Below are 905000 nucleotides of genomic sequence, written 5' to 3'. Positions count from 1 at the left end.
AATGCCCTTTGCGCCGGGCGTGTCGATATCCGCGAGTGCGGCTTCCCAATCCTCGATCATGTCGCCGCCCTTGTCGGGCTTGGTCGAGCCGATACCGCGATTGAGGGCGTTGATCGTTCCGGCAAACTTGATGGCCATGCTGTCTTCCTCTGGGTTGCAATGGCGTATCAACGCCACGTGCACGCGCCGAGGTCCGCAGAAATGCGTGTCTTTATATCTGCTTGAGCCGGATCAAGCCGCGGAACCGGCGGCGTAAAACGGCGTGCGGCTTGCCGACCGCGCCAATCGATGTGCACGATGCCTGCACAACCCATGAGGATCGCCATGCCGCTTTATGAAATCGACGGACTCCGCCCGACGCTGGGCGAAGCGACCTGGATCGCGCCGAGCGCCGAGCTGATCGGCGACGTACGGCTCGGCGACGATGTCAGTATCTGGTTCGGCGCGGTCGTGCGCGGCGACAATACGCCGATGATCGTCGGGGCGCGCAGCAACATCCAGGAAGGCGCGATGTGCCATTCGGACCCGGGCGCCCCGCTCACCATCGGCGAAGACTGCACGATCGGCCACCACGCCGTGCTGCATGGCTGCACGATCGGCGACCGCGTGCTGATCGGGATGGGCGCGATCGTGCTCAACCACGCCGAGATCGGCGAAGGATCGATCGTCGGCGCGGGCGCGCTGGTGACCGAGGGCAAGGTGTTCCCGCCTGGCAGCCTGATCGTCGGCGCGCCTGCCCGCGCCGTCCGTACGCTCGACGACGCCGCGCAGGCGATGCTGCGCGTCTCGGCCGAGCATTATGTTGCGAATGGTCGTAAATATGCCGCGGGGCTCACGCGGATCGACTGACCGACCCCCTCCCCTGCACCTATCGCGCGGGGAAGGGAGCCATAGTGTCGGTTACTTGGTCGCCATCGCCCACGCCGCAATGTCGCCGCGGATGCGGGCATTCACCATCTGCCGTGCTGCCATCGAAGCGACGATCGCCTTGGCACCGCCACGCGCCGCTGGCGGCAGATTGGCAGCGGCGAACGCGGTAATCTTGCCCGGCATCGCCGGATCGTCCGACCCCGCACCCAAGCTCGCGACGAAGCCGGCGCGTGTGCTCGTCTCGACCAGCGTGTTGACGAGCGGTAGATGCGCAAGCGCGAAGTCGAACGCCATGTCGGGATGCCCGCCCGCCACCGCCTTGAGCAAACCGGCCTTTTGCGGCGCAGTGAAGCGGTCGGTCGTCAACAGATCGAGCGCGCGCTGCGCGAGCGCATCGTCCTCGGCCGCGCCGAGCAAGCGGACATAGCCGTTCTTCACCACCGGATTCTTCTCGGCGAGCGTCAGCTTGAGCAGCGCGTCCCATTCGGCCGGCGTCGCATTGGTCGCGTACGTGCCGAGGATCGGCTGACGGATCGCCGCCGGGATCGCATCGGGGTTGGTCGCCAATGCGGCGACATAGCCGCGCGCCTTGTCCGCAATCGCAGGGTCGCCGCGATGGCCGAGCACCGCGATCAGCGTTTCGCGCAGCGTTGCAACGAGCGGCGATTCGTCCTTGGTCGCGGTGAAGCCGACACGCTGCATCGCCGGAGCAAGCGTCGCGCGGACTCGCACGCGCATCGCGTCCTTCGCCGCGCCCTTGGGTAAGCGGCCCTCGAGGTCGGCGAGCTGCCCGGCAATCGTCTGCCACAGCAAGGGGTTCGCATCGGGCGCGACCGCCGCGACATCGGCGAAATAGCGATCGAGCTTCTGGTTGCCGCCCTTGGCGAGCGCGAAATCGTCGCCAAGCGTGCCGAGCTGATCGGTCAGTGCGAGCGTGCCGAAGTCGCGCACGATCGCGTCATGCCCAGCCTGGCTGTAGAGCACGCGCGCATACGACCCCTTGTCGCGGTTGAGCACGACGGTGCCGCAGCCGCCCACGCTGACCGTAATCGGCTTCGCCCCGCGCACCACGGCGCGCGTCACCGGCTGTCCGACGACACCGAGCGTCAATGGCACATGCCAGTCGAGCGACTGCTTGGCGGTCGCGTCATAGCCGAAACGGCCTTGCGTCAGCGTCACCTGCGTCTTGCCAGCGACACAGCGCGCGCCCGTCATCGTGACGAGCGGGACGCCGGGCTGGAGCGTGAAATCATGCGCGACCTCGGCGACCGACCGCCCCGCGGCAGCCGAGAGTTCGGCCCACAGCTGGTCGGTCGTGGTGTTCCCGTATTTGTACTTTGCCATATAGCGGCGGATGCCGTCGCGGAACACGTCCGGGCCGAGCGTCGACTCCATCATGCCGATGACCGCCTGCCCCTTGGCATAGGTGATCCCGTCGAACGCCTCGCCGATCTGGTCGACGGTCTCGACATGGCGGATGATGGGATGCGTCGCGGCGGTCGCGTCGACCTGCAGCGCGCCTTCGCGATCCTGCGCCACCGCGGTCGCGCCGGCGAACCAGTCGGGGTTGAGGTCGATGCTCGACTTGTTCTCCATCCACGAGGCGAAGCCTTCGTTGAGCCAGAGATCGTCCCACCAGTTCATCGTGACGAGATCGCCGAACCATTGGTGCGCCATCTCGTGCGCGACGACGGTGTAGATGCGCTGCTTGCCGCTCTGCGTCGCGCGCTTCTTGTCGTAGAGCAATTCGGGCTCGAAATAGAAGACCGCGCCCCAATTCTCCATCGCGCCGAAGAACTGGCTCGAGCCCGGGCCGGCGATCATGTCGAGCTTGGGCAGCGGATAGGGCTGGCCGAAATAGTCGTTGTAATAGGTCAGCAGGCGCTTGGCCGATTCGAGCGCGTAATCGCCCTGGTCGACGACGCCGCGGCGCGTGATGACGCCGATCTCGGTCTTGCCCGCCATCACCGTCTTGCGCTCGACATCGCCCATGCCGAGGAAGAGCAGATAGCTCGACATCTTCGGCGTCTCGGCAAAGTGGTATAGCTTGGTGCCGTCACCCTGCTTGGTCACGCTGGCGACGGGCATGTTCGAGAAAGCGGTCTGGTCGCCGGGCGCGACGGTGCTGAGCTTGAAGGTCGCCTTGTAGCCGGGCTCGTCCCACATCGGCGCGAAGCGGCGCGCATCGGGCGCCTCGAACTGCGTGACCAGCAGCCGTGACGACGAGCCGTCCTGGTTGCTGTAATCGATCGCGAACAGGCCCGCAGCCGAGGTGTTGATCGTGCCGGTCCAGGCGAATTGGACACGGTGCTGGCCCGCGGCGAGCATCGTCGGCAGCGTCAACGTCAGCTGCTGCTTGGTGGTATCGATCGTGAAGGGGACCGCCGCCCCGTCGACCATCGCGCGCGAAATCTTGAGGTCGGCGGCGTTGAGCACGACCGTGCGAGTAGGCTTCGCCACCGCGATGCTGATCGTTTCCTCGCCCGAAAAGGTCATCGCCTTGGCGTCGGGGCGAATCGTGATGTCATAGGCGACCGGCGCGATGCCACTGGGCAATTGCCCGACGGCGAAAGCAGGAGTCGCGGTTCCGAGCAACAGCGCGGCGGCAAGGGTGAGCTTCACTTCGTTACTCCGGAAACAAACGGGGATTTGCGCGCCATAAGGCTTTCTGCACGCGAGGCAAATCGAGGCCGCTGGACAGTCCTTTCGGTTGCGCTATGAAACGGACATGAGCACACCGCCCCTCCTCTCGTCGCTGCGGCTTCCCCTGATCGGCTCGCCGCTGTTTATCATCTCGGGTCCCGAACTGGTGATCGCGCAGTGCAAGGCGGGGATCGTCGGATCCTTCCCCGCGCTCAACGCGCGACCGCAAGCGATGCTCGACGAATGGCTCCACCGCATCACCGAGGAACTGGCGGCGCATAACCGCGACCATCCCGAGCGCCCGGCGGCGCCGTTCGCGGTCAACCAGATCGTCCATCGCTCGAACGAGCGGCTCGAGGCCGATCTCGCGACCTGCGCGAAGTGGCAAGTGCCGATCGTCATCACCTCGCTCGGCGCACGTGAGGATCTCAACACCGCGGTGCACAGCTGGGGCGGGATCACGCTGCATGACGTGATCGACGACCGCTTCGCGCGCAAGGCGATCGAAAAAGGCGCCGACGGGCTGATCGCGGTTGCCGCCGGCGCGGGCGGGCACGCTGGGCGGCTGTCGCCCTTCGCGATCATTCAGGAAATCCGGCAGTGGTTCGACGGGCCGCTCGCTTTGTCGGGCTCGATCGCGACGGGCGACGCCATCCTCGCGGCGCAAGCGATGGGCGCCGATTTCGGCTATATGGGCTCACCCTTCATCGCCTCGCTCGAGGCGAATGCGGAAGCCGCGTACAAACAGGGGATCGTCGAGGGCAAGGCCGCCGACATCGTCTATTCGAACCTGTTCACCGGCGTGCACGGCAATTACCTGCGCGCCTCGATCGTCGCGGCGGGCATGGACCCCGATGCGCTGCCCGAAGGCGATCTCAAGACGATGGACTTCGGCACCGGCAACGGCGCCAAGCCCAAGGCGTGGAAGGAAATCTGGGGATCGGGCCAGGGGATCGGCGTGATCGAGCGAGTCGAGTCGGTCGCGGCGATGGTCGACCGGTTCGAAGCGCAGTACCGCGCGGCGCGCGAGCGGCTGAAGCTCTGAACGACCGGGGCCGGACGGATCCGGCCCCCCGCTCCTCGCCGTCTCGCTCGGCGGGCTAGAATGCCATCGCCAGCCGCTGGTGCAGCGATCGCACCGGGCTTTCGATCTCGAGGTCTACGCCCGCGCTGGCATCGTCGAGCCGCGCGACGCGGCCATGCAATTCCACGCTCGCCGCGATCAGCGTGCGCGCCGATTCGGGCATCTGTTCGAGCGCAACCGAATCGGTCACCGGCGCGGTGCCGAGCCGGCGCGACGGATCAAGCGCGTCACGCGGCAGCATTTCCCCCGCCTCGACCGCGCGCTGAGTCAGCAGCCAGGCGATGATGTGCATCAAGCGAGTCGTGACCTTGAGCGATTCGCACGAGAAGGCGACGCGCGCCATCGGATCGAGCGCCTCGCGATCGGCGCGCCCGCCCTCATCGAAATAGCTGCGGGCTTCGTCGGCCAGCACCATCGCATCAATATACAGCGTGTCGATCACGCGCCGCTGCATCCGTAAGTCGTGCCAATTTACTCGCATCGCTGACCTTAGCCATAATCGAAGGCGCAAAGGTAGCGCGTCCATCGCAGATTTGCGGCGGCATGTCCCAAAGCGGAGCGGCGCGCCAGACGCTGGTGGCCTAGGCGATGATGTCGGGAATCAACTGGTCTTCGAGCAGCGCGATCTCGTCGCGCAGCCGCAGCTTGCGCTTCTTGAACCGCGCGAGCTGGAGCTGGTCCGCCGAGCCGCTGTCGATCAGCGCGCCTATGGCCGAATCCAGATCTCGATGTTCGACGCGTAACACCTCGAGGCGCTTTGCGATAAGGCTGTCGTCCATTCGGTCCCCGCTCGATTGCCTCGTCTTAGCAAATCGCGGCGCTGCGACACGGATAAAATCGACCGGTCGCGCAATTCGGTGCGCGCGTCGCGCTCCCGCAAAATGAGGGAAGACAATTAACCTCAAGCATGTTTCTATTCGCTCCCCCAAGCAGCTCATGAAGGAGGTACGCATCCATGCAGACCGCGCATCATTCGGCCCTGACGGCCAAGCATGCAGTCCTCGATCGACAGATCGCCACCGAAGCGCAGCGGCCCTTGCCCGACGCCGTTACGCTGGCCGCGCTGAAGAAGCAGAAGCTCAGGATCAAACAGGAATTGGCGCAAATCTGATGCCACAGGGCCCGGGCGCAGCGCGTCCGGGTCCGCTTACCCGCCGATCGATCGACTCAGCGAAGCGGGCGACCGAAGATCGGCTTTACAAAGGTTGGTGTTTGCGCCCCCTGCCCGACGGGCTTGCGCGCCAGCAGCGGATCGATCTGCTGGTCGAACGCCACGCCAATGCGCCCGGCCGCCGACCAAGCGACCTGCCCGGGCACCCAGCCGATACCCCGCACATCGAATTCGACGCGCAGGCCCTGTTCGAGCCCACCTTGGAGTTCGGCCATCAAGCCACCGGCCGACAGATTGCGCACCCGGAGCGGGCGAACCTCGCTACCACCGACGACGCGGAAATCCGCCATCAGGAACAGGCTGTCGCGTGACTCCTGCCGGTTGTGGGCGCCATCCTCGTCGGGAGCGCTGAGGGGATCGTGGGAATATTGATCCATCGCCTGAACTTACGGCCTCCGTTATGATCGTCATAGCCGGGGAAATGTATCGAACCACTTAACAGATGCGGAAGATCACTCCTCGCGCGAGATCTTTTCCTGGCGTTCGTGGCGCTCCTGCGCCTCGACCGTCATCGTCGCGATCGGCCGTGCCTCGAGCCGGGCGAGCGAGATCGGTTCGCCGGTCACTTCGCAATAGCCATATTCGCCTTCGTCGATTCGGCGCATCGCCGCTTCGATCTTCGAGATGAGCTTGCGCTGGCGATCGCGCGTGCGCAGTTCGATCGACCAGTCGGTCTCGCTTGACGCGCGATCGGTCAGATCGGCTTCGCGCAGCGTATCGACTTGGAGCTGCGACAGCGTTCCTGCCGCCTCGCGCAGGATCGAGTCCTTCCACCCCTGCAGCTTGGCGCGGAAATACGCCTGCTGCCGCGGGTTCATGAACTCTTCGTCGGCGCTTGGCCGGTAGCCGTCATCACCGCCGACGGGCGGCACTGCGAACTTCGCGGAGTCATCGTGTCGATTCAAGACCGTCGCCATCCCATTTTCTCCCACAGCCGCACGATGCCGAACGCATCGTGGGTCCGCCCCCGGGTCAACTCACGTCGTGCGGGCCTATAGCCATGCCCTTGAAGCTCCACAAGCAATCCGATGCGATCTTCTTCCGTTGCTTCGCGTGATGTGCTTTTCCCGCACCCACCCGAACACGCATCGGCGCCGTGCGAGCGGCGAACGCGCCTGTGTCCCAAGACGAAACGTTAACTCACAATCAACCTTTGCGAATGTGACAAAATCGTGGATTAAGGGTTGTGAGGTGGGGAACGCGCTTGAACGTAACGATTTGTTGCCGTTTACCCGATAAAGCGACGTGGCGAAACTTACCGTGGAACGCCATAGAGTATTGATTTAACGGTAAAGAGAGAGTGGCGATATGTCGGTGCGGATGGCCTTGGCGAAACTGTGTGCCTGTGCGTGCGGCGGCGCGATCGTCGGCGGCGGCGCGGTGCATGTCGCGGATTCGTCTCGGGCCCGCACGGCCTATGTTCACAAGACCAAGCGAATCGTACGCAAGACGGCGGTGGCCTCGGTGCGCCGGGTCCGTCGAGTCGTGACGACGACGCGTACCACCCCGCCACCGCAAGTGGTCGTGGTGACGACGCAGGGCGCGCCGATCCCGCTGCCGCCCGCGTTCAACGGTTTTAACGGGTCTCCGGGCGGCTTTGGCCCAGCGGTGATCGGCGGCGGCTTCGGCGGCGGCGGCGGCTTCTTTGCTGGGGGCTTCTTCGGTGGCGGCGGTGGCGGCGGAGGCGGCGGCAACATCACGATATCGTCGACGTCGACCGGCAGCAGCGGCACCGTCGTCAACGTATCGTCGGGCGGATCTTCGACCAGTTCGTCCACCAGCGGCGGGTCGACCTCGACTGGCGGCTCGTCGACATCGACCGGCGGCTCCTCCACGTCGAGCGGTGCAGTCTCCAGCACCTCGTCGTCGGGCGGCAGCGGCGGCTCCTCGACCTCGACCGGCGGCGCGACCGTGTCGAGCACGTCGTCGACGGGCGGATCGTCGTCGAGCGGCAACGTCTCCTCGGCATCGGGCGGCAGCAGCGGCGATGTCTCGTCATCGACCTCTTCGAGCGGTAACGTTTCGTCGGCCTCCTCGTCGTCGACCTCGTCGAGCGGCAACGTCTCCTCGGCCTCGAGCGGCAATGTCTCGTCGGCCAGTTCGTCAAACGGATCGAGCACGAGCACCTCGTCGGCCAGCTCGAGCAGCTATGGATCGAGCAGCCACGGTTGGAATTCGAGCAGCAATTGGGGCAGCAGCAGCTATGGCAGCTCGAGCTGCGGCGCGAACTGCACGCCCGGCAATCCCGATGGCCCGCCCGCACCAGTGCCAGCGCCGCCGATGGTCCTGCTGTTCGGCGCAGCGGCAGCGGCGCTCGTTGCGCGCAAGCGCTTCACCAAGCGGAACGCCATCGCCGCCTGACCGGCTGATCGCGCGAATACAAACGGGCTCCCGCGACCATCGCGGGAGCCCGCTTTGTTTCAGGCGGCTTGCAGCGCCTTTTCGATCTGGTCGATCGGATGGCCGGTCAGATCCTTGTCGAGCTCGCCGCTCAACCGCGCGCTGACTTCGCTGTGATAATGCTTGCGCAGCTCGCCGAGCGTCCGCGGCGGGGCGACGACGAACAGCTGGTCGTAATCGTTTGCCAGCGCACGCTTCTTGAGCAGCTCGGCGGTGTCGGCGGCGAAGCGGTCTTCCTCCTGCTGGTGGAAATCGACCTCGGCCATCGAATTATGGCCGCCACCGACGCTCGACGACGAGCGTCCGGCGTGGTCGGTCTTCTGCTCGCCGTCGCTCGGATTGATCTGCTCGACCGCGCGCTCGACGACGAGGTTGGGATGCGTCGCGTCGCCCTCGTTGCGCAGGAACAGCGACTTGCGGCCATCGGCGACGAGCACGACGGCGTTGTGGGAAATCTGCATGGGCGCTGGCCTCTTATGGTTGGTGGTATGTCGGGCAACGCGCCGCGTGCCGCGCGGGTTGCGCGCTTGCGGCAGGCTGGGCATAGCCTGCGACCATGCATGATATCCGATCGATCCGCGAAAACCCTGCCGCCTTCGATGCCGCGCTCGCGCGTCGCGGGCTGTCGCCGCTCGCCGCCGGGCTGGTCGCGCTCGACGAGCGCCACCGCGCGCTGATCACCGAAGCGCAGACCGGCCAGGCACGCCGAAACGAAGCCTCGAAGGCGATCGGCGCGGCCAAGGCCAAGAAGGACGACGCCACCGCCGCCAGCCTGATGGCCGAGGTCGCCGCGTTGAAGGAGCGGATGCCCGCGATCGAGGCCGAGGAAAAGGATGTCGCGGCACAGCTCAAGGCGGCGCTCGAGATCATCCCCAATCTGCCCGCCGACGATGTCCCGCACGGCGCGGGCGAAGAAGAGAATGTCGAAGTCGCCCGCTGGGGCACCCCGCGCGGCTTCGACTTCACGCCGCGCGAACATGCCGATCTTGCCCCTGCGCTCGGCATGGATTTCGAAACCGGCGCGCGCCTCTCGGGTGCGCGTTTCACCTTCCTGCGCGGCGACATGGCGCGTCTGCACCGCGCGCTCGGCCAGTTCATGCTCGACGTCCAGACGCGCGAGCATGGTTATGAGGAATGCAACCCGCCCGTGCTCGTCAAGGACGAGGCGATGTACGGCACCGACAAGCTGCCGAAGTTCGCCGAGGACAGCTTTCGCACGACCGACGATCGCTGGCTCATCCCGACGAGCGAAGTCGGCCTGACCGCGAGCGTCATGGGCGAATTGCTCGACGAAAGCGCGCTCCCGCTCCGGCTGACCGCGCTCACGCTATGCTTCCGCTCCGAAGCGGGCGCGGCCGGACGCGACACGCGCGGCTTCATCCGCCAGCACCAGTTCGAGAAATGCGAGCTCGTCAGCATCGTGCGCCCCGAAGACAGCGAGGCCGAGCACCAGCGCATGGTCCGCGCCGCCGAGACGATCCTCGAACGCCTCAACCTGCCCTATCGCAAGCTGCTGCTGTGCACCGGCGACATGGGCTTCGGCGCGCGCAAGACCTACGACCTCGAAGTGTGGCTGCCGGGCCAGAACGCGTATCGCGAGATCAGCTCGTGCTCGAACACCGGCGCGTTCCAGGCGCGGCGGATGAACACGCGCTACCGCGTCGCGGGCGAGAAAAAGACCGAGTTCGTCCATACGCTCAACGGTTCGGGGCTCGCGGTCGGGCGGACGTTGGTGGCAGTGCTCGAGAATTATCAGAATGCGGACGGCAGCGTCACGGTGCCGGAGGCGCTGCTACCCTATATGGGTGGCGTGACGCGGTTGGAGCCCAAGCACTGACCCAAACCGTTCGTGCTGAGCCGGTCGAAGCACTGCTCGCCGCACACACTTCGGAATGTGTGGCGAGCAGCCCTTCGACAAGCTCAGGGCGAACGGGAGTTGGTTCGAATTTGAAAGAGATCCGATGCGCATCTTGCTCACCAACGATGATGGCTATCACGCCCCCGGCCTCAAGGTGCTCGAGGCGATCGCCGCGAAATTCTCGGACGATGTGTGGGTCGTCGCCCCCGCCGACGAGCAATCGGGCGCGGGCCATTCGCTGACGCTCACCCGGCCGATCCGCGTTCGCGAGCACGGCGAGAAGCGCTTCGCCGTCGCGGGCACGCCGACCGATGCGGTGATGATGGCGCTCGCCAGGATCATGGCCGATCACAGGCCCGACCTGATCCTGTCGGGGGTCAATCGCGGCGCCAATCTGGCCGAGGACGTGACCTATTCGGGCACCGTCTCGGCGGCGATGGAGGGCGCGCTCGCGGGCGTCCGCTCGATCGCGCTGAGCCAGGTCTATGACAAGCAGGGCATGGGCGACACCGTCCCGTTCGATGCCGCTGCGGCATGGGGCGAGCGCGTGCTGCGCCCGCTGATCGATGCGCCCCTCGAGCCGCGCACACTCGTCAACGTCAATTTCCCGGCAGGCGCGGCCGATGCGGTGAAGGGCATCCGGATCGCGCAACAGGGCCTGCGCGACTATGGCCGCTTGCAGATCGTCACCAACCGCGATCCGCGCGGGTATGACTATCACTGGTTCGCGCTCGGTCCGCCGATCGACACGCCGGCGCATTCGACCGATCTCGAAGCCGTGGCCGACGGGTTCATCGCGGTGACGCCCTTGCATCTCGACCTGACACATCACGCGTCGCTCGCTATGCTTAACCAGCTTTATACGTAACGGTCGGGGCGATCAGGGGGACGGGGATGGTGCGGGGCAGGGAATACGGCTGGGCGGCAATGCTGCTGTTGACGACGCTCGGCGCGTGTATTCCCAATCCCGACCGACCCGACCGCGGGTACCGACCGCCGCGCGATCGCCAGGATACGGCGTGGCGCGACGACCGGACCGGCCCGCGCGACGATACACAGCCCGAGCGCTACGAACCGCGCCGCATCGACGAGCGCGTCTCCGCCCTCCCCGCGCCCTTGCCGGCGTGGCAAGCCCGCCCCGTCACCGCCGATGCCGCGACGATCGATACGACCACCTATCTCGTCCACCCTGGCGACACGCTGCGCGCGATTGCCGATCGTACCGGCGGTGGATCCGAGGCGATCGCGCGCGCGAACCAGCTGCCTGCGCCCTTCGTGGTGCGCGCCGGGCAGCGGCTGACGATCCCGGGCGGGCGCTATCATCTCGTGCGCGCGGGCCAGACGGGCATCGCGATCGCGCGCGCCTATGCGGTCGATTGGTCGCGGATCATCGCCGCCAACGATTTGACCGCGCCCTACACGCTGCGCGTCGGGATGCGCGTTTTGATCCCGGGCACCGCTGGCGGCAGTTCGGCGGCCGAGCGCGCCGCCGCCTTCACGCTCGACATCGATGATATCCTCACCGGCAGCGAGCCCGCGCTCGCCGCCAACCAACGCCCCGCCCAGCCGACCGCGTCGCCGCGCCGCGTGCTCGCGCCGACGCAAGCGCTCGCCGAGCCGGCGCAGTTGACGAGCGGCTTCGCCTGGCCGGTCCACGGCAAGATCATCACGCGCTTCGGCCCGGGCGCTTCGGGCGAGAAGTTCAACGGCGTCAACATCGCGGTGCCGCTCGGCACGCCGATTCTCGCCTCGGCGGACGGTGTCGTAGCTTATGCCGGCAGCGGGGTTCCGACGCTCGGCGGCCTGGTGATCGTTAAGCATGGATCGAGCTGGACGACGGTCTATGCCAATGCCAGCCAGCTGCTCGTCCGGCGCGGTCAGGCGGTCAAGCGCGGCCAGACGATCGCACTGTCGGGCGATTCGGGCGCGGCGAGCCGGCCCGAGGTCCATTTCGAAATGCGCAAGGGCCGCACACCGGTCGATCCGCAACGGCAATTGCCGGGGATTTAACGAACGCAAAAATCGGCTATGCGCCCGGAATGACCGAGCACACTTCCGATCTCCTCCGCCTGCTGTCGACCCGCGGCTATATCCACCAGACCACCGACGCGGCAGCGCTCGATGCGCTTGCGGCGAAGCAGGTCGTGCCGGGCTATATCGGCTTCGATCCGACCGCGCCCTCGCTCCATGTCGGCAGCCTGGTGCAGATCATGCTGCTGCGCCGGCTCCAGCAGGCCGGCCACAAGCCGATCGTGCTGATGGGCGGCGGCACTGGCAAGATCGGCGATCCGAGCTTCAAGGACGAAGCGCGCAAGCTGCTCGACCATGACGGGATCGCGCACAACGTCGCGTCGATCCGCCGGATCTTCGAACGCTTCCTGACCTTTGGCGATGACCCGTCGGACGCGATCATGCTCGACAACGCCGAGTGGCTCGACAAGCTCGAATACATCCCCTTCCTCCGCGACGTCGGGCAGCATTTCTCGGTCAACCGGATGCTCGGGTTCGACTCGGTCAAGCTGCGGCTCGACCGCGAGCAATCGCTGTCGTTCCTCGAATTCAACTACATGATCCTCCAGGCCTACGACTTCCTCGAACTGTCACGCCGCGCCGGGTGCCGACTGCAGATGGGCGGATCGGACCAGTGGGGCAACATCGTCAACGGCATCGAGCTTTCGCGCCGGATGGACGGGACCGAGGTGTTCGGCATCACCACCCCGCTCATCACGACCGCCGATGGCGGGAAGATGGGCAAGACCATGTCGGGCGCGGTCTGGCTCCACGAGGACCAGCTGCCGCATTACGATTACTGGCAATTCTGGCGTAATACCGACGACCGCGACGTCGGGCGCTTCCTGCGGCTGTTCACCGATCTGCCGCTCGACGAGATCGCGCGGCTCGAGGCGCTCGAGGGCGCCGAGATCAATGCCGCCAAGATCGTCCTCGCCAACGCCGCGACCACGATGTGCCGTGGTGAAGCCGCGGCACTCGAGTCGGCCGAGACCGCGCGCCGGACCTTCGAGGAAGGTGCGGCGGGCGGCTCGCTGCCGACCTTCACCGTGAGCGGCGATATCGGCATCGTCGACGCGCTGATCGGCCTGGGCTTCGCTGCGTCGAAGGGCGAAGCCAAGCGGCTGATCAAGGGCGGTGGCGCGCGCGTCGGTGCAGACAAGGTCAGCGACGAAGCGATGATCGTCAGCGTCGGCGATGCGCCGGTGCGGATCGCGGCAGGCAAGAAGAACCACGGCTTGCTCGTCCGCGGCTGATTGCGCCACAGTTCGGGTAATCCGCTGTTAAGCGGGTTCGTTCCGTACTGCTTCACACCCGCGGCCCTAGCGTCAAGGCCACCCAAGAGGGGGCTTGTAATGGGTAAGGCGTTGGACTTGGCGACAGCGGAGAGCCGGACGCTCGTCCGCGACGAAGTACATTACCGCGCACGGGCGTTCGGGCCCGACGCGCGGCAACTCTCCTTGCTGATCGTAAATCTCTCGGCCGCCGGGCTGATGGCGCGGTGCGACCTGAGCTACGGCGTCGGCGATCGGCTTCGCGTCACGCTGCCGGTGGTCGGCGTGGTGGTTGCCGAGATCCGCTGGGCGCTGGGCGGGCGGATCGGGTGCGAACTCGACGTGGCGATCGCATTGCCCGAATATTACGAACTGCTCGCGGTGCTGTTGAAGGCGAAGTAGCGCTCAGCCGGACCGCAACAGCGCAACCCCGGCATCGCGCTCGAACAGATAAAGCGCGGTGCGCGCCGCCTGCCCGCGTGCACCCTCGAGCCCGCCGTCGCGGTCGATCAGCAGTCGCGCATCATCCGTCGCGACCGGAAGGAGCGTCATCAGCATGTCGGGCGTCGCGAGGCGGAAACCGGCCTCGCCCGATTGCTTGGTACCGAGCAACTCCCCTGCCCCGCGCAAGCGCAGGTCCTCCTCGGCGATGCGGAAGCCGTCGGTCGTCTCGCGCATCAGCGCCAGCCGCGCACGCGACGTTTCGCTCAGCGACCCGCCGCGGATCAGCAGGCAGTTCGACTTGCCCGAGCCACGCCCGACACGACCGCGCAGCTGGTGGAGCTGCGCGAGCCCGAAGCGATCGGCATGTTCGATCACGATCAGCGTCGCATTGGGCACGTCGACCCCGACCTCGATCACCGTCGTCGCGACGAGCACGCCGAGCTGCCCGGCCGAGAACGCGCTCATCACCGCGTCCTTCTCGGCGGGCTTCATCTTGCCGTGGACGAGCCCGACACGGTCGCCGAAGCGCGCACGCAACGTCTCGGCGCGCGCCTCGGCGGCGGCCATGTCGCTTTTCTCGCTTTCCTCGACCAGCGGGCAGACCCAGTACGCCTGGCCCTCATCCGACAGATGTCGGCCGAGTGCATCGACGACATCGGCGAGGCGGTCCTCGGAAATCACGCGCGTCTCGATCGGCTGCCTGCCCGGGGGCATCTCGTCGAGCTGGCTGACATCCATCTCGCCATAATTGGCGAGCGTCAGCGTGCGCGGGATCGGCGTTGCGGTCATCGCCAGCAAATGCGGTGCGGCCTTGGCCTTCGCCTGGAGCATCATCCGCTGCGCGACGCCGAAGCGGTGCTGTTCGTCGACCACGACGAGCCCGAGATCCTTGTACGCGACCGCCTCCTGAAAGATCGCGTGCGTGCCGATCAGGATGTCGATCGTCCCCGCGGCGAGCCCCATCAGCGTCGCCTCGCGCACCTTGCCCTTGTCGCGCCCGGTGAGCACCGCGACCTCGACCGGCAGCCCGGCGAGCGTGCGGCGCAGCGATTCGTAATGCTGGCGCGCGAGGATCTCGGTCGGCGCGAGCAACGCCGCCTGCGCGCCCGCCTCGACCGCGACGAGCATCGCCAGCGTCGCGACGAGCGTCTTGCCCGAGCCGACATCGCCCTGCAGCAAGCGCAGCATCGGCTGCGGCTGGGCGAGATCGCCCTCGATCTCGCGCACGGTACGCGCCTGCGCGCCGGTGAGCTCATAGGGCAGCCGCAGCGCATCGCGCAGCTTACCCGTCCCTGCGAGCGCCCGTCCCCGCCTTGCCCGCGACGATTGGCGCACAAGCATCAGTGCCAGCTGGTTGGCAAAGATTTCGTCGTACGCCAGCCGCTCGCGCGCCATCGCGTCGGAGGGATCGGCGTGGATCCGCGCGAGCGCCTCACGCCAGGCGGGCCATTGCTGCTTGGCGAGTAAGCCAGGCTCGATCCATTCGGTCAGGTCCGGCGCGCGCTCGATCGCCTGCGCGGCGAGCTGGCCGAGCCGCTTCGAGGTCATCCCCTCCGACAGCGGATAGATCGCCTCGCGCTCGGGCGTGTCGCCGGCTTCCTCGAGCGGCAGGACATAGTCGGGGTGGACCATTTGCAGATCCTGCCCGTACATTTCGAGCCGGCCCGACACGCGGCGTGGCTCGCCGACCGGCAGCAACTTCTTCGCCCAGCCCGAATTCCCGCCGAAATAGACGAGGCTGACGACGTTGCCGAGCGCATCGGTCGCATGAACCCGCGTCGGCCCGCGCCCCGCGCTCGAGCGGTACGATTGCGCGGTCAGCGTGATCGCGATCACCCGCCCGGCATCGGCCATGTCGAGCTCTTCACGCGCGAGACGATCGACCCAGCCGGTCGGCAGATGGAAGGCGACATCGACGACGCGCGACAGGCCGAGCCGGTCGAGCGGTTTGGCGAGTGCCGGGCCGATGCCCTTCAGCGCCGTGACTTCGGCGAACAATGGATTGAGGATATCGGGTCGCATGACTATCTGGGTCCTCTACCCCCACCCGGCTTCCGCCGCCAGCGTTCCGCTGTCGGTCGGTGTCGGGCATTTCTGTATGGAGCGAGCATGGACCGCGAGACCCGCCTGAAACGCCTGCGCTTCCGCGCCTGGCACCGCGGCACCAAGGAAGCCGATCTGCTGATCGGCGGCTTCTTCGATGCGCGCTCGGCGGGCTGGGACGGTGCCGAGCTCACGCTGGTCGAGGAGCTGCTCGAGGAGCAGGACGTCGATATCATGGCGTGGGCGATCGGGACCGATACCTGCCCCGAGCGCTATCGCGGATCGATCCTCGAGGCGCTGCAGGCGCTCAACTACGTGCCGATCGCGGAATAGTCTCTCGTTCCCCGGCGCTGTGCCGGGGTGACGGACCTCGAAAGTACCGATGCCAAACCTCAACACGATCCTCACCGCCAAGACCCCACTCACGCTCGCCGGCGTGCCGACCGGGTTCGAGCCGTGGCTGCTCGCCGACCTCGCCCGCGCCGCCAAATCGCGCGCGGTGTTCGTCGCGCCCGACGAGGCCGCGATGCGCGCCATCGCCGCGACCGCACAGACCTTCGCGCCCGAGCTCGAGATCCTCACCTTTCCGGCGTGGGACTGCCTCCCGTACGATCGCGCTTCCCCTACGCTGCGGGTGATGGCCGAGCGCATGGCGACGCTCCACCGGCTGCAGCAGCCTGTCAAAGGCCCCCAGCTCCTGCTCACCACGGTCAACGCGGTGGCGCAGCGCACGCTGACACCGTTCCGCATCCGCCAGCTTGTCGCGAGGCTCGCGCCAAAGGAGCGGATCGGCCGCGACAAGCTCGCCGCGCAGCTTCAGGCGAACGGCTATGTCCGCGTCGAGACCGTCGCCGATTCGGGCGAATTCGCGGTCCGTGGCGGCCTGGTCGACCTGTTCCCGAGCGGCGAGGAGCATGCGCTCCGGCTCGATTTCTTCGGCGACGAGATCGAGAGCGTCCGCACCTTCGACCCCGCCGACCAGCGCACGACGGGCCGCGTCGACGGCTTCATCCTGCTCCCCGCGTCGGAAACGCTGATCGACGAGGACAGCATCAAGCGCTTCCGCGCACGCTATCGCGAGCGCTTCGGCGCGACCGCGACGGGCGATCCGCTGTACCAGGCGATTTCGGAAGGGCGCCGGCTCGCGGGGATGGAGCATTGGCTCCCGCTGTTCGAAGACAAGCTCACGACCTTGTTCGACCATCTCGGCGACGATGTCGTCATCCTGCGCGATGCGGGCTCGGTCGCAGCGGCGGAGCAGCGGTTCGAGGCGATCACCGATTACCACGCCAACCGGGTGAAGGCGCAGGTCAGCGACCCCGGCAGCTATCGTCCGCTGCCGGTCGATGCGCTGTACCTGACCGCCAAGGATTTCGCGGCGCGGTTGGACGAGGCGCCGGCGCACCGCATCACCGCGTTCCACGAGCCCGAGAGCGGGAGCGTGCTCGACTTCGGCGTCGACGGCCCGCGCGATTTCGGCGCCGAGCGCGCGAACGGCGCGAATGTCTACGAGGCGGTGGTGCATCATTTGCGCACGCTCGAGCGCGATGGGCGGAAAGCGGTGCTGGCGAGCTATTCGGCGGGCGCGCGCGAGCGGCTGGCGGGGTTGCTGCGCGATCATGGGGCGACGAACCTCAAGCTGGTGGACACGTGGCAAGAGGCGCTCGGCGCTTCTGCTCCTTCTGCTCCCCTCCCGCCTGCGGGAGGGGCTGGGGGAGGGCCTGTCCCCAAGCAACCAACCGCGAAAGCGCAGCACGCCCCTCCCCCAACCCCTCCCGCAAGCGGGAGGGGAGTTACGGTCGCGCTCATCATCCTGCCGCTCGACCACGGCTTCTCTAGCCCCCAAGTCGCGCTCCTCACCGAGCAGGACATGCTCGGCGACCGCCTCGTCCGTCGCGCCAAGCGCAAGAAATCCGCCGACGCCTTCCTCGCCGAGCTGGCGATGCTCACGCCGGGCGACCTGGTCGTCCATGCCGACCACGGCATCGGCCGCTACGAGGGCCTGACCTCGATCCCCGTCGGCCAGGCGCCGCACGATTGCGTCGCGCTCACCTATGCCGGCGGCGACAAGCTGTTCGTCCCCGTCGAGAACCTCGAAGTCCTCAGCCGCTACGGCTCGGACAGCGAAGGCGCGAGCCTCGACCGGCTCGGCGGCGAAGCCTGGCAGCGCCGCAAGTCGAAGATGAAGGAGCGGATCCGCGAAATCGCGGGCGAGCTCATCGCCACCGCGGCCGAACGCGCGCTGCGCCCCGCCGAGACGATCGATCGCGACAGCGGCTATGCCGCCTTCGTCGATCGCTTCCCGTACGAAGAAACCGACGACCAGGACCGCGCGATCGAGGACGTGATGGGCGATTTGCTCAAGGGCACGCCGATGGACCGCCTCGTCGTCGGCGACGTCGGCTTCGGCAAGACCGAGGTCGCGTTGCGCGGTGCGTTCGCCGCGGCGATGGCGGGGCTGCAAGTCGCGGTGGTGTGCCCGACCACCCTCCTCGCGCGCCAGCATTTCAACAATTTCACCGCGCGCTTCGAAGGCTTCCCGCTCAACGTCGGGCGGCTGTCGCGGCTCGTTCCCGGCGCCGAGGCCAAGGCGACCAAGGCGGGCCTCGCCGACGGCACGATCGACGTCGTGATCGGCACGCACGCGATCCTCGCCAAGGGGATCGAGTTCAAGCGGCTCGGCCTCGTGGTGGTCGACGAGGAGCAGCGCTTCGGCGTCACGCACAAGGAACGGCTGAAGGGGCTCAAGACCGACGTCCACGTCCTCACGCTGACCGCCACGCCGATCCCGCGCACGCTGCAGATGGCGATGTCGGGCATCCGCGAGCTGTCGGTGATCCAGACCCCGCCGGTCGATCGCCTCGCGGTGCGCACCTATATCATGCCGTGGGACCCGGTCGTGCTGCGCGAAGCGCTGCTGCGCGAGCATTATCGCGGTGGCCAGAGCTTCTTCGTCACCCCGCGGATAGCGGACCTGCCCGAGATCGAGGCGTTCATGCGCGATCATGTGCCCGAGGTGCGCTACGTCGTCGCGCACGGCCAGATGGCGCCGAGCGAGGTCGAGGAGCGGATGTCGGCCTTCTACGACAAGAAGTTCGAAGTGCTGATCTCGACCACGATCGTCGAGAGCGGGCTCGACATTCCGAGCGCCAACACGATGATCATCCACCGCGCCGACCGCTTCGGCCTGGCGCAGCTTTACCAGCTGCGCGGCCGCGTCGGACGCGCCAAGACGCGCGCTTATGCCTATCTCACCACGCCCGAGAACCGCACGCTCAGCCAGACCGCCGAGAAGCGGCTCAAGGTGCTGAGCGATCTCGATACGCTGGGGGCGGGCTTCCAGCTCGCCAGCCACGATCTGGACCAGCGCGGCGCGGGCAATCTGCTCGGCGACGAGCAATCGGGGCACATCAAGGAAGTCGGCTTCGAACTCTACCAGTCGATGCTGGAGGAAGCGATCATGGACGCCAAGGCCGGCGGCCAGCGCCTGCGCCCGAAGGATTTCTCGCCGCAGATCACGGTCGACGCGCCGATCCTCATCCCCGAGGAATATGTCCCCGATCTCGATTTGCGGATGGGGCTGTACCGACGCCTCAACGATCTCGAGGACCAGAACCAGGTCGAGGCGTTCGCCGCCGAGATGATCGACCGCTTCGGCAAGCTGCCCGCGCCGACCGAGAACCTGATCCGCATCATCGAGATCAAGCTGAACGCCAAGAAGGCGTGCGTCGCCAAGATGGACGTCGGCCCCAAGGGCGCGCTCGTCACCTTCTTCGACGACAAGCCGCCGAACGTCGAGGGGCTGCTGGCATGGGTCGCCAAGCTCGACGGCGTCGCGCGGTTGCGGCCGGACAGCAAGTTGGTGGTTACGCGCACCTGGGGCGATCCCAAGGCGCGGCTACACGGCGCGCTGCAGTTGTCGAAGGGGTTGGCCAAGGCGGCGGGGTAACGCGCCCTGCCCAGTTGGTTCCCCGGCGAAGGCCGGGGCCCAGTAGCGAAGCGGAAGAGCATCGGGCGCTACGCCCGCTCAGCTTCGGCGCGCTGCTGTGCCCCGGCCTTCGCCGGGGAACGGTGAGGTTACGAACTATGGTCGGCGATGATCCGCCACCCCGCCCGCTCCTTGCGAAACACCAGCGAGGTCATCCCCGACTGTTCTTTGCCATCGGCGCCCCGCAGCGTGTAGCGGCCGATATAGAGCGCATGACCGCGATCGAGCAGCCGGAAGTCGAGCGTGACGAAGCTCAGCACACCGCGCTTGCCGGCATCGGCGAAGTCATATTTGGTACGATAGCGCTCGGCCATCACTGCCTTGCCGCGCAGCACGCCGGTCTTCGTCACGAAGCTGGTCTCGGGTGCATCCGAATACACCGCCATGAAGCGCGCGAGATCGCCCGCATTCCAGCCCGCCGCGCTATCGGCCATCGCCGCCTCGACGCCGGCTTGCGGCGCACGCTGCGCCACGGGCGCTGGCGGAGTCGCGTTGGCCGCAAGCGGCGCTGCGGCGAGGAACATTCCCAAGGCAAGGCGCTTCATTCCGGTACCTCCAGCTAGCGCGCGACCAGCGCCTCGAGCGCCTCGACCGAGATCGGTTCGGCGCACAGGAACCCTTGATAGATCTGGCACCCCTCGGCCGCCAGCGCCTCGAGTTGCGGCTGCGTCTCGACCCCCTCGGCGATCACCGTCAGCCCGAGCGAGCGCGCCATGTCGATCACGCCGCGCACCACGATCCGGTCGCGCGCCGACCCGGTAATGTCCTGCGCGAGCTTCTTGTCGATCTTGAGATAATCGAGCGGCAATGCCTTGAGATAGGCGAGGCTCGAATAGCCCGTCCCGAAATCGTCGATCGCGATCCGGCACCCCGCCCCGCGCATCACCGACAGCAACGCCGAGGCGATGCCGAGATCCTCGATCAGCCCGCTCTCGGTAATTTCAAGCGTCAGCCGCGTTCGCGGGAAGCCGCTGGCATCGACGCGGTCGAGAAACAGGTCGGCGAAACCCGGCCGCGCGATGTCGGCCGCGGTCAGGTTGAGCGACAGGCGCAAGCCCGCCAGGGCCGCAGGCCACGCCGCCGCCTGCGCGAGCACGACGCGCTGAATATGGTCCGACAGCCCGATCTCGAGATCGGCCCGCGCCGCCGCGGCGAACAGCGTCTCTGCGCCGATCGTGCCGAGCACGCCATGCTCCCAGCGTGCCAAGGCCTCGACGCCGACGATCGCCCCGGTCGAGACCGACACCTGCGGCTGGTACAGCACGCCAATCTCGCCGCGCTCGAGCGCATGGTTGAGCTCGACCGCAAGCTGATCGATCGGCGCATCGCCTTGCTCGGCGTCGGCGACGCGCATCGTCGCGGTATCGGACTCGCGCGCGTCGGCCAGCGCCTCGCTGACGCGGCGCAACAGGCTTGCCGCGCTATCGTCGGGCAGGGCCTCGGCCAGCCCAATCCGGCAACCGAGCACGGCGATCGAATCGCCCGTCACGAACGGGCGCGCCAGAGCGTGCGCGATTCGCTCGACCACGAGATCGATCCGCAACCGGATGCTGCGGGCCGCAACCAGGAAGGTCGACCCGCTGAGCCGTACGATCAGCGCGTCGCGCCCGAGCATGTCGCGCACGACATCGTCGATCCGCTTCTGCGCGCTGCTGAGCAAGGCGTCGCCCGTCGCGCGGCCATAGGCCGTATTGACCATGTCGAAGCGATTGAGCGCGATCAGCATCGCGTGCAGCGGCGCGCCGGTCTCGTCGGCGAGCCGCCGCGTCAGCCAGCGCCGCGCGCTCCCCGCATCGCGCGCACCGGCAAGCGACTCGCGCAGCTCGGCGGCCGGCTCGGGCGCGCTGCCGAGCGGTTCGACCACGGCGTCGATCCGCCCGCCTTCGGCGTCGAGCTGGAGATGCTGCACCACGCGCCCGACCGTCGTCAGGTCCGAATCATGCGCAAAGGCGGTGGCCGGACGGTTGGCCGAGACCCGGCGCAGCGCCGCCACGGCAGCGATGCGATCACCGCGGTCGAGCCGTCGCAGCATCGCGCGCACGCTCGGCTCGTCGTCGATCGCGAGCAAAGCTGCGAGCCCCGGCGTGAGAATGAGCGTCCGGCTGATCAGATCGTAGCGCCAGCCGAGCGGCGCGAAGACCGGCCCCGCCGCCCATTCGCGCGCCATCCGCTCGGCATGGCGCGCGGCAAAGCGGACCGCCTGGAGGAATTCAGCCTCGCTGAACGGGCTCGCCAGGAAATGCGTGGCCCCCGCGCCGTAAAGCGCGGCGATCGTCGCCGCCTCGCCGCGCGAAACCAAAGCGAGCAGTGCGCCACCATTCGCCTCGACCGCGCCGCTCATCGTGCGCGCCGCATTCACCCCGTCGGCCGGCGCGCCGCGCGCATCGATCACCGCCACTGCGGCGCCGCTCGACAGGAAGCGTCGCTCGGCCCCGCCCGCCCGGCGCGCGGCGACGACTTGCCAGCCAGCGCCCGCCGCCAAGGACGCCAGTTCGTCGCGCTGTCGGAACGACAGGATGAAAAGCGGGGCGTTGGGCGTACCGGTCATGCAACGACCCTAATGCGCCGTCTTGGGTTAAAGAAGAGGGTGTTACCGCCGCAATCGCCCTTGTGACGCTCGATCCGAAGCCCTAGCTCCAAGCGAGATGACCAGCGCGCCTGTTCTTGCCGACCGTCCCGACCGCAAGGCCCGCGCTGTGCGTGGCTTCGCGCCGGCGGTCGTGGCAGCGCCGCACACCACCAGCGGGAACGCGCCATGACAGTTTCCGCCAACATGGCCGGCGCGCGCCGCGCGCTGGTCGCGTCCCCGACCCAGGCCGCGCAGGACGCCGCCGCAATGCTGTCCGACGCACACGATTGGGTTCCCGTCGAGGACGCCGAACTGATCGTCGCACTCGGCGGTGACGGGTTCATGCTCCAGACGCTCCACGCGATGCTCGAGCGGCGCAAGCCGGTCGTTCCGGTGTTCGGGATGAACCTCGGCACTGTCGGGTTCCTGATGAACGAGTGGCGCCCGCACGGGCTCGATGCGCGGCTCGAGCGAATCAAGGCGTTCAAGGTGGTGCCGCTCGCGATGACCGCGACGACGGTGGGCGGCGAAAGCTTCGCGCTCCCCGCGATCAACGAAGTTTCGCTGCTGCGCGAAACGCGCCAGACCGCCAAGCTCGAGGTCACCGTCAACGACCGCATCGTGTTGCCCGAGCTCGCGTGCGACGGCATCTTGGTCGCCACACCGGCCGGATCGACCGCGTACAATCTTTCGGCGCAAGGACCGATCCTGCCGCTCGGCTCGAACATGCTCGCGCTGACGCCGATCAGCCCGTTCCGCCCGCGGCGCTGGCGCGGCGCGATCCTGCCCGACAAGGCGCGGATCACGCTGCGCGTGCTCGAACCCGCCAAACGCCCCGTCAGCGCGGTGGCCGATCAGCGCGAGATTCGCGATGTCGCGCGCGTCGAGATCATGATCGACCGCACGCGCGAGCTGACGCTGCTGTTCGATCCCGAGCACGCGCTCGACGATCGGATTACTATGGAACAGTTTGCGGCCTGACCCGCGCGACGTATCGCGGCGAGTACGGAGCGAAACACTGATTTCTGGGAGATGGTGACCGCGCCTAAGCGTTAGGCTGCGGGTCACGCACTGCGGTGGAAAATGGCTCCCCGAGTTGGATTCGAACCAACGACCAAGTGATTAACAGTCACCTACTCTACCGCTGAGCTATCGGGGAACACTGCAGTGGCGTGCCTATAGCAGCGGGTTTCGCGAACGCGCAAGGCCCGTAATGCGCTTTTATCGCAATGGGCTGAATCCGCGGAGTCCACGCAGATATTGCGTCTCGATATCGAGCACCGAAACCCCGTTGCCCACCTCGACCGTCGCGTTGGCGAGCGGCGGGCGCGCGCGGCCGATGCGGGTGTTGCTGCGCAGCCCGACGCCGTCCTGCCAGAAGTCGAACTTGTCCTGCGCGCGGCGCGAATGGAGGAACAGCAGCGCATAGCGCCCCGGATGTGGCACGCGAATGCACATCGCGACTTGCCCGGCGACCGGCGCGTCGACGGTCACGCGGCGAAACACCTTGCCCTCGGCGAGCAACTCGGTGTCGGAGCGCATGAAGTCGGCGTCGTTCGCGGGATAGAGCTCGAGCTTGAGCTGCCCGCGGCGGTCCTTGAGATCGAGCACGTTGACTTGGATCGCCGGCCCCTTGCCCGAGCTGCAATGCGCGGCATCGGTGCCCATGATGCCGCCGGCCTGCGCCACGCTCGGGAGTGCCAGCATCGCGCCGCAGACACCCAGCGCGAGATTCAAGATCGTCTTCATCCTCAGTCCCACATACGGTGGCGTATCGCCCACTTCAGAACCGCAGCCCGAACACCACATTGGCGATCGGGTTCATCCCGCCGCGCGCGCGGTTGCTCAGCCGGTCCATGGCGCGCGGCAAATTGGCATTGGCGTTGCCGATCAGGCTGCCGACCTCGACCCCGAACAGCGCGTTCTTGAAGGTGCCCGTATAACCGACCGTCGCGGCGGGCGTGTGGCGGTTGAAGCCAGTCCGCACCGCATTGCCGCTGCCAGGCAGACGCGGGTTGTACAGCAGGCCAGCAGTCGCCTTCTCGGCGTCCTTGAGGAAATTGGCGACCTGGAAGAAGCGCATGCCGGCGGAGAGCCGCAGGCCGCTGCCGCCGAGCGGATAATAATCGATCATCGAGCTCGCGAAGCGATGCTGCATCGGGCCTGTAGGATCGCCAAGCGGGCTGATGCTTGTCGAAGTGGTCAGCAGATCGGTGCGCACGCGGAAATCGGGGGTGAGTTTCGCCTCGACCGGCAACATCCGTTCGACGACCGTGGACAGCGGCGAATCGAGCGCGTCCGCCGGCGCGGCGGATGCGGCGACCGGCATGGTCGCGGCGATCAGTCCCAACGAAATCCCGAGCGCAATCCGCATGGCCATCCTCCCGAGCCGACCGCAAGACGCCCCCGCCTGCAATCGCTCTCGATACCGTGACGGCGCCAGCGCGAGAGAACCGCCAGATACCGTCCCCGGCTGCGACAAAACGGTTCGTCGCATCGACGAACGGATTTCCGCATTCGTCATCGCCGCGTCAGTTGCGGTTCATGTGGCCCGCGCTATCGGTGACGCGACCAGAAGATTGGCGGAGCCTTGCGCCACCTCGATCGTTCTGCGCTTCATGGCCCGCACGGCACGGTTCGCCGCACTGGACCGCCTCTGGAGATCGAAATGCCGATAGCTTCCCCAACGCTTAGAAAATCCCTGGTGGTCGCGCTCGGCGCCGTCACCCTGCTGACGTCCGCTTGCGCTACCGAATCCACCTATGGCCCCGCGGTCGGACGCGGCTTCGAACGCTCGGGCTATAGCGATCGCCAGATCGAGGCGAACCGCTTCATGGTCAGCTTCTCGGGCAACAGCTACACCGCGCGCGACACGGTCGAAAAATATCTGCTGTATCGCGCAGCCGAACTGACGGTGCAGAACGGTGGCGATTATTTCGTCTTCGCCGATCGTGAAGTCGACAAGAAGACGCGCACCTATACCACGCCCGGAATCGGCGGGTATGGCGGCGGGTTCGGTTATGGTGGCGGTTTCGGTGGCGGCTATTGGGGCCCGAGCTGGCGCTATCGCGGCCGCGGCTTCGGCTGGCGCAGCTGGGATCCATATTTCGGCGATCCCTTCTTCGACCGCGGGATCGACGTCAACACGATCGACAAATACGAAGCCAATGCCGAGATCGTGATCGGCAAGGGTCCGAAGCCCAAGGACAACATTCGCGCATTCGACGCGCATGACGTTATCGCCAACCTCGGGCCGAGCATCGTCACGCCCAAGTGATCGCGCGCCCGGTCGCGCCCAGCGCGGCCGGGACCTGATACCGAATACGAAAAAGCCGCACCCGCTCTTGAGCGGATGCGGCTTTTTTGTTGGAGCGGCGCCCGTGGGCGCCGCGTCCTTAGTAGCGGTAGTGGTCGGGCTTGAACGGGCCTTCGACCGGAACGCCGATATAGCCAGCCTGCTTCGGGGTCAGCTGCGAGAGCTTCACGCCGAGCTTTTCGAGGTGGAGCGCTGCAACCTTCTCGTCGAGGTGCTTCGGCAGGACGTACACTTCGTTCTTGTAGTTCTCGCCCTTGGTCCACAGCTCGATCTGCGCGAGCGTCTGGTTGGTGAACGATGCCGACATCACGAACGACGGGTGGCCCGTGGCGCAGCCGAGGTTCACCAGACGACCCTTGGCGAGGATGATGATCTGCTTGCCATCGGGGAACTTCACCAGGTCGGTGCCCGGCTTCACTTCGTCCCACTCATAGTTCGACAGCGCGGCGATCTGGATCTCCGAGTCGAAGTGGCCGATGTTGCAGACGATCGACATCGGCTTCATCGCCGCCATGTGCTCGGCGGTGATGACGTCGGCATTGCCGGTCGCGGTGCAGAAGATGTCCGCGCGGGTCACGGCCTCTTCCATCGTTACGACTTCGAAGCCCTCCATCGCGGCCTGCAGCGCGCAGATCGGATCGACTTCGGTGACCATCACGCGCGCGCCGCCGTTGCGGAGCGACTGCGCCGAACCCTTGCCGACGTCACCGAAACCGGCGACGCAGGCGACCTTGCCGGCGAGCATCACGTCGGTCGCGCGACGGATCGCGTCGACCAGCGATTCCTTGCAGCCGTAGAGGTTGTCGAACTTCGACTTCGTCACCGAGTCGTTGACGTTGATCGCGGGGAACGGCAGCTCGCCCTTCTTGGCGATCTCGTACAGGCGGTGGACGCCCGTCGTGGTCTCTTCCGAAACGCCCTTCAGGTTCTTGACGGTCTCGGTCAGGTAACCGGGATACTTCGCCACGAACGCCTTCAATGCGCGCTGGAATTCGACTTCCTCGTCATTCTCGGGCTCGCCCATCGTGTGGCCAGCTTCGAGCTTGGCGCCCCACAGCGCGAACATCGTCGCGTCGCCGCCATCGTCGAGGATGATGTTGGCGGTCTGGCCGTTGCCACCCTTGTCGGCGTCCGCACCCCAGTTGAAGATGTCGCCGACATAGTTCCAATAGTCGGCCAGGCTCTCGCCCTTGATCGCGAACACGGGAACGCCCGTCGCGGCGATCGCGGCAGCGGCATGGTCCTGCGTCGAGAAGATGTTGCACGTCGCCCAGCGGACGTCGGCGCCGAGCGCGGTCAGCGTCTCGATCAGCACCGCGGTCTGGATCGTCATGTGCAGCGAACCGGTGATGCGCGCGCCCTTGAGCGGCTGCGATGCGGCGAATTCTTCGCGCAGCGCCATCAGGCCGGGCATCTCGGTCTCGGCGATGTTGATTTCCTTGCGACCGAAATCGGCAAGCGTGATGTCGGCGACGACATAGTCGTTCGCAGGGCGGTCGAGAACGGTGGCCACGGGGCTATCTCCGGTTGTGTGATGCCGCGCCCCTACCCGCAAAACGCCTCCGGATCAAATATAAAGATATCTTTATGTCTTGCCCGGAAATCCGGAAAACCGTCTCACGCCCGCCCGGCCTCGCTGACCAGCAGGCGCGGATCGATCCCGGCAATCGCAAAACCCGCCTCCCAGCGGGCGTCGGCCGCGACGTCGTACAGGAGATCCGGCGTTGCCGCGACGTTGAACCAGCCATGCCGCGTCATCTCGCCATCGAGCTGCCCCTCGGACCACCCGGCATAGCCGAGCGCGACAAGCCAGCGCGACGGGCCGCGGCCCTCGGCAATCGCCTTGAGCACGTCGATCGTCCCCGACAGCCCCCACAGCGCACCCGCCGCGCCGGCCACTTCGATCGTATCCTGTCCTGCCCAATCGAGCGTGTGGAGCACGAAGCCGCGCCGCGGCTCGACCGGGCCGCCGAAATGCACCGGGGCGTCGGGCGCGACGCCCGGATCGATCTCGAGCTGCTCGAGCACGGCGTGCAGCCCCAGCCCCTCGATCGCCGTGCCGACCCCGATGCCGAGCGCGCCCTCCGCGTCATGCGCGCACATCGCGATCACGGCATGATCGAAGCGCGGGTCGCCGATCCCGGGCATCGCCAGCAGAAACTGGCCGGTAAGGAAAGTCGCTTGATCCATGCACCGAACATAGGCCCGTGCCGCGCGGCTCGCCACGCTTGAAATTCACGCCCGCCTGCACGACGTACGGCGCGCCGCTCGCACTTTCTTCACCGGGCGGCGCAACAGGAGAGATTTCCATGACGATCAGCGTCGGCGACCGTATCCCGAGCATCACCCTCACCAAGGCCACGGCCGATGGCCCCGATCAAATCAGCTCGGACGAGTTCTTCAAGGGCCGCAAGGTCGCGCTGGTCGCGGTACCCGGCGCCTTCACCCCGACCTGCTCGGCGCGTCACCTGCCCGGCTTCGTCGACAAGGCTGCCGAACTCAAGGCCAAGGGCGTCGACGAGATCGCGTTCACCTCGGTCAACGATGCCTTCGTGATGGGCGCTTGGGGCAAGGCGAGCGACGCTGGCGACATCGTGATGCTCGCCGACGGCAATGCCGATTTCGCCAAGGCCGTCGGCCTGACCTTCGACGGTTCGAAGTTCGGCATGGGCGAGCGCAGCCAGCGCTATTCGATGCTCGTCAACGACGGCGTCGTCGAGCAGCTCAACGTCGAAGCCCCCGGCGCGTTCGAAGTCTCGTCGGCCGAGCATCTGCTGAGCGAAATCTGACCCTCGTCGCGGCGAAGCGAGCGATCGCGACGCCGCGCCGATCGCGCTCACGGAACCTGGCCCGTCTCAATGAGTTGCTAGGGATGAGTTCATTGGAAAGGGCAGTGCCATGAGCGACCACAAAATCGATTCGACCAAGTCCGCGGCCAGCACGACCGAAACGATCATCGAGCAGGCCGAAGGGCTGTTCGAGCAGGCCAAGGACGCCGTGACCGAGGCGTTCACCGCGACGGTCGACGCGGCCAAGGCCAACCCGCTTGCCGCTGCCGGAATCGCGGCAGGTGCAGCAGCGGCGATCGCCGGTGCGGCGTTCGGGGCAAGCAAGCTGCTCGCCAAGGATGACGAGCCGACGAAGACCGACGCGAAGGCCTGACAGCCTGAAGATCGCGTGCCATCCCGGCCAACGTCGGGGTGGCGCCGACTTGCCAGCGTAACGGTCCCGGTTTAGCCCTTTGGGATGACGCAAGCATCCGACATCGTCGCCGAACTCGATCGGCTCTATCGCGCCTCGGTGGCGCGGCTTCAGCAGGCGCTGACCGCCTATCTCGCGACGGGCGAGCAACCCGCACCCGAAAGCCGCCACGATGGCAGCTTCGCCTATCCCGAAATCCACCTTCACTATCGCGGCGGGAGCGACCGGCCGACGCCGATGCGATCGTTCGGTCGGCTCGTCACCGAAGGCGATTACGCGATCAGCGTCACCAAGCCCGCGATCTTTGCCGACTATCTCACCGAACAGTTGACGCTGCTGATCGAGGATTACGACGTCACGGTCGAGGCGGTCGCGGGGCGGCAGGAAATCCCTTTCCCGTATGTGATCGATCCCGGCCACGCGCTCAGCCTCGACCAAGTCTCCGCAGTCGAACTCGCGCGCTATTTCCCGGCGACCGAGCTCGCGCATATCGGCGACGAGATCGCCGACGGCCTGTACGCCGTCAGCGACGGCGCGCGCCCGCTCGCGCTGTTCGATGGCCTGCGCACCGACTTCTCGCTCGCGCGGCTGCGGCATTACACCGGGACGCCGCCCGAGCATGTCCAGCGCTATGTGCTGTTCACCAACTATCACCGCTATGTCGACGAGTTCGTCCGCTGGGCGTTCAGCCAGCTCGCGCCTGGATCCGACGGCACACCATCGCGCTACAGCGGCGTGTCGGGTGCGGGCGGCGTGCTGCTGCGCGCAGGCGACGATGTCGAGGCGGCGCTTGCCGATACCAGCGCATGGCGGCGCCACCAGATGCCGGCCTATCATCTGATGGCGGCGGACGGCACCGGGATCACGCTCGTCAATATCGGCGTCGGCCCGGCGAACGCCAAGACGATCTGCGACCATCTCGCGGTGCTACGGCCCGAGGCGTGGCTGATGATCGGCCATTGCGGTGGCCTGCGCCCGAGCCAGCGGATCGGCGATTATGTGCTCGCGCACGCCTATCTGCGCGACGATCACGTACTCGACGACGTGCTGCCGCCCGCGATTCCCGTCCCCGCGATCGCCGAAGTCCAGCTCGCGCTCGCCCGCGCCGCCGAGACGATCTCGGGCCAGTCGGGCGACGAACTCAAGCGGCGGCTGCGCACCGGCACGATCGTCACCACCGACGACCGCAATTGGGAGCTGCAATATTCGCGCAGCGCCCTGCGCTTCTCGCTCAGCCGTGCGGTCGGGATCGACATGGAATCGGCGACGATCGCCGCGCAGGGCTATCGCTTCCGCGTGCCCTATGGGACGCTGCTGTGCGTCTCGGACAAACCGCTCCACGGCGAATTGAAGCTGCCGGGGCAAGCCAACCGCTTCTACGAACGCGCGATCAGCGAGCATATGCGGATCGGCATCGAGGCGTGCGAGGAATTGCGCCGCGAGGGGCAGAAGCTCCACAGCCGCAAGCTCCGCGCGTTCAACGAACCCCCCTTCCGCTAAGCCACGCCCCGTTGGGGGACACCCCGGCGGCTTCGTGCGTTACGCAAGCTCAACGAACAAGGACGACCCCATGGCAACGCCGCCCAAAAAGCCGACCGATACTGAGTCCAAGCGCCCGGCGGCGGACGCATCTGCGACGCCGCCCCCACCGGCCAAGGCCAAGCCCGCCACCCCGCGCAAGACAGCGGCCACCAGCAAAACGCCAGTTGAAGCCACGGTAAAGGCCACCCCGACCAAGGCCCCCGCCCCGCGCAAGCCCGCCAAGCCGCGTCCGACGACCTCGACGCGCGCGACGGCAAGCAAGCCAGCGACCGCGCGCAAGGCGCCTGCCAAGACGACTGCCGCCGCCGCCGCCACGCCGCGCGCCAAGTCCGGGAGCCGCTGGGGCAAAGCCACCGTCGTCGGCGGGATCGCCGCGATCGGCGCCGCCGCCACCGCCGCGCTCTTCGCCCTGCGCTCGAGCACGCCGCGCGACGAAAAGCTCAACCCCGGCGCGCACGCGCATCAGGCCGATGGCACCGATTCGAGCGCGTCGTTCGAAGCCGGGATCGCCGATGAAGGCACGGTTCCGGAATAAGTCAGGACGGTGATCGGACGTCGTGCGGCCGATCACCCATCGTTCACCGCTCGGCCAAACTGAATTCTACCGTCAGCGTCACATCGGTCGCCACGGAGTCGCTGGGAGCCGAGGCGGCGAGGCCGATCATCCGGACCATCTGACCTGCAAAATCGGTCGAGTTCCAGTCCTGCTTCTCGCTGATCCTCGTCAGCGTGGCAGGTCCGGACCCTAGCGACACGGCGTACGCAGCAGCTTCCTGCCTTGCCTTGGTCAATGCTTGCTGCTTGGCCGCACGCCGCGCTGTCGTATCGTCGATCAAGATCGCGAGCGGCTTTTCGGACGGTTTCGCGTCGGCCGCCGTAAGCGCCGCAATCGCGCGCATCGCCACCGGCCGACTTGGCGCGTCAAACGAAACCGGCGCATTCGCACCCAGCCGCTCGGCCGGCTTTGGCTTCGTCGCCGCTCCGGGACTTGCGAGCAGATCCTTCAAATCGACCGTATTGCAACCATACGACCCGCGCGTGCCGGACATCGCCCCCATCATCCCGGCGAGCGAGGGCCGTTCGAGCGGCTGCGCCTTGGTGACGCCGATGGCGCGCAGGCTCGCTTCGAGCTCGGCGACCTTGCGCGCCAACGCCGCATCCGCCTCGGCCTTTGTAGCACCGCAGGCGAGGACGTTGCCCGAGACGCGAAAGCGATCTGCGGGCGTTTCAACGTGCCCGGAAGCAACGATCTCAACCGTCACAGGCGGGCTCCCGCCGGTGACGGCCTGGCCCGCGAGAACGGCCATGATCAGGAAGGACGTTACCATCCGCTTGGCTTCCCCTGGTTCTGCTTGTCCAGCCACGCCTTGAGTGGCGCGAAATACTCGACCATCGCCTGGCCCGACAGCTCGCGGCTGCCGGTGAACGCCTGCAGCGCCTCGGGCCACGGCTTCGACTGGCCCATCGCGAGCATCGCATCCAACTTCGCGCCGACTTCCTTGTTGCCGTAGAACGAACAGCGATGCAGCGGCCCGGTCCAGCCCGACTGCTTGCACGCCGCCTGATAGAATTGGAACTGGTAGAGCCGCGCGAGGAAGTAGCGCGCATAGGGCACGCTCGCCGCGACATGGTATTTCGCGCCCGGATCGAAGCGCGTCTCGTCGCGCGGCACCGGCGGGACGATCCCCTGATACTTCAGCCGCAGCTCGTTCCAGCTCTTCTCATACTGCGCCTCCGGCGTCGCGCCCGAGAACACGCCCCAACGCCATTTGTCGATCAGCAGGCCGAATGGCAGGAAGGCGACCTTGTCCATCGCCTGCTTGAGCAGCAGGCCGATATCCTTGTCGGGGCTCGGCACCTTGGCGGGATCGAGCAGGCCGATCTTGACCAGATAATCGGGCGTGATCGACAGCGCGACGAAATCGCCGATCGCCTCGTGGAAGCCGTCGTTCGCGCCGTTGCGGTAGAGGAAGGGCTGCGCGTTATACGCGCGCTGATAGTAATTATGGCCCATCTCGTGATGGATCGTGACGAAGTCGTCGCCATTGACCTTGGTGCACATCTTGATCCGCAAATCGTTGACGCTGTCGACGTCCCACGCCGAGGCATGACACACGACTTCGCGGTCGGCCGGCTTCACGATCTGCGAGCGCGCCCAGAAGGTATCGGGCAGCGGCTTGAAGCCGAGCGAGGAATAGAAGCCCTCGCCGGTCTTGAACATCTTGATCGGATCGTAGCGCTTGGCCTTCAGCAGCTCGCCCACGTCGTAGCCGACATCGCCCGCGCCTGCCGGGGCGACGACATCATAGATATTGCCCCATTCCTGCGCCCACATGTTGCCGAGCAGATCGGCGCGGATCGCGCCGGTCTTGGGCTGCACCGCATCACCATATTTCGCGTTGAGCTTCCAGCGGACATAGGTGTGGAGCGCCTTGTAGAGCGGCTCGACCTGCTTCCACAGCGTGTCGGTGGTCGCCTTGAACTGAGCCGGCGTCATGTCATACCCCGAGCGCCACAGCGCGCCGACATCGGCATAACCGAGCCCCTTCGCGCCCTGGTTGGCGATCACCACCTCGCGCGCGAAATCCTTGCGCATCGGCGCGCCGACGGCGTCGTGCCAGCTGACCCACATCTCCTTCGACTTGGCGGGATCGCGCACCTCGCCCATCGCCGCCTCGATGTCGCTGCCGTTGATCGGCTTGCCGTCGAGCGTTCCCTTGCCCTTGCCATAGTCCGAGCCGAGCTTGGTCACGATCGTCGACAGCTCGGCTGCAGCACCCGGCGTGGTCGGCGCGGGCAGCGTCAGGCCGTTGCGGAGCAGATCGAGCTTGCGCTTGGTGTCGAACGACAGTCCGGGCAGGCTCGCATATTTCGCGGCCTCGAGCGCGAGGCGGACCTGCATCTCGGTGCCCTCGGCGCCGAACTTGGCGGCGATCGCATCGGTGTCATCGGTGATGTAGGTCGCGTTGATCCACGCCGCCTGCTGAGCTGGGGTAGAGAAATCCGCGAGCTCCTTTTCCGCACGCGCGACGAAGGCGTCGGCCTCAGCGGTGGTGGGGGCGGCCGTCGCGGCAGCGGGCGCCGGCGCGGCCGCGGCGAGCGTCGGCGTGGTCGCCAGCGCCAGAACGAGCGCGAGCGAAGAAATACCTGTGCGGATCATGGAAAGCCCCGTTTTACGTGATGCGGCAATCTGTGCCGCATCACGCGCCCGGTCAAGCCGCGAGAAACTCTGCGATTGCCGCGCCGAGCTCGGGCTTGAGCACCGCGCTCATATGGTTGCCCGGCACCGACCGGAAGGTCGCATGCCGCATCGCTTCGGCGAGCGCTTCGCCCGAGCCATTGTCGTCGTCATCGACGCCGGTGACCACGAGGGTCGACGTCTCGATCGCCGCGATCGCCTCGGCCGGCGTATCGACGAAGGTGTCGAGGATGCGCAGCAACGCCACCGGATCGCCGCCCGTGGTCTTGAGGAACGCCTCGGTCAGCCACTCGCTGCTCCCGCGCGCGAAGCTGCCGAGGTTGGTCAGCACGTTGTGGAAATAATGCCCGCGCCCCGAGGTGTGAAGGATGCCCTCGAGCCCCATCCCCGACAGCACCGCGCGTCGCGGCGTCGCGCCATTGGCAAGCATCCGCATCGTCGTACGCCCACCGAGCGAATAGCCCGCGAGATCGTAATCGGAGAGCCCGAGGTGCTCGATCAGCGCGAAGCCGTCGCGCATCAGCACGTCGGGCGGATAGCTGGCGGTATCATGCGGCTTGGCGCTGTCGCCATGCGCGCGCAGGTCGGGCATGATCACGCGGAAACCCGCCGCAGCGATCTTCGCGGCGTGGCCGTATTTAATCCAGTTGATCGTCGCGTTCGAGAAGAAGCCGTGGATCAGCACGACAGGGCGCCCCTCGCCCATTTCGCGCCATGCCAGGCGGGTGTCATCGAAGCTCTCGAAGAACTGCGGTTCAGTCGGGGAGTTTGCCAAGCGCTTTCATCCATCGATCGGCCGTGGAGGGGTTATCCGCCACGCGCGGCGTCGTCGGAAGGTCCTTAGTGTCGAGCCATGCCGCGTGCCAAGTCTCGGGCGAGAAATGCTGCATCGGGCGGTAGCGCGACGGGTCGTCGAAGCTGCTGACGGTGAGGTCCATATTTTCGCCGGGCTCGAGATATTCGAAGGTCAGCGGCGTCCCGCACGCGCTGCAGAAGCCGCGCTGCGCGATCGGCGAACTCTGGTAGCGATCGGGTTCGCGCTCCCAGCTGACATTGGCGATCTTGACGCCCTTTAGCGCGATCGAGATGCCGCCCGTCGCGCGCCGGCACATCTTGCAGTGGCAGACATAGGCGTCGTCATTGTCGATCACGACGCTGTGGCGGATGCGGCCGGATTGGCACAGCCGCCGGTGACGGTTTCGATCATGGTGTCGATCATGGTGTCGATCCCAGCACGTTGACGATTCCCCCCAACGGATGACCCGACAGCTTCCCCGCGAACACAGTATCCGCCGTCAAGAGTTGATCATCCAGCCCCTCGGCCGCGGCAAGGTAGAGGCAGTCATAAAAGGCGTGGCGCAGCTCGATCGACAAATCGAACGCGCGGGCCACAAACGACGCATCGTCGAGCAGCGAAATAAGCGATGGTAAGCGCGCGAAGCGTTCTTCGGCACCCTCGACCGAAAGCTCGGCACGTCGGATGCGCTTCGTGAGCGCGTGGCCAATTTCGGCAAGGATCAAGGTCGGAGCCGAAAGGGTGGTCCCCGAAGCGATCCAGGCGATCGCCTACTCGCTGTCGGACTCCGCGACAAGCCATTTGAACGCGACGCTCGCGTCGACGATCACTCGTCCCTTCCCTCGCGGATCAAATCGATTCCAGGCGTCTGCGGCGCACCCGGGATTTGGGCACCGCGACTCCAGGCCTGCATCTCGCGCACGATCGCGAGCTTTTCCGCGACGGTCAGCTGTGCCGCCTGATGGATCGCCGCCCGCGCGACGGCCTCGACCGAAGTTTTGCGTTCACGCGCCAAATTTTCCAGCCGCGTGATCGTGGCGTCATCAATCTGGCGAATGAGGAGCTGTGCCATGAGCCGATGATATCACGGCGCTATCATCGGCTCAATTAAGCCTCAGTCCCCCTTGTTGAGATACCGCCGCCCGAGCAACTCCGCGATCTGCACTGCGTTCAACGCCGCACCCTTGCGGAGATTGTCGCTAACGCACCACAAAGACAAGCCGTTCTCGACGGTCGAATCCTCGCGCACGCGGCTGATGAAGGTCGCATATTCGCCGACGCATTCGACCGGCGTGACGTATCCGCCGTCCTCGCGCTTATCGACGAGCATCACGCCCGGCGCCTCGCGGAGGATCTTTTGCGCCTGGGCAGCCGAGATCTCGTTCTCGAACTCGATGTTGATCGACTCCGAATGCCCGACGAACACCGGCACGCGCACGCAGGTCGCGGTGACCTTGATCTTGGGATCGAGGATCTTCTTGGTCTCGACCACCATCTTCCACTCTTCCTTGGTCGACCCATCGTCGAGGAAGCTGTCGATGTGCGGGATCACGTTGAACGCGATCTGCTTGGTGAACTTCTTGGCTTCGGCCGAATCGCCGACGAAGATGTTGCGCGATTGCTCGAACAGCTCGTCCATCCCCGCCTTGCCCGCGCCCGACACCGACTGATAGGTCGAGACGACGACACGCTTGATCTTGGCGAAATCATGCAAGGGCTTGAGCGCGACGACCATCTGCGCGGTCGAGCAGTTGGGGTTGGCGATGATGTTGCGCTTGGTATAGCCCGCGATTGCATCGGGGTTCACTTCCGGCACGATCAGCGGCACGTCGGGGTCCATGCGGTAGAGCGACGAATTGTCGATCACCGTGCAACCCGCCGCGGCAAAGCGCGGCGCGTGGATCTTGGTCCCTTCCGAGCCGATCGCGAACAGCGCCATGTCCCAGCCGGTCGGATCGAAATGGTCGATGTTCTGCACCTTGAGCTTGCGCCCCGTCTCGCCGAAATCGACCTCGTCCCCCTGGCTGCGCGACGATGCGACCACGGCGATATCGTCGAGCGGAAATTCGCGTTCGCTCAGAATATTGAGCATCTCGCGCCCGACATTGCCCGTCGCACCCGCGACCACGATCCGATAACCCATATATTCCTCCAATTCGGATCGCGCCCGTAGCGACATTACGCCGGCACGTCCAATCGCTTTGCTAATCGTGCGTGCGCGCCTGCCAGGTGGCATGGGTTATTCCATGCACCGTGGCGAGATGATCGGTCAGCGCGTCGAGCTCGCTCACCGCTATATTGGTACTTACGAGCTTGGCCACAATCTCCACCCGGTCCTCGCCGCGCGAGATGATGTCGAGCTCGGCGACCGGCAGCTGCGCGGTCTCGAGATGCTCGGTGAGCAGGTCGCCCATCGGGCCTGCTTTCTCGGCATCGGTGGTGATCGTCACGCTATAGGTCGCCTCGACGCTGCGGCCCTCGAGCGGGATGCGGTTGATGGCATCGACCAGCGGGCGCAGCATCGTGTTGGCGAGGATGACGAAGCCGGTGAGCAGCACCGCCTCGGCGATCATGTCGCTCCCCGCGATCGCGCCGACTGCGGCCGAGCACCAGAGGGTTGCGGCGGTGTTGAGCCCGCGGACGTTCATCCCCTCCTTCATGATCACGCCCGCGCCGAGGAAGCCGATCCCCGACACGACATAGGCGATGATCCGGATCGACTCGACGTCGCCGCCGAGCCGCTGCCCGAGATCGACGAACGCCGCCGAACCGAGCGCGACCAGCGCATTGGTGCGCAGGCCCGCGGTACGCTGGCGATACTGGCGTTCTGCACCGATCAGCGTGCCGAGGATGAAGGCCGCGACGTAGCTGACGACGGTGTCGAGGAACGGCCAGAGATGGAACGTGGTGAGGAACCGCATGATGATGGCCGCCCTAGCCCGATTGTCTCGCTACCGCCTCCCCGGCGAAGGCCGGGGCCCAGGAGCGAAGGTAGAGGTAACGGAGCGCAGCCGCTCGCATGCTCTCGTGTCGCTCCTGGGCCCCGGCCTTCGCCGGGGAAGTATCAGCGCCGTTATTCTTACTTCTTGTCCTTCACGTTGCGATCGAGGAACGTCAGGATCGTCCCCCACAGATGCTCGCTGATCCCCGGCCCACCGACGCGGTGCGTATAGCCCGGGTAGAACATCATCTCGAACGGCGTCGCGGTCGCCTGCATCCGTGCCGCAAACGCCGTCGAGTTGGTGAACACCACATTGTCGTCCGCCATGCCGTGGATCAGCAGCAGCGGATCCTTGATGTCGGGCGCCTTGCCGAGCGCGTCCGACGCGAGATAGGCCTGCTTGTCGGCGACCGGCGAGCCCATGTAGCGCTCGGTATAATGGGTGTCGTACTGCTCCCATTGCGTCACCGGCGCGCCCGACACGCCGGCGGCATAGACGCCCTGGTTCGCCTCGAGCATCTTGATCGTCATATAGCCGCCATACGACCAGCCATAGATCGCGACCTTCGCGGGATCGACGAACGGCTGGCTCTTGATGAACTTCGCGCCCGCCAGCTGATCGGCGACCTCGACCGTCCCCATCGCGCGGTAGATGTGATCCTCGAACGCCTTGCCGCGATTGTACGAGCCGCGATTGTCGATCTGGAAATAGATATAGCCGTGCTGCACGAGGTACTGCGGCAGCGCGCCGCCCCAGCCGCGCGTGACCTGCTGCCCGGTGCCCGGGCCGCCATAATGCTGGAAGAAGACGGGGTATTTCTTGCCCGGCGCGAGCGGCGGAGTGATCATCTCGTAATAGAGCTCGGTGCCGTCATCGGCCTTGATCGTGCCGAACTTGGTCTGCTGGTGGCTCGCGAGATACGGGTAGTATGGATGCCCTGGCTTGATCGCATTCTCGTTGATCCACGACAGCCGCTTGCCGTCGACGTCGGCGAGATAGACCTGCGTCGGCTGGGCCGCGCTCGAGCGCGAGACGATAATCCGCGTCGCGGCGTCGTCCATCGTGCCGTTGTTCCACCAGCCGGCTTCGGTGAGGCGCGTGATCACGTTCGGACGCGCGATGTCGACCGAATAGAGGTGCTGCTCGAGCACGCCATCCTTATTACCGGTAAAGAACAGCCGCCCCTTGGCCTCGTCGACGCCGAGCAGCGCCTGGACGACCCAGTCCCCCTTGGTCAGCGCGGTCCACTGGCCCTTGTCGAAGCGATACAGATGGCCGAAGCCGGTCCGCTCCGAACGCCAGATCAGGCTGCCATCCTTCATCGGACGATATGCGTCGGACAGGTTCAACCAGCTGCGCGTGCCCGATTTCTCGGTGAACAGCACCGTGGCCTTGCCCGTCGCAGGATCGACCTTGAGCATGTCGAGCGTCTTCTGGTCGCGGCTCTCGCGCTGGACGAGCAGCGCGCTGCCATCGGGCGTCCAGTCGACGCGCGCGAGATAGATGTCGGGGTTTGTGCCGAGATCGACCTTTACCTTCCCCGACCCGTCCGCCTTCATCACGTACAGCGCGACCGCGACGTTGGGCGTGCCCGCGGCGGGATAGCGCTGGTCATAGACCTTGGTCCCGTTCGCACCGATCGCAGCGCGCGTGACGATCCCGACGGGCGCCTCGTCGAAGCGCTCGACCGCGATGTGGCTGTCGGCAGGCGACCACCAATATCCCGTCCGCCGGTCCATTTCCTCCTGCGCGACGAACTCCGCCTCGCCCCAATGCACCGTTCCGCCGCCATCGCTGCTGACGGCCCGCGCATCGCCGCCACCGAGCGGCTGGACGAAGAGGTTCTGCCCGCGCACGAAGCTGACGAAGCCCCCCTTCGGGCTGATCACCGGGTTGAGCGCGCCATCGCCCGGCGCGTTGGTCAGCCGTCGCGTCGTCCCGTCGAGCCCGGCGAGATACAGGTCGCCGTCGATCGGCACGAGGATCGTCTTGCCATCGGGCGCCCAATCATAGGTCACGATCCCCTTCGAGCCCGCGATGCGCGCGCGCTCGCGCTGCATCTTCTCGGCCTCGGATAGCTCGGCACCCGATCCGACCTTCTTCGAATCGACCAGCATCCGCTCGACGCCGGTGCGCGTGTCGCGCGCCCACAGGTCGAAGCGCTCCTTCTCCTCGGCGCGCGGGCGCAGCGAGGTGAGCAGCGTGCCGTCGGGCGAGAGCTTGACGCCGCGCGGCTGGACGCCCGAGAGGTCGGGGCTGCCGAATACCGCTTTCAGCGTCAGCGGGGTGGCGACGGGATCAGCAGCCATGGCCGGCGCCGCCGCACAGGCGAGCATCACGCCCGCAAAAGCCCAACTCGCCCGCATCCCGCATCTCCAGTCCCTGTCGCGCCCCAGACGGGCGGTGGAGCGCGCTTATCGCGGGCCCCGCGCGCCAGGTAAAGGGACGTTAGGCGAGTGCAGGCGCGCCCTCGGCCTGCGGCGCGCGCGGACGCTTGCGCCATGGCAGCACGCGCTGCTCGACCAGCGACCGCCACGCCCATTCGACCGGCGCGATGTCGTACTGCCGCACCCACAGGTTCGCGCCGACCAGCAGCACCGCGTCGATCACCAACGCGGTTACCATCAGCGGCCCCCAGCTCATCTTGCCGTACAGGCCGAGCACGAACGGCGGATACAGCACCCACAGGCAGATCAGCGTCTGCGCGATGTAGATCGACAGCGCGGTCCGCCCCGCCGCAACGAAGGGCCGCAACAGCCGCGCGCCGAACACGGTCGAGACGAGCAGGTTGATCAGCGCGACATGCCCGAGCGTCATTGCCTGACGCGCAATCTCGTAGCTCGCCCAGAAGGTGTAGGGGCCGTTGCCGAACTGCATCTGCTCGTGCGCGCCGATCATGCGGAGCGGGATCCCGACACCATAGGCGATGACTGCCATCCAGACATAAAAGCGCCGCGACCGCCGCCCCTGCAGGATGCCGAGCTTGTAGAGCGCCGCGCCGAGCAGCATCACGCTCGCCGCCTCCCAGACGAACAGCACTTCGAGAAATTGCGATTCTATGTCGAGAAAGCTGTGCCATTGCGCCGCTGCCCAGGTCGCGAAGGTGCCGGTCCGCGCGGCGTCTTCCGCCGCAATGTCGCTGCGCGATTTGGCCTTGGTCTCGGCGCGCTTCTTGGTCTTCTCGGCCTTGCTCTTGAGCAGCTTGCGCTCGTCGGCGGTCGGCTTGGCACCGGCCGCGACCTTGGCCTCGATCGCAGCGACCTGCGCACGCGTCTGCAGCGTCTGATAATAGCCGAAATAGCCGCCGCCGACGAGCTGGAACAGCGCGAGCGTCAGCCCGATCATGATCAGCAGCCGCGGCCGCAACCGCCGGAACAGGAACGCCACCAACGCCGCGAGCCCATAGGTGTGCAGGATGTCACCAGGCCAGAGCAGGATGAAGACATGGACGAGCCCGAAGGCGAACAAGATCAGGTTGCGGACATAGTAGCGCCGCAGCACGACCCTCTCGCCCGCCCGTTCGGCGACACGGTCGGTGAGGATCACCATCCCCGCGCCGAACAGCATCTCGAGCATGCAGCGCGCGGTGCCGTTGGCGAACACCTCGCGCAGCCACCACGCCACCTGATCGCTCGCCGACCAGCCGAGATGGCGAATGTCGTCGAACGACGCATAGAGCGACTGCCCCATGTCGTTGATGTTCATGAACAGGATGCCGAGGATCGCCACCCCGCGCAGGATATCGAGCACCGCGATGCGCGGCGCGCCATCGGGTTCGGCGGCAGTGGTGATCGCGACGTCGGACATGTTTCCCCCCATGGCCTCAAATCGCGAAAAGTATAGCGCGATGACGTGTGTTATGCAAGCATTACACAATCCCGCTTTCGGAAGGAAAGCCGCGCTGCGAGGGTATTCGATGCAACAGAGACGTATCCGTCTGGTCGCGCTCGGCGCCGCGCTCCTCGTCGCGGCGGCAAGCCCCGTGTCGAGCCAGTTGATCCACGACCGGATCTACCCCGCGCCGACCGCCCCGATCGCCGCGGCGCCGCTCCCAGCGGGCGCGCAGCGGGTAACGCTGACGACGAGCGACGGCCTCGCCATCACCGGCGCCGAAATCGCACCGCGGCCGGGCAAGCCGACGCTGCTCGTCTTCCACGGCAATGCGTCGAGCGCGATGGGCTCGCTCGACTGGTTCGCACCATTGATCGCCGCGGGCTATGGCGTGGTCGCCGCCGAATATCGCGGCTATTCGGGCAATCCCAGCCGAGCCGACGAGGCCGGCCTCGGGCGCGATGCCGACGCGTTCTACGCCGAGGCCAAGCGCCTTGCCGGCAGCAACCGCGTGATCGTTATCGGCCACAGCCTCGGCGGCGGCGTCGCGTTCGGCTTGGCGATGCGGCAAAAGCTCGACGCGCTGGTGACGATCGGCACCTTCACCGGCCTGCGCGCGATGGCACCGAAGCTCGCGCGCAGCTTCATCGCCGATCGCTACGACAATCTCGCTGCGGTGCCCAAGCTCGACGAACCCTATTTCCTGATCCACGGCCTCGCGGACGACACCGTCCCCGTCGCGATGGGCCAGGAACTCCACAAGGCCGCGTTCCTCGCCAAGCGCGACCGCTTCAGCGCAGTTATCCGCGGTGCCGACCACCATCCCGACGGCGCGGTGATCGCCCCTATCATGGAAGCGATCGCCGCGCGCCTCGACCATCCCGACGCTCCCACCCCGCCGCTGCCCGAGAGCGTCAAGCTGATCGCGTTCCGCTAGGTCGCGCTGCGCGGCGCATCGGGCTAGGAGGAGCGATGACCGCCCCCCTCCCCACCGTGTCGCGCGAAGAACCGCTGCAGCGCGCCGATCTCGAACGCCTCATCGCGCACGGCCCGCAGCATCTCCTCGACTGCGACCTCGACGACGCCGACCTGTCGGGGCTCGACCTGTCGCACTGGCGCTTCGAGCGGTGCAGCCTGCGCCGCGCCGATCTATCGGGCGCGCGGCTCGAGGCGACGGCGTGGATCTCGTGCCGCGCCGCCTTCGCGCAGTTCACCCGCGCCGATCTCGCCGAGGCGCGCTTCGAGGCGAGCGATCTCAACAACGTGAGCCTGCGTGGTGCCACGCTGACCGCCGCCAGCTTCGAGCGCTGCAAGCTCACCGGCGCCGACCTGTCCGACGCCAAGGCGTTCGACCTGCGCCTCGACGAAGTGCTGCTGATCAACGCCAAGCTGCCCAATTTCTCCTTCCGCAAGCAGACGCTGCGCAAGATCGACTTCGGCCAGGCCGATCTGCGCAAGAGCGATTTTCGCGCGGCGGTGTTCGAGGCGTGCAGCCTGCGCGACGCAGGGGTCGCGGGATGCCGCTTCGACGGCGCCGACTTGCGCGGCTGTGATCTCGGCGGGATCGCTTTGGTCGATGCGCGCCAGTTCCGCGGCGCGACGATCTCGCGCGAGCAAGCCGGGCAGTTGCTGGGAGAATTGGGCCTCCGCGTCCTTTAGCGGCCCACCGTGTTGCGCCGCAGCACAAACCGCAGTACCTAGAGCGCACTCGCAAGGACCCGGTGCAAATCCGGGTGGCTATTCCGGCCGCCGATCCGCCGGACAACGCACATCGCACTCCAAATTTCGACGCCGCTCCAGAGAGACGGCGCAGCTGCGATTTCTGCGGACACTTTTTTTATGAATAGCACTCCCCTTTCCCGGTATCGCGCCGAATGGTTCAGCGGCATCGGTGGCGCCCGGCGCGACCTCCTCGCCGGTCTGGTCGGCACCTTTGCCTTGATCCCCGAAGTCATCGCCTTTTCGTTCGTCGCCGGGATCGACCCCGAAGTCGGCCTGTTCGCCTCGTTCGTGATCGGCATCGTCCTCGCCTTTGTCGGCGGGCGCCCAGCGATGATCTCGGGCGCCGCCGGATCGGTCGCTCTCGTCGCGGCGGCGCTGGTGCACGGCCACGGCCTGCAATTCCTGCTCTACGCGACGGTGCTCGCCGGCCTGCTCCAGATCGCGTTCGGGCTGCTCAAGCTCGATGTGCTGCTGCGCTTCGTCTCGCGCTCGGTGCGGACGGGCTTCGTCAACGCGCTCGCGATCCTGATCTTCTCGGCGCAGGTGCCGCAGATGCTCGGCGTCACCTGGCACACCTATGCGATGATCGCGGGCGGCCTGGCGATCATCTACCTCCTCCCGCGCATCACGACCGCGATCCCCTCACCGCTGATCTGCATCGTCGTGCTGACCGCGATCAGCATCGCCTTCCCTATGCCGATCCACACCGTCGCCGATCTCGGTCGGCTCCCCACATCCTTGCCCGCGTTCGCCTTGCCGAACGTCCCGCTCGACTGGGCGACGCTGCGGATCGTCGCGCCCTACGCCTTCGCGATGGCCGCGGTCGGCCTGCTCGAATCGATGATGACGGCGAGCGTCGTCGATGATCTCACCGACACCACCAGCTCCAAGGCGCGCGAGTGCAGCGGGCTCGGGCTGGCGAATGTCGCGGCCGGGCTGTTCGGCGGGATCGCGGGCTGCGGCATGATCGGCCAGACCGTCGGCAATGTCCGCTATGGCGGCCGCGGGCGGCTGTCGACACTCGCGGCGGGGGTGTTCCTGCTCGTCATCATGGTGCCGCTGCGGCCCTGGGTCGCGCAGGTGCCCGTCGCGGCGCTGGTCGCGATCATGATCATGGTGTCGATCAGCACCTTCTCGTGGAGCTCGCTCGCCGATCTGGCGCGGCATCCCAAGGTCTCGGGCGTCGTCATGCTCGCGACCGTCGTGGTGACGGTGGCGACGCACGATCTCTCCGCCGGCGTCGGCGTAGGCGTTCTGCTCAGCGGCGTATTCTTCGCCTTCAAGGTGACCAAGCTGCTCCGCGTCGAGACCACCTTCGATCCGGCGACCGATACGCGCAGCTACACCGTGTCAGGGCAGGTGTTCTTCGCCAGCGCCGAGATCTTCGCCGATCAGTTCGATCTGCGCGATACGGCGCGGACCGTCCGGATCGACCTGACGCGCGCGCATCTGTGGGACGTCACCGCGGTCGGCACGCTCGAGGACCTGGTCACCAAGATGCGGCGCCACGGGACGATCGTCGAACTGATCGGCCTCAACCAGGCAAGCGCGATCCTGGTCGACCGCCACGCGCCCCTGGTCCGCGCCGAGGCCTAAGCACAAACAAAAAGGGCGCGGGGATCGAAATCCCCGCGCCCTTTCCTGTGCCTTGCGGCGCTGGCGATCCGATTACTCGGCGGCAGCGACCGTCTTGGCCGGACGCGTGTCGCGACGCTCGGCGATACGCGCCGACTTGCCGGTGCGGCCACGCAGGTAATACAGCTTGGCACGACGCACCGCGCCCTTGCGGACGACTTCAATGCTGTCGATGTTCGGCGAATACAGCGGGAAAACGCGCTCGACGCCTTCACCGAACGAAATCTTCCGTACGGTGAAGTTCGAACCCATGCCCTTGTTCGAACGCGCGATGCACACGCCTTCGTAGTTCTGGACGCGGGTGCGCTCGCCTTCGACCACCTTCACGCCGACCTTCAGCGTATCGCCGGGGCGGAATTCGGGGATCTTCTTGTTCTCGAGAAACTTCGCGATGTTCTCGGCTTCGATCGTCTGGATGAGATTCATCTCATGCGTCCTTCTTCGTTCGTCGCGCGCCAGAGGGCGACTGGACCCGAGCACCCTCATGGCGCTCCCATAGATCCGGCCGCCTTAGCCGTGTTTCGGTCTCGGCCATGTGCTTGCGCCATGCCGAAATCCTCGCATGATCCCCCGATCGCAACACTTCGGGGATCGTGCGCCCTTCCCATTCATAAGGTCGGGTGTACTGCGGGTATTCGAGCAGCCCCGTTTCGAAGCTCTCGTCCACGCCACTGTGAGCCGCGCCCATTACGCCGGGGAGCAGCCGAATGCAAGCATCGAGCAGGACAAGCGCGCCCATCTCGCCGCCCGACAATATATAGTCGCCGATCGACACTTCCTCGATCTCGCGCGCGCCGAAGATGCGTTCGTCGAAGCCTTCGAACCGCCCGCACAGGATGGTGACGCCAGCCCCTTCGGCCAGACTGCGCACACGCGCCTGCGTAAGCGGCGCGCCGCGTGGCGTCATCGCGAGCAGCGGTCGCCCGGCGGGCACGCTGTCGATCGCTGCGGCGAGAATATCGGGGCGCAGCACCATCCCCGCCCCGCCGCCCGCCGGCGTGCCATCGACCGTGCTGTGCTTGTCGGTCGCGAAATCACGAATGTTGCGCGCGTCGAGGCTCCATTTGCCCTCACCGAGCGCGCGGCCGGCGAGCGACAGGCCAAGCGGTCCGGGGAACATCTCGGGGTAGAGCGTGAGGATAGTCGCGGCGAAGGTCATGCCAGCGTCCAATCCTCGACACAAAGATCGGGAATACCCTTAAAGTCACGGACATTCCCGGTGACAATGGTCAGCTTGCAAGCAAGAGCGTGCGCCGCGATCAGCCTGTCGTAGCTTGCCCGAACGAAGGGAAGCGCTGCATAAATCCGAGCCGATGCCTGATCGAACGGCAGTACCGGGATGCTCTCCAGAAACGCGTCGATAATGTCGAGCGGCGGCGGCTTGCCATTCATCGCGCCATGCGCGACCTCGGCATAGGCAATCGCCGACGTAACCATATCATCCTCGTCGCACATCGCCATCCGCTCCCGCAACCGAGAACTCGATGCCGAAATCGCTGCGATGATGATATTGCTGTCGAGAAGATACTTCACGCTTCAGGTTCGACCGGCGCAAGCCAATCAGGATCGTCCGACAGCAAGGTGCGATGCTCAAAAACGCGATCTTCGCTCGCGATGGGCTTCAGGTCGAGATGTTGGCCGATACCCCAGACCTTATCGATATTGAACTTACGCTTGGGGATGTTGACCGGCTCGACGATGAAGCTGCCGCGATCCTCACGCACTTTCATCTCCATGCCCTCCTTCACGCCCAACGCCTTCGGCAATCGCAGCGCGACCGAGTTGCCGGACTTGAAGGTTTTAGCAGTGTATTCGTCGCCCATCTCAAACTCCGTATATACAAGGCGTATATACATTCCGCAAACCCGTCAAGGAACGCCCTGCTCTCTCGCGCGTATCGCAGCCATGGACGATTGCATCATCATCGGCGCCGGTCCCGCCGGCCTTACCGCCGCGATCTATCTCGCGCGTTTTCATCTGAAGATCAGGCTCTTCGATTGCGGCAGCAGCCGCGCGGCGCTGATCCCGCGGACGCACAACCATGCCGGCTATCCCGGCGGGATCAAGGGCACCGAACTGCTCCGCTTGATGCGCGAACAAGCGGCCGAATTCGGCGCACTGCGCGAAGAGGCAGAAGTCACCGCGATCGTCCGCCGCGGCGACGATTTCACCGTCGAGGTCGAAGGCCGCAGCTTCCCTACGCGTTCGGTGCTGCTGGCGACGGGGGTGGTCAACCTCCGCCCGACGATGGACGACGCCGTGCACGACGCAGCGCTCGAACGCGGCCTGATCCGCTATTGCCCGATCTGCGATGGCTATGAGGCAACCGACAAGCGCGTCGGCATCGTCGGCACGGGCACGCACGGCATGAAGGAGGCGCTGTTCCTGCGCGGCTATACCCGCGACGTGACGCTGATCGCCCCCGGCGGCGCGCACGATCTCGACGACAGCTGCCGCGCCAAGCTCGACGAAGCGGGCATCGTCCACCGCGACGGGCCTTGCACGCCGATCCAGGTCGAGGGCGATCAGATCGTCGTCACCACGCCAGACGGCAAACTCAGCTTCGACAGCATCTATCCCGCGCTTGGCTCGACGATCCGGTCAAAGCTCGCGGTCGCGGCGGGCGCCAACGCAACCGACGAGGGCTGCCTCGAGGTCGACGACCACCAGAGGACCTCGATCCCCGGCCTGTTCGCGGCGGGTGATGTCGTGAAGGGGCTCGACCAGATCAGCCACGCCATGGGCGAAGCCGGCGTCGCCGCGACGACGATCCGCAATCTGCTCGACGAGCGACAGCCGCTCAGACGATAAAGCCGACTTCGACGACGAGCTTTTCGGCATCCCATTCGGGCACCGCGTCGGCGTTCATCGGGATCATGAAGCGCTTGCCCGGCTTGCCGTCCTCGGACGGCCGTTCGATTTCGATCACGTCGCCCGCGCCGAAATCGTCGATCGCGACGACATGGCCGAGCGCCTCGCCCGTGGTCGAAACCGCAGGCAAGCCCAGCAAATCGGTGTGATAATATTCGCCGTCCTCAAGCGGCGGCAGCGCCGAGCGCGGTACGGTCAACTCGGTCCCGCGCAAGGCCTCGGCCTTGTTGCGGTCGGTCACTTCGGCGATCCGCGCGATCATGCCGTTGCTGCCGTGGCGCACCGACTTCAACGACAGCGTGCCGCCGTTGAAGTCGGTATACGCGGCAAGATCCTCGGTGAAGACCTTGAGACGGACCTCCCCCGTCACGCCGTGCGCGCCGATGATGACGGCGAGCGTGACGGGGTTGTCCTTTTGCATCAGCCGTTCGCCGGGGTTTCTTCCGAGGTCGCCTCAGCAACGGCTTCGGCTTCCGGGGTCGGGGTTTCGGTCGCGGCTTCTACTTCCGAAGCGACGACAGCTTCGGTCTCGGCCTGGCTGGCAGCGGCAGCGGCTTCAGCAGCCTCGGCAGCGGCAGTGGCCTTGGCCTCTTCCGCAGCGGCAGCGGCTGCAACCTTGGCTTCTTCCTCGGCGGCGGCTGCTGCGACCTTGGCGGCCTCGGCATCGTCGAGCTTCTTCTGGCGCTCTTCGACGCGCTCGACGGCCTTCTCGCCGGGCTTGCCCTTGTTCGGGTTGTTGCGGGCAGCGCGCTCGCGCACACCCTTCACGTCGAGGAAGCGGGCGACGCGGTCGGTCGGCTGTGCGCCGACGCCGAGCCAGTAGGTCGCACGCTCGGTGTCGAGCACGATGCGCTTCTCGTCATCCTTGGCGAGCAGCGGGTTGTAGGTGCCGATCTTCTCGATGAACTGGCCATCGCGCGGTGCGCGCGCATCGGCGACGACGATGCGGTAATACGGGCGCTTCTTGGAACCGCCGCGCGAAAGACGAATGCTGACTGCCATGATAGAGTACCTTCTTGCTTTAATCTGATGATCGGGTTGAACTTATTTCTTCTTGAGCAAATTCTCGAAGCCGGGGGGAAGCTTGGTCTGGCCGCCGCCGAGGCCGGGAAGACCGCCCCCGCCGCCGCTCAGCATCTTGGCCGGGTCGATCCCGCCCATTCCGCCGAGCGCACCGCCGAGGCCACCCATGCCGCCGCCACCGCCGAACATCTTGGCCATGCCGGCAAGGCCGCCCATCTTCTTGATCTTCTTCATGGCGTTGGCCATTTCCTGATGCATCTTCAGGAGCTTGTTGACGTCCTGCACGGTCGTCCCCGAGCCCTTGGCGACGCGGATCTTGCGCTTGGCATTGAGCAGCTCGGGCTTGCGCCGCTCCTTGGCGGTCATCGAGGTGATGATCGCGTCCATCCGAACGAGCACCTTTTCGCCGCCGACCTGGTCGACCATGCCCTTGGCCTTGCCCATGCCCGGGATCATGCCCGCCAGCGCGCCGATGCCGCCCATCCGCTGCATCTGCTTGAGCTGCGCGCGCAGATCGTCGAGATCGAACTGCCCCTTGGCCATCTTGGCGGCCATCTTCTCGGCGTCTTCGACCTGGATCGCTTCGGCCGCGCGCTCGACGAGGCCGACCACGTCGCCCATGCCGAGGATGCGGCCGGCAACACGCTTGGGATCGAACGCCTCGAGCGCGTCGAGCTTTTCGCCCATGCCGGCGAACTTGATCGGCTTGCCGGTGACGGCACGCATCGACAAGGCCGCACCGCCGCGCGCATCGCCGTCCATCCGGGTCAGCACGATGCCGGTGAGCGGAACCTGCTCGGAGAAGTTCTGCGCGACGTTGACGGCGTCCTGGCCGGTCAGCGAGTCGACGACGAGCAGGATCTCGTTCGGCTTGGCGACGTCGGCGACGGCGCGCATCTCGTCCATCAGCGCCTGGTCGACGTGGAGACGACCCGCGGTGTCGAGCATCAGGACGTCATAGCCCTGCAGCTTGGCCGCCTGCACCGCGCGCCGCGCGATATCGACCGGCTGCTGGCCGGCGACGATCGGCAGCGTCGAGACTTCGGCCTGCGTGCCGAGCACCGCGAGCTGTTCCTGCGCGTTCGGGCGATTGACGTCGAGCGACGCCATCAGCACCTTCTTGCCCTGCCGCTTGGCGAGCCGCAGCGCGATTTTCGCGGTGCTGGTCGTCTTGCCCGAGCCCTGCAGGCCGACCATCATGATGATCGCCGGCGGCGTTACGCCGAGTTCGAGCTCGGCGGCCTCTGCGCCGAGCATCTCGGTCAGCGCATCGCTGACGATCTTGACGACTTGCTGCCCCGGCGTGACCGAGCGCAGGACGTTCTGGCCGACCGCAGCTTCGGTAACCTTGTCGACGAAATCGCGTGCCACCGGCAGCGCGACGTCGGCCTCGAGCAGCGCGACTCGCACTTCGCGCATCGCGCCGCGCACGTCTGCCTCGGTGAGCGCACCGCGCCCCCGCAACCGATCGAACACACCGCCAAGACGGTCGCTCAGGCTCTCGAACATCCGAAAAAACCCTTCCAAAACATCGCCGCCGCACCGTAACGCAAAGAACGCCGGCGGACGAAACCTCGTCGGCCGGCGTAGCCCCATGGGGCAGCCCTTACGCTCCAGTGCAGGAACGATCGGCGCGCCCTACGCCGTTTCGATGCGTCGCGCAACCGTCGGGCTTAACGCGATCTACACGGCTGTCATGACAAGAGACAGGTTCAGTGTGGGGTGGACAGCTTTCTATGACGGTCGAGATACGTGGCGAACCGAGCGACGCGGGCAGCTCTGCCCCGCCCAAACGCCGCGAGATCCTCAACGGCGCGATCACGGTCGCCTCGATCCTGCTGTTCGTCGGGACTGGCAGCTCGGTGCTGTCGACCACCGTCCGGCGCTATTTCTACGGCGGCGAAGGGCCCGACCAGACGCTGGTGATCGCGCTGCTGCTCAACGTCGCGCTGATCCTGTTCGGCTGGCGCCGCCACCGCGAGCTCGCGCATGAAGTGACGATCCGCACCGCCGCGGAGGAGCGCGCGCAGATGCTCGCCGCCAAGGATCCGCTCACGGGCTTCCTCAACCGCCGCAGCCTGGCCGAGGAAGGCGCCGCGATGTTCGTGCGGGCGCAGGCGCGCAACAAGGCGATGGCGCTGCTGATGCTCGATCTCGACCATTTCAAGATGGTCAACGACATGCACGGCCATGCGACCGGCGACGCGCTGCTCCAGCAGGTCGCGCTGCAGATCGCCGAGGCGATGCCGAGCGTCGCGCTCACCGCGCGCTTCGGCGGCGACGAATTCGCGTGCGCCCTCCTGTTCGATGCGGCCCACCCGGCGACCGTCGAGCGGATCGCCGAAAAGCTCGTCAGCCAACTCGCCCAGCCGTTCCGCATCGAGGGGTTGCAGCTGCACATTTCGGTCTCGGTCGGCATTTCCCGCTCGGACTTCGATTGCGCGAGCATCGACGCGCTGATGCGCTCGGCCGACATCGCGATGTACGCCGCCAAGAATTCGGGCCGCAACCGCTTCGCCTGGTTCGACCTGTCGATGGAGCGCGAGCTGCAGGCGCGCAACGAGCTCGAAGTGGGCTTGCGCAACGCGATCCCGCGCCAGGAGATCGTCCCCTATTTCGAGCAGCAGATCGATCTCACGACGGGCCGGCTGAGCGGGTTCGAAGTGCTGGCGCGCTGGGAACATGCAACGCGCGGGCTGATCGTGCCCGACACCTTCATCCCGATCGCCGAGGAAACCGGGATGATCGCCGATCTCTCGCTGTCGCTGATGCGCCAGGCGTTCCTCGCCGCGAAGGATTGGGACGCGGCGCTGTCGCTGTCGGTCAACATCTCGCCGAGCCAGCTGCGCGACGCGTGGCTCGCACAGAAGATCATCAAGGTGCTGACCGAGACGGGCTTCCCCGCCAGTCGGCTCGAGATCGAGATCACCGAGACCGCGTTGTTCGACAATCTCCCGCTCGCGCAATCGATCGTCGGCAGCCTCAAGAACCAGGGAATCCGGCTCGCGCTCGACGATTTCGGGACGGGCTATTCGTCGCTCGCGCATTTGCGCGCGCTGCCGTTCGACCGGATCAAGATCGACAAGAGCTTCATCATGTCGATGACCGAGAACACCGAAAGCGCCGCGATCGTCACCGCGATCACGCGGCTCGGCGACAGCCTCAATTTGCCGATCACCGCCGAGGGGATCGAGGATCTCGCGGTCGAGGAGCGGCTGCGCGGCCTCGGCTGCGGCAAGGGCCAGGGCTATCTCTACGGACGCCCGACGAGCATCGCCAACACGCGGCGACTGCTCGCCGAGCGGCGCTTGTTGCAGAACGCGGCGAGCGAAGCGGGCGAGCCCGACGAACGCCGCGCGGGCTGACCTCTCACTGCCCTTCTAGAAGGGAGGGGAGGAGGGAAGGAAGCGAGGGCAGCAGCATGGACTTACCGCCCCACGCCCCCTAGATCGCGACGCAATGCCCGATCCGCAGATCATCTCCCTCGGCTGTCGCCTCAACATCGCCGAAAGCGAAGCGATCCGTGCGCTTGTTGGCGGGCGGGATTTGGTCGTCGTCAACAGCTGCGCCGTCACCAACGGCGCGGTCGCCGAGACGCGCAAGGCGATCCGCCGCGCGCGGGCCGAGCGGCCTCTGGCGCAACTCGTGGTAACGGGCTGCGCCGCGCAGATCGACCCGGCGAGCTTCGCCGCAATGCCCGAGGTCGACCGCGTGCTCGGCAACGCCGAGAAACTGACGGCGCAAGCGTGGGCAGCCCCCGATCCGGTGATCGTCGGCGATATCCTCCGCGTCCGCGAAACCGCCTCGCACCTTGCGCCCGCTTTCGCCGCGCACGCGCGCGCCTTTGTCGAGGTGCAGAACGGCTGCGACCATCGCTGCACCTTCTGCGTGATCCCCTACGGCCGCGGCAACAGCCGCTCGGTTCCGGCCGGCGCGGTGATCGAGCGGATCGCGGGACTGGTCGATGCGGGCCACCGCGAGATCGTGCTAACCGGCGTCGACCTCACCAGCTACGGCCCCGATCTGCCCGGGGCGCCGAGCCTCGGGCAGCTGGTCGAGCGGATCCTCCGCCACGTTCCCGCGCTCGAGCGGCTGCGGTTGTCGTCGCTCGACGGGATCGAGATCGACGATCGCCTGTTCGCGCTGCTGACGCAGGAACCGCGCCTGATGCCGCACGTCCACCTCTCGCTCCAGGCGGGCAACGATCTGATCCTCAAGCGGATGAAGCGCCGTCATGCGCGCGCCCAAAGCGTCGCGCTGGTCGAACGCCTCAAGGCGGCGCGCGCCGACATCACGATCGGCGCCGACCTGATCGCCGGCTTCCCGACCGAGGACGACGCGATGTTCGCCGACACGCTCGCGCTGATCGACGATTGCGACGTGGTCCACGCGCACATCTTCCCCTATTCGGAGCGCGACGGCACGCCTGCCGCACGGATGCCGGCGGTGCCCGTGCCCGTCCGCAAGGCGCGCGCGGCGCTGCTGCGCGAAGCTGGCGCGCGGCGCAAGGCGGTGTGGCTGCGCGGGCTGATCGGCACGACGCAGGATGTGCTGGTCGAGCGACCGGGCGATCGCGGCCATACGCCCGGTTTCGCCGAGGTGCGCTTTGACACGCGGGCAGTCGGGGTGGTGCAGACCGTTCGCATCATCGACACCAACGGCAGCACGCTTCGCGCCATTCCCCTCCCCGCTTCCCCGGCGCAGGCCGGGGCTCAGTCGTGGAACGGCCGTGGGGAAGTCCAGCCCTCACCACCATCCGCCATTTCTCCTGGGCCCCGGCCTTCGCCGGGGAAGGAAAATCCGTTGCAGTTGCAAGAGATCATCGCATGACCCCCACTTGGCACGACAAACTCCTCGGCGGGTTCAAGCGCACCTCCGACCGGCTGCTCGGCAATCTTGCCGGGCTCGGCACGGGCCCGCTCGACCGCGCGACGCTTGACGAGATCGAGGAAGCGCTGATCGCCTCCGATCTCGGCCCGCAGACCGCCGCGCGCATCCGCCACCGCCTGTCGACCGGCGTGTTCGAACGCGACATGGAGGATCTCGGCATCCGCCTCGTCGTCGCCGAGGAGATCGAGAAGGTGCTCGATACGGTCGCCAAGCCGCTCGAGATCACCGGCTTCCCGCGCCCGCACGTCATCCTCGTGATCGGCGTCAACGGCTCGGGCAAGACGACGACGATCGCCAAGCTCGCGCATCTGCTCAAGGAACAGGATTACGGCGTGATGCTCGCCGCCGGCGACACCTTCCGCGCCGCCGCGATCGGCCAGCTCGCCACCTGGGCCGAGCGCGCCGGCGTGCCGATCATCTCGGGCAAGGAAGGCGGCGACGCGGCGGGGATCGTCTACGAGGCGGTCAAGCAGGCGACGGCGACGGGCATCGACGTGCTGATCGTCGACACCGCCGGGCGCCTGCAGAACAAGCGCGAGCTGATGGACGAACTCTCGAAGATCCGCCGCGTGCTCGGCCGCCTCAACGTCGATTCCCCCCACGACGTGCTGCTCGTGCTCGACGCGACCACCGGCCAGAACGCACTCAGCCAGATCGAGGTGTTCAAGAAGGATGCCGGCGTCACCGGGCTCGTCATGACCAAGCTCGACGGCACCGCACGCGGCGGCGTGCTCGTCGCGGCGGCCGAGCAATACGGCCTGCCGATCCACGCGATCGGCGTCGGCGAAGGCATGGGCGATCTGCGCCCGTTCGACGCGAACGAGGTTGCGCGGATCATCGCCGGCGTGGAAGGGGTCCGCAAATGACCCCTACCTCCCCCAAGAAGCCGCTCGGCGCCGGGCAGCGCCTGGCGATCGACATCGGCCCGATCGCGATCTTCTTCCTCGTCAATTTCCTGACGCCCGGGATCGACATGGTCAAACTGATCGCGGGGACGACCGCGTTCATGATCGCGAGCATCGCGGCGATGATCTATTCGCTCGTCCGCTCGGGCCGGATCTCGCCGATGTTGTGGCTGACGGGCACGCTGGTGCTCGTGTTCGGTGGGCTGACGCTCTATTTCCACAATAAGGAATTCATCCAGATCAAGCCGACGGTCATCTACGCGATGCTCTCGGCAATCCTGGTCTTCGGCCTGGTGACCGGACGGCCGCTGCTCAGCCTGTTCCTCGAAGCTGCCTATCCCGGCTTGAACGAGACCGGCTGGCGCAAGCTGACGATCAACTGGGCGGTGTTCTTCGCCTTCCTCGCGGTCATCAATGAAATCGTCCGCCACGAATTCAGCTACGCCTTCTGGCTCGGCTTCAAGCTGTGGGGCGTGATCCCGCTGACCTTGATCTTCGCCTTCGCCAATGTCCCGATGCTGATGAAGCACGGCTTCAACACGCAGGACGACCCGCCCGTCCCGCCAGTGGAGTGAAGCCGTTTAGCCCTCTCCCATCCTTCATGGGAGAGGGTTGGGTGAGGGTCTTCTTCTCGTCGGCGCATGTCCAGCAGAAGGCCCTCACCGACTGCGACTAGGTCCGCCTGAAGGAGGCGGACCAAGTCTCCGTAGCCTCTCCCGCGCGCGGGAGAGGAAAAACAATCCCTCAGGCATCTCAGGAAATCGCGGGGGAGAGCGCATTCGCTCGATCCCCCGCACGATCGTGTCGCCGTTGCCGGTTTTGACCGGCGGCCCCTCATCCGTCTTTTGTGTTCTGATCCGGCGCTACGACAGCGCTTTAGCTATACCAGCCGCACAAACAAAAAAAAGGCCGGTCTTTCGACCGGCCGTGAAAGTTTTAGGAGAGGATGCCTGAAAGGCACACTCTTTGTGCACTGCAGCAGGATCCTTAGCAACTGCAATGTACGCGCTACCACCTGCACCGCGTGCAACTGCAATCGTTTGAACCGCCGCTGTGGCTCAGGCCGCGTCGAACCGCTTGCCGGCTTCGTCCCAGTTCACCACGTCCCACCACGCCTTCAGATAGCCCGGACGGTCGTTCATGTAGGTGAGGTAATAGGCATGCTCCCACACGTCGTTGGCGAGGATCGGCGTGCCCTTGTCCTTGGCGTCGTCCATCAGCGGGTTGTCCTGATTCGGCGTCGAGACGACCTTCAGCGCGCCGCTCTCGTCCTTGATCACCCACGCCCAGCCCGAACCGAACTGGCCCGCACCCTTGGTGTTGAAATCTTCCTTGAGCTTGTCGAGGCCGCCATAAGCGGTGATCGCCTCGGCGAGCGCGCCCGAAGGCTGCGTCGAACCTGCCGGGCCCATGATCTTCCAGAAGAAGTCGTGGTTCCAGAAACCACCGCCATTGTTGCGCACGAGCGGCGGCAGCGTCGAGATCATGCCGAGGATTTCCTCGATCGTCTTGCCCTCGAGCTTCGGGTCGGCGGCGACGCCTTCGTTGAGCTTGTTGGTATAGGCCGCGTGATGCTTGTCATGATGGAAGGTCATCGTCTCTTTCGAGATCGTCGGCTCCAGCGCGTCATAGGCATAAGGCAGCGGGGGAAGTTCGAAAGCCATGGGTCTTCTCCTGTAAAGCTCGATACGCAAACGTCAGGCCCGGCAAATGGGTCCCGCCCGCTCGTTACGCAACCGATTCTGTCGCCGCGCCCGAAATCAGCCCGTGGCGCTTCAGCGCGTGGCGCAGCTGGTCGTAACTGAGGCCGAGCGCCTCGGCAGTCGCGCGCTGGTTGAAGCGGTTCTCGGCCATCGCCGTCTGCAGCATCTCGCACTCGAAGCGCGCGAGCCGCGCCTTGTAATCCATCGGTTCCGCGGCTGCCGCGGACGGCGGGGCTGCGACGGGCGGTGCCGTTGGTGCGACTGCGCTGGGCTCGGCAAGCGACACCATCGTCGCCGGCCGGTGCGGCGAGTGGAACGGGTCGAACTGGATCGCGTCGATCGGCCCGTCCAGATCCCATCGATACACCGCACGCTCGACGACGTTGCGCAGCTCGCGCACGTTGCCCGGCCATTGGTACGCGACCAGCGCCGCTTCGGCCGGTTTGGTGAAGCCCGGCCAATGGTCACGCCCGAGCTCGGACGCCATCCGCCGGCCGAAATGCTCGGCCAGCACCAGAATGTCGTCCACGCGCGCGCGCATCGGCGGCAACGTCACCACCTCGAAGCTCAAGCGGTCGAGCAGATCGGCGCGGAACTGGTGCCGCGCGACCTTGTCGGGCAAATGCTCGTTGGTCGCCGCCACGATGCGGACGTCGACGCGCATCGGCCGCGACGCTCCGATCCGCGTCACCTCGCCATATTCGACCGCGCGCAGCAGCCGGTCCTGCGCCGCCATCGACAGCGTGCCGAGCTCGTCGAGGAACAGCGTGCCGCGATGCGCCTCCTCGAAGCGCCCTGCCCGCGCCTTGGTCGCGCCGGTGAAGGCGCCCGCCTCGTGCCCGAACAGCTCGGCCTCGATCAGCGTCTCGGGCAGCGCCGCGCAATTCATGATGACGAGCGGCTGGTCCCAGCGCGGGCTCAGGCGATGCAGGCGCTCGGCGACGAGTTCCTTGCCCGTCCCACGCTCGCCGATCACGAGCACCGGCCGGTCGAGCGCCGCCGCGCGGCTGGCGAGTTCGAGCGCGTCGAGAAACGCGCCCGATTGTCCGATCACTTGGGTCGTTCGCTCCATTCCCAACGCTTGGCGTAAAATCCCAAGCCTTGGCAAGTGTGTTTTTTAACTACCACACCCAAACCCACGCAAATCCGCCATTTCGAAAACTGGCACGCTCCCTGCAAAGCTGTTGGCATCGCCCCACGGGGCTCCGCACTTCCGCCAAGGAGATACGAAATGAACAGCGAATATAAGTCGGGCAACTCGGTCGCCCAGATCTTCGTCGCCCTCGTCGCCACCGTCCTGATAGGGTCGGTCGCCATCGTCGGCACCGTCGGCCCGGCCACTGCCGCCCCTGCCGCGATCCACACGATCGCCTGAGTTTTCTCGCCAGTATCTGCGTACCCTCGAAGGAGTAACATCATGGGCATCTTCAGCCGAACCCGCGACATCATCGCCGCCAACTTCACCGACCTGCTCGACAAGGCCGAAGACCCCGCCAAGATGATCCGCATGATCATCCTCGAGATGGAGGAAACGCTGGTCGAAGTCCGCGCCTCTGCCGCGCGCACCATCGCCGACCAGAAGGAAATGCGCCGCCACATCAGCAAGCTCGGATCTTTGCAGGAAAGCTGGACCGAAAAGGCCGAGCTCGCGCTGTCGAAGGGCCGCGAGGACCTCGCCAAGGCTGCGCTCGTCGAGAAGCAGAAGGCCGCCGACATGGCCGGCCAGCTCAGCGGCGAGATCAGCGTCCTCGACGAGGCGCTGCGCAGCTCGGAAGAGGACATCGCCAAGCTCACCGGCAAGCTGCGCGAGGCGCGCACCCGCCAGAACTCGATCGCGACGCGGCTCGAAAGCGCGCAGAACCGCTTCAAGCTGCGCGATCTCTATGCCGGCCCCAAGATGCAGGACGCCTTCAGCCGCTTCGAGATCATGGAGCGCCGCGTCGACATGGCCGAGGGCCGCGCCGAGGTCGCCGGCTTCGGCGCCCCGCCCAAGACGCTCGACGAGGAAATCGCCGAGCTCAAATCGGCCGAGAAGGTCGAGGCCGAACTCGCCGCGATGAAGGCCCGCGTCGGAAAGGACGGCTGAGGTGGAGGACGTCCTCGTCCCCATCGCCGTCTGCGGCACGCTCTTCATCGGGATGCCCTGGGTGATCCTGCATTACATCACCAAGTGGCGGCAGGCGCCCAAGATCACCAACGAAGACGAGAAGCTGCTCGACGAGCTCTACTCGCTCGCCCGCCGGCTCGAGGAGCGCCTCGGCACGGTCGAGCGGATCATCGCCGTCGATCACCCCGAATGGCGCGCGAGCATGCCGCTCGCCGAGCCCACCCCATATGATCCAGCACGGAGGAACTGAAATGTCCGCCAGCCGCACCAAATTCTACCTCGACAAGCAGAACAGCAAATGGCTGGGCGTCTGCTCGGGGATCGCCGATTACACCGGCATCGACGTGACGCTCGTCCGCGTCGGCACCGCGATGCTGACGCTGGTCACCAGCGGCTGGGTGTTGCTGGCGTACATCATCATCGCCTGCGTCGCCGACAAGAAGCCGCTCGGCCTCTACGACAGCGCCGAGGACGCCAAGTTCTGGCAGGGCGTGCGCGCCAATCCGACGCGCTCGACCGCCGAAGTCCGCAGCAAGTTCCGCGACATCGACCGTCGCCTCGCCGACATCGAGATGATGTACACCAGCCGCAACACACGCCTCGCCGACGAGATCGACAGCCTGCGCTGATCTGATCCGGGCTTGGGGCAAAGCCAAACAGGGGAAAACACATGAGCAACCTAGCACTTTTGATCCCGGTCGCGGCGATCACGGTCGGACCCGTCGCCTGGGTCGTGAACACCTGGGTCCGTGCCAAGCACGGCTATCCGATCGAGACAAAGAAGGGCGAATTGATCCACCGCGGCGACGATCTCAGCCTGACCCGCCAGACCGACCTGCTCAAGGCCGAGAACGACAAGCTGCACGGCCAGGTCAGCCGGCTCGAGGAGCGCCTCGCGGTGCTCGAACGCATCGCCACCGATCCCGCCGAGCGTGTCTCGCGCGAAATCGACGCGCTGCGCTGATCCCGAAAGGATACCGCCATGGGCTTCCCCATCGCACTGCTCATCCCGATCTTCGCGGTCTGCATCCCGCTCTGCGCCGTGATCGGCATCTTCATCGTCCGCCCGTGGCTGCGCCATCAGGAGCGCCGCATGGAGATCGAAGCGACGCTGGTCGCCGAAAAGGCCGCGCAATATGCCGCGCAGACCGAACGGCTCGAACAGCGCGTCCGCGTGCTCGAACGGATCATCACCGACCGCGGCGTCGACCTCTCGCATGAAATCGACCGGTTGCGCGACGCACCGCTCAACTAACTCTTTACAAACAAACTCTTTCTCCCCGAGGATATCATGATCGCATTCTTTATCGTGCTCGCCGTCGTTACGGCGGGGGGTGTCTGGGCGACCGAAAGCGTCGACCGCCCACGCCGCCGCAAACTTCGCGAAGCCGCCGTCCCGGCCGAATAAGCCGGTCCAGTTCCACCCTTTTGAAGGAGTGACCCAAATGAACCCGTTTGAAATGGTCGTCGCGATCATCGTCGTGGTCACGCTCGGCCGCGTGCTGATGGCGCGCTACGGCGTGGTCCACACCAAGCATGGCGAGGACGTCCGCTTCCGCGACGATCCCGCAGCCCAGGCCGAGAACGACCGGCTGCGCGACGAACTGCGGGCGATGAAGGAGCGGCTCGCCGTGCTCGAACGCCTCGCCACCGACAACAACGACAGCGGCGCCCGCCTCGATCGCGAGATCGAGAAGCTCCGCGACCGGCCCTAACCGATGACCCTTTTTGCAGGAGCAGGGATGATGACCGACCCGACCTTCTACATCACCATGGCCACCGCCGGCCTCGCCGGGCTTGCGATGCTGACCGGCGCCGCGCTGACCGGCTGGCGCGGCTGGCTCGCCTTCAAGCAGCAGGAACTCCACGCGTTCGGCGATCCGACACCAGCGCAACCGCTGCCCAATGCGAGCGCGCGGATCGAGATCGCCGACCTCAAGGAGCGCATCCGCAAGCTCGAGGCGATCGCGGCGGGCGTGGACTTGTAATCCGTCGCCCCGGCGCAGGCCGGGGCCGCTATGTCGGGCGCGCTGCACCCGCCCCGCACACAAGCCAGCGGCCCCGGCCTACGCCGGGGCGACGGTTGGGGTTGGCACCCTCGGAGGGTGCGGTATAGCAAACGCCATGCAAACCCTCGCCGATCTCGAATCCGAATATAGCTTCCTCGATGCGGACGACCGTTACCGGCTCCTCATCGATCTCGGCCGCGAGCTCGAACCGATGCCCGACGCACTCAAAACCGATGCGACCTTGGTGCGCGGGTGCTCGGCCTCGGTATGGGTCTATCCGATGGCGGAGGACGACGGCACGCTGCATTTCCTCGCCGATTCGAACGCTGCGATCACCAAGGGGATCATCGCGCTCGTGCTGCTGGCGGTGCAGGATCAGCCCGCCGCGGCGATCCTCGCCACCGACATCCCGACCGAGCTCGCGCCGTTCGATCTCAAGAACCAGCTGAGCTCGAACCGTACGCAAGGCATTCCCAACATGATCGCGCTGATCCGCGACACCGCCGCGCGCTACGCCGACGCCTGATGCCCGCGCGCGCTCAGTGCGGCACGACGAGCGGAGTCCCCGTAAAGCGCTCCGGCTGGCAGCCGAGCACCGGATCGTAGCGTACGCTGCGCCGTGCGATCAGCGGGACCGACGCGGTCACGGTGCGCGTCGCGGGATCTTCGGACAGCCGGATCGGCTCCATGCCCGGCTCGAAATCCTTGTGGCAATCGCCGAGCGGCCGGCCGCTGACATAGCGGCACCCGCACGCGACTCGCGCGGCGTAGCCGACGCCGAGCTCGAGCTGGGCGCGATGGCCACGCACCCACGCATAGCTGCCCCCCGCCACGACCAGCACCATGGCGAGCAACGACCCAAGAATCAGGCGTCTTGCATTCATCACGGCCGAGCCTAGTCTTGGTCCATGCGAATGAAAAGCCATTGGCTGATGCTGGCGAGCGCACTGCTCGCGACCGGATCGGTCGCCGCCCCTGACCCCGGCCCGCTCGCGCCGCTGTTCAGCGCCGATGTCGGCGAAACGCGCGCCGCGCTGCTGCTCCGCGACGGGCAGGTCGTCGCGAAACGCTATGCGCCGGGCTATTCCGATGCGACGCGCTTCATCAGCTGGTCGATGGCCAAGACCGTCACCGCGCTGCTCGTCGGAGACCTCGTCGCCGACGGCAAGCTCGCGCTCGATGCCCCCGCGCCGATCGCCGAATGGCACAAAGCGGGCGATCCGCGCCGTGCGATCACGCTGCGGATGCTGCTCAACATGGCGTCAGGGCTGGCGCACACCGAAGTCGGCGATCCGGTCGAAGCGTCGGACACCAACCAAGTGCTGTTCGTCAGCGGATCGCAGGCGATGGCAGCGCGCGCGATCGGTGCGAAGCTCGAGGCCAAACCCGGTGCGAAGTTCGAATACAGCTCGCTGACGACGCTGATCCTGTCGGAAATCATCACGCGCACGCTGACCGCCAGCACCGATCCCCGCGCGCGGGCACGCGCATATCAGGCGTTTGCCGAGCGCCGCCTGTTCGCCCCCGCGGGCATCACCAGCGCTCGGTTCGAATTCGACGGCGCGGGAACGCAGATCGGCGGATCGCTGATCTACATGACGCTCGACGATTATGGCCGGCTCGGCAGCGTGCTGCTCGCGGGCAAGGCGCCCGACGGCACGCAGATCGTCGCGCCCGACTGGCTCGCCTTCATGAAGACGCCGTCGCCCGACAATCGCGAATATGGCGGTCAGCTCTGGCTCAACCGGCCCGGCGGGGTCGATCGGCGACCCGCGCTGTTCCCCGGCCACGGCCCCGCCTCGTTGGTGTCGTGCCTCGGCCATCTCGGCCAGTTCGTCATCGCCTCGCCCGATCAGAAGCTCGTGCTCGTCCGGCTCGGGAAGACGCAGGATGACACGCCCACCTTCACGACGCTGCGCACCCGCCTCGGGCAGATCGTCGAGCGCATCCCGCTCGCCGCTCGGGGAGAGACCCGGCGCTAGGTGCGAGCGCAGTCGCAGCACCATGGTCGCTTAACGAATGCCAGATGGCGACGCCGGAGCGTCTAGTCTCGCGCAATGCCCTTATCGGGCGCTGCGCCAAGCCCAAGCTCGGCGGCCACCGCTGCCATCGGCAGACCTTCGCGCACCAAGAGCCACTCGCCCGGTGCCGCACCGTTCACCACCGTCACCGCACCCTTCGGACACACGCCGAGGCATTTCACTTCGATAATCCCGAGCGAGCCCTTGCGGCCCTTGGCGACGTCAAGCTCGGCGCGCAGCGCCTTGGCGAGCCCGGTCTTGCCCTTCGGCCCGAACCCGCCGCCGATCTTCTTCGAACATTTCTTGCAGACCAGCAGCGTGTTCGCCCAGTCCGAACGGACGGTCTTCAAGCCTCGGGCTTCCACTGGCGCTGCTCCTCGGCCGCTTTCAGCACGTCATACGCCGCCTGGATCGCGAGGAAGCGCGCCGCAGCCTCCTTGTCACCGGGGCGGACGTCGGGATGGTTCGACTTGGCCAGCCGCCGCCACGCCACGCGCACCGCGTCGAATTCGGCATCCACCTCGAGCTCGAGCACCTCGAGCGCGCGCATCTCGTCGCGCGATCGGCTGCCGTCACCGCGCCCCGCCCACTGATTGTGGCGCGATTCGGTATAGCCTTCGGCGGTCTGCGTCTCGGCACGCTCGCGCTCGGCGGCTTCCTCGGCGCTGAGGCCTTCGAAATAATTCCAGCCGCGATTGTACTCGCCGGCATGGACCTGGCAGAAATACCAGCGTTCCGGGCTGTTGGGCGATTTCGGCGCGGGGCAATCGCCCTTCTCGGTACAGCCGTGGCGGTCGCACAACCGCACGGTCGCGGCTTCGCTGCCAGCCTCGCCATAAGCGCGCCAGCGCGGAAAACCCCAGTCGACCGATCGTGATGATGTACGCGCCATAGCGGGCCATCTAAGCATCGCGGTGCGATAGCGCCATGACGCTTTTGTGAAACGCCCATGAAAAGCGTCGAAAACGAAAAAGCGCCAGAGGGTCTGTAAGCCGGGTTCTGTCCCCCCCGCCATGCGACGGGGATAGGCGACCATTCCTCTAGGACGACGTTTGCACGCCGCCTCAAGCAATCAACCCGGGTGACGAGCTGAAACGAAGCCCATGTGCCACCCCTATTCGATCTTGCTCCCGGTGGGGTTTACCATGCCGCTTCGGTTACCCGTCGCGCGGTGCGCTCTTGCCGCACCCTTTCACCCTTGCCTGTTCCTCGCTCCCCTTGCGGGAAGCTCGGACATCGGCGGTCTGCTCTCTGTGGCACTGTCCCTGGGGTCACCCCCGCCGGGCGTTACCCGGCACCGTCGTTCCGCGGAGCCCGGACTTTCCTCGCGTATCCAAAGATACCCGCGGCCGCCCGACCCTCTGGCTGCGCGTTCCTTAGTCGTCCCCTTGCGGCTTTGGCAACAGCAGTGCGAGCAGGATGCTGCGGCATTCGCCGTCGATCACGCCGTCGATCAGTTCGGGGCGGAAGCGCCGCTGGAACGCGACGACCGCGGCGAGCTTGTCGCGCACGTCATAGCCGAAGCGCTCGAGCGCGACGAGGAAGCCGGCATCGGCCCACATCGGATCGAGCAGCTTCTTGGTCGGTCGCGGCAAAGCGAGGCGCACCTTGGCGAGCCGGTTCCACGGGAACAGCTCCCCCGGGTCCTGCTTGCGCGCCGGCGCGATGTCCGAATGGCCGACGACGTTGCCGCGCGTGATCCCGTGGCGTTCGGTGATCCCCGCAACCAACGGGATCAGCGCATCGATCTGCTCCTCGTGGAAGGGGCGATAGCCGAATTCGTGCCCCGGATTGACGATCTCGATCCCGATGCTCGCCGAATTGACGTCCTCGATCCCGCGCCAGCACGATTTGCCGGCGTGCCATGCGCGCTTATCCTCGGGCACCATGCGCAGCACCTGACCGTCCTCGGCGATGAGATAATGCGCCGAGACCTTCGCTTCCGGGTCGCGCAGGCGGTCGATCGCCGCCTGTCCGGTCTGCATGCCGGTGTAGTGCAGCACGATCATCGACACCGGCAGCGAGCGGTCGTCGAAATTGGGCGAGGGCGTTTCGATGATCGTCATGGGGAGGTCCCTACGCAAGCCAAACCAGAGCTTAAGCACGGACGCGCGCGACAAGGAACCCCGTCAGCAACGGCTGGTGGCCGAGCTCGTCAAACGCTCGATGCGTCGCGTTCGTAGAGGCCGCGATACGTCGGGCTCGGCTGGAATGCCTCGGTCTGGCCGATTGTGGTCTCGCCCGCACCCAGCACGAGCACACCGCCGGGCTGCAGGATCGTGGCGAACCGGTCAAGGATCTGCCGGCGATCCTCGGGGGTCAGATATAGCAGGACGTTGCGGCACAGCACGACGTCGAAGCGCCCCGACGGCAGTGCGCCGGCGACCAGGTTCATCCGACGAAACGCGATGCGGCGGACGAGATCGGGCTTGGCGATCCAGTCGGTGCCATCGGTGTCGAACCATTCGACCATGCGGCGGATCGGCAACCCGCGCTGGATTTCGAATTGCGAGTAGCGCCCGCTGCGCGCCCGCGCGAGTGCCGCCTCGGACACGTCGGTGGCGATGATCTCGGGCATCGCAGCCCCGGTGAGCGCCGGCTGTTCGGCAAACAGCATTGCGAGCGACAACGGCTCCTGGCCGAACGAGCAACCGGCGGACCAGATCCGCAGCCGCCGTTCGGGATGGTCGACGCGCATCGCGGCGAGCGCTCTCGCGACCAGATCGAGCACCGCGGCGTCGCGAAAGAACGAACTCTCCTGGTTGAGCAGCGCGTCGGCGACCTGCTCGGCAATCGCCGGCGAGCGCTGTGCCGCCACCGCCAGCGCCTCGAGCGAAGCGAGCCCGAGGTCGCGCATCAACGGGGTGAGCTCGGTCTCGATCCGCCACGCGCGGTTCGCGCCGAGCTGCTGCCCGGTGCGAGACTCGAGGATCGCGGTCAGCACGCCCATCGTGCCCGCAGGTGAAGCGCGTTCGAACGGCAGGTTGAACTTCAGCGCGTCGCTGCCATCGCTCATGCCGGACGTCGCCGCGTCGCGACGATACGGCCGATCTCGGCCGGCGGCAGCAGCGCGCTGGCGAGCCCGGCCGTCGCGATCGCGCCCGGCATGCCCCACACGACCGAGCTCGCCTGATCCTGCGCGAGGACGATCCCGCCGCGATCGACCAGCCGGCGAGCACCGTCGCTCCCGTCGCGCCCCATGCCGCTCAGCACGATCCCGAGCGCGCGCGCGCCGTAAACCTCGCCGACGCTGTCGAACATCGGATCGACCGAGGGCATGCAGCCGCTCTTGCTGGCCTCGCTGGTCAGCCGGATCGCGGCGCCGTCGCCGGTGCTGACGACGCGCATATGCGCATCGCCCGGCGCGACGATCGTCCGGCCGGGGCGGATCCGCATCGAATCGGTCGCGACGTCGCACGGTCGGTCCGCCATCATCGCGACCTGGGCTGCAAAGAACGGCATGAACGAGCCCGGCAAATGCTGGGTAATCAGGATCGGCAGCGGGAACGACACGGGCAGCTCGCGCAGCAGGCTGGCGAGCGCGTGGATCCCGCCGGTCGAGGCGCCGATCGCGACGATGTCGAACCCCTGCCCCGTCGCGAGCGCAGCGCTGGCGCCATCCGATTCGGGGCGTCGCGGCGACAGCCCAAACGGCGTCTCGGCGGGGGTTTCGACCGCCAGCAGGCGGCGCAGCTTCTCGACGATCGCAACCGAGAACCGCCCCGCGAAATCGCCCACGCCGGGCTTCATCAGCGTGTCGGCCGCGCCGAGCGCGAGCGCCTCGATCGTCGCGGCAGCGCCTTCGGCGGCAGCGGACGAGACGATCAGCACCTTGGCCCCCTGCCCCGCGACGATCAGATCGGGCAGTGCCGCCAGCCCCGAGGTCCCGGGCATTTCAATATCGAGCACGACCGCATCGACCGGTGTCGCGCGCAGAAACGCGAGCGCCGCGTCGGCGTTCGAGACAGCGCCCGCGACGATGAAGCGCCCGCCTTCCAGCGCCCGCGCGATCACCGCGCGCGCCACGGCCGAATCATCGACGATCAGCACCCGAGGCGAGTCGTCGATGGTGCGTCCGGCGTTGATGGAGGGGGCCAGGGGCATCACGCGCCCTCAGGCCATGCCGACAATCTGAAGCTTGCTTTCGAGCGTTTCACGGTCGAACGGCTTCATGACATATTCGTCGGCACCCGCCTCGATCGCGGCGCGGATGTGCGCCATCCCGTTCTCGGTGGTGCAGAACACCACCTTGGGCCGGCTTTCGATCGCGCTGTCGCGCAGCGCGCGCAGGAAATCCATGCCGCTCATCACGGGCATGTTCCAGTCGAGCAGCACGACGTCGGGCGCGCAGGCGAGGCACGAATCGAGCGCCTCGCGGCCATCGCCGGCTTCGGTGACACGAAAATTGAGCGTCTCCAGAATGTGGCGGGCGACCTTGCGGATCACCTTCGAATCGTCGACGACGAGGCAGGTTTTCATGAATTCACCCTGTTAGAGCACGCTATGACGGACTTTGCCCGAAATGCGTAAGCGTCCCGTTAATCTCACGCCGCAAGCGCCAGTCCGCGCGGAATGAGCGCCGCCAGGCCGATCGCGAGGATCGGCTCGCCGTCGCGCTCGATGATCCCGCGCCCGACGGTCAGCCATCCCTTGTCGAGCACGATCCCCGCCGCCAGCGGCGCGAGTTCGAACGGCGCGACATCGTCGAGCGCATCGACCAGCACCGCATAATGGTGCCCCTCGACGATCGTGATCACCGCGCGCGTCGCAGCGGTCGTCCCGGGCTCGAGCCCGAGCGCGGCACGCGTGTCGATTACGGTCACCACGCGGCTGCGCAAAGCGGCAAGCCCGCGGACGTGATGGTCGGCGCGCGGCACCGGGATGATCGTCCCGATATCGACCACCGATTCGACCTGGTCCGATTCGATCGCGACGATGCGACCGGCGATCTGCGCGATCAGGAAGAGTGGCATCAGCGGCCTCCTGCCGAGCGCGCGACCGCCGCCAGCACGGCGGGGCGATCGTAGCGGAAAATCGTGTCGCTGGCGCCTTCGGCCTCGCGCCGCAGCCGGACGACCGGGATCTGGCTCGCCGACGGCGCGGCGTCGCTTTCCATCCGCACCAGCACGCGCGGCACTTCGCCCGGGCGAAGCGCATCGGTGACGCGGTATCCCGACGCTTCGAGCACGGGCTTGAGAAAGGTCGTCATCCACGCCGATTCGGCGCTGTCGAGCAGGCACAACGGCGCGTCGGGCTCGGCCTCGCCGCCGCCGTGCGCCGAGAAGATCCAAAACAGGTCGAGCACTTCGATCTGCTCGCCGTCGATCGCGACGACGCCGGCGATCGGCCCGACCGCATGCGCCGGCACGATCGCGCTCGGCAATTCGACGATGTCGAGCGCTTCCTTGATCGCATAGGCGATCTCGGTCGCGCCGTCGCGCAGCCGCAGCACCGAGACCGTCGGCAGCGCCGCCCATTCGCCGAGCGCGACGAGCGGGATGATCCCCCCCTCGACCGATAGCCGCAACCGCCCCGCCGACATGCGGATCGCACCCGTCGCGACGGGTTCGACGCGGTCGATCACCGATAGCGGCACGATCCGGCGGCACCCGTCGAGATCCTCGAACAGCAAGGCCTGCACCCCCGGCACGGCCTCGACCACGGCGTCCTCGTCGGCCGCGGTCGCGCGCGTGAACACCAGCCCGGCGACGTGCGCGATTCCCGCACAATCGAGCATCAGCATCGGCAGCCCGCTGTCGGGCAGCGTCTGGCCGGCATAGATCCCCGTCGCCATGATCGCGGGCGCGGCGGGCTTGATGACCAGTTCCTCATGATCGAGCACCGCGTCGACCGCGAGCGCATAGCTCCCCCCCGACACGCTGACGATGACGAGCATCGCCGGGTCGAGCGGCGCAAAGCCGAGCATATCGCTCAAATCGATCAGCGGCATCCGCCGGTCGCGCACCGTCGCGGTCAGCGTATCGCCGATCCGGTCGATCCGGATCGTCTGCCCGCCCACGCGGACGATCTCCTCGATCGCCTGCCGCGAGATCGCAAAGCGCTGGTCGCGCACGCCGACGCCGATCGTCGACATGATCGACAGCGTCAGCGGCACATGGATCGCGATCCGCAGGCCCGTCCCCGGCGTGTTGAACAGTTCGATCCGCCCGCCGATCTGTTCGACATTGGCGCGGACCACGTCCATCCCGACGCCGCGCCCCGAGATCGCGGTGACGACCGTCTTGGTCGACAGGCCGGGCTCGAAGATCAGGTCGAGCTTCGCTTGTGGGCTCAGCGCGCGCAACTCGGCCTCGCTGCGGCGGCCCTCCTGCGCGATCTTGGCGATCAGCGCATCGACGTCGATCCCGCGCCCATCGTCGCAAATCTCGATGATGATCTGGTTGCCCGACTGCCGGGCGGAAACGTTGAGCCAGCCATTCTCGCGCTTCTTCGCCAGACGGCGGAGCGCGGGCGGCTCGATCCCATGGTCGATCGAGTTGCGGATGATGTGGACGAGCGGATCGCGCATCATCTCGATCATCTCGCGGTCGAGCTCGACGTCGCTCCCCTCGATCTGCAGCGTCACCGACTTGCCGAGCTCGGCCGCGGTATCGCGCACCATCCGCGGCAAAGCCGAGAACAGCGCATCGATCTTCTGCATCCGGGTCCGCGTGACGGTATCGCGCATCTCGGCGACGGTCAGCGACAGCCGCTCGAGCGCCGCCTCGACGCTCGGGTCGGCGCCATCGTCGCGCAGCCGCCGCGCGAGCTCGTTGCGCGCCAGCACCATGTCGGACATGCCGCTCATCATCCGGTCGAGCAGGTCGACGTTCAGGCGCACGCTGCGGCTCGGCGCGCGGCTCGGTGTAACCACGCTCACCGGCGCGGCGGCCTGCGCGCCGGAATCGAGCGCGGCGACGAGCAGATCCTCCCCCGAATCATCGACGGCATGGCCGGCATCGATCGCCTCGACCAGTTCGCCGATCCGGTCGACGATGGCGAGCACGGCGTTGACGAGCGCGGTATCGGGGGTGCGCTCGCCCGCGCGGACCGCGGCGAGCACGTCCTCGGCGGCATGGCTCAGCCGCGCAAGTCGCGGCAGGTCGAGAAAGCCGCAGCTGCCTTTGACGGTGTGGACGAAGCGAAAGATCGAATCGAGCCGGTCACGGTCGCCCGGCGCTGATTCCCACGCGACGATCTCGCCCGAGAGTGCCTCGAGCGTCTCGCGCGTCTCCGCGATAAATTCCTGTAAAAGGTCGTCCATGAGTCCCCGCGAAACGCTACGGAAGACCATGGCCGAAGAATGGTTAAGGGCGGGTATAGCGTCCCGAATTGCGCCGCCCGCGCCGGGGCTTGGCGGTCGCGGGGGGTCAGCCGGCCTTGAACGCAGCCCCGAACAGCAGCACCGCATCGCCCGGATCCGATACCTGCACGCCGCCCCCGCCCTCGGCGACGAGCGCATGGACGAGATAGGCCGCGGCGGCGCGCGGGGTGATGACGGCATCGCCCTGCGTGCCCGTCAGCGCGGCGCGCATCTCGCCATCGAGCACGATCCGCGGGCCCGCTGCGCGCACCACGATCTCGATCTGCCCATCCACGCTCTCGGCCCCGACATCGAGCTGCCCGCCGCGCACCAGCGCGTCGCCGGCGATCAGCGCGAGGTTGAGCAGCACCTTGATCGCAGGCTTGGGCAGCGTCGCATCCTCGACCAGCCAGCCGAGCTTGACGCGGTGCCCGTCGCCGAACAGCCCCTCGATCGCGGCACGCGCCTCGCGCGCGTCGACGGTCTCGCCAAAGCCGCCCGCCGCGCCGAACGCGAGCCGGAAGAATTTGAGCTTGTTGGCCGACGCCTTGGCGCTTTCGCTGAGCAGTTCGAGACAGCGCGCGCGCATCTCGGGATCATGCTCGTCGGCGAGCAGTTCGAGCCCGTTGTTGAGCGCACCCACCGGGCTCAGCAGATCGTGGCAGAGCCGCGAGCAGAGCAGGCTGGCGAAGTCGACGGAGGTCATCGTCATGAGATAAGCGGCTTTCGGGTCACACGGTGTCGGTTCTTCTTACGCCGCAGGGCGCTTGGTGCAAGCGGCGTGGGGTGGGAAGCCCGGTATCGGCGCGCGCGCGGTGGCTAGCCTGGTACGCCTGCGACGGTCGGCGTTCGCTGCCGCCACCCAAAACCGCCACCGAGGCGAAGGTCGCGGTCGCCCCGTTTGCGATCCGCCGCGCGCCGCGCGACATATCGACCCCGGCTTTCACCGGGGCGATGAATGTCTGGGTTTGGTGGTGAGCCGACTGTCCGCTTTTGGACAGGCGAATGCGGATAGCTGACGTAGTCGAGCGCCGCCGGCTTTCCCAAAAAAGGATGGTTCAAGAGAACGCCGACACGTTGATGGTCATGCACACCTCTTAACGTTTGGTAGCTGCCTCGCGCCGAGCTGCGACGATAGCGTCAATTTTCCGATTTGACTTATCTTCTACGCACGCAACCAACTGCCTTCTGCTCACCACCCCCTCGGTCATGCATTGCTGCGCAACACCACACGGAATAGCATCGAGTTCTACTTCGCCCGATGGGCGCGTTACCCGGCAGCTTGCAAGGGTCACTATCCCGCCCCGCTTTTTCAGCTTCATATCGACATCAATACGGCGCAGCTTGTTTGCAAGTACCACGATATCTGGATCTATAGGCGTGACTGGCGAGGTTTCAGATTGCAGCGCGAACAGCAGCGACAGGATCATATAGCGGACGACCTCAAAAGCCTCAGGACTTGCAGGCGGTCTCTCGATCAGCCCACGACAAGGTCTCCGTTAGCAGAGATTTGTGGACGCGCATGATAAATGGCTGTCACCTGATCGCGCTCTGCCGCGGCGGACCGCCGATGCCGTTTTCAAGAACCTGATGGTTAGCGGTCGAACGCTTCAGGAGAACCGGGGCGGGATAGCTGCCGTCAGGTACGCTATGCGGGTGCTGCTCGTCGCGCGACACTATCGATCTTCCCTGCGATCTGCTGCCACACACCAACAGGAAGGTCATGTCCCATGCCAGCGATGAGCAAGAGTTCGGCCTCCGGAATAGAAGCGGCTGTGTCCCGGCCGCAGTCCGGCAAGAACAATGGATCGTCATTTCCATGAATGACCAGCGTGGGTGCAGTAACAGCCGACAGCCGAGCGCGCCGATCTCCGGTCACGCCAACGGCCGCGATCTGGCGGCCCGTTCCGGCGGGATCGTAGGCACGGCTGAGTTCTTCCGAAGCCAGCGCACGGTGGGCTTCCTCGTCGAAAGGGTATCCCGAGCCCGCTATGCGTCTGGCGAAGGCCGAACTTCGCGACAGGAAGCCTGCTCGGTCGAAGGAAGGGTCGGGCATCGGCTGCATCATCATCGCCATGGCATCTGGTGCTGCCTGCGGGAGCGCTGGGTTGCCCGTGCTCGACATAATCGAGGTGAGCGATAGGACGCGACTAGCGTGCTCGCTGGCCATGATTTGAGCGATCATGCCTCCCATGGACCGGCCAACGATGTGAGCTTGCGCAATCCCCAGCGCGTCCATCAGTCCGATCGCGTCTGCCGCCATGTCGTAGAGCGTGTACGGGACCTCCGGTCGTTCTCCCGCCCCAAGCGCTGCAGCTAGCGCGCCGAAATTCACGGCCGGGTAAGCGTCGAGGTGCGTCGAATAGCCGGCGTCCCGGTTGTCGAAGCGCACCACGCGATAACCCAGGGCTACGAGGTGGGCGCAGAACGGGGCGGTCCAGCGGATCATCTGGGTGCCAAGTCCGGCGATCAGGAGGACAACCTCACCGTTCGTATTGCCGAAGCTCTCCCAAGCCAGTTCGATCCCGTTTGCTTTGGCAATGTCCATGATCGACGCTCTCTCTTGTTCGGTCGCTCGCCGAGATCTGTTTACGACGGCCTGCGCTTACTAGAGAAAATGTCGTGCAGATGCGAACGCCCGGAATTAGAAAGACATTTCAGCCGGCCTATGTCCATTATTGGGCGAAAACAGACATGGCCCTGTCCTACAAGGCGGCCGCCATGGTATAGCGTGCACGGCTCTTTGAAATCGTCAGACCTGCGCGACCGCATTGGCGCCAAAACGGAAACGATCGCCGGTGTAAACACCATGTCCAGGGGTCAATCGAGTCAACCTCCGCACGGTTCGTCGCACGCGCAGCGGCGGATCGCGCTACAGCGTCCAGATAACCACGTTCCCCACCAGCACCGCCGCCATCACCAGCATGAGCACACCCTTGCGGACGTTCTGACGCTTGGCGATCAACATGCCGCCGCCGATCAGGCAGGCGAAGGCGGCGAGCATGGCAAGAGCAGGCGCAAGGCCTTCGAGGGCGGTCATGGAGAACCCTAACCGTTAGGCCCACGCCAAGTCGACCCTTCCCGATCCCCCGGCACCGCGAAGATCAGTCCGTCCCGGCCAGCACCGCACCATACGCCGCCAGATCGACATTCCCGCCCGACAGCAGCACCAGCAGCCCCGGCTCGACCGCCACCTTCCCACTCAACACCGCCGCCAGCGCCACCGCGCCGCCCGGCTCGACCACCAGCCGCAAGCGCTCCGCCGCCCAGCGTTGTGCGGCGCGGATCTCCGCCTCGCTCACCGCAACCCCCGTCGCGCCCCGCCGCGCGAGCACATCGAAGGTCAGCCCCGACACCCGCATCGTCTGCAACGCGTCGCACGCGGTCGGCGGCGGCGAATCGCCGACGGGCTCGATCCACCCCGCCTCGAGCGAACGCCGCATGTCGTCCCACCCCGCGGGCTCGACCACGGTGACGTCCGCGTTGGGCAAGGCCAGCGCCAGCCCCGCTGCGAGCCCGCCGCCGCCGCACGGCACCACCACGCGAGCAGCACTCCCCAGCCCCGCCGCCGCCATCTGCGCGGCCGCTTCGATCCCGGCGCTGCCCTGCCCCTCGATCACCCACGGATCGTCGAAGCTCGGCACGAGCACCGCGCCCCGCGCCTCGGCGAGTCGCGCGGCGATCGTCTCGCGGCTCTCGGTCTTGCGGTCGTAGCTCACCACCTCGGCCCCCAGCGCGAGCGTCCCCTCGCGCTTGGCCTTGGGCGCATCGGCGGGCATCACGATCGTCGCGGGCATTTGCAGCCGCCGTGCTGCCCACGCGACTCCCTGCGCGTGATTCCCCGATGAAAAGGCGACCACGCCTTTGCTCCGCAAATCGGGCTCGATCGCGGTCAACCGATGCCACGCCCCACGCAATTTGAACGCGCCCATCGGCTGCAGACACTCGGCCTTGAAAGCGACCGCAACGCCTTGAATATCCACGACGAACAGCGGCGTTGCCGGCACCACCGCAGCGACCTTGGCGGCGGCGTCGCGCACCCCTGCCCGGGTCGGCTGTCTTAAAATCGTCACGTGTCACCTCCGGGGGGTCCAAAACCGCTTTACATTGAAAAAGCACGACCCTATTTCGCCCATCCGCTGCCCCATGGGACTTCCAACCGCAAGGCAGTGTTTTCGTGAACTTGTCTGCGGACATTGGAGGTCCCTTGAATTGCACAATCTACATCGCGCGCTGGGGTTAGCGACCACCCCTTCGACTGCCGTTACCGGCATCGACATCGCTAAGCAGAAGCCGGTCCAGCCGGTTACGCTCGTTCGTCCGCACGCTGCTGCGCGTGCGGCCCGGTTCTTCGCGGAGAAGTTCCCGGGTCGCTCGATGTATGCGGTCAAGGCGAACCCCTCGCCGGATCTGTTGAAGATCCTGTGGGACAGCGGAATCACGCATTACGACGTGGCATCGATCGCCGAAGTACGGCTGGTGGCGTTGACGCTGCCGGACGCGACCCTGTGCTTCATGCACCCGGTCAAGGCGCCCGAGGCGATCCGCGCGGCCTATTTCGACTATGGCGTGAAGACGTTCTCGCTCGACAGCGTGGAAGAGCTGGAGAAGATCGTCGACGCGACCGATGGCGCCGAGGACCTGACGCTGTGCGTCCGGCTTCGCGTCTCGTCGGAGCATAGCAAGCTGAGCCTCGCCTCGAAGTTCGGCGCGGCGCCGGGCGAGACCAAGGACCTGCTGTTCCGCGCTCGCCAGGCGGCGGATGCGCTCGGCATCTGCTTCCATGTCGGATCGCAAGCGATGACGCCCGAAGCCTATGCCAATGCGATGGAGCGCGTCCGCGCGGCGATCGTCGAGGCAGCGGTCACGGTCGACGTGATCGACGTCGGCGGTGGGTTCCCGTCCTCCTATCCGGGGATGGAGCCGCCTCCGCTCGAGCGCTATTTCGAGACGATCCACCGCACGTTCGAATCGCTGCCGGTCAGCTATTCGTCCGAGCTGTGGTGCGAGCCCGGCCGTGCGCTCTGCGCCGAGTACAGCTCGATCGTGGTGCGCGTCGAAAAGCGTCGCGGCGATGAGCTCTACATCAACGACGGCGCGTACGGCGCGCTGTTCGATGCGGCGCATATCGGCTGGCGTTTCCCGGTCGAGCTGCTGCGCGAGCCCGAGAGCCGCTCGAAGGATATGCCGTTCAGCTTCTACGGCCCGACCTGCGACGACATGGACCATATGGTGGGGCCGTTCTACCTCCCCGCCGACGTCAAGGCCGGCGACTATCTCGAGATCGGGATGCTCGGCGCTTACGGGTCCGCGATGCGCACCGCGTTCAACGGCTTTGGTTCGGACGAGACGGTAATCGTCTCTGACGAGCCGATGGTGTCGCTGTACGGCGAAGAGGTGTATGGCGACGAACAGCCAGAGGTCGCTTCGAACGTCGTCACGCTGTAACAGGCCAAGTCCATTACGATCCGTCACCCCAGCGAAAGCTGGGGTCTCCCGGAAGCGCGCGTCTCGCCCGCCCCCGGAGATCCCAGCCTTCGCTGGGATGACGGCTGTTTGCTAGGGAGTTTTCCATGAACGACATGTCCAACCGCAAGGCCGAGCTCCTCTCGACCACCGTCGAGCATATCGACATCACCAAGTTCGACGCGCGCCCGATCGTCGACGCGATGAAGAAGATGAGCTTCACCAGCCGCGACCTCGGCCGCGCGACCGACATCTACAATCAGATGCTCGCCGACAAGGATTGCTCGATCTTCCTCGTCATCGCCGGTTCGACCTCGGCTGGCGGCTGCATGGATCTCTATGCCGAGCTGCTGCGCAACAACATGATCGACGGCGTCGTCGCGACCGGCGCGTCGATCGTCGACATGGATTTCTTCGAAGGCCTCGGCCACAAGCATTACCAGGCGCTCGAAGTGCCCGACGACGACACGCTGCGCTCGCTGCTGATCGACCGGATCTACGACACGTATATCGACGAAGAGCAGCTCCAGGATTGCGACCACACGATCCTCGAGATCGCCAACTCGCTCGAGCCGCGGCCCTATTCGAGCCGCGAGTTCATCCGCGAAATGGGCAAGTATCTCGTCGAAAACGGCAAGAAGGAGAACAGCCTCGTCAAGCTCGCTTATGAGCATGACGTGCCGATCTTCTGCCCGGCCTTCGTCGACTCGTCGGCGGGCTTCGGTCTGGTCAAGCATCAGGTCGACCGCGCCAAGGAGGGCAAGCCCTATATGGTGCTCGACGCGATCGCCGATTTCCGCGAGCTGACCGACATCAAGATCAAGGCGGGTGTCACTGGCCTGCTGATGATCGGCGGCGGCGTGCCGAAGAACTTCATCCAGGACACCGTCGTCTGCGCCGAGATCCTCGGCCATGACGACGTGCAGGTCCACAAGTACGCGGTGCAGATCACCGTTGCCGACGTGCGCGACGGTGCCTGCTCGTCCTCGACGCTGCAGGAAGCGGCCTCGTGGGGCAAGGTCAACACCGGCATCGAGCAGATGGTGTTCGCCGAAGCCGGCTCGGTCATGCCGCTCCTCGCCTCGGACGCCTACCACCGCGGCCTGTGGAAGGACCGCGTCAAGCGTCGCTGGGGTGCCAGCTTCGACTGATTGCGTTGCAAAGCAAGACTAACTGAGGCAGCCTCCCCCGAGCAATTGGGGGAGGCTTTTTCATGCACAGCGAGATTTTGAAACCGGTCGTGGCGATGATCGCCTGGACGCTGGTGATGCTGCTGTGGATGTTGGCGACGCGCCTGCCGGCGATGAAGGCGTCGGGGATCGATCTCGGCACGCTGGTCGGCACAAAGCCCGCCGATGCCGACCGCGGGCTGCCGCCCAAGATCCAGTGGGTCGCGCACAATCACAATCACCTGATGGAACAGCCGACGCTGTTTTACGCGGTGTGCGGGGTGATCGCGCTGACCGGCACTGGTGACGGCGCGAACGCCTGGATCGCCTGGGCCTATGTCGCGTTGCGGATCGCGCACAGCATCTGGCAGGCGACGATCAACAAGGTCTCGGTGCGGTTCGCATTCTTCCTCGGCAGCTCGCTGATGCTCGTCGCGTTGACGCTGCACGCGGCGCTGGCGGTATTCCGCTAGCTCAGCCGAACAGCCGCGCCATCGCGCGTTCGAGCATCACCAGCTGCCACAGCGTCCGCCCATGATCGGCGCGGCCGCTGCGGTGGTCGTCGGCGAGCTGCGCGATCGTCGGGGCGTTGAACCAGCCCGTTCCTGCGAGCACGCGCGATGATGCGAGCCGCGTCGCCTCATCCGCCAGCGCCCCGCGAAACCAGGCGCTGATCGGCGTTACGAAGCCCATCTTCGGGCGATACAGGATGTCCTTGGGAAGATAGCGCTCCATTGCTTTCTTGAGCAGCCACTTCCCCTGCCCACCATGCAGCCGCATCCCGACAGGGAGTTTTGCGGCGAACTCGACCAGGCGATAATCGAGCAGCGGCTCGCGCGCCTCGAGGCCGACTGCCATGCTCGTACGATCCGCCTTGGTCAGGATGTCGCCGGGCAGCCAGTGCTGGAAGTCGGCATATTGCGCACGGTCGAGCGCGTCGCGCGCCGGCGCATCGCGCATCGAGCGGACATAGCGATCCTCGGCACGGTGCCCGCCAAGCGCCGCCCTCGCGGCATCGGTGAACAGCGCCGCGCGCAACGCCGGCGTCGTCACGCCGACCGAGCGCGCATAGCCCTCTGCGCCATCCTCGGCGAGCGCGAGCAAGGTCGTCTTGGCGCGCAGCGGTCGCGGCGCCCAATCGGCCTTGGGATACCAGCGGCCGAGCGTGCCGAACACATTGGTGCGGACCGACGCCGGCACCAGCCCCCGCACGCGCTCCTCGGCCGCCTGAAACTTGTAGCGCCGATAGCCCGCAAACGCCTCGTCCGCCCCGTCGCCCGACAGCGCGACGGTGACGTCCTCGCGCGAAAGCTCGCACACGCGGTAGGTGGCGAGCGCCGAGGCATCGGCGAAGGGCTCGTCGAACGCATGGACCAGCGTGTCGATCAGCGAGAAATCGTCCGCCGCCACCACCCGCTCGCGATGCTGCGTCGCGAAGCGCTGCGCGATCTCGTCGGCGTATTTGCGCTCGTCGAGGCTGCTCTCGTCAAAACCGATCGTGCACGTCCGCACCGCTCCGCGCGACGCCTCGGCCATCAGCGCGACCACCGCCGAGCTGTCGACCCCGCCCGACAGGAACGCGCCGAGCGGAACGTCCGACACCATCCGCGACGTCACCGCCTCGCGTAGCAGCGCGGTCAGTTCGTCCTCGAGCGCCTTGGCCGATCCGGTCGCGCGCTTCGAGAAGTCGACATCCCACCAGCGCGACGGCGCCGGCACCGGCTTGCCGCGCTCGATCAGCAGGCAATGCCCCGCGCGCAGTTTCTTGACCCCCGAGACCAGGCACGCATCGTCGGGCACATAGCCGAACGCCAGATAATCCTCGACCGCGCGGATGTCGGGCACGCGCCGCACCAACGGATGCGCGAGCAGCCCTTTCAATTCCGACGCGAACGCCACCGCGCCATCGGCCAGTTCGACATAATGGAGCGGCTTTACCCCCAGCCGGTCGCGCGCGAGGAACAGGCTCTGTCGCCGCGCATCGTGGAGCGCGAACGCGAACATGCCGTTGAGCCGGTCGAGCATCGCCGGCCCCCATGCCGCCCAGCCGTGAAGCAAAACCTCGGTATCGCCAGCGGTGACGAACACCGCGCCCAACGCCTGCAGCTCGGCGCGAAGCTCGGCGAAATTGTAGATCTCGCCATTATAGGTGACGGTCAGCGCGCCGTCCTGGCTCGCCATCGGCTGCGGCGAGCCGACGACGTCGATGATCGACAAGCGCCGATGGCCGAGCCCGACGCCCGGTGCAGTCCACACGCCCGAGCCGTCGGGCCCGCGATGCGCCTGCGCGTCGGCCATCGCCTGAATCCGCGCGGGATCGACCGGCTTGGGGGTCGCGGGATAATAGAGACCGGCGATGCCGCACATCAGCGCGACATCCCGGCGGCACGATCGGCCACACGCTCGATCGGACCGAGCGCCGCGATGAAGCGCGTCATCGCCGCCCGCGCGTCATGCCCCGGCAGAATCTCGGCCGAGACGTGCACCGCCACCGCGCGCTGCGGCCCACCGAGCAGCTTGGCCTTCAGCGTTTCCAGTTTCACGATCGGCCCCTTGGTCGTCAGCGCATCGCCGACACGGTACCACGTTACGATCTGCCGCTCGACCGGGCCAGGGGCGCTGACGCGGATCACCGACCCACCCGCAAGATCGGGCAGATCCTCGACACGGAGCCACACATCGTCCTCACGGATCGGCCCGACGCCGAACGCGACGATCTCCTTGCCCTCCTGCTGGCTGCCATAGACCGCGATCGCCAGATCGACCGTCTCGCCCGCCGCATCGGCATAGCGCCCGAGCAGAAAATGGTCGGCGCCCGGATAATTGGGGGACCAGGCCGCGCGCGTACTCGTCGCGACGCGGTGCCAGCCCGGCACCTCCGGCAGCGCGATCTCCGCCGGCAGACTTTGCGCCCGCCCCGCGATCGCGCTCGACCAGGCCGGGAACACCGCCGCGACCGCGAGCACGAGCGCGGCTGCGACCACCGCGTCGAGCCGCAATCGCGGGACGCTCTGCAGCTTTGCGGGATCGAACACCGGCGCATCGGGCGCGCGGTCGAACCAGCGCCAGCCGATCGCCAGCGTCGCCGCCATCACCAGCCCGAAGAACACCCAGCCATAGACGATATGGTCGAACCCCGTCGCTTGCTCGACCGAGCTATGATACGCCGCAAAGATCGTCGCGAACGCGCGCACGCCGTTGGCGACCACCGGCACGATCACCGACACCAGCAGGAACAGCGCACGCCGTTTCCACGACACGAAGCAGACGTTGGCGACGAGCGTGCCATAGGTGATCATCGCGATCACGAACTTCGCGCCCGAACACGCCTCGGCCACTTCGAAATAGCCGTTGGGGATCGTGATCAGCACGCCATCGACTTGCGCGGGCACACCGAACAGATGGAGCAGCGGCATCGTCATGCCGACGGTCACGCGCTGCAACGGCTCCTCGAGCCCCTCGCCGAAGGGCACGAGGAACACCGCATAAGCGAGCGGGAAGAGCAACGCGCGCGCAACATTGGGGCCGAGCAGCGTCACCACCGTCCCCTGCAGCATCATCACGATCCCGAGGTGCCGCGCGAGCGCGACGCCGCCAGCATCGCCGAACAGCCAGCCGAGCCCGCCAAGCGCGACGATCGCCAGCCCGGGCGCCCAGGCAATCGGCGCGACTTGCGCGAGCTCGCCGCGGCGCTGCCACACCAGCCAAGCGAGCACCGGGGTGATGAACAGGCAATGCCCGAAAGTCGTGCTCGTCCACCAGATCGTCGTCAGCGCAGCGACATCGCTCCGGAACAGCGCGAGCAACGCGACAGCGACGACCGACAGGATCACCGTCTGCCGCCGCCACAGCGGCGCGAGCGACGCGCGCGAGTCCGCAGACGCGGGCACGGGCATCGCGATCGTCACCGGCTCAGGCCGCGGAGCGGCGCGGCGGCGCCTTGACGCTGATCCCGAGGATCGCATCGAGCGGCGCGAGCCTTGCTTCCCAGCTGTAGCGCGCCTGCACCTGCGCGCGGGCGTCGCGGCCCAGTCGTCCCGCTGCGGCAGGATCGTCGAGCAGCGCGATCACCGCATCGGCGATCTCGCCGACGCTCTCGCCGACGCGCAGCGTGTCGGCATGGTCGATCCCCTCCGCCGCGGCGCGCGACGCGACCACCGGCCGCGCCATCGCCATCGCCTCGAGCACCTTGTTCTGTATGCCGCGCGCGAGCTTGAGCGGTGCGACGACGACCGACGCCGCGGCAAGCCAGCCGCGCACATCGGCGACTTCGCCGGTGACGATCACGCCGGGCTGCTTGCCAAGCGCCTTGACCGCCTCGCTCGGCGCGCGCCCGACGATCGCGAAGCGCGCGTGCGGAAAGCGCATGCGAATGTGCGGGAAGATCGCCGCGACGAACCAGCTCACCGCTTCGATATTGGGGCGATAATCCATCTGCCCCGTGAAGACGATCAACGCCTCGATCGCCTCGATCTGCGTGAACGAGGCGTCGGGTGCAAAGACGTCGGTGTCGATGCCATTTTCGACGACATGGACGCGCTCCGCGCCACTGCGCTTGCGAAACAGCTGCGCCTCGGCCTCGCTGACGAACAGGCTGGCATCGGCGCGCGCGGCGATCGCGCGTTCGTACTGGAACAGTAATCTCGCCTCGCGCTGCATCACCCACGCCATAGGGCCGCGGCCTTCCTTCGCATAGGCGGCGAACTTGGCCGAATCCATGTCGACGAAGTCCATGATGACCGTCTGCCGCGGGCGCGCCGGGAGATATTGCGCCATCTGGCTCGAGAAAACGTAGATCGTGTCGATCGCATGGCGCTCGAGCAGCGCCTCGACCGCGCTCCGCAGCGACCGGCTGTCGAACGACGTGAGCGAAGTCGGCTTGCGCGTCAGCAGCGCCTCGATCGCTGCCTGCACGCGCGACTTGGAGCGCCAGATGATCGAACGGTTGCCGGTCATCTTGGCGAGCCCGGTCTCGCCGGCGAGATCGCGCGTATCGTCGGCAAAGGCGATCAAATGGACGCGTTTGCGTGCCGACAGATATTTGAGGATGTGGAAGCCACGGATCTTGTCGCCACGGTCGGGCGGATACGGCACGCGGTGGCCGAGAAAGAGGATGTCTCCCATCAGCCGAGGCCACGTGAGATGTGCGGGCCAAGCTGGTTCGCCACCCACAGCGGCAGCTTCTTCCACAGGTCGACCTTGCGCGAATAGCGCGGATCGAGCGGATTGATCTCGCGCGCCTCGGTGCCGACCGCGGCGCGCTTGGCGTAGGGCAGCGCGACGCCCTCGAATCCCCAATTCTTCTTGAACGCGGCAGGGCCGGTCCCGGCCTTCGAGCGACCGAAATCGAAGCGCGTGCAGCCGCGTGACCGGGCGTGCGCCATCAGCGCGAAATACATCCGGTCATTGGCGCGAAGCCCGCGTGCGGCGTGCGTGCCGCCGCCCCAATACGGATAGACGGTCCCGTTGAAATAGACGCTGAGCACCGCCGCGACGGGCTCGCCGTTCGCGCGGACGGTGAGGATGTCGGCATCGTCGCCGAACTGATCGAGCACCGCGCGGAACAGCCGCTTAGGGAATACCGGCGTGCCGAGGTTGCGGACCGATTCGGCATAGACCGCATAATGCGCCTTGAGGTCGGCGGGCGCGCTTCCGATCGCGACCTCGAGATCGGCGTCGAGCGCCTTGCGCACCTCGGCGCGCTGCTTGCGCGGGATCGCGAGCAGTTCGTCGGCATCGCTCGCCGCGAGATCGCGCGCAAAGCCGAGATAGGTGGTCGTGTCGATTTGCCAGCCCTTGGCCGGGATCGGTCCGCCGCGCAGTTCGAGCGTTGGGCAGCCGAGCCGCTCGGCCAGCGCCCACGCCGCGTCGGCCAGCGCAGGGATCGCCGCAACTTTCGTAACGAGGATACCGCCACCGACCGCGAAGCCGTTCGACACCAACGCCCTGCCGAACAGCGGCGAGCGGATCTCGGTCAAAGGGAGCATGCCGACGATCGCCCCGTCGGCATGCTCGGCGACGAGCGTGTGGCTGGTCTGCCCGCAGCCTTGCGCGACGCCGAGACTCCACGCCGGCAGGTGGAACGGCGTCGCCTCAGGGTGCGCCCGCAAGAACGCGTCGACCCGCGTCCGCGCGTCGGGCTCCCGCAAATCGATCGCCCGGACGCCGACCGGCGCGGCGAGCAACGGCGCTGTCACGCGACTGGCTCGCGCGCCCGCGCCGGCAGATCGAGCGCCGCGACGACGGCGTCCATCCGGCCCCAGTCATGCCGGCCGATCAAGCCGCGCAGCTTGCCCGCCATCGCGCCGAGCCGACTGTAATGCCGCAGCTTCGATTTCGCGGGCGCGTTGGCGACGCGTGGCTGGCCGGGATCGATCTCCCACGGGTGGAAATAGAAGATCGCTGGCTGCGCCTCCCGGCTGACCTGGCGTACCGCATAATCGGTGAGGGCTGCCGGAAAGAGCCGGAAGAAGCCCCCGCCCGTCGCCATCCGGCGCGCGCCGAATTCGGCGACGGTCACCGGCACTTCGATCAGCGGCGAATCGGCAAGCGGGCGGAAGGCGTAGCGCGAAGCTTCGGGCCAGCCGTAATGGTCATGCTTGAGCGGCGCGACGCTCGATGAATAGGCATAGCCCTCCTCGGCGAGCACATCGTACGCCCAGGGCGTGCGCGCATCGATCGAGAAGCTCGGCGCGCGGTAGCCGGTGACGGCGACGCCCGCAGCATCCTCGAGCGCTGCGCGCGCGCGGCCGATGTCGGCGCGGAACCGCGCGGCATCGAGCGTGAAGACTCGGTCATGGTCCCAGCCGTGGCTCGCCACCTCATGCCCCTGCTCGACGATCCGCCGGATCAAGGCCGGGTAGCGCTGCGCCACCCAGCCGAGCGTGAAGAAGGTCGCCTTGACGCCGCTTTCGCCGAACAGCGCGAGCACCGCATCGGTGTTGCGCTCGACGCGCGGCGTGAGCGAATCCCAGTCGCGTTTGTCGATCACCGTCTCGAACGCGCCGACCTGAAACCAGTCCTCGATATCGACCGTCAGCGCGTGGCGCATCGGCTCAGTCCTCGTCATGCTGCATGGCAAGGCCCGGCGCCTGTCCCGACTCCGCCCAGTCGACGAGCAACTTCAACACGCGCCGCAGCGCGACGTCCTGCTCCTCGACGCGCGCAGTGAGCGCAGCGACTTGCTCGGCGAGGGTAGTGTCGGGCTCCACGTCTGTCGATGCAATGGGCTCCTCGCGCGGCGCGATCGGCGGATGGTCCTCCGCGTCGTCGGCGATAGGCCGCACTTTGAATGCGGGCACCGGGAGCACTTCCGGGACAGGCTCACTGACCGCGAGCACGACCGGATCGGGCGCATGCGGCGTTTCGTCTTCCGCTTCGAGGTCGGGCCCGGGCTCGGGCTCGGGCTCCAACTTGAAGTCCGGCTCCAGCTCCGGCTCCGGTTCTGAGTCCAGCTCGGGCTCAAGCTCCGGTTCGGGTTCAGGTTCCACATCCGCCACCGGCTCGGGTGCAGCGACCGGATCCGAGTGCGGCACGGCCGGTGCATCCGGTTCGGGCACCAGGCTCGGCACGGGTTCGGCTTCCGGCGTCGCGACCAGCGCTTCGCGTTCGGGGATCGCAATCGCCTTCACGCCGGGCATGTCGCCCGCAATGTCGGCAAGCACGGTCGCCACCGCGTGCGCGTCGATCGTCTCGAGCTGCTCGATCGCTGCGTAGAGCAGGACGCGCCCGGCCAGTTGGTTGAGCCGCCGCGGCACGCCGTCGGTGCCATCGTAAAATGCCGCATGGGCGCCGGGCGTGAAGCCCGGGCGCCCGGTCCATCCCGCCACGGCGAGGCGATGGCGCATATAGGGTTCGACCTCGTCCCGCTCCATCGGATCGAGATGGTGGACCGCGATCACGCGCTGCCGGAGCTGTTCGAGCCGGTCCGACCCGTGCAGCCGCTCGCGAAACTCGGGCTGGCCGAGCAGGAAGATCTGCAGCAGTGCATGGCTGCCGGTCTGGAAGTTCGAGAGCATCCGCAGCTCTTCGAGGCTCGACACGGGCAGCGCCTGCGCTTCGTCGACGATCAGCAGCGTACGGCGTCCGGCACGCGCGGTCGCGCGCAGCCCGCGCTCGATCGCGACGAGCAATTGCGCCTTGGTCAGCCCGTCGCTCTCGATCTCGAGCCCGCCCGCGACGATCCGCAGCAGATCCTCGGCCTCGATCTGCGTCGAGACGATCTTGATGACGTGGAGCCGAGTCGCATCGACGGTATCCATCAGATGGCCGACCAGCGTCGTCTTGCCCGCGCCGACATCGCCCGTGATGACGATGAAGCCCTCGCCCTGCGCCAGGCCATAGCCGAGATACGCCATTGCCTTGCGATGCGTCGCGGTCTCGAACCAGAAGCGTGGGTCGGGCGTCAGCTGGAACGGGCGACCGCGCAATCCATAATAGTCTTCGTACATGCTGCTATCCCCGCAATGACAGAAATCCGCCCGTGCGTTTCAGAATTGATACCGTACACCCACTTGGCCCGTCGCCGAAAGCTGATCCGCGACGCCGCTCTGGCTGAACGAATACAGGCCTGCTGAAGCAGTCGTGCCGATCCGACCGAAATTGTGATAATAGAGCGCGGTCGCCGCGGCGCTTGTCACGCCCGGCGCATCGGCAATCCCGCTGTCGTAATAATTGTAGATCAGCGTCCCGTTGATACCGGAGACCCGCGTGAGCGGCACGTTGGCGAACGCCTGGGCATAATAGCTCTGGTCGCTGACGCCGTTGATCGAGAACGCCGCGTTGATCTGGTCGGGCGCAAGGAAGCGGCGGTTCGAATAGCCCGCGCCCACGCCGAGATTGAGCTTGCCGCGCGTCGCCGAGATCACCGCATCGATGCCGCGTGCGCGATACGCCGAGGTCGAAATCGACTGCAACGCGCCGTTCAGGCACCCGCCCGCCCCCGCGCCCGCCGCGCCAAACGTGCAGCCGCTATATTGCTGACCGAATGCCGCACGCTGTTGGAGGAACGAGGTCGGCAGACCGGCCAGGCTGTTGCGCAACTGCCCCCCGAACGTCTCGACCGTGTCATAGACATCGGCATTGACCGAGATCGAGCGCGTCGCGGCGTAACTGAGCGTTCCGAAATAGGTCATCCCGCCATACCGCCGCCCGACATGTGCCTGCAGCGTGGTGCGCTCCGACGGACGCCAGATCACGCCCGCGTCATAGATCAAGCCGTCGGTCTCGTAAGCGATGCGTTGCGGCGAGGCAGGATCGGACTGGAAGCGGCCGCGGCGGTCGACCACCGGCACCCCATTTGCGTCAACCAAGGCATCGCGTTGGCGCACTTGCAGATTCTGGTAGCCGACGCCCGCGGTGAGCGCGACCGTCGGCGCAACCGGCGCGACGAGATCGGCGCGAACGACCTTGTCCTCCAACTTCTGATCGAGCTGGTTGGCGGTCTCGCGGTCATAGGCGGCCGAGACGTTGATCCCGACGGGCAGCAGCGCCCCAGCTTTCACCCCCGCGCTGACGTTGACGGTGTGGCTTTGCGAGCTGTCGAACACGTCAAGCCGCGGGCTGCCGGGTGCGACACCGGTACTCCCCGGCGAACCGGCCTTGGTGTAGCCGTAGCGATAGCTCGCCGCGACGCCGACCGGGCCGACATGCGCGGCATAGCTCGGCCCGACATAGCCCGAGAACACCTGGCTGATATTGTCACGCTGGCCGACCTGCGCGATCGGTGCTGCGCCGCGAATATCGGTACGCGTCTGCGTCGCGATCGCGCCGGCCTCGATGCTGAGATTAGGTGCCACGGCGATGCTGCCTCGCGCCAGGCCATTGTGCAGATCGTCGTCCCCGACACGCTTGGCGTAGGAAAAATGCCGCTCATAGCGGTAGCTGACCTGCAGCTGCGTACGCTGAGTCTGGACCGACGCCTCGACCCCGCCCGCGACCGTCGAATAGGTCAGGACGTCGTCATTTTTGAGGTCGGCGGTCACGATCTGCCCGATCTCGATATACGGCGAGATGCGGGTTCGGCGTTGCTGGTCCTGCGCCTGCGCCGGTGCGGCCGCGATCAACGCGGCGAGCCCAGTCCCGAGCAGGAGTGCAGTGGAGCGGAGGCGGCACTTCATGACGCGTCTTCCTGTTGTCCATAATAGCTGCCGAAGCGCCGCCCACCGGGGGCGAACGACACGGCGTTGAGGAGGAGTTGGATGTCTTCGCATCCGTCGAGCAGGTCGATCGCCTCGCGCAGGTCGCTTTCGCTGGTGCGGTCGGCGCGCACGACGAGCATCACCTGCCCGGCATGATGCGCGAGCGCGGCAGCAGGGGATGCGGCGAGCACCGGTGGCGAATCGAAGATCAGCACGCGCCGCGGATCGGCCGCGAGCAGTTGCGCGATCAGTTCGCCGGTCCGCGCGCTCGCGACAAGCTCGGTATCGGCATTCGACTTGGTGCCGCACGGCAGCAGGCTGAGATGCGGGATATCGGTGCGCACGACGCAGCTCTCGAGCTCGACCTGCGGATCGGCGAGCGCATCGAGCAGCCCCCGCCCCTCGCTCAACCCCAGCCGCGCCATGACGTCGGGCTTGGCGAAATCTGCGTCGATCAACAGGATTTCGAGGTCGCGCTCGGCCGCCATCGAGATGGCGAGGTTGAGCGCGCAATAGGTTTTGCCGTCGTCGGGCTGTGCCGACGTAACGAGGATCGTCCGCGACAGGTCGCCAGATCGCACGCGAACGCCGCGCGCGGTGGTGAGCAACTGGCGCTTCACGAGCCGGAATTCCTCGACCAGTGCGCCGATCGGCGCACCCGGTACGAGCACGCCGCGTTCGGCGAGCAAGGCGCGATCGATCTTGACCTCGGTACCCGGCCGAGGCGTAGCGCGCGGCGCCGCGATCGGACGCGGCTCGGGCGTAGGCGACGCGACTGGCGCGATCGGCGTGGTGACCGGCTTCTCGGCCGGCACATCGTCGAGCGGACGGAAATGGGTGTTGAAGTCGTAGCGCGTTGCCGCCTGTTCGAGCAGCGAGGGACGCTTGCGCGGGGTTGGATCGCTCATGCTGCCAATCCTCGCTGAAGCATCTCGACCCCGAGCAAGCCGATATAGGCTGCGCCCAGTGCACCGACCCCGCCGGCAAAATAGGCGAGCATCCGCCGCCGGTGGGCGAGCTGCGCCTTGGTGACGATCGCGCCAATCGAGCCGATCACCGGCAGCCCGGCGGCCTTTTCGAGCCGGCCTGCGGTCGCAAATGTCGTCTTGAACTGCGTCAGCCCGAAAGCCACCGCGACGCCTGCGCCGAGCGCTGCGATCAGCACCCCGGTCAGCAACAGCGGCCGGTTGGGCGATGCAGGAACGCGCGGTGCCGTCGGCGGATCGATTACGCTGAACTTGATCGAATCGGTCTGGCTCTGCGCCTGGCCGCGCAGCTTGATCGCCTCGCGATCAGCCAGCAGCTTGGCATAGCTGTCCTTCATCACCTGATAGTCGTTATCGATCTGCGACTGCTGCGCGGCGACCGCGGGGTCGCCAGCGAGTTTGCCGTTGATCGCATCGAGATCGTGCTGGAGTTGCCCCTTGCGCGCGCTAAGCGCCGCGACCTGCGCCTGTTTGTCGGCCTGGATCGAGCGCAGCCCGAGATAGGCCGGGTTCGAAGCCGACGCGGCGCCACCGCCGCCGACCATCGGTTCGCTACGTGCTGCTGCCTGCGCGGACGCAAGCTGGCTGCGCAGCGCGACGACGTCGGGATGGTTCTCGGTATAGCCGCGCGCCCGCGCATCGGCGAGCTGCCCCTGGATCGCATTGAGCCGCGCACGCGCCGGGCCGGCGCTGGCGGCAGCGCCCGCTGCGCCGGGGATGTTGGCGGGCGTTCCGGCCATCTGGCCATTGACCACCGACAACGCCGACTGCGCCGCCGCCAGATCGCTATCGACCTGCGCCATCGCCGAGCGTGCCGCGCCCATCCGGTCGGTCAGCGAGCCCGAACCCGGCAGACTGCCGAGATAGCGGTTCTGGAAATCGGCGCGCTTGGCATCGGCATCGGCGAGCTGCTTCTGGCGCTGCTCGAGCTGCGCATCGAGGAATTTGAGGCTCGAATTGGTCTCGTCGCGGTCGCCCGACAGATTCTGTTCGACGAACAGGTCGATCAGCTTCTGGACGATCTGCGCGGTCACCTTGGGGCTCGATCCGCTTGCGACGATCTCGAACAGATTGTCCTGCTGCGCGGTGATCTTGATCGCCTTGGACAGCGTGTTGACGCGGTCGGCGACGTCGCGGTCAGTCTTGACCGTATTGGCGAGATCGGTGCCGCGCACGACCTTTTCCAGATTGACCGCCGAGGTCAGCGTCTGGCGGATCGTGTCGACGTCCTTCTGCTGATCCGCAGCGGTGATCCCGACCGCGCTCGGCAGGATCGTGTTGAGCTGGACGAAGACGCGCGCGCGCGATTCGTAGCTGTTGTGGAGCTGCGCGACGACCGCCCAGCCCAACACCGCGACACCCCATGCGACGCCGAGCGCTATCCAGCGCCGCATCCACATGGTGTGCAGGATGATCTGCACTTCGGTGAGGAAACCACTCATCGTTCGGCGGCCCCTAGAACATGCTCTCGGGGATGATGATCACATCGCCGGGTTCGAGCCGCACGTTGGCCCGGCTGTCGCCGTCCTTGAGCAGACGCGACAGTTTGAGATTGTATTCGACCTGCTTGCCGGTTTCACGATTGTAGCGGACGAGCTTTGCGCGGTTGCCTGCGGCATATTGGCTTAAGCCCCCGACCGAGATCATCGCGTCGAGCAGCGTCATGTTGGCGCGGTACGGGATCGAAGCAGGCTTGGCGGTCGCGCCGACGATGCGGATCTGCTGGCTGAAGGTGCCCGAAAAATTCTCGACGATGACCGAAACGATCGGATCCTTGATATATTCCCCAAGCGCGATCTTCATGTCGTCGGCGAGCATCCGCGGCGTCTTGCCGACCGCGGGCATGTCGCTGATCAGCGGCGTGGTGATCCGGCCGTCGGGGCGGACCTGCACCTTCGACGACAGCTCGGGGTTGCGCCACACGAAGATGTTGAGCTGGTCGAGCGGGCCGATGATATATTCCTCGCCCGGCTGTTCCTGCCCGGCGACAAAGGCGGCCTGCGGCAGTTCAGGACGGCTCGCGGTCGTGCAACCGGCCAGCGCGAGCGCGCTCGTCCCGACGCTCAAGACCGCGCGAACTGACTTCGAAAAACGCTGCATGCATACCTCCCACCGCTTGATGCTGCCGACCCGAGTCACGTCTGCCCCGGATGAGCAAGCTACGGCTGTCGACACGATATGGTGCGGAAGGGGTGAATATACCGTTAGGAATGCTCGGCCAGCGTTTCTGCCGGGAGCGGATGCCCCAGAAACGCCGTCGGGCTTGCCGAGACCCCGTACGCGCCGGCCATGAACACCGCAACCAGATCGCCGACTGCGGCGACGGGCAACGTGACGCGATCGGCGAGCCGATCGAGCGGGGTGCACAGCGGCCCGACGACGCTGACGACCTCAGTCGGCGCACCGGCGGCGGCGGTGGCGATGCTCACCGGATAGTTGCGCTTGACCACCGTGCCGAGATTGCCCGTCGCCGCGAGCTGATGGTGCAGCCCGCCATCGACGACAAGGAAGGTCTCGCCGCGGCTCTCCTTCCGGTCGACGACGCGCGTCAGATAGACGCCCGCCTCGCCGACGAGCCAGCGTCCGAGCTCGATCGCAAAGCGCGTGTCGCGCAAGGCCGTGCTGCGGGTGGCGAGTGCTTCCGCGAGCGCCGCGCCGATCGCGGCGATGTCGAGCGGCGCTTCGCCCGGGAAATACGGGATGCCGAAGCCTCCACCGAGATTGACGAGCGGCGGCATCACGCCGATTTCCTCGGCGAGCCGCCCGGCCAGCGCCATCGTTGCCGCCTGCGTGTCGATGATCGCCCGCGCGTCGAGCGCTTGCGAGCCCGCGTAGATATGCAATCCGCGCCAGTCCGCCCCGCTCGCGATCACATCGCGGGCGACCGCCGCGGCGCGATCGGCGTCGATCCCGAACGGCGACGCACGCCCCCCCATCCGCATCCCCGATCCGCGCAGCTCGATCTCGGGATTGACCCGGATGGCGAGGCGCGGCGTGATACCAAGCCGGTCGCCAATGCCAAGCGCGCGCGTCGCCTCGCCGCTCGATTCGAGGTTGATCGTGACCCCGGCCTTTATCGCAGCCGTAAGCTCGTCGTCGCGCTTGCCCGGGCCTGCGAAGCTGATCGTCGGCGGCGCCTTGCCCGCCGCGAGCGCCATCGTCAGTTCGCCGCCCGAAGCGATGTCGAGCCCGTCGACCAACGGCGCCATCGCCGCGAGCAGCGCCGCGAACGGGTTGGCCTTGATCGCATAATGCAAGTCGATGTCAGGAAAGGCCGCGCGGAAGCGAGCGATCCGCGCTTCGACCGCTCCCCTGTCATAGATGAACAGCGGCGTATCGCCCGCCATCGCCACCCAATCCGCGGCGCTGCGCCCGGCGATCGTGAGCGGGGCACCGGCAAAGTCGGCAGGGATCGTACCCATCGGTTTCATGACGTCAGTTCCGCTTTGATCGCTGCCCGGTCGAGCTTGCCGTTGGCGTTGCGCGGCAGCTCGGCGCGCCATTCGTAGCGCGTCGGCTGCTGGAAGCTCGGCAGATCGCGCCGCAAGCGCGCGCGCAGATCGGCCTCGCGCGCACCGTCGCCGCGCGCCACCACGACGATCGCCTGGCCGAGCCGCGGATCGGGCACGCCGAGCGCGACCGCCTCGACGGTCTCGCCGCCCGCCACGACGGCTTCCTCGATCTCGGTCGGGCTGATGCGGTTGCCGGCACTCTTGATCATCTCATCGTCGCGTCCGACGAAGCGCAACAGGCCTTCGTCGTCGATCACCGCCGTATCGCCCGACCACACCGCCATTCCGCCCGATGTCGACCAGGCCGGTGCGGGACGGAAACGCTGCGCGGTGCGCTCGGCATCGCGCCAATACCCTTGCGCGACAAGCGGCCCGGCATGGACGAGCTCGCCCGGCTCGCCCGCCGCGGCTTGCGTTCCGTCGGGGCGGACGATCATCACCTCGGCAAAGGGGATCGCGCGGCCGATCGAGTCGGGATGCGCGGCGACCAGCGCGGGGGCAAGATAGGTCGAGCGGAACGCCTCGGTGAGCCCGTACATCGGGTAGAGATCGGCCTGCGCGAACCGCGCCCGCAGCCCGGCGACGAGCGGCGCGGTCAACGCTCCGCCCGAATTGGTGAGGCGCTTCAAAAGGCTTGCCGTGGCATCGGGCCACTCGGCTTCGAGCAGCTGGACCCACAGCGGTGGGACGCCCGCGAGCGTCGTCGCGCCGACGCGTTCGACCGCCTTCACGACATCGCGCGCCGTCAGATAATCGAGCGGCGCGTAACTGGCGCCCGCCGCCCAGGTCGAGAAGGGCTGGTTCTGCCCATAATCGAAGCTCAGCGGCAGCACGCCGAGCACGCGGTCGTCGGGCGTCAGCCCGAGATAGTGCGCGACGCTGATCGCGCCGAGCCACAGATTGGCGTGGCTCAGCATCACCCCCTTCGGCCGCCCGGTCGATCCCGAGGTATAGAGGATCGCGGCAAGCGTGGCGGGATCGGCGTTCGACGGCGGAAGTCGGCCCTCCCCGTGCACGTCTTCTTCGAGCAAGGCTGCACAGTCCTCGGGGATATCACCGCTTTCCAACGTATCGCGTCGAGCCGCTTGCGTCAGCAGCGCTGCCGCCCCGCTGTCGGCCAGAATATAGGCGACCTGCGCACGCTTGAGCATCGGGTTGATCGGAACATGCACGAGGCCCGCGCGTGGCGCCGCCATCGGCAATACGCACGCCAGCCGTGTCTTGGGCAGCCAGCTCGCGACCCGCGCACCCGGCGCATAGCCCTGCGCCGCCAGCCACGCCGCCACTTCGCCCGTCATCCGCTCGAGCCCGTCGAAGTCGAGCGTCCCCGCGCGATCGATCACCGCCACCGCATCGCCACGCCCGAACGCGGGCAGCGTATCGATGGGCCGGGGGATTGGGTCGAGCGCAAGCATGCCCCCTGATAGCGAACGCGGCTTGGCTGTGAAGGGCTCGCGCGGGGGCGGCTCTTGGCATTGCCCGGCCCAGTCTCTATCGCGGTGCAACATAACGGCTAGAACCGGGGCTCCTTGTGCTTCCAGATGATTACGACCAGATCGATTCGACCGTCCGCGCGACGTTGCGCGACGTGCTGGGGCTGAGCGAGGCGCGTGCGGCCGAGTTGCGCGCAGAGACGCCGCTGTTCGGCGCGATGCCCGAACTCGATTCGATGGCGGTCGCTGGCCTGCTGACCGAGATCGAGGAGCGGCTCGGCATCCTGATCGAGGATGACGAGGTCGATGGCGAAATGCTCGAGACCTATGGCAGCCTCGTCCGCTTCGCCGCGGCCAAGGCGCCGCGATGACGCTACCCGCTTGATCGACTCGTACGAGACGCGCCGCGGCCGCGAGGCCATGCTGCGTTTCGGGCCGGCGAGCGGGCCGATCGCCGTGGTTGCATTGCCGCTGTTCGAGGAAGCCAATCGCGTCCGCGCGCTTGCGGTGGCGATCTGCCGCGCCCTTGCACGCTGCGGCGTGGGCAGCTTGCTCCCCGACGTGCCGGGCCAAGGCGAAAGCCTCGTTGCGCTCGAGCAGTGCGGCATGGGCGATTTCAACGACGGCATTGCCGACGCGATCAAGCTTGAGCGCGCCGACAACCGCCGTTGCTACGGCGTGTCGATCCGCAGCGGCGCGCTGCTCGACACGACGGCCGCATTGGACGGTCGCTGGCAGCTTGCGCCGCAGGACGGCGCGAGCGTGCTGCGCGACCTCAAGCGGATCAAGCAAGCCGCCGCGCGGGCAGGAACGGTACTGGGCGATCGTTGGCATCCCGATGCCGATGCGCCGATCGAGATTGCGGGCAACCGCATCGCGCCGGGTCTGCTGACCGATCTCTCGCGGCGTATCCCGCGGACTGCGGCGGATGGGGGATTCGTCCGGACCGTCCGGCTCGCGACCGACACGATGCCAGCCGATCGGCATGTCCCCGGCGCACCGCTGTGGCGACGCGCCGAGCCGGATTCGGACCCTGCGCTCGCGACGTTGCTCGCCGACGATATTGCCGACTGGATTAACACATGCGGCGGGTGATCCGCTTCGCCTGCGCGGGCGACACGCTGTTCGGCACGCTTGATGAAGCGCCGGGCAAGACGGGGCTGCTGATCGTGTCGGGCGGCAACGAGATCCGTATCGGCGCGCACCGCGGGATGGCGCTGCTGGCCGAGCGCCTTGCGGCGCGGGGGATCCCGGTGCTGCGCTTCGACCGGCGCGGGATCGGCGATTCGACGGGGACGAACGGCGGGTTCCTGACCTCGGGCCCCGATATCGGGTGCGCCGCGGCGACCTTCAGCGCCGAGGCGGGAATCGAACGGCTCGTCGGTTTCGGCAATTGCGACGCGGCGACGGCGCTTGCGCTGTTCGGCGCGACCGCGGGGATCGACCGGCTGATCCTCGCCAACCCCTGGGTGATCGAGGACACCGACGCGCTCCCCCCAGCCGCCGCGATCCTCGCGCGCTATGCCGAGAAGCTTAAAGACCCCCGCGAATGGCTGCGGCTCGCGCGCGGCGGCGTCAATTTGTCCAAACTGGCCGGTGGCTTGGCCAAGGTTGCGCAGAGCAAGCCTGAAGCCGCCGAGAGCCTGGCGGCGCGACTGCGCGCGGCATTGGCGGCGAGCCGGATCGACACGACGATCTTGCTCGCAGCGCGCGACAACACCGCGATCGCGTTTCGCGACGGATGGGACGGGCCGGTCGCGCTGTGCGACACCGACAGCCACAGCTTCGCGCATTCGAGCGATGCGGCGTGGTTGGAGGCGCAGATATTCAGCGCGGTAACGCGCGTCTAGAGTTTGATCGACGCCCCCTAAACCGTCACCCCGGGCCTGTCCCGGGGTCCACCGGGACGCATATCCTGCCCATGCAGAAACTGTGGCGCGGTGGACCCCGGCACGAGGCCGGGGTGACGAAGAATGAGGCTCTTACTCCGCCGCCTCGGCCAGCTCGAACTCGGCCTCTGCCAGGAACTTCTCGGCATCGAGCGCCGCCATGCAGCCCGTCCCCGCTGCGGTCACCGCCTGGCGGTAGATCTTGTCCATCACGTCGCCGCAGGCGAACACGCCCGGTACGCTGGTCCGCGTCGAACCCGTCTCGACCCATAGATAATGGTCCTCGTCGAGCTTCAGATGCCCGCGGAACAGTTCGGTCGCGGGGTGATGCCCGATCGCGACGAAACCGCCCTCGGTCTCGAGCCGCGACTTCTCACCGGTCACGGTGTCGACCAGATCGATCGCGACCAGCCCGGCATTGCCGCCGCCATCGACGAACTGGTCGACTTCCTTGTTCCACAAGACGGTCACGCCCTTGTGCGCGAACAGCCGCTCCTGGAGGATGCGCTCGGCGCGGAGCGAGCTGCGGCGGTGGATCAGCGTCACGTCGGGCGAATGGTTGGTGAGGTACAGCGCTTCCTCGACCGCGGTGTTGCCGCCGCCGATTACCGCGACCTTCTTGCCGCGATAGAAGAAGCCGTCGCACGTCGCGCACGCGCTGACGCCCTTGCCCTTCAACGCTTCCTCGCTGTCGAGCCCAAGCCACTTGGCCTGTGCGCCGGTCGCGATGATCAACACCTCGCCTTCATAGACGTCGCCGCTGTCGCCGGTCAGCCGGAACGGGCGCTGCGACAGGTCGACCGCGACGATCGTGTCGTACATCAGCGTCGTGCCGACATGCTCGGCCTGCTTCTGCATCTGCTCCATCAGCCACGGCCCCTGGATGACGTCGGCAAAGCCGGGATAATTCTCGACATCGGTCGTCGTCATCAGCTGCCCGCCGGGCTGGATGCCCTGGACGAGGATCGGCTTCATCCCCGCGCGTGCGCCATAAATGGCGGCGGAGAGGCCGGCGGGCCCCGAACCAAGAATCAACATGCGGGTGTGGTGAGTGGTCATGATGGCTTTCATCCTGTCGGCCCGCTGCCTCTAGGGGAGCAGCGGGCCGGCCAATGAGATGGGAGGTCGTAGACAGCGCGCAAGACCGCGCCGTGCGAGATCAGGCCGGGATGCGATACATGCTGCACAACTTGTTCCCGGCAGGATCGCGCAGGTAAGCCAGATAGAGCTTGCCGAAACCCCCTTCGCGCACGCCGGGATCGTTCTCGATCGGCGTGCCACCTGCCGCGACACCGGCAGCGTGCCACGCATCGACCTGCTCGGGCGACGCACCGGCAAAGCCGATCGTCCCGCCATTGGCGTGGCAGGCTTCCGCACCGTCGATCGGCTTGGTGACGATGAACAGCCCGCCTGCGTGCATATAGACGAGCCGACCGCTGTTTTCGACTGCGGGCTTGGCGCCGAGCGCACCGAGCGTCGCATCATAAAATGCGCGCGAGGCCTCGAGATCGTTTGATCCGACCATGACGTGGCTGAACATAGCGTGCTCCGTGATTGCGCCGCGCACCGTGCAGCGGCAGTGCGTCGCGGCTAGCGCATTTGCCGCGGACACGAAAGACACCTGTGCACGCGCTGCCCGCACGCCTGGGCGCAAACGACACGCCGCTTGTCGGAACGCCCGCCCACGCCCTATCTCCACTGCTACCGCAGGAACGCCGCTCGCTTATGCTCAGCCAACTCGAACAGGTCAGCGCCAATCTGGCCGCGGCGCGTGCGCTCCGCGCCGAGGGCGTGGCGTATCGCGTGATCGGGCGTCGGCTGGCGCTGACGACGAGCCAGCTCGGCCACATCCGCCGAACGCTCAAGCGCGAGAAGGCCGGGCAGACGCGCTTGCACCGGACGATGCCGGGCGCGACCGCGCGCGACTTTCCGGTCGGCCGGTCCGCCTTGCCCGCTGGGCTGCGCGGGATCCTGACCCGCGCCGGATACCGCACGCTCGGCGATCTCGCCGATCGAATCGCCGATCGCGACCAGCCCGGGCTCGAGACGATGCCGGGGCTCGGCCCCGTTCGCATTCGCCTGGTCCGCGCGCTGCTGGACGAATTCGGGCTGCGCGCCGGGTCGAGCGATTTGCAGGCAGCGATCGAGGCGCTGTTTCCAGATTTGCGCGATTAGGCCGCGTACCACCTGCCGCTGGCAACCCGGCGACTGGAGCCATTCGGCGCGTCATGCTTTAATGCGAGGACCGCCTCCCCCACGCTCCGCGGGCGGCTTCGGAAGGAATCTCCATGCGCTACAATAAGCTTGGCCGCACCGGCCTGTTCGTCTCGGAACTGTGCCTCGGCACGATGACCTTCGGCGGCGGCGACGACATGTGGGGCAAGATCGGCCAGCTCGGCCAGGATGAAGCCGATGCGCTCGTCCGCGTCGCGATCGATGGCGGGATCAATTTCATCGACACCGCCAACGTCTATTCGAACGGCCGCTCGGAAGAGATCACCGGCCAGGCGATCCGCAACCTCGGCCTCAAGCGCGAAGAGATCGTCGTCGCGACAAAGGCGTTCGGCGAGATGGGCGCTGGCCCGAATGCGCGCGGCGCATCGCGCTATCACCTGATCGACGCGTGCAAGGCGAGCCTCAAGCGGCTCCAGCTCGACCATATCGATCTTTACCAGATCCACGGCTTCGACCCCGCCACGCCGATCGAAGAGACGCTGCGCGCGCTCGATACGCTCGTCCAGCATGGCCATGTCCGCTATATCGGCATCTCGAATTGGGCGGCGTGGCAGATCGTCAAGGCGCTCGGCGAATCGGCGCGGCTCGGGCTGCACCGCTTTGCCTCGCTCCAGGCCTATTACACCATCGCCAGCCGCGACCTCGAGCGCGAGATCGTGCCCGCGCTCCTCTCGGAGGAAGTCGGGCTGATGGTGTGGAGCCCGCTCGCCGGGGGCTTCCTGTCGGGCAAATATGACCGCGCCGACGAGAGCAAGACCGATGGCCGCCGCGCGACCTTCGACTTCCCGCCGATCGACAAGGATCGCGGTTATGCGATCATCGACGTGATGCGCCCGATCGCCGAGGCGCACGCCGTGTCGGTCGCGCAGATCGCGCTCGCCTGGCTGCTCCACCAGAAGGCGGTGTCGAGCGTGATCGTCGGCGCCAAGCGGCCCGACCAGCTGACCGACAATCTTGCCGCGACCAAGGTCGAACTGTCGGCCGACGATCTCGCCAAGCTCGGCGAGACGAGCGCTTTGCCTGCGGAATATCCCGGCTGGATGTTCGAACGTCAGGGCGAATATCGCCGCACGCTGCTCGAGAAGATGCGCTGACGCCCGCGCCCGGTTCGTCGGTGCGGGCGAGCCGGGCATTGGGACCTACTGTCACCCCGGGCTTGTCCCGGAGCCCACCGCCGGAGCCATCGCGCGCACCCCGGTAGACCCCGCGACAAGCCCGGGGTGACGACGGTATATGCCGAGCGAACGACTACACATGAAAAGGGATGGTAGCGAAGGAGGGACTTGAACCCCCGACCCCAGGATTATGATTCCCGTGCTCTAACCAACTGAGCTACTTCGCCGTGGCCCCGGCTAAACCGGAGCGTGCCGCTGTGTGCGAGGCGCGGGCTATAAGTAGGCGCATCCGGGCGGTCAACCCACCTTTGCGCCGGTTTCGTCTCAAGCGAACATATGGCGCGAAAGCGGCTCCCACGGGCCGCCGCGATACCACCAGCTCGCCAGCCCCGCGAGGCGAACGGTGCGGGGCTGGAAATCGCGCGCGAGCTCGGCCTGCAGCGCCTTGGCGACGCCGGGCTCGACCTTGTTCTGCACCGTGACATGCGGCCGCCAGCCCGCGCGGTCCTGCGGCGTCAGCACCGCGGAAAAGGCATCGGCGAGCCGATCGCGGATATCCTCCAGCGCGGGCGATTCGATGCGGAACGCGACACCGCGGCCGAGCGACATAAGCCCCGCGATCCGCGCCTCGGGTGCGCGCACGCGGCTGGTCTCCGCCGCGAGCCGCTGCTTGAGTTCGCGCTCGAGGCTCGGCGCGAGGTGATGGAACATCGTCAGATGCGCCTTGAGCTGGTTGCGCTCGGGCGGGAAGTGCCGGACGCGCAGCTCATCGAACCAGGCCGCATCACCCGCACCGAACAGCGCGGTGACGATGATCGGCGCAGGGCCCGACGTGGGGACGACCTCGCTCAAATCTCGAGCTGGCTGCCGAGTTCGACCACGCGGTTGGTCGGCAGGCGGAAGAACTCCATCGCGCTCTCGGCGTTGCGCAGCATCCACGAGAAGAGCTTCTCGCGCCACAGCATCATCCCCGGGCGCGACGACGGCAGCAGCGTCTGGCGCGACAGGAAGAAGCTCGTGTCGATCATCCGGAAATCGGCACCGCAGCGATGGACGTTGGCGAGCGCCACCGGGACGTCGGGCTCCTCGATGAAGCCGTAGCGCAGCACCATGCGGTGGAAGCCGGCCCCCAGATCCTCGATCATGCAGCGATGCCCCTCGGACACATAGGGGACGTCGGCGATCTTGATCGTCAGCAGGATGATCCGCTCGTGGAGCACCTTGTTGTGCTTGAGGTTGTGCAGCAGCGCGTGCGGCACACCCTCGGGCGAGGAGGTCATGAACACTGCGGTGCCCGGCACGCGCGTCGCCGAGGTGGCGGCCGACTGGATGAAGATCTTGATCGGCATCGCGCCCTCGCGCATCCGGTCGATCATCAGCTGCCGTCCCTTCGACCAGGTCGTCAGGATCGTGAAGATGATCAAGCCGACCAGCAGCGGGAACCAGCCGCCCGCCGGCACCTTGGTCAGGTTCGCCGAGAAATAGGCGCCGTCGACCAGGAAGAACACCGCGAGCAACGGCAGCGCATAATAGACCGGCCAGTTCCACAGCCGGAACAGCACGACGCTAAGCAGGCAGGTGTCGATGAACATCGCCCCCGTCACCGCGATGCCATAGGCCGACGTGAGGTTGGACGAGGTGCGGAAGAAGATCACCAGCAGCAGGACCATCGTCAGCAACAGCCAGTTGACGAGCGGAATGTAGATCTGCCCGACCGTCGCCGCGCTGGTATGCTCGATCCGCAGTCGCGGCATGAAGCCCAATTGGATCGCCTGCTGCGTTACAGAGAAGGCGCCCGAGATCACCGCCTGCGATGCGATCACTGCGGCCATCGTCGCGAGGATGACGAGCGGGAGCTGGAGGCTGTCCGAGGCGAGCATGTAGAACGGGCTCTCGAGCGCCGGCTGCCCCATCCGCGAGAGCAGCGCGCCCTGCCCCATGTAATTCATCATTAGTGCCGGCAGCACGACGAACAGCCACGAGACGCGGATCGGGTTGCGCCCGAAATGCCCCATGTCGGCGTACAGCGCCTCGGCGCCGGTCACCGCGAGCACGACCGACCCGAGCGCGAGGAACGCGCGCAGCGGATCGAGCGCGAAGAACTCGACGGCATAGTGCGGCGAGAAGGCCCAGAGAATGTCGGGCGTCTTGACGATGCTGAGCACGCCGAGCGTCGCGATCACCGCGAAATAGACGAGCATGATCGGGCCGAAGAACAGCCCGACGCGCGCGGTCCCGCTGCGCTGGATCCAGAACAGGGCGATGATGATGGTCATCGCGATCGGCATGACGAGATTGCCGAGCCCGGGCGAGACGACCGCGAGCCCCTCGACCGCCGACAGCACCGACACCGCCGGGGTGATCATCGAATCGCCATAGAACAGCGCGGTCGCGAACACGCCGAGCAGGATGATCCCGCGCGACCAGCGCTTGTTCTTGGTACGCCCGTTGACCAAAGCGAGCAGCGCCAGGCTGCCGCCCTCGCCCTTATTGTCGGCGCGCATGATGATCGTGACGTATTTCAGGCTGACGACGATCATCATCGACCAGAACATCAGGCTGACGACGCCCATGATGTGGACCGGATCGAGCGCGAGCTTGTGGTGCCCGGCGAAGGTTTCGCGAAAGGCGTAGATCGGGCTGGTGCCGATGTCGCCGAAGACGATGCCGATCGCGCCCAAAGCGAGCTTTGCGAGACCGTCCTTGCCGTGATGCGGGGCGTCTTCGCCGATCGTATCGGGCGTCGAATCGCGATTGGCGGGCAGGTCGCCCGCACTTGCCTGAGTGGTCGTCACGCTAAGGGTGTTCTTGCCCGGATTTCATGCAGATAGGTCATGGATGACGGCTAAGCCTCGGTCCCGATGGTGCGGCGCAATAGCACGCGGCAATGCCCCCCGCAACGCCATGTACAGCGCATGTTCAGACACGTTCAATCCTCGGTCGCGAGCGTGCGGATCGTGAATTGCGTGACGAGCCGGTGGACGCCGGGAAGTGCCGAAAGGACTTCGCGGTGGATCCGCTCGTAGCTGTCATCCTCGCGGACCAGCACCTTGAGCAGGTAATCCGATTCGCCGCTCATCAAATGCGCCTCGCTGACTTGCAGCGTGCGCGCGAGCGCTTGCTCGAACTGCTGCATCGTCGCCTGGCGCTGGTCGGTCAGCGTCACCGAGACGAACACCGTCGAGGGATTGCCGCGTGCGGCGCGCGACAGGCGGGCGCGGTAGCCGAGGATCATCCCCTGCTGCTCGAGCGTCTTGACGCGACGATGCGCGGCCGAGGGCGAAAGGCCGACGCGCTCGCCGAGCGCCTCGCTCGTCAGCCCCGACTCTTGCCCGAGCTGTGCGATGATCTTGCTGTCGATCGTATCCATCCGGGACGCTGTTGCGCGGGCGTGGCACGTTTTGCAATACAATCCCGATCTGCCTCGCCTTGCGGACGAGTTTGCACGCACTTCCCGCTCGCACTGCTGTAGAAGGGCCGCACTCAATAGGAGAGTTTGCGATGCGCATCGGCGTTCCCAAGGAAATCAAGAATCACGAATATCGTGTCGGCCTGACCCCTCCCTCGGTCTCCGACCTCGTCGCCGCGGGCCACAGCGTTGCGGTCGAGACCGGCGCCGGCCTCGGCATCGACTTCGAGGACCAGGACTATGTCGCCGCCGGCGCGACGATCCTTCCCGACGCCGCGAGCGTGTTCGCGCAGAGCGACATGATCGTGAAGGTCAAGGAGCCGCAGGCGAGCGAGATCGCGCTGCTCGAGCCGCGCCACCTGCTCTTCACCTATCTCCACCTCGCCGCCGACAAGCCGCAGGCCGAGGGGCTGATGAAGTCGGGCGCGACCTGCATCGCGTACGAGACCGTCACCGCGCCCGACCGCTCGCTGCCGCTGCTCAAGCCGATGTCCGAAGTCGCCGGGCGCATGTCGATCCAGGTCGGCGCGCACTATCTCGAGAAGGAGCAAGGCGGCCGCGGCATCCTGCTCGGCGGCGTGCCGGGCGTGGCGCCGGCCAAGGTCGCGATCCTCGGCGGCGGCGTCTCGGGCGTCAACGCCGCGCAGATGGCGGTCGGGATGCGCGCCGACGTGACGATCTACGACATTTCGAACGCACGGCTCGCCGAGCTCGACATGTTCTTCGGTAGCCAGATCAAGACCGCCTATGCCTCGCGCGCGGCCATCGCGGCGGCGGTGAAGAGCGCGCATCTCGTGATCGGCGCGGTGCTCGTCCCCGGCGCGGCGGCGCCCAAGCTCGTCACGCGCGACATGCTCAAGACGATGAAGCGCGGCTCGGTTCTGGTCGACATCGCGATCGACCAGGGCGGCTGCTTCGAGACGAGCCATGCGACGACGCACGAGGACCCGGTGTTCGAAGTCGACGGCGTGATCCACTATTGCGTCGCCAACATGCCCGGCGCGGTCGCGCGGACCTCGGCGTTCGCGCTCAACAATGCGACGCTGCCGTTCGTGCTCAAGCTCGCGACGCTCGGCGCCGAGGGTGCGATGCAGGCCGATGCGCATCTGGCCAACGGGCTCAACGTCTCGGCGGGCAAGATCCGGCACCAGGCGGTGGCGGATGCGCTCGACCTGCCGTTCGAGGCGTGGGCAGGCTGAGGCTGGGGCTGACTGATTAAGGGGAGCGCCCGCCGTGCGATGGCGGGCGTTTTTGCGACGAAGCGAGTTAGTTGACTCGATTGACCCCAAGACGCGCGATCTTCGAGCGCGATCGTTTCCATTCTGGTGCCAATGCCGACCGTGCGGGCCGGCGATTTCAAAGAGCCGGGAGACGTATACCACAGGCGCGGGGTTGTAGGACAGCGGCCCTGTCGGATCGGGCGGACGCAGCCCGCGATCCCAAGATATTCGCCCGCAGCGGGATTGCCAACGCGCGTGGCTTCGTCCAGCCTCCCGCCATCGGGGGAAGACGATGTCACTGATTTTCGCTGCATTATTGGCCGCGGCCGGCGTTCAGGCGTCGGACGCTCCACCTGCCACGCCGGCATTGCCCGGCGCCGCTCCACCGCTCCCGTCCGCCGAACAGCGGGTTGCCCAATCCGCCAGCATCGGCCGTCTGCTCTATCTTTTCGACCGGGCGGCCTGGACGAGCACGGATGCGGTGACCGCGACCGTTGCCAAGGACCAGCTCACCGGCGTCGGCGGCTATGTCGTCGAGCTGGCCGATCCGCAGACCTTGCGAGTCACCTATTATCGCGGCGCGGGCGACGCGGCGCGGGCGTTCTTCGTCGCGGATGTGCGCGCCGGTCAGGTGGTCCGCAAGGAATTGCTCGCCACCCCCGTCGCGTTGAGCGCGGATCAGGCGATCCTCGCGCGCGCTCGTACCGTGGCGGCGGCACGGGCGGTCGAGCGCGGCTACAAGCCCTGCACCGCTTTCCCGTTCAACACCGTCGTCCTGCCGTCGCGCAACGGCGGTCCGATCGCGGTGTACCTGTTGTCCGCGATGCCCGATGCGACGACCTATCCGATGGGCGGGAATTACCGCGTCGTCGTGGCGTCCGACGGCAGCGTGGTTGCGTCGCGCCCGTATACGGTGAGCTGTCTCAACGTGCCGATCCCGAAGCTTCCGGCCGGCGCCAAACCGGTCGGCGTCACGGTTACGCATCTGCTCGACCCCGTACCGACCGAGATCCATGTCTTTGCATCGTACAGCCTCAGGATGCCGGTGATCGTCGCCACGTCCGACAAGCAGGTCTGGGTGGTGCAGGGCAGCAGCATTACGCCCGCAAAATTCAAATGATGTCGCGCGGCGGGCGACGGTCGCGGTGTTGAAGCCGCGATGTGTTCGCCCCTAGCCTCCTGCGCGGGGCGCCAGGTGTTCGCCCGCACCCCCCACGCGATCCGCGGTCGGCCTGGGACGGCCGATCAGACGCAGCGGCGCCGCGGGACCAGGCTTCCCATCTCGACGCGCGAATGGCCGAGAATGTCGCAGGCTTTGCCGCGGATATACGCGATGTGCTGGGGGGTGAATGTCCCGCCATCCTGGCGCAACAACGTATCGGCCTCGGCCTTGAGCGCGTTGGCGCGCGCCAGCTTTGCAGCGCGCATCGTCGGGGTTTCGGAAGACGGCGCGGCGTTCAGGCTTTCGATCGACGTTCGATAGGTGCTGTAGTTCGGGGCACCCATCCCGCCGTCGAGAACAGTCGTTTGCGCGCTGGCGGATACGGCGGTCGTCGCCGCCACGCCAAGTATCAGCAGTTTGATCATCGTAGCTACTCCCTGTCGGACAGTGATGGAGAAAGGCGTACAAGAGCCGCTTGTGTTCGCGATAGTATCCGCCTGCATCTACTGCAAAGCAATCGAGAAATGGCGATCGAACGGCGGGTCCGGTTTCGTCATCCGGGCAGGCTCGCGCCAGCGATCCCGCTCGTCACGCGAGAGCTTTCCCGTTCCCGCCGCCCGGGCAATCCGCTATCATGCAGGGGTGCGCATTTTCCCCCTCGCAACCGCCCTCCTCCTCATCCCGGCCAGCGCCTGGGCGCAGTCGGCCGCGCCGATCATCCCGACGCAGATCGCGCAACCTCCCACTATCACGGCGACCGCATTCCCGCTGATCGACACCAAGACCACCCCGCCCCCGCTCGTCGCGCTGCCGATCGTCGAAACCGCGGCCACCGCGCGCGCGGAAGATGCCGCCGAATACGCCAGGCTCTTCGCGGTCCCGTTGCGCGAGGCGATCGCGCGGCTGGCGGTGCAGGATGCGAGCGTTCCCGTCACCGATGCGATCGCCGAGCGGTATCGCGACCGGCTCGCCGGGATCGCGATCGAGCATCGCCCGGCCTATCGCATCGTCGTCAATCTCACCGGCACCGCCCCCGTCGCGCCCGAGCAGGTCAGCGCGGGCGGGATCACCGTGCCGATCGTGTTCCGCCCCGGCGCCGCGGTCACGCGCGAGCGGGTGATCTGGGCGATGACCAATCACCAGGCGGCGATCCGCGCGGCGCTTCGCACCCCGCCCGGCATGGGGCTCGATCCGCACACCGGCGCGCTCGTCGTGACGATCGGCAGCAGCGACGCCGCCGAGGGCGCGGCCAGCCTCGAGCAGCGGCTCGGCGCGATCGCTGGCGTGCCAGTCAAGGTCCGCGCGCTCAACCAGAAGGACGTCAACCTCTCGCCCGAGGGCGGCGCGCGAGTCGAGGGGCTCAACCCCGACGACAAGCGGCGCTATGTCTGCACCACCGGCTTCAACATCACCGACGGCGTGCGCAGCGCGGTGACGACGGCGGCGCACTGCGTCGACCATCTCGACTATCGCGGTGCGCGCGGGGGCATCGAGCCGCTCAGCTTCGTCGGGCAATGGGGCTGGGGCTATCGCGACGTCCAGATCAACGCCGCGCTCGGGCCGTTGCCGCCGACCTTCTATGCCGATGCCGCGCGCACCCGGCTACGCCCGGTAACGGGCAGCCGCGGCCGCGCGAGCACGCGCGCGGGTGATTTCGTCTGCCATCGCGGCGAGCGCACCGGCTATAGCTGCGCGCTCGTCCAGCTCACCGATTTCGCGCCGGCGGGGGATCTGTGCGGGGGCCCGTGCCTGCCGACCTGGGTCACCGTGTCGGGCCCGACGTGCAAGGGCGGCGACAGCGGATCGCCGGTGTTCAGCGGCACCACCGCGCTCGGGATACTGAAAGGCGCGAGCTATCGCGGCGACGGGTCGTGTGCGTTTTATTTCTACATGTCGCTCGATTATCTGCCAGAGGGCTGGTCGTTGCTCCAGGCGATGCCGGGCGTCGTCCCGACGGGATGACGCGCGGCGGCGCCGATCTCCTTCCGATCAGGTCTGGCCTACCGATGTATCGCGTATCGCTCCTCCCGCTGCTCGCGCTTGCAGCGCCCCTTCCCGCGCTTGCGCAGCAGGCTCCGCCGCCACCGCCAAGCGACGGCCCCGACATCGTGGTGCTCGGCCAGCCCTTGCCCGTCCCGCCCGGCGTGCCCGCTTATGGTTCGGTGACGATCTCGCGCGACCGGCTGACGGGGGATGCCTCGGGCCGGGTCGAGGACGTGCTGCTCGACGTCGCGGGCTTCCAGCAATTCCGCCGCGCCGACAGCCGCTCGGCCAATCCCTCGGCACAAGGCGTGACGCTGCGCGCGCTCGGCGGCAACGCCTCGAGCCGCGCGCTGGTGCTGCTCGACGGGGTGCCGCTCGCCGATCCGTTCTTCGGCTATATCCCGTTCAACGCGATTGCGGCGGATCGGCTCGGCGGGGTGCGGGTGACGCGCGGCGGCGGGGCGGGCGCGTTCGGTGCGGGGGCGGTCGCGGGGACGATCGAGCTGGTAAGCGCGGCGCGGCGCGACCTGCCGTTGCTTGCCGGCGAGGCGTTTTATGGCAGCAACAATGCGCAAGAGGTGTCGGCGAGCGTCTCGCCTAACGTGGGCGGCGGGTTCGTCAGTCTCTCGGGCAAGTTCGAGCGGGGCGACGGCTTCTACACCACGCCCGACAGCCAGATCACCGCGGCGAGCGTGCGCGCGCGCTATCGCGACTGGTCGGGCGGGATGCGCGCGGTCGTGCCCCTTGATGCCGCGACCGAGATCCAGGCGCGCGGCCTGCTCTATCGCGACAATCGGACCTTGCGCTTCGCGGGCGCGGACAGCAGTTCGCAGGCCAATGATGCCAGCGTCCGGCTGATCCATCGCGGGGCCTGGGCGATCGACGCGCTCGCCTATGTCCAGACGCGCAACTTCACCAACCGCGTGATCAGCGCGACCACCGCCAAGCTGACGCTCGACCAGCGCAACACGCCCGCCACGGGCATTGGCGGCAAGATCGAGCTGCGTCCGCCGGTCGGGGCCGATCACGTGCTGCGCGTCGGTGTCGATGCGCGGCTCGGCGACGGTACGCTGTACGAGGATGCCTATGCCGCGAGCGGGCTCGTCACGACGCGCCGCACGGCGGGCGGCAAGACCAGCACGCTCGGCGCTTTCGTCGAGGACGACTGGACGCTCGGGCGGCTCGTGCTGACCGCGGGTGTGCGCGGCGACCGCTGGACGATCACGCAAGGCTTCTTCCGCGAGGCGAATGCGGCGGGGTCGATCACCACACAGGCGCGCTACGGCGACCGCCACGGTTTCGAGGGGACGGGCCGCGCCGGGGCGCTGTTCCACGCGAGCGACGCGATCGCGCTGCGCACCGCGGCCTATACCGGCTTCCGGCTGCCGACGCTCAACGAGCTGTATCGCCCGTTCGTCGTCTTTCCGATCACGACGCAGGCGAATGCCGCGCTCGGGCTCGAGCGGTTGCGCGGGGTCGAGGGCGGGATCGACGTTACGCCCGTCGCCAGGGTGACGCTCGGCGTGACCGCGTTCTACAACCGGCTCGACGGCGCGATCGCGAACGTGACGATCGCGCCCAATGTCCGCCAGCGGCAGAATGTCGCTGCGATCGTTGCGAGGGGGATCGAGCTGACCGGGCATGCGGCGCACGGCGCGCTCTCGCTCGACGCGTCCTATGCGTATAGCGACAGCCGCGTTCGCGCATCGGGCCGGCAAGCCCCGCTCGACGGCCTGATCCCGGCGCAGAGCCCGCGCCATACCGGCAGCGCGACGCTCGCCTGGGGCCGCAACGGCTTCGGCGCGTCGGCGACGGTGCGCTATGTCGGCGATCAGTTCGAAGACGATCTCCAGACGGGGCTGCTGCCTGCGGTGACGACGCTCGACGGCGTGCTTACGCTGCCGGTCGGCCACCGCGTGTCGCTCGTCGCGCGCGCGGAGAATGTGCTCGATGCGACGGTGCTGACGCGCAACGCCGGCGGATCGATCGACCTCGGCACGCCGCGTACGCTGTGGATCGGCGTGCGGCTGCGTTGAGGCCTTTGCCGGGCGGCTTGCTCAGCGCGTAATGCTGTCGGGCTGACAATCGCCGTCGGGCAGGATCACCTCGCCGACGCCGTTGTCGGCATAGTCGCCGAGATGGCGCTTGCGGTGGCGGACCGAGGCGAACAGCGACAGCGCGATGATCGCCGCGCCGATCAGCCCCGTGACGATCTCGGGCGTCTCGATGCGGATGCTGAGCAGCATGATCGTTGCGAGCGCTAGGATCGCGTAGAAGGCGCCGTGCTCGAGATAGCGGAACTCGGCGAGGTGGCCGCCATGGACGAGCGCGACGGTCATCGAGCGCACGAACATCGCGCCGATGCCGAGCCCGAGCGCGATCAGCACGATGTCGTTGGTGATCGCGAACGCGCCGATGACGCCGTCGAACGAGAAGCTCGCGTCGAGGAACTCGAGATAGATGAACGCCCCCAGCCCCGAGCGGACCACCGCCCCGGTCGCATGGTCGACATCGCCGCCGACGAGCGCGCCGATCCAGTGGACGCAGAAGAACGCCGCTACCCCGCAAAACGCCGCGATCAGGAAGGTCTGCCGCGGCGCGCCGGAAAGCACGAACGACAGGCCGATGATCACCACCGCGACGACGAGATAGGCCGCGAACGGCATCCGCGCGATGACGGCAAGCGGGCGCTCGATCCACGACAGCCAGACATGCTCGCGATCGGGGTCGAAGAAGAACGACAGCCCGACGAGCAGCAGGAACGCGCCGCCGAACCCCGAAATCCCGATATGCGCGCCGGTGACGATCGCCTCGTAGCGCGCCTGATCGACCACCGCGATCCGCGCCGCCTCCCACGGCGAGATCATCGCCGACACCGCGACGATCAGGATCGGGAAGACGATCCGCATCCCGAACACCGCGATCAGCACGCCCCAGGTGAGGAAGCGGCGTTGCCAGATCGGCGCCATGTCCTTGAGGATCGAGGCGTTGACGACGGCATTGTCGAGGCTGAGCGACGTCTCCATCGCGCCGAGCACCGCCGCGACGAAGACGAACTGGCCAGCAAGCTCGATCCCGCCGCCCTGCCAGAAGGCGAGCCCGCCCGCGAGCAGCAGGCAGACGATCGTGAACAGGATCGAGCCGTAAAAATTCTTCATCGCGCCCCGAGAGACGATTTGCGGTGGTTTTGCAACTGGTCTGCGCGTTGCGGATCAGCTGGCCGGGTTTTATCGGATCTGATCGGCGAGGCGAGATCGTCGGCGTTGCGAGACCGGGCGTTCGACGCTCTTACCGGCATGCGGTATCAAGCAGTCGTCATTGGCGATGAGGAACCTACTCATCGCGGTAACCCGACAAGCGGCTGTTTCAGCGCGATTTTTGGAAGATGGTCGGGGAGACAGGATTCGAACCTGCGACATCCTGCTCCCAAAGCAGGCGCGCTACCGGACTGCGCCACTCCCCGACGCTCGATGCGCTTAGGGGGGTGCGCCGAGAAGCGCAAGCGTCCTCGCAGATTTCCGTTCGCGCAGCCCGCGCGGCGTTTCCTAGCGCCGATACCCGAACCGGCTGCTTTCGAACGCCACCGTCGCTGCCGCCGAATCGCCCAGCGGGATCTGCGCGACGCCGTATAGCGAGCGCAGGCCGTTCGAGCCGACCATCGCGCCGACCTCGCCGTGGATGCCGAGCGTCTTGCGCTCGGCTTCGGGCATTTCGCCACGCGCCGCGGCGGCGCTTTCGGGGGTGGCGTGGTCGAGAATCGCGCGGCGCTGTTCGTCGGTCAGCCGGATCGTGTCGGTCGAGGGCGCCGCCTCGGGCACGGGGACAGCCTGAGCAAACACCGCGACCGGCGCGCAGGCGAAGGCCGCCGCCAGCGCGAGACGGAGCACAGAAGCGGGACGAACGGCGTGCGGCGAAAGTATCATGGCGACTGTCTAATCCGATGAACCCGTCCCCAGCATGAACCGCACGCCGATAATTGGCAACGCGCGCAGCGGCGCTTCGACCCGTCGCGCACACGCGTGGCGCGCATTAGACATGGACCCCCCGCCCCCCTCGCATTAGGGCTGCACCGAAAACGTAACAATCAGGCAGAACACCGTGGGAAACGTAGCAGTAATCGGCGCCCAGTGGGGCGATGAGGGCAAGGGCAAGATCGTCGACTGGCTCGCCGAGCGCGCCGATGTCGTCGTGCGCTTCCAGGGCGGGCACAATGCCGGCCATACGCTCGTCGTCGGCGAGAGCGTCTACAAGCTGTCGCTACTGCCCTCGGGCATCGTGCGCGGTACGCCGTCGGTGATCGGCAATGGCGTGGTGCTCGATCCGTGGGCGCTCAAGGCAGAGGTCGAGAAGCTGCGCGGCCAGGGCGTGACGATCACGCCTGACACGCTGATGGTGTCGGACACCTGCGCGCTGATCCTGCCGTTCCACCGCGACCTCGACGGGCTGCGCGAGGACGCCTCGGGCGCCGGCAAGATCGGTACGACGCGGCGCGGTATCGGCCCCGCTTATGAAGACAAGGTCGGCCGCCGTGCGATCCGCGTGTGCGATCTCGCGCATCTCGACGCGCTCGACGCGCAGCTCGACCGGATCAGCGCGCATCACGACGCACTGCGTGCGGGCTTCGGCGAGCCGCCGGTCGATCGCGTCGCCCTGGTCGAGGCGTTGCGCGAAATCGCGCCGTTCGTCCTGCCTTTCGCCAAGCCGACCTGGCGCAACCTCAACGCCGCCAAGGCCGCGGGCAAGCGGATCCTGTTCGAGGGCGCGCAGGGCGTGCTGCTCGACGTCGACCATGGCACCTATCCGTTCGTCACCTCGTCGAACACGATCTCGGGCACGGCTGCGGGGGGCTCGGGCCTTGGGCCGAGCGCGGTCGGCTTCGTGCTGGGCATCGCCAAGGCCTATACGACGCGCGTCGGCTCGGGCCCCTTCCCGACCGAGCTCGAAGACGCGACCGGCGAAAAGCTCGGCGTCCGCGGACATGAGTTCGGCACCGTCACCGGGCGCAAGCGGCGCTGCGGCTGGTTCGATTCGGTGCTGGTGCGCCAGTCGGCCGCGGTCGGCGGGATCACCGGGATCGCGCTGACCAAGATCGACGTGCTCGACGGCTTCGACGAAGTGAAGATCTGCACTGGCTACCGCCTGCGCGGCGAGACGCTCGATTATTATCCGGCGCACGCCGCCGACCAGGCCGAGGTCGAGCCGATCTATGAGACGATGCCCGGCTGGCAGGAAACCACCGCAGGCGCGCGCAGCTGGGCGGACCTGCCGGCGCAGGCGATCAAGTATATCCGCCGGATCGAAGAACTGATCCGCTGCCCGGTCGCGCTGGTCTCGACCAGCCCCGAGCGCGAGGACACGATCCTCGTCCGCGATCCTTTCTCCGACTGATGCACAAAAAACCCCGGCCGCGCTTGCGCGCGACCGGGGGCCGTGACGAACCGAAGGGGACCTCGATTACATCGGGCGCTTCTTCTTGGACTTGCTCTTCGTCGTGGTGGTCGTCGAGTCAGTCGGCGTCTGGGTCGACATGGTCGAGTCGGTGGTGGACGTCGTCGTTGCGGTCGAGTCCGGCGTCGCCATGGCGGGGTCTGCGGTCGTCGGTGCAGGCGTGCCCGGAGTCATCGTGCTCGGCGCGGAGGTCATCGGATCAGAAGTCGAAGGCGACGACGTGGTCGGCGCACCGGGCGATGCCGGCGTGGTCTGCGCGAGTGCTGCCGACGAAAGCGTCATTGCGGCAATTGCGGTAAGGGTTGCGATACGCATGGGTCTGTCCTTTTGAATGACGTGACCATCAAATGGGTCAGGTGTAAGAACGCGCTCCTCGGCAATTGGTCGCTCAACCTGTCGCTCTAAAGCAACAATTTGCCTTCTTGTTACAGATGTCGATGCAAAGGACGCGACTAGGTCGCGGTGTCTTTCAATATGCGCCGCGGTGCAGCAGGACGTTTCGCGAAACGATCGCTTGCGCGTTTCAAGGGCCGCAGACCAACGCGGCGCGCCAGCGAACGCTGGGGATCTCCTGGAGCTTCGGCCCGCCCTTGCGGCTCGCGATCCCAGCGTGTGCTGGGATGAGGGGCTGGCTCGAACGAAACGCGGCGCGCCGTCAGCCGATCTGCGCGCGGTGCATCAGCTTCTGGTCGGCAAGGACGAGCGCGACCATCGCGGCGACGACCGGCGCACCGCGGATCCCGACGCACGGGTCGTGGCGGCCCTTGGTCATGATCTCGGTCGCCGCGCCGTCGCGGTCGATCGTCTCTACGGGGGTTAGGATCGAGGCGGTCGGCTTGAACGCGACGCGCAGCGTGATCGGCTGCCCGGTCGCGATTCCGCCGGCGATGCCACCGGCATGGTTGGCGAGGAAGGCCGGGCCGTTGTCGCCGGGGCGCATCGCATCGGCATTGTCCTCGCCGCGCAGCGTGGCCGCGGTGAAGCCGTCGCCGATCTCGACGCCCTTGACCGCGTTGATCCCCATGCAGGCGGCGGCGAGCTCGGCATCGAGCTTGGCATAGAGCGGCGCGCCCCAGCCGGCGGGCACGCCCGTCGCCGCGCACCCGATCACCGCGCCGAGCGACGATCCGGCTTTCCGCGCGGTGTCGACCAGGCCTTCCCAGCGGGCTGCCGCGACCGGGTCGGGGCAGAAGAACGGGTTGCGGCCGATCTCGGCGGCGTCAAAATTGGCGGGGTCGATCGCATCGCCGCCGATCGCCTCGACCCAGGCGGTGATCGTCACCTCGGGGATCACCAGCCGCGCGACGGCGCCAGCGGCGACACGCGAGGCGGTCTCGCGCGCCGAGGAGCGCCCGCCGCCGCGATAGTCGCGGAAGCCGTATTTGGCGTCATAGGCGTAATCGGCATGGCCGGGGCGATACGCCTTGGCGACGTCGCTATAATCCTTCGAGCGCTGATCGACATTGTCGATCATCAGGCTGATCGGCGTGCCGGTGGTGCGCCCCTCGAACACGCCCGAGAGGATGCGGACCTGATCTGGCTCCTGCCGCTGCGTGGTGAAGCGCGAAGTGCCGGGGCGGCGCTGGTCGAGGAATGGCTGGAGATCGGTCTCGGTGATCGCGATGCCGGGCGGGCAGCCATCGACCACCGCGCCGATCGCGGGACCGTGGGACTCGCCCCAGGTGGTGAAGCGGAAGGCGTGGCCGAAGGTGTTGTAGCTCATGCGGCGTCGCGCGACGGACGAGTCATGTCCCTGCGCCCCGCCAGCAGACCATCGACCGAGATGTCTTCGTCCAGCGCATCCCAGTGCAAGCCGTAGGGGCTCAGCTCCACAGCCGCCCGTTGCTCGGGGGACGCGTGAAGCAGTCGCGGAAACCACGCCAGCGGGATGCCCAGCGTTCGACCGTCCTCGAGATCGACCCACATCGCATCGTCATCGAACCGGGCCGCCATCGGCCTAGGAGAAGTGTCCATTCCACGCGTCCTCAATCTCATCGCGACGGGCTTCGATCAGTATCGCCAATTTTCGCAGGGCGCGAAAGTCCGGGCCTCGGCTGCGTGCGTGCCGGACGTTCGGACGCAGCCAGAATTTGGCTTCGCCGTCGGCATTACGGGCATGGACGTGGGGAGGCTCGCGCGGGTCGCCTTCGTCGGAATAGAAGAAGAACCGAAATCCATCCTGCTTGAAGATGACCGGCACCGCCGGTTACGCCAGCGCGATGTCCGGCGCATCCTCCGCTTTCATACCGATGACATGATAGCCCGCATCGACGTGATGCGTCTCGCCCGTCACGCCGCTCGCCAGGTCGCTGAGCAGGTACAGGCCCGCGCCGCCGACATCCTCGATCGTGACGTTGCGCTTCAACGGCGAGTTGAGCTCGTTCCATTTGAGGATCAGGCGGAAGTCGCCGATCCCGCTCGCGGCGAGCGTCTTGATCGGCCCCGCCGAGATCGCGTTGACGCGGATGTTGTCGCGGCCGAGATCGACCGCGAGATATTGCACGCTCGTCTCGAGCGCGGCCTTGGCGACGCCCATCACGTTATAGTGCGGGATGACCTTCTCCGCGCCGTAATAGCTGAGCGTCAGCAGCGATCCACCGTTGGGCATCATCGCCGCCGCACGCTTGCAGACTGCGACGAACGAATAGACCGAGACGTTCATCGTCATCAGGAAATTGTCGAGGCTGGTGTCGACATAGCCGCCGCGCAGCTCGTTCTTGTCGGAGAAGCCGATCGCATGGACGACGAAGTCGATCGTCGGCCATTCCTTCGCCAGATCGGCAAAGGTCGCATCGAGCGCGCCCATATCGGACACGTCGCAATCGAACAGCCGCGCGACGCCCAATTGCTCGGCAAGCGGGCGCACGCGCTTCTCCATCGCCTCGCCCTGATAGCTGAAGGCGAGCTCCGCCCCCGCTTCGCTCAACTTCTTCGCGATCCCCCAGGCGAGCGAACGATCATTGGCGAGCCCCATGATCAGCCCGCGCTTGCCTGCCATCAATTCCGTCACGCTATCACCGCCTCATTCGTTTCAGGCGTGCTCTCTACCCCGTGTTCGGTCGGTTCCGCCAGTGCCGCGTTCAAATGCGCGCCGAACACGATGCCGAGGCCGACGAGAAAGAAGAACAGCAAGGCGATGATCACGCCGGCCAGACTGCCATAGGTGAGATCATAACTGCCCAGCCGCGACAGCACGACGGGCAGCAACGCGGTGATGCTGACCCACCAGACGGTGGTGAACAGCGCGCCGGGCCATTTCGGGCATTTGCTCAACCGGTATTTCGACGGGGTGACCGAGAAGAACAGCATGTACAGCGCGCCAAACATCACCACGCCGGGCACGATGCGCGACAGCCCGACCCAGCCCGCGATATTCTGCGCGAACGGCAGCAGCGTGTAGATGAAGCGCTCGACCGCGGTCATCAGGCCCTGGACGAGGAACGACAGCAAGGCGATCACGACCGAGGCGATGATAACGAGCATCGAGCTCAGCCGGTAATGCCAGAACGGCTTGGTCGAGACGACGCCGTAGGCGCGGCGGAAGATGTCGCGGATCGTCTCGACGAAGCTGCCGACCGACCACAAGGCGACGATTGCGCCGATCCACAGCAGCGATCCGGTGCGCGCGAGGAGCACGTCGTGGATCGGCTTTTCGAGCAGCTCGGCGACGTTGGCGGGCAGCACGTGGAGGAACGAGGCGACCGCGCGCTGCGTCTCGGCGCTCTGGCCGATCAGCGAGGCGATCGCGGCGGCGAGGATGAAGAACGGGAACACCGTCAGCAGCGCGAGATAGGCCAAGTTTCCGGCGTGGATGAACCCGTCCGAAAAGACGCCGATCAGCACGCGCCGCAGCACTTGCCAGGCGCGCGCCGGAAGCCGCACGGCGGGCGGAACATCGGACGGGGTGACACCCGCCTCGCCACGCACCGCGCGGACTTCGGGCGAGACCGGGGAAATCTGACTCAAGCTAAGCTCCGGCTAAAACGGTCAGACGTCCATCCCTGCCCGCGGGTTCCGTGCCGACTCGTCTTTCCAGCCCTCGGCGAACGCGATCAGCGCCGCGTCGTCGGCGGGGAGATCGATCATCAGCGTCACGAGCTGGTCGCCGCGCGTGCCATCCTTGCGATGAAAACCGCGGCCGCGCAGCCGCAGCGTCTTGCCCGAAGTCGATCCCTTGGGGACGGTGAGCATCACCGCGCCCTCGGCTGTCGGCACGCGGACGCTCGCGCCGAGCACTGCCTCGACAAGGCTCACCGGCAGATCGAGCCGGACGTCGTCGCCGACGCGTTCGAAGAAGCGATGCGGCAGCACGGTGATCGCGACGATGCCGTCGCCATTGCCGCCCGGGCCTGCCTGCCCCTTGCCCGCAAGCCGCATCTGCGCGCCGCTTTCGAGCCCGGCGGGGATCTTGAGGTCGATCGTCTTGCCGTCGCCGAGCGTGATGCGCTGCGGCTTGGCGGCGACCGCGTCGATGAAGGGCACGTCGAGCTTGTAGAGGATGTTGCCGCCCTTGGGCTGCTCGCGCCGCCCGAAGCCGCCGAACCCGCCCGCAAAGCCGCCGCGCCCACCGCCGCCGCCGCCCGAGAACATATTTTCGAAGATGTCGCTCAGATCGGGCCCATCGGCCTGGAAGCCGCCACCGCCCGGGCCGGGCCGGAAGCCGCCGGGATTGCCTGCGCCCGCGCCGAAGCCGAACGGCGCGGCGGGGTTGCCGTCGCCGTCTATCTCGCCGCGGTCGAAGCGTGCGCGCTTGTCCTTGTCGTTGAGCAGATCATAGGCTTGCGTCACGGTGCTGAAGCGCTCGCTCGCCTTGGGATTATCCTTGTTTTTGTCGGGATGCAGCTCCTTGGCGAGCTTGCGATACGCTTTCTTGATCTCGGCCTCGGACGCGGTCCGCGCCACGCCCAGCGTTGTGTATGGATCGGCCACAAAAGTCCCCGGTAGTCTGGAATAGGTTCAGTGCGGCCTATCTGGGGTATCGCCGCCTCGAGTGCAAACGCCGTTCGTTACGCCGCCGCCTCAAGGACGGGGGCGACGTCGACGCTGACGTCCATCTTCTGCGCGCCCGAACCGAGCACGACGCCGTCGATCGGCGCGATCTCGCCATAGTCGCGGCCGATCGCCATGACGATGTGATCGCCCGCCATCCAGATGCCGTTGGTCGGGTCGACCCCGACCCAGCCGAGCTCGGGCCCGCACCACAGCAGCACCCAGGCGTGCGTCGCATCGGCGCCGACGAGCCGCGCCTGGCCGGGCGGCGGGATCGTGCGGATATAGCCCGAGGCATAGGCGGCGGGCAGCCCGGCGGCGCGCAGGCCCGTGATCATGATCTGCGCGAAATCCTGGCAGACGCCGCCGCGCTTGAGGAACGCCTCGTGCGGGGTGGTGTCGACCAGCGTGGCCTCGGCGTCGAAGGCGAAATCGTGCTGGATGCGCTGCGCGAGGCCGATCGCGGCGTCGAGCGCGGGGCGGTCGGGATGCAGATCCTGCGCGCACCAGTCGGCAATGTCGCGGTCGAGCGGGATCAACGGCGAGGGGAAGAGATAGGCGGCGGGGCCCGCCGGCGAGGGATCACGGCTGACGCGCGCCGCGGCGGCGATCTCGCGCAGCGGCGGCGATCCGTTCGATGGCATCGGCACCGGCCGGTCGATCTCGATCCGCGAGACGCTCTCGATCATCAGATGGCGCACCGGCTGTTCGACCACCATCCGCATCACATTGGCGAGCCCCGCCTCGGCGCGCGCGGGCGCGACGCGGCCCGAGGGCGAGATCGTCAGGCGATAATCGAGCAGATTTTGGCCCGACCAGTGGATCGGTTTGAGCCGCAGATTGCAGCGCGCGAACTTGACGCGCGCGCCGTAGTCGAAGCGTGTGACGTGGCGGATGTCGTAGATCATCGAAGCTTTCCGTCATGCCGGACGTGATCCGGCATCCATGCGAGCCGGCAGATAAAGGCGCGGCCGCCCAAATATCGTTGCGCTTCGCATGGACCCCGGATCACGTCCGAGGTGACGGCCGGATATAGCGTCACGCCAGTGTCATCCCGGCTGCGCGCAGCGGCTCGGCACCCTGCAGGAAATAGCGCCGCGCGATCGCTTCGGACAATTGGAACAGCCGCCGCTCGACATCGCCGAGAATGTCGGCGTCGAGCGCCGCCGCGGTCGCGGTCGAGACGATCGCGGTGAGCACGCTGCCCTGGACTTGCTGCGGCTCCTCCATCCCGTCATCCTCGAGCACGGGCAAGGCGGCGAGATGCTCGCAGATCCGGCAGATCTGGAAGGCGAGCGAGCGTGGATTGCCCGGATCGAGCGCGACGAGATCGACCACCGGCACGCGCGCGATCCCCGTCAGATAGCGCTGGCGATAGCTGATCTGGCTGTCGGCGAGGTCGAGCAGCGTCGAGAGATCGTCGAGGCTCGCCTGCGCCATGCCGAACGCGCGCACCGCGCGCGTGACGCTCAGCGCGCGTTCGAGCCGGCGGCCGAGATCGTGGAAACGCCACGCCGCGGTCCGCCCCATATGCTCGGCCGAAAGCCCCGACAGCGCGGCATAGCGCCGCTGGAGCGAACCGGCGCGATCGAGCATCCCGCCCTTGTTTGGATAGGGCGCGTCGAGCAGCCGCACGACGTCGGCCGCAAGCCGATCGCGCGAGCCCTGCCCGATCCCGCGCGCGAGCCGGTTGATCGTCCGGACGCTGTGCCAGCCGGCATCCTCCATCGCGGTGCGCGCAAACGCTGCGAGATCGCTCCGGCGCAGCGTCGCGGGATGCGGCGCGCCACCGCCACTCACCACCAGCCCGACGAGCCGCCCGACCGTCTCCGGCGACAGCGCGGCACCGGCATCGGCATCAATCGAATTGCCGAGCATCACGCGGACGATGCCGAGCAAGGCCTCGCCGCGCTCGAGATAGCGGCCGAGCCAGAAGAAATTGTCGGCGACGCGGCTCGGCAAGGTACCGGGATTGCGACGGACATGGATCGTGTCGGCGGGCGGCAGCAGCGAGACGGGCGCGACCGTCTCGGCGCCGTGGATCGCGACATCGGCCGACCAGCACCCCTCACCCATCACCGCGGCGCGCGGATCGGGATGTTCGGCGATCCGCGCGAACCCGCCCGGCAGGACGACCCAGCCGCCGTCCGCCCCGCGCGCCGCGAAGACGCGCAGCGTGAAGGGGCGTGCCGCGAGCCCGGCGTCGGTTACGACCGGCATCGTCGAGAGCCGGACGATTTCCTGCCCGACATAATCCTGCGGGCGGCGCGCCATATCGTCGAGCAAGGCGTCGCGCGCGGCGCCGGTGATATCGGCGCCGTGCAGCGCGATGCCACCGGGCAGCCCGAGCGGTGCGACCCCGAAGGCGGGGCCGATCAGCATCCGGTCGAAATCGTCCATCACCTCGTTGCGCGCGCGGTCCTGCCCGCACCACCAGGTCGCGATATTGGGCAGGATCAGATCGGCGCCGAGCAGCCGCGTCGCGAGCGCGGGCAGGAACGCCCCGAACGCCGCCGATTCGAGCACGCCCGCGCCCGGCGCATTGGCGATCACGACATTGCCCGCCGCCGCCGCGTCGATCAGCCCGGCAACACCGATATGCGAGTGCGAATCGAACGCCAACGGATCGAGCAGCCGCGGATCGATGCGGTGCCACAGCGCGTCGACGCGCTTCATCCCGTCGATCGTGCGGATGTAGAGCTTGTCCTCGAGCGCGGCGAGATCGGCGCCCTCGACCAGCAGGAAACCGAGATAGCGCGCGAGATGCGCTTGCTCGGCATAGCTTGCGCTATAGCGGCCGGGGGTGAGCAGCCCGATCCGCGGCTCGACACGGCGGCAGGCGGCGGCAAGGCCATCGCGGAACGCCGCGAAGAACGGTGCGTGGCGCTGGACGTTGAGCCGCGATTGCAGCCCGCCCAAGGTTCGCGCGATCGCCAGACGATTTTCCAACGCGTAGCCAGCGCCGGCCGGCGCACGCAGGTGATCGGCAAGCACGCGCCATTCGCCGGTCGGCCCGCGCCCGAGATCGACCGCGATGAAATGGAGGTGGTGCCCGCCCGGCGGCACGAGCCCCGCCATCGGCCGCAGGAAGAAGGGCGATCCGCCGACCAACGCCGCCGGGATTAGCCCGCGCGTGACGAGGCTTGCATCGCCGTACAGATCCTCGATCACGCTCTCGAGCAGGTCGGCGCGCTGAACGATGCCGCGCTCGATCGTGCGCCATTCCTCGGCGTCGATCAGCAGCGGGACGGGCGAGAGCGGCCATGGGCGCTCCTCGCTTTCGCCGATGATGCGGAAGCCCGTGCCGATATCCTCGGCATGGCGCTGGACGCGCTCGCGCGCCTGGCCGAAATCGTCGCCCGCCACCGCGGCGAGTTCCTCGAACATTGCGCTCCACGCCGGATCGGGATCGGTGCCGAGCACGTCGCCCTGAATCGCGCGGGCGCGATAGTCGGCGATCCAGCGCGCGGCATGCGTGGCGGGGTCGAGCAACGAAGGCGCGGAGGCCGTGGCCATCGAAATTTCTCAAATCCCCCAAAGAACGCGGCCGACAAGGCCACAATCGCTTCGCAGGTGCAACAGGCTAAAATCGATTACGATTACAGATCGGGCAGAACTTGGTCCGCAATGCCCCATCCCGCGAGATCGCGCGATCCGGCGCGCGCGATCAATGCGGCGGCATCGCGCACGCCCCAGCGGCTCGCGGCGTCGATATCGCGCAATTCGGTCCACGACACGGGTGCCGCGACGGGCGCGCCGGCGCGGGCGCGCGCGACATAGGGCAGCACGGCGGTCGCGCCGCGCTGGTTGCGCAGCCAGTCGATGAAGATCCGCCCCTTGCGCTTGGCCTTCGACATCGTCGCGAGGAAGCGATCGGGCTCGGCCGCGCCGAGCGCGCGGGCGAAGCGTTCGGCGAAATCCTTGACCGCAGGCCACTCGGCTTGCGGCGTGAGCGGCACGACGACATGCACGCCCTTCCCGCCCGACAGCATCGCGAAGCTGACGAGGCCGAGTTCGGCGAGATGTTCCTTGAGGTCCGCCGCGGCCTTTTTGACCACGTCGAAGCCGAGCTCTTCGTCGGGGTCGAGATCGAACACCATCCGATCGGGCTGTTCGAGGCTGCCGACCGACGAGCCCCAGCCGTGAAATTCGATCGTCCCCATCTGGACGCAGGCGACGAGCCCGTCCGCGTCGTCGACGTAGAGATAATCCTCGCTCGACCCGTCCTTCTCCGGGATCGCGACCTTGTGGACGTGGTCGCCCTTAAAGCTGCCCGCGTCGTGCTTCTGGAAGAAGCAGGCCTTTGCGCGGCCTTGCGGGCAGCGCACCAGGCTGATCGGGCGGCTGCCGGCGAAGGGCAGCATGATGCTGGAGACCTGTGCGTAATAATCGGCGAGCTCGCCCTTGGTGACGTTCGATTCGGGAAAGATCACGCGGTCGCGATTGCTGATCTTGATGTGGGTTTCGGGGATGTGGCTTTCGGGCGCGTCGACCGCCACCGGCGTCTCGGCGACGACCTCGCTCGCCGCCTTGTCCTCGCGCAAACCCAGGAAGCTCGAATGGCGCAGCACGCCGTCGGGCGTGGTCTCGGCATAGGCGACTTCGGCGACGAGTTGCGGTTTGACCCAATGCGCCCCGCGGACCGCCGCTGGGGGAGCCTTCACCGTCGGTGTCTTGCGCTCGATCTTTTCGAGCCGTTCGCGCAGTTCCATCATCAGGTCGGTGCTGAACCCGGTCCCGACCTTGCCGGCATAGATCAGCCCGTCGGGCCCGTTGAGGCCGAGCAGCAGCGAAGCAAACCCGCGCGGTTTCGCGCTCGTCGTCCAGCCGACGATGACGAATTCCTGGCGCTGCGTGCACTTGATCTTGAGCCACGCCTGCGTCCGCTTGCCGCGATACGGCGCATCGGCGCGCTTCGACACGACGCCCTCATAGCCTTCGCGGCACATCGTCTCGAACAGTTGCTCGCCCTGTCCGATGATATGCTGCGAATATTGGACGCGCGGGTCCTCGCCGTCGATCAGCGGCGCGAGCCGTTCCTTTCGCGCGGTGTTGGCGAGGCCGGTCAGGTCCTCGCCGTCGAGCTGGAGCAGGTCGAAGGCGAAGAAGGTCATCTCGCCGCCGCTCGAAATGGCGTTTTTGAGCGTCGAGAAATCGGGCTTGCCGTCCTTGAACGCGACGATTTCGCCGTCGAGCAAGGCGGTTTCCACGGGGAGCTTGGCGACGGCATCGGCGATGGCCTGGAATTTGTCGGTCCAGTCGAGGCCCGAGCGGGTGAAGACCTTGGCCTTGCCCTTGGCGACCGCGATCAGCGCGCGGTAGCCGTCATACTTCACCTCGTGCAGCCACTGGTTCCCCGACGGCACCGCATCCACCAGCGTGCAAAGCTGCGGCTCCTGAAACACCGGCATCTTTCCGTCATCCCCGCGAACGCGGGGATCCCGCTTCTGGCCCGCGGCCGAAGACGAGCGCGACCCCCGCGTTCGCGGGGGTGACGGGGTGGACTGTTTCGTCGGAGCCTTCCCCTCCGCGATCTCCGCCATCGTGCGCCCGGTCGTCACACTCGTCAGCCCGGTCTCGACCAGCGTATCGGTCCCGCCCGCCTCGGCGTCGCCGACCTTGCGCAGCAGCCAGTTCTCGCCCTTCTCCTTGCCGCGCGGTTTCAGCCGGATCAGCATCCACTCGCCCTTCATCCGCTCGCCCTCGAGCACGAAGTGGAGATGGCCCTGCTCGATATCCTTCACGCTCTTGCCCGCGATCGGCGCCCAGGTGCCGCTGTCCCACAACATCACCGTGCCGCCGCCATATTCGCCCGCCGGAATGATGCCTTCGAAATCGGCATAGGACAGCGGATGGTCCTCGGTGCGGACCGCGAGGCGCTTCTGGTCGGGGTCGATGCTCGGGCCGCGCGTGACCGCCCAGCTCTTGAGCACGCCGTCGACCTCGAGGCGGAAGTCCCAGTGGAGGCGCGAGGCGTCGTGCTTCTGGACGATGAAGCGGTTGCCATGGCCGGGCGCGAGCGTGCCGGCGGGCTCGGCGGTCTTCGCGAAGTCGCGCTTGGCATTGTATTTGGCGAGCGGGTCGGTGCTCATCCCTCCCCTCCCGCTTGCGAGTTCGAGGTCGACAGCGCCCCGCGCTGTCGAGGATGTGCCGGGGGTACATCCGACCCCGAACTGGGCTGGGGATGGGCGCGCGCGATCGAACGGTGCTCACGCTGAAAGCGCGCGCCCACCCCCGCCCCCTCCCGCCAGCGGGAGGGGGAAAGGAGAAGCTCAGGCACGCTTCTTCGCCGCCGCGCTCTTGGCGGGCGCGCTTTTCGCGGGCGTCTTCTTGGCCGGCGCCTTCTTCGCCGCCGCGGGCTTTTCCGCCGTCTTGGCCGGCGCCGCGCTCCCCATCGACTTGCGCAGCGCGGCCATCAGATCGACCACGTTCGACCCCTTTACCGGCTTGCCGTCGTCCTTCTCCTCGATGATCTTGCCGCCCTTGGCCTTGCGCTTGCGCTCGACCAGATCCTTCAGCGCATCGACATAGCGATCGTGGAAATCCTGCGGGTGGAACGCGCCCGACTTCTTCTCGATCAACGCTTCGGCGAGATCCAACAGGTCGGCATCGGGCGTCGTATCGGCAATGTCGCGGAAATAGCCCTGTGCCGTGTTGACCTCGTCGGCATAGCGCAGCGTCTCGAGCACCATCCCGCGCCCGCACGGCTTGAGGCTCACGACATATTCGCGCCCGCGCATCGCCAGCTGCCCGAGCCCGACCTTCTTGGTCCGCCGCAGCGCCTCGCGCAGTACGATGAACGCCTCTTCGGCGAGATCATCCGCCGGAACGACGAAATAGGGCTTCTCGTAATAGAGCACGTCGATCTCGCTCGCATCGACGAACTGCGTCAGCTCGAGCGTCTTCTTCGATTCGAGCTTCACCGCATCGATCTCGTCCTGTTCGAGCAGGACATATTCGCCTTTCTCGAACTCGAAGCCCTTCATGATCTCGTCGACATCGACCGGGCCGACGCCGGTGACGACCTTTTCGTAATGGATCGGCTTGCCGGTCGGTTCGTGGATCTGCTTGAAGCTCACCGCCGCACCCGATTTGGTCGCCGAATAGATCTCGACCGGGATCGAGACCAAGGCGAGCCGGATCTGCCCCTGCCAATATGCGCGTGCGGCCATGCGGTGAAATCCTTCGTTTCGAAGCCGATTCGATAGCGCAACAATCCTTCAGCGCGGGAGTCGTTCCGTTTCTCGACAGCACGCCCGCGGAATCGTAAAGGCGTGCCATGGCCGATGACCCCTTCCAGCTGTTCGACACGTGGTACGCCGAGGCGCGCGTAAGCGAGATCAACGATTCCAACGCGATGGCGCTCGCCACCGCCGACGCAGACGGTCGCCCGTCGTCGCGGATGGTGCTGCTCAAGGGCCACGGCCCCGACGGCTTCGTGTTCTACACCAACCGCGGCAGCCGCAAGGCGGGCGAGCTCGACGCCAATGCCCATGTCGCGTTGCTGTTCCACTGGAAATCGCAGCGCCGCCAGATCCGCATCGAGGGCAGCGTGGCCCGCGCGACCGATGCCGAATCGGACGCCTATTTCGCCAGCCGCGGTCGCGATTCGCAGCTCGGCGCCTGGGCTTCGGACCAGTCGCGCCCGCTCGACGATCGCGCGACCTTCGAGGCGCGTTTCGCCGAGATGCAGGCGAAGTTCGAGGGGCAGGACGTTCCGCGCCCGCCCTTCTGGGGCGGCTATCGCGTCACCCCCGCCGTGATCGAATTCTGGCAGGACCGCGCGCACCGGCTGCACGAGCGCCGCGTCTTCACCCGCACCGCGGACGGCTGGACCGAAGGATTGCTCTACCCGTGACCGAAGACCAGCGCCGCGCCATCCCGCATACCGTCCGTGCCGCGCTCGCGAGCGTGGCGATGGCGTGCGGGCTGATCGCGCTGAAAACCTATGCCGCCTGGTCGACCGGTTCGGTCGCGATGCTCGGCAGCCTCGCCGATTCGGGGCTCGACCTGCTCGCCAGCCTGGTCACGCTGTACGGCGTGCGCCTCGCCGCGCAGCCGGCCGATCACGACCACCGCTTCGGGCACGGCAAGGCCGAGGCGCTCGCCGCGCTGTTCCAGGTCATGCTCATAACCGCTTCGGCCGCGGGCATCGCTTGGCGCGCGGTGATGGCGCTCGGCAGTAACGCGGCGACGCAGGGCGCCGAGTTCGGCATCGGCGTGTCGGTGATCGCGATCGTCGCGACGATGGTGCTGCTCGCCTATCAGCGCAGCGTGATCCGCCGCACCGGCTCGGTCGCGATCGTCGCCGACAATGTCCATTACCAGTCCGACGTGCTGCTCAACGGTTCGGTGATCGTCGCGCTGGTGCTCGACCAATATCTCGGCTGGCATCAGGCCGATCCGATCTTCGGCATCATCATCGCGCTGTGGCTTGCGTTCGGGGCGTTCCGCGCCTCGTCGAGCGCGATCGACCAGTTGATGGACAAGGAATGGCCCGAGGACATGCGCCGCGACTTCATCGAGGTCGCCGCGCGCCAGCCGGGCATCAAGGGCATCCACGATTTCCGCACGCGCCATTCGGGCGCGCACGATTTTGCGCAGTTCCACATGGAGGTCGCGCGCGACATCACCGTGGCGGATGCGCATATCGTGGTCGAAGGCGTCGAACGCGCGTTGCGCAAGGCGTTCCCGAAGGTCGAACTGCTGATCCATCTCGACCCCGAGGGCCATGTCGACACCGACAATCCTTTGGTCGAAGCCGACGTCACCCCTCACTGGTTCGGGAAACGCGCATGAGACTGCCGATCGTTCAAATCGACGCCTTCGCGAGCGAAGCCTTCACGGGCAATCCGGCGGCGGTGATGCCGCTCGCCGCGTGGCTCGACGACGCCGTGCTGCAGGCGATCGCCGCCGAGAACAATCTCAGCGAAACCGCCTTCATCCTGCCCGATGCGAGCGGCGAGGCCAATTTCGAACTGCGCTGGTTCACGCCGACCAACGAGGTCGTCCTGTGCGGCCACGCCACGCTGGCCAGCGGCCATTTCGTGCTGTCGAGCGATCCCGAGCGCGATGCCGTCACCTTCCGTACGCGCAAGGCCGGCATCCTGACCGTGACGCGCGCCGGCGACAGCTATGAACTCGCGCTGCCCGCCTGGGCCCCGGCGCCCAAGCCGCTGCCGCATATCGTTGCAGCGCTCGGGCTCGACTCGGCGGTCGAGACGCTGTGGCATCCGCATCGCTATGCGCTGATCGTGCTCGAGCATGCCGACCAGATCCGCGCGCTCGATCCCGATTTCCGGCGGCTCGGCCGTCCTTCGGGCGATGACCCGCAGGCGGGTGCGGATGCCGAGGTCGACGTGCTGACGATCGTCACCGCGCCGGGCGACGACACCGACGTGATCAGCCGGGTGTTCGCGCCGGGCGCGGGGATCGACGAGGATCCGGTGACGGGCTCGGCGCATGCGGTGATGACGCCCTATTGGACGGCCCGCCTCGGTCGCGATCGCTTCACCGCGTACCAGGCGAGCGCGCGTGGAGGGCATTTGACCTGCCGGCTCGAGGGCGAGCGCGTCGTGCTCGGGGGATCGTGCGTCACGGTGATGGAAGGGACGTTCTTCCTCGGTTGACGAGGCGATCCGTGCTCTAGCGGGGCATGATCACCGATCCTGCCGCGAGCGCGATGGTGACAGCAGCTGATAATGCCCCCGCTTGCAGAGCCGAGGGCCTGCGGTGATACCGCGCTACGACATCGAATATTGGCTCAAGCGCGAGATCGCCGAAAGCGCCGCGAGCGTCAGGCAAGCGAGCTTACCGAGCGCGTGGCGCACGCCGAGCTCGCCGACGGCTTTGCCGACCCCGCGTGGAGTGCCCGCGAAGCGCGGCGCGAGGCGGGAATTTGAAATGCTAACTGGGTAACGGTGCGGCCTTGACCTCCCGCGATGCAAGACGGCGGTTTGGCGGTGTTCCCGGATGTCACATGGCGACCAGAACCGGACGTCCAGCTTGCCTGATGGCCATCCCGACAGCGGACGCTCGGTATCGACCTTGAGCAACAACCCTGCGACTATCGACCCGCGAGATTTTGGGTCTTGATCGGGAGCGGCACGTGCTAGATTTCTTCTATAGGCTCCGGCTGAAGCCGGGCGCTGACTTCATCGAGGAGCGGCCCGAGTCCGTATCGGCGGACCTTCCTTACGAGGTTCAATCGAAGATCTTCGATCAGCTGGCGACGGTCGGCATCGCCGGCGCAGGGCTCTCGGTCACGTTGATCGGCAGTTTGCTCCAGAACGCGTCGCGCGTCGTGTGGCTGTCAGTGATCCTCTTCGGGTTAGCCGCCATTACGTCGGTCGGTGCCAACGTTCGGCTGATCGACGGACTGACCCAGCGCCGGCCTGTCCTACGCCGCACCAAGCTGGACGTGCAGATCGCGATGGGCCTGATCGGCATGGCGATCGGATGCCTGTGCATGAGCATGTATTACGAGGGTGATCGTGCACCACCGAAGGCCGCTAGCGTGCAGCCGGCACGGTAAAGCTGGGATGTTCGCTGACCACCACCACGGGACGATTGGCCCGACCTGATAGCAGCACCTTGAGCGGAATGTCCGCTTACCACCAAACTCAGACATTCCCTCGGTCGTAGCCCCGGCGTAAGCCGGGGCCTCTGGATGGCTTGGCGGACAACGGGACACCAGGGGGGAGGCCCCGGCCTTCGCCGGAGCGACGGTTATGCTTAGCGCCGCTCCGCACCAACAAGCGACATCGGCGGCGCTGACGCTGCCCCATGCTCAAGCTATACCATCCGCCCGCGTCCCGACGTAGCAAACGCGCTCAAGCCTCGACCAGCGCGCTCTCGGTTTCCTCGATCCAACCGCCGCCGAGCACCCGGTCGCCGGCGTAAAGCACCGTCGCCTGCCCCGGCGCGACGCCGTATTCGGGCGCGTCGAACACCACGCGCTCGCCGTCGAAATGCGCCGCCACCGGCTTGGCGAGCGAGCGCACCTTCGCGGTCATCGGCCCACGATACGCACCCGCCAGCCAGTTGACCCCGCTCAGCCGCGCCGCGCGCACGCCGAGCGCGGCCTTGGGCCCCACCACGACGCGCTTTGCCGCCGCATCGAGCCGAATGACGTAGAGCGGTTCGGGCGTCCCGCCGATCTCGAGCCCGCGGCGCTGGCCGACGGTGAAGTGGATCAGCCCGCGATGCTTGCCGAGCACGCGGCCGGTCTCGTCGACGATCTCGCCGCTGGTGTCGGCATCGGGGCGCAGTTTCTTGACGAGCGAAGCGTAATCGCCGTCGGGCACGAAGCAGATGTCCTGGCTGTCGGGCTTGCCCGCGACGCCGAGCCCGAGCTCGGCGGCGAGTTCGCGCACGCGCGGCTTGGGCAGCGCGCCCAAGGGAAAGCGCAGATAGTCCAGCTGATCCTGCGTCGTCGCGAACAGGAAATAGCTCTGGTCGCGCGCCGGATCGGCGGCGCGGTGGAGTTGCGCACCCGCCGACCCTTCGACGCGCCGGACATAATGCCCGGTCGCGAGGCAATCCGCGCCGAGATCGCGCGCAGCGGCGAGCAAGTCGGTGAATTTCGGGCCCATGTTGCACTGGATGCACGGAATCGGCGTGCGCCCGGCGAGATAGTCGTCGGCGAAGCGGTCGATCACTTGGTCGCGGAAGCGCGATTCGTGGTCGAAGACATAATGCGCGATGCCGAGTCGGTCGCACACGCTCCGCGCATCGCGGATGTCGCGCCCGGCGCAGCACGAGCCCGCCCGGCCGACGGCTTCGCCGTGATCGTAGAGCTGGAGCGTGATGCCGATCGTCTCGGCCCCGGTCCGCGCCGCGAGCGCTGCCACGACCGAACTGTCGACCCCGCCCGACATCGCGACGACGATACGCTTGCCCGCCAGATCGGCGCCCAGCTGAAATTCACCAGTATCCATGCCCCGCCAGATAGGCGTTCGCCCGCCGCGATGCAAAAGTATCGAAAAGATCTTCGGCAGCTTTACCTGCCCTTTAGGACCTTGCCCGTACAGCATCCCTTCGAACCGCAATCGGATGTGCCGCGTGGACCTGAACTTTACCCGATTTGAAGCCGACGCCACCGTCGTGGCGCTCCCGCCCGACCTGGCCGTGCTGATGGTCGGGGTCGCGGCGCGCCAGGCGGCAAGCCCGACGGCGATGATGCAGGCGCAACTTCCGCCCGTGCACAGCATGCCCGATTGGTTTGCCCCCGCGCACGGCTGCTTCAACCTGGCCGTTGCACGGCTGATCGCAACCCCCCTCTGCGGGGCACGAGAATGAAGATGTTGTTTACCGAGCCGCTTTAGCCGGCGTTCAAGTCCGCCGGCTACAAGCCGTTACTGAGATGACGGGGTCCCCCGCCCCACACGAGGTTTCAACGATGATCGAAAACCAGAAGATCCGCCCAGCCAAGGTGATCGGACCGCTCGGAGAGCCACTGACGCTCGAATCGCTCCCGCCGCCGGAGACGACGCGCTGGGTCGTGCGCCGCAAGGCCGAGGTGGTCGCAGCCGTGAATGGCGGCCTGCTCACCGTAGACGAAGTGTGCGAACGCTATGGCCTGACGGTCGAGGAATTCGCCGGCTGGCAGCGCGCGATCGATCGCTCGGGCATGCCCGGTTTGCGCGTTACGCGGATCCAGCATTACAAGTCGCTGTACGAGCGCCAGCAAAAATATTGAGGTGATCGCATGCGGCTCGAACCGGGCCCGGAACAAAATTCGCGGGTCGTGAGTCTTACCCCCGTATCCCGGATGCACCCGGGCAAATGGAGGGTAAGATGATCGGTCTCATTGTTTGGCTTGTAGTCGGTGGCGTCTGTGGTTGGCTTGCCAGCATGGTGATGCGGACCGATGGTCAGCAGGGCGTCATCCTGAATATCGTTGTCGGCATCATTGGTTCGGTGATTGCATCGTTCCTGTTCGGCGCCGGGATCAACCAGGTCGTTACCATCACGACCTTCCTGTATTCGTTGATCGGCGCGATCATCCTGCTCGCGATCGTCAATCTGATCCGTCGCGGTACTGTCCGCTAAACCTAGCGACAGACTGCGAGAAAGGGCCGTCGGGAGCAATCCCGGCGGCCCTTTTGGTTTATTTCAGCAGGAAGCGCACCGCGAGCGTGACCGACACGGCGGTCTCGCCAGCGCTGATCGCGGTCGAATCCGCCGCCTTGGCGCGCGCCATGAACACCATCGGCGGCGGCGAACCGCCATCGTTGGCGCCGCCTTCGGTTATCGACACGATCCGCACGACGCTCATCCCCGCCGCTTTGGCGTAAAGCTGCGCGCGTGCCGTCGCGATCTTGACCGCCGAGATGCGCGCTTCGTCGAGCGCGGCGTCGGGCTGGTCGAGCGACAGGCTCGGGCCGTCGATCTGGTTGGCGCCCTGGGCGACCAGTGTGTCGAGGATCGTGCCCGACTTCGCGACATCGCGGAAACGGATCGCGACGCTGTTCGATGCTTGATACCCCGTCACGACGGGTGCCTGCCCGTCGGCATAGCGATATTGCGGGCTGAGCGAGACGTTGGCGGTGCGGATGTCGCGCGGCGCCACGCCCGCCTGCTTCAGCGCTGCGAGCACGCGCGCCATGCGGCTGGCATTCTCGGCGAGCGCCGCTGCGGCGGTCTGCCCCTGCGTCATCACGCCCGCGCGGATCGTCGCGATATCAGGCACGCGCGTCGTGCGTCCCTCGGCCGAAATGTCGAGCAGCGTACCGTCGGCGAGCACGCTCGGCACGGTCGCGGTCTGCGCCGACGCGGTGCTGGCAGCTCCGGCGGCGACGAGCAGGGCAGGCGCAAGAAGAAGAAAGGTCGAACGCATATCATACTCCCGGTGTTCGGGGCCGGTCGGCCCGTTCCCCAAGCCTTGCCAGCTTTTGCGGCAACGAGCGATGAACGACCCAAGCCTTTTTGCGGAGCGCGCCATTCCGTGACGGCATGCGGCATATCGCACCGCCCCACATTCGTATCATGGCAATGCCGCGCTGCGAAACGAAGTTGCCACGATGACTGGTGATCCTGTTGCGAAATGGTTGCGAACCCGGGCGAATCGCGCCATTGCGCATGCGAACAGAGCGGCCCTCTTGAGGTCGGTGATATATTTCGATAATACAGTGACGAAGAGGCGTGCCGGCAAGGGTCGGTGGTCCGGGCCGAAGCCCATGGGGCGGGCCAAAAGGTCGGGGATGTGACGCAGATGCAGTATGAGACGCGGACGATCGGTACCGAAGACGTTATCGCGCTGCCCGGCGAGGGTGCGCCGCGCGGGCGGCGTTGGGGTCTGATCGCGGGCATCGTCGTCGCCGTGGTTGCGATCGCGATCTTCGCCTATTCGTTCTTCGGCCACAAAGCGCCGCCGGCGAAGACGACCGAACAGCTTCCGCTCGTCTCGGTCGTTGTGCCCGGCCGTTCGAGCGTCGCGCGGACGATCACCGCGACGGGCTCGCTCGCGGCGCGGCGGGAAATGCCGATCGGCGTTTCGGGCGAAGGCGGCATCGTCACCCGCGTGCTGGTCGAACCCGGCCAGTGGGTCGAAAAGGGGCAGGTGCTCGCGCAAGTCGATCGCTCGGTCCAGACGCAGACCGCCGCCTCGCTGTCCGCGCAGATCAAGGTGTCGCAGGCCGATGCGACGCTCGCGCAGTCCGAACTCGACCGCGCCAAGCAACTCGTCTCGCGCGGGTTCATCTCGCGTGCCGACATCGAGACCAAGACCGCGACGCGCGACGCCGCGTTTGCGCGAGTCAAGGTTGCGCAGGCGCAGCTCGCGCAGCAGCAAGCGAGCAACGGCCGGCTCGACGTCCGCGCGCCCGCGCGCGGCCTGGTGCTGACGCGCAGCGTCGAGGCGGGCCAGGTCGTCAGCGCCGGGTCGGGCGTGCTGTTCCGCATGGCCGAGGGCGGCCAGCTCGAACTGCGCGCGCAAGTCAGCGAGAACGATCTGCGCGGGCTCCACGTCGTATCGCAAGCGCGCGTCACCCCGGTCGGCGGGAGCACGGTGTTCTCCGGCCAAGTGTGGCAAGTCTCCCCGGTGATCGATCCGACGACTCGCCAGGGCGTTGCACGCATCGCGCTCAGCTATGATCCGGCGCTGCGTCCGGGCGGCTTCGCCTCGGCGGCGATCGTCGCGGGCACGACCAATGTTCCCGAACTTCCCAACGCCGCGATCCAGAGCGACGACAAGGGAAATTACGTGTATATCGTCGGCGCGGACGACAAGCTCGTCCGGCGCTCGATCAAGGTCGGTGAAGTGTCCGACAGCGGTGTGGCGATCAGCGACGGCTTGAACGGTACCGAGAAGGTGGTGCAGTCGGCCGGTGCGTTCCTCAACGCCGGGCAGAAGGTAAAACCGACGCTGGTGACGGCGGACGCAGCGAATAAGAGGTAGTCGATGAACTTCCGGAATATCTCGGCCTGGTCGATCCGCAACCCGGTCCCGTCGATCGTCTTGTTCTTCATGCTGACGATCGCCGGGATCGTCAGCTTCATGCGGCTCGACGTCAACAACCAGCCCGATATCGATTTTCCGGTCGTCATCGTCGAAATTTCGCAGCCGGGCGCCGCGCCGACCGAGCTCGAAACGCAAGTCACGCAACGCGTCGAAGCCGCCGTCCGCTCGCTCCAGGGAATCGACGAGATCGATTCGACAGTGACCGAGGGCAGCTCGCAGACGATCGTCCAGCTCAACATCGGCACGCCGATCGACCGTGCGGTCGAGGACGTGCGCTCGGCCATTTCGCAGATCCGCAGCAACCTACCCGACGGCATCCTCGAGCCGCAGATCATGCGCGCCAACACGACGGGCCAGGATCTCGCGAGCTACGCCGCGATCACCACCGACATGACGGTCGAGCAGCTCAGCTGGTACATCGACAACGACGTCGCCAAGGAATTGCTGTCGGTCCCCGGCCTCGCCACGGTCAGCCGCAACGGCGGCGTCGATCGCGAGATCCGCGTGATCCTCGATCCGCTCAAGCTGTCGGCGCAGGGCCTGACCGCGAGCGCGGTCAACCAGCAGCTGCGCCAGGTCAACCTCAACGCCGCTGGCGGCCGCGCACAGCTTGCCGGTTCGGAGCAATCGGTTCGCGTGCTCGGCAACGCGCAGACCGCCTATGCGCTCGGCCAAGTGCAGATCGCCACCGGCACCGGCCGCACGATCAAGGTCGCCGATCTCGGCCGCGTCGAGGATCTCTATGCCGAACAGCGCTCGGCCTCCGAGCTCAACGGCCGCCAGGTGCTGAGCTTCGATTTCCAGCGCGCCAAGGGCTATTCCGACGTCACCGTCTTCCACGAGGCCGAGAAGAAGCTCGCCGCGCTCGAGGCGCGCAACCCCAAGGTGCATTTCAAGCGCATCTCGGACAGCGTGAAATACACCAAGGCGCAATATGACGCCGCGATGGAGGCGATGGTCGAGGGCGCGTTCCTCGCGGTCGTGATCGTCTTCATCTTCCTGCGCGACTGGCGCTCGACGATCATCTCGGCGCTCGCGATCCCGCTCTCGGCGATCCCGACCTTTTGGGTGATGGAGCTGCTCGGGTTCACGCTCAACAACATGACGCTAATGGCGCTGAGCCTCGTCGCGGGCGTGCTGGTCGACGATGCGATCGTCGAGATCGAGAATATCGTACGGCACATGCGGATGGGCAAATCCGCCTATCAAGCGTCGATCGACGCCGCCGACGAGATCGGCCTTGCCGTGCTCGCGACGACGATGGCGATCGTCGCGGTGTTCCTGCCGGTCGGCCTGATGCCCGGCATCTCGGGCCAGTTCTTCATGAACTTCGGCCTGACGGTGGTCGCCTCGGTGCTGATGAGCCTGGCCGTCGCGCGCCTCATCACCCCGATGCTCGCGGCCTATTTCCTCAAGGCGCACGGCCAGGCGTCGCACGGCGAAGGCTGGCTGATGGATCGCTACATGGCGATCCTGAAATGGACGCTGCTCCATCGCTGGTCGGCGGTGGTCGGCGGGGCGACGGCGTTTGCCGCGACGATCCTGCTGTTCATGAGCATCCCCTCGACCTTCCAGCCGCTGCGCGATTCGGATTCGAGCGTTGCGCAGATCGACATGGTGCCGGGCACGACGCTTGCCGAAACGCAGGCCGTGGTGCGCCGCGTCGCCGACTTCCTGCAGAAACAGCCGAGCGTCGAATCGGTCTATTCGCGCGCCTTTGTCGGCAATGGTCGCGTCACCGCGATCTTCAAGCCCAAGGCCGAGCGCACGATGAAGAGCTATGAGTTCGAGCGCGCGCTCGCGCCCGAGCTCCAGACGATTCCCGATGCGCGCGTCTCGTTCCGCTCGTCGAGCGGCTGGGGCGGCGGTGGCCGTGCGCTGACCGTCACGCTCGGCGGCGACGATCCCAAGTTGCTCGCCGAGACCGGCGCGAAGATCGTCGAGGCGATGTCGACGCTGCCCGATCTCGTCGCGCCGCGCATCTCGGGCGATCTCAAGCGCCCCGAACTCGTCATCACGCCGCGCATGGATCTGGCGGCGACGATGGGCGTGACGACGGCGGCGTTGTCGAACGCGATCCGGCTCGCGACGCTCGGCGACATCGACCAGAACAGCGCGAAATTCTCGCTGTCGGACCGCCAGATCCCGATCCGCGTCGCGCTCGACCAGGATTCGCGCCAGCGCCTGTCGACGATCCAGAACCTGCCGGTCGCGACCGCGAGCGGCGGTTCGGTCCCGCTCAACGTCGTCGCCGATATCGGCTTCGGCGCGGGGCCGACCAAGATCGAACGCGTCGCGCAGCAGCGCCAGCTGACGGTCGGGGCCGATCTTTCGCCCGGCGTCGTCAGCGGCACCGCGCAAAAGGAGATCCACGCGCTGCCGATCATGAAGAACCTGCCGCTCGGCGTGAAGGAACTCACGCTTGGCGAATCGAAATGGCAGGTCGAGCTGATCCAGAACTTCATCATCGCGCTGGTCGCGGGCGTCTTCCTGCTCTTTGCGGTGCTCGTGCTGCTCTACCGCCGTTTGCTGCCGCCGTTCGTCAACGTGATCTCGCTTGCGGTCGCGCCGCTCGGCGGGTTGATCGGGCTGGCGGTGACGGGCACGCCGATCTCGATGCCGGTCTATATCGGCCTGATCATGCTGCTCGGCATCGTCGCCAAGAACTCGATCCTGCTGATCGACTTCGCGCTCGAGGAGATGAACAAGGGCGTCGACAAGGTCACCGCGATCATCGACGCCGGGCACAAGCGCGCGCAGCCGATCGTGATGACGACGGTGGCGATGGTCGCGGGCATGATGCCGACCGCGCTCGCGCTGACCGGCGACGGATCGTCGCGCGTGCCGATGGGGATCACCGTTATCGGCGGTCTCACGATGTCGACCGTGCTGACGCTGCTCATCACGCCGGCGCTGTTCAGCCTCGCGGTCGGGGTCGAGGCGCGCGTCGGGCCGTATCTGCGGCGCAACCTGCTGACCTATCGCCCCGGCGACGATCTCGGCCCGCTGATCGAGAACCGCCCGCCGACCGGCCCCACCCTCCCCGGCGCCCCGCCGCGGATCGTTTATTCGGGCGAGGGTCCGCATCCAGCGGAGTGATGGGCACAACGTTCCCCTCCCCTTCAGGGGAGGGGTTAGGGGTGGGGAAGTGCGAGGCGGCCGATCATCCGCCCTCCGCTGATTCCGCCGGCCCAGTCGCGGCACGGCCCCACCCCAACCCCTCCGCTGAGGGGGAGGGGCTAAATGCCCACCAACCTTTCTCCTTGAACTATCGCGCCGCTCGGGGATTGGTCGCGGCATGAGACGTACCCGCCCCCCTCGCGCTTCCGAAGCCCCGCCCGCCGGCCTCGTCCGGATGCGCTGGATCGCCGGAGGGTTGCTGGTCGTGATGGCCATCACCTTCCTCGTCACGCGTGCCTATGCGCCGACCTATCCCGCGCTCGGCTTCGTGCGTTCGTTTGCCGAGGCGGCGATGGTCGGCGGGCTTGCCGACTGGTTCGCGGTGACCGCGCTGTTCCGCCATCCGCTCGGCCTGCCGATCCCGCACACCGCGATCATCCCGCGCAACAAGGATCGCATCGGCACGACGCTCGCCGCGTTCCTGCGCGACAATTTCCTCATCCCCGGCGTCGTCGCGCGGCGGATGCGGCGTGTCGATGTCGCGGGTGCGGCTGGGCGCTGGCTCGCCAATCCGCCCGGTGGCGACGGTCGCATTCGCCGCGGCGCGGCGGGGCTCGCGACGCACATGCTCGAAGCGTTCGACCAGCAGCGACTCGGCGGGATGGTCAAGGCCGGGATCGGCGCGCGGCTGCGCGCGCTCGATGTCTCGCCGCTGCTCGGCCAGGCGCTGACCGCGGCGATGGCGGAGGACCGGCATTTGCCGCTGCTCGACGGGATCGTGAAGTGGGGCGCACGCCTGCTCGCCGCGAACGAGCAAGTGATCCGCCAGATGGTGTCGGATCGCGCGGGCACGGTGATGCGCTGGACCGGGCTCGACGAGACGCTCGCCACCAAGATCATCGACGGGCTCAACGGGCTGCTGACGGGCATTGCCGAGGATCCCGACCATCCCTTGCGCGCCAAGGCCGAGGAAGCGCTCGCGACGCTCGCGCACGATCTCGTCCACGATCCCGAGATGCGCGCGCGTGTCGCCGCGGTGAAGGGCGAGATCATCGACAATCCTGCAATGCAGCGCTGGCTCGACGGGCTGTGGGAACAAGCGCGCGGTGGGATGCTGCGGATCGCGCGCAACCCCGACAAGCTACTCGCCGGCCCGGTCGGCGACGCTTTGCGCCAATTGGGCGGCACTTTACAGACCGATCCCAAGCTGCGCCGCACGATCAACCGCTTCGTGCGCCGCACCGTCGTCGGCATGGCGGCAGATTATGGCGACGCGATCGTCCGGCTGGTGTCCGAAACGATCCAGGGCTGGGATGCCGGGACGATCACACGCCGGCTCGAAAATGCCGTCGGCCGCGACCTGCAATATATTCGCGTCAACGGCACGCTCGTCGGCGGGCTGGTCGGGCTGGTGATCCACGCGGTCGACGTGACGCTGTGAGCGCGCGCCGCGCGGCGCTCACTGATAGCGCAGCCGGTTTTCGAAGCCGCTATTCGCCTTGGTCATCTTGATCAGCTTGCGGAGATAGGAGCGGACCTCGCGTTCGAAGCGGCGGTCGTCATGCGCGCCGGCGTGGCGATACTCGTCCTGATCGAGCAGCGCCTTGAGCCGATCGGCGAACTTCGCCTGATCGTCGGTCGCGCCGTGCACCATCGCGGCGCGACAGACGAACTCCTCGGCGGCGGCCTTGTCGAAATCGCCCTCGGCGGAACGCCCCTGCCGATCGGCAGAGGCTTGCTCGCTGCGCGCAGCGGCAAAGCGGCTTTCGAGCCACTTGCGGACGATCTCGCCGTCCCACGCGCTTGGCTCGGTCATCGACTTTCCCTGTGCTGCGCCATCGGTCGCGGGCTTCACTTCGGCCAATCCTCGACTCGCCAGCCGCGCGACCACGCCATCGCGCGCAATTGCGTGTGCGGATTGACCGCGATCGCGACGTCGGCCCATTCGAGCGACGGCTCATCGGAGACATGGTCCGAATAGAAGCGCACCACGGCATCGCCGCGCGCAATCCCCTGCCCCGCCATCCACGCCTCGAGCATCGCGAGCTTGGCGCGGCCATAGCAATTCTCGCCCGCGATCTGCGCGCGAATCATGCCGTGCTCGCGCACCACGCCCGTCGCGATCACCGTCTCGAAACCGAGCCGCTCGGCGATCGCCGCGGCGTAAAAGCCATAGGACGCGGTTGCCATCACGATGCGGTTCCCCGCCGCGCGGTCCTCGGCGATCTGCGTGATCGCGCCCGAATAAATGCCCGACTCGACGATACGGTCGGCAAACCGCGCCGCGGCGCGCGCGACCGTCGCCTCGGGGATCGCCCGCCCGAGCAGCAGCGCGTGCGTGATTTCCTTCAATCGGGCGCGCGACAGCAGCCCGAACACATACCCAAGCGTCGCCCCCGCCGCGACCGGCAGCAAGGCCAGCCGCCACGGTGCTTCGACCGCGGCGGTCCGCACGAGGAACGATGTCCAGGTCGGCGCGTAGGTAATCGTCTTGTCCATATCGTAGACGGCAAAGTGATGCATTTACGCGCCATACGCCGCAGGAGCCTTGCCGATCCAGCCCGATTGCAGCAGAGAAGGCGTCAGATGACCGAAATGGCCGCCTTCTCCAACGATACCGACGTCGTTCGCTTCACCGGTAGCCTTTCTTTGGCGAATATCGGTGACTTGCCCGAGCGCCTGCGCGCTTTCGACGGCACGGTGTCGAGCGTCGATCTCAGTGAAATCGAGCGAATCGATACCGTTGGGGCGTGGCTCGTCCACCGTTTTGCCGCCGAGCACGACGCCGAAATCACCGGCCTCGATGCCGATGGCGAACATTTGCTCGCGCAAGTCGCCGCGGCCGATCAACCCGTCGCGATGCGCCCCGCCACTGCGGGCTCGTTTACGCGGATGGTCGGCGAGATCGGCGATGCCGTCGTGACGACCGGGCACACGCTGTACGGGTTGCTCGGGTTCCTGGGCGCGACGCTGATCGCCTTCTGGCACGTCGTGACGCATCCCAAGCGCTTCCGCTTCAACGCCGTCGTCCAACGCTTCGAAGTGGTCGGCGTCAACGCGCTCGCGATCGTGGGGCTGATGAGCTTCCTGATCGGGATCGTCATCGCGCAGCAGGGCGCAGTGCAGCTGCAGCAGTTCGGCGCCGAATTCCTCACGATCAACCTGGTCGGGCGAATCACGCTGCGCGAGCTCGGCGTGCTGATGACCGCGATCATGGTCGCCGGCCGCTCGGGCTCGGCGTTCGCCGCGCAGATCGGCACGATGAAACTGACCGAGGAAGTCGATGCGATGCGCACGATCGGCGTCTCGCCGATGGAAGCGCTGGTGCTGCCGCGCGTGCTCGCGACCGTCATCATGATGCCGCTGCTCGGCATGTACGCGTCGATCGTGACGATCATCGGCGGCGGTCTGCTGTGCTGGATCACGCTCGGCATTCCGCCGGTGACCTTCATTCAGCGGTTGCGTGAAGTCGTGCCGATCACCGACCTCTATGTCGGGCTGGTCAAGGCGCCGGTGTTCGGGCTGATCATCGCGGTCGCGGGCTGCTTCCAGGGGATGCTGGTCGAGAGCGACGCCGAACAGGTCGGCACGCGGACCACCGCCGCCGTCGTCCAGGCGATCTTCCTCGTGATCGTGATCGATGCGTTCTTCGCGGTCTTCTTCACTTCGATCGGCTGGATATGACGCAGACCGAACGCGACGGCAAAAAGCAGGGCGACGATGTCATCGTCGTGCGCGGCCTCAAGAACGGCTTTGGCGAGCAGATCGTCCATGACGGGCTCGATCTGAGCGTCCGGCGCGGCGAGATTTTCGGCGTGGTCGGCGGGTCGGGCACCGGCAAATCGGTGCTGATGCGTTCGATCATCGGGCTGCAGACCCCGATGGCGGGCGAAATCGAGGTGTTTGGCGAATCGACGATCGAGCGCGAGGAAACCGAGCTCACCAACCTGACCAAGCGCTGGGGCGTGCTGTTCCAGGGCGGTGCGCTGTTCTCGACGCTGACCGTTGCCGAGAACGTCCAGGTGCCGCTGCGCGAATTCTATCCCGGGCTCGATCCGGCGCTGCTCGATGAAATCGCCGCCTATAAGGTCGTGATGACGGGCCTGCCCGCCGATGCCGGCCCCAAATTCCCGGCCGAACTGTCGGGCGGGATGCGCAAGCGCGCCGGGCTCGCCCGCGCGCTGGCGATGGACCCCGAACTGCTGTTCCTCGACGAGCCGACCGCGGGGCTCGATCCGATCGGCGCGGCGGCGTTCGACGAATTGATCGCTTCGCTGCAGAAGACGCTCGGGCTGACGGTGTTCCTGATCACGCACGATCTCGACACGCTGTACGCGATTTGCGACCGCGTCGCGGTGCTTGCCGACAAGAAGGTGATCGCGGTCGGGACGATCGACGAGTTGCTCGCACTGGACCATCCGTGGATCCAGGAATATTTCAAGGGACCGCGTGGTCGCGCCGCGACCGCGACGATCCAGCATAACAAAGACGTGGCGAAAGCTGAGGGCACAAGCTGATGGAAACCCGCTCGAACCATGTGCTGGTCGGCAGCGTCGTGCTGATCCTGCTCGCCGTCATGCTGCTGTTCCTCGTCTGGATCGCGCGCTGGGGCACCGCGACCGACAAGGAATATGACATCTTCTTCAAGCAGTCGGTCGACGGCCTGGCGAAGGGGTCGGCGGTCGCCTTCTCGGGCGTGCCCTCGGGGCAGGTCAAGGAGATCACGCTGTGGAAGCCCGATCCCCAGCTCGTCCGCGTGCGCATCAGCGTCAATCCCGACGTGCCGATCCTCGTCGGCACCACCGCCACGCTGCAGGGCAGCTTCACCGGCACGAGCACGGTGCAGCTCGACGGCGCGATCAAGGGTGCGCCGGCGATCGCCTGCCCGGTCGAGAACCCGCTGAGCGATTGCCCCAACGGGGTGCCCACGATTCCGACCAAGCCCGGTGGCCTCGGCGCGTTGCTGAGCTCGGCGCCGCAGCTGCTCGAGCGGATCTCGACGCTGACCGAGCGGCTGTCGGACATGCTGTCGGACAAGAACCAGCAGTCGATCGCGGGCATCCTCGCCAACACCAACAAGCTGACCGCGGCGCTCGCCGATCGCGGGCCCGAAATCGCCGCGACGCTCGCCGAGACGCGCACCGCGATCCAAAAGGCCGGTGCCGCCGCCGATCAGTTCGCAGTGCTCGCGCAGACCACCAATGGGATGCTCAAGGAGGATATCCATCCGATCATGGGCAACCTCAACAAGACGATCGCGTCGGCGCAGCACAGCATGGAAACGCTCGACGCCGCGATCGGCGATGCGCGGCCGGGGCTGCAGGTGTTCTCGAAGCAGACGATCCCCGAGGTCGGCCAGCTCGTCCACGATCTGCGCCAGATGTCGCAGGCGCTGACCTCGGTTGCCGAAAAGCTCGACCGCGGCGGCGCGACCTCGCTGATCGGCCAGCCGAAATTGCCTGATTACAAGCCCGGAAAGGGACAGTGACCATGATCCGCTCCAAGACGCTGCTGGCGCTCCTCGTCGCCGTCCCGCTCGCTGCGCCACTCGCTGGCTGCATCAGCTTCGGCGCAAAGCCCCCGCCCTCGCTGCTGTCGCTGACCTCGGCAGTGAGCGTTCCCGCCGGGCAGACGCAATCCTCGGCGACCTCGCCGACGATCACGATCCTCGTCCCCGGCGCGGCGCAGGCGATTGCCGGCACGCGCGTGCCCGTCCAGGCGAGCGAGACGTCGATCGCCTATGTCACCAACGCGCAGTGGGTCGAGCCGCCAAACCGGATGTTCGTCCGGCTGCTCATCGACACCGTTCCGGCGCGGACCGGGCGGATCGTGCTCAGCAGCGCACAGTCCTTTTCGGACCCCGGCGCAGTCCTCTCGGGCGAATTGCGCAATTTCGGCGTCGATGCCGCGACCAACCAGGCCGTCGTGACCTTTGACGGGTCGCTGATCCGCACGAGCGGCAAGGTCGTCGAGAAGCGCCGCTTCGAAGCGCGCGTGCCGGTGACGGCGATCGCTGCGGCCCCCGTTGGCCAGGCGCTCAACACCGCGGCCAATCAAGTCGCCGCCGAGATCGCCGACTGGGTGGGCAAGTAACGCGTGCGGCGATCGCTGGCGTAAACCCGTCGAGCGCCGCATAACGCCGCGATGCTGTTCCTCACCCTGAAGGCGCTGATCTCGGGAGTCCTGATCGCGCTCGCCTCGACGCTCGCCAAACGCTACCCCGGTTTCGGGGCGCTGATCGCGTCGCTGCCGCTCGTCTCGGTGCTCGGGATGCTGTGGCTGTGGGGTGAGAAGCCCGATGCCGGCAACATGGCGGCGCACGTCCAGGCGACCTTCTGGTTCATCCTGCCCTCGCTGCCGATGTTCCTCGTCATCCCCGCATTGCTGCGCGCCGGGATCAGCTTCTGGCCCGCGCTCGGGCTTGGCTGCGCGCTGACGATCGCGCTGTACTTCGCGATGCTGGCGCTCGCCCCGCGGCTCGGGATCGCGCTCTAACCTGTACCTAGCCAAACGGACGCATTCAGCAACCATCGCTACGGTGACGCGTACTGTCCTGGTCTCGCCCGATCATCGGGCCGAAAGGACATTCCATGAAAATCACCCACCTCATCGCCGCCGGGCTCATGATCGCCGGTATCGGCGTCTCGACGACCGCTGCGTCGGCGCAGGGCCATCGCGACGACCGCCGCTACGAACAGCGCGGCGACCGCGGCTTCGGCCATCATGGCGACCGTGGCGACCGCAACTGGCGCGGTGACCGTGGCCGCCACAACGGCTGGAACAACCATCGTCGTTGCCGCACCGAATGGCGCCATCATCGCCGTATGACGGTCTGCCGCTAAGTTTGGTCGGGGGTGCCGCGTCTGCGGCGCCCCCGGCTCGTTCCGTCGTTCGTGACAGGATGTCATCTGGACGTCACATAGTCTTCACGCCATGGTGGGTATCGGCCCTTTCGTAGGGCCATCCATCAGGCGACGATCGGGAAAATCGTCTTCGCAAGCAGGCGTCTCCCGTGTCGATCCCAACCACTTCTCCCTTTGCAATCGCCGCACCGCTTCGGCTCGATGCGGTCCGCCAGCCCGGGCTGATCCCGGGTCGCTGGATCGCGCTGGGCTTTGCGCTGAGCGTGCTGTGCGTCGCCGCCTTGCTCTACGACGACGCGATGGTGATCGACCCATGGGCACCGAGCACGTTGCTGTTCGGCTTCGCCTTCGCGACGCTCGCCGCGATCCGCTTCCTCACGCGCAATCCGGCCACCAACGCGCACCGTATCGCGCGCGACCTCGCCGAGTCGGTCGGGCTGTTCATGGGGGTCGGGCTGCTCGGCGCGGTCGCGACCTATCCGCTTTCCGCCGACACGCACGGTTCGGTCGACGCGGTGCTGCAGCACATCGACCAGGCGCTCCATTTTGATTGGCTGGCTTTGTACCAGCTCGTCGCTTCGCACCGCTCGCTGCAGATCCTCGGCACGGCGGCGTATCAAAGCATCTTCGTCACGCCCGCGCTGATCCTCGGCCATTACGCGGTGAGCGGCAATCGCGCTGCGGCGCGCCGCTTCCTCGTCACCTTCTGGCTCGCCGCGGTGATCTCGCTGGTGCTGTTCCGCTATATTCCGGCGTTCGGGCCGCTGGCGACGCTGTGGCACGGCCCCGTGCCGTATCTGCCCGAGAGCGGGTTGTACGAGGCCGACCTGCTGCCGGCGCTGCGCAACCACATGCTGCACGAGGTCGATCTCGGTGCTCTTCGCGGATTGGTTTCGGCGCCGAGCTTCCACACCGTCAGCGCGGTGCTCTACATGGCGGCAGGATGGCGGATCGCGAGGTTGCGCTGGACCGTCGTCGTGCTGAACGGCGCGATGCTGCTGTCGACGCCGATCGAGGGAACCCACTATCTCGCCGACATGATCGCCGGTGCGGCGGTCGCGATCACCGCGCTGGTGGCGGTCGGCGTGCTGCGCCGCACGATGGCGGCGCGGGCTCGCGCTTAGGCTTCGACCGCCATCAGCGCGGCGTCGCTATATTTCGGATCGTTCGCCGCAAAGAGCGGGTTGGCGTCGAAATTGCGCTCGGTCAGGCCGACCCCGTTGAGGCCGGCGAGCTTGAACGTACCAAGCTTGAGTTCCTTGGGCGGCTTGCCGTCCCGCTCGAGCACGACGCCGTCGACGAACAGATCGTCATGCCGCGTATAGATGATGTGCGGCGCCAGCATGATGTCGGTGCGGTTGTACGTTGCACGCAGGCAGCGCTTGCGGACGATCGCTTCGAATACGGTTGGGACGGGACCGTTAGACATGGCAAACTCGCCTGATTGAAGGAACGTGTGACAACGCTGTACCAAAAATGGTGCGCTGCAACAAGCAACGATCGCGAAACCGAAAGTTTCCGCCGCCAGGCACGATCTGGCGCGCGGACGAAGGAACCGCGTCGTCGCGGATCGGTTCGCCTTGCTTCCCCCGGGCGCCAAACGTTAGGCAGAGCATCGTGACCGACGGACTCCCCCTCCCCCGCCGTTATCTGGCGATCGCCGCTATGTCGTTCGGTTCGGCGCTGGTCATCATCGATGGCGGCGTCGCCAATGTCGCGCTGCCGACCATCGCGCGCGACTTGCATGTCGACCAAAGCTCGGTCGTCGCGGTCGTCACGATCTACCAGGTCATGCTGGTGATGCTGATGCTGCCCTTTGCCGGTCTGGGCGAGCGCGTCGGTCTCAAGCGGATCTATCAGGGCGGGCAGCTGGTCTTCACCGTCGCGACCTTGCTGTGCTTCTTTGCCAAGAGCCTGCCCTTCCTGCTGCTCGTGCGTGCCGTCCAAGCGATCGGCGCGGCGGGCGTGCTGAGCGTCGCCTCGGCGCTTATCCGGCAAATCTACCCCGCCAATCAGCTCGGCCGCGGGCTCGGGATCAACTCGGTCGTCGTAACGAGCTCGGCGGCCGCTGCGCCGACGATCGGGGGGCTGGTGCTATCGGTCGCGCCGTGGCCGTGGGTGTTCGCCAGCGCGATCCCGTTCGCGATCGCCAGCCTCGCGCTCGGCAGCGCGATCCCCGCCCCCAAGCCCCGCGCGACGACCTTCGACGTCATCGGCGCGGTGATGTGCGCGGCGATGTTCGGGCTGATAATCGGCGGGCTCGAGACGATGGTGCATGGCGACAGCCCGGTGGTATCGGGCGCGATCGTCCTGCTCGGCATCGTCATCGGCTATTTCTTCGTGCGGCGCGAGAAAGGCGAGACCGACCCGATCCTGCCGATCGACCTGCTCGCGCGGCCGGTGCTGGCCTTGTCGGCGATCGGCGGGTTCACGGCCTTCACCGCGTCGATGACGCTGCTGATCTCGACGCCGTTCCGGCTGCATGCGCTGGGGTTTAGTGCAGCGGCGATCGGGGCGGCGATCGCGCCGTGGCCGCTGACCAACATGGTCGTCGCGCCACTGTCGGGGTTTCTGTCGGACCGCATCCCGGCCGGAATCCTCGGCGGGATCGGGATGGTGGTGTCGATCTGCGCGCTGCTGTTGCTCGCGGGTCTGCCCGCCGATCCGAGCTATTTCGACGTGGCGTGGCGGATGGCGCTGTGCGGATCGGGGTTCGGGCTGTTCCTGCCGCCCAATGCACGGCTGGTGGTCGGCTCGGCCCCGCGCGAGCGCGCCGCGGCGGCAGGCGGCCTGGTGTCGACGGTGCGGCTTGCCGGGCAGACAACCGGGGCGACCGTCGTCGCGCTACTGCTCGCGCTCCGTGTCGGCGAGGGGTTCGTGCCGCCCTTGGTATCGGTCGGGCTGGCGGTGATTGCCGGGCTGTGCAGCGTCGCGCGACTGCGCCCGTCGATCCGCAATCCGCAGACGGCCGAAGTTGCCGACGAAGTGCCGACGCTCAAGCAGGCGCGCTGAACCGCGACCGCACCCCGGCGAAGGCCGGGGCCAGTAACGAAGGTGGCAATGGCGGGCGCTTCTCTATCGAGTACGGCCATCGCAACTGGGCCCCGGCCTTCGCGGGGGACCGCAGAGGTCAGAACACCGCCTTCCCGTCGCCCCCGAGCATCGCTTGGCGCACCAAGGGGATCGGCGGCCCGCCATAGCGCAGGAACTGGTCGTGGAACGCCTTCCAACTCGCGCGGCCGCCATGCTGAGCGGTCCAGTCGGCGCGCAGCTTGCGGATCATCAGCTTGCCCATCGTGTAGTTGAGATAGGCCGGATCATACGTCCCCCGCGCCGATTGCTGCCGCGCGTTGCCCGCGTCCTGATAGCATTGCTCCTGGAACATTTTCAGCGAGTCGGCTTGCGTCATCGTTCCGGTGTGCATCCCGATCGACGAGAGATAGCGGCAATTGCGCAGCAGCGCGTTCGACAGCTGGCCGATATGCGTTTCCGCATCCCCCTTATGGAGCCCGGCCTCCCACATCATTTCCTCGGAATAATGCGCCCAGCCCTCGGCAAAGGCATAACCGACGAACAACCGCCCGAAGATTGACGGCGATGCGTTGGCATGGCGGAACTGCAGGAAATGCCCCGGCATCACTTCGTGCACCGTGGTGAACAGCAGATCCATCTTGCCGGGGATGAACCCGTCCTGCTCGGCCTTGCTCCACGCAGGGTCTGGCGGAGAGATATAATAGACCGAGGGAATGCCCTTCTCGAACGGCCCAGGCGGATCGATATACGCGCTGTTCTGGCGGTTATACGGCGGGCTCTCCTCGACCAATGCCTGTTCCTGGTCGGGGATCGTCACGATCTGGTTGGCGGTGACGAACGCGCGCAGTTCGGGGATCTGCTTGCGCGCTTCTGCGACGGGGTCGTTATTGGCGGGCTTGTTGGCGTTCATCTTCGCCATGCACGCCGGGATCGTCGCGCCGGGAGCGTAGGTCGCACACGCCTCGGCGAGCGCCTTCTGGTTGCGGAGCAGATCGGCCTTGCCCGCCGCCTCGAGCGTGGCGAGCGGCACGTCGACGCCTTCGGTCAGCTTGACCATCCGCGAAAAGCGATCGGGCCCGAGCGCGAAGTCCTGCGTCGCGGTGCCGCGCTGGCTCTCCACCCACGCGCCGAGATCGTGCATCGCCTTCGACGCGGCGGCGGCGGCCTTGTCGAACTCCTCCTGCAGCGCCGGGCTCTTCACCTCGGCGAAGGCCTTCTTCGCATCGCCGGTGTAGTAATCGCCGAAACCGTTGAACGCCGCGACGCCGAAATTGACGTAGCTCAGCGGCATCGGCGTCTTGAGGTTCGCCTTGATCTGCGCGGTCGCGTCGGGGATCTTGCGCAGGAAGGTGACCATCGCGCGCATCCGCGTCGGCGCATCGGTGTAATGGCGCGCGATATAGACGTTGGGGTCGAGACCGGCATTTACGTACCAGGCCGGGTTCTTGTGCGGGAAATCGGCATCCTCGAGCCAGAACAGTTTGCCCGAGGCGACCACCACCAGATAGTCGCGCTCGAACGCCTCGTCCTTGGTCAGCTTGGTCGCGTCGAACGCCTTGGCCTTGGCGATCGCCTCGCGGAAGAAATCGCCCTGCCGCTTGAGTCCGCCCGGCGTCCAGTCGCCCAAGCCCCCGTCGAAATCATGCCGTCCCTGATACACCGCATCGGCGGGCGAGATCTTGAACCAATCCTCGATGAAGGTGTCGCGAAAACTCTTCCAGTCGGTCGTCGGCAATGCGGCGAGCGGCGCCATCGTGCCCCGTGGCTCAGCCGACTGCGCCGAACACGACATCAACGCCAGACCCGCAATCCCCGCCAGCAAACCCTTGCGCATACCCATCCTTTGATTCGTTGGTCGCGCGAAGCTGGCAGCTTGTGGCCGATCGCGCCACCCCTGCGGAACGCCGAGCGTCTGCCATCGTTGAGCCTAGCGACATCTCAAGGAGCGCCCCGATGCCGTATATCAAGACTCGCGATGGTACCGATCTCTACGTCAAGGATTGGGGCAGCGGCCGCCCGGTCGTCCTGATCCACGGCTGGCCGCTCAGCTCGGATAGCTGGGACGCACAGGCGATGGCGCTTGCGGACGCCGGTTTCCGCGCGATCGCCTATGATCGCCGCGGCTTCGGGCGGTCGAGCCAGCCGTGGAGCGGCTATGATTACGACACGTTGACCGACGATCTCGCCGAAGTGCTCGAGCAGACCGGCGCGACCGAGGATGCGACGCTGGTCGGCTTCTCGATGGGCGGCGGCGAAGTCGCGCGCTACATGACGCGCCACGAGGGCAAGGGCGTCGTCGCTGCGGGCCTGATCGCCTCGGTCGTGCCGTACATGCTCAAGACCGAGGACAATCCGCACGGCGTTCCCGAGGACCAGCTCGCGAGCATCGGCGAAGGCATCAAGAAGGATCGCTACGGCTTCTTCCAGACTTTCCTCAAGCAGTTCCTCGGCATGGGCTTCATCTCGTCGCCGGTGAGCAGCGAGACGGTCGACTGGGCGTGGAGCCAGACAAATCTCGCCGGGCTCAAGCCGATCCTCGCCTGCGCGCAGTCGTTCGGCCACACCGACTTCCGTGGCGATCTGCCGGCGTTCCGCGTCCCGACACTGATCGTCCACGGCACGAGCGACCAGACCGTCCCGATCGACGCGACCGGACGTCAGGCGGCCAAGGGCATCTCCGGCTCGCAGCTGGTCGAATATGACGGCGCGCCTCATGGCCTGACGATTACCGAGAGCGATCGCTTCACCAACGACCTGCTGACGTTCTTGGGGAAATAAGCGGCTGCGGTGAACGAAAGCCCCTCCCCTGAAGGGGAGGGGCTTTAGGGCAGCGCTACTTGTCGAGCGGGACGATCACTTCGTCCTGATGCGCCACGCCGAGATCCTTGCGCGCAAGCTCATCAACCAGATCGGGATCGGCATGCCGCGGATCGAGCAGCTCGACGCGGTTCTTCAATTCGGTACGGTTGCGGTCCAGCATCGCGAGTTCGCGCTGCTTGACCGCCAACTGGCGCTCGATATCGCCATAGGCCAGCGCGCCGTTCGGCCCGAAGATCGCATACCCCCCGAAGAAGATACCGACGATCAGCAAAGCCGCCGGCGCAATCGCGCGGCGCAGCATCGGGCGGAGGGTTGAACGTTTCTTGACCACGGTCGCGACTCTGACTCATCGCGACTCGTGGATCAAGCCCGTATTTACCTCATGTTAAGCACGCAGGATGGAGCGACCGGCATACACGCCAGCCCCCTCGAGCTCCTCCTCGATGCGGATCAGCTGGTTGTACTTTGCAAGCCGGTCGGAGCGCGCGAGGCTGCCCGTCTTGATCTGCCCGCAATTGGTCGCGACAGCCAGATCGGCGATTGTCGAGTCCTCGGTCTCGCCCGAGCGGTGCGACATGACGGCGGTATAGCCCGCTCGTTGCGCCATCGATACGGCTTCGAGCGTTTCGGTCAGCGTACCGATCTGGTTCACCTTGACCAGCAGCGAGTTCGCCGTGCGGGTCTCGATGCCCTGCTTCAAGCGCTTCGGATTGGTCACGAAAAGGTCGTCGCCGACGAGCTGGACCTTGTCGGCGACCATGTCGGTGAGCGCTTTCCAGCCCTCCCAATCGTCTTCGCCCATACCGTCCTCGATCGAAAAAATCGGGTAGCGGCGCGTCAGGTCGGCGAGGTATTCGGCCATTTCGTGGCTGGAGAGGCTCTTGCCCTCGCCCGAAATCTCATACTTGCCGTTCTTGTAGAACTCGGTCGCGGCGCAATCGAGTGCCAGCATCACGTCGTCGCCCGGCGTGTAGCCTGCGGTTTCGATCGAGCGCAGGATGAATTCGATCGCTTCGTTGGTCGAGGCGATGTTGGGCGCAAAGCCGCCTTCGTCGCCGACCGACGTCGCCAGACCCTTGTCGTGCAGCGCCTTCTTGAGCGTATGGAAGATTTCCGACCCGCAGCGCACCGCCTCGATCATCGAGGTCGCGCCGACCGGGACGATCATGAATTCCTGGAAGTCGATCGGGTTGTCGGCATGCTCGCCGCCGTTGATGATGTTCATCATCGGCACCGGCAGGACATGCGCCGAAACACCGCCGACATAGCGATAGAGCGGCAACGTGCGCGCATCCGCCGCGGCCTTGGCGACCGCGAGGCTGACGCCGAGGATCGCGTTGGCGCCCAGGCGGCTCTTGTTCTCGGTGCCGTCGAGCTCGATCATCACCTGGTCGATTTCGCGCTGATCCTCGGCCTCGAGGCCCATCACCGCGTCGGCGATCTCGCCATTCACGCCGTCGATCGCGTCCTCGACGCCCTTGCCGCCCCAGCGGCTCTTGTCGCCGTCGCGCTTCTCGACCGCTTCGTGTGCGCCGGTCGAGGCGCCCGACGGCACCGCGGCGCGGCCGAAGCTGCCATCTTCGAGCATCACATCGACTTCGACGGTCGGATTGCCGCGACTGTCGAGGATCGTGCGGGCATGAATGTCGATGATTGCGGTCACGGAACGATCCTTCTAACGATATGGACGAGCGGTTCGCGCGTGCCTCTACCGGCTATCACGCGCCGCGGCAATTCGCGTGGATCTGATGGAACCGGCGGATACGCTGACCGGTTATCTTGTTTCGATATTCCAACGAAGGGCGCTTGTCATGGCTACCACCTCCGATTCCACCACTGCACACGACCATCTCGACGCAGCCAAGGACGCCGCGAAGACCGCGACCGACGAGGCCGTCAAGGCGACGTCGACCGCATCGCAGCTGTTGAAGGACAGCGCGAGCAAGATCGGCAAGGAAGCCGTCGATCGCGCGAAGAGCTATGCCGAGGACGGCAAGGCCCGCGCTGGCGGTGCGCTCGATGAAGTCGTCAAGATGATCAACGATGCCGCGGGCACGGTCGACGAAAAGCTCGGCGAGCAATACGGCGCCTATGCCCGTACCGCCGCGACCAAGGTCTCGGATTTCTCCGAAGGCCTCAAGGCCAAGCAGCTCGACGATCTGATCGAGGACGCGCGCGACTTCGTCCAGAAGAGCCCGGCGGTCGCGATCGGCACCGCAGCGGCGGTCGGTTTCGTGCTCGTCCGCCTGTTGCAGGCCGGGCTCGCCGCCGATCGTGACGACAAGGCTTGAGCGTAAGCGTTTCGGGGGCACCGATGAAGGACAGAGCTAGCTCGGGCGTGGTGGCCGACGAAGGGATCGCCACCCTGCTCTCCCGCGTCGTCGGCGACGCGCAGGACGTCGTTCGCAGTGAGATCGACTTGCAGAAGGCCAAGGTCGGCGCAAAGGTCGGCCAGGCCAAGAGCGGCGTCGTGCTGATCGTGGTCGCGCTGCTGCTCGCGAGCCTTGGCTCGACCGCGCTGGTCGTCGGCTTGCTGATGATCCTGACGCCGCTCATCGGGCCGGTCGCGGCAACCGCGATCGTGGCTGGCATTCCGCTCGTGCTCGCCGGCCTGCTCGGGTTTCTCGCGACCCGCCACCTAAAGCGGACCTTCGGATCTGCGGAGACGATCGCATGACCGGTCTCGATCCGAAAGTCGCGCTGGCCCAGGCCCGCTCGGATGCGGCACGCGCCCGACTGTCGACGACGGTCAGCGCGTTGCAGCACAAGGCCAGCCCGCAAGTGATGGCGCAGGATGTCGCCGACACGATCAAGGAGCGCGGCATGGAAGCGATGGCGGTCGCGGTCGATACCGCCAAGCGCCAGCCGGTGCCGGTCGGCGTCGGGCTCGGGCTGCTCGGCCTGTTCCTCGCGCGTGGACCGATCGCAAAGCTGATCCGTCGCGCAACCGCTTCAAAGACCGAGAGTTAATCGCTCGCCACCCCATGACACAGAGGATCCCAGCGATGAAAGATGCCCACCCCCACGCCACATCCTCGAGCAAGCCGACGAGCGTCGAGTCGGTACGCGCGAGTGCGAGCCATGCGCTCGATACGACGACCGCTTCGGTCCGCGATCTGACCGGCAAGGCCGCAAGCGGGATCGAAGCCAATCCGATGTCGGCGCTCGTCGGCGGGATCGCGCTCGGCGCGGTCGTCGCGGCGTTCGTCCCGCGCACCGCGCAGGAGGCGCGCTTGCTCTCAACGGTCGGCCAGCGGCTGAGCAACACCGCATACGGCGCTGTCGATGCGGCGAAGGATACTGCGAAGTCCGAGCTCGGCGTGCTCGGCCTGTCGCGTGATTCAGCGCGCGATCAAGCCTCGCGTATCCTCGAGGGCGTGATCAAGGCGATCTCGACCGCAGCGCTCGCCGCGCTGACCGCCGCCAACGACACGTCGGCGGCCAAAAAGGCGCCAACGGGCGAATAATCCCGCCTCTACGGTTCCCGAAGGCGTGGTTCGCGACTAGGACGTCGCGAACCACGCCTTTTTATTTCGGGAAACCGCACATGAGCAAGCTCCACCTCGTCTTCGGCGGCCGCGTCGCTGATCCGCGCACGCTCGACTTCGACGATCTGTCGTCGATCGATATCGTCGGGGTGTTTCCGGATTATGCCAGCGCCGAAAAGGCCTGGCGCGCGGCCGCGCAGCGGACCGTCGACGACGCCGAGATGAAGTATGTCGTCGTGCATCTGCACCGGCTGCTGCAGCCGGACCTGCTCGCACCGGGAGCGTGAGCTATGTCCCTTTCCCGCTTGCGGGAGAGGGTGGCCGAGCGCCGCGAGGTCGGGTGAGGGCTGTATGCGAACAGCACTGCCCTCACCCCGCGCCGCCTTCGGCGTCTACCCCTCTCCCGCAAGCGGGAGAGGGAGATAATCAGATAAACTCGATCTTCGAGACGACGTAGTAGCGGTCGCCCGACGGCACCGTCACTTCGACCTCGTCCTCGAGCTTGCGCCCGATCAGCGCGCGCCCGAGCGGCGAGTTGTACGAGATCCGGCCGCCCTTGGCATCGGCCTCGGTCTGGCCGACGATCTGATATTTGACCGGCTTGTCGTCCTCGTCGAGCAGCGTCACGGTCGCGCCGAACACCACCTTGTCGCCCGACAGATCCTTGGGATCGATGACCTGCGCGCGCGCAAGCTTGTCCTCGATGTCGCTGATCGACGCTTCGATCTGGCCCTGGCGCTCCTTGGCTGCGTGATATTCGGCGTTCTCCGAGAGATCGCCATGCGCACGCGCTTCCTCGATCGCGTCGACGATGGTCGGACGCTCCGCCTTAAGCCGTTTCAGATCTGCATTGAGCCGGTCATGACCCTCTTGCAGCATCGGCATCTTTTCGACGGTAGCCATCCCTCTTCGTCCTTCGTCTTCAAAATTCCCCGGTTGGCCGACCCGCCCTGGGCCCGCCCGCACGATGTTATGATGTGGGGAATTACTTGTGCGAGTGCGAATAATAGGATTGCAGCGGCCGTACTTCAAGGCTGCGTGTCGAAAGCGCGACGATTGCCTGTGCCGCCTCGACGCTTGCCGGCGCCGTGGTGAAGTACGGAATTTTCTGCGCGAGCGCCGAGCCGCGGATCGGCGAGCTGTCCTTGAGGCTCTGCCACCCCTCGGTGGTGTTGAAGATCAGGTCGATCCCGCCATCCTTGATCCGGTCGACGATGTGCGGCCGCCCCTGCGCCACCTTGTTGACGCGCTCGACCGTAACGCCGTTTTCGGTCAGGTAATCAGCGGTCCCGCCGGTCGCGACGATCGTGAAGCCATGCGCGGAGAGCGCGCGCACGCCCGGCAGGATGACCGGCTTGTCGCCGTCCTTGACGCTGACGAACAACGCGCCGCTCTTGGGCAGCACGGTCCCTGCCCCCAATTGCGACTTGGCGAAGGCGAGCGTGAAATCGGGATCGATTCCCATCACTTCGCCCGTGCTCTTCATTTCGGGTGACAGGACAGGATCGACACCGGGGAAGCGGTTGAACGGGAAGACGGCTTCCTTGACCGCGTAATAGTCGATGTGGCGGTCGATCTTGGGCAGGTCGGCGAGCTTCTCGCCCGCCATTACGCGTGCGGCGATCTTGGCGATCGGCGCGCCGATCGCTTTGGCGACGAACGGCACGGTGCGCGAGGCTCGAGGGTTGACCTCGATGAGATAGACGAGGCCGTCCTTGACCGCGAACTGGATGTTCATCAGCCCGACCACCGACAGCGCCTTGGCGAGCGCGATGGTCTGCCGCTCGATCTCGGCGATGATCTCAGGCGAGAGCGAGTAAGGCGGGATCGAGCAAGCGCTGTCCCCCGAATGGACGCCGGCTTCCTCGATATGCTGGAGCACGCCTGCGACCGTCACGTCGGTGCCATCGGAGATCGCATCGACATCGACTTCGATCGCGTCGCGCAGATACTGGTCGATGAGCACGGGCGATTCGCCCGACACCTGCACCGCGGTCTGGATATATTCCTCGAGCTGCGGACGCCCGTCGACGATCTCCATCGCGCGGCCACCGAGCACATAGCTCGGGCGCATCAGCACGGGATAGCCGATCCGCTCGGCAGCAACGATCGCCTCCTCGCGGCTGCGCGCGAGGCCGTTGGCGGGCTGGCGCAGGCCGAGCTTGTTGATGAGGGCGGCGAACCGCTCGCGGTCCTCGGCGAGATCGATCGCGTCGGGGCTAGTGCCGAGGATCGGGATTCCGGCATCCTGCAGCGCTTGCGCGAGGTTGAGCGGGGTCTGCCCGCCGAACTGGACGATCACGCCGTGGAGCGTCCCGTTCGACATCTCGACGTGCAGGATCTCGAGCACGTCTTCGGCGGTCAGCGGCTCGAAATACAAGCGGTCGGAGGTGTCGTAATCGGTCGACACCGTTTCCGGGTTGCAGTTGACCATGATCGTCTCATAGCCCGCGTCACCCAGCGCGAAGCAGGCGTGGCAGCAGCAATAGTCGAACTCGATCCCCTGCCCGATCCGGTTCGGACCGCCGCCGAGGATGACGACCTTTTTCCGGTCGGTCGGCTGGCTCTCGCATTCGGGTTCGCCGAAGCTCGGGGCTTCGTAGGTCGAATACATATAGGGCGTCTTGGCGTCGAACTCGGCCGCGCAAGTGTCGATCCGCTTGAACACCGGGCGGACGCCGAGCTTGTGGCGCGCCGCGCGCACCTCGGCCTCGGTCGTGCCGCCAGTCATCATCTGGACGACGTCGTGGATCAGCCCGCCGCGCGCAGTGCCGCGCTCGCGCAAATTCGCCGATTGCAGCGCGAGGAAGGCGAGGCGCTTGTCGCTGAAGCCCATCGCCTTCAGGCGCCGCATCCCCGCCGCATCGCGCGGCAAGCCATCGGTGCAGACCTCATTTTCGGCCGCGACGATCTCGGCGATGCGCTCGAGGAACCACGGGTCGTATTTGGCGAGCGCGTGCACCTCGGCAACCGAGAAACCCTCGCGCAGCGCCTGCGCCGCGACGAGCAGCCGGTCGGGGGTCGCGATCGACAGCGCCGCCTCGATCTCCTCGCGCGGGGCACCGGCGAGGCGATCGACGATGTTGAAGCCCGAGAGACCCGTCTCGAGCCCGCGGAGTGCCTTCTGCATCGATTCATGGATGTTGCGGCCGATCGCCATCACTTCGCCGACCGACTTCATCGCGGTCGACAGCACGGCTTCGGCGCCCTTGAACTTCTCGAAGGCGAAGCGCGGGATCTTGGTCACGACGTAATCGATCGTCGGTTCGAACGATGCCGGCGTCGCGCCGGTAATGTCGTTGGTGATCTCGTCGAGCGTGTAGCCGACCGCGAGCTTGGCGGCGACCTTGGCGATCGGGAAGCCCGTCGCCTTCGATGCGAGCGCAGAGGAACGCGACACGCGCGGGTTCATCTCGATCACGATCAGGCGCCCGTCCTTGGGGTTGACCGCGAACTGGACGTTCGAGCCCCCGGTCTCGACGCCGATCTCGCGCAGGCACGCGATGCTCGCGTTGCGCATGATCTGATATTCCTTGTCGGTCAGCGTCAGCGCGGGCGCGACGGTGATCGAGTCGCCGGTGTGGACGCCCATCGGATCGACATTCTCAATGGAACAAATGATGATGCAATTGTCGGCGCGGTCGCGCACGACTTCCATCTCATATTCCTTCCAGCCGATCAGCGATTCCTCGATCAGCACTTCGCTGGTCGGCGAAAGGTCGAGCCCGCTGCGTACAATCGCGAGGAATTCCTCGCGATTGTACGCGATGCCGCCGCCCGAGCCGCCCATCGTGAAGCTCGGGCGGATGATGGCGGGCAGCCCGGTGCGCTCCAACCCGGCGAGCGCCTCCTCGACGGTGTGCGCGATCGCCGAGCGCGCGGATTCGAGACCGATCTTGGTCATCGCATCCTTGAACTTGAGTCGGTCCTCGGCCTTGTCGATCGCCTCGGCATCGGCGCCGATCATCTCGACATTGTATTTCGCGAGCGTGCCGTCGTTGAACAGAGCGAGCGCGGTGTTGAGCGCGGTCTGCCCGCCCATCGTCGGCAGCAGCGCCATCACGTCGTTCGGGCGCGCCGCGACTTCCTTGGCGATGATCTTCGCCACGATCTCGGGCGTGATCGGCTCGATATAGGTCGCGCCCTCGGCCTCGCTCCAGCCGACCAGCTCGGGGTCGGTCATGATCGTCGCCGGGTTCGAGTTGACCAGGACAATGCGATAGCCCTCCTCGCGCAGCGCCTTGATCGCCTGCGTGCCCGAATAATCGAACTCGCACGCCTGGCCGATGACGATCGGCCCCGCGCCGATGACGAGGATGGTGGTGATGTCGGTGCGTTTTGGCATGTCAGCTCATCAGTCCGGTTTCGGCGGTGCAACCCCAGCCGTCATATTCCACGTCGTAGATCAGTTCGATCTGCAGGCAGCGCTTGGTCAGCGCACGGATCGCGGCTTCGTCCGAAGTCTGCTCGCAGCCGAGGAAGAGCGAGATTTCGCCCTCCTCATCCTCTTCGCGCTCGATCACTTCGAAGCCGAGTTCCTCGGCATCCTCCTCGAGCCGGTCGAGCGCCGGCTCGGACCCACGGAAGCTCACGTCCACGGCGCGGACGATATCCGAACGATCGCCATTCTCGGCGAGGCTGGCGAGCACCTCCTTGTCGGCGCTCCATTCTTCTTCGAGCCGGGCGGGATCGACGTCTGGGAGGGTCATGATGAAACCTTCTGAGAATAAGCCGATGCTAAAACATCGGAAGTTTGAGGCAGACCGCTTATTTGCTTTTCAGCAACGCTATTAGCGAGATGATCGCGGCACAGACCGCGATCCAATCGCTTCTTGAGACGGCAGCAATCCGCGAAGCAATAGTCTTTGGAGCACGTTCTCTTCTGAAAAGAGTGGCCGCCTCGACGCCGGCGCCTCTGATGAGAAACCGCGTCTCTCCATCAAAAATCATCTTACCATATTGAAGGCGCTCGAAGTCAGGGCCAACCATCTGCATCCACGTGGCTTGATAAGTAATCGCGTGGCGTTCGGCGACTTGTTCCAGTTGCACCGCCCCCAAGCCCGGCGGTTCCTGCTCATCAGCGACCGCGATCAAAAGAGCCTCGCGAAAGGTTATATAATCGTGGTCTCCATAAACCATCACAGCATTCCCACGAACTTCTCGAACAGATACAGGCTGTCCTGCGGGCCGGGGCTCGCCTCGGGGTGGTATTGCACGCTGAAGGCGGGGCGGTCGGTCAGCTCCAGGCCGGCGTTCGAGCCATCGAACAGCGAGACGTGCGTCTCGCGCACGCTCGCCGGCAGGCTCGCGCGCTCGACTGCGAAGCCGTGGTTCATCGAGGTGATCTCGACCGCGCCATCGGACAAACGCTGCACCGGATGGTTGGCGCCGCGATGGCCCTGGAACATCTTGGTGGTGGTCGCGCCGACCGCGAGGCCGAGCAGCTGATGGCCGAGGCAAATGCCGAACAGCGGCTTGCCGGTCTCGAGCAGCTGCCGGATCACGGGGACGGCGTAGATGCCGGTCGCGGCGGGGTCGCCCGGGCCGTTCGACAGGAAGATGCCGTCGGGCTCGAGCGCCATCACTTCGTCGAAGGTCGCGCCTGCGGGGACGACCGAGACGTCGGCGCCGGCGGCGACGAGGTTGCGGAAAATGTTGCGCTTCGAGCCGTAGTCGATCGCGACGACGTGGGGGCGCTTGGGTGCAGGTTTCTCGACTTCGCTCGAAACGAACGGCTGGAGAGACGTGCTCGCGTCCGCGTTGAGCGGCGCACTCTCTTCTCCGTTCGTGTCGAGCGAAGTCGAGACACCGCTCTCCCCGTACCCCGCGCCCAGATTCCACACGCCGCCGGCCCAGCCGTAATCCATCGCGGTCGTCACTTCGATCGCGAGGTCCATCCCCTCCAGCCCAGGCCACGCCTGCGCTTGCGCAAGCAGCGCAGGAATGTCGAACACGCCATCCGCGGCATGCGCGATCACCGCATTCGGCGCGCCACCGCTACGGATCCGCCGCGTGAGAGCCCGCGTATCGACGCCCGACAGCCCGATCCGCCCGTGCTTCGCCATCCACGCATCGAGCCGCTCGACGCTGCGGAAGTTGCTCGGGCCCGTCACGTCCTCACGCACGATCATGCCGAGCGCGTGGGGGTTGTCGGCCTCGATATCGTCGGCATTGGCGCCGACATTGCCGATATGCGGAAAGGTGAAGGTGACCATCTGCCCGGCAAAGCTCGGGTCGGTCATAATCTCCTGATAGCCCGTCATCGCGGTGTGGAAGCACACCTCGCCGACCGCCGCCCCTTGTGCGCCGAAGCCACGGCCCCACACGACCTCGCCGCTGGAGAGCACCAGCACGCCGGTGGCGCCTTCAGGAGCCTTGGACGCGGTCGTAGGATAGGCGTCGGCCATTGCGGCGGGCACTCCGTGTTAATTGTCGATGTCGCTAAGGGGCGGGAACTAGAAGTGCTCGGCCCCGAGGTCAATCTGATAAACGGGGCGTCGATCGGATAAACCCGCTAGGGTCTCCGCCACACGAAAAGGACCCGTAATGATTCGCGACGACATCAAGGCTGCCCTCATCACCGCGATGAAGGGCGGCGACAAGGCGACCACCGCCACCCTCCGCCTCGTCCAGAGCGCGATCAAGAATCGCGACATCGAGGCACGTACCGGCAAGGCGCCCGACGATGACGACGCGCTGGTGGTCGAAGTGCTGCAGAAGATGGTCAAGCAGCGCCGCGAGTCGATCGAGATGTTCGTCAAGGGCGGGCGCCAGGAACTGGCCGATGGCGAAGCGGCCGAGGTCGCGGTGATCGAGCGCTTCCTTCCGACGCAGATGGACGAAGCGGCAACTGCGGCGGCGATCGAGGCGATCAAGGCCGAGCTGGGGGCGACCGGCATGAAGGACATGGGCCGCGTAATGGCCGAGCTGAAGGCGCGCCATGCGACGACGCTCGATATGAGCAAGGCGAGCGCGGCGGTGAAGGCGGCGCTTTCGTAATCCTCGACGGGAGGACGCGCTCCTCCACCGTTCGTTTCGAGCGAAGTCGAGAAACCGGCGACGGCGCTCGACACGAACGGCACGATGCGCGCATTATGGGCGCATGGCGTTTTGGGCATACATACTCCGCTGCTCCGACGGCAAATTCTACACGGGTCACACCGACAATCTCGATCGCCGAATTGGCGAGCACCAGACCGGCGGGCATTGTGAGTTCACTTCGCGGCGCATGCCGGTGGCATTGGTGTGGAGCGAATATTTCCCAAGCCGGATCGAAGCGCTCGAGGCCGAGCGGATGGTCGGCGGCTGGTCGCGCGCGAAGAAGGAGGCGTTGATCGCAGGAAATTGGTCCTTGGTGTCGCATTTCGCCCGCCCGCCGAAAGAGCGAACCGCCGCCCCAACAGACACCATTTGCTCCCCGTTTGTGTCGAGCGAAGTCGAGAAACCCGGCAGCAGCTCCGGTTTCTCGACTTCGCTCGAAACGAACGGATGGGCGAATGCTCCCTCAGTCGCAGAACCTCGCGTATGACCCTCTCCCCGCAATTCCTCGACGAACTCCGCGCGCGCACCCTGCTGTCGAGCTTGGTCGGCCAGACCACCAAGCTCCAGAAGGCCGGCCGTGAATGGCGCGCGTGCTGCCCGTTCCACAACGAGAAGACGCCGTCGTTCTACGTCAACGACGACAAGGGCTTCTACCATTGCTTCGGCTGCTCGGCGCATGGCGACGCGATCCGCTGGATGACCGACCAGCGCGGCCTGCCCTTCATGGATGCCGTCAAGGAACTCGCGCAAAACGCCGGGATGGAACTCCCGGCGATGGACCCGCGCGCCGCCGAGAAGGCCGAAGCCGCCAAGGGCCTGCACGAAGCCTGCGCCGACGCCGCCAGTTGGTTCACCGACCAGCTCAACGGCCTGGCGGGCGCTACCGCACGCGACATTCTTGCCAAGCGCGGGATCAAGCCCGAGACCGCGCGCGAGTTCGGGCTCGGCTTCGCCCCCGATTCGCGCGGGAGCCTCAAGGGCGCGCTGAAGGACTATGGCGACCCGCTGCTGGTCGAGGCGGGCCTGCTCATCAAGGTCGAGGAAAAGACCCCGTACGATCGCTTCCGCGGCCGCCTGATGATCCCGATCCGCGACCCCCGCGGCCGTACGATCGCGTTCGGCGGGCGGATCATCGGCGATGGCGAGCCGAAATATCTCAACTCGCCCGAGACTCCGCTCTTCGACAAGGGCCGCACGCTCTACAATCTCGACAAGGCCGCCCCCGCCACGCGCAAGACCGGCCGCGTGCTGGTGGTCGAGGGCTATATGGACGTCATCGCGCTCGCCCAGGCGGGGTTCCGCGAGGCGGTCGCCCCGCTCGGCACCGCGCTGACCGAAGCGCAGCTCGAGCGGCTGTGGCGGCTCGCCGAAGTCCCGATCCTGTGCTTCGACGGCGACAGCGCGGGGCAGAAGGCCGCGATCCGCGCCGCGCACCGTGCCACTCCCCTGCTCCAGCCCGGCCGCAGCCTCGCCTTCGTCACGCTCCCGCCGGGCGTCGATCCCGACGATCTCGTCCGCACCAAGGGCCCCGGCGCGCTCGAGGCGCTGCTCGCCAAGCCCGAGCCGCTGGTCGACCGGCTGTGGGCGAGCGAATTCGCCGCCGAACCGCTCACCACTCCCGAACAGCGCGCCGGCCTCAAGCAACGCCTCACCGAGATCGCCAACACCATCGCCGATGCCAACGTGAAATCGGAATATATCGCCGAATTCCGCCGCCGCACCGACGCGCTCAACGCCCGCCCGCCCCGCGCGCCGTTCGTCCCCCGCCCGCAAGGCGGTGGCGGGCGCAAGGGCAATCAGCCGTGGAAACCCGCCCCCGGCCCGGTCGGCGACGGCGCCAAGGGCATCCACGCACGCGGCATGGACGGCGTGCTGACCAAACCGGTGCTGATCGGCCTGCTCCGCCATCCGACCGAAATCGGGCGCCATATCGGTGAGCTCAGCCGCCTCACCATCACCGATCACCGCCTCTCGCACCTGCTCGATGCGATGATTGATGCAGCGCTCGAAGAACAGACGCTTGATAGTGAGCGCCTTCTTACCATATTGGCCACATCTGGATTTGATATAATCGCGCACGATCTGTTGCGGGCCGACCAACTCATGTGTTCGTTCACCCAAAGAGATGCCGAGCCCGCCAGGGCACGCGAGGAGCTCGATGAGGCGATCGCGATCCTGGTGGCGCGGCCTGAAGTGGACGCGGCTCTGGCCGAAGCGACGGCGATGATGCAGACCGATTATTCGGATGAGGCGTTCGAGCGGCAAGTGTCGCTCGTGAAGGAACAACAGGCTCTGGACGCGCGACTCGCCAATCTGGTGCAGTCGAACGAGGACGCCAGGGCTTTTGCTGAGGGCAGTTGATGGCGAAGACGGATATGGCGGATGTCGGTGAAACCACCGAGGGTAGCGATGCGCCGCTGATCGATTTGAACGATGCGTCGATCAAGAAGGTGATCGCCCGCGCCAAGAAGCGTGGCTACATCACCTACGAGCAGCTCAACGAAGCGCTCCCGCAGGGCGAGATGTCGTCCGACCAGATCGAGGACATCAGCGCCGCGCTGAGCGAAATGGGCATCAACATCGTCGAGAATGACGAGCAGGGCGAAGAAGGCGACGAGCAGCCCAAGCAGGACGACGAGGACGATGCCGAGACGGCCGAGCCGGGCGAAGACGCCGGCCCTGCGCTCGACGTCAAGAAGAAGGAAGTCATCGATCGCACCGACGATCCGGTGCGGATGTACCTGCGCGAGATGGGCGCGGTCGAATTGCTCAGCCGCGAGGGCGAAATCGCCATCGCCAAGCGGATCGAGGCCGGCCGCGACACGATGATCCTGGGTCTGTGCGAATCGCCGATCACCTTCAACGCGATCATCGATTGGTCGACCGCGCTCAACGAGGGCACGATGCAGTTGCGCGAGATCATGGATCTCGACGCGATGCTGTCGAAGGACCCGGCGCCTGAGGCGATGGCCGAAGCCGAAGAGGGCGACGGCGAGATCTCCGAGAAGAACGCCGGCCCGTCGTTCAAGGAAGAGGCCGAGCCCGAAGAGCCGTCGGTCGACGAGGACGAGGATGGCGAGCGCCGCACCCCGCGCGCGTCCGACGACGAGGAAGAGGACAACACCCTCAGCCTCGCGCAGATGGAAGAGCAGCTGAAACCCATCGCGCTCGAACGCTTCGCCAACATCACTGCGCTCTACAAGAAGTTCTCCAAGATCCAGCAGTCGCGGCTCGACGCGATGGCGGGCGGCGGCGAACTGTCGAGCGGCGACGAGAAGAAGTATCACAAGCTGCGCGAGGAGCTCACCGCCGAGGTCGAGAGCGTCCAGTTCCACAACGCCAAGATCGAATATCTGGTCGACCAGCTCTACGCCTTCAACCGGCGCCTGACCGCGCTGGGCGGCCAGATGCTGCGCCTTGCCGAGCGCCACAAGGTGCCGCGCAAGGACTTCCTCGATCGTTACATCGGCCACGAGCTCGACGAGCAGTTCCTCCCGTCGGTCGCCAAGATCGACAAGAAGTGGACCGCCTTCGTCACCAACGAGAGCGACGCCGCCGACCGTATCCGCACCGAGATTTCGGAGATCAGCCAGGCCACCGGCATGGCGCTCACCGAGTTCCGTCGCATCGTCAACATGGTCCAGAAGGGCGAGCGCGAGGCGCGGATCGCCAAGAAGGAAATGGTCGAGGCGAACCTGCGGCTGGTGATCTCGATCGCCAAGAAGTACACCAACCGCGGCCTGCAGTTCCTGGATCTCATCCAGGAGGGCAATATCGGCCTGATGAAGGCGGTCGATAAGTTCGAGTATCGCCGCGGCTACAAGTTCAGCACCTATGCGACGTGGTGGATCCGTCAGGCGATCACGCGTTCGATCGCCGATCAGGCGCGCACCATCCGTATCCCGGTGCACATGATCGAAACGATCAACAAGCTGGTGCGCACCAGCCGCCAGTTCCTCCACGAGCAGGGCCGCGAGCCCACGCCCGAGGAAATGGCCGAGCGTCTGTCGATGCCGCTCGAGAAGGTCCGCAAGGTGATGAAGATCGCCAAGGAGCCGATCAGCCTCGAGACGCCGATCGGCGACGAGGAGGATTCGCATCTCGGCGATTTCATCGAGGACAAGAACGCGATCATCCCGGTCGATGCCGCGATCCAGGCGAACCTCAAGGAAACCGTCACGCGGGTGCTGGCTTCGCTGACGCCGCGCGAGGAGCGCGTGCTGCGCATGCGCTTCGGGATCGGGATGAACACCGACCACACGCTCGAGGAAGTCGGCCAGCAATTCTCGGTCACGCGCGAGCGTATTCGCCAGATCGAGGCGAAGGCGCTGCGCAAGCTCAAGCATCCGAGCCGCAGCCGCAAGATGCGGTCGTTCCTCGACCAGTAAGCCTGACGGCAGCGGTGGCCCGGCGCCACCGCTGCCGCTTTGCCGGGCGACCGCTCCTTCGCAATACCGTCAGATACGCGATTTGCGTACCGCCGACCCTTGCAAATCCGCCGCAAGATGGGTCCATATCGGCGTGACCGTGTGACGGCGGCGGCGACTTTTGCGTACGCCTTGCGCGATGTCGTCGCACCCCGCCCTCGCCGCTGACCAGCTCGTCACCGCCTCGGACCTCGTGCGCCATTTCGGCGCGTGGCAGGAGCGCGCCGCGCGTGCCCCGCTCTATGTCCTCCATCGCGGTCGGCCGCGCTTCGTGCTGACCTCGATCGAGACGATGGATGCGCTGTGCGCGGCGCAACCCTCGCTGCCTGCTCCAACGCCCATCGATGCGATCGCGGTGCTCGATGCGATCGGCGACTCGGTGCTCGTCGCCGATTCGTCTGGCGCGATCCTCGGTTCGAGCCGGGCGGCGCGCGCGTATTTCGGCGTCCTCGCGCGGCCGGGGGCGCCCGTCGATGCGATCGTGCCGCCTGACGTCCGCGCGACGCTTGCCGCGGCAATCCGCCACGTGATCGACCGCGGCATCGGCGAGCGGCTCGAAATCGCCTCGGCGGCGCGCGCGGGGCGGATGCTGTTGCTCGCAATCGAGCCGGCCGGTGGCGGCGTCGCGATCATCGCTCAAGACGCGACACGCGATCGCGACTCGCGCGCAGCGCACGCTACCAGCGCGGCGCTCGCCGTCGCCGGAATCGCGACCGTAACACTCGATCCCGACGGCATGCTCGGCGAGCCGATCAGCGGGGCGTTCGGTGCGATGCTCGACCTCGCTTCTGCGGTGCCGTTCCAGCAGCGCTTCGCCGCTTTCTTCGCAACGGACGAACGCCCCGCGTTCGAGGCGGCGCTCGCCGACGCGCTCGGCGGCAAGGCGACCGCCCCGCTCGACAGCGCTCTGCTCCGCGCCGCCCATCCGGCGCTTCGCGTTCGGATTGCGCTCGCGCCGATCCGCCGCGATGGCGCGATCGTCGGCGCGGTCGCGGTGATCGTTGCCGCGTGTCAGATCAGCGATCTGGTTTAGGTACCCTTAACTGCCTCTAAACCAGCTCTTTACGCGGTTCGGTATATCCCTTGGTTGCACTCCTCGCAGCGAACAACGCCCGCGCCACTTCCGGCTCGGGACAAGAGGACAATACGGAGCTCATGGCGATCGCATCCAATCATTCCACGACAGCGGCAGACGCAGGCTGCATCGCGGCCTTGGCGATCGACGACGGCGTTGCCGGGCACACGCTGTTCCGGCGGCTGTCGGCGCCTGGTGCTGCCGGGCGCGACCTCGCCGATGCCGTGCACGCCTTGTGCTCGGTCCACGGCCGGCTCAACGATCTGTTCGACGAAGCCGCGCGGCGCAGCGTGGCCGAACTCGACAATCGCTGGATCGCCGCGGCCGCCGCGGGCTTCCAGCTCGAACGCGGCTACCTCGCGCATCTGACGGCTGCGGTCGGGCCGCTCCCATCGACACCGGGCCAGGCCGAGAGCGACGCCGCCTTCGCCGCGATGCGCCATACCTTCGACATGCTCGCGCGGTCGGATCGCGCGGGCTGCTCGACCGGCGCGGCGCTCGCGCTGGTGATCGACTGGCATGCCTTCCGCGCAATCCTCGATGCGGCGGCGCGCCGGGCCGGCTCGACGATCGCCGCGACGCAGCTCCCCGACATCGCCGAAACCAAGACGATCGCCGAAGGCCACGGCGCCAGCGCTGCGGTCCGCCGCGCGATGGCGTTCGGTGCGCAACAAACCTTCGCGCAGCATCGTGGCCTGTGCGACTTGATCGAGGCGCGCGCGATCGCGCGCGATCGGCTCTAGCCGCGGCTTGCGCTGCGCCCCCGTTTCCCTCTATCGCCGTACCCGGTATTCAAATGAAACGGGATTGCAGCGATGAAGCGTTTCGAGGGCACACAGGGCTATGTCGCGACCGACGATCTCAAGGTCGCGGTCAACGCCGCCGTCACGCTGCGCCGGCCGCTGCTCGTCAAGGGCGAGCCCGGCACCGGCAAGACCGTGCTCGCGTATGAGATCGCCAAGGCGCTGGGTGCCGAGCTGATCGAGTGGAACATCAAATCGACCACCAAGGCACAGCAAGGCCTGTACGAATATGACGCCGTCGCGCGGCTGCGCGACGGTCAGCTCGGCGACGAACGGGTCCACGACATCGCCAATTACATCCGCCGCGGCAAATTGTGGGAAGCCTTTACCCGCGACACGCCCCCCGTCCTGCTGATCGACGAGATCGACAAGGCCGACATCGAATTCCCCAACGATCTGTTGCAGGAACTCGATCGCATGGAATTCCATGTCTACGAGACCAAGGAGACGGTCCGCGCGGTCGAGCGCCCGATCGTCATCATCACCAGCAACAACGAGAAGGAACTGCCCGACGCGTTCCTGCGCCGCTGCTTCTTCCACTACATCAAATTTCCCGACCGTGCGACGATGCAGGCGATCGTCGACGTCCACTTCCCCGGCATCCAGAAGATCCTCGTCAACCGCGCGATGGATATCTTCTACGACGTGCGCGACGTCCCCGGCCTCAAGAAGAAGCCGAGCACGAGCGAATTGCTCGACTGGCTCAAGCTGCTGCTCCACGAGGACATGCCGCTCGACGTGTTGCAGAATCGCGATCCGACCAAGGCGATCCCGCCGCTCCACGGCGCGCTGCTCAAGAACGAGCAGGACGTGATGCTGTTCGAACGCCTCGCCTTCATGGCCAAACGACAGCAGAACAAGGGCTGAGCGGTTGATCGCGCGGGGTCCGGTCGAACGATGGTAACCTCAGCTTAAACCCTTTCCCGTTACGCGGTCTTTGGGGGGCACCCGGTATCGGATGCCTGTATGCGTAACCTTTTTCCCTTGCTGTTCGCGGCCGCGCTGCTGCCGCTCGGTATGCCCGCAGGCGCGAAGACCTCGCTGCTCGACTATGTCGGCCAGTGCGTACCGTTCGCGCGCGCGGCCTCGGGCATCGCGATCTATGGCGACGCCTGGACCTGGTGGACGCAAGCCGCGGGACGGTATCAGCGCGGCGATATCCCCCGCCCTGGCGCGGTGATCGTGTTCGAACGCACGTCGCGGCTGCCGCTCGGCCATGTCGCGGTGATCAGTCGGGTGGTCGACAGCCATGTCGTGATGGTGACGCACGCCAATTGGTCGCGCCAGAACGGCGAACGCGGCCATGCCGAGCAGGACGTCACGCTCACCGACGTTTCGCCACGCGGCGACTGGAGCGCGGTCAAGGTGTGGTACCGCGACATGGATGCCCTGGGGAGCACGATCTACCCGACCTACGGCTTCGTTTATGGCAGCACGCTCGATCATGGCAGCCGCGCCCAGCCCGCCCCCGAACTCACCGGACGCGATCCCGATTATGTCGGCGCGCTGATCGACTCGTACGTTCGGTAAAGCGTTAACCATCGCGCAACATCGCGTCGCTAGACCCGCCGTATCGGGGGGCGTATCGGGTGCAGCGGCAATTTTCCTTCTTCCTCGCGGCGATCATGCTGCTTGGCCTCGGCCTGCGAACCGCCGCGGCGACGGGCGGGCTGTGGCTCGATGAAGCGTGGTCCGCCGAGCTCGCGCACATGGCGGGGACGCCGCTCGGGGTTTTCCTCAAGATCAATCACGACAACAATCACCATCTCAATTCGCTATGGTTGCAGTTCGTCGGCTTCGACGCGCCCCCATTGCTGCAGCGCGCGCTGTCTATCGTCGCTGGCACACTGGCGATCCCCGTCGCCGCGGAGATCTTTCGCCGACGCAGCCACGGCATCGCGCTGATCGCAGCGCTGCTGTTCGCCGTCTCGCCGATGGTCGTGACGATGGGATCGGAAGCGCGCGGCTATGCGGGCATGTCGCTCGCCTTGCTCCTCGCGATCCTGCTCATCGATCGCTGGCTGGTCGACGAACGCGGCGAGCGTACGCGGATGCGGCTGGCTTTGTGCTTTGCGCTCGGCGCGCTGTCGCAACTGACGATGCTGTTCGGCTGCATTGCCCTGATCGGCTGGGTGTGCTTGACGCTGTACGCGCGACACGGCGTGGTCGTGGCCGCGAGGCGGGCGCTCGTCCTGTTCTTTCCAGCGGTGATCACGCTCGGCATCGTGCTCGGCGTCCTCGCCGGGGCGGCCTTGGCCAGCCCGCTGGGGTTTCAATTCGGCGATTACAAACCGTTCGAGCTTCTGCTCTTCCTCCACGCGATCGTCGAAATGCTCGGCTACACGATTGGCTGGCCGATCGTTTCGCTCTGGCTGATGCCCGCCGCGCTGATCCTGGTGGTTCTGGCGCGGCGTCTCGGCACCGACCGCGCGATCTTCTATACGCTTGCGATAGCGGCGTTTCCGGTGACCCTCGCCATCCTCCACGCCGGCAATCCCGGGCACCCGCGCTATTACCTGGTGGCAGCGCTTGCCTTGCTGTTGCTGATCGCCGAGGCCAGCGGAACGATGATCGCGCGGGGCGGGTGGCACCGCGGACTCGCTTTGCTCGCGCTGGCAGGAATAACCGCCGGCAGCCTGTGGCAGGATGTCGACCTCATCCGCAACCAGCGCGGAGACCCCACCCAAGCGATCATCGCGATGCGCGCGCGCGCGCCGCGCGGTGGCGTGGTGGTCATCGACCGCTGGATGGGACAAGCGATGCTCGAGGTTGCCGCAGCGCATCTGCACTACCCGATCAGGGTCCTGGCCCCCGGGTGCAAGCCCGTCCGCTTCCTGTTCGTCGATCGGTTCAAGGGCGAGACCTTCCCGGTCGATCCGGTCCGATGCGGGGTACGGTATCGCGCCTTTGCGTCCGCGCGCGCGCATGGCCTGTCGGGATCCCACTGGACACTGTACGAGCGCCGGCCCTAGCATGGCGCCATGTTCCTAAACTTCCTCGACGAGCTCCGCGCCGCCGGCATCCCCGCCAGCCTCAAGGAGCATCTGCTCCTGCTCGAGGCGCTCGACGCCGAAGTGATCGACCGCACGCCCGAGGATTTCTATTATCTGTCGCGCGCCGTCTATGTGAAGGACGAGGGGCTGCTCGACAAGTTCGACCAAGTCTTCGCCAAGGTGTTCAAGGGCATCGCCACCACCTTCGGCCAGACCAGCGCCGATATCCCCGCCGACTGGCTGAAGGCCGTCGCCGAGAAATATCTCAGCCCTGAGGAAATGGCGAAGATCGAATCGCTCGGGTCGTGGGACGAGATCATGGAGACGCTCAAGAAGCGGCTCGACGAGCAGCACGAGCGCCACCAGGGCGGCAGCAAGTGGATCGGCACCGGCGGCACCAGCCCGTACGGCAATAGCGGCTACAATCCCGAGGGCGTCCGCATCGGCGGCGAGAGCGTCCACAAGCGCGCGCTGAAGGTGTGGGACCAGCGCGATTTCAAGAACCTCGACAACACCAAGGAGCTCGGCACCCGCAACATCAAGATCGCGCTGCGCCGCCTGCGCAAGTTCGCGCGCGAGGGCGCGGCGGACGAGCTCGACATCGACGCGACGATCGCTGGCACCGCGCGGCAGGGCTGGCTCGACGTCGTGATGCGCGCCGAGCGGCGCAATGCGGTCAAGCTGCTGCTGTTCCTCGATGTCGGGGGATCGATGGACCCGTGGGTCAAGCTCTGCGAGGAGCTGTTCTCGGCGGCGACGACCGAGTTCAAGAACCTCGAATTCTTCTATTTCCACAATTGCCCGTACGAGGGCGTTTGGAAGGACAACACCCGCCGCTTTTCCGAACGGACGCCGATGTGGGACGTGCTCCACAAGTTCGGCCATGATTACAAGCTAGTGTTCGTCGGCGATGCCTCGATGAGCCCGTACGAGATCACGCATCCCGGCGGCTCGGTCGAGCATTTCAACGAGGAATCGGGCGCGGTGTGGATGCATCGGCTTACCAACACCTACCCAGCGGCGGTGTGGCTCAACCCGATCCCCGAACAGCAATGGGGCTATTCGCAGAGCCTGCGCATCATCCGCGAGCTGATGATCGACCGGATGTACCCGCTGACCCTCGCCGGACTCGACGACGCGATGCGCGAGTTGACGCGCAAGCGGTGAGCCGGGTCAGGCCGGCATCGCCTGGAGTTTCTGCAGATAGGTCTCGACGAGGACGAGGCGGCGCTGGCGGCCCTCCTCGGTAACGGCGCGCGCGGCGGCAAGGCGTTCTGCGACGACACGGCGCATGTAGAAGTGACGATCGGATTCCACGACGTTTCTCCGGCACACGATACGACCCCCCCGGGCCGGCAATCGATAGAATTGTCATGGAATACCGAGGGATGAAGCGCCACCTTCGAATCCCAACACACCCCCGAGTCGTTGCGCAAGCGCGACGAAACGAGTGTCGTATCCGTCCTATCGCTCAATAGAGCAGGAAACGCGCCCGCGACTCGGCCCAATCGGCCTCGTCAGGCTGTGTCATCGCGTCCAAGTCACGCGGACTCGCTGCCGAGTCGTCGGTCCATTCGCGCAAGCCCGGGCCGCCGTTGATCACGTCGATCGGCAATTTCCCAAAGGCATATTCGTACGGGAAATCGCGCCACAGATCGTAATCGGGATACAGCCCACGGATCGCCTTGAACGCCAGCGCCTGGACGCGCCACGGACGGAACGCGGCGTGATGATAGCCCGGACCCTCCGCATGGATGTGAACGCCGTTGCACAAGGTCTTCACATGCTTGTGGAAAGTCGGCTCGAACCAGATATCGCGCAGCTGGCAGCCATCGAGCCATTCGGGCGCCAGCCGACGCATTTCGGCCACGACCGCGCGCGCGTCGATATCGGGGGCGCCGAACAGTTCGAGCGGACGCGTCGTGCCGCGGCCTTCGGACAGCGTGGTGCCCTCGAGCATCACCGTGCCGGGGTAAGCGCGCGCCATCATGACGTTGGGGGCGTTGGGGCTGGGGTTGATCCACACCCGGTCGCTCGGCCAGCCGAAACCCGGCGCGACGTCGGGCTGCCAGCCCTCCATTTCGATCACGCGATAGTCGACGTCGAGCTTGAGCAGGTCGATGAACCAATGGCCGAGCTCGCCCATCGTCAGCCCGTGGCGCATCGGCATCGGCCCGGCGCCGACGAAGCTCTCCCAGCCGGGGCGCAGCGTCAGCCCCTCGATCGGCCGGCCGATCGGGTTCGGGCGATCGAGCACCCACACCGTCTTGCCGTGCTCGGCGGCGGCCTCGAGCACGTAGCGCAGCGTCGTGATGAAGGTGTAGATCCGCGTGCCGAGATCCTGCAGATCGACCAGCATCACGTCGAACGTTCCCATCGACTGCCCGGTTGGCTTGCGCACTTCGCCGTACAGGCTGAACACCGGCATCCCGTAGGTCGGATCGGTGAAGTCGGGCGATTCGACCATATTGTCCTGCAGGTCGCCGCGCACACCGTGCTGCGGGCCGAACATCGCGGTGACGTTCAGACCCGCGGCGATTAGCGCATCGACCGAATGCGTCAGGTCGGCGGTGACCGAGGCAGGATGCGCGAGCAAGGCGACGCGCTTGCCCTCTAGCGGGGCGCGCAAGGCGGGGTCGGCGAGGAGGCGATCGATACCGAATTTCATGGGTCAAAGGTCTCGCTGGTTCGTCCGTTCCCCGGCGAAGGCCGGGGCCCAGTCGCGACCGCGATCGTTGGCGAGCGCTGCGTCGGCAAACCGCTGTTCCGCGACTGGGCCCCGGCCTTCGCCGGGGAACGAATTGGGGTCAAGGGTGGTCGGCGGCCGGGAGGGTCGCGATAAAGCAATCCCGGTTGTGGAAATCTGGCGGCCCGTCGGTGTGGGCGAGCGCCCAGAAGGATTTGGTGCCGTCGGTTTCCTCGATCACCGCGGTCAGCGCCATCTCGAACGGCCCGCTGGGAAGATCGGCGAGCGATTGCTCGACCTCGACGAGATACGCCGAATTGTCGTCGCCACGGTCGACGCGCGGATCGACCGTGAGCGGCAGATCGTGCCCGCCCGCGCGATGCGCCGCGAAGCGATACGCCGCCCAGCGAGTCGAGGGGGAATAGTTGAACTCGACATAGCCGGCATCGCCCGCCACGCCGAGGAACAGCTCGCAACACGTCGTCTTCCAGAGATCGTCGGTGCGCGCCGCCGCGACCCAATCGGGCAAGGCGACATGGTCGTTGCCCTCGACCATGAAGGTCAGCAGCAGCGTGTCGCCGTCCCTGATGACATCGACATCGACCGCTTCGACCGCGCCGGGCGGCAGATCGGGATGCGCGACCAACCGGTAGCGCGTTGCCTGCGGACGCGGGACCTCGGGGATAAATTCGCTCAACAGCGTCGCTCCTTCGTGTTCCATGCGGGGATCAGCCGCAACCGCCGCTTGCCCCAATAGCTCAGGTCCATCGAGACGCGGACGGGCGCGCCCTTGCGCGTGTAGACGATCTGGTCGCCGCGCTCGCCATCGCCCGTGCTGCAATTCTGCCAGCCCTGTTTCTCCAGCGCGTCGGTGATCTTGTAGACGGCATATTGGTCGTCCGCGTGCCACAGCGTCAGCGCGTCGAAACCGCCGCCGCCATCATGGCCGACCAGATCGACCGCCGCTTCAAACGGCCCCGCGCCTTCGAACCTCACGTCGTGACGGCGGCAGCGCAGGCGCCCCCAATCGGGCTGGACGCAGTCGGTGAAGCCCGCGCGGCGCGCATCGCCGACGCTGCCGCTCACGGGCAGGCCGGCATAAAGCACCGTCGCCGGGGGCGGTCGGTCGGGACTGCACCCCGCAAGGAGGAGGAGCACGGCCAGCCAGGATGCGCGATGGGTCATGCGGCCGAGGGAATAAATGCGATCGCGCCACCGCGATAGCCAAGAATCGGCCTGCCAGAGCACGCGCACGCAGCGCCGCGACGGCTAGCGCTGGAAAATTCGCGCGAACACGCCTATGTGCCGCCGTTCCCATGGCAACAACACTCCCCTCCCCGCCGAAAATCGGCATGGTCTCGCTCGGCTGTCCCAAGAATCTGGTCGATAGCGAGCGGATCCTGACCAAGCTGCGCAGCGATGGCTATGCGATGTCGCCCGATTATGCCGGCGCCGACGTCGTACTCGTCAACACCTGCGGCTTCCTCGATTCGGCCAAGGAAGAATCGCTCGAAGCGATCGGCGAGGCGATCGCCGAGAACGGCCGCGTCATCGTCACCGGCTGCATGGGCAAGGAAGCGGAGATGATCCGCGCCAAATTCCCCGGCATCCTCGCCGTGACCGGCGCGCATCAGTACGAAGAAGTCGTCGGCGCAGTCCACGAAGCGGCCCCGATGCCGCCGAGCGCGTTCCTCAACCTCGTTCCCGACAGCGGCCTCAAGCTGACCCCGCGCCACTACAGCTATCTGAAGATCAGCGAAGGCTGCAACCACCGCTGCAGCTTCTGCATCATCCCCTCCTTGCGCGGCGACCTCGTCAGCCGCCGCCCCGACGCGATCCTGCGCGAAGCCGAGAAGCTGATCGAAGCCGGCACCAAGGAATTGCTGGTGATCAGCCAGGACACCTCGGCCTACGGCGTCGATATCCGCCACCAGCCGCGGATGTGGCACGGCGAAGAAGTCCGCGCGCACATGACGGATCTGTCGCGCGAACTCGGCAAGCTCGGCGCCTGGGTGCGCCTGCACTACGTCTACCCCTACCCGCATGTCGACCAGGTCATCCCGCTGATGGCCGAGGGGCTGATCCTCCCCTATCTCGACATCCCGTTCCAGCACGCCAGCCGCAACGTGCTCAAGCTGATGAAGCGCCCGGCGAACGAAACCAAGGTGCTCGAACGCATCAAGACTTGGCGCACGATCGCGCCCGACATCGCGATCCGCTCGACCTTCGTCGTCGGTTTCCCCGGCGAGACCGAGGACGATTTCGCCTATCTGATGGAGTGGCTCGAGGAAGCGCAACTCGACCGCGTCGGCGCCTTCCGCTTCGAGCCGGTCGAAGGTGCTGCCGCGAACGACCTCCCCAACCACGTCCCCGAAGAGATCAAGGAAGAGCGCTATGCCCGCCTGATGGAACTCACCGCGCGCATCTCGGCCGACAAGCTCCAGGCCAAGGTCGGCCGCACGCTCGACGTCATCATCGACGCGGTCGATGAAGAGGGCGGCGCCACCGGCCGCTCGAAGGCCGACGCGCCCGAGATCGACGGCGAGGTCTTCCTGCGCGACGCCGGCCACCTCAAGCAGGGCGACATCGTGGCGGTCAGCATCGAGGATGCCGACGAGCACGACCTGTACGGCGTGCCGCTCGCCTGAAACACGCGCGGGTTGCGCCTCGGCGCTGCGCTTCCGATAAAGGGGTATGACCTTCGACCCCGCAGCATTGCTGCAACCCGATCGCGGCCAGCCCGCGCGCCTCATCCATGTCGTTCGCCCCGAGGCGTGGGAGGCGTGGCTCGGCGCGCAACCGCCGCGGATCCGCACCGTGGTCGCCGCGCACCGGCTGACCGGCAAGCCGGGCAATCGCGCGGTGCTGCCGGGCGACAAGCCCGACGATTGGGCGATGCTGCTCGTCTGCAACGAAAGCCTCGATTCGCCGTGGCGGATCGCCTCGCTCGGCGAGCAACTACCCGAAGGCACCTATCGCCTCGCCGACGGCGAGCCCGGCGCGGCGATGCTCGGCTGGTGCCTCGCGCAGCATAAGTTCGATCGCTATCGCAGCGAGGAGACCCCGGTCGGCGCGCGCGTGCTGCTGACGGGCGAGCCCGCGCGGATCGAGGAAACCGTTCGCCTCGCGCGCGCCACCGCCAAGGTGCGCGATCTCGTCAACACCGCCGCCGCCGATCTCGGCCCGGCCGAGCTCGAAGCCGAAGCGCAGCAACTCGCCCAGGCGCACGGCGCGACTGTCGTCGTGACCAAGGGCGATGCGCTCGAAAAGGGCTATCCGATGATCCACGCGGTCGGCCAGGCCGCCGCGCGCGGACGCGAGCCGCGGCTGATCGAGCTCGAATGGGGCAACCCCGCGCATCCCCGCATCGCGATCGTCGGCAAAGGCGTGTGCTTCGATTCGGGCGGGCTCGATATCAAGCCGTCGTCGGGCATGCGGCTGATGAAGAAGGACATGGGCGGCGCGGCGCACGCGCTCGCGCTTGCCGGACTGGTGATGGCGGCGCGGCTCCCCGTGCGGCTGCACTTGCTGATCCCCGCGGTCGAAAACAGCATTTCGGGCAACGCCTTCCGCCCGGGCGACGTGCTGCGCACGCGCAAGGGGCTGACTGTCGAGAACACCAACACCGATGCCGAAGGGCGGCTCGTGCTCGGCGACGCGCTGACGCGTTCAGTCGAGGAAAACCCGACGCTGATCCTCGATTTCGCGACGCTCACCGGCGCGGCGCGCGTCGCGCTCGGGCCCGACCTCCCCGCGACCTTCGCCAATGACGAGACGCTGGCGGCGGCGTTGCTCGCGGCGGGGACGGCGGTCGGCGATCCGCTGTGGCGGCTGCCGCTGTGGGACGGGTACGACGACATGCTGTCTTCGGACATCGCCGACCTCGTCAACGCCCCCGACGGCGGTTTCGCCGGATCGGTGACGGCCGCGCTGTTCCTGCGCCGCTTCGTCCCCGAGGGCACGCCCTGGGCGCATTTCGACACCTTCGCGTGGCGCCCGAGTTCGAAGCCCGGTCGCCCCAAGGGCGGCGAGGCGCTCGGCCTGCGCGCGGCCTGGGCGATGCTCAAGGGGCGCTTCCCGGCATGATCTACATCCTGATCAACCTCGTGCCGATCCTCGTCGCGACGCTGATCGGGCTGATGCTGGGTACCGCCTACCACGTGGCGTTCGGGCGCGGGCGCGTAGCGGTCAGCGCGATCATCGTGGCGGCACTCGGCCTGTTCTGGTTCGCGTCGATCCTCGCCGGCGCGCTGATCCTCGCGCCGCCCAAGGCGGCACCATGGATCATGGCGGTGGGCAGCGCAGTGGTGATCTGGGTCGGGTTCGTGCTGCCAGTGGTGGCGGTCACGCAGCGCTACCACGGCGCGGCGCCGCGGCGGATCGTTGGCGACAGCGTGTTCTGGCTGGTAACGATGGTGGCGCAGGCGGTGGCGATGAAGGTGATTGGACTGGTCCCGCCGCCGGTTTGATGTCGGCGAGCGGTTGAACGTCGATTATTGGTGGGGAGCAGAGGGTCCGCTTTCAGCCGGTTCAAACCGAAAGCGGACTGCTCCAAGATCTTCAGGTTTTTACCGCGGCGTTACCGCCATCGGCCCACAAAGCGGAGCCCGTAACGAAGCTTGCCATATCGCTTGCCAGAAACAATGCCGCGTTGGCTATTTCTTCAGGGTCAGCAATCCGCTTCATCGCATGAAGGCCCGCCGCCCATTCGCGCTGGGCAGCGTCACCTGCCATCTCGGTCGCGGTGCCACCCGGCAAGAGAGCGTTCGCACGGATGCCGACTGCGCCATAATCCGCAGCTATGCCGCGAACCAATCCCATCAGCCCGGCTTTTGCTGTCGCATAGGCACTCATGCCCGGCAGTCCCGCGCTGTTCCCGACGAAGCTGCCCGTAAACACAATAGCACCCGCTCCCTGCTCCAGCATCGCCGGAATTTGCGCGCGGGCTCCGAGAAATGCTGCGGTAAGATTGACTGCCAGCACCTCCGCCCATTCCGAGGGCTGTATCTCGGCGAGCGGTTTCACGGCACCAACCAGACCCGCGTTGTTAAAGGCGATGTGCAATCCGCCAAACGTCGATTGCGCGGCAGCGACAGCCTGCTGATGCGTCCGCTCCTCTTTTACATCTCCAACGACCGCAAGCGCTCGGCCACCCCGTTCCTCGATCGTCCGAACCAACTGATCTAGAGGATCTTGTCGACGGGCAACCAGAACCACCGCTGCACCGTTCGCTGCAAACAACAGGGCAGCAGCTTTCCCGATTCCCGAACTCGCGCCGGTGATGATGGCGACCTTACCGTCGATCAGTTTCATTCTAGAACTCCGTTCTGTGGAGTATCGCAGCTATGGCAATGGGCAATCGAGGTCGTCTCGTTTCTTGTTTTCAAATCGATGCCATTCTTGGCAATCGGGGCAATCATACCGACTGCTTTCTGGCATCGTTGGGCTTGATCGAACGACTGTGATTGATCGATTTCCGCCGATCCCCTTTTGCGTCAGAACGCGGGCGTCGACGCGTCAGGACCGGGGGTCGCGCTCGCGAAGCGCCAACCCGACAGATCGCGGCAGCCAGCCTGTCCCTGCTGGTGACGGTGATCGCGCAGGCGCTGGCGAGCAAGCGGATCCAACGGGTCCCGCCGGCGGCGGGATCGTCGCTACGGTGGTTACACGGGTATCGCTGGCGCGCCCCGTCAAAATGGGCGAAGCTCGCGATCGAGAGGACCGTCGGAAAATGACTCGCATTCGAGACCACGGCCCATGCTGATGGCGGCATCGCTCCTGCTCCAATTCTCGGTCGAGACGATGGGGTTGATCGCGCACCCGTATACGACGCTCTGCGTCTATCCGTCGTCGCGACCGCGATCTGGACCGGAAACCGAGCAGGCGCATTGGGCGGTGCAGCCGACGGCGAAACAGATCGCAGCGATGCCGGCCGCGCATATCACCGGCGGCGCGCGCGCCATGGTGTATTGCAAGGTCGCTGCGCGGGGGACGCTCACGGGCTGCACGATCGAAGCGGTCGAACCCCATCGTCAGGAGGTCCGGTCGTCCGCCCTTGGCGCGACCGCCCTCTACCGCCTGACCGCAGAGGACAGGCTCAAGGTGCGGCAGTCGAAGCAGCCCCCGTACGTTGCCTTGGTCCTAGTGTTTCCCGACAAGCGCGGGCGGCTGCCTACGGACTGCAACCCCGCCTTCGCGTGTGCGCCGTATATCATCGGCCCGCCGCGCGGAAAACCGCGCTCCTGACGTCGGTATCGGGTCGCCATCACCCATGACGCTGTCCTACACGTCGGCGGTTGTGGTATAGACCTGTATGCTCTTTGACATCGTCGGACCGGCAGGACTGGATTGGCACGGAAACGGAAACGATCGCGATTGTAAACACCGCGTCTTGGGGTCAATCGAGTCAACCGCCCGGCGCCGCGCCTTAGACGATCAGCCAGCGCCCCGCCCCTTCCGCCAGCGCGCCATCGCCGTGTCGTAACGGTAGCGCTCGGCCGCGAGCGCTGTGCTCAGCGCCTTGCTCTCGCGGTCGTGCTGCGAGTCGAGATCGCGCCGCTCGCGGTCGAGCGCGCGTTGGCGGGCGACGAGCTTGGCGTCGGCCGCGCGGTAGCTGCCTTCGAGATCGGCCAGCGCCTGCTCGGCCGCGGCGAGGGAGTCGCTCGAGGGCTTGGGCGGTGGTTCGGGTTTGGGTTCGGCCTTTCGCGGGGCCGACGCCACCCGCTTGGCTCCGCCCCGACGAACCTTGGCGCGCTCGGCGGGTACATCCTCCCCCGCCTCCACCGCGCGCGCCGGTAGCGCCGGCAACGCCGCGATCTGCTCCGCGGTGGTCCCGCGCGAGCGCTTGATCACCTCGCCCGGATGCGCCAGCGGCTCGGCCATCAATGCGGGATCGCTCACTTCCTGCGCGATCCCGCGCGCGAACAGGTCGTGCTCGCTCCCCCACGCCGCAAGCGCGGCCTTGCGGCTCGGCGCTGCGACATAGGCGTCACGGAACCCGGCCGGCACGACGAAGACCTTGAGCTTCCGCGCCATGCCCAGGGTCCCGCTACGCCGCTTCGATAATCGGCACGAACTTCGCCGCCGTGAGGCTCGCGCCGCCGACCAGCGCGCCGTCGACATCCTCGGTCTCGAGGATCGCCGCCGCATTCGCGCCCGTCACCGATCCGCCATAGAGGATGCGGATCCCGTCGGCGGCATCGCCGACCAGCGTACGCAGCTTGGCGCGCGCGATCGCGTGGACCTCGCCGATCTCGTCGAGCGTCGGGGTGCGGCCAGTGCCGATCGCCCAGCGCGGCTCGTACGCCAGCGTCAGCCAGTCGCCCGTCGCGAGGTCGGGGACCGATTTCTCGATCTGCGCCTGGACGACGCGCGCGGCGCGGCCGGCGTCGCGCTCGGCATCGGTCTCGCCGACGCACAGGATCACGCCGAGCCCGTGGCGATGCGCCGCGCTCGCCTTGGCCCAGGCGTCCTGGCTCGTCTCGCCCTGGTCGGCGCGGCGTTCGCTATGCCCGACGATCGTGAAGCTTGCCCCCGCCTCGGCGAGCATCGACGCCGACAGGCAGCCGGTATGTGCGCCGCTTTCGGCGGCATGGACATCCTCGCCACCGAACGCGAAGCCCGGCACCAGCGCCACCGCGGGCGCGATCAGCGTCGCGGGCAGCGCGATCGACACGTCGACCCCGGGCGCCGCGCGCGCCGCCTCGGCGATCAGGACCAGTTCGGCCAAGGCGGCACGGTTGCCGTTCATCTTCCAATTGCCTGCCACCAGCTTGCGTCGCGCCATCCTGCGTCTCTCCCGTTTTGATCGTTGCGCGACAGCGATACCGAAGCGTGCGCGCGGCACAAGTCCAACCGCCTGGGTTGATGCGACCTCGCCTGCCCCCTAAAGCAGCGGCACCACGCTCCAGACAGATTGGCCGTTTCCGACCATGCTCAGCTTTTTCCGCCGAATGATTGCCCACCGGTTCGGAGGCGCGATCGCGCTCGGCTTCGTCGCGTTGCTCGGCCTGGCATTCGTGCTGGGGGACCGCGCCGGCCTGTCGGGCAGCGCCAATCCCGTCGCAAAGGGCGATATCGTCGCCACCGTCGGCAAGAAGACGATCTCGGTCAGCGAACTGCAGACTGCCGTTCAGCGCGACATGGACGGCTATCGCCAGCAGAACCCGACGCTCGACATGGCGCAGTTCGTCGCGGGTGGCGGGTTCGACGCGACGCTCGAGCGGCTGATCGATTCGACCGCCTATCGCCAGTACGCGCAGGCGCAGGGCATGGTAGTCGGCAAGCCCGCGGTCGATGCGGTGATCGCCGCGCAGCCTGGGCTTTCGGGGCTCGACGGCAAGTTCAGCCAGGAGAAGTATGAAGGCGTGCTACGCCAGATCGGCATGACCGACGCCGACGTCCGGCTGCAGACCACCGACCAGATCCTCGTCAAGCAATTGTGGCAGTCGCCGCTCAAGGCCAACCAGGTCCCGCTCCAGCTCGCGCTCCCTTACGCCAGCCTGCTGCTCGAAAAGCGCGCCGGCACGATCGGCTTCATCCCGTCGCAGGCGGTGCCCGCCGGCGCCGTCCCGACCGATGCCGAGCTGAACACCTATTACACGCGCAACGCCTCGCGCTACCGCGTCCCCGAGCGCCGCGTCGTGCGCTATGCCCTCGTCAACGCCGCCGCCGTTGCTGCCGCTGCGACGCCGACCGCAGCCGAGATCGCCGCTGCCTACCAGGCGCAGTCGGGCAAATATGCCGCCGCCGATCTGCGCACGATCGTCCAGGTCGTCGTCGCCGACCAGACCGCCGCCAACGCGCTCGCCGCCAAGGTCCGCGCCGGTACCCCGATCGCACAGGCGGCAAAGGCCGCCGGGCTCGAGCCGGTGACGCTCACCGATACGACCAAGGCGGATTATGCCGCGCAGACCTCGCCGGCGATCGCGAACGCGGCGTTCGGTAGCAAGGCGGGCGACGTCGCAGGGCCGCTGCGCGCGCCGCTCGGCTTCATCGTGCTCAAGGTCGAGAGCCAGCGCGTGCGTGCCGCGACGACGCTCGCCGCCGCGACGCCAGAGCTGACCAAGGCGCTCGCAACCCAGAAGACCGCCAAGCTGCTCACCGACAAGCGCAACGCGTTCGAGGATACGCTGTCGAAGACGAGCTTCGATGGGATCGTCGCGCAACAGAAGCTGGCCGTGCAGACGACGCCGGCGCTCCTCGCGAGCGGCCAGGATATCGCCAACCCAACCGCCAAGCCCGATCCTGCGATCGCGCCGATCCTCACCGCAGCGTTCGCCGCGCATGCCGGCGATTCGCCGCAGACGGTGCCGCTCGGCCAGGACGGCAGCTTCGCGCTGGTCACGCTCGACAAGATCGTGCCGGCCGCACCGCGCCCGCTCGCGCAGATCCGCGATCTCGTGATCCGCGACTTCGAGCTGGCGCGCGCGCAGAAGGCGGTCCGCCAGATCGCCGCGGGCGTCGTCGCCGCGGCCAATAAGGGCATGCCGCTGGCACAAGCCTTCGCCGCGACCAAGCTCAAGCTGCCGCCGCTCGGCCCAATCGCAGGTCCGCGTGCGCAGTTGCTCGCCGATCCGCGCGCGGTCTCGGCGCCGCTGCAGATGCTCTTCGCGATGCCGGCGAAGACGACCAAATTGCTCGAGGCGCCCAACAATGCCGGCTATCTGATCGTCCATCTCGACACGATCACGCCGGGCGACGCGAGCGCCAATCCCAAGGTCATCGCGGGAACGCAGAGCGATATCGGCAGCGTGATCGGTCGCGAATATGTCGCGCAGTTCGGCAAGGCGGTGCAGAACGCCGTCGGCACCAAGCGCAATGCCTTGGCGATCGCCAAGCTCAAGGCGCAATTGATGGGCGGCGTGAGCGCAGATGACCAGCAGCCCTGATCGCGCCGACCGGATCGCAGCCCGCGCCGCGCTGGCGGCGGGCAAGCCCGCGCTGCTGTGGCAGCGCCAGGTCGCCGACACCGAGACGCCGGTCGCCGCCGCCCTCAAGCTGATCGAGCCCGGCCGCGGCGACTTCCTGCTCGAATCGGTCGAGGGTGGCGAGACGCGCGGGCGGCACAGCCTGATCGGGCTCGCCCCCGACCTGGTGTTCCGCGCGCACGGCGCAGAGGCCGCGATCAACGCCCACTGGCTGAGCGACCGCGACGCCTTCGCGCCGTGCGACGCGCCGACGCTCGACGCTTTGCGCGCGCTCGTCGCGTCGTGCCGGATGGACGTGCCCGCCGAGCTGCCGCGCGCGCTCGCCTGCCTCGTCGGCTATTTCGGCTATGAGACGATCGGCCTGGTCGAGCGGCTCCCACGCCCAGCCAACGATGCGCTCGGCCTGCCCGACATGATGTTCGTGCGTCCGACGGTGATCCTGATCTTCGACCGGCTCGCCGATGCGCTGTTCCTCGTCGCGCCGGTCTGGCCCGATGCCAAGCGCACGCCCGAGGCGATCGTCGCCGAGGGCAGCGAGCGGATCGAAGCGACCGCCGCGCGGCTCGCCACGGCCCAGCTTCCCGCCCCGGTGCGCGCGCCCGCCACGGAGGAGATCGCGCTGACGCCGACGCTCGCGCCGGGGCGCTATGCCGAGATGGTCGCAGCGGCGAAAGACTATATCGTCGCGGGCGACATCTTCCAGGTGGTGCTCGCGCAGCGCTTCACCGCGCCGTTCACGCTGCCGCCGTTCGAGCTCTATCGCGCGCTGCGGCGGATCAACCCCTCGCCGTTCCTCTATCACCTCGACCTGCCCGGCTTCGCGCTGACCGGCTCGAGCCCCGAGATCCTCGTCCGCGTGCGCGACGGCGAAGTCACGATCCGTCCGATCGCGGGCACGCGCCCCCGCGGCAAGACCGCCGCCGAGGACGAAGCCAACCGCGTCGGCCTGCTCGCCGACCCCAAGGAGCGTGCCGAGCATCTGATGCTGCTCGATCTCGGTCGCAACGATGTCGGCCGCGTCGCCGAGTCGGGCAGCGTGACGGTCACCGCGAGCTACACCACCGAATTCTACAGCCATGTGATGCACATCGTGTCGAACGTCGTGGGCCGACTGTCGCGAGACCATGACGCGATCGACGCGCTGCTCGCCGGCTTCCCCGCAGGCACCGTCAGCGGCGCGCCGAAGGTCCGCGCGTGCGAGATCATCGCCGAGCTCGAGAACGCCGTGCGCGGCGCCTATGCCGGGGGCGTCGGCTATTTCTCGCCCGACGGTTCGATGGATTCGTGCATCGTGCTGCGGACCGCAGTGGTCAAGGACGGCACGATGCACGTACAGGCCGGCGCCGGAATCGTTGCGGACAGCGTCGCCGAATACGAGCAACGCGAGTGCGAAGCCAAGGCCGGTGCCTTGCTCGCCGCCGCGCGCGAGGCGATCGCGCGCGCGGCGGAGGTCAGTTTCGGGCAGTAATCAGCCGGCGGCGATCACGGGATCGCTGCCGCCTGACGCTTGGCTTCGGCCTTTTCAGCGGCATATTGCTGCGCGCGCATCATCGCACAGCCGGTCTGCCCGCCCGACCCCGTCGGCGAGCATGTGTCCGGCAGCCCAGCTGCACGACGGCCGACCTCATCGGCGACAGCCGCGCGATTGGCCCAGCTCTGGTTCTGCGCCGGGATCGGCTTGTCATTGCGCAGTTCCTTCGGGATACGATACGGCTCGCCCTGGCGCGCGCACACCACGATCTCGGCATCGGGATTGGCCGACTTGGGGCACGCCTGGTTCCCCGTCAGCGTGATCGAACGGATGCGCAGCGGGGGCTTGCCAGACTCGGCCTGCTTGGCGGCGGCGTCGTTCTGGTCCGCGGTCTGCGCGAAACTCGACATGGGTAGGACGGCCAGCGTCAAGGCGATGGCAAAGGGGCGCAGCATGGTGAAAAATCTCCTCGAGGATCAACAACGTCTGCCAGGCCAGCTTGATCCAAGCTGAACGCACACATTCGATCATTGTCGCTACACCACAAAAGCGGTAGCGGCGCGCTATGATCCGTGCACAGATCCTCGTCATCGACAATTATGACAGCTTCACCTGGAACCTCGTCCATTATCTGATGGAGCTTGGCGCCGAGGTGAAGGTCGTGCGCAACGACGCGATCACTGCGGCGGATGCGCTCGCGAGCAACGCCACCGGATTTCTCATTTCCCCCGGCCCAAAGACGCCGACCGAGGCGGGCGTGTCGCTCGATCTGGTTGCAGCGTGCGCCGACGCGGGACGGCCGCTGCTCGGCGTGTGCCTCGGGCATCAGGCGATCGGCCAGCATTTCGGCGGCAGCGTGGTGCGCGGCGGGCTGATGCACGGCAAGACGTCTCCCGTGACGCATGACGGGTCGGGCGTGTTCGCCGGCCTCCCCTCGCCCTTCACCGCGACGCGCTATCATTCGTTGATCGTCGAGGATCTGCCCGACGCGCTGGTGGTCAATGCGCGCGCGGACGACGGCTCGGTGATGGGCGTACGCCACGTCACGCTGCCGATCCACGGCGTGCAGTTCCATCCCGAGAGCATCGCGACCGAGCATGGTCACGCATTGCTGGGGAACTTCCTGGCGGATGCGGGTATGATCCTCCCCTCCCGCTTGCGGGAGGGGCCGGGGGAGGGCCTGTTCGAGATGCACGGGACGGACTCCCCTCCCCTAACCCCTCCCGCAAGCGGGAGGGGAATTTGACGACCCTCGCCCTCCTCCCCGACCCGTCCTCCCCGCTGAGCCGGGAGTCCGCAGCGCAAGCGTTCGCCGACCTGCTCGACGGCCATGTCCCCGACGACGCCATCGCGAGCTTCCTGATCGGCCTGACCGAACGCGGCGAGACCAGCATCGAAATCGCCGCGGCCGCGCGCGCGCTGCGCGACCGGATGCTGCCGATCGCGGCCCCCGCCGGCGCGCTCGACGTCTGCGGCACCGGCGGAGACGGCCACCACACGCTCAACGTCTCGACCGCGGTGTCGATCGTCGTCGCGAGCACCGGCGTGCCCGTCGCCAAGCACGGCAACCGTGCGGCCTCCTCCAAGTCCGGCGCCGCCGATACGCTCGAGGCTTTGGGGCTCGACATGCACCGCGCCGGTCTCAACGCCGAGGCGAGCTTGAACGATATCGGCATCGCCTTCCTGTTCGCCGCCAACCACCACCCGGCGATGAAGCGCATCACCCCGATCCGCCAGGCGCTCGGCCGCCGCACGATCTTCAACCTGATGGGCCCGCTCGCCAATCCGGCGGGCGTCACACGCCAGCTGATCGGCATCGCGCGTCCCGATTATGCCGCGACCTACGCCGCCGCGCTCGAGCAACTCGGCACCGAGGCGGCGCTCGTCGTGTCGGGCGAGGAAGGCCTCGACGAACTGTCGAGCGCTGGCCCGAGCATCGCGGTCGCGGTCGGTACGATCGACCTCCCGCGCACGATCACGCCCGAGGATGCCGGCCTGCCGCGCCATCCGATCAGCGCGATCCGGGGCGGCGATGCCGTTCACAATGCCGCCGCCTTGCGCCGCCTGCTCACTGGCGAGACCGGTGCGTATCGCGATGCCGTCCTGCTCAACGCCGCCGCGGCGCTGATCGTCGCTGGCACCACGCAAACCCTCCCCGAAGGCGTCGCCATCGCTGCCGAAGCGCTCGACAGCGGTTCGGCGAACGCCTTGCTCGATCGTTGGATCGCTTACTCATGACCGATATTCTCAACCGCATCCTCGAAACCAAGCGCGCCGACGTCGCCGCGCGCAAGGCGACCACCGCGCTGAGCGAACTCGACGCGCGGATCGCGGCCCAGTCACCACCGCGCGGCTTCCGCGCCGCGCTCGATGCGCGCGCAGCCGAGGGCGGCTACGCGCTGGTCGCCGAGATCAAGAAAGCGAGCCCGTCAAAGGGCCTGATCCGCGAGGATTTCGATCCGCCGGCGCATGCGGTAGCCTATCAGGCCGGCGGTGCGACCTGTTTGTCGGTGCTGACCGACGAAGCGTGGTTCCAGGGATCGGACGGCTTCCTGACCGCGGCGCGCGGCGTGTGCGACCTCCCGGTGCTGCGCAAGGATTTCATGGTCGATCCGTGGCAGGTGCCCGAATCGCGTGGGCTCGGTGCCGACGCGATCCTGCTGATCATGTCGGCGCTCGATGACGTGACGCTCGCCGAGATCGAAGCGAGTGCGATCGAATGCGGGATGGACGTGCTCGTCGAAGTCCATTCGCAAGCCGAGATGGAGCGCGCGCTCAAGCTCAAGTCGCGGCTGATCGGCGTCAACAACCGAAACTTGCGCGATTTCACCGTCGATTTCGCGCGGACCTACGAGCTGGTGTCGAAAGCGCCGAAGGACTGCACCTTCGTCGCCGAAAGCGGGCTGACGACGCGCGCCGATCTCGACGCGATGGCCGAGCACGGCATTCGCTGCTTCCTGATCGGCGAGGCGCTGATGCGCCAGCAGGACGTCGAGGCAGCGACGCGCACGCTGGTCGGCTAGGCGGTCGGGCGACACCGCTTCGCCGGGCGGCCCCGGCTTAGACGTCTGACCAAACCTTCGTCATCCCCGCGAAAGCGGGGATCGCGCAGCCTTGCCCGGATACCAGCAGAAGAAGCGGGATCCTCGCTTTCGCGAGGATGACGGGGATGAGTCCGGATCGTAAGGGCGGGCCGCTACAGCGCCCCGCCCTCACCGCATCAGAACTTGCCGCTAAGCGTCACGCCGATGATCCGCGGGTCGTTGAACACCGCGGCATTATAGTTGTCGAGCACGCCCTTGAGGTTCTTCTCATTGGTCAGGTTGCGCACGAACACCGCCAGCTCATACTTGCTGTCGGGACCGGTATAGCCCGCCTTGAGCCCAGCCTCGAACGTGCCCTCCGACGTATATTCGACCGTCCTGTACGGCACGAAGCTGGTGTAGCCCTGCAACGTTACGTCGCCGCCGACGAACAGCTTGCCGCCATTGCGGAGTGGGAAGTCGTAGCGTGCGTTCGCGTCGAGCTGATACTTCGGCGCGTTGGGGAGCGCGTTGCCGTTGATCTGCGCGAGCGTGGCGGTCGTAACCCCTGCGGCGTTGCGGATCGCGATCGTCGGATTGAGCACGGTGCAGGTCAGCGCCCCGTTGAGGAAGCACGCCGGGGTATAGACGCGCGTGTCGTTGATCTCGGTGTGCAGCACGCTGCCACCCAGACCCAGCGTGAAGTCACGCACCGGGCGCCACGTCAGCTCGGCCTCGCCGCCCCACGCCTGCGCCTGGTTGGCGTTGAACAGCAGGCCGTTATTGTTGGCATCGTTGCCGTTCAGCTGGATGTTGTGGACCTTGTAGTAGAAGCCCGTCGCGTTGAAGCGCAGCGTGTTGCCGAACAGGTTCGACTTGAAGCCTGCCTCGTACGACGTGATCGTCTCCGACCCAGCGGTCACGAATGCCGAGCTGAACACCGCGTTGCGGCCCTGGATCGTCGGCCCGCGGAAGCCGTGCGAGACGCGCGCAAACACGTTGACGTCGGGATCGACCGCATAGTTGAGGCTCGCTTCCCAGCTCGGCTGCGTGTCGGCGAGGCGGACGTTGGTCGCCGCGGTCGCCGGGAAGGTCGACACGCCCGCTGCGGTGCGCGGCGGGGTGACGAGGCGCGTCTTCTTCTCGTCATAGGTCACGCGCACGCCGCCGGTCAGCGTCAGCTCGGGGAGGATCTGATAGCTCGCCTGGCCGAAGCCCGCATACGACGTGTTGGTGTTGCGCAGCACGACGAAGTTGTTCGGGTTGGGATTGGTGCCGAACGAATTGTTGAGCAGGAAGAAGCCGCGCTGGTCGAACTCGGTCGTGTCGCGCGATTCGAAATAGATCCCGCCGATCTGCCACTTGAAGCGGCCCGTGCCGTTGCTGGCGAGGCGAACTTCCTCGCTCAGCTGATCGAGATCGCGCACGCGGCCCTGGCTCTCGCCGTAGAACTTGCCGCCGGCGAAGTTGCTCGCAGCACCGCCATCGGTGTCACCACGGCTATAACCCTTGGTCGTCTCGTACGCGGTGATCGAGGTCAGCGTGACCGCGCCGAAATCGTTCTTCGCGTTGAACGAGCCGCCATAGGTCTTGTACGCCTGACGGTTGCCGCCGCCCTCATCGAGCGCGACGCTGGCGCGCGGTGCTGCGCTGACGTCGTTGCTGCCGCGCAGGATCGCGCCGCGATGGAAGATCGTCGAGGTGCCCGAATAATCACGCGCATGCGCCGAAACCAGGCCGGTGAAGCCGGTCTCGGGCGGGGTCAGCATCAGCTGGACGCGGATGTCCTTCTCTTCGAAGCCGCCGAGCTTGTCCTTGCCGCCGACTGTGCCGTCGTCGCTCGGGCCGGTATAGGTGTTGTCGATCCAGTTATCGCGGCGCTGGTACAGGCCCGACACGCGGAAGCTCAGCACGTCCTTGACGATCGGGCCGCCGACGCCGGCATCGACGCTGACGGTGTTGTAGCTGCCATACGACGCGGTCGCGCGGCCGGTGAACTCGTTGGTCGGGCGGTTGGTGTCGAACTTGATGATGCCCGCGGTGGTGTTGCGGCCGAACAGCGTGCCCTGCGGCCCGCGCAGCACTTCGATCTGGTTGACGTCATAGACCGGGTTCGACTTGAGCACGACATGCTCGAGCACGACCTCGTCCTGGATGATCGACACCGGCTGCGATGCGCCGAGATAGAAATCGATGTTACCGAGGCCGCGAATGTAGAAGCGCGGGAAGATCTTGCCGGTGGTCGTCTCGGCGTAAAGCCCGGGGACGCGGTTGGCGAGTTCGAGCAGCGTGTCGCTGCCGCCCGAAGTGTAGGTCCGCAGATCGGCACCCGACAGCACGCCGACCGACACGGGCACTTTCTGCAGATTTTCGCTGCGACGCTGCGCGGTGACGACGATGTCGCCGAGGCTGTCGCTCTCTGGCGCGGCCTCGACCGCGGCGACGGGCGCAGCGGTTTCCTGGGCGCTGGCCGAACCGATGCTGGCGATCGCGCCGAACGCGGTGCCGAGCAGAAGGAGCGCCTTGGCGGCGTGTGACTTGGACATGATGTTCCCCCGATAGATGAAATAGGCTGCCCACACCGTTCGCCGCAGCGGACTTGTTGTCCTGCGCGGCGACGCGTCCGCGCTCCTGCGTGGTGCGGTGTGACCCCGACCGCGCGGCTAGGTCGGTATTGTGACGCGATTATGACAGGTGTGCCGCCACGTCTGCTTTGTCGACTGGCTGTGGCTTTCGAGTTGCACCGGGGCCTGCACGACGCCGACCACGGCGCGATCGTCAACGACAGTGCGCACCTGATTCAGGATACGATACCGATACACGATCCACCGCAACGACAGGCTGCCGACACCCCCCTAGCCCCGGCCCTCACGAGAAGGACACAAGGGCATGCGGCAAATCCTTTATGTCAGCGGGAACACCCTTTCGAGCGTCACGGCCGACCTTGCCGGCATCCTCGAACAATCGCGGCATAATACCGCGCTCGACAGGATCACCGGGCTGCGATGGTCGGATGGTCGCAGCTTGCTGCAAGTGCTCGAGCGTTCGCGCATGAGCGTCATGGCGACGTTCGCCCGCATCCTCGCCGACCCGCGTCATCATGCGCCGACCGTCCTCCAGCACCGCCATATTCGCCCCCTCGAATTCGGCGGCTGGACCATGGCGCACCCCGCGCCGGCGCCGCGGCCGACGCGGATGACGCCCAGATCGGGCGGCTGCTCGTGAACGCAACCGAAGCGGTGCGCACGCACTTCCACACGCTGATTTCGGCAGGCCATGTCGCCGCGCTCGCGCTCCCGGTCAGCGCGATCGGCACCCCGCCGCCCGCCCCGACGCCCGATTACGGCACCCCGCCGCCGCGGCGCGTCGATCGCCGGATCGGCGCACCCTTCCACAATGTCGGGCTCGCGCTGGCCAGCGCGTTTCGCGGGGGGCTGCAGGGCACCAACATTGACCATGACGCATGTATCGAAAAGCTCTGCGGCATCGCGGGGAGTGCGACCAGCGACTCGCAGGATATCTGCGCCGGACGGTGACAGCATCGCTTGACGGGCGATTTTTCGTTCCGTATAGGTTCGTCGTCTGTTCCGACGAAAGGGCCGCGCGATGCTTACCCGCAAGCAGCATGAGTTGATTTGCTTCATCAACGACCGGCTCGACGAGACCGGGGTATCGCCGTCCTTCGAGGAAATGAAGGAAGCGCTCGACCTCAAGTCGAAGTCGGGCGTCCATCGCTTGATCAGCGCGCTCGAGGAACGCCAGTTCATCCGCCGCCTGCCCAACCGCGCGCGGGCGCTCGAAGTGCTCAAGATGCCCGAGCGTGGAATCAAGACCCCGACCAAGGCGGCCCCCGCCGCCGCTTCGCGTGCAGCACCACAGCCTGCCAACGACGTGATCGAAATCCCGCTGCACGGCCGGATCGCGGCAGGCGTCCCGATCGAGGCGTTCGAGGGCGCGTCGATGCTCTCGGTCCCCGCGGCTTTGCTCGGCAATGGCGAGCATTATGCGCTCGAGGTGTCGGGCGATTCGATGGTCGAGGCGGGCATCCTCGATGGCGACTATGCGCTGATCAAGCGCCAGGATGTCGCGCGCGACGGCGAGATCGTCGTGGCTTTGATCGAAGAGAGCGAGGCGACGCTGAAATTCTTCCGCCGCGAAGGTGCGATGGTGCGGCTCGATCCGGCCAACCGCGCCTATGATCCGCAGCGTTATGCCCCAGCCCAGGTGCGCGTGCAGGGCAAGCTCGCCGGGCTGTTGCGCCGGTACGACTGAGCCACGGTCGGCGTGATCGACCGTCGCGCTTGAGGGTCGCGCGGCGAGCGATCGAGCGGCTCAGTCTTTGTGCTCGGCAAGGGTGTGAGCGACGATCGCGTTGGCGTGGCCGTGGCCCATGCCATGCTCGGTTTTCAGCATGGTGACGAGCGCCATGTGTTTTTCCGGCAAACGCTCGCGCACCAGCGCCTGCCACTCTGCGATCGGACGGCCATAGGTCTTCTCGATCGATGGAAAGTACGATGCGGGCCCTTTGATCGGTTGGTCAGCCACGGCGTGAAGGCTCCAAGATGCGGGAACGTCCCGAGGATCTTCCGGTATTTGGGGGAAGCCGCAAGGCCACCCCGCCCTATCGTTTCCCGTCCGTTACTGCTGCCCCAGCCCTCCCCGACAATCGAGCGCGCCAACGCATCCGGCCAACCCACCGCCGCCGACCAGCGTCGCCCTCCGGCGCCGCGATCCACGGATGCCGGTCGCCCGGATGGCGAACGGTCCGCACCGAATGCGATGCCAAAGCGATCGCAACGCCGCCGGTTTGCGCCAGCGTCTCGCGGTCGAGCCGCAGCCACTGCGGAACGCAATGGCGCGGCAAGCGCCGCTCGCTGATCACGATGTCGGCGCCGGCACACGCCGCGACGAGGTCGAGCGTCGGGACATGATACGCGCTGCGCGTCGCCAGGATGCGCCACTGTCGCCCTGCGACGGTCCGCGTCATCAGGCAGAGGTCGCGGCTGCAGCGCGCCTCGTGCTGCTCGGACATCAATACCGGGAGCGCAGCGATCCCGCCATTCTCGGCGAGCATGTCGGCGGTATAGTCCCCGGTCCGGTCGCGCAGCAAAGCCACGTCGCCCGCCGAGGTGCGGATCGCGACGTGCCGACCGTCTCCGGTGACGATCAGATCGGGCGCCGGGGTCGGCAGCGCCCATGCCAAGCCGATCGCTAGCGGCAGCGCCCCTAGCCGCCGCCAGCGCGTGCGCCACAGGCCGATCCACAATCCGCCCACCACCATCAGCGCGTAAGCGGCGCCGGGCATCGCCGGCAGCGGCGCGACCGAGCCCGGCACCGCCGCGGTCATGTGCGCAATCCACAACAGCAGATCGAGCGAGCGCGCCGTCAGCCACCAGAACGGCAGCCCCGCCCCCACCGTATCGAACAGCAACGCCAGCGCCTCGCACGGCATCGTCACGAACGTCGTCAGCGGGATCGCGACGATATTGGCGACCGCGCCGTAAATCCCCGCTTTGTGGAAGTGGAACAGCGCGATCGGCAGCAAAGCGAGCTCGACGACGATCCCGGTCAGCAGCAGCGACGCCAGTTCCCGCGCGATCCGCGCCAGTCGCGTCTGCTCGCGCGGCCCGAACCACACGCGCAACTGCGGATGCTCGTTGAGCGAGACGATCGCCGCGACCGCCGCGAACGACAGCTGAAAACTTGGTCCGGCGAGCGCCTCGGGATATAGCAACAGCACCACGATCGCCCCCGCCGCGACCAGCCGCAGCGTCAGCGCCTGCCGGCCCAGCGCCAAAGCGACCAGCACGAGCAACGCCGCGACGCACGAGCGGATCGTCGGCACCTCGGCCCCGGTCAGCAGCGTGTAGCCGATCGCCGCGAGCGCCCCCGCGCCCGCCGCGATCAACGGAACGCGCGTCTTCAGCGCGATCCACGGGCTGAGCGCGAGCAAGCGCGCGACCAGCAGCATCACCGCGCCGACCGCCGCGGTGATATGCAGACCGCTCACCGAGAGCAAATGCGCGAGCCCGGATCGGCGCATCGCCTCATTGTCGGCGAGCGGGATCCCGCCTTGATCCCCCGTCGCGAGCGATGCGGCGATGCCCCCCACCCCGCCCCCGCCAGCGCTCGCCTGGATATGCTGCGATAGGCGCTGCCGCAGGTCGCCGCCGCCTGTCCCACCGCCAGCGAGGATCGTGATCGGCGCAAAGCCACGCCCGGTCGCGCCGATCGCGTCGAACCAGGCGGTCCGCGCATAGTCGTACGCGCCGGGAACGCCTGGCGGCGGCGGCGGCATCAGCCGCCCCGAGAGCCGCAGCGTCGCCCCCGGCACCAGTCCCGCGGGAACGTCGGCATCGACGAGATTGACGCGAATATGCGCTGGCAACGTCGGCAACGGCCGAACCGGCCCGCGCGTCGCGGGCACCGCGAGCACGTGCAGCGGGGCCAGCCGCAACCGCACCACGTCGCGCGCCGCAAGCGGCTCGATCCGCTCGACTCGTGCGGTGAAGGTTGCGATCGTCGGTTCTGCGAGCACCACATGTGCCACGCGCTCGGCGCGCCACCAGATCAGCCCGAGCCCGATCGCAACCGCAAACCCGCCAACTGCGACGACCCGCGCCGTACGCCCCTGCCGCGCCAGCGCGACCCCGGCGAGCGCCACCGCGAGCGCCACCAGACCAGCCGCTTCCCATGCCGCCGGATCGGGCAGCACGAACCACAGCGCGATCCCCGCGCCGAGCGCCACCGGCAACCACAGCGGCAATTGATCGCGCTCGGCCTCGAGCCAGCTCTCGAGTCGATCGCCGACGCCAAACCACCCCCGCGGCACGCCGATTTGAAGCGCAGGAAGGTGCGTGCTAGAGGCGCTCAAGGCTGATCCGGCCATCCAATCTCTAGTCTGGGAGCATGCGCGATTGAGCGCAATATCTGACCCCGCCGCGGCCCCCGCCGCCGGCGCATCCGACACCAAGGTCGTCACGCGGTTCGCGCCGTCGCCGACCGGTTTCCTGCACATTGGCGGGGCGCGCACCGCCTTGTTCAACTGGCTTTATGCGCGGCATCACGGCGGCGAGTTCCTGTTGCGGATCGAGGATACCGATCGCGCGCGCTCGACCCAGCCGGCGATCGACGCGATCCTTACCTCGCTGCGCTGGCTCGAGCTCGATTGGGACGGCACCGAAGTCTATCAATCGCAGCGCGCCGACCGCCATGCGCAGGTCGCGCACACGATGGTCGAGCATGGCCATGCCTATCGCTGCTATCTGACGCAGGACGAACTCGCCGCGATGCGCGCCGAGGCCGATGCCGCAAAGAAGCCGCTGCGCGTGCGCAGCCCGTATCGCGATGCCGACACCAGCGCCGAGACCCGCCCGTTCGTCGTGCGGCTGAAGGCCCCGCTCGATGGCGCGACGACGATCGAGGACAAGGTCCAGGGATCGGTCACGGTGCAGAATGCCGAGCTCGACGATCTCGTCCTGCTCCGCTCGGACGGTACGCCGACCTATATGCTCGCGGTGGTGGTCGACGATCACGACATGGGCGTGACGCACGTGATTCGCGGCGACGATCATCTCAACAACGCCTTCCGCCAGTTGCCGATCATCCGCGCGATGCACGCGATCGAGGGTGGCTGGCCCGACCCGGTCTATGCGCACATCCCGCTGATCCACGGCTCGGACGGCGCCAAGCTATCGAAACGCCACGGCGCGGTCGGCGTCGAATATTATCGCGATGAACTGGGCGTGCTGCCCGAGGCGCTCGATAACTATCTGCTGCGTCTCGGCTGGGGGCATGGCGATGACGAACTCATCAGCCGCGACCAGGCAATCGAATGGTTCGATCTCGACGGCGTCGGCAAATCACCATCGCGGTTCGATCTGAAGAAGCTCGAGAACCTCAACGGTCAATATATCCGCCAGGCGGATGATGCGCGCCTTGCCGCGCTCATCACGCCGCAGCTCGGCTTCGAACCGACGGACGCTCAGGCAGACATACTTCGTCGCAGCATGGCATCGCTGAAGCCGCGTGCCGCCAACCTCAACGAGCTGGCCGCGGGAACGGCGTTCCTTTTCCACGTTCGACCGGTGGAAATGCACGCCGAAGCGACCGCGCTGTTAAGCCCAGATGCACGCGCTTTACTCGCCCGACTGCACGTCGCGCTTGACGCGACCGAAAGCTGGGATACGGAGACGCTCGAAGCTGCGGTCCGGCAGGTCGCCGAGGATGCAGGGGTCAAGTTGGGTCAAGTCGCGCAGCCGCTGCGCGCCGCACTGACCGGACGCAAGACCTCGCCCGGAATCTTCGACGTGCTCGATCTGCTCGGGCGCGACGAGAGCCTGGGGCGTATCGCCGACCAGATGGCCGCTTAGGATTTCGAAAGGACCACGATGACTGACTCCGTCAAGCTGAACGCCGCAGGCAAGGACCTCGATCTCAAGGTCCTGTCGGGCAGCGTCGGTCCCGATGTGATCGATATCCGCAAGCTCTATGCGCAAACGGGCATGTTCACCTACGATCCGGGCTTCACGTCGACTGCGTCGTGCGACTCGGCGATCACCTATATCGACGGCGACGAGGGCGTGCTGCTCCACCGCGGCTATCCCATCGGCCAGCTCGCCGAGAAGTCGACCTTCATGGAGGTCTGCCATCTCCTCCTGAACGGCGAGCTGCCGACCAAGGACGAGCTCGACAAGTTCAGCTACACGATCAGCCGCCACACGATGTTGCACGAGCAGCTCGCGACCTTCTATCGCGGCTTCCGTCGTGATGCGCATCCGATGGCGATCATGTGCGGCGTCGTCGGCGCGCTCTCGGCCTTCTATCAGGATTCGGCCGACATCACCGATCCGCAGCAGCGCATGATCGCGAGCCATCGCCTCATCGCCAAGATGCCGACGATCGCAGCGATGGCGTACAAGTATTCGATCGGCCAGCCGTTCATGTCGCCGAAGAACAACCTCAGCTACACCGGCAACTTCCTGCAGATGACCTTCGGCGTTCCGGCGGAAGAGTATGTCGTGAACCCCGTCGTCGAACGCGCGATGGACCGCATCTTCATCCTCCACGCCGACCACGAGCAGAACGCGTCGACCTCGACCGTCCGGCTTGCCGGCTCGTCGGGCGCCAATCCGTTCGCGTGCATCGCGGCGGGCATCGCTTGCCTGTGGGGCCCGGCGCATGGCGGCGCCAATGAAGCCGCGCTCAACATGCTGCGCGAAATCGGCACCGTCGACCGCATCCCCGAGTACATCGCGCGCGCCAAGGACAAGAACGATCCGTTCCGCCTGATGGGCTTCGGTCACCGCGTCTACAAGAACTACGATCCGCGCGCGACCGTGATGCAGCAGACCGTTCGCGAAGTGCTCGGCGAGCTCGGCGTGACCGATCCGGTGTTCGACGTCGCGATCGCGCTCGAGGAGATGGCGCTGAGCGATCCGTACTTCATCGAGAAGAAGCTGTTCCCGAACGTCGATTTCTATTCGGGCGTGATCCTCTCGGCGATCGGCTTCCCGACGACGATGTTCACGGCCTTGTTCGCGCTCGCCCGCACCGTCGGTTGGGTCGCGCAGTGGAACGAGATGATCTCGGATCCGGAGCAGAAGATCGGCCGTCCGCGCCAGCTCTACACTGGCCCAACGCAGCGCGACTTCGTGCCGCTGGCTGACCGCACGTGAGCGGGGTCAAGGCGCTCGTCCTGGTGGCGGGCGTCTTGATCCTTGCGTTCGGCCTGCTGTTCGCAGGTCAGGGGGCCGGGCTCATCCTGTGGCCGGCCTCGAGCTTCATGCTCAAGCAAAGTAGTTGGGTGCTGTATGGCGCGATCGTCGCGCTCGCGGGCACCGGCCTGATCTGGTGGTCGCGTCGCTGAGGCGCCTCCCCTATCGTCACCCTGGCCTCGTGCCGGGGCCACTCGGATACGCGTACTGCCCGCGTAGAATGCTCGGCACGGTAGACCCCGGCACAAGGCCGGGGTGACTTCAGGACGAGTGAATAGCGCGGTCCTTAGCCGCCGGCAGCGTAAACACGAAGCGGGCGCCCTGCCCCGGCGCTGAATCGACCGTGACATCGCCCCCCATCGCCCGCGCCAGCCGCCGCGCGATATAGAGGCCGAGCCCGCTGCCGCCGGCTTCGCGCGGATCGACGCGCTCGAACTTCTCGAAAATGCGCGCCTGGTCGTCGAGCGCGATACCCTTGCCCTGGTCGGCAACGATCACCGCGGCGATGCCACCCTCTCGCTCGGCGCGGACCCACACCATCCCGTCGGTCGGCGAATAGCGCACCGCATTGCCGATCAGATTGACGAGAATTTGGAGCGCACGGCGGAATTCACCCGTCGCCGCAAGCGTCTCGCCAAACCCGGGCCGATCGATTCGCACACGCGCCTCGCTCGCGCGGACTTGCAGCAAGCCAGCGGCCCGACGCGCGACGTCGGCCAGATCGACGAACTCGTGCAGCACCGCGAAATCGGGTCGCTCGATCGCCTGGAGATCGACCAGATCGTCGACCAGCCCGCGTAGATGCCGCCCCGCACTCGCGATGTCGGCAGCATAATCGGCATAATCCTGGCGCAGCGGCCCTTCGGACTGGTCGTGAATGCTGTCGGCATTGGCGATGATCCGGTCGAGCGGCAGCCGCAGCGCTTGATCGAGCCGCTCGGCAAACGCGCTGATCGTCGCGTCGGTGCTAGGCGCAGGTTCAGTAACGGGCGCATCGTCGAGCATCTCGACCGCGCCGACGAACCCGGCAAACGCTCCGCTCGCGTCGGTCCGCGGCGTCGCCGACAAGCGCACCGCGCGTGCCGAATCGCGGATCCTCGCGGGTTGATCGTCGAAGCGCTGCTGCAAGGCGAGGCCGCCGAGGATCGGGAAAGCCCCGCCATCGCTCTCGCCGAGAATGAACAGCCGCGTCAACGGCTGGCCAAGCATCGCGGCCGCATCGAAGCCATAGCGGGGCCCAGCGGTGATCGACAGGAAGGTCAGCCGCAGCGCGCTGTCGGTTTCCCACAGCCAGTCGGCTTCGCTGCGCAGGAAATCGCTGGCGCGGTCATTGGCGATGTCGCCGGGATACCACGGCGCGCGCACACGCCAGCCGGTGATCGTCAGCCGCACGCCGTCGGGCGCCTTGCTCGGCCCGGTCTCGGGCTGCGCGCGCACCCAAAGTTCGAGGTCTTCGTCGCCGTCCGCCGCAACGACCCCGCGCGAGACCAGGATGCCGAGCCGCTGCGCCAGATGCACGAGCGTCGCGATCTGCGGCACCGCGAGCGGCAGCCCGATTGCCCCACCCGCGCGTGCGTTCAGATCGTACAGCCGCTGGTCGGCCTCGACCAGCCGCCCATCGCGGTCGATCAGCCCGCGCACCGGCGGCAGCATCGGTTCGTTCACGTTCATCGTCCGCGCCCTAGCGCAACCAGCGCGGCGCGGTAATCGCGGTGGAGCAGCAGCGGCGCGAGCGCCTGTCGCGCGAGCACCGGATCGATCGCGGCGATGGCATCAAGTCCATCGGCGAAGCGATCGATATCGCGCGCCGGATCGGCCTCGCTCAGCGCCAGCCCGATTCGCGCAATCGATTGGCGGTCGATTTCGAGTGCGCGCAGCAACAGCCACAAGCGGTCGGCGCCCGGATCGAGCACGATCTCGCGCGCGTCGTCGTAATCGATCCCCATCGCATGCGCGAGCAAGGCGATGAACAAAGCGAGCCGGCGGTCGGCGAGCGCTTCGACCAGCAGCCCGGCGAATTCGTCCGCCTGCGGATCGAGTGCGGCAGCAAGCCGCAGCGCGACCGCTTCGAGCCGCTCGCCCTCGTCATGCGCGGCGATGCTGCGCAACGCAGCCTCGGACAGCGCACGGTCGAGCTGCGCCAGGGCATCGGGCGCGCCATCTCCAAAGCGTTCGCGCAGTACCGCCGCGACCCACCAGACCAAGCGGTGATGCAATTCCGCAGGCAATTCGGTCGACAAGGGCTGGCCGGGCGGCAGCGGGATGCGCCGCCGGCTTTCCGCCGAGAGCAACGCCATCGCGCCAGCCGCGACGACGCCGTCGGCCGCGCCGACTAGCCGCGGCAACAAGCTTGCACGATCGGGATCCTCGGGCGCTTCGCTCGGCAAAGCGTCGGCGAGCAGATCCTGCCGCACACGCCCGAACAGTTCGCGCATCAGATCGGGATCGCGCATCAGCCCCGAGCCGATCAAGCGATCGCGCGTCGCAGGCGATTGGCGACCGAGCGCATCGGCCAGATGCGGTACCGCGCGCGCCGCGAGCAGGCGCGCGGCATGGCCCCGCAGCGCGGCTTCCACGCCAAGCGCAAGATCATCGAGCACGTGCCCCATCGCCAGGCGTGTCCGGTCGTCGAGCCGGGCATGATCGGAAAGATAGAAATCGTCGATCGCGCCGCGCAGCCGCGAATCGGCACGGCCATCCGCCGCCGCTGCCCGGGCAAGCAGCGCCATGGCACCCGCTTGGGCGCCGTCATCGATGTCGCGACGTTCGATCGACATGCGTCAAGCATCTAGGGGGTTGTCGTTAAAGCCAAGCTAAGGCTTTTGACGAAACCCCTCAATGGCAGCGGCAAGCGTCCCCGCCGCATAAAGCCCCGCCGCGGCCAGCGCGAGCAGCGGTTGGCCAAGCAGCAGCACGACGAACAGCACCGCGGGATAGGCCGCAGGGCTCGCCCACCAGCGCCGCTGCAACGCCGGATCGGCGGCCCGCTCGAGCAACGCCGCCGCAATCACCGCCGCGACCGCGAGAATCAGTCCGGCCGGTCGCGCGGCGCCATAGCCGACCAGCAGCGCCGCAAGTGCAGCCATGCCCGGCTTGGCATGGTCGGCGAACTGCGCGAGCCCGCTCTCGTCGCGCACCCACGCGATCGCCGAAGCTACCGTCGCGAACACGATCGCGAGGCAGGTGATGCCCATGCCGATCGCCGGATGCCCCGAAAGGATCGTGAAGAACCCGCCAATCGCCACGGCGCCGCTCGCCGCGATCAGCCCGAGCGTTGGCACGGTGCGCGCCATCAGCGGCGGGAGCGCGAATCGCACGAGCGGCGCGAGCAGATAGCGGTCGGCCCAGCGCAACGGCTTGGCGACGAGCGCGGCGACCATCCCGTTGCCACGCCGCGCCAGCGCCTGTGCGCTCCGCTCGATGCTATGGTTGACCGCCATATGCGAATCGAGATGGACGTGATCGGCGCCGCCCTGCGCCGCGACGCGCAACAGCGTCGACTGGAAATCATAGTCGCGTGGCAGGGCGGCTACCTCGGCGACGCGCTTGCCGTCGAGCAACGCCAGGCCGGCCCACGCGGTGTCCGCGCCGACGCGCTCGTAATGCGGATCGCCTTCGTCGGTGACGAGCAGGGTATCGTGCGGCATCAGCGCGATCGCCTGGACGACGTCGCCCGTCGTCACCACACCGTCCGCAACGACCAAAACGCGCGCGAGCGGATGGAGCTTCTCGAGCGCCTCGGCCGCGGTGCGCACCGCATCGACCGAGACGCCGCGGCGCCCGATCCGGCTGATCGCACCAAGCAATTCGGGAGTCATGCGCGCAACGATCAGGATGATCTGCGTCGCGCCAGCCGCCGCGAGCAAGCGCGCCTGGAACTCGATCAGCGTCAATCCGCCGAACGGCAGCGTCGCGGCGAGCACACCCATCCGGTCATCGGCATCTTCGGTCGCAAAAATCAGTCCTGCCAGCATCGCAGGGCTGTTAAGGCCTTAGCGCGATTAAGGCAAAGCCCGAGAAATGCTTAGAGGCGCTCGACCGCGCGCCGCAGCCGGCGGAGCAGCGCCGCATCGTGCGCTTCCGCCTCGGCCGCCTCGGTCGCGATTGCCATCAGCCGCACCGCGCCGAAACTCGCGGCCAACCCGCGCAGCCGGAACGCAGCCTCGCGCCACGCCACGTCGCCGCGCGCGGCTTCGAGCACGGCGAGTCCGTGCTGAACGCTGTCGAGAAAGGCTGCGCGCAACTCGGCGATCAGCGCAGGCTCGTCGCCCACGGCTGCCGCCAACGTCGCATCGATTGCACCGGGATCATAGGCCATGCGCCCAGGATACCGAACGACCGGTTAAGCCAAGGTTTCGCTATTCGCTTTGCGCGCGGCATAATCGTGGTAAACGTCGGGGATGAACGGGGGTTCGCGGATCATCGACTTGCGGCCAAACGGCGCCGCGCTCTCGGCCGAAGCGCGCGACGGCGTCGCTGCGGCTGAACCCTTGGCACGTCCCTATGAGGAACCGATCGAGCTGACCCACGTAATTGATGACGTGATCAAAGACACGATCGAAGACGGGTCCGGGCGCCGTCCGTTTCCTTGGCCCGCTTTGCTCGGCACCGCTGCGTCGGTCGGTTGGGTCGGCGGAATGGTCGCCTTGTCGTGGACGAGCTTGCCCACGTTGACGCCCCCGGCGCTTGCCAGCTTCGTCGCCAGTCTGTGCGTGCCGCCCGCCTTGATCGGGATCGTCTTCCAGCTCGCGATGCGCTCGAGCCGCGCCGAGGCGAAGCGCTTCGGCATGACCGCGCGCGCGATGCGCGCCGAGGCCGCAAGCCTCGAGCGGACCGTCGCAGTGCTCGGCCGCAGCATCGACACGCACCGCGCCAACCTCGCCGAGCAAACCAACGCGTTGTTGGCGCTCGGCGATGGGGCCGCCTCGCGGCTCGCGAGCGTCGGCTCGGGGCTCGCCGCGCAAGTCGCGCACGCCGATGCGCATGCCGCAACGCTCGCGACCGCCGCCGACCAGGCGCATACGCGGCTCGAAGTGCTGCTCGCGCTCCTGCCGCGCGCGCATGGCGAGACCGATGCGCTCGCGCATTTGCTCAAGACTACCGGCGTCACCGCGAGCGAACATGCAGCGGCGCTCGACGCGCAGCTCACCGCGCTCGCCGAGCGCGGGCGTGAAGCCGATGCCGTCGCGAACGGCGCCGCGCAAAAGCTCGCGGCGCATATCACCCGGATGGAGGCCACGAGCGAGACCGCGGGCGCGCGGCTCGAACAGGTCACCGGCGACATGTCGCATGCGGTCGACGCGCTGCTCGGCCGCACCGCCGACGCGGTCGACGAAGCGCGCAAGGGCATTGCCGCCCAAGGCGACGCGATGCTGGCGATGCTCGGTACGAATCAGGCGGCGCTCGATCGCGCGGCGCATGACAGCGCCGAGGGTCTTGCCGCGCGCATTATCGACATCGAGCATTTGATCGAACAAGTCGTCGCGCGGCTCGGCGAGCAGCGCGAGCTCAGTCACGGGATCGTGCGCGATATCGATCAGGGCATTGCGCATGTCAGCACGCAGTTCGACCAGCTCAACACGCAAGGCGTCGTCCGCGCGCAAGCGCTGGCAGCCTCGATCAGCGCGCTCGGCGGATCGGCCGATGCGATGACCGAAGCGCTCCGGAGCGGCGACACGATGGCGACCAACGCCATTGCGACGACCGAGCGCTTGCTGCTCGCGCTCGATGCCGCCGCGCGCGAGATCGACGAGACGCTGCCCGACGCGCTGACCCGGCTCGACGCGCGCACCGCCGAGAGCCGGCGTATCGTCGCGTTGGCCAAGCCCGAACTGCTGGCGCTCGTCACCGCCGCCGAAAGCACGCACGACGCGATCGAGGCGATCGCCCACGTCATCGCCACGCAGCGCGACACCGTCGAGAAGCTGGCGGGGACGCTGCTCGACACGCTCAGCGACGGCAAGCTTCGCGCCGATGCGCTCGGCCAGATGGTCGACGACACGATCGATCGCACGCACCGCTTCGCCGAAGAGGCCGCGCCGCGACTGGTCGAGGCGCTGTTGCGCGTGCGCGATTCCGCCAGCGCCGCTGCCGACCGCGCGCGCGATACGCTCGCTAATGTCATCCCTGCAGCAGCGGCTGCGCTCGAGGAACAAAGCACCGCGGCGATTGAACGCGCGACCGCCAGCGCGCTCGATCGCAAGATCGCCAGCATCGGCGACGCGGCCAACGTCGCAGCCGACGCTGCCGAACGCGTCGCCGAGCGCCTGACGCACCAGATGGCGGCGATCGCCGCATCGACCGCTATCGTCGAGACCCGGCTGGTCGAGGCGCGGCAGGAGCGCGACAAGGCCGATCAGGATACGCTGACGCGCCGCGTCTCGTTGCTGATCGAATCGCTCAACTCGGCCTCGATCGACATCGCCAAGGCGTTTTCGACCGACGTCTCGGACAGCGCCTGGTCAGCCTATCTCAAGGGCGATCGCGGCGTCTTCACGCGTCGCGCGGTGCGGCTGATCGATGCCGGCGAAGCGCGCGAGATCGCACGGCTGCATGACGAGGACCCGGCCTTCCGCGACCAGGTCAATCGCTACATCCATGATTTCGAAGCGATGCTGCGCGCGATCCTGTCGCAGCGCGACGGCTCGCCGCTCGGCGTGACCCTGCTGTCGTCGGACATGGGCAAATTGTACGTGGCGCTGGCGCAGGCAATCGAACGCCTGCGCTGAGCTGCGCCGTCAGACCGCGCGACGCCCAAAGGCTGGGCGGCGTGCCACCAGCGGGTTCGACTCGCGCTCAAGCATCGCCAGCGTCGCATCGAACAGCGGGCGCAGCGCGACGATGTCGCTGAGCGCTTCCTCGGGCGTATCGCGGCTCTCGACGCAATCGCGCGCGATCGTCTCGATCCGCTCTGCCACAGCACCAAGTGGCCCTGCCCCGAACTGCAGCGCCTCGCCTTTAAGCGTATGCGCCGGGATCACCATCCCGGCGGCGCTGCCAGCGCGCATCGCGGCTTCAATCGCGGCAACCGACTTGACGCCGTCTTCGCGAAAATAGCCGAGGATCCGTACGAACCCGGCGCCCAGTTCGGCACGCGCACGCGCGAATGCGGTCCAGTCGACCAAATCCTTCTCTTCGACCGCCACTGCAACCTCCCACGGACCTACCGCTCCACTACCGTAATATTAGGCAGTTGAAGTAAACGAGTGGTTGATATCGAGCAGGAAACACCAAAATTGAACGCAGAATAATCGTTCAATCAATAGTGTGGATAAAGACTTGCCCGTTCGATTAGCGATCGAATGGGTTCTTCGGCGCCCGCAAGGTTAGCCGGACCGGAACGGCCCCAAAGCCCAGGTCGCGCCGGATACCGTTGATCAGATACCGCTGATAGCTCATCGGCAATTGATCGACCCGCGTGCCGAACAGCACGAAGCCTGGCGGCCGCGTCTTGGCCTGCGTCATGTAGCGCAGCTTGATCCGCTTGCCACCGGGTGCGGGCGGCGGATTGGCCTCGACCGCCTTCTCGAACCAACGGTTGAGCTCACCCGTGCCGACGCGGTGCGACCAGGTGTCGCGCGTCTCGAACGCGACCTTGAGCAACGTGTCGATGCCCTTGCCGGTCGCGCCCGACACGGTGAGAACTGGCATGCCCTTGATCTGGCTGAGCCCTTCTTCGAGCGCGCCGCGAATGCCGTTGAACAGGCTCGAGCCGTTCTCGGCGATATCCCATTTGTTGATCGCGACGATCAGCGCGCGGCCTTCCTGCAAAGCGGCGTCGGCAATGCGCAGATCCTGCGATTCGAGCCCGCGCGTCGCGTCGAGCAACAGCACGACGACTTCGGCGAAGTCGATCGCGTGGAGCGCGTCGGCAACCGACAGCTTCTCGAGCTTGTCCTGAACGTTGGCACGCTTGCGCATGCCCGCGGTATCGATCAGCCTGACCTTGCGCGCATCCTCGCCATGTTCGCGCTCGGGGTCGTGCCAGATCCAGTCGACCGCGATCGAATCGCGCGTAATGCCCGCCTCGGGGCCAGTGATGAGGCGCTGCTCGCCGAGGATCTGGTTGATCAGCGTCGACTTGCCCGCGTTAGGCCGGCCGATGATCGCCAGCTTGAGCGGCGCGTCGGGGGCATATTCCTCGTCTTCGTCGAGGCCGTGCGGGATGTCTTCGCCAGCGGCATTCTTCTCGGGCTCGATATAGGGAAGCAATGCGTCGAACAGTTCGACCAGCCCCTCGCCATGCTCGGCCGACAGTTCGACCGGATCGCCGAAGCCGAGCGACAGCGATTCGAGGATCCCGTCGGCACCCGCCTTGCCCTCGGCCTTGTTGGCGACGAGGATCACCGGGGTTTTCGAGCCGCGCAGCCAGCGCGCAATCTCTTCGTCGAGCGGCACCAGCCCGACGCGCGAATCGAACATGAACAACGCGACGTCGGCCTGCGCCACCGCCGCCTCGGTCTGCTGGCGCATCCGGCCGGGCAAGGACGCGGCGTCCTCGTCCTCGTAGCCGGCGGTGTCGATGATACGGAAATTCAAGCCGACAAGCGTCGCATCGCCCTCACGGCGATCGCGCGTCACGCCGGGGCGATCGTCGACCAGAGCGAGCTTCTTGCCGACAAGGCGATTGAATAGCGTCGATTTGCCGACGTTCGGCCGGCCGATAATCGCGACCACGGGGGTTTTGGACATGCGCGCTCCTTACGGCACGCGCAACGTTTCGTCACCCCCGCCCGGTACTACCGGGTAACAGGTCAGCGATAGGCTGCGACGCGGCCTTTTTGATCGAGCACATAGAGCGTCGAATTCGACACGATCGGCGGCAGCGTGAACGGCGTCTTGTTCTCGATCACCGTACCGACCTTGCCGCTGTCGACCGAGGCCGAGACGATCTGCCCCGCCGAATTGGTCAGCACCAGACGCCCACCCGCCAGCACCGGGCCGAACCACGTCACCGGGTTGGCCTTCTTGCCTTCCTTGAGCGTGCCGTCCTTCTTGGTCTTCTCGCTCATGTAATGGCGCAGCTGGCTGATCCACCGCACCTTGCCCGTCGCACGCGCGAGGCAAACCAGCCGCGCATCGTCGGTGACGATGAACACCCACTCACCCGCGACCCACGGGGTCGAGATACCTGCGAAATTCTGCTCCCACAGCCGCTGGCCCGAATCGATCTCGATCGCGACCATGCGACCGCCCTGCCCGACCGCATAGACGATCCCGCGGTCGATCACCGGATCGGCATCGACATCGGCAAGCGACGAGACCGAGGTCGAGATCGTCGAGCGCGACAGCGCGTCCTGCCACAGCGTGCGGCCGTTTTCGTAGCGATAGGCGTTGAGTTCACCCGAGGAGAAGCCGGCGACGACCGTCCCCTGGCTGACCGCAGGCGCCGCGACGCCGAACACGCCCTGCGTCTCGACCGAACCCGACTGGTTCCACACCACCGTGCCATCGGCCTGCGACAGCGCGAACAGCTGATTGTCCTGGCTCAGCACATAGACCTGGCCATTGGCGACGGTCGGAGCCCCGCGCAGCGGCGAGCCCGGCTTGACGCGCCACAACACTTTGCCCGTCGTCGCCTCGAGCGCGACGACGTCGCCGAGGCCGTCGGTCGCGAACACTTTGCCGTCGTCGAAGCTCACGCCGCCACCGAAGCGCGCGCCGCGCGCCTTCTTGTCGGCCTTGGCCTTCTCGGTCTTGGCGATGTCGGTCGCCCAGACCTTCGCGCCCGTGGTCGCGGAGAAAGCGTGGATCGTCGCATCGACGTCGATCGTATAAAGCCGCCCACCGGCGACGACGGGCGCCGCACCGAGCCGCTGGCGGTTGCTGCCGCCGTCGATCGCGGCGGTCCAGACGCGCGAAAGATTGGTGCCGAGGGCAACCTGGCCAAGCGCCTTGGACGGGTTGCCGCCCGGCTGCGCCCAGGATTCGTTCGCCGTGGCGGGCGGAACGAGCACTTCGACGCCGGCGATCGTCTTGTCGGCAACGACGTCGTTCTCGCTGGCGAGGATCGCGATCCGCTGACCAAGCACCGGGGTCTTCTTCTTGCCCTTGAACGCGGCGCAGCTGCTCAGCGCAACGGCGGAGACGGCGATCAGGAGATAGCGGTTGGTCATCTTCATTGCGATTTTTGTTCCTTAGACCCGGCCACAGCGTCGACGCCCAATATACCCGCCATCTGAACCGCACGTTGCCGGATCGTTTCGGGCATATCGGGGTTTTGCGCAATCTGTCCGTAGAGCGTCCCCGCCAGATCGCGCCGGCCCATCCGCAGATACGAGATCGCGACGAGCTCGCCCGCGCTGCCGAACCACGGATTGCCCTTGACCGCGATGCCGCGCAGCCGCGCGACGACGACGTCGGGCTTCACCGTATCGAACTCGGCGGTGGTCTGGCGGACGAGCGCGAGGTCGCGGAACGGCTGGCCGATCGACGTGTCGCTGGCGACCGCGCCGAACTTGGCGGCGGCACCGCGCAAATCCTTCTTCTGCAGCAGCGCGTCGCCCTGGCTCATCAGCGCGAGCGCGCGATAGCCCTCGCCGCGCGACTGGGCGAGCGCGGTCAGTTCGCCCTGCGCCGCATCGGGCTTGGCGGCGTTGAGATCGTCATACGCCTTGGAGAGCGCGGCGCCTTCATCGGCAGCGACACTTTGTTCGTGCGACTGCCACAGCAGCCAGCCGGCAAAACCGACGAGCGCGAGCACGATCACCGCGATCGCCGCAACGCCGTAACGCCGCGCCGCCTTCGCCATCTGATCGCGGCGCAGTTCCTCGTCGACTTCGCGCAGGAATGCGGCATCGGTATTCGGCGGCACGGCCAAGGGGGAACTCCATCGGATCAGGGCAGGAAGGCGCGGACCTTAGCCGCGCCGCCCGCCAAACAAAAGCGTTCAAAAAACGGGTGCGGACGCTAGTCCTTGGGGGCGTAGATCTGCTCCACGCCGGGAAAGGCCCGCGATCGCACATCGGTGGCGTACTGGTCTACCGCGGCGGAAATACGGCCCGACAGATCGTCGAACTTCTTCACGAAGCGCGCGGTGCGTTCGAACATGCCGAGCATGTCCTCGGTGACGAGCACTTGCCCGTCGCACTGTGCCGAAGCACCGATGCCGATCGTCGGGCAGGCAATGCTGCGCGTGATCTGGATCGCAATCGGCTCGACCACGCCTTCGATCACCACCGCAAAGGCGCCGGCTTCCGCCACCGCCTTGGCATCGGCGACGATCTTGGCGGCCTCGGCAGCACTACGGCCGCGCGCGCCATAGCCGCCGAGCGCGTTGACCGCCTGCGGCGTGAGCCCGACATGCCCCATCACGGGGATGCCGCGCTCGGACAGGAAGGCGACGGTCGGCGCCATCGCCGTGCCGCCTTCGAGCTTCACCGCGGCGGCGCCGGTCTGCTTGAGCAACCACGCCGCGCTTTCGAACGCCTTTTCGGGGCTCGCCTCATAGCTGCCGAACGGCATGTCGATGACGACGACGCTGTGATAGCTCCCACGCACCACTGCGGCGCCATGCGCGGCCATCATCTCGAGCGTGACGGGAATGGTTGAGGGGAGGCCGTAGATCACTTGGCCGAGACTGTCGCCGACGAGCAGCATATCGCAATGCGGATCGAGCAACTGCGCGGTGCGGACCGTATAGGCGGTGAGCATCACCAGCGGCTCGCCGCCGCCCTGCCCGTCCGCCTTGCGGGCGCGGATCGCCGGGACGGTGAGCCGCTTCATCGGCGCCGGGGTTGGATTGGCGCGACTGGTCGCGGTGTCGATCGTGAAAGTCGTGGACATGGCCAAGGCGAATAGCGCCTCGCGCGATGCGACGCCAGCGCCCCGCATCGGGCGCCGGCGCGGCGTCGTCTTACTTTACCTCAACGCCCTTCCAGAAGGCGAAGCGGTCCTTGATTTCGGCCGCCTTGGGCTTGGGATCGGGATAGTACCAGGCGGCATCGGCGTTGCGCTTGCCGTCGACGACGATCGTCTTGTAGCTCGCCTCGCCCTTCCACGGGCAATGCGAATGCGTCGCGCTGTCCTCGAAATATTCGGCGACGATGCTGTCGGCGGGGAAATAGTGATTGCCTTCGACGACGACGGTATCGTCGGACTGGGCGATGACGGTGTCGTTCCAGCGTGCAGTCGGCATGGCGGTCTCTCCTAGGCGGTTACAGCCGATAGATAGGTATCGGGCTTGAAGCCTGCCAGCAGCGTCTCGCCCTGCACCAGCACCGGGCGTTTGATCGTCGAGGGGTTGGCAAGCATCAGCGCGATCGCTTTTTCTGCATCGAGATCGGTCTTGTCGGCGTCGGGCAGCTTGCGGAAGGTCGTCCCCGCCCGGTTGAGCAGCGTCTCCCAGCCGAGCCGATCGACCCACCCCCGCAGCTCGGCCTCGGGGACGCCGGCCTTCTTATAATCGTGGAAATCGTAGGCGACGCCCTGCTCGGCGAGCCAAATGCGCGCCTTCTTTACCGTGTCGCAATTAGGGATGCCGTACACCGTCGTCATGAAGCGTGCCTTCGTTGAGATTCAGGCACGCCAGAGTGCCGCGGGAGACGCCCGCGCGCAACGGCGATATGCCAGCGCCGGCGTGCGGGGATATCCGCAGTGCGTCGCGCCGTGTAGGGCAAAGCCGCTTGGCTGGATAAGGGGATCGGGATGACGGTAGTGGTGACCGGCGCGGCCGGCTTTATCGGCGCGCACGTCGCACGGCGGCTGTTGCAGGACGGCCGCGACGTGATCGGGATCGACAATTTCGAGCCCTATTACAGCGTCGATCTCAAGCACGATCGTCTCGCCTGGGTGCGCGAGGCCGAGGGCGACGCGCGCTTCGCGTTCCACGACGTCGACATCGCCGACGAAGCCGCGCTCGATGCGGCGCTCTCCGGGCATGAGATCACCGGGATCGTGCATCTCGCGGCGCAGGCCGGCGTGCGCTATTCGCTGACGCACCCGCGCAAATATATCCGCGCCAACGTCGCCGGGCATCTCAACATGCTCGAGATCGCGCGCGCGCGGCCGGGCGTGCACATGGTCTACGCCTCCTCCTCCTCGGTGTACGGCGCCAATACCTCGGTCCCCTTCCGCCTCGAGGACCGCGTCGATCACCCCGTCTCGCTCTACGCCGCCACCAAGCGCGCGGACGAATTGATGAGCGAGACCTACGCCCATCTCTACCGCCTGCCGCAGACGGGCCTGCGCTTCTTCACCGTCTATGGTCCGTGGGGGCGGCCCGACATGGCGGCGTGGCTGTTCACCGACGCGATCCTCAAGCACGAGCCGATCAAGGTGTTCAACGGCGGCGACATGATGCGCGACTTCACCTTCATCGACGACATCATCCAGGGCGTGGTCGGCACGCTCGATCGACCGCCGGCCGATGACGGCCTCGAAAAGCCAGGGGGCAGCTTCGTACCGCATGCGCGCTACAATATCGGCAACAGCCAGGCGGAGCGGCTCGAGGATCTGATCACGACGATCGAGCAAGCCTGCGGCATCGCGGCGATTCGCGACTATCAGCCGATGCAGCCCGGCGACGTGCCGGCGACCTTCGCCGATATCAGCGCGATCGAACGCGACGTGGGGTTTCGCCCAGCGACCTCGATCAAGGACGGCATCCCGCGCTTCGTCGACTGGTTCCGCGCTTATAACGGCGTATGAGGCAAAGCGGGCGAGCCCGTAGCGCTGCGGCCGGGCAGCTGCTACACCAGCGCACAGGTCCAGCGACTGACGGCCGACAACGGCATGACCCGCTCGATGAGGCGATCCGGCAACGTCTGGGACAATGCTGCGATGCCTTGCGAGGATTGCCCCTCGCCACATCCTTCGCCGCGCATCCGAACCATCGCTCCCGAATAGACGTTTGCGAGTCCGCGCTCGAGCGAGCCATTACAAGGAGCTCGAGAGCAAGCGATCGCGAGAGGGCCGTTCTCGAATGATTACAAAACGCCGGACTTCAGAGATTTGATGACGATTTCGGTCCGGTTTCGCGCATCGAGCTTCAGCGCGAGCGAACGCAGGTGCAGTTTGACCGTTGTCTCCTGTATCCCGAGCGCTCTGGCGATCTCCTTATTCGCTTCACCCTCGTGCAGCCGCCGCAACACGTCCATCTCGCGATCGGTCAAATTCGTTTCCGCATGCGTCGAAGCGGGCATGTCGGCAGGCGCGAAGCGTTGGCCGGAGAGCATCAACTGGACGGCGGCTATCATCGATTCGGCCGGCATCGCCTTGGGAATGATGCCTGACGCACCATCATTCATCAATTGCACGGCCTCACGCTGGCCGACGAACCCCGACAAGATCGCGTAGCGGCTTGGGTTTCCGTGCATCAACTTCCCAATATCGACGAGGCCATTCACCCCGGGCATATGCAGATCGAGCAACACCAGGTCGAATGGGCTCTCGCTGACGAGCCTCGTCTTCACGTCGGGCGCGTTCGTCGCACTTACGACCTGCGCTTCGGGCCAATGCGCCTGCAGCATCGATGCAACGGCATCGAGCACCAGTTCATGATCGTCAGCGATCAGAAATCGCATCGCGCCCTCCCCTACTACCGGGTGAGGTTAAGCCTCACCAATATCGCTTGTAAACGTCCGTCACTTGGCGGCTTGGCGAGCGTTGCGTCAATGTCAGCCGAAATAGCCGATCCCAACGCGTTGGAACAGAGCACGATCGGCAGATCCGAGCGGACTGCCTTGACCCGTTGAGCAAGTTGGTCGCCGCTCATGGTTGGCATCGATCGATCGGTAACGAGCAGCTGCACAAAATTCGGTACTCTTACCAGAAAGTCCAACGCCTCGCACGGGCTGGAAAAGCTGACGACTCCCCACCCCCGCGCTTGAAACAAGACCTCTAGGCGGCCGAGTGCGATCGGATCGTCATCGACCAGCAGAACATTGCCAACCGTGTCCTCAGCCAGGCGTGTCGCCTCATCACCATCCGCCCGACCATTTTCGACACCGTGCGCGGGCAGATCCAGGACAAAGACGCTACCGACACCCGCCGCGCTGAAGATCGCCACGCGGCCGCCAGTCGTCTCGACCAGGTCTTTGACCGACGTCAGCCCGATCCCGCGCCGTCGCCCGCCACATTTGGTCGACACGAACCGTTCGAGTGCGTGATCGAGCACGGTTTGTGGCATACCTTCGCCCTCGTCATGAACGATGATGCGAGCCATCGTTTCGTCGATATCGCTGCCATAGATAAGTCGGGCAGCGGGATCGAACGGGAGCGTCGGGGGCACATATCCAGACAAGCTCTGCACCTCGATTCGCAAGACCGATCCGCTCACGGTCATCGCCTCGATTGCATTCTTGAAAATGTTGGTCATCGAACGCGCGAAGAGGGTTGGGTCGGCGGCAACGAACAGCGGCGCCTCGGGAACCTTGCAATACGATGTCTGCGCGATATCCAGCAACGGCGTCATGACTTCGCATAGCCGCGGCACCAGATCGGTCACGTCGCAAACCTTTTCGGCGGGCGCGGCATAATTCGGCAGCAGCTGATTGAGCACCGATCGCGCCTGACGCAAGGCATCGAAGACTGACATCAACAAGCGGTGCGGCTCGGGCTGGTTGCATTGCTTCTCGAGCAGCGTCGCCGCTGCATCGATCGCGCCCAAGAAATTGGAAAAGTCGTGGGTGACCGTCTCAACCAATTGGTCCAAGGCTGCAGCGCGGTCGGCTTCGATGACCCTGCGACGGAGATCGGCGGTTTCCTTCTCCCGGATCCTGCGTTGGCCGATGTCTCGGGTAGAACACAGGATGCCGCCATCCTCCAATTGCGTGAGGATGAGATCCTGAAAGACGAGCGTTCCATCGACGCTTCGACCGGTCACCTCGCCGTTCCATCGACCATCGCGCGCGAATTGCGGCATCACTTCCTGGTCGAAGTGAGCCAGGGCATCATTATCATACAAGCACGCCCATGACTGTCCGATCAAATCCTGGGGACGGTCGAATCCAAACATCTGCGCGTGCGCCGTGTTCATATAGGTATAAACGCCGTTGCGATCGGTCATCGCTATACCTTCGCCGGCAGTATCGATCGCTACCGACAGGCGGCTGACTTGCGCGATCTGGGCAAGCAGTTCGTGGTTCGACGCTTCGAGTTCGGTCGATTTTTGTTCGAGCAAATGTTCTGCGATTTTACGCGCGGCAATTTCTCGCTTCAATTGAAGCTTCAGTAAATCAGCACTGTCGGACATGACGGCGGACCTATGTTACGAGATCGACTACAAACTCCGCGAACCGTTCCGTGCGGGGTTCGGCATCAATACGCTCGATTCGGTAAATATCGCCACATCCGAACGTGTCCATCGTAGCTTCCAGCATCCCTCCGCAAAATGCTGCCATCGGGCGCTGCGACTCATAGCGCAGCACGAGCCGTTGCTCGCCTTGGCGTTCGACCACCTGCACGCTCGGAGGATTGGAATCTTTGTAGAGCTTGCGGACGTCCTGGTGAATCACGCCATGGACTTTTTCGAGGAAATCGAACGGATGCATATCCGGCGGGATGGCGTGACCGGCGACGAGCAAGGGTAATGTTCGACACCCGAACCGGCGGCTGAAATCGTCGGCCGTAATCTGCATCGCCTCCGCAAACGCGTGATGCAGCCGTTCGAACTCGGAGAACGGATACATTCCGACCGACGTGTAGGCAGCACCCGATTCCAGGTTGAGCCGGAGCATCTCTCGCTCGACTGTGGTTTCGCCCAGTTCGCGCTGCGCGAATTCGACCATATGGACGAACAAAGCGCCCTTCATCATGTATATATCCATCCGAACAGCATCTCCTACCCGTCGGGTCGATTCAATCTGGCCATCTGGTCAGGTAGGCGAAGCGATCGACCGTGTTATATACAGTTTCAGCGCGCCACTGTCCCCCCTCCCGGCGCGCAGAAGAGAGGCCTCGGAAAGGAGCCAGCAGTATCTGCTGGCTCCTTTTTTCATAATCGAAGCATACCCTCTCCATATGGTCAGTATCGCTGACCAAAACGTCACTCCTTACTGATCTTTTGCGTCATCGATCATGACCACCTGGCCAATAGTCCATGGCCCGGCCTTTGCGCATCATGGCCCCAGCAGATCGAAACGATGCGAGGGTGGGATGATTAGTCTGTTGATTTTGCAAGTTGCCGCAGCGGGCGTGGTCAGCGACCGCATGCCCAATACGCCGATGGAGTTCCAACGCGACGCCAATTTCAACCGCGTCGTCATCACGGGCTCGGCGTCCGATCGCGGTCAAGCGTTCAACCTGGCCGCGCGAAACGCCGGCCCCGCCGCAGACCGCGCGACTGCCATCGCCAATATGATCAACGTCACGGTCTACGGCAGCAACAACACCGTCGTCGTCCAGGCGCGACAGCAAAATAGCGGGCGACAGCAGGCAATCGTCGGCGTCAGCCCCTCTGCGCTGGGGCAATGATGTCATGAACATCGCTGTCAAACGGCTTCAGGCCGTCGCCCTTCTTGCAACCGCCTCCGCGCTTGGCGCGTGCACGACGATGGCGCCCCCGCCCCCGCGGTATGTCACCCCGCTCAGCGGCGCGCAGGTCATCGATGATGACACCGCCTATTCGCCGTTGCTGCGGTGCCTGGCCGCGACCTCCGCCAATTCGGTCCGTCCGCGGATCGCCGTGGGCGAGGTGGCGGATTATACCGGGCGGCTCGACGGGCTGAACGGCACCGTCGCCCCGCAGGGTGCGGCGCTGATGGTCATGTCGGCCATCTCCAAGGCCGGATTCCCGCTCGCCGAGCGCCTCGACCTGCGGATCGCGCGGCAGGAGCTCGATTACGCCAATAGCAAGTTGCTCGGGCCCGATGGCAAGCCGACCGACGCCTATCGCCGGATCTATTCCGGGTCGATCGCCGAAGCGGACATGATCGTCCTCGGCGGGATCACCGAGCTCGATTTCAACATCCAGAGCGATGTGGCCGAAATTTCGATCGGACCGGTCGGTGGTGGCGCACGCTCATACGTCATGTCGGTCGGCGTCGATCTTCGCTTGATCGATGCGCGCAGCCTGCGGGTGATCAAGGTCATCAGCCTGCAAAAGCAGATCCGCGGTCGCGAACTGCGCGCCGGCATTTTTGAATTCATCGGCAACACAACCCTGGATCTCGGCGTCGGAAGGCGCCGCCAGGAGCCGGTGCACGGAGCAATCCGGGCGATCATCGAAAAAGCGGTGATCGACCTGATCGCGGGGCAGCGCGGGGCCAATGCGCCCGAGTGCCCCTCTAACGTCCCGACGGTGTCGTACATCGCCGGGTCTCGCCCACAACAAGGTGCTTCAACAGGAGAGAAGAAATGACGAAGTTCAATTTGCTTGCATCGGCTTGCCTTGCATTTCTCGCGGCGACGCCGGCAATGGCGCAGGTCACCCTGCCGACCCCAACCCCTACGCCGAGCCTGTCGGTCCCCACGCCGGGTCTGCTCAACGTCAACGTCGACCTGTCGACCGGCCAGGCGCTCGGCAACCAGTCGGTGCTGAACGCGATTGCCAATGTCGGTGGTCCGTCGCTGGTCGGCGTCTATCTCGACCTGCTCAAGGGCGCGACGTCGGGTGGCAATACCCAGTTGCTCAATCCGTCGATCCTCGACGCCCTGAACACCGTCGGCGGTCCCAGCCTGGTGAGCTCGTTCAAATCGCTGATCGGGTCGACCGCGCGCAACGTCGATTATGTCAACGGGCAGATCAACGCGGCAAACCAGGCCTCGACCGCAAACGTCCTCGCCGCCACGACGACGACGCTCACCGCCACCGCAGCGTCGATCGGCAACAGCTACTCGATGAACGCAGCGGCCCGCGCCGTTGCCGATGTGACCCAGGGCAATACCGGCACCGGCACCAGCACGCTGAACAGCGCGCTGAACACCGTGACCACCGCCACCCAGACTGCAGCCTCGATCGGCAACTCGGCGTCCTTCACGTCGCCCGCATCGGTGCTGGATCTGTCGATCGACCAAAACAATAGCGGTGCGCAGACGGCAACGCTGGTCACCGTGGCGAATGCGGTAACGAGCGCCACGTCGACCGCCGCTGCGCTCGGCAACTCGCTTTCGGTCGAGATGCCCGGCGGCAGCGTCATCGCGGCTGCACAGCGCAACTCCGGCACGGTCATTGCGGATCTGACGGGCACCGTCAGCAACGCGGTCACCTCCACCGGGACCGCTGCGGCGATCGGCAATTCGTACTCGCTCAACAGCTTGAACAGCGGGCTCGCGGGCAATGTCGGCAGCTCGGCCAACCAGTGGAACAACGCCGGGCAGATCGCAAAGATCGGTGCCTCGCTCGCCACCACGACCTCGGCCGCAGTCACCGCAGCCGCAATCGGCAACAGCGTGAGCATCAACGTCAAATAATGCGGTTCCCCACACCGCGCCAACCCGCGGTGTGGGGAATGCTTTTCAGAGGGGATTTGCCATGAGCCTGATTCATATTTCTGAAAATGACCCGTTGGTGAGCACTGTTCTGTGCCAACGGCTCAGTGCGCACGGGCATACCATCGTCATGACACCCGACGGTGATTCGTGCCTGCGCGCGCTGCAATGGACGCGACCCGATCTGGTCATCGCGGACGCGCGGCTCGCCGACATGACCTCGATGGAGTGGCTGGACGCGCTCAACACACGCGGCTTCGGACAATTGCCCAAGATCATGCTGTTCCAGCCGGGCGCGATCCGCGATCGAGTCAGGATCGCCCGGGCAGGTCTGGCTGCCTGCCTTTCCAAGCCGGTGAACTTGGAGAACCTGCTCAGGCAAGTGTTCCTCAGCCTGGACACGCGTCATGCGGCGGCAGCCTGATCACGGTCTTTTGCTTGCGGCTGTCCTGATGGCCGCGGGCGCGACCCCCGCAGCCGCGCGAGAGCCCGCGTCGTGGCAGGCCGATCTCGACGCGGGCGTATCGATCCTCCCCGGGCGCGACACTCAGTGGTCTGACTTCGCGATCTCGCTCGGGCGGGTCGGCCCCGAAACTGTCACTGCGGCGCAGATTCAGCGCGCGCGCCGCTTCGGCCGGAGCGAATATCTGATCGGCGCGCGCCATGAGCACCGGATCGACGATGCGCTCGACCTGTATGGTGGCTTTGCGATCGGCACCGGTAACCGGTTCTTGCCAGACTGGCGGGTCGATGCCGGGCTCTCACAACGCGTCAGTCGTACCGCTGCGCACACCGACTTGCTACGGTTCGGCGCGGGGATCGCGCGCTACGGGCAGGGAACGGTCATCACGCTGATGCCCGGCGCGATGCGATATTTTGCGTCGCGCAATGCCTTTATCGGGATCGACGCGATCGCCGTGGACGCGCCCGACGCGCGGTGGCGCTTCGGTGCCCGCGGCCAGGCCGGGTTCGACCTCAACCGCCGCCTGGCCGCCCGCGCGTGGCTCGGCATCGCACCGGAAACCGAACGCGGCCGAACGGAAATCGTACGGAGCGCAGCGCTCGGCCTGATCGTCTCCGGTGCCCGACGCCGCAGTTTCCGACTGACACTCGCCGGTGAGAATCGCGCAATCGGTCCGGACCGAGTGACGGTCTCGATCGGCATCACACAAGCATTTTGATAGGGAGAGATACCATGATCGTGAGCTCGGTACTCTGGAACTGGGCAGGTTTTCTGATTCTGCTCGGCCTCGTGTTCGTTACGGTCTCGATCATCGGCCGCCGCATTGGCGACGCCCGACGCCGAAACGCCGCCGATGTCGCCGCCGTCCGGATAGCCTTGTTGATGGGTGGGCTCACAGACGCGGGCACCCTTCCACCGCGGCCGTCCCAGAAGGAGCGTCTGGGATGGATCAACGCCGCGCGCGACCTGGGTGACGTCATCGACGGACCTGATCGCAAACGCCTCGAACAAATTTTCACGCGCTGGATGGGCGACGCGCAGCGGAACGCCCCGGATCGTCAAGGAGCGCCATCATGACCGAGCCAAGCCTGATCTTTTGGGCGGAGTGCGTCGCCTGGGCCGTTTTGATCAGCGGGATGGTTCACGCCGCGCTGTACGCCTTCCTGCTGCTCGTGGCAGCGACCGGCTTTTTCGAGCGGACCAGCGAGCGCGATTCGACTCGGCTCGCGCGCAAGCAGGATGCCGATCTGCCCACCGTGTCGATCATCGCGCCGGCTTTCAACGAGGTGCAGACCGTGGTTGACTCGGTCCGGGCGCTGCTGCGCCAGCACTATCGCGATTATGACGTGATCGTCGTCAATGACGGCTCGACCGACGCCACGCTGGAAGTGTTGCTCGACGCGTTCGATCTTCATCGCCGTGTCGACCAGGTGCCGACGCACCCCCTCATCCGGGCTGTCTTCGTCTCCGACGTCTATGGTCTGACCGTCATCGACAAAGCAAACGGCGGCAAAGGGGATGCGCTCAATGCTGGCATCTCTATTGCCACCAGCAAATTATTTTGTGCGATCGATGTCGATTCCGTGCTGGAGCCCGACGCTCTGTTACGCGCGGTCCGTCCGTTTCTGGACGACAGCCGGACCGTAGCCGTGGCGGGAACCGTCCGCGTCGGCAACGGCTGTCCGATGCGCAAGGGACACGTGCTGCATGCCGAATTGCCGAGGCAGCTTCTTCCCCTGATCCAGACGGTCGAATATCTGCGCGCCTTCCTCATCGCGCGCTATGCCTGGAGCAGGCTTGGTGCTCTGATGATCGTTTCGGGAGCGTTCGGAGTGTTCGACCGCGAACGCGTGCTGGCAGCCGGTGGCTACCGCACCGACACCGTCGGCGAGGATGCCGAACTCATCGTCCGGCTTCACCGGATTGGGCGAGACGAAAAACGGCCGGCGCTCATTCGCTTCGTCCCGGAGCCGGTGTGCTGGACGCAAGCGCCGACACGGCTTCGGGATTTGAGTACGCAACGGCGTCGGTGGCAACGTGGCGCGCTGGAAACGATCAGCCTGCACCGTCAGATGATCATAAACCCGCGCTACGGAAATGCTGGGTGGCTCGGCCTGGGCTCGATGGCATTGATCGACGTGCTCGGCCCCGCATTGGAGGTCGCCGGTTATCTCGCAGCCTTTGTTCTCGCGGTACTGGGGGCGATTTCCTGGAGCATCTTCTTCGCGCTGTTCGCCGTCGTATCCGCGTTTGGTTTCCTGCTGAGCGCGGCGGCAATTGCGCTCGAGGAGGTCGAAATTCGTCGCTTCAGCGACCGCTCCGCCTCGCTCCAATTGCTTGGCGCGGCGTTCATCGAGAATTTCGGGTATCGCCAGATCAGTAACCTGTGGCGCCTTCACGGCTGCTGGGATCACCTCCGCAAACACCGCGGATGGGGCCAGATGACACGGGCGCCATTTGCGACATGACGAAGCGAATGCGGTTCAGTCTCGGCGCGAGTAGGAGTCTGGATCCGCGTGGTGCGATCGGGTGGTCGCCAGGTCGATGCACTGGCCTGTGAGAGTCCTACGAAGCCGCGCCACGATCGGATCGTCCGATAGGCGGCGAAAGACAGCGGGCGTCAACGTTGCCGACTGCCGTGCTGCGGAACAGCAGCGGTTATCTGGGCGTCAGGGGCGCGACCCTGGCGTCCGAGGCCACCAAGGGTCGGCACCGCGACGCTAGGTGTTGGTTGGCAACGGCATAGGGGCTCTGCAACGGTTCCCTGATACCGCGTCTTGATACAGTGCCGGCCCAGCCGAGCGTTTTGCTGACTAGAACTACGGTTTTCTGCCGTTCCCCGTATCTGCAACAGGAAATTGGCTGGGGCGGCAGGGGATTGAGTGTGACCACTCTGCGCCCTGTGCCCCGAGGTAAATCCGACGGCTCCGGCGCCATTATGCGCATGGACCCGTCCCATGCAACCCATCCAGAAATAGGTGGCGCAAAAGCCGCAAAGGCACCGTCGACTCGCAAACGTCGAACATCTCAAAGCTCCGGATTGAGCTTCTTTCAACTCATGCTCGGCCACACGAAATTAGCGCACCCGTGGCGGTCTTAGTTTCGGCTTCGGGAAGGCCCGTACTTTGGCAGAATGCTCTCAAACCTGACCACCAGGGCAGCGCTCGCCGGCGAGCGCCCCGCCGATCGACGTTTTTTGGGACGAAGTTGCCGCCGACGGGGTTAGCAGCGAAGGTCGGCTTTCGAAAGAAGCAGACATCTGAAGAACATCACACATTCAGCTAGTGGCCCAGCAATTTTTCAGTGTCGAAGAACGGCTGACGCCGCATAAAGGTATTTCCAACTGTCATTTCAACGCGCGCTGAGGCGCCCGTTCCCGCACGCGCTCGCGCTGTCACGGCACTAGCGGCAGGCATGGCGCTCTGGACGGCGAAGCGATAAGACGGACGCTGTGGGACATACATGGATTCCAGGGGTGGCAATTGGAAGAACGGCAAATCAATCCCAAGAAAGAATTCGAGACTGAGGGTGGTACCGTGGTTATCCATAAGGTCGTCCTCGACGGCCCAGCGGAGCGGTGCATCGTCGGTCGATATAAGGACGCGACCTTCAAGGATTTTGACATCAGCTATGATCTCAATGGACGAGCATTGCGAGAGAATTCCAAATGGAACCTCGACTTGCAAGTTCCTGACGTGCTCGCCTTCATTGAGGCGTTGCGTGAAGCTCGGCGTACGTTTGTCGGTTTTAAACGGTGACGATTGCGTCCTGTCATATCATCGCTAGAATTTACTCTTCACAAAGCTGCGTGGGACTTAATCGTCTATCTCGCCTTTGGCTTCGAACGAAGTAATGATGGGACTTATCTGTAAAACAGAGTTGCCGGATATTCTCAGCATCGCACGAGCGATCGAGGCTGATTGTTTAGTCAATGGTCCTAATCTCGACGAGACTCGTGATTTCGCACTGAAGCCACTTATCGATAACCGGCCGATTACCCTCCAGCGAGCGGCGGGGCGCTTGGAAGACCTTTCCGCCTATAGAGCCAACTCCGCGATCAAGTTGTCGGTCCCCCGCTTCGGTTGGGATGCTCTCAGGAGGGCAAGCCGTCCGGCGCCGGATGCTGTGATCGTGCTCCTTACCTCCGCAATTGCGCACGAGTTGGTGCACGAGCGCCAAGAGCTAAATGACGCTACTAGCTATCAGGAGCTTGTTGCCCATCAGAACAAATTTCATCCATGCGCTAAATCTACGCCGCGCGACTATTTTGACGGATATTATGACGCTGTACTCGAACGGGAAGCTCACGCGACGCAAGCTGCGGTGGCATTATGGTGCGAAGCGGAGGTGGCAGGGATGGCGCTGTTACCTGGAGCGGATCCGTTGCAGACCGAGGCACTGCAACGACCGACAAAGCGTTTGAAGGCCCAAGGGGAAGCTGGCGATGCAGACATCGACGCTTGGTGGGACGATGTCTTAGCCCGTGCCCGCGCCGATATTACTACTTTCATTTAGATATTAAGTTGCTTTCGGCATCTAGAAAAATGTTTTGCGGAGCCACAACAGATGGCGCACCGCATAAAACCTGCTAGTGCCAGACGAAAGACTGGCTTTGTCGCAACCGGCCGTTCAGTGGTTATTTGCGAAATGACTGCATCTGGTCGGCTCCCGCCGGAAGCTCTTGGGACAAACCCGTCGTTCGCATGCCCCAGGTTGAACGTCTGCTCTTGTCAGAGGCTGACGTTCAGCGCTTGTCCGAGCAACGTCGTGTTACGACTGAAGCTGGGCCGATTCCGGACAGGTAACTTTCAGCGACCGACTGTACGAAGGGGTCGTCTTCTGCGCCGCGACGGCCTAACCGCGCCCCGCGCTGGCGAACACCCACCGCGCCGCCTCACTCAGTTCCGCGAACGTCGAGGCGGTCGCCTGCGCCACGCCGAGACGCAGGCGGCGGGTCGGCGAGCCGGCCAACACCACCCGGGTCGACTCGTGCACGTCGTAAATCTCGTTAACGAGCGAGCGGCGGAGGGCGTCGGCCGCAATCTCGCGCCAAAGCACGAACGCATAGTCCTGCCGGTCTGCATCCCCATCGAGCACCCAGTTGCCGATCTCAACCGGCGCCCTACTGTTGCCCGCCATAGTGCGGGCGAAGCGACGCGGGCTCGAAAAGACAGGTGCGGCGCGCGGCGCAGCGTCGCCATCGCCGTCTCGCCACGGAACGACGTTGATGTCTAACGTCCTGATCGGCTGATCGAGGTCGAGCAGACGGATCTCGGTAATTCCGGGCAGCCCGTCCAAACTGTTCTCGTTTGAAGGGCGCGGATCGCCGGCCACACCGGACCCGATACTGTCTGTTCGCTCGGTCCGCTGATGGAGAGGTCGCTTTCGACGCAGACGCGGCGTACCAAGGCTGATGACGGCGCGGTTCGCTAGACAGCTAGGCGACCTCGAAAGTGGGAGTACGTATGCAGAAAGGGACACGGACGCATCCCGCGTACGAGGCGGAAGGCGGTTCGTCCATAGAGACGCGTTTCGATGCAGCGTTGGGGGTCGCGCGGTCCCGCCGCGCGACGAGTCGCTTCCGCGACGAGCACGGAGCCGCCGGTTGAACTTCCTCGGATGGATTGACCACGACGGCGACCGCGAGGAGGCGATCCTGCGCGCGCTCGGCGCCGCAAAAGGTAACGATGCGCGTGACGAACTCGGCCTCGGGACGATCAGGGACAGCTTCGCGGACCTGTTCTTCCCCGGCATCTCGACGATCCAGCAGCGCGTCCGCTACTTCCTGTTCGTCCAGTGGTGCTGCGAGCTCGCCGCGTCGCAGGGCGAGGCCGACAGGATCGTCGCACGCCTGCGGGCCAACGAGGAAACGCTCATCGGATCCCTGAAGCACCTCGGCGAAGGGCGCGGCGTCATCGGCATCCTCAGCCAGGAGGCCCTCGAGCGCATGCCGAGCGAGATATACTGGAACGGGCTGGCTGTCCTAGGCATGCGGCGGATCCGCGGAGGTCGGTCGCGATGGGCGCGCCAGGTTGCCGTCTCCCGCCGGGCGGCAAGGGAAAGCAACCTGCTCGACGAGGGACGGAAGCCCGCGGTTGACCTCGGCTTCGATGCCGACAGGCCCGATCCGCCCGAAGGCTTCCCAAATATCGACGACCTCGACTTCGCCCTCACCCAAGAGGAGCGGGACTTCCTGCGCTCCAGACTCTCGGCGGCCTGCATCGACGGCGACCGGCTCGGCCACCGCTACAACCTGTTTGGCACCTTCTCGCGCCACCGCCGCGCGACTCGGGCTGCCTGGCTGTGGGACCACCCGCGGGTCGGGACCCTGAAGCCCGAGGTTCGCGACATGGTTATGCTCGCCGCCGCCTTCGCGCGCGTGATGCACGGCGCCGCGATCCTCTACAACGTATGCGTTGCGCGGCTGCTTCCCCCCACGCCGGACGCGACGAGGCTCGTGGCGCAGCACTCGAAGGCGTTCACGGACTGGGCCGGGGCCCTCGGGGCGGCCGACGTCGACCTCCTTGCGCGACGTCTGCCCGAGATCCCCCGCCTCGGGGCGCTCACCCGCCATCGGGTCGACGAGCGCACGCTCGGCTTCGTGCGTCGCTGGACCGAACTCGCGCCGTGCGGCGCCGACCTGCTGGATCACGCCGGGGCGCTCGCGCTCGTAGGCGACCGCGAGGTCTACCTCAAGGCCGGGGGCGGCACGTCGCGCATCCGATTCTCCAAGCAGCGCGAGCGGTGGAAGGGGGACTCCGGCAGTCAGATGATGGACTTCCGCTGGTTCCGGGCGCGCAGCTGCCTGAACGACCTGGCGGCCAAGCCCAGTGCTTGAGCCCCAGCGCCGCTCCTCGCTCTACGACATCCTGCGCGCGCCCGGCGGGATGGAGCTCGACTGCTTGGTCGCCACCACCTACTCGGCGTCGCTTGACACAGTGCTATCGCTACCGGCGGCCATGCTCGCCGACGGCGCGGACGGCCGTATGCGCAAGGCCGGCACCTTCAGCGCCGCCGACCTCGCCGCGCTGCGGCGCGTCGTCTCGCGCACCATGGTTTTCTGCCAAGGCGGCGCCATCCATCCCGCGGAGCTCGTCCCGCCCTCGATCATCGAGGCGGAGGGGATGGTCCATCAGGTCGCCGCCCCCAACGGCGGCAGCTTCCACCCCAAGGTCTGGATCATGCGCTTCCGCCGCGAGGACGCGTCGCGGACCCTACTTCGCGTCGCCGTCATGAGCCGCAACCTCACCGGCGACCGCTCCTGGGACGCGGGCGTGGTGCTCGAAGGCGGCGCCGCGTTCGCCAAGCGCGAGCGCAATGACCTCGGAGACCTGCTCAGGCTGCTGCCCGGTCTCTGCATCAACCCCCTCCCCCGCGATCGCGTCTCTCTTCTGGAGGAACTCGCCGGCGAGGTGGAGAGCGTGCGCTGGAAGCTGCCGCCCGAGGTCGGGCGCCCGGCGTTCCATCTGGTCGGCGGCGCACCCGGCGCGGGCTGGTCGCAGCCCGCGAGCGATCGGCTCGCCATCATCTCCCCGTTCCTGTCGGCCAAGGCGATCGACAGGCTGGCGGAGACAACGAAGCAGACGCCGCTCATCGTCTCGCGCAAGGACGCCATCGAGGCGTGCTGGCCATCGCTCGACGGCCGCTTCGCCCGGACGCTCGTCCTGTCGCCGCCCGACAACGGGGGCGACGGCACCGCCGGCGAGGCCGTCACAGCGGGCGGCCGCAGCCCTCAGCTGCACGCGAAGATCCTGATCTGGGAGGCCCGAGGTCGCATCCGCATGGCCATCGGCTCGATGAACGCGACGGCCGCGGCGGTGTTGGGCAGGAACGTCGAGTTCATGGTCAGCCTGGACTGCACGAAGGCGATGGGGGACGCGGGCGTCGAGGGGCTGCTCGAGCGGGGGCATCTCGGTTCCGTGCTCGAGGACTTCGCCCCCGAGCCCGGCGCAGAGCGGATCGCGCCTCCCTTCGACGACCGGCCTGCGCGCTCCTACCTGCTGAATGCAGGGCTGCATCTCCAGTGCAGGGCCGCAGCGGATGGTTGGCACGTCAACCTCGTGCCCGTCACTCCACATCCCGACATCGGCACCCTGCTGCCGGAGCTCCGCTTCCGGCCGGTCACGCTAGCATCGATCCGCGCCGCCGCGTGCGCTTCGGAACTGGCGCGCGGGGAGCCCGCGCGGCTTCCCGGCACGCTCGACCTGTCGGAGATCACGGGCTTCGTGTTCTTCGAGGCGGACGGCCCGGATGGCCCCATCGCGTTCACCCTTAACCTCGAGGTGCGCGGCGTCGCGGAGGAGGAGCGCCGCCACGCCGCGCTCCGCTCGCTCCTGCCCGACGACCGCAGCCTCACCCTGTTCCTGCGCGTCCTCCTCGGCGACTCCGACGCGCTCGAGACGACGCCCGGCTTGCCAGGCGACGGCGGCGGTCCCGCCCAATGGGGTCCAGCGGGCCGCTCCGGCATCCTCGAGCTGCTCGTTCGGTGCGCTGCCGACGAGCCCGCCCGGCTGCGTTCGGTCGAACACACTCTCTCCGCCTTCAGCGAGGCGGAGCTGCTTACGGTGACGTCGGCCGCGTTCCGCGCACTGTGGGTGGCGATCCTGGAAGGGGCCGCGACAAAGTGACCGCAAGCCGCAGCGAGCCCACCCGCTTCCAGGAGCGGACGATCGACTACGTCATCCGGCGATTCTGGGACGATGCCGATCCCGCGCGCCGCTTCCTCGTCGCGGACGAGGTCGGCCTGGGCAAGACTGTCGTCGCCCGGGAGGTACTGGCCGAAGCGCTGCGCAGGCGGCCTGGCGAGAGCGTCGACATCGTCTACCTCTGCTCCAGCCAGCCGGTGGCCAGCCAGAACCTGAAGCGGCTGAAGGTCCGAGGCCACGGGGGCGCGCGCAAGGCGACGCGACTCACCATGCTGGCGCTCGAGCCGGCGACGCCCGGGGGCGTCCGGTATTTCGCGCTGACGCCCGACACCTCGTTCAAGGTGTCGGGCAGGTCGGGCACAGTGCGCGAGCGCGCGCTGATCCACGCCTGCCTCCGCAGGACCCTGCGCGGCGATCGCTTCGACGCCGTCATCCGACAGGTCTCGGAATGGAGTTGGGAGCGCGAGACGGCGAGAATGGCCGCCACGACGCTCGACCCGCGCGTCGTCAACGCTTTCCGCGAGGCGGTGCGCGCGGACGCCGACTTGCTGGAGGACGTCCGGCGGGTCGGACGGGACATACTGGAGGCACCCGAGGACGAGCGGCTCGAACGCGGTCTAAAGAGAAGGCGCGACGAGGTAGTCGGGCGGCTTCGGCGGCACCTGGCCATCCACAGCGCCCAGGCGATGGCCAGCAACGGCCTCGTCATCGTCGACGAGTTCCAGCGGTTCGCACCCCTGTTCGACACGCGCAGGATCGAGACTGACATCGCGGTCAGGCTGGTGGACAGCCTACTCAGCCGCGAGGTTCCGGACCGGCGCGTGCTGCTGCTGTCCGCAACCCCCTACCGGATACCCGGCGCCGAGACCATCCCCGGCCAGACGCCGTACGCCGACTTCGTCGCGCTCGTGCGCTTCCTGGCGGACGAGCCGACCGCCGTGGACCTCGCGGAGGCGCTCGACCGCTACACGCAGGCCCTGCGGTCCAACCCTCCTGAGGTGGAGGCGATCGTTGCAGCGCGCAACGACGCGCGCGCGATCCTGCGTCCCATCATGTGCCGGACCGAGCGCACCGGCACCGCCTCGAACCCCAACGCCATGGTTCGCGAGGAGGCGCGCGCCCTCGATCCCGAAGAGGGCGATCTCGCCGGCGCGGTGTCGGCGCGGCGTATCGCGCGCCGGCTGAAGGTTCGCGATCCGGTCGAGTATTGGAAGTCTGCGCCCTTCCTCCTCGACTTCATGCGCGACTACCAGTTCCGCACGTCGGTGAACGACGCCCCCGAGGGCGACCGCCCGTTCGTCGGCAGGCAGGCGCGGAATGGCCGGCTCGTGCTGGACAGGCCGGCGCTCCGGCGCCTCGACCCCCTCGCCGCCCCGTCCGCCCGCCTGCGCGACCTTGTGGACGACTCGATGCCGGCCGGGTCCGAGCGCCTCCTGTGGACGCCGCCGTCGCTCCCCTACCTGCAGCCCGGCGGCGAGTACGGGCGATCGCCAAACGACCTCAAGCGCCTCGTCTTCACCGAATGGCGGCTCGCTCCCGACGCCATAGCGGCGCTCACCTCCTACGTCGTCGAGCAGAGGCTGGACGCCGGGCTGCGCGCCTCCCACGCCAAGCGCACGCGCCGCGCCGACGGCGGACAGGGCCTGCGCCACAAGCGCTTCGGCGACCTCGGGAGCATGCTCCGGCTCGGACGCGCCAACCAGGGGGCCGACGAGCCGACGCTCGCCATGCTGCCGCTCCTGCTCCTGCTCTCGGGCCAGCGCATGGCGGACTGGGGCGACCCCCTACCCCATGCGATTGAGGCGGGCAGACCGGCGGAGCCCGCCACTGTGCTGCGCGCCGCCGCGGCGCACGTCCGATCCGCGCTGAGGCGGCTTCCTCCGAGCCCCTCCACCGGAAGGGTGGACGAGCGGTGGTACTGGGCCGCGCCGCTGCTCCTCGAAGGGGCGCCGTCCAACCATCGGTGGCTGGCGGAGGATGATCCGTTCCTCGCGTTCGGCGAGACGACGCCGCCCGACCTCGATCGCGTGCGCGCCGCGATATTGGCGATCGTTGAGGATCCCGGCTCGCTCGGACGGCGGCCGCGAGACCTAGCCCAAGTGATCGCCAAGACCGCCGTCGCCGCGCCCGGAGCATCCGCATACCGCGCGCTCAGGCGCACCGCGTCGGGTCCGGTGACGGAGTCGCAGCTGCGGCGTTCGGCCTTCCACGTCGCGCGGGGCTTCCAGAGCCTGTTCAACCAGAGCGAGGCGGCGGCGGCGGTCCAGCTCGAACAGCCCGGGCGCAAGCGCGTGTTCTGGGACCAGGTTCTCGACTACTGCCTCGCCGGCAACATCCAGGCGGTTCTCGACGAGCACCTGCACTTCGAGGCCGACGGGCTTGCCATGTTCGACGGCACCGACGCCGAGAAGCTACAGATGGCGGCGAAGGCGGTGCACACGGCGCTGACCCTCCGCCGCGCCTCGATCGAAGTGCGCGGCCTCGGACGCCGCCGCGCTGCCGGTTCGGAGGACCGCGACCTGGTGCGCCTGCGGTGCCGGCACGGTGCCAGGTTCGCGGAGGTCAAGGAGCCTGATGGCGAGGTCAGCCGCCTCGACGTCGTGCGGGGCGCGTTCAACTCGCCGTTCCGCCCCTTCGTCCTCGCGTCCACCGCCGTCGGCCAGGAGGGCCTCGACTTCCATCCCTGGTGCCACGCGGTCGTCCACTGGAACCTGCCGAGGTCGCCGGTCGAGCTGGAGCAGCGGGAGGGCCGCGTTCACCGCTACAAGGGCCACGCGGTGCGCCTCAACGTCGCGTCCGCGATCGGCCTAGGCGGCCTGGTGGCGGTCGGTGCCGTGGGCGACCCGTGGCAGGCGCTGTTCGACTTAGCCGCCCTGATGGACACCGAGAACGAGCTGTCCCCATGCTGGCTCTTCGAGCCGGACCCGCAGGCCGTACGCATCCGGCGGATAGTGCCGTTCCTCCGCTACAGCCGCGAAGAGGAGGCGTGGCCGCGTCTCCGCGCCGGGCTAGCGACCTACCGCCTGGCGCTGGGTCTGCCGAGAGCGGACGACCTCCTAGAGGCGCTGGAGCGCAATGGCGTCACCGCGGCACAGTCGGCCGAGTGGAAGATAGACCTCCATCCACCGCCCGCCCGCGTTACGAAGGTCTGAGGTCGCGTCCCGCCTAAACCCCTCTTGTCAAACTACCTGACCTGACGAGCGTCTGCTTTCAGGGTGTGCGTTAAGCCCTGCGAACGGCCGGGATTACGGCGCAAAGCCGACCAGCCGGTTTGCGACCCGAATGGCGGGTTTCAGCAAAAGCCGACGCTCACATCAACGACGCTGAATGTCTTGAGCTGGTCGGCAGCCGTCGCAGCGCCGTATTCATCCGACTGTCTGGTCCAGCAAGGCGGTTCTCGTAAGCCGTCCAGCTTAGGCGTAAGCAGGCCGCCTATTTATAAGTCCGCGGCGCAACTTTACGAGATTTCATCAAGTCGCCGACGCGTTGTGCGACAGCCTCGTGATGGCCGAGAACCCCATGATCGCGTACGAGCTACGTTTTTTGACTTTCTTGTTGATGAGGCACCGGCTGCAGTAATAGCTTGTCGCGCGGCACGAGAACACGGACGGCCGGTGTGAGCACTGATGGAACCGGCAGCAGCATCCAGTCGAACATCGCCTCCCGTATAAAAACGGGAAGCTCGTCCTCTGTCTGGGCAAGCCTTCCCTTCAAAAAATACGCCCAAGCGAAAACGAGGCAGCCACGCTCTCCAACTTCCTGAATGTCCAAATAGTCCTTGAGGGAGGCTAGCAGGATGCCCCATGGTTTCCATGCATCCCAAAGTGCGGTGTTAGATAGAACCTTCCCTCCCACCGGGAACGCCCATTCAAGAAGTTCCTGGTCTCGCTTCCGGTCCGAACGAAATAGTTCTTCGAACGTCATACCGTCTAGGTCGGCATGATAGCCATTCAGTACTCGGAACCGCCGATCCGCTCTCTTGTAAGCGGCGCGGAATTCGTCGTCGAAACGGATCATGGCTTCCACACTCGCGAAGGGCGGCGTTGGTTCCTCATCATCCGGCAATGCACATTCCGAATAGAGCGCGATGCTCTCGTCGTCTTCGATCTTTCTTATGAACGATCGATAGAATGGCTCGTCCGGCAACGCATCCCAAAGCACGGAGTGCATTTCGGCGGCACTGTCGGGCGTCCAGGCCCGAGGGAGGCCCGGCGGATCAATGTTGAGCGGTGTAGGCAGGATCGTCTGACACCTTTCCGAGTCGAAGTACGGATCGGGGGCCGGTTCCGCACGCAGTGTATTCGTGACAGGATCATGATGCCAATAATCACCTGCGCGCTCGGTGTACCAGACCTTCCCCGTCGCCAACGACCAACCCACCGGGACGCTCACGTGCTGCAAGACGCGCGCCTGCGATAGCTCGCGGACGGATACAACATGATCGCACCATCGGTCCTCAGTTTGCCTTTTGATCACACGACCCGCTTGGATGATCGTCTCCACCGATGCCCTCTCAGCGTCACGGTTTGATACTCTCGCCTGATCGCGGAGTATGTTGATGATGCGAGCGTAGCCGGGGTCGAGCAACGCCAAGCCGTCCTTGACGTCGATGGGCCCGGCGCCTTTTTCTCGATCTCGCTGGTATTCGCGCTGCTTCTCCAACCGCATCTCCTCGAGAGCGGCAGCAAAGAAAATGGGCCCGTGCTTTTCCAGGATGCCCCGCACGTAGTCCAACTGGGTCTCTATTTCTTGCTTGCGTCGAGAGGGTGGGACAGAACTATTCCATGGATTGGCAAGCGTATCCTTGGCCTTTCGGCTTCCGCCGAGCGCTTCCAGATAAAGCGCTTCAACTAAATCCTTCGCGTTTTGCTGGATTCCATGAAGCTTGACCATGACGCTCGCGATTAATTGCGCCTTGAAGTCGCTTTCGCTCGACATCAGAAATCTCCCCGACGGACGGTCGATGACAACGACGTCGTATGTCTCATCACGATCTGACAGTGCCGGATTAAGGAAATGACATCCGCTGACGATTTACATAATTTTGTCATCTTGGACTTGGCGGAGGGCGACGTCATAATTGCCAGACCGCATGACGCAAGAACGCCTTTTGTCACCACCGACAAGATTGCCCCTTTTTTGACGTTTGAATGGAAAAGCAGGGAATTAGGCGCAATACCGACAATCTGTGGGGTCCACAGTTTGTCTGCGCCCCTACGGGGTTGGATCGACCTGCGGCCGAATTTGGTCCGCTCGCGCGGACCAGCGCTAGCGCGGGAGAACCGGCTGCGCCGTGCCCTTCGGCTCGACTCCGTCGAGCCGCTCGCATCTTGCGGGCGGGTTTTTTTGCCGTACGACGGCTCGACCGGAGGGTTGCCTGGTGAACCCGATCCTGCGCCCAAGGCATCCGCGAAGACAATTACTCGGCCCCTCCCGGGAGAGCGAGATCCGGTCCCTCCTAACTCTGCGCGTTCAGCGCGCTGCGTGGGTTCGGTCGTGTTCGAGCACCGGACAGCACCCGCGCCGGCGGGTGCGTTTTCATTCGTAGCCATGTTACTTCCTCGTTGATCTGATTTCGGGTTGATCAACGAGAGCTAGGGCGCCGCCCATGCGGCCGGAGGATGGTTGACGAAGGCCCGCGGCATGATTGGTGCTGCCGACGGTACGTGCACCGTCACCGAGTACAACCGCTCCATTAACGCGCACACGGACGCGAGTAACCGCAGTATCATGTGGAGGATAAGCGTCATCGTACGCCTCTCATGACGCGGCGGCGCGGATCGCGGCACACCCGTCCATCATCCAACTCATACCGCGTGCAGTTCATCCTTCCCTCTTAGGATTTTTTCGCGATTTCGTGAAGACCGAGCGGTGAAAGACCCTGGGCGCCTGCAACTACGCCTGACGGTTCAGGTGCAGCCGGCCCGCCCTTGGAGCCCCGCGTACAGCTACTGCGGTGCGCCGCTCCCGTGACCGAAGACATTCCCGGGCATCACCTTGATGGTCGTGACCGGGTCACAGTCTGGAATAGGCCATAAGCGTACAACTCCAGAATTGGAAGCGAAGAGTCGAGGGGAAAGGAAAAGGAGAGTCATAAGATTCTCGGTTCTCGTCAACTCTTCAACCTACCCACGGGATGCGGCTCGGCCTTCGCCTCAATAGCTCGCCTAATCTGCGCTCGGCCCACAAGTCACTCTCAAACCCATCAACATAAGCTGGCTGAAAGAGCCGGCAATTTATGAAAGGAATCCCCGTGTCCTGCATCGACTTCACTATCGAAGCACGCGGCTTCGACCCCAACTGCGTTGCGATCGCCGTCCGCACGATCGGGTCATGCTACGCGATGGGTTTCCAGCCTGACTCTCGTATCATGACGGGCATCGGCCTGCTGTCGGTTGGCAACAACGGCGACCACTATACTTTCGCCGCCGAGGCGAAGGCGCTGGCTGAAAACGAAACGCCGGATCAGCTGCTCGACTGGCTTGAGATGCAGCTATCCGCGCCCGGGGCTGTCGTCAGCTGGAGCAACTGGGGTCCGGTGCCGCCGCGGCTGATCGCCCTGGCCGATCCGGCGCGCCATCCTCGTGTCCGGGCCGCCGCGAGCGACGTGGCCGGACGATGGCGGGCACTACCGCGAAGCCATACCTGGCATCTGCGTCAGGCTCCGGCAAACACGATGCCCTGCCTGTGCCCCACCGGCTCGTCCATCACCGACTGTCAGCCAAACCTTCCGTCGGTCCTGCTGCCGGATCCAACTCTGACCGAGCGTCAGCTCATCGATGAAGCGATCGCCGGTTGGCGTCGATGGGCACAGGATTTTGGTGACTTCGACGATGACCAACATCCTGCCCAAAATGCCATCCGGGCCTTCGCCCACTGGGATGCTGCCCGTCGCGCAGGCAACGGCACCCCCGCGCCTCGTTGATCGCCCACCGCCCCCACCCCCCTGCAGGCACGCCTGCTATTTCGAAGGACCATTTTATGAAGATCGACCCAAGCCGCCTGTGGAAGACAAATGGGCCGCGCACCGTTGTCGTGCTTGACGGCGAGTTTCGCTATGACGAGGCAGCACACGCCCGCTACCAGGCGGCCGAACGCTTCGTGCCGTCCGATCCCATCAGCCAATCGCCGCGCGAGGCGAGGAATGATCCGCGGGTGACCCCGCGGTGGCCTTGCCATCAACTGGTCACCCTTTCATGGCTCGTAATGATCGATTGCGAGGACGGCCTCAGGCCCATACGCTTGGAAACCCGCGGACTTCCGGAACAAGACGAACGCGGCATCCTCACAGCTTTCTTCGCCGACATGGCGCAGCTTGGCGAGCGCATCGAACTCGTAACCTGGGGCGGTTTTCATACCGACATCCCGCAGATTTTGCTCGGCGCCATGACCCACGGGTTGCGGCTTCCCCCAGCGCTTGCCGGGTTGCGGTCGCCGTGGCGGCGCGATGCGTCAAGGCACACCGACCTGATGAGCGAAGTCGCTGGAGGCGCCAATCCTCCGCACCTTGCCGAAGTCGCCTCGAGGCTTCGGATCCCGGTCAAGCTGACCTGCCGGCCGGACCTCGTCAGCCGCCTGATGGGACTGGGTAAATGGAGTTCGGTCCGTGCCGTTTGCGAGGGCGACGTGTGGACGACCTCCATGATCCTTATGCTCTGGCGGCAATTGGGCGGCGACGGCGAGTCGGCGTTCGAGATGAAGCACCGTCTGGCCAGCTTCATCGCCGCCACCTGCTCGCACCGTCCTTACGCTGCAGATTGGGCGAGGTTCGGCGAAGACGCTGCCCGCGCCGCCTTCGCGCACGAAGCGGGAAAGATGGCGGCGATCGCGCCGCATCTCAGTGACTGATCGAGGCGGGTGAAAGTGCGCCCTGCGAAGGGTGGGAAAAAGAAGACCGAACGCGGGCCGACGCCCGTTCAACCAAAGGAATCATCATGACCGTTCAACAGTCCGCGCGCTTCATGCAATCATGGTCGCACGCCCTGCGCATCGAGATGCAATATCCGGAGTTCGCACCCGCCAACCACACTGTCGCGTTCAGCTCGGGCGGCCGAAAAAGCCTGCTTGAGGCCCTCGACGTCTGCGCGATCTCGTCGGAAATCGGGCGAGACATCGTCTATATTGCTTTCGACAAGGCTATCATGGACGGCCCCGTCGAGATTTCGCTCGCGATCCGCGATACCGTCAGCGTCGAATGGCATCCCAGTGCGCGGCTCTATGCGGCCAGCGAAGACGCGGCGCTCGAGCTCCTGACCGACCGCCACCGTTGGTTCGTCGGCCCTCGCAATGTGCTCACGGCAGCACCAAAGCCGTCCAAAGCCAAGATCGCGGCGGGCATCGTGCGCGCCATGCGGCGTTGGCAACACACCGCGATGGCGGTGCAGGGCATCGAGCTGACCGGGTCGGTGCTCGTGCCCGCCGGTCAAGGGGTTTCGGGTGCGGTGTCGATGGATGACTTATTGCGGGCAGCTTGATGAAGCCTGCTGACGGAGGATCGCCAGCGGAACAGGGCAAACCGACAACACGATCAAAGGCTTCCAGTAACGGGTCAGAAAGGACCCAACGATACCAATGTGACGATGCCTCCCGATAAAGGATTGATGATGACCGAATTTGAGACTCACATGCTGGACGTCCTGCGGGCGATCCGGGATCAGTTGGCCGACACGTCAGGCTACCTTGAGGATTTGAAGGCCGAAGTCTCGAAGAACCACGAAGGACTTACAGACTCAATGGCAACGGGAATGAACCTGTACGAACGCCAGTCCACCGGATTGATAAGCGTCCTAGAACGTATCGAGGTGGCCCTAGAGCGGTGACCCCGAAATTGCTCTACAATGTTTTTGCCCAGTAGCGACTGTGTCCGCCGGTGAGTGTCCACTGCGTCTATCGATCTCCGCAGTGTGATCGCGAAGCCGCCCGGCGGCGAGGAGTGGAGTGCCACTTGGACAGGTGGACCAATCCTCGGGACTGACAAAAACGTGTCGAGACCTTCGCTCCGGGCGGCGCTGCCCGGTACCGTTCACATTTCTCCGAGCCCGAACCAAACCAATCCTGGACTGAGTTGGCTCTTTTGACCGCCATGGGAAGACTTGAGGTCGCGTGACGCTTCCCCTCCGAAGTCACTGTGCGATCGGCCGATGACGGTCGCTGCACCTCGGCGATCAAGGTGTCGCATCATTTAATGATTGTTTAATGCGAACATTAGTCGGCCTCCAAAAGTATTCATAGCGAATGAATAATATTGGAATATAGTATTGGAGAAAATTATTCATGCCACAGGTAAAACGTCGCCGCGCGGACGTCGCTGCCTCGATTATAACGTCCCAGCGCGGATATGCGAAGCTCAAATCAAAGCGGGGGAAGCTCGGCCTAACAGTGCCCGAAGCCTTCGTTCGCGGCATCCGTCACATCGGCTACCGAAGCAACATCGAGGCTATCGCCGAACTCATCGATAACTCGATCCAAGCCTACTCTGAAAGAGTGGATGTGGTTTTCGGCTACGAGCGCGCCAGCACGAAGAAGCCCCAGCAACTGGCGATCGTCGACGATGGGCATGGCATGCCGGCGAGCATGTTGAGGCTAGCTATGATGTGGGGTGGGACCCACCGGGAGAACGACCGAACGGGCCTTGGCCGCTATGGGTACGGGCTCCCTTGCGCAACGGTAAGCGTGGGCCGTCGCTTCACGATCTATTCACGAATCAGTGGCGGTCGCATCAACGCCGCGACGCTCGATCTGGATGACCTGGACTCTGGCCTCTACCTGGACGAGGATGGCGACATCGCTCTGCCTCCACCGCGGCATTCGCGCCTTCCGGCGTTCCTGCAAACTCATCTCGACATGACGCATCCGGAAGGGTGGGCATCGGGAACGATCGTGCTGATCGAAAAACTCGACCGATTGGACTGGACGACCGCGAAGGGCTTGAAGGGTAACCTCCTCCGCCACTTCGGGGTCACCTACCACAAGTTGCTGCACCACACCGCTATCCATGTGGACGGGGAACAGGTGCGCCCGATCGATCCGCTTTTCCTTACCGAGGGGAGCGACCTGTACGCATTGGACGAGGATCGTGCCAACGCGTTGGAGCCGATCACGATCACGATCACGATCACGGTCGGGGTCAACGACAGCGAAAAACTAACGGGCGAGATGACTTTACGCTATGCTTGGCTTCCACCGAGCTTCGGCGCGATCGATAAAGCCAGGGACGCGATCGGACTGAACGCGAACGCTAGGTTCTCGATCTTGAAGGACTACCACGGGATCGTGTTCAGCAGGAATGGACGGATCGTCGATCGCATGGTGCGGACGCCTTGGACGACGTTCATCAACAACGATCGGTACATCCGTATCGAGATCGAGTTTTCCGCGTCGCTCGATGAATTGTTCGGAGTGACGACCTCGAAGCAACAGGTCTCGGTCTCGTCAATCGTCTGGGATCGACTGCGTGAGGCTGGCATGCACAAGGCCATCGAGCATCTGCGCGCCAAGGTCCGCTCGGCGAAAGCCGAGCGCCATCGGAACGCTAAGGTCCTTCAATCGCGAGAAGACCGGCGGAATCTGGTCGACACCTCAGGATCCACCGGCGACGACAGTGCCGCACCAACCTCGATGGTGTCATCGTCGATCCCCTCGTTGCATCGGCTAGCAACGACATCGAAAGCGGGCGAGGCGCTTGCCTTGCTGATCAACGCGATCGAGACGCGAGCGACGGGCCAAGGGGCGGCGTTCGCAGCAGAATACCGATCGCTAATGGGCGAGTGGATGGCGACGCTGGATCCTTCGTTCCTGACGTCGGCGGGCTTCGCCACTAAAAACGATTAGCTGAGGAAGCGATACCGGCGAACACATCAGGGCTGGTGCGGGCCCCGGTCTGTTGGCATGGTCCCCGCCAAGGGCTGGGGTTCATGGAAGGGGGCACGAATGATCGAAAGCAACGACGGCCCGAACCGTTCCAGGAGGTTCTCTCCATTTCTCGCCCCCGGCGAGCGACGAGAGCTTCACGAACTCCTCACCTTCGTCGGACCAACTCCGCCCACCTTCGCCGAAGGCCTCCGCACGCTGGCGCGAAGCTACATCGATGACGGGGACAGCGGAAAGCTGAGAGCAGTCTGTCTGCTGGTCGCCGATCTCTTCGAACAGGGCTGGAACGTCGAAGTCGCGGACGACAGGATCATGTTCGAGCCGCCCGGCATCGTGCGCACCGGGCACCAGTCGGTAGATGACGTGAAGCTCCGCGTTCGGCAGGCCATGCAGACCGCGCGTGGTCGGCAGTTGGGGGAGCCGTCGGTAGCGGCGTTCCTCCGTCGCATGGAGCGGCGGGCCGCCCGTTCGCCTGGCGTACGAGGTTCCGTGCTGGATCTCGTCGATAGCGGAGCCCAACTCGCCGACGCCTTCGCGGCAATCAATGACCTGCCGACGGATGAACGTGACGCGGCCCTCGCGCAGATCGTCGATCCTGTTGTTGAAGTCTGCCAAGCCGGCAAACGGTGCAACGACACCGGTTTCCTCCTCAACGACATCTGGCGATACTTCCGTCATACTTGGGCGCACGAATACCGCCCAATACCCGGTCGCCAACTTCTCGTCCTCGTGCGCAACGCGGCACGACCTAACCGCCCAATCATAGGCATTGCTATGCTCGCCAGCCCGGTCATGCGGGTCACGGTCCGCGACAATTGGATCGGATGGCTGCGCGAATCGATGGAGATCCGCCTGCGATCCGGTGCCTGGCAGCCAGCCGCTCTCGCCGACGCCTTGATCGAGCGGCTGCAGGCTTCCATCACCGCGCTCCGCTGGGATGATCTCGCATCGGCAGAGGAAATCGCGTCGCCAGTCGAAACCACGGTTCTGCGCCTCGAGCAGAAGGCCTCCGGCGCCGCCTTCGCGCGCGATCTCGAACTGCGCGCGCACTACGAGGCCAATCTCGAGGCGAGCGGCAGGGTCCGGCCGATGCGAGGTGGCCTGAAGGACGCTAGTTCCGATGCGGACTGGCGCGAAGCATCCGAGGACCTGCTGTTTCTCAGGAAGCGCTCGGAACTGCTCGCTCAGTTGCTGTTCGCGAAGCAGATGTTCCGTGCGGCATCACTCGGGACAAGGCCGGAGGAGGCGCTCGATCAGTTGCTGGCTGCGCGGAGCGGCCAGCGCGCGATCGACATCGTGCTGACCGAGTTTCGCAAGGCCGGCCTATCCAGCCGGGTCGCCGATGTCAGCATCTGCGGTGCAGTTCACCCCTATAACGAGATCATTGGCGGCAAGCTCGTCGCTCTGCTGCTTGCCTCCAAGGAGGTCCGCGACCACTATTCCGAACGCTACAGCGGACAGGTCAGCGTCATCGCTTCCCAGATGGCCGGACGCGCGGTCACCAAGCCTGCCGATCTGCGCGTGTTGACGACGACGAGCCTCTACGGCGTGGGTTCAAGTCAGTACAATCGGCTCATCCTACGCGCAGCCGAACATCCCGACATCGCCCATGACCTCAAATGGGATTCTATCGGCAAGAGCAAGACGGGGGGGTTCGGCACTCTCCACCTTGGCGCCGAGACGGCACAGGCTCTGCGCCAAATGGCGCAGAGCCGCCACGATTCAAGGCGCGTCAACAACCGGTTCGGCGAGGGTACGAGCCCTCGGCTCAGGCAGATCCGCGAAGGCCTGGACGCGCTGGGCGTGGACAGCGACACCATCCTCCATCATGCGACGCCTCGCCTGTTCTACGCCTGCGAGCTGGGCGAAGGCTCCCGGACCTCACTGCTAGGCATGGAATCCGACGACTTCGAAGCGGTCGGTGCCCAAGCGATCGGTGCGGCCTGGCGCAGACGATGGCTGACCAGCCGCATCGCACGCGACGAGACGCTCGCCTCACTGAGATTTCTCGGCCCGGCGAGCGTTCAACGAAGTCTCAGAGCCGAAGCCGCGACTGACCTTCTCCAAGCTATCGATAGCTAATCGGTCACAGGTTTGGCGAACCGGACCCACTGGACGATGTCGTCCCGCCGTTCGGCAACCTCCCGAAGGGCGTCCCTGAAAGGGCTCGGGTCGGAGCCGACATTGATCACCAGTGTGTCGATAGCTCTGGTCAGAGGGATCATGATCCATCGCGCTGCATGACGGGCTGCCGCCTCCTCCCGCGTCTCGACCAGCGGGTCTGTCTCATGTCCCTCAGCGAACCACTGGCGGGACTTGTATTCCCACAACTCGTCGAGGCGATAGTTGACCGTCGTCCAGCCTTCCAGTCCGCGGCATGAATCGTACTGGACGAACCGCAGATCCTCCCGGTTCGTAGGATAGTGTTCCCGCACGTCCCGCAAGGTGCCATCCCAGACTGTACCGCCGTTCTCCATGAATGCGGCTGCCGCCTCATTCATCGGACCGTCTGAGGTCCTGACCGTCCGTCCGGGCGGGACGCACGCCAGCAGGTCCACGGGGAAATTCCCAAGAGCCCTGGCCTCGTCGACGAGGCTCGCAACCCAATCCGGCCGAGCGGCGAGATCCCCTTCGACCACGATCACCCGCCCGCCAGCTGCTTCCGGATTCGGATCAAGATCCCAGTCGTTCAAGCCAAGCGTCAGCGCGAGATCGGCGACGAACACCGCGAGATTGGCTTTCATCCGGAGGCACTTGCGCAATCGACGGGCCTTGAAATCACCCTTCGGCAGACCCGATGACCAATCCGCAACCGCATCACGGACGTACTGGTCGACACCGTCCGAGACGACGAGGCGGTTTGCGCCGTAGAGCGCGTTCAGTATCGCGATCTCGTCACTCGGCCAGTCCTGTCCTTCGTCGACAAACACCAGATCCCAATCGAAGTTCGTAGCATCTACCTGCATGATCGAGGCGAGATCATCCTGGGTGACGGTCCCACTGGACAGGTAGGAAAGGAGGGTCTCCTTGTGCGCCTCGTAGTCCTCGAGGAAGCAGTCATAGGAATCGATGACGCCGAGCTTCATCATCAGCCTGCCGATGAAGCCGTGAACCGTCTCGATCGCAACCCCTCCCTTCTCGACACCACGCGGAACGCCAAGCAGCGCCATCGTCCTACGCATGTCGGCGACCAGCGCCTTGTTGAACGTCAGGACGAGCGACCGAAGGCCAGACTGGTCGTAGCCACGATAGGCCATCTGCAGCAGGATCACCGTCTTGCCGACACCACCGCGGCCCTTCAGCAATATCTGTCGCTCGCCCAAGTCCTCGAGCCAAGCGTCGGGCAGAGCCGTCTTGGCGATGAGATCCATGCGCCGTCGGTCTAGCGGCGTCGGCTCCAGGATCGAGAAGAGTGGAGAGTCCGAAGCCAGTATCCGCCGAAACGCCTCGTCCGACCCATACGATAGGGTCACCCGCCTGTCCTCGCCTCTCGGACTTGCCATCTGGCCAAGCACGTTTAGCAGCCTCTCGAAGCTGGTGTCGCTCGCGATGCAGTTGTGCGGGCGGCGGGGCAGATCCCGCTCCCTCAGACCGGTGAAGAGAACCAGGTTCCGAACATGCACGTTGTCGAGGCCGAAACGGTCGAGCCAACGCTTGAACTCGAACATCTGGCTGCGGTTCTTCTCCGTCACGTTCTCCCAGGTTTCGCGACCGTTCCGGACATAGCGCACCGACGCGATCGTGTTCTCGAAGCGGACGCCGGTCGCGTCGTGCGACTTGACCTCGATCACGAGGGCGAAGTTCCGCACCCTGGCGGAGCGGGGCTGGAACGGCTCACCCTCTCTCGGATAGAACTTGAACTCGACATCGAACGGGCGCGTCTCGGCGAAGGAGCCGATCACGACCAGGTCGAGATCCTCGATCTTCTGACCATGCATCTTGAGTCCCACGAAGATGCGAACGACATCGTCCTGGCTCTGCGCAAGGTCAGGCCACAGGTCCAGCATGCGCCTTTCCAAGCGCTTCGCCGCCGCATGCTCGCCGCCCTCCGTGACGCCGGTGATCAAAATCATCGCGAGATCATCCCCAATCCGGCCGCACCACGCTTGCTCATGCGAGGAGAACTTCCTCCACCGTTCGCGTCGCGGTGGGCAGATTGCCGCGAACGAGCAGTTCGTTGATCGGTATGACCTTTCCGCCAGCCCATTTCTCCTGCATCTCGGCGATGAGCGGATCGGCGGGATGATCACTGGTCAAAGGTCCAGTGAGGGCAATCACAAATCTGCGCCCATCCGGCACGGTGGCGAGGATCGGCGCGCTTACCTCACCCATGCCGTCCACAGTCACCGTGGCGTCCGCCTCGTAGATTACTCGGGTGTCCAACCTCCGCTCAAGATCGAGCAGTAGAACGCGCGTCGAAGCCGTCACCCGCTTCGGGCTAAACGGCTGCATCTGATCGGATATGAGGAATTCTAAGAGTTCGGCACCAACGTGGCGGTCGAGTTGCCCATGCTCGAACTTGTTCTTGAAGCTGCGGAGGCAGCGATAGCACGAAGCGTCGCAGTCCTCTGGGCATGTCTTCATCAGGGTCAGGGCCTCCTGGAAAAGCTCCAATCCCCTGACGGCCAACTGCCCGGCGAACCCCGCGCCGCCCGGTAGCGTGTCGTAGAGGAAGATTTCCGCCTCCAACCCGACCATGCCCGCTTGCGTGAGTGCGGGTCTATACTCCGCCATCAGTTCGCCCGCTTCGATCTGCAGGATGCTGCATGCCGCCTTCGCAAGCGCTTCGCTGACGGTGCGGAGCGCCACATCCGTGGGGTAGTAGCCCGGCTTCAGCTTCAACGGCGCCTCCACGCGCAGGGAGAACAACGCGATGTCGGTGATGAAATCCGTGCCCAGAACGAGATGCCGGGTCGTGCCGGTGCCCGGGCATGTGGCCTCCTTGTCGGGGTACGGCTTGGGATGGGGGCTCGATATCGAAGCCGTGCCCTCAGCCGATGCTTCGACCCTTCCGCAAAGCGTGCAGTAATTGTAGCCTTCCTTCTTCGGTCCGGTGTTCGACACCAGGAGATGCTCACGATCCGGCATCGCGCGGATCCGGTCGTTCACCCAGATCCACTTCTCGTGATCGGCCGGCGTCGGCATCACGAGCTTCGCCCGCGTCGCGTAGCTCGTCTCCGGCATGTCATCCGGGGACGTCACCTCCTCCTGGTCGATCCGGTGGGCGAAGCCCGGCGGTCGCATCCAGAACCTCGTCGGTCCAAATGTGCCTTCGCCCCCGCAAGCGAAGCAGTCTTCCGTCACGTCCCGCTCGAGCCCCGCGTCGAGCTTCACAGTCTGGGCGAAGCCGCACTCGCTGCATTCACGGTAGAGCCGCCGGTTCTGCCAGGCGTCATAGCGCTCGCTCGACATCTGGGAGTAGATGGCTCCCGAGGTGTAGCATTTGCCGGAAATCCAGACCTGCTTCCCCGGTGCATACTGTGAAAGCGCGACCGGCAGTCCCTGCGAAGGCGCGAAGCGCATGATCGGACGATACGGGGTCGAGCGCTCCTGATCGATGACATTGAAGGTCGCGACGTCGGTTGGGAACGCATACCGGGGCAAGACGCCCTTGTAGAGCAGCCTGTCGAGCAGGGTTCCGGTGACGTCCTTGAGCGCCGGTGCCTCCTCCCCTACCTCCGTGGGAAGTTCCTCTCCCTCCTTCGCGCCGGCGCCGTCATCGTCGTCTTCAACGGCTACACGTGCACCGCCAAGCGTGTCCGACGCTATGGCGTCGTTAACTGCGGCGACGCAATCTTCCACCATCTCCTCGAGCAGCACAGTTCGATCCGCCTCGGCAAGTTGGTCTGGGATCCAGGCGTCGACCCGTTCGCGGAGCGAAGACGCATTGGCCGTCAGCCAGTCCTTGAAGTCGGCGCTATTCAACTGCGCCGTGGTCGTCTTGAAATCCTGCACCGACCCGAGCACCGAGAAGAGATCCGGCGCCGCATCCGGATCGAACGCCGGGATCCGGGCCTGGTGATATGCCTGGAGCAGGTAGGCACGGATGTGCCGCTGCACGATGTCGGGGTTGTCCAGCGTGAGCTTCGGATCGATGACCCTTCCCGAGATCATCTCCTTCGGCTCGCTGAAATAGTGTTCATCGTGGCTGTCGGCGCTGCCGAATGCCACGACGGTCGCCACCGCATTGCCACGGCGTCCGGCGCGACCTGCGCGCTGTTGGTAGTTCGCCCGTCCAGGAGGCATGTTCCGCAGCGCGACACCGGACAGGGCGCCGATGTCGATCCCGACCTCCATCGTAGTGGTGCTCGAGAGCACGTCGATCGCCATCGCCTGGGCGGCGTTCGGCCCCCAAGTTAGTTCGACATCCTGAAAGAGCAGTTCGTTCTCCTCGGCCTTCGAGAAGACGTCGTCGCTCTGCGGCGCGTTCAACTGGGCGGTATGCTCGGCCGCGATCAGGGCCATCGGCACGTCCGGCGGCGTCGCGAGGGCCCCCATAACCGGCGATCGGTAATAGCCCTTCCGGGCCGTGAAGACGCGGTCTTCGAGAACGTCGAGCGGAGCGACCGCGTCACTCCCGCAGTCGAGGCAATGCGCAATGGTCCGCACCGGCCGGTGAACCGACTTGCAGTTGGTGCACCTGGCCCAGTCACCAACGAGTTGCAGCGAAAGATTCTGGCCAGCGAGGCGACGGTTGCCCGCGTCCATGTCCGTCGTGAAGATGCTGAGCAGAGCCGGTGTCCAGAGCTTCTCGAAGGCCTTCTTTGCGTCCGAGTTCTTGATGACGACCTTCATCGCCTCGAACTTGCCCTTGCGCGATCCCACACTCGTGCCGCGCCCCTTCGGACGCTTGTACCAGACGGGTGGCATCACGTTGAGCCAGAAGCCAACTGGACGCCAGCAACGCAACCACGCCCGAGCGAGCGCCAGCTTGTCCTCGTCGTTCTCGGCAAGGCCGGGGATCGACGGAAGGGCGCAGATGTCCTTGGACTTGCTGGAGCGCTCGCACAGCGACGCGAGAGCAAGTGCCTCCAGGCCGAGATACTTGTCCTGAACGGTCTTCACGATGTCGTCGAGCAGCGCGTCCGGAGGGGTTTCGCTGCGCATCTCCATCCACAGGGTCACGAGCCTGGACTCGTCGGTGAGCGCGCCTTCGGCGATCGCCTTGGCCACCATCTCCTCTGCGGCGGAAAAGTTCTCGCCAATCTTTCTCTCAGGCCTCAGGCGGACCCCAAGACCTTGCGAGGCGAGCAGCACCGCCAGATACAACTCATCGAGGCTCAGCATCGACTTGAGCAGCGGAGGCTTCTCAAGATGGCCCCAGCCCCAAATGATCAGGGAACGGAGCGCATCCCTGACCGAGTACATCTGGAGGTTGGGCGCCAGTCGCGCTGCGACCTGACGCGAGTCGGAGAAGACGAGCACCTTGCGACCCCGAAGTGGGGCAAACCGCGTCGCCGGCTGCTTGCCCGGCGGCTGCACAGAGAGTTGGCGCGACACCAGCGCCTGGAAGGGCTGGTCGCCCTTCGTCTGGTGATCCTGAACCGTCGTGCGTCCCCGCGCAGTTTCGCCACATACCGCGCACGGGACGAATTGACCGCGCCGGTCCGAATTCGTGTCAGACTCGCCATCCTCATCAACAGGCGGCGTGAACCGATCCTTCCTGATGTACACCGACCTGGTGCGGCGGCCTTGCGTGAGCCGGCCGGTGTCGAGGTCGTAGTCCGCGATCTCCGCAACCTCGATCTTCCTGGGCTCCTCGAGCAGAAGGTCGAGATCCAGCAGCGGTGCCGTCTCACCTCCCGGCATGCGAAGGCGCCGGCCCGGCTCAGACCACAGTGCATTGGGTGCGTCGATGTCGTCGGAATACGCGCGAGCGTGTGCTGCGCCGCAATTGCGACACGTGTAGAATTCCAGGACGCGCGATCCGCATCCGCAGGTCTCGTGCGGCTGGCTGTACATCTTGCCGCAGATGCCGCTCCGATCCTCTTCGGCGAGTTCCGCGCATTCGGCATCCATGCAGACCCAAAGTCCCGGCAATCCACGATAGAAGTTGTGGATGCGGCAAGGCAGCAATCCAGCGGCGTCGGGCTCTTCGCGAGCGACACTCCCGAGAGCCAGAAGCGCGGTCACCGCCTCGTTCGCGATCTCCAGGGTGTCGGGAAAGAGATCGTGTCCAAGCTCGGCCACAGGCTGCGCGGATCCCATCGTCCTGTTGACCAGAAGCCCGAGGGGAGCGAAATCCTTCAACGCCTCGAAGAGGTCCCGCTCCATGCCCGCGCCCGGAGACACGCCGCGATGCTTGAGGAACGCGTCGATCGCGCTCATCCGAGTCGCCTCGTCGGAGGAGTAGAAGTCGCCGAGATCGAGATCGGCAAGTATCTGGGCCTCGACCTTCGTGCCGACTGCAGCGTGCGGTCGCATGTCGAGATCACCGGTGATCGGAACGAACGTCTCCTTCGGCACCCCTGACAGTTGTGCGCCGAATTCGTCCGCATAATTCTGATCGCTGAAGCTCGCGGTGGCGCATATGATCTGGAAGCGCTCCTCGGGAATGCCCAGCCGGTCGCGCAATCGACGCAACAGCAGGCCGACCTCCGCGCCAGCCGCACCGCGGTAGAGATGCGCCTCGTCGAGGACGACCGTCATCTTCTCGCCCGGATTTGCCGCAAGCCAGTCGCGCGTCTCGTCGAAGATCGACCGCTCGATAGGTCGCATAAGCATGTACTCGAGCATCGAGTAGTTCGTCACGAGCAGGTCGGGAGAAGCCGCCTGCACCTCGTGGCGCGTAATCAACTCGGAATCCCGCGGAAGCGTCACCGCCCGCTGGAATTCCTGGGTCTTAGGATCGATCCAGCGTGAGCCTTTCGCTCCGAACCACTTCTCCAGATCCGGTTTCGCCGGCCACTTTCCGCGTTCCTTCAACTGGGACCGGAGATGAGCGGCGGCGACCTGATCGTCGGATTCAGCTCCAGCCGCCGTTCGCTCGATTTCGACGTAGAACTCTTCGAAGGAAGTGAGCTTCCGGCTGTCCTTCTTACTGGTCCTCACCCCGGCGTAGGCCGTGCGACTGGTGTAGCGGGCGAAGCGCGGCGGCCGGCCCGCCCATTTCGTGAACTGGTCGACCACCTCCGGATCGCCGAAGATCGCCCGCAGACGGCCCAACTGGTCGTTCACCAGCGCGTTCATCGGGTAGAGGAGCAGCGCCCGCATGGCTGGCTGGCCGCCGAAGGAGGCAGGACGATCCGCGGCCTCGCGTGCGAACTTGCCCAGGATCGGGAGCAGGAAGGACTCCGTCTTACCCGAGCCGGTACCGGTCATGATGACGAGGTTTTTGCCGTCGATAAGCGCGTGCCGGATCGCGTCGCCCTGGTGCCGATACGGCGGATCGAAGAGGAGGCGACCGCGAGCCGCCGTCGGCTTCGACAGCAGATTGTAGATTGTAAGGGCGGCCGCAGGCAGCCCGGCAACGTCACGAAAACGCTTGCCGAGTTGATACTTGGGCGTGGATTCGAGGAACGGCTCCTGATGTGTGACGCCTGTCCTCTCGAGCAGTTCCCGCCGCTGGTCGATCAGCTTGGGATCGCCAATGTGGTACGTGGCCTCGATGTACTCCTTCAGCGAGGAGTGCAGATGGTCGATCGTTTCCTGAATGGTGCGTGCCATCTGAGTATTTTCCTCAATCAGTTGCGCGCGTCAGGAACAGGAGTTCTCTTACGAACCGTTCCTCAGCGCCTATCTCGTCATCGTTCACCACGAAGGACATCAGACACCCCTCGGGCGTGATCTCTTCACCGACCGCCGAAAGCCTGCGGCGCGCCCAGTCCGGTATCGGCGAGTAGAAGTCGATGCGGGTTCCGCCAGCGACCCCCGTCAGTCGATACTCCTGCGGACGGCCGGCGATAGCGTCGAGAGCCATCTGGATGCGCCAAGCCACGTCGCAGCCGCGCCACCGGCCTCCCGGTAGGGGCAAGTCGATCAGCTTCCGCGGCAATCCGCTCTGCAATTCGGCGTATCCCCATAGATCCGCGCCGTAAGCCTGGGGGCGACGGACTATGAAGTTCCCGCTCTGCGCCTGCGGTGCGACCCAGCGCGCCCTGTAGCTTCGGGTCCGTCTCGTCCCATCGAGAACGAGGAGGTCCGGAATTTCGCCTGAGGAACGCTGCACCGACAGTCGATCGTCGTAGTTCGCGACCAACTTTTCGGCGGTCTCGACCTTAGGCGCCCTTCGCCACGCGGCAGCGGACAACTCGCGCATTCCAAGGTCGCGCAAGGTTGCGGCGAGCTCCTCGCCGAGCTGCGGAGAAATGGTCCTTGAGGCGCCCCGAGCGGCGATCCGCGAGCGCATCTCGGTGGGTAGCGGCGTCGCCTCGTCCGCGGAGAGTCCAAGCAGGAAAACGCTGCCGCTTTCCCGCGCCACGAAGGACGGCGGCGCGGCGAACAGCCACGTTCCCTTGATCCCTTCGCCGCCAACGGACACCTCGCCCAGTTCCAGCAGATCACCGACGGCGGTGAGAGCCTCGACCATCTCGCCGACCCGGTCCGCGAATTCCGTGTCATCGGGCACGAGTGCGCGGTGGCTATCGATGACGGACCGGACGAGCGTCTTCGGCGAGCATGGACACAGAAAACCTGCAAGGCGGCGCAAGACCGCGGCGAGATAGGTGTCGTCCAGTCCCGATGCGTGATCGGCATCCAGCCCCAAGGTCTTCCTCGCCGTCGCGAGAACGACGTCGGCCGAGACGGCCTCGATCACGCGACACCAGCCATCGAGGAGACCGACGCCGCGGCATCAGCGTGACCGCCCACCAGTTGAAGCAGCCGCGCACCGGCAGCCGGCAGCGGATTGTTCCACACGGTCGCGACGAGTGCCTTCAATTCCAGGTCCAAAGGGCGCCCCCCCTTCTCGACGATATCGCAGAACTCGAGCGCGGCCTTGCAATGGGCGTGCCCCTTCAAGCCGTAACGGTGTGCCAGCGAGGAGAATTCACGAAGGCGGACGTGATCCGGCATCCTCGCGTACTTGGACGCGTCACGGACGAGCACCGTGCCGAACTGCCTTGTCGGATTGAAGTAATCCACCATGGGCGCCGTGGCCGCAGCGCCTTGGACTCCGCTGCGGAACCGTTCCTCAGCGTAGGCCCACCGTGGACCGCAGAGCTGCGCGAAAACACGCTCCTTCAACCGCGACACGATGTGATCGCGCCGTTCCGCACCGAGCGTGCCTACCGTCCTTACGTCGGACCAACTGGCGATTGCGCCGAGAAGCATCAGCAAACCATCAGCGCTGTCCGGCACCGCATCGAAATTGGGATTGACGAGCAATCCTCCAAGACCGCCATCCACCCTGGGCATGCTGACGATGAGCGCCTCGCGATGGTCCCCGTAGGTAGCCACGAACAGGCCACCGGAAGTGGGTGGTTCCATGCCCCCGGTGGCCGCACTTGACGTGAGTTCCTCACGCTTCGCCGGAAAGGCGAAGTTCCGGAAATCAACAGTCAGTGGCGTTTCCGCATCGTGGTCATCGACGAGTTTGAGAAGCGTCGATTTCGGCAACGCGTGCCATACCCAACGGACCGGCGCGACCACGCGGTGCAACGGGATGTGCGAAACCCCGAGTTCCTCGCCATCGACGACGAGCCGGCCCGAACTCGCCTCGAGGTACGCCCAAGGATTCTTCTCCTTGCCGACGAAGGCGGCAAACGCCTTGCGCCACGTGTCGACACCAAGCGGCAGGGTCAACTGCCCGATCTGCTCGCTCGCGATCTGCGTGCCGGCGCCGTCGAGAAGTTCCACGCAGACCGTCACATGGGCACCCTTCGGTCCGAGCACGCTCAGGCTGGCGAGGCCTTCCCAGAAATCGTCGAGGGAGGGCTCGGGAGGTTCGCAGGCGACGATCAGACCATTGTGGCCGACGGTCCCGCTGACCCAGGGGCTCGGGGGACGGACGGCGATGGCCACGACACCCTCAAGTGGCTGCTGCGCGAGGTCGGCCGAAGTCGGACTGCGCACCGCCTTCACGGTCAGCACGTGGTTCCCGCAAGGCAGAGGCTTGAGCCGGACGAAAGTCGCCTCGCCTGGCGCGCCCGCAGGTATGCTCGTCGTCTGCCCGGTCCCCAACCGAAGCTCGTACCTGTCCACGGGATGATCGTGCTCGATCGCGAAGCATGGAGCCTCCCCGTCGAGCCATTCCGTCGAACCTTCGCCGTCCCATCCTCGCGCGGCAAGTCCCGCCGGCCAGATCCTGACGGTCTGTGCCGCGGCGAGCCCAGCCGACTTTAATTCCGCGATCTGCGCTGAGGTGAGAGCGGCCGGTATCTCGAGCCGGGTCGCGGTCACGCCAGCGCAACCAATCGTGGCCGAGTTCGCCATCGATAGAACAGGAAGTTCAGCGTTCGAGACGAGCACGTAGGATTTGCCGGGACGAACCAGGCGGCTCAGGATCTCAATCGCCTGGCCATCCGGACCGATGCGAAACAGCCATGCAGGGCCCGCGCCGATGCGAGCCTCTCCCGACAGAAGATGATCCATGACTGGATCTGGCTTCTCGAAAGTGACCACCGGCTCGTTCGGCGACGGCCACTTCGCCAGGACCCTTCGCTGCGCACCCATCATCAGCCAACCTGCCGGAAGCCAGTCCGTCGAGCCAGCCACTCTGCAGCGCGTACGGCGGAGAAACTGGCCCAGTTCGGGAGCTACGTCGGCGACTTCCCGGAAGCTCGGGATCTCGACGATGGCAGTCCAAGCGTCGATCGCCGTCCTCCGCAGGATCAGCGAGGGGCGAACGTTCGGGGACCGTTCCGCTTCTCCGGATCGGGCCCCGGCGGCCTGTACCACACCCGCCGCGCCGGGTCGCGCAGCCCCCTTCAGCGTCGCCACCTCAACTTCTCGACGGGTGTCGCGCAACCATTGGCGGGCATGACGGGCTCCCTCGAGATCCTCGACGATACGCTTCAAGGTGTCGGCGTGGATCGCACTCGTGGTGGCGGTGGACGTGTCACCGAGAAGGGCGAGGATGATCCGGCCCGCGAGTTCCTCCTGCTCGAGGAAGTTTCGAAGTCGCGAACTCGCGTCATAGGACCGTCGCGAAACGAACCTGCCAATCTCCGCCGGCGGCAGATGGAGGCGGGTGACCAGTTGGAAGCGCATGCTGTAAAGCGTGCCCGCCAACTGGGCTTGGAGATCCTTCGGCAGAAGAGCGTGGGTGATGGGCCAAGCGATGATCGAGAAGAATTTGGCCCAACGCCCCGTCGGCTTGAGCCCGTCATACTTGGACTGAAACTTCGTGAACCACGTTCGCAGGTGCGGTCGCCAGGAGCTTTCCCAGCGCGGCATCCTTCGCTCGAATGTGTGCCAGTATTCCCCACCGTCGTAGTCGTACCCCTGCTCAGTCGCCCAGACGACCCAGAGCAGCCAGTGCCTGTCGAGGATGGCGCCGCCAACGTTGAACCGAGCCTTCAGCATCCGTGACAGCGCCGCGATGCCTTCCCGGTCGAGCCCATGTTCGAGCGCGAAAACCGGCTGGCCGGCCGCACGACGCACGTCGCTCAGCGCCGCGAAATGCGACATGAGGCGCGCCTGCAATTCGTCGAGTTCAACGCTCATCGTTGGCCGAGCATGACGTCAGGTCATCCCAGGCATGTCGTGCAGTTCCATCCCACCCCCAACGTCACCCTCCCAGGTCGGCACTGCCACTGGCCGATTATATCGGTTTCACTACCAACGGCTTAACCCGTAGTCGGCAATCTGCACTTACATGACTTAGATGCGGCGCAATACACATTCGTTGTTGTGAGCATAGCTCCCAAGGAGATTCTAAACGGACAATACGCAGGATAAATTCGCCATATCAGCGGCACGCCAATCCGGTTCGCGATGTAAGGATCGGAGGCTGCTCAGTTGCAAATTCTGGTTGGCTTGATCGCTGTCGATCAGTGCAGATGCGCATGATCGTTAGCCGCGCCAAATTAGGAAGCGAAGTTCAAGCTGGCCAACGCGCTGCTTCAGCGATGGCTCGAGCACGCTGATACTAGCGCGGCGCACATTCACATCGCCTCGCCCACAGAGCAAAAAGCGCTGGATCGCTGTACAAATGTACCAGCCCGCAGCGCTTGCGATCAACGCACGCGATGCCGCTTTTAACGGCCATTACACAAAACATGCAGTTAGCTTCTTTCCTTTCTGACGATGGCCGGCACCGGGGCATTTTGGCGCGGATAAGCGGTCCGCGCTTTCCTGGGCCCTCGGCGATCCTGTGAAAGCAGTACGACCGGCGCTCCTACGAGGTGGCTTGTTACCACCGGGATCTTATCCACCGCCTCTTTCAGCCTCTGGAGCTTAGCCATCTTCGAATAACGGCCTGCAGTCTCCCCCGGGACAGAATGGCCGAGAAGGTCTGCTCGATCTTCGAGGAAGACGTGCTGGTCCTTGAGCTCGGTAGTGACCATGTGCCGGAACGAGTGAAGCGCTTGTCCCGGCTCGATGAAAGTAAGCCGCTTTGCAATTTTCATCCACCAGTTTTTGTAAAAGACGTCACCATACCCTTGCTTACCGCTGGCACTTCGCAGCTCGGGGAACAGTAAGGTTTCTTCAGCATCACGGAGCGCGCGAACATAGTCTGGCAGTCCCAAGCGAAGCAGTTCGGCTGCCAGCGGCACCGCCCGCTTTGATGCCTTTGTCTTGATCCGTCCGCCACCGCCTTCGTGGATCATCAGAAACCAGATGCCCTCAGCTTGGTCCACGTCCGCTAACGTCAGCTGGCAAATCTCCTCGCGCCGCAATCCAGTGTACCACGCGATCATCGGGACCCAGTACCCGGCGTCCTGCCAGACGTGAGGGCCAGCGATCATGCGCTTCCCAAGCGAAATGGCGCCGGTCCAAATCGGCAACAAGAACATCTGCCTGCCCTCGCCCTCAGTATAGGCCTCGCGATGATCGCGGGCGTTACGGTCGTCCTCGTAAACGAAATCTTCCCACTCGATGATGGGCATTTCTGGCACATGGCGCCGGAACCATGTAACGAGGTCTTTTAGGAAAAGGATGTGACGGTTCGTCGTACCGACCCCGAGACCGATAGTTTCGGGCGTCCGTTTCTTTTCCTTGATTTCCTGTTTGGCCTCCACGCAGATCTGCTCAAGCGTCATCGGATCATGCCTGGATGACTTGTGGTGACTCTGGGGAAGATTTGAAAAGTGCGTATTGAGGCGAAGAACATCTTCGCGCTTTAGCCGCCACAGGGGCTTTGCGCCGTAGCTTTTCTCCAGCAAGCGTGCCGCGGTAACGAACTGCGATCTCGTCTTGTCAGTCCAGCGCGCTTTGCGCTTGGCATCTCCCATGATTTTTGGCTGATCTACGGTGTACCGCTCGGCGGCCTGCAACGGCGTCATCGACGCCCAGGGTTCGTTGATCGTCGGCTCGAGTGCGGTCATTGCGGGCGGGATTGCGGGCGGGATTGCGGGGACCGTTGTGTAACGAGGTGCATGATCGACATTTGACCACAGCGCCATCGGATCGCGCATCCGCCGACGGAATTCCATAGCGGCTGCGAGACCGCCCTCGAACATGACCTTGCGCGCGATCGCCGTGGAATCCTCGTGATGCGGACCGCCGACCCGGTCAATTTCCTTCGCCGCCTGCAGGGTCATCTCTTCTGCGTAGGACGGCTTCAGCTCAAAAAGACCGACGATGCCATCCCGCTGGTCCTGGGTCAGATTGGCAAAGCGCGCTTCGACGTGGTCCCGCGAGCCCGATCCCGGTGGCAGCCCATGCACGACGAAGTCGCGCAGCATCGCCTCGTAGATATCGACCAACCCCTCGATCATATAGGTCGCGTCATCGGGATCAGTGCGCTGATACTGGACGTGGTTGCGGTCGAGTTGATCCCGCATCTCCGACATCGCCCTGCGGAAGATGTCCGCTTTCTGTTCGATGGTCAGCGTTGACGTTCGTTTGCCGTCGTTCAGCGTCATCATCAGCATCTCGCTCTTCGCGGTCAGCGCGCACGCCATGCGACGGGCCACTGACTGCTCTGTCGTTCGAAGGCTGATTCTTAGCGTAAGAGACTTACCATCCTGAAAACGCAGGGTCCGGCGCCAATAATAGACGGCACCACGGCGTTCGACGTTTTGAATGGCTGGCATGGCAAACTCCACATGGAGTCGTCACACCCACCGGCCCAATCCGGCAGATTTCCTGATTTTATCTCGGACCATCAACGCATTAAGCGGTGCTGGCTGGGGCGGCAGGGTTCGAACCTGCGAATGGCGGCATCAAAAGCCGCTGCCTTACCACTTGGCGACGCCCCAATCCGGGAGGGCGGTGCTTTAGGCGGTGAATCCGAGCTTGGAAAGCCCGGATTCGCACGTCACAGCACGCGCTCGAGCCAATTGTGCGGATCGGGCGCGGTGCCGCGCTGCAGATCGATCAGCGCCTGACGCAAACGCACCGTGGTTTGGCCCGGGCCACCGCTCCCGATCTGGAAATCGCCGTCGCGCATTTTCATCGTGCCGATCGGCGTAACGACCGCCGCGGTACCGCAAGCAAACGCCTCGACCAGCCGTCCACTCTCGGCATCCGCGCGGCACTGCTCGATCGCATACGGCGCCTCGCGCACGTCCAGCCCCATATCGCGCGCAAGGATCATCAGCGAATCGCGCGTGATGCCGGGCAGGATCGTACCGGTCAGCGGCGGCGTCGCGATGCTGCCGTCGTCGAACACGAAGAAGATGTTCATCCCCCCCAGTTCCTCGATCCAGCGCCGCTCGATCGCGTCGAGGAACAGCACTTGGTCGCAGCCGTGCCGCGTCGCCTCGGCCTGCGCGATCAGGCTGGAGGCATAGTTGCCGCCGCACTTCGCCGCGCCAGTTCCGCCGGGTGCAGCGCGCGTATAGTCCTGCGTCACCCACAGCGTGACCGCCGGCGCGCCGCCCTTGAAATAGGCACCGACCGACGAGGCGATCACGGCATAGAGATATTCGGTCGACGGCTTCACGCCGAGGAACACCTCGCTCGCGATCATGAACGGCCGCAGGTATAGCGCGCCGCCGTCGATCTCGGGGATCCAGCCAGCTTCCTGGCGGACCAGCGCGCGGACCGATTCGACGAACAGCGCCTCGGGCAACGGGATCATCGCCATCCGCTCGGCCGAGCGGCGAAAGCGCGCGGCGTTCTCGAACGGGCGGAACAGCGCTGCGCCACCGTCAGGCAAGCGATACGCCTTCATCCCCTCGAAAATCTCCTGCGCATAATGCAGCACCGCCGACGCGCTATCCATCTGGAACGGCGCGCGCGCGACGATCTTGGCATCGTGCCAGCCGTCGCGCTCATTATAGCGGATGGTGACCATGTGATCGGTAAAGACACGGCCGAAGCCGGGATCGACCAACATCGCACTGCGCTCGTCGAGCGGGATCGGCGTTGCATGCGGTTCGATCGCGAAGACGGGGGCCGAGGTTGCGTCCGAAGGAAGGCTGTGCGCGTCGAGACGATTTTGCTGCATGGAATGCGACATTCTGTTACAATTTGGGGATTGAAGGCGTGTACGGGGTGCGCCAAAGGCGGTCAACAATGGCCACCGCAATCGCCTCCGCCTCACCGCTATTCCTGCGCGAACCCGAAATCCGGCGCGGGATCGAGCTGATGTATTTCGCACAGAGCACGCTTGCGCGCACGACCGAAACCCGCCTTGCGGCGATCGGCCTCGGGCGGGCGCATCATCGCGCGATCTATTTCATCGCACGGCATCCCGATCTCACCGTCAGTGCGCTGCTCGGGCTGCTCGGGATCACCAAGCAATCGCTCGGCCGCGTGCTCAACGAACTGGTCGACCGCGCGATGGTCGAGACGCGCGTCGGCGAACGTGACCGCCGCCAACGGCTGTTGCGGCTCACCCCCGAAGGCGCCGCACTCGAGACCGAACTGTTCGAGACGGTACGCCAACATTGGGCCTCGGCCTATGCGCGCGCCGGGCAGCAATCGGTGTCGGGGTTCTGGTCGGTGCTCGAGGGCATGATCGGCGAGGACGACCTGTCGCGCCTCTCCGGACTGCGCGGCTAAGCACCCCCGACGCGGCGTCGCTTATCCGCGCGCCGCGGCCGCCATTTCGGCGTTACGTCGCGTCGATGCGGCGATCGTTTCGGTGAGCAACGCCTTCAGCGCGTCGCGATCATCGAGCACGTCGAGCCCGCGACGAGTCGAACCGCCCGGACTTGCGACGTGCTCGGCAAGCGCTCCCGGCGCGATCTCGGCCGCTGCGGCGAGCAGCGCCGACCCCTCGACGGTCGCGAGCGCGAGGCGCTCGGCCTGCGCCGCAGGCAAACCATTGGCGACGCCAGCCGCCGCAAGCGCATCGATGAAGCGGTAGAGAAACGCCGGCCCGCTGCCGGCAAGCGCCGTCACCGCGTCGAACTGCGCCGGATCGACCCATTCGACCAGCCCGAGCGGCGCCATCAGCGCGACCACGTCCGCTCGCACAGCGTCGTCGCGGCTCGACGACTCGAGTGCGACCACGCCCTTGCCGATCGCGACGGGCAGATTGGGCATCGCGCGGACGATCGTCTGCGCATCGAACCGCGCCGCCAGCGCGGAGTCCTCGACCCCCGCGAGGATCGAGACGAGTATCGGAACACCCGCAAGCCGCGCGGCAAACCGGCTCGCCACGTCATCGATCTGCTGCGGCTTCATCGCGAGGATGACGGCATCGGGCAAATCGCCACCAGGAAGATCGCGCGACTGCCGCACGCCATCGGGCAAAGCGCGGTCAGCACGGTTGACGACATCGAACTGGTCGCCGGCGAGCACGCCGCTCGCAATCCAGCGGCGCAGCATCGCGCCGCCCATATTGCCACACCCAATCATCCAGACGCGACCGAGCGTCACGCTTCGCCTTGCGTCTCGGTCATCGCCGCGGCGAGCGCTTCCTTGGGGGTCTTGCCGCCCCACAGGACGAACTGGAAGACCGGATAGAAGCGTTCGCACTCGTCGATCGCGCTTTCGACGAGCAACTCGGCGGCCCCGAGCGACATCGTGCCGCCCTCGCCCTCGATCATTGCAGCGTGGCGATAGAGCAGGATCCCGCTCGACGACCACAGTTCGAAATGCCCGACCCAGAGCTGTTCGTTGATCAGCCCGATCGCCTCGTAGATCGCACTGCGCCGGTCATCCGCGACGCGGATGTCGGGGAAAGCGAGGAACTGGATGACGCTGTCTTCCTCGCGCCACAGCGCGCGAAGCTCGTACTGCGTCCAGCTGCCCTTGACCTTGGCGATGACTTCGTCGTCCTGCCGCTCATGCTCCCAGCCGTGCGCTGCGAAATAGCTTTCGAGCATGTCGATCGGTGCGGCATCGTCGCGGTCGAAATCGGCTTCATCGAGCATCACAACACGTCTCCCGCACCCGCATTACAGGATGTAGGTGCCCCGCAACAGGCAACGCACTGGCCCGAGGGCCCAAGCGCCGAGAAATCTGTGGAAAAGATCAGATCAGCCTTCCGCCTTTGGCGCCGTAGCGAGCTTGGCCTCAAGTGCATCGAGCCGGGCGCGCAAGGCATCGGCATCGTCTCGGGCAGCCGCCGCCATCGCCTTGACCGCGTCGAACTCGTCGCGCGAGACGAAATCGAGCCCGCCGATCCACTCCTTGGCGCGCGCGCGTGCGCCGGCTTCGGCTTCACGCCCCACGCCTGCCAGCGTCCCGGCTGCGCCGTTGAGGAGCTTGGCGAAGTCGTCGAAAATCTTGTTGTCGGATTGCATGAGACGAAAATCCAGTCGCGTTAGATCTTGATGATTTGGGTGGTGGACGACGACGGCGCAAGGGTTTCCGCGCCAGGATTCAAGTCCATGATCCCGTAATTGAGGTAGAAGGCAACGACCAGCCACGCAAGATAGGGCACAAGCAGGACCGCCGCGAGCGGGCGGATTCGCGCGAAGACCAACGCCATTGCGAGCGTCAATGCGAACATCGCGACGACGATGCCGAGCGCGACGGTCACTTGATGCATCCCGAAGAAGATCGGCGACCAAGTGAGGTTGACCGCCAGTTGCACCACGAACAGCAGGATGGCGAGCGTACGCAGCCGCGCGCCGCGCGCATACAGGATCATCGCCAGCGCGAGCCCGAGCAGGATGTAGATCAGCGTCCAGGCGACCGGAAAGGCCCAGTCGGGCGGAGTCAGCCGCGGCTTCACCAACGCACCATACCAGGCGTTCTGCGATCCGCCCGGCGCCAGTCGCGCGGCGGTGAAGCCGAGCAGCAGGACGAGCGGCACCGTCACCACCGCCCAGCGCAGGAACGCCAGCCGCAATTGTTGCTTCGATGCGATCTCTCTCAAGCCCTACGCCCTTCCCGCCTCGATTGCGCCGCGCCGATCCCCGACGTGACGGCCAATCCGGCCATATACGAGATTCTGCCGCATGTAGCTGCTAATTTCAGGGCATTGCGGGCGGAATGTCCCGCGTTGCAGCAATCAGGAATTCGACATTCCCCTCGGGGCCGGTGATCGGGCTCTCGACGATCGTTGCGACCGACCACCCCTGCGCGACGACCCAAGTCGAGACCTCGTCGCAGACGCGCGCATGGATCGCGGGGTCGCGGACCACCCCGCCCTTCCCGACCTCGCCCCGCCCGGCCTCGAATTGCGGTTTGATCAGCGCAAGGAGCTTTGCCGCGGGCTTGGCGAAACGCAACGGCGTTTCCAGCACCTTGGCAAGGCCGATAAAGCTCGCGTCGCAGACGATCAGGTCGACCGCCTCGGGGATGTGCACCTCGGTCAAAATCCGCGCGCTGGTCTGTTCGTGCACCACGACGCGTGGGTCCTGCCGCAATTTCCAGGCGAGCTGGTTGGTGCCGCTGTCGACCGCGTAGACCCGCATCGCACCGCGTTGCAGCAAGACGTCGGTAAAGCCACCCGTCGACGAGCCGACATCGATCGCCACCGCGCCCGTGACGTCCCAACCGACGGTATCGAGGCCATGCGCCAGCTTGATACCGCCGCGCGAGACCCAGGGATGATCGCGCCCGCGCACGTCGAGCAGCACATCGTCGGCGATCGCCTGCCCCGGCTTGTCGATCTTGCGCTCGCCGGCAAAGACCAGGCCGGCCATGATCAGCGCCTGCGCGCGGGTCTTGCTCTCGGCGAGGCCGCGATCGACGAGGAGTTGGTCTGCACGAAGCTTGGGCATTCCCGCTTCCAACGCGAAGTCGCCGCCGACCGCAAGGGGCATCCGAGTCGGAGCGCGCCGGAGACGCGTGATCGCCGCCGCCCGATGCGCCCGATCCGGTCCATCGCAGGACGCCGTCGTTTCGGCGCAAGCCCATTGCCGATCGGATCGGTAGAGATAGCTTTTGCAACAGGGCGTGGCCGCGCGGCGTCCCCCTAGAGCACGGGCGGCCACGTCTCCGATCCTGATCGCTACCGTGCCGCTGCGACGCCCGATTTAATCGAAGAACAGATACGCCGGATCGAACTTCGCGAAGTGCCGCAACGCGTCCCAGTCGAGGATCTCGACCTCGCCCTGTCGGAACGCGACCATCCCGCGTTCGCGCAACTGCCGCAGCATCCGGTTGGCATGGACCGCGGTCAGCCCGGTCGCATCGGCCAGATCGACTTGCGTCAGCGGGAGCGGGAACGTCGTCGTCTCGGCCTGCCCGATCCGCTTGAGCCGCGTATACATCTCGCAGAACAGGTGCGCGAGCCGGATCGCCGCGCTACGCGCGCCGATCGAGACGATCCATTCGCGGTTGATCGCCGCGTCGATCAGCGTCGATCGCCACAGCAATTCGGTGAGCGATGCCGATTCCTTGGTCAGCGCGCGGACGTCGGCATGCGGGAACAGCGCGACGCGCACATCGGTGAGCGCTGCGACCGAATGCTCGAGCCGCTTGAGCGGATACGAATGCAAGTCGACGAAATCGCCCGGAATGTGGATCGCCAGGATCTGTCGCCGCCCCTCGGGCGTGTCCTTGTAGCGTTCGACAAAGCCTTCGAGCAGCAGCGTGCATTGCGTCAGCGGGGTCTGCTGGCGCACGATGATCTGCTTGGGGCTATAGGTCGCGGTCCGCACGACCGCCTGCTCGAGCGCGGCGCGCTCTTCGGCGGTAATCGTTGGAACACGATGGGTTTTCAGAAACAGATCGGTATACATGGCCCCCTCCGCGGCGCGGGAACATGCGCTGGATGTTTGCGTTTTGTCCAGTCATGGAGACGCGATGTGGCCCGATTACCGTATGACGATCCGATCGAGGCCGCCGCCGAGCATGGCGAAGTGATCCTCGATGGCCCCGACGGGCTCGCAGCGTCGCTAACCCCCACCGCCGCGCGCCGATCGGCCAGAAAGCTCGCCAAGGCTGCAGAGACCGCCGAACGCGACCCCGCCGCCGAAACGCCATAGCCGCGCGCCGGGGTTTTGCGGCGCGTTAACCCGACTGGCGTACACGTTCGGCGATGCCGTTCCGCAAAATCTTCCTGAGTCGATGGAGCGCCTTGTTGTGGGCGGCGGGTATCCTGTGGACCGCGATCGATACGGTCGGGTTCGGTCCTCCGGCAAACCGGGCGGCGACGATGGCGAACGCGTCGGACGATACCGATGCGGCAGGCGTGGCGGTGAACGCGGACGATCTGGCCACACTGGCCAACGCCATGAAGTCCTGAGCGCGCCCAGACCTTGCCGCAGTTAGCGCTTCGGCGCCGGCTTCAAATCGATCGACTGGATGCGCCACGTGCGCTGCGCCGTGGTTGCGCCATCGATATCGCCGCTGCGATGCAACGTGGCCGAGCCGATCTCGTACACCGGGGTTCCACCGCGCTTCAACCGCGCATAGACCTGGACCGGCACGGTGACATAGCGTTGACCGGCCCCCGCATCGATCGCGCCGGGCGCACCGACATTGGCGTGGTATTCGCTGTAGGCGGTAAAACCTTCCGCAAAGGCGGCCGTGTCTGCCTTCGGCTCGCGCAGTGCGAGCGCCTGCGCGTACTTCCGTTCGCCGAGGAACGCGTAATAGGTCTGCACGACGTTGGCCGCACCTTGCGCGCTGTCCGGAGTGAAGGGGGCTTCGGAAACCGGCGTCCGGTCGTCGGGCAGTCCGCCCGGCGTTCCCGGCGCCGGCGGATCGAGCGGCGTGCGTTCGGCGCTGTTGCTCCCGGTGGCGGCTGTCACATCGTTTTCGGTCACCGCGTCGGGTTCGGCGATCTCGACCGGCGCGTCCGCGTTATAGGCATCGACGCTTTGCTGCGCGCGGACCGCCGCCGCGTTGATGTCGATGCTATTGGTCTGGCTGGGGGATGTCCCGGAACACGCCGCGACGAACACGAGCGGCAGAGATACGGTCAACAAACGCTTCATGACTGATACTCGTCAAACACAAGAGGGTCGGGCCCGATAAACGGCGCACCCGCTTGCCCGTTCCTCCCGCCCCGTCGCAAAACGGCGAAGCGTGCCAGACACCGGGCATCAGACCCACCCGGGATACAGCCTCAAGAGGCCGCGGACGGGAACGCCGATCGGCCCGTCCGCGGCACCCCGTCACGGCCGCAAGGCGGCGTCGTCTCGATCGCTCAACTCGTCGTCATCGTCGGCCGTGTTGCCGTCGAGCTCGTCCTGGACGTCGTCTTCGTCCTCATCGTCGTCGCTCTCATCGGCATCGGGGTCTTCCTCGCCGACTTCATCGTCTTCCATTTCGAGATCGTCGTCATCGTCGTCGCGCGTCCCGATATCGGGGGCGATATCGGTCAGCAGCGTGCCGTCGCTCGGCCCGTCGCGCGTCACTTCCAGAATTTCCGCGCGCTGGCTCTCGTCATAGCCTTCTTCGTCGAAACCGTCGTCGCCCGTGCCCTCGCCGGGTACCTGATGTCCACCGATGCTCATCTTCGCTCTCCCGACGCTCCCGCAGTATGCTGGATCGTTTCATCAGCGAACCGTGCAAGCGGGCAACGGTTCCGGCTTTGCCGATTAAACTGCGTCAACTGGGGCGAAATAACCGCCCGCGCTCGACGATCGCTGCGATCACGATACCCGATACGCCCGCCACCAGAAACCCCAGATGGAGCGGCACCGTCGTCCCGTCGAAGCTGCGGCCGATCGCCCAGCCGACGATCGCGCCCATCGTGATGCCGAAGAACCCCTGCACGCTCGACGCGACGCCGGCGATCGACCCCATATTCTCCATCGCCATCGCCGACATGTTCGAGGTGGCGAGGCCAAAGCATGCCATCGTGATCGCTTGCAGCACCACGAAGACGAGCAGCGGTTCGTCGCCGAACCAGCCGACCACCGCGCCGGTGCCCGACGACAGGATCATCACCACCAATGCGGTTTGCGAAATGCGCCGCATCCCGAGCGTCATCACGATCCGCGAGTTGAGCAGATTGGCGACCGCCATCGTTCCCGCCGATGCCGCGAACACGCCGCCGAGCCATTCGGGGCGGTGGAAGACGCGCTCCATGATCGGCTGGATCGACCCGAGATAGCCGAAGATCGCGCCCTGCGCGATCAGTGCGGCGATCGTGTAGCCGACCGAATAGCGGTCCGACAGCGTCTGGCGCCAGCCCGCCAGCGTCGTCTTGATCGACAGCGGCGATCTGTTTTCGGGGCGCAGCGTCTCGGGCATGCGCAAGACGAACCAGATCAGGCACAGCAATGCGCCGCCTGCGATCACCTCGAAGATCAGCCGCCACGATCCGATCAGCAGGATCCCCTGCCCGATGCTCGGCGCGACGATCGGCACCGCCATGAACACCATGAAGGCAAGGCTCGTCACCTGCGCCATCGCACGGCCCGAGAAGCAATCGCGGATCAGCGCGATCGTCACCACGCGGCTCGCGGCAATCGCGAGCCCGCTGAGGAAGCGCACGGTCAGCAGCAGCGGGAAGCTGTTCGCCAGCCCGGCGCACAGATTGCCGACGATGAAGAGGACCAGCCCGACGATCAGCACCGGGCGCCGGCCATAGCGATCGGTCAGCGGACCGTGGATCAGCTGACCGATCCCGAGCCCGATGACGAACACCGTGATGATCAGCGGCGCATCGACGATCGCATCGACGCCGAGCCGGCGGGCGATGTCGGGCTGGGCGGGCAGCATCGTGTCGATACCGAGCGACGCAAGCGCGATCAGCGACGCGATCAGGGGGACGAACTCGACCAGCCGCAGCGGGGGCGAGTCCATCATCGGGCGTTGCGGGGAAACAGACATGCCGCGCGCAATGCCCGACTCGGCCGCGCTGGTCACCCCGCAAAGCGTGCAGCTGGTCCGCACGTCGTTGCAACCGTCGCGGAACGGACATCGAAGCGAGGCATTCTCCAGTCTCAACGTGAGAGGAGCAAGCCAATGAGCATTTTCGGTATGATCAAGGACGCGATCTGGGGCCACAAGCCGACGCCGGTCGAAGCAGCCCCCACCCCGGCACCGGCTGCAGCTGCAGCTGCGCCTGCCCCCGCCCCTGCGGCTGCCCCGGCTGCGGCTCCCGCGCCCGCAGCGCCTGCTGCAAAGATCGACGTCAACGCCGTCCTGACGCAGAAGGCCGCCGAGAAGGGCCAGCCGCTCAACTGGCAGACCTCGATCGTCGATCTGATGAAGGTGCTCGATCTCGACCCGAGCCACGAAAACCGCGTCTCGCTCGCGCATGAGCTCGGCTATACCGGCGACATCAACGACAGCGCGACGATGAACGTCTGGCTGCACAAGAAGGTGATGGAGAACCTCGCCTCATAAGACGCCTGATCTGACGAAATCATGGCGGATCGCGGTGTTTCCTTTGTGACACCCGCGATCCGCTGCGACCGACTTCCGGCGGTCAGCGACGTTTGCGTTGCGACTTTTGTGCAATGCGCTTCGACACCATTCCCGTGTCCATCGAAACCGCTCCTTCACTCTTCGTCGCCACAAAGCTTTGATGAGCTTACACAAACCCGTTCGCACGCGATCCACACCGGCGAATATACCCGACCGGGATACGCAACGCGGCGGGGCACTCCCGATGTTGGGCGTTGCGGCAGCGCTTGGCGGAATTGTCGGCGCGGGCTCGCTCGCCTTCGGCGACGATGGGCGCGCCAGAATCGTCGGAGCGGTGAAACCCGTCGCGGTACAGGCCGGCCTTATGCGTGCCCGCGCGCCGCAGCCGGGCGACGCGTGGGGCGGTTGCAACGATGCGCGCGCTGCCAACACCGCGCCGATCTATGAGGGCGAGCCGGGCTACCGTCCGGAGATGGACGGCGACTCCGATGGCATCGCCTGCGAGCCGATTCGCTAGAGCCGATCCGCGTTTTACGGCACGCAGGAGCGGCCCGCTGATCCCCGCGGGGCTGACGCGGCGGCAAATCGGCGCTATCTTCGCGCTTTGCCAGTATCACGGACGCGTCTCATGCTCGACACCCCCACCGCCGAAGTCCCGCCGCTGTCGCTCGCCGACGAAGCCGCCGATCCTGCCGCCTTTGCCGCGGCGCTGGGCGATTCGTTCGAGCGGTTCGGCTTTGCGGTCGTGTCGGACCACGGCGTCCCCGCCGATCTGATCGCGCGCGCCTGGGCGATGACCGAGGCGTTCTTTGCGCTGCCCGAGGACACCAAGCGCAGCTATTTCAGCGCGGGCGGCGGTGGTGCGCGCGGTTATACGCCGTTCAAGACCGAAATCGCCAAGGGCGCGACGCATGTCGACCTCAAGGAATTCTGGCATGTCGGCCGCGAACTGGCGAAAGGCCACCGCTTCGAGGCGCAGATGGCGCCCAACGTCTGGCCCGACCAGCCCGAGGGCTTCCGCGAGACCTTCATCGAGCTGTTCGCCGCGCTCGACGTCGCGGGCGACCGGCTGCTGTCGGCGATCGCGCGGCATCTCGGGCTCGCGCCCGATTGGTTCGATCACGCCGTCAAGGACGGCAATTCGGTGCTTCGCCTGTTGCATTATCCGCCCGTCCCCGCCGATGCGGCCGAAGTCCGTGCTGGCGCGCATGAGGACATCAACTTGATCACGCTGCTGCTCGGCGCCGAGGAAGCCGGGCTGCAATTGCTGACCAAGGAAGGCGAATGGCTGCCGATCAAGCCGCCCGAAGGCGCGATGGTGGTCAATGTCGGCGACATGCTCCAGCGCCTCACCAACCACGTCCTGCCCTCGACCACGCACCGTGTCGTCAACCCGGCGCCCGAGCGGCGCGGGCATTCGCGCTATTCGATGCCGTTCTTCCTCCACCCCGCGCCCGATTTCCTGATCGAGACGCTGCCGTCGACGATCACCGCGGCACGGCCCGACCGCTATCCGACGCCGATCTCCGCGCATGACTATCTGCACGAGCGGCTGGTCGAGATCGGCCTGGTCAAGAAATAGTACGTCACCCCGGACTTGTTCCGGGGCCCACTCCTCCGCTAGCGCAATCGGCGATCGGCGCGCGCTGATCGGGGGATCCCGGAACGAGTCTGGGGAGACGAAGGTGTGACTGCTATGACCAAACCGCTCCGCATCGCGCTCGCCGGGCTCGGCACCGTCGGCGGCGGCGTGATCCGCTTGCTCGACACCAACGGCGCGTTGATCGCGCGCCGCGCCGGGCGGCCGATCGAGATCGTCGCGGTTTCGGCACGCGATCGCAGCAAGGATCGCGGCGTCGATATGAGCCGCTTCGCATGGATCGACGACACGACGGCGCTCGCGCATGCCGACGTCGACGTCGTGGTCGAGCTCGTCGGCGGGTCGGACGGCCCCGCGCTCACGCTCGCGCGCACCACGCTTGGCGCGGGCAAGAGCTTCGTCACCGCCAACAAGGCGATGCTCGCGCATCACGGGCTCGAGCTCGCGCGCGCTGCCGAAACGGCGGGCGTGGCGCTCAAGTTCGAGGCGGCGGTCGCGGGCGGCGTTCCGGTGATCAAGGGCTTGCGCGAAGGTGCCGCCGCCAACGAGATCGAGCGCGTCTACGGCATCCTCAACGGCACGTGCAATTTCATCCTGTCGAAGATGGAGGCGGAAGGCCGCGACTTCGCCGACGTGCTCGCCGAGGCGCAGGCGCTCGGCTTTGCCGAATCCGATCCGAGCTTCGACATCGACGGCGTCGACGCCGCGCACAAACTCTCGCTGCTCGCCAGCCTCGCCTTCGGCACGCAGCCGGCGTTCGGCGACGTCGCGGCGACCGGCATCCGCCACGTGCTCGCCGCCGACATCGCCGAGGCGGCGGCGCTCGGCTACCGCGTACGCTTGCTCGGGCTCGCCGAAGCTGGCCCCGGCGGCCTGTTCCAGCGCGTCCATCCGCATCTCGTACCCGTCAGCCATCCGCTCGCGCACGTAACCGGGGCGACCAATGCAGTGGTCGCCGAGGGCAATTTCGTCGGGCGGCTGCTGTTCCAGGGCGCGGGCGCGGGCGATGGGCCGACCGCAAGCGCCGTCGTCGCCGATCTGATCGACATCGCGCGTGGCGAATTCGGCCCCGCCTTCGCGATGCCCGCCGATGCCTTGACGGCGCAGGGCCCGGCCGATGCCGGCGAGCGGCGCGGCCGCGCCTATGTCCGCTTCACCGTCGCCGATCGGGTCGGCGTGCTCGCCGAGATCGCCGCGGCGATGCGCGACGCGGGCGTTTCGATCGAGAGCTTGATGCAGCGCGGCGCGCATGCCGATGGTTCGGTGCTGGTCGCGATCGTCACGCACGAGGGGCCAGAGCGCAGCGTGGCGCAAGCGCTCGAGCGGCTGCGCGGATCGCAGAGCCTGGTCGGGCAGCCGTTGTGGATGCATATCCTGGGGTAAAATTCCTCCGGTCCCTGAGCAAGAGACCGTCACCCCGGGCTTGTCCCGGGGTCCACCGTGACGCCAATGCTGTTCTCGTCGTCCGTGCGGCCCGGTGGACCCCGGGACAAGCCCGGGGTGACGGCGGTGGTGGGAGCCACTGCCCTCAGGGTAGGATCACCGACTTATGCGGCGTGTCATCGAGCGCGATCGCGACGCGGCCCGATTTGTCGGGCTTCTTCTTGAACACCCGCCCGACCCCGTGCGCGACGTCGCCGGCGAGCATCATGAAATCCTTCGCCTCGCCCGGTCGCTCGCAGCAACTGTCGGGCGCGACGACCTTCTGGATCAGCCGCACGATTTGCGTCCCGCCCTCGAAGAACTGCACGCCGCCGGCACAGCCACGCTGCATCGTCGCGCACGGCGAACTGTCCTCGACCGCCATCGCGCCGATCCCGGTCATGTCGGGATTCGACGGCTTCGGCCGGTTGAGCACGACTTCCTTGGGATAGGGCAACGTCTGCGACGGCAGCGGCTTGCCGCACACGACGATGTCGTCGGGATCGACCGCCTTGCCGCGCCGCGTGCACGGCTCGCTCGCAACGGGCTGCAGAATCGAGAACGCCGTCGGCGCCGCCGGGGCGGGCACGGCGGGGGTCGCGGCTTGCGCGGCGAGGAGCAGCAGCATCATGAACCCGATACTCCGCTGCAATCATGGCGAATTTCAGGCGATCTTGGCGACCCCCAAGCGCGGCAGCTCGATCGCGGGGCAGCGGTCCATCACGACCTTGAGCCCGGCCGCCTCGGCCCGCGCCGCGGCGGCTTCGTTGACCACGCCCAATTGCATCCACACCGCCTTGGCCCCCGCCGCAATCGCTTCGTCGACCGCGTCGCCCGCTGCGGCGGAATTGCGGAAGATGTCGACCAGATCGATCGGATCGCCGATCTGCGACAGGTCGCGAAACACGAACTCGCCGTGGAGATGCTCGCCGGTGATCTGCGGGTTGACCGGGATCACGCGATAGCCGTGCTCCTGCAGCGTGCGCATCACGCGGTACGACGGGCGATCGGGCCGGTCCGACGCGCCGACCAGCGCGATCGTGCGGGTTTCTTCGAGCAGGGTGCGAAGCTCGCTATCGCTGGTGATCGGCATCAAGCATGTCCCCCTTGGGCGTTGGCGATCCAGCCGGCGACGTGGCCGGCAATCTGCTTGAACGCCACCGCCTCGGGGCCGTTCCCGGTGACCGGCGGCTGGCCGGCGTCGGAGGCGACGCGCACGCGGATGTCGAGCGGGATGCGCCCCAGGAAGGGCAGCCCCAATTCCTTCGCCGCCGCTTCCGCGCCGCCAGTGCCGAACGGATCGGAGACTTCGCCGCAAGACGGGCAGACATAGCCCGCCATATTCTCGATCAGGCCGATGATCGGCACGCCCGCCTTGACGAACAGGTCGATCGCCCGCCGCGCGTCGATCAGCGCGAGGTCCTGCGGGGTGGAGACGATCACCGCACCGGTCGGCCGGTATTTCTGGATCATCGTCAGCTGAACGTCGCCGGTGCCGGGCGGCAAATCCATCACCAGCGTGTCGGCGGCGCCCCAATTGGCGTCCATCATCTGCGTCAGCGCGCCCGCCGCCATCGGCCCGCGCCACGCGATCGCCTGATCGGCGGTGACGAGCATCCCCATCGACAGCATCGGCACGCCGAACGGCGTCTGGACGGGGTTGAGCACCTTGTTGTGCGCGGTCGGCTTGAGATCGGCGACGCCCATCAACCGTGGCTGCGAGGGCCCGTAGATATCGGCATCGACCAGCCCGACGCGCCGCCCCGCCTGCTGCAAGGCGATCGCGAGGTTGGCCGAGACGGTCGACTTGCCGACGCCGCCCTTGCCGCTGCCGACCGCGATCGTCACGCGCTGCTGCCGCTGGCTGGTCAGCGCGACGCGGACCGTTTCGACCCCCGCCACCAAGCCCGCCGCGCGGCGCACCGCGTCTTCGAGCGGGCCGTGATCGGCGGCATCGAGCCCGCTCACATCGACGACCACGCTCGCACGGGCGTCCTCGATTCGTCCGGTCGCGCGGGTGCCCGCGACGAGCGAAAGGGCGGCGTTGAGTGCGGCATCGGGCAAAATCGGATCGGTCATGCGCGCCAGATAGGCGTCATGGACACGCTTGCCACTGTTTTTCGTCGCGAGCCGCCCCTATAAAGGTTGCATGACGATCCTATCGCGCTGGTTTTCACGCCCCTCCCTCCAATCCGCCGATGGCAAGGGCCCGTGGGGCAGCGGCGGCGCTGGCGGCGGCGATGACGACAAGAGCGGCGGCCCGCGCAATCCCTGGGCGCAGCCCCCCGGCGGCAAACCGCGCGGCACCACGGCTGCGCCAAGCGCGCTCGATGAATTCCTCAAGCGTGCGCGCGGCGGGGGCAACGGACCCGGCGGCTTCGGCGGTGGCGGGCGTCCGCGCATCCCCGGCGCACCGAGCGCGACCAATCTGTGGCTGATCGCAGTCGGCGTGATCGTCGTCGCCTGGATCATCCTTACCAGCTTCCATTCGATCGGGCCGCAGCAGCGCGGCGTGGTGACCTTCCTCGGCCGCTATTCCGAGACGCTCGACCCCGGCATCCGCATGACGCTCCCCGCGCCGTTCGTCGATGTCGCCAAGGTCGATGTCGCGGCGATCAACACCGAGACCTTCCCCGATGAAGGCGATGGCGGCTCCGAAAGCGACAAACTGATGCTGACGAGCGACCAGAACATCGTCGATCTCGATTATTCGGTGCGCTGGCAGATTTCGAACCCGCAGGACTTCGCCTTCCAGATCGCCGATCCGCGCGGCACGCTGCGCGCGACCGCGATGAGTGCGATGCGGGCGGCGGTCGCCACCGCGACGCTCGACGACGCGATCGGCAGCGGGCGCAACGCGATCGAGGTCAAGGTCCAGCAATCGATGCAGGAGATTCTCGACGGCTATAACGCCGGCATCCGCATCCAGGGCGTCGCGATCCGCGGCGCGCAGGCACCGGCACAGGTCTCCGACGCGTTCAAGGAAGTCTCCGCCGCCCAGCAGCAGGCACAGAGCGATATCAGCAAGGCGCGTGGCTATGCTCAGCAGGTGCTCGCCAAGGCGCAGGGCGAGGCCGCGGCGTTCGACGTGATCTACGCCCAGTACAAGCTCGCCCCCGACGTGACGCGCAAGCGCATGTATTACGACACGATGGAGCAGGTTCTGTCCAAATCCGATAAGACGATCATCCAGGCTCCCGGCGTCGTGCCGTATCTGCCGCTGCCCGGGATCGCCAAGCGCCTGCCCGACGCCGTGCCCGCCGCGCCAGCCCAGGGAGCCGCACAGTGAGCCGCACTTTGCTCCGCAATCCGATCACGCTCGGCATCGTTGCGCTGCTGCTGCTGATCGTCGCCGCCAGCTCGGTCGCGATCGTCCCCGAGACGCGCCAGGCGGTGATCCTGCGCTTCCAGCAGCCGGTCGCGACGATCAACGAATACCGCCCGAACGAGGTGTTCGGTCGCACCGGCGCGGGGATCAACTTCCGCGTGCCGTTCATCGACCGGCTCGTCTGGGTCGACAAGCGCGTGCTCGACGTCGAGCTCGACAATCAGCCCGTGCTGTCGACCGACCAGACCCGGCTCGAGGTGGATGCCTATGCGCGCTTCCGCATCGTCGATCCTTTGAAGGCGGTGATCTCGACCGGCAGCACCTCGGTCACCGAGCAGCGCATCAAGGATCAGCTCCAGCCGCTGTTCAGCTCTTCGCTGCGCAACGAGCTCGGCCGCCGGCCCTTCGCCGCGCTGCTCAGCCCCGAGCGCACGCAGGTGATGGGCAACATCCGTGCAGGGCTGCAGCGGCTCGCGTCGCAATATGGCGTGCAGATCGTCGACGTCCGCATCAAGCATGCCGATCTGCCGACCGGAACGCCGTTCGACAGCGCGCTCAACCGGATGCGCACCGCGCGCCACCAGCAGGCGCTGACGATCCAGGCACAGGGCGCGCAGACCGCGCAGATCATCTCGGCGCAGGCCGATGCGCAGGCGGCGCAGATCTATGCGGCGGCGTTCAACAAGGATGCCGAGTTCTACGACTTCTACCGTGCGATGCAGTCGTATCGCTACACCTTCGCGCAGGACGGCAAGGGCTCGACGAGCTTGGTGCTGTCGCCCGACAATGCCTATTTGAAGGAATTCCAGGGTCGCCGGTGATTCGACGGCCCCGTAACGGCCCGCCAGCCGTTGATATTCAATCGCCGTTCAGCAACCATGGCTAACAGCTATCGCGTTGCTGCCAATTGGTAGACGAGAGGAAACGACCCTAGTGCGCTACGCTTACGCCATCACCGCCGCCCTGCTGCTCAGCGGGACCGCCACTGCCATCGCGTTGCCATCCGCCGGGGGCGCGCAGACCGCCCAGAACGAACCCGCCGTCATGGCCGCCGCCGCGCCCCGCCCCGGCGCGCCGATGAGCTTTGCCGATCTCGTCGCCAAGCTCCAGCCCGCGGTCGTCAACATCTCGACGAGCCAGCACATCACTCAGGCGCAGCCCGCCAATCCGTTCGCCGGCACCCCGTTCGAGGGTCTGTTCGGCCAGCAGCAGGGCCAGGGCGGCGCTGCCCCCACCACCCGTGAGGCGACTTCGCTCGGTTCGGGCTTCATCATTTCGCCCGACGGCTATGTCGTCACCAACAACCACGTCGTCGCCGCGGGCGCGAAGGGCGCGACGGTCGACTCGATCACCGTCACGATGACCGACCGCAAGGAATATGTCGCCAAGCTGATCGGCCGCGATCCGACCTCGGATCTGGCGCTGCTCAAGATCGACGCGAAGAACCTCCCGTTCGTCAAGTTCGGCGATTCGGATGCGGCGCGCGTCGGCGACTGGATTGTCGCGATCGGCAATCCGTTCGGCCTCGGCGGCACGGTGACCGCGGGGATCGTCTCGTCGCTCCACCGCGTGACCGGCGCGGGCGCCTATGACCGCTTCATCCAGACCGATGCGGCGATCAACCAAGGCAATTCGGGCGGCCCGATGTTCGATCTCAACGGCAACGTGATCGGCATCAACTCGCAGATCCTCGGCAGCACCGGCGGCGGCAATATCGGCATCGGCTTCGCGATCCCCGCGACCGACGCCAAGCCCGTCATCGAAAAACTGATGAAGGGCACCAAGATCGCGCGCGGCTATCTCGGCGTCGGTCCGCAGCCGATCGACGACGATCTCGCGTCGTCGTTCGGCCTTGCCAAGAACAAGGGCGAACTGCTGCGCAGCATCGAGCCGGGCCAGCCGGCCGACAAGGCGGGCCTCAAGGTCGGCGACATCGTGCTGCGCGTCGGCGGCAAGGACGTTAACCCCGACCAGTCGCTCAGCTATCTCGTCGCCAACGTGACGCCGGGCACGCGCGTCCCGCTCGACATCGTGCGGCAGGGCCGCCCGCAGACGATCATCGCGACGATCGGTACGCGTCCGTCCGAGGATGCGCTGCTCGCCAAGGCGAATGCCGATGCCGATAGCGACATGTCGGACGACAGCGATACGCCGACCGCTGGCCAAGCGGCGTCGAACCCACTCGGCGTGACGGTGGCGACGCTGACCCCGCAGATCGCGCGGACCTTCGGCATCGATTCGTCGGTGTCGGGCGTGGTGATCGGCATGGTCGATCCGGCGAGCGATGCCGGCGCCAAGGGCCTCAAGCGCGGCGACGTGATCGTCTCGGCCAACGGCGTGCCCGTCGCGACTCCGGCGGCGCTGGGGTCGATCGTAATGCAGGCCAAGGCCGCAGGCCGCTCGCAGGTCGCGCTGTATGTGGTGCGCGGGCGTCAGCCGGCGTTCTTCATCGGCGTGAAGCTCAAGAAGTAAGGTAGCGGGACGCGCCCCTCCCCTGATGGGGAGGGGCTAAAGGCGCTTCCGTTGGCCCGCTTTTCGCGCGATAGTTCGCGCAGAATTTCCGCGAGGCTGCATGACCGACACCACCAGCATTTTCATCGGCGCCGGCCCCGGCGGCGCGAACCCGCAGCAGCTCGAACTCAAGCGCGCCAACCGCCACGGCCTGATCGCGGGCGCGACCGGTACCGGCAAGACCGTCACCGTCCAGGGCATCATCGAAGGCTTTTCGCGCGCCGGTGTCCCGTGCTTCGTCGCCGACGTGAAGGGCGACCTGTCGGGCCTCGCGATGGCCGGCTCCCCCACTGCCAAGAACCACGACATTTTCGCCGCGCGCGCCAAGGAGATCGGCGACCAGGCCTGGGCCTATGCCGACACGCCAGTGCAGTTCTGGGACCTGTACGGCGAACAGGGCCACCCGATCCGCACCACCATCTCCGAGATGGGCCCGCTGCTGCTGTCGCGCCTGATGGACCTCAACGAAGTCCAGGAAGGCGTGCTGACGATCGCCTTCCACGTCGCCGACAAGGACGGACTGCTGCTGATCGACTTGGACGATCTCCAGGCGATGCTGGTCGATTGCGCCGGGCGCGCCGACGAGCTCACCACCACCTACGGCAACGTGTCGAAGCAATCGATCGGCACGATCCAGCGCGCCTTGCTCCAGCTGCGCAGCCAGGGCGGCGAGCATTTCTTCGGCGAGCCCGCGCTCGATCTCGACGATTTCATCGGGGTCGACGAGAAGGGCCGCGGCATCGTCAACGTGCTCGCCGCCGACAAATTGATGGCGAGCCCGAAACTCTATTCGACCTTCCTGCTGTGGCTGATGAGCGAATTGTTCGAGCATCTCCCCGAGGTCGGCGATCCCGACAAGCCCAAGCTCTGCTTCTTCTTCGACGAAGCGCACCTCCTGTTCGACGCTGCCCCCAAGGCGCTGCTCGAGAAGATCGAGCAAGTCGTTCGGCTGATCCGGTCGAAGGGCGTCGGCATCTATTTCATCACGCAGAACCCGATCGACATTCCCGATACCGTCGCGGGGCAGCTCGGCAACCGCGTCCAGCACGCGCTGCGCGCCTTCACCCCACGCGACCAGGCGGCGGTGCGTTCGGCGGCGACGACCTTCCGCGCCAACCCCGGAGTCGATGTCGAGACCGCGATCACCGAATTGAAGGTCGGCGAGGCGCTCGTCTCGCTGCTGCTCCCCGACGGATCCCCCTCCCCCGTCCAGCGCACGCTGATCGCGCCGCCCGCCTCGCGCGTCGGGCCCGTCACCCCGGTCGAGCGCGGCGTGATGGTCTCTACCGATCCGGTCGGCAACAAATACGACACGCTGGTCGATCGCCAGTCGGCCGAGGAAATGCTCGGCGCCAAGACGCAGGAGGCTGCCGCGGCGGCCGCCGAAGCCAAGGCGAAGACCGAAGCCGACAAGGCGGCCGCAGCACAGGCCAAGGCCGACGCGGTCGCCGCCAAGGAGGCTGAGCGTCAGCGCGTCGCCGATCAGCGCGAGGCGGATCGTCAGGCCAAATTGGCCACGCAACAGGCCGCCGCCGAGGCGAAAGCCGCCGCCAACTCACCCTGGAACCGCGCGATTACCTCGGCGACGCGCTCGGCGAGCTCGGCGGTTGGGCGTCAGGTCGCCAACGAAGTGTCGAAGGCGGTGTTCGGCTCCTCGCGCGGTGCCGCGGGCGGAATCGTCGGCAGCCTCGTTCGCGGCGTGCTCGGCGGTCTGTTCAAGGGCCGCTAAGCGCTGACCGACACCCCTCGTTCCCACCACCCCGGCGAAGGCCCGGGCCCAAGAGCGAGGCGCTGATACCGAAGTGCTGCGCGCGACACTTCCGACCTGCCCTTCTGGGCCCCGGCCTTCGCCGGGGTGCGGCGTCGGTTATGCGATAACGCCAGCTGCCGCCAACGCGTCGAGCGCGTCCTCGGACAGCCCCAATGCCTCCGCCAGCGCTTCGCGCGTATCCGCCCCGGCGCGCGGCGGCGCGCGATCATAGCTGGCGGGGGTCTCCGACAGCTTTGCCGGGAAGCCGACGACCTGTAGCGGCGTGCCATCGGGCCGCGCCATCGCCTGGACGGTGTCACGATGCGCGACCTGCGGATCGGCGAAGATCTCGGGCAGCCCCGCGACCTTGCCCGCAGGGAGCTTGGCCGCCTCCATTGCCGCGACGAGCACGTCCGAGCCCCACCGCGCAACCGCCGGCGCGAGATGCGCGTGAAGCGCCTCACGATGCTCGCTGCGCAGCGCAACGCTGGCGAAGCGCGGATCGTCGCCCAGATCGCTCAGGCCCAGCACGCGCAGGAAATCGCGGAACTGCCGGTCATTCCCCAGCGCGACGACGATCGCGCCATCGGCGGTCTCGTAATCGCGATACGGCACGATGTTGGGATGATCGTTGCCGCGCCGCACCGGCACCGTCCCGCCGTTGAGCCAGTTCGACGCCTGGTTCGACAGCATTGCCAGCTGCGTGTCGAGCAACGCGCAATCGACATGCTGGCCGTGCCCCGTCGCATCCCGGTGGCGCAAGGCGGCGAGGATCGCGACGGTCGCATACGTGCCGGTGAACAGATCGACGATCGGCACGCCGACCTTCATCGGCGGACCGTCGGCCTCGCCGGTAACGCTCATCAGACCGCCCATCGCCTGGATCAGGAAGTCGTAGCCGCCTTTGTCCTTGTACGGCCCGTCCTGCCCGAAGCCGGTGATCGAGCAATAGACCAGCCGCGGATTGATCGCGGCGAGGCTCGCATAATCGAGCCCGTATTTGGCGAGCCCGCCGACGCGGAAATTCTCGACCAGCACGTCGCTCTGCGCCGCGAGCCGGCGGATCAGATCGGCGCCCGCGGGCTGCGCGAGATCGATCGCGAGCGAGCGCTTGTTGCGATTGGCGCAGAGAAAATAGGCCGAATCGCCCGAATCATCGGCGAGCGCAGGCGGCCCCCAGCGGCGCGTATCGTCGCTCTGCCCGGGCTGCTCGATCTTGAGCACTTCGGCGCCGAGATCGCCGAGCATCTGCGTCGCCCACGGCCCCGCGAGCACGCGCGACAGATCGAGCACCTTGACCCCGGCGAGCGCGCCGGGCGTCTCAGACATCGTCACGCGTCAGCCGCGCGAGCACGACGCCCTCCTGCGTCTGCCCGCCGATCTCGACGTTGAGTTCGGCCACGGTGCCGTCGAACGGTGCGGTCAGGCTGTGCTCCATCTTCATCGCCTCGAGCGTGACGAGCTTCTGGCCCTTGGTGACGCTATCGCCCGCGGCAACGTCGACCGCGATGATGCGGCCGGGCATCGGTGAGAGGATCGCGCCGTCGGCGGCGGCGCCGGTCGCCGTCCCGCGCGGTTGGTCGAGGCGATAGCTGCGGCCCTCGCCGAGGTAGAAGCTGACGACCTCCTCCTGCGGCGGACCGTCATCGATCATCAGGTCGGCGACGACATGGACGCCCCCGGCATCATCGACGATCCGCGTCTCGGAGCGCGACGGCGCGTTGAGCCGCAGCCCGATCGCGTCGTCCCACACGCCGTGCGCGGGACGCGCGGCAAGCGCCGCCGCCGCATCGCGCAGATGTGCCGGCTGCGGCGCGGGCGGGATCGTCAGCGCGTCGCCGCGCCGCTCGATCAGCCCGGTGTCGATCGTACCATCGCGGAAGTCCGCGTCCTGGCAGATGCGCGCAAGGAAACCCGCGTTGGTGCGGACCGGCCACACCTCGACATCGCTCGTCGCGTCCCACAAGGCGGTGATCGCTGCCGACCGATCTTCGGCATGGACGACGATCTTGGCAATCATTGGATCGTAGAAGGGCGACACCTCGCCCGCTTCCTCGACCCCTGTTTCAATCCGAGCAAAGCGCGGCAGCCGCAAATGCTCGAGCGTGCCCGGCGACGGCAGGAACCCGGTCGCCGGGTTCTCCGCATACAACCGCGCTTCCATCGCCCAGCCCTCGATACTGAGTTCCTCCTGCCGCTTGGGCAACGCCTCTCCGCTTGCGACGCGCAGCTGCCATTCGACCAGATCGACCCCGGTGATCTCCTCGGTCACCGGATGCTCGACCTGCAAACGCGTGTTCATTTCCATGAACCAGATGCGATCGGCGCGCAGGCCCTCGCTCGCGTCGGCGATGAACTCGATCGTGCCGGCCCCGACATAATCGACCGCCTTGGCCGCCTTGACCGCCGCGGCGCAGATCGCCTCGCGCGTGACCGCGTCCATCCCCGGTGCGGGGGCTTCCTCGATCACCTTCTGGTGGCGGCGCTGGAGCGAGCAGTCGCGCTCGAAAAGATGGACGACATTGCCGTGCGTGTCGCCGAACACCTGCACCTCGATATGGCGCGGCGAGAGGATGTATTTCTCGATCAGCACGTCGGTGTTGCCGAACGACGACGCCGCCTCACGCTGGCACGAGACGAGTGCATCGGCGAAATCGGCGGGATCGTCGACGCGCCGCATGCCCTTGCCGCCACCGCCCGCGACCGCCTTGATCAGCACGGGATAGCCGACCGCGGCCGCTTCCGCCGCGAGCCGCTCGGGCGACTGGTCGGCGCCGAGATAGCCCGGCGTCACCGGCACGCCCGCCGCGATCATCCGCTCCTTGGCGGCATCCTTGAGCCCCATCGCGCGGATGCTGTCGGGATTGGGGCCGACCCAGACGATCCCGGCGTCGATCACGGCTTGCGCGAAATCGGCATTTTCCGAGAGGAAGCCGTAGCCCGGATGGATCGCCTCCGCGCCACTCGCCTTGGCCGCGGCGATGATCTTGTCGCCCACCAGATAGCTTTCGCGCGCCGGCGACGCCCCGATATGCACCGCCTCATCGGCCTGCCGGACGTGGAGCGCCTTGGCATCGGCATCCGAATAGACCGCGATCGTCCGCACGCCCATCGCCTTGGCGGTGCGGATGATGCGGCAAGCGATCTCGCCGCGATTAGCGATGAGCAGAGACTGGATCATGCGTGTCTATCCGTTGCCCCGGCGCAGGCCGGGGCCGTTACGATGAGAGAGCCGCAGCGCGCCCACGCACAGCGGCCCCGGCCTGCGCCGGGGCGACGGGGATAGGTCATCCCTCGCAGCCCGTCGTGCGCGACGACCAGGTCAGATTCTGGACCTTCCAGCTTCCGCCCTCGCGCACCAGGTCGAAATGGTCGTAGCCGCAATGGTGGAGCTTGCCGTCGATGCGGAAGGTGTAGGGGCTCCACACCATCGCGATGTCGCCGTCGATCTCGACTGCGGGCGTGCCGAGCCGCTCGTCATAGCGCTCGGGCCCGGGGGCGAAGCGTGCGAGCAACTGCTCGCGGGTCGAGTGCGTGATCTTGCGCGTGCCGTCGGCTTGCTCGGCGACCGCGGTGGCGGTGGCATCGCTGCGCAGCGCCTGGCCGATCGCCGCCGCATCGCGCGCGGCAATGCCGGCGAGCAGCGCGTTGACCGGCGCCATCACCTGCGCTTCTTCGGTGCCGGGGGGCGGCAGGCCGGTGCCCTTTACGATCGGCTGTACGGGGGTCGTCTGCGACCCCATCTGGGCGGCGAGCAGGAGAGCGAAGATCAGGGACATAAAGGTTCCTTAAGGTCTCGCGAAATGGGGAAGGATGAGGGTCGGATCGGCCATCACATCCGGAACACGCCGAACGCCGGGCGCTCGGGGATCGGCGCGTTGAGCGTCGCGGCGAAGGCGAGGCCGAGTACGTCGCGCGTCTGCGCCGGGTCGATGATGCCGTCGTCCCACAGCCGTGCCGTCGCGTACCAGGGGTTGCCCTCATCCTCGTATTTCTGGCGGATCGGCGCCTTGAACGCCTCGGCCTCATCGTCCGACCAGCCATCGGCATCGCGGTGGACGGTCGCCAGCACCGACGCCGCCTGCTCGCCGCCCATCACCGAGATACGGCTGTTGGGCCAGCTGAACAGGAAGCGCGGCGAATAGGCGCGCCCGCACATGCCGTAATTGCCCGCGCCGAAGCTGCCGCCGATCAGCACGGTGATCTTGGGCACACTCGCCGTCGCCACCGCGGTGACGAGCTTGGCGCCGTGCTTGGCGATCCCCTCGGCCTCGTACTTGCCGCCGACCATGAAGCCCGAGATGTTCTGCAGGAACAGCAAAGGAATGCGCCGCTGGCACGCCAGCTCGATGAAATGCGCGCCCTTCTGCGCGCTCTCCGAAAACAGCACGCCGTTATTCGCGAGGATCGCGACCGGCATCCCCCAGATATGCGCGAACCCACAGACCAGCGACGTGCCGTAGAGCGCCTTGAACTCGTGAAACTCCGACCCATCGACCAACCGCGCGATGATCTCGTGCACGTCGTACGGCGCGCGCACGTCGCTCGGCACGATGCCGTACAACTCCTCGGCGTCGAACTTCGGCGGGCGCGGCTCCTTCACGTTCACGGCAGCGCCAGACTGCGGCTGCAACGTCGAGACGATGTCGCGCACGATCGTCAGCGCATGTTCGTCATTCTCGGCGACGTGATCAACCACGCCCGAGCGCCGCCCATGCGTATCCGCGCCGCCCAGTTCCTCAGCCGAGATCACCTCGCCCGTCGCCGCCTTCACCAAGGGCGGGCCGGCGAGGAAGATCGTCCCTTGCCCGCGCACGATGATCGTCTCGTCCGACATCGCCGGCACATAGGCGCCGCCTGCGGTGCACGACCCCATCACGCACGCGATCTGCGGAATGCCCTTGGCGCTCATGTTCGCCTGGTTGAAGAAGATCCGCCCGAAATGGTCGCGGTCGGGGAAGACTTCGGCCTGGTGCGGCAAGTTCGCGCCGCCCGAATCGACGAGGTAGATGCACGGCAGCATGTTCGCCTCGGCAATCTCCTGCGCGCGCAGATGCTTCTTGACGGTCAGCGGATAGTAGGTCCCGCCCTTCACCGTCGCATCGTTGCACACGATCATGCACTGCCGCCCCGAGACACGCCCGATCCCGGCGATCACGCCAGCACCCGGCACCTCGTCCTCGTACAGCCCGTTAGCCACGAGCTGGCCGATCTCGAGGAAGGGCGAACCCGGATCGAGCAGCCGCTCGACGCGCTCGCGCGGAAGCAGCTTGCCGCGTGCGGTATGGCGCTCGCGGCTCTTCTCGGTCCCGCCACGAGCCGCCTGCGCGACGTCGGCGCGCAGGCGCTCGACCAAGGCGCGATTGTGCGCCGCATTGGCGCGGAAGGTCTCGCCATCGGCGCTGAGCTTGGTGTCGAGGACGGGGGCGCTCAAAGCGGGCTTCCTGCTTGCGGTATCCGTTGCATATGAAACTGCCTAGCGATCCGCGCCGACGAAGGAAAGCCGATTGGCAGACGCGACGGAGCGCGTATACCGCGACGCAAAGCCGATAGTTGCAGAGGAAACATCCTGATGAAACGCTTCTCCGTCCTTTCGATCGCATTGCTCGCCAGCTCGGCGATCGCCACCGGTGTCGCGGCGCAGATGATCGGCACGCAATCGGGCATCGACCCGGCGCTGATCGACAAGAGCGTCAAGCCGGGCGACAATTTCGACGATTACGCCAATGGCACGTGGCGCAAGACCGCCGAGATCGAGCCAGCCCGCTCGTCGACCGGTGTCGGCGTCGAGGTTTCCAAGGTCGCCGAAGCGCGCAACGCCGCGATCATCGAAGACGCCGCCAAGGGCAATGCCGCGCCCGGCACCAGCCAGCGGCTGATCGCCGACTATTACGCCGCGTATAACGACACCGCTGCGATCGAAGCGCGCGGCATCGAGCCGCTCAAGGCGCTCATCGCGCCGTATTATGCACTGCGCGACAAGGCGGCGCTGGCCAAGGTGATGGGCGCGCAGATGCGTGCCGATACCGACCCGTTCAACAACAACAATTACGCCAGCACGACCAATCTGTTCGGCCTGTTCGTCTCGCAGGATCTCAACCAGCCCAAGCGCAACACGCCGTATCTGATGCAGGGCGGCCTCGGCCTCGCCGACCGAGACTATTATCTGTCGCAGACCCCGCAAATGGCCGAGCTGCGCGAGGGCTACAAAGCCTATCTGACGCAGATCTTCGGCCTCGCGGGCCTGAGCGATCCGGCGGCCCGCGCCGCGCGCGTCTTCGCGCTCGAAATGAAGATCGCCGCCGCACAGACCGACATCGAGGCAAGCCAGGACGCGAGCAAGGGCGACAATCCGTGGACTCGCGCCGACTTCGCGCGGAAAGCCCCGGGGCTCGACTGGGCAGCGTACTGGGCAGCAGCAGGTATTCCCGCGGGCCAGCAGGACTTCATCGCCTGGCAGCCCGACGCCATCACCAAGCTTTCGGGCCTCGTCGCAAGCGAGCCGCTCGCGGACTGGCAGGACTGGCTGACCGCGCACCGCATCACCGCGACAGCCTCGGTGCTCCCCAAGGCGTTCGACGATGCGCGCTTCGCCTTCTACGGCAAGCAGCTCAACGGCACCCCCGCGCAACAGACGCGCGACAAGCGCAGCATCGCCGCGGTCAATGCGGCACTCGGTGACGAGGTCGGCCGGCTCTACGCCGCGCGCTATTTCTCGGCGCAGTCGAAGGCCGAGATCCAGACGATGGTCAAGAACATCGTCGGCGCGTTCGACCAGCGCATCCAGAAGCTCGACTGGATGACCCCGGGGACCAAGGCCGAGGCGCGGCGCAAGCTGTCGGTGCTCTATGTCGGCGTCGGCTATCCCGACCATTGGCGCGCCTTCCCCAAGTTCGCGGTCGACGCGAAGGACCCGATCGGCAATCTGGAGCGCGCCGATCTCGCGATCTATCGCTACCAGATCGGCAAGCTCGGCAAGGCGCCCGACCGCACCGAATGGTGGATGACCCCGCAGACGGTGAACGCGGTCAATCTACCGCTGCAGAACGCGCTCAACTTCCCCGCCGCGATCCTGCAGGCGCCGTATTTCGACGCGAAATACGATGCCGCGGCCAATTACGGCGCGATCGGCGCGGTGATCGGGCATGAGATCAGCCACAGCTTCGACAATCTCGGCGCCGATTTCGATTCGACCGGCAAGTATCGCAACTGGTGGACCCCGGCGGATCTCGCGCGCTTCGAACAAGCGGGTTCGGCGCTCGCGGCGCAATACGATGCCTATGAGGCGCTGCCCGGGCTCAAGCTCAAGGGCAAGCAGGAGCTCGGCGAGAACATCGCCGACACCGCCGGCCTCACCGCAGCGTACGAAGCGTATCGCGCGTCGTACGGCGGCAAGGAGCCGCCGGTGATCGACGGGATGACCGGCGACCAGCGCTTCTTCCTGGCGTTCGCGCAGAGCTGGCGGACCAAGATGCGCGACAAGGCGCTGCGCGCGCGGATCGCGACCGACGTCCATGCACCGGCGATGTTCCGCGTGCTGACGGTGCGCAACCTCGACGCTTGGTACCCGGCGTACAAGGTGCAGCCGAGCGACAAGCTGTACCTCGCGCCGGGTGCGCGGGTTCACGTCTGGTAAAAGGGGGGGGCTTCTCCCCCTCCACCCCGTCATGCCGGTCTCGTCCCGGCATCCACCGTGCCGCATAGCTGGCGATTGTAACGCCAACGCCACGGTGGATCCCGGCACAAGGCCGGGATGACGGATATAGGTTACTGCGCGGCGGGCGCGTCGTTGCCGATCAGCTCGCGGCCGATCAGCATCCGGCGGATCTCGTTGGTCCCCGCGCCGATATCGAGCAGCTTGGCGTCGCGATAATAGCGCTCGACCGGCCAGTCCTTGGTATAGCCCGCCCCGCCCAGCGCCTGCACCGCCTCGTTGGCGACCTTCACGGCATTCTCGCTCGCGAGCAGGATCGCCCCCGCCGCATCGAAGCGCGTCGTCCGCCCGTCATCGCAGCTGCGCGCCACCGCATAGACATAGGCGCGCGCCGAATTGAGCGCGACGTACATGTCGGCGACCTTCGCCTGCATCAGCTGGAAACTGCCGATCGCCTTGCCGAACTGCCGCCGCTCGCGCACGTACGGCACGACCACGTCGAGGCACGCCTGCATGATCCCGAGCTGGATTCCCGCAAGCACGGTGCGCTCGTAATCAAGGCCCGACATCAGCACGCCGACGCCGCCATTCTCCGGGCCCATGATATTTTCTTCCGGAACCTCGCAATCGGTGAAGACGAGCTCAGCAGTCGGCGAACCGCGCATCCCCATCTTGTCGATCTTCTGCCCGATCGCGAAACCCGGCATGTCCTTCTCGATCAGGAACGTCGTGATCCCGCGCGAGCCCTCGCCCGTCTTGGCATAGACGACGAGCGTGTCGGCATAGGCCGCGTTGGTGATCCAGAATTTGGTGCCGTTGAGCACATAGCCGCCCTGCACCTTGTCGGCCTTGAGCTTCATCCCGACGACGTCCGATCCCGCGCCCGCCTCCGACATGGCAAGGCTGCCGACATGCTCGCCCGAGATCAGCTTGGGGAGATATTTTGCTTTCTGCGCAGGGCTGGCCCAGCGCGCGATCTGGTTGACGCACAGGTTCGAATGCGCGCCATAGCTCAGGCCGACCGACGCCGACGCGCGCGACACTTCCTCGCACGCGATGACATGCTCGAGATAGCCGAGCCCGAGCCCGCCATCCTCTTCGGCAACCGTCACGCCGTGCAACCCGAGCGCACCCATTTCGGGCCACAAGCTCCGCGGAAACCAGTCCTCGGCATCGACCTTTGCCGCGATCGGCGCGATCCGGTCGGTCGCGAAGCGCTGTGTCGTGTCGCGGATCATGTCCGCCGTCTCGCCCAGCGCGAAATCCATCTGGTTCATGATCGACCTCTCTTAGTTTCTCGTGTTACCACCGCGCATAGCGTGGCTCGTTGCAAAGCGGTAGCTGCGCGATTGTCCAATCGATGCCGATTGACCCCTACCAAGCGGAACCAGCAAAACCCGCCATGGGTTAGACCCGCGCCGATCCAGGATCGTTGCTCTTCTGTCACGAGGACTCCCGAATGCCCGTAAAATCGATTTTCGCTGCCGCGCTCGCCTTGCTCGGCGCCAGCTCCGCCCTCGCCGGCCCAGTCCCGATCGGCCCCGCCGCCACCGCGTTCAAGGTCGGCAGCATCCGAGTCGTCGCGCTGCGCGACATGATCAACGCCGTGCCCAACGATGCGAGCGTGTTCGGCCCGCAAGTCGGCGTCCCCGCCGTCTCGGCGGTGCTGCGCCAGGCGGGCGCCCCCACCGATACGCTGCCGCTCGGTGTCGATGCGCTACTCGTCGAGCTGCCGGGGCACACCGTGCTGATCGACACTGGGCTCGGCCCCAAGGTCGGTGGCGCGCTGCCCAGGAGCTTTGCCGCGGCGGGCGTCGATCCCGCCAAGATCACCGACGTGCTGATCACGCATTCGCACGGCGACCATGTCGGCGGTCTCCTCACCGCAGACGGCGCACTCGCCTTCCCCAATGCGACGATCCGCATGGCTGCGGCCGAATGGGCGTTCCTCAAGAGCAAGCCCGACAATGCCGCGCTGGCTGCCGCGATCACGCCCAAGGTGCAGACCTTCACCCCCGGCGCGGCGGTCGTTCCCGGCATCCGCGCGATCCCGCTGCCCGGCCACACCCCCGGCCATTCGGGCTATGAGATCGTCTCGGGCAAGGAGCGCCTGCTCGACATCGGCGACAGCGCGCACAGCGCGATCGTCTCGCTCGCCAAGCCCGAATGGGTGATCGCGTACGACACCGACGCCAAGCAGGGCGTGATCCGCCGCGAAGCGACGCTCGCGCAGCTTGCCGCAAGCCATGAGCGCGTGTTCTCGCCGCACTTCCCCTTCCCCGGCGTCGGGCAGATCGTGAAGCGCGGCACCGGCTATGTCTGGCAGCCCGCGCGCCGCTGACCCCTACCCGGCTGGCGCAGACCGACCAAGTCCAAGACGACGCTCGCAGATCTTTTCGCCAAAACGCTCGAACTCGCCGGCGGCGAGCGGATCTACGGCGTCGTCGGGGGATAGCCTCCACGGACTCACCTCGCCCTGCGCGGCCGCGGCGATATCGCAGCCTGCGCCGGGGTTTGCGGCCTACGCTACAGGCTCCCCATCAGCGGCCTGTACGATGACGGACTTCACGCTCGACATGGCGAAAGCGGGGATTCGGTGATCGACCTCGTCAAGACCAATGGCGGGCTGCCGAAGCGGCTGTCCTAGGCTTCAGCGCGCCAAGTGGCGCGCGTGCCAGGCGACATGCTCGGCAAGGAAGGTCGAGATGAAGTAGTAACTGTGGTCATACCCCGGCTGCATCCGCAGCTCGAGCGGGATCTCGGCGGCGGCGCACGCCGCCTCGAGCAATTCGGGCCGCAGCTGGTTCTCAAGAAACGCATCCGCATCGCCCTGATCGACGAGCAGCGCCGCCACGCGCGCGCCATCCTCGATCAACGCCACCGCGTCATGCTTGCGCCACGCGGCGCGATCGTCGCCAAGATACCCCGCCAGCGCCTTCTGCCCCCACGGCACCTGGCTCGGCGCGACGATCGGCGCGAACGCCGAGACCGAGCGATACCGCCCCGGCCGCGCCAGCGCGAGCGTCAGCGCGCCATGCCCGCCCATCGAATGCCCGGTGATCGACTGCCGGTCGAGGTCGACCGGGAAATTGGCGGCAACGAGAGCTGGCAACTCGTCGGTAACATAGCTCGCCATGCGGTAATGCTGCGCGAACGGCGGCTGCGTCGCGTCGACATAGAAGCCCGCGCCGAGCCCGAAATCGTACGCCCCCTCGGCATCATCGGGAACGCCCTCCCCGCGCGGCGAGGTATCGGGCGCGACGAAGACGATCCCCGCCTCGCGACACGCCGCACGATACTCACCCTTTTCGGTGACGTTCGCCTGGGTGCAGGTCAGCCCCGAGAGATACCACAAGACCGCAAGCCGATCGCCCGGTGCGTGATCGGGGACGAACACGCTGAACGTCATCGGCGTCCCGGTCTGCGTCGAATCGTGCCGATAGACGCCCTGCGTCCCACCATGCGCGCGTGTTTCGGATACCGTCTCGAGGGGCATTTCGACCATCCCGTATGTGCTGCAACACGGTCGTGCCGACCGCGCGAGGGGACATAGCCGCGATCGACCCACGATGGAAAGCCGAGCCGGTACCGCCAGATACTGTCAGGGAATGCGTGGAGCGGGTGAAGGGAATCGAACCCTCGTCGTAAGCTTGGGAAGCTTCTGCTCTACCATTGAGCTACACCCGCAATGCAACACCGTTGCTAACGAACCCGACGTGCCGCTGCACGTGGTCTTGAAGCAAGTTCGTCGATGGACGCGTCCCTGCCACATTACGAACCCGCTCGTCAACGGAACGATCCTCTCCGCCAGCGCTGGCGTCCGACGAAGTGATGCGGCGACGCGATCGGTGCGGGCCGCGAGTCCGGAAACCTTGGTCACACGTCGGCAATGCCACCGTTTTTGGAAGGAATCCTGGCCGCCGTGTCGCCGCTGCCCGGCTCTACCCGCAGCGCTGTCAGCCGCTCACGCCAGCGACGCACGGTTACCGTCGAGCACGATGCGGAACGGAGCTGCGGGTGTTCCGCCGAAGGCGCAGCGCGCTTCCGCCACATCGACCGGGTCGCCCGTCAGCCCCGGCCGATCGACGAAGCTGATCACGCTGAGGTCGCCCAGCACCAGCCAGCTATACGCCTGGAGCGGCGCGCCGGGCGGATTGCCGCAGACCAGCCCCGTTTCGTTAAGCGGCGTCCACGGCCCTGCAAGGTGCTCGGCGACCATGCCGTACAGCCCGGTCGGACCCGATGGGCCGCCATCCGCGAACACCTTACGCTGCGTCGACCAGAAGCAATAATAGCGCTGGTCGGAGTGGACGAGGTGCGGCCGTTCGAGCTCGTTATTCACTCCGTCGGCGGTGATCAGCGGGGGCTCGAGCGTCCACTGTCCGCCCCCGCCCCGCGCCACCCCGATCGCGCCGTTCCATGGGGAGGAAGACTGCGCGAGCGAGGCGGCGAAGACGAGATATTCGGCACCATCGGCCGGATCGCAGAACCACGCCGGATCACGGAACGCCTTGATCGTGCCGATCGCGCCGCCGCCGGTCATGTCGCGCGAATAGATCTGCCCGTCGGCCGCGACCGATTCGACCGGAACCGACCAGTCCGCCAGCCGTGGCACGCCGTCCGCAATCGACAGCGTCGCGCTGGTCTCGAACAAACGCTGGTCGAAGCTCGGCTCGGCCTCGCCGCGATGCCCGGCGGCGGTGAAATAGAGGGTCACGCGGTCATGCTGCGGCGTGACGATCGCCGAGCCCGACCATTCGCGACTGCCCGGCGCGAACCCGTCGGGCAGCAGATCGCCGAGATCACGCCAGCCGTGCGGCGTTTCGTGCATCAACCGGATGCGGGCGAGCCCGTGGCGCGATTCGGGATCGGGCAGGACGGGTGCGGACAGCAGCATCTGGAGCGCCCCGCCGGCAATCTCGGCCGTCCGCCCGTCGCGCTCCTGCACCGGCCAGTAATCCCACAGGTCATGGCCCGGCAGGACTGGCGCTCTGCTCTGCGCCGCGATGTGCGGGACTTCGGGAATCGGGCGGTGCGCGATCGCCGCCACGGCATCGCGAGACCAGATCGTTGTCATACAGGGCTACCCATCAGGTCCGTCAAAAAAACGCCCCGGGCGCACGTCGCGCGCCCGGGGCGGTCGGTTCAGAAGTCGAGCTTGACCGCCGCCGAGATCGTGCGGCCGTTGATCGAACGCGCCCGGACGATCCCGTTCGCGGGGATCGCGGCTTCCTCAGCCTCGGTGAAGCCCTTGGTGTTGAACACATTGTTGGCGTTGATCGAGACCTGCACGCGCGCGATCGGACGCACGCTGAGGAACGCGTTGACTTGCGTGAAGCCGGGCAGCTTCAGCTGGTTGGTGTCCTGCGCATAGCTCGACGTCGTCCCGATCGCGCTCGCGCCGAGCGTGAACAGCTCGGTCGTGTATTGCGGGGTGATCTTGTAGACGAACTCGGCCTGGCGGCGCGGACGGTTGCCGATGACCGCGGGCGTCACGTTGTCGCTGATGATCTTCGCCTTGGTGAAGGTCCCGTTCGCCGCGAGGCTGAACCCGCCGACGCGATAATTGCCCTCGAGCTCGAGGCCGTACGCGCGGTAGGTACGGTCGAAGAACTTCTGGCTGGTCGCTTCAAAGTTCTGCTCGGCGGTCTTGGCCCAGAACGCCGTGCCGTACAGGTTCAACCCGCCATTGCTGTACTTCACGCCGGCTTCGGCCTGGCGGACGAAGTCGACCGGCCGTGCGCCTGGCTGGAGCAGACCCGAGGTCGGGCTGACGTTGTTCGAATTGAACAGGAAGCGATCGGCATTGGCGCGCCCCCCGCGGCTGTAGCGCGCGAAGATCGAGAGATCGCTCGCCAGCCGGTAGTTCGCGCCGAACGAATAGGACGCATAGTGGAAGTTGTAGTTGACCGGCTGCGGGCGGTTGACCGGGATCACCGTGGTCTGCGTCTCGGGATAGGAAATGGTCCCGTTGCCGTCGACGTCGAAGCTCGTCGTCGGGCCATCGCCGACGACGAAGCCGCGTGCGCTGCCGCTGTCGTAGCGAATGCTCGCATCGACGTTCAAGCCGCCACCGGTATAGCCGATCGAGGCGAACGGCGCGTTGGTGTCGTAATCGACATTGTAGCTGCGGCGGCAGCAATTGCCGAAGTACGATGCGCCATAGGCGACGAGGCCGTTGTCGGTGCGCGATGCGCCCGCCGCCGTGCGGACGTTGAGCAGCGCGGCGTTATCGCCCTTCGCGTCGAGCAGGTACGACGACCAGGTCCAGTCGACATTGATCGTCTGGCGCGACTTGTAGAAGCCGGCCGAGAAATCGATCGTCCCATCACCCGTGTTGAAGCGACGATTGACGCGCAGATCGTTGGTGATGTTGTTGAGGCTGTTGAGCTTGGTGTTGAACAGCACCACGCCGATCGCGTTCGACGTTGTCGGGTTAGCATAGAGCTGGCCGGCATTCGGGCCATTGGCATAGCTCACGATCGCCCCTGGGCCACCGATCGCGTTGGCGAGGTTCTGCGCCGTGTCGACGGTTGCCGGGAACGGCGAGATGAAGCGCCCCGAAATGTCCGAATAGCGGAACTTGTCGCTGACCTTCCAGCCGTCGGCGACTTCGAACTCGGTTTCGAACCCGATCGCCTTGACCACCGGATGCATGCCATCGCGAATGTCGTCGACCTCGCGATTGTTGGCACCGTCGAGCGTCACTGCGCGCGTGAAATAGACGCTGTGGATCGTGTCGTTGTTGGCGCTGAGACCGGGCAGCGAACTATATTTCGGGTCGCTGTTGGTGCCGCTCACGCGGACCGGGCTCGGCAGATAGGCGATCGCGCGGTCGTCGAGATATTTGACGTTGAGGCGGAAGAAGCCGCGATCGAAGGTCTTGGTGATGTTGCCGCGGATCTGCCCGCCCTTGTTGCCGTCATAGCCGGCGCGACGCGGGCCTTCACCAACGCGGTAGAAGCCGCCGACGTTGAAGCGCAGCGTATCGCTCAGCTTGCCGCCATAATCGGCATCGAGGCGATATTCGCCGTAATCGAGCCCGACGGTGCCCTGGATCGAGCCGCCCTCCTGCTCGCCGGTCTTGGAAATGAGGTTGATGACGCCTCCGGGCGAGTTCGACGCGAAGGTCGAGGCCGAACCACCGCGAACCGCCTCGACGCGCGCGACGTTGAAGTCGGTGCGCAGGAAGATGTCGGTGTTGGCAAAGGCGATGTCGCCATATTCGAGGATCGGCAGGCCGTCTTCCTGCAGCTGCAGGAACTTGGCGCCGCCCGATGCGACGGGCAGGCCGCGCACGGCGATGTTGGCATTGCCCTCGCCGCCCGACGATTCCGAACGGATGCCCGGCAGGCTGCGGAACAGTTCGGCGGCGGAGCGCGGCGCGGCGTTGGCGATCGCGTCGGCATTGAGCGAGCTGACCGAGACCGAGCTGTTGAGGCGATTCTGCCCGCGCGCCACGGCGGTGACGATGATGTCGTCCTTGTTCGACGCTTCGGCGTCGCTCTGGACGGGGGCCGGTGCATCAGCCGCTGGCGCCGCCTGCTGCGCGAATGCCGGGGTGCCGATCATCATTGCGGTGGTGGCGAGAAAAAGGGTGCGCCCTTTCAACATATCACTCTCCTGAAACGGTAAGGCCGTTTATTCGGCTCGCACCGGCCCTAAACTTTTCGCGCAAACGATTGCAAGCGGAAATTGCAAACGATTGCGCAAACAGCTACAGCGCGTTGCAGGGCGGCAACAGTCCGCCCACGGGGAGAGAGAATGTGACGAGAGGATCGGTCGGCAAGGTGCATTTGTCGTTCGCGCGCATCCTGCAGATGAACCTCGGGTTCCTCGGGCTGCAATTCAGTTTCGGGCTGCAACAAAGCAATATGGGGCCGATCTACAGCTATCTCGGCGCCGACGAGGGCAGCATGCCGCTGCTGTGGCTGGCGGGCCCGATGACCGGGCTCATCATACAGCCGCTGATCGGATCAATGAGCGACCGCACGCGCACCCGGCTCGGGCGCCGCACTCCGTATTTCCTGATCGGCGCGATCCTGTGCAGCCTGTCGCTGTTCGCGATGCCGTACAGCCGCACGCTGTGGATGGCGGCGAGCCTGTTATGGGTGCTCGATGCGGCCAACAACGTGACGATGGAGCCGTACCGCGCCTATGTCAGCGACCGGCTCGTCGAGCAGCAGCGCCCGCTCGGCTTCCTGACGCAGAGCGCCTTCACCGGGCTCGCACAGACGCTGTCGTATCTCGCCCCCTCGTTGCTGGTGTGGTGGGGCATCAACAAGGATGCGCTCGACAGCAACGGCATTCCCGAAATCACGCGAATCAGCTTCCTGATCGGGGCGATCCTGTCGATCACGACGATCCTGTGGTCGGTGTGGCGCGTCCCCGAATTGCCGCTGACGCCGGAGGAGGACGCTGCGATCACCGCCGATCCGCTGTCGGTCCGCTCGACGATCACCGGGCTGGTCGACGCGATCCGCGACATGCCGCCGACGATGCGGCAGTTGGCCGTAGCGATGCTTTTCCAGTGGTTCGGGATGTTCTGCTACTGGCAATATGTCGTGCTCGCGCTTGCCCGCGGGGTGTTCCACACCAGCGATCCGGCGAGCGTCGGCTTCCGCGATGCGGGGCTGCTCAACGGGCAGCTCGGCGCGTTCTACAATTTCGTCGCGTGCGTCTCGGCCTTTGCGATGGTGCCGTTCGCGCGGCGCTTCGGCGCCAAGCCGATCCATGCGGTCGCGATGGTGGCATCGGGCGCGGCCATGCTGACGATCGCGTCGACCGGATCGATCCCGCTGCTGATCGTCGCGATGGTCGGCATCGGCATCGGCTGGGGCAGCTTGATGGGCAACCCCTATCTGATGCTCGCCAACGCGATCCCGCCCGAGCGGACCGGCGTCTATATGGGCATCTTCAACATGTTCATCGTCATCCCGATGATGGTCGAGATCCTGTTCGTGTGGCTCGCCTACCGCCCGCTGCTCGGCGGCGATCCGCGCCACGTCCTCATGCTGGGCGGCGCGATGATGCTTGCAGCCGCCGTGGCGACGTGGCGGATCCGCACGCCGGCCCGCCCCGCGGGCGCCTGATCAGGCCGAGCCGCGCAGGATCAGTTCGGGCGCCATCGTCACCGACTCGACGTCGGCGCCCTCGATCCGGCGGAACAGCAGATCGACCAGCACCCCCGCCCCGCGCGCGACATCCTGCCGCACCGTGGTGAGCGGCGGCGTGGTGTGCATCGCGATCACGACGTCGTCATAGCCGACCACGCTGACGTCCTGCGGCACGCGCTTGCCGTGCGCCGCGAGTGCCCGCAGCGCGCTCATCGCGATGACGTCCGACGCGGCGACGATGCCGTCGGGCGACGAATGCCCGGCGAGATAGGCTTCGATCGCGGCGTACGACGCCTCGCTCGTCAAATGCATCGGCAGCAGCGTCGCCTGCCCGCTCCCCGACGCGGCGAGCGCTTGCTGGAACCCGACATAGCGCGCCGCGAATTCGGGCACCTCGATATTGCCGAAGAACGCCAGCCGCCGGCGCCCCTGCGCGAGCAAATGCTCGGCGGCGAGCCGCCCGCCCGCGACATTGTCGGTCCCGACGGTGGTCTGCGTCTTGTCGGGCACGTCCGCGCCCCACACGACGATCGGGCGATAGCGCGCGGCGACGCGCTCGATCGCGTCGATCTGGTTCGACTGGCCGACCACGACGACGCCGTCGACGCGCCCGGCGTCGACGATCGCGTCGAGCCAGCGATCGTTCGCCGGGATCACCCGCGACAGCAGCAAATCGTGCCCGCGATCGGCGATCGCGTCTGCCAGCGGCCCGAGCAAGCTCATGAAGAACGGATCCGACAGATGCTGCTCGGCTTCGTGGCCGAGCGGCAGCACCACGCCGATCGCCCCCGTTCGCCCGAGGCGGAGGTTGCGCGCGGCCTGGTTGACCTTGAAGCCATGCTCGCTCGCCAAGCCGACGATCCGATCGCGCGTCGCCTTGGCGATCACGGGGTTCCCCGCGAGCGATCGCGAAACCGTGGCGACGGAAACGCCCGCCAGTTCGGCAAGTTCGGCCAGGGTCGTCACGGTCGTGGTCACAGGCATCCCCGACCTTTGCCGTGTCCGGCGCGAAACGCCAACCGCTAACGCGAACCCCCGGCGCGTTGCGCACGGCTGCACGCCGAACGCGATCGAATTTTCACGGAATATCCGCCGCTATGCGGTATCTTGCGCCTGCGCGCGCACCGCGATTTGCGGTCGCGCGGGCGCGTGCGGGGGAACATACCGGCGCCTCCCGACGCTGTACGTCTCGAGCCTGCGGGCATTCCTAGCGAAAAGGCGAACGATCATGGTTGAAGCGACCTGGGGCAAAGACACCAAGACGCCCCCCATCGAATGGCGGATGAGCGCGTCGCTCGAAGACGTGCCGCGCGGCGCGGAAGACGTGGCCGAAGTCACCAGCCTCGAAGGCGCGGTGCGCGCGTGGCGCGCGCTCGACCCCGCGCACCAATCCGCAGCGACGCTGACGCTCGAGCGCGCGATCCAGCTCGACGGCGTGTCGCTGACCACCTTTACCGGGAACAGCATCGCCGCCCTGGTCGAGAAGCTGCCCGACTGACCCGCCCGCGCGATCGCGGTAAAGTTACACGTTGAATTATGCCGCCCGACCGGAGTAACGGGTGCGCGATTATGTCGATCGCCCGGGCGCCGCGCTGTATGCGGCCCCATGTCGCGCTGGTCGGGCCCGCAACGGCACCGACTCGCGCGGTCAGGCGTTCATTCTGCAGGAAGAGGTGCGATGGGCAGCCGCGCCAAGATCGGGAGCATACCCGGTGGCATGGCGTGGCGGCGAACTTGCATTGAAGGACGATCTATCGATGAGTGATGTGGTGACGAGCATGCCCAGTAGCGAACCAACCTCGCTCGAACCGACCTCGGCGTTGAGCGTCGAGACCGTGCTCAGCGTGCGGATGTGGAACGAGCATCTGTTCAGCTTCACGATCACGCGCCCCGCGAGCTTCCGCTTCCGCTCGGGCGAATTCGTGATGCTCGGCTTGGCCGGCGAGCAGCGCCCGTTGCTGCGCGCTTACTCGATCGCCAGCCCGGCCTATGCCGAAGAGCTCGAATTCCTCTCGATCCGCGTGCCCGACGGCCCGCTCACCTCGCGCCTGTCGCAGATCCAGCCGGGCGACCAGGTCTATCTCGGCCGCAAGCCGACCGGCACGCTCGTCGCCGACGCGTTGCTGCCGGGCAAGCGCTTGTTCATGCTGTCGACCGGCACCGGCCTCGCGCCGTTCCTCAGCGTCGCGCGCGATCCCGAGATTTACGATCGCTTCGACCAGATCCAGATCGTCCACAGCGTGCGTCGCGTGACCGACCTCGCCTATCGTGAGCCGCTCGAGGCGAAGCTGGCGGACGATCCGCTGGTCGACGAGCAGGCGGCGACGCAATTTTCCTACGTGCCGACCGTGACGCGCGAGCCGTTCCACACCAGCGGGCGGATCGACAAACTGATCGACGACGGCACGCTGTTCGCCGACATGCCCGGCGAGAAGCAGCTCGACCCGGAGACCGACCGGATCATGCTGTGCGGCAGCATGGAGATGATCAAGGATCTGGCGGCGAAGCTCGAGGCGATGGGCTTCGTCGAGGGTTCGAACTCGCACCCGGGCCAATATGTGATCGAGCGCGCGTTCGTCGGGTGACGGGCGGCTGATTCCCGACATTGGGTAGCCCCCGTCACCCTCGCGAAAGCGAGGGTCCCGCTTCTGCATCGGACCGCGGGCTAGGCAGCGGGATCCCCGCTTTTGCGGGGATGACGGAGCTGGGCGGGTCCCCGCCGTGTGGCCTCGTCCACGCGCAGTTTCGTCCATCGCAAGACGCTTCGTCTCATGGAAGACTCGAATTCGCGCCCCGCAGCTCAAAAGCCCCTCCCCTTCAGGGGAGGGGTTGGGTTGGGGAAGTCACAACGCTAGCTCTCTGCGATGCATCCCCCACCCCCATCCCCTCCCCTGAAGGGGAGGGGCGGAGCCAGGTCATCCCTTCCCGTCAGGCGTCGTCTAAACCCTGAAGTCTGGTCACGCCGTCCGACGTTCGCGGAGCGGCCCACACCGATAACCGTCGCCCCGGCGAAGGCCGGGGCCACCCCTTTTGTGTCCGGCCCCACGCCAAGCCACCCAGAGGCCCCGGCCTCCGCCGGGGCGACGGTAGCGGCTATATCCGCCTCTGCTAATCAAGGCGGATGGGTAGCTTTCAGTAGAGATAGATTGAAGGTAGGCTTGCGCTGCCTTGTGACCCTGCTACTATCTGCCCACATGGGAGCTAACACATACTCTAGCGAACTAGAGCGGACGTTGGCTCGTCCGGATGCTAACAAACTGCGGCGACAAATGCTCGCCTACGCCGAACATTTCGACTGTGAATGGCCTAACAATCTAGCCGACGACTTTGGCGAGATTATCACTTGTCACTTCGACGACCCCGAAAAGTCACTGGCTTATGTGATAATTGCCGCATCCGAGACTGACGATGCAGAGTTTCTGCAACTTATGGGGTGTGGAAATCTAGAGGACGTTCTTTGCGATCCGTCACCAGAGTTACTCGACCGTATCGTCTCCGAGGCACATAGGTCTGCTCGCTTCCGCTGGCTGCTCAGCAACCCTTTTAAGGTCGCAATCTCTTCAAAAGCGTGGGAGGCGATTAAGATATTTCGTATCACTGGACCGCATGAAGAGCCCGCCCTTTCGACCGTACCGCCGCGCGAATGAAAGTCTGATAGACGTATCGTATCAACGCTAACAAGTCGGCTCCAAGTGGGCTGAAAGCCCGCCAAAAGCGCAAACGCCTCACACCCATCACCCCCGATGCCCGCTCATCCCCGCCCCCGCATCGGCCGCAAACCGCGCGTTCCAGATCGTCGCGCTCGCCGAGACCGCGGTCACCACCCAGAACGCCAGCGTGAAATCCCCCAGCCGCGGCAGCGCATGCCCGCCCCCCAGCATCCCGACATGCAGCGCCGCTGCACCAACACAGATCCCGAGCGACAGCATCAATTGCTGGAAGGTCGCGTAGAAGCTCGTCGCCGAGCTCATCCGTTCGCTCGGAATCTCGTCATAGGCGATTGTGTTGTACGCCGAGAATTGGAACGACATGAAGAAGCCCGATACCATCAACACCCCGAAGATCAGCGGCACCGGCCAATCGGGCCGGAACAGCCCGCACACCGCATAGCCCGCGCTCGCCCCGAGCCCGCCGATGATCAGACTCCTCCGGAACCCCCAGCGCCGCAGGATGCGCGGCGCGAGCCCCTTCATCGCGAGCGACCCGATCGCCCCCGCGACGGTGATCGCGCCGCTCGCCGCCGCGGTCATGCCGAAGCCCAATTGCAGCATCATCGGCAGCAGGAAGGGCTGCGCGCCTTGCGTGATCCGCGTCAGCGATCCGCCGATCAGCGACAGGCGGAAGGTCGGCACGCGCATCAGCGACAGATCGAGGATCGGATCGGCACGGTGCCGCGCATGGCGGATGTAGAGCGCACCCGCGACACAGCCGATCCCGATCAGGCCGAGCGCGAGCGGCAGTTCGCCCGTCCGACTCGTCATCTCGAACCCGAACAGCAAGCAGCCGAGCGCCACGCCCGACAGCACGAATCCCCACGGGTCCGCCCGCACCGGCGTCTCGGCGCGCACCTCGCCGATATAGCGCGTCACCAGGAACACGCCGAGCAGCCCGATCGGCAAATTGAGATAGAAGATCCAGCGCCAGTCGAGATAGGTGACGATCGCCCCGCCGACCGGCGGCCCGAGGATCGGCCCGATCAGCGCGGGCATGATCAGCCACGACATCGCCGAGACCATGTCCTCCTTGGCGACGCTGCGCAGCAGGACGAGCCGCCCGATCGGGATCATCATCGCGCCCCCCAGCCCCTGCAGGAAGCGCGCGCCCATGATGAACGGCAGGCTCGGCGCGACCCCGCACAAGGCCGATCCCGCGACGAAGATCAGGATCGCCGCGCGGAACACGGTGCGCGAGCCGAAGCGATCCGCCAGCCGCCCGCTCGCCGGGATGAAGATCGCGAGCGCGAGCAAATAGGAGGTCAGCGCCGAGCTCATATTGGTCGCGGGAACGTGGAAATCGCGCGCCATCGTCGGCAGTGCGGTGGCGAGGATCGTCGCGTCCATCTGCTCCATGAACAGCGCGCAAGCGATGATCAGCGCGACCAGCCGGTAATTCTTGGGCGTATGATCGACCGCATTGTCCTCGCGCGCGACCTGCGCGATGTCGCCGGCGGCGGGCAGGATGCCGTCGCGGATTTCGCTGTTGATCGAGGCGAGGCCCCGGCGGCGCACTCTCATGGGATGTCCGAAGGTTTTGGATCAGCCCCGCCGCAGGGTGGCTGAACCGGATGGATGGGCGCTCCAATGCCAGCGCTTGATCGGCTGATCGGGTGATTGGCGGAAGCGGCTATGTGGGCTTCGCAGCGCATTGCTGCAACGGCGATGTGAGGCGGCACAAGGCCCATTCCGCCGGTCCAACGCCCGTCATACCGGACTTGATCCGGTATCGATGCGAGCCGCCTGCCGTCGCGCGCCCTACTCGGCACCCTCGCCCCCACCCCGTCACCCTCGCGAAGGCGAGGGTCCCGCCTCTTCTTCCCGGCCCGCGCCAGGCAGCGGGATCCCCGCCTTAACGGGGATGACGGCGGGATGGGGAGAGCCGCGGACGGTACCGATCCCCACCACGCGCTTGCCCTTGGTCCGGCTGGTCAGATGAAACTGCCGGCACCGATCGCATCGATAGCTCCGCAACACCAGCCCGGAGCGAACGATCGCCTCCGCCGCCGCCGCCTCGTCCGCAAAGCGTCGCTTACGCTGGCAGACGCTAAGCTTGGTCCGCGTCAGCGCGGCTTCTTCGGCTGCGGCACGCCGCTCACCCAGAAGATCCCGCCGGGCTGGAGCGTGATGACATATTGCCCCTTGTCGTCGCACTCGGCGATCCACACCGCCTTGCCCTCGATCGGCGCGTGCTTCTCCATCCGCACGATCTTCTGGCAGGTATAGCCGCCGTCCCGAATCGCGCGGAACATCGTCGTTTGCTGGAGCGACGGCGAGAGGGCATCGATCTTGGCTTCCATCGGATCATGCGTCGCGACCGCGGCGGGCGCGCTGCTGCCCGTCGGGCTGCCATCGCACGCCGCCAAGCTCACCGTGAGCAGTGCCGCCAGATAGATGCGCTTCATCGCTTCGCTCCCAAGTCTCAAATCCCGCCGGCGACGACGCTGCGACCGGTCGCCTCCAACGCCTGCGTCAGATCGGCGATGCAGCGATCGGCGAGTGCCGCATCGGTCGCGCGCACGACGAAGTTGGCGCCAGTGCGCCCGTCGCGAAAGAAGGGGTAACTGCCGATCGCAACGCCTTCATGGCTCTTCTCGGCCTGGCGCAGCACGTCGGCGACCTCGCTCTCGGCGACCCAGCAGCCGATCGTGCGCGACAGCACGGGCAGCCCGCCCTCGAGCGTACCGGTCAACGCATCGAGCATCCCCGCAGTGATATGCGGGACGCCCGCCATGATGAAGATATTGCCGACGCGGATCCCCGGCGCGCCCGACATGCGGTTCTCGATCAAATCGGCCCCCTCGGGCACGCGCGCCATCCGCTTGCGCGTCTCGGTCAACCCGCCGCGGCTCGCGTAATAGCTGTCGAGCACCGCCACCGCCTGCGGATGGAACACCACCGGCACCCCGAGCGCCTCGGCGATCGCATCGACGGTGATGTCGTCATGCGTCGGCCCGATCCCGCCGGTCGTGAACAGATAATCGTTGCGTTCCCGCAAGATATTGACCGCCTCGACGATCGCCTCGGGCTTGTCCGCGACGATCCGCACCTCGGCGAGGCGGATCCCCTGGACGTTGAGCCAGGTCGCGATCTGCGCGACATTCTTGTCCTGCGTTCGGCCCGACAGGATTTCGTCGCCGATCACCGCGAGCGCGGCCGTCCAGATGCGTGTGGTCATGCCAACAGCCATAGCCCCGCCACCGCCCCCTCGCAAAGCGAAAGCGATTTCGCTATATCGTCGGGCATGACCGATTATGTAACCGTAACCGCCGACGCCCCCACCGGCCGCACCGGCGCGATCAAGCTCTATGGCCGCGATGCGTTCGACGGAATGCACGCCGCGGGCAAGCTCGCCGCCGAAACGCTCGACATGATCGTGCCGCACATGGTGCCCGGCACCTCGACCGCCGAGATCGACGACATGGTCCGCCGCTTCATCGTCGAGCGCGGCGGGATCCCCGCGACGCTCGGCTATCGCGGCTATACGCATTCGAGCTGCATCTCGCTCAACCATGTCGTGTGCCACGGCATCCCGAGCGAGAAGACGCTGAAAAGCGGCGACATCGTCAACGTCGACGTGACGCCGATCCTCGGCGGCTGGCACGGCGACAGCAGCCGGATGTATCTGATCGGCGACGTGCCGATCAAGGCGAAGCGCTTGGTCGAAGTGACCTACGAATGCCTGATGCTCGGCATCGAGCAGGCGAAACCCGGCAACCATCTCGGCGACATCGGCCACGCGATCCAGCGCCATGCCGAAAAGCACCGCTATGGCATCGTCCGCGATTTTTGCGGGCATGGCCTGGGGCAGCTGTTCCACGACGCGCCCGAGGTCGTCCATGTCGGCAAGCCCGGCACCGGGCCCGAGTTGAAGCCCGGCATGATCTTCACGATCGAGCCGATGATCAACACCGGCCGCGCCGACGTGAAGCTGCTCGACGACGGCTGGACCGCGGTGACGCGCGATCGCTCGCTCTCGGCGCAGTTTGAACATTCGATCGGCATTACCGAGACCGGCTGCGAGATCTTCACGCTCAGCCCCGGCGGGTTCGACAAGCCGCCGTATTGAGGGGGGCCGCCCTATTGGGTCGCAATCACGTGGAGCGAGGCCTTGCCCCCCGGCACGGCCTGCCCCCCGACCCGACTGTCCAGCGTTGCGAGCTTCCCATGTCGGCTCGCAGCCAAGGCAAGGAGATAGGTGTCGGTCAGCTGCGCCGAGGTGAAAAGCTTCGCGCCGGTGACGTGCCGCTCGTCCAGCAGGGAAATAGCATCCGGCCAGAACACATGGCCGGGTAGCGCACACAGACTCGCCAGCACCGGCACGACCGCTGCAGGCGAGCCCGGCGTATTCGCGTAGCGCGGATGACCGACGATCCGCAGCACGCCGTTTTCGGTCAGCGGACACGTTGCCCATGCGGCATGCCCGGTCTCCGAAAACCAGCGATGCGCCACGTCGTGGTTGACGTGGCGGCGGTCGATCAGCGCGATCAGGACATTGACGTCCAGCAGATAGGTCATTCGAGCTCGTCGCGGAGCGAATTGACCATCTCCATCGTGATGACCGCGTCGGGATTGTTCACCGGCAGCAAGACAAATCCGTTGCGCATCGTCTGCGACGATCCGTCCGAGCCCTCGGAGCGCAACGACCGCCGCGCTAAATCCGACACGACCTCCCCGATGCTCCGCCGCTGCTGCCGCGCGAGATCGCGCGCAACCAAGAGAACGTCGTCATCGATAGCCAGGGTCGTGCGCATTCCGCTTCATACGCTACAGCGCATCACGCATCAAGCATCGCGCATCTGGTGCTGCAAAAACCGGCAGCCCGGCGTCCCATGTACAGGCTTTGGGCAGCGACGAGCCGTTTGTGAGGACTCCCCCCAGCATTTCCGCCCCTCGCGCGGCTGGCACGGTTGTTGTAAGGTCACCCGGCATAGCGGGAGGCGGAGCAAGCGTGAAAAAGATCGAGGCGATCATCAAGCCGTTCAAGCTCGATGAAGTGAAGGAAGCGCTGCACGAAGTCGGCGTCAGCGGCATCACCGTGACCGAGGCCAAGGGCTTCGGCCGCCAGAAGGGCCATACCGAACTCTATCGCGGCGCCGAATATGTCGTCGACTTCCTCCCCAAGGTGAAGCTCGAGGTCGTCGTCGAGGACGCGATGGCCGACCGCGTGGTCGAGGCGATCGCCGCCGCCGCGCAGACCGGGCGCATCGGCGACGGCAAGATTTTCGTCATTCCCGTCGAAACCGCGTTGCGAATCCGCACTGGCGAGCGCAACGAGGACGCGATTTGACGCAACGCAACATTCCGTGACAGCGTAAACATCCGGGCGACACACGATTCCCGAACCACTCGGGCAGACTATTCGAAAACGAAAGGCGTGGGGACTATGGCTAAGGCAGCGAATACGGCCAGCGACGTACTGAAGATGATCAAGGAGCAGGAGATCGAGTGGATCGATCTGCGCTTCACCGACCCCAAGGGCAAATGGCAGCATCTGACGATGGTCGCCGGCGTCGTCGGCGAAGACGAGCTGACCGACGGCTTCATGTTCGATGGCTCCTCGATCGAGGGCTGGAAGGCGATCAACGAGTCCGACATGATCCTCATGCCCGACCTCGACGCGATCTGGACCGACCCCTTCTCGGCCACCCCGATGCTGATCCTCGTCTGCGACATCGTCGAGCCCTCGACCGGCGAGCTTTACGCGCGCGATCCGCGCTCGACCGCCAAGCGCGCCGAGGCGTATCTCAAGACCACCGGCATCGGCGACACGATCTTCATCGGCCCCGAGGCCGAGTTCTTCATGTTCGACAACGTCCAGTTCGAGAACAGCTATTCGACGAGCTATTACAAGATCGACGATATCGAGCTGCCGACCAACACTGGCACCAGTTATGACGGCGGCAATCTCGGCCACCGTCCGCGCGCCAAGGGCGGCTATTTCCCGGTCGCGCCGGTCGACAGCGCGGTCGACATCCGCGGCGAGATGGTCTCGACCATGCTCGAAATGGGCCTCCCCTGCGACAAGCATCACCACGAAGTGGCGGCAGCCCAGCACGAGCTCGGCCTGACCTTCGGCACGATGACCGTCACTGCCGACCGCATGCAGATCTACAAGTACGTCTGCCACAACGTCGCGCAGGCCTATGGCAAGACCGTCACCTTCATGCCCAAGCCGATCAAGGAAGATAACGGCTCGGGGATGCACACGCATCTGTCGATCTGGGACAAGGGCAACCCGCTCTTCGCCGGCAACGGCTATGCCGGCCTGTCGGACATGTGCCTGTATTTCATCGGCGGCATCATCAAGCATGCCAAGGCGGTCAACGCCTTCACCAACCCGACGACCAACAGCTACAAGCGCTTGGTCCCGGGCTATGAAGCGCCGGTGCTGCTCGCCTATTCGGCGCGCAACCGCTCGGCATCGTGCCGCATTCCGTACGGCACGGGCCCCAAGGCGAAGCGCGTCGAAGTGCGCTTCCCCGACGCGATGGCCAACCCGTATCTGTGCTACGCCGCGCTGTTCATGGCGGGCCTCGACGGCATTCAGAACCGCATCCACCCGGGTGAGGCGATGGACAAGAACCTGTACGACCTGCCGCCCGAAGAGCTCGCCGAGGTTCCGACCGTCTGCGGTTCGCTCCGCGAGGCGCTCGATTGCCTGGCCGCCGATCACGACTTCCTGCTGAAGGGCGACGTGTTCTCGAAGGACCAGATCGAGTCGTATATCGAGCTGAAGATGGAAGACGTGAAGCGTTGGGAAATGACGCCGAGCCCCGTCGAGTTCGATATGTACTACAGCTACTGAGGCCGCCGCGCCGGCGGCCGGTGGGGACAAGGCGAAGCCGAAGTCCCCACAGGAGCTGTCGGCCGGCCTCGCCATAGCGAGGACCGACGACGTGGCTTTGCCACGGCGAGGATTATGGAGAGGGCGCTCGGAGCGATCCGGGCGCCCTTTTTGCAATCGACACCGCATCACTGCGCTGCCACATTCCCGCGACACTTGCTTCGGGAGCATGCGTTGAATCGCCGCCAAATGCTTGCCGCGCTCGGCGCGACCACGCTGCATCCCGTCATTGCTCGCGCCAACGATGGCGGACCGGCAACCGCCGCCAACCGGCGCGGCGACATCGCGATCTTGCGACAGGCGCTCGCGCTGCATCCCGGCCTCTACCGCTACAACAGTCCGCGCCAGATTGCGGATCGGCTCGACCGCCTCGAGATTGATTTCGTCGCGGCGCAATCGCTGGAGGCGCAATATCTGCTGCTGGCGCATTTCCTGGCGACGATACGGTGCGGGCACAGCTACGCCAATTTCTTCAACCAGAAAGAGGCGGTAGCGACCGCGCTGTTCGACCGTCCGACGCGTCTCCCATTCCAGTTCCGCTGGATCGGCACGGACATGATCGTGCTGCGCGAGCCGACCGGGGTTTTGCCGCCGGGCACGACTATTCGACGAATCAACGGTGTGCCGGCCCAAGCGATACTCCGGCAATTGATGCCGTATGTCCGCGCGGACGGTCATAACGATGCGAAGCGCATCTCGCTCCTCGAGGTCCGCGGCGACGAGCGACTCGAGACCTTCGACGTGTTCCACGGCCTGCTGTTCGGGGAGCCGACCGGCGGGCTCCATCAGGTCGATGTTCGCACGCCCGATGGTGGCGAAAAGACGGTGGCGCTGCCCGCGACTGGCATTGCCGCGCGCCGCGCGATGATGGCGCTGCGCGCAACCGACAAGACCGCAGCGCTATGGAATTGGCAGATGCGGCCTGACAGCGTGGCGGTGCTGACGATGCCGAGCTGGGGCGTGTACGACAGCAAGTGGGATTGGCGCGGCTGGCTCGATGCGCGCCTTGCCAGCCTGGGAGGTGCAAAGGGCCTGGTGATCGACCTGCGCGACAACGAAGGCGGCGAGGACTGCGGCGACAGCATCCTGGCGCGTTTGGCGACGAGCGATCTGCAGAGGATCGATTACGCCCAGAAATTGCGGTTTCGCCGCACGCCGCCCGAGATCGACCGCTATCTCGATACGTGGGACAGCAGTTTCAGGACACTCGGCGTCGGCGGGGCCGACTTGCCCGGAGGATTCATCGCGCGGCCGGGTGAGAGCGCGAGCAGTCGTATCGCCGCCGTCGCGCCACGCTTGACGCTGCCCGTCGCCGCGTTGATCGGACCGGTCAACAGTTCGGCCACGTTCCAGTTTGCCGCAACCGCCAAGGCGAGCGGGCTCGTCCGGTTGTTCGGCAGCGCGACCGGTGGCAACCAGCGCGGGATCAACGGCGGATGCTTCTTCTTCGTGCGATTGCCCGCCTGCGGGCTGGAGTTCGACTTGCCACTGGTCGGCACCTTCCCGCGCGCACCGCAGCCCGATGCTGGGCTGGCCCCGCACGTCGCCGTCGCCGCGAGCGCCGCCGATATTGCGGCGGGGCGCGATCCCGTGCTTGCAACAGCGATCGACTGGGCAGTGCGCGCCTGAGCCCACGGAATAAGCGATTTCATGCGTTCGCCATTTTGCGGCCCCGAAGCGGCGTGATCCAACCCCGCAACTAGCGCGACCAACACCGACCTGTTCGAGATCCTCACCACGTCGCGCCTTCGCTGGGGAAAAAATCCCCCGCCCCGCGTTCCTCCCCCAACCCCCGGGAGACCCGCACATGCCGCTCAAAGCCATCGCCCTCAACTGCACGCTCAAGGCCGACGCCAGCGAGGCCTCCTCGACCGACGTGATGATCGGCCTGCTCAAGGACGCCTTCGCCGAACGCGACGTCGAGCTGACAGAGACGATCCGCATCGCCGCGCACGACGTGAAGCCCGGCTTCAGCTCGGACGAAGGCGATGGCGACGCCTGGCACGCGATCCGTGAGAAAATCCTCGCCGCCGACATCCTCGTCTTCGGCGGCCCCGTCTGGATGGGCCAGCTCGGCAGCGTCGCCAATCGCGTGCTCGAGCGGATGGACGCCCATCGCGCCGGCCTGCTCAAGGCGACGCCCTACCCGGGCTGAGCGGCCGCGGCGTTGGCCCCCGATTCAGCCGGGGTATGGCAGGTCGCGCCATTCCCCCGGCGCGAGCCCGTCGAGCGACCAGTCGCCGATCCGCCAGCGCACCAGCCGCAGCGTCGGATGGCCGATCGCCGCGGTCATCCGGCGGACCTGGCGGTTGCGGCCCTCGGCGATCGTCAGCTCGATCCAGCAATCGGGCACGCTCTTGCGGAAGCGCACCGGCGGGTCGCGTGGCCACAAGGCGGGCGGGTCGATCCGCCGGGCCTCGGCGGGGCGCGTCATCCCGTCGGTGAGTTGCACGCCGCGGCGCAAATGGTCGAGCGCGGCGGCATCGGGTTCGCCCTCGATCTGGACGAGATAGGTCTTGGGCAACTTGAAGCGCGGGTCGGCGATCCGCGCCTGCAACCGCCCGTCGTCGGTCAGCAGCAGCAGCCCCTCGCTGTCGCGGTCGAGTCGCCCCGCGGGGTAAACATGCGGGACAGCGACGAACTCGGACAAGGTGCGCCGCGCGGCCGAAATATTTGCGTCGGTGAATTGCGACAGGACGTCATACGGTTTGTTGAGCGCGATCAAGCGCGTACCGACCGCGACCGGCTTGCGGTCGGGGCGAGCCACGGGTCGCGGCGACGATCGCGCCCGCGCGCCGGTGGCAAATTTTTCAGACTTTCGCGGCACGATTGGCCTTATGAGGATCTACCCCCCGCTTGACCAGTTCCATCGGCTGCACGCCGACGTGTTGACGCTGCTCGATCGGGCAAAGCCGTATTTGAGCGGTCGCGAGGCCGGGGCCTGCGTTGTGCTCACGCCGTTCCGCACCGAACTCACCGCAGCGCTGCACGCGCTCGACGCCTATACCCAGCGCGCGCTGTTCAGCCCGATCCTGAGCGCGGGCGGGCCCGACGTCGCGACGGTGTGGACGCTCAAGGCCGAATATATCAAGCTCGGCTTCGATTATCAGGACTATCAGCGCAAATGGGCCGGCGTCGACATCGACGCGCACTGGGCCGAATATCGCCTCGCCGGCCTGGCGATGATGCGCCACATGCGCGAGCGGGTCGGCGCGCTCAACCAGGCGATCAGCGCGCTGTGCGAGCGACACTTCGATGCCGCGCGCGAGCCCGCCACGGTCGACTGATCACACCGTCAGCACGCTCGCCCCGCGCGTCTCGCCCGCCTCGAGCGCGCGGTGCGCCGCCGCCGCATCCTCGAGCGCGAAGGTCTGGCCGATCTCGGGCGTGATCGCGCCGCTGCGCAGCATCGCGAACAGCCGCTCGGTGCCCGCGAGCCGTTCCTCGCGGGTCGCATAGTAACTGAACAGCGTCGGCCGCGTGACGAACAGTGAGCCCTTGGCCGCGAGCACGCCGAGCTCGACCCCCGTCACCTTGCCGCCGGCATTGCCATAGCTGACGATCAGCCCGCGCGGCGCGGCGCTCGCCAGCGACGACTCCCAGGTTGCCATCCCGACCCCGTCTAGGATGATCGGGACGCCCTTGCCTTGCGTGATCTCGCGCACGCGCGCGGCGATGTCCTCGTGCTTGTGGAGGATGACATGGTCCGCACCCGCGGCCTTGGCTTGCGCGGCTTTTGCCTCGCTTCCGGCAGTCCCGATCACGATCGCGCCGATCGCTTTCAGCCAGCCGACGAGCAGATGCCCGACGCCGCCGGCTGCCGCATGGACGAGCACGGTCTGCCCCGCCGCGACCTTGGGGCAGCGCTCGACCAGGAATTCGGTGGTGCAGCCCTTGAGGAGCAGCGCGGCGGCCGTCCGGTCGTCGACATCGTCGGGTAAGCGCAACAGGCTGGCAGCGGTGACGTTACGCGCCGTCGCATACGCACCGAGCGCGGGGCCGAAGGTGCCGACCCGGTCGCCGGGCGCGAAGTCGGTGACGCCCTCGCCCACTGCCTCGACCACGCCCGCCGCTTCGGACCCGAGCCCGCTCGGCAGCGTGGCGGGATAGACGCCGGTGCGATAATAGACGTCGATGTAGTTGAGGCCAACCACGGTGTTGCGCATCCGCACTTCGCCCGGGCCCGGATCGGGCAGATCGACATTCACCCACTCGATCACGTCGGGGCCACCAATTTGCTCGAATCTTGCGGCACGTGCCATGCGTCGTCTCCTCGCGGGAACAGCTCAACCGACGATCTGCGTTTCGGGTTGCAACCGATCTCGCAGCGCGCCATCTACCCCTCCTAGCAGAAACCAGAAACGTGGAGAGCGGCGATGAAGAGCTATCTCAAACAGTATATCAACGGTGCCTGGGTCGAGAGCCAGGGCGGCACGCGGCACGACGTGATCGACCCCGCGACCGAACAGCCCTGCACCGAGATCACGCTCGGCACCGCCGCCGACGTCGACGCCGCGGTCGCTGCCGCACGCACCGCGTTCGACAGCTATTCGCAGACGACCGTCGCCGAGCGCGCGGCGCTGCTCGAGCGGATCATCGAGGAATACAAAAAGCGCATCCCCGACCTCGCCTTTGCGGTGAGCAGCGAGATGGGCGCACCGATCGGCTTTGCGACCGCGGCGCAGGTGCCAGCCGGGCTCGGGCATTTCATCTCGACCTTGAAGGCGCTCAATAGCTTCGAGTTCGAGCAGAAGCTCGGCCGCGCCAAGGTCGTGCACGAGCCGCTCGGCGTCGTCGCGATGATCACGCCGTGGAACTGGCCGCTCAACCAGGTCACCGCCAAGGTCGCACCGGCGCTGGCGGCGGGTGACACGATGATCCTCAAGCCCTCGGAGGAATCGCCCGGCTGCGCGGTGATCCTCGCCGAAATCCTCGACGCGGCAGGCGTGCCGCCGGGCGTGTTCAACCTCGTCAACGGCGATGGCAAGGGCGTCGGTTCGGCGCTGTCGGCGCATCCCGATGTCGATATGGTGAGCTTCACTGGGTCGACCCGTGCGGGCATCGCGATCGCGCAGTCGGCCGCGGCGACGGTCAAGCGCGTGCATCAGGAGCTCGGCGGCAAGGCGGCCAATCTCGTGCTCGAAGGCGCAGATCTCGCCGCGGTGCTGCCGCCGACGGTCCAGGGTGTGCTCGCCAATTCGGGGCAGAGCTGCATCGCCCCGACGCGGCTGCTTGTCCACACCAGCCAGGTCGCCGAGGCAACTGGCATCGTCAAGGCGATGATGGAAGGCACCGCAGTCGGCGACCCCGCCGTGATGGGCGCGCATATCGGCCCGGTCGTCAACAAGGCGCAGTACGAGAAGATCCAGGGCCTGATCCAGTCGGCGATCGACGAGGGCGCGACGCTCGTCACCGGCGGCACGGGTCGGCCCGACGGACGCAATTCGGGGTATTTCATCAAGCCGACGCTGTTCACCGACGTGACGCCCGAGATGCGCATCGCGCAGGAGGAGGTGTTCGGCCCCGTCGCGACGATGATCGCCTACGACACCGAGGACGAGGCGGTGAAGATCGCCAACGGCACGCCCTACGGCCTGTCGGCAACGATCTCGGGCGATCCTGCCAAGGCCGCCAAGGTCGCGCCGCGGCTGCGCGCTGGGCTCGTCACGATCAACTCGTGGAGCCCCGACGGCAACGCGCCGTTCGGCGGCTACAAGCAATCGGGCAACGGTCGCGAGAATGGCAAGTTCGGCCTCACCGACTTCATGGAAGTGAAGACGGTGATCGGCGAGCCGGCCTGAGGCGCGCATGACACGCCGCATCGACGTGCTGATGCCGGTGAGCGGCAGTCCGTACGATGCGGCGGCGGCGGCGGCGCTCGCGCCATACCGTGCGGCGTTTGCCGCTGCGGGCATGGCGCTGGCACCGCGGCCGTGGGATTTGGGCCCCGGCGACGGCGATGCGGCGCTCGCGCTGTTCGCCTGGGGCTATCATTTCGACGTGGCGCGCTGGGACGCAGTGCTGGCGGCGTGGCCCGACGAGCAGCCGCTGTTCAATCCGCCTGCCCTGCTCGCCTGGAACACGCGCAAGACCTACCTGCTCGCGCTCGAGGCGGCGGGGATCGCAATTGTCCCCAGCCGCTTCGGCCGCGCGGACGAGGCGAGCGTCATTGCCGCGTTCGACGCGTTCGGATGCGACGCGTTGGTGGTGAAACCGCAAATCTCGGCAGGGAGCCACGAGACCGTCCGCGTGAAGCGCGGTGATCGCGTCGCCCCGCTCGACGCCGCGATCATCCAACCCTTCCTCCCCGCGATCGCCGAGGAAGGCGAACTCTCGCTCTTCGCGATCGACGGCACCTTCAGCCACGCTGCGCGGAAAGTCGCGAGCGGGGGCGACTTTCGGATCCAGCCGCAATTCGGCGGCCGCTTCAGCCGCTACGCGCCCGATGCCGAGGCGCGCGGCGTGTTCGACGCGGTGCTCGCGGCGCTACCCGCGCGGCCGCTCTACGCGCGCGTCGATCTGCTGCGCAGTGCCGATGGCAAGCTCGCGCTGATGGAGGTCGAGGCGATCGAACCCGATCTCTATCCCGATATCGCGCCCGAAGTGCCGGCCCTGCTCGCAGCCGCGCTCGCCCGCCGGATCGGGGCGCGCGCTCAATAATCCTTCGACACGCGGACGTTCGCGGTCTGCCGGCCAAGCGTCGAGACCGTCGACAGCAGCGACAGCCAGCGCGTCACCTGGAACTCGACGCGCGTTGCGGAATAGCCCGCGCCGTCGGTGACGATCTCGGCATAGAAGCGCCGCGTGATATACTTGCCCGCGGCGACCGAGGTCTTCTGTCCGGTCGTCGGATCGGCCGAGACGATCCGCAGCCGATCGAGGCCGGCAACACGCCGCACCGCGTTGATCGGGTCGAGCCCACCCTTGCCGTTCTGCAACGCTGCCACTGCCGAGGCCAATTGCAGCGCCTCCGGTGCCGACAGATTGGTGATCGAGGTGCCGAACAGCAGCCGCGAGAGCAATTCGTCCTGCGGTAGCGCAGGCACGCTCGAGAAGGTGATCTCGGGCTTTAGCGCGGGTCCGGTAACGTTGATCGACGCGGTCAGCCCGGTCGTGTTGGCATTGGCGACGATGTCGAGTGCGGGGTTGGCAGGCACTTCGCCCGCGAACAGGATCTTCCCGCGATCGAGCGCGAAGGTTCGCCCGGCAAAGTCGTAATTGCCGCGCACCAGATCGGCGCGCCCGGTGATCGCCGGATTGTCGGGCGCGCCACCAATCTGCAGATCGGCCGACCATTCGCTCCGCAAGCCGAGCCCGGTGACGAGCACCTGGTTCAGCGCGCGCGCGCGGATCGCGAGCGTCCACGGCATGCGCGGCGCATCGTCGTCCTGGCCGCCATCGGGCAGATTGATCTCGCGGATGTTGAGCTGCGGCAAGGCGGTCGCCGCGCTTGCCTGGCCGAGCCGATAGCGGCTCTTGTCGAGCCGGAGATTGCCCGAGATCGTACCCCCCGCGCCGTCCGACTGGAAGCGCAGCGGCCCGGTAACGGTCGCGCCGATATCGTCGCGCGCTATCATCACGGCGTGGTCGGCCTCGACTTGAAGATCGAGCCCGAGCCCGTTCTTCGCCGCAAAATCGAACACGCCGGTGCCCGTGACATGCCCGCCCTTCCCCGCATCGGCGGCGAAGCGATCGAGCGTGAGGCGCGATCCGCCGAAGCGGCCCGTCGTCTGGACGTTGGTCAGCACGGTGCCCGTCGTCGTGCTTTCGATCTTCGCGCCCTTGGCCTGGACGACGCCCTTGATCTGCGGATTGGCGACCGTCCCGCCGACATCGGCACCGATCGCGACCGGCCCGGTCAAGTCGAACAGTTCGATCCCCGTCAGCCGCCAGACGGTGTCGGCGGGCCCGTCATAGCGCAACTGCGCGAACAGACCGGCATTCTGCACGCGCTGCGCGAGGTCGTCGCCACCGGGCAGGGTCAGCAGCATCTGCGCGCGGCCGACCGACTTGCCCCCCGTCTCCGCAACCGCGCGTGCCGCGATCCGATCGCGCGACAACAGCCCCGAAATCCCGACATCGACCGGGCGCGACGAGACGATCAGCCCCGAACGCGTCAGCCCGCGCACCGTCATGTCGATCTTGCCCGTCGGCGCCGCGCCACCCCCTTGCGTGTACGACAGGCTGCCCGAGGCGTTGCCGCCGAGCCCGAGCCCGGGATAGCCGATATCGAGAATCGACAGCGGCATCCGCGCAACGGTCGCGGCAAGCTCGCTCGAGGCCCGCGTGAAGCGTCCCGAGACCTTGGCATTGCCGCCCGAAAAGGTCAGATCGGTCGGCGCCAGCCGCCAGCCGTCGCCGTCGCGCGTCACCACCGCGGGGGTGACGAGCGTCAGCGGGCGACGGTCGAGCGTTCCTTGCGCCGAGACGACATAGCGATCGGGCGCGACTTGCGTGACCGACTGGATGTCGAACGCGCGCCCCTGCGACCCGGCGATCGACGCGGTGATCGTCCCCGTCCCGCCGCGCAGCTTCGCGCGCGCGGCGAACCGCCCGATCACCAGCGAGCGCCGGCGCAACCCCGCCCCCGTCAGATTGGCGTCGATCGACGTGCCGGCCGGATCGAGCAACGCCACCAGATCGAGATGCCCACGCCGCAGCACGAAGGCATTGGCGAGTTTCGCCGCGGTCGCATCGAGATGCGCCTCGATCTGCTGGTTGCCGCCGACCGGACGGAACAGCATAGCGCCCGCGAGCCCGCCACCGGCGATATCGAGCTTGCCGTCGAACCCGCCGGGGACGATCCGCAGCGGTCCGCTGGCGTGCGTCCCGCTCACCGCGAGATCGGCGATCGCGATCGTCCCGTCGCCGCCCTTTGGCAGCAGGATCGCGCCGTTGCCGCTGAACGGCCCCAGCCGCGAATCGCCGCGCGCGGTAAACGCAAATCCCGCATCGGTCGGGTCGAGATGCGCGACGACGTTGGCCAGCCCCATCGTTTCGTTGGGCCGCGCGAACACCAGATCGAGCGTCGGATGGTCGATCTTGCCATCGAGCTTGAGCGTCAGCGGGCCATAGGTCGTCTGCTGCCCCGCGCCCTCGAAATGGAAGGTGCCATCGCGCCGCCGCACGCCGTTGCCGGTGATGCGGAGCTGCGGCGCGGTCAGCACGAGGCCGTTGAGGTGGAGCAGCCCGTCGGGCGTGCGCTCGAGCCCGGTGACGATCCGCGGCAACCCGCCGCCGAGCGAGCGAAAAAAGGCGTTTTCGAGCGTGATCATCTGCGCGACACCCTGCCCGACGACGCGCGTCCCGCGCCCGCCGGGCCCCGGGACCACCTTGAGCGTCGTCTGCACGTCGACCACGCCGAGGCCCGGGATGCGATAGCGCCCGAGCCCGCCGTTGAGGCCGATGTCATAGCGACCGTCGCGCAGATCGAGCAGCAGGTTGATCCGCCCGTTGAGCTGGTCCGAGGTCAGCTTGAGATCGTCTCCGAGCACGAGCTGCGGCGTCACGCGCAGCACGCCGTCGATCGTCAGGTTGCGCAGGATCCCGCCGGCGACATCGCCGACGCCCGTGACGCGCGCCGCGGTCGCGCGGATCGGCACAAGCACGGGTTGTTTCGAGAAACGCCCACGCCCCGCCGCGCGGAAATCCTCGAACCCCGTATCGTCGAACGCGAAACGCTGCGCGGTCAGGCGATAGTCGAACGCCGCCGTCGCGAAGCGGCCGTCGAGGATCGCGCGCAGTTCGATCGCGCGGCCGGTCATGTTGGGGAAGAGCGCGTTCGGGCGCGTCAGCACGGCGTGGATGCGCAGGTTGCGGAACGCGCTTGCGGCCAAGTCGAGCGTGCCGTCGCCCGACACGTCGAGCGAGTCCGAGCGTAGCGACAGAGTCCCCTTGAGCTGACGTTCGGCGAGCGTCGCGGCACCGTGGACGAGCACGCGCGGCACCGTCAGTCGCTGGAGCTTGCCGTGCGCCAGCGGCGCCGGGACGAGCACACCCGACACGGCATAGGTGCCCGCGCGATTGGTCAGCGCGAGATCGGCGAGGCGCGTTGTGCCGACGTCCGCCACCATGCTGCCGCGCCACGCCGCCCAGCTTCCCTTGCCGGCGAGGTCGAGCGCGATCGGCTTGCCGAACCCCGAAAGCTTGGCGAGCACCCCGCGCGCGGTCCCGCGCACGCGCGCCATCGCTTCGAGCCGATTGCGATCGGGCGCGGCGTCGAGATGGAGCCGGATGTCGTCGCTCCCCGCCACCACCGCCGCGAGATCGATCAGGGCGCGACCGCGATGGACATCGGCGCGCGCGCGCAGCCGCGCGGTCCGCTCGACGCCTGCCAGCGCGGGGGCGACGACCAGCCGGTCGACCGCAAGGCTGCCGACATGGATATCAAAGCTTGGCAGGATCGGCCCGGTGTTGAGGGTTGGCCGCGTCTGCGGCAGCCGTGCGAGCGACGCCGAGGCGATCCGCAGGCTGGTGATGTCGAGCCGGTTGTCGAGCCAGTGGAGCGGCGACCAATCGAGCTCGGCGCGCGGCGCTGCAAAGAACACCCCGCGCACATCGCGCACCCGCACGTCGATCAGCGTCGCGCGGCCATAGATCGATCCCTCGATCCGCCCGATGCTGTAGCGCAGCCCATTCGCCGGCCGCAGCGCACCGATCCGGTCGGTGACGAAGCGATGCCCCATGCCGGTGTCGATCAGGCCGAGCATTACGACGACGAGCACGACCAGCGCGGCGAGAAGCGCGAACACGACTCGCCCCAGCGCACCGTGCGGCTTGACCGTCGCGATCGGTGCCGCGTCGGCAGCGTGTTCGACGGGCGGCGCGGCGTCGCTCAAAACGCCTGCCCCAGCGAGACATAGACCGCGACGCGCGGATCGCCCGGCGCGGGATTGACGGGCGTGCCGACATCGATGCGGATCGGCCCGAAATTCGAATAATAGCGCACGCCGAGCCCCGCGCCGTAGCGCAGCGCGCCGAAGCTCGGCAGCAGCCCGGTCGAGATATTGCCGCCATCGAAGAACGGCACGACCCCGAAATTGCCGAACGTCTTGACGCGCGCCTCGACCGAGAATTCGGCGAGGCTGCGTCCGCCGACGGGGTCGTTGTTGGGATCGCGCGGGCCGATGTCCTGATAGCCATAGCCGCGCACCGACGCACCGCCGCCCGCATAGAAGCGCCGCGACGGCGCGATCGCATCGCGCGGCGCACCCGCGATCGTGCCGAGCCGGATCCGCGCGGCAAGCACGGTGCCCTTGGCGACGCTCTTGTAGGCGCTCGCATCGACTTGCATCCGCGCATAGCCAAAGGCTTTGCCCTCGAGCGAGATCTCGGGCGACAGGCGTCCGCTGAGGCGAAAGCCGCGCGTAGGATCGAGCAAGTCGTTCGACCCGTCATAGCTCAGCACGCTCGGCAGCGCGCCGATGAAATAGGTCCGCCGCCGCGGCGCGCCGGTGTCGAGGATCACGTCGCGCTCGTCCGAGGCGACGAGTTCGGCGCCAAGCGACCACGTCCATTTCTTCTGGAAGAAGATGTTGGTCTGGCGCTCGAGGCTGCCCGACAGCGACACCGTGCGTGCTTGATAGGCGTTGCGTTTGACGTTCGAGGCGACCGTCTGGAAGGTCAGGATCCGGTCGCGTCCGTTGAAATTGTTGCGGCGGAAGGTGGCGCTGGCCGATTGCTCCTGCGTGCCGAGCACCCCCGCCAGCGTCAGCGCGCCTTCGGGCGGAAAGAGGTTGCGGTTGGTCCAGCTGAGCGCCGCACGCGCGCCCTCGCCGGTGCCATAACCGAGCTCGCCGGCGATGGTGTGCTTTGGCGCTGGCTCGAGCCCGACCGCGATGTCGACCGTGCCGGGTTCCTTGCCCTCTACCGGTGTGATCTTGACGCTCGACACCAGGCTGGTCTGGACAAGCGCACGGCGCAGATCGGCGAGCGCCGAGGCGTCGAACGGCTGGCCTGGCACGAAGCGCGCAATGTCCTGGACGTGGTCGGCATCGAAGATCGCGCTGCCCGACGTCATTGTGATCGCCCCGAAACGGCGCGCGCCGCCGGGGACGACGGTCAAGTCGAGCGTCGCGGTGTGCGCGGCCCGATCGACCACGATCTGCGGATCGCCGACGATCGCGAACGGAAAGCCGCGATCGCCGATCGTCGTGCGCAGGCTCGTCTCGGCCGCCAGCACCGCATCGACGTTGACCGCGTCGCCCGGGTCGAGCCCGAACGCCTTGCGCAGCGCTGGCGCCTTCTCCCCTGCGGCATCGACCCCGGCGACCGTCACGCCGCCGAAGGTGTACAGCGTGCCGGGTTCGGCATCGAGCACCACGAGCGGCCGCGCCGCAGGCTCGACGCGTGTCCCGACTCGCGCGTCGTAATAGCCTTCGCCGCGCAGCAGCGTCGTCAGCAAGGTCGCATCCTCGCGCGCGCGGCGGTCGAGCTGTGCGGCGTTGGCGGGTTGCCCGTCATTGGCCTTCAACGTCGAGAGTTGCGCAAAGCGATCGCGCAGCAGCGTGCTCGCCACACTGTCGATCCCGTCGATGCGGTAGCTGTAGCGCGTCTCGCCGGTCATCGCGGTCGGGGTGTCGGCGACAACGGGTTCCTGCGGCGCTTTCGACAGATCGGGCCAGTCGACCCCGAGTCCCGGCAACGGTGCCATTGGCGATTGCGGATCGAGCGGGAGCGTCGGCTGCGGCCCCCGATCGGCGGGAGACGCGATCGGGCTCGCCGACGGCCGCGTCTGCGCCGCCGCCGCGCCGCACCCGACACACCAAAGAATTCCAGCGGCCGCCCGATACGCGCGCCGCCGCCCGACCGATAACGACATACGCCGTCCTAGCCCGGCTGCCGGGCGAACGACAGGGGTTTAGCGCGCGCCCGGCGGCGCAATCAGTGAATCGTGCCGATCGCGCGGTCGAACGAGAGCAAGGCGATCAAGCGCTCGATCTGCCGCCAGCGGCAGAAGTGCAGATAGTTGCCGAGATCGCGGCTGCGGTTGGCGCGCGCGGCGGCCTCAAGCCCGGCGTCGCCGCCGAAGACGGTGATGAGATCGGTCGCGTGCGTCACTTCGGTGCAATCCGCGAGATAGGGAACAACCATGCACTCTCCGCACGTTACGCGACCGCGGGCTTGCGGACACGCGCTCGCTTCACGGTTCGTGCCAGTCCGCGACATCCCCCTAAGCCCGCGCCTGACAAAGGTTAACGCCTCCCCGCGCGCCGCCCCAAGGCTCCCAGCATGGGACGCTGGCGTCCTGCGGCGGGACATGGCACAGCGCACGACATGGTCCGCTCATCCCCTCCCCGCACCCCGCTTGCCGGCGGTGCGCTCATCGCGATCGGCGCGATCGCCGGAACCGGCATCGGCCTGTTCACGCCGCTCGGCCCGACGCGTGGCTTCCTGATCGGGCTTGGGGTCGGGGTGGCGATCTCGCTCGTCATGTGGCTGCGCGACCTGCGGCGCTAACGCAGCGCGCGCGACAGCCAGACCACGCGGCCGATGATCGCGGCGGCAGTCGTGGTGATCGGCGGATAGGCCGGATTGTCGCTTTCGATCAGCATGCCATCCCTGGCCTTCGACACGCGTTTGACGAGCACGACGCCGTCGAGCCGCAGCACGAAGATCGCCGGCACGGTGCCTAACCGCGTGTCGCGCTCGTCGATCACGATCTGGTCGCCATCGGCGATCGTCGGCAGCATCGAATCGCCCCGCGCGCGCAGCATCGCCGCATCCTTCGCGCCGAGCCGCAACGATTCGAGCAAGCGCGGGTCGAGCAGCATCGCCCCCTCCCCCGGCGCGTCGCCGCTGAACGCACCCGGGCCGGCCGAAGCCTCGATATCGAGCCGACGGATCGGCGCCATACGCGGAGCCGCGACGCCGCCGAGTTCCGTCGCATCGACCCGGAAATAGGCAGCGAGCAAGGCGCGGTCGCGCTCGGCCAGATCGCGGGGCGTGCCGCGGCGGACATATTGCTGGAGATACGCCTCGTTGCGGCGAAGCATCCGCGACAGCGCGGCATAGCTGACGCCCTGCGCGTCGATTAGCGCGGCGAGCCGCGCGCGAGGATCGGAAGCGTCCATCGTCGCCATGATAGCCATAGGAATTTTCCTAGACAAGTTGGAAAATAGAACGGATCGTGAACACAAAGCCCATCGGCGCCGACGAATCGTGAGGAGACCGCCATGTCCGTGTTGCAGAAGATCGACCGTTATCTGAGGGCGAGCGCGATGCCGCCAACTACCTTCGGGCGGCTCGCGGTGCGCGACCCCCGCCTCGTGCGCGACTTGCGCCGCGGCCGCGAACCGGGCGCCCGTATGGTGCGCCGGATCGAGGCGTTCCTCGCCGACCAGCGGGTGTCGCGGTGAGCCGCGGCCCCGATGCCGCGACGCTGCTCCGGCGTGCCCTAGAACGCCATGCCGACGCGGCGGGATGTGATGTCAGCGTGTGCGTGCGGGATTCGACTCGCTGGGCGAGCGCGACCTTTGCCGGCGCGCGTCACACCGTGGCGCTGACGCTGCGCGACGATCCCGCGGGCGGACTATGGCTAAAGGCGCTCGCCGAAGCAGACCTGCCGCTGCGCGGGCATCTCGTCGCAGACGTCGTCACCCTTTCGGTCACACGGCACGACGAAGATCTCTTGGTAACACTCGAAGCGCTGACCGTCGAAGTTTGACCGATGCGACCCGTCACCGGCGCTTACGCGAGTCAGCGCGGATCGGTCGCCATCTTTCGCAAGCTGCCGAGCGTCCCTTCGATCGTCTCGGGCGAGGCTGCGGCGGGGTCGCGGCGGCCGACGACGCGTTCGAGCCGGTCGAGCAAGGCGTGGATCGTTTCCGACGGATCGCCCGCGCTCTCGGCGGGGCGAGCCGGACGCGAGATCGGGCTGGGCGTGCGCCGCGCCGGGACGGGAGCGTCGATCGGGCCGAGCGGGAAGGTTTCGAAGCGTTCGCTCGGATCATAGGTCTGACGACGTGGGAGCGGGAGCGGGAGCGGCGCGCTCGACGCCGACTCAGGCTTGGGCTGGTCGTCGGGATCGGACGTCGGCACCCCGGGCTCGCGCAGGAAGCTTGAATCATAGGCCGAAAGCGGCTCGTCGAGATCAACCGGCAGCGGCCGTTCGACCAGCGGCGCAACGTCATCGGCATCGAGGTGCACCGGGCGCGCCCGGACTTCGAGGAACGGCGTGCCGAGATCGGTATTGGCAAACAGCGGACGGCGCGCCGGCGCATCGGGATGCGCGTCGGCGCGACGCAGCACGGGCGCGTTGTCGCCGTCCGAAACCGGGCGGCGCAGCGCGATCGTGCGGCCGCCGAAGGTCAGGAATAACGCGAACCATGCGAGCACGCCGACACCACCACCGCACAGCAGCACCAAGGCGGCGCGCGCGGTGAGCCCCAAGGGCGGTTCGGCTGCCGAGATCACCGCGGCGATGCCGCTATCGACCACCATCGATTCGAGCAGCGCGGTCGGGATCAGCGCAAACATCGCCGCGGTCAGCACCCCGATTATCCCCGCGACGAGCGGGGCCAGCGGGAGGGTCAGGCGTTGAGGATTGGAGGAGACGGCCATGCACTCTGCTCTGCCATACTATCAGTAAGTTTTTGGTAAACGGGCGCGTAACGCGCCACGTTAACGGCCCAGTTACGCTCTGCCTCGACAAAAGTACGCCCGCGCTCGCGGCGGCCTTCCCAGCTCCCACGGTCCGCGAGCAGATCGGCGAGCGATTGTGCCATCGCGCCTGGGTCGCCGGGCGGGAACAGCGTGCCCGTCTCGGGATCGCTGATCAGCTCGCGGTGCCCGCCAACGTCCGAGGCGGCGACGAGTCGGCGCTGCGCCATCGCCTCGAGCGGCTTGAGCGGCGTCACCAGATCGGTCAGCCGCATCTTCTTGCGCGGGTAGGCCAGCACGTCGATCACGCTGTAATAGCGATCGACCTCGCCGTGCGGCACGCGCCCGACGAAATGGATCTGCGCCGCCACCGGCGATGCCGCGGCTTGCGCGCGCAACACCGCCTCCTTCGGACCGCCGCCGACGAGCACGAGATGCGCTTGCGGGCGCGCAGCGACCAGGGCGGGCATCGCCGCGATCAGATCGTCGAGCCCTTCATAATCGTAGAAACTGCCGATGAAGCCGATCACTTCCTTGCCCGTCACGCCGAGCGTTGCGGCAAGCGCGGCGTCGTGCGGCAGCGGCGTGCCGAACATCGCCAGATCGACGCCGTTGGGCGAGACGATCAGCTTGCCCGGATCGATCCCGCGCGCAATCAGATCATCGCGCAATCCCTCGCAAATCACCGCGACCGCATCGGCCCGCTTTACCGCCCAGGTCTCGAGCGCGCGAGTCGCACGATAGCGCAGCGATCCTTCGCGCCCCGTCCCGTTGCCGACCGACGCGTCTTCCCAGAAAGCGCGGATCTCGTAGACCAGCGGCAATTTGTATCTGCCCGCGACGCGCAAGCCGGCGAGCGCATCGAGCACGGGCGAATGCGCGTGGAGGATATCGGGCTTGAACTGCTCGACCACCTCGCCGATCCGCCTCGCGAATGCGGCGATCTCGCGCAGTTCGCCGAATGGCGCGGGCAAGCGCTTGACCGCGGCGGTGCGGTAGAAGTCGATGCCATCGACGCTCTCCAGCCCCGCCGCTGGCGATGCATGCCGCGGCCCGGTGACTGCGGCGATCGTCCAGCCGCGTCGCATCTGGCTCTTGAGGATCGCGCGGGTGCGAAAGGTGTAGCCGCTTTGCAACGGCAGGCCGTGATCCAGAAGATGAAGAATACGCATGCTATCGCCCTAACGCACGAGTGCTTAACGGAGCCTCAACTTGAACGCACGTAGAGCGGCTGTGCCCGTTCGGGCCACCCGGCGATAGGGCGGATGCGAGCATCGGAAAGGAGCGCGACGGCATGATCGACAATCTCGCGCTGGCGATCAGCCACGGCCTGATCGCGCTGACGATCTGGCGGCTGCTGCGCCGGCCCGATCTCGACCGCGAAAGCGTGCCCGGCGAGGCCCCCGCCCGAAAGCGGAAGGGCCGCCCGCTTGCGTGATCTCGTCTTCGTCGCCTTTCTCGCCGCCTTCTTTGCGGCGGGGTTTCGCCGGCCGTTCATCTTTGTCCTCGCTTATGTCTATATCGACGTCGTCGCGCCGCAGCGGCTGACGTATTTCCTGCTCAACAGCATCCCGATCTCGCTGATCGCGGTGGTGCTTTCGGTTGGCGGATGGCTCGTCGCCGATGACAAGACCGGCACGCGCGTCGCGCCGCGGCAGGGCCTGATCGTCGTGCTGATGGTCTATTGCTACTGCACCACGCTCACCGCCGATTTCCCGGTCGAGGCGCTCGATAAATGGGGCTGGGTGTGGAAGTGCCTGGCGTTCGCCGCCTTCCTGCCCTTCACGCTGCGCACCAAGCTCCGGATCGAAGCGCTGCTGCTGGTGATGGTCGCCTCGGCGGCATCGATCATCATCGTCGGCGGGATCAAGACGATTGCGAGCGGCGGCGGCGGCTATGGCTCGCTCAACTTGATGGTGTCGAACAATTCGGGGCTGTACGAAGGCTCGACCATCTCGACGGTCGCGGTCGCGATCATCCCGCTGATCCTGTGGTTCACGCGGCACGGCACGATCTTCCCGCCCGACTGGAAGGTGAAGGGCTTCTGCTATGCGCTCGTCTTTTCGTGCCTGTTGATCCCGGTCGGCACCTCGACGCGTACCGGATTGCTGTGCATCGGCCTCGTCGCGGTGCTGATGCTGCGCGATGCCAAGCGCAAGGTGCTGTATCTGTGCCTGCTCGCTACCGCGGGCATGATCGCGGTGCCCTTCCTGCCATCGTCGTTCACCAACCGGATGAGCACGATCAAGACCTACAAGGGCGACGAATCCGCCTCGACGCGGCTCGCGGTGTGGGGCTGGACCTGGGACTATGCCAAGGAGCACCCGATGGGCGGCGGCTTCGAAATGTACCGCCAGAACAAGATCCGCTACGATACCGAACGCGTCGAAGGGACCGCCGCGAATGCCACCGTCGACCGCCATTTGACGGTGGATCAGGCCCGCGCCTTCCATAGCGCCTATTTCGAGATGCTCGGCGAACAAGGCTTTCCCGGGCTGATCCTATGGCTTTCGATCAGCCTGATCGGCATTTTCCGGATGGAAGTGCTGCGCCACCGCTATCGCAAGGCGGCGGCGGATATGGCGTGGGTCACGCCGCTCGCCGGCGCGTTGCAATCGGCGCATATCGTCTATCTGCTCGGCGCGGCGTTCATCGGCATCGCGTTCCAGCCGTTCGTCTACATGCTGATCGGCGCGCAGATCGGGCTCGATACCTACCTCTCGCGCAAGCGCGCCGGCGCGCCGTGGCAGCCGCGCCGGGCGGTGCGAACGGTCGAACCTGCGTCCGCCTGATGTCGGCCCCCGCCCCCGACCCTGCCGTCCGCCGCCACGAACTCCGCGCCTTGACCGGAATGCGCGGGATCGCCGCGTGGTTCGTCGTGCTCTATCATATTCGGCTGTCGCTCGACTGGCTGCCGCCAACGCTGCTGGCCGTGTTCGCCAAGGGGTATCTCGCGGTCGATTTCTTCTTCCTGCTTTCGGGCTTCGTGATCTGGCTGAGCTGGAGCGCGCGGCTGCGGCACGGCGGGGTCCGCGCGGTTCCAGGCTTCCTGTGGCGCCGGCTTGCACGGATCTGGCCGTTGCACATCGTCGTGCTCGGCGCGACGCTCGCGCTGGTGCTCGCGCTTGCCGCGACCGGGCGGCACGATGCGGCGCATTACCCGTATGCCGAACTGCCGCTCCATGTCCTGCTGATGCAGACATGGGGGTTCACCGATCGCCTCGCATGGAACGACCCGAGCTGGTCGATCAGCACCGAATGGGCGGCGTATCTGCTGTTCCCGCTCATCGCCTTCGCGCTTGACTGGCGGCGCATACCGAGCTTGGGCGTGGTCGCCGCGATCGTCGGCTTGCTCGGGCTGTTGCACGTCGCGATGGCGGGTTCGCCGACGCTTGGCTTCGAGATCTGGACCTACGGGCTACGGCGCTGTCTGATCGAATTCGCGGTCGGCGGCGCGCTGTGCTCGCTATGGGAGCGGTGGCGCGATGCACCGATCGTGCCTGCGCTCGTGGCGATCGGCTGTACGGTGGTGGCGTATGCCGCAAAGCTATCGGGCCAGCCCGAGACGCTGACGGTGCCGGCCGCCTTTGCTGCCGCGCTGCTTGCGCTCGCCCTGACCTCGGGACTGCGCGGCAACCTGCTCGAAATCCCCGCGCTGCATTATCTCGGTGAGATCAGCTATGCGACGTATCTCAGCCATTTCCTGCTGTTCGTCATCTTCAAGCTCGCCTTGCTCGACGATGTCCACAGCATCGCGCCGGTCCTGGTCGCGCTGTATCTCGCGCTTGTCCTCGGCACGTCGGTGGCGCTCCACCACCTGGTCGAGCGCCCCGCGCAAAGCTGGATGAACCAAATCCCCGCCCGCTTGCGGCGAGCGGGAATCTCGGGTCAGGCGTCTTCCAGCTCTTCCTGAAGTGCGGCGAGGATCGCCTTGTTGAAGGCAGGAATATCCTCGGGCTTGCGGCTGGTGATGAACGATCCGTCGACGACGACTTCCTCGTCCACCACATCGGCACCCGCATTGGCGAGATCGGTGCGCACCGACGGCCAGCTCGTCATGCGGCGACCGTCGACGACATCGGCCTCGATCAGCAGCCACGGCGCGTGGCAAATCGCGGCGATCAGCTTCTCGTCGTCGGCGAATTCCTCGATGATCTCAATCGCGCGGTCGTTCATCCGCAGCGTGTCGGGGTTGGCGACGCCACCCGGCAGCAGCAGCGCGGTGTAATCCTCGGTATCGACGTCGTCGAGCAGCATGTCGGGGGTGATGGTGTCGCCCTTCTCGTCATGGTTCATGCCCTGGATCGGGTTCATTTTCTCCGAGGCGAGCGTCACCTTGACGCCGGCGTCGAGCAGCGCCTGGCGCGGTTCGAAGAGTTCGACTTGCTCGAAACCATCGGTTGCGAGAATGAGCACGTGGACGTTTGAAAGATCGGCCATGGGAAGTCTCCGGCTAAGTGTTCCGGCGGCTTAACCATCGGGAGGGCCAGCCCGTTCCGGAACGTTGCGATGGCCCGTGCATTCATAAGGGCCATGACGAAGCTTTCTTACCACGACGACAGTGACCCTGGTATTACACGCAAGGCCGTGCGCCATGGCTGGGGCTATTACGATGTCGATGGTGCGCGCATCACCGATCGCGACGAGATCGACCGGCTGAACGCGATCGGCCTGCCCCCCGCCTATCGCGATGCATGGTACTGCCCGAGCCCGACGGGCCATATCCAGGCGGTCGGCTGGGACGAGAAGGGCCGCAAGCAATATCGCTACCACGTCGATTTCCGCGAGACGCAGGAAGCGGCCAAGTATGAGCTGTGCGCGCCGTTCGGCCATGCGCTGCCCAAGCTGCGCGCACGCGTCGCCGCCGACCTCGCCAAGCGCGGGATCGGCAAGGATACCGCGGTCGCGGCAGTCGTCCGGCTGCTCGATCTCGGCAAGGTCCGCATCGGCAACGAAGGCTATGTGAAGGCGAACAAGAGCTTCGGCGCGACCACCTTGCGCAAGCGCCACGCCGCGCTGAAGGGCCAGTCGCTGAAACTCCAGTTCAAGGCCAAGTCGGGCAAGCTGCGCGTGCTGACGATCACCGACGGATCGCTCAGCCGCTTCGTCAAGCGCTGCCAGGATCTCCCCGGGCAGCACCTGTTCCGCTGGGTCGACAGCGACGGCGAGGCACACCCGGTCACCTCGTCCGATGTCAACGCCTATATCCGCGAGGCGATGGGCGCCGATTTCACCGCGAAGCATTTCCGCACATGGAGCGCGAGCGTGCTCGCGTTCGAGGCGCTCGCCGGCGCGACGCACGACATCAGCCTCAAGACCATGTTGCTCCCCGTCAGCGAAGCGCTCGGCAACACGCCCGCGATCGCGCGCAAATCCTACGTCCACCCCGCTTTGCTCGCGCTCGCCAAGGACGGACAGTCCGCGTTTCGCGAAACACTCCGCCTGCCGCGCAGCACGCAGCATCTGAGCCGCGCCGAACGCGGCTTGCTCGCTTTCCTCGAACAGGGCACGCCGCCGTCTTCCGCGAAAGCCGCCTGAGAAGTTTTAAATGACCGTCAAGAATAGCACTTCGATCCTGCCGCCGATCCGCGTCCAGGATTTCGACGAACAACTCCGCAGCCTGATCGGCACGACCTATCGCTGGGCCGCGACACATTGGCTCCAGCTCATCATTGCTGTCGGGATTGCCAGCCTGCTGGTGTTCGCGATGCATTTGGTGCGGCGTATCGCGCGCAAATACTGTGCGCACCCCAGGCAATCGCGACGCTGGGGCGCGATCGTCGCGCGGGCGGTGCTGGCGACGGGCAACACCTTCATGGTGGTGGCGGCGGTCAAGCTCGTCAGCGCGGGCAATTTCGCCGGCACGCCGCAAGAAGTGCGCGCGACGATCAACTTCGTCTGGATCCTGACGGCGGGCTATCAAGGCGCGATCTGGGCGCGTGAGATCATCATCGGCGGAATCGAATATCGCACCGCCGACGAGCATTATTCGGGCGAGGCGATCGGCAGCGCGATGGGGATCATCCGCATCCTCGTCGGCTTTGCCGTGTTCGCGATCGCCGCGATCGTCGTGCTCGACAATCTGGGGGTCAACGTCACCGGCCTGATCGCGGGTCTCGGCGTCGGCGGCATCGCGATCGGTCTGGCAGCACAAGGCATCTTTGCCGATCTGTTCGCCGCGCTGGCGATCATCTTCGACCGCCCGTTCCGCCGCGGCGACGCGATCAGCTATGACAAATCGTCGGGTACGGTCGAGGCGATCGGCCTCAAGTCGACGCGCATTCGCGGCGTCACCGGCGAGGAGCGGATCGTCGCCAACAAGCAGTTGCTCGAGAAGGAAATCATCAACAACACGCAGCGCGAATATCGCCGCGTCGTGTTCACGCTTGGGCTGGTGCAATGGACGCCGATCCAGACGCTCGAGGCGCTGCCGACGATGATCAAGGCGGTGGTCGAGGACAAGGGCATGAAGTTCGTCCGCGCGGGCTTCACCACCTTCGGCGCGAGCAGCTACGATTTCGACGTCGAATTCGATTCGCCGAGCGCTGCGTTCCAGGAATTCTACGATGCGCGCCACATGGTCGGGCTGGCGATCATCCGCTGCCTCAACGATGCGGGGATCAGCCTCGCTTATCCCACGCAGACGAGCTTCACCGCCGCGCCCGACGGTGAGATGGTGCTGCCTTATGCCGCGACCGACCCGCGCCCGGCTGCGGAGAAGGCCGAGCCGACGCCCGTCCCCGCCCACCGCCAGGGAACGGGCGCGACGCCGAGCGACTCGGCGGTCGATGGCGATTCAGGCCACAGCTAACCCGCCGTCACCCCGGCCTTGTGCCGGGGTGACGTAGCGGCTCAGATCCCGCCTTCGTCGAGGCTCAGCAACGTCGCATTGCCGCCCGCGCTGGTCGTATCGATCGACACCGCGCGCTCGACCACGAAGCGGTGGAGGTAATGCGGCCCGCCCGCCTTTGGCCCCGTCCCCGAAAGCCCCTCGCCGCCAAACGGCTGCGACCCGACCACCGCGCCGATCATCGAGCGGTTGACGTAGAGATTGCCGACTTGCGCCAGCGCCTCGGTCTCGTCGGCAGCGCGCGCGATGCGGCTGTGGAGCCCCATCGTCAGGCCATAGCCCTTGGCGTTGACCGCCGCGATCGTCTCGGCGAGCTTGCCCGCCGGCCATGTCGCGACGTGCAGGATCGGCCCGAACCATTCCTGCGTCAGATCCTCGATCCGATCGAGCTGCACCAAAGTCGGCGGAACGAAGAGCCCGTCGGCGGGCGCGTCGAGCGTCTTCACCACACCAGCGCGCGCGCGATACGCCATCAGCTTGTCGTACGCCGCCTGGTCGATCACGGGGCCGACATCGGTTGCCGGATCGGCCGGATCGCCGAGCCGCAGCGTGTCCATCGCGCCCTTCAGCATCTCGATCGTCGTGCCCGCGATCTCCTCCTGCAACAGCAGGAGGCGGAGCGCCGAACAGCGTTGCCCGGCCGAGCGGAACGCCGATGTCACCACGTCCGCGACGACCTGCTCGGGAAGCGCGGTCGAATCGACGATCATCGCGTTGATCCCGCCGGTCTCGGCGATCAGCGGGACGATCGGACGGTTGTCGTCCTCGAGCAGCGACCGCGCGATCTTCCGCGCAGTGGCGGTGGAACCCGTAAAGGCGACGCCCATCACGCGCGGATCGGCGGTGAGCGCGGCGCCGACTTCGGGGCCGCCGGGGAGCAGGATCAGCGCGTCCTGCGGCACACCCGCTTCATGCGCTAACTCGACTGCGCGCGCGGCGATGCGCGGCGTCTGCGGCGCGGGCTTGGCGACGACGCTGTTGCCCGTAACGAGCGCGGCGACCGTCTGGCCCAGGAAGATTGCGAGCGGGAAGTTCCACGGCGCGATCGTCGCCCACACCCCGCGCCCGTCGAAGCGCAACACGTTGCGCTCGCCGGTCGGCCCGGGGAGTTCGATCGGCTGGAGGCCATCGCGTGCTTGCTGAGCGTAGTAGCGACAGAAGTCGACTGCCTCGCGCACTTCGCCGAGCGCATCGGGGATCGTCTTGAAGGCTTCCTGGACGCAAATCGCCATCAGTTCGTCGCGGTGCTGCTCGAGCAAATCGGCGAGCCGATCGAGGCACGCGGCGCGCTGGGTGACGGGGGTGGCCGACCAGGCTGGGAACGCCGCATGCGCACGCGCGACCTCATCTCCCCTCCCGCTTGCGGGAGGGGTTGGGGGAGGGAAATGCGAAACGGTCGAAGTCGCGCCTGAGGCACGCCCCTCCCCTAGCCCCTCCCGCAAGCGGGAGGGGGATTCGACCGCCGCAACCGTCTCGCGCAACACCACCCGGTCCGCCAGATCGAGCCCGGCGCTGTTCCGCCGCCCCGCCCCGAACAGATCGACCGGCAACGGAATGCTCGGATGCCGCGCGCCGCCGACCGCGGCGATCTTCGCCACCGGGTCCGCGAGGATCTCCGCCTCGGTCAGCCGCTCGTCCGCCAACTGATGCACAAAGCTCGAATTCGCCCCATTCTCGAGCAACCGTCGCACCAGATACGCCAGCAAATCGCGATGCCCGCCGACCGGCGCATAGACCCGGCAATGATAGCCATTCTCGCGCACCATCCGCTCGTACAGCCCGTCACCCATGCCGTGCAGCCGCTGGAATTCGAAGTCGCGGCTGTTGCCGGCCCATTCCATGATCGTCGCGACCGTCAGCGCATTGTGGCTGGCGAAGGCCGGACGGATGTTCGGCGCATCGAGCATGTCGCGCGCCACCGCCAGATACGACACGTCGGTCGCAGCTTTCCGCGTGAACAGCGGATAATCGGCCAGCCCCTCGACCTGCGTGCGCTTGATCTCACTGTCCCAATAGGCGCCCTTGACCAGCCGCACGTTCATGATGCGATCGAGCGCGCCCGCCCAGGCAACCACCGGCCGCGCGCGCTTGCCGTACGCCTGCACCGCCATGCCGAAGCCGTCCCAGCCCTTGAGGCTCGGCAGTGCGGCAACGGTGCCGATGATGTCGAGGCTCATTTCGAGCCGCTCGCTCTCCTCGGCATCGACCGTCAGCGCGATGCCCTTGCTCGCCGCCTGCAGCGCAAGCGCCTCGAGCATCTCGGTCAGCGCCGGCACGCACTCGTCCCAGCGCGACACTTCATAGCGCGGGTGCAGCGCCGACAATTTGACCGAGATCGAATGCCCCGCCGCCGGATCGCGCCCGACCGCGTCGACCGCATCGGTGTAAGCGCGAAAATAGCGCTGGGCGTCGTCGTGCGTCCGCGCCGCCTCGCCGAGCATGTCGAAGCTTGCGGTAAAGCCCTTGTTCTCGGGCTTGCGCATCCGCTTCATCGCTTCGTCGATCGTGCGGCCCATCACGAAGATCTCGCCCATCATCCGCATCGCCGCGCCGACCGCCTGGCGCACGAACGGCTCGCCCGCGCGGCTGATGAGACGGCGGAGAGAACTCTGCGTCTGCCCGTCGCCAACGAGCGCACGGCCGACCACCAATCCCCAGGTCGCCGAATTGACGAGCGTCGAGTTCGACTTGCCCGTGTGCGCGCGCCAGTCGGCATCGCCGAGCTTGTCGGCGATCAGCAGATCGGCGGTCTCGGGATCGGGCACGCGCAGGAACGCCTCGGCGAGCGACAGCAGCGCCACACCCTCGGACGAATTGAGCCGATATTCCTGTAGAAACTGGTTCACCCACCCTTTTCCCTGCGCCGCGCGCAGGTCGGCGAGCAGGCCCAGCGCATGTCCCATTACCCGCTCGCGCGAATCGGGCGTGAGCGCGGCACGGTCCAGAAGCGACTTTAGAACATCGGGTTCGCTCGCCCGGTGCAAAGCGCCCATGGATTTGCGGGCTGTGGACGCTACGTCAAAGGTCATGTTCCGGTTTCCGGTCAGGGTGAGACTTGCGCGCGGCGTGCGTGAGTGCCATTTGCCGGCGCGACGTCGCCTATGCGACGAATTTGCTTTCAGGGGAATGCCGTGACGACTGTTACAGCTCAGGAAATGACCGGCCGGATCGGTACCGAACAGGTGTCCGACTGGGTCGAGGTCAGCCAGGAGATGATCGACAAGTTCGCAGACGCGACGGGCGATCATCAGTTCATCCACGTCAACCCGGCAATGGCCGCGATGACGCCGTTCGGCGGGACGATCGCGCACGGCTTCCTCACGCTGTCGCTGATGCCGCTGCTGTCGTCGAAGATCATCGATCCGGTGACCATCGAGGGCGTGAAGATGGGGATCAATTACGGCGGCAACAAAGTCCGGTTCCTCCAGCCGGTCCGCTCGGGCAAGCGCGTGCGCGGTCGCTTCAAGCTGCTGAGCTTCGACGAGAAGCGCCCGGGCCAGTGGCAGCAGACCAACGAATTCACGGTCGAGATCGAAGGCGAGGAAAAGCCCGCGATGATCGCCGAATGGATGTCGCAGATTTTCGTTTGAACGGTCGCGGCCTTTGGCCCTCTCCCGCTCTTCGCGGGAGAGGGTTGGGTGAGGGCCTTCTTCTCGTCGACGCCAGAAAGAGAAGAAGACCCTCACCGACTGCGACTAGGCCCGCCGGAAGACGGCGGACCAAGTCTCCGTAGCCTCTCCCGCGAAAGCGGGAGAGGCGTTGCAAGAAGGAAGAAACCCATGCGTTCCGCCGTCATCGTCTCCACCGCCCGCACCCCGATCGGCCGCGCGTACCGCGGTGCCTTCAACAACACCCCCGCCCCGACGCTCGCGTCGCATTCGATCCGCGCTGCGGTCGAGCGCGCCGGGATCGAGGGTGGCCTCGTCGACGACGTCGTGTTCGGCTGTGCGCTCCAGCAGGGTCACCAGGCCGGCAACATCGCGCGCACATCGCTGCTGCGCGCCGGCCTTCCTGTGACCGTTCCTGGCATGTCGGTTGATCGCCAGTGCGCCTCGGGCCTGATGGCGATCGCCACCGCCGCCAAGCAGATCATCACCGACAACATGGACATCACCATCGGTGGCGGCGTCGAGAGCATCAGCCTCGTCCAGACCCCGCAGATGCGCGTCGCACCCGATCCCGAGCTGATCGCGATGCACAAGGACGTCTACATGTCGATGCTGGTCACCGCCGAGACGGTCGCCAAGCGCTACAATATCAGCCGCGAAGCGTGCGACGAATACGCGCTCGAATCGCAGCGCCGCACCGCCGTCGCGCAGGCCGCCGGCTATTTCAATGCCGAGATCGTCCCGACCAGCGCAAGCATGGCCGTCACCAACAAGGAGACCAAGGAGGTCACCTACAAGGACGTCGCGCTGTCGAAGGACGAGGGCAATCGCCCCGAAACGACGCTCGAGGGCCTTCAGGCGCTCCAGCCGGTGATGGGCCCGGGCATGAACGTGACCGCGGGCAACGCCTCGCAGCTCTCGGACGGCTCGTCGGCGTCGGTGCTGATGGAAGAGAAGATCGCCTCGCAGCGCGGCCTCCAGCCGCTCGGCCGCTATGTCGGCATGGCGGTCGCGGGCACCGAACCCGACGAGATGGGCATCGGCCCCGTCTTCGCGATCCCCAAGCTGCTCGAGCGCTTCAACCTCAAGATGGACGATATCGGCCTGTGGGAGCTCAACGAAGCCTTCGCCGTGCAGGTGCTCTATTGCCGTGACAAGCTCGGTATCCCGAACGAGCTGCTCAACGTCTCGGGCGGCGCGATCTCGATCGGCCATCCCTACGGCATGACCGGCGCACGTGCGACCGGCCACGCGCTGATCGAAGGCAAGCGTCGCGGCGCGAAGTATGTCGTCGTGACGATGTGCATCGGCGGTGGCCAGGGTGCGGCCGGGCTGTTCGAGGTCCTGTAATTGAAATAGGCGCCGGATTCGGCTATGACTGCGTTGGCGATGTCATAGGCGCCTCTCATAACGAGCCCCGGTCGTGCTAGCGGCCGGGGCTCAATACGTTTGGGGCTCGGCTGCTAGACCGAGCCCCGCCCGTGCACCCTAGTCTTTGCGGGCTACCTCGATGATCTTCAGGACTAACGTCCCAAAGGCGAAGAGCACGCCCAGGATCAGGCACAGATCGGCGACCGTCATAGGTACACCTCTCATCTAGGCGGCCAAATTGCCGCCAACGATGTGAATAATATCGTTTTTTGCGGTCGGCAAATGTCGACAGAGCTAGCCGCAGTCAGCGGGGGAAGCAGCATGAGATAATCCTCTAATGCTCAGCGGCGCGCGACCGTCATTCACCGCCGTTCATTGCCTAAGATGCGCGGCAACCAACCGCGCGTTCCGTCGTTTCTCTCTCGAACCATCCTTCAGGAGAGACTCGCATGGCCGACACGCACGAAATTACCCAGACGCTCTGGAAGAAAATGGCCGACAGCCCGTTCCTGATGGTCGGTCTGGCCGATGGATCGTCGCACAGCGAGCCGCTTACCGCACAGCTCGACAAGGATCTGGTCGACACGCTGTTCTTCTTCGTCGGCAAGGACAATCGCCTGATCGGCGGCGGCAAGGTGATGGCGCAGTTCGTGTCCAAGGGTCACGATTTCTTCGCCTGCATCGCCGGCACGATCGCGCAGGACAATGATCGCGCGATGATCGACAAGCTGTGGAACAAGCAAGTCGAGGCCTGGTTTCCGGGCGGCAAGGAAGATCCCAACCTCGCGCTGCTGCGCTTGAAGATCGACAATGCCGAGCTGTGGGAAACCGACATCTCGCTGTCGGGCCGCCTCAAGATGCTGTTCGGCGGCACGATCAAGTCCGACGAAAGTGGCAGCCACGCCGTCGTGAACACGACCGCAGCCTGACCAACACTTTTCGGCCCTGTCTTTACCGGAGACAGGGCCGACCCGAACCCTACGATGAAGCGCGCGGCGTCAGCCGTGCGCTTTCATCCATTCCTCGACCACCGGCGCGACCTTGTTGCGCCACTTCGATCCGTTGAAGATGCCATAATGCCCGGCGCCCTCGGCCATGTAATAGCGCTTCTTCGCGTCGGGCAGGCTGGTCGCGATCGTCAGCGCAGCCTTGGTCTGGCCGAGCCCCGAAATATCGTCCTTCTCGCCCTCGATCGCCAGGATCGCGATGTCGGTGATCGCGGCCGGGTCGACCACGCGCCCGCGGTGCGTCATCGTGCCCTTGGGCAGCGCGTGATCCTGGAACACGACGTCGATCGTCTGCAGATAGAATTCGGCAGTCATGTCGCAGACCGAGCGATATTCCTCGTAGAACGCCTTGGTCGAGTCGGCCTGGAGGTCCTCGCCCTCGACGAGATGTTTGAACAGCTCGTAATGCGACATCATGTGGTTGCCGAGGTTCATCGACATAAAGCCGGCGAGCTGCAGGAAGCCCGGATAGACGCGGCGACCCGCACCCGGATAGTTGCCCGGGATCGTCGCGATGACGTTCTGGCTGAACCAGCTGTGCGGCCGCTCGGTCGCCAGCGTATTGACCGCGGTCGGCGCCTCGCGCGTGTCGACCGGCCCGCCCATCATCGTCAGCGTCTTGGGGCGGCACGGGTTGTTGTCGGCGCTCATCACGCAGGCCGCGGCGTAGCACGGCACCGACGGCTGGCAGACCGCGAGCATGTGCGTGCCGCCCTGCCCTTCGTTCGCGCCGATCGCCTCGAGGAATTCGATCAGATAATCGACATAATCGTCGAGATCGAACTTGCCCTCGCTCAGCGGCACGAGCTTCGCGTCGCGCCAATCGGTGATGTAGACGTCGGCAACGGGCAGCATCCGCTCGACCGTGCCGCGCAGCAGCGTCGCATAGTGTCCCGACATCGGCGCGACGATCAGCAGCTTGGGGCCGCCCTCGATGTCGACACGCCGGAAGCGTTTGAGTTGTCCGAAGGCTTTGCGCAATACCACGTCTTCGACAATCGCCACCTCGGCGCCGTCGATCGTCGTGCTGTCGAGCCCGAAGGCGGGCTTGCCGCGGGGTGCCGCGGCATGCGCGAACACCTCGAGCGCGGAGCCGAGCACCGCCCCCCCGCCGAAATAGGCAAAGGGATTGGCAGGGTTGCTGAGCAGTCCGGCACTGAAATCGGCCATGGCGCTGGCGCCTGCCAGCATCGACTTCTGCATTTCGTAAGCGTTGTAAAGCATACCGGACTTTCTAGCAGACAATCGTAAATGTCAAAATACTGTCTATGCTGCGCTGCGGCAAACAGCAATGCCGGGTTTGCCGCAATTCCGTAGCGGATTGAGGCAGGGTCTGGCGCCTGCTACGCACCGCAGATGGTCGAAACACAACCCGCCGCCGTCCCGATCGATCCTCCCGTCGCGCCGCCCCGGCCGAGCGGGCGAAAGCTCGCCAGCCTGGCGATGGTGTGGCGCTACACCTCGCGCTATCCGCTCCAGCTCGCGATTGCGCTGGTGGCGTTGCTCGTCACGTCGACGACGACGCTCGCGACATCGTGGAGCATCAAGTCGGTGATCGACCGTGGCTTCACGCACGGCGCCGGCGACATCGCGCATATCGACCATGTCTTCTACGATCTGCTCGGCCTCGTCGTCGTCCTCGCGATCGCGACCGCGATCCGCTTCTACTTCGTGTCGTGGCTCGGCGAACGCACCGTGGCCGACATCCGGATCGCCGTTCAGGCCAACCTCCTGCGGCTCGCGCCGCGCTGGTTCGAGGAGAACCGTCCGTCCGAAGTCGCCTCGCGGCTGACCTCGGACACCGCGCTGATCGAAGGTGCGGTCGGCACGACGGTGTCTGTCGCGCTCCGCAACGGCCTCACCGGGATCGGCGGCGTGATCCTGCTGTTCGTCTTCGCGCCGAAAATGGCCTTGTCGATCGTGATCGGCGTGCCGCTGATCATCCTGCCGATCATGCTGCTCGGCCGCCGCGTGCGCAGCCAGTCGCGCGCGAGCCAGGACCGCATCGCCGATATCGGGTCGATGGCGGTCGAGACCTTCACCGCGATGAAGATCGTCCAGGCGTTCGGCCAGGAAGCGCGCGAGGAAGCGCGCTTTGCCTCTGCGGTCGATCGCAGCCTCGATGCCGCCAAGCGCCGGATCGCGACGCGCGCGATCATGACCGCGCTGGTGATGGGGCTGCTGTTCGGCGCGGTCACGCTGCTGATGTGGTCGACCGTCGGCGACGTCGCCGCCGGGCGGCTGTCGGCGGGGTCGCTCGCCGGCTTCCTCGTCACCGCGACGCTGGTGACGGGCTCGTTCGGCTCGCTGACCGAAGTCTATGGCGACCTGCTCCGCGCCTCGGGTGCGGCCGAGCGGCTGTCCGAGCTGCTCGCCGAAGTCCCCGAGATCCGCGCGCCAGCGCAGCCGACGACGCTTCCCGTGCCCGCGCGCGGCACGCTCGAATTCGATCATGTCGAGTTCCGCTATCCGACGCGGCGCGATGTCGCCGCGCTGCACGATTTCTCGCTATCGGTGAAGCCCGGCGAAACCGTCGCGATCGTCGGTCCGTCGGGCGCGGGCAAGACCACCTTGTTCCAGCTGATCCAGCGCTTCTACGATCCCGAGGCGGGCAGCGTGCGCATCGACGGTGTCGACTTGCGCAACGCCGACCCCGCCGAGGTCCGCGCCCGCATCGCAATGGTGCCGCAGGAGACGGTGATCTTCGGCGCGTCGGCGCGCGACAATCTGCGCTACGGTCGCTGGGACGCGCCCGACGACGCGCTGTGGGCGGCGGCCGAGGCGGCCAATGCCGCCGAGTTCCTCCACAAGCTGCCCGAAGGGCTCGACACCTTCCTCGGCGAGGGTGGCGCGCGGCTATCGGGCGGTCAGCGCCAGCGCGTCGCGATCGCGCGCGCGCTGCTGCGCGATGCGCCGATCCTGCTGCTCGACGAAGCGACCAGTGCGCTCGATGCCGAAAGCGAGCGGCTCGTCCAGGAAGCGCTCGAGCGCCTGATGGCAGAGCGCACCACGCTCGTCATCGCGCACCGCCTTGCAACGGTGCGCGCCGCCGAGCGGATCATCGTGATGCGCGAGGGCCGGATCGTCGAGCAAGGCAACCACGCCGCGCTGATCGGCGAGAGCGGCCTGTACGCGCGACTCGCGAGCTTGCAGTTCAGCGAAGCGGCGTAAGCCTTAACCGTCACCCCGGGCTTGTCCCGGGGTCCACCGTGCCGCACACTCCGGCCGTCGGGACATGCAGCCCGGTGGACCCCGGGATAAACCCGGGGTGACGAGGGAGAGCGCACCATGGCCAGAGACTTCGACATCATCGTTTATGGGGCCACCGGTTTCACAGGCCGCCTCGTCGCCGAATATCTCACGCAGAGCGGCGCACAGCGCTGGGCGATGGCGGGCCGATCGCTGTCGAAGCTGCAGGAAGTCCGCGACCTGATCGGCGCACCCGCCGACACCCCGCTCGTCACCGCCAATTCGGATGACGCCGCCAGCCTGCGCAGCTTGTGCGAACGCACCAAGGTCGTGCTCACCACGGTCGGCCCGTACCAGCTCTATGGCAATGACCTCGTCGCCGCCTGTGCCGAAACCGGCACCGCTTATGTCGATCTGTGCGGCGAACCAGCGTGGATGCGCCACATGATCGACGCGCATCACGAGACCGCCAAGCGCACCGGCGCGCGGATCGTCTTTTCCTGCGGGTTCGATTCGATCCCGTTCGATCTCGGCGTGCTCGCGCTGCAGGACGCTGCCAAGGCCAAGTTCGGGCATCCGATGCCGCGCGTGAAGGGCCGTGTGCGGAAAATGCAGGGCGGCGCGTCGGGCGGCACGGTCGCCAGCCTCAAGGCGACGCTCGCCGCCGCCGCCAAGCATCCCTCGATCCTCGGCCTGCTCATCAATCCGTTCGCGCTCACCCCCGGTTTCGAGGGGCCAGCACAGCCCAAGGGCCTGCTTCCCGAATATGACCGCGCGATCGAGGCATGGGTCGCGCCGTTCATCATGGCGCCCATCAACACCAAGAACGTCCACCGCACCAACTTCCTGCTCGGCGAGGCGTATGGCGCCGACTTCGTCTATGACGAGATGATGGTCGCGCCGGGGATCGGCGAGATGGGCAAGGCCGCCGCCGAGGCGATCGCGCGGATGAACCCGCTTTCCAGCGACAAGGGCCCCAAGCCCGGCGAGGGCCCCTCGCCCGAGGAACGCGACGCAGGCTTCTACGACCTGCTCTTCATCGGCGAAGGCGCGGGCGGCGAGCGGATCGACTGCGTCGTCACCGGCGACAAGGATCCGGGCTATGGCTCGACCAGCAAGATGATCGCCGAAACCGCCTTGTGCCTGGTCGAAGATGTCGCGGGAGAAGGCGGCATCTGGACCCCGGGCGCGCTGATGGGGAAGGTGCTCGCCGACCGCTTGCAGGCGAAAGCGGGGCTGACCTTCCGCGCCGGATGAGCTCGCGCCGTCGCCCCGGCGCAGGCCGGGCCCGCTCGGATGCGCGCGCCCCGCCGGGGGCACGCCCCATCGGGCCGGCCCCGGCCTTCGCCGGGGCTACGATGGTCGGTCGGCCGCTAGCGCTTCTTCCCCTGGTGCCGAATGTTCGTCGGGCGCCCGCGATGCTTGATCACGCGCTTCGGGCGGCGCTCGTCGCTGTCGACGCGAGCCCCCCTGCCCTCGACCATCTCGAACCGTAGCGCCCCCGATACCGGGTTCGCTTCGGCCAGCCGTAGCTGGAGCTTCTGCCCGCTGGCATAGACCGTCCCGCTCTGGTCGCCGATCAGCGTGCGGCTGGCTTCGTCGAAGCGGAAATATTCGCCACCGATATCGCGCACCGGCATCAGCCCGTCGCCGCCAATCCCCTCGACCGTCGCGAAGAAACCGAAATTGGTCACGCCGGTGATCCGCGTCTCGAGCACCTCGCCGACCTTCTCCGACAGATACGCCGCGACATAGCGGTCGATCGTGTCGCGCTCGGCCTCCATCGCGCGGCGTTCGAGCATCGAGATGCTCTCGCCGATCTTCTCCATCGCCGCGGCTTCGCCCTCGGTCAGCCCGCCCGGCCCCAGATCATACGCCGCGACCAGCGCGCGGTGGACGAGCAGATCGGCATAGCGCCGGATCGGCGAGGTGAAATGGCCGTAGCTGCCGAGCGCGAGCCCGAAATGGCCCATATTGGCGGGGCTATAATACGCCTGCGTCTGCGTGCGCAGCACTTGCTCCATGATCTGCGGGCGTTCGTCGCGGTCGATCACCTTGTCGAGGACGTGATTGAAGGTGCGCGGCTGGACGACCTGGCCAAGCGCGAACTCGATCCCGAAGGTCTTGAGATAGTCCTTCAGCGCGACGAGCTTCTCGCGGCCGGGCTGCTCGTGGACGCGGTACATCACCGGCGCCTTCTTCGCTTCAAGCGCCTTGGCGGCGGCGACGTTGGCGGCGATCATGTAATCCTCGATCAATTTGTGCGCATCGAGCCGCTCGCGCGGCGCGACCGAGAGGATGCGGCCCTTCTCGTCGAGCATGACGCGGCGTTCTGGCAGGTCGAGATCGAGCGGCGCGCGCGCGGTGCGCGCCTTGTTGAGCGCGTGCCAGCACGACCAGAGCGGGAGAAGGGCGGCGAGGATGCCTTCGCTGCCCGAATCCCCCTCCCGCTTGCGGGAGGGGTTAGGGGAGGGGCGTGCCTCAATCGAATCGTCCGTCGCGTGGACAGGCCCTCCCCCGACCCCTCCCGCAAGCGGGAGGGGAGCAGAAGGAGCAGAAGAAGCGTGATGCGCATCCACCATCGCCTGCGCATCCTCATATGCCAGGTTCGCCGCAATCCGCACCACCGCGCGCGTGAAGCGCCAGCTCTTCAGCGCCCCATCCTTGCCAATCCGCAAATGGCACGCCAGCGCCGCGCGATCGACGCCCTCCTTCAGCGAACACATCTCCGCCGACAAACTCTCCGGCAGCATCGGCACGACGCGATCGGGAAAATACACGCTGTTCCCGCGCCGCCGCGCTTCGCGATCGAGGCTCGACCCCGGCCGCACGTAGAACGACACATCGGCAATCGCGACGATCGCCTTCCACCCGCCATCATTGGCGGGATCGTCATCGGGCGCCGCCCAAACCGCATCGTCATGATCACGCGCATCGGCCGGATCGATCGCGACGATCGGCAGATGGCGCAGATCCTCGCGCTTCTCGCCGAGCGGCTGCGCGGCAACGCGCACCGCCTCGTCGAGCGTCTCCGACGAAAACACGTCGGGAATACCAAGCTTGTGGATCGCGATCAGCGAGAAGCTGCGCGGCGCGAACGGATCGCCGAGCACCTGCGTCACGCGCACCGTGATCCGCGGTGGCCGCCCCGCCATCTCGGCGAGCACCAGATCGCCGACCTGCGCCTCGCCGGCGTCGGACACCTGGAACTCGCGCCGCTCCTTCTTCTCGACGCCCTGTAGCCACAGCGCCTTGCCTTCCTGGCGCAGCACGCCGAGCACCAGCTCCTCGCCCTTGGGCAAGGTCTTCATCGGATGCGCAATCAGGCCCTGTCCGGCCTCCTCGGTCCGAGCGAGCACGCGGTCGCCGACGCCGAGCGCGCCGTTCTTCTTTTCGCGCACGCGCAGCTTCGGCGCGGGGGTGGCGGCTTCCCACCGCTCGGGCACCGCCCAGACGTTGCCGCTGTCATCGACATCGACGATCCGCAGCACCGTCACCTTGGGCACCCCGCCCATCTTGTGAAACGCGCGGCCGGGGGCGCTGTCGATCAGCCCCTCATCGGCCATGTCCTTCAACAGCGCTTTCAGCAAAATTTTGTCCTGCGCGGTCAGCCCGAAGGCGCGCGCGATCTCGCGCTTGCCCGCAGGCACGTCGCTTTCGGCGATAAAGGCGAGGATCTGGTCGCGGCTGGGCAGACCGGGGGTGCGCTTGGTTGGCTTGGGCATCGGATCAGCGATACGCCACCCAGCGCCAAACGGCAAAGGGCGCGGCGTCCGACCCGGACGCCGCGCCCTCCGCCCCCAGTCTCAGAACTTCTGCGAGAAGCCGACCTTGGCGGTGAAGCCGAGCGGGTTCGCCGTGAACGGATCGTAATTCTGGTCGAGCCGCGCGAACGGCGGCGCCTTGTCGAAGATGTTGAGCGCCGACAGCGTCAGCGTCGATCCCGTCCCGCGCAGCGACAAGCGATAGGTCGCATCGAAGGTCGCAAACGGCTTGATGTTCTTGCCGCCGGTGACCGAAGCCCCCGCGAGCGCCCCGGCATTGGGGCCGAAGATCGCAGTCCCACGCTGATCGGTATAGCCGTCGATATAATTGTACTGGACGCGCAGGCTGTGCCCGCCGACCGCTCCCTGGACATAGGCCGTACCCTTGATCTGCGGGATCGGATACGCGGTCGTCTGATAGTTGAGCAGGCCAACGCCATCGAAGGTCGGCTGGACGACGACGCCCTCGACCGTGATGTCCTTGGTCTTATACTCGATCACGTAGGTGCCGCTGCCGCCGAACTCGAGATTGGCCGCGCCGAGCCCGAAGCGATACGCCGCCTGCAGATCGAGCCCCGACGTCGTGACGTTGGCGCTGTTGATCGTCTGCGTGCGCAGCCGCTGGACGTTGCCGATGCCGCAGCCGGCCCCCGTGAAGGTGAAGCGCGCCTGCAACGCGGCAAAGGCCGCATTGCCGCAATTCGCGGTGCCGGTCGCGCCGAACAGCGCATTGACCATGCCCTGGATCGGCTCGCCCTCGATCGGGCCCTTCAGCTTGTAGCGATAATAATCGAGGCTCGCGCTGAACCCGCCGCTGTGGAGCAGGATGCCTGCGCTGTAGGTCGTCGCCTTTTCGGGCGAGAGGTTGGGGTTGCCGTTGATGTCGACCGCACGGAACGACGTCCCGATGATCTGCAGCGCGGTCAGATTGCCCGACAACTGCTGCGCCGGAGGCCCGCGGAAGGTCGTCCCCGCGCCACCGCGCAGCGCGAGCCAGTCGGTGACTTGCAGCCGGATGCGGCCTTGCGGATTGAAGGTCGAGCCGACGCGCCCGCCATAATCCTCATACCGCGCCGAAAGCTGCAGGTTGAGCCGGTCGAGCAGCGGCACTTGCAACTCGCCGAACAGCGCCTTGATGTCGTTGCTGGTCGACAAATTGGCGTTGGTACCGAGGAAGCCGAGCGCGCCGGTCTGCTGCGTGCACGTCGCCGCCGGGTTGAGCGGCGAGCCCGGGCACGGATTGACCGCGATGTTGCTGTCGTTGTTGTACAGCACCGAATAGTCGTTGCGGCGATATTGTGCCCCGACCGCGAAGCTCAAATCGCCGCCGGGTAGCCGCAGCCCTGTCTTGCCGCTGAGCACGAGATCCCCGACGAGCAGCCGCGTGGTGTAGCGCGTGTTGGTCGTGCGGAAGAAATTGTCGAACGTCGGCAGATCGTTGATCAGGCCCGCGCCGGGGGTCAGGCTGAACCCGGTAGGATTGCGCGTTCCGGCATAGTTGGGGTTCGCCGCATTGCTCACGCCGTTCGCAGCGACCGCGGTCGAGAACGGGTTGAAGAAGGTGCAGCCGTTGGTCCCGGCGAGTGCCGTGATCTGGGCCGTCGACAGGCCGGCGCGCGACTGCGGCGTGGCATAGGCGCAATTCGCCCCGCCAAAGCCCGCCAGTGCGTTCTGCAGCAAGTCGCCGAACGTGTCGGTGCCTTCGCTTTCGCGATAATATTCCGAGTAGGTGAAGCCACCGGTCAGATTGAGATCGGGCGTGACATCATAAGACAGGTCTGCGGTGAAGCGCATCTCTTCCGACACGCGCTTCGAGTATGCCGAGCCGCGGTCATCGCCATTCCGGCCGCGGAACAGCGGATTCCCGCCGAGCAAGGCCGGCCGGAACAGCACCGGGAAAGCGATCGCCGGGGCAAGCGGCACGCCGCCCGCGGTGACGCAGCCCGATGCCGCCCCATAGAGCGTGCAATAATCGCGCAGCGCCGGGGCATAGGTCGGGATGACGAACAGCCCTCCCCCGCCGCTCGCCGCGTTCACCGACGGCGGCAAGGTCGGCAGATAGGTCGGCGAGGTGGTGATCCGCGTCGAGCTGTAGCCGTACAGCGCGCTTGCCGAGAATTTGAGCGTGTCGGCCAGCTGGATCGACGTGTCGACATAGGCCTGGAGGCGATCCTCGGGCTCGACCAGATTGCCGAACTGGCCGTAATTGTTGAAGCAGCGATCGGTCGTCGATCCGGCTTGGCTGCGGAAGCCGCCAAGGCCCTCGCACCCGAGGTCGCGGACGAAATTGGCGGTCCCGCCGAACCCGAAATTGCCCGGATTGCCGCCGCCGGTATAGCCGCCTTGCGGATTGTTCGCATAGGGTTGGACCGTGAAATCGCGATCGGTCGTGCGCAATTCCGAGCGGTGCTGATAGCCGACCGAGGCGAGCACATGCAGCGGGCCACTATTGTGGCCGAAGCTCAGATTGGCGGTGTAGTCGCCCGACGATCCGCGGATGTAGCGATAATCGCCCGAGGCGAGGAAGCCCTTCTGGTCGGTGCGGGTAATGAAGTTGACGACGCCGGCGATGGCATCCGACCCATAGGTCGCCGCCGCGCCGTCCTTGAGCACTTCGACGCGGCCGATCGCCCCCGACGGGATGAGGTTGACGTCGACGATCGGGATACCGCCGCCGACCGCGACGAGGCGCTTGCCGTTGAGCAGGACGAGCGTGCGCTGCGGGCCGAGGCCGCGCAGATTGACCGAGGCGACGCCTTCATTGCCCTGGCTGCGGCTGTCGAACTGGTTGGCATCGCCGATCACGCCGCTCGAGGTCGGCAGGTTCTTGAGCAAGTCGACCGCGCTCGGCGTGCCCTGGCGCGACAGTTCCTCGCTCGAAATGACATCGACGGGGATAGCGGCGTCCTCGGGGGTGCCGCGGATCAGCGATCCGGTGACGACGATATCGGGGCCAGTCTGTTCGTCGGCAGGCGCACTCGGTCGCGGCGCTGGCGGCGCCCCCTCCTGCGCCGCTACGGGCGAAGCAAGCCCGATCGACAAGGCAAAAAAGGCACACGACGTCAAATGCCGCGAACGAGGCATAGCATCTCTCCCCTAAAGGTCAGAGCACTGATCGGCTCCGTACCCGAAGCTCGAAGTGACTCCGAAACGGCCCTAATGTCAAGCCGGATATGCGCGAAAATCGCCGCATTAGCGCATAAGTACTAACCCCTAAGGGTCCCCGCTCGGGCCGCGACGGCCAGAACCGATTCTCGAAACACCCGCGTGGGAGACGATCCGAACCAGGGTCGCACCGCGCCGCATTGCAAAAGGGCGGCGCCGCTTCCACGTCAGGAAGCCGGCCACCGCCCTTTATCGTTGCAGGTCTGATGGATGCGGACGCGACGCGGCGCGCCCGCGTTGCGGCTCAGTAGCCGTTCAACCGCGCGAAACGCTCGCGGTGGAACGCCGCATTGCCCCACATCGCTTCGAGCACGCGCGCGCGCTTGATGTAGAAGCCGGCGTCGTAATCATCGGTCATGCCGATCCCGCCGTGGAGCTGGATCATCTCGCGGCTGACCAGATGGAGCGTGTCGCTCGCCACCGCCTTGGCGAGGCTGACCGCCTGGTCGATGTCGGACCGCCCGGCATCGATCGCCTCGAGCGCACCTTCGACTGCCGAGCGCATCAGCTCGAGCTCGGTGAACATCTTCGCCATGCGGTGCTGGAGCGCCTGGAAGGTCGAGAGCTGCTGCCCGAACTGGACGCGCGTCTTGAGATAATCGTTGGTGGTGTTGAACGCCTGCTCGGCCATGCCGAGCATCTCGGCGCACAGCGCTGCGGTCGCGCGGTCGATGACCTGCGCGGTCAGCGAAGCGTCACCCAGTTTCTCGGCGGGCGCGGCATCGAACGTTACCTGCGCGTGGCTCCGCGAGTCGGCCATATGGCGCGGCGAGCGTGTCACGCCCGCGTCACCCGCGACGAGATACAGGCCATCGACCGCCGCGACGACGAACACGCCCGCGCTGTCACCCTCGGCGACGAACGCCTTGGTGCCGCTGAGCTTGCCGTCGACGACGCTCGTCGCGATCTTCGCGGGATCATGGACGGGGCCCTCGTCGATCGCGAGCGTCGCGACGACAGCGCCGCTGGCGATCTGCGGGAGCCACTGCGCCTTCAGCGCATCCGACCCGCCCATCAGGATCGCGGTCGCCGCCGCCGAGGTCGACGCGAGGGGCGACGCCGCGAGGTTGCGGCCGAGCTGTTCGAGCACCAGCCCGAGCGAGAGATAGCCGAACGCGGTGCCGCCATGCGCTTCGGGGATGACGATGCCCGGCAGGCCCATCTCGCCAAGCGTCGCCCAGGCGGCGGGATCATACCCCTCGGCCGGCGCCGCCGCGCGCATCTTGCGGAACGCGCTGACGGGCGATTGCTCGTCGGACCATTCGCGCACCATGTCGCGGAGCATCGTCTGTTCGTCGTTGAGTACGGCCATCGCGCTATCCCCTCGTCTGAATGGAAAACGGGGGAGGATGGCTTCAGCCATCCTTCACCCCGCCCCTCTCCGGCCCGCCACGCGTCACACGTGGCAGCCTATCCTTGCATTACTGGTGGTCGAGCATCCCGAGGATGCGCTTCGAAATGACGTTGTTCTGGATCTCGGTCGATCCGCCATAGATCGACACCGCCTTGCCCCACAGCCAGGTGCGCGTCTGCGTCAGCTCGTCCTCGCTGAAGCCCTCGCCTTCCCAGCCGAGCCCGGCCATCCCCATGATCTCGATCGACAGTTCGGCGCGATCCTGCGTGATGCGCGCGCCGACGTTCTTCATGATCGAGGTGGCGGCCGACGGACCCTGGTTCGACTTCGCCTCGAGCGCCGCACGGCGCAGCGTCAGCGCGAAGGCGCGGCTGTCCATCTCGTGGCGCACGATCCGCATCCGCAGATCGCTGTCGGGAACGCGGCCCTTGTCATCCTCGCCGCGATATTCCTTGGCGAGCTTCCCCATCGGCGTGCCCGCGAACAGCCGCGACGCGCTGCCGCCGCCCGACAGGCTGCTGCGCTCGTGCTGGAGCAAGCGCGTGCCGATTTCCCAGCCCTGCCCTTCGCGTCCGACGAGGTTTTCCTTGGGCACCTTCACGTTGGTGAAGAAGGTCTCGCAGAACGGCGACTGGCCCGAGATCATCGCGATCGGCCGGACTTCGACGCCGGGCGCGGTCATGTCGAGCAGCAGGAAGCTGATCCCGCCATGCTTCTGGCTCTTGTCGGTGCGGACGAGCGCGAAGCACTTGTCGGCCCATTGTCCTCCGCTCGTCCAGGTCTTCTGGCCGTTGACGATATAATGGTCGCCGGCATCCTCGGCGAAGGTCTGGACGTTGGCGAGGTCCGAGCCGGCATTGGGCTCGCTATAACCCTGGCACCAGCGCACCAGCCCCTTGGCGATCGCCGGGATATGCTCCTGCTTCTGCGCCTCGTTGCCATATTCGAGCAGCGTCGGCCCGAACATCATCACGCCCATCCCGCCGATCGGGTTCCACGCGCCCGCGCGCGCCATTTCCTCGTTGAGGACACGGATCTGCGCCTTGTCGAGCCCGCCGCCGCCATACGCCTTGGGCCAGCTCGGCACGCCCCAGCCCTTGTCGCCCATTGCGGCCTGCCATGCGGCCTGGTCGGGCGAAAGATCGGTCGGGCCCTCGAGCACCGACAGGCTGATGTCGTGCCCCTTCAGAGATGCCGGGAAATTGGCGGCGAGCCAGTCGCGCACTTCGGCGCGGAACGCGTCGAGCGGGGCTACTGGAGCGTCGAGTTCGGGCGCGGTTGCCATGAAAGCTATCCTTTCAGAAAGAATCTGAAGATCGGGTATGGCGGCGCGATACGACAGAATGAAGCCGATGGGAAGAGCGATTGATGCGATCGGCATGCGCATATCCTCTCCCGCAAGCGGGAGAGGCAACGGAGACTTGGGTCGCGCTCCTTCAGCGTGGCCCTAGTCGCAGTCGATGCGGGTCCTTCTTTTTCGCCCCCGGAAGCACGCAGGCAGAAGAAGACCCTCACCCAACCCTCTCCCGCAAGCGGGAGAGGGCTAAAGCGACGACGACCGACGCGAGAAGCGGTGTTTACCCTGCTCCAAATCGCGGTAAGCTCTCTCCAGAGGGGGCTTGTCCGATGCCGTTCGCCAACCGCGCCGTGCCGATCGTGCTCGCGGCCGTGCTGATCGACACGATCGGCTTCGGCATCGTGCTCCCGGTGCTACCGGCGCTGATCACCCGGCTCGGCCATGTCGGGATCGACGACGCCACCCGCATCGCAGGCTATATGCTCGTCGCCTTCGCGCTCGCGCAGTTCGTCGCGGGGCCGGTGCTCGGCAATTTGAGCGACCGGTTTGGCCGCCGCCCGGTGCTGATCGCCTCGATGCTCGCCTTCGGTGCCGACTATGCGCTGATGGCACTCGCCCCGACGCTGGCCTGGCTGTTCCTCGGTCGCGCGATCGCGGGGGTGGCGGGCGCGGTCTATGGCCCGGCGTCTTCGGTGATCGCCGACGTCACCCCGCCCGAAAAGCGCAGCGCGGCGTTCGGCTATGTCAGTGCGGCGTTCGGCATCGGCTTCGTGATCGGCCCCGCGCTCGGCGGGCTGATCGCCGGACTCGGGCCGCGCGCACCGTTCATCGCCGCCGCGATGCTCGCCTTCGCCAACGCCGCGGCAATGGCGTTTGCGATGCCCGAATCGCTCGCGCGCGAGCATCGCCGCCCGTTCCGCTGGCGCGACGCGCATATCGTCGGCGCGTTCAAGCCGTTGTTCGAAAATCGCAGCGCGATCCCGCTGCTGATCGTCTGCGTCCTGTGGCAGCTCGCGCACATGGTCTATCCCGCGACCTGGGCGTTCTGGGCGACGATCCGCTTCGCCTGGAGCCCCACCGCGATCGGGCTGAGCCTTGCGTATGTCGGGCTGGTGATGGCGCTGGTGCAGGGCCTGCTCGTCGCGCCGGTGATCGGGCGGATCGGCGACCGGCGCGCGCTGGTGATCGGGCTTGCGACGGGGGCGAGCGGCTTCCTCGCCTTCGCCTTCATCACCGCGGGGTGGCAAGCCTATGCGATCATGCTGCTCGCCGCGCTGTCGGGCTTTATCGGCCCGGCGATCAACGGCCTGCTGTCGCGAATGGCGGGCCCCGATCGGCAGGGCGCGTTGCAGGGCGGGCTCGCGAGTCTGGGCAGCGTCGCCGCGATCGTCAGTCCGCTGCTGATGACGCAGGCGCTCGCCGCCGGGGTCGAGCACGGCTTTCCCGGCGCCGCCTTCCTGCTCGCCGCCGCGCTTGCGGCAAGCGCGCTCGGCGTCGTCGCGTGGAAAGTGTCCAACCGTGCGCCGGCTGCGACCGCGGCAGTTGCGGACGCGTAACGGCTCTCCCATCTGGAGCGCGACACCATAGGAGCAAGCGCATGATCGACCTGCATTATTGGCCCACCCCGAACGGCCACAAGATCACGCTGTTCCTCGAGGAAGCCGGGGTCGAGTATCGCATCGTGCCGGTCAACATCGGCGCGGGCGAGCAGTTCCAGCCCGATTTCCTCAAGATCGCCCCCAACAACCGCATGCCCGCGATCGTCGACCATGATCCCGCCGGTGGCGGCGCGCCGATCGCGATCTTCGAATCGGGCGCGATCCTGCTCTACCTCGCCGACAAATACGGCAAATTCATCGGCACCGACCTGCGCAGCCGCACCGAGACGGTGCAGTGGCTGATGTGGCAGATGGGTGGCCTCGGACCCATGCTCGGCCAGAACCACCATTTCAGCGGCTACGCGCCCGAGAAGATCCCCTACGCGATCGACCGCTACGTCAACGAGACCAACCGACTGTACGGCGTGCTCGACCGGCGGCTCGCGGGGCGCGACTTCATCACCGGTGAATATTCGATCGCCGACATGGCCTGCTACCCGTGGATCGTGCCGTACGAGCGCCAGGGCCAGACGCTCGAGGACACGCCCAATCTCAAGCGCTGGTTCGACGCAATCGCCGCGCGGCCCGCGACCGTCACCGCTTATGCCAAGGGCGCCGCGATCAGCGAGAACAAGCCGATGACCGAGGAAGCGAAGAAAGTGCTGTTCGGGCAGACGGCCAAGGTGCTCGGGTAAGACGCCCCCCCCCCCGGCCTCAAGCCGGGGGGACCGCAAGCCTTACGCGCTGGCGCTCGGGCGGGCACTCGCCCGGGCATGCCAGTCGCGCAACGCGCCCAGTTCCTCGGGCACCGCGATCCCCACGAACCCCGCGAAATCGATCGTCGTCAACAGCACGATATCCGCGATCGAATAGTCATCCCCGCCGAGCCACGCGCCCCCGGTCAGCGCTGTATCGAACTCGCGCATCGCCTCGAGCACGCGCGGCCGCTGCGTCTCGCCATAATCGGGGAATTGCGGCTTGACGACGCGCGCGGTGAAGGGGTGGGTGTGCAGCCACACCTGCGTCAACGGCGACCCCATCCGCAATTCGACGCGTCGCAGCGCTTGTTCGACCGCAGCCACGCCGCGCGCGCCTTGGCCGAACAGGGCGGGCTCGGGATGAAGACATTCGAAGTAGCGACAGATCGCGATGCTCTCGGTGATCACGCTGCCGTCGTCGAGCTCCAGCGCAGGGATCTGCCCGAGCGGATTGACCTTGAGGAACGCCGCGCCCTTATGCTCCATGTCGCGGATCGACAGCGTCGTGCTCGGCACGCTCAAGCCCTTTTCGGCAAGATAGATCCGCACGCGCCGCGGATTGGGCGCTGGGTTGGCGGCGTCGTAGAACAGCATGATGGCATCCCCCCAAATCTATTTTCGAAGATCGCGTATGGCGTTTTTCCTTCAGCTAGACTAGCGAATCGAAGCCATGGACTTGCAAAAAGAGACACGATGACCGCTGCCGAGATGCTTGCCGGCGACTTCGCCGCGCTGCCCGACCTGATCCGCGCGCACGCGGCCGAGCAAGGCGACAAGGTCGCACTCGCCGAGGCCGACGGCGAGCTCGATTATGCCAGCCTCGACGCGCTGATGGACCGCATCGCCGCGGCGCTCCAGCGTGACGGCGTGGCGCAGGGTCAGGCGGTCGCGATCGTCGCCTCGGCGAGCATCGATTATGCCGCGGTGTTCCTCGGCGCGCTCCGCGCCGGCTGCCTCGCAACGCCCCTCGCGCCGTCGGGCACGCCCGAAAGCATCGTCGCGATGATCGCCGATTGCGCCGCGCCGATCACCTTCGTCGATGCCGACGCGGCGACCGCGCTCGCCGGCCAGCACATCCCCGGCAAGCTCGTCCGCCTCAAATCGCTCGGCAGCTGGCTCGCGCCCGAAGGCGCGCGCCCCGCGCCCGTCACGATCCGGCCCGAAGACGGCTTCAACATCATCTATTCGTCGGGCACCACCGGCACGCCGAAGGGCATCGTCCAGAGCCACGCGATGCGCTGGGCGCATATCAGCCGCAACGAAGCCGCGGGCTTTGCGAGTGCGGTGACGATGATCGCAACGCCGCTTTACTCGAATACCACGCTCGTCAGCTTCCTGCCGACGCTCGGCTGGGGCGGCACCGTCGTGTTGATGAAGAAGTTCGACGCACGCGGCTATCTCACGCTCGCCGAGCGTCACCGCGCGACGCACACCATGCTCGTGCCGGTGCAGTATCAGCGGCTGATGGCGCTCCCCGATTTCGACACCTTCGACCTCGCGAGCTTTCGCTTCAAGACCTGCACCTCGGCGCCCTTCTCCGCCGCGCTGAAGGCTGACATCCTCGCACGCTGGCCCGGGCTGCTCGTCGAATATTACGGGATGACCGAAGGCGGCGGCACCTGCCTGCTCGTCGCGAACGGCTTTCCCGACAAGCTCCATACCGTCGGTCGCCCGATCGAGGGCCATGACATCCGCCTGATCGACGACGACGGCAACGAAGTTCCGCAAGGCGAGATGGGCGAAGTCGTCGGCCGCTCGCCGGCGATGATGACGGGCTATCACGGCCGCAGCGATGCCACCGCCGTCGCCGAATGGTACGACGCCGAGGGCAACCGCTACATCCGCCACGGCGATGTCGGGCGCTTCGACGCCGACGGCTTCCTCACCTTGCTCGACCGCAAGAAGGACCTGATCATCTCGGGCGGCTTCAACATCTATCCGACCGATCTCGAGGCGGTGCTGCGCACCCATCCCGCGGTCGCCGATTGCAGCGTGATCGGCGTTCCGTCCGAGGCGTGGGGCGAAACGCCGGTCGGCTTCTACGTGCCGCACACCGGGGTCGATGCGAGCATCGCCGAGATCCTCGACTGGACCAACGGCCAGCTCGGCAAGACGCAGCGGCTGTCGGCGCTCCACGCGATCGACGAATTGCCGCGCAGCGCGATCGGCAAGGTGCTCAAGCGCGACTTGCGCGATCGTCTGGCGGAGACCGCAGCATGACCCCGATCCGCGAGATCCTCGCTGCTGCCACGCCGATCGAGGGCGGCTTCCGCGCGCAGATCCCGAGCGACTGGCTGCAGGGGCGCACCGCTTATGGCGGCCTGTCGAGCGCACTCGCGCTCCACGCCGCGCAGGGGATCGAGCCCGATCTGCCACCGCTGCGCTCGGCGCAAGTGTCGTTCATCGGCCCGCTGTCGGGCGACGTGCGCGTCACCGCGACCAAGCTGCGCCGCGGCCGCACCGCCGCCTTCATCCAGGCCGATATCGTCTCCGACGCCGGGCTCGGCTATCGCGCGGTGTTCGTGTTCATGGCCGAGCAGCCATCGCGCGTCGCGCTCAGTGGCGGGCTCGCCGCCACGCTGCCGCCGCCTGCCGCAGATGCGAAACTCTATACCGGCCCCGACGAATTCTTCACCGGCAACTTCAACTTCCTCGATCTCAAGGCCGAAGCGCCGGGCGAGGCCGAATGGCTGCGCTGGGCGCGGCTGCGCGATTATGCGGGGATCGACCCGATGGTCGAAGTGCTCGCGCTCGCCGACGCGCTCCCGCCCGCGGCGTTCAAGCTGTTCGGCAAGGAGTTCGTGCCGTTGAGTTCGGTGACGTGGATCGTCAATCTCCTCACGCCGACGCCCGCGACGACCGACGGCTGGTGGCTGCTCTCGGCAGAGTCGCAGCATGCGGTCAATGGCGGATCGAGCCAGACGATGATGCTGTGGAACGCCGACGGCGTGCCGATCGCGCAAGGCATGCAGAGCGTCGCGATCTTCGGATAGGGCGCGCCGCACCGCCTTCTCCTCCCCTCCCTGGAAAGGAGGGGTTGGGGGTGGGTCGGCCTAATGCTGGCGTCGACCTCGCCACGGGCCGACCCACCCCCGGCCCAGCGTTGGGTCGGTCGTGCCCCCGGCACGACCTGAACAGTGCGGGGCACTGTTCACCCAACGCTCTTCCAGGGAGGGGAGAAGCGTTGCGACAAATTGCGACACTTTGCCGCATCTTCCGGCACAGCGACGCGACAGATCGCCGCGCATAACCGGCGTCAAGGAACGGCGCCCCGCCCAGCCAGCACAGGAGTTTACCGCCATGTCCCTCACGCGCTTCTTCGTCGCGACGACGGTCGCCGCGCTCGCCACCGCCGCTGCGGTGGCACAAGGCGGCGGCGGCATGTTCCGCACCGCCGACAGCAATGGCGACGGGCTGATCTCGCGCGCCGAGGCCACCGCCGAGGCGACCACGCGCTTCACCGCGATGGATGCCAACAAGGACGGCTTCCTCACCGCCGACGAAATGCAGGGCCCGGGCGCCCGCATGATGACGCGCGGCGACACCGACGGCGACGGCAAGATCTCGCGCGCCGAGTTCCTCGCGCAGGCCGACACGCGCTTCAGCCGGATCGATGCCAACAAGGACGGCCAGATCTCGCGCGACGAGCTCACCGCCTGGATGGACCGCGCGCGCGCGATGCGCCCCGGCGGTCCCGGTGGCCGCGCCGATCCCGCCGACGCGATCGCGCCGCCACCGGCGCCCCCTTCCCCCGCGCCAGCCGCGCCGGGCAACTGATCCGGGCCTTTTCCCCTTGGCCCGGACGCCGGGCGAGCCTCCCCCTGCTCGCCCGGCATCCCATTTCAAGAGCGCCACACCATGCTAAGCAGCGAACCGATGGGAGACACGCCGCATCTGTTGCTCGTCGACGACGAACGCTCGATCCGTGAACCGCTCGCGCAATATCTGACGCGGCAGGGTTTCCGCGTGACACAAGCCGGCGACGCCGAGGGCGCGCGCGCGCGGATGACGGCCTATGCGATCGACCTCGTCATCCTCGACATCATGATGCCCGGCGAAGACGGCCTCTCGCTCACGCGCCACATCCGCGAGAGCGGCGAAGTGCCCGTCATCCTGCTCACCGCGCGGACCGAAGAGACCGACCGTATCGTCGGGCTCGAAATGGGCGCCGACGATTATGTCGTGAAGCCGTTCTCGCCGCGCGAGCTGGCGGCGCGCGTCAAGGTGATCCTGCGGCGGGCGGCGGCGGGCGGAACGCGCCAGCATGCGCCCGAAAGCGGATCGTTCGCCTTTGCCGGCTGGGTGCTCAAATCGGGCGAGCGCACCTTGGTCGACCGCGAGGGCGTGTCGGTGCCGCTCTCGACCGGCGAGTACAACCTCCTCCACGCGCTCGTCACGCGCCCGCGCCAGGTGCTGACGCGCGACCAGTTGCTCGATTTGACGCAAGGCCGCGAGGCCGCCGCGTTCGACCGCGCGATCGACAACCAGATCAGCCGGCTGCGGCGCAAGATCGAGGCCGACGCCAAGGCGCCCGAGCTGATCAAGACGGTGTGGGGCGGCGGCTACACGCTCGCCGCCGAAGTGACGCGCCTTTGAGGATCACGCGCCTGCGGGCGATACCGCGCAGCCTGTCGGGGCAGATGGCGCTGCTCATCGCGATCGCGCTGTTCGTCGCGCAGGCGATCAACTTCACGCTCGCGTTGCAGGACCGTCGCCGCGCGCGGCTCGATCAGGCGACCGGGCCCGTCGTCACGCGGATCATCGATGCCGACGAACGGATCGCCGCGGGGCGTCGCGTCGGCGGCGGTTCGGGCTGGAGCCGGATCCATCTCGCGCCGCGCTCGCCGATCCAGCCCGGCGGCGAGCATGTCGCCGAAGTCGAAACCGCGCTTCGCGCCGCGCTTGCCGAGGCCGGGGTCAAGGCGTCGCGAATCCAGACGCAAGTCCTGCCGATCCAGCGCAACGATCCGCGGCTGCGCTATGTCAGCGCACAGCGCGTCGAGCGTCTGCTGCGCGGCGGCGCCGAACTGCAAGTGGCGGTCGAGCGCCCGGGCGGACAGTGGTTCGTGCTCAACCTCCCGTGGACGCGCGACGATTCGGATATTTTCTGGCGGCTGATGGCGCAGACCGCGATCCTCTACATCGTCGTGCTGGTGCCGTTGCTGTGGGCCGGGCGGCGGATCTCGCGGCCGTTGCGCGGGCTTGCCGAGGCCGCGCGCAGCTTCCAGCCGGGTGCTACGGCCGACCCCGTCCCCGCCGCCGGGCCGCAGGACGTGCGCGACGTGATCGCGGCGTTCAACGCGCTGCGCTTGCGCGTCACCGCGATGCTCGACGAGAAGGACCGGATGCTCGGCGCGATCGGGCATGATCTGCGCACCCCGCTTGCCTCGCTGCGCGTCCGCGTCGAATCGGTCGATGACGATGCCGATCGCGCCAGGATGGCCGAGACGATCGCCGAGATGAACCGCATGCTCGACGACATCCTGTCGCTCGCGCGGCTCGGCCGCCCGAGCGAGCCGCCGACCGAGGTCGATCTCGCGGCTTTGGTCGATGCCGTCGTCGAGGATTTCCGCGAGATCGGCCACGAGGTCGTGTTCGAGGAAAGCGAGCGCATCCGCATGCGGTTGCGCCCCGGCCTGATGCGCCGCGCGCTGCGCAACCTGATCGAAAATGCGCTGAAATATGCCGGCGCGGTCGAAGTCAGCGTCACCGCGAGCGCGCAGTCGGTCGCAATCCTGGTGTGCGATCGCGGCCCCGGCATTCCCGCCGACCGCCTCGGCGACGTGTTCGAAGCGTTCACGCGGCTCGAGACGTCGCGCAACAAGGCGACCGGGGGCATCGGCCTGGGTCTCGCGCTCGCCCGGACGATCGTGCGCGATGCCGGCGGCGACATCACGCTCGCCAATCGCGACGGCGGCGGGCTGGTCGCCCGGATCACGCTCGCGCGCTGATCCGCGTCGCGGCGGCGACTTGCGCGGGCCAGCCGAGACGGGCACGGTTGATCCAACAAGCCCGCGTCTGACCTTCGCCGCGCCGCCCGTCGGGTGCCGCGACGCGCCAGGCGACAGGGTGTCAGAGTGTGGAGCGTGTGTGCGATGTGGCTGTTCGACCGGTTCGCGAAAAATCTCGTCAAGCGCGGCGAACTGACGATCATCGATGCCGATGGCACGCGCTATCACTACGGCACGCCCGATCCCGCGTTCCGCCCCGTCACGCTGCGCTTCGCCGACAAGAACGTCGCGACCTATATCGCGCGCCATCCGCGGCTCGGTGCCGCGCTCGCCTGGATGGACGGGCGGCTGCTCGTCGATAACGACGACATCGCCGGGATGATCGACCTGATCCGCGGCAACGGCCGCTGGGAAGACGGCCGCAGCACGATCGGCACCAAGAACCCGGTCAAGCTCGCCTGGGCGGCAAGCACCGCGCGACTGCGCCAGCTCAATCGCATCGGCAAGTCGAAGCAGAACGTCGCGCATCATTACGATATCGGCGACCGGCTCTACGATCTCTTCCTCGACGCCGACCGGCAATATAGCTGCGCCTATTTCACCGACGAGGATAACACGCTCGAACAGGCGCAGCTCGACAAGAAGGCGCATATCGCCGCCAAGCTGCAGTTGCGGCCCGGCCAGCGCGTGCTCGATATCGGCTGCGGTTGGGGCGGGATGGCGCTGTATCTCAACCGCGTCGCCGACGTCGACGTGCTCGGCATCACGCTGTCCGAGGAGCAACTCAAGACCGCACGCCGCCGCGCCGAGGAAGCCGGAGTCGCCGACCGCGTGAGGTTCGAGCTGATCGACTATCGCGAGCTGACCGGGCGCTTCGACCGGATCGTCTCGGTCGGGATGTTCGAGCATGTCGGCGTGCCCAATTACCGCACCTTCTTTCACAAATGCCGCGCGCTGCTCGAGGAGGACGGCGTGATGCTGCTCCATACGATCGGGCGGATGGGCGGCCCGGGCCAGACCGATCCGTTCACCGCGAAATATATCTTCCCCGGCGGCTACAATCCGGCGCTGTCGGAAATCGTCGGCGCGAGCGAATCGGTCCGGCTGATCGCGGCCGATGTCGAGACGCTGCGCGTCCATTATGCGCTGACGATCCGCCACTGGTATGATCGCGCCGTCGCCAACCGCGACAAGATCGAGGCGATGTTCGACGCGCGTTTCTACCGGATGTGGGTATTCTACCTCGCCGGCGCGATGGCGGCGTTCAAGCATGGCGTCATGTGCAACTACCAAGTGCAACTGATCCGCGACCGCCGCGCGCTGCCGCTGACGCGGGGGTATATGGCGGAGGCGGAAGCGGCGTTGCAGGCGGATGCGGAATGGGTTCCGGAGCCGATGTCGCGCTGATCCTGGACGACACCACCCTCCCCCGTCACCCCGGGCTCGTCCCGGGGTCCACCGTGCCGCATGGCTTGAGGGGGCAGTTTGCGCATCCCGGTGGACCCCGGGACAAGCCCGGGGTGACGGATTGGGGGTGGGGCGGACTAAGGGTCGCGGTCCGCTAGGCTACGCCCGACGTCGAAACCGCAATCACCTCGATCGCCTCGTCCTTCCCCGCAAAATCGACTCGCTCGCCGACCTCCGCACCGATCAGCGCACGCGCGAGCGGGGCCTGATACCCGATCTTGCCCGCCGCCGGATCGGCTTCGTCGCCGCCGACGATCTCGACGCTGCGCTCGACGCCGTTCAGCCGATAGGTCACGCGGCTTCCGATGCCGACCTCACCCTCTGCGGGCGCCGCGACCTCCTCGGCGGTCGTCTGGCGCGTGTGCCAGTAGCGGAGCTCGCGCAGCACCGCGTCGCGGTCCTCAGCCGACGCGCCCGCTACCGCCGCTTCGAGCTCCAAAACCTTCGCCCCGATCAGCGCCAACCCGCGCGGCGTCACCAGGTTCGGTCCCGGCGCGATCGGCCGTTCGAACTTGGGTTCCAGATGTTCTTCGTCGCTCTCGCGGCGGAAGGCGACGCTCATTCAGGCTCTCCACAGGCTTTGTTGCACAACGTCGTGGCGGACACTTGGGTGCAACGCAACAATCTGCTACGGGGCGCCGATGCTGAATATCAATGGTATCACGGTGCGCCTCGGTGGGCGCGCGATCCTCGACGGTGCGAGCGCGGCGCTGCCGCCCAAGAGCCGCGTCGGCCTGATCGGGCGCAACGGCGCGGGCAAGTCGACGCTCATGAAGGTGATGATCGGCCAGCTCGAGCCCGATCTCGGCGAGATCGAGATGCCGCGCGGCACGCGCATCGGCTATATCGCGCAGGAAGCCCCCTCCGGCACGACCACCCCGGTCGAGGCCGTGCTCGCCGCCGACACCGAGCGCGCATCGCTGCTCGAAGAGGCCGAAACCTGCCAGGATCCCGACCGCATGGGCGTGATCTATGAGCGCCTCACCGCAATCGATGCCTACACCGCCCCCGCCCGCGCCGCGCGCATTCTGGTGGGCCTCGGCTTCGACGAGGAAATGCAGGGTCGCCCGCTCGATTCCTATTCGGGCGGCTGGAAGATGCGCGTCGCGCTCGCGGCGTTGCTCTTCTCCGAGCCCGATTTGCTGCTGCTCGACGAGCCCTCGAACCATCTCGATCTCGAAGCGACTTTGTGGCTTGAGAACTTCCTTAAATCCTACCCCGCGATGATGGTCGTCATCAGCCACGAGCGCGATCTGCTCAACAATGTCGTCGACACGATCCTCCATCTCGAGGGCGGCAAGGTCCATCTCTACACCGGCGGTTACGACAGCTTCGAGCGCCAGCGCGCCGAACGCGTCGCGCAGCTCGCCGCCGCCAAGGCCGCGCAGGATACGCAAAGGGCAAAGCTCAGCGAATATATCGCGAAGAACTCGGCGCGCGCCTCGACCGCCAAGCAGGCGCAGAGCCGCCAGAAGATGCTCGCCAAGATGCAGCCGATCGCGTCGATGGCCGAGGATCCGACGCTGTCGTTCGAATTCCCGAGCCCCGAGGAACTGCGCCCGCCGCTGATCACGCTCGACATGGCGGCGGTCGGATACGCGGAAAAGCCGATCCTCCAGCGGCTCAACCTGCGGCTCGATCCCGACGACCGCGTCGCGCTGTTGGGACGCAACGGCAACGGCAAGACCACGCTCGCGCGCCTGCTCGCGGCGCAGCTCCCGACGATGGACGGCGCGATGAACGCCAGCGGCAAGATGCGCGTCGGCTATTTCACGCAGTATCAGGTCGAGGAACTCGACGGCGACGACACCCCGCTCGAGCACATGACGCGGATGATGTCGGGCAAGACTCCCGGCGCGGTGCGCGCGCAGCTCGGCCGCTTCGGCTTCTCGGGCGTCAAGGCGACGCAGAAGGTCGGCAAGCTCTCGGGCGGCGAACGCGCGCGGCTCGCGCTCGCGCTCATCACGCGCGACGCACCGCACATGCTGATCCTCGACGAACCTACGAACCATCTAGACGTCGATGCGCGCGAAGCGCTGGTCCAGGCGCTCAACGCCTATGACGGCGCGGTCATCCTCGTCAGCCACGATCGCCATATGGTCGAGCTCACCGCCGACCGGCTCGTGCTCGTCGATAACGGCACAGCCAAGGAATATGCCGGCAGCATGGAGGATTATATCGCCTTCGTGCTCTCGGGCGACGGCGGCGGCGAAGGTGCCAAGACCAAGGCCGCCAAGAAGGACGACAAGCCGCAGCTGAGCGCCGCCGCGGTCGCGCTGCAGAAGAAGGCGCACGAGGCCGAGGCGCTCGTCGCCAAGCTGACCAAGCAGCGCGATGCGATCGACCGCGCAATGCTCGATCCGAGCACCGCCGAAGCCTGGCTCGCGCGACTGTCCCCCGCCGATCTGGTCAAGCAACACGCGCAGATTTCGAAGAAGCTCGACACTGCCGAAGCGGCTTGGTTCGAGATCAGCGAGTCGCTGGAGATGGCAGCCGCTTAACCTGGCTTGTTTACCTTTCTTTACGGAATGATAACGATCCTGCCTGCGAAAGGCGGGAATCTTCCTGTCGTGTCGTCTATCGATTGACGTAGATCATGTTCGGGGAGGCACCACCTATGAAACTCTCGCCACCACTGCGCGCGCGGCTCATCGCAGCCCGGCTCGATATCGCAGCACGCAGCGGCGCCAGCACGCGCGATTGGTCCGACGATCAGAGCCTCTCGGCGCTGAGCCTCGTCGCTGGCGGCCACAGTGTGGCGGATGCGGTGGCGATCGTGCTCGGCGATGCCGTGCTCGAGGATGGCCTGGTCGATTACAATCCGGGATGCGCGTGGATCGACTTTGCGCTCGCCAAGCGCAAGCGCACCCCGGCCGAAGTCGAACGCATCGTTTCGCAATGGGAGAGCCAGAGCTTCGACCAGCCCGAAATCACCGCAGCGCACGTCGTCGATCTCGGACGTTTCACCGCAGCGCAGACCGGGCGCGCCTTGTTCTGATGGTGCGGGCGGTCGGGCTCGAACCGACACTCCGATTAAGGAACGGGATTTTGAGTCCCGCGCGTCTACCAATTTCACCACGCCCGCTTGGCCGATCGAGGCGGTGCACCCGCACCCGTTCGGCGAAGCGCAGGCCTATAAGCGACGCGTCCGGCGATTTCCAGCGCGATTGTTGCAGAATGTCGGTGGGCTCGATCATGACAGCGAATTCACGCGGGTTGCAGGCCGCGTTGCTCGTAGAAGGCACGGCTTCGCTCTCACCCGGAACCGTCTCATGGTCGAAGCTGTCGACGCAAAAGAACTGATCGACGACGCCATCGAGCGCGCCGAGGCCGAACGCGACGCGGGCGAGCGGGTCGAGCGCGCCGCCGAACGCAGCTTTCGCGACCGCGTGTCGCTGATGGTCGGCGGGTTTGCGGTCAGCTTGGCGGTGATCCACATGGCGGCGGCGGGCAGCGCGCGCGAAAGCCTGTTGAAGGGCATCGAGGCGTCCGACACCTTCGCCTATATGCAAGCCAAGATCGTGCGAGAGACGGTGCTCAAGACCGCCGCGCACGGCGGCGGTGGCGCTCCCGCCGATCGACGCGACTGGGCCGCCGAGGCCGCCCGCCTTCGCGCGCCCGACGCAGCGGGCCACGGCATTGGCCAACTCCAGGTCAAGGGCGATGCCTTGCGCGCGGAAGGCGCGCATGCCGCGCGCGCCGGCGAAGGCTATGAACTCGGCGAGACCGCGCTCCAGCTCGCGATCGTCCTGCTGTCGATCGCGCTGATCGCGCGCTCGCGCCCGATCGTGTTCGGGGCGGCCTGCCTCGCGGCGATCGGCGTGGCGACGGCGATCGTCACCGCATTCGGTGTCACCTTGCCTTGGGTCGCCTAGCCGCCCGGATGAAATCCGCATCACGAAGCGCCCGGAAGGCTTTGGCGGCGGCGGCGGCGGCGAGGAAAATGTCGTGATCAACAATTACGGCGATGACGACGACGATCGCGGCAGTTGGTGAGCCCAGCGGCGCGCGCGCTTTGGCTTTGGCGTGGCGCGCCGCGATGCGGTACCCGATCCGCATCTCATCCCCCGGAGCACCCTGATGGCCGAACGGACCGACGCAGAGCACAATGCCAAGATGGCGCGGATCAAGGTCGCGCGCGACAAGCTCGTCGACAGCAAGACGCAGGAAAAGGGCCTGCTGATCGTCCACACCGGCAACGGCAAGGGCAAGACTTCGGCCGCGCTCGGCATGGTGGTGCGCGCGATCGGCCACGGGATGAAGGTCGGCGTCATCCAGTTCGTCAAGGGCGCGTGGGAGACGGGCGAGAAATCGGTGTTCGACCGCTTCCCCGACCTGATCGAGTTCAAGCCGATGGGCGAAGGCTTCACCTGGGACACGCAGGACCGCGCGCGCGACATCGCGGTCGCGCGCGAAGGCTGGGACGAGGTCAAGCGGATGATCGCCGACCCGTCCTATGCGATGGTGGTGGCGGACGAGCTCAACATCATCCTGCGCTACGACTATCTCCCGGTCGAGGAAGTGCTCGAAGTGCTCGCGGCGAAGCCCGCCGACACGCACGTCGTCGTCACCGGCCGCAACGCGCCCCAAGCGCTGATCGACATGGCCGATCTCGTCACCGAGATGACGCTGGTGAAGCACCCTTTCCGCGAGCAGGGCGTGAAGGCGCAAAAGGGGATCGAGTTTTAGGAGTTACCCCTAACGTCACCCCGGCCCTGTGCCGGGGCCCACCGTGCCGCGATAGCTGCGGGAACAGGCTTGGCCTCCCGGTGGACCCCGGGACCAGCCCGGGGTGACAAGGCGCGGCGCAGCGTCAGCGCCGCCGCGCCGCCGCCGCCCGGTCCACCGCCCGCACCTGCGCGGCAAGCGACGCGACCGCATCGGCAAACGCCGGGCTACCGCACACCGTTTGCGCCTGTTCGATATACAGATGCCGTGCCGCCGGCACCGCGGTATCGAGCAAGGGATGATGCAACGCCGCCGTCCCGCGATCGGCAACCGCGCGCGTCCCCGTCTCGAGGATCAGGAAATCGGGCCGCGCGAGCGCCATCTCCTCGAGCGACAGCTGCGACAGCGCCGGCCGCCCGAGCCGCCCCGCCAGATTGACCAGCCCGACCCGCGCGAACATCTCGTCGACGAGCGTTCCCGTCCCCGTCAGATACCCCTGCCGCTGATAATAGGCCGCGACGCGCCCCCGCCCCGGCGGCGGCCCGACCGCCGCGAGCGCGCGCCGCATCTGCGCGATCATCCGCGTGCCGCGCTCGGGATGGCCGACCGCCGCCGCAAGCGTGGTGATCGACGCCTCGATCGCCGCCACCCCCTCGCCGCGCGGTAGCTCGAGCAGCGTCAGCCCCTGCGCCTTGAGCGGCGCGAGCACCGCGCGCGTCTGGAACGGCGCACCGATCACCAGATCGGGCCGCAGCGCCATCACTTCCTCCGCGCTGCGATGCGTAAACGGCAGGTCGCGCGCTTGCCGGGCGATTGCCGAAAGCTCGGGATCGCGCGCCCATTCGGTCAGCGCGACGATCTGGCCCCGATCCGCCAGACCGACGAGCAATTGGTCGGCGCACAGATTGAGCGAGACGATCCGCCGCGGCACCGGTGCGGGACGCGCCGCGCCCAGCAGCACGAGGCTTGCGAGGGCCAGCACGATCCGAGAGCTCCGCACGTTCGATTTCCTTCGCTTTCGCTCGCCGCCCGGCTACGGCTGGGACGAGGCGCCCCGACCATGCGCGACGGGCCCGACCGATCCTGAGCGAGGTCTGCCGTGCCGAACCTTCTGCCCGCGCGCAATGCCGTGTGGCTTCTCCCGCTGCTGCTGGCGCTCGCGATCGTCGCGGGGATCGCCTCGCTGCTCGTCGGGCCGGCGCAGCTGTCGCTCGCCGCGCTGTGGGCCGCGCTGACCGGCCACGGCGATCCGATCGTCCGCGCGATCCTGTTCCAGCTCCGTTTACCTCGCGCCTTGCTCGGGCTGCTGGTCGGCGCAATGCTCGGCATGGGGGGCGCGTCGATGCAGGGCTATCTGCGCAATCCGCTCGCCGATCCGGGGGTGCTCGGCGTGTCGGGCGTCGCGGCACTCGGCGCGGTAATCGCGATCTACTGGCAATTGGCAACCGCGCATCCGTTCGTGCTGCCGCTGCTGGCGATCACCGGCGCCTTGCTGTCGCTGCTCCCGCTGATGTGGCTGTCGCGGCGCGGCGAGAGCACGCTCAGCCTGATCCTCGCAGGTGTCGCGGTCGCGACAGTGTCGGGTGCCGGGATCAACCTCGCGCTCAACCTCGCGCCCAATCCGTTCGCGGCGATGGAGATCACCACCTGGCTGCTCGGCAGTCTCGAGGATCGCAGCTTCGGCGATGTCTGGATCGCGCTGCCATGTGTCGCGATCGGCATGACGCTGCTCTTATGGGACGGGCGCGCGCTCGATGCGCTGTCGCTCGGCGAGGATGGGGCGCGCACGCTTGGCGTCGATCTCGCGCGTGTCCGGCTGCGGCTGATGCTCGGCATCGCGATCGGGATCGGCGGCGTCGTGGCCATCGCCGGGAGCATCGGCTTCGTCGGGCTGATCGTCCCGCACCTCGTCCGCCCGCGTACCGATCGCAGCCCGTCGGCGATCCTCATTCCCTCCGCACTCGCCGGCGCGGCGCTGCTGACGCTCGCCGATCTCGGCACGAGACTCGTACCGACATCGACGCCGCTCAAGCTCGGCGTGCTGACCGCGTTCCTCGGCGTGCCGGTGTTCCTCCATTATCTGCTGCGGGAGCGCCGCTTGTGGTGACGATCGCGACCCAGGCGCTGTCGGTCGAGCTCGGCGGACGCCGCGTGCTCGACGCGGTCGACGTAACGCTCGAGCAAGGCGCGCTGATCGGCGTGATCGGCCCCAACGGCGCGGGCAAATCGACGCTGGCACGCGCGCTGCTCGGGCTGCTTCCGCCCGCGGCGGGGCGCGTGACGATCGACGGCACCGACGTGGCGACGCTCGGCAGCGCCGCGATCGCGCGCCACATCGCCTATCTGCCGCAAGCCTATGCGCTGCACTGGCCGCTCAGCGTCGCGCGGCTCGTCGGGCTCGGGCGGTTGCCGCATCTCGGGCCGTTCTCGCGGATTAGTCCGCTCGACCAGGCTGCGATCGACGCCGCTTTGCGCGACACCGGCACCGCGCATCTCGCCGATCGCACCGCGACCGATCTGTCGGGCGGCGAGCGCGCGCGCGTCATGCTCGCGCGCGCGCTCGCGACGGGAGCACCGGCGCTGATCGCCGACGAGCCGCTCACCGCGCTCGATCCGGGGCATCAGCTCGACGTGATGGGACTGCTGCGCGATCAGGCCCGCGGTGACGCGCTGATCGTCGTCGTGCTGCACGATCTGTCGATCGCGGCGCGCTTCTGCGATCGCTTGCTGCTGCTAGACCGTGGGCGGCTCGTCGCCGACGGAACGCCCGATGCCGTGCTCACCGACGCAGCGCTAGCGAGCGTCTACGGCATCACCGCCTGGCGCGGGACGACGGGGGAGCAACCGCTGCTGCTCCCGTACGAGCGGATCGCGGCACCGACCCGCGCGCACTGATCTCGCGCAGCCTTTGCCAGGACGCCGCCCCTGCCCGTTCGGGCTGAGCCTGTCGAAGCCCCCCTCACCCACGCAAGCGGATGGGGGGTCGTCGCGACACCCTGCGCGTTACGCCGCGCCGACCGTCTGCTCGATCACACCGAAGATCGGATGATGCTTGTCGTCCTCGGCCCAGATCCGCACCGTGTCGCCGGCCTTGAGGAACCCCGTGCTCGGCCCGCCGCCAACGATCGTCTCGACCGTGCGCAGCTCGGCCAGACAGGCGTAGCCGACGCCGCCCGCGCTGATCGCCTTGCCCGGCCCGCCATCGGCGTCGCGGTTCGACACGGTGCCCGACCCGACGATCGTCCCCGCCCCTAGCGCGCGCGTCTTGGCGGCGTGGGCGATCAGCGTGCCGAAATCGAAGGTCATGTCCGCCCCCGCTGCGACGCGCCCGAACGGCTGCCCGTTGAGATCGACCATCAGCGTGCGGTGGAGCTTGCCCTCCTGCCACCAGTCGCCGAGCGAATCGGGCGTGACGAACACCGGCGAGAAGGCGCTGGCAGGCTTCGACTGGAAGAAGCCGAAACCCTTCGCCAGCTCACCCGGGATCAGGTTGCGCAGCGACACGTCGTTGGTCAGCCCGACCAGCCGCACTGCCGCCAGCGCATCCTCGCGGCTCGCGCCGAGCGCCACGTCGCCCGTCACGACGACGACTTCGCCCTCGAAGTCGCAGCCCCAGCTTTCGTCGGCGAGCGGGATCGCGTCGCGCGGCCCGAGGAACCCGTCCGACCCGCCCTGATACATCAGCGGATCGTGCCAGAAGGTCTCGGGCATCTCCGCCCCACGCGCCTGCCGCACCAGCGCGACATGGTTCACATAGGCCGAGCCATCGGCCCATTGATACGCGCGCGGCAACGGCGCCGCTGCCTTGTGTTCGTGGAAGCGCTGCATCGGGATCGTCTCATGCTCGAGATCGATCGCGAGGTTCTGCAGATCGGGCAGCACGCGGTCCCAATCGTCGAGCGCCGCCTGCAGCGTCGGCGCGATGTGGCCGGCATCGGCGTACCAGGCGAGATCGTTCGATACGACGACGAGCTTGCCGTCACGCCCGGATTTGAGGCTGGCCAGTTTCACATGCGCTCTCCTACAATTTCGCCAACCATAGCCCCCTTCGTCATTCCCGCGAAAGCGGGAATCCCGCTTTCGTGCGGATGACGCCAGGGATTGACGCTCGCGTAAAGACACCGCACACCGTCAAAAAACGCGTTGCAACGTGAAACCTAGGAGAGTCCGAAATGTCCTCGCTCGACACCGTCGCCGGCCGCTTTGCCTATACCGAGGATCATGAGGCGTTCCGCCAGACCGTCCGCCAATTCCTCCAGAAGGAAGGTGTGCCGCACGTCACGCAGTGGGAGGAGGACCGGCTCGTCCCCAAGGATTTCTGGCGCAAGGCGGGCGAGATCGGCATGCTCTGCCCGACCGCGCCCGAGGCGTATGGCGGGCTCGGGCTCGATTTCGGCTATAACGCCATCGTCGACGAGGAGATGGCGTATAACGGCGTCCCCGCGGGCTTTTCGCTCCAGTCGGACATCGTCGCTGGCTATATCGAGACCTATGGCTCCGAAGAGCAGAAGGCGCAGTGGCTCCCCAAGATGGTGTCGGGCGACGTGATCACCGCGATCGCGATGACCGAGCCGGGTACCGGGTCCGATCTTCAGGCGATCCGCACGACAGCGAAGAAGGACGGCAACCACTACGTCATCAACGGCTCGAAGACCTACATCACCAACGGCCAGAACACCGATTTGACGCTCGTCGTCGCCAAGACCGATCCCGACGCCAAGCCCGCCTGGAAGGGCATGTCGATCATCCTCGTCGAAAGCGACCGGGCAGGCTTCAGCAAGGGCCGCAAGCTCGACAAGATTGGGCAGGAAGCCGCCGACACCTCCGAGCTGTTCTTCGAAGACGTCCGCGTCCCGATGACCAATTGCCTCGGCGAAGAGGGCAAGGGCTTCATCTATCTGATGAGCCAGCTGCCGCAGGAACGCTTGTCGATCGCGGTGTCGGTCCAGGCGTCTGCGCAAAAGGCGTTCGACGAGACGGTCGAGTTCACCAAGACGCGCAAAGCGTTTGCCGGGATGGTGTTCGATTTCCAGAACACCCGCTTCGTGCTCGCCGATCTCAAGGCCAAGCTGCAGGTCGGCTGGGCGCATCTCGACTGGGCGATCGCGCGGCATTTGAAGGGTGAGCTGACCAACGAGGAAGGCGCCGCGGCCAAGCTGTGGCACACCGACCTGCAATGGGAAGTGATGGACGCTTGCCTCCAGCTCCACGGCGGCGCGGGCTATATGAACGAATATCCGATCGCGCGGGCCTGGCGCGCGGCGCGCGTCACGCGGATCTTCGGCGGCACCAACGAGATCATGAAGGAGTTGATCGGGCGCTCGCTGTGACGGGCGCCACCATCAGTGCTGCGTCTGCAGATAGGCGATCACGTCGGCGCGATCGAGCGGGTCGGCCAGCCCGGCAAACCCCATCGCGGTGCCGGGCACCAGCCGCTTGGGGTTGGTGAGCCAGGCATCCATCCGCTCGGGCGTCCAGCGCCCGCCGAACGCTTGCAGCGCGCCGGTATAGGGAAAACGCGGCCGGCGGTTGGCAACTTCGGCGCCCATCACCCCGAACAGGTTCGGCCCGCTCCGGTCGGCGGCGTCGCGGCCGATTGAATGGCACGCGCTGCACTGACCGAACACCGTCTCGCCCGCCGACGCGCTCGCGACGCGCAACAGCGCCGCGGGCGACGGCGAAGGTCCGGCGGAGCGGCGGCGCGCTTCCTTGTCGTCGCCCGACGAACAGGCGGTCAGCACGAGCGCGACGGCACCTACCAACAGCGCCGGGCCAAGCCGCCTCACGCCGACAACCTCCGCGCGCGATCGCTCAATCGCGCGACTGCGGCGGCGTGGATCCCGGGGGTCGTCGCAAGCACGCCGAACGCCTGCGCACTCGGCGTGTTGAAGACGAGCGGCGCGCCGAACGCGTCGGTTACGCTCGCGCCCGCTTCGGCGGCAATCAGTGCCGCCGCCGCGATGTCCCATTCATAGCCCCAGCGCAGGGTGGCCACGAGATCGGCCTCGTCCGCCGCGACCATCGCGATCCGCAAGGCAATCGAATTAGGCTTGGCGACCACGACCAGATCGCTGTCCACCTTGGGCAAACCGTCGGTCGGGACGCGCGACCCGATGAACTCGCGCCGGTCACCAACGCGGATCGGCGCCCCATTGCGTGTCGCTCCCTGGCCCAAGGCCGCGCGGAAAATGTCGCCGCGCGCGGGCGCATCGAGCACGCCGATTGTCACGCGGCCCTGCTCGACCAAGGCAACCGACACCGCCCAGCCATCGCGCCCGCGGATATAGTCGCGCGTGCCGTCGATCGGATCGACCACCCACACCCGCCCGCAGGCCAGCCGGTCGGCATTGTCGGCGGTCTCCTCGGACAGCCATCCCGCATCGGGCAACAGCGCCGAGAGCCGCGCATGGAGCAGCGTGTTGACGTCGAGATCGACCTGGCTGACCGGATCGTTGGGCGCCTTTTCCCAGCGATGGAAATCGGTCCGCCAATGCCGCAGCGCGAGCGCGCCCGCCTCGGCCGCGACCGCCGCCACCGCATCGGCGAGTTTCGCGTCAGCCACTCGCCACCGTCATCCCGTCGACCCGGATCGTCGGGACGTTGATCCCATAGCGGAATTCGAGGTCGTTTGCTGGCGTCAGCTCGCGGAACATGTCCTTCAAATTGCCCGCGATCGTGAATTCCGCGACCGGCCCGGTGACGACGCCATTCTCGATCCGGAAACCCGCCGCACCGCGGCTGTAATCGCCCGTCACGCCGTTGACGCCCATCCCGATCAGCTCGGTGACGAGCACGCCGCTCACGATGTCCGCAATCAGCGTCGCGGGCGGAACGTCGCCCGCCGCCATATGGAGGTTGCTCGTCGACACGCCCGGCGCCCCGCCGACACCGCGCGCGGCGTGCCCCGTCGGCTCGAGCCCCAATTGCCGCGCCGATGCGCTGTCGAGCAGCCAATTCTCGAGCATCCCCGCCTCGATGATCGCCATCGGCGACACCGGCAGCCCCTCGCCATCGAACGGACGCGAGCGCAGCCCGTGCGGGAGATGCGGATCGTCGAGCACGGTGACGCCGCTCGAAAACACTTGCGTGCCGAGCGCATCGAGCAGGAAGCTCGTCTTGCGCGTGATCGCCTGGCCGGCAATCGCGCCGATCAAATGCCCGAGCAAGCTCGACCCGACGCGCGGATCGAACACCACGCTCATCGGACCGCTGGCGAGCCGCCCGGGATTGACGCGCGCCACCGCACGGTTGCCCGCGCGCGTGCCGATCTCGGTAGGGTCCTCGAGCGCGCGGCGGTGGCGCTTCGAGCTATAGGCGTAATCGCGCACCATCGCGCCGCCCTCGCCGGCGAGCACGCTCGCCGACAGGCCGTAGCCGGTCGTCGCATAGGCCGCAGCGAAACCGTGGCTGGTGGCAAGCGCCCAGATCGAGCGCGCCGCGCTCGCCGATCCGCCTTCGCTGTTGGTGACGCCGGCGACCGCGCGCGCGGCATCCTCCGCCGCTTGCGCCGCATCGCGCAAAGCGCTCGGCGAGGCTTCCTCGCCGCCGTGCGCGAGATCGTCGAGGTCGAGCAGTGGCGGCGCGCCGTGCATCAGCCGGTCGGCGGGGGCGAGCCCGGCCCAGGCGTCCTCGGGCGCCTCGCGCGCCATCGCCACCGCGCGCTCGACCAGCGCCGCGAGCGCATCGACCGACAGGTCCGAGGTCGAGACGCTCGCCGAGCGCTTGCCGACGAACACGCGCAAGCCGAGCTCGGCGCTTTCCGATCGCCCGACATCCTCGAGCGCACCAAGCCGGACGGCCACATCGAGCGAGGTATCGGCGGCATAGACCGCATCGGCCGCGTCGGCGCCCGCTGCCTTGGCACGAGTGACGATATCGGCGGCGCGATCGCGGGCTTGGTCTGGGGTCAGCATAGCTGCGGACTTAGGTGCGGGCGGCCACGCGTGCAACCTTCGCTGCTCCCCTCCCCTTCAGGGGAGGGGCCGGGGGTGGGTGGAGCAGCGCCGGAGCGGGCTCGATGCCCGCTCCGGCGCTTCGGACCGGGCGAAGCCTCCGCGGCACGACCCCACCCCCGTCATCCCCGCGAAAGCGAGGGTGACTGACGTAGGTCAATACGGCCACGGCGTCCCGACGACGACGCACGCCAGAAACACCAGCAGCCCGGCAAACCGGTTCGAGCGAAACCGCCGCAACGCCCCCGCGCCATCGTCGGGCGCCAGCGTCGCCACCTGCCACACGAAATGCCCCGCCACCGGCAACAGCGCGACGAGCGCCAGCGCATCGGGCCGCAGCACCCAGATCGCCGCCGCCCACAACACCAGTGCTGCGGCGTAGAACAGACCGACGCCGAGGCGCACCCGCCGCCCCATCCGCAGCGCCGACGATCGCACGCCGATCAGCGCATCGTCCTCGCGGTCCTGCAGCGCATAGATCGTGTCATAGCCGACCACCCAGCAGATCGACCCGGCATAGAGCAGCAGCCCCGGCGCGCTCAGTGCGCCCGTGACCTCGCTCCACCCCACCAGCGCCGCCCACGAAAAGACCAGCCCGAGCCAGATCTGCGGCCACCAGGTGATCCGCTTCATGAAGGGATAGGCGGCGACGGGCGCAAGGCTCGCCACCGCAACCACCGCTGCAGAGAGGCTGAGCTGCAGCAAGACGACCAGCCCGATCAAGCTGAGCAGCACCAGCCACACCCACGCCGCCTTCAGCGACACCGCCCCGCTCGCCAGCGGACGGCTGCGCGTGCGCGCGACTTGCCGGTCGAGATCGCGGTCGACGATATCGTTGAACACGCACCCCGCCCCGCGCATCGCGATGCTGCCGAGCAACAGCCACAGGATCAGGTCCCAACGCGTCACCGCGCCGCCTGCGAGCGCCACGCCCCACGCGCCCGGCCAGAACAGCAGCCACCACCCGATCGGCCGGTCGAACCGCGCGAGCAGCGCGAACGGCCGCGCGGCGGCAGGGAGCAGCCCGACGAGGCCGCGATGCTCGGTATCGGGGGTGAGGTCGGCGGGGAGGCGATCAGCGGAGGTCATGGCACCCGCTCATACGCGTGCGGAAAGATTGCGGAAACGCTGTTGTGCGACCGCTCGGTCCGCATACCGCGAGGGACAGCCGCCTCGACTTCGCCATGGTCGGCCGCGATACTGCGCCATCCCACTCCCGGACCGGACATACAGGCGGACAGCATGGTACATCTCTCCGTCGCGATCGGACGGTTCTTCGAAGCCTTGCTCTGGGCACTCGCGCGCGGCATCGGTGTGATGGCCGGCTGGGCGATCCTGGCGGCGCTGACGCTCGGCGTGGTGGCGCTCGGCGTGCGCGCGGTGTGGCGTCGGCGGTAATCTCGGGCGCGTGGCGTGATGGCTGGATGTGGTGGGAGCGGCTCTAACGTATATACGTCGCCCCGGCGCAGGCCGGGGCCTCCCTTGTGGTGCCCCACCGCCCGCCAAGCCATTCCAAGGCCCCGGCTTCCCAAAGGGAGACGGCCGAGCGAATGTCCGAGTCTGGTGGTGAGCGGACGGGCGGCTTTCACATTCGGAATGCCAAGCGCCACCATTGCATCGTATCTCGGACGGCGCATAACGCTTGCATGATTTGGCAAAAAGCTCTCGCATGCATGACTTTTGCAGGTTTTCTTGCGCTGGTGGGATGTGAACAACGGAAGCCAAAATTGTCAGAAACCGAGATGGAGATTATCCGGCGGGAGAAGCCCGGTATCACCGAGTATTGTCTGCAAAAGGTACGATACGGCCGCTACGGTTCTATGTGGAACTCTACCGATCAATGCTTCAAGATGAAGCCTCAGCAGCGTTGGAAAGGTTTATGGGCGCGAGGGTTCGAGCTCTCTCGATTTTGCCCAGCCCCAGCAAAATCCTGTTCCTATGACACTCCGGGTGCCGCAATATGGCTGACAATAGGCGGCGCTGTTTCAGTCCCCTCAGATGGCGGCGACAGACCTTGCGGAAGGGCTTGGGGAAATGCCCGAACCTTCGCAATAGACTTCCTTGGTCGGAAAACTGAGAAGCCGGGAAAGTACGGTCACATGGGCGAGGCCTTGCACGAGATCATAGCTGATCGCGTAATAGCAATCTCTCAGATCGGACAGCAACGTGGATGCACTTGACGTCTGCTTTTGGGCGATTTGAGACGGGCCGCTTTCTCCCCCGATAGCGGACGGTCGGCTTTTAGTCGTTGCACGCCTTGGACCAAGGCTGGAACGGCAATAGGTGGTGGCTAGCTGCCGTTCGATGACGGTCCGATTGGACCAGTGGTGGAGTTAACAGCGACCTTCACTATCGTAAAACCAGCCCGAATTGCCGAACGACGCGCCAGCTTCATGCACCGCGCCGGAAGGTTTGCTTCATGGGAAATGACAATTCCCCGCTTGAGTTAAAATCGATCTCTCAAGTCGCTCTCGAACTGCGCCGCAGTTAGTCCAACATCTCCGGTCCAAAACCAGCATTCGCCGTCTCTAAATGTGACGGACGCCCCATATGGACCTGTTTCCTCGCGTGGCTGCCGAATGGGCAACGCGCTCCAACTTAGTGCCATGAAAAATGGGATTATGACGGGAATGGCCATGCCGCAGATTGCCGCTCGCCGGCGATGTCCGCAAGAAGGCGAAAGCGGACCTAGCTCTGTCCTACAACCCGACTGTATGGTATGACCGACACGCTCTTTGAAATCGTCGGACCTGCACGGGCGGATTAGCACAGAAACGGAAACGATCGCCGTCGCAATCACCGCGTCTTGGGGTCAATCGAGTCAAGCAGATCGCGCCACGCAATGCTTCCCTGGCAAGGGGAGGAATTGGCACACCGCGCTTCGGGGTAGCAAACCACCCCCCGACCCCCTACCACGCCGCCATGCCCGCTACACCCGCCTGGCCCCCGCAATCGACCCCGCGCCTGTTCGTCGAGACCCCGCTGGGCGTAGGCCCGCTGCGCATCGACGGGCCGCAGGCGCATTATCTCGGCGCCGTGATGCGGATGAAGCCCGGCGATCCGGTCAAGCTGTTCGACGGCCATTCGGGCGAATGGCTCGGCGTCGCGGCGAGCGTCGCCAAGCGCGAGCTGATGCTCGACGTCACCGCGCAGCTCCGCGAGCCCGAGCGCGTGCCCGATTTGTGGCTCTGCGCGGCGCTGATCAAGAAAGGCCGGATCGACTGGGTCGCCGAGAAGGCGTGCGAGCTCGGCGTCGCGCGGCTGATCCCCGTGCTGACGCGGCGCACCGTGGTCGACCGTCTGAACGGCGAGCGCTTGCGTGCGCACATGATCGAGGCGGCCGAGCAATGCGGCCGCACCGCCGTGCCAGAGCTCGCCGAGCCGGTGAGGCTCACCGCGTTGCTGCGCGATTGGCCGCAGGGCCGCGCGCTGTTCTTCGCCGACGAGACGGGCGGCGCGCCGGCGCTAGCGGCAATGCGGGACGCCCCCGCCTCGGCCGCGATCCTGATCGGGCCAGAGGGCGGCTTCGACGAGGACGAGCGCGCGGCGATCCGCGCGGTGCCGGGCGCGGTTGCGATCGGGCTCGGTCCGCGGATCCTGCGCGCCGATACCGCGGCGGCTGCGGCGGTCGCGATCTGGATGGCATCCCGAGGGGATTGGTAGTCATTCGAAACCTGCTGGCGGGCGGGCCGTCGCAGCGCTAAGGCGCGAGCATGACAACGCGCCCAGACAGCATCAAAAGCTCGCCCTTGATCGAATCGCGCGACCAGCTCGTCGCCAGTTTCGCGCGCGGCGAAAAGCCCGCCGACCGCTGGCGCATCGGCACCGAGCATGAGAAGTTCGTCTATGCCGACAGCGACCATCACGCGCCGAGCTACACCGAACAGGGCGGCATCCGCGACCTGTTGAAGGCGCTCGAAGAATTCGGCTGGGCGCCGGTCACCGAAGGCGGCAACGTCATCGCGATGACGGGCAGCGACGGCTCGATCAGCCTCGAACCCGCCGGCCAGTTCGAGCTGTCGGGCGCGCCGCTCGAGACCCTGCACCAGACCTGCGCCGAGACGGGGCGTCACCTCGAACAGGTCAAGGCGATCGGCGAGAAGTTCGGGATCGGTTTCCTCGGTCTCGGCATGTGGCCCGACAAGACGCGCGCCGAGCTGCCGATCATGCCCAAGGGCCGCTATGCGATCATGCTGCGCCACATGCCGCGCGTGGGGTCGATGGGGCTCGACATGATGCTGCGCACCTGCACGATCCAGGTGAACCTCGATTACGCCTCCGAAGCCGATATGGTGCAGAAGTTCCGCGTCGGCCTCGCGCTCCAGCCGCTCGCGACGGCGCTCTTCGCCAACTCGCCCTTCACCGAGGGCAAGCCCAACGGGATGCTGTCGTATCGCAGCCATATCTGGTCGGACACCGATCCGGCGCGCACCGGCATGCTGCCGTTCGTGTTCGAAGACGGCTTCGGCTATGATCGCTACACCGACTATGCGCTCGATGTGCCGATGTACTTCGTCTACCGCGACGGGAAATATATCGACGCCGCGGGCCTGTCGTTCCGCGACTTCCTGAAAGGCGAGCTGTCGGTGCTGCCGGGCGAAAAGCCGACCCTCGACGACTGGACCGATCATCTCTCGACCGCCTTCCCCGAGGTGCGGCTCAAGACCTTCCTCGAGATGCGCGGCGCCGATGGCGGGCCGTGGAACAAGATCTGTGCGCTGCCGGCGCTATGGGTTGGGCTGCTCTACGATCAGGGTGCGCTCGATGCGGCGTGGGATCTGGTCAAGGACTGGACGATCGACGAGCGCCAGGCGCTGCGCGATGCGGTACCCAAGATGGGGCTCGATGCGCCGGTGGCTGGCGGGCGCACGCTGCGCGACATTGCGGGCCAGGTCGTCGACATTTCGAGCGCGGGCCTGAGCGCGCGCGCGCGGCTCGACGCGGGCGGCAGCAACGAGACGGGCTTCCTCGATCCGCTGCGCGAGATCATCCGCAGCGGCAAGGTGCCGGCGCAAGTGCTGCTCGACAAATATCACGGCGTCTGGGGCGGCGACATCTCGAAGGTCTACGACGAGCTTCGCTTCTGATCCTGCGTCGCCCCGGCGGAGGCCGGGGCCGCCGCCGAGGCGACGACTATTTGCGACCCGTCACCCAGCCGAAAAACCGCGGCACCGCGCCATTGCGTGCCATCCATTCGGTATAGACCTGATAATCCGGGTCCATCCCGAGATGCCGCTCCTCGGTCTTCGCGCGCCAATAATAGACCCCGCTGACCACCCCCATCAGGATCGTCGCGCGTGCGGCGTCGACGAACGAGCCCGTCGTCAGGAACGGGATCGTCGAGATCCACCAGAACAGGTTCTTCGACAGATACGCCGGATGCCGTGAGAAAGCGTATGGCCCGTGCGTCAGGATCCCACGGTTGGTGAGGTTCGAAAAGCGGAAGCCGAACGCCACCGTCGCCCAGGCATAGATCGCGGTGAGGCCGATCAGCACCACGCCGATCGGAATGAGGATCGCTGGATGCCCGGCGAACCAGGTCGACCAGCCGTCGGCGCCATAGGTGCCGGGATGATAATCGAGCGGCCCGTTATCCGCCATCAGCGTGAAGGGCGGATAGCAGATCAGCGCCGCCATCCACGCCGCGGCGAACGGGTTGGCGCTACGGATATGCGAATCGAGCGGGCGGAAGGTCAGGATATAGCCCGCCGTCGCGAACGCGCAGTCGATCACGAACATGAAGCCGATCAGCCAATTGGCAAGCGCGACCGGATTGTGCAGCACCTCCGAGACATTGCCGCGGATGAAGCCGGCAAAGCCCGGCGGCACCACCGCGAGCATGAAGGCGAGGAAGAACGCCTTCACGCCCCAACTGCGCAGATGGTTGTAGATCGCCTCGCGGTCGATCGGCTCGTCTAGGCCCATCAGCCATGCGCCGAGCGCCCAGCAACCGTCCTTGGGCTGTTCGAGCCGACGATCGAGCCATGGAATGTAGACGATCGAACCGAGAAACAACACCGGCGCGGCGATGCCGAAGCACTGCATCGCGAACGGAAAGCCGCCCCATTGGTAGCTCCAATAGAAACGCCCGGTGCCATAGATCAGCGCGATCCCGGCCCAGGTCAGCCACAGCCCGGCAAGCTTGGTGAGCGACAGGTCGAGCGTGTCGCGCCATGGCTTTGGCGCGGACCAGTCGATCCCGGTCGAGGGGCGACGGTGAACCTTGTCAACCAGCACCGCCCATACCACCATCGGCAGCGCGCACGCCGCGATATTGACGAGCGCAGCATAGGGGCCGTCCATCCCGACATAGCGCGCGACCGCCACCCAGGCGAACAGCCCGACCAGCCCGGCGAGCCCGCAACCGGTGCTCACCGCCGAGGCCGGTCGCGGATCGGCGGCGCGCGCAGCGCGCGCGAGGGCGGTGTCGTGGAACATCACCGCCTTGGGTAACAGTCAAGGGTTAGAAGCGGGTTAAGGATCATCGCGCGTCCGCCCCGCTCCCATTCGGTCAGCCGCGCAACATACGGATGATCGCGGAAAAATCGAGCCCACCCTGCCCGTCGTCGGCGAAGCGCTGGTAGAGTTCGGCCGCCTTCGCACCCATCGGTGTGTCCGCGCCGGTATCGCCTGCCGCGGCAGCGGCGAGTTTCAGGTCCTTGAGCATCAGCGCGGTCGCGAAGCCGCCCTGATAGTCATGGTCGGCGGGCGTATCGGGGCCGACGCCGGGGACCGGGCAATAGCTCGTCATCGACCAGCTCTGCCCCGAGGCGACGCTCGAAATGTCGTAGAAGGTCTGCGGGTCGAGCCCGAGCTTCTCGGCGAGCAGGAACGCCTCGCACGTCGCCACCATCGTCGCGCCGAGCAGCATGTTGTTGGCGATCTTGGCGGCCTGGCCAGTGCCGTTGGCGCCGGCGTGGATGACGGCCTTGCCCATCGCCGCCAGGATCGGCTGCGCGCGTGCGAAAGCTTCCGCACTGCCGCCGACCATGAAGGTCAGCGTACCGCCATTGGCCGCGCCGATCCCGCCCGAGACGGGGGCGTCGACGGCGGTGAGGCCCTTGGCCTGCGCTGCCTCAGCGACGCGCTTGGCGGTTGCGACGTCGATGGTCGAGCAGTCGAGCAGCAGCGTGGGCGGGGCGACGTTGGCGGCGAAGAGCTCGGCATAGACGGCTTCGACATGCGTGCCGGCGGGCAGCATCGTGACGATCGCCTCGGCGCCGTCGGCGGCCTCTGCGGCGGAAGCGACGGGCAGGCAGCCAGCGGCCTTGGCGCGGTCGAGTGCCTCTGCCGACAGGTCGAAGGCGCGGACGTCGTGGCCGGCCTTGGCGAGGTTCGCGGCCATCCCGCCGCCCATGTTGCCGAGGCCGATGAAAGCGATGCGTGTCATTTTTCTCTCCTGCTTCTTCTTACTCCCCTCCCGCCTGCGGGAGGGGTTGGGGGAAGGCAGTGCCGCCGCGAGGCGCTGGGTTTGTGGCACGCCCCTCCCCTAGCCCCTCCCGCAAGCGGGAGGGGGATTTTGGGTCACTTCCCCGTCCAGGTCCCCGCGCGCTTCTCGACGAACGCGCTCATTCCCTCGCTCTGGTCCTCGGTCGCGAACAGCGCGTGAAACAAGCGCCGCTCGAACTGCACGCCCATCGCGAGGCTCGTTTCGAACGCTGCATTGACCATCTCCTTGTTCGCCAGCACGGCGAGCGGCGCCATCCCGGCGATCGTCGTCGCGGTCTTGACCGCTTCCTCGACCAGCTCGGCGGCGGGCACGACGCGCGAGACGAGCCCGGCGCGCTCGGCTTCGGCAGCGTCCATCATCCGGCCGGTGAGGCACATCTCCATCGCCTTGGCCTTGCCGACCGCGCGCGTGAGGCGCTGCGAACCGCCCATGCCGGGCGAGACCGCGAGCTTGATCTCGGGCTGGCCGAACTTGGCGCTATCGGCGGCGAGGATGAAGTCGCACATCATCGCCAGCTCGCACCCGCCGCCGAGCGCGTAGCCCGATACTGCCGCGATGACTGGCTTGCGCGTCTTGGTGAAACGATCCCAACCCGCGAAGAAATCATGCGCGTACATGTCGGCGAAGCCCTGCGCCTGCATCTCCTTGATGTCGGCGCCCGCTGCGAACGCCTTCTCGCTGCCGGTGATAACCGCACAGCCCTGCGACGGGTCGGCATCAAACGCCGCCATCGCCGCAAGCAGGTCGGCGAGGATCTGGCTGTTGAGCGCATTGAGCGCCTGCGGACGGTTGAGCGTCACGAGCGTCACGCGCCCGCGCTGTTCGACGAGGAGGGTTTCGTAGGTCGGCATTGCTCTCTCCAAATCCGTCACCCCAGCGAACGCTGGGGTCTTTGTGAGTGGGGCGTTCCGCGCGCCGCGGGGAGATCCCAGCTTTCGCTGGGATGACGCGGATCAGCCGGGCGTCCATTCCTCGGCCGCGGGCAGCGGCGCGAAGATCTGGTCGAGCACGTGCGGGCTCACGCCCTCGGGCGTCGCCGGGTCCCAGCGCGGGGCATTGTCCTTGTCGACGATCACGGCGCGGACGCCCTCGAGGAAATCGTGGCGCTGCACGACATGCGCGCCGACGGCATATTCCTGGCGCATCTCGTCTTCGAAGGTCGACATCGTCGCGCCTTCGTGGAGCAGGCGGAGCGACACCTTCATCGTCTGCGGCGACTTGGTTTTGAGCGTGGCGAGCTGCTTGAGCGCCCACTCACCGCCATCCGCCTCGAGCGCGGCGTAGATGTCCTCGAGCACGTCCGAGGCGAACAGCCGGTCGATGTCGGCACGGTGCGCGAGGATCCGCGCTTCGGGTGGCGTCGTGGCCAGGTCCGCAAGCGTTGCCGCCAGCGTCGCAGGGTCAGCCGCGATCCGCGCCTTGGCGTCTTCGAGCGCGGCACTCGGCACATAATGCGTGGCGAGGCCCAGCGCGAGGCACTCCGCACCGTCGAGCCGGTGCCCGGTCAGCGCGAGATACTGGCCGATCCGCCCCGGCAGCCGCGACAAGAACCAGCCGCCGCCGACATCGGGGAACAGGCCGATCCCGGTCTCGGGCATCGCGAACTTGGTGTTCTCGGTCGCAACGCGGTGGTCGCAGGGGCAAGCGAGCCCGACCCCGCCGCCCATCGTGATGCCGTCCATGAAGGCGACGGTCGGCTTGGCGTAGGTGAAGAGGCGGTGGTTGAGGCGGTATTCGGTGTGGAAGAAGCGCCGCGCCTCCGTGCCGTCGCCCGCGCCGCTCTCGGCAAGCATGCGGATGTCACCGCCCGCGCAGAAACCGCGGCCCTCGGCGTGATCGAGGAGGATGACCTCGATCGCGGGGTCGGTGCGCCACGTGTCGAGCGCGGCGAGCATGGCTTCGCACATCAGCGTGGTCAGCGCGTTGAGCGCCTTGGGCCGATTGAGGCGGATACGGGCAACCCGCCCGTCGACGGAGGTGAGGACGTCGCTCATTGCCGCGTCAATTCGCGACCGACGATCATCCGCATCACCTGGTTGGTGCCCTCGAGGATCGAATGGACGCGCAAGTCGCGCCAGAAGCGTTCGATCGGATAGTCCATCAGATAGCCGTACCCGCCGTGCAGCTGCAGCGCGCGGTCGGCGACGGCCGACCCGGTGTCGGTCGCGAGCCGCTTGGCCATCGCGGCGAACTTGGTCTTGTCGGGCGCGTTCGCGGTCACTTTCGCTGCCGCCATGTAAAGCAACGCGCGTGCCGCCTCCAAGTCGGTCGCCATGTCGGCGAGCATGAACTGCGTGTTCTGGAAATCGGCGATTGCGGTGCCGAACTGCTTGCGGTCGCGCGTATAGGCGATCGCCTCGTCGAGGCAGCGCTGCGCGCCCCCGAGCGAGCAGGCGCCGATATTGAGCCGGCCGCCGTCGAGCCCCATCATCGCGATGCGGAAGCCCTCGCCCTCGCCGCCGACGAGGTTCTCGGCAGGAACGCGCACGCCGTCGAAGGTAACTTGCCGCGTCGGCTGCGAGTGCCAGCCGAGCTTGCGCTCGTTCGCGCCGAAGCTGACGCCGGGCATGTCCTTCTCGATCACCAGGCACGAAATGCCCTTCGGGCCTTCGACGCCGGTGCGCACCATCGTGACATAGACTTCATTCTCGCCCGCGCCCGAGATGAACTGTTTGCTGCCAGTGACGATGTAATCGTCGCCGTCACGGACCGCCTTAGTCTTCAGCGCCGCCGCGTCCGAACCCGAGCCGGGTTCGGTCAGGCAATAGCTGGCGATTCGGTCCATCGTGACCAGCGAAGGCAGATATTTGTCCTTCACGCCTTGCGATCCGAACCGGTCGATCATCCACGCCGCCATGTTGTGGATGCTGATGAACGCCGAGGTCGAGGGACAGCCATAGGCCATCGCCTCCATGATCAGCGCCGCCTCGAGCCGGCCGAGGTTGATCCCGCCCGATTCCTCGGAGACGTAGATCGCGGCAAACCCGAGTTCGGCCGCCGCCTTGATCGTCTCACGCGGGAAGATGTGCTTCTCGTCCCATTCCGCCGCGTGCGGGGTGATCCGGTCGGCGGTGAACTTACGCGCGAGATCCTGGATCTCGCGCTGGTCGTCCGTGAGGTCGAATTGGTCGGTCATACAGCGATCCCTAAGCGCGAGGTGCGCGGCGTTACAAAGGCAGTCGACGCGCAGACGCGCCGCCACGGGTGGAGTTGCACCGGACACCGCCGGTGCGAGGACGTTCGCGCCGCAGCGGTGCGTGCCAGCGGCGCGCGGTGCAGGACGCGCTCGGCGAACAGCCGGTTGGCGAGCGGCAGGTCGTTGCGCTCGTAATAGAGCTTTCCGCCGACACCCTTCCGCCAGGCCAGCGCCTCGGGCAAGGTACCGTTCGCGCTGACGAAGTCGCTGGTGTCGTGATAGACCGGATCGGCAAAGGCTGCGTCGGCGGTGACGATCGCCCAGCCATCCTTGCGCAGCGCGGCCACGAGATCTGGCAGATAGCGCGCGGCGACATCGGTCTCGTGCAGCAGCAACACCTGCGGTGGCGCCCGCCCGATCGTGCGGCGCATCAGCGCGTCGGAGAAATCGGCCGATTGCACCATCGTATCGACATAGAGGTCGCGCAGCGCGGCCTCATCGATACCGAGCCCGGCCCGTTTGGCGGCGATCGTCTGGCCTTCGATATTCCAGTCGGAGCCGTCGACCGAAACCCAGGCGATCTGCAGCCCGCGCGCGATGAGGCCATCGACCACCGCGCGGCGCTTCGCCATGTCGCGGCCGCCCTGATTGAGCCCGGGAAAGCGGAACCACGGGCGATAGCCGGGTCGGCCCCTGAGCCAGTGCTCGGCACGGTCGATATCGCCGAGAAACGCCGGCGCCGGCATCGACGCGAGGTCGCGGTGCGAGAAACTGTGGTCGCCGACGACGTGCCCCGCCGCGACATAGGAGGCGAGCCGCGCATCGGCGCGGTTCACCGGCCCGATCCGCCCCGGGTTGGCGAAGAACGCGGCCTGCTCGACACCGGCCCCGCGCAACCCCGCGATCAGCAGCGTCGCGCGCTGCTCGGGCGTGTAGAAGGCGCCGGGGCCACGCGGCACATCGTCGAAAGTCAGCGCGATGCGCTTGCCCTCGGCGCGCCAGCCACGCGAGCGCTCGAGGTTGATCGCGGTCGGCACCGCGATCACCACGATCGCACCGACGAGCAAGCCGATCCGCACGCGATACAGCCGCGCGTCAAGCGCCGCCGTCGCGCCGCGCCGCCGCTTGCGGGTCAGCCGCCAGAGGAGCCCCCCGCGCCGCATCATGCACACAGCACTTCGGCTTCGATTTCGACGCGCCATTCGGGGCGGATGAAACCCGATACGATCAGCGTCGTCGTCGCCGGTCGCGCCGTGCCGAACCAACGGCCGTGCACCGCCGCAACCGCGGGGAAATCGGCGCGATCGGTCAGATAGAGGCAGGTGCGCACGGTATCGGCAATATCGCCGTCGAGATCGGCGATCGCCTTGGCAACGATCGCGCAGCAGCGTTCCATCTGCGCCGCCGCGTCGCCCGGCGTGGTCGATCCATCGGGCTCGATCGGCGCGGTGCCGGCGACCATGATCTGGTCGCCGGTCCGCACCGCGCGCGAAAATCCGAGGATCGGCTCGAGCGGCGAACCGCTGCTGACGCGGCGCTTCACCCGCTCACCCCATGGTCGGGATGACGAAGGCGTTGGCGCCGTCACCCACGCCACCGTCGGGCCAGCGCTGCGTGACGGTCTTGACCTTGGTCCAGAACTTGACGCCTTCCATGCCGTGCTGGTTGGTGTCACCGAACGCCGACCGCTTCCAACCGCCGAAGGTGTGATAGGCGACCGGCACCGGGATCGGCACGTTGATGCCGACCATCCCGACATTGACGCGCGCGGCGAACTCGCGCGCGGCGTGGCCGTTGCGCGTGAAGACCGCGACGCCGTTGCCGTATTGATGCTCGCTCGGCAGGCGCAAAGCGTGCTCGAAATCGTCGGCGCGGACGATCTGGAGCACGGGGCCGAAAATCTCTTCCTTGTACGCCGACATCTCGGGCGTGACGTGGTCGAACAGCGACGGCCCGATGAAGAAGCCTTTCTCATGCCCCTGCAGCTCGAAGCCGCGGCCGTCGACCACCAGTTCGGCGCCTTCGTCGACGCCGGTCTGGATCCACTGCTCGATCCGGCTGCGATGCGCGGCGTTGACCACCGGGCCGTAATGCGCGTCATTGTCGGTCGAGACGCCAACGCGGAGAGCCGCGATCGCCGGGATCAGTTTCTCGCGCAAAGCGACCGCGGTCTTCTCGCCGACCGGCACCACGACGGGGAGCGCCATGCAGCGCTCGCCCGCGCTGCCGAACGCCGCGCCCGACAGATCGGCGACGACCTGGTCGAGATCGGCATCGGGCATGACGATGCCGTGGTTCTTGGCGCCGCCCATCGCCTGGACGCGCTTGCCCGCCGCGACGCCGCGCTTGTAGACGTAATGCGCGATGTCGGACGAACCGACGAAGCTGACCGCGCTGATCGCGGGATGATCGAGGATCGCGTCGATCATTTCCTTGTCGCCGTGGACGACCTGGAGGATCCCCTCGGGCAGCCCCGCCTCGGCGAACAGCTCGGCGAGCCGGACCGGCACCGACGGGTCGCGCTCGCTGGGCTTGAGCAGGAAGGCGTTGCCGGTCGCGATCGCGACGCCCGACATCCACAGCGGGATCATCGCCGGGAAGTTGAACGGCGTGATGCCCGCGCCGATGCCGAGCGGCTGGCGCATCGAATAGACGTCGATGCCGGGGCCCGCGCCCTGGGTGTATTCGCCCTTCAACACGTGCGGGATGCCGCAGCAGAATTCGATCACCTCGAGCCCGCGCTGGATGTCGCCCTTCGAATCGGCGATCACCTTGCCGTGCTCGGACGAGAGCAGATGCGCGAGCTCGTCCATGTGCGCCTCGACCAGCGCCTTGAAGTTGAACATCACGCGCGCGCGACGCTGTGGGTTGGTCGCCGCCCAGCCCGGCTGCGCCTTCAGCGCGGCAGCGACCGCGGCGTCGAGCGTCGCCTGCGTGCCGAGGTTGACGCTCGCCTGGACGAGGCCGGTGTTGGGATCGAACACGTCGCCGGTCCGAGTCGCTCCGCCGCCCGAAAGGCCGACGATGTGATGGTCGATGATCCGCATGGCATACTCTCCGTTTTGCGATGCTCTTTCGACCAATTTTTGCGCCGCGCCAACCCCATCTAGTTTCCGATGTAACGGTTTGGCGTCGGATACGATCGCGTCATCCCGGCGTGACGGTCGAGGTTAGGCTCCCACCCCCGCCCGGCACTTCATAAGTGGCTGGATCCGCGTTCCGAACGCCTCGACGCCCTCGACGAAATCGTCGAAGGTCAGCAACACGCCGCCGGTGTTGGGGACTTCGGCCATCTCGTCGAGCATCCGCGCGACGCTCTCATACGAGCCGACCAGCGTCCCCATGTTGATGTTGACCGCCCCCTCGGGCGCGGCGAGCTGGCGGACGTTGGTGTCCTTATTGTGCGTGTCTTTCGCGCCTTGGTCGGCGAGCCAGGCGATCGCGTCGAGATCGACCCCGGCATTGTACGATTGCCATTTCGCCATCGCCTCCTCGTCGGTCTCCGCGGCGATGATCATGATGAGGACGAAGATCGAAACGTCGCGCCCGGTCTTGTCGGTGGCGGCGGCGAGGCGGCTGTTGTTCGAGGCGAACGCGGTCGGCGTGTTGACGCCCTTGCCGAGGCAGAAGGCATAGTCCGCCCATTTCGCCGAGAAAGCGAGCCCCTCGTCGGACGAGCCCGCGCAGATGATCTTCATCTCGCCGTCCGGCTTGGGCCGGACGCGGCAGTCCTCCATCTGATAGTAATCGCCCTTGAAGTCGCTGACGCCCTCGGCCCACAATTCGCGCAGGATATGGGCATATTCGTCGAGCATCTTGTAGCGGTTGCGGAAATGCGCATCGCCCGGCCACATCCCCATCTGCGTATATTCGGGCGGCTGCCAGCCGGTGATGAGGTTGAGCCCGAAGCGCCCATGGCTGATCGAATCGATCGTGTTGCACATCCGCGCGGCAAAGGCCGGCGGGATGACGAGCGTCGGGCAAGTCGCGAAGATCTTGATCTTCTCGGTGACCGCGGCGAGGCCCGCCATCAGCGTGAAGCTCTCGAGGCCGTATTCCCAGAACTCGGTCTTGCCGCCGAAGCCGCGCAGCTTGATCATCGACAGCAGGAAATCGAGCCCGTGCTTCTCGGCGCTTTGCGCGATCGTCTTGTTGAGATCGAACGACGGCATGTACTGCGGCGCAGTCTCCGAAATCAGCCAGCCATTGTTGTTGATGGGGACGAAGACGCCGACCTGCATGCGCGTTATCCTTGCACGGTTTCGCCCGCCAGCCAGGCAAGCACGAAGCTGTTGAACGCATCCGGATCGACCACGTTGACCGCGTGGCCGCCATGCTCGGCGCGGCAGAAGCCGGCGATCGGCAGGCCGTTGGCAAGCGCGACCCCGGCGTTGGACGGGACGAGCATGTCGTCATCCGACACCACGACGAGCACCGGGCGATGGATGTCTCGCAGGCGTTCCGAAACGTCGAACGCGGCGAGCGCGGCAATCCGTTTTTCCATAGTCGATGCACCCGGGAAATGCGCGAGCTGCTCGGGCAACTCCGCCTCGAGCAGCGCATCGTTCGCCGAGATCCAGTTGGGCGGATACAGGAACAGCGGTTGCGCCCGCAGATACGCTTCCGGCCCACTTCCGCGCAGCAACGCCAGCCTTGCAGCGAAGCACCGGAGGAAATGCGGATCAGGCGACGCCCAGCCGTTGACCACGACGAGCTTGTCGACCCGGTCGGGCGCCATCAGCGCCAGCGCCAACGCCGCGACGCCGCCGGCGGCATGCCCGACGACGATCGCCCGCGGAATGGCGAGCGCATCGAGCAGCGCGAGCATGTCGGCGGCGAGATCCTCGACGCTCACCGTATCGGGCAGCACCCGGTCGCTGCGGCCCGTCCCACGATGATCGTAGGCGATCACGCGATAGCGCTCGGCCAGCGCTACGATGTTGGGCGCCCAATAGTGCGCCGACCCGCCAAGCCCGGAGGACAGGATCAGCGGAGGCGCGTCTTCGCGCCCGTGAGTCTCGTAATAGAGCCCCGCCGCCTCAGCCAAGATGCGCGACCGATGCGATTTCGACGAGGCACTCGGGCTTCACCAGTTCGGCCTGGATGCAATAGCGCGCTGGCTTCGCACCCGGAAAATACTCGGCATAGACCGCGTTGAATCCGGCATAGTCGGCAAGGCTCTTGAGGAAAATATGGTTCATCGCCACGTCTTCGAGCGTCGCACCCGCCGCCGCAAGCGTGGTGCGGATCGTGTCGAGGATGTGGCGCGTCTGGCCGGCGGCATCGCCGACATGCAGCACCGCCCCGCCCTCGCCGAGCGCGAGCATGCCCGAGACGTAGATCGTGTTGCCCGCCTTCGCCGCGGCCGAATAGGGCGCGATCGGGGTCGGGAATTGCGGGGGATTGATCGCTTCGAAAGGCATGGTCACTCCTTGGGGGACTGGCCGAAGCTGCCGCAGAAATCCGCGGTCGTGCTGACCCAGCCGAAAAACTTCTCGATATTGTACACGCTTGCCGCCTGCATCGCCGGAGGCCCGAGATGATGCGTCGCATCCTCGAGCATCACCCCGAAATATTCGAGATGAAAGCCGTCGCGCAGCGTGCTCTCGACGCAAACGTTGGTCGCGATCCCGACGAAGACGATGTTGCGGATGCCGCGGGCGCGCAGGACACTGTCGAGCTGCGAGTTGAAGAACGCCGAATAGCGCGTCTTGTGGAGCGAGATATCGCCCGGCTGCGGTTTCAGCGCATCGACCAGCGCGTAATCCCACCCGCCGCGCGCGAGCAGTTGCCCCGCGAGCTCGGGCCGCTTGCGCATCGTCTTCAATGCATTCGACTTGTGGAAATTGGGCGATTGCGGGCCGCCTGCCTCGACATAGTCGGGATCCCAGCCGTTTTGCAGGTAGATCACCTGAACCCCGGCGGCCCGCGCGGTATCGAGTACTGTGGCAATCTTGCCAATCGTCCCCGCCGCACCCGCTATGTCGAACCCGGCGAGATCGACGTAACCGCCTTCGCTCGCATAAGCGTTCTGCATGTCGATCACGACGACCGCGGTCTGTTCGGGCGCGAGCCGCAACGCCTCGGGCCGCGCCGGGAGCGTGACCGCCGTGTCGCCTTCGCCGCCGGGGCAGGTTACGGTCTGATCGTCGGGCACGCGGCACTCCTTGCGGGGAAGCGCCCGATCCTGTCGCGTTGCACGCACAAGTACAAGACCCGCATCTTGCGCCGCGCGCAGCACCGCGCTAACCGATGCCCATCGCCGCACATGCGTGCGCTGAGCCGGCGAGCGGGTATAGTACAATGGTAGTACAGCAGCCTTCCAAGCTGAATACACGGGTTCGATTCCCGTTACCCGCTCCAGCCGCTTCGCGATGACCAGCACCAGCTTCGATCACGCGCGCGACGCGATCGTCGCCGTTGGAAGATGGCTCGACGCCAAGGGCTGGGCGCCCGCGACCTCGGGCAATTATTCGGCGCGGCTCGACGATGGCAGCTTTGCGGTCACGGTGTCGGGCCGGCACAAGGGGCGGCTCAGCCGCGACGACGTGATGCGCGTCGATGCCGGCGGCGCGTCGCTCGACGGCAAGACACCTTCGGCCGAGACTGCGCTCCACCTCGCGCTCTATCGCGCCTTTCCCGCTGTCGGCGCGGTGCTCCACAGCCATTCGCCGAGCGCGGTCGGCTTCAGTCGCGCGGTGGCGGGCGACGGCTATCGGTTGGCGGGGCACGAGATGCTCAAGGCGCTCCCTGGCGTCGCGACACACGACACCGCGGTCACGCTGCCGATCGTCGAGAACAGTCAGGACATGGCGATCGTCGAAGCTGCCATCGCCCCGCGGCTGCTGGAAAGCGGTGCGATTCCCGCCTATCTCATTCGCAGCCATGGTCTTTATGGCTGGGGCCGCGATATGGCCGAGGCGGAGCGGGTGATCGAAGCGATCGAATGGATGATCGCCGCCGAACGCGCCGAAAGGAGCTTTCGATGAGTCGCTTGCAGGTCTTTGCCGACACCGACGCCACGACGCCGCTGCTCGACACACCCGATGGCACCGCGATCGCCGCGGCGCTCGGCGCGGTCGGCGTGCAGTTCGAGCGCTGGCCGCTCAAGCCGCTCGATGCCGACAGCGACATCCTCGCGGTCTATGCCGACGAGGTCGCCCGCCTGACCGCGCAGGGCGGCTATCGCGCGATCGACGTCGCGCGGATTGCGCCCGACCATCCCGAGCGCGCCGCCCTGCGCGGCAAATTCCTGTCGGAACATACGCATGGCGAGGACGAGGTGCGCTTCTTCGTCGAGGGCGAAGGGCTGTTCACGCTCCACCACGAGACCCGCGTCTTCACCATGCTGTGCAGCGCGGGCGATTTGATCTCGGTGCCGGCGGGCATGCGCCACTGGTTCGACATGGGCGCCTCGCCGCGCTTCACCGCGATCCGGCTGTTCGTAAACCCCGACGGCTGGATCGCACAGTTTACCGGCAGCGACATTGCCGAGCGTTTCCCCCGGCTCGAGCCGGCGGCAGCGTGAAGGCGATCCTGACCGATATCGAGGGCACGACGTCGAGCATCGCGTTCGTTGCCGAAGTGCTGTTTCCGTATGCCCGCACGCACCTTGCCGACTATGTCGCGGCACATCCAGCGGAGACTGCGCCGATCCTCGCCGAGGTTGTGGCTATCGAGCCGGGCGACCCCGTGGCGACGCTCACGCGCTGGATCGACGAGGATCGCAAGGCAACGCCGCTCAAGACGCTGCAGGGGATGATCTGGGCCGACGGTTACGCCGCGGGCGCGTTCACGGGGCATGTCTATGCCGATGCGGTGGCGGGGTTGCGGCGCTGGCATGCGGCGGGGGTGAAGCTTTACGTCTTCTCGTCGGGATCGGTCGCGGCGCAGAAATTGCTCTTCGGGCACAGCGATGCGGGCGACCTGACAGCGCTGTTCTCGGGCTATTTCGATACGACGACGGGACCGAAGCGCGAGGCGGCGTCTTATGCGATAATCGCTGCTGCAATCGGCGTCGAGGCAAGCGCGGTACTGTTCCTGTCGGACACGCCGGAGGAAGTCGCCGCGGCGCGTGCGGCGGGGATGGACGCGCTGCTGATCGATCGCGCTAGCGACGGCGGTGACATTGCGAGCTTCGACGAGGTGAGCGCAGTGCGCTCCCCACTCCCTTCCCCGGCGAAGGCCGGGGCCCAGTAGCGGATGGCTGAACGGCGGGCGCGGCGCTTCGCTCACAAAGGCCTTCGCTCCTGGGCCCCGGCCTTCGCCGGGGAAGGACAACAGAATTAGGAACGCGCGATGAAACTCGACGGCACGCATCAACGCTCGATCACGCGCACCGCCGATGGCGCGGGTGCGCGCATCCTCGATCAGCGCGAGCTTCCCTGGGCGGTGAAGTGGGTCGAGCTGCGCAGCGCGTACGAGGCCGAGCTCGCGATCCGCGAGATGTGGACGCGCGGCGCGCCGCTGATCGGCGCGACGGCGGCCTACGGCCTCGCCATGGCGCTTGCCGAGGACGGATCGGACGCCGCTCTCGACGCCGCCTACGCGCAATTGCTCGAATCGCGCCCGACCGCGGTCAACCTAAAATGGGCGCTCGACCAGGTCGCCGCCGCAGTCCGCCCCCTCCCCACCGCCGACCGCGCCGCCGCCGCCTTCGCGCGTGCGGACGCAATCTGCGACGAGGACGTCGCGCTCAACCAGGCGATCGGCGCGCATGGCCTCGCGTTGTTCCGCGATCTGCACGCGGAGAACCCCGATCGCCCGCTCAACATCCTGACGCATTGCAACGCCGGTTGGCTGGCGACGGTCGATTACGGCACCGCGACCGCGCCGATTTATCTCGCGCACGACGCCGGCATCCCGGTCCACGTCTGGGTCGACGAGACGCGCCCGCGCAACCAGGGCGCTTTGCTCACCGCGTTCGAGTTGGCCGGGCATGGCGTGCCGCACACCGTGATCGCCGACAATGCGGGCGGGCATCTGATGATGACCGGCCAAGTCGACGCGGTGATCGTCGGCACCGACCGCGTCACCGCCAATGGCGACGTCTGCAACAAGATCGGCACCTATCTGAAGGCGCTTGCCGCCAAGGACAACGGCGTGCCGTTCTACGTCGCTTTGCCCTACACCACCTTCGACGCCAGCACCGCGACGGGCGCGGACGTGCCGATCGAGGAGCGTTCGGGGGAGGAAGTGACGCATGTAGCAGGCGAAGGCGGTCGCATCCGCGTTACCGCATCGGGTGCGGCGAACCCGGCGTTCGACGTAACGCCGGCGCGGCTGGTGACGGGGTATTTGACCGAACGGGGATTGCTGACGTCGGTCTGATGCGCCGGCGAGGGTAAAGCGCCCTGCCTTGTCCGTGCCGAGCGCTACGGCCGCTTCGCCATCCGCTCCAACGCCGCGTCGAGCGTCGCATCCTGCTTGGCAAAGCACAGCCGCACGACGCTCGTGACCGCATCCTGCGCATAGAAAGCTGAAACCGGGATCGTCGCGACGCCCGCTTCGTCGAGCAGCCACTGCGCAAAGGCGACGTCGTCCATCGCGATCCCCGAGGCGGCGAGATCAATATTGAGGAAGTAGGTCGCCGCACTCGGCAGCACGCTATACCCAAGCCCGCTCAGCCCTGCCGCCAGGCGATCGCGCGAGCGCTGGTAGCCTGCACGCATCCCCTCGAAATAGGCCACATCCTTGCCCAGCCCATAGGCCGCCGCCGCCTGCAGATTGGGCGGCGTCGTGAAGGTCAGGAACTGGTGCGCCTTGGCCAGCACCGAGGATATCGCGGGCGCAGCGCACATCCAGCCGACCTTCCATCCGGTCAGCGAGAAGATCTTGCCCGCCGAGCCGATCTTGACGCTGCGCTCCCGCATCCCCGGCAGCGCCATCAGCGATTGGTGCCGCGCGCCGTCGAATACGACGTGCTCCCACACTTCGTCGCAAACCGCGATCGCGTCGTGGCTCGTGCAGAAATCGGCAATCAGCGCGAGCTCGTCGGTGCCGATCATCGTGCCGGTCGGGTTGAGCGGCGAATTGAGGATTACCAGCCGCGTCCGCGCGCTCGCCACAGCCGCGAGCGCTTGGGCGGTGACGCGCCACTCGGGCGGTTCGAGCCGCACGAGCCGTGCGACGCCCCCTGCCCGCTGTACGAGCGGCAGATAGGCGTCGTAGAGCGGCTGGAACATAACCACTTCGTCGCCCGGCGTGACCAGCGCGAAGATCGCCGCGGCGAGCGCCTCGGTCGCGCCCGAAGTTACGATCACCTCGCGCGCATCGAGGTCGAGCCCCTGATGGACGCGGTAATGCGCGGCGACCGCCGCTCGCAATGCCGGCGTCCCCGCCATCGGCGGATATTGATTCGAATCCTCGAGCAGCGCGCGCGCCGCTTCGGCGAGCACATCCTCTGGCCCGCGACCGTCCGGAAAGCCCTGGCCAAGGTTGATCGCGCCGCTCGCCCGCGCGCGTGCCGACATCGTTTCGAAGATCGTTGTGCCAAGCCCGGCAAATAGCGGATTCATCGCGAGAGACGCCCAAGACAAGGGAGGACAGGTCGCGCGGGAGATGGACCGCAAGTCCGGCAGCCGCAAGCGCTATACGCGGCGCGGGCCTCAACCGACGCCCGACCGGCGATCGCCGCCGACGCGCGCCGATCCGAAGGGCTCGACGCGCCGCCACGCTTGGCATAGCTTTCAGCCGGAGAGTGAAAAATGACAGAAAAAAGCGTTTGGATGGTCGATCAACTGGCCGCCGCAAAAGTCGTCCGCGAACTCGATCTCGGCATCACCGCAGAACAAACCGAACGGCTCGCAGCGCTTCTGGCCGAGCATCGCGTCGACACGCTCGATCTGGGCGTCACGCGCATCCAGTCGGTGATCTCGCAGGCGGTGCGCGACGTTCTGCTCCGCAACCAGCACCGCGACGCCGCCTGGTCCGACGGATGCAGATCGGCGGAATCGGCGATTTTCGCCGCGACATTTTCGGTCGTGAACGAAATGCGCCCGCGGCAGAATCGAACGACGGGGCAGGTTCTGCGGTCGTTGGTCCGGCAGGCTCGGTCCACGGCTGCCGCCGAACCGCTGCTCCAGCGCGTCGATGCGTCGGCGCTCGGAGCCCCTACGCAAACCGCCTAGCGCGCAACTCGGCCGACCGGCCTGGCGGGACGTCGTTTGCGATGTTCCATGGTGCCGGACGGATCCGGGAGAACACATGGTGGACAGGGTAGGGTTCGAACCTACGTAGGAGAAACTCCGGCAGATTTACAGTCTGCTGCCTTTAACCACTCGGCCACCTGTCCCCAGGTGCTCGCCCTTGCGGGCGGTCGCTCCGAAAAGCGAGGCGTGCCAATGCCGACCGCATCGGCGCGTGTCAACGGCTATAGCGACGCTTTCGCCATCAAAAACGCGCAAGGCTTGCACGCGCGGCGTCCGGCGCATACCCGTGGCGCCACAATCTGCTTGGTCGATCGAAGGTTTTCGCAATGGTTCGTTTCCCCCTCTCCGCTCGCAGCTTCGGCGGGATCGCCTGATGGCCGGCCGTCGCGGACATCGCCCGTCACAAGCCCCTGCCGGGCGCCCGCGCTTCTGGGGGCGCCACGCCGTCACCGCCGCACTCGAAAATCCCGAGCGCGTCGTGCGCAAGATCTGGGCGACGCGTGAAGCGATCGCCAATATCGATTTCGATCCGGCGATCCCGATCGTCTATGCCCAGGTGACCGATCTCGCGCGGCTCGTACCGGGCGACGCGCCGCATCAGGGGCTGGTGATCGAGGTCGATCCGCTCGAGGATATGTGGCTCGCCGATCTGCTCGAGCAAGGCGAAGGCGATCAGCGTCCGTTGCTGATCCTCGACGGCGTGACCGATCCGCACAATGTCGGCGCGATCCTGCGCTCGGCGGCGGCGTTCGACGCGCTCGGTATCGTCACGCCCGATCGCAACGCCCCGCCAGAATCGGGCACGATCGCCCGCTCGGCCTCGGGCGCGCTCGAAGTGGTGCCGTGGGTGCGTGTCACCAACCTGGCGCGCGCGCTCGAGGAGATTGCCGCGGCAGGCTTCTGGCGAATCGGCCTGACGGGCGATTCGAACCAGACGCTCGCCACGGCGATGGGGACCCAGCGCGTCGCGCTCGTGCTCGGTGCCGAGGGCGAAGGCATGCGCCAGAACACCGCAGCGCATTGCGACGAGCTCGCCAAGCTGCCGATCTCGGACAAGATCGAGAGCCTCAACGTGTCGAATGCGGCGGCGATCGCGCTGTACGCGGTGGCGACGCGTTAAGCGCTCATAGCACGGCGCGCGCCAGGACGCCGGCAAAGCCGTCGTCGGACGGGATCGCGTAAGCGACCCGGCCGTGCCGGGCGCTGCGGCGCGGCCGCACCGGCGCCGTCGCTGCGCCGACGTGCCTGCGCCCGTCAGTCTTCCGCGGCGATCGTGACCTTCAGCCCATCAAGCGCGTCGGTCATCGGCAGCTGGCACGACAGCCGCGAAGTCGCGGTGCGATCGGCCGACGAATCGAGCAGGTCGTTCTCGTCTTCGCTCATCTTCGGAAGTTTGTCCGCAAACTCCGGGTCGACATGGACATGGCACGTCGCGCACGAGCAGCAGCCGCCGCACAGCGCGAGAATCTCGTCGATCCCTGCGTCGCGGATCACTTCCATCACCGACAGGCCTGCCTCGCCCTCGATTTCGCGCTCTTCACCCTCACGAGTCACAACGATAAGCTTGGGCATTGACGGTCCTTTGCGATAGCGAATTCTCCACCGCCATGCCGCCAGACGCGGCGCCGATCAAGGGATCACCGCATGGGCCTGAGCGCCGACCAGCTGAAGACCGCCCTCGACGAACTCGCGACGCGCGAACCCGCCATCGCAGCGGCGCTCGCGCGCGTCGGCTATCCCGAACCGCGCATTTCGCCACGCGGCTATGCCACGCTGCTGCGCACGATCATCGGTCAGCAAGTCAGCACCAAGGCGGCGGAGTCGGTGTGGCGCAAGCTCGAGACGATCATCGGCGACCTCGACGATCCCGCCAACGTCACCAGCGCGAGCGACGAGCAGTTGCGCGAGGCCGGCCTGTCGCGCCAGAAAGCGGGCTATGCGCGCAGCCTGGCGGCGCTGGTCGCAAGCGGCGAACTCGATCTGGCGAACTTGCCCGCCGACGATGACGAAGCGATCGCCAAGCTCGTCGCGGTCAAGGGCATCGGGCGCTGGTCGGCGGAGATCTATCTCCTGTTCGCCGAGGGTCGGCTCGACATCTGGCCCGCAGGCGACCTCGCGATTCAAATCGAAGTCGGCCGGATCCTCGGCCATGAGGCGCGCCCGAGCGAGAAACTGGTGCGCGAGCTGGCCGAAGCGTGGCGGCCGCACCGTGGCGCTGCAGCCGTTTTCGCCTGGTATCACTATCAAAGCGACATGAAGGTAATCTGATGGCCAAAGCCGACCGCCTCGCCCGGCTCGATGACCGTCGCATCGAGAGCGAAACCGAATATCATGCGCTGCTCCGCGGCGCCTTGGAGCGGACGGCCGCGGGGCAGATCCGGCTGTTCGGGCACACCAAGGACAAGGCGCAGATCGCCAAGGCAGCGCCCGTCGTCGCCGAGCTGACCGAACTCGGCGAGACGATCGACGCTTTGCGCGATCAATTGTCGATCGAGCCGTTCGCGCTCCACGCGCGCTTCCTTGCCTCGCGCGGCGCGGTCAGCGCACATGCCGTCGGCGAGGCGAAGCAAGCGCAGGCCTGGCTCGATCAGTGGACGGAGACTCCCGCATGAGCGGCAAATGGAAATTGGGCATCATCGGCGGATCGGGCCTCTACGCGATCGATGCGCTGGAGCACCCCGAATGGCGCCGCGTCGACACGCCGTGGGGCGCGCCGTCTGACGAATTGCTGTTCGGGTCGATCGGCGATGTGGACCTCGTCTTCCTGCCGCGCCACGGCCGCGGGCACCGGATCAGCCCGTCCGAGCTCAACTTTCGCGCCAATATCGACGCGCTGAAGCGCAGCGGCTGCACCGATCTGGTGGCAATCTCGTCGATCGGGTCGCTGCGCGAGGAATTGCCGCCGGGGCATTTCGCCATCGTCGACCAGTTCATCGACCGGACGGTCGCGCGCGCCTCGAGCTTCTTCGGCACCGGCATGGTCGCGCACGTCTCGATGGCCGAGCCGGTCTGCCCGCGCCTCTCGGCCTTCGCGGCCGAGGCAGTTCATGCCGCTGGCGGGAGCGTCGCCAAGGGCGCGACCTATCTCGCGATGGAGGGCCCGCAATTCTCGAGCCGCGCCGAGAGCGTGATGTACCGCCAATGGGGCGCCGACGTGATCGGCATGACCGCGATGCCCGAAGCCAAGCTTGCGCGTGAGGCCGAGCTGCCCTACGCGCTGATCGGCATGGTGACCGATTACGATTGCTGGCGCGAGGAAGCCGCGTTCGTCGAGGTGCACGAAGTGATCAAGCAAATGGGCGCGAACGGCGTTATCGCGCGGCGCGCGGTCGAGACATTGGTCGCGGCACTGCCCGCCGAGCGTACGCCCTCGCCGCTCGACACGGTGCTCGATTATGCGCTGATCACCGCGCCCGAGGCCCGCGATCCGGCGATGCTGGCGAAGCTCGATGCGGTGGCTGGGCGCGTGCTGGGGTAGCGCCGCAAGGTCAACCACACCACCCGTCACCCCGGGCTTGTCCCGGGGTCCACCGTGATACGCGCAGTTCGCCTGCCGCCTGTGCGGCACGGTGGGCCCCGGGGTGACGGTGGGAGGCAGGTGAGCGCCATCCTACACTAAGGCGACGACTCGCTCCGCCTCTTCAAGATGCAGCCGTTCGACCATCTCGCCCGCCACGCGGATCGCGCCCTTGTCGGCATTCTCGGGCAGCGCGAACGCCGCGATCACCGCCTGCGCCCACGCCACGCGATCGGCCGACGGCGCAAAGGCGCGGTTGGCGGGCGCGATCTGCGCGGGGTGGATCAGCGTCTTGCCGTCGAAGCCGAACGCCGCCCCCTGCCCGCATTCCGCCGTGAGTTCGGGCGTATCGGCGAGGACGTTCGATACCCCGTCGAGCGCGGTGAGGCCATGCGCCCGCGCCGCGGTGACGATCGCGGTCAAATGCGGCAGCAGCGGCAGGCGGTCGGCCCCCGGCGTGCAGCGCATGTCCTTGGCCAGGTCATTCGTCCCCGCGACCAGACATGCGAGCCCCGGCGCGGCCGCAATCGGCGGCAGCGCGAGCATTGCCGCGCACGTCTCGATCATCGCCCAAAGCGGCACCGCGCCAAGCTGCGCGCGCGCGAGCGCCAGATCGCCCGGCGCCGAAACCTTGGGCAGCAACACCGCATCGACGCCAGCGTCGGCGGCGGCAGCCAGATCGGCCTCGCCCCATGCGGTATCGAGCCCGTTGACACGCAGCACCAGCAAGCGCGTGCCAAACCCACCCTCCGCTGCTGCCACGATCGCCTGCGCGCGCGCCGCCGCCTTCTGCTCGGGTGCGACGGCATCCTCGAGGTCGAGGATCACCGCGTCGCAGTCGAGCCCGCGCGCCTTGGCAATCGCCCGCGCATTCGACGCGGGCATGAACAAGGCGCTGCGGACGCGCCTCACGGGGTCGGCGTTACCGGCTCACGCCGAACCGGCGCAGGCGCGTCTTCCCAACCGCCGCCGAGCGCCTTGAACAGGCTGATCTGCGCGTCGCTCACCGCCGCATCGGACTGCGCCAGCGCCGCGCGGGCGCTCGCCCGGTCGCGCTCGGCCTCGATCAGCAGCAGGAAGCTGTCGGCCCCGTAATCGAAGCGCAATTGCGAGAGCTTGGCCGCAGCGCTGCTCGACGCCTCGGCGCGGCGCAATGCGGCGTTGCGATCGAGCGCGCCGGCATAACGCGCGAGCGCCTGCTCGACTTCCTGCAACGCCGTCAGCACGCGGCCGTCGAAGGTCGCAAGGCTCGCATCAGCGCCGGCGCGCGCCTGACGGATCCGCGCGCGCGCAACGGTCTGGTTGGGGAAGCTCCACGAGATGAGCGGTCCGGCCGAATAGGTGACCGCGCTGCCCTTGAACAACTGGCTGCCGCGCTGGGAATTGAGGCCGATCGATCCGAGCAACTGGATCTTGGGATAGAGATCGGCGACCGCGATACCGATCCGCGCGGTATCGGCGGCGAGCGTCCGCTCGGCCGCGCGAACATCGGGGCGCCGCGAAATGAGCGCGGCGCCGTCGCCGACGGGCAGCACCGACGCGATCCGCGGTGGTACCTTGCAGGCGTCTGCCGCGGCATCGACCTGTTCGGGGGCTAAGCCGGTCAGCACCGCCAGCGCATAGAGCGACGCACGCCGCTCGGCCTCGAAGCCCGGGATCGTCGCCTGCGTCTGCGCAAGTAGCACGTCGGCGCGATCGACGTCGCGCCGCGTCCCCCGCCCTGCGTCGAACAGCGTGTTGGTCAGTGCAAAGGTCCGCTGCTGCAACTGCACCGTATCGAGCGCGACCGAACGCTGCGCGGCATTGCTGCAGGCCGTCGCATAGGCCCGCGCGGTTTCCGCCGCGACCGAGACGCGCGCGGCATCGAGCTGCGCCTGCGCCGCCTGGACATCGCCACGTGCGGCTTCGATCGCGCGCGTGATCCCGCCGAACAGATCAACCTCGTACGACGCATCGAAGCCGAGCTTAAAGCTGTTGTATCGGAAGGTCTGCTGCGTCGCCGCGCCGGCGGTGCCGCCCGTGGTGCCACCCGTCCCCAGCGCGCCCGCGCCGACACTGGCGAGGTTGGCCTGCCCTCGCGTATATTGCGCGCTCGGGCTGGTCGTCGGCAGCCGCGCTCCGCGTTGCTCGTCGAGCACGGCGCGGGCACGCTCGAGATTGCCCGCAGCGATGCGCACATCGGTATTGTGCGCCAGCGCATCGGTCACGAGCCGGTCGACGACCGGGTCGTTATACAGCCGCCACCAATGATCGGGCAGCGGGGTCGGCGTGATCGCCGCAGTCTTGCCGGCTTCGGCAAAGCTGCCGCCAGTCGCCGCGACGGGCATCGTCGGCTTGGTGTAATTGGGTCCAACGACGCACGCCGACAAAGCGAGCGCGGGAAGGACGGCTACGATACGCTTCATGCCGGCGTCTCCTCGGCCGCGGGGAGATGCTTTGGCGGCTTGGCCTTCCGGCGCGGCATCTTGGACGACACCCAATCGCCGAAGGTCCGGCTGATGACATAGAAGCTCGGCGTGAACAGCAAGCCGAAGGTCGTCACGCCGATCATCCCGAAGAACACCGCGACGCCGAGCGCGCGGCGCATCTCGGCGCCCGGCCCGGTCCCGATCACCAGCGGCAGCACGCCGAGGATGAACGCGATCGAGGTCATCACGATCGGGCGCAGACGCTGTTCGGCGGCGTGGATTGCAGCCTCGTGCATCTCCATCCCGGCATCCTCGTTCTGCCGCGCGAACTCGACGATCAGAATCGCGTTCTTGGCAGCAAGGCCGATCAGCACGACGAGGCCGATCTGCGTGAGGATGTTGTTGTCCCCACCGAACAGGTTCACCCCGACGATCGCGGCGAGCAGACACATCGGTACGATGAGGATGACCGCGAGCGGCAGCACCAGGCTTTCGTAATTCGCCGCGAGCAGCAGGAACACGAACAGCACGGCGAGCCCGAACACGAGCGTCGCGGTGTTGCCCGCTTGCTGCTGCTGGAAGGCAAGCTCGGTCCATTCGAACGCCATGCCCTTGGGCAAGGTCTCGCTCGCCAGCTTGGCCATCGTCTGGAGCGACTGGCCCGACGAATAGCCGATCGCGGTATCGCCCTGCAGCTCGGCTGACGGATAGAGGTTGTAGCGCACGACGCGATACGGCCCGCTGTCGTTCTTGAGCGTCATCACCGAATCGAGCGGCACCATGTTGCCAGCCGCCGAGCGCGTCTTGAGATGCCCGACGTCGGACGTCTGGTCGCGATACGGCGCATCGGCCTGCGCCGTCACGCGGTAGGTCCGCCCGAGATAGTTGAAGTCGTTGACATACGTCCCGCCGAGATAGGTGCCGAGCGTCGAGAAGACGTTCGCCACCGGCACGCCGAGCTGTTCGGCGCGTTCGCGGTCGATATCGGCCGACAGACGCGGGGTGCGCGTGTTGAAGGTGGTGAAGGTGCTGACCAGGCCTGGCGTCTGGTTGGCCTTCATCATCATCGCGAAGGCCGCGCCTTCGAGCGCCTTGTAGCCAAGGTTCGAACGATCCTCGATCAGCATCTTGAACCCGCCGCCGGTGCCGATCCCGCGGACGGGTGGCGGCGGCACGATCAGCAGATTGCCGCCGTGGATCGCCCCCAGCGCACCGCGCATCTGGTTGGCGATCTCGTCGGCGGTCTTGCGATCGCCGAACGGCTTGAGCGTGATGAACATCGCGCCTGCGTTCGGTGCAGTCGAGAAGGTCGCGCCGTCGAGGCCGGCGAACGCGACCGTCGCGAGCGTCGACGGGTTCTTGAGCGCGATCTTGGTGGCTTGCTCCATCACTTCGGAGGTGCGCTGCAACGACGAGCCCGGCGGCAACTGAATGACCGCGATCAGATAGCCCTGATCCTGCGCCGGGATGAAGCCCGACGGCGTCGCATAGAGCCGCCAGCCGGCAAGCCCGATCAAGCACGCATAGACGATCCCGACCAGCGCCAGCGCGCGTACCGCACGTGCGGTGAACTTGCCGAAGCGGCTGCTGATCTTGTCGAACCCGCGGTTGAAACCGCGCGCGAAGCGCGTCGGCCAGCCGAGCACGCCGGCGCGTGGCTCGGCGTCGTGCTTGGGCTTGAGCAACAACGCCGCGAGCGCAGGCGACAGCGTCAGCGACACGAACGCCGAGATCACCGCCGCCGACACGATCGTCAGCGCGAACTGCTGGTAGAACTGCCCCGAGATACCCGGGATGAAGCTGGTCGGGATGAACACCCCGCACAGCACCAGCGAGATCGCGATCAGCGCGCCCGACACTTCGTCCATCGTCTCGTGCGCCGCTTCGCGCGGACTGAGGCCCTTTTCCTCCATCAACCGCTCGATATTCTCGACCACGACGATCGCATCGTCGACGACGATACCGACCGCGAGGATCAAGCCGAACAGCGACAGATTGTTGAGGCTGAAGCCGAACGCCGCGAGCATCGCGAGCGACCCGACGAGCGACACCGGCACCGCGATCAGCGGGACGATCGTCGCGCGCCAGCTCTGCAGGAAGAGCAGCACGACGAGCGCGACGAGCACGATCGCCTCGACGAGCGTGTGATACACCGCTTCGATCGACGCCTGGATGTATTCGGTCGGGTTATACGGGATCTGATACTGCATCCCTGGCGGGAAGCTCTTCGACGCCTCGGCGATCGACGCCTTGACCGCGTCGGCGGTGGTCAGCGCATTCGATCCGGGAAGCTGGGTGATCGCGATGCCGATCATCGGCTTGCCGCTGAGCACGGCGTTGATGCCGTAATCCTGCGCGCCGAGTTCGACCCGCGCGACATCGCGCAGCCGCGTCAGCCGGCCCTGATCGTCGCGCTTGACGATGATCTGGCCGAACTCCTCAGGCGTGGTCAGGCGCCCCTTGGTCTGGATACCGAGCTGGAAGGCAGTACCGCCCTGGTTGAACGGCGGCTGCCCGACCGAGCCGACCGCGACCTGGGCGTTCTGCGCGCGGATCGCCGCGACGATCTCGTCGGTGGTCAGGTTGCGCGAGGCGGCGAGATCGGGATTGATCCACACGCGCATGTTGTAGTCGCGGCCACCGAAGGCGCGCACGCCACCGACGCCGGGAATACGCGCCATGCGGTCGATCAGCTGCGTCGTCGCATAGTTGGAGACATATTGCTGCGACAGCGAGCCGTCGGGCGAGGTCAGCGCGATCACCATCAGGATGTCGGGCGAATTCTTCGCGACGGTGACGCCGACGCGGCGGACGTCGTCGGGCAGACGCGGCTCGGCAGTCGAGACGCGGTTCTGGATGAGCACCTGCGCCTGATCGACGTTGACGCCCTGCTTGAAGGTCACGGTGATCGACAAGGCGCCATCGCCGGTCGACGAGGACGACATGTAGATCATGTTCTCGACGCCGTTGATCGATTCCTCGAGCGGCGCGGCGACGGTTTCAGCGAGCGTTTCGGCGTTCGCGCCGGGATAATTGGCGGTCACGACGACGGTCGGCGGCGCGATCTCGGGATATTGCGCGACGGGCAAGCCGGGATAGGCGACCACGCCGAACACGACGATCAGGATCGACAGCACCGCCGCAAAGATCGGGCGCTCGATGAAGAAATGGGGGAATTTCACGGGCGCTTACTTCGCAGTCGCATCGGATGCGGGGGGCGCGGTGTCTGGCTGGCTGGTCGGCGCGGTGTTCGCCGCGCGCGGCTTCATCTTGGTCAGCACCGCCTTGACCGACATCCCCGGCTGGAGCGTGGTGATGCCCTCGATCACGACATGCTCGCCGGCGGCGAGGCCGGTCTTGATGACGCGAAGCCCCTCAACCTGCGGGCCGGTCTCGACCGGGCGCTGGACTGCCTTGCCGTCCTTGCCGACGACATAGACGAGCTTGCGCGTCTGGTCGGTGACGACCGCTTCGTCGGGGACGAGCATCGCATGATAGGTGCCCGAGCCGAGCAGCCGCGCGCGGCCGAACAGACCGGGGGTGAGGAAGCCGTCGGGGTTGGAGATCACCGCATGCGCGCGGATCGTCCCCGAATTGGGATCGACCGCATTGTCGACGAATTCCATCCGGCCGTGCCAGCGATAGCCGCTCTCGTCGGCGAGCTGGACTTCGACCGGGTTCGGCGTGTTGCGCGACGAGCCACGCTCGCCGGCCTTCGCCTGGCGGAGGTACTTGAGGTAGAAACTCTCGGCCCCGTCGAACGAGAACCAGATCGGATCGGTCGAGACGACGCGCGTCAGCACAGTGGTCGCGTCGGTCGCGTAATTGCCCTTGCTGACGCGGCGATCGGACACGATCCCGGTGATCGGCGAGCGGACCGTGGTGAAACCGAGGTTGAGTTGCGCGGTCGTGACGTTGGCATTGGCCGCGCCGAGATCGGCCTGACCGCTGCGCACCGCCGCGAGCTTGGTCTCATATTCTTCCTTGCTGATCGCCTGCGCGGCGAGCAGCTTGTCGGCACGCGCGAGCTCGGAGCGCGCGTTGGTCAGCGCGGCCTGCGCCTTGGCGACCTGCGCACGCGCCTGCGCGAGCGTGGCGGCATAAGGACGCGGATCGATCGTGAACAACGCCTCGCCGGCGCGAACGCGCTGGCCATTGGCGAACAGCACCTTTTCGATCGTTCCCGAAACGCGCGGACGCAGCTCGACATCCTGGATCGCCTCGAAGCGACCGACATATTCGTCCCAATCGACGATGTCGCGTTGCAGCGGGAGCGCAACCGTAACCTGTGGGGCGGGGGGCGGCGGTGGCGCGCTCTTCGAACACGCGGCGAGCGCCAGAAGGCTGGCTACCGTCAAAAGCGAGCGAACCGAGCTCGTTGGCTTGATCATTTCCGTCTATCCCTACGACCTGGTCGGCTACAGTCCACCCTCGTCCAGGCGGTCCGCTCTCAAGGGCGGACTCACGGCCATCAGCGTCTAACTGCGACGATGAATGCTGCATTGCAAGAGGCCCGCGCGAAACGCTTGGTTTCCATCCTGTCACGATTGGCAACACGTTTCATCGTCACGGAATGGTTTTTCCGGGAGGCGAAAACTACAGCGTTACGATTGCGCCGTTTTTCATGATCCACGCGACATGCTGCACCGCATCCACCGCTGCGACCGGATTTCCTTTGACGGCAATCAGGTCCGCCAGCAGCCCGGCGCGCACGGCGCCCCGGTCGCTCAGATGGAAGGCGCGGGCGTTGCCCGATGTCGCGGCGATCAGCACTTGCGCGGCGGACATTCCTGCCGCGGCCATCAACACCATCTCGCGGGCATTCTCGCCATGCGCGAAGACGCCGACATCGCCGCCCATGCAGATCGGCACGCCCGCCGCGCGCGCCAGCGCGAACGACGCGCGGCTCTGCGCGACCGCTTCGGGCACCGGATCGCCACCGCGCCAGCCGCGATAGCGCGCGACCGCATCGGAGGCGGCGAGCGTCGGGCACAAGGCGATGTGCTGTGCTGCCATCGCGCGGAAGATCTCGGGCGTGCCGCCATAGCCGTGCTCGATCGTATCGGCCCCCGCGGCGATCGCGCGGCGCATCCCCTCAGGCGTCGCAGTGTGAACCGCGACGGTCCGTCCGGCATCGTGCGCCGCCTCCACTGCAGCCTTCATCTCGGCGACCGAAAAGGTCGGGCGGCTCGGCTCGCCCGGCCCCCAGCGATAGTCGCCGTAGAGTTTGATGACGTCGGCGCCCGCTGCGATCTGCGACCGGACGACGCGCACGAGCTCGTCCACCCCGCTGGCTTCCTCGGCGCCTTGCGGGATGACGAGGCCGGGCTCGAACCCCTTGGGGCCATAAGCCCCCTTGGCGACGATCGCGCGCGTCGCGACGAGCAGCCGCGGGCCTGGCACGATCCCGGCCGCGATCGCCTGGCGCAGCCCGACATCGGCATAGCCAGCGCCCTCGGTGCCGAGATCGCGCTCGGTGGTGAAGCCCGCGCGCAGCGACGCCGCCGCTTGCGCGACCGCGCGCGCGGTGCGCAACGCGAGCGGCTCGTGGAGCACCTGATCGTCCCAGCTCGTCTCGTTATAGGGATGCAAAAAGAGGTGGCCGTGGCCTTCGATCATCCCAGGCATCAGCGTGTCGCCGGGCAAGTCGATCGTCTCGGTCCCCGCCGGCACCGCGAGCGCCGGGCCGACCGCGGTGATTCGCTCGCCCGTGACGAGCACTTGCCAGCCGGGATGCGCGACGGGGTCGATTCCGTCGAACACCGCTGCCGGGCGTAGCAGCGTCGCGTGCGGCGCCACAGGCTCGGGCGCGGCTCCGCCGAGCGCGAACGGGGCGAACAGAAGGGCGGCGATCGGCCATTTCATCGGTGCGGCTCCCATCAACATTGTCGCCGCGAGCGATGCCCGATAGCGTGTGCCCATGGATAGACTCGCCCGCCGCCCGCGCAACCTGTTCGCTCTTGCCGCACTCCTCGCGCCCTCGCTGGCCGTCGCTGCGGCCCCTGCCCCGCCCCAGCCCGAACAGGCCCGCTGGCGCGCCGAGGCGACGCGCGTCACGATCACACGCGACACCTGGGGGATCGCGCATGTCGTCGGGCGCAGCGATGCCGATGCAGTGTTCGGCGCGATCTACGCGCAGGCCGAGGACGATTTCAGCCGGATCGAGGCGAATTATCTGACCGCGCTCGGGCGCACCGCCGAGGCCGAGGGCGAAGGCGCGATCTGGGCCGACCTGCGCCAGCGGCTCTATGTAGATCCGCTCGCACTCAAGGCGCAGTACCGGGCGAGCCCCGCCTATCTCCAGACGCTGATGACCGCCTGGGCCGACGGGCTCAACTATTACCTCGCGACACACCCGCAGGTCCGCCCCAAGGTCCTCACGCGGTTCGAGCCGTGGATGGCCCTGTCCTTCACCGAGGGGAGCATCGGCGGCGATATCGAGCGGATCTCGCTGTCCGACCTCGCGTCCTTCTATGGCGGCCGGCCGATCACCATTGCGTCGGAGGATACCGGCCCGCTCCCGCGCGAACCGCGCGGATCGAACGGCATTGCGATCGCGCCGAAGAACACGGTCGGCGGCCACGCGCTGCTGCTGATCAACCCGCACACCAGCTTCTATTTCCGCTCCGAACTCCAGATGACGAGCGGCGAAGGGCTGAACGCGTACGGCGCGTCGACTTGGGGGCAGTTCTTCATCTATCAGGGCTTCAACGAGCAAGCCGGGTGGATGCACACCTCGTCGGGCGTCGATAACGTCGACAGTTTCGCCGAGGAGATCAGCCGCTCGGGCAAGACCGCCGCGTATCGCTACGGCAAGGCGATGCGTCCGCTGCGGACTTCGGTGGTGACGCTCTCCTATCGCAAGCCCGACGGAACGATGGCGGCGCGCAGTTTCACCACCTTTGCCTCGCACCACGGCCCGATCGTCGCCGAACAGAACGGCAAATGGATCGCGCAAGGCCTGATGTGGAAACCGATCCCCGCGCTCGAGCAAAGCTGGCTGCGCACCAAGGCGCACGATCTCGCGAGCTACATGAAGGTCGCCGAGCGAAAGGCCAATTCGTCGAACGACACGCTGTTCGCCGACGCGAAGGGCGAGATCGCCTATCTCCGCCCGCAATTCGTTCCGTTGCGCGACGACCGCTTCGATTATTCCAAGCCCGTCGACGGCGCCGATCCCGCGACCGACTGGCATGGGCTGCACACCGTCGCGAGCTTGCCTAACGCGATCAACCCGCAGGTCGGCTGGGCGCGCAACACCAATGACTGGCCGTGGAGCGCTGCCGGGCCCGACAGCCCCAAGGCGAAGGACTATCCGCGCTACATGGACAGCGCGGGCGAGAATCAGCGCGGCGTGCACGCCGACCTGCTGCTCACCGACCGCCACGATTTCACGCCCGAACGGCTGATCACGGCTGCCTATGACAGCTACATGCCTGCGTTCGCGACGCTGATCCCGCCGCTCGTCAAGGCGTATGACGCGCTCCCGGCACGCGACCCGCGCCGTGCGAAGCTCGCCGCGCCGATTGCGATGCTGCGCGGCTGGGACAATCGCTGGGGCACCGATTCGGTCCCCACCACGCTCGGCATATTGTGGGCCGGGCAGATGTGGCGCGATGTCGGCAGCTTCATCCTCTCCGAACAGATCAACGTGCCGCGCTACATCGCGACGCGCGTGTCCGACAGCGGCAAGCTCGATGCGCTCGGCGCGGCGGTCGACCAACTGACGCGCGACTTTGGCGACTGGCGCGTCGGTTGGGGCCGGATCAACCGCTTCCAGCGACTCGACGATTCGATCCAGCCGCGCTTCGACGACGCCAAGCCGAGCATCCCGGTCCCCTTCGCCTCGGCGCAATGGGGCAGCCTCGCTTCGTTCGGCGCAAAATTCTATCCCGGCACGACCAAGCTCTATGGCTCGAGCGGCAACAGCTTCGTCGCGGTGGTCGAATTCGGCCCCAAGCTGCGCGCCTGGGCAGTGACCGCGGGCGGTGAAAGCGGCGACCCTGCCTCGCCGCATTTCAACGACCAAGCCAAGCGCTATGCCGCGGGTGCGTTGCGGCCGGTCTATTTCTATCCCGACGATCTCGCAGGGCACATCGAACGCCGCTATCGCCCGGGCGACCGCTGAGCCGCTACCAGGCGACCGACATGCCCAGACGCACGTTGCGCGGGCGCAGCGGGGTGGTCTGCTGGCGCGAGGCGAGGATCAGCGGGTTCCCGAGCGAGAAGCGATTGGCGGTCGCGTTCGTCAGATTGTCGCCCGCCAGCGTCACGTCGAACGTGTGCCAATGCCACGCGATCTGCGCGTCGAGCACGGCGTAATTGCCTTGGCTGACGTCGAGAAAATCCCCGGTCCCCAGCACCGATCGCCCGACATAGCGCCCCGACGTCGCGATGCTCAACATGGACGCATCGCGCAGGGTCCAACGATAGCTCAGCCCGGCATTGCCAGCGAATGCCGGCGTCTCGGGCAAACGCCGATTGGCCTTGGTCGAGGATTGCGCGAGCGGCCCGTCGACGACGTTGTGCGTGTAGAGAAAGGCGAAATTGGCGTGCAGCCCGCGCACTGGCACCCAGTCCCCCGTGGCTTCGAGCCCGATGATGTCGGCATTGCCGATATTGGAGGTGTAGGGCTGGCCCCGCCGCGTGTAGAGATCCGCCTGGATGTCGCGCCAGCGCGCGTACGAGGCTGCGACCGTGAGCTCCAGCCCGGTCGCGCCGGTGCGTTGCTTGCGTAAGCCAAGCTCGCCGACCGTGATCGAGTCCGAGCCGAAATCCTGCACGCGCCCGACCCCGCTCGCAACCGCCAGCCCGCCGGTGCGATAGCCCGACTGCACGCGCGCAAACAGTGCAAGGCGCGGCCCGACCAGCCATGACAGCGCCAGCGTCGGATCAATCCGCCGCGTCGCGCGCCCCTTGACGAAGCTGTTGCTGCGCGGCGTGACCGAGGGCTCGCCATCGGTCCGCGCCGCCGTCACGCGCGCGCCACCAGTTACCGTCAGCCGCTCGGTAACGGGCCAGTTCGCCTCGCCGAACACCGAGACGCTATCGGTACGGTTGCTGACGCCGATGATGTCGCGAGTCTGGTTGGGCATGCCGAGCGTGCGCGCCTGGACATCGCGATCCTCGAGAAAGGCGAGGCCGACCAGCCAGCCGATCTTGTCGGGCACCGCGCGCGACAGTCGCGTTTCCTGGACGAACAGCTTGTCGCTTTGCTCGGTGGTGTAGACGGTCGGCCCGGTCGCGCCGATCGTGCGAGAGGCGTCGAACGTGTCGAAGGTGCGAAGATCGACGTAACCCGTCGCCGACACCAGATCGAGACCGCTGTCCCAATGCTTGCGCACCACGCCGCGGGCGAGCTTGATATCGCTGCTATAGGGCTGCGCGAGCACCGAGCGGCGCTCGAGCGGTCCGCTCATCGTCTCGGCATATTGCCCGTCGGCGGCATCGATCTTCTGGCCGAGCGCGCCGAGCTCGATGCTCCAGCCATCGCCCGGCGCGATCACCAGGCTCGCGCGGCCGCCGATCCGATCGGCGCGGTTGATGTCGCCGAGCCGACGCATCGAGTCGGTGATGTAGCCGCCGTCGCGCTCGCTATAGCCGACCACACGCAAGCCGATGCGATCTTTCAGGATCGGCAGATTGACCATACCCGCGGCATCATAGCCCGCCGCGCCGCCCTGCGTCAGCGTCACGCCGGCGCTAAGCGATGCCGCGGTCTTGGCAAGGTCGGTCGGGTTGGGCTCGAGGTGGATGATCCCGCCGATCGCACCCGATCCGTACAGCGTACCCTGCGGCCCCTCGAGCACCTCGACGCTTTTCATGTCGTACAGGTTGAGGCTCGGCTCGGGCCCCGCAAAACCCAGCGGAACTTCGTCGAAATAGAGGCTCGCGGTCGATTGCGTCGGGCCGTTGAAGCTGCTGTCGGCGATCCCGCGGATGAAGATCTTGTTGCGCCCCTCGCCGAGCTCGGTGTTCTGCAGCACCGGGGTATCGCGCGCGACATCGTCCATCGTCACCGATCGCGCGGCGAGCGATCCCGGCGCGAACCCGCCGATCAGCAATGCGCTGCCCGGGAAACGCAGCAGCGTCGATCCCTGCTTGCTCGCCGTGACGACGATGTCGCCGCCTGGCTCGGTCACGTCGGCGTGCTTGCGGACGGCGACGCGCCGGATCAGCGCGCCGACCGTCCTGGGCGCGCGGACGACACGGTAGCTGCGCGCATCGATCGCGACAGCGCGATAGCCCGTCCCGTCGAGCAAGCGCTGCAACGCCTCGCGCGGCGCCATCTGCCCCCGCACCGCGCGTGCCTGGATCCGCGCGAGCCCCGGCTCGGTACTGATGATGTCGAACCCGCTCTGACGCGCGAGCGAGGTGAGCGCGCGATCGAGCGGTTCGGACGCGATCGTGATCCGCACGCTCTGCGCGATCGCCGGCGCCGCAACCACCGTGCAGACGGCGAGCGCAAACGGAGCGGCGGTGCGCAGACTCTTAATTAGGCGAGATAGACCATCGCTCGCCATCGTGATGCCACTCAGCCCCAACCAATGCGGCCAGATGCGGAACATCCCGCGCCGCCGTCCCCGTCAGGCGGACCATGCCGCTAAAGGGACGCTGCGACAAGCTTGCGTCGATCGAAAGCGTGACGCCGTCGATCCGGTTGACCGCGCTCGCGACGCGACCGAACGGCTCGCCCGCAAACGCGATCGCACCGCTGCGCCACGCCCCGACCTTGGCGACATCGACCTTCGACAGCACGATGCTGCCGACATCCTCATGCACCGTCGCCGCCGCACCCGCGCGCAACGCCACCGCCTCGCGCTGCGGCTGAAGCAGCACCGATCCTTCGGCGACCTGCACGTCGAGCCGCTTGCCGTCGCGCTCGACGTTGAACACCGTGCCGACGTCCTGGACGACCTGCGCGCCCGAGCGGACGGTGAACGGCGCACCCGCGTCGTGATGGACGTGGAACGTCGCCTCACCCGAATCGAGCGTCGCGATGCGCGGATTGTTGTGATCGAGAACCAAGCGGCTGGCACCGTTGAGCTCGATCCGCGTGCCATCGTTGAGCGCGATGTCCTGCCGCTGGCCGGGTTTCGTCTCGATCGCATAGGGGGCGGGCCCACCGCCGGCGGGCACGAGCACCAGCGTCAGGCACGCTGCGGCCGCGACAGCCACGCCGCCGCCTGCCCAGGCCCAGACACGGCGCCGCGGCGACGCGACAATCGGAACCTCGATCGGTGCCACGACAGGATCGGCGGGATACAGTTCGGGATGATCGGCGAGCAGCGCCATATCGAGCGCGACAGCGTCGAACGCGCGCGCATGCGCAGGATCTTCCTCGAGCCATGCCACGAAGGCATGCCATTCCTGATCGTCCATATCGGCTTGGCGCATCTGCCAGTCGATGGCGCGATCGACGATGTGCGCTGCTTCAGCGGTCACGATTCGATTCCCCTTCGCTGGGTAGACGATGTGGCGCTTCCGAATCCGCCTCGCTAGCGATCTTGTACGCTTGTATTTCTTTGACGGCGCGTCGCAACAGCTTCTCGACCCCGCTCAACGTCATGCCGAGCCGCGCGGCGATCTCCTTTTGCGGCACGTCCTCGAGCCGGTACAACCGAAGCGCGGTGCGCATCCGCTCGGGCATCGCCGCCAATGCACCCTCGAGCCGCGTCAGCCGTTCGCGGTCGAGCAAGGCGCGCTCTATCGTCGGCTGTTCGTCGGCGGCGGGCTGGACCTCCATCCACGCGGTATCGCGCGTGCCCGATCGCGTTGCGGCAATTCGCCGGTCGGACGCGTGGTTCGACGCCATGCGGTAGAGATAGGCCGCGGGCTGCGCGACGGGCTGCGACGTGGGCAGCTGGTCGAGCTTGATCCACATGTCCTGCAGCGCGTCCTCGGCATCGGCGCGACTGCCGAGCCGTGCGACAAGCAAACGCAGCAACATCGGCTGCTCGGCCAAAAAGACGGCCTTGAGACCGCTTTCGGTCACCGAATCGCTGGGGTTTGCAACATACTATAGCCTAAAGCGCCGAACGTCCCCGCCCGCAACCCCCGTGCCACGCGGCCAGTCCGGTAGCGTCCGATTATGCGGCTTTTTGCAGCATGACGGCGCAGTCGGGCTCGGCGTAGAAGTGCCGTTCGCGAATGCGATCGCTCGACAGGCGCCGGGCGGCAAGGCGGCGCGCAAGAAAATGATAAAAGAACCAGTCGCGCGCGGGCTCAGGCGTCGCGTGATAGAGAATCCGCTCGGCGAGCGTCCAGCGGATCGACTCGCGGTCGCGCGGGCGCGGCGAGGGCGCGCACCACAGGCCTTCGCCATATGCCAGCCGCCCGAACTTCGCCATGCGGTGCATGATCTCGTGATCCTCGAGCACGTAGCCCCAGCGCAGCGCATCGAACTGCCCCGCACGGCGCAACACGTCGGTGCGGAACACCTGCCCTGCCCCACCCGTGTGGCATTGCGCGGGAAACAGCCGTGCCGCGCGCGCCATGCGCTTGGCGGCCTCGACATGATCCTGCTCCGTTGCAGTCGGCGTGACGAAATAGGCGCCGCCCGCGACTGCGCCGGTTTCGAGCAGACGCGCGGCTTGGCGCAGATAGTCGACCGGATACAGCGTATCGGCGTCGCACGTCGCGACGAACCGCGTGCGGGCGCGCTGGACGCCCGTCTGGAGCGCGTTGACCTTGCCGGGGCGCCGCTCGACCAACAGCGTGAAGGCGAGACCGAGCCGGCGGCACGTCGCCGCAGCGACCGCGCCGCTGCCGTCGGTCGACCCATTGTCGATCAGGATCAGTTCGAACGGCACGTCCTGCGCAGCGAGGCTGGCGAGCGTGCCGTCAAGGAAATCGCGTTCGTTGAAGAACGGGATCAGAACGCTCCAGCGCGGCAAAGCGGTCGCGGCCGGACGCTGACCCGGAGCTCCCCACTCGGGATAGTATTGCGATTCGAGCAACATGGCCGTTTCCTGTAAGCGTCTGTCAGACGGTCTTAGAAAGAAGCGGAGAGAGCGCGGATCGCCGGAATGGCCCGCGCTCGGTTTGCGATAATGCGGCCGCCCCCCGGCCAACCGCACACGATGCCGGACGCGATACGGGCGTTAAGTCCCATAAACTGGTTCGCGGTCGGCATCGGCAAACGAGATCTCCTCGTTAACAGAACGATACCGATGCCGGATAACCGGACGGAAAATATTGCGCTGCGGAACTTTTTCTTACGTCAGGCGTGCGATCACCGTCGGAAGGGACGATCGTTGCGCAGATAGACGACTGCGCGATAGTCGTTCCGGTGCGTGCCGAACACCGGCCGATAATCGCGCGCAAGCGCTGCCTCGACCGCGGCATGGCTCTGCTCGTTCCACTCGGCCAGCGGGCGACTGGCGCTGACGATCACCGGCGGACGGTGCGCGAGGATACGACGGACCTCGGCGGCCTCGTCGATCCCCGTCGCGCCTCGCTCGGGCGCATAAGCGAGCGTCGAGGGGAAGGCATAAGCGGTCGGGATGCAGGCATCCGCGAGTTGATAGACGATCGCGTCGCCGATGAAGACATAGGGGCATTCGTGTCCGCTATTGGCCTTCACCACGCGCGCCAGCGCACGGACGCCGGGCGCGTCGTCGGGGCGGATCGCCGCCTCGACCGCGAAGACGGTGAGCCCGGCGGCAACGATCGCGAGCGCGATCCGGCGATGCCGCCCGAACGTCACCGCCGCCAGCGTCAGTAGGGGTGGCAGCAAGGGCAGCGCATAATGATCGAAGAACACGCCGAGCAGCACGAACGGCACGAGCGCAGCGCCGAGCCACGCTGCCGCTAGGCGGATTTCGGGCCGCTGCCAATCGCGCCGCAGCGCCGTGGCGGCACACAGCACGAGCAGCAGGAGTTGCGCGCTGATCCCGGCGAGCCGGCGCAGCGTGAGGTCGATCGGATAGCTGTAATGGCCGCGCGCGAAGATCGAGGTAAAATTATCGTACCAGAACGCGCGGAAGCCCGCGGGGCCGAGCTGCCAGTAAAAGCCGATCGCCGCGAGCGTCGGAGCAAGCCCGAGCGCCAGCCACACCAGCCCCGCCGCTCCGAGCATGCCGAGCTTTGCGCCGGCGCGCCGCAAATAGAAGAGATGCGCGAGACCGAACAGCGCACCCTCAACCGCAGGCGTGTATTTGGTCTGGATCGCCAGCCCGGCGAGCAGGCATGCCCCCGCCCCGCTCCAGACGATCGCACGCGCGTCGCGTCGCTCCGCAAGCGCCGGGAGCCGCAGCAGCAGGACCGCGCCGAGCGCCATGAACAGGTTGAAGAACACCGGCGACTGCCCGGCGCGGCCGCTGAGCATTGGCAGCCATACGAGGTACGCCGCCCCCGCAATCAGCGCGCCCGCTGCATTCGCCCCCGCGATCCGCGCCGCGCGGCCGATCGCGCAGGCCGCTCCCACCGCAAAAAGCAGCGCGACGCCTTGATAGGCGACGATCCCGTCGCCCGGCAGGAGCCGTGTCGCGGCATAGATCAGGAACAGCCCGATCGGCTTGCGGTCCCACAGGTCGATATACGGCAGCGCGCCGTGCCACATCCGGCTGCCGACCAGCGCATAATATTGCTCGTCGGTGTGGATGATCGGATTGCCGAAATCGGCGCCGCGCAGCGCAAGCGCGAGTAGCCCGAGCACCAGCAACGGAGCCACCGAACGCAGCCGCTCGGCGAGGCTCAAAGCTCGCCGGCTCCGAAGCCAAGTCCGGCGAGCAGTGCAGCTCGTGCCGCACGGCACTGCCGCCACATCGCCGGGTCGCCGAGATCGTCGGGCGCGATCCGTTCGGGCCAATGCCGCTCAATCAGGTCGGCGAGCAGATCGCAGCGCGCCGGGTCGAGCAGGAAGCGCGGGTCGATCGCCGCATAGGCCGCATCATCCACCGCGACGCGCAGCCGCAGGCACGCCGGCCCGCCGCCATTGCGCATCGACTCGCGCAGATCGAGCGCCTCGACCGAGCGGATCGGCCCATTGCCCGCGAGCATCGTCTGCAGCCAGGCCCACACCGCCGGCACTTCGCGGCACTCGCCCGGCACGATCAGCGCCATCGCACCGTCGGGCAGGGTCACCAGCTGCGAGTTGAACAGATACGATCGGATCGCCGCCTCGAGCGACACTTGCGCCGCGGGCACTTCGAGGATGATCGCCTCGGGCAATCGGCCGCGGATGAAGGCATAGACAGATGCCGGATCCTCGAACGCCTGCTCGTGCGTGAACAGCACGGTTTCGTTGGCGACCGCGACGACATCGTTGTGGAACGCGCCCGCGGCGATCGCAGCGGCGCTTTGCTGGACGAGCAGCGTGTCGGCGGGATCGAGCCCATGGCGTCGCGCGACCGCCGCACTCGCGGTGCGGTTCTGGCGCGCGGGAAAGCCGCTCTCCTGGCGCACGCCATAGACGAACAGCTCGATCCCGCGCGCAGCGTGGCGCGGCGCCATCCGCATGAAGTTCGCCGCCCCCTCGTCGCCGAGCGGGGACGGCAGCGCGTCGTACACCGCGAAGTGGCGCGTGTCGCCAAAGGCGAGGCGCAGCTGCCGCGCGGTCTGTGGCGCTTCGAGGCTGCGGTGGAGCATCGTCGAGAGATTGGCGACCGAGATGTGGCAGCGGCCGTCGCCGGTATCGGGCGCGGGCGAGACGGTGCCGGCATTGGCGGTCCACATCGCCGATGCAGCCATCACGTTGCGCAGCAGCCCCGGATCCTCGCGCCATGCCGCAGCGAGGACGGCATCGTCGTCGCCGGCAAAGCCGAGCTGGCGCAGCCACGTCGCATCGGGCCGATCGTGCGGCAGCAACAGACCTTGCGGCAAGCCGAGCGCCAGCATGTGGCGCATCTTGGCGACGCCCTGCAGCGCCGCCGCGCGCGGCGAGGACACCGCGCCGGCATTGCTCGCCGAAGCGATGTTGCCGAACGACAGCCCGGCATAATTGTGGCTCGGCCCGACCAGCCCGTCGAAATTGATCTCGCGCATGCTCGGCAGCTACCGCAATCGCCGCCGCTAATCCACTGGCCCGAGGCACAGCTCGGCGACCGCATCGACGATCGCCTCGGCATCGAGCCGATACGCGCGGAACAGATCTGGCAGATCACCCGTCTGGCCGAAGCGATCGGTGCCGAGCGGGCTCACGCGCATCCCGCGCACGCTGCCGAGCCACGACAGCGTCGACGGCGCGCCGTCGATGATCGTGACAAGCTTGGCGTGCGGCGCGAGCGCGCCGAGCAGCGTGTCGGCATGGCTCGACGCGCCCGCCCCGGTCCAGCGCCCGGCGTGCCGCGCCGACCAGCCGCGATGCAGCAGATCGGGCGACGTCACCATCAGCAGCCCCAGACCCGGCACGTCGTCGGCGAGCAGGGCAGCCGCTTCGAGCACCTCGGGTGTCACCGCGCCGGTGAAGACGATCGCGATGTCGGCGTCGCCGGAGGGTGCTTTCAGCCAATAGCCGCCGCGCAGCGCATCGTCCTGCCAGCCATCGTCGGCCCGCTCGATCTGCGCAATCGCGCGCGTCGTCAGCCGCAGATAGACCGAGCCACCGTCCTCCGCCTGCATGTGCGCGAAGGCCCAGCGCATGATCAGCGCGAGTTCGTCGGCGAAGGCGGGCTCGAAATAGGTGAGCCCCGGCTGACCGATCCCGATCAGCGGCGAGTTGATCGACTGGTGCGCCCCGCCCTCGGGCCCGAGCGTCAGCCCCGACGGCGTCGCCACCAGCAGGAAGCGCGCATCCTGGTAACAAGCGTAATTGAGCGCATCGAGCCCGCGCGCGATGAACGGATCGTACACCGTGCCGATCGGCATCAGCCGCGTGCCGAACAGCGGCGCCGCAAGCCCAAGCGCCGCGAGCATCAGGAACAGATTGTTCTCGGCAATGCCCAGCTCGATATGCTGCCCCGCGCCGTGCCCCGCCCATTTCTGCGCGGTCGGGATGCGCGCGGCGGAAAAGACGTCCTTCAGCTCCTGCCGGCGGAACAGCCCGCGCTGGTTCACGAACGCGCCGAGATTGGTCGAGACGGTCACGTCGGGCGAGGTGGTGACGATCCGGTCGGCGAGCGGATGCCCCGATTTGGCGAGATCGAGCAGGATCCGCCCGAACGCCGCTTGGGTCGAGAGCTCGGCCCCATCGGGCACCGGCAGGCGCTCGGGGACCGCCACCGCCTGCGCCGGTTTCGCCGTGGCCGCCTGTGCCAGCGCACTTGCCTCGACCACCGCGCGCGCCGAAGCGGCGGCATTGTCGCCGAGCCCGCCATACGGCGCCCACTCCTCGCCCTCGACGATGCCGAGGTCGCCGCGCAATTGCGCGATCTGGCCGGGGTTCATCAGCCCCGAATGGTTGTCCTTGTGCCCCGCAAACGGCAGCCCGTAGCCCTTGACGGTATAGGCGATGAACAGCGTCGGCACGTCATCGTCGCAGCGCGCGAACGCCTCGAGCAAGGTCGCGATGCAATGCCCGCCGAGATTGGTCATCAGCGCCGCAAGCGCCGCATCGTCCTGCGCCGCGATGAGCGCGAGCGTTTCGCTTTGCCCGGCCAGATCGGCGTTCAACCGCGCGCGCCAGGCAGCCCCGCCCTGATACGTCAGCGCCGCAAACTCGGCATTGGGGCACGCGTCGATCCAGTCGGCGATCGCTTGCCCGCCGGCCTGCGCAAACACCTCGCGCTGCTTCTTGCCGTGCTTGAGCGTCTCGACGCGCCAGCCACACGTCTCGAAGATATCGTCGAAGCGGCGGAACATGCGGTCCGCCGTCGTGCTGTCGAGCGACTGGCGGTTGTAATCGACGATCCACCAGCAATTGCGGATGTCGTGCTTATAGGCCTCGATCAGGCATTCGTAGATATTGCCCTCGTCGAGCTCGGCATCGCCCATCAGCGCGATCATCCGGCCCGCATCGGCCTCGGCCATCTCGCCATGCGCGATCAGATAATCCTGGATCAGCGAGGCAAACGCGGTGATCGCGACGCCCAATCCGACCGAGCCCGTCGAGAAATCGACCGGGATCGAATCCTTGGTGCGGCTCGGATAGCTCTGCGCGCCGCCCATCCCGCGATAGCGTTCGAGCGCGTCCTGGCTTTGCTGGCCGAGCATATAGTGAATCGCGTGCAGCACCGGCCCGGCATGCGGCTTGACCGCGACCTTGTCGTTCGGGCGCAGCGCGCCGAAATAGAGCGCGGTCATGATCGCGGTGATCGACGCGCAGCTCGCTTGATGCCCGCCGACCTTCAGCCCGTCGCGGCTGTCGCGCAGATGGTTGGCGTTGTGGATCGTCCACGACGACAGCCAGCGCAGCCGCGTCTCGATCGTCTCGAGCACGGCGATGGTGGCGGGATCGGCGGGGTGCGCCGGCGGGGTAGCGATCATATCCATGCCGCCCCATAGCCGATTGGCGCGCGACCGCGAGGCCCCTTTTGGCGCGGCGTCATCCCGCGGCGACGGGTACCCCCTGGCGCGCGGCGAATTGTGCGATCAACCAGCTGCGCACCAGGCTGATCGTCGGATCGGCAAGATCCTCCGCGCGCAATTTGAGGTAATAGCCAAAGCCGTCGTTGATCACGCTGTCGTACGGCAAAACGAGCCGTCCGGCGGCGATTTCGGGCGCGAACATGTCGATATCGGCGAGCGCAACGCCGTCCGAATGTATCGCATAGCCGACCGCGAGCGCATTCGCGTCGAAGGCGAGCCCGCGCTCGACGTCGAGGCTGATCCGGCATTGATTCGCAAAAGTGCTCCACAACAGCCCGCGCGGTTGCCCCTCGAGCTTGACGTGGAGCAGCGGATTGTCCGCCAGGAACTGCTCGAGCGTCTTGCCCGCGTTGCGCTGCGCCACCTGCGGCGAGCAGACCGGCGCGACGCGCACCATCCACAGCAGATCGGTCACGCGATCATCGATGTTGGGCCGGTCGAACACGATCGCCATGTCGGTCTCGCCGCTCGGCAGGCCGACCGCGGGCGAGCTCGAAATGTCGATCCGGATCGCGGGATGCTCGGCGTGGAACGCCTGGATCATCGGCATCGCGACTTGCTGCAATAGCGTCGGCGGGATGTGGAGGCGGATCGGGCGGCTGGTGTCGGGATTGCCGCTGATCGCATCCATCGTCTGTTCGATCCGGTCGAACGCCTTGCGCACTTCGGGCAACAGCGTGCGCCCCGCCGCGGTCAGCGCGAGTGTCGGCCCCGAGCGGTCGAACAGTTTGTGGCCGAGCTGCTCCTCGAGGCTGATGACGTGCCGGCTCACCGCGCTTTGCGAGACGTCGAGCGCCTGCGCGCCGGCGGTGAAGCTCAACCGCTGGCCGACCGCATCGAACGCGCGGAGCGCGTTCAACGGGAGCCAGCGCCGATTGTCCGGGGATGAGCGAGGAATAGCGAACTCCTGAGCGATGCGGGCCATGCCGTGGCGAAATACCAAGCGCGTTTCGCCACGCGATGCAACGGCGTCGCACCGCGCCGATCGGTCCGGGAGGGTGCGCAAGGTCTATCTGCCACGCGCTTCCGCCGCTACGAAGGTCGATCTTGCGGCGCGCTCGCGTGACAGCCCGCAAGGCGTGACGGACGACGAAAAGATGGGGCCCAGAATGATGACGACGACACCGCGGCTCGAATCGGCGCGCTGGTATGTCGTGCTCGTGCTCGGGCTCGTCTACGCGCTCAACATTGCCGACCGCTATGTCGTGTCGACCGTGCTCGAGCCGATCCGCAAGGAATTCGGCTTGTCCGATTCGGGCGTCGCATGGCTGACCGGCGTGTCGCTCGCCTTCTTCTACATCTTCGTCGGGCTGCCGATCGCGCGGCTGGCCGACCACGCCAACCGCCGCAACATCGTCGCCGCGGCGATCATCCTGTGGTCGGCGGCGACTGCGGTGCTCGGGCTCACCCAGAATTACTGGCAGTTCCTCGTCGCGCGGATCGCGGTCGGCGTCGGCGAGGCGGGCGGCACCCCGCCCTCGACCTCGATCGTCGCCGATAATTTCCCGCGTCGGCAACGCGCGTTCGCGCTGACGGTCTACGCGCTCGGGCTGCCGCTCGGCGCGTGGCTCGGGTCGAGCGTCGCAGGTGCGATCGTCGAGCATTTCCACAGCTGGCGCGCGGGCTTCATCGCGCTCGGCATCCCCGGCGTGGTGTTCGGTCTGATCATCCTGCTGAGCGTGCGCGAGCCGGTGCGCGGGCGGTTCGAGCGGATCAGCGAAGCCAAGGTGCCGAGCGCGACCTTCCGCGAGACCTGCGCCTTCCTCTGGTCGCAACGCTCGGCGTGGCACATCAACGCGGCGGGCACGGTGATCTGCCTGTGGGGTTGGGGTCTGCTGTTCTGGACGCAGACCTATTTCGAGCGCGCCTATGGCCTGTCGACCGCCGAGGCGGGCGCGCGGCTCGGGACGATCTATTTCTGGGCGGGGACCGCTGCGACGATCGCCACCGGCGCGATCCTCGCGCTGCCGCAGATGCAGGACCCGAAGCGCATCGCTTACGGCCTCGCCGCAATTGTCGCGCTGTCGACGATCCCGTCGTTCGTCATCTACTGGACGCACTCGCTCAGCCTGGCGACCGCGATGCTGTGGATCGTCGTGCCCGCGATCTATCTCTATGTTGGCCCGACGATGGCGCTGCTGCTCAACTTCCTGCCCGCCAACATGCGCGCGCAGGGGATGGCGATCAGCCTGCTCACCGCCAATGTCGCCAATCTCATCATCGCGCCGACCGCGGTCGGCTGGCTCAGTGACACGCTTGCCGGGCGGCTCGGCAGCAATGCCGAGTCGCTGCGATATGCGCTGCTGGCGCTGTCGCTGACCGGCTTCTGGGCGGCGTATCATTACTGGACGAGCGTGCGGACCTATGCCGCCGACGATGCACGGATCCAGGGGACGACCGTTACCGCTTGAGGCAAGCACGAAAGGCGGTGGTCACGCGCCACCACGTCACCCCGGCCTTGTGCCGGGGTCCACCGTGCCGCGCGTGCTACGCCGTAAGCGCGTGCCGCCCGGTGGGCCCCGGCACAAGGCCGGGGTGACGTGGGAGAATTAGAACTTCACCTTCGCGCGCACCCCGATCGTGCGTGGCCGCGCGTACGTCACCCGCGAGCCGGCCTGGTAGATCGCGTAATAGGTCGCGCGCTGGATATCGACCACCTTGACGCCGTCGAACAGATTGTTGCCGAAGATGCCGAACTCGTAATTGCCGATGTCATAGGCGATCGACGCGCTGGCATTGTGGCTCTCTGGGATCACCGCATAAGTCTGGCTACGCCCGCCATTGCTCGCGCGGTCGACGATCAGCTTCTTGGACGTCGGGTCGAGGGTGGTCGAGAAGTCGTTGAAGGTCGTCTGTTGCGACGAGATATATTTGTACGTCGCCTGCAGATGGAGCGACCCGCGCCCGAGATCGGCATCGTAGAACGCGCCGGCCGACGCGGTCACGCGCGGTGAATAGGGCGTGCGGTCGCCGTCGAACGCGCCGACCGTCGGGATGTCGCCACGCGCGGTCGAATCGTTGAACGAGAAGCTGCCGTTGAGCGTGATGTTGCGCGTCGCCTTGACCGCCGCCTCGAGCTCGACGCCCTTGCTCGCGATCTTGCCCTTGTTGTCGGTGAAGAAATACGAACAGTTGAGCCGCAACCGCGTCTGCACGTCGGACCAATCGATGTAATAGGCGCTCGCGTTGAGCGTCACGCGCCCGCCCGCGAACTTGGCCTTTTCGCCGATCGTGTAGTTCCACAATTTGTCGGGCCCGAACGTTCCCGGTGCCGCGCTATAGCCATATGAATTGAGCTGCGTCGTGCAGCGCCCGGCAAGCCCCGCGGTGCCGAGCGGCACCGGCTGGTTCGCACCGCCATAGCGGAAGCCCTTGGCGGCTTCGGCATAGATCAGCACATTGTCGTTGAGCTTGTACGAAATGTTGGCGCGCGGGTTGACGCCGTTCGACTTGAGCGTCGAGCGGATCGACTGGGTGATGCCGGTCGTGCGCCCCTGCGCGTCCTTGCCGAGCAGCACGCCGAACGCGCCGCCTTCGTAGAGATAATAGCTCTCCTTGAAGTTGAAGTAGCGCAGGCCTGCGGTCAGATCGAGCCGGTCGGTGACGTGCCAGGTGCCGTCGGCATAGGCGGCGAACTGATGCTCGCTGACGTCTTGCAGCCCCGAGAAGATGTCGTTCGAGCTGAACGCGCCGTCGACGGTCTTCGAATCGTAGCGGCCGGTCGGAGTCGCGAACGGGCCGAACGCGGCGTTCTGGTACGACAGCGTGTCGAACCCGGCGACCGGAATGTCCTGGATCAGATGCCGGTTCTGCTTCTCGTAGAACGCGCCGACGGTCCATTTGACCGGGCCGTCGTTCTTCGAGACGAGCCGCGCCTCGGCCATGAAGTCGTTCAGCTTCTGGTTGATCGTATAGTTCTCGGCCGGGATCAGGCTCGTGACCGCATGGTCGTAGCGTGCGGGCGGAGCGTAGAGCGGATACTTCCCCGCGCCGGTATAGGGCGCGTAATAATTGGCGAAGTAATAGCCGATCTGCGGATCGGGGCTCGCGTTGAAGCCGATCTTGCGGTCGGTATAGGCGCCGGTCACGATCAAATTGGCGAAGCCCGCGTCATAATCGAACCCGCCGGTGTAGAGCTTGAACAGATCGCGCGTGCCCTCGGCCCCGTTGCTCTCGTACTGATACGGTTTCAGCCCATCGAGTCCGGTGTTGAGGCCCTTGGCACGGCTGTTTTCATAAGTGAAGCTGCCGTCGACGGTCAGCTTGTCGGTCGGCGTCCAGCGGACCGCGACACGGCCCTGCGTCGAGCGGTTGCTGTTGGCGTTGTCGACGCGGTGCTGGCCGATATTGTCGATGAAGCCGCCATCGTTGCCGACGAAGATGTTGCCGCGAACCGCGAGCTCATCCTTGATCAGCGGGATGTTGACCATCCCGCGGACGTTATAGCTGCCAGCGCCATATTCGGTGGTCGATCCGCTCGCTTCGGCGGTGCCGAAGACGCTGCGCGCATCGGGCTTGGCCGTCACGAAGCGCACCGTGCCCGCCATCGAGCCCGCGCCGAACAGCGTGCCCTGCGGCCCGCGCAGCACTTCGACGCGGTCGAGATCATAGACCTTGAGGTCGGGCGTCTGGCCCTGCACCGAGATCGGCGTATCGTCGAGATAGACCGCGACGAGTGGGCGATCCGACGTATCCGAGGTGACATAGCCGCCCGTCGCAAGCCCGCGCAGGTTGAACTTGTTGAACCCCGGCGCGCCCTCGGTGATGACGAGCGACGGCGTGAACTTCGCGAGATCGGACAGATTGCCCTGCCCCGATTTGGTGATCTGGTCGACGTTCACCACTGACACCGCGATCGGCACCTTCTGCAGCGATTGCGCGCCCGAACGCGTCGCGGTGACGACGATATCGTTGAGTCCTTCGCTTTGCGGCGCGGCTTGCGGCGCATCGGCAGGCGCCTGCGGCTCGGGCGCGGCGCGCGCGATGCCCGGCGCGATCAGCGCAAGCGCTGCCCCCGACGCCATGAGCCGCGCGACGATCCGCGCAGGACGCGCCGAAACGCTGTGACCGACAGAAAGATTCACCACGAAAGTCCCCTTTGCAACCCAGCTGCCCCACCAAGGCAGCCGTCGTGCAAGCCATTGCCGGCCGATGCCTTCGACGCTGTCCTTGATCCCCGTTCGATATCAAAAATCGGATAGGGGCATCCAATTTAGGCATCAATGCCGATTGGCGGTCGCCTTGGCAAGCGGTCCGAGCGCATCGACGAGCGGGGCGAGCCACGCTTCGAAATGACGCCACTGGTCGAGGCCGTCGCGATTGATCGGCTGGCGGACCTGTTCCGAGCTCGGCGTGCGGACGGTCCGCTCGCTCTCGAAGAAGCGCAGGCACTGCGGCTCGAACGGCAGCCCGCAATAGGCGAGCAGACGGCGGATTTCGGTCTCGGGATCGTCGATGAGCGCCTCATAGTCGATGCGGTATACCCGGCCCGGCAGCACCGCATCGAAATGCGCCATCAGCGCGACGTAATCGGCGTAATATCGCCCGAGATCGCCGAGGTCGTAGCTATAGGCCTGCCCGCGCGCGAACGCCTGTTTGAACAGCGAGAAGCAGCACGCCATCGGATCGCGCCGGATATCGATGATCCGCGCGCCCGGCAGCATCAGGTGGATCAGCCCGGTGTGGAGGAAGTTGCCCGGAAACTTGTCGACCAGCCACGGCTTGCCAGCGCGGTGGACCGCGGTGCGCTCGAGATACGCGGTGCCGAGCGCGGCAAAGGCGGCTTCGGGAACGTGCGCGATCGACGACGGATAGCCCGGGTGGCGCTGCGCCAGTTCGCGCGCGAGCGTGGTGATGTCGGGCAGTTCGGACGCGCCGTCGACCGCGCTGTGGCTGGCGAGGATCTGCTCGACCAGCGTCGATCCCGACCGTGGCATGCCGAGCACGAAGATCGGCCCGGCCTCCGCGCACCCCGCCGTCGCGTTGCGGCGGAACAGATCGGCGTCGAACGCCGCGATCGAGTCGGTCACGAAGCGATGCAACGCTGCGGCGTCATGCGGCTCGAGCGCGGCGCGCGCAGCATTGCCGCGAGCATAGTGGACGAACGACTCGGCGTAGCGTGCCTCGTCCTCGAGCGCCTTGCCCAAGGCGAAGTCGAGATACGCGCGATCGGCCGGATCGGGGCTCGCCTCCGCCGGAAGCGCGAGCATGTGCGCGACCTCGGTGCTGTCGAAGCGGACGGTCTTGAGGTTGGCGAGGCTCCAATATGCTTCGCCGTAGCCCGGCCGGAGTGCGACCGCACGGCGGTAGGCGGCGACTGCCTCGTCCTGCCGGCCAACCGCGCGGAGCGCATGGCCGAACGCATGCCAGGCCTCGGCATCGTCGGGCGTCGCCGCCAGGACCGCCTGATAGGCACGGACCGCCGCGGCCGCATCGCCCAGCTGCATGTGGATTGCCGCTTCGAGCAAAAGGAAAGCCGCAAGACCCGGCCGCGCCTTGAGCGCGAGATGGATCGCCGCAAGCGCCTCTTGCCCACGCTCGAGCCGGTGAAGCGCGATCGCGTGTGCGAACTGTGCGGGGACGAAGTCGGGCGCAACGCGGCGCGCCTGGTCCAGCAAGTCCACGACCGCCGCGAAATTTCCCTGCCGCAGCCCGATATCGGACAGCAGGCGCACCGCGCCGAGATCGTTGAGATCGATCCCGAACCGCCGCTGGAGCGCGCCGCGCGCCGCCGTATCGCGCCGCTCGAAGAACGCCGCAGCCGCATCGCCGAGTGCGCGATCGGCGACGCAGCCAGGCACCATCAGCGCCTGCGCTGCATTCGCCTCGATCGGGCGCCCGAGCAGCAGCAACTGGTCGCCAAGCGCGTGCCATGCGAGCGAGGATTGCGGATTGGCGCGCGTGGCCTGGTCGAGCGCATCGGCGGCGGCCTCCCCCGCCCCCAGTGCGGCAAGCGCCATGCCGAACTCGTAATGAGTCCCCCACGCCTGCGGCATGGCGGCGGCGAGCGGTGCCAACACATCGCGCGCCTCGCGGATCTTTCCGACCCGGCGCAGCGCCGCGCCCAACAGGACGCGCGCTTCAACCGAATCACGTCCCCCCGCCAAGACGCCGTCGACACGAGCGAGCGCTGCTAGAGGATCGTGACCCAGCAAGCGCTTGGCGTCCGCCAGCGCGGATTGCATCGTCGAATTGTCCAGCCGCTTGGTCCCCGCTGCGATACCGTTCGGCGAGCCTAGCCGTACCGCCGCGCCAAATCCATCGAACGCGAGACGGCTCCCGCCGCCAAGGCGCAGAGCCGCCACGGATTTGACCCGCCCTTGGCACCGGTTGAAACTGCGGGAAAACTTATAATAGATTAGTTTAAATTTAGTCCTCAGAAATAAATTAACACATATCAATTGGCAGTCTTTGTGATAAATTTTGCCAATTCATTCGCCAATAGTTTAAAAACACAGACGGCGGATGATAAATAGGACCCCATGAAAGCAACTGGTCTTACCTTTGCGATAGTTTCAATAGGACTTACAATCGCAATTGTCCTAAATGAGACAATTTATATAATTGAAAATACTCCATTTTTTGGAGTTCATGCGGGCTACAGCCTTGCCGCGTCAGTCGGATTTTCTGGCTGCGCGGTCGCGGTCGTACCGTTACTGCTCGATCGCCCGCGTCGCGCGGCACCTGTCGCTGGCGGTGTCGTGCTGTTCGGCGCCTTCATATTGCGGGACTGGGCGACCGTTTCGGAGATATTCGTCAGTCCAGGCCAATTCTCTCATTGGCTTGCCGCGGCCATGCCGGGCCGCCTGCTCCCGAGCGCGGCGCTCCTGCAGATCGTGGTCGGTATTGCCTGTCTCGAACTCGGCCTCGACCGGCTTCACGGATCGCGCGATCTCCGCATCGCGCTGATCCTGTTTGTTCCGATCGCGCTCACCGCCGAAGCGCTCGTCATGCTCGTCGCCGGACTCGACGCGTCGAACCTCACGCTCCTCACGATGGCAGCCTCGCTGGTTTTCCTGGCTGGCGCGATGGGTGCGTATGGCCTCCGACACGATGCGGCGTTGGCCGCTGCACCGAGGCTATGGCTGCCCGTGGTGCTGGCGGTAGCGATCGCCAGCACAGATCTGCTCGCGACGCACAGCAGCGCGGCGCGGTGGGGGTATGTCCTGGTCGTCGCGTGCGGCTTGCTGCTCCCGCACCGCGTCTTCGTGCGCGTGCTGACCACCGTATCGGTCGGTCTTGCACTGTTCGGCTTGGTGGCATCGCAACGGAGCGAGAGTGCGAGCGTCGCCAGCCTCCTCGCCGCCGCCCTGGCGATCGGCGCGATCGTATTGTCAGGAGTGCTGGTCGATCGGCAGTGGCAGGCGCGACAAGCCCATCGCGAAATGACCGAGCGTTTCGCCGCGATACAGCAGATGACGGCGACGACGTGCTTCGAACTCGATCTGGCAAGCATGGCCTTCGTTCCCAGTCCCGCGTTCGATTCGCTCCACGGCCGGACCGCGCCCGTGCGCAACGATTGGCGATCGTTCGTCGCAGCGTACATTCCCGTCGAGCAACAGGCCGCGCTGGCGGCCAGCCTTGCCGCGGCGCATCACGGCCGGGCCACCGACGCTGTCGCATACAGTTTCCAGCGCCCCGACGGCGAAAGGGGAGATGCGCTGCTGCGCTGGGTGCCGACGCGCGATACGCACGGGGTGATCGTCAGCCTGACCGGCATCGTCCACGATGTGACCCTGCAGCGAAAATCCGAACGTGGCAGTGCCGAGTTACGCGCCAAACTGGACGACGCTCTGAAGCTCGAAACGCTGGGCCTGTTGGCCGGCGGGGTGGCGCACGACCTCAGCAACACGCTCGTCCCGCTGGGGATCCTCGCACCGCTCGTGCTGGAGACGATCACCGACCCAACCGATCGGCATAGCATGGACCTGATCATCGAATCGGCGACGCGCGCACGCGAACTGGCGCGCGCCATGCTGGCCTCTACGCGCGAGGAACCCACCGCGCTCGAGCGGGTCCGGCTCGACGAACTGGTCCGCGATTTGCTGGCGTTGCTGCGCGCGCGCTTTCCTGCCGGGATCACGATCGTCGACGCGCTCGCACCCGTGCCCGCGATCGAAGGAAACGTGTGCCAGCTTTATCAAATCGTCCTCAACCTGACGGTCAACGCAGCACAGGCGATCGGCCCGCGCGGCGGCACGATCACGATTGGCACTGCGGCTGAGCCAAGCGGGGATGCGCGCGCGCGGTCGGTCCGGCTGTTCGTCTGCGACGATGGGGCGGGGATCCGGCCGGAGATCATCGATCACATCTTCGAGCCGTTCGCCAGTTCCAAGGATGGCAATGAGGCAAGCGGGATCGGTCTGGCGATCGTCCGCCGTATCGTCCAGACCCATTCCGGGGTGATCTCCGTCCAGAGCAACCTGGGCCAGGGCGCGCGGTTCGATCTGCTGTTCCCCATCGCTCGGCCAGTTTCTGGCCCCCCTTCCCCCAATTTGTCGCACCCCACTCCCGCAAGCGAGGCTCCATGGCGAAGCGCATCTACATAGTCGACGACGACGAACCGGTCCGTTGCTCGCTGCTGACATTGCTCACCCTGCGCAGGGATTTCGATGCCGAATGCTTCGCCTCGGGCGACGCCTTTCTCGACGCGGCGCCCAAGCTCGATCCCGGGATCGTCCTGCTCGACTTGCGCATGCCCGGACTGACCGGGCTGGAGGTGCTCGCTACCTTGCGCCGCGAAGCGCTGCCCTTTCTGTGCGTGATCGTCACCGGGCACGGCAACATCGCCGTCGCCATCGAGGCGATGAAACGCGGCGCGATCGACTTTCTCGAAAAGCCGTATGACCACATGACACTGCTCGAAACGGTAGAACGCGCGTTCGATCGGCTGACGCGCGCTGGCGAGGATGCCGCTCGCATCGCCGCGGCGCAGAAACAAATCGCCCGGCTGGCGCCGCGCGAAGTCGATGTGCTGTGTGGGTTGATCGCCGGCAAGGTCAACAAGGTGATCGCGCATGACCTCGCCATCAGCCCGCGCACGGTCGAAGTGTATCGCGCGCACATGATGACCAAGCTTCACGTCCAATCGCTGCCGGACGCGCTGCGCATCGCGTTCGCCGCCGGGCTCGTCCATTGAGCACGATCGACGACGACGCAGACTTGGCCGAGATCGTCCACGATCTCAGCCAGCCATTGACCGCACTGACCAACTACCTCGCCGCGATGCAAGTTGCGATCGACCATGGCGATGCGTGTAAAACGATCGCAAATCTGCTCGGATCTGCCGTGTGCGAGACGGCGCGAGCGCGCGCCTTGGTCGACCGCCTGCACGATGCCCTCGCTCGCTGAGGCGAGGCGAGCCTTCGGTACTATATTGCGATTGCGGCGGAAAGAATCCGCGGCCGGGTCGTTCCTTGACCGCGAGGTTTTCCGAATGGGCGCGCTGGCGCGCGCTTGTCGACAGCGCACGATATTTTTCCCGGAGACATGAGATGGCCACCACCCCCGAGACGACCCGCGGCAACGCGGGCGAAACCCACCAACAGGCCGGCGACGGCGATGCCGTGCTGACGACCAACCACGGCGTGCCGATCTCCGACAATCAGAACAGCCTGCGCTCGGGCGAGCGTGGGCCGACGCTGCTCGAGGATTTCGTGCTGCGCGAGAAGATCTTCCACTTCGACCATGAGCGCATCCCCGAGCGGATCGTCCACGCCCGCGGGTCGGGCGCGCACGGCTATTTCGAGGCGACCGACGACATTTCGGACCTCTCCAAGGCAGCCGTCTTCACCAAGGGCGAGAAGACCGAAGTGTTCGTCCGTTTCTCGACCGTCGCGGGCGGATCGGGTTCGGTCGATACCCCGCGCGACGTCCGCGGCTTCGCCGTCAAGCTGTACACGCGTGAAGGCAATTGGGATCTGGTTGGCAACAACATCCCGGTGTTCTTCATCCAGGACGCGATCAAGTTTCCCGACCTGATCCACGCGGTGAAGATGGAGGCCGATCGCGGCTATCCGCAGGCCGGCAGCGCGCACGACACTTTCTGGGACTGGGCATCGCTCACCCCGGAAGCGACGCACATGCTGTTCTGGGCAATGTCCGACCGCACGCTGCCGCGCTCGCTGCGGATGATGGAAGGCTTCGGCATCCACACCTTCAAGCTGGTCAATGCAGAGGGCAAGACGAGCTTCGTCAAGTTCCACTGGAAGCCCAAGCTCGGCATCCAGTCGACGATCTGGGACGAGGCGCTGAAGCTCCAGGCGGCCGATAACGACTATCACCGCCGCGACCTGTTCGAGGCGATCGATGGCGGCGACTTCCCCGAATGGGAGCTCGGCATCCAGGTGTTCGACCAGGCCTTCGCCGATGCGCAGCCCTATGACGTGCTCGATTCGACCAAGCTGATCCCCGAGGACGACATCCCCGTGCGGATCATCGGGCGGATGGTGCTCAACCGCAACGTCGACAACTTCTTTGCGGAGACCGAGCAGGTCGCTTTCCTGCCGACCAACATCGTGCCGGGGATCGACTTCTCGAACGATCCGCTGCTGCAGGGCCGGTTGTTCTCGTACCTCGACACGCAGAAGTCGCGTTTGGGCACGACCAACTTCCACCAGATCCCGATCAACGCGCCGCGGTGCCCGTTCGGCAACTTCCAGCGCGACGGAATGATGCAGACGCAGGTGCCGAAGGGGCGGGCGAATTACGAGCCCAACAGCCTCGGCGCACATGGCGAGGAAGGCGGCCCGCGCGAAAGCCCGAAGGGCTTCGCCACGGTCAATGCCGCGACCGGTCCGAACGAAACCGGCGACAAGCTGCGCATCCGCTCGGAGACGTTCAGCGACCATTACAGCCAGGCACGACTGTTCCTGAACTCGCAGACCGAGAGCGAGCAAGCGCATATCGCCTCGTCATTCGTGTTCGAGCTGTCGAAGGTCGGGACGCTCGACCAAGTCCCGCCGCGGATGGTGGCGAACCTGCGCAACGTCGACGAAGCATTCGCCAAGCGCGTCGCCGACGGGCTCGGCATTCCGCTGCCCGACAAGGCCGAGGCGGCGCGTGAGCCGGTCGACATGAAGCCGTCCGACGCGCTGTCGATCCACAAGAACATGAAGGCGACGCTCGAAGGGCGTACCGTCGGCGTGCTGATCGCGGATGGCACCGATGCGGGCGAGCTCGACACGCTGGTCGCGGCGATCACGAAGGCGAAGGCGAAGGTCTTCCTCGTCGCGCCCAAGGTCGGCGGTGCCAAGCTGTCCGACGGGTCGATGAAGAAGGCCGATGGCCAGCTCGCCGGTTCGCCGTCGCAGCTGTTCGATGCGGCGGCGGTCGTGCTGTCGAAGGACGGTACTGCGACATTGCTCAAGGAAGGCGCTGCCGTCCAATGGGTGATGGACGCGTTCGGGCACCTCAAGGCGGTCGGCGCGAGTGCTGCGGCAAAGCCTTTGCTCGACAAGGCCGGTGTCGAGGCCGATGAAGGCGTGACGGGGCTCGACGATGGCTTCATCGCCGCTGCCGCAAAGCGTTTCTACGCGCGCGAACCCAACGTCCGCACCCTCGCCTAACCGCGAGGGCCGCGGCCCTTTATCGGGATGCACCTATGATCGACCCCTTTGCCTATTGGACGCGTGTCATGTCGGCATGGGGGTCGGTCGGTGCGACCGGCGAGCGATTGAGCGAAACCGCGACCGCCTCACATGCGGTGATCGCCTCGCGCACCAACACGATCGGCGAAGCGATGCGCGCGCCGCTCAGTGGTGATTATGCCGAGCTCGGCCGGATGGTGCCCGAGAAACTCGCCGCCTTCTCGGCATCCGGGACGGCGGGCATGCAGGCGTTGATGGCGCTGCAGGCGGGCTATGTCGCGCAGGCACAGGAGCTCGGCGCGATGTGGCTGCGCGGCCGCCCGCCGACGCTGTTCGAACTTGCCGCGCTTTCTGAACGCTCGAGCATGCACGCGCTGACCGCGCTCGAGACTAGCGCGAAGATGGGCCGCGATGTGGTCGCGCCAGTGCACAAGGCGGCGACCGGGAATGCGAAGCGGCTGCGCAAGGCGCGCTGACGGGCTACCTCCGACTTTTCCCGCATCGTTCCCCGGCGAAGGCCGGGGCCCAGAGGCAAGCGTTCTGAAAGAGCGCGTTGCACGCGCCGTTGGAGCCTGCACCCCTGGGCCCCGGCCTTCGCCGGGGTGCTGTGACGGAGGCGCCTCCTCAGAAAATCCCCAGAAACTTCTTCCGCTTGCCAGCGCCCTTTTCAGGCGTGCCGTTGCCGACGTCATCGCGCGGCTTGCCCTTGGTCGTGCGCTGCGCCGCGGCGGGCTTTGCCGCAAGGATCGGCGCGCAGGCTGCGGCCTTGGCATCCCCCACGTCGATAAACGCGAGCAACGCTGCCGGCGGCGTGGCGAGCAGCGCCAGCCCAAGCCCGGTCCCCGCGCGACCGATCAAATCGGGGCTGATCACCGAAATCCCCGGCTTGGCGAAACGGCCGTTGAGCCCGACCGGCGACTGCGCCGAAAGCAGGCTGAACTTCTTGCCATCGGCGCGGAAGGCGAGATCGAGCGCCTCGGTCCCGAAGCTGAACCCGCCCGTCGCCGCGATCACGTTCTTGCTCGTATCGATCAGGATCGGATCCGCCGCCGCCGCGCCCTTGCGCACCGTGAAGGCGACCAGCCCACAATTGATCCGCACCGGCTCCTTCAATTTGTCCTGGAACATCTTCTGGACGAAGGTGCCGATATCGAGCTCGCTCAACTGAACGTTGCGCGTCCAGAAGCTGCCGGCGGGCATCACGAACGCGATCCTTCCGTTCGCATTGGCGAGCGAATCGTGCAGGCTGTCGCCGCTGCCGACGAGCTGGATCCGCCCCTTGATCGTCCCCGTCGTCCCCGCCTCGGCGACGCCGAACCCGGCGAGCAGCCGCCCCATCGGGGTCGAGGCCAGGCGGATGTCGTAGCTCGCCTGGGTCGGCCGGCGGCGCGTGTCGAGCACGATGTCGGACGCGACATTGCCGCGCGCCATCGAGAAGGTCAGCGGCGAGAGCTTGAGCACGCTGTCCTTGAGCGCGAGCGTCAGGTCGATGTTCGAGACCGGCACGTTCTTCGAACGGACCGTGCCGACCGTCCATTTCAGATCCGCATCGAACGCGTGGAGCGCGGCAATATCGAGCGACGCGTCGGGCAGCAGGCGCGCCGGTGCGGCACCCGTAGCGGCGGCTGCCGCCTGGACGCCCTTGGCTGCGATCAGATCAGGATTATAGCCGATGAACGGCGCGAGATCGATGATGTCGACCTTCTTGCTCGCCAGCGTCGCGGCGATGTGGATGCGCGGCGCGATATTCTCGACCGTGAAGCGCCCCGCCAGATCGCTCGCGCCGAAGCGGCCGCGCAGATGCGTGAAGGCATAGGTGGTGCCGGTCTTCACCAGTTGCGCTTTGAGGACATAGGTGCGCGACTGCGGAATGGTGACGCCGATGATATGCAGCAGTTCGGCCATGTTGCGCCCACGCGCCGTCACGTCGAGCGGCACCTTCTCGATCTCGGCCAGGCTCGGCAGCGTGCCCGCGACATCGATCACGTTGTGTGCGGCGTGCGCGGTCATCGTCAGCGTGTTGGCGCCACGCGCGACGGTCTGGTCGGGTGAGAGCAACGCGCCGCTCAGCGTGAACGGCGTATCGCGCACCACGCCATTGCCGGTGAAATCAACCTTGTCGCCGATCTTCGCGTCGGTCGACTTGATCGTCGCGAAGCTCAGATCGGCAAGCAGCCGCATCCGCGTGTCGCGATAGCGCACCGTCGTCCCCGCAAGCGTCGCGCGGTCGATCGTCGGGAAGGCAAGCGGCTTGCCGCCCTTGGTCTGGCTGAAAGTCCAGCTGTTGGTGCTATGGTCGGGGCTCCATTCGAGATCGACCGCGCCGTCGGCGAGATCGAGGAAATAGAGCCGACGCTTGCCGAACAGCAGCGACAGCGGCGCAATCCGCGTGTCGATCTTCTTCGCCTCGAACAGATTTGGCTTGCTCGCCCAGGACGGGTTCGAGATCGTCAGCCCCTCGGCGAGGAACTTGATCTGGAACGGGTCGAAGAACAGCTGAAAATCGCCCCGCACGCCGACGGTGCGATGCGTCAGCGATCCCACCACGCGTTCGAAGGTCGGCTTCAGGAAGCGCCCCTTGGTCATGTAGAGCACCAGCCAGATCGCGAAGAGCACGGCCAGGATCGCGAGCAGTACGTTGCGCACGAGGCGCCAGCGGCGCCGCGCCGGTGTCTCGACGGTCGCGCGGTCGCCCTCGGGCGTGTTCGCCGTGGCGGCAGGGATCTCGGTCACGGTTTGGTCTGCATGGCGCGAGGCTTCTTCGTTTCGGGCATTCGCCCTGGTCCTGAACACAGCCATAGCCGCGGCAACTGAACGCCGCTTGACCGGAAAAGTGCCGGCTCGTCGCACACCGCTGGACAGGCGCGCCGCTCGCTCGCTAACGGCACCCACATGAGTGTCACCGCAACGATCATGAATTCCGCCACCGGCGAGCCTATCCAGAAGATGGTCTTCGGCCGCATGCCCAAGCCCTGGGCGTCCTTCACGCTCACCTCGGGCGAACTCGTCACCGCCGACCGCGTCGATGTCGGCAAGCCAGCGCCCGGCAAGTTCGTCGTGCCGGTTTCGGTGTGGGTCACGCCCAAGAAATAAGCCGGAGCGCTCTCGCCGCTGGTTCGTTGGCAATCCGACACCAAGCGAGGAGCGCACATGGATTACATCAAACTCGGCGCAACCGGGCTCGACGTCTCGCGGCTGTGCCTCGGCTGCATGACCTTCGGCGTGCCCGATCGCGGCACCCACGCCTGGACGCTCGACGAAGCGGCCAGCCGCCCGATCCTGCAAAAGGCGGTCGAAGCCGGGATCAATTTCTTCGACACCGCCAATGTCTATTCGGACGGCACGTCGGAGGAAATCGTCGGGCGTGCACTCAAGGACTTTACGCGCCGCGACGAGGTCGTGATCGCGACCAAGGTGCACGGCCGGATGCGTCCCGGCCCGAACGGCGCCGGGCTCAGCCGCAAGGCGATCCTGACCGAGATCGATGCCAGCCTGACGCGGCTCGGCACCGACTATGTCGATCTCTACCAGATCCACCGCTTCGACCCGGACGTTGAAATCGAGGAGACGCTCGAGGCGCTCCACGACGTCGTCAAGGCGGGCAAGGCGCGCTATATCGGTGCCTCGTCGATGTTCGCCTGGCAGTTCGCGACGATGCTGCACACGTCCGAGGCGAATGGCTGGACGCGCTTTGCGACGATGCAGGATTATCTCAACCTGCTCTACCGCGAGGAGGAGCGCGAGATGCTGCCGCTCTGCGCCGCCGAAGGGATTGGCGTGATCCCGTGGAGCCCGCTCGCGCGCGGCCGGCTGACGCGCGACTGGGACGATGCGACCGAGCGCTCGGCAACCGACGCGTTCGGCGCGACCTTGTACCGCCACACCAACGATGCCGACCGCCGCGTGGTCGAGCGCGTCGCCGAGATCGCGACCGAGCGCGGCGTGGCGCGCGCGCAGATCGCGCTCGCCTGGGTGCTGGCCAAGCCCGAGGTTTCCGCGCCGATCGTCGGCGCATCGAAGCTCGCGCATCTCGACGACGCGCTGGCGGCGCTCGAGATTGGGCTGACCGAGGCCGAGATCGCGCGGCTCGAAGAGCCGTACGTGCCGCACGCGGTCGTCGGCTTTTCCTGAGCGCCACCCGATATCCTGCCCCCCGTAACCCTCGCGAAAGCGAGGGTCCCGCTTCTCCTGCGCACCGCGGGCCAGGAGCGGGATCCCCGCTTTTGCGGGGATGACGAAAATAAGGCGGGCGACGGCGATCGCTTCTAACCGCAACCCCATCGCGCGACGCGGCCAACCGCGTTAGGGCGTGCGCGATGTCCGTCCTCGCCGCCCACGCCCGCGATCTCGAATCGCTTGGCCACTCCCACCGCCGCCGCAGCCTCTCCCCCCGCGCCGGGCTCGATTTCGCCTCGAACGACTATCTCGGTCTCGCCGCCTCGCCGCGCCTGCGCGAAGCCGTCGCAGCGGCGCTCGACCGCGGCGTGTCGATCGGCTCGGGCGGATCGCGGCTGCTGCGCGGCAACGATCCCGAGCACGAAGGGCTCGAAGCCGAAGCCGCCGCCTTCTTCGGTAGCGAAACCGCGCTCTATTTCTCGAGTGGCTTTGCCGCCAACGCCGCCTTGTTCGCCACGTTGCCGCAGACCGGCGACCTGATCCTGCACGACGCGCTGATCCACGCCAGCGCACATGACGGAATGCGCCTCGCGCGCGCACCGGCACAGGGCGTCGCGCATAACGACGCACAAGCGTTCGATGATGCGATCGCCGCCTGGCGCCGCGCGGGCGGAACGGGCACGCCGTGGATCGCGGTCGAGAGCCTCTACAGCATGGACGGCGACCAGGCCCCGCTCGCCGATCTCGCCGGTATCGCGCAACGCCACGACGCCATGCTGCTGATCGACGAGGCACATGCCACCGGCGTGTTCGGTCCCGACGGTCGCGGTTTGGCTGCCGCGCTCGACGGACGCGCCGACGTGATCACGATGCGCACCTGCGGCAAGGCGCTCGGCTGCGAAGGCGCGCTGGTATGCGGCCCCGCGGTGGTGCGCGATTTCCTGATCAATCGCGGCCGCGCATTCATCTTCTCGACCGCCCCCTCCCCGTTAATGGCAAGCGCAGTGCGCGCCGCGCTCGCCATCCTCGCCGACGAACCCGAGCGCCGCACCCGGCTCGACGCGCTGATCGCCCATGCCGGCGCGGTGCTCGCGCCGCTTGGGGCGACGGTGTCGGGCTCGCAGATCCTTCCGCTGATCGTCGGCGACGCCGAAGCGACGATGGCGCTCGCCGCGCGCCTGCAGGCGGCGGGCTTCGACGTGCGCGGCATCCGCCCGCCGACGGTGCCGCCGGGAAGCGCGCGGCTGCGCATCTCGATCACGCTCAACGTCGACATCGCCGATATCGACCGTCTCGCCACTTGCCTGGAAGCTTTGTCATGATCCCCCGCATCGTCGTCACCGGCACCGATACCGACATCGGCAAGACCGTCTTTGCCGCCGCGCTCGCCGGAGCGCTCGGCGCGTCCTATTGGAAACCCGTGCAAGCCGGGCTCGACGACGGCAGCGATGCCGCGCGCGTCGCGGCGCTGAGCGGCCTGCCCGCGAGCCATATCCTGCCCGAGGCGTATCGGCTCGTCACACCGTGCTCGCCGCACCGCGCGGCACGGATCGACGGCGTGACGATTGATGCCGACGCGCTCGATCCGCCGCCGCACGATGGCACGCTGGTGATCGAAGGCGCGGGCGGCGTGCTCGTGCCGGTCAACGACACGACGCTCTACGCCGACATCTTCGCACGCTGGGGCGATCCCGTGGTGCTCGTCGCGCGCACCGCGCTCGGCACGATCAACCACAGCCTGCTTTCGATCGAGGCGCTGCGCGCGCGCGGCGTGCCGATCCTTGGCGTGGCCTTTATCGGCGAGCCGGTCGAGGACAGCGAGGCGACGATCGCGCGGATCGGGGGCGTCCGCCGCCTCGGTCGGTTGCCGTTGCTGCCGACGCTCGACCGCGCGACGCTTGCCGCCGCCTTTGCTGCCCACTTCTCGCTCGAGGATTTCCGATGAGCTCGCCCGTCTGGCACCCGTTCACGCAGCACGGCCTCGGCGAGACGATCCCGCGTGTCACGCGCACCGAGGGCGCGTTTCTCTACACCGATGACGGCCGCCGGATCATCGATGCGATCTCGTCGTGGTGGGTGACGACGCATGGCCATTGCCATCCCGCGATCATGGCGGCGATCGCCGATCAAGCGAGCAAGATGGACCAGATCATCTTCGCCGGCTGGACGCACGAGCCCGCCGAGACGCTCGCGCAAGGCCTGTTGGAGATCATGCCGCCCGCACTCGAGCATGTCTTCTTCTCGGATTCGGGATCGACCGCGGTCGAGGTCGCGCTCAAGATGGCGCTCGGGTTCTTCGCCAATCGCGGTGAACCGCGCAGCCGCATCCTCGTGCTCGAGCACAGCTATCACGGCGACACGATCGGCGCGATGTCGATCGGCGCGCGCGGGGTATACAACCAGGCCTATGCGCCGCTGCTGTTCGATGTCGGCACGATCCCCTACCCCGCCGCTGGCGCCGAGCAGGCGACGCTCGATGCGCTCGAGCTGGCGTGCCGTGCCGCGCCGGCCGCGTTCATCGTCGAGCCGTTGGTGCTCGGCGCGGGCGGGATGCTCTTCTATCCGCCTCGCGTGCTCGCCGAGATGCGCGCGATCTGCGCGCGGCACGGCGTGCTGTTCATCGCCGACGAAGTGATGACAGCATGGGGCCGCACCGGCACGCTCCTGGCGTGCGAGCAAGCCGGCGTCGTGCCCGACATCCTGTGCCTGTCGAAGGGCCTGACGGGCGGCGCGGTTCCGCTCGCAGTGACGATGGCAACCGCCGAAATCTTCGACGCGCACTATTCGGACGACCGCTCGCGGATGTTCTTCCACTCGTCGAGCTACACCGCGAACCCGATCGCGTGCGCCGCCGCCAACGCCAATCTCGAGATCTGGCGCACCGAGCCCGTGCTCAATCGCATCGCCGATCTCGCGCGGCGCCAGGCGGGCTGGGCCGAGCAGTTGCGCCAGGTGTCGACGATTCACAATGCCCGCATCTGCGGGACGATCGCGGCGTTCGAAATGGCGAGCGCGACGGGCACCTATCTCGATGGCCTCGGCCCACGGCTGCTCGCGTTCTTCAAACAGCGCGACCTGCTGCTCCGTCCGCTCGGCAACACCGTCTACGTCATGCCGCCCTACTGCATCGACAATGCTAGCCTGGGCGAAATCTACAGCGCGATCTCCCAGGCGAGCGAGACGCTCTGACGCCTTCTTGATAACGCTATTGATAAGCGTTCGCAAATACGTCACTAGGCCTCGCGACACCAAAGGGACCAGTGAATGAAGCGTTTTGTCATCTCCGCAGTGCTGCTGAGCTCAGCCGTCTATGCCGCACCGGCGATGGCGGAGGACGAAGCGGAAGACGGCCCTGCGATCGTCGTCACCGGCGCGCGCCCAAGCAGCGAGGCCACCGCCGGCACCAAGAGCTCGGCACCGATCGCCGAGACGCCGCAATCGATCAGCGTCATTAGCGCCGCCGAGATTGCAGATCTCGGCCTGTCGAACCTCAACCAGGCGCTACGCTTCGTCGCCGGCGTCACCACCGAGCAGCGCGGGTCGAGCGCCGAAGTCTATGACCAGTTCAAGCTGCGCGGCTTCGATGCACCGCAATTTCTCGACGGGCTCAAGCTGATCGGCGGGGCAAGCTATCTCGAGCCCCAGATCGACGTCTCGCGGCTCGACCGGATCGAAGTGATCAAGGGCCCCGCCTCGGTGCTCTACGGCCAGTCGGGCCCGGGGGGACTCGTCGCGCTGTCGAGCAAGCTGCCGCTCGACAAGCCGCTCTACGGTGCGGTGTCGGGCACCTACGGCAGCTACGACCTGTACCGCGCCGATGCCGATGTCGGCGGCAAGATCGGCGATGCGCTGCTGTGGCGCATCAACGGCAGCGTCAACGGCGCACACACGCAGCAGACGTTCAGCGCGCGCGAGCGCCAGACCGTTTCGGGCGCGCTGACCTTCAACCTCGATCCTGCGACCAAGCTGACGCTCCTCGGCGCCTACTCGAACGATCCGCAGAACGGCAGCTACGGCGTGTTCCCGGCGTCGGGCACCTTCTTGCCCAACCCCAACGGCCAACTCGCAACCTCGACCGATTTCGGCGAGCCTGGCAATTACTTCAAGCGCGAGCAGGTCGCCGCGACCTATATCCTGACGCACGAGATCAACCCCGACTGGAACATCCGCGCCTCGGGCCGCTACCAGCATGGCACCGCGCGGCTCGGGATCGTCTATGCGTCGGGATCGCTGGTCGACACCGCCAACCCGAACTTGACGCTCTACAACCGCGCCTCCTACGCGACGCGCGAGCGCAGCGACTCGTGGGTGTTCGACAATCAGATCCATGGCCGTTTCGCCACGGGCACGGTGAAGCATGACGTGCTGTTCGGCGTCGATTACCAGACCGGCACCGCGCGCTCGATCAACGCCTTCGGCTCGGCGACCCCGCTCAACGGCTATGCCCCCGTCTATGGCACGATGGTCGTGCCGCAGAGCCCTGCCGCGGTGCCGAACTCTTTCAGCCTGAACGACAACACGCCCCGCTCGAACCAGGCGGGCGTCTATGCGCAGGACCAGCTGTCGCTCGGCGCATTGCGGGTGTTGCTGAGCGGGCGGCAGGACTGGGCGTCGGTGCGCACCGGACCGAACACCGCGTCGCAGGACTCGCAGAAATTCACCTATCGCGCCGGTGCGCTCTACACGCTGCCGTTCGGGCTCGCGCCCTATGTCAGTTACTCGACCTCCTTCGAGCCCAACGGCACGCTGTCGCAGCCGAACGGCGTGATCACCGTCGCCAAGCCGTCTGAGGGCAAGCAGATCGAAGCCGGTGCCAAATACACCGTGCCGGGCACGCAGATTCTCGTCACCGGCGCGTGGTTCCGGATCGATCAGACCAACCTCATCACCACCAACCCGCTCACCAACGTCTCGACGCAGAGCGGCCGGGTCCGCTCGAGCGGCGTCGAGGTCGAGGCGAGCGCGCCGCTGCCCTACGGCTTCAACGCCAAGCTCGCCTATAGCCGGCAGAAGGTCCGCACCACCGCCGACGCCAACCCCGCCAATATCGGCGCGGGGATCCTCGGCGTCGGGCGCGGCGGCGTGTCGGGCAATCTCGAATGGGCGCCGCGCGGCGGCAAGTGGCAGGGCTTCGCGATCGGCGGCGCGGTGCGCCATGTCGACAGCATCTATGCCGGTGGTGCTGCGCGGACGAGCACGCCGGGTTTCACGCTGGTCGATGCGCTGGTGCGCTTCGATCTCGGCACGATCGCGCCGCGCTTCGCGGGCGTCTCGCTCGGGGTCAACGCCGCCAACCTGTTCGACAAGAAATATGTCACGACCTGCTATCTCGATTATGCCTGGTGCTGGTACGGCAACCGCCGCACCGTTCAGGGCACGATCGCCTATCGGTTCTGAGGGCAGATGCGGCAGGGCATGAAGCACGACCGACGCGTTTGGCGACACCGCGCCGACACCGCGCTGCGCGTCGTCGTCGCCATGCCCGGCGGCTATGCGGTGGCGAGCCTGTGGGCGATGGCGCTCGCGCGGATCCTGCCCGGCGGGCCAGCCGAGGCGACCTTCACCGCGACGCTCGTCGCGTTCGCGCTATGCGCCTTCACCGCGATGTGGGCGTTCGCCGCGCGCAGCGGCTGGCGCGCGGCGTGGACGACGCTGCTCGGCGGCGGCATCGCCGCGGCGATCGCGTTCGGGTCGATCGCGCTGACGGGTCGCGCGTGAGCATGGGCTTCCGGCAGAGCCAGGCGACGCTCCACACCTGGTCGGGGCTGCTCGTCGGCTGGGTGCTATTCATCGTCTTCGTGACGGGCACCGCCGCCTATTGGCGCGAGGCGATCAACCGCTGGGCGCAACCCGAACTCCCGCCGATCGAGCAGCCAGCGCGCGTCGTCCGCGGCGCGCAGTTGCTGCTACACCGCGAAGCCCCTGACGCCGCAAGCTGGTTCATCACCGTGCCGAGCACGCGCTCGGCGAGCGGCAGCGTCTTCTGGGTGCCGGGCGCCAAAGCGCCGCCCACGCCCGGAGAGACCAGCGCGCGCATCGACGCCAATGGCGCCAAGGTCGTGGCGCGCGCGACACTCGGCGGCGACTTCTTCTACCGTTTCCACTTCGACCTGCATTACGTGCCGTATTACGTCGCGCGCTGGGTGGTCGGGATCTGCGCGATGTTCATGCTCGTCGCGATCCTCAGCGGGATCGTGACGCACAAGAAGATCTTCCGCGATTTCTTCACCTTTCGCGGCGGCAAGGGGCAACGCTCGTGGCTCGACGGGCACAATGCCGTCGCGGTGCTCGGCCTGCCGTTTCACTTGATGATCACCTATACCGGGCTCGTCACGCTGATGACGCTGCTGATGCCGTGGGCAGCGGTCGCCAATTACAGCGCCCCCTTCAGCTTCGGTCGATTGCTCTATCCCGAAGCTCCGGCAGTCCTGCGTGCCGACCGGCCCGCCCCGCTGGTCGATCTTGCCGCGGTGCTGCGCGATGGCGAGCGGCGGCTCGGCGCGCCGGTCGATATCATCAGCGTCACCGCACCGGGCGATGCCTCGGCGCGGATCCTGCTGTCGCAAAGCAACCACGGCACGCTGTCGAGCCTGACGCCGCGGCTGACCTATGACGGCTTGAGCGGACGCCTGCTCTGGGCCTCCCCGCTGCCGGGCGCGGCCGCGGTAACGGCAGGCGCGATGATCGGGGTCCATGCCGGGCGCTTCGCCGACGCCGCGATCCGCTGGGTCTATTTCCTGTGCGGCATCGGCGGATCGGTGATGGTCGCAAGCGGGCTGGTGCTGTGGAGCGTCAAGCGCCGCGAGAAATTGCCCGATCCGGCACGCCCGCCGTTCGGCTTCCGCCTGGTCGAGCGGCTCAATATCGGTTTCGTCGCGGGCTTCCCGGCGGCGATGGTCGGCTTCCTGTGGGCGAACCGCCTGCTGCCGCTCACCCTCCCGGCGCGCGCCGAGGCCGAGATCAATACCATGTTCGTACTCTGGGGAGCGCTGCTGCTCCACGCCTTTCTCCGCCGCCCGCGGCGTGCCTGGGTCGAGCAACTCGCGCTGACCGCAGCGCTGCTGCTCGCGCTCCCGCTGTTCGACATAATGGCGACCGCGCGCGGCTTGCCGGCGACGATCGCGGCGGGCGACGCCACGCTCGCCGGTGTCGACCTGACGCTGCTCGCGCTCGGGCTTGCCTATGCCGCGATCGCGCGCGGCGTTCACCGGCATGTGCCCGCGCGACGCCGATCGCGCAGCCAGGCGCGCGGATGACCGCGCTCCCCTTCCTTGCCGCTATCCTCGCCTTCGTGCTGTTCGGGCTGGCGACCGACCAGCATCACGGCAAGCGCTTCCGGCGCGCGTGTCCGCGGGGCCGCGCCACCAGGTTGCGCGCAACCGCGTGGACGCTCCTCGCGCTGGCACTCGCTCTGTCGATGATCGCGTGGGGCGCGGTGTTCGGCGCAATCGGCTGGTTCGCGTCGATCATCAGCGGGGCCGCGCTGGCCTTTGCCGCCTTGAACTTCATCCCGCTCCCGGCGCGGCGGCCACGCGGCTGATATCGCGCTTCGGGCTGGACAGAACGGCGCGTTGCCCGCACGTCAGCCGCCACGAGGATCAAGAGGGGCCGACATGACCGACACCGCGCTTTCGTTCGACGTTTTGATCGTGGGTGCGGGGCATGGCGGGGCGCAAGCGGCGATCGCGCTGCGCCAGCGCGGTTTCGAGGGGACGATCGCGCTGCTCGGTGACGAACCCGAGCTTCCCTATGAGCGCCCCCCGCTGTCGAAGGACTATCTCGCTGGCGAAAAGCCCTTCGAGCGGATCCTGATCCGGCCCGCGGCCTTCTGGATCGAGCGCACGATCACGCTTCTGCCGGGCCGCACCGTGGTATCGGTCGATCCTGCCGCGCACGTCGTCACCACCGCCGAGGGTGCGACCATCGGCTATTCGAACCTGATCTGGGCGACCGGCGGTCCGCCACGCCGATTGACGTGCGCCGGGCATGACCTACGCGGCGTCCACGGCGTGCGCACCCGCACCGATGTCGACCAGATGATCGCCAAACTGCCCGAGGTAAGCCACGTCATCGTGGTCGGTGGCGGCTATATCGGGCTCGAGGCGGCGGCGGTGCTGACCAAGCTCGGCAAGCACGTCACCGTGCTCGAGGCGGCACCGCGCGTGCTTGCGCGCGTTGCCGGCGAAGCGCTCTCGCATTTCTACGAGGCCGAGCACCGCGCGCACGGCGTCGACCTGCGCACCGGCGTCACGGTCACAAGCATCGAGGGCCAAGACGGCGCTGCGACCGGGGTACGGCTCGCCGATGGCAGCGTGGTGGCGGGCAGCATGGTGGTCGTCGGGATCGGCATCCTCCCAGCGGTCGCGCCGCTGATCGAGGCGGGCGCCGCTGGCGGCAATGGCGTGACGGTCGATGCCTTCTGCCGCACCTCGCTTCCCGACGTGTTCGCGATCGGCGACTGTGCCGCGCACCCCAACCCCTATGCCGATGGCGCGACGATCCGGCTCGAATCGGTCCAGAACGCCAACGACCAGGCGACGGTCGTCGCGCGCGTGCTGACGGGCGATCCGCAGCCGTATGATGCGGTGCCGTGGTTCTGGTCGAACCAATATGATCTGAAGCTGCAGACCGTCGGGCTTTCGACCGGCTTCGATACGGCGGTGCTGCGCGGCGATGTCGCGACGCGGCGCTTCTCGGTCGTCTATCTCAAGGGCGGCAAGGTGATCGCGCTCGATTGCGTCAACATGACGCGCGATTACGTCCAGGGCCGTGCGCTGGTGGTGGCACGCGCCGTGATCGATCCCGCGTTGCTGGCCGATGCGGACGTGCCGTTGAAGGAAATGCTGGCGGCGGGCTGACGCCTCAGCAGCCGAGGCGGTCGGCCAATTCGGTCAGCGACTCGGCGCTGTAATCCCAGGCCTGTTCCGCGGCGCGGTCGGGCTTGGGCGCGCCGCCCAATTCCATCGGCCGATCGACATAGGCGGTCGCCAGCCCACACGCCCGCGCCGCGGCAAGATCGCTGTGATGCGCGGCGACGAGGCATAGCGCTTCGGGCGCTATCCCCAGAATATCGGCGGTACCGAGATAGGCCTGCGGCAACGGCTTGTAGATCCCGGTCGCCTCGGCTCCGAGGATCGCATCCCACGGCAGCCCGCCATGCCGCGCCAGCGCGAGCATGAGCGCGACATTGCCGTTCGACAGCGTGACGATCGGGAAGCGCGCCTTGAGCCGCGTCAATCCCGCAACCGCATCGGGCCACGGATCGAGCCGCCGCCACGCCAGCGCCAGATCGGCGAGCGTCGCTTCATCCGCCGCGATGCCGAGCCGCTCGACCAGCGCATCGAGCGTCTCGCGGTTGAGCACGTCGAGCCGCGTATAAGCGCGCCGGCCCAAACGGCACGCTTCCATCGCCGGCTGATACAGGCCGCGCCAGTCGTCTGCGAAACGCGCCGGATCGAGATCCTCGCGCCCGATCCTCGCGAACACTGCCGCAACTTCGCGCGCGATGCTCGTCCGCCAATCGACGACGGTGCCGAACACGTCGAAGGCGAGCGCCTTGATCGTCACCCCGCGACGATCTCGCGCAGCGCCTCGGCAAGACCGCGCGTCTCGTCCTCGGTGCCGATCGTCATGCGCAAGCCATTGGCGAGCCCCTGCCCCGGCAGCCAGCGCACGATATAGCCGCGGCTGAGCAGCGCCTTGTATGCGGTCTCGGCGGTGACGGCGCCTTCGAACAGCACGAGCAGGAAGTTGGCTTCGCTCGGGACGACGCGCAGGCCGGCATTGCCGAGCTTGCCCATCTCCGCGCCGAACCACGCGCGCCATTCGCGATTGTGCTCGCGCGAGGCGGCGATGAAATCGGCCGCACCGAGCGCCGCGATCGCGGCTTCCTGCCCGGCGGTGGTGCAGCAGAACGGCGCGCGGATGCGGTGCATCGCCGAGATCGCGTCCTCTGATCCGTACCCCCAGCCGATTCGCTCGGCGGCAAGGCCATGGATCTTCGAGAAGGTGCGCGTCACGATGACGTTCGGCGCGGTGCGCGCGAGGTCGAGCCCGCCGTCGTCATCCTCGGGCGCGAGATATTCGGCATAGGCCTGGTCGAGCACGAGCATCACGTGTGCCGGAAGCCCGGCATGGAGGCGCGCAATCTCTTCCTTGCGCGTGAAAGTGCCGGTCGGATTGTTGGGATTCGCAACGAATACGACGCGCGTGCGCTGGGTGACCGCAGCGAGGATCGCGTCGACATCGGTCGCATAATCGCGGTCGTCGGCGATTACGAGCGTCGCGCCGACACGACGCGTGGCGATCTCATAGACCGCAAAGCCGTAGCGCACCTGGATGATCTCGTCGCCCGGCCCGGCATAAGCGCCGGCGATGAGGTGGAGCACTTCATCCGATCCGGTGCCGTAGATAACGCGGGCGGGATCGAGATCGTGATGCGCCGCGATCGCCTCGCGCAGCAGTGCGGCGCCGGCATCGGGATAGCGTGCGAGATCGGCGGAATGGGCGGCGAAGGCGTCGACCGCTTGCGGGCTGGTGCCGAGCGGATTCTCGTTCGACGACAGCTTGATGACGGGCGCCCCACCCTCGCTCGTCGAGCGACCGGGCACGTAGGGGGCGATGGCCATGATCCATGGCTTGGGCTGGGGTGCGTTCATGCCGCGTGGGTTAGCGGGGAAAGAGCGACACTTCAAATCCTCCCTCGCGCAGCGAGGGAGGATTTACGGGGTTAGCGTTGCGGGCGCTTGTTCGGCCCACCGGGCCGCAATGTCGGCCGCGGCTGATGCCGTACCGGTGCCGGCCCATTGGCACGCCGCGGGCTGCGCTCGGCCTCGACCGGGCCGCCTTGGACCTGCTCGAATTGCACGCCGCCTTCGGCTTCCTCGCCGGCGGTGCGCTTTACCGCCGCCATGAACTTGCCCGCGATGCCGCTCGGCACCTGGAACATCGTCTCGTTGGCGGCGATGCGGATCGCGCCGACTTCGTTCTTGGTGATATGCCCGCGACGACAGATCAGCGGCAGGATCCAGCGCGGATCGGCATTCTGGCGACGCCCGATGTCCATGCGGAACCAGACGATGTCATCGAAGCCCTCGCGGTGATGCTCCTTGCCCGCCTCGCGCGGCGCGGAACCGCTCGCCTCGATCATTTCCTCGGGCGCCGGCATCCGCGCGCGATAGCTGCGCACCAGCGCCGCCGCGATATCCTCGGGGGTCTTCTTCTCGAGCAGCTGTGCCGCCAATGCGCGATCGTCCTCGTCGACTTCGACGTCTTCCATCAGCATCGTCATCAGCCGCGACTTGTCGGCCTTGCGGATGTCGTCGACGGTCGGCGCGTTCATCCACTCGACCGCGATCCGCGCGCCGCGCAGCATCATCTCGACGCGGCGCTTGCGCTGATACGGCACGATCAGGATCGCGGTGCCCTTCTTGCCCGCGCGACCGGTACGGCCCGAGCGATGCTGCATCGTCTCGGCATCGCGCGGCAGCTCGACGTGAACGACGAGGCTGAGCGAGGGCAGATCGATCCCGCGCGCGGCGACGTCGGTCGCGACGCAGACACGCGCACGCTTGTCGCGCAGCGCCTGCATCGCGGCGTTGCGCTCGTTCTGGCTATGCTCGCCCGAGAGAGCGACCGCGGCGAACCCGCGCTCGATCAGCCCGGCGTGAAGATGACGGACATTGTCGCGCGTCGCGCAGAACAGCATCGCGGTCTCGGCTTCGTGGAGGCGGAGCAGATTAACGACAGCATTCTCGATATCGGCCGGCGCCACAGTCACCGCCTGATATTCGATGTCGCCATGACCACGGTCCTCACCGACGGTCGAGATGCGCAACGCATCCTTCTGGTAGCGCTTGGCGAGCGCGACAATCGACTTGGGCATCGTCGCCGAGAAGAGCAGCGTGCGGCGCTCGGACGGCGAAGCGTCGAGGATCAGCTCGAGATCTTCGCGGAAGCCCATGTCGAGCATCTCGTCGGCTTCGTCGAGGATGACCGCCTTGAGGTTCGACAGATCGAGCGCGCCGCGCTCGATATGGTCGCGCAGACGGCCCGGCGTGCCGACCACGATATGCGTGCCGTGCGCGAGGCTGCGGCGCTCGCGCGACGCGTCCATGCCGCCGACGCAAGTCGAAATGCGCGCGCCGGCCTTGCCGTAGAGCCATTCCAGCTCGCGGCTGACCTGCAGCGCGAGTTCGCGCGTCGGCGCGATCGCGAGCGCGAGCGGTGCGCGCGGCGGCGGGAGCAGGCCGTCCTCGGTCAGCAGCTGCGGCGCGATGGCGAGGCCGAATGCGACGGTCTTGCCCGACCCGGTCTGCGCCGAGACGATGACGTCGCGGCCTTCGGCCTCGGGCTCGATGACGGCGGCCTGGACAGGAGTCGGGGCTTCATAGCCACGGGCGGAGAGCGCTTCGGCAAGAAGCGTGGGGAGGTGTGAAAAGGGCATGGTATTCCGAATATGGGGGCGGCGGGTTCGCGCGCCAAAAAGGGCCCTTAGCACGGGTGCTGGAGAAAAGCACGGGGGGTGTGGATTCCGTCAGACGCGTTGGTAGGCGAGCGTCTCATTCGTGGCTAAAGGCGGCTGGCTGACGGCTGCGAACCAATCGCTGCGGAATCCGGGAAGCGTCTCGAGGGTTGCAATCAGACCCGGCCATTCGCGCATTTCCTCATGGAAGATCCATGTTTGCCCAAGCGCCTCAATGTCGCAGCAGATCAAATCGGTGGTGAGTTCGTCGCCCTTGTAGAAAATGACGCGCGCGATATCGGCAGGCATCAACGCTAGCGTCACGCGGCTCGCTCGCCCGACGGCGCCGGCGAGTCGAGCGTCAGCGAAGCGATATAGCTCGACCGGCTCTGCCCCGCAGCGCGTGCCATCGCGTCGAGGCGCTTCAGGACTCGCCTTGGCAGGGTTACGTTGACCCGCTCGATCGTGTCTTCGAGAAGCGCGGGGTCGAGCGAGATCACGCCGAACGCCCAGCCATCAAAGTCCGGATCCAGCCGCAGCGTATCGAGGCTTCGCGCCGGCGGAATTGCCGTGCCCGCGTCGAGCGCAGCATCGATCCACGCCGCTGCGGCTTCCTCGGCGCCGACGAGCGCGTCGTCGAGCGTATCACCCGCGGAAAAGCACCCCGGCAGATCGGGCACCACGACGCCGAAGGCAGTGCTGTTGCTACCAGGTTCGATGGCGATGGGATACCGCATGGAGAACACCTAGACCTTTGCCTGCTTGCGGATCGCAGCGACCAGCCCCGGCCCGAGATCCTTCTTGGGATGCGGCACGACGATATGCCCGCCGTGCTGTGGATGGGTGAAAACGTGGTGCGATCCCCGCACCCGATCGAGTGTCCACCCGGCCGATTTCAACTCACGAATGAGATCGGCGCTTTTCATCGTGCGCATCATACACACCGCCAGCTAAAAGGCAATTCGGTAGACGACCTACACCACCTGCCCCGCCGCCCAGCCGCTCGCCCAGGCCCATTGGAAGTTATAGCCGCCGAGCCACCCGGTCACGTCGACCGCCTCGCCGATCGCGTACAGCCCCGGCACCTTCCGCGCCTCCATCGTCTGCGACGACAGTTCAGCGGTTGAGATGCCGCCTGCCGTCACCTCGGCCTTGGCGAAGCCTTCGGTGCCGTTCGGACTGAAGCGCCAATCGGCCAACTGCCGCGCTGCCGCATCGACCACCTTGTCGGTCGCCGCGCCGAGTTCGCCCTCGATCCCGAGCCGATCGGCGAGCGTCTCGGCAAGCCGCCCGGGCAGATGGTTCGACAGCACCGACGCGAGCGACACGCGCGGCCGGGCGTGCTTCACGCCGACCAGCCAGCCGGGCTTGAGCTCGGGCAGGAAATCGATCCCGATGGGCTCGCCGTGCCGCCAATACGACGACACCTGCAGGATCGCCGGCCCGCTCAACCCCTTGTGCGTGAACAGCGCGGCCTCGCGGAATTTGGTCTTGCCCGCCTTGGCGACCACTTCCGCCGCCACACCCGAAAGCGAGCGGAACAAGGTTTCGTCGCCACCGAGCGTCAGCGGCACCAGGGCCGGGCGGGGCTCGACCACTTTCAGTCCGAAGCGCCGTGCGAGGTCATACGCGAAGCCGGTCGCGCCCATCTGGGGAATTGAAGGACCGCCGGTGGCGATGACGAGCGACGGCGCATTCGCGGTGCGATCGCCGAAACTAACGCGATACTGTCCATCGGCATGGTCAACATCGCGGATCGCCTCGCCAAGCGCGATCTCGACGCCCCCCTTGTCGCACTCGTCCTGCAACAAGGCGACGATCTGCTTGGCGGACCCATCGCAGAACAATTGCCCGAGCGTCTTCTCGTGCCAGGCAATCCCATGCGCCTCGACCAGCGCCAGGAACTCCTGCGCGGTGTAGCGCCCGAGCGCCGACTTGGCGAAATGCGGGTTGGCCGAAATATAGCGATCGGCCGCGGTGTGCAGATTGGTGAAGTTGCACCGCCCGCCGCCCGAGATCAGGATCTTCTTGCCGATCGCCTCGGCATGATCGAGCAGCAGCACGCGGCGCCCGCGCTGGCCGGCGGTGAAAGCGCACATCAGCCCGGCCGCGCCGGCGCCGAGAATGATAGTGTCGTAGGTCGTTTGGGTCGTCATCGCCCGCCTGTGGACGCAAATCGGCGCTCAAGCCAGTGCACGGCTTAGACGGTGAAGCTTTCGCCGCACCCGCATGCACCCTTGGCGTTGGGATTGACGAACACGAAGCCTGCCGCAAAATCGTCCTCGACCCAATTCATCGTCGAGCCGATCAGATACAGGATCGACCCACCGTCGACGAACAAAGTCCCGCCGGGCGTATCGATCCGCTCGTCGAACGGCTTGGCTTCGCTTACGTAATCGACCGAGTAGGCAAGCCCCGAACAGCCGCGCCGCGGGGTCGACAGCTTGACGCCGATCGCGTCCGCGGGCGCCTTGGCCATCAGCGCGGCGATCCGCGCCTCGGCCGTGGGCGTGAGGATCAGCGCAGCAGGGCGAACGCGGGTCATGGTGGTCATTGGCTTTTTCCTCCAAATCCCCTCCCCTTCAGGGGAGGGGTAGGGGGTGGGGGAAGCCTCGCAGAGACCTGCGTTTGGGACTTCCCCACCCCAGCCCCCCCCTGAAGGGAAGGGGCTTAGTGCATTACAGCATGCCCAGTTCGAGCTTGGCATCGTCGGACATCTTGGCGGGATCCCATGCCGGGTCCCATACCAGATTGACCTCGGCCGAGCCGACCCCCGGCACCGCGCCGACGCGCAGTTCGACTTCCATCGGCATCGATTCGGCGACCGGGCAATGCGGCGTGGTCAGCGTCATCGTGACAACGGCGTGGCCGGCCTCGGTCACCTCGACGCCATAGATCAGACCGAGATCGTAGATGTTGACCGGAATTTCCGGATCATAAATCTCCTTGAGCGCGTCGACGACCGCCTCGTACAGCGCCCCGCCCGGCTCGCCGGCGACATCGCCCGCGGGCTTCTGGCTAAGAAAACCCTCGAGATAGTCGCGCTTGCGCGTCCCTGCCTCAACCGCGACATCCTCGACGCGCGCGCGCGGCGGCTGCTCGACGGCGCCGACTTCCTGAATCTCGATCCGATCGCTCATCCGAAAATCCTCGTTACTCTTTCAATTCCGCGCACCAGCGCTTCGACGTCGGCGGCGCTATTATAGACCCCGAAGCTCGCGCGCGCCGTCGCATCGACGCCGAGCGTCCCCATCAGCGGCTGCGCGCAGTGATGGCCCGCGCGCACCGCCACCTTGGCTTCGTCCAAGATGGTGCCGATGTCGTGCGGATGCACCCCCGCGATGCTGAAGCTGACGATTCCTGCGGAATCCTCGGGGCCGAACAAGGTCAGCGAATTGAACTGCGACAGCGCGTCGCGTGTAAGTTTCACCAGCGCGGTCTCGTGCGCATGGATGCGCTCAAGCCCGATCCGCGTCACATAGTCGATCCCGGCGGCGAGCCCGAGCACGCCGACAATATGCGGCGTCCCCGCCTCGAAGCGGCCCGGCGGCGGCGCGTAGGTGGTGCCCGCAAAGCTGACCTTGTCGATCATCGCGCCACCGCCCTGATACGGCGGCATCGCCTCGAGCAATTCAGGCTTTGCCCACAACACGCCGATCCCGGTCGGGCCGTAGAGCTTGTGGCCCGAAAAGACGTAGAAATCGCAATCAAGTGCGGCGACGTCGACCGTCATGCGCGGGACCGACTGGCAGCCGTCGAGCAAGATCTTCGCCCCGACCGAATGCGCGATGTCCGCCGCCCGGCGGCCGTCGAGCACCGATCCGAGCACGTTCGAGACATGCCCCAACGCGACGAGCTTGTGCTGCGGCGTGATCATCGCGGCCATCGCGTCGAGGTCGATGCGGTGGTCGGCAGTGAGCGGGAGCACGTCGATCTGCGCACCGATCCGCTCGGCGACCATCTGCCACGGCACGATGTTGCTGTGATGCTCGAGCTGCGAAAGCAGGATGCGATCGCCGGCCTTGAGCTGCGTTCCCGCCCAGCAGTGCGCGACGAGGTTGATCCCCTCGGTCGCGCCGCGGACGAAGACGATCTCGTTTTCGGAACCGGCGTTAAGGAACTTGGCCACCTTGCGACGCGCCGCCTCATAAGCGAGCGTCATGTCAGCCGAGCGCTGATACACGCCGCGGTGCACCGTGGCGTAATCGGTGTCATAGGCGCGCGTGATCGCGTCGATCACCTCTTGCGGCTTCTGCGCAGTGGCGGCGGTATCGAGATATGCCCAGCCGGCCGGGATCGCCGGGAAATCGGCGACATGGTCTAGCGGGCGGGTCTGGGTCAGCACGCTCATTGCCTCCCCTCCCTGTAAGGGAGTATGTTGCGCGCGCTCACAGCATCCGCTCCAACGCCGCCTGCGCCACCGCCTCGACGCGCTCGCGTTCGGCAACGTCCGCGATCCCCTCGAACACCGATCCGATGAACGCCCGCAGCAATATCGCCTTGGCCTGTGCCGGCGCGATCCCGCGCGACGCAAGATAGAAGAGCGCATTCGCATCGAGCTCGCCGACCGTCGCGCCATGCGCGCACTTCACGTCGTCGGCGAAAATCTCGAGCTCGGGCTTGGCGTTTGCGGTCGCGGTGCGGCTGAGCAACATCGCCTTGACCGATTGCGACGCATCGGTCTTCTGCGCATGCCGCGCGACCGCGACCTTGCCGAGATACGACCCCGTCGCGCGCCCGCCGAGCACCGATCGCACCACTTGGTTCGAGGTGGCATTGGGCTCGATATGGTTGAGCACGGTGACGATCTCGAGCGTCTGGTCGCCGCCGCCGAGCATCGCCGCGCCAAGCTCGAAGTGCGCGCCTTCGTGGCACGTCACGTCGATGGTCACGCGGCCGAGCTGCCCGCCGACGTTGAGCACGTGGAAGGTCGCGGTCGCACCTTCGCGCAGGATGACCTGGAAATCGCGGATCGCGACGGCGTCGATCGCTGCATCCTGCACGATCACGCGGGCGATGGACTGGCCGGCGGGGACCTCGATCACTTCGGCCGCAGGCACTGGCCACACCGAGGCGACGGCTTCGAGATCGGAATACCGCCAGGATTCATCGCGGCGGGTGGGAAGAGCCCGCGTCATTGCACCGCTCCCGCCCGACGATCGGCCAACTCGCCGATCAGTTGATGGCGTTGGTCGCGCACGCACGTAGCCATCTCCCCATTGATCGCTTCGATGAGCCGCTGGCGCGTCGCCGCATCCACGCCCTTGGCGCGTGTCGCGGTATAGCGCGGCATCGCCGGAATCGCGCAAACGCGCATCGCCTCGCAAGCAACACCGTCGATCTCCGGGTCACCGGTCGATCGAGTCACCGCGCAGACATATTTGCCCTTCTTCATCCGGACCGACGCGCGCCAATCCTGCAGCTTGCGGGCGATCACGACGATATCGGGGTCGGCGGCTGGTGGCGGCGACGGGGCGACACTTTGGAGCAGGGCCAAGGCGAAGATCACGCCGCCACCCCGGCGTATCCCTCACGCTCCAGCTCCAGCGCCAGTTCCGGTCCGCCCGAGCGCACGATCCGCCCGCCGGCCAGCACATGGACGAAATCGGGCGCAACGTAATCGAGCAGGCGCTGATAGTGGGTGATCAGGATCACCGCCTTGTCGGGCTTGCGCATGATCCGGTTGATTCCGTCGCCCACGACGCGCAGCGCATCGATGTCGAGCCCGCTGTCGGTTTCATCGAGGATCGCGAGGCTAGGGTCGATGATGCCCATCTGCACCATCTCGTTGCGCTTCTTCTCGCCGCCCGAGAAGCCGACATTGACCGGACGCTTGAGCATCTCGGCATCCATCGACAGCGCGGCAGACTGCTCGCGCGCGAGTTTCAGGAACTCAGCGCCCGACAGCGGCTTCTCGTCGCGCCCGCGGCGTTGGGCGTTTAGCGCCTCGCGCAGGAACTGCACGTTCGACACGCCCGGGATCTCGACCGGATACTGGAAACCGAGGAACAGCCCGGCGGCAGCGCGCTCGTGCGGCGCCATCTCGAGCAAATCCTTCCCGTCGAACTCGACCGAGCCCGCGGTGACCTCATACCCGGGCCGCCCGCCAAGTATATAGCCGAGCGTCGACTTGCCCGCGCCGTTCGGCCCCATGATCGCATGGACCTCGCCCGCATTGACGCTGAGCGAGAGCCCCTTGAGGATTTCCTTGCCGTCGATTTCGGCGTGGAGGTCGGTAATTTTCAGCACGTTATTTCCCAAAAAAATGTAGCAGCGCGAAGAGGATACCGATCGTCGCCGCGCCTTGTCCGACCACCCAAGTCACAAGTTTTGCTTCGGTACCCTTGATGTCACGTTGCACCTTGAGATGAAGCTTTTCGATATCGGTTTTGAGTTCGGCCTTAACCGCCTCGAGACTTGCTTTCAGTTCAAATTTGACCGCGTCGAGGTCTGTCTTCGCGGCAATCCTGAGCGCTTCGAGATCGCGTTTGGTAGCGATTTCCTCGTCGAACAGCCCGGCAAGCGCCTGCGCCTGTTCGTCGGTGAAAGCGGGCTTCAATCGCAAAATCTGCGCCATCGACATCAGATCAAACTCCCTCGACCGACACCCGTGGTTACCCCACGCTGCCCTCCAGCGAAATCCCCAGCAGCTTCTGCGCCTCGACCGCAAACTCCATCGGCAGCTGCTGCAGCACTTCCTTGGCGAAGCCGTTGACGATCAGTGCCACCGCCGCCTCGGAATCGAGCCCGCGCTGCATCGCGTAGAACATCTGGTCGTCGCTGATCTTCGAGGTGGTTGCCTCATGCTCGATCTGCGCCGACGGGTTGCGCACCTCGATATACGGCACGGTATGCGCCCCGCACTGGTCGCCGAGCAGCAGCGAGTCGCACTGGGTGAAGTTGCGCACGCCCTCCGCGGTCGGCGCGACGCGCACCAGCCCGCGATAGGTATTGTCCGAACGCCCGGCGGAAATCCCCTTCGACACGATCGTCGAGCGCGAGCCCTTGCCGAGATGGATCATCTTGGTGCCGGTATCGGCCTGCTGGCGATTGTTGGTTACCGCCACCGAATAGAATTCGCCGACGCTGTTCTCGCCCGCGAGGACGCACGACGGGTACTTCCAGGTGATCGCGCTGCCGGTCTCGACCTGCGTCCACGACACTTTCGAATTCTTGCCCTGGCACAGCGCGCGCTTGGTGACGAAATTGTAGATCCCGCCCTTGCCGTTCTCGTCGCCGGGGTACCAGTTCTGCACGGTGGAGTACTTGATCTCGGCATCGTCGAGCGCGACCAGTTCGACCACCGCCGCATGCAGCTGGTTCTCGTCGCGCATCGGCGCGGTGCAGCCCTCGAGATACGAAACGTACGCGCCCTTGTCGGCGACGATCAGCGTGCGTTCGAACTGGCCGGTATTCTCGGCATTGATGCGGAAATAGGTCGAAAGCTCCATCGGGCAGCGCACGCCCTCGGGGATGTAGACGAAGGTCCCGTCGCTGAAGACCGCGCAATTGAGCGTCGCAAAATAATTGTCGTGCTGCGGCACGACCTTGCCGAGCCACTTGCGCACGAGATCGGGATATTCCTTGATCGCCTCGGAGATCGACCGGAAGATCACGCCCGCGGCCTCGAGCTCCTTGCGGAAGGTGGTCGCGACCGAGACGCTGTCGAACACCGCATCGACCGCGACGCGGCGCTTGGGGTTGCCCTCGGCATCGAGCTCCTCGACGCCGGCGAGCATCTTCTGCTCCTCGATCGGAATGCCGAGCTTCTCATAGACGCGCAGGATCTCGGGATCGACCTCGTCGAGCGAGCCGAGCTTGGGCTTTACCTTGGGCTCGGCGTAATAATAGGCGTCCTGATAGTCGATCGGGTCCATCTGGAGCTTGGCCCAATCGGGCGCCTCCATCGTGAGCCACAGGCGGAACGCCTTGAGGCGCCAGTCGAGCATCCACGCGGGCTCGCCCTTCTTGGCGGAGATGAAGCGGACGGTGTCCTCGCTCAGGCCCTTGGGCGCAAAGTCCTGCTCGATGTCCGAATGGAAGCCCCATTCGTAGGTCTTGCTGACGGCTTCATAAGCTTCGGCGTTCTTGGTAGCCATTACATCATCCCTGCCGTCACGCGGCTCGTTAAAATCAGTCATGCCGGGATCCTCGACAGGCTCGCGAGCGAAACCCCGTCGAGCGCACCGCGCACCGCGCCGTTGACGACGCCCCAATGCGGTTTGACCCGGCAATCGCCCTCGAGCGCGCAATCGTGCCGCGCCTCGTCGACGCAGGTGGTGAGCGCGATCGGTCCCTCGATCGCCTCGATGATATCGGCCAGGCTGATCGCCGCCGCCGGACGCGACAGCCGAAAACCACCGCCGGTGCCGCGCGCGCTTTCGATGAGCCCGCCCGCCGACAGCCGGCTGACGAGCTTCTGCACCGTCGGCAGCGGCAGTCCGGTCTCCTCGGCAAGCATCGTCGCATTGAGCCGGCCCACGCTACCGCAATGCCGCGCGGCGGCGGACATCATCACGACGGCATAGTCGGCAAGGCTGGAAAGACGCATCGGGTCCAATCGGATGGAATTGCTCCGATTGCAAATGGGCGCGCGCACGAGTCGGGTCAACCCCTGCGCCTGCCCTCCCCTGGAAAAGACGCGCTAGGTTCCGCTCACCAGGGGGCTGACGACACCGTCGAGCGCGGTGCGCTGCGCGATCGTCAATCGTGGGAGGACACCCGGATCGGCGCGGATCTGCCCGGGGGTCAGGCCGGTGAACTGCTTGATCTCGCGGATCATGTGCGACTGGTCGTAGAAACCGCGGTCGACCGCGTCGCCAATCGTCTCGGCATCGGCCGCCATCGCCACCGCGGCCCGCAAGGCGCGGTACTTGCGCGCAAGCAATTTGGGCGGCGCGCCGTACAGGGCGTTGCACTTGCGCTCGACCTGCCGCCGCGACAGACCGGTGGTGGCAAGCAGATCCTCCATTTCGGGCGAGGGGTTTGCCGCCAGCCAGGCATCGACCTCACGCACGAACCCGATCGCGCCGAGCGTACAGTGGCCATTGGCGCTGCGGATCAAGTCGCGGACCAATTCCTCGCCCACCGCGGCGCGCGCGGCGATGCCCTCGGTCTTGCGCAGCGCGGCGGTCGCGACCTGCAACCGCCCGAGGCCGAACAGTTTGCCCGCATCGACGACGCGGTTGACCATGGTCGAGGCATCCGCGCCGATCATCGCCGCCCAGCCGACCGCGGTCACGCCCATCCCGAAGAGCGCAATCGGTCCCTCGGCATGGACATGGACAGCGCCGCTGGTCGGGCCGATCACATGGATTTCGCTCGAGTCCTGCTCGGTACCATCGGCGAAGCGATAACAGGCGCCGCCTGGGGACAAGCGAAAGCGAATCTGCGCGTTGTCGGCGCGCTCGACATCATCGAACACGGCGACGGCGGCGGAAAAATCATAAAATAGCGTTACATAGTCGGCCAGATCCGCTGCCGGAACGGCATAGTCTAGCCGAACGTTCTCCACGATTGCGGACCCCTCTGTTCTTGGGAACAGAACGTATCGCGTTCGTCGAACAAAGAAAAGTGGGCCGGTCAGCAAACTGACCGGCCCAAGGGAGGAAGCTCCAATTTGGGGCTCCCCGGGTCGCACTTTCTCATACCGTGATTCGCCGTCGTCAGTATTGGACAGAGTCGCCGGACTTCCCGTCAAACGGCGTGACACAGATTTCTGCCCGAGCGCGGGAGCGCTTTGACGCAGCCGCCCTGCGCTGTCATCACGCCGCCATGCTGTTCCCCCTGCTCCGCCCGGCTCTCTTCGCGCTCGATGCCGAACGCGCGCACGAGATGACGCTCAAGCTTCTTGCGACGGTGAGCCGCACCGGCGTCGCGCGGAGCGAAGGGCCGGCCTGCCTGCGTACCAACGTCGCCGGGCTCGATTTCGCCAACCCGCTCGGGCTCGCCGCCGGCGTCGACAAGAATGGCAGCGCGATCGACGGGTTCTTCGCGCTGGGCTTCGGCAGCGTCGAGATCGGGACGCTGACGCCGCTGCCGCAAGCGGGCAACCCAAAGCCGCGCTTGTTCCGGCTGGTCGAGGACCAAGCGGTGATCAACCGCATGGGCTTCAACAATGGCGGGATCGCCGCGGCACTGCCGCGTGCGGTCGCGGCGAAGCGGCGCGGCGTGCTCGGCATCAACGTCGGCGCGAACAAGGACGCGCCAGACCGCGTCGCCGATTATGCGCACGGCGTCGCCGCTGCCGCGCGCGTCGCCGATTATGTCACGGTCAATATCAGCTCGCCCAACACGCCGGGTCTGCGCGACTTGCAGCACGGCAACGAATTGCTCGACGTGCTCGCCGCCGCCGACGAAGCGCGCCGCGCACCGGTCGAGCGGCCGCGGCTGTTCCTCAAGGTCGCGCCCGATCTCGACCCGTCGGCGATCGACTTCATCGCGCGCGCCGCGGCGGCCCACCATGTCGATGCGCTGATCGTCAGCAACACGACGATCTCGCGCCCCGGGCTGCGATCGGCGCATGCCGGCGAAACCGGCGGCCTGTCGGGCGCGCCGCTGGCAAGCCTCGCCCGCCAGCGGCTCGCCGATTTCCGCAGCGCGACCGGCGGGACGATGCCGCTCGTCTCGGCCGGCGGGATCGACAGCGCCGACGAAGCCTATGCGCGGATCTGCGCGGGTGCGAGCCTCGTCCAGCTATACTCGGCATTGGTCTTCCACGGTCCAGGGCTCGCGCAGCGGATTCTCCGCGGGCTCGCAAAAAACCTCGCGCGCGACGGGTTTGCCAGCGTCGCCGAGGCGGTCGGTACCCACGCGGCCTGAGCCTGCGCGCCGGCCAAGGACGTGGAGAGGATATGAGAAGCGCAAGCTTGGCTCGATCCCGTTCTTGCCTGCACGGTACAGCGCGCTAGGGTCGCGTCATGACCAGACCGCTTGTTGCTTACCTGCTCCTGCTGATCGCGCCCGCCGCTGCGGAAGCCCGGCGCCCGGCTCCGCCACCACGGCCAGCGCATAGCCCTGCGCTCGGAATGGTCAGCGCCGCCGACCCGCGCGCGGCCGCCGCCGGGGCCGAGATCCTGCGCGAGGGTGGCAGCGCGACCGACGCCGCGATCGCGACGATGCTCGCGCTCAATGTCGTCGAGCCGCAGAATAGCGGGATCGGCGGGGGCAGCTTCATGCTCCACCACGACGCCGCGACCAACGCCGTCGCCGGGTTCGACGGGCGCGAGACCGCGCCAGCGGCAGCCGACCCGAAATGGTTCTACGGCGCAGACGGCAAGCCGCTCCCATTCATGGCGGCCCTTCCGGGCGGGCGCAGCGTCGGCGTGCCCGGCAACCTGCGGATGATGGCACTGGCGCACCAGCGCTACGGCAAGTTGCCTTGGGCGACGCTGTTCGGCCCGGCGATCAAGCTCGCGCAGGAGGGCTTCGCGGTCACCCCGCGGCTGCATAATGGGCTCGCCAATTTCGGGGGGCACATCGATCCTTGGGCGCGGTCGCACTTCCTTGCGGCAGACGGCACGCCACTCCCCGTCGGCACGCTGCTCAAGAGCCCCGAACAGGCCGCTTTGTTCACCGCGATCGCCAAGCACGGCGCCGACTATTTCTACACAGGCGCGGTCGCGCAGAAGATCGTCACCGCGGTCAACACCGCCGCGCGCAACCCGTCGAAGATGACGCTCGCCGATCTTGCGGGCTACCGCGCCAAGGAACGCCCGCCGGTCTGCACGATGTACCGCGTCTACAAGGTATGCGGCATGGGCCCGCCCTCGTCGGGCGGGATCGCGGTGCTGATGATCCTCAAGCAGCTCGAACGCTTCGACCTGCCCAAGCTCGGCAAGAATTCGCCCGTCGCCTGGCATCTCTTCGCCGAGTCCGAGCGGTTGGCCTATGCCGACCGCGATCTCTATCTCGGTGATCCCGACCATGTCACCGTGCCGATCAAGGGCCTGCTCGATCCGGCCTATCTCGCCAGGCGCTCGGCGCTGATCTCGCCCGAGCACAGCATGCCGAGCATCGCCGCCGGTACCCCGCCCGGCGCACCGCAGCGCACACTCGCCCCCAACGCCGATGTTCCCGGTACGAGTGATCTCGTCGCGGTCGACAAGCAGGGTAACGTCGCCGAGGTCACCACGACGATCGAAAGCTATTTCGGGTCGGGCGTGTCGGTCGACGGCGTGATGCTCAACAACGAGCTGACCGATTTCGATTTCGCGCCCGTCAAGGACGGCTATCTCGTCGCCAACCGTGTCGAAGGCGGCAAGCGCCCGCGCAGCTCGATGGCGCCGACGATCGTCTATGGGCCCGACGGCAAGGTCCGCATCGCGATCGGCGCGGCGGGCGGATCGACGATCATCGCGCAGGTCGCCAAGGCCCTGGTCGGCGTGCTCGACTGGAAGCTCAGCGCGCAGGATGCGATCGCGATGGGCTTGCTCTACGCGCCCAAGCTCGACGCCGTTGCCGAAAAGGGCACGCAGCTCGATGCGATGGTGCCGGCCCTGCAAGCGCTCGGCGAGCATATCCAAATCGCGCCATTGGGGCTAAAAGCCAATGCGATCGAGCGCGTCAACGGCGCCTGGGTCGGCGCCGCCGATCCGCGCAGCGAGGGCGTCGCAGTCCGCGAGGACGGCCAGACCACACAGATCGTCCGCGCCGGCGCAACGCCGCGTCCGGCCGAATAACGTTATTCCGCAGCCGAACACGGCGCGTCCTCCCCGGGAGAGAGAGTATGTCAGACATCCGCCGCCTCGAACATTTCCCCAATCTCGTCGCGATGTTCCTCACGCGCGCTGCCGAAAAGGGCGACGCGCCGTTCCTGTGGCACAAGGCAGGCGGCCGCTGGGTGTCGCGCAGTTGGAGCGAAACCGCGCACCAGGTCGCGAGCATGGCGGCGGCGCTCAAGGCGATCGGGCTGGTGCCCGGCGACCGCGTGATGCTGATCAGCGAGAATCGTCCCGAATTCTGCATCGCCGATCTCGCGATCATGGCGGCGGGCTGCATCACCGTGCCGACCTACACCACCAACACCGAGCGCGATCACATCCACATCCTCGAGAATTCGGGCGCCAAGGCGGTGATCGTCTCGACCGCGAAGCTCGCCAAGACGCTGCTCCCCGCCGCGATCCGCGCAAGCACCGCGCAGATCGTGATCGGGATCGAGGATCTGCGCGCGTACCAGTCGGGCGCGCTCGAATTCCACCAGTGGGACGCGCTGCTCGCCACCTATGCGGCCGCACCGTCGACCATCGCCGCGACCGCAACGCGCGCCGATACCGCGTGCCTGATCTACACCAGCGGCACCGGCGGATCCCCGCGCGGCGTGATGCAGCATCACGGCGCGATCCTCCACAACGTCCAGGGCTGCTGCACGATCATCTCGGAGGATTTCGGCTGGGACGACGAGATCTTCCTGTCGTTCCTCCCGCTCAGCCACGCCTATGAACATACCGGCGGGCAATATTTCCCGATCGGGCTCGGCGCGCAGATCTATTACAGCGAAGGCCTCGACAAGCTCGCCACCAATATCGAGGAGGTCCGCCCGACGATGATGATCGTCGTGCCGCGGCTGTTCGAACTGCTCCGCACGCGCATCACCAAGGCGGTCGAAAAGCAAGGCAAGCTCTCGAGCTATTTGCTCGGCCGTGCACAGGCGCTCGGCAGCAAGAAGGCGGCGGGCAAAGCGGGCTTGCTCGACAAGCCGATGGACTTCCTGCTCGGCGCCACCTTGCGTCCGAAGATCCAGCAGCGCTTCGGCGGTCGCATCAAGGCGATGGTGTCGGGCGGCGCGCCGCTCACGCCCGAGGTCGGCACCTTCTTCGAAGCGGTCGGGATCACCGTCCTGCAAGGCTATGGCCAGACCGAGACCGCGCCGGTGATCTCGTGCAACCGCCCCAAGGCCGGGCTGAAGATGGACACCGTCGGCCCGCCGATGCCCGATACCGAAGTGCGTATCGCCGACGATGGCGAAATCCTCGTGCGCGGCGAGCTCGTGATGCACGGCTATTGGCGCAACCCCGCCGAGACCGCGCGCGTGCTGCAAAACGGCTGGCTCCACACTGGCGACATCGGCGTGATCGACGCGCAGGGCCGCATCCAGATCACCGATCGCAAGAAGGACATCATCGTCAACGACAAGGGCGAGAATGTCGCACCGCAAAAGGTCGAGGGGATGCTGACGCTCCAGCCCGAGATCGCGCAGGCGATGCTGTTCGGCGACCGGCGGCCTTACATGGTCGCCGTCATCGTTCCCGATGCCGAGTGGACGCAGCAATGGTGCGCGCGCGAGGGCAGCGCCTGCAACTTCGCGCGGCTGGCCGAGAATAGCACGTATCGCACCGCGCTCGGCCAGGCGGTCGAGCGGGTCAACGCCGATCTGGCGGTGACCGAGCGGATCCGCCGCTTCGTCCTCGCCGACGAGCCCTTCGCGATCGAGAACGAGCAGATGACGCCGAGCCTCAAGATCCGGCGGCATGTGTTGAAGGCGGTCTACGGCCCGCGGCTAGAGGCGCTCTACAAGGCCTGAGCGGACGCTCAGTCGGCCTTATCGACCGCGACATAGTCGACCGGCACGAATGCGCCCGCGGACGGCGTCCGCCACAGCCGCGCGTCGCTCGCCGTCACGATCAGCCACAGCGCACCGTCGCCCATCGCCCTCTCGGCATCGCGCGCCGAGGGGGTCGCGATCCCCGACGGATGCGAATGGTAATGCCCGACGACCGCGGGGCCGCCCTGCCGCGCCGCACGGTGCGCCGCGAACAGTGCAGCGGGATCGATCTCGAAATGCCGCCTTGGATCGGGCGCGACGTTTGGACAGGGTTGCGCGCTGTCGATCGTCTCGGCGGTGCCGAACAATAGCCCGCAAATCTCGCGCGTCGGCGATAATCGCGCATCGTTTAGCAGTCTCGCCACGAGAGTGCTTGAAATTTCCATCGCCATTCCCAGATTCTAGAGCATGAACCGGGGGGTCGTCACCATCGAAGCGCGCGTGTCCGAAAAGGCGTTAGGCCTCCGGCTCGACCGCGCGCTTGCCGACGCGTTGCCCGAGGTTTCGCGCGAGCGCCTCAAGGCGCTGATCGCCGGCGGCGCGGTCACCGATCCGCGCGGCGCGGTGGTGAGCGATCCGTCGAGCAAGGCGGTCGCTGGCGGCCTGTATGTTGTGTCTGTTCCCGAGGCGACGCCATCGACCAACCAAGCGCAGGACATCGCGCTCAACGTCGTCTTCGAGGACGAGCATCTGATCGTGATCGACAAGCAGGCCGGGCTCGTCGTCCATCCGGCAGCGGGCAATGCCGACGGGACGCTCGTCAACGCGCTGCTCCACCACTGCGCGGGCAATCTGTCGGGGATCGGCGGCGTCGCGCGCCCCGGAATCGTCCACCGAATCGACAAGGACACGTCTGGGCTGATGGTCGCTGCCAAGACCGATCGCGCACACGAAGGCCTCGCTCGCCAGTTCCACGACCATTCGATCGACCGCCGCTACAAGGCGATGGTGTCGGGCCGCCCTACCCCTACCGCGGGCTCGGTCGACGCCCCGCTCGCGCGCTCGCCATCGAACCGCAAGAAAATAGCGATCGTCCCCGGCGGAAAACGCGCCGTCACCCACTATACTACTCTTGAGCGGTTGAACGGGGGTGCGTTGGTGGAATGTCGACTGGAAACGGGGCGCACGCATCAAGTCCGTGTGCACATGGCCTCGCTCGGCCATCCCTTGATCGGCGACCCGGTTTACGGCAGAACAAAGCAGGCCCATAAGGCACTTCTGGAAACCCTGGGTTTCCGACGTCAGGCGTTGCACGCCGCCCGTCTGGGGTTCATTCATCCGGTGAATAGTAACGCTTTGGCGTTTGACAGCGAAATGCCTGGCGACATGCAGGAACTGTTCACTGCACTCTTGGTATAGCATTCGGCCTGGCGTCCGCGTTTCACGGCACCCGACCTATTAAAGGGAGACACGATCATGGCAGCCCGCAGCAACGTCCCCGCGACGATCCCCGCCCTCGGTGGCGAAGCGAGCCTCAATCGCTATCTTTCCGAGATCAAGAAATTCCCGATCCTCGCGCCCGAGCAGGAATACATGCTCGCCAAACGCTTCGAGGAACATGGCGACACCGACGCCGCCGCGCAGCTCGTGACGTCGCATCTCCGCCTCGTGGCGAAGATCGCGATGGGCTATCGCGGCTATGGCCTGCCCGTCAGCGAGCTGATCTCCGAGGGCAATATCGGCCTGATGCAGGGCGTGAAGAAGTTCGAGGCCGATCGCGGGTTCCGCCTCGCCACCTATGCGATGTGGTGGATCCGCGCCTCGATCCAGGAATTCATCCTGCGCTCGTGGAGCCTCGTGAAGATGGGCACTACCGCTGCGCAGAAGAAGCTGTTCTTCAACCTGCGCCGGATGAAGTCCAAGCTCGACGCGTTCGAGGACGGCGATCTCAGCCCCGAGCATCTCGCCAAGATCGCCAAGGACCTCGGCGTGACCGAGGCCGAGGTGACGAGCATGAACCGCCGCATGGCGATGGGCGGCGACACGTCGCTCAACGTGCCGATGCGCGAGGATGGCGACGGCCAGTGGCAGGATTGGCTGCAGGACGATGCGCCGCTGCAGGATACTGTCGTCGCCGAAGCGCAGGAGGCCGACGTCCGCCACTCGATGCTGACCGCCGCGATGGAGGATCTCAACGAGCGTGAGCAGTTCATCCTCACCGAGCGCCGCCTGACCGACGAGCCCAAGACGCTCGAGGAACTGTCGCAGGTCTACGGCGTCTCGCGCGAGCGCGTCCGCCAGATCGAAGTGCGCGCGTTCGAGAAGCTGCAGAAGGCGATGATGCGGATTGCCGGCGACCAGCGGATGCTCGTCGCGGCATAAGCGGATGGCTGGTGCCGATGTTATTATCGTCGGTGCCGGCGCCGCGGGCATCGCAGCCGGGCGGGTGTTGCATGATGCAGGGCTCGACGTACTGCTGCTCGAGGCGGCAAACCGCATCGGCGGCCGCGCGCATAGTGTGGCGCTTCAGCTCCCACCCGATACCGCACCCCGGCGAAGGCCGGGGCCCAGTAGCGAAGGCGGACATAGTCAGCGTCTGCCCCAGCCGAATACCGACAGCACGACTGGACCTCGGCCTTCGCCGGGGAACATCACCGTCGATTATGGCTGTGGCTGGCTCCACTCCGCCCGGCGCAACCCGTGGACGAGGCTTGCCGAGCAATACGGGCTAAGCGTCGATCGCAGCCCTTCCAACTGGGGCAATCAATGGCGCGACCTTGGTTTCCAGCGCGCCGAGCAAGCTGCCTATCGCACCGCCTGGGATCGCTGGGAAACCACTGCGCACGCCGCGCTGAGCGGCCCCGATCGTCCGCTCAGCGATTTCATCGCCTCCGACGATCCGTGGCGCCCGATGATCGATGCGATCTCAGGCTATGCCAATGGCGCGCCGCTGGCCGAAGTCTCGCTCCACGACTGGGCGGCGTATGAGGATGCGGCGACCGACGACAATTGGGCGGTCGAGCAAGGCTATGGCACGCTCGTCGCGCGTCACGCGCAGGACCTGCCACGACAACTCCAGACCGTGGTCACGCGTATCGACCATCGCGGCACTACCATCCGCGTCGAAACCGACCGCGGAACGCTCGAAACGCGCCACGTCATCGTCGCCGTGCCGACCACCGTGCTCGCGCGCGAAGCAATCCGCTTCGATCCATTGCTCCCCGCCAAGCACGCCGCCGCCGCCGACCTGCCGCTCGGGCTCGCCGACAAGATCTTCCTCCACGTCGCCGATGCCGATCTGCCGCGCAATGGCCATCTGATCGGCGATCCGCATAGCGCCTGCACCGCAAGCTACCGGCTCGCGCCTTTCGGTACGCCGCTGATCGAAGGCTTTCTCGGCGGCGACTGCGCCGAGATGCTCGAGGACAAGGACGACCGCGCTGCCGCGGACTTTGCGATCGGCGAGCTGGTCGCGCTGCTCGGTAGCGACTGGCGCGCTAAACTCACCCCGCTCGGCCGCACCCGCTGGCGGCACGCGCCGCATATCCACGGGAGTTATTCGCACGCGCGGGTCGGTGCCGCAGGCCAACGCGCGGTGCTCGCCGCCCCGGTCGACGATCGCCTGTTCTTCGCTGGCGAAGCCTGTTCGCGCCACGATTTCTCGACCGCGCACGGCGCCTATGCGACCGGCCTCGCTGCCGCCGCAGCCGTGCTTGCCGCACGTGGTGGACAGCGCTGACCGCCGCGCCCTAAGACGCGGAGATGAGCGACACCAGGCCATCCCGCGCGCCCCTTTCCTACCGGACCAGAACGCCGCGCCGCCGCGGCTGGATCGGTTGGGCGATCGGCTGGATCGTCAAGCTGGTGATCGCTTTCCTGCTGATCTCGGTGCTGATGGTGGTGGTGTACCGCTTCGTCCCGCCGCCGATCACGCTGACGATGATCGGCGATGCGCTCGGCGGGCACGGGATCGACAAGAGTTGGCGCCCGCTGTCGGACATCGACCGCAACATGCCGCGTGCCGCGATCGCGGGCGAGGACTCGCGGTTCTGCGCGCATCACGGCTTCGATTTCACCGCGATCGAGACCGCGATGGCGCGCAACGCGCGCGGCGGACGCATCCGCGGTGGTTCGACGATCAGCCAGCAGACCGCCAAGAACGTCTTCCTGATCCAGGGCGGCGGCTATCCGCGCAAAGCGCTCGAAGCCTATTTCACGCTGCTGATCGAGACGATCTGGGGGAAGCGCCGGATCATGGAAGTCTATCTCAACGTCGCCGAGACGGGGATCGGCACCTACGGCGTCGACGCGGCGGCGCATCGCTATTTCGGGCATGACGCTTCACGACTGTCGGCCGACGAAGCCGGGCGAATCGCCGCTGTGCTGCCTTTGCCCAAGAAACGCGCGGCGGTTGCGCCACGCGGCTTTACGCGACGGCATGGCAATACGATCGCCCGGCGCGTGAACGTGGTGCGGAGCGACGGATTGGACGCGTGCCTTCGCTAAGGCCTGTCACCCAAACCCGTCCGTGCGGACATAGTCCAAGGTATACTCGCCGACACTTCTGCCCTGGTCTTAAGGTGCAAGCCCGTTTCCCGGCCCAAGAGACGGGAACGATTTGGTGTCTGCGCTTATCCAGTCGCAGCGCGTCGATCGCGCGTGAACCCAGGCTGCTCGACGGATGTCGCTCTAGCCGCGGTTTACGAGATACACCGCAGCAACGACGATCGCGATGAGCATGATCATCCCGGTCACGATCACCGCAGCGCCACCGCCCTTGCGCTCGATCGTGTCGACGCTCGGCACATCGGAAAATTCGTCACTCATGCTCGTCGCCCTGTTCTGTCAAACCTGAACCACGGCGACACGGGTTCGTTCCCGCGCGCGCGAGCGGCAACATTCCGCCATGCCCGCGCGCGCCGGATCGCGTTCAGACCGCGCCGTGGCAGTGCTTGTACTTGCGCCCCGATCCGCACGGGCACGGCGCGTTGCGGCTGACCGTGCTCTCCCACTGCGCCGGGTCCTGCCCGATCTCGCTGCCATCGGGCTGCGGGATCGACAGCGGCGCGAGCCGCGTCGTGATGTGGCCCGACGACGCGCCGTCCTGGTCGTAGGTATCGTCCTCGCCGGTGAACGGGTCGAAATGCTGCGTGATGAAATCGGGCAGCGTCGGCAGTTCGGGCGCCTGTTCGAGCTGGAACTGCGCGAACGCGATCGTCCGCGTCACGTCCTCACGGATGTTGGCGAGCATCCGCTCGAACAGCGAGAACGCCTCCTGCTTATACTCGTTGATCGGCGTCTTCTGCGCGTACGCGCGCAGGTGGACGACCTGGCGCAGCGCATCGAGCGTCGCGAGATGCTCCTTCCAGTGATGGTCGAGATTCTGCAGCAGGATCGACTTCTCGACGCGTACCCAGGTGTCGGGATCGAGCGAGGCGGCCTTCTCCGCGATCATCTCGGCGGCCATCGTCTGGACGCGGCTCTCGATGATCTCGGGGTCGATCGCCTCTTCCTCGAGCCATGCCTCGATCTGCGGCTCGAGGTTGAGCGTCTCGGCGAGCTGCGCCTGCATCCCCTCGATGTTCCACTGCTCGGGATAGGTGCCCGGAGGGCAGGCGCCGCCTACGATCGTGTTGACCGTCTCGGCGCGCATGTCCTCGACCACGTCGCCGACGGTGTCGGCATCCATGATGTCGGCGCGCTGCTCGTAGATCACCTTGCGCTGGTCGTTCATCACGTCGTCATATTCGACGACCTGCTTGCGGATGTCGTAGTTGCGCGCCTCGACCTTCTTCTGCGCGGTCTCGATCGCCTTCGACAGCCACTTGCTGCCGATCGCCTCGCCGTCGCCGATATTGTTGCGCATCATCTTGGCGAACAGCGTGTCGGGTCCGAAAATCCGCAGCAAATCGTCGTCGAGGCTGAGATAGAAGCGGCTTAGGCCGGGATCGCCCTGACGGCCCGAACGACCACGCAGCTGATTGTCGATGCGGCGGCTCTCGTGGCGCTCGGTGCCGAGCACGAACAGCCCGCCGGCGGCGAGCACCGCCGCCTTCTCGGCAGCGATCTGCTCCTTGATCTTGGCGATGGCCGCCTCGCGCTCCGGCCCCTCGGGCATCTCGGACAGCTCGTCATTGACGAGGAATTCGAGATTGCCGCCGAGCTGAATGTCGGTGCCGCGGCCCGCCATGTTGGTGGCGATCGTCACCGCGCCCGCGCGACCGGCCTGCGCGACGATGTGCGCCTCGCGCTCATGCTGGCGCGCGTTGAGCACGGCATGCTCGACACCTTCCTTGACGAGGAAGTCGCTGAGCAGCTCGGACTTCTCGATCGACACCGTGCCGACCAGCACCGGCTGGCCGAGATCGGCGTGATGCTTGATCTTCTTGGCGATCGCGGCGAACTTGTCGGCGGTGTCCTTGTAGAATTCGTCTTCCTCGTCGACGCGCTTGACGCCGACATTGGTCGGGATCGTCACCACGTTCATCTTGTAGATGTCGTAGAACTCGGCCGCCTCGGTCGCTGCAGTGCCGGTCATGCCCGCAAGCTTCGGGTACATGCGGAAATAGTTCTGGAAGGTAATCGAGGCCATCGTCTGGTTCTCGGGCTCGATGTCGACGCCCTCCTTCGCCTCGACCGCCTGGTGCAGGCCGTCCGACCAACGCCTGCCGTCCATCATGCGGCCGGTGAACTCGTCGATGATGATGACCTTGCCGTCCTTAACGATGTAATCGGTGTCGGCCTTGAACATCATGTTGGCGCGCAGCGCCTGGTTGAGGTGGTGGACCACCTGCGTGTTCTCGAAATCGTAAAGGTTCGCGCCCTCGAGCAGCCCAGCATTCTCGAGCATCCGCTCGACCTTCTCGGTACCGTCCTCGGTGAGGATGATCGACTTCTGCTTCTCGTCCTTCTCGTAATCCTCAGCGGCGAGCTCCTTCACCACCAGATCGACCGAGCGATAGAGGTCGGACTTGTCGTCGGTCGGGCCCGAGATGATCAGCGGCGTGCGCGCCTCGTCGATCAGCACCGAATCGACCTCGTCGACGATCGCCATCGCGAACGGCCGCTGGACCATCGATTCGCGATCGTACTTCATGTTGTCGCGCAGGTAATCGAAGCCGAACTCGTTGTTCGTGCCGTAGGTGATGTCGGCGGCGTAGGCGGCGTGGCGCTGCTCGTCCGACAGGTTCGGCACGATCACGCCGACCGTCAGCCCGAGGAAATTATAGACCTGCGCCATCCAGCCCGCATCGCGCGCCGCCAGATAGTCGTTGACGGTGATGACGTGGACGCCCTTGCCCGGCAGCGCGTTGAGATAGGTGGCGAGCGTCGCAACGAGCGTCTTGCCCTCGCCGGTGCGCATCTCGGCGATCTCGCCGCGGTGGAGCACGATGCCGCCGATCATCTGGACGTCGTAATGCCGCTGGCCGAGCGCGCGCTTGGCGGCTTCGCGCACCGTCGCGAACGCTTCGGGGAGCAAGTCGTCGAGCTTCTCGTCGGCGGCGAGCCGCTCGCGGAAGCGGACGGTCTGCGCAGAGAGGTCCTCGTCGGACATCGCCGAGATGGTCGGCTCGAAGTCGTTGATCTTGGCGACGATCGCACCGAGCGATTTGACGTAGCGGTCGTTGGACGAACCGAAGAGCGTTTTGGCAAGGCCACCAAACATGGGGAATTCCTGTACGATAGAACGCGCGCGCCGAGGCTGCGCAGAATAGGATGGAGCGCTGGCGAGCGCGGTCAGCGCCGCCGGATCAAGCGCGTAGGCGATCCAGATACAGCCGCGGTGCGGCCGACAGCGGGGCGGAGCGCGAATCGGCAACCGCAAAGCTGTCGGTGAGCCCGAACGCGCCGAGCAAATGCCGATGGCCGATCACGAACGGCGCGACCGCGACCGAGAGACGCTGCGTCTGCGCGGCGGCCAGCGGGCATTGCGCGCTGATCTCGACCGGTCGCACGCCGCTCACCACGCCGGTCAGCGCGGTCAGGAGGGCAGAGAGAAGCAGCAGAAACGGCATGGCTCCGCGCGATCTAGGGACTAACCGCGCGCACGTCCAGCGACTCGCGCCTCCATCGCCGATCACGACGGAAGGCGCCAGACGACATTGCGGTGCCAGGTCGCGGCAATCGGCGTGCCGTTCGCATCGCGCGCCGGGGCGAAGCGCGCACGGCTGCGGAGCGCCCGGCACGCGGCCTGGTCGAGCGACTCATGGCCGCTGCTCTCGCTGATTCGGCACGCGACCACGCTGCCCGTGGCGGCAATTTGGAGATCGACTCCCACCTTGCCCTGCTCGTTGCGGTGGAACGCTGCGACAGGATAATCATCGGCGGTGATCCAACGCGCTGGATTTCCAACAGGAACCGGACCCTGCGGATCGGACGCTTCCAAGCGCTCGGGCGAGGCTGCGCGCCTGGTCGAGGGCGCGGACTGCCTTGCCTGGACGCGCGACAGATCGGCGAGCGAATCGTCGGTCGAATCGCGTATTGATGCGATGCCAACGCTCAGCACCAGGATCGCAGCGAACCCCAGCACGCCGCAGACCGCGATCATCAGCGTTTCGCGGCGTTTCCTCTCCCCCGACATCATGCCATCTCCTTCGTCGTGCACGATAGCGGCGTGAGCCGACCGGGATACGCTATGGGACGATACGGCTAGCCGAGAGACGCGCCAATCCCCCCGCTGGCCCGCTCCAACCTTGCCGCCCTCCAAGCGGCGCCCACCCTTTGCGTCAGCGCAGCAGCGCATCTAAGAGCACAGCATGACCAGCCCGCGCTCCCCGCTCGCCCGCCCCTTCCCGCTTTTGCCGCAGATCGCCGGCGTCACGCCGCATGTCGCGCGCGCCGGCTACAAGGCGTGGGAGCGCACCGACCTGACCTTCATCACGCTCGATCCGGGCACCAGCGTCGCGGGCGTGCTGACGCAGAGCAAATGCCCTTCGCCCGAGGTCGAATGGTGCCGCGCCGCGCTCGTGCTCGGCCAGGCGCGCGCGATGGTCGTCAATGCCGGCAACGCCAACGCCTTCACCGGCGCGCGCGGCCGCGCGGCCGTAGAGGCGATCGCGGCACGCGCGGCGGGGCAGCTCGGTTGCCGGCCCTCCGATATCTTCGTCGCCTCGACCGGCGTGATCGGCGTGCCCTTGCCGATCGACAAGGCCGAGGCCGGGCTCGACGCTGCCTTCGCCGCCGCGCCGTGTACGTGGGAGGACGCGACCAACACGATCGGCACGACCGACACCTTCGCCAAGGCAGCGATGACGACCGCGGTGGTCGACGGGCGTACCGTGACGCTCGTCGGCATCATCAAGGGCTCGGGGATGATCGCGCCCGACATGGCGACGATGCTCGGCTTTATCTTCACCGACGCTGCGGTCGAGCCCGCCTTCCTCCAGGCGGCACTCAGCGAGGCGAACCGCGCGAGCTTCTCGTGCATCACCGTCGACAGCGACACCTCGACCAGCGACAGCGTGCTCGCCTTCGCGACCGGCAAGGCGGGCAACACGCCGCTCGCCGACGCCGAGGATGCCGGCGCCGACGCCTTCCGCGCGGCGCTTTCCGACTTGTGCCTCCAGCTCGCGCATCTCGTCGTGCGCGACGGCGAGGGAGCGACCAAGTTCATCGAGATCGCGGTGACTGGCGCGGAGAGCGACGCCAGCGCCCGCACGATCGCGCTCAGCATCGCCAACTCGCCGCTGGTCAAGACCGCGATCGCGGGCGAGGACGCCAATTGGGGCCGTGTCGTGATGGCGGTCGGCAAGGCCGGCGAACCCGCCGAGCGCGATCTCCTCGCGATCCGCTTCGGCGACACGCAGGTGGCGCAGGGCGGCCTCGCGGTTGTCGGCTATGACGAGGCACCGGTCGCCGCGCACCTCAAGGGGCAGGACATCGAGATCGGCGTCGACATCGGGCTGGGCGAAGGTCAGGCGACGGTATGGACGTGCGACCTGACGCACGGCTACATCTCGATCAACGCGGATTATCGCAGCTGAGCTGTCGCTCTGCCGGGCACGATAAAGAGAAAAAACACCAGGAGAGCCCCGATGTCCGAGATTATCCTCCACCATTATCCGCGCTCGCCGTATAGCGAGCTGCTGCGGATCGCGCTCGGCATCAAGGGCGCGGCCTGGCGCTCGGTGATCATCCCCGACATCGCGCCCAAGCCCGATCTCACCCCGCTCACCGGCGGCTATCGCAAGACGCCGGTGCTGCAGATCGGCGCCGACATCTATTGCGATACCGCGATCGCGATCGAGGCGATCGAGGCAGCACTGCCCGGCCCGAGCCTGTTCCCCGCCCCGCTCGGTCGCTTGCACGCGGTGCTCGCGCTGCAGGCGGGCGGCGCGACCTTCAGCCAGGCGGTCGGCTCGGCGATGGCGCCGTTCCTCGACCGCATCCCCGACGCGTTCTTCGAGGACCGCAAGAAACTGTTCGGCTTCGACCGCGACCGCATCGCCAAGGCCGCGCCGCATCTGCTCGCGCAATTCACCGGCTGGCTCGCGCGGCTCGACGACGCGCTGAGCGACGGGCGCGCGTTCCTCGGCGGCGACGCGCCCGGCTATGCCGATTGCGCTGCGGCGATGAACCTGTGGTTCCACGGCAATTTCGGGATGAAGGACGCGCGCACCGCCCGATTGCCGCACCTCGCCGCGTGGTTCGAGCGCGTCACCGCCATCGGCCATGGCACGCCGACCGACCTCTCCGCGGCCGAAGCGCTCGTCATTGCGCGCGATGCCGAACCCACCGCGACCGAGCTGATCGAGCCCGACAGCGGCTTCACAGCGGGCCAGACCGTCACCGTTCGAACCGAAGACCCCGGCGCAGATGCGGTAACCGGCGCGCTGGTGCGCCTGACACCGCGCGAGATCGTCGTGCTGCGCGAGGATCCGGACGTCGGGCGCGTCGCGGTGCATTTCCCGCGGATCGGGCAGATCCTCGCACCCGCCTGACGCGTCAGCGTCGCAGCTCGGGCGTCAAGGTTACGTCGATCGGGTTGGGCTTGAGTTCGCGCAACGCGCCATTGCCGCGATCGACAAGGTAGCCGACCAGTCCCGTCGTCAGCGCACTACGGGCAGCGGCACCCGGCCGCTCAGGGTCGATGCTGCTGACGGCAACCTCAAGCGGCTGATAGCCAGGCTTGCGGATCGTCGCGACGAAGCCGGTCTTGCGCTTGAGCCGCAGCGTGCACGGCGTGACGCACGCGATCCCGAGCGACGTGCTGACGTCGGCCCCCGCCGGCTGCGAGCGCACTTCAAGGCTTTGCGTCGTGCCGTGCGAGATCGTCGCGCACCCGCCGAGCAGGAGGATCGCCGCCACGGCCGCGGTCGCGCGCTTCGCCAGGATCATGATACGACTCCGCCAGCGCGTGGGGCTCACGCGCTGGCGGGAGGATATCCAGAAAAGGCTGTCGCTTCAAAGCGCTAATGGCCTAACCCGCGATAGGATCTCAGGCGAGTTCGCCCTCGAGCCACGCCTTCAACCGACCCTTGGGCTCGGCGCCGACCTTGGTCGCGGCAGGCGCGCCGTTCTTGAACAGGATCATCGTCGGGATGCCGCGCACGCCGAACTTGCCCGGCGCATCGGGATTGTCGTCGATGTTGAGCTTGGCGATCGTCACCTGCTCGCCGAGTTCCTCGGAGATTTCCTCGAGGCTCGGCCCGATCATCTTGCACGGGCCGCACCACTCCGCCCAGAAATCGACCAGCACCGGGCCGGTTGCGTTGGTGACGTCGGCTTCCCAGCTCGCGTCGGTGATTTTTTTGGTCGCCATGGTGAAACTCCTTCGTGTGAACGCAGAGATAGGATGTGCGCCGGGTACACTCAAGCGCATGACGGCTAGCTTTGCTCCACGCCCGCAAAGCCTGGCTTGTGCGCGGCGAGTAGATCGTCGGGCAGGGCGTGGAGCGTCGGCCCGCTGGTGTAGAGCAACGCCGCCTCGACGCGGCGCTGCGGGAAGATCACCGCGAGCGCGGCGACATACGCCGCCATCTGCTTGAGATGATAGGCGGGCACGTCGGCAAGCCCCGCCGGCACCGCGCGCCCGGTCTTGAAATCGACCACGCGGATCAGTTCGGGGGTCACCAACAGCCGATCGACCGTCCCCGACACGACGAACCCGTCGGGCAATACCGCGGCGATCGGCGCCTCGGCGAGCGCGTTCGGGCCGAACAGCTCGGCCAGCGTCGGATCATCGAGCACCGCCAGCACCGGCGCGATGATCCGCGCGCGGTCCTTGGCATCCTCGACCGCGCCCGCCTGCGCAAGCCAGCGATCCGCCGCCGCCGCCCGCAGCTCGGGCGCGACCGCGGGCAAGCGTTCGAACAGCGCATGGATCAACCGCCCGCGCTCGGCGGCGGCGCGCATCGTCGGCGTCGGCGGCGCATCGGCGACCGCGTCCTCGCCGAGCGACGACGGCGCGAGCGGACGCGGCGGGCGGGCTTCCTGCGGTGCGGGCCGCAGCGCCCAGTCGGGGACGGGCTCGTGCGTCGCTGCCCCGCGCGCCGCACGGCGATCGGGCGCGACGGGACGTTGCGGCTCACGCCCGGCAAAGTCGCGCGCGCCCTCGCCCGCGATCCCGAGCGCGGCCATCGCGCGGTCGGCGGCGGCGTACCAGCTCTGCTCGGGCGCGATCCCTTGCGCGCGCGGACCGACCGATCCGGCGATCACCAGCCGCTCCTCGGCGCGCGTCGCCGCGACATAGAACAGCCGCCAATGCTCCTCGAGATCGCGCGCCGCGGTTTCCTCGACCAGCACGGCGAGCGGCCCGGTCGCCTCGCCCTTGCGCGGGCGGATCACCGGCAGTTCGTTCGCCATGTCGCCCGCGCGCCAGTTGAGCGTCGAACGCGGCGAGCGCGTCGGATCGACCGCCGCATCGGCGAGGATCACCAGCGGCGCCTGCAGCCCCTTCGCCCCATGCGCGGTCATCACCCGCACCGCATCGAGCGGCGCGGACGGATCGCGCTTGATCTCGACCTCACCGCGATCGAACCAGTCGAGGAAGCGCTGCAGCGACGGCGTGCCGAGCGATTCGAAATCGAGCGCGGCGCTGAGCAGTTCCTCGATCGGATCGCGCGCTTCCTGCCCCAGCCGTCGAACGAGATTGCGCCGCGCGCCGAGCGGGCCCGACAGCAGCTCTTCGAGGAACTGGTACGGCGTCGCGATGTCGGCGCGCGCGAGCATCGCGAACAGCGGCGCTATGTCCTCGCGCGGTTCGGTCGCCGAGATATGCCGCCACAGGCTGCCGGTGCGCGGCGGTGCCGCCAGCATCAGCCGCTCCTGGCTCCACCCGATCAGCGGCGAGACAAGCAAGGCGGCGAGCGACAGATCGTCGGCCGGCTGCAGCACGAAGCGGATCGCGGCGAGCAGATCCTGCACCGACAACGGGGCATTGAGCCGCAAGCGATCCACGCCCGCGACCGGCACGCCCTCGGCATAGAGCCGCGCGACGATCAGCGAGGCGAGCTCGCCGCGCCGCTTGACGAGGATCATGATGTCCTCGGGCCGCAGCGTGCGCCCCTTGCTCTCGAGCATCAACGTGCCGATCCACCCCTTGATCGTCCGCGCGATCTGGCGCGCGAGTTCGCGCGTCGAATCGGAGATCCAGCTCTCCTCGTCCTCGTCGCTCCCGCCCGCGACGACGAGCGGCCACAGCGTGACGGTGCCCGGCCCCGGCACTTCACTCGCATGCACCTCACGGTCGGCGATCGCGCCCAATCCGGGATCGGGCAGCGCCTCGATCGCGGCATCGACGAATTCGAGTACCGGCCGCGTCGAGCGGAACGATTGCGTCAGCGACAGCCGGTGCCACGGACGCGCGCGCATCGTGCCGGTCTGGCGGCGCTGCTCGTCATCGGCCTCCCACGCATCGCGTGCGAGCGTCCCGAACTTCTTTTCGGCGGCAGCGAAATAGAGCGGGTGCGTCCCCTGGAAACCGAAGATCGCCTGCTTGAAGTCGCCGACGGTGAACAGCGTGCGGACGCGGGCATCCTGCGCGCCTTCGCCCGCGAAGAACTCCTCGACCAGCGCATGGATGATCGCCCATTGCGCGGGATTGGTGTCCTGCGCTTCGTCGATCAGCACATGGTCGGTCGCCTGATCGAGCTTGTAGCGCACCCATTCGCCCATCCCGGGCTGGCCGAGCAGGCTGATCGTCGCGCGGATCAGATCGTCGAAATCGACCGCGCCGAGCCGGCGCTTGGCGCGCTCATACGTCGCCGCATAGTCGCGCCCGACCGACAGCGCATCGGCGAGCAGATCGGCATACGCAGCGCGCTCGCGCAGGCCCAACAGATGCGCGCAGGCCTCGCCGATCTCGATCGCGAGATCGGCATACTCCGGATCGGCAGCGAGCAGCTTGGGCGAATATTTGCGCGGCTCGCGCTTCGCGGTGAAGGGTACACCAATCAGATCGCCGAGCATCTGCGCGCGCATCGCGGGGTCGGCCTCGACCCAGCATTCGGCGACATCGGCATGGTTCCCGCCGGTAGCAGTGCCCCAGGCCCGGTTGGCGGCGGCGAGCCGCGCGACCGCATCGACATCGAACGCATCATCGCTGCATGCGGCGGTGATCTCCGCCTCGATCTCGCCTTGCGGCAAATCGAGCGCGCGGCGGATGAAGGGCCGCACGCCCTCCCCCATCGGCAACTCGGCCATCGCCGCGGGTGCACGCGCGCAGGCGAGCAGGAACTTCTCCGCCTCGCCCTCGCCGAGCCGCAAGCTCAGCGCGCCGACCGTCGCGACAGGTGCCTCGCGCCCCTCGGTCTCAGCCGCGACGAGCATCTCGGCGAGCGCATCGCGCGCCATCACCGCTTCCTCGCGCGCCTCGATCGGACGGAAGCCGGGGACGAGCCCCGCCTCGACCGGGAAGGCGGCGAGCAGGCTCTGGCAGAAACCGTGGATCGTCTGGATGCGGATTCCGCCGCCCGGCGAATCGAGCACGCGCGCGAACAGCGTGCGTGCTCGCGCGCGGAGCGCCGGCGACGGATCCTCGCCGAGCGCCTGCAGGTCGGAGACGAGCTCGGGCTCGGGCATCCGCACCCAGGCGGCGAGCCGATCGCCGATCCGCCCCGCCATCTCGGCAGCACCCGCCTTGGTGAAGGTGAGACACAGGATCGCGCCCGGATCGACGCCGGTGAGCAGCAGCCGGAACACGCGCGCGGTGAGCACTTGCGTCTTGCCAGTGCCGGCCGATGCGGAGAGCCAGACGTGCCCGCCGGGGTCGCTGGCGCGCGCCTGCGCATCCTTGAGGATGGGGAGCGGGCGGCGGGTGTTGGTGTCGCTCATGCTTCGCCTCCCCTCCCTGGAAGGGAGGGGTTGGGGGTGGGTCGGCCCGTGGAGAGCGAGACGTTCCCATTGAGAGCAACCCACCCCCAGCCCCTCCCTTCCAGGGAGGGGAGGAAGAAGGTCAGGGAGGGGGGAAGAAGGCCGAGCTTACTCACGCCCATACCATTCATCCCGCCGCATCAGCTGATCATATTCCGCATACGGCGCATATTCCGGATGCAGCTTCGCCTCGAACGCGCGCATCCCCGTCAGCCAGTCCGCAGCCGCAGCCGAAAAATGCCCCGCCGCAACGCCCGTGAAATCCTCGGGCAAAACCTTGTCGCCCTTCCCCGCCACATCGACCGGCGACGTCACATACCCGAACGCATCGCCCTTCTTCGACAGCGACCAATATTCGAACCCGCGCGCCTTGCCGGCAATCGCATCGAACCCGCCGCGCTCGGCAATCAGCCCGAGCAACCCAAGCTGCAGACTGAACCCCTCGCGCACCGCTGCCGGCGACGGCGGCTTGCCGGTCTTGTAATCGATCACCGCGAGCGTCCCGTCGGCCAACCGATCGATTCGATCGAACTTGCCCGTCAGCATCACCCCCGCGAGCGACACCGCCCCCGATTGCTCGACCGCAAGCACCTGACGCCCCTCATCGAGGTTCCGCCCCATCTGCGCGACGATCCAGTCGATCGCCTCCATCAGCCGCGGCTTCCACAGCGCGCGCTGCATCGGATGCGCGCCTTCGAACATCGCCAGCGCACGCGCGTGCAGCCGGTCGAGCGCACAGCCATCCTCCTTCGCCCAGCGCTCGAGAATGTCGTGCACCGCAGTGCCCCGCCACGCCGCGCTCGGATCGGCATCGACCGGATCAAGCGGCGCGAGCCCCAGGATGCGCTTGGCGTAGAAAGCGTACGGGTCGGCTTTGAGCCGGTCGACATCGGTCACCGCGATCTTCTCGGGCCGGCGCTCGCGCGGCGGCACCGGCGCGGGCTGCTCGGCTGGCTCATGCACCCCAGGATCGTCGAGCGCGCGCGTCCAACCCTCGAGCGCAGTCGCACGCTCGAACCGCTCGCCCGCCAGCGCCTGCAACCGCAGCCAGAAGCGCGACGCGATCGCCGGTTGCATGCCCCCGCGCCGCGCGCGCGTGATCAGCGCGGTCGGCGCGCCGAGCGCCTGCGCCAGATCATGCGCCGCCAGACCGACACCGCGATCGAGCCCGGGAAGCCCGAGCTCGGCGCGGATCCGCGGTGCCAACCACGGATCAGGCGCGGGCAGGCCCGGCCACGTCCCTTCGTTGAGCCCGCCGAGGATCATGATGTCGGCGGTCTGCAACCGCGCCTCGATTAAGCCATAGATCGCGAGGCGCGGATGCTCGCCCTGACGCGAGCGCACCGCGACTTCATCCATCAGCGTCTTGAGCAACGCCGCGAGGCTCGCCGGGTCGATCGTCGGCGGGCCGTGGCCAGCATGCGCCTCGGCCTCGTTGAGCAATTCCGCCGCCGCGCGCCCGTTGGGGCCCGACCACAAGGCATCGCCGCACAGCGCCTGCGCGGTCGTGCGCAGCGCCTCAAGCACCGCACCGAGCGGCTGGGCGCCATGCGCAAAGACACGTTCGATCGGTGCGAGCAATGCGCGCGCCTCGGGCCACCATTCGAGCGCAGCGCGCGCGTGCCGCGCCTCGCGCAGATGCGCGTCGATCCCCGCCAGCCCCGCCGCCGGCCGCGGCCCGCGCAACGCGCGGTCGAGCGCCCGCACCCCCGACAGCCACGCCGCACGCGGCGCTCCGCTGCGCACCAGCGGATGCTTGAGCAGCGTCAGCAAGGCGAGCGGCGCAAACCGCTGCGTCGCCGCCTCGGCGAGCGCGGTGAGCAAGGTCCCAGGCGGCAGGATCGACAGCGGTCGCCCCGCAGAATCATCGACGGTGATCCCCCACCGCTGGAGATGCGCGGCAACACGCCGCGCCAGCCCACGATCGGGCGTAATCAGCGCCGCGGTCCGCGTGCCGATCAGCTCGCCCGCCTCGGGCTCGAGCGCAGCGCGCAGCGCGAGCGCGATCGCCTGCGCCTCCTCGCCCGGCGTCGCGAGCTCGGCGGCGGAAATTCCCGCCAAGCGGCGCTGCTCGGGACCAAGAGTCGTCCAGCGCGCGGTATAGTCGGCGACCGACAGCGCGTTCGCCACCGCCTTGCCGCGCGCGATCGTAGCGTCGTGATCACTGCCGTCGCGCCAGGTGCGGAACTCGCCGCGATTGACGCCCATCCGCTCGAGCAGCAGCTTCAAATGGAATTGCGGATGCGTCTCGATCGATCGCCGCGACAGGCCGCTCACCGGATCGGGCGCATGGGGCCCGAGCGCCTGCCACTCGCCCTCATCCATCCCGGTCGCGAGATCGGCGAGCACCACCATTCCGCGCGGGCTATCGGCGATGCAGCGCAGCAGCCGCGCCACTGCGGGCGCGCTGTCGATCACCCCCGCCGCGCAGACGAACCCGGCGGGCGGCGCGGCGCGCCAGCGCGTCGTCAGTCGCTCGAACAGCATCGCGCGCCGCGCCGCCGCGTCGACCCGGCCAAGCCGCCGCAGCTCATCGGGCCAGCGGTCGAGCACGATCCCGAACAGCGCGAGCGCGCGTTCCCAATGCGCCGACATCGCTTCGTTGAGCTCGATCTCGCGCAACCGATGCGGCGCGATCTCCTCGACGAGCAATTGGTCGAGCGTGCGCGCAAGATCGCCGGCAAGCCGCACCGCCTCAGCCGCATCGACGGGCTGCCCCGCCCGCGCGCGCTCCTCGGCGACCAGTCGCGCAAGGATCATCCGCCGTTCGAGCGGCGCGACCGCGGGCGGCACCGGATCACCATCGTCCGCCGGATCGAGCGCTGCGCCGATCGCTTCGTCGAGCGCGGGATCGCCGATCGCGACCAGTCGCGGCAACAGCAATCCGCCCGAACTCGCACGGACGAACGCGTCGGTCAGCGCGAGCTTGGCGCGGTTGTTGGGGAGTAGCACGAGCCCCTTGGCGAGCCCCAGATCATCGCCACCAAATTGTCGGATCAGCCCCGCCGCCAGCGCATCCGCGAACGCGCGGTGCGCGGGGATCGTGAAGAGCCGCGGGCCCTCAGCCATCCGCGAGCATCGCCTCGGTCTTGGGGATCGCCGCCGGCGTGCCGACGTCGAACCACAAGCCCTGATGGACGATGCCGAATGCGCGCCCCGCCTCGATCGCGCGATCCCAGAAAACGTTGGTCGAAAACGCGTCGCTCGGCGGATCGACGATCAGCCGCTTCGACAGCATCTGGATCCCGGTCCAGACATAGGGCGCCACCCGCCCCGACTTGCGCCGCGCGATCCGCCCGAACGGATCGAGATAGAAATCGCCTAGGCCCGCATTGTGGTTGGCGCGCGCCTGCGGGATCATCAGCATCAGCACGTCCATGCTCGCATCATCCCACGCGTCCGCCATCAGTTTGAGCGAATCGAGCGGGCCATCGAGCCAGATATTATCGGTGTTGACGCACAGGAACGGGTCGGCATCGATCAGCGGCAGCGCCTTGACCAGCCCGCCGCCGGTCTCGAGCAGCTTGCCGCGCTCGTCCGAGATCGCCACCTCGAGCCCGTGCGCATTCACCGCGAGATGCGCCTCGAGCATGTCGGCCATGTAATGCGCGTTGACGACGATCTTCGACACGCCCGCGCTGCGCAGATGGTCGAGCACATGATCGATGAAGGTCGTGCCGCCGATCTGGATCAGTGGCTTGGGCCGCATCGCCGAAAGCGGGCGCATTCGCGTGCCGAGCCCCGCCGCCATCACCATCGCGGTGGTCGGTACCGCGGCGTTCGAATCGGGCCGCAGGCGCAGCGTGCGCTTGGGACGCATCACGCCGCGGCGCCCTGGCGGACCAGCATCGGGTCGCCGCGCAGCTCCGCCGGGAGCGTTGCGTCGAACCACTCCCTGACCGGAGCGAGCGCCGGATGCGCCAGGTCGCGCTCGAGATAGCGCCACACGCGTGGGCAAAGGCCTGCGTAGCGGAGCTTGCCGTCGCGCTGCCAGAGCCGCGTGAAGATGCCGACGATCTTGGCGTTCCGCTGTGCGCCGAGCACGTGATACGCCCTGTCGAAGGCGTCACCCGCCCCCGTTGCGCCCTTGTACCGCGCCAGCATTTGCGCCTCCACGCTTTCGTCGACATCGCGCCGCGCATCCTGCAGCAACGACACGAGGTCATAGGCCGGATGCCCGACCAGCGCATCCTGGAAATCGAGCAGCCCGAGCGTACGTTCGCCGGTTCCGCCCGGGATCAACATCAGGTTTTCGCTGTGATAATCGCGCAATACGGTCACGCCCGGTTCGGCGAGCACGGGCGCGAAAACCGCGTCCCACGCGGCATCGTAGCGCGCCTGATCGGGGGTAACGCCGACCGCGGGGCAATACCACTGCGTCAGCAGATCGACTTCGCGGTGCAGCACCGCATGGTCATAGGGCGGTACCGGCGCTGCGGGCACGCCGTGCAGCCGCACCAGCGTATCGATCGCGGTGCCGTAGAGCGCTGGCGCCCGTGCGGCATCGGCATCGACCGTCTCGCGCATCTGCACGTCGCCGAAATCCTCGAGCAAGACGAGGCCCTGTGCGAGATCGACCGCATCGATTGTCGGCGCGGCAAAGCCGTGTTCGCCGAGCCAGCGCGCGATCGCGATGAAGTCGCGCGGGTCCTCGTGCGGCGGCGGCGCGTCCATCAGGATCGCGCTGCGCGCGCCATCGATCACGCGGAAATAGCGCCGGAACGACGCATCGCCCGCAACCGGAAGGATCGTCGCGCCGCCCCAGCCATAAGCGGCCAGAAAAGCCGCCGCGGCCGGGGGTGGAATCATATCTGCTGCCATCGCGCCCTCCAGCCAGCGGGCACGCTGGCTGTCAAGCGGCGGGTGCCATCGGGCAGCATCTCGAGCGCCAGCGCGAGCGCCTCGGGCCACCAGCCGGGCGCGCGTTCGGGCCATTCGACGATCAGCACCGAATCCGCGAGCGCCTCGTCGAGCCCGAGTTCCTCGATCTCGTGCGCGTCATCGATGCGATACAGATCGACGTGCAGCACGGGCAAGCGCACTTCGGGCGGCGCATACGGCTGGACGATCGCGAAACTCGGCGACGGCGCTTCGCCGACCAGCCCGAGCGCTGCAAGCAACCCCCGCGCGATGCTCGTCTTGCCCGCGCCGAGCGTCCCCGACAGCGTGATGACGTCGCCCGGCGCGGCGAGCGCCGCGAGGCGCGCGCCGAGCGCTTCGCTGGCCTGCGGATCGACGAGGATCATTTCAATAGCCCGTCAGCAGCATGTCGAGCGCGTTCATGATAGCGGACTGTTCGGCAGAAAGCGCTGCGACACGTTTCCCGAGGTCCTTGACCGGGACAGTGGCCGCATATTGCGTGGCCATCACATAGTCGCCGTCTGAAAAGGAAAGAACGGGGTTCAACCGCGCGTAAATGCGGCTGATTCGCTCTGCGGGGACAAGCGGAACCACGAATCGCGTCGGCAAGTCATCAAGGACGTCAGCTTGGCAATCGAGCAGAACGTCGTCGAAATCCCGCGTGCGATAGACATCGAAACGCGCCATCAGAATTGACGATAGCGCTCGAGCGGCAAGCCGTATGTCTCGACATACTCCGCCCAGGCGGCGGTCGCCTCGAGATTCTCTTCTTTCCAGCGGCGATTGCGCTCCGCCCGGATTTCAGCATCCAGCCCGACTTCGCATGCGCGTGAGACATTGATCCCGAGCGCCTTTGCATCTGCAACCAATTGCTCGTCGAGCGACAGATTGGTTGGTCGTCGAAACGCGGCGCGATCTTCACGGACTCGAGTCATCGGACACCTCCAATGCGCATAGAATATGCGCATCCTTCCAACCGCGCAACGTCAGCCCCGCGGCAATGTCACCGTGATCAGCGTCCCCTGCCCCGGCTCGGACACCAGCGCGATCGTCCCGCCATGCGCCTCGACGAACTGTTTCGCGAGCGGCAAGCCAAGCCCGAGCGCGCGCTCGCCATCGCGCGTGATGCCGGGCTGGCCGAAACGATCGAACGCGCGTGCGACTGCTTGCCGCGACATCCCCGCGCCATCGTCCGACACGACGATCCGCGCGCCATCGGCACCTCCATCGACATGCAGCAGGATCCGCCCGCCCTCGGGCGTTCCAGACACGGCATGACGCAACAAATGCTCGACGACTTGCTGCAAGCGTTTCGCATCGCCCGAAATCTCGCCGCTCGACGGCAGGATCTCGACCGCGAACTCGAGTTTGCGCTTCACCGCGAGCGGCGCAACGGCATCGGCGGCAGCGCGCGCGAGCGGCGCGAGCGCGACCGAATGCATTTCGAGCGCCGGTGTGCGACCCTCGGCCTGTGTCAGATCGAGCACTTCGTCGACCAGCATGCCCAGCCGCTCGACCGATTCGAGGATCGCCTCGACATACCCCACCGCCGCCTTGCTGAGCTTGCCGGCATAGCCTTCGTGGAGCATCTCGGCGAAACCGCTGATCGAGGTCAGCGGCGTGCGCAGTTCGTAGCTCATCGTCGCGACGAACGCGGTCTTGATCCGGTCGGCCGCCTCGAGCGCCTCGTTGCGGTCGCGCAGCGCGGTCTCGATCCGGCGGCTGTCCGAAATGTCGAGCATCGTGAACAGCCCGTTGCCATCGGGCAGCGGCACCGCGGCGAATTCGAAATGCCGCCCGTCGGCAAAGGCGACACGCCCGCCGCGCTGCTGGCGCTCGACCGTCGCCGCGCGCACCAGATCGCTGATCAGCACCGCACGCTCGGGGTTCGACAATTGGCGCGCTGCGCGCTCGGCGAGCGCATCGACGCGCGGATGCGTCGAGAGGAACGCCTCGTCGAACCCCCATGTCGCGCGGAACTTGTTGTTCCACAATTGCAGCCGCCCATCGGCGGCGAACACGCCGAGCGCCTCGTGCAGATTCTCGAAGGTCGCGGTGCGGACGCGCAGCAGCGTGTCGCGCGCGCTGGCGAGCTGGACCTCTTCGGTACGGTCCTCGAAGATCAGCAGCAGCCCGCCATCGGGCAGCGGCTGCGCAACGACGCGCAGATGCACGCCGCCCGGCAAATGCCATTCCTCTTCCTCGCCGCCGCCCGCCAGGAACCAGTCGCGCCGCTCGGCCTTCCAGCCGGGGAAGTCGCGTACTTCAGGCAGGCGCTTGGTTTCACGCATGCGTTCGAGCACGCGGTCGAATTCGGGACGATCGGCGAGCCATTCGCCCTTCATCGCGAACAACCGCCGGAACGGCTGATTGCAGAAGACGAGCGAACGATCCGCGGCGAACTGCACCACGCCCGCCGAAAGCCGATCGAGCATCGCGCGCTGCGCATCGTCGAAGCGCTTGAGCCGCGCACGCGCTTGCTCGAGATCCTCGATGTCGATCGCGAAGCCCGCGACCCCGCCGGTCGACAGCGGCGCGTCGTACACGCGCAGCATCCGCCGCGCGCCTCGGATCGTCGCGGGCATCGCCTGGCTTTGCACCGCCTTGGCATCGCGCGCGAGCACGGCATTGGCGAGCGGGCCGCCCATCCCCGATCCCTCGACCAGTTCGAGCCCGCGCGCGATGACGTCCTCGGCCGAGGCGCCTTCGACCGCATCGACATAATGCGAATTGACCATGGCGAGCCGCAGGTCGGCGCCGCGATACCACATCGGCATCGGCGCGGCCTGGATCACCCCGCTCAGTTCCTCGTACAGCGTCGTCGCATAGCCGACCGCGTCGCCGAGCCGGACGATCTCGGCCTCGCTCTCGGTCGCGTCGAACACCCACAGGATCACCCCGCCCGGCGCCTGCATCTCGCGCGCCGCACGGCTGCCGCGGATCATCAGCGCGCGGTCGGAGCCTTGCGCGCGGACGGTGCGCGAAAAGCCGCGCCCCGATTTCTGCGCCGACACGACATCGGCGGCGAGTGCGGCGGCGTCGTCGGTGGAGAGGCCCGCATCGGCCTGTGCGAGATCATCGAGATAGCGTGGCGGCGTCGACAGCCCGAGCCACGACGCGAGCCGCGCGCTGCATTCGACCCGCCCGTCGGCGCGCACGACCATCGCCAGCGCAGGCGCCGACGCTAGCATCGCACCCAACCGGGCATTGCTCGCGATCGCATCGGACGCGGCCCGCCGCGCGCGCAGGCCGGTGTACAGCACCCAGCCGGTCCCGCCGATAAACACGGCGAGTGCGACCCCGACCAGAATTGCTGCAACGTCGCCACTTCCAAACATTGGCGCAAGGGTAGCGGCAGCGAGCCGCGTTCCCAACCCCCCAGCGGGTACAGGCGACGAATAAAGCTGACGCACACCCAAAGCGCATGGTCGAACAACCGGCTTCGTCCTCGCCCGCGCCAAAAGCGCCAGCGGCGATCGCGCGTCACGCTATGGTGATATCACAGCATCAGACGAGACTGCCGGATCCAGCGCGATGCGACCAGCTTTTCTCCGGCCGAGACGACCATGCCTTCATGCAAGGTGAGCGGATCGGGCTGCCCGCCATCGCGCACATTGTAAAAGAGCAAGGCATCCCCCTTTTGCGCCCGGACTTTGAGGCCGATTTTCGGAAAGTGGGTTTCGCCACCACCATAGCCGTCGTTGAGATAGACGAGCATCGTCGCGAGGCGCTGATTGTCGACGCGAGGCAAGGTGTCGAGATGCGCGCGATATTGCTGCCCCGGCCGATAGCGCAGCACCGTCAGCGGTTCGCCAGCCCACACGTCGGTCTGGCTCGCGGCCGCAATCCGGCGATTGATCGCGTGGATTGCTGGCTGTTCGAGCGCGAGCGGAAACGCAGCCAGGTTCGATGTCCGAATCGGGTCGGGGATCTGCTGGCCCGTCACGGGATGCACGACGAGTGCAGGCTGAAAGCGTGGCGTGGCACGCGCGACGAGATAGTCCGCTTCCGCGTTGCTCAGGAACCGCCGGAACAGGAGGATCCGTGGCTGTGCGCTGAGCGGCTCACCCACGAGCGGCGTCGATCCCGCGCCCGCGTCATCGAGCGCCATCGCGGCGATCAGCGAAAGCTGCTCCGCCGCATCGGGATCGACGCGATCCGCCTCGAGCAACCGCACCGCCGCCGGCCAGTCCGGCGCCCCGCCCGTGCCATTGGCAACAAACGCACGATACACCGCTGCCGCAGCCTGCTCGCCCGCAGCGGCGGCTCGCGCGAAATAGCCGCGCGCGCGCGGCAGATCGCGCGGGACGTCGCGGCCCACCAGGTACAAGCGCGCAAGCTCGAGCAACGCCGCGCCGCTGCCGGCATTCGCATCACGCTCGATCGCGACCAGCCATGCTGGCGGGGGTGGATTACCGGACATCATCTACTCCCATGCCACACGCGCTTCACGATACAAAAAGGGCCGCCGCTTTCGCGGCGACCCCAAGGTGTCGTTCCGATCGAAGTCGATCAGAAGTTCGCGGTAACGCCTGCGTACAGGCGGCGACCGATATTGTCGAAGATCGCCGTGCCGCCGCCGATGCCGGTCGAGCCGTAGGGCGGCTGCCGGTCGAAGGCGTTGTCGATGCCGACATAGAAGGTCGACTTCGGCGTCACGTTCACGCCCAGACGGAAATCGTGATAATCGACCGCCGGGTAGTAGTTGTTCGGATACTGGTTCGGGTTGGTCGGCGCGCGACCCTGAACCGTGTTCACCGTCTCGTAATCGCCGATCAGCTGCGGCGAGATGTAACGCACCTGATAGTTCATGAAGAGCTTGTTGTAGGTGAAGCCGAAGCTGGCGTTGACGCGATCCTTCGGAATGCCGACGGTCGTGTTGTAGCGCGTGATATAGGTCGGATCGGTCGGGTCCGTGAACGCGTCGTTCAGGATCGAATGGCTCCACACAACATGCACCGTGGCGCCGAAGTCACCGAACTTGTGGCGATAGGTGACGTCGGTGTTGATGCCGCGCGCCTGAAGCTTGGCGTAGTTGAGCGACGAGGCGAGCAGGCTGCCCTCGATGATGCGGAACGGCTCTTCGCCGCCCGAACCACCCGTTGCACCGGCACGCTTGAACTGGCCGCAGAACTGGTTGTTCGGGTTCGACAGATCATAACACTGATCGACGATCGTCTGCCCATCGACCGACTGAATCACGTTGTCGACCTTGATGTCGTAGTAATCGACGCTCAGGACGAGGTCGCGGACCGGCTGCAACACCACACCCGCCGTGATCGAGCGCGATTCTTCCGCCTTCAGATCGGGGTTGCCACCGCTGCGGTACACCAGCGACTGGTTGTACGCATAGTTGTAGCCCGCCGGACGCCCTGCAGCGGCACAGTTCGCTGCGCGGTTGGCCGAGCCCTCCGCAATGTGATCCGCAGCGCACGGATCGATGAAGCCCGGCGCGAAGTTCTGGCCCTGCGGGGTGTAGAGCTCGGCCAGGTTCGGCGCACGGACCGCGATGTTGTACGATCCACGGAACGTGATCTGATCGATCGGCTTGTAGGTCCCGGTCGCATTGTACGTCCAAGTCGTGCCCGCCGAACCCTTATAGTTCGAAACGCGTGCAGCCGAACCGACGGTCAGTTCCTTGGCGAACGGCAGATCGCGGAGCAGCGGCAGCTGAACCTCGGCGAACGCTTCCTTCACCTCGAACGACGTCGGCGTGAAGGCCGGGATCGCATTGTAGAAATAATAGCCGTTCGCGACCCCCGCATCCTGCGCATAGCGCGCGGTTTCACGACGATATTCGCCACCGACCGAGCCGCGGATCGGGCCGCCCGGCAAGTTGAAGAAGGCACCCGTATCGCCCGCGATAGTACCCACGATGTCGAGCTGCGTCAGCTTTCCAGAAGCCGAGATCGAGTTGAGCAGGTAGCTCTTGGCAGCTTGCGAAATGTTGCCGTTGCCGAACGGATTGATCGGAACGCACGCCGCGATGTCGCGCGCCAGGTTGGCGGCATCGCCGTTGAGATCGGTACCGGCACGGGCAGCGCTGATCTGCGAACCGCAGACGATCTGGCCCGATGCGTTCCGCTGCGCGTCCATTGCGAGCAGGAAGCGCTGGGTGTTCATCACGCCTTCGAGGCGGGTGTTCTCGATGAACTCGCCATAGTTCGCCGAAACCTCGTAGTTGAGGTGGCTGCTGAGATCACCCCGGACGCCGCCGACGATACGATACGTGTCGCGCGTCGCCGATTCGGTACGCGTGCCGAGATCGGTCAGGTTGCGGCGCAGCGTGAAGCGCGTCGCCCCCGTGATGTTCGCTGGGTTGGCGCCACCGGCAACCAATGCCGAGATGATCTGCGCGCGCGCCTGAGTCGACAAATACGGATTGTCGAGGTTCGGCCGCTCATAGGTCGACAGCGGTGCCGAATAGCCGAACGCACTGCCGATCGTCGAACCGGTGATGAACGCCGGACCCGAGGAGCCCTGCCCGACCGAATTGGTGCGCACGAAGCTCGCTTCGACGAACGGGATGAACGCCTTCGAGACTTCGAAATGGCCGATCAAGTTCGCCGAATAGCGATCGAGTTCGGGGTAGAGCTGGACCAGCGTGTTTTCACGCCCGGTGTTGCCGTTGCCGCCGATGAACGAGCTGCCCGAGGGAGAACCCGCCGTCGGCGCGAGACCGACGCGCGTGCCGGTCTGCTGCACGAGCGAACCGTCCGGCTGGAACAGATAGTTGCAGGTGAACGCACGGCCCTGCGAATCGCGGCCGCATGCGCCCGTCGTGCTGCCGAAGGCGACGAGGCCGCCATCGGAGATCGTGCCGGTGCGACGGTCGTTGAAGAACTGGTTGTTGGCAGGCCCGGACGTGTTCGCACCGCCGGCCGAGTTCACCAGCACGAAGCCGTTGCTGCTGGCATAGTTCGAACGGTCCGAAGCGTAGAGGCTGTTCTGCCGCGCATATTCGAGATCGATCGCGATGTTGCCGCGGCCGTCGGCGAAATTCTTGCCGGCGAGCAGGCTGCCATAATAGGATCCGGCATCGCCGTGCGGGGTGATGTTACCCTGGCCGCGAACCTGCAGACCTTCGAAATGATCCTTGAGGACGAAGTTCACGACGCCAGCGATCGCGTCCGAACCATAGATTGCCGAGCTGCCGCCGGTGACGATGTCGACACGCTCGATCAGGTCGCTCGGGATGGTGTTGATGTCGGTCGAAACCGCGTTGTTGAGCACGTCCGAAGCGACGTGACGGCGGCCGTTGACGAGGACCAGCGTGCGCTGCGTACCCAGGCCGTAGAGATCGATCAGGTTGAGGCCGGCGGTGCCGAGGAAACGAGTCGAGTTTGCCTGGCTGAACGTGTTGGCAGTGCCGGGCAGCTTGTTGAGCACTTCACCGATGTTGGTCGTGCCGGTCTGCAGCAATTCGGCAGCGCTGATCGAGTTGATCGGAACCGCGGACGCGCCGTTCGGATTGCGGATGCGCGATCCGGTGACGACGATCTCGCCGGTCGTGTCGTCGGCAGTGGCTGGCTGGGTGGTCGGCGGGACGCTGCCGGGCGTTGGCGCGGTGTCCTGTGCGACCGCTGAACTTGCCGTCACGATCGCAAAGAGCGACGCGGACAGGGCGAGCAAAGCCCGCCCACGAGGTGTTCCTACAAGCATTTCATATCCCTGTTAAGCTCGGCTTCTCTCAGCCGGTTGCCAGGATGATGAATGTCAGTTGAAAGGTTGAAAAGCGCTTTGACGTCGAATGCACATGATTGTTGACGTTATGTGTCGGCGCCGCCACAAATATTCCGATCCGGCCCTTTCGGAAACGAACCCTTCATACCGTGGCGGCAGCGCCCTGTCCGACTCAAGCGATGGCGCTTCGAGCGGACCGTTGCGGGAACATCACCCGCCTCCCAAAAACGCGCGAAGGCCTGTGGCGTACGGGCCGTTCAGAACGGGAGCTTGAAGCCCGGCGGCAACGGAATGCCGCTCGTCATCTTCGCCATTTCCGCACCCGACGCCGCATCGGCCTTGACCTTCGCGTCGTTGAACGCCGCGATCACCAGATCCTCGACCATCTGCTTCTCGCTCGGCTGGAGCAGCGACGGGTCGATCTCGATCCCGATGATCCGCCCCTTGGCCGACGCCCGCACCTTGACGAGCCCGCCGCCGGCTGCCCCTTCGACCTCGATCTTGTCGAGCCCGTCCTGCGCCTTGGTCAGCTCGGCCTGGACGTTCTGCGCCATCGCCATGATATCTTCGATGCTCTTCATGCGGTATGTCTCCTTTTTTCGAGCAAGCTCTTGATCTCGGTCTCGGGCAGCTCGGCGCCCGGGAAAGCGGCAAACGCCGCTTCGATCATCGGGCTTGCCAAGATGCTGGCCTTGAAACTCTCATATTGGGCTGCTTCGGCCTCGCGCAATGTCGGCCGGCCGGGTTTGGGCGACGTCGTGATCTTCCACGCGCGGCGCGTGAGCGCTTTGAGCGCGGCACCGAGATCACCGACCAGATCGGCCGGCAGCGGTCGCGCGTTGCTCAGCACGAGCTCGGCCTCGACGATGCTGATCACGCTCGCATGATGCACGATCCGCGACGACAGCGCGAGTTCGCCGGCATCCTCGAGCAGCGCGACGATCCCCTCGACCGTGCTCGGCAAGACCGCCTCGGCGGCGGGCGCCTGCGCCGGTGCCGCGGCGGCTTGCGCGACCGGCGCCGCTATCATCGGCGCGCCCGCCGCGATCATCCGCGCGAGCTCGCCCGGATCGGGCAGGCTCGAGGCGTGGACCAGCCGCAACAACGCCATCTCGCACGCCTCGATCGGCATCGCCGCGCGGGCGACTTCGTCATGGCCCTTGAGCAGCAACTGCCACAGCCGGTGGAGCACCGCGAACGACAGCGTCTCGGCCCAGCCGACCAGCGCCTCGCGCTCTTCGGTCGCCTGCCCCGCTTCCTGCGTCGCGCCGAGCTTCACCAGCGTCGTCGCATGGACCGTTTCGAGGAGCCCGCGCAGTACGCCGAGCGGATCGACGCCGAGATCGTATTGCCGGCGAAGCGCGGCAAGCGCGCCAACGCCGTCGCTCGCGATCAGCAACGCCATCAAGTCACGGATCGCACCGCGATCGGACAGGCCGAGCATGTCGCGCACCGCCGCCGCACTCACCGCGCCGCCGTCCATATCGGCATGCGCGATCGCCTGGTCGAGGATCGACAGCCCGTCGCGCGCCGAGCCTTCCGCCGCCCGCGCGATCAGCCCCAAAGCTTCGGGTTCGGCCTCGACGCCTTCGGCCTTCGACACGCGCGCGAAATGCTCGGCGAGCTTCTCGGCCGGGATGCGCCGCAGATCGAAGCGCTGGCAGCGCGACAGCACCGTCACCGGCACCTTGTTGACCTCGGTCGTCGCGAGCACGAACTTCACGCCCTCGGCCGGCTCCTCGAGCGTCTTGAGCAACGCGTTGAACGCGTTCTTCGACAGCATGTGGACTTCGTCGATGATGTAGATCTTGTAGCGCGCGACGAACGCCGTCATCCGCGAGGCATCGATCACCGCGCGCATGTCGTCGACGCCGGTATGGCTCGCGGCGTCCATCTCGATCACGTCGATGTGGCGCCCCTCGGCGATCCCGACGCACGGCTCGCACACGCCGCACGGGTCGATCGTCGGGCCGCCGGTGCCGTCGGGCCCGATGCAATTGAGCGCCTTCGCCAGCAACCGCGCGGTCGAGGTCTTGCCGACGCCGCGCACGCCGGTCAGCAGGAAGGCATGCGCGAGCCGCCCGCGCCGGATCGCATTGCCGAGCGTGGTGACCATCGCATCCTGGCCGATCAGCTCGCCAAAGGTCTGCGGTCGATATTTGCGCGCGAGGACGCGGTACGCGTCCTTCGAGGCGGTGACGGGAAGGTCGAGATCGAAGGAGTCGGACATCGCCGGGCGGTCTAGCGCGGCGGGCGCGCCGTGTCGAAGGGTTGGTGCGCGACGCGGCGATTAGCGCGCCCGGCTCCGCTCAGGCGAGGAACTGCGCCGCCGCAATGATCCCCGCTGCGATGAGCACCGCAGCCGCGATCCAGCGCCCCACCGTCAGGATTGCCGCCGCCGGGTCGCTCTGCACCGGTCCGGCGGGGTCCGCCTCGAGCCGGCGGACCGCCGCGCGGACGAGCCGCGGCGCATCGTCGCCGAGCTTGATCACCTCCCACGCAAGCGCTTGCACGACCGGCGCCCAATGCTCCGACGACAGCCGTGCCTTGACGATTCGCAGGGTCGCGCGCTCCATCGCCGCCGAGAGATCGAAATCGGGCTCGATCGCTTGCAACACGCCGTCGATCGTCACCAGCGCCTTGAAGATCAGCAACAGATCGGGCGGCATCGTCATGCCTTCGTCGCGCATCAGCGGCAGCAGATCGCCGACGATCGGCGCCAGCAGGACGCGACCGCCGCCGTGACGGACGATCAGCCGCTCCGCCGCCGCCTGCACGCGCTCGCGCGGCACACCGCTCCCCGCCGACCATACCGCCAGTACATCGGCCAGCTGCGCCGGATCGGACCGCGACAGCGCCTGGACGAAACCGATGAATTCCTCGCGCCGCCGCGGCGAGACATGGCCGATCATCCCGAGATCGAGCAACGCGATGCGATTGCCCGGCAGGCACAGCAGATTGCCTGGATGCGGATCGCCGTGGAAGCGCCCGTTGACGAGCACCATGTCGAGCACGAGATCGGCCCCGAGTGCGGCGATCGCGCTCGGATCGATCCCGGCGGCACGCAGCGTCGCGCCGTCGCGCGGCGGCACCCCCGCGACATAGTCCATCACCAACAGCGTCTCCGACGTCCATTCCCAGTGGATCTGCGGAATGACGATCCGCGCATCGTCGGCGAAATCGGCGCGCAGTCGGTCGGCGTTGCGCCCCTCCGCAGTGAAATCGAGTTCCTCGAGCACCGCCTCGGCCAATTGCCGGATCATCTCCGACGGCCGGAAACGCCGCGCCTCCGCACTGCCCGTCTCGGCCAGCGCGGCGAGGTGCGCGATCAGGCGGAGATCCGCCTCCATCCGCGGGCGGATGTCTGGGCGCCGGATCTTGAGCACGACCGCGCTGCCATCGGTGAGCGTCGCGCGGTGCACTTGCGCCATCGACGCCGCGGCGAGCGGCGCGGGATCGAAGGTCGCGAACGCGGTTTCGGGCGATTGGCCGAGCGCCGCATCGACCGCCGGGCGCAGCGTCTCGAACGGCAGCGTCGGCGCGCGCGAATGGAGCAGCTCGAGTTCGGCGATCCATTCGGGCGTCAGCAAATCGCCGCGAGTCGCGAGGATCTGACCAAGCTTGACGAAGGTCGGGCCAAGTTCCTCGAGCGCGAGCCGCGTCCTGCGCGGCAGCGTGTTGGGCTCGTCGGGCAGCGCCGCATCGACCGGCGCGCGCGCGAGCCCGAGCTGTGCGAGCAATACCCCGAGCCCGAACCGCGACGCCACCTGGACGATCTCGCTCAGCCGCTGACGGTCGCGCCCGGCGACGAGAATCGTGGAGATAAGGCCGGTCATGCGGAAAACTCGCGATTGCTTCATGGTCGAAACGATGCCGCCGCGGCGAAGGTTGCGCCGGGCGTAGCGCGTTGAAACCGTGATGCGGCGCGATCGGTCGACCGACGTGTGCGCGCCGCAGCGGCGGGAGGGTCGGTTCCAGGCTTTGCTGCGGTCGGGCGGTTGAGCGGCGACCCGGCTAAGCCGTGTCGTCGGACGGCGCTGGAGGCGCCGCCGGCCGCGCTTGCTGCGACCTCGAGCTACAACTGCGGTGCAGCGTGGCGCCTGCGCGGTGGGAGCCGGAACGACCCGCAGCGAAATCGTTGTGGCTGCTTCCTTCCGGATCTGACCAGGTTGGCGACGACTACGTCCGCCCGACTCCCGCGGCGCATATGGCGGGGTCGGGCGGCGGGATCAAGCCCGCTTTATCAGCGGGGCTTGCCTAGCCGGTCTCAGTAGCGGACCGTGCGGCACGTGCGGATGCGCTTGTGATGGCGATACGTCACCTTGCAGACGCGGCGCGTGTGGTTGCGATAGCCATTGTGGCGCTCGGTATGAACGGTCCGCGTCACGACGCGGTCGTGGCGGTTCTGCTGCGCGCTGGCGGCGGCGGGAACGAGGGCAGCGGCGGCGATCAGGCCAGCGGAAACAAGGGCTGCAAGCTTCATCAAATCTCTCCCAGTGCGTACCAAGGGGTACGCGAGCGTAATGATCAACGGCCTTGCATGTTCCGAACTTCGCCGGGAATCCTGACAGTTAATTGATCGAGATCAGACGTGAGCAGGATCTGGCACGCGAGCCGGCTGGTCCGCGTTGCACCGGCCGCGAGGTCGAGCATATCCTCTTCATCCTCGCTCGGCGGCGGGAGCTTGGCGAAATCCTCGGCCGCGACGATGACGTGGCAGGTCGAGCAGGCCATCTGCCCCTCGCACGTGCCCTCGAGCGGCTGGCCATCGGCCTGCGCGACCTCGAGCAGCCGCGCGCCGGGCGCGGCATCGACCTCGCGCAGTGTCCCGTCGATTCCGATGAAGCGTACCAGCGTCATGCCGCAATTCCTCCCGCGATCCGTTGCGCATCGGCGGCTGCCACGATCCGGTCGATCGCCTCTGCCAGCTCCGCCTCGGTCGTGTAGCGACCAAAGCCCAGCCGGATGCTGGAGCGCGCCTGCGCTTCGGAGAGCCCGATCGCGCGCAGCACATGGCTCGATCGGCCAGAGCCACTCGCACACGCCGACCCCGCCGAAAAGGCGATATCGCGGAGGTCGGACATCAGCCGCGCGACGTCGAGCCCATCGCGGCGGATGTTGAGGTTGCCGTGGTAGCGCTGCTCGGTCGACCCGTTGATATGCCACTCGGGGCCGAGGCGTTCGGTGGCGAGCGTCCACAGGCAGTCGACCTTGAGCGCGTCGGGATATTCCTCCGTCTGCAGCAGCCGCGCCGCTTCGCCGAACCCCGCACACAGCGCAGGCGACAGCGTGCCCGATCGTCCCGCAGCTTCCTGCGCGCCGCCATGCAGCAACGGCGCGAGCCCCACACCCTTGCGGATCCACAGCGCCCCGATGCCCTTGGGCGCATAGACCTTGTGCGCCGACAGCGCGACGAGATCGCAACTCGACGGAATCGAGACACGTCCGAACCCCTGCACCGCGTCGCACAGCATCAACGCACCGGCGCGATGCGCGAGCTCGGCCAGTTCGGCGATCGGCTGGACCACGCCGATCTCGTTATTGACCAGCATTGCCGCAACGAGCCCCGTCCCCGGCCCGATCGCCGCCTCCGCAACGCCCAGATCAACGAGCCCGTCCGTGCCTACCGGAAGGATGGTCACCGTGCGGCCGCGCGCGCGCTCGGCTTCGACCGTGTCGAGCACGGCGGCATGCTCGGTTGCGAGCGTCACGATCGGCCCTTTCGTGCCCTTGATCGCCCAGTTGAGCGCCTCGGTCGCGCCGCTGGTGAAGGCGATATCGCCGTCATCGCCAAAATGTTCGGCGATCCGCGACCGCGCGACCTCGACCACCGCCTTGGCCTTGCGCCCTGCGGCATGCGCCGAATGCGGGTTGGCGTGCTGGTCGCGCAGCCACGGCAGCATCGCCTCGAACGCCTCGGGCGCGAGCGGCGTGGTCGCCTGGTAATCGAGATAGATCACGCCGCAAACGCCCGCGCCGAGCGCGCGACGCTGCGCCACTCGGCTATGAAGCGATCGACATCGGCCTCGGTCGTCGTGCGCCCGAAGCTGACGCGCACCACCTCGCGCGACGCCTCGACGCTCCACCCCATCGCGCCGAGCACATGGCTCGGCTTCATGCTCCCCGAAGAACACGCGCTCCCCGCCGACACCGCGATTCCCGCCATGTCGAAGCGAATCAACTGCGTCGCCGCTGCCATCCCCGGCATGCGATACGCGCTGATCGCCGGATGCCGCGGCGCGTCGGCTGCGACGAGCTGGCCGCCCGAGCGTGCGATCGCGTCATCGAGCTTCGCGCGCAGCGAGCGCATCTCGGCGACATCTTCCGCCTCAGCCACAGCCGCAGCGAAACCGAGCGCGGCAGGCACATTCTCGGTCCCGCCGCGATAGCCGCGTTCCTGCCCGCCGGTCGGGCTGAGCGTCGCGATATCGCGCACCAGCAGCGCGCCGATCCCCGGCGGGCCACCGCGCTTGTGCGCCGAGATCGCCAGGAAATCGGCATGCTCGACGACGTCGCCGGCAGCGCTCTCCGGCATCTGGGCGCCATCGACCAGCAGCAGCGATCCCGCGGCATGGACGATCGCGGCGATCTCGGCGATCGGCTGCCGCACTCCCGTCTCGCTGTTGCACCACTGCACCCCAACGATCGCGCGTTCGCCGTCGAGCATGGCGGCAAGCGCGGTCAAATCGAGCAACCCTTGTCCATCGACCGGCACCACGCCCGCATCGCCGCCAGCACGAATCACTGCGTCATGCTCGACCGCCGAGATCAACCGCCGCGCCGCCACCGCGCGCCCGAGTGCGACTCCCAGCGCCTCGCTCGCCCCGCTCGTCAGGATCGTCTCGCCGCCCCAGCCATAGGCCGCGGCGATCTTCGCCCGCGCCGCCTCGAGCGCCGCGCGCGCTGCGCGACCCTCGGCATGCGGCGAGGACGGGTTCGCCCAGCTGTGCATCCCCGCCTCCACCGCGGCGATCGCGGCCGGCAGCATCGGCGTCGTCGCCGCGTGATCGAGATAGAGGCGGGAAGCGGGGCGGTCGGTCAAAAGCGGGGCGGCTCCGTTAAGATTGCGAAAAGCAGGGTCATGGCTATATAGCGCACAAGCTCCCGCGCCCATATCCTACGGGCCGCGCCCCACATTCTACAGTCAGCAGGTCCGATGCCAGAAGTCATTTTCCCCGGCCCCGATGGTCGCCTCGAAGGTCGTTTCGTCCCCGGCCCGCGCCCGCGCGCGCCCGTCGCGATGATCCTCCACCCGCATCCGCAAGCCGGCGGCACGATGAACAACCATATCGTGATGGAGCTCTACAAGACCTTCCAGCGCCGCGGTTTCGCGACGCTGCGCTTCAACTTCCGCGGCGTCGGCAAGAGCCAGGGCACGTTCGACAACGGCGTGGGCGAGCTGTCCGACGCGGCGTCGGCGCTCGACTGGGTGCAGAGCTTCCACCCCGAGGCGCAGACCACCTGGATCGCGGGCGTCAGCTTCGGCGCGTGGATCGGCATGCAGCTGCTGATGCGCCGCCCGGAAATCCGCGGCTTCATCTCGGTCGCGCCGCCGGCGAACATGTACGACTTCACCTTCCTTGCGCCGTGCCCGGCGAGCGGCATCATCATTCAAGCCGAGAATGACGAAGTCTCGCCCCCGCTCGCGACGCAGAAGCTGGTCGACAAGCTGCGCACGCAAAAGCACATCACGATCCACCACGACACGATCCCCAAGGCGAACCATTTCTTCGAACACGAAATGCCGCAGCTGATGGGCAGCGTGGACAAGTATCTCGACATGCGGCTCGATCCGAACTCGCCGATCCGCTGACCCTCGAACGTCACCCCGGCCTTGTGCCGGGGTCCACCACGCCCCTCGCGCCGCCGTCGTAGCACGCGCGGCGGGGTAGACCCCGGCACAAGGCCGGGGTGACGCGTTGGGGCGGTACCGATCCGCTCACCCCCCCCGGCCCCGCAGTCCAAACCCGTCACCCCGGGCTCGTCCCGGGGTCCACCACTCTACACGCGCTGCAGACGCTGCACGCGCAGAACGGTGGCCCCCGGCACAAGGCCGGGGTGACGTGAGGACTTACTTCTTCCCCTCGCCCGCCGGCACCACCTGCAGCGTCCAGTCGCGATCGGGCCGCAAATACTTCGCCGCGGTCTCCTGCAGCTGCGCCGCGGTGATGTTCGAAATATCCGAATAGAGATGCATCAGCGCATTGATCCGCGTCGGATCATAGGTCGCGCCGTCGAGCTGGTTCATCCAGAACTGGTTGCCGGTCGACTGGCGCTGGATCGACTGCTGCATCGGCCCGATCGTCCGCTTGAGTTCGTCGGCGTCGATCGGCGTCGACACCAGCTCCGCCGCAATCTCGCGCGAGAGCTTGAAGAACAGCGGGATGTTCTCGGGCGCGACCTGGCCGATCGCGGCCATCTTGCCGCCAGTCGCGAAACCGGTCGGCCAATCGCTCGATACGTTGGGGCTGTAGCTCGCCCCCGCCTGCGAGCGCAGCCGGTCGAACAGCCGGTCGCTGAAGATCGCCGCGAGCACTTCGAGCCGCCGCGCTTCGGATAGGCCCGCGACGCCGCCCCCGGTCGGCCACGCGATCACCGCCGCCGCCTGGTTCGCCGGGCCGTCATGCGTGCGCGTGACGGGCGTGGTGTTGTGCGCCGGGAAATGCGGTGGCGGGGTCTGCTCGGTCGCCGCGGTGCGCGGCGGGAGCGCGCCGAGCGTCTTCTGCACCGCCGCGATCGCAACGTCGGCCTTGATATCGCCGAACACCATCACCTCGACCGGCCCGGTCTTGAGCAGCGGCTCCCATAAGGCGCGGAAGGCGGCAGGCGTCGTCGCGTTGATCGCGGCAAGGCTCGGCGTGCCCCAGCGCGGATCGCCATCGCGCAGCAAGCGATCGAGATCGCGCGACAGCACGCCGGTCGGCGACGCGTTCGCGCCGGCATAGGACGACACCGCGACCGCGCGCGCGCGCAGCACCGGCGCCGGATCCCACGCCGGTGCCGACATGGCGGCGGCGATCAGCTTCAACTGGTCGTCGAGATCGGCGGGCGAAGTCAGCGCATTGTAGAGGAAGGCGTCCTCGTCGATCCCGAAATCGAGCCCGATCCGACGACCCGAGGTGAGCGCATCGAGATCGCCCTGGTTGAGCTTGCCGATGCCACCCGCGGTGAGCGCGAGATCGGCTGCCCAGGCTGGCGTCTCCTTGTTCGACGGCAGCGCGTTGTAGCCGCCGCCGAAGCGCACGCGGACATAGACGCGGCTGTCCTCCGACGTCGTCGGATAGACCAGCACGCGCACACCATTCGACAGGTTGTACTCCTGCATCTCGAACTCCTTGATCGGCGTGTTCGAGACGATCGTTGCCGGCGCGCCGAGCTTGGGCAGGCTGGCGAAGGTCACATTGCCCTGCCGCGTGCGCTTCCCCGCGAGCCCCTTCACATCGACCTTGAGCGCGTTGGCAAGCGTCGTCTCGAGCCCCGGCTCGGCGGTCGGCGTCGAGATCAAAGCGCGCGTCGCGGTGCCCTGGAACAGGCGCTTGGTCGCAGCGAGGATCTTGTCGGGGGCGAAGAAGCCCTTCTTGACCGCATCCTCGAACACGCCCTGGATCACCGCGGGCGAGGTCGTCGTCTCGCGAATGTCGAGCGCCTGGACCATGTCGTCGGCTTCCTTGCTACCGGCCTCGGCGCGATAGGTGTCGACTTGCGTCTTGAACGACACGCGCTGCTCGGCGAGCTCGCGCTCGATCTCGGCCTTGGTCGGCGGCGAGGCCTGTGCATCGGCGATCACCGCGCGAACATCCTTCAACGCAGGATCCCAGGCAGAGCCGACCGGCAAGATCGTCACGAAGGTGCCGTTGGCCGAGCGCGACGGATCGTCGAGCCGCACTGCGGCGGCAATATAACTGCCGCCGGAGCGCGCGCGCGTCTCGAGCCGGCGGTTGATCACCGCGAGCGCGATGAAATCGGCGAGCCGCTTCTGGTTGAAGACGATCGTATCGTCATTGTACTGCCACGGCCGCACGATCGCCATTTCGATCCGCGTCGGAATGCCGGGCTCGACCACCGCCTTGGTGGTGGTCTGCTTGGGGTCGGGCTTGCCGAAATCGGGGTCGGCGGGATTGGGACCGATGCCCTTCCAACCGCCGAAATTCTTCGCGACCATCGTCTCGAGTTTGGCGGGATCGAAATCGCCCGCGATCACGACGAGCGTCCGCTCGGGCCGATACCAGCGATCATGGAACGCGCGAACGGTGTCGGCGGTCGCCGCCTCCAGCTCCTTGACGTGGCCGATCGGCGAACGATCGGCGAGCGGCTGACCGGCGAAGAACGTCTCGTTGAGCGCATTGATCACGCGCACTTGCGGGCCCGGCTGCTCGCGCTGTTCGGCCAGCACCGCGGGCCGCTCGGCCCCCAGCGCGGTCGCGGTGATGTTGGGGTTGGAGACCATGCCCGACAGGATCTTGAGACTCTCGTCGATCCCCGCCTCGGTCGCGCTCGGCAAATCGAGCTTGTAGACGGTCTGCGTCGGCGTGGTCTGTGCGTTGGTGTCCGAGCCGAAGGTCGTGCCCATCCGCTGCCAGATGCGCTTGGCTTCGCCGTCAGGGACGTACTGCGAGCCGCGGAACGAGAGATGCTCGATGAGATGCGCAAAGCCGCGCTCGGGGTCGGTCTCGTAGAGTGAACCCGCGTCGATCCGCACGCGCATCGAAATCTGGCCTGGCGGGACGCCGTTCTTGCGCACCGCATAGCGCAGGCCATTTTTCAGCGTACCGAAATGCCACGCCGGATCGGGGGTAATGTCGCTGCCTTTGTAGAGCCACGCCTCGCGGCTCGCGATCGCGCTCTGCGGATCGACCGGCGTGTTGGCGGCGCGCAGTGCGGGCTGCGCGGGAGCGGTCTGGGCGACGACCTGCGGCACGGCAGCCAGGACCAGGACGGAAGCGAAGGCGAAGCGCGTCATACGCGAGGGCGAGATCATCTGGCGTAGATAGCGGCGGAATGCGGCGACCGCCAGCACCCCAGCGTTTCCATATCCACCCTTGCACCCGCCGTCCCTGCGCGCCACATGGCAGGCATGTTGATCGAAACCGAAACGACGCCCAACCCGGCGACGCTCAAATTCCTCCCCAACCGTGTCGTGATGGAAGCGGGCACCCGCGATTTCGTCACGCCCGAGGACGCCGGGGCGTCGCCGCTCGCCGACGCGCTGTTCGGCCTGGGTGACGTCACGGGCGTGTTCTTCGGGCGCGATTTCGTCTCGGTCACCGCCGCCGCCGGGGTCGATTGGTCGGCGCTCAAGCCCGATGTGCTCGGCATGCTGCTCGATCATTTCAGCGCCAACATGCCGCTGTTCAAACCCGGTAATGCCGGTGGCATCGCAGTCCCCGCCGAGGATAGCTTCAACGACGATCCCGCCGACGCCGACATCGTCGCGCAGATCAAGGATCTGATCGAGACGCGCATCCGTCCGGCGGTCGCCAATGACGGCGGCGACATCGTCTATCGCGGCTTCGACAAGGGCAAGGTGTTCCTCGCGATGCAGGGCGCGTGCGCCGGCTGCCCGTCGTCGAGCGCGACACTCAAGAACGGTATCGAGCAATTGCTCAAATATTACGTCCCCGAAGTCACCGAAGTGCGAGCAGTCTGAGCATGGCCATCATCGACGACGCAGCGCTCGACCAGATCTTCCGCACCGCGCGCAGCTATAACGGCTATACCGATCAGCCGGTCAGCACCGAAGATCTGCACGCGATCTGGGACTTGATGAAATGGGGCCCGACCGCGACCAATCAGCTTCCCGCGCGCTTCGTCTGGTGCGCCAGCGACGCCGCGAAGGAAAAGCTCGCGGTCTGCTGCTCGGATTCGAATGCCGACAAGGTGCGCAAGGCGCCCGTCACGGTGATCATCGCGATGGACCGCGATTTCCACCATTACCTCCCCGAACTCTTCCCGCACGTCGATGCGCGGCCGTGGTTTGCAAAGGAAGAGGTCCGGGCCGAGTCGGCCTTCCGCAATTCGACGCTCCAAGGCGCGTATTTCCTGATCGCGGCGCGTGCGCTCGGTTTCGATACCGGGCCGATGTCGGGGTTTGACGGCAAGGCGGTCGATGCCGCGTTCTTCGCCGACACGCCGAACGTGACCACCAATTTCATCGCAACGCTCGGGCATGGCGATCCGTCGACGGTCTACGGGCGCCTCCCCCGCCCGGCGTTCGAAAAATTCAACACGCTCGCCTGACGCCCTTGTCGCGCACGCTCGTAATCGAAACCGCCACCGCTGCGTGCTCGGTGGCGCTGATCGAGAATGGCACGGTCCTCGCCCAGACGCATGAAGTCGTCGGGCGCGGCCACGCCGAGCGGCTGATTCCGATGATTGCCGACTTGCCCGGCGGTGGCCGTGCCGACGCGATCCTGGTCGATTGCGGACCGGGCAGCTTTACCGGCATCCGCGTCGGGATTGCCGCCGCGCGCGGTCTCGCGCTCGGCTGGGGCGCAAGGCTCACCGGATATTCCTCGCTCAATCTGCTCGCCGCGACGGCGTTCGGCAGCGGCGCCAGTGGTGATCTTGCGATCATTCTCGAAGGCGGGCATGGCGAAGTCTTCATGCAAGGTTTTGCCCCGCCAGATCGGGACACCGGTCCCTTTACGTCGCTGCGGCCCGAAGCGGCGCTCGCCGCGCTGGCAGGGCGTACCGCGATCGGCAGCGGCGTCCGCTACCTGAGCACGCTCGACCCGACGATCGTCGCCGATCCGCGCTTGCCCGACGCCGCCGACGCGGTGTTGCTGCCGCCGCACTGGGCGACACTCGAGCCCAAGCCGATCTACGGCCGCGCGCCCGACGCGAAGCCGCTCGTGCCCGTAGTATGAGCACGATGATCGGCATCGCCTTGCGGACCGGCGCCGTCGCCGATCTGGCGAGTGTCGATCGCGTGATGCAGGCGGCGTTCGATCCGCGCTTCGGCGAGGCGTGGACCCACAATCAAGTGCTCGGCCTGCTCGCAATGCCAGGCGTGTGGCTGACACTTGCCGAAGTTGCCGGTGAATCCGCCGGTTTCGCCTTGTCGCGTCGCGTGCTCGACGAAGCAGAACTGTTGTTGCTCGCAACTACACCGCATCTGCGTCGCCGCGGTGTCGCTGGCGCTCTTTTGCGTACCGTTATCGGCGATGCCGGATTGCAAGGCGCGACCAGCATTCATCTCGAAGTCCGCAGCGATAATGACGCCATTAAATTGTATAGTTCCGAGGGCTTTATCATGGCCGGTCGACGCCGCGATTACTATCGCGGACACAACGGACAGACTTATGACGCTCTAACGTATCGCCGCTTAATACCTTAAACCTTTTGTCACATATTCATTACTGCTTGCACAGGGAGAGCGGAGCGGCGATAGGCCCCGTCAGGCGGGCTGAGACGCCTGCCGAGTTGATCGTGAAAGGATTATTATGGACGTGATGGACGAACTGCAGGAGACCCTGATTACGTTGACCGCGGACATCGTTGCTGCGCATGTCAGCAACAATAGCGTTGCGGTTTCGGATCTTCCGGTGCTCATCGCAAACGTTCATGGTGCTTTGACCAGCCTTGGTGGCCCGGCGCCCGTTGAAACCATCAAGCAAGAGCCCGCAGTTTCGGTGCGCTCTTCGATCAAGCCCGACTTCATCGTGTGCCTCGAAGACGGCAAGAAGCTGAAGATGCTCAAGCGCCATCTGATGACGCATTATCAGATGACCCCCGAGCAATATCGCGCGAAGTGGAATCTCCCCGCCGATTACCCGATGGTCGCGCCGAACTATGCCGAGCAGCGTCGCACGCTCGCCAAGAAGATTGGCCTCGGCACCAAGCGCCGCAAGGTCGCTGCACGCTAAGCCCCTGCCACCGCCCCTCCCGCGACAGGGAGGGGCTCGACGGTTGGTCGATCGGGCTTGTTGCGACTCACTATCCCCTATCGCAACAACCGCGAAGCGCCTACATCGGCCGCATGCCGCGTCATATCGATCTTGAAGCCCTGTGCGCCGAAAAAGGCCTGCGTATCACCGACCAGCGTCGCGTGATCGCACGCGTCCTCTCCGATGCCGAAGACCATCCCGATGTCGAGAAGGTCTATGAGCGCGCCTCGGCGATCGATCCGGGCATCTCGATCGCCACCGTGTACCGCACCGTTCGCCTCTTCGAAGAGGCCGGCATCCTCGACCGTCACGATTTCGGCGACGGCCGCTCGCGCTACGAGCCCGCGCCCGAGGCGCATCACGATCATCTGATCGACGTCGAGACCGGCAAGGTCATCGAATTCGTCGATCCCGAGCTCGAGCAGCTCCAGAAGGCGATCGCCGAACGGCTCGGCTTCCGCCTGGTCGATCACCGCATGGAATTGTACGGCGTCGTCCTTGACCGCAAGAGCTGAAGCGGCTGCGGCGCGCGCCTCGGCGCGGGCCGACGCGGCCGCTGGCCGCCCGCCCCCGATCTCTTGGCTCGGCTGGGTCAGGCTGTGGACGCGCGTGAGCTTGCTCGCGGTGACGCTGCTGCTCGCGATTCCGCTGCACTATCTGTGGCGGACGGTGCGGCTTTCCTCGCCCTGGCCGCGACTGTTCCTCGGCACCGCGGCACGGATCTGCGGCGCGCGCGTGCGCGTCGTCGGCGTGCCGCTCAAGCGCGACGTTTTCTACGTTGCGAACCATGTCAGCTGGATCGACATCCTCGCGATCGCGGGGGCAAGCGGCACCGCGTTCGTCGCCAAGGCCGAAATCCGCGAGGCGCCGGTGGTCGGCTGGCTCGCCACGCTCAACCGTACCGTGTTCGTCGCGCGCGAGGATCGCCTGGGAGTCGCCGAGCAGATCAACGCACTGCGCGAGACGCTTGCCGAGAATTGGTCGGTCACGGTGTTCCCCGAAGGCACGACCACCGACGGCCGCTCGTTGCTGCCGTTCAAGACGCCGATGCTCAAGGTGCTCGAGCCACCGCCGCCGGGCGTGATGGTGCAGCCCGTGCTGCTCGACTACGGCCCGGTCGGTGCGGATATCGCCTGGATCGGGGACGAGACCGGCAAGGCCAATGCGATGCGGCTGCTTGCGCGCAAAGAGCGGTTCCGCGTCGCGGTGCACTTCCTCGAACCCTTCTATCCGCGCGACTTTCCCGGGCGCAAGCTGATCGCAGCCGAGAGCAAGCGGCGCATCGAGGCGGCGCTGTCGGTGGTGATGTGCGGCCCCGTCCCGCCGTTCATCGGACATGACGCCTGGGCGGGCAAAGGCGACACGCTGCCCGGCGTCCTCGCCGCCGGTCTCGAGCGCCCCGCGCCGACCGCCTAGCAGGGGTTCTGCACCGGCGCTTTTGTGCCTATAGCGCCGCCGATCATGTCAGACGCCACACCCGCCCCCAAGACCGCCCCGAAGACGTACGCCGTCAAATCGTTCGGCTGCCAGATGAACGTCTATGACGGCGACCGGATGGGCGAGCTGATGGCCGCGCAAGGTCTCACGCAGGTAGATGCGAAGGACGCCGACCTCGTCGTGCTCAACACCTGCCACATCCGCGAGCGCGCGACCGAAAAGGTCTATTCGGACATCGGCCGGCTGCGCAAGGATGCCGGCAAGCAGGGCCGCAGCCCGATGATCGCAGTCGCCGGCTGCGTCGCACAGGCCGAGGGCTCCGAGATCGTGCGGCGCGCCAAGGTCGACGTCGTCGTCGGCCCGCAAGCCTATCACAACCTCCCCGACCTCGTGGCAAAAGCCGCACGCGGCGAGGCGGCGCTCGATACCGACATGCCGGTCGACCTCAAGTTCGGTCACCTCCCCGCGCGCCGCCGCGTGCCGCCGAGCGCGTTCCTCACGGTGCAGGAAGGCTGCGACAAGTTCTGCACCTATTGCGTTGTGCCCTATACGCGTGGCGGCGAAGTCTCGCGCGGTTGGGGGCAAATCGTCGACGAGGCCAAGGCACTAGTTGACGCCGGCGCACGCGAACTCACCCTGCTCGGCCAGAACGTCAACGCCTGGACCGATGGCGCGCGCGGCCTGCACGACTTGATCGCCGCGCTCGATGCGATCCCCGGCCTCGCCCGCATCCGCTACACGACGAGCCACCCCAACGACATGACGCAGGGGCTGATCGACGCGCATGCGCGGGTCGAGAAGCTGATGCCGTTCCTCCATCTGCCGGTGCAGGCGGGCAGCGACCGCATCCTCAAGGCGATGAACCGCAGCCACAGCCGCGACTCGTACCTGCGCATCCTCGAGCGCGTCCGCGCGGCACGGCCGGACATTGCGTTGTCGGGCGATTTCATCGTCGGCTTCCCCGGCGAGACCGAGGCCGATTTCCGCGAAACGCTGAGCCTGGTCGACGCGGTCGGCTATGCCCAGGCGTACAGCTTCAAATACAGCCCGCGCCCCGGCACGCCCGCCGCCACGATGGGCGATCAGGTCCCCGAAGACGTGATGGACGACCGCCTCCAGCGCCTCCAGGCCGCGCTCAACCGCGACCAGGCGGCGTTCAACGCGGCCACCGTCGGGCGGACCTGCCAGGTGTTGATGGAACGCACCGGCAAGCTGCCCGGTCAGTTGATCGGCAAGAGCCCGTGGCTGCAATCGGTCCATCTGGTGAGCGATGCCGCGATCGGCGATCTCGTCGAAGTGACGCTCGCCGAAGCCGGCGCGAACTCTATGCTCGGCCTCCTCCCGCCGTCTTCTTCCTAAAGCCCTCTCCCGCCTTCGCGGGAGAGGGTTGGGTGAGGGTCTTCCTTCTTTTCCGCCGCCGCCAGAAAGAAGCAGAAGCCCCTCACCCAACCCTCTCCCATGAAGAATGGAAGAGGGCTCAAAAAGAAGCGCCCCCTCGACACGCCTCCCCAAAAAGCGCAAAACGCAGCCTATGCCCAAACCCGCCCCGACCGAACTCGTGCCGCCGCAATGGAAGCGCAATCCGGCGGCCTTGTGGGTCTATATCGCGGCGGGCGTCGGCATGATCCTGCTCTCGGGCGGACGCATCGTGCTCGAACGGATCGGCCTGCGCCGCTGATCCTCGCACGCGCGCCCAGCGCCCTCGGGCGCCGCGTCGGAATATTCCGATCGCCACCTATCTATCCGCGCCGCGATCCCTACCTTTTGCTCACCCTCCGACGTTAAGGAACCGCATGAGCCGCAAGCCCGTCCCCGCGCAATCCGGTGATCGTAGCCGCACCGAACTCGTGTTCGATCGTCCCCAATTGATGGCGCAGCTGTTCGGCGAATTCGACCAGAACCTGCTCGCGCTCGAGAACAAGCTTGGCGTCTACATCACCGCGCGCGGCAACAAGGTCGGGCTCGAGGGCAGCGCCGAGGCGGTCGCGCAGGCGCGCGACGTGCTCCACGGGCTCTACAACCGCATCGTGCGCGGCGAAGTCGTCGATACCGGGCTGATCGACGCGGTGATCGCCATGTCGAGCGAGCCGACGCTTGCCGGGATCATCCAGGCCGATGCCGGCGGTGGTGCCGTCCCGCAGATCATGATCCGTACGCGCAAGAAGACGATCGTCCCGCGCACGATCGCGCAGGCGCATTACATGCGGCAACTGCTCAACAACGACATCATCTTCGCACTCGGGCCAGCGGGCACCGGCAAGACCTACATCGCAGTGGCGCAAGCGGTGGCACAGCTCATCACCGGCAGCATCCAGCGCCTGATCCTGTCGCGCCCCGCGGTCGAGGCGGGCGAGAAGCTCGGCTTCCTCCCCGGCGACATGAAGGAGAAGGTCGATCCGTATCTCCGTCCGCTTTACGATGCGCTCAACGACTGCCTCCCCGCCGAGCAGGTCGAGCGGCGCATCGCCTCGGGCGAGATCGAGATCGCGCCGATCGCCTTCATGCGCGGGCGCACGCTCGCGGACGCCTTCATCATCCTCGACGAGGCGCAGAATACCACGCCCGCGCAGATGAAGATGTTCCTCACCCGCTTCGGCGAGAACAGCCGGATGGTTGTGTGCGGCGATCCCAAGCAGACCGATCTGCCCGGGGGCATGAATGCGTCCGGGTTGAACGATGCGGTCGGGCGGCTCGAGGGTGTCGAGGGCCTGTCGATCTGCCGCTTCGGTTCGGGTGACGTCGTGCGCCATCCCATTGTCGGTCGTATCGTCGAGGCGTATGAAGGGGCGTCATGAATGCGCCCGCAGATCAGCCGACCCGCGCCGAGCAACAGGCGCTCTCCGCACCATTCCTGATCGAGGATCAGGACGTGGTGCGGATGATAGCGCGGGTCGCTGATGAACGCGGCACGGAAATGCACGAGGTAACCCGGCTGGCGATCGAGGATTACGCGAAACGCCATGATATGGCGCAGCGCGGACCGGAATGGCTCGAACGCTATTGGCGCGAGCATCCAATGCCGCTTCCGACTGGCCTCGTCGCGGACAAGCGCTTTTATGATTCCTTGAACGACGAACTGTGACGATCTTCGTTGACGCGTCCGCCATCGTTGCGATGATCGCCCGGGAGCCCGAGGCAAAATCCTTCGGCGCCTTTCTGACCGCAACGCCTGATCGCGCGACTTCGCCACTGGCGATCTGGGAGTCGACCCGCGGCGTGCAGAGCGCTCGCGGGGTAGCCTTCGCCGAAGCACGCGCATTGGTGGCGGATTTTGTGGACGCCGCAGAACTGCGCATTGTCGCGATCGAGCCAGACGACGCCGCTTTGGCACTCGACGCTCACGCTCAGTTCGGGAAGGGCGTTCATCCCGCCGGTCTCAATTTTGGCGATTGCTTCGCTTATGCCTGTGCCAAGCGCCTTGGCGCCGCATTGCTGTTCAAGGGCAATGATTTCCTACTCACCGACATCAAGGACGCGACTCTTCCATGATCCTCGTCGAACTCCAATCTGAAGACGTCTGGCCGCAGCACGACTGGGAGGCGCTCGCCACCCGCGCCGCCACCGCCGCACTGTCACGCACCCCACACGGCGAACTCGCGACCGGCGCCGCCACGGTCGAAATCTCGATCCGCCTCGCCACCGATGCCGAGGTGCAGGTCCTCAACGCGCAATATCGCCAGAAGGACAAGCCAACCAACGTGCTCTCCTTTCCGATGGTCCAGGCAGATCTGCTCGAAACGGTCGGCGAGAACAGCGACGATGGCGAGGTCCTCCTCGGCGACATCGTCCTCGCGCACGAGACCTGCGCGCGCGAGGCGATGGAAAAAGGCGTCAGCCTCGAAGATCACGCAACGCATTTAATCGTGCATGGCACGCTGCATTTGCTAGGCTATGATCACATGGTCGGCATGGAGGCCGAGGCGATGGAGGCGATCGAGATCGACGCGCTCAAGAGCCTCGGGCTTGCCGATCCCTATCTTATCGAAGAGGACTGAACGACCGCCATGCCCGACGGCCAAAGTACGACCGGCACCGCCAGCCATTTAGGCGGTGCCCAGCACGCGGAAACCAGCATCTGGCGGAGCTTCCGCAGCTGGATCTCGGGTCACACCGGCGACGAATCGCTCCGCGCGACGCTCGAGGAAGCGATCGACGCGCATGAGGATGACCCCGCGCCCGACGCCAAGGGCGATCTCTCCCCGCTCGAACGCACGATGGTGCGCAACCTGCTCCATTTCGGCGAGCGCGATGCCGGCGACGTCGGCGTGCCGCGCGCCGATATCGTCGCGGTCGAGGAGCGCACCAGCTTCGCCAACCTCGTCGCCTTGTTCGCCGAGGCCGGCCACAGTCGCCTGCCGGTCTATCGCGAGAAGCTCGATACGATCATCGGCATGGTCCATATCAAGGACGTGTTCGCGATCCTTGCGACCGGCGCGCCGCATCCGCCGAGCATCGCCGAGCTGATCCGCGAGCCGCTCTACGTGCCGATGTCGCGCGGCGCGCTCGATCTGCTCGCCGACATGCGTACAAAACGCGTCCATCTCGCGATCGTGCTCGACGAATATTTCGGCACCGAAGGCCTCGTCACGATCGAGGATCTGATCGAGGAAATTGTCGGCGATATCGAGGACGAGCACGACGACGCCCCCGAGGCGCTGCTCGTCCCGCTCGACGGCGGGGCCTGGGAAGCCGATGCGCGTGCCGAATTGGAAGATGTCGGCGAGACGATCGACCCGCGGCTCGCCGAGGTCGATGGCGACATCGACACGATCGGCGGCCTTGCCGCGGTGCTTGCGGGGCATGTGCCGCAAGTCGGCGAATGCATCGTGCATGACAGCGGCTGGACGCTCGAAGTGACCGCCGCCGACACACGCCGCGTGCTGGGCTTGCGCCTGCATCCGCCCAAGGCCGAACCCGAGGGTCGCGATGGCTGACGGCCGACCGCAGAAATCACCCGGTCGATCACTCTCTGCGGTTTAATGCATTTCCTCGATCTTCGCGTCCATGCCACTCTCCGTGTCGAGATTACCAAGCCTCGACATGGAGAGAATCATGGACGCCATTACCTCAGGCAGCCCGCTGAGCGACCCGAGCAAGGAGCCCGCCCCGCTCCGCTCGTTGCTCGGCCGCACCAATCGCGATTGGTGGCCCAACCAGCTCAGCCTCGAAATCCTCCAGCAAAACGGCCTGTCGGGCAACCCGATGGGCGACGACTTCGATTATGCCGAAGCCTTCAACACGCTCGATTACGCCGCGGTGAAGCGCGACCTGACCGCGCTGATGACCGACAGCCAGCCGTGGTGGCCGGCCGATTACGGGCATTACGGCCCGTTCTTCATCCGCATGGCGTGGCACAGCGCCGGCACCTATCGCACCGGTGACGGTCGCGGCGGCTCGTCGTCGGGCTCGCAGCGCTTTGCACCGCTCAACAGCTGGCCGGACAACGGCAACCTCGACAAGGCGCGCCGCCTGTTGTGGCCGATCAAGGCGAAGTACGGCAAGCAGCTGAGCTGGGCCGATCTGTTCATCATGGCCGGCAACGTCGGGATCGAATCGATGGGCGGCCCGGTGTTCGGCTTCGGCGGCGGACGCGAGGACGTGTTCGAGCCGCTCAAGGACATTTACTGGGGCACCGAAGAAGAGTGGCTCGGTGAAACGCGCATCAACGAGGAATCGGGCAAGGCGTTCGAAAACCCGCTCGCTGCGATCCAGATGGGCCTCATCTACGTCAACCCCGAAGGCCCCGGCGGCTGCCCCAACCCGATGGGCTCGGCGCGCGACATGCGCGAGACCTTCGCGCGCATGGGCATGAACGACGAGGAAACCGTTGCGCTCACGGCCGGCGGTCACACCTTCGGCAAGGCGCATGGCGCAGGTGACGCCTCGCTCGTCGGCGTCGAGCCGGAAGGCGCCGACATCGCGACGCAGGGCATGGGCTGGGTGTCGACGCACGGCACCGGCATGGGCGACGATACGATCACGTCCGGGATCGAAGGCGCCTGGACGCCGACGCCGATCACCTGGGACCAGACCTATTGGGACATGCTGCTCGACCACGAATATGAGCTGGTGAAGAGCCCGGCGGGCGCACACCAGTGGCAGCCGGTCGGCAACCCCGAGGAGACGCTTGCCCCCAAGGCGCACACGCCCGGCGTCAAGGTCCCGACGATGATGACGACCGCCGACATGGCGCTCAAGAAGGACCCGGCGTATCTCGAGATCAGCAAGCGCTTCCAGAAGGATCCGGCGGCATTCGCCGATGCCTTTGCGCGCGCCTGGTTCAAGCTGACGCATCGCGACATGGGGCCGAAGGTCCGTTACCTCGGTCCCGACGTTCCCGCCGAAGACCTGATCTGGCAGGATCCGATCCCCGCTGCCGACTATGCGCAGATCGACGCGAGCGACATCCCCGGCCTCAAGCAGGCGATCGCCAATTCGGGGCTTTCGGTTGCCGAGCTGGTGACGACGGCCTGGGCCTCGGCCTCGACCTATCGCCATTCGGACCATCGCGGCGGCGCCAACGGTGCGCGCATCCGCCTCGCGCCGCAGAAGGATTGGGAGGTCAACCAGCCCGAGCAGCTCGCCAAGGTGCTGGCTGTCTACGAAGGCATCAAGGCCGATTTCGACGGCGCCAATGCAAATGGGGTTGCGAAGAAAGTGTCGATCGCCGATCTGATCGTGCTCGGTGGTTCGGTCGGCGTGGAAGCGGCTGCCAAGGCAGCGGGCCATGCGATCGAAGTGCCCTTCACGCCGGGTCGCACCGACGCCTCGGCCGAGCAGACCGACGCCGCAAGCTTCGACGTGCTCGAGCCCAAGGCCGACGGCTTCCGCAACTATCTCTCGGTCAAGTTCAGCGTTCCGACCGAGGAATTGCTGGTCGACCGCGCGCAGTTGCTCGGCCTCAGCTCGCCCGAGATGGCGGTGCTCGTCGGTGGCCTGCGCGTCATCGGCGCCAACCACCCCAAGGCCGAGAAGCACGGCGTCTTCACCGACCGCAAGGGCCAGCTGACCAACGACTTCTTCGTCAATCTGCTCGACATGCAGACGGCGTGGAAGCAGCTGAGCGACGACAGCGACGAGGAATATCTCGGCACGCTGCGCGAGACGGGCGAGGAAAAGTGGACCGCCTCGCGGACCGACCTGGTGTTCGGCGCCAACTCCCAGCTCCGCGCACTGGCCGAGGTCTATGCCTCGGGCGACGCAGGTGACAAGTTCGTGCACGACTTCGTCAAGGCGTGGGTCAAGGTGATGAACGCCGACCGCTTCGACCTGGCCTCGGGCCATGTCCGCGGCGAGCCTGCGGTCGCCTGATACGAACGAAGCCCCTCCCCGAAAGGGGAGGGGCTATCTTTCGCGAGAACGCGCTTCCCCTGCCTGCCTTCGCCCCCTATTTCGCATCCATGCGCAAACACATCCTCATCATTCTCGCGATCGTCGTCCTGGTTGCCGGCGGCATCCTCTGGTGGGTGCTCCAGCCCGAACCCGCGCAGCTTCCGCTGAGCGCGGTGGAAGGTGACCGCCCGACCATCTCGCCCCCGCGCGAGCAGACCATCCCGACCGTCAAGGTCGCCGACCGCGTCGGCTGGCAGAACGGCGCGATGCCGGTCGCCGCGCCCGGCCTCAAGGTCGCCGCCTTCGCCACCGGGCTCGATCATCCGCGCTGGCTCTACCGCTTGCCGAACGGCGATGTGCTCGTCGCCGAGACCAATTCGCCGCCGCGCGCGACCAAGGGGGTGGCCGACGTCGTGATGGGCTATCTGATGAAGAAGGGCGGCGCCGGCGTCGCCTCGCCCAACCGCATCACGCTGCTGCGCGACACCAATGGTGACGGCGTGGCCGAAACGCGCACCGTGCTGATCTCGGGGCTCAAATCGCCTACCGGCATGGCGCTGCTCGGCGGCCAGCTCTACATCGCCGATACCGACGCGCTGGTCCGCGTGCCGTTCACCCCCGGCCAGACCCAGATCACCGCCAAGCCCGAAAAGGTCATCCCGCTCGTCGGCGGCGGCAATCACTGGGCGCGCACTCTGCTCGCCGGGCCCGACGGGCTGCTCTATGTCGGCGTCGGATCGTCGAGCAACATCGCCGACAACGGCCTCGACGCCGAGAAATTCCGCGCCAACATCCTCCAGGTCGATCCCAAGGCCAAGACCTTCCGCGTGTTCGGCGCGGGCCTGCGCAACCCGCAAGGCATGGCGTTCGAGCCCAAGTCGGGCGCGCTGTGGGTCGCGGTCAACGAGCGCGACATGCTCGGCTCGGACATCGTGCCCGACTACATCACCCGCGTCGGGCTCGGCGACAATTTCGGTTGGCCCTGGTATTATTGGGGCGGCTATCCCGACGCCCGCGTGAAGCCCGAGAACCCCGCGCTGCAGGAATATTCCAAGCGCCCCGATTACGCGATGGGCCCGCACGTCGCGGCGCTCGGCCTGACCTTCGCGGCCGACGCGAAGCTCGGCGGCAAGTTCGCCAACGGCGCGTTCGTCGGCGAGCATGGCTCGTGGAACCGCGTGCCGGTGTCGGGCTACAAGGTCGCGTTCGTGCCGTTCGGCGGCAACGGCTTCCCGGTCAAGGGCAGCAAGCCGGTCGATGTGCTGACGGGGTTCCTCAACGCCAAGGGCGACGCGCAAGGGCGCCCGGTCGGGGTGATCACCGACCAAGCCGGCGCGCTGCTCGTCGCCGACGATGTCGGCAACACGATCTGGCGCGTGACCGCGAAGTAGGCGCTTTCGTTTCTAGCCCTCTCCCGCCCTTCGCGGGAGAGGGTTGGGTGAGGGCCTTCTTCTGCCTTCCCCGGCCCAACAAGAAGACCCTCACCGACTACGACTAGGCTCGCGCCGAAGAAGCGCGACCCAAGTCTCCGTAGCCTCTCCCGCGTGCGGGAGAGGTAGGAGCAGGAAAAGACCCCTACTCCAGCATCTTCGGCGCTTCCTTCGCCAGCTTCGCCTTAATCTTGTCGGCGAACAGCCGCAGGAACATCGGCAGATCGATTTCCGCACGCACCTTGGCGTCCCCCACCGTCAACCGGCTCGCAACGCGCTGGCCGAGCGCGGCGACGGTGAAATGCATCGTGTCGCCCTCCCAGTGGTGATCGACCGAGGTCGCGCCGGGCACCATCTCGACGATCTTGCCGACCCCGCCCTCGACGCGCGCGCGAGCGCCCGCCAGGCCGAGCTTATGCGGAATTTCGAGGGTGATCGGGTCGCTCATCACATATCCTTCATGTCGCGAAGATCATCGCGTCATCGGCAAACGCCTTGAACTCGAGCGCGTTGCCCGAGGGGTCATAAAAGAACATCGTCGCCTGCTCGCCCGGCTGCCCGACGAAGCGCAGATGCGGCGCGATCCCGAAGCGCGTGCCGGCCGCAGTCAGCCGGTCGGCGAGGGCCTGCCAGTCGGGCATCGTCAGCACGACGCCGAAATGCGGCACCGGCACGTCATGCCCGTCGACCGCGTTCGACACCGCGACGGCTTTCGCCGAGGGATCGAGATGCGCGACGATCTGGTGGCCATAAAGATCGAAATCGATCCACGCGTCGGAACTTCGCCCCTCGCGGCAGCCGAGCGTCTCGCCATAAAAGGCGCGCGCGGCGGCGAGATCGTGGACCGGAAAGGCGAGGTGGAAGGGACGTGTCATAAACGCGCCCTACCAAATCCTCCCCCGCAGGGGGAGGGGGACCATTTTGCCTCTTCCGGCAAAATGGTGGAGGGGGCGTGCCGCGGGCGTACCGATCGTGGAGAGCCCCCTCCACCACCAGCCTGCAGAAGGCTGGTGTGCGAGCGAGAATGTGTCCCCCGGACACATTCTTGGCCTGCCGGGGGCAGGCCAACGCTCGCACACCCCCTCCCCGTTCCGGGGAGGATCGAAGCGCAGCGTTGCGTTGCCTGCCCGATCCCGCGATAGCCGCACGCGATGACCCAACGCCCAGCGCTCTTCTCGTTCCTGCTCGGCGGAATCGCCGCGGTCGGCTTCGCGCCGCTCGGGTGGTGGCCCGTCACGCTCGGCTGCCTCGCCGCGTGGATGCTGCTCGTCCACCAGGCGCCGACCTGCAAGGCGGCGCTGTGGCGCGGCTGGCTGTTCGGCTTTGCGCATTTCGCGATCGGCAATAATTGGATCGCCAAGGCGTTCACCTTCCAGGATGCGATGCCGCACGCGCTAGGGTCGGTCGCGCCCGCCTTGCTGTCGCTGTATCTCGCGCTGTTCCCGATGGCGGCGGCGACGGTGGCGTGGAAGCTGCGCCGCCCGGTGCTCGACGCGAGCTACGTGCTGATCTTCGCCACCGCCTGGATCGCCACCGAATATCTGCGCGGTACGCTGCTCACCGGCTATCCGTGGAACCCGTTGTCGGAGATCTGGCTCCCGCTGATCGGCGTCGCGCGCGGCGCGCAGTGGATCGGCACCTATGCGCTCTCGGGCGTCACGCTCCTCGTTGCGGGCGCGCTGCTGCTCGCGCTGCGTCGCGACTGGCGCCTGCCCGCCGCCGTCACCGCCCTGCTCTTGGTCCTGACGCTCGGTTCGCTCGCCCCGGCGATCGCCCCCAGCGCGCCGAACGCCCCGCGCATCCGCGTCGTCCAGCCCAATGCCGCCGACGAGCAGCGTCCGCGTGACGACTATGCCGAGACCAACCTGCAAGCGCTCGTCAGGCTGAGCGGAAAGCCAGGCCCAGCCCCGCGCCTGATCGTCTGGCCCGAAGGTGCGCTGCGCTATCTGCCCGAAGACGGCTATCCCTTCCAATATTACGCCGACGACCCTGAATTTGTCCGCCGCCGCATTGCCGCCCCGCTCGGACCCCGCGACGTCGTGCTGACCGGCGGCAACGCGCTCCGCTTCGACGCGGCCGGAAAGGTGCGCAGCGCGACCAACTCGATCTTCGCGATCGACGCGAACGCTAAGATCCTCGGCCGCTACGATAAGGCGCATCTTGTGCCGTTCGGCGAATACCTCCCGGCGCGCCCGCTGCTCTCGGCGATCGGCCTGTCGCGGCTCGTCCCCGGCGAGTTCGATTTCGCGCCCGGCCACGGCCCCGACGGGCTCGACCTCCCCGCCTTCGGCCGCGTCGGGTTCCAGCTCTGCTACGAAATCATCTTCTCCGGAGAAGTCGTTCAGAGCGGGCACCGCCCGGCCTTCCTCTTCCAGCCGTCGAACGACAGCTGGTACGGCTATTGGGGCCAGGCGGAACATCTGGCCCAAGCCCGGATGCGCGCGATCGAGGAAGGCCTGCCCGTCATCCGCGCGACACCGACCGGCATCTCGGCGATCATCGACGCGCAGGGCCGCATCGTCGCGTCGATCCCGGCGGACACGGCCGGCGCGATCGAGCGCCCCATTCCCCCCGCGGCTCGCCCGACCCTCTTCGCGCGTATGGGCAATGCGATGGCGGTGTTGATCGGGATCATCCTGGCGCTCGCGGCATTTGCATTGCGCCGCCTGGCACGATAGGGCGTCATATAAGGAAAGCTTTATATCAGGCATGGCAACGGCCGAAGCTCTCCTCAACATGAGGATCCCACGCATGCGTTCCAATTTTCTCTTCACCTCCGAGTCGGTCTCGGAAGGCCATCCCGACAAGGTCGCCGACCAGATCAGCGACACGATCGTCGATCTGTTCCTCGGCAAGGACCCCTATGCGCGCATCGCGTGCGAGACGCTGACCACGACCAACCTCGTCGTCCTCGCGGGCGAAATCCGCTGCAAGGGCGTGTACGAGAACGGCCAGTGGGCCGATGGCGCGCTCAAGGAAATCGAGGATGCCGTCCGCAAGACCGTCAAGGAAATCGGCTACGAGCAGTCGGGCTTCCACTGGGACAAGTTCACCTTCCAGAACAATCTCCACGGCCAGTCGGCGGAAATCGCGATGGGCGTCGATGAAGGTGCCAACAAGGACGAAGGCGCGGGCGACCAGGGTATCATGTTCGGGTACGCCACCGACGAGACCCCGGGCCTGATGCCCGCGACGCTCTATTACAGCCACAAGATCCTCGAGCGCCTCGCCGCCGATCGCCACTCGGGCGCAGCGCCCTTCCTCGAGCCCGACGCCAAGAGCCAGGTCACGCTCGAATATGAGAACGAAGTGCCCGTTCGTGCGACCGCGCTCGTCGTCTCGACGCAGCACAAGGCGGGCTATTGCCTGCAGGGCGACAACGCCAATCCGGCGCTGTACGAAGAGCTGCGCGCCTATGTCAGCGGCGTGATGCACGACGTCCTTCCCGACGGCTTCATCAGCGACAAGACCGCGATCTACATCAACCCGACGGGCGCGTTCGAAATCGGCGGCCCTGACGGCGACGCGGGCGTCACCGGGCGCAAGATCATCGTCGACACCTACGGCGGCGCAGCCCCGCACGGCGGCGGCGCCTTCTCGGGCAAGGATCCGACCAAGGTCGATCGCTCGGCCGCCTATGTCGCGCGCTACATGGCGAAGAACGTCGTCGCTGCCGGCCTCGCACGGCGCTGCACGATCCAGCTGTCGTACGCGATCGGCATCGCCGAGCCGCTGTCACTCTATGTCGACCTGCACGGCACGGGCACCGTTCCCGAAGCCAAGATCGAGGAAGTGCTGCCCAAGCTCGTCCGCCTGACGCCGAAGGGCATCCGCGAGCATCTCAAGCTCAACGCGCCGATCTACAAGCGCACCGCAGCGTACGGCCATTTCGGGCGCGAGCCCGATGCCGATGGCTTCACCTGGGAAAAGACCGATCTGGTCGACGCGCTCAAGAACGCCGTCGCCGCCTGATCGAACGCCGAGCGCGGGGTCATCCCGCGCTCGGCACGGTCGTTACGGCCGGTTGGCCGAGAAGACCGACGGATCGAACCGCGCCGGCAGCGCGCGCGGCCCCTGCGGCGGCGCTTCTGTTCCGGCTCGCGCGTCCTGCACCGAACCGGGTTGCACGCCGAAGTGCAGATCATCGGCCAGATAGGCGGTAATCGGTGAATCTGCGGGGAGCCGCCCGCTGGTGCCGTGAATGAACATCATCGGCCACGATACGAACAGCGCGCCGCCAATCGCCAGCACGCCTTGATCCAAGCCCTGCCGCGCAGAACGCCCCGAGATGCGGACAGGCCCCGACGGCGTCTCGACATAATCGAGCCGGACCTCGAGTTCACCACGCTTGCCGAAATTTCCGCTTCGCTCGGACCGCATCACTTCGCCAACCGCGATCGATCCGACCGGCACGACGACCTGGCCGCGATAGATCAGCGCTTCGGCCACCTCGAGATAGAAGCGATCGCCCGAATGCACGTCCTTGGTGTTGAGTTCGTTACGCGTCTTCAGCTGCAACGGCATACCGATCGGGAAATACGCCGAGGGGCCCGTCGCCGCCACCGGCGCGGCCCAATGCACGCTATATTGCGCCGCCGCGACCGACGGGATGCTCGCCGCGAGCGCAAGGATCGTCCAACACGTCAACTTCATCACAACGCCCCCGTTTGTCGCAGATCGAGCGTTCTGATAATTCAACCGCGTTTATCGGCACTTAGGATACGCGCTGAAGGCGTCGTTAAGCCTCTTGACCGGCTCATAGCGCGGGCGTCACACGACGCTCAGCGGGTGCGCTTGAAAAGGCGAACCAAGGCTGGTTCGGCAGCGCGGAGGATCATGCTTGTCGCCTTCTGCGCGACGAAGCCGACCGCCGCCCCGGCGACGGTATCGAAAATATAATGCTTTCCGCGCGGCATCTGCACCGCCGCGACCCCTGCCGCCACCGCATAGGCAGGCGCAATCACCGCGGGAGTGTCATGCGCGATCGCACCCGCCACGGCGACTGCACCGGCGGTATGGCCCGAGGGGAACGACGTATCGCCGTGCGCCGCGCTCTTGCCCGGCGCGAAGCGGTGCTCGCCGGTCTCGATTGCCTTTTGCGGGCGGGTGCGGTCGATCGAGCGCTTGATGCCGTTCTTGATCGCGGTGGCGAGCACCTCGCTCGCCAGCATCCGCACCCCATTGCGGATCACCGTCGGACGGCGCAGCACCGCACCGACGACGATCGTCCCGACGCCGAGCAGCAGCAACGGCGGCTGGTCGGCGACTTCGCTCGCCGCTCCGGCCAGCTTGACCGCGGGCGTGTCGCGATGCGCCGCGGCGCGGTGCGTGGCCTTGCGGTCGGCGCGGGCGATTTTCCGCACGGCCTTGGCGATCTTGCTCATGTCGCTATTCCTCTTGTGTCGCACGCCCAACGCCGCGGGCGGCGGATTGGCTCCGCCCGGATCAGGCGCCTTCTTCCTGCACCTGCGCATGCGCCAGCACCGCGAACAGGCCGGCCCCGCCGAACAAATTGCCGAGCACCGCGGGCACGAGGAACGCCAGCGCCTGGCCCCCGCCGATCTTGCCCGAAAAGAGCAGCAGGAAGGTCTCGCTCGACCCGACCACCGAATGGCTGAACCCGCCGATCGCGACGACATAGACGATCCCGAACACCACCAGGAAGGCCTGTTCGCGCGCATTGGGCAAGGTCCAGGCAACGATCGCGATCAGGAAGCCCGCTGGCACCGCGTTGATGAAGGTATCGAGCGCGCCGTGCTCGGTGATCTTCATCGACACTTCGAGCATCGCCGCGCGCATTGCGGGATCGCCGAGCTCGAGCGTCGCAAACGCCCACGCAACGAGCGCGGTCCCGAGCAGATTGCCCCCCAGCACCACGCCCCACAGCCGCAAGGTCCGCCCGAGCGCAGCCCATGACGGCTCGGTCACGAGCGGCAGCATCGCGGTCACCGTGCTCTCGGCAAACAGCTGCATCCGCCCGAGGATCACCATCAGGAAGCCGATCGGATAGCCGATCGCGATCAGCAGCGGGCGCGCCGGCGACGGCGCGGTATGCGCCGCGATCGCCGCCTCGGCGATCAGCGAGGCGTTGATCGCCAGCCCCCCCGCCAGCCCCGACCAGAACAGCGAGGTGATCGGGCGTTCGAGTTCCTCCTGCCCTTCCTCGCGCACCGCTCGGTGCAGCTCGCGAGCATTGGCGGCCTTCAGTTCCTCGACGTCGCCGCCCTCGGTTTGCTCTTGATTGGTGTCCGCCATCATGTCCGCCACTTCGTTGATGCGCTGTAACGACCGTAACGGGACTTTGCTCCGAACGCTGCGCTCGCTAGAGGCTGCGCGGATGACCGATCCGATGACGACCCGCCGCCTCTATGGCCGCCGCCAGGGGCACAAGCTCCGCCTCGGCCAGGCCGATTTGGTCGAGCGCCTGCTCCCCGAAATCAGCGTTCCCGAAGAAGGTCCGCTCGATGCCACCACGCTGTTCGGCAAGGATTGCCCGATCGAGGTCGAGATCGGCTTCGGCGCGGGCGAGCATCTCGCCGGCCAAGCGATGGCGCGGCGCGAGACAGGGTTCATCGGCTGCGAGCCGTTCCTCAACGGCGTCGTCGGCGCGCTGACGCATGTCCGCGACGAAGAGCTCGACAATGTCCGCCTCCACATGGGCGATGCGCTCGACGTGCTCGAGCGGTTGCCCGATGCGTCGCTGTCGCGCGTCTATCTGCTCCACCCCGATCCGTGGCGCAAAGCGCGCCACGCCAAGCGGCGGATGGTCAATCACGGCCCGCTCGATCTGATTGCGGCCAAGCTCAAGCCCGGCGCCGAGTTCCGCCTCGGCACCGACGATCCGACCTATTGCCGCTGGGCGATGATGGTGCTCGGCCAACGCCGCGATTTCGTGTGGAGCGCGCAAACAGCCGCTGATTTCCTCACCCGCCCCGACGACTGGCCCGAGACCCGCTACGAACGCAAGGCACGCCGCCAGGGACGCGAGGTCTGGTACTTCCGCTACATTCACCAGCCGGTGGCGTAACAGCTCCCTTCGTCGCGGTGGCCGCACGGCGTACGGGCAGGCGCGGAACCCTCGGTCCCGCTGCCTGTTTCGACGAGCGTGCATTCCGCCTCCGAGGGAAATTTCACCGTGTCCACCGTCCGGCGCCTGCTGGCGACCGCTTTAAGCTGCTGCCTTCTTTCGAGCACGAGCGCGATCGCGCAGTCCTGCCCCGCGGGCGGCTTCGATTACATGGGCGTGCCGATCGCGTTCAGCCCCGATCACGCAGCCTATTATTTTGCGACCGACCACAAGCTCGTCGACGCCGATGGTGCGCCCAACGCCTATCACCCCGCCGACGTGCCCAACACTTGCCCCGAGACCGGCCGCGGGATCGATTGCCTTGCCGCGGCGGGCTATCCCGATGGGTCGTGGTGGCAGACCGTGCTCGTCGCCGACCCGGCCGATCCGACCCGGCCAGCGATCCAGCAGGACGGGCCGTACAAAGGCTTTTTCGTCTCGATGACCTCGCTGCGGAACACCGCGTTCGCCGGGCCCGCGAGCACCGCCAGCTATGTCGATGCCGCGGCGATCCCGTACATCGTTCTCCCCGCGCCGATCTATCGCACCGATGGCATGGGCGAGATGGGGGATATCGGCTTCGCGACCAACCTCGATACCGGCCAGACGACGCCGTTCGTCATCGCCGACGAAGGCCCGGTCGAGCGGCTCGGCGAGGCGTCGGTCGCGTTCTGGCACGCGCTCGGCGTCCAGGCGCCCAACCCGCGCAACGGCGAGGGGCTGCCCGACGGAAAGATCGCCTATGTCGTGTTCCCGGGGAGCGCCAAGGACGCCAAGATCGGCTGGCCGATCGACAAGGCCGCGCTCGCCCGCGAAGCGCGCACGCGGCTCGACGCGGTCGGTGGGCTCGCCGCACTACGGTCGTGCGCGCAGCCGAAGACCGAGATCGCCTCGGCGTCGGCCGTGCGGCTCAGCAAATGATCGCGCTGCCGTCGCTGGCTTTGGCGCTGGCGGCCACGACGCCTGTGCACGCCAAGGCCTGGACGCCGCACTCCGCCGCCGCCTTGCTCGATGCGAGCTTCCCGAGCGAGCAGGCCTGCCAGACCGCGCTCGACTCCGCGCGCGAGCATGAGCGCCTCACCCCGTCCAAGCCAGTCCACGATCTCAGCTACGCGCGGCTGTTCGCACAGGCGCGCTGCGGGAGTGCGGTGCGCAAGACCGGCATCGTCTGGCGGATCCGCATGCACTGGCCGCGCCGCGCTTGACCGAACGCGACCGGCCGATGCCGGGCAGCGAGGATCGGCGCGCAATATCTCCCCGCGTGCGGACCTGAATTCCGAAATGCGCGTTTACCTCGCCGAACCGCAGGGGTCTGACATGCACTTCACCATCAATGGAACGGCCTACACCGCCGAACCCGACATTCGAACCTCGCTGCTCGATCTGCTGCGCGAGCATCTTGGCCTGACCGGCTCGAAAAAGGGCTGCGATCACGGCCAGTGCGGCGCATGTACGGTGCTCGTCAACGGCCGCCGCATCAACAGCTGCCTGTCGCTCGCGGTGATGCACCAGGACGACGAGATTACCACGATCGAAGGTCTCGGCACACCCGAAAATCTGCACCCGCTGCAAGCCGCGTTCGTCAAGCATGACGGCTACCAGTGCGGTTATTGCACCCCGGGGCAGATCTGCTCGGCGGTCGGCATGCTCGACGAGGTCAAGAAGGGCTGGCCGAGCCACGTCAGCGAGACGCTCGGCGACGTCGAGTTCAACGATGGCGAAATCTCCGAGCGGATGAGCGGCAACCTGTGCCGCTGCGCCGCCTATCCCAACATCGTCGACGCGATCCGCGACGTGGCGGAGGCCAAGGCATGAAGACCTTCACATACGAAAAGCCCGCGAGCGTCGAGGAAGCCGTCGGCTTCGTCGGCGCGGGCACGCGCTTCATCGCGGGCGGCACCAATTTGCTCGACTTGATGAAGCTGCAGGTCGAGACGCCCGACAAGCTCGTCGACATCAGCCGGCTCGATCTCGCCAAGATCGAAGACACCGACAACGGCGGCCTGCTGATCGGCGCGCTCGTCCCCAACAGCGATCTCGCCGCCGACACTCGCGTGCGCGAGAAATACGAAGTGCTCAGCCGCGCCCTGCTCGCGGGCGCCTCGGGCCAGCTGCGCAACAAGGCGACGACCGGCGGCAATCTGCTCCAGCGGACGCGCTGCTATTATTTCTACGACCCCGCAATGGCGTGCAACAAGCGCGCACCCGGCAGCGGATGCTCTGCGATCGGCGGGTACAATCGCATCCTCGCGATCCTCGGCACCAGCGAGCATTGCATCGCAACGCACCCCGGCGACATGCCCGTCGCGATGCGCGCACTCGACGCGACGATCATCACGCTCACCCCGGGCGGCGATCGCCGCCGGATCAGCATCCACGATTTCTATCGGCTCCCCGGCGACACGCCCGAAATCGAGACCGTGCTCGAACCCGGCGAGCTGATCACGCATGTCGAGCTGCCCGCGCCGGTCGCCGGCAAGCAGCTCTACCGCAAGGTCCGCGACCGCGCGTCCTACGCCTTCGCGCTCGTCTCGGTCGCCGGACTCGTCTCGGTCGAGAACGGCACGATCGCCACGGCGCAACTCGCCTTTGGTGGCCTCGGCCCGATGCCGTGGCGCGATAGCCGCGTCGAAGAGTCGCTGATCGGCAAGGCGCCGTCCGACGAAATCTTCGCGGCGGCGGCAGACATCCTGCTCGCCGATGCACAGGGCTTTGGGTCGAACGACTTCAAGATCCCGCTGATGAAACGCACGCTGATCGCGTGCCTGCGTGAGTTGACCGCATGAGCAACACCAACAGCCTCAAGATGGACAAGCCCGTCCCCGCCAGCCTGCTCGACAGCGGCAGCCAGGGGATCATCGGCCGCCCGCTCGACCGCAAGGAAGGCCCGCTCAAGGTCACCGGCCAGGCGACCTATTCGGCCGAGTATCAGATCCCGAACCTCGCTTACGGCTATCTCGTCGGCACCAAGTTCGGGCGCGGCAAGGTCACCAAGGTCGATGCCGACAGCGTCCGCGCGATCCCCGGCGTGATCGACGTCGTCACCGACTTCAAGACCTTCCTGCAGAACTCACAGCAGGGCGGCGAAACCAGCGCCCCGACGCAGGGCGTGCAGGACGTCCATTATTTCGGCGAGATCGTCGCGATCGTGCTCGCCGAAAGCTACGAAGCCGCGCGCGACGCCGGCATTCGCCTCAAGGTCGAATATGAGGAAGCCGAGGGCCGCTTCGATTTCGAGGCCCACAAGGACGAAACCACCAAGCCGCCGCCCAACACCATCCCCGCACACTTCAAGCAGGGCGATGTCGAGAAAGCGATGGCGGACGCCGCGATCTCGGTTGATGTCACCTATACAACGCCGAGCCAGAACAGCTCCGCGATGGAGCCGCACGCCTCGATCGCGGTGTGGGACGAGGATGGCGCGCTGACGCTGTACGGCTCGTACCAGATGCCGACCTCGGACAAGAGCCAGCTCGCCAAGTCGCTCGGCGTCAGCGACAAGAAGGTCCGGATCGTCGCGCATTACATCGGCGGCGGGTTCGGCTCGAAGCTCGGCATCGCGCCCGAATCGGTCGCCGCTGCGGTGGCCGCAAAGCAGCTCGGCCGCCCGGTCAAAGCCGTGATGACGCGCCCGCAAGTGTTCGAGACCACCGTTCGACGCTCGAACACCGAGCAGCGCGTGCGCTTTTCGGTCGATGGCGCGGGCAAGCTCACCGGCGTTGGTCACGAGACGCTGACGAGCAACCTCCCCGGAGAAGGCTTTTTCGAGCCGACCGGCATCGGCACGCACTTCGCCTATTCGGGCGAGAATCGGCTGATCAATCACGACCTGGTCGAGCTCGACTGGCTGCTGTCGGGCTCGATGCGCGCGCCCGGCGAAGCGGTCGGCATGATGGCGACCGAGGCTGCGCTCGACGAATTGTGCCACAAATTGGGCGTCGATCCGATCGACTTCTGGAAGCAGAACGAGCCGAGCGAAGACCCCGAGGAGAAGATCCCCTTCTCGACGCGCCAGCTCGTCCGCTGCCTCGAGGAGGGCGCCGAGAAGTTCGGCTGGTCGAAGCGCAACGCGACGCCGGGCCAAGTGCGCGACGGCGAGTGGATGATCGGCATGGGCGTCGCCATTGCGGTGCGGACCAACATGCTGATGGAATCCTCGGCCAAGGTTGCGATCGACGCCAATGGCCGCGCAACCGTAAGCTCGGCGATGACCGACATCGGCACCGGCAGCTACACGATTCTCGGCCAGATCGCCGGCGAACTGCTCGGGCTTCCGCTCGATCAAGTCAGTGTCGTGCTCGGCGACACCGATCTGCCTGACGCGGCCGGCTCTGGCGGGTCGTGGGGCGCAGGGTCGAGCGGCTCGGCGGTGTATCTCGCGTGCGAGACGCTGCGCGAGAAGCTCGCCAAGGCGATGGGCTGCGACCCCGAAGCGCTGACGCTCAAGGACGGCCAGGCGATCGCCGACAACCGCCAGGTCGCGCTCGGCTCGCTCGTCGGCGACGGGATCGAGGCGATCGGATCGATCGCACCGGGCAAGATGGAGAAGGAGCGCAAGCAATCGAGCTATGGCGCGCATTTCGTCGAGGTCGGCGTCAACGCGACCACTGGCGAGGTCCGCGTCCGCCGGATGCTCGGCGTGTTCTCGGCAGGGCGCATCCTCAACGCCAAGACCGCGCGCTCGCAGTGCCTCGGCGGGATGACCTTCGGGATCGGCGCGGCGCTGACCGAGGACCTCGTCCACGATCCGCGCAATGGCAAGCTGGTGAACCACGATCTTGGCGAATATCACGTGCCGGTGAATGCCGACGTGCCGCAGATCGAGGTGCATTTCCTCGAGGAGCGCGACCAGTTCGCCAACCCGATCCATGCCAAGGGGATCGGCGAGCTCGGCATCTCGGGCTGCGGCGCGGCGATCGGCAATGCGGTGTTCAACGCGACGGGGATCCGTGTGCGCGATTATCCGATCACGGTCGACAAGCTGCTGGATCACTTGCCGCCGGTGTGATCCGCTCCCCACGCCCGTCACCCCGGCACAATGCCGGGGTGACGACGGCGCGCTAATCACCGCTTGCGCGAACGCCCTTTGGTCATCGGATCGGGCTTGACCGGCTTCTTCCACCCCGGCGGCGGTGTCATCCGTTGCTGGCTCGTCCCCAGCCCCATTGCGCCGGGCTGCTGGCGGATCAGGCCGACGGTCTCGGCCTCGGCGGCTTCCTCGGCGCTGGCGCCGCCGCGCAGCAAAGCGAGCCGGTCGCGCAGTCGCCGCGCTTGCTCGAAATCGAGCGCCTCCGCCGCAGCTTCCATTTCAATCCGAACGCGTTCGATCTCATCCATGCGCGTCTAAACGCCGCGAGACCGGCTTGGGTCCTGTCGTTGCTGCCTTACCCGCCCGGATTCCCACTCGCCGCCCAGCGCCCCTTGAACATCGCCCCGACGAACGCCGGCACACCGGGCCGTACCAGCAGCCAGTCGCGCAACGCCGGGCCCTGCTCCGCGCCGAGCGTCGTCTTGTAGCCGCTGTCGCCCGCGCCCCAATCGACGCTGCGCAAGCCTGCCGCCCGTGCGCGAACGAGGTTGCGATACGAGAGCAGCTTGCCCGGCGAATGCTTGGCGAACGCCGGATCATAGCTGTTGGCGATCGCATAGCGCGTCGTGCCGGCATCGAGATCGAACGAAAACGCCGCCGGCGCACCATCGATGCTCAGCACCGCGGCCGACAGCATCGCGGCGACGACCGGATCGCGCGCCACTTCTCGCCAGAAGCCGCCATGCCCCTCGTCCGTGAACTTGGCATCGCGACCATCGGTCCTCGCCGCGATCCAGCTCTTCCGCTCGACCGCCGCAAGCTCATCGAACGCCGCATCCCACTCCCCTGCGTCGACGAAGCGCCAGTCGAGTTCGCCATGCTCGGCGAGATGCTTCTCGTGAAAGCGGTTCTTGCGCAGCGTCGATCCGCGCGGCCAGTCGGGCTGCTGCAGATCGAGCACGAAGCTGTTCGCGACGAAGCGGTCGAGCACTGCCCACCCCTTTGCGCGCGCCCGCGGCAGCAGCGCCTCGAGCGCCGGATCGCCATCGACCACCGGGCCGATCCGCAATGCGTTGACGCTGCGCGCGAGCATGTCGAGCAAGGCATCGACCGCAGGCACCTCGGCGTGGCGGTGAATCGGAAAGCTGCGAAATGGCCAATAGCTTCCCGGGATCGTCGCGACGCGCGCGATCGCCGGCCCGACTCGCACGAACGGCAGGGCGATCACCGGCAGGTCGTCTTCCTCGACCATTATCGTCCGCGCCGCCCCGCCATACGCCGCAAGCGCCGCCGCATACCAGGCATAGCGCAGGAACGCGTGGCTCGGTGCCGCTGCATCGGCAACGATGTCGATCGCGCCCGACAGCCCGGCGCCCACGCTGGCACGCGTGCGCGACGGCAGCCGGGTGAAGTCGGAGAGCAGCATCGGCTTGGTCATTGGAACACGTCTAAAGCAGCAGGGTTACCAATCTGTGGCCGACGCCTTGCGCCCGCGCCAGCCGCATTCCACAAAGGGCCACGATGAACCCCTACCCCGCCGTCTCGACGATCGCCCAGACGATCCAGCTGTCGCTTTCGCCGATCTTCATGCTCGCCGCGATCGGGCAGCTGCTCAACGTGCTCGCCGGGCGGCTGGCGCGCGTCGTCGATCGCGCGCGCGTCGTCGAGGAATGGCACCCGTTGTCGAGCGGCCCCGAGCATGACCGTCATGTCTGGGAACTCCGGCTGCTCGACCGGCGGATGACGGTGATCAACCGCTCGCTCGTGCTCGCAGTGTCGAGCGCGGCGATGACGTGCATCGTCGTCGCCTTGCTGTTTGTCGCCAGCCTGTTCGCGCTGCATATCGGCACGATCGTCGCGGTGATCTTCATTCTCGCGATGGCGCTGCTGATTTCCTCGCTGATCGGGTTCCTGCTCGAGGTCCGCATCTCGCTATCGGCGATCCACGTCCGCAGCGAGCTGCTCGAACGCTGAATCGCGCCCGCCCCCGGGGGGACGCCTCCCCTCCCTGGAAGGGAGGGGAGTTAGCTCAGCGTGCGCCGTCCAGCCCGGGCCCGGCATCATTCGTCGCGCCATAACCCGGTACCACCCGCGCATGCGCCGCTTGTTCATAGACATACCCAGCGTTGAGCACGCTCTGGTCGGCCCACGCGGTCGCAATGAACGACACCCCGACCGGCACGCCCCGCACCAGTCCCATCGGCACCGTCAGATGCGGATAGCCCGCCACTGCGGGCAGCCCGGCAGCACTCGGCCCCTCGCCGCCATCACCCGAGACCGTGTCGGACAGCCACGGCATGCCGTAGGTCGGCGCGACGATCAGCGTCGCATTGGCGGTCGCGAGCATCGCGTCGATCCCCTCCTTGCCCGCCAGCCGCAGCGATTTCGCGCGCGCGCCGAGATATTCGGCATCGGCGAGGCCGCGCGTCTGTTCGGCTGCCTCGAAGGTCTCCTGCTGGAAGAACGGCATTTCGCGCGTCGCTTCGGCGCGATCGAACGCGATGACATCGGCGAGCGTGCGCGTCTTCACCGCCTGCGGCGTGGTCGCGAGATAGGTGTTGAGATCGGCCTTGAGCTCGGTCTGCAGCACCAGCAATTCGGCCTCGCCCAACCCGTCGAGCTTGGGCGGCGTGACATCGACCAACACCGCGCCCTGCGCCTTCAACACCGCCAGCGCCGCGGCATATTTGACCTTGAGCAACTCTGACATTTCGGGATGCAGCACGGCGATACGCACCCCGGCAAGCGAAGCGCTCGCCAGCGGCGCGGCGAAGTCATGCGCATATTTGGCGGTGCCCTTGGTCGCCGGATCGGCCGGATCGACGCCGATCATCCCGTTGAACAGCACCGCCGCGTCGCGCACGCTGCGCGCCATCGGGCCGGGCGTGTCCTGGCTGTGGCTGATCGGCACGACGTGCGTGCGGCTGATCATGCCGAGCGTCGGTTTCAAACCGACCAGCCCGTTCATCGAGGACGGACACACCACCGATCCATCGGTCTCGGTCCCGACCGCTGCCGCGGCAAAGCTCGCCGCCACCGCCGCGCCCGATCCGCTCGAGGATCCGCACGAGGTCCGGTCGAGCGCATACGGATTGCGCACCAACCCGCCGACCGCGCTCCAACCGCTCATCGAGTGCGTCGAGCGGATATTGGCCCATTCGCTGAGATTGGTCTTGCCGAGGATCACCGCGCCTTGTCGGCGCAGGCTCGCCACCAGCGGCGCGTCGCGGCGCGTGATGTTGTCCTTGAGCGCGAGGCTCCCCGCGGTCGTCGCGATCGGATCCCTGGTCTCGATATTGTCCTTGATCAGCACCGGCACGCCGTCGAGCGGCCCGAGCAGCTTGCCCGCCTTGCGCCGCGCATCGGCAGCGCGCGCCTGCGCGATCGCATCGGGGTTGGTCGCGATCACCGCGCGCAGCGTCGGCCCGCTGCGATCCATCGCCGCGATCCGCGCGAGATAGGCCTGGGTGATCGCCGCGCTGCTCGCGCCCGACGCCATCATCGCCTGGACCTGATCGATCGATTTTTCGGTAACGTCCGGGAGCGTCTGCGCGTGCGCGGCTCCCGCGAGAATGGTCGAAAGCAGCAGCGACAGCGTGAAGCGCATCTTGGTCTCCGGTCGAGCGACGCAGCCAGACCCGCGCCATCGCGCGATCATGGGTCATCGCCGCATCGGCGACAAGCAGATCGTCACTGGCAAGAGCACAATCGCGAAGCCCGCCCGCCCCCGACCCCAGACATGAAAAGAGGCTGCCGATGCCCTTTTCGAGGACATCGGCAACCTCCTGACATGGTCAGCGGCCGGAAGCTCCAGCTTGGAGGACCATGCGTACCGCAAAGCCTCGACGATCGGTGGCGTTGACTGGGGGAGAATACCCCCCGCCCCATCGTCGCAGGACTAGCCTCAAAGGCCTAGCGGTGCGTCCTCCGAACGAACTGAACCGACCCCATTGCTGAACCATGAGACATCGGATCACCTCCTTTCGCCAGTTAAAACAGCGTGACCAGGCCTGGTCACGACTCAGGTTTGAATCATATTTTTAGACGAAACAAGTCTTGTATTATGGGCCTGTTTCGACGATTCTCTTCGGCCTGCCCAAAGTCGGTTTATCGTACCGCGCGGCATCCCGATCAGCGGCGGCAATCCTCGGTCACGCGGCCGACTTCGGCCCAGGCGGGAATGACCAGCGTCGGCATCCCGGCCTGCTCGACCAGGAACCGCCCGCGGCTGAACGCCATCGCATCGAGGATCCCGTCGCGCGGCGTCAGCGCGGTCGCGACATAGGCCGGCGCGGCGCCGGTCGGCTGGACCGTCACGCTGCGCGCCAGGGTCGACGTGCGCAGCGTCAGCGGGCCGCGCGCCTGCCCCTGGCGCGAGAGATACACCGTGTTGGTCTGCCGGTCGCAGCGCAGCGTCAACACCGCGTCGGCGCCGGGCACCCCGAACAGCGCGATGGATCCGCGCGCGTCGGTCCGGTACGTCCAGTCGCCCGGCGTCACCGGCCAATCGCGCCAGTCGGCGGCGAGCGGCGCGGGGGGTGGCGCCACCGGGACCGGGCGCGGCGCCGCGACCGTCGGGGCGACGGTACGCGGCGGTGCGGGATTTCCGACGCAACCGGCAAGGACCAGGAGCGTGGCGACGACAGCAAGGCGTGGCGGGGCGAAGCGGGCGGGAGTCGGGGACATGCCAGGTCTATGCGCGAAGCGATCGCCTCGCTCAACCGCTGCCGCCCGCGCTCCACCCCGAATCCGCGTCGACTGGCGCTCACCAAACGCGCTTATCCGCGGGAACCAGCCCCGGGGGTGCGATCGTTGATGTCCCAGGGAACCGCAATGGCCCACGCGCCGTTACGCTCGCGACACGAAGGAAGAGATCCATGGCCCAGACCGAACCGACCCAATTGCTGCTCCAGTCGAACAAAGCCGACACGATGCCGATCCGCAGTCGCGACGGCGACAAGATCGGCACGTTGTTCTCGCTGATGGTCAACAAGCGCACCGGCCGCGCGGTCTATGCGGTGCTGTCGATCGGCGGCTTTCTCGGCATGGGCAAGGCCTACTATCCGATCCCCTTCTCGCTGCTCGCGTTCGATCCGGTCAACGACACCTATGTCGTGACGATCGACCGCCGCGTGCTCGAGGGCGGCCCGAGCTGGGCGGCAAATGCCCCCGAGTTCGACCAGGCCTATGCCGATCGCGTTTCGAAATATTACGATGTGGCGGGCGAGGATCTGTCGCTGGGTTAAGCGGCGCGCGGCACGATGCGGTCGAGCGCGCCGTTCAGGGCGCGCTTGGCTTCGACGATTTCGTACCGGTCCTGAAGGCGCAGAAAAAAGCCTTCTGACATACCGAAATAGCGGCCAAGGCGCAGATCGAGATCGGCGTCGACCGGACGGATGCCTTCGATGACCTCGGTGATGCGCTCTGACGCGACCCCGATATCGTCGGCAAGCCGCTCGACGCTCAACTCTTCGGGTTCGAGAAACTCGGTGACCAGCATTTGACCGGCATGCTCGTTGTCGAGCCAATCCGGATTAGTGATAGTCTGCAATCTCGACGTCATACGCGTCTCCAGCCTTCCAGACGAATCATATACGCCATTGGTCATTAATTGAAATGCTGTGCTGGCCTGCGCGATCATCCCTCAACGCGTGAAGCCGGTTCCCGCGCTGGCTTCCAAGCTCGTCAAGCGACAGAGTTACATCCAAAACGGTAAGCTTGCGCATCGCGCGTTGCTGGATATCGGGCGGCAGCTTTCGGCTACGCTCTCGGTTCCAGACGCGCTCGCTTTCCGAGTCAGCGAAAGTGCGGATCATGAAAATGCTCCTTTGGGCATTCTCATGGATCACGCTGCGGAAATAGCCAACCATGAAGGCAGGCAGCTTCCACCCATATGTCACCGCGCCCGCCGCGAACTCCCCGCCATTCCAGCCCGGATCTTCTGGCTCTTGCCATAGCGTGTCTTGCGCGTCCCCGGCTTGCCCTCGTTCGAGCGCCCCATCACCGGCGCCTTCTGCTGGTCGACCGGCAGTCCGAGCTCTTCCTGCTCCAACTGCCGGATCTCGTCGCGCAAGCGACCAGCCGTCTCGAACTCGAGATCCGCCGCGGCCGTCCGCATCTGCTTTTCCAGATCCTCGATATACGCGCGCAGGTTATGCCCGACCATGTGCGGCCGGTCCTCGTCGATCTCGACTGTCACCTGGTCGCGGCTAGCGACGTCTTGGATGATGTCGCCGATGTTGCGGCGGATCGTCGTCGGGGTGATGCCGTGCTCGGCATTGTAGGCGAGTTGCTTCTCGCGCCTACGCCCCGTCTCGTTCATCGCCCGCTCCATCGAGCCCGTGATGCGATCGGCATAAAGGATCACTCGACCGTCGACGTTACGCGCCGCGCGGCCGATCGTCTGGATCAGCGACGTCTCGGAGCGCAGGAAGCCCTCCTTGTCGGCATCGAGGATCGCGACCAGCCCGCACTCCGGGATATCGAGCCCCTCGCGCAGCAGGTTGATGCCGATCAGCACGTCGTACACGCCGAGCCGCAAGTCGCGGATCAGCTCGATACGCTCCAAAGTCTCGACGTCGCTGTGCATGTAGCGGACGCGCAAGCCCGCCTCGTGCATGAACTCGGTCAGATCCTCCGCCATCCGCTTGGTCAGCGTCGTCACCAGCGTGCGATAGCCAAGCTCGGCGGTCTTGCGCGCCTCGACGATCAGGTCCTGCACCTGCTCCTCGACCGGCTTGATCTCGATCGGCGGATCGATCAGCCCGGTCGGGCGGATGACCTGTTCGGCGAACACGCCACCGGTCTGCTCCATCTCCCACGCCCCCGGCGTCGCCGAGACATAGGTCGTTTGCGGGCGCATCGCGTCCCATTCGTTGAAGCGCAGCGGGCGGTTGTCGATCGCCGACGGCAGCCGGAAGCCATATTCGGCGAGCGTCAGCTTGCGGCGGTGATCGCCGCGCGACATGCCGTTGATCTGGCCCACGGTGACATGGCTCTCGTCGACGAACAGCAGCGCATTCTCGGGCAGATATTCGAACAAAGTGGGTGGCGGCTCGCCCGGCATCCGGCCGGTGAGGAAGCGCGAATAATTCTCGATCCCCGCGCAGCTCCCGGTCGCTGCGATCATCTCGAGGTCGAAGTTCGTCCGCTGCTCCAGCCGCTGCGCCTCGAGCAGCTTACCCTCCGGCACCAGTTCCTTGAGCCGCTCGGCGAGCTCGAACTTGATCGCCTCCATCGCCTGCTTGAGCGTCGGCCCCGGCGTCACATAGTGGCTGTTGGCATAGACGCGCACCGAATTGAGGCTCGCGATCTTCTTCCCGGTCAGCGGATCGAACTCGACGATCTCCTCGATCTCGTCGCCGAAGAACGAGATGCGCCAGGCGGTGTCGTCGTAATGCGACGGGAACAGCTCGAGATTGTCGCCGCGCACGCGGAAATTGCCGCGCTGGAAGGCAGCGTCGTTGCGCTTGTACTGCAACGCCACGAGCTTGCGCACGATCTCGCGCTGGTCGACCGTCTGCCCCTTCTTGAGGTCGAAGATCATCGCCGAATAGGTCTCGACCGAGCCGATACCGTACAGGCACGACACCGACGCCACGATGATCACATCGTCGCGCTCCAACAGCGAGCGGGTGGCCGAATGCCGCATCCGGTCGATCGCCTCGTTGGTCGACGACTCCTTCTCGATGTAGGTGTCCGAGCGCGCGACATACGCCTCGGGCTGATAATAATCGTAATATGATACGAAATATTCGACGGCATTGTCGGGGAAGAACGACTTCATTTCCCCGTACAGCTGCGCCGCCAGGATCTTGTTCGGCGCGAGAATCAGCGCGGGGCGCTGCACCGCCTCGATCACCTTGGCCATGGTGAAGGTCTTGCCCGATCCGGTCACGCCGAGCAGCACTTGGTCGCGCTCGCCGGCTTCCGTCTGCGCGACGAGTTCGGCGATCGCGGTCGGCTGGTCGCCCGCCGCGGTATATTCGGAGGCGAGCGTGAAGCGCTTGCCGCCTTCGGCCTTGGGCGGACGCGCCGGGCGATGGGGGACGAAGCTCTGCCCGGTTTCGGGCTCGTCGAGACTGGTGCGAATCTGGATTGCCATAGCTGCGCAATATGGGAAGGAACACGCCAACAGACAACGCACGCCGACCGCCGGCGCACGCACTCCCGGGGAGATTCTTCAATGTCGTTCCGCACGCTGGCCACGCTGCTCGCTTTGCCTTCCCTCGCGCTCGTCGCCTGTTCGCCCTCGGGTCCGGTCAAGCGCCAGGCCGGCAGCTGGTCGCAGAAGATCGAGATCCTGAAGCTCGAGGGCCGCGGCGCGACGCCCGAGACCAAGACGCAGATGCAGAAAATGTTCGATTCGATGGCGGGCACATCGGTCTGCCTGACCCCCACCGCCGCCGCCAAGGAAGATTTCGGCAAGGCGATGGAGCAGATGGCGTCGCGCGGCCAGAACTGCACCTTTGGCAAGAAGGACGTGTCGGGCGGCACGATCCACGTCGCCGCGACCTGCAAGCAGCCGACCGGCGGCACCGTCAAGATGACGATCGACGGCAGCAACAGCGCGACTAAGCAGGACATGACGATGCAGACCGAGGGCTATGCCGCCACCGGCGCGAAGGAAGGCACGATGCAAATGCGCATCGTCTCGACCCGCGCCGGCGACTGCAAGCCCGGCGACATCACCCCGCCCGAAGCGCCTTCGGCAGGGCCGGCACCGGTCGCTCCGGCGGCGAAGCCGTAAGCACGCGGGGCGGGAATCATCCCGGTGAAGGTATGAGCCCGCGCCGCGATCACCCCACTGCGTCACCCCGGGCTCGTCCCGGGGTCCACCGTGCCGCAAAGTCTGCGGCGGCGGGATAAGCGGCACGGTGGCCCCCGGCACAAGGCCGGGGTGACGGTTTGGGGTTTATGGGCGCACGCCCACCGCTACCACCTACCCCGCCCGGCGATACGCCACGCGCCACATCGTCCAGCCGATCAGCGCGGACACCAGTGCCAGCACCAGGCTCGTCGCGATCGCGCTCATCCAGCGATAGAGCAGCGTCGGCGTGTCTTCCTGCGGCATCGCGAAAATCCCGAACCCATAGGTCTGCCCGCCAAGAAACAGCGCGAAGCCCGCCAGCGCCCCGACGCTCACCGCGCTCACGGGTCCGCGCCGCCCAAGCGCGTGGCACGCGAGCCAGACCGGCCCGCCGATCGCGACCGCCGCCATCGCGGTGATCACCGCGCCGACGAGGAAACCGATCAGCATCGGAAACGGATCGAACCCGCTGCCGATCGTCACCAACCCCGCGGCGAACAGCCCCCCGACGACGCCCCCCGCACCGAGCGCGAGCCCCGCGCGATCGAGTGATGCTTCATATCCCGCCGGTACCATCGATGTCGCCACGTCGGATCCCCCCGCGTGCCGCTTAGCACTCTCCCGCGCCGCCCCCAAGCAGATCTCGTTACGCAGCCGTACCTACACTTCGGGCGAGGTCCAGCAGTGCGCACGCCCGCGTCACAGGCTGCCGACCAAGGCCAGCACGACGCCGATCGCGACCAACACGAGCCCGGCGACCTCGCTCCGGCTGGTCTTCTCGCCAAGATAGAAATGCGCAAACGCCATCGTGAAGGCGACCTCGACCTGACCGACGATCCGCACCAAAGCGACCGGCGCCGAGGCAAACCCGGTGAACCAGCACGCCGAGGCGACCGACGACATCAGCCCGACTTGCCCGGCAACGCGCCATTCGGAGAAAACGCGCGCAACCTGGTCGCGCTCGCGCAGATAGACGTACGCGCCCTGCAGCACCGTCTGCGCCGCCACCGTCACCGCCAGCACGATCAGCGCGGCGCGGATGTGATCGGGCGTGTGCACTTCCTGCGTCGCGGCGCGGATGCCAATCGTCGTCAACGCAAAGGCGAAGCCCGAAGCAATCCCGTACCGCGCCGCCGGCTGCCCAAGCGCGCGCAGGAAGGCGAGCGGCCCCATCCGCTTGCCGCCCGTCGACAGCACCATGACGCCCGCCACGCCGAAGCCGATGCCGGTCCAGGTCGAGAGGCTCAGATGATCGCCGAGCAGCAACACCGACAGCAAGGCGCTCTGCACCGCCTCGGTCTTCGAATAGGCCGTCCCGACGACGAAATTGCGCTCACCGAACGCCATCAGCAGCAAATTGGTCGCGATGATCTGCGCGATCCCGCCGCCGAGGCAGAAGGGGAGAAACCAAGCGCCGAGCGCAGGGAACGCCGCCGGCGCCACGAAATAGTGGTACCCGAAGAGCAGCAGCACCGCGACCGGCAGGCCGTAGAGATAGCGCACCAATCCAGCGGCATTGACCGACAGCGTGCGCGACACCCGCCGCTGCACCGCCGTCCGCCACGCCTGCAACGCCCCGCCGATCAGCGCGGCGGGGAGCCAGAGGGGCATCATGACCTATCACCCCAACGAAGCTCGCCGCCTTTGCCTAAGCCGTCGCCCCGGCGCAGGCCGGGGCCGCTGCATTCCGGGCAGCCGCCTCGCAAAGCAACCCAGCGGCTTCGGCGTGCACCAGGGCGACGATGGGGGCTAGCTATTGATCGTATCCCATAGGTCGTCCCAGTTCGGATTGGCCTCGGCGATGAGGCGGCATTTCCACACGCGGTTCCAGTCTTTCAAGCGCTTCTCGCGAACGATGGCGTCCTCGATCCGCTCGTGCTGCTCGATATAGACGAGCCGGGTGCACCCCCACTTCCGCGCGAACGCTGACCCACGCCCCTCGCGATGCGCAAGAATGCGCGCAATGTCGGAGGTTACGCCAACGTACAACACGCCGAACGCCGTATTGGTCATGATGTACGTGTAACCGCCCATCCCCCACCCCCGTCGCCCCGGCGAAGGCCAGGGCCGCTGGAAGATGTAGCGGTACCTAGATCTCCCGTCACACCCCCATAACGGAGCGGCCCCGGCCTCCGCCGGGGCGACGGTCAGGAAACCAGCAACCCCTCGCGCTCGGACTCGGTTCCCCAGCTTTCGAGCCAGCCGATCGTTTCCGCAGCCGTGAGATGCCGTCCGGTTTCCTGATACGCCATCCAGGCATCCGACGCCTCTTGCCGGAAGCCTTCGCGCGCCTCTTCGCGATCGACATATTCGCGGATCGCCTCGCGCATGATCCAGTGCGCCGAGCGGTCGCGTTGCTGCGCCAGCGCCTGGATCCGGCTTTTCATTTCAGGATCGATCTTGAGCGATGTCGGCATGGTATCCACCTCGGTAGTCGGAGGTACTACCTACTGTGAATAGCGGATCGCGAGTTGCCCGACAATCGGCCCCTCAGACCAGCAACCCCTCGCGTGCGATCTTCTCCTTCCACACCAGCGGCGCCAACTGGTGCACGTTCGCCCCAGTCGAATCGACCGCCACCGTCACCGGGAAATCCTCGACCTCGAACTCGTAGATCGCCTCCATCCCGAGATCCGCGAACCCGACCACCTTCGATCCCTTGATCGCGCGCGCGACGAGATACGCCGCCCCGCCGACCGCCATCAGATAGGCCGATTTGCCCTCGGCGATCGCCTTGGTCGCGTCGGGCCCGCGCTCGGCCTTGCCGACCATCGCGAGCAGCCCCTGGTCGAGCATCATCCGCGTAAACTTGTCCATCCGCGTCGCCGTCGTCGGACCCGCCGGGCCGACCACCTCATCGCCGACCGGATCGACCGGCCCGACATAATAGATCACGCGGCCCTTGAACTCGACCGGCAGCGGCTCACCCGCATCGAGCATGTCCTTGATCCGCTTGTGCGCGGCGTCACGCCCGGTCAGCATCTTGCCGTTGAGCAAAAGCCGGTCGCCCTGCTTCCAGCCCTGCACGATCTCGGGCGTCAGCGTATCGAGATCGACGCGGATCGCGGCGCTGTCGGGCTGCCAGTCGACCTTGGGCCATTCGTCGAGCTTGGGCGCCTCGAGGAAGCTCGGGCCCGATCCGTCGAGCACGAAATGCGCATGCCGCGTCGCCGCGCAATTCGGGATCATCGCGACGGGCTTGCCCGCGGCATGGCACGGCGCGTCCATGATCTTGACGTCGAGGATGGTCGACAGCCCGCCGAGCCCCTGCGCGCCGATGCCGAGCGCATTGACCTTGTCGAAGATCTCGATCCGCAGCGCCTCGATGTCGGTCTTCGGCCCGCGTGCCTTCAACGGCCCCATGTCGATCGGCTCCATCAGCGCCTGCTTCGCCAGCAGCACGCAATGCTCGGCAGTGCCGCCGATACCGATGCCGAGCATCCCCGGCGGGCACCAGCCGGCGCCCATCTGCGGCAGCATCTCGAGCACCCAGTCGACGATCGAATCGGACGGGTTCATCATCTTGAACTTCGACTTGTTCTCCGAGCCACCGCCCTTCGCCGCGACATCGACCGAGACGCGCGACCCCGGCACCATGTCGACATGCAGCACGCACGGCGTGTTGTCCTTGGTGTTGCGCCGCGTGAAGGCGGGGTCCGCCAGCACCGAGGCGCGCAGCTTGTTTTCGGGGTTGAGATAGGCAAGCCGCACGCCCTGATCGACGATCTCCTGCAGCGAGCGGCTGGTATCGTCGAAGCGGCAGTCCATGCCCCATTTGATGAAGACGTTGACGATGCCGGTATCCTGGCAGATCGGGCGATGCCCCTCGGCGCACATCCGCGAATTGGTCAGGATCTGCGCGATCGCGTCCTTGGCGGCGGGCCCCTGCTCGGCGTCATACGCTTCGCCCAGCGCGCGGATATAATCCATCGGATGATAGAAGGAGATGAATTGCAGCGCGTCGGCGACGCTTTCGATCAGATCGGCTTCGCGGATGATGGTCGTCATGGGACTACTCCTATGGGCCGGGCCTTAAAGCCATGTCCGCCGCGCGCCAAGCCATCCGCCGCACGCGGTTCTCGCGAAGATTGTCTAGGGCACAAGGATTTTGGAAAGGATCGCCCGCTATAGCGGCGACGATGCCCATTTCGCCGCTTCTTCTCCTGATTCTGGCCTTCGCTCTGGGGCTTAGCGGCGTTGCGGGCGGTGTCCTCTGGGCCCGTCGGCGCAGCGTTACGATTTGCCCCGAACGCGACTCGCACGATCGCCTCGCGCGGCTGCTGGTCGATGAATTCGAAGGACATTCGAACGGCTGGTTCTGGCGCACCGACGCCGAGGGCTGCCTCAGCTATCTCTCGGCCAAGGTCGCCGCCGAACTCGACGCGCCCGATGCGCCCGCGCTCGGCCAGCCGCTGCCGACGCTGTTCCGCATGGACAGCGCCTCGCCCGAGACCGAGCGCACGCTCGGCTTCCACCTCGCCGCACGCACCGCCTTTTCGAACTATTCGGTCCGCCCCGCGAGCCGCGCCAAGCTCGAGCGCTGGTGGTCGATCTCGGGGCGACCGATCGCCGACTCGGCGGGCGCGTTCCTCGGCTTTGTCGGGAGCGGAAGCGATCTCACCGAGACGCGCCGCGCCGATGCCGAGATCACGCGGCTGGCGCTGTTCGACGGGCTGACCGGCCTCGCCAACCGCCAGCGGCTGCGCCTCTCGCTCGAACAGACGCTCAGCGCGAGCAGCGTCGCGCCGCGCACCAGCGCGCTGCTCCTGCTCGATCTCGATCGCTTCAAGGCCGTCAACGACACGCTCGGCCACCACACCGGCGACGCGCTGCTCAAGCAGGTGGCGCAGCGCTTGCAGCGCGCGATTGGCGGCAACGGGCTGGTCGGACGCCTGGGCGGCGACGAATTCCAGGTGATCCTGCCCAATGAGACCGATCGCACGCGGCTCGGCGATCTCGCGCGGCGCGTGATCTTCGACCTGTCGCAACCCTATACGATCGAGGGCTCGGCGATCAGCATCGGCTGCTCGATCGGCGTCGCGATCGCCCCCGAGGACGGGCATGACGCCGAGACGCTGGTGCGCAACGCCGATCTCGCGCTCTATGCCGCCAAGGGCGACGGGCGCGGCATCCACCGCTTCTTCCGCCCCGAAATGCTCGCCGGCGCGCAGAGCCGCAAGCAGCTCGAGGACGATCTGCGCGACGCGCTTGCCGCCAACCAGTTCTTCGTCGCCTATCAGCCCGTCGTCAGCACGAAGACCGAGCGGATCGTCGGCTATGAGGCGCTGCTGCGCTGGGAGCATCCGACGCGCGGGCTGATCAGCCCGGCCGACTTCGTCCCCGTCGCCGAGGATTGCGGGCTGATCGAATCGATCGGCGAATGGGTGTTGCGCACCGCGTGTCTCGATGCGGCGTGTTGGCCGAAGGACGTGCGCGTCGCGGTCAACGTCTCGCCGATCCAGTTCGCCAATCCAGCACTGCCGACGGTCGTCACCTCGGCGCTCGCCAAATCGGGGATCGCGCCCGATCGGCTCGAGCTCGAGATCACCGAAGGCGTGTTCGTCAACGAAAACGCCGCGACCGAGCAGATGTTCAGGACGCTCAAGGGCTGCGGCGTGCGGCTCGCGCTCGACGATTTCGGGACGGGCTATTCGTCGCTCGGCTATTTGAAGAAGGCGCCGTTCGACAAGATCAAGATCGACCAGAGCTTCGTGCGCGGCGCGGCGATCGCGGGCAACCGCAACGCCGCGATCATCAAGGCGATCGTCAGCCTCGCCGAGACGCTCGGCATGGAGACGACCGCCGAGGGCGTCGAGAATCACGACGAGATCGCGCTGATCCGCGAGCTCGGCTGCAGCCACATCCAGGGCTATGTCTATGGCAAGCCGGCGCGCGCGCCCGATGTGCTCGAGCAGCTCGCGGCGGGTGGCGGCCGCGCGATCGCCAACGGCTTCCGCGTCAGCCGGAGCCCGCGCACCGCGATGCTGCGGACTGCGCGGATCCAGGCGGGCGACATTGTCGGCGAGGTGCGGATTCGCAACCTCTCGACGACGGGCGCGATGATCGACGGGATCGATGTCGAGGCCGGAGCAGGCGAGTTCGAAGTGTTGATCGAACTGCTTGAGGATCAGATGTTCCCCGCCACGCTGCGCTGGGCAGCCGATGGCAAGGCCGGCCTCGCCTTCGCAGAGAGCTTCAACCTCGAGCGCCTCGCGGCGGCCACCACCGCTCCGGTGCGCAAGGCGGGATAAGAGCCACACCTGCGGAGCGCCACCGCGGGGTGCGAGCGACGCTCATCCTTCGCCTCCCCTCCCTTCCAGGGAGGGGAGCCGTTGGCCCCTTACCGTGCGGAGTTCCCGGTTGCTGCAGGCGCTACCGGCGCTGCCGGAACGGCGCCCGGAACCACCGGGGCGACCGGAGCGGTCGTGCCCATCGCAGGCGGCGGCGGCGGCGGCGGAGCGTCGTTCGCGCCGGGGCCGCCATCGGGACCGGCGCCGGGTCCACGCGGACCGTGGCGCGGACCATCGGGCCCATCGGGGCCGCCCGGACCACCAGGTCCACCCGGTCCATGATGCGGCGGGCCCATCGGCCGCAGCGCGACGACCTTGCCGTCGGCGCTCACCAGGAACGAAGCGTGGATCATCCCGCGGCGATAATGCCCCTGGACGGTCACCGCCTGCCCGGCGCTGACGAGGCCGGTGCCGTCGCCCTGCCGCCCGAGATCGACCAGCGCACGCCCGCTGCCATCGGTCAGCACGAACATCGGGCCATAGGTTTCGGCAACGCGGCCGCGCACGCTGATCACGCTGCCATTGTCGGTCAGCGAGCGGATCGCCACCGCCTTGAGCGGCGCCATCTCGACCGAAGGGCCGGTCATCTGCGCGATCGTCGCGCCGCCGCCGATGCCGAGCGCGAGCAGCGCGGCACCCACGATCGCGGTGCGGACAGGCAGCTTGCGGCGCGGGCGGTCGTCCGCCACGGTATCGTGAGGGGCCTGGGGGCCTTCGATTTGGTCGGTCATCATTGCACTCCTGCGTGGTTGATGCCCGCTTTCTACGGGAGCGTTCCGACACCGCGCTGAACTTGTCGGTTCAGTCTCGGTTTAAGCAGTCCGCCTAGCGCGCGGTGCAAAGGACTGAGGACATGCGGATCTTATTGGTCGAGGACGACACGGCGCTCGCCGAGGGAATCGCGAAAGCCCTGCGCGCCGAGCATTTCGCGGTCGACGTCGCCGCCAATGGCGAGGATGGCGCGCATCTCGGCGATACCGGCGGCTATGACGCGGCGGTGCTCGATCTCGGGCTGCCGATCAAATCGGGGATCACCGTGCTCGAGGAGTGGCGCGCCGCGGGCCGCGTGCTCCCCGTGCTGATCCTCACCGCGCGCGACGGCTGGTCGGAAAAGGTCGCGGGCTTCCGCGCCGGCGCCGACGACTATCTGACCAAGCCGTTCCGCGTCGAGGAACTCGTCATGCGCCTGCGCGCGCTGGTCCGCCGCGCGACGGGCAATGCCGCGGCGCGGATCGTGTGCGGGCGCGTCGCCTTCGATTCGCTGACTGGCCAGGTCGAGCTCGACGGCCTCCCGCTACGGCTCACCGCGCTCGAGTGGCGCGTGCTCTCGGCGCTGATGCTAAGGAAGGGCGTGGTCGTCGAGCGGCTGTATTTGCTCGACCATGTCTATGAAGGCGATTCGGATCCCGATTCGAACTCGCTCGAAGTGATCATCGGGCGGCTGCGCAAGAAGATTGGCGCCGAGGCGATCGAGACCGTCCGCGGACGCGGCTATCGCGTGGTGGAGGGGTGAGCGGCCCTGCCCTCTTCCGTCACCCTGGCCTTGTGCCGGGGTCCACTTCGCCCCTCGCGCGGCAGCCGGTGTTGGACGGTGGGCCCCGACACAAGGCCGGGGTGACGAAAGGGCTGACATGACCCTCCTCCCCCGCTCGCTCTACGGACGCCTGCTCGTCACCGCGCTCGTCGCGACGCTCGCCGCGCTCGCCTTTGCCGCGGTGACGATCGGCGCGGTGCTCGATCGCTTCGTGATGCACGGGCTGGACGACCGGCTCGACGCGCAGATCGCGGTGCTCGAGCAAGCCGTCCGCCCCGACGGCAGCATCGACCGCGCGCGGCTCGTCCTCGCCGCGCCCTATGACGATCCGCAAGGCGGCTGGGGCTGGCGGATCGATGCGCCGGGCCGCACGATCACCTCGCCCGCCGCGCCCGCCCTCACCGCGCTGCAAGCGCGCGGCCCGCGGCGCGCACCGCCGCCCGCTTTGCCGCCGCTTTCCCTGCCAGCGCCCTCCGCTCCCTCATCCGCCGAGTCAGCGCTGATCGGCCCGCCGCCCCCGCCCGATGGCCGACGCGCACACGGCGACGGCCCGCGCGACCGCGACGGCACGCAAGCACTCGACTGGCATGGCGAGGACGGCATGCGCCATGCGCGCAGCCTGACGCTCGCCACCCCCGCAGGCGCGGTGCGGATCACCGCCTCCGCCCCGCGCGCGATCGTCGACCGCCCGCTCCGCGCGGCGATGGCACCGCTGCTCGGCTCGCTGCTGCTGCTCGGCGTCGCGCTGGCGGCGGCGACGCTGATCCAGCTCCGCATCGGCCTGCGCCCCTTGAAGACGATGCGCACCGGCCTCGCCGCGATCCGCGCCGGAACCGCGCGCGCTCTGCCCGAGGACCAGCCGACCGAACTCGCCCCGCTCGCGCGCGAGATCAACGCGCTGCTCGACGAAAATGCGACCGCGCTCGCCAATGCCCGCGCGCACGTCGCCAATCTCGCGCACGGCCTCAAGACGCCGCTCGCCACACTCGCGCTCGCGCTGCCGCCGCACGATCCCGACGGCACGCTCGCCGCGCAGGTCGCGCGGATCGACCAGGCGGTGCGCCACCATCTCGGCCGCGCGCGCGCCGCGACGCCGGGGAGCGGCTTGCGCTTCGCAACCCCGCTCGCCCCCGTCGTCGCCGACCTGACCACCGCGCTGTCGCGGATCCACGCCGATCGCGGCGTCAGCGCGAGCGCGACGATCGATCCCGCGCTCAGCGTCGCGGTCGACCGGCAGGATCTCGACGAGCTGATCGGCAATCTGCTCGACAATGCGTGGCGCTTCGCCGCCGCGCGAATCACGATCGACGCCGCCCCCGCATCCGACCCGCGCTTCATCCGCCTGAGCATCGCCGATGACGGCCAGGGCATTGCGCCCGCGGCCCGCGCCGCCGCGCTCACCGCCGGGCAGCGACTCGATGAACGCGGCGATGGCCACGGCTTCGGCCTGTCGATCGCACACGAACTCGCGACGCTCTATGGGGGCTCGCTGGTGCTCGATGCAGCGGCGCTCGGTGGTCTCGATGCGATCGTTACGCTGCCGACGACGCTTTTCTCCGAGGCGTGAAAATATTGTCACGTTCCCGCTTCGGTCTCTTGCGTTTGAGCGAAGCCAGCTTTGACCGCGCGTCGCGTGATGAGGCTTCGCCCGGTCATCCGCCAAGCGTCGCGGATTAGCGACGAACCGAGTCCCCAATCTGTCATTTACCGTCTTGTGTCTCCGCGCGATCCGGCACAATCTGTAGGGGTTGAGTTCGGGGGCGAACCCAAGAGCTAGTGAATCAGACGCCGCAACCCTATATTGCGGTAATGATCTGGACTGCGATTGTAGCGCGGGACGGTCTGTTTTTGTTCTCGCGTTTGCCCACGGAATGCTATGCTGGGAGCTCGCTTCCCGATTCGAACGGATCGGGAACAGAGGCGGTCCCGGTCGACACGATTTTGAACGAGTTTACAGGGACGCGAAACATGGATTTTCGGGATACCGGGGAAGTGAGTACCGACATGGCCACCGATATGATCGAGGCGCTCGCCGCCGCTGCGGCACCCGCCGACGACGCCGCCAAGGACGGTCGCGGCACCGCCGATCGCAAGCTCGCCGCGCGGGGCGATTCGAAGGAGATCCACGTCCAGCTCTATCCGGTCGAGGTCGATCATTCGCGCGATGCGCTGCTGACCGATTTCGGCAAGGACACGCTGCGCGATCGCTATCTGCTCCCGGGCGAGACCTTCCAGGATCTGTTCGTGCGCGTTGCCTCGGCCTATGCCGATGACGGCGCACACGCCCAGCGGCTCTACGGCTATATCTCGAAGCTGTGGTTCATGCCCGCGACCCCCGTCCTCTCGAACGGCGGCACCGGGCGCGGACTGCCGATCTCGTGCTTCCTCAATTCGGTCCCCGACAGCCTCGGCGGCATCGTCGACACCTGGAACGAGAATGTCTGGCTCGCGTCGCGCGGCGGCGGCATCGGTACCTATTGGGGCAATGTCCGCGGCATCGGCGAGCCGGTCGGCCTCAACGGCAAGACCAGCGGCATCATCCCCTTCGTCCGCGTGATGGATTCGCTGACGCTCGCCATCTCGCAAGGCTCGCTGCGCCGAGGGTCGGCCGCCTGCTATCTCGACATCTCGCATCCCGAGATCGAGGAATTCCTCGAAATCCGTAAGCCCTCGGGCGATTTCAATCGCAAGGCGCTCAACCTCCACCACGGCGTGCTGATCACCGACGCCTTCATGGAAGCGGTGCGCGCGGGCGAAGAGTGGAATTTGACGAGCCCGAAGGACGGCTCGGTCCGCGCGACGGTCGATGCGCGCGGCCTGTTCCAGAAGCTCGTCGAGACTCGGCTTGCCACCGGCGAGCCGTACATCGTCTTCGCCGATCACGTGAACAAGGGCATGCCCAAGCATCACCGCGACTTGGGGCTCAAGGTCTCGACCTCGAACCTGTGCTCGGAGATCACGCTGCCGACCGGCAAGGACCATCTCGGCAACGACCGCACCGCCGTCTGCTGCCTGTCCTCGCTCAACCTCGAGACGTGGGACCAGTGGAAGGACGAGAAGGGCTTTATCGAGGACGTGATGCGCTTCCTCGACAACGTCCTGCAGGACTTCATCGACCGCGCCGAACCCGGCATGGAGCGTGCCGCTTACTCGGCGATGCGCGAGCGGTCGGTCGGCCTCGGCGTGATGGGCTATCACAGCTTCCTCCAGGCGCGCGGCCTGCCCTTCGAGGGCGCGATGGCCAAGTCGTGGAACCTGCGGATGTTCCGCCACATCAAGGGCCAGGTCGACGAAGCCTCGATGCACCTCGCGATGGAGCGCGGGCCCTGCCCCGACGCTGCCGACATGGGCGTGATGGAGCGCTTCAGCTGCAAGATGGCGATCGCGCCGACCGCGTCGATCTCGATCATCTGCGGCGGCACCTCGGCGTGCATCGAGCCGATCCCGGCGAACATCTACACGCACAAGACGCTGTCGGGCTCGTTCTCGATCAAGAATCCGTATCTCGAGAAATTGCTGATCGAGAAGTCGAAGAATTCGGACGCGATCTGGAACTCGATCCTCGAGCAGGGCGGCTCGGTCCAGCATCTCGATTTCCTCAGCCAGGACGAGAAGGATTGCTACAAGACGAGCTTCGAGATCGACCAGCGCTGGCTGATCGAACTCCAGGCCGATCGAACGCCATTCATCGACCAGTCGACCTCGCTCAACCTGTTCATCCCGGCCGACGTCGAGAAGTGGGACTTGCTGATGCTCCACTTCCGCGCGTGGGAGCTGGGCGTGAAGTCGCTCTATTACCTGCGCTCGAAGAGCATCCAGCGCGCTGGCTTTGCCGGCGGGGTCGAGAACGACAACACGATCGAGAAGCCGCAATACGAGTTCGAAACGACCGATTACGACGAGTGCCTGGCGTGCCAGTGAGGTGGGCGAACTAACACCCCCTCACCCTCCCGCGGCTGCGCCGCTCCTTCCCTCTCCCACAAGGGGAGAGGGAGGAGAGCCGCAATCTCCCTCTCCCCTTGTGGGAGAGGGAAGGGGCCCGCGCCCGCAGGGCGTGGGAAGGGTGAGGGGGAATGCGGACGGCCTGACCACGCGCCAGCTGCTGCCCGCGCTAACCCCGTTCCGCTCGCGCGACCTCCGCCGCAATGCCACCGAGCCGGAAAAGCACATGCGTCGCGCGCTCCGCTCGGCCTTCCCGGACGCGAAGTTCCGCTTCCAGGTGCCGCTCGGGCCGTATCATGCCGATTTCTGCTCGCACGCCGCACGGCTGGTGATCGAGATCGACGGCGCCACCCATGCGCAGACCGCGACTTCGGACGAAGCGCGCACGCGCTTCATCGAAGACGAAGGCTACAGCGTGCTGCGTTTCTGGAACACCGACGTGATGGCGAACATCGACGGCGTGATCGCGGCGATCGCACCGCATCTGCCGGACATGTGCAAAGGGGCCACCCAGTGACTGAGCGGCCCCCTCACCCTTCCCACGCCTGCGGCGCGGGCCCCTTCCCTCTCCCACAAGGGGAGAGGGAGGCGGGATCATTTCTCTTCTTCGAAGGTCACGGCGACATCGCCGTTCGCCGAGAGCCGCACCTTGCCGTCTTCGACATCGGCGACCAGGCCGAGCGAGATGTAATGGTGATGCCCTTCATGCGAACCCGAACCCTCGTTGACCTGCGCGCCCGAATCCTTCTTGGTCAGCTTGATGCGGCCGCCCTCGACATGGTCGACGGTGCCGACATGGACGCCGTCTGCGCCGATGACTTCGGCATGTTCTTTGATCTGCGATGCGTCGACCATGATGGTAGCTCCTGTGCTATGATTGCGATCCCCCAACGCGCCGTTGGGGCATTGGATGCACGAGGCACAGCATGATCCCATCATTACGCATCCGCAACGCCTTCCGCATTGTCCGCCCATGCGGGGACCCGCGATGAGCCTGTCGATCGGCATCATGTACGCGGTCGCCGCGCTGTTCACGCTTATCGGCGCTGGCCTGCTGCTGTCGCTCACGCGGCCGAGCGCGCCGGGCAAAGTCTACGCCTTCCGCATGATCGGCATCATGGCGCTGTCGCTCGGCATCGTGCTGCTGATGTCGGCGAGCGCGATGTGGCGCTGGAGCGTCGCCGCATGACCCCGTTTCACCCCCAGTTTTAACCCATCCCCAGATACAGTCCCGGAGTAACCCCCAATGTCCCTCACCGAAGCCCGCAAGCAGTACAAGCCGTTCGAATACCCCTGGGCGTTCGATTTCTGGAAGCGCCAGCAGCAGATCCACTGGATGCCCGAGGAAGTGCCCTTGGGCGAGGATTGCCGCGACTGGGCGCAGAAGCTCAGCGACCATGAGCGCAACCTGCTGACGCAGATCTTCCGCTTCTTCACCCAGGCCGATGTCGAGGTGCAGGATTGCTATCACGAGAAATACGGCCGCATCTTCAAGCCGACCGAGATCAAGATGATGCTGGCGGCGTTCAGCAACATGGAGACGGTGCACATCGCCGCGTACAGCCATCTGCTCGACACGATCGGCATGCCCGAGAGCGAATACGGCGCCTTCCTCGAATATAGCGAGATGAAGGACAAGCACGATTACCTGCAGACCTTCGGCGTCGACAATGACGAGGACATCGCGAAGACGCTCGCGATGTTCGGCGGCTTTACCGAGGGGCTGCAGCTCTTCGCCAGCTTCGCCATGCTGATGAATTTCCCGCGCTTCAACAAGATGAAGGGCATGGGGCAGATCGTCACCTGGTCGATCCGCGACGAGAGCCTCCACTGCGAGGGCATCATCAAGCTGTTCCACGCCTTCTGCGCCGAGCGCAACTGCATGACCAAGTCGGTGCGCGACGACATTGCCGACATGTGCCAGCACACCGTCCGGCTCGAGGACAATTTCATCGATCTCGCGTTCGAGATGGGCCCGGTCAACGGCATGACCCCCAAGGAGATCAAGAAGTACATCCGCTACATCGCCGACTGGCGGCTGGGGCAGCTGGGGATGAAGCCGATCTACATGATCGACGAACACCCCCTCCCCTGGCTCGCGCCGATGCTCAACGGCGTCGAGCACGCCAACTTCTTCGAACAGCGCGCCACCGAATATTCGAAGGCGGCGACGCGCGGGAATTGGAACGAAGTGTGGGACGGCTTCGACAAGCGCCAGAAGGCGAAGGCGGGGGTTGGGATTCCGGTGGCGAATGAGGATGCTGGCGACGCGGGGGATATGTTCTCGCGCGCGGGGGTTGCCGCTGAGTGACCGCCGTTCTCCATCGTACCGCAATTGTTTATGACTTTGACGGGACTCTGTCGCCGGGATCGATGCAGCAACACACGTTGCTCCCGGTGATGGGGTATCCCGACCCGGACAAGTTTTGGTCTGAGGTGAAGGAACTCAACAAAGCGATCGATGGAGACGAAATACTGACTTATATGCATTGCCTTCAAGCGGTTGAGGGTAGTCACATGTCAAAGGATAGTCTCGCCGATCACGGTGCGAGACTACCCTATTTCGCAGGTGTCGAGTCTTGGTTTGATAGGATTGACGCTTACGGCCTCAAGCGCGGCCTAGCGATTGAACATTACGTAATTAGCTCCGGCCTTGATGAGATAATAGCCGGAACTACGATCCGGAAGCACTTCAAGCACGTCTTTGCATCTAAATACGCATACAAGGACGGCAGGCCATTGTGGCCTGCCGCCGCAGTAAATTACACCGGCAAGACACAGTATCTGTTTCGAATAAACAAAGGCGTAATGAATCAGTCGGACGACAAGGCGGTTAATCGCTGGATCCCGATGGACGAGCGGGAAATCCCCTTTGAGCGGATGATCTTCATCGGAGATGGAGACACAGATATTCCAGCTATGAAAATGCTAAGATATCAGGGGGGAGTACCTGTTGCCGTATTTGATCCAGAACGGTTTCAAGGCCCTGACGCCAATAAGGTCTACAACCTGATCGCAGAAGATCGAGCAGACCATGTTTGCCCAGCGGATTACCAAGCGCAGTCGCAATTAGACATAACGGTTAAAGGCGTTTTAGGACGTATCGCCCGCAGCGCAGGTTATCGCCCGGAAAGCTGACAGGCCTCTGCCGAGACAATTAAGAAGCCGGTGGATATTTGCGCCGCGTATGCAGCACGGTCAGCACATCGATCTCCCCCTCGGGCGCGATCGCATAGACGATTTGATACGGCAGCCCAGGCACCGCAAACACGCGCGTTCCCGCAATCTCGCCAACACGCCCAAGCTTCGAGAACTTACCGAACATCATCGCGGTCTGAAGGATCCGGCTCACCACCCGCTCGGCGGCGCGCTCATTGTCCTGCGCGATCCAGTCGCGGATCGCGACCAGATCGTCCCGCGCCTGCGGCGTGAGGTTAACCTTCAAGCTTGAGGTCGCGCCACACCTGCTCGACGGGGATCATCGCCGCACGATCGCGGCTTTGCGCCAATCCGCGCCCGATCTTCGCGCGCTCCCATGCCGCATAGCCGGGGTCGAGCACGCCAGCTTGCTCGGAGACCTTATCGGCGGGGATTGCGGTCGGCTTCATGCGCGCGAGCGTATCACCGTTTGCGCATTCCGAAAATCGCCGTTTGCGATCGTTCAATCCTCCCCCGGGCGAGGGAGGACTAAACCTCCCTACCCCCGTAACCAAGACAAAACAAACGGCCGCCGCGGCGCGCTCGTCCCGTTGGGCGTCGCCACATCGATGTCCTGCCGGTTGAACTGCCGATACAGCACCACGCTCAGCACCGCGGCATAGAAGCACCACACCGACGCGAACGCATAGCCCTTGACCAGATGCACGATCGTCAGCCCGATCACGTTGAGCAACCCATACCCCCGCACCACGCGGTGCGTCGACAGCAGCAGCGCCCCGCACGTCGCGAGGATGTAGAGCAGCGACACCCACATCTGGCTGGTGATCGGGTTGGTATAGGTGATCGAATGCTGCTCGATCACCGCGCAGGTCGGCGCGACGACGAGGCCCGTCATGTCCCACGCGAACACCACCGCCCCCACGCCGCACAGCGCCAGGATCACGCGCCGACGCCACCCCGGCGGCTCCATCAGCACCACCGCGACGGGCATCAGCAGCGGCAGGATCCCGATCGCATAGAGCGTGAAAAGGAACACGCTATGGTCGACCGCCGTGGCCCCGAGCCGTCCCTCGAGCGCGAGCCACACCATCCCTTCGGAAAACTGGTGCACCGCGAACAGCAGCGGAACGCACGCGAACAGCAGCGCGCGCGGCTCGCGGACATGCCGTAGCGTCGCCACGCCGACCACCCCGAGGACCGCCGAGGCAGTAAAACTGGCGGTGGCCGAAAAGCACATGAGCGCAGACCTTCACGAGCAGGAGAGACGTCCGCTCTGGCGCGCACCGCCGTGGAATGCCAGCAGGATTTCGCGGCGGCCGCGACGCGACCCCCGGCAGCAACCGGGCCCGTCGCGGGTGCGCGCTCGGCGCGCGAAGCCGCCGCCACACGGCAGCCTCACCCTCCGCCGCGGCGATGCTGCCAGCCAACGCCCGCGTTCGACGCCCGATCACCGATCGAACCGCTGCCGCTACAAACCCCTGTCCTACACGAACCAATTGGGTTATATAAGGCGCGTCTCAGATTTCAGGGAGCCGGGCATGCCGATCTCCACGCTTGCCAAGACCCCATCCCGTCGCCCCGGCGAAGGCCGGGGCCGCGCCGCTCTCGCGCGCATCGCCGGTTCGGTCCCACCACAGAGCGGCCCCGGCCTCCGCCGGAGCGACGACATGTGCTGCCCGGCGGCGATCATCACAAAAACGGAAACGATCGCGATCGAAGCCTCACCGTCCGGGGGTCAATCGAGTCAAGCACGCACTCGGTTCGTCGCATCGTCCGCCGGAGCGACGCCGCACCCCACCCGCCGGCGTATCCCCACCACCGCAGGGATACGCCACCGGATCGTTCAGGCGCGCGCGCCCTCGACGACGCTGCTCGAATTGTGCCGCAGCGCCTTCAGCACCGTCTCGACGATCGCCTCGGCGTCGAGCCCGGCCTGGGCATATTGCAGCTCGGGCTTGTCCTGGTCCTGGAACGTGTCGGGCAGCCGCATCGTGCGCAGCTTGAGCCCCGCGTCGATCAGCCCCGAGTCGCTGGCGAAGGTCAGCACGTGTGCGCCCAAGCCCCCGACCGCGCCTTCCTCGATCGTCACCGCGACTTCGTGCGTCGTCAGCAGCTTGCGGATCAGCGCCTCGTCGAGCGGCTTGGCGAAGCGCAGATCGGCGACCGTCGTCGACAGCCCCTTCGCCTCGAGCGCCTCGGCCGCGCGCATCGCCTCTTCGAGCCGCGTGCCGAGCGACAGGATCGCGACCTTGTGCCCCTGCCGCACGATCCGCCCCTTGCCGATCTCGAGCGCCTCGGCAACCGCGGGAAGCGCGACCCCTGTGCCGTTGCCGCGTGGATAGCGTACCGCGATCGGCCCGCTGTCGTGGAGGATCGCGGTGTGCGTCATATGCACCAGCTCGGCTTCGTCGGCCGGCGCCATCACCACCATGTTGGGCAGCGTCGCGAGATAGGCCAGGTCGAACGACCCGGCATGCGTCGCCCCATCGGCCCCGACGAGCCCGGCACGGTCGATCGCGAAGCGCACCGGCAGGTTCTGGATGCAGACGTCGTGGACGACCTGGTCATAGGCGCGCTGGAGGAAGGTCGAATAGATCGCGCAGAACGGCCGCATCCCCTGCGCGGCAAGACCCGCGGCGAAGGTGACGGCGTGCTGCTCTGCGATGCCGACGTCGAAGAAACGCTCGGGATGCGCCTTGGCGAAAGCGTCGAGCCCGGTGCCCGACGGCATCGCCGCGGTGATCGCGCAGATCCGCGGATCGGTCTCGGCTTCCTTCGAAAGCTGCGCGCCGAACACGTTCTGATACTGCGGCGGCCCCGGGGGTGCCTTGGTCTGCACGCCCGAGATGACGTCGAACTTCTGGACGCCGTGATACTTGTCCGCCGCGGCCTCGGCGGGGGCATAGCCCTTGCCCTTCTTGGTCACGACATGGACGAGGATCGGGCCCTCCTCGGCATCGCGGACGTTCTCGAGCACGGGGATCAGCTGGTCGAGGTTATGCCCGTCGATCGGGCCGACATAATAGAAGCCGAGCTCCTCGAACAAGGTGCCGCCCATCGCCATGCCGCGGGCGAATTCCTCGGTCTTGCGCATGCCCGTCGCGATCGGCTTGGGCAGCCGCTTGGCGAGTTTGCGCGCCAGATCGCGGAAGCCGAGGAACTCGCGGCTCGACACGATGCGGCTGAGATAGGCCGACAGCCCGCCGACGGGCGGGGCGATCGACATGTCGTTGTCGTTGAGGATCACGACCAGCCGGTTGCCCGCCTGCGCCGCGTTGTTCATCGCCTCATACGCCATGCCGGCGGACATCGCGCCGTCGCCGATCACCGCAATGCCCTTGCCGGGCTTGTCGGCGATCTTGTTCGCGACGCCGAAGCCCAAGGCCGCCGAGATCGAGGTCGAGCTGTGCGCCGCGCCGAACGGGTCGTATTCGCTCTCGGAGCGCTTGGTGAAGCCCGACAGGCCCCCGCCCATGCGCAGCGTCCGGATCCGGTCACGCCGGCCGGTGAGGATCTTGTGCGGATAGCATTGATGCCCGACGTCCCACACGAGCTTGTCGTTGGGCGTGTCGAACACATAGTGAATCGCAACCGTCAGCTCGACCACGCCGAGCCCCGAGCCCAGGTGGCCACCCGTTACGCCGACGGCGGCGATCGTCTCCTGGCGGAGCTCGTCGGCAAGCTGGCGAAGCTGGGTGGGGGCAAGCGTCCGAAGATCGGCGGGAATGTTCACCGTGTCGAGCAGCGGCGTTTGGAGAATATCGACCATCCGGCCTGCTTAGCGTGGTGCAAACCGCCTGTCGATTACCTCGATTGCGCTGCGCACATTCTTGACGCGCCGTGCGTCGCGGCATCACATCGCGCCGATCGTACCGGGGGAAATGCCATGACCGCGCTTAGCCATCGCCTTGCGACCGAGGCCGATATCCCCGCAATCGCCGCGTTGATGGAGCGCGCGATCGCCGAGCTGCAGCACGGTTTCCTGTCACCCGAGGAGATCGCAGCAAGCCGGTTGAGCATGGGACTCGACACGCAACTGATCGCCGACCGCACCTATTTCGTGGTCGAGCAGGACGGCCAACTCGCGGGCTGCGGCGGCTGGAGCTACCGCGCGACCCTCTATGGCGGCAATGCCGGCGCCGCGCCGCGCGATGCGCGGATGCTCGATCCGGCGACCGAGCCTGGCCGGATTCGCGCGATGTATACCGACCCCGGCTTCGTGCGCCGCGGCATTGGCCGCTTGGTGCTCGGCCTATGCGAAGCGGCTGCGCGGGGCGCTGGCTTCACGCGGGTCGAGCTGATGGCGACGCTGTCGGGCGAGCCGCTCTATCGCGCCGCGGGCTATCAGGAGATCGAGCGCGTCGCCAAGATGGCCGATCGCGGGACGCCGGTGCCGGGGTTACGCATGGGAAAGGATCTTGGCTGAGCGCGGCTCAGCCGCAGTCGGCGCACTTGCCGCGGACTTCGATCACCGGGCGTACCGGCGAGAACCCGGCGGCTTCCGCTGCCGAGCGCACGCCCTTGGTGATCCGGTCGTCGTCGAGATGCGTCGTCTGCCCGCAGCTGTCGCACACCAGGAAGATGCAGTCGTGGAGACAGTCGGGGTGCGCATTGGCGATATAGGCGTTCGAGCTCTCGACTCGCCGCGCCAGATTGGCACCGACGAACAGGTCGAGGATGCGGTACACGCTGTTCGCGGCGACGCGCCGCCCCTCGGCCTTGGACACCGCCTCGGCGATGTCATAGGCGGATGCCGGCTTGTCGAACCCGGCGAGCGCGCGGAAGATTTGCGCGCGCATCGCGGTCCATTGCTCGCCCGAGCGTTCGAGCGTCGCCTGCGCGGCGACGGCGAGATCGGCGCCTTGCGGCTCGGCATGATGATGTGTGGCCATGCGGCCGAGATAGGCGGTGCGGGCCCTCCCCGCAACGGCGCGACTCAGTCGGATCAGTTGGCGGCGCGTCGGTTCAGGTCGTGGCCGAGCGCGAGCGTCGCCACGCCGATCAGCGTCCACACCGTCTCCATCCCCGATCCGTCATGCGGCAACGAGATCGCGCCTGCCATCGTGCCAAGCCCGGCCGAGCCGACCACCGCGGGCATCATATAGCCATGCGTGAAGATCCCGCGCCCGAGCGCAAACACGCCGAAACCGATCGCGATCGTCAGCCCGATCTCGTGGAACAGCGGGTTGAGCAGCAGCCCGCCCGCGGTCGAGGCCAGCGCGATGAACACCGAGCTCGCGATGCAATGCACCATGCACAGCCCCGACAGCCCGATCGCCATCGTGTCGAACCGCTGTTCGATCCAGCGGATTGCGGGGGTGTGGGCGAGAGTCGTCATGCTGGACACCATGTGGCATGTCGAGGGTCAGGTTACAACATATCATCGACTATTTTTTGTGGTGGCCTTTCGTCGGACTGGCGTGCTGCCATGCCGCATCGCATGATGGTGCCTGAACTGCTTGGGGTCGGGAGTGGAAATGCGCTGCGCTATCGTCGGCCTGATGTTGTGGGCGGCCTCCGCGTGGGCGGCCTCCGCGTCGGCGGCCTCCCCCGCCCCGGCCGAACCCGCCACGTGGCCCGCGCCCGTAGCGCAACCCGCCAGCAACGCAGAGATGACCGCGCTGTTCGACGCCGACCAAAAGGCGCGCGACACCCCCGCCACGAACGACTGGAAGGTGCTGTGGCCGGCGGATCGCGCCCAGCGGGCGCGGACACAGATGCGGCTCGACACGGGCGGCCTGCACAGCGGGGACGATTTCTATCACGCGGCCTATCTGTTCCAGCATGGCGAGACGCCAGCGGATTTCCTCAAGGCGCATACGCTCGCGGTGGTCGCAACCGCCCGCGGCAAACCCGAGGCGGTGTGGATCGCCGCGGCGACGCTCGACCGCTATCTTCAACGGATCGGTCAGCCGCAAATCTATGGCACGCAATTCCAGCGCGCGCCGGGAAACGCCTGGACGCAGGAGCCGTATCAGCGCGAGCTGCTGTCCGATGCGCTGCGCCAGGCGACCAATGTCCCGCCGCTGGTCGATCAGGCGAAGCAACTCGAGGGCTATCAACACCAACCCGGATAACCGCCCCCCGTGGCAGTTTGTCCAATCGACGCGCCGCAGACAACCGCGTAAGGTCGCACGATGCTCCAGGCGTCTTCGCTCCCCTCCACCGTCCGCCCGCGGACGCTCTCCACCTGGCTGTTTGTCGTGGCCGCGCTGATCGTCGCGATCGTCGTGATCGGCGGGATCACGCGGCTGACCGAATCGGGGCTGTCGATCACGTCATGGAAACCGCTCAGCGGCAGCATTCCCCCGATAACAGATGCGCAGTGGCAGGCCGAATTCGCCAATTACCGCACGATCCCGCAATACGAGGCCTTCAATCAGGGGATGACGCTCGCCGGGTTCAAGGCGATCTTCTTCTGGGAATATCTTCACCGCATGCTTGGCCGCGTGATCGGCCTCGCCTTTCTCGTGCCGCTGGTGTGGTTCGCGGTGCGGCGGCGGATCCCGCGCGGGTATCTGGTGCGGCTCGTCGCTTTGTTCTCGCTGATCGCGCTGCAGGGCACGTTCGGCTGGCTGATGGTCCGCTCGGGGCTGAGCGGACGGACCGAGGTGGCGCCCGGCTGGCTCGCGACGCATTTGCTCACCGCCTTATTCACGCTCGCCGGCATGGTGTGGACCGCGCTCGATCTGCGCGCGCTCGCCGACAACCGGCTGGCACGCCCTGCCCGGCTGCGGCTGATCCCGGCGATCGCGATCATGCTGCTGTTCGCGCAGATCCTGTTCGGCGCGCTGACCGCTGGCCTGCGGGCCGGCTACGCCTTTTCGAGCTGGCCGCTGATGGGCGACGCGATCTTCCCGATGGCGACGCCGTTTACCGATCCGCTGTGGCGCAACCTGTTCGACAACCCGATCGTCGTCCAGTTCGTCCATCGCTGGCTCGCCTTCGCGGTCGCGTTCGGCGTGATGATGCTCGCCGCGCGCGCCCGCCGCGCCGGAGCGCCGCGCCTTGGGCTGGCGCTGATCGGCCTGGTCTGTGCGCAGATCGTGCTCGGCATCGTGACGTTGCTGAGTGGGGTCGAGATCGCCGTCGCGGTCGCGCATCAGGCCAATGCCGCCTTGCTCGTGATCGCGACCGCCGCCGCGGCGCATGCCGTCGGCCGCCGCGCGATCTGACCCTCCGCAAAGCGCTCCGGTATCAGAATACCCGTCAGCAAACCCGCACTTTGCTTGACTTTCGCAAGGCCAAGCAGCAATAGCGCCTCCAACGGTGCCGCCTTGCCCGGGTGCCCACGAAGCCCAGCTTCATGGGAGATGGGGGGCGGCATCTGTCATTTTAGCATGTAAAGGTCACAAGCCCCATGAAGGCGCTGATGAAGACCACCAAGCCGGCGTTGCCGCATGAGGTGGAGAAGAAATGGATCATCGTCGATGCCGACGGTCTGGTCGTCGGCCGTATGGCGTCGATCATCGCGAACATCCTGCGCGGCAAGCATAAGCCGAGCTTCACCCCGCACGTCGATTGCGGTGACAATGTCATCATCATCAACGCGGACAAGGTGCGGTTCACGGGCAACAAGCTCAAGGACAAGATCTATTACCGCCACACCGGCTATGCCGGCGGCATCAAGGGCGTCGCGGCCGGCAAGATCCTCGAGGGTCGTTTCCCCGAGCGGATTATCGAAAAGGCCATCGAGCGGATGATTCCGCGCGGGCCCCTGGGTCGCGCCCAGCTGCGCAACCTGCGCGTCTTCGCTGGTACCGAGCATCCGCACGAAGCGCAGAACCCCGAAGTCCTCGACATCGGCAGCATGAACCGCAAGAACAAGGTGGGCAACTGATGTCCGACAACCGCCAGTCCCTCGCCGATCTCGCCGGCCTGACCAACACGCCGGCACCGGTTGCAGCGCCTGCCGCTGCAACGACCGCGCCTGCCACCGGCGAAGATTACGTTGCGGCCCCCGCAGCGCCGACGCACGAGCCGATGCCGCTGCGCGAGCAGATCCTCGACCAGTACGGCCGCGCCTATGCGACCGGCCGTCGTAAGGACGCCGTTGCACGCGTCTGGATCAAGCCGGGCACCGGCAAGATCACGATCAACGGCCGCGACCAGGAAGTGTATTTCGCACGTCCGACGCTGCGTCTCGTCATCAACCAGCCGTTCGGCGTGACCGAGCGTGACGGTGCCTATGACGTCGTCTGCACCGTCAAGGGCGGTGGCCTCTCGGGCCAGGCCGGCGCGGTCAAGCATGGCATCAGCCAGGCGCTGACTCGTTTCGAGCCGATCCTGCGTGCGCCCGTCAAGGCAGCCGGGTTCCTGACCCGCGACAGCCGCACGGTCGAGCGTAAGAAGTACGGCAAGGCGAAGGCCCGTCGTAGCTTCCAGTTCTCGAAGCGCTAAGCTTCCACGAAACTGTGGTACGCAAAGGGGCGGTCCGGCAACGGGCCGCCCTTTTCGGTTCTGGTCGACCTGCTCGGCATACCGCGAGCCGGTTGGGCGCGATCTTGCATTGCCACGCTGCCATGCCGAAATACGCGACAGCACCAGAAAAAACGACAAAGGGAAGTCCGGGTTTGACCGACGATCGCGCGCCGCAGGCGACCAACCAGACCGCCTTGCTCGACGGGCCATCGGACGACGTGGTCGAGACGACCGACTGCGCATCGAACGAGCCGACATCGTTTGCCGAAGCGATCGAACAGGTCGGGGCCGGGTCGCTGCTCGGTTACCGCTTGCAGCAACAGGCGATCCTGTCCGATTTCGGGCTGTTCGCGCTTCAATGCCGCGACAATGAAGCGCTGCTCGCCAAGGCTGCCGAAATGGCCGCCGACGGGATGCAAACCAGCCTTTGCAAAGTGCTCGAGTACCGCGCCGAACAGCACGACTTGATCTTCCGCGCGGGCGTGGGGTGGCGCGCCGGGGTGATCGGCAAGGTCAGCCTCGCCGCCGACGACAAGTCCCCCGCGGGCTTCGCCTATCAGAACGGCACGCCCGTCATCTCGAACCATCTCGAGGGCGAGGAGCGCTTCCGCACGCCGAAGATCATGGTCGAACACGGCGTACGCCGCGCGATCAACGTGCTGATCTCGACCACCGCGGGCCCGTGGGGCGTGCTTGAGGTCGACAGCCCGAGCGCCGGCCAGTTCGAGGCCGCCGATATCGCATTCCTCCAGGGCTTCGCCAATTTGCTCGGCGTCGCGATGGACCGCCAGGAGGGCGAACGCCGCCTCGCCGAAGCGATCGATTACCAGAAGGTGCTCGTCCGCGAGGCGAGCCATCGCGTCAAGAACAGCCTGACGATGCTGTCGAGCATCCTGCATCTGCAATCCCGCAGCAATCCGCTCCCCGAAGTCTCGAGCGCGCTGAACGAGGCGTCCGGCCACGTCATCGCGATCGCCCGGACGCACGATCAATTGTGGCGCCAGGATACCGGGCGGATCGAGATCCCCGCGCTGATCAAGGATCTGTGCGCGAGCCTTTCGACGCAGCTCGCCACCGTCACGCTGGAGTGCAGCGCCGACGACATCTCGCTTCATGCCGACCAGGCCGTCGCGGTCGGGTTGCTGCTCACCGAGCTTGTCACCAATGCCGCCAAATATGCCTATGGCGATGCCGGGGGGCGCGTCGTCGTCACCGCGAAGGCGCAGGACAGCGCGATCGTCGTGACCGTGCGCGATTTCGGCAAGGGGTTGCCCGAGGCGTTCGACCTGACGAGCCGATCGTCGACGAGCCTGGGTATGCAGCTGATCCGGACGCTGGTGCGCAGTCTCGACGGCGTGATCGACGCCGGATCCGATGGGGGGGCGTGGTTCGCCATCACCTTTCCGGCGAAGCCCGCGCACGGCTGAGACCGGCGCGTTTACGTCCCGTCGAGTTGCGCGATCGTCGCGGTCGCCGCGGGCTCGCCCTTGAGCGCGAGCGCGGCGCGTTCGGCGCCCGCCATCACGCGCAGGATGTTGCCGCCCGCCAGCTTGGCGAGATCGCGGTCGCTCCACCCACGCCGCGCCAGTTCGGCGAGCAAGGCGGGATAGGTTTCGACGCCGTCGAGCCCTTGCGGCAATTCGCTAAGCCCATCGAAATCGGATCCGATCCCGACATGGTCGATCCCCGCCACCTTGGCGATGTGGTCGACATGGTCGGCGACCATCGTCAGCGTCACCGCTGGCTTGGGGTGCGCCAGCTCCCACGCCGCCAGCGCCGCCTTGGCCTTGTCGGGTTGGCCGATATAGAGCCCGCCGAACGGCGGCGCATTGTAGCTGGCGATCTCGCCATTGTGCGCCGCCTCCCACAGCCGGCGCTGCTCCGAGACGTAGCTCGGCGCGAAGTTGACCATCACGATCCCGCCATTGGCGGCGAGCAGCTTGAGCATATCGTCGGACACGTTGCGCGGATGATCGCACAGCGCGCGCGCGCTCGAATGCGAGAAGATCACCGGCGCGCTCGACACGCGCAGCGCGGCGCGCATCGTCGCTTCGTTGACGTGGCTGAGATCGACCAGCATGCCGAGCCGGTTGAGCTCATGCACCACCGCCTCGCCGAATTTGGTCAGCCCGCCATGCTTCGGATCGTCGGTCGCCGAATCGGCCCAGGCGATCGTCCGCGAATGCGTCAGCGTGAGATAGGATGCGCCGAGCTGGCGATAGGCGCGCAGCACGGCCAACTTGCCGTCGATCTGCCCCCCACCCTCGACTCCGAGCAGCGACGCGATCCGGCCCTTCGCCTGAATCCGCCGGACGTCGGCAGCGGTCGTCGCGGCCTCGAACACGGTCGGATAGCGGGCGAAGATCTGCTGCATCAGCCCGATCTGCTCGAGCGTCGCCTCGACCTGCTGCGGCCCGGGCAAGTTGGCATCGACATAGACCGACCAGAATTGCCCGCCGACGCCGCCCTTGCGCAGCCGCGTGATGTCGGTGTCGTATTTGGCCGGGTCGAGCGTCGTCAGATCGAGCGTCCAGCGCGCGTCGCCGGCGCGGCCGACGAGCGTCTCGGCCCAGTCGTTATGCCCGTCGATCAGCGGCGTGTCTTTCAGCACGCGCGCGACGCGAGCGTCGATGTCGGACGGCGCTGCATAAGCGGGTGCTGTTGCGAGCAGGAGCGGCGCGAGCAGGAGAGCTGTTTTCATTACGCCAGCGTATCGCGCAACGGCGGCGTTACAAGCCCTTCGGCATGCAGCGCTTATTCCGCGCGTTCCCGCTCGAGCGGTCGATCGGGCGCCGGCGTCATCGTCCGCAGCAGCACGTCGAAACGCCCGTCGGCAATGCGGATTTCATTGAACGAGGGCGGCGTCGTGCGCGTGCGTTCGGACAGCGTTCCCGCGCCGATCATCCGCACCACGGTGCCATCGACGCTATGCGCAATGTCGAACGGATCATGGACATGTCCGGTCAGCACCGCATCCGCCCCGGCGTCGGCCAGTGCCCTAAGCGCGGCCGCGCCGTTATGCGTTTGCGCCGACATCCGCGTTTCGGGTTCGATCAGCGGATGATGACAGGCGATGAAGACCAGCTTTCCCGCAGGCACTTCGGCCAGCAACGCGAGCGTGCGATCGAGCGCGCCGCGGCTCACCTTGCCCTTCGACCAGTTGAGCCGCCATTGCGCGCGCGCCGTCGTCACGAGCGGGACGATCGCGACGCCGGGCAAGTCGAGCGGCTGCTCGACCATCCGTTCGATCTTGCTCATCCGCCGATAAGGCCGGAAGAACCGGTCGATCGGGTTGAAATAGGGCAAATCGTGATTGCCGACTTCGACCGTCACCGGCACGCCGAGCCCCTGCAACCACGCGAGCCCGGCGGAGAACTCGCGGCGTCGTGCGCGCATCGTCAGGTCGCCCGTCATGATCACCGCGTCGGGCTGCTCGGCCTTGACCAGCCCCCCGAACCAGGCGACCGCTGCCGCATCCTCGCGCCCGAAATGCACGTCGCTGACATGGAACAGCCGCATCACGCGTCCTTCTTGGTCGTAATGAAGAGCTCGCGCGTGGTGCCGAGCCGGATCGTGCTGCCGGGTTCGAGCATCACCGGTTCGCCGTCGACCAGCGCAAGCGCCGGCTTGTCGCCGCGTGTCCGGAATTGCTCGGCATGGCATTGCGTCACTTCGGACGCCTCGACCCAGTCGCCGGTCACCCATTCCCAGCCGAGCCGAGTCAGCGCGCGAAAATCGCGCGCGTCTATCGCCGCGATATCGAGCCGCCCTGGCTCGGCCCGTACCAATACGGCTTGCGCGCCGTGCTTGAGGCCGGGCACGCCGTCGAGCCGGATGCCGTGCCCGAAAGTCCGTCGCCACGCCTGGCGCAGGGCGCGACCCAATCCCCGCAACCGCCCCGCCCGCACCAGCTCGCGCGCGCGGACCCAGGTTGCGGCCGGCCCGAGGATCAGCCCGACCAGCGCGCGATGCTCCGGCAGGTCGACCACCGGAAGCGCGATCTTGCGACCATGGGCGATCGCCGCGGTTACGATCGCCGCAGGATCGGTCGAGCCGTGGAGCATTTTGGCGAGCAGGTTCATCGTGCCGCCGGGCAAGATCAACACCGCGCCGCGCCATGCCGCCAGCGCACTGACCGCCGCATTGATCGTCCCGTCCCCCGCGAACAACACTGCAGTGTCGACGTCAGCCGCATCGAGCGATTCGGCGGTTGGCAAGGGGTCGCTCGGGAAAGCGGTGCGTCCGACCAGCGTCAGCCCCTGCCCGGCGAACGACGCCGCGATGGCATCGGCCTTGGCGGGGGTCGCGGTGCCCGATTTGATATTGGTGATGAACCACAGTCTCTGCATGGCGCGCTCAACGCACAGCGCGGTCAGAAGTGACGCCTGCGCAACGGAAAAAAACGCGATCTTGCACGGCAATCACGCGTTGGCGGCGTCCTTCGCAGGCTGTGAATCGGACAAATTGGCCCGGATCTGTTGCAACGTCGCGATTACGAGCGCCTGCTCGGCATCCGAGACCCCCGCCAGCGCACTGCCGAGCATTTCGTCGGCAAGATGCCCGAGATCGTCGAGCAAAGGCCGCGCGCGCTCGGTCAGGTAGATTTGCCACGCGCGCCGGTCGCTCGGATCGCGGCGCCGCTCGACCAACCCGGCTTCCTCGAGCCGGTCGATCATCCGGCACGCGGTGATCGGCTCGACCTCGAGCATTTCGGCCAGCCCGCCCTGATTGATCCCCTCGCCTCGCTGAAGAAACTTCAGCACGCGCCACTGCGTCCGCGTCACGCCAATCGCGCGCGCGCGCTCGTCGAAGCGACGGCGCATCAGCCGCGAAACGTCACTGATCATGAAGGCGATCGAATCTTGCATGGCACGCGGTATAATAAGCATGCTCAAAATATCCAGCGTTTCCTCGGGCGCCGCGCGATCTCCCGCGCAAAAAGCGCTGTCGTTCAGGGCGTCGCTTGTGCGAGATGGGGCGATGACTGACTCTCGTCCCGCCCCGATCGCCGAACTCACGCTGCGCGGCGTGCTGCTTGGCGGCCTCATCACGCTGCTGTTCACCGCCGCCAACGTCTATCTCGGGCTCAAGGTCGGGCTGACCTTCGCGACCTCGATTCCCGCCGCGGTGATCTCGATGGCGATCCTCAAGCTGTTCAAGGGATCGACGATCCTCGAGAACAACATCGTCCAGACGGTCGCCAGTGCAGCGGGCACACTCGCCGCGATCATCTTTGTGCTGCCGGGGCTGGTGATGATCGGCTGGTGGCAGAACTTCCCCTATGTCCAGACCGCCGCAATCACGATGACCGGCGGGATCCTCGGCGTCATGTTCTCGGTGCCGTTGCGGCGTGCGCTCGTCGTCGATACCGACCTGCCCTATCCCGAGGGTGTCGCCGCCGCCGAAGTGCTCCAGATCGGCGCCGGATCGCGCGAGGGCGCGGCCGAAGCCCGCCAGGGATTGCTCGTGCTGATCTGGAACAGCATCGCCTCGGCGGCTTTCGCGATCTTCACGCAGACCAAGATCATTACCGATACCGCCGCGACCAGCTTCCGCGTCGGCGCGGGCGCAACGGGGATCTCGGGCAGCCTGTCGTTCGCGCTGATCGGCGTCGGGCATCTCGTCGGCATCTCGGTCGGCGCGGCGATGGCGCTCGGGCTCGTGATCGGTTGGTTCGTGCTCGTGCCGATCCTGACGGCGGCCCATCCCGCACCGGGCGACCTCGCCGACTGGGTCAACACCGTGTGGAAGGGCGACGTGCGCTTCTTCGGCGCGGGCGTGATCGGCATTTCGGCGATCTGGACCCTGGTCAAGATCGCCGGCCCCGTGATCGGTGGCGTGCGCTCAGCACTCGCCGCCAGCGCCGCGCGCGGCAAGGGCGAGACGCTCGCGCTCGAGGAACGCGATCTGCCGATCGCCTGGGTCGCGCTCGTCGCGCTGCTGACGCTGCTGCCGATCGGCTGGCTGTTGTGGGACGTGATCGCGGGCGGCGCGCTGGTCGGCTCGGCATTCTTGCTGATCGCGGGGGCGCTCGTGTTCGTGCTTGTCGCCGGGCTCATGATCGCGGCGGTGTGCGGCTATATGGCGGGGCTGATCGGGGCGTCGAACTCGCCCGTGTCGGGGATCGGCATCCTCGCGGTGATCGGATCGTCGCTGATGCTCGTCGGTCTGTTCGGGCAGAATCCTGGCGCCGATACGACGCGCGCGCTGATCGCCTATGCGCTGATCGTCACCGGGATCGTGTTCGGCGTTGCGACGATCTCGAACGACAATCTGCAGGACCTCAAGACCGGCCAGCTCGTCGGCGCGACGCCGTGGAAACAGCAGGTCGCGCTGGTGATCGGCGTGGTGTTCGGATCGCTGATCATTCCGCCGGTGCTCAACGTGCTCAACAGCGGGATGGGGTTCGTCGGCGTCCCCGGCGCTGGGCCGAACGCGCTTGCGGCGCCACAGGCGGGGCTGATCTCGGCGCTGGCGAAGGGTGTGCTGTCGGGCGATGCGAACTGGACGATGCTCGGCTACGGCGTCGCTGCGGGCGTCGCGCTGATCGCGCTCGACGAGCTGCTCGGTCGGCTCCGGCTGTTGCGCCTGCCGCCGCTCGGCGTCGCGCTCGGCATCTACCTGCCGATGGCGGTGATCCTGCCGACCGTGCTCGGCTCGGTGTTCGGCTGGTTCTACAACCGTTGGGCACGCCGCAGCGCGAACCCTGAGGTTGCCGAGCGGATGGGGACGCTGACCGCGACGGGCATGATCGTCGGCGAAAGCCTGTGGGGCGTGGTGTTCGCGCTGGTCGTGTGGCTGAGCGGCAGCGATGCGCCGCTCAAGCTGATGTCGGGCCACGAGACCGAGGCGTTGATCGGGGGGACGCTCTTGTTCTTCGCGATCGCGGCGATGCTGTATCGCCGCGCGGTGGCGGCAACACGCTGAAATCCCTCTTCCTTTGGGAGACGGTGGCCGAGCGCAGCGAGGTCGGGTGAGGGCAGAAGACGAACTGCCCTCACCCTTCCCCCTCGGCTACGCCGAGCGGGCCCCTTCCCTCTCCCGAAGGAAGAGGGAGGTTAGGCCATCGCCTCGAGCAGCGTCTTGATGTCGATGAACGCGAACGCGACCGAGCTATCGGCCACGCCGTAGGGCACGAACAGCGTGTCGCCATGCCGGATCGCGCCGCACGTATAGACGACGTTGGGCACATAGCCCTCGCGGTCCTGGTTCGCCGCAGCGAGGATCGGCTCGCGTGTGCGGCCGATCACCTTGGCCGGGTTGGTCTTGTCGAGCAGCACCGCACCGATCGCATATTTGCGCATTGCGCCAACGCCGTGCGTCAGCAGCAGCCAGCCCTCGTCGAGCTCGATCGGCGGGCCGCAATTGCCGATCTGGACCAGCTCCCACGGATACATCGGCCCGAGCAGCTTTTCGCCCTCGTCCCAATGCGTCAGCGTGTCGGATTTGATCAGATACAGATTCTCGCCGTCCTGCCGGCCGATCATCATGTACTGGCCGTTCACCTTGCGCGGGAACAGCCCCATGCCCTTGTTGCGCGACGCCGAGCCCGACATCGGCACCAGATCGAACGCGCGGAAGTCGCGCGTACGCATCAGCTCCGACTGGATCGTCGAGCCGTTATACGCGGTGTACGTGCCGAGCCATTCGTAGCTGCCATCGTCATGCTGGAACTGGACGAGGCGAAGATCCTCGAGCCCCTTCGACTGTGCCGCGGTGATCGGGAAGATCACCGTACCCGACAGCGTCGAATCACGATGGCGATAGACGGTGATCGGCCCCTCGGGCAGTTCTTCCTCGTCGAGCCCGACCGCATCGGTCGCGGTCGCGAACGGCGGCTCGGGCGCGAGCTTCAACTGGTTGCCGTCGGTAATGATGCCTTCGCGGAACGCGACCGAGGAGATGTGCCCCTCGCCCACCGCGCGCAAGCTCATCAGGATGCGCTGCGATCCCGCAGGCATGCCCGACTGGTCGAAATGCGGCACCGCGCTGGGATTCATCAACGCCGCCGCAGCATAGCTGTATTCGTGGCAGAAATAGGCACCAATCAGCTGGCGCTTCTCGTCGCCGATCTCGCTGCCGTCGAGCCCGAGCATCGCCTCGATCTCGTCGTAGCGCGTCATGAAGACGCGCCGCGTCTGCCAATGCCGCGCCTCGAAATCCTTGAGCACCACCTCGAGCTCGGCGCGCGTCTCGGCAGCATCGAGCGCCATCACGGCATTGACGATCCGCTCGGTGCGGTTGCCACCATTGCCGCTCCAGGCAAGGTGGAACGGTCGCACGACGACCCGTGACGGGTCGGCGTGGAGTCGCAATGGGTGTTCAAACAGCTCGATCACAATATCGCCTCGCGTAACGCCTTGGCGACGTCGCGAGCGAGGCTACGCGACGGCGCGATCCGGTCCTGCCACGCTTTGCGCCCGCTTTGCCAGCCCGGAAATCGTGCAACCGGCCAATTGCAGCGCCAAAATCGACTCGGCACCCTGATTCCGGTTGAGCCCGCTCGGCATCAAGCCGTCGAAGCAGCCGCCATCCTGGACGGTTGCCAGCGGCAAATCGAGATCGTTCTGCCCGAGATACCAGCGATACGCGCGGTTGGCTTCCTCGACCCAACGCGCGTCCCGCGACACATCGAACGCCGCGCTACACGCGTCGATCGTCGCCTGCGCCTCGAGCGGCTGCTGGTCGAACTGCAACGGCTCGGCATAGACCCGCCCGAAGCTCTCGCTGCCGACCGCGCGGAAGCGGCCGTCGGGCGAGGTCTGCTTGGCGACGATCCATTCGAGCGTCTTTAGGCCGCACTGGATCATGTCGTCGCGCTGGAGCGCAAGACCGGCACGCAGCAGGGCCTCGGGCAGACGCGCATTATCATACGCCAACACGATCTCAAACCATTCCCACTGCGGACGGCGCGCATCCTCGAGCAAGGCGAGCAGATCGTCGCCGAAGCGCGTGAGAATCGTCCGTGCGAGGGAATGCGTCGGAACCACCTCGAGCATCGCCGCGGCACCCAGCATCGCAAAGGCGTGGGCGCGTGGCGATCCCAGTTCGAGCGACAGCGACGCCGTCATGTCGAACATCGATGCGGCCCACATCTTGTGCTTGTCCATCTGCGCATCGCGCGCGGTCACGCCGAAGGCCCACAGCGTACGACCGTTCGAATCCTCCGAACCGAAATCCTCGCACCAGGTGCGATCGAAATTCATGAAGTTGCGGAAACGCCGCTCCTCGGGGTTCCAGGCATATTGCAGGAACGACGCATAAATCGTCATCCACTTGTCGCGCTGGACCTCGTCGAGCGACGTCATCTGGCTGACCAGCATGAGCGCACGGGCGTTGTCGTCGATGCAATAGCCATGACGGCGATCGGGGATCGAGAAGATCGAATGCTGCAGCATGCCCGTCGAATCGCTCATCCGCTCGACCGCCGCGAAATCGGGCGCGAGCGGAGTCAGCGCCGCAGTACTGCTCGGCATGCGCAACGGCTTGGAGGCGACCATCTGCCCAATCTCGCGCATCGCGAGTTCGGCGAGGCGCGGCCAGATCATCGTACGGCCACGCGCATAGGCACGCTCCGAAAGCTTGATCCGGTTGCGCTCGCTGCCGAGCAAGGCGTTGATCTCGCGCGCGAACGCTGCGGAATCCCCAAAGTCGACGAGCACGCCGTACCCATCCGCGAGAATCTCGGTGGCATGGACATACGGCGTCGAGACCACCGCCTTGCCGACGCCGACTGCGTAGGACAAGGTCCCCGAGGTGATCTGCGCCGGATTGAGATACGGCGTCGCATAGATGTCTGCCGCCTGCAGATAGTCGATGAGCTCGTCATGCTCGAGAAACGCATCGATGAATTCGATATTGCGACCGACCCCGAGATCGAGCGCGAGCGCCTTCAACTTGTCGCGATACTTTTCGCCTTCGTGTGCGACGAGGTTCGGATGCGTCGCACCCAGCACGGCATAGAGCACGTTGGGGTTCTGCTCGACGATCGCGGGCAGCGCATTGATCATCACTTCGATGCCCTTGCCCGGCGCGAGCAGGCCGAAGGTCAGGACGACGTCGCGCCCTTCCCAGCCAAAGCGCGACTTGAGCGTGTTGGGATCGACGAACTCGCGATCGGGAACACCGTGCGGGATCATCACGATCGACCGGCCGGTTGCACCATAAACGCGCTCGAGGATCTCACGACCACGCTCGGCCATGACGATGACGCGCGACGCACGCCGCAACAGGCCTTCCATCACGCGACGCTGATCGGCGTTGGGCTTTTCGAGGATCGTATGGAGCGTGACGATCACCGGCATCGACACGCGCTCGAGCAAGGCAAGGATATGCTCGCCCGCTGCGCCGCCGAAAATGCCGTATTCGTGCTGCAGCCACAACGCCTGCGCACCGCTCGCCTCGATCTCGCGCGCGGCTTCGAGATACTGCATCCGGTCCTGCTCGGGGATGCTGCGCGTCACCTCGGGGGGATATTCGTACCGGCCGGGGTGATCGTCCATCGCATAGACGTCGATCTTAAGATCCGGGAACCGGCTCTTCAGCGCGGTGAAGGTATCGGTGGTATAGGTTGCAAGACCACATTTACGCGGCAGAAAATTACCGGCCAAAGCCAGGTGGTCGATCGAGTTCACGACATCCGCCAGTTGCACCATGTTCGCAAATCCTATTTCTGACGGGGCTTATACCCTCGAGTTACCTCTCCCGAACGGCCAAGTTTCAATATGGTTGCAAGAATGTTGCATTGCAACAATGGGAATTGTCTGATCCAAATCAACCTTGCGGTAGGATGAACGGGCCCAGCGCTCAACCGCGCCCGCGATAGCCCGGAACGTCCTGCGACGGCAGCCACAGGCTCTCGGGCGGTGCGCCCGATTGCCAGAAAACGTCGATCGGAATGCCACCGCGCGGGTACCAATACCCACCGATTCGCAACCATGTCGGCTGCATCTCGGTGAACAGCCGTTCGCCAATCCCGACGGTGCAATCCTCATGGAACGCCTGGTGGTTGCGGAACGCGCCGAGAAACAGCTTGAGCGACTTCGATTCGACGATCGTTGCTGCAGGTGCGTAATCGATCACGAGATGCGCGAAATCGGGCTGTGCCGTCACCGGGCAAAGCGAAGTGAATTCGGGCACCGCGAAACGCACCAAATACAGGCGACCGGGCCGCGGGTTGGGGACATAATCGAGCACCGCCTCCTCGGGCGAAGTGGGGAGCGCGCTGGTTTGGCCGAGATGCATAGGAGTCATGCACAGCGATATAGGGAAGCGATCCGCCCCCGTCATCCCGCACCGATCATCCCGCGCGGATGATCCTCGAGCGTCTCGACGGCGCGCGATCGGATGGTTAGGCTATCAAAAAACCAAGGAGACGATCGATGGATTCGCTGGTGACAACCGAATGGCTCGCAAATGAGCTGGGCGCGAACGACCTGAGGATTGTCGACGCCACCTATTTCGCCGGGCTCGTCGACCGCGACCCTGCCGCCGAATATGAAGCCGCGCACATCCCGGGCGCCGTGTTCATGGATCTCGCCGAGATCGCCGACACCAGCAGTACCCTACCCTCAATGCTCCCCGCGCCCGAAAAGTTCGCCAGCCGGATGCAGTCGCTCGGTCTCGGCGATGGCAGCCGCATCGTGCTCTACGACAATTCGCCGCTCCACACCTCGGCGCGCGCCTGGTTCATGCTGCGCACCTTCGGCGCGCATGACGTCGCGATCCTCGATGGCGGGCTCGCCAAGTGGCGGGCCGAAGGGCGTGAGACCGCCAGCGGCAAGGAGCAGCTCCGCCACCGCCACTTCACCGTCTGGGCCGACGACAAGGGCGTCCGCACGCTCGATCAGATGAAGGCCAATGTCGACAGCGGCGCCGAGCAAGTGCTCGACGCGCGCTCGGCCGCACGCTTCACCGGCGAGGAACCCGATCCGCGCCCGGCGACACATGCCGGCCATATCCCGGGCTCGAAGAACCTGCCCGTCGGCGAGCTCTTCAATGCCGATGGCACGTGGAAGACCGGCGACGCGTTGAAGTCGGCGTTCGAAGGCGCGGGCATCGATGTCGCCAAGCCGCTCGTCACCACCTGCGGCTCGGGCATCACCGCCTCGGCGCTCGCGTTCGGCGCGCATCTGCTCGGCAACGAGGCGGCGGTCTATGACGGCAGCTGGTCCGAATGGGGTGCCGACCGCACCACGCCAAAGGCGACCGGCGCGGCGTAAGCGCATCTCGAAAGCCCCTCCCCTGAGCGGGAGGGGCTTCTGACAATACACGCGACCCTCTTGCCTTCTTCACGGTCTCCCGCTTTGCAGGGCCTGCATTGCAGGATTTCGCGCCATGAAGAAGACCGATGCCCCCAAGGGCGATTCGACCCGCGTCGTCACCGCCGGCCGCCGCAAGGAATGGACGCAGGGGATCGTCAACACGCCGGTCTGGCGCGCCTCGACGATCCTCTACGATTCGGTCGCGGATCTGCGCGAGGCGGGTGGTCGCGATACGCATCACCGGCTGTTCTACGGTCGCAAGGGCACGCCGACGCAGTGGAGCCTCGCCGATGCGCTGACCGAGCTCGAGCCCGGCGCCGAGGGCACCTTCCTTTACCCCTCGGGCGTCGCGGCGATCGCAGCCGCCTTGCTGTCGGTGCTCTCGCACGGCGACGAACTGCTCCTTCCCGACAGCGCCTATGACCCGACCCGCGCGATGGGCATGGGGCTGCTCAAGCGGATGGGAATCACGACGCGCTTCTATGATCCGATGATCGGCGCGGGCATCGCCGACGTGATCACCGATGCGACTCGCGCGATCCTGCTCGAGAGCCCCGGCAGCCTGACCTTCGAGGTGCAGGATATTCCCGCGATCGTCTCCGTCGCCAAGGCGCGCGGCATCACCACGCTGCTCGACAACACCTGGGCGACGCCGCTGTTCTTCCCCGCGATCGCGCACGGCATCGACCTCACGATCCTCGCCTGCACCAAATATATCGTCGGCCATAGCGACGTGATGCTGGGCTCGGTCACCGCCGCGCCGGGCCATTTCGCGCGGCTACGCGACACCAGCTTCCAGCTCGGCCAGATCGCCAGCCCCGACGACAGCTGGCTCGCCAGCCGTGGCCTGCGCACGATGGCGATCCGGCTCAAGCAGCATCAGGCAAGCGCGCTCGAGATCGCGCACTGGCTCGAGCAGCAGCCCGAAGTCGCGACCGTGCTCCACCCGGCTTTGCCGAGCTGCCCCGGCCACGCGCACTTCCTGCGCGACTTCAAAGGGTCGTCGGGGCTGTTCTCGTTTGTCCTCAACGGCGGTGGCGAGGCCGATCGCGCGCGGCTGATCGACGGGCTCGAGCATTTCGGGATCGGCTATAGCTGGGGCGGGTTCGAAAGCCTCGCGCTGCCGGTCGACCCACAACGCCATCGCAGCGTCACGCGCCGCGCCGATGCCGGGCCACTCGTCCGGCTGCAGATCGGCCTCGAGGATCCGGCGGATCTGATCGCCGACCTCGCCGCTGGCCTGGCGCGCTTTTCCGCTCAGCAATGATTTGAAACACGGGTGTTGCGCAACAGCCACAATAGCGCGGTATCCCGCGCACGCGCGCGAATTAAGTTGTGCGATGCAGCGTAGCTCGGCAATGAAAGATCTTGCCGCTTAGCTGCGCGGGAGGTCTTGCGCCTCCGACAGACGCCGCATCGGTAAAGCAGGCGGGGACAGTCGCATTTTCGAAAGGGAAACGATGCGCTTCTCCACATCTACGCTTGGCGCGCTCTTGCTCGCCGCCTCCGCCACGCCCGCCTTTGCGCAGGATGTCCCCACCACCACCACGCCCGACGCCAAGGACGCGCCCGCCGCGGCGCCTGCCGCGCCCGACAAGCCGTTCAAGATCACCGGCGGCGCGACGCTGATCAGCGATTACCGCTTCCGCGGTTTGACCCAGACCAACGGCGAAGGCGCCGTCCAGGGCACGATCAACATCAACAGCACGGCCGGCTTCTATATCGGCACCTGGGCCTCGACGATCGACGGCAGCGGGAAGACCCCGCTCCTCACCGGATATGGCGATGCCGAGGTCGATCTGTACGCCGGCTATACCAAGACCTTCAGCGGCCTGACGGTCGATGGCGGCCTGCTCTATTATTACTATCCGAGCGGCGTGAAGGGCCTCAACACCGACTTCTTCGAGCCTTATGCCTCGGTGAGCTACACGCTCGGCCCGGTCTCGACCAAGGTCGGCGGCAATTATGCGTGGGGCGGCCAGAAGGGCCTCGATTTCACGCCGAACAACAAGGACGACAATATCTACGTCTATGGCGAGGCCTCGGTCGCGGTGCCCAAGACGCCGATCACGCTGAAGGGCCATCTCGGTTATACCGACGGCTCGCTCGGCCTCGCCAACCTCAACGGCAACGACCGCAACTATCTCGACTGGTCTGCAACAGCCGAAGCCGTCGGGGGTCCGTTCAAGGTCGGCGTGAGCTATGTCGATACCGACATCACCAACAACAAGGTCGGCGGGCTGTACCGGCGCGGCTATGCGTCGCGCTTCGGCCGCGGATCGACCGTGCTCGCCTATGTCGGCGTGAACTTCTGATACGAAGAAGGGAGCGCCCTTGCGGGCACTCCCTCTGATCGGTCCCAAAACCCTCTCCCGCGGCCGCGGGGGAGGGTTTTGTTTCGGCTCACTTCGGCGCGGTCGCCTTGGCTGCCTGACCGTCGCCCTCGGGCGCTGCGACGACGTCGCGCGTCGTCGTGCCCTTGTCGACCACGGTCGTGCCCGGATCGCCGACCGACGAGCGGATGCCGGGATCGTCCGAATCGACGCCCGCCTGCGAGATCGCAGCGCTTTCGGCGGCGCTGCGCGGCGCGGTGCCGCCGAACAGCGCGTCGAGCGCCTGCGCGTTGGCGCTGGTGTCGTTCGCGCGGGCCGCACCTGGCTTTGGCGGGGTCAGCGAGAAATCGGGCGGAATGACGAGCGGAGCCTGGCGCGCGACCGAGAATTCGTCAGGCCCGCTGCGGCCACCCTTGCCATGCGCGCAAGCGCCCAACGCGAGCAGCGCCACGCCGGCCGACAGAATCGAAATCTTACGCATGGATATTCTCCGTTGGGCCCTGGTCCGCCCCAGATGCTTTGGTCCCAGAATCTTGGTTCGGTGTATCTCGTATCAGAAGCGCGCGCGCGAGCAAGATGAGCACGCCGATACTGATCGCCGCGTCGGCGATGTTAAACACCAGGAACGGCTGCCACGCGCCGAAATGCAGATCGGCGAAATCGACGACATAGCCGAGCCGGATCCGGTCGAGGATGTTGCCGAACGCGCCGCCGAGCACGAGCCCGAGCGCCATCTGGTCGGCGCGCTTGGTCTCGCGCAGCATCCACACCAGCACGCCGACCGCGATCGCGCCGGTCATCAGCACCAGCAGCCAGCGCGTAGTGTCGGTGTCGGCGTGGAGCAGCCCCAGCGACACGCCCTTATTGGCAACGAAGCGCAGGTTGAAGAACGACGTGACGTAATGCGCGTTGGTCATCGCATCGAGCTTGAGCCCCTCGGTCACGCCGAGCTTGGCGGCCTGGTCGGCGGCGAAGAGCGCGACCGCGGTCGCGAAGCCTGCGAGCGGGAGCCTCATGCCACCACCGCCTCGCAGCGATCGCACAGATCGCCGTCGTCCTGCACTTCGGGCAGCAGCCGCCAGCAGCGCCCGCATTTGTGGAAATCGGTCCGCGCCACCGCGAGCGTGTCGCCGAGCGTGACTTGCGCGACGATGAACAGCTCGGCGAGTTCGGCAACCGGCAGCGGCGCCTCAGGCACGACCACCTCGGCCTCGAGGCTCGAACGCACGATCTTCTCGCGGCGCAGCGGCTCGATCGCCTCGGTCACCTGCTGGCGCAAGGCGCGGACGGCATCCCACTTTGCCGCATCGACGCTGTCAACCGCGGGAACCTCGGGCCACTCGAGCAGATGCACCGAGCCATCCTCGCTCGGGAAGCGCGCCTGCCACGTCTCCTCGGCGGTGAAGCACAGCACCGGCGCGGCATAGCGGACCAGCGCGTGGAACAGCGTGTCGAACACGGTGCGAACAGCGCGGCGCTTGGGATCGGTTGGCGCGTCGCAATACAGCGAATCCTTGCGGATATCGAAGTAGAAGGCCGACAGATCCTCCTGCGCGAACTCGGTCAGCAGCCGGACATAGCTGTTGAAATCGTACACCAGCACCGCCGCCTTGAGCTTGGCGTCGAGCTCGGCGAGCAGGTGGAGCACATAGCGCTCAAGCTCGGGCATCTCCGCGACCGGAAGCCGCTCGACCTCATCGAAACCGTCGAGCGCACCGAGCAGGTAGCGGAAGGTATTGCGCAGCTTGCGATACTGGTCGGAGACGCCGCCGAGGATCTCCTTGCCGATGCGGTGGTCCTCGGTGAAATCGACCGACAGCGCCCACAGCCGCAGGATGTCCGCGCCCGATTCCTTCATCAAATCGAGCGGGTTGATCGTGTTGCCGAGCGACTTGGACATCTTCATGCCCTTGGAGTCCATCGTGAAGCCATGCGTCAGCACCGCATTGTATGGCGCGCGCCCGCGCGTGCCGCACGCCTCCATCAGCGACGACTGGAACCAGCCGCGATGCTGGTCCGAGCCTTCGAGATAGAGATCGGCCGGCCATTGCAGATCGGGCCAGCGCCCGCTCTCGAGCACGAAGGCATGCGTGCAGCCGCTGTCGAACCACACGTCGAGAATGTCGGTGACGCGCTCGTAATTGGCGAGGTCGTAGTCGGGGCCGAGCAGGTCCTGCGCCACTTCCTCGCTCCACGCATCGACGCCCTCGGCGTTGATCGCCGCGATGATGCGCGCGTTGACCGCGGGGTCGACGAGATACTGGCCGGTCAGCCGGTTGACGAACAGCGTGATCGGCACGCCCCAGGCGCGCTGGCGGCTGATCACCCAATCGGGGCGGCCGGCGACCATCGCGGTGATGCGATTCTGGCCCTTCGGCGGATACCAGGTGGTCGCTTCGATCGCCGCGAGCGCGGTGGAACGAAGGGTAGTGACAGGCTTCTCGACGTCGCTCGAAGCGAACGGAAGGGAGGGCGCGTCCGCCTGCCGAGAAGAGGTTGTCCCATCCCCGTTCGTGTCGAGCGAAGTCGAGACACCTTCCCCGATCGCTTGATCCATCGGAATGAACCACTGCGGCGTCGCCCGGAAAATCACCTTCGCCTTCGACCGCCACGAATGCGGATAGGAATGCGCGAAATCATCGCTCGCCGCGAGCAACGCGCCCACTGCGCGCAAATCCGAACAAATCGGCCCCTCGGCGGAGACGAACTTCTTGTTGATCACCGAGCCCTGCCCGCCGAGCCACGCCCAATCGTCGCGATACATCCCCGCGCCATCGACCGCGAAGACCGGCTCGATGCCGTATTGCTTGCACAGCAGGAAATCGTCCTCGCCATGATCCGGCGCCATATGGACGAGCCCAGTGCCCGCGTCGGTGGTGACGAAATCGCCCGGCAGGAACGGCCGCGGCTTGGCGAAAAACCCGCCGAGTTCGTGCATCGGATGGCGCGCGGTGGCGCCTTCGAGGTCGGAGCCTTTGATCTTCTTGTAATCGCCGCCCCAGCCATAGTTGTCGTAAGACGCCGACAGCCGCATGAAGACACCGTCCTCCAGCGCAGTTGCGACAAGCAAGCGTCGGCCGTTGGGGTCGGTTACAAGCTGATACTCGATCTCCGGCCCATAACTCAGCGCCTGATTCACCGGGATCGTCCACGGCGTCGTCGTCCAGATCACCGCATGCGCGCCGACCAACTCGGGCGCATTCGGCGCATCCACGATCTCGAACGCCACGTCGATCTGCGTCGACACGACGTCCTCATATTCGACCTCAGCCTCGGCGAGCGCGGTCTTTTCGACCGGCGACCACATCACCGGCTTGGCGCCGCGATAGAGCTGGCCGTCTCCTGCGAACTTCATCAGCTCGGTGACGATCGTCGCTTCGGCGGCGAAATCCATCGTCAGATAGGGATGGTCCCAGTCGCCATTGATGCCGAGCCGCTTGAGCTGCTCGCGCTGCACGTTCACCCAATGCTGCGCATAGGCGCGGCACTCGGCGCGGAACTCGTTCGCGGGGACGTCGTCCTTGTTGCGCTTCTTGGCGCGGTACTGCTCCTCGACCTTCCACTCGATCGGCAGGCCGTGGCAGTCCCAGCCGGGCACGTAGGGCGCGTCCTTGCCGAGCAGCCCCTGCGTGCGGCACACCGTGTCCTTGAGGATATGGTTGAGCGCATGGCCGATATGCATGTCGCCGTTCGCGTACGGCGGGCCATCGTGCAGGATGAACTTCTCCCGGCCGCGGCGGGCCTCGCGGGTCTTCTCGTAAAGGCCCATCGCCTGCCAGCGCGCGAGGATGCCGGGCTCCTTGGCGGGCAGGCCGGCCTTCATCGGAAAGTCGGTCTTCGGCAGGAAGACGGTGTCGCGATAATCGCGCGGAGCGGATGCGGTGTCTGGGGTGTCGGTCATTTGAGTGCGGCCTTAGCGAAGCGCGGAAGCTCTTGCTAGTTCCCCGGCGAAGGCCGGGGCCCAGTCGGAATGCGCATCACATCGGATCGAGTCGGTCGAACAAATCTTCCCATTCCGGATTGAGGCCCTCGATTTCGCGGATTTTCCAGGCGCGCTTCCATTCCTTCATCTGCAATTCGCGCGTGCGCGCGTGTTCGATCCCGCCGCACGCGTCATACCAGACAAGCCGGTCGCAGCCATATCGCCTGGTGAAGCCGCCGATCAGGGCGTTGCGATGCTCCCAGACGCGCTTGGGGAGGTCACTCGTTACGCCGATATAGAGCGTACCGTTGCGACGGTTCGCCATGACGTAAACGAAGCCTGGTTGCTCCACCCCATGCGCTCCTCGACTGGACCCCGGCCTTCGCCGGGGAACATCCTCGTGCCGCTACTTCACCAATTCCACACCATCCCCGTCTCGCTGAACGGCTTGGGTTCCATCGGCGGGATCGTCGCGTCGTTGAGGTCGCAGTGCCAGTATCCGACGTCGATCCAGCGCCCGTCCTTATACCCCGCCTCGCGGAAGAACCCGGCGCGCTTGAAACCGACCGACTCGTGCAGCCGGATCGAATGGTCGTTGGGCAGCGCGATCACGCCGATCGCATGCGTGAAGCCCTGCGCGCGCACCGTGTCGATCAGCGCATCGTACAGCTGCCGCCCGTTGCCGCGCCCCTGCGTACCCGTCTCGAGATAGACCGTCGTCTCGATCGTGAAGCGATACGCCGGCCGATCGCGGAACGCCGAGGCATAGGCATAGCCGAGCACCGCCCCGCCCTCGCCTTCGGTCGCGACCAGCCACGGATATAGCCCGCCCGATGCCGCCATCCGCCGCGCGATCACGCCGGCATCGGGCGCCTCGGTCTCGAACGACACCGTGCCGCGCTCGACATAGGGGCGGTAGATCGCCGCGATCGCCGCAGCATCGTCGGGGGTCGCGGGACGGATCGCGATCCGCGTCGGGGCGCGGTCCAGGCTCACAGCCCGAACCGCGCGAGCACGAAGTCCATCAACCGTGCGTCGCCAGCACGCGGCGCGGTGCCGCCGACGCCGTCGCATTCGAGACAGCGCGCCTGGATCGCAGCCCCCGTGCCGATCCGGGTCACGTCGCCCAGCGCGCGCGCGAACACTGCACGCCGCTCGGCCGCCATCCGCGTGAAGGCATCGCCTGCCGACGCATCGTCATCCTTGTTCGAATCGGCGAACTGCTGGATCATCTTGGCGAACGCGCTCGGCTTCTTCTCGAGATATTCGGCGTGATAGCCATCGGCCTTCAAGCCAGCGCGCCGCGCCGCCTCGGCGATCGCATCTTGCAACCCGCCGAACTTGTCGACCAGGTGGAGCTGGAGCGCGGTCCCGCCATCCCAGACGCGACCCTGCGCGATCTCGTTGACTTGCGCGGGCGTCATCTTCCGCGCGCCGGCGACGCGCGTGATGAACTGGCGATAGCCATTCTCGATCCCCGCCTGGAAGATCGCATCGGTCTCCGGGTTGGTGCCGCCATAGATGTCGGGCTGCCCCGAGAGGGGCGTCGTGCGAACGCCGTCGGTGGTCAGCCCGACCTTCTTGAGCGTGTTCTCGAAGGTCGGGATAATCCCGAAGATGCCGATCGAGCCGGTGATCGTCGTCGGCTGCGCGAACACCATGTCGCCCGCGGTCGAGACCCAATAGCCGCCCGATGCCGCGACCGAGCCCATCGAGACGACGATCGGCAGCTTCTGCGCCTTCGCCTCCTCGATCGCGCGGCGCATGTCTTCCGATGCGAGCGCCGAGCCGCCGGGCGAATCGACGCGCACGACGAGCGCCTTGAGGTCCTTCTTGGCGAGCGCATCGAGCAGCAGCTTCGACACCGTGTCCGACCCGACCGAGCCGGCCTTCGACTTGCCGTCGATGATGTCGCCCGCGATCGTCAGCACGCCGACCTTGTCGCCGCCGGTCGGCAGCGGATTGGCGGCGACATAGGCGTCGTATTTGATCGTCTTGAACAGCCCGGCCGCCTTGCCGCTGTCGACCCCGGCGATCGCGGCGACGCGCTTGCCGAAGTCGAGCCGCGTGCCGAGCTTGTCGACCAGTCCCGCGTCCATATTGGCCTTGGCGATGTCGCCCTGCGCAGCGGTGATGACCGCGCCCGGCGTCGCGAGGAAGGGCGCGAACTTCGCCTTGGGGCGTGCACGCGCGACCGACTGCTGCCAGTTGGCGAACAGCACCTGGTAGAGCTTGACCACTTCCTCCTTCGCCTCGGGCGAGGCTTCGGTGCGGGTATAGGGCTCGACGAACGACTTGTACTTGCCGACGCGGTAGACGTGCGCATTGACGCCGAGCTTGTCGATCAGGCCTTTGTAATAGAGCTGCGATCCGCCCGGCCCCATGAACAGCGTGCCGCCCATCGGGCTTTCCCAGATCTCGCTGGCGTTCGCGGCGAGGCGGTAGCCGGAATCGGTATACGCGGTGGCATAGGCCAGCACCGGCTTGCCCCCCTTCCCATCGGAACCGTCGCGAACGCGGCGCAGCGCCGCGCCGACATCCTCGAGCGCCGCTGGATAACCGCCGCCGAACGAGTCGAGATCGAGCACGACCACCTTGACGCGGTCGTCCTTGGCCGCCTTGTCGAGGCTGCGGACCACGTCGCGCAGGCGATATTCGCGCTGGATGCCGTTGCCGCTCAGGCTGGTGAAGGCGCTTGCCTCCTGCGTCTGCTCGACGATCGGGCCATCGAGCTTGAGCACGAGCGCACCGTCGCCGATCGCCGCCTTGTTCGGTTTCGAGGCGAGGGCTGCGAACAGCAGGCCAAAGAACAGCAGCATCGCGATAAGGACCAGCGCGTCCTTGATGCCGACGAGAATTTTCCACGCGCCGCGTACGAGTTTCACTTGGCAGCTCCTTGTTGGCGGAGATCACATCGCCTCGCTACGGCAAGCCACCAGCCGAGTAAATGCGTGCTATACGACCAACACGGCAATTCGCCGATTTTGCATTTGGTTCCGCAGAAATTTGGCTGCGCCCGTTGACGATGCGAGACCTCGCCATCATATCCGCCCTGCTGGCACTCACCAACGTCGAGTGCTAACACCTGTTCATTATAAAGGGACTTCGCCCATGACCTTTCGTCCGTTGCACGATCGCGTGCTCGTCCGCCGCGTAGAGGCAGAAGAAAAGACCGCCGGCGGGATCATCATCCCCGAGACCGCCAAGGAAAAGCCGCAGGAAGGCGAAGTCGTCTCGGTCGGTACCGGCGCCCGCAACGAAGCCGGTGAAATCCACCCGCTCGAAGTCAAGGCCGGCGATAAGATCCTGTTCGGCAAATGGTCTGGCACCGAGGTCAAGATCGACGGCGAAGACCTGCTGATCATGAAGGAATCGGACATCCTCGGGATCGTCGGTTAAATCCTTCTTCGCGTAACTTTCACCACATTTCTCATCTGAAAGGGTAGCCTCATCATGGCAGCCAAGGACGTAAAATTCGGCCGTGACGCGCGCGAGCGCATCCTCCGTGGCGTCGACATCCTCGCCGACGCCGTCAAGGTCACGCTGGGGCCAAAGGGCCGCAACGTCGTGATCGACAAGAGCTTCGGCGCACCGCGCATCACCAAGGACGGCGTCACCGTCGCCAAGGAAATCGAGCTCAAGGACAAGTTCGAGAACATGGGCGCGCAGATGCTGCGCGAAGTCGCCTCGAAGACCAACGACATCGCCGGCGACGGCACGACCACCGCAACGGTTCTGGCGCAGGCCATCGTTCGCGAGGGCATGAAGTCGGTCGCCGCGGGCATGAACCCGATGGACCTCAAGCGCGGTATCGATCTCGCGGTCATCAAGGTCGTCGAGGACGTCAAGTCGCGTTCGAAGCCGGTTTCGGGTTCGCACGAAGTCGCCCAGGTCGGCATCATCTCGGCCAATGGCGATCGTGAAGTCGGCGAGAAGATCGCCGAAGCGATGGAGAAGGTCGGCAAGGAAGGCGTGATCACCGTCGAGGAAGCCAAGGGTCTCGAGTTCGAGCTCGACGTCGTCGAAGGCATGCAGTTCGACCGCGGCTACCTCTCGCCCTACTTCATCACCAACCCCGAGAAGATGTCGGTCGAGCTTCAGGATCCCTACATCCTGATCCACGAGAAGAAGCTGTCGAACCTGCAGGCGATGCTCCCGATCCTGGAAGCCGTCGTTCAGTCGGGTCGTCCACTCCTGATCATCGCCGAGGACATCGAGGGCGAGGCACTCGCCACGCTCGTCGTCAACAAGCTGCGCGGCGGCCTGAAGGTCGCAGCGGTCAAGGCACCGGGCTTCGGCGATCGTCGCAAGGCGATGCTCGAGGACATCGCGATCCTGACCAAGGGCGAGATGATCTCGGAAGACCTCGGCATCAAGCTCGAGTCGGTCACGATCGGCATGCTCGGCACCGCCAAGCGCGTCACGATCGACAAGGACAACACCGTCATCGTCGACGGTGCCGGTGACTCGGACGCGATCAAGGGCCGCACCGATGCGATCCGTCAGCAGATCGAGAACACGACGTCGGACTACGACAAGGAGAAGCTCCAGGAGCGTCTCGCCAAGCTTGCTGGCGGCGTTGCTGTCATCAAGGTCGGCGGTTCTTCGGAAGTCGAAGTCAAGGAGCGCAAGGACCGCGTCGACGACGCGCTGCACGCAACCCGCGCAGCCGTTGAAGAAGGCATCGTCCCCGGCGGCGGCACGGCCCTCCTCTACGCCAGCAAGGTCCTCGACGGCCTGACCGGTGCGAACGAAGATCAGACGCGCGGCATCGACATCGTCCGCAAGTCGCTGACCTCGCTGGTGCGCCAGATCGCCACCAATGCCGGCCACGACGGCGCGGTCGTCTCGGGCAAGCTGCTCGACGGCAACGATCCGACGATCGGCTTCAACGCTGCGACCGACACGTACGAGAACCTGGTCGAAGCCGGCGTGATCGATCCGACCAAGGTCGTCCGCACCGCGCTGCAGAACGCAGCATCGGTCGCCGGCCTGCTCATCACGACCGAAGCGGCCGTGAGCGAGCTGCCGGAAGACAAGCCCGCAATGCCGATGGGCGGCGGCGGCATGGGCGGCATGGGCGGTATGGACTTCTGAGCCAACGCGGCCTGACATAGCGAGAGCTATGTCAGAACTCGCGTGGCTCCGGCCGGCGGGATCGTCGAGCATGCTCGACGATCCCGTCCGACGCAGCACCGGCTTTGCCGGTGCCGGAAGCCCGCACTACCCGGCCTCCTTGGCTGGACAAGACCAAGGGCCGGCGGAGCGATCCGCCGGCCCTTTGTTTGTCCGCCGATCGGCGGTATATTCTGCGCCATGCCCGCGACCTCTCTCGATCTCGACCCGGCCTATCGTCGCATCAGCGTCGAGGAGTTCCTCGAGATGGATTTCGGCGGCGCCAGGGCTGAGCTCGAAGACGGCCTGATCTACATGATGGCGGGCGGCAGCGAGCAGCATGCGCGAATTGCCGGCAATATCTTCGCCTGCCTGCGTGGCGCGCTGCGCGGCTCAGGCTGTCGCCCGTACGGCTCCGATCTCGCTGCGCAGACAGACGATCGCACCGTGCGCCTCCCCGACGTCAGCGTCTATTGCAACAACCCAGCAGCGCCCGAGAACGCGCGCAAGAAGCTGATCGGTGAGCCGCAAGTGGTCTTCGAAGTCCTGTCCACCTCGACCTTCACTTACAATCAGAAGGTCAAGCTTGCGGAATATTGTGCGCTCGCCGGGACGCGCGAAGTCATTCTCGTCGATCCGGCGGAAGAACGGATCCACGTCGTCCAGCGGACTCCGGCGGGCGGCTGGACCGCCGACTGGCTTGGCCCCGACGAAGACGTGACGATCGCTTCGCTCAACCTGACCATCCCCCGCTCGAAAATCTTCGCGCGCGATTGAAGGCTCAGTTGGGCCCGGGCATATCCGCCACCGCGGCACGCGTCGGCGCGGCGGGTACCGGGCATTTGCGCGCATAGCCCAGCCCCTTGAGAAACGCGCGCCGTGTCTGCCCGGCATAGACCGCCGCCTCGGCGCGGCGCTGCTCTTTGTCCGCTCCGGTGATGACCCGGACGAGGCCAAGCCCCGGGATCAGCGTACTGACCGCCGTCCGCGCCGCCACCGCCGCGATTTCGCTGCCCTCGCCCTTGGCCTTGCCCGGCACGTCGACATCGGCGCCGAGTGCACCGTCGAGCTTCCGAACTTCGCCCGCGATCGTCGCGCAGCTTTGCGTATGCGCTGCGGAATACGGCGCCGACGCCGCGAGCTGAAGGACAGGCGGAATCTTGGTCTTCTCGATCCGCGTGTCGCGTAGTGGCTGCGTCACGACATGCCCGAGGCTGTCGCGCTCTTGCGCATGGCCGCTCACAGCCGCGATCGAGCCGATCAGCAGCGCGCTCATGCCGTAAACTATGGGGGTGCGACGCATCGGTGTCCTCCGCCTGATTCGGTTCGAGCGTATCCCTACCATAGACTGGTCGCCGACTCGCGCCTTCTCCGAAACATAGCGAAAACGTCACGCTGCCGTCACGCGACGCGGATAGGGCCTCGGCGACGCGGGCACATTGGGAATCCCCAATCAACGCCGCGAGCCGGGGGAAAATCATGATGTTCGGACAAATCCGGGCGCGTAGCTTCGCGTCCAAGGCAGGCCTGTGCGCGCTGCTCGGCTCCACCGCGCTACCGGCATATGCCGCCGATGTAGCGGGCCGCGTGCTCGATCCGCAGACCGGCGCGGCTTTGCCGGGCGCGACGATCTCAGCTGCGGGTCGCACCGCGGTCGCCGACCGCGACGGCATGTTCGTGATCCGCGATCTCGCGCCCGGTCCGGTCGAGCTGACCTTCACCTATGTCGGCTATCCGACCGTGACGCGCAGCACGACCTCGAGCGACCGCGCGACGGTCGTCGAGTTCCGGCTCGATCCGCCATCGGGCGACACGAGCGGCGGCGAGATCGTCGTCACCGGACAACGCGCGGCCGAGCGCCGCGCACTCCAGGCCAAGCGCTCGTCCAATTTCATCCAGGATACGCTCAACGCCAACGACGTCGGCAAGCTGCCCGACCAGAACGTCGCCGAAGCGGTGCGCCGCCTGCCCGGCATCTCGGTCGCGAACGATCAGGGCGAAGGGCGCTACGTCATCATCCGGGGCGTCAATCCCAACCTCGCCAACGTCACCGTCAACGGCCAGACCGCCCCCGCACCCGAGCCCGAGAGCCGCCAGGTCAAGCTCGACGACATCCCCTCCTCGCTGATCGGCTCGGTCACCGTCGTCAAATCGCTCACGCCCGACCGCGACGCCAATGCCATCGCGGGTCAGGTCGACATCAACACGCTGACCGCGTTCGACCGCACCAAGGCGTTCGCCAACGCGCGGATCGTCAGCGGCTACAATACGCTCAACAGCCGCAGCCCGTATGAGGGCGATATCACTGCGGGCACGCGCTTCGGTCCCGACAAGACCTTCGGCGTCGTGCTGTCGGGCAACTATTCCAGCCGACCGATCGAGTCCGAGAACCTGCAAGGCTCGTCGAACTGGGGCACGCCGCCCGGCGCGAGCCGCGCGCTGCCCGACGATTACCGGTTGCGCGACTACAATCTCAACCGCACCCGCTACGGCGTAGTCGGCAATTTCGACTGGCGGCCCAGTTCGGACGTCAGCGTCTATCTCCGCACGCTCTATTCGACCTTCAAGGACCACGAGACGCGCGATCAGTCGCGGATCGAGATTCCGGTCACCTATGCAACGACCAACGCCGCTGGCGTCACCGCGCAGCCGACCGCAGCGCAGCAGGCGGTCAATGCCGCGATCTCGAACGGCAGCACCTTCAGCGGCCGCGGCACGCGCTTCCTGCGGCTGCGCAACGAGGATGACTCGACCTTCTCGGGCGAGCTCGGCGGCAAGTTCCGCTTTGGCGGGTCGGAGCTGCAGGTCGAGGGCACCTACAGCAAGGCGCTCAAGAAAGACCCGCTGCGCTCGGAATTCTCGTTCCGCAGCGGCAGCACCGCGCTGACCGGCCTGTCGCTCGACCTCGCCGACACGCTGTTCAAGGTCAACACCGCCAATGGCACGCCTTACAACAGCGCGCTCTACAACGGCTATCGCGTGACGTACGACCGCCGTCGCGCCGCGGAAAACCTCTACCAGGCGCGCGCCGACCTGACGATACCGATCGGCGTCGGCAGCGACAGCACGATCAAGCTCGGCGGCAAGTTCCAGCAGACCGACAAGTCCAACAATCGCGACTTCCAGCAATATTCGCTCGGCAGCACGCTCGCCGCGACCGGGGCTGCGGGCGACGACGGCAGCGCGATCTATGACGGCCGCTATCCGGTCGGCCCGCGGATCAACTACGATCAGGCGCAGACCTATTACACCGTCACCAATCCCGCCGCGCGGACGCAGAGCGCGTCGGACGCGGCGACGTCGGTCGCCAACTCGCTGGTCAACGATTACGACCTCAGCGAGAAGGTCTATGCCGGCTACATCATGGGCACGTTCACGTTTGCGAAGCTGACGATCGTCCCCGGCGTCCGCATCGAGCACACCGACGGAACCTACAAGGGCAAGGCCTTCACCGCGACCTCGCTGGTGAGCCAGGGTTACAACGTCTCGAATTCGCGCGCCTATACCGACGCCTTCCCCGATCTCACCGTGCGCCTCGACGCAACCGACCGCCTCGTGCTGCGCGCCGCCGTCACCACCGCGATCGGCCGGCCGGATTATAATCTGCTCGCGCCCTACGTGAACGTGAGCGACACCACGCCCAACGCTGGCGTCGTCGCGCTCGGGAACCCCAACCTCAAGCCCTACAAGGCGGCGTCGGGCGATCTATCGGCCGAATATTATCTCGCGGGCCAGGGGATCGTTTCGATCGCGGGCTTCTACAAGCATCTCGACGACCCGATCTTCACCGTCGGCACGACGCAAGGCGGCACCTTCGGCGGCACGACCTTCACTCGCGCACTGGTCACGCAGCCGGTCAATGGCGACGGCGCCAAGATCTATGGCGTCGAGGCCAATCTCCAGGCGCAGCTGACCTTCCTGCCGGGTGCGTTGTCGGGCTTCGGCGTGTCGGGGAATTTCACCTATACCGATGGATCGTCGCGCGGCGTGATCGGCCGGGCGGGCTCGGTGCGCAATCTGCTCCAGTCGAAATATATCGGCACGGCGCAGCTCTATTACGAGAAATACGGCCTGACCGGACGGCTCGCCTATACCTATCGCTCGGCCTATCTCGACACGCTCGGCACGAGCGCGGCGACCGACCAATATACCGACGAGAACAATTCGCTCGATGCGCGGATCGGCTATTCGCCGGTCAAGCAGTTCACCGTGTTCGTCGAGGCGAGCAATCTGCTCGATTCCCCCTGGCGGCGCTACCAGGCGGTCAAGACGCAGCTGATCGAGAACGAGCGCTATCGCCAGACCTTTCGTATCGGCGTTCAGCTCGCTTATTGAGCGGCGGCGGCGAGCGGATACAGCATCGCGACGTTGCAGCGTTCGTATCGGGCGCCGAACTCCGCCATGATTCCCGCATCATGGCGGAAGCCGGCTTTTTCGTAGAGGCGGATCGCCGTCGCGCTCTTGGTATTGCTCAGCAGATACAGCCGCCGCGCGCCCATCGCCGTGGCGCGCGCGATGACGGCGTCGAGCAGGAATGCCCCCGCACCACGCCCGCGCGCGGTGTCGAGCACGCCCATCTTGGTCAGCTCATATTGGTCCTGCCCGGTCCGCTGCAGCGCGCACGCGCCGACAATGCCGAGACCCGCCGCCTCGACGAACAGGATATCGCCGCCCGGCGCGATGATCCGCTCGAACGGATGTTTGAGCACGTCGCGATCGGTCTGCTCGAGCCGATACATCGCGCCGATCCACTGCGCGTTGATGTCGTGGAAGGCGGGGGCAAGCGCGTCGCTATAGGCGTGAATCGTCAGGCCCGTCATCGTCGCTTACCCCCTGCCCCGCCTTACTTCTTCTTCATCGCCTCGATCAGCGCCTTGACCTCCTGGCTCCGACCGCTTGGCAGGATCAAGATGTCATTGCCGCTGGCAACGACGATCAGATTGTCGACCCCGACCATGGCGATCCGGACACCATCGCTGCGCACAAGGCAATTGGTCGTGTCGATCGCGATCACTTCGCCTTGATGCGAATTGCCCGCAGCGTCGCGCTCGCTGATGTCCTGCAGCGCGTCCCAGCTGCCGAGATCGCTCCAGCCCATCTTCACCGGCACGACGGCAACGCGCTCGGCCTTTTCCATCACCGCGTAATCGATCGACTCTGCGGGCGAAGCAGCAAAAGCTTCGGCCTCGGGATAGATCCGCTTGCCCTCGTGGCGCGCATTTTCCATCGATGCCTTGCACGCGGTGAGCGTCTCGGGATCATGCTGCGCCAGCGCTTCGAGATACGAATCGGCGCGGAACAGGAAAATACCACCGTTCCAGGCATGGTCGCCCGCGGCGAGCATCGCTTCGGCCGCGTCGCGCGGCGGCTTTTCGACGAACTTGGCGACGCGATGGACCCCGGTCGCCAGTTTCTCGCCCATATGGATATAGCCGTAGCCCGTCTCGGGCGCATGCGGATCGATCCCGAAGGTGACCAGCCAGCCCTGCTGGACCAGTGGCAACGCAGCTTCGATCGCGGCATGAAACGCCGGCACGTCGAGGATCACGTGATCCGACGGCATGATCAGCAGCGCGGCGTCCCCCGACCCCGCCGCGATCGCTGCCAAAGCGATCGCCGGTGCGGTATTGCGCCCGATCGGCTCGAGGATAAGCGCATCGGCTGTGGCGGACGCTGCTTCGAGTTGCTCTTCCACCATCGCTGCATGCTTGGCATTGGCGACGACGATCGGCGCACTGAACCGCTCGCCCTGGGCGCGACGGGCGGTGAGCTGGAGCATCGTTTCGTCGGAGGTCAGCGCCAGCATCTGCTTGGGCATGGCTGGCGTGGACATCGGCCACAGTCGCGTGCCCGACCCGCCCGATAGGATTACAGGGACAATCGTCTGTGGCTGTGGCATAAAGTTCCTCCTAGGTCGCGGCGCTGTAGCGGCTCGCGCGGCGGAAGGTAATCCCTTGTTCCATCCCGATCCGGCCCTTTTAGCTTTTCTTTGTCAATTTCTGCGACAGCGGCATGCCCGTGTCGGAATCGCTTACATCCCCCGCGCGGGCGCGGACGAGGTCCACCGCTGATGATCAGGTTGTTCAAGCACTATATTCCCAACGCCGTGCTGCTGCTCGGGATGATCGACTTCGTCCTGCTGATCGCGGCGGGGGAGATCGGCTACACGCTGCGAATGGGCCAGTTGCTCATGCCGATGACGCCGATGCAAGCGCGCATCCCGCAACTGCTGACCTTCGCCGCGTCGCTCGAAATGGCAATGGTCGCGGTTGGGGTGTACGGCGCGGGCGCGCTGCAGTCGTTGCGCTACGCGACGGCGCGGCTGCTTGTGGCGATTTCGCTCGGCGTGATCTTCCTGAGCGTCGTCTTCTTCCTCCTGCCGTCGGCGAGCTTCTGGCGGTCCAATCTGTTCTACGCGATGGGGATCGCCGCGCTGCTGCTGATCGCACTGCGGATCCTCATCGGCAAGCTGATCGGCGGGCAGGCGTTCAAACGGCGCGTCGTCGTGCTCGGTGCCGGCGCGCGCGCAGCGCGGCTCAAGGCGCTCGCGCAGACGCCGGGCGCTGGGTTCGTCGTCGTCGGCTATATCTCGATGAGTGAGGCCGCGCGCGTCATTCCCGAGGCGATTGCGCGCGATGCGATCTATAACCTCGCCGATCACGTCGTCTTGCTCAACGCCAGCGAAGTCGTGCTCGCGCTCGAGGAACGCCGCAACGCCTTGCCGCTCAAGGACCTGCTGCGGATCAAGACCACCGGCGTCCACGTCAATGAAATCTCGACCTTCCTCGAACGCGAAACCGGCCGAGTCGACCTGCAAAGCGTCAACCCGAGCTGGCTGATCTTCTCCGACGGGTTTTCGTCCGGCCGTGTCTTCTCGAGCCTGTTCAAGCGCGTGTTCGACGTCACCGCGAGCCTTATCCTGCTCACGCTCACGCTCCCGCTGATCCTGCTCACGGCGATCGCGATCAAGCTCGAGAGCAAGGGGCCGGCGTTTTATCGGCAGCGCCGCGTCGGGCTCTACAATGTCGGCTTCGACTGCGTGAAACTGCGTTCGATGCGGATCGACGCCGAGGTCGCCGGGCAAGCCGTCTGGGCCGAAAAGAACGATCCGCGGATCACGCGCGTCGGGCGCATCATCCGCAAGCTCCGGATCGACGAACTGCCGCAGACCTGGTCGGTGCTCAAGGGCGAGATGAGCTTTGTCGGTCCGCGGCCCGAGCGTCCGCAATTCGTCGAGGACCTCGAACAGCAGCTGCCGTATTACGCGGAACGGCACATGGTGAAGCCGGGGATCACCGGCTGGGCACAGATCAACTATCCGTACGGCGCGTCGATCGAGGACAGCCGGCAAAAGCTCGAATACGATCTCTATTACGCGAAGAACTATTCGCCCTTTCTCGATCTGTTGATCCTCCTGCAGACGGTCCGCGTCGTGTTGTGGCCAGAGGGCGCGCGATGACGGGCACCGCCACGCTCATCCTGTGGAGCCATGCGCTCGCCGCCTTTCTCTTCGCGGGCGTCGCCGCGTCGCGGCTGCGCGAGCGTGGCAAGGGCCTGCCGCGTTTGCCGCTGGTCTGCGCGCTCGGGCTGACCGCTTTGTGGGCGCTGGCGGTCGCCGGGATCGAAGCGAGCGATGTCGTCACGCGCGTCGCCGAAGGACTGCGCAATCTTGCCTGGCTCGCCTTCATGCATGCGCTCGTACGGCACGACCTACCGGTGCGCGAGCGCCGCGCGATCGGCGTCATCTACGGCGTGGTCGCCCTCGTCAGCGCCGCCGGGATCGGGCTCGCGATCCTCGAACAGGCCGTCGGCGTTACCCTAATTCCGCAAGTCGCCGCCGTGCGCTTGCTCCTGCGCAGCATGGTCGCGATCGTGGCGCTGTTGCTAGTCCATAACCTTTACGCCACCGCCACGCCGCGCTCGCGCGCAGGGTTACGCCTGGTCGTCTTCGCGCTCGGGGCGATGTGGGGCATCGACTTGCTGCTCTATGTTTCGGCTTATATCAGCGGCGGCGCACCGACCGCGCTGACGATCGGGCGCGGTTTCGTGATGGCGCTCGTCGCGCCGGTGCTCGCGGTCGCCGTCCAGCGCAATGGCGAGTGGACGCTGCAAGTCTCGCGCACCGTCGCGTGGCAGACCGTCTCGTTCGCGGTGACCTTGCTCTACGCCGCGGTGATGTTCGTCGCGACCAGCGCGATCGCCTCGATCAGCGGCGACAATGCGCGGCTATGGCAAACCGCCTTCGTCTTCGGTTCGACCGCTGCCGGGGTGACGATCCTGTCGTCGCCATGGGTGCGCGCCTGGGCCAAGGTGAAGGTCTCCAAACACTTCTTCCGGCATCGCTACGATTATCGCGCCGAGTGGATCCGTTTCACCGACACGCTCGGGAAGCCCGACGATGCGGCCTCGCTCGACGCGCGGATCGTCAAGGCGGTCGCCGATCTTACCGATTCTCCCGCCGGGCTGCTGCTCGTGCCCGATGGCGCGGGACTCGGCGTCGGCGCCGGGTGGAATTGGGACGCGCCCAGCGCTGGCGCCGAGACCGCGCTGGTCACGCATCTCGCAAGGACGGGGCGGATCGTCGAACTCGATGCGGTCCGCGCCGATACGACCGACGCGGCGGAAAGCGCGAGCGTACCGATCTGGATGCTCGACAGCGATGGCTGGGTGTTGCTGCCGCTCGTCCATCTCGACCGGCTGCAAGGCGCTATCCTGCTCGCCCGCCCGCCGATCGACCGCGCGCTCGACTGGGAGGATTTCGACCTGTTGCGCATCGCCGGACGCCAGGTCGCGAGCTATCTGGCAGAGGAGCGCGCGCAATCGGCGCTCGCCGAGGCCAAGCGCTTCGACGAATTCAACCGCCGCTTCGCCTTCATCCTGCACGACATCAAGAATCTCGTCAGCCAGTTGAGCCTCGTCGCGCGCAATGCCGAGCGCCATGCCGACAACCCGGCCTTCCGCGCCGACATGATCGCAACGCTGCAGGATTCGGCGGGGCGGATGAACGATTTGCTCGCGCGGCTGTCGCAGCATCATCACACGCGCGCCGAGGAGCTTCGCCCGGTCGAGGTGCTCGCGCTCGCCGAACTGGTCGCGGCGCGGCGACGCGCCCAGCATCCGGTCGTGGTGAGCGGCACATCCGTATTCGCGCACGCCGATCCCTTCCGGCTCGAGCAAGCGCTCGGCCATCTGCTGCAGAATGCGATCGAGGCAAGCCCACCGACCGAACCCGTTACGCTCGCGGTTTCGGGCGATGCCAAGCGCGTATCGATCGCGGTGATCGACCAAGGCTGCGGGATGAGCCCGGCGTTCCTGCGCGAACAGCTCTTCAAGCCCTTCGCGTCGTCCAAACCGGGCGGCTTCGGCATCGGTGCGTTCGAGGCGCGGCAGCTGGCCGAGGCGATGGGCGGCAGCGTCGCGGTCGAAAGCCGCGAGGGCGCCGGCACGACTTTCCATGTCACGCTCACTGCAGCGCGGACGATCTCGTTGGACCAGGCCGCATGACCGACAAACCCAAATTGCTGATCGTCGAGGACGATCTCGGCCTGCAGCGCCAGTTGCGCTGGGCGTATGAAGGCTATTCGGTCGTCACCGCGGTCGATCGCACCACCGCGCTCGACGCGATCCGCGCCGAGGAGCCCGCGGTCGTCACGCTCGATCTCGGCCTGCCGCCAGACCCCGACGGGACCAGCGAAGGCTTTGCCACGCTTGCCGAAATCCTTCGGCTCAAGCCCGACACCAAGGTGATCGTCGCATCTGGCCACGGCGCACGCGACAGCGCGCGCCAGGCGATCGCCGATGGCGCGTGGGACTTCTATGCCAAGCCGATCGACATCGACGCGCTCGGCCTGATCGTCGCGCGCGCGTTCCACGTCCACGCACTCGAAGCCGAAAACCGCCGCCTTGCTGCGCGCAGCAGCGGCACCGGGCTCGGCGGGATGATCACCGCGAGCCCCGAAATGCTCAAGGTCACACGCACGATCGAACGCGTCGCGGGTGCCGACGTGTCAGTGATGCTGCTCGGCGCGAGCGGCACGGGCAAGGAACTGCTCGCGCGCGGCCTGCACGATGCCAGCCCGCGCGCGAAGGGCGCGTTCGTCGCGATCAACTGCGCCGCCATCCCCGAGACCTTGCTCGAAAGCGAGCTGTTCGGCCACGAAAAGGGGGCGTTCACCGGCGCGGTCAAGACCACCGAAGGCAAGATCGAACAAGCACAGGGCGGCACGCTGTTCCTCGACGAAATCGGCGACGTGCCGCTGCCGCTCCAGGTCAAGCTGCTACGCTTCCTGCAGGAGCGCACGATCGAGCGGATCGGCGGCCGCAAGGCGATCGCGGTCGACACACGGATCGTGTGCGCGACGCACCAGGACGTCGACGCGATGGTCGCGGCGGGCACGTTCCGCGAGGATCTCTACTATCGCCTCGCCGAGATCGTCGTACGCATCCCCGCGCTCGCCGAACGCAGCGGCGACGCTGCCCTGCTCGCGCAGCATTTCCTCAAACTCTATGCCGCGTCGATGCGCTCGGGCGTTACCGGCCTCGCGCCCGACGCACGTGCGGCGATCGCGTCGTGGCCATGGCCGGGCAATGTCCGCGAGCTCGAGAACCGCATGAAGCGCGCCGTGATCATGGCCGAGGGCAAGCTCGTGACCGCCGCCGATCTCGATCTTGCCGAGGGTCGCGACGAGCTGCCGCTCAATCTGCGCGCAGCGCGTGAAGGCGCCGACCGCGCGACGATCACCCAGGCGCTGGCCCGCGCCGAGGGCAATATTTCCAACACTGCCAAATTGTTGGGCGTCAGCCGACCGACGCTCTATGATCTGCTGAAGAGCTATGACCTGCATGCATAAGTTCCTGCCGTATCTCCTCGGATCGGTCGCTACGATAGCCGCTGCGGGCCTGCTCGCGGTCGGCTGCAGCGCGCCGGCGCGCGCCGATGCCACCACCGCCCGTACCGAGCTCGCGCTGAGCGCGAAGGCGCTCGGAATCGGAAACTACAGTGCCGCGCGCAACCATGCCCAAGCCGCGATCAAGGCGGATCCGAAATCGGGGCTCGCGCATGCGATGCTCGCGCGCAGCTTCGTGTCGGTCGGCGACGGGATCGCCGCGGAGGGCGAAGTCACGCGCGCTCGTGCGGCCGGATTCGATCCGGCCCGCACGCATCATTTGCTCGCACAGGCCTGGCTGCTTCAGGGGCAAGCCAACCGCGCGCTCACCGAGGCTGGCAAGGCGCCGCCGCGCTATGCCGGCTACGCAATCCGCGTCGGCGCTCGCGCCTTGGCGGCGGGGGGCGATCCGGCGCGCGCGCAAGGCGTGCTCGCCACGCTGCTCGCCGATACGCCGAACGACAGCTTCGCCTGGTCCGATCTTGGCCGCATCCAGTATCAGATGGGCAATCTCGCAGGCGCGATCACCGCCGCGCAGCGCGCGACCGCCGCGAACGCCAACAATGTCGAGGCGCTGACGCTGCGCGGCGAACTCGTCCGCGCGCAATATGGGCTGGTCGCGGCGCTTCCGTGGTTCGAAGCCGCGCTCGCGCACGATGCCTATTACGTCCCCGCCTTGATCGAATATGCCGCGACGCTCGGCGAGGTCGGGCGCTATCAGGACATGCTCGCCGCGACGCGCAAGGCGCTCGCCGCGCGCCCGGGCAGCGTGCAAGCACTCTATCTCCAGGCGGTGCTCGCTGCGCGCGCCGGCAAGGACGATTTGGCACGCCAGCTGATGGCCCGCACCAAGGGCCAGCTCGACGCCATGCCCGGCGCGCTGCTGCTCAACGGCACGCTCGCGTACAAGGCCGGCGTGTACCAGCAGGCGATCGATTCCTGGACGCTGCTCGTCGGCCAGCAACCGACCAACATCGTCGCGCGGCGGTTGCTCGGCGCCGCCCTGCTGCGCTCGGGCGATGCGCGCGGGGCGCTCGACATGCTCAAGCCGATCGCGCTCCGGGCCGATGCCGACAGCTATACGCTGTCGCTCGTCGGGCGCGCGTTCGAACAGTCGGGCGAGCGCGACTGGGCGGCGACATATCTCGACCGCTCGGCGCTTCCCGTTCAGGTCGGATCGACGCCATTCGGCACCGATGACGGGCTGGCCGGATTGAGCCTCGCCGCACACACCGCGCCCGACGAGCCGGTCGCGCAGCTTGGGCTGGTACGCGGCCTGCTCGAAGCGGGCGATACCGCCGCCGCGCTCGCCAAGGCGCAGAGCCTCGTCGCCCTCACGCCGGGCGCGCCCAGCGCCTATCTCGCGCTTGGCGACACGCTGATGGCGATGAACCGCGCGGGCGACGCCGCCAATGCCTATCGCCGCGCGATCGACATCCGCTTCGACGAACCGACGATGCTGCGCACGGTCGATGCGCTCGACCGCGCGGGCCGCCGCGCCGAGGCCGCGAATGTCCTCGCCTTATTCGTGTCGCAAAACCCGCAGAACATCGCGGGCCAGCGCCTCACCGCGCATTGGCAGATCGCCGGCGGCGATTGGGACGCGGCGATCGAGACGCTCGAAAGCTTGCGGCAGCGGATCGGCAATCGCGACGCGGCTTTGCTCGCCGAACTGTCCTATGCCTATACCGGCGAAGGCGATGCGGTGACGGGCGGCGTGTTCGGCAAGGCCGCCTATGCGCTCGCGCCGATGAACCCGGCGACGACCGATGCCTATGGCTGGGCGCTGTACCAGCAGGGCAAGAGCGCGCTGGCTTTGCAACTGCTCGAAAAAGCCGCGTCGATCGCACCCGAGAAGTCGGAACTGCGCTGGCACCTTGGCCAGGCCTATGCCGATCTCGATCGCAATGCCGAGGCCAAGACGCAGATCCGCGCGGCGCTTGCCGATCCGAGCTTCGAGGATCGTGCCGCGGCGCTCGCGGCGCTGAAAGTGCTCGGCTAGCCGCGCGATCGCGGCCGCGGGTATGCCATGCAGAGGCGACGCGCTGGCTCAACTAGCGAAGCCGCCGCCCGCAGTGTAGCAGGCGCGGCATGACCGAGCCCAGCACCGACCCCCTCGCCCGCATCGCCGCCGCGCTCGAACGCCTTGCACCGCCACTACCCGCAAGCGCCGATCCGCTCGCGCACCCGGCTTATGTGTGGCGTGGCACAGTGCTCGAACCGGTGCGCGACTTCCGTCCCTTGCCGCTGGAACGGCTTCACGGCGTCGATGCGCAGCGCCGCGCGATGCTCGACAATGCGCGCCATCTGGCGGTCAAGGCCGCAGCGCACGACGTGCTGCTGTGGGGCGCGCGCGGTACCGGCAAGTCCGCGCTGGTCAAGGCGGTGACCGGCGCGGTGCAGGCCGAGGGCGGCGCGCTGGCGCTGGTCGAGATCGTGACGGCGCAGCTCGACACGCTGCCCGCCTTGTTCGCGCTGATCGCCGAGTGCCCCCGCGCGTTCCTGCTGTTCATCGACGATCTCGGATTCGACGCCGCCGCCGACGGGCGCGCTTTGCGCTCGATGCTCGATGGCGGGGCGGAAGCGCGGCCGGCCAATGCCCGGCTCGTCGTCACCTCGAACCGCCGCCATCTCGTCCCGCGCGAGATGATCGATCAGCCGAATGCGGTGAACCCGCGCGACGCCGCCGACGACGCGCTGGCGCTCGCCGATCGCTTCGGGCTGAGCCTTGGTTTTCACGTGGTCGACCAGGACGGGTATCTGGCGATCGTCGCGAGCTATGCGACGGCGTATGCGTTGCCGTTCGATCCGATGGATGCTGTCGGTTTTGCCACGCGGCGTGGCGCGCGCTCGGGGCGGGTGGCGTGGCATTACATCGTCGAGCTGGCCGGGCGGCAGGGGCGCTCGTTGGGGTAACGGAGCCTCCGCCCTCTCCCGCAAGCGGGAGAGGCTACGAAGACTTGGTCCGCCTTCTTCAGGCGGACCAAGTCGCAGTCGGTGAGGGCCTTCTGTCGCGCTTGAAGAAGAAGGCCCTCACCCAACCCTCTCCCGCAAGCGGGAGAGGGCTAGGAACGATAGATCGCCCGCAGGCTCACCCCTGCCCTTCGACCATTTCCGCCAGCTCGAGCCAGCGCAGTTCGGCCGCCGTTTTGTCTTCCTGCGCCTGGCCGATCGCCTCCATCAGCCGCTCGAACGCGTCGGGGTCGCGCGTGTAGAGATCGGGATCCTCGAGCAGCGTCTGGTCGCGCGCGATCGCGGCGTCGAGCGCCTCGATCCGCTTGGGCAGCTGCTCGTAATCGCGCTGATCCTTGTACGTCAGCTTGACCTTCGCGCCTGGCGCCGTCGGAGCAGCGACCGAAACCGCGTTCCTGGCGATCGCGCCGCGCTTGGTCGGCGCCTTGGCTTTCCGCCGACGCTCCCAATCCTCATAGCCGCCCGCGACGACGTCGACCGTGCCCGAGCCGTCGAGCCCGAGCGTGATCGTCACCGTGCGATCGAGGAAGTCGCGGTCGTGGCTGACGATCAGCACGGTGCCTTCATAATCGCCGATCACGTCCTGCAGCAGGTCGAGCGTCTCGAGGTCGAGATCGTTGGTCGGCTCGTCGAGGATAAGCAGGTTCGACGGCTTGGCGAACTCGCGCGCGAGCAGCAGCCGCGAGCGCTCGCCGCCCGACAGCGTGCCGATCTTGGCGTCGAGCACGCCGGGTTCGAACAGGAAGTCCTTCAGGTACCCAACCACGTGCTTGCGCGAGCCCTGCACCTCGACCCAGTCACCGCCGTCGGCGAGCACGTCGCGGATCGTCTTGTCAGGCTCCATCTTGCTGCGCTGCTGGTCGATGACGATACGCTCGAGCCCCTGCGCCATCTTGATCGTGCCGTGGTCGGGCGCGAGTTCGCCGGTAAGCAACTTGAGCAGCGTCGACTTGCCCGCGCCGTTCGCGCCGACGATGCCGATGCGATCCTTGCGCGTCACGCGCAGCGTCAGATCGTCGATGATCGTGCGGTCGCCGAACGCCTTGGTGATGTGCTTGGCGTCGATCACCACCTTCGACTTGGCGTCGCCGGTGCCGATCGAGAGGTTGGCGGCGCCCGCCGGGCCGACCATCGACGCGCGTTCGGCGCGCATCTCGACCAGCTTGGTGAGGCGGCCCTGGTTGCGCTTGCGGCGGCCGGTGACGCCGCGCAGCAGCCAATGCTCCTCGAGCTTCAATTTGGCGTCGAGCTTCTCGGCGTTGCGCGCTTCGTCGGCATAGACCGCTTCGGTCCAGGCGTCGAAGCCACCGAAGCCGATCTCGGCACGGCGCAAGTTGCCGCGGTCCATCCATAGCGTCTGCTTGGTCAGCTTGGTGAGGAAGGTGCGGTCATGGCTGATCACGACGAAGGCGCCGCGGAAGCGCTGGAGCCATTCCTCGATCCATTCGATCGCGCCGATGTCGAGATGGTTGGTCGGCTCGTCGAGCAGCAGCACGTCCGGGTTCTGCGCGAAGGCGCGGACGATCGCGGCGCGGCGGCGTTCGCCGCCCGAGGCCTTGGCGGCCTCGCGGGTGAGGTCGATGCCGAGCTGGTCGGCGATCGCTTCGGCCTCGTGCTGGCGCGGGGCGTCGTCGCCGCCGAGAACATAATCGGCGAGCGTCGTGCAGCCGGTCATTGCCGGCTCCTGTTCGAGCAGGATCACGCGCGTGCCGGGGACGATCGTGCGGCGGCCCTCGTCGCTGTCAATCTTGTTGCCGAGCAGCTTCATCAGCGTGGTCTTGCCAGCGCCGTTGCGGCCGATCAGCGCGAGCCGATCGCGCGGGCCGATATGGATGTCGAGGTTCCGAAAGAGCCATCCGGAGCCCTGGATGACGCCGAGATTTTCGTATGCGAGGATTGGTGCTAATGCCATGGCCGCGCGGCCTAGCGATTTAGCGTGGGTAAATCGAGGCTAAAGCGCGGGCGCGGGTGAGGCCGCATGAAGCGCGGTCCGCTCGAGCAGGATCCTAGCCGTCACCCCGGCCTTGTGCCGGGGTCCACCGGGCCGCGCGGACATCGTGACGAATTGCGGTTTGTGCCCGCTGCTTGGTGGACCCCGGCACGAGGCCGGGGTGACGACGACTGGCTCTGGCGAGGAAACGGACGGTGCGCCCCGCCGCGGCAAAGCCGCGTCGTCGAACGGGTTCGCTGGCGCGACCCGCCGTCCGGCCTTGCGCGGGTCAGCCGGGCGTGGCCGGCTGCCGCGCTTCGGCTCATTCACAGGCTGTTCAATCCTGCGCCCCTATGCAAAGCCGATGTCGATGCTCGTAACCGTCTTGTTGGGACTGGCCACTGCCACCGCCCCGCCCCCGCTGGCGGGCGCGGGGCTGCAACATGTCGATCAACGCGAAGCGTGGCGCGCGCGACGCGAGGGCCGCATCCTGCCGATCCGCGAGATCGAGGGGCGCGTGCTGCCGACGATGCGTGGCAGCCAGTATCTCGGCTTCGATTTCGACGCCGACCGCGGGATTTACACGCTCAAGTTCCTGCGCGATGGAACCGTCATCTGGGTCGAGGTCGACGGCCGTACCGGCCAGATCATCGGCCGCACCGGCAATTGAGCGCATCCGCGCTCGTAAAGGGAACACAGACATGCGCGTATTGATCGTCGAGGACGAACCAAGCCTGGGCCAGCAGCTCAAGGCCACGCTGGAAGGCGCCGGCTATGCAATCGACCTCGCCACCGATGGCGAGGAAGGGCATTTCATGGGCTCGACCGAGAATTACGACGCGATCATCCTCGATCTCGGCCTGCCCGAGATCGACGGGCTGACCGTGCTCGACCGCTGGCGCAAGGAAGGCCGCACCGCCCCCGTGCTCGTGCTCACCGCGCGCGACAGCTGGTCGGACAAGGTCGCCGGGCTCGATGCCGGCGCCGACGATTATGTCGCCAAGCCGTTCCAGTCGGAGGAACTGATCGCCCGCCTGCGCGCATTGATCCGCCGCGCCTCGGGCAATGCCTCGTCCGAACTGACCGCGGGCGGCGTGCGGCTCGACACGCGCTCGGGCAAGGTCACGCTCAACGGCGAGCCGGTCAAGATGACCGCGCAGGAATACAAGCTGCTCAGCTATCTGCTCCACCACAAGGGCAAGGTGGTCAGCCGCACCGAGCTGATCGAACATATCTACGACCAGGATTTCGACCGCGATTCGAACACGATCGAAGTGTTCGTCACGCGTATCCGCAAGAAGCTCGGGCAGGACGTGATCACAACGATCCGCGGGCTTGGCTACAGCCTTGAAGACCCGGATGCCTGACCGTGGCTGAAGCCGACGCGTCCGACCTAATAGCGCCGCCGCTGCCCGCGCTCGAGGGCGATGCGCATCCGGCGATCCCGGTGCGCACCACGGGGTCGTTGTCGCGCCGGATGATCCTGATCGCGGCGGGCTGGATCCTGCTGCTGCTCGCCGGCGGCGGGTTCGCGCTCGACCGCGTGCTGACCACCGCGATCACACGCAATTTCGACGACCAGCTCGAATATGTGCTGACCGCGTTGATCGTCTCGGCCGAGATCGGGCCGCAGGGCGAGGTCCTGTCGAACCGCGAGCTCGCCGATCAGCGCTTCATCGAGCCCAATTCCGGCCTCTATTATCAGATCGGCGCGCCGGGCCAGGAACCATATGCGTCGCGCTCGCTGTGGGATCGGCGGCTGGCCTATGGCGGCAAGCACAACGATCTCGGCGTCCATGCCTATGACAGCAAGCAGTTCGTCGATCCCAAGGCGGAGAATCCCGAACGGCTGCGGATCGTCGAGCGCGACGTCACGCTGCCGGGATCGAAGGTGCGCTGGCGCTTCCAGGTCGCGCAAAATCGCGACGGGCTCGACGCGCAGATCAAGGTGCTGCGCAAGACTTTGGTGCGCAGCTTCGCGTTGCTTGGCTTCGGGCTGATCGTGATGGCGGGCCTGCAGACCTTTTACGGACTGTGGCCGCTGCGCAAAGTGCGTGAGGAGATCGCCCGGATGCGCGCCGGGAAAGCACGCCAGATCGAGCGGCCGATGCCGATCGAGGTCGCGCCGATGGTCGAAGAACTGAACGCGCTGATCGCACATAACGAACGCCAGGCCGAGGAAGCGCGGCGTCACGCCGGCAACCTCGCGCATGCGCTCAAGACGCCACTCACCGTCATCATGAACGCCGCGACCGCCGAGGCTAACGATCTCGGCGAGACCGTCGTGCGCGAGGCGCGGACGATGCGGCGGCAGGTCGACCACCACCTCGCCCGCGCCCGCGCGGTCGGGCGGCGCGGGTCGGCGCACAGCCGGGCGGACGTCTGGCCGAGCCTCGAATCGGTCGAGCGCGCGGTCGGCATCCTCTATCGCCACGTCCGCATCGACAGCGACGGGCCAAAGGATCTGCAAGTCCATGTCGAGCGGCAGGATCTCGACGAGATGCTCGGCAATCTGATCGAGAATGCCGCGAAGTACGGCGGCGGATCGGTGTTTGTCACGGTCTCGAAGCATTCGGGCTTCGTCGAATTCCTGATCGAGGATGACGGCGTCGGCATCCCCGAGGAACAGCGCATCCGCATCTTCGACCGCGGCGTGCGGCTCGATTCGGGCAAGCCTGGCACGGGGCTCGGCATGGCGATCGTGCGCGACGTGGCGGAGATCTACGAGGGCACGGTGAGCCTCGAGGAGAGCGAGGATCTCGGCGGGTTGCTGGTACGTTTGCGGTTGCCTGCGGCGAACTGACGGCTACCGCACCTTCGCTTTGATCTCGGCCACGTGTCTGCCATAGCAAGACAAAATACGGGGTTGCGGTCATGGGGAAGTTGCACTGGATTGCGCTCGCGCTGTGCGGGGTCGGGGCCCCGGCTGCTGCGGCAGAACCCTGGCGAGAGGCATCGAGCAGCCATTTCGTCATCTACGCGCAGTATACGCCCGAAGCGCTACAATCCTTTGCGAACCAGCTCGAGCGGTTTGACAAGGCGCTGCGCGTGCTGCGCCATCTGCCCGACGACCCAGTAGGCAAGGCCAATCGGCTGACCATTTTCGTCGTTCAGGACAATGCGGCAGCGGCAAAGCTGGCGGGGGCGCCGCGCAGCGATATCGTCGGTTTCTATCGCGGCCGCGCCGGCGCTTCGGTCGCGATCATGTCGCGGGAAAAAGCAGACCATTGGTCGGATGCCACACCGCAGATCATCCTGCTGCACGAATATGCTCACCACTTCATGTATCGCAATTATCCCGCAGCGTACCCCGCCTGGTACTCGGAAGGCTTCGCCGAATTTTTTTCGACGGCGTTGTTCGATGCGGACGGCGGGATCGAGATCGGCGCGCCGGCCAATCATCGGGCATATGAATTCGCGATCTCGCGCCATCCGAATATCCCGCTGATGGTATCCGACCCCAGTAACGGGGCCGGCCTCAGCGAGATCGAATTATATGGATATGGCTGGCTGCTCACGCATTATCTGACGTTCAACGATGCCCGCAAAGGGCAACTGACCGCCTATCTCGACGCGATCAACCGCGGTCGCCCGGCGCGCGAGGCCGCGATCCAGGTGTTTGGCGATCTCCTGCGGTTGCAACGCGAAGCGCTGACGTATCTTTCCAAGCGTCACATGAAGGTCGTGCGGCTGCTGCCCGCCGAATTGCCGACCGGGCCCGTCGCGCTGCGCGAGCTCGCCCCAAGTGAAGCGGAAATGCTGCCGACGAAAATCCGGGCCTTCTCCGCCGACACCGGTTCGAAAGAAACGGATCTCGTGAACGATGCGCGCCGCGTTGCCGCGCATTGGCCGCAGGACCTTACCGTGGCGAGCGCATTGGCCGAGACCGAGCTGGCAGGCGGTGACCTAACGGCGGCCGACACCGATGCGCAACGCGTTCTGACCGCGGATGCAAACGCACTACCGGCGCTGCTTGTGCGGGCCGAGGTCGCGCTGCGGCTTGCGGCCGCGAGCGGATCGACCACCGAAAAGACACGCTTGGCCAAGCTCGCACGCACTTTTGCAATGCGCGCCAACCGCTGCGACCCAGACCATCCCGTCCCGCTCACCCTGTTTTATCGCAGCTTCGCCGCGGCTGGCGAGACACCGTCCGCCAACGCCGTCACCGCCCTCACCCGTGCGCACCTGCTCGCGCCCGAGGACGCCGAGCTACGTCTCCTGCTGGCAACCGAGATGATCGCCGAGTCGAAGGCTCGGGAGGCACGAATCCTGCTCACACCGATCGCCTATGCATCGCACGGCGGCGCCGTACGCAAGGCGGCCAGCGCGCTGCTGGCCAAACTCCCCGCTGCCAGCGACCCTACCCCGACGCCGGCGCGCTAAGCGCCGTCGCTATGCCGCGACGGCGACCTCGCGCATCACGTCGGCGGTGATCGTCAGGCTGCGCTTGCGCGCTTCGTGATCGTAGATCGAACTGGCGATCATCAGCTCATCGACGCCGGTACGGGCGACGAACGCGGCGATCTCGCGCGCGACCTTCGCGGGGCCGCCGACTGCCGAGCAGGACAGGACGTGATCGAGGATCGCGGCCCCTTGCGCGCCGAGGCTCTCGCGATAGCCCGCGACGGGCGGCGGGAGCTGGCGCGGATTGCCGGTGCGCAGCGCGACGAACGCCTGTTGCTGCGAGCTCGCCAGCAACTCGCCCTGCGCGTCGGTATCGGCGGCGAAGACGTTGAAGCCGGCCATGACGTGCGGCTTGGCAAGCGCGGCCGAGGGGCGGAAGGTGCGACGGTAGATGTCGATCGCCGCCATCAGCGAATCGGGCGCGAAGTGCGACGCGAAGGCATAGGGCAGCCCGAGCATCGCGGCGAGCTGCGCGCCGAAGGTGCTCGACCCGAGGATCCACAGCGAGACGTCGGCGCCCGCGCCCGGCGTCGCGACGATGCCGGTCTGGCCGTCGTTTGCGAAATAGCTCTGCAGCTCGACCACGTCGCGCGGGAAGGCGTTGGCGTCGGTCTCGAGATTGCGGCGCATCGCGCGCGCGACGATCTGGTCCGAGCCCGGCGCGCGGCCGAGGCCGAGGTCGATCCGGCCGGGGAACAGCGCGTCGAGCGTGCCGAACTGCTCGGCGATCGCGAGCGGGGCGTGGTTGGGCAGCATGATCCCGCCCGCGCCGACGCGGATCGTCGAGGTGTTCGCGGCGATGTGGCCGAGCACGACCGAGGTGGCGGCGCTGGCGATGCCGGTCATGCCGTGATGCTCGGCGGTCCAGTAGCGGTGGAAGCCGTTGCGCTCGGCGTGCTTTGCGAGGTCCGCGGCGTTGGCGAGCGCCTGGGACACGGTGCCGCCTTCGATGACGGGGACGAGATCGAGCAGGGAATATTGGGTCATGTTAGGGATGTGGGGAGGACGGCGGTCGTTTCAAAGCCCCTCCCCTGAAGGGGAGGGGTTGGGGTGGGGAAGTCAAAAGCGCCGGCGTCTCTGCGAGGCACGCCCCACCCCCGTCCCCTCCCCTGAAGGGGAGGGGCGAAGATGCGTCTCCGCCTTGCCCCCCTCGTCCCTCCCGCTTAGAGCCACCGTATGGACCCACGCCTCGCCCATATCCGCACCTGGATCTTCGATCTCGACAACACGCTCTATCCCTCGAGCGCGCGGCTGTTCGACCAGATCGATGCGCGGATGACGGGCTATATCGCCGACAAGTTCGCGGTCGACCATGTCGAGGCGCGCCGCATCCAGAAGGGCTATTTCCACGCCCATGGCACGACGCTCGCCGGGCTGATGGCAGAGCATGACGTCGACCCGCACGCCTTTCTCGACCATGTCCACGACATCGAGATGGACGTGCTGGAGGAAAACGCTCCGCTCGCCGCGGCGATCGCCAAGCTGCCTGGGCGCAAACTCGTCTTCACCAATGCCGACACGCCCTATGCGAGCAAGGTGCTGGCGAAGCTCGGGCTCGGCGAGAGTTTCGAGGCGATCCACGACGTCCATGCGATGGACCTGATCCCGAAGCCGCAGGCGTCGGCGTACGCCGGGCTGTGCGCGGCGTTCGATCTCGACCCGACGACCTGCCTGTTCGCCGAGGACATGGCGCGCAACCTCGCGCCCGCCAAGGCAATCGGCATGACGACGCTGTGGGTCGACAATGGCTCGGAACAGACGCCGGGCGGCGAGGACCGCTCCTTCATCGACTTCACCTGCGCCGACATCACGGCGTGGCTCCACGACCATACGGGGGATATATGAGCGACCTGCAGCAGACCATCGACGGCGCGTGGGACGCGCGCGACACGATCAGCTTCGCGACCAGGGGCGATGTGCGCGACGCGGTCGAGCAAGCACTGCTCCAGCTCGATTCGGGCGCGATGCGCGTCGCCGAGCCGACCGGGGACGGCGGCTGGCAGGTCAATCAGTGGCTCAAGAAGGCGGTGCTGCTCTCCTTCCGGCTCAACGACAACAGCCTGGTCGAGGGCGGCGCCGGCGGCGCTCCGGCGTTCGACAAGGTGCCCTCGAAGTTCACCGGCTGGGGTGAGGCCGAGTTCCGCGCAGGTGGCTTCCGCGTCGTTCCCGGTGCGGTTGCGCGGCGCGGGAGCTTCATCGGCAAGGGCGCAATCCTGATGCCGAGCTTCGTCAACATCGGCGCCTATGTCGGTGAGGGCACGATGGTCGACACCTGGGCGACGGTCGGCAGCTGCGCGCAGATCGGCAAGGGCGTGCATCTGTCGGGCGGCGCGGGGATCGGCGGCGTGCTCGAGCCGCTGCAGGCGGACCCGGTGATCATCGGCGACGGCGCGTTCATCGGCGCGCGGGCCGAGGTCGCCGAGGGTGTGCGCGTCGGCGAAGGTGCGGTGCTGTCGATGGGCGTGTATCTCGGTGCGAGCACCAAGATCATCGACCGCGCGACCGGCGAAGTTTTCCGCGGCGAAGTGCCGCCGTATTCGGTGGTGGTGCCGGGCTCGACCGGTGGCGGCGACGGCAAGCCGGCGCTGTATTGCGCGGTGATCGTCAAGCGCGTTGATGCGCAGACGCGCTCGAAGACCAGCATCAACGAACTGCTGCGCGACTGACCCTTCTTCCCCCCTCCCGCTTGCGGGAGGGGTCGGGGGTGGGCGCGCGCTATCGACGGCAACTGTCGCTGAAAGCGCGCGCCCACCCCCAGCCCCTCCCGCAAGCGGGAGGGGAGTAGCAACGTCTCGACAACGTAACGCGCCCCGCCTAGTCCCTCCCCAAACAAGAGGATGCTTCGTCAATGACCACCACCGCTTCCAAAACGCTCGACCGTGTTCTCGTCCTCGAAATGGTCCGCGTGACCGAGGCGGCGGCGATCGCCGCGTCGACGCTCACCGGGCGCGGCGATGAAAAGGCGGCGGATGCGGCGGCGGTCGATGCGATGCGCACCGCGCTCAACTCGCTCTACATGGACGGCACCGTCGTCATCGGCGAAGGCGAGCGCGACGAGGCGCCGATGCTGTTCATCGGCGAGAAGGTCGGCTCGGCAATCGGCAAGGGGCCGAAGATCGACATCGCGCTCGATCCGCTCGAAGGCACGACGATTTGCGCCACCGCCGGGCCGAACGCGCTCGCGGTGCTCGCGATCGCCGAGGAAGGCGGGCTGCTCAACGCGCCGGACGTCTATATGGACAAGATTGCGTGCGGCCCGGGCTATCCCGAGGGGATCATCGACCTCGACAAGTCGCCGACCGAGAACGTCACCGCGCTGGCGGCTGCCAAGGGCGTCAAGCCGTCGGAGATCATCGCCTGCGTGCTCGATCGTCCGCGCCACGCCAAGATCATCGCCGAGTTGCGTGCACTTGGCTGCGGAATCATGCTGATCGGTGACGGCGACGTGGCCGGCGTGATCGCGACGACCAACCCCGACACGACGATCGACATCTACATGGGTTCGGGCGGCGCCCCCGAAGGCGTGCTGGCGTGCGCGGCGCTGCGCTGCGTCGGCGGGCAGTTCAAGGGCCGGCTGCTGTTCCGCAACGACGACGAGCGTGCGCGCGCCGCCAAGTGGGGCGTGACCGATCTCGACAAGCAGTACGACCTTACCGAGCTGGCACGCGGCGACTGCATCTTCGCTGCGACCGGCGTGACCGACGGCTCGCTGCTCGCCGGCGTGAAGCGCAAGGGGCATATCATGACGACCGAGAGCGTCGTGATGCGCGCGAGCTCGGGCACGGTGCGCTGGGTCAAGGGCGAACACCGGATCTGAGGCGCGTCTAAGCCCCAGACCCTAAACCAAATCGTCACCCCGGGCTTGTCCCGGGTGGTAAACATAACTTCCAATCGGACGACACTAATTACCGACGAAACGTCAAATGGCGATGACTTCTCAACCACCAAGTCGCCCCACTCGGGGTTTCATGACCGTGCCGTCACGTCGTCATTCGTCCAGCGATAGCCGTAAGCCCAGCTAAGGTCGTACCTTCAGACGACCAGCCTTCAGCGAATGAAATGTCATGTGAGTTTGGAAGCTGCTCGCGGGTAAGCGTGCGCAATCGTATCCGAGCGGGTATGGCGGCAGCTTCGCCAACAAATAGTGCTTCCTGCCTTGGAAGCGACGACAACATTTTTGTCATTCCTGACAAACTATCTGGTAATATCCTCGATACATGTTCTTGGTCGGTACTGTTGGCTAATCGCAGCACTATCCAAGAATTGCATTGAGAAATTACGGTGTCTTCGATGTCTGATGGGCGCTGTGAAACTAACATCAACCCCAAGCCATACTTTCGTCCCTCGCGGGCGAGGCGCCGAATGGCGGTTTGCGCAACCTCGTATTGCGCATCGCCCCGATTGGGCACGTACCGATGCGCTTCCTCACAAACAAATAATACGGGATCAAGCTCGCGCTCCTCACGCGTTTGATGAAGTTTATATTGAAACAAAAGACGAGCTATCGCGCCGGTTAGCGGGCCGGCAACCTCATTTGGAAGACCAGAGATATCAATGATTTTTAAACACGAATCGTCAGCACCATCGACGTTAAGGAACTGAGATAGGATTTCCGGCAGCGTTGGGCCGCCTTGGCCGTGTTCTTCCATCAAAAACTGAATCCTGGGGTCTGTAGTCAAAACCCGGAATTTATTGAGAATTGAGGCATAATCCTTCTGAAAGTCAGAGGGGGTTACGTCATTCCATGCCACGCCTTGCTGTCGCTTGGCTTGTCGACCCACGATATGTGCGTGAAATTCCGCAAGGGTAAACGGACGCGGCTTGTCGCGATCAAATGAAACTAGCTGGTGTTCACCGATATTAGCTGCTAGCATCGGCTGCTCGGGGTGTTGTCCAGCCGGTAAATCAGCGGGGACTTCTCCAATGGCACTTCGCGCCAGACCAGCCCCGACCATGCGAGCGTGAGAGAGCGCTTTGTAAACAGTGTTGGCTTGAGACGTTGCCTCAAACTCAGTCTTGCCGATCACTAGCGAACGGAACTCATCGCTGGACATAAGCCAGTAAGGGAGTTTGAGGGTGGTTGCTCCCCCCACATTCTGACCGAGCGCATCGTAAGCACGAAAAACCTTAGCGCGGCCTTGGAAGGCCGAAGCATATTCGCCGTGGGGATCGATAAGGATGATGCATGGCCGCGTCCCCCGCTCCGGACGGCATTGGTGTTCCAGGATAGAGTGAATGACGGCAGCAACCGCACTCGACTTACCAGAGCCGGTCGATCCAAGAATCGCGCAGTGATGGCCGAAAAGTTTGTCGATGTTCGCGCGGCATTGCACGCGCGTTGCGCCGACGTAGGTGCCGATTGGAACTAGTCGATCGGCTCCAGCTTCTGACGCCTTCTCCGCGCTGGCAAATAGCTTATCTGTTTCTTCCTTTGTGATCAGGTGCACGCCCTGCAATGGCAAAGGGTAGGTCGAGACACCCCGCTTAAACGAGAGCTCTTCCTCTGCAGCATTAAACCACGCTTCACCGAGCAGGTCCGCTTCAATCACCCTGCGATCTTGGTCTAAAGCCCTTCCATGCGGCGCGGAGAGGGCGGCAGCTTCCTCGTCGGACTGCAATCTTAGCAGTCTGACAGTGGCAAAGAGTAGTCGTCTTCCCAAATGCATTTTAACGACGCTGCCAATCTGACCAACGTCGTACACGCGGCCGCTATAGCTCCGCGTTAGTTCGGTTATGTCACGTTTAAGCGCAATTTTGATGGCGCTTCCAGCCACTTCAAATACGGTCCCAATTTCGAGATCCGGATCAAGGATGAATGCGCTCATGCCATTGCCTCTTGGATATCTTTCGGCAGGCCGGCAGAAAAAAGACGTGCGGCGCCGTCAAAAGTCCACCAATCACGTTTTCCCTCTGGAGCAGCAAATACCGGACCGATAAGCCCCTGATAGATGCCCCGGGGACTAGCGATAAAAAGCCGTTGACCCCAGGACTTTGACAACCACAGTGACCTGCCCCCGTCGAGTGGCCCGGGTTGATTGTTAGTGGATTATGCTCGCCGCCGCCATATCCGGGCGGAGGGGGAGCGAAGCGGAGCCGGAGGCCAGATACGGCGGTGAAGCCGTTTCCGGGGCCGGCGGTCGGTAGCCGAGGCTGCTGTGTGGACGGACCGTGTTGTAATGTCGGCGCCATGCCTCGATCAGCACCCTTGCCTCGGCGAGGCTGTAAAAGATTTCGCCATTGAGCAGTTCGTCGCGAAGCGACCCGTTGAAGCTCTCATTATAGCCATTCTCCCATGGTGATCCCGGCGCGATGTAGAGCGTCTTCACGCCGATCTGGCCGAGCCATTGCTGCACGGCATTGGCGATAAATTCGGCGCCATTGTCCGACCGGATATGTGCCGGCGGGCCCCGTGCGATGAACAGGTCCGCCAGTGCGGCGAGCACATCTTCATGTTTGAGCTGACGAGCAACAACCAGCGCCAGGCACTCCCGACTGGCCTCGTCGATGATGGTCAGGATACGGAACTTGCGACCATCATGCGTGCGGCCTTCGACGAAGTCGTACGCCCACACATGCCCCGGATATTCCGGTCGAAGCCGGATGCACGATCCGTCGTTCAACCAAAGCCGTCCACGCTTTGGCTGACGTTGCGGGACTTTGAGCCCTTCGCGCCGCCAGATCCGCTCGACCCGTTTATGGTTCACCGTCCAGCCCGCATGGCAGAGCAACGCTGTCACCCGGCGATAGCCGTAGCGACCATATTGCTTCGCCAGCGCGATAATGTCTTCCGATAGCGCCTGTTCGTCATCCGCCCCGCGCGGCACCTTGCGCTGCGTCGATCGATGCTGGCCCAGCACCCGGCAGATCCGTCGCTCGGACACCGGAAGCTTTCGTTGCACATGATCGATACAGCGCCTTCGCCGCGCGGGGCTCAGAAGTTTCCCCGGGCTGCCTCCTGCAAAATCAGCTTGTCCAGCGTCAGGTCCGAGATCGCCCTTCGAAGCCGAAGGTTCTCCCTCTCCAGATCCTTCATGCGCCGGGCCTGGTCAGTCTTCAGACCGCCATACTCCTTGCGCCAGCGATAATATGTCTGCTCGCTGACCGCGATCCGCCGACATGCTTCCGCAGTCGATGACCCCTGTGCCAGCACAATCTCAACTTCACGCAGCTTCCCGATGATCTCTTCCGGCTTGTGCTTCTTGCTCGGCATTCGTCGTCCCTTTCGTGGTCCAGACTATCATAATCTCTGGGCCACTCAGCGGGGGGCAGATCAGCCTTTGGCGCGTAGTTCGTACAGCGTGTCCGGGTCGGTCTCGAAGGGATGATATATACCTCGCACATCGGTCACGCCCTGACCGACATAGGGTTCCAACAAGGAGAAGCGGCCAGTTGGCAGATATTTTCCTACTGCGGCCATATACGCACCGAGGCGCTTGGCACCTTCGTCATCGACCTTTACATCAATCAGGCGTCCGCCTGAGTAGAGCGGGAGGCTATTTTCGATGCTCGGTTTGAACGCATAGCGACGACCTTCCCGCACATAATCACCATGTTCCGCGATCGATCGGCGCAGGCGCTCCCGCGAAATGCGCAACGCCCGAGCGGTTGCCGTCAGGCTTTCACCGTTCGCCACCCGCGCAAACCCTTCGCCTAGTCGCGTATCTGGTTTGACCGCCAATCCCGAAACGGTCGGCTCGCCAATCTTGGCATGGCCACGAGCCGCACTCTTGCTCAACCCCTTCGCAAGCGCCCGCTCGATGCGCTTGCGGTAAACTTCCGGGCCTCTCGGTCTGATTCGCACTGGCTTGGCTCCAACAATGGGAGCCGGGCAAATTCATCACATTGAAACAGGACGCACGCCAAATAAATGGGAGACATAAAAGGGTAGCTAGTGCTGTTCCGCGAATTCTTCCCACGCCTTCATGACCACGCATATGAGCGGTACGGCGAAGTCGTCACCGATCGGCAATTCCGGGACTGGCGAGAGGATGGATTGTTGCCGGGACCAGCGGCACCGAAAGGACGCGGGCGGGGCCGCTCGCCAGATCGGCACTGGCCTATCGCAAGCTATCGCCGCGCCTTGCGCATTTGCCGTTACAAAAGTTGGGGCGCGTATCGGCAATCACAGTGGTGGCTTGGGTTTTGGTTGTCCGGCGAGGACATCGCGCCGGAAACAATTCGCGCGGCCCTGAAGCGCGAATTCAGGGCCGAGCGCAGGCGTAATCGATCTTTTGTGGAGAGCAACCGATGGCGTGAAAGCAAATTCCACACAGTTGCCGACGCTGAACGCGGTGGGATTGTTAGCGACAGCGAAATCGCCGGGTGGCTAGCGCTGAGCGGAATGACGCCAGATCAATATCGCCGCCTTTCCATATTGCAATTGGACGAGTTTGCCGATGACAAGGCGGAAAGGCTTTTCCATGAAATGGCCCCGCTATCGTTTCCACTAGATTTAAAAATGGATGAAGAAGCCGCAGCCGCTATGCGCGCTGAAATCGAAGCAGATATCACATCCGAAGAGATAAGGCGCGCATGGCGTAATGGCCACATGGCGGATGGAGCCAACCAACCCGGCAAATATCTTGACCGGCTGCCGGAATCCGATTTTGCAATTTGCCTTGAAATTCTGAAAATTCGTGAGCGTTCTGGTATATTGAATTACGGCATGTTGTGGATTGCAGGAGTGCCATTGCCCGAGCAAATTGTGTTACCTTTGTTTCAATTAAGAGCGAGTCGTGCTCCAGCATTGGAAGTTCGAATTTCTCAATTAATTAGAATTGCATTTGAAATTGATACTGATTGCCGCGACGGGCGCAATTCATCGTGGAGGTTAGAAGGAGCGATTGAATCCGAGCTGAAATTAATCAAGATTGTACGGGAGAATGCTTCAGAATTTCGTTCGAATTTGCTAAAGTTTATTAGCAACTCAGAGGCGAATTATGAAGCATGAAATCATTGCCGGTCTGAGCGAATGGACAGTCCGCAGCGATTATTGGTTACAGAAATCAATCGAATTGGGCGGAACCCGCGCGCTCCGCGAACGCCAATCTACGCCGCTGATCCTGACCGGTGACGGCGTGCATATGCGGGTCGAGAAGGGCTCTCTCCATATTCGCGGTGGCCTGACGCATTATCGGCAGGAGCCGGAAGTCTATCGCTTTTTCCGTGGCGACCTTGACCTGCCACCCCGCATCGTCGCAGTCGATTGCAGCGGAGGGCTCTCGTTCGATGTTCTGGCTTGGCTAGCCGAGCAAGACGTGACGCTAATTTGTCTCGATTGGAAAGGCGATGGCGTTTCCGTTCAGGCCTGCAACGGTTATGCAGCCGACCGTGGGAAGGTGCGATGGCAGCAAGAAACCCGCGCGGATGAAACGGCGCGGATCACGTTTGCTGCCGACCTGATCCAGCAGAAGCTAGCCGCCAGCATCGAGACGTTGGAAGCGCATATCTCACCTTCGCGGTCACAGGCCTTGGCTCTCAGGAAATCGCTGGTCGGGATCGAACGACTGGCGAGCGACAAATTCGGCGACCTGAACGCCGTCTTCGCGATCGAAGGGGAATGCGCTTCCGCCTACTTCGCGGCGTGGCAGGGAATGGCGATCTCGTGGAAAGGGACCAAGCGACATCCGGTCCCGGACGCTTGGCTAACCTATAAGGGCCGCAGCTCGCTGGCGAACGGAGTGAAGCCAGAGAACCGCAACGCATCGCACCCGGTCAATGCGCTCTTGAACTACGCCTACGCGGTGACGTTGCAACGCCTCCAGATTCAAGCGATCGCCGATGGCTATGATCCAACGCTGGGCATCATGCACAGCGGCAAGCGGGGAAACCCCGCCTTCATCCTCGACTTGATCGAGCCAAAGCGGTCCCGGATCGACGCTATGATATTGGCGTTCGTCGCCCAGCACACTTTCAGCGGCGCAGACTTCGTGATTCGGGAGAACGGCGGTTGCCGCTTATCTCCGCAATTGGCGAGACACGTTTCTGTAATGCTGTTGGACCCAGCGTATTGCGCAGCCTAATGTGGCCTCTCGCAAACTATCGAAGGCCGGGGACACGGTGCCTAACACAGAAACTTGGGGGATTGTGGCTGTCGCTGCGATCGGAGCGGTGGCCTCAGTAGCTGCTGGAGCCATCGGTTATCAGAGCGGGTCAAACGCTGTCGATAAAGACTATGTTGAAATGGCGACAACGATTCTTTCTAAAAAGGATGCGAGCCCAGAATTGAGGCGCTGGTCTGTCTCTGTACTGAGTAAATTATCACCCGTTCCGTTCGGATCGAAACTTGAGTCTCAGTTGAGTGAGAGCGGATTAGGGGCTGTTAGATTGACGGTCCCGCCAATCCAAATACCCAAAGAGATCATGGAGCCATGTCCAGATTTGTTGAAGGGTATAAAGAAGCCCACCGACGTGCTGCTCGTTAAAGTCGCCAACGAATACCAGAGGTGCCGATTAAAGCATGAGGCCATTGAAGGCTGGGTTTCTGAAACCAACAAAAATAATGCCCGATATACCGAAGGCGCTGAGGCAGCGGAGGCCGAACTAGGCAAATGAACTAGCTCCAGCTCTTGTGAGCGAAAGGGATCGATCGGTAAGATACGTCGTTCGATCCTGAGTTATGTTTACCACCCGGGCTTGTCCCGGGGTCCACCGTGCCGCACACTTGCCGCGTGAGCGTTTGCGGCACGGTGGACCCCGGCACGAGGCCGGGGTGACGTTTGGGGGTTGGGTATGCGTAAAGTTGTGGCGGCGCTGGCTGCCGGTGTCGCGCTGGCCGGCCCGATCGCTGCGCGCCCGCAGGCCGCGCCCGTAGCGGCCCCTGCCCCCGCGCTCTCCCCCTACACCTACGAAGAAGTGATGGTTCCGATGCGCGACGGCGCGCGGCTCCAGACCGTGATCTTGCGTCCGCGGAACCAGACCGGACCGCTGCCGATCCTGTTCTCGCGTACACCCTACGGCGTGCCCGACTCCGCGCCGAAGAAGGTTCCCGGCAATCAAGTCGCGCTCGACCGCGACGGCTATATCTATGTCGAGCAATCGATGCGCGGGCGCTTCAAGTCCGATGGCGTGTTCACGCTGTCTACCTCGGTGCATCCCGGCGACCCGAAGCAGGTCGACGAAGCGACCGATGCCTATGACAGCATCGATTGGCTGGTGAAGAATGTCGCACAAAACAACGGCAAGGTCGGGATGTGGGGCGTGTCCTACCCCGGCTTCGCCGCGGCGATCGCACTGATCGGCCCGCATCCCGCGCTGAAGGCGGTCAGCCCGCAGGCGGCGTGGGTGGATTACTGGCAGTCAGACGATCTCCACCGAAACGGCGCGCTACGCCTGTCGTATGCGACCGACTGGCTGGCGATGCTCCAGCTCGACAAGACGCAGGACACGTCGTTCCAATACGATCGCTACGACACGTACGACTGGTTCCTCGCCAAGGGCCCGGTCGAGCAGATCGACAAGACCGAGTTCAAGGGCAAGGTGCCGATGTTCACCGCCTTGCTCGACCATCCCAATCACGACGCCTTCTATACCGATCAGCGCTGGAGCGACCGGCTCGGCAAAACCGTGGTGCCGACGCTCAACGTCGCGGGCTATTGGGATCAGGAAGATCCGTCGGGATCGTGGCAGATCTATTTCAAGCAGGCGCAGAACGACCCCGATCATCTCGCGACGATGGTCGCCGGCCCTTGGGCGCATGGCTGGTGGCAGCGGCCGACCAATGCGCTCGGGCCCATCCCGTACGGCGTGCCGAGCGGGACGCAGTTCCAGGAGCAGATCCAGGCGCCGTTCTTCGCCTATTGGCTCCACGGGACGGGCGCGAAGCCGACGACCGGCGTGAAGAGCTTCCAGAGCGGCAGCTGGGCGTGGAAGAGCTACACGGCGTGGCCGGCGGCAGGCACCAAGCCGACCGACCTGTATCTCCACGCCGACGGCTCGCTGTCGTTCAAGGCACCGGCACCGGGCGAAGCGTGCCGCGATTATGTGTCGGACCCGGCCAACCCGGTGCCGTTCCGCGCGCGCCCGATGTCCGGGACGTATCTGTCGCCCGACTGGTCGTGGTGGGAGGCGGCCGACCAGCGCTTCCTCGGCGGGCGGCCCGACGTGCTGAGCTATACGAGCGCGCCGCTCGAGAAGGATCTGAGCGTGACGGGGCATGTCCTCGCGCAGCTTGCCGCCTCGACCAGCGGGACCGACAGCGACTTCGTCGTCAAGTTGATCGACGTCTATCCGGACAACCAAGTGCAGAACGCCGAATCGCCAAAGCCCGGCGACTATGCCAAGTCGCTCAACGGCTATCAGCTGCCGATCGCGATGGATGTCAGGCGGGGGCGTTTCCTTGCGAGCGACACGAACCCGCAGCCGTTGGCGCCGGGCAAGGTGACGCGCTGGGAAGTGGCGCTGCGCGAGCACGACCATGTGTTCTTGAAGGGCCACCGGCTGATGGTGCAGGTTCAGTCGAGCTGGTTCCCGGTGATCGACCGCAACCCGCAGCGCTTCGTCCCCAATATCGCGCGGGCGAAGGCGGGGGATTTCGTCAAGGCGACGCAGAAGGTGTGCGCCGGCTCGAAGATCGTGCTGCCGGTAATGCCCTAAATCCCTCTCCCTTCGGGAGAGGGAGATTAGTTCTTCATCCGCCAGCCGGTCTTGAAGATCCAGGATATGACACCGAGGCAGACGACCAAAAACAGCGCGGTCACGCCCAGGCTCAAGCCCACCGACACATCCCCCTTGTCGAAGAACGCCCAGCGGAAGCCGCTCACCAGATACACCACCGGGTTGAACAGGCTCACCGTCCGCCACGGCTGCGGCAGCATGTCGATCGAATAGAAGGCGCCGCCAAGGAAGGTCAGCGGCGTGATCAGCAGCGCGGGGATGAAATTCAGCTGCTCGAAGCCGTTCGCCCACACGCCGATGATGAAACCAAGCAGACTGAAGGTGACGCTCGTCAGCACAAGGAAGGCGAGCATCGCGACCGGATGGACGATGCTGAGCGGCACGAACAGCGAAGCCGTCGCGAGGATGATCAGCCCAAGCACGATCGACTTGGTCGCCGCCGCGCCGACATAGCCGATCACCATCTCCATCGCCGACACGGGAGCCGAGAGCAGCTCGTAAACGGTGCCGGTGAATTTGGGGAAATAGATGCCGATCGAGGCGTTCGAGATGCTCTGCGTCAGCAGCGAGAGCATGATCAAGCCGGGCACGATGAAGCTGCCATAGCCGACCCCGCCGACCGTGCTGATCTTCGACCCGATCGCCCCGCCGAACACGACGAAATAGAGCGAGGTGGTGATCACCGGCGTGACGAGGCTTTGCCACAAGGTACGCAGCGCGCGCGCCATCTCGAAGCGATAGATCGCCCAGATGCCGTGGAAATTGACCGCGGGGGCCTTGGTTGCGGCGTGCGTGCTCATGCAGCGATCCTCCCTGTTTCCGTTCGTGCTGAGCCTGTCGAAGCACTGCCCAACACGAGCGGACCCGGTGGAAGAGATGCCCAGGCGCTCATGCCGCGTCCTTCGGTTCGACGAGATCGACGAAAATGTCTTCGAGCGAGCTCTTGTGCGTCTCGAGATCGCGATAGCCGATGCCGAGCGTGCCGAGCTTCGCGAGCAACCCCGGAATGTCCTCATTCTCCGAATCGAAGGTGTAGAGCAATGTCGCGCCCTCATCCTCCAGTGCGAGGTTCCATGCCGCGAGGTCGGCGGGCACTGCGGTCATCGGCGCTTGCAGCGCGATCAGCATCCGCCGCTTGCCGAGCTTCTTCATCAGCGCGGCCTTCTGTTCGACCAAGATGATCCGCCCCTTATCGATCACGCCGACGCGGTCGGCCATCTCCTCGGCCTCCTCGATGTAATGGGTCGTCAGGATGATCGTCGTGCCGGCGGCGCGGAGCTTGTGGACGAGCTTCCACATGTCGCGGCGCAAAGCCACGTCGACGCCTGCAGTCGGCTCGTCGAGGAACAGGATCTCGGGTTCGTGGCTGAGCGCCTTGGCGATCAGCACGCGGCGTTTCATGCCGCCCGACAGCTCGCGGATCTTGGCGTTGCGCTTGTCCCACAGCGACAGGTCGCGCAGCACTTGCTCGATATGCGCGTCGTTCGGGCCCTTGCCGAACAGGCGGCGGCTGAACTTGACGGTGGCGAGCACGGTCTCGAACATGTCGACCGACAGTTCCTGCGGCACGAGGCCGATCGCGCGGCGCGCACTGCGGAAATCCTTCTGCGCGTCATGGCCGAGCACCGTCACGGTCCCCGTGCTGGGGGTGACGATGCCGCAAATGATCGAGATCAGCGTCGTCTTGCCCGCGCCGTTGGGCCCGAGCAACGCGAAGATCTCGCCGCGTGCGATGTCGAGATCGACCGGCTCGAGCGCGCGATGTCCCGAGGCGTAGGTCTTCGACACGCCCGCGATCGATAGAATGGTGTCCATGCTGCCCCCGATTGTTGTCGCGCAGATAGGGCGGTAGCGGGGAGATAACAACCGCTCGGTATGAAAGTCGCGATGCCTATCGCGCCGTCACCCCGGCCTCGTGCCGGGGTCCACTGTGCCGCGCGAACTGCCGCCGGACCGCGCGCCGCACGGTGGACCCCGGCACAAGGCCGGGGTGACGGGTGTTACTTGAGCCCAGCCGCACGCGCTTCGGCGACCGCCTTTTGCAAGTCCTCGAGCGGGAGCGCGGAGGAAACCACCTTGGTGCCGATCACCCAGCTCGGCGTGCCGGTCATGCCGAGCGCGCGTGCGATCGTTGCGTTCGAGGTGATCTCCTGCTCGGCGCGCGGCGCATAGGCCGCGGCGCGCGCGGCATCGACGCCCGCGGTCTTCGCCGCCGCGGCGATGCTCTGCGTGCTGACCGGGCCGCCGGCATAGAGTGCGTCGTGGAACGCCTGGAACTTGCCCTGCTCGGCCGCCGCCAAGCTCATCCGCGCGGCATCGATGCTGCTTTGCGCGAGGATCGGGAAGTCGCGATAGACGATGCGGATCTTCGGGTCGCTCTTGAGCAAAGCCGCGATGGTCGGGAGGCTGGCGCGGCAATAGCCGCAATTGTAATCGAAATATTCGACCACGGTGACATCCGGGTTGGTGCTCCCCGCCCAGGCGCTGCCGACCGGCGTGTAGATCGCGCTGCGGTTCGCCGCGATCGTCTCGGCATGGCCACGGTCGCGCAGCGCGTCCATCGCCGCGGGAAGGATCTCGGGATGCGCCATCAGATAATCGTGCACCATGCCTTCGACGCGTGCGCGCTCCCCCCCGCTCGCCGGAATCAGCCGTTCGAGGCTGGCAAAACCGGCCGCGCCGATCAGCCCCGCGACGAGCGCGAGGGTTATGGAATTCCAGGCCGGGCGCATCAGCGTTTCTTCTTATATTTCTTCGGATTGTCGTCGATTTCGTTCTGCGCGGCGAGCGCGATGTCCTGCGCGCGGATCCAGTCGACGCTGTTGGGGGCGAGCCCTTGCATCGCGCCGCGCGCGCTATACGCGGCGAGCGGGACGTTGCCCGTCAGGCTCGCTTGCTCGGCGCTTGCCAGCATCGCGCGCGGCTGGTCGCCCATCGCCTCGTAGACGGTGCCGAGCTGATACCAGGCGAAGGGATTTTCGTCGTCGCGCGCCACTGCCTGGCGCAGCACCTTGATCGCCTCGGGGTAATTCGCCTTGTCCTCGGTCGCGATCAGCGCGTGGCCGAAGGTCGTCGCGATCAGCGGCGCGTTACGCGACAGCTCGGTCGCCTCGCGCAACGGGGCCAGCGCCTGGACCGGCTTGCCCGCTTCGAGCAGGATCTGGCCCTGGATCTCGAGGAAATAGGGGTCGTGCGGGGCTGCCTTGATCAGCGCAGCGGCCTCGGCATCGGCTTTCTCGGGGTACGCCGATTTGTGCCAGGCATAGGCGCGGGCATAGTGCGCATAGAGGCTCTGATCCTCGTCGGGATAGGTGTTGAGCGTGGTCTTGGGGTCGGCAACATAGCCGAGCAGCTTGGCCTTGATGCGCTTGAACTGTTCCTCGAGCGCCTGGTCGGGCTTCTTGCCATAGGCCGGCGAGGCGATGACGTCGGCAGTCAGGCTGGCGATGCGCTCGCCCGACAGCGGGTGGCTCTGCGCGAACGGATCGATGTTCTTCAGGCCGTACGCATATTCCTCGTTCTGCAGCTTCTTGAAGAAGGTCAGCATGCCCTTGCCGGTGACGCCGGCCTCGCGCAGGAATTTCGCGCCGGTGGCGTCGGCCGTCGATTCCTGGACGCGGCTGAACGCGAGGAACTTGCCCTGCGCCGCGGTCGTGCCGGCCGAGAGGATCCCCGCCCCCGCCTCGGGCGCGCCCGCGGCGATCGCCGCGACACCGAGCACCATGCTGAGGATCGAGACGCCGAGCGCGGGCCGGACACCGGCATCCATTAGCACGACGTGCCCGTCGGCGACATGGCCGAGCTCGTGCGCGATCACGCCCTGGACCTGGTTGGCATTGTCGGCGGCCTGGATCAGCCCCGAGTGGACATAGATCGTCTGCCCGCCCGCGGTGAAGGCGTTGATCGAATCGTCGTTGATCAGGACGACCTTGACGTTCCTCGGCGAGAGCCCCGCCGCCAGGATCAGCGGACGCGACATGTCGTTGAACATCGCTTCGGTCTCGGCATCGCGCAGGATCGATTGCGCTGCCGCCGGTTGCGCCCAGGCGAGGAGGGAGAGCGCGCACGCCGCGAAGAGTCGCTTCATCCGCCCCGTATCGCCGAGATTGGCGGGCGGGGCAACGCCCATGCGGGGCAACGCCCATGCGGCGCTACGCCAGGCCGAACGGGACGACGTGATTGCCCGCCCCATGGCCAATTTCGGCGCGCCCGAGATAGCGCACACCCATCTCACCGCACCAGCGCACGATCATCGTCTCGAGGCTTTCGCCCCAAGGCGGTTCGTTGGCCTGGATATCGGTGACGTTGCCGAGCCGCACGCCCGCCAGCCCCTTCAACTGCGTCGCGTGCGCCATGGTGAAGAGCATCCGGTCGATACGGTAGAGCGGTTCGGACACTTCCTCGATCAGCAGCACGTGATCGGTGAGATCGGGCAGCCACGGCGTGCCTATCAGCGCGGTCAGGATCGCGAGGTTGAACGCGGCAGCGGGGTGTCCGTCGAGCCCGGGTTCGAGCACCGCGCGGTCCTTGGTGGCGAGCCAGCGCAAGCCCCGCGCGAAGGCGAAGCCGCCATCGCTGCGCCGCGCATCGAGAATCATCGGGCCGTGCGCCGGTCGCCCGATCTTGGCGGCATAGAGCGCGCCGAGCAGGAACCCCATGTCGGAGAAACCAAGATAGGTCTTCCGCCGCGCGGCCTCGCCGAGCAGCGGCATGACGGTGTGGAGGATGCGGTCCGAGCCATAGCCGCCGCGCGCGAACCAGATCGCGTCGAACGCAGGATCGTTGGCGATTTCGAGGAACGCCGCCGCGCGCGCCGCGTCGGGGCCGGCGAAATGGCCGTCGGCCAGGAAGCATTGCGGATGGAAGACGAGATCGACCGAAGGCATCGCCACCGCCGCAAGGCCGAGCGCCCGCGAGGCGAGCGCTTCGTCGATCCCCTTGGCGGGTGCCACGATCCCAATTCGCATGTTCAGCTCCGTTGCACTCCGTCGCTGCCCGCGATAGCCCCCGGCCATGAGCAACGGCAAATCATACTTCTTCGCCCCCTATTTCTTCGTAGGCATCGGCGGCAGCGGCATGATGCCGCTCGCGATGATCCTCGCCGGGCGCGGTGCGCGCGTGGCGGGTTCTGACCGTTCGCTCGATCGCGGCGCGCTGCCCGCCAAGTTCGCCGACCTTGCCGCAAAGGGCGTGACGCTGTTCCCGCAGGACGGCTCGGGCGTGACCTCGGCCGAGCAGATCGTCGTCGCTTCGGCCGCTGTGGAAGCCTCGGTGGCCGACATCGTCGCTGCCGAGCGCGTCGGGGCGCAACGGCTCAGCCGGCCCGAACTGCTCGCCTCGCTGTTCAACGCGAGCGCGCTGCCGATCGGCGTTGCCGGGACGAGCGGCAAGTCGACCGTGACGGGGATGATCGGCTGGATCCTCCACGCCTGCGGGCGCGACCCGACCGTGATGAACGGCGCGGTGATGAAGAACTTTGCGAGCCCCGATGCGCCGTTTGCCAGCGCGCTGGTCGGCGCGGGCGAGGCGTTCGTCAGCGAAGTCGATGAGAGCGACGGGTCGATCGCGCTCTATGCGCCGAAGATCGCAGTGCTCAACAATGTCAGCCTCGACCATAAGTCGCTCGAGGAGTTGCGCGCGCTGTTCGGCGAGTTCGCAGGCAAGGCCGAGACGACGGTGCTCAATATCGGCGACAGCGAGACCGCCGCGCTCGCATCGACGCTCGATCGGGCAAAGCTCGTCACCTTCGCGGTCGATGCCAACGCCGACCTGAGCGCGCGCAACCTTGCGCCGGAGCCGTTCGCCATCGGGTTCGATCTGATCGCCGCTGGCGCGACCCACGCGGTCCGGCTCGCCGTTCCGGGGCGGCACAACGTGTCGAACGCGCTCGCGGCGCTTGGCGCGGCGCGCGCAGCCGGTGTGCCGCTTCCCGAAGCCATCGCCGCGATCGCTGGCTTCACCGGCCTCAAGCGCCGCTTCGAGCTGGTCGGGGAGGCTGCCGGTGTCACCGTGCTCGACGATTTCGGGCACAACCCCGACAAGATCGCCGCGACGCTGGCGACGTTGCATGCTTTCCCCGGGCGGCTGCTCGTGCTGTTCCAGCCGCATGGCTATGGGCCGCTCAAGGTGATGCGGACCGAACTGGTCGCGATGTTCCGCGATGCGCTCGGCGGCGACGACCGGCTCGTCTTGCCCGACCCGGTCTATCAGGGCGGCACCGTCGCGCGCGAAGTGACCAGCGCCGACATCGTCGCCGAGATCGGCGCGCGAGCCCATCACCTCGCCGACCGCGCCGATGCCGCCGCGTGGATCGTCGCGCAGGCGCGACCCGGCGACAGGATCGTGGTAATGGGGGCGCGCGACGATACGCTGAGCCAGCTTGCTGCCGACATGTTGCCACAGATTGCCGCTAGACTGCGCTGACCTACAAGGAGCCGCCTTATGTTTCGCCGCCTGTTCCTCGATCACCCCGCCTCGGTCGGCGAGACCTTCGGCGAGCATTTCCTCGTCGCCTCGCGCTTTGGCATGACGATGATCGGCGGCGGGCTTGCCGGCGTGGTGCATGCGTTCCTGCCGTTCGCGTTCAAGACCACCGGCAGCCGCACAGTGATGCGGTTGAACGCGCAGATCGTGGCGAAGCGCGCGGCGGCGAGCGCGGATGAATTGCAGCGCCGCACCGTCGAATATGTGATCTGAACCCTTAATCCTCCCCGGCACGGGGAGGGGGACCGCTCGGCTTCTGCAGCCGAGGGGTGGAGGGGGCGGGCCACGTGCGCTGCGCCCGTTGCCAGCCCCCTCCACCGTTCGCTGAATGCTCACGGTCCCCCTCCCCGTGCCGGGGAGGAACTACATTCCCGAACGCCTCCTTCCCCGCTACAGCGTCGCGATGCTCCGCATCACCGAACTCAAGCTCCCGCTCCACCATGCCGACGAGGAACTGACCGCCGCGATCCGCAATCGCTTGCGGATCACCCCGCGCGACCTCGTCCGCTTCTCGATCGCGCGGCGTGCGCACGATGCGCGGATCAAGAGCGACATCCAGCTCGTCTATTCGGTCGACGTCACGCTCCGCAACGAAGCCCCCGTGCTCGCGCGCTTCAAGAAGGACCGCCACGTCCAGCCGACGCCGAACACGGCGTACAAATTCGTCGCCCAGGCCCCCGCGAATTATAGCGGCCCGCGCCCGGTCGTCATCGGCACCGGCCCGTGCGGCCTGTTCGCCGGGCTGATCCTCGCGCAGATGGGCTACAAGCCGATCATCGTCGATCGCGGCAAGGTCGTGCGCGAACGCACCAAGGATACCTGGGGTCTGTGGCGCAAGAGCGTCCTCAACCCCGAATCGAACGTCCAGTTCGGCGAGGGCGGCGCGGGGACCTTCTCCGACGGCAAGCTCTACAGCCGGATCAAGGACCCGCGGCATCTCGATCGCAAGGTGCTGATCGAATTCGTCAAGGCGGGCGCGCCGCCTGAGATCCTGACCGAGGCGCACCCGCATATCGGCACCTTCCGCCTCGTCACGATGGTCGAGAGCATGCGCGCGACGATCGAAGCGCTCGGCGGCGAATATCGCTTCGAGACGCGTGTCGACGGGATCGACGTGGCGACCGCCGCCGATGGCACGCGGAAAGTGCGCGGGCTGCACCTGCATACGGGCGATTATCTGGAAGCCGAACAGGTCGTGCTCGCGGTCGGCCACAGCGCGCGCGACACCTTTGCGATGCTGCATGACAAGGGCGTCTATCTCGAGGCCAAGCCCTTCTCGATCGGCGTCCGCATCGAGCATCCGCAATCGTGGATCGACGATGCGCGCTTCGGCCCCAATGCCGGCAACCCGATCCTCGGCGCGGCCGATTACGCGCTGTCGCACCACGCCAAGAACGGGCGCACGGCGTACAGCTTCTGCATGTGCCCGGGCGGAACGGTGGTAGCGGCGACATCGGAGGAGGGCCGCGTCGCGACCAACGGCATGAGCCAATATTCGCGCAACGAGCGCAACGCCAATTCGGGGCTCGTCGTCGGGATCGACCCGGCGCGCGATTATCCCGGCGATCCGCTCGCCGGGATAGCATTGCAACGCCATTGGGAATCGCGCGCCTTCGTCGCGGGGGGATCGACCTATGCCGCGCCGGCGCAATTGCTCGGCGATTTCCTTGCCGGGCGCGCCTCGACCAAGCTCGCCAGCGTCGTGCCGTCGTACAAGCCCGGCGTCCACATGACCGACCTCGCGCAATGCCTGCCCGAGTTCGCGGTGACCGCGATGCGCGAGGCGCTCGTCCAGTTCGGCCGCGAGATCCCCGGTTACGACCATCCCGACGCGGTTCTGACCGGCGTCGAGACGCGCACCTCCTCGCCGCTCCGCATCACGCGCGGCGACGATTTCCAGAGCCTCAACACTTCCGGGCTGTTCCCGGCGGGCGAAGGCGCTGGGTACGCCGGGGGGATTCTGTCGGCGGCGGTCGACGGGATCAAGGTGGCTGAGGCCGTCGCGCGGGCGATCGGCGCGTAAGTTCGGGCTGGTTCACTCGCCCCGTCGTCACCCCGGGCTCGTCCCGGGGTCCACCGCGCCGCGCGAGTGGTCGCTGTAGTACGCGCATCCCGGTAGACCCCGGCACAAGGCCGGGGTGACGGAAGAGGTAGACCCGCAGCACAAACCGGATGGAAAGCTCGCTTGACAGACAAGCGACCTTGACTGTAAAGCCTCCTTCACAAACGTGAAAGGGAGCTTTCCATGTCGCGCACCGTTGCCGCCCGCCGCTATCAAGTCCGCACGCTCTGGCTGGCGCTGCTGTACGCCGCCGCGTTGCTTGCCGCGGTCTATGCTTTCAAGCATCACCGCGTCGCCGGCCCCGCCGCTTGGATCGTTGCGGTACTGCCGGCGCTGCCGATCATCGGCGTATTCGTCGCGATCGGGCGCTATCTGTTCGAGGAGCGGGACGAATATCTGCGCATGCTGATGGTCCGCCAGACACTGTGGGCAAGCGGCTTCGCGCTTAGCGCCGCGACCTTGTGGGGCTTCCTCGAGGCGTTCGACCTCGTCGGCCATGTCGAGCCCTATTACGTCGCGGTGCTATGGTTCGGCGGACTGGGTCTGGGCAACTGCGCCGATCGCCTGTTCGGCGCGGACGCCGCGCTGTGAGCCGCCGTATCGACCCGGCCGACCGCGCCTATCTGCGCCGCTTCGTCCCCGCGATGGCACTCTACGCCGTGCTGGTCTGGGTATCGCCCTTCCTGATCCGCGCGCTCCACGCCGAGGGGCCGCTCCTGTGGCTGATCGCTTTGCTCCCCGCGTTCCCGCTCAGCGCGGTGTTCTGGATCATCGGGCGCTATCTGATCGACCTGCGCGACGAATATCGGCGGATGCTCGAAGTGCGCAAGGCGCTGGTCGCGACGGGCTTTGCGATGACGCTCGCGACCGGCTGGGGGTTTCTCGAAGTCTATGCACACGCGCCGCACGTGCCGCTGTTCTTCGTGCCGATCGCATGGTTTGCCGGGCTGGGCCTCGGATCGGCGGTCAACGCCGTGATCGAGCGGCGCGGCGAGGACGCGGCATGATCAACCGCCTCAAGGTGCTCCGCGCCGAGCGCAACTGGAGCCAGGGCGATCTCGCCGAGCGGCTCGACGTATCGCGCCAAAGCGTCAACGCGATCGAGACCGGGCGCTACGATCCCTCGCTCCCGCTCGCCTTCCGCATCGCCGAACTGTTCGAGCTCCCGATCGAAGCGATTTTTGCCAGCCCCTCCAAAGGAGATGTAGCGTGAAGCCTGTCGTCAAAGCCTGCCTCGTTGCCGCGCTCGCGCTGCTTCCCGCCACGCCCGCCCTCGCGGCGCCGCTTGCGGCGACACCCGAGGTGCGGTTGCCGCATATCTCGATCGTGACGATCGGCACGGGCAGCCCGGTGATCCTGATCCCCGGCCTCGCCTCCCCGCGCGCGGTATGGGACGGCGTCGCGCCCGCGCTCGCCGCGAAGCACCGTGTCATCCTGGTGCAGGTCAACGGTTTCGGCGGCGACGATCCGGGGGCCAATCTCCAGCCCGGCGTGCTCGATGGGATCGTCGCAGATCTCGACGGCTATATCGCGGCGGAGAAGCTGCAGAAGGCGCTGGTCGTCGGGCATTCGATGGGCGGGCTGGTCGGCCTGATGCTCGCAAAAGCGCATCCGAGCGACCTGTCGCGATTGATGATCGTCGATTCGCTGCCGTTCTTCGCGGTGATCATGGCCCCGCCCGGGGTCGATCCGACGCCCGCGATGGTCGCGCCGTACGCTGCCAAGATGCGCGACGGGATCGTCGCCAGTTATGGCAAGCCGCTGAGCGACGAAATGGTCGCGGCGCAAACGCGGGGACTCGCGCTCAAGCCCGGCAGCGTCGTCACGATGTCCGCCTGGGCGAAGGCCGCCGATCCGCGCGTCACCGGCGAGGCGATGTACGAGGATCTGACGACCGACCTGCGCCCGTCGCTCGCGACGATCGCGACGCCGATCACGATGCTCTATCCGTGGAATGCGGCGACGTTGCCAAAGGCGAAGGCCGACGCCTTCTATCGCAAGCAATACGCCGCCGCGGCGCATATCGCCTTCGCCGACATTGCCGAGAGTGCGCACATGGTGATGCTCGACCAGCCCGAGGCGTTCAAGACCGCGGTGGTCGCGTTCGTGGAAGCGCAATAACAGGCCAACTCGCTCCTGTTCCCCGGCGCAGGCCGGGGCCCAGCAGCGAAGCGCGAGCCGGTAGAGCGCAGCGCTTCCCTGCAGCTGCCCGCGACTGGGCCCCGGCCTGCGCCGGGGAACGGGAGGCTGAGGAAAGCGCGATTTCCCCTCCCGCGATCTTGCGCTAAGCCCCGGCGCCATGACCGACACGCTCTCCCCCACCCCCGCCCGCCCCGCACTCGCCTATCATCTGACCGAGGGCACCGGCCCGACGATCGTCTTCCTGCCAGGCTATGGCTCGGACATGGAGGGCAGTAAGGCGCTCGCGCTCGAGGCGTGGGCGAAGCGCAAAGGCCGCGCCTATCTGCGCTTCGATTATGGCGGCTGCGGCAGCAGCGAGGGCGACTTCGAGGAACAGACGCTCGCCGGCTGGCGCGACGATGTCGTCGCGATGCTCGACGCAGCCGCAGGCGGCCCCGCGGTGTTGGTCGGATCATCGATGGGCGCCTGGCTGATGCTGCTCGTCGCGCGCGACCATCCCGAAAAGGTGGTGGCGCTCGTCGGGATCGCGGCGGCGCCCGATTTCACCGACTGGGGCTTCACCGTCGAACAGAAGCTCGCGATCCTGTCCGAAGGCCGGCTCGAAAAGGTCGGGCGCTATGCCGACCTGCCGATGGTCTATACCCGCGCCTTCTGGCAATCGGGCGAGGCCAATCGCGTGCTCTTCGCCGGATTGGCGATCGACGTGCCGGTGCGGCTGCTCCACGGCATGGCCGATACCGAAGTGCCCGCCAACCGCTCGATCCATCTGGTCGAGCAGCTCCGTTCAGCCGATGTGCAGCTTACTTTGGTGAAGGGAGGCGACCACCGCCTGTCGCGCGACGCCGACCTCGCGTTGCTCGAGGCGACGCTCGAAAGTGTGATGGCCGATCTATGACCCTGTTGCTGCTCGCTCCCCTTTTGTTCGCGCAAAGCGCCGCGCCGATCGGCCCGCCCGCCCCGCCGCCGTCGCAGCGCTACGAAAAGTGCCTCGATCTGGCGACCAACAACCCGACCTTGGCCGAAGCCGAAGCCGGGCAGTGGCAACTCGCCGGCGGCGGTTTCCTCGCCGGGCAGTGCCTCGGCATGGCCTATGCCAATGAGCAGCGCTGGCCCGCCGCCGCGACCGCGTTCGACGCCGCCGCGCGTGCCGCCGAAAAGGCCGGCGACGGCCGTGCGGTCAATTACTGGGCGCAAGCGGGCAACGCCTGGCTTGCCTCGGGCGATGCGACCAGGGCGCGCGCCGCGCTCGACGCGGCACTCGCGGGCGGCTCGCTGAGCGGGCTGCCGCTGGGCGAAGCGCATCTCGACCGCGCGCGCGCGATGGTTGCCGGGGGCGATCTCGACGGGGCGCGCGACGATCTCGACCGCGCGCTTGCTGAGGTGCCCGAAGACCCGCTCGCGTGGCTGCTCTCGGCGACGCTCGCGCGGCGGCAGAGCCAGATCGTCCGCGCGCAGCACGACATCGCCGAAGCGCTGCGGCGCGGCAGCGACGATCCAGCGGTCCAGCTCGAGGCGGGCAATATCGCGGCGTTCGCGAAGGACGAAGCCGGCGCGCGCGCCGCGTGGCAGCAAGCCGTCACGCTGCGGCCCGACAGCGCCGCCGGAAAGGCCGCCGCCGCCGCATTGCTGCAGTTCACCGCCAAGCCCTGACGCTTTTGGAACGCATCGGGGTGGCATCGCTGCTCGCGCGCGCCTATCTCGGCGCAAAGCACAATGGAGCGCGCCGATGAAATATCTCCACACCATGATCCGCGTCACCGATCCCGACGCGACGATCGCGTTCTTCAAGCTGCTCGGGCTCGAGGAAGTGCGGCGGATGGACAGCGAGAAGGGCCGCTTCACGCTGATCTTCCTCGCCGCCCCCGGCGACCATGACGCGCAGGTCGAGCTGACGCATAATTGGGATCCCGAACCCTATACCGGCGGGCGCAATTTCGGGCATCTCGCCTACCGCGTCGACAATATCTACGAGACGTGCCAGCGGTTGCACGATGGCGGCGTGACGATCAATCGCCCACCCCGCGACGGCCACATGGCGTTCGTCCGCACCCCCGACAACATCTCGATCGAACTGCTCCAGGAAGGCGGCGCGCTGGCGCCGGCCGAGCCGTGGGCGTCGATGCCCAACACCGGCGAATGGTGATGGCAGGCGCGCTCGAGATCGTCCGCATCCCGGCGCTCAGCGACAATTATGTCTGGCTGGTGCACGACCCCGTCTCCGACGAGACCGTGGTGATCGATCCGAGCGACGCCGCCCCCGTGCTTACCGCCGCCAAGGCGCGCGGCTGGACGATCTCGCAGATCTGGAACACGCACTGGCATCCCGATCACACTGGCGGCAATGCCGCGATCAAGGCGCTCGGCGCAGTGGTTAGTGGCCCCGCCGCCGAAGCGGGCAAGATCCCGACGCTCGATTACGGCCTGCGCGAAGGCGATTCGGTGCGCATCGGCACGCATGTCGCGCGGGTGATCGAGACGCCCGGCCACACCGCCGGGCACATCGTGTTCTACATGGCCGACGACGCTGCACTTTTCAGCGGCGACACGCTGTTCGCGATGGGCTGCGGGCGGCTGTTCGAGGGCGATGCCGCGCAGATGTACGGCAATATGCAACGCCTCGCGGCGCTGCCACCCGAGACCATCGTTTATTGCGCGCACGAATATACGCAGTCGAACGGCCGGTATGCCGCCGCTGCCGAGCCCGACAATCAGGCCGTCACCGACCGGATGGCTACGGTTGACGCGCAGCGCGCAGCGGGGGAGCCGACCGTTCCGACGACGATCGCGCTTGAGCTAGCGACCAACCCGTTCCTGCGCGCGACATCGGCCGACCAGCTCGCCGAGCGGCGTGCAGCCAAGGATGCATTCTAGCCGTATCTGCGGTATGACGCGGATGGGGCCGCAAGCGTTTTGAAAAGGACCGATCGCATGTTCCGCTTCATCCTTCCGCTCATCGTGCTGGCTGGCGCGAGCGCCGCGCTGTCCGCCGACTCGAAAGAGTATCGCGCACGTGAAGCGGCGCGCGATCAGATCGAGCTCGACAAGCAGCTTGCCGGCCTCGTGCCGGGCAAGCCGCAAAGCTGCATCGACACCTTCCGGTATCGCGACTCGACGCGCGTCGGCGACAAGATCCTCTACAAGAACGGCCGCAACGACGTGATGGTCAACGATACCGGCGGCGGCTGCTTCGGCCTACGGCGTGGCGATGCGATCATCACCAAGACCTTCGGCAGCCAGTTCTGCCGCGGCGATATCGTGCGGACGGCCGATCTCATCACGAGCACGCCGAGCGGAAGCTGCAGCTTCGGCGACTTCGTCCCCTATCGCAGGCCGTGATCCGCGGGCTGCTGCTGGTGGCGGCGATGGGCGGGGCTACCGCATCGGACGATGCGAAGGATCTCGCCAAGGCGCTTGCGGGCCGGACGCCGGGCAAGCCCGAGACCTGCGTTTCACCCAGCCGCGTCGGCGCGCCGCAAGTTATCGGCGACCACACCTTGCTGTACCGCGACGGCGGCCGGATATGGCGCAACGATTTGCCCGATGGCTGCCCCGGGCTCGACGACGATGCGATCGTCGTTACCGAGGTCTATGGCGGGCAATTGTGCCGCAACGATCAATTCTACACGCTCGAACGCACGGGCAGCACGATCCCTGGGCCGCGCTGTCGGCTGGGGAGCTTCGTGCCGTGGGACAAGCCGCGGTAGGAACCGGGCCGTTTCCAGGGCGAAGCCGCCGCAGCCTCGCTAAAGCGCGCCACTCCAGACCCGTTCGGGCTGAGCTTGTCGAAGCCCCGCCGCACCCCCCCCCCCTTGCGCAAGCGGCGAAGTGCCCTTCGACAGGCTCAGGGCGAACGGGAGGGGCTGCGACAGTGCTGAAGGCGAAGACGATGCCCCGCCTTGTTAGAGCACGAACCGGCTGAGGTCGGTGTTGCGCGCGATGCTCGCCAGATGCGTTTCGACATACGCCGCATCGACTACCACGGTCTCGCCACCGCGATCCTCGGCATTGAAGCTGACATCCTCGAGCAGCTTCTCCATCACCGTCTGCAACCGCCGCGCACCGATATTCTCGATCTCGCCATTCACTTCGGCGGCGATCCGCGCGACGGCACGGATACCGTCCTCGGTGAACTCGACGCCGACGCCCTCGGTCGCGATCAGCGCGACATATTGCTGCGTCAGCGACGCCTTGGTGTCGGAGAGGATCGCAACGAAATCGTCCTCGGTCAGCGCCTTAAGCTCGACGCGAATCGGCAGACGCCCCTGCAGCTCGGGCAACAGGTCGGACGGCTTGGCGACATGGAACGCGCCGCTCGCGATGAAGAGCACGTGATCGGTCTTCATCGGCCCGTATTTGGTTGCAACGGTCGTTCCCTCGATCAGCGGCAGGAGATCGCGCTGCACGCCCTCGCGGCTGACCGATCCGCCGCGCCCGTCGCTCACCGCGATCTTGTCGATCTCGTCGAGGAAGACGATTCCGTTCGCCTCGGCATCGGCGATCGCGGCGCGGCTGAGCTCGTCCTGGTCGAGCCGCTTGTCGGCCTCTTCCTCGACGAGCTTGTCCCAGGCGGCGGGCACGCTCAGCTTGCGGCGCTTGAGCTGGCCACCGCCGAACGCCTTGCCCATCATCTCGGACAGGTTGATCATCTGAGCGCCACCGCCGGGCATTTCGAACGGCATCGCGGGCGCCGCCTCGAGTTCGATCTCGATCTCGGTGTCGCGCAGATGGCCGTCGTGCAGCCGCTGACGGAACGCCTCGCGGGTCGCCTCGCTCGCGCCCTTGCCAGTCAGCGCGTCGAGGAGGCGCGCCATCGCAGCTTCCTCGGCCTTGTCCTTGACCGCACCGCGGCGGCGTTCCTTCTCGAGCCGGATCGCTTCCTCGACCAAGTCGCGCGCAATCTGTTCGACGTCGCGGCCGACATAGCCGACTTCGGTGAACTTGGTCGCCTCGACCTTGATGAACGGCGCGTCGGCGAGCTTGGCCAGCCGGCGGCTGATCTCGGTCTTGCCGCAGCCGGTCGGCCCGATCATCAGGATGTTCTTGGGGCTGACCTCGTCGCGCAGATCGGGTGCGAGCTGCTGGCGGCGCCAGCGGTTGCGCATCGCGACCGCGACCGCGCGCTTGGCGTCGGCCTGGCCGATGATGTGCGCGTCGAGCGCGGCGACGATGGCTTTGGGGGTGAGGTCCTGGTTCATATCTGCTTCCGTCGCCCCGGCGGAGGCCGGGGCCGCTATGGTGCAAGGGCGCGCGCTAGAGCCTAGCGGCCCCGGCCTCCGCCGGGGCGACGCGCATCACGCGCTCGTGTCGAGCCCTTCGACCGTCAGCCGGTCGTTGGTGTAGACGCAGAGTTCGCCCGCTATCGCCATCGCCTTGCGCGCGATCGTCTCGGCATCGGCCTCATAATCCGCCAGCGCGCGCGCTGCGGCGAGCGCGAAATTGCCGCCCGATCCGATCGCGGCGATCCCGGCCTCGGGCTCGAGCACGTCGCCATTGCCCGTCAGGATCAGCGTCACGTCCTTGTCAGCGACGATCATCATCGCCTCGAGGTTGCGCAAATATTTGTCGGTCCGCCAGTCCTTGGCGAGCTCGACCGCGCTGCGCAACAGCTGGCCGTGATGCTGTTCGAGCTTGCGCTCGAGCCGCTCGAACAGCGTGAACGCATCGGCGGTCGCGCCGGCGAAGCCGCCGATCACCGATCCGTCGCCCAGCCGCCGCACCTTCTTCGCATTGGGTTTCATCACCGTCTGGCCCTGCGTCACCTGGCCGTCCCCGGCGACGATGACGCGACCATTCTTGCGCACGGACAGGATCGTGGTGCCGTGCCACACAATTTTGTTCTCGCTCATGGAGGGCGATATGGGATGCGGGGTCGCGCTGTACAATCCGGCTTGCGTCGGCGCGCCCTGCTCGGCGATAGGGGGCGCGGGGGAACGATACGTATGAGCGACCAGCACGGCCATGCAGGGCCCGATCACCCGCTCGAGCGGCTGATCTTCTTTTCCGACGCCGTGTTCGCGATCGCGATCACGCTGCTGATCATCGAGGTGCACCCGCCGCATCTGCCACATGGGGCGTCGCCCGCCGCCTTTCTCCAAGCGCTCGCCGATCTCGGCCCGAGCTTGTTCGGCTTCTTCGTCAGCTTCTTCGTCATCGCGGCGTTCTGGACCGGGCACCACCGCGCCTTCGCCTTGGCGGGGCGCTATTCGGACAAGCTGCTCGCGCCCAATATCCTGATGCTCTGCGCGATCGTGTTCATGCCCTTCGCGACCGCGTTCATGAGCGCCAATCTGGGGACACTCGTCCCGTCGGCGCTCTATGCGCTGACGCTGATCGTCACCGGGCTGCTCAGCATGTGGGTGACATATCGCACCACCAGCCCGGGTATCGTCCGCGCCGACACCGCACCCGAGACGATCGCCCAGGTCCGCATCCGCGGCATCGGCGTAGTGCTCGGCGCGACGGCATCGTTCGGCCTTGCCTTCTTCATCGCGCCGCTCAGCCAGATGGGGCTGCTGACGATCCCCTTGTGGCAGGCGATCCTGCGGCGGCAAGTCCATCGCCGCTTCGCCCGCACGGCGGCCTGAGCCACCCTGCGGGCGCGGCGCTAGCGCCTAGTTCGCGGGCGCGGTCATCGCGTTCATCGAGCCGTTCGACGCGGTGATCGACGGCTTGCCGACCGGCGGGCGCAGCGCCTCGCGCTCGGCGGCGGTCATCACCGCATCCATGTCGGGACGGAAATCGGCGATCGCGCGGTCATCGGCATTGCGCTTGGGATCGAGCAGGTCGGTCGGCACATGCCCCTCGGCCGTTCCCGACGCCTTGGCGAGCGCGCTCGCGATCCGCCCGCGCGTCAGGAAGGCGGCGAGCCCGGCGCCCGCCGCGACGACGACCGCACCGATCGACCAGGCCGCGGTGCGGCTGATCGCAGGCGTGGCGCTGGCAGCCTGCGGCGCGGGGGCGCGCTTGGTGGCGCTTTTGGGAAGCTGGGTCTTGGCCATGTCACATCTCATTCTGAAAAATCGGGCGCGCGGCGACCGGGGCCACCGCGCGCGAGGAAGTTAGCGGCAGCGCGCGTCGCGCGTGCTGTCCTTGTCGATCGCCTGGCCGGCCAGCGCGCCGCCGGCGGCACCGAGCAGTGCACCGAGCACGCCCGAACCACCCGGAGCGATCGCCGCGCCGAGCGCGCCGCCCGCGATCCCGCCGACGACGAGACCGGTCGTGCCGTCGCTGTGGCGGCAATAGTAACGCCCGTCGCTGCCGCGATAGACGCGGTCGTTGTTGCTCAGCCGGCGCTCCTGATAGCGGCGGTTGTCGTCGCGGTAATAGCGCGAGGCATCGTAGCCGTTATACGCCGGATCGGGCCGGTCGTAATCGTATTGCGAATAGCCGCCGCCATAGCCGCGGCGCGGGCCGCCGCCGTAACTGTCGCCATATTCGTCGCAGCCGGCGACGAGGGTACAAGCGGCCAACAGGCCGAGAGTGAGGGTGCGCATTCGAATCCTCCTGTTATCGTATCCAAGCGCAATGCGCGGGCGGCGATAAGGTTGCCCGCCACCGCCGCCCCGCCGCGCGGCGGAGCGACCCGGCGCGGCGCGCGATACGGTCGGGAGCGTGCGACGAAGCGTGCGCGCTTGACTCGATTGACCCCCGGAGCTGTCCTTATCGCCCGTCATCGTTTCCGTTTTCGTCATGATCGGCGTCGCGCGTGCGCAGCATCTTCATGTCGAACGGCAGCTCGGCATCGACCTGCGCGAGCAACGTCGGCCAGGCCTGCGCCAGCGACGCCGCGTCATACGCCGAATCGATCGGCTCGAAGGGATGCGCGAGCAATTGCATCAGCAGCCGGTCGTTATGGACGATGCGCTCGCCGACGTGCTCGCCGCGATACCAGACCGGCAGCGACCGCCCGGCAAAGGCGCGCTCCAACGCTTCGTCGAGCAGCGCTTTGCGCGCCGAGCGGACCGCGACCTCCCAGGCGAGCGCGAACATCGTGCGCCCACCGCGGTGGCGCAGCGCATAGGCCGATTGCTTCGACAGGCCGACATGCGCCGCGGCGTGGCTGACGCAGCCGTGCGTCGCGAGATGTTCGAGAAAGGCACGCTGCTTGTCGGTCGTCCAGCCGGTGGCGGAGACGTCGCGCCACACCATGCCGTTGGCGCGGCGACGGCGCTTCGGGGCGGGCTCCGGCGAGCGCAGGGGATGGGGCGCGGCCTCGGGCGTGCGCGCCGCCCCGGCACGCTGGAGCTTGCGGATCCGCGCCCTGATCGCGGCATGCGGATCGTGGCGGGTGCGCGGCTGGGGTGGCGCGTCGGGGGTTTGCGGGGGCGCGGGGTGATCGGACGCGGGATCGCGCACGGGCGCGGTGTCGGATGGCGGCTGGGTCGAGTCTGACGGCATGAGTCGGTCCTCTCCATGAGTAGCGAGGACTCGGAACATATACGGAACATAGCGCTGTAGGACAGCCCCATCCGCGAGATTTTTTCACGCCGCGCCGGCGAGGCTTTTGCGCAGCAAGCGACGAGCGCCCCCGCCGCGGCCCGCGCGGCGGCGCGACAGCGCTGGCCGATGATCGGGGTTTGCCACAGCGGCAGACGGTGTGGTGCCGCAGCGCGGCTTTGCTGCGCCCCCCCTCCTCGCGGCGCGCAAGACTCGACGCCCCGCCTCGACCGCGCTAGCCTTCCCCCTGATATCCGGGGGGAAATCACGATGAGTCCATTTGGTTTGGTGTTCACGCTGTTCGGCCTGGTGCTGGGCCTGGCGCTCGCCGCCGTGCTCAACGGCTTTTCGCGGGCGTTGAAATTGAAGCGCGGCGCGCGGCCGGTGCGGATCGGCTGGCCGACGCCGCTGCTCGGGCTCGTGGTGATGCTCGACCTGACGAGCTTCTGGCTGCTCGCCTTCGATGCGCGCGAGCAGATCAGTGCGAATTACGTCACGCTGCTCAGCGTGCTGGCGATGGTCGGCGTCTATTATCTCGCGGCGACGCTGATCTTTCCCGACACGCCCGAGGACTGGCCCGATTTCGACGAATGGTACGACAAGCAGAACCGGCTGGTGATCGGCGGGCTGCTCACCGCGAATGTGGCGAGCTGGGTCGGGGGCGTCGTGCTCGACACGGTCCATCCGCGGCCCGAGGTGGTGGAGCCGGTGGGGAACGGGCTGGTGGTGCTGGTGTATCTGGTGGGCGGGTTCGGGGTGCTGGGGCTGCTGATCGCGCTGCTGCTGGTGAAGGGGCGGCGGGCGAATGCGGCTATGCTGGCGGGGGTTTGTGGGTTGTTGGTGGTGAGCGGGGTGATGGAGCCGTTTGTATAATCCTGCCGACCTTATGCCGCTCGCCAAAGCGAAGTACCCGGTCGTCGTGGCGGCAGCAGCGCCAAAACCGCATCCCGCCCATAGGCCGACAGCGAAATTCAGTGTAGTATTGGCCTCGTCATCGACTGAGTCCGCGCCATGTCAAAACCCATGCTTGCCGTATCCGCCAGCGATCTCCCCGAGCGCTTCGGCTTCTACATGGACGAGGCGATGCAGCGCCCGATCGGGATCACCCGCCACGGCGCGACCGACGTGGTGATGCTCTCGCTCGAGGAATATGAGCGGCTGAAACGGCGCGATCGCGAAGCGATCCGGGTGGAGGATCTGGATGACGAAACGCTCGACGCCATCCAAAACGCCGAACCCGGCGAGCGCTCCCGTGAAGCGGGGCGGCGGCTGGCCGATCCCGCAGCCGGGTGACGTCCTCTCCTACGCCTATCTGTGGGCGCGCGAGGCCGACGCCGGGCAGGAAGATGGGCTGAAGGACCGCCCGAGCGTGGTCGTGCTCGCGACGCAGGAGACAGGAGACCGGTTGCGCGTGCTGGTCGCACCGGTGACCCACAGGCCGCCCGAACGACCCGAGGATGCGATCGAACTGCCGCCTTTGGTCAAGCGCGACCTTGGCCTCGACCGCGCGCGCAGTTGGATCGTCACGCGGGAGGTCAACAGTTTCCGTTGGCCGGGGCCGGATGTGCGCGTAATCGACGACGGCACGCCCTTTTATGGGGCGATCCCAGATTGGCTGTTCTTACGGGTGCGGGCGAGCGTCGGAACTTGGGCCGGCCGGGGGATTCGGGTTGTCGGGCGGTCAGAATAAAGTTCAAGGATCGAGAGCCCTCGTGCAATCAAATGGCCTTGGCTATACTTCGAAAGTACGTATTATCGAAAAATGGACGATCCAACATTTCGCCGCGCAATCTGTCATCTTGCCGAGCTGGGTGACACTGACATTCTTCCACCGCTTTTCGAATTCGCGTTTTACGCGAACGCAGCTGATGCTGTCGTCAAAAAATTATGCGGATTGCAGTTCGGCACTTACAAGCCAGTAGGCGCTTTTGAGGTTCTAAGCCCTAAAACACAAACTTCATTCCGCATTGCTCATCAGCTCTACGCGACTGATACCCTGCTTTACACCGCAGCGGCACTGAGCGTCGCGCCGGCCATCGACGAGAAACGCCTCGACATAGAGCTAGGTGCATTTTCTTATCGCTATGAGCCTGATGAAAGTGCCGCCCAATTTTTTTCCAACGAATGCTCCTACCATAACTGGTTGGTGTCGGTCACTACCCTATGCACACCAGACAACCCGTTCTCGAGAGAGAAACTGGTCCTTGAGACAGATATCGCTGATTTTTACAGCAGAATATATTTTCATCGCATTGAGCATGTTTTAGATGACATTAAGGCACCGAACTCGGCTCGAAAAATCATCGAAAATATAATAAAGACTTCTCGGGCACGGCAATCGTACGGCCTCCCTGTTGGAACGGCAGCCTCACGCATAATAGCAGAGGGAGTGCTAATAGATATTGACGAGATGCTGCGTCAGCAGGGAATTTCGTTTACGCGCTATGTCGATGATTTCAAGATATTCGTAGAGAGCCCCGAGGCCGCTCATACGGCGCTTTGTAGACTTGCGGAATATCTCATGCTCACAGAGGGACTCTCCCTTAACGCAAGCAAGACTCGAATTCTCCCGCAGTCAGCAATAATTGAAGAAATAGAATCAAAGTTTAGCGATGTATTTTCAGATAGTGAACGAAAAGCGTTAGATCGTTACATTCAGGCCATATACGATGATGAGGATATAGAAGAAGCAGTCGCACTGGACGTCGACCCAGACACTCTAGAAATAAAACTAGAAAATATTATTTCTAGCGCGTCAATAGATTATACCTCGGTTAAATTAATTCTGAAAGCTCTTCGCGCAACCGGCGTGACGGATCCACTCATTTTTCTAAATCGATTCTCAAAGCTTCTTTATTATGTTCCCAGAGATTTTTGTATTCTAATAGGATCGCTGGCGCAGCGCCAACCCAAGTTGGCGAGCGAAATAGCAGATCGAATAATATCGATTGCCAAGGAAAGGCCGTACGTCGAGATGGCGCTGGCACGAATCTGGGTAAGTCACTTATTCGTTTCCGGCGCTCTTGCGATTACGGTCGAATCGCTGGATAAGCTGAGCCTTGGTGATACAGTTATTGAGAGACGCCAAAAGATCCTTCTCAAGGGTAGGATTGGGGATCGAGCTTTTTTCAGAGAAGCGAAGACACGTTTCGCCGATCTGAGCGACTGGGAGAAGCCCGCCCTGATGCTCGCAGCTTCTTGCCTTTCGAAAAGTGAGTACGACACGTGGCTTGGATTTTGCAAAGATCGATACAACGATATTCTTTGTGATGAATATATTAGCTGGTTGAAAGCTAATAGGGAAAATTACGCCGAAGTTCTGAACGCTGACTTTGTCGTAAAGCCAAGAGCATCAAAGTTCGCAGCAATGTTCGCAGAATTCACCGACCTAGACCTAGCAGCACTCGAAGGGTGGCCGACTTTGGGAATAGCCGACCCATCCACGGCTATCGCCCCTTCAACAACGGCGCCAAATACTTCCCGGTAAACGACCCCTTCGCCTTCGCCACCACCTCAGGCGTCCCCTGCGCGACGATCTCGCCGCCCTTCACGCCCCCCTCGGGCCCAAGGTCGAGCACCCAGTCCGCGGTCTTGATGACGTCGAGGTTGTGCTCGATCACCACCACCGTATTGCCCTGCTCAACCAGCTGGTGGAGCACTTCGAGCAGCTTGCGCACGTCCTCGAAGTGCAGCCCCGTCGTCGGCTCGTCCAGGATATACAGCGTCTGCCCGGTGGCGCGGCGCGACAGTTCCTTGGCGAGCTTGACGCGCTGCGCCTCGCCGCCCGACAGCGTCGTCGCCTGCTGGCCGACCTTGACATAGCCCAGGCCCACTTCCTGCAGCATCGCCATCTTGTCGCGGATCGGCGGGACCGCCTTGAAGAATTCGACCGCATCCTCGACCGTCATGTCGAGCACGTCGGCGATGCTCTTGCCCTTGAATTTCACCTCGAGCGTCTCGCGATTGTAGCGTTCGCCGTGGCAGACGTCGCACGTCACATAGACGTCGGGGAGGAAGTGCATCTCGATCTTGAGCAGCCCGTCGCCCTGGCACGCCTCGCAGCGGCCGCCCTTGACGTTGAAGCTGAAGCGCCCGGGCTTGTAGCCGCGGGCTAAGCTTTCGGGGAGGCCGGCGAACCAGTCGCGGATCTGGGTGAAGCTGCCGGTATAGGTCGCCGGGTTCGAGCGCGGGGTGCGGCCGATCGGCGACTGGTCGATGTCGATCACCTTGTCGAGATATTGCAGGCCGGTGATCTTGTCGTGCTTGCCCTGGACGATGCGCGCGCCGTTGAGCGTGCGCGAGGCGGCGGCGAACAGCGTGTCGATCGTGAAGCTCGACTTGCCCGAGCCCGAGACGCCGGTGATGCAGGTGAAGGTGCCGAGCGGGAGGCTCGCGGTGACCCCCTTGAGGTTGTTGGCGGTGGCGTTGTGGACGGTGATCTTCTTGCCGTTGCCTTTGCGCCGGGTCTTGGGGACGGCGACTTCGCGGCGGCCCGAGAGATAGTCGGCGGTGATGCTGTTCTCGTTGGCAAGGACTTCCTCGAACGTGCCTTGCGCGACGATGTGGCCGCCGTGGACGCCGGCGCCCGGCCCCATGTCGATGACATAGTCGGCGGTGCGGATCGCGTCCTCGTCATGCTCGACGACGAGCACGGTGTTGCCGAGATCGCGCAAGCGGCGCAGCGTCTTGAGCAGCATGTCGTTGTCGCGCTGGTGCAGGCCGATCGAGGGCTCGTCGAGCACGTAGAGCACGCCCGACAGGCCGCTGCCGATCTGCGACGCGAGGCGTATGCGCTGCGACTCGCCGCCCGACAGCGTGCCCGAGGTGCGGTCGAGGTTGAGGTAATCGAGCCCGACATTGTTGAGGAAGCCGATCCGCTCGAGGATCTCCTTGAGGATGCGCTCGGCGATCGCATTCTGCTGGTCGCCGAGCTGGCTCGGGACCTGCTCGAACCAGGCGAGCGCGTCGACCACCGACAGGCGCGTGACGCTCGAAATGTCGCGCATGCCGATCTTGACCGCGAGCGCCTCGGGCTTGAGGCGCGCGCCCTTGCAGACCTCGCACGCCGCGGAGGATTGGTACTTGCTCAGCTCCTCGCGCATCCACGCGCTCTCGGTCGAGAGCATGCGGCGGTTGAGGTTGCCGATCACGCCCTCGAACGGCTTCTTGACGTCGTACGACTTCTTGCCGTCGATGAAGGTCAGCGTGACCGCCTTGCCCTTGGTGCCGTAGAGGATCGTGTCGCGGGCGGTCTCGGGCAAGTCTTCCCACGGCGTGTCGAGCTCGAACTTGAACTCGCGCGCGAGGCTGCCGAGCACCTGCATGTAGTAAGGCGACGGCGGGTTGGACTTGGCCCAGGGCACGACCGCGCCCTTCTTGATGCTGAGCGCGTGGTTGGGGACGACGAGCTCCTCGTCGAACAGCATCTTTTCGCCGAGGCCGTCGCACGCCGGGCACGCCCCCTGCGGCGCGTTGAACGAGAAGAGCCGCGGCTCGATCTCGGCGATGGTGAAGCCCGAGACCGGGCAGGCGAACTTTTCGCTGAACACGATGCGGCCGGGGGGCGCGTTGTCGCCGAGCACTTCGTTCTTGGGGGTGTGCGGCTCGACCGGGTCGGCGGGGTCGACATAGGCCAGCCCGTCGGCGAGCTTTAGCGCGGCCTCGAAGCTTTCCGCCAAGCGCGTCGCGATGTCGGGGCCGATGACGAGGCGGTCGACCACGACCTCGAGGTCATGCTTGTACTTCTTGTCGATCGCGGGGGCTTCGTCGATCTCGTGGATCTCGCCGTCGATGCGGACGCGGGTGAAGCCGGCCTTCTGCCACTCGAGCAGTTCCTTCTTATACTCGCCCTTGCGGCCGCGCACGACGGGGGCGAGCAGGTACAGCCGCGTGCCCTCGGGAAGCGCCATCACGCGGTCGACCATCTGGCTGACGGTCTGCGCGGCGATCGGCTCGCCGGTCGCGGGCGAGTAAGGGATGCCGACGCGCGCCCAGAGCAGGCGCATGTAATCGTAGATCTCGGTGACGGTCGCGACGGTCGAGCGCGGGTTGCGGCTGGTGGTCTTCTGCTCGATCGAGATTGCTGGCGACAGGCCCTCGATGTGATCGACATCGGGCTTCTGCATCAGCTCGAGGAACTGCCGCGCATAGGCGCTGAGCGACTCTACATAGCGCCGCTGGCCCTCGGCGTAGATCGTGTCGAAGGCGAGGCTCGACTTGCCGCTGCCCGACAGCCCGGTGATGACCGTCAGCGTATCGCGCGGGATATCGACCGAGACGTCCTTGAGATTGTGCTCGCGCGCGCCGCGCACGGAAATATGAGTCAGCATGGGAGCGGTTTGTTCCAGATTTGTTCGGATGGCGCAAGCGACCGGTTGCAGGGGCGAGATGGGGCGTTAAACTCGCAACGACAAGGTTTGGGGGCAAGCGATGAAGACGATGCTGATTGCGGCGCTGCTCGCGCTAGGGGGTCCCGCGCCCGCCGACGCGCCATTGCAGCCGACCGGCAAATGGACCGTCGAATATGCCGATGCGGCGTGCATCCTGTCGCGCGACTATGGAGATGGACAGGCACGCAGGACGCTGGGATTCAAACCGTGGCCACTGGGCGATGCGTTGGAGATCGTCACCCTTTCGTCGGGCGCCACCACCACCCGTGCACGCTCCCTTAAAGCCCAGTTGCTACTCCAGCCGTCGGGGCAGGCAATCGAGAGCACGGTCGCAGTCTATGACGTGAAGGCGAGAAACCAGATCGTCACGACCCTCCGGACCGAGCAAGACGGCGCTGCGGCCGTGCAAACCTCTTCAGCGCTGACGATCGCATCGGCCGACGGAGCCCGCACGAGCTTCGCGGTGCCCGGAATGAAGAGCGCCGCCGCGGCGCTCCGGGCGTGCCAGGACGATTTGCTGAAACAATGGGGTGTCGACCCGTCCGAGCGCGACAAGGCGCCATTGCCAACGCCGCTTACACCAATGGCGGGCTGGATCACGACTGACGACTATCCGTCCGAAGCGCTCTCGGCGGGCAGCGCAGGCACCACAATGATGATCTGGGCAATCCAGCCCGATGGAAAGGTCGGCGATTGTCGGATCATTCAATCGAGTGGATCGAAGTCGCTCGATCTGGCCTCGTGTGCGGCCGTTACCAAGCGGGGGCGATATGCCCCGCCGCTCGGCTACGACGGAAAGCCGACGACGGTGCACGCGATGCGCTACGTGAATTGGCGACTGCCCTGAGCGACCGTTAGCCCCGGCCATAGGCCGGCAACGCCAGCCGCCAGCGGATTGCCGCAGCCCGCAGTGCAAAACCGCACGCAGCGGCGATCGGCGCGGCGAGGCTTGGCGAGATGCCCGCGCTCACCAGCACGACATACGACCCCGACGCCAGCGCCGCCGCAGTCACATACAATTCCGGCCGCATCAAGATCGATGGCTCGCCCGCGAGCACGTCGCGGATGACGCCGCCGATGCACGCCGTCACCACGCCCATCAGCGCCGCCGGCACCGGCGGGATGCCGAATGCGAGCGCCTTCGCCGCGCCGAACACGGCATAGGCGGCCAGGCCTACCGCATCGAGCCAGTCGAGCGCAGTGCCCTTCCACCAGCGCTCGGGCGTCGTCCACACCAGCACCGCGACCGCAAGGCAGATCCCCGCGACGAAGCGATCATGCACCCAGAAGACCGGCGCGCCGATCAGCAGGTCGCGCACCGATCCGCCGCCGACCCCGGTAATCAGCGCGAAGAAGGTGGCGGTGACAAGCGTCTGGCGATGCCGGATTGCGGCGAGCGCACCGGTGATCGCGAACACGGCGATCCCGAACAGATCGAGCCAGGGCAGCGCGGAGCCGAATTGCCAGGGAAATTGCGAGGGCATCGCAGCGCTCTACCCGCGCAAGGCGCGCGAGGGAATGCGGCGCGCGACACAGGGTCGCGCGCCGCAGCGATCAGCGGACGGCTGCCGCTTCGTTGGCGACGACTTCGCCGCGCTGTTCGGGCGTCATCGCGCTGGCGTTGACATCGGCGGCGCGGATCGCGTCGGCGCGCTCGTCGCCGGTCTTGCGCTCCTGCTTGGCCTGCTCCTCGAGGTCCTTGGCGCTCGCCTCCATCGCGTCGGCGCGGTTGTCGGCAGCCTTCTCGACTTGCTTGGCGAGCTTGCCGTCGCCATTTCCGCCGCATGCGGCGAGCGGGAGTGCGACCAGCGCCAGCGCCGCGATCATCGTCTTCTTCATGTGAAACCCCTGTTGGACACGTACCGTGATGGTACGCGCGGGAAAACCGCCGTGCGCGCGGATCGTTCCACCTGCGCAGCGAGCGCGACGCTGGCATCGGCGCGGGGCATGGGGCATGGTCGCGCGATGCGACGGTATCAGCGCTCCACCCTCCTCTTTGCAGCGTGCCTCACCGGGTTGGCGGGGTTCGTCGATGCGCTGGCCTATTCGAGCATGGGCGGCTTCTTCGCTTCGTTCATGAGCGGCAATACGACGCGGCTCGGCGTGTCGCTCGCCACCGGGGCGAGCAACGACGCGCGGATCGGGGCCGGGTTGATCTTGAGCTTCGTCAGCGGCGTGGTGGCGGCGGCGATCATCGGACGTTCGCGGCCACACCATCAGCGCGTCGCGGTGATGGCGCTCGTCACGCTGCTGCTCGGCGGAGCGGCGCTGTTTGCGCCATATCATCCGGTCATCGTGCCGCTGCTGCTGCTGGCGACCGCGATGGGGGCGGAGAACGGCGTGTTCACGCGCGATGGCGAGGTCAGCATCGGGCTGACGTACATGACCGGCGCGCTGGTGCGGATCGGCCAGGGGCTCGCCGCCGCGCTGATGGGCGAAGGACCACGCTGGGACTGGGCGCGCTATCTTGGGTTGTGGCTGGGGTTCGGCGCGGGGGTGATCACGGGCGCGCGGTGTTATGCGGCGTACGGGACCGGCGCGCTGTGGATCGCGGCGGGGGCGGCGGCGGTGCTGACGGTTGGGGCGCGGGCTACGCAGCGCGATACGGCGTAAGGGCGCGCGCCGACCGAGCAGATGCAACCGAGCCGTTCCCCGGCGAAGGCCGGGGCCCAGTCGTGCTGGAGGCGACGATCGCGCGACACCGCTCGCTTACCTCCGCCCTTGCTATTGGGCCCCGGCCTTCGCCGGGGAACGGGGGTGTGGCCGGTTGGCTTCCTGGTTGGCAGCGGCGTGGCAAAGCCACGCCGTCGGTCGGCGCTTCGGGCGCCGCCGGCCGGTCTGATCGCGGCGGGGCCGCGCCGTAGCTTTGCTACGGCTTGGCGCGATCAGACTCAGACGTGTATCGCCTTCCCTCTCACCGCCATCGCCGCTTCCTTCATCGCCTCGCTATGCGTCGGATGCGCATGGCAGGTGTAGGCGATGTCCTCGCTCGTCGCGCCCATCTCCATGCCGAGCGCAGCCTCGGCGATCATCGTGCCCGCAGGCACCGCGATCGCCCAGACGCCGAGCACGCGGTCGGACTTGGCATCGGCGATGATCTTCACGAAGCCGTCGGGATCATGATTGGTCTTGGCGCGGCTGTTGCCCGCCATCGGGAACTTGCCGACCTTGATCTCGCCGCCGTTCTTGGTCGCCTGCTCGCGCGCGACTTCCTCGGTGAGGCCGACGCCGGCGATCTCGGGCCAGGTGTAGACCACGCTCGGGATCACCGCGTGGTTCACGATGCCGGTGTGGCCCGCGATGTTCTCGGCGACCGCAATGCCTTCGTCCTCGGCCTTGTGCGCGAGCATCGGGCCCGGAATCACGTCGCCGATCGCCCATACGCCGGGGACGCTCGTCTGGAAGCGGTGATCGGTGTCGATCTGGCCGCGCGGGTTGGTCGAGAGACCCGCGTTCTCGAGCGCGAGGCCGTCGGTGTTGGGACGGCGGCCGATCGAGACGAGCACGCAATCCGCTTCGATCGTCTCGGCTGGGCCGCCGGCCGACGGCTCGACGGTGAGCGTCGCCTTGTCGCCGTTGACCGTCACGCCGGTGACCTTGGTCGAGAGCTTGAACTCGATGCCCTGCTTCTTAAAGACCTTGTTCGATTCCTTGCGGATATCGCCGTCGAAGCCGGGAAGGATCTGGTCGAGATATTCGACGCAGGTGACACGTGCGCCGAGCCGGCGCCACACGCTGCCGAGCTCGAGCCCGATCACGCCGCCGCCGATCACGACCATATGCTCGGGCACCTTGTCGAGCTCGAGCGCGCCGGTCGAATCGACGATGATCTTCTGGTCAACGGTGACGCCCGGCAGCGGGGTGACCGACGAGCCCGTCGCGATGACGATGTCCTTGGCGGTGACGGTCTGCTCGCCGACCTGGACGGTGTGCGCATCGACGAACGCGCCGCGGCCCTTGAGCCAGGTGACCTTGTTCTTCTTGAACAGGAAGGCGATGCCGCCGGTCAGCTGGTTGACCGCGTCGCGCCGCTGCGCGTGCATCTGCGGAAGGTCGAGCTCGGGCGTGACCTTAATGCCGAGCTTGGCCATCGTGCCGTTGGCGGCGGCGTCGAAATACTCGCTCGCGTGGAGCAGCGCCTTCGACGGGATGCAGCCGACGTTGAGGCAAGTGCCGCCAAGCGTCTCGCGCGATTCGACGCAGGCGGTGCGCAGGCCGAGCTGGGCGGCGCGGATCGCGGCGACGTACCCGCCGGGGCCCGAGCCGATGATGAGGACGTCGTAATCGTAGTCAGCCATGTGTCACTCCGTTCGCCCCGAGCTTGCCGAGGGGCTGCCTTCTCTTCCGTCCGACAGACAAGGACAGTGCTTCGACAAGCTCAGCACGAACGGAATATGGGTAGATGCGATCCGATATTACAGGTCGATCAGGATCCGCGTCGGATCTTCGATCGCATTCTTGAGCGCGACGAGGAACGTCACCGCTTCGCGACCGTCGATCAGGCGGTGATCGTAGCTCAAAGCGAGGTACATCATCGGGCGGATCACGATCTGGCCGTTCACGACGACCGCGCGGTCCTCGATGCGGTGCAGGCCGAGCACGGCGGCCTGCGGCGGGTTGATGATCGGGGTCGACATCAGCGAGCCGAACACGCCGCCGTTCGAGATGGTGAAGGTCCCGCCCTTCATCTCGTCCATCTTGAGCGTGCCGTCCTTGGCGCGCTTGCCGAAATCGCCGATCGTCTTCTCGACCTGCGCGACCGACATCTGGTCGGCATCGCGCACCACCGGCACGACGAGACCGCCGGGCGACGACACCGCGACCGAGATATCGGCATAATCGTGATAGACGATCTCATCGCCCTCGATCGAGGCGTTGACGCTCGGGATGTCTTTCAGCGCGAGGCACGCGGCCTTTACGAAGAAGCCCATGAAGCCGAGGCGGACGCCGTGCTTCTTCTCGAACAGATCCTTGTACTTCGCGCGCGCCTCGATGACCGCGGTCATGTCGACGTCGTTGAAGGTCGTCAGCAGCGCGGCGGTGTTCTGCGCTTCCTTGAGACGCTTGGCGATCGTCTGGCGCAGGCGCGTCATGCGGACGCGCTCTTCCTTTCGACCGGTCGACGCGGCGACCGAAGCCGAGACCGGAGGTGCGGCGACGGGTGCCGGGGCAGGCGTCGCGGCGGCAGCGGCGGCGACGTCGTCCTTGGTCAGGCGGCCGTCCTTGCCGGTGCCCTTGACCGTCGCGGGGTCGACACCGTGCTCGAGCACCGCGCGGCGAACCGACGGCGAGAGCGCTGCAGGCGTGTCGCGCGGGTCGGAGGCAGGCGCCTGCTGGCCGGCGGTCGCGGCGGGCGATGCCTGTGCTTCAGCGGCTGGCGACTGGAGCACGGCGGGCTGCGGCGCGGCAGCGGTGGCGGGAGCGCCCTCGCCTGCGTCGATCGTCGCGATCATGGCGCCGACCAAGACGGTGTCACCGACCTGCACCGCGTGCTGGCCCATCACGCCGGCGACCGGCGACGGGACTTCGACCGAGACCTTGTCGGTCTCGAGGCTGGCGATCGGCTCGTCGACTGCGACCTTGTCGCCGGGCTGCTTGAGCCATTCGCCGAGCGTCGCTTCGGTGATCGATTCACCGAGTACCGGTACTGTGACTTCGGTTGCCATATCAGCCTCTTTTCTCTTCCCCGGCGAAGGCCGGGGCCCAGGTGCGCAACGCTTGCCGATCAAGCGAACCGCGAAATTACGAATGCCCGGCTGCGCGTGCAGCCGGGGTGAACATCAAACCTTGCGCGTCCGGCGAATTTCCTCGCGGACGCTGTGGCCGAGCGCGTCGGCGACGAGTGCCGCCTGCTCGGTCTGGTGGCGCTTCATCAGGCCGGTCGCCGGCGAGGCCGACGCTGCACGCCCGGCGTAGCGCGCACGCTGCACCTTACCGCCCGCTTCGATCAGGCATTCCTCGATGAACGGATCGACGAAGGTCCAGGCACCGTTGTTCTTCGGCTCTTCCTGCGCCCACACCACCGTCTCGAGGTTGGGCATGCGCTTGAGGCGCTCGACCAGCGGATCGCCCGGGAAGGGGTAGAGCTGCTCGACGCGGACGATCGACGTGTTCTGGTCGCCTGCGGCATCGCGCGCTTCCATCAGGTCGTAGGCGACCTTGCCGGTGCAAAGCACGAGGCGCTTCACGTCCGCATCGGCCGGGGCCGAGGGATCGCTCAGCATCCGCTGGAAGTGGCTGTCGCCGATGAAGTCCGCGGTCTTCGACACCGCCAGCTTGTGGCGCAGCAGCGACTTCGGCGTGAAGATGATCAAGGGCTTGCGGAACGAGCGGTGCATCTGCCGGCGCAGCAGGTGGAAATAGTTGGCCGGCGTGGTGCAGTTGGCGACCTGGATATTGTCCTGCGCGCAGAGTTGCAGGAAGCGCTCGACGCGGGCGGACGAATGCTCCGGCCCCTGCCCTTCATAGCCATGCGGCAGCAGCATCACGAGGCCGTTGGCGCGCAGCCACTTGGCTTCGCCCGACGCGATGAACTGATCGATCATGATCTGCGCGCCGTTCATGAAGTCGCCGAACTGCGCCTCCCACAGGACCAGCGTCTTGGGATCGGCGAGCGCATAGCCGTACTCGAACCCGAGCACGCCGTACTCGCTCAGCGGCGAGTCGAGCACTTCGAAGCGGCCATGCTCGACGGTCGAGAGCGGGCGATACTTGTCCTCGTTGGTCTGATCGACCCACACCGCATGGCGCTGCGAGAAAGTGCCGCGGCCCGAATCCTGGCCCGACAGGCGGACGCCATAGCCTTCCGAGAGCAGCGAGCCGAATGCGAGCGCTTCGCCGGTCGCCCAATCGAAATTCTCGCCGGTCTTGAACATCGCCCGCTTGGCGTCGAGCACGCGGTTGAGCGTCTTGTGGACGGTCAGCCCCTCGGGGATCGTCGTCAGCGTGCGGCCGAGCGAGTCGAACAGCTTCTGCTCGATGCCCGTCTCGACGTTGCGGCGCGCGCTTTCCGAATCGGCGGGCGAGTGCAGCCCCGACCAGCGACCGGCGAACCAGTCGGCCTTGTTGGGCTTGTACGTCGCGCCAGCCTCGAACTCGCCTTCGAGCAGCGTCGTGAACTGCGCGATATTGGCGTCGATCCACGCGCGGTCGATCACCTTCTGCTCGATCAGCTTGGCGCCATAGATTTCGCTGACCGGCTGATGCTTGCGGATCACGTCGTACATCAGCGGCTGCGTGAAGGACGGCTCATCGCCCTCGTTGTGACCGTTGCGGCGATAGCACCACATGTCGATCACCACATCGCGGTGGAACTTCTGGCGATATTCGATCGCCATCTTGGTGGCGAAGGTCACCGCCTCGGGATCGTCGCCGTTGACGTGGAAGATCGGCGCCTGGACGCCCTTGGCGACGTCCGACGGGTATGGCGACGAACGCGCGAACTGCGGCGACGTCGTGAAGCCGACCTGGTTGTTGATGATGAAGTGGACGCAGCCGCCGGTGTTGTAGCCGCGGATGCCGGAGAAGCCGAGGCACTCCCAGACGATCCCCTGTCCCGCGAACGCCGCGTCGCCGTGGATGAGGACGGGGAGCGATGCCTTGTGCTCGTCGAGATCGCCCGCGATCGTCTGGATCGCGCGCGTCTTGCCGAGCACGACGGGGTCTTCCGCCTCGAGGTGCGACGGGTTGGCGACCAGCGACATATGGACGCTGATCCCGTCGAACTCGCGGTCGGTCGAGGTGCCGAGGTGGTACTTCACGTCGCCCGAACCCGCGACGTCGTCGGGATTGTCCGACCCGCCGCCGAATTCGTGGAAGATGATGCGGAACGGCTTGGCCATCACGTTGGTCAGGACGTTCAAGCGGCCGCGATGCGCCATGCCGAAGACGATATCGTTGATGCCGAGCGCGCCACCATATTTGATGACCGACTCGAGCGCCGGGATCATGCTTTCGCCGCCATCGAGGCCGAAGCGCTTGGTGCCGACATACTTCTTGCCGCAGAAGCGTTCCCACTGCTCGGCTTCGATCACCTTGTTGAGGATCGCCTTCTTGCCGAGGTCGGTGAACTCGATCGCCTTGTCCTTGCCTTCCATGCGGTCCTGCAGGAAGCGACGCTCTTCGACGTCGGCGATGTGCATGTATTCGAGGCCGACATTGCCGCAATAGTTGGTGCGCAGCGTGTCGACGAGCTCGCGGATCGTCGCCCATTCGAGCCCCATCGCGCCGCCGAGATAGACCTTGCGGTCGATATCGGCGTCGGAGAAGCCGTGATATTCGGTCTTCAGATCATCGGGCATGTCGCGCGTCGACAGACCGAGCGGATCGAGATTGGCGGCGAGATGGCCGCGCACGCGGTAGGTGCGGATCAGCATCATCGCGCGGATAGAGTCGCTCGCGGCGCGCAGGATCGCGTCCTGCGAGGGCGCCGGGACGGCCGCCGCGGCGGGAGCTGGCTTGGCACCACCGCGCGCGGGCTTGGGCGCGGGTTCCATCTGGGTCGGGTCGAGCGCCGAGGTCAGATCGTCGGTGGAGGAAAGCGGCCAGTTCGCCTGCTGCCACGAAGCGCCTTCGGTCGAGCCTTCGAGGCCTTCGAACCAGGAGCGCCACGACGGCTCGACGCTGTCGGGCGACGCCTTGAACCGCGCGTAGAGCGACTCGATGAAGGCGGGGCTTACGCTGCCCGCAACATCCGCGAAATCCTGGCCTTCAATGCCCATATCGAGTCCTCGTCACCCCGGCGTAGGCCGGGGTCGCTGTGTTTGGGGCAACCGCTGCGCAACAGTAACGCAGCGGCCCCGGCCTTCGCCGGGGCGACGCCCGAGATTAACCGTTCAGCACTGCCAGCAAGGTCGTGCCCAGTTCCGAGGGGCTATCCGCAACGCGGATACCCGCAGCTTCCATCGCCGCGATCTTGTCCTCGGCGCCGCCCTGGCCGCCCGAGACGATCGCCCCGGCATGGCCCATGCGACGACCCGGAGGCGCCGTGCGGCCCGCGATGAAGCCGGCCATCGGCTTGCTGCGACCGCGCTTGGCTTCGTCACGCAGGAACTGCGCGGCTTCCTCTTCGGCCGAACCGCCGATTTCGCCGATCATGATGATCGACTTGGTCTCGTCGTCGGCGAGGAACAGCTCGAGCACGTCGATGAAGTTCGTGCCGTTGACCGGATCGCCACCGATGCCGACCGCGGTCGTCTGACCAAGGCCTGCGTTCGACGTCTGGAACACCGCCTCATAGGTGAGCGTGCCTGAACGGCTGACAACGCCGACCGACCCCTTGCGGAAGATGCTGCCGGGCATGATGCCGATCTTGCACTCACCCGGCGTCAGCACGCCCGGGCAGTTCGGGCCGATCAGGCGCGACTTGGAACCCGACAGCGCGCGCTTGACGCGGACCATGTCGAGCACCGGGATGCCTTCCGTGATCGTGACAATCAGCGGAACCTGCGCGTCAATCGCCTCAAGGATCGAATCCGCCGCGAAGGGGGGGGGAACGTAGATCACGGACGCAGTCGCGCCGGTCTTGGAGACGGCCTCGGCGACGGTGTCGTACACCGGCAGATCGAGGTGGGTGGTGCCGCCCTTGCCCGGCGTCACGCCGCCAACCATCTGCGTGCCGTATTCGAGCGCCGCCTTGGTGTGGAAGCTGCCGGTCTCACCGGTCATGCCCTGGGTGATGACCTTGGTGTTCTTGTCGACGAGAATGCTCATGCAGCGTTCTTCCTGTTGGGAGAAAGCGGTGGTGCGATCAGCGCACCACCGGCAGAAAAATCAGTTGAGCGACCCGTCGATCGCCTTGCACGCGACCAGCAGTTCCTTGACCGCATCGACCGAGACCGAGAGGTTGCCCTTGGCTTCGTCGTCGAGTGCGATCTCGACGATCTGCTCGACGCCGCCCGCACCGATCACCACCGGCACGCCGACATAGAGATTGTCGATGCCGTACTGGCCGGTGAGGTGCGCCGCTGCCGGCAGGACGCGCTTCTGGTCGTAGAGATAGGCTTCGGCCATCGCGATGCCGCTGGTGGCGGGCGCGTAGTAAGCCGAACCGGTCTTGAGCAGCGCGACGATCTCGCCGCCGCCGCCGCGCGTGCGCTTGACGATCGCGTCGATCTTCTCCTGGGTCGAACGGCCCATCGCGATCAGATCGGGGACCGGGATGCCCGAGACGGTCGAATACTGGATCACCGGGACCATCGTGTCGCCGTGCCCGCCGAGCACGAAGCTGGTGACGTCCTTGACCGAAACCTCGAATTCCTCGGCGAGGAAGTGGCTGAAGCGTGCCGAGTCGAGCACGCCGGCCATGCCGACCACCATGTGATGCGGGAGCCCCGAGAATTCGCGCAGCGCCCACACCATCGCGTCGAGCGGGTTGGTGATGCAGATGACGAACGCGTCGGGGGCGTTGGCGGCGATGCCCTCGCCGACGGCCTTCATGACCTTGAGGTTGATACCGAGCAGATCGTCGCGGCTCATGCCGGGCTTGCGCGCGACACCAGCGGTGACGATGATCACGTCGGCGCCGGCGATGTCCTTGTAATCGTTGGTGCCGGTGACCTTGGCGTCGAAACCCTCGACCGGCGAGCACTGGCTGAGATCGAGCGCCTTGCCCTGCGGCACGCCTTCGACCACGTCGAACAGGACGACATCGCCCAGACCCTTGAGCGCTGCGAGGTGCGCGAGCGTGCCACCGATGTTACCGGCGCCGATCAGCGCGATCTTCTTGCGAGCCATCTGGGATCCTTCCGACTATCGCCCGCATCCGGGCGTTGTGATTGGGGCCGCGGACGCGCGGCGGGGCAGATGGCGCGCGGCTTAGGCCGGTTTGCGCCTCGGGGCAACCGTAAAGGCGACGGGATTAACAAGCAGTATTGCGACTAATTCGCAAGTGCAATTGGGTCGGGCGGATGCTTCTACCAATGCTGAACGCCACAGCGCTCAGTCTGTGCCATGGCCTTGCGCAAGATACTCTTCCGAACGCATTTCTTCGAGGCGGCTGATCGTGCGTTCGAACTCGAAACGGCCATCTCCTGCCTCATACAGCAGCGCGGGCTCGGCGTCGGCGGCGGCGAGCAGTTTGACCTTATGTTCGTACAGCGCATCGATCAAAGCGACGAATCGCGCCGCCTCGTTGCGCATATCGGGGCCGAGCTTGGGGATGCCCACGAGGATCACGGTGTGGAAGCGCCGCGCAATCGCGATGTAGTCGGCGGCACCGCGCGCCTCCCCACAGAGCCGCTTGAAGCTGAAGACCGCAACACCCTTGAGCGCCTTGGGAACGTGGAGCGTTCGGCCCTGGACGATCATCTCTTCGAAGGGAACGTGGGCGCGGTCCTCGACCGGGAAATCGGTGAGGCGGAAAAAGTCGCCCGAGAGCGTCGCGGTCGCCTGCGGGCCGTTGGGAACGAGCCAGGTGTCGACCTGGCCCAGCCGGTCGCGGCGGTAGTCGGTCGGGCCGTTGAGCGTGATGACGTCGAGCTTTTGCTCGATCAGCGCGATGAAGGGCAGGAAGTGCTCGCGGTTGAGGCCGTTCTTGTAGAGATCGGCGGGCGGGCGGTTCGAAGTGGTGACGACCGTCACGCCCTCGTCGAGCAAATGCGTGAACAGCCGCGACAGGATCATCGCGTCGGGGCTGTTGGTGACCATCATCTCGTCGAACGCGAGCAGGCGCGTTTCCTCGGCGAAGGTTTTCGCGAGCGGCGGGATCGGGTCGCCGAGTTCCTTGGCACGCTCGGCGGCGAGGCGCTGGTGCACCTCGAGCATGAATTCGGCGAAATGCACGCGGCGCTTGCGGCGGATGTTGAGGCTGTCGAAGAAAAGGTCCATCAGCATCGACTTGCCGCGCCCCACCCCGCCCCAGATGTAGAGCCCGCGCGGCGGCTCTGGCTTGCGTCCGAGCACGCGCCACAGCGTGGAGCCGCGCTTGGGGGTGGCCTGGAGCGCGGTCGCGAGATCGGCGAGGCGCTGGGCGGCGGCGGCTTGCTCGGGATCGGGTTTCAGCTCGCCCGAAGCGAGGAGCGCGGCGTAGCGCTTGAGGATGTCGGTCATTCCGTAACGCACCTCACATGGATTCCCACGGAGCTGCAGTTACCGCGAGGTGATCCCTCAAATCCTTCTCCCGGTGGGAGAAGCTGGCGCGAAGCGCCGGATGAAGGTGCTGCGCGATATCGCCCGCGTCACCCTCACCCTTCCCACGCCGTTGGCGGAGCCCCTTCCCTCGGCCGGAGGGAGAGGGAGAAAAATCAAACGACGCGTTCGATTTCCATCTTCTTGATCTCGGCGATCGCCTTGGCGGGGTTGAGACCCTTGGGGCAGACGTTCGCGCAGTTCATGATCGTGTGGCAGCGATACAGGCGGAACGGATCCTCGAGCTCGTCCAAACGCTCGCCGGTCATCTCGTCGCGGCTGTCGGCGAGCCAGCGATAGGCTTGCAACAGGATCGCCGGGCCCAGGAACTTGTCCGAATTCCACCAATAGCTCGGGCACGCCGTCGAGCAGCACGCGCACAGGATGCACTCGTACAGCCCGTCGAGCTTCTCTCGCTCGGCCGGCGACTGGAGCCGCTCCTTGCCCGAGGGCGGCGGGGTGACGGTCTGCAGCCACGGCTTGATCGAGCTGTACTGCGCATAGAAGTGCGTGAAATCGGGGACGAGATCCTTGATCACTTCCATGTGCGGCAGCGGGGTGATGCGGATCTCACCCTTCACGTCCTCGATCGCCTTGGTGCAAGCGAGCGTGTTGGTGCCATCGATATTCATCGCGCACGAGCCGCAAATGCCCTCGCGGCACGAACGGCGGAAGGTCAGCGACGAATCCTGCTCGGACTTCATCTTGATCAGCGCGTCGAGCACCATCGGGCCGCACGAATCGAGATCGACCTCGAACGTATCGTAATGCGGGTTCTGGCCGGCATCGGGATCGTAGCGATAGATCTTGAAGTTCTTGATCCGAGTCGCGTCCGATGCCGCTTTGTGCACCGTGCCGGTCTTCTTGATCTTCGAATTGGCGGGAAGGGAGAATTCGGCCATCGCTGTCTCGTTTCCGTGATGCGTAGCGCCCAAGAGCGCCGGGTTTGCGACCGCTCGTACACAGAGTGAGCGCGGGCCGCAAACCCTAGCTCTGCATTGCAGCATGCAATTGAAAGAGGGTGGGCAATTTGTCCCAGCCGCGGCATCGCTCTCGCGCGCGCTGAAAGGGTGGGGAGCAAACCCTCAGATCACGTCGAGCACCAGCCCGAGATCGCGCGCCTGCTCGGCCTCGATATACCAGTTCGACGGCGCCTTCTCGCGCAGTTCCTCGAAATCGACCTGGCTGTCCTTGACGATCGCGCGGAAGCCCTCTTCCTCGATCTCGATCGAATGCTCGACTTCGTGGAGCGCCGCCTTGATCGAGGCGACGACCATCCGCAGTGGCCCATCGAGCGTGATCGTCTTCGAAATCTTGCGCTCGTGGATCATCAGCCGCGTGTGCCGGGTGAGAAACCGGCGCCCGACCGGGAACGCCGCCATGAAGGTCGCGCCTGCCGAATAGACCGCGACCTTGCCGAGAAACAGAATCTCGCGACCGTCATGCTCGTCGAGCAAGCGGATATCGTCGGCCATCGTCCGCGCGACCTCAGGGTCGCCGCCGAGCGTCGTCAGCGCGATGACGATCGTCCCCTCCTCCGGGCAGGCGTCGAGCTGCTGGCGGAAGTTGGTGTACATCAGCTGGTCGACCGGACCCGACAGGCGGATGTGCGGATTGGCGAGCAAGGGGTAGCGGGTGGCAGTCATGCCCGCGCCAACCGGCGACGCTGGGGCTGGTTCCGCCACGGTGCGGAATATCGCGACCGATTGCTCATAGAACGCCACCGCAACTCGACGCAGTTATAACGAAGTTGCCACATCACTGCGCGAATGGTATTTCGGGGAATGCAAACTTCGCTCCGCAAGATCGGCAATTCGACCGGAATGATCCTCCCAGGCTCGATCCTAGGCGAGATCGGCGTCACCACCGGCGCGGCCATGGATTTGCGTGTCGAGGATGGTCGATTGATCGCAACCCCGATCCGCGACGTGCCGCGCAAGGGCTGGGCAGAGGCCGCAGCGCTGGTCGCGGCGGCGGAAGAGGATCCCGACGAAACCGCCTGGACCGCATTCGGCAATGACGGCGACGACGCCTCGACGTGGTGAAACGTGGCGAGGTCTGGTTGATTTCGCTCGATCCGACCGTCGGAAGCGAAATTCAGAAAACCCGCCCGTGTCTGGTGTTATCGCCCGATGATCTCAACGGGGTATTGCGGCGGACGATCGTCGCCCCGCTGACGAGCGGCAGCCACCCAGCGCCATTTCGCGTGCCGGTAACCTTTCGCCGGAAATCCGGTCTTATCTTGCTAGACCAGATCCGGACGGTCGACCGGGCACGGTTGGTGACGAGGCTTGGCGCGCTTCAACCCGCTACAGTGGCGGCGGCGCTTTCGGTGCTGACGGGCATGTTCGCACTCTAGCGCACTATCATCGCCGCCTGATGCGGAGGGGCAGGGCTGTCCTCGCCCCTCCGGCAGCTCAATAAACCCGCTTCTTCGGCTTGATGTATTCGGCCTCGTCGGTGAGCGTGTAGTCGTGGACCGGGCGATAGCCGATCTCGACCTTGCCGGCCACGCCGCCCCAGCCCGTGAAGGTCGCGGTGGTGTGCTTCATCCAGTTCGCGTCGTCGCGATCGGGATGATCCTCGTTGACGTGCGCGCCGCGCGATTCCTTGCGGTTCGCCGCCGACTGCATCGTCACCATCGACTGCGCGAGCAGATTGTCGAGCTCGAGCGTCTCGACCAGATCGGTGTTCCAGATCAGCGAGCGATCCGTGACCGCGACGTCATTGAGCTTGGCGTAGGTCGCCTTGATCTGCTCGACGCCCTCGTTCAGCAGCTCGTTGTCGCGGAACACGGCGCAGTTCTTCTGCATCGTGCGCTGCATCTCGAGCCGGATCTGCGCGGTCGGGATCGTGCCCGTCGCGTTGCGGAAGCGATCGAGGCGGCTGAGCGACAGCTCTTCCGACCCCTTGGGCAGCGGCTGGTGCGGCGTGTTGGGCTTGAGGATGTCCTTGATCCGCAGCCCCGTCGCACGACCGAACACGACCAGATCGATCAGCGAGTTCGAGCCCAGGCGGTTGGCGCCGTGAACCGAGACGCACGCCGCCTCGCCCACCGCGAACAGGCCGGGGACAACCGCATCGGGGTTGCCATCCTTCATATGGACGACTTCGCCGTGATAATTGGTCGGGATGCCGCCCATGTTGTAATGCACCGTCGGCGTGACCGGCAGCGGCTGGCGCGTCAGATCGACGCCGGCGAAGATCTTGCCGGTCTCGGTGATGCCCGGCAGGCGCTCGGCGAGCACCTTGGGATCGATATGGTCGAGATGGAGCCAGATATGGTCGCCATTCTTGCCGACGCCGCGGCCCTCGCGCATTTCGAGCGCCATCGAGCGCGACACGACGTCGCGCGACGCGAGATCCTTCGCCGAGGGTGCATAGCGCTCCATGAAGCGCTCGCCCTCGGAATTGGTGAGATACCCGCCCTCGCCGCGCGCGCCTTCGGTGATGAGCACGCCCGCGCCGTAGATGCCGGTCGGATGGAACTGGACGAACTCCATGTCCTGCAGCGGGAGCCCCGCGCGCAGCACCATCGCATTGCCGTCGCCGGTGCAGGTGTGCGCCGACGTCGCCGAATAATAGCAGCGACCATAGCCGCCCGTCGCGAGCACGACATTGTGCGAGCGGAACCGGTGGATCGAGCCGTCGTCCATGCACAGAGCGATCACGCCGCGGCAGACGCCGTCTTCCATGATCAGGTCGAGCGCGAAATATTCGATGTAGAAGTCGGCGTCATACTTCAGGCTCTGCTGGTAGAGCGCGTGGAGCATGGCGTGGCCGGTACGATCGGCGGCAGCGGCGGTGCGCTGGACCGGCGGCCCCTCGCCCATGTTCTGCATGTGGCCGCCGAACGGACGCTGGTAGATCGTGCCATTCTCGTTGCGGCTGAACGGCACACCAGCGTGCTCGAGCTCATAGACCGCCGCTGGTGCTTCGCGCACCATATACTCGATCGCGTCCTGGTCGCCGAGCCAGTCCGACCCCTTGACGGTGTCGAACATGTGCCACGTCCAATGGTCGGGGCTGTTGTTGCCGAGCGACGCGGCGATACCGCCTTGCGCCGCCACGGTGTGGCTGCGCGTCGGGAACACCTTGGTGATGCACGCGGTTTTCAGCCCGCTTTCGGCGATCCCCATCGTGGCACGAAGGCCGGACCCGCCGGCACCTACGACGACGGCGTCGTAGGTATGATCGATAATCTTGTATGCCTCAGACATGCGGCACTCCGGTGGTGGCGGTGAACGCGACCTTGAGGATCGCAAAAAGGGCGACGGCGCCGCTGCCGAAGGTGAAGAAGTTGAGCAGCAGCATCAAAGCAACCCGACTGGCGCCGTGTTGGTAGTCCTCGATCAGCACCTGCAGCCCGAGCCGGAAGTGATAGAAGACCGAGAGGATCAGCAGCACCAGCGGGATCGCCGCCCAGGGCGAGCCGAGCCAGGTGTGGACCGAGTCGTAATCGTAGGCCGGCAGGCGGACGAGCGCGACGAAGAACCACAAGGTGAGAAACAGGTTCGACCCGGCGGTGACGCGTTGCGCCCACCAATGGTGCGCGCCTTCCTTGGCGCTGCCGAGACCGCGGACGCGGCCGAGTTCGGTTCCGTTACCCATCTTACTTGACCCCCACGATATAGGCCCAGACGAGCACGGTTGCCACCACCGCAAAGACCATCGTCGCGATCGAGCCCGAGCGATTGATCTTCAACTCGTAACCGGCGCCGGCATCGAGGAAGAAGTGGCGGATCCCGGTCGCCATGTGCTGGAAGAAGCACAGCGTCATGCCGATGGCGAACAGGTAGCCGAGCGCACCGCCGGCAACTTCGCCGAACACATGGTAGAAGGTGTGATAGCTCTCGCGCCCCGCCGCGATCGCGGCGAGCCACCAGACGAGCACGACGGTGCCGACTGTCGCCATACCGTCGCCGGTAATGCGGTGGAGGATCGAGACCACCATGTGCGGACCGGGTTTCCAGATCGACAGATGCGGACTGAGCGGTCGGGCGCGGGGTGTTGGGCTGGCCAAGGCTAGGACGTCCTCGTCATATTGGGTTGTGGCTCCTTTAGTCGGCAAGCGCTGCGATGCAAGGTTTCTGGCATGCCACGCACATGCAGCAATTGCAGCTGGGCACTTTGCCCAAGGGCCTGAGCAGGCCGCACGCAGGGCTTACCGAGCGTTAACCAAATCGCGTTAAGCCATCGGGTGACCGCCGACCAGTAGCGTACAGCCCATGGCTGCGGCAGATACGGAGCTTCGCCTTGAACCCCACTGCATTGCCTGCCCCCGGTACGGTCGCCGCGACCATCGATATCCGGGCGCGCCTGCGCGCCTTCGATTTCGACAATACGCTGGAAGCCGCCGCGCGCGACGTGTGGAGCGTCCTCGAGGCCGATGCCGCCGAGATCGCGCTGGCGTTCTGGGCGCAATGGCGCCGCGCGAGCCCGGGCGAAAAGAGCTGGCAGCCGCACGAAGAAACCAAGATGATCGAGCTTGGCGTGACCTTCCTGCGCAATCGCTTCTGCGACGTTTCGGGGCGTGCCTGGATCGAGTCGATGGAGCGATCGGTCGCGTCGGGCTACAAGGAGGGCGTGTCGACGATGGCGTTGCTGTCGATGACCTGCGCGAGCGACCGCGCCGCGCTCGACATCCTGTTCAAGCGCGTCAAGGGCGACGACCCGCGCCTGCCCGGCTTCATCGATACGCTGATGCGGCTGACCGGGCTCGAAGCCGAGATCACCGTCGAAATCTACAACGCCTTCCGCCTCAACAGCGCGCAAGGCGAGCGCGACCGACTCGCCACCGAGTTCCGCGAGCGCATCGCCGCGACGGTCGAGGAAGCGACGCAGGAATCCGAAGTGCTGCGCGGCCAGTCGGTCCGCACCTCGACGTCCGCGCGCGGCATGCTCGGCAAGACGAGCGAAGTCGCCGCCGCCGCCGAGCAATCGGCGATGGCGATGCGCGAGGCGGCGCAGACCGCCGCCGGGCTGATCCGCGCGATCGAGGATGCGCGCTCCGAAGTCGAAGCCGCCGCCGAGATCGCGACACGCGCCTCGACCCAGGCAAGCGCTGCGGTCGGAATGTCGGAAACGCTCAGCGACCATGCCAAGTCGATCGAATCGATCCTCGGGCTCATCCGCGACATCGCTGGGCAGACCAATCTGCTCGCGCTCAATGCGACGATCGAGGCGGCGCGCGCCGGCGATTCGGGGCGTGGCTTCGCGGTCGTCGCGCAAGAGGTGAAGTCGCTGGCCAACCAGACCGCGCGCGCAACCGACGACATCGCCGCCAAGATCGCCGCGATCCAGTCGGCGACGCGCTCGACCGTCGCGACCAACGCCTCGATCAAATCGACCGTCGCCGAGGTCCAGGAAAGCGCCAACCGCATCCGCTATGCGATGGAGGCGCAAGCGCACACCGTCACCGCGATCACCGCCGCGGTCGACGAGACCGCGCTCGCCGCCGATTCGATGTCGAACACCATCACCGCGATCCGCGAGGACACCGAATCGGTCGCCTCCGAGATCGACAGCGTCGGGCGCGGCTTCGATTCGCTCGACCACAAGCTGGGGACTTTAAAGAACCGCGCGAGCGACTTTGTCGCAAAAGTCGCGGCGTAAACCGGGAACGAGGAACTGAGATGGCAGTAAGCGACGCGCTTGTAGGCGCGATCCCGGGTGGGTGGAGCGGCGAACACCGCACCGCCGCCGCCCGTGTCGCCGACTATGATTGGGACGGCAGCATCCGCGCGTGCGCGGCGGAGATCACGCAGGCGATCGCCGGACACGAAGCCGAAATCTCGCGTGCTTTCTGGGAGCATTATCTCTCGCTGCCGGTGAGCGCGCACATCCGCTCGCAATTCACCGCGGACTATCTCGACACGCGAGTCGACAACAGCGCGCGCTACACCCGCGTCAAATATGCCGCGCCGTACGAGGATGACTGGATGCGAATGGCGACGCGCCATGCCGCATCGTCGCAAAAGGCGGGCGTGCCGTTGCAAGCACTGCTCTCGTCGTTGAGCTTTGCGCATACCCGCACGCTGGTCGCGATCGAAGCCAAGCTCGGCAGCGGGTCGTCGCGGATCGGCGCGCTCGCCGATTGCGTCCAGCGGCTCGCGCTCGTCGAGGCCGATGTGATGGCGTCGTATCTCGGCGCGCACGATGCCGAACGCGCGCGCTCCGAACGGCGCACCCGCTCGGCCGATTTCAGCGCGACGATCGCCAGCTCGATCGAGGGTGCCGCCGCGCTCGGCAACCGCATTCGCGTCCAGGCACAAGGCGCATCGCGCGCGGCGCGCGGGATGCTCGGCCAGACGAGCGAAGTCGCCGCCGCGGCCGAACAATCGGCGATGGCGATGCGCGAAGCCGCGCAGACTGCCGCTGGCCTCATTCGCGCGATCGAGGATGCGCGCAGCGAAGTCGAAGCCGCCGCCGAAATCGCAACGCGCGCCTCGACCCAGGCGACGACGGCGGTCGGCATGTCGGAGACGCTCAGCGATCACGCAAAGTCTATCGAATCGATCCTCGGGCTGATCCGCGACATTGCCGGACAGACCAATCTGCTCGCGCTCAACGCGACGATCGAGGCGGCGCGCGCGGGCGATGCCGGCCGTGGCTTCGCGGTGGTCGCGCAGGAAGTGAAGAGCCTCGCCAACCAGACCGCGCGCGCGACCGACGACATCGCCGCCAAGATCGCCGCGATCCAGTCGGCGACGCGCTCGACCGTCGAGACCAACGCCTCGATCAAATCGACCGTCGTCGAGGTCCAGGAAAGCGCCAACCGCATCCGGTTCGCAATGCAGGCGCAAGCGCAGACCGTCACCGCGATCACCGCGGCAGTCGACGAAACCGCGCTCGCCGCCGATTCGATGTCGGGGACGATCACCGCGATCCGGGCGGGCACCGAGCGAGTCGCGGGCGAGATCGACACGCTAGAACGCGAGTTCGGCACCGTGGACGATCGGCTGGGCGAGCTGAAAGGCGCGGCCGACACTTTCTCGGCGAGCGTGGCGGCCTGATCCTAGCCCCCTCCCCCCTCCCTTCCAGGGAGGGGAGGCCCGTAGCGCTTGGGCGAACGGCCCGCTAAACACCGCCCATGACCAACATCCTCCTCACCGGATCATCGCGCGGGATCGGTGCCGCCACGCTCACCGCGCTCGAAGCGGCAGGCGCCACCGTCATCGGCCAGGGCACCCGCTCGGGCATCCCCGCCGACTTCGCCGATCCCGCCGCACCGCGCGCCTTGTGGGATGCAGCACTCGCGCGCTGCGACGGGCGGATCGACGTGCTGATCAACAATGCCGGGGTGTTCGAAGCGAACCCGATCGAGTCCGACGATGCCGTCTGGGTCGAGCAATGGGAGCGCACGCTGCGGATCAACCTGACCGCCTCGGCCGAACTGTGCCGCTTTGCGGTGCGCCACTGGCAGGAACGCGGCGTCGGCGGGCGGATCGTCAACATCGCCAGCCGCGCGGCCTATCGCGGCGATTCGCCGGCGCATTGGCATTATGCCGCATCGAAGGCCGGGATGGTCGCGATGACCAAGTCGATCGCGCGCGGCTATGCCCGTAACGGGATCCTCGCGTTCGCAATCTGCCCGGGATTCACGATGACCGGGATGGCGGAGGAGTATCTCGAGAGCCGCGGCGGCGACGCGCTGCTCGCCGACATTCCGCTCGGGCGCGTCGCGATGCCCGAGGAAGTCGCCGAGGCCGCGCGCTTCCTCGCGCTGACCGCGCCGGCGTCGATGACGGGCGCGGTGCTCGACATCAACGGCGCGAGCTACGTCCGTTAGCGCAGCGCGCGCAGCCGCTCGAGATCCTCGGGCCGGTCGATGTCGAGCAGCTCCGCTTCGGGCGCGATGACGTGGCGCCCGGCGCGGACCATCGCGCGCGCGCCTTCGTCGCCCGCCAGTTCGAGCAGCGCCGGAAGCCGCGCTGCGCCGAACAGCGCGGGCGGGCTCGTCTGGACGCCGTTGCTCGAGGCGATCACGGCATTCTCGCCATCACCGTCGACCGCGTCGGCGAGGCGATAGATGTGCGACGCGGTCACGCGCGGCATGTCCGCCAGCGCGATCACCGCACCCGCACAGCCGAGCTCGATCGCCGCGCGCACGCCGAGCTTGACCGATCCCGCCATGCCGTCGCCGGGGTCGGCATTGTGGAGCACGGTGTAGCCCCGACTGCCGAAATCGAGCGCGGTGTTCGAACAGACCGCGAAGCGCGCTTTGAACGGCACATCCTCGAGCGCGGTGACGACGTGGAAGGCGAGCGGCTTGCCGAGAAAGTCCTGCTGCAACTTGTCGGCATCGCCAAAGCGTTCGGACCGCCCCGCGGCGAGCAGGATCAGCACATAGTCGTCGATCGCGATCATCTCGGTTCTCCGGCGCAGCTGCCCTCGCCCGCGCCATCAACGCGCGCCGCCGCCGATATGGTCCGCACAGCGCTGCGCTATCGAGGCTTTTCGCGTGGCGCGCTATCGTCAAACTGTCATCGTCTTGCCCCATGCGGGCGGACACGACGCTGCCAAGAGGATTTTTACGACGATGACGCATTCGAGCACCGCCAAGGCCGCCCAGACAGTCGCGGCGCTGTTGCTGTCGCTGGCGTCGAGCGCGGCGATCGCGCAGACTGGCGCGATGCCCCACCCCGTCACCGCCCCCGTCACCACCCCTGCTGCCGCGCAGCCGCTCTCCCCGCCGATCGTCATCGCGCACCGCGGCGCGAGCGGGCTTCGGCCCGAGCATACGATCGCCTCGTACACGCTCGCGATCGAGCAAGGCGCCGATTTCATTGAGCCCGACCTCGTGCTGACCAAGGACGACGTCTTTGTCGCGCGGCACGAGAACGACATCACCGGCACCACCGATGTCGCCAAGCACCCCGAATTCGCCGCGCGCCGCACGATTAAGGTGATCGACGGCGAGAGCCATACCGGCTGGTTCACCGAGGATTTCACGCTCGCCGAGCTGAAGACGCTGCGCGCGGTCGAGCGTTTGCCCAAGCTGCGCCCCGACAACGTCCAATATGACGGCCAATTCGAAGTTCCGACGCTTGCCGAGGTGATCGCGCTCGCCAAGCAGCATTCGGTCGGCGGGCGCGTCGTCGGCATCTATCCCGAGACCAAGCATCCGAGCTATTTCGCGCGCATCGGCCATCCGATGGAGGCACGGCTCGTCGCGGAGCTCAAGGCGGCAGGCTGGGACAAACCGAGCGACCCGGTGTTCATCCAGTCGTTCGAGGTCGACAATCTCAAGCGCATCCACGCAATGACGGGGCTGCGGCTGATCCAGCTGATGGACGCGAGCGGCGGCCCTGCCGACCATGCCGTGCCGAGCTATGCCGCGATGGCGACGCCCGAGGGGCTCAAGGCGGTCGCGAAATACGCGTATGGCATTGGCCCCGGCCTCGCGATGATCGAGAATGGCGATGCGCCGCCGACGACCCTGGTCGCCGATGCGCATGCCGCCGGCCTGCGGCTCCACCCCTGGACCTTCCGCGCCGAGAACATCTTCCTGCCGCCGAGCCTGCAGACCGGCACCGATCCGGCGGTGCACGGGCGGATCGAAGATGCGATGCGGCGTTATCTCGCGCTCGGAATCGACGGCTTCTTTACCGATTTTCCAGGGATTGGCGTAAAGGTGCGCAACGCCCTAAAGGAAAAATGATGCAGTACCGCCCCTTGATCGCCGCCGCCTTGCTCCCGCTGATGATGGGAGGCTGCGTCCGCACCGCCGCCAGCATCGTCACCTTCCCCGTCAAGGCCGCGGGCAAGGCGGTCGACTGGACGACGACGAGCCAGTCCGAAGCCGATCGCAACTACGGCCGCAAGATGCGCAAGCAGGAAGCGCGCGAAGGCGCCGAACGCCGCCGTTGGGCGCAGGAATGCCGTCGCGAGCAGCGCCCCGACTGCAATCGCTACGACGGGTATCAGGCCGGGCGCTGAAGGCCCCTTCGTCACCCCGGGCTCGTCCCGGGGTCCACCGGCCCGCACATCCGTCCCGCGTAGTACGCGCGGCACGGTGGGCCCCGGCACGAGGCCGGGGTGACGGTCGGTACGACGTTCGTTCAGACCGCAGCGCCGCCCAGCACCTGCGCCACCGCGAGCAACACCGCCGGGCGCACCTGCACGCCGACATGGCTGCTGCGCACCTCGACCGATCGCCCCGCGGCGTCGTGGCAGATCATGCCATTGACCAGCCCATCGCTGCGGCTCCAGATCGCGGTTGCCGGCACCGGCGGGGTCTGCGCGACCAATGCGCTGTGCGCGACGATCTCGGGCGCGTCGATCCGGTCGCCAGTGAAGAATTCGAACGCGCGCCACACATTGGTCGCACGCGGGCTGCCGGCATAAGGCGAGCTGATCGTCACCACTTCGCGCACCAGCTCGGGCCAGCGATGCGCCGCGAAACGCGCCATGATCCCGCCGAGACTGACGCCGACCAACGTCACCGGCTCGCCGCTCGCCGCGGCCAGCGCGACGATCCGGTCGTGCAGCCGCGCGCCATCGACGCCGATCGTCCGCGCGCCGAGATTGCGCCCGAGCCCCCACCCCTCGGCGCGGTAACCGAGCGAGACGAGATAGCGCTGCAGGAACACCCCCGACAGATCGCTGTTGAACAAGCCTGGCAGCAGCAGCACCGGCCGCCCATCGCCGCGCGGCCCCTTGGCCAGCAGCGACCGCGACCCGAGCAGCGACGCCAGTCCCCACGCCCCGCGCGGCACTTCGAGCGCGAGCAATGCTTTCGACGGCGGTCTCACGGCGCGTCTCGTAGCTGATGTCGCGGCGGGGCAAACCAGCCGAGCACGGTCACCGGAAACGGCGTCCACGTCCCGATCCGCACCCCGGCCGCCCGCAAGGCGTCGCCGGTCCAGGCGTTGCACGTCTCGATCGCGCTATAGCGACCGCGCGCCTGATAGAAGGCGTCGTTGCTGGCATAGCCGGTACGGTGCCACGCCTGCCGCCCGACAAAGCTTGCCCGAATAAACGCCGCGAGCCGGCGATATTCGTCAGGCCGCAGCACGAGCACGCGCGCATCGTCGGCCGCGGCGGGCGGCGCGATGTGCTCGACATGCAGCACGGTGCGATCGCTGCCGATCGCGGCGCGCAGCACCGTCAGCGGCTTGACGTCGCTCCAGCGCGGCGTCTCGAGGTAGAAGGTCCGCTCGCCCCAGCCGATCGCGACATGATCGAAGCCGGCATAGCGCGGATCGGCGAGATCATCGCCAGGCAAAAGGTCGCGCCAATCGACCCCGGCTGCGACCTTGGGCAGCACCAGATCGGTATGCACGCCATTGCTCTCGACCAGGATTCGCACGCCATCGCGCGGCTGGCTCCAGCCAGCATTGCTCGGCACCGCACCGCCCGCCATCCCCGCCGCGCCATAAGCGACGAGCAATACGGCGATTATGCCAGCCACGCTGACTACCCGCCCAAGAATTCGTTTCATGCGTAAGCATTCCAGACCCGCAGTGGCTGTGATACCCTGCAGCAATGACCGATGATACGCACGTTCTCGACCGCCCCCCGCCCGGCGCCTCCGCCGATTGGACGATCCCGCAGGATTGGGCGCATTTCAGCCAAGAAGAACACCACGTCTGGGACACCTTGTTCGCGCGCCAGGCAAAACTGCTGCCCGGTCGCGCGTCGGACGCCTATTTGCGCGGGCTAGATGTACTCAAGCTGTCTAAACCGGGGATTCCCGATTTCGAGGAACTGTCCGACCGGCTGATGAAGCTCACCGGCTGGCAAGTCGTCGCGGTGCCCGGGCTCGTCCCCGACGCCGTGTTCTTCGACCATATGGCGAACCGCCGCTTCGTCGCGGGCAATTTCATCCGCCGCGCCGACCAGCTCGATTATCTCCAGGAACCCGACGTGTTCCACGACGTGTTCGGCCATGTCCCGATGCTCGCCGATCCCGTCTTCGCCGATTACCTCGCGGCATACGGCCGCGGCGGGCAGCGCGCGCAGGGGCTCGATGCGCTGAAATATCTCGGCCGGCTGTATTGGTACACGGTCGAGTTCGGCCTCGTCGCCGAGCCCGAAGGCTTGCGGCTCTACGGCGCGGGGATCGTGTCGAGCTTTGCAGAGAGCCGGTTCGCACTCGATGACCCGAGCCCCAATCGCATCGCCTTCGATCTCGAACGCGTGATGCGCACCGAGTACCGGATCGACGATTTCCAGCAGAACTATTTCGTCATCCCGAGCTTCGAGGATCTGCTGCGCGTAACCGTCGAGACCGACTTCGCCCCGCTCTATACCAAGCTTGCCGAAATGCCCGACGTGCCGGTCGCGCAAATCCTGCCCGACGACACGCTGCTGACGCGCGGGTCGCAGGCCTATGCGCTGGCGAAGGCGTCGTGAGCCGCGCCGAACGCGAGCGCTGGGCGATGGCCGAGGAACAGTGGCCGACGCTGCAGGCGTTCATGACCGAGCGGCTCCATGTTTTCGGCCATTTGAAGGCGCTGCATGCCGAGATCGCCGAGGCGTTGCCGCAGCTGAGCTTCGACGAGCGCGCGACGATGGCGAGCGAATGCCGCGATTTTCTCCAGACGTTCAAGACACGCTATGACGACCGCGAGTTCCTGCGCGACGGCTTCGGCGTGCGCGGCGAGCTGCCGATCGACGATCGCGGGCGCAGCCAGGCCGGGCTGACGCGCGCCAAGGTGATCTACGATTCGCTGCTCGCTTCGCTCCGGCGCGAGAAGGCCGAGTGGCAGCCGGCCTGACGCGTCGCTAAAGATCGAGCGCCCAGCCGTCGCGCCCCTTCGGGTCGATCGGCTTGGTCGGGACATAGCGCACCGCGCCCGCGACGAGCCGCAGGATCGTCCAGTCGCCGCGCCCGTCGGTCTCGGCCAGCGTGCAGCCGCAGCCGGCAAACGCCGCGACGACATCGGCGCGCTGCGTGTCGAGCAAGCCCGCCAGGACGATCGTCGCGCCGGGCGCGGCAATTGCGGCGAGCTCGGGCGCCATCGACACCAAGGGGCCCGCCAGGATATTGGCGATCACCAGATCGTACGGCGCGCGTGCGGTGATCGTGTCGTCGAGCGCACCGTCGGCGACGATCAGCGCGATGCCATCGAGCGCATTGAGCTCGGCATTCTCGCGCGTGACGATGATCGCGCGCGGGTCGATATCGGTCGCGACGATCTCGGCCGTCGGCCACAGATGCTGTGCGGCGAAAGCGAGCAGTCCGGTGCCGGTGCCGATATCGATGATCCGCGCGAACGACTGGTCGGCGAGGCGATCGAGCATCGCGAGACACCCCGACGTGGTCGCATGGTGTCCGGTGCCGAACGCCTGCCCCGCCTCGATCAGAAAGGCGCGACCGCCTGCGGGGGCGGCGACGGGATGCGCGCTGGTATGGACGACGAAGCGCCCCTCGGCGATCGGCTCGAGCCCGTCCTGGCTCAGCGTCACCCAATCCTCGTCGGGCAGTTCCTCGACCTGCGGCGCGGTCTCCCCCGCACTCGGCGCGAGCAGGCGGATCGCGGCGATTGCCGCGGGCGTCGGCGCCACCTCGAGATAGGCGTCGAGCCGCCAATGCTCGCGATCGTCCTCCTCGAGTTCGGTCGTCATCAGCACCATGCCCTCGGCGATGTCATCGGCGGCATCGATCGCCTCGGCCTCGGCGCGGGTGCAGGGGAGCGTCACTTTCCAGCTGGTCATCGCTGCGTCCTGCCCGCGCCGCCCGCCCCGCGCAAGCGGGCATCCCCACTTCTCTCCGCGTCTCCGCGTCTCCGCGTGGACAAGAAATTGATTTCACGCGGAGACGCGGAGACGCGGAGAAGAAAGGGCGTAGCGCTACGCGGTTATTCGTGGCGGAGCGCGTCGATCGGGTTGAGTGCTGCCGCGCGGCGCGCGGGGAAATAGCCGAAGACGACGCCGATCACCGCCGAGATGCCGAATGCGATCAGGTTGATCTGCGGCACGAACAGGAAGTCGACCTTCATCACCGGCGCAAGGCCAAGGATCGCGAGTTGCGCGACGACGAGCCCGATCAGCCCGCCGAGCATCGACAGCGCGATCGCCTCGACGAGGAACTGCATCAACACCTCGTTCGCGACCGCGCCGATCGCGAGGCGGATGCCGATCTCGCGCGTGCGCTCGGTCACCGAGACGAGCATGATGTTCATGATCCCGATCCCGCCGACGATCAGGCTGATCGCCGCCACCGCGGTGACGATCCCGGTCAGCAAGGTGGTCGATTGCGTCAGCGTCGCTGAGATCTGGGCTGTATCGAAGATGTTGAAATCGTCGTCCTTGCCGCCGGTGATGTTGCGGCGTTCGCGCAACAGATCCTCGATCGAGGATTGCACCGCCGCGCTCGAATAGGCCTGGTCGACGCCGACCAGCATCAGCTTGAGGTCGGTCGTGCCGGTGAAGCGGCGCTGCACCGTCTTGAGCGGCATGATGATGACATCGTCCTGATCGCCGCCGAAACCCGCCTGCCCGCGCTTCGACAACAAGCCGATCACGTCGCACGAAATCCCGGCGATGCGCAGCCGCGTGCCGAGCGGCGACGCGCCGCGATAGAGATTGTCGTTGACGGTATTGCCGATGATGCAGATCGATTTGCCTGCGGCTTCCTCCGCCGGGGTGAAAATGCGCCCCTCGGCGAGCGGCCACGGCTGGACCTGGAAATAGGCGTTGGTCGTGCCGTTGACAGTGGTCGACCAGTTCGCGCCTTCGTAGATCGCGGTGCCGGTCGTGCCGGCCTGCGCCGCGACTGCGGTGACGCCGGCGATCTGGTCGCGGATCGCGGCGGGGTCGTCGGCCTTGAAGTCTGGCGGACGCGGTCCGCCGCCGCCGCGACCGAAGCCTTGGCCGGGGCGAATCTGGAGGATGTTGGTGCCGAGCGCGGCGATCGATTTCTGCACCGCCGCGGTCGTCGCCTGGCCGAGCGTCACCATCGTCACGACCGCTGCGACACCGATGATGATGCCGAGCGTGGTGAGGAACGAACGCAGCTTGTGGCGGGCGATCGAGCGCAGCGCGAGGAGGAGGGTCGTGCCGAACATTATGACTTCCCTCCAGCTTGCGGGAGGGGCGTGCTGGTGGGGCTATCGCTTGACGCACTGCCCTCCCCTAACCCCTCCCGCAAGCGGGAGGGGGATTCGTCGGGAGTCTCGCCCGGCCGATGCTGCGCCTCGACGCGCTCGACCAGCCCGTCCTTGAAATGGACGATGGTATGCGCGAACGCCGCCATGTCGGGTTCGTGCGTCACCATGATCACCGTGATCCCGCTGTCGCGATTGAGCCCCGACAGCAATTCCATGATCTCGATCGAGCGCTCCGAATCGAGGTTGCCGGTCGGCTCGTCCGCCAGCAGCACCGACGGCGAGGTGACGATCGCGCGCGCGATCGCGACGCGCTGCTGCTGCCCGCCCGACAGCTCGGCTGGCGTATGGTCCCACCAGTCGGCGAGCCCGACCTTGTCGAGCGCTGCCATCGCCAAAGCGCGCCGCTCCTTCTTCGCATCGCCGCGATACAGCAAGGGCAGCTCGACATTCTCGAGCGCGGTCGTGCGCGCGAGCAGATTGAACCCCTGGAACACGAAGCCGAGATACTTCCGCCGCAGCAACGCGCGCTGGTCGCGGTCGAGCGTCTCGACATGGACGCCCTTGAATACGAACGTCCCGCCGCTCGGCACGTCGAGACAGCCGAGGATGTTCATCGTCGTCGACTTGCCCGAGCCCGACGCCCCCATCACCGCGACGAAATCGCCCTGCGCGATGTCGAGGTCGATGCCCTTGAGCGCCTGGAACGCCGTCGCGCCCTCGCCGTACGTCTTGATGACCTGACGCAGCGCGATGATCGGTGCGCCCGCGGCCGGCACATATTGGCCCGCGACGTGGACGGCGGGGGCGTTACTGGCCACCGGCCTGCCCGCCCGACCGCTTGCGCTTGCCCGCCCCCGATGCGCTCGCGCCCGCCGCGAGCTGCCCGGTGATGACCTTGTCGCCGGGCTTGAGATTGCCGCCGATCACTTCGGTCATCGCGCCGTTGCTCTCACCCGTGGTGATCTGCACCGGCTGCGGCGTGCCCTGCGCATCGGCGATATAGACCGTCTGCGATCCGCCGCGCTTGACCGTCTCGCCCTTGCCCGTACCCGCGCCGCCACGCCGTGGACGACCGGGGATCAGCGCGCCGGCGATGCCCTTGTTGGCGCTCGCGCCCGTGTCGGTCGGCTTGAAGCGCAACGCGGCATTGGGGACGAGCAGGACGTTGGTCTTAGCGGTCGTGGTGATGTCGGCAGTCGCGGTCATGCCCGGGCGCAATTGGAGATTGGCGTTACCGACGCTCAGCGTCGCGCTGTACGACACGACTTGCCCGGTCGTGGTCGTCGTCGTGGTCGTCGTGCTCGCTTGCGCCGACAGGTTCGATCCGAGATCGACGCGCGTGATCGCCGCGGGGAAGGTCTTGCCCGGGAAGGCGTCGACCGTGAAGACCGCGCTCTGCCCTTCCTTGACCGACCCGACATCGGCTTCGTCGATCGCGACCTGGAGTTTCATCCGGCTGAGATCCTCGGCGATGACGAACAGCGTCGGCGTGCTGAACGAGGCGGCGACGGTCTGGCCCGGTTCGATCTGTCGCGCGAGCACGACGCCGTTGACGGGCGAGCGGATCACCGTCTTCACGAGCTGCGTCGCGTTCGACGACAGCGTCGCGCGTGCCGAGGCGACATTGGCCTGCGCCGCCCGCACATTGGCGATCGCGCGGTTCCTGTCGGCGATCGCCTGGTCCATCTCGGTCTTGGCGGGGACGCGCCCGCCCGACAGGCGGCTGACCTCCTGGAAGCGCGCGAGCGTCGCATTCGACTGCGACAGCGTCGCCTGATTCTGCGCGACCGTCGCGACCGCGGCATCGAGCGCGGCCTGGCTTTGGTTGACGGTATCCTGGAAACGCGACGGATCGACCAATGCGAGCGGCTGCCCCTTGGTCACGCGATCGTTGACGTCGACGACGACTTTAGTGACGAGCCCCGACAATTCCGATCCGACATTGACCTGGTTGGTCGGTGCAAGCTTGCCCGTTGCCGAGACGCTGACCGCCAATGCGCCGCGCGCGACGGTGTCGGTCGCATATTCGGGCTTGGCAGTGCCCCCGAAGGAGCTCTTGAGCAGGATCAGCAGCAACAGGATGCCGACGCCGACCGCAGCCCATTTCGCCCATCGGCGCCAGGCGGGAACCGACTTGGCGCCGAGAAATTCGTTGAGGTCGGTGCGCGCGGGATCGGCCATCTATCGTACCTGTGCGGGAGAGAGCGGGAGGGCGGTTGGGAGGGCGGCCGGATCGGCGGCACTGTCCCAGCCACCGCCGAGCGCGAGATAGAGCTGGACGAGCGCCGTTGCCTGGTCGGATTGCGCCTGGCTCAGGCCGTTGCGCGCGGTGAGCAAGCTCGCCTCCGACGTGTTGAGCGTGGTGAAATCGGTCAGCCCCGCGCGGTATTGCGTGCGCGACAGGATCGCGCTGTTGTTCGCGGCATCGAGCGCGATCGCGAACTGTGCTGCACGACGCTTGGCACTATCGAGCGCGACGACCGCGTTTTCGACATCCTCGAGCCCACTCAGCACCGTCGATTTGTACGCCGCGAACGAACCCTCCGCCGCCGCCTCGCTCGCGCGGACTTGCGAGCGCAGCCGCCCGCCGTTGAAGATCGCCTGCGTCAGCCCGGCGAACACCTGGCCCGCGATGCTCTGGAACAGGTCGCCTAGATGCGACGCGTCGGTCGAGACGCTGCCGCTGATTGCGAGCGCCGGATAGAGCGCCGCCTTCGATATGCCGATCTGCGCCGTCGCCGCGGCAAGCGCGCGCTCCGCCGCGCGGACATCGGGGCGCTGGCGCAGCGTGTCGATCGGAATGCCGACCGCGACCGATGCCGGCCCCGTCGGGATCGGCCGCGCCACCGCCAGCTCGGCCTTGAGCGCGCCGGGGGCCTGGCCGGTCAGCACGCCCAATCGCGACACCGCAGCGTTGTAATTCTGCTCGATCGTCGGGATCGTCGCCGCGGTCGAGGCGCGCTGCGAACGCGCCTGCTCGGCATCGAGCGAGGAGACCAGCCCCGCCTGGACGCGGAAGCCCGCGATCTGGAGGTTGTCGTCCTGCAATCGCAGCGAATCGCGCGCATTGGCGAGCTGCGCTTGATACAGCCGCGCGAGCATGTAGTTACGCGCGGTCTCGGCCTGGGTCGACAGCACGACCGTCGCGTAATCATAGCCCGACGCCTGATATTGCGCGCGGCTCGCCTCGACCGTGCGGCGCACTTCGCCGAACAGCCCGACCTGATATTGCACGTCGAGCCCGAGCGACAGCGTGTCGCCCGATCCGCGCCCGGTTATGACCGTCGCGCCGCCGGGCAAGGTCGTCGTGCCGCCGCGGATACTTTGCGAGCGCGTATAGCCGCCCGACCCGCTCAGCGTCGGCAGCAATTGCGCGCGCGACTGGACCAGCGCTTCGCGCGCCTGGCGCAGCCGCGCGACGGCCTGCGCGATGTCGAGATTGTTGGTGCGGGCACGCTCGACGATGCTCGCCAGCAGCGGATCGTTGAACTGCGTCCACCACGCGGTGAGATCGGCGGCAGGGCGGCCGTCGCTCGGCACCGAATACAGATCGGGCACGCCGAGCGTCGCGGGCGTGGCGGGGTGGTAATTGGGGCCAACCGTACACGCCGCCAGCGGTACGGTGACGGCGAGCAGCAGGGAAAGGCGGTGACGCATGGTGTTCGTGTGGACTAGCACACCGTGCGAGGTCCACCGATTTATTGTCGCAACCTGTCGCGGTTCCGTCCTGACGCGATACGAAATGTCGGTATCGCGGATCGCGTCAGCGCGAGACGCCGCCCGCGGCTATTCCATCTCGAGGATCACCGCATCGACCGCGAGGCTGTCGCCGGGCGCAGCGTTGACCGATTTGACCGTGCCCGCCTTCTCGGCGCGCAGGATATTTTCCATCTTCATGGCTTCCACCACCGCAAGCGGCTGCCCCGCCTCGACCTTGTCGCCCGCGCCGACATCGAGCCGCATCAGCAGGCCGGGCATCGGGCAGAGCAGGAACTTCGACAGATCGGGTGGGATCTTGGTGATCATGTGCTGCGCGTAGGGCGCGACATGCGCCGGGAGCACGCGCGCGACGTGACTCGCGCCGCGCGTGGTGAGCTTGAAGCCGGTGCGGGTGCGCGAAATCTTGACGGTCAGCGGCGCATCGTCGAGCTCGGCGTCTACATAGCGGTCGCCCGGCGTATATTCGAGCGCGATGTCGAGATCGGCATCGTCGACGGTGATCCCATCGGTCGAGATCGACACGAGATGATCGCTGTTGCCGATCCGCACCGACCATTCCGACGGCGGGCGCAGCCGCTTGCCGAGCTGCCCGTCGATGCGGCGCGCGCGGTCGGCCTCGGCGGTCGCGGCGAAGGCGGCAATCGCGGCGAGCGCTTCGATCAGGTCTGCGTCGGCGGGGGCACCGTGGAAGCCGTCGGGATATTCCTCGGCGATGAAGCCGGTCGTGATATTGCCCGAGCGGAAGCGCGGGTGCTGCATCAGCGCCGAAAGGAAATCCAAGTTGTTGCCAGGACCTTCGATCTCGAACGCGTCGAGCGCGGCGATCTGCTCGTCGATCGCTTCCTCGCGGGTCGGCGCCCAGGTTATCAGCTTGGCGATCATAGGATCGTAGAACATCGACACTTCGCCGCCCTCGCGGACGCCGTCGTCGACGCGGGTATAGGCTTCTTCTTGCCCCCCTCCCGCTTGCGGGAGGGGTTGGGGGAGGGGCGTGCCGGAGAGGTTCGCGCTCGCGGCACGCCCCTCCCCTAGCCCCTCCCGCAAGCGGGAGGGGGAAAGGTAGGGCGTCTCGCTGCTTTCGGGCGGATTGTACCGCACCAGCCGGCCAATGCTCGGCAAGAATCCGCGATACGGGTCCTCGGCATAGACGCGGTTCTCGATCGCCCAGCCGTTGAGCTGGACGTCGTCCTGCGAGAAGCCGAGCGGTTCCCCCGCCGCCACGCGGATCATCAGCTCGACCAGATCGAGCCCGGTCACCGCCTCGGTCACCGGATGCTCGACCTGCAGCCGGGTGTTCATCTCGAGGAAGTAGAAGCCTTCGCCGGTGGTATCGGCGCCCGACACGATCAACTCGACCGTCCCCGCCGAGAAATAGCCCACCGCGCGGGCGAGGGCTACCGCCTGCTCGCCCATGGCCTTGCGCATCTTCGGCGTGACGAACGGCGACGGCGCTTCCTCGACCACCTTCTGGTGGCGGCGCTGGATCGAGCATTCGCGCTCGCCGAGATAGACGATGTTGCCGTGCTGGTCGCCCATCACCTGGATCTCGATGTGGCGCGGGCTTTCGATGAACTTCTCGATGAACACACGGTCGTCGCCGAACGACGCGAGCCCCTCGCGCTTGGTCGCCTCGAAGCCTTCGCGCACGTCCTGCTCGGAGTAAGCGAGCCGCATCCCCTTGCCGCCGCCGCCGGCCGAGGCCTTCATCATCACCGGGTAACCGATGCCCGAGGCGATCTCGACCGCATGATCGGTGCTGTCGATCTCGCCAAGAAAGCCCGGCACGACGTTGACGCCCGCCGCCTTGGCGAGCTTCTTCGATTCGATCTTGTCGCCCATCGCGGCGATTGCTTTCGGGGGCGGGCCGACAAACGCGATCCCGGCATCGGCGCAGGCGCGCGCGAAGCTCTCGCGCTCGGACAGGAAGCCGTAGCCTGGGTGGATACAGTCGGCGCCGGTTTCCTTGGCGGCGAGCAGGATCAAGTCGGCGAGCAGATAGCTCTCGCCCGCGGGGGGCGGCCCGAGCCGGACGGCTTCGTCGGCCATCAGCACGTGCGGGGAGCGCGCATCGGCGTCGGAATAGACCGCGACGGTGGCGATCCCCATCTTCTTGGCGGTGCGCATCACGCGGCAGGCGATTTCACCGCGATTGGCGACGAGGATCTTCTTGAACACGCTAACTTCTCCCCTCCCGCTTGCGGGAAGGACCAGAGGAAGGCCCGTCCGCAAGAGGTGAAACCTGGAGGGAGGATGGCCCCTCCCCCTAACCCCTCCCGTAACCGGGAAGGGAACTCGTCATCACTGGTACCAGATCATCGATTTCAGTTGCGCCGTCCGCGCTCGCGTCAGGTCGGTTCGGCACGCCGCCATCGTCATGCCTTGCGCCGATCCGCCGGCATATTGCCCGCCCTCGATGACGCACTGCGCATCGCGATACTTGAGCCACGCACGCTGGCTTTCGAGCAAGGCGCCCGCATAACCGAACCCGCCGCCGCGCGAGGTATCCTGCGCATCGCGGCCCTTCATATAGGCATAGGTCCGCTTCCACTGCGCGGTCATCGCGGCGTCGGCCTGCGCGTAGCTTGCACCCGTGCTGCGGTTCATCGCTGCCTGGGTCTGGATCGGCGCGGCGGTGAGAAGCAGCGCGATCAGCAGCACGTCTTTTCCTTCCGCATCGGTTCCTCGCCGACCATCGGGACGAGCCCGAGCTTCGCCAGCAGCGCGGCGTCCTTGTCGTCGCCGGCATTGCCCGTGGTGAGCAGCTTGTCGCCGGTGAAGATCGAGTTCGCGCCCGCCATGAAGCACAAAGCCTGCGTCGCCTCGGACATGCTCTCACGCCCCGCCGACAGCCGCACCATGCTCAGCGGCATCGTGACGCGCGCGACCGCGACCGTGCGGACGAACTCGATATCGTCGATCGCGGCGAGCGGCGTGTCGGCGAGCATGTTGCCGAGCACGGTGCCCTTGACCGGCACCAGCGCATTGACCGGCACGCTCTCGGGATGGCGCGGCAGCGTGGCCAGCGCATGGACGAAGCCGACGCGATCGGCGCGCGTCTCGCCCATGCCGACGATCCCGCCGCAGCAGACATTGATGCCCGCCTCACGCACGTTCTCGAGCGTGTCGAGCCGGTCCTGGAAGGTCCGCGTCGTGATGACCTCGGCGTATTTTTCCGGCGAGGTGTCGATGTTGTGGTTGTAGTAATCGAGCCCCGCCGCGGCGAGCTGCTCGGCCTGTGCCGGCGTCAGCATGCCGAGCGTCATGCAGGTCTCCATCCCCATCTGGCGGACGCCCTGCACCATCTCGATGATCGCAGGCATGTCCTTGTCCTTGGGGTTGCGCCAGGCGGCACCCATGCAGAAGCGCTGGCTCCCCGCGTCGCGCGCCTGCGCGGCGGATTGCAGGACGGCGCGGACGTCCATCAGCTTGCTCGCCTTGAGCTCGGTCTCGGCCGAGGCGGACTGGTTGCAATAGCCGCAATCCTCGGGGCAGCCGCCGGTCTTGATCGACAAGAGCGTGCACAGCTGCACCTGCCCCGCGGCGTGGTGTGCGCGGTGCGTGGTCTGGGCGCGGAACATCAGTTCGTCGAAGGGGAGATCGAACAAAGCGGCGATCTCGGCGCGGGTCCAGTCGGTGCGCACGTCGTCACCCCGGACCTGTCCCGCCTCAGCTTGCAAGGTCGGCGCGTGTGGCGCGGTGGACCCCGGAACAAGTCCGGGGTGACGGAGCGTATCTACAGTCATTTCACATCTTCCTCGACCGGCGGCATGTTGTGCCCCAGCAACCGCAACACTTCGCCCGCCGCCTCGACCAGATTGGTCCCGGGCCCGAAAATCCCCTGCACGCCGGCGTCGCGCAACACCTGATAATCCTGCGCCGGGATCACCCCGCCCGCGATCACCTTGATGTCGCCGCGCCCGGCCTCGCGCAGATGCCCGATCAGCTCTGGGATCAGTGTCTTGTGCCCCGCCGCGAGCGACGACGCGCCGACCACGTCGACATCGCTTTCGATCGCGAGCTTGGCCGCTTCGGACGGTGTCTGGAACAACGGCCCCGGCACGACGTCGAACCCGAGATCGCCAAACGCCGACGACACGAGGTTCGCGCCGCGGTCATGCCCGTCCTGCCCCATCTTGGCGACGAGCATGCGCGGACGGCGGCCGTTGCGCGTCTCGAGCGAGACGACGCCTTCCTTGAGCCCCTGCCATGCCGCGTCGAATTCGTGCGCGCCGCCGTAAATGCCCGACACCGGGGTGGGGACTGTGTCGTAGCGGCCGAAGATATCCTCCATGGCGGAGGAAATCTCGCCGAGCGTCGCGCGCTGGCGGGCGCATTCGACCGCGAGCGCGAGCACATTGGTCGTGCCGCGCGCGCCTTCGCGCAACGCGTCGAGCGCCGCCGTGCATTTCGCCTCGTCGCGCCCAGCCTTCGACCGCGCGATCCGCGCGATCTGCGATTCGCGCACCGCCACGTTGTCGACGTCGAGAATGTCGATCGGGTCCTGCTCAGCGAGCTTGTACTTGTTGACGCCGACGATGACGTCCTCGCCCTTGTCGACGCGCGCCGCGCGGCCGGCCGAGGCTTCCTCGATCATCGCCTTGGGCCAGCCCGCCGCAACCGCCTGCGCCATACCGCCCTCGGCCTCGACGCGCTGGATGATCTCCCACGCCTTGTCGACCAGCTCCTCGGTGAGCGCCTCGATATAATAGCTGCCGCCGAGCGGATCGACGACCTTGGTCATCCCCGTCTCTTCCTGCAGCACGATCTGCGTGTTGCGCGCGATCCGCGCCGAGAAATCGGTCGGCAGCGCGATCGCCTCGTCGAGCGCATTGGTGTGGAGCGACTGCGTCCCCCCCAGCATCGCCGCCATCGCCTCGACCGTCGTGCGGATCACGTTGTTGTACGGATCCTGCTCGGTCAGCGACACGCCCGACGTCTGGCAATGCGTGCGCAGCATCTTGGAGCGCTCGTCCTTCGCACCGAGATCGGTCATCACGCGGTGCCACAGTTTGCGCGCGGCGCGCAGCTTGGCGACTTCCATGAAGAAGTTCATGCCGATCGCGAAGAAGAACGACAGCCGCCCGGCAAACGCGTCGAGATCGAGCCCGCTCGCCATCGCCGCCTTGGCATATTCGCGCCCGTCGGCGATCGTGAACGCCAGCTCCTGCAGCTGCGTCGCGCCCGCTTCCTGCATGTGATAGCCGGAGATCGAGATCGAGTTGAACTTGGGCATATGCGCCGAGGTGTAGGCGATGATGTCCGAGATGATCCGCATGCTCGGCGCCGGCGGGTAGATATAGGTGTTGCGGACCATGAACTCCTTGAGGATGTCGTTCTGGATGGTCCCGTCGAGAAGCGCCTGAGGCACCCCCTGCTCCTCGCCCGCGACGATGAAGAAGGCGAGGATCGGGATCACCGCGCCGTTCATCGTCATCGAGACCGACATCTTGTCGAGCGGGATGCCGTCGAACAGGATCTTCATGTCGTCGATCGTGTCGATCGCCACGCCCGCCTTGCCGACATCGCCGGTCACGCGCGGATGGTCCGAGTCATACCCGCGATGCGTCGCCAGATCGAACGCGACCGACAGCCCCTTCTGCCCCGCCGCCAGGTTGCGGCGGTAGAAGGCGTTCGAGGCCTCGGCGGTCGAGAAGCCCGCATATTGCCGGATCGTCCACGGCCGCCCCGCATACATCGACGCGCGCACCCCGCGCGTGAACGGCGCGAAGCCGGGGAGGCCGGGGTCGATCCCCTCGACATCGGCCGCGGTATAGAGCGGCTTGACCGCAATCCCCTCGGGCGTCTGCCAGGTCAGGTCGCGACCTTTGACTTCCTTGGCAGCAGCCGCCTGCCAGTCGCTCAGCGTTGGTTTGTCGGTCATAATGGGATGTTGTCGTGCTTTTTCCACGGGTTTTCGAGCGCCTTGCCGCGCAGCTTGCGCAAGCCCAGCGCGATGCGGCGGCGCGTCGAGTGCGGCTGGATCACCTCGTCGATGAACCCCTTGCTCGCCGCGACGAACGGGTTGGCGAAGCGCGCCTCGTACTGCGCGGTCTGCTCGGCGATCTCCTCGGGCGAGCGGCCGCGGAAGATGATCTCGACCGCACCCTTCGCGCCCATCACCGCGATCTCGGCGGTCGGCCAAGCGTAATTGAGGTCGCCGCGCAAATGCTTCGACGCCATCACGTCATACGCGCCGCCGTAAGCTTTCCGCGTGATCACGGTGATCTTGGGCACGGTCGCCTCGGCATAGGCGAACAGCAGCTTGGCGCCGTGCTTGATGATGCCGTTCAATTCCTGCGCGGTGCCCGGCAGGAAGCCCGGCACATCGACGAAGGTGACGATCGGGATCTCGAACGCGTCGCAGAAGCGGACGAAGCGCGCCGCCTTTTTCGACGAATTGATGTCGAGGCAGCCGGCGAGCACCATCGGCTGGTTCGCGACGAAGCCGACGGTGCGCCCCTCGATCCGCCCGAACCCGATGATGATGTTGCCGGCATGCGTCGGCTGGACCTCGAAGAAATCGCCCTCGTCGACCGTCTTCCGGATCAGCTCGTGCATGTCGTACGGCTGGTTGGCGCTCGCCGGCACCAACTGGTCGAGGCTGTGCTCGATCCGGTCCCACGGATCGGACGACGGCCGTTCGGGCGATGCTTCCCGGTTCGAGGCGGGAAGGAAATCCACGAAGTCGCGGGCCGCGAGCAGCGCCTCGATATCGTTCTCGAAGGCCACGTCGGCGACCCCCGACTTCGTGGTATGCGTCACCGCTCCACCCAGTTCCTCCTGCGTGACGATCTCGTTGGTAACGGTCTTCACTACATCTGGGCCGGTGACGAACATGTAGGAACTATCCTTCACCATGAAGATGAAGTCGGTCATCGCCGGGGAATAGACGGCACCCCCGGCGCATGGCCCCATGATGAGAGAGATTTGCGGCACGACGCCGCTCGCCAGCACGTTGCGCTGGAACACTTCGGCATAGCCGCCGAGCGATGCGACGCCCTCCTGGATGCGCGCGCCGCCGCTGTCGTTGAGCCCGATCACCGGCGCGCCGACCTTGAGCGCCATGTCCATGATCTTGCAGATCTTCTGCGCATGACGCTCGCTGAGCGAACCGCCGAACACGGTGAAATCTTGGCTGAAGACGAACACCAGCCGGCCGTTGATCGTGCCCGAACCCGTGACGACGCCGTCGCCGGGGATGATCTGGTCCTGCATCCCGAAATCGACGCAATTGTGCTCGACATACATGTCGAGCTCCTCGAACGAACCTTCGTCGAGCAGGACATTGAGCCGCTCGCGCGCGGTCAGCTTGCCCTTGGCGTGTTGCGCGGCGATGCGCTTTTCACCGCCACCCATGCGGGCGGCGTCGCGCTTGCGGTCCAGTTCGGCGAGGGTCGAAGACATGCGCACTCCCTTAGGTCGCGCTCGTCTTGCCGCTCTGCGCGCACTATGCAAATGTGGTTTTGCAAATATGCGTGTGGAAACTTCACAATGCCCGTCCCCCAGTCGCGCCGATCGTTCGACGGCTACCGTGTCCGCGCGGTGCGCAAGCAGCTCGGCCTGAGCCAGGCCGAGATGGCGCGGTCGCTCGCCATCTCGGTGTCGTATCTCTCGCAGATCGAGAGCGGTGACCGGCCGATCACGGGCAACGTGCTGGCAGCGCTCGCGACGCACTATCCGCATGACTGGTCGGCGATCGACCCGAGCGAAACCGAGACACTGCTGTCGGATGTGATCGACGCCTGTTCGGACCCGAGCGTCGGCGACGTCGTTAGTGATCTCAGCGATATCGAACGCGTCATCCGCCAGCACCCGTTGATCGCCCGCCGCCTCGCCGCGCTCTATGCGACGCAGCGCGCCCATCTCGCGCAATTGCGCGCGCTCGACGATCAGGTCGGCGCCGAGGGCAGCGCGCGCCGCCTGCCGTGGGAGGAAGTGCGCGACTGGTTTCACGCGCAGCAGAACTACATCGACGAGATCGACCGCGCCGCCGAGCGGATCGCCGCCGAATTCGCCGACGGCCCGGCGCTGCAGCAGATCGAGGCGCGGCTGCTCGACCGGTTCGGCGTGCGCGTCGCGCCGATCGCAAAGGGCGACAGCGCGATCCGCGCGTTCGATCCGGCGGGCGTGCTGCATGTCGATCCGTCGCAGCCGGCCGAAAGCATCCTGTTCTCGGTCGCGTATCAGCTCGCGCGGCTCGAATTCGGCGATCTCGTCGCGAGCATCGCAGCACGCGGATCGCAGACGAGCGTCGGACGCCAGCTGCTCGGCGCGGGCATCACCAATTACGCCGCCGGGGCATTGCTGATGCCGTACCTCGCCTTCCGCCAGGCCGCGCGCGAGTGTCGCCACGACGTCGACCAGCTCCGGCTCCAGTTCGGGACGAGCTTCGAGCAAACCTGCCACCGCCTCTCGACGCTCCAGCGCCCCGGCGCGCTCGGCATCCCCGTCTTCTTCTGCCGCGTCGACATGGCGGGCAACATCACCAAGCGGCATTCGGCGACACGGCTCGAATTCGCGCGCTTCGGCGGGGCCTGTCCGCTCTGGGTGGTGCACGAAGCCGTGGCGATCCCCGATCGCATCCTCGTCCAGCTCGCCGAGACGCCCGACAGCGTGCGCTACGTCTCGATGGCAAAGGGGCTCGTCAAACCGTCGAACAGCTATACGCGCGCCCCGCGCCGCTACGCCGTCGCGCTCGGCTGCGAGGAGCGGTACGCGTCGGCCTTCGTCTATGCCGATGGCTTGCGCACCGACAGCAGCGCGACGCCGATCGGCAGCTCGTGCCGCGTCTGCCCGCGCGCCGATTGCGACCAGCGCGCCTTCCCGCCGGCCGCGAGCGATTTGCACATCGATCCCGACCGGCGCGGGCGGATCCCTTACGAGCTCCGCACCACGCCGTAGCGGTGGCGGCGACCGCCCCGATCGCCGCGCCGTTCCCGCGTCACGCGACCGTGCCGATTACTCGAACGTGCGCGCCAGATCGGCAGGAACGTCCGCCTTGGGATCGTTGCCGAAGCGGTTGGGGCCCGGCGTGCCGGCGGTGCAATACCAGACGAACACGAGGATGCTGCAGACCAGCGCGGCAAGCCCGGCGACGCCTGCCAGTACCATCACGCCCATGTTTCCCGACGCCGCGCTGCCCGCCACGGCGAAGATCGCGACGAATACCGGGACCATCGGCAGCAGGATGTACCAGCCGCTGCGGTCGATGTCGTGCATCCGCCGCACCGCGACCGCGATGTTGGGCAGCAGCACCGCAAGCGAGAAGATATTGCTGAGGATCCCGCCGCGCAGATTGCCCGCCGCAGCGACGCTACCCGGCACTGCACTCGTCGTGCCGGTTGCCTGTCCGCCAAGCCCGAGCGCTGCGTCGATGAAGCTGAGCACGATGCCGACGATCACCTGGAACAGGATCCACATCCAATATTCCTTGCGGCGCGAGCGGCCATTGAAGTGCGCGTAGCGCTTCAACGGCAAGATCATCCATTCCATCGTCTATCCCCTGGCGCGGGCTGCGCATCCTTATAGTGTCGCGGCCAAACATTGCGGGGGCAAGTCCTTCAATTGCGCGGCGCTTGGCGGCGATAGCTCAACGCCTCGGCGACGTGCAGCCGCCCGACCTGCTCGGCCCCGGCGAGATCGGCGATCGTCCGCGCGACGCGCAGGATGCGCGTATAGCCCCGCGCCGACAGCCGCATCGCCGCCGATGCCTGCGCCAGCAACGCGCGCCCGGGATCGTCGGGCGTCGCGACCGCATCGAGCAATGCGCCATCGGCCTCGGCGTTGGTGCGCACCGGGTGATCGGCGTAGCGCAGCGTCTGGACGCCGCGCGCCGTCGCAACGCGCGCCGCGACCTCGGCCGAACCTTCGGCGGGCGGCGGCAGCACGAGATCCGCCGCGCTCACCGCCGGCACTTCGACATGCAAATCGATCCGGTCGAGCAGCGGGCCCGACACCTTCGCCTGGTAATCCGCGGCACAGCGCGGCGCGCGCGAGCACGCCAGCGCGGCATCGCCGAGATGCCCGCAGCGGCACGGATTCATCGCCGCGATCAACTGGACGCGCGCCGGGAAAGTGACGTGCGCATTGGCGCGCGCGACGCTGACCGTTCCCGTCTCGAGCGGCTGGCGCAGCGAATCGAGCACCGCACGCTGGAACTCGGGCAGTTCGTCGAGGAACAGCACGCCGAGATGCGCGAGGCTGACTTCGCCCGGCTTGACCTTCAATCCACCGCCGACCAGCGCCGCCATCGACGCCGAATGATGCGGCGCGCGGTACGGCCGCGACCGAGTCAGACGCCCCCCGGTGAGCGTGCCCGCGACACTCGCCACCATCGACACTTCGAGCGCTTCGGCCGGATCGAGCGGCGGCAGGATGCCGGGCAGGCACGATGCCATCAGCGACTTGCCCGACCCAGGCGGGCCGACCATCAAAAGGTTGTGCCCGCCAGCCGCCGCGATCTCGAGCGCGCGCTTGGCGGTTTCCTGCCCCTTGACCTGGCGCAGATCGGGTCCGGCAAGCACCGCCTCGACCGTGCCTGGCTGCGGTGCGCCGAGCAGGCCATGCCCCTTGAAGTGGTTGATCAGCGAGAGGATGTCGGGCGCGGCGAGCACCGCCTGCCCCGCCCATGCCGCCTCGGCGCCCTGCGCCGCCGGGCAGATCAGCCCGAGCCCACGCTCCGAGGCATGCAGCGCCGCGAGCAGCACCCCCGGCGACGGCGCAATCCGTGCGTCGAGGCTCAATTCGCCGACGACGAGATAGTCGCTCAGCGTCTCGGCATCGACCACGCCCATCGCGGCAAGCAACCCGAGCGCGATCGGCAAGTCGAAATGCGATCCTTCCTTGGGCAAGTCGGCGGGCGAGAGATTGACCACGATCCGCTTGGGCGGCAGCGCAAGCCCCATCGCGGCGATCGCGCCGCGCACGCGCTCGCGGCTCTCGCCGACCGCCTTGTCGCCGAGCCCGACGACATAGAAGCCCGGCAATCCGGGAATGAGCTGCACCTGGACCTCGACGGCACGCGCCTCGAGCCCGAGATACGCCACCGTCGACACGCTCGCGACCATCCCCACCCCCCAGCAAGTGCTGACAGCATAACGTCTTTTGCCCGTGACGATAGCGGGCGTGCTGGCGTGGCGCGATCGCGCCTTGCCGAACCGGCCCGCGCGACCCACATCGAACGTCAATGAAGCCGCAACGCCATCCAATGCTCCGTACGCTATGGTTTTCCACCGGCGTCGTTCTGGTGATTCTCTCGCCGCTGGTCGGTGCGATTCCCGGACCGGGCGGCATTTTCGTGTTCGCCGCAGGCCTTGCGCTGATGTTGCAGAATTCGCACCGCACCAAGCGAATCTTCGTCGACACCAAGCGTCGCTGGCCAGCGATCGGCCATTATGCCGACATGGGGCTGCGCCGCAAAAGCGCGGCGCGGCGCCGTGCGCGCGACAAGGCGGTGATGCCCGAGGGTCCGCCGCCGACCTTCCGCCAGCGCCTCGCCGAGATTCTCGCCCCGCCGACGAACGATCGCCCGCGTTGACTTTGCGCAGGTCGGTCGTTAAGCGCAGCCCACCAAGGCCGTCCTCGTGGCGGCCGTTTTCTATTTAGACGTGCCCCGGGCAGAATTTTAGGGAATGAACGATGAAGCGGACCTTTCAGCCGAGCAATCTGGTGCGCGCACGCCGCCACGGGTTCCGCTCGCGCATGGCGACGCCAGGCGGCCGCAACGTGATTCGCGCGCGCCGCAACCGCGGCCGCAAGAAGCTGTCGGCCTAAGCGACCCCGTCGGCGGAGCCGACATACGGACTTTGCAGATTCGCCGCGATTTTCTCGCGGCGAATACTGGCAAGCGAGCGCCGATGCCGGGCTTTGTCCTGCAAGTGCGCGCCCGCGACGACGGATCGAGCGACATGCGTGTCGGCTTCACCGTTACCAAGAAAATCGGCAATGCCGTGGTGCGGAACCGGATGAAACGCCGGTTGCGCGCTTTGGCGCGTGATGTGCTCCCCGATTCGGGCGTGCGCGGGGCGGACCATGTGCTGATCGGCCGCAATGGCGGGATCGAGCGCGATTACGCCGTGCTGCGCGCCGAGCTGGTCAAGGCGCTGGCGAAGGTGGCACGGTGAGCCCCACGCCCCCCACTGTCACCCCGGCCTTGTGTCGGGGCCCACTTCGCACCCCGCGCAACGCCCAGATTGCAAGGGATGCGCGAGCCGCCCGGTGGACCCCGGCACAAGGCCGGGGTGACGGATGGGCGATTCGCGCCGGAGCGCAGCCATGCTGACTCGCCTCCTCGTGCTGCTCGTCCGCGGCTGGCAGATCGGCCCTTCGGCGGTCCTGCCGCCTACCTGCCGCTATCAGCCAAGCTGTTCCGCCTATGCAATCACCGCCTTACGTCGCTATGGCGCGGTGAAAGGTGGGTGGTTGGCGGCCAAGCGAATCGCGCGATGCCATCCCTGGGGCGGGTTCGGACCCGATCCTGTGCCCTGAAGACTCCCGCGAGTGACGAACGGATAACGCCAGCGTGAAACAAGACACCCGCAATTTCATCCTGTTCGCGGTGCTCGCCGCGATCATCCTGTTCGGCGGCAATTTCCTGTCGGCGCGCTTCTTCCCGCGCGCGGCGAACCCGCCTGCCACCAAGCTGGTCGACGGCAAGAGCCAGGTCGTCGCCACGCCGACCGGCCCTGCCGCGACGGGTGCCGCGGCCGTGCGCGATCTCAAGATCGTCCAGGCCGAGAGCCCGCGCGTGCCGATCCGCACCGCCGACCTCCAAGGCTCGATCAACCTCAGGGGCGCGCGGATCGATGATCTGACGCTGACCAAATACAAGCAGACGATCGACAAAAATTCACCGCCGATCCGCTTGCTGTCGCCGCGCGGCACCAAGGACGCGTATTTTGCGGGCTTCGGCTGGAACGGCGACGGCGTCAGCGTCCCCAATGGCGACACCGTCTTCACCGCGAGCGGTGGTGCGCTCACCCCCACCACGCCGGTCACGCTGCGCTGGGCGAACGGCAAGGGCCAGGTCTTCGCGCTCACCTTCGCGATCGACGACAAATACATGTTCACGGTACGCCAGAGCGTCGGCAATGCCGGCCCCGCGGCCGTAGCGCTGCGCCCCTATGCGCTCGTCTCGCGCTCGGGCGTTGGCACCGAGCCCGACACCTGGACCAATCACATCGGCCCGATCGGCGTGTTCGACAAAGGCGCGACCTACGACATCACCTTCGACAATCTGAAGGGCAAGGACGCGACCTTCATGGGCCGCATCTGGGGCAGCAATGCCAAGGCCGGCGACAACTTTTTCGACGCAAAAGGCGGCTGGCTCGGCTTTGGCGACAAATATTTCCTCGCCGCCGTGATCCCCGACCCCAAGGCGCAGGTCCATGCCGGCTTCCACGCCGCCAATGGCGACACCTTCCAGGGCGATTTCACACAGGCGCCGCGCGTCATCGCGCCGGGCAAGGCGCTCGTCTCGACCGCGAAGTTCTTTGCAGGCGCGAAGGAAACCAACACGCTCGACCGCTATGAGGATCGCCTCGGCATCCAGCATTTCGGCAAGGCGATCGACTGGGGCTGGTTCGAAGTCGTCGAAAAGCCGATCTTCAAATATCTCGACTGGCTGTTCCGCATGATCGGCAATTTCGGTGTCGCGATCATCCTGCTCACCGTCACGATCCGCACGCTGATCTTCCCGGTCGCGCAGCGCCAGTTCGCCTCGATGGCCGCGATGAAGGCGATCCAGCCGAAGATGAAGGCGATCCAGGAGAAGCATAAGGACGACAAGGCGCGCGCACAGCAGGAAGTGATGGCGCTGTACAAGGCCGAGAAGGTCAACCCGCTCGCGGGCTGCCTGCCGACGCTGATCCAGATCCCGATCATGTACTCGCTCTACAAGGTGTTGCTGCTGACGATCGAAATGCGCCACCAGCCGTTCGTCGGCTGGATCCACGATCTGTCGGCGCCCGACCCGGCGACGATCCTCAATGCGTTCGGCTATTTGCCGTACCATCTGCCGCCCTTCCTCGCGATCGGCATCGTGCCGGTGCTGCTCGGCATCTCGATGTTCTTCCAGTTCAAGTTGAACCCGGCGCCGATGGACGACGCGCAGAAGCAGGTGTTCGCGATCATGCCGTGGGTGCTGATGTTCGTGATGGCGCCGTTCGCGGTCGGCCTGCAGGTCTATTGGATCACCTCGAACCTGTGGACCGTCGCGCAGCAGCGCCTGCTGTACGCGCGGCACCCGGGCCTCAAAGAGCCGGCGGTGAAGAAGTGAGCTTCGAACCAGAAGATATCGAGATTGCGCGCAAGCTCTTCGCCGGGCCGATCGCGTTCCTGAAGTCGGCGCCGACGCTCGAGTTTATTCCCGAGCCGACGGTCAACGAAGTCGCCTTTGCTGGCCGCTCGAACGTCGGCAAATCGTCGCTGCTCAACGCGCTGACCAACCGCAACTCGCTCGCGCGCACGTCGAACACGCCGGGCCGCACGCAGGAGCTGAACTTCTTCGACGTCGGCAATCCGCTGGCGTTCCGCCTCGTCGACATGCCCGGCTATGGCTATGCCAAGGCGCCGAAGGACCTGGTCAAGAAGTGGCGCTTCATGGTCAACGATTTCCTGCGCGGGCGCGACGTGCTCAAGCGCGCGCTGGTGCTGATCGACGCGCGCCACGGCATCAAGGAGGTCGATCGCGACATTCTCGAGATGCTCGACAAGGCGGCGGTGAGCTACCGCATGGTCATCACCAAGGCCGACAAGATCAAGGCGTCGGAGCTGGTAGAGGTTACCGAAGCGACCGCGGTCGAAGCGCGCAAGCGCCCGGCAGCGCATCCCGAGATCCTGGTGACGTCTAGCGAGACCGGGCTCGGCATCCCCGAACTGCGCGCAGCGGTAATCGAAGCGGTACGCTGAGACTTGCGCGCGTCGGTCCATCGACCGACGCGGTTCAAACCTCGACGTAGGTTGCCGCTACCTCGACCGAAAAGTTTACCGACCGCGCGATGAAGCAGTGCGCGTGGATCTGCGCGTGGATCGCATCCGCCACCGTCAGGTCACTCCCCGCCGCGACCTCGATCCGAGGCCGCAGCACTGCCTTGACGAAGCACCCGGTGCCGTCGGGCGCGCTCTCGCCCATGCCGAGCGGATCGTCGCTATAGCCGGTCACCACCACGCCGGCGACGCTCGCCAGGTGCAGGTACCACAGCATGTGGCACCCCGCTAAGCTCGCCAGCAGCAGGTCCTCGGGGTTGGGCAACGCCGGATCGCCGCCGAGCCGCGGATCGTTCGAGCACGCCACCACCGCCCCACCGGGCGTCGCGATGTCCCACGTCCGGTCGTAACCGCGATAGGTGGAGGTCCCCGCCCCGCGGTTGCCCGTCCAGGCGATTCGCGCGGTGAAATCGTGTTGTGTCATGCCTTACCCTCCACCAGCGCCACGAACGGTTTGGCGAGCCCGTGATACAGCCGCTCACGGCAGACCAATGTGCTCGCCGCATCGGCGATCAGCGCGGTCGCGAACAGCGGCAGGATCAGCCCGCGCGCCGCCGTCGCCTCCATCACGATGATCACCGCGGTCAGCGGCGCGCGCACCACGCCGACGAAATAGGCGGTCATGCCGAGCAGCACGACCGCACCCGCCGGCTGGCCAGCGAACAGCCCGGTCAGCAGATTGCCGAACCCGGCCCCCACCGCGAGCGATGGCGCGAAGATGCCGCCCGGCGCGCCGCTGAGCGTCGTGGCGAGCGCTGCGAGGAACTTGGCTGGCCCGAACCAGTCCGACTGGCCATGCCCTTCGACCAAGGCGCGCGTCGCGCCATAGCCAGTGCCCCACGTCGCGCCGCCGGTGACAATCCCGAGCAGCGCGACAACCAACCCGCATCCGGCAGCGAACAGGATCGGGTGCGCCCGCGCCGCCGCGATCGGCCGCCAGCGCGCGCCCGCAAAGCCCAGCACCAGCCGCGAGAACAGCCCGCCCGCGGCACCGCCGAGCACGCCTGCAACCGGGGTGACGAGCAAGACCGCCGACACTCCCAGCGTCTCGTGCATCACCCCGAAATAGACATAGTCGCCCGCGATCCCGAGGCTTACTAGGCCCGCGATCATCACCGCCCCCATCACCAGCACCGCGACACGCTGCTCGTAAGCGGCCGCAAGCTCCTCGATCGCGAAGGCAACCCCCGCGAGCGGCGTGTTGAACGCCGCCGCCACCCCCGCTGCGCCGCCCGCGATCAGCACGCCCGAGGTGATCGGCACGCGCAGATAGCGGTGGACCTTGACCATGATCGCCGCGCTGATCTGCACCGTCGGCCCCTCGCGCCCGACCGACGCGCCGCCGAGCAGCATCACGATCGTCAGCACGAGTTTGACGCACGCCGTCCACAGCGAGACGAGCGCGTTGCTCGGCGGCGTATCGGGCGCGCGGCTGGCGGCAATCACCTGCGGAATACCCGATCCGCGGGCGTAGGGCGCGGTACGGTGCGTCACCCACACGACCAGCGCGAACATCGCCGGGGTCAAAGCGAGCGGCGCATACGGGAAGCGCGCGACCAACACGCCGAAAACCGCCTGCGCGCGGTCGCTCGCCCCGGCAAACAGCAACGCGACCAGCCCGAGCAGTACCGCGCCGACCCCGGTCGCCAGCCGCCGCCGCAACCGACCGATTTGCATCCCGGCCTGGCGCGCACCGCGTCGGCGCCACACGATCGAGACGAGGCGGACGGCATAAGGCGCATTGCGATTCATGCCCGCGCTCATGCGCGATTGCGGCGCTGGACACCACCCGCGGATGCGGTTGCGCGGCGTTCCGCGCTCGCTTAGGCAGGGTCCATGAAACTCATCATCGGCAACAAGGCCTATTCCTCCTGGTCGCTGCGCGGCTGGCTCGCGTGCAAGCAATCGGGCCTGCTGTTCGAAGAAGCCGTCGTCCCGCTCTACGACGCCGAGTGGGACAAGCGCCGCGAAGGCGACGAATTCGCGCCGTCCTCGGGCAAGGTGCCGATCCTGTGGGATGGCGACGCCGTGGTGTGGGACAGCCTCGCGATCGTCGAATACCTCGCCGAGAAGACCTCGCGCGACCTGTTCTGGCCGGCCGACGATGCCGCGCGCGCGATGGCGCGTTCGATGGCGGCGGAAATGCATTCGAGCTTCACCGCGCTGCGCCGCAAGCACAGCATGAACGTCCGCCAGATCTTCCCGCCCGCCCAGCCCGACGCCGACGTGCTCGCCGATCTCGAGCGGATCATGGAGCTGTGGGCACAGGCGCGCGCCCGCTTCGGCGGCGAGGGCGATTTCCTGTTCGGCGCGTTCGGCGCGGCCGACATCATGTACGCGCCGGTGGTGACGCGGATCGTCACCTACAGCCTGCCGATCGCGCGCTTCGCCGCGCCCTATATGGACGCGGTGCTCCACCACCCGTTTATGCAGGACTGGATCGCGAGCGCGCAGGAAGAGGAATGGGTGATCGAGCAATTCGAGCAGCCGGCGCCGACGGCCTGACACCCCAAATCCGTTCGGGCTGCGCCTGTCGAACCCCTGCCCTCAGCACGCTGAGCGCCAGCCTGCTGCGAGCCGCCCTTCGACAGGCTCACGGCGAACGGCACATGGTTCCGCCTGGGTGGAAGCGACGCTACGGCACGCGCTCGGTCGGATACGGCGTCCCGTCCTTGCGTTCGTAACGGCCGGGCAGGAAGCGCATGTCGATATCGGGATACTCCCCGCCCTGCAGCCGCGGCCCCGCGCCGATCGCGACGAACACGCAGGCCGTGTCGCTGCGGTTCTGCAGATGGTGCCCGTCCGCGACCCCGGCCGCGAACGTCGCGACGTCGCCCGTACGCAGGAGCGTCTCGCCGGCGTCCTCGACCAGCACCGCCTCGCCCGACAGCATCACGACCAGTTCGTCCTCATCGGCATGCCAGTGCCGCTGCGACGACCAGCCTCCGGGTTCGAGCGTGACATGGCTCGCCCCGAAATGCGTCAGCCCAGCAAGCGGCGCGAGCCGGCGGTACCAGCGCCCCTGCACCGGCGCATCGAACGGCGGCGGATAGCCCGTTGCATTGGTTTGCGGGATTGTATCGAGGTCGAGCTTGGGCAATGTCGCCTCCATGGATAGCACCTCGAACCTGCCCGATTGCGTCACCCTCGCCAAGGCGCTGCTCGCTTGCGAGAGCGTGACCCCGGCGCGGGGCACCGTGTTCGACGTGGTCGAAGCCGCGCTGCTGCCGCTCGGCTTCACGGTCGATCGCTTCACCCTCGGTGAAGCCCCCGACGGCCCGGTCGAGAATCTGCTCGCGACGCGCGGCGGCACCGGCGCGCATCTCGCCTTTGCCGGGCATCTCGATGTCGTGCCCCCCGGCGAGGGCTGGACGAGCGGCGCGTTCGCGCCCGAGATCCGCGGCGACCTGCTCTACGGCCGCGGCGCGGTAGACATGAAGGGCGCGATCGCCGCGTTCATCGCCGCAATCCCCGCCGAGCCGACCGCCCCGCTCAGCTTGATCCTGACCGGCGACGAGGAAGGCCCCGCCACCTATGGCACGCGCAGCCTGATCGAGCGGATGGCGGAAACGGGCGTCCGCCCCGATTTCTGCCTCGTCGGCGAACCGACCTCGTCGGCAAAGCTCGGCGACATGGTCAAGATCGGCCGCCGCGGCTCGGTCAATCTGTGGATCGAAGTGCCGGGCAAGCAGGGCCATGTCGCCTATCCGCAGCTCGCCGACAATCCGATCCCGCGGCTGATCGCGATACTCGCCGAGATCGACGGACTCGTGCTCGACACGGGCAATGCCTGGTTCCAGCCGTCGAACATCGAGGTCACCGACATCACCGTCGGCAACCCGGCCACCAACATCATCCCGGCCAAGGCGAGTGCGCGGCTGAGCATCCGCTTCAACGACGAGCAGCGCGGGGGCGCACTCGTCGAGCGGATCGAAGCGCTCGTCCATCGGCATGATCCCGCCGCAATCGTCACCGCGCGGATATCGGGCGAAGCCTTCCTCACCGCGCCGGGCGCGTTTTCCGCGCTGATCGGCGCCGCGATCGAAGCGCAGACCGGTTTTGCGCCCGCGCTGTCGACCACGGGCGGGACGTCCGATGCGCGTTTCCTCTCGGCGCTGTGCCCGACGGTCGAATTCGGGCTGGTCAACGCAACGATGCACAAGCTCGACGAAGCCGTGGCGCTCGCCGACCTGACCGCGCTCACCGCGATCTATGCCGAGATCATCGCGCGGGTCGCACAGCTTTAACCGGGTCCAAATCAGCGAGATTCGGCGCGACTCGTGGATATTCCTACGTTTTCGTGGACGCGAGTCGGCAGATGCGATAAGCATCGAATTAACCTTAACGGTGCGCGGGCATGCCGATCGATCCCTGGTTCCTGATTGCGATCGCGTGCAGCTTGGCCGGCTATGGCCTGTACTTGGTCGGGCTGCGTCGGCATCTCGTCCAGCCCAACCGCGCCTCCTGGCTGATCTGGAGCGCCGCCACCACCGTCGAGGCCGCCACCTACGCCGCGGTCAACCCGAACGCGCTCCCCGGCTGGGTGTTCGCGCTGTCGGCTCTCGCATGCGCCGCGGTGACGATCGGGATCTGGCGCCGCTCGGTGTGGAGCGCGCCGTCGCGCGGCGAGCTGTTCTGCACCGGCACTTGCCTTGCCGCGCTGACGCTGTGGATCGTCTCGCACAATGCCTTCTGGGCGCATATGCTCGTGGTGGTCGCGGTGCCGGTGAGCTTCTGGCCGACTTGGCAGAGCGTGCTGCAGGACCGCACGCGCGAACGCTCGCCTGCCTGGGGCCTGTGGTCGATCGGCGACCTTGCGACGCTGCTCGTCGCGACCCGCAGCGGCGACCAGCATGTCGGCGAATATGCCTATATCCTCGTCGAACTGCTGTGCCACGCGAGCGTGTGGTTCATGGTCGGCCTGGCGACGATCAACCCGCTGCGCTCGCTCGGCTTCCGGCAGGGCCGCTTCTACGTGCTCGACGCGTACGGCCCCGCCGCCAATCTGTTCGCGGTCGGTGAGACGCATCTCGGCAAGGCGGTGTATGCAGCGCAAGGCTTTGCCGAGGGCGATGCAATCATCCGCTTCACCGGCCGCCGCTTCCGCGCCGACCAGGTGCCCAGCCTGATGCGCGGATCGAGCGATCGCTTCGTCCAGGTGACGCCGCAGCATTTCATGGGGCCATCGGGCAAGATCGATGATCTCATCAACCATAGCTGCGACCCCAATGCCGGCCTGCGCTTCGCCGGCGGCAGCGTGACGCTGGTCGCGGTGCGCGACATCGCAGCGGGCGAGGAGATCGCGTGGGACTATTCGACGACGCTCGCCGAATCGAACTGGCACATGATCTGCCAGTGCCGCAGCGCCGACTGCCGCCGCGTCATCGGCAATTTCTCGACGCTGTCGCAGGAGCGCCAGGAGTGGTTTCGCGCGCGCAATCTCGTCGCGCCGTATCTGCGCCGCCGCGACGCGGTGACGCGCGACCGGGCGGCGTAGCGCAGCCCTACGCCCCCAGCATCGTGCGGATCCGCTCGACCAGCGCCTCCATCGCGAACGGCTTGGCGAGCAGCGCCATCCCCGGCTCGAGCGCGCCGTCGCCGACGACCGCATTCTCGGCAAAGCCCGTAATGAACAGCACCGGCAGCGTCGGCCGCGCGACCCGCGCCGCATCGGCGACTTGCCGGCCGTTGAGGCCGCCGGGCAGCCCGACATCGGTCACCAGCAAATCGATCCGCTCGGCCGAACGCAGCAGTTCGAGCGCCGCCGCGCCTGTCTCGGCCTCGAGCGCGACATAGCCGAGCTCGCCGAGCACTTCGCTCACCAGCATCCGCACGCTCGGCTCGTCATCGACGACGAGCACGGTCTCGCCGCGCCGCGCGGCGCCGAGCGTGGGCCCCGTCTGGGCAGGCGCGCGGTCACCGACCGCGCCGTCATGCCGTGGCAGATACAGGCAGATCGTCGTCCCTTCGCCGAGCGTCGAGTGGATCTGGATCTGCCCACCCGATTGCCGGACGAAGCCGTAGATCATCGACAGGCCGAGCCCCGTCCCCTGCCCGATCGGCTTGGTCGTGAAGAACGGATCGAACGCGCGGGCGATGACGTCGGCACGCATCCCCGTCCCCGAATCGGCGACGCACACTACGAGATATGCGCCGGGCGGGAGGTCGCGCACTGCCGCCGCGGACGGATCGAAAGTCTCGTTATGCGCCGTGATCCGCACCGTCCCGCCAGCCGGGCTCGCATCGCGCGCATTGATACACAGGTTGAGCAGCGCATTCTCGAGCTGGTTGGCGTCGGCCAGCACTGGCCAGCTGTTGGGCTGCGCGGCGATTTCGAGCGTGATCGACGGGCCGAGCGTGCCACGGACGAGATCCTCCATCCCGGCGATCAGCTGCGGGACATCGACCGGCCGCGGGTCGAGCGGCTGGCGGCGCGAGAAAGCGAGCAACCGGTGCGTCAACGCCGCCGCGCGCACCGCGCCGGCCTGCGCCGCATTGATGTAGCGCGGCAGGTCTTCGGTGCGCCCCTGCGTCACCCGCAGCTGCATCAGCTCTAGCGCGCCCGAAATGCCCGTCAGCAGATTGTTGAAGTCATGCGCGAGCCCCCCGGTGAGCTGGCCAACCGCTTCCATCTTCTGTGCTTGGCGCAATCGCTCCTCGAGCTCGCGCTGGCGGCTGACATCGACGCCGACGCCGACGACGGTCTCCCGTCCGCCAGCCGCGTCGTGCTGGACATGGTTGCGCGCCATCACCCAGCGCACGCTGCCATCGGGCAGCCGCAGGCGATATTCGTGCGCGCCGTCCTGTCCGGTCTTGCGCGCAAGCTCGACGGCGGCCGTCAGGATCGCTTGGTCATCGGGATGGACCCGCGCCGCGACATCGGCGAGCGAGACCCCCGTTTCCAATTGCTCGGGGGTAAACCCGTACAGCTCGGCAAAGCCGATTTCGCCATCGAACCGGTCGCGCGCGACGTCATAGGTCCAGACCCCGATGCCCTCCATCGCGTTGAGCACGATCCGCGTCCGGGCATCGGCGGCCCGCAACGCGGCCTGCTGGCGCCGCTCCTCGGTAATATCGCGCGCGTTGGTGTAGAGCCGGTCGCCCACCAGCGTCGTCTGCCAGGCAAAGATACGATAGCCGCCGTCGCGCGTGCGCAGCCGCCGTTCGAGCCGATGCGTCGTCCCGGCCGCCGCGATCTGCGCGATCTCGGCCGAGCTGCCGCCTTCGTCGTCGGGATGTCGCAGCCACTGGCTGTCGCGCCCGACGATCTCCTCGTTCGACCAGCCGAGCGAGCGCTCCCACGCAGGATTAACCGCAATCCAGGACCCGTCCTGCTCGGCAATGCCAAGCAGATCGGTGCTGAACTCCCACAATTGATCGCGCTCCGCAGTTCGCGCCGCGACCTTGCGCGCAAGGTCGGCGTTGAGCGCGCGCAACTCGGTCACCGCGCGGACCCGCGCGACCGCGTCCCAGCTGAGCTCGGCGACCTCCTCGACCAAGGCGATCTCGCCACGCGTCCACGCGCGCGGCTCGGCATGGCTGACATAGAGCGCACCTTGCAATGCGCCGCCACGCACCAGCGGAACGCTCAGCCCGGCCTTGGTCTCGATCGCGCCGAGGACGGCCGGCGGTGGCGCGGCCGGATCGTCGGGAGCGTTGAATACCAGCGTGTTGCCGCGTTGCACGGTCTTGCCGATGATCTTGCCGAACACCGCCGAAGGCGTCGTGCCCGTCAGCGGCGACAAGCGTCCGCTGACCCAGCACGCTCCGTAGATCAGCAGATCTTCGGGCGTGACCTCGAAAAATCCGACCCGGTCGACCTCGAGGAACCGACCCAACGCCTCGGCCGTGCGCTGCATGACGTCATCCGGGCTTGGCTGGATGCGCTGTTCCTCGACGAGGGTCAGGATGAAATCGCGCTCGCGCTTCGCCGCGCGTAAGGCATTGTCGGTCTCGACATAGTCGGTCACCTCGAGGCCCTGGTTGAACAGGCCGACGACCGTGCCGTTCTCGTCCTGGATCGGCGAAATGTTGTAGGTCCAATAGGTGAGCGTCGGTACCCCGTCGCGCAGCATGGTCACTGGCTGTGACGAGAAGGTCGCGCCTTCGCCGGTCTCGAACGCCCGCCGGAAGTGCGGCTCGATCATCGACCACAATTCAGGCCGCGTCTCCGCCACCGGACGCGCGAGCTTCGACGCGTCGGGACCGGCCGTGCCGGTCCACGCAGCATTGAAGATCAGCCAGAAGTCCGCCCCCCAATAGACCGCGCTCGGGAAGCGCGCGCGCAGGCACAGGCTGACACTCAGCTTGAGCGTGGCGGGCCAATCCTCGGGGGGCCCGAGCGGATGCCCGCTCCAGTCGTGGGTGCGCAACAGCGTCGCGATCGGCCCCGCACCGTCGAGAAAGCGCAGCTTTGCCGAGATCGATTCCACATTCGACCTCGGGACGAGATCGGGTACGGGATGTTCAACGGCCATAGGCTCAGGTCTCGCACATGGGCACGGCAGCGCCGGACGGCGGCAACCAAAGCGTGCGAGCTCATGGCAAGGCTGTCAACACGGCACGATACGGCCGAAAAAATTAAGCAATATTAGCGTGCCTCACAGTGCGCCAAGATCGATCTCGCCAAACCGATCGACCGCGGCATTGGCCTCGGGCATCGGATATTTGAGGCCCGTCGCGCAGTTGAACAGAACGACGCGCTCGTCCTCATCGACTTCGCCGCTGCGCAGCGCCGCGCGATAGGCGGCGAGCGTCGCGCCACCCTCGGGACAGAGCAGCAACCCGTCCTTCTTCGCGCAATCCTCGACCGCCTTGAGGATCGCGGGATCGCCGACGCCGAGCGCCTTGCCACCGCTTTCGCGGACGGCGCGCAGGATCAGGAAATCGCCGACCGCCTTGGGGACGCGGATCCCGGCGGCGACGGTCGCGGCGTCTTCCCAGCGTTCGGCATGTTCCTCGCCCGCCTCGAACGCGCGGACGATCGGCGCGCAGCCGCTTGCCTGGACGGCATACATGCGCGGTCGCTCGGAGCCGATCCAGCCGAGCTTTTCGAGCTCGTCGAACGCCTTCCACATGCCGATCAACCCGGTGCCGCCGCCGGTCGGGTAGAAGATCGCATCGGGGAGCTTCCAGCCGAATTGCGCGGCGAGCTCGAGCCCCATCGTTTTCTTGCCCTCGATCCGGTAGGGCTCCTTCAGGGTCGAGAAATCGAACCAGCGCCCCTCGGCGGCGCCGCGCCCGACGATCGCGCCGCAATCATCGATCTGGCCGTTGACGCGGTACACGCGCGCACCCTGCGCGGCGATCTCGCGGATATTGACCTCGGGCGTCTCCTCGGGCGCGAGCACGATCGTCTCGATCCCGCAGCGCGTCGCATAGGCGGCGAGCGCGGCACCGGCATTGCCGTTGGTCGGCATCGCGATCCGGGTGACGCCCAGCTCCTTCGCCATCGCCACCGCCATCACGAGCCCGCGCGCCTTGAAGCTGCCCGTCGGCAAGCGGCCTTCGTCCTTGACCAGCACGTTCGCGCTGCCCGCGCTCTTCGGGATCGGCACGAGCGGCGTCTCGATCTCGCCGAGGCTGACTATGTTCTCTGTCCGCCGCACGGGCAGCAGCTCGCGCCAACGCCACAGATCGGTCTGCCGCGCCTCGAGCGTCGCCTTGGTTAGCGCGGCTTTGATCGCGTCGAGATCGAAGCGGACGAGCAGCGGGCGCCCGACGCGCGACAGGCCGTGGAGCTGATCGGCTTCGTAGCGCTCGCCCGTCATCGAGCATTCGAGATGCGTGACGAAGGTCGAGCGGTCGGTCGTAAGGTTCGAATTGATCACCACTTGCCCCCTGCAACTTCGATTGCCTTTAGCAGCGCGCGCTTGCTTTCGGTGCGGCGGTTGCCGGCGTTGCGCGGCATGTCCGGGTAGCCAGCCGCGGCGCGGCGTCGCTCGATCTCCGCAACGAATGCGTCAAGCGGGATCGGCTGAGAGGTCTTGAACACCGAGGTCACCTGCTGTTTCTTCTCTGATACGACGTTCCAAGTAGGCACGGTCGAGATCGTTGTGAAGCGATGCCAACACTTTCGCTTGCCCCAACATTTCGGGCGCGGCGTGTGAATGGAACTGGCCCATGCGGTCGGCGATCATGTCCTCCCTGGACAGGATTGCCGCGACCCCGTCCTCGCCGAGATCGATCAAGACGAGCCGATCACGTTCCGCCAATCCGTCAAGAAGCGTCGCGGAAACAACCTCAAACCCCAATTTGAAATCCGCATGTATCCAGCCACGCGTCGCTACCCCCGGGCCCTGCGGTCTCGTAAAGCCGAGCGCTACCAGCTCGGTTTCGAAAGCCTCCTGCCGTGCGGTTGCGATATCGAAGTCGCCCGTCGCAATCAGATTATTCGAGAACAACTCTACCGCAGCGCCGCCAACTAAAACCGGCGCCTGGAATCCTTTCGCCCGAAACCCAAGACTGGCGCGCCCGAAGAACCGCAAGGCTTTTTCAAAGTCGGGCCGGAGGGATCTCATCGAACAATCCCCCCGCCCATCAGGCTCATCCCGCCTTCGCCACGCCCACCAACGCCGGCCGCAGCAAGCGATCCTTGATCATGTACCCCGCCTGCATCTCCTGCACGACGGTGCCCGGCGTCTGGTCGCTCGGCAGTTCGAACATCGCCTGGTGGAAGTTCGGGTCGAGCTTCTCGCCGATCGCCACCATCTTCTTGATGCCGTGGCGCTGGAACACCGCCTCGAGCTCGCGGCCCGTCGCTTCGAGGCCCGCGACCAGGCCCTTCATCTTCTCGTCGGCGCGCAGCTCGGCCGGGATCGCGTCGAGCCCGCGCGCGAGATTGTCGGCGACCGACAGCAGGTCGCGCGCGAAGTTGGTCGAGGCGTAGGCGCGTGCGTCGGCGGTTTCCTTCTCGGCGCGGCGGCGGACGTTCTGCGCCTCGGCATGCGCGTACAAAACGGCGGCCTTCGACTCGGCGAGTTCGGCGCGCAGCTTGGCGGTTTCGTCATGCTCGGCAACCTCGGGCGCCGCTGCGGCGGTCTCTTCGCGCAGCTCGGCCGCGTCGTTCGCCACGGTGTTTTCGTCTTCGGTCATGTCGTCACAAATCCATCTAAGCCATCAGCCGCGCGAGTGTCGCGGCGGTATAATCCACCATGGGCACGACGCGCGCATAGTTCAACCGCGTCGGCCCAATCACGCCGACCACGCCGACCACGCGACCGTCCAATCCGCGGAACGGTTTGGCGATCACCGACGAGCCCGACAGCGAGAACAATTTGGTCTCCGCGCCGATAAAAATGCGCGTCGCATCGCCCGCGCTGGCATTGTCGAGCAGGCGCGCAATGTCCTGCTTGCCCTCGAGATCGTCGAGCAGAAAGCGCACGCGTTCGAGATCGGCGGCGGCGGCATCGTCGATCAGCCGCGCCTGGCCGCGCACGATCAGCACCGGGCGGCGCTCGCCATCCTCGCTCCAGATCGCGAGGCCACGCTCGATCAGCGCGCGTGCGGCACCGTCGAGTTCGGCGCGTTCGGCGAGCAACTCGCGTTCGATCTTGGCCCGCGCCTCGAACAGCGTCAGGCCGCCGAGCATCGCGCTCATGTAATTGCCCGCCTCGATCAATGCCGAGACCGGCAGGCCGGCTGGCAAGTCGATCACGCGGTTCTCGATCGAGCCGTCCTCGCCGACGAGCACGGCGAGCGCCTTGTCGGCGGAGAGCGGCACGAAGCTCATCTGGCGCAGCACCAGCTCGCGCTTGGCGACCATCACCATGCCGGCGCAGGCCGACAGGCCCGACAGCGCAGCAGTTGTGGCGGCGATCGCCTGTTCGACCGGGCCGCTCTGGACGAGCTGGCGCTCGATCGCGGCGCGCTCCTCGGCCGAGGGTTCGAGCGCCTGCATCATGCCGTCGACGAACAAACGCAGGCCGATCTCGGTCGGCATTCGCCCCGCGCTGGTGTGCGGCGCGGCGAGCAGGCCGAGTTCCTCAAGATCCTGCATCACGTTGCGGATCGAGGCGGGCGACAGATTGAGCCCCGAAAGATGCGCGATCGTGCGCGATCCGATGGGCGCGCCGGTATCGAGATAGCTCTGGACGACGACGCGGAAGACGTCGCGGGCGCGGTCGTTGAGCTCGGTGATCGGGGGCAGCCGCATGGGTCCTATATGGGGCGGTGTGGCGCGGGGCTCAACCGGTTGCGTGTTGCGATCAACCGTGCGTCGGTTGACTCGATTGACCCCCGGAGCGAAAACGACCGACGATATCGTTTCCATTTTTGCGATGATCGGCGTTCGTCTCCGACCCTTCGCCGGACGCGAGCGGTTACTGGACAGCCGACGATATCAAAGAGCCGATACGGGCATACCATAAGCACGCCGTGTAGGACAGCGCCCGCCCGTCACCCCAGCGCACGCTGGGGTCTCCCCGTTTGCGCGCGCCCGCGCGAGATCCCAGCTTTCGCTGGGATGACGAGCGTGGTGCGCGGGCGGGTAAGACGCGATAGCGGGGTGGCCGATGACGGATGCCCAACCATGCGCCGCCCACACCCCCCGCGTCAGCCCAGCGCACGCTGGGGTCTCCCCGTTTCTGCGCCCCCGCGCGCCGCGGGAGATCCCAGCCTTCGCTGGGATGACGACGGTGGGCAGTGGCGTCCGGCGCGCCAGACTAGCGGTCCCGATCTTCGCGATCCGGATCGCGCGTCACGGTCCATTCCTGTTCGAACAGCGCCGAGTCGGCGACCTTGTGGCCGCTCGCATCGCGCGCCGGGCGGAAGCGGACATGCTGGAGCGCGAGCGCGCAGGTCGCGGCATCGAGCGCGCGGTTGCCGCTCGAGCGGACGATCCGGCAATCGCTGAGCCGACCGTTCACCCCGATCGTCGCGCGATACGTCACCATGCCGGCGGCCTGCGATACATACACGTCGCGCGGCAGGTCGCGGTAGCGCAGTTCGTTGCTGATGAGCTCGGCATCGGTCCCGCCACCGCCGCCATCGCCGTCGCCGCTATCGCCGCTGCCGGTGCCATTGCCCTGCCCGCCGCTTCCAGTTCCCGGGCCGGCGATCGCGGCGGAGCCGGTCGAGCGCTCGGCGCCGATGCCCGCGATCGGCGCGACCACCACCGGCGGCGGCTGGCGCAGCACGATCGGCGGCGGCGGCGCGACCAATTCGGTCGCCTTCGCCTTGAGGTTGGGCGGGGACGCTGCGGCCTCCTTGCGCTTCTCGGCCTTTTTGGGCGCGGGCACCGGATCGGGCTTGGGCGGGGGCGAATCGGGCAGGACCGAGATCACCTTGAGATCCTCGACGACGCGGCGCTGGAAATCGACACCGAGCCCCATCACCAGCCCATAGCCGATCAGGGCGACGAGCACCGCCGCGCCGCCCGCGCCGATGATCCGGTCCTGTCGTGAAGCTGGTGCATAGCCGGTCATGTCTTTAGCGTCGTCCTTGGCCCCGAATGTGGGCATCCGCCGCCCCCAGCCAAGGGGTGACACCCGCCCAACGCACAGCTAGGGCGGCTCGATCATTTCCAGGAGAGTCCCCATGCGCCCAAGCGGCCGCACCCCCGACCAGATGCGCACGATCACGATCGAGCCGCGCTTCACCAAACATGCCGAGGGCTCGGTGCTGATCGGCTTCGGCGACACCAAGGTGCTGGTGACCGCGTCGATCGAGGAGAAGGTCCCGCCGTTCCTGCGCGGCAAGGGCGAAGGCTGGGTGACGGCCGAATACGGCATGCTCCCGCGCGCCACGCACACGCGCGGCAGCCGCGAGGCCGCCAAGGGCAAGCAGTCGGGCCGCACGCAGGAAATCCAGCGCCTGATCGGCCGTAGCTTGCGCGCCGTAACCGATCTCAAGCTGCTCGGCGAGCGCCAGATCGTGCTCGATTGCGACGTGATCCAGGCCGATGGCGGCACGCGCACTGCGTCGATCTCGGGCGCATGGGTCGCGCTGCGGCTGGCGATCGACGGGCTGATGGCGAGCGGCAAGCTCACCGCCGACCCGCTGACGCAGAAGGTCGCGGCGATCAGCTGCGGGATCTTCAAGGGCACGCCGGTGCTCGACCTCGATTATGACGAGGATTCGAACGCCGACGCCGACGCGAACTTCGTGCTGCTCGAAAACGGCAACATCGCCGAAGTCCAGGCGACCGCCGAAGGCGCGACCTATGACGAGGAAGCGCTGCTCCGCTTGCTCCGCCTGGCGCGGATCGGCTGCACCGACATCTTCGCCGCACAAGCCAAGGCGGTCGCAAAATGACGCAAGAGGTCGCGCCGCAGGCCATTCGCAAGCTCGCACCCGGCAAGCTCGTCATCGCCAGCCATAATGTCGGCAAGGTGCGCGAGATCGGCGCCCTGCTCGCCGAGCACGGCATCGAGGCGATCTCGGCGGCCGACCTCGACCTCCCCGAGCCCGAGGAGACCGGCACGACCTTCGTCGCCAATGCCGAACTGAAGGCGTTGCAGGCGGCGGACCTGTCGGGCCTCCCCGCGCTCGCCGATGACAGCGGGCTGTGCGTCGAGGCGCTGAACGGCGACCCCGGCGTCTATACCGCCAATTGGGCGGAGACGCCGAACGGGCGCGACTGGAACCTGGCGATGACCAAGGTCGAGCAGGCGCTCGCGACCAAGGGGCCCGACGCGAGCCGCGCGGCGCACTTCGTCTGCGTGCTCGCGCTCGCCTGGCCCGATGGGCATGTGCAATGGTTCGAAGGCCGTGCCGAGGGCAGGCTGACCTGGCCGCCGCGCGGCGATGTCGGGTTCGGTTATGATCCGGTGTTCGTGCCTGCGGGTGGCGACCAGACCTATGCCGAGATGGACCCGGCGCAGAAGCACGCGATCAGCCACCGCGCCGATGCCTTCGCGCAGCTTATTGCGGCGGTGGTGTAAGCCCCAATCCGTCACCCCGGCCTTGTGCCGGGGCCCACCGGGCGGCGCGCGCAGCGCTGCTTTCGTGCGGCATCGCAGCGGCTTGGTGGGCCCCGGCACAAGGCCGGGGTGACAGGTGGGTGAAAGCGGGGCTCAATCCGCCACGCGCCGCCCCACGACATTCCCCGGCGGCGAATAGCGGCACACCAGATAGTCGTCGCGCGCGCTGCTCGCGAGCGCGCAGCCGACCGCGCTGGTCCGCCGCCAGACGATCTGCGTGTAATGCGCGACGTCCTGCCAGCGCCCCGTCGTGCTGATGTCGGGCACGACGCCTGCCCGGTAGCCGCGTCGCTCGTCGACCCACAGCTGCACCATCTCGTCATAGCGATACGCGCCGCGCGACCCCATGAAGAGGTTCTCGCCCTCGGGGATCCGGCCGCGCACGCCGGTCGAATGTTTGAAGTCGCGCGTCTCGGCGAGCACCGCGGCATAGCGCGCGGCATCGTCGGCAAGTTCGGCGTTCCACACCAGTGGCGGCGCGCCGACCGCGGCGCGCGCGCGATTGTGCCCGTCGAGCATCGCGCGCTGCAGCAGCGATTCGCCGCGCGCGGCGGACGCCTCGCTCAGTCGTGGCTCGGTGACGCGCGGCGGTTCGTCCGGGTCGGACGCGGCGCATCCCGTCAGTCCCGCCACCAGGGCCAGCGCCAGCCAATGAACGCGCATCTTTCGTAATCTCCCCGACACGCCCATAGGCTCCGGTTGATGAATGCCCCCGATACGCCCCTGCTAACGCCGCCGCTCGCGCTTTATGTCCATTGGCCGTTCTGCGTCTCGAAATGTCCTTATTGCGATTTCAACAGCCATGTCCGCGAGAGCGTCGACCAGGCGGCGTGGCGCAACGCTTTGCTCGCCGACCTGGCGTATGAGGCGGCGGCGCTGCCCGGACGGCGGCTCGGGTCGATCTTCTTCGGCGGTGGCACGCCCTCGCTGATGCCGCCCGCGACGGTCGCGGCGATCATCGATGCGGCGACCGCTTATTGGCCGCCCGAGCCCGATATCGAGATCACGCTCGAGGCCAATCCCTCCTCGGTCGAGGCTGCGCGCTTTGCCGACATCGCGCGCGCCGGGGTCAACCGCGTATCGCTCGGGTTGCAGGCGCTCGATGACGAAGCCTTGGTGTTCCTCGGCCGGGCGCACGGCGTCGACGAAGGGCTCGCCGCGCTCGCGACCGCGCAGGCGGCGTTTGCACGCGTCAGCTTCGACCTGATCTATGCGCGGCCGGGCCAGACGCTTGCCGCCTGGGATGCCGAGCTCACCCGTGCGCTGTCGTTCGGGACCGAGCATCTCTCGCTCTACCAGCTGACGATCGAACCCGGCACGCGCTTTGCGACCGAGGCGGCGGCGGGGCGGATCGTGATCCCCGATGGCGATTCCGCGGCCGACCTGTTCGAGGCGACGCGCACGGCGACCGCGGCGGCGGGGCTGCCGGCGTATGAGATTTCGAACCATGCGCGGCTGGGCGCGGAGAGCCGCCACAACCTCGTCTATTGGCGCTACCGCGATTATGCCGGTGTCGGTCCGGGGGCGCACGGGCGACGCGGTGGCCTCGCGACGGCGCGGCACAAGAAGCCCGAGAACTGGATCGGCGCGGTCGCGCGCAACGGCCACGGCGCGCAGATCGAGCAGCCGCTGGTGCCGGGCGAGCGCTCGACCGAAGCGCTGCTGATGGGGTTGCGGTTGCGCGAAGGGGTCGATCTCGCGCGGATCGCAGGGCTTGGCGAGACGACAGTCGAGGCGCTGATCGACTGGACGGCGGCGGCGCGGCTCGAAACGCAGGGCTTGGTTGCACGCTCTGGCGACCATCTGCGCGTCACCGACGCAGGGATGCTGCTGCTCGACGCGATCCTGCCGCTGATCGTCCTCAGCCCCTCCCCTTCAGGGGAGGGTAGGGGGTGGGGACGCCTCGCAGAGACTGGCGTTTGTGACTTCCCCACCCCAACCCAGCGCCAGGTCGGTCAGGCCCCCGGCCTGACCTGAACCGCGCGGGGCGCGGTTCACCTGGCGCTCCTGAAGGGGAGGGACTTTAGAACATCAGAACCCAGCAGGCGCGGGCGACACCGTCACCGTCGTTCCGCTGTGGATCTCCTGCACTTCGAGCGCACGCTCGGCGACATTGTCGCGGCCGAAGCGGAATGCACCGTCGATCCCTGAAAAACCGCCACGATCCTTGAGCCGGTCCTCGGGGAACGCCGCGCCCATCGGCCAGTCGCGCATGATGCGGATCGTGAGCAGCACCGAATCATAGCCGAGGCTCGACAGCCGGAACGGCGCCGCGCCGAAGCGGGCGCGGTATTTTGCGGCATATTGGCGGTACAGCCCGTCCGAGACGCTCGCGAACCACGCGCCCTCGAGCGCTGGCTTGCTCGCGATCGAACTTTCCGAATTCCACAATTCGGTGCCGAGGATACGCGCGCCGCCCATGCCGTTGCGCCGCAGCACCGGCACGCCCGCCGCCGCCGCAGAGCCGCCATCGGCGATCAGAATCGCCTGATACGGTGCGCTCTTGGCCATCCGCGTGATCGCCGCGGTCATCGAGCCCGGCGCGCGATCATAGGTCTGCAGCGCGCCGACGCGGCCGCCAGCCGATTCGACCGCACGCAGGAACGCGGTCGAGGCGCGTTCGCCGTACACGCCGTTGGGGACGAGGCCGCCGAAGCTCGCCACGCCCTGGTCGTGCGCATATTTGACGACGCGGATGATCGACTGCGCGGGGACATAGCCCATCAGATACGCGCCGTTGCCCGCCGCGGTGGCATCGTTCGAGAAGCTCACTACGGGAACGCCCGCCCGCCGCGCGATCGGCGTCACCGCGCGGACGTCGTCGGCGAGCAAGGGGCCGAGAATCAGCTGGTTGCCATCGGCGAGCGCGCGCTGCGCGGCCTGCGCGGCACCGGCGGCGGTGTCGTAGCTGGTGATGCGGACGCGCTCGTTGCGCGAATCGAGCAGGGCCATCTGCGTGGCGTTGGCCAGACTCTGCCCGACGCCGGCATTCGCGCCCGAGAGCGGCACGAGCAAGGCGACGCGGTGGCGCTGCGTATCGGTCGGGATGCCCGGCTCGACCGCAGGCTGCTGGCTCTGCGACGGGCGCTCGGCCGGGGGGCGCCGCGATGGGCCGGGCCCGGGCACGACCGTCTGGCAGCCCGCGAGCAGCACCGCGCCGACCAACGCTGCCCCGCGCAAAAGCCGCTTAAACCCGATGGGACGTTGCGCGCCCATATCCCGCTCTGCCATGACCACTCCCGATGAACCCTGATCTTTCCCCCGGCCTCTACATCGTTGCCACCCCGATCGGCAATCTCGGCGATCTCACGCCGCGTGCGGCGCATATCCTCAGCTACGCCGCGATCATCGCGGTCGAGGACAGCCGGGTGACGGGCAAGCTGCTGAACCATATCGGCGTCAAGCGACCGATGACGCCGTATCACGACCACAATGCCGAGGATGTCCGCCCCGGCCTGATCGCCCGCATGGGGACCGAGGCGGTGGCGCTGGTGTCCGATGCGGGGACGCCGCTGATTTCCGACCCGGGCTACAAGCTGGTGCGCGATGCGCGCGCGGCGGGGCATACGGTGTGGACGATCCCGGGGCCGTGCGCGGCGGTGGCGGCGCTGACGCTCGCGGGGTTGCCGACCGATCGCTTCCTGTTCCTCGGCTTCCTGCCGTCAAAGGCGCAAGCGCGCGCCGCCGCGATCGCCGAGGTGGCGGCGGTACGCGCGACGCTGGTGCTGTACGAATCGGGCCCGCGGCTCGGCGTGATGCTGGCGGCGCTCGCCGAGGGGCTCGGCGAGCGCGAAGCGGCGGTGACGCGCGAGATCACCAAGCATTTCGAGGAAGCGGTGACGGGGACGTTGTCGCAGCTCGCCGCACGCTATGCCGATGCGCCGCCCAAGGGCGAGATCGTCGTCGTGGTGGCAGGCCCCGGCGCGCCCGAAGCAGCGAGCGCGGCGGATGCCGACAGCGCGCTCGCCGAGGCGCTGACTCGGCTGTCGACCGGGCAGGCGGCGAGCGAGGTCGCCAAGGCGCTGGGGTTGGATCGCAAGACGCTCTACGCGCGGGCGCTGGAGTTGAAGGCGTAGTGGCTCCTACTCCCCTCCCGCTTGCGGGAGGGGTTGGGGGAGGGCATGTTCAGGCGTGCCGCGCGACATCCCCTCCCCTAGCCACTCCCGCAAGCGGGAGGGGAATGCGAAGCGGCAAGCGGCCGAAGCCTCCGGTCGTCGCGGCGAGCGCTTGGCCGGCTGGTGGCTGCGCCTCAAGGGCTGGCAGATTCTCGCGCGGCGCGTGCGCACCCCCGCTGGCGAAGTCGATCTGATCGCGCGCAAGGACAAGCTGGTCGCCTTTGTCGAAGTCAAAATGCGCGCCACGGCCGCCGAACTCGACTTCGCGATCGACGAGCGCCGCCTCGCCCGCGTCGCCGCCGCCGCCGAATATCTGATGCCGACCTATGCCGCGCCGGGCGACGACATCCGTGTCGATGTCATCCTGCTCGCGCCGGGCACGCAGCCGCGCCACATCGAGAATGCGTGGATCGGGTGACATCGCAGGCTCGGCACCTTAGATGCGCTTTGCCCCAACCGTCATGCCAGCGCAGGCTGGCATCTCGCGGTTGACGCGCAGCGCCCGCGCCACAGAGACCCCAGCCTCCGCTGGGGTGACGGCAAGCGGCAGGAGTCGAACATGTCCCTCACTGTCGCCGTCCAGATGGATCCGATCGCGCATATCAACATCGCGGGCGATTCGACCTTCGCGCTGATGCTCGCCGCGCAGCAGCGCGGGCACAAACTGTTCCACTACAATGCCGAAGACCTGAACTATGCCAACGGCCGCGTCTGGACCAAGGCCGATCCCGTCACCGTGCAGCGCGTCGTCGGCGATCATTACAGCTTCGGCGAACCCGTCAGCCTCGATCTCGGCGACGAGGCCGACGTCGTGCTGATGCGGCAGGACCCGCCGTTCGACCTCGGCTATATCACCGCGACGCATTTGCTCGAGCGGATCGCGCACAAGACGCTGGTGGTCAACGACCCCGCCTCGGTCCGCAATGCGCCCGAGAAGGTGTTCGTACTCGATTACCCGCAGTTCATGCCGCCGACGCTCGTCACGCGCAGCCTCGACGAGGCGCGTGCCTTCCTCGCGCAGCACGGCGAGATCGTGATCAAGCCGCTGCACGGGAACGGCGGCAAGGCGATCTTCAAGGTCGGGTCGGACGGCGCGAACCTGTCGGCGCTGATCGAGGTGTTCAACACGATGTGGCGCGAGCCGCACATGGTGCAGGCGTTCCTTCCGGCGGTCGCCAAGGGTGACAAGCGGATCGTACTGATCGACGGCGAGGTTGCCGGCGCGATCAACCGGCTGCCCGGCGAGGGCGAGATCCGCTCGAACCTCGCGGTCGGCGGGTCGGCGGTGAAGACCGAGTTGACCGAGAAGGAGCGCGAGATCTGTGCGGTGCTCGGGCCCGAGCTCAAGCGGCGCGGGCTGCTGTTCGTCGGGATCGACGTGATCGGCGGCGAGTGGTTGACCGAGATCAACGTCACATCGCCAACCGGGATCGTTGCGATCGAGCGCTTCGACGGCACCGATGTGGCGGGGCTGATCTGGGATGCGATCGAGCGCAGGGTTGCGACGCGTGGGTGATTCGTCTTCTTCCCCCCTCCCGCTTGCGGGAGGGGTCGGGGGTGGGCGCGCGCTATCAGCGGGCGCTAGCGTCGAGAGCGCGTGCCCACCCCCAGCCCCTCCCGCAAGCGGGAGGGGAGTCAGGTAAGTGACCGACTTCATCGTCAACCTGACGGCGTGGGGCGGCTATTTCGGCATCTTCGTGCTGATGGTGCTCGAGAACGTCTTCCCGCCGATCCCCTCCGAAGTGATCATGGGGCTGGGCGGGATCGCGGTCGCGCGCGGGCAGATGACGCTCGTCCCGCTGATCGTCGCGGGCACCGTTGGAACCGTCGTCGGCAATTATTTCTGGTACGCCATCGGCTATCGGCTCGGCTATCACCGGCTGCGGCCGTTCGTCGATCGCTATGGCCGCTGGCTGACGCTCGACTGGCAGCATGTCGTCGCGCTCGAGGCCTTCTTCCGGTCGCGCGGGCAATGGGTGGTGTTCGTGTTCCGCTTCATGCCCGCCTTTCGCACGATGGTGTCGCTGCCCGCCGGGATGGCGCGGATGTCGCACGTCCGCTTCCTGCTGTGGACTGCGGCGGGCTCGGCGATCTGGAACACCGGGCTGGCGGTTGCCGGCTATTATCTCGGCGCCAATTTCCGCGAGCTCGATCGGTTTATCGGTCCTGCCGCGATCGCGCTGACGGTGGCGATCGTGGTTGGCTATCTGTGGCGGCTGCTGCGCTGGAGGCCACGCGCCTAGGGCTTGGCCGCGCGCCCTCCCCCACCGTCACCCCGGGCTTGTCCCGGGGTCCACCGGGATATGCGCCCTGCCGGCGAGGCTCGCGCGGAGCGGTGGACCCCGGCACGAGGCCGGGGTGACGAAAAAGCGCCTAAGCCCGCGGATGCGCGTTGCGGTAGACGTCGAGCAGATGCGCGGCATCGACCTGCGTATAGATTTGCGTCGAACTGAGGCTCGCATGCCCGAGCAATTCCTGCAGCGCGCGCAGATCGGCGCCGCGCCCGAGCAGATGCGTCGCGAACGAATGCCGCAACGCGTGCGGTGTCGTGCGATCGGGCAGCCCGAGCCGCACCCGCGCGCCCTGCACCGCGCGCCGCACCAGGCGGGGTGACAGCGGCCCGCCCTTCGCGCCGCGGAAGATCGGCGCGTCGCGCGCGGCGCCGTACGGACTGAGCGCGACATACGCCTCGACCGCTTCGCGCACCTGCGGGAGCAGCGGCACGATCCGCGTCTTGTCGCGCTTGCCCGTCACGACGAGCGTCGCGCCGAGCGGGAGCACCGCGCCGGTCAGCGACAGCGCCTCGGCAACGCGCAAGCCCGCGCCGTACAGCAGCAGCAACACCGCGAGGTCGCGCGCGCCGATCCACGGTTCGCTGGCATCATCGGACACATCGTCGGCGAGCGCGACGGCTTCGTCGGGCGACACCGGGCGCGGCACGCCTTTCTTGACGCGCGGGCCCTTGAGCCGCGGCGTGGTGCCCTCGCCCGTCGCGAAGGCGAGGAAGCCGCGCACCGCCGACAGTTCGCGCGCGGCGGACGCGTTGCTCAGCCCGTCGCTGCGGCGCTGGGCGAGGAAGGCGCGCAGATCGGCGGTGTCGGTCCGGGCGAGCGCGGGACGGTCTACGGCCTCGCCCCAATGCTGGGTGAGGAACCCACACAGCCGCGTCGCGGTCGCCTCATAGGCGCGCACGGTGTGGACCGAACGCCGCCGGTCGCGCGCGAGGTGCTCGGCGTAGAGGCGGGGGAGGTCTGGCATGGCGGGGGTGTAGCGGACCTCACCCACCGCCGTCACCCCGGCCTCGTGCCGGGGTCTACCCAGCCGCGGGCGCGACGCCGCTTATCCTGCCGCAACCTCGCGGCATGGTGGACCCCGGCACAAGGCCGGGGTGACGAACCGGTTGGAAACACTCGCCCCCTTTGCACCCGCCTCCCCAACCCGCCATATGCGCTCCATGTCCCGCGCCCGCGTCCTCGTCCTCAACTCAGCGCTTGGCCCACTCGATTACCGCGTGCCGCATGGCATGAGCGTCGAGCCGGGCTCGGTGGTCGTCGCGCCGCTCGGCCCGCGGCAGTTGCTTGGCGTGGTGTGGGAGCCCGAGCGGATGCCATCCGACGCCGAAGTCGGCGACAATCGGCTGCGTAACCTCGTCGGCGTCGCGCCGGTGCCGCCGCTCGCCGCGCCGCTGCGGCGGCTGATCGAATGGACCGCAGACTATTATCTCGCCTCGCCAGCAGCGGTGGTGCGGATGGCGCTGTCATCGACCTCGGCGCTCGAGGGCAGCAAGACGATCACCGAATATCGCGCGACCGGCGAAGTCCCTGCGCGCCTGACGCCGCAGCGCGAGCAGGCGCTCGAAAAGATCGGCAGCTTCCAGGGCCTGATCCGCGAGCTCGCCGCGCTTGGCGAGGTGTCCGACGCGGTGATCCGCGGGCTGGTCAAGGTCGGCGCGCTCGAGGCGGTCGAGGTCGATATCGACAGCCCCTTCCCCGCCCCCGATCCCGATTTCGCAGCACCCGCGCTCTCGCCCGACCAGCGCGCGGCCTCGGGCACGCTCGTCGCCGACGTCACCGCGCGTGCGTTCGCACCGACCTTGCTCGACGGCGTCACGGGCTCGGGCAAGACCGAGGTCTATTTCGAAGCGGTTGCCGCCGCGATTCGCGAGAACCGCCAGTGCCTTGTGTTGCTCCCCGAGATCGCGCTGACCGAGCCCTTCCTCAAGCGCTTCGCCGCGCGCTTCGGCGTCCAGCCGGTGGCGTGGCATTCGGGGCTGCGCCAGTCGCAGCGGCGGCGCGCGTGGCGCGGCATCGCCAGCGGGCAAGCGCTCGTCACCGTCGGCGCGCGCTCGGCGCTGTTCCTGCCGTATGCCAATCTCGGGCTGATCGTCGTCGACGAAGCGCACGAGACGAGCTTCAAGCAGGAAGAGGGCGTGCATTATCACGCCCGCGATGTCGCGGTGATGCGCGGCAAGTTCGAGGAGATCCCGGTGATCCTCGCCTCGGCGACGCCCGCGATCGAGACGCGCCAGCAAGTCGCGCTCGGCCGCTATGCCGAGGTCAAGCTCCCCGGCCGCTGGGGCGCCGCCGAGATGCCCGCGATCGAGGCGATCGACTTGATCGCCGAGCCGCCCGAACGCGGCCGCTGGATCGCGCCGCGCCTCGTGAAAGCGATGGAGGCGACGCTGGAGCGGCGCGAACAGTCGCTGCTCTTCCTCAACCGCCGCGGCTACGCGCCGCTCACCTTGTGCCGCACCTGCGGCCACCGCTTCCAATGCCCCAATTGCACCGCGTGGATGGTCGAGCACCGCCTCGTCCGCAGGCTCGCGTGCCACCATTGCGGCCACACCGAGCCGGTCCCCAAGATCTGCCCCGAATGCCATAACGAGGATACGCTCGCCGCGGTCGGCCCGGGGGTCGAGCGGATCGCCGACGAAGTGACCGAACTGTTCCCCACCGCCAAGATCGCGGTGGTCACCTCGGACACGATGTGGTCGCCCGCCAAGGCCGCCGAGTTCGTGGCACGGATGGAGGCGCACGACATCGACATCGTCGTCGGCACACAGCTGGTGACCAAGGGCTATCACTTCCCCAACCTCACGCTGGTGGGGGTGATCGACGCCGATCTCGGGCTCGACGGCGGCGATCTGCGCGCGAGCGAGCGGACCTTCCAGCAGATCTGCCAGGTCGCCGGCCGCGCCGGGCGCGGCGCCAAGCCGGGGCACGTCTACATCCAGACGCACAGCCCCGACGCGGCGGTGATGAAGGCGCTCGTCTCGGGCGACACGGAGGCGTTCTACAGCGCCGAGACCGAGCATCGCCGCGAAGCCAATGCGCCGCCGTTCGGACGTTTCGCCGGGATCGTCGTGTCGAGCGAGGACCAGCAGGCGGCGCTCGAAACCGCGCGGCTGATCGGCCGCGCTGCGCCGCAGCTCGAGGCGATGGAAGTCTACGGCCCCGCCCCTGCCCCGCTCGCGATGCTGCGCGGGCGGCACCGCTTCCGCCTGTTGATCCACGCCAAGCGCGGGCTGGCGGTGCAGGACGTCGTGCGCGACTGGCTCGGCGGGCTCGACTGGCCGAGCAAGGTGCGCGTCGTCGTCGATGTCGATCCGTACAGCTTCGTATGACCTAGCTTGCCGTGCCAGCACCCTCCCGATACGCTGGTCGGCGACATTTGGCGGGGGCTGAAACATGGTACGGAAATGGGTATGTGCGGCGCTGTTGGCGGCCACGTCGAGCGCTGCCGGCGCGACGTGGCGGACCGCCACTTCGACCAATTTCATCGTCTATACCGAGGGGAGCGAAACGAGCGCGCGTGCGCTGGCGGAGCGGCTCGAAAAGTATGAGAACGTGCTGCGGGTCATCTCCGGCGCCAAGACGACCCCGAATACGACGCCGATCCGCGTCTTCATGGTACCCAGCCAGACTGCGGTGCAGGACACGATGCCGTTCCCCAGCAGCGGCGTCGCGGGCTATTATGACGACGACATTCGCGGATCGTACACCGTCATGCCGCGCGCCGGGATCGAAGGAGATGACGGCTCGTTCGCGCAGGTCGTGCTGTTCCACGAACTGGCGCACCAGTTCATGTTCCATAACTTTTCGGGCGCCTACCCGACTTGGTACATCGAGGGCTTTGCCGACTATTACGGCACGACCAAGATCGGCGCAAAGGATGTAACGACGGTCGGGATCCCGCTCGAGAACCGCTACAAGTCGCTGAACGACAACGCCTGGATACCGATCTCGCAAGTCCTCTCGGCCCGCCGGTACAGCGATGTGACCAACGTCTATCTGCTTTATGCCGAGGGCTGGCTGCTCGTGCATTATCTCTCGACGACGCAGAAGCGGCCCGGCCAGCTGACCGCCTATCTCAAGGCGATCAACGACGGCAGCAGCTTCGAGGCCGCGGCGACCAAGGCGTTCGGCAATGTTTCGGCGCTCGATGCGGAATTGCGCGACTATGCGGCGGTGCGGAACCATCAGGTGCTCGATCTGCCGTTCAAGAAGCTCGATCCCGGCCCGGTCACGGTCCAGACCCTGAGCCCCGCGCAAAGCGCGCTCGTCCCCTTCCAGATCCGGCTGAGCGCGGGTGTCCCCGCTGCCAATTTCGCCGATTTCGAACAGCGACTCGGCAGCGTCGTGGCCTCCTATCCCGATGATCCGTCGGCGCTTGCGGTGCTGAGCGATGCGCAAATGCTCGTCCAGCATCACGATGCGGCGCGCGCCACCGTCGCGCATTGGCTGAAGGTCGCGCCGCAGGATCCGCGCGCGCTGATGTTCCAGGGAATGCTCGATGTGGAGGGACTACGCGTCGCCAAGGTCACCGATCCGGCGCGCTGGACCGCCGCGCGCCAGTCGATCCTCGCCGCCAACCGGCTTGCGCCGCACACGCCCCGCATCCTCAAGGCCTATTATGAGAGCTTTACCGCACAGGGCGTGCTGCCGCCTGCGGGGGCGCAGAACGGCTTGCTCGCCGCCTTCGACACGATGCCGGAAAACGCCGAGCTGCGGCGGATGGTCGCGTCCGATTTCGAGGCCCGCGACATGCTGGACGATGCGATCGACACGATCCGGCCGCTCGCCTTCAGGACACGCGCGAGCGGCGAACAGAGCGCCAAGGACAAGGCGCGCGACGACAAGCTGTCGGTGAAATACCGGCTCGCCGGCGCGGGGGCCAAGGAGGAGACCGCGCGCGAAATGCTCGAGCGGCTCGAGAAGCGCCGCGCGGGGGGCGCCACGGCGGCTAAACCGGCGGGAAGCTGACGCGCGCCGAGACGCGATCGACTCACGCCAGCGGCGGCGGCACGGCGATCGGCGCCCGCTCACCCGCCGCGACGGGCCGCCGGTCGCCGCCCAGGATGCGGTCGTTCATCCGGGCGAGCAGGATCGGGTCGATCGGGTTCTGGAAGGCGAGGCCGGCGGTGTCGTTGCGGCACCAGGCGACCGTCGTGACGACGACCGTGTTGCCGATCGTCAGGATCAGGCCGCCCTGGTGCTGCAGCGGCGGCAGGCTGCCGCGGATCAGCGCGCCGCGCGTGGAAATGTTGGCGATCTCGACCAGCGTCTGGACGATCCCGTAGCCGCTCACCGAGCCGTGCAGCGCGACGCCGTGGCGCAGCAAGCCGCGCTGGTCGCCCGGCGGAGCGCGGCGATCGAGTTCCGCCATCGCCACCGTCGCCAGCGCGGCCAATTGCCGCCGCTCGCGCGCGCAAAAATCCGCGCGTGGGACCGAATCGATGATGCAGACCGTGCCGATGTTGAAACCGCCCGGCGTCGTCAGCGGCGCGCCAGCGTAGAACCGGATGTGCGGCGCGTGCACCACCAGTGCATTTTCGCTGAAGCGCGGATCGACCAGCGCATCGGGGACGACCATCGGCGCGTTCGACAGGATCGTATGCGCGCAAAAGGCGTCCTCGCGCCGGGTCTCGGCAAAATCGATTCCGCGCCGCGCCTTTAACCATTGCCGGTCGTCGTCGACGAACGACACCGCGCTCGATGGCACGCTGAACACGCGTTGCGCGATCCGTACGACATCGTTGAACACGGGCTCGGGCGCGGTATCGAGGATCGCATAGCGTTTCAGGGCGTCGAGCCGGGACGCCTCATCGTCCGGGACAGGAAAGCGTCGATCGACGAGCATGACGAACTTTCGAAACCTCTCTCACGCTACGGCGTAAGCTGGCTCGCTCGCAAAATCCTGTCCGGTCTTTTACAGTATGAAGCAGCGATTCCCCTGACCAAGAACAGCCGCATCCTGGCCTCGTAGCGGCTTTGCGCGACCGGATTTTCCGTCCGCATATGTCCGGCATACCGGATCGTGCTCCCAGCCGCTGGCGTGACGCTGGCCGGTCGGCGCCGTGTTGGCTGAAGGCACGCCCCCGGGCTCGGGCCAGCGCGCGAATGCCTCGGACACGCACTTTCCCCTGTCCCGCGCGGCGCTATCCTGTCAGAATCGTTGGCATGTCCTGCCTGCCCTCCGTCTTCCCCGCCGACAGCGGCCGTCGCGCCGCGTCGCGCCAGAGCCTTGCCCTTTGCCTCCTGCGGTCTTGGGCGATGGTCATCGCGGTGCTGGCGACGGCACTGCTCTCGGCAGCACCGGCACGCGCCGACGATATCTCCGCGACTGCGCGCGGGGTCGTGCGCGTCGTGACGATCGCGATCGTCGATGATGAAGTCGTCGGCTTCGGTCACGGCAGCGGTTTCGCGGTCGCGCCCAACCGGATCGTCACCAACGCGCATGTCGTCGAACTGCTGGCGCGTTATCCCGGCAACGTCGTGATCGGCATCGTGCCGTCGGAGGGCTCGAAAAGCTATCAGGGCAAGGTCATCGCGCTCGATACCGTCCACGACCTCGCGCTGATCGAATTCACCGGCAAGCCGATCCCGACCACAGCGATCTATACCGGGCCGGTCGACGAGGGGAGCATGGTCACCGCGCTCGGCTATCCCGGCAATGTCGACATGGCGACCGCGAAATCGGCGGTCGATTACATCCACCCCCTCTCGCCGATCCGGTCCGAAGGCGTGTTTTCGGGGCGGCGGCAGATGTCGGGGACCGCCGTTTTGCTCCACACCGCGCAGATCGCGCGCGGCAATTCGGGCGGGCCTTTGCTCGATCCGTGCGGGCGTGTGATCGGTGTCAATTCGGCGATCACGCGCGGCGAGGAGGGCGATTCGAGCTTCGGCTTCGCGATCGCCAATAGCGAGCTCACCGCCTTCCTGATCCGCGCCAAGCAACCCTATGCCGCGGTCGGCACGCCGTGCACGAGCATCGCCGACATCGACAAGGTCGATGCGCAGGCCGAGGCCAAGGCCGCGGCGCTCGCTGACGGCGCGCGGCGCGATGCCGCGGGCAAGGCGCTGGTCGCGCGCGATGCCGCCTGGATCGCCGCGCGCGACGCCGCCGATCGGCACCGCGAGAACGTCATGGCGATCGCCACGCTGCTGCTCGTGCTCGGCGCGATGGCGATCGGCGCGGGCGGGCTGCTCGATGCGCAGGCGCTGCGGCGCGGGGCGATCTGGGCATGGGGGGTCGGCGCGCTGATGATGGTGGGCGCGGTCGTGCTGTTCCTGCTGCGCCCGACGGGGACACCGATGCTTGCCACTCCCAGCGAAACCGCGAAGATCGACTCGCCCGTCGCGCCGATGTCGTCGCGCGCGCCGCTCGGCAAGCTGGTGTGCCACCTGGTGCCCGAGCGCAGCCGCGTCGTCTCCTCGGCGACGACCGACACGGTAATCGACTGGGGCAAGGCGGGCTGCATGAACGGCCGCACGCAATATGCCGAGAATGGCAGCAAATGGGATCGCATCCTGGTGCCCGCACAGGAGCAGACGGTATCGGTGCTGCAGTTCGATCCGGCGACGCGCAGCTATGTGACGACGCGCTATTTCCTCGGGTCCGACCAGATGGAAGATATCCGCAAAATCCGCGCACAAGTGACGCTCAAGGCGTGCTCGCCCGACGAAGCCGGACGCGCCAACCTCGCTTCGCAACAGGCCGCGATCCGCACGAGCCTGCCCGCACGGCCGAACGAGAAGATCGTCTATCAGTGCGAGGCGGCGCAGGCCGGCGGGCCGCCCGCTTCCGCGGTGCCCGTCGAGTAACGGCGCGGAGCGTCTACGCTACGCCCTCGCGATCGCGCAGCGCGACCTTGCGGTCGATCCCGTACGCATAGCCGCCGAGCGTCCCGTCGCTGCGCTGGGCACGGTGGCATGGCACGACGATCGACACGGGGTTCGCACCGCACGCGCTCCCCGCCGCGCGGACGGCCTTGGGGGTGCCCGCGGCGGCGGCGAGTTCGGCATAGCTGCGTGTCTCGCCCAAGGGGATTTCGCGCAGTGCCTGCCAGATCGCCTCCTGGAACGCCGTCCCGCGGACGTCGAGCGGCAGGTCCTGGTCGCGCTCGGGCGATTCGACGCTGGCGACGACGCGCGCGGCGAGATCGGCGAGCGCCGCGCCGCCGGGGACGATCGCGGCGTGCGGGAAGCGGGCGCGCAACGCACCCTCGTCCTCGTCGAACGAGACGCGGCACAGCCCCTTGTCGGTCGCCGCGACGAGCATCGGCCCGAGCGAGGTCTCGGCGAGGATCCAGCGGATCGTCACCCCCTCGCCACCGCGCTGCCACGCGCTCGGGCTCATGCCGAGGCGCTTGGCGCCGCCTTCATAAAAGCGGCTCGGTGCCGAATAGCCGGCCTCGTACAACGCTGCGGTCACGGTGGTCTCCTCGCTGAGCGCCCGCGCTGCGCGCTGCGCCATCAGGCCGCGCGCATAGGCGGCAGGCGTCACGCCCGTCGCGCGCTTGAACAGCCGGTGGAAATGGTGCGGCGCATAGCCGACGCACGCCGCGATCGTATCGAGCGCGACCAGTTCGTCGGCCGCCTCGATCAACTCCACCGCGCGCGCGACGGCGATGCGGTCGCGCCCGACCGCGTCGGGGGTGCAGCGCAGACACGCGCGGAACCCCGCGCCCCGCGCTTCCTCGGGCGTGCGGTAGAAGTCCATATTCTCGCGCTTGGGGCGGCGTGCCGGGCAGCTCGGCTTGCAATAGATGCCCGTCGTTTTCACCGCGCCGACGAAGCGGCCATCGGAATGCCGGTCGCGCGCTTCGAAGGCGCGCCACGCGGCGTCTGGGTCGAGCGGGAGGCGCGGCATGGTCATGCGGTCTTATGTACCCGCTGCCCCGTACCGCGCCATCCCGGCGCTTGCGCTCAAAGCGCAGCGTCAGCCCGCATTGGCGGCGAACAGCTCGAGCGTGCGTGCCTTGGCGAGCTTGGCGCTCTCGGCGTCATAGGCTTCGCGGCGGTCCGAATTGAAGCCGTGGCCCGCTTCGTAGACATAGACCGTCGCGTTGGGCCAATCCTTGGCGATGACCTTTTCGACGCCGTCCATCGGGATGCTCTGATCCTCGCGCCCGAAATGGAGGATGACGGCAACCTTGGGCTCCTCGTCGGCGGCGGCGGGGACCATGCTGCCGTAATAGGCCGAGGCCGCCGCGACATTGTGCATCCGCGTCGCCGCGAACCACGCGACCGAACCGCCATAGCAATAGCCGACGACGAACACCGGCCCGTCCTTGGCGAGCGTGTCGACGCAGGTCTGGACGTCGGTGAGGCTGAGGTCGAACGGATGGACTTCGCGCGCGAGCTTGATCCCCTGCGCCATGCCCTCGGCATCGTGATCGGCCTCGAAGCCGGGATGCTCGCGGTCGAAGATCGCGGGCGCGAGCACTTCATAGCCATCGGCGGCGTACCCATCGCACAGGTCGCGAATGTGCGCGGTGACGCCGAAAATCTCCTGGACCAGCACCAGCCCGCCCTTGCGCGCGCCGCTCGGCTGCGCGTGATAGACGCCGATCGTGGCGCCGTCGGACATCGTCATCTGCTGCATCTGGCCGGTCATTCTACTCTCCGTCACTGTCGCCCCGTGCTCGCGCCGCTAGCAACATTGCGGCGCCCACGGAAGCGCGATCAGGCGGCGCGGACGTCGGCCATCAGCTGGTTGATCTGCCCGCGCAGCCGCTCGACGCTCCCCGCGACATCCTCGGCGGTGCGCGTCACGTCGTCCGACGTCTGGCGCGAGCGCTGCGCGCGTTCGCGCAGCGTCTGCATGTTGGCGGCGGCGTCGGCCGTACCGTCCTCGACCTCGGCGATGGCGTAGGCGATCGCTTGCGTCATGCCGCGCTGCTGATCGACCGCGTGCGCGACATTGGCCGACGACTGATCGAGCTCGGCGACCAGCCCGTCGACCGATTCGATCGTAGCGAGTACGGTGTCGCTCGCGGTACGCACCGCGGCGAGCCGCGCCTCGATCCGCCCCGCCGCGGTCTGCGTCTGGCGCGCGAGGCCCTTCACTTCCTCGGCGACGACCGCGAAGCCGCGCCCCGCCTCGCCCGCGCGCGCCGCCTCGATCGTCGCGTTCAAGGCGAGCAGATTGGTCTGCCCGGCGACCGCGGCGATCATGTCGAGCACGGCGGCGATCTCCGCCACCAGCGCCCCCATCGATTCGGCGTGCCCGCGCCCTTCGAGCGTGCGCTCGCGCACCGTCGCCACGCCGGCGCGCGATTCGTTCGCCGCACGGCTGATCCGCTCGATCGCGCCGGCAAGCGCGGTCGCCGATTGCGTGATCGTGCGGGCATTGTTCGCGCTTTGCTCGGTCAGCGCGGCGGTCGCCATCGCATGCTTCTCGGTCGTCCCCGCCTCGCTCGACATCGCCGCGGCGGTCTCGCGCAGCGCCGGGCCGGTCGAGGCGAGCTGGCGCACCGAGATCCCGGCGGTCCGCTCGAACACTTCGAACAGCGCGTCGAGATGCGCGGCGCGTTTCGCGCGCGCGGCGTCCTCGCGCCGCTCGTTGGCGTAGAGCGCGTCGGCGGTCCGACGCGCTTCCTCGCTCAGCCGGCGCGCATCGGCCGAGCGCTGCCGCGCAAACACCAGCGCGCGCGCGATGTCGCCGATCTCGTCGCTGCGGTCGAGCGCGGGGATCGGCGCATCGGCGCGCTCGAGCGTGATGTCGCGCGTCGCCTCGGCGATCAGCGCGAGCGGGCGAACGACTCGCAGCGTCAGCATCCGCATTCCCCATACCGCCACGAGCAGGGCCGCTGCAGTGACGAAGGCGACGAGCAGAAAGACCTGGAGGAACCCGGCATCGAGCGCGGCTCGCTCGCGCGCTGCGTCGGCACGCAGATCGGTCATCAGCGTCGTGCTCGACGCGGTCAGCGGATCGATCGCGGCATAAAGCGGGCCGCTGACGAAAAAGTCGAGTTGGTCGATCCGTTTGGCGCGCAACAAGTCGTGGAGCGTATCGAGCGCGGCATCGGCATCGTGGCGCGCGGATTCGACGTGCGCGACCTGGCTCGCCCGCCGCGTATCGAGATGGTGGTGCGTGAACGCGCTCCAGTTGGTTGCGATTTCGGCACGCGTCGCCTGGATCGTCGCGATCGCGCCCGCCGCCGAGAGATTGCCGCTGCGCACCTTGTTCGCCGTCAGCAACGCGTTGGCGTAGCTCGCATTGACACGCTGCAGCTCGCCGATCGGATACAAGCGATCGAGCACGAGCACGTTGACGCGGTGGCTGGTCGCGGCGGTGGTGCCGACCAGCGCAAGCGCGAGCAAAGCCTGGATTGCCAGCAACGCCGCGACGATGCGCCGCAGCTGGATACGCACGTTGCGCCCGCCGGCATCCCAGCGCGTGGCAAAACGGCCGATCCAGCGATCGAGCAGGGGGACCTTCGGAGCGAAAGCGATTCGTTTCATGTCCGACGCTATGGTCTCGAAGCTGCCAAGCAATGGTTAAGCGAATGTTACAGTTGCGTGAAAGACGCGAGTTCTTGCCGCAATAGGGCCGCTTGGTGCGCATGGCTTGCAAGCGACCCGAGCCGATGCTAACCGCTCGCCATCCCATCTGAAGGCGCATTCCCCAGCGCCCTCTTTTTGCATGGGGCCACCATTCGTGCCCAAGAGGACCCCAATCGCGTGGAAGCATCCGGCGGTATTCAAGCAAGCTTAAGCGGCCGCTATGCCACCGCTTTGTTCGAGCTCGCGCGTGACACCAAATCGATCGACGCCGTCGAAGCGAGCCTCGGCCGCGTCCGCGCCGCGATCGCGCAGTCGAGCGAGTTCGCGCAACTGATCGGCAGCCCGGTCGTCTCGCGCCAGCAGGCGGCCAAGGCCGTCGCGTCGGCTGCGGAGATGATCGACGTCGACGATACGACGGCGAAGTTCCTCGGCGTGCTTGCCGACAACCGGCGTCTGTCGCAGCTCCCGGCGATCATCCGCGCCTTTCGCGATCTGGCCGCGCGCCACCGCGGCGAGACGACCGCGGAAGTGACCTCGGCGCATCCGCTCACCGAAGAGCAGGTCGAGGCGCTCAAGCAGCAGCTGCGCACCCGCATCGGCACCGACGTTTCGGTCGATCTCTCGGTCGACCCCACCCTCCTCGGCGGTCTGGTCGTCCAGATCGGCTCGCAGCGGATCGACAGCTCGATTCGCACTCGTCTCAATGCTCTCGCGCACGCGATGAAAGGTTAAGTCATGGATATCCGCGCCGCAGAAATCTCGAAGGTCATCAAGGACCAGATCGGCAATTTCGGCACCGAAGCGCAGGTTTCGGAAACCGGCCAGGTGCTCAGCGTCGGTGACGGCATCGCGCGCATCTTCGGGCTCGACAACGTCCAGGCGGGCGAGATGGTCGAATTCTCGAACGGCGTGCAGGGCATGGCGCTCAACCTCGAGGCCGACAATGTCGGCGTCGTGATCTTCGGGTCGGACTCGCAGATCAAGGAAGGTGACGTCGTCAAGCGCACCGGCACGATCGTCGACGTCCCCGTCGGCAAGGCGCTGCTCGGTCGCGTGGTCGATGGCCTCGGCAACCCGATCGACGGCAAGGGCCCGATCGAGACGACGCAGCGCAGCCGCGTCGAAGTCAAGGCACCGGGCATCATCCCGCGCACCTCGGTCAACGAGCCCGTCCAGACCGGCCTCAAGGCGATCGACGCGCTCGTTCCCGTCGGCCGTGGCCAGCGCGAACTGATCATCGGCGATCGCCAGACCGGCAAGTCGGCGGTCGCGATCGACACCTTCATCAACCAGAAGGCAGCGCATCAGGGCGACGACGAGTCGAAGAAGCTCTATTGCATCTACGTCGCCGTCGGCCAGAAGCGCTCGACCGTCGCACAGCTCGTCCGCACGCTGACCGAGCAGGGCGCGATGGATTACTCGATCGTCGTCGCGGCGACCGCGTCGGACCCTGCCCCGCTGCAGTTCCTCGCACCCTACACCGGCTGCGCGATGGGCGAATATTTCCGCGACAACGGCATGCATGCCGTCATCGTCTATGACGATCTGTCGAAGCAGGCCGTCGCCTACCGCCAGATGTCGCTGCTGCTGCGTCGCCCGCCGGGCCGCGAAGCCTATCCGGGTGACGTGTTCTATCTTCACAGCCGCCTGCTCGAGCGCGCGGCCAAGATGAACGACGCCAACGGGGGCGGCTCGCTCACCGCACTGCCGATCATCGAGACTCAGGCAGGCGACGTGTCGGCCTACATCCCGACCAACGTGATCTCGATCACCGACGGCCAGATCTTCCTCGAGACCGACCTGTTCTTCGCGGGCATCCGTCCCGCCATCAACGTCGGTCTGTCGGTGTCGCGCGTCGGCTCGGCCGCCCAGACCAAGGCGATGAAGAAGGTGTCGGGCTCGATCAAGCTCGAGCTCGCGCAGTATCGCGAAATGGCGGCGTTCGCACAGTTCGGTTCGGACCTCGATGCTTCGACGCAGAAGCTGCTGAATCGTGGTGCTCGTCTGACCGAGCTGCTCAAGCAGGCGCAGTTCGCGCCGATGCCGTTCGAAGAGCAGACCGTGTCGATCTTCGCTGGCACCAACGGCTTCCTCGATACCGTGCCGGTCAACGCCGTCGTCCGCTACGAGCAGGCGATGCTCGCCGAGATGCGCAGCAGCCACGCCGATCTCCTCACCGACATTCGCGACAAGCGCGACCTGTCGAAGGAGACGACCGAGGCGCTGAAGACCGCGCTCGGTGCGTTTTCGAAGACGTTTGCGTAATGCCTAGCCCTCTCCCGCTTCCGCGGGAGAGGGTTGGGTGAGGGTTTTCTTCTCGTCGACGCCCGACAAGCAGAAGACCCTCACCGACTTCGACTAGGGCCGCGTGAAGGACGCGACCCAAGTCTCCGTAGCCTCTCCCGCACGCGGGAGCGGATAAGAAGGACTAGAATGGCCTCGCTTAAAGCCCTCAAGATCCGCATCGGCTCGGTGAAGTCGACGCAGAAGATCACCAAGGCGATGAAGATGGTCGCCGCTGCCAAGCTGCGCCGTGCGCAGGAAGCGGCGATTGCCGCACGCCCGTACGCGCTGCGCCTCGAGCAAGTGATGGCGAGCCTCGCATCGAAGGTGACCGTCAGCGAATCGAGCCCCAAGCTGCTCGCCGGCACCGGCAAGGACCAAGTCCATCTGCTGGTCATCGCGACCTCGGAGCGCGGCCTCGCGGGCGCGTTCAACTCGAACATCGTCCGTGCGGCGCGCCGCAAGGCCGAGGAGCTCGAGCGTGCCGGCAAGACGGTAAAGTTCTACGTCGCCGGCAAGAAGGGCCGCGTGATCAAGCGCTTCTTCCCGACGCAGATCCTCGCCGATCATGAAATGAGCCACATCAAGACCGTCGCCTTCGCCGACGCCAAGGCGATCACCGACGATCTGATCGCACGCTACGAGGCCGGCGAGTTCGACATCGCGCATTTGTTCTACGCCCGCTTCCAGTCGGCGCTGGTGCAGGAGCCGGTCGGCCGCCAGATCATTCCGGTCGCGCTGCCGTCGGCCGCGAACGACGTCGCCGCATCGTCGGCGACCGCCGCGGTCGAATATGAGCCCGACGAGGAATCGATCCTCGCCGCGCTGCTGCCGCGCAACATCGCGATCCAGATCTTCGGCGCATTGCTCGAGAATGCCGCGTCGGAGCAGGGCAGCCGCATGACCGCGATGGACAATGCGACGCGCAATGCCGGCGACATGATCAATCGCCTGACGATCCAGTACAACCGCAGCCGCCAGGCCGCGATCACCACCGAGCTGGTGGAAATCATCTCCGGCGCCGAAGCGCTCAAGTAGTCGATACGAGGAAAGCATCATGGCAACCGCCCCAGACACACTCGCCCCGGCGCTTACGAACAGCGTTGGCCGTATCAGCCAGGTCATCGGCGCCGTCGTCGACGTGACCTTCGAGCAGGATCGCCTTCCCGCGATTCTCAACGCGCTCGAGACGTCGAACAACGGCAACCGCCTCGTGCTCGAAGTCGCGCAGCATCTCGGTGAGAACACCGTCCGCACGATCGCGATGGACTCGACCGAGGGCCTGACCCGCGGCCAGGAAGTCACCGACACCGGCTCGCAGATCCGTGTTCCCGTCGGCCCGCAGACGCTCGGCCGCATTCTCAACGTCATCGGCGAGCCGATCGACGAGCGTGGTCCCGTCGGCCACACCGAGACGATGCCGATCCACGCACCGGCGCCGCTGTTCGTCGACCAGTCGACCGAGAGCGCGATTCTCGTCACCGGCATCAAGGTCATCGATCTGCTCGCGCCGTACGCGAAGGGCGGCAAGATCGGCCTGTTCGGCGGCGCCGGCGTCGGCAAGACCGTGCTCATCCAGGAACTGATCAACAACATCGCCAAGGGCCATGGCGGCACCTCGGTGTTCGCGGGCGTCGGCGAGCGCACCCGCGAGGGTAACGATCTGTACCACGAGTTCCTCGACGCAGGCGTCATCGCCAAGGACGCCGACGGCAACCCGACGCCCGAGGGCTCGAAGGTCGCGCTCGTGTTCGGCCAGATGAACGAGCCGCCAGGCGCGCGTGCGCGCGTTGCGCTCTCGGGCCTGACGATCGCCGAATATTTCCGCGACGTCGAAGGCCAGGACGTGTTGTTCTTCGTCGACAACATCTTCCGCTTCACCCAGGCGGGTTCGGAAGTGTCGGCACTGCTCGGCCGTATCCCGTCGGCGGTGGGCTATCAGCCGACGCTGTCGACCGACATGGGCGCGCTGCAGGAGCGCATCACGTCGACCAACAAGGGCTCGATCACCTCGGTGCAGGCGATCTACGTTCCGGCCGACGATCTTACCGATCCGGCGCCGGCCACGTCGTTCGCGCATTTGGACGCAACGACCAACCTCAACCGCGCGATCTCGGAGCTGGGCATCTACCCGGCGGTCGATCCGCTCGACTCGACCAGCCGCGTGCTGACCCCGGCGATCGTCGGCCAGGAGCATTACGACACGGCGCGGCGGGTTCAGGAAACCCTCCAGCGCTACAAGTCGCTCCAGGACATCATCGCCATTCTCGGCATGGACGAGCTGTCGGAAGAAGATAAGTCGACCGTGTCGCGCGCTCGCAAGATCCAGCGCTTCCTCAGCCAGCCGTTCCACGTCGCCGAGGTCTTCACCGGCATCAGCGGCAAGTTCGTCCAGGTCGAGGATACCGTGAAGTCGTTCAAGGCAGTCGTCGACGGCGAGTACGATCACCTGCCCGAGAGCGCCTTCTACATGGTCGGCGGCATCGACGAAGTGATCGCCAAGGCCGAGAAGATGGCCAAGGAAGCCTAAGGCTTCTTCCCTACTAGCCCTCTCCCGCCTTCGCGGGAGAGGGTTGGGTGAGGGTCTTCTTGTTCGCCGCGCCCCGGACAAGAAGAAGGCCCTCACCGACTTCGACTAGGTCCGCCTGAAGAAGGCGGACCAAGTCTCCGTAGCCTCTCGCGCGAAAGCGGGAGAGGGCCTGGAGAAGGACAAGACATGCTGCACTTCGAACTCGTCACCCCCGAAAAGCTCGTCCGGTCCGAGGACGTCTATATGGTCGTCGTGCCCGGCACCGAGGGCGATTTCGGCGTGCTCGAGGGCCATGCGCCCGTCATGTCGACGATCCGCGACGGCGCGCTGTCGGTCTATCGCACCGAAAAGGGCGAGCCCGAGCTGATCGCGATCGAAGGCGGTTTCGCCGAAGTCAGCGCGACTGGCCTGACGGTGCTCGCCGAGCGCACCGCTTAAGGTTTACGCTCTCCCGCGATCGGGCACTGTCATCGTCATGATGACGGTGCCCTTTTCGTTTTAGCGGTCCGCGCCACCCGAGCGCGCGGTTTGGTTAGGAAAATGTCAAACACTCTCGCCTAACGCTTGTTGCCAAGCATGAGGAAACTGGCGGCATGAGTGCATTTGGGCGTCGACCTGGCATGGCGGGCGCGAGCGCGAGACCCGCGTTCGGCGTGGCGCGCCCGATGCAGGGCGGTGGTTCGCGTCCGGCGGATGGCGAATCGGCTCCCGGCGCGGGCGAACAGTTCCCGCCGCTGCCCGGTGGCCTCGACCCCGAGCCGCTCGGCACGATGCCAGGTACGCAGCAGGACGCAATGCAGCGCCTTGCCGACCGCCAGGCGCTGTCGGGCGAATCGGGCAGCTCGAAGGTCGAGGGCTTCGAAAGCTCGATCCACAAGATCAAGGAGCAGGTCCTCCCGCGCCTGCTCGAACGCGTCGATCCCGAGGCGGCGGCAACGCTCGACAAGGACGAGCTCGCCGAAGAATTCCGCCCGATCATCGGCGAAGTGCTCGCCGAGCTGAAGCTGACGCTCAACCGGCGTGAGCAGTTCGCGCTCGAAAAGGTGCTGGTCGACGAATTGCTCGGCCTCGGGCCGTTGGAAGAACTGCTCGCCGATCCGAACATCACCGACATCATGGTCAACGGCCCCGAGCAGACTTATGTCGAGCGCAAGGGCAAGCTCGAGCTCGCGCAGATCCAGTTCCGCGACGAGGAACATCTCTTCCAGATCGCGCAGCGCATCTGCAACTCGGTCGGCCGTCGCGTCGACCAGACCACGCCGCTCGCCGACGCCCGCCTCAAGGACGGCAGCCGCGTCAACGTGATCGTCCCGCCGCTGAGCTTGCGCGGCACCGCGATCTCGATTCGTAAATTCTCCGCCAAGCCGATCACGCTCGACATGATGGCGGGCTTCGGGTCGATGAGCCCGAAGATGGCGACCGCGCTGAAGATTGCGGGCGCGTGCCGCTTCAACGTCGTCATCTCGGGCGGTACCGGTTCCGGTAAAACCACGATGCTCAACGCTCTGTCGAAGATGATCGACCCGGGCGAGCGCGTGCTGACGATCGAGGACGCGGCCGAATTGCGGCTCCAGCAGCCGCACTGGCTCCCGCTCGAAACGCGCCCCGCCAATCTCGAAGGCCAGGGCGAGATCAGCATCCGCGATCTCGTCAAGAACGCGCTGCGTATGCGCCCGGATCGCATCATCCTCGGCGAAATCCGCGGCAGCGAGTGTTTCGACATGCTCGCTGCGATGAACACCGGCCACGACGGCTCGATGTGTACGCTCCACGCCAACTCCCCGCGCGAGGCGCTCGCGCGTATGGAGAACATGGTGATGATGTCCGACATCAAGGTGCCCAAGGAAGCGATCTCGCGCCAGATCGCCGATTCGGTCGAGATGATCATCCAGGTGAAGCGCCTGCGCGACGGCTCGCGCCGCGTGACCAACGTCACCGAAGTGATCGGCATGGAAGGCCCGGTGATCGTCACGCAGGAGCTCTTCAAGTTCGAATATCTCGACGAATCGGCCGACGGGAAGATCATCGGCGAATATCGCTCGATGGGCCTGCGCCCCTACACGCTCGAAAAGGCGCGGACCTTCGGGTTCGACCAGGCGTATCTCGAGGCGTGCCTGTAAGGCCACGCGCGAACGCCAATCGCCGTTCGGGCTGAGCTTGTCGAAGCCCCGCGCTCCACACGCGAGTCCTTCGCCAGCCGAACGGGCCCCTCGACAGGCTCAGGGCGAACGGGGTTTAGGTTCCGCGCGATCGGGCGTAGCCGCTTGCTACCCGTGCTGCGCGATGATCGCGCATCCCGCCGCCGCGATCAGCGCGAACATTTGCGTCGAGCGCCAATCGACCCAGCCGACGCGGTCGAGATCATCGCGCCGGTCGCGCCGCCAATCGGCGACTCCGGCGAGCACCGCGACCATCACCGCGACGCCCGCTCCGATCCACCACAGCATGCCTCAGTCGCCGAGCTTCTCGATCTTTTCGTTCAACCGGCCGAGTTCGGCCTTGAGCGCGGCGATCTCGTCATCCTTGCTCATCGCGGCAGCCGGAGCAGGCTTGGCCGCGCCACCGGGCACCGCGCCGGGCTTGAACGCCGCGGTCGCCGCCTCGAACATCGCCATGTTCTGCTTGGCGATCTCGGCGAACGGCGTGTTGGCGAAGGGCGACTGCGCGAAAGCGCCCTCGACCGCCGACTTGAACTGCTGCTGGTTGTGGCGGAAGCTGTCCATCGACGCTTCGAGATAGCCCGGCACCATCGCCTGCATCGAATCGCCATACATCGCGATCAGCTGGCGCAGGAAGTTGACCGGGAGCATCGTCTGGCCGCGCTGTTCCTCTTCCATGATGATCTGGGTAAGGATGTTGTGCGTGATGTCTTCTTCGGTCTTGGCGTCGAGCACCTTGAAGTCGCGCCCCTCGCGCGTCATCGCGGCGAGATGTTCGAGGGTGATGTAGGAAGACGTCTCGGTATTGTAGAGCCGGCGGTTCGCATACTTCTTGATCGTCACCGGGCCGTCGCCCGGAATGGTCTTTTTCATGCAGAAGGGCTCCCCGACGAATGTTTGGCCAGAACCTACCACCAATTATTACCGCATCGCAACACGGCCCGCGTCCGCTACCCTTATTCCTCGAAATGCTGCTTGCCGAGACCGCGACCGATCCCGATCGCCGCGTCGCAGCACTGGCGGGACTGCGCGCGTATCAGGACGCGCCGCGCGGTCGCGTGCGCAAGCCGATGCCGGCGCGCTACCGAAAAGGGAAAGCACGGCTGCGCGATTACGGCGCGAAGGGCGCGACCGGGCGCGCGATCGTGTTCGTGCCGTCGCTGATCAATCCGCCGCACATCCTCGATTTGCTGCCCGACGTCTCTCTGCTCCGCTGGCTGGCCGCGCAAGGCCACCGCCCCTTCCTGCTCGACTGGGGGACGCAAGCCCCGGCGGGGCGCGCGCTCGATCTCGACGCGCATGTCACGCGCGTGCTGCTGCCGCTGATCGCCAAGTTCGACGCGCCGCCGATCCTCGTCGGCTATTGTCTCGGCGGCACGCTGGCGCTTGCCGCCGCCTGCCTCGCCGAAGTCGCGGGATTGGCGCTGATCGCCGCGCCGTGGCATTTCGCTGGCTTCGGCAAGGCGGCGCGCGCCGATATGGCGGGCTTGTGGGCGTCGGCCAAACCCGCGTGCGAGGCGATGGGGCTCGTGCCCATGGAAGTGCTGCAAGCGGGCTTCTGGCGGCTCGACCCGGCGCGAACGGTCGCCAAATACGAATCGTTCGCCGCGCGCGACCCCGACAGCGCCGCGGCGCAGCGCTTCATCGCGATGGAGGATTGGGCGAATGGCGGCGCCCCCCTGCCCTATGCCGCCGGACGACAATTGTTCGAGCATTGTATCGCCCACGACGTGCCCGGCAGCGGCGGCTGGCAGATCGCGGGCACCACGATCGCCCCCGCGGCGCTGCACTGCCCGAGCGTCGACTTCGTCTCGCGCAACGACCGTATCGTGCCCGCCGCCACCGCCGCCGATCTCGCCGATCGCCATGATCTCGGCGCGGGGCATGTCGGGATGATCGTCGGCAGCGGCGCCCGCGCGCAGCTGTGGGAGCCCCTCGCGGGGTGGTTAAACGCGTGTTCCCCGGCTAGATAGCGGCCACACCCTACCGCCGGAGCAGAGCCATGCAGGACATCGTCATCACCGCCGCCAAGCGCACGCCCGTCGGCAGCTTCCTCGGCGCGTTCGCCGGAACGCCGGCGCACGAGCTCGGCCGGATCGCGATCGAGGCGGCGCTCGCGCAGGCCGGTGTTGCGGGTGACGAAGTCTCCGAGGTCATCCTCGGCCAGGTGCTGACCGCCGGCCAAGGGCAGAACCCGGCGCGCCAGGCGGCGATGGCCGCGGGCGTACCCAAGGAAATCCCTGCCTGGGGCGTCAACCAGGTGTGCGGTTCGGGCTTGCGCGCGGTGGCGCTGGCGGCGCAGTCGATCGCGTGCGGCGATGCGCGCATCATGGTCGCGGGCGGCCAGGAATCGATGTCGCTCAGCGCGCACGCACAGAACCTGCGCGGCGGCACCAAGATGGGCAACGTCACGCTGGTCGACACGATGATCAGCGACGGGCTGACCGACGTGTTCAACAACTATCACATGGGCATCACTGCCGAGAATCTCGCCGAGCAGTACCAGATCTCGCGCGAGGCACAGGACGTGTTCGCGGTCCGCTCGCAGAACCTCGCCGAAGCCGCCCGCACCGCTGGGCGCTTCCGCGACGAGATCGCGCCCGTCACGATCAAGGGGCGCAAGGGCGACACGATCGTCGCGGACGACGAATATATCCGCGCCGGGGCGACGCTCGAGAGCGTTGTCGGCCTGCGCCCGGCGTTCAAGAAGGACGGCACCGTCACCGCGGCGAACGCGAGCGGCCTCAACGACGGCGCCGCCGCGCTGGTGCTGATGACGCGCGCCGAGGCCGAAAAGCGTGGAAGCCCGATCCTCGCACGGATCGCGAGCTGGGCGTCGGCCGGGGTCGATCCGTCGATAATGGGGATCGGCCCCGTCCCCGCGACTCGCCGCGCGCTCGAAAAGGCCGGGTGGAGCATCGGCGATCTCGACCTGATCGAAGCGAACGAAGCGTTTGCCGCGCAGGCGCTGTCGGTCGGCAAGGAACTCGGCTGGGATCCCGAGCGCGTCAACGTCAACGGCGGTGCGATCGCGATCGGCCACCCGATCGGCGCCTCGGGCGCGCGCGTGCTGACGACGCTGCTGTACGAGATGGCCAAGCGCGATGTTCGGAAGGGTCTGGCAACGCTTTGTATTGGCGGCGGAATGGGGATTGCAGTCTGCGTCGAGCGGTAAGACCCAAAAACCGTTGCGCCGGGACAACAATTTTTTTGAAAGCATGACGGATGTGACACTTTGGTCACATGTTTAACAAACTGTCAGCTTTGGTTCAGGTTTGTGAAATGTAGGGGTTGCGCCGGACCTACATTTCTTATTTGTTACCCCCAACCGGGCAGGCGGAACCGCCGCCCGGAAATGGGGAACTATCGATGAAGCTCAGACTGTTGTCTGCGAGCGCCCTTACCGGCGTGTCGCTCGTTATCGCTTTGCCTGCCGCCGCTCAAACCGCACCTCCCGAGCCGGCACCTGCCACACCACCAGGCTCGCTTGCTGCCGACGACGCTGCGGCGGCGAACCAGGGCCCTGAAGATATCGTCGTCACCGGTTCGCGCATCCGGGTCCGCAAGCTCGACCAGTCGGTTCCGGTTACGGCGATCTCGGCGGTCGAACTGCTCGGTGCGCGCGGCGACGTCTCGCTCGGCGACGCGCTCAACCAGCTCCCGCAGCTCCGCTCGACCTTCAGCCAGGCGAACTCGACCGGCAGCATCGGCACCGCGGGCCTCAGCCTGCTCGATCTGCGCGGCCTCGGTACTGCGCGCACGCTGACGCTCGTCAACGGCCGTCGCGTCGTGACCGCCGTTCCCGGCAGCTACACGCCCGACGTCAGCACGATTCCGTACGATCTGGTCGAACGCGTCGATCTCGTCACCGGCGGCAATTCGGCGATCTACGGTTCGGATGCGATCGCGGGCGTCGTCAACTTCGTGCTGCGCAAGAACTATGACGGCGTGCGGATTCGCGCCCAGGGCGGCACGACCACCTATGGCGACCGCGGCACCTACCTGATCAGCGGCATCGCCGGCCATAACTTCCTCGACGGCCGGGTGAACCTCACCGTGTCGGGCGAATATACGCGCGCAAACTCGGTCTTCTATGCCGATCGCGATTATCTGGGCGCGTTCACGGGAACGCCCGGGTTCATCACGACGCAGATCACGACCGCGCCGAACCGCAACTTCGACGGCATTCCGAACACCTCGTTCGTGTCGAGCGGCATCGTCTTCGGCAACCGCTCGATCGGCGGTACCGTCGTGACGACCTGCCCGGGCACCGCGACCACGGCGAATGCCGCGCAGCGCGCCGCGATCTGCACCGGGCAGACCACGCCGACCGGCGCCCCGCTCGCGTACAACTACGTGTTCCAGCCCGACGGTTCGCTGCAGAAGGACAGCAACATTGTCGACAATCGCGCGATCGGCGGCGGGATTCTCCGCGGCTTGACCGCGACGGGCGTCGAAGATGCGATGTTGCTGCCGAGCCAGGATCGCTATGTTGCGAACCTGATGTTGAGCGGCGATTTCTCACCCGCCTTCAAGCCGTTCCTCGAGGCGACCTACGTCAAGGTCGATGTCGAGCAGCAATCGACCCAGCCGAGCTTCACGGGTGGTACGCTGACCTCGACGTTCAGCATCAACAACCCGTTCCTCTCCGCCGCATCGCGCTCGACGCTGCAGACGATCCTCGCCCCGGGCGCCACGTCGTTCACGCTCAACCGCTTCAACAACGATTTCGGGACGCGTGCCGAATTCCATAAGCGACAGACCTATCGCGCCGTTCTCGGCGTGCAGGGCGACATCAGCGAGAAGGGCAATCTCCACTACGAGATCGCCGGCAACTACGGTCGCACCGAGAACTACTATCGCACGGGCGGCAACGTCCTGATCGCGAATTACGGCAAGGCGGTGAACGCGGTTGTCGCACCGACCGGCTATGCCGGGAGCAACTTCGTCAACAATTCGACCGGCCAGAAGATCGTCTGCGCGGTCAATGCCGACGCCAGCACGACTAATGACGACGCGGCCTGCGTTCCGTTGAACCTGTTCGGCCAGGGCGCCTTCGACCAGCGCGCCCTCAACTACACGCTCTACACCTCGACGCGGAACCAGTGGGCCGAGGAAATCGACGCAACGGCATTCCTCTCGGGCGATTCGAGCGGCTTCTTCAAGCTGCCCGGCGGCCCGGTCGGCTTCTCGATCGGTGCCGAATATCGCAGCGAGGATGCGTTCTCGGGCCAGGATCCGGTCACCGCGTCGGGCGCGACCTTCCTCAACCCGGCGGCAACGTTCGATCCGAACAAGGTCGAGATCAAGGAACTCTATGGCGAGCTTCGCCTACCGGTCCTCGCCAACTTGCCGCTCATCCGCGAGCTGACGATCGAAGGCGCTGGCCGCGTGTCCGATTACGGCGGCACGGTCGGTTCGGTCGTCGCATGGAATGCCGGTGTGATCTACTCGCCGGTCCGCGACCTGACCTTCAACGCGACCTTGGCACGCTCGGTCCGCGCACCGAACCTGTCCAACCTCTATGCGACCGCGGCGACCACCTTCGCCAACGGCCTGACCGATCCGTGCGACCAGGCGGGTGGCACCAACTCGGGCAACAACATCAACGCCGGTCCGAACCGCGTGAAGAACTGCGCGGCGGCCGGTATCCCGACCAGCATCACCTTCGTCGATCCGGCATCGGGCGCGACTCTGGTGAAGCCGTGGACCAACCAGTCGGCATCGGGTGTTGCCGGTGTGAACCAGGGCAACCCCAACCTCTCGCCTGAAGTCGGCCTGAGCTTCACGACCAGCATGAACTATGCGCCGCACTATATCCCCGGCCTCAACTTCAAGGTCACCTACTACAACATCCGCGTGAAGAACGTGATCTCCGGCCTTACCGGCCAGGCGATCATCAACCGCTGCTATGACGATCCGGGCGGCATCAACAACACGTTCTGCGCCGCCGTCTTCCGCCGCACGACGACCGATCCGGTTACCAACCAGACCTTCAACGGCCAGACATCGCGCACGATCGACACGTCGCAGTTCACCTTCGGCCTGGCGGGCAACGGCAACGGTTTCATCAACCAGCCGTTCAACTTCGCCAAGCTGGCAACGCGCGGGCTCGATTTCGACGCAGCCTATGTCCATGCGTTCCGCAGCAACCTGCAGCTCAATCTGCGCCTGCAGGTCAGCTATGTGATGGATCGTCTGCAATACACCTACATCACCGAACCCAACCGCTACGACCGGATCGACAGCACGCTCGGCGATCCGAAGTGGCAGGGTCAGTTCACGATCAACGGCAAATGGGGCCCGGTCGACCTGAACTACAATGCGCGCTACGTCGGCAAGCAGATCGTTTCGGGGCTTTCCTATGAAACGTTCTTCACTTCGCAGGGCCGGACTCCGACCAACCCCGACGCGCGTCCGTTCGTGTACTATAACCCGATCGTCTACCACAGCCTTCGTCTGGGCGTGAACGCGACCGACAAGTACCGCTTCTACGCCGGCGTCGACAACCTCACCAACAAGCTGCCGCCGTACGATCTTACGGGCACGGGCAACGACGCGATCTATCCGAACACCGGCCGCTTCTTCTATGCGGGTGCCGAGTTCAAATTCTGATCGAAACACATCCAACCTGAGGAAAAGGGGTCGCTTTCGCGGCCCCTTTTTTTATGCGGTCCAGCGCCTTTCGAACCGCCGCCCCAACCCTGTCAGCAATTCATATTGCGACATGCCCGCGGCGGCCGCTGCCGCCGGCAACGCATAGTCGAGCGCGACCCAATCGCCCTCGCCGAGCTCCGGCGCCGCCGCGACCGAGATCGCCGTCAAGTCCATCGACACGCGGCCGATCACCGGCAGCGCGGCAGCACCGACGTGCGCGGCGCCGGCATTGCTGAACCCGCGCCAATAGCCGTCGGCATAGCCGATGTTGAGGATCGCCACCTCGAGCGGGGCCGCGGCCGTGAACTGCGCATTATAGCCGATCGAATCGCCCGCCTGGAGGGTACGGCGCTGGAGGATCTGCGCTTCGGGGGTCACGACTTGCCCGACCACGCCCGCCAGTTCGCCGCGCGGTACGCCACCGTAGAGCGCAAGCCCGGGTCGCGTGAGGTCGAAGGCATAGTCGGCGCCAAGCGCGATTCCCGCCGAATTGGCGAGGCTCAGCCGCCGTGCGGCGGTGCGCCCGCCGAGCCCGCGCAACGCCGCTGCCTGCCGCGCGTTCATCGCGCTGTCCTCGTCGGCGCAGGCGAGATGGCTCATCAGCGTGTCGATCGCCAGGCCATCGAGCAGCCCGCTTGCGACCTCGGCGATCGATACGCCGAGCCGGTTCATGCCGGTATCGACCATCACGTCGCACCGCCCGCCGCCACTCTCGCGCCAGCGCGCGACGTGCGCCGCAGTATTGAGCACCGGGCGCGCGATACCGCTCGTGGCGGCCGCCATGTCCTCGGCGCGCACGCCGTGCAGCACGGCGATGTCGAAGCCGAGCCCGGCAAGGCGCTCGGCCTCGCCCCAGCTCGCGACGAAGAAATCGCGGCATCCCGCGCCCGCCAGGCGCTCGGCGACACCCGCTGCGCCGAGGCCATAGCCATCGGCCTTGATCGCCGCGCCGCACGCCGCCGCGCCGCTCAGCGCGTCGAGCGCGCGCCAGTTCGTGACGAGCGCGGCGGTGTCGAGGCGGAGGCGGAGCGGAGCATCGGTCATGCCAGAGCGGTTAGCCGCCGCGGCAGGCACGCGCCAGCCCGGCGTTCAGTCGGCGCTCGCGCGGCCCGGCTTGCTTTCCTCGAGGCCATAGAGCGTGACGACCAGCGCCATCGCCACCACCGCGATCGTGTACCACAGCCCGGCATAGGGATTGCCCGTGCGCGCGACGATCACCTGGCTGATCAGCGGCAGGAAGCCGCCGAAATAGCCGGTGCCGAAATGATAGGGGATCGACATCGAGCTGTAGCGGATCCGCGGCGGGAACATCTCGGACAGCAAGGCGGCGACCGGGCCATAGGTGATCCCGGCGAGCGCGCTGAGCGCAAGGATCGCGAGCAGGATCAGCACGATATTGCCCGGCGACGGCACGACCGGGCGCAGATCGTACCCGCCGTTCGCGAGCGCGGCATCGAGCCCGGCATCGCTCAGATCGTCGACGCCCACGCCGCCGATCAGCACCAGCGTCACCGGGGTGTGCGCCTTGGTGTACGGCACGCCCTTTTTCGACAGATAGTCGAGCAAGCGGCGGCATTCGGTCGGCTTGGCCGGGAACAGGTCGTATTGGCACGCGGGCCCCGACACGACGACGGGCGCGCGCTTGGCGGCATGCGCGAGTTCGGGGTTGGCGGCGCTGCCCATCACCCAGAAGATCGGAAAGAGCAGCACGAGCGTCAGCGCATAGCCGATCACGATCGGCGTCTTGCGCCCGACTCGGTCCGACAGCCAGCCGAACAGCACGAAGAACCCAAGCCCGCCAAGCGCGCCGAACCCGACGATCAACTGCGCGGCGGTTTCCTGGACGCGCATCGTGCCTTGCAGGAACGACAGCACGGTGAACATCGCGGTGTACCAGATCACCGTCAGCCCGGCGGCGATGCCGAACAGCGCGACGAACAGCCGCTTGAGGTTGCCGGGATAGGTGAAGCTTTCGGTGAACGGGTTCTTCGCGGTCTCGCCCGCCGCCTTCATTTGTTTGAATACCGGGCTCTCGGACAGTTTGAGCCGCATCCACAGCGACACGCCGAGCAGCACGAGCGAGAAGACGAACGGCACCCGCCAGCCCCATGCGTCCCACATTCCTGCCGGCATCAGCGCCTTGGCGAGCAACACGACGGCGAGGCTGAGGATGAATCCGCCAGCCACACTCGCTTGAATGAAGCTCGTGAAATAGCCGCTCCGCCCGGGTGGCGAATGCTCGGCGACATAGATCGCCGCGCCGCCATATTCACCGCCGAGCGCGAGCCCCTGCAGGATTCGCAGTCCGATCACGACGAACGGTGCGGCGAGCCCGATCGTCGCCGCGCTCGGCACCAGGCCGACTCCGGCGGTGGCGAGGCCCATCAGCGTGATCGTGACGAGGAAGGTATATTTGCGCCCGAGCTTGTCGCCGAGAAAGCCGAACAGGATCGCACCGAGCGGGCGAAAGCCGAACCCGACCGCGAACCCCGCCCAGGCGTAGAGCGTCTGGAGCAGCTCGCTTTGCGCGGGAAAGAAGGTCCGCCCGATGATCCCCGAGGCAGCAAGCGTGCCGTAGATGAAGAAATCATACCATTCGAAGATCGTGCCGAGCGACGAGGCGGTGATGATGAGCTGGATGTCCTTGCGGCTCGGCGTCACCGGCACGTCCGGCCCCACATCGCTCGCCAAGATCGTCGCCATTCTCACCATCCCCACCCATGCTTCGGGTCCGGCGCGACGATAAGCGGTTTCGCCCGTGCGGCAAGACGCATCCCGCCAGCCCGGCGCGCAGCGGGTTATCCGGCGTCGCGCACGCGCTCGTGATGGCGGATCACTTCGTCGATGATGAAGCGCAGGAACTTCTCGCTGAAATCGGGGTCGAGATCGGCTTGCTTGGCGAGCCCGCGCAGCCGCGCGATCTGCGATTCCTCACGCCCCGGATCGGCGGGCGGCAACCCAGCGGACGCCTTGTAGCGCCCGACCGCTTGCGTCGTCTTGAAGCGCTCGGCGAGCAGAAAGACCAGCGCCGCATCGATATTGTCGATGCTCTGGCGGTATCCGTTCAGCGTCTCGTCGGCCACCGATTGCTCCCCATCTGATGTCCTCGCCCTATTGCGGGCACGGGAGGGCCCATGCAAGCCGGGAAACGCTTGCCTTTGGGCGCGCGCGCGGCCACATCGCACGCCACATGAGCGCCACCCTTCTCCGCCTCGATCCGAGCCGCGCCCAGCCCTCGCTGGAGCCGATGGTGCAACTCGTCACCGGCGACATGAACATGGTCAATGCCGTGATCCTGTCGCGGATGCAGTCCGAGATTCCGCTGATCCCCGAACTCGCCGGGCATTTGATCGCCGGCGGCGGCAAGCGGATGCGCCCGATGCTGACGCTCGCGAGCGCACGGCTGCTGAGCTATTCGGGCACGCGGCATCACCGCCTCGCCGCCGCGGTCGAGTTCATCCACACCGCCACGCTGCTCCACGACGATGTCGTCGACGGATCCGATCTGCGCCGCGGGAAGCGCACCGCCAACCTCATCTGGGGCAACCCGGCGAGCGTGCTCGTCGGCGATTTCCTGTTCAGCCGTTCGTTCGAGCTGATGGTCGAGGACGGATCGCTGAAAGTGCTCGGCATCCTGGCGGGCGCGAGCGCGATCATCGCCGAGGGCGAGGTCAACCAGCTCACCGCCGCGCGTCGGATCGACACGCCCGAGGAGCGCTATCTCGACATTATCGGCGCGAAGACCGCCGCTTTGTTCGCCGCGGCCTGCCGCGTCTCGGCGGTCGTCGCCGAGCGCCCCGAGGCCGAAGAGCTCGCGCTCGATTCGTACGGGCGCAACCTCGGCATCGCGTTCCAGCTGGTCGACGATGCGATCGACTATGTCTCCGACGCGGGCACGATGGGCAAGGATGCCGGCGACGACTTCCGCGAAGGCAAGGCGACGCTTCCGGTGATCCTCGCTTATGCGCGCGGCAACCCGGAGGATCGCGTGTTCTGGAAGGCGGCGATCGAAGGGCATCGCAACAGCGACGCGGATTTCGAGCGTGCGATCGAGCTCGTTCGGGCGACGCGCGCGGTCGACGACACGCTCGCACGGGCGCGCCATTACGGCCAGCGCGCGATCGATGCGCTGGCGATCTTCGCCAACGGCAAGGCCAAGGACGCAATGGTCGAAGCCGTCGAATTCGCGATCGCGCGCGCCTACTAAGCCGCGCGCCCGGTCGGCCTTTCGATCTTTCCAATGCCACGGAAAGGCGCATAGTGGCGGCGCGGTTGGACGTTGAGCGGGCGATCGCAACAAGAGGATCGAGTATGTTCGTCGATTTCCAGAACCAGTGGAGCCCACCCGAGCCCCCGGCGCCAAAGCCCGCGCCACGGCAGAACAAACGCGCCGAGTCGATCACCGCCTGGATCATCGGTTTCAATCTCGTGATGCTCTTGGTCGGCCCGCTCGCCGGCGCGACGCTGTTCGACGCCGTGGTGGCGATGTTCAAGCACTGACGCGCGACGCCGCCCCCGGCGGTTAGCAGCCGAGCTTCGGCTCGGTCGCGTCGGCCCCGTCGAGTTCGACTTGCAACGTCGCATGGCCGATCCCGAAATGCGCCTTGAGCATCGTCCGCGCGCGGTCGAGGAAGGCGTCGCCCGGATGCCCGCCGGGCATGACGAGATGCGCGGTCAGCACGGTCTCGGTCGTGCTCATCGGCCAGATATGGACGTGATGCACGCGCGCGACGCCCGGCAGCTCGCGCAATTCCTCCCACACCGCGTCCGAATCGATGCTGCGCGGCACCGCCGCCAGCGCCATCTCGACCGATTCGCGGAGCAAGCCCCAGGTCTGCAGGAAGATCAGCACCGCGATGACGATGCTGACGATCGGATCGATCCAGGTCGCCCCCGAGAGCCAGATCACCAGCCCCGACACGACGACCCCCGCCGACACCATCGCATCGCTCAACATGTGGAGATAGGCGCCGCGGATGTTGAGATCGTCCTTGCGGCCGCGCATGAACAGCAACGCGGTCACCCCGTTCACGACGATCCCCGCGCCCGCGACCCAGGCGACGGTCGGCCCGTCGACCGGCGCGGGCGTCGCGATCCGCTGCACCGCCTCGAGCACGATCGCGCCGAGCGCGACGAGCAGCAGCAGCGCGTTGAGCAAGGCCGCGAGGATCGTCGAGCCCTTGAGCCCATAGGTGAAGCGCTTCGACGCCGCGCGCCGCCCGAGCGCGATCGCCGCCCAGGCCGCGCCGAGCCCGAGCACGTCGGACAGATTGTGCCCGGCATCGGCGAGCAGCGCGACCGACCCCGCGATCAGCCCGAACACGACTTCGGCGACGATGAAGCCGAGGTTGAGCGTGATGCCGATCGCAAACGCCCGGTCGTGGCCCGCGGCGGGCGGACCGTGGTCGTGCCCGGCATGGCTATGGCCTGCGCCATGCGAATGCCCGTGATGATGATGCGAATGGCCGGCCACGACGATCTCCGAAACTCTGGACGCCCGCCTAGCATCGCGATTGCGGGATATACTAGGACGTTGGGAATGCCGCCGCAGTTCCCTCGCCATGCGTCGATCGATCGCACGATATCGCGCTGTCCCCGTGGCGCGCGATCGGGCAAGGCGCTGCGTATCGTGACCACCCTCCCCCTTCCCCATCTGCGGTGTTTGGCATGACGCTGCCGATCCACGCCGTCCTGCCCGATCTGCTCGCGCGGCTGCGCGACGCGAGCAACGCCGTCCTCGTCGCGCCGCCGGGCGCGGGCAAGACCACCGCCGTCGCGCCCGCTTTGCTTGGTGAAGCGTGGTGCAGCGGCGAGATCCTGCTGCTCTCGCCACGCCGTCTCGCCGCGCGCGCCGCCGCCGAGCGCATGGCGGCGACCGCCGGCCAGCCCGTCGGCCAGACCTTCGGCTATGCCACGCGGATGGATTCGAAGCGCTCCGCGGCGACCCGCGTGACGGTCGTGACCGAGGGCATCTTCGTCGCGCGCATTCAGAACGATCCCGAACTGGCGGGCGTCTCGGCGGTGCTGTTCGACGAAGTCCATGAGCGCAGCCTCGACAGCGATTTCGGGCTCGCGCTCGCGCTCGATGCGCAGGCCGGGCTGCGCCCCGATCTGCGGCTCGTCGCGATGTCGGCGACGCTCGACGGCGCGCGCTTCTCGGGGCTGATGGAGGGCGCGCCGGTGATCGAGAGCGCGGGGCGGATGCACCCGCTCACGCTGCGCCATCTCGGCCGCGCGGCCGAGGCGCGGATCGAGGATTCGGTCGCGGGCGCGGTGCGGCTCGCGTTGCGCGAGGAGAAGGGCGGAGTCCTCGCCTTCCTGCCGGGCGTCGCCGAGATCGAGCGCACCGCCGAACGGCTCGACGGGCTCGGCGAGGGGATCGTGCTCCACAAGCTCCACGGCAGCCTCGATCCGGCAGCGCAGCGCGCCGCGATCGCGCCCAACGCCGCGGGGCGCCGCAAGGTCGTGCTCGCGACATCGATCGCCGAGACCAGCCTGACGCTCGACGGGATCGCGGTGGTGGTCGATTCAGGCCTCGCGCGGCGCCCGCGCTACGATCGTGCCGCGGGGATGACGCGGCTCGTCACCGAACGCGCGAGCCAGGCCGCCGTCACGCAACGTGCGGGCCGCGCCGCGCGCCAGACGCCGGGGGTGGCGTATCGGCTGTGGGAGGAAGCCGCGACCGCCGGGCTGCCGCGCTTCGATCCGCCCGAGATCCTCGAGGCCGATCTGTCGGCGCTGACGCTCGACTGCGCGCTGTGGGGCGTCGCCGATCCGCGGCAGTTGCGCTGGCTCGATCCGCCGCCCGAGGCCGCGGTGCAGGAGGCGCGCGCGCGGCTCGCGGCGCTCGACGCGCTCGATGCGGATGGACGCCCGACGCCGCATGGCCATGCGATCGCGCGGCTGCCGCTCGCGCCGCGGCTCGGCCATATGCTGGTGCGAGCGGGGGAGCTTGGTCTGGCCGACGTCGCGGCCGAGGTCGCGGTGCTGCTCGGCGAGCTCGGGCTCGGCGGCAATGACGTCGATCTCGAAACGCGCCGCCGCCGCTGGCGCAGCGAGCGCGGGCCACGGGCGGAGGCCGGGAGGAAATTGGCGAAACGGTGGAGCGGGCTCGCTCCCCTCCCGCTTGCAGGAGGGGCTGGGGGTGGGCGCGCGCCTTCAACCGGCGCGAACGGCGATAGCGCGCCCCCACCCGCCAATCCCCTCCCGCAAGCGGGAGGGGGACAAGAAGCCATCGCTATCGCGCTCGCCTTCCCCGATCGCATTGCGCGCCGCCGCGACAGCTCGGGCGAAACCTGGGCTTCGGTCGGCGGACGCGGGTTCAAGCTCGATCCGACCAGCAGTCTCGCCCGCGAAGAGTGGCTCGCCGTCGCCGAGACGCAAGGCATGGCGTCGGGCGCGCGCATCCTCTCGGCCGCCGCGATCGACCTCGCGACGATCGAGACGCTGTTCGGCGAGCGCATCGCGACGCATCGTACCGTCGTCTTCGACCCCGCGACCGGCGGCATCCGGGCGTTGCGCGAACGCCGGCTCGGCGCGCTGCGGCTGTCGAGCGGCGCCGATTCGAACGCCGACCCCGATGCCATCGCCGCAGCCCTGCTCGAAGGAGTCCACGCGACCGGGCTCGCGCGGCTGCCGTGGAGCGACGCCGCGCTCGCGCTGCGCCACCGCGCCGCCTTTGCGCAGGAGCATGGCGGCGCCGAACTCGCGCTCGACGACGCGGCGTTGCTCGCGCGCGCCGACGAATGGCTCGTCCCGTCGCTTACGGGCAAGCGCCGGCTCGACGCGATCGACCCGGGCGCACTGACCGAAGCGCTGCGCACCCTGATCGGCTGGGACGCGCTGAAAACGATCGAGCGCCTCGCCCCGACGCACTTCACCAGCCCCGCCGGGTCGACCCACCCGATCGAGTACGATGCCGAAGGTGGCCCGCGCGTCGAGCTGCGCCCACAAACGCTGTTCGGGCTCGCGACGCATCCGATGATCGCGGGCGGGCGCGTGGCGCTGGTGCTCAGCCTTACCTCGCCCGGCGGCCGGCCGATCCAGACGACGCGCGATCTGCCGGGCTTCTGGGCGGGGAGCTGGTCGGCGGTCGCAAAGGAAATGCGCGGCCGTTACCCGCGCCACCCCTGGCCCGACGACCCCGCCGCCGCCTCTGCAACGCTGCGCACGAAAAACGCAGATGCGCGGCGCCAAGAAGCACGATAAGGAGACGCCATGTCGATCGCCCGAATCTATCAGCGCCCCAAGAACGCCATGTCGTCGGGCCGTGCCCGCACCACCAGCTGGGTGCTCGATTTCGCCCCTGCCGAGGCCAAGCAAGCCGACCCGCTGACCGGCTGGGCCGGCTCAGGCGACACGCGCGACCAGGTGCGGCTGAGCTTCCCGACGCAGGAAGCCGCGATCGCCTATGCCGAGCGCGAAGGTCTGGCCTTCACCGTCGTCGCCGCGCCGACGCGGACGCTCAAGCTGCAAAGCTACGCCGACAACTTCCGCTGACGGCGAGGGTTGGTCGGGGGCGGTTTGCCCCTTGCCGATTCAGCCAGCCAGAATTCCGCCGCTGAGCAGTAGTAGCATCTTGACGTCGATCGCCACGCCCTCGGCGCGCTTTGCGGCGACGAACGCCGCGATCTCGCCGAGCGGGACGCGGTGGACGGTGATGTTTTCGCCCTCGACCCCGCCGCCGGCACTCACCTGCGTCAACCCGGTGGCGCGCACGAGGGTAAAGCCCTCCGAGACCATCCCCGGCGAGGAATGGAAGAAGCCGATCGTTTCGATCGTCGCCGCGGCATAGCCGGTTTCTTCCTCGAGCTCGCGCGCGGCAGAGGTGTGAATGCCTTCGCCTTCGGTTTCATCGCCGACAAGGCCGGCCGGCAACTCCAGACAGCGCTTCCCAAGCGGCACGCGATATTGCTCGACCAGGATCACCGCGCCATCGTCGATCGCGAGGATGACCGCGGCGGCGATCCCGCGGGCGCGCGCGACATATTCCCAGGTTCCGTCCTTGATGACCTTGATGAACTTGCCGTCCCACACCGTCTCTGCGGTCATACTTCGATCAGCCTATCGGGGAGTTCGTTGCGGTCGTCGGCGGTCTTGGGGAAGGTTTCGGACAGGATCGTGCCGATCTGCTCGACCGCCGCTGCCATGCCGGCGGCGGGCCGTCCGTCGCGCGAGTGCGCGACCAGCGCCGCCATCGCCGCGCCCCAGCGTTCGGCGGGGACCGCGCGGTGGATCGCTTCGTCGGCGACGATTTCGGCCATGCGTTCATCGCGCGACAGATAGAGCAGGATGCCGACGCGCGCGGTGGTGCGCCGCTCGGCACCGACCTTGAAATACTGGATCGCGCGACGCCGCACCCGCCGCGCGCGCGTCGCCTTCGGCACAAGTTCGATCCGCCACGCGACCCGCCCGAGCGCATAGCGGACGATCAGGAACACGATCGCCTCGACCACGAGCAGCGCCGACAGCAGCAACCGCGGATCGGCGGGCGATTCCCACCCGTCCGAAAAGCCTGCGAGCCACCGTTCGATCGCGGCCGGATCGATCGTGAACAGCGCGACGACGAGCAGCATCGCCGCCACCGCATAGTGCAGGGCCGCATCGCGATACTCGTCCGAGCGATCGCTGACGATCGTCACGATCTCGCCGTCGGTCCCCGCCTCAGCAGCCTTGACCGCCGCGAGCACGACTGCGTGGTCCGCCGCCGTGAGATGCGCTGTGCGCGGCATTACCAGTCTCCCGAGGCGCCACCGCCCCCAAAGGATCCCCCGCCACCGCCGGTGAAGCCACCGCCGCCCCAGCTCCCATCGGAACCGCCGCCGCCGCCGCCGCCCCAACCGCCGCCCGAATCGCGACGCGAATCGCCGAGGCTGCTGAGCACCGAGCCCCACAACACCGCCGAGCCGATCCCGTCATTATACTGCCGCCCGCCGCCGCGCCGGCGCAGGCTCGACAGGATGACGAACCCGATCACGAGGCCCCAGAAGATCATCCCGAACGGAATGCCGCCGCCGCGCGATGTGCTGCGCTTGTGCGTCGCATCGAACGTCGCTGCAGCCTTGTCGAGATTGGCCTTCTGTTCCTCGGGCGATGCGCGCAGCTGTGCGATGACGGCATCGGTGCCGGCCTCCATCGCGCCGGGAATGTCGCTCGGCTGCTTCTTGAGCAGCGGCAGCATCTTCTCGCGGATCATCACGCCCGAAAAAGCATCTGTCAGGAAAGGTTCGAGACCATAGCCGACTTCGAGCCGCGGCCCGCGATGCCCGGCGGGCTCGTTCGGCGCGATCATCAGGATCGCGCCGTTGTCGACGTCCTTGAGCCCGACGCCCCAGGCACGCCCGAGCCCGACGCCATATTCCGACAGCTCGCGCCCCTGAAGATCGGGGAGCGTGACGACGACCAATTGCCGCTTGGTGTCCTTCTGCAACGCCTCGAGCTTGGCGGTTAGATCGGCCTCGGTCGCTGGCGGCAGGACGTTGGCGGCATCGACCACCAATCCGGTAAATTTCGGATAGGTCTGCGCCGCTGCCGGAACGAGCCCCAGCAGCAGCGCGACCAACGTCGCAAGCAAGGCCTGAATCAGGCGCATCGGCATCACATCGCCTTCAGGGCCTTCGGCCCGGTTACTTTAGTTGGTGTTGCCGAAATTGACCGCAGGCGCCTCTTCCGCGCCCGTGCTCGTCGCCTTGAACGGGACGAGCGGCTTCGCGCCGTAGAACACCTTCGCGCCGATCGCGTCGGGGAAGGTGCGGATCGTCGTGTTATACGATTGCACCGCGTCGTTATAATCGTGGCGCGCGGTCGAGATGCGGTTCTCGGTGCCTTCGAGCTGCGTCATCAGCGTTGCGTAATTGCCCTGCGACTTGAGCTCGGGATAGGCTTCCTGGAGCCGCTGCAGCGACATCGTCACGCCGGCCTGCGCCTTCTCGTAACTGGCGACCTTGGCCGGATCGGAGAGATCGGCGCCCGACACCTTGACCTGCGACGCCGAGGCGCGCGCCTGCGTCACTTCGACCAGAATCGACTTTTCTTGGGCGCCGGCGGCCTTCACCGTCGAGACGAGGTTGGGGATGAGGTCGGCGCGGCGCTGGTAATAGTTCTCGACATCGGCCCATTTGGCCTTGGCATTCTCTTCCGCGGTCGGAACGCTGTTGAGCCCGCAGCCAGCCAAGGTGACGGCGCCGAGGAGAACGAGCGGAGTGCGGTACTTCATATCGTAGGGATCCCTTCAGATCTTGCGTCACCATGATAGCCGGGTACGATGGCCTCGCGAAATGAAATCGGAAGGGGGCGCGCGATGTTCAAGGAGTTCAAGGCATTCATCGCGCGGGGGAACGTGCTCGATCTGGCCGTCGCGGTGATCATCGGCGCTGCGTTCGGCAAGATCGTGACTTCGCTGACCGACGACGTGATCATGCCGGTCATCGGCAAGATCTTCGGCGGACTCGACTTTTCAAGCTATTTCGTCGTGCTGGGCAAGGTGCCGCCGGCGCTTGCCGGATCATCGGATTATGCCGCGCTGAAAAAGGCCGGCGTGCCGCTGTTGGGCTATGGGACGTTCATCACCGCTGCGGTGAACTTCGTGATCGTCGCCTTCATCATTTTCCTGATCGTCCGCGCGGTGAACCGGCTGATGCCCAAGGCGCCCGAAGTCGTTGCCGAGCCGGTCGAGCCGACTGACGTCACCTTGCTGCGCGAGATTCGCGACGAGCTGAAAAGGCGCCCGTGAAACGCGGATAGCCCCTCCCCTTCAGGGGAGGGGTTGGGATGGGGACGTCTAAGCACGGGCAGGTCTCGGTGAGACTCGGCCCCACCCCCAACCCCTCCCCTGAAGGGGAGGGGAGCACGTCAGGCCGCGACCAATTCCTCGGCAGTCGCATCGGCAAGGCTGGTCCCATCGAGAATCCGCGCGGTCTCGTCGCGCACGCGCATCATCGCGTGGCGGATCGCGCAGGTCGCCTCGTCCTTGCAGTCCTTGCACGAGCGGTAGGCGGTACGGCTGACGCACGGCACGAGCGCGAGCGGCCCCTCGATCACGCGGATGATCTCGCCGAGCGAAATCAGGTGCGGCGGGCGCGACAGGCAGTACCCGCCCATCTTGCCGCGATGGCTGTGGAGAAACCCCGCCTCGCGCAGATCGGCGAGGATCAGCTCGAGGAACTTGCGCGGCACGTTCGCCTCGGCGGCGATACGGTTCATCGGGATCGGGGGGCTTCCGGCGGGGGCTTGCGCCAGGAACATCATCGCGCGGAGTGCGTAGCGGGAACGTTGCGTCAACATGATATACTAACCCATGCACCCGATTTGTGGCGAGTGAAAGGCGGAAGGTGTCAAACCGGGCCTTTTCATCATGTTGCAACGCCCCTTTTCACGCGCCTGTAACATGCCTATATCGCTCGTGCCGGGCTTGCCCGGCTATGGTGATAAAGTGCGGCGTAGAATAGATGCAGCGGACCCGGGGGCAGTACCCGGCGACTCCACCACACCCCCTCTCTCCAGAGGGGGTATGACGGGGTCGAACTAGGATCGACGTGTATTGAAAGGCGCTGTTTTTGCCCAGGCTGAGTAACCTGTTCAAGGCTCATAACCACAAGTGCAAACGATAACCATGCACTCGCGATTGCTGCGTAACACTAAGGCCTAACGGTCTAAGTTACTAAGTTAAAAGCGCGGTCCGGGCCGCACCGGGCAACAGAAGCGGATACCGGCGGTCCGGGGGGCACCGAGCAACAGAAGCTCCCCACCTATCCTGCGGCGAGTAGCGTTACGCGAAGCATGGCCGACTCCGACAGCGCCCCACCCCCGCCCCCGCCCCCACAGCGCAAGATCATCCATATCGACATGGATGCCTTCTATGCCTCCGTCGAGCAGCGCGACGATCCGGCATTGCGTGGCAAGCCCGTCGCGGTCGGCGGATCGCGCGCGCGCGGCGTGGTCGCGGCGGCGAGCTATGAGGCGCGGACCTTCGGCGTGCGCTCGGCGATGCCCTCGGTCACCGCGATCCGGCGCTGTCCTCACCTTGTGTTCGTGCCGCCGCGTTTCGACGTCTATGGCGCGATCTCGCAGCAGATCCGGGCGATCTTCGCCGACTATACCGACCAGATCGAACCGCTCTCGCTCGACGAGGCGTATCTCGACGTGACCGAGGACCGCCACGCCCTCGGCTCGGCCAAGGCGATCGCCGAGCAGATCCGCGCGCGGATCAAGGCCGAGACTGGGCTCACCGCGTCGGCGGGCGTTAGCTACAACAAGTTCATCGCCAAGCTCGCCTCGGACCAGAACAAGCCCGACGGGATCTGCGTCATTCCCCCGGCGCGCGGCGCGGCGTTCGTCGCGAGCCTGCCGGTCAAGCGCTTCCACGGCGTCGGCCCGGTCACCGCGACGCGGATGGCGGCGCTCGGGATCGAGACCGGCGCCGATCTGCGCGAGCAACCGCTCGCCTTCCTCCACGCGCATTTCGGGAGCTATGCCGACTATCTCTACGGCGCGGCGCGCGGGATCGACCACCGCCCGGTGCGCAGCAACCGCGCGACCAAGTCGGTCGGCGCCGAGCGCACCTTCGAGACCGACATCGCGTCCCCTGCCGATCTCCACGCCGCGCTCGACCGGGTCGCCGAGGCGGCACTGGTGCGGATCGAGCGCCACGGCGTGCGCGGGCGGACGGTGACGCTCAAGCTGCGCTTCTCGGATTTCCGCACGATTACGCGGGCGCGCTCGCTCAGTCGCGGGGCGTTCGACCGCGCAAGCTTCGTCGCGGGCGGACGTGCGTTGCTCGATGCGCAGCTACCGGTGCCGCTCGGCGTGCGCTTACTCGGGCTGACGCTGTCGGGGATCACCGACAATGAGGAAGCGACCGAGCAGGCGACGTTGTTGTGACACGCCCTCCCCGTTCGCCCTGAGCCTGTCGAAGGGCCTTACCGCGCGCCGGTGCTTCGACAGGCTCAGCACGAACGGTGGTATACGCGCCGACGCCGACGCTACGCCACCCGCTCCCCGACCCGCTGCAGATCCTCGACGAAGCGCGCATATTCCGCATCCGCCTGCGCGCGGTCGGGTATCCGCAGCAAATAGCTCGGATGCACCGTGATCCACGCCTCGCCCCCACCGGGCAGCGTCAGCGCACGCCCGCGCTCCTTGCCGATCGTGACGACGCGCCCGAACAGGCTGCGCGCCGCGGTCGCGCCGAGCGCCACCGTGACCTTCGGCCGGACGAGCAACTGCTCCTGCTCGACCCACCAGCGGCACGCGTCGATCTCGCCGGCATCGGGCTTGGCATGGATGCGGCGCTTGCCGCGCGGCTCGAACTTGAAATGCTTGACCGCGTTGGTGACGTAGACGCCCGCGCGCTCGATCCCCGCCGCGGCGAGCGCGCGATCGAACACCTGCCCCGCCGGCCCGACGAACGGCTTGCCCGCCAGATCCTCCTGGTCGCCGGGCTGCTCGCCGACGAACATCAGGCTGGCATCGACCGGCCCTTCGCCGAACACCGTCTGCGTTGCCGGCCCGTAGAGCGAACAGCGCGTGCACCCCGCCGCTTCACCCCGCAGAGCCGCCCACGCCGCGTCGATATTGTCGCCGATGTCGCGCTTCGTCTGCGCCGTCGACATCATCCCGCTCTCGCGCGCCTGCGCGCCCGCGATGAGGCCGGGCACCAACGCGGTCTCGGGCATGTTCTTCCAATATTTGCGCGGCATTTCCTTCAGCATCATGCCGATCTTCAAGCGCGCCGGGTTGAAAATCGAGGCGTAATAGGTCTTCCACACTTCCTCGATCGGGTCGCCCTCGGGCGCGTCGCTCTTGGCGGCACCGGGGCCTTCGGCGAGCGTCTCGCCGTCCCAATGCAGCGACAGCTCGGGCGTCAGGATCGACCAGCGCATGCTCGAAAAGCGATCGAGGAAAAACCCGGCATTGGCGCGCACGATATGATGTTCGGGCTCGAACCAGGCGACGAAACGCGCGACGCCATCCTCGTCGACCTCGCGGAAGCGCAGGAAGGCGCGCATCTTGTGGATGTCCTTGCGCACTTCCTGCGCGAGATGTTCGAGCCGCCGGAGCAGCGGATCGGCATGATCCTCGATCGCGCCAGGCTGCACGCGGATCCGCGCGAGCAACGTGTAGAGCAACGCGAAACGCTCGGGATCGCGGTGGAGCACGGCCTTCTTCGCCAGATCGATAAACGCGCGCGGCACCGCAAAGGCCGGGCCGGTCGGCACCGTCGTGTCGGCGGTCGCCGCGAACAGGTCGGTCGGGTTGCCCGCGCCCTGCCAGACGACGTCCTCGGGCGGCACGCCCGCGGCGGCGAGACTGCGCGCGGCATCGCGCCAGCCGTCGAAATCATCGGGTTCGGCAAGAGTAATCGCGCGCATCAAGCTCCCCTTATGCCGCGAACAACTCCAATTGCTCGGTCTTGGGTGCAACCACCGGTCGCAATTCGGCGCGATCGCTCAGCGCCACCGGCCGCCAGTCCTCGGCGATCAGGAACGGCCGCACCTTCGCGACCGACACCGTCAGCCGGGCGACATCGGCGAGATGCAGCCGCCGCCAGCGTCGCGCCGCCAGGATCGCGGTCACCGCCTTCACCCCCAGCCCGGGAACGCGCAGCAACGCCTCGCGCGGCGCGCGGTTGACGTCGACCGGGAACGACCCGCGAAACTTGAGCGCCCAGGCGAGCTTTGGGTCGATGTCGAGCGGCAGCATCCCCGTCGTCGCGTCGGCGGCGGCGACGACGTCGGCGGGCGTGTAGTCGTAAAAGCGCATCAACCAGTCCGACTGGTACAGCCGATGTTCGCGCATCAGCGGGGGGCGCTGGAGCGGGAGCACCGCGCTCGCATCGGGGATCGGGCTGAACGCCGAATAATAGACGCGGCGCAGGCCGAAGCGATCGTACAGCGTCGACGCCTTGGTGACGATGTCGCCGTCGGTCGCCGCATCCGCCCCGACGATCATCTGCGTCGATTGCCCGGCGGGCGCGAAGCGCGGCGCCGACTTGAAGCGCTTCTTGGCGTCGCTCGTGTCGAGGATCGCGGTCTTGGTGTCGCCCATTGCGCCCTCGATCCGCGCCGCCGACTTTTCGGGTGCGAGCCGCGTCAGTCCCGCGACGGTCGGCAGCTCGACATTGATCGAGAGGCGATCGGCGTGGAGCCCGGCCTGATGGACGAGTTCGGGATCGGCGTCGGGGATCGTCTTCAAATGAATGTAGCCGCGGAAATCATGATCCTCGCGCAAGCTGCGCGCGACCTCGACCATCTGCTCCATGGTATAGTTCGACGATCCGATGATCCCCGACGACAGGAACAGTCCCTCGATATAATTGCGCCGGTAAAAGGACAGCGTCAGCCGCACGACCTCCTCCGCAGTGAAGCGCGCGCGCCGCACGTTCGAGCTCTTGCGGTTGATGCAATAATGGCAGTCGAAGATGCAGCTGTTGGTCAGCAGGATCTTGAGCAGCGAGATGCAGCGGCCATCGGGCGCATAGGCGTGGCAGATGCCCATCCCCTGATCGGTCGAGCCGATCCCCTTGCCGTCGCGCGACGTTCGTTTCACCGATCCCGAAGAGGCGCACGACGCATCGTATTTGGCGGCGTCGGCAAGGATCGCGAGTTTCTGCTGGACGTCGAGCTGGGCCATACGTTCGATATATGTTCCGCGTCGCCCAGACGCAACCCAAGTTAGAAATCAGAAGCCCGAATGAAGCCCCACCCGCTTCTCGTGCGTCACGTCGCTCTTCGAGCCGACCAGCCGCCCGGCCTTGCCGTCGACGCATTCGACTTGCGCGACGATCCGCACCCAACGTCGCTTGCCGTCGATCTCGATCTCGGCGTCGAGCATGAAGCCGGTCTTGTCGCGGATCGCAGCCATGCGCAGGCATTCGAGCGCGATGCGCGATTCAGGTGTGTAGCATGCCGCCGCCTTGGCGCGATGGAGCACGCTGCCACGTGGGAAACCGAACAGATCGTAGACGCCTTCGCTCCACGTCAGCGTTTCCGTTGCAAGGTCGCACGCCCACAGGCCGGTTTTCACCATCGTCGGCATGGCCGCGTATGGAATGATGTCGCTCTGCGGCCCGTTGAGTATGGCATCGTTCATGCACGTTGCCTTGCCTTGCCCATTGCACCCTTGCTCATTTCACCCGCCATATTGCTCAACAAAGGTTAATCAAATGATCGCCAAGACGAGATTGTTCGCTCGGCGATGCAACCCTCGCCGCGACGGAACGTTACGCACCCGAATAGGGTCAAAAAGGGATTATACCATCATGCGTCACCTCTTCCTCTCGCTCGCCGCCGCTTCGCTCGTCATTCCGGCAACGATGGCCCTCCCCACCGACAAGGCCGAAGCGCGCAAGCATCGCTATTACGGCAAGTCGAACCGCCATTATTCGTGCCGCCGTTCGTCGGGCACGACCGGCCTGCTCGTCGGCGGTGCCGGTGGTGCGCTCGCTGGTAACGCGCTCGGCGGCGGCGTGCTCGGCACGGTTGCCGGCGGCGTCGGCGGTGCGCTCCTCGGCAAGCATCTCGACAAGCGTCACGACGCTGCGCAGAACCGTCGCAACGGCTGCTGATTGACCTACTCGGCGGCGAGGAGGCTTTCCGCGCCGCCGAGATCTACCGAGACGAGGCGGCTGACGCCTTGCTCGACCATCGTTACCCCGAACAGCCGGTGCATCCGGCTCATCGTCACCGCATTGTGCGTCACGATCAGATAGCGTGTCTGCGTTTCGCGCGTCATCGCGTCGAGCAGCCCGCAGAAGCGTTCGATATTGGCATCGTCGAGCGGCGCGTCGACCTCGTCGAGCACGCAGATCGGCGCCGGGTTGGTGAGAAACAGCCCGAAGATCAGCGCGACCGCGGTCAGCGCCTGTTCCCCACCCGATAGCAGCGTCAGCGACTGGAGCTTCTTGCCCGGCGGCTGCGCCATGATCTCGAGCCCAGCCTCGAGCGGATCATCCGAATCGATCAGTTCGAGATGTGCGCTGCCGCCGTTGAACAGCGTCGTGAACAGCCGCCGGAAATGCCCGTCGACCGCTTCGAACGCGGCAAGCAGCCGCTGCCGCCCCTCGCGATTGAGCGTGCCAATCGAGCCGCGCAGCCGGTTGACCGCGAGCCCAAGCTCCTCGCGCTCGTCGGCATTGCCCGAACTTGCCGCCTCGAGTTCGGCGAGCTCGGTCTCGGCAACGAGATTGACCGGGCCGATGCGATCGCGATCGAGCATCAGCTTTTCGTGGGCTGCGGACTCCTCGGCCGGGCTGCGCACCGTGCCACCGTCGAACCCGACGCGCTCGGGGAGCAGCACCGAGGGGCATTGAAAGCGCTCGCCCGCCAGCCGGTTCATCTCGACGCGGCGCAATTCCTGGTTTTCCGCGCGTGCCGTCGCGCCTGCGCGCGCTTCGCGGGCTTGCGCCAGCGCCTCCGCCGCCGCTGCCGCGCGCGCTTCGGTGTCGCGCAGCGTCATTTCGGCGGCGCGCTCGGTCCTCGCGGCGTCCTCGGCCTCGGCGCGCGCAGCGGCGTGCGCCAGTTCGAGCGCTGCCACCTCGTTCGCAAGCGCCTCGGGTCGGCCAACCAGCGCTTCGGCTTCCACGGCAAGCTCGCCATCGCGCTTGTCCATCTCGGCGATCCGCCGCGCCGCCTCGCCCGCGCGCGTGCGCCAGCCCTTCGCCTCGGCCGCCATCGCCGCGAGCCGCTCGCGCGCGCTCGCCACATCGCGGTCGACCCCGGCACGATCGGCGCGCGCGGTTGCGATCGCGCTGCGCCGCGCCTCGGCCTCGGCCGACAGCGTTCGGACGCGCTCGCGCGTCGCGCTGCCATCGGGGAGCGCAGCGTGCAGCGCGGTCGCGCGTGCGACCTCGGCCCCCGCCTCGTCATGCTCGGCATCGATCCGCGCGCGCCGCGACGCCAGGTCGGCACGCTGCGCCTCGATCCGTTCGATCGCCGCGGTCGCGCGGTCTTCCGCGCGCCCAGCCTCCCTGGCGCGCGTTTCCGCGCTTTCCAGCGCACGCCGCGCCGCCACTGCCGCCGCACGCGCGTCAGTGATCGTCGTCGCAATCCGCGCGAGCTCGGCGTCCGCAGCCTCGACCGCCGCCGCCGCCGCCGGGCGCAGCGCGGTGATCGCGCGCAAGCGATTGATCCGCTCGAGCCGCTCGGCCGCCGCCGCACCACCCGACTTGGCGACATAGCCGTCCCAGCGCCGCAGCACGCCGCCGAGCGTCACCAGCCGCTGCCCGACGGCAAGCGCAACGCCGTCATCGCTGTCGACCACCACGATCTGCGCCAGCCGCCGCGCAAGCGCCGCCGGCGCCTCGACGTGCTGCCCGAACGGCACCGTTCCCGGCGGCGGCGGTGGGTCGCCCGGCACAACCACTGCGCCCGACCAGTGCCGCTCGCCCGCGGAATCGAGCCCGGCCTCGAGATCGTCCCCGAGCGCCGCCGCCAGCGCGCGCTCATAGCCCGGGTCGGGCTGGACCTGGTCGAGCAGCCGGTCGCGACCGTCGCGGCGCGTCGCCTTGGTCAGCGCGGTCGCTTCGCTGTCGAGCGCGGCGAGATCGGCGTGCGCGGTAGCGCGTGCCGCTTGCGCGCCGTCGCGCTGTCCGATGCTGGCGCGCTCGTCGGCATCGGCGCGGGTGAGCGACGCGCGCGCATCCTCGCCGTCGTGGAGCGCCTGCGTCCGCGCGGCGACAGCCGCAGAGCGCTGGGCGACCAGCGGCGCGGCATCGCCAAGCGCCGCAGCCTCGGCGGTCACGCGCGCGAGATCGCGCGCGCTGCGCTCGGCGCGCGCACGCGCTGCCGAAAGCGCCGCATCCGCCACACGCGCGTCGGCGGCCTCGGTCGCTTGCGCGGCAAGCGCTTGCGCGAGCGCGACCTCGGCGTCGCGTCCGGCGCGTTCGGTATCGCTCAACCGCGTCTCGAGCTCGGGCACGCGCGCAATCGCCGCGGCAAGCGCCACATCGAACCGCTTGGTCTCGTCGGCCAGCCGCGCGATCGCCTCGGCGGCATCGCTCGCGAGCGACCCTTCGCGCGCGCGATCATCGGCGAGCCGCAACCGCGCCGCCGCAAGCTCCTGCGTCCGGCGCACCGCCGCGGCCTGTTCACCGCGCAATCCGCCGAGCCGGTGTCCCGCTTCGCTCGCCGCCTCGCGCAGCGCCTGTGCCGCGCCGCGCGCCTGCGCCAGTGCCTCGGTCGCCGCCAGCGCATGGGCGGCAGCGGAGCGCTGCGCCTCGGCGGCGGCCACGACGCTCGCCTCGCACGCCACCGCCTCGGCCTTCGCCGCATCCGCCGCCGCCTGCGCATCGCGCCAGCGCGCGAAGATCATCCGCGCCTCGGCGATGCGGATCTGGTCGGAGAGCGCGCGATAGCGTTCGGCCTGCCGCGCTTGGCGCCGCAAAGCGTTGGCGCGGCCGTCCTGTTCGGCGATCAGTTCGTCGAGCCGCGTCAGATTGGCTTCGGTCGCGCGCAATTTCTGCTCGGCGTCCTTGCGCCGGACGTGGAGCCCGGCGATGCCTGCCGCCTCCTCGAGCATCGCGCGGCGTTCCTGCGGCTTGGCGGCGATGATCGCGCCGATCCGCCCCTGGCTGACGAGCGCAGGCGAATGTGCGCCCGTCGCCGAGTCCGCGAACAGCAACGCCACGTCCTTCGCGCGCACGTCGCGTCCGTCGATCCGGTAGGCAGAGCCAGCGCCACGCTCGATCCGGCGGACGACTTCGCTTTCCTCGCCCTCTGCCTCGATCAGCATCGACACTTCGGCGAAATCGCGCGCGGGGCGCGTATTGGTGCCGGCGAAGATGACGTCGTCCATCCCCGCACCGCGCAGTGACCGCGCGGACGTCTCGCCCATCGTCCAGCGCAGCGCCTCGAGCAGGTTCGACTTGCCGCAGCCATTCGGCCCGACGATGCCGGTCAGCCCCGGCTCGATCCGCAGATCGGCCGCGTCGACGAAGCTCTTGAAGCCCGACAGACGGAGCCGCTTGATCTGCATGAGGCTCCCCTCCCCTTCAGGGGAGGGGTTGGGGGTGGGGACGTATCAGGACCGGGTGCCCGTTACGGCCCCACCCCAACCCCTCCCCTGAAGGGGAGGGGCTTAGAGTTTCACAAGGCGCCCCCACGCCCGCCAACGTTACGCGCCAGCGCGCTTGAGCGCTGCCTCGACGTCGGGCCAGCTCACGCCGTCGACTTTGGCGCCATTGATGATGAAGGTCGGCGTACCCGTCACTGCCGCGCCATCGCCCTTGCTCATCATGCCGATGATCTCGTCGAGCGCCGCCTTGTCGGCGATGCACGCGCGCGCCTTGGCCTCGGGGATCCCGCGCTGCTTCACGAACTCGACATAGCCGAGATAATCGCCCCATGCCGCGGCGGCCTCGTTCGGTTTCTTGCCCTGCAGCTGCGTCTGCAGCGCGGTGGTCGCCGCCTGGTCGGCGAGTTTCGCCTCGAATTGCGGCTGCGCCACGTACATCGCTTCGAGCAGCGGGAAGAAGGTCGCCGTGCCGACGCAGCGGCCGAGCAGGCTCGGCGCGAAATCGGGCTGGCCGTGGACGAGATAGTCGCGGAACTCGTAACTCACCTTGCCGGTCGAAACGTAATTGTCGGTCAGCGGCTTCTGCCCGGTCTGGCCGAACGCGCCGCAGGTCGGGCACGTGCGCGAGCCATATTCGACGACCTTGATCGCCGCATCGGGATTGCCCATCCGATAGCCGCCCTCGGGCGTCTTGACGACGGTGTCGATCCACTTCTGCCCGGCGGCCGAAGGCGCCACTGCCGCGGTGCTGGTGCCCGCAACGGTGCCGCCCGACGTCGTTCCGCCGGCGCTGTTGCCGCTCGAAACGGCATCGTTTCCACCGCACGACGCGAGCGACAGCGCGGCAACCGCGGCGAACAGGATACGAGGGGTCATCGATAGGCTCCTAGTCAGTAAGATCATTTGGCGACGGCGGCGCGGACGAGCGGCTCGAGCGCCGCCCAGTCATACACATTGGCTTGCGCCGCGCCGTTGAGCACGAACGTCGGTGTTCCGGAAACCGCATAGGCCTTGTTGGCGGCGTCAGCGCGCGCGACGAGCACATCGATCTTCTTGCGATCGGCGAGGCAGGCATTGGCCTTGGCGAGCGACAGGCCGCGCTTCACGACGAAATCTGTATAGCCGTAGAACCCCGCAAGGTAGCTCGCGACGGCGTTGGGCGTCGCAGTCTGCAATTCCTTCTGCTTGGCATCGGGGATCGCGTCGCTACGCCCGACCAGCGTCTTTTGCTCGGCCATCATCGCGTCGAGGACCGGGAAATACGCGCGCGTCGGGACGCATTGGCCGAGCAGGATCGGCCCGAGATCGAGCGCGCCATGCACCGGATAATCGCGGAATTCGTAACTGACCTTGCCGCTCGCGATATAGCCCGCCTTGAGCGCCGGAAGGCCCTCGACATCGAAGCGCGCACACAGCGGGCAGGTCCGCGAGCCGAACTCGATCAGCTTGACCTTCGCCGCCGGGTTGCCCATCCGCACCCCGCCCTCGGGCGTTGCGACGATCGTCTGCAGCCACGCGGCGTGCGCCGGCGCCTTTTTCGGCGGCGCGGCCTCAGCCGAAGAAACCAGAGCGACGCCCAACACCAGCGCCGCCAGATCAAATCGCATCATTCGTCTCCACCCACGCTCGGCGCCCCGCGCGTCGCTGCGACACCCGCCGCCAAGGCCTCGAGCACCGCCTTCAATTCGGGATCGGCGATCGTCCTGAGGCTCGCGCCGAGATCGAGCGGCACCGGCTTCAACGACGGCGGCGCGGCGCGCGGTCGCGGCACGGGGACGTCGCCCTGGCGGAACTGCACCTTGGCGACCGCGGCATAGCCGAAGAAGCGATTGACGCGCTCGATGATCTCGGGCGCGATATGCTGCATCATCGTCGCATGCGCGCCGCGCACGACGAGATTGAGCGTGCCGCCGATGCGCTCGCCATGCGGGAATTTGATCGATTCGGGCGACGACACGCCGGCATAGCGCGGCCCGACGATCTCGCTCCAGCGGCTGACCACCGCGCTCTGGACGAAGCCGAAGCGGCGAAACGCGGCGCGGCCCGCATCGGGCAGCAGCTCGGCGACCGATCGCGCACGGCCGCCGCGCGGGCGTTCGGCAGGCGTCGAAGCTTTGGCGGGTGCAGGAGTGGCGCGCTTGCTCATTGCGTCGTCCATGCCATAGCGGGGCCGTGTCCGCCAAGCGTCCTTCCGCCCCGCCAGCAAAACTCCTGCTCGAATGGTACGATAGCCACGCGAGGGACCTGCCGTGGCGCGCCGCTCCGGGCAGCAATGCGCCCGATCCGTACCGGGTGTGGCTGTCCGAGATCATGCTCCAGCAGACGACGGTCGCCGCGGTGCGCCCGAAGTTCGAAGCATTCGTCGCGCGTTGGCCGAGCGTCGAGGCGCTCGCCGCGGCGCCCGAGGCCGATCTGATGGCGGCATGGGCGGGGCTCGGCTATTATGCCCGCGCCCGCAACCTCCACGCCTGCGCCCGCGCCGTCGTCGCCTTGGGCGATTTCCCGACGACCGAAGACGGCCTTCGCGCGCTGCCCGGTGTCGGCGCGTACACCGCCGCCGCGATCGCAGCGATCGCGTTCGGCGAACGCGCGGTCGTGGTCGACGCCAATGTCGCGCGCGTCGTCGCACGGCTGTTCGCGATCGAACGCCCGCTGCCCGGGGGTATGCCCGAAGTGCGCGCGGCGACTGACGAGATCACCCCCGACACCCGCTCAGGCGATTTCGCGCAGGCGATGATGGATCTCGGCTCATCGGTCTGCACCCCGCGCAGCCCGCGCTGCCTCGCCTGCCCGCTGTCGAGCGGGTGCGAGGGCTACCGGCTCGGCAACCCCGAGGGCTTCCCGATCAAGGCGGCGAAACTCGCCAAGCCGCAGCGCCACGGCACGATCTTCTGGGCGGAGTACGACGGTAAGGTCCTGCTCGTCCGCCGCCCGCCGCGCGGCCTGCTCGGCGGAATGCGCGCGCTGCCGACCGGGCCGTGGGGCGACACCCCGCCCGGCCTCGCCGATCCGCCGCGCCCCGCCGACTGGCAGATGCTGCCCGAAACCGTCGCGCATGTCTTCACGCACTTCCGGCTCGAACTGTCGCTTGCGGTCGCGCGCGTGGATGGGCATTCGGACGACGGCGAATGGTGGGATGTGACCGAGATCGACTCGGCGGGCCTGCCAACGGTGTTCGCCAAGGCGGCGGACGCCATCAGGAGGGCAAGACCATGATTCGAGCGATGATTCCGATCACGTTGCTGGCGACGATCGCCGGATCCGCGGCGCTTGCCGGGCAGGCATCGCCCCAGCCCGTCCCCCAGCAGTCCGCTCCAGCGACAGCTGCGAACGACGATTTCGTCGTGACCGAACGGCTTGGCAGCAAAGATCTGGCGCGCTTCCCGAAGACCTTCGGGCTGTTCACCGATTACATCAACAGCAACAAAATCCCCGGCGTGGTCGGCGCGTTCGGCCAAGGTCAGACGCCGACCGCGATCGTCGCCTCCGGCAAGCTCGGCGACGAGCCCGGCGCTCCGCGCGTCGACAAGGACAGCCTGTGGCGCGTCTATTCGATGACCAAGCCGATCACCGCGATGGCCGCGATGATCCTGATCGAAGAGGGCAAGATGCGCCTCGATCAGCCGGTCAGCGACTTCATCCCCGCGTTCAAGACCATGCGCGTCCAGATCAGCCCCGATTCGCTCGAAACGCGCCCCGCGACCAAGCCGATCACGATCCGCAACCTGCTCACCCACACCGCCGGCCTCGGCTATACGATCATCACCAAGGGCCCGCTGCTCAAAGCGTATGAAGACGCCGGCATCACCCCCTTCACCTCCGACGCCAAGACCGAGGCGCAGCTCCGCCTCAAGCGGCCCGCGACGCTCGAAGCGTTCGCGAACAAGGTCGCCACGCTCCCGCTGATCGCCGAGCCCGGCACCAAATGGAGCTATTCGATCGGCCTCGACGTGATGGGCCGCGTGATCGAGGTCGCCTCGGGCCAGTCGTTCGACACCTTCCTCCAGCGGCGCATCTTCACCCCGCTCAAGATGAACTCGAGCTATTTCCAGGTGCCTGCCTCGGAGGCGCGCCGCCTCGCGACGGGCTATTTCATCGCCGGCAACACTCGCGTCCCGCTCGATCCCGGCGCGAGCTCGGTCTTTCTTCAGAAGCCGAGCTTCCCCTATGGCGGCGCAGGCCTCGTCACCTCGGCGGGCGATTACGATCGCTTCCTCCATATGCTGCAGAACGGCGGCAGCCTCGACGGCGTGCGAATCCTCAAGCCCGCCACCGCCAGGCTCGCCATGTCGAACCTCCTGCCAGCAGGCGTCATCTATCCCGGCGCGGTGTCAGCGACGGGCGGGACGACCAACGCGCAGGGCTTCGGCGCAGGCGGATCGGTGACGCTCAACGACACGCCCGGCGGCCCGGCCAAGGGCACCTATGGCTGGGGCGGGGCGGCGGGCACGATCGCCTGGGTCGATCCGGTCAACCAGGTCCGCGCGACGATCATGGTCAATTATCTGCCGGGCGACAAATGGCCGCTGCGCGTCGAATCGACCAAGGCGGTTTACGCCGACCTTGCCCCCTCGCTCCAGCGCAAGTGATCGGCATAGCGTGATGTCTCCAGGCTTTACCGGCGGTCTGCTCGACCGCGCCGATACGCTGCGTCACGATCCCGAGGGGTTGGCCGCGGCACGCAGCGACTGGCGCGCGCGCGTGCTGCGGCTCGACCGGTTCGAGCCCGAACTCGATGGCGAGGGTCGGCTCGGCTGGTCCTCGCTCGCCGAGACGCCCGAGGAGGCCGAGCTGATCCTGCTCGGTTTCGACGAGGCCCGCCGCCCGCATTTCGCGGCGTACCTGCCGGGGATGCGCGCGCCCGCCGGGCGATCCCCGCGGCTGTTCGCGCTGCTCGACCAGTTCGCGCCGGGCGAGGCGGCGACCTACGCCGCGGCGCGCTCGGTGCTCGACTGGCACAGCCGCCACCAGTTCTGCGCGAATTGCGGGCACCAGACCGCGCTGTTCCGCGCCGGCTGGGGCCGCGCCTGCCCCAATTGCAAGGCCGAGCATTTCCCGCGCGTCGACCCGGTGGTGATCATGATCGCCGAGCATGACGGCCGCGCGCTGCTCGGCCGCCAGCCGGCGTTCCCGCCCGGTCGCTACTCTGCGCTGGCCGGGTTCCTCGAACCCGGCGAATCGATCGAGGAAGCCGTCGCGCGCGAGATCATGGAGGAAGCGGGCGTGCGCGTTTCGGGCGTGCGCTACATCGCCAGCCAGCCCTGGCCCTTTCCCTCCTCGCTGATGATCGCCTGTGTCGGGATCGCCGAGGACGACGCGATCACGCTCGACACCAACGAACTCGAGGACGCGATCTGGGTGTCGCGCGACGACGTGCGTGCGGTGCTGGCGGGCGGCGAAGGCCCGTTCCTTCCGCCACCGCCTTATGCGATCGCGTATACGCTGTTGAAGGCTTGGGCGGAGGGGTAATCACCCCCGTGCAGGCCTCGTTCCCTGTTGTAACGCCGACCCGCCATCTGAACTGATGACCCTCTTTTGGGCTAATTCGTACGTTGACCCATATTTGGGTAAAAACTACTATTGACCCCAATATGGCAAATGATCACTCCTATGCAGCCCTGATGGGCGACCTGGTGCGCAGCGAAAGCAGCGAGGCCATCGACGCGCTACATGATCATTTCAACAATGCCGTCGATCGCCAGAACGATGAGCGAAGGCCCGCCTTGGCATCGCCGCTCACCATCACGCTAGGGGACGAATTCCAGGGACTGATGCTGTCCTTCCGTGAAGCGGCCTTCGCGGCGCGCGCAATGCGGCTCGAGCTGTTTGGCCATGGCATCGAATGTCGGTTCGTCATCGGGGCGGTTTCGCTTCGTACACCGCTGAACGACAAGCGGGCGTGGAACATGATGGGGCCGGGACTCAGCGCGGCACGCGCCAAACTCAACGACAAGCGGGCGTCATCGCTCTACCGCTTTTCCTTTCCGAGCGATCCTCTCCTGGAGCGGCTGCTCGATGCGATCGGGGCGGGCCTGACCGCCATCGAGCGGCGCTGGACCGAAACACAGCGCAGTGACGTTCTCGCCGCTCTCGACGGGTTGAGCGCAACGGATATTGCCGCGCGACGTAACGTGTCGGTGCATACGGTTTACAAGGTCCAGCGGTCGGGCGAGCTTGATCTCTACCTGACCCAATGGCAGGCTATTCACGAAGCACTTGCCGCCATCGATCGCAAGTCTGGAGGCGGGTGATGCAACAGATCCTTCACGCGCTGGCATACACGATCGCGGGATATTTTCTCCTTACCTGGTTTGGCAATGTTCTTTGTCGCCAGATCTTCAGTTTGACGGGGCTCAAAGACGCGACGGCCAGTGACGACGCGCCAGCGCACAACGCCGGCCGGTGGATCGGCACGCTTGAACGGATCATCCTTGCGATCGGGGTCATTCTGCAGCGCTGGGAAATCCTCGCTGCCGTCATCGCGCTCAAAACCGTGTCACGCTTCAAGGATCTGGATAAGCGCGACTTTGCCGAATACTTCCTGGTCGGATCGCTGTTTAGCATCCTGTGGGCAATGCTCGTTGCCGGCGCCTGGCAAGCCTATGATCATAGCGTGGGCATGGACTTGCGCCATCGCGCAACGGTCCTGCTTGGTGTGGAGGCAATAAGGCCAAAAGCGTGACGACACTCCGCGGGAACGCGCGCGTCTCCTCCACATCAATCGGCGATAGCCCTGTCCTACAAGCGACGTTCATGATATGTACCACACCGCTCTTTGAAATCGTCGAACCCGCGCGAACGGATTAGCGCAGAAACGGAAACGATCGCTGTTGTAAACACCACCTCCGGGGGTCAATCGAGTCAGCCAACCGCCGCGCCTCACCCCCGCGCCCGCGCGCGCCGATACGTCCCCAGCACGCGCACCCATTTCGAATGGAACCCCAGTTCCTCGAACGCGCGGTCGAGCCCAGGCTCGCCCGGCCGCCCCTCGACATCGGCGTAGAACTCGGTCGCGGCGAAGCTCCCGCCGCGCTGATAGCTTTCGAGCTTGGTCATGTTGACGCCGTTAGTGGCAAAGCCGCCCATCGCCTTGTAGAGCGCGGCGGGGACGTTCTTCACCTCGAAGATCAGCGTCGTCATCCACGCGCCCTCGCCAATCGGCGGATGCCCCGCGCGCGCCAGCACGACGAAGCGCGTCGTGTTGTGATCGGCGTCGGCGATGTCGCTGGCGAGCGTCTCGAGCCCGTACAGCGCCGCAGCGCCCGGCGGGGCGAGCGCCGCGAGCGCCGGGTCGCCACGCTCGGCCACCACCGCCGCAGCACCCGCGGTGTCGGGATAGGCGACCGGCGCGATGCCGCGCTCGCGCAGCCAGTGGCGGCACTGGCCGAGCGCTTGCGGATGGCTCATCGCCTCGCGCACACCCGAGAGCGGCCCCTGCCCCATCAACGCATAACGGATGCCGAGGAAATGCTCGCCGGTGATCACCAGCCCCGATTCGGGGAGCAGGAAATGGATGTCGGCGACGCGCCCGTGGAGCGAATTCTCGATCGGGATGATCGCGCAATCCGCCCGCCCGTCGCGCACCGCGTCGATCGCGTCGGCGAAGTCGAAGCACGGCAGGGGCAGCCCGTCGGGGAACGCCTCGAGCGCGGCGATGTGCGAATTGGCGCCGGGCGCGCCCTGAAAGGCGACCGCGCGGTCGGGCGCGGCGGCGGCGGCCTGGGTCATCTGGGCGACGAGCGCGCGGGCGGGTTCGGCGAAATTTTCCATGGGAGCCGGGCGGTAACCGCCTTGCATCCGTGCGGCAAGCTTGGCTTGCGGTGCGCCCCGCGCGAATCTATGGGTCAAACCAACTACGTGGTCCTTCAGGGGGACCCTCCTGCGGCAGAGGCGGAAAAACGAGCATGGATAACCGGACCAACACGATTGCGGGCTGGATTTTGGGCAGCATGGCGGCTGCGCTCGCGCTCGGTATTGCCGGCCACATGATTGTCGCGCCGATCACGTCTGAGAAAGAAGGCTATCCGATCGAGGCACCGGCCGACGACGCTGGCGGCGGCGGCCCCGCCGCGCCCGACAAGCCGATCGCCGATCTGCTCGCCACCGCCGACGCGACGCACGGCGCCGACGTCTTCAAGAAGTGCGGCGCCTGCCACACCGTCGCGCAGGGCGGCGCCAACGGCATCGGCCCGAACCTGTGGGGCACCGTCGGCGAGGCGATCGCGCAGGGCAAGGGCGGCTATGCCTTCTCCGACGCGCTCAAGACCGCGGGCGCCGGCAAGAAGTGGGATTTCGAACAGCTCAACAAGTGGCTGACCAGCCCGCGCGCCTATGCTGCCGGCACCAAGATGACCTTCGCCGGCCTGACCGATGCCAAGGATCGCGCCGACGTGATCCTCTATCTCAATACGCAGGGGTCGAACCTGCCGCTGCCCGCACCCGCGGCCGGTGCGCCGACCGCAACCGACGCCAAGGCGCCGCCAGCGGCTGGCGCGGCCGATCCGGGCGGCAAGGCCTCGCCGAGCGCAGCCGGTCTCGGCAACGAGACCGCGCCCGCCGCGGCCGGCAAGGTCTCCTCCTCGCCGCTCGGCCGCGAGACCGCGGCGCCGGCCGCCAAATAACCTGACAAGAAAAGCCCCTCCCCTGAAGGGGAGGGGCGAAGAAGGGCTCAGTCCTTGTCGCGGTAGAAGTCCTTCACCACCGCCCAGCCTTCCTCGGCGGTTTCGACGAAGGTGAAGATGCTCAGATCCTTCGCCGAGACGACGCCTTCCTCGACCAGCGCCTCGAAATTGACGACGCGCTCCCAGAATTTGCGACCGTAGAGCAGCACCGGGATCGGCGCGATCTTGCCCGTCTGGATCAGCGTCAACAGCTCGAACAGCTCGTCGAACGTCCCGAACCCGCCCGGGAACGCTGCCAGCGCGCGCGCGTGGAGCAGGAAGTGCATCTTGCGCAGCGCGAAATAGTGGAACTGCATCGACAGCGCGGGCGTCACATAGGGGTTCGGCGCCTGTTCGTGCGGCAGCACGATGTTGAGCCCGACCGATTCGTACCCCGCCTCGGCCGCACCGCGATTCGCCGCTTCCATGATCGACGGCCCGCCACCCGAGCAGACGACGAACTGGCGCTTGCCTTCCTCGTCGACCGGGAAGGCGCTGACGAGCTGCGCGAGTTCATAAGCAACGTCGTAATATTTCGACTTCTCGACCAAGCTCTCGGCAATGCGGATCGACGCTTCGTTGCGATCGACCGCACTGCGCGCGAGATCGAGCAGCGCCTGCGCCTTGGACGGTTCGGGGATCCGCGCCGATCCGTACATCACGAAGGTCGAGCCGATCTTGGCCTCGTCGAGGATCAGCTGCGGCTTGAGCAGCTCGAGCTGGAAGCGGACCGGACGCAGATCCTCGCGCAGCAGGAAGTCCATGTCCTGGAAGGCGAGGCGATAGGCCGGGTTCTCGGTCTGCGGGGTGCTGACGGCGGCCTTGGCATTCTCGGCGTCCTGGCGTGCGCGCGCAAAGACGCGGGCTGGGACATGCGTATGCGTGTCGGGGCTGTGGCTGTCAGGGTGCGTGGCGTCGGGCGTTCCCGATTTCGGTGTCTCTGTCATCCACCGCATCTAAGCGCCGCGCGCGCGAATTTGAAGCCTAGCGGCAGAAGGCCTTGTGATCGTCCTCGAAATGGAAGTGGTTGGCATGCGCCGCATTGTAGTCCGGGCTGAGCACCGTGCCGAAGCGGCGGCACGCCGAATCGTGGATCGCGCGCAGGAACGCCCGCGCATTGGGATCACCGCCGTTCCAGTCCTGCTGGACCGTGATTCGCCGCCCGTTCCTGAGCACGACCGCGGACACATCGACCGCATTGGCGAGCGCGTGCCCCGACAACCGCCCCGCCCCCGCCGCAGATCCGATCACCGCGCGACACGCATATGTCCCCATGCTTTCGACGCGGACCACGTCGCTGCCGAGCATTTGCCGCGCGGCAGGCGCGACGGCATGTTCGATCCAGCCGGTAAAGCTGCGCGCGAGGCCGCAGCGCATCGCCTTCAGATTGGTGACGGGAACACCGATGTCGATCAACTGCACCGCCCCGACGATCTGGCAGCCACCGCCATAATCGCGATCGGGCAAGGGCGAATAGCGCACATCCTCGCGCGACAGATCGGCGAAGCACGCTTGCGTCTCGCGACTCGTCGGCAGGCTGAGCGTGATCGGCCGGCTCCCGCGCGGGCGAGTCGGCGGGCGCTGGTCGTGTCCGCTCGAACAGGCGGCGAGCAGCAGCGACACGAGGACGGTGAGAGAGCGGCGCGACATGGCGACTCGATACCAACGTGGTGGTTAACGCCGCCACAACCTTGCGACGAACGACTCATCGCTTGACGCGCGCTGCGCGGGCTCTAGGACCGGCGACGGGCCACGCGGTCCCAACGCCGCGCGTGCTCTCTGTAAGGAGAGACTACATGACTGACGTACCTGCCGTGCCGGCGATCAAACCGGCGCGTCCCTACTTCTCATCCGGCCCGTGTGCGAAACCGCCCGGCTGGTCCCCCGAAAACCTCGCTACCGAGTCGCTCGGCCGCTCGCACCGTTCGAAGATCGGCAAGACGCGCCTCCAGCTCTGCATCGATTTGATGCGCGAACTGCTCAAGCTCCCCGACACGCACCGCATCGGCATCGTCCCCGGCTCCGATACGGGTGCCTATGAAATGGCGATGTGGACGATGCTGGGCGCGCGTGCCGTCACCGCGCTCGCCTGGGAAAGCTTCGGCGAAGGCTGGGTCACCGATGCGGTCAAGCAGCTCAAGATCGATCCCACCGTCGTGCGCGCCGATTATGGCCAGCTGCCCGATCTGGACGCGGTCGATTGGTCGAACGACGTGCTGTTCACCTGGAACGGCACCACTTCGGGCGTGCGCGTACCCAACGCCGACTGGATCCCCGAGACCCGCGAGGGCCTGTCCTTCGCCGACGCGACCAGCGCGGTTTTCGCTTACGACATCGACTGGGCGAAGATCGATGTCGCGACCTTCTCGTGGCAGAAGGTGCTTGGCGGCGAAGGCGCGCACGGCGTGCTGATCCTCGGCCCGCGCGCAGTCGAGCGGCTCGAGAGCTACACCCCCGCCTGGCCGCTGCCGAAGGTGTTCCGCCTCGTCTCGAAGGGCAAGCTCACCGAAGGCGTGTTCAAGGGCGAGACGATCAATACGCCATCGATGCTCGCGGTCGAGGATTGCATCGCAGCACTCGAATGGGCGCAGTCGATCGGCGGCGCGGACGGGCTGATCGCCCGCTCGGACGCCAATGCCGCAGCACTCGACCAGATCGTGGCGGAGCGCCCGTGGCTCGGTCATCTGGCGGCCGACGAAGCGACGCGCTCGAAGACCAGCGTGTGCTTGACGGTCGAGGGCGCCGACGAGGCGTTCATCAAGACCTTCGCCGGCCTGCTCGAGAAGCAGGGCGCAGCGTATGACGTCGCCGGCTATCGCGACGCGCCGCCGGGCCTGCGCATCTGGTGCGGCGCGACGGTCGACACCGCCGATGTGGTCGCGCTCGGCCCGTGGCTCGATTGGGCCTACGCGACTGCCAAGGCCGCCTGATTGACGTCGCCCCGGCGGAGGGCTCCCATCAAAGTGATACTTTGATGGGGCCCGGATGCCGGGGCCGCTGCGCAACTGACCGCAGCACATCCCCTATAGCGGCCCCGGCCTACGCCGGGGCGACGGAGTATATTCCATGCCAAAAGTCCTCATTTCCGACAAAATGGACCCCAAAGCCGCCCAGATCTTCCGCGAACGCGGCGTCGAGGTCGACGAGATCACCGGCAAGACCCCCGAAGAAGTCATCGCGATCATCGGCCAATATGACGGCCTCGCCATCCGCAGCTCGACCAAGGTGACCAAGGCGATCCTCGCCGCCGCGACCCATTTGAAGGTCATCGGCCGCGCCGGCATCGGCGTCGACAATGTCGATATTCCCGCCGCATCGGCGCAGGGCGTCGTCGTGATGAACACCCCGTTCGGCAATTCGATCACCACCGCCGAGCACGCCATCGCCCTTATGTTCGCGCTCGCGCGCCAGCTGCCCGAGGCCGACGCCTCGACCCAGGCCGGCAAGTGGGAGAAGAACCGCTTCATGGGCGTCGAGCTCACCGCCAAGACGCTCGGCCTGATCGGCGCGGGCAACATCGGCGGCATCGTCGCCGACCGTGCGCTCGGCCTGCGGATGAAGGTCGTCGCCTACGATCCGTTCCTCTCGCCCGAGCGCGCGGTCGAACTCGGCGTCGAGAAGGTCGAGCTCGACGAGCTGCTCGCGCGCGCCGATTTCATCACGCTCCACACCCCGCTCACCGACCAAACGCGCAACATCCTGTCGGCCGAGAATCTCGCCAAGACGAAGCAGGGCGTTCGTATCATCAACTGCGCGCGCGGCGGCTTGATCGACGAGGCCGCGCTCAAGGCAGGGCTCGATTCGGGGCATATCGGCGGCGCGGCGCTCGACGTGTTCGTCGAAGAGCCGGCCAAGAGCAACCCGCTGTTCGGCACGCCCAACTTCGTCTCGACGCCGCATCTCGGTGCCTCGACCGATGAAGCGCAGGTCAATGTCGCGATCCAGGTCGCCGAGCAGATGTCGGATTATCTGATGTCGGGCGGCATCACCAACGCGCTCAACATGCCGTCGCTGTCTGCCGAGGAAGCACCGCGCCTGAAGCCGTACATGGCGCTCGCCGAGAAGCTCGGCTCGCTGGTCGGCCAGCTCACGACGGGCTCGATCGGGCGGATCTCGATCCACAGCGAGGGTGCGGCAGCCGAGCTCAACCAGAAGCCGATGGTGTCGGCGGTGCTCGCCGGCTTCCTGCGCACCCAGACCGACACGGTCAACATGGTCAACGCACCGCTGCTCGCCAAGGAGCGCGGGATGGAAGTGCGCGAAGTCCGCACCGAGCGCGAGGGCGATTACCACACGCTGCTGCGCGTCTCGGTCAAGACCGATGCGGGCGAGCGGTCGGTTGCGGGCACGCTGTTCGGGGACGCCGCGCCGCGGCTGGTCGAACTGTTCGGCATCAAGGTCGAGGCCGATCTCGCCGGGCACATGCTCTACGTCGTCAACGAGGACGCACCCGGCTTTATCGGGCGTTTGGGCACGTTGCTCGGCACGGGCGGCGTCAACATCGGCACCTTCCACTTGGGTCGCCGTTCGGCCGGTGGCGAGGCGGTGTTGCTGCTGTCGATCGACGAAGCGCTGACGCCCGATCTGCTCGCGCAAGTCCGCGCGCTGGCGGGCGTGAAGACCGCGATGGGCTTGGCGTTCTGATCCTCTCCGAAGCGCGATTGCGGCTTTCGCTGCAATCGCGCTTCGGGCAAGGCGCGCGCATGACATCTTCCCTCCTCCCGACCGGCTTCCACGACCGGCTCCCGCCCTTCGCCGACGCCGCCGCGCGGCTCGAACAAGCGCTGCTCGGCGCAGCGCATGCTTATGGCTACGAACGCGCCGACCCCGCGCTCGCCGAGTTCGAGGCCGGGCTCGCCGGTCGCCTCAAGGCCGCACGCGCACAGGACGCGGTGCGCTTCGTCGACCCCGTCTCCCAGGCGACGCTCGCGATCCGCCCCGACATGACCGCGCAGATCGGCCGCATCGCCGCGACGCGGATGGGCCACCATCCACGGCCCGTCCGCCTGTCCTATGCCGGCCCCGTGCTCAAGCTGCGCGCCTCGCAACTCTCCCCCGAGCGGGAAATGCGCCAGATCGGCTGCGAGTTGATCGGCCTCGACACGATCGCCGCCGCGCGCGAGATCGTCGAGGTCGCGGTTGCAGCGCTCGCCGCGGCGGGCGTATCCAACGTCTCGATCGACTTCACGCTGCCCGACCTGATCGACGTGCTGGCGCGCGGCCCCTTCCCGGTCGAACCCGGCCAGATCGATACCCTGCGCGACCGGCTCGACGCCAAGGACGCTGGTGCTGTCGCCGCGCTGGCGCCCGCCTATCTCCCGCTGATCGAGGCCGCTGGCCCGTTCGAGTCGGCGCACGACCGGCTGTGCGCGTTCGATGCGGGCGGCGCACTGACCTCGCGGCTCGACGGGCTGTGGCAGATCGCCGAGGGGCTCAAGGGCCGCGTCGCGCTGACGCTCGACCCGACCGAGCGCCACGGCTTCGAATATCAGAGCTGGCTCGGCTTCTCGATCTTCGCTGGCGGTGTGCTCGGCGAGATCGGGCGCGGCGGCACCTATACGATCGTCCACGAGAATGGCGCGGAAGAGACGGCGGTCGGCTTCTCGCTCTATGCCGACGCGATCGTCGCGGCGGGGCTCGCCGAGGTCGACCGGCGCCGGCTGTTCGTGCCGCTGGGGACCGACCCGGCAGTGGCGGCAGCGATGCGCGCGGCAGGCTGGGTCACCGTCGCCGCGCTCGAGGCCGGTGACACACCCGAGGCGCAGCTGTGCACGCATGTGCTGGCCGAGGGTGAGCCGCGCGCGCTTTAGGACACGCGCGCAAGCTGCGTTATGCCGCCTGCTCGTCCAGTCGTGCGCCCACGGGTGACGCGAGCATCGAACGCTGTGCTACAGGTTGGCGTCTCGCCTGACGGCTTGATACCCCAGGACGACGTCGACAAATTCCAAGTGCCGCGCATCGAGACGCTTGCCGGCGGAAAAACCCACATTCCGCCTCGCCAAGCTCGGCAAACTGCGCACGCGCGGCGTCGAACTCGAGGGAGGCGCGCGTTTCAACCGTGCGTTCAATCTCAGCGGCGGCGAGATCACCGCCGCATCGTTCGCCAGCACGAGATGCCGCAGCGCCTCTCCTGCCCCGTGTAATGGAACATTCGGTCGTCTGGGCCAAGATCGGCCTGCAGCAACGGCGTGGGCACGCCGATCATCTGGCGGTCGACAGAGTTGATCGCGGTGGCGGCGAACAGCAGCCCTCAGAACATTCAGCGATACGTTCCGGCGTGGCGTGGCGCGGCGCGGCGCGGCGCGCGGCATCGGTAATCGTGGCTGCGGTGGCGGTCAGAGCTGGAAGCGCTTCGCGGCGCGGGATGGTCGAAGGCCCGATCGGCATAACCCAGGCATTCCGGCCGTTCACCGACCCGGCTGCTCCGGATTTTGACGTCGGGATCGCACTATTTGTAGGACAACCTAAATGCGCTCGTCAATCGCTCGCGCCGCTTCCCTCCCCTTTCGGGCGCAGGCTGGTCGTCTCGCTCAGCTGCGAGTGGCGGCTGAGGCTTTCCTGCATGTGATGCCGCGCCGCCTCGCGCGCGCGCGTCGAGTCCATCCGTACGATCGCGGCGAGGATCGCCTCATGCTCGCCCTGGACCGTGGCGGCGTAAGCACGGTCGCGCGTCACCTGGAACGCGCGGTATTGCGCGGTTGCGGCGACGAACACGCCCCCAATGCACCGGAGCGCTGGCTTCTTGTCAGACTAATTTTGCAGTTGTAGCATAACTGCTAACATCGAAGAGCGCTAAGCGCTACGGTCAACGGAGAGGCGCATCGTGCGGTCGGCATTCCCCCTATTCCTCAGCGGTGTCGCGTGTCTCACGCCTATGGTGGCGGCAGCGCAAGGCGCGCCGGTCGCGCCGATCCAGCCGCAAGTGTCGCCCGATCGCCCGGATTGGGAAAATCCTGCCGTCTTCGCCATCGGAAAGGAACCGCCGCGCGCGACGGGCTTCCCGTTCGAGAGCCGCGCCAAGGCGATCGCCGGGCACCGCACCAAGTCCGATCGCTTCCTGCTGCTGAGCGGACAATGGGCGTTCGCGCTGTCGCCCAATGCCGACCAGCTGCCGGCGGGGTTCGAGAAGCCCGACTACGACGTCTCGCAGTGGAAGACGATCAAGGTCCCCGCCGACTGGCAGGCCGAAGGCTTCGACCAGGCGCGCTACAACAACATCACCTACCCCTTCCCCGCCAACCGCCCGCTGATCCCGCACGCGACCAACCCGGTCGGATCATACCGTCGCGATGTCGAGATCCCGGCGGGCTGGTCGGGCAGCGACGTGATCCTGCATATCGGTGCGGCGGGCTCGGCCTATTACGTCTGGGTCAACGGCGCCAAGGTCGGCTATTCCGAGGACAGCAAGCTACCGTCGGAATTCGACGTCAGCCGCTATCTCAAGCCCGGCCACAACACGATCGCGATCCAGGTCTATCGCTGGTCAGACGGCAGCTATCTCGAGGATCAGGATTTCTGGCGCGTTTCGGGGATCGAGCGCGAAGTGTTTCTGATGGCGGCGCCCAAGACCCGGATCCGCGATTTCTTCGTCCATGCCGGGCTCGACGAGCGCTACCGCGACGGCAAGCTCGCGGTCGATCTCGCGGTCACGCCCGCCAAGGCAGCGACCAGCGCGCGGATCGTGCTGCTCGATGGCGACCGCGTGGTCACGGAAAAGTCGACCGCGATCGCCGCAGGTCAGGCCGAACGCTCCGTCTCGATCGCAACCACGATCCCGCAAGTGAAGCCCTGGACCGCCGAGACACCCAACCTCTACATGCTGCTGGTCGAGCTCTACGACGCGAAAGGCGCGATCGTGCAGTCGACCTACAGCCGGATCGGCTTTCGCAGCGTAGCGATCCAGAACGGCCTCGTCACCGTCAACGGCCAGCCGATCACGATCCGCGGCGTCAACCGCCACGAGCATGATCCCGAGACCTTCCACGTCATCTCGCTCGAATCGATGGAGCGCGACATCCAGCTGATGAAGCGCGCCAACATCAACGCGATCCGCACCTCGCATTATCCCAACGATCCACGGCTTTACGAGCTGGCCGATCGCTATGGCCTCTATGTCATGGACGAGGCCGATATCGAGAGCCACGCCTATATGGACTTTGCCAACAAGCATCCCGAGCAGCGCGGAGCGTATCAGCTCGGTTTCGACCCCGCGTGGAAGGCCGCGCACGTCGCGCGCGTCACCAACATGATCGAGCGCGACAAGAACCACCCCTCGATCCTCTTCTGGTCGCTCGGCAACGAGGCCGGGATCGGTCCGAACTTCGCTGCCGCCGCCGCTGCGGCCAAGCAGCGCGATCCGTCGCGGCTCGTCAGCTATCTTGGCTGGGGCACGTGGGACGGGCGCTTCGAACATCACCCCAACGACTTCGCCGACATCTATGCGCCGATGTACGACACCGCCGCCAAGCTCGTCGATTACGCGACCAACTGGTCTTTCCGCCAGCCGCTGATCCTGTGCGAATATGCGCATATGATGGGCAATTCGGGCGGCGACCTGAAGGAATATTGGGACGCGATCTATGCGCATCCCGACAAGCTCCAAGGCGGCTTCATCTGGGATTGGGTCGACCAGTCGATGTATCGCAAGACCAAGGACGGGCGGCGCTATTGGGGGATGGGCGGCGAATATGGCCCCAACCCCGGCGGCGAGCTCGAATTCGGCGACGGCCTGATCCAGTCCGATCGCACGCCCAACCCGCAACTGTTCGAGCTGACCAAGGTCTATGCGCCGATCCAGTTCGAGAGCTTCGACCCGGCCAGCGGCGCACTGCGCGTCGCCAACCATTATGATTTCGCGAGCCTCGCCGGGCTCGATCTCGGCTGGCAAATGCTCGAGGACGGCGTCGTCGTCGCGCGCGGGACGATGCCCGCGCTCGCGACTGCGGCGCACGGCCACGAAACGACGACGATCGCTCTGCCCGCGATCGCGCGCAAGCCTGGCGCCGAATATTTGCTCAACGTCATCGCCCGGGCCAAAGACGGTGGCACCCCGGGGATCGCCGCGGGCCAGGTGATCGGCTGGGAACAGTTCCCCCTCGGCAACGCAGTGGCGGTCGCCAAGCCCGCCCCCACGGGCAAGGTCGACGTCTCGCAGGCGGGCACCACGATCACGCTGCGCGCCGCCGGGGCCGAACTCGTGCTCGATCGCAAGACCGGGCTGCTCGTCCGCTATGCCGCCAACGGTCGCACGCTGCTGCGCGGCGGAACGCCCGATTTCTACCGCGCCTTGACCGACAATGACGTCGGCGTCGGCGTCGAGCGCACCCATGCCGTCTGGAAGACAGCCTCGAGCGACCGGACGGTCGAGGCTATCGAGCAGCACACATCGCCCGGCGGCGCCGACGTCACGATCCGCTACCGCATCGGCCAGGACGTCGCGCGTTTCGTCACGCGTTACGCGATGGCGGGCGACGGCAGCGTGGCGGTCGAGGGCAGCTTCACGCCGCTGCGCACCGATTTGCCCGATCCGCTGCGGATCGGCCTGGCCTATGCCATGTCCGCCAGCTTCGACACGCTCGAATGGTATGGCCGCGGCCCGCACGAAAGCTATGCGGACCGCAAGACCAGCGCGCCGATCGGCCTGTGGCGCGGAGCAATCGCCGAGCAGAACCACGATTACATGCGACCGCAGGAAACCGGCAACAAGGTCGATGTGCGCTGGATGGAGCTGTCGGATCACGTCGCCGGCGGCCTGCGCGTCCAGGGCGACGCGCCGCTGTCGATGAACGCGCTCGCCTTCCCGTACGACGATCTGTCGCACCGCGCGCCGGGCACGCGCCGCAGCTCGGACATCGTTCCGCATGACGCGGTTTCGTTGATGATCGATGCAGTCCAGTCCGGGATCGGCGGCGATACGCAATGGGACCAGACCGGGCGAGCGCTCCCGCGCTACCGGATCGCGCTCGCGCCGCGCAGCTTCGGCTTCCGGCTGACCCCGTTCAACGGCGCGGGCACCACCCCGACGCTCGCCCGGCCCGCGTCGGCAACGGGCGTGGCGGAGGTGATCCAGTGAGCGCGCGCGCACCCTCGCGCCTGCTCGCCGGCACGCTGCTCTTCTTGGCCGGTGCCGCCGTCGCGTAGCAGGCCGCCACTCCGAGGCGGCCGAGCCGCCCTCGGGCTTAGGATCTGGCACGACAACAAGCTGTGCACCTCGCGCAATTGCACCCGCCACCGCATCCTCACGAACGGCCCCGATGCCGCTGACTTCGAGGTCGATTATGCGCCCTGGCCAGTCGATGTCGATCGCCGTGTATGGGAGACGCGCCGCTTCACGCTGCCGCTCGGCACGCAGTTCACGCGGATGGTCTCGACGCTGTCGTCGGACAAGCCGGGTCCGCTGATCGTCGGCATCGGCATCGGCCGCCACACGATCGGCGCGAGCGAAGGCGCGCTGTCGGTCGACCGCGCGCACGGCGTCCGCTCTCTGGAGCGCCCAGGCTGGCGCGCATGGCGATCGCGCTCAAGGTCGAGCCGGGCAAGCCGTTCGTCTATTATTACGGCTCGGCGTGGGACGAGGGCGTCGGCGGCCCTTGCACGCGCGGCGAGTGGGACCGCTACACCCTTACCGCCCCCGTCGATTTTCGCGTGCCGACCGACCGCCGATAGGGGGGGGAGACTCGATGAAGCGCCGTGATCCTGCGGCGACCGCAGCGCACCGGCAATCAACCCATTCGCGGTCGCTCAAGCCAACTTCCGATGTCGATCAGGACCTCGCATTGCTATTTGATCGAGGCTGCGAACGACAAGGTGAAATTGGAATTCGCTGCCATATTGCCCGAGGGCGTGATGCGAATGGCGTTCACCAATGGGTCGTAGCCATTCGACGGGGCATAGGACCAGGTCACCCCTTTGTCGTTCGAGTAGCTGATATTGGCAGCGGCGAGCGTAACCCCGCTCGTCCCGGAAACGAGCTTGACGGGCAACGCGGTGGTGCCATCGAAATTTGTGTTGAGGTAGGTTATCCCGGCGGGAAAGATGTCGGTAAGAATGATCGTACCCGGATCGACCGGACTGTTTCCAGTATTCGACACCGAAAACACGTAAACCACGTCGGTGCCGGGCAGGTTGTACGCCCCGAGATTTCCGGAGCGTGGCGCCGATGCTTTGGTCACCGACAGCGACGGCATCGGACATGCACTGATCGACGCAATGCCAGCGCCTTGTTGACCCGTCGTGGTTTCGCCCGACTGGAACGGATAGTTTCCGTAGCGCAGCACGACCGTCGTGACGGGTTGCGCAAACGTCGCAGTGATCGTGCCGTCATCGGAGTTGTTGTTCGAAGCTCCGGTGCCGGCCGCTTGCGTCGCAGCGAGCGTTACCGGCGCAGTCGTGGCGCCTGACGTGAGCGCGGATCCGGTTGCCGTCCGTGGCGCGGTTGCGCCGTTGCCGTTCCCCCACGGGGTGGTGAGCACGGGCGTATAGGTGCTCGCGCCGCTCGCCCCCGTTATCATGATCCAATCCCGATACTGGTTGAGCGTGAAATCGATATCGTGCGTGACGACCGAGAAGTCGCGAATTGGCGTGGAGAATGTGAAGGTCACCGTGATGACCCGCGTTCCGCTGGTCAGGTCGGTGGTCCGGCCCGCAAAAATTCCCCCGAAGACGAGGTCGCGTTTGGTCGCATCGGGGCCTGTGATCAACGTCCCGATCGCCGGCATCTGCGTGTTCGCGATGGCCGTCGAGCTCAGTCCGTTCTGCGCAATCGCCACGGAAAAGGGCAGCGAAGCGCCAGCGCTGCTGACGGCGGTGTAGGCATAGGTGGAACCGTAATTGAGCGTCGCCGCCGGCTGGTTGGCGAAGGCAAAAGTGTACTGGCTCGCAGCATCGCACGAGGCGTGCGCCACAGCGGGCGCCACAAGCGCCATGAGCGCGGCAAAAACCCTTTTCATCGACCCGATAGTCCCAGGAAAGCGAAGCGCGTCTGATCGAACTTCAGACGTGCGGTGAGGAATGCGCCATGATGCGTCGACCGCTCTGCCGCAAAGTCGCGGTCGGCAAAGCCGGAAAAATTCCAGCCGGCAGTGACCAGCATATTGGCGGCCGGGCGAAGTCCGATCACCGGGCCGACGGCATAGGCCAGGGTGCGCCCGTCGAGATCGACGCGCGCGGTTGCGTGCACCCCGACTTCGAGCCAGTCCGCCAGGCCGAGATGTCCGTCGAGCCCCGCCACGGCGGTCACGCCGCGAAGGTCATAGCTCGCGATCCGGTCGCTGGTATAGCGCGCGGCGAGGAAGAAGCCGATCTCGCTGCGCTGATACAGGCCGGTTTCGTCGCGGCCATACGGTGCCCAATCGAACGACAGGCTACCGAGCAACCGGCCGGAACGCGCATCCCCGGTGACGAGCAACACGCCGCCGCCGGGCGCCGTCGCACCCCCGACCGCGCCGCTCACACTGTCGGCGCGGTATTCGAGCTTGGCCAAGAACGCAACCTGACGGGAGGCGGGTCGCGATGCCGCCGACACAGCGACGTTGGCGACGCTGGTGGTGGTGCCCCCGACCTGGACACGCGACCAGGTCGCAAGGCCGCCGAGTGCCTGCCCCTCGCCGAGCTGACGCAGCAAGCCGAGCGTCAGGGCGGCCCGGTCACCGAGCGAGCCGAGACGATACTCCGCACGCGCCGTGCTGCTCCACCGGCCACCGCGATAGCCCAGCCCCAACGTCAGCGCGGTGAAATCCTCGGTCAGCGTCGCACCGTTGCCGACGAAACCACCGCTGGCAACGGGCTGTGCGACGGTGACGACCGTCGCCGGATCGATCCCACCGAGCGTACGGTTGCCATCGATCGTCGCGTCGATCGTCCAATGCTTGCCGAGCTCGAACGATTGCGCAAGACCATAGGCTGCGTAGCTGCGCCGGCCATATTCGCTCAGCATCTGATCCGACACGCTGCTCGTGATGCGGCCGCCGGCCCAGGGCTTGAGGTCGAAGCCCAGGCGCGCGGTCCGTGCATCGATCTTGTCGCCATGCGCCAGCTCGTACGTGCCGACCAGCGTGACGGAATCGCTCAGCGCGAAGCGCGCTCCGGCGCGGTGGCGTTGCGGGAAGTCGATGCTGCCGGCATTGCCCAAGGCGAGACTGCTGCTCGCATCGAGCTCCAGTCGATTGTCGAACAGCCGCTGCGTCGCGCCACCCTCGATCAGCGTCGAGACCGCCGCGCCGCCATTGGCGAGGCGATCCTCCGCATGCGCCAGCGCGATGCGAAGATCGGTCCGCGCGCCGCGATAGTCGAGCCGCAGCTGCGCCGCGCGGCGGGTGGTCGCATCGACCAGGCTAGCGTCGTTCCACACGCTCGCCGTTGCAGAGAGGTTTTCCGTGACCTTGGCGCGAAGATCGGCGCCGATCTTGCGGCGGCCACGTTCGGCGCCGTTTTGCTGGCCAAGCCCGAAGCCAAGATCCTGTTGCCGCGCATAGCCGAGCAGATCAAAGCGTCGATCATGATGCTCGACCTCGACCTGCCAGGCCATTCCGCTGCTCTGGCCGGGCTGGGTGTTCGCGGCGCCCGAAAGCGACCGATTGCCCCGGCTGGCGGCGAGTTCGGCGCGGATCTCGGTGTCGCGCGCAAACCGCAGGCGGAGATCGGTCGCGATCAGATCGGTCCGCCCCTGATCGCCATCGTCGTGCAGCACGGTGGCCCCGACGCGCAGCGCGCCGCCCCTGCCGTCATACCGCACGCGCGCGCCGCCATTGAGCGCGCCGGAATCGTCCCGATCGACCTCGTAATCGGCGACGATGAACTGCGGGTTCAGGTCACTCGACCGGCTCAGGACGGGTGCCGAGAAGCGGATCGTTCCGGCAGCATAATCGATATCGTAATCGACGAAACGAGTCAGCGCGCGGCGGTCCATGATCCGCTCGGAGCGCAGCCGGTCGCGGACTTCGATGACAATCTGCTCGCTATTGGCGAGCACGTCGCGCGACGCCAGCGCATAGGGGCCCGACAGGCCATTGCCCTGGATCTCGTCGCGACGATGCCGAGTCGCGATGCGGGCGGCAAAACCGCTGGCGGCAAGGCGACGGCCCCGCGCTTCCGCCTTGAAGCCGGTCGCCGTCCGGGTGTAGCGGCCGAGATCGGTTTCGCCGAAGCCCGTCTCGAAATCACCGAACAGCGCATAGAACTGGCGCCGCTCGAGCTTGACGTAGAGCTTGCGCGTCGATGCCGCGTCGAACCTTCGCTCGGAGCGATCGGCATAGAGCGTATAATAAGTGTTGGGGTCGATCGCGCCCGAAAGGCGCTGGTCCTCGCGCCGCTTTGCGCTGTCATAGGCGAGCGTCAGCAGCCATTTTCCCAGAATTCGCCCCTTTGCGTAGAAGGCGATCCGACCGTCGGCGCGGATCTTGTCCGCACGCTCGATCGCTTCGATATGGCCTGCCAGCCCCGCGCGGTCGACACCGGCCTCGGCCAAGCCAACGATGGTCCAGGCGCGGGCGCCCGGTTCGAGCCATGTCTCGACTTGCTGCGAGCGGACGGTATCGCGATCGCGGAAGCTGAACGTGATCGTGACGGCGCCGCTCACCGTGGTCGGGGCGAGCGCGATATAGGCGTTGCCGTCGTCGCCCGTCACGTGCCACACGGGTTTGGCCCGGCCGAGCCCGGTCAGCGCGCGTGCCTGTTCGGCGTCGATCTCCATCGCCGTCGCATAGGGCGCAGACACGGCGATATCGCCGACGGTCCCGGCGTGAACCGGGCGGCCGTCGCGATCGATGAGGCGGACCGCGAGGACCGGGCGGCGGACGCCATCGGCGACGAGCACGGATTTTTCGGGCAGATACTGCGCGCGCGCCGCCGTTCGCACGAAATGGACGTCGCGCGACAGCGTCGTGACCAGCGCGCCGTCGCTGCCACGGACTTCGGCGGTCAGATGCGTCGTACCGTCGCCGAGCGGCACCCCGCGCCACATGCTGACGGCGAAGCGCTGCGCCGCTTCGGTGCGGCTCCCGTCGAACGCGACGGGATCGACCGGCGTGCCGTTCGCGAACAAGGTGAGTTTCTGGCCTGGCAGATGGCGGATTGCGACGCGCACCGCTGGCGCCCGCGGGTTGTGGTCGGGTTCCGGGAAGAGCCAGGAGATATCGGCTTTGCCATCGGCGAACCAGTCGCGCTCGCCAGCGGCGGCGACGCGGTCCGAGACGGGTTCTGGTACATCGGTGCGCGCCACCCCGGACTGTGCCGAAATCACGGCGTGGAAATCGGCCGTGACGAGCGCCCCGCCCTGCCCTTCGACAAAGCGCGAAATGGCGCTGCCCGCCGACCGCGTGCTGCGCACGCAGTCGACGAAGCTGCTCGCTGGGGAAAGGCTGGTCGGATCGACCTGCACCACATGCCGCCCCGGCAAAACGCCCTCGAAATGATAGCGGCCATCGCGGTCGGTGATCGCGTAGCTGCCATCCTCCAGAAAGACGCGCACGTCTGCGATGCCTGCCGCAACCCGCGGGATCGCGGCGCAACCGCCCGCCATGATCCGGCCGACGATCGTCATGCGTGCGGCGATCGTGTCGCGATCGATCCTGACGGCGACGCTGGCGTTGCTCTCGGCGCCACGCACGTCGATCGTCCGTGCGCGGTTGAGCGCTTGCCCTGCCGGGGCATCCGGCCGAACCTGCAGGACATAGGTAAGCGTGCGCTGTGCGCCCGCCGCGATCGTCCCGAGATCGACGGTGATCGTGCGTCCGTCTGCGGCAATCGTCACCGCGGCGGGATCGCTCGCTCCATCGACGCGGATCGTGTCGGGTCGCAAACGCATGACCGTCGGCAGGATGTCGGTCAGGATGACGCCGCGCTTGGCATGCGTCGTGTCCGGATTGCGCGCCGTGATCGTGTAAACGACCCGATCGCCCGGCGATGCCACGCCCCGCGACGCCGTCTTGGTGAGGTTGATAGCCACAGGCGGCCGGTCGAGCGGAATGTCGATCCGAACTTCCGCCGGTCCGCTCAGCGTGAACACCTCGCCATACGACGCGCCGTTGACGACAAAGGGCTGACCACCGGGTCGGAGCAAGGTGGCGAACTGGATCGGCGTCAAACTCGATGGTGCCACATAGGGCGCCGGGGCCTCGACCTTGAGGCGATAGCGTCCGGCGTTGGCCTGTGGGAAGCGATACTCGCCCGGCGGCAGCGCGTACGTCTGTCCGGCGCCATCGGTCACGGTTTGCCCGGTGACGATGCTCGACGGATATCGCGTCTTTCCATCGGCGGCGTACACCACCGCGGGCAGGCCCGTCACGGCATCAAGCATCGTGACGCGCGCGCCGGAGACCGGAGTGCCGTCTTCGCTGTCGAACGCCACTCCGGCGGGATCCACCAGAGTGTCGATGATGGCCGTTGCGATCGGCTTCTGCGTGCCGTCGCGACGGCATTCGATCGAAATCTTGTCGTCCGCGCTCAGGCTCAGCGCGCAATCGCCGGTGGCGAGCGCGGGCGGCGCGGCACGCGTGGCGATGATTCCGACGAATTCGCCACTGTTCATGGCGTTTTCGGACACGACGAGCGTTTCGCGATCGCCACTCGTCGTCACCAGGGTGACCGTGACGGTATCGATCGCTTGGGGATCGCGGTTCGCACTCGGCGCCGCCAGCTTGAAGATCAACGGTTCGCCGGCCCGAACCTCCGTCGAGGGCGTAACGCCGCCGATCCCGGCTGCGCTTGCCGGACCGATCGGCGCGGCCGCTTGCGGGGCGACGGCCTGACACAGCGGCGTCCGCACCGAAAAGACGAGCGGCGAACCGACGTCTGGACGGTAGGTGGTCAGCGTGACCGCTATAGCCTCGACAGTAACGGTGACCGGGTTGGAGGCGATGCTGCCGTTGGACCAGTCAGCCCGCGCGACATTCTCGATCCGCGTCTGCGCCTGGCATGCGCTTGCCAGCGCGGCGCAGCACGCCACGATCGCCACCATCCATGCACAGAGGATCAGAAAGAGTTTGCGCATCTCGATTTCAAGACAGGAGCGGGTCCGCCGGTGGCTCCGGGTCGAAGCAAGGATTTGAACCACCGGCGAATTTCGTCAGTTTATGGTCGCGCGGAACAGCAGGGTGCGGGCGTCGCCCGCAGCGACGCTCGACAGCGTTCCCGTGATGGTGCCGGAGGCAAAGCTCCCGCCGCTCGCGCCATCCGCATTGCAGGTCGACCCCGTCACGGTTCCGTTGAGAAAGATGCCGAACGACGAGAGGTAGGTGATCGTGGTCGGCAACACGTCCGCCAGCGCCACGTTGGTGGCATTTGCACCGCCGGCCGCATTGGCGACCGAGATGCAATATTCGATCGTCGCGCCCGGGATCATCTTGGGGTTGGTCGTGCCGTTGAAGGGATCGCTGACGATCCGGCTGACCTTGGTCACGCTCAACGCGGCGGCAAAGACGGTGTAATCGTTCTTTGCCGAATACGCTGCGTCTCGCGCGGCGTCTGTCGCGCCGGCACCGTCGGCGAACACGGTATCCATGCCAGCGGTATTGCTGCCGGTGGTCTGCACCAGGGCGTTACCCTGGGTCCCTGCCGTACCGCCTTCGCGCCCGGTCGCGGTCAACGTCACTGCAGCGACATCATTGGTGGCGCGGCCGAGCGGGATGTCGGCAACGACGAACACCGTCTTGGACGTGTCGGCTGCCAGCTCGTCGAGATAGGTGACCTGGCTGTCGCCGGCATCGTAGACGCCGTTGGCGTTCGTATCGACGTAGATGCGCAGATTGGTCGCGTCGAACGTGTCGGTGTTCGAATGCGCTCCGGCGCCCCCCGTCTGCTGCGAAACGGCCAGCGCGAAGTCGAGCGTGGCGTTGGATGTATTGGTGACCGAGAACGCCGTGACCGCGGCGAGTTGTCCCGGTGAAACCTGGGTGGTCGACGTTCCGACCGCCGCAACCACGAGATTCACCTTGCGGTCGACGGTGAAGCTGTCCGACGCGGCAATCTGGTTCTGGGCCACGCCGCCCACTTGGTAGTTGACCTGAACCGTGTTGGTGATGGTCGATCCGGCCTGAGTCCCGGCCGCGAATGCGGGAGTAGAGCCAAGTACGGCGAGCGCGACAAGGCTCCCCGCGCCCAGCAGGGTGCTGGCACGTGTCATGATAGTCTCCGATTAGGGTGTGCGCGCCTCGCCCCGCCGGCGCGCGCAGCGGTTGGTTAGCGGACGATGCCGCGGTACTTCAGAGACCCACTCGCGCCCGGCGCGATGCTGGGCAGCGTCCAGCGCAAATGGGTAACGTCGGTTGCTTGAGCCTGTCGTGGTGCGACACCCGCAACCGCGATCCGGAGCGCGGCAAGCGCCCCGAAGGTGCGCCCCCCGTCGACCGACACCTGTGCTCCAGGCGTACTGTCGCCGGTGAAGATGACGCCGTTCGGCACAGGGTTGGTCACGACGAAGTGCACGACCGGCTGCGTGGTCACGTTGCGATAATTCGTCGCCAGGATCAGCCGGTCACCGGGGACCACGTGTTTCGCGTCCGAAACCACGGTTTCCGGATGCCCGTTGGTCAGGACCGTTTTCTCGGTCGTCACGGTGCTGCTGAGCGACACTGCGTTGGTCGCCGCAATGGCGACCACGGGCAAAGCGACAGCAGCGAGAAAAGCAAAGAATTTCATAGCGATCATCCTCAATTGATGCGGGTTTTGAATTCGACGGTGTGGGTCGTTCCGGCAGTCTGCGCGCCCAGCGCGACATCGATGCCGGCGCTCGACGCAGTCCCGACGTCGGCGTCGGCGGCATCCGACAGAGTGGCGCCGTCGAGCGTGAGCGAGCTCGCCTGGTAGCCGGTGCCCGCGGGAATCGCGTCGATCACGTGCAGGCCCGCAACGCTGCCCGAGCCCGTCACGGTCGAAACCAGACGCCAGGTGATGATCGATCCCGGCACGGCGCGTGAGCCCCCGAACGGATCGGCCACCGTTGCCGACTTCACCAGGTTGACGGTCCCGCGGCTGACGACAAATCCGCTCGTGCCCTCCCGCAGCGCGTGGGTCGCGCCTACGACGGCGTCGCCGCCGCCCGTGCCCTGCGCGGCAAACAGGGTTCCCGGCGCCCCGCTGCCGGTCGTTGCCGTAGCGCTCAACCGGACGAGGCCATGCTTTGCATCAAGAGCGTCGGCCGGGATCGAGGAGACGACGAAGACGGTGACGCCGCTTTCCGGCGCCAGCACCGGCGTTGCGCCACCCGCTGCGACCACCGCATCGACCCCCGGCTCGTACTGGCCGTTGCCGTTCGTATCGATCGCGAGCTGGGTGATGGTGGGATCGAACGCGTTGCCGGTCACGGTCCCGACAGCCGCCAGCGCGAAGCTTTCCTCACCGTTGCCCTTGTTGGTGACCGTGAAGGCCAAGACCTGCGCCGCGCTCCCCGCCGTCGTCGCCACGTCGGCCGTTTCCCGCGCCGCCACCGCCACGTCGAGCATCTCATCGACGCGGATCGAAACGGTGTTGGACGTGATCGTCGCTTGCGTCCCGCCCTCGGGATAGGTCGCGGTCGCGCTGTTGTTGATGATTGTTCCGGCCTTGACGCCTTCGGCGTGGACGGGGGACGCGAAGACCAGCGTCAGCGCGGTCATCGCGACCGCGGGAATGCCAGCGCAGCGGGGCGTCGAAGCGGGCAAGAAGGAGGTGTTTTTTGTCATAGCCAGGCCATTCACGGCCCAACCCGTTAAGCCTATCTTGCCATCCGGCGGCTTCATCCGAAAAGACGAGATCGCCAAAACGATGACTAATCCTTTCAGATCAGCGATAGACACATTAGCGGTTCGGCTGCGGATTCTTGCCGGAACCGCCGCAGTTGGATCGATAAACGAATCGTTACCCCGGGGCCCAGAGACCTATGACAACGCCACCCTCGATCCTTGTCGTCGACGACCATCCGATTTGCGCAGCGGCGCTATCCATGGCTTCACGCGCGGTCGATGGCGAGGCGGTCGTGACGACGGTAAGCACCATGACGGAAGTCGAGACCGCGCTGCGGGAAAGGCGTTTCGACCTTGTCTTGCTCGATCTGATGCTGCCGGACGTGAATGGACTTTCCGGGCTCGCCATGGTGCGCTCGCTTTCGTCGGCAACCCCTGTCGCCATCGTTTCCGGTCGCGACGACATGACGACGATCCGGCAAGGCCGCGGCCTGGGCGCGAAGGGCTTCATTTCGAAATCTGCCGAAATCGACGAGATGATTGCGGCGATCAGGGTGATCCTGGCGGGTGGCCAGTGGTTCCCCGATGCCGCAATGGCCGACGGGGCGGGAACCGAGCACGAAGATCTGGCGCGACGCCTCGGGGAGCTGTCGACCGCGCAACTCCGCGTGCTGCGGGCGATTGCGGGCGGACAGCAGAACAAGCAGATCGCCTACGAGCTCGGGCTGGCCGAGCCGACGATCAAATCGCACCTCGCGGCGATCTTCCGCAAGCTTGCCGTCGGCAACCGGACGCAAGCCGTTCTTGCCTTCCAGGCGCTCGAAGCGCGCGGCGACGAAACGCCCTAGGAGAGAGGATCCGAGAGCGACACTGCGGCATCTTCGGACAGGGCGCTTTCGATCGCTTCGCGCGTCGCTCTGCCCGTCGCCGCCAGCTGGTTGCTCCTATCGCTACGATCGTCGGGAGCGCGTTCGATCGTGCGGCACATTTCGGCCAATCGCGCCGCACCAACGGTCGTTGCCGCGCCTGCCAGCGCATGGGCTTCTTGCGCGACTCGCGTGCGATCGCCCGCTTCAAGCGCTTGGACGAGGGTTTGGATCGACTGGTCCAAGGTGTCAGCCATCATGCCAAGCAAGACGTGCGTATCGTGCAGCCCCAGCGACGATCGCAGTGTGCTCAGATAATCGATATCGATCAGCGGTTCGGCCTCGGCGCCGCTCCGATCGACGATGGGCTGCACCGCATCCGCTTTCTGGAGAAGCTCGCCGACGATGCGCAGCAAATCTTCCACTTTGAAGGGTTTGCGAAGATACGCGCTCGCGCCTGCATCCATCGCGAGCCGGGCGTGCCAATCGCTCCGGCGCGCGGTGAGCATGAGCACCGGGATCGCCTGAAACCGCGGCGAAGCGCGCAATTCCTGCAAGATCGGCAGCCCACCTTTTCCGGGTAGCGCGCAATCGAGAATGATGAGATCCGGATCGTTTTCCCAGAGACAATCGATCGCGTCCAAACCATCCGCGACGGGAATGACGGTGTGCGCCGCGCTTTCCAGCGCCCGCGCAACGATTTCTTGTACCAGTTCGTCGTCCTCGACAATTACGATCGTCGCCATCCATCTTCCTTGAAATGTGGTGCAAGCTCGGCTCACCAGAACGCGGCATTCGATCTTCGCAGCCGTGTCATTCCAGCGCTTAGAAACGCCAGCTTTTCCGGGACGGGAAGCCGCGCCAGCGTCTCGGCGAATTCGGCAGCGATTTCGCCGATGCCGTCGTCATCGAAGAACCCCGCACTGCCGGCGAGCTTGTGGAGCTCGTCCTGCAATTCGTCCGCGGTCTGCGGATCCAGGTCTCCGGCCGCGACGACGGTCTCGATCCTGGCGATCAGGCGGTCGGTCCGATCCGCGAATTTCTTCGCGAGCGCGCTGCTGACTCGAAACGGAGCGGCATCCCCGGGTGCCGGATCGGGCGCACGACGGTATTTCTGGATCACGGCGCGAAGGGCGTCGATCGTAATCGGCTTGCTGAGATGATCCTGCATCCCGGCTTTACGACACGTCTCGATGTCCGATTCATAGGCGTTGGCCGTCAACGCAACGATCGGAAGCATCGCGGCATCGACCCCTGCGGCACGGATGCGCTGCGTGGCGTCGACGCCGTTGAGCGTCGGCATCTGCATATCCATGAGGACCAGATCGAACGCCTCGCCCGACCTGATCATCTCATCGACGGCGGCCACGGCGACGGCACCGTTTGGCGCGATGGTGGTCTTGCACCCGAGCCGAGCCAACATCGCCTTGACCAAATGCTGATTGATCTCATGATCTTCGGCAACCAAGATATGCAAGCCCAAGTCAGACGAGACGGCATCGCTCTGCTTCGCCTGATCGGCAGTGCGTGCAATTCGTGCCTGGTCTTCGGCCACGCGGAGCGGAAGCGCGAGGGTCAGCGTCGTGCCGACGGCTTTCGTGCTGTTGAGGGTCAGCGTCCCGCCCATCAGCTGCGCCAACTCCGCGCTGATGCTGAGGCCAAGCCCGCTCCCGCCGAACCGCCGCGCCGTGCCGTCCTCGGCCTGCACGAATTTCCCCATAACGGCAGCCTGCCGGTCCTCGTCGATGCCGATACCCGTGTCTTCGACACTGAGCGAAAGCATTGCGCCCTGCACCTCGGCCCGGATCGTGATCGATCCGACCGTCGTGAACTTGATCGCATTGCCCAGCAGATTGAGGATGATCTGCCGCAAGCGCAGCCCATCGCCGATGATGTTCGAGGGAACGCCGTCGGCCATTGAGAAGGTGATCGGCAGCGATTTCCCGAGCGCGAGCGGCGCCATCAGTTTGATGCACGCGCCGACGAGATGTGGCAGGTCGACCACATCGTGAAAGATGACCAACTGCCCCGCCTCGATCTTCGTCAGATCGAGAATGTCGTTGAGCAAGCGCATCATGGCGGTGCCGGAGTCGGCGATGAGTTCGACCTTGCGCCGCTGGTCGGGGGTCAGCGTATCCGCGAGCAGCAACTCGGTAAACCCGAGCACACCGTTCATCGGCGTCCTGATTTCGTGGCTCATATTGGCGAGAAAGCTCGTCTTCGCCTCGGCAGCGCCCTCCGCGGCGGCGAGCGCGCGCTCGAGATCGAGTTCGAGGCGCTTGCGTTCGGATATGTCGCGCACCGAAACGATGATTTCCGAAGGCAATCCCGTCGCCGGATCTCGCACCAGGCCGCTGTTCGCCTCGAGCCACACCCAGATCCCGGGCCGGTCAATCGGCTCGGCCCGGTACGCGACGATCAGTTGATCCTGATCCCCCGTCGCAAGCCGCTTATACTGCGCATTGACCCGTGCTGCATCATCGGGATGGAATCTGGTCAACATGTTCCGGCCGATGAGTCCCGCGGGATCGACGCCAAGCAACCTGGCGACCGAAGGCGACGCGTAGATGCACGTTCCGTCGAGGCTTAGCCGAAATACGGCATCGGTGGCGTTCGCGGCCAACAGGCTGAGCTGCTCCTCGCGCTCGCCGAGCGCCTTCTCCGCCAGCTTGCGCTGGGTGATGTCGATGTTGACGCCGATATAGCCCACCAGGCTGCCATGCTCGTCAATCTCGGGTTCGCTGATCACTTCGACCCAGCATGTGCGACCATCACGGTGCTGAAAGCGAAATTCGCTCCGCAGACCGATGCGCTGTTCGACTGCGCCGATCCAATCCCCGAAGAGCCGATCCCGATCATCGGGGTGGATCGCCGACGCCCAACCGCTCCCGAACGCCTCGGCTTCGACCAACCCCGACAATTTCAGCCATGCGTCGTTGACATAGGTGCAGTTGCCCGATGAATCGGTTCGGAAGATGCCGGCCGGCGACAGGCTGGCCAGCGTCTCGAAAAGGCGTTTGCTCTCGGCAAGGTCGATCTGCGACTGACGCTGTTCGGTAATGTCGATGACCGCGCCGATGAACCCCGTCAGGCTACCTTGGTCGTCGAATTCGGCGCTGTTGACCGTTTCGACCCACATCTCTCCGCCATGGGCGCGCTTGAACTTCGATTGGCGGACGCGGACTTCACCCGGAACGAAGCCGATCCATGCCGGCCGCTCGATAAAGGGCGTCGGATCGGCCAAGGCCCGCATCCACCCATTGCCCAGCGATTCCTCGAAACTGAGACCGACCTTGGCGACCCACTCGCGATTGACGTAGGTGACGTTGCCGTCGGCGTCGGCCCTGAAAATGCCGATCGGGGCCGATTCTGCCAGGCGCCTGAAGCGCGTTTCGCTGTCCTCCAGCGCCCTCTTCGCGGTTACGCGCGCCGTCACGTCTCGCACCGAATCCGAGATTTCGAGCAGCTTGCCCGCGCGATCCCAATGGAATTTCGGACGCGCTTCGAGCCACCGCGCCTCGCCCGCCTTGGTGAGCGCGCGATATTCGATCGTCCGTCCGTCCCCCGCGGCCGATGCCGCGCTGAACGCTTCGGCGACGCGCGCGTGATCATCCGGATGCATGAACGCAAACGGGGTTTTGCCGATCAGGTCGTCGGGTGCGTAACCGAGCAAATCGGTGACCGACGGGGAAACGTAGCGAAAGATGCCGTCTGCCCCATAGAGCGCGATCACGTCGCTGACATTGTCTGCGAGCAGCCGGTAATGGCGCTCGCTCTCGGCGACGCAGGCGGCGGCCAGATGTTGCGCGGTAACGTCCTGGAATACGCCGAAGAGCGACGTCGTTTTGCCGCTGGCATCGGCGGAGCACTCGGCGCGCGCGATCACGTGACGGATTTCTCCGTCGGGCCGGCGGATCCGCAATCCGAAATCATACCCTTCGCCGGTTTCGACCGCATTCGCGACGAACCGCGTCAGCGTTTCGCGGTCGTCCTCATGGTATAACTTCTGGATTGCCTCATAGTCCGGGACCGCTTGGGAAACCGGAAGACCGTGAATTCGGAAGACTTCGTCAGACCAGATGACTTTTTGCGCAACGAGATCGAAGCGCCAGTGGCCCACGCCGGACATCGCCTCGGCGGTCCGTAACAGGCGGTTCTGCTCGTCGAGGATCGACCGTGCCTTCGACAGTTCGAGCTGGTCGACGACCAGTTGCGCAAGCGACCGAAGATAGTCGATATCCGCCTCGCTGGGGCGCGGCCTGGGCTCCGTATCGATGACGCACAAGGTGCCGAGATTGTGCCCGTCCGACGTCGTCAGGACAGCCCCGGCATAAAAGCGGATAGCGGGCGCGCCCAAGACCAGCGGGTTGGTGTCGAACCTGGCGTCGGCAAGCGCGTTCTCGACCACCATGACCGAGCCGGGAGCCAGATTGATCGCATGATCGCAAAAGGCCCAATCGCGCGGCGTCTCACCGACGTCGAGGCCGATGCACGCCTTGAACCACTGGCGCTGTTCGTCGATCAACGAAACCAGCGCGATCGGCGCCTTGAAATACCCCGCTGCAAGCTTCGCGATCCGGTCGAAACGGTCTTCGCGCTCAGTTCCCAGAATGGCGTGTTCTCGAAGCGAGGCGATCCGTAAATCTTCGGCCGTCGGTATCATCGGGATTGGCATAGCGACGTTTGGAGCATCGGGCGCCATGAGTGTGTGGTCGGAGATGGCGTCGCGGCGCCGCCGGGACTGCGCCGATTCATCGCCTTGTCAGGAAGGTGCCGCATACTCGCCCCTACGGATAATTACCTAACGACGTGCCGATAAATGGTTAACAAATCATGCGACTGCATGTCTTGCCGGATGCACCGGGTTGGTGAGCCAAGGCCGCCCCTGTGTACGCCCCCCGCGTACACACGATTTAACGCCGATTTACGGCGGCGGCGATATCACCGCCACGGTCGCATGGGAATTGACGGCGAACGATTGACCGGCAAAGAGCCGTGCGTGTTGGACGAATTCCTCGACAGCACCAGCGAGCTTCGAGGCAAAGACGGCTTCGGTCAGCTGCACACCAGCATAAAGCTCCACCTCGACCAGACAGTCGATCAAGCGGAAGGCACCGACACGGGCGGTCGCGTTTCGTAGCAAATGCGCCTCTTGACGGGCGCCCTTCAAGTCCCCCGCGCCGATCAACAGATGGAGCCGGTCTCCGATCTTTTCGGTCCAGTCTGCGAGGTCGGACAACAAGGCATTGCGACCTGCAGCGCCGACGGATCGATCGAGCTCGGCGATCAGATCGTCGTCAAAAACAAGCGCGTTCAACGCCGAAGCACAATCGATGCGAAGGTCAGCCGGATCGGCCCCTGGACCAGGCGCGTCTGAATACCTCCATCGACGTCTTTGAACGATCTGTTAAGCATAGCTGACGGAACTTGCCGACAACCTCTGAGCGGCACAATCATACATTCGGATGCACATCTCGGTCCGACCGAGCTAGCGTTCGATGATTGCGGGCGCGGTCCAGGCATCTTCGGGTTGCCGGCACCGCAACGCCGTCGGCTTCGCGGAGACCTCGCCAAACGCATCGGTCATCCGCGCGCGTAACCGAGAAGATCGGATATATGGCGTCCATGCCCCCGGATCGAGGAGCGCCGACGGCCATACCCCCGGGCACCCTGCTCGGCAGCGACCTGAGATCGCGCGCGGTACGATGACGCCGGTACGCCAGGCCGCTATGCGGCGACCGCCCGCGCTTCCAGTCCGATCGAGTCCGTGATCGTGATCGCGCGTCCGCCGGGAAGCCGAATAATCCCGGCCGCCTTCAAATGGGTCATCTGCCGGCTCACCGTTTGGATGGTGAGCCCCAGGACGTCGGCGATCTGTCCGCGCGACAAAGGCAAGTCGAAGGTCACCGGGGCGTCGTAGGTCGCCCTGCATCCGCTCGACGCTGTGCGTGAGGTCATGTCGATCAGAAACCCCGCGACCTTTTCAGCCGCCGATGTCCGGGCCAGCGTCCACATCTGCCGACGGGCAACGTTCAGGGCTGCCAATGTGCGCTGAAGCAACAAGCGCTCCATCCCGGCCTGATCGGTCAGCAGCCGCTCGAATGCTCTGCGCGAGTACACACATAACTCGGCATCCGTCATCGCCGTGATCGTGAATTCAGCGCGCCCTGGATAGGGCTGCCCGACGAAATCGGCTGGGTACAGCAGCCCGACGATCTGCTCACGACCCTGCGTGGTGCAGGCGACGAGCTTGAGCACGCCGGACAGCAAATTGCCGCAGATGGTGCTTTCGTCACCGGCCCAGATCACCGTTTCGCCACGAGAAACGCTTTTATACCGTCCGATCGTATCCAATGCCGCGCGTTCGCTGCGCATCACGCTCGCGCACACCCTCGAGTCGGGTGCCGTATCATCGGCGCAGATATCCATGCTGAGCATAGGAAGTTTCATACGCCCACGAGATGATAAACCTGCATCAATTCGGCACAGCTAGGTATATGCCGAAGGCGTCAGGCAGGTAGGCCGCGCCGCGAACGAGGCACCCGCGCGCGGGTGGCGTCCGCGCTCAGTGCGCCGGGATCACCAGGCCGCCAGGCATCGGCATCGGCATCATGTTGGCATTGAGGTGATACATCACCCAGATCGACCCGGCGATCGTCAACACGACGATCACCGTGGTGAACAGGAAAGCGAGCAACGTCCAGCCGCCTTCGGACCGCGTGTCGAGATGCAGGAAGCAAAGCACGTGAACGATGATCTGGACAAAGCCCATGGCGAAGATCAGCGCCGCCGTCGTCTGCGCATCGTGCAGCACCCCGGACATCACCAGCCAGAACGGCACCGCCGTCAGGATGATCGCGAGGATCGTGCCGATCCGGTAGCCCCGCTGGCTGTGGCCGGACGTGGCGCCATGTGCGGTTTCTGGCGCGATCGAGGGCTGGCTCACCGGAGGACTCCAAACAGATAGACGAAGGTGAAGACACCGATCCAGATGATGTCGAGGAAGTGCCAGAACATCGACAGGCAGATCAGCCGGCGCTTCATCGGCTGGCTGAGGCCGTGCTGCCCGAGTTGGACGAGCATGACGCCGATCCACAGCAGCCCGACCGTGACGTGCGCGCCGTGCGTGCCGACGAGCGTGAAGAAGGCCGAGAGGAAGGCGCTGCGCTGTGGCCCTGCGCCTTCGGCGATCAGCGTCGAGAATTCGTACAGTTCGATGCCGATGAATCCAGCGCCGAGCAGGCCGGTCACCGCGAGCCAAAAGCGGGTCGCGCCGACCCGCCCGGCTTCGATATGCGGCATCGCCTGGCCGAAGGTGATCGACGACGCCAGCAGCAACGCGGTGTTGAGCGCGACGAGCGGCAGCTCGAAGATCTCATGCGGCATCGGCCCGCCGGCATAATTCGTCCGGACCACGCCGAACATCGCGAACAGCGACGCGAAGATCAGCGCGTCGCTCATCAAGTAGATCCAGAAGCCGAGCACGGTGGCACCGTTGCCGTCATGATCATGATCGTCGTCTTCGGCCATGTGCCAGCTCGGCGCGGCGTCGCTCGGGAAGCGCGTGTTGTCGGTCATGTCAGGCTCCCACGGCCGGCTGGTGGCGCTTGCTCTCGGTCAGCGCGACCTCGTCCGCCGGAATGAAATAGTCGCGCGCGAAGTTGAAGGTATGCGCCACCGCGACGACGATCAGCCCGGCAAAGCTCAATGCGGCGAGCCACCACATGTACCACACCATGCCGAAGCCGAGGCTGAGCGCGAGTCCGGCCAGGATGATTCCGGCGCCGGTGTTGCGCGGCATGTGAATCGGGCGATAGCCCCCGGCGGGCCGCTCGTAACCGCGGCTCTTCATGTCGTACCACGCATCGAGATCGTGGATCACCGGCGTGAAGGCGAAGTTGTACGCCGGCGGCGGCGAGGTGGTCGACCATTCGAGCGTGCGGCCGTCCCACGGGTCGCCGGTCAGATCGCGCAGCTGGTCGCGCTTCACGAAGCCCATCACGATGCTCATCACGAAGCCGAGGATGCCGACCAGAATGATGAGCGCACCGATCGCGGCGACGATGAAATAGGGTTGGAGCGTAGGATCGTCGAAATGGTTCACGCGACGCGTGGTGCCCATCAGTCCGACGACGTAGATCGGCGTCCAGGCGACCCAATAGCCGATCACCCAGCCCCAGAAGGCGACCTTGCCCCAGAACTCGTCGAGCTTGAAACCGAACGCCTTGGGGAACCAGTAGACCATTCCCGCGAACAGCCCGAACACCACGCCGCCGATGATCACGTTGTGGAAATGCGCGACCAGGAACAGCGAATTGTGCAGCACGAAATCGGCGGGCGGAATCGCCAGCAGCACGCCGGTCATCCCGCCGACCACGAAGGTCAGCATGAACGCCACCACCCACATCATCGGCAGTTCGAAGCGGATGTCGCCGCGGTACATGGTGAACAGCCAGTTGAAGATCTTGGCGCCGGTCGGGATGGCGATGACCATCGTGGCGATGCCGAAGAAGCTGTTGACGCTCGGCCCCGCCCCCATCGTGAAGAAATGGTGCAGCCAGACGAGATACGACAGGATCGTGATCACCACGGTCGCATAGACCATCGAGGTATAGCCGAAGAGCCGCTTGCCCGTGAAGGTCGAGGTGATTTCCGAATAGATGCCGAATGCGGGGAGGACGAGGACATAGACTTCCGGGTGTCCCCAGATCCACACCATGTTCCAATACATCATCGGCGAACCGCCGAGCTCGTTGGTGAAGAAATGCGTGCCGATATAGCGATCGAGCATGAGCAGGAAGAATGCGGCGGTCAGTGCGGGGAAGATGGCGATGGCGAGCACGTTCGAACACAACGCCGTCCAGCAGAACACCGGCATCTTCATCATCGTCATGCCGGGCGCGCGCATCTTGATGACGGTGGCGACCATGTTGATCGCCGACAGCGTCGTGCCGACACCGGCGATCTGCAGCGACCACAGATAATAATCGACCCCCGTTTCGGGGCTGTACGCCAGCCCGGCGAGCGGTGCGTAGGAGAGCCAGCCGGTGCTGGCGAACTCGCCGACGAACAGCGAAATCATCACGAGGACCGCCCCCGCCGCGGTCAGCCAGAAACTGAGATTATTGAGGAACGGAAAGGCCACGTCGCGCGCGCCGAGCTGCAGCGGCATGACGAAGTTGACCAGGCCGACCACCAGCGGGATCGCCACGAAGAAGATCATGATCGTACCGTGCGCGGTGAAGATCTGATCGTAATGATGCGCCTCGAGAAAACCCTGGTTGTCGCCGAAGGCAATCGCCTGCTGTGCGCGCATCATCAGCGCATCCGAAAATCCGCGCAGCAGCATGATGATGCCGAGGATGACGTACATGATGCCGATCCGCTTGTGATCGACACTCGTGAACCATTCGGTCCACAGATAGCCCCACAGCCGGAAGTACGTCAGTGCGCCGACAAGCGCGAGGCCGAGCGCCGCGACGACGATGAACGTCCCGAGCAGGATCGGTTCGTGCAGCGGAAACGATTCCCAGGTCAGCCGCCCGAAGATCGATTTGAGAAGATGATCGCTCATGAAAGTCCCGATGCTTGGGGATCAGACCGCGCGGTGCGAAGCGCACCGGGGGCGAGGAAAGGCTGCGTGGCCGACAGATCGCGATTGCGCGGATCGCCTTGCTTGCGCTCGCCGGGTGCGCCGGGTTTGGCCGGCTTGGTGACGTTGGGCCCCGTGCCCTTGTCCTCGGGGGCCTTGAAGAGCGCCGGAATCGGCGTGGTGCCATGCAGCGGCGCGGCGCTGCGGCCCGCAACATCGCCCCGACTGCGCGCCATGTCGCGGCGCATCACGTCGATCGTGCATGGCGCACCCGGGGCGACGCAGCGATTGACCACGCGGTCGAACAAGCCCGGCATGACCGACCCGAAATACTGCGCCGGCACCTTGATGCTGGGTTTCTCCAGCGCGCCATAATTGGCCGCGGCGAGCGTGCCCTTGCTGGCCTTCACCCGCGCGACCCAGCGCGCGAAATCCGCCGGTGCCATGCCGCGCAGCTTGAAGCGCATCTCGGTGTGACCGCGCCCGGTATAATTGCCCGAATAGCCCCAGCTGTCGCCGGGCTGGTTGAGCACCGCGTTGAGCACGGACTGCATGCCCGGCATGGCGTAGATCATCCCGGCCATCGTCGGCGCGTAGAAGGTGCTGAACTGGCTCGTCGACGTGATCGAGAAGTGTACCGGCACGTCCACCGGCAGCGCCAGTTCGTTGACGGTGGCGATGCCCTGTTCAGGATAAATGAACAGCCATTTCCAGTCGAGCGCGACGACCTGCACCTCGAGCGGCTTGGTGTTGGGCGCGATCGGCCGGCCCGCCGACAGACGCTCGAGCGGGCGGAACGGATCGAGCAGATGCGTGCTCGTCCAGGTCACGACGCTGAGCGCGATGATGATCAGCAACGGGCACGCCCAGATCACGAGCTCGAGCGTGGTCGAATGGTCGAAATTGGGATCGTAGATCTTGTTGGGATTGCCGCGCCGGTACCGCCAGGCAAACAGCACCGTCAGCACCATCACCGGCACGATGATCATCAACATGATCCCGGTCGCGAACAGGATGAGATTGCGCTGTTGCAGGGCAATATCACCGGTCGGGTTCAACACCACCATGTTGCAACCGCTCAGCAATGCCGGAATCCCCAGGAGGGGAAGGCGCAACGCCGTGCGGATGCGATGTGATGATGTGCTGCCCATGCCCGACGCGTAGCCGCTGATCGACTGCCGAACTTTGTCCGCGATCAAAGTTTTGCGGTTTGTGAATCGCTATGGCGGGACTGTCGGCATCGCTGATCGATCACGGCGGCCGCCGCAGTCGCTGCCACACACGACTGAGCAGATAGGACGGAATGCGATGGTAGGGACGGCACTCGACGCGGGGAACTCGACCCCCTTGGAGCGCGATGCGCAGCTGATCAACGCGCGCGACCATCAGGTCCGACCGGGCGACATCGCCGTCGGGGTGATCATCGGACGGTCGTCGGAATTCTTCGACTTCTTTGTCTTTGCGATCGCGTCGGTGCTGGTCTTTCCGTCGGTCATCTTCCCGTACGTCGATGCCTTGACGGGCACGCTCTATGCGTTCGCACTCTTCGCGCTTGCCTTCATCGCACGGCCGATCGGCGCACTGGCCTTCATCTGGATCGACCGCAAGCACGGCCGCGGCGTCAAACTGACCGCCGCGATGTTCCTGCTCGGCGGATCGACCGCGGCGATCGCCTTCGTCCCCAGCCACGCGCAGGCCGGCGCCTGGGCGGTCATCCTGCTGGCGCTGTTCCGCATCGGGCAGGGCTTCGCGCTCGGCGGCACCTGGGACGGCCTTCCGGCACTGCTGTCGCTCAACGCGCCCGCCGGGCGCCGCGGCTGGTTTGCGATGATCCCGCAGCTCGGCGCCCCCGTCGGCTTGTTCGTGGCCGCCGCGGTCTTCGCGTATCTGCTCAGCGCGCTCAGCACCGCCGATTTCCTCGATTGGGGCTGGCGCTTTCCCTTCTTCGTCGCCTTTGTCATCAACGTGGTGGCGTTATTCGCACGACTGCGGCTGATCTCGACACCAGGGTTCAAGCAGCTGTTCGAAAGCCGCGAGCTGCAGCCATCGTCGCTCTCCGCGCTGGTTCGCGAAGAAGGGGGTACGGTCGTGCTCGGGGCGTTCGCGCCGCTGGCGAGCTTCGCGTTGTTCCACCTCGTCACCGTATTCCCCTTGTCGTGGTTCGTGCTCACCTCGGGGGAGCCGCCGGTTCGCTTCCTGGTGATCGAGCTGGTCGGTGCGTTCGTCTGCCTCATCGCGGTAACGCTGTCCGGCGTCATCGCCGACCGGGTCGGCCGCCGCACCTTGCTCGGCGTCTCGGCCGCGCTGATCGCCGCTTACAGCGGCTTTGCCCCGCAACTGCTCGGCCGCGGGGCGGCGGGCGAATGGACGTACATGATGCTGGGCTTCGTCCTGCTCGGCCTGTCGTTCGGCCAGTCTTCGGGCGCGGTCAACGGCAGCTTCTCGCCCCGGCACCGCTATACGGGCGCGGGCACGACCGCGACCGCATCCTGGTTCATCGGCGCCGCCTTCGCACCGCTTGCGGCGCTATGGCTGGCGAGCACGTTCGGATTGATGTCGGTTGGCGCCTATTTGTTGTCCGGGGCGCTCTGCACGCTTGCGGCGCTTGCGCTGAACCGCGATTGGGCACGCAAGCATCCCCGCCAGATGGCGCAGTAAGGTGCGCTAGCGGGATACGCCCTGCGCGGCCTCGCCGGTCCGCTCGGCCTGCTGGGCGCGATTGCCCAGCGCCGGGAGATCGAAGTCCCCAATCCAGTGTAGGGATAAGCCAGGCGGAACCTTCGACGGGCTCCAGCGCCCGACGTCAGACCCGTTCGACGTGGAGCAGGAACCCCGCTTGTGGCTTCAAGCGCGGCGGTTGCAGGCCAACCGCGATCAGCGACTGGCCCGACACGATCAAACCGTCGCGCAAGGCGGCGAATAGCGGCGACCCGACGCTGGGCTCAACCGGCCAAACCCACCGCACGCGATAGTCCGCCTCGCGATCGAGCCCCGCCAGCCGGAGCGGATCGGCGAAATAGCCGCGCTGTTCGCGCAGCTGGGTGTAACTGAACACCGCCTCGCCACGGTCGGCGGCGACGATCCCGAAAGCGATTTCGCCCTCCCCGCGATCGAGCCGGACGAGATCGCCCGAATGGATCAGCGCGCGGTGCCGCTTGTGGAGCGCGATCCCGGCCGCGAGTTCGGCGCCCTCGCTGTCGGTCAACGCGCCGAGATCGGCCTCGACACCGAAATGCCCGAACAGCGCCGTCGCCACGCGCGTCGCCATCGAGACGCGCCGCCCGGTGATGTGGCAATCGGTCGGGCCGACATGCGCGCCCATCACTTCGGCTGGCAGGAAGGTCGACAGCCCCCGCTGGATCGCCAGGCGATCGAGCGCATCGTTGGTGTCCGACGTCCACACCCGGTCGGTCAGGTCGAGAATGCCCAGATCGGCGCGCCCGCCCCCGCTGGAACAGCTTTCGATCTCGACTGCAGGATGTGCCGCACGAAGACGCGCCAGCAAGTCGTACAGCCCAAGGACATGGGCATGTGCTCCCGCTCGACCATCGGCGTCGCCGGGGTGGCTGAGATCGCGGTTCATGTCCCATTTGAGATACGCGATGGGATGGTCGCGCAGCAGCGCGTCGATCGCGGCAAACAGATGGTCGCGCACCTCGGCGCGGCCGAAATCGAGCACGAGCTGGTGGCGAAAGCCGAGCTGCGGTGCCGGCGGGGTCGCCAGCACCCATTCGGGATGCGCGCGGAACAGGTCGCTGTCGGGATTGACCATCTCGGGCTCGACCCACAGCCCGAACTCCATCCCGAGCGCGCGGACGCGGTCGATCAGCGGCCCGAGCCCCTCGGGATAGACGCTGCGATCGACGGTCCAGTCGCCAAGCCCGGCGCGATCGTTGCGCCGCGCGGGGAACCAGCCGTCGTCGAGCACGAAGCGCTCGACCCCGATTGCCGCGGCCCGCTCGGCGAGCGCGATGAGCTTGGCCGGATCATGGTCGAAATAGACCGCCTCCCAAGTGTTGTAATGCACGTGGCGTGGCTTCGCGCGCAGCCGCGCATGCTGCGGGCGCGCGCGGACATGCGCGTGAAAAGCCTGCGAGAGCCCGCTGCGCCCCCGGTCCGACCAGGCGCAGACGAGTTCGGGGCTCGCATACGCAGCGCCAGGCGCGAGGCGAATCTCGCCGGGCAGCAGCAGTTCGCCGAGCTGGACATAGGCGCGACCGTCGGAGAGCGTCTCGGCCCAGAGCCGGTGGTTCCCGCTCCACGCGAGGTGGAAGCCGAACACCTCGCCCAGCTGCTCGCCGCACGGGGCAACCTGCGCGAGAAGCGCCGGGAAGGCATCGTGGCTCGTCCGTCCGCGGCGGTTCTCGCGCGACACCGCGCCCATCGTGCGTGCGACGCGCTGCATCTGGAACTCGCCCGACCAGCGCCCATCGAACAGCACCCAGTCGGACACCGCCGCCGGCACCGGCAGCGCGGGAGCGTCGCACGCCTCGATCGCCAAGGGGGTCGCGCCATCGTTGGTGACCGTGGTTTGCGCGCGCAGCACGTCGCCCGCCGCCGCAAGACGGAGGGTATGGCGCAGCGTCACGCCATTGGCCGCGTCGCGCGAGACGATCTCGACGCTGTCCTCACCGCATTGGACGGCAACGATCTCCGTCCAGCTTGCCCAGCCCGGCCCGTCCCGGTGGCACGACAGCCCCGTCCGTCCCGGAAACCCCGTGCCGATCAAGGGCGTGAGCGACAATGGCGGCGTCTGTGCGGGCGAGCATGGCGCTTCCTCGCGCGCGCCGAGCAAAGCGAGCGTCGCCGGATCGGCGCTCTCGGCAAGCCGAGCGCCCCAGTGCAGCACCACCGGCGCCCCGCCCCGACAATCGATCACTATGCTGGTCCGTGCTCCATCGAGCCGAACGAAGGCGGGCAGCGGTGCGGCAGCTGGCATTGGCGATGTCTCTCTAAAGCAAGGGTCAATTTTTCTGACAACGCTATCCGGAGCGATTGACCCGGTCAATTTATCCGATAAATATGCTCGTATACCCCGCCGGCTGCTTCTCGTCACGAGAACGGCGCGAGATGGGTGCACAAACACCGCTTCGTTGAAAGCGGCGGGAGGAGAGCGACGTGCTCGGGGTTTGCTATTATCCGGAACACTGGCCGCGCGACCAGTGGCCAGACGATGCGCGGCGCATGGCGGCGCTCGGCTTGCGCTACGTTCGCATCGGCGAATTCGCGTGGTCGCGGCTCGAGCCCGATCCCGGTCGATATGATTTCGAATGGTTCGATGCAGCGCTTGCGACGCTCGCCGCTGCCGGGCTGAAGGTCGTGATCGGCACGCCGACCGCGACTCCGCCGAAATGGCTGATCGACGCGCATCCCGAAATCTTGCCTGTCGATCCTGCGACCGGCCGCACGCGGGGCTTCGGCTCACGCCGGCACTATGACTTTTCGAGCGACGTCTATCGCGATGCCGCGGTCAAGATCGTCACCGCGCTCGCCGAGCGCTATGGCGCGCATCCCAGCGTCGCGGGGTGGCAGACCGACAACGAACTGTGCTGCCACCACACCACGCTGAGCGCCTCGCCCGTCGCGCGCGACGCGTTCCGGCTGTGGTGCCGCGACCGCTATGGCGATGTCGCTGCGCTCAACCATGCTTGGGGCAACGTCTTCTGGTCGATGGAATATCGCAGCTTCGACGAGATCGAGCTGCCGGTCGGCGCGGTGACCGAGACCAGCCCGGCGCATCGCCTCGCCTGGTATCGCTTCTCGTCGGACGAAGTCGTGCGTTTCCACGATGCGCAAGTCGAGGTGCTGCGGCGCCTGTCGCCCGGCCGGTTCGTCACGCACAATTTCATCCCGATGGACGAGACCGGGATCGACAATCACCGGCTCGCGCGCGATCTCGATTTCGCCTCGTACGACAATTACCCGCTCGGGCGCACCGACTTGCGCATGGCCGATGCTGCGCCGACCGACTTCAAGCGCTTCATGCGCACCGGCCATCCCGATTACAGCGCGTTCTACTTCGACCAGACGCGCGGGCTCGCACCGGGTGCGTTCTGGATCATGGAGCAGCAGCCCGGGCCGGTGAACTGGGCGACGCATAACCCCGCGCCCGCGCCGGGCATGGTGCGGCTGTGGACGCTCGAGGCGTTCGCGCATGGTGCCGGCGTAGTGAGCTATTTCCGCTGGCGGCAGGCGCCGTTCGCGCAGGAGCAGATGCACGCCGGCCTGCTCCGCCCCGACAGCAGCGAAGCCGCCGCTTGGCCCGAGATCGAGGCGGTGGTGCGCGATCTCGCCTTGCTCGACCTCAATGCCACGCCGGCGACGCGTGCGCGCGTCGCGCTGGTGGTCGATGTCGAGGCGCAATGGCTCGGCGAGATCGAGCAGCAGGGCCAGAGCTATGATTACACGAGTATCCTGCTGCAGCAGTATAGCGCGCTGCGCGGGATCGGCGTCGATGTCGACTTCATCGCGCCCGATGGCGACCCGGCGGATTATGCGCTGATCGTCGTGCCCGCGCTGGCGATGCCGCGCCCGGGCATGGCCGAACGGCTCGCGAGCGGCGGGGCGATCGTGCTGTTCGGGCCGCGTTCGGGCGCGAAGACGCCCGAACTGACCTATCCCGAGGGGTTGCCGCCGGGGCCGTTGCGCGCGCTGCTGCCGATGCGCGTGCTGTCGGTCGAGACGCTGCGGCCGGGGTGCGAGGACGCATTCGCGTGGAACGGTCGGTCCTATCCATCGGGAATCTGGCGCGAGACGGTCGAACCCGGCGACGGGGTCGAGACGCTGGCACGCTATGACGATGGCGGGGCCGCGCTGCTACGCCGCGACCGCGTGCTGTATCTGGCGACGCTGAGCGATGCGGCCTTCACCACCGACCTGCTCGAGGCGCTCTGCGCCGAGGCGGGCGTGGCGACGCTGCGCCTTCCCGACGATCTGCGGCTCAGGCGGCGGGGCGACCTCGTCTTCGCGCTCAATTACGGCGCGGTGCCGGCCACCGCCCCGGCACCCGCGGGTACAACATTCTTGATCGGCGGCCGAGAGATCGGCGCGCGCGACGTGGCAATCTGGAGGGAACGGGCATGAGCGGCTGGATGAAACGGATCGGCGCCGGACTGACGCTGGCGGCGGCGGTGGTGGCGACTCCTGCCCTCCCGCAGGCCTTGCCCGATGCGCCGCAACTCGCGGTGCCGGGGTCCTATACGGTCGGGGTGCAGCGGATCGACGTCACCAATCCTGACCAGCCCGATCTCCTGACGCCGGCTGCCAACGGGATCGCGCGGCACGACCGCGTGCTTCCGCTGACGATCTGGTACCCTGCGACGCGCCCGGCGCGCGGCGTGGCGGCGCACTATGTGCCGTACCAGCCCGGACCGCAGGCCACCGGCGGGCGCACCGGCACCGCGTCCCTCGCCGCCGCGCCGATCCGCGGGCATTTCCCGCTGGTGGTGTTCTCGCACGGCTTCCACAATTGGGCGACGGGCTTTGCCGATCTCGCCGAGCATCTCGCCTCACGCGGCTATGTCGTCGCCTCGATCGACCATGCCGACGCCCCGCGCGATACCAAGCTGTCGCAGCTCGCCGCGTTCGGCATGACCGTCATCAGCCGCAGCGCCGACCAGCGCTTCGTCATCGCCGAGCTCACCCGCCGCGCTGGCAGCGGTCCGCTGGCGGGGACCTACGACGCCACTAGGATCGCGCTGATGGGCTATTCGATGGGCGGCTTCGGCGCGCTCGCCACCGCCGGCGCGGGGTTCGACCCCGCCAGCACCTTGTACAAGATCGCGCCCGGCGGGCTGCTTGCGCCCTATGCCGCGGGTGCCCCGTTGGTCTCGCAAGGTGCACCCGCCGGGGTCAAGGCGATCGTCGCCTTCGCGCCATGGGGCGGCGGCACGCCGCTGCGCGCCTGGACCGGCGCCGCGCTCGGCCAGATCAAGACGCCGACGCTGCTCGTCGTCGGCGATCATGACGATGTCAGCGGCTACACCGACGGGGTGGCCTGGCTCTACGGCCAGATGACGGGCGCGGACCGGCGGATGCTGGTGTACCAGAATGCGCACCACAATATTGCCGGCGACGGCACCACCGGCCTGCCCGCGGTCGATTTCGCCAAGGTCGAGCAGCTCGAGGAGCCAGTTTGGCGCCGCGACCGGATCCTCGCGATCAACCGGCATTTCGTCACCGCCTTCCTCGACGCGACGCTCAAGGGCGACGCGGCGCATGCCGCTTTCCTCGCGGTGCCGACGCTCAAGGCCGACGACGGCGTCTGGCCGCTCGCACAAGGAGCAAGCGTCGGCGCCCGGTTCGCCGCGCCCGACGATGCGGGGTCGAAGGGCTATTGGCCGGGCTTCCAGCGCCGCTGGGCGCTCGGGCTCGAACTGCATCACGACCTGCCGACGGTGGCGAAATGAATCTGCAGCTGACCCAGGCCTGGATCGCCGCCGCCCTGACCGCCGCGATCGCCTTCATCACCTATCTCAAATGCCGCGGCGAGGCGCGCCACGCGGGCAACAGCAACAAGGAATTCTTCCTCGCCGGCGGTGGGCTGTCCTGGCTCTACATCGCCGGCTCGATCACCATCACCAATTTGTCGACCGACCAGTTGCTCGGGATGAACGGCAACCAGATGGCGTTGCTCGCGTGGTGGGAGCTGTCGGGCGTGGTCGGCCTCAGCATCCTCGCCTGGGTGTTCCTGCCGATCTATTATCGCAACGACTGCACCACCGTAACCGAGCTGCTCGAAAAGAAATATGGCGACAAGAACGTCCGCGCGGTGATCGCCGCGATGTTCCTGTTCGGCAATATCGCGGTGTTCCAGCCGATCGTGCTCTATTCGGGCGCGCTGATGATGAAGTCGATGTTCGCGCTGCCGATTCCGACCGTGCTGCTGGCGGCGATCTTCGGGGTGGCCGGGTCGCTCTATGCGATCTTCGGCGGCCTGCGCGCCGCGGCGGTGGTCGACACCTATAGCGGCATCCTGCTGCTGTTCATGGCGATGCTCGTCGTGTTCCTGTCGCTCGCCGCGATCCACTGGGACTTTTCAGGCATTCCGCCCGAACGGATCTCGATGATCGGCGGCCCGGATTCGCCGATCCCCTGGCCGACGCTGCTGACGGGGATGATCTTCATCCAGACCTTCTACTGGTCGACCAACCAGACGATCACCCAACGCGCGATGGCCGCGCCGAACCTGCGCGAGGCGCAGAAGGGCGTGGTCGCGGCGACGGTGATCCGGTTGCTGGTGGTCCCGGCGATCGTCGTCATTCCCGGCGTGGTGTCGTACAAGCTGTTCGGCCATCTCGGCGATGCGGCGTATGGCAAGATCGTGTGGCACGTGCTGCCCAACTGGTTGTCGGGCATCTTCGCCGCGGCAATCGCATCGGCGGTGCTGGCGCATTTCACCAGCCTGCTCAATTCGTCGGCTGCGCTCTACGTCTGCGACATCCACGAGAAGTTCGTGAACCCCAACCCCAATGTCGCCAAGCTCAATCTGTGGAGCATCGTCGGCTTCGTGATCCTCGCGATCGCGATCGTGCCGTTCTACGACGGCGCGCCGAGCATCATCAATCTGGTGCAGCAGCTCAACGGGCTGATCTCGATGCCGGTGCTGTCGGTGTTCGTGGTGGCGCTCCTGTTCCGCGGGGTCGATCCGCGCGCGGCGATCTCGGGCATGCTGTTCGGCCTCGCGCTCTATGGCTTCTCGACCTTCGTCTGGTCGCCGCTGCACTATATCCACATGATGGCGGTGACGCTGTTCGCAAGCGTCGGCGTCGCGCTGGCGGTCAATCGGCTGGTGCTGGGTGGACGGGCGACGCTGCTGATCGGCTCGGCCCGTCGGGCGCGGGCCGCGGCATAGGATCCGGGACGAGTCTTCGGGCTTGAACGAGGCGCTTCGGTCTCCCCTCCCTGGAAAAGGGGGGGCGGGGGCGGGTCGGCATAAGGCGGGCGTGACGCGCGACTGGAAGCCCACCCACCCCCTGCCCCTTCCTCTCAGGGAGAAGAGTCGCAGCGGCCTCCCGGCCCTCCGATAACGGACCGCCCGAGGACGCTGTTCGCGTCGCTGCACACACGAAAACGGGGCCGGCGCATTGCGCCGGCCCCGTGGTCTTGCCACCCTGCCCTGCTCAGAAGTTCAGGCGGAACCCGATATCGTAGCGCGGCCCGGTGTTCTGATAGTTCAGCACCTGATTGTCGAAGCGCCCGGTCGTGACGTACTTGGCGTTGAACAGGTTGGTGCCCTCGATGAAGATCTGCGCATTCTCGGTGACGCTGTAGGCGGCACTGCCGTCGAACTGACCGTAGGTCCGCACGAACACCGGCTCGTTGCCCGGGCCACCCGCAAGCGTCTGCAGGAACTTCTCGCGGCGGTTATAGGCGATCCGCGCCGACACGCCGTATTTCTCGTAGAAGACCGTCGCATTCTGCGAATTGCCGATCCCCTCGGCGGCGAACGACTGGTTGGTCTTGGTGACGTCGAACGGCCGGTTGCTGCTGACGAAGGTCGCGTTGGCCTGCACGCCGAAACCGCTCAGGAAACCCGGCGCCCAGTCGAGCGAGTGCACCGCGTTCAGCTCGAGCCCGCGAATGTCCAGCGAACCGCCGTTGCGCGGCCGCTTGACGCTGAACGTCGCCGATTTCCCGCTGACGAACTGCCCCGAGATGTTCTGCGCATTGGCGATCGTGAAGACTTCGGGCGCGAACACCTGCGTGATGAAATCCTCGACGTGCTTGTAGAACACCGCCGCCGACAGCGTCGTCGTCCGCGTCGGATAGAATTCGAACGACAGGTCGAAGTTGGTCGCCCGGTACGGCTTCAGGTCGGGATTGCCGCCAGCGGCCGTCAGCGTTGCCGGGCGCAGCGTGGTATAGGTGAGACTCGGCGCGAGATCGCTGAGCGCGGGACGAGTGAGCGACTTGTACGCCGCGAAACGCGCCTGGAACTTCGGCGCCAGATTCACCCGCACGTTCAGATTGGGGAGGAAGGTGTCGTAGGACGACGACTTGTCGATGCTCACCGCAGCGCCGTTATTGGCGTAGACGCCGGTGTAGATCGTCGGATCGTTCTGCACCAGATCGAGCAATTGCTGCTGCTGGCCGAACGAGCGAACCTCGGTATGTTCGTAGCGCGCGCCGATGTTGACGAACCATGGCACGCCGCCCAGATCGCCTGCGAAATCGACGTCGGCATAACCTGCATAGACGACTTCCTTGACTTGCGTCGATGGTTGCGGCGTCGCGGCATAGCCGTTGCTCGCGGCGTAAAGCGCCCCGATCGTGCCGGGGCGGAGGCCGCGCGCCGCATCGATCGCCAGCGTCGCCGCCGGGCTGGTGAGGAACTTGAGGTACGCCTGCGGATCGAACTGCAGGAAGGTGGTGGGAACGGCGCCGCCACCGAACGATTGCACCGTGAACGGCGACAGCAGCGAAGGGTCTGCCGGGGTCAGATAGCCGCAATAGAAACAGCCGATGTTGGGGTTCGACGCGATCGGCACGTCGGTCTTGTCGCGCGCCGTGCGCATCAGGCCGAAGCGCAGCGTCTTGAGCGCGCCCGATTCCGCTTTCCACTCGGTGTTGAGGCGATATTCGGTGACCTTCTCGGTCACGTCGTCGCCGCCGATGCCGGCGATGTGCGTCCGCCCGAGCGCCGGGTTGGTGAGCGCGCCGGCCGAATAGCCGAAGGTCGAGGGAATGCCATTCCCCGTCGGCGCCTTGAAGCTGTACTGCGTCGGCGTGCCGATCACGACGAAATAGCCCTTGCCGCCGGCCGCATTCTTGGCGCGCGACTGGCTCGCATCGAGCACCACCTTGACCGACTCGCTCGGGCGCCATTCGACATTGCCGCCGAATTCATAGGTCGTCGTATCGCGGACCGACCCCGACGAGACGAAATCGGCATTGCCGTTGGTGGTGAGCGACGTGATCGTCCGGTTGCTGTCGATCGTCGCCGCGGTGTAGCTCGAGGGTTCGAACCAGCTGCCGAGCGCATGGCCTTGCTGGTCGCTCTTGAACCGGTTGTAGAGGCCGTCGACGGTGAAGGTCAGTTCGTCGCTCGGCGCATATTGCGCGACGAGCGTCGCGCCGAGGCGGGTGCGCCGGTCGACCGTATTGCCGATCGCCTGGGTGCGCGGGGCATAGACATTGGTGTAGATCGGCGCGTTGACCGGCCCGACGGACTGGCCCGGCAGATAGCCGTCATCGGTGATCGCATCGACCGAGGCGATGCGGCGCTGATAGGAGAGCGACGCGAGAATGCCGAGCTTGCCGTCCGCAAACGTATCGCTGAGCAACCCGAACAGCTGCGGCGTCGCCTTCTTGCTGTTCTTTTCGTACAGGCCCTTGGCGACGAAGACGCCCTTGAATCCCTTGAGATCGAGCGGACGCGGCGTCTGGACGTTGATCGTCGCGCCGATGCCGCCGCCCTGCAGCGGCGCCTGCGTGCTCTTGTACACTTGCGCACCGCTGATCAGTTCGGCCGGGATGAGATCGAACGAGAAGGCGCGGCTATAGCTGTCCGACGCGAAGCTCCGCCCGTTGAACAGCACTGTGTTGAACGCCGGCCCGAGGCCGCGCACCGTGACGCGCTGGCCCTCGCCATTGCTGCGGTCGATCGCAACGCCGGGAATACGCTGCAGCGACTCGGCGACATTGGCATCGGGAAACTTGCCGAGATCCTCGGACGAGATCGCATCGAGGATACCCGAGGCATTGCGCTTCTGCGCCGCCGACGAGGCGAGGCTGGCGCGGATACCCGTCACGACGATGTCCTCGGCGGTAGCCTCCGCCACATCCTGTTGTGCGGTCGGCGCGGTAGCGGCGGGGGCCTGTGCTGCCGACGGCGACTGCTGCGCCAGCGCCGGCGTGGTGGCGGCAAACAGTGCGAAGACCGCGATGCCCGATCCGCCCATCACCCGTGCGATACGCCGTTCAATGGACGTCGCGCCTGAAAAACCAGACATATACCCTCTCCCCTTTATGTGTTTTTCGTATCACTGCACGAATTTAACATGGAAATGATATTGCATTTGTCCGGTTAATCAAGCGTCTTTCTGACACCGTAGTCACAGCTATAGTGGGCGCAGGGAGAGTGGCATGGAAACGCAGCAAGGCGAGACCCGAACAGGCGCGATCCGGACGATCGTGGTGGTCGGCGGTGGTTCGGCAGGGTGGATCGCGGCGGCGCGGCTGGCGGCGCGCCACGCCCGCGGCACCGACGACATCGTCGTCAAGCTGGTCGAATCCTCGACCGTCCCGACGATCGGCGTCGGCGAGGGCACCTGGCCGACGATGCGCAACACGCTCGCCAAGATTGGCATCGGCGAAACCGACTTCCTGCGGTCGTGCGACGCGGCCTTCAAACAAGGGGGCGCAGTTCGTCGGCTGGAAGGACGGGTCGCCGGGCGATGCCTATTACCACCCGCTCAATCCGCCGGCGGGCGCGACCGAGGTCAATCTGTCGCCGCATTGGCAGCATTTCGCCGGCGCGGCGCCCGATCGGGCATTTGCCGACTGGGCCGATTTCCAGGCCGCGCTGTGCGATGCGGGGCTTGCGCCCAAGACGATCACCGCGCCCGAATATGGCGGTGTCGCCAATTACGCCTACCATCTCGATGCGGGCAAGTTCGCCACGCTGCTGCGCGACCATGCGGTCGGCAGGCTCGGGGTCGAGCACATCGTCGCCGATGTCACCGGCGTGACGATGGCCGACAATGGCGACATTGCGCGCCTCGAACTGGCCGATGGCGGCAGCGTGGCGGGGGATCTGTTCGTCGACTGCACGGGATTTGCCGCGCTGCTGATCGGCAAGGTCTATGACGTCCCGTTCCGGTCGTGTCGCGACGTCCTGTTCGCCGATCGCGCGATCGCGATGCAAGTGCCCTATGCCGAGGAGGACGCGCCGATCACCAGCCACACCGTGTCGACCGCGCAGGACGCCGGCTGGATCTGGGACATCGGCCTGTGGGCGCGGCGCGGCACCGGCTATGTCTATAGCAGCGCGCATATCGACGACGATGCGGCGGAGGCCGCGTTGCGCGCCTATGTCGGCCCCGCCGCCGAGAAGTTGTCGGCCCGGAGGATCACGATCGAGGCGGGCCACCGCGAGCGCTTCTGGCAGAACAATTGCGTTGCGGTCGGGCTGTCGGCGGGGTTCCTCGAACCGCTCGAAGCATCCGCGCTGATGCTGATCGAGGCATCGATGGACGCGATCGCCGATCGCCTGCCGCGCACCCGCGCCGCAATGGACACCGCCGCCCGCCAGTTCAACGAATCGTTCACGCACCATTGGGCGCGGATCATCGAATTCCTGAAGCTGCATTATGCGATCACCAAGCGCGTCGATACCGCGTTCTGGCGCGACAATGCCGCGGCGCGTTCGATCCCGGATTCGCTCAAGGAACGGCTCGCGCTGTGGCGCGAGCATCCACCAGCGCCGCAGGACTTCGCGCATGCACGCGAGGTGTTCTCCTGGCCGAGCTATCAATATGTCCTGCACGGCATGGGCTTCGAGACGCACTATCCGGCCATTGCCGCGACGACTCCCGACGCGGCGATCGCGCGGCGCTGGACGGGACGGATCGAGCGGATGCGCGCCGATGCGGTGGCGCAGATGCCACGCAATCGCGACCTGCTGCGCGCGATCCGCGAACACGGGCTGCAGGCGGTATGAGCCGCATCGTGATGCTCGATCCCATGCGCCATCATGCGCTCCACAGCGATGCGATGGCGGGAGCGGCCGCACGCCAGTTCGTCCAGATCGGCCTGTCGGAAATCGCGCTCGCCGCCGCCGACATGCCGCTGTGCCTGGTCAAGGATGCGCAGACCGGCCGCTTCACGCTGATCGCGTTGCTCGGGCTGATCGAGCCGCGCAACCTGTTCTGGCACGACGGGGAAATGCGGGCGACCTATCTGCCGCGCGCCGCCTCGCTGACGGGCTTCCGGCTCGATGCGGCGGGGGCCGGCGGGCTGGCGGTCGACGAAGCCGATCCGGCGATGGGCGCGCGGGGCGAAGCGCTGTTCGCGGCCGACCGGACTCCCGCGCCGCTCCTGGCAGACATCCGCGCCGGGTTAGAGCGGATCGTTGCCGACATCGCCGCAGCGCAGGCGCTGGTCGACGACTATGCCCGGCTGCGGGTGATCCGGCCGCTGTCGATCGCGCTCCAGCTGAGCGACGGGCGCGAGCATGTCGTTGCCGGGCTTTACGGCCTCGACGAGGAGGCGCTGGCGACGCTCGACGATGCGACCGTGGTGGCGCTGCACCGCGCCGACCAGCTCGCGCCGGTGGCGGTGATGGCTGCCTCGCTCGCGCAGGTCGAGCGACTACGCCAGCTCCACAATGCAACGCACGCGCGCCAGATCGCGGCATACCAGATCGCGTTCGCGGATTGACCGCGATCCTTCCGCTCCGGTGGCGGTTGCCGCGCGCGCCGGCTGCGGCGCCGTGCGCCACGGGCGTTGTCATCGCTTTCCGCGCTCTTATGGTCATGGCAAAGACGGAGCGATGACATTGACCGAAGAAGGGCGGTATCTGCCCGCACATATCTGCATCGCCAGGACATGGGGCGTGGCGATCGTCACCGGGGTCCACGCGCCCGGCTCGACCTTGCCCGGCGAGATCGAGATCGCCGCGCAGCACGGCGTATCGCGCAGCGTGATCCGCGAGGCGCTGCGCGTCCTCGGCGCCAAGGGTCTCATCGAAAGTCGCCCCAAGACCGGGACCCGCGTCCGCGACCGCGCCGGATGGAATCTGCTCGACCCCGAACTGCTCGGCTGGATGTTCGAGGGCGTGCCCCCGCGCCATTTCGTGCAAAGCCTGTTTCAACTGCGCATGATCGTCGAACCCGCCGCGGCCGAGATCGCGGCGAACGAGCGCACCGCGCAGCAATTGTCCCGCATGGGCCATTGTCTCGAGCTCATGGCGGAACACGGCCTCGCCACCGCGGTCGGGCAGAAGGCGGACCAGCAGTTCCACGCCATCATGCTCGAGGCGACGCGCAACGAACTGCTCGTCAGCCTCTCCGCCACGATCGCGGCGGCCGTACGCTGGACGACCTTCTTCAAATATCGGGCGTCCCGCCATCCGCGCGACGGATTGCCGGAGCATCGCATCCTGTTCGAGGCGATTGCCAACGCCGATCCGGTCGCGGCGCGGCACACGACCGAAATTTTGGTGCGACAGGCGCAGCTCGACACCGAGGCCGCGCTTGGCCCCGGCCCTCAGACCCGACCAACGGCAGAAAAGTGATGGGAACAGCGATAGTCTTGGTCAACGCCTTCGCAAAAATGGGGACAGCTTCCCACACCCTCGCCGAAACAAAATCCGGTGTGGCGGTGACCGAGTGTCCGATAGTGTCCTGTGCGCGCCAAGACCGGTCGGTCCGGTCTTCACCCGAGCTCATCAATTCTAGCCACTGATCGCAGTTCGCCGGTTCGAACCAGCTCATCGCAGCGAGCGTCGGTGCCATCGGTACTCCCATGCGGATGACCGAGCCGCGGAAACCTTCGCAAGGGTAGGCGCAACTGCATCGAGATCGGTCGTGAGCTCCGTGAAGGGCCCAGCATCAGCCGACGAACGGTGCGCACGCGCAGTAGCAGCGAGTCCTGGCGTTCCGGTCGGTAGCGCTCGATCGCCTGACGCAACCTGATTGCCCACGCGCGTGCGAATGCGGGTTCCGCCCTGCATCGCGATCGCGGCGCGCACCTGTTCGGCATCGGCGCTGGCGCCTGCCATGTCGCCCTTGACGGTATCGAGCGCAGCGAACGCGCGGCAGTCCTCGCCGACCGCAGCGCCTCTGCGTAGCCGGACACGGGCGCACCAGAACAGGGCGCACCGAAACAGGGCGCCGGGACGACGTCTCTCGGACTTCGAGCCTCCGTAATGGCCGCAAAATGCACCGTGTCGGCCGCTCGTCGCCGCAGTCCGCTATAAAGAAGGATCGGGGATGGTCTGCTTGCCCGCGCCGACGGCGTCGGCACGCCGCGGCAACGACCCTCATCCGCCCTGTTTCGAAGGATTGCTCATGAAGCGACTTGCCCTGCTGGTATCCGTGTCCTCCTTCGCCGTCGCGAGCGCCGCTATGGCCCAAACCGCCGCACCGGCAGAGGCGACCTCCACGGCGACGCCGTCGTCGGAGGCGCGCGCCAGCGACCGACAGGCGAGCGCGATAGCCAGCAAGGAATCCTTCTCCACCGGCGTGGCAAAGGCACGAGATCAGCTCGACAGCGCGACATCGACCAGCATGTTGGACAGCGAGACAATCGTTGATCTTGGGCCACGCGGCGTTCCAGACCTGCTGCGCTTGATCCCCGGCATTCGCTCTGAAGCGAGCTCCGGCGAAGGATATGGCAATGTGACGATTCGCGGTCTACCGCTGTCGGCCAACGGTGCAAAATATGCCCAGTTCGAGGAAGATGGCCTGCCCGTCCTTGAATTCGGCGATATCGGCTGGGCCAGCAGCGACGTATTCCTGAGGACCGACCTCAATCTTGCCGGCGTGCAGGCGATCCGCGGCGGTTCGGCCTCGACCTTTGCTTCCAATTCGCCAGGCGGCGTGATCAACTTCATCTCGAAGACCGGCGTCACAGAGGGTGGCACGATCGCAGCGACGGTCGGGCTCGATTTCGAGCGCTATCGCCTGGACTTCGATTACGGCGCCAAGCTGTCGGACACGGTGCGGATGCATATCGGCGGCTTCTATCGGCAGGGCGAAGGTCCGCGCGCAGTGGGCTTCGAAGGTGAACGCGGCGGCCAGATCAAGCTGAACATCACCAAGGAATTCACTGGCGGCTATGTTCGCTTCTACGGCAAATATCTGAACGATCGCACCCCGGCCTACAGCACTGCGCCGGTCACCATCACTGGTAGCAATGCCGATCCGAAATACGGTGCCGTCGTCGGCTTTGATCCGACGCACGACACGTTGATGTCGAAATATGCGACCACTTTGCTGACGCTCGATGGCACCAATCAGGTGGCGAGCTATGATCTGACCGATGGCCAGCACCCGGTCGTCAAGTCGGCTGGCTTCGAGGCGCAGTTCGAGGTCGCCGGATGGACGATCATCGACCGCGCTCGCTATTCGGGCATTTCCGGCGGCTTTCGCAGCGCCGAGCAAGTCGTGACCAACACCGCGACCGCAATCGCCACGCAATATGGCGGCGCGGGCGCCACGCTGAGCTATGCCAATGGCCCCACTGCCGGTCAGCTCATCACCAACCCCGCTGCGCTCAACGGCAACGGATTGCTGGTGCCGATCAATTTCGCCAACCTCGATTTCCGTGGCCTTGACGATTTTACTAACGACGCGCGCGCCAGCCGTACGTTTGCCATGGGCAAGACCGAACTCACGGTGACCGCCGGGTTCTACAAATCGCGCCAGCAGATCGACGTCGATTACCTCTGGGGATCCGTCCTGTCCGAGGTCAAGGGCCACGGCCAGGCGGCCTTGATCAACCTGACCAGCGCCAACGGGACACCGGTTACGCAGAACGGCTATTATTCGTTCGGCCCGGGGTTCGGTTCGATTGGCCTGGGCCATTTGAGCCTGAAGACAGCTTACAATGTCTCTGCGCCCTATGGCTCTGCCAATTTCAAGGTCGGCAAGCTCTCGCTGGGCGGGAGCCTGCGCTACGATTTCGTCGATGCCAAGGGGAGCTATCGCCGCGCGCCCGGGTATTCGGCGGTCGACGTGAACGGCGACGGAACGCTCTCTGCGGCGGAAAAGCGTGTTTCGCAATTCAACCTGACGACGGCTTCGCCGCTCGCTTATTCGGCTCGCTATCTCTCCTATTCGGCCAGCGCGAACTATCGCTTTGCACAGAGCCTGTCCGCCTTCGCGCGCTACAGCCGGGGCGGTCGCGCCAATGCTGACCGCCTCGTCCGCAACGGCTTTGTCGATCTGACGACGGGTGACTTGACGAAAAGCAGCGCGGCCGTCGACATCGTCAAACAGCTCGAAGGCGGCGTGAAGTATCGCAATAATGGGCTGACACTGCAGATCACGGGTTTCTCGGCCAAGGCGGACGACACCAACGCGCTGCGCGGCGTGCCCTTCACCCGTACTTATGATGCCAAGGGCTTCGAGTTCGAAGGCGAGTTCCAGCGCGGCTGGTTCCGGATCAACACCGGTGCCACCTATACCAACGCCAAGATTTCCGCCGACAATCTGACCCCATCGAACGTCGGGAACAAGCCGGGTCGCCAGCCGGACTGGATCTTCCAGGCGATCCCCCAGATCACCACCAAGACCTTCAGCGTCGGCGCCGCCTTCATCGGAACGACAAGCAGCTTTACCGATACGATCAATCAATTACGGCAGCCGGGCTACATCACCACCGATGCCTTTATGCGGTACACTCTGAACGACCGCATGACGGTGTCGGTGAACGCGAATAATCTGTTCGACGTGCTCGCGATCGCGGCACTGAACGAGGGGACGATCCCCGCCTCCGGCCTCGGCCTGGCGCGCGTGCTGAACCCTCGCGCAACGTCGGCAACGATCAGCTTCCGCTTCTGACGCGTCGATTTGAATACCGAGGATGCGGAACGGGCGAATCTGATCTGACGATCGATGAGGCTCCGGCGGGGTTTCGTCGCGTATTTTACCTCGATGAAAAACCTGCAAAAGCCCGCGCTTGAATCCGACCGCTCCCGTCCATCGGGGCGGCGGCGGCGGCAGCGCAAAGTTGGCTGATCATGCTCGGTTGTCTGGGGCTCCGCCCGGTTCTCGGACAGCCGTCCAGGATATTTGACAGACCCCTGTTATCAGCGGGTTGCAAAAGTTGGTGCCCCACAGGGGACAAGGTTGGGCACGCAGATCATTGAGGAATCTCCGATCCTGCGCCGCCCGGTCGTACAGCTCGTTACCGATGGGTCGCGATCCAGCGCCTCATCCTCGGGCGCCCAGGGTGGATAGCCTAGCGCTTCATCAGGCGTCTAATCCGATTCAGCAGTCGTCCGACCGAGTTCCGGCACATCTGGGCACAGTCCGCGTCGCGGCGGCGTTGCTCGCCGAGCCGTCCGACCTCGACATACCGGTCAGTCCAAGCGACTGACCTTTGGACATCCCCGCGCCTACCAGCCCGGATTAGCGAAGGGCTGTTTACCACCCATGCCGGGTATCAAGGCACCTGCTCGCCCCATTCACGAAGAGCGGGTTACAGCGAGCGTCACCCGAAAACCGCCGGTCCGGTTTCCACCAGATCATCCGCAACGCGCGTCGATCCCATTGGCGGTCTTATGAGGATGACAAAGTCTTAGAAACCTCTGCAATCCCAACCGATTCGTCAGGCCTCATCAGTTCGGAACGCGTCCTGACGCGGCTTGAATCGTTGCAAGCGTATGAGGTGCGATACCAAACTGCGGGTATCACAGGCGTGGATACGCTGGCAAAAACCATATTATTTCAATGGTTTGAAATGGTGCCGCTTACAGGACTCGAACCTGTGACCCCCGCATTACGAAGGCCTGTAACGACAAGAGTAAGAACGTTATATTCCAGGTGGTTAACCTATGAAAGCGCTCCATCTTACCGTTTGCCCCATTCGCTTCCCAAACTGGGCCGAGTTAGTGTGAAGGGCACTTCCCAGTGAAAGGACTTTGGCTTGGGAAAATGCCGCAATACGATCCTCGCTATACCCACAGGGCTCGTTTTGGTACGTCGAGGTCACTCACTGATCGGCTATCTCGCGTAAAGCGGCTCGGATACGCGGACGCAGCACGTTCACGAACGTATTCGTCCGTTCCTGAAGCCAAGCAATCGCGTCCTCCAATCCAGCCGCCTCGTCAAAGCTGGCCACCGAAAACCGCTCGGAGATATTGTAGCCACCGTCCTGAAACTCCACCGTCGCCCCAGAACCAAGTTCTTCCCGAATGCCTTCGGCTTGCTCGCTGAGGGCTAAGGCCGCCTGCTCGCCAATCGAATTTCTGTTTCCCGAAAGAAACACGCCAACAACATTCGTCTTAACGTTTCGGTACGCGGTGAGCCAACTCGATCCGCCAGGGGCGCCGAACTTGAAGACGACGTGTCCTCCTAGAGATGGGGTAGGCAACATCTGTTCGGGGTCGTCGAGCCGGAGCCCGCCAAGAAATTTCGCCCAGAAGCCATATCGGACCGCATTTCCGCGTTCGCGCGCTTGGCGTCGTTCAGGAGTCTCGGGTACAGCTTGCGTGACCTCGCCGTGCGCCTCAATCTCCTCTAATCCGTAACCGTCCGCAATCGCGATCACCGTACGTGTAATCGTCAGTGTGCGCGCGAGAACGCGTGGCACCACAATTCGCGACCCGTCCAGAGTGGCATAGATTGGCATCTCCACCAGACCGAAGGTGAAATGAAGGCCCGCATGCGCTTGAAGATATTCTGCAATAGCCTCAACACCTTCCCTGATGCCGTCGCCCACAATTAGCAATAGAAACCGCCCGCGCCGAAGATTGTGGGTCAGCGCGTCGTTGAAACTCATCTCGTCAATAACATGACCAGCCTCTGCTAACAGGTCGAGAAGCGCATTGCCGGGTCGACCCAAGCGTCGGCTCACCTCACGCTGAAGATCAGATGCGGACCAGCGCGTTAGTTCCTTTGAGTAGTCTAATATCTGGCCAACAACCTCGCGCCGCCCTTCGGGATTGCGCCACAATTTGCACTCGACCAAGATCGGTAGGCCGCCGGCTGTAATGAGTAGGTTATCAATAGATCCGGCGGGGGTGACGAGTTCGGTACAGATGGAAATCGCATCTACGAATAGCGGGTCAATTTCGGCTATCGGCAGGCATTCCGGGTACCGGTGAATCATCTCCTGGATAGCAGCTTCGCTGAACCTGTGTCCGTCGGATCCTAACGCAAGAGGTACCGCCGGGCTTATCTTGCTACCGTCTGGAGATATGACCAACGGATTTGCATGTTGCCGTGCCATTATTTAATTTTACTCATCTGTTGCAATAAAAATGTTATACTCTTATAAATATCTGCTTGATTTAAATAATAATCACTTTTATACAGATACGTCATTGAGTGCATTGGAAAATTCTTCAGCAGAAAATACCGAAGTATCGCTCATCCAAAGTTTCTCTATAATATTTCGATCTCGAACCTTTAGATTGTTTCTTCTGAGGCCAACCTGACCGATAGTCGCGCATAGTCGAGCCCAGTCATTAATTCCAAACGCCAATAAACAAGCGTTATGTCCGGAGGAAAAACACCTTACATACCCGTCGACCTGCATCTTCCCGAGATCGTTGCGGTGGAACCCAATGATGAGCTTCTTCACGTCAATCCAGGATGTTTCTTTATCCCACACCACGACCTCAGAATCATGACTGGGCTCGTTCGGCTCGGCCTTGATTAGCTTAGCCTCAACTTGAGGTTTGAGGTCTTCAGTGGTCAAGATAAACGTGACGTGCTCAAATATTTCCGGGTGAATTCGAATTTTGTCTAACAGAGACATATCCATCCAACCCGATTCTCGGCCGGGATCTCGTGAGTAAAGAGATGCCCTTTGAACATCCCTCCAATTCACTTCGTCTGAGCCATCAAATAGCCCATCGAACCAATTTTTAGCCCGTTCCCAAACCAAGCTTTCCGGCGGATGATAAGTACCAGCTTCAAGATTTCCTGGTTCTTTTTTACCTATACCGAGCGCTTTGCTAGACATGTTCGGCGAGCCAACGACTACCCCCGCAGATGAGATATAAACTTTTGTATGCAACCAGTCCCGAACGTGGAGATTGGGGTTACAAGCCGCTTTCGCATTTGACGGCGCACCAAACTCTTTTAAAGCCTTCTGCGACGTACAACCCATTGCAATATCGCAAACTATGCGGATTTTTTGTCCTGGTCGCTGAAAAAGCTCAGACTTCATTCCGCTTCCTAGGAACGCGACTGCACAATCCACTTCGTCCGCCGAGCAGATGCCCCGTACGCGCTTGGCCAATTCGCCTCCAAAGAGAAACTCTGAAGCGTCGCTCATTGCCTATCTTCTCCTTGGCGCATCCGCGCGAATTTATTATGAACTTTGTATTTTTTAGTCTGCGATAAATATTCAGCAAAATCAAATTTTTGAGCGCGCTGCATTTCAAATAAACCGGCGCAAAAAAGGTCCCGGACCACACACCGGCAAACGTCAGCGCATGGTCCGGGGATCAGGTTATAAGGCTACATTTGGCACGTTATCCCGAGGCTTATGCAGATCGATCATAGCTCCCTTAAGAAGAGTCGCTAGACGGCGAGGTCCCGGGTAAGAACCCGTGCGCAAAACGTAGAGCTTGGCGTCACCGAGATGGTCATGGATTAGTCTGCCGGCGTGATGATCTCTGGCACTTGAGCTAAATCGGCGGAAATCCGCTAGCCGCTTCGCGAGGCCTCCAGGTCGCTCGGTGGCTCGTCCGATGTATACGGTCTCTCCGTTGATAACTGCTCGCAATAAGCCAACTTCGTATCGCAGCTCAGGATGCGGCTCTCGGAAGCCTCCCGCCACCGATTCCCATTTTTGATCCCACTGTGCGACGGTCATTCCTTCTATCAACATGTCCTCTTGTTGCTTGCGCTTTTTCATCGTGCTGTCCTTGCTCAGCCGCGCAGCGGCGGCCTTAAGTTTTGAAGTTAGAAACCTTGCTGTGTCGGTTTAGGCGAGCTGGAGAGATTGCTCTAAAGGCGTCATGCCGAACCGGCCCAATCGACCTTTTGCTTCGCGGCACCCGCCTCCACCGCAGCCATCAGTGTATCGTTGGCAAGATGGCTGTAGCGCATGGTTGAAGCGTAGTTGGCGTGCCCCAGCACCTTGCCAACCGCAAAAAGGTCGATCCCAGCATTAATCATAAACGACGCCGCACTGTGACGTAGGTCGTGAATGCGAAGATCGCCCAGCACCGCCGCCTTCCTAGCGTGTTGCCACGAGTGTTTGATGTCGCCGAACGGCTTTCGCGTCTTGGGGTTGGGCAAAAGGTAGGGGCAGTTCGTGAAGCGAGGTATGTGCTCGATCAGATCGAGCGCTGCTTGCGACAGCGGTACATAGCGTGGCTTGCCCGTCTTCGAGGTCGGAATGAACCACGCCTTCCGTTCCGCGTCGATGTGCTGCCACTCGGCGTTGAGCAGCTCGGAAACCCGCGCGCCAGTTAACAGCAACAGGCCCACGATATACTTGAGCTGCGTGTTGCGAGAGTTCGCCACCGCCCTGCTGAGACGCTGAGCCTCGGCCACGGTGAGGAAGCGCTCGCGGGCGTTGTTGATCGGCGGGCGCTTGATACCTCGGACCGGGTTCTTGACGACGCCGGGAACGTCCCACCGCAATGCCAGCTCGAACGATCGACCGAACGTAACGCGTATTTTTTCGACGGTTGCGGGTGCTAAACCCTCGGCCTGCTTCTCCGACAGCCACACGGCGATGTCGCGCTGGTGAATGTCGGACAGTCGCACCTTTCCCCAACGCGGGAGGATGTGACGGCGGACGTACATTTCGGTGGTGTCGTAGGAACGTTGGTAGGTCTTGGCGTGCGCGAGGTGATCTGCTGCAAGATCAGAATATGTCGGCGTCGCTTTGACCTCGGCCTTCTTCGCGGAAGGGTCACCACCCAGTGTAATGTCGGATCGGAGGCGCTCAGCCTCTTTTCGAACCTTGTCGACAGTGAGGTCACCGTACACACAGATTTTATGCTGCCGCTGCACACCGTGTGGATCGACATACCGAAAATAGAAGGTCTTGCCGCCTGACGAGCGGGTTTCGAGGACAAGGCCACGAATGTGGGTGTCCCAGTAGTCGGTCTTCTTGCGGCCATCGATGCATCGGGCGGTGAGGCAGAAGGCGTGATCAAGTTTCACTTTAGGCATGTGGCACCTCCCTTCTGGAATGCCGATATCGCAGAGGCGCACAGAGCCCCGGCGGCGCAGGTGGCGCGAAGTAGATCGTGTTGCCGGCGGAACACCCTGGCGCTTCCCGAACGGCAAAATTTGGCTCGCCGATGGCGCAATGCCGACGCCCCGATGAAGGGACAGAGCGAGTGATGGGCTACAGATTTCATAAGGACTCCTTTGGCGAGAGCGGCGGACACGGTGATTGACCGAGCGCACAGCATCTCGTGATCGATTGATGCCCGAGGGGGGCAGGAGGATGGAGAAAGGCTGATCCAGCGGAACAGATCGCGTTCACTTTCAAGCCGATTGCCCATGCAGGCGGCGCAGCTTGGACGGTGGAGGGAGGGGCAGCAGTCGCCCCGTCACTTCGCCGCATCGCTGGTTCCTACCGGCGGTTTCGACGAAAGTTTCGGACGTTGATGCCCCTCCCTCCCCCTTTCTACTTAATCAAAATTTCCTTTTACTGGTGGTCTGGATGGCTTCTCTTCTAACGGCTCTTTGATAATCGGCACACGCCAGACGTTGTTACCGTTGATACGTACGTGATTCCCGTACAATTCTCGCAGTAATGCGGCACACTCACGGACCTGAGTATTTGTAGGATATTGAAGCCCAGCTGCGATTAGCAAATTTGTAGGGGTGTATTTCTCGCACTTATGCCGATCTGATACTTCCTGATCGATAATCGCGAGCAGCCTATCCCTAACAGTGCTCGTCACACGGTGCTGACTATTAATCGCTTCGAGCCGCTTATCTTCATCGTTCGAGAGGTGCCAAATCGCGCCCGCGCGGTATTCAACAGCAAGCTGCGCAAAGACCTGCTGCATATCTATCCCATGTTCGTAATTTATCGCCTTGACCGCGATCGTCCAAAATCGGCTATTTCCTGTATCGTCAACTAAGAAATCCGACGCATTAACAGTGGCGACAAATACAGTTCGTCGTTGATATTCTGAATCAGCCTTCGCGTAGGGTCGCCTAACCTTGTCGTGATCGGCCGTTATGAAGCCCTTCAGCCGGGCCATGTCTCGCTTAAACGAGCTATCGAGCTCCCCAACTTCAACTAGCCAATGAGACACCGCGCTTATCAGGCTATCTTTGTTGGACGGGTCTAAGTGGTGATCGACTTTTACAACACTCGCCCGCAGGACCGGATCAGGGACAAGGCTGCGAACCCAGCTTGTTTTGCCAATCCCCTGGTTGCCCTGGAGCGTAAGGACACCTCGGGCCATAAACCCCGACGGCATCGCGGCAGCAGCCACAGCGCTAAGCGCCCACTTGTGCATGAGAGCGCACTTCAACTCGTTCGGGTAACCGTCGTTGACGGCGATCGTGGCATAAAACGAGGGTAGGCGGTCGGTGCCATCCCATTCAGCACTATCGATCCAATCTAGCACTGGATTATAGGACTTCTCATCGGCAACCGCCTCAGTAAATGAGCCGACCAACGACGTAGGCATTCCGTAGGACGACGCCAAACTTTCGATATGAGCCCGAGCCACCGCATCGGCATTATCAACGGTGCCGACCAGGCCAGGAATTCGGATCTCCGACCTCTTCTTGATCAAATTATACCGAGCGCTCACACTGTTTTGCTCGAGCATGAAACGGACGTTGGCAATTGTCGCAGGGATAGTGCTCCCATGCCGAGGACGGTCGGGAAACGTGTTGTCATCGATCTTTTTAGGGTTCCACGCTCCTGGAACGACCGTTAGCGGGGACCCATCCGATACGGAGTTTCCACGAGCTATTCGTATCCCCGCTGCGTTCTTATAGCGGACCTCGGGCGTAGAATCAGTACTTTGAAAATTTTGCATGACGTGATCACCAATATTGAGCCAAATCTCCCTAAGAAGATTCGAACCAGCCACGCCTTTGCGACGCAAAGACGCTAATTAAGAAATTTAGCTATGGTAATATCGCCTGCGAGACGTGCGCATTGGCAGGGCTTGTCATCGGCTCTTCAACACCAAGCTGGCATAAAATGCCTGCGCTTGCTTAGATGTCGGTCTTGGCCGTGAGCGAAATTCGCTAGTAGTGTCTCATATCTATTACGCCGTGTGAACCTCCGATAAGGAGGCTAAACCCTGGTCGACCGATACTACGACTTCGGATTCTAAGTTCGGTTACGCAGTGCTTTGCGCTTCCCGTCCAATCTGAACACGGATCGAGTTTCTCGGTTCCGCGCTCCAGACCATACTGAATGATAAGAGGTCTATGTTGCATTATTGCGACACATCAGCCTTAGGTCCGGAAGAAGGCCCTGCGCGTCCTGTATCAGCAGCGTATAACAAAAGGTGCTGCCGAAAGTTACGATGAGCTCGAACCAGCCATCGTGCTCGCCCAGCCAATCCCAGAACGAATGAAAGTTCGGCTGACCAAAGCGCGCACCTTCGATCGGCTCGACCAACGGTGAGAAACCTATGTGCCGAACAATGTCCGCCTCGGTGTCGCCCGGCTCGATGACAAGGTATTCTGTGTAGTCGATTAGGTCGGGTGCGAGGTTGCCGATGCGACTATGCAGCAAAGCTTGAAGCGCAGGGTCGAGGTCTCGCGTCAGGGCTTCCGCCATCGTGGCGCGATCATAGAGATGAAGCATGAAGCTATCCTTCTTGGACAAAAAAATAGCGCCCGAGGGGTATTCCCTGGACGCTGCGTTCGCGGTGATGGTGGCGGTTAGGCGATCTTGCGGCCGTAGTGGTTGCACAGGCTGAGGAGGGTCGGTTCAACACCGCTTTCATCCGGCACAAGCAGGACAGAACCAAAGCCGTCGTCGCTCAGGACGAACACCGCTTCATACCAATCGCCGTGTCGCTCGATCCATTCCCACGATGGTTCGAAGCCATCTTCTCCATAGCGCAGGCCGTCGATGAAATTGGCGCACGGATCAAACCCAAGGGCCTGTTCGGTGGCGGTTGCGGTATCGCCGGGGGCGACCACGACAAAATGCGCCAACTCCCCCAGATCGTACCCTTCGTGTTCCAGAAGCTGATCACGACGCTGTTCGAGTAGATGAGCCAGGGCGGGGTCCAGCGGAGAGGACAGCGCGATTGCCATTTCGGCGGCATTTGAAATTTTAAGCATTGAAAGCTCCAATAAAAAAGGCGTCCCGGATTGCTCCGAGACGCCGTTGTGGGATTGAGTGGATAGATATTATCGGAAAACGGAGACAACCCGCACGTCGGGCTGCCCGGCAATCCTTAGGGGTATTTCGAAGTAGCTCGTGACGTTTGCTTGCGCCTGCCTTCGAACAGCGCTCAACAGGCCCGCCGACTGAGCCTGCATCACCATCGCCCGACGAGCACTTCGATAGTTCAGCTTAGCAAGCGCATCGATTTGTTCGTTGCTCCAGGTCAAGATGCCACCGTTGATCGTGGTGGCGCTCTCGGGTTGAAAGGCGATATCGCCGATCGTCGGTTTCGGCAGGGTGACTGTGACGATCTTCTGCTTCTCGTTGTAGCTGACATCCGCCAGCGTGAGGGACGATAGATCGAGGTAGTAGGGCACGACCGCCGGAACGATGAGTTGCTGTCGTCCGCCGAGCACCCAGAACATTGACCGTTCTGCCTCCACGGTGGCGGTGCCCTTATACGAGAACACCAGCAGCTTGTTTTCGTTGTGAAGGCTATCGACGGTGGCGGACAGAACCTTGCTGGCATCGACTTGGAAAAAGCCGGTGTGCTTCGCCTCGTGATCTAGGAGTTGCCGTGGAGCAATCCACCAGCCCAGCCCCAGTGCGGCTAGATGGGTCGCGACCAGTACCCGTGCATGGCCGGTCATTTCAGCGGGAAAGTGAGGGCGGGTTTAGCCGATACCATTTTCCATGTTTTACGATCGAACGATGTCTTGGCGATCCGCCAGACCAAACGTGCCTCAGTCGATAAGCCAGGGTTCAGCGTTTCGGCCCACGACGGATTTGCCGCTGCGGACACGGCGGTTGACGCAAACAGCTCTGGGTTGAGTTGCTTGCCTGCGCCGTCCTGAAGCTTGAACTGCGGCCATTTATCCATCGGGAAGGAGGAGTCAGAGGTGTTTTTGAGGGTGTAGGTTGCCGTGACATACACTGCCCCCTCCCCCGCCTTTGGAATAAGCCCTGCAGGTCCAACGCTGTCACCCTCCTCGACCGAGGTGAGAGTGACCTCCACACCATCCGCCTTTTGAATTTGCACCGCAGTGCCAGGAGCATTGGTAGCTGGCGCACCATCACACGCACTTAGGACAGCGAGGGAAGCGGCGATCGTGGCGTACTTCAGTTTTTCTAGGTACATCGTTTGGATCCTTTTTCGAATGATCGATCACGCTTTCCAGTGCGCTTCGGGGAAGGCACGGCAGCTTGTGCGGGCGTCGATGATGTTGCGGCCGGTTGAGACGCGGATGGTCTGCTCGTTGATCGGCTCGATCCCCCGACCGCGTGCCTTTGCCTCATCGTATGCCCGGCCGGTGACGAGCGATCGACACGCAACCAACAGAGCGCTCATCTCGGGCACGAACTGGTAACGCGAGTAGCGAACTTCGACCGAGAAGCCGGAAGGCGTGTCGTGCAGCACGAACTTGGCGTTCTTGTCGGCGACCTCGGTGAGCGGCCTCGATACGTCGGCGGGGTGGGTACAAGCGGACAGGGCGAACGCTGTGCATAGGGCAAGCAGCTTCGTTGTTCTGATCATGGTATTTCTCCCGTGGTGATGCCCGAATTTGGGCGCGTTGAGGCCATCGCCGACGGCTCAGATTACCGGCGGCTCTAACCAAAGCTAGTAAAAGTGAGACTCATAGTCCGTGGTACGATCGACGTCGTTGCGGCTCAAGCTGGGCGATGGACGTCCGCCACAGACTGGCTGAGAATATGAAGCGACTTCGCAAGGAGCGCGGTTGGTCTCAGGAGGCGTTGGCTGATGAGGCTGGTCTCGATCGGACCTATGTCAGCGGGATTGAGCGAGTCGTACGAAATCCCACTGTGACGGTGGTCGAACGCGTAGCTGTCGCGCTAAGCTGTGGTATGGGTGATCTGCTCGACTAATTCTAATGTACGATATCGCGTTTCGCGCTCGGCCTACCACATCGAGCGGTGGACGCTGCGGATCTCCAAAGCCTCGCTATTAACCACTAACGGTAGCTGGAAGGCATCACGGAGATGCAACCTGCGGTCGATGCGCGTGCGATATTTCGCTACGTTATCGACGCTGTACCCGGGATTCGGAACCCGTCGGATCGATCACTTGGACAGATGCTGGACACACTCAATATCGAGCAAGCCCTGTCGCTGGGAAAACGGGTCGAGCGCCCTTCATATAAGATACCGCAGTTTCCGCGCAGACGAAGCTATCGTATAAATGTCAGGGCTTTATGTTGCATGTTGCGGAGCTTGCCGTATGTTTTGATCAGAGGAACAAAATGGCAAAACCGCAAGCAAACGTGAATCCAGTAGTTCTGCGGCGAGGCATAGGCATTGGTTCAGGAAACGCCGAAAGTGATGACGATTTCCTGTTCGATTGTTTTGTTCAATACCCTCCCGTTGAGGCCTGCAGCAGGCTGACCTCGCCCGCTATGGTTGTTTCGGGGAGGACCGGCGCTGGAAAAACGGCGATCCTGCGGCATATCGAAAGCACCGCTGAATATACCGCAGTGATCGACCCGTTCGAGATGTCGATGAGCTATGTCTCAAACTCAGATGCTCTGCGGTTTTTGGAAGCCATAGGGGCTGATCTAGATTTATTGTTTCAGGTCCTCTGGAAGCATGTTCTCTGCCTCGAGTTTATTCGGCTCCGATGGGGGATTGAGTCGACAGAGAAATCTCAAAGCATATTTGCGAGACTGGTCGAGCAATTCTCACGAGATGAACGAAAGTCAAAGGCCATTAGTTATCTACGGCAGTGGCAGGGCCGATTTTGGATAACGATGGATCAGAATATCAAGGAGATAACAGAAGCCGTCGAGAAGAAACTTCACGCAGAAGTTGGCGGAGAAATCGACAAATTTAAAGCTGGCGGACAGTACGACAAACGTATGAGTCGCGAGAAAAAAACAGAAATAGTTGCCCGCACTCGTAAAATAATTAGCTCAGAGCAACTCTCTGAGCTGCACGGCGTCATCGATATGCTTTCGATTTCCGATGGTGATGGAATGAAGGCATTTTACATAATGATTGATCGCCTCGATGAAAAGTGGGTTGACGATACCGTTCGGTTTCGGATGATAAAGGCACTGATGGAATCACTAAGATCGTTTCGAAAGATTCGAAACCTTAAGGTTCTCGTAGCCCTTCGGGCAGACGTACTCGAGCGTGTAGTTCAAGAGACTGCGGATATAAGCTTTCAGCGTGAAAAATTTGAGGATTTCACGGTTAAGTTGATTTGGTCAAAAGGCGATTTGCGTCGTCTTGTTGACAGTCGCCTAAATATCCTTTTTAAGCGCCGCTATACTGGATCTTCCGTCTACTTTGATGATGTATTCCCACCGTCGATGGCAGGGAAAAGTAGCTTCGACTGGATGATTGAGCGGACACTCATGCGTCCACGCGATATTATTGCTTTCGTTAATGAAGCAATTGACGCATCGGACGGACTCGCCTCGGTGACCGTTACGACTCTACGTAAGGCGGAGGTCGAATTTGCTCGAAAAAGAAAAGATGCACTTATTCAAGAATGGAAAAGCGCCTTTCCGACACTCGATATTATTCTAAATTTTGTGACTTCTCGCAATAAGCACAGCATAGAATTGATTGAACTTATTGATAGAGTTGATGATTTTTGTCTTTCGATCTGCTCTAGCGCGATTCAGGGAAAAGATCCAATTCACACTTTATGCTCAGCTTATATCGAAGGGAAAGAAAGAGATAAAATAAGAATTGCTCAAGAGTCCCTAGCAGTATTATATAGAACTGGGGCTATTGGCTTGAAGTTGACGGCTCAGGATAGATTTAACTACGCGCACTTAGATCAGCCGCTGATATCTGCCCAGTTGATAGGCATAGATGCGAGGGTAAGGCTGCATTCTATGCTTCACGCCGCATTTAATTTGCAAGAGCGCTCCTAGCCCGACGACTTGATCGCTGACAACGTATTCCGATAAAAGGGCGCCTAACAGGCGATATTTACTCCGCCCTTGTTTTGGCAAAGGCCTGCTCAACAACCTTCGGAAAAAGCTTTGCCAAGCCTCCCATCGGCGACCCATGCAAACCCCTCTACGGAAGGAGAAGCGAGGCGTCTCCGTAAGAGTAGAAACGATAGCCATTTTCGATGGCATGGGCGTAAGCCTCCTTCATAAGCTCGGTGCCCATCAACGCACTGACCAGCATGAACAGTGCTCGTTATTGTTCTAGGGATGCGCTCGGGTTCGCGATGTTGCCCGACACGCGGTCGCGATCGTAGCGCTTTCGTAGCGCCTTAACTACGGTCTATAAACCGCTGGTATCGTTGCCCCACGTTCACTTCTGGTGACAACTTAGCCCAAACGTCTCGATCGATTTTTGGGATTGAACTCTCAGAGCGGCACAAACTCCGTTTGGCAGGTGTATCGGGTATGAAGTCCGGTTTCCTACCCAGAGCGTCAAGCAGCCCTGGAGCGGAGCTCCTTACCGAGAGCCCATTTAGCCCATGCCGCAGAGATTTATTGGCTAATATCGCCGCAGGTGGGCTTTGAAGTTGCGCATTCAGATCGTCGAAAACGACACTTCCTGCCCGCAGAGCCGCGCCCGCTCTTATGATGGCTCAATCCTTTGCCCGTCGTCCGATTCGTACAGCTGGCGCTGGAACCCTCGAAACGTGCTGAGTATGTCCGCGACGCTTCCCAGTTCGCGGACGGCATCTCTTCGCGAACCGTATTGCAGGTCCAGCAGGTTGGGCAGCTTTTCCATACCCAGCTCAGCTTCCCCCTCGGTTACGTACTGAGACAAAACGAAATCGAGGAAAAGCTGCTGTTTCGCGTCGTAGCGGGAAAGGATACTCGCCCGGTGCGTTGCCACGCGTTCGATCCGCTTTAGGGGACACTTAGTGTGCGCGATGTAATTTAGTACATCGAATAGGTCCGACTGCTCCGCGTCGATCATTCCGCGAACCTGCGCTAGCTGCTCCCCGTCAAACCCGCGCTCAGCCAACCCTGCGATCAACGCCGCGCGGGTGTCCGGTTCGCCCCAGAGCGCGCGTAACTCGGCTTCATCCCGAAAAAGTTCGGGCAGTTTGCCGAACAGGCTTTCGACGAATTGCGTCGCCGAGATCGGCTTGCCGGATGCGTCCCAAAAAGTGGAAGCGCTTATATGCTGAAAGCTTCGCTCCTTGCCGTCCGCCAGCCGGATAATCAGGCATCCGGCGGGTTCGGCTCCATCGCCATCGTCCCGCCCACTGGTGTCGTCGCCGACGTCGCCCCCGTCGCCATCGCCATCGCCATCGGGCGTCCCACGCGGCGCGCCGGGCGGATTGGGCGCAAGCGGTTCGCCGTCCCATTCAGGATCGTTGAACAGTTCATAGGCTTTCACGAAATCGTAGATTGTGAAATAGTCCTTGCCATCGAACAGCCGGGTGCCCCGCCCGATAATCTGCTTGAACTCGATCATGTTGGTGATGGGCCGCATCAAAACGATGTTGCGGATGTTCCGCGCATCAACCCCGGTGGACAGCTTTTGCGAAGTCGTAAGGATCGTGGGGATCGTCTTTTCGTTGTCCTGAAACACGCGCAGCCACTCTTCGCCCCGCGCGCCGTCGTTGGCGGTGACGCGTTCGCAATAGTGCGGATCGCCGCTGGTCTTCGTCTGGTTGATCAGGTCGCGAACCATCGCCGCGTGCGCCTGCGTCGCGCAGAACACCAAGGTCTTTTCCCGCTGGTTGATCCGCTCCATGAAGATTTTGACGCGGTATCGTTCGCGCGCTTCGATCTCGATTTTACGGTTGAAGTCGCCTTCGCCGTAGCGCTTGCCTTCCTCCACTTCGCCAGATTCCACCGTGTCGCCGGGCGTGTAAACATAATCGTCGATCGTGGTGCCGAGCTCTACCACCTTGAACGGGGTCAGATAGCCGTCGTTGATCCCCTCTTTCAGCGAATAGGTGTAAACCGGGTCGCCGAAATAGGCATAGGTATCGACATTGTCCTTGCGCTTGGGAGTAGCAGTGAGGCCGATTTGAACGGCGGGTTTGAAGTATTCCAGAACGCCGCGCCACTCGCTGCCATCCTTTGCCCCTGCGCGGTGGCATTCGTCGATGATGATGCAATCGAAAAAGTCGGGCGGATAATCCTGATAGTTGAAAGCTGGTTCTTCCTCGCTCCCGCCCTCCGTCATCACTGACTGGAAGATCGTGAAGAACACGCTGCCATTCTTGGGCACGCGGCCGCTTTTGCGGATTTCGGCGGGGCTAATCCGCACCAGCGCATCGGGTTCGAAAGCGGAAAAGCTGTTATAGGCCTGATCGGCAAGGATGTTGCGATCGGCCAAGAACAGGATACGCGGGCGGCGGGTCGGTTCGCCTGTGCCACGCCAGTCGCCAAGGTTCCAGCGGGCCTGAAAGAGCTTCCACGCAATCTGGAAGGCAACCGCCGTCTTGCCCGTGCCGGTGGCGAGTGTGAGCAACACCCGGTCCTTGCCCCCCGCCATTGCCGCCAACGTCTTTTCGATGGCATTGTATTGATAATAGCGCGGATCGAACTTGCCGCCGGTTTCATAGGGCACGGCGGCGAAGCGGTCCCGCCAGACATTAGCATGCGCGAAGGTCGCGTCCCAAATCTCTTGCGGGGTGGGCCAGCGGTCGAGCAGTCCTTCCTGCCCGGTCTGCATATCGATGCGGTAGATCGCCCTGCCGTTGGTCGCAAAAGCGAAGCGGGTTTGCAGCCGCTCGGCATAATCCTTGGCTTGCCCGACGCCTTCGCCGACCGACTTGCCGACTGCCTTAGCCTCCACGCTCCCTAGCTTGGTGTTACGATAGACCAAAACATAATCGGCCGCCTTGGCAGTCGATCGCTTGCCCGATCCCGTCAACCGCCCCGGCGCGATCACCTCGCGCCGCGTGCGGCTATCCCCCACCACCCCCCAGCCAGCGGCGGAAAGGGCGGGGTCGATCAACTCCGCGCGCGTCTCAGCTTCATTCACTCTGTGGCTGCCTATGATCAATCACATATTCGCGCCATCGTTTCTTGGAGGTTCCGCCGCCAGACATCAACGCCAATTCAGTTTCGCTGGCGTTGCGCCCGATTTCTTGAGCAAGTGCTTCGATAGCACGGCAATAATTTTCGTAATTGTGTGAGGTGTTGCAAGCGCTGACTGTGAAGGTGCCGCGTCGACTGAGCGTGCTACACTTATACTGCCATGATAATAAACAATCAGTTAGGACCACGGAATCTGCGGTTAGCAGGTTGATCGAACATGCCGCCCATTGATCCATAATATAACCTACAGGATGCGCGCGCGCTGATCGCGGCATGAGAAAGAAAATTAGCTTGGTAAAGTAGGCCGGACCGACGCCCGGCATTTTGTCCGGTTTTCCAAGTTTCAACTGCCGAAAAGCATCATAGGCCTTGGCGCGATCAAGTTGGCCGAGCCTTATAAGATCGGCCACATCGATCCAAGGAGCTTGGGCGAGTGCGGCAAGTGTATTTCGATGCCGCCCATGCATTTCGCCCCATGCCATTATCGACCAGCAAACGACCTCGGTGGAAACGCTCTCATCGGCAGCTAGGGTTAGAAGTGCCGTCCGGTCTAACGGAGCATTGGGCAACTGGTCCCCTAGGTGACTGCAAGAGCCCCAGACTCGCGGGATATAGCGGCGGCCCGGATCAGGCATCTCACCCTTGGGAAGGGACTGCCGAAAGGCAGCTAAATGGTCAGCCTGCCAATTCATAGTCCTGTAATCCGCTTAATCGTAGAAGGGTGGTCCAACAGGCGGGTTTCGGCTTCATTCATCGGATCAGGTCAGTTCCCCCGCGAAGACTTTATGGAGCAGCGATTGTTTGAGCTCGATCAGGGCCAATACCTTCGCGTCATAGACTTCTTCCAACTGGTCCATATACCGAGAAAAATGGTCCAAGTTCTCCGTAATATTTGCCTGTTCAGGCAAGGGTGGGAAACCTACATTTAATTCTTTCAGGAGCCGGTAGTGGCGCGCATACCCTATCGAATTTATCGGATTCGCCTTCAAAAAATACATCAAAAACTTCGCAGATATTGCCGGTATGGGAAGCAAAAGTTTCACTCCGTCCGCCCCAAGGACAAAATCGAAATCGATGTATTTCAAGACCTGCGTATGATCACCAAAGACAACGATTGGCGATGTTAAGCGAAGGACGTCGTCGTACCGGTTCCAATATCCATTGATGAAATCAGCTTCCTGCGAAACAATTGGAAATTCACCAGCTTCCTTGAAGTCTTTACGCTGGATTTTTGTCGTGTATCTTATTTTTTGAAGGCAATCTTCGAAAGACAGGAATGACCACCCTTCGCAGTCGCCAGAAAAAATGTTTTGCAGGTAACTTTGAAAAAGGGCGCGAGCGTTGGTTAGGTTTCTCTGTGCGTTCGCCGTCGCGGTGGCGATGCCTGCAAAGGCCCTGTCCAACACCGCAACAAGCCGTCGCTGCTCGTCAAGCGGGGGGAACGCAAACTCTATCGCGGCTACTTGCTTTGATGATAGATGTTTTACTGTCGTGAAGGTTGTGTTGTCTTCAATTTCTTTGAGGTACTTGTTGATTCCATAAAATAGAAATTTCGGATCAATTTCGGCGCTAAATGAATGAAGTTTGCATACACGTTGATTGAGTAGCGCATCAGGACCTCGCCACTCAAAACACCCAAATTCTCCGTCCATCCCAATCAGAAAGTTGCCCGCCTTCACGACATAACGCTGGTCAAAGGGGCCGTCGAAACTGGTTTGTGTCGTGAAGCCATTCTTCAAGTCACGAATGCGAATGAGAGGAGTGCCCTTTTCGGATGAGAAGGCTTTGGCATCAAAGGCACAGCCATTCAGAATCGAAAGGATCGATCCAAGTGGCTTTCGTTTCCAGCTCGCCTTCACAGGAACGCCCTGATCTCAGCCAAAATTGCCGCGCTCTCCAAGTCCAGCTCGGTAATCTCCTCCAGTATTTCTCCCGGACTGCGCAGCGTCGCCACCTCGCCAGCATCGGGGTTCTTTGCTGACAGGTCAAAGCTGACTGGATCGATCTCACTGCGGTCCACGCTCCAGCTTTTAGCGCTGTTGGCAAAGCTGGCCTGCAACGCGACGAACTCGGCCAAATCGGCATCGTTCAGCGGGTTGGTCTTGCCCATGTTGCGGCCCGGATCGAGCTGATAATACCAGATGTGCTTGGTCGGCTCGCCCTTTTCGAAGAACAGCACGACGGTTTTTACCCCCGCGCCCTGAAACGTGCCGCCGGGCATATCCAGCACAGTGTGCAAATTGCAGCTTTCCAGCAACTCTTTGCGCAACTTCACGCTTGCATTGTCGCCGTTCGATAGGAAGGTGTTCTTGATGACGATCGCGGCGGTGCCGCCAGCACGCAGCGATTTGATGAAATGCTGGAGGAACAGGAACGCGGTTTCGCCGGTCTTTACGGGGAAGTTTTGCTGGATCTCGGGGCGTTCCTTGCCGCCAAATGGCGGGTTGGCCAGGATCACGTCATAGCGATCCTTTTCCTGAATATCGTTCAGGTTCTCGCCTAGCGTGTTGGTGTGCAGGATGTTGGGGGCCTCGATCCCGTGCAGAATCATGTTCATGATCGCGATCACATAAGCGAGGCTCTTTTTCTCCTTGCCGTAGAACGTGCGGCGCTGAAGCGTATCGTTGTCACCGGTCGATTTGGCGAGTGGTTTTAGATAGTCATATGCCTCGCATAGAAAGCCAGCGGACCCGACAGCACCATCATAAATCTTGTCCCCGATTTGCGGCTTCACCACCTTGATCATCGCGCGGATCAGCGGCCGAGGGGTGTAATATTCCCCACCATTGCGCCCAGCGTTGCCCATGTTCTTGATCTTGGCTTCGTACAGGTGCGACAGTTCATGTTTCTGATCCTGCGACCGGAACGACAGCCCGTCGATGAGCTCCAGCGCGTCGCGCAGCGAATAGCCCGAATTGAAGCGGTTTTTGATTTCGCCGAAAATCTCGCCGATCTTATATTCGATCGTGTCGGGCGCGGGTGCACGCTGCTTGAACCCGTGGAGATAAGGGAAAAGCGAGCCATCGACGTAGCCGATCAAGTCAGGGCCGGTCAGCGCCGCGTTATAATCGAACTTACCCGCCACGTCTTTTGGTGCTGCCCAGACGCTCCAGCGATGGGCCGCATCGATGATCGGCGCATAAGGCTTACCGCGCAGCTCGGCATCGATCTTGCGGTCTTCCTCCAGCTCGTCGAGATATTTCAAGAACAAGATCCAGCTGGTCTGCTCGGTGTAATCCAGTTCCGTGGTGCATCCCGCCTCTTTGCGTAGGACGTCATCGATATTCTTGAAGGTTTGTTCAAACATTGGAACAGCTAGCAGCGCAGAATGCGGCTCGGCAAGGGTGCGTCACCCCTTACCGAAGAGGCTAGCGTCGGTTGAACCCACTTCCCTACCGAAAGGGCCCCAGGCAGGACCCAAACGGCGACCCTTCCGAAGGCCCTACCGCTCCATGTCTCTGAGATTACCTGTTTAAAGACTGGTGCCGCTTACAGGACTCGAACCTGTGACCCCCGCATTACGAATGCGATGCTCTACCAACTGAGCTAAAGCGGCGTCGCGCCGTTCGGGTGAACGGGTGCGAGGGCGGGCGCTTAACAGGTGGTTTTCGTGCTGACAAGCCGCTTCGCCGCCTCAGGCGCAATGGCGCGCAAAAAAGCGAGGCTTTACTCCGCGTTTACCACGCGCAGTGCACAAGCCGGTTAGGACAGTCGCCCGATCGGCGGGGCGGGCCAAATAGGACGGTTGTGCAATGGACAGTGTTCGCGGATTCGGGGACGGTCGCTTCGACAGCGAAGTCGAGGGCGACGAGATCGACGACACGCCCGTCGACAGCGCGGGAAACGGCGTTGCCGAGACACAGATCGACGTCGGCACCGACGAGCGCCGCATGCACGTTCGCGCCTATAACCATTGGGTGTCGCTGCTTGGCGGTCGCGCCTATCCCTCGATCGAGGATCTCGATCCCGCCAATATCGCCGATTTCGGCCCGCACAGCGTCCTGCTCGATTTCTCGCTCGGGATCGAAAACCCGGCGATCGCCTATCTCGGCCGCGCGCTGCGCGAGGAGTGCAGCCTCGATTCGTCGGTGACGCACATCTCGCAAGTGCCGAGCCGCTCGCTGCTGTCGCGGCTGACCGACCATTATCTGCAGATCATCGCGAATCGCTCGCCGATCGGCTTCGAGGCCGAATTCGTCGGCGTGCGTGGCCACAACACGCTGTATCGCGGCATCTTGATGCCCTTCTCGTCGGACGACGAATCGATCGACTTCATCTATGGCGTGATCAACTGGAAAGAGTTGGTCGACGCCGAGACGCAGGCCAAGCTTCACGCCGAAATCGCAGCGGCGGTCAGCAGTGCGCCGATGGCGCCGCCGGCAGCACCGATCTGGGCCGATGGGCCGAGTGCTGGATTCGATTCGGCGGAAGCCGATGACATCGACGATGCGGCAGCCGCGGCTACCAGCGGCAATCTCGCCGATCAGTTGATGCTTGCGCAGCAAACCGCCGCCGCGGTGCGCGCTGCAGACGTCCGTGGCCGCGCGACGCTCTATCGTGCGCTCGGGCGGGCGCATGATTTCGCCGCCGCCGCCGATGCCGATCCGCAGAGCTACCGCGCGTTGCTCGAATCGGCCGTGATCGTCGTCCAGCTCCGCGCGCCGATGACGCCAGTGGTCAAGCTCGTCTTCGGGTCCGATTACGACAAGACGCGGTTGACCGAATATGCCGCGGTGCTGTCCTACGCGCGCCGGATCGACGTCGCGACGGGACAGCTCGGCGAGTTTCTCGAAGGCTTCGAGGGTGGCATCAAGGGGATCGTCAAAGCCGAACGCGCCGCACGGACGCCCGTCGCCAAACCGCGCGCGAGCAGCGCGGGCTTGCTCGCCTCGCGCCCGACGCTCGCCAGCGTGGCGATCGAAACCCCGCTCGAGCGCGGCGCTTATGTCGTGCTGCTGGCGCGCGCCAACGATGGCGGAATGCTCGACATCGTCGCGACGCTTGGAGACGACACGGCGCTGACCGAGCGGGCGATGCGCAGCGCGGTCTGACGCGCGCACCGCGCGGCACGACCTCGAAAATTGTGCACCGCCACAAGTCTTGAGGTCGCGCAGCGTCGGGCGCATAGGGGCCCGCATGGCTAAAACCACGCTGAAATCGCTGTCGGACGCGCTTGCTGCCCGACTGACCAAGGGTGCTCTTCCGGGCGAAATACAGGGGTTCGGCAAGACCGAGCGAATCGACGCTGCCGCGTTCGTCGCCGCGACTGCCGAGCGGCGCAGTCCCGGCACCGCGAGGATCGCGCTCGAGCCGCTGCCCGGTACCGACCCGCGCCGCCGGATGCGGCTGGCGATCGTCAATGACGACATGCCCTTCCTCGTCGATTCGATCGCCGCGACGATCGGGGCGCACGACATTTCGATCGACCGGATCATCCACCCCGTGCTCGGTGTGATTCGCGACGCCGACGGCCAGTTGGTCGACGTCGACGATTCGGGGCCTGCCGAATCGATGATCTATATCGAGCTCGAACGCGCCGATGCGCGCGAGCGGCGCGATCTGGTGGCCGAGCTCGAGCGCAATCTCGCCGATGTCCGCGCCGCGGTGCAGGACTGGCAGGCGCTGCAGGACGCGATGGCAGCCGACATCGCGACGCTCCCGGCGGGCGAAGGCGCCGAGATGCTCGCCTGGTTGCTCGATCGCAACTTCACCTTGCTCGGCCACGAACTGTGGCGCGGCACGACCGAGACGACGCTCGGCCTCGCGCGCAATCCGCAGCCGGTGCCGATGCTTGCCGAAGCATCGCGCACACTCGCGATCCAGTGGTTCGAAAAGGGTGGCGAGGCGCCGCTGCTGCTCAAGTCCAATCTCATCTCGAGCGTCCATCGCCATCTCCCGCTCGATCTCGCGGTGGTGCCGGTGCGCGAGAAGAAGAAGATCGTCGGCGTTTCGATCCATGCCGGGCTGTGGACCAGCAGCGCGCTCAACGCCGCGCCGCAGGACGTGCCCGTGCTGCGCAAGCATCTGGCCGCGCTCGAGCAGAAGTTCGGCTTCGATCCCAAGGGGCATACCGGCAAGGCGCTGACGCACGCGCTCGCCGCGCTGCCGCATGATCTGATCACCGCCTTCACCCCCGAAGCGCTCGAAGAGGTCGCGCTCACCGCGATGTCGCTGGCCGACCGCCCGCGGCCGAAGCTGGTGCTGGTGCGCAGCGTGCTCGGGCGGCATCTGTTCGCCTTCGTCTGGCTGCCGCGCGACGACCTGACCACCGCGCGGCGCATCGCGATCGGGGACATGCTGGTCGAGGCGGCGCATGGCGGGCTGCTCAACTGGGCGATCGCGATGGACGACGTCACCGCGCTGATCCGCTTCACGATCGACGTGCGCGGCGGCGGGGTGATGCCCGATACGGCGACGCTCGACGCGCGGATCGCGCGGATGGTGCGCGGCTGGGTGCCCGCGGTCGAGGCAGCGCTTGCCGATCTGGTCGAGCCGGCGCGCGCCACGCGGCTTGCGTTGCGCCATGCAACCAATTTCCCGGCGGGCTATCGCGCCGCCAACACCGCCGAGGAAGCCGCGCAGGACATCATCCGCCTCGCGCGGCTCGAGAACGCCGAGGATCGTTCGGTGCGGATGTACCGCGACGCACACGGCGCGGCGCGGTTGAAGATCTACCGCCAGGGCGGTGCGCTGGCGCTGTCCGACGCGGTCCCGGTGCTCGAGAATTTCGGCTTCCGCGTGATCGAGGAGCTGCCGACCGCGCTTGCCGATGACGAGCAGGGCTTCGTCCATGAATTCCTCGTCGAGGCGGCGGGCGTGCGGCTTTCGGCCGATACGACGGTGCTCGAGGATGCGATCCAGGCAGTGCTCGAGGGCAAGGCCGAGAATGACGCGTTCAACCGGCTGATCGTCGATGCCGCGATGGCGCCGGCATCGGTGCTGCTGTTCCGCGCGTGGTTCCGCTATCTGCGCCAGGCCGGGCTGACCTACGGGCTCGTCACCGTGGTCGATGCGCTGCGGCGTGCGCCGAAGGTGGCCGCGGCGCTGATCGAGCGTTTCGCCGCTGCGCATGATCCGGCACGCGCGCGCTCGGGCGTCGAGGTCGCCGATGCGGCGATCGACACCGGGCTCGACGCGGTCTCGGCGATCGACGACGACCGCATCCTGCGCAGCTTGCGCAGCGTGATCGCAGCGACGCTGCGCACCAACGCGTTTGCCTCAGCCGGGCAGATCGCGCTCGCGTTCAAGCTCGACAGCCACCTCATCCCCGGCCTTCCCGCCCCCGTGCCGTGGCGCGAGATCTGGGTCTATTCCCCGCGCGTCGAGGGCATCCACCTGCGCGCCGGCCCAGTCGCGCGCGGGGGCCTGCGCTGGTCCGACCGACGCGACGATTTCAGGACGGAAATTCTCGGGCTGATGAAGGCGCAGCGCGTCAAGAACGCCGTGATCGTGCCGACCGGCGCGAAGGGCGGCTTCTATCCCAAGCAGCTCCCGTCGGCGTCGAACCGCGATGCGTGGCTCGCCGAGGGGACCGAGAGCTACCGCGTGTTCATTCGCACGCTGCTGTCGATCACCGACAATATCGTCGAGGGCGCGGTGGTGCACCCCGCCGACGTCGTGATCCATGACGGCGACGATCCCTATTTCGTCGTCGCCGCCGACAAGGGCACCGCGACCTTCTCCGACGTCGCCAACGCGATCGCGCTCGAGCACAATTTCTGGCTCGGCGACGCCTTCGCGAGCGGCGGCTCGGTCGGGTATGACCATAAGGCGATGGGGATCACCGCCAAGGGCGCGTGGGTCAGCGTCCAGCGCCACTTCGCCGAGCGCGGCATCGACGTGCAAACGCAACCGATCCGCGTCGTCGGCTGCGGCGACATGTCGGGCGACGTGTTCGGCAACGGCATGCTGCTCAGCCAGACATTGAAGATCGTCGCGGCGTTCGACCATCGCCACATCTTCCTCGATCCCGATCCCGATCCCGCGGCCAGCTGGGCCGAGCGCGCGCGCATGTTTGCGCTCCCTCGCTCGTCGTGGGCGGATTACGACGCGTCGGTCATCTCGAAGGGCGGCGGCGTGTTCGCGCGCACCGACAAGGTGATCAAGCTCTCGAAGCAGATCCGCGCCGCGCTCGGCATCGAGGCGAGCGAGATCGAGCCCGGCGCACTGATTTCGCTGATCCTCAAGGCTCCGGTCGACCTGATCTGGTTCGGCGGCATCGGCACCTATGTGAAGGCGCGCGCCGAGAACAACATCGCAGTCGGCGACCCCGCGAACGACCGCTTGCGCGTCGATGCCGAGGATCTGCGTGCGACGGCGATCGGCGAGGGTGCGAACCTGGGCGTCACGCAGGCCGCGCGCATCGCCTTTTCGGCGCGTGGTGGACGGATCAACACCGACTTCATCGACAATTCGGCCGGCGTCGATTGCTCGGATAACGAGGTCAACATCAAGATCGCGCTTAACCGCGAGATGATCGAGGGCCGGCTCGGCTACGAGAAGCGCAACACCTTCCTCGCCAGCATGACCGACGACGTCGCGCACATCGTGCTCGAGGACAATCGCCTGCAGACGCTCGCTTTGTCGATCGCCGAGGCTGACGGCGCGCGCGACGTGCCGAGCTATGTCCGGCTGATCGAGATTTTCGAGGCGAGCGGTTCGCTCGACCGCGTCGTCGAAGGGCTGGCGGGCAATGACGATCTGCTGCGCCGCTCGGCCGAAGGGCGCGGGCTGACGCGGCCCGAGCTCGCGGTGCTGCTCGCCACCGCCAAGCTCGCGCTGCAGGCGGCGATCGAGCGATCGGATCTGGGGGCCGACCCCGAGCTGCTGCCCGATCTTCACGCCGCCTTCCCGCCCGCAATGCGCAAGAAGTTCGGCGCGGCGATCGACCAGCATCGCCTCCGCGGCGAGATCATCGCGACCAAGCTCGCCAACCGGATCGTCAACCGGATGGGCGTGCTCTATCCCTTCGAGCTTGCCGAGGAAGAGGGCGCGGCGATGAGCGACATCGCGGCGAACTTCGTCGTCGCGGAACGGCTGTTCGACCTGCCCGAATTGTGGCGCGAGATCGAGACCGCCGAGATGCCCGAAGCGGCGCGGATCGCGCTGTTCGACGAGGTCGCGGTGGCGACGCGCTCGCAGATCGCCGATCTGTTGCGCGTCACGCGCGGCGGCAGCCGTCCGGGTGACGTGCTCGCGCGGCTGTCGAAGGGCATTCGCGAACTCGACAAGCAGACCAAGGCGCTGCTGCTCGAGGAAGCGAGTGCGCAGAGCGCGCGGATCGCCGCGACGCTCGAGACCGCAGGCGCGCCGGGCAAATTGGTGCAGAAGGTCGTGCGGCTGTTCGAGCTCGATGGCGCGGTCGGGCTGGCCGATCTCGGCGAGCGGCTCGGGATCGACGAGGCGGTGCTGACGCGCGCGTTCACGCGGCTGGGGCAAGCGCTGGGTCTCGACTGGGCGCAGGCCAATGCCGCGCGGATCGCGTCGAGCGACCCGTGGGAGCGGTTGCTGATCGCAGGGCTGGCGCGCGATTTCCAGCAGCTGCGGCTCGAGTTCCTCGGTCGCGGCGCGAACGGGAACGGGAGCGATCCGCAGGCGCTGGTCGAAGGCTGGCTGGCGGAGAATGCCGGCCGCGTCGCGCAGTTCAAGGCGGTGATCGATCGCGCGCGGCTCGCGCCGGCGCCGAATGCGGCGATGCTCGCGCAGATCGCTGGCCAGGCGCGCGTGTTGCTAGGGCGGTAGCAGCCCTCCACAACCGTCACCCCGGACCTGTTCCGGGGTCCACCGGGATGCGCGACCTGCCTCGGCAGTTCATGCGGCACCGTGGACCCCGGGACGGGCCCGGGGTGACGTTTCAGGAGTAGGCCAGCCAGATCAGCTTAGGACAACAGCTTCACCCCGCGCACGCTGCTTCGCCTTGAGCTGCGCGCGCCAGCCGCGCGACCGCCACCACATGATGATCCCGGTCACCGCCAGGATCGCGGGCAGCAGCCCGCCGAGGAAGATCACGATCTGCCAGACGAGCCCCATCCGGGTGCCGTCGTGGATCCGCCGCATCGTCCGCGCGAGTGGTTCGCGTGGCTCGGGCACGACCTTGGCGGCACCATCGGCGTCGGCGACCGTCACGGCGCGGGCATCGTGCGCGATGCCGAGCGTCCACACCGGCTTTTGATCGGTCGGCCAATCGACCTTGGTGATGGCACCCGGCGACACGGCGTTGCCGCGCGCGATGACCGCGTCGAGCGCGAGCTTGGGTGTCGCAAGCGGCAGCGGCCGCTGGCCACCCGCGCGCGCACCGGGCTTGCCGCCCGCCCCACCCTGCGCGCCGCCGAACACTTGCGGGAACGAGATCCAAGCCCCCGTCAGCGACAGCACGGACAGCGGCAGCGCGATCCAGAAGCCGAGCAGGTGATGCAGATTGGTGTCGGTGTTGCGATGCCGCCGCCAGCGAAGCCCACGCGCCCAGCGCCCGACCGTCGGCCACCACAGCCACAGCCCCGACACGCAGGACAACAGCATCGCCACCCCGATCCAGCCGACCACTTGCCGCCCGACGCCGGGAATCAGCAGCGATCCGTGGATCATGTGGAAGGTGCGGATCAGCCCGCCGCCGCTACCCGCGCTGTCGAGCACATGCGCGGTCGCCGGATCGATCCAGACGGTCTTGCGGGGCGGCGGTCCTGCGGTACGCTTGGCGGTCGGCGCGGTGCTCGCCACCACGATGACGGGCTCACCCGGCGCGGATGGGAGCGCGACCGAGGCGATCCGGTCGCCCGGCGCGAGCCGGCCGCGCGCCGCTGCGACATAGCGCTGCATCGGCTGCAGCCCGTCGCCGCTCGTCGCGTAGCGCTGCGGGTTGAGCGCATGGTCGAGCGCGTCGTCCCACACCAGCGCGGCGCCGGTCACCGACAGCGGGATGATCGCCACCGCCAGGATCAAACCGATCCATTTGTGCACCTGGAACCAGGCATTGCGCATTCCGATCTTGCTCACTCAAACCTCCGCCCAGCGGCGCAACAAATTGTGATAGACGCCGGTCAGCCGGACGATCTCGGCATCCCCCTGCCCGACACGCGCGCCGAGCGACTGGATCGCGGTGTCGAGCTCGAACAGCATCGCGCGCGCTTCGGTGTCGCGCACCATCGACTGGATCCAGAAGAACGAGGCGACACGCATCCCGCGCGTCACCGGCGCGACGTGGTGCAGGCTCGACGCCGGATAGAGCACGAGCTGACCCGCGGGCAGCTTGACGCTTTGCTCGCCAAACTGCGTCTGGATGACGAGCTCGCCGCCGTCATAGCTGTCTGGGGCGGCGAGGAAGAGCGTCGCCGACAGATCGCTGCGGATGCGATAATCGCTGCCGCGGCGGATGCGGATCGCGCTGTCGACATGCGCGCCGAACCCGTCGCCAGTCGCGTAGCGGTTGAACAGCGGCGGAAACACGTTGAGCGGAAGCGCCGCCGCCACGAACAGTGGCGAGGCGGCGAGCGCATCGAGCACGATCGCCCCACCAGCGCGCGCAGCCTGCGAATCCTCGGGCAGTTGCGCATTGTGCTTGGCGAGCGCGGACTGGTGCCCCGACGTGGCGTTGCCGTCGATCCAGTCGCCCGCATCGATCATCGCGCGGAGCGTGGCGACCTGCGCTGCGTCGAGCAGATCCGGGATGACCGTCAGCATGCGGCCCCCCGGATCGCCTGAACCCCGCGCACGCGGAAGGCACCGATGTCGGAGGCCGCAAGCCACGCCGCGGCTTTCTCGACGAACGCCGGCGTCGCGCTCGCGCCGGCGCGCTTGAGCCAGCCGATCGCATCTTCGATCCGCCCCGCCGCGCCGAGCATCCGCGCATGGTTGAAGCACCCGCGAAAATCGCCGCCCTGCGCCGCGCGGGCATAGCACAACGCCGCCGCAGTCATGTCGCGCGCGACGACCCAGCCATCCTCATGGAAGCTGCCGACGAAGTTGATCGCCTTGGCCCCTGCCAAATTTCTACCGAGCGCCGCTGCCTTGCGGAACCACGCGAGCGCCGCCGGTCGGTCCTCGGCCACGCCGTCGCCGAGCGCGAGCAGGGTCGCGTAATTGTACATCCCCCAGTCGAGCCCACGCTCGGCCGCGATGCGGTAACAGTCCGCCGCGCGGCGCTTGTCGGGCGGCGTGCCCCAGCCGAGATCGTAGCACCGACCGACCATGTTGATCGCCATCAGGTGATGCTGCGCCGCCGCGCGCGTGAACCAGCCGAGCGCGGCGCGTGGATCCGTGGCGACACCGAGCCCGTCGAGCAGCATCTGCCCATAGACCGCCTGCGCCTCGGCCTCGCCCGCTTCGGCACAGGCGCGGATGAACGCCGCGCGCTCCGCCGGTGGTGCGGCAAGCCGCGCGGCGATCTCGTCGCGCGACAGCGCCGTGACATCCTCCATCAGAACTTCGCCGTGAGCGTGCCGAACACGCTGCGTCCGGGGGCGATCGACGCGTAATGGTTGGTGTAGGTCTGGTTGAAATAGACCTTGTCGGTCAGGTTCTGCGCGTTGACCGAGAGCTGGAGGTTCGGCGTCAGCTGATAGCTCGCGCGCGCATCGAAGCGCCAATAGGCGGGGACGCCGCGCGCGAACTGGACCGTCGCGGGGGCGACCGTCACCACGCCCGCCGCGGTCTGCGTCGCGCTGCGATTGTCGGCATAGCCGCCATAGATGCGGCTCGAGTAGATCGCGCTGCCGCCGAGCTGGAAGCGCTTGGTGACCTCGTAATTCGTCGTCGCGGTGAAGCTGTGTTTCGCGATCTGCGGCACTTGCCGGCCGGTATTGGCCGAGGCGACATAGACCGTGGTCGCCGGCGCAGCGCCATTCGCCGCCACGGCAAGCGCGCTCTGACCGCCATCGACCACCTTGGCATCGAGATAGGTGTAACCGCCGAACACGGTCCATCCCGGCAGCACCGCGCCCGATGCGGTGAGCTCGAGCCCGCGGATCCGCGTGCGGCCGATAAAGGCGACGCTGCCGCCATCGGCGGTGACGCGCGCGTTCTGGATGTCGGTCTGGAACACCGCTGCTGCGAGCGCGAGCTTTTCGTGGAACACGCTCGCCTTCGCGCCGAGCTCGTACGACTTGGTCTTCTGCACCTTGAGCGAGTCGAGCACCGAAAGCGTGGCAACCGTCGTCGGCAGCGCATTGTCCTCGCGCCCCTCGCCGAGCAGGCTGTTGGGCGGCGTCGCGGCGGTGGCGTAGCTGGCGTAGAGGCTGGTTTCCTTGGTCGGCTTGAACACGAGCCCGGCCTGCCAGTTGAACAGCTCATCGGTGCGCGACACGCGCAGCGGCACCGCGCCGACCGCGAAGGGCAGCGTCACGGTCGATTTGAAGCGATCGAAGCGCGCACCGAGATTGAGGATCAGTTGCGGGAGCAGCGTGATCGAGTCGAAGCCATAGAGCGCGATCGTCTGCGCGTCGTTCTGCGTCTCGGTGTTGCTCGCGCCGCGCACGATCGGCGTCTGCACGCTCGACGTGTCGCTGGTGTAGTTGACGAAGGGGTCGTTGGGGTTGGGGTTGAACAAGCTCGTGCAATAATAGCGCGCGAGCGTCGCGGTCGTGCAGCGCGGCGTCAGCGTCGAGCCCGAGGCGACGACATAGGTGCCGCGCCGCGTCTTCTCCCACGCGAGCTCGGTGCCGACCGCGAAGCTGTGCTTGATGCTGCCGGTCGTGAAGCTGCCGCTGAGATCGGTCTGGTTGATCAGCGCCTTGCTATAGCCATAGCGCGTATTCGCGCGCCGCCAGACATAGCCGCCGCTCGTCAGATTGCCGCCGGTATTGGTCGTTGTCGTGCCAAAGACGTTGCCCGTGCTGTCGTCGGGCAGCAGGAAGATATAGGCCTGCGTGTCATGGTTGAAGCGCGCGGTGTTGCGCAGCGTGATCCCGCCGCCGAAATCATGCTCGACCCGCAGTGTCGCCTGGTTGGTCGTCGCATCGCGGAAGTCGCGGTTCTTGAGACCGTAGAAGGTGTTGCGCGAGATCGTCCCCGTCTGGCCGCCGCGCGTCGTGACGGTGCCGATCGCGGGCGTCGTGAAGACAGTGCCCGCGGGCAGCGCGCAATTGGTCGCCGTGCAGACGTTGAGATAGGGAATACCGCTGTCGGGGAGCTCATGGCTCTCGAGCCGGTAGAAGCCGACCGTTAGCCTCGTCGGCGTGCCGAGCCCGAAGGTGACGCTCGGCGCGATGCCCCAGCGCCGCGCCGAGACCGCGTCGCGCCCGGCGAAGTCCTGGTCGTGCCACACGCCTTCGATGCGGAACGCCGCGGTGTCGCTGACGCGCAGGTTCACATCGGCGGTGACGCGCTTGTAATCGGCATTGCCGTACGAGACGCTCGCCGATCCGAAGCTGCTCGCCTGAGGGAGCTTCGACAGGATGTTGATCGTACCGCCGGCGCTCCCGCGGCCGCCGAGCGTAGAGTCCGAGCCGCGCACGATCTGCACCGAATCGACCGCAAACACTTCGCGGCTTTGCGAGGCGAGATCGCGCACGCCGTCGACGTAGAGGCTGCCCTGGCTGTCGAACCCGCGGATGAACGGGCGGTCGCCGATCGGGTTGCCGCCCTCGGCCGCGCCGAAGGTGATGCCGGGTACGGTACGCAGCGCATCGGCGAGGCTGTTCGATCCGGTCTGCGCGATCGTGTCCTTGTTGAGCACGAGGATCGATTTCGGCGTGTCGAGCAGCGGCGCGACTTGCTTGGGATCGGTCCGGCGCTGGCCCTGGACGACGATGTCGAGCTTGGCGTCGGGATCCATGTCGTTCGCCGCGGCGGGCGGCGCATCCTCGGCGAACGCCGGATGGCTGGCGAACGCGCCGACGCACGAGAGAGCGAGATAGACGGGCTTGCGGACGGCAGAAGGTGTCAAAGCGGTTTCCCCTTGTGGGACCACCGCTATTGCGAGTCACTCGCACTGTCAACCTTGTTGCGAATGAGTATCACTAGTGATTGCTTGGAGGTCGGAAAGGATCCAGCTTCGCAGCGCGCTTGCGAGGTTGGGCGGATCCTCGGCGACGATCCGCAACGCATCGATCTGCGCGATGAGCGCGTTGAGCGGCAGCGCGCGCCGCGCCGCAGCGGCTTCGAGGACGTGCCAGAAGACGGGTTCGAGACTGATCGACGTGGCATGCCCCGCGATCGTCACCGAGCGTTTGACGGGGCCGATAAAGCCGGTGGCGGGTGCGGTTACTGTCATGGGGCGGGTCATACCATGGGCGGGATCCGTTTCGACCATGCTCGGGCCTTGAAGTCTGTCAGTGTCGAGAGTGTCGGTTACGTGCTTGACTCGATTGACCCCAAGACGTGCAGTTTACAACGGCGATCGTTTCCGTTTTTGCACGGATGGCGGCGTGCAGGTTCGACGATTTCAAAGAACGTGCAGATCATACCATAATAGCGGCGATGTAGGACAGCGCGATGACAGCAAAGATCGGAACAAACAAACAATTGCGAAGATTTGGCATTGGCGATTAACACTGTGAGGATGACCGCCGAACAACATGCCAGACTATGGGCCTTCGTTCGGGGGGAGAGCGACGAGATCAGCTTCGAAAGGTGGTTTCTCGCGCAGGACGATCTCGAAGTGCCGCTCGGCGGAGGCCTGCACTGGAACCTTGCTTCAGCCGATTATCGCGACAGGGACGTCGTATGGGAGCTTCGTAATTCGCTTGCTCAGCGCCTCGAGGCGCACGAGAAGTGCAAATGTGCTTCAATTCCGGACCTTGCCGCCATTCCGATGGGTGGTGGCGGACTTGATGAGCGTGTATTTGCGACGATTGAAAATGTCCGAGATCACGGAGGCGATCTTTGGTGGCTTCACCTTTCGAAATGTAGCGCGTGTGGCCAGCATTGGATGATCGCTCAGGAGGAGCGCATTTTTGACGAATACTTTTTGCGACGTGTCAGCAAAGAAACGGCAAAAGGTATTCTAGAGCATGCTTGGCCAGATGAATTCATAACCTACGAGCGCGTTTTGAAAATTGGCCACATATTCGCCACACCGTGTGTTTTTGTGGACCCAATGTCAGGATCATTGATCTGGTCAGCACACGATTTGCAAAAGGCGCGTCCCGAAATCACCGTTGACGAGATCGCCCGCTTGCTTGGAGTGACGCCTATGAACGCGAAGCATCTGCTTCAGGCGAAGGGCGGCTAACCGCCAAAGCCAGACCTGCCCATCGCGACTTCCCAGCCCCCGCCGAACCGCCACCCTCAAGGCGTATCGAACAGTGCCGCCAACTGCTCGATGATCGTCCCGCCCAACTGCTCGGCATCCATGATCGTCACTGCGCGCGCATAATAGCGCGTCACGTCGTGCCCGATCCCGATCGCCGCCAGCTCGACCGGCGACTTCGACTCGATCCAGCCGATCACCTGCCGCAAATGCCGCTCGAGATACGAGCCCGAATTGACCGACAGCGTCGAATCGTCGACCGGTGCGCCGTCCGAGATGACCATCAGGATCTTGCGCTCCTCGGGCCGCGCGATCAGCCGCGAATGCGCCCAGAGCAGCGCCTCGCCGTCGATATTCTCCTTGAGCAGCCCCTCGCGCATCATCAGCCCGAGCGACGGGCGCGCGCGGCGCCACGGCTCGTCGGCCTTCTTGTAGACGATGTGGCGCACGTCGTTGAGCCGGCCCGGCTGCGGCGGCCGCCCCGCGGCGAGCCACGTCTCGCGGCTCTGCCCGCCCTTCCAGGCGCGCGTGGTGAAGCCGAGGATCTCGGTCTTGACGCCGCAGCGCTCGAGCGTGCGCGCCAGGATGTCGGCGCTGATCGCCGCGATCGAGATCGGGCGGCCGCGCATCGAGCCCGAATTGTCGATCAGCAGCGTGACGACGGTGTCGCGGAAATCGGTCTCGCGCTCGATCTTGTAGCTCAGCGACAGCGTCGGGTTGACGATGATCCGCGCGAGCCGCGCCGCGTCGAGGATGCCCTCCTCCTGGTCGAAGTCCCAGCTGCGATTCTGCTGCGCCATCAGCCGGCGCTGCAGCCGGTTGGCGAGCTTGGTCACCGCGCCCTGAAGATGGACGAGCTGCTGGTCGAGATACGAGCGCAGCCGCGCGAGCTCGTCGGCGTCGCACAGGTCAGTCGCCGCGATTACCTCGTCGTAAGACGTGGTCCACGCCTTGTACTCGAACTGCGATGAGGGATCCGACAGCGGGCGGTTGGGGCGGACGGGGAGCATCCCCTCCTCGCCTTCGTCGCCGGGTTCGCCATCCATGTCGTCGAACGAATCGTCGCCCTGCTCGGTGCCTTCGCCTTCTTCGCTATCGGCCTCGGTCTCCGAGCCGCGCGCCTCGATCTCGCCCTGGCCCTGTTCGCCTTCGTCCTCGCCCTCGTCGCCCTGATCGTCCTGCTGATCCTCGCTGCCCTCTTCCTCCGATCCGCCTTCATCGGCCTCGTCGGGGATCATGTCGCCCTCGATCAGCTCGAGATCCTCGAGCAGCTTGGTGGCGAGACCCGCAAAGGCGCGCTGATCGTCGATCGCGAGGCCGAGCGCATCGAGGTCGCGCCCAGCCTTCTGCTCGATCCAGTCGCGCACCAAGTCGAGCCCGGCGACCGTGCCCTCGGGCGGCGCCGCACCCGTCAGCCGCTCGCGCACCATCAGCGCGAGCGCGGTCGACAGCGGGACTTCGTCGCGGTTTCGCGCACGCGTGATCGGATCGGCGCGCAGCCGCGTCTCGAGCGCGCGGTCGAGATTGGCGGTGATCCCGGCATAGCCGCGGCTCCCGAGCGCCTCGACGCGCGCGGTCTCGACCGCATCGAACACCGCGCGCGCCACCGCGTCGCCGGGTGCGCCCTTGGCGTGGAGCGCGGTGTCGTGATGCCGCAGCCGCAGCGCGAAGCCATCGGCGAAGCCGCGCGCCTCGGCGACTTGCTCGGGCGGGAGCGTGCGCGCGGGCATCGGCACCTTGATATGCTTGCCGCTTTGCGCGGGTGCGTCGGCGGTGAAGGCGAGCTCGATCTCGGGCTCGTGCGCGACCGCGCGCGCAGTGCCGCCGAGCACCGCCTTGAAACGATCGAGCGGGGTATCAGTGGCCACGGTTCGACTCCGGCAATGCGGTACGCGCAGGGGCAGGAAGAGCAGAGCGATACATCATGCGCCCCTGCTATCAGATGAGGACGGCGCGGAAAGCCGCAATCTTAGCGTCCGCGACGCAACAGCGAGGATTTCGCGCCCGCCGCCGCGCTCAAACTCGGACGATCCCGCGATCGAGCAAGCTGTGCGCGGTATCGAGAATCGTCGTGCGCGCATCGCGCGTCTGCCACCCGAGCCGCGCGAGCGCGTGGCCGGCATCGAGCGCACGCGTCCGGCCGAGCTCGCCGGTGACCTGGCGGATCGTCGGATCGAACAGAGCGAGCAAGCGTACGACGAAATCGGGGATGCCGTGCTTCGGCACCTTGCGCGCTTGCAGGCCGAGGCCATCGCGCAGGATCGCGCCGACCTCGTTCATCCACAGGAACGGGCCCGCGCCGATGAAGCGTTCGCCGTCGAGCCCCGGCGTCTCGAGCGCGAGCACATGCAGATCGGCAAGATCGCGCACATCGACCACCGCGAAGCCGAGCCGCGGCGTCCCCGGCACCGACCCGTCGAGCAGTCGCTGCACGAACTGGATCGAGCTCGAGAAATCGTCGCTGAGCAGTGGCCCCAGCACCGCCGACGGATTGACCGAGCAGAACTCCATCCCCGTGCCGTGCGCCGCGATCCAGTCGCGCGCGGCGCGCTCGGCGATCGTCTTCGACTTGATATAGGCGCCGACGCCGGGCGCGGTCGGATCGGTCCAGTCGGCTTCGGTGTAGCGCCGCGCATCGCCGCTGTGCCCGTATGCGATAGCCGCGACCGACGAGGTGAGCACGAAGCGCGAAACCCCCGCTGCCTGCGCGAAGTGCAGCGCGCGCAGCGCACCGTCGCGCGCCGGGACGATCAGATCGTCGTCGTTCCTCGGCGCACCCGCCGGAAAGGGCGAGGCGACATGCGCGACATGGCTGCACCCGGCGACCGCCTCGGCCCAACCGGCATCGCTCAGCAGATCGGCGGCGAAAAACGTCAGCGCATCGGGCGCCACGCCGAGCGTCGCGCGGACCTCGGCCTCGCGCGCGAGCGATCGCACCGTGGTGTTGACGTGCCACCCGCGCGCGACGAGCTGGCGGATCAGGAAGCCTGCAATATAACCGCTGCCACCGGTAACCAGGACCGTCTTCGTCATCGCGCGCTCCACCTCTGCCTGGCGATCAGTTGTAGATCGAAACGTGTTGCACGCAAAGCGACTTGACCTTGCCAAGCTGCCCGCTCCCGTCGCACATGGCGCGCGCAGGAGAGCGCGCAATGGCCGATCAGGATCTCTACCCCGTCCCCCCCGAATGGGCCGCGCATGCGCGCGTCGATGGCGCGGGCTACGATCAGATGTACGGGCGCTCGCTCGCCGATCCCGGCAGCTTCTGGCTCGACCAGGCCAAGCGGCTCGATTGGATCAAGCGCCCCGAGATCGCGGGCGACTGGTCGTTCGACAAGAGCGACTTCCACATCCGCTGGTTCGCCGACGGCAAGCTCAACGTATCGGCGAATTGCCTCGACCGGCATCTCGCCAAGCGCGGCGGCGAGACCGCGTTGATCTGGGAACCCGACAAACCCAGCGAAGAGCCGCGCCGCTTCACCTATGCCGAGCTTCATGCCGAAGTGTGCCGCTTCGCCAACGTGCTCAAGGGCCAGGGCGTGGTGAAGGGCAACCGCGTCACGATCTACATGCCGATGATCCCCGAGGCGGCGTTCGCGGTACTCGCTTGCGCGCGGATCGGCGCGATCCATTCGGTGGTGTTCGGCGGCTTCTCGCCCGAGGCGCTTGCGGGGCGGATCGAGGATTGCGGGTCGACCATCGTCATCACCGCCGACGAGGGCCGCCGCGGCGGCAAGCGCGTGCCGCTGAAAGCCAATGTCGATGCCGCCGCAGCGAACGCGCCGAGCCTCAGCACCGTCATCGTCGTCAAGGCGACCGGCGGCGCGGTGACGATGCACGACGAGCGCGACGTCTGGTATCACGAGGCGGCCGAGGGTGTCGCCACCATCTGCCCGCCCGAGCCGATGGGTGCCGAGGATCCGCTGTTCATCCTCTATACTTCGGGCAGCACGGGGCAGCCCAAGGGCGTGCTCCACACCAGCGGCGGCTATCTGCTTTGGGCAAGCCTGACGCACGAGCTCGCCTTCGACTATCGCCCCGGCGATGTGTGGTGGTGCGCCGCCGATATCGGCTGGGTGACGGGGCACACCTATATCCTCTACGGCCCGCTCGCCAATGGCGCGACGACGCTGATGTTCGAGGGGCTGCCGACCTGGCCCGACGCGAGCCGGATGTGGCAGATCGTCGATCGCCACAAGGTCACTACGCTCTACACCGCGCCGACTGCGCTGCGCGCGCTGATGAAGGAAGGCGACCGCTTCGTCACCGCGACCGATCGCAGCTCGCTGAAGCTGCTCGGCACCGTCGGCGAGCCGATCAACCCCGAGGCGTGGCGCTGGTATCACGACGTCGTCGGCGAAGGGCGCTGCCCGATCATCGACACCTGGTGGCAGACCGAGACCGGCGGCGCGATGATCGCCCCGCTGCCCGGCGCCACCGCGCTGAAACCCGGTTCGGCGACCAAGCCGCTGCCGGGAATCGACCCGCAACTGCTCGATCCCGAGGGTGTCGTGCTGAACGGCGCGACCTCGGGCAATCTCGTTATCGCGCGGAGCTGGCCCGGCCAGATGCGCGGCGTGTGGGGCGATAGCGATCGCTTCTTCCAGACCTATTTCACCACCTATCCCGGCAAATACACCACCGGCGACGGCGCGCGGCGCGACGAAGACGGCTATTACTGGATCACCGGGCGCGTCGACGACGTGATCAACGTGTCGGGCCACCGCATGGGGACGGCCGAAGTCGAGAGCGCGCTGGTGCTGCATCCGCATGTCGCCGAGGCGGCGGTCGTCGGAATGCCGCACGAGATCAAGGGCCAGGGCATCTACGCGTACGTGACGCTCAATTCGGGGCAGGATCCGTCCGACGATCTGCGCAAGGAGCTGGTCGGCTGGGTGCGCAAGGAAATCGGCCCGATCGCCGCGCCCGACAAGGTGCATTTCGCAGCCGGCCTACCCAAGACGCGCTCGGGCAAGATCATGCGCCGCATCTTGCGCAAGATCGCCGAGGGCGACGTGTCGAGCCTGGGGGATACGAGCACGCTCGCCGATCCGGCGGTGGTCGATGATCTGGTGGCGAACCGCGTGGTTTGAGCCGGGGGCGGATAGCCTCCCGGGCGTCCGTTGCGTTCGAGCGGGTATCGGCCCCGCCGCTCAAACGTCACCCCGGGCTTGTCCCGGGGTGACGATGGATCAGAAAACCTAGGATGACGCGGCCGCAGTCCCTTCACCTCGAAGGGACTGCGGCCCGTTCATCATGCGCCGAACGTGCGCTGCCACCAGCCGCGACGCGGGCTGCCGGCTTCGCCCGGATCGGGATCGATCCCGCCGTCGGGACCGGCCGCGGCGTCATCAGCCGGTGCCGCGCCGTCGAGACCGTCGGCCAGCACGACCGCCGGTGTTTCGGCTTCGGGCGCTGCCGCTTCGGGCGTCACGGCGTCGACCGCCGCTGCCTTGGGCTTGCGCGTCCGCTTGGGCTTCGGCGCGGGCTCCTGCGAGACCGGCACGTCCATCGTCGCGCTGGTTTCGTCCGCAGGCGCCGCTTCGGCAGCTACCGGCTCGACCGCCTTCTTGCGACGCGTGCGCTTGGGCTTGGCGTCGGCGTCGACCGGCGCTTCAGCCGCGACCTCGGCCGGAGCCTCGACCACGGGGGCAGCCGCAGGCTTGGCCTTGGCGGGCTTGGCCTTGACCTCGGCATCGCGTGCCTTGGGACGGCGGCGACCCTTTTTCGGGGCTTCGGCCTCGGCTTCGGCTTCGACCATCGGCGCTTCGGCAACGGGTGCCTCGGCTTCGACGGCTTCGCTCGCTACCGCGTCCTCGGCGTCGGGCGCGCCGGTGTCGCTCGCGACCTGCTCGCCCTCTGCGCGACGTCCGCCGCGACGACCGCGACGTCCGCGACGACGACGCCCACCTTCGCCATTGGCGCCTTCGCCAGCAGCACCTTCGCCCGCGGCTTCACCGTCGGCTGCGAATGCCGCCTCGGCACCCTCGTCCTGCTCGGCCGTCTCGAGCTCGGCTTCGGTCTCGACCGAATCGTCGGCGTCGGACAGTTCGCCCTCGCCAAGCGCCTCGCCCTCGGCGGCACCCTCACCCTCGGGACGCGCACGACCGCGACGACCGCGACGGCGACGGCGACGGCGCGAACCAGCCTCGTCCTCGCCAGCCGCCGCTTCGCTGCGCTCGCGCGGCTCGCGCGGAGCACGCGGCTCGCGGGCGGCCTTGGGCTGCTCCTCTTCCTCTTCCTCGATCTCGTCTTCGATCTCTTCCTCGACGAAATCGTCTTCGACTTCCTCGATCGGCGCATCGAAGCGCGGCGTGTAGGCCGGCGGCGGTCCCGAGACCTCGACCGAAACGCGGGCGCCTTCCTGCTCGCCGTCGGGCGCGATCTCGATCATCACGCCGTAGCGCTCCTCGATCTCGGCCAGCTCGCCGCGCTTGCGGTTGAGCAGGTAGAACGCCGCTTCCTGGCTGGCGCGCAGCAGCAGCTGCGACCCGCGACCCTGCGCGGCTTCATCCTCGAGCATGCGCAATGCAGCGATGCCCGACGACGACGCGGTGCGGACAAAGCCCGTCCCTTCGCAATGCGGGCACGGCCGGGTCGAGGCTTCGAGCACGCCGGTGCGCAAGCGCTGGCGGCTCATTTCCATCAGCCCGAACGACGAGATGCGACCGATCTGGATGCGCGCACGATCGTTCTTGAGCGCTTCCTTCATCGCCTTCTCGACCTTCCGGACGTTGGACCCGTTGTCCATGTCGATAAAATCGATGACGACGAGCCCGGCCATGTCGCGCAAGCGCAACTGGCGGGCGATTTCGGCGGCAGCCTCGAGGTTGGTCGCAGTCGCGGTCTGCTCGATCGAATGCTCGCGCGTCGATCTCCCTGAGTTGATGTCGATCGAGACCAAGGCTTCGGTCGGGTTGATGACGAGGTACCCGCCCGACTTGAGCTGCACGACCGGGTGGTACATCGCCGAAAGCTGCTCTTCGACGCCGGCGCGCTGGAACAGCGGCACGGGGTCGCTGTAATGCTTCACCTTGCGCGCGTGGCTCGGCATCAGGAGCTTCATGAACTCGCGGGCGTGCTGATAGCCCTCGGTGCCCTCGACGATGACCTCGTCGATCTCCTTGTTGTAGATATCGCGGATCGCGCGCTTCATCAGGTCGCTGTCGCCATAGACGAGCGCAGGCGCCGACGAGGTGAGCGTCGTCTCGCGGATCCCGTCCCACAGCCGGGCGAGATAATCGAAGTCGCGCTTGATCTCCTGGCGCGTGCGCTGGAGGCCCGCGGTGCGCACGATGCAGCCCATCGACGGGGGCAGCTTCATGTCGGCCATGATCGACTTCAGACGCTTGCGATCGCCCGCGTTCGAAATCTTGCGGCTGATCCCGCCGCCATGCGACGTGTTGGGCATCAGCACGCAATAGCGGCCGGCGAGCGACAGATAGGTCGTCAGCGCGGCACCCTTGTTGCCGCGCTCTTCCTTCACGACCTGGACGAGCAGCACTTGGCGGCGCCGGATGACGTCCTGGATCTTGTAGCGATGGCGCAGCGAGGTGCGGCGCTGCTGCAGATCGTCGGCGGCATCGTCCGATGCCGAACGCTTGCGGCGACGGCCACGGCCTTCGCCGCCGCGCGCTTCGCCCTCGGCGACGACTTCGGTGTCGGGCTCGTGCCCGCCCCCAAGCTCATCGGCGTCGTCGAAACGCTCGACCGACGTTTCGTCTACGTCCGAATCGCGCTCGAAGCCGTCGTCTTCATGCTCGTCGTCGTGGAGATCGTCTTCGGCGTCCTGCTGGGCGCGCAGTGCAGCTTCTTCAGCGGCATGCTCGGCCTCTTCGCGCAGGAGCGCGTCGCGGTCTTCCTTGGGGATCTGGTAATAATCGGGGTGGATCTCGCTGAAGGCGAGGAACCCGTGGCGGTTGCCGCCGTAATCGATGAAGGCTGCCTGGAGCGACGGCTCGACGCGCGTCACCTTGGCAAGATAGATATTCCCTTTGAGCTGCTTGCGCTCGGCACTCTCGAAATCAAACTCTTCGATTCGGTTTCCCTTGACGACAGCAACGCGGGTTTCCTCCCGGTGCCGTGCGTCGATCAGCATACGCGTGGTCATGTAATATTCTCCGGTCGCGCGACACAGGGTCCAAGGGCGCTGAGCGCCGTGGCGCTGGTCGCGCGCGATCAATGAAAGGGCTGGTCCCGGCAAAAAGGTCGCCTGGTTCGCCGCCCTGGGTTGTTACGAAAACTGCCTCTGCTCGCGCTGCACGCTCCGCCTTCCGGCCTGGAGCACCCCGCGCGCTCGCGATTCCGCCGGCGAAAGCCGGGCGGAGCGAGGGACGGGATAAATGCAGCATGCGAACGTCAACCTGGATGGGCCGCGCCAAAGGATTGTGGGGCGGCCAAGTGGCCCTGAACGCTGCCTGAACCAGGCAGAGGACGGGGTACTGTCTATTGCGTAGCATCCCCTGTCGTGCGCAGCAACTGGCAGCTTTTTGCCGGGCACCGGCAAATCTATGCCTACCCCGGCATTAACCGCACCCGGCAAGGCGGTCTTGCGACCTCGCCCTCTACCCAAGCTGCATGACCGCATCCCCCGCTCCCGCCGATTGTCGTGCCTGCACCGGGCAGCCAACGCCTTTTCGCTTTACCGCCCCTGCGATCCGGCTGCATTACAAGACGGTGTCGTTCCTCCTCGCATTGCTGGCCTGCTGGTTTGCCGGTGCTCCCGGCTGGGCGGCGTCGATCGAACGCGTCGAGGTGAAGCACGACCGGATCGTGCTGCGCTTCGACCAGCCGATCGCCGATGCGTCGAGCTTTATCCTTGCGCAGCCGCAGCGCATCGCGCTCGACCTCAAGGGCGCGCGGCCGGGCGGCGCGCTGACGAGTGGCGGCGCGATCTCGGCGGTACGACTCTCGCCACGCGGTCCCGACGGCGTGCGCATCGTGTTCGATCTCGCGCGGCCGACGCTGATCACCGAAGGCCAGTTCGGCCGCGACGGGCGCGAGCTGACGCTCGAATTGCGTACCGTCGACGACACGACCTTTGTCCGCGCCGCAAGCGAGCGCCGGATGCACTTCCTGCCGCCCTTCACGATGGGGCTGGCGCAAGCGGCCGATACGAGCGGCTACCAGGTCACCGTGCCGATCCCGCCCGCGCGGCGCAGCGCAGGCCTGCCGCGGATCTATGGCGACGACGACAGCCGCCCGCTGGTGGTGATCGATGCCGGGCATGGCGGCGTCGATCCGGGCGCAATCTCGCCGCTCGACGGGCGGCGCGAGAAGGACGTGACGCTCAAGATCGCCAAGGCGATCCGCGACGAATTGCTCCGCTCGGGCCGCGTGCGGGTGGCGCTGACGCGCGACGACGATCGCTTCCTCGTGCTGCAGGAACGCTTCGGCATCGCGCGACGGCTCCGCGGCGACCTGTTCATCTCGATCCATTGCGACAGCGTCGGCTCGGGCAATGCGAGCGGAGCGTCGGTCTACACGCTGTCCGAAGTCGCCTCCGACAAGGAATCGGCCAAGCTCGCGGCGCGCGAGAACAAGGCCGACATCATCTCGGGCGTGAACCTCGCCTCGACGTCGGCCGACATCTCCTCGATCCTGATCGACCTGACGCAGCGCGAGACGATGAACGCCTCGGCGAGCTTCGCGCGGCTGCTCGGCCGCGAGGCGCAGCCGCTGATCCCGGTCAAGGCCAACTTCCACCGCATGGCGTCGCTGATGGTGCTGAAGGCGCCCGACATGCCCTCGATCCTGTTCGAGACGGGCTATATCTCGAACCCGCACGACGCCGACTTCATCGACAGCGCCGAGGGCCGCCACAAGATCGCGCAAAGCATCGAACGCGCGGTCCAGGTCCATTTCGCGCGGCGGATGGCGTCCAGAGACTAACCCCCTCTCCCAACGGGAGAGGGAGGGGCCCGCTCGACGCAGTCGAGTGGGAGGGTGAGGGCAGCGCCCGTCGCCATCGCCCGCAATGTCCCGTCGCTTCGCTCCTCCTTCCCCAAGTGCAGAGGGACAAGGCTGGCAAGCCTCGCGAATCTTGCTAGAGCCTCACCCCGATATGGCCGAACCCGAAAACAGCGTGAATTTCCGTATCCGTCGCGAGATCGACGGGTTCGCCGGCGTGGTCCAGCGTGTCTGGGGGCGCTGGTGGGTCAAGACGCTCGCCGCGCTCGGCGTGCTTGGTGTGCTCGGCGCGACGGTGTTCTATTTCGCGTTTGCCGCAGGCCTGCCCTCGGTCGACAAGTTGCGCACCTATGAGCCGCCGTTGCCGACCAATGTCCGCGACGTCGATGGCATGCCGATCCACGCGTATGCGCGCGAGCGCCGCGTCGAGCTGAGCTACGACGAATATCCGACGCTGCTGGTGCGCGCCTTCCTCGCCGCCGAGGACAAGAACTTCTTCGAGCATCACGGCGTCGACTATCTCGGCATTGCGAGTGCGGCGGTCAACAATCTGACCAGCGGCAAGCGCCCCGCCGGCGCCTCGACGATCACGCAGCAAGTCGCCAAGAACCTGCTGATCGGCAACGAGACGAGCTATGCGCGCAAGATCAAGGAGGCGATCCTCGCCTACCGGATCGAGGATACGCTGACCAAGCCGCAGATCCTCGAGCTCTACCTCAACCAGATCGCGCTCGGCCGCAACGCGTTCGGCGTCGAGGCGGCGAGCTACGCCTATTTCGGCAAGGATCTGACGCAGCTCGATCTCGCGCAGATGGCGTATCTCGCGATCCTGCCCAAGGGCCCGTCGAACTACGATCCCGTTCGCCACGCCGACCGCGCGCTCGGCCGCCGCGCGTATGTGCTGCGCGAGATGCTCAAGAACGGCTTCATCACCCAGGCGCAGCACGACCAAGCGCGCGCCGAGCCGCTCGGCACCGTGCCGCGCCAGACCCCCAAGACCGAGACCGCGGGATCGGGCTATTTCGTCGAGGAAGTGCGCCGCCAGCTGATCGACAAGTTCGGCGAAGACGAGCGCGCCGGGCCGTACAGCGTCTATTCGGGCGGGCTGTGGGTGCGGACCTCGCTCGACGAGAAGATGCAGGATTACGCGCAGACCGCGTTGCGCCAGGGGCTGCTGCGCTTCGACCAGGGGCGCGGCTGGTCCGGGCCGATCGGGCATGCCGAAATCACCGACGACAGGTGGCAGGGCGCGTTGCTCAACACCAATATCGGGCTCGACTATGATGACTGGCGCGCCGCGATCGTGATCGCGCGCGATGCCAGCGCGGCGCAGCTCGGCTTCTCCGACGGCAGCACCGGGACGCTGCCGCGCTTCGCCGCGCAAATGCCGGTGCGGGGCGGCGGCGGAACCGCATTTGCCAAGATGGTACCCGGCGACATCATCGCGGTCGCGCCCAGCGGGAGCGAATTCGCCTTGCGCTCGGTGCCCAAGATCTCCGGCGCGTTCGTCGTCGAGCAGCCGCAGACCGGCCGCGTGCTGGCGATGCAGGGCGGGTTCGACTTCCGCGTCCAGGCGTTCAACCGCGCGACGCAGGCGATGCGTCAGCCGGGGTCGACGATCAAACCGATCGTCTATGCCGCAGCACTCGAAGGCGGGATGACGCCCGCCTCGATCATCGTCGACGGTCCGTTCTGCGTCTATCAGGGCGCGCGGTTGGGCCAAAAATGCTTCAAGAATTTCGGCGGCGTCGGCGGATCGGGCGCGCATACGATGCGCTGGGGCGTGGAGCAGTCGCGCAATTTGATGACGGTGCGCGCCGCCGCGACCACCGGCATGCCGCACGTCGTGTCGCTGATGGACCGCATCGGCGTCGGCAAATATCCGCCCTACCTCTCCTTCGCGCTGGGTGCTGGGGAGACGACGGTGTCGCGGATGGTCAACGCCTATGCGATCCTCGCCAACCAAGGGCGTTCGCACCCCTCGTCGCTGATCGATTTCGTCCAGGATCGCCACGGCAAGGTGGTCTGGCCCGAGAATTGGCATGCGTGCGACCGCTGCAACGCGCCCGACTGGAACGGCTGGCCGATGCCGCGACCGGTCGCGGGCGGCAAGCAGATCGTCGATGCGATGAGCGCGTACCAGATGATCCACATCGCCGAGGGCGTGATCCAGCGCGGCACCGCAACCGTATTGCGCGATCTCGACCGGCCGATCTTCGGTAAGACCGGCACCAATACCGGGCCGACCGACGTGTGGTTCATCGGCGGCACGCCGCAGATGATCGGCGGGCTGTATATCGGCTATGACACGCCACATTCGCTTGGCGGCGGCGCGCAGGGCGGGACGCTCGCTGCGCCGATCTTCAAGGCGTTCGCGGTGAAAGCCTATGAGGGGATGGACAAGCTCCCGTTCCGCGCGCCCGCCGGGATCCGCATGGTCCGCATCGACCGGCAGAGCGGCAAGCCGGTGTTCGGCGCTTGGCCGAGCGACGACCCCAAGGCATCGGTGATCTGGGAAGCGTTCAAGCCCGAGAGCGAGCCGCGTCGCGTGATCCATCGCGGTACGATCGTGCCCGATCCCGCCGCAGCCGCCACGGCCGCAGCCGCCGCTACAGCGCGCGCGCGCGCGGCGACGCAGGCGCAGAGCGAGGCGCGCAAGGATAGCGACTTCTTGCAAAAGCAGGGTGGCATCTACTAGCGACGGTCGTTGCCCCGGCGCCAATCTCACAGGGGGCCGGGGCCGCCCGGTTGTCGCGGGACAATTGGCGTCTCGCATCCTATATAGCGGCCCCGGCCTTCGCCGGGGCGACGAATTCAAGTCTGGAGTAACCCCATGCGCGCTGAAGCGCAGGCTCATATCGATTCGATCAAGGACGCGCTCGCGCTGCTCCGCCGCTTCCTCGACTGGGACCGCGCGCTGCGCCGGCTCGACGAGCTCAACGCGCGCGTCGAGGACCAGGCCTTGTGGAACGACCCCAAGGCGGCACAGGTCGTGATGCGCGAGCGTCGCCGGCTCGAGGAGGCGATCACCGCCACGCGCGCAATCGAGAGCGAGCTCAACGACACCGCCGAGCTGATCGAGATGGCCGAGGCCGAAGGCGATACCGAGATGGAGGCCGAGGGCGTATCCGCGCTCGCCGATCTCGCCGCGCGCGCCGACAAGGACAAGGTCAAGGCGCTGCTCGCGGGCGAGGCCGATGGCAACGACACCTATATCGAGGTCAATGCCGGTGCCGGCGGGACCGAGAGCCAGGATTGGGCGGGCATGCTCAGCCGGATGTATTCGCGCTGGGGCGAGCGCCACGGTTTGAAGGTAGAGCTGATCGACCAGCATTCGGGCGAACAGGCCGGGATCAAGTCGGCGACGCTGCTGCTGAAAGGCGAGAACGCCTATGGCTATGCCAAGACCGAGAGCGGCGTCCACCGCCTCGTCCGCATCAGCCCGTACGACAGCGCCGCGCGCCGCCACACCTCGTTTGCCAGCGTGTGGGTCTATCCGGTCGTCGACGACAATATCGAGGTCGAATATAACGAGAGCGACCTGCGCATCGACACCTATCGCGCATCCGGCGCGGGCGGGCAGCACATCAACACGACCGATTCGGCGGTGCGCATCACGCACATCCCGACCGGCATCGTCGTGCAGTGCCAGAACCAGCGCAGCCAGCACAAGAACAAGGCCGAAGCGTACAACCAGCTCCGCGCGCGACTCTACGAGCGCGAGCTCGCGATCCGCGAAGCCGCGGCCAATGCCGAGAATGCCGGCAAGACCGACATCGGCTGGGGCCACCAGATCCGCTCCTACGTGCTCCAGCCGTATCAGATGGTGAAGGATTTGCGCACCGGCGTGACCTCGTCGAGCCCGTCCGACGTGCTCGACGGCGATCTCGAAGCGTTCATGGCGGCCGCATTGTCGCAGCGTGTGACCGGCGAGACGGTCGAGGTCGAGGACGTCGAATAATGCGCGCTTCCCCCGTCTGTCCGTCCCCGGCGAGACGGGGGAAGGCCGCCCTGGTCGGCGTGGCGCTTCTCGCGCTTGCTGCGTGCGACGGCGGTTCGGCGACGGTGCCCGATCGCAGCCCGAAGGTCGGCCCCTTCCCCGCCGCCGATCGACCGGTCGCCGCGATCGTCTCGGCGCGCTGGTCGACCGAGGAGAATCGCGACCGGCTCAATGAAGCGGGCGAAGTGATGGCCAAGGCCGGGATCAAGCCCGGCATGACCGTCGCCGATATCGGCGCGGGCGAAGGCTATTACACGATCCGCCTCGCCAACCGCGTCGGCAAGGAAGGCCGTGTGCTCGCCGAGGACATCGTCGCTGACGTCCGCGATGCGCTCGCGCTGCGGGTGGCGCGCGAACATCTCGAAAGCGTGAGCGTCCGGCTCGGCGCGCCGAACGATCCGCGGCTGCCGGCCGCCAGCTTCGATCGGATCCTGATGGTCCATATGTATCACGAGATCGAGCAGCCCTACGAATTCCTGTGGCGGATGCGCCCGTCGCTCAAGCCCGGTGGCCTCGCGATCGTCGTCGACGCCGATCGCCCGACGCAGAATCACGGCACCCCGCCCGCCTTGCTCAAATGCGAGTTTGCCGCGGTCGGCTATAGCGAAGTCGCGACCTATGACATGCCGTCGGCGGGCGGCTATCTCGCCGCCTTCCGCGCGACGGGCCCGCGCCCCGAGCCGAGCGCGATCAAGGCGTGCCGGCTCCACGCCCGCTCATAGCAGTCCGCGCGCGCGAAAACTGCGATAGCCGTGCGCTGCGATCACGAGATGGTCGAACAGTGCCACGTCGATGAATTGCAACGCCTGCGCGATCCGGCGCGTGAGCCTGTAATCGGCGGCGCTCGGCGTCGGATCGCCGCTCGGATGGTTGTGCGCCATCACCACCAGCGCGCAGTCGGACGCGAGCGCATCGGCGACGATCGTGCGAAACGGGATCGTCACCGCATCGACCTGGCGCGGCGGAAGGTGTCGCATCGCGAGAAGCCGCCATTCCGGATCGAAATAGCCAAACGCCGCGACCTCCTGCGCGGCGGTCGCGATCGGCAGGAAGCGCGCGAGGACGGCGTCGGGCAGATCGAGCGCCGCGCAAGCGCCGCGATTCGCGCGCTCCTCGAAAAGCCCCGTCCCCATGCCGCGCTCTGCGCAGCGGCTCCGCACGGCGCCACACAAAGCGTCTCCAAAACGGCAACGGTTGGCGTCGCGGCACGGGCGCGCTAGACCCCCGGCCATGCAAGCCTATCTCGACCTGATGCGCCGCGTGCTCGACCACGGCACCCCCCAGATGGACCGCACCGGCACGGGGACGCTCTCCGTCTTCGGCCACCAGATGCGTTTTGATCTGGCCGCTGGCTTCCCGCTGCTGACCACCAAGAAGCTGCATCTGCGTTCGATCGTGATCGAATTGCTGTGGTTCCTGCGCGGCGACACCAATGTCGACTGGCTGCGCGAGCGCAAAGTCAGCATCTGGGACGAATGGGCCGACGAGAAGGGCGATCTTGGCCCGGTGTACGGCAAGCAATGGCGCGACTGGGAAACGGCGGACGGCCGCCACATCGACCAGATCGCCGAGCTGATCGAGCAGATCAAAACCAACCCCGCCTCGCGCCGCCAGATCGTCAGCGCGTGGAACCCGGGCGATCTCCACGCGATGGCGCTCGCGCCGTGCCATTGCCTGTTCCAGACGCATGTCGCGAATGGCAAGCTCTCGCTCCAGCTCTACCAGCGCAGCGCCGACATCTTTCTCGGCGTGCCCTTCAACATCGCGAGCTATGCGCTGCTGACGATGCTGCTCGCGCAGCAATGCGATCTCGAGCCCGGCGAGTTCATCTGGACCGGGGGCGATTGCCACCTGTATTCGAACCATCTCGACCAGGCGCGCGAACAGCTGTCGCGCACGCCGGGGCCGCCGCCGCGGCTCGAGATCCTGCGCAAGGCGGACGCGATCGACGGCTATGCCTATGAGGATTTCGTGCTCCACGATTATGTCGCGCAGCCGCATATCAAGGCAGCCGTCGCGGTCTGACACGGAACCGCGCGGCGCGATGCGCGCTTAGCTCCTGCAATTCACGCAGGGGCCGATCATGGACATCACGCAACTCATCCTCGACGAACACGGCCAGCAGCGCGCGCTGTTCGCGCAGATCGAACAGATCGATCCCAAGGACACGACCGCACTGTCGGCGCTGTGGAACCGCCTCCACGCACTGCTCGATTCGCATGCCGAGGCCGAGGAGCGCTTCTTCTATCCGCGCCTGATGCAAATCGGCGAAGGCGGCAACGATGCCGATTCGGCCGCCGAGGAGACCGAGGACGCGATCGAGGATCATAACGACATCCGCGACACCGCCGCTGCGGTCGACAAGGAAGAGGTCGGCAGCACGGCGTGGTTCGAGGCGCTCGGCGAATGCAACAAGGCGAACAGCGACCATATGGCGGAGGAAGAACGCCAGGGCCTGACCGACTTCCGCCTCAATGCGACGCTGCAGGAGCGCCACGATCTCGGGGTCAAGTTCGCCACCTTCGAGGCCGAGCATCTGACTGGCGTCAAGGCGGTCGACAAGGATCCCAAGACGTGGGTCAAGGATCACGCACCAGACTGAGCCCTCTCGCCAATCGCGGCGCGCGCGGGCATGACGGCGGCATGATCACGCTATACCTCGCGCGCGCCGACAATGGCGTCATTGGTGTTGACGGCAAACTGCCGTGGCACCTTCCTGCCGACCTCAAGCGCTTCAAGGCGCTGACGATGGGCAAGCCGATGCTGATGGGGCGCAAGACCTTCGAGAGCTTCCCGTCGCCCCTGCCCGGCCGCCGCCATATCGTGCTGACGCGCGACCCGCTTTGGGCTGCGGCTGGCGCAGAGGTTGCCCATTCGGTCGACGAAGCGCTCGCGCTGGCGGGCGATGGCGATATTGCAGTGATCGGAGGTGCCGAGATTTTCGCGCTGCTGCTGCCCCGCGCCGAAGCCATCGAGCTGACCGAGGTGCATGTGAGCCCGCCCGGCGATGCCGTCGTGCCGCCCTTAGACGGCTGGCACGAGCGGGCTCGCGACCCGCATCCGGCCGACGGCGCGCGTCCAGCCTATGCCTTCGTGACGCTCAGCAGGCGGTGACCGCCAGCGGCTTGTCGCCGCGCCGACGATCCCGCATACCCCGCGCTGACCGGACGCGGCAGACCCTGCCCGAGAAAGCCGGCACGACGGGGAGAGCGAGATGCGCAAGGTGCTGGCTGGGGTAGCGGTGCTCATCGTGCTCGGCCTGATCGCCTTCTTCGTGCTCGCCCCCGGGATCGTCGAGCGGTCGATGAACAAAGTCGAACCCATAGCGCTTGCCATCAGCCCGCGTGCCCGCGCGCTGCATGCCACGCTGCAGATCGCCGACATGCACGCCGATACGCTGCTGTGGCAGCGCAGCCTGCTCGACCGCGCCGACCGTGGGCAGATCGACCTGCCGCGCTTGCTCGCGGGCAATTACGCGCTGCAGATCTTCTCTTCGGTGACCAAGACGCCGAAACACCAGAATTACGATTCGAACCGCGCCGACAGCGACAACATCACCGCGCTCGCGATCGCCGATCTCCAGCCGCCGCGGACTTGGGGTTCGCTGCTCGAGCGCTCGCTGTGGCACGCGCAGAAGCTCGATCGCTATGCCGCCGCCTCGAACGGCCAGCTGCGCGTGATCCGCACCCCCGCCGAGCTCGACCGCCTCCTCGCCGACCGCGCGCGCGGGCAGAAGGTCGTCGGCGGCCTGCTGTCGATCGAGGGGTTGCAGGATCTCGAGGGCAAGCTCGCCAATCTCGAGAGGCTCCACGCCGCCGGGTTCCGCATGGCGGGGCTTGCGCATTTCTTCGACACCGAAGTCTCGGGTTCGATGCACGGCGTAGCGAAGCGCGGGCTTACCCGGCTCGGACGGCAGGTGGTGCGGCGGATGGAAGCGATCGGCATGATCGTCGATGTCGCACATTCGAGCCACGCGACGATCGCCGAGGTGATCGGCATGGCGCGCCGCCCGATCGTCGCGAGCCATGGCGGGGTGCAGGCGACCTGCAAGGTCAACCGCAACCTGACCGACGACGAGATTCGCGGGATCGCGCGCACCGGCGGGGTGATCGGCATCGGCTATTGGGATGCCGCGATCTGCTCGACCAAACCCGCAGCGGCCGCCGCCGCGATCGCGCATGTCCGCGACGTGGCCGGGATCGACCATGTCGGGCTCGGTTCCGACTTCGACGGCGCGGTGACGACGGGGTTCGATGCGAGCCAGCTTGCCGCCGTCACGCAAGCGCTGATCGACCGCGGCTTCAGCGACGCCGATGTGGCCAAGGTGATGGGCGGCAACGTGCTGCGCGTGCTCCGCGCCGGGATCGCGCCCGCCCCCTAGCGCGCGCGCGAAGCCGACCGTATAGCCGACGCCATGAAGCGGCTCGACGGCGGCTCGACGGTTCCGGCGGCGATGCGCGCTGGCATCGTCGCGCTCGGGAATTTCGATGGATTTCACCTGGGGCATCAGGCTGTGGTCGGGCTTGCCGTCGCGCGCGCGCGCGCCGAGGGGCGGCCCGCGCTGGTCGCGACGTTCGATCCGCATCCCGTACGGCATTTCCAGCCCGACAACGCCCCCTTCCGCTTGACCACACTCGACCAGCGCGAGCGGCTGTTCGCTGCGGCGGGTGCCGATGCGATGGTCGTCTTCCAGTTCGACGCAGCGCTCGCCGCGTTGACCGCGCGCGAATTCGTCACCGATCGGCTGATCGACAAGCTCGGGGTCGGCGGCGTGGTGACCGGCGCGGATTTTACCTTCGGCAAGGCCAAGAGCGGCAATGTCGCGGTGCTCGCCACACTTGGCATCGAGCACGGCTTTGCGGTCGAGACGGTCGGCGCAGTGACGCTCGACGGTGTTGCCGTCTCGTCGAGCCGGATCCGCGACTTGCTCAAGGCGGGGGACCCGCGCGGCGCGGCCAAGCTGCTGACGCGCCCCTTCACGGTCGCGGGAACGGTGCAGCATGGTGACAAGCTCGGTCGGACGATCGGCTATCCCACCGCCAATCTCGACATGGGGAAATATCTCCGGCCTGCGTACGGCATTTATGCGGTGCGCGGGCGGCTGGCCGATGGGCGTGTGCTCGACGGTGCGGCGAACCTCGGGATCCGGCCGAGCTTCGATCCGCCGAAGGAATTGCTCGAGCCGTATTTCTTCGATTTTTCCGAAGACCTGTATGGCCAGCAGATCGAAGTCGAACTGATCGAGTATCTGCGCCCCGAAGCGAAATTCGACACGCTCGAGGCGCTGACGACGCAGATGGGGGCCGACTGCGCGCGCGCGCGCGACATTCTGGCGGCCGAGCCCCGCTGAGCCGCCGTCTCTGCGTCGCGCATCTTCGACAAAAAGGGGCTGGCAGTGCTGCCGCCCCCTGTCGCCGGACTTCGATCCGCTTGGCGGGTTGCTGGCAAACCTACCCGCGCCATCAGGTTTCGGCGGCTCGCGCCCCCTGCGCCGCCAAGCGACGCCAGGTCTTGCGTTCGGTCGCCAGGAGCGGGCCGGCTCTCGCGAACCGTTCCACCCGGAATCCCGGTGGCCAGCACGGCGCTCAAGTTGAATCGCAGGCCACGCTTGCGATATCTTTTCTCGCGGCCGTAAACCCCTGGGGAGGCGCCTGCCCTTCTGCCCGATGCCCTCGTCGCGACACCGGCCTGGTTTCCCGCGGGCACCTAGGCTGACGTCGCGACATAAGCGCCTGATGCCGCTCCTGTTTCCGGTCACGCCGTCGCTCGCCGACAGTCGAGATGCCCTCACGACTTGCGAGTTGCACCAAGGCCGCAAATGCTATCGCCGCGCTGTGAATAGTGCAGAAAGCGTGAACAGATCCGCCTCGTCATTCTCGGCTTTGTCGCGGCGCTTCGACTTTCTGAACGCGAGGTTGTTTCAGGTTCATGCAACCTGACTAAAACGCCCATCGTTACCGCTTTGGACTTCATCCAGAGCAAAATGCATTCCACGGGAGTTTTACCAATGCGCACCTTGATCCTCGCACTCAGCGCGGCAGCCGTCACTATCCCCGCAACGATGGTCGCCCCCGCGACGCACGCCGAAGCGCGGGACCACCGCCATCACTATCAGCCGCGCGTCTATGAGGGCCGCGACGGCCGTCGCTATTGCCGCCACTCGGACGGCACGACCGGCCTGCTCGTCGGCGGCGTCGGCGGCGCGCTGCTCGGCAATTCGATCGCGGGCCGCGGCGACAAGACGCTCGGGACCGTGCTCGGTGGCGTTGCCGGCGCCTTCGGTGGCCGCGCGCTCGATCGCGCCAGCACCGCGGACCGCCGCTGCAACTAACCAGCCCCATACGGCGTATACCACAGGCGCGGATCGGCAACGGTCCGCGCCTTATCTTTTGGAGAATACCCCATGACGACTCGCAGCGGATCGGCCAGCTATGATGGCCTTGGCAAGGATGGTAAAGGCCATGTCTCGACGCAATCGGGCGTGCTGTCCGACACGCAGTACGGCTTCAACAGCCGCTTCGAAGAGGGCGCGGGCACCAACCCCGAGGAACTGATCGCCGCCGCGCATGCGAGCTGCTTCACGATGGCGCTGAGCTTCGCGCTCGCCGGTGCCGGGTTCACCGACGGCAAGCTCGAGACGACCGCGAAGGTTACGATCGACAAGGACGGCGACGGCTTTACCATCACCAAATCGGCGCTCGATCTCAAGGCGAGCGTCGCGGGTATTTCGCCCGAGCAATTCGAGACGATCGCGCTCGATGCGAAGCAGAATTGCCCGGTTTCGAAAGTGCTCAACGCCGAAGTGACGCTGACGCACAGTCTCCACGCCTGATCTCTTGCGGGGGCGTGAACGGGCCGTAGTTTCCCGTTCACGCAACCTCCGGGCATGCCGACGGTTCTACCTGCAATCCAGCACGGATTGTCTCAAGGAGCATTCGACATGCGCAAGTTTCTTCTCGCAGCCGTAATGGCCGCGACCTCGCTTTCGGCGATCCCCGCGACCGCGCAAGACTATCGCGGCGACCGCCAGGACCAGCGCCGCGATGACCGCGCCGACCGCCGCGACGATCGCCGTGATGAGCGGGCCGACCGCCGCGATGACCGCCGGGACTATCGCCAGGACGCACGTCAGGATTGGCGTCAGGACCGCCGCCAGGATGCGCGCCAGCGCAATTGGCAGCAGTATCGCAGCTACGACTATAATCGCTATGAGCCAGGCCAGCGGACCTATCTGGCCGACCGTTACTATCGCGACGGCAGCTATTATCAGCCGCGCCGGCTCGGTCGCAACGACCGCATCTATCGCGGTGGCGACAACCGCTATTACTGCCGCCGCAGCGACGGCACGACCGGCCTGATCATCGGCGGTCTCGCCGGCGGCCTGCTCGGCAATTCGCTCGCGAGCGGTGGATCGCGCACGCTGGGTACGTTGATCGGTGGCGGCGCGGGCGCGCTGCTCGGCCAGTCGGTCGATCGCGGCCAGGTCCAGTGCCGCTGAGCGCGACACGTACTTAACCACAGGGCCCGGCGCGAAAGCGTCGGGCCTTTTGCTGTCAGATCACGCCGCCGCCAAGGACGAGACGGATCACCGCGACAATGAGCACGAACAGGTTGAAATTGCGGCCCGAGCGATAGCCCGACAGCATCCCGAGCGCCGCGCCGACAATGGCGATCGGGATCGCCAGATAATTGGCGAGGCCGAAGAACGGCACCAAGCCGACCAGCGCCACCGGCAAGGCGACGAGTCCGGCCAAGATCGAAATCAGATTGACGATGAGTCCCATATCCGGACCATGAACCAAGATAAGCCGCCTGCGCAAGCGCGCCGCAAACGGGTATGCTATGCCCAACCAATTATTAACTGCAGCCGGTCCAAAGGGTGCAGTGGGTGTGGAGCGTCACGTCGATGAGTCGTAAGCGGGTCTTTCTGAGCGTTCTGGTGCTGCCGCTGGCGTTGATGGCGTGCGGCAAGCGCGATGGCGAGCGCGATCTCGACACGCTCGACAACGAACTGGTCGATGCCGGCACCGGCGCGCCCAATAGCAGCGATCCGGCGATGACGTCGGCGCTGCACGATCAGATCATGGTCGACCCGTCGCTCGCGCAGCAATCGAACGCGAACACCGTCCGGCCCCCGGCGCAACCCTATTCGGGCGGCGTGCCGCCCGTCACGATCGCGCAGACCGCCGGTGGCGCGGCCGGCACCCAAGGCAGCGCGGTCAGCCAGCGCGCCAAGCAAGCCCCAGCGCCGACCACCAAGGACTGCCCGAATTGCAAGGCGGCGCGCGACTCGCTCACGCTCGGCGCGCTCGCTGCGAATCAAACCGACAAGCGCACCAGCGCATGCGCCGGGTCGATGCGCTATTCGGCGGCCTGGGCCGACCGTGTGCCCGGCGACGTGCCGCTCTATCCCGGAGCACGCGTCGTCGAGGCGGCTGGTGCCGATACCGCAGCGTGCCATCTGCGCGCGGTCAGCTTTGCGACGAACGCCTCGCTCAAGACGGTGATCGACTGGTACTATACCCGCGTCACCAATGCCGGTTTCAGTGCCGATCATCAGTCCGACGGCGCCGAGCACACGCTTGGTGGGACGCGGCAGCGCGATGGCGGGGCGTATGTGCTTTTCCTCACCAGCCGCCGCGATGGCGGGACCGATGTCGATATGGTGGCCAATAACGGACGCTAGCCGCCCGCGCTGCTGACGCCGAAGGCCAGGCAAACCGCCACCGTTGCGCGCGAGGTTCTCATTGCGTGCGATTCGCGCTAACGCACGCAGCATGTATCATCTCATCCTCGTCATGGCGGGCGGCGCGCTCGGTTCCGCTGCGCGTTTCCTCGTCGGCCGCGCCACGCTCGCGCGCTTCGGCCCCGATTATCCCTTTGGCACGCTGACCGTGAATTTGGTCGGCGGCTTCGCGATGGGGCTGCTCGTCGGCATCCTCGCCCGCCACAGTGCGGGCGAGAACTGGCGCCTGCTGCTCGGCGTCGGCGTACTCGGCGGCTTCACCACCTTCTCGTCCTTCTCGCTCGACGTCGTGTCGCTGATCGAACGCGGCGATCTCGCGACCGCGCTCGGCTATACACTGCTCTCGGTCGTCGGCGCGATCGTTGCGCTGTTCCTCGGCCTCTCGCTCACGCGGGTGGCGGCATGAGCATCGACACGCCCAAGCCGAGCAAGGCGACTTCGGACGTCCGCCAGTTCAACGTCGGCGCCGACGATGATGGCATCCGGCTCGATCGCTGGTTCAAGCGGCATCTGCCCGACACGAGCTTCACGACCGTCGCCAAATGGGCGCGGACCGGGCAGCTGCGCATCGACGGCGCGCGCGCCAAGCCGGGCGATCACGTCGTCGCCGGCCAGTCGATCCGCGTGCCCCCGGCCGAACCGGTCCGCGTCGACGCCCCCGTCAAGCGCGAGCGCCCGCCGCTGAGCGACGACGAGATGACCTTCGCGCGCGAAATGGTGATCCACCGCGACGCGCAAGTGATCGTGCTCAACAAGCCCCCCGGCCTCGCCACGCAGGGCGGGACCAAGACGATCGAGCATGTCGATGGCTTGCTCGACGCGCTGCAGGACGATCTCGAGGGGCGTCCCAAGCTCGTCCACCGGCTCGACAAGGATACGTCGGGCGCACTCGTCATCGCGCGCACCGCGCGTGCCGCTGGGTTCCTGTCGAAGTCGTTCTCGTCGCGCACCGCGCGAAAGACCTATTGGGCGCTGGTCGTTGGCGTTCCCTCGATCGAGGACGGCACGATCGAACTGCCGATCGGCAAGCAGCCCGGCTCGGGCGGCGAGAAGATGCACGTCGACGAGAAGGAGGGCTCGCCCGCCCGCACGCGCTACCGCGTGATCGAGATGGCGGGCACGACCACCGCCTGGGTCGAACTGATCCCCTACACCGGCCGCACGCACCAGCTGCGCGTCCATCTCGCGGCGATCGGCCATCCGATCGTCGGCGACGGCAAATATGGCGGGCAGGCCGCGTTCCTGACGGGCAACATCAGCCGCAAAATGCATCTGCATTCGCGGCGCATCCGGATCGATCACCCCGATGGCGGGCAGATCGACGTCCAGGCCGAACTGCCGACGCATTTCGCCGAGAGCCTCAAGCAACTCGGTTTCGACGAGATGCTCGGCAACACCATGCCGCTCGAGGAGCCGCCACCCCCGAGCCGCGCGGTCAAGAAGCAGCAGGCGCGCCAGCACAACAAGACGATGCGCAAGGACCGCAAGGGCGAACGCCGCCGGCGCGGCGCAGCGACCTGAGCGTCGCGCGCGGCTGATGCATCCCGATTCGACCTTTCGCTGGGAAGACCGCGCGGAGATGCGCGATCTGGTGCGCGAGCTCGGATTCGGCACGCTGTTCGCCGCGACGCCCGACGGGCCGCGCGTGGCGCATTTGCCGGTGGTGTGGCGCGATGAGACCACGCTCGCGCTGCATGTCTCGCGCGGCAACGGCATCACCAAGCATCTCGATGGCGCGACGGGACTGTTCGTCGCGCAAGGGCCTGATGGCTATATCAGCCCCGACTGGTACGATCTCGGCAACGAGCAAGTGCCGACGTGGAACTACGTCGCGGTCGAGCTCGAGGGTCGGATGCGGCGGCTCGATCAAGCGGGGCTGGTCAGCCAGCTCGACCAGCTCTCGGCCGAACAGGAAGCACGGCTTGCCCCCAAGCCCGCCTGGACGCGCGCGAAGATGACCCCTTCCGTGTTCGACCAGATGACGCGCGGGATCGTCGGCTTCACGCTCGAGGTGCAAGGCTGGCGCGGCACGCGCAAGCTCGGGCAGAACAAGCCCGACGCGGCGCGCCTCTCGGCGGCGGACGGCGTCGAGGCGGCCGGACGGCGCGGGATCGCTTATTGGATGCGCAACGCATGAGCACGATGCAGACCTCTACCCCCAACCGCCTCGCTTTGTTCGATTGCGACGGCACGCTGGTCGACAGCCAGGACAATATCTGCCGCTCGGTCGAGGAAGCGTTTTCGATCGCGCGGATCGAGGCGCCACCGCGCGCGGCGATCCGCCGGATCGTCGGGCTGAGCCTGGTCGAGGCGATGCGGATGCTGCTGCCGACGGGCGACGACGCGCTCCACCGCAGTCTGGCGCAGGATTACAAGGACGCCTTCTTCCGGCTGCGGACCTCGGGCGCGATGGCCGAGGAGCCGCTGTATGAGGGGATCGTCGACGTGCTCGACAGCCTCGCGGCAGACGGCTGGGTGCTCGGCGTCGCGACGGGAAAGTCCGACCGTGGCCTCGCGCATATCCTCGCCCACCACGGCATCGCCGCGCGCTTCGTCACGCTGCAGACCGCCGATCGCCATCCCTCGAAGCCGCACCCCTCGATGATCGCGACCGCGATGGCGGATGCCGGCGCGGTTCCGGCGACGACGGTGATGATCGGCGATACGAGCTTCGACATGCTGATGGCGCGCGCCGCCGGTGTGCGCGCGCTCGGCGTGGCCTGGGGCTATCATCCGGTCGGCGAGCTGACCGCTGCCGGCGCACACGCCGTTGCCGACGTGGTCCCGGCGTTGCCGCGGCTGATGCAGGAACCGATCGCATGACCGACGCCGACACCACCGCGCGCAATCGCTATTTCCTGATCACCGGCACGCGGATGGCCGGTGCTGCGGGCGCGATCCTCGGCTTGATCCTGATCGCACGCTCGCACGCGACCTTTCCCAAGGTGATCGGCACCGCGCTGGTGCTGTCGGCGCTGCTGATGATCGCGACCGTTCCGCGCGCGCTGGCGCGCCGCTGGCGCACCCCGCCCGAGGCATAACGCGGGTCGCGCGTCAGGGCTGGGTTTCGACCAGTTCGGCGATCTCGAAGACATGGCTTTTCCAGCCGCGCTGTGCCGCTGCCTCCGCGAGCGCCGACTTCTTGCGCTTGGCCTCGGCAAGCGACTTGGTATGGCCCCAGAACACCTCGCTCTTGCCGTTGGCGAGCAGCGCGACGATCCGCCAATAATGCGTGAACGCCGTGCTCGTCGGCCCGATCGTCTTGACATAGCCGTCGGGCAACGTCGCGGTGAGGTAGCGCTTCTTTGCCACGGCTCAGCCCTGTGGCGCGAGCCGTGCGGCACAGCAAATGGCGTTCATCGAAACTCTCCTGGCGGCGCGGTGTAATCCTCCCTTAGGCGATTGCCCCGTCCTGCCACCATCCCTTCGCCGTACGCGTGCGGCTATCCCGCGGAGCGCCGATAGACGCTCACCGTCCCGCGCCGTGCGCGCTTGGCTTCGTACAGCGCGATATCGGCGTGGTGGAGCAAGTCGCTGCGGTCGCGCACCTCGCGGTCGAGCCATGCCGCGCCTATCGTCGCCGACACCGTCATCCCGTCCTCGCCCGTGCCACCGAGCCGGCGCAGATCGCGCGCCAGCCGGTCGAGCAGCCCGGTGAGATCCTGCAACGCGGTGTCGCGCGTGATCAGCAGGACGAATTCGTCACCGCCGAGCCGCGCCGCAAAGGTCCCGGCGAGATATTCGGCGCCAAGGCACGTCGCCACTTGTCGCAACACCGCATCGCCCGCGAGATGCCCCTGCGTGTCGTTGATCGTCTTGAAATGGTCGAGGTCGATCAGCGCGAGCGCGAGCCGCGTGTCTTGCCGGCGCGCCGTCGCCAGTGCCTCGTCGAGCGTTTCGTTGAAATAGGCGCGATTGGCGAGGCCGGTGAGATCGTCGCGCCGCGCGCTGTGGCGCAATTGCTGCTCCATCCGATAGCGAATCGTGATGTCCTGCATCACGCCGATCACCGCGACTGCCTTGCCGTCGCGCAATTCGAGCTCGCCCATCGAGCAGATCCGGCGGATGGCGCCCTGCGCGGTCACGAAATCGGTCTCGACCGAAAAGGGAACGCCGGTCTCGATCGTGCGCCCCAGCGCATCGACCACTTGGCTCCGCGCCGCTGGCGGATAGAAAGCGAGCGCCTCTTCGAGACCGGGCTTCACCCCCAGCGCCATGCCGTGGATCGCATAGATTTGATCGGACCATTCGGTGCGATTGTCGTCGAGCGTCAGCCGCCACGATCCGATATTGGCCATCCGCTCAGCCTGTCGGAACTGGCGATGCGTGATGTCGAGCCGCTGCATCGCCGCGCCGCGCTCCTGCGCGAGGATGCTCGCGCGCGCGGCGAGCGCACGCGCGGAAAGCAGCGATTCGGCCAGATGCCCGAGCTCGCACAGCACGGTCGCTTCGTCGGGGCTGAGCGTGCGTGGCTGATCATCGATGACGCACACCGTGCCCATCGGATAGCTGCGCTCGGGCATCGCGGGATCGGTCGCGCGGATCGGCACGCCGGCATAGAAGCGGATGTGCGGCGCTCCGAGCACCAGCGGATTGTCGGCAAAGCGCGGATCGCGCGTCGCGTCGGGCACGACCAGCAACCCGTCGTCGCGGATGGCATGCGCGCAGAACGAGTGTGCGCGCGGCGTCTCGCTCGCATCGAGCCCGCGCTTCGCCTTGAACCATTGGCGATCCTCGCCGACTAGCGACAGCAAGGCGATCTTGGTGCCGAGCAATCGCTGCGCACAGGCGATGATCGTTTCGAATTCCGCCTCGGGGGGCGTGTCGAGAATGTTCAGGCCATCGAGCATTGCAAGGCGGCGCGTTTCGTCGTTTCCGGCGAAGGCACCGAAGGCGTGATCCATCTCGGTCATTTCGCGGGATAGCCATCGTGCGGTTAAGGAACCGCTATCGCCACAGCTCAGCTGACGCGGCGTTCGCCGTGTTCGAGCATTGCGGGAATGACGATTTCTTCCTCGTCGGCCAGATGCCGGACGAGTTGCGCGAACAGGATGTGGCTCGTGCCGGCATAGGCATCGACTGCGGGGCGAGAATCGCCCGGCATGCCGAATGCGCGCAGCATCGTGCGTGCAGCGTCGAGCGTCGCCTCTAGCCCGGCATGGATGATCCCATGGTCGCTCTCGAGCACATCGAACCCCGCCGCCATGCGCGGATCGAGCGCGCGGAATTTGGGGAAATAGGCCTGGTCTTCGATTCCGTGATGTCCGCTCAAATGGTGCAGGAAGTGATTGAGCCCCGGAACGAGCGCAGCCTGAAACGCGCCGACCGCCATGCGGCCCTCGCGAAAGCTCGCGGTCATGCCGTCGAGTCGCGCCGTCTGTTCGCGCAGGCTGGCATGGACGTGCAGCCAGAACGCGGTCAGCTCGCCATAATTGCGATGGCTTTGCCACTTCGCCGCAGGATAGGCCGCACGCAAATAGGCGATCTCGTCGGACAGCCCCGTCCGATCGGGCAGCAGGACAGACGCGGGAGAAAGAGTCATGACGCGGCTCTCAGACGGCGGAAGGTCCGCGTCAAGGCGTTCGGCACACAGCCGCTTTGCACTTCTCCCATACTCTGGAGCGGACGATGGTTAAAACGACATTGACCGAACAAAGTACGCGCGACAGGATGCGCCGATGGCGGTTGATGGTTCGATAACGCGAAGAATTCCACCTGCCGCTATCGACTCCGTGTCGCCCATGAGCGCTTGCCGCAACGAGCAGAATGAAGCGGCCGCGACCACGATTCCAATCGACTATTATTCAACCGAGGGTTTGCCTGCGGAGGACCGCTATCGGGCTTGGCTCATGCGCAATTGGCCCCGCGAGAGAGCCGTCTACCGTACCGAACCTACCGAGCCATTCAACACATGCTGGGAAGCATCGCAACTGGGCGAGGTGACGTTCGTCTATACGGAGATCACCGGACAGCGCTGGGAACGCCGCAAGGAAGACATTCGCGAGTCGGATTTCGATCCGATCATCATCAATCTGATGATTGAAGGGCTGGCGCAGGGGGATATGAACGGGCAAGCCTTCTACGAACCCGCTGGATCGCTGCATTTCCACGATCTCGGTCTGCCGTCGCTGCACGTCTCGACCGCCAGCAAGACCTATGCCGTCATCATCCCGCGCGCTGTTGCCCACGCCCGTTTCGGGCCGCTCAGCGCGCTGCACGGTCTTGTCGTGTCCCCACCGAAAAGCGACATGCTGTTCGCGCACGCCGCGCAGGTGCGTCGATCGCTCCCGCGGCTGAGCGCCGCGCTGGCGCCCGCGCTCGGTCGCGTCTTCCTCGATTTGATCGAGATATTGGTTGGCGACGTCGCGCCGGGCGAAACGCCGAGGACGTCGCCCGAACAGGCTCTGCTGTCGCGCGCCAAGGAAGAGATCGAACGGCGACTGGGAGCCGGCAATATCACCGCGGCCAATTTGTCAGAGGTGCTTGGCGTGCCGCGTGCGCGGCTATTCGCCGCGTTCGCCGAGACGGGTGGCCTGCATGCCTATATCGTCTCGCAGCGCCTGGAGCGGGCGCGGACCGCAATCGCCGAAGTCGACCGCGGCGAAACGATCGGCGCCATTGCGCACCGGCTGGGGTTTAGCGACGCTTCGCACTTGAGCCGCAGTTTCCGCACGCGCTTCGGCATGACGCCGCGCGAATATCGCGGTCTCGTCGGCGCGCAAACGGCTCGCGATCTGGCGTCCTGACTCGGTACGGTTCTTCAACTATTTTGCTCTTGTCATTCTATCGTTACACATGCGACGTAATTGCCGCGGTTAAGCAACCATTAACAATAAAATGGAGCAACCGCGGGTAACAAGGACGGGGATAGTAACGATGGGCCGTTTCGAGCGGGCGTCGAACAAGCGCGCGGGGGCTCAACAGACTTTTCCGCAAAAACCGTGTGCGTCGAGCCGATGCACGGGGTTGGGACGGCGCTGCGCATGGTAATCGAGCGTTCCATACCTTTGCAGAGCGTACCTCCTATTTTCGCGCGGAGCCACGCGTCCGAGACACCCGCGTCGCATGACGGCAGCCTGTGCCACTGGCTGATGACCGATCCCGTGCCGCGTGTGCTGGTCGATCGCAACCTGCGACTCGTCTGGGCTAACGAGGCCGCGGACTCGTTCCTGGCGCAGCGTCACGATCTCGAAGTGCGCAAGGCCGCGCTGGGCGCGGTCGATAGCGCGCAACACGCGCAGCTGGTCGATGCGATCGGCGCCAGCACTGATACGACGCGCTGCTGGGAATTGCTCAGCGCAGACGACAATCATATCGTGATGCAGATCCGCCGCCTCAGCGATCTCGATCGACCGCTCATCGCCGTCACCTTCTGGCGCACCGAAACGCCGCGCTTCGCCAATCTCAGCCGGGTGTTCGATCTCACCAAGGCCGAACATGCGGTGCTGCTGAAGTTGCTGAATGGCAGCGTCGCCGACGGCATCGCCGAATGTCACGGGGTCTCGCTCGATACAGTGCGTACCCAAATCAGGTCGATCTACGCAAAGCTCGATGTCTCGTCGCGCGAAGGACTGTTCCACAAGGTCATGGCCTATGTGCTGTGACCTGCGATCACCCGCGCGGCGCCCCGGTCATCACCAATATTGGTGATGCATATTGATACGCGCGCCGCGCTGGGATAGCGTTCGGTTTCGACAGAATAGTGGCGCTGCAGAATCCTCCTATGCAATATTGGCGTGTCATTTCTTCTGCGCAGACCGACGGCAGCGAGATTCTCTTCGCGGTTGCCGACGGTGATCGCCTCACGTTGATCGGTCGCTGCCAGTGGCTCGCCGAAAGTTCTGGTCACCCCGCATGCTGGTGGAGCGACGATCTCTGCCGCGCGGTTGTGCCCACGCACTGGCTGCCGTTGCCGACGCTCAGGCCCGCGCTTCAGAGCGCCGCTGCGCCAGTCGCGCGCATGCCCGCTTGAATCCGTTCGGCCGTCACACCGTCATATCCATCGCTATCTCGGCGAGGACCGTGCAGCGACGATCGGGTTCATCGCGCAGCGTGGCGAACAACGCGGCGCGCGCGGCGACCTCGGGCGCAATCTTTGCGGCCGCGCGTGCGCGAGCCGCGGCATAGGCTGCCGGCGTCCATTCGGGGAGCGCGATGACGGCCTGGGCCAGCGCCGCCGCCGATCCCATCGCCGACGGCAGCAGCGGATGCGGCGGAAGCGATGACCAGCGCGGATCGACGGCAAAGGACAGCGCAATCTCGCGCGGCGCCCGCAGGGTCGTGACCGCAAAGCGCACCGGCAAGGTAAGCGGTGTCGCATCGAAGCGTAAGGCGCGCGCCATCACGCCGTGCCGTCCGATCGGGAAATACTGCCAGACTGCCGCCCCGGTCCGCCCCGCGAGCACCGAGTCGAGCAGAATAGGGTAGCGAAGCCCGAGTGGATCGGGACTGCGATAATCGATCATGGTGGCCAGGATCGCTGGCCCCGCGGTGGGCGGCGGTGGTCGGAGATCGAGCACGAGGCCGGCCCGAATTTCGCCGCGCGGCGTCGCGATGATCTGGTCGCCGCGAGGTATCGCCGAGACGTTGCGCCAGCATCGCGCCGAGCCAAGGTAGGCGCACACTTCGGCATGGAGTTGTGCCGGGTCGATCAAACCGAGCGCGTCGGCCACGCTGTGCGTCTCGTCGCCCAGCTCGACATAGTAGCGCGGCCATTCCCCGACGATCAGGGGCTCGATGACCAGCGACATCGCCGTCCCTACGTCGCGCAGCCGGAACGGCGCGATCGGGCCACCGCCGAAGCGATCGCACGCTTCGATGAGGAGGACCCGCGCGTCGGGCCGCCAGCGCGCCAGTGCCAGGGCGACCAGACTTCCGTGTAATCCCCCGCCGACGATTGCCACGTCGATCGTCCGCGACTCGATCGACATTGCGCCCCGCCTCTCCCCTCTGCGCGCTCGGCCATCCGGTTCCGGTCGCGCTATGATGTTCTTAACGTGTCAATAAGGGACAGATGCCGCGGCGGAGCCCGGCATGTAAGGTTAATATCCCGTTTTAAATAAGTCTCTAATCAATGGTGGTGATGCGGCCGGATCGGTCCCGCCCTTAACGCTTTCTTTACCAGCTCGGAACTGACCTCGTCGAGTCGAGGCGGAACCCGGGGCTGGCAACGGGGGCTTGCAAACCGATGGGATACGGTCGTGGAAAGGCATGGGCATTGGCGATCGCGCTCATGGCGCCGTCGACCGCCTTTGCCGCCAACGCCGACCATATCGCGATCGACGTTACCGCGACGATCGCCGAGCGGTGCGGCATTGCCCGCGGTCCCGCAACACTGGCGAGCGCCGCCTTGCCCGACCTCGAAACCGCGCAGACCCTCGGTTTCGATTTTCAGCTCGATTGCAACACGCCCTTCGCGATCGCGGTGAGCTCGAGCAACGGGGCGATGGTGCTCGACGATCCGACGCGCGCGGGCCCTGTCGGCCGGACCGAAACGGGCTTTTCGAACCGCAAGGCCTATTCGGTCGCGCTGGCGCTCGAAACCGACGATGCGCCGATCGCGACGCGGCCCTGCGATGCCGCCGACCTCGTCGCGGCCGGCAGCGCCTGTCCGTTCTACGGCACCGTCGCCGGCCAGGGCCTGTCGTCGGGCCGCCGCACCGCGATCCGCCGCAACGGCCGCGTCATCGTCGGCTGGCGCGGCGGCGACGACGGCATCCGCCGCGCCGCGGGCACTTATCAGGATACGCTCACCATCGTCGTCGGGCCGCGCACATGATGCGCCGCGCCCCTGCGCTGGTGATCCCGCCATTCCAACGTTGGACGCGCGCTCCGTCCAACAGGAGTCCAATCAAGGTCGCACCGCGCGGCTGCGATCGGAACGATAGTCGAGCGCAGCAACCAGGTGGGAGACCTACGACATGAAGACCATCACGATCCTCGCGACCGCGGCCGTCGCCGCGATCGCCACGCCTGCCTTCGCGCAGGACAGCAACAATCACGACGTGACCATCACCGTCCAGGGCAGCACGCCGGCCAAGTGCAACATCGCTGCCGACGATTCGACGATCACCCTGACCGGCTACGACCTGACCAACGATCAGGGTCGCGTTCGCAACAACGTCGACCAGAAGGTGGCGAACGCCCTCAGCGGCCTCAACCTGAAGGCCTGGTGCAACGGCGCCCGCAACGGCGTGGCGGTATCGCGCTCGGCGCTGATCACGGGCAACGGCAACGCGGTAAACGGCTTCAACCAGGCGATCGTCTATGATCTCAACGTGCTGATCGATGGCGCGACGCGCGATGGCGCAGCGTTCTTCGACGGCACGAGCGATGGCCCGGCCAACGGCCCTGGCATCGGCGCCGGCTCGGGCATCGCCGTTCCCGCCTTCGGTCCGACCGGCCAGGGTTCGAAGATCAGCTTCGTCACCGAACCGGGCACGTCGGTTGACGCCGTCAGCAACGGCCAGGGCGGCGCTGAGGTCACCCGCGCCGTGTTCAACGGTTCCGAGAACAACGCGGCGCGCATGGTCGCCGGCACCTATACGGGCACCGTCACGCTGACGCTCACCCCCGGCAACTGATCCACAACCACACCTGTAAATTCTCTCTGAAAGGACTATCATCATGAAGACTCTGTATCTCCTCGCGGCCGCGACGGCCGTCATCGCCACCCCCGCCTTCGCGGATGAGTCCTCGAACAACCATGACGTCGCCGTCACGGTTCAAGCTAACACCCCCGCCAAGTGCAACATCGCGGCCGACGACCAGACCGTCACGCTCGCCAATTACGATCTGACCAACGACACTGGCCGCGCGCGCGGCAATGTCGGCACGACGATCGGCAACGCACTGACCGGCCTCAACATGAAGGCCTGGTGCACCGGCGGCGCGAACGGTGTCGTGCTGACGCGCACGTCGCTGCAGAAGGACGGCTCGTCCGGCGGCCTGACCGACAGCGGTTTCGCGCAGAACATCGTCTATGATCTGGCGCTCAAGATCGACGGCCTGAGCCGCTCGGATCGCTCGGACGATCTGATCGAAGCCACCGAAGATGGCACCGGCGGCCCAACCGTCGGTCGCTTTGGCCCGACCGGCGCTGGCGCGACGCTGACCTTCGTGAACTTCGGTGATGCTTCGACCGCAACATCGGTCGCCGGTGCCGGCACGCTGCCGCGCGCAAGCTACGACACGTCGAACGCCCGCCTGGTCGCCGGCAATTACACCAGCACCGTCACGCTGACGCTGACGCCTGGCCTGTAAGACTACCCGCCGGGGCGGGATTCTCCCGCCCCGGCCTTTTTCCTTCCGTCGAAAGTACCGCGTTGAGCGATTTCCGGTTCTGTCTTGGAGCAATGGCGCTGCTGGCGACGGCGATGCCTGCCCATGCCCAGACCGACCCGACCGGACCCGACAGCGTCACCGTCCGCTTCGTCGGCGGCGTGCCACCCGTGTGCCAGATCGGCGGATCGACCGATACGCGCGGCAGCTTCGATCTGGGCGTGCTGATCGATACGCAGACCGGCTTGCTGCGCCGCAATCTCGCGCCGCCGCAGAAAGAACTCGGCGACACCTGGTGCAACGCCCCGTCCGAAATCGAGATTTCCGCGATCGAACTGACCCCGCAAGGCGCGACCGCGCAATTGCGCAGCGGCTTCACGAACGCCATCCACTATACTGCAACCGCGTCGGGCTGGACCGATATCGCAGCAACCTATCGTACCGACGGCGCGACCACCCAGCGCGACGCGGTGCAGACCGCCCCCGATCCGCGCGTCGTCCCGCTCATTATCACCGCCAGCGATTTCCGGCTGCGCGAGGGCAGCGCCACGCGTCCGCTGGCGAGCCGTGCCTATCTCGGCGCGATCCGCGTGACCTTGAGGCCGCTGCCATGACCGCCCTGCCCGTTCGCCTCGCCCCCGCGCTCCTGCTGATGGCATGCGCGATGCCGGCCACTGCGCAGATCGCGCCTGCAGCACCGCAACCGACGTCGGCGCTCCCCGTCACGGGCAGCGTGCCCGATCTTTGCATCCTCGGCGACCCGCGGCTCGACACGGGCAGCGCGGCGCTCAACGTCAACGCGCTGACCGGACGGATCCTGCGGATCGCAGCGCTGACCGATCCGACCAACCTGTCGACCCGGCCGGTGCGCGCATCACTCGCCTTCGATGCCGCGTGCAACTATCCCTACACGCTGACGGTCGCGTCGCGGAACAACGGGCTGTGGCGCCAGACGATCGGCACGCCGACGCCCAACGGCTTCGGCAATGCCGTTCCCTATCTCGCCGATGTCACGTGGCAGGAAAACAGCGTTCGCCTGGACGCCGATGCGACGACGCGCGCACCCAAATCGGCGGGCTTCAGCTCGGCGACGGCGGCGGCCGGGACGATCACGATCGATTTCCGCGTCCTGCCCGGCGCGACCAACGCGCTGGCCAATGCGCCGCTCGTCGCGGGCGACTATACTGACACCCTCACCGTCACGCTGGGAGCGCAATGATGCGGATCGCGCTCCTGCTCGCGACGCTGACGATCGCGCTCCCGAGCGCGACATTTGCGCAGACCAGCTCGGCGGGCGTGCTGTCGGGCGAAGGCACTGCCGGCGCGCGCGATCTGGTGGTCGAGGGTACCGCGCCGCCCGGCTGCGTCATCGGATCGCCGAGCGCGACCGAGCAGGACAATGCGCGCGTCACGGTCGCGCAATCGGGCGGTCTCGACGTCGCGCTGGGCGGCCCCGGGTTCATCAATCCGCTCACCGGCGTGCCCAATCCCGCCGCCATTCGCATCGCTTTGCCGATCACCTGCAACACCGCGCACCGCATCCAGATCGAAAGCCGCAATGGCGGGCTGGTGAACGAAGCGGGCAGCAGCCCGACCGGCGCCTTGCGCAACCGGCTCGATTTCAGCGTGTCGCTGGAATGGGCCGGGACCAGCGCGGGGTTCGATACCAGCACGGCACGCACGGTGCAGACGCTTGTCGGCAACGCTGCGACCGGCACCGCGCAGATCGGCATTCGCATTCCCGGCGGCGGCACGCCGCTCGTCGCGGGCATTTACAACGACACCGTAACGATACGGGTCGAAGCAACATCCTGATCAGGATGGGTGGGGGGGACATTACGTGACGTACCTGGCGCGCTTGCGCATGATGCTGATATTTGCCGTCGGCGTCGCGATCTTCGCGGCGGCGGCGGTGGCGATGACGGTTCAGCCGGTGATCGTCGATCTGTCGACGACCGGCAGCCGTACGTCGCAAGTGGTGACCGTCGAGAATTCGTTCACGACCCCGCTGCCGATCGAACTGCGTGCGACCGAAGCCGATTTCAAGGACGGAGCGCTCGTCGCCTCGACCCGCGAGGCGAAGGATCTGCTGATCTTCCCGCCGCAGGCGATCGTGCCGCCGGGGCGATCACAATCGTTCCGCATCCAGTGGATCGGCGATCCCGACATCAAGACCAGCCGGCACTTCTTCCTGACGGTGGCGCAATTGCCCGTGAAGCTGCCCGCCGGCCAGTCGGCGGTGCAGATCCTCTACAATTTCCAGGTGATCGTCAGCGTTGCCGCACCGGGGGCGAAATCGGCGATCGAGGTCAAGTCGGCCGAAGCGGTCAAAGGGGTGGATGGCAAGGTTCGCTTGCTGCTCAATTTGCAGAACCAGTCGAACACCTATGGCTATCTGGCCGAAGGAACGCTGAAAATCTTGCAGAAGGACCGGCAAGGCAAGGAAGTCTTCAAGAAGTCGATGAACAGCGCCGAAATCCAGCAGCAGTTTGGATACGGTCTGGTTGGGGCGGGGCAAGTACGGAAGCTGCAGACTCCTTTAGAGTTGCCGCTCGACGGGGGGTCAGTTGAGGCAGTCTACACGTCCAAATCACGGCGCTAGCGTGATGGCAGCGCTGTTGGCGAGCAGCGCGTTGCTGCTCGCCGAAGCTCCGGCTGCGGCCCGCTCCACCCTGTTCGTCGATCGAACGGTGCCGTGGCGGCCGGACCGCGCCGAGCCGCGCGCGCAGCTCTGCCACCTGATCTGCGATGCCCGAGCCGAGGGGACCACCGCGCCACCGCCCGGGCGCGACCGTGGACCGCTGCTGCCGAAATTCGCGGCCGATGCTGGTGCGCCAGTGGTGTCGGGCGGCAGCAATGCGTTCCTCGGCGACGCGCCGCAACCGCAGCGGTCCGCGCCGCCCCCGCCAGCGGCGCCGGCCGACGCCACCGGCCCCAAGCTCAATCCGACCGGACGCGACATCGTGCTCACCGCGCCGCTCCGCGACGGGCCGTTCGCGCTGGGCGAAGTGCCGTTCACGCTGACGCGCGACGATCATGTGCTGGTCAACGCGCCGGCAGTGCTCAAGGCGGTCAAGCCCGTCATCGATCCACTCGCCTATGACAAATTGGCCAGCGGGCTCGGCGGGTTGGGCGATACGCCGGTCGAGCAATTCTCGGCGTTCGGCTATCTGATCAGTTACGATCCCCAGACGATCGGGCTGGTCATCGTCATTCCGCCGACTGCGCGGACGCGGCGCGACGTCCGCCTCGCGCAGTTGAGCCAGGACGTCGTCGGCGACGTCGACCGCCCCGCCGGAGTCGCGGGCTACGTCAATTTGCGGACGAGCGCCGATTATGAATGGCAGGGTTCGAACCGCGGCCTGCAGAGCCCGATCGTCTCGACCGATTGGGCGCTGCGCGCGCACGGCGTCGTGCTCGAGGGCGAAGGCACGCTGCAGATCGGCCAGCGTGGTTCGCCGACGCTCTTCCAGCGCGAGGGCACGCGCTTCGTCTATGACAATGATCGGCTGCTCGCGCGGGTAACCGTCGGCGATCTGCTGCCAGTGACGCGCGGTTTCTCGGGTGCGCCGCAAATGGCGGGCGTGTCGTTCGCGCGCACCTACTCCGTGCTGCAGCCGCAGCGCAACGTCCAGCCGACGGGCAGCCAGACCTTCACCGTCGTGCGCCCGTCGAACGTCGTCGCCTTCATCAACGGCCAGCAGATCCGGCAGATCCGGCTCGAGCCCGGCACCTATAACGTCCGCGATTTCCCGTTCGTGCAGGGCCTCAACGACGTCCGATTGCAGATCACCGACGACAGCGGGCGGCAGGAAACGCTCGAATTCTCGCTATTCTTCGACCGTACGCTGCTCGCCAAGGGCCTCACCGAGTTCGGCGTCTATGGCGGTGTGCTCGCGCCGACGACCAATACCGGGCGCAACTATCGCTTCAACCAGCCCGTCGCGAGCGGGTTCATCCGGCGCGGCATCTCCGACACGCTCACCGCCGGCGCCAATTTCCAGGCACAGAAGCGCGGCGCGACGGCGGGGGTCGAGGTCGTCTGGGCGAGCCCGCTCGGGACGGTGGGATTCGATCTTGCCGCCTCGCGTGTCAGCGGCGTCGGCACGGGCTATGCGCTCAATGCCTCGATCCAGCGGACGTTCGGCGGCACTGGGTCGCGCGGCAAGGCGTTTGCACTGACGTTCGAAACGCGCAGCCCCAAATTCGCGACCCCGAACGATATCGCGGCCGACAATCGCTATGCCTTCGAGGCCGGCGCGACCTATTCGCAGGCGATCGGCGAGTTCCAGTTCGTTTCGGTCGACGGCCGTTATTCGAAGGGGCGCAGCGGCTTTTCGGACCAGCAATCGGCGAGGCTGACCTACGGTTTCCGCCTGTCGCAACGACTCAACCTGCAGGCGCAGGGCCTTTACGACAATCGCAACGTCGGCGGTTCGTCCTATGGCGGGCGCCTCGGCCTTACATTGCGGCTGGGCGGGCGCAGCAGCGCCACTGCCGAATATGAATCGCGCGGCGGACGCGGCCGGATCGGCTATCAGACCTCGTCGGGCACCGGCGTCGGCGCCACCTCGCTCGCGGTCAACGCCGATTACGGCCAGGGCGCGTTCGGGGTTGACGGCGGCGTCAGCTATACCGCCAATCGCACCGAGCTCGCGGTCTCGCACACCACGGCTTTCGATGCTGGCGGGTTCAAGGTCACCGATCAGCGCACCTCGGCACGACTCGGCACCGCGCTGGTGTTCGCCGATGGCCATTTCGCGATCTCGCGGCCGGTCTATGACGGGTTCGCGCTGGTCACGCCACATCGCTCGCTGAAGGGCACGCAAGTCGTCGTCAATCCGTCCGACGGGCATTATACCGCGCGCTCGGGCTTGCTCGGCGGCGCGGTCGCAAACGATCTGTCGGCCTTTGCCGACCGCGTCGTCACCTTCGACGCGCCCAAGGCGCCCGCGGGCTATGATCTGGGCGCAGGCAACATTCGCGTCTATCCGCCGTACAAGGCCGGGTATCTCGTCACCGTCGGATCCGATTATTCGATCACCGCGATCGGCACCTTCAAGCTCGAGGACGGGTCGCCGGTCAGCCTGCTCGCGGGCGAAGCGTTCGAGCTCGCCAAGCCCGGCGCCAAGCCGGTGACGGTGTTCACCAATCGCGAAGGCCGCTTCGGCCTGTCGGGCTTGCGCCCCGGCAAGTGGCGAATCGAAATGCCGACCGAGCCCAAGAGCAGCGCGATCATCGAGATCGCCAAGGATGCAAGCGGCGTGGTGCGCCTGAACGATGTGAAGCTGGAGACGAAATGATGCGCGCTTCTATCCTTATCGCCGCGGCGATGCTGGCGAGCCCGGTAGCGGCCTGGGCCGGCCCGACCAATTGCGCGCAGTTCGAGATCCTCAACCAGGGGATCCAGCGGACGTACAACCCGTTCAGCCCGTCCGAATATGTCGATGTGTTCACGCTGCGCGTGCTGCGCACCGATCCGAATGTCAGCTCGGTTCGCTTCCTCCTGGTCGATTCGACCGGGCGCAACGGCGCGCCGAAGTTCGGAACCGACGGTCCCGATCTCTACACGATCGACTGGCTCGAGGATCGCGGGCGGCGCGTGTTCGTAACGACCGCCGAGTCGGTGACCGATCTCAATTCGGCGCGAGTCGGCTTTGCACGCGCGCGCGACATGAGCGAGACGGTCTTCCGGCTCAGCATCGGGCGCGGGCAGCAGGCCTATGCCGGTCGCTATGCCGAGCGGCTGGTGGTCCGCTACCAATGCTATGCCGGCAGCGACCTGTTCGGCACGCAGCAGGAACAGTATAATGGCCAGACCGAACTTGCGGTCACCGTGCCGCGGATCGTATCGGCCTATGTCGGCGGGACCGGCCAGCAGCGCGGCGAGATCGCGTTTGGCGAATTGGGCAACGGTGCAGCGCTCGTCCGTAACGCATCGGTCACCGCGCTCAGCACGCTGCCCTATGCGGTCGACATCGCGACGGACAACGGCCAGCGTCTACGCCGCGGCCGCGATCAGACCGGCGCGATCGGCTATCGCCTCAAATATGCGGGGATCACCGTGCCCGGTGCAACGACGATCGCCTGCCCCGTCACGCAAATGCCAGTGGGCGACGTCAAGCTCCTCGAAGTCGCGCTCGATCCGGCCGCGGTCGCCAGCCAGCCGGCCGGTGACTATAGCGACACGATCACGCTGACCTTCCGCCCGAGCGACGGCTATGCCGGATCGACCTGCACCGCGACGACAGCGACGGCGCCGTAGTCTGCGTCGCTTAGTAGATGGTGCCCTTCGGCTCCGCGCGGACGCTGAGATTGAAATTGTCGGGCAAGGCTGCCTTTCCGTCGATTTCGATCCGCGCCGGTTCGGCGCCGAGTTCAGGCTGGCTGCTGTCGATGATGACGGTCTCGCCGTCGGCCGATAGCGGTACGCGGACCGAACCATAGACGAAGGTCGCATTGGACAAGCCATGTGGCGTCTGTAGCACCACCCGGTAGCCCGCCGAATCGTTGCAGAAGCGGGACATAGTCCCCAGATCGATCGCGGACCCGGTAGACGTGGCCATGCCCGCGCGAAAACTCACGTTGCAAATGGTCGGAACCACACCGGTAATTCGAAGCTCGCTCGAGATCGGTTCGGCTCCGACGGGGAAAGCGACCGTGAGCGCGATCCCGGTTGCGAACAATTGAAGTTTCCGGCGCATTCAAGCTTTCCCAACCTAGAGACACGCTATGCTACGCGCGCAATGATTAAGACTTCGTTGGAGCTTCGTCGTCCTGCGCGGGGACGAATCGCAATAGCCCGACCGCGGGAGCCAAGCTGCCACAGTGCCAGAGCGACCACGATAAAAACGGAGCTTGCCGAGATGGAAACTCTCATCGCGGCACAGCCTTACAGACCCGTAAGGCAATGTATCTCTGGTCGGGGCGACAGGATTCGAACCTGCGACCCCCACACCCCCAGTGTGATGCGCTACCAGGCTGCGCTACGCCCCGACCGAGGGAGGCGCGTCTAGGCTGACCTGCGTCTGGATGCAAGCCACTTCGCAAAATTGGCGGTAAAGCTCAACCAAATTGGCCAAGCGGGAGCAAGCGATTGGCGAGCGCCTGGATCAGCTTGGCATCGCCGCCCTTGAGCACCAGTTCGAGCTGCGCCGCGCGGCGTTGCATCAGGCGGTCGATCGTCGTGGCGGCCGAGGCATGCACCGCCTGCCCGATCAGCGCCATGCCGCGCGCATCGCCGGGATCGATCGCAAGCCGCAGCATCCCGGCGATCCCGGGGAACAGCGCGCGGTCGCCGCCCGCCGCGAGCGCGCGGTCGATCACCTCGAGACCCACCGCCTTGCGCGCGCCGAGCCCGCCGCGCGCGACCATCGCACCGAGCGCCTTGACCGCGCTCAGATGCCACGCGCCGAGCGCCGCGAGCGCTTCGGGATCGCGCGGGTTCTTGGCCACCAGCGCTTCGAATTGCGCTTTGGCGGAGAGCGCTTCGGTCCGGCTGTGCGTCAGCTTGGCGCGATAGCTCGTCGCCATTGCGCGCGACAGCAACGCTTCGCTGTCGCCCGGCGTCTTGGCCAGCGCCGACGCGGCCGCCGCCTCGACGCTGGCGAGCTGCGACAGCGCCGCGCCGCGGTCGCGCACGACAAAGGCGGTCTGGATCAGCGTCTCGCGCCCGCTATCGGCGGCGGCCACGCTCGGTACCGCCAGCAGAAAGAGCGCTAAGGTCAGGAGAGATTTCATCGCGGGCTTCGCTACTCAACAAGAAGAGCCGAAATGGTACGATCTTTCGCCGCGCGATCAACCCGTCGCGTGGGATCGGCGCGGGCCTGACGTCGCCCTTTGCCGCCCCCCGGAGCACGCGGTGTCGGCGAGTTAGCGTTGCGCGGGCGGAGCGTACCTGATAGCGCGGCGGGCTTGTGGCGTGCCCGAAAGGGTGCGCCATCCCGCGTGTCGAAACGCAGGCGGGTCCAGTCTTACCAAGGTAGCCCATGTTCGCCACCCCAGCCTTTGCCCAGACCGCCGGCGCCACTGCCGCAGGCCCCGATGGTTTCCTCGCGATGATCATCCAGTTCGCGCCGTTGCTGCTCGTCTTCGTCGTCTTCTACTTCCTGATCCTGCGCCCGCAGCAAAAGCGCGCGCGTGACCAGGCAGCGACGATCGGCGCGGTCAAGAAGGGCGATTCGGTCGTCACGGCCGGTGGCGTGCTCGGCAAGGTGACCAAGGTCGAGGACGCGTTCGTCGAGGTCGAGATCGCTCCGTCGATCAAGATCCGGGTCGTCAAGTCGACGCTCGCCGACGTGACGCCGCTCGGCTCCAAGCCCGCGAACGACTGATCCGATGCTCGATTTCCCGCGCTGGAAAGTCGTCTCGATCCTCGGGTTCCTCGCCTGCCTGATGGCGCTGGCGATCCCGAGTTTCCTGCCTGATTCGGTCACGTCGAAATGGGGCGCCTTTCCGCACCCCAAGGTCAATCTCGGGCTCGATCTCGCCGGCGGCAGCTACATGCTGATCGAGGCCGACACCGACGAGCTGGTCAAGAACCGGCTTGAGGCGATGCGCGAGCAGATCATCACTGAAATGGCCAAGGGCCCGCCGATCTCGATCGGCGACATCGCCACCGACGGCGGCAAGCTGAGCTTCCTGCTGCGCGACGTGACGCAGCTCGATGCAGCGCGCGAGCGGCTCAACAAGCTCACCGGCGGCGTCGGATACACCGGCCAGCGCGACTGGGACCTGCAGGTGGTCGATTCGTCGCGCGTCGTGATGACGCCGACACAGGCCGGCATCGCCGCGGCGATCAACACCGCGATGGCGACCGCGACCGACGTCGTACGCACGCGTATCGACAAGCTCGGCACCAAGGAGCCGACGATCGTCCGCCAGGGCAACGACCGTATCGTCGTCCAGGTGCCGGGTCTGAAGGATCCCAAGGCGCTGCGCGAACTGCTCGGCAAGACCGCCAAGCTCGAATTCAAGATGGTCGACGACACGCCCTACGTGCCCGGCGGCATCGTGCCCGCGGGCAGCCAGGCACTCCCCTATTCCGAGGCCGGCCCGGGCGCGCAGATCCTGGTCAAGCGCCAGGCGATCCTCACCGGCGACCAGCTGCTGACCGCAAGCCAGGGCTTCAAGCAGGACACCAACGAACCGATCGTCAATTTCGGCTTCAACAGCGAAGGCGGCAAGAAGTTCGCGCGCATCACGCAGGACCAGACCGGCAAGCGCTTCGCGGTGATCGTCGACGACAAGGTGATCTCGGCCCCGCGCATCAACACGCCGATCCTCGGCGGGTCGGGCTATATCGAAGGCTCGTTCACCGTCGAATCGGCGAACAACCTTGCGATCGCGCTGAGCTCGGGCAAGTTGCCGATCTCGCTCAAGGTCGTCGAGGAACGCACCGTCGGTCCTGATCTCGGCGCCGATTCGATCCATGCCGGCATCCTCGCCTCGGGGATCGCGGTCACGCTCGTCGTGCTCTTCATGATCGCGACCTACGGCCGCTTCGGTTTCTATGCCGACTATGCCGTGGTCATCAACGTCATGGTGATCATGGGCGTGCTCGCCCTGCTCAACGGCACGCTGACGCTGCCGGGGATCGCGGGCTTCGTGCTGACGATCGGCACCGCGGTCGATGCGAACGTGCTGATCAACGAGCGTATCCGCGAGGAACGCCGGCGTGGCCGCAGCGTGATCCAGTCGGTCGAGCTCGGCTACAAGGAAGCGAGCCGCACGATCTTCGAGGCGAACGCGACTCACGCCATTTCGGGCCTGATCATGCTGATGCTCGGCTCGGGCCCGGTGAAGGGTTTCGCGGTCGTTCTGCTGATCGGTATCGCGACCTCGGTGTTCACCGCGGTCACCTTCACGCGGATGCTGGTCGTGCTGTGGATTCGCAAGAACCGCCCGACCGAAATCAATATTTGATCGGCCAGAGACATGCGCCTGCTGAAACTCGTTCCCGACAACACCAACCTGCCCTTCGTTTCGCTCCGCAAATGGGCGTTCGGGCTGACCATCCTGCTGTCGCTCGCCGCGATTGGCCTCGTCTTTGCGCGCGGCCTCAATCTCGGCGTCGATTTCGTCGGGGGCTTGATGATCGAGGAGAAATTCTCGACGCCGCCATCGACCGACAAGCTGCGCAGCACGATCGACCGGCTCAACCTCGGCGAAGTCCGTCTGCAGACCGTCGGCAATGACGGCAAGACGATCTCGATCAAGCTCCCGCCGGTCAAGAGCCAGGCCAAGGACGCGACCGACCGCGTCGTCGCCACGGTGCAGGCCGCCGTCGTCAAGGATTTCCCCGACGCCAAATTCTCCAAGCAGGATGCGGTCAGCGGCAAGGTCTCCGGCGAGCTGATCTGGAAAGGCATCCTCGCGGTTGTGCTCGCCGTCGTCGGTATCGGCCTGTTCGCCATCTTCCGCTTCGAATGGCAGTTCGGCGTCTCGACCGTCGTTGCGATCGTCCACGACGTGCTGATGACCTTGGGCTTCTTTGCGCTGACGTGGTACGAATTCGATCTCAACATCGTCGCTGCGGTGCTCACGATCATCGGCTATTCGATCAACGACAAGATCGTGATCGACGACCGCATCCGCGAGAACATGCGCCGCTATCGCAAGATGGACATGCCGAGCATCGTCGACCTCTCGGTCAACGAGACGCTGCCGCGCACCGTGATGACCTCGCTGACGATCCTGCTGGCGCTGTTCGCGCTGCTGATCTTCGGCGGCCACGTGCTGCGCGGCTTCACCGCGGCGATGATCCTCGGCATTTTCGTCGGCACCTATTCGTCGATCTACGTGTCGTCGTCGCTGCTGATCACGCTCGGCCTGCGCCCCGATCCGCGGATCGAGGACGTCCCCGCCGTAACTGCCGGAACGCCCAAGGCACGCTGATGCGAGTCGAACGCGAGCGCGGCGTCGGGCCGGTGATCACCGCCTTTTCGGGCGGTGGCTTCAAGGTGGAAGCGGGCGAATTCATCGGCGTGTACCGCGCGCTGCGGATCTGGCCCGACGGGTCGGAGGAATGGGCGCCGCCGCCGATCGAAGCATTGACGGTCGAAGCACTCGGCGCGCTGCTTGCGCTCGATCCGCGCCCGGAATTCCTGCTGCTCGGAACCGGCGCGACGATGCAGCGCCCGCCCCCGAGCTTCGTGCGGGCGTGCGAAGCGCTCGGCATCGGCGTCGAGGCGATGGACAGCCGCGCCGCCGCGCGCGCCTGGGCAGTTTTGCGCGGTGAGACGCGTTGGGTCGTGGGCGCGCTGTATCCGCTTTGAAGGCTGGCGCTGCAGCGCTATTCTCCTGCCCAAAGATATTGGGGGGAGACGTTTCATGAAATCGATCTTGCTGGGCTTGAGCCTGTTTGTCGCGCCAAGCGCCGTTGCCGCGCAGATGCCGCCTGCCCCCACCGCCGCTCCGGCTGCTTCACCGGACTATGGCAAGCCCGAGAACTGGCTATGTCGGCCGGGCAAGGTTGATCCGTGCGATGCGAACCAGGACGCGACGATCATCAAGGCCGATGGTTCGCGTAGCACCGAGAAATTTTCGCCGACCAGCAACCCCAAGTTCGACTGCTTCTACGTCTATCCGACGGTTTCGCTCGATCGCACTCCGAACAGCGACATGATCGCCGGCCCCGAGGAGAACACCGTCGCCGCAGCACAAGCCGGACGCTTCGCCGCGCACTGCCGCGTCTTCGCGCCGCTCTACCGCCAGGTCACGCTCACCGCCCTCCAGGCATTGCTGCTGGGCAAGCCCGTCCTTGCCGACCGCGCGATGGCGTATCGCGACGTGAAGGCGGCGTGGGACGAATATCTCGCCTATGACAATCACGGCCGCGGCGTCGTGCTGATTGGCCACAGCCAGGGTTCGGGAATCCTCAAGCAGCTCGTCGCCGATGCGATCGAGGGCACGCCGACGCAGAGACTCATCATTTCGGTGCTCATCCCCGGCACCAACGTCGCCGTCCCCGCGGGCAAGGATGTCGGCGGCGATCTCAAATCGACGCCGCTCTGCCATACCGCCAAGGATGTCGGCTGCGTCGTCAGCTATGTCAGCTTCCGCGCCGATTCGCCCCCACCCGAGAACAGCCGCTTCGGCGTCGTGCCGCAGCCCGGGATGGTCGCAGCCTGCGTCAATCCGGCCGCACTCGGCGGCGGCGCGGCGGTGAGCGACGCCTATCTCGGCGCGCGTGGCGCCGGAATGGCGAGCGCGCCGATGGGCCCATGGACGACGGACGCAGCAGCGGTGACCACGCCCTTCGTCAAGGTTCCCGGGCTGATCAGCACCGCCTGCACCAGCACCGGCAAGTTCAGCTATCTGGCGGTGTCGGTAAACGCCAAGCCGACCGACAAACGCACGCAGACGATCGTCGGCGATGTCGTGGTTGGCACGCGCATGCTGAAGGATTGGGGACTGCACTTGGTCGACATGCCCGTCGTGATGGGCAATCTGGTCGAACTGAGCGATGCACAAGCGAAGGTCTGGGCGGGCAAGCAGGCGATTTCAGCGGCGCAGTGAAACCAACTGGCTGAGGTGATCGACCAAGGCGGCGGTATTCGCCGCCCAGGTGAAGCGCACTGCGCCGGTTCGCACTGCCGCGGGCGGCGGCGGATCGGCGAGCAGCGCTGCGATCGCTGCAGCGAAGGCGGGAGGTGTGCGGTCGGCTATTCGGCCATAAGCGGCGTCGGTCACCACCTCCATCGCCCCGCCTGCGCCGGTGATGACGATTGGCGTGCCGCATGCGAGCGCCTCGACCCAAGCGTTCGCCAGCCCCTCGGACGCTGATGCAAGCGCCATCAGGTCGGCCGCCGCCAATAGCCCCGGCAAGTCGCCATGCGGAATCGCGCCTAGCAGGCGCACGCGGTCGCCGACGCCACGCGTAGCGATCTGCGACTCGAGCGCGGCGCGCGCGGGACCTTCGCCCGCGATCAGCAACGTGGTGCCAGGCAGCGACGCGACCGCGTCGATCACGACGTCATGGCCCTTGCGCGGGATGAGGGCGCCGACCGAGACGACCAATGGTCCCGTCACGCCGTACCTTGCCTTGCCCACGCTGCGGTCGTGCGGCGCGAAGCGGTCGAGATCGACGCCGGTATGATGGACGCGGATCCGCTCCGCCGGGATACCAAGAGCGATCATGTAGGCGCGCATCGCCTGCGATACTGCCAACACGCCGTTCGCCGTTTGCCCGGCCGTCACGACCTGCGCGCTGGTGGTGGGGGCGGTACCCCAATGGTGGATATCGGCGCCGCGTGCCTTGATCGACACCGGCACACCGAAATGCCGGCCGAGCGCGACCGCGGCGGGGCCGTCGGGAAAGAAGAACTCGGCGTCGATTACGTCGAAGGCGAAGTCGCGGCGGATCTGGGTGAGCAGTCGGATCAGCCGCTTGGTCAGCGCACGTGCGTGGAACCGCCCCGCCGTCCCCGGTAGCGTCGTAAAGCGTGGGCGATAGGTCGCGAGACCCTTCCACGTCTCGCGCTCGGGAAGCGCGGATAGCGCAGCATAATGAGCATAGCGCGACAGCGGCCAAGGCGGCAGCCCGACCGGCGCGACCAGCCTGAGATCGATGTCCGGATGGGCCGCCACTCCCAACGTCTGCCGCTCGACGAAAACGCCGAAGTTCGGCCGCGACGCATCGGGGAACAGCGTGGAGAGGGTGATGACACGGAGCATGGCCGCATCGCTAGCACGAGAGTGTAAAGGTCTTCTCCCCTCGCGTGTCCGCGAGGGGAGACGCGATCGATCAGATGCGCTTGTCGCCCGGATAGGCGAGCAGCAAGTCGCTCTCGGCGTCGGACGAAATCTCGCAGCGGCCCTCGAGCAACAGGCACTCGCCCGCCTTGAACGCGACACCGTCGACCGTGCCGGAACCCGCGACGGGAACGAACCAGCCCGGAACGCCAGCGGGCAGATCGATCACGCGGTGGCCGCCGGCAAAGCGCTCGGTGACGAACTTGGGGCCTTCGGACAGGATCTGGTGGTCCTTGCCGTCGGAGGGCGGGGTCGGCAGGGGCACGAACGGCACCGGGTCAGACACCTTGACCCCGGCATCGAGATGCAGTTCGCGGTCGCTGCCATAATCGTACAGGCGATAGGTCAGATCGACGTTCTGCTGGACTTCGATCGTCGTGATCCCTGCGCCGATCGCGTGGATCGTGCCGGCCTCGTTATAATAGAAGTCGCCCGCCTTGACCGGCTTCCAATCGAGCAGATGCTCGATCGAGCCGTCGAGCGAGGCGGCGCGCAACTGCTCGTGCGTCATTGGCTCGAGCGTCCCGATCGCGATGGTCGAATCGGGTTCGGCGGCGAGGATCAGCCACGCTTCGTCCTTGCCGCGCGGATAGCCCGCGGCCTGCGCGGCAGCGTCATCCGGATGCACCTGCACCGACAGTTTCTCGCTGGTAAACAGATATTTGATCAGCAGTTCGGGCTCGCCCGCATGCGGCGTCTGGAACCACACTTCGCCGACCTTTTCACCACCGTGCGCAGGATCGGCAAAACCGGGCCACAAGGTATGACGCCCCCAGGGCTTTTCGACGCGTTTGGTGGCGAGCAAAGTGGCAGTCACGGTGATGATTCTCCTGTCGGTGCCTCATATGCCAACGCATCGTCGCGTCCAAGCGATCCGTGCGCGTTAAAAGGATTGTTCGCGCGTCGGCGGTTGCGCTAAGGCTGGCGCCAATGCGCACCCCCCTGCCCCGCTCGCCCTTTCTCCGCAGCCTCGCGATCGGTCTGATCGCCGCGACCGCGCTCACCACCACGGGGTGCGCGCGCAACAGGACCAAGGGCGACATCCCCTATGTCGCGCGCGACGTCGGCACGCTTTATACGGCAGCGCGGAAGCAGCTCGACCAGCGCAATTACAAGATCGCCGCCGCGCTGTTCGACGAAGTCGAGCGCCAGCACCCCTATTCGGTATGGGCGCGCCGCGCGCAGTTGATGAGCGCGTTCAGTTACTATCTCGCGCATGATTACACCGCCTCGATCCAGTCGGCGCAGCGCTTTTTGACGGTGCATCCGGGCAACCGCGACGCCGCCTACGCCTATTACCTCGTCTCGCTCGGCTATTACGAGCAGATCAGCGACGTCACGCGCGACCAGAAGATCACGCAGCAGGCGCTCGATTCGCTCGGCGAGCTGATGCGCCGCTATCCCAACACGCGCTACGCCGCCGATGCGCGCCTCAAGGTCGATCTCGTTCGCGACCATCTCGCCGGCAAGGAAATGGAGATCGGGCGCTTCTATGAAGTGCGCGGGCAGTGGCTCGCTGCCAACGGCCGCTTCCGCAAGGTCGTCGAGGAATATCAGACGACGACGCACACGCCCGAGGCGCTGATGCGGCTGACCGAGACCTATCTCGCGCTCGGCGTTCCCGACGAGGCGCGCAAGTCCGCCGCCGTGCTCGGCGCCAATTATCCCGGCACGCAGTGGTACGAGCGCGCCTACAAGCTCAGCAACGAGCATCCCCCGGTGAACGTCGCGGCGCTCGCGCCCGGACAGCAAATCGTTGCCGACCGGACAAGTGTCGCCGATTCGATTCCGGGCAAGAGCAACGACATCAAGCGCGACACCAGCGCAGCCGCCCCGATCGGCGGCGGCTCGGGGACCAACCCGGGCAACCCCAATCCGGGCAACTGAGTCGCACCGGCGCCGGTTCGATTGAAAAGAACGTTACCGGAACGCGGTCAACTCGGCTAAAGGGCAAGGCGACCCCATGCTGATCTCCCTGGCCATTCGCGACGTCGTGCTGATCGAAGCGCTGGACCTGCAGTTCGGGCAGGGCCTCGGCGTGCTGACCGGCGAGACCGGCGCGGGCAAGTCGATCCTGCTCGACGCGCTCGGGCTTGCGCTCGGCGCGCGCGGGGAAGCCGGCCTCGTCCGCCAGGGTGCCGCGCAGGCAATCGTCACCGCGACCTTCGACACCCCCGCGCCGGATGGCCCGGTCGTTGCGCTGCTTACCGAAAACGGGCTCGAGCTCGACCCCGGCGAGCCGCTGATGATCCGCCGCATCGTCAAGGCCGATGGCGGCAGCCGCGCCTTCGTCAACGATCAGCCTGCGTCTGCCGGGCTGCTGCGCGAACTCGCGCCGTATCTCGTCGAGATCCACGGGCAGCATGACGATCGCGGGCTGCTCAACGCGCGCGGTCATCGTGCGCTGCTCGACGCGTTCGGGCGCGTTGCGGCGGGATCGACCGCCGCCAGCTACAAGGCGCTGCGCGATGCCGAGGCGGCGCTCGCCGAAGCGCGCGCGACGATCGACACCGCGGCGCGCGACCGCGAGTGGCTCGAACATGCCGTCGGCGAACTGCGCGCGCTCGCGCCCGAGCCGGGCGAGGAGGAAGCGCTCGCCGATCGCCGCCGGACGATGCAGCGTTCGGAAAAGATCGCCGAGGATCTGCTGTCGATCGAGAATTGGCTCGAGGGATCGGATGGCGGGTTGGCCCAGCTCCGCCAGGCGGCGCGCGTGCTCGAACGCATCGCCGAGGACCATGCCGCGCTTGCCGACGCGCTCGCCGCGGTCGACCGCGCGGTGATCGAGGGCGCGGTCGCAGAGGAGAAGCTGCGCGAGGCGAAGACCGATCTGTGGTTCGATCCCGCCAGCCTCGAGGATGACGAGACGCGGCTGTTCGAGCTGCGCGCAATGGCGCGCAAGCACCGCGTCCAGCCCGACGAGCTGGCGGGTCTGGCGAGCGAGCTCGAAGCCAAGCTCGCGGCGCTCGAGGCCGGCGAAGAGGGGCTCGCCGCGCTCGAGGCGAAGCTGGCCAAGGCGCGCGCCGCCTATGACACCGCCGCCGCCGCGCTGACCAAGGCGCGCACCGCCGCCGCGCTCCAGCTCGATGCGGCGGTGAAGGGCGAGCTCGTTCCGCTCAAGCTCGATGCCGCGCGCTTCCGCACCGTCGTTGCGCCCGCTCCGCCCGAAGCATGGTCGGCGGCAGGCAAGGACCGTGTCGAGTTCGAGATCTCGACCAACCCCGGCGCACCCTTCGCGCCGCTCGTCAAGATCGCCTCGGGTGGCGAATTGTCGCGCTTCATCCTCGCGCTGAAGGTCGCGCTGGCCGAGCAGGGCGGCGCCGCGACGATGATCTTCGACGAGATCGACCGCGGCGTCGGCGGTGCCGTGGCGAGCGCGATCGGCGAGCGGCTCGCGCGGCTTGCCAATGCCACGCAATTGCTCGTCGTCACGCACAGCCCGCAGGTCGCGGCGCGCGGTGGGCATCATCTGCTGATCGCCAAGCGCCACGACGGCGTGGTCACGCGGACCGGCGTGACCGCGCTCGACATCGCGCAGCGCCGCGAGGAGATTGCGCGGATGCTGTCGGGCGCGACGATCACCCCGGAAGCGCGCGCACAGGCGGAGCGGTTGATCGAGACGGCCTGAGGGACTCCTCGAAGCCCTCCCCCGTCGTCACCCCGGCCCTGTGCCGGGGCCCATCGTCCCACGCGTGCTGCGTGGGCAGGATGCGCGGCACGGTGGACGCCGGCACAGGGCCGGGGTGACGGCTATCGGGGTGGACGCTCCCCTCAAAACGGCATCGTCACCGTGAACAGGATCCGCTTTGCGAGCTTGCCGTCGATCGTCGCGCCAGGCTCGGTATGGAGGTTCCCCCGCGCGCCCTTGCCGAGATCGACCCCGATCCCGGGCCCGCCGACCTCGGCATATTTCTCGGGCAGAGGCCGGACGCGATACTGTTCGCCCGCGTCGCGCTTGCCGCAGACGACGATGTCGCGCGACGGCTCGGTGCTCGAACAGCCGCCGGGATGCCAGGCCGCCGGGAGATCGACGCTCGCGCGCGCCGCGCGTTGCGGTTCGGGGGAATCGGCGGTCTGCAATGCAACGAGCAGCGGCAAGATCATGTCGGCAAACCCCATCCCGGATGCACAAAGGCTAGCGCGCCCGTCCGGTGCTGTATAGCGCGCGACTTTTGCGTAACGACCTGCTATAGCGCTTGCATCGCGCGAGTCCGTACAAGCTTTTTCGCGACTGAGAGACCCCCTGCGCTCCCGCTTGATTGGCACCGGACGCGCATTTTGGCTTCTCTGTTCACCCCCTTTCGTCACCCAGCCCGCTGCGGACCCACCGCGCGCGGGTGACACCGTCATCGGATGCGCCGGCCGGGGCCGGACGTCGCATCCGTCTTTGATCTCGGCCCCACTCCGGCGCTTTCGCATGATCTGCGCGGCGATCCGGCACTAAGGAATACACTATGGCTATCGGCACCGTTAAGTTCTTCAACGCCGACAAGGGTTACGGTTTCATTGCGCCTGAGGGCGGCGGCGGCGATGCGTTCGTCCATATCAGCGCGGTCGAAGCCGCCGGCATGGCGACGCTCGATCGCGACCAGCGCGTTTCGTACGAGCTGGAAGAAGATCGCCGCGGCAAGGTCTCGGCCGTCCGTCTCGCCCAGGCCTGACGCGTTTGGGGGTGTCGCCAACCGGCGGCACCCCTTTTTATGTGGCCCCTCCCTCGCTCAGGAGACCTCCGACGAACACCACCGCCATCTTCTATCGCGACCGCGCCCGCCAGGCCGAGTCCGAAGCTGCCACCGCCACGCTCGACAACGTCCGCACGCGCCATCTGCGCGCCGCCAAGGCCTGGGACGAAATGGCGACCCGCGCCGAAAAGACCGCCGAGCGCAAATCGACCAACGAGGAAGCCAAGCTCGCCGCCGAGATGACCGAGGATGACGACGAGGTCGTGACCCCCTAGCGGCGGACCGCCGTTAGCGACCCCGTCCGGACATCGCGACCCGCGGAAGCGCGTGTCGCGTACTTGGCTTGACGGAACCCAAGACGAGGTGCGTACAACGGTGATCGTTTACGTTTTTGCACCAATGCGTTCGTGCAGCCCAGACAATTTCAAAGAGCGTTCCGGTCCACATCATGAACGCGACGGGTAGGACAGCGCCGCGTCCGCTTTCGACCAATGTCGGGCGTTGCTGGTCAAATTACCTCCCCCCAATAGCGGACGCAACCAGCGCGCGCTAACCTCGTGTGACGAAAGGGTGATAAATGGGGTATTTTCGACAGCTTGCGCCGATCGCGAATTTCACGACCGCGCTAATGCTCGCCTGCTTCGCCGCCATATTTGGCTATCGATGGGTCATTCTAGGACAGGCTCCCGTTTCCATATCTGCAGGAATCAAAGCTGTAATCGTCCTGATTGTTTTCAGCGTGGTGATCGGTTGGTTCGTGAGCATCTGTGACAGTCTGCAAAGTAGGACACGCCGACGTAGATAGCGGCGTAACGTCCGCTTACCTGCTTGCCGGAGCCCATAGCGGACGGTCCGCACTCCACCAATTCCCGCCATTCGCTCTCTCTACGACGCGCCACGCCTTGATGCCGCCCCCCGGTCTCCGGTAACGCCAAGCCATGAGCGCTCCCCTCCCCGCCACCGAAACCGAAGCCGCCGCCGAACTCGCGCGGCTGGCGGAGCAGATCGCCTATCATAACGCGCGCTATCACACCGACGACGCGCCCGAGATCAGCGACGCCGCCTTCGACGCGCTGCGCGCGCGCAACACTGCGCTCGAGGCGGACTTCCCGCAGCTCGTCCGCGCCGATTCGCCAGCACTCCAGGTCGGCGCCGCGCCCGCCGCGCATCTTGCCAAGGTCGCGCATGCGCGCGCGATGACCAGCCTCGACAATGCCTTCACCGATGACGACGTCGCCGAATTCGTCGCGCGCGTGCGGCGCTTCCTCGCGCTGCCCGATGATGCCCCTGTCGAACTGACCACCGAGTCGAAAATCGATGGTCTGTCCTGCTCGCTCCGCTACGAACATCGTCGGCTTGTCCAAGCCCTAACCCGCGGCGACGGCCAAGTTGGCGAGAACGTGACCGCGAATGTCGCGTACATCGAAGACATCCCACAGACATTGCCCGCTGACGCTCCAGATATTTTCGAGGTGCGTGGTGAGGTCTATATGAGCAAGGCCGATTTTGCAGCGCTCAACGCCCGCCTGCTTACCGAGGCCGAAGGCGCCGGCAAGGACGCACGCCAGTTCGCCAATCCCCGCAACGCAGCTGCCGGATCACTGCGCCAGAAGGACGCTTCAGTTACCGCAACCCGGCCGCTTCGCTTCTTCGCTTGGGGCTGGGGTGAGACCAGCGCGCTTCCCGGCGAGACGCAAAGCGCCAACCTTGCGGCACTGCGGGGCTGGGGCTTCCAGGTCGCAAAAGGTTTCGCGCATGCCGCGACGACCGACGCCGCGCTCGCCGTCTATCGCGCGATCGAGCACCAGCGCGCCGACCTCCCGTTCGACATCGACGGCGTTGTCTACAAGCTCGACCGGCTCGATTGGCAGGCGCGGCTCGGCACCGTCGGGCGCACGCCGCGCTGGGCCATCGCGCACAAATTCCCCGCCGAGCGCGCCGAGACCACGCTCACCGCCATCGACATCCAGGTCGGCCGCACCGGCGCGCTGACCCCGGTCGCGCGGCTCGCGCCCGTGACGGTCGGCGGGGTCGTCGTCACCAATGCCACGCTGCACAATGCCGACGAGATCGAGCGGCTCGGCGCGCGCGTCGGCGACCGCGTCGTGCTGCAGCGCGCGGGCGACGTCATCCCGCAGATCGTCGAAGTGCTGACGCGCGATGAAGACCGCCCCGCCTTCGCCTTCCCGAGCGAATGCCCCGAATGCGGCTCGCTCGCCGAGCGTGGCGAGGGCGAGGTCGTGGTGCGCTGCACCGGCGGGCTGATCTGCCCGGCGCAGCGCGTCGAGCGGCTGATCCATTTCGTCTCGCGCCACGCCTATGACATCAGCGGCCTCGGGCTGGTGCGAATCGAGGAGTTCTTCCGCGACGGGCTGATCGCCTCGCCCGCCGATATCTTCCGGCTCCACGAACATCGCGCCCAGCTGGTGACGCGCGAGCGGATGTCCGAACTCGTCGTCGACAAATTGCTCGCGGCGATCGACCTGCGGCGCCAGATCGGGCTCGACCGCTTCCTGTTCGCGCTCGGCATCCGCCATGTCGGCGAGATCACCGCGCGGGACCTCGCGCGTCGCTATGTCAGCTATGCGGCGTTCGCCGAGATGATCGCGCGCGTGCTTGCGGTACGCGAGGCGACGGTGCCCGCGCTCGGCGAGACCGAGGCGAAGTTCGTCGTGCGGCGCGGCCGTGTGCTCGCCGATGCGATCGAGACCGCGGGGATCGGCCCCGAAGTCGCCGACGCGCTGATCGAGTTCTTCGCCGAGCCGCACAATCGCGACGTCGTCGCGGCGCTGCTGCGCGAAGTGACGCCGACCGACGTCGTCCACCAGACCCGCGAGTCGCCGGTCAGCGGCAAGACCGTGGTGTTCACCGGCAGCCTCGAGACGATGAGTCGCGACGAGGCCAAGGCGCAGGCCGAACTGCTCGGTGCGCGCGTGGCGGGATCGGTCTCGGCCAAGACCGATCTTGTCGTCGCGGGGCCTGGCGCAGGATCGAAACTGAAAAAGGCGGCGGATCTGAAAGTTACGGTGATCGACGAAGCAGGTTGGGCCGAGATCGTCGCCGCCGCCCGCTAAGTCCCGGACGCCCCGTCGGTTACCCTGTGATGCTAATATGCAACGGTTCCCAACCGTTTTTAACCGAAGATGAACAGTCTGCATGACTTGTCATTGAACAGAAATATAACGCGTGCAGGGGCTCCGGTCGACGGAGCGTGACGGCTAGAGGCCGAACGCCGACGATCACGATATTCTGTGGGGAACGAGCATGAACACGAAGCTATTCACTGGCGTGGCGTTTGCCGCGCTCCTGATTCCGGGCGTAGCCTTCGCGCAGTCGTCGGGTTCGACCGACTTTGACGCGGGCACCGACATCGTCGTCACCGGCACGAAGACCGGCAAGGGCGGCATCACCGTTCCCGACGTCCCCAAGACGCGCATCACCGTCGGCGCCGACACGATCAGCCGCCAGCGTCCGGGCCAGACCGTCAACGAGATCATCAATCTGGTCCCCGGCGTCAGCTTCCAGAACAACGACGCGACCGGCGCCGCCGGCGGCACCTTCACGATCCGCGGCTTCGACAGCTCGCGCATCTCGCAGACGCTCGACGGTATCCCGCTCAACGACACCGGCAACTACGCGATCTATTCGAACCAGCAGCAGGATCCCGAGACGCTCGACTCGATCAGCGTCAACCTCGGCTCGACCGACGTCGACAGCCCGACCGCTTCGGCCGTCGGCGGCACCGTCAACATCCGCACGCGCAAGCCGACGCAAGACTTCAGCGCGATGATGAGCGGCACCTACGGCACCTATCTCGGCCAGGGCGACCCGCTCAACCGCTCGATCTTCCGCGTCTACGGCTCGGTCGACACCGGCGAAATCGCGCACACCGGCGTCCGCGCGTTCTTCACGGGGTCGAGCATCAGCGCCGACAACCCCTTCAGCAACTATTCGCGCCTGAAGAAGCAGCAGTATAACGCGCGCATCTTCAAGGATCTCGGCGACAATGGCGACTTCCTGTCGCTCGCCGGCCAGTGGAACGAAAACCGCAACAACTTCCTCGGTTCGGTGCCGCTGCGCAACGATCTGACCAACGGTGCCTTCGCACGCGTCGTCGGTCCGAACTCCTCGAACCGCGCACCCCTCACTGGGGCAGAGCGTTTCTACAACATCAACTATCCGTGCGTCATCGGTGGCCCGACGCCGACCGGCGCGACCGCCGGCGCTGCCTGCGGCACCGAGTTCGACCGTCGCTTCAACCCGTCGAACACCGGCAACGTCCGCTTCGGGTCGCGCTTCACGCTCACGCCGAAGCTCGTCCTCACGCTCGATGCCAGCTATCAGTACGTCAAGGCCAATGGCGGCGGCACGGTGTCGCTGCTCGAAGGTTGCGGCAATCTCGGCAGCACGACGGTCCGCACGTGCGGCCCCAACAGCGTGCTCGGCGTAATCAACACCACGGGCAACACGGGTAACGGCGCGCCCGGCGGCTTTGGCTATTACACCGGTCGCGATCTCAACGGCGACGGCGTGATCAGCCCGACCACGAGCGTTCTCGCAATCGCGCCGAGCCAGACGCAGACGCGTCGCTTCGTCGGCGTCGCCGGTCTCGCCTATGAGTTCGACGAGAACAACCGCGTCCGCATCGCCTATACCGGCGACTATGGCCGCCATCGCCAGACCGGCGAAGCCGGCTTCCTCAACACCGACGGCACCCCGCTCGACGTGTTCCCGGTCAATAACGGCGTCAAGGACGCGAACGGCGCGCTGATCGAGAAGCGCAACCGCAAGTCGCTCGCGATCCTCAACCAGGTCTCGGCCGAATATCGCGGCAAGTTCTTCGACGACAAGCTCGTCGCGACGCTCGGCGTGCGTGGCACGTTCTTCCGCCGCGACTTGACGCAGAACTGCTTCACGGTCGCTGCCAACACCAACGTGTCGTGCGTCTCGCCGACGCAGACGGCGGCCTATGCCGCGGCGAACCCATACACCTACTTCGCGCCGGGCGTGACGACGGTGAACGGCGTCAACCGTCCGGTCGTCGCGGGTACGTCGTGCGCGGTGTTGACCTCGGCGTGCGTCGTCGGCTTCGCGCCGCCGCAGAACCGCATCCGCAACTACAACCGCGCGCTGCCCAACGTCGGCCTGACCTACAACTTCACCAACGCGATCAGCATGTATGCGAGCTTCTCGCAGGGTCTGTCGGTGCCGAGCACGGACAACCTCTACAGCTCGTTCTATTATGCCGACGGTTCGCCGCAGTCGAAGCCCAAGCCCGAGACGACCGACAGCTACGAACTCGGTGCACGCTACACGACGGGCAAGGTCCAGGCGCAGATCGCTGGCTGGTACACCAAGTTCAAAAACCGTACCGTCACCATCTATGACGTCGAGAGCGACGCCAGCGTGTCGCGCAACCTCGGCACGGTCGACAAATACGGCTTCGACGGCTCGGTGTCGTACACGCCGGTCCGCAACCTGACCGCGTATCTGTTCGGTTCGTACCTGCACTCGAAGATCCGCGACAATTTCGAAGCGGGTCGTACCGGCACGACGATCAACTACTTCCAGACCGCGGGCAAGCGCGAGGGCGGCGCGCCGACCTGGATGGGCGGCGGTCGTCTGCAGGGCACCGTCGGGATCTTCGATCTCGGCGCGCAGGCCAAGTACACCGGTTCGCGCTTCGTCAACGACGAGAACCTGCCGGTCTACACCTGCACCGGCACCGTTTCGGGTGGGCTGTGCCCGGTGGCATCGCAGAACCAGATCTACGGTGCGAAGATCCCGAGCTACACGATCGTCGACCTCGACGTTCGCATCAACATCGGCCAGCTGCTCGGCAACAACCGCAAGACCTTCTTCCAGGTCAACGTCAGCAACCTGTTCGACAAGGTCTATATCGGCGGCCTGAGCGGCTCGGGCGGCTTTGTCGGCCTGCCGAACCGCTACTCGATCGGCAATGCCGTCATCGGCACGCCGCGGTCGATCACCGGCTCGCTGGTGATCGGGCTCTAAGCCTTCTTACAGTTCGTCACGATTGCCGCCGTCCCCGCAAGGGGGCGGCGGTTTTCGTTTGGGCCTCACGCTTCCGCTGCGGCCTTGGCGTAGAGCGACTGAATCGGGCGCGCGAAGACGCGGCCGACCATCGGCTCGAAGAACGACAAAGGCGCGCTGTCATAGGTCGGGTCGAACGCCGCCTGATCGTATTTCTCGCAGAATTCGGCGCACGCCTCGAAATGCGGATGCCCGCGATATTGCTCGCGCAAGTCGCGGTCGCCGCCGATATAGTGGAAGAAGTAATAGCCCTGGAACACGCCGTGCGTGTTGGCGATCCAGTGGATTTGCTCCGACACGAACGGGCGCAGCATGGCAGCGCCGATCTCGGGATGGTTGTAGGTGCCGAGCGTGTCGCCGATGTCGTGGAGCAGCGCCATCACGACATAGGCCTCGTCGCGCCCGTCGCGGTGCGCGCGCGTCGCGGTCTGGAGCGAATGTTCGAGCCGGTCGACCGGGAAGCCGCCATAATCGCCGTCGAGCAGCTTGAGGTGCGTCAGCACGCGGTTGGGGAGCGTCCTGGCGAATTGGCCGAAATGGCCGGCGATCAGGCTCCAGTCGGCCTGGGTGCCGTGCTCCATCGCGGTGAATTGCGCGCGGTCGGGCTGGTCGTTCATGATGCTCTCCACGGTGTTATCGTCACCCCGGGCTTGTCCCGGGGTCCACCGTGCCTCGTGGACACAGCCCGCGGAATATGCGGCGCGGTGGACCCCGGGACAAGCCCGGGGTGACGGGTGCTTTGCGCAACGCGCCCAGCCGGGCTAAGACGGCCGGATGCCGCTTTTCACCCGACCCGCGATCTTCTCGCGGCCCTTCTTCGAGGATAAGGGCCGCGCCTTCTGGACGCTGCAAGCGGCCGGCTGGACCGGCTACCTCATCCTCCGCGGCGTCTCGAGCGTGTCGAATGCCGCCGACGTGTCGGTGGTGGTGCCGGTCGTGATCGAGTCGATCGTCGGCTACAGCATCACGCTGCTGCTCGCGACGGTGTACCATTATTACCGCCGCCAGCCGCGCTTCGCGATGGCGATCCTGACGATCATCACGCTCGCCGCCGCGACCTTGCTCTACGCGGTGCTCGACGCCTTCTCCTTCTCGTTCATCAAGCTGCAGAGCCCGGGGCTCAACATCAGCCTGGTGCTCGGCACGATCTTCCTCAACTTCACCGTGCTCGCGGGGTGGACCGCGCTCTATTTCGGGATCAATTTCTATCTGATCGTCGAGGACCAGATCGACCAGCTCGCGACACTCGAGAACACCGCATCCTCGGCGCAGCTCGCGATGCTGCGCTATCAACTCAACCCGCATTTCCTGTTCAACACGCTCAACTCGATCTCGACGCTGGTGCTGCTCAAGGAAACCGAGCGCGCCAATGCGATGCTCGGGCGGCTGTCGTCGTTCCTGCGCTACACGCTCGCCAACGAGCCGACCGCGCACGTCACGGTGCAGCAGGAGTTCGAGACGCTGAAACTGTATCTCGAGATCGAGAAGATGCGCTTCGAGGAGCGGTTGCGGCCGACCTTCGACGTCGATGTGCGCGTCGCCAAGGCGCGGCTGCCGTCGCTGCTGCTCCAGCCGCTCGTCGAAAACGCGATCAAATACGCGGTGACCCCGCAGGAAGATGGCGCCGAAATCGCCGTTACCGCGCGGCTCACCGGGGATCGGGTGCAGATCGTCGTATCCGACACCGGCCCCGGCTTGAACGAAACAAAGGCGCGGCAGAGCGTTTCTCCAAGCCAGGCTCTTTCAACCGGGGTTGGCCTTGCCAATATCAGGGAGAGGCTGGCCCAGGCTTACGGGCCGGACCACAAATTCGAGACGCGATCGATCCCGGGGGGCGGTTTCGGGGTCGAGATTGAAATCCCGTTCCAGCTCGAGGAACCGAAGAAAGAGTTTGCATGACGATCCGCACCATCCTCGTCGATGACGAAAAACTAGCTACCCAGGGGCTCGCGCTGCGCCTTGCCGCGCATGAAGACGTGGAAATCGTCGACACCTGCATGAACGGTCGCGAGGCAATCCGTGCGATCAAGACGCACAAGCCCGATCTGGTCTTTCTCGACATCCAGATGCCGGGGTTCGACGGCTTCTCGGTCGTTCAGGGGCTGATGGAGGTCGAGCCGCCGCTATTCGTGTTCGTCACCGCCTATTCCGACCATGCGCTGAAGGCGTTCGAGACCGACGCGGTCGATTATCTGATGAAGCCGGTCGAGGAATCGCGCCTGGCCGACACGCTCGACCGGGTGCGCCAGCGGCTGACCGAGAAGCGCGGGGTCGAGGAAGTCGACCGCTTGAAGGAAGTGATCGCCGAGATCGCGCCCGATTCGGTCGAGAACTTGGCCGATGGCGGCGAGCAGGTTTCGGCCAATCGCTTCGAGAAGCTGATCAACATCAAGGATCGCGGGCAGATCTTCCGCGTCGATGTCGACACGATCGAGCGGATCGATGCCGCGGGCGATTACATGTGCATCTACACCGGCGACAACACGCTGATCCTGCGCGAGACGATGAAGGATCTGGAGAAGCGGCTCGATCCGCGCCGGTTCCAGCGCGTGCATCGCTCGACGATCGTCAATCTCGATCTGGTCAAGGAAGTGAAGCCGCACACCAATGGCGAGTGTTTCCTGGTGTTGCAGTCGAACGCGCAGGTGAAGGTGTCGCGCTCGTATCGCGACGTGGTCGCGCGTTTCGTGCACTGATCGAACCCCGTCACCCTCGCGAAAGCGAGGGTCCCGCTTCTTCTTCTCGGGCAGGACAAGAAGCGGGATCCCCGCTTTCGCGGGGATGACGGCGGGGTCGTCTTACGCTGAGGCTTCCTCAGCACCCTCGGCCGGCCGCTCGAACCACGCCTCGACCTCGCCCGACAGCTTGAGCGTCAGCGGCTGGCCGTGGCGATCAACCTTCTTGCCGAGCGCGACGCGGATCCAGCCCTCGGAACGGCTATATTCCTCGACGTCGTGGCGCTGCTGGCCCTTGAAGCGGATGCCGATCCCGCGTGCGAGCGCGGCCTCGTCATAATGCGGGCTGCGCGGGTTGGAGGACAGGCGGTCTGGGGTCTGATCTGTATCGGTCATACCCCGGGCTCATGACGGAAAAATCGCCCCCACGCCAGACACGAAAACGGCGCGGAACCGAAGTCCCGCGCCGCATCGCCTCGCGCAGTCGCCAGTTTAGCGGCAGACGCGAACGTTGACCGGACGATCGTAATAGCCATCCCAGCGACGCTCGATGAAGCAGCGCTGCTCGTAGACCGGCTCGGCATAATAGCCGCTGTAATAGCCGCGATCGCGGTAATAGCCGTCATTGTAATAGCCATCGCGATAATAGCCGCGGTCACGGTAATAGCCACGGTTGGAGTTCGACGCGAGCGCTGCGCCGACGGCGAGGCCGGCAATCCCGGCGACGATCGCGGTCCCGCCACCGCCGCCGCCACGATAATAGCCGCCATGGCCACGATAGCCGCCCCAGCGCTGCGCTTCGGCGGGGGCTGCTGCGGTCAATGCGGTCGCGCCAAGGGCAAGGCCGAGACCGATCTTCTTCATCAGGTGGTTCATCTCGTATCTCCTCATTCCAAGCATTCCCCGTGCATCGCCAAATAACGCATCAGCGGGCTAGCTTGTTGCAAGCTGTAGGCGAGTCGGCCTGAACGGGTCTGGAATGCGCCATTTATGGGGCGTTCACCAAGCGCCGGGCACCATGCAGCCTGCGACGGTTGCGCACGTCGCAGCGCGCTGTATCGCCAGGGTTTCGGCGCGCGCCGCGCGGGCGAGCGACAACAAGGTTGGATGCGATGCGGTTTCGAACGAGTTTTTTGGCGCTGGCGATGGCAGGTACGGGGATCGCTGCGGGTACCTCCCCCGCAGCCGCGCCGCGCGAGCCAGCGGTGGTCCGCGTGCGCTTCGTCACCGCGGCCGGGCCGATCGTCGTCGCGCTCGATGCGCGGCACGCACCGGGGACGGTCGCCAATTTCCTCGCCTATGTCGATGACGGCCGCTTCGAGGGCACCAGCTTCTACCGCGCGACGCGGCGCAAGACCGCGCCGAACACCGGTTTCGTCCAGGGCGGGATCGGCACCGATTCGCACCGCATGCTCGGCGTCGTCCCGCTCGAGCCGACCAACAAGACCGGGATCAAGCATCTCGACGGCACGCTCTCGATGGCGCGCTACGAGCGCAGCGATTCGGGGTCAGGCAATTTCTCGATCATGGTGGGCGCCAATCCCTCGCTCGACGCACGGCCGGGGTTCATCGGCTATGCCGCGTTCGGGCGCGTGATCGTCGGGATGGATGTGGTCAAGCGGATGCTCGCGCGGCCGACGCTGCCCGGCGGCGACGGTGCGTTCAAGGGGCAGATGATGGCCAAGCCCGTCACGATCGTCCGCGCCGAGCGGCTCGACGGCGTCGCCAAGCCGACCGGCGGGATGAAGGTGTGGCAGATGCTGCGCGGCGTGAAACGCTGAGCGGCACGCGCCGTCAGCCGCGCCAGCCGACCCCCGCCAGGACCGCACCATCGCCGACCGCGCGGCGCACGCTGCCGCGGCTCCACGCGACGAACGCCGATTCCTCCATCGGCGCGGCGATCGCATAGCCCTGCATCACGTCGCAGCCGATGATGCGCAGGATATCGACTTGCGCTTGCGTCTCGACCCCTTCGGCAACCGCCTCGCAGCCGAGCGCGTGGATCACGCCGACCACCGCCTGCGCGATCATCCGCGCGGCGGCATCGTCGGCGACGGGCGCGACCAGACTGCGGTCGAGCTTGATCCGGTCGATCGGCAGCGCGCGCAGCCGCGAGAGGTTCGAATAGCCCGTCCCGAAATCGTCGATCGCGATCGTCGCGCCGGCGGCGCGGAGCTGCACGATCGCATCGAGGACGTCGTCGCTGCACTGCATCGCCAGCGTCTCGCTGATTTCGAGCTCGAGCAGATGCGCGGGGGCGCGCGCGCGGTGGAGCGCGGCGCGCAGCCCGTGGAAGAAGCGCGCATGATCGATCTGGCGCGGCGAAACGTTGACCGAAAGCCGCTGCTCGATCCCGATCCGCCCCCAACGCGCGATCGTCGCGGCGACCGAATCGACCACCCAGTCGCCGATATCGACGATCATCCCGGTCTCCTCGGCACAATCGAGGAAGGTCAGCGGCAAGCGCATCCCCTCGCGCGGGTGGCGCCAGCGGAGCAGCGCTTCGGCCCCGACGATCCGGCCGTGATCGACGCTGATCTGCGGCTGGAAGACGAGCGCGAATTCGTCGCGGTCGATCGCTTCGCGCAGATCGCCCTCGAGCGTCGCGCGCGCGGCGATGCGCGCGGCGAGCTCGACGCTGAATGGTTCGGCGCGCCCGCGTCCGCTGCCCTTGGCATGGTACATCGCGGCATCGGCGGCACGCATCAGCTCGGTCAGCGTCACGCCGTGTTCGGGGCACAGCGCCATGCCGATCGACGCGCCGATCGAGACGTTGGCGCCGCCCAGGTCGAACGGCTCGGCGAGCGCGCGCAGGATGTCGCAGCCGATCTTCGCGGCATCGCCGGCCGCGCCGATCGCGGGGAAGAACATCGTGAATTCGTCGCCGGCAAGCCGACCGATCAGCGGCGGCACGCCGTCGGGCTCGCGGGCGATGCTGTCGGCAACGGCGCGCAGACGATTGGCCACCATGCCGAGCAATGCGTCGCCACAGGCATGCCCCATCGTATCGTTGACCACCTTGAAGCGATCGAGATCGATGAAGAACAGGCCACCGCGCGTGTCCCGCGTGGTCGCGGGCGGCGTCGCGAGCATTCGCTCGCACGTCGCGCGGAAGTTGCTGCGGTTGGCGAGGCCCGTCACCGGATCGAACATCGCCAGGCGCTGGACGCCGTCGAGATGCGCGGTCATTTGCGTGAACAGGCTTTCCATCGCGCGCGCGAGTTGCGGAACGTTCTCGCCGATCTCGGGCGGGATCGCGCTGGCGAGGTCGCCCTCGGCGGCATGCGCCAGCCGTTCGATCGCGGCGTCGATCGCGCCGGCGGTGCCTGCGATGCTGCGCTCGGCCGCGGCCCAGCACATCGCCGCGCAGACCACCGCCGGGATCAACGCCCGCGTCAGATTATCGAGCTGGACGCCCCCCGCCGACGTCGCAAGCACCGCGAGGAAGAAGGCGACAGCCCCGGCGCAAATCGCAAAAACGACCGCGCGACTCTTGAGCGTGACCTCGTCCATTGTAGCAGTGCGCGACTCCTGACCCGATCGTTTGCGCGGGCTTGGCAGGACCTTCGCAGCAAAAGGTTAAGAGTTTTGTGATGCCCGCAAACGCTTGAGGACAATATACAAAGCCCCCGCCCCGCCATGCCGCGGATGCGCCCCGCGCACCGCAGCGATCGCTGCGGAGTGGCGCGATCCGGCGAGCCAGTCGCCCGTCGCCGCGCGGATCGCACCGCGCGCATGCGGACGTTCGCTCGCCGGACGCGGCGGCTTGCCGGTGACGAGCAGGATCACGCGGTCGCCGGCCCGGATCGCGGCATCGAGCGCGGCGTCGAGCAGGTCATACGCCGAATGGAGCGTGTGGCCGTGGAGGTCGATCGTGCGGTCGGGCGAGACGAGCCCGCGCGACAGCTGGCGATCCCAGCTACCATCGAGCGTGTTGCCGGGCGGCTTGGGGGGCGCGGCGATCGAAATGCCCTTGCGGCCGAGCGGCGGGACCGAGCCGACCGTCCCCTTGCCGAGCAACGCGCCGAACGATGGGAGAGGTTTTTCGGGGATGCGCATCGCGGGAACGGGGCGACGTTCGACCGGCGCGACCGGGACCGCCTTGGCGGCGGGCGCGACCGCGCGCAGCGGGCGGACCCCCGCCATCACGCGCGCCCACAGCGCGGCTTCCTCGGGACGGAGCGGGCGCGATCCCACCCCTGTCAGCCCGCCGTCGCAGCACCCAGGCGCTGCAGCGTGCCGACCGGCAGCAGCAGGAACGCGGTGCCGCGCGCCGCCATTCCGCCCGCCGTCGCCGCCGCATCGGCGCCTGCGCCCCAGAAGGTGTCGATCCGGTTGGCGCCCTTGATCGCGCCGCCGGTATCCTGTGCGATCCACAAGCGGCTCGCATCGGCGCGGTCCATCGACAGCAAAACCGGCGCGCCGAGCGGCACGAAATGTGGATCAGCCGCAGCACTCACCCCGCCCGTTACCGCAATGCCGAGCGCGCCGAGCGCCGGCCCGGTCTGTTCGCGGAAGAACACGTAGCTCTTATTCTCGCGCATGATCGCGCGGCCCTCTTCGGGATGATCGTGCAGCCAACCGACAATGCCCTGCATCGAGCTCTGCCCGGGCGCGAGCAGCCCGCGCTGCTTCATCAGCGCGCCGATGCCGGTGTAATCGCGGCCGTTCTGGCTCTCATAGCCGATCCGCATCACCGATCCGTCGGGCAGCCGCAGCCGGCCCGAGCCCTGGACTTGCAGGAAGAACAGTTCGATCGGATCGGCCGCCCAGGCGATGATCGGCGCACGGCCGTCGAGCGAGCCCTGCTCGATCGCGGTGCGATCGTCATAGGGGACGAAGCTCTTGCCCGCGACACGACCGCGGATCTTCTTGCCCTTGAGCGTATCGCTGAACAGGCCGAGATCGACATCGACGAGGTCGGACGGACGCGCGTAGATCGGCACCTCGTACCCGCGTCGCCGATCGCGCGAGCCGCGGATCTCGGGCTCGTAATAGCCCGTCGCGAACGCCTTGCCGTCGCCGACTTGGACTGCTTCGAAATATTGCGCGAAGAACGCGCGCGCCCCGCCGGAACGGACGCTTGGCGCGGCGGCGCACGCTGGCTGCCAGTCGGCGCCCTGCGTCAGGCCCGTGGCGTCGGTGCGGCGTTGCAGTGAGGGGCAAGTCGCGCGGAAGGCGACGAGCGCGCGCTCGGCCTGCGCATCGTCGATCGGCAAGCTGTAGAGCGGCGGCCCGGCGATGACGCCCGCGCTACGCGCGGTCGGCCCGGGCGCGGTGACGGCCTGGGTCGGAGCGATCGGCGTTGCCGGTACGGGGCGCCGGACGGGAGTCTGCCCGTTGCCGATAGCGCGGGGGCGTTCGACTTGCCCACCGCCGCAGGCCGCGAGGAAAAGCGCCAACGCGGTTACGCCAACGGACTTTCCGTACCGAAGGCCGGAAAGCGAAACCCGAACGTCCCCCCGCACCGGGATCACGCCTCGTCGGTGTCGGCGAGCTTCCAGTTCGGATCGCTGCTCTTGAGCGTCCGCGCGAAGGTCCAGGCGTCGTGCGTCTCGACCGCGTCGCTCATCGAGCCGGCGATGACGGTGTTCTCGGCATCGCGCGTGACCGCGGCGATATCGGCGTCGAAGCGCACCGTGATGCGCGCAACCTTGCCCTCGAGCGTCGCGTCGGAGATCACCGCGCGTTCGATCGAGACCAGACGATTTTCAAGAACATGGCCCGCGGTGTTGCGCGCTTCGATCGCAGCGACGAACGCCTCGCGCACATCGTCCTCGGCGAGCCAGGCGAGTTCTTCCTCGTCGCCCTTCCAGAACGCCTCGAGGATCATGCGATACGCCGCCTTCGATCCATCAAGGAAACGCGCCACGTCGAACGACGAGTCGCCCGCGATGATCGCGCGGATGCCGGCCTCGGCCTTGGGCTCGACCAGCCGGCTGACCGGCTCGCGGCTTTCGCCGGGCATTTCGGTCGGGCGTTGCACCAGCGTCAGCGGCGCGCGGTCCTCGGCGGGTTTGGGCAAGGGCTGCTCATGCCCGGTGCGCTTGCCGAGCACCATGTACAGACGCAGCGCCAGAAAACCGGCGACCATCGCGAGGATAACAATCAGGAACACGCGGCCTCCAGGGCTTTCACTAGACACGCTACATAGGCATAAACCGCCGCTGTTTCAAACGACGTGATTGTACGCGGTGCCTGTCAAAGCCGTGGGGCCTCGGTTGAACTCGGTCCCACCCCCTGCTAGGCGCGCGCCTTCCATGCCACAACGCTGTGGCGACTATACGGCCAAAGCAAGGACGAGTTCCATGAGCGAGCAGGATGACGGCTTCATCACCACCACGGTCGACGGCGCGCCGTTGGCAAACGGGGCCGATACGACCCCGGCGGCGGGTCTGATCTCGCAATATGTCAAGGACTTCTCGTTCGAGAACCCCAACGCCCCGGCGATCTTCCAGAACCCGACGCCGCCGGCGATCGACGTCCAGTTCAACATCGCCTCGGCGCAGGTCGGCGAGGACGTCTATGAAATCGTCCTGCGGATCGAAGTGAAGGCCGAGGCCGAGGGCACCGTCGCGTTCCTCGTCGACCTTTCCTATGCCGGGCTGTTCGGGCTGCGCAATTTCCCGCTCGAGCATCTCCAGCCGTTCCTGCTGGCGGAAGCGCCGCGGCTGATCTTCCCGTTCGCGCGCCGCGTGCTCGCCGATGCTGTCCGCGACGGCGGCTTCCCGCCGCTGCTGCTCGAGCCGATCGATTTCGGCGCGGTGTTCCTGCAGCAGCAGGAAGCCGGCGAAGCCTCGGGCGCGTTCGGCACGGCATAATCTTGCCGCGTCACCCCGGGCTTGTCCCGGGGTCCACCGCGCCGCACACTCTCCGCCGATCGGCGCGCGGCCCGGTGGACCCCGGAACAAGTCCGGGGTGACGAAAAGGGTTGTCGGGCTAATGACGCAATGAACCTCGTCAAATCCCTTGGCTCGGTCGGCGGGCTGACGCTCGTCAGCCGGGTGCTCGCCTTGCTGCGCGATTCGCTCGCCGCGCGCTATGTCGGCGCGGGGTTCGCATCGGATGCCTTCAACGGCGTCGCCTTCCGCTTGCCCAACATGTTCCGCGCGCTGTTCGCGGAGGGCGCCTTCTCGGCCGCCTTCATCCCGCTGTTCAACAAGAAGGCCGCGGGGCCCGAGGGCCTCCCCGCCGGCTATGCCTTTGCCGAGCGCGCGCTGGCCGTGCTGCTGCCGGTGCTGATCGTCTTCACGGTCGCGATGTTGCTCGCCGCCTGGCCGATCACCTATCTGCTGTCGGGCGGGTTCGCGCGCCAGCATCCGAGCCACGCGCAATTCGCCTTCGCGGTCATGCTGTCGCGGATCACCCTGCCCTATCTCGCTTTGATCTCGCTCGCGTCGTTGCTCGGTGGGATTCTCAACTCGCTCGACAAATTCTGGGTCAATGCCGCCGCGCCGATCCTGCTCAACCTCGCGATGATCGGCGGCCTGTGGTTCTTCCACGGCGCCGACGAATATGAGACCGCGCGCGTCCAGGCGATCTCGGTCACGGTCGGCGGGGTGCTGCAACTCGCCTGGCTGATCCTCGCGTGCCACCGTGCCGGGGTCGACATGCGGCTGCGGATGCCGCGGCTCGACAAGGATGTGCGCGAAATGCTGCGGCTGATCGTCCCCGCCGCGGCGGGCGCGGGCGCGTCGCAGATCAATCTGCTGATCTCGACCTCGCTCGCCGGCAGCCTGCTGGCGTCGGGCTCGATCACGTACATCTATTATGCCGACCGGCTCAACCAGCTCCCGCTCGGGCTGATCGGGATCGGGCTCGGCACGATCCTGCTCCCGACGATCTCGCGGCTGCTGTCGTCGGGGCAGGACGCGGCGGCGATGGAGACGCAGAATCGCGGGATCGAGCTTGCGCTGTTCCTCACGCTCCCCGCTACGATCGCCTTCCTCGTCGCCGCCGAGCCGATCGTCCGCGGGCTGTTCGAATATGGCAAGTTCGGCGCGATGGACGCCAAGCGCTGCGGCTGGGCGCTGAGCGCCTTCTCGATCGGGCTGCCGTCGTACGTGCTCGTCAAGGTGCTGACGCCGGGCTATTACGCGCGCGGCGATACGCGGACGCCGGTGCGCTATGCGATGCTGTCGATCGGGGTCAATATCGTCGGCAATCTCATTCTGATCCCGCTGATCGGCCATGTCGGCCCGCCGCTGGCGACCGCGCTCGCCTCCACCGTCAACGTGGCGATGCTCTACCGCACGCTCGCTGTGCGCGGGCATTTCGTCGCCGATGCGGGGCTGCGCCGCAAGGTGCCGCGGCTGCTGCTGGCAGCGCTGCTGATGGGCGCGACGATCTACGCGTTCGAGCAATTGCTCGATCCGTATCTCACCGGGCCGCTGATCGTGCGCTACGGCGCGCTCGGCGTGCTGGTCGGCGCGGGCGGTGCGGTCTATGGCGTGGCGTGCTTCGTCACCGGCGCGTATCGCATCGCCGACATCAAGGCGTTGTTGCGCAAGCGCGGCGCGACCTCAAAACCCGTTCAGGAATAACCCATGCGCGTTCTCTCCGGCATCCAGCCCACCGGCAATCTCCACCTCGGCAACTATCTCGGCGCGATCCGCCAGTGGGTGGCGATGCAGGACACGATGGCGGCGGGCGACGAATGCCTGTTTTTCCTGGCCGACCTGCACGCGCTGTCGCAGCCGGTCGTGCCGGCTGAGCTGAACGCGCACACCACCGAGATGGCGGCGACGCTGCTCGCGTGCGGGATCGATTCGCAGCGCTCGATCCTGTTCAACCAGGCACGCGTGCCGGCGCATTCGGCGCTGCACTGGATCCTTGGCGGCACCGCGCGGATGGGCTGGCTCAGCCGGATGACGCAGTGGAAGGACAAGGCCGGCAAGAAGGGCGAGACGCAAAGCGTCGGGCTGTTCACCTATCCCGTGCTGCAAGCCGCCGACGTCCTGCTCTACCAGGCGACGCACGTGCCGGTGGGCGAGGACCAGAAGCAGCATCTCGAGCTCGCGCGCGACATCGCGGTCAAGTTCAACAGCGATTACGGCGACACCTTCACTCTGCCCGAACCCTTCATCTCGAAGGCCGCGCCGCGGATCATGAGCTTGCGCGATGCGAGCGGGAAGATGTCGAAGTCGGACCCGAGCGATGCGTCGCGGATCAACCTGGTCGATTCGGACGAGCTGATCGCGAGCAAGGTCCGCAAGGCAAAGTCGGATGCCGACGGCCTGCCGGGCGAGGTCGCGGGGCTCGCCGATCGGCCCGAGGCGAAGAACCTCGTGACGATCTATGCAGCGCTCGAAGGGAGCACGCCCGACGCGGTGCTGGCGCAGTTCGCGGGGCAAGGCTTCGGCGCGTTCAAGCCTGCGCTCGCCGATCTGGCGGTCGCGACGCTGTCGCCGATCCGCGAGCGGTTGACGGCGTTGCTGGATGATCGCGCGGCGGTGAGCGCGGTGCTCGCCGACGGCGCGGCGCGCGCGGCAGTGCTGGCGGCGCCGACGCTCGCCAAGGCGCAGGCGGCGGTGGGGCTGCAGGTCTAAGCGGCGAACGGGTTGCGGATCGTCAAGCGGCGGTCGATGACGAGGCCGTCGTGCATGTCTTCGGACCACAGGGTATCGCAGTCGGCGAGCAGCGCCGCGGCGACGATCGCGCAGTCGTAAAACGCAAAACGGTGCCGTTCGCGGACTTCCAGCGCCAATTCGTGAATCTCGATCGAAACCGGGATCGTTCGCATCGCGCCGCGAATCCCGGCTAGGAATAGGTCGAGTTGGGCCATCGACATCCCGAACTTGCGGAGCCCGACATTGGCGATCTCGTTCAGGACCTGAACGCTGATCACACCACCTTTCGACAGGAGCGACTCGGCGCGATCGGCTTTTGGCGACGTGCCCGCAGCGAGATAGAGCGGAACGTTGCTGTCGAAAAAGCTACCGGGCATTCGCTTCGTCACGGTCGAACTTGAAGTCCGCGGGCATCATCCCCCGAAACTGCCGCAGACCTATGATCGCCTCTTCGGGCGTCATCTTGCGCGAAATGCGGATCGACCCGTCTAGCTGAACCCGCACATCGAGCTCCTCGCCAAGCTCTACCGCGAGCGCCTCGACCATTTCCTTGGGCAAACGGACCGCGAAGTCGTCGCCCCACTTCGCCAACTGCATCGCCTGTCTCCGAATACGGCCTTGGCCATACCGGAATTTCGGCGCGCTCGCTATCCCTCGAGCTCGCGCAGCAGCACGCGCACCGCGGTGTCGATCTCGCGATCGGTGTCGCGCAGTTCCTCGATCCGGCGGACCGCGTGGATCACGGTCGAATGGTCGCGCCCGCCGAACTTGCGCCCGATCTCGGGGAGCGAGCGCGTCGTCAGCCGCTTGGCGAGGTACATCGCGATCTGGCGCGGGCGGGCCACCACCACCGCGCGGCGCGCCGACACCAGATCGACCGGCTTCAATTCGAAATGCGCCGAGACCGCCTTCTGGATCTCGTCGATCGTCACGCGGCGTTCCGCCCCGCGCAGCACGTCACCAAGCGTCGCCACGGCAAATTCGAGATCGACCTCGACCCCGGTGAGCTGCGCATAGGCCACGACGCGGTTGAGCGCGCCCTCGAGGTCGCGGATGCTCGCGGTGATGCGCGCGGCGAGCAGGTCGAGCACGTCGCCCGGCACCTTCGCGCCGGGCATGTCGAGCAGCTTGCGGGTCAGCACCGCGCGGCGCAGCGCCAGGTCGGAATTCTTGATATCGGCGACGAGGCCGCACGACAGCCGCGACATGATCCGCGCCTCGACCCCGTCGAGCCCCTGCGGGCAGCGATCGGCCGAGATGACGAGGCGTTTGCCCGCACCCATCACTTCGTTGATCGTGTGGAAGAACTCTTCCTGCGTCGAATCCTTGCCGGCGATGAACTGGAGGTCGTCGACCAGCAGCAGATCGGCCGAGCGCAGCCGCAGCTTGAAGCTGTGCGTGTCGCGGCTGCGCAGCGCCTGGACGAAGTCGAACATGAAGCGCTCGGCCGACATCATCAGCACACGCGCCTCGGGCACTGCCGCGAGGTAGGCAGCGCCGATCGCGTGCATCAAGTGGCTCTTGCCCTGCCCCGTGCCGCTGTGGAGGAAGAGCGGGCTGAAACGCGGCACGCCGGGCTCGGCGAGCGCCTTGGCGGCGTTGAACGCGACGCGGTTCGACGCATCGACGACGAAGCGGTCGAAGGTGAAGCGCGGATCGAGCGTCGGACGGTCGGCGATGACCACTGGCTCGGCCGGCGCGACGGGCGCGGGCGCTGGCTCGGCCTTGAGCACGGGCGTCGGCGCCGCCGCCATCCCGGTCTCGATCGCCACGCTGCGGACGCTCGGCACCAGCGCGCGGAATTCCTGCAGCAGCCGGTCGCCGTAATGGTTGCGCACCCAGTTCGTCATGAACGCCGACGGCAGCGTCAGCCGTACCGTCTCGCCGTCCCCGCCCGCGACAAGCGCGATCGGCTTGAGCCATTGATCGAACAACCGCACCCCGGCCGATTCGCGCAGATGTGTCCGCACCGTGTTCCAGGCGCGCGCGACCGTATCGGCCTGCCCGCCGGCAAAGTCGGTATCGTGCGCGTCACCCCCCCTGTTCACCGTCAAGACCAC

836 protein-coding genes, 10 tRNA genes, 3 other RNA genes, 6 pseudogenes and 1 other annotated feature (1 of these 856 running past the window's edge) are annotated in these 905000 nt (G+C 66.3%); of the genes and pseudogenes, 415 read left to right on the top strand and 440 right to left on the bottom strand.

Going from position 1 to position 905000, the window contains the following annotated elements:
- Positions 1–138 carry the beginning of a hypothetical protein gene (locus tag E2E30_RS04245; RefSeq protein WP_206365636.1) on the bottom strand. Its footprint begins 243 nt before the window's first position, so the window shows 138 of its 381 coding nt (coding positions 1–138); its start codon is at positions 136–138; its stop codon lies beyond the left edge, outside the window.
- Positions 139–324: 186 nt separating this feature from the next.
- Here E2E30_RS04245 and E2E30_RS04240 point away from each other — a divergent pair, with 186 nt between their 5' ends.
- A complete protein-coding gene (locus E2E30_RS04240; RefSeq protein WP_133187557.1) occupies positions 325–849 on the top strand; it encodes a gamma carbonic anhydrase family protein in 525 nt (174 codons plus the stop codon).
- A gap of 51 nt (positions 850–900) precedes the next feature.
- On the opposite strand, the gene E2E30_RS04235 is transcribed toward E2E30_RS04240, so the two are convergent.
- Complete coding sequence (locus E2E30_RS04235) at positions 901–3492, bottom strand: M1 family metallopeptidase (RefSeq protein WP_133187555.1); 2592 nt, start codon at positions 3490–3492, stop codon at positions 901–903.
- 106 nt (positions 3493–3598) lie between these two features.
- Between E2E30_RS04235 and E2E30_RS04230 the strand changes: the two genes are divergently transcribed.
- The gene (locus E2E30_RS04230) at positions 3599–4558 is read left to right on the top strand and encodes an NAD(P)H-dependent flavin oxidoreductase (protein WP_133187553.1); all 960 of its coding nucleotides are present in this window, start codon (positions 3599–3601) and stop codon (positions 4556–4558) included.
- A gap of 55 nt (positions 4559–4613) precedes the next feature.
- On the opposite strand, the gene E2E30_RS04225 is transcribed toward E2E30_RS04230, so the two are convergent.
- A complete protein-coding gene (locus E2E30_RS04225) occupies positions 4614–5051 on the bottom strand; it encodes a DUF1465 family protein (protein ID WP_133191919.1) in 438 nt (145 codons plus the stop codon).
- A gap of 127 nt (positions 5052–5178) precedes the next feature.
- Positions 5179–5376, bottom strand: coding sequence for a YdcH family protein (locus E2E30_RS04220; protein ID WP_133187551.1), 198 nt, complete (start codon positions 5374–5376; stop codon positions 5179–5181).
- A gap of 176 nt (positions 5377–5552) precedes the next feature.
- Between E2E30_RS04220 and E2E30_RS04215 the strand changes: the two genes are divergently transcribed.
- Positions 5553–5708, top strand: a complete 156-nt coding sequence (locus E2E30_RS04215) for a YdcH family protein (RefSeq protein ID WP_133187549.1) — start codon at positions 5553–5555, stop codon at positions 5706–5708.
- Between the two features lie 56 nt (positions 5709–5764).
- Here the strand turns inward: E2E30_RS04215 and E2E30_RS04210 are convergent, their stop codons facing one another.
- From E2E30_RS04210 to E2E30_RS04200, 3 genes are all read right to left on the bottom strand, one after another.
- Positions 5765–6145: a PilZ domain-containing protein gene (locus E2E30_RS04210; protein WP_133187547.1), complete on the bottom strand. Its 381-nt coding sequence runs from the start codon at positions 6143–6145 to the stop codon at positions 5765–5767.
- A gap of 75 nt (positions 6146–6220) precedes the next feature.
- Positions 6221–6685, bottom strand: coding sequence for an RNA polymerase-binding protein DksA (gene dksA, locus E2E30_RS04205; protein WP_133187545.1), 465 nt, complete (start codon positions 6683–6685; stop codon positions 6221–6223).
- 504 nt (positions 6686–7189) lie between these two features.
- Positions 7190–7888, bottom strand: coding sequence for a hypothetical protein (locus E2E30_RS04200; RefSeq protein WP_133187543.1), 699 nt, complete (start codon positions 7886–7888; stop codon positions 7190–7192).
- 145 nt (positions 7889–8033) lie between these two features.
- Between E2E30_RS04200 and E2E30_RS04195 the strand changes: the two genes are divergently transcribed.
- Positions 8034–8129, top strand: coding sequence for a PEP-CTERM sorting domain-containing protein (locus E2E30_RS04195; protein ID WP_133187541.1), 96 nt, complete (start codon positions 8034–8036; stop codon positions 8127–8129).
- 59 nt (positions 8130–8188) lie between these two features.
- Here the strand turns inward: E2E30_RS04195 and E2E30_RS04190 are convergent, their stop codons facing one another.
- Positions 8189–8629 carry a host attachment family protein gene (locus E2E30_RS04190; RefSeq protein ID WP_133187539.1) on the bottom strand — a complete coding sequence of 147 codons (441 nt, stop codon included), beginning with the start codon at positions 8627–8629 and terminating at the stop codon, positions 8189–8191.
- Positions 8630–8724: 95 nt separating this feature from the next.
- Here E2E30_RS04190 and serS point away from each other — a divergent pair, with 95 nt between their 5' ends.
- The 5 genes from serS (at position 8725) to E2E30_RS04160 (ending at position 13712) form a co-directional block, all read left to right on the top strand.
- Positions 8725–10005, top strand: a complete 1281-nt coding sequence (serS, locus tag E2E30_RS04185) for a serine--tRNA ligase (RefSeq protein ID WP_133187537.1) — start codon at positions 8725–8727, stop codon at positions 10003–10005.
- 124 nt (positions 10006–10129) lie between these two features.
- Positions 10130–10894, top strand: a complete 765-nt coding sequence (gene surE / locus E2E30_RS04175) for a 5'/3'-nucleotidase SurE (RefSeq protein ID WP_133187533.1) — start codon at positions 10130–10132, stop codon at positions 10892–10894.
- Between the two features lie 26 nt (positions 10895–10920).
- Entirely contained in the window at positions 10921–12036 is a 1116-nt protein-coding gene (locus E2E30_RS04170; RefSeq protein ID WP_240699023.1) for a M23 family metallopeptidase, read from the top strand.
- Between the two features lie 29 nt (positions 12037–12065).
- Complete coding sequence (tyrS, locus tag E2E30_RS04165) at positions 12066–13292, top strand: tyrosine--tRNA ligase (protein ID WP_133187531.1); 1227 nt, start codon at positions 12066–12068, stop codon at positions 13290–13292.
- A gap of 99 nt (positions 13293–13391) precedes the next feature.
- Entirely contained in the window at positions 13392–13712 is a 321-nt protein-coding gene (locus E2E30_RS04160) for a PilZ domain-containing protein (protein WP_133187529.1), read from the top strand.
- Between the two features lie 3 nt (positions 13713–13715).
- On the opposite strand, the gene recG is transcribed toward E2E30_RS04160, so the two are convergent.
- Positions 13716–15776 carry an ATP-dependent DNA helicase RecG gene (recG, locus tag E2E30_RS04155; RefSeq protein WP_133187527.1) on the bottom strand — a complete coding sequence of 687 codons (2061 nt, stop codon included), beginning with the start codon at positions 15774–15776 and terminating at the stop codon, positions 13716–13718.
- Positions 15777–15863: 87 nt separating this feature from the next.
- On the opposite strand from recG, the gene E2E30_RS04150 reads away from it, so the two are divergent.
- Positions 15864–16130 (top strand): FAD assembly factor SdhE, encoded by a 267-nt coding sequence (locus tag E2E30_RS04150; protein ID WP_133187525.1) that lies wholly within the window; start codon positions 15864–15866, stop codon positions 16128–16130.
- A gap of 49 nt (positions 16131–16179) precedes the next feature.
- Complete coding sequence (gene mfd, locus E2E30_RS04145) at positions 16180–19746, top strand: transcription-repair coupling factor (protein ID WP_133187523.1); 3567 nt, start codon at positions 16180–16182, stop codon at positions 19744–19746.
- A 128-nt stretch (positions 19747–19874) separates the two neighbouring features.
- Here mfd and E2E30_RS04140 read toward each other — a convergent pair whose 3' ends face one another.
- Both E2E30_RS04140 and E2E30_RS04135 read right to left on the bottom strand, forming a co-directional pair.
- Positions 19875–20330, bottom strand: coding sequence for a YybH family protein (locus E2E30_RS04140; RefSeq protein ID WP_133187521.1), 456 nt, complete (start codon positions 20328–20330; stop codon positions 19875–19877).
- 14 nt (positions 20331–20344) lie between these two features.
- On the bottom strand, positions 20345–22333 hold the full coding sequence (locus tag E2E30_RS04135; RefSeq protein WP_133187519.1) for a putative bifunctional diguanylate cyclase/phosphodiesterase: 1989 nt from the start codon (positions 22331–22333) through the stop codon (positions 20345–20347).
- 207 nt (positions 22334–22540) lie between these two features.
- Between E2E30_RS04135 and E2E30_RS04130 the strand changes: the two genes are divergently transcribed.
- Positions 22541–23335, top strand: coding sequence for an NAD kinase (locus E2E30_RS04130; RefSeq protein WP_240699022.1), 795 nt, complete (start codon positions 22541–22543; stop codon positions 23333–23335).
- Between the two features lie 103 nt (positions 23336–23438).
- On the opposite strand, the gene E2E30_RS04125 is transcribed toward E2E30_RS04130, so the two are convergent.
- From E2E30_RS04125 to E2E30_RS04115, 3 genes are all read right to left on the bottom strand, one after another.
- Positions 23439–23513, bottom strand: a tRNA-Asn gene (locus tag E2E30_RS04125).
- A 62-nt stretch (positions 23514–23575) separates the two neighbouring features.
- A complete protein-coding gene (locus E2E30_RS04120) occupies positions 23576–24103 on the bottom strand; it encodes a DUF2141 domain-containing protein (protein WP_165954452.1) in 528 nt (175 codons plus the stop codon).
- A 34-nt stretch (positions 24104–24137) separates the two neighbouring features.
- A complete protein-coding gene (locus E2E30_RS04115; RefSeq protein ID WP_133187515.1) occupies positions 24138–24728 on the bottom strand; it encodes a hypothetical protein in 591 nt (196 codons plus the stop codon).
- A 294-nt stretch (positions 24729–25022) separates the two neighbouring features.
- Here E2E30_RS04115 and E2E30_RS04110 point away from each other — a divergent pair, with 294 nt between their 5' ends.
- Positions 25023–25631, top strand: coding sequence for a CC0125/CC1285 family lipoprotein (locus E2E30_RS04110; RefSeq protein ID WP_133187513.1), 609 nt, complete (start codon positions 25023–25025; stop codon positions 25629–25631).
- A 118-nt stretch (positions 25632–25749) separates the two neighbouring features.
- On the opposite strand, the gene ahcY is transcribed toward E2E30_RS04110, so the two are convergent.
- Positions 25750–27183, bottom strand: coding sequence for an adenosylhomocysteinase (gene ahcY / locus E2E30_RS04105; protein WP_133187511.1), 1434 nt, complete (start codon positions 27181–27183; stop codon positions 25750–25752).
- A gap of 104 nt (positions 27184–27287) precedes the next feature.
- Entirely contained in the window at positions 27288–27860 is a 573-nt protein-coding gene (locus E2E30_RS04100; RefSeq protein ID WP_133187509.1) for a YqgE/AlgH family protein, read from the bottom strand.
- A 119-nt stretch (positions 27861–27979) separates the two neighbouring features.
- Between E2E30_RS04100 and E2E30_RS04095 the strand changes: the two genes are divergently transcribed.
- The 4 genes from E2E30_RS04095 to E2E30_RS04080 all read left to right on the top strand — a co-directional run bounded on the left by E2E30_RS04095 (position 27980) and on the right by E2E30_RS04080 (position 30948).
- A complete protein-coding gene (locus tag E2E30_RS04095; RefSeq protein ID WP_133187507.1) occupies positions 27980–28459 on the top strand; it encodes a peroxiredoxin in 480 nt (159 codons plus the stop codon).
- A 109-nt stretch (positions 28460–28568) separates the two neighbouring features.
- Complete coding sequence (locus tag E2E30_RS04090; protein ID WP_133187505.1) at positions 28569–28832, top strand: hypothetical protein; 264 nt, start codon at positions 28569–28571, stop codon at positions 28830–28832.
- A gap of 84 nt (positions 28833–28916) precedes the next feature.
- Positions 28917–30371 carry an AMP nucleosidase gene (locus tag E2E30_RS04085; protein WP_133187503.1) on the top strand — a complete coding sequence of 485 codons (1455 nt, stop codon included), beginning with the start codon at positions 28917–28919 and terminating at the stop codon, positions 30369–30371.
- A 70-nt stretch (positions 30372–30441) separates the two neighbouring features.
- Positions 30442–30948, top strand: coding sequence for a hypothetical protein (locus tag E2E30_RS04080; RefSeq protein WP_133187501.1), 507 nt, complete (start codon positions 30442–30444; stop codon positions 30946–30948).
- 43 nt (positions 30949–30991) lie between these two features.
- Here the strand turns inward: E2E30_RS04080 and E2E30_RS04075 are convergent, their stop codons facing one another.
- From E2E30_RS04075 to E2E30_RS04030, 10 genes and pseudogenes are all read right to left on the bottom strand, one after another.
- Positions 30992–31741 (bottom strand): SIMPL domain-containing protein, encoded by a 750-nt coding sequence (locus E2E30_RS04075; protein WP_133187499.1) that lies wholly within the window; start codon positions 31739–31741, stop codon positions 30992–30994.
- Positions 31735–33573 carry a M2 family metallopeptidase gene (locus E2E30_RS04070; protein ID WP_133187497.1) on the bottom strand — a complete coding sequence of 613 codons (1839 nt, stop codon included), beginning with the start codon at positions 33571–33573 and terminating at the stop codon, positions 31735–31737. Before E2E30_RS04070 ends, E2E30_RS04075 begins: the two co-directional genes overlap by 7 nt.
- A gap of 52 nt (positions 33574–33625) precedes the next feature.
- Positions 33626–34387 carry an alpha/beta fold hydrolase gene (locus E2E30_RS04065; RefSeq protein WP_133187495.1) on the bottom strand — a complete coding sequence of 254 codons (762 nt, stop codon included), beginning with the start codon at positions 34385–34387 and terminating at the stop codon, positions 33626–33628.
- Positions 34368–34819 (bottom strand): annotated as a pseudogene (locus E2E30_RS04060) (GFA family protein). The gene E2E30_RS04065 and the pseudogene E2E30_RS04060 overlap by 20 nt, the downstream one beginning before the upstream one ends.
- 8 nt (positions 34820–34827) lie before the next feature.
- On the bottom strand, positions 34828–35166 hold the full coding sequence (locus tag E2E30_RS04055; RefSeq protein WP_272482949.1) for a type II toxin-antitoxin system VapC family toxin: 339 nt from the start codon (positions 35164–35166) through the stop codon (positions 34828–34830).
- A 68-nt stretch (positions 35167–35234) separates the two neighbouring features.
- A complete protein-coding gene (locus E2E30_RS04050; RefSeq protein WP_133187491.1) occupies positions 35235–35480 on the bottom strand; it encodes a FitA-like ribbon-helix-helix domain-containing protein in 246 nt (81 codons plus the stop codon).
- Positions 35481–35522: 42 nt separating this feature from the next.
- A complete protein-coding gene (locus tag E2E30_RS04045) occupies positions 35523–36551 on the bottom strand; it encodes an aspartate-semialdehyde dehydrogenase (protein ID WP_133187489.1) in 1029 nt (342 codons plus the stop codon).
- A gap of 61 nt (positions 36552–36612) precedes the next feature.
- A complete protein-coding gene (locus E2E30_RS04040; protein ID WP_133187487.1) occupies positions 36613–37329 on the bottom strand; it encodes an MgtC/SapB family protein in 717 nt (238 codons plus the stop codon).
- A gap of 158 nt (positions 37330–37487) precedes the next feature.
- Positions 37488–39716 (bottom strand): S9 family peptidase, encoded by a 2229-nt coding sequence (locus E2E30_RS04035; RefSeq protein ID WP_133187485.1) that lies wholly within the window; start codon positions 39714–39716, stop codon positions 37488–37490.
- Between the two features lie 82 nt (positions 39717–39798).
- On the bottom strand, positions 39799–41157 hold the full coding sequence (locus tag E2E30_RS04030) for a DUF418 domain-containing protein (protein WP_133187483.1): 1359 nt from the start codon (positions 41155–41157) through the stop codon (positions 39799–39801).
- A 109-nt stretch (positions 41158–41266) separates the two neighbouring features.
- Here E2E30_RS04030 and E2E30_RS04025 point away from each other — a divergent pair, with 109 nt between their 5' ends.
- From E2E30_RS04025 to E2E30_RS04015, 3 genes are all read left to right on the top strand, one after another.
- On the top strand, positions 41267–42118 hold the full coding sequence (locus E2E30_RS04025) for an alpha/beta hydrolase (RefSeq protein ID WP_133187481.1): 852 nt from the start codon (positions 41267–41269) through the stop codon (positions 42116–42118).
- A gap of 35 nt (positions 42119–42153) precedes the next feature.
- Entirely contained in the window at positions 42154–42840 is a 687-nt protein-coding gene (locus E2E30_RS04020) for a pentapeptide repeat-containing protein (RefSeq protein ID WP_133187479.1), read from the top strand.
- Positions 42841–42892: 52 nt separating this feature from the next.
- Positions 42893–42948, top strand: a sequence feature (sul1 is cis-regulatory element that is thought to sense ions involved in sulfur or methionine metabolism; They are found in Alphaproteobacteria).
- 72 nt (positions 42949–43020) lie between these two features.
- Positions 43021–44499 (top strand): SulP family inorganic anion transporter, encoded by a 1479-nt coding sequence (locus E2E30_RS04015; protein ID WP_133187477.1) that lies wholly within the window; start codon positions 43021–43023, stop codon positions 44497–44499.
- Between the two features lie 72 nt (positions 44500–44571).
- On the opposite strand, the gene rplS is transcribed toward E2E30_RS04015, so the two are convergent.
- From rplS to E2E30_RS03995, 4 genes are read right to left on the bottom strand one after another with little or no spacing between them, the layout of a single operon-like run.
- Positions 44572–44964, bottom strand: a complete 393-nt coding sequence (gene rplS / locus E2E30_RS04010) for a 50S ribosomal protein L19 (protein WP_010186138.1) — start codon at positions 44962–44964, stop codon at positions 44572–44574.
- A 1-nt stretch (position 44965) separates the two neighbouring features.
- Complete coding sequence (gene trmD, locus E2E30_RS04005; protein ID WP_133187475.1) at positions 44966–45697, bottom strand: tRNA (guanosine(37)-N1)-methyltransferase TrmD; 732 nt, start codon at positions 45695–45697, stop codon at positions 44966–44968.
- Entirely contained in the window at positions 45694–46071 is a 378-nt protein-coding gene (locus E2E30_RS04000; protein WP_133187473.1) for a type II toxin-antitoxin system VapC family toxin, read from the bottom strand. Before E2E30_RS04000 ends, trmD begins: the two co-directional genes overlap by 4 nt.
- Complete coding sequence (locus E2E30_RS03995; RefSeq protein WP_206365635.1) at positions 46068–46361, bottom strand: AbrB/MazE/SpoVT family DNA-binding domain-containing protein; 294 nt, start codon at positions 46359–46361, stop codon at positions 46068–46070. Before E2E30_RS03995 ends, E2E30_RS04000 begins: the two co-directional genes overlap by 4 nt.
- 82 nt (positions 46362–46443) lie before the next feature.
- Between E2E30_RS03995 and E2E30_RS03990 the strand changes: the two genes are divergently transcribed.
- Complete coding sequence (locus tag E2E30_RS03990) at positions 46444–47349, top strand: NAD(P)/FAD-dependent oxidoreductase (RefSeq protein WP_133187469.1); 906 nt, start codon at positions 46444–46446, stop codon at positions 47347–47349.
- On the opposite strand, the gene rimM is transcribed toward E2E30_RS03990, so the two are convergent.
- The 3 genes and pseudogenes from rimM to ffh form a co-directional block, all read right to left on the bottom strand.
- Entirely contained in the window at positions 47339–47830 is a 492-nt protein-coding gene (gene rimM, locus E2E30_RS03985; protein WP_133187467.1) for a ribosome maturation factor RimM, read from the bottom strand. The two genes, E2E30_RS03990 and rimM, sit on opposite strands and share 11 nt — an antisense overlap.
- Before the next feature lie 140 nt (positions 47831–47970).
- Positions 47971–48411, bottom strand: a pseudogene (gene rpsP / locus E2E30_RS03980) (30S ribosomal protein S16); the annotation flags it as partial.
- A gap of 42 nt (positions 48412–48453) precedes the next feature.
- A complete protein-coding gene (gene ffh, locus E2E30_RS03975; protein WP_133187463.1) occupies positions 48454–49941 on the bottom strand; it encodes a signal recognition particle protein in 1488 nt (495 codons plus the stop codon).
- Between the two features lie 227 nt (positions 49942–50168).
- Between ffh and E2E30_RS03970 the strand changes: the two genes are divergently transcribed.
- From E2E30_RS03970 to E2E30_RS03955, 4 genes are all read left to right on the top strand, one after another.
- Positions 50169–51797 carry a putative bifunctional diguanylate cyclase/phosphodiesterase gene (locus tag E2E30_RS03970; protein WP_133187461.1) on the top strand — a complete coding sequence of 543 codons (1629 nt, stop codon included), beginning with the start codon at positions 50169–50171 and terminating at the stop codon, positions 51795–51797.
- Between the two features lie 94 nt (positions 51798–51891).
- Positions 51892–53262 (top strand): tRNA (N(6)-L-threonylcarbamoyladenosine(37)-C(2))-methylthiotransferase MtaB, encoded by a 1371-nt coding sequence (gene mtaB, locus E2E30_RS03965; protein ID WP_133187459.1) that lies wholly within the window; start codon positions 51892–51894, stop codon positions 53260–53262.
- On the top strand, positions 53259–54188 hold the full coding sequence (gene ftsY / locus E2E30_RS03960; protein ID WP_133187457.1) for a signal recognition particle-docking protein FtsY: 930 nt from the start codon (positions 53259–53261) through the stop codon (positions 54186–54188). Before mtaB ends, ftsY begins: the two co-directional genes overlap by 4 nt.
- A complete protein-coding gene (locus E2E30_RS03955; RefSeq protein WP_133187455.1) occupies positions 54185–54802 on the top strand; it encodes an inner membrane-spanning protein YciB in 618 nt (205 codons plus the stop codon). Before ftsY ends, E2E30_RS03955 begins: the two co-directional genes overlap by 4 nt.
- A gap of 483 nt (positions 54803–55285) precedes the next feature.
- On the opposite strand, the gene E2E30_RS03950 is transcribed toward E2E30_RS03955, so the two are convergent.
- Entirely contained in the window at positions 55286–55891 is a 606-nt protein-coding gene (locus tag E2E30_RS03950) for a superoxide dismutase (RefSeq protein WP_133187453.1), read from the bottom strand.
- A 64-nt stretch (positions 55892–55955) separates the two neighbouring features.
- Positions 55956–57002, bottom strand: a complete 1047-nt coding sequence (gene pspF / locus E2E30_RS03945; protein WP_133187451.1) for a phage shock protein operon transcriptional activator — start codon at positions 57000–57002, stop codon at positions 55956–55958.
- A 159-nt stretch (positions 57003–57161) separates the two neighbouring features.
- On the opposite strand from pspF, the gene E2E30_RS20700 reads away from it, so the two are divergent.
- The 9 genes from E2E30_RS20700 (at position 57162) to E2E30_RS03905 (ending at position 60572) form a co-directional block, all read left to right on the top strand.
- Positions 57162–57305: a hypothetical protein gene (locus tag E2E30_RS20700; protein ID WP_165954450.1), complete on the top strand. Its 144-nt coding sequence runs from the start codon at positions 57162–57164 to the stop codon at positions 57303–57305.
- A 42-nt stretch (positions 57306–57347) separates the two neighbouring features.
- Positions 57348–58016, top strand: a complete 669-nt coding sequence (pspA, locus tag E2E30_RS03940; protein WP_206365634.1) for a phage shock protein PspA — start codon at positions 57348–57350, stop codon at positions 58014–58016.
- Position 58017: 1 nt separating this feature from the next.
- The gene (gene pspB / locus E2E30_RS03935; protein ID WP_133187447.1) at positions 58018–58287 is read left to right on the top strand and encodes an envelope stress response membrane protein PspB; all 270 of its coding nucleotides are present in this window, start codon (positions 58018–58020) and stop codon (positions 58285–58287) included.
- A 1-nt stretch (position 58288) separates the two neighbouring features.
- Positions 58289–58666 carry an envelope stress response membrane protein PspC gene (gene pspC, locus E2E30_RS03930; protein WP_133187445.1) on the top strand — a complete coding sequence of 126 codons (378 nt, stop codon included), beginning with the start codon at positions 58289–58291 and terminating at the stop codon, positions 58664–58666.
- A gap of 41 nt (positions 58667–58707) precedes the next feature.
- A complete protein-coding gene (locus tag E2E30_RS03925; protein ID WP_133187443.1) occupies positions 58708–59001 on the top strand; it encodes a hypothetical protein in 294 nt (97 codons plus the stop codon).
- 18 nt (positions 59002–59019) lie between these two features.
- Entirely contained in the window at positions 59020–59292 is a 273-nt protein-coding gene (locus E2E30_RS03920) for a hypothetical protein (RefSeq protein ID WP_133187440.1), read from the top strand.
- A 190-nt stretch (positions 59293–59482) separates the two neighbouring features.
- Positions 59483–59752, top strand: a complete 270-nt coding sequence (locus tag E2E30_RS03915) for a hypothetical protein (protein ID WP_133187438.1) — start codon at positions 59483–59485, stop codon at positions 59750–59752.
- 30 nt (positions 59753–59782) lie between these two features.
- Positions 59783–60025, top strand: a complete 243-nt coding sequence (locus E2E30_RS03910; RefSeq protein ID WP_133187436.1) for a hypothetical protein — start codon at positions 59783–59785, stop codon at positions 60023–60025.
- Positions 60026–60161: 136 nt separating this feature from the next.
- On the top strand, positions 60162–60572 hold the full coding sequence (locus E2E30_RS03905) for a SufE family protein (protein WP_133187434.1): 411 nt from the start codon (positions 60162–60164) through the stop codon (positions 60570–60572).
- A 13-nt stretch (positions 60573–60585) separates the two neighbouring features.
- Here the strand turns inward: E2E30_RS03905 and E2E30_RS03900 are convergent, their stop codons facing one another.
- A complete protein-coding gene (locus E2E30_RS03900) occupies positions 60586–60930 on the bottom strand; it encodes a hypothetical protein (RefSeq protein ID WP_133187432.1) in 345 nt (114 codons plus the stop codon).
- A gap of 30 nt (positions 60931–60960) precedes the next feature.
- On the opposite strand from E2E30_RS03900, the gene E2E30_RS03895 reads away from it, so the two are divergent.
- Positions 60961–62028: a serine hydrolase domain-containing protein gene (locus E2E30_RS03895; protein ID WP_165954449.1), complete on the top strand. Its 1068-nt coding sequence runs from the start codon at positions 60961–60963 to the stop codon at positions 62026–62028.
- Positions 62029–62090: 62 nt separating this feature from the next.
- On the opposite strand, the gene E2E30_RS03890 is transcribed toward E2E30_RS03895, so the two are convergent.
- From E2E30_RS03890 to E2E30_RS03830, 14 genes are all read right to left on the bottom strand, one after another.
- Positions 62091–62417, bottom strand: a complete 327-nt coding sequence (locus E2E30_RS03890; protein ID WP_133187428.1) for a hypothetical protein — start codon at positions 62415–62417, stop codon at positions 62091–62093.
- On the bottom strand, positions 62414–62959 hold the full coding sequence (locus E2E30_RS03885; RefSeq protein WP_133187427.1) for a J domain-containing protein: 546 nt from the start codon (positions 62957–62959) through the stop codon (positions 62414–62416). The genes E2E30_RS03890 and E2E30_RS03885 overlap by 4 nt, the downstream gene beginning before the upstream one ends.
- 80 nt (positions 62960–63039) lie before the next feature.
- An RNA gene (gene rnpB, locus E2E30_RS03880) (RNase P RNA component class A) lies at positions 63040–63432 on the bottom strand.
- An 11-nt stretch (positions 63433–63443) separates the two neighbouring features.
- Positions 63444–64133 carry an N-acetylmuramoyl-L-alanine amidase gene (locus E2E30_RS03875; protein WP_133187425.1) on the bottom strand — a complete coding sequence of 230 codons (690 nt, stop codon included), beginning with the start codon at positions 64131–64133 and terminating at the stop codon, positions 63444–63446.
- An 89-nt stretch (positions 64134–64222) separates the two neighbouring features.
- Positions 64223–65017, bottom strand: a complete 795-nt coding sequence (locus E2E30_RS03870) for a CheR family methyltransferase (protein WP_133191916.1) — start codon at positions 65015–65017, stop codon at positions 64223–64225.
- Between the two features lie 62 nt (positions 65018–65079).
- Positions 65080–66171 (bottom strand): chemotaxis protein CheB, encoded by a 1092-nt coding sequence (locus E2E30_RS03865; protein WP_133187423.1) that lies wholly within the window; start codon positions 66169–66171, stop codon positions 65080–65082.
- A gap of 9 nt (positions 66172–66180) precedes the next feature.
- Positions 66181–66546: a response regulator gene (locus E2E30_RS03860; protein WP_133187421.1), complete on the bottom strand. Its 366-nt coding sequence runs from the start codon at positions 66544–66546 to the stop codon at positions 66181–66183.
- A 65-nt stretch (positions 66547–66611) separates the two neighbouring features.
- Positions 66612–67040, bottom strand: coding sequence for a chemotaxis protein CheW (locus tag E2E30_RS03855; protein WP_133187419.1), 429 nt, complete (start codon positions 67038–67040; stop codon positions 66612–66614).
- Entirely contained in the window at positions 67040–69331 is a 2292-nt protein-coding gene (locus E2E30_RS03850; protein WP_133187417.1) for a chemotaxis protein CheA, read from the bottom strand. The genes E2E30_RS03855 and E2E30_RS03850 overlap by 1 nt, the downstream gene beginning before the upstream one ends.
- A 106-nt stretch (positions 69332–69437) precedes the next feature.
- Positions 69438–70082 carry a histidine phosphotransferase family protein gene (locus tag E2E30_RS03845; protein WP_133187415.1) on the bottom strand — a complete coding sequence of 215 codons (645 nt, stop codon included), beginning with the start codon at positions 70080–70082 and terminating at the stop codon, positions 69438–69440.
- A 385-nt stretch (positions 70083–70467) separates the two neighbouring features.
- Positions 70468–70800, bottom strand: a complete 333-nt coding sequence (locus E2E30_RS03840) for a hypothetical protein (protein ID WP_133187413.1) — start codon at positions 70798–70800, stop codon at positions 70468–70470.
- A gap of 218 nt (positions 70801–71018) precedes the next feature.
- On the bottom strand, positions 71019–71918 hold the full coding sequence (locus E2E30_RS03835; protein WP_133187403.1) for an alpha/beta fold hydrolase: 900 nt from the start codon (positions 71916–71918) through the stop codon (positions 71019–71021).
- Positions 71919–72242: 324 nt separating this feature from the next.
- A complete protein-coding gene (locus E2E30_RS20695; protein WP_165954448.1) occupies positions 72243–72410 on the bottom strand; it encodes a hypothetical protein in 168 nt (55 codons plus the stop codon).
- A gap of 64 nt (positions 72411–72474) precedes the next feature.
- A complete protein-coding gene (locus E2E30_RS03830) occupies positions 72475–73443 on the bottom strand; it encodes a threonine ammonia-lyase (protein ID WP_240699021.1) in 969 nt (322 codons plus the stop codon).
- 139 nt (positions 73444–73582) lie between these two features.
- On the opposite strand from E2E30_RS03830, the gene E2E30_RS03825 reads away from it, so the two are divergent.
- The 3 genes from E2E30_RS03825 (at position 73583) to E2E30_RS03815 (ending at position 76478) form a co-directional block, all read left to right on the top strand.
- Complete coding sequence (locus E2E30_RS03825; RefSeq protein WP_133187401.1) at positions 73583–74818, top strand: type III PLP-dependent enzyme; 1236 nt, start codon at positions 73583–73585, stop codon at positions 74816–74818.
- 125 nt (positions 74819–74943) lie between these two features.
- Positions 74944–75987 carry a 1,9-bis(guanidino)-5-aza-nonane synthase gene (locus tag E2E30_RS03820; protein WP_133187399.1) on the top strand — a complete coding sequence of 348 codons (1044 nt, stop codon included), beginning with the start codon at positions 74944–74946 and terminating at the stop codon, positions 75985–75987.
- A gap of 62 nt (positions 75988–76049) precedes the next feature.
- A complete protein-coding gene (locus E2E30_RS03815; RefSeq protein WP_133187397.1) occupies positions 76050–76478 on the top strand; it encodes an MAPEG family protein in 429 nt (142 codons plus the stop codon).
- Position 76479: 1 nt separating this feature from the next.
- Here the strand turns inward: E2E30_RS03815 and E2E30_RS03810 are convergent, their stop codons facing one another.
- The 12 genes from E2E30_RS03810 to E2E30_RS03755 form a co-directional block, all read right to left on the bottom strand.
- Positions 76480–78372 carry an XrtA/PEP-CTERM system amidotransferase gene (locus E2E30_RS03810; protein ID WP_133187395.1) on the bottom strand — a complete coding sequence of 631 codons (1893 nt, stop codon included), beginning with the start codon at positions 78370–78372 and terminating at the stop codon, positions 76480–76482.
- A complete protein-coding gene (xrtA, locus tag E2E30_RS03805; protein ID WP_133191914.1) occupies positions 78372–79901 on the bottom strand; it encodes an exosortase A in 1530 nt (509 codons plus the stop codon). The genes E2E30_RS03810 and xrtA overlap by 1 nt, the downstream gene beginning before the upstream one ends.
- Before the next feature lie 16 nt (positions 79902–79917).
- A complete protein-coding gene (locus E2E30_RS03800; protein WP_133187393.1) occupies positions 79918–81129 on the bottom strand; it encodes a TIGR03087 family PEP-CTERM/XrtA system glycosyltransferase in 1212 nt (403 codons plus the stop codon).
- Positions 81129–82202 carry a FemAB family XrtA/PEP-CTERM system-associated protein gene (locus E2E30_RS03795; RefSeq protein WP_133187391.1) on the bottom strand — a complete coding sequence of 358 codons (1074 nt, stop codon included), beginning with the start codon at positions 82200–82202 and terminating at the stop codon, positions 81129–81131. The genes E2E30_RS03800 and E2E30_RS03795 overlap by 1 nt, the downstream gene beginning before the upstream one ends.
- On the bottom strand, positions 82199–83056 hold the full coding sequence (locus E2E30_RS03790) for an XrtA system polysaccharide deacetylase (RefSeq protein WP_133191913.1): 858 nt from the start codon (positions 83054–83056) through the stop codon (positions 82199–82201). The genes E2E30_RS03795 and E2E30_RS03790 overlap by 4 nt, the downstream gene beginning before the upstream one ends.
- Before the next feature lie 4 nt (positions 83057–83060).
- Entirely contained in the window at positions 83061–84455 is a 1395-nt protein-coding gene (locus E2E30_RS03785) for an XrtA/PEP-CTERM system-associated ATPase (RefSeq protein ID WP_133187389.1), read from the bottom strand.
- Positions 84456–84494: 39 nt separating this feature from the next.
- Entirely contained in the window at positions 84495–86123 is a 1629-nt protein-coding gene (locus E2E30_RS03780) for a hypothetical protein (RefSeq protein WP_133187387.1), read from the bottom strand.
- Positions 86120–87052, bottom strand: a complete 933-nt coding sequence (locus E2E30_RS03775; RefSeq protein WP_133187385.1) for an AAA family ATPase — start codon at positions 87050–87052, stop codon at positions 86120–86122. The genes E2E30_RS03780 and E2E30_RS03775 overlap by 4 nt, the downstream gene beginning before the upstream one ends.
- Positions 87049–88572, bottom strand: a complete 1524-nt coding sequence (locus E2E30_RS03770; protein WP_133187383.1) for an XrtA system polysaccharide chain length determinant — start codon at positions 88570–88572, stop codon at positions 87049–87051. The genes E2E30_RS03775 and E2E30_RS03770 overlap by 4 nt, the downstream gene beginning before the upstream one ends.
- A 13-nt stretch (positions 88573–88585) precedes the next feature.
- Entirely contained in the window at positions 88586–89230 is a 645-nt protein-coding gene (locus E2E30_RS03765; RefSeq protein ID WP_133187381.1) for an XrtA/PEP-CTERM system exopolysaccharide export protein, read from the bottom strand.
- A gap of 104 nt (positions 89231–89334) precedes the next feature.
- Complete coding sequence (locus E2E30_RS03760; RefSeq protein ID WP_133187379.1) at positions 89335–90561, bottom strand: pyridoxal-dependent decarboxylase, exosortase A system-associated; 1227 nt, start codon at positions 90559–90561, stop codon at positions 89335–89337.
- On the bottom strand, positions 90558–92057 hold the full coding sequence (locus E2E30_RS03755; protein WP_133187377.1) for an AMP-binding protein: 1500 nt from the start codon (positions 92055–92057) through the stop codon (positions 90558–90560). Before E2E30_RS03755 ends, E2E30_RS03760 begins: the two co-directional genes overlap by 4 nt.
- A 116-nt stretch (positions 92058–92173) precedes the next feature.
- On the opposite strand from E2E30_RS03755, the gene E2E30_RS03750 reads away from it, so the two are divergent.
- The 3 genes from E2E30_RS03750 to E2E30_RS03740 are packed head-to-tail and all read left to right on the top strand — an operon-like array spanning position 92174 to position 93925.
- Positions 92174–92446, top strand: a complete 273-nt coding sequence (locus E2E30_RS03750) for an acyl carrier protein (protein ID WP_133187375.1) — start codon at positions 92174–92176, stop codon at positions 92444–92446.
- A gap of 10 nt (positions 92447–92456) precedes the next feature.
- Entirely contained in the window at positions 92457–93170 is a 714-nt protein-coding gene (locus E2E30_RS03745; RefSeq protein WP_133187373.1) for a hypothetical protein, read from the top strand.
- Positions 93158–93925, top strand: coding sequence for a hydrolase 1, exosortase A system-associated (locus E2E30_RS03740; RefSeq protein WP_133187371.1), 768 nt, complete (start codon positions 93158–93160; stop codon positions 93923–93925). Before E2E30_RS03745 ends, E2E30_RS03740 begins: the two co-directional genes overlap by 13 nt.
- Before the next feature lie 132 nt (positions 93926–94057).
- Here E2E30_RS03740 and trxB read toward each other — a convergent pair whose 3' ends face one another.
- Together trxB and E2E30_RS03730 are read right to left on the bottom strand one after the other, a co-directional pair.
- Positions 94058–95023, bottom strand: a complete 966-nt coding sequence (gene trxB, locus E2E30_RS03735; RefSeq protein WP_133187369.1) for a thioredoxin-disulfide reductase — start codon at positions 95021–95023, stop codon at positions 94058–94060.
- A 100-nt stretch (positions 95024–95123) separates the two neighbouring features.
- On the bottom strand, positions 95124–95504 hold the full coding sequence (locus tag E2E30_RS03730; protein ID WP_133187367.1) for a VOC family protein: 381 nt from the start codon (positions 95502–95504) through the stop codon (positions 95124–95126).
- 185 nt (positions 95505–95689) lie between these two features.
- Between E2E30_RS03730 and E2E30_RS03725 the strand changes: the two genes are divergently transcribed.
- Together E2E30_RS03725 and E2E30_RS03720 are read left to right on the top strand one after the other, a co-directional pair.
- On the top strand, positions 95690–96139 hold the full coding sequence (locus tag E2E30_RS03725) for a hypothetical protein (RefSeq protein ID WP_133187365.1): 450 nt from the start codon (positions 95690–95692) through the stop codon (positions 96137–96139).
- Between the two features lie 113 nt (positions 96140–96252).
- On the top strand, positions 96253–97293 hold the full coding sequence (locus tag E2E30_RS03720) for an aldo/keto reductase (protein ID WP_133187363.1): 1041 nt from the start codon (positions 96253–96255) through the stop codon (positions 97291–97293).
- A gap of 171 nt (positions 97294–97464) precedes the next feature.
- Here the strand turns inward: E2E30_RS03720 and E2E30_RS03715 are convergent.
- From E2E30_RS03715 to E2E30_RS03700, 4 genes are all read right to left on the bottom strand, one after another.
- Positions 97465–97541 (bottom strand) — tRNA-Met (locus tag E2E30_RS03715).
- A gap of 97 nt (positions 97542–97638) precedes the next feature.
- Entirely contained in the window at positions 97639–98166 is a 528-nt protein-coding gene (locus E2E30_RS03710) for a 2'-5' RNA ligase family protein (protein WP_133187361.1), read from the bottom strand.
- Positions 98163–100046 carry a potassium transporter Kup gene (locus E2E30_RS03705; protein ID WP_240699092.1) on the bottom strand — a complete coding sequence of 628 codons (1884 nt, stop codon included), beginning with the start codon at positions 100044–100046 and terminating at the stop codon, positions 98163–98165. Before E2E30_RS03705 ends, E2E30_RS03710 begins: the two co-directional genes overlap by 4 nt.
- A 197-nt stretch (positions 100047–100243) precedes the next feature.
- Positions 100244–100684, bottom strand: a complete 441-nt coding sequence (locus E2E30_RS03700) for an Lrp/AsnC family transcriptional regulator (protein ID WP_133187359.1) — start codon at positions 100682–100684, stop codon at positions 100244–100246.
- A 131-nt stretch (positions 100685–100815) separates the two neighbouring features.
- Between E2E30_RS03700 and ald the strand changes: the two genes are divergently transcribed.
- Entirely contained in the window at positions 100816–101922 is a 1107-nt protein-coding gene (ald, locus tag E2E30_RS03695; protein ID WP_133187357.1) for an alanine dehydrogenase, read from the top strand.
- 313 nt (positions 101923–102235) lie between these two features.
- A complete protein-coding gene (locus E2E30_RS03690; RefSeq protein ID WP_133187355.1) occupies positions 102236–103063 on the top strand; it encodes a hypothetical protein in 828 nt (275 codons plus the stop codon).
- Positions 103064–103188: 125 nt separating this feature from the next.
- Here the strand turns inward: E2E30_RS03690 and E2E30_RS03685 are convergent, their stop codons facing one another.
- On the bottom strand, positions 103189–103530 hold the full coding sequence (locus tag E2E30_RS03685) for a hypothetical protein (RefSeq protein ID WP_133187353.1): 342 nt from the start codon (positions 103528–103530) through the stop codon (positions 103189–103191).
- A 217-nt stretch (positions 103531–103747) separates the two neighbouring features.
- Between E2E30_RS03685 and E2E30_RS03680 the strand changes: the two genes are divergently transcribed.
- Together E2E30_RS03680 and E2E30_RS03675 are read left to right on the top strand one after the other, a co-directional pair.
- On the top strand, positions 103748–105067 hold the full coding sequence (locus E2E30_RS03680) for a hypothetical protein (RefSeq protein WP_133187351.1): 1320 nt from the start codon (positions 103748–103750) through the stop codon (positions 105065–105067).
- A gap of 44 nt (positions 105068–105111) precedes the next feature.
- Positions 105112–107124: a TonB-dependent receptor gene (locus E2E30_RS03675; protein ID WP_133187349.1), complete on the top strand. Its 2013-nt coding sequence runs from the start codon at positions 105112–105114 to the stop codon at positions 107122–107124.
- A 21-nt stretch (positions 107125–107145) separates the two neighbouring features.
- Here E2E30_RS03675 and E2E30_RS03670 read toward each other — a convergent pair whose 3' ends face one another.
- From E2E30_RS03670 to E2E30_RS03660, 3 genes are all read right to left on the bottom strand, one after another.
- Complete coding sequence (locus E2E30_RS03670) at positions 107146–108246, bottom strand: DUF475 domain-containing protein (protein WP_133187347.1); 1101 nt, start codon at positions 108244–108246, stop codon at positions 107146–107148.
- 228 nt (positions 108247–108474) lie between these two features.
- Positions 108475–108551, bottom strand: a tRNA-Pro gene (locus E2E30_RS03665).
- 82 nt (positions 108552–108633) lie between these two features.
- Positions 108634–109011: a hypothetical protein gene (locus E2E30_RS03660; RefSeq protein WP_133187345.1), complete on the bottom strand. Its 378-nt coding sequence runs from the start codon at positions 109009–109011 to the stop codon at positions 108634–108636.
- A gap of 175 nt (positions 109012–109186) precedes the next feature.
- On the opposite strand from E2E30_RS03660, the gene E2E30_RS03655 reads away from it, so the two are divergent.
- Positions 109187–110476, top strand: coding sequence for an adenylosuccinate synthase (locus tag E2E30_RS03655; protein ID WP_133187343.1), 1290 nt, complete (start codon positions 109187–109189; stop codon positions 110474–110476).
- A gap of 85 nt (positions 110477–110561) precedes the next feature.
- The gene (locus tag E2E30_RS03650; protein WP_133187341.1) at positions 110562–110867 is read left to right on the top strand and encodes a hypothetical protein; all 306 of its coding nucleotides are present in this window, start codon (positions 110562–110564) and stop codon (positions 110865–110867) included.
- Positions 110868–111191: 324 nt separating this feature from the next.
- Here the strand turns inward: E2E30_RS03650 and aroC are convergent, their stop codons facing one another.
- From aroC to ku, 10 genes are all read right to left on the bottom strand, one after another.
- Entirely contained in the window at positions 111192–112259 is a 1068-nt protein-coding gene (gene aroC / locus E2E30_RS03645; RefSeq protein WP_133187339.1) for a chorismate synthase, read from the bottom strand.
- Positions 112256–112510: a DUF2442 domain-containing protein gene (locus tag E2E30_RS03640; protein ID WP_133187337.1), complete on the bottom strand. Its 255-nt coding sequence runs from the start codon at positions 112508–112510 to the stop codon at positions 112256–112258. The genes aroC and E2E30_RS03640 overlap by 4 nt, the downstream gene beginning before the upstream one ends.
- Positions 112494–112736 (bottom strand): DUF4160 domain-containing protein, encoded by a 243-nt coding sequence (locus E2E30_RS03635; protein WP_133187335.1) that lies wholly within the window; start codon positions 112734–112736, stop codon positions 112494–112496. Before E2E30_RS03635 ends, E2E30_RS03640 begins: the two co-directional genes overlap by 17 nt.
- A gap of 6 nt (positions 112737–112742) precedes the next feature.
- Positions 112743–113546, bottom strand: coding sequence for an enoyl-ACP reductase FabI (gene fabI / locus E2E30_RS03630; protein ID WP_133187333.1), 804 nt, complete (start codon positions 113544–113546; stop codon positions 112743–112745).
- Complete coding sequence (locus E2E30_RS03625; RefSeq protein WP_133187331.1) at positions 113543–114502, bottom strand: YihY/virulence factor BrkB family protein; 960 nt, start codon at positions 114500–114502, stop codon at positions 113543–113545. The genes fabI and E2E30_RS03625 overlap by 4 nt, the downstream gene beginning before the upstream one ends.
- Positions 114503–114523: 21 nt before the next feature.
- Complete coding sequence (locus tag E2E30_RS03620) at positions 114524–115465, bottom strand: DnaJ C-terminal domain-containing protein (protein ID WP_206365633.1); 942 nt, start codon at positions 115463–115465, stop codon at positions 114524–114526.
- A gap of 77 nt (positions 115466–115542) precedes the next feature.
- Positions 115543–116433 (bottom strand): transglutaminase family protein, encoded by an 891-nt coding sequence (locus tag E2E30_RS03615; RefSeq protein WP_133187329.1) that lies wholly within the window; start codon positions 116431–116433, stop codon positions 115543–115545.
- Positions 116434–116563: 130 nt separating this feature from the next.
- The gene (locus E2E30_RS03610) at positions 116564–119041 is read right to left on the bottom strand and encodes a circularly permuted type 2 ATP-grasp protein (protein ID WP_133187327.1); all 2478 of its coding nucleotides are present in this window, start codon (positions 119039–119041) and stop codon (positions 116564–116566) included.
- Positions 119042–119124: 83 nt separating this feature from the next.
- Positions 119125–121617 (bottom strand): DNA ligase D, encoded by a 2493-nt coding sequence (ligD, locus tag E2E30_RS03605; RefSeq protein ID WP_133187325.1) that lies wholly within the window; start codon positions 121615–121617, stop codon positions 119125–119127.
- Positions 121618–121797: 180 nt separating this feature from the next.
- Entirely contained in the window at positions 121798–122697 is a 900-nt protein-coding gene (gene ku, locus E2E30_RS03600) for a non-homologous end joining protein Ku (protein ID WP_133187323.1), read from the bottom strand.
- 107 nt (positions 122698–122804) lie between these two features.
- Here ku and pdxH point away from each other — a divergent pair, with 107 nt between their 5' ends.
- The 4 genes from pdxH (at position 122805) to E2E30_RS03575 (ending at position 126059) form a co-directional block, all read left to right on the top strand.
- A complete protein-coding gene (gene pdxH / locus E2E30_RS03595; RefSeq protein ID WP_133187321.1) occupies positions 122805–123383 on the top strand; it encodes a pyridoxamine 5'-phosphate oxidase in 579 nt (192 codons plus the stop codon).
- Positions 123380–124324, top strand: a complete 945-nt coding sequence (locus E2E30_RS03590) for a cation diffusion facilitator family transporter (RefSeq protein ID WP_133187319.1) — start codon at positions 123380–123382, stop codon at positions 124322–124324. Before pdxH ends, E2E30_RS03590 begins: the two co-directional genes overlap by 4 nt.
- Positions 124321–125154: a PhzF family phenazine biosynthesis protein gene (locus tag E2E30_RS03585; protein ID WP_133187317.1), complete on the top strand. Its 834-nt coding sequence runs from the start codon at positions 124321–124323 to the stop codon at positions 125152–125154. The genes E2E30_RS03590 and E2E30_RS03585 overlap by 4 nt, the downstream gene beginning before the upstream one ends.
- A gap of 479 nt (positions 125155–125633) precedes the next feature.
- Entirely contained in the window at positions 125634–126059 is a 426-nt protein-coding gene (locus tag E2E30_RS03575) for a hypothetical protein (protein WP_133187313.1), read from the top strand.
- 298 nt (positions 126060–126357) lie between these two features.
- On the opposite strand, the gene mnmA is transcribed toward E2E30_RS03575, so the two are convergent.
- A complete protein-coding gene (gene mnmA / locus E2E30_RS03570) occupies positions 126358–127464 on the bottom strand; it encodes a tRNA 2-thiouridine(34) synthase MnmA (RefSeq protein WP_133187311.1) in 1107 nt (368 codons plus the stop codon).
- A gap of 124 nt (positions 127465–127588) precedes the next feature.
- Here mnmA and E2E30_RS03565 point away from each other — a divergent pair, with 124 nt between their 5' ends.
- The 3 genes from E2E30_RS03565 (at position 127589) to E2E30_RS03555 (ending at position 128578) form a co-directional block, all read left to right on the top strand.
- A complete protein-coding gene (locus E2E30_RS03565; RefSeq protein ID WP_189676839.1) occupies positions 127589–127825 on the top strand; it encodes a hypothetical protein in 237 nt (78 codons plus the stop codon).
- A gap of 100 nt (positions 127826–127925) precedes the next feature.
- Positions 127926–128225: a CtrA inhibitor SciP gene (gene sciP / locus E2E30_RS03560; RefSeq protein WP_010185929.1), complete on the top strand. Its 300-nt coding sequence runs from the start codon at positions 127926–127928 to the stop codon at positions 128223–128225.
- A gap of 101 nt (positions 128226–128326) precedes the next feature.
- On the top strand, positions 128327–128578 hold the full coding sequence (locus E2E30_RS03555) for a GlsB/YeaQ/YmgE family stress response membrane protein (protein ID WP_133191909.1): 252 nt from the start codon (positions 128327–128329) through the stop codon (positions 128576–128578).
- Positions 128579–128636: 58 nt separating this feature from the next.
- On the opposite strand, the gene E2E30_RS03550 is transcribed toward E2E30_RS03555, so the two are convergent.
- Positions 128637–129365: an SIMPL domain-containing protein gene (locus tag E2E30_RS03550; protein ID WP_133187309.1), complete on the bottom strand. Its 729-nt coding sequence runs from the start codon at positions 129363–129365 to the stop codon at positions 128637–128639.
- Between the two features lie 375 nt (positions 129366–129740).
- Here E2E30_RS03550 and E2E30_RS03545 point away from each other — a divergent pair, with 375 nt between their 5' ends.
- From E2E30_RS03545 to E2E30_RS03535, 3 genes are all read left to right on the top strand, one after another.
- The gene (locus E2E30_RS03545; protein WP_133191908.1) at positions 129741–130925 is read left to right on the top strand and encodes an efflux RND transporter periplasmic adaptor subunit; all 1185 of its coding nucleotides are present in this window, start codon (positions 129741–129743) and stop codon (positions 130923–130925) included.
- A 3-nt stretch (positions 130926–130928) separates the two neighbouring features.
- A complete protein-coding gene (locus E2E30_RS03540; protein ID WP_133187307.1) occupies positions 130929–134087 on the top strand; it encodes an efflux RND transporter permease subunit in 3159 nt (1052 codons plus the stop codon).
- 199 nt (positions 134088–134286) lie between these two features.
- Complete coding sequence (locus E2E30_RS03535) at positions 134287–135549, top strand: DUF445 domain-containing protein (protein ID WP_206365632.1); 1263 nt, start codon at positions 134287–134289, stop codon at positions 135547–135549.
- An 18-nt stretch (positions 135550–135567) separates the two neighbouring features.
- On the opposite strand, the gene E2E30_RS03530 is transcribed toward E2E30_RS03535, so the two are convergent.
- Positions 135568–135924, bottom strand: a complete 357-nt coding sequence (locus tag E2E30_RS03530; RefSeq protein ID WP_189676836.1) for a hypothetical protein — start codon at positions 135922–135924, stop codon at positions 135568–135570.
- A 35-nt stretch (positions 135925–135959) separates the two neighbouring features.
- Positions 135960–136631 (bottom strand): HAD family hydrolase, encoded by a 672-nt coding sequence (locus E2E30_RS03525; RefSeq protein WP_133187305.1) that lies wholly within the window; start codon positions 136629–136631, stop codon positions 135960–135962.
- Positions 136632–136694: 63 nt separating this feature from the next.
- Between E2E30_RS03525 and E2E30_RS03520 the strand changes: the two genes are divergently transcribed.
- The 7 genes from E2E30_RS03520 to E2E30_RS03490 all read left to right on the top strand — a co-directional run bounded on the left by E2E30_RS03520 (position 136695) and on the right by E2E30_RS03490 (position 142095).
- Entirely contained in the window at positions 136695–137792 is a 1098-nt protein-coding gene (locus E2E30_RS03520; RefSeq protein ID WP_133187303.1) for an ABC transporter permease, read from the top strand.
- Positions 137789–138625: an ABC transporter ATP-binding protein gene (locus E2E30_RS03515; RefSeq protein WP_133187301.1), complete on the top strand. Its 837-nt coding sequence runs from the start codon at positions 137789–137791 to the stop codon at positions 138623–138625. Before E2E30_RS03520 ends, E2E30_RS03515 begins: the two co-directional genes overlap by 4 nt.
- Positions 138625–139596 carry an MlaD family protein gene (locus E2E30_RS03510; protein WP_133187299.1) on the top strand — a complete coding sequence of 324 codons (972 nt, stop codon included), beginning with the start codon at positions 138625–138627 and terminating at the stop codon, positions 139594–139596. The genes E2E30_RS03515 and E2E30_RS03510 overlap by 1 nt, the downstream gene beginning before the upstream one ends.
- On the top strand, positions 139593–140201 hold the full coding sequence (locus E2E30_RS03505; protein WP_133187297.1) for an ABC-type transport auxiliary lipoprotein family protein: 609 nt from the start codon (positions 139593–139595) through the stop codon (positions 140199–140201). Before E2E30_RS03510 ends, E2E30_RS03505 begins: the two co-directional genes overlap by 4 nt.
- A 51-nt stretch (positions 140202–140252) precedes the next feature.
- A complete protein-coding gene (locus E2E30_RS03500) occupies positions 140253–140603 on the top strand; it encodes a DUF3147 family protein (RefSeq protein WP_133187295.1) in 351 nt (116 codons plus the stop codon).
- 95 nt (positions 140604–140698) lie between these two features.
- Complete coding sequence (locus E2E30_RS03495; protein ID WP_133187293.1) at positions 140699–140950, top strand: hypothetical protein; 252 nt, start codon at positions 140699–140701, stop codon at positions 140948–140950.
- Positions 140951–141120: 170 nt separating this feature from the next.
- Entirely contained in the window at positions 141121–142095 is a 975-nt protein-coding gene (locus tag E2E30_RS03490) for a phosphatase PAP2 family protein (protein WP_240699020.1), read from the top strand.
- Here E2E30_RS03490 and E2E30_RS03485 read toward each other — a convergent pair.
- Positions 142092–142400, bottom strand: a complete 309-nt coding sequence (locus E2E30_RS03485; protein ID WP_133187291.1) for a hypothetical protein — start codon at positions 142398–142400, stop codon at positions 142092–142094. The two genes, E2E30_RS03490 and E2E30_RS03485, sit on opposite strands and share 4 nt — an antisense overlap.
- Positions 142401–142588: 188 nt before the next feature.
- Here E2E30_RS03485 and E2E30_RS03480 point away from each other — a divergent pair, with 188 nt between their 5' ends.
- Complete coding sequence (locus tag E2E30_RS03480) at positions 142589–143983, top strand: MFS transporter (RefSeq protein WP_133187289.1); 1395 nt, start codon at positions 142589–142591, stop codon at positions 143981–143983.
- Positions 143984–144101: 118 nt separating this feature from the next.
- On the opposite strand, the gene E2E30_RS03475 is transcribed toward E2E30_RS03480, so the two are convergent.
- Entirely contained in the window at positions 144102–145838 is a 1737-nt protein-coding gene (locus E2E30_RS03475; RefSeq protein ID WP_133187287.1) for a DUF885 domain-containing protein, read from the bottom strand.
- Between the two features lie 119 nt (positions 145839–145957).
- Here E2E30_RS03475 and E2E30_RS03470 point away from each other — a divergent pair, with 119 nt between their 5' ends.
- Positions 145958–146782, top strand: a complete 825-nt coding sequence (locus tag E2E30_RS03470) for an alpha/beta fold hydrolase (RefSeq protein WP_133187285.1) — start codon at positions 145958–145960, stop codon at positions 146780–146782.
- Between the two features lie 55 nt (positions 146783–146837).
- Here E2E30_RS03470 and E2E30_RS03465 read toward each other — a convergent pair whose 3' ends face one another.
- Together E2E30_RS03465 and eno are read right to left on the bottom strand one after the other, a co-directional pair.
- A complete protein-coding gene (locus E2E30_RS03465) occupies positions 146838–147125 on the bottom strand; it encodes an FtsB family cell division protein (RefSeq protein WP_133187283.1) in 288 nt (95 codons plus the stop codon).
- 84 nt (positions 147126–147209) lie between these two features.
- A complete protein-coding gene (eno, locus tag E2E30_RS03460; RefSeq protein ID WP_133187281.1) occupies positions 147210–148487 on the bottom strand; it encodes a phosphopyruvate hydratase in 1278 nt (425 codons plus the stop codon).
- Between the two features lie 148 nt (positions 148488–148635).
- On the opposite strand from eno, the gene E2E30_RS03455 reads away from it, so the two are divergent.
- The 5 genes from E2E30_RS03455 to E2E30_RS03435 all read left to right on the top strand — a co-directional run bounded on the left by E2E30_RS03455 (position 148636) and on the right by E2E30_RS03435 (position 150599).
- Positions 148636–149115: a hypothetical protein gene (locus E2E30_RS03455; RefSeq protein WP_133187279.1), complete on the top strand. Its 480-nt coding sequence runs from the start codon at positions 148636–148638 to the stop codon at positions 149113–149115.
- Between the two features lie 23 nt (positions 149116–149138).
- The gene (locus E2E30_RS03450; RefSeq protein ID WP_240699019.1) at positions 149139–149501 is read left to right on the top strand and encodes a phage holin family protein; all 363 of its coding nucleotides are present in this window, start codon (positions 149139–149141) and stop codon (positions 149499–149501) included.
- A complete protein-coding gene (locus tag E2E30_RS03445) occupies positions 149498–149794 on the top strand; it encodes a DUF3618 domain-containing protein (protein ID WP_133187277.1) in 297 nt (98 codons plus the stop codon). The genes E2E30_RS03450 and E2E30_RS03445 overlap by 4 nt, the downstream gene beginning before the upstream one ends.
- 35 nt (positions 149795–149829) lie before the next feature.
- Positions 149830–150291, top strand: a complete 462-nt coding sequence (locus E2E30_RS03440) for a hypothetical protein (RefSeq protein ID WP_240699018.1) — start codon at positions 149830–149832, stop codon at positions 150289–150291.
- 80 nt (positions 150292–150371) lie between these two features.
- Positions 150372–150599, top strand: a complete 228-nt coding sequence (locus tag E2E30_RS03435; RefSeq protein ID WP_133187273.1) for a DUF4170 domain-containing protein — start codon at positions 150372–150374, stop codon at positions 150597–150599.
- A 139-nt stretch (positions 150600–150738) separates the two neighbouring features.
- Here E2E30_RS03435 and greA read toward each other — a convergent pair whose 3' ends face one another.
- The 5 genes from greA to carA all read right to left on the bottom strand — a co-directional run bounded on the left by greA (position 150739) and on the right by carA (position 156719).
- Positions 150739–151215, bottom strand: coding sequence for a transcription elongation factor GreA (gene greA / locus E2E30_RS03430; protein WP_133187271.1), 477 nt, complete (start codon positions 151213–151215; stop codon positions 150739–150741).
- An 82-nt stretch (positions 151216–151297) separates the two neighbouring features.
- Positions 151298–154657 carry a carbamoyl-phosphate synthase large subunit gene (gene carB / locus E2E30_RS03425; RefSeq protein ID WP_133187269.1) on the bottom strand — a complete coding sequence of 1120 codons (3360 nt, stop codon included), beginning with the start codon at positions 154655–154657 and terminating at the stop codon, positions 151298–151300.
- A 1-nt stretch (position 154658) separates the two neighbouring features.
- Positions 154659–155021, bottom strand: a complete 363-nt coding sequence (locus E2E30_RS03420; RefSeq protein WP_133187267.1) for a ribonuclease E inhibitor RraB — start codon at positions 155019–155021, stop codon at positions 154659–154661.
- 58 nt (positions 155022–155079) lie between these two features.
- Complete coding sequence (locus E2E30_RS03415; protein WP_133187265.1) at positions 155080–155451, bottom strand: hypothetical protein; 372 nt, start codon at positions 155449–155451, stop codon at positions 155080–155082.
- A complete protein-coding gene (gene carA, locus E2E30_RS03410) occupies positions 155451–156719 on the bottom strand; it encodes a glutamine-hydrolyzing carbamoyl-phosphate synthase small subunit (protein WP_133187263.1) in 1269 nt (422 codons plus the stop codon). The genes E2E30_RS03415 and carA overlap by 1 nt, the downstream gene beginning before the upstream one ends.
- A gap of 139 nt (positions 156720–156858) precedes the next feature.
- Here carA and E2E30_RS03405 point away from each other — a divergent pair, with 139 nt between their 5' ends.
- From E2E30_RS03405 to E2E30_RS03360, 10 genes are all read left to right on the top strand, one after another.
- The gene (locus E2E30_RS03405) at positions 156859–157311 is read left to right on the top strand and encodes a GatB/YqeY domain-containing protein (protein ID WP_133187261.1); all 453 of its coding nucleotides are present in this window, start codon (positions 156859–156861) and stop codon (positions 157309–157311) included.
- 103 nt (positions 157312–157414) lie between these two features.
- Complete coding sequence (locus E2E30_RS03400) at positions 157415–157840, top strand: GIY-YIG nuclease family protein (RefSeq protein ID WP_133187259.1); 426 nt, start codon at positions 157415–157417, stop codon at positions 157838–157840.
- Entirely contained in the window at positions 157837–159714 is a 1878-nt protein-coding gene (gene dnaG, locus E2E30_RS03395) for a DNA primase (RefSeq protein ID WP_133187257.1), read from the top strand. The genes E2E30_RS03400 and dnaG overlap by 4 nt, the downstream gene beginning before the upstream one ends.
- A complete protein-coding gene (gene rpoD / locus E2E30_RS03390; RefSeq protein ID WP_133187255.1) occupies positions 159714–161741 on the top strand; it encodes an RNA polymerase sigma factor RpoD in 2028 nt (675 codons plus the stop codon). Before dnaG ends, rpoD begins: the two co-directional genes overlap by 1 nt.
- Before the next feature lie 178 nt (positions 161742–161919).
- Positions 161920–162813 (top strand): PAS domain-containing protein, encoded by an 894-nt coding sequence (locus E2E30_RS03385; protein ID WP_133187253.1) that lies wholly within the window; start codon positions 161920–161922, stop codon positions 162811–162813.
- Positions 162814–162935: 122 nt separating this feature from the next.
- Positions 162936–163598, top strand: coding sequence for a DUF6975 family protein (locus tag E2E30_RS03380; RefSeq protein WP_133187251.1), 663 nt, complete (start codon positions 162936–162938; stop codon positions 163596–163598).
- A 72-nt stretch (positions 163599–163670) separates the two neighbouring features.
- Positions 163671–164525 carry an AAA family ATPase gene (locus E2E30_RS03375; RefSeq protein ID WP_133187249.1) on the top strand — a complete coding sequence of 285 codons (855 nt, stop codon included), beginning with the start codon at positions 163671–163673 and terminating at the stop codon, positions 164523–164525.
- A 99-nt stretch (positions 164526–164624) separates the two neighbouring features.
- Positions 164625–165188, top strand: a complete 564-nt coding sequence (locus E2E30_RS03370; RefSeq protein ID WP_133187247.1) for a CHAP domain-containing protein — start codon at positions 164625–164627, stop codon at positions 165186–165188.
- Between the two features lie 59 nt (positions 165189–165247).
- Entirely contained in the window at positions 165248–166630 is a 1383-nt protein-coding gene (locus tag E2E30_RS03365) for a hypothetical protein (protein WP_133187245.1), read from the top strand.
- Between the two features lie 9 nt (positions 166631–166639).
- On the top strand, positions 166640–167818 hold the full coding sequence (locus tag E2E30_RS03360) for a vWA domain-containing protein (RefSeq protein ID WP_133187243.1): 1179 nt from the start codon (positions 166640–166642) through the stop codon (positions 167816–167818).
- A 6-nt stretch (positions 167819–167824) separates the two neighbouring features.
- Here the strand turns inward: E2E30_RS03360 and E2E30_RS20690 are convergent, their stop codons facing one another.
- The 4 genes from E2E30_RS20690 to E2E30_RS03345 form a co-directional block, all read right to left on the bottom strand.
- Entirely contained in the window at positions 167825–167968 is a 144-nt protein-coding gene (locus tag E2E30_RS20690) for a hypothetical protein (protein WP_157134576.1), read from the bottom strand.
- 154 nt (positions 167969–168122) lie between these two features.
- The gene (locus tag E2E30_RS03355; RefSeq protein ID WP_133187241.1) at positions 168123–169319 is read right to left on the bottom strand and encodes an exo-beta-N-acetylmuramidase NamZ family protein; all 1197 of its coding nucleotides are present in this window, start codon (positions 169317–169319) and stop codon (positions 168123–168125) included.
- A gap of 139 nt (positions 169320–169458) precedes the next feature.
- Complete coding sequence (locus E2E30_RS03350) at positions 169459–170034, bottom strand: DOMON-like domain-containing protein (protein ID WP_133187239.1); 576 nt, start codon at positions 170032–170034, stop codon at positions 169459–169461.
- Complete coding sequence (locus E2E30_RS03345) at positions 170031–170495, bottom strand: hypothetical protein (RefSeq protein WP_240699017.1); 465 nt, start codon at positions 170493–170495, stop codon at positions 170031–170033. Before E2E30_RS03345 ends, E2E30_RS03350 begins: the two co-directional genes overlap by 4 nt.
- Before the next feature lie 158 nt (positions 170496–170653).
- Here E2E30_RS03345 and rimO point away from each other — a divergent pair, with 158 nt between their 5' ends.
- Genes rimO through E2E30_RS03330 form a run of 3 tightly spaced genes read left to right on the top strand, consistent with a single transcriptional unit; the run spans position 170654 to position 173806 of the window.
- A complete protein-coding gene (rimO, locus tag E2E30_RS03340; RefSeq protein WP_133187237.1) occupies positions 170654–171985 on the top strand; it encodes a 30S ribosomal protein S12 methylthiotransferase RimO in 1332 nt (443 codons plus the stop codon).
- A 46-nt stretch (positions 171986–172031) separates the two neighbouring features.
- Positions 172032–173423 carry a leucyl aminopeptidase family protein gene (locus E2E30_RS03335; RefSeq protein ID WP_133187235.1) on the top strand — a complete coding sequence of 464 codons (1392 nt, stop codon included), beginning with the start codon at positions 172032–172034 and terminating at the stop codon, positions 173421–173423.
- Positions 173420–173806: a hypothetical protein gene (locus tag E2E30_RS03330; RefSeq protein WP_133187233.1), complete on the top strand. Its 387-nt coding sequence runs from the start codon at positions 173420–173422 to the stop codon at positions 173804–173806. The genes E2E30_RS03335 and E2E30_RS03330 overlap by 4 nt, the downstream gene beginning before the upstream one ends.
- 91 nt (positions 173807–173897) lie before the next feature.
- Here the strand turns inward: E2E30_RS03330 and E2E30_RS03325 are convergent, their stop codons facing one another.
- Positions 173898–174650: an SDR family oxidoreductase gene (locus E2E30_RS03325; RefSeq protein WP_133187231.1), complete on the bottom strand. Its 753-nt coding sequence runs from the start codon at positions 174648–174650 to the stop codon at positions 173898–173900.
- A 450-nt stretch (positions 174651–175100) separates the two neighbouring features.
- On the opposite strand from E2E30_RS03325, the gene E2E30_RS03320 reads away from it, so the two are divergent.
- On the top strand, positions 175101–175583 hold the full coding sequence (locus tag E2E30_RS03320) for a hypothetical protein (RefSeq protein WP_133187229.1): 483 nt from the start codon (positions 175101–175103) through the stop codon (positions 175581–175583).
- Between the two features lie 189 nt (positions 175584–175772).
- Here E2E30_RS03320 and E2E30_RS03315 read toward each other — a convergent pair whose 3' ends face one another.
- Both E2E30_RS03315 and tpiA read right to left on the bottom strand, forming a co-directional pair.
- Complete coding sequence (locus E2E30_RS03315; RefSeq protein WP_133187227.1) at positions 175773–176372, bottom strand: hypothetical protein; 600 nt, start codon at positions 176370–176372, stop codon at positions 175773–175775.
- Positions 176373–176385: 13 nt separating this feature from the next.
- Positions 176386–177123 (bottom strand): triose-phosphate isomerase, encoded by a 738-nt coding sequence (gene tpiA / locus E2E30_RS03310; protein ID WP_133187225.1) that lies wholly within the window; start codon positions 177121–177123, stop codon positions 176386–176388.
- 145 nt (positions 177124–177268) lie between these two features.
- Between tpiA and E2E30_RS03305 the strand changes: the two genes are divergently transcribed.
- Together E2E30_RS03305 and trpE are read left to right on the top strand one after the other, a co-directional pair.
- Positions 177269–179227 (top strand): peptidylprolyl isomerase, encoded by a 1959-nt coding sequence (locus tag E2E30_RS03305; protein WP_133187223.1) that lies wholly within the window; start codon positions 177269–177271, stop codon positions 179225–179227.
- Positions 179211–180734 carry an anthranilate synthase component I gene (gene trpE / locus E2E30_RS03300; protein ID WP_133187221.1) on the top strand — a complete coding sequence of 508 codons (1524 nt, stop codon included), beginning with the start codon at positions 179211–179213 and terminating at the stop codon, positions 180732–180734. Before E2E30_RS03305 ends, trpE begins: the two co-directional genes overlap by 17 nt.
- 14 nt (positions 180735–180748) lie before the next feature.
- On the opposite strand, the gene E2E30_RS03295 is transcribed toward trpE, so the two are convergent.
- On the bottom strand, positions 180749–181192 hold the full coding sequence (locus tag E2E30_RS03295) for a hypothetical protein (protein ID WP_133187219.1): 444 nt from the start codon (positions 181190–181192) through the stop codon (positions 180749–180751).
- A 110-nt stretch (positions 181193–181302) separates the two neighbouring features.
- Between E2E30_RS03295 and E2E30_RS03290 the strand changes: the two are divergent.
- The 3 genes and pseudogenes from E2E30_RS03290 to trpC all read left to right on the top strand — a co-directional run.
- Positions 181303–181893, top strand: a pseudogene (locus E2E30_RS03290) (anthranilate synthase component II); the annotation flags it as partial.
- Positions 181894–181979: 86 nt separating this feature from the next.
- Entirely contained in the window at positions 181980–182975 is a 996-nt protein-coding gene (gene trpD / locus E2E30_RS03285) for an anthranilate phosphoribosyltransferase (protein ID WP_133187217.1), read from the top strand.
- A complete protein-coding gene (trpC, locus tag E2E30_RS03280; RefSeq protein ID WP_133187215.1) occupies positions 182972–183760 on the top strand; it encodes an indole-3-glycerol phosphate synthase TrpC in 789 nt (262 codons plus the stop codon). The genes trpD and trpC overlap by 4 nt, the downstream gene beginning before the upstream one ends.
- A 197-nt stretch (positions 183761–183957) precedes the next feature.
- Here the strand turns inward: trpC and E2E30_RS03275 are convergent, their stop codons facing one another.
- On the bottom strand, positions 183958–186306 hold the full coding sequence (locus tag E2E30_RS03275; protein WP_133187213.1) for a TonB-dependent receptor: 2349 nt from the start codon (positions 186304–186306) through the stop codon (positions 183958–183960).
- Positions 186307–186649: 343 nt separating this feature from the next.
- On the opposite strand from E2E30_RS03275, the gene E2E30_RS03270 reads away from it, so the two are divergent.
- From E2E30_RS03270 to lexA, 3 genes are all read left to right on the top strand, one after another.
- Positions 186650–186985, top strand: coding sequence for a BLUF domain-containing protein (locus E2E30_RS03270; RefSeq protein ID WP_133187211.1), 336 nt, complete (start codon positions 186650–186652; stop codon positions 186983–186985).
- The gene (locus tag E2E30_RS03265) at positions 186982–187296 is read left to right on the top strand and encodes a hypothetical protein (protein ID WP_133187209.1); all 315 of its coding nucleotides are present in this window, start codon (positions 186982–186984) and stop codon (positions 187294–187296) included. Before E2E30_RS03270 ends, E2E30_RS03265 begins: the two co-directional genes overlap by 4 nt.
- A gap of 70 nt (positions 187297–187366) precedes the next feature.
- Entirely contained in the window at positions 187367–188032 is a 666-nt protein-coding gene (lexA, locus tag E2E30_RS03260) for a transcriptional repressor LexA (protein WP_133187207.1), read from the top strand.
- A gap of 60 nt (positions 188033–188092) precedes the next feature.
- Here lexA and E2E30_RS03255 read toward each other — a convergent pair whose 3' ends face one another.
- Positions 188093–188305 carry a DUF4287 domain-containing protein gene (locus tag E2E30_RS03255; protein ID WP_133187205.1) on the bottom strand — a complete coding sequence of 71 codons (213 nt, stop codon included), beginning with the start codon at positions 188303–188305 and terminating at the stop codon, positions 188093–188095.
- Between the two features lie 76 nt (positions 188306–188381).
- Entirely contained in the window at positions 188382–190649 is a 2268-nt protein-coding gene (locus tag E2E30_RS03250) for a ComEC/Rec2 family competence protein (protein WP_133187203.1), read from the bottom strand.
- A 28-nt stretch (positions 190650–190677) separates the two neighbouring features.
- Here E2E30_RS03250 and gltX point away from each other — a divergent pair, with 28 nt between their 5' ends.
- Genes gltX through E2E30_RS03235 form a run of 3 tightly spaced genes read left to right on the top strand, consistent with a single transcriptional unit; the run spans position 190678 to position 193628 of the window.
- Positions 190678–192132 (top strand): glutamate--tRNA ligase, encoded by a 1455-nt coding sequence (gltX, locus tag E2E30_RS03245; protein ID WP_133187201.1) that lies wholly within the window; start codon positions 190678–190680, stop codon positions 192130–192132.
- An 18-nt stretch (positions 192133–192150) separates the two neighbouring features.
- On the top strand, positions 192151–193437 hold the full coding sequence (locus E2E30_RS03240; protein WP_133187199.1) for a citrate synthase: 1287 nt from the start codon (positions 192151–192153) through the stop codon (positions 193435–193437).
- Entirely contained in the window at positions 193434–193628 is a 195-nt protein-coding gene (locus tag E2E30_RS03235) for a hypothetical protein (RefSeq protein WP_133187197.1), read from the top strand. Before E2E30_RS03240 ends, E2E30_RS03235 begins: the two co-directional genes overlap by 4 nt.
- Positions 193629–193737: 109 nt before the next feature.
- Here E2E30_RS03235 and E2E30_RS03230 read toward each other — a convergent pair whose 3' ends face one another.
- Genes E2E30_RS03230 through E2E30_RS03215 form a run of 4 tightly spaced genes read right to left on the bottom strand, consistent with a single transcriptional unit; the run spans position 193738 to position 197794 of the window.
- Positions 193738–195147 (bottom strand): sensor histidine kinase, encoded by a 1410-nt coding sequence (locus E2E30_RS03230; RefSeq protein ID WP_133187195.1) that lies wholly within the window; start codon positions 195145–195147, stop codon positions 193738–193740.
- Positions 195144–196253 (bottom strand): DUF2336 domain-containing protein, encoded by a 1110-nt coding sequence (locus E2E30_RS03225; RefSeq protein WP_133187193.1) that lies wholly within the window; start codon positions 196251–196253, stop codon positions 195144–195146. The genes E2E30_RS03230 and E2E30_RS03225 overlap by 4 nt, the downstream gene beginning before the upstream one ends.
- A 36-nt stretch (positions 196254–196289) precedes the next feature.
- A complete protein-coding gene (locus E2E30_RS03220; RefSeq protein WP_133187191.1) occupies positions 196290–197450 on the bottom strand; it encodes a hypothetical protein in 1161 nt (386 codons plus the stop codon).
- 50 nt (positions 197451–197500) lie between these two features.
- Positions 197501–197794, bottom strand: coding sequence for an Hpt domain-containing protein (locus tag E2E30_RS03215; protein WP_133187189.1), 294 nt, complete (start codon positions 197792–197794; stop codon positions 197501–197503).
- Positions 197795–197876: 82 nt separating this feature from the next.
- On the opposite strand from E2E30_RS03215, the gene E2E30_RS03210 reads away from it, so the two are divergent.
- Positions 197877–200204 (top strand): hypothetical protein, encoded by a 2328-nt coding sequence (locus tag E2E30_RS03210; protein ID WP_133187187.1) that lies wholly within the window; start codon positions 197877–197879, stop codon positions 200202–200204.
- Positions 200205–200213: 9 nt separating this feature from the next.
- Here E2E30_RS03210 and E2E30_RS03205 read toward each other — a convergent pair whose 3' ends face one another.
- From E2E30_RS03205 to E2E30_RS03175, 7 genes are all read right to left on the bottom strand, one after another.
- A complete protein-coding gene (locus tag E2E30_RS03205) occupies positions 200214–200621 on the bottom strand; it encodes an Hpt domain-containing protein (RefSeq protein WP_189676784.1) in 408 nt (135 codons plus the stop codon).
- Positions 200622–200766: 145 nt separating this feature from the next.
- Positions 200767–202167 (bottom strand): ribosome biogenesis GTPase Der, encoded by a 1401-nt coding sequence (gene der / locus E2E30_RS03200; protein ID WP_189676783.1) that lies wholly within the window; start codon positions 202165–202167, stop codon positions 200767–200769.
- Between the two features lie 62 nt (positions 202168–202229).
- On the bottom strand, positions 202230–203597 hold the full coding sequence (locus E2E30_RS03195; protein ID WP_133187185.1) for a PQQ-binding-like beta-propeller repeat protein: 1368 nt from the start codon (positions 203595–203597) through the stop codon (positions 202230–202232).
- Positions 203594–204295 (bottom strand): tetratricopeptide repeat protein, encoded by a 702-nt coding sequence (locus E2E30_RS03190; RefSeq protein WP_133187183.1) that lies wholly within the window; start codon positions 204293–204295, stop codon positions 203594–203596. Before E2E30_RS03190 ends, E2E30_RS03195 begins: the two co-directional genes overlap by 4 nt.
- Positions 204296–204384: 89 nt before the next feature.
- Positions 204385–205260 (bottom strand): 3-methyl-2-oxobutanoate hydroxymethyltransferase, encoded by an 876-nt coding sequence (panB, locus tag E2E30_RS03185; protein ID WP_133187181.1) that lies wholly within the window; start codon positions 205258–205260, stop codon positions 204385–204387.
- Between the two features lie 70 nt (positions 205261–205330).
- On the bottom strand, positions 205331–205612 hold the full coding sequence (locus E2E30_RS03180; protein ID WP_133187179.1) for a DUF427 domain-containing protein: 282 nt from the start codon (positions 205610–205612) through the stop codon (positions 205331–205333).
- A gap of 11 nt (positions 205613–205623) precedes the next feature.
- A complete protein-coding gene (locus tag E2E30_RS03175; protein WP_133187177.1) occupies positions 205624–205971 on the bottom strand; it encodes an ArsC family reductase in 348 nt (115 codons plus the stop codon).
- Positions 205972–206121: 150 nt separating this feature from the next.
- Here E2E30_RS03175 and E2E30_RS03170 point away from each other — a divergent pair, with 150 nt between their 5' ends.
- The gene (locus E2E30_RS03170; protein WP_133187175.1) at positions 206122–207123 is read left to right on the top strand and encodes a GDP-mannose 4,6-dehydratase; all 1002 of its coding nucleotides are present in this window, start codon (positions 206122–206124) and stop codon (positions 207121–207123) included.
- 278 nt (positions 207124–207401) lie between these two features.
- On the opposite strand, the gene E2E30_RS03165 is transcribed toward E2E30_RS03170, so the two are convergent.
- The 3 genes from E2E30_RS03165 to E2E30_RS03155 are packed head-to-tail and all read right to left on the bottom strand — an operon-like array spanning position 207402 to position 210230.
- Positions 207402–207998: a response regulator transcription factor gene (locus E2E30_RS03165; RefSeq protein WP_133187173.1), complete on the bottom strand. Its 597-nt coding sequence runs from the start codon at positions 207996–207998 to the stop codon at positions 207402–207404.
- 14 nt (positions 207999–208012) lie between these two features.
- The gene (locus E2E30_RS03160) at positions 208013–209668 is read right to left on the bottom strand and encodes an ATP-binding response regulator (protein WP_133187171.1); all 1656 of its coding nucleotides are present in this window, start codon (positions 209666–209668) and stop codon (positions 208013–208015) included.
- A 10-nt stretch (positions 209669–209678) separates the two neighbouring features.
- On the bottom strand, positions 209679–210230 hold the full coding sequence (locus E2E30_RS03155; RefSeq protein ID WP_165954446.1) for a heme NO-binding domain-containing protein: 552 nt from the start codon (positions 210228–210230) through the stop codon (positions 209679–209681).
- Positions 210231–210570: 340 nt separating this feature from the next.
- Between E2E30_RS03155 and E2E30_RS03150 the strand changes: the two genes are divergently transcribed.
- The 9 genes from E2E30_RS03150 (at position 210571) to E2E30_RS03110 (ending at position 217822) form a co-directional block, all read left to right on the top strand.
- Complete coding sequence (locus tag E2E30_RS03150; protein WP_165954445.1) at positions 210571–210888, top strand: hypothetical protein; 318 nt, start codon at positions 210571–210573, stop codon at positions 210886–210888.
- Between the two features lie 4 nt (positions 210889–210892).
- Positions 210893–211774, top strand: coding sequence for a CsgG/HfaB family protein (locus tag E2E30_RS03145; RefSeq protein ID WP_133187165.1), 882 nt, complete (start codon positions 210893–210895; stop codon positions 211772–211774).
- Entirely contained in the window at positions 211771–212826 is a 1056-nt protein-coding gene (locus E2E30_RS03140) for a hypothetical protein (protein WP_133187163.1), read from the top strand. Before E2E30_RS03145 ends, E2E30_RS03140 begins: the two co-directional genes overlap by 4 nt.
- 61 nt (positions 212827–212887) lie before the next feature.
- Positions 212888–213268: a response regulator gene (locus tag E2E30_RS03135; protein WP_133187161.1), complete on the top strand. Its 381-nt coding sequence runs from the start codon at positions 212888–212890 to the stop codon at positions 213266–213268.
- A complete protein-coding gene (locus tag E2E30_RS03130) occupies positions 213252–214025 on the top strand; it encodes a YaiO family outer membrane beta-barrel protein (RefSeq protein ID WP_133187159.1) in 774 nt (257 codons plus the stop codon). The genes E2E30_RS03135 and E2E30_RS03130 overlap by 17 nt, the downstream gene beginning before the upstream one ends.
- Positions 214026–214039: 14 nt before the next feature.
- A complete protein-coding gene (locus E2E30_RS03125; protein ID WP_133187157.1) occupies positions 214040–214384 on the top strand; it encodes a hypothetical protein in 345 nt (114 codons plus the stop codon).
- A complete protein-coding gene (locus tag E2E30_RS03120) occupies positions 214381–215775 on the top strand; it encodes a glycosyltransferase family 2 protein (RefSeq protein WP_133187155.1) in 1395 nt (464 codons plus the stop codon). Before E2E30_RS03125 ends, E2E30_RS03120 begins: the two co-directional genes overlap by 4 nt.
- A gap of 1014 nt (positions 215776–216789) precedes the next feature.
- A complete protein-coding gene (locus tag E2E30_RS03115) occupies positions 216790–217065 on the top strand; it encodes a hypothetical protein (RefSeq protein WP_133187153.1) in 276 nt (91 codons plus the stop codon).
- A 94-nt stretch (positions 217066–217159) separates the two neighbouring features.
- Positions 217160–217822, top strand: coding sequence for a hypothetical protein (locus tag E2E30_RS03110; protein WP_133187151.1), 663 nt, complete (start codon positions 217160–217162; stop codon positions 217820–217822).
- Positions 217823–218161: 339 nt separating this feature from the next.
- Here E2E30_RS03110 and E2E30_RS03105 read toward each other — a convergent pair whose 3' ends face one another.
- Entirely contained in the window at positions 218162–218605 is a 444-nt protein-coding gene (locus tag E2E30_RS03105) for a hypothetical protein (RefSeq protein ID WP_165954443.1), read from the bottom strand.
- Between the two features lie 307 nt (positions 218606–218912).
- Between E2E30_RS03105 and E2E30_RS03100 the strand changes: the two genes are divergently transcribed.
- From E2E30_RS03100 to E2E30_RS03095, 3 genes are read left to right on the top strand one after another with little or no spacing between them, the layout of a single operon-like run.
- A complete protein-coding gene (locus E2E30_RS03100; RefSeq protein WP_133187147.1) occupies positions 218913–220145 on the top strand; it encodes a DUF6361 family protein in 1233 nt (410 codons plus the stop codon).
- Positions 220138–221934 carry a phospholipase D family protein gene (locus E2E30_RS20680; protein WP_165954442.1) on the top strand — a complete coding sequence of 599 codons (1797 nt, stop codon included), beginning with the start codon at positions 220138–220140 and terminating at the stop codon, positions 221932–221934. The genes E2E30_RS03100 and E2E30_RS20680 overlap by 8 nt, the downstream gene beginning before the upstream one ends.
- On the top strand, positions 221931–225104 hold the full coding sequence (locus E2E30_RS03095; protein WP_165954441.1) for a C-terminal helicase domain-containing protein: 3174 nt from the start codon (positions 221931–221933) through the stop codon (positions 225102–225104). The genes E2E30_RS20680 and E2E30_RS03095 overlap by 4 nt, the downstream gene beginning before the upstream one ends.
- Positions 225105–225486: 382 nt before the next feature.
- Here the strand turns inward: E2E30_RS03095 and E2E30_RS03090 are convergent, their stop codons facing one another.
- Positions 225487–226890 carry a hypothetical protein gene (locus E2E30_RS03090; protein WP_133187143.1) on the bottom strand — a complete coding sequence of 468 codons (1404 nt, stop codon included), beginning with the start codon at positions 226888–226890 and terminating at the stop codon, positions 225487–225489.
- A 1300-nt stretch (positions 226891–228190) separates the two neighbouring features.
- On the opposite strand from E2E30_RS03090, the gene E2E30_RS03085 reads away from it, so the two are divergent.
- From E2E30_RS03085 to E2E30_RS03060, 6 genes are all read left to right on the top strand, one after another.
- On the top strand, positions 228191–228877 hold the full coding sequence (locus E2E30_RS03085; protein ID WP_240699016.1) for a hypothetical protein: 687 nt from the start codon (positions 228191–228193) through the stop codon (positions 228875–228877).
- A gap of 56 nt (positions 228878–228933) precedes the next feature.
- Positions 228934–229800, top strand: a complete 867-nt coding sequence (locus E2E30_RS03080) for a hypothetical protein (RefSeq protein ID WP_133187141.1) — start codon at positions 228934–228936, stop codon at positions 229798–229800.
- An 86-nt stretch (positions 229801–229886) separates the two neighbouring features.
- Positions 229887–230426: a hypothetical protein gene (locus E2E30_RS03075; RefSeq protein WP_133187139.1), complete on the top strand. Its 540-nt coding sequence runs from the start codon at positions 229887–229889 to the stop codon at positions 230424–230426.
- Positions 230427–230525: 99 nt separating this feature from the next.
- Complete coding sequence (locus E2E30_RS03070) at positions 230526–230771, top strand: hypothetical protein (protein ID WP_165954440.1); 246 nt, start codon at positions 230526–230528, stop codon at positions 230769–230771.
- Positions 230772–231225: 454 nt separating this feature from the next.
- Complete coding sequence (locus E2E30_RS03065; protein ID WP_133187135.1) at positions 231226–232782, top strand: ATP-binding protein; 1557 nt, start codon at positions 231226–231228, stop codon at positions 232780–232782.
- A gap of 99 nt (positions 232783–232881) precedes the next feature.
- Positions 232882–234903: a Druantia anti-phage system protein DruA gene (locus tag E2E30_RS03060; RefSeq protein WP_133187133.1), complete on the top strand. Its 2022-nt coding sequence runs from the start codon at positions 232882–232884 to the stop codon at positions 234901–234903.
- Here the strand turns inward: E2E30_RS03060 and E2E30_RS03055 are convergent.
- From E2E30_RS03055 to E2E30_RS03025, 7 genes are all read right to left on the bottom strand, one after another.
- The gene (locus tag E2E30_RS03055) at positions 234900–236894 is read right to left on the bottom strand and encodes a nuclease-related domain-containing DEAD/DEAH box helicase (protein WP_133187131.1); all 1995 of its coding nucleotides are present in this window, start codon (positions 236892–236894) and stop codon (positions 234900–234902) included. The genes E2E30_RS03060 and E2E30_RS03055 overlap by 4 nt on opposite strands.
- A 37-nt stretch (positions 236895–236931) precedes the next feature.
- Complete coding sequence (locus E2E30_RS03050; protein ID WP_133187129.1) at positions 236932–242487, bottom strand: DEAD/DEAH box helicase; 5556 nt, start codon at positions 242485–242487, stop codon at positions 236932–236934.
- A 13-nt stretch (positions 242488–242500) separates the two neighbouring features.
- Positions 242501–243577, bottom strand: coding sequence for a hypothetical protein (locus tag E2E30_RS03045; RefSeq protein WP_133187127.1), 1077 nt, complete (start codon positions 243575–243577; stop codon positions 242501–242503).
- Positions 243574–246426, bottom strand: a complete 2853-nt coding sequence (locus E2E30_RS03040; protein ID WP_133187125.1) for a hypothetical protein — start codon at positions 246424–246426, stop codon at positions 243574–243576. Before E2E30_RS03040 ends, E2E30_RS03045 begins: the two co-directional genes overlap by 4 nt.
- Before the next feature lie 560 nt (positions 246427–246986).
- Positions 246987–248960 carry a site-specific integrase gene (locus tag E2E30_RS03035; protein WP_133187123.1) on the bottom strand — a complete coding sequence of 658 codons (1974 nt, stop codon included), beginning with the start codon at positions 248958–248960 and terminating at the stop codon, positions 246987–246989.
- A 90-nt stretch (positions 248961–249050) separates the two neighbouring features.
- Positions 249051–249125 (bottom strand) — tRNA-Gln (locus tag E2E30_RS03030).
- Positions 249126–249184: 59 nt separating this feature from the next.
- Complete coding sequence (locus tag E2E30_RS03025) at positions 249185–250318, bottom strand: branched-chain amino acid aminotransferase (protein WP_133191899.1); 1134 nt, start codon at positions 250316–250318, stop codon at positions 249185–249187.
- A 68-nt stretch (positions 250319–250386) separates the two neighbouring features.
- On the opposite strand from E2E30_RS03025, the gene E2E30_RS03020 reads away from it, so the two are divergent.
- Positions 250387–250875 carry a MarR family winged helix-turn-helix transcriptional regulator gene (locus E2E30_RS03020; protein WP_133187121.1) on the top strand — a complete coding sequence of 163 codons (489 nt, stop codon included), beginning with the start codon at positions 250387–250389 and terminating at the stop codon, positions 250873–250875.
- 21 nt (positions 250876–250896) lie between these two features.
- On the opposite strand, the gene proC is transcribed toward E2E30_RS03020, so the two are convergent.
- From proC to E2E30_RS02990, 6 genes are all read right to left on the bottom strand, one after another.
- Entirely contained in the window at positions 250897–251676 is a 780-nt protein-coding gene (gene proC / locus E2E30_RS03015; RefSeq protein WP_133191898.1) for a pyrroline-5-carboxylate reductase, read from the bottom strand.
- 17 nt (positions 251677–251693) lie between these two features.
- Positions 251694–252194 (bottom strand): YbjN domain-containing protein, encoded by a 501-nt coding sequence (locus E2E30_RS03010; RefSeq protein WP_133191897.1) that lies wholly within the window; start codon positions 252192–252194, stop codon positions 251694–251696.
- A 105-nt stretch (positions 252195–252299) separates the two neighbouring features.
- Entirely contained in the window at positions 252300–252566 is a 267-nt protein-coding gene (locus E2E30_RS03005; protein ID WP_133187119.1) for an accessory factor UbiK family protein, read from the bottom strand.
- Between the two features lie 20 nt (positions 252567–252586).
- Positions 252587–253144, bottom strand: a complete 558-nt coding sequence (locus tag E2E30_RS03000) for a TspO/MBR family protein (protein ID WP_133187117.1) — start codon at positions 253142–253144, stop codon at positions 252587–252589.
- Positions 253145–253241: 97 nt separating this feature from the next.
- Positions 253242–253994: a TlyA family RNA methyltransferase gene (locus E2E30_RS02995; RefSeq protein ID WP_133187115.1), complete on the bottom strand. Its 753-nt coding sequence runs from the start codon at positions 253992–253994 to the stop codon at positions 253242–253244.
- 255 nt (positions 253995–254249) lie between these two features.
- On the bottom strand, positions 254250–254957 hold the full coding sequence (locus E2E30_RS02990; protein WP_133187113.1) for a Crp/Fnr family transcriptional regulator: 708 nt from the start codon (positions 254955–254957) through the stop codon (positions 254250–254252).
- A gap of 66 nt (positions 254958–255023) precedes the next feature.
- Between E2E30_RS02990 and E2E30_RS02985 the strand changes: the two genes are divergently transcribed.
- The gene (locus tag E2E30_RS02985) at positions 255024–255203 is read left to right on the top strand and encodes a hypothetical protein (protein WP_133187111.1); all 180 of its coding nucleotides are present in this window, start codon (positions 255024–255026) and stop codon (positions 255201–255203) included.
- 53 nt (positions 255204–255256) lie between these two features.
- Complete coding sequence (locus E2E30_RS02980) at positions 255257–255463, top strand: hypothetical protein (RefSeq protein WP_133187109.1); 207 nt, start codon at positions 255257–255259, stop codon at positions 255461–255463.
- 22 nt (positions 255464–255485) lie between these two features.
- Here the strand turns inward: E2E30_RS02980 and E2E30_RS02975 are convergent, their stop codons facing one another.
- The 3 genes from E2E30_RS02975 to E2E30_RS02965 all read right to left on the bottom strand — a co-directional run bounded on the left by E2E30_RS02975 (position 255486) and on the right by E2E30_RS02965 (position 258003).
- Entirely contained in the window at positions 255486–256124 is a 639-nt protein-coding gene (locus E2E30_RS02975) for a hypothetical protein (RefSeq protein WP_240699015.1), read from the bottom strand.
- Positions 256125–256337: 213 nt separating this feature from the next.
- On the bottom strand, positions 256338–256679 hold the full coding sequence (locus E2E30_RS02970) for a DNA primase (protein WP_133187105.1): 342 nt from the start codon (positions 256677–256679) through the stop codon (positions 256338–256340).
- Between the two features lie 94 nt (positions 256680–256773).
- The gene (locus E2E30_RS02965) at positions 256774–258003 is read right to left on the bottom strand and encodes a multidrug effflux MFS transporter (protein ID WP_133187103.1); all 1230 of its coding nucleotides are present in this window, start codon (positions 258001–258003) and stop codon (positions 256774–256776) included.
- Between the two features lie 135 nt (positions 258004–258138).
- Here E2E30_RS02965 and E2E30_RS02960 point away from each other — a divergent pair, with 135 nt between their 5' ends.
- The 4 genes from E2E30_RS02960 (at position 258139) to E2E30_RS02945 (ending at position 261526) form a co-directional block, all read left to right on the top strand.
- Positions 258139–258522: a DUF3597 domain-containing protein gene (locus E2E30_RS02960; protein ID WP_133187101.1), complete on the top strand. Its 384-nt coding sequence runs from the start codon at positions 258139–258141 to the stop codon at positions 258520–258522.
- A gap of 265 nt (positions 258523–258787) precedes the next feature.
- Positions 258788–259060 (top strand): excalibur calcium-binding domain-containing protein, encoded by a 273-nt coding sequence (locus E2E30_RS02955; protein WP_206365631.1) that lies wholly within the window; start codon positions 258788–258790, stop codon positions 259058–259060.
- A gap of 111 nt (positions 259061–259171) precedes the next feature.
- Positions 259172–260125, top strand: a complete 954-nt coding sequence (locus E2E30_RS02950) for an isopenicillin N synthase family dioxygenase (RefSeq protein ID WP_133187097.1) — start codon at positions 259172–259174, stop codon at positions 260123–260125.
- 114 nt (positions 260126–260239) lie between these two features.
- The gene (locus tag E2E30_RS02945; protein ID WP_133187095.1) at positions 260240–261526 is read left to right on the top strand and encodes a homoserine dehydrogenase; all 1287 of its coding nucleotides are present in this window, start codon (positions 260240–260242) and stop codon (positions 261524–261526) included.
- Positions 261527–261671: 145 nt separating this feature from the next.
- Here the strand turns inward: E2E30_RS02945 and E2E30_RS02940 are convergent, their stop codons facing one another.
- Genes E2E30_RS02940 through E2E30_RS02930 form a run of 3 tightly spaced genes read right to left on the bottom strand, consistent with a single transcriptional unit; the run spans position 261672 to position 263644 of the window.
- A complete protein-coding gene (locus E2E30_RS02940) occupies positions 261672–262196 on the bottom strand; it encodes a hypothetical protein (RefSeq protein WP_133187093.1) in 525 nt (174 codons plus the stop codon).
- A 33-nt stretch (positions 262197–262229) separates the two neighbouring features.
- The gene (locus E2E30_RS02935; RefSeq protein WP_133187091.1) at positions 262230–262658 is read right to left on the bottom strand and encodes a CoA-binding protein; all 429 of its coding nucleotides are present in this window, start codon (positions 262656–262658) and stop codon (positions 262230–262232) included.
- The gene (locus E2E30_RS02930) at positions 262658–263644 is read right to left on the bottom strand and encodes an Mrp/NBP35 family ATP-binding protein (RefSeq protein WP_133187089.1); all 987 of its coding nucleotides are present in this window, start codon (positions 263642–263644) and stop codon (positions 262658–262660) included. The genes E2E30_RS02935 and E2E30_RS02930 overlap by 1 nt, the downstream gene beginning before the upstream one ends.
- Before the next feature lie 70 nt (positions 263645–263714).
- On the opposite strand from E2E30_RS02930, the gene hflK reads away from it, so the two are divergent.
- The 4 genes from hflK to E2E30_RS02910 all read left to right on the top strand — a co-directional run bounded on the left by hflK (position 263715) and on the right by E2E30_RS02910 (position 269133).
- Entirely contained in the window at positions 263715–264854 is a 1140-nt protein-coding gene (hflK, locus tag E2E30_RS02925; RefSeq protein WP_133187087.1) for a protease modulator HflK, read from the top strand.
- Entirely contained in the window at positions 264851–265714 is an 864-nt protein-coding gene (gene hflC, locus E2E30_RS02920) for a protease modulator HflC (RefSeq protein WP_133187085.1), read from the top strand. The genes hflK and hflC overlap by 4 nt, the downstream gene beginning before the upstream one ends.
- Positions 265715–265826: 112 nt before the next feature.
- On the top strand, positions 265827–267365 hold the full coding sequence (locus E2E30_RS02915; protein WP_133187083.1) for a Do family serine endopeptidase: 1539 nt from the start codon (positions 265827–265829) through the stop codon (positions 267363–267365).
- 100 nt (positions 267366–267465) lie between these two features.
- Positions 267466–269133 (top strand): helicase HerA-like domain-containing protein, encoded by a 1668-nt coding sequence (locus tag E2E30_RS02910; protein ID WP_133187081.1) that lies wholly within the window; start codon positions 267466–267468, stop codon positions 269131–269133.
- Positions 269134–269271: 138 nt separating this feature from the next.
- Here E2E30_RS02910 and E2E30_RS02905 read toward each other — a convergent pair whose 3' ends face one another.
- From E2E30_RS02905 to E2E30_RS02890, 4 genes are all read right to left on the bottom strand, one after another.
- The gene (locus E2E30_RS02905; RefSeq protein ID WP_133187079.1) at positions 269272–270483 is read right to left on the bottom strand and encodes a CaiB/BaiF CoA transferase family protein; all 1212 of its coding nucleotides are present in this window, start codon (positions 270481–270483) and stop codon (positions 269272–269274) included.
- Positions 270476–272335 (bottom strand): acetyl/propionyl/methylcrotonyl-CoA carboxylase subunit alpha, encoded by a 1860-nt coding sequence (locus tag E2E30_RS02900; protein ID WP_133187077.1) that lies wholly within the window; start codon positions 272333–272335, stop codon positions 270476–270478. The genes E2E30_RS02905 and E2E30_RS02900 overlap by 8 nt, the downstream gene beginning before the upstream one ends.
- A 106-nt stretch (positions 272336–272441) precedes the next feature.
- Positions 272442–272933: a nuclear transport factor 2 family protein gene (locus E2E30_RS02895; RefSeq protein ID WP_133187075.1), complete on the bottom strand. Its 492-nt coding sequence runs from the start codon at positions 272931–272933 to the stop codon at positions 272442–272444.
- A 53-nt stretch (positions 272934–272986) separates the two neighbouring features.
- Positions 272987–274588 carry a carboxyl transferase domain-containing protein gene (locus E2E30_RS02890; RefSeq protein WP_133187073.1) on the bottom strand — a complete coding sequence of 534 codons (1602 nt, stop codon included), beginning with the start codon at positions 274586–274588 and terminating at the stop codon, positions 272987–272989.
- Between the two features lie 138 nt (positions 274589–274726).
- Here E2E30_RS02890 and E2E30_RS02885 point away from each other — a divergent pair, with 138 nt between their 5' ends.
- The gene (locus E2E30_RS02885; protein ID WP_133187071.1) at positions 274727–276790 is read left to right on the top strand and encodes a M13 family metallopeptidase; all 2064 of its coding nucleotides are present in this window, start codon (positions 274727–274729) and stop codon (positions 276788–276790) included.
- A gap of 131 nt (positions 276791–276921) precedes the next feature.
- Here E2E30_RS02885 and E2E30_RS02880 read toward each other — a convergent pair whose 3' ends face one another.
- Positions 276922–278085 carry an isovaleryl-CoA dehydrogenase gene (locus E2E30_RS02880; protein ID WP_133187069.1) on the bottom strand — a complete coding sequence of 388 codons (1164 nt, stop codon included), beginning with the start codon at positions 278083–278085 and terminating at the stop codon, positions 276922–276924.
- Positions 278086–278267: 182 nt separating this feature from the next.
- Between E2E30_RS02880 and E2E30_RS02875 the strand changes: the two genes are divergently transcribed.
- On the top strand, positions 278268–279149 hold the full coding sequence (locus E2E30_RS02875) for an MBL fold metallo-hydrolase (RefSeq protein ID WP_133187067.1): 882 nt from the start codon (positions 278268–278270) through the stop codon (positions 279147–279149).
- A gap of 309 nt (positions 279150–279458) precedes the next feature.
- Here E2E30_RS02875 and fghA read toward each other — a convergent pair whose 3' ends face one another.
- From fghA to E2E30_RS02855, 4 genes are all read right to left on the bottom strand, one after another.
- Positions 279459–280304: an S-formylglutathione hydrolase gene (fghA, locus tag E2E30_RS02870; protein WP_133187065.1), complete on the bottom strand. Its 846-nt coding sequence runs from the start codon at positions 280302–280304 to the stop codon at positions 279459–279461.
- 117 nt (positions 280305–280421) lie between these two features.
- Positions 280422–280495: transfer RNA gene (locus E2E30_RS02865), tRNA-Gly, on the bottom strand.
- A 277-nt stretch (positions 280496–280772) separates the two neighbouring features.
- Positions 280773–281885, bottom strand: a complete 1113-nt coding sequence (locus E2E30_RS02860) for a glycoside hydrolase family 68 protein (protein WP_133187063.1) — start codon at positions 281883–281885, stop codon at positions 280773–280775.
- 68 nt (positions 281886–281953) lie between these two features.
- Entirely contained in the window at positions 281954–284422 is a 2469-nt protein-coding gene (locus E2E30_RS02855) for a TonB-dependent receptor domain-containing protein (protein WP_133187061.1), read from the bottom strand.
- 152 nt (positions 284423–284574) lie between these two features.
- Between E2E30_RS02855 and E2E30_RS02850 the strand changes: the two genes are divergently transcribed.
- Complete coding sequence (locus tag E2E30_RS02850) at positions 284575–285900, top strand: MFS transporter (protein ID WP_133187059.1); 1326 nt, start codon at positions 284575–284577, stop codon at positions 285898–285900.
- On the opposite strand, the gene E2E30_RS02845 is transcribed toward E2E30_RS02850, so the two are convergent.
- Positions 285901–286908 (bottom strand): LacI family DNA-binding transcriptional regulator, encoded by a 1008-nt coding sequence (locus E2E30_RS02845; RefSeq protein ID WP_133187057.1) that lies wholly within the window; start codon positions 286906–286908, stop codon positions 285901–285903. It abuts the gene before it with no gap.
- A gap of 244 nt (positions 286909–287152) precedes the next feature.
- On the opposite strand from E2E30_RS02845, the gene E2E30_RS02840 reads away from it, so the two are divergent.
- The 3 genes from E2E30_RS02840 to E2E30_RS02830 all read left to right on the top strand — a co-directional run bounded on the left by E2E30_RS02840 (position 287153) and on the right by E2E30_RS02830 (position 289571).
- The gene (locus E2E30_RS02840) at positions 287153–287422 is read left to right on the top strand and encodes a hypothetical protein (RefSeq protein ID WP_133187055.1); all 270 of its coding nucleotides are present in this window, start codon (positions 287153–287155) and stop codon (positions 287420–287422) included.
- Positions 287423–287702: 280 nt separating this feature from the next.
- Entirely contained in the window at positions 287703–288509 is an 807-nt protein-coding gene (locus tag E2E30_RS02835; RefSeq protein WP_133187053.1) for a ferredoxin--NADP reductase, read from the top strand.
- 648 nt (positions 288510–289157) lie between these two features.
- Complete coding sequence (locus tag E2E30_RS02830; RefSeq protein WP_165954439.1) at positions 289158–289571, top strand: DUF6869 domain-containing protein; 414 nt, start codon at positions 289158–289160, stop codon at positions 289569–289571.
- Positions 289572–289658: 87 nt separating this feature from the next.
- Here the strand turns inward: E2E30_RS02830 and E2E30_RS02825 are convergent, their stop codons facing one another.
- From E2E30_RS02825 to E2E30_RS02810, 3 genes are all read right to left on the bottom strand, one after another.
- A complete protein-coding gene (locus E2E30_RS02825; RefSeq protein WP_133187049.1) occupies positions 289659–291158 on the bottom strand; it encodes an MFS transporter in 1500 nt (499 codons plus the stop codon).
- A gap of 542 nt (positions 291159–291700) precedes the next feature.
- Positions 291701–292042, bottom strand: coding sequence for a hypothetical protein (locus E2E30_RS02815; RefSeq protein WP_133187045.1), 342 nt, complete (start codon positions 292040–292042; stop codon positions 291701–291703).
- Between the two features lie 17 nt (positions 292043–292059).
- Positions 292060–292815 (bottom strand): competence/damage-inducible protein A, encoded by a 756-nt coding sequence (locus E2E30_RS02810; protein WP_133187043.1) that lies wholly within the window; start codon positions 292813–292815, stop codon positions 292060–292062.
- Between the two features lie 66 nt (positions 292816–292881).
- Between E2E30_RS02810 and map the strand changes: the two genes are divergently transcribed.
- Positions 292882–293706: a type I methionyl aminopeptidase gene (gene map, locus E2E30_RS02805; RefSeq protein ID WP_133187041.1), complete on the top strand. Its 825-nt coding sequence runs from the start codon at positions 292882–292884 to the stop codon at positions 293704–293706.
- 11 nt (positions 293707–293717) lie between these two features.
- On the opposite strand, the gene E2E30_RS02800 is transcribed toward map, so the two are convergent.
- Together E2E30_RS02800 and E2E30_RS02795 are read right to left on the bottom strand one after the other, a co-directional pair.
- Entirely contained in the window at positions 293718–294155 is a 438-nt protein-coding gene (locus tag E2E30_RS02800) for a TA system VapC family ribonuclease toxin (RefSeq protein ID WP_133187039.1), read from the bottom strand.
- Positions 294152–294391 carry a CopG family transcriptional regulator gene (locus E2E30_RS02795; RefSeq protein WP_133187037.1) on the bottom strand — a complete coding sequence of 80 codons (240 nt, stop codon included), beginning with the start codon at positions 294389–294391 and terminating at the stop codon, positions 294152–294154. Before E2E30_RS02795 ends, E2E30_RS02800 begins: the two co-directional genes overlap by 4 nt.
- Positions 294392–294588: 197 nt before the next feature.
- Between E2E30_RS02795 and E2E30_RS02790 the strand changes: the two genes are divergently transcribed.
- From E2E30_RS02790 to E2E30_RS02775, 4 genes are all read left to right on the top strand, one after another.
- Complete coding sequence (locus tag E2E30_RS02790; protein ID WP_010183375.1) at positions 294589–294927, top strand: P-II family nitrogen regulator; 339 nt, start codon at positions 294589–294591, stop codon at positions 294925–294927.
- 96 nt (positions 294928–295023) lie between these two features.
- Complete coding sequence (gene glnA, locus E2E30_RS02785) at positions 295024–296445, top strand: type I glutamate--ammonia ligase (RefSeq protein ID WP_133187035.1); 1422 nt, start codon at positions 295024–295026, stop codon at positions 296443–296445.
- A 213-nt stretch (positions 296446–296658) separates the two neighbouring features.
- Entirely contained in the window at positions 296659–298113 is a 1455-nt protein-coding gene (locus E2E30_RS02780) for a S41 family peptidase (protein ID WP_165954438.1), read from the top strand.
- Between the two features lie 178 nt (positions 298114–298291).
- Positions 298292–298639: a flavodoxin family protein gene (locus E2E30_RS02775; protein ID WP_335925461.1), complete on the top strand. Its 348-nt coding sequence runs from the start codon at positions 298292–298294 to the stop codon at positions 298637–298639.
- Positions 298640–298663: 24 nt separating this feature from the next.
- Here E2E30_RS02775 and E2E30_RS02770 read toward each other — a convergent pair whose 3' ends face one another.
- Positions 298664–299251 (bottom strand): pseudouridine synthase, encoded by a 588-nt coding sequence (locus E2E30_RS02770; RefSeq protein ID WP_165954437.1) that lies wholly within the window; start codon positions 299249–299251, stop codon positions 298664–298666.
- Between the two features lie 70 nt (positions 299252–299321).
- On the opposite strand from E2E30_RS02770, the gene E2E30_RS02765 reads away from it, so the two are divergent.
- Positions 299322–299771 (top strand): hypothetical protein, encoded by a 450-nt coding sequence (locus E2E30_RS02765; protein WP_133187029.1) that lies wholly within the window; start codon positions 299322–299324, stop codon positions 299769–299771.
- Here E2E30_RS02765 and E2E30_RS02760 read toward each other — a convergent pair whose 3' ends face one another.
- Positions 299772–300746 (bottom strand): quinone oxidoreductase family protein, encoded by a 975-nt coding sequence (locus tag E2E30_RS02760; protein WP_133187027.1) that lies wholly within the window; start codon positions 300744–300746, stop codon positions 299772–299774.
- A gap of 114 nt (positions 300747–300860) precedes the next feature.
- Between E2E30_RS02760 and E2E30_RS02755 the strand changes: the two genes are divergently transcribed.
- Positions 300861–302285 carry an aldehyde dehydrogenase family protein gene (locus tag E2E30_RS02755; RefSeq protein WP_133187025.1) on the top strand — a complete coding sequence of 475 codons (1425 nt, stop codon included), beginning with the start codon at positions 300861–300863 and terminating at the stop codon, positions 302283–302285.
- A gap of 7 nt (positions 302286–302292) precedes the next feature.
- Positions 302293–303144, top strand: a complete 852-nt coding sequence (locus tag E2E30_RS02750) for an ATP-grasp domain-containing protein (RefSeq protein ID WP_133187023.1) — start codon at positions 302293–302295, stop codon at positions 303142–303144.
- Here E2E30_RS02750 and E2E30_RS02745 read toward each other — a convergent pair.
- From E2E30_RS02745 to E2E30_RS02735, 3 genes are all read right to left on the bottom strand, one after another.
- The gene (locus E2E30_RS02745) at positions 303138–307193 is read right to left on the bottom strand and encodes a translocation/assembly module TamB domain-containing protein (protein WP_133191896.1); all 4056 of its coding nucleotides are present in this window, start codon (positions 307191–307193) and stop codon (positions 303138–303140) included. The genes E2E30_RS02750 and E2E30_RS02745 overlap by 7 nt on opposite strands.
- A 125-nt stretch (positions 307194–307318) precedes the next feature.
- Positions 307319–309304 carry an autotransporter assembly complex protein TamA gene (locus E2E30_RS02740; RefSeq protein WP_133187021.1) on the bottom strand — a complete coding sequence of 662 codons (1986 nt, stop codon included), beginning with the start codon at positions 309302–309304 and terminating at the stop codon, positions 307319–307321.
- A gap of 62 nt (positions 309305–309366) precedes the next feature.
- Positions 309367–309576, bottom strand: coding sequence for a hypothetical protein (locus E2E30_RS02735; protein ID WP_133187019.1), 210 nt, complete (start codon positions 309574–309576; stop codon positions 309367–309369).
- Positions 309577–309714: 138 nt separating this feature from the next.
- Between E2E30_RS02735 and E2E30_RS02730 the strand changes: the two genes are divergently transcribed.
- Complete coding sequence (locus tag E2E30_RS02730; RefSeq protein WP_229839414.1) at positions 309715–309942, top strand: hypothetical protein; 228 nt, start codon at positions 309715–309717, stop codon at positions 309940–309942.
- Here E2E30_RS02730 and E2E30_RS02725 read toward each other — a convergent pair.
- Positions 309939–310574, bottom strand: a complete 636-nt coding sequence (locus E2E30_RS02725; protein ID WP_229839413.1) for a S24 family peptidase — start codon at positions 310572–310574, stop codon at positions 309939–309941. The genes E2E30_RS02730 and E2E30_RS02725 overlap by 4 nt on opposite strands.
- A gap of 84 nt (positions 310575–310658) precedes the next feature.
- On the opposite strand from E2E30_RS02725, the gene E2E30_RS02720 reads away from it, so the two are divergent.
- Positions 310659–310841 carry a hypothetical protein gene (locus tag E2E30_RS02720; RefSeq protein ID WP_133187017.1) on the top strand — a complete coding sequence of 61 codons (183 nt, stop codon included), beginning with the start codon at positions 310659–310661 and terminating at the stop codon, positions 310839–310841.
- Entirely contained in the window at positions 310838–311149 is a 312-nt protein-coding gene (locus E2E30_RS02715) for a hypothetical protein (RefSeq protein ID WP_133187015.1), read from the top strand. The genes E2E30_RS02720 and E2E30_RS02715 overlap by 4 nt, the downstream gene beginning before the upstream one ends.
- 32 nt (positions 311150–311181) lie before the next feature.
- Here the strand turns inward: E2E30_RS02715 and E2E30_RS02710 are convergent, their stop codons facing one another.
- Both E2E30_RS02710 and E2E30_RS02705 read right to left on the bottom strand, forming a co-directional pair.
- Positions 311182–312045 (bottom strand): hypothetical protein, encoded by an 864-nt coding sequence (locus tag E2E30_RS02710; RefSeq protein WP_133187013.1) that lies wholly within the window; start codon positions 312043–312045, stop codon positions 311182–311184.
- Positions 312015–313256, bottom strand: a complete 1242-nt coding sequence (locus tag E2E30_RS02705) for a TIGR04063 family PEP-CTERM/XrtA system glycosyltransferase (RefSeq protein WP_133187011.1) — start codon at positions 313254–313256, stop codon at positions 312015–312017. Before E2E30_RS02705 ends, E2E30_RS02710 begins: the two co-directional genes overlap by 31 nt.
- A 122-nt stretch (positions 313257–313378) precedes the next feature.
- On the opposite strand from E2E30_RS02705, the gene E2E30_RS20675 reads away from it, so the two are divergent.
- Genes E2E30_RS20675 through E2E30_RS02695 form a run of 3 tightly spaced genes read left to right on the top strand, consistent with a single transcriptional unit; the run spans position 313379 to position 315997 of the window.
- A complete protein-coding gene (locus tag E2E30_RS20675; RefSeq protein WP_165954436.1) occupies positions 313379–313522 on the top strand; it encodes a hypothetical protein in 144 nt (47 codons plus the stop codon).
- The gene (locus tag E2E30_RS02700; protein WP_133187009.1) at positions 313515–314876 is read left to right on the top strand and encodes a putative O-glycosylation ligase, exosortase A system-associated; all 1362 of its coding nucleotides are present in this window, start codon (positions 313515–313517) and stop codon (positions 314874–314876) included. The genes E2E30_RS20675 and E2E30_RS02700 overlap by 8 nt, the downstream gene beginning before the upstream one ends.
- Entirely contained in the window at positions 314876–315997 is a 1122-nt protein-coding gene (locus E2E30_RS02695) for an acyltransferase family protein (protein WP_165954435.1), read from the top strand. Before E2E30_RS02700 ends, E2E30_RS02695 begins: the two co-directional genes overlap by 1 nt.
- Here E2E30_RS02695 and E2E30_RS02690 read toward each other — a convergent pair.
- On the bottom strand, positions 315973–316524 hold the full coding sequence (locus tag E2E30_RS02690; protein WP_133187007.1) for a type 1 glutamine amidotransferase domain-containing protein: 552 nt from the start codon (positions 316522–316524) through the stop codon (positions 315973–315975). The two genes, E2E30_RS02695 and E2E30_RS02690, sit on opposite strands and share 25 nt — an antisense overlap.
- Before the next feature lie 93 nt (positions 316525–316617).
- Here E2E30_RS02690 and E2E30_RS02685 point away from each other — a divergent pair, with 93 nt between their 5' ends.
- Positions 316618–317622: a DNA topoisomerase IB gene (locus E2E30_RS02685; RefSeq protein WP_133187005.1), complete on the top strand. Its 1005-nt coding sequence runs from the start codon at positions 316618–316620 to the stop codon at positions 317620–317622.
- Between the two features lie 10 nt (positions 317623–317632).
- Positions 317633–318895, top strand: a complete 1263-nt coding sequence (locus E2E30_RS02680; RefSeq protein ID WP_133187003.1) for a mechanosensitive ion channel family protein — start codon at positions 317633–317635, stop codon at positions 318893–318895.
- Between the two features lie 41 nt (positions 318896–318936).
- Here the strand turns inward: E2E30_RS02680 and putA are convergent, their stop codons facing one another.
- Positions 318937–321927: a bifunctional proline dehydrogenase/L-glutamate gamma-semialdehyde dehydrogenase PutA gene (gene putA / locus E2E30_RS02675; protein WP_240699090.1), complete on the bottom strand. Its 2991-nt coding sequence runs from the start codon at positions 321925–321927 to the stop codon at positions 318937–318939.
- 162 nt (positions 321928–322089) lie between these two features.
- On the opposite strand from putA, the gene E2E30_RS02670 reads away from it, so the two are divergent.
- The 3 genes from E2E30_RS02670 (at position 322090) to E2E30_RS02660 (ending at position 324842) form a co-directional block, all read left to right on the top strand.
- Positions 322090–322524, top strand: coding sequence for a MaoC family dehydratase (locus tag E2E30_RS02670; protein WP_165954571.1), 435 nt, complete (start codon positions 322090–322092; stop codon positions 322522–322524).
- Positions 322525–322713: 189 nt separating this feature from the next.
- Positions 322714–323892, top strand: a complete 1179-nt coding sequence (locus E2E30_RS02665; protein ID WP_133186997.1) for an acetyl-CoA C-acyltransferase — start codon at positions 322714–322716, stop codon at positions 323890–323892.
- A gap of 470 nt (positions 323893–324362) precedes the next feature.
- On the top strand, positions 324363–324842 hold the full coding sequence (locus E2E30_RS02660; RefSeq protein WP_133186995.1) for a pyridoxamine 5'-phosphate oxidase family protein: 480 nt from the start codon (positions 324363–324365) through the stop codon (positions 324840–324842).
- Between the two features lie 69 nt (positions 324843–324911).
- Here the strand turns inward: E2E30_RS02660 and E2E30_RS02655 are convergent, their stop codons facing one another.
- Entirely contained in the window at positions 324912–326144 is a 1233-nt protein-coding gene (locus E2E30_RS02655; RefSeq protein WP_133186993.1) for a polyhydroxyalkanoate depolymerase, read from the bottom strand.
- A 132-nt stretch (positions 326145–326276) separates the two neighbouring features.
- Between E2E30_RS02655 and E2E30_RS02650 the strand changes: the two genes are divergently transcribed.
- Both E2E30_RS02650 and E2E30_RS02645 read left to right on the top strand, forming a co-directional pair.
- Positions 326277–328091: an ABC transporter transmembrane domain-containing protein gene (locus tag E2E30_RS02650; protein ID WP_133186991.1), complete on the top strand. Its 1815-nt coding sequence runs from the start codon at positions 326277–326279 to the stop codon at positions 328089–328091.
- 117 nt (positions 328092–328208) lie between these two features.
- On the top strand, positions 328209–329366 hold the full coding sequence (locus tag E2E30_RS02645; protein ID WP_133186989.1) for a saccharopine dehydrogenase family protein: 1158 nt from the start codon (positions 328209–328211) through the stop codon (positions 329364–329366).
- 116 nt (positions 329367–329482) lie between these two features.
- On the opposite strand, the gene E2E30_RS02640 is transcribed toward E2E30_RS02645, so the two are convergent.
- From E2E30_RS02640 to E2E30_RS02625, 4 genes are all read right to left on the bottom strand, one after another.
- On the bottom strand, positions 329483–331834 hold the full coding sequence (locus E2E30_RS02640; RefSeq protein ID WP_133186987.1) for a ribonuclease R family protein: 2352 nt from the start codon (positions 331832–331834) through the stop codon (positions 329483–329485).
- 81 nt (positions 331835–331915) lie between these two features.
- Complete coding sequence (locus tag E2E30_RS02635) at positions 331916–334957, bottom strand: TonB-dependent receptor plug domain-containing protein (protein ID WP_133186985.1); 3042 nt, start codon at positions 334955–334957, stop codon at positions 331916–331918.
- Between the two features lie 325 nt (positions 334958–335282).
- Positions 335283–336350 carry an acyl-CoA dehydrogenase family protein gene (locus E2E30_RS02630; protein WP_133186983.1) on the bottom strand — a complete coding sequence of 356 codons (1068 nt, stop codon included), beginning with the start codon at positions 336348–336350 and terminating at the stop codon, positions 335283–335285.
- Positions 336351–336459: 109 nt separating this feature from the next.
- Positions 336460–337677 (bottom strand): acyl-CoA dehydrogenase family protein, encoded by a 1218-nt coding sequence (locus tag E2E30_RS02625; RefSeq protein ID WP_133186981.1) that lies wholly within the window; start codon positions 337675–337677, stop codon positions 336460–336462.
- Between the two features lie 341 nt (positions 337678–338018).
- Between E2E30_RS02625 and E2E30_RS02620 the strand changes: the two genes are divergently transcribed.
- Together E2E30_RS02620 and E2E30_RS02615 are read left to right on the top strand one after the other, a co-directional pair.
- Entirely contained in the window at positions 338019–339245 is a 1227-nt protein-coding gene (locus tag E2E30_RS02620) for an MFS transporter (RefSeq protein WP_206365630.1), read from the top strand.
- A 41-nt stretch (positions 339246–339286) separates the two neighbouring features.
- On the top strand, positions 339287–339982 hold the full coding sequence (locus tag E2E30_RS02615) for a glutathione binding-like protein (protein ID WP_133186979.1): 696 nt from the start codon (positions 339287–339289) through the stop codon (positions 339980–339982).
- 42 nt (positions 339983–340024) lie between these two features.
- Here the strand turns inward: E2E30_RS02615 and E2E30_RS02610 are convergent, their stop codons facing one another.
- Positions 340025–340639, bottom strand: a complete 615-nt coding sequence (locus E2E30_RS02610) for a glutathione S-transferase family protein (protein ID WP_133186977.1) — start codon at positions 340637–340639, stop codon at positions 340025–340027.
- A 99-nt stretch (positions 340640–340738) separates the two neighbouring features.
- Between E2E30_RS02610 and E2E30_RS02605 the strand changes: the two genes are divergently transcribed.
- The 6 genes from E2E30_RS02605 (at position 340739) to E2E30_RS02575 (ending at position 347403) form a co-directional block, all read left to right on the top strand.
- Positions 340739–342265 (top strand): class I adenylate-forming enzyme family protein, encoded by a 1527-nt coding sequence (locus tag E2E30_RS02605; RefSeq protein ID WP_133186975.1) that lies wholly within the window; start codon positions 340739–340741, stop codon positions 342263–342265.
- On the top strand, positions 342262–343038 hold the full coding sequence (locus E2E30_RS02600; protein WP_133186973.1) for a thioesterase family protein: 777 nt from the start codon (positions 342262–342264) through the stop codon (positions 343036–343038). Before E2E30_RS02605 ends, E2E30_RS02600 begins: the two co-directional genes overlap by 4 nt.
- Positions 343039–343345: 307 nt before the next feature.
- The gene (locus E2E30_RS02590; RefSeq protein WP_133186969.1) at positions 343346–343822 is read left to right on the top strand and encodes an EF-hand domain-containing protein; all 477 of its coding nucleotides are present in this window, start codon (positions 343346–343348) and stop codon (positions 343820–343822) included.
- Between the two features lie 99 nt (positions 343823–343921).
- A complete protein-coding gene (locus E2E30_RS02585; protein ID WP_133186967.1) occupies positions 343922–344641 on the top strand; it encodes a response regulator in 720 nt (239 codons plus the stop codon).
- Positions 344642–344685: 44 nt separating this feature from the next.
- Positions 344686–345996, top strand: a complete 1311-nt coding sequence (locus tag E2E30_RS02580) for a sensor histidine kinase (protein ID WP_206365680.1) — start codon at positions 344686–344688, stop codon at positions 345994–345996.
- 144 nt (positions 345997–346140) lie between these two features.
- Positions 346141–347403 carry an SAM-dependent methyltransferase gene (locus E2E30_RS02575; protein WP_133186963.1) on the top strand — a complete coding sequence of 421 codons (1263 nt, stop codon included), beginning with the start codon at positions 346141–346143 and terminating at the stop codon, positions 347401–347403.
- Positions 347404–347557: 154 nt separating this feature from the next.
- On the opposite strand, the gene E2E30_RS02565 is transcribed toward E2E30_RS02575, so the two are convergent.
- On the bottom strand, positions 347558–348025 hold the full coding sequence (locus E2E30_RS02565) for a GreA/GreB family elongation factor (protein ID WP_133186959.1): 468 nt from the start codon (positions 348023–348025) through the stop codon (positions 347558–347560).
- Positions 348026–348104: 79 nt separating this feature from the next.
- On the opposite strand from E2E30_RS02565, the gene E2E30_RS02560 reads away from it, so the two are divergent.
- Positions 348105–349964, top strand: coding sequence for an ABC-F family ATP-binding cassette domain-containing protein (locus tag E2E30_RS02560; protein WP_133186957.1), 1860 nt, complete (start codon positions 348105–348107; stop codon positions 349962–349964).
- 116 nt (positions 349965–350080) lie between these two features.
- Complete coding sequence (locus E2E30_RS02555; RefSeq protein ID WP_133186955.1) at positions 350081–350461, top strand: hypothetical protein; 381 nt, start codon at positions 350081–350083, stop codon at positions 350459–350461.
- Here E2E30_RS02555 and E2E30_RS02550 read toward each other — a convergent pair.
- Positions 350462–350548: transfer RNA gene (locus E2E30_RS02550), tRNA-Leu, on the bottom strand.
- 187 nt (positions 350549–350735) lie between these two features.
- Here E2E30_RS02550 and E2E30_RS02545 point away from each other — a divergent pair.
- The gene (locus tag E2E30_RS02545; RefSeq protein WP_133186953.1) at positions 350736–351338 is read left to right on the top strand and encodes a DUF4337 family protein; all 603 of its coding nucleotides are present in this window, start codon (positions 350736–350738) and stop codon (positions 351336–351338) included.
- On the opposite strand, the gene E2E30_RS02540 is transcribed toward E2E30_RS02545, so the two are convergent.
- A complete protein-coding gene (locus tag E2E30_RS02540) occupies positions 351316–351522 on the bottom strand; it encodes a hypothetical protein (protein ID WP_133186951.1) in 207 nt (68 codons plus the stop codon). The two genes, E2E30_RS02545 and E2E30_RS02540, sit on opposite strands and share 23 nt — an antisense overlap.
- A gap of 21 nt (positions 351523–351543) precedes the next feature.
- Here E2E30_RS02540 and cobO point away from each other — a divergent pair, with 21 nt between their 5' ends.
- A complete protein-coding gene (gene cobO / locus E2E30_RS02535; protein WP_133186949.1) occupies positions 351544–352152 on the top strand; it encodes a cob(I)yrinic acid a,c-diamide adenosyltransferase in 609 nt (202 codons plus the stop codon).
- A gap of 124 nt (positions 352153–352276) precedes the next feature.
- On the opposite strand, the gene E2E30_RS02530 is transcribed toward cobO, so the two are convergent.
- On the bottom strand, positions 352277–353131 hold the full coding sequence (locus E2E30_RS02530; RefSeq protein WP_133186947.1) for an ABC transporter substrate-binding protein: 855 nt from the start codon (positions 353129–353131) through the stop codon (positions 352277–352279).
- 99 nt (positions 353132–353230) lie between these two features.
- On the opposite strand from E2E30_RS02530, the gene E2E30_RS02525 reads away from it, so the two are divergent.
- Both E2E30_RS02525 and E2E30_RS02520 read left to right on the top strand, forming a co-directional pair.
- On the top strand, positions 353231–354238 hold the full coding sequence (locus E2E30_RS02525; RefSeq protein WP_206365629.1) for a FecCD family ABC transporter permease: 1008 nt from the start codon (positions 353231–353233) through the stop codon (positions 354236–354238).
- Positions 354232–355026, top strand: a complete 795-nt coding sequence (locus E2E30_RS02520; RefSeq protein WP_133186945.1) for an ABC transporter ATP-binding protein — start codon at positions 354232–354234, stop codon at positions 355024–355026. The genes E2E30_RS02525 and E2E30_RS02520 overlap by 7 nt, the downstream gene beginning before the upstream one ends.
- 108 nt (positions 355027–355134) lie before the next feature.
- Here E2E30_RS02520 and E2E30_RS02515 read toward each other — a convergent pair whose 3' ends face one another.
- On the bottom strand, positions 355135–356142 hold the full coding sequence (locus E2E30_RS02515; protein WP_133186943.1) for a fumarylacetoacetate hydrolase family protein: 1008 nt from the start codon (positions 356140–356142) through the stop codon (positions 355135–355137).
- Positions 356143–356303: 161 nt separating this feature from the next.
- Here E2E30_RS02515 and E2E30_RS02510 point away from each other — a divergent pair, with 161 nt between their 5' ends.
- Positions 356304–357461 (top strand): acyl-CoA dehydrogenase family protein, encoded by a 1158-nt coding sequence (locus tag E2E30_RS02510; RefSeq protein ID WP_133186941.1) that lies wholly within the window; start codon positions 356304–356306, stop codon positions 357459–357461.
- Between the two features lie 12 nt (positions 357462–357473).
- Here E2E30_RS02510 and E2E30_RS02505 read toward each other — a convergent pair whose 3' ends face one another.
- The 4 genes from E2E30_RS02505 to ubiA form a co-directional block, all read right to left on the bottom strand.
- Positions 357474–357917, bottom strand: a complete 444-nt coding sequence (locus tag E2E30_RS02505) for a c-type cytochrome (RefSeq protein WP_133186939.1) — start codon at positions 357915–357917, stop codon at positions 357474–357476.
- Positions 357914–358693 carry a 3'(2'),5'-bisphosphate nucleotidase CysQ gene (locus E2E30_RS02500; protein WP_133186937.1) on the bottom strand — a complete coding sequence of 260 codons (780 nt, stop codon included), beginning with the start codon at positions 358691–358693 and terminating at the stop codon, positions 357914–357916. The genes E2E30_RS02505 and E2E30_RS02500 overlap by 4 nt, the downstream gene beginning before the upstream one ends.
- Positions 358686–360044 carry a TldD/PmbA family protein gene (locus E2E30_RS02495; protein ID WP_133186935.1) on the bottom strand — a complete coding sequence of 453 codons (1359 nt, stop codon included), beginning with the start codon at positions 360042–360044 and terminating at the stop codon, positions 358686–358688. Before E2E30_RS02495 ends, E2E30_RS02500 begins: the two co-directional genes overlap by 8 nt.
- Positions 360045–360239: 195 nt before the next feature.
- Positions 360240–361172, bottom strand: a complete 933-nt coding sequence (ubiA, locus tag E2E30_RS02490) for a 4-hydroxybenzoate octaprenyltransferase (RefSeq protein WP_133186933.1) — start codon at positions 361170–361172, stop codon at positions 360240–360242.
- A gap of 153 nt (positions 361173–361325) precedes the next feature.
- On the opposite strand from ubiA, the gene E2E30_RS20670 reads away from it, so the two are divergent.
- From E2E30_RS20670 to E2E30_RS02480, 3 genes are all read left to right on the top strand, one after another.
- Positions 361326–361481 carry a hypothetical protein gene (locus E2E30_RS20670; protein WP_165954434.1) on the top strand — a complete coding sequence of 52 codons (156 nt, stop codon included), beginning with the start codon at positions 361326–361328 and terminating at the stop codon, positions 361479–361481.
- Between the two features lie 1524 nt (positions 361482–363005).
- The gene (locus E2E30_RS02485; RefSeq protein WP_133186931.1) at positions 363006–363746 is read left to right on the top strand and encodes a 16S rRNA (uracil(1498)-N(3))-methyltransferase; all 741 of its coding nucleotides are present in this window, start codon (positions 363006–363008) and stop codon (positions 363744–363746) included.
- 50 nt (positions 363747–363796) lie between these two features.
- Positions 363797–365170: a glutamate--cysteine ligase gene (locus tag E2E30_RS02480; RefSeq protein WP_133186929.1), complete on the top strand. Its 1374-nt coding sequence runs from the start codon at positions 363797–363799 to the stop codon at positions 365168–365170.
- A gap of 46 nt (positions 365171–365216) precedes the next feature.
- On the opposite strand, the gene E2E30_RS02475 is transcribed toward E2E30_RS02480, so the two are convergent.
- The 12 genes from E2E30_RS02475 to rutB all read right to left on the bottom strand — a co-directional run bounded on the left by E2E30_RS02475 (position 365217) and on the right by rutB (position 376826).
- On the bottom strand, positions 365217–366521 hold the full coding sequence (locus E2E30_RS02475) for a methyltransferase family protein (RefSeq protein ID WP_206365628.1): 1305 nt from the start codon (positions 366519–366521) through the stop codon (positions 365217–365219).
- Positions 366522–366594: 73 nt separating this feature from the next.
- Positions 366595–367473, bottom strand: a complete 879-nt coding sequence (gene mmsB, locus E2E30_RS02470; protein WP_133186927.1) for a 3-hydroxyisobutyrate dehydrogenase — start codon at positions 367471–367473, stop codon at positions 366595–366597.
- A gap of 134 nt (positions 367474–367607) precedes the next feature.
- Complete coding sequence (locus tag E2E30_RS02465) at positions 367608–368384, bottom strand: enoyl-CoA hydratase (protein ID WP_133186925.1); 777 nt, start codon at positions 368382–368384, stop codon at positions 367608–367610.
- A gap of 102 nt (positions 368385–368486) precedes the next feature.
- Entirely contained in the window at positions 368487–369527 is a 1041-nt protein-coding gene (locus tag E2E30_RS02460; RefSeq protein ID WP_133186923.1) for an enoyl-CoA hydratase/isomerase family protein, read from the bottom strand.
- A complete protein-coding gene (locus E2E30_RS02455; protein WP_133186921.1) occupies positions 369524–370669 on the bottom strand; it encodes an acyl-CoA dehydrogenase family protein in 1146 nt (381 codons plus the stop codon). Before E2E30_RS02455 ends, E2E30_RS02460 begins: the two co-directional genes overlap by 4 nt.
- Complete coding sequence (locus E2E30_RS02450; protein WP_240699014.1) at positions 370666–371835, bottom strand: polysaccharide deacetylase family protein; 1170 nt, start codon at positions 371833–371835, stop codon at positions 370666–370668. Before E2E30_RS02450 ends, E2E30_RS02455 begins: the two co-directional genes overlap by 4 nt.
- On the bottom strand, positions 371832–372212 hold the full coding sequence (locus E2E30_RS02445; protein ID WP_133186919.1) for a RidA family protein: 381 nt from the start codon (positions 372210–372212) through the stop codon (positions 371832–371834). Before E2E30_RS02445 ends, E2E30_RS02450 begins: the two co-directional genes overlap by 4 nt.
- 4 nt (positions 372213–372216) lie before the next feature.
- Positions 372217–373716 (bottom strand): CoA-acylating methylmalonate-semialdehyde dehydrogenase, encoded by a 1500-nt coding sequence (locus tag E2E30_RS02440; protein ID WP_133186917.1) that lies wholly within the window; start codon positions 373714–373716, stop codon positions 372217–372219.
- Positions 373717–373839: 123 nt separating this feature from the next.
- Complete coding sequence (rutA, locus tag E2E30_RS02435) at positions 373840–374910, bottom strand: pyrimidine utilization protein A (RefSeq protein ID WP_133186915.1); 1071 nt, start codon at positions 374908–374910, stop codon at positions 373840–373842.
- Positions 374911–374915: 5 nt separating this feature from the next.
- Positions 374916–375716: a pyrimidine utilization protein D gene (rutD, locus tag E2E30_RS02430; RefSeq protein WP_133186913.1), complete on the bottom strand. Its 801-nt coding sequence runs from the start codon at positions 375714–375716 to the stop codon at positions 374916–374918.
- Positions 375709–376092 (bottom strand): Rid family hydrolase, encoded by a 384-nt coding sequence (locus tag E2E30_RS02425; protein ID WP_133186911.1) that lies wholly within the window; start codon positions 376090–376092, stop codon positions 375709–375711. Before E2E30_RS02425 ends, rutD begins: the two co-directional genes overlap by 8 nt.
- Positions 376093–376094: 2 nt before the next feature.
- On the bottom strand, positions 376095–376826 hold the full coding sequence (gene rutB, locus E2E30_RS02420; protein ID WP_133186909.1) for a pyrimidine utilization protein B: 732 nt from the start codon (positions 376824–376826) through the stop codon (positions 376095–376097).
- 132 nt (positions 376827–376958) lie between these two features.
- On the opposite strand from rutB, the gene E2E30_RS02415 reads away from it, so the two are divergent.
- The 5 genes from E2E30_RS02415 (at position 376959) to mtnA (ending at position 379999) form a co-directional block, all read left to right on the top strand.
- Positions 376959–377032, top strand: a tRNA-Gly gene (locus E2E30_RS02415).
- Between the two features lie 11 nt (positions 377033–377043).
- On the top strand, positions 377044–377658 hold the full coding sequence (locus E2E30_RS02410; RefSeq protein WP_133186907.1) for a methylthioribulose 1-phosphate dehydratase: 615 nt from the start codon (positions 377044–377046) through the stop codon (positions 377656–377658).
- On the top strand, positions 377655–378197 hold the full coding sequence (locus E2E30_RS02405) for a 1,2-dihydroxy-3-keto-5-methylthiopentene dioxygenase (RefSeq protein WP_133186905.1): 543 nt from the start codon (positions 377655–377657) through the stop codon (positions 378195–378197). The genes E2E30_RS02410 and E2E30_RS02405 overlap by 4 nt, the downstream gene beginning before the upstream one ends.
- Positions 378194–378868, top strand: coding sequence for an acireductone synthase (gene mtnC, locus E2E30_RS02400; RefSeq protein ID WP_133186903.1), 675 nt, complete (start codon positions 378194–378196; stop codon positions 378866–378868). Before E2E30_RS02405 ends, mtnC begins: the two co-directional genes overlap by 4 nt.
- 99 nt (positions 378869–378967) lie before the next feature.
- Positions 378968–379999: an S-methyl-5-thioribose-1-phosphate isomerase gene (gene mtnA / locus E2E30_RS02395; protein ID WP_133186901.1), complete on the top strand. Its 1032-nt coding sequence runs from the start codon at positions 378968–378970 to the stop codon at positions 379997–379999.
- Between the two features lie 44 nt (positions 380000–380043).
- On the opposite strand, the gene E2E30_RS02390 is transcribed toward mtnA, so the two are convergent.
- Positions 380044–381186: an aminotransferase gene (locus tag E2E30_RS02390; RefSeq protein WP_133186899.1), complete on the bottom strand. Its 1143-nt coding sequence runs from the start codon at positions 381184–381186 to the stop codon at positions 380044–380046.
- Between the two features lie 210 nt (positions 381187–381396).
- On the opposite strand from E2E30_RS02390, the gene E2E30_RS02385 reads away from it, so the two are divergent.
- The gene (locus E2E30_RS02385; RefSeq protein ID WP_133186897.1) at positions 381397–381798 is read left to right on the top strand and encodes a hypothetical protein; all 402 of its coding nucleotides are present in this window, start codon (positions 381397–381399) and stop codon (positions 381796–381798) included.
- Positions 381799–381875: 77 nt separating this feature from the next.
- On the opposite strand, the gene E2E30_RS02380 is transcribed toward E2E30_RS02385, so the two are convergent.
- Positions 381876–381962 (bottom strand) — tRNA-Tyr (locus tag E2E30_RS02380).
- A 230-nt stretch (positions 381963–382192) separates the two neighbouring features.
- Between E2E30_RS02380 and rlmB the strand changes: the two genes are divergently transcribed.
- Complete coding sequence (gene rlmB, locus E2E30_RS02375) at positions 382193–382939, top strand: 23S rRNA (guanosine(2251)-2'-O)-methyltransferase RlmB (RefSeq protein ID WP_133186895.1); 747 nt, start codon at positions 382193–382195, stop codon at positions 382937–382939.
- Between the two features lie 134 nt (positions 382940–383073).
- On the opposite strand, the gene E2E30_RS02370 is transcribed toward rlmB, so the two are convergent.
- Complete coding sequence (locus tag E2E30_RS02370; protein ID WP_133186893.1) at positions 383074–383391, bottom strand: 2Fe-2S iron-sulfur cluster-binding protein; 318 nt, start codon at positions 383389–383391, stop codon at positions 383074–383076.
- A gap of 72 nt (positions 383392–383463) precedes the next feature.
- On the opposite strand from E2E30_RS02370, the gene E2E30_RS02365 reads away from it, so the two are divergent.
- From E2E30_RS02365 to E2E30_RS02355, 3 genes are read left to right on the top strand one after another with little or no spacing between them, the layout of a single operon-like run.
- Positions 383464–384087 (top strand): DNA-3-methyladenine glycosylase family protein, encoded by a 624-nt coding sequence (locus E2E30_RS02365; RefSeq protein ID WP_133186891.1) that lies wholly within the window; start codon positions 383464–383466, stop codon positions 384085–384087.
- Positions 384087–384431, top strand: a complete 345-nt coding sequence (locus E2E30_RS02360) for a hypothetical protein (protein WP_133186889.1) — start codon at positions 384087–384089, stop codon at positions 384429–384431. Before E2E30_RS02365 ends, E2E30_RS02360 begins: the two co-directional genes overlap by 1 nt.
- The gene (locus E2E30_RS02355; RefSeq protein ID WP_133186887.1) at positions 384428–385297 is read left to right on the top strand and encodes an S-methyl-5'-thioadenosine phosphorylase; all 870 of its coding nucleotides are present in this window, start codon (positions 384428–384430) and stop codon (positions 385295–385297) included. The genes E2E30_RS02360 and E2E30_RS02355 overlap by 4 nt, the downstream gene beginning before the upstream one ends.
- A gap of 132 nt (positions 385298–385429) precedes the next feature.
- Here E2E30_RS02355 and E2E30_RS02350 read toward each other — a convergent pair whose 3' ends face one another.
- From E2E30_RS02350 to E2E30_RS02330, 5 genes are all read right to left on the bottom strand, one after another.
- Positions 385430–386248 (bottom strand): HpcH/HpaI aldolase/citrate lyase family protein, encoded by an 819-nt coding sequence (locus E2E30_RS02350; protein ID WP_206365627.1) that lies wholly within the window; start codon positions 386246–386248, stop codon positions 385430–385432.
- Positions 386245–387741, bottom strand: coding sequence for an efflux transporter outer membrane subunit (locus E2E30_RS02345; protein WP_133186885.1), 1497 nt, complete (start codon positions 387739–387741; stop codon positions 386245–386247). Before E2E30_RS02345 ends, E2E30_RS02350 begins: the two co-directional genes overlap by 4 nt.
- Positions 387738–390926, bottom strand: coding sequence for an efflux RND transporter permease subunit (locus tag E2E30_RS02340; protein WP_133186883.1), 3189 nt, complete (start codon positions 390924–390926; stop codon positions 387738–387740). The genes E2E30_RS02345 and E2E30_RS02340 overlap by 4 nt, the downstream gene beginning before the upstream one ends.
- A 6-nt stretch (positions 390927–390932) precedes the next feature.
- The gene (locus E2E30_RS02335; RefSeq protein WP_133186881.1) at positions 390933–392135 is read right to left on the bottom strand and encodes an efflux RND transporter periplasmic adaptor subunit; all 1203 of its coding nucleotides are present in this window, start codon (positions 392133–392135) and stop codon (positions 390933–390935) included.
- 205 nt (positions 392136–392340) lie between these two features.
- Complete coding sequence (locus tag E2E30_RS02330; protein ID WP_133186879.1) at positions 392341–393609, bottom strand: metal-dependent hydrolase family protein; 1269 nt, start codon at positions 393607–393609, stop codon at positions 392341–392343.
- A 55-nt stretch (positions 393610–393664) separates the two neighbouring features.
- Here E2E30_RS02330 and E2E30_RS02325 point away from each other — a divergent pair, with 55 nt between their 5' ends.
- On the top strand, positions 393665–395872 hold the full coding sequence (locus E2E30_RS02325; RefSeq protein ID WP_133186877.1) for a penicillin acylase family protein: 2208 nt from the start codon (positions 393665–393667) through the stop codon (positions 395870–395872).
- A 4-nt stretch (positions 395873–395876) separates the two neighbouring features.
- On the opposite strand, the gene E2E30_RS02320 is transcribed toward E2E30_RS02325, so the two are convergent.
- From E2E30_RS02320 to E2E30_RS02285, 8 genes are all read right to left on the bottom strand, one after another.
- Positions 395877–398312 (bottom strand): TonB-dependent receptor, encoded by a 2436-nt coding sequence (locus tag E2E30_RS02320; RefSeq protein WP_335925460.1) that lies wholly within the window; start codon positions 398310–398312, stop codon positions 395877–395879.
- Entirely contained in the window at positions 398236–399189 is a 954-nt protein-coding gene (locus tag E2E30_RS02315; protein ID WP_133186875.1) for a FecR family protein, read from the bottom strand. Before E2E30_RS02315 ends, E2E30_RS02320 begins: the two co-directional genes overlap by 77 nt.
- On the bottom strand, positions 399179–399739 hold the full coding sequence (locus E2E30_RS02310) for an RNA polymerase sigma factor (protein ID WP_133186873.1): 561 nt from the start codon (positions 399737–399739) through the stop codon (positions 399179–399181). The genes E2E30_RS02315 and E2E30_RS02310 overlap by 11 nt, the downstream gene beginning before the upstream one ends.
- A 94-nt stretch (positions 399740–399833) precedes the next feature.
- The gene (locus E2E30_RS02305) at positions 399834–400706 is read right to left on the bottom strand and encodes a glycosyltransferase (RefSeq protein WP_206365626.1); all 873 of its coding nucleotides are present in this window, start codon (positions 400704–400706) and stop codon (positions 399834–399836) included.
- Positions 400707–400978: 272 nt separating this feature from the next.
- Entirely contained in the window at positions 400979–402445 is a 1467-nt protein-coding gene (locus E2E30_RS02300) for a hypothetical protein (protein ID WP_133186871.1), read from the bottom strand.
- Positions 402442–403731 carry an N-succinylarginine dihydrolase gene (locus tag E2E30_RS02295; protein ID WP_133186869.1) on the bottom strand — a complete coding sequence of 430 codons (1290 nt, stop codon included), beginning with the start codon at positions 403729–403731 and terminating at the stop codon, positions 402442–402444. The genes E2E30_RS02300 and E2E30_RS02295 overlap by 4 nt, the downstream gene beginning before the upstream one ends.
- 27 nt (positions 403732–403758) lie before the next feature.
- Positions 403759–406116, bottom strand: a complete 2358-nt coding sequence (locus E2E30_RS02290; RefSeq protein ID WP_133186867.1) for a transketolase — start codon at positions 406114–406116, stop codon at positions 403759–403761.
- 52 nt (positions 406117–406168) lie between these two features.
- Complete coding sequence (locus tag E2E30_RS02285; RefSeq protein ID WP_133186865.1) at positions 406169–407071, bottom strand: LysR family transcriptional regulator; 903 nt, start codon at positions 407069–407071, stop codon at positions 406169–406171.
- A 250-nt stretch (positions 407072–407321) separates the two neighbouring features.
- Here E2E30_RS02285 and E2E30_RS02280 point away from each other — a divergent pair, with 250 nt between their 5' ends.
- Positions 407322–408623 (top strand): spinster family MFS transporter, encoded by a 1302-nt coding sequence (locus E2E30_RS02280; RefSeq protein WP_133186863.1) that lies wholly within the window; start codon positions 407322–407324, stop codon positions 408621–408623.
- Positions 408624–408761: 138 nt separating this feature from the next.
- Here the strand turns inward: E2E30_RS02280 and E2E30_RS02275 are convergent, their stop codons facing one another.
- Complete coding sequence (locus tag E2E30_RS02275) at positions 408762–411299, bottom strand: TonB-dependent receptor (protein ID WP_133186861.1); 2538 nt, start codon at positions 411297–411299, stop codon at positions 408762–408764.
- 132 nt (positions 411300–411431) lie between these two features.
- Positions 411432–413516 carry a tetratricopeptide repeat-containing sulfotransferase family protein gene (locus tag E2E30_RS02270; protein ID WP_240699013.1) on the bottom strand — a complete coding sequence of 695 codons (2085 nt, stop codon included), beginning with the start codon at positions 413514–413516 and terminating at the stop codon, positions 411432–411434.
- Between the two features lie 177 nt (positions 413517–413693).
- Here E2E30_RS02270 and E2E30_RS02265 point away from each other — a divergent pair, with 177 nt between their 5' ends.
- The 5 genes from E2E30_RS02265 (at position 413694) to E2E30_RS02245 (ending at position 419275) form a co-directional block, all read left to right on the top strand.
- Complete coding sequence (locus E2E30_RS02265) at positions 413694–415760, top strand: ATP-binding protein (RefSeq protein WP_133186859.1); 2067 nt, start codon at positions 413694–413696, stop codon at positions 415758–415760.
- Positions 415739–416350 carry a response regulator transcription factor gene (locus tag E2E30_RS02260; protein ID WP_133186857.1) on the top strand — a complete coding sequence of 204 codons (612 nt, stop codon included), beginning with the start codon at positions 415739–415741 and terminating at the stop codon, positions 416348–416350. Before E2E30_RS02265 ends, E2E30_RS02260 begins: the two co-directional genes overlap by 22 nt.
- Before the next feature lie 23 nt (positions 416351–416373).
- Complete coding sequence (locus tag E2E30_RS02255) at positions 416374–416562, top strand: hypothetical protein (RefSeq protein ID WP_133186855.1); 189 nt, start codon at positions 416374–416376, stop codon at positions 416560–416562.
- Positions 416563–416705: 143 nt separating this feature from the next.
- On the top strand, positions 416706–418778 hold the full coding sequence (locus E2E30_RS02250; RefSeq protein WP_133186853.1) for a catalase: 2073 nt from the start codon (positions 416706–416708) through the stop codon (positions 418776–418778).
- A gap of 35 nt (positions 418779–418813) precedes the next feature.
- Positions 418814–419275, top strand: a complete 462-nt coding sequence (locus E2E30_RS02245) for a hypothetical protein (protein ID WP_133186851.1) — start codon at positions 418814–418816, stop codon at positions 419273–419275.
- A 148-nt stretch (positions 419276–419423) separates the two neighbouring features.
- Here the strand turns inward: E2E30_RS02245 and E2E30_RS02240 are convergent, their stop codons facing one another.
- Positions 419424–421532, bottom strand: a complete 2109-nt coding sequence (locus E2E30_RS02240) for an AsmA family protein (protein WP_133186849.1) — start codon at positions 421530–421532, stop codon at positions 419424–419426.
- A gap of 159 nt (positions 421533–421691) precedes the next feature.
- Here E2E30_RS02240 and E2E30_RS02235 point away from each other — a divergent pair, with 159 nt between their 5' ends.
- The 10 genes from E2E30_RS02235 to E2E30_RS02190 all read left to right on the top strand — a co-directional run bounded on the left by E2E30_RS02235 (position 421692) and on the right by E2E30_RS02190 (position 431773).
- Positions 421692–421892: a hypothetical protein gene (locus E2E30_RS02235; RefSeq protein ID WP_010187745.1), complete on the top strand. Its 201-nt coding sequence runs from the start codon at positions 421692–421694 to the stop codon at positions 421890–421892.
- Positions 421893–421949: 57 nt separating this feature from the next.
- Positions 421950–422930: an aldo/keto reductase gene (locus tag E2E30_RS02230; protein ID WP_133186847.1), complete on the top strand. Its 981-nt coding sequence runs from the start codon at positions 421950–421952 to the stop codon at positions 422928–422930.
- Between the two features lie 185 nt (positions 422931–423115).
- On the top strand, positions 423116–424237 hold the full coding sequence (locus E2E30_RS02225; protein WP_133186845.1) for an 8-amino-7-oxononanoate synthase: 1122 nt from the start codon (positions 423116–423118) through the stop codon (positions 424235–424237).
- Complete coding sequence (gene bioD, locus E2E30_RS02220) at positions 424234–424860, top strand: dethiobiotin synthase (RefSeq protein ID WP_133186843.1); 627 nt, start codon at positions 424234–424236, stop codon at positions 424858–424860. Before E2E30_RS02225 ends, bioD begins: the two co-directional genes overlap by 4 nt.
- Entirely contained in the window at positions 424857–426104 is a 1248-nt protein-coding gene (locus tag E2E30_RS02215) for an adenosylmethionine--8-amino-7-oxononanoate transaminase (protein WP_133186841.1), read from the top strand. Before bioD ends, E2E30_RS02215 begins: the two co-directional genes overlap by 4 nt.
- Positions 426105–426179: 75 nt before the next feature.
- A complete protein-coding gene (locus E2E30_RS02210; protein WP_133186839.1) occupies positions 426180–428312 on the top strand; it encodes a TonB-dependent siderophore receptor in 2133 nt (710 codons plus the stop codon).
- An 18-nt stretch (positions 428313–428330) separates the two neighbouring features.
- Positions 428331–428633, top strand: a complete 303-nt coding sequence (locus E2E30_RS02205; protein ID WP_240699012.1) for a hypothetical protein — start codon at positions 428331–428333, stop codon at positions 428631–428633.
- A 2-nt stretch (positions 428634–428635) separates the two neighbouring features.
- A complete protein-coding gene (locus E2E30_RS02200; RefSeq protein ID WP_240699089.1) occupies positions 428636–430171 on the top strand; it encodes a PepSY-associated TM helix domain-containing protein in 1536 nt (511 codons plus the stop codon).
- Entirely contained in the window at positions 430168–430455 is a 288-nt protein-coding gene (locus E2E30_RS02195) for a DUF3325 family protein (protein ID WP_133186833.1), read from the top strand. The genes E2E30_RS02200 and E2E30_RS02195 overlap by 4 nt, the downstream gene beginning before the upstream one ends.
- A gap of 73 nt (positions 430456–430528) precedes the next feature.
- On the top strand, positions 430529–431773 hold the full coding sequence (locus E2E30_RS02190) for an NAD(P)/FAD-dependent oxidoreductase (protein ID WP_133186831.1): 1245 nt from the start codon (positions 430529–430531) through the stop codon (positions 431771–431773).
- Positions 431774–431777: 4 nt separating this feature from the next.
- Here the strand turns inward: E2E30_RS02190 and E2E30_RS02185 are convergent, their stop codons facing one another.
- The 17 genes from E2E30_RS02185 to E2E30_RS02105 all read right to left on the bottom strand — a co-directional run bounded on the left by E2E30_RS02185 (position 431778) and on the right by E2E30_RS02105 (position 444892).
- Positions 431778–432482, bottom strand: coding sequence for a haloacid dehalogenase type II (locus tag E2E30_RS02185; protein WP_133186829.1), 705 nt, complete (start codon positions 432480–432482; stop codon positions 431778–431780).
- Positions 432479–433573, bottom strand: coding sequence for a histidinol-phosphate transaminase (hisC, locus tag E2E30_RS02180; protein WP_133186827.1), 1095 nt, complete (start codon positions 433571–433573; stop codon positions 432479–432481). The genes E2E30_RS02185 and hisC overlap by 4 nt, the downstream gene beginning before the upstream one ends.
- Before the next feature lie 71 nt (positions 433574–433644).
- Complete coding sequence (locus E2E30_RS02175; protein ID WP_133186825.1) at positions 433645–435360, bottom strand: DEAD/DEAH box helicase; 1716 nt, start codon at positions 435358–435360, stop codon at positions 433645–433647.
- A gap of 90 nt (positions 435361–435450) precedes the next feature.
- Positions 435451–435687: a hypothetical protein gene (locus E2E30_RS02170; RefSeq protein WP_133186823.1), complete on the bottom strand. Its 237-nt coding sequence runs from the start codon at positions 435685–435687 to the stop codon at positions 435451–435453.
- An 11-nt stretch (positions 435688–435698) separates the two neighbouring features.
- The gene (locus tag E2E30_RS02165) at positions 435699–436115 is read right to left on the bottom strand and encodes a type II toxin-antitoxin system HicB family antitoxin (protein ID WP_133186821.1); all 417 of its coding nucleotides are present in this window, start codon (positions 436113–436115) and stop codon (positions 435699–435701) included.
- 9 nt (positions 436116–436124) lie between these two features.
- Complete coding sequence (locus tag E2E30_RS02160; protein WP_206365625.1) at positions 436125–436316, bottom strand: type II toxin-antitoxin system HicA family toxin; 192 nt, start codon at positions 436314–436316, stop codon at positions 436125–436127.
- 36 nt (positions 436317–436352) lie between these two features.
- Entirely contained in the window at positions 436353–437534 is a 1182-nt protein-coding gene (locus E2E30_RS02155) for an NAD(P)/FAD-dependent oxidoreductase (protein WP_133186819.1), read from the bottom strand.
- Positions 437535–437578: 44 nt separating this feature from the next.
- Complete coding sequence (locus tag E2E30_RS02150; RefSeq protein WP_133186817.1) at positions 437579–437932, bottom strand: HesB/IscA family protein; 354 nt, start codon at positions 437930–437932, stop codon at positions 437579–437581.
- Between the two features lie 124 nt (positions 437933–438056).
- The gene (locus tag E2E30_RS02145) at positions 438057–438518 is read right to left on the bottom strand and encodes an SUF system Fe-S cluster assembly protein (RefSeq protein WP_133186815.1); all 462 of its coding nucleotides are present in this window, start codon (positions 438516–438518) and stop codon (positions 438057–438059) included.
- Positions 438515–439729, bottom strand: coding sequence for an aminotransferase class V-fold PLP-dependent enzyme (locus tag E2E30_RS02140; RefSeq protein WP_133186813.1), 1215 nt, complete (start codon positions 439727–439729; stop codon positions 438515–438517). Before E2E30_RS02140 ends, E2E30_RS02145 begins: the two co-directional genes overlap by 4 nt.
- 37 nt (positions 439730–439766) lie before the next feature.
- On the bottom strand, positions 439767–440516 hold the full coding sequence (locus E2E30_RS02135) for a SufD family Fe-S cluster assembly protein (protein WP_133186811.1): 750 nt from the start codon (positions 440514–440516) through the stop codon (positions 439767–439769).
- The gene (locus E2E30_RS02130) at positions 440513–440887 is read right to left on the bottom strand and encodes a hypothetical protein (protein ID WP_133186809.1); all 375 of its coding nucleotides are present in this window, start codon (positions 440885–440887) and stop codon (positions 440513–440515) included. The genes E2E30_RS02135 and E2E30_RS02130 overlap by 4 nt, the downstream gene beginning before the upstream one ends.
- Positions 440884–441627: a Fe-S cluster assembly ATPase SufC gene (gene sufC, locus E2E30_RS02125; RefSeq protein ID WP_133186807.1), complete on the bottom strand. Its 744-nt coding sequence runs from the start codon at positions 441625–441627 to the stop codon at positions 440884–440886. The genes E2E30_RS02130 and sufC overlap by 4 nt, the downstream gene beginning before the upstream one ends.
- A 1-nt stretch (position 441628) precedes the next feature.
- The gene (locus E2E30_RS02120; RefSeq protein ID WP_133186805.1) at positions 441629–441961 is read right to left on the bottom strand and encodes a hypothetical protein; all 333 of its coding nucleotides are present in this window, start codon (positions 441959–441961) and stop codon (positions 441629–441631) included.
- A 31-nt stretch (positions 441962–441992) separates the two neighbouring features.
- On the bottom strand, positions 441993–443477 hold the full coding sequence (gene sufB / locus E2E30_RS02115) for a Fe-S cluster assembly protein SufB (protein WP_133186803.1): 1485 nt from the start codon (positions 443475–443477) through the stop codon (positions 441993–441995).
- Between the two features lie 38 nt (positions 443478–443515).
- Positions 443516–443929: an SUF system Fe-S cluster assembly regulator gene (locus tag E2E30_RS02110; RefSeq protein WP_133186801.1), complete on the bottom strand. Its 414-nt coding sequence runs from the start codon at positions 443927–443929 to the stop codon at positions 443516–443518.
- Positions 443930–444022: 93 nt separating this feature from the next.
- Positions 444023–444892 carry a helix-turn-helix domain-containing protein gene (locus E2E30_RS02105; RefSeq protein WP_133186799.1) on the bottom strand — a complete coding sequence of 290 codons (870 nt, stop codon included), beginning with the start codon at positions 444890–444892 and terminating at the stop codon, positions 444023–444025.
- Between the two features lie 260 nt (positions 444893–445152).
- On the opposite strand from E2E30_RS02105, the gene E2E30_RS02100 reads away from it, so the two are divergent.
- From E2E30_RS02100 to E2E30_RS02090, 3 genes are all read left to right on the top strand, one after another.
- Positions 445153–446199 (top strand): quinone-dependent dihydroorotate dehydrogenase, encoded by a 1047-nt coding sequence (locus tag E2E30_RS02100; RefSeq protein WP_133186797.1) that lies wholly within the window; start codon positions 445153–445155, stop codon positions 446197–446199.
- Between the two features lie 98 nt (positions 446200–446297).
- Positions 446298–448058 carry a gamma-glutamyltransferase gene (gene ggt / locus E2E30_RS02095; protein ID WP_133186795.1) on the top strand — a complete coding sequence of 587 codons (1761 nt, stop codon included), beginning with the start codon at positions 446298–446300 and terminating at the stop codon, positions 448056–448058.
- 56 nt (positions 448059–448114) lie between these two features.
- Entirely contained in the window at positions 448115–449899 is a 1785-nt protein-coding gene (locus E2E30_RS02090; protein ID WP_133191883.1) for an AMP-dependent synthetase/ligase, read from the top strand.
- Between the two features lie 8 nt (positions 449900–449907).
- Here E2E30_RS02090 and E2E30_RS02085 read toward each other — a convergent pair whose 3' ends face one another.
- Positions 449908–450312 (bottom strand): Mov34/MPN/PAD-1 family protein, encoded by a 405-nt coding sequence (locus E2E30_RS02085; protein WP_133186793.1) that lies wholly within the window; start codon positions 450310–450312, stop codon positions 449908–449910.
- A 16-nt stretch (positions 450313–450328) separates the two neighbouring features.
- Between E2E30_RS02085 and E2E30_RS02080 the strand changes: the two genes are divergently transcribed.
- Genes E2E30_RS02080 through mtgA form a run of 4 tightly spaced genes read left to right on the top strand, consistent with a single transcriptional unit; the run spans position 450329 to position 454366 of the window.
- The gene (locus tag E2E30_RS02080) at positions 450329–451279 is read left to right on the top strand and encodes an RluA family pseudouridine synthase (RefSeq protein ID WP_133186791.1); all 951 of its coding nucleotides are present in this window, start codon (positions 450329–450331) and stop codon (positions 451277–451279) included.
- Positions 451280–451336: 57 nt separating this feature from the next.
- Positions 451337–452242, top strand: coding sequence for an RNA polymerase sigma factor RpoH (rpoH, locus tag E2E30_RS02075; RefSeq protein ID WP_010186101.1), 906 nt, complete (start codon positions 451337–451339; stop codon positions 452240–452242).
- A 4-nt stretch (positions 452243–452246) separates the two neighbouring features.
- Positions 452247–453599: a flavin monoamine oxidase family protein gene (locus E2E30_RS02070; protein ID WP_133186789.1), complete on the top strand. Its 1353-nt coding sequence runs from the start codon at positions 452247–452249 to the stop codon at positions 453597–453599.
- A 23-nt stretch (positions 453600–453622) separates the two neighbouring features.
- Positions 453623–454366: a monofunctional biosynthetic peptidoglycan transglycosylase gene (gene mtgA, locus E2E30_RS02065; protein ID WP_240699011.1), complete on the top strand. Its 744-nt coding sequence runs from the start codon at positions 453623–453625 to the stop codon at positions 454364–454366.
- Positions 454367–454549: 183 nt separating this feature from the next.
- Here mtgA and E2E30_RS20665 read toward each other — a convergent pair whose 3' ends face one another.
- The 4 genes from E2E30_RS20665 to E2E30_RS02050 all read right to left on the bottom strand — a co-directional run bounded on the left by E2E30_RS20665 (position 454550) and on the right by E2E30_RS02050 (position 458444).
- Complete coding sequence (locus E2E30_RS20665; protein WP_165954432.1) at positions 454550–454687, bottom strand: hypothetical protein; 138 nt, start codon at positions 454685–454687, stop codon at positions 454550–454552.
- A gap of 103 nt (positions 454688–454790) precedes the next feature.
- The gene (gene secA, locus E2E30_RS02060; protein ID WP_133186787.1) at positions 454791–457526 is read right to left on the bottom strand and encodes a preprotein translocase subunit SecA; all 2736 of its coding nucleotides are present in this window, start codon (positions 457524–457526) and stop codon (positions 454791–454793) included.
- 85 nt (positions 457527–457611) lie between these two features.
- Entirely contained in the window at positions 457612–457875 is a 264-nt protein-coding gene (locus E2E30_RS02055) for a hypothetical protein (RefSeq protein ID WP_133186785.1), read from the bottom strand.
- 62 nt (positions 457876–457937) lie between these two features.
- Entirely contained in the window at positions 457938–458444 is a 507-nt protein-coding gene (locus E2E30_RS02050) for an energy transducer TonB (protein ID WP_165954431.1), read from the bottom strand.
- A 172-nt stretch (positions 458445–458616) separates the two neighbouring features.
- On the opposite strand from E2E30_RS02050, the gene argJ reads away from it, so the two are divergent.
- Positions 458617–459843: a bifunctional glutamate N-acetyltransferase/amino-acid acetyltransferase ArgJ gene (argJ, locus tag E2E30_RS02045; protein ID WP_133186781.1), complete on the top strand. Its 1227-nt coding sequence runs from the start codon at positions 458617–458619 to the stop codon at positions 459841–459843.
- A gap of 51 nt (positions 459844–459894) precedes the next feature.
- Positions 459895–460800, top strand: coding sequence for a glutathione S-transferase family protein (locus tag E2E30_RS02040; RefSeq protein ID WP_133186779.1), 906 nt, complete (start codon positions 459895–459897; stop codon positions 460798–460800).
- A gap of 4 nt (positions 460801–460804) precedes the next feature.
- On the opposite strand, the gene E2E30_RS02035 is transcribed toward E2E30_RS02040, so the two are convergent.
- The 20 genes from E2E30_RS02035 to E2E30_RS01940 form a co-directional block, all read right to left on the bottom strand.
- A complete protein-coding gene (locus tag E2E30_RS02035) occupies positions 460805–461197 on the bottom strand; it encodes a translation initiation factor 2 (RefSeq protein ID WP_133186777.1) in 393 nt (130 codons plus the stop codon).
- A gap of 100 nt (positions 461198–461297) precedes the next feature.
- On the bottom strand, positions 461298–461621 hold the full coding sequence (trxA, locus tag E2E30_RS02030) for a thioredoxin TrxA (protein WP_133186775.1): 324 nt from the start codon (positions 461619–461621) through the stop codon (positions 461298–461300).
- A gap of 65 nt (positions 461622–461686) precedes the next feature.
- The gene (gene addA / locus E2E30_RS02025; RefSeq protein ID WP_133186773.1) at positions 461687–465133 is read right to left on the bottom strand and encodes a double-strand break repair helicase AddA; all 3447 of its coding nucleotides are present in this window, start codon (positions 465131–465133) and stop codon (positions 461687–461689) included.
- Positions 465134–465280: 147 nt separating this feature from the next.
- The gene (gene addB / locus E2E30_RS02020; protein ID WP_133186771.1) at positions 465281–468241 is read right to left on the bottom strand and encodes a double-strand break repair protein AddB; all 2961 of its coding nucleotides are present in this window, start codon (positions 468239–468241) and stop codon (positions 465281–465283) included.
- A complete protein-coding gene (locus tag E2E30_RS02015; protein WP_133191881.1) occupies positions 468234–468992 on the bottom strand; it encodes a nucleotidyltransferase family protein in 759 nt (252 codons plus the stop codon). Before E2E30_RS02015 ends, addB begins: the two co-directional genes overlap by 8 nt.
- Complete coding sequence (locus E2E30_RS02010; protein ID WP_133186769.1) at positions 468992–469981, bottom strand: aminoglycoside phosphotransferase family protein; 990 nt, start codon at positions 469979–469981, stop codon at positions 468992–468994. Before E2E30_RS02010 ends, E2E30_RS02015 begins: the two co-directional genes overlap by 1 nt.
- A complete protein-coding gene (gene tsaE / locus E2E30_RS02005; RefSeq protein ID WP_133186767.1) occupies positions 469978–470418 on the bottom strand; it encodes a tRNA (adenosine(37)-N6)-threonylcarbamoyltransferase complex ATPase subunit type 1 TsaE in 441 nt (146 codons plus the stop codon). The genes E2E30_RS02010 and tsaE overlap by 4 nt, the downstream gene beginning before the upstream one ends.
- 1 nt (position 470419) lies before the next feature.
- Positions 470420–470719 (bottom strand): CcdB family protein, encoded by a 300-nt coding sequence (locus tag E2E30_RS02000; protein WP_133186765.1) that lies wholly within the window; start codon positions 470717–470719, stop codon positions 470420–470422.
- A complete protein-coding gene (locus tag E2E30_RS01995) occupies positions 470719–470967 on the bottom strand; it encodes a type II toxin-antitoxin system CcdA family antitoxin (RefSeq protein WP_133186763.1) in 249 nt (82 codons plus the stop codon). The genes E2E30_RS02000 and E2E30_RS01995 overlap by 1 nt, the downstream gene beginning before the upstream one ends.
- 51 nt (positions 470968–471018) lie before the next feature.
- Positions 471019–473370 carry a sensor histidine kinase gene (locus tag E2E30_RS01990; protein ID WP_133186761.1) on the bottom strand — a complete coding sequence of 784 codons (2352 nt, stop codon included), beginning with the start codon at positions 473368–473370 and terminating at the stop codon, positions 471019–471021.
- A gap of 161 nt (positions 473371–473531) precedes the next feature.
- Positions 473532–474455 (bottom strand): 2OG-Fe(II) oxygenase, encoded by a 924-nt coding sequence (locus E2E30_RS01985; RefSeq protein ID WP_165954430.1) that lies wholly within the window; start codon positions 474453–474455, stop codon positions 473532–473534.
- An 89-nt stretch (positions 474456–474544) separates the two neighbouring features.
- Entirely contained in the window at positions 474545–477694 is a 3150-nt protein-coding gene (locus E2E30_RS01980) for a TonB-dependent receptor domain-containing protein (protein ID WP_133186757.1), read from the bottom strand.
- A gap of 278 nt (positions 477695–477972) precedes the next feature.
- Entirely contained in the window at positions 477973–478296 is a 324-nt protein-coding gene (locus tag E2E30_RS01975) for a YbaB/EbfC family nucleoid-associated protein (protein WP_133186755.1), read from the bottom strand.
- Positions 478293–479945 (bottom strand): DNA polymerase III subunit gamma/tau, encoded by a 1653-nt coding sequence (locus E2E30_RS01970; protein ID WP_133186753.1) that lies wholly within the window; start codon positions 479943–479945, stop codon positions 478293–478295. The genes E2E30_RS01975 and E2E30_RS01970 overlap by 4 nt, the downstream gene beginning before the upstream one ends.
- A gap of 79 nt (positions 479946–480024) precedes the next feature.
- Positions 480025–481551 (bottom strand): ABC1 kinase family protein, encoded by a 1527-nt coding sequence (locus E2E30_RS01965; protein ID WP_133186751.1) that lies wholly within the window; start codon positions 481549–481551, stop codon positions 480025–480027.
- A 267-nt stretch (positions 481552–481818) separates the two neighbouring features.
- An RNA gene (gene ffs, locus E2E30_RS01960) (signal recognition particle sRNA small type) lies at positions 481819–481916 on the bottom strand.
- A 66-nt stretch (positions 481917–481982) separates the two neighbouring features.
- Positions 481983–482198 carry a hypothetical protein gene (locus E2E30_RS01955; RefSeq protein ID WP_133186749.1) on the bottom strand — a complete coding sequence of 72 codons (216 nt, stop codon included), beginning with the start codon at positions 482196–482198 and terminating at the stop codon, positions 481983–481985.
- A 44-nt stretch (positions 482199–482242) separates the two neighbouring features.
- Positions 482243–482575 (bottom strand): 2Fe-2S iron-sulfur cluster-binding protein, encoded by a 333-nt coding sequence (locus E2E30_RS01950; RefSeq protein ID WP_133186747.1) that lies wholly within the window; start codon positions 482573–482575, stop codon positions 482243–482245.
- Positions 482572–483675, bottom strand: a complete 1104-nt coding sequence (locus E2E30_RS01945) for a cysteine desulfurase family protein (protein ID WP_133191880.1) — start codon at positions 483673–483675, stop codon at positions 482572–482574. Before E2E30_RS01945 ends, E2E30_RS01950 begins: the two co-directional genes overlap by 4 nt.
- Complete coding sequence (locus E2E30_RS01940) at positions 483672–484829, bottom strand: cysteine desulfurase family protein (protein ID WP_133186745.1); 1158 nt, start codon at positions 484827–484829, stop codon at positions 483672–483674. The genes E2E30_RS01945 and E2E30_RS01940 overlap by 4 nt, the downstream gene beginning before the upstream one ends.
- A gap of 42 nt (positions 484830–484871) precedes the next feature.
- Here E2E30_RS01940 and E2E30_RS01935 point away from each other — a divergent pair, with 42 nt between their 5' ends.
- Entirely contained in the window at positions 484872–485528 is a 657-nt protein-coding gene (locus E2E30_RS01935) for an alpha/beta hydrolase (protein WP_133186743.1), read from the top strand.
- A gap of 258 nt (positions 485529–485786) precedes the next feature.
- On the opposite strand, the gene E2E30_RS01930 is transcribed toward E2E30_RS01935, so the two are convergent.
- Positions 485787–488693 (bottom strand): M16 family metallopeptidase, encoded by a 2907-nt coding sequence (locus tag E2E30_RS01930; RefSeq protein WP_165954568.1) that lies wholly within the window; start codon positions 488691–488693, stop codon positions 485787–485789.
- Positions 488694–488789: 96 nt separating this feature from the next.
- Between E2E30_RS01930 and E2E30_RS01925 the strand changes: the two genes are divergently transcribed.
- From E2E30_RS01925 to E2E30_RS01855, 16 genes are all read left to right on the top strand, one after another.
- The gene (locus E2E30_RS01925; protein ID WP_133186739.1) at positions 488790–489362 is read left to right on the top strand and encodes a NifU family protein; all 573 of its coding nucleotides are present in this window, start codon (positions 488790–488792) and stop codon (positions 489360–489362) included.
- A 2-nt stretch (positions 489363–489364) separates the two neighbouring features.
- Positions 489365–489952, top strand: coding sequence for a malonic semialdehyde reductase (locus E2E30_RS01920; RefSeq protein ID WP_133186737.1), 588 nt, complete (start codon positions 489365–489367; stop codon positions 489950–489952).
- A gap of 5 nt (positions 489953–489957) precedes the next feature.
- A complete protein-coding gene (tsaB, locus tag E2E30_RS01915) occupies positions 489958–490581 on the top strand; it encodes a tRNA (adenosine(37)-N6)-threonylcarbamoyltransferase complex dimerization subunit type 1 TsaB (protein WP_133186735.1) in 624 nt (207 codons plus the stop codon).
- Positions 490578–491051, top strand: coding sequence for a GNAT family N-acetyltransferase (locus E2E30_RS01910; RefSeq protein ID WP_133186733.1), 474 nt, complete (start codon positions 490578–490580; stop codon positions 491049–491051). The genes tsaB and E2E30_RS01910 overlap by 4 nt, the downstream gene beginning before the upstream one ends.
- 106 nt (positions 491052–491157) lie before the next feature.
- Positions 491158–491580 (top strand): MucR family transcriptional regulator, encoded by a 423-nt coding sequence (locus E2E30_RS01905; protein WP_133186731.1) that lies wholly within the window; start codon positions 491158–491160, stop codon positions 491578–491580.
- Positions 491581–491693: 113 nt separating this feature from the next.
- On the top strand, positions 491694–492116 hold the full coding sequence (locus tag E2E30_RS01900) for a Fur family transcriptional regulator (RefSeq protein WP_133186729.1): 423 nt from the start codon (positions 491694–491696) through the stop codon (positions 492114–492116).
- Entirely contained in the window at positions 492100–493017 is a 918-nt protein-coding gene (locus E2E30_RS01895; RefSeq protein WP_133186727.1) for a lysophospholipid acyltransferase family protein, read from the top strand. The genes E2E30_RS01900 and E2E30_RS01895 overlap by 17 nt, the downstream gene beginning before the upstream one ends.
- Positions 493018–493062: 45 nt before the next feature.
- Positions 493063–494397 (top strand): tRNA (N6-isopentenyl adenosine(37)-C2)-methylthiotransferase MiaB, encoded by a 1335-nt coding sequence (gene miaB, locus E2E30_RS01890; RefSeq protein WP_133186725.1) that lies wholly within the window; start codon positions 493063–493065, stop codon positions 494395–494397.
- A gap of 172 nt (positions 494398–494569) precedes the next feature.
- The gene (locus E2E30_RS20660) at positions 494570–494716 is read left to right on the top strand and encodes a hypothetical protein (RefSeq protein ID WP_157134567.1); all 147 of its coding nucleotides are present in this window, start codon (positions 494570–494572) and stop codon (positions 494714–494716) included.
- Between the two features lie 115 nt (positions 494717–494831).
- A complete protein-coding gene (locus E2E30_RS01885; RefSeq protein ID WP_133186723.1) occupies positions 494832–495833 on the top strand; it encodes a PhoH family protein in 1002 nt (333 codons plus the stop codon).
- On the top strand, positions 495830–496120 hold the full coding sequence (locus E2E30_RS01880) for a hypothetical protein (RefSeq protein ID WP_133186721.1): 291 nt from the start codon (positions 495830–495832) through the stop codon (positions 496118–496120). Before E2E30_RS01885 ends, E2E30_RS01880 begins: the two co-directional genes overlap by 4 nt.
- Positions 496117–496527, top strand: a complete 411-nt coding sequence (locus E2E30_RS01875) for a type II toxin-antitoxin system VapC family toxin (RefSeq protein WP_133186719.1) — start codon at positions 496117–496119, stop codon at positions 496525–496527. The genes E2E30_RS01880 and E2E30_RS01875 overlap by 4 nt, the downstream gene beginning before the upstream one ends.
- Complete coding sequence (gene ybeY, locus E2E30_RS01870) at positions 496524–497033, top strand: rRNA maturation RNase YbeY (RefSeq protein WP_133186717.1); 510 nt, start codon at positions 496524–496526, stop codon at positions 497031–497033. The genes E2E30_RS01875 and ybeY overlap by 4 nt, the downstream gene beginning before the upstream one ends.
- A 9-nt stretch (positions 497034–497042) precedes the next feature.
- Positions 497043–497972 (top strand): hemolysin family protein, encoded by a 930-nt coding sequence (locus E2E30_RS01865; protein ID WP_133186715.1) that lies wholly within the window; start codon positions 497043–497045, stop codon positions 497970–497972.
- 118 nt (positions 497973–498090) lie between these two features.
- Entirely contained in the window at positions 498091–500349 is a 2259-nt protein-coding gene (gene katG / locus E2E30_RS01860; RefSeq protein ID WP_133186713.1) for a catalase/peroxidase HPI, read from the top strand.
- A gap of 89 nt (positions 500350–500438) precedes the next feature.
- Positions 500439–501761, top strand: coding sequence for a PQQ-dependent sugar dehydrogenase (locus tag E2E30_RS01855; RefSeq protein ID WP_133186711.1), 1323 nt, complete (start codon positions 500439–500441; stop codon positions 501759–501761).
- Between the two features lie 184 nt (positions 501762–501945).
- Here E2E30_RS01855 and E2E30_RS01850 read toward each other — a convergent pair whose 3' ends face one another.
- Complete coding sequence (locus E2E30_RS01850; RefSeq protein ID WP_133186709.1) at positions 501946–502248, bottom strand: polyhydroxyalkanoic acid system family protein; 303 nt, start codon at positions 502246–502248, stop codon at positions 501946–501948.
- 10 nt (positions 502249–502258) lie between these two features.
- Positions 502259–502675: a VOC family protein gene (locus E2E30_RS01845; protein WP_133186707.1), complete on the bottom strand. Its 417-nt coding sequence runs from the start codon at positions 502673–502675 to the stop codon at positions 502259–502261.
- A gap of 276 nt (positions 502676–502951) precedes the next feature.
- On the opposite strand from E2E30_RS01845, the gene lnt reads away from it, so the two are divergent.
- Together lnt and metK are read left to right on the top strand one after the other, a co-directional pair.
- A complete protein-coding gene (gene lnt, locus E2E30_RS01840) occupies positions 502952–504478 on the top strand; it encodes an apolipoprotein N-acyltransferase (RefSeq protein WP_133186705.1) in 1527 nt (508 codons plus the stop codon).
- Between the two features lie 73 nt (positions 504479–504551).
- Positions 504552–505772 carry a methionine adenosyltransferase gene (gene metK, locus E2E30_RS01835; protein ID WP_133186703.1) on the top strand — a complete coding sequence of 407 codons (1221 nt, stop codon included), beginning with the start codon at positions 504552–504554 and terminating at the stop codon, positions 505770–505772.
- 42 nt (positions 505773–505814) lie between these two features.
- Here metK and E2E30_RS01830 read toward each other — a convergent pair whose 3' ends face one another.
- The 3 genes from E2E30_RS01830 to E2E30_RS01820 all read right to left on the bottom strand — a co-directional run bounded on the left by E2E30_RS01830 (position 505815) and on the right by E2E30_RS01820 (position 508055).
- Positions 505815–506453 (bottom strand): hypothetical protein, encoded by a 639-nt coding sequence (locus E2E30_RS01830; protein ID WP_133186701.1) that lies wholly within the window; start codon positions 506451–506453, stop codon positions 505815–505817.
- 128 nt (positions 506454–506581) lie between these two features.
- On the bottom strand, positions 506582–507184 hold the full coding sequence (locus E2E30_RS01825; protein ID WP_133186699.1) for a phosphatase PAP2 family protein: 603 nt from the start codon (positions 507182–507184) through the stop codon (positions 506582–506584).
- Positions 507185–507245: 61 nt separating this feature from the next.
- On the bottom strand, positions 507246–508055 hold the full coding sequence (locus E2E30_RS01820; RefSeq protein WP_133186697.1) for a formate/nitrite transporter family protein: 810 nt from the start codon (positions 508053–508055) through the stop codon (positions 507246–507248).
- 82 nt (positions 508056–508137) lie between these two features.
- Between E2E30_RS01820 and trmB the strand changes: the two genes are divergently transcribed.
- The 6 genes from trmB (at position 508138) to E2E30_RS01790 (ending at position 513874) form a co-directional block, all read left to right on the top strand.
- A complete protein-coding gene (gene trmB, locus E2E30_RS01815; protein ID WP_133186695.1) occupies positions 508138–508827 on the top strand; it encodes a tRNA (guanine(46)-N(7))-methyltransferase TrmB in 690 nt (229 codons plus the stop codon).
- Positions 508828–508935: 108 nt separating this feature from the next.
- Positions 508936–509787: a glycoside hydrolase family 75 protein gene (locus E2E30_RS01810; protein WP_133186693.1), complete on the top strand. Its 852-nt coding sequence runs from the start codon at positions 508936–508938 to the stop codon at positions 509785–509787.
- Entirely contained in the window at positions 509784–510071 is a 288-nt protein-coding gene (locus E2E30_RS01805) for a hypothetical protein (RefSeq protein ID WP_133186691.1), read from the top strand. Before E2E30_RS01810 ends, E2E30_RS01805 begins: the two co-directional genes overlap by 4 nt.
- A 112-nt stretch (positions 510072–510183) precedes the next feature.
- On the top strand, positions 510184–510681 hold the full coding sequence (locus tag E2E30_RS01800; RefSeq protein ID WP_133186689.1) for a 2Fe-2S iron-sulfur cluster-binding protein: 498 nt from the start codon (positions 510184–510186) through the stop codon (positions 510679–510681).
- Positions 510678–511652, top strand: coding sequence for an FAD binding domain-containing protein (locus tag E2E30_RS01795; RefSeq protein ID WP_133186687.1), 975 nt, complete (start codon positions 510678–510680; stop codon positions 511650–511652). Before E2E30_RS01800 ends, E2E30_RS01795 begins: the two co-directional genes overlap by 4 nt.
- Entirely contained in the window at positions 511649–513874 is a 2226-nt protein-coding gene (locus E2E30_RS01790) for a xanthine dehydrogenase family protein molybdopterin-binding subunit (RefSeq protein ID WP_133186685.1), read from the top strand. The genes E2E30_RS01795 and E2E30_RS01790 overlap by 4 nt, the downstream gene beginning before the upstream one ends.
- 56 nt (positions 513875–513930) lie before the next feature.
- Here E2E30_RS01790 and E2E30_RS01785 read toward each other — a convergent pair whose 3' ends face one another.
- Together E2E30_RS01785 and E2E30_RS01780 are read right to left on the bottom strand one after the other, a co-directional pair.
- Positions 513931–514203: a UvrB/UvrC motif-containing protein gene (locus E2E30_RS01785; protein WP_133186683.1), complete on the bottom strand. Its 273-nt coding sequence runs from the start codon at positions 514201–514203 to the stop codon at positions 513931–513933.
- A 47-nt stretch (positions 514204–514250) separates the two neighbouring features.
- Complete coding sequence (locus E2E30_RS01780; protein WP_133186681.1) at positions 514251–515333, bottom strand: GNAT family N-acetyltransferase; 1083 nt, start codon at positions 515331–515333, stop codon at positions 514251–514253.
- Between the two features lie 83 nt (positions 515334–515416).
- On the opposite strand from E2E30_RS01780, the gene E2E30_RS01775 reads away from it, so the two are divergent.
- Positions 515417–515869: a DUF2721 domain-containing protein gene (locus tag E2E30_RS01775; protein WP_133186679.1), complete on the top strand. Its 453-nt coding sequence runs from the start codon at positions 515417–515419 to the stop codon at positions 515867–515869.
- 55 nt (positions 515870–515924) lie between these two features.
- On the opposite strand, the gene E2E30_RS01770 is transcribed toward E2E30_RS01775, so the two are convergent.
- Together E2E30_RS01770 and E2E30_RS01765 are read right to left on the bottom strand one after the other, a co-directional pair.
- A complete protein-coding gene (locus E2E30_RS01770; protein WP_133186677.1) occupies positions 515925–517502 on the bottom strand; it encodes an amidase in 1578 nt (525 codons plus the stop codon).
- Between the two features lie 524 nt (positions 517503–518026).
- Positions 518027–518581 carry a hypothetical protein gene (locus tag E2E30_RS01765; RefSeq protein ID WP_133186675.1) on the bottom strand — a complete coding sequence of 185 codons (555 nt, stop codon included), beginning with the start codon at positions 518579–518581 and terminating at the stop codon, positions 518027–518029.
- A 191-nt stretch (positions 518582–518772) separates the two neighbouring features.
- Here E2E30_RS01765 and E2E30_RS01760 point away from each other — a divergent pair, with 191 nt between their 5' ends.
- Entirely contained in the window at positions 518773–519141 is a 369-nt protein-coding gene (locus E2E30_RS01760) for a PRC-barrel domain-containing protein (protein ID WP_133186673.1), read from the top strand.
- On the opposite strand, the gene E2E30_RS01755 is transcribed toward E2E30_RS01760, so the two are convergent.
- The 3 genes from E2E30_RS01755 to uvrB form a co-directional block, all read right to left on the bottom strand.
- Positions 519138–519458, bottom strand: coding sequence for a HigA family addiction module antitoxin (locus E2E30_RS01755; protein ID WP_133191879.1), 321 nt, complete (start codon positions 519456–519458; stop codon positions 519138–519140). The genes E2E30_RS01760 and E2E30_RS01755 overlap by 4 nt on opposite strands.
- A gap of 25 nt (positions 519459–519483) precedes the next feature.
- A complete protein-coding gene (locus E2E30_RS01750) occupies positions 519484–519711 on the bottom strand; it encodes a type II toxin-antitoxin system RelE/ParE family toxin (protein ID WP_133186671.1) in 228 nt (75 codons plus the stop codon).
- Between the two features lie 80 nt (positions 519712–519791).
- A complete protein-coding gene (gene uvrB / locus E2E30_RS01745) occupies positions 519792–521999 on the bottom strand; it encodes an excinuclease ABC subunit UvrB (RefSeq protein ID WP_133186669.1) in 2208 nt (735 codons plus the stop codon).
- An 81-nt stretch (positions 522000–522080) separates the two neighbouring features.
- Here uvrB and E2E30_RS01740 point away from each other — a divergent pair, with 81 nt between their 5' ends.
- Positions 522081–522644 (top strand): DUF3617 domain-containing protein, encoded by a 564-nt coding sequence (locus E2E30_RS01740; RefSeq protein ID WP_133186667.1) that lies wholly within the window; start codon positions 522081–522083, stop codon positions 522642–522644.
- A gap of 192 nt (positions 522645–522836) precedes the next feature.
- Here E2E30_RS01740 and E2E30_RS01735 read toward each other — a convergent pair whose 3' ends face one another.
- The 5 genes from E2E30_RS01735 to E2E30_RS01715 form a co-directional block, all read right to left on the bottom strand.
- Positions 522837–523292, bottom strand: a complete 456-nt coding sequence (locus E2E30_RS01735) for a hypothetical protein (RefSeq protein WP_240699009.1) — start codon at positions 523290–523292, stop codon at positions 522837–522839.
- Positions 523293–523403: 111 nt separating this feature from the next.
- Positions 523404–524318, bottom strand: a complete 915-nt coding sequence (locus tag E2E30_RS01730) for an EamA family transporter (protein ID WP_206365624.1) — start codon at positions 524316–524318, stop codon at positions 523404–523406.
- Between the two features lie 135 nt (positions 524319–524453).
- Positions 524454–524738, bottom strand: coding sequence for a GIY-YIG nuclease family protein (locus E2E30_RS01725; protein ID WP_133186665.1), 285 nt, complete (start codon positions 524736–524738; stop codon positions 524454–524456).
- A 113-nt stretch (positions 524739–524851) separates the two neighbouring features.
- Positions 524852–525121 (bottom strand): CopG family ribbon-helix-helix protein, encoded by a 270-nt coding sequence (locus E2E30_RS01720; RefSeq protein WP_133186663.1) that lies wholly within the window; start codon positions 525119–525121, stop codon positions 524852–524854.
- A gap of 73 nt (positions 525122–525194) precedes the next feature.
- Entirely contained in the window at positions 525195–526712 is a 1518-nt protein-coding gene (locus tag E2E30_RS01715; RefSeq protein WP_133186661.1) for a fumarate hydratase, read from the bottom strand.
- 131 nt (positions 526713–526843) lie between these two features.
- On the opposite strand from E2E30_RS01715, the gene E2E30_RS01710 reads away from it, so the two are divergent.
- Positions 526844–528955: a putative bifunctional diguanylate cyclase/phosphodiesterase gene (locus E2E30_RS01710; RefSeq protein WP_133186659.1), complete on the top strand. Its 2112-nt coding sequence runs from the start codon at positions 526844–526846 to the stop codon at positions 528953–528955.
- 89 nt (positions 528956–529044) lie between these two features.
- Here E2E30_RS01710 and E2E30_RS20655 read toward each other — a convergent pair whose 3' ends face one another.
- Positions 529045–529725, bottom strand: coding sequence for a hypothetical protein (locus tag E2E30_RS20655; protein ID WP_165954415.1), 681 nt, complete (start codon positions 529723–529725; stop codon positions 529045–529047).
- A 122-nt stretch (positions 529726–529847) separates the two neighbouring features.
- Between E2E30_RS20655 and E2E30_RS01700 the strand changes: the two genes are divergently transcribed.
- The 4 genes from E2E30_RS01700 (at position 529848) to E2E30_RS01685 (ending at position 534987) form a co-directional block, all read left to right on the top strand.
- Positions 529848–530507 carry a response regulator gene (locus tag E2E30_RS01700; RefSeq protein WP_133186655.1) on the top strand — a complete coding sequence of 220 codons (660 nt, stop codon included), beginning with the start codon at positions 529848–529850 and terminating at the stop codon, positions 530505–530507.
- 118 nt (positions 530508–530625) lie between these two features.
- On the top strand, positions 530626–532095 hold the full coding sequence (locus tag E2E30_RS01695; RefSeq protein WP_133186653.1) for a sensor histidine kinase: 1470 nt from the start codon (positions 530626–530628) through the stop codon (positions 532093–532095).
- A 401-nt stretch (positions 532096–532496) separates the two neighbouring features.
- Complete coding sequence (locus tag E2E30_RS01690; protein WP_133186651.1) at positions 532497–534449, top strand: ribonucleoside-diphosphate reductase subunit alpha; 1953 nt, start codon at positions 532497–532499, stop codon at positions 534447–534449.
- Positions 534450–534696: 247 nt separating this feature from the next.
- Positions 534697–534987: an endonuclease domain-containing protein gene (locus tag E2E30_RS01685; protein WP_443018365.1), complete on the top strand. Its 291-nt coding sequence runs from the start codon at positions 534697–534699 to the stop codon at positions 534985–534987.
- A 77-nt stretch (positions 534988–535064) separates the two neighbouring features.
- Here E2E30_RS01685 and E2E30_RS01680 read toward each other — a convergent pair whose 3' ends face one another.
- A complete protein-coding gene (locus E2E30_RS01680) occupies positions 535065–535325 on the bottom strand; it encodes a DUF2171 domain-containing protein (protein ID WP_133186647.1) in 261 nt (86 codons plus the stop codon).
- 133 nt (positions 535326–535458) lie between these two features.
- On the opposite strand from E2E30_RS01680, the gene E2E30_RS01675 reads away from it, so the two are divergent.
- Genes E2E30_RS01675 through E2E30_RS01665 form a run of 3 tightly spaced genes read left to right on the top strand, consistent with a single transcriptional unit; the run spans position 535459 to position 537608 of the window.
- On the top strand, positions 535459–535659 hold the full coding sequence (locus E2E30_RS01675; protein WP_133186645.1) for a hypothetical protein: 201 nt from the start codon (positions 535459–535461) through the stop codon (positions 535657–535659).
- Positions 535660–535716: 57 nt separating this feature from the next.
- Positions 535717–536781 (top strand): ribonucleotide-diphosphate reductase subunit beta, encoded by a 1065-nt coding sequence (locus E2E30_RS01670; protein WP_133186643.1) that lies wholly within the window; start codon positions 535717–535719, stop codon positions 536779–536781.
- Entirely contained in the window at positions 536778–537608 is an 831-nt protein-coding gene (locus tag E2E30_RS01665) for a haloacid dehalogenase-like hydrolase (RefSeq protein WP_133186641.1), read from the top strand. Before E2E30_RS01670 ends, E2E30_RS01665 begins: the two co-directional genes overlap by 4 nt.
- Positions 537609–537627: 19 nt before the next feature.
- Here the strand turns inward: E2E30_RS01665 and E2E30_RS01660 are convergent, their stop codons facing one another.
- The 4 genes from E2E30_RS01660 to dxs all read right to left on the bottom strand — a co-directional run bounded on the left by E2E30_RS01660 (position 537628) and on the right by dxs (position 541398).
- Positions 537628–537915 (bottom strand): type II toxin-antitoxin system RelE/ParE family toxin, encoded by a 288-nt coding sequence (locus E2E30_RS01660; RefSeq protein WP_133186639.1) that lies wholly within the window; start codon positions 537913–537915, stop codon positions 537628–537630.
- Positions 537905–538078 (bottom strand): hypothetical protein, encoded by a 174-nt coding sequence (locus E2E30_RS20650; RefSeq protein ID WP_165954429.1) that lies wholly within the window; start codon positions 538076–538078, stop codon positions 537905–537907. The genes E2E30_RS01660 and E2E30_RS20650 overlap by 11 nt, the downstream gene beginning before the upstream one ends.
- A gap of 89 nt (positions 538079–538167) precedes the next feature.
- The gene (locus E2E30_RS01655) at positions 538168–538866 is read right to left on the bottom strand and encodes a DUF6629 family protein (RefSeq protein WP_133186637.1); all 699 of its coding nucleotides are present in this window, start codon (positions 538864–538866) and stop codon (positions 538168–538170) included.
- 606 nt (positions 538867–539472) lie between these two features.
- Positions 539473–541398, bottom strand: a complete 1926-nt coding sequence (gene dxs / locus E2E30_RS01650; protein WP_133186634.1) for a 1-deoxy-D-xylulose-5-phosphate synthase — start codon at positions 541396–541398, stop codon at positions 539473–539475.
- Positions 541399–541515: 117 nt separating this feature from the next.
- Between dxs and E2E30_RS01645 the strand changes: the two genes are divergently transcribed.
- A complete protein-coding gene (locus E2E30_RS01645; RefSeq protein ID WP_133186632.1) occupies positions 541516–542055 on the top strand; it encodes a GNAT family N-acetyltransferase in 540 nt (179 codons plus the stop codon).
- Between the two features lie 7 nt (positions 542056–542062).
- Here the strand turns inward: E2E30_RS01645 and E2E30_RS01640 are convergent, their stop codons facing one another.
- Both E2E30_RS01640 and E2E30_RS01635 read right to left on the bottom strand, forming a co-directional pair.
- Entirely contained in the window at positions 542063–542521 is a 459-nt protein-coding gene (locus E2E30_RS01640; RefSeq protein ID WP_133186630.1) for a Fur family transcriptional regulator, read from the bottom strand.
- A 53-nt stretch (positions 542522–542574) separates the two neighbouring features.
- A complete protein-coding gene (locus E2E30_RS01635) occupies positions 542575–542967 on the bottom strand; it encodes a MerC domain-containing protein (protein WP_133186628.1) in 393 nt (130 codons plus the stop codon).
- A 274-nt stretch (positions 542968–543241) separates the two neighbouring features.
- On the opposite strand from E2E30_RS01635, the gene E2E30_RS01630 reads away from it, so the two are divergent.
- The 5 genes from E2E30_RS01630 to E2E30_RS01610 all read left to right on the top strand — a co-directional run bounded on the left by E2E30_RS01630 (position 543242) and on the right by E2E30_RS01610 (position 547477).
- Positions 543242–543706, top strand: a complete 465-nt coding sequence (locus E2E30_RS01630; RefSeq protein ID WP_133186626.1) for a hypothetical protein — start codon at positions 543242–543244, stop codon at positions 543704–543706.
- A 60-nt stretch (positions 543707–543766) separates the two neighbouring features.
- Positions 543767–544804, top strand: coding sequence for a COX15/CtaA family protein (locus tag E2E30_RS01625; RefSeq protein ID WP_133186624.1), 1038 nt, complete (start codon positions 543767–543769; stop codon positions 544802–544804).
- A 185-nt stretch (positions 544805–544989) separates the two neighbouring features.
- Complete coding sequence (rplM, locus tag E2E30_RS01620; RefSeq protein ID WP_010185350.1) at positions 544990–545469, top strand: 50S ribosomal protein L13; 480 nt, start codon at positions 544990–544992, stop codon at positions 545467–545469.
- On the top strand, positions 545469–546029 hold the full coding sequence (rpsI, locus tag E2E30_RS01615) for a 30S ribosomal protein S9 (RefSeq protein WP_133186622.1): 561 nt from the start codon (positions 545469–545471) through the stop codon (positions 546027–546029). Before rplM ends, rpsI begins: the two co-directional genes overlap by 1 nt.
- A gap of 173 nt (positions 546030–546202) precedes the next feature.
- On the top strand, positions 546203–547477 hold the full coding sequence (locus E2E30_RS01610; protein WP_133186620.1) for a sensor histidine kinase: 1275 nt from the start codon (positions 546203–546205) through the stop codon (positions 547475–547477).
- 11 nt (positions 547478–547488) lie between these two features.
- On the opposite strand, the gene E2E30_RS01605 is transcribed toward E2E30_RS01610, so the two are convergent.
- The 4 genes from E2E30_RS01605 to E2E30_RS01590 form a co-directional block, all read right to left on the bottom strand.
- Positions 547489–548751, bottom strand: coding sequence for a dipeptidase (locus tag E2E30_RS01605; RefSeq protein WP_133186618.1), 1263 nt, complete (start codon positions 548749–548751; stop codon positions 547489–547491).
- A 53-nt stretch (positions 548752–548804) separates the two neighbouring features.
- Positions 548805–549572, bottom strand: coding sequence for a metallophosphoesterase family protein (locus tag E2E30_RS01600; protein ID WP_133186616.1), 768 nt, complete (start codon positions 549570–549572; stop codon positions 548805–548807).
- Positions 549569–550399 (bottom strand): diacylglycerol/lipid kinase family protein, encoded by an 831-nt coding sequence (locus E2E30_RS01595; protein ID WP_133186614.1) that lies wholly within the window; start codon positions 550397–550399, stop codon positions 549569–549571. The genes E2E30_RS01600 and E2E30_RS01595 overlap by 4 nt, the downstream gene beginning before the upstream one ends.
- Positions 550400–550471: 72 nt before the next feature.
- Complete coding sequence (locus tag E2E30_RS01590) at positions 550472–550918, bottom strand: MarR family winged helix-turn-helix transcriptional regulator (protein WP_133186612.1); 447 nt, start codon at positions 550916–550918, stop codon at positions 550472–550474.
- A 112-nt stretch (positions 550919–551030) separates the two neighbouring features.
- On the opposite strand from E2E30_RS01590, the gene E2E30_RS01585 reads away from it, so the two are divergent.
- On the top strand, positions 551031–552977 hold the full coding sequence (locus E2E30_RS01585) for an OPT family oligopeptide transporter (protein WP_133186610.1): 1947 nt from the start codon (positions 551031–551033) through the stop codon (positions 552975–552977).
- 131 nt (positions 552978–553108) lie between these two features.
- Here E2E30_RS01585 and E2E30_RS01580 read toward each other — a convergent pair whose 3' ends face one another.
- From E2E30_RS01580 to queF, 3 genes are all read right to left on the bottom strand, one after another.
- On the bottom strand, positions 553109–554389 hold the full coding sequence (locus E2E30_RS01580; RefSeq protein ID WP_133186608.1) for a glycoside hydrolase family 130 protein: 1281 nt from the start codon (positions 554387–554389) through the stop codon (positions 553109–553111).
- A gap of 42 nt (positions 554390–554431) precedes the next feature.
- Positions 554432–556705, bottom strand: a complete 2274-nt coding sequence (locus E2E30_RS01575) for a glycosyltransferase family 4 protein (protein WP_133186606.1) — start codon at positions 556703–556705, stop codon at positions 554432–554434.
- A gap of 151 nt (positions 556706–556856) precedes the next feature.
- Positions 556857–557303 (bottom strand): preQ(1) synthase, encoded by a 447-nt coding sequence (gene queF, locus E2E30_RS01570; protein WP_189675766.1) that lies wholly within the window; start codon positions 557301–557303, stop codon positions 556857–556859.
- A 128-nt stretch (positions 557304–557431) separates the two neighbouring features.
- Between queF and sseA the strand changes: the two genes are divergently transcribed.
- The 3 genes from sseA to E2E30_RS01555 all read left to right on the top strand — a co-directional run bounded on the left by sseA (position 557432) and on the right by E2E30_RS01555 (position 560628).
- Positions 557432–558271, top strand: a complete 840-nt coding sequence (sseA, locus tag E2E30_RS01565; protein WP_133186604.1) for a 3-mercaptopyruvate sulfurtransferase — start codon at positions 557432–557434, stop codon at positions 558269–558271.
- A gap of 115 nt (positions 558272–558386) precedes the next feature.
- Positions 558387–559580, top strand: a complete 1194-nt coding sequence (metC, locus tag E2E30_RS01560; RefSeq protein ID WP_133186602.1) for a cystathionine beta-lyase — start codon at positions 558387–558389, stop codon at positions 559578–559580.
- A gap of 193 nt (positions 559581–559773) precedes the next feature.
- The gene (locus E2E30_RS01555) at positions 559774–560628 is read left to right on the top strand and encodes a TorF family putative porin (protein WP_133186600.1); all 855 of its coding nucleotides are present in this window, start codon (positions 559774–559776) and stop codon (positions 560626–560628) included.
- A gap of 88 nt (positions 560629–560716) precedes the next feature.
- Here E2E30_RS01555 and E2E30_RS01550 read toward each other — a convergent pair whose 3' ends face one another.
- The 6 genes from E2E30_RS01550 to sppA all read right to left on the bottom strand — a co-directional run bounded on the left by E2E30_RS01550 (position 560717) and on the right by sppA (position 567453).
- Positions 560717–561127, bottom strand: coding sequence for a DUF3035 domain-containing protein (locus tag E2E30_RS01550; RefSeq protein ID WP_133186598.1), 411 nt, complete (start codon positions 561125–561127; stop codon positions 560717–560719).
- Complete coding sequence (gene lspA, locus E2E30_RS01545) at positions 561120–561662, bottom strand: signal peptidase II (protein WP_133186596.1); 543 nt, start codon at positions 561660–561662, stop codon at positions 561120–561122. The genes E2E30_RS01550 and lspA overlap by 8 nt, the downstream gene beginning before the upstream one ends.
- On the bottom strand, positions 561659–564547 hold the full coding sequence (gene ileS, locus E2E30_RS01540; protein WP_133186594.1) for an isoleucine--tRNA ligase: 2889 nt from the start codon (positions 564545–564547) through the stop codon (positions 561659–561661). The genes lspA and ileS overlap by 4 nt, the downstream gene beginning before the upstream one ends.
- Positions 564548–564623: 76 nt before the next feature.
- Positions 564624–564920 (bottom strand): GIY-YIG nuclease family protein, encoded by a 297-nt coding sequence (locus tag E2E30_RS01535; RefSeq protein WP_133186592.1) that lies wholly within the window; start codon positions 564918–564920, stop codon positions 564624–564626.
- Positions 564921–564979: 59 nt separating this feature from the next.
- Positions 564980–565564, bottom strand: coding sequence for a GNAT family N-acetyltransferase (locus tag E2E30_RS01530; protein ID WP_133186590.1), 585 nt, complete (start codon positions 565562–565564; stop codon positions 564980–564982).
- Complete coding sequence (gene sppA / locus E2E30_RS01525) at positions 565561–567453, bottom strand: signal peptide peptidase SppA (RefSeq protein ID WP_133186588.1); 1893 nt, start codon at positions 567451–567453, stop codon at positions 565561–565563. The genes E2E30_RS01530 and sppA overlap by 4 nt, the downstream gene beginning before the upstream one ends.
- 226 nt (positions 567454–567679) lie before the next feature.
- Here sppA and groES point away from each other — a divergent pair, with 226 nt between their 5' ends.
- The 3 genes from groES to E2E30_RS01510 all read left to right on the top strand — a co-directional run bounded on the left by groES (position 567680) and on the right by E2E30_RS01510 (position 570460).
- Positions 567680–567967 (top strand): co-chaperone GroES, encoded by a 288-nt coding sequence (gene groES, locus E2E30_RS01520; RefSeq protein ID WP_010183565.1) that lies wholly within the window; start codon positions 567680–567682, stop codon positions 567965–567967.
- 54 nt (positions 567968–568021) lie between these two features.
- Positions 568022–569665: a chaperonin GroEL gene (groL, locus tag E2E30_RS01515; RefSeq protein ID WP_133186586.1), complete on the top strand. Its 1644-nt coding sequence runs from the start codon at positions 568022–568024 to the stop codon at positions 569663–569665.
- A 219-nt stretch (positions 569666–569884) separates the two neighbouring features.
- Positions 569885–570460: a Uma2 family endonuclease gene (locus E2E30_RS01510; RefSeq protein WP_133186584.1), complete on the top strand. Its 576-nt coding sequence runs from the start codon at positions 569885–569887 to the stop codon at positions 570458–570460.
- A gap of 4 nt (positions 570461–570464) precedes the next feature.
- On the opposite strand, the gene E2E30_RS01505 is transcribed toward E2E30_RS01510, so the two are convergent.
- Positions 570465–570986 (bottom strand): hypothetical protein, encoded by a 522-nt coding sequence (locus E2E30_RS01505; RefSeq protein WP_133186582.1) that lies wholly within the window; start codon positions 570984–570986, stop codon positions 570465–570467.
- A gap of 176 nt (positions 570987–571162) precedes the next feature.
- On the opposite strand from E2E30_RS01505, the gene E2E30_RS01500 reads away from it, so the two are divergent.
- Positions 571163–574018 (top strand): TonB-dependent receptor, encoded by a 2856-nt coding sequence (locus E2E30_RS01500; protein ID WP_240699008.1) that lies wholly within the window; start codon positions 571163–571165, stop codon positions 574016–574018.
- Here E2E30_RS01500 and E2E30_RS01495 read toward each other — a convergent pair.
- Together E2E30_RS01495 and E2E30_RS01490 are read right to left on the bottom strand one after the other, a co-directional pair.
- A complete protein-coding gene (locus tag E2E30_RS01495; RefSeq protein WP_133186580.1) occupies positions 574012–574503 on the bottom strand; it encodes a GNAT family N-acetyltransferase in 492 nt (163 codons plus the stop codon). The two genes, E2E30_RS01500 and E2E30_RS01495, sit on opposite strands and share 7 nt — an antisense overlap.
- 23 nt (positions 574504–574526) lie before the next feature.
- On the bottom strand, positions 574527–575582 hold the full coding sequence (locus E2E30_RS01490) for a mannose-1-phosphate guanylyltransferase/mannose-6-phosphate isomerase (protein WP_133186578.1): 1056 nt from the start codon (positions 575580–575582) through the stop codon (positions 574527–574529).
- Positions 575583–575753: 171 nt separating this feature from the next.
- On the opposite strand from E2E30_RS01490, the gene E2E30_RS01485 reads away from it, so the two are divergent.
- The 5 genes from E2E30_RS01485 (at position 575754) to E2E30_RS01465 (ending at position 583485) form a co-directional block, all read left to right on the top strand.
- Positions 575754–577142, top strand: a complete 1389-nt coding sequence (locus E2E30_RS01485) for a TIGR03013 family XrtA/PEP-CTERM system glycosyltransferase (protein ID WP_133186576.1) — start codon at positions 575754–575756, stop codon at positions 577140–577142.
- Entirely contained in the window at positions 577139–579187 is a 2049-nt protein-coding gene (prsK, locus tag E2E30_RS01480) for an XrtA/PEP-CTERM system histidine kinase PrsK (protein WP_206365623.1), read from the top strand. Before E2E30_RS01485 ends, prsK begins: the two co-directional genes overlap by 4 nt.
- Entirely contained in the window at positions 579184–580533 is a 1350-nt protein-coding gene (prsR, locus tag E2E30_RS01475; protein WP_133186572.1) for a PEP-CTERM-box response regulator transcription factor, read from the top strand. Before prsK ends, prsR begins: the two co-directional genes overlap by 4 nt.
- On the top strand, positions 580526–582571 hold the full coding sequence (locus E2E30_RS01470) for a tetratricopeptide repeat protein (RefSeq protein WP_133186570.1): 2046 nt from the start codon (positions 580526–580528) through the stop codon (positions 582569–582571). The genes prsR and E2E30_RS01470 overlap by 8 nt, the downstream gene beginning before the upstream one ends.
- 89 nt (positions 582572–582660) lie before the next feature.
- Positions 582661–583485 carry a DUF815 domain-containing protein gene (locus tag E2E30_RS01465; RefSeq protein ID WP_133186568.1) on the top strand — a complete coding sequence of 275 codons (825 nt, stop codon included), beginning with the start codon at positions 582661–582663 and terminating at the stop codon, positions 583483–583485.
- 175 nt (positions 583486–583660) lie between these two features.
- Here the strand turns inward: E2E30_RS01465 and E2E30_RS01460 are convergent, their stop codons facing one another.
- Complete coding sequence (locus E2E30_RS01460) at positions 583661–585454, bottom strand: ABC-F family ATP-binding cassette domain-containing protein (RefSeq protein WP_133186566.1); 1794 nt, start codon at positions 585452–585454, stop codon at positions 583661–583663.
- Positions 585455–585836: 382 nt separating this feature from the next.
- Here E2E30_RS01460 and E2E30_RS01455 point away from each other — a divergent pair, with 382 nt between their 5' ends.
- From E2E30_RS01455 to E2E30_RS01440, 4 genes are all read left to right on the top strand, one after another.
- Positions 585837–586142, top strand: a complete 306-nt coding sequence (locus E2E30_RS01455) for a PepSY domain-containing protein (protein WP_133186564.1) — start codon at positions 585837–585839, stop codon at positions 586140–586142.
- A 31-nt stretch (positions 586143–586173) separates the two neighbouring features.
- Complete coding sequence (locus E2E30_RS01450; RefSeq protein ID WP_010183547.1) at positions 586174–586839, top strand: response regulator transcription factor; 666 nt, start codon at positions 586174–586176, stop codon at positions 586837–586839.
- Between the two features lie 110 nt (positions 586840–586949).
- On the top strand, positions 586950–588275 hold the full coding sequence (locus tag E2E30_RS01445; RefSeq protein ID WP_416194524.1) for a sensor histidine kinase: 1326 nt from the start codon (positions 586950–586952) through the stop codon (positions 588273–588275).
- 80 nt (positions 588276–588355) lie between these two features.
- On the top strand, positions 588356–589855 hold the full coding sequence (locus E2E30_RS01440) for a hypothetical protein (RefSeq protein ID WP_133186560.1): 1500 nt from the start codon (positions 588356–588358) through the stop codon (positions 589853–589855).
- Positions 589856–589864: 9 nt separating this feature from the next.
- Here the strand turns inward: E2E30_RS01440 and E2E30_RS01435 are convergent, their stop codons facing one another.
- Positions 589865–590863 (bottom strand): LLM class flavin-dependent oxidoreductase, encoded by a 999-nt coding sequence (locus E2E30_RS01435; protein ID WP_133186558.1) that lies wholly within the window; start codon positions 590861–590863, stop codon positions 589865–589867.
- A gap of 189 nt (positions 590864–591052) precedes the next feature.
- On the opposite strand from E2E30_RS01435, the gene E2E30_RS01430 reads away from it, so the two are divergent.
- From E2E30_RS01430 to glpX, 3 genes are all read left to right on the top strand, one after another.
- Positions 591053–591721, top strand: coding sequence for a pyrimidine 5'-nucleotidase (locus E2E30_RS01430; protein ID WP_133186556.1), 669 nt, complete (start codon positions 591053–591055; stop codon positions 591719–591721).
- The gene (gene dapD / locus E2E30_RS01425) at positions 591718–592542 is read left to right on the top strand and encodes a 2,3,4,5-tetrahydropyridine-2,6-dicarboxylate N-succinyltransferase (RefSeq protein ID WP_133186554.1); all 825 of its coding nucleotides are present in this window, start codon (positions 591718–591720) and stop codon (positions 592540–592542) included. The genes E2E30_RS01430 and dapD overlap by 4 nt, the downstream gene beginning before the upstream one ends.
- A 182-nt stretch (positions 592543–592724) precedes the next feature.
- Positions 592725–593693, top strand: a complete 969-nt coding sequence (glpX, locus tag E2E30_RS01420) for a class II fructose-bisphosphatase (protein ID WP_133186552.1) — start codon at positions 592725–592727, stop codon at positions 593691–593693.
- 163 nt (positions 593694–593856) lie between these two features.
- On the opposite strand, the gene E2E30_RS01415 is transcribed toward glpX, so the two are convergent.
- The 3 genes from E2E30_RS01415 to E2E30_RS01405 all read right to left on the bottom strand — a co-directional run bounded on the left by E2E30_RS01415 (position 593857) and on the right by E2E30_RS01405 (position 597677).
- Positions 593857–595701, bottom strand: coding sequence for an ATP-binding protein (locus E2E30_RS01415; RefSeq protein WP_133186550.1), 1845 nt, complete (start codon positions 595699–595701; stop codon positions 593857–593859).
- A gap of 213 nt (positions 595702–595914) precedes the next feature.
- Positions 595915–597086, bottom strand: a protein-coding gene (locus E2E30_RS01410) for an IS3 family transposase (RefSeq protein WP_133186548.1) whose coding sequence is annotated in 2 segments (ribosomal slippage) — positions 595915–596822 and positions 596822–597086 — 1173 coding nt in all. Because the reading frame shifts where the segments join, the coding sequence is not laid out codon by codon here.
- 60 nt (positions 597087–597146) lie between these two features.
- On the bottom strand, positions 597147–597677 hold the full coding sequence (locus tag E2E30_RS01405; RefSeq protein WP_133186546.1) for a hypothetical protein: 531 nt from the start codon (positions 597675–597677) through the stop codon (positions 597147–597149).
- A 90-nt stretch (positions 597678–597767) separates the two neighbouring features.
- On the opposite strand from E2E30_RS01405, the gene E2E30_RS01400 reads away from it, so the two are divergent.
- From E2E30_RS01400 to E2E30_RS01385, 4 genes are all read left to right on the top strand, one after another.
- Entirely contained in the window at positions 597768–598826 is a 1059-nt protein-coding gene (locus E2E30_RS01400) for a hypothetical protein (protein ID WP_133186544.1), read from the top strand.
- Positions 598816–599898 carry a CRISPR-associated endonuclease Cas1 gene (gene cas1, locus E2E30_RS01395; RefSeq protein WP_133186542.1) on the top strand — a complete coding sequence of 361 codons (1083 nt, stop codon included), beginning with the start codon at positions 598816–598818 and terminating at the stop codon, positions 599896–599898. The genes E2E30_RS01400 and cas1 overlap by 11 nt, the downstream gene beginning before the upstream one ends.
- Before the next feature lie 37 nt (positions 599899–599935).
- On the top strand, positions 599936–600430 hold the full coding sequence (locus tag E2E30_RS01390) for a hypothetical protein (protein WP_165954428.1): 495 nt from the start codon (positions 599936–599938) through the stop codon (positions 600428–600430).
- A 177-nt stretch (positions 600431–600607) separates the two neighbouring features.
- On the top strand, positions 600608–602470 hold the full coding sequence (locus tag E2E30_RS01385) for a CocE/NonD family hydrolase (protein ID WP_133186538.1): 1863 nt from the start codon (positions 600608–600610) through the stop codon (positions 602468–602470).
- Between the two features lie 26 nt (positions 602471–602496).
- Here E2E30_RS01385 and E2E30_RS01380 read toward each other — a convergent pair whose 3' ends face one another.
- From E2E30_RS01380 to E2E30_RS01360, 5 genes are all read right to left on the bottom strand, one after another.
- Positions 602497–603291 (bottom strand): ABC transporter permease, encoded by a 795-nt coding sequence (locus E2E30_RS01380; protein WP_133186536.1) that lies wholly within the window; start codon positions 603289–603291, stop codon positions 602497–602499.
- An 88-nt stretch (positions 603292–603379) separates the two neighbouring features.
- Positions 603380–604306 carry an ABC transporter ATP-binding protein gene (locus E2E30_RS01375; protein WP_133186534.1) on the bottom strand — a complete coding sequence of 309 codons (927 nt, stop codon included), beginning with the start codon at positions 604304–604306 and terminating at the stop codon, positions 603380–603382.
- 185 nt (positions 604307–604491) lie between these two features.
- The gene (locus E2E30_RS01370; RefSeq protein ID WP_133186532.1) at positions 604492–605223 is read right to left on the bottom strand and encodes a DsbA family protein; all 732 of its coding nucleotides are present in this window, start codon (positions 605221–605223) and stop codon (positions 604492–604494) included.
- Positions 605223–606578 carry a M48 family metalloprotease gene (locus E2E30_RS01365; protein WP_133186530.1) on the bottom strand — a complete coding sequence of 452 codons (1356 nt, stop codon included), beginning with the start codon at positions 606576–606578 and terminating at the stop codon, positions 605223–605225. Before E2E30_RS01365 ends, E2E30_RS01370 begins: the two co-directional genes overlap by 1 nt.
- 64 nt (positions 606579–606642) lie before the next feature.
- On the bottom strand, positions 606643–607458 hold the full coding sequence (locus E2E30_RS01360; protein WP_133186528.1) for an LD-carboxypeptidase: 816 nt from the start codon (positions 607456–607458) through the stop codon (positions 606643–606645).
- A gap of 46 nt (positions 607459–607504) precedes the next feature.
- On the opposite strand from E2E30_RS01360, the gene E2E30_RS01355 reads away from it, so the two are divergent.
- From E2E30_RS01355 to E2E30_RS01295, 13 genes are all read left to right on the top strand, one after another.
- On the top strand, positions 607505–608914 hold the full coding sequence (locus E2E30_RS01355; protein WP_133186526.1) for a glutamate ligase domain-containing protein: 1410 nt from the start codon (positions 607505–607507) through the stop codon (positions 608912–608914).
- An 18-nt stretch (positions 608915–608932) separates the two neighbouring features.
- Positions 608933–609187, top strand: coding sequence for a DUF6356 family protein (locus E2E30_RS01350; RefSeq protein WP_133186524.1), 255 nt, complete (start codon positions 608933–608935; stop codon positions 609185–609187).
- A gap of 190 nt (positions 609188–609377) precedes the next feature.
- Positions 609378–610997 carry an NAD(P)/FAD-dependent oxidoreductase gene (locus tag E2E30_RS01345; protein WP_133191874.1) on the top strand — a complete coding sequence of 540 codons (1620 nt, stop codon included), beginning with the start codon at positions 609378–609380 and terminating at the stop codon, positions 610995–610997.
- Positions 610998–611219: 222 nt separating this feature from the next.
- Positions 611220–611627 carry a hypothetical protein gene (locus tag E2E30_RS01340; RefSeq protein ID WP_133186522.1) on the top strand — a complete coding sequence of 136 codons (408 nt, stop codon included), beginning with the start codon at positions 611220–611222 and terminating at the stop codon, positions 611625–611627.
- Complete coding sequence (locus E2E30_RS01335) at positions 611624–612043, top strand: hypothetical protein (RefSeq protein ID WP_133186520.1); 420 nt, start codon at positions 611624–611626, stop codon at positions 612041–612043. The genes E2E30_RS01340 and E2E30_RS01335 overlap by 4 nt, the downstream gene beginning before the upstream one ends.
- Positions 612040–612249 carry a helix-turn-helix transcriptional regulator gene (locus E2E30_RS01330; RefSeq protein ID WP_133186518.1) on the top strand — a complete coding sequence of 70 codons (210 nt, stop codon included), beginning with the start codon at positions 612040–612042 and terminating at the stop codon, positions 612247–612249. Before E2E30_RS01335 ends, E2E30_RS01330 begins: the two co-directional genes overlap by 4 nt.
- Positions 612246–613157: an alpha/beta fold hydrolase gene (locus E2E30_RS01325; RefSeq protein ID WP_240699007.1), complete on the top strand. Its 912-nt coding sequence runs from the start codon at positions 612246–612248 to the stop codon at positions 613155–613157. Before E2E30_RS01330 ends, E2E30_RS01325 begins: the two co-directional genes overlap by 4 nt.
- 178 nt (positions 613158–613335) lie before the next feature.
- A complete protein-coding gene (locus E2E30_RS01320; RefSeq protein ID WP_133186516.1) occupies positions 613336–614073 on the top strand; it encodes an alpha/beta hydrolase family protein in 738 nt (245 codons plus the stop codon).
- Positions 614070–614828 carry a tetratricopeptide repeat protein gene (locus tag E2E30_RS01315; protein ID WP_133186514.1) on the top strand — a complete coding sequence of 253 codons (759 nt, stop codon included), beginning with the start codon at positions 614070–614072 and terminating at the stop codon, positions 614826–614828. The genes E2E30_RS01320 and E2E30_RS01315 overlap by 4 nt, the downstream gene beginning before the upstream one ends.
- Positions 614829–614904: 76 nt before the next feature.
- Positions 614905–615321, top strand: coding sequence for a VOC family protein (locus tag E2E30_RS01310; RefSeq protein WP_133186512.1), 417 nt, complete (start codon positions 614905–614907; stop codon positions 615319–615321).
- Positions 615321–616049: a hydroxyacylglutathione hydrolase gene (gene gloB, locus E2E30_RS01305; protein ID WP_133186510.1), complete on the top strand. Its 729-nt coding sequence runs from the start codon at positions 615321–615323 to the stop codon at positions 616047–616049. Before E2E30_RS01310 ends, gloB begins: the two co-directional genes overlap by 1 nt.
- Before the next feature lie 57 nt (positions 616050–616106).
- Positions 616107–616514 (top strand): hypothetical protein, encoded by a 408-nt coding sequence (locus E2E30_RS01300; protein ID WP_133186508.1) that lies wholly within the window; start codon positions 616107–616109, stop codon positions 616512–616514.
- Positions 616511–616882, top strand: a complete 372-nt coding sequence (locus E2E30_RS01295) for a hypothetical protein (RefSeq protein WP_133186506.1) — start codon at positions 616511–616513, stop codon at positions 616880–616882. Before E2E30_RS01300 ends, E2E30_RS01295 begins: the two co-directional genes overlap by 4 nt.
- 195 nt (positions 616883–617077) lie before the next feature.
- Here the strand turns inward: E2E30_RS01295 and hslU are convergent, their stop codons facing one another.
- Together hslU and hslV are read right to left on the bottom strand one after the other, a co-directional pair.
- The gene (hslU, locus tag E2E30_RS01290; RefSeq protein WP_133186504.1) at positions 617078–618373 is read right to left on the bottom strand and encodes an ATP-dependent protease ATPase subunit HslU; all 1296 of its coding nucleotides are present in this window, start codon (positions 618371–618373) and stop codon (positions 617078–617080) included.
- A gap of 96 nt (positions 618374–618469) precedes the next feature.
- Entirely contained in the window at positions 618470–619024 is a 555-nt protein-coding gene (gene hslV / locus E2E30_RS01285) for an ATP-dependent protease subunit HslV (protein WP_133186502.1), read from the bottom strand.
- A 93-nt stretch (positions 619025–619117) separates the two neighbouring features.
- Here hslV and E2E30_RS01280 point away from each other — a divergent pair, with 93 nt between their 5' ends.
- The gene (locus E2E30_RS01280; protein ID WP_133186500.1) at positions 619118–619762 is read left to right on the top strand and encodes a TMEM175 family protein; all 645 of its coding nucleotides are present in this window, start codon (positions 619118–619120) and stop codon (positions 619760–619762) included.
- Positions 619763–619789: 27 nt separating this feature from the next.
- Here E2E30_RS01280 and E2E30_RS01275 read toward each other — a convergent pair whose 3' ends face one another.
- The 3 genes from E2E30_RS01275 to E2E30_RS01265 form a co-directional block, all read right to left on the bottom strand.
- On the bottom strand, positions 619790–620176 hold the full coding sequence (locus E2E30_RS01275) for a hypothetical protein (protein ID WP_133186498.1): 387 nt from the start codon (positions 620174–620176) through the stop codon (positions 619790–619792).
- Between the two features lie 60 nt (positions 620177–620236).
- Positions 620237–620671, bottom strand: a complete 435-nt coding sequence (locus E2E30_RS01270; protein ID WP_206365622.1) for a hypothetical protein — start codon at positions 620669–620671, stop codon at positions 620237–620239.
- A gap of 166 nt (positions 620672–620837) precedes the next feature.
- The gene (locus E2E30_RS01265) at positions 620838–621575 is read right to left on the bottom strand and encodes a hypothetical protein (protein WP_133186496.1); all 738 of its coding nucleotides are present in this window, start codon (positions 621573–621575) and stop codon (positions 620838–620840) included.
- 309 nt (positions 621576–621884) lie between these two features.
- Between E2E30_RS01265 and E2E30_RS01260 the strand changes: the two genes are divergently transcribed.
- The 4 genes from E2E30_RS01260 (at position 621885) to E2E30_RS01245 (ending at position 625101) form a co-directional block, all read left to right on the top strand.
- Positions 621885–622487, top strand: coding sequence for a hypothetical protein (locus tag E2E30_RS01260; protein ID WP_133186494.1), 603 nt, complete (start codon positions 621885–621887; stop codon positions 622485–622487).
- 138 nt (positions 622488–622625) lie between these two features.
- Positions 622626–622907 carry a type II toxin-antitoxin system prevent-host-death family antitoxin gene (locus E2E30_RS01255; RefSeq protein WP_133186492.1) on the top strand — a complete coding sequence of 94 codons (282 nt, stop codon included), beginning with the start codon at positions 622626–622628 and terminating at the stop codon, positions 622905–622907.
- On the top strand, positions 622867–623304 hold the full coding sequence (locus E2E30_RS01250; protein WP_133186490.1) for a growth inhibitor PemK: 438 nt from the start codon (positions 622867–622869) through the stop codon (positions 623302–623304). Before E2E30_RS01255 ends, E2E30_RS01250 begins: the two co-directional genes overlap by 41 nt.
- Positions 623305–623376: 72 nt before the next feature.
- On the top strand, positions 623377–625101 hold the full coding sequence (locus E2E30_RS01245; RefSeq protein WP_133186488.1) for an RNA-directed DNA polymerase: 1725 nt from the start codon (positions 623377–623379) through the stop codon (positions 625099–625101).
- On the opposite strand, the gene uvrA is transcribed toward E2E30_RS01245, so the two are convergent.
- Positions 625061–627943 (bottom strand): excinuclease ABC subunit UvrA, encoded by a 2883-nt coding sequence (uvrA, locus tag E2E30_RS01240; RefSeq protein ID WP_133186486.1) that lies wholly within the window; start codon positions 627941–627943, stop codon positions 625061–625063. The two genes, E2E30_RS01245 and uvrA, sit on opposite strands and share 41 nt — an antisense overlap.
- A 100-nt stretch (positions 627944–628043) precedes the next feature.
- On the opposite strand from uvrA, the gene E2E30_RS01235 reads away from it, so the two are divergent.
- Entirely contained in the window at positions 628044–628850 is an 807-nt protein-coding gene (locus E2E30_RS01235) for an energy transducer TonB (RefSeq protein WP_133186484.1), read from the top strand.
- A 7-nt stretch (positions 628851–628857) separates the two neighbouring features.
- Here the strand turns inward: E2E30_RS01235 and E2E30_RS01230 are convergent, their stop codons facing one another.
- Positions 628858–629487: a trimeric intracellular cation channel family protein gene (locus E2E30_RS01230; protein WP_133186482.1), complete on the bottom strand. Its 630-nt coding sequence runs from the start codon at positions 629485–629487 to the stop codon at positions 628858–628860.
- 70 nt (positions 629488–629557) lie between these two features.
- Positions 629558–629842 (bottom strand): hypothetical protein, encoded by a 285-nt coding sequence (locus E2E30_RS01225; RefSeq protein ID WP_133186480.1) that lies wholly within the window; start codon positions 629840–629842, stop codon positions 629558–629560.
- Positions 629843–629893: 51 nt separating this feature from the next.
- On the opposite strand from E2E30_RS01225, the gene E2E30_RS01220 reads away from it, so the two are divergent.
- Positions 629894–630616: a YoaK family protein gene (locus E2E30_RS01220; protein ID WP_240699006.1), complete on the top strand. Its 723-nt coding sequence runs from the start codon at positions 629894–629896 to the stop codon at positions 630614–630616.
- A gap of 278 nt (positions 630617–630894) precedes the next feature.
- Here the strand turns inward: E2E30_RS01220 and lpdA are convergent, their stop codons facing one another.
- The 8 genes from lpdA to E2E30_RS01180 all read right to left on the bottom strand — a co-directional run bounded on the left by lpdA (position 630895) and on the right by E2E30_RS01180 (position 641775).
- Complete coding sequence (gene lpdA, locus E2E30_RS01215; protein ID WP_133186478.1) at positions 630895–632301, bottom strand: dihydrolipoyl dehydrogenase; 1407 nt, start codon at positions 632299–632301, stop codon at positions 630895–630897.
- A gap of 117 nt (positions 632302–632418) precedes the next feature.
- Positions 632419–633669, bottom strand: coding sequence for a 2-oxoglutarate dehydrogenase complex dihydrolipoyllysine-residue succinyltransferase (gene odhB, locus E2E30_RS01210; RefSeq protein WP_133186476.1), 1251 nt, complete (start codon positions 633667–633669; stop codon positions 632419–632421).
- A gap of 114 nt (positions 633670–633783) precedes the next feature.
- The gene (locus E2E30_RS01205; RefSeq protein WP_133186474.1) at positions 633784–636723 is read right to left on the bottom strand and encodes a 2-oxoglutarate dehydrogenase E1 component; all 2940 of its coding nucleotides are present in this window, start codon (positions 636721–636723) and stop codon (positions 633784–633786) included.
- A 106-nt stretch (positions 636724–636829) separates the two neighbouring features.
- Complete coding sequence (gene sucD, locus E2E30_RS01200; protein WP_133186472.1) at positions 636830–637714, bottom strand: succinate--CoA ligase subunit alpha; 885 nt, start codon at positions 637712–637714, stop codon at positions 636830–636832.
- A gap of 60 nt (positions 637715–637774) precedes the next feature.
- Entirely contained in the window at positions 637775–638737 is a 963-nt protein-coding gene (gene mdh / locus E2E30_RS01195) for a malate dehydrogenase (RefSeq protein WP_133186470.1), read from the bottom strand.
- A gap of 204 nt (positions 638738–638941) precedes the next feature.
- Positions 638942–640051, bottom strand: a complete 1110-nt coding sequence (gene zapE / locus E2E30_RS01190; RefSeq protein WP_133186468.1) for a cell division protein ZapE — start codon at positions 640049–640051, stop codon at positions 638942–638944.
- Between the two features lie 194 nt (positions 640052–640245).
- Positions 640246–641031, bottom strand: coding sequence for a succinate dehydrogenase iron-sulfur subunit (locus tag E2E30_RS01185; protein WP_133186466.1), 786 nt, complete (start codon positions 641029–641031; stop codon positions 640246–640248).
- A gap of 183 nt (positions 641032–641214) precedes the next feature.
- Positions 641215–641775 (bottom strand): ClpP family protease, encoded by a 561-nt coding sequence (locus tag E2E30_RS01180; protein ID WP_133186464.1) that lies wholly within the window; start codon positions 641773–641775, stop codon positions 641215–641217.
- A gap of 138 nt (positions 641776–641913) precedes the next feature.
- Between E2E30_RS01180 and E2E30_RS01175 the strand changes: the two genes are divergently transcribed.
- Together E2E30_RS01175 and E2E30_RS01170 are read left to right on the top strand one after the other, a co-directional pair.
- Positions 641914–642174 carry an AbrB/MazE/SpoVT family DNA-binding domain-containing protein gene (locus E2E30_RS01175; RefSeq protein WP_133186462.1) on the top strand — a complete coding sequence of 87 codons (261 nt, stop codon included), beginning with the start codon at positions 641914–641916 and terminating at the stop codon, positions 642172–642174.
- Positions 642171–642488, top strand: coding sequence for a type II toxin-antitoxin system PemK/MazF family toxin (locus tag E2E30_RS01170; RefSeq protein WP_240699005.1), 318 nt, complete (start codon positions 642171–642173; stop codon positions 642486–642488). Before E2E30_RS01175 ends, E2E30_RS01170 begins: the two co-directional genes overlap by 4 nt.
- A gap of 58 nt (positions 642489–642546) precedes the next feature.
- Here E2E30_RS01170 and sdhA read toward each other — a convergent pair whose 3' ends face one another.
- Genes sdhA through sdhC form a run of 3 tightly spaced genes read right to left on the bottom strand, consistent with a single transcriptional unit; the run spans position 642547 to position 645152 of the window.
- On the bottom strand, positions 642547–644349 hold the full coding sequence (gene sdhA, locus E2E30_RS01165) for a succinate dehydrogenase flavoprotein subunit (protein WP_133186458.1): 1803 nt from the start codon (positions 644347–644349) through the stop codon (positions 642547–642549).
- A complete protein-coding gene (gene sdhD / locus E2E30_RS01160) occupies positions 644342–644740 on the bottom strand; it encodes a succinate dehydrogenase, hydrophobic membrane anchor protein (RefSeq protein WP_133186456.1) in 399 nt (132 codons plus the stop codon). Before sdhD ends, sdhA begins: the two co-directional genes overlap by 8 nt.
- A gap of 1 nt (position 644741) precedes the next feature.
- Positions 644742–645152 (bottom strand): succinate dehydrogenase, cytochrome b556 subunit, encoded by a 411-nt coding sequence (gene sdhC, locus E2E30_RS01155; protein ID WP_133186454.1) that lies wholly within the window; start codon positions 645150–645152, stop codon positions 644742–644744.
- Between the two features lie 248 nt (positions 645153–645400).
- Between sdhC and E2E30_RS01150 the strand changes: the two genes are divergently transcribed.
- The 3 genes from E2E30_RS01150 (at position 645401) to E2E30_RS01140 (ending at position 648920) form a co-directional block, all read left to right on the top strand.
- The gene (locus E2E30_RS01150; protein WP_133191870.1) at positions 645401–646744 is read left to right on the top strand and encodes a methyl-accepting chemotaxis protein; all 1344 of its coding nucleotides are present in this window, start codon (positions 645401–645403) and stop codon (positions 646742–646744) included.
- Between the two features lie 20 nt (positions 646745–646764).
- Complete coding sequence (locus E2E30_RS01145) at positions 646765–648144, top strand: methyl-accepting chemotaxis protein (RefSeq protein WP_133186452.1); 1380 nt, start codon at positions 646765–646767, stop codon at positions 648142–648144.
- 77 nt (positions 648145–648221) lie between these two features.
- Entirely contained in the window at positions 648222–648920 is a 699-nt protein-coding gene (locus E2E30_RS01140; protein ID WP_133186450.1) for an SDR family NAD(P)-dependent oxidoreductase, read from the top strand.
- Here the strand turns inward: E2E30_RS01140 and E2E30_RS01135 are convergent.
- The gene (locus E2E30_RS01135; RefSeq protein ID WP_133186448.1) at positions 648917–649498 is read right to left on the bottom strand and encodes a nucleotidyltransferase family protein; all 582 of its coding nucleotides are present in this window, start codon (positions 649496–649498) and stop codon (positions 648917–648919) included. The genes E2E30_RS01140 and E2E30_RS01135 overlap by 4 nt on opposite strands.
- 265 nt (positions 649499–649763) lie before the next feature.
- Between E2E30_RS01135 and E2E30_RS01130 the strand changes: the two genes are divergently transcribed.
- Positions 649764–650792 carry a glycerophosphodiester phosphodiesterase gene (locus E2E30_RS01130; RefSeq protein ID WP_133191869.1) on the top strand — a complete coding sequence of 343 codons (1029 nt, stop codon included), beginning with the start codon at positions 649764–649766 and terminating at the stop codon, positions 650790–650792.
- Positions 650792–651070 carry a hypothetical protein gene (locus tag E2E30_RS01125; RefSeq protein ID WP_133186446.1) on the top strand — a complete coding sequence of 93 codons (279 nt, stop codon included), beginning with the start codon at positions 650792–650794 and terminating at the stop codon, positions 651068–651070. Before E2E30_RS01130 ends, E2E30_RS01125 begins: the two co-directional genes overlap by 1 nt.
- A 122-nt stretch (positions 651071–651192) precedes the next feature.
- On the opposite strand, the gene E2E30_RS01120 is transcribed toward E2E30_RS01125, so the two are convergent.
- A complete protein-coding gene (locus tag E2E30_RS01120; protein ID WP_133186444.1) occupies positions 651193–651885 on the bottom strand; it encodes an esterase/lipase family protein in 693 nt (230 codons plus the stop codon).
- Positions 651882–652574, bottom strand: coding sequence for a TIGR02117 family protein (locus E2E30_RS01115; protein ID WP_133186442.1), 693 nt, complete (start codon positions 652572–652574; stop codon positions 651882–651884). The genes E2E30_RS01120 and E2E30_RS01115 overlap by 4 nt, the downstream gene beginning before the upstream one ends.
- 44 nt (positions 652575–652618) lie before the next feature.
- Between E2E30_RS01115 and phhA the strand changes: the two genes are divergently transcribed.
- The gene (gene phhA / locus E2E30_RS01110; RefSeq protein ID WP_133186440.1) at positions 652619–653488 is read left to right on the top strand and encodes a phenylalanine 4-monooxygenase; all 870 of its coding nucleotides are present in this window, start codon (positions 652619–652621) and stop codon (positions 653486–653488) included.
- Positions 653485–653853, top strand: a complete 369-nt coding sequence (locus E2E30_RS01105; RefSeq protein ID WP_133186438.1) for a hypothetical protein — start codon at positions 653485–653487, stop codon at positions 653851–653853. The genes phhA and E2E30_RS01105 overlap by 4 nt, the downstream gene beginning before the upstream one ends.
- 7 nt (positions 653854–653860) lie before the next feature.
- On the opposite strand, the gene E2E30_RS01100 is transcribed toward E2E30_RS01105, so the two are convergent.
- The 10 genes from E2E30_RS01100 to E2E30_RS01055 all read right to left on the bottom strand — a co-directional run bounded on the left by E2E30_RS01100 (position 653861) and on the right by E2E30_RS01055 (position 667311).
- Positions 653861–654793 carry a 50S ribosomal protein L11 methyltransferase gene (locus E2E30_RS01100; RefSeq protein ID WP_133186436.1) on the bottom strand — a complete coding sequence of 311 codons (933 nt, stop codon included), beginning with the start codon at positions 654791–654793 and terminating at the stop codon, positions 653861–653863.
- A gap of 143 nt (positions 654794–654936) precedes the next feature.
- Positions 654937–656145, bottom strand: coding sequence for an ABC transporter permease (locus E2E30_RS01095; RefSeq protein ID WP_133186434.1), 1209 nt, complete (start codon positions 656143–656145; stop codon positions 654937–654939).
- Entirely contained in the window at positions 656145–657005 is an 861-nt protein-coding gene (locus tag E2E30_RS01090; RefSeq protein ID WP_240699004.1) for an ABC transporter ATP-binding protein, read from the bottom strand. The genes E2E30_RS01095 and E2E30_RS01090 overlap by 1 nt, the downstream gene beginning before the upstream one ends.
- Positions 656995–658368: an efflux RND transporter periplasmic adaptor subunit gene (locus E2E30_RS01085; protein WP_133186432.1), complete on the bottom strand. Its 1374-nt coding sequence runs from the start codon at positions 658366–658368 to the stop codon at positions 656995–656997. The genes E2E30_RS01090 and E2E30_RS01085 overlap by 11 nt, the downstream gene beginning before the upstream one ends.
- Positions 658369–659844: an efflux transporter outer membrane subunit gene (locus E2E30_RS01080; protein WP_133186430.1), complete on the bottom strand. Its 1476-nt coding sequence runs from the start codon at positions 659842–659844 to the stop codon at positions 658369–658371.
- Positions 659845–659973: 129 nt separating this feature from the next.
- On the bottom strand, positions 659974–662031 hold the full coding sequence (locus tag E2E30_RS01075) for an acetyl-CoA carboxylase biotin carboxylase subunit (protein ID WP_240699085.1): 2058 nt from the start codon (positions 662029–662031) through the stop codon (positions 659974–659976).
- A gap of 174 nt (positions 662032–662205) precedes the next feature.
- Positions 662206–662565: a lysozyme inhibitor LprI family protein gene (locus tag E2E30_RS01070; RefSeq protein ID WP_133186426.1), complete on the bottom strand. Its 360-nt coding sequence runs from the start codon at positions 662563–662565 to the stop codon at positions 662206–662208.
- On the bottom strand, positions 662556–663650 hold the full coding sequence (gene bioB / locus E2E30_RS01065; protein WP_443018363.1) for a biotin synthase BioB: 1095 nt from the start codon (positions 663648–663650) through the stop codon (positions 662556–662558). Before bioB ends, E2E30_RS01070 begins: the two co-directional genes overlap by 10 nt.
- The gene (gene scpA / locus E2E30_RS01060; RefSeq protein ID WP_133186424.1) at positions 663647–665788 is read right to left on the bottom strand and encodes a methylmalonyl-CoA mutase; all 2142 of its coding nucleotides are present in this window, start codon (positions 665786–665788) and stop codon (positions 663647–663649) included. Before scpA ends, bioB begins: the two co-directional genes overlap by 4 nt.
- Positions 665785–667311, bottom strand: coding sequence for an acyl-CoA carboxylase subunit beta (locus tag E2E30_RS01055; RefSeq protein ID WP_133186422.1), 1527 nt, complete (start codon positions 667309–667311; stop codon positions 665785–665787). The genes scpA and E2E30_RS01055 overlap by 4 nt, the downstream gene beginning before the upstream one ends.
- 87 nt (positions 667312–667398) lie before the next feature.
- Between E2E30_RS01055 and E2E30_RS01050 the strand changes: the two genes are divergently transcribed.
- Entirely contained in the window at positions 667399–668808 is a 1410-nt protein-coding gene (locus tag E2E30_RS01050) for a helix-turn-helix domain-containing protein (protein ID WP_133186420.1), read from the top strand.
- A 57-nt stretch (positions 668809–668865) separates the two neighbouring features.
- Here E2E30_RS01050 and E2E30_RS01045 read toward each other — a convergent pair whose 3' ends face one another.
- Both E2E30_RS01045 and E2E30_RS01040 read right to left on the bottom strand, forming a co-directional pair.
- Positions 668866–669399 (bottom strand): DUF805 domain-containing protein, encoded by a 534-nt coding sequence (locus tag E2E30_RS01045; RefSeq protein WP_133186418.1) that lies wholly within the window; start codon positions 669397–669399, stop codon positions 668866–668868.
- A gap of 68 nt (positions 669400–669467) precedes the next feature.
- A complete protein-coding gene (locus E2E30_RS01040) occupies positions 669468–670973 on the bottom strand; it encodes a YifB family Mg chelatase-like AAA ATPase (RefSeq protein WP_133186416.1) in 1506 nt (501 codons plus the stop codon).
- A 140-nt stretch (positions 670974–671113) separates the two neighbouring features.
- Here E2E30_RS01040 and E2E30_RS01035 point away from each other — a divergent pair, with 140 nt between their 5' ends.
- From E2E30_RS01035 to yihA, 6 genes are all read left to right on the top strand, one after another.
- Positions 671114–671443 carry a hypothetical protein gene (locus E2E30_RS01035; RefSeq protein WP_133186414.1) on the top strand — a complete coding sequence of 110 codons (330 nt, stop codon included), beginning with the start codon at positions 671114–671116 and terminating at the stop codon, positions 671441–671443.
- A 101-nt stretch (positions 671444–671544) separates the two neighbouring features.
- The gene (gene rpmH, locus E2E30_RS01030; RefSeq protein WP_010162954.1) at positions 671545–671679 is read left to right on the top strand and encodes a 50S ribosomal protein L34; all 135 of its coding nucleotides are present in this window, start codon (positions 671545–671547) and stop codon (positions 671677–671679) included.
- Positions 671680–671711: 32 nt separating this feature from the next.
- Positions 671712–672029, top strand: coding sequence for a ribonuclease P protein component (rnpA, locus tag E2E30_RS01025; RefSeq protein WP_133186412.1), 318 nt, complete (start codon positions 671712–671714; stop codon positions 672027–672029).
- Between the two features lie 151 nt (positions 672030–672180).
- Positions 672181–672393: a membrane protein insertion efficiency factor YidD gene (gene yidD, locus E2E30_RS01020; protein ID WP_133186410.1), complete on the top strand. Its 213-nt coding sequence runs from the start codon at positions 672181–672183 to the stop codon at positions 672391–672393.
- Positions 672394–672427: 34 nt separating this feature from the next.
- On the top strand, positions 672428–674182 hold the full coding sequence (gene yidC, locus E2E30_RS01015) for a membrane protein insertase YidC (RefSeq protein ID WP_133186408.1): 1755 nt from the start codon (positions 672428–672430) through the stop codon (positions 674180–674182).
- Positions 674179–674814 carry a ribosome biogenesis GTP-binding protein YihA/YsxC gene (gene yihA, locus E2E30_RS01010; RefSeq protein ID WP_133186406.1) on the top strand — a complete coding sequence of 212 codons (636 nt, stop codon included), beginning with the start codon at positions 674179–674181 and terminating at the stop codon, positions 674812–674814. The genes yidC and yihA overlap by 4 nt, the downstream gene beginning before the upstream one ends.
- 34 nt (positions 674815–674848) lie before the next feature.
- Here the strand turns inward: yihA and E2E30_RS01005 are convergent, their stop codons facing one another.
- Together E2E30_RS01005 and E2E30_RS01000 are read right to left on the bottom strand one after the other, a co-directional pair.
- Positions 674849–675316: an OsmC family protein gene (locus tag E2E30_RS01005; RefSeq protein ID WP_133186404.1), complete on the bottom strand. Its 468-nt coding sequence runs from the start codon at positions 675314–675316 to the stop codon at positions 674849–674851.
- The gene (locus E2E30_RS01000) at positions 675313–676656 is read right to left on the bottom strand and encodes a chloride channel protein (RefSeq protein ID WP_133186402.1); all 1344 of its coding nucleotides are present in this window, start codon (positions 676654–676656) and stop codon (positions 675313–675315) included. The genes E2E30_RS01005 and E2E30_RS01000 overlap by 4 nt, the downstream gene beginning before the upstream one ends.
- A gap of 72 nt (positions 676657–676728) precedes the next feature.
- Here E2E30_RS01000 and E2E30_RS00995 point away from each other — a divergent pair, with 72 nt between their 5' ends.
- Positions 676729–677397 (top strand): glutathione S-transferase family protein, encoded by a 669-nt coding sequence (locus E2E30_RS00995; RefSeq protein WP_133186400.1) that lies wholly within the window; start codon positions 676729–676731, stop codon positions 677395–677397.
- A 130-nt stretch (positions 677398–677527) separates the two neighbouring features.
- Here the strand turns inward: E2E30_RS00995 and E2E30_RS00990 are convergent, their stop codons facing one another.
- Positions 677528–677992, bottom strand: coding sequence for a cupin domain-containing protein (locus E2E30_RS00990; protein ID WP_206365621.1), 465 nt, complete (start codon positions 677990–677992; stop codon positions 677528–677530).
- 10 nt (positions 677993–678002) lie between these two features.
- On the opposite strand from E2E30_RS00990, the gene dapE reads away from it, so the two are divergent.
- Positions 678003–679139 carry a succinyl-diaminopimelate desuccinylase gene (dapE, locus tag E2E30_RS00985; protein WP_133186396.1) on the top strand — a complete coding sequence of 379 codons (1137 nt, stop codon included), beginning with the start codon at positions 678003–678005 and terminating at the stop codon, positions 679137–679139.
- A 110-nt stretch (positions 679140–679249) separates the two neighbouring features.
- Positions 679250–680389 (top strand): SET domain-containing protein, encoded by a 1140-nt coding sequence (locus tag E2E30_RS00980; RefSeq protein WP_133186394.1) that lies wholly within the window; start codon positions 679250–679252, stop codon positions 680387–680389.
- A 7-nt stretch (positions 680390–680396) separates the two neighbouring features.
- Here E2E30_RS00980 and E2E30_RS00975 read toward each other — a convergent pair whose 3' ends face one another.
- From E2E30_RS00975 to E2E30_RS00950, 7 genes are all read right to left on the bottom strand, one after another.
- A complete protein-coding gene (locus tag E2E30_RS00975; protein WP_240699002.1) occupies positions 680397–683324 on the bottom strand; it encodes a PAS domain-containing protein in 2928 nt (975 codons plus the stop codon).
- Positions 683325–683492: 168 nt separating this feature from the next.
- Positions 683493–684719 carry a threonine synthase gene (locus E2E30_RS00970; protein WP_133191867.1) on the bottom strand — a complete coding sequence of 409 codons (1227 nt, stop codon included), beginning with the start codon at positions 684717–684719 and terminating at the stop codon, positions 683493–683495.
- Entirely contained in the window at positions 684719–684895 is a 177-nt protein-coding gene (locus E2E30_RS20645; RefSeq protein WP_165954427.1) for a hypothetical protein, read from the bottom strand. Before E2E30_RS20645 ends, E2E30_RS00970 begins: the two co-directional genes overlap by 1 nt.
- Positions 684855–685412, bottom strand: coding sequence for a hypothetical protein (locus tag E2E30_RS00965; RefSeq protein WP_133186390.1), 558 nt, complete (start codon positions 685410–685412; stop codon positions 684855–684857). Before E2E30_RS00965 ends, E2E30_RS20645 begins: the two co-directional genes overlap by 41 nt.
- A 25-nt stretch (positions 685413–685437) precedes the next feature.
- Positions 685438–685986: a nucleotide exchange factor GrpE gene (gene grpE / locus E2E30_RS00960; protein ID WP_133186388.1), complete on the bottom strand. Its 549-nt coding sequence runs from the start codon at positions 685984–685986 to the stop codon at positions 685438–685440.
- A gap of 16 nt (positions 685987–686002) precedes the next feature.
- On the bottom strand, positions 686003–687046 hold the full coding sequence (gene hrcA / locus E2E30_RS00955) for a heat-inducible transcriptional repressor HrcA (protein WP_133186386.1): 1044 nt from the start codon (positions 687044–687046) through the stop codon (positions 686003–686005).
- A 508-nt stretch (positions 687047–687554) separates the two neighbouring features.
- The gene (locus tag E2E30_RS00950) at positions 687555–688352 is read right to left on the bottom strand and encodes an energy transducer TonB (RefSeq protein ID WP_240699001.1); all 798 of its coding nucleotides are present in this window, start codon (positions 688350–688352) and stop codon (positions 687555–687557) included.
- A 76-nt stretch (positions 688353–688428) separates the two neighbouring features.
- Between E2E30_RS00950 and rph the strand changes: the two genes are divergently transcribed.
- Both rph and rdgB read left to right on the top strand, forming a co-directional pair.
- Positions 688429–689145, top strand: a complete 717-nt coding sequence (gene rph, locus E2E30_RS00945) for a ribonuclease PH (protein WP_133186384.1) — start codon at positions 688429–688431, stop codon at positions 689143–689145.
- Complete coding sequence (gene rdgB, locus E2E30_RS00940; RefSeq protein ID WP_133186382.1) at positions 689142–689774, top strand: RdgB/HAM1 family non-canonical purine NTP pyrophosphatase; 633 nt, start codon at positions 689142–689144, stop codon at positions 689772–689774. The genes rph and rdgB overlap by 4 nt, the downstream gene beginning before the upstream one ends.
- Before the next feature lie 132 nt (positions 689775–689906).
- On the opposite strand, the gene E2E30_RS00935 is transcribed toward rdgB, so the two are convergent.
- Entirely contained in the window at positions 689907–690476 is a 570-nt protein-coding gene (locus E2E30_RS00935; RefSeq protein WP_133186380.1) for a CAP domain-containing protein, read from the bottom strand.
- 39 nt (positions 690477–690515) lie between these two features.
- Between E2E30_RS00935 and hemW the strand changes: the two genes are divergently transcribed.
- Positions 690516–691790, top strand: coding sequence for a radical SAM family heme chaperone HemW (hemW, locus tag E2E30_RS00930; protein ID WP_240699000.1), 1275 nt, complete (start codon positions 690516–690518; stop codon positions 691788–691790).
- A gap of 54 nt (positions 691791–691844) precedes the next feature.
- Here hemW and E2E30_RS00925 read toward each other — a convergent pair whose 3' ends face one another.
- Positions 691845–693044 carry a penicillin-binding protein activator gene (locus tag E2E30_RS00925; RefSeq protein WP_206365620.1) on the bottom strand — a complete coding sequence of 400 codons (1200 nt, stop codon included), beginning with the start codon at positions 693042–693044 and terminating at the stop codon, positions 691845–691847.
- A gap of 11 nt (positions 693045–693055) precedes the next feature.
- Between E2E30_RS00925 and rsmI the strand changes: the two genes are divergently transcribed.
- The 4 genes from rsmI (at position 693056) to E2E30_RS00905 (ending at position 696171) form a co-directional block, all read left to right on the top strand.
- Positions 693056–693889: a 16S rRNA (cytidine(1402)-2'-O)-methyltransferase gene (gene rsmI, locus E2E30_RS00920; protein WP_133186379.1), complete on the top strand. Its 834-nt coding sequence runs from the start codon at positions 693056–693058 to the stop codon at positions 693887–693889.
- A gap of 151 nt (positions 693890–694040) precedes the next feature.
- Positions 694041–694346 carry a YraN family protein gene (locus E2E30_RS00915; protein WP_322162496.1) on the top strand — a complete coding sequence of 102 codons (306 nt, stop codon included), beginning with the start codon at positions 694041–694043 and terminating at the stop codon, positions 694344–694346.
- Positions 694347–694487: 141 nt separating this feature from the next.
- Positions 694488–695444: a glutathione synthase gene (gene gshB, locus E2E30_RS00910; protein WP_133186377.1), complete on the top strand. Its 957-nt coding sequence runs from the start codon at positions 694488–694490 to the stop codon at positions 695442–695444.
- A 127-nt stretch (positions 695445–695571) separates the two neighbouring features.
- Positions 695572–696171 (top strand): DedA family protein, encoded by a 600-nt coding sequence (locus tag E2E30_RS00905; protein WP_133186375.1) that lies wholly within the window; start codon positions 695572–695574, stop codon positions 696169–696171.
- Positions 696172–696301: 130 nt separating this feature from the next.
- Here the strand turns inward: E2E30_RS00905 and E2E30_RS00900 are convergent, their stop codons facing one another.
- The gene (locus E2E30_RS00900) at positions 696302–697186 is read right to left on the bottom strand and encodes a tyrosine recombinase XerC (protein WP_133186373.1); all 885 of its coding nucleotides are present in this window, start codon (positions 697184–697186) and stop codon (positions 696302–696304) included.
- Positions 697187–697382: 196 nt separating this feature from the next.
- Here E2E30_RS00900 and E2E30_RS00895 point away from each other — a divergent pair, with 196 nt between their 5' ends.
- Both E2E30_RS00895 and E2E30_RS00890 read left to right on the top strand, forming a co-directional pair.
- Entirely contained in the window at positions 697383–699551 is a 2169-nt protein-coding gene (locus E2E30_RS00895) for a primosomal protein N' (protein WP_133186371.1), read from the top strand.
- 64 nt (positions 699552–699615) lie between these two features.
- The gene (locus E2E30_RS00890; protein ID WP_133186369.1) at positions 699616–701190 is read left to right on the top strand and encodes a peptidase MA family metallohydrolase; all 1575 of its coding nucleotides are present in this window, start codon (positions 699616–699618) and stop codon (positions 701188–701190) included.
- A gap of 22 nt (positions 701191–701212) precedes the next feature.
- Here E2E30_RS00890 and E2E30_RS00885 read toward each other — a convergent pair whose 3' ends face one another.
- Positions 701213–702067, bottom strand: a complete 855-nt coding sequence (locus E2E30_RS00885; RefSeq protein WP_133186367.1) for a GAF domain-containing protein — start codon at positions 702065–702067, stop codon at positions 701213–701215.
- A gap of 413 nt (positions 702068–702480) precedes the next feature.
- Between E2E30_RS00885 and E2E30_RS00880 the strand changes: the two genes are divergently transcribed.
- Positions 702481–704031, top strand: coding sequence for a S1C family serine protease (locus E2E30_RS00880; RefSeq protein WP_133191863.1), 1551 nt, complete (start codon positions 702481–702483; stop codon positions 704029–704031).
- 13 nt (positions 704032–704044) lie between these two features.
- Here E2E30_RS00880 and ada read toward each other — a convergent pair whose 3' ends face one another.
- The 3 genes from ada to E2E30_RS00865 all read right to left on the bottom strand — a co-directional run bounded on the left by ada (position 704045) and on the right by E2E30_RS00865 (position 707676).
- The gene (gene ada / locus E2E30_RS00875) at positions 704045–705085 is read right to left on the bottom strand and encodes a bifunctional DNA-binding transcriptional regulator/O6-methylguanine-DNA methyltransferase Ada (protein ID WP_206365618.1); all 1041 of its coding nucleotides are present in this window, start codon (positions 705083–705085) and stop codon (positions 704045–704047) included.
- A gap of 63 nt (positions 705086–705148) precedes the next feature.
- Positions 705149–705826 (bottom strand): dienelactone hydrolase family protein, encoded by a 678-nt coding sequence (locus E2E30_RS00870; protein WP_133186365.1) that lies wholly within the window; start codon positions 705824–705826, stop codon positions 705149–705151.
- Between the two features lie 68 nt (positions 705827–705894).
- Complete coding sequence (locus E2E30_RS00865; protein ID WP_133186363.1) at positions 705895–707676, bottom strand: methyl-accepting chemotaxis protein; 1782 nt, start codon at positions 707674–707676, stop codon at positions 705895–705897.
- A gap of 219 nt (positions 707677–707895) precedes the next feature.
- On the opposite strand from E2E30_RS00865, the gene E2E30_RS00860 reads away from it, so the two are divergent.
- The 6 genes from E2E30_RS00860 to E2E30_RS00835 all read left to right on the top strand — a co-directional run bounded on the left by E2E30_RS00860 (position 707896) and on the right by E2E30_RS00835 (position 714651).
- Positions 707896–708450: a F0F1 ATP synthase subunit delta gene (locus E2E30_RS00860; RefSeq protein WP_133186361.1), complete on the top strand. Its 555-nt coding sequence runs from the start codon at positions 707896–707898 to the stop codon at positions 708448–708450.
- A gap of 3 nt (positions 708451–708453) precedes the next feature.
- A complete protein-coding gene (gene atpA, locus E2E30_RS00855) occupies positions 708454–709983 on the top strand; it encodes a F0F1 ATP synthase subunit alpha (protein ID WP_133186359.1) in 1530 nt (509 codons plus the stop codon).
- A gap of 168 nt (positions 709984–710151) precedes the next feature.
- The gene (locus E2E30_RS00850) at positions 710152–711039 is read left to right on the top strand and encodes a F0F1 ATP synthase subunit gamma (RefSeq protein ID WP_133186357.1); all 888 of its coding nucleotides are present in this window, start codon (positions 710152–710154) and stop codon (positions 711037–711039) included.
- Between the two features lie 19 nt (positions 711040–711058).
- Positions 711059–712531 carry a F0F1 ATP synthase subunit beta gene (gene atpD, locus E2E30_RS00845; RefSeq protein WP_133186355.1) on the top strand — a complete coding sequence of 491 codons (1473 nt, stop codon included), beginning with the start codon at positions 711059–711061 and terminating at the stop codon, positions 712529–712531.
- A 186-nt stretch (positions 712532–712717) separates the two neighbouring features.
- The gene (locus E2E30_RS00840; RefSeq protein ID WP_133186353.1) at positions 712718–712969 is read left to right on the top strand and encodes an ATP synthase F1 subunit epsilon; all 252 of its coding nucleotides are present in this window, start codon (positions 712718–712720) and stop codon (positions 712967–712969) included.
- 155 nt (positions 712970–713124) lie between these two features.
- Positions 713125–714651, top strand: coding sequence for a CpaF family protein (locus E2E30_RS00835; protein WP_189675867.1), 1527 nt, complete (start codon positions 713125–713127; stop codon positions 714649–714651).
- Between the two features lie 147 nt (positions 714652–714798).
- On the opposite strand, the gene E2E30_RS00830 is transcribed toward E2E30_RS00835, so the two are convergent.
- Positions 714799–714978: a hypothetical protein gene (locus E2E30_RS00830; RefSeq protein WP_133186351.1), complete on the bottom strand. Its 180-nt coding sequence runs from the start codon at positions 714976–714978 to the stop codon at positions 714799–714801.
- 3 nt (positions 714979–714981) lie between these two features.
- Entirely contained in the window at positions 714982–715563 is a 582-nt protein-coding gene (phaR, locus tag E2E30_RS00825) for a polyhydroxyalkanoate synthesis repressor PhaR (RefSeq protein WP_133186349.1), read from the bottom strand.
- A 20-nt stretch (positions 715564–715583) separates the two neighbouring features.
- Here phaR and E2E30_RS00820 point away from each other — a divergent pair, with 20 nt between their 5' ends.
- From E2E30_RS00820 to E2E30_RS00810, 3 genes are all read left to right on the top strand, one after another.
- The gene (locus E2E30_RS00820) at positions 715584–716663 is read left to right on the top strand and encodes an alpha/beta fold hydrolase (RefSeq protein WP_133186347.1); all 1080 of its coding nucleotides are present in this window, start codon (positions 715584–715586) and stop codon (positions 716661–716663) included.
- A gap of 29 nt (positions 716664–716692) precedes the next feature.
- Positions 716693–717865 carry an acetyl-CoA C-acetyltransferase gene (locus tag E2E30_RS00815; RefSeq protein ID WP_133186345.1) on the top strand — a complete coding sequence of 391 codons (1173 nt, stop codon included), beginning with the start codon at positions 716693–716695 and terminating at the stop codon, positions 717863–717865.
- Between the two features lie 194 nt (positions 717866–718059).
- Positions 718060–721305, top strand: coding sequence for a TonB-dependent receptor domain-containing protein (locus tag E2E30_RS00810; RefSeq protein WP_133186343.1), 3246 nt, complete (start codon positions 718060–718062; stop codon positions 721303–721305).
- A 51-nt stretch (positions 721306–721356) separates the two neighbouring features.
- On the opposite strand, the gene E2E30_RS00805 is transcribed toward E2E30_RS00810, so the two are convergent.
- The 3 genes from E2E30_RS00805 to E2E30_RS00795 form a co-directional block, all read right to left on the bottom strand.
- Entirely contained in the window at positions 721357–722391 is a 1035-nt protein-coding gene (locus E2E30_RS00805; RefSeq protein ID WP_133186341.1) for an alanine racemase, read from the bottom strand.
- A 45-nt stretch (positions 722392–722436) separates the two neighbouring features.
- A complete protein-coding gene (locus E2E30_RS00800) occupies positions 722437–724050 on the bottom strand; it encodes an MFS transporter (protein WP_133186339.1) in 1614 nt (537 codons plus the stop codon).
- 95 nt (positions 724051–724145) lie between these two features.
- Entirely contained in the window at positions 724146–724430 is a 285-nt protein-coding gene (locus E2E30_RS00795) for a chorismate mutase (RefSeq protein WP_133186337.1), read from the bottom strand.
- Between the two features lie 107 nt (positions 724431–724537).
- On the opposite strand from E2E30_RS00795, the gene E2E30_RS00790 reads away from it, so the two are divergent.
- Positions 724538–725554 carry a polyprenyl synthetase family protein gene (locus E2E30_RS00790; protein WP_133186335.1) on the top strand — a complete coding sequence of 339 codons (1017 nt, stop codon included), beginning with the start codon at positions 724538–724540 and terminating at the stop codon, positions 725552–725554.
- Between the two features lie 104 nt (positions 725555–725658).
- On the top strand, positions 725659–725847 hold the full coding sequence (locus E2E30_RS00785) for a hypothetical protein (RefSeq protein ID WP_133186333.1): 189 nt from the start codon (positions 725659–725661) through the stop codon (positions 725845–725847).
- Between the two features lie 22 nt (positions 725848–725869).
- Here E2E30_RS00785 and E2E30_RS00780 read toward each other — a convergent pair whose 3' ends face one another.
- Complete coding sequence (locus E2E30_RS00780; protein ID WP_133186331.1) at positions 725870–726820, bottom strand: cation diffusion facilitator family transporter; 951 nt, start codon at positions 726818–726820, stop codon at positions 725870–725872.
- 194 nt (positions 726821–727014) lie between these two features.
- On the opposite strand from E2E30_RS00780, the gene hrpB reads away from it, so the two are divergent.
- Both hrpB and E2E30_RS00770 read left to right on the top strand, forming a co-directional pair.
- Positions 727015–729555: an ATP-dependent helicase HrpB gene (gene hrpB / locus E2E30_RS00775; RefSeq protein ID WP_133186329.1), complete on the top strand. Its 2541-nt coding sequence runs from the start codon at positions 727015–727017 to the stop codon at positions 729553–729555.
- Positions 729556–729564: 9 nt separating this feature from the next.
- Positions 729565–729846 carry an ETC complex I subunit gene (locus tag E2E30_RS00770; protein ID WP_133186327.1) on the top strand — a complete coding sequence of 94 codons (282 nt, stop codon included), beginning with the start codon at positions 729565–729567 and terminating at the stop codon, positions 729844–729846.
- Positions 729847–729885: 39 nt separating this feature from the next.
- On the opposite strand, the gene E2E30_RS00765 is transcribed toward E2E30_RS00770, so the two are convergent.
- The 4 genes from E2E30_RS00765 to E2E30_RS00750 are packed head-to-tail and all read right to left on the bottom strand — an operon-like array spanning position 729886 to position 732562.
- On the bottom strand, positions 729886–730398 hold the full coding sequence (locus tag E2E30_RS00765) for an NUDIX hydrolase (protein WP_133186325.1): 513 nt from the start codon (positions 730396–730398) through the stop codon (positions 729886–729888).
- Positions 730395–731078: a TPM domain-containing protein gene (locus tag E2E30_RS00760; RefSeq protein WP_133186323.1), complete on the bottom strand. Its 684-nt coding sequence runs from the start codon at positions 731076–731078 to the stop codon at positions 730395–730397. Before E2E30_RS00760 ends, E2E30_RS00765 begins: the two co-directional genes overlap by 4 nt.
- Positions 731078–731944 carry a TPM domain-containing protein gene (locus tag E2E30_RS00755; protein WP_133186321.1) on the bottom strand — a complete coding sequence of 289 codons (867 nt, stop codon included), beginning with the start codon at positions 731942–731944 and terminating at the stop codon, positions 731078–731080. Before E2E30_RS00755 ends, E2E30_RS00760 begins: the two co-directional genes overlap by 1 nt.
- A gap of 33 nt (positions 731945–731977) precedes the next feature.
- Entirely contained in the window at positions 731978–732562 is a 585-nt protein-coding gene (locus E2E30_RS00750) for a LemA family protein (RefSeq protein WP_133186319.1), read from the bottom strand.
- Positions 732563–732646: 84 nt separating this feature from the next.
- On the opposite strand from E2E30_RS00750, the gene mscL reads away from it, so the two are divergent.
- Positions 732647–733078 carry a large conductance mechanosensitive channel protein MscL gene (mscL, locus tag E2E30_RS00745; RefSeq protein ID WP_133186317.1) on the top strand — a complete coding sequence of 144 codons (432 nt, stop codon included), beginning with the start codon at positions 732647–732649 and terminating at the stop codon, positions 733076–733078.
- A 119-nt stretch (positions 733079–733197) separates the two neighbouring features.
- On the opposite strand, the gene E2E30_RS00740 is transcribed toward mscL, so the two are convergent.
- Positions 733198–733629 (bottom strand): RrF2 family transcriptional regulator, encoded by a 432-nt coding sequence (locus tag E2E30_RS00740; protein WP_133186315.1) that lies wholly within the window; start codon positions 733627–733629, stop codon positions 733198–733200.
- An 81-nt stretch (positions 733630–733710) separates the two neighbouring features.
- Between E2E30_RS00740 and ssrA the strand changes: the two genes are divergently transcribed.
- Positions 733711–734055: a transfer-messenger RNA gene (ssrA, locus tag E2E30_RS00735) on the top strand.
- Positions 734056–734124: 69 nt separating this feature from the next.
- Positions 734125–735225 carry a DNA polymerase IV gene (gene dinB / locus E2E30_RS00730; protein ID WP_133186313.1) on the top strand — a complete coding sequence of 367 codons (1101 nt, stop codon included), beginning with the start codon at positions 734125–734127 and terminating at the stop codon, positions 735223–735225.
- A 101-nt stretch (positions 735226–735326) separates the two neighbouring features.
- On the opposite strand, the gene E2E30_RS00725 is transcribed toward dinB, so the two are convergent.
- The 3 genes from E2E30_RS00725 to E2E30_RS00715 are packed head-to-tail and all read right to left on the bottom strand — an operon-like array spanning position 735327 to position 738435.
- Positions 735327–736715 (bottom strand): UdgX family uracil-DNA binding protein, encoded by a 1389-nt coding sequence (locus E2E30_RS00725; protein WP_133186311.1) that lies wholly within the window; start codon positions 736713–736715, stop codon positions 735327–735329.
- Positions 736716–736725: 10 nt separating this feature from the next.
- Entirely contained in the window at positions 736726–737976 is a 1251-nt protein-coding gene (locus E2E30_RS00720; protein WP_133186309.1) for a putative DNA modification/repair radical SAM protein, read from the bottom strand.
- A gap of 48 nt (positions 737977–738024) precedes the next feature.
- On the bottom strand, positions 738025–738435 hold the full coding sequence (locus E2E30_RS00715; protein WP_240698999.1) for a hypothetical protein: 411 nt from the start codon (positions 738433–738435) through the stop codon (positions 738025–738027).
- A gap of 169 nt (positions 738436–738604) precedes the next feature.
- On the opposite strand from E2E30_RS00715, the gene E2E30_RS00710 reads away from it, so the two are divergent.
- Complete coding sequence (locus E2E30_RS00710; RefSeq protein WP_133186307.1) at positions 738605–738910, top strand: hypothetical protein; 306 nt, start codon at positions 738605–738607, stop codon at positions 738908–738910.
- Between the two features lie 5 nt (positions 738911–738915).
- On the opposite strand, the gene E2E30_RS00705 is transcribed toward E2E30_RS00710, so the two are convergent.
- From E2E30_RS00705 to E2E30_RS00690, 4 genes are all read right to left on the bottom strand, one after another.
- Positions 738916–742317, bottom strand: a complete 3402-nt coding sequence (locus E2E30_RS00705; protein WP_133186305.1) for a chromosome segregation SMC family protein — start codon at positions 742315–742317, stop codon at positions 738916–738918.
- A 138-nt stretch (positions 742318–742455) separates the two neighbouring features.
- A complete protein-coding gene (locus E2E30_RS00700; protein ID WP_133186303.1) occupies positions 742456–743232 on the bottom strand; it encodes a thioredoxin domain-containing protein in 777 nt (258 codons plus the stop codon).
- A 23-nt stretch (positions 743233–743255) separates the two neighbouring features.
- Complete coding sequence (locus E2E30_RS00695; protein ID WP_240698998.1) at positions 743256–743963, bottom strand: thioredoxin domain-containing protein; 708 nt, start codon at positions 743961–743963, stop codon at positions 743256–743258.
- Positions 743963–744514, bottom strand: a complete 552-nt coding sequence (locus tag E2E30_RS00690; RefSeq protein WP_133186299.1) for a DUF721 domain-containing protein — start codon at positions 744512–744514, stop codon at positions 743963–743965. Before E2E30_RS00690 ends, E2E30_RS00695 begins: the two co-directional genes overlap by 1 nt.
- A gap of 14 nt (positions 744515–744528) precedes the next feature.
- Between E2E30_RS00690 and E2E30_RS00685 the strand changes: the two genes are divergently transcribed.
- The 5 genes from E2E30_RS00685 (at position 744529) to E2E30_RS00665 (ending at position 749038) form a co-directional block, all read left to right on the top strand.
- A complete protein-coding gene (locus tag E2E30_RS00685) occupies positions 744529–745572 on the top strand; it encodes an A/G-specific adenine glycosylase (protein ID WP_443018361.1) in 1044 nt (347 codons plus the stop codon).
- Positions 745569–746945, top strand: coding sequence for a serine hydrolase domain-containing protein (locus tag E2E30_RS00680; protein WP_133186297.1), 1377 nt, complete (start codon positions 745569–745571; stop codon positions 746943–746945). Before E2E30_RS00685 ends, E2E30_RS00680 begins: the two co-directional genes overlap by 4 nt.
- 13 nt (positions 746946–746958) lie before the next feature.
- The gene (nudC, locus tag E2E30_RS00675; RefSeq protein ID WP_443018360.1) at positions 746959–747825 is read left to right on the top strand and encodes an NAD(+) diphosphatase; all 867 of its coding nucleotides are present in this window, start codon (positions 746959–746961) and stop codon (positions 747823–747825) included.
- A gap of 122 nt (positions 747826–747947) precedes the next feature.
- Positions 747948–748607: a SatD family protein gene (locus tag E2E30_RS00670; RefSeq protein ID WP_133186293.1), complete on the top strand. Its 660-nt coding sequence runs from the start codon at positions 747948–747950 to the stop codon at positions 748605–748607.
- Positions 748607–749038, top strand: coding sequence for a hypothetical protein (locus tag E2E30_RS00665; protein WP_133186291.1), 432 nt, complete (start codon positions 748607–748609; stop codon positions 749036–749038). The genes E2E30_RS00670 and E2E30_RS00665 overlap by 1 nt, the downstream gene beginning before the upstream one ends.
- A gap of 197 nt (positions 749039–749235) precedes the next feature.
- Here E2E30_RS00665 and E2E30_RS00660 read toward each other — a convergent pair whose 3' ends face one another.
- On the bottom strand, positions 749236–750126 hold the full coding sequence (locus tag E2E30_RS00660; RefSeq protein ID WP_133186289.1) for a prephenate dehydratase: 891 nt from the start codon (positions 750124–750126) through the stop codon (positions 749236–749238).
- 134 nt (positions 750127–750260) lie between these two features.
- Between E2E30_RS00660 and E2E30_RS00655 the strand changes: the two genes are divergently transcribed.
- Positions 750261–750977, top strand: a complete 717-nt coding sequence (locus E2E30_RS00655) for a c-type cytochrome (protein ID WP_133186287.1) — start codon at positions 750261–750263, stop codon at positions 750975–750977.
- Between the two features lie 47 nt (positions 750978–751024).
- Here E2E30_RS00655 and E2E30_RS00650 read toward each other — a convergent pair whose 3' ends face one another.
- Together E2E30_RS00650 and E2E30_RS00645 are read right to left on the bottom strand one after the other, a co-directional pair.
- The gene (locus E2E30_RS00650) at positions 751025–751963 is read right to left on the bottom strand and encodes an LOG family protein (RefSeq protein ID WP_133186285.1); all 939 of its coding nucleotides are present in this window, start codon (positions 751961–751963) and stop codon (positions 751025–751027) included.
- Positions 751964–752000: 37 nt separating this feature from the next.
- Positions 752001–752666, bottom strand: coding sequence for an extensin family protein (locus E2E30_RS00645; RefSeq protein WP_133186283.1), 666 nt, complete (start codon positions 752664–752666; stop codon positions 752001–752003).
- Between the two features lie 146 nt (positions 752667–752812).
- Between E2E30_RS00645 and E2E30_RS00640 the strand changes: the two genes are divergently transcribed.
- The 3 genes from E2E30_RS00640 (at position 752813) to E2E30_RS00630 (ending at position 756826) form a co-directional block, all read left to right on the top strand.
- Positions 752813–753946 carry a phosphoserine transaminase gene (locus E2E30_RS00640; RefSeq protein ID WP_133186281.1) on the top strand — a complete coding sequence of 378 codons (1134 nt, stop codon included), beginning with the start codon at positions 752813–752815 and terminating at the stop codon, positions 753944–753946.
- Positions 753947–754082: 136 nt separating this feature from the next.
- Entirely contained in the window at positions 754083–755660 is a 1578-nt protein-coding gene (gene serA / locus E2E30_RS00635; protein ID WP_133186279.1) for a phosphoglycerate dehydrogenase, read from the top strand.
- A 59-nt stretch (positions 755661–755719) separates the two neighbouring features.
- Positions 755720–756826 (top strand): ATP phosphoribosyltransferase regulatory subunit, encoded by a 1107-nt coding sequence (locus E2E30_RS00630; protein ID WP_133186277.1) that lies wholly within the window; start codon positions 755720–755722, stop codon positions 756824–756826.
- Positions 756827–757493: 667 nt separating this feature from the next.
- On the opposite strand, the gene E2E30_RS00625 is transcribed toward E2E30_RS00630, so the two are convergent.
- Positions 757494–757730, bottom strand: a complete 237-nt coding sequence (locus tag E2E30_RS00625; protein WP_240698997.1) for an FCD domain-containing protein — start codon at positions 757728–757730, stop codon at positions 757494–757496.
- A gap of 160 nt (positions 757731–757890) precedes the next feature.
- Here E2E30_RS00625 and E2E30_RS00620 point away from each other — a divergent pair, with 160 nt between their 5' ends.
- The 3 genes and pseudogenes from E2E30_RS00620 to E2E30_RS20955 all read left to right on the top strand — a co-directional run bounded on the left by E2E30_RS00620 (position 757891) and on the right by E2E30_RS20955 (position 761681).
- On the top strand, positions 757891–761088 hold the full coding sequence (locus E2E30_RS00620) for a glycoside hydrolase family 2 TIM barrel-domain containing protein (RefSeq protein ID WP_133191858.1): 3198 nt from the start codon (positions 757891–757893) through the stop codon (positions 761086–761088).
- Positions 761089–761139: 51 nt separating this feature from the next.
- A pseudogene (locus E2E30_RS20960) lies at positions 761140–761376 on the top strand (DUF4861 family protein); the annotation flags it as partial.
- A 146-nt stretch (positions 761377–761522) separates the two neighbouring features.
- A complete protein-coding gene (locus E2E30_RS20955; RefSeq protein WP_229839367.1) occupies positions 761523–761681 on the top strand; it encodes a DUF4861 domain-containing protein in 159 nt (52 codons plus the stop codon).
- Between the two features lie 113 nt (positions 761682–761794).
- Here the strand turns inward: E2E30_RS20955 and E2E30_RS00610 are convergent, their stop codons facing one another.
- The 5 genes from E2E30_RS00610 to E2E30_RS00590 all read right to left on the bottom strand — a co-directional run bounded on the left by E2E30_RS00610 (position 761795) and on the right by E2E30_RS00590 (position 770785).
- Positions 761795–762964 (bottom strand): hypothetical protein, encoded by a 1170-nt coding sequence (locus tag E2E30_RS00610; protein ID WP_133186275.1) that lies wholly within the window; start codon positions 762962–762964, stop codon positions 761795–761797.
- Positions 762961–768003 (bottom strand): DUF11 domain-containing protein, encoded by a 5043-nt coding sequence (locus E2E30_RS00605; protein ID WP_240698996.1) that lies wholly within the window; start codon positions 768001–768003, stop codon positions 762961–762963. Before E2E30_RS00605 ends, E2E30_RS00610 begins: the two co-directional genes overlap by 4 nt.
- 75 nt (positions 768004–768078) lie before the next feature.
- Positions 768079–769134 (bottom strand): DUF11 domain-containing protein, encoded by a 1056-nt coding sequence (locus E2E30_RS00600; protein ID WP_133186273.1) that lies wholly within the window; start codon positions 769132–769134, stop codon positions 768079–768081.
- 56 nt (positions 769135–769190) lie between these two features.
- Positions 769191–769649, bottom strand: a complete 459-nt coding sequence (locus E2E30_RS00595) for a hypothetical protein (protein WP_133186271.1) — start codon at positions 769647–769649, stop codon at positions 769191–769193.
- A gap of 11 nt (positions 769650–769660) precedes the next feature.
- A complete protein-coding gene (locus E2E30_RS00590) occupies positions 769661–770785 on the bottom strand; it encodes a hypothetical protein (RefSeq protein WP_240698995.1) in 1125 nt (374 codons plus the stop codon).
- A gap of 146 nt (positions 770786–770931) precedes the next feature.
- On the opposite strand from E2E30_RS00590, the gene E2E30_RS00585 reads away from it, so the two are divergent.
- Positions 770932–771519: a response regulator gene (locus E2E30_RS00585; RefSeq protein WP_240698994.1), complete on the top strand. Its 588-nt coding sequence runs from the start codon at positions 770932–770934 to the stop codon at positions 771517–771519.
- Here the strand turns inward: E2E30_RS00585 and E2E30_RS00580 are convergent.
- From E2E30_RS00580 to cyoA, 8 genes are all read right to left on the bottom strand, one after another.
- Positions 771516–772283 (bottom strand): response regulator, encoded by a 768-nt coding sequence (locus E2E30_RS00580; RefSeq protein WP_133186265.1) that lies wholly within the window; start codon positions 772281–772283, stop codon positions 771516–771518. The genes E2E30_RS00585 and E2E30_RS00580 overlap by 4 nt on opposite strands.
- A 32-nt stretch (positions 772284–772315) precedes the next feature.
- Entirely contained in the window at positions 772316–776200 is a 3885-nt protein-coding gene (locus tag E2E30_RS00575) for a PAS domain S-box protein (RefSeq protein ID WP_206365617.1), read from the bottom strand.
- Between the two features lie 261 nt (positions 776201–776461).
- Positions 776462–776854: a hypothetical protein gene (locus E2E30_RS00570; protein ID WP_133186261.1), complete on the bottom strand. Its 393-nt coding sequence runs from the start codon at positions 776852–776854 to the stop codon at positions 776462–776464.
- Positions 776855–777264: 410 nt separating this feature from the next.
- Entirely contained in the window at positions 777265–777975 is a 711-nt protein-coding gene (locus E2E30_RS00565) for a Crp/Fnr family transcriptional regulator (protein WP_133186259.1), read from the bottom strand.
- 127 nt (positions 777976–778102) lie between these two features.
- Complete coding sequence (gene cyoD, locus E2E30_RS00560; protein ID WP_133186257.1) at positions 778103–778483, bottom strand: cytochrome o ubiquinol oxidase subunit IV; 381 nt, start codon at positions 778481–778483, stop codon at positions 778103–778105.
- A complete protein-coding gene (cyoC, locus tag E2E30_RS00555) occupies positions 778480–779115 on the bottom strand; it encodes a cytochrome o ubiquinol oxidase subunit III (RefSeq protein WP_133186255.1) in 636 nt (211 codons plus the stop codon). The genes cyoD and cyoC overlap by 4 nt, the downstream gene beginning before the upstream one ends.
- Position 779116: 1 nt before the next feature.
- Positions 779117–781111, bottom strand: coding sequence for a cytochrome o ubiquinol oxidase subunit I (gene cyoB / locus E2E30_RS00550; RefSeq protein ID WP_133186253.1), 1995 nt, complete (start codon positions 781109–781111; stop codon positions 779117–779119).
- Positions 781108–782280, bottom strand: a complete 1173-nt coding sequence (gene cyoA, locus E2E30_RS00545) for a ubiquinol oxidase subunit II (RefSeq protein ID WP_272482938.1) — start codon at positions 782278–782280, stop codon at positions 781108–781110. Before cyoA ends, cyoB begins: the two co-directional genes overlap by 4 nt.
- 157 nt (positions 782281–782437) lie before the next feature.
- On the opposite strand from cyoA, the gene E2E30_RS00540 reads away from it, so the two are divergent.
- Positions 782438–783787, top strand: coding sequence for an MFS transporter (locus E2E30_RS00540; protein WP_133186251.1), 1350 nt, complete (start codon positions 782438–782440; stop codon positions 783785–783787).
- Between the two features lie 145 nt (positions 783788–783932).
- On the opposite strand, the gene E2E30_RS00535 is transcribed toward E2E30_RS00540, so the two are convergent.
- Entirely contained in the window at positions 783933–786068 is a 2136-nt protein-coding gene (locus tag E2E30_RS00535; protein WP_133186249.1) for an alpha-galactosidase, read from the bottom strand.
- 179 nt (positions 786069–786247) lie between these two features.
- On the opposite strand from E2E30_RS00535, the gene E2E30_RS00530 reads away from it, so the two are divergent.
- From E2E30_RS00530 to E2E30_RS00520, 3 genes are read left to right on the top strand one after another with little or no spacing between them, the layout of a single operon-like run.
- A complete protein-coding gene (locus tag E2E30_RS00530) occupies positions 786248–788212 on the top strand; it encodes a beta-galactosidase (protein ID WP_133186247.1) in 1965 nt (654 codons plus the stop codon).
- Positions 788209–789537, top strand: a complete 1329-nt coding sequence (locus E2E30_RS00525; protein WP_240698993.1) for an alpha/beta hydrolase family protein — start codon at positions 788209–788211, stop codon at positions 789535–789537. The genes E2E30_RS00530 and E2E30_RS00525 overlap by 4 nt, the downstream gene beginning before the upstream one ends.
- On the top strand, positions 789534–790982 hold the full coding sequence (locus E2E30_RS00520) for an SLC5 family protein (protein WP_133186245.1): 1449 nt from the start codon (positions 789534–789536) through the stop codon (positions 790980–790982). Before E2E30_RS00525 ends, E2E30_RS00520 begins: the two co-directional genes overlap by 4 nt.
- A gap of 268 nt (positions 790983–791250) precedes the next feature.
- On the opposite strand, the gene E2E30_RS00515 is transcribed toward E2E30_RS00520, so the two are convergent.
- Positions 791251–794082 carry a TonB-dependent receptor gene (locus E2E30_RS00515; RefSeq protein WP_133186243.1) on the bottom strand — a complete coding sequence of 944 codons (2832 nt, stop codon included), beginning with the start codon at positions 794080–794082 and terminating at the stop codon, positions 791251–791253.
- 133 nt (positions 794083–794215) lie between these two features.
- Here E2E30_RS00515 and E2E30_RS00510 point away from each other — a divergent pair.
- The 4 genes and pseudogenes from E2E30_RS00510 to E2E30_RS00495 all read left to right on the top strand — a co-directional run bounded on the left by E2E30_RS00510 (position 794216) and on the right by E2E30_RS00495 (position 800637).
- Positions 794216–795791 (top strand): annotated as a pseudogene (locus E2E30_RS00510) (tryptophan halogenase family protein).
- A gap of 11 nt (positions 795792–795802) precedes the next feature.
- Positions 795803–796510: a SapC family protein gene (locus E2E30_RS00505; protein WP_240699127.1), complete on the top strand. Its 708-nt coding sequence runs from the start codon at positions 795803–795805 to the stop codon at positions 796508–796510.
- Between the two features lie 112 nt (positions 796511–796622).
- Positions 796623–797366, top strand: a complete 744-nt coding sequence (locus E2E30_RS00500) for a FadR/GntR family transcriptional regulator (RefSeq protein WP_133186239.1) — start codon at positions 796623–796625, stop codon at positions 797364–797366.
- Positions 797367–798141: 775 nt separating this feature from the next.
- Positions 798142–800637, top strand: coding sequence for a TonB-dependent siderophore receptor (locus E2E30_RS00495; RefSeq protein WP_133186237.1), 2496 nt, complete (start codon positions 798142–798144; stop codon positions 800635–800637).
- 1153 nt (positions 800638–801790) lie between these two features.
- Here E2E30_RS00495 and E2E30_RS00490 read toward each other — a convergent pair.
- From E2E30_RS00490 to E2E30_RS00450, 9 genes are all read right to left on the bottom strand, one after another.
- Positions 801791–802909: a hypothetical protein gene (locus E2E30_RS00490; RefSeq protein ID WP_206365616.1), complete on the bottom strand. Its 1119-nt coding sequence runs from the start codon at positions 802907–802909 to the stop codon at positions 801791–801793.
- Positions 802910–803107: 198 nt separating this feature from the next.
- On the bottom strand, positions 803108–804082 hold the full coding sequence (locus tag E2E30_RS00485) for a phospholipase D family protein (RefSeq protein ID WP_133186233.1): 975 nt from the start codon (positions 804080–804082) through the stop codon (positions 803108–803110).
- Between the two features lie 686 nt (positions 804083–804768).
- Positions 804769–805938 carry a site-specific integrase gene (locus tag E2E30_RS00480; protein ID WP_133186231.1) on the bottom strand — a complete coding sequence of 390 codons (1170 nt, stop codon included), beginning with the start codon at positions 805936–805938 and terminating at the stop codon, positions 804769–804771.
- A gap of 467 nt (positions 805939–806405) precedes the next feature.
- Positions 806406–807566, bottom strand: a complete 1161-nt coding sequence (locus tag E2E30_RS00475) for a VapE domain-containing protein (RefSeq protein WP_165954425.1) — start codon at positions 807564–807566, stop codon at positions 806406–806408.
- A 611-nt stretch (positions 807567–808177) separates the two neighbouring features.
- Complete coding sequence (locus tag E2E30_RS00470) at positions 808178–808561, bottom strand: hypothetical protein (protein WP_206365615.1); 384 nt, start codon at positions 808559–808561, stop codon at positions 808178–808180.
- 77 nt (positions 808562–808638) lie between these two features.
- Positions 808639–809046, bottom strand: coding sequence for a hypothetical protein (locus E2E30_RS00465; protein ID WP_133186227.1), 408 nt, complete (start codon positions 809044–809046; stop codon positions 808639–808641).
- 69 nt (positions 809047–809115) lie between these two features.
- Positions 809116–809742 carry a DUF4230 domain-containing protein gene (locus tag E2E30_RS00460; RefSeq protein WP_133186225.1) on the bottom strand — a complete coding sequence of 209 codons (627 nt, stop codon included), beginning with the start codon at positions 809740–809742 and terminating at the stop codon, positions 809116–809118.
- Positions 809739–810230 (bottom strand): DUF4352 domain-containing protein, encoded by a 492-nt coding sequence (locus E2E30_RS00455; protein WP_133186223.1) that lies wholly within the window; start codon positions 810228–810230, stop codon positions 809739–809741. Before E2E30_RS00455 ends, E2E30_RS00460 begins: the two co-directional genes overlap by 4 nt.
- Positions 810231–810257: 27 nt before the next feature.
- Positions 810258–810626, bottom strand: a complete 369-nt coding sequence (locus E2E30_RS00450) for a hypothetical protein (protein WP_133186221.1) — start codon at positions 810624–810626, stop codon at positions 810258–810260.
- Positions 810627–810772: 146 nt separating this feature from the next.
- Between E2E30_RS00450 and E2E30_RS00445 the strand changes: the two genes are divergently transcribed.
- Positions 810773–810976 carry a helix-turn-helix domain-containing protein gene (locus tag E2E30_RS00445; protein ID WP_133186219.1) on the top strand — a complete coding sequence of 68 codons (204 nt, stop codon included), beginning with the start codon at positions 810773–810775 and terminating at the stop codon, positions 810974–810976.
- A 374-nt stretch (positions 810977–811350) separates the two neighbouring features.
- A complete protein-coding gene (locus tag E2E30_RS00440) occupies positions 811351–812991 on the top strand; it encodes a P-loop ATPase, Sll1717 family (protein WP_133186217.1) in 1641 nt (546 codons plus the stop codon).
- A 148-nt stretch (positions 812992–813139) separates the two neighbouring features.
- Here E2E30_RS00440 and E2E30_RS00435 read toward each other — a convergent pair.
- The 6 genes and pseudogenes from E2E30_RS00435 to E2E30_RS00410 all read right to left on the bottom strand — a co-directional run.
- Positions 813140–813259, bottom strand: a pseudogene (locus E2E30_RS00435) (S-adenosylmethionine:tRNA ribosyltransferase-isomerase); the annotation flags it as partial.
- Positions 813260–813655: 396 nt separating this feature from the next.
- On the bottom strand, positions 813656–816031 hold the full coding sequence (gene hsdR / locus E2E30_RS00430; RefSeq protein WP_133186215.1) for an EcoAI/FtnUII family type I restriction enzme subunit R: 2376 nt from the start codon (positions 816029–816031) through the stop codon (positions 813656–813658).
- The gene (locus E2E30_RS00425; protein ID WP_335925473.1) at positions 816024–816722 is read right to left on the bottom strand and encodes an 8-oxoguanine DNA glycosylase OGG fold protein; all 699 of its coding nucleotides are present in this window, start codon (positions 816720–816722) and stop codon (positions 816024–816026) included. Before E2E30_RS00425 ends, hsdR begins: the two co-directional genes overlap by 8 nt.
- Positions 816723–816845: 123 nt before the next feature.
- Entirely contained in the window at positions 816846–817946 is a 1101-nt protein-coding gene (locus tag E2E30_RS00420) for a restriction endonuclease subunit S (RefSeq protein WP_133186211.1), read from the bottom strand.
- Positions 817943–819394, bottom strand: a complete 1452-nt coding sequence (locus E2E30_RS00415) for a class I SAM-dependent DNA methyltransferase (RefSeq protein ID WP_133186209.1) — start codon at positions 819392–819394, stop codon at positions 817943–817945. Before E2E30_RS00415 ends, E2E30_RS00420 begins: the two co-directional genes overlap by 4 nt.
- Positions 819395–819567: 173 nt before the next feature.
- A tRNA-Thr gene (locus E2E30_RS00410) sits at positions 819568–819643 on the bottom strand.
- Positions 819644–819839: 196 nt separating this feature from the next.
- Between E2E30_RS00410 and E2E30_RS00405 the strand changes: the two genes are divergently transcribed.
- Together E2E30_RS00405 and E2E30_RS00400 are read left to right on the top strand one after the other, a co-directional pair.
- A complete protein-coding gene (locus tag E2E30_RS00405) occupies positions 819840–821138 on the top strand; it encodes a PAS domain-containing protein (protein ID WP_133186207.1) in 1299 nt (432 codons plus the stop codon).
- An 85-nt stretch (positions 821139–821223) separates the two neighbouring features.
- Positions 821224–825828 carry an NAD-glutamate dehydrogenase gene (locus E2E30_RS00400; protein WP_133186205.1) on the top strand — a complete coding sequence of 1535 codons (4605 nt, stop codon included), beginning with the start codon at positions 821224–821226 and terminating at the stop codon, positions 825826–825828.
- Positions 825829–825960: 132 nt separating this feature from the next.
- Here E2E30_RS00400 and E2E30_RS00395 read toward each other — a convergent pair whose 3' ends face one another.
- Genes E2E30_RS00395 through E2E30_RS00375 form a run of 5 tightly spaced genes read right to left on the bottom strand, consistent with a single transcriptional unit; the run spans position 825961 to position 831292 of the window.
- Positions 825961–827079 carry a PepSY-associated TM helix domain-containing protein gene (locus E2E30_RS00395; protein ID WP_206365614.1) on the bottom strand — a complete coding sequence of 373 codons (1119 nt, stop codon included), beginning with the start codon at positions 827077–827079 and terminating at the stop codon, positions 825961–825963.
- Positions 827080–827763, bottom strand: a complete 684-nt coding sequence (locus tag E2E30_RS00390; RefSeq protein ID WP_133186203.1) for a Fe2+-dependent dioxygenase — start codon at positions 827761–827763, stop codon at positions 827080–827082. It lies immediately after the preceding gene.
- Positions 827757–828500, bottom strand: a complete 744-nt coding sequence (locus tag E2E30_RS00385) for a tetratricopeptide repeat protein (RefSeq protein ID WP_133186201.1) — start codon at positions 828498–828500, stop codon at positions 827757–827759. Before E2E30_RS00385 ends, E2E30_RS00390 begins: the two co-directional genes overlap by 7 nt.
- Complete coding sequence (locus E2E30_RS00380; protein WP_133186199.1) at positions 828500–830965, bottom strand: TonB-dependent receptor; 2466 nt, start codon at positions 830963–830965, stop codon at positions 828500–828502. The genes E2E30_RS00385 and E2E30_RS00380 overlap by 1 nt, the downstream gene beginning before the upstream one ends.
- 48 nt (positions 830966–831013) lie before the next feature.
- Positions 831014–831292 carry a ribbon-helix-helix domain-containing protein gene (locus E2E30_RS00375; protein ID WP_240698991.1) on the bottom strand — a complete coding sequence of 93 codons (279 nt, stop codon included), beginning with the start codon at positions 831290–831292 and terminating at the stop codon, positions 831014–831016.
- A 288-nt stretch (positions 831293–831580) separates the two neighbouring features.
- Between E2E30_RS00375 and E2E30_RS00370 the strand changes: the two genes are divergently transcribed.
- Entirely contained in the window at positions 831581–832252 is a 672-nt protein-coding gene (locus E2E30_RS00370) for a hypothetical protein (protein ID WP_133186197.1), read from the top strand.
- Positions 832253–832308: 56 nt separating this feature from the next.
- Here the strand turns inward: E2E30_RS00370 and cobT are convergent, their stop codons facing one another.
- Together cobT and E2E30_RS00360 are read right to left on the bottom strand one after the other, a co-directional pair.
- On the bottom strand, positions 832309–834138 hold the full coding sequence (gene cobT / locus E2E30_RS00365; protein WP_133186195.1) for a cobaltochelatase subunit CobT: 1830 nt from the start codon (positions 834136–834138) through the stop codon (positions 832309–832311).
- 148 nt (positions 834139–834286) lie between these two features.
- Positions 834287–835303: an SDR family oxidoreductase gene (locus E2E30_RS00360; RefSeq protein ID WP_133186193.1), complete on the bottom strand. Its 1017-nt coding sequence runs from the start codon at positions 835301–835303 to the stop codon at positions 834287–834289.
- A gap of 119 nt (positions 835304–835422) precedes the next feature.
- Here E2E30_RS00360 and acs point away from each other — a divergent pair, with 119 nt between their 5' ends.
- A complete protein-coding gene (gene acs / locus E2E30_RS00355) occupies positions 835423–837363 on the top strand; it encodes an acetate--CoA ligase (RefSeq protein WP_133186191.1) in 1941 nt (646 codons plus the stop codon).
- Positions 837364–837524: 161 nt separating this feature from the next.
- Here acs and E2E30_RS00350 read toward each other — a convergent pair whose 3' ends face one another.
- Entirely contained in the window at positions 837525–840380 is a 2856-nt protein-coding gene (locus E2E30_RS00350; protein WP_240698990.1) for an Rne/Rng family ribonuclease, read from the bottom strand.
- Between the two features lie 566 nt (positions 840381–840946).
- On the opposite strand from E2E30_RS00350, the gene E2E30_RS00345 reads away from it, so the two are divergent.
- From E2E30_RS00345 to E2E30_RS00330, 4 genes are all read left to right on the top strand, one after another.
- Positions 840947–842161: an N-acetylmuramoyl-L-alanine amidase gene (locus E2E30_RS00345; RefSeq protein WP_133191849.1), complete on the top strand. Its 1215-nt coding sequence runs from the start codon at positions 840947–840949 to the stop codon at positions 842159–842161.
- A 172-nt stretch (positions 842162–842333) separates the two neighbouring features.
- Positions 842334–844877 carry a penicillin-binding protein 1A gene (locus E2E30_RS00340; protein WP_133186189.1) on the top strand — a complete coding sequence of 848 codons (2544 nt, stop codon included), beginning with the start codon at positions 842334–842336 and terminating at the stop codon, positions 844875–844877.
- Between the two features lie 135 nt (positions 844878–845012).
- Positions 845013–846140 carry a peptide chain release factor 2 gene (gene prfB / locus E2E30_RS00335; RefSeq protein ID WP_133186187.1) on the top strand — a complete coding sequence of 376 codons (1128 nt, stop codon included), beginning with the start codon at positions 845013–845015 and terminating at the stop codon, positions 846138–846140.
- Positions 846140–846901: a class I SAM-dependent methyltransferase gene (locus tag E2E30_RS00330; protein WP_133186185.1), complete on the top strand. Its 762-nt coding sequence runs from the start codon at positions 846140–846142 to the stop codon at positions 846899–846901. Before prfB ends, E2E30_RS00330 begins: the two co-directional genes overlap by 1 nt.
- Here the strand turns inward: E2E30_RS00330 and E2E30_RS00325 are convergent.
- The gene (locus E2E30_RS00325) at positions 846896–847312 is read right to left on the bottom strand and encodes a JAB domain-containing protein (RefSeq protein WP_133186183.1); all 417 of its coding nucleotides are present in this window, start codon (positions 847310–847312) and stop codon (positions 846896–846898) included. The genes E2E30_RS00330 and E2E30_RS00325 overlap by 6 nt on opposite strands.
- A 97-nt stretch (positions 847313–847409) precedes the next feature.
- Between E2E30_RS00325 and E2E30_RS00320 the strand changes: the two genes are divergently transcribed.
- The 8 genes from E2E30_RS00320 (at position 847410) to E2E30_RS00285 (ending at position 853677) form a co-directional block, all read left to right on the top strand.
- Positions 847410–848204 (top strand): thymidylate synthase, encoded by a 795-nt coding sequence (locus tag E2E30_RS00320; protein WP_133186181.1) that lies wholly within the window; start codon positions 847410–847412, stop codon positions 848202–848204.
- A 58-nt stretch (positions 848205–848262) separates the two neighbouring features.
- Entirely contained in the window at positions 848263–848781 is a 519-nt protein-coding gene (locus E2E30_RS00315) for a hemerythrin domain-containing protein (protein WP_133186179.1), read from the top strand.
- A gap of 41 nt (positions 848782–848822) precedes the next feature.
- The gene (locus tag E2E30_RS00310) at positions 848823–849293 is read left to right on the top strand and encodes a dihydrofolate reductase (RefSeq protein ID WP_133186177.1); all 471 of its coding nucleotides are present in this window, start codon (positions 848823–848825) and stop codon (positions 849291–849293) included.
- A gap of 100 nt (positions 849294–849393) precedes the next feature.
- Positions 849394–850560 (top strand): dipeptidase, encoded by a 1167-nt coding sequence (locus E2E30_RS00305; protein WP_133186175.1) that lies wholly within the window; start codon positions 849394–849396, stop codon positions 850558–850560.
- Positions 850561–850593: 33 nt separating this feature from the next.
- Entirely contained in the window at positions 850594–851529 is a 936-nt protein-coding gene (locus E2E30_RS00300) for a bifunctional riboflavin kinase/FAD synthetase (RefSeq protein WP_133186173.1), read from the top strand.
- A gap of 657 nt (positions 851530–852186) precedes the next feature.
- Positions 852187–852510, top strand: a complete 324-nt coding sequence (locus E2E30_RS00295; RefSeq protein WP_133186171.1) for a glycine zipper 2TM domain-containing protein — start codon at positions 852187–852189, stop codon at positions 852508–852510.
- A 72-nt stretch (positions 852511–852582) separates the two neighbouring features.
- Positions 852583–853011: an OsmC family protein gene (locus E2E30_RS00290; RefSeq protein WP_133186169.1), complete on the top strand. Its 429-nt coding sequence runs from the start codon at positions 852583–852585 to the stop codon at positions 853009–853011.
- A 108-nt stretch (positions 853012–853119) separates the two neighbouring features.
- Positions 853120–853677 (top strand): glycine zipper 2TM domain-containing protein, encoded by a 558-nt coding sequence (locus E2E30_RS00285; protein WP_133186167.1) that lies wholly within the window; start codon positions 853120–853122, stop codon positions 853675–853677.
- A gap of 55 nt (positions 853678–853732) precedes the next feature.
- Here E2E30_RS00285 and E2E30_RS00280 read toward each other — a convergent pair whose 3' ends face one another.
- Positions 853733–853963, bottom strand: a complete 231-nt coding sequence (locus E2E30_RS00280) for a hypothetical protein (protein ID WP_133186165.1) — start codon at positions 853961–853963, stop codon at positions 853733–853735.
- 122 nt (positions 853964–854085) lie between these two features.
- On the opposite strand from E2E30_RS00280, the gene E2E30_RS00275 reads away from it, so the two are divergent.
- From E2E30_RS00275 to E2E30_RS00250, 6 genes are all read left to right on the top strand, one after another.
- On the top strand, positions 854086–854865 hold the full coding sequence (locus E2E30_RS00275) for a hypothetical protein (protein WP_133186163.1): 780 nt from the start codon (positions 854086–854088) through the stop codon (positions 854863–854865).
- A gap of 91 nt (positions 854866–854956) precedes the next feature.
- Positions 854957–855331 carry a fluoride efflux transporter CrcB gene (crcB, locus tag E2E30_RS00270; RefSeq protein WP_133186161.1) on the top strand — a complete coding sequence of 125 codons (375 nt, stop codon included), beginning with the start codon at positions 854957–854959 and terminating at the stop codon, positions 855329–855331.
- A complete protein-coding gene (locus E2E30_RS00265; RefSeq protein ID WP_133186159.1) occupies positions 855328–856446 on the top strand; it encodes an RluA family pseudouridine synthase in 1119 nt (372 codons plus the stop codon). Before crcB ends, E2E30_RS00265 begins: the two co-directional genes overlap by 4 nt.
- Before the next feature lie 16 nt (positions 856447–856462).
- Positions 856463–857062: an FMN-binding negative transcriptional regulator gene (locus tag E2E30_RS00260; RefSeq protein ID WP_133186157.1), complete on the top strand. Its 600-nt coding sequence runs from the start codon at positions 856463–856465 to the stop codon at positions 857060–857062.
- Entirely contained in the window at positions 857059–857748 is a 690-nt protein-coding gene (locus tag E2E30_RS00255) for an HAD-IA family hydrolase (RefSeq protein ID WP_240698989.1), read from the top strand. The genes E2E30_RS00260 and E2E30_RS00255 overlap by 4 nt, the downstream gene beginning before the upstream one ends.
- Positions 857745–857966 (top strand): hypothetical protein, encoded by a 222-nt coding sequence (locus E2E30_RS00250; RefSeq protein ID WP_133186155.1) that lies wholly within the window; start codon positions 857745–857747, stop codon positions 857964–857966. The genes E2E30_RS00255 and E2E30_RS00250 overlap by 4 nt, the downstream gene beginning before the upstream one ends.
- Before the next feature lie 13 nt (positions 857967–857979).
- Here E2E30_RS00250 and E2E30_RS00245 read toward each other — a convergent pair whose 3' ends face one another.
- The 3 genes from E2E30_RS00245 to E2E30_RS00235 all read right to left on the bottom strand — a co-directional run bounded on the left by E2E30_RS00245 (position 857980) and on the right by E2E30_RS00235 (position 860467).
- A complete protein-coding gene (locus E2E30_RS00245) occupies positions 857980–858237 on the bottom strand; it encodes a hypothetical protein (RefSeq protein ID WP_133186153.1) in 258 nt (85 codons plus the stop codon).
- A 131-nt stretch (positions 858238–858368) separates the two neighbouring features.
- Positions 858369–859838 carry a sensor domain-containing diguanylate cyclase gene (locus E2E30_RS00240; protein WP_240698988.1) on the bottom strand — a complete coding sequence of 490 codons (1470 nt, stop codon included), beginning with the start codon at positions 859836–859838 and terminating at the stop codon, positions 858369–858371.
- Positions 859839–859885: 47 nt separating this feature from the next.
- Complete coding sequence (locus E2E30_RS00235) at positions 859886–860467, bottom strand: hemerythrin domain-containing protein (protein WP_133186151.1); 582 nt, start codon at positions 860465–860467, stop codon at positions 859886–859888.
- Positions 860468–860774: 307 nt separating this feature from the next.
- Between E2E30_RS00235 and E2E30_RS00230 the strand changes: the two genes are divergently transcribed.
- Both E2E30_RS00230 and E2E30_RS00225 read left to right on the top strand, forming a co-directional pair.
- Complete coding sequence (locus E2E30_RS00230; RefSeq protein ID WP_189675945.1) at positions 860775–861671, top strand: helix-turn-helix transcriptional regulator; 897 nt, start codon at positions 860775–860777, stop codon at positions 861669–861671.
- Positions 861672–861908: 237 nt separating this feature from the next.
- Positions 861909–862529, top strand: coding sequence for a helix-turn-helix transcriptional regulator (locus tag E2E30_RS00225; protein ID WP_165954424.1), 621 nt, complete (start codon positions 861909–861911; stop codon positions 862527–862529).
- Here the strand turns inward: E2E30_RS00225 and E2E30_RS00220 are convergent.
- Positions 862517–862774, bottom strand: a complete 258-nt coding sequence (locus tag E2E30_RS00220) for a hypothetical protein (RefSeq protein ID WP_133186144.1) — start codon at positions 862772–862774, stop codon at positions 862517–862519. The genes E2E30_RS00225 and E2E30_RS00220 overlap by 13 nt on opposite strands.
- A 136-nt stretch (positions 862775–862910) precedes the next feature.
- Positions 862911–863855 (bottom strand): lycopene cyclase family protein, encoded by a 945-nt coding sequence (locus tag E2E30_RS00215; protein ID WP_133186142.1) that lies wholly within the window; start codon positions 863853–863855, stop codon positions 862911–862913.
- A 287-nt stretch (positions 863856–864142) separates the two neighbouring features.
- Here E2E30_RS00215 and E2E30_RS00210 point away from each other — a divergent pair, with 287 nt between their 5' ends.
- The 9 genes from E2E30_RS00210 (at position 864143) to E2E30_RS00170 (ending at position 872470) form a co-directional block, all read left to right on the top strand.
- Complete coding sequence (locus E2E30_RS00210; protein WP_133186140.1) at positions 864143–864703, top strand: hypothetical protein; 561 nt, start codon at positions 864143–864145, stop codon at positions 864701–864703.
- A gap of 142 nt (positions 864704–864845) precedes the next feature.
- Positions 864846–865508 carry a hypothetical protein gene (locus E2E30_RS00205; protein WP_133186138.1) on the top strand — a complete coding sequence of 221 codons (663 nt, stop codon included), beginning with the start codon at positions 864846–864848 and terminating at the stop codon, positions 865506–865508.
- 43 nt (positions 865509–865551) lie between these two features.
- Positions 865552–866187, top strand: coding sequence for a hypothetical protein (locus E2E30_RS00200; protein WP_133186136.1), 636 nt, complete (start codon positions 865552–865554; stop codon positions 866185–866187).
- 113 nt (positions 866188–866300) lie between these two features.
- Entirely contained in the window at positions 866301–866819 is a 519-nt protein-coding gene (locus tag E2E30_RS00195; protein WP_165954423.1) for a hypothetical protein, read from the top strand.
- A complete protein-coding gene (locus tag E2E30_RS00190; protein ID WP_133186132.1) occupies positions 866816–867424 on the top strand; it encodes a hypothetical protein in 609 nt (202 codons plus the stop codon). Before E2E30_RS00195 ends, E2E30_RS00190 begins: the two co-directional genes overlap by 4 nt.
- Entirely contained in the window at positions 867424–868020 is a 597-nt protein-coding gene (locus E2E30_RS00185) for a spore coat protein U domain-containing protein (RefSeq protein ID WP_133186130.1), read from the top strand. The genes E2E30_RS00190 and E2E30_RS00185 overlap by 1 nt, the downstream gene beginning before the upstream one ends.
- A gap of 49 nt (positions 868021–868069) precedes the next feature.
- Complete coding sequence (locus E2E30_RS00180) at positions 868070–868807, top strand: fimbria/pilus periplasmic chaperone (RefSeq protein ID WP_165954422.1); 738 nt, start codon at positions 868070–868072, stop codon at positions 868805–868807.
- 4 nt (positions 868808–868811) lie between these two features.
- Positions 868812–871508: a fimbria/pilus outer membrane usher protein gene (locus tag E2E30_RS00175; protein ID WP_133186126.1), complete on the top strand. Its 2697-nt coding sequence runs from the start codon at positions 868812–868814 to the stop codon at positions 871506–871508.
- The gene (locus E2E30_RS00170; RefSeq protein WP_133186124.1) at positions 871505–872470 is read left to right on the top strand and encodes a hypothetical protein; all 966 of its coding nucleotides are present in this window, start codon (positions 871505–871507) and stop codon (positions 872468–872470) included. Before E2E30_RS00175 ends, E2E30_RS00170 begins: the two co-directional genes overlap by 4 nt.
- Positions 872471–872480: 10 nt before the next feature.
- Here the strand turns inward: E2E30_RS00170 and E2E30_RS00165 are convergent, their stop codons facing one another.
- The 3 genes from E2E30_RS00165 to E2E30_RS00155 all read right to left on the bottom strand — a co-directional run bounded on the left by E2E30_RS00165 (position 872481) and on the right by E2E30_RS00155 (position 873945).
- Positions 872481–872891 carry a hypothetical protein gene (locus E2E30_RS00165; RefSeq protein ID WP_133186122.1) on the bottom strand — a complete coding sequence of 137 codons (411 nt, stop codon included), beginning with the start codon at positions 872889–872891 and terminating at the stop codon, positions 872481–872483.
- A 233-nt stretch (positions 872892–873124) separates the two neighbouring features.
- Positions 873125–873201: transfer RNA gene (locus E2E30_RS00160), tRNA-Pro, on the bottom strand.
- Positions 873202–873270: 69 nt separating this feature from the next.
- Positions 873271–873945 (bottom strand): hypothetical protein, encoded by a 675-nt coding sequence (locus E2E30_RS00155; protein ID WP_133186120.1) that lies wholly within the window; start codon positions 873943–873945, stop codon positions 873271–873273.
- Positions 873946–874193: 248 nt separating this feature from the next.
- Between E2E30_RS00155 and yajC the strand changes: the two genes are divergently transcribed.
- Genes yajC through E2E30_RS00130 form a run of 5 tightly spaced genes read left to right on the top strand, consistent with a single transcriptional unit; the run spans position 874194 to position 878724 of the window.
- Positions 874194–874538: a preprotein translocase subunit YajC gene (gene yajC, locus E2E30_RS00150; protein WP_133186118.1), complete on the top strand. Its 345-nt coding sequence runs from the start codon at positions 874194–874196 to the stop codon at positions 874536–874538.
- A gap of 4 nt (positions 874539–874542) precedes the next feature.
- The gene (secD, locus tag E2E30_RS00145; RefSeq protein WP_133186116.1) at positions 874543–876129 is read left to right on the top strand and encodes a protein translocase subunit SecD; all 1587 of its coding nucleotides are present in this window, start codon (positions 874543–874545) and stop codon (positions 876127–876129) included.
- A gap of 12 nt (positions 876130–876141) precedes the next feature.
- Positions 876142–877101 carry a protein translocase subunit SecF gene (gene secF / locus E2E30_RS00140; RefSeq protein WP_133186114.1) on the top strand — a complete coding sequence of 320 codons (960 nt, stop codon included), beginning with the start codon at positions 876142–876144 and terminating at the stop codon, positions 877099–877101.
- A complete protein-coding gene (locus tag E2E30_RS00135) occupies positions 877101–877481 on the top strand; it encodes an Mth938-like domain-containing protein (RefSeq protein ID WP_133186112.1) in 381 nt (126 codons plus the stop codon). The genes secF and E2E30_RS00135 overlap by 1 nt, the downstream gene beginning before the upstream one ends.
- Positions 877482–877536: 55 nt before the next feature.
- On the top strand, positions 877537–878724 hold the full coding sequence (locus tag E2E30_RS00130; RefSeq protein ID WP_133186110.1) for a DUF3089 domain-containing protein: 1188 nt from the start codon (positions 877537–877539) through the stop codon (positions 878722–878724).
- Here E2E30_RS00130 and E2E30_RS00125 read toward each other — a convergent pair.
- Together E2E30_RS00125 and E2E30_RS00120 are read right to left on the bottom strand one after the other, a co-directional pair.
- Positions 878710–879882: a glycosyltransferase gene (locus E2E30_RS00125; protein WP_133186108.1), complete on the bottom strand. Its 1173-nt coding sequence runs from the start codon at positions 879880–879882 to the stop codon at positions 878710–878712. The genes E2E30_RS00130 and E2E30_RS00125 overlap by 15 nt on opposite strands.
- A gap of 70 nt (positions 879883–879952) precedes the next feature.
- Entirely contained in the window at positions 879953–880777 is an 825-nt protein-coding gene (locus tag E2E30_RS00120) for a class I mannose-6-phosphate isomerase (RefSeq protein WP_133186106.1), read from the bottom strand.
- Between the two features lie 113 nt (positions 880778–880890).
- Between E2E30_RS00120 and E2E30_RS00115 the strand changes: the two genes are divergently transcribed.
- Positions 880891–881847 carry an outer membrane protein assembly factor BamD gene (locus tag E2E30_RS00115; RefSeq protein WP_133186104.1) on the top strand — a complete coding sequence of 319 codons (957 nt, stop codon included), beginning with the start codon at positions 880891–880893 and terminating at the stop codon, positions 881845–881847.
- A 76-nt stretch (positions 881848–881923) separates the two neighbouring features.
- Positions 881924–883588 (top strand): DNA repair protein RecN, encoded by a 1665-nt coding sequence (recN, locus tag E2E30_RS00110; protein ID WP_133186102.1) that lies wholly within the window; start codon positions 881924–881926, stop codon positions 883586–883588.
- A 143-nt stretch (positions 883589–883731) separates the two neighbouring features.
- Here the strand turns inward: recN and E2E30_RS00105 are convergent, their stop codons facing one another.
- Positions 883732–884064, bottom strand: a complete 333-nt coding sequence (locus E2E30_RS00105; RefSeq protein WP_133186100.1) for a hypothetical protein — start codon at positions 884062–884064, stop codon at positions 883732–883734.
- 350 nt (positions 884065–884414) lie between these two features.
- Between E2E30_RS00105 and E2E30_RS00100 the strand changes: the two genes are divergently transcribed.
- The 4 genes from E2E30_RS00100 to E2E30_RS00085 all read left to right on the top strand — a co-directional run bounded on the left by E2E30_RS00100 (position 884415) and on the right by E2E30_RS00085 (position 890657).
- Positions 884415–884621 carry a cold-shock protein gene (locus E2E30_RS00100; RefSeq protein ID WP_010185321.1) on the top strand — a complete coding sequence of 69 codons (207 nt, stop codon included), beginning with the start codon at positions 884415–884417 and terminating at the stop codon, positions 884619–884621.
- 41 nt (positions 884622–884662) lie between these two features.
- Positions 884663–884917 carry a hypothetical protein gene (locus E2E30_RS00095; protein ID WP_240698987.1) on the top strand — a complete coding sequence of 85 codons (255 nt, stop codon included), beginning with the start codon at positions 884663–884665 and terminating at the stop codon, positions 884915–884917.
- Between the two features lie 663 nt (positions 884918–885580).
- Positions 885581–887716, top strand: coding sequence for an NAD-dependent DNA ligase LigA (ligA, locus tag E2E30_RS00090; RefSeq protein ID WP_133186098.1), 2136 nt, complete (start codon positions 885581–885583; stop codon positions 887714–887716).
- Positions 887717–887906: 190 nt separating this feature from the next.
- Positions 887907–890657: a TonB-dependent receptor gene (locus tag E2E30_RS00085; RefSeq protein ID WP_133186096.1), complete on the top strand. Its 2751-nt coding sequence runs from the start codon at positions 887907–887909 to the stop codon at positions 890655–890657.
- 65 nt (positions 890658–890722) lie between these two features.
- Here the strand turns inward: E2E30_RS00085 and E2E30_RS00080 are convergent, their stop codons facing one another.
- Complete coding sequence (locus E2E30_RS00080) at positions 890723–891313, bottom strand: HD domain-containing protein (protein WP_133186094.1); 591 nt, start codon at positions 891311–891313, stop codon at positions 890723–890725.
- Between the two features lie 157 nt (positions 891314–891470).
- On the opposite strand from E2E30_RS00080, the gene E2E30_RS00075 reads away from it, so the two are divergent.
- Together E2E30_RS00075 and E2E30_RS00070 are read left to right on the top strand one after the other, a co-directional pair.
- Positions 891471–892595 carry a sensor histidine kinase gene (locus E2E30_RS00075; RefSeq protein WP_133186092.1) on the top strand — a complete coding sequence of 375 codons (1125 nt, stop codon included), beginning with the start codon at positions 891471–891473 and terminating at the stop codon, positions 892593–892595.
- Positions 892592–893392, top strand: a complete 801-nt coding sequence (locus E2E30_RS00070; protein ID WP_133186090.1) for a LytR/AlgR family response regulator transcription factor — start codon at positions 892592–892594, stop codon at positions 893390–893392. Before E2E30_RS00075 ends, E2E30_RS00070 begins: the two co-directional genes overlap by 4 nt.
- A gap of 102 nt (positions 893393–893494) precedes the next feature.
- Here the strand turns inward: E2E30_RS00070 and E2E30_RS00065 are convergent, their stop codons facing one another.
- Together E2E30_RS00065 and E2E30_RS00060 are read right to left on the bottom strand one after the other, a co-directional pair.
- Entirely contained in the window at positions 893495–893767 is a 273-nt protein-coding gene (locus E2E30_RS00065; RefSeq protein WP_133186088.1) for a DUF3297 family protein, read from the bottom strand.
- Between the two features lie 96 nt (positions 893768–893863).
- On the bottom strand, positions 893864–894247 hold the full coding sequence (locus E2E30_RS00060; protein WP_133186086.1) for a hypothetical protein: 384 nt from the start codon (positions 894245–894247) through the stop codon (positions 893864–893866).
- Between the two features lie 269 nt (positions 894248–894516).
- On the opposite strand from E2E30_RS00060, the gene E2E30_RS00055 reads away from it, so the two are divergent.
- Positions 894517–895152 (top strand): peptidylprolyl isomerase, encoded by a 636-nt coding sequence (locus E2E30_RS00055; protein ID WP_240698986.1) that lies wholly within the window; start codon positions 894517–894519, stop codon positions 895150–895152.
- Positions 895153–895165: 13 nt separating this feature from the next.
- Here E2E30_RS00055 and E2E30_RS00050 read toward each other — a convergent pair whose 3' ends face one another.
- From E2E30_RS00050 to E2E30_RS00035, 4 genes are all read right to left on the bottom strand, one after another.
- Positions 895166–896884 carry a putative bifunctional diguanylate cyclase/phosphodiesterase gene (locus E2E30_RS00050; protein ID WP_133186082.1) on the bottom strand — a complete coding sequence of 573 codons (1719 nt, stop codon included), beginning with the start codon at positions 896882–896884 and terminating at the stop codon, positions 895166–895168.
- A gap of 66 nt (positions 896885–896950) precedes the next feature.
- Positions 896951–897517, bottom strand: coding sequence for a Smr/MutS family protein (locus E2E30_RS00045; RefSeq protein WP_133191843.1), 567 nt, complete (start codon positions 897515–897517; stop codon positions 896951–896953).
- 56 nt (positions 897518–897573) lie between these two features.
- Positions 897574–898773 carry a murein transglycosylase A gene (gene mltA, locus E2E30_RS00040; RefSeq protein WP_335925414.1) on the bottom strand — a complete coding sequence of 400 codons (1200 nt, stop codon included), beginning with the start codon at positions 898771–898773 and terminating at the stop codon, positions 897574–897576.
- Between the two features lie 71 nt (positions 898774–898844).
- Positions 898845–899489, bottom strand: coding sequence for a Tim44/TimA family putative adaptor protein (locus E2E30_RS00035; protein ID WP_133186080.1), 645 nt, complete (start codon positions 899487–899489; stop codon positions 898845–898847).
- Positions 899490–899679: 190 nt separating this feature from the next.
- On the opposite strand from E2E30_RS00035, the gene secB reads away from it, so the two are divergent.
- The 3 genes from secB (at position 899680) to trpS (ending at position 902919) form a co-directional block, all read left to right on the top strand.
- Entirely contained in the window at positions 899680–900192 is a 513-nt protein-coding gene (secB, locus tag E2E30_RS00030) for a protein-export chaperone SecB (protein ID WP_133186078.1), read from the top strand.
- Between the two features lie 129 nt (positions 900193–900321).
- Entirely contained in the window at positions 900322–901914 is a 1593-nt protein-coding gene (murJ, locus tag E2E30_RS00025) for a murein biosynthesis integral membrane protein MurJ (protein WP_133186076.1), read from the top strand.
- Between the two features lie 3 nt (positions 901915–901917).
- A complete protein-coding gene (gene trpS, locus E2E30_RS00020) occupies positions 901918–902919 on the top strand; it encodes a tryptophan--tRNA ligase (RefSeq protein ID WP_133186074.1) in 1002 nt (333 codons plus the stop codon).
- Here the strand turns inward: trpS and E2E30_RS00015 are convergent.
- From E2E30_RS00015 to dnaA, 3 genes are read right to left on the bottom strand one after another with little or no spacing between them, the layout of a single operon-like run.
- Entirely contained in the window at positions 902916–903317 is a 402-nt protein-coding gene (locus E2E30_RS00015) for a PIN domain-containing protein (protein WP_133186072.1), read from the bottom strand. The genes trpS and E2E30_RS00015 overlap by 4 nt on opposite strands.
- On the bottom strand, positions 903307–903537 hold the full coding sequence (locus E2E30_RS00010; protein WP_133186070.1) for an AbrB/MazE/SpoVT family DNA-binding domain-containing protein: 231 nt from the start codon (positions 903535–903537) through the stop codon (positions 903307–903309). Before E2E30_RS00010 ends, E2E30_RS00015 begins: the two co-directional genes overlap by 11 nt.
- A gap of 50 nt (positions 903538–903587) precedes the next feature.
- Positions 903588–904988, bottom strand: coding sequence for a chromosomal replication initiator protein DnaA (gene dnaA, locus E2E30_RS00005; RefSeq protein WP_133186068.1), 1401 nt, complete (start codon positions 904986–904988; stop codon positions 903588–903590).
- Positions 904989–905000 lie beyond the last annotated feature (12 nt).

This window comes from Sphingomonas sp. AAP5 (genome assembly GCF_004354345.1).
GTDB classification, from domain to species: domain Bacteria; phylum Pseudomonadota; class Alphaproteobacteria; order Sphingomonadales; family Sphingomonadaceae; genus Sphingomonas; species Sphingomonas glacialis.
This window is presented reverse-complemented; position numbering and strand designations above follow the sequence as displayed.

Bases quoted from the DNA above. Each gene is read 5' to 3' on its own strand.
- pspA (WP_206365634.1), top strand. From the start codon at position 57,348: ATGGGCATCTTCAGCCGAACCCGCGACATCATCGCCGCCAACTTCACC.
- E2E30_RS01800 (WP_133186689.1), top strand. From the start codon at position 510,184: ATGCACTTCACCATCAATGGAACGGCCTACACCGCCGAACCCGACATT.
- E2E30_RS01500 (WP_240699008.1), top strand. From the start codon at position 571,163: ATGATGTTCGGACAAATCCGGGCGCGTAGCTTCGCGTCCAAGGCAGGC.
- nudC (WP_443018360.1), top strand. From the start codon at position 746,959: ATGTCTCCAGGCTTTACCGGCGGTCTGCTCGACCGCGCCGATACGCTG.
- E2E30_RS00080 (WP_133186094.1), bottom strand. From the start codon at position 891,313: ATGAACGACCAGCCCGACCGCGCGCAATTCACCGCGATGGAGCACGGC.
- E2E30_RS02800 (WP_133187039.1), bottom strand. From the start codon at position 294,155: ATGACCTATCTGCTGGACGTCAATGTCCTGATCGCGCTGATCGACCGC.
- E2E30_RS20660 (WP_157134567.1), top strand. From the start codon at position 494,570: ATGCCCAAACCCGCCCCGACCGAACTCGTGCCGCCGCAATGGAAGCGC.
- E2E30_RS00375 (WP_240698991.1), bottom strand. From the start codon at position 831,292: ATGACAGTAACCGCACCCGCCACCGGCTTTATCGGCCCCGTCAAACGC.
- E2E30_RS03445 (WP_133187277.1), top strand. From the start codon at position 149,498: ATGACCGGTCTCGATCCGAAAGTCGCGCTGGCCCAGGCCCGCTCGGAT.
- E2E30_RS01710 (WP_133186659.1), top strand. From the start codon at position 526,844: ATGCCCATTTCGCCGCTTCTTCTCCTGATTCTGGCCTTCGCTCTGGGG.
- E2E30_RS02295 (WP_133186869.1), bottom strand. From the start codon at position 403,731: ATGCGCGAGATCAATTTCGACGGGCTGGTCGGGCCGAGCCACAATTAT.
- E2E30_RS00285 (WP_133186167.1), top strand. From the start codon at position 853,120: ATGCGCAAGTTTCTTCTCGCAGCCGTAATGGCCGCGACCTCGCTTTCG.
- E2E30_RS03905 (WP_133187434.1), top strand. From the start codon at position 60,162: ATGCAAACCCTCGCCGATCTCGAATCCGAATATAGCTTCCTCGATGCG.
- trpE (WP_133187221.1), top strand. From the start codon at position 179,211: ATGACCAGCAGCCCTGATCGCGCCGACCGGATCGCAGCCCGCGCCGCG.
- E2E30_RS02750 (WP_133187023.1), top strand. From the start codon at position 302,293: ATGACACGCCGCATCGACGTGCTGATGCCGGTGAGCGGCAGTCCGTAC.
- groL (WP_133186586.1), top strand. From the start codon at position 568,022: ATGGCAGCCAAGGACGTAAAATTCGGCCGTGACGCGCGCGAGCGCATC.
- hemW (WP_240699000.1), top strand. From the start codon at position 690,516: ATGAATGCCCCCGATACGCCCCTGCTAACGCCGCCGCTCGCGCTTTAT.
- hslU (WP_133186504.1), bottom strand. From the start codon at position 618,373: ATGAACCAGGACCTCACCCCCAAAGCCATCGTCGCCGCGCTCGACGCG.
- E2E30_RS01550 (WP_133186598.1), bottom strand. From the start codon at position 561,127: ATGCGTAAGATTTCGATTCTGTCGGCCGGCGTGGCGCTGCTCGCGTTG.
- E2E30_RS03990 (WP_133187469.1), top strand. From the start codon at position 46,444: ATGGACGATTGCATCATCATCGGCGCCGGTCCCGCCGGCCTTACCGCC.
- tyrS (WP_133187531.1), top strand. From the start codon at position 12,066: ATGACCGAGCACACTTCCGATCTCCTCCGCCTGCTGTCGACCCGCGGC.
- E2E30_RS02835 (WP_133187053.1), top strand. From the start codon at position 287,703: ATGCCCAGTAGCGAACCAACCTCGCTCGAACCGACCTCGGCGTTGAGC.
- E2E30_RS02165 (WP_133186821.1), bottom strand. From the start codon at position 436,115: ATGCGGTATCCCATCGCCATCGAACCTGGTAGCAACAGCACTGCCTTC.
- ada (WP_206365618.1), bottom strand. From the start codon at position 705,085: ATGACCATGCCGCGCCTCCCGCTCGACCCAGACGCCGCGTGGCGCGCC.
- E2E30_RS03790 (WP_133191913.1), bottom strand. From the start codon at position 83,056: ATGCGCCACGCGCTGACGGTCGATATCGAGGACTGGTTTCAGGTCGGC.
- E2E30_RS03610 (WP_133187327.1), bottom strand. From the start codon at position 119,041: ATGGCCACGGCCTCCGCGCCTTCGTTGCTCGACCCCGCCACGCATGCC.
- mmsB (WP_133186927.1), bottom strand. From the start codon at position 367,473: ATGACACGCATCGCTTTCATCGGCCTCGGCAACATGGGCGGCGGGATG.
- surE (WP_133187533.1), top strand. From the start codon at position 10,130: ATGCGCATCTTGCTCACCAACGATGATGGCTATCACGCCCCCGGCCTC.
- E2E30_RS04085 (WP_133187503.1), top strand. From the start codon at position 28,917: ATGACGCAAGCATCCGACATCGTCGCCGAACTCGATCGGCTCTATCGC.
- E2E30_RS00680 (WP_133186297.1), top strand. From the start codon at position 745,569: ATGATTCGAGCGATGATTCCGATCACGTTGCTGGCGACGATCGCCGGA.
- yajC (WP_133186118.1), top strand. From the start codon at position 874,194: ATGTTCGCCACCCCAGCCTTTGCCCAGACCGCCGGCGCCACTGCCGCA.
- E2E30_RS02450 (WP_240699014.1), bottom strand. From the start codon at position 371,835: ATGATGCGGCGCGGGGGGCTCCTCTGGCGGCTGACCCGCAAGCGGCGG.
- E2E30_RS02855 (WP_133187061.1), bottom strand. From the start codon at position 284,422: ATGTTGAAAGGGCGCACCCTTTTTCTCGCCACCACCGCAATGATGATC.
- E2E30_RS01350 (WP_133186524.1), top strand. From the start codon at position 608,933: ATGTTTCGCCGCCTGTTCCTCGATCACCCCGCCTCGGTCGGCGAGACC.
- panB (WP_133187181.1), bottom strand. From the start codon at position 205,260: ATGTCCACGACTTTCACGATCGACACCGCGACCAGTCGCGCCAATCCA.
- recG (WP_133187527.1), bottom strand. From the start codon at position 15,776: ATGCGACCCGATATCCTCAATCCATTGTTCGCCGAAGTCACGGCGCTG.
- E2E30_RS01495 (WP_133186580.1), bottom strand. From the start codon at position 574,503: ATGACGGGCCTGACGATTCACGCCTATAGCGACGCGCTTGCCCCCGCC.
- E2E30_RS02425 (WP_133186911.1), bottom strand. From the start codon at position 376,092: ATGCCTTTCGAAGCGATCAATCCCCCGCAATTCCCGACCCCGATCGCG.
- E2E30_RS00255 (WP_240698989.1), top strand. From the start codon at position 857,059: ATGAGCACGATGCAGACCTCTACCCCCAACCGCCTCGCTTTGTTCGAT.
- rimO (WP_133187237.1), top strand. From the start codon at position 170,654: ATGGCAACAACACTCCCCTCCCCGCCGAAAATCGGCATGGTCTCGCTC.
- E2E30_RS01700 (WP_133186655.1), top strand. From the start codon at position 529,848: ATGCGGATCTTATTGGTCGAGGACGACACGGCGCTCGCCGAGGGAATC.
- E2E30_RS00330 (WP_133186185.1), top strand. From the start codon at position 846,140: ATGCGCGCTTCCCCCGTCTGTCCGTCCCCGGCGAGACGGGGGAAGGCC.
- E2E30_RS03760 (WP_133187379.1), bottom strand. From the start codon at position 90,561: ATGAAACCGATGGGTACGATCCCTGCCGACTTTGCCGGTGCCCCGCTC.
- E2E30_RS03145 (WP_133187165.1), top strand. From the start codon at position 210,893: ATGAACATCGCTGTCAAACGGCTTCAGGCCGTCGCCCTTCTTGCAACC.
- E2E30_RS01450 (WP_010183547.1), top strand. From the start codon at position 586,174: ATGCGCGTATTGATCGTCGAGGACGAACCAAGCCTGGGCCAGCAGCTC.
- ligD (WP_133187325.1), bottom strand. From the start codon at position 121,617: ATGAGCACCGACCCGCTCGCCAAATACAATGCCAAGCGCGACTTCGCG.
- E2E30_RS02155 (WP_133186819.1), bottom strand. From the start codon at position 437,534: ATGACGACCCAAACGACCTACGACACTATCATTCTCGGCGCCGGCGCG.
- E2E30_RS03335 (WP_133187235.1), top strand. From the start codon at position 172,032: ATGACCTTCGACCCCGCAGCATTGCTGCAACCCGATCGCGGCCAGCCC.
- E2E30_RS02365 (WP_133186891.1), top strand. From the start codon at position 383,464: ATGGGCCTGAGCGCCGACCAGCTGAAGACCGCCCTCGACGAACTCGCG.
- E2E30_RS00650 (WP_133186285.1), bottom strand. From the start codon at position 751,963: ATGACAGAGACACCGAAATCGGGAACGCCCGACGCCACGCACCCTGAC.
- E2E30_RS00205 (WP_133186138.1), top strand. From the start codon at position 864,846: ATGAAGACCATCACGATCCTCGCGACCGCGGCCGTCGCCGCGATCGCC.
- E2E30_RS02650 (WP_133186991.1), top strand. From the start codon at position 326,277: ATGGTCGAAACACAACCCGCCGCCGTCCCGATCGATCCTCCCGTCGCG.
- E2E30_RS03140 (WP_133187163.1), top strand. From the start codon at position 211,771: ATGACGAAGTTCAATTTGCTTGCATCGGCTTGCCTTGCATTTCTCGCG.
- E2E30_RS02475 (WP_206365628.1), bottom strand. From the start codon at position 366,521: ATGTTCCACGACACCGCCCTCGCGCGCGCTGCGCGCGCCGCCGATCCG.
- E2E30_RS03405 (WP_133187261.1), top strand. From the start codon at position 156,859: ATGATTCGCGACGACATCAAGGCTGCCCTCATCACCGCGATGAAGGGC.
- E2E30_RS03465 (WP_133187283.1), bottom strand. From the start codon at position 147,125: ATGCTGCGCCGCGCGATTGCGCCGGCGGCTTTGCTGATCGTCGGTATC.
- E2E30_RS03920 (WP_133187440.1), top strand. From the start codon at position 59,020: ATGGGCTTCCCCATCGCACTGCTCATCCCGATCTTCGCGGTCTGCATC.
- E2E30_RS02410 (WP_133186907.1), top strand. From the start codon at position 377,044: ATGACCAGCACCAGCTTCGATCACGCGCGCGACGCGATCGTCGCCGTT.
- E2E30_RS01655 (WP_133186637.1), bottom strand. From the start codon at position 538,866: ATGTGCTTTTCGGCCACCGCCAGTTTTACTGCCTCGGCGGTCCTCGGG.
- E2E30_RS00695 (WP_240698998.1), bottom strand. From the start codon at position 743,963: ATGCGATTTGATCTGGCGGCGCTGGTGTTGGGCGTCGCTCTGGTTTCT.
- E2E30_RS01955 (WP_133186749.1), bottom strand. From the start codon at position 482,198: ATGAAGCTTGCAGCCCTTGTTTCCGCTGGCCTGATCGCCGCCGCTGCC.
- dapD (WP_133186554.1), top strand. From the start codon at position 591,718: ATGAGCGACCTGCAGCAGACCATCGACGGCGCGTGGGACGCGCGCGAC.
- greA (WP_133187271.1), bottom strand. From the start codon at position 151,215: ATGGCTACCGTCGAAAAGATGCCGATGCTGCAAGAGGGTCATGACCGG.
- rdgB (WP_133186382.1), top strand. From the start codon at position 689,142: ATGACGCAAGAGGTCGCGCCGCAGGCCATTCGCAAGCTCGCACCCGGC.
- E2E30_RS03325 (WP_133187231.1), bottom strand. From the start codon at position 174,650: ATGAAACTGATCGACGGTAAGGTCGCCATCATCACCGGCGCGAGTTCG.
- E2E30_RS00055 (WP_240698986.1), top strand. From the start codon at position 894,517: ATGGCAGGTACGGGGATCGCTGCGGGTACCTCCCCCGCAGCCGCGCCG.
- E2E30_RS01355 (WP_133186526.1), top strand. From the start codon at position 607,505: ATGAGCAACGGCAAATCATACTTCTTCGCCCCCTATTTCTTCGTAGGC.
- E2E30_RS03970 (WP_133187461.1), top strand. From the start codon at position 50,169: ATGACGGTCGAGATACGTGGCGAACCGAGCGACGCGGGCAGCTCTGCC.
- E2E30_RS02900 (WP_133187077.1), bottom strand. From the start codon at position 272,335: ATGATCCAGTCTCTGCTCATCGCTAATCGCGGCGAGATCGCTTGCCGC.
- E2E30_RS03375 (WP_133187249.1), top strand. From the start codon at position 163,671: ATGAAGCGTTTCGAGGGCACACAGGGCTATGTCGCGACCGACGATCTC.
- E2E30_RS00340 (WP_133186189.1), top strand. From the start codon at position 842,334: ATGGCCGAACCCGAAAACAGCGTGAATTTCCGTATCCGTCGCGAGATC.
- E2E30_RS00320 (WP_133186181.1), top strand. From the start codon at position 847,410: ATGCAAGCCTATCTCGACCTGATGCGCCGCGTGCTCGACCACGGCACC.
- E2E30_RS00610 (WP_133186275.1), bottom strand. From the start codon at position 762,964: ATGAAAAGGGTTTTTGCCGCGCTCATGGCGCTTGTGGCGCCCGCTGTG.
- E2E30_RS03485 (WP_133187291.1), bottom strand. From the start codon at position 142,400: ATGTCTAACGGTCCCGTCCCAACCGTATTCGAAGCGATCGTCCGCAAG.
- E2E30_RS02640 (WP_133186987.1), bottom strand. From the start codon at position 331,834: ATGCCCAAGCCAACCAAGCGCACCCCCGGTCTGCCCAGCCGCGACCAG.
- E2E30_RS02645 (WP_133186989.1), top strand. From the start codon at position 328,209: ATGGCCAGAGACTTCGACATCATCGTTTATGGGGCCACCGGTTTCACA.
- E2E30_RS00190 (WP_133186132.1), top strand. From the start codon at position 866,816: ATGACCGCCCTGCCCGTTCGCCTCGCCCCCGCGCTCCTGCTGATGGCA.
- E2E30_RS00130 (WP_133186110.1), top strand. From the start codon at position 877,537: ATGAAATCGATCTTGCTGGGCTTGAGCCTGTTTGTCGCGCCAAGCGCC.
- E2E30_RS00500 (WP_133186239.1), top strand. From the start codon at position 796,623: ATGACATTGACCGAAGAAGGGCGGTATCTGCCCGCACATATCTGCATC.
- mnmA (WP_133187311.1), bottom strand. From the start codon at position 127,464: ATGGATACTGGTGAATTTCAGCTGGGCGCCGATCTGGCGGGCAAGCGT.
- E2E30_RS00525 (WP_240698993.1), top strand. From the start codon at position 788,209: ATGAGCGGCTGGATGAAACGGATCGGCGCCGGACTGACGCTGGCGGCG.
- E2E30_RS01415 (WP_133186550.1), bottom strand. From the start codon at position 595,701: ATGAGCGCATTCATCCTTGATCCGGATCTCGAAATTGGGACCGTATTT.
- E2E30_RS04140 (WP_133187521.1), bottom strand. From the start codon at position 20,330: ATGAAGCGCCTTGCCTTGGGAATGTTCCTCGCCGCAGCGCCGCTTGCG.
- aroC (WP_133187339.1), bottom strand. From the start codon at position 112,259: ATGAGCTACAACACCTTCGGCCACGCCTTCCGCTTCACCACCTGGGGC.
- secF (WP_133186114.1), top strand. From the start codon at position 876,142: ATGCGCCTGCTGAAACTCGTTCCCGACAACACCAACCTGCCCTTCGTT.
- E2E30_RS02000 (WP_133186765.1), bottom strand. From the start codon at position 470,719: ATGGCGCGTTTCGATGTCTATCGCACGCGGGATTTCGACGACGTTCTG.
- E2E30_RS00475 (WP_165954425.1), bottom strand. From the start codon at position 807,566: ATGCTCGAGCAAAACAGTGTGAGCGCTCGGTATAATTTGATCAAGAAG.
- glnA (WP_133187035.1), top strand. From the start codon at position 295,024: ATGGCTAAGGCAGCGAATACGGCCAGCGACGTACTGAAGATGATCAAG.
- E2E30_RS01180 (WP_133186464.1), bottom strand. From the start codon at position 641,775: ATGACTGCCACCCGCTACCCCTTGCTCGCCAATCCGCACATCCGCCTG.
- E2E30_RS01885 (WP_133186723.1), top strand. From the start codon at position 494,832: ATGAGCCGCAAGCCCGTCCCCGCGCAATCCGGTGATCGTAGCCGCACC.
- E2E30_RS01045 (WP_133186418.1), bottom strand. From the start codon at position 669,399: ATGGAATGGATGATCTTGCCGTTGAAGCGCTACGCGCACTTCAATGGC.
- E2E30_RS00595 (WP_133186271.1), bottom strand. From the start codon at position 769,649: ATGAAATTCTTTGCTTTTCTCGCTGCTGTCGCTTTGCCCGTGGTCGCC.
- E2E30_RS00300 (WP_133186173.1), top strand. From the start codon at position 850,594: ATGAAGCGGCTCGACGGCGGCTCGACGGTTCCGGCGGCGATGCGCGCT.
- E2E30_RS00800 (WP_133186339.1), bottom strand. From the start codon at position 724,050: ATGGCGACGATCTTGGCGAGCGATGTGGGGCCGGACGTGCCGGTGACG.
- E2E30_RS01050 (WP_133186420.1), top strand. From the start codon at position 667,399: ATGCCCGTCCCCCAGTCGCGCCGATCGTTCGACGGCTACCGTGTCCGC.
- E2E30_RS00070 (WP_133186090.1), top strand. From the start codon at position 892,592: ATGACGATCCGCACCATCCTCGTCGATGACGAAAAACTAGCTACCCAG.
- crcB (WP_133186161.1), top strand. From the start codon at position 854,957: ATGTATCATCTCATCCTCGTCATGGCGGGCGGCGCGCTCGGTTCCGCT.
- E2E30_RS00450 (WP_133186221.1), bottom strand. From the start codon at position 810,626: ATGATCAGAACAACGAAGCTGCTTGCCCTATGCACAGCGTTCGCCCTG.
- E2E30_RS00125 (WP_133186108.1), bottom strand. From the start codon at position 879,882: ATGCTCCGTGTCATCACCCTCTCCACGCTGTTCCCCGATGCGTCGCGG.
- E2E30_RS00495 (WP_133186237.1), top strand. From the start codon at position 798,142: ATGAAGCGACTTGCCCTGCTGGTATCCGTGTCCTCCTTCGCCGTCGCG.
- addB (WP_133186771.1), bottom strand. From the start codon at position 468,241: ATGGCTGAGGGCCCGCGGCTCTTCACGATCCCCGCGCACCGCGCGTTC.
- mfd (WP_133187523.1), top strand. From the start codon at position 16,180: ATGCCAAACCTCAACACGATCCTCACCGCCAAGACCCCACTCACGCTC.
- cas1 (WP_133186542.1), top strand. From the start codon at position 598,816: ATGAAGCATGAAATCATTGCCGGTCTGAGCGAATGGACAGTCCGCAGC.
- E2E30_RS04240 (WP_133187557.1), top strand. From the start codon at position 325: ATGCCGCTTTATGAAATCGACGGACTCCGCCCGACGCTGGGCGAAGCG.
- E2E30_RS01740 (WP_133186667.1), top strand. From the start codon at position 522,081: ATGTCGTTCCGCACGCTGGCCACGCTGCTCGCTTTGCCTTCCCTCGCG.
- E2E30_RS20675 (WP_165954436.1), top strand. From the start codon at position 313,379: ATGATCGACAATCTCGCGCTGGCGATCAGCCACGGCCTGATCGCGCTG.
- E2E30_RS03355 (WP_133187241.1), bottom strand. From the start codon at position 169,319: ATGAAATTCGGTATCGATCGCCTCCTCGCCGACCCCGCCTTGCGCGCC.
- E2E30_RS01625 (WP_133186624.1), top strand. From the start codon at position 543,767: ATGCTCCAGGCGTCTTCGCTCCCCTCCACCGTCCGCCCGCGGACGCTC.
- E2E30_RS00805 (WP_133186341.1), bottom strand. From the start codon at position 722,391: ATGACCGATGCTCCGCTCCGCCTCCGCCTCGACACCGCCGCGCTCGTC.
- E2E30_RS04160 (WP_133187529.1), top strand. From the start codon at position 13,392: ATGGGTAAGGCGTTGGACTTGGCGACAGCGGAGAGCCGGACGCTCGTC.
- E2E30_RS00105 (WP_133186100.1), bottom strand. From the start codon at position 884,064: ATGATCTTGCCGCTGCTCGTTGCATTGCAGACCGCCGATTCCCCCGAA.
- miaB (WP_133186725.1), top strand. From the start codon at position 493,063: ATGTCAGACGCCACACCCGCCCCCAAGACCGCCCCGAAGACGTACGCC.
- rpoD (WP_133187255.1), top strand. From the start codon at position 159,714: ATGGCGAAGACGGATATGGCGGATGTCGGTGAAACCACCGAGGGTAGC.
- E2E30_RS03360 (WP_133187243.1), top strand. From the start codon at position 166,640: ATGTTCCTAAACTTCCTCGACGAGCTCCGCGCCGCCGGCATCCCCGCC.
- E2E30_RS03275 (WP_133187213.1), bottom strand. From the start codon at position 186,306: ATGTCCAAGTCACACGCCGCCAAGGCGCTCCTTCTGCTCGGCACCGCG.
- rutA (WP_133186915.1), bottom strand. From the start codon at position 374,910: ATGCAGGTCGGCGTCTTCGTCCCCATCAACAACAATGGCTGGCTGATT.
- E2E30_RS04190 (WP_133187539.1), bottom strand. From the start codon at position 8,629: ATGCAGATTTCCCACAACGCCGTCGTGCTCGTCGCCGATGGCCGCAAG.
- E2E30_RS02230 (WP_133186847.1), top strand. From the start codon at position 421,950: ATGGATTACATCAAACTCGGCGCAACCGGGCTCGACGTCTCGCGGCTG.
- E2E30_RS00230 (WP_189675945.1), top strand. From the start codon at position 860,775: ATGCGCAATTGGCCCCGCGAGAGAGCCGTCTACCGTACCGAACCTACC.
- E2E30_RS03870 (WP_133191916.1), bottom strand. From the start codon at position 65,017: ATGGGCGTGCTGACCGCGATCCTCGAGTCTCGCACCGGGCAGCAGCTC.
- E2E30_RS02600 (WP_133186973.1), top strand. From the start codon at position 342,262: ATGACCCCGATCCGCGAGATCCTCGCTGCTGCCACGCCGATCGAGGGC.
- E2E30_RS02935 (WP_133187091.1), bottom strand. From the start codon at position 262,658: ATGCCGATCACCAGCGATAGCGAGCTTCGCACCCTGCTCGAAGAAACC.
- E2E30_RS01455 (WP_133186564.1), top strand. From the start codon at position 585,837: ATGTCGATGCTCGTAACCGTCTTGTTGGGACTGGCCACTGCCACCGCC.
- E2E30_RS00815 (WP_133186345.1), top strand. From the start codon at position 716,693: ATGCAGGACATCGTCATCACCGCCGCCAAGCGCACGCCCGTCGGCAGC.
- E2E30_RS04100 (WP_133187509.1), bottom strand. From the start codon at position 27,860: ATGGATCAAGCGACTTTCCTTACCGGCCAGTTTCTGCTGGCGATGCCC.
- serA (WP_133186279.1), top strand. From the start codon at position 754,083: ATGCCAAAAGTCCTCATTTCCGACAAAATGGACCCCAAAGCCGCCCAG.
- E2E30_RS00065 (WP_133186088.1), bottom strand. From the start codon at position 893,767: ATGACCGATACAGATCAGACCCCAGACCGCCTGTCCTCCAACCCGCGC.
- E2E30_RS02085 (WP_133186793.1), bottom strand. From the start codon at position 450,312: ATGGCGATGGAAATTTCAAGCACTCTCGTGGCGAGACTGCTAAACGAT.
- E2E30_RS04120 (WP_165954452.1), bottom strand. From the start codon at position 24,103: ATGAAGACGATCTTGAATCTCGCGCTGGGTGTCTGCGGCGCGATGCTG.
- E2E30_RS02265 (WP_133186859.1), top strand. From the start codon at position 413,694: ATGAAAGCAACTGGTCTTACCTTTGCGATAGTTTCAATAGGACTTACA.
- E2E30_RS01175 (WP_133186462.1), top strand. From the start codon at position 641,914: ATGCAAACTTCGCTCCGCAAGATCGGCAATTCGACCGGAATGATCCTC.
- ftsY (WP_133187457.1), top strand. From the start codon at position 53,259: ATGACCCCCACTTGGCACGACAAACTCCTCGGCGGGTTCAAGCGCACC.
- E2E30_RS00565 (WP_133186259.1), bottom strand. From the start codon at position 777,975: ATGCTCAGCATGGATATCTGCGCCGATGATACGGCACCCGACTCGAGG.
- E2E30_RS03320 (WP_133187229.1), top strand. From the start codon at position 175,101: ATGGCGGCATCGCTCCTGCTCCAATTCTCGGTCGAGACGATGGGGTTG.
- E2E30_RS02695 (WP_165954435.1), top strand. From the start codon at position 314,876: ATGTCGGCCCCCGCCCCCGACCCTGCCGTCCGCCGCCACGAACTCCGC.
- E2E30_RS02110 (WP_133186801.1), bottom strand. From the start codon at position 443,929: ATGCGTCTTTCCAGCCTTGCCGACTATGCCGTCGTGATGATGTCCGCC.
- E2E30_RS00370 (WP_133186197.1), top strand. From the start codon at position 831,581: ATGACCGCCGAACAACATGCCAGACTATGGGCCTTCGTTCGGGGGGAG.
- E2E30_RS00600 (WP_133186273.1), bottom strand. From the start codon at position 769,134: ATGACACGTGCCAGCACCCTGCTGGGCGCGGGGAGCCTTGTCGCGCTC.
- E2E30_RS04025 (WP_133187481.1), top strand. From the start codon at position 41,267: ATGCAACAGAGACGTATCCGTCTGGTCGCGCTCGGCGCCGCGCTCCTC.
- E2E30_RS03510 (WP_133187299.1), top strand. From the start codon at position 138,625: ATGGAAACCCGCTCGAACCATGTGCTGGTCGGCAGCGTCGTGCTGATC.
- E2E30_RS20665 (WP_165954432.1), bottom strand. From the start codon at position 454,687: ATGAGTGACGAATTTTCCGATGTGCCGAGCGTCGACACGATCGAGCGC.
- E2E30_RS04035 (WP_133187485.1), bottom strand. From the start codon at position 39,716: ATGCGGGCGAGTTGGGCTTTTGCGGGCGTGATGCTCGCCTGTGCGGCG.
- E2E30_RS20650 (WP_165954429.1), bottom strand. From the start codon at position 538,078: ATGAAGCCGACCGCAATCCCCGCCGATAAGGTCTCCGAGCAAGCTGGC.
- E2E30_RS03950 (WP_133187453.1), bottom strand. From the start codon at position 55,891: ATGGCTTTCGAACTTCCCCCGCTGCCTTATGCCTATGACGCGCTGGAG.
- E2E30_RS02120 (WP_133186805.1), bottom strand. From the start codon at position 441,961: ATGTCGATGGCGCAGATTTTGCGATTGAAGCCCGCTTTCACCGACGAA.
- E2E30_RS03440 (WP_240699018.1), top strand. From the start codon at position 149,830: ATGAAAGATGCCCACCCCCACGCCACATCCTCGAGCAAGCCGACGAGC.
- secA (WP_133186787.1), bottom strand. From the start codon at position 457,526: ATGTTTGGTGGCCTTGCCAAAACGCTCTTCGGTTCGTCCAACGACCGC.
- yidD (WP_133186410.1), top strand. From the start codon at position 672,181: ATGCTGACTCGCCTCCTCGTGCTGCTCGTCCGCGGCTGGCAGATCGGC.
- argJ (WP_133186781.1), top strand. From the start codon at position 458,617: ATGACCAGCCCGCGCTCCCCGCTCGCCCGCCCCTTCCCGCTTTTGCCG.
- E2E30_RS00405 (WP_133186207.1), top strand. From the start codon at position 819,840: ATGGACAGTGTTCGCGGATTCGGGGACGGTCGCTTCGACAGCGAAGTC.
- E2E30_RS02235 (WP_010187745.1), top strand. From the start codon at position 421,692: ATGAGTGTCACCGCAACGATCATGAATTCCGCCACCGGCGAGCCTATC.
- E2E30_RS01315 (WP_133186514.1), top strand. From the start codon at position 614,070: ATGACCCTGTTGCTGCTCGCTCCCCTTTTGTTCGCGCAAAGCGCCGCG.
- E2E30_RS01465 (WP_133186568.1), top strand. From the start codon at position 582,661: ATGACCGAGCCCAGCACCGACCCCCTCGCCCGCATCGCCGCCGCGCTC.
- E2E30_RS00965 (WP_133186390.1), bottom strand. From the start codon at position 685,412: ATGAGATCCCTCCGGCCCGACTTTGAAAAAGCCTTGCGGTTCTTCGGG.
- E2E30_RS02895 (WP_133187075.1), bottom strand. From the start codon at position 272,933: ATGTCCCTGATCTTCGCTCTCCTGCTCGCCGCCCAGATGGGGTCGCAG.
- E2E30_RS03420 (WP_133187267.1), bottom strand. From the start codon at position 155,021: ATGACCCTCCCAGACGTCGATCCCGCCCGGCTCGAAGAAGAATGGAGC.
- E2E30_RS03055 (WP_133187131.1), bottom strand. From the start codon at position 236,894: ATGATTTTGATCACCGGCGTCACGGAGGGCGGCGAGCATGCGGCGGCG.
- trmB (WP_133186695.1), top strand. From the start codon at position 508,138: ATGACCGATCCGATGACGACCCGCCGCCTCTATGGCCGCCGCCAGGGG.
- E2E30_RS03720 (WP_133187363.1), top strand. From the start codon at position 96,253: ATGCGCTACAATAAGCTTGGCCGCACCGGCCTGTTCGTCTCGGAACTG.
- E2E30_RS02745 (WP_133191896.1), bottom strand. From the start codon at position 307,193: ATGCTCGGCCTGATCGACACCGGCATGGGGCATCGCTTCGTCACCGAC.
- recN (WP_133186102.1), top strand. From the start codon at position 881,924: ATGCTGATCTCCCTGGCCATTCGCGACGTCGTGCTGATCGAAGCGCTG.
- E2E30_RS01635 (WP_133186628.1), bottom strand. From the start codon at position 542,967: ATGACGACTCTCGCCCACACCCCCGCAATCCGCTGGATCGAACAGCGG.
- E2E30_RS02460 (WP_133186923.1), bottom strand. From the start codon at position 369,527: ATGAGCGACGTCCTCACCTCCGTCGACGGGCGGGTTGCCCGTATCCGC.
- E2E30_RS00820 (WP_133186347.1), top strand. From the start codon at position 715,584: ATGTTTGGCCAGAACCTACCACCAATTATTACCGCATCGCAACACGGC.
- E2E30_RS01345 (WP_133191874.1), top strand. From the start codon at position 609,378: ATGCTCCGCATCACCGAACTCAAGCTCCCGCTCCACCATGCCGACGAG.
- E2E30_RS03660 (WP_133187345.1), bottom strand. From the start codon at position 109,011: ATGATACTTTCGCCGCACGCCGTTCGTCCCGCTTCTGTGCTCCGTCTC.
- mdh (WP_133186470.1), bottom strand. From the start codon at position 638,737: ATGGCTCGCAAGAAGATCGCGCTGATCGGCGCCGGTAACATCGGTGGC.
- E2E30_RS01365 (WP_133186530.1), bottom strand. From the start codon at position 606,578: ATGAAGCGACTCTTCGCGGCGTGCGCGCTCTCCCTCCTCGCCTGGGCG.
- E2E30_RS02140 (WP_133186813.1), bottom strand. From the start codon at position 439,729: ATGAGCGTGCTGACCCAGACCCGCCCGCTAGACCATGTCGCCGATTTC.
- E2E30_RS03470 (WP_133187285.1), top strand. From the start codon at position 145,958: ATGCCGTATATCAAGACTCGCGATGGTACCGATCTCTACGTCAAGGAT.
- E2E30_RS03385 (WP_133187253.1), top strand. From the start codon at position 161,920: ATGTCGTCGCACCCCGCCCTCGCCGCTGACCAGCTCGTCACCGCCTCG.
- E2E30_RS02735 (WP_133187019.1), bottom strand. From the start codon at position 309,576: ATGGTTGTTCCCTATCTCGCGGATTGCACCGAAGTGACGCACGCGACC.
- E2E30_RS01670 (WP_133186643.1), top strand. From the start codon at position 535,717: ATGTCCCTCACCGAAGCCCGCAAGCAGTACAAGCCGTTCGAATACCCC.
- E2E30_RS00890 (WP_133186369.1), top strand. From the start codon at position 699,616: ATGGTACGGAAATGGGTATGTGCGGCGCTGTTGGCGGCCACGTCGAGC.
- E2E30_RS04225 (WP_133191919.1), bottom strand. From the start codon at position 5,051: ATGCAGCGGCGCGTGATCGACACGCTGTATATTGATGCGATGGTGCTG.
- E2E30_RS02740 (WP_133187021.1), bottom strand. From the start codon at position 309,304: ATGTCGTTATCGGTCGGGCGGCGGCGCGCGTATCGGGCGGCCGCTGGA.
- E2E30_RS03875 (WP_133187425.1), bottom strand. From the start codon at position 64,133: ATGACGATCATCGAAACGCCCTCGCCCAATTTCGACGACCGCTCGCTG.
- E2E30_RS01310 (WP_133186512.1), top strand. From the start codon at position 614,905: ATGAAATATCTCCACACCATGATCCGCGTCACCGATCCCGACGCGACG.
- E2E30_RS00935 (WP_133186380.1), bottom strand. From the start codon at position 690,476: ATGCGCGTTCATTGGCTGGCGCTGGCCCTGGTGGCGGGACTGACGGGA.
- grpE (WP_133186388.1), bottom strand. From the start codon at position 685,986: ATGACCGAAGACGAAAACACCGTGGCGAACGACGCGGCCGAGCTGCGC.
- E2E30_RS00950 (WP_240699001.1), bottom strand. From the start codon at position 688,352: ATGCCCACATTCGGGGCCAAGGACGACGCTAAAGACATGACCGGCTAT.
- E2E30_RS01100 (WP_133186436.1), bottom strand. From the start codon at position 654,793: ATGACCAGCTGGAAAGTGACGCTCCCCTGCACCCGCGCCGAGGCCGAG.
- E2E30_RS02195 (WP_133186833.1), top strand. From the start codon at position 430,168: ATGACCGCGCTCCCCTTCCTTGCCGCTATCCTCGCCTTCGTGCTGTTC.
- E2E30_RS02360 (WP_133186889.1), top strand. From the start codon at position 384,087: ATGGCCAAAGCCGACCGCCTCGCCCGGCTCGATGACCGTCGCATCGAG.
- hflK (WP_133187087.1), top strand. From the start codon at position 263,715: ATGACGATCCTATCGCGCTGGTTTTCACGCCCCTCCCTCCAATCCGCC.
- E2E30_RS01845 (WP_133186707.1), bottom strand. From the start codon at position 502,675: ATGACACGTCCCTTCCACCTCGCCTTTCCGGTCCACGATCTCGCCGCC.
- E2E30_RS03885 (WP_133187427.1), bottom strand. From the start codon at position 62,959: ATGGCGCGTACATCATCACGATCGGTCGACTGGGGTTTTCCGCGCTGG.
- E2E30_RS00630 (WP_133186277.1), top strand. From the start codon at position 755,720: ATGACATCTTCCCTCCTCCCGACCGGCTTCCACGACCGGCTCCCGCCC.
- E2E30_RS03160 (WP_133187171.1), bottom strand. From the start codon at position 209,668: ATGTCCGACAGTGCTGATTTACTGAAGCTTCAATTGAAGCGAGAAATT.
- E2E30_RS03210 (WP_133187187.1), top strand. From the start codon at position 197,877: ATGAACGGGGGTTCGCGGATCATCGACTTGCGGCCAAACGGCGCCGCG.
- E2E30_RS01035 (WP_133186414.1), top strand. From the start codon at position 671,114: ATGCTCCGTACGCTATGGTTTTCCACCGGCGTCGTTCTGGTGATTCTC.
- E2E30_RS01225 (WP_133186480.1), bottom strand. From the start codon at position 629,842: ATGAAGAAGACGATGATCGCGGCGCTGGCGCTGGTCGCACTCCCGCTC.
- E2E30_RS01770 (WP_133186677.1), bottom strand. From the start codon at position 517,502: ATGCGCTTCACGCTGTCGCTGCTGCTTTCGACCATTCTCGCGGGAGCC.
- E2E30_RS02385 (WP_133186897.1), top strand. From the start codon at position 381,397: ATGGTCGATCAACTGGCCGCCGCAAAAGTCGTCCGCGAACTCGATCTC.
- putA (WP_240699090.1), bottom strand. From the start codon at position 321,927: ATGGGCGCTTTGCACCGGGCGAGCGAACCCGATGTTCTAAAGTCGCTT.
- E2E30_RS00535 (WP_133186249.1), bottom strand. From the start codon at position 786,068: ATGCCAGCTGCCGCACCGCTGCCCGCCTTCGTTCGGCTCGATGGAGCA.
- E2E30_RS02970 (WP_133187105.1), bottom strand. From the start codon at position 256,679: ATGAGCATCGGTGGACATCAGGTACCCGGCGAGGGCACGGGCGACGAC.
- E2E30_RS01040 (WP_133186416.1), bottom strand. From the start codon at position 670,973: ATGGTCGCGAGCGTGTCGACGGTGGCGTATCTCGGGCTCGAGGCGCGT.
- E2E30_RS00880 (WP_133191863.1), top strand. From the start codon at position 702,481: ATGGTCATCGCGGTGCTGGCGACGGCACTGCTCTCGGCAGCACCGGCA.
- E2E30_RS01970 (WP_133186753.1), bottom strand. From the start codon at position 479,945: ATGTCCGACTCCTTCGATCTCGACCTTCCCGTCACCGCCTCGAAGGAC.
- E2E30_RS00705 (WP_133186305.1), bottom strand. From the start codon at position 742,317: ATGCAGATCAAGCGGCTCCGTCTGTCGGGCTTCAAGAGCTTCGTCGAC.
- E2E30_RS04150 (WP_133187525.1), top strand. From the start codon at position 15,864: ATGGACCGCGAGACCCGCCTGAAACGCCTGCGCTTCCGCGCCTGGCAC.
- E2E30_RS02730 (WP_229839414.1), top strand. From the start codon at position 309,715: ATGGGACGCTGGCGTCCTGCGGCGGGACATGGCACAGCGCACGACATG.
- E2E30_RS00925 (WP_206365620.1), bottom strand. From the start codon at position 693,044: ATGGCAGAGCGGGATATGGGCGCGCAACGTCCCATCGGGTTTAAGCGG.
- E2E30_RS00585 (WP_240698994.1), top strand. From the start codon at position 770,932: ATGGCTTCACGCGCGGTCGATGGCGAGGCGGTCGTGACGACGGTAAGC.
- ald (WP_133187357.1), top strand. From the start codon at position 100,816: ATGCGCATCGGCGTTCCCAAGGAAATCAAGAATCACGAATATCGTGTC.
- E2E30_RS01000 (WP_133186402.1), bottom strand. From the start codon at position 676,656: ATGAGCGCGGGCATGAATCGCAATGCGCCTTATGCCGTCCGCCTCGTC.
- ligA (WP_133186098.1), top strand. From the start codon at position 885,581: ATGAGCGCTCCCCTCCCCGCCACCGAAACCGAAGCCGCCGCCGAACTC.
- E2E30_RS01755 (WP_133191879.1), bottom strand. From the start codon at position 519,458: ATGACGTCGAGATTGCAGACTATCACTAATCCGGATTGGCTCGACAAC.
- E2E30_RS02510 (WP_133186941.1), top strand. From the start codon at position 356,304: ATGTCCTCGCTCGACACCGTCGCCGGCCGCTTTGCCTATACCGAGGAT.
- E2E30_RS01695 (WP_133186653.1), top strand. From the start codon at position 530,626: ATGACCCTCCTCCCCCGCTCGCTCTACGGACGCCTGCTCGTCACCGCG.
- E2E30_RS02325 (WP_133186877.1), top strand. From the start codon at position 393,665: ATGGATAGACTCGCCCGCCGCCCGCGCAACCTGTTCGCTCTTGCCGCA.
- E2E30_RS03690 (WP_133187355.1), top strand. From the start codon at position 102,236: ATGTCACTGATTTTCGCTGCATTATTGGCCGCGGCCGGCGTTCAGGCG.
- trxB (WP_133187369.1), bottom strand. From the start codon at position 95,023: ATGACCACTCACCACACCCGCATGTTGATTCTTGGTTCGGGGCCCGCC.
- E2E30_RS00540 (WP_133186251.1), top strand. From the start codon at position 782,438: ATGGTAGGGACGGCACTCGACGCGGGGAACTCGACCCCCTTGGAGCGC.
- E2E30_RS00325 (WP_133186183.1), bottom strand. From the start codon at position 847,312: ATGGGGACGGGGCTTTTCGAGGAGCGCGCGAATCGCGGCGCTTGCGCG.
- prsK (WP_206365623.1), top strand. From the start codon at position 577,139: ATGACGGGCACCGCCACGCTCATCCTGTGGAGCCATGCGCTCGCCGCC.
- E2E30_RS01720 (WP_133186663.1), bottom strand. From the start codon at position 525,121: ATGCCGACATCGCTCAAGATCGATCCTGAAATGAAAAGCCGGATCCAG.
- xrtA (WP_133191914.1), bottom strand. From the start codon at position 79,901: ATGCCCGTGCCCGCGTCTGCGGACTCGCGCGCGTCGCTCGCGCCGCTG.
- sdhA (WP_133186458.1), bottom strand. From the start codon at position 644,349: ATGTCTGAGGCATACAAGATTATCGATCATACCTACGACGCCGTCGTC.
- E2E30_RS03840 (WP_133187413.1), bottom strand. From the start codon at position 70,800: ATGATCCTGTCGCTGCTGTTCGCGCTGCAATCTGAAACCTCGCCAGTC.
- E2E30_RS02590 (WP_133186969.1), top strand. From the start codon at position 343,346: ATGTCCCTCACGCGCTTCTTCGTCGCGACGACGGTCGCCGCGCTCGCC.
- E2E30_RS02135 (WP_133186811.1), bottom strand. From the start codon at position 440,516: ATGACGCGGGCTCTTCCCACCCGCCGCGATGAATCCTGGCGGTATTCC.
- E2E30_RS02405 (WP_133186905.1), top strand. From the start codon at position 377,655: ATGAGTCGCTTGCAGGTCTTTGCCGACACCGACGCCACGACGCCGCTG.
- E2E30_RS00275 (WP_133186163.1), top strand. From the start codon at position 854,086: ATGAGTCGTAAGCGGGTCTTTCTGAGCGTTCTGGTGCTGCCGCTGGCG.
- cyoB (WP_133186253.1), bottom strand. From the start codon at position 781,111: ATGAGCGATCATCTTCTCAAATCGATCTTCGGGCGGCTGACCTGGGAA.
- E2E30_RS00075 (WP_133186092.1), top strand. From the start codon at position 891,471: ATGCCGCTTTTCACCCGACCCGCGATCTTCTCGCGGCCCTTCTTCGAG.
- E2E30_RS01865 (WP_133186715.1), top strand. From the start codon at position 497,043: ATGCCCGACGGCCAAAGTACGACCGGCACCGCCAGCCATTTAGGCGGT.
- E2E30_RS01095 (WP_133186434.1), bottom strand. From the start codon at position 656,145: ATGTTCGGCACGACCCTCCTCCTCGCGCTGCGCTCGATCGCCCGCCAC.
- E2E30_RS01930 (WP_165954568.1), bottom strand. From the start codon at position 488,693: ATGATCTCGCCCTCGCGTATGACGCGCTTCGCCTTCGCTTCCGTCCTG.
- lspA (WP_133186596.1), bottom strand. From the start codon at position 561,662: ATGAGGCTCCCGCTCGCAGGCTTCGCGACCGCGGTCGCGCTCTTCGCC.
- E2E30_RS03835 (WP_133187403.1), bottom strand. From the start codon at position 71,918: ATGGACATTGCCAAAGCAAACGGGATCGAACTGGCTTGGGAGAGCTTC.
- groES (WP_010183565.1), top strand. From the start codon at position 567,680: ATGACCTTTCGTCCGTTGCACGATCGCGTGCTCGTCCGCCGCGTAGAG.
- E2E30_RS02330 (WP_133186879.1), bottom strand. From the start codon at position 393,609: ATGAAATGGCCGATCGCCGCCCTTCTGTTCGCCCCGTTCGCGCTCGGC.
- E2E30_RS00045 (WP_133191843.1), bottom strand. From the start codon at position 897,517: ATGGCGGGGGTCCGCCCGCTGCGCGCGGTCGCGCCCGCCGCCAAGGCG.
- E2E30_RS02960 (WP_133187101.1), top strand. From the start codon at position 258,139: ATGAGCATTTTCGGTATGATCAAGGACGCGATCTGGGGCCACAAGCCG.
- E2E30_RS01825 (WP_133186699.1), bottom strand. From the start codon at position 507,184: ATGAGCAAGATCGCCAAGGCCGTGCGGAAAATCGCCCGCGCCGACCGC.
- E2E30_RS02160 (WP_206365625.1), bottom strand. From the start codon at position 436,316: ATGATGCGCACGATGAAAAGCGCCGATCTCATTCGTGAGTTGAAATCG.
- E2E30_RS03215 (WP_133187189.1), bottom strand. From the start codon at position 197,794: ATGGCCTATGATCCCGGTGCAATCGATGCGACGTTGGCGGCAGCCGTG.
- E2E30_RS03820 (WP_133187399.1), top strand. From the start codon at position 74,944: ATGAACGACATGTCCAACCGCAAGGCCGAGCTCCTCTCGACCACCGTC.
- E2E30_RS01605 (WP_133186618.1), bottom strand. From the start codon at position 548,751: ATGAAAACAGCTCTCCTGCTCGCGCCGCTCCTGCTCGCAACAGCACCC.
- zapE (WP_133186468.1), bottom strand. From the start codon at position 640,051: ATGACCGACATCCTCAAGCGCTACGCCGCGCTCCTCGCTTCGGGCGAG.
- E2E30_RS01990 (WP_133186761.1), bottom strand. From the start codon at position 473,370: ATGTTTGGAAGTGGCGACGTTGCAGCAATTCTGGTCGGGGTCGCACTC.
- E2E30_RS03535 (WP_206365632.1), top strand. From the start codon at position 134,287: ATGAGACGTACCCGCCCCCCTCGCGCTTCCGAAGCCCCGCCCGCCGGC.
- E2E30_RS03755 (WP_133187377.1), bottom strand. From the start codon at position 92,057: ATGCTTGCGCTCGACCCAATCCCCCGGCCCATCGATACGCTGCCCGCG.
- E2E30_RS02660 (WP_133186995.1), top strand. From the start codon at position 324,363: ATGGCCGACACGCACGAAATTACCCAGACGCTCTGGAAGAAAATGGCC.
- E2E30_RS02305 (WP_206365626.1), bottom strand. From the start codon at position 400,706: ATGTTGCTCGAATCGCAATACTATCCCGAGTGGGGAGCTCCGGGTCAG.
- E2E30_RS03220 (WP_133187191.1), bottom strand. From the start codon at position 197,450: ATGCTGGCAGGACTGATTTTTGCGACCGAAGATGCCGATGACCGGATG.
- E2E30_RS00200 (WP_133186136.1), top strand. From the start codon at position 865,552: ATGAAGACTCTGTATCTCCTCGCGGCCGCGACGGCCGTCATCGCCACC.
- sdhD (WP_133186456.1), bottom strand. From the start codon at position 644,740: ATGGGTAACGGAACCGAACTCGGCCGCGTCCGCGGTCTCGGCAGCGCC.
- E2E30_RS03005 (WP_133187119.1), bottom strand. From the start codon at position 252,566: ATGCAATCCGACAACAAGATTTTCGACGACTTCGCCAAGCTCCTCAAC.
- E2E30_RS03725 (WP_133187365.1), top strand. From the start codon at position 95,690: ATGCTCAGCCAACTCGAACAGGTCAGCGCCAATCTGGCCGCGGCGCGT.
- E2E30_RS00180 (WP_165954422.1), top strand. From the start codon at position 868,070: ATGATGCTGATATTTGCCGTCGGCGTCGCGATCTTCGCGGCGGCGGCG.
- rph (WP_133186384.1), top strand. From the start codon at position 688,429: ATGCGCCCAAGCGGCCGCACCCCCGACCAGATGCGCACGATCACGATC.
- E2E30_RS02015 (WP_133191881.1), bottom strand. From the start codon at position 468,992: ATGCGTCCCAAGCGCACGCTGCGCCTGCGGCCCGATTCGAACGCCGCG.
- E2E30_RS01980 (WP_133186757.1), bottom strand. From the start codon at position 477,694: ATGCTTGTAGGAACACCTCGTGGGCGGGCTTTGCTCGCCCTGTCCGCG.
- cobO (WP_133186949.1), top strand. From the start codon at position 351,544: ATGGCCGAACGGACCGACGCAGAGCACAATGCCAAGATGGCGCGGATC.
- E2E30_RS01370 (WP_133186532.1), bottom strand. From the start codon at position 605,223: ATGCGCCCGGCCTGGAATTCCATAACCCTCGCGCTCGTCGCGGGGCTG.
- gloB (WP_133186510.1), top strand. From the start codon at position 615,321: ATGGCAGGCGCGCTCGAGATCGTCCGCATCCCGGCGCTCAGCGACAAT.
- E2E30_RS01820 (WP_133186697.1), bottom strand. From the start codon at position 508,055: ATGGCGGACACCAATCAAGAGCAAACCGAGGGCGGCGACGTCGAGGAA.
- E2E30_RS03785 (WP_133187389.1), bottom strand. From the start codon at position 84,455: ATGTACGAAGACTATTATGGATTGCGCGGTCGCCCGTTCCAGCTGACG.
- E2E30_RS00645 (WP_133186283.1), bottom strand. From the start codon at position 752,666: ATGTCGCGCCGCTCTCTCACCGTCCTCGTGTCGCTGCTGCTCGCCGCC.
- E2E30_RS02150 (WP_133186817.1), bottom strand. From the start codon at position 437,932: ATGACCACCATGACCCGCGTTCGCCCTGCTGCGCTGATCCTCACGCCC.
- gshB (WP_133186377.1), top strand. From the start codon at position 694,488: ATGTCCCTCACTGTCGCCGTCCAGATGGATCCGATCGCGCATATCAAC.
- ileS (WP_133186594.1), bottom strand. From the start codon at position 564,547: ATGACCGACACCCCAGACACCGCATCCGCTCCGCGCGATTATCGCGAC.
- E2E30_RS00575 (WP_206365617.1), bottom strand. From the start codon at position 776,200: ATGATACCGACGGCCGAAGATTTACGGATCGCCTCGCTTCGAGAACAC.
- sciP (WP_010185929.1), top strand. From the start codon at position 127,926: ATGATCGAAAACCAGAAGATCCGCCCAGCCAAGGTGATCGGACCGCTC.
- E2E30_RS03475 (WP_133187287.1), bottom strand. From the start codon at position 145,838: ATGCGCAAGGGTTTGCTGGCGGGGATTGCGGGTCTGGCGTTGATGTCG.
- E2E30_RS03065 (WP_133187135.1), top strand. From the start codon at position 231,226: ATGCCACAGGTAAAACGTCGCCGCGCGGACGTCGCTGCCTCGATTATA.
- E2E30_RS02665 (WP_133186997.1), top strand. From the start codon at position 322,714: ATGCGTTCCGCCGTCATCGTCTCCACCGCCCGCACCCCGATCGGCCGC.
- E2E30_RS03155 (WP_165954446.1), bottom strand. From the start codon at position 210,230: ATGATGAAGGGCGCTTTGTTCGTCCATATGGTCGAATTCGCGCAGCGC.
- E2E30_RS01765 (WP_133186675.1), bottom strand. From the start codon at position 518,581: ATGTCCCCGACTCCCGCCCGCTTCGCCCCGCCACGCCTTGCTGTCGTC.
- E2E30_RS02760 (WP_133187027.1), bottom strand. From the start codon at position 300,746: ATGGCACGTGCCGCAAGATTCGAGCAAATTGGTGGCCCCGACGTGATC.
- E2E30_RS01075 (WP_240699085.1), bottom strand. From the start codon at position 662,031: ATGCGCACCGCCAAGAAGATGGGGATCGCCACCGTCGCGGTCTATTCC.
- E2E30_RS02540 (WP_133186951.1), bottom strand. From the start codon at position 351,522: ATGCGGATCGGGTACCGCATCGCGGCGCGCCACGCCAAAGCCAAAGCG.
- E2E30_RS00660 (WP_133186289.1), bottom strand. From the start codon at position 750,126: ATGGAAAATTTCGCCGAACCCGCCCGCGCGCTCGTCGCCCAGATGACC.
- rpmH (WP_010162954.1), top strand. From the start codon at position 671,545: ATGAAGCGGACCTTTCAGCCGAGCAATCTGGTGCGCGCACGCCGCCAC.
- E2E30_RS02345 (WP_133186885.1), bottom strand. From the start codon at position 387,741: ATGAAGCGTATCGTAGCCGTCCTTCCCGCGCTCGCTTTGTCGGCGTGC.
- E2E30_RS20695 (WP_165954448.1), bottom strand. From the start codon at position 72,410: ATGACCGCCCTCGAAGGCCTTGCGCCTGCTCTTGCCATGCTCGCCGCC.
- E2E30_RS00640 (WP_133186281.1), top strand. From the start codon at position 752,813: ATGACTGACGTACCTGCCGTGCCGGCGATCAAACCGGCGCGTCCCTAC.
- E2E30_RS20955 (WP_229839367.1), top strand. From the start codon at position 761,523: ATGGCGATCGCGCTCAAGGTCGAGCCGGGCAAGCCGTTCGTCTATTAT.
- E2E30_RS01640 (WP_133186630.1), bottom strand. From the start codon at position 542,521: ATGGCCACACATCATCATGCCGAGCCGCAAGGCGCCGATCTCGCCGTC.
- E2E30_RS01975 (WP_133186755.1), bottom strand. From the start codon at position 478,296: ATGAAGAGCATCGAAGATATCATGGCGATGGCGCAGAACGTCCAGGCC.
- E2E30_RS02625 (WP_133186981.1), bottom strand. From the start codon at position 337,677: ATGGCAACCGCGCCCGAACTCGACGCTCCAGTAGCCCCGCTCGACGCG.
- E2E30_RS03180 (WP_133187179.1), bottom strand. From the start codon at position 205,612: ATGCCGACTGCACGCTGGAACGACACCGTCATCGCCCAGTCCGACGAT.
- ku (WP_133187323.1), bottom strand. From the start codon at position 122,697: ATGGCCGCACGCGCATATTGGCAGGGGCAGATCCGGCTCGCCTTGGTC.
- atpA (WP_133186359.1), top strand. From the start codon at position 708,454: ATGGATATCCGCGCCGCAGAAATCTCGAAGGTCATCAAGGACCAGATC.
- E2E30_RS01510 (WP_133186584.1), top strand. From the start codon at position 569,885: ATGCCCGCGACCTCTCTCGATCTCGACCCGGCCTATCGTCGCATCAGC.
- E2E30_RS00310 (WP_133186177.1), top strand. From the start codon at position 848,823: ATGATCACGCTATACCTCGCGCGCGCCGACAATGGCGTCATTGGTGTT.
- E2E30_RS00770 (WP_133186327.1), top strand. From the start codon at position 729,565: ATGTCGATCGCCCGAATCTATCAGCGCCCCAAGAACGCCATGTCGTCG.
- E2E30_RS00750 (WP_133186319.1), bottom strand. From the start codon at position 732,562: ATGAAGTACCGCACTCCGCTCGTTCTCCTCGGCGCCGTCACCTTGGCT.
- E2E30_RS01900 (WP_133186729.1), top strand. From the start codon at position 491,694: ATGCCGCGTCATATCGATCTTGAAGCCCTGTGCGCCGAAAAAGGCCTG.
- trxA (WP_133186775.1), bottom strand. From the start codon at position 461,621: ATGGCGACCAAAAAAATCACCGACGCGAGCTGGGAAGCCGACGTCACC.
- E2E30_RS03895 (WP_165954449.1), top strand. From the start codon at position 60,961: ATGAAAAGCCATTGGCTGATGCTGGCGAGCGCACTGCTCGCGACCGGA.
- E2E30_RS01730 (WP_206365624.1), bottom strand. From the start codon at position 524,318: ATGATGCCCCTCTGGCTCCCCGCCGCGCTGATCGGCGGGGCGTTGCAG.
- E2E30_RS01470 (WP_133186570.1), top strand. From the start codon at position 580,526: ATGCATAAGTTCCTGCCGTATCTCCTCGGATCGGTCGCTACGATAGCC.
- E2E30_RS01630 (WP_133186626.1), top strand. From the start codon at position 543,242: ATGACCGCGCTGTTCGACGCCGACCAAAAGGCGCGCGACACCCCCGCC.
- E2E30_RS03800 (WP_133187393.1), bottom strand. From the start codon at position 81,129: ATGGGAGACATCCTCTTTCTCGGCCACCGCGTGCCGTATCCGCCCGAC.
- prfB (WP_133186187.1), top strand. From the start codon at position 845,013: ATGCGCGCTGAAGCGCAGGCTCATATCGATTCGATCAAGGACGCGCTC.
- E2E30_RS03270 (WP_133187211.1), top strand. From the start codon at position 186,650: ATGCGGCAAATCCTTTATGTCAGCGGGAACACCCTTTCGAGCGTCACG.
- E2E30_RS03925 (WP_133187443.1), top strand. From the start codon at position 58,708: ATGAGCAACCTAGCACTTTTGATCCCGGTCGCGGCGATCACGGTCGGA.
- E2E30_RS03195 (WP_133187185.1), bottom strand. From the start codon at position 203,597: ATGAAGATGACCAACCGCTATCTCCTGATCGCCGTCTCCGCCGTTGCG.
- E2E30_RS02035 (WP_133186777.1), bottom strand. From the start codon at position 461,197: ATGATCCTGGCGAAGCGCGCGACCGCGGCCGTGGCGGCGATCCTCCTG.
- E2E30_RS01830 (WP_133186701.1), bottom strand. From the start codon at position 506,453: ATGAAGTTGACGTGTTGGACGATCCTTGCGCTCGCGGCGAGCATCCCG.
- E2E30_RS00505 (WP_240699127.1), top strand. From the start codon at position 795,803: ATGCTCGATCCCATGCGCCATCATGCGCTCCACAGCGATGCGATGGCG.
- E2E30_RS02290 (WP_133186867.1), bottom strand. From the start codon at position 406,116: ATGGATATGATCGCTACCCCGCCGGCGCACCCCGCCGATCCCGCCACC.
- E2E30_RS01965 (WP_133186751.1), bottom strand. From the start codon at position 481,551: ATGACCGGCCTTATCTCCACGATTCTCGTCGCCGGGCGCGACCGTCAG.
- E2E30_RS02955 (WP_206365631.1), top strand. From the start codon at position 258,788: ATGTTGGGCGTTGCGGCAGCGCTTGGCGGAATTGTCGGCGCGGGCTCG.
- E2E30_RS01005 (WP_133186404.1), bottom strand. From the start codon at position 675,316: ATGACACAACACGATTTCACCGCGCGAATCGCCTGGACGGGCAACCGC.
- E2E30_RS02080 (WP_133186791.1), top strand. From the start codon at position 450,329: ATGAACCGGGGGGTCGTCACCATCGAAGCGCGCGTGTCCGAAAAGGCG.
- E2E30_RS04130 (WP_240699022.1), top strand. From the start codon at position 22,541: ATGACAGTTTCCGCCAACATGGCCGGCGCGCGCCGCGCGCTGGTCGCG.
- E2E30_RS00305 (WP_133186175.1), top strand. From the start codon at position 849,394: ATGCGCAAGGTGCTGGCTGGGGTAGCGGTGCTCATCGTGCTCGGCCTG.
- rplS (WP_010186138.1), bottom strand. From the start codon at position 44,964: ATGAATCTCATCCAGACGATCGAAGCCGAGAACATCGCGAAGTTTCTC.
- E2E30_RS01590 (WP_133186612.1), bottom strand. From the start codon at position 550,918: ATGCAAGATTCGATCGCCTTCATGATCAGTGACGTTTCGCGGCTGATG.
- E2E30_RS01585 (WP_133186610.1), top strand. From the start codon at position 551,031: ATGACTGACTCTCGTCCCGCCCCGATCGCCGAACTCACGCTGCGCGGC.
- glpX (WP_133186552.1), top strand. From the start codon at position 592,725: ATGACCACCACCGCTTCCAAAACGCTCGACCGTGTTCTCGTCCTCGAA.
- hrcA (WP_133186386.1), bottom strand. From the start codon at position 687,046: ATGCGGCTGCCCCCGATCACCGAGCTCAACGACCGCGCCCGCGACGTC.
- E2E30_RS03865 (WP_133187423.1), bottom strand. From the start codon at position 66,171: ATGCCCCTGGCCCCCTCCATCAACGCCGGACGCACCATCGACGACTCG.
- E2E30_RS00085 (WP_133186096.1), top strand. From the start codon at position 887,907: ATGAACACGAAGCTATTCACTGGCGTGGCGTTTGCCGCGCTCCTGATT.
- E2E30_RS03500 (WP_133187295.1), top strand. From the start codon at position 140,253: ATGCTGTTCCTCACCCTGAAGGCGCTGATCTCGGGAGTCCTGATCGCG.
- E2E30_RS00250 (WP_133186155.1), top strand. From the start codon at position 857,745: ATGACCGACGCCGACACCACCGCGCGCAATCGCTATTTCCTGATCACC.
- E2E30_RS03670 (WP_133187347.1), bottom strand. From the start codon at position 108,246: ATGAAGAATTTTTACGGCTCGATCCTGTTCACGATCGTCTGCCTGCTG.
- carA (WP_133187263.1), bottom strand. From the start codon at position 156,719: ATGGCCGACGCCTATCCTACGACCGCGTCCAAGGCTCCTGAAGGCGCC.
- E2E30_RS02795 (WP_133187037.1), bottom strand. From the start codon at position 294,391: ATGCGCACGACCCTGGCTATCGATGACGACGTTCTCTTGGTTGCGCGC.
- proC (WP_133191898.1), bottom strand. From the start codon at position 251,676: ATGATTGGGTGTGGCAATATGGGCGGCGCGATGCTGCGCCGCTGGATT.
- E2E30_RS03815 (WP_133187397.1), top strand. From the start codon at position 76,050: ATGCACAGCGAGATTTTGAAACCGGTCGTGGCGATGATCGCCTGGACG.
- E2E30_RS04030 (WP_133187483.1), bottom strand. From the start codon at position 41,157: ATGTCCGACGTCGCGATCACCACTGCCGCCGAACCCGATGGCGCGCCG.
- metC (WP_133186602.1), top strand. From the start codon at position 558,387: ATGAAGAAGACCGATGCCCCCAAGGGCGATTCGACCCGCGTCGTCACC.
- E2E30_RS03305 (WP_133187223.1), top strand. From the start codon at position 177,269: ATGCTCAGCTTTTTCCGCCGAATGATTGCCCACCGGTTCGGAGGCGCG.
- E2E30_RS00185 (WP_133186130.1), top strand. From the start codon at position 867,424: ATGCGGATCGCGCTCCTGCTCGCGACGCTGACGATCGCGCTCCCGAGC.
- dinB (WP_133186313.1), top strand. From the start codon at position 734,125: ATGGCCGACTCCGACAGCGCCCCACCCCCGCCCCCGCCCCCACAGCGC.
- pspF (WP_133187451.1), bottom strand. From the start codon at position 57,002: ATGGAGCGAACGACCCAAGTGATCGGACAATCGGGCGCGTTTCTCGAC.
- E2E30_RS02215 (WP_133186841.1), top strand. From the start codon at position 424,857: ATGAGCTCGCCCGTCTGGCACCCGTTCACGCAGCACGGCCTCGGCGAG.
- E2E30_RS01675 (WP_133186645.1), top strand. From the start codon at position 535,459: ATGAGCCTGTCGATCGGCATCATGTACGCGGTCGCCGCGCTGTTCACG.
- E2E30_RS03700 (WP_133187359.1), bottom strand. From the start codon at position 100,684: ATGGATACGATCGACAGCAAGATCATCGCACAGCTCGGGCAAGAGTCG.
- E2E30_RS02070 (WP_133186789.1), top strand. From the start codon at position 452,247: ATGGCTGGTGCCGATGTTATTATCGTCGGTGCCGGCGCCGCGGGCATC.
- E2E30_RS02845 (WP_133187057.1), bottom strand. From the start codon at position 286,908: ATGCCTGTGACCACGACCGTGACGACCCTGGCCGAACTTGCCGAACTG.
- E2E30_RS03900 (WP_133187432.1), bottom strand. From the start codon at position 60,930: ATGAATGCAAGACGCCTGATTCTTGGGTCGTTGCTCGCCATGGTGCTG.
- E2E30_RS02320 (WP_335925460.1), bottom strand. From the start codon at position 398,312: ATGTTCCGCATCTGGCCGCATTGGTTGGGGCTGAGTGGCATCACGATG.
- E2E30_RS00490 (WP_206365616.1), bottom strand. From the start codon at position 802,909: ATGATTCACCGGTACCCGGAATGCCTGCCGATAGCCGAAATTGACCCG.
- E2E30_RS03135 (WP_133187161.1), top strand. From the start codon at position 212,888: ATGAGCCTGATTCATATTTCTGAAAATGACCCGTTGGTGAGCACTGTT.
- hslV (WP_133186502.1), bottom strand. From the start codon at position 619,024: ATGAGCGAGAACAAAATTGTGTGGCACGGCACCACGATCCTGTCCGTG.
- E2E30_RS03780 (WP_133187387.1), bottom strand. From the start codon at position 86,123: ATGAAGTGCCGCCTCCGCTCCACTGCACTCCTGCTCGGGACTGGGCTC.
- E2E30_RS03675 (WP_133187349.1), top strand. From the start codon at position 105,112: ATGTATCGCGTATCGCTCCTCCCGCTGCTCGCGCTTGCAGCGCCCCTT.
- E2E30_RS20655 (WP_165954415.1), bottom strand. From the start codon at position 529,725: ATGACCGACCAAATCGAAGGCCCCCAGGCCCCTCACGATACCGTGGCG.
- E2E30_RS02455 (WP_133186921.1), bottom strand. From the start codon at position 370,669: ATGACCGACCAATTCGACCTCACGGACGACCAGCGCGAGATCCAGGAT.
- E2E30_RS02225 (WP_133186845.1), top strand. From the start codon at position 423,116: ATGTCCGTCCTCGCCGCCCACGCCCGCGATCTCGAATCGCTTGGCCAC.
- E2E30_RS02440 (WP_133186917.1), bottom strand. From the start codon at position 373,716: ATGCGGATCATCGACCATCACATCGTCGGCCTTTCGGGCGGCGGAGCG.
- E2E30_RS03230 (WP_133187195.1), bottom strand. From the start codon at position 195,147: ATGAACGTGAACGAACCGATGCTGCCGCCGGTGCGCGGGCTGATCGAC.
- E2E30_RS00995 (WP_133186400.1), top strand. From the start codon at position 676,729: ATGAAACTCATCATCGGCAACAAGGCCTATTCCTCCTGGTCGCTGCGC.
- E2E30_RS01850 (WP_133186709.1), bottom strand. From the start codon at position 502,248: ATGAGCGACCCGATCACCCTCGAAATTCCGCATAAGCTCGGCCTGGCG.
- E2E30_RS02725 (WP_229839413.1), bottom strand. From the start codon at position 310,574: ATGGCTATCATGGCGACGATGGACGCTTCCGATCCTCGCGCGCGGCTC.
- E2E30_RS00280 (WP_133186165.1), bottom strand. From the start codon at position 853,963: ATGGGACTCATCGTCAATCTGATTTCGATCTTGGCCGGACTCGTCGCC.
- E2E30_RS01505 (WP_133186582.1), bottom strand. From the start codon at position 570,986: ATGCGTCGCACCCCCATAGTTTACGGCATGAGCGCGCTGCTGATCGGC.
- E2E30_RS00720 (WP_133186309.1), bottom strand. From the start codon at position 737,976: ATGGCCCAGCTCGACGTCCAGCAGAAACTCGCGATCCTTGCCGACGCC.
- E2E30_RS01185 (WP_133186466.1), bottom strand. From the start codon at position 641,031: ATGGCCGAATTCTCCCTTCCCGCCAATTCGAAGATCAAGAAGACCGGC.
- hisC (WP_133186827.1), bottom strand. From the start codon at position 433,573: ATGAACGCACCCCAGCCCAAGCCATGGATCATGGCCATCGCCCCCTAC.
- E2E30_RS02145 (WP_133186815.1), bottom strand. From the start codon at position 438,518: ATGAGCGATCGGATCGAGATTCAGGAAGTCGGCGCCGTCGAGCAGCCG.
- E2E30_RS03765 (WP_133187381.1), bottom strand. From the start codon at position 89,230: ATGCAGCGTTTTTCGAAGTCAGTTCGCGCGGTCTTGAGCGTCGGGACG.
- E2E30_RS03525 (WP_133187305.1), bottom strand. From the start codon at position 136,631: ATGCATCACTTTGCCGTCTACGATATGGACAAGACGATTACCTACGCG.
- E2E30_RS03085 (WP_240699016.1), top strand. From the start codon at position 228,191: ATGAAAGGAATCCCCGTGTCCTGCATCGACTTCACTATCGAAGCACGC.
- E2E30_RS01205 (WP_133186474.1), bottom strand. From the start codon at position 636,723: ATGGGCATTGAAGGCCAGGATTTCGCGGATGTTGCGGGCAGCGTAAGC.
- sseA (WP_133186604.1), top strand. From the start codon at position 557,432: ATGGATTCGCTGGTGACAACCGAATGGCTCGCAAATGAGCTGGGCGCG.
- E2E30_RS01685 (WP_443018365.1), top strand. From the start codon at position 534,697: ATGCGTCGCGCGCTCCGCTCGGCCTTCCCGGACGCGAAGTTCCGCTTC.
- E2E30_RS01940 (WP_133186745.1), bottom strand. From the start codon at position 484,829: ATGGGCGCGGGAGCTTGTGCGCTATATAGCCATGACCCTGCTTTTCGC.
- E2E30_RS01280 (WP_133186500.1), top strand. From the start codon at position 619,118: ATGAGCGACCAGCACGGCCATGCAGGGCCCGATCACCCGCTCGAGCGG.
- E2E30_RS02880 (WP_133187069.1), bottom strand. From the start codon at position 278,085: ATGAACCAGATGGATTTCGCGCTGGGCGAGACGGCGGACATGATCCGC.
- E2E30_RS03850 (WP_133187417.1), bottom strand. From the start codon at position 69,331: ATGGACGACCTTTTACAGGAATTTATCGCGGAGACGCGCGAGACGCTC.
- E2E30_RS02765 (WP_133187029.1), top strand. From the start codon at position 299,322: ATGAGGATCTACCCCCCGCTTGACCAGTTCCATCGGCTGCACGCCGAC.
- E2E30_RS02680 (WP_133187003.1), top strand. From the start codon at position 317,633: ATGACCGTCAAGAATAGCACTTCGATCCTGCCGCCGATCCGCGTCCAG.
- E2E30_RS02100 (WP_133186797.1), top strand. From the start codon at position 445,153: ATGCTGTTCCCCCTGCTCCGCCCGGCTCTCTTCGCGCTCGATGCCGAA.
- mscL (WP_133186317.1), top strand. From the start codon at position 732,647: ATGTTCAAGGAGTTCAAGGCATTCATCGCGCGGGGGAACGTGCTCGAT.
- E2E30_RS02610 (WP_133186977.1), bottom strand. From the start codon at position 340,639: ATGCTGTTCTACGACGCCGCCAACCCAGCGCCCAATCCGCGGCGCGTG.
- E2E30_RS03615 (WP_133187329.1), bottom strand. From the start codon at position 116,433: ATGATCTACGACATCCGCCACGTCACACGCTTCGACTACGGCGCGCGC.
- E2E30_RS00195 (WP_165954423.1), top strand. From the start codon at position 866,301: ATGCCTGCCCATGCCCAGACCGACCCGACCGGACCCGACAGCGTCACC.
- E2E30_RS02190 (WP_133186831.1), top strand. From the start codon at position 430,529: ATGACCGACACCGCGCTTTCGTTCGACGTTTTGATCGTGGGTGCGGGG.
- E2E30_RS04080 (WP_133187501.1), top strand. From the start codon at position 30,442: ATGGCAACGCCGCCCAAAAAGCCGACCGATACTGAGTCCAAGCGCCCG.
- E2E30_RS03330 (WP_133187233.1), top strand. From the start codon at position 173,420: ATGATCTACATCCTGATCAACCTCGTGCCGATCCTCGTCGCGACGCTG.
- E2E30_RS01300 (WP_133186508.1), top strand. From the start codon at position 616,107: ATGTTCCGCTTCATCCTTCCGCTCATCGTGCTGGCTGGCGCGAGCGCC.
- E2E30_RS00350 (WP_240698990.1), bottom strand. From the start codon at position 840,380: ATGACCACGCGTATGCTGATCGACGCACGGCACCGGGAGGAAACCCGC.
- E2E30_RS04135 (WP_133187519.1), bottom strand. From the start codon at position 22,333: ATGACCGGTACGCCCAACGCCCCGCTTTTCATCCTGTCGTTCCGACAG.
- uvrA (WP_133186486.1), bottom strand. From the start codon at position 627,943: ATGCTGACTCATATTTCCGTGCGCGGCGCGCGCGAGCACAATCTCAAG.
- E2E30_RS01145 (WP_133186452.1), top strand. From the start codon at position 646,765: ATGGCAGTAAGCGACGCGCTTGTAGGCGCGATCCCGGGTGGGTGGAGC.
- E2E30_RS01775 (WP_133186679.1), top strand. From the start codon at position 515,417: ATGAACCCCTACCCCGCCGTCTCGACGATCGCCCAGACGATCCAGCTG.
- E2E30_RS20670 (WP_165954434.1), top strand. From the start codon at position 361,326: ATGGTACATCTCTCCGTCGCGATCGGACGGTTCTTCGAAGCCTTGCTC.
- E2E30_RS03845 (WP_133187415.1), bottom strand. From the start codon at position 70,082: ATGACGATGACCTCCGTCGACTTCGCCAGCCTGCTCTGCTCGCGGCTC.
- lnt (WP_133186705.1), top strand. From the start codon at position 502,952: ATGACCCAACGCCCAGCGCTCTTCTCGTTCCTGCTCGGCGGAATCGCC.
- E2E30_RS01260 (WP_133186494.1), top strand. From the start codon at position 621,885: ATGAGTCCATTTGGTTTGGTGTTCACGCTGTTCGGCCTGGTGCTGGGC.
- E2E30_RS00865 (WP_133186363.1), bottom strand. From the start codon at position 707,676: ATGAAACGAATCGCTTTCGCTCCGAAGGTCCCCCTGCTCGATCGCTGG.
- E2E30_RS03025 (WP_133191899.1), bottom strand. From the start codon at position 250,318: ATGCAGCAAAATCGTCTCGACGCGCACAGCCTTCCTTCGGACGCAACC.
- rpsI (WP_133186622.1), top strand. From the start codon at position 545,469: ATGTCCGACAACCGCCAGTCCCTCGCCGATCTCGCCGGCCTGACCAAC.
- E2E30_RS02630 (WP_133186983.1), bottom strand. From the start codon at position 336,350: ATGGCCGTACTCAACGACGAACAGACGATGCTCCGCGACATGGTGCGC.
- E2E30_RS02260 (WP_133186857.1), top strand. From the start codon at position 415,739: ATGGCGAAGCGCATCTACATAGTCGACGACGACGAACCGGTCCGTTGC.
- E2E30_RS01270 (WP_206365622.1), bottom strand. From the start codon at position 620,671: ATGCGCACCCTCACTCTCGGCCTGTTGGCCGCTTGTACCCTCGTCGCC.
- ffh (WP_133187463.1), bottom strand. From the start codon at position 49,941: ATGTTCGAGAGCCTGAGCGACCGTCTTGGCGGTGTGTTCGATCGGTTG.
- ybeY (WP_133186717.1), top strand. From the start codon at position 496,524: ATGATCCTCGTCGAACTCCAATCTGAAGACGTCTGGCCGCAGCACGAC.
- E2E30_RS03515 (WP_133187301.1), top strand. From the start codon at position 137,789: ATGACGCAGACCGAACGCGACGGCAAAAAGCAGGGCGACGATGTCATC.
- E2E30_RS02860 (WP_133187063.1), bottom strand. From the start codon at position 281,885: ATGACAACGATCTGGTCTCGCGATGCCGTGGCGGCGATCGCGCACCGC.
- E2E30_RS00115 (WP_133186104.1), top strand. From the start codon at position 880,891: ATGCGCACCCCCCTGCCCCGCTCGCCCTTTCTCCGCAGCCTCGCGATC.
- E2E30_RS03315 (WP_133187227.1), bottom strand. From the start codon at position 176,372: ATGGCGCGGAAGCTCAAGGTCTTCGTCGTGCCGGCCGGGTTCCGTGAC.
- E2E30_RS00015 (WP_133186072.1), bottom strand. From the start codon at position 903,317: ATGCCCGGTAGCTTTTTCGACAGCAACGTTCCGCTCTATCTCGCTGCG.
- E2E30_RS03530 (WP_189676836.1), bottom strand. From the start codon at position 135,924: ATGACCGAGCCAAGCGCGTGGGACGGCGAGATCGTCCGCAAGTGGCTC.
- E2E30_RS02370 (WP_133186893.1), bottom strand. From the start codon at position 383,391: ATGCCCAAGCTTATCGTTGTGACTCGTGAGGGTGAAGAGCGCGAAATC.
- E2E30_RS03915 (WP_133187438.1), top strand. From the start codon at position 59,483: ATGAACCCGTTTGAAATGGTCGTCGCGATCATCGTCGTGGTCACGCTC.
- rsmI (WP_133186379.1), top strand. From the start codon at position 693,056: ATGAACCCTGATCTTTCCCCCGGCCTCTACATCGTTGCCACCCCGATC.
- E2E30_RS00850 (WP_133186357.1), top strand. From the start codon at position 710,152: ATGGCCTCGCTTAAAGCCCTCAAGATCCGCATCGGCTCGGTGAAGTCG.
- E2E30_RS01375 (WP_133186534.1), bottom strand. From the start codon at position 604,306: ATGGACACCATTCTATCGATCGCGGGCGTGTCGAAGACCTACGCCTCG.
- E2E30_RS01435 (WP_133186558.1), bottom strand. From the start codon at position 590,863: ATGACCCAATATTCCCTGCTCGATCTCGTCCCCGTCATCGAAGGCGGC.
- ubiA (WP_133186933.1), bottom strand. From the start codon at position 361,172: ATGACCTCCGCTGATCGCCTCCCCGCCGACCTCACCCCCGATACCGAG.
- E2E30_RS02210 (WP_133186839.1), top strand. From the start codon at position 426,180: ATGAAGCGTTTTGTCATCTCCGCAGTGCTGCTGAGCTCAGCCGTCTAT.
- E2E30_RS03130 (WP_133187159.1), top strand. From the start codon at position 213,252: ATGCGGCGGCAGCCTGATCACGGTCTTTTGCTTGCGGCTGTCCTGATG.
- E2E30_RS02200 (WP_240699089.1), top strand. From the start codon at position 428,636: ATGGGCTTCCGGCAGAGCCAGGCGACGCTCCACACCTGGTCGGGGCTG.
- E2E30_RS01555 (WP_133186600.1), top strand. From the start codon at position 559,774: ATGCGCTTCTCCACATCTACGCTTGGCGCGCTCTTGCTCGCCGCCTCC.
- E2E30_RS03455 (WP_133187279.1), top strand. From the start codon at position 148,636: ATGGCTACCACCTCCGATTCCACCACTGCACACGACCATCTCGACGCA.
- E2E30_RS03740 (WP_133187371.1), top strand. From the start codon at position 93,158: ATGCGGCGGGTGATCCGCTTCGCCTGCGCGGGCGACACGCTGTTCGGC.
- mtnA (WP_133186901.1), top strand. From the start codon at position 378,968: ATGAAACTCGACGGCACGCATCAACGCTCGATCACGCGCACCGCCGAT.
- E2E30_RS04020 (WP_133187479.1), top strand. From the start codon at position 42,154: ATGACCGCCCCCCTCCCCACCGTGTCGCGCGAAGAACCGCTGCAGCGC.
- scpA (WP_133186424.1), bottom strand. From the start codon at position 665,788: ATGACCGACAAACCAACGCTGAGCGACTGGCAGGCGGCTGCTGCCAAG.
- E2E30_RS03295 (WP_133187219.1), bottom strand. From the start codon at position 181,192: ATGCTGCGCCCCTTTGCCATCGCCTTGACGCTGGCCGTCCTACCCATG.
- E2E30_RS02205 (WP_240699012.1), top strand. From the start codon at position 428,331: ATGAAGCACGACCGACGCGTTTGGCGACACCGCGCCGACACCGCGCTG.
- E2E30_RS02575 (WP_133186963.1), top strand. From the start codon at position 346,141: ATGTGGCTGTTCGACCGGTTCGCGAAAAATCTCGTCAAGCGCGGCGAA.
- E2E30_RS01715 (WP_133186661.1), bottom strand. From the start codon at position 526,712: ATGACGACCATCATCCGCGAAGCCGATCTGATCGAAAGCGTCGCCGAC.
- E2E30_RS00765 (WP_133186325.1), bottom strand. From the start codon at position 730,398: ATGACCGCAGAGACGGTGTGGGACGGCAAGTTCATCAAGGTCATCAAG.
- E2E30_RS03730 (WP_133187367.1), bottom strand. From the start codon at position 95,504: ATGTTCAGCCACGTCATGGTCGGATCAAACGATCTCGAGGCCTCGCGC.
- E2E30_RS01680 (WP_133186647.1), bottom strand. From the start codon at position 535,325: ATGGTCGACGCATCGCAGATCAAAGAACATGCCGAAGTCATCGGCGCA.
- E2E30_RS00265 (WP_133186159.1), top strand. From the start codon at position 855,328: ATGAGCATCGACACGCCCAAGCCGAGCAAGGCGACTTCGGACGTCCGC.
- trpC (WP_133187215.1), top strand. From the start codon at position 182,972: ATGACCGATATTCTCAACCGCATCCTCGAAACCAAGCGCGCCGACGTC.
- E2E30_RS03860 (WP_133187421.1), bottom strand. From the start codon at position 66,546: ATGAAAACCTGCCTCGTCGTCGACGATTCGAAGGTGATCCGCAAGGTC.
- murJ (WP_133186076.1), top strand. From the start codon at position 900,322: ATGAACCTCGTCAAATCCCTTGGCTCGGTCGGCGGGCTGACGCTCGTC.
- E2E30_RS01910 (WP_133186733.1), top strand. From the start codon at position 490,578: ATGAGCACGATGATCGGCATCGCCTTGCGGACCGGCGCCGTCGCCGAT.
- E2E30_RS04050 (WP_133187491.1), bottom strand. From the start codon at position 35,480: ATGGCACAGCTCCTCATTCGCCAGATTGATGACGCCACGATCACGCGG.
- E2E30_RS01430 (WP_133186556.1), top strand. From the start codon at position 591,053: ATGGACCCACGCCTCGCCCATATCCGCACCTGGATCTTCGATCTCGAC.
- E2E30_RS03685 (WP_133187353.1), bottom strand. From the start codon at position 103,530: ATGATCAAACTGCTGATACTTGGCGTGGCGGCGACGACCGCCGTATCC.
- E2E30_RS02825 (WP_133187049.1), bottom strand. From the start codon at position 291,158: ATGAGAGTGCGCCGCCGGGGCCTCGCCTCGATCAACAGCGAAATCCGC.
- cyoA (WP_272482938.1), bottom strand. From the start codon at position 782,280: ATGGGCAGCACATCATCACATCGCATCCGCACGGCGTTGCGCCTTCCC.
- E2E30_RS01750 (WP_133186671.1), bottom strand. From the start codon at position 519,711: ATGATCCGCACTTTCGCTGACTCGGAAAGCGAGCGCGTCTGGAACCGA.
- E2E30_RS00785 (WP_133186333.1), top strand. From the start codon at position 725,659: ATGTTCGTCGATTTCCAGAACCAGTGGAGCCCACCCGAGCCCCCGGCG.
- E2E30_RS01230 (WP_133186482.1), bottom strand. From the start codon at position 629,487: ATGCCCTCGCAATTTCCCTGGCAATTCGGCTCCGCGCTGCCCTGGCTC.
- E2E30_RS01445 (WP_416194524.1), top strand. From the start codon at position 586,950: ATGATCCTGATCGCGGCGGGCTGGATCCTGCTGCTGCTCGCCGGCGGC.
- E2E30_RS01275 (WP_133186498.1), bottom strand. From the start codon at position 620,176: ATGGCCAAGACCCAGCTTCCCAAAAGCGCCACCAAGCGCGCCCCCGCG.
- lpdA (WP_133186478.1), bottom strand. From the start codon at position 632,301: ATGGCTGACTACGATTACGACGTCCTCATCATCGGCTCGGGCCCCGGC.
- E2E30_RS00440 (WP_133186217.1), top strand. From the start codon at position 811,351: ATGGCAAAACCGCAAGCAAACGTGAATCCAGTAGTTCTGCGGCGAGGC.
- E2E30_RS02485 (WP_133186931.1), top strand. From the start codon at position 363,006: ATGCCCGCTACACCCGCCTGGCCCCCGCAATCGACCCCGCGCCTGTTC.
- E2E30_RS02620 (WP_206365630.1), top strand. From the start codon at position 338,019: ATGCCGTTCGCCAACCGCGCCGTGCCGATCGTGCTCGCGGCCGTGCTG.
- E2E30_RS03810 (WP_133187395.1), bottom strand. From the start codon at position 78,372: ATGTGCGGCATCGCCGGTCTCTATTATCCCGCGACCCCCAAGCCGGTC.
- E2E30_RS02885 (WP_133187071.1), top strand. From the start codon at position 274,727: ATGAAACGCTTCTCCGTCCTTTCGATCGCATTGCTCGCCAGCTCGGCG.
- E2E30_RS00755 (WP_133186321.1), bottom strand. From the start codon at position 731,944: ATGCCGATGCGCCTGATTCAGGCCTTGCTTGCGACGTTGGTCGCGCTG.
- E2E30_RS00830 (WP_133186351.1), bottom strand. From the start codon at position 714,978: ATGCTGTGGTGGATCGGAGCGGGCGTCGCGGTGATGGTCGCGGTGCTC.
- map (WP_133187041.1), top strand. From the start codon at position 292,882: ATGACCGATTATGTAACCGTAACCGCCGACGCCCCCACCGGCCGCACC.
- mtaB (WP_133187459.1), top strand. From the start codon at position 51,892: ATGCCCGATCCGCAGATCATCTCCCTCGGCTGTCGCCTCAACATCGCC.
- E2E30_RS00740 (WP_133186315.1), bottom strand. From the start codon at position 733,629: ATGTTGACGCAACGTTCCCGCTACGCACTCCGCGCGATGATGTTCCTG.
- E2E30_RS02250 (WP_133186853.1), top strand. From the start codon at position 416,706: ATGGCCACCACCCCCGAGACGACCCGCGGCAACGCGGGCGAAACCCAC.
- E2E30_RS02775 (WP_335925461.1), top strand. From the start codon at position 298,292: ATGCCGCTCAAAGCCATCGCCCTCAACTGCACGCTCAAGGCCGACGCC.
- E2E30_RS03240 (WP_133187199.1), top strand. From the start codon at position 192,151: ATGACTGACTCCGTCAAGCTGAACGCCGCAGGCAAGGACCTCGATCTC.
- E2E30_RS00060 (WP_133186086.1), bottom strand. From the start codon at position 894,247: ATGAACCACCTGATGAAGAAGATCGGTCTCGGCCTTGCCCTTGGCGCG.
- pspC (WP_133187445.1), top strand. From the start codon at position 58,289: ATGTCCGCCAGCCGCACCAAATTCTACCTCGACAAGCAGAACAGCAAA.
- E2E30_RS00900 (WP_133186373.1), bottom strand. From the start codon at position 697,186: ATGCCAGACCTCCCCCGCCTCTACGCCGAGCACCTCGCGCGCGACCGG.
- rplM (WP_010185350.1), top strand. From the start codon at position 544,990: ATGAAGGCGCTGATGAAGACCACCAAGCCGGCGTTGCCGCATGAGGTG.
- E2E30_RS00760 (WP_133186323.1), bottom strand. From the start codon at position 731,078: ATGCCGCGCACAGCGCATCTCACGGCGGCGGACCACGCAGTCGTGCTC.
- E2E30_RS00485 (WP_133186233.1), bottom strand. From the start codon at position 804,082: ATGAGCGACGCTTCAGAGTTTCTCTTTGGAGGCGAATTGGCCAAGCGC.
- E2E30_RS03225 (WP_133187193.1), bottom strand. From the start codon at position 196,253: ATGTCGATCGAACGTCGCGACATCGATGACGGCGCCCAAGCGGGTGCC.
- tpiA (WP_133187225.1), bottom strand. From the start codon at position 177,123: ATGGCGCGACGCAAGCTGGTGGCAGGCAATTGGAAGATGAACGGCAAC.
- rimM (WP_133187467.1), bottom strand. From the start codon at position 47,830: ATGCAAAAGGACAACCCCGTCACGCTCGCCGTCATCATCGGCGCGCAC.
- E2E30_RS04115 (WP_133187515.1), bottom strand. From the start codon at position 24,728: ATGCGGATTGCGCTCGGGATTTCGTTGGGACTGATCGCCGCGACCATG.
- E2E30_RS03090 (WP_133187143.1), bottom strand. From the start codon at position 226,890: ATGTCGAGCGAAAGCGACTTCAAGGCGCAATTAATCGCGAGCGTCATG.
- E2E30_RS02635 (WP_133186985.1), bottom strand. From the start codon at position 334,957: ATGCCTCGTTCGCGGCATTTGACGTCGTGTGCCTTTTTTGCCTTGTCG.
- E2E30_RS03110 (WP_133187151.1), top strand. From the start codon at position 217,160: ATGATGGGACTTATCTGTAAAACAGAGTTGCCGGATATTCTCAGCATC.
- E2E30_RS03400 (WP_133187259.1), top strand. From the start codon at position 157,415: ATGGCGTTTTGGGCATACATACTCCGCTGCTCCGACGGCAAATTCTAC.
- E2E30_RS00385 (WP_133186201.1), bottom strand. From the start codon at position 828,500: ATGGAGGATGTCACGGCGCTGTCGCGCGACGAGATCGCCGCGCGGCTT.
- E2E30_RS02280 (WP_133186863.1), top strand. From the start codon at position 407,322: ATGATGACGACGACACCGCGGCTCGAATCGGCGCGCTGGTATGTCGTG.
- E2E30_RS01125 (WP_133186446.1), top strand. From the start codon at position 650,792: ATGCAGTACCGCCCCTTGATCGCCGCCGCCTTGCTCCCGCTGATGATG.
- E2E30_RS03495 (WP_133187293.1), top strand. From the start codon at position 140,699: ATGAAAATCACCCACCTCATCGCCGCCGGGCTCATGATCGCCGGTATC.
- E2E30_RS01575 (WP_133186606.1), bottom strand. From the start codon at position 556,705: ATGGTGCAACTGGCGGATGTCGTGAACTCGATCGACCACCTGGCTTTG.
- E2E30_RS03775 (WP_133187385.1), bottom strand. From the start codon at position 87,052: ATGAGCGATCCAACCCCGCGCAAGCGTCCCTCGCTGCTCGAACAGGCG.
- E2E30_RS03540 (WP_133187307.1), top strand. From the start codon at position 130,929: ATGAACTTCCGGAATATCTCGGCCTGGTCGATCCGCAACCCGGTCCCG.
- E2E30_RS00465 (WP_133186227.1), bottom strand. From the start codon at position 809,046: ATGCTTAAAATTTCAAATGCCGCCGAAATGGCAATCGCGCTGTCCTCT.
- E2E30_RS00050 (WP_133186082.1), bottom strand. From the start codon at position 896,884: ATGGACGAGGTCACGCTCAAGAGTCGCGCGGTCGTTTTTGCGATTTGC.
- E2E30_RS02720 (WP_133187017.1), top strand. From the start codon at position 310,659: ATGTCCGTGTTGCAGAAGATCGACCGTTATCTGAGGGCGAGCGCGATG.
- E2E30_RS04230 (WP_133187553.1), top strand. From the start codon at position 3,599: ATGAGCACACCGCCCCTCCTCTCGTCGCTGCGGCTTCCCCTGATCGGC.
- dxs (WP_133186634.1), bottom strand. From the start codon at position 541,398: ATGGTCGATATTCTCCAAACGCCGCTGCTCGACACGGTGAACATTCCC.
- E2E30_RS03550 (WP_133187309.1), bottom strand. From the start codon at position 129,365: ATGCGTTCGACCTTTCTTCTTCTTGCGCCTGCCCTGCTCGTCGCCGCC.
- E2E30_RS00840 (WP_133186353.1), top strand. From the start codon at position 712,718: ATGCTGCACTTCGAACTCGTCACCCCCGAAAAGCTCGTCCGGTCCGAG.
- E2E30_RS00240 (WP_240698988.1), bottom strand. From the start codon at position 859,838: ATGACCGAGATGGATCACGCCTTCGGTGCCTTCGCCGGAAACGACGAA.
- carB (WP_133187269.1), bottom strand. From the start codon at position 154,657: ATGCCAAAACGCACCGACATCACCACCATCCTCGTCATCGGCGCGGGG.
- E2E30_RS00480 (WP_133186231.1), bottom strand. From the start codon at position 805,938: ATGCCTAAAGTGAAACTTGATCACGCCTTCTGCCTCACCGCCCGATGC.
- bioB (WP_443018363.1), bottom strand. From the start codon at position 663,650: ATGACTGTAGATACGCTCCGTCACCCCGGACTTGTTCCGGGGTCCACC.
- E2E30_RS02815 (WP_133187045.1), bottom strand. From the start codon at position 292,042: ATGAAGCGCATCTATCTGGCGGCACTGCTCACGGTGAGCTTGGCGGCG.
- E2E30_RS03415 (WP_133187265.1), bottom strand. From the start codon at position 155,451: ATGGTTTATGGAGACCACGATTATATAACCTTTCGCGAGGCTCTTTTG.
- katG (WP_133186713.1), top strand. From the start codon at position 498,091: ATGGACGCCATTACCTCAGGCAGCCCGCTGAGCGACCCGAGCAAGGAG.
- E2E30_RS00665 (WP_133186291.1), top strand. From the start codon at position 748,607: ATGCAACAGATCCTTCACGCGCTGGCATACACGATCGCGGGATATTTT.
- E2E30_RS02580 (WP_206365680.1), top strand. From the start codon at position 344,686: ATGGCGCTGCTCATCGCGATCGCGCTGTTCGTCGCGCAGGCGATCAAC.
- E2E30_RS20700 (WP_165954450.1), top strand. From the start codon at position 57,162: ATGAACAGCGAATATAAGTCGGGCAACTCGGTCGCCCAGATCTTCGTC.
- E2E30_RS01115 (WP_133186442.1), bottom strand. From the start codon at position 652,574: ATGAAACGAATTCTTGGGCGGGTAGTCAGCGTGGCTGGCATAATCGCC.
- E2E30_RS00470 (WP_206365615.1), bottom strand. From the start codon at position 808,561: ATGCTTCATCTCTATGATCGCGCCACGATGGCGGAAGCCCTGACGCGA.
- E2E30_RS03910 (WP_133187436.1), top strand. From the start codon at position 59,783: ATGACCGACCCGACCTTCTACATCACCATGGCCACCGCCGGCCTCGCC.
- E2E30_RS03080 (WP_133187141.1), top strand. From the start codon at position 228,934: ATGAAGATCGACCCAAGCCGCCTGTGGAAGACAAATGGGCCGCGCACC.
- E2E30_RS00870 (WP_133186365.1), bottom strand. From the start codon at position 705,826: ATGACCGGCCAGATGCAGCAGATGACGATGTCCGACGGCGCCACGATC.
- E2E30_RS02810 (WP_133187043.1), bottom strand. From the start codon at position 292,815: ATGACCACACGCATCTGGACGGCCGCGCTCGCGGTGATCGGCGACGAA.
- E2E30_RS01725 (WP_133186665.1), bottom strand. From the start codon at position 524,738: ATGGGCGGTTACACGTACATCATGACCAATACGGCGTTCGGCGTGTTG.
- E2E30_RS02940 (WP_133187093.1), bottom strand. From the start codon at position 262,196: ATGATGCTGCTGCTCCTCGCCGCGCAAGCCGCGACCCCCGCCGTGCCC.
- E2E30_RS02465 (WP_133186925.1), bottom strand. From the start codon at position 368,384: ATGCCGACCTACGAAACCCTCCTCGTCGAACAGCGCGGGCGCGTGACG.
- E2E30_RS01235 (WP_133186484.1), top strand. From the start codon at position 628,044: ATGAAGACGATGCTGATTGCGGCGCTGCTCGCGCTAGGGGGTCCCGCG.
- E2E30_RS01780 (WP_133186681.1), bottom strand. From the start codon at position 515,333: ATGACCAAGCCGATGCTGCTCTCCGACTTCACCCGGCTGCCGTCGCGC.
- E2E30_RS02010 (WP_133186769.1), bottom strand. From the start codon at position 469,981: ATGATTCCACCCCCGGCCGCGGCGGCTTTTCTGGCCGCTTATGGCTGG.
- lexA (WP_133187207.1), top strand. From the start codon at position 187,367: ATGCTTACCCGCAAGCAGCATGAGTTGATTTGCTTCATCAACGACCGG.
- E2E30_RS02390 (WP_133186899.1), bottom strand. From the start codon at position 381,186: ATGAATCCGCTATTTGCCGGGCTTGGCACAACGATCTTCGAAACGATG.
- E2E30_RS02480 (WP_133186929.1), top strand. From the start codon at position 363,797: ATGACAACGCGCCCAGACAGCATCAAAAGCTCGCCCTTGATCGAATCG.
- E2E30_RS04015 (WP_133187477.1), top strand. From the start codon at position 43,021: ATGAATAGCACTCCCCTTTCCCGGTATCGCGCCGAATGGTTCAGCGGC.
- E2E30_RS01080 (WP_133186430.1), bottom strand. From the start codon at position 659,844: ATGCGTCACCGCCTTTCCCTGCTGCTCGCCGTCACCGTACCGCTGGCG.
- E2E30_RS01265 (WP_133186496.1), bottom strand. From the start codon at position 621,575: ATGCCGTCAGACTCGACCCAGCCGCCATCCGACACCGCGCCCGTGCGC.
- dnaG (WP_133187257.1), top strand. From the start codon at position 157,837: ATGACCCTCTCCCCGCAATTCCTCGACGAACTCCGCGCGCGCACCCTG.
- trpS (WP_133186074.1), top strand. From the start codon at position 901,918: ATGCGCGTTCTCTCCGGCATCCAGCCCACCGGCAATCTCCACCTCGGC.
- E2E30_RS00390 (WP_133186203.1), bottom strand. From the start codon at position 827,763: ATGCTGACGGTCATCCCGGATCTGCTCGACGCAGCGCAGGTCGCCACG.
- E2E30_RS01380 (WP_133186536.1), bottom strand. From the start codon at position 603,291: ATGAGCACGCACGCCGCAACCAAGGCCCCCGCGGTCAATTTCCACGGC.
- E2E30_RS00895 (WP_133186371.1), top strand. From the start codon at position 697,383: ATGTCCCGCGCCCGCGTCCTCGTCCTCAACTCAGCGCTTGGCCCACTC.
- E2E30_RS03020 (WP_133187121.1), top strand. From the start codon at position 250,387: ATGGCCACCGCAATCGCCTCCGCCTCACCGCTATTCCTGCGCGAACCC.
- bioD (WP_133186843.1), top strand. From the start codon at position 424,234: ATGATCCCCCGCATCGTCGTCACCGGCACCGATACCGACATCGGCAAG.
- E2E30_RS02690 (WP_133187007.1), bottom strand. From the start codon at position 316,524: ATGGCCGATCTTTCAAACGTCCACGTGCTCATTCTCGCAACCGATGGT.
- E2E30_RS01645 (WP_133186632.1), top strand. From the start codon at position 541,516: ATGACCGCGCTTAGCCATCGCCTTGCGACCGAGGCCGATATCCCCGCA.
- rpoH (WP_010186101.1), top strand. From the start codon at position 451,337: ATGGCAGCCCGCAGCAACGTCCCCGCGACGATCCCCGCCCTCGGTGGC.
- E2E30_RS04110 (WP_133187513.1), top strand. From the start codon at position 25,023: ATGCCGATAGCTTCCCCAACGCTTAGAAAATCCCTGGTGGTCGCGCTC.
- E2E30_RS00175 (WP_133186126.1), top strand. From the start codon at position 868,812: ATGGCAGCGCTGTTGGCGAGCAGCGCGTTGCTGCTCGCCGAAGCTCCG.
- sufB (WP_133186803.1), bottom strand. From the start codon at position 443,477: ATGGCTACCAAGAACGCCGAAGCTTATGAAGCCGTCAGCAAGACCTAC.
- E2E30_RS01925 (WP_133186739.1), top strand. From the start codon at position 488,790: ATGTTGATCGAAACCGAAACGACGCCCAACCCGGCGACGCTCAAATTC.
- E2E30_RS01320 (WP_133186516.1), top strand. From the start codon at position 613,336: ATGACCGACACGCTCTCCCCCACCCCCGCCCGCCCCGCACTCGCCTAT.
- E2E30_RS00605 (WP_240698996.1), bottom strand. From the start codon at position 768,003: ATGCGCAAACTCTTTCTGATCCTCTGTGCATGGATGGTGGCGATCGTG.
- E2E30_RS01935 (WP_133186743.1), top strand. From the start codon at position 484,872: ATGCCAGAAGTCATTTTCCCCGGCCCCGATGGTCGCCTCGAAGGTCGT.
- E2E30_RS04075 (WP_133187499.1), bottom strand. From the start codon at position 31,741: ATGGTAACGTCCTTCCTGATCATGGCCGTTCTCGCGGGCCAGGCCGTC.
- E2E30_RS00710 (WP_133186307.1), top strand. From the start codon at position 738,605: ATGCGTCACCTCTTCCTCTCGCTCGCCGCCGCTTCGCTCGTCATTCCG.
- E2E30_RS03165 (WP_133187173.1), bottom strand. From the start codon at position 207,998: ATGCGATTTCTGATCGCTGACGATCATGAACTGGTGCTCGATGCCGTT.
- E2E30_RS02755 (WP_133187025.1), top strand. From the start codon at position 300,861: ATGAAGAGCTATCTCAAACAGTATATCAACGGTGCCTGGGTCGAGAGC.
- E2E30_RS02685 (WP_133187005.1), top strand. From the start codon at position 316,618: ATGACGAAGCTTTCTTACCACGACGACAGTGACCCTGGTATTACACGC.
- E2E30_RS04170 (WP_240699023.1), top strand. From the start codon at position 10,921: ATGGTGCGGGGCAGGGAATACGGCTGGGCGGCAATGCTGCTGTTGACG.
- E2E30_RS01790 (WP_133186685.1), top strand. From the start codon at position 511,649: ATGAGCAACACCAACAGCCTCAAGATGGACAAGCCCGTCCCCGCCAGC.
- E2E30_RS01340 (WP_133186522.1), top strand. From the start codon at position 611,220: ATGTCGCGCACCGTTGCCGCCCGCCGCTATCAAGTCCGCACGCTCTGG.
- E2E30_RS03120 (WP_133187155.1), top strand. From the start codon at position 214,381: ATGACCGAGCCAAGCCTGATCTTTTGGGCGGAGTGCGTCGCCTGGGCC.
- metK (WP_133186703.1), top strand. From the start codon at position 504,552: ATGCGTTCCAATTTTCTCTTCACCTCCGAGTCGGTCTCGGAAGGCCAT.
- E2E30_RS01245 (WP_133186488.1), top strand. From the start codon at position 623,377: ATGGACGATCCAACATTTCGCCGCGCAATCTGTCATCTTGCCGAGCTG.
- E2E30_RS03545 (WP_133191908.1), top strand. From the start codon at position 129,741: ATGCAGTATGAGACGCGGACGATCGGTACCGAAGACGTTATCGCGCTG.
- E2E30_RS03175 (WP_133187177.1), bottom strand. From the start codon at position 205,971: ATGACGACGGTGTACGGCATCCCTAATTGCGACACGGTAAAGAAGGCG.
- E2E30_RS01920 (WP_133186737.1), top strand. From the start codon at position 489,365: ATGGCCATCATCGACGACGCAGCGCTCGACCAGATCTTCCGCACCGCG.
- der (WP_189676783.1), bottom strand. From the start codon at position 202,167: ATGTCCAAAACCCCCGTGGTCGCGATTATCGGCCGGCCGAACGTCGGC.
- E2E30_RS03520 (WP_133187303.1), top strand. From the start codon at position 136,695: ATGACCGAAATGGCCGCCTTCTCCAACGATACCGACGTCGTTCGCTTC.
- E2E30_RS02710 (WP_133187013.1), bottom strand. From the start codon at position 312,045: ATGGCCGTCTCCTCCAATCCTCAACGCCTGACCCTCCCGCTGGCCCCG.
- serS (WP_133187537.1), top strand. From the start codon at position 8,725: ATGCATGATATCCGATCGATCCGCGAAAACCCTGCCGCCTTCGATGCC.
- E2E30_RS00445 (WP_133186219.1), top strand. From the start codon at position 810,773: ATGGACGTCCGCCACAGACTGGCTGAGAATATGAAGCGACTTCGCAAG.
- E2E30_RS02605 (WP_133186975.1), top strand. From the start codon at position 340,739: ATGACCGCTGCCGAGATGCTTGCCGGCGACTTCGCCGCGCTGCCCGAC.
- E2E30_RS04210 (WP_133187547.1), bottom strand. From the start codon at position 6,145: ATGGATCAATATTCCCACGATCCCCTCAGCGCTCCCGACGAGGATGGC.
- E2E30_RS01760 (WP_133186673.1), top strand. From the start codon at position 518,773: ATGGCCCAGACCGAACCGACCCAATTGCTGCTCCAGTCGAACAAAGCC.
- E2E30_RS00980 (WP_133186394.1), top strand. From the start codon at position 679,250: ATGCCGATCGATCCCTGGTTCCTGATTGCGATCGCGTGCAGCTTGGCC.
- E2E30_RS01460 (WP_133186566.1), bottom strand. From the start codon at position 585,454: ATGGCATTAGCACCAATCCTCGCATACGAAAATCTCGGCGTCATCCAG.
- sucD (WP_133186472.1), bottom strand. From the start codon at position 637,714: ATGAGCATTCTCGTCGACAAGAACACCAAGGTCATCACCCAGGGCATG.
- dksA (WP_133187545.1), bottom strand. From the start codon at position 6,685: ATGGCGACGGTCTTGAATCGACACGATGACTCCGCGAAGTTCGCAGTG.
- E2E30_RS02335 (WP_133186881.1), bottom strand. From the start codon at position 392,135: ATGATCAAGCCAACGAGCTCGGTTCGCTCGCTTTTGACGGTAGCCAGC.
- E2E30_RS00100 (WP_010185321.1), top strand. From the start codon at position 884,415: ATGGCTATCGGCACCGTTAAGTTCTTCAACGCCGACAAGGGTTACGGT.
- E2E30_RS00170 (WP_133186124.1), top strand. From the start codon at position 871,505: ATGATGCGCGCTTCTATCCTTATCGCCGCGGCGATGCTGGCGAGCCCG.
- dapE (WP_133186396.1), top strand. From the start codon at position 678,003: ATGGATAGCACCTCGAACCTGCCCGATTGCGTCACCCTCGCCAAGGCG.
- E2E30_RS00520 (WP_133186245.1), top strand. From the start codon at position 789,534: ATGAATCTGCAGCTGACCCAGGCCTGGATCGCCGCCGCCCTGACCGCC.
- E2E30_RS03050 (WP_133187129.1), bottom strand. From the start codon at position 242,487: ATGGCACGCACCATTCAGGAAACGATCGACCATCTGCACTCCTCGCTG.
- E2E30_RS02050 (WP_165954431.1), bottom strand. From the start codon at position 458,444: ATGATGTCGGGGGAGAGGAAACGCCGCGAAACGCTGATGATCGCGGTC.
- E2E30_RS03170 (WP_133187175.1), top strand. From the start codon at position 206,122: ATGACGGTAGTGGTGACCGGCGCGGCCGGCTTTATCGGCGCGCACGTC.
- E2E30_RS00515 (WP_133186243.1), bottom strand. From the start codon at position 794,082: ATGTCTGGTTTTTCAGGCGCGACGTCCATTGAACGGCGTATCGCACGG.
- E2E30_RS01255 (WP_133186492.1), top strand. From the start codon at position 622,626: ATGTCAAAACCCATGCTTGCCGTATCCGCCAGCGATCTCCCCGAGCGC.
- E2E30_RS04090 (WP_133187505.1), top strand. From the start codon at position 28,569: ATGAGCGACCACAAAATCGATTCGACCAAGTCCGCGGCCAGCACGACC.
- E2E30_RS00715 (WP_240698999.1), bottom strand. From the start codon at position 738,435: ATGAACGATGCCATACTCAACGGGCCGCAGAGCGACATCATTCCATAC.
- E2E30_RS00835 (WP_189675867.1), top strand. From the start codon at position 713,125: ATGAGTGCATTTGGGCGTCGACCTGGCATGGCGGGCGCGAGCGCGAGA.
- E2E30_RS00690 (WP_133186299.1), bottom strand. From the start codon at position 744,514: ATGGACGACGCAATGAGCAAGCGCGCCACTCCTGCACCCGCCAAAGCT.
- E2E30_RS02950 (WP_133187097.1), top strand. From the start codon at position 259,172: ATGCTCGACACCCCCACCGCCGAAGTCCCGCCGCTGTCGCTCGCCGAC.
- E2E30_RS03075 (WP_133187139.1), top strand. From the start codon at position 229,887: ATGACCGTTCAACAGTCCGCGCGCTTCATGCAATCATGGTCGCACGCC.
- E2E30_RS02905 (WP_133187079.1), bottom strand. From the start codon at position 270,483: ATGTCTGAGACGCCCGGCGCGCTCGCCGGGGTCAAGGTGCTCGATCTG.
- E2E30_RS01085 (WP_133186432.1), bottom strand. From the start codon at position 658,368: ATGGCCGATCCCGCGCGCACCGACCTCAACGAATTTCTCGGCGCCAAG.
- E2E30_RS00810 (WP_133186343.1), top strand. From the start codon at position 718,060: ATGAAGCTCAGACTGTTGTCTGCGAGCGCCCTTACCGGCGTGTCGCTC.
- odhB (WP_133186476.1), bottom strand. From the start codon at position 633,669: ATGGCAACCGAAGTCACAGTACCGGTACTCGGTGAATCGATCACCGAA.
- E2E30_RS02875 (WP_133187067.1), top strand. From the start codon at position 278,268: ATGCCCGTAAAATCGATTTTCGCTGCCGCGCTCGCCTTGCTCGGCGCC.
- E2E30_RS00790 (WP_133186335.1), top strand. From the start codon at position 724,538: ATGAGCGCCACCCTTCTCCGCCTCGATCCGAGCCGCGCCCAGCCCTCG.
- E2E30_RS02945 (WP_133187095.1), top strand. From the start codon at position 260,240: ATGACCAAACCGCTCCGCATCGCGCTCGCCGGGCTCGGCACCGTCGGC.
- E2E30_RS00580 (WP_133186265.1), bottom strand. From the start codon at position 772,283: ATGGCGACGATCGTAATTGTCGAGGACGACGAACTGGTACAAGAAATC.
- E2E30_RS02840 (WP_133187055.1), top strand. From the start codon at position 287,153: ATGGTTGAAGCGACCTGGGGCAAAGACACCAAGACGCCCCCCATCGAA.
- E2E30_RS02355 (WP_133186887.1), top strand. From the start codon at position 384,428: ATGAGCGGCAAATGGAAATTGGGCATCATCGGCGGATCGGGCCTCTAC.
- E2E30_RS02585 (WP_133186967.1), top strand. From the start codon at position 343,922: ATGGGAGACACGCCGCATCTGTTGCTCGTCGACGACGAACGCTCGATC.
- E2E30_RS01855 (WP_133186711.1), top strand. From the start codon at position 500,439: ATGCGCAAACACATCCTCATCATTCTCGCGATCGTCGTCCTGGTTGCC.
- E2E30_RS01385 (WP_133186538.1), top strand. From the start codon at position 600,608: ATGCGTAAAGTTGTGGCGGCGCTGGCTGCCGGTGTCGCGCTGGCCGGC.
- E2E30_RS01785 (WP_133186683.1), bottom strand. From the start codon at position 514,203: ATGGATGAGATCGAACGCGTTCGGATTGAAATGGAAGCTGCGGCGGAG.
- E2E30_RS00415 (WP_133186209.1), bottom strand. From the start codon at position 819,394: ATGTTTGAACAAACCTTCAAGAATATCGATGACGTCCTACGCAAAGAG.
- E2E30_RS01130 (WP_133191869.1), top strand. From the start codon at position 649,764: ATGCCCCACCCCGTCACCGCCCCCGTCACCACCCCTGCTGCCGCGCAG.
- trmD (WP_133187475.1), bottom strand. From the start codon at position 45,697: ATGACCTTCGCCGCGACTATCCTCACGCTCTACCCCGAGATGTTCCCC.
- E2E30_RS00620 (WP_133191858.1), top strand. From the start codon at position 757,891: ATGGTGGCGGCAGCGCAAGGCGCGCCGGTCGCGCCGATCCAGCCGCAA.
- E2E30_RS00315 (WP_133186179.1), top strand. From the start codon at position 848,263: ATGGACATCACGCAACTCATCCTCGACGAACACGGCCAGCAGCGCGCG.
- E2E30_RS00360 (WP_133186193.1), bottom strand. From the start codon at position 835,303: ATGACGAAGACGGTCCTGGTTACCGGTGGCAGCGGTTATATTGCAGGC.
- E2E30_RS03250 (WP_133187203.1), bottom strand. From the start codon at position 190,649: ATGGCCGGATCAGCCTTGAGCGCCTCTAGCACGCACCTTCCTGCGCTT.
- E2E30_RS03585 (WP_133187317.1), top strand. From the start codon at position 124,321: ATGAGACTGCCGATCGTTCAAATCGACGCCTTCGCGAGCGAAGCCTTC.
- cyoC (WP_133186255.1), bottom strand. From the start codon at position 779,115: ATGACCGACAACACGCGCTTCCCGAGCGACGCCGCGCCGAGCTGGCAC.
- E2E30_RS00885 (WP_133186367.1), bottom strand. From the start codon at position 702,067: ATGCTCGTCGATCGACGCTTTCCTGTCCCGGACGATGAGGCGTCCCGG.
- E2E30_RS00135 (WP_133186112.1), top strand. From the start codon at position 877,101: ATGCGAGTCGAACGCGAGCGCGGCGTCGGGCCGGTGATCACCGCCTTT.
- E2E30_RS00215 (WP_133186142.1), bottom strand. From the start codon at position 863,855: ATGTCGATCGAGTCGCGGACGATCGACGTGGCAATCGTCGGCGGGGGA.
- E2E30_RS00425 (WP_335925473.1), bottom strand. From the start codon at position 816,722: ATGCCTGATCCGGGCCGCCGCTATATCCCGCGAGTCTGGGGCTCTTGC.
- E2E30_RS03770 (WP_133187383.1), bottom strand. From the start codon at position 88,572: ATGAGTGGTTTCCTCACCGAAGTGCAGATCATCCTGCACACCATGTGG.
- E2E30_RS02670 (WP_165954571.1), top strand. From the start codon at position 322,090: ATGACCGGCCGGATCGGTACCGAACAGGTGTCCGACTGGGTCGAGGTC.
- addA (WP_133186773.1), bottom strand. From the start codon at position 465,133: ATGAGCGACACCAACACCCGCCGCCCGCTCCCCATCCTCAAGGATGCG.
- E2E30_RS02170 (WP_133186823.1), bottom strand. From the start codon at position 435,687: ATGCCTGCCGATATCGCGCGCGTCATTTTCTACAAGGGCGACGAACTC.
- E2E30_RS01490 (WP_133186578.1), bottom strand. From the start codon at position 575,582: ATGCCACAGCCACAGACGATTGTCCCTGTAATCCTATCGGGCGGGTCG.
- E2E30_RS03125 (WP_133187157.1), top strand. From the start codon at position 214,040: ATGATCGTGAGCTCGGTACTCTGGAACTGGGCAGGTTTTCTGATTCTG.
- uvrB (WP_133186669.1), bottom strand. From the start codon at position 521,999: ATGGCAATCCAGATTCGCACCAGTCTCGACGAGCCCGAAACCGGGCAG.
- E2E30_RS01055 (WP_133186422.1), bottom strand. From the start codon at position 667,311: ATGTCTTCGACCCTCGCCGAACTGGACCGCAAGCGCGACGCCGCCCGC.
- E2E30_RS02615 (WP_133186979.1), top strand. From the start codon at position 339,287: ATGATCGACCTGCATTATTGGCCCACCCCGAACGGCCACAAGATCACG.
- E2E30_RS00400 (WP_133186205.1), top strand. From the start codon at position 821,224: ATGGCTAAAACCACGCTGAAATCGCTGTCGGACGCGCTTGCTGCCCGA.
- E2E30_RS01805 (WP_133186691.1), top strand. From the start codon at position 509,784: ATGATCGCGCTGCCGTCGCTGGCTTTGGCGCTGGCGGCCACGACGCCT.
- E2E30_RS03855 (WP_133187419.1), bottom strand. From the start codon at position 67,040: ATGCCACTCTTCCTGATCGCGCAGATCGCCGGTCGCATCGTCGCGATC.
- E2E30_RS02560 (WP_133186957.1), top strand. From the start codon at position 348,105: ATGCTGAATATCAATGGTATCACGGTGCGCCTCGGTGGGCGCGCGATC.
- E2E30_RS01985 (WP_165954430.1), bottom strand. From the start codon at position 474,455: ATGTCCGGTAATCCACCCCCGCCAGCATGGCTGGTCGCGATCGAGCGT.
- E2E30_RS03435 (WP_133187273.1), top strand. From the start codon at position 150,372: ATGAGCAAGCTCCACCTCGTCTTCGGCGGCCGCGTCGCTGATCCGCGC.
- E2E30_RS01950 (WP_133186747.1), bottom strand. From the start codon at position 482,575: ATGACGCTGGTACGCTTCATCGGAATCGACGGGACACTGCGCGAGGTC.
- E2E30_RS00725 (WP_133186311.1), bottom strand. From the start codon at position 736,715: ATGCGCGCGATTACTCTTGCCGAACCCGATGATTTCGACGGCTGGCGC.
- E2E30_RS01485 (WP_133186576.1), top strand. From the start codon at position 575,754: ATGATCAGGTTGTTCAAGCACTATATTCCCAACGCCGTGCTGCTGCTC.
- secD (WP_133186116.1), top strand. From the start codon at position 874,543: ATGCTCGATTTCCCGCGCTGGAAAGTCGTCTCGATCCTCGGGTTCCTC.
- phhA (WP_133186440.1), top strand. From the start codon at position 652,619: ATGACCGATGATACGCACGTTCTCGACCGCCCCCCGCCCGGCGCCTCC.
- E2E30_RS02655 (WP_133186993.1), bottom strand. From the start codon at position 326,144: ATGCTTTACAACGCTTACGAAATGCAGAAGTCGATGCTGGCAGGCGCC.
- E2E30_RS03955 (WP_133187455.1), top strand. From the start codon at position 54,185: ATGACCCCTACCTCCCCCAAGAAGCCGCTCGGCGCCGGGCAGCGCCTG.
- E2E30_RS03040 (WP_133187125.1), bottom strand. From the start codon at position 246,426: ATGAGCGTTGAACTCGACGAATTGCAGGCGCGCCTCATGTCGCATTTC.
- mtgA (WP_240699011.1), top strand. From the start codon at position 453,623: ATGAGCGACACCAGGCCATCCCGCGCGCCCCTTTCCTACCGGACCAGA.
- rlmB (WP_133186895.1), top strand. From the start codon at position 382,193: ATGGCCGGCCGTCGCGGACATCGCCCGTCACAAGCCCCTGCCGGGCGC.
- E2E30_RS04215 (WP_133187549.1), top strand. From the start codon at position 5,553: ATGCAGACCGCGCATCATTCGGCCCTGACGGCCAAGCATGCAGTCCTC.
- fghA (WP_133187065.1), bottom strand. From the start codon at position 280,304: ATGCCCCTCGAGACGGTATCCGAAACACGCGCGCATGGTGGGACGCAG.
- acs (WP_133186191.1), top strand. From the start codon at position 835,423: ATGGCCGATCAGGATCTCTACCCCGTCCCCCCCGAATGGGCCGCGCAT.
- E2E30_RS03640 (WP_133187337.1), bottom strand. From the start codon at position 112,510: ATGGACACTTCTCCTAGGCCGATGGCGGCCCGGTTCGATGACGATGCG.
- E2E30_RS04220 (WP_133187551.1), bottom strand. From the start codon at position 5,376: ATGGACGACAGCCTTATCGCAAAGCGCCTCGAGGTGTTACGCGTCGAA.
- E2E30_RS03380 (WP_133187251.1), top strand. From the start codon at position 162,936: ATGGCGATCGCATCCAATCATTCCACGACAGCGGCAGACGCAGGCTGC.
- E2E30_RS03010 (WP_133191897.1), bottom strand. From the start codon at position 252,194: ATGCTCGATGAAGCCGATTTCGACCGCGACGATGCCGCACCGATCGAC.
- E2E30_RS02930 (WP_133187089.1), bottom strand. From the start codon at position 263,644: ATGACCGATCCGATTTTGCCCGATGCCGCACTCAACGCCGCCCTTTCG.
- E2E30_RS03035 (WP_133187123.1), bottom strand. From the start codon at position 248,960: ATGCCAGCCATTCAAAACGTCGAACGCCGTGGTGCCGTCTATTATTGG.
- E2E30_RS01140 (WP_133186450.1), top strand. From the start codon at position 648,222: ATGACCAACATCCTCCTCACCGGATCATCGCGCGGGATCGGTGCCGCC.
- hrpB (WP_133186329.1), top strand. From the start codon at position 727,015: ATGACGCTGCCGATCCACGCCGTCCTGCCCGATCTGCTCGCGCGGCTG.
- E2E30_RS02995 (WP_133187115.1), bottom strand. From the start codon at position 253,994: ATGCCCAAGCTTCGTGCAGACCAACTCCTCGTCGATCGCGGCCTCGCC.
- E2E30_RS00455 (WP_133186223.1), bottom strand. From the start codon at position 810,230: ATGTACCTAGAAAAACTGAAGTACGCCACGATCGCCGCTTCCCTCGCT.
- tsaE (WP_133186767.1), bottom strand. From the start codon at position 470,418: ATGATCCTCGTCGATCCGCAGGCCAGCGAAGCGCTCGGCGCGCGCCTC.
- prsR (WP_133186572.1), top strand. From the start codon at position 579,184: ATGACCGACAAACCCAAATTGCTGATCGTCGAGGACGATCTCGGCCTG.
- E2E30_RS00700 (WP_133186303.1), bottom strand. From the start codon at position 743,232: ATGACCCCTCGTATCCTGTTCGCCGCGGTTGCCGCGCTGTCGCTCGCG.
- E2E30_RS00670 (WP_133186293.1), top strand. From the start codon at position 747,948: ATGGCAAATGATCACTCCTATGCAGCCCTGATGGGCGACCTGGTGCGC.
- phaR (WP_133186349.1), bottom strand. From the start codon at position 715,563: ATGAAAAAGACCATTCCGGGCGACGGCCCGGTGACGATCAAGAAGTAT.
- E2E30_RS02245 (WP_133186851.1), top strand. From the start codon at position 418,814: ATGATCGACCCCTTTGCCTATTGGACGCGTGTCATGTCGGCATGGGGG.
- E2E30_RS01595 (WP_133186614.1), bottom strand. From the start codon at position 550,399: ATGCAGAGACTGTGGTTCATCACCAATATCAAATCGGGCACCGCGACC.
- E2E30_RS04070 (WP_133187497.1), bottom strand. From the start codon at position 33,573: ATGATCCGCACAGGTATTTCTTCGCTCGCGCTCGTTCTGGCGCTGGCG.
- E2E30_RS00260 (WP_133186157.1), top strand. From the start codon at position 856,463: ATGCATCCCGATTCGACCTTTCGCTGGGAAGACCGCGCGGAGATGCGC.
- atpD (WP_133186355.1), top strand. From the start codon at position 711,059: ATGGCAACCGCCCCAGACACACTCGCCCCGGCGCTTACGAACAGCGTT.
- ggt (WP_133186795.1), top strand. From the start codon at position 446,298: ATGACCAGACCGCTTGTTGCTTACCTGCTCCTGCTGATCGCGCCCGCC.
- E2E30_RS02980 (WP_133187109.1), top strand. From the start codon at position 255,257: ATGCCGTTCCGCAAAATCTTCCTGAGTCGATGGAGCGCCTTGTTGTGG.
- E2E30_RS00235 (WP_133186151.1), bottom strand. From the start codon at position 860,467: ATGACTCTTTCTCCCGCGTCTGTCCTGCTGCCCGATCGGACGGGGCTG.
- E2E30_RS02965 (WP_133187103.1), bottom strand. From the start codon at position 258,003: ATGTCTGTTTCCCCGCAACGCCCGATGATGGACTCGCCCCCGCTGCGG.
- E2E30_RS01905 (WP_133186731.1), top strand. From the start codon at position 491,158: ATGGACGTGATGGACGAACTGCAGGAGACCCTGATTACGTTGACCGCG.
- E2E30_RS03150 (WP_165954445.1), top strand. From the start codon at position 210,571: ATGATTAGTCTGTTGATTTTGCAAGTTGCCGCAGCGGGCGTGGTCAGC.
- E2E30_RS03370 (WP_133187247.1), top strand. From the start codon at position 164,625: ATGCGTAACCTTTTTCCCTTGCTGTTCGCGGCCGCGCTGCTGCCGCTC.
- E2E30_RS00295 (WP_133186171.1), top strand. From the start codon at position 852,187: ATGCGCACCTTGATCCTCGCACTCAGCGCGGCAGCCGTCACTATCCCC.
- E2E30_RS02555 (WP_133186955.1), top strand. From the start codon at position 350,081: ATGAAACTCTCGCCACCACTGCGCGCGCGGCTCATCGCAGCCCGGCTC.
- E2E30_RS02705 (WP_133187011.1), bottom strand. From the start codon at position 313,256: ATGCGTATTCTTCATCTTCTGGATCACGGCCTGCCGTTGCAAAGCGGC.
- E2E30_RS00290 (WP_133186169.1), top strand. From the start codon at position 852,583: ATGACGACTCGCAGCGGATCGGCCAGCTATGATGGCCTTGGCAAGGAT.
- E2E30_RS00155 (WP_133186120.1), bottom strand. From the start codon at position 873,945: ATGAAATCTCTCCTGACCTTAGCGCTCTTTCTGCTGGCGGTACCGAGC.
- E2E30_RS02545 (WP_133186953.1), top strand. From the start codon at position 350,736: ATGGTCGAAGCTGTCGACGCAAAAGAACTGATCGACGACGCCATCGAG.
- E2E30_RS00225 (WP_165954424.1), top strand. From the start codon at position 861,909: ATGGTAATCGAGCGTTCCATACCTTTGCAGAGCGTACCTCCTATTTTC.
- E2E30_RS00460 (WP_133186225.1), bottom strand. From the start codon at position 809,742: ATGACCGGCCATGCACGGGTACTGGTCGCGACCCATCTAGCCGCACTG.
- E2E30_RS01690 (WP_133186651.1), top strand. From the start codon at position 532,497: ATGGATTTTCGGGATACCGGGGAAGTGAGTACCGACATGGCCACCGAT.
- E2E30_RS04040 (WP_133187487.1), bottom strand. From the start codon at position 37,329: ATGCGGTTCCTCACCACGTTCCATCTCTGGCCGTTCCTCGACACCGTC.
- E2E30_RS00010 (WP_133186070.1), bottom strand. From the start codon at position 903,537: ATGCAGTTGGCGAAGTGGGGCGACGACTTCGCGGTCCGTTTGCCCAAG.
- E2E30_RS00655 (WP_133186287.1), top strand. From the start codon at position 750,261: ATGGATAACCGGACCAACACGATTGCGGGCTGGATTTTGGGCAGCATG.
- E2E30_RS03995 (WP_206365635.1), bottom strand. From the start codon at position 46,361: ATGGGCGACGAATACACTGCTAAAACCTTCAAGTCCGGCAACTCGGTC.
- pdxH (WP_133187321.1), top strand. From the start codon at position 122,805: ATGGCCGATGACCCCTTCCAGCTGTTCGACACGTGGTACGCCGAGGCG.
- E2E30_RS02910 (WP_133187081.1), top strand. From the start codon at position 267,466: ATGACCGACACCACCAGCATTTTCATCGGCGCCGGCCCCGGCGGCGCG.
- E2E30_RS02040 (WP_133186779.1), top strand. From the start codon at position 459,895: ATGTCCGAGATTATCCTCCACCATTATCCGCGCTCGCCGTATAGCGAG.
- E2E30_RS02055 (WP_133186785.1), bottom strand. From the start codon at position 457,875: ATGCCGTTTCTGCTGCTTCTCTCTGCCCTCCTGACCGCGCTGACCGGC.
- E2E30_RS01795 (WP_133186687.1), top strand. From the start codon at position 510,678: ATGAAGACCTTCACATACGAAAAGCCCGCGAGCGTCGAGGAAGCCGTC.
- E2E30_RS01360 (WP_133186528.1), bottom strand. From the start codon at position 607,458: ATGCGAATTGGGATCGTGGCACCCGCCAAGGGGATCGACGAAGCGCTC.
- E2E30_RS04095 (WP_133187507.1), top strand. From the start codon at position 27,980: ATGACGATCAGCGTCGGCGACCGTATCCCGAGCATCACCCTCACCAAG.
- E2E30_RS01135 (WP_133186448.1), bottom strand. From the start codon at position 649,498: ATGATCGCGATCGACGACTATGTGCTGATCCTGCTCGCCGCGGGGCGG.
- secB (WP_133186078.1), top strand. From the start codon at position 899,680: ATGAGCGAGCAGGATGACGGCTTCATCACCACCACGGTCGACGGCGCG.
- E2E30_RS02990 (WP_133187113.1), bottom strand. From the start codon at position 254,957: ATGTATACCGATCTGTTTCTGAAAACCCATCGTGTTCCAACGATTACC.
- E2E30_RS02175 (WP_133186825.1), bottom strand. From the start codon at position 435,360: ATGCCCTTTTCACACCTCCCCACGCTTCTTGCCGAAGCGCTCTCCGCC.
- queF (WP_189675766.1), bottom strand. From the start codon at position 557,303: ATGACTCCTATGCATCTCGGCCAAACCAGCGCGCTCCCCACTTCGCCC.
- E2E30_RS01880 (WP_133186721.1), top strand. From the start codon at position 495,830: ATGAATGCGCCCGCAGATCAGCCGACCCGCGCCGAGCAACAGGCGCTC.
- E2E30_RS04045 (WP_133187489.1), bottom strand. From the start codon at position 36,551: ATGGGTTATCGGATCGTGGTCGCGGGTGCGACGGGCAATGTCGGGCGC.
- E2E30_RS03060 (WP_133187133.1), top strand. From the start codon at position 232,882: ATGATCGAAAGCAACGACGGCCCGAACCGTTCCAGGAGGTTCTCTCCA.
- E2E30_RS01330 (WP_133186518.1), top strand. From the start codon at position 612,040: ATGATCAACCGCCTCAAGGTGCTCCGCGCCGAGCGCAACTGGAGCCAG.
- E2E30_RS01995 (WP_133186763.1), bottom strand. From the start codon at position 470,967: ATGACTCGAGTCCGTGAAGATCGCGCCGCGTTTCGACGACCAACCAAT.
- E2E30_RS02565 (WP_133186959.1), bottom strand. From the start codon at position 348,025: ATGAGCGTCGCCTTCCGCCGCGAGAGCGACGAAGAACATCTGGAACCC.
- E2E30_RS03450 (WP_240699019.1), top strand. From the start codon at position 149,139: ATGAAGGACAGAGCTAGCTCGGGCGTGGTGGCCGACGAAGGGATCGCC.
- E2E30_RS02495 (WP_133186935.1), bottom strand. From the start codon at position 360,044: ATGCTGACCCCAGACCAAGCCCGCGATCGCGCCGCCGATATCGTCACT.